We start from the raw sequence: 907,738 nt of genomic DNA, 5'->3' as shown, positions 1-907,738 counted from the left end.
TGGTGCCGCACAGCTCCTGACGGACTCGGAAGTGCAGTTCCCGCAAGGTCATTCCGGTGATCCGCACGGCGCTGGCGACTGCGCCCGGGCATTCCTGCCACGGCAGCACCCGCGGTGTGGCGTGGGAGTCGACGATAATGCCGGTCGTCGCGTCTACGGTGGCGGCGAGCGTGTATTCGTGAATGATCGTCTCTACGTCGTCACCACGCACGTAGGTGTCGCGGAACATTGCGTCGACCCCGATTCGCTCGGGCGTCTCCTCGAAGATGTCGATGCGGCGCCGCCGGCGCATGCCATAGCGCGGCAACTGCGAAACCTGATGCCAGGCTTGGGGATCGGTGCTGTGATCGAGGTCGGGGGCCTCGGGTCCGGTAACCACGGCAGGATCGCCCGCCTCGAACGATGTCATCAGCAGCCCTCCGGTGGCGAACCCTGCGCATTGATCAGCCACGGGCAGATAGCCAGACTGCCCGACGTTCCCGAGAAGGCCGGATGCCGACAGCGCATGACCGGAGATGAGTGTGGCGACGGGAACGTCGTCGAGCAGCGTGTAGCGCAGGTCCCGCGACTGCCTCAGTTCCGGGGCTGCCGTGTCGACAGCGGCGCGGAACCCACTCATCGCCGGTGCTCCGGAGAGATGCGACACCGCGGCGACCGCTGGTGTGACCTCCACGCGACGCACGACGCGGGCGACCAACTCGATGGTGGCCGATAATCCGGCCATACCGCATTCGGTTGCTGTGCCGTCGGCCGCCGTCCACAGATCGCGGGCCCGGCCATGCAAATACACCGGGTCCAGCGCGCCTTCGTCGCGGACCATGTCGATCGACGTGGTCCGGCGCGCGGACCCGGGGCGACGTGGTGGATTACCTGTCGTGGGCTGATGGGGGCCGTGCAGGGGATGCAGCCCGAAAGGCGGAGTGCCCAGGTCGGTCATCCCCTTGACCCTAGGCGTCCGCAGCCGGACAGAACGCGAACGTCACCAGCGAGGTGCCGTCGGCAGTCTCCAGATTGGTGGTAGTCGATACCAGGCGTTGCCCGATCCGCAGGTCGGCCGGCGCCGCACCGACGATCAGGGCCTCCACCAACACGCCCTCGGGCAACTCGACGAAACCCACCACGTACGGCTTGAACACGTCGGGAGACCGGTTGCCCTTGTACGGCAGCGGAGGTGGGAACTCCTGCGTGGTGTAGGTGTACAGGGTGCCCTCGGTGGATAACTCGATGGCTTCGATATCGTCCTGGATCTCCGGCGCACCATCGAACAGTTCGGGGCGTTCGGCCGGGAACTTCACCACACCCGATGAACGTCGTCGTGACGCGAACAGCACTGTCCGGTCGCCGTCGACACGGAACAGCCCCTCGGTAATCAGTGTCGTCATCTCAGTTCACCTCGATAACCATCGCCGCACCCATGCCGCCGCCTGCACACATGGACAACACACCGAGACCGCCACCGCGTCGGCGTAGCTCGTAGATCGCCGAGGTGACCATCCGGGCCCCAGTTGCCGCGATCGGGTGGCCCAGGCTGATCCCGGATCCGTACACGTTGACGATCTCCTCGTCGAGGCCGAGCTCGCGCGCACATGCCACCGCCTGGGCGGCGAATGCCTCGTTGATCTCGAACAGTGCCACGTCTTCCAGCTTCCGGCCGGCCAGCTCCAGCGCCTTGGGTATGGCGGTGATCGGCCCGCTGCCGGTGCGGTTCGGTGCGACTCCGACGGCTGACCAGGACAGCACGTGTGCCAGTACCTCGCGCGTGGTATCCGGAGCGGTCAACGCCACCGCCGCGGCGGCGTCGTTGACACCGGAGGAGTTGCCTGCGGTCACGGTAAAGCCGTCGATCTCGGGATGCAGCACCTTCAGTCCTGAGAGGGTTTCGAGTGAGCTGTCACGGCGGGGATGCTCGTCGGTGGCGAAGGTGATGGCGGAGCCGTCGACCTGTGGCACCTGGATCGGAACGATCTCGTCGACGAAGGAGCCGGAGTCGATGGCCTTCACGGCGCGCTGGTGACTGCGTAGAGCCCATTCGTCCTGTGCCGCGCGGGTGATGCCGTACTGCACCGCGCAGTTGTGCGCGACGGTGATCGACATGTCCAGGGCCGGGGCGTCCTCGGTGGGGGGATGCGAGAACGGGAACCACTGTTCGTAGTCCTCTGGTGACTTGCCCGAAGTGAAAGGCTTGCGCTTCTGCATGATTGGTCCGGTGGAGCAGGATTCCATGCCGCCGGCCAGGATGGCTCGGCTCATACCCGCGGCGATCTGACCCGCGCCGACGGCGATCGCCGACAGGCTCGATGCGCACTGACGGTTCACGGCGAGTCCGGGGACGTTGGTCAGGCCGAGGTCCACCGCGACGTAGCGGGCGCTGTCGCCGCCGCCCTGCAGGCTTTCGGCAAGCACCAGGTCGTCGAAATCCGCGGCGTATAGCCCGGACCGCTCCACGACAGCCGCGATCACCGGTTTGGCGAGGTCGATCGCGGCCATGTTGGCCAGCGTGCCTCTGCGTGCTGTTCCGATCGGTGTGCGGGCAGCGGCCACGATCGCTGCCCGGGACGTCGTCGAGCCCATGTGTCTCCCAAGATCCTCGAATATCCGGGCCGCTTGCCCGGAGAGCTTCATCAGTCTATACCGTTAAATGAATATCGATATAGCGGGTCGATGCCAGAGGGAGTTGGGCAATGAAGGTGATCGGGTCTGTCGATGAGGCGATCGCGACGATCGGTGAGGAACTCGGCGTGAGCCGGTGGGTGGAGATCGATCAGAACCGCATCGACGAATTCGCCGACGTGACGATGGATCACCAGTGGATCCATGTCGACGTCGAGAAGGCCAAGACCGAAAGCCCCTACGGCGCCACGATCGCACATGGATTTCTGACCATCTCGCTCATCCCCGGCGTCAGTAAGGACAACTACCGCGTCGAGAACGCCAAGCTGGGTATCAACTACGGGCTGAACAAAGTCCGCTTCCTGGCTCCCGTCAAAGCCGGCAGCCGGATCCGGGTGCGCTCCGTACTTGCCGACGCCACCCCGGTCGGCGACGACACCGTGAACCTGACCGTCCGGCACACCGTGGAGATCGACGGCGTCGACAAGCCTGCCGCGGTGGCCGAACTGATCGCCCGGTTCGTGTGGTGAGCAAAAGCGTTAGATGTATACATGCAGCAGCGGTGAGTGCTAACGGCGTAGGTGAGGAGGCGGTCTCATGAGTGGCGGTCCGTTCGAAGGAAAGGCCGTCCTGACCGGCGCGGGCAAGTCGCAGGTCGGGCGCCGGTTGGGGCGCACCGGGCTCGCCCTGACGCTCGAGGCGGTGCTGCGGGCCATCGACGACGCCGGTCTCAGTGTCGACGATGTGGACGGCATTGCCAGCTATCCGGGGCCCGGAGTGCCCGACGCAGGATTCTCCGGCGCCACCGTCCAGGAAGTGCGGAATGCACTCGGACTGCGGTCGCGCTGGTACATGTCGGCGATGGAGACCGCCGGCCAGATCGGGCCGGTGATCGAGGCCTGCATGGCAGTCAGCCTCGGGCTCGCCAACCACGTCGTCGTGTACCGGTCGGTGTGGGAGTCCACCGCGGCGCAGCAGGCCGGTGGCGGGCGCGCCTCGGTGCTGTTCGGTGGCGGCGAATTGCCTCCGCATCTGGAGTGGATGGCACCGTTCGGCGCACTGTCGGCGGCGAACTGGCTGGCGATGCCCGCACAGCGTTACATGCACGACTTCGGCTTGACCCGTGAGCATCTCGGCCACATCGCGATCAACGCCCGTACCAACGCCGGGCTCAACCCCGACGCGGTGTACCGCGAACCGATGACGATGGACGATTACCTCAGCGCCCGGATGATTTCCGAGCCGCTGTGCCTCTACGACTGCGACGTGCCCTGTGACGGTGCCACCGCGGTGATTGTGTCGCGCCGTGACGCCGCGGTGGGCCTGCCGAGGCATCCGCTTACGGTGGAGTCCGTCGGACCGGGCATGTTCGAACGCGCGACGTGGGATCAGCGCGCGGACATCACCACCATGGCCGCACACGACTCGGCCGCGACGCTGTGGGGGCACACCGACCTCACGCCTGCCGATGTTGACATGGCTCAGCTGTATGACGGCTTCTCGTTCCTAACCGTGATGTGGCTGGAGGCGTTGGGGTTCTGCGACCATGGCCAGGTCGGGCAGTTCTTAGGTGACAGCTCGGCGGATGGTTCCCCCATCTCTTTGGACGGTCCACTGCCGATCAACACCAGCGGTGGTCAGCTCTCCGGCGGGCGGTTGCACGGCATGGGCTTCCTGCATGAGGCGTGCGTGCAGATGTGGGGTGAAGGCGGGGAGCGGCAGGCCCCTAAGACGCCCGAGGTGGTGGCTGTCGGCGTGGGCGGCGGTCCGGTCGCCGGGTCGATGCTACTGAGCAGCAGGTAACCCACATCGATGGGGAGCGGAGAGGCCGGCGACGGCATGACGCTCGGCGACATCGTCGCCGGCAATGCCGTGCGCTTCCCGGACGTGGCCGCTTACCGGCACGGTGATCGCAGCATCAGCCACGGGCAGTTGCGCGACCGGGCGGTGCGGCTGATATCGGCGATGGCCGCCGCCGGCGTACGGCGTCAAGATCGCATCGCGGTGCTGAGCCGCAACAGCATCGAGTTCGGTGAACTGAACGCTGCCATCCACCTCAGCGGAATCATCATGGCTACCATCAACTTCCGGCTCTCGCCGGGGGAGATCGACGGCATGTTGTGTCGAGTGGTGCCGTCGATCATTTTTGTCGCCGACGAGTTCGTTACCATGATCGTCGGCCTCGTGGACGACCTACCGTCACCGCCGCTCGTGGTGGCCATCGGCTGCGAACTACAGCCGGGGGTCGTCGGCTACGAGGCCTTCCTCAACAGCGGGCGTGGTGACGAGCTCGAGTTTGTAGCTCAGCCCGAAGACATCGCCTATCTGCTGTTCACCAGCGGCACAACCGGTGCCTCGAAGTGCTGCATTCTCGGGCAACGGGAGATGCGCGCGGTCGCGCTCACCATGAACAATGAGATGCATTGCGGGAGTGCTGATCGCGGGCTGATAAACATGCCGATGTTCCACGTCGGGGCACTAGCGATCGTCGGTGGCCTGCACGCCCGCGGTGGAACTGTGGTGCTGCAGCAGCAGTTCGATGCCGCCGATGCGGTGCGGTTGGTTGCTACCGAGCAGATCACCGTGCTGCACCTGGCGCCCGTCATGCTCAAGGCGCTACTCGACGAGGTGGCCGAGGGCGCGGCGGTGGAATCCGTACGCACAGTGGTGTACTCGGCCGCGCCGATGACGGCGGCGGTACTGCGGCGGGCGATGTCGGTCATCCCCGGCGCGGGCTTCCTCAACCTTTACGGGCAGACCGAAGCCATCGTATCCGGGCTCCCGCGAGAACTACACGCCCTCGATGGCCCGGAAGTCGAGAAGCGTTTGTCCTCAGTGGGTTTTCCGTTCCCTGGCACGCGAATTCGTATTGTCGATGAGCACGGGCAAGAGGTGCCTGCTGGGCAGGCCGGCGAGATCGTCGTGCGGTCCGGTTCGATGTTCCGCGGCTACTGGCAGGACGGGGCGGCAACCGAGGTGACGCTACGCGACGGGTGGTGCCACACCGGCGACGTGGGCCGCCTGGACGAGCGCGGGCTGTTGTACCTGGTGGACCGTAAGAAGGACGTGATCATCAGCGGTGGGGAGAATGTCTACTCTCCGGAGGTCGAAGACGCGCTAAGTGCGATCGACGGGGTGGCGGCCTGCGCAGTGGTCGGTGTGCCCGACGACCGTTGGGGCGAGGCGGTCTGCGCGGTCATCGTGCCATGGGCCGGAGCGACGTTGACGCTCGAGGCGCTGCAGGATGGAGTGCGCCAACGGCTGGCCCGCTACAAAGTCCCGCGCCGAATGGTGCTGGTCGCCCAACTACCGGTGTTGGCCAGCGGCAAGGTGGACAAGAAGCAGCTCCGCGCCGCCCTGGCAGACTGAGCTACAGCCCGGGCTGCCCGTACACGGCGACCACCACCGAGCGGGCCAGGCTGTTTTCCGACCACACGCCGATGGCGGTATTGGCGCAGTCCTGCATGGTGGCCCGTGACGGAGGGTCATACCACCACTGGTTGAGTATCTCGATGCCGCTGATCGCGATCGCCGGGTTGATCGCGACGGTCTCGTTGACTGTGCCGACGAAGCCGGTTCCATTGGCCCGGTCCTGCGGGGTGGAGCCATCGGAGCCGATGTCGCCGTTGAGATCCGGGTTGTTCAGCACGTCAAGGGTATGCAGGCGTGCCGCCTCCACCAGTCGGCCGTCCGGCTTCGGCTGGGTTGGGCAGCCGTTTTGCTTCTGGGCTGTGTAGATGTTGACGAACACGCTCTGGTTCAGCCGCTTGTTGTCGGCCTGTGCGGTCGGTATCGCGACGGTGGCTGCGAGCCCGGACGCCAGCGCCAGTGCCAACGTGCAACGACGGCCGGTGCGGGAAAGGAACATGGTTGAGCAGACTACCGGTAAACATATAAATGAATTACGCTTTATCTGGTTATGAGGAAACTAATCTCATCGGTCGGGCTCCCCGCGTTGTTGGTTGCCCTGATGCTGGGCGCACCAGTGGCCCATGCGGACAACGTCGGGTATCTCGTCAACGTGACGGTGCGGCCCGGATACAACTTCGCCAACGCCGACCAGGCACTGGCTTACGGGTACGGGGTGTGCGACAAGATCGCCGCGGGCAGAAGCTATGCCCAGCTGGTCGGTGATATCAAGTCCGACTTCAACACCTCAGACGAATTCCAGGCTTCGTATCTCATTTCGCAGTCGGCGCAGGAGCTGTGCCCGGCCCAGATCTGGCAGTTACGCAATTCAGCGGCGGGCTACGTCGGCGCGCCGGGCTGAGCCCAGGCGGAGCGAAGCATGGAGCGTCGCAGCAGGTTCACGATGAGGTCGGCGGCGCGCTCGTCGGCATCGGATTCGTCGATCGCAGTCGGTTCGGTCATTCGCCCCAATACCGCGAGAAACACCGCGCAGGCCGCTTCGCGGTCGATAGCGTCCGGCAGTTCGATGTTCTCCAGCAGCGTGTGCACTGCCTGGTGGATCGCCCCGATACCGTGACCCACCGCAGCGTCGGATAGCTGCTCGGCCACTGTGCCGTCGAACCACGCCCGGATGACGCCGCGGTAGCCGCGGTGAAATCGGACGTAGCCGAGCATCCATCTCCTCAATGCATCGGTGTCGGCGACCCGCCGCAGGGTGGCGGCGTGCTCCTCGACCTCGGCCACCGCCTGGCGGGTGAGTTCGGCGAGGATTTTGTCTTTGGTGCTGAAATACCGGTATAGCGTGGCGCGGCTGAGGTCGGCGGCGGCCGCGATGTCCTCCATGCTGACCGCGTAGTAGCCATGCTCGGCGAACAATGACGAGCTCACCGAGAGCGCCTCCTGGCCGATCGGTGACAGGTCGGCGGCCACCGCGGCCGGCGCCGATACGGTTCCTTCGGCGGTGTCAGTAGGTAAGCCGGTTGTCCCGGTGAAAGCGTGTGGCGCGACCATGGCTTTGGCCGGTGTGTCGGGAAACAACATCAGCTGCAATGCGACCGCCAGTGACCATGACACCTCGTCTCGGGCCGGCAACCGAAACATCGCGCGGTGTCGGTAGAGGTGAACCATGTGCGGGATGCGCATGAGTGCCGCCGCCGCGTCGTCGGCGTCCAGCCCCTGTAGGTGCGCGGCGTGCAGCTTGGCGGTCACCCTGCGCCGAAAGTCCTCGGCAACCGGACCGGCATCGATGATCGACATCTCGGCACCGATGCCGGGGTATTCCGCGAACACTGCCGCGTGGGTGTCATAGATGTCGGCCCATTCGATCAGCCAGTCGTGCAGCGCGCCAAAGCCGTCCACCGTCGGGCCCAGATCGCCCAGTCGGTTGCCGTGGTCAAGTACAGCCTTTCCGGCTGCGTCGCTCAGCTCTCGGAAGATCTCCTCCTTGCCGGCGAAGTACTGGTAGACGGTCGCTCGGGACGCGTGTGCTTCCTTGGCGATGGTGTCCAGGGAGGTGCTGTGGAAGCCGCTGGACAAGAAGACGTCGGCCGCGGAGGCCACGATGCGCTGACGTGTGTGCAAGCCGCGCCGTCCCACGCCGACGTTGTCCGACGGGGCATACCCGGGCCGGCGTGTCTTGTCAGGGGTGGGCGCCATAGGAGAAGTATCCGGGTTGGCCCACCCGTACCGACGGTGCCCTACTGCGGCTGTCATGGCGCAGGCAGTGGTCCCGACAGGTTGCGTTTGGCCTTGCCGGGGTAGCCGAAGAACTTCTCGAAGTTGGCGTCGTTGATCGGCTGGGCGCTGTTCCGTTTCGCGGCAGCGCGCAGCGCTGCCAACCGAGCGCCTGCCTTCTCCACGTCTGCCGGGGGGCCGGTCCGCCGGAGTCCCTCGAGTTTGGCTGCGGCCGTCGAGATTTCGATGCGCAATCGCTCGCCTACCTCCCCAAAGGTCAGCAGGTCATGGTCGTCCTCGTCGGTCTTCTCGCGGGAGCCGGCGTCGCCGGCGTGATCCAAGGTACTCATGTCGTGGCTCTCAATCGGTGGACGAAAGTGTCCTACGTCATATAGTTTGTGAGATGAAACGTCAGAAAACAAGACTGAATGTCAGAAAAGAAGGAGCGTGTTGTGCCGCTTCAAGATGAGCACCAGATCGTGTCCGTCGACGACCATCTCGTCGAGCACCCACGGGTATGGCAGGACCGTCTGCCGCAGCGGTTCCTCGAGGCAGGGCCGCGGATTCTCGAGATGGACGGCAAGCACCTGTGGAGCTATGACGGGCAGATTTTCCCGACCATCGGCCTCAATGCGGTGGCGGGCAAGCCGCCCGAGGAGTGGGGCATGGATCCGGTGCGCTACGAGGACATGATCCCCGGTTGCTACGACCCGGTCGCCCGGATCGCCGACATGGACGTGGACGGCGTGCAGGCCGCCCTGTGCTTCCCGTCCTTCCCGGGCTTCGGTGGCGGTACGTTCTATCGCGCCCAGGACAAGGAACTCGCGCTGTTGTGCGTCAAAGCGTGGAACGATTTCTACATAGACGAGTGGTGTGCCACTGCACCGGATCGGTATGTCCCGTTGGCGATCCTGCCGGTGTGGGATGTCGATGCGACGGTCGCCGAAGCTGAGCGAGTGGCGGCGAAGGGGGCACGGACGGTGTCGTTCCCGGACAGCCCGGTGCCGCTGGGTTTGCCATCGTTTCATTCCGATCACTGGGATCCGTTGTGGCAGGTCTGCTCCGATGCGCAGATGCCGGTATCCCTGCACTTCGGCTCGGGATCCTATGTGCCTGGGTTCTCGTTCTCGTCGATGAAGCCCGTGCCCGGCCAGATGGCCATCCCGGATGCCCCGTTCGCCGTGGCGATCACCCTGTTCTCCACCAACCTGATGTGGACGACTGTCGACCTGCTGTTCTCCGGCAAGTTGCAGAAGTTCCCCAACCTGCAGATCTCGCTGGCCGAGGGCGGTATCGGCTGGGTGCCCTACATCCTGGAGCGCTCGGACTACGTGTGGGAACGCCACCGCTATTACCAGAATATCGATTTCGACATGCGACCCTCCGATCTGTTCAAGAAGCACTTCTGGGGTTGTTTCATCGACGATGAGCACGGGTTGAAGAACCGTCACGAGATCGGGATCGACCGGATCACCCTCGAAATCGACTTCCCGCACAGCGATTCCAACTGGCCCAATTCGCGCAAGCGGGCCGCCGAGGTGCTCGCCGATGTGCCGGACGACGAATGCTCACTGATCGTCGAGCAGAACGCCCGCCGGATGCTCAACTTCCCCCGGGCGACCACCGGCGAACACGAATTGGCCGGCGTCTGAACGGGTTCAGAGCTTCGCCGCCGACACCATGTCGGCGATGGCAGTGAACTTCACGCGGGGCCGGGACACCTCGGCCCCGCGTCGTCGTTTACAGGGTGCCGCGGGAGACCAGTTGCGCAGCGATGACGTTGCGCTGGATCTCGTTCGTGCCTTCGCCGACGATCATCAGCGGGGCGTCGCGGAAGTAGCGCTCGACGTCGTATTCGGTCGAATATCCGTAACCGCCGTGGATGCGGACCGCGTCCAGGGCGATCTGCATGGCGACCTCGGAGGCGAACAGTTTGGCCATCCCGGCTTCCATATCGCAGCGTTCACCGCTGTCGTAGCGTTCCGCGGCATGGCGGGTGAGCTGTCTGGCTGCAGTGAGTTTGGTCGCCATATCGGCCAGATAGTTGCCCACCGCCTGGTGTTTCCAGATCGGCTGACCAAAACTCTCGCGTTCCTGCGCGTATTTGAGGGCGTCCTCGAGTGCCGCGGTGGCCACGCCGAGAGCTCGAGACGCCACCTGAATACGGCCTGTCTCAAGACCTTTCATCATCTGCGCGAATCCCTTGCCGGGCTCGCCGCCGAGTATCGCGGACTGCGGCACCCGGCAATCGTCAAACGAGAGCTCACAACTCTCCACCCCCTTGTACCCGAGCTTCGGCAGATCCCGGGATACGGTCAGGCCGGGCCCGTGCTCGACCAGCACCACCGAGATGCCGCGATGCCGCGGCGAAGCCTGAGGATTCGTCTTACACAGCAGGGCAATCAGATTGGATCGGCGCGCATTGCTGATCCAGGTCTTCGTGCCATTGATGACCAGCCCGTCGCCCTCGGTGCGCGCCGTGGTCGTCATCGCCTGCAGATCCGACCCGCCACTGGGTTCGGTGAGTGCCATCGTCGCTCGGATCGCACCGGTTGCCATGTCCGGTAGATACTTTCGGCGCTGTTCCTCGGTACCGAACAACGAGATCAACTTGGCGACCACAGTGTGGCCCCCCATCGCGCCGGCCAAACTCATCCAGCCCCTGGCGAGTTCCTGTGTCACCTGCACGTAGCACGGCATCGACACGGGTGATCCGCCGTACTCCTCGGGCACGGCCAGGCCGAAGATGCCGATGCGCTTCATCTGTTCGATCCACGCGTGCGGGTATTCGTTCGCGTGTTCGACCTCGCGCACCGCTGGTTTCACATCACGGTCGATGAACGTCCGCACCGTCTCGACCAGCATGGTCTCTTCGTCGTTGAGTTCGGACGTCATTCGTGGACCTTCCTACAGGGGGCGACGCCCCCATTGTTGTCGTATATATATGTCAGAAGCAAGTCGGGTTTTGGGTAGCTGTCTCGCTCGTAGGTCGACATATATGCAGGGGTTGAAACGCATTATTGGAGATATGTGTAACATGACAGTACCGTCAGATATGGGGAGGTGGATCGACGTAGCGCTCCGGCGGGCGACCTTCTTGGGCGAGCTCGCGCAGCGTGGCCGGCAATCTGATCCGGCCAAAACTAAATAGTTAATCCTTTAGTCTTATGGTGTTGAGTTTCGGCGCCGCCGCAACACTGGCGGTCGAGCGGAGGAGGTCGCGTGAAGGTTCGTCTTGAGCAGTCGAAATGCGTGGGGCACGCGCAGTGCTATGCCGTTGATCCGGACCTGTTTCCGATCGATGACTCGGGCTACTCGATTCTCAAGCCGACTGAAGTCGTTCCTGAAAACGAGCAGCGCGTCCGCGACGGCGTTGCCGCATGCCCCGAACTGGCCCTGGTGCTCGAAGAAGGGTGACGAGAGCTTGCCACCGGTGGCGCCCCGTCAACTTTGCCTACATGCGCCAAGTCGGCACCGCCGCAGAATGCTGACTCCATAGAAGGTGCCCGCGTAGGTCTTCGCGGTCCATGCGCTACCCCACGGTGCAGCACCCAAGGTTGACCGGTGCCAGCTGCTCGCCATGCTGTCCGGCCTGGGTGCCGGACACGTAGATCGTTCCCAATACACCGATAAGGAGAATTCATGACTGACGCCGCCATTGTGGAGCGCAGAGGTAACGTCGCACTCATCACGATCAACCGGCCGGAGGCCCGTAACGCCGTCAACGGCGCGGTGAGCAATGCGGTCGGCGACGCACTTGAGGCGGCGCAGAAGGATCCCGACGTATGGGCGGTGGTGCTGACCGGTGCCGGCGACAAGTCGTTCTGCGCTGGCGCGGATCTGAAGGCAATCACGCGTGGCGAGAACCTCTTTCACGACACAAACCCGGAATGGGGCTTCGCCGGCTACGTACACCACTTCATCGACAAGCCCACCATCGCCGCAGTCAACGGCACTGCCTTGGGCGGCGGTTCGGAGCTTGCGCTTGCCAGCGATCTGGTGGTCGCTGCCGAGACCGCCAGTTTCGGCCTACCTGAGGTCAAGCGCGGTCTGATTGCCGGCGCGGGTGGCGTGTTCCGCATCGTCGAACAGTTGCCTCGCAAGGTTGCGCTGGAACTCGTGTTCACCGGTGAGCCGATCGCCGCGGATGAGGCACTGCGGTGGGGCTTGATAAACCAGGTGGTGCCCGATGGCACCGTGGTGGAAGCGGCGCTGGCGCTCGCCGAACGGATCACCGTGAACGCACCGCTGTCGGTACAGGCCAGCAAGCGGCTCGCCTATGGCGCCGATGACGGTGTCATCGGCGTCGAGGAGCCCAAATGGGACCGTACCGACCGCGAGTTCACCGCGTTGCTGAAATCCGAAGATGCACAGGAAGGCCCGCTGGCTTTCGCACAGAAGCGTCCGCCTGTATGGAAGGCGCGCTGAGATGGGTCGAGTAGACGGCAAAGTCATTCTGGTCGCTGGTGGGGTACCCGTTGGTCTCGATGTCGTGGCCGACGACTCGGTCCGGGCGGCGCCTGCGCCCTGCTTCCGGCGCTGATCGGGCGTGCCTGTGAAGATCGCATGGCGAGCACCGCCGAATGTGTCAGCGCTGCAACGGCATTCGCGGTGGAACGATCTCGCACCCGACCGCCGATGCCGACTACGAGGCGGCTGGAACAGGTCGTGCAGTCGGTTTCCGCCGGGAAAGAGGGGCCCCGGATCAGGCGTCGGTCGGAGCCTTGCGCGGAGCCAGGCAGGCGGGAAGGAAAGCGCGGATGAGCCCTTCGTCGCCGCCGTCTTCGGGCCGCCCCGGTTCGGCAGTCAGACTGAACGCGATGCGGGTCACCCAACGTGCCATGGTGTCGCCGGTGAGATCATCTCGAACCTCACCGGCCACCTGGGCCGCTTCGAGGCGTTTACCCAATGCCTGCGCGAGGTTCTGGCCCCACGCCTCGGAAGCCTCGGCGGCACGAAAGGTCCGGCCCAAGTCGTCGTCGCCGATCAGCATTGCCATGGTGGGAGAGTTCCGTGCTGCCCGCAGCCCTGCCGCGGTGGCGTTGACGAGCTGTTCCAGGAAGGGTTCCTCGGTGTCCCAACAGGGTTCCGAGGCGTCGAGCACGGCGCTGATCGCCCGCACGAACGATGCGGCCAGCAGTGCGTCTTTTGTGGGGAAGTAGTCGTACACGGTGCGGCGATGCACGCCGGCCCTGTTCGCGATGTCACTCATCCGGGTACGGCTCGGGCCGCGCTCGAGATAGCACGCTTCGGCGGCGGCAAGCAGTCGTTCGCGGGCCTGCTCTTCGCCGACAGGTGCGTCGGCACCCCATGGTGCAGCCCGCCCTGAATTCGTCCGCCCTGACACGCCAGTCATTCTCGCAACCCTCGATTTCGCCCCACACCTTGACTGCAGACCACATTAGTCCCTACCGTGTGGTAGGAACCATATTCGTTAAAGTATGTGGTCCAGGGTACTCGATCAGAAGAAGCGCACATGACTAGTTGTCACCAGCGGAACTGTTCAGTTCCGCGGCCGACAAACTGAGGCCCGGCCCGAGGATGGATGTGGGTAGATGCAGAAACCGATGACCGGGGTGCGCGTCCTGGAAGTCGCGCAGTTCACGTTCGTGCCGTCGGCGGGCGCCGTCCTGGCGGACTGGGGAGCCGACGTCATCAAGATCGAGAATCCTGTGACCGGCGATGGTCAACGGGGCCTGGTCACGGTCGGCGGTCGCTCGGCCACTGCGCCAGGGGTCGCATTTGTGCCCATGATTGAGGCGCCGAACCGCGGCAAGCGCAGTGTCGGCCTGTCCCTTGCGCTCAACCAGTCGCGCCCGGTATTCGAGGAACTCGTCCGACGCAGCGATGTGTTTCTGACCAACTACCTGCCCCAGGCGCGGGCCAAGCTTCGGATCGATCTCGATGAGATCAGGCGGATCAACCCTTCGATCGTCTACGTGGCGGGAAGCGGCTTCGGAAGCGAAGGGCCCGACCGGGACGCTGGTGCATACGACGTCACGGCTTTCTGGGCCCGCTCGGGTAGCGCCGACGGGGTGACGAACAGTGACTCCGACGCTCCGACGGGCATGCCGGCAGGTGGTTACGGCGACAACATGGGCGGTATCACCATCGCGGGTGCAGTGGCGGCGGCGCTGTATGGCCGGCAGGCCACGGGCCAGACCTCTGTCATCGACGTCTCTCTGCTGGCAGTTGGGGCGTGGGCCAACCAGTTCAACCTGAATCTGGCGATGCTGTACGACTGCCCGCTACCAAAAATCGACCACCGCGGCCAGGCTCCCGGCAACCCACTGACCGGGACCTACCGGTGCTCGGATGGCCGGTTCATCCAGTTGTCGATGCTGCAGCCGACCCGCTACTGGTCGCCGGTATGCCGGCTGTTCGGTCTGAAGGAGGCTGCCGACGATGAGCGGTTCGCCTCGCTGGAATCGCTCGCGGCCTACTCCGACGACGCCGCCGCGCTGATCGCGCGGGCGATCGGTTCACGGACGTTCGACGAGTGTAAACACCTGCTTAACCTGTCCGGCGGTCAGTGGGCGCCGGTGCAGGATGCCTGGGAGGCGGCAAATGACGAATCGCTGATCGCCAACGGGCGCATCGCCGATGTCATTGACGCACAGGGCAATAAGCAGCGGCTGGTGGCCAATCCGGTGAAGTTCGACGAAGCGGCCGCACATCTCACCCGGGCGCCGATGTTCGCCGAACACACCGACGAGGTGTTGCGGGAATTGGGCATTGGTGATCACGACCTGATCGAGCTGAAGATCGAAGGGGCGATCACCTGAGCCCTGTCGAGCTCAGGGCGACACCAGTGAGGACGGTGGCGTGAATCCGGGGTTCACCAACGCTGTTGCCACGCCGCTGCCGATGGGCCCCGCCTTGTCGAACAGCGTGGCGACGCCGGTGCCGACCCCGGCATGGCCGTAGTGCGTCACCGCCGCCAAACCAATGTAGGGACCTTCTGGCAACCGGCTGAGCGTGAGGGTGTAGTCGGCGTTGATGAACTGCAGTCCGTCGGCACCCCAATGGGTGATCGAGCTGGTTACGTCCCCGGCCATCGCGGCGCGCGTGAAAGGGGACAGCGGCTCGGCGTCGACGAGCGACTTGGTCTCCCGCACCCAGGCGAACTTCTGTCCGCCGTGACTCCACTCGTCGCCCCCGACACCCGGACTGCCCGCAACCGGATCGCGGCCGTAGGAGTGGAACAGCATGAGGTGGTCGTCGTTCGGCATGTCGAGTTCCGCAGGGATCTCGGGCATCGTCATGGGCGTTGTCCACACCGTGTCTGTGGTGTGCTCGCTGTGGCGGAGGAACAAGGCGCTGGCCCGTGCCACCAAGACGTCGTTCTGAGTCATCACCGCGTCGACGAGCCGAAGTCGGCGTCCGTCACGCACTACCGATGAATGCACCTGCAGGGGTGACAGCGCGACGGGTCTGAGCAGGTCGACCGTCAGCCGGGCGGGCTGGAGATCAGTATCGGCGTCGTTGATTTCCTGCTCGACCGCGCGCCCGAGCAACCCGCCTACGTAGTGACCACTGAGTGATGGACCCCATGGCCCGCGCGCCAAAGGGGTTGGTACATAACTATCGCCGTCGGTGACGAAGAAACAACTCGGCACTCACCCTTCTCCTCTCAGCCGGCACCGATCGATGAGTATGCGTGCCATCCGTTCCGGGTGACTGATCATCACATCGTGGCAGGCATCGACGGGGATCACGTCCTGCACCCCACCGAGTGCTGCGATGCTGGCCCGCTGGGAATTCAGCGACAGCGCCCGATCATGGGTGGTCAGAATCCACGTGCGCGGCACCTCGTCGGGGAGTCCGCTGCGGTCGACGGGTTCGGCAGGAATCCGGGCCGACTCCGCGTAGAGCCGCGACATCGTGAACTTGCGTTGTGCGCGTGTCATGCCATTGCAGAAGGCGTATTGCGCCGCCAACCGTGGCACCTTCACCGGGTTGCCCGTTCTGGCGGCACGTCGGGCGAAGAACGCCAAGGGGCCGCTGAGGGTATCCACGATCGCCTGGCCTTGCCGCGGCACGAACGCGGTGGCCAGGACCATCTCCCGCACCTGTGACGCACCCAGCTTCGCCACCACGCCGGGCACGGTGACGCCGGCCATCGAGTGACCGACGATCACGATGTCACCCAGATCCGCTTCCTCGATGTCGGCGACGACCGAATCCACCCACTCACCAATGGTGGCGGTGGCGAGATCTCCGGGCTTATTGCCATGGCCTGGCAGGTCTACCGCGAGGACGCGCAATCCTGGTTCCTGGCAGCGCAACTCGGTAATCGTCAGCTCCCAGCAGTCGGCAGCGTGCTCTCCGCCGTGGACGAGGACGAGGGCGGGCAGAGTCACGGGTCGCAGTCCTCTCAGCGGTCGATCAGCTGCGACGCCAGCACGTCGATATCGGTGCGGAAGTCGCTGAAACTCCGGCTGGCCGGCTCGATGGTGATCCATGTGACGCCCGCCTCTGCGTAAGCGTCCAGCTTGGGCTGCACCGCAGACGAGAATGCCGCGCAGTCGCCGCTGGCGAGCAGGTCGCCCTCGAACGGCACGAACGACACATCGGCCGGGCCACGGTCGAGCTCGGCCCGTCTCTTGTTCACCGAACCTATCCATTCACTTAACGTCCCAATGTCTTCCAGCGGGCGGGCCCGGGTAATGGCGGCCATCTCGCCCGAGGCAGCCATCGGCATCCACCCGTCGGCGGTCTCGACGACGCGACGCTGTGCGGCGGTGCTGTTGCCGCCGATCCACACCGGGGGACCGCCAGGAGTCAGTGGGGGCGGCAGGGCGATGTGGCCGTTCGCGCCGAACGCCGGGCCGTCATGATCGATGCCCGCCCAAGTGGCTCGCCACGCGGCGATCGCCTCGTCCAGCAGTGCGCCGCGGTGACCGAAATCGGCCCCCAGTGCTTCGAATTCGGACTTCAGGTAGCCGGCTCCGGTGCCCAGGGTGAAACGGCCGCCGGACAGCAGGTCCAGACTCGCGGCGCCCTTGGCTGTGAGATACGGGCTGCGGTAACCCGACACCAGGATGTAGGTCATCACCCGGATGCGGGTGGTTGCGGCAGCGGCGAAACTCAGCGATACGAACGGGTCGAACGCGTGGTGGCCACCGTGGGCCAACCACTGCTTGTCGGGGTAGGGGTGCTCCGACATCGCGAAACCGTCGAAGCCGGCCTCTTCGACCAGCCGCGCGATATCGCCGATGGCGGCGCCCTCGGACCACCGATTCCAATGCTTGACCGCCCGCATCGGGAACATCAGGTTGTAGCGCACGTGACCCCTATCACCGACAATTAGCGAACTATATAACTATCTCAACAGTGATCGGGCAATGACCTCGCGCTGGACCTCGGTGGCGCCCTCGCCGAGTCGCTTGACCCGCAGGTCACGGAACCAGCGCTCCAGTGGCAACTCCGCGGAAATGCCCAGGGCGCCATGAAGCTGGATACACCGATCAACGACCTTGTAGGCCACCTCAGTGCCGTACATCTTGGCCACCGACGCGTCCACCCGGACATTGCGGCCCAGGTCGGCATTCCAGGCGGCTTGGTACATCAACAGCCGGGCGGCGCGCAGTTCGACCTCGCTGTCCACCAGCATCCACTGCACACCCTGCTTGTCGGCCAGCCTGCCGCCGAACACGTCACGGTCCTTGGCCCACTGGCAGGCCAGGTCCAGCGCGCTCTGCGCGATCCCGATCGGTCCGGCAGCGTAAAGGATGCGGCCGTGGATGAGGAAATCACTCGCCAGCGAAAAACCTTGGCCCTCTGCGCCGATCAGTTGATCCGCCGCCAACAGCACGTTGTCGAAGTGCAGTTCGTAGGGGGCGAAGGAAGCCATCACCGGGATGCGGCTGAACGTGACTCCGGTGGTGTCCTTCTCCAGGATGAATGCCGAGATGCCTTGGCGGCCTTCGCCGGTGCGGGCGTACACGACCCCCCAGTCGGCGCCGGGCGCGTGCGAGATCCACATCTTGGAGCCGTCGAGCACATACGTATCGCCATCTCGGACCGCTTTGAGCTTGATCGCCCGAGCCGGATCGGATCCGCCGGAGGCTTCGGTAATCGCGGTGTACGCCTTCGACATAGTGCCGTCGATGATCGGCCGGGCGTACTTCTCGAACTGCTCGGCCGAGGCCTTGAACATGATATTGGGTGGGTTACCCCCGAATGCGCCGAGCGCTGGGAAGAACGCTCCCATCCGGCATTTCGCGGCTTCCTCGGCGACCACCACCTGGCCGAGCACGCTCAGGCCGGCGCCACCATATTGCTCAGGTGTCTGCAGAGCCCACAGTCCGAGTTCGCGGGCCTTCGACTGCAACTCGACCAGTTGCTCACGGGGCAGTCCGACTGTGTCGTGGTCGAGTTTCTCCTCGAGCGGATGCACGTGCGCATCCATGAACCGCCGCACGGTATCGCGCAGCATTACGAGCTCTTCCGGCAGCTCCCAAGAGCCGCTCTCGTTGCCGCTCACGCCGTTTGCGCGGCGGCTGCGCGCAGGTCGCGCGCGCTCTGCAACTGCGGCTCGTGATTGGCTTCGTACTGCTCGATCCACTCGGGTGGCAGCTTGCCCCACGCCTCGCCGATGCGCAGCCGCTGGGCGGAGCTGAAAACCTCCGCGGCCACCACGTCACCGACGAAGATGGTGTTCTCGTCGTTGTCCAGTGAGCCGGTGATGCGGCATTCGACGTAGCTGTGCGCCTCGAGCAGGATCGGCGCACCGGTGACACCGGTCTTGGTGCGCAGTTTGGCGATCTTGTCGCCGTCGCGACCCGAGCTGCCGCCGAGGGTCATCAGGATCTCCATCGAGGCGTCGATCTCGTCGGGTCCGGCGGACAGCATGTGCATCACGAAAATGCCGGAGTTGACCAGCATGTCGTGCGTCCGGTTGTACTTGGTCAGGCTGACGGTGGCGCGGGGCAGCTCGGTCACGATGCTGGCCGAGCCGGCCGACAGCGACATCAGCCCGTTCGCGAAGCCGTTGTCAATGGTGGTGATGGCCACCGGGAAGGGGCGTAGACCCGCCAGTACCTTGTCGGCGGCCGCGAGGTCGAGTGTCATATGTCTCTCCTTTGTTGAGTCGTTACCCGAGGGTGAACGGGTCGCGGGTCGCCCCGGACAGCTCCACCCACACCGCCTTGGTCTCGGTGAAGTCCTTGACGGCGTCGATACCGTTCTCACGGCCGATACCACTGTGGCCGATACCGCCGAACGGAACATGCGGTGCCACAACGCGATAAGCGTTGACCCACACCGTCCCGGCCCGAAGTTTCGCGGCCACCCGGTGGGCCCGGTGGACGTCCTTGGTCCACACCGATGCGGCCAGTCCGAACTCGGTGGCGTTGGCTGCCGCGATGGCCTCCTCCTCGTCGGCGAAGGTCATCACCGCCAGCACCGGCCCGAAGATCTCCTCGGCGACCGCCCGCATCGACGGGTCGACTCCGGTCAGCACCGTCGGCTTGACGAAGAAGCCACCCAGGTCGCCCGCCGGCTCACCACCGTAGGCGACCGTGGCACCCTGCTCACGGGCAGAAGCGAAGTGCGACAACACCTTCTCGTACTGCGGCTGATTGGACACCGGACCCATCTCGGTCGCGGGATCCTTCGGATCGCCGAGTTTGATGGTCGCTGCCCGGGCGACGATACGCTGCACGAGCGCGTCGGCAACGCTTTCGTGGACCAGCAACCGCGACCCGGCCAGGCAGGTCTGTCCGGTGGCCGCAAAAACCCCGGCGATCACCCCGTTGGCCGCGGCGTCGAGGTCGGCGTCGGGGAACACCACTTGTGCGGACTTGCCGCCGAGCTCGAGGGTGAACCGGGTCATGTTCTCGATTGCGGCCTTACCGACCCGGATCCCGGTGTCGGTCGATCCGGTGAACGCGATCTTGTCCACGCCGGGGTGCGAGGCCAGCGCGGCGCCGGTCTGCGGGCCCCAACCGGTGACCACATTGATCACACCCGGCGGAAAACCGGCCTCGGCGAACAGCTTTGCGAACGCCAGCGTGGAGGTGGGAGTGTGGTCGCTGGGTTTCACCACGAAGGTGCAGCCCGCGGCCAGACCGGCTGCCAGCTTCCAGGTCAACAGCAGCAGCGGCGAATTCCACGGGGTGATCGCCCCGACCACGCCGATCGGCTCGTGCCGGGTGTAGACGAGATAGTTGGACTTATCGGTCGGCACGACCTCGCCCTGCAGCTTGTCGGCCAGGCCCGCGTAATAGAAGTAGTAGTCCGGCAGTGCCCGCATCTGGCCGACCATCTCGCGGGTCAGCTTGCCGCCGTCGCGGACCTCCAACTCAGCCAACTGCTCCGCGTCGCGGGCGATGAGGTCGCCGAGACGCCACAGCAGCTTGCCGCGGGCGGTCGGGGTGAGTGCACCCCAAGGCCCGTCCAGCGCGGCTCGGGCCGCGGCCACCGCACGGTCGATATCGGTGCCGTTCCCGTCCGGGACCCTGGCCCACGGCTGTCCGGTGAACGGGTCCACGCTGTCGTAGGTGGCGCCCGATCCGGCAGGCGTGGAGTCGCCGCCGATCACCAGGTCGAACTCGACCAATTGCCGAGTATCGGTTTCAGTCATGCACGCTCCTCAGCGAGTTCGCGGCTTCTTCTTGTTGTTGAGCGAGTCCGGCTTGGCGCCGGCATTGCCCAGATCGGTGTAGAACTTGCCGTGCCGCGCTGCGATCGTCGGCGGCAGATCGCGCGCCTCCCACATGGCGCGCACCGTCCCTTGGATACCGGCGGGGCGTCGGGCGGCGATCTCGCCGGCTAGTTCGGCGGCGCGGGCGCGCAGTTGGTCGTCGGGGACGATCTCGGTGACGATGCCGATGCGCAGTGCGGTCTCGGCGGTCATCCGCTCCTCGCTACCCAGCAGGGCCCAGCGCATCACCTCGCCGTAAGGCAGGCCCAGGGCCAGCATGCCCATGGGTTCCAGCGCCGAGACGATGCCCGCGTTGGGATGGGGGTCGAAGAAGGTAGCAGTCTCGCTGCAGATGGCGAAGTCGCATTCGTTGACGAAGTACATCGCGCCGCCGGCCACGATGCCGTGTAGGGCCGCAATCACCGGCTTCCATACCCGGTGTGCCTTCGGTCCCAGAAGTTCGCCCGGGTCTTCCTGGTTGAAGACGGTCTTGTGTTTCCACCAGGTGCCCTCGGCGATGTCGATGCCGGTGCAGAATGCGCGGTCTCCGTTGGCTTGCAGAACCGCTACGTGGATGTCGTCATCGTCGCGGACGCGGGCCCAGGCGATGGCGAGCTCGGCGGCCATCTGCTCGGTGAAGCTGTTCAACTTCGCGGGCCGGTTGAGCGCCACGGTGGCGACGTGGTCGCTCACGTGGAACTCGATGGTGCTCAAGTCGGTCGCGCTGGTCATGGCTGCTCCCTTGTCGATCCGGTGGATACCGGGGTCATCGCACTTTCATCGACAGCACGGTTTACCTGGTTGGCTATCTCCCGCTTGAGGATCTTCCCGGCTGGCCCCAGCGGGAATTCGCTCCAGAACAGGAACCGGCGCGGCTGTTTGTAGCCGGCCAACTCGGCCCGGCACAGCGCCATCAGTTCTGCGCTGAGCGCATCGCGGTCGGTGACATGCGATTTGGGAATCACCACCGCGACCGGGGTCTCGCCCCACTCCCGGTCGGGCGCCCCGACCACCGCGACCAGGTCCACTCCCGCGTGGTGTGCGATGACCCGCTCGATCTCGGCGGGATAGACGTTGAACCCACCGGAGATGATCATGTCGGTCTTGCGGCCGGTGATGTGCAGGTAGCCGTCCCCATCGAGGTAGCCGAGGTCGCCACTGCGCAGCCCGTCGGGCCCGAACACCTCTGCGGTCTGCTCGGGCCGGTTCCAGTACCCGACAGCGTTGGCGGGACTGGCAATCACGATCTCGCCGACCTCGCCCGTGGCCGTGTCGCTGCCGTCCGAGTCGACAATCCGGATCACACACATCGGTGTTTCCCGACCGCACGAGGTGGCGATCGATGTCCGGCCCGCGATGATGTCGCGATGGTCCTGCGGGGTGAGAATGGTGGCCTGCCCGCCACATTCGGTCAGCCCGTAGCGCTGCTGGAGATCACAGCCGAGCAGATCCATCGCCTTGCGGGCCAGGCCCGGCGGCACCGGCGCCGAACCATAGGAGATCCGTCGCAGGCTGGACATGTCCCGTGGCGGACCGTCCTCCAAGATGGCCAGCGTCCGGTGCAGCATCGTCGGGATGAACGTGGTGAAGGTGATCTTGCTGCGTTCGATCTCGTCGATGACCGCCTGCGGGTCGAAACGCTGATGGATCACCATGGTCTGGCCGAGATACAGCCAGGACACGGTGCGCACCATGCCACCCGCGGTGAAGAACGGGGTGGTCGCCAGCATGACGTCGGAGCGGTTCGCCTCAGTGACAAGGTTGGTGTCCGCTGCCTGGTAGAGCAGTGCGCGATGAGTGTGCATCACACCTTTGGCTCGACCGGTGGTACCGCTGGTGTAGAGGATGACCGCGACATCATCTGGTGAGACGTCGACCTGGGGAGTGCGAGGATCTGCTGAGGCCAAGGCTGATTCGTACTCAGGGCCGATGGCCAGCACCAGGCGCAGACCGGCCAGCTCAGCGAGGAACTTCTCCGAGTGCTCGGCGTGGATGAGCACCGCCTGGGCGCCCGAATCATCGCGAACGTGAGCGACCTCGTCGGGGGCGAGCCGGATGTTGACCGGAACGGCGACCAGGCCCGCCTTGGCCAGGCCGAACGAGATCTCCGGCCATTCGATGCAGTTGCGGGCGATCACCATCACCCGGTCACCGGCCGTGAGTCCCTGAGCGGCCAAGTGGTTCGCCAGGCGGCGGGCTCGTTCGTCGACCTGAGACCAGGTGTGTACCCGATCGGCATCGACGAGCGCGGTCTTGTCTGGGTAGCGGCGGGCGTTGTTGGCCGCGATATCTCCGATGAGCATCAGATCAGGAATGCCTTCATATTAGAAATGCCAAGGTCTCGACCGGGCCACCCGCGTCGATCAGGTGCACGATCTTGCGGATCAGCCACGGACCGTCGGGGGAGCGGCGGACTGTGTGAATCACCCTGCCGGCCCAGAAGCGTTGTCGTATACGGTATTCGAAGACTGCAAAATTGGATTCGACGGTCACGATGTCGCCACCGGCGTCGGTTTCGACGTCGATGACCTCGGAGTTGGACACCACACGCCGCATCACCGATGGGGGCGTCTGGGAATGCCGGTTGCCGGTATTGAGTTGCGCCACCCGGCTCTTGATCCGCCGCCGGTTGTCATTGATGTAGGCGAGTGTGGTCCGTGGGTTGTCCTCGGGGTGGATGGGAACGCGGTACTCGACCCGATCGTCGTCATCGGCCCACAGCGCTTCCCACTCTGAGTAGCGACCCTCGTCGGCCAGCCGCGCCTCCAGGTTGAGGAACGCGACGATTTCGGCGTCGGGAACCGGCCGCAGGGCGGGGCGGATCCGGGGTGCGGTGTCAGCGGTCATGGTCATGCCTTCCCGCCGACGACGTCCGCCCACCGCGAGTAGAACCCGCGCTGCGGCGTCTCGGCACTCTTGTCCCGGTTGATGATTCCGCTTTCGTCGGTGATGTCATCGGACACACCGCGGGCCAGCACCAGCCATTCCGGCAATTCCGCGGCGAGGCCGGCCTGGTTGCGCATCCCGATCTCGCCGTCATCGGCGATGAGGAAGCCCGCCGGGCCCATCGCACCCTCAGATCGGCGCAAGGTGCGTTCGTTGAGGGCATCTTGGTCCGGAATCAGTACCGCGGTGGTGTAGGCGATGGTCCGGTCGGGAGCCTGTGGCTCGACGAACATGACGTTCATCTCGGCCAGGAACAGGTTCGGCCAGATCAACGTGTGTGGCGGGCCGACCACCAGCGCGTCGTGTGCCTGTTCGGGACCGTAGGCACTTTCCAGAGCCTCGACATACTCGGAAAGCTTGGCGCGTGGGATCCGTCCATACCAGACGAATTCCTCGTCGAGCTTGCGGTATTCGTCGGTGTAGTCGATCTCCGAGTGGCCGTTGCCGAGATCGCGAACCAGCACGTCGACCTTGGTCGGGACGTGCGACACCTTGGCCGGCTTGATCGCGTCATACACGGAGGCGTGGGTGAACAGCGCGTGGTAGCCGTCGACGTTGTTCTCCACCACCATCTTCCAGTTGGCGTGGTGCAGATGCTTCATCCAGTTGGCCCGCAGGTCGATCTTGCGGGTGGGGGGACAGGTTCAGGAGCCGGTCGATGGCGCCGGTGGCCTTGCCGAGATGCTCCCGCAGCGAGACACCGTCGGGGGCCAGTGACGCGAAGACGAAGCCACCGTAGCTGTCGACCCGCGGTGCCTGAGCCAGGCCGAGTCCGGCCCGCAGCTCTGAATAGGTATCCCCATAGCCCTCGCGCATCGGGACGCCCTGCAGCGCACCGGTGTTGCTGAACGTCCAGCCGTGATACGGGCACCGGAACGAGTTGGCGTTGCCGGTCTCGGCGTTGCACAGCTTGTTGGCGCGGTGGGTGCAGCGGTTGAGCAGCACCCTGATTTCGCCGTCCTTACCGCGCACCACTACCACCGGGTCGTGACCGATGAACCGGGTGAGGTAATCGCCGGGCTCACTGACCTCGCTGTCGTGAGCGACGTAGACCCAGCCGGTCTTGAAGATGGTGTCCATCTCACGGCGAAAGATGTCGGCGGAGGTGTATACCGACCCGTGCACGCGGTCCGTCTGGACGACGCTGTTGACGTCGAAATCGTCGACAGTGGGCGGGGGTTCGAGAGTCGTCACTTGTCCTCCAGGGTGTCGATGGCTGGTATCGCGACATTGCCGAGGTGGCGGAAGTCGATAGTTACCGCGGTTCCGATGGCCGGCGCGGTGTCTGCAGGATGCACCGTGGTGAGCACCAGCCGGTGCCCACTGTTCATCTCGACGTCGACGATTGGGTAGGGGTGCTGTGCGCGCACCAGGCCGGGCTCGCGTCGGTGCATGAGGGTCGCGGAGTGCACGGAGCCGAGCAGTTCGACTGCGCGCCAATTCTGTTCGGAGGCACCGCAGTTGTCGCAGATTTCCTGGCCGAGCTCAACTGGCTGCGCGCAAGCCGCACAGAACGGCAGAGCGAGCTCACCACGGTTGGCGGCCTCGTACAACGGCGCCAACGAATCGCCGCCAACGGCAGGCGCAAGTGTGCCGTCCAGCAGCCAGTCCACGCGGGCTTGCTCGTTCGTGGCGGTCATCCCGTCCGCTCCAGCACCAGTGCGGCGTGGTGGTCCAGTCGGCCTCCGATGCCGCCGACCAGCGCCACTGTCGCGTCCGGGACCTGGCGTTCCCCGCCGGCGCCGCGCAGCTGGACGACCGCCTCGGTCAGCGGCGTCATACCCTGCAGGTAGAAACCCGACAGCTGACCCCCGCCGGTGTTGGTCGGCAGTGCCCCGCCCGGACCGGTCTGGGCGTCATGTACGAAATCGCCGGCCGGAACGGTGCCGGTGAGCCGGTATTCATCGAGCAGCAGCAGCGTGACGATCGAGAACGGGTCATAGAGCTCGGCGACATCCAGATCTGAACGGGACATCCCGGCTTGTTCCAGCGCATCGTCGACCGCCCGGCAGCCGCCGCCGAACCACGACTCTGCTCCCGCGCGACGCCGGCGAACCGGATGTTCACGGCCGGTGCCGCGCACTCGAAGTCGGGTGGCGCCGACGTCGGGCCGACCGGTCAGTACTACCGCGACTGCGCCGTTGACCGGCCGTGCGCAGTCGAGCCGGCGCAACGGTTCGGCGATCATGGGGCTGGCGTCATAACCGGCATCGTCGAGCGGTTCGCGATTCACGGCATCGGGATTGCCCATCGCCCAACCCCGTGCCGTGACAGCCACCGACCGCAACGCCACAGGGTCGGTGCCCGTGGTGTGGAGCCAGCGCTGGGCCAGTAATGCGTACGTCGGTACCGAGCCGAGTAGCCCGGAGGCGCGTTCCAGACCGCGGACTCCGGTATTGCCGCCACTGTGCGCGTACGTGGAACCCGCGCCCTTCCCGGCGGCCAGCGGTGCATCGGCGAAGACGCAGAGCACAGTGGATGCCTCACCGGAGCGGATCGCGTGACGGGCGCGCTGAATCATCGCAATGGTGGTGGCGCCCTTGATTTCAACGTGTTCGAGCAGTCGGAGAGCCCCGAAACCACCGGCTGCGGCAAACCCGACCCCCAGGCGGTCCGGTCGCACACCCTGGGAGGAGCCGACCAGGAGGCCGTCGACATCGGCGCGGCCGATTCCGGCGTCCGCCAGCGCGGCGGTGCTCGCCTCGGCAGCCAGGCGTAGGGGAGTTGCGCCCGGCCGCAGCGACATCGCCGTCATGCCCAGGCCGACCAGGTCAACCTCGGGTGCGCTCACGGCTGTTCACTCGGTTGGCGTGCGCCTTGTCCACGTTCAGACCGGTAGTTGCCCACCCGCAGCCAATCCTCGCGGTCTTCCGGGGTGGCCTGGGTGAAGCTCGCTAGCTCCAGTGGGCACAGGAAGACGTATTCGCCGCTCTCCAGGTCTTCGACGAGCAGGCGAGGTCCGTTGCCGTTGACATCGAGCGACACCCGCACAGCCGCGAACTCATTCACCAACTCGGCGAGTTCGCGGCGTCCGGAGGGAGTACTCACCTGCCCAGTTTTACCGCATACAAGTGTCAGAAGCAATGCATCATGAGCGATCGGATGCAGAATCGGACCGCCTTCGATGCGACGGGCATCCGTGGGCATCTACTAGGAAACTTGCCGGTTACGGCGCCATTGACGTACCCGCATCGGGTCGGGACAATAAGTTGACATTATTGTCAGATCGATGAACGGGAAGGGTGAGATGACCCAAGCGCAGGCACCACGGACCGAGGTGGGCGGAGGCTCTGGACTCGACACGGGGGATTACCGCAGCATCTGGATGTATCTGAAGGAGCTCGAGTTCCATCAAGGATTCATCGATGTTTCCGTCAACGGCGCGAACGTACAGACGCGCTACGCCGAGGCCGGCGATCCGGCCAAGCCGCACGCCATCCTGCTGCACGGCACCGGCGGACATTGGGAGACGTTCGCTCCCAACCTCGCTGCGTTGAGCGAACACTTCCATTGCGTGGCCATCGACATGGTGGGTAACGGCTTTTCCGACAAACCCGACTACGACTACGAGATCGCGGTCTACGTCGAGCACGTGCTCGGGGTGATGGACCACTTCGGGATGAAGTCGACCAGTTTCGTGGCCATGTCGCTGGGCGCTTTCGTCGCCTCAGCCGTGTCGGTGGGGCATCCCGACCGGGTGGACAAGGTGATCTTGATGTCGCCGGCCGGCCGGGAAGCCTCGGCCTCGAACATGGCGCGTATCCGCGCCGAGCGCACCAAGGCGGTCAACGAGCCGACGTGGGAGTCGTTGCACGCCGTGTTCGCCCACCTGATCGCCGACGAGGCCAATCGACTGCCCGACCTGATCGGTTTGCGCCAGTCGATCTACCGGCGCGCCGACACGCGCAACACCATCGACCGGCTGCTGATCCTGCAGGACGAGAAGGTGCGTCACCGCAATCTCATCCCGGACGACAAATGGCGTGGTATCACCGCGCCGGTGATGATCGTGGCTTCGGGTAAGGACCACGGCGTGTACCAGGACACCGCACGCACCATCGCGGACCTGATCCCGAATTCCGAGGTGTTCGAGATGCCCTCGGTGCGGCACTGGCCGCATTTCGAGGACCCCGGGTCGTTCAATACGGCGGCGGTGGAGTTCCTGACGAGATGAACCGCCCTGACCCCGCCGCGCTCGAAGATATCGCTCGTCGGCTGTACGAGGCTGAGAAGACTCGTACGCCGATCCGACAGCTGTCGCTGGACTATCCCGACATGACCATCGAGGACGCGTACGCGGTGCAACGGGCATTGGTCGCGCTCAAGGTGGCTGACGGGCGAAAGGTCAAGGGCCGCAAGATCGGTCTGACCTCCAAGGTGATGCAGCGCGCGGTATCGATCGACGAACCCGATTACGGCGCGCTGTTCGACGACATGTTCGTCGAGGACGGCGGGCGTGTGCCGCTCGGCCGATTCATCCGACCCCGGGTCGAAGTCGAGCTGGCGTTCGTGCTGGGCGAGACGCTGCAGGGGCCTGATGTCACGTTGTTCGACGTACTACGCGCCACCGAGTTCGTGACTCCGGCGCTGGAGATCCTTGATGCCAGGGTGCAGATGTCGGACCCGGATACCGGCCACCTGCGCACCATCGTCGACACAATCGCCGACAATGCCGCCGACGCGGGCCTGGTGCTGGGAGGGCGGGTGTTCCGGCCGATGGATGTCGACTTGCGCTGGGTATCGGCGCTGCTGCTGCGCAACGGCACCATCGAGGAGTCCGGGGTCGCCGCTGCGGTGCTCAACCATCCAGGAAATGGCGTCGCCTGGCTGGCGAACAGGCTTGCTCCGCACAATGTTTCGCTGCACCAAGGTGACGTGATCCTGTCCGGGTCGTTCACCAAGCCGGTGTTCGCAGAACCGGGGGACACCTTCGTCGCCGACTACGGACCGCTGGGCACCGTGTCGGTAGCGTTCGACCGGAGCCGCTCCGGCGGCGACATCGAGCGGGGTGAGGCGTCGTGAACCGTTGGGTGGAACGGATCGGGGCCGGGCGACCACGGTTCGGCATGTGGCTGGCCTCGGGCAGCGGCTACGTCGCCGAGATCTGCGCAGGGTCGGGAATCGACTGGGTACTCCTGGATCAGGAGCATGCGCCCAACGACGTGCGCACCACGCTGGAGCAATTGCAGGCGTTGGCAGGCTATCCCGACGTCGACGTCCTGGTGCGCCCGCCGTCCGCCGACCCGGTCGTGATCAAGCGGCTACTCGATATTGGTGCGCAGAACATCATCGTCCCGATGATCGACGATCCCGGCGAGGCCCGCGCCACCGTGGCCGCCACCCGATACCCGCCGGCCGGTATCCGTGGTGTCGGCAGCGCGTTGGCGCGCGCATCCCGGTGGAACCGGATCTCGGACTATCTGGCCACCGCGGATGCATCGGTGTCGCTGACCGTACAGGTGGAGACCGTGGCGGCGCTGGATCGGCTGGGGGACATCGCCGACGTCGACGGGGTCGACGCGGTGTTCATCGGGCCCGCCGACCTGGCCGCCTCCATGGGCCGACTAGGTGAACCGGAACATCCGGAGGTAGTCGGCACCATCGAGAGCGCACTGGCGACGATCGTCGCGCACGGCAAGAGTGCTGGGGTGAACGCGTTCAACGAGACGATCGCGCGACGCTACGTGGCCGCCGGGGCGAGTTTCGTTCTGGTCGGCGCCGATGTGGCGCTGCTGGCCCGGGGTGCCGAACAGCTGGTCGATAGATACCGGAAAGCACCGTGAACTGTTTGATTCTGACCTATTCGTCACTCAGCATTGCGAATAAATCGTATGCAACACATGGATTGATGTGCGCTGCCTCATTGAGTGAAGACATTGTTTCTGACAATTACGTCACTTACACTCGGTGACCATGGACCTGGACTTCACTCCTGACCAGATCGAGTTCCGCGATCAGGTCCGCACCTGGCTGGACGAGAACAAGCCGACCGAACCACGCCCCCGCGACGATGCGGGCATCCGCGAGTACGACCTGGCCTGGCAGCGCACCCAATGGGAAGGCGGTTGGGCCGGCATTGCCTGGCCGACTGAGTACGGCGGCAAGGGTCTGACCCTGTTGCAGCAGCTGATCTGGTACGAGGAGTACGCAGCCAGGGGATTTCCCGGTATCGACGCGTGCTTCGTCGGTCTGTCGCATGCCGGGCCGACACTGATCACCCGTGCCACCGACGAACAGAAGTTGTTTCATCTTCCGAGAATCCTTCGCGGCGAGGTGCTCTGGTGTCAGGGCTTCTCCGAACCCGACGCCGGATCGGACCTTGCGGCGTTGCGCACCAAGGCTGTCATCGACGGTGACGAGTTGGTGGTCTCCGGGCAGAAACTCTGGACCAGTTTCGCCACTGTCTCCGACTACCAGGAACTGCTCGTCCGCACAGACAACACCGGGAGCAAGCACAGTGGCATCACCTGGGTGATCTGCGACATGAGCACGCCAGGTATCGACATCCGCCCGATCGAGACGATCGAGGGCGGTGCGGAATTCTGCGAGGTGTTCTACGACGACGTCCGCATCCCGCTGTCCAACGTGGTCGGCGAGGTAGGTGCGGGCTGGTCCGTCGCGATGGCCACGCTGTCATTCGAGCGGGGTACCGCCTTCACTGCCAACCAGGTTCGGCTGGCCAAGATCATCGAAGACCTCATCGACTATGCGCGCGATCACGTCGGCCCCGATGGGCGCAGGCCCGCGATCGCCGATGATGAGATCGCGCGGCGCCTGGCGCATGCGCGGGCGTCGGTGGCTTCATTACGGGCACTGACCTACACCAACATCTGCGAGGCGTTGAAGACCGAAACTCCGGGACCCCGCGGTTCCATCGTCAAGCTGATGTACGCCGAGTTGGCCAAGGAGATAGGCAAATTGGCGATGGATGTCATTGGCCCAGCGTCCAGCCGTCATTCCTCGCGATGGGACATCGACGGGTGGGCGGGGTACTACTACTACAGCTTCTCCCAGGCGATCGGCGGCGGGACCTCGGAGATTCAGCGGAACATTGTCGGTGAGCGAGTGCTGGGGCTGCCCCGATGAACGATCAGTCAGGAGAGGGTCGTGGACCTGTTACCAGGAGCTGAACAGCTCGAAATCGTCGAGGCAGCAGGAGTTTTCCTTGCTGAGCGGATGCCGGTCGAACGGATACGCACCGAGCGGCATGCGGAAATGACGGTGCCCGAACATCTCTGGCGTGAGGGTGCGGAGCTGGGCTTGCTCACGCTCGGGCTGGACGAAGAGTTCGGCGGGTCCGGGCGGCCGTTCGATGACGAAGTGTTGTTGTTCGTCGAATTCGGCAAACGGCTCGCCCCCGGCCCATTCCTGGCCTGCACGTTGGGCGCCCGGGTCGCTGCGCGCTGCGGTGACACCGCCCTTGCGGAGCGCATCGGGTCCGGGCAGGCGCTGGTTGCGCTTGCCGTGCTCCGCGGCGACGGCGAGGCCCGGCCGATCAAGGGCACTTTCGACGTGTTCGAACCCGCCGGTGCCTCCCACGCCCTGGTGGTCGCCCGCAGTGGAGCCGCGCTCGTCGGGATCGATGCGCTCGGTGAACTATCGCCGGTAGATGCGTCCGACCCCGGCACCCGCATCGCCACCGCCACCGTGGAATCCGCCGAGCCCCAGTATTGGCTTCCCGCTGAGGACGAATGGATCTGGGGGCGCGCCATGGTGCTCTCGGCGGCATTCCTGGCCGGTCTGGCCGCGGCCGCGTGCGCATCGGCGACCGAACACGCCAAGACCCGCGAGCAGTTCGGCAAGCCGATCGGCGTGCACCAGGCCATCAAACACGCGTGTGTAGACATGGAGATCGCCGCCGAAGCGGCACAGGCACAGACGTTCTTCGCCGCGATAGCGCTGGCCGACGGCCGGTCCGACGCACTGCTTCAGGTACTCTCCGCGCTGACCGTTGCCGGATCAGCGGCGGTCGACAATGCCGCCGCCGGCATCCAGGTGTTCGGCGGCATGGGGTACACCTTCGAGAACAACACGCACCTGTACCTCAAACGTGCGCACGTATTCCGGCACCTCTTCGCCGAACCTACCGAGGTGCTGGCCGAGCTGTTGGCGCAGGACCGAGCCCAGTGAGTCGCGGTGTCGCGATCGCCGGCGTGGCCCTTTCCGATGTCGGCCGCGTTGACGACAAGAGTCCTTACGAGTTGATCGCGCAGGCCAGCCGCCGGGCACTGGCTGATGCCGGGCTGACGCCGGCCGATGTCGATGGGTTGGCCTCCACCGGTCAGGGCACCCTGCCCCCGGTCGACGTCGGTGAGTATCTCGGTCTGCGCCCCCGATGGATTGATTCGACAGCTGTCGGGGGTGCGTCGTGGGAGGTGATGGCCGCGCACGCGGCCGACGCGATCGCCGCCGGGCACGCCGACGTGGTGCTACTCACTTACGGTTCCACCGCGCGTGCGGATCTTCGAAAAGGCTTGCGGGGAGCCAATATCAACTGGGGTTCGCGCGGGCCACTGCAGTGGGAGGCTCCGTACGGGCACACACTGGTCTCCAAGTACGCGATGGCAGCGCGCCGGCACATGTACACCTACGGCACCACCATCGAGCAGCTGGCCGAGGTTGCGGTGTCCGCCCGGTTCAACGCGGCGGACAATCCCGAGGCGTACTACCGGGATCCGATCACCATCGATGACGTGTTGGCCGGGCCGATGATCGCCGACCCTTTCACGAAACTGCACTGCTGTATCCGCAGTGACGGCGGAGCAGCTGCCGTGCTGGTCAGCGCCGACCGCGCGAAAGATTTGAAGGGCAAACCGGTCTGGGTGCTCGGAACGGGGGAGACCACCTCCCACATGCTCACCTCGCAGTGGGACGACCTGACTGTCGGTCCGGCGTCGGTGAGCGGGCCACTGGCCTTCGCCCGCGCCGGTGTGACGCCGGCGGATGTGGATGTGGCCGAGCTCTACGACGCGTTCACCTACATGCTGCTGCTCACGCTGGAAGATCTCGGCTTCTGCCCGAAGGGGGAGGGTGGCGCGTTCGTCGAGTCTGGCGCACTGCGCCTGGGCGGCGCACTGCCGACCAACACCGACGGCGGCGGGCTGTCGGCGTGCCACCCCGGGCAGCGCGGTCTGTTCCTGTTAGTCGAGGCGGCACGCCAATTACGCGGGGAATGCGGGCCGCGGCAGGTGCCTGACGCCAAGATCGCCTGTGTCAGTGGTACCGGCGGTTGGTTCTGTTCCAGTGGCACAGTGATTCTCGGCGCCGAGGAGCCCTAGATGGCTGAATACCGCGCCGACACTACGGTTTATGACGGAGATTCACCGAATTTCGTCATAAACCGTAGCTTCGCGAGTGCGCGGGAGCTGTTGGACGCCGCGGCGCTGGCTCACGGGGGCCGGGAGGCCTACGTGGAGCCCGGTGCGCGGGTCACGTTCGCCGAGTGGATCGGCCGCGCACGTAGCGTCGCCGCGCAGTTCGCCGAGCTCGGGGTCGGCAAGGGCGACGTGGTCACATTGTGGCTACCGTCGGGCATTGACTACGCGACGTGCTACGCCGCAGCGGCGATGATCGGAGCCATTACCACTGGCCTCAACCCGCGGTTGGGTCGGCGTGAAATCACATCTATTGTGCAACAGTCCGATCCGGCGCTGATTGTCGTCGATGACGCTCTCGGGGAGCTGCCCATTGCCGGGCGCCGCGTGCTGCGACGCGAGGCCCTGTCAACCGACTCCAGTGAAGTGGCGCCACCGGTCGAACTCACCCGACGCGATCCCGTGGCACTGATCTTCACCAGCGGCACCACCGGAACCCCCAAAGGTGCGGTGTACGACGCCGACCGATTGGCGGCCGGAGCCGCAGCAGCCGGCGTGATGAGCGCTCCCTACGATCGGCGGCTCACCTCGACGCCGTTCGCACATGCCGGCTACATGTTCAAGCTGTGGGATCAGCTGTTGTGGGGTATCACGCTGGTGATCCCGCCGGCACCGTGGTCGGCTCAGGGCATGTTCGATGTGCTGCGCGACGAGCGGATAACCGTCGCCGGCGCGGTGCCGACCCAGTGGACCAAACTGCTCGACGTCGAAGGTGTGAATCCACAGGAATTGCCGCACCTGCGGATCGGTGTGGTGGCGACCGCGCCGGCATCCCCCGATCTGGTGCGCCGGGTCGCCCAGCAGATCGGGGTGCCGCTGGTGGTGCGATACGCGATGACCGAATGTCCGACCATCAGCGGCACCGCACCCGAAGACACGCCCGAGGTACAGTTCCGCAGCGTCGGACGGCCCGCGGCGGGGACCGAGGTACGTATCGGACCCGACGGTGTCGTCGAGGTCAGTGGTCCGTGCGTGATGCGCGGCTACTGGCGAAACCCGGAACTCACCGCAGAGGTACTGCGGGACGGCTGGCTACGTACCGGCGACATCGGGGTTCTCGGCGACGATGGCAACCTCATCCTGGTGGGACGCCGGGGCGACATGTACATCCGGGGCGGCTACAACGTGCACCCTGGTGAAGTGGAGCGGACCCTCGGTGACCACCCCGGGGTCAAACAGGCCGCAGTCATCGGCCGTCCCGCACCGGTGATCGGGGAGATCGGCGTCGCCTTCGTGGTGGCGCGTGACCCTACCGATCCACCGACGCTGGCCGAGCTGCGCACTCATGTGGCAGCCGAACTGGCCGACTACAAGGCACCCGACGAACTGCTGATTGTCGACGAACTGCCCTTGACTGCAATGCTCAAGCCGGACCGGGCGGCGCTGCGGGAGCTTATTGCTGTGCACGACAACGAGGAAGGCGGCCGGCAAGAGCTAGAGGAGTTCTTGCATAGGAGAATGCAGTGACGAGCACAATCGGTTTCATCGGAGCCGGCCGACTCGGCGAACCGATGGTCATGCGGTTGCTCGGCGCCGGTCACCGCGTGCTGGTTTATAGCCGTCGAGACGAGGTCCGCCACCGCGTCACGGCGGGTGGTGCCACATTGGCCGGCTCCGTGGCCGAATTGGCATCACGGAGCGACATCTTGATCTCGTGCCTGTTCTCCGACGCGCAACTGTGCGAAATAGGCTTGGGCCCCGACGGTTTCATTGCCAACGCCAAGCCCGGTTCGGTGTTCGTCTCGCACACCACCGGCACCGTATCCACTCTCGAAGCATTGCGGGACAGCTCACCCTCGGCGCCAGTGATCCTGGACGCGCCAGTCAGCGGCACAGCGGAGAACATCTCCGCGGGTACGCTGACTGTGCTGGTCGGCGGACCGGCCGACGCCGTCGAACGGGTGACGCCGGTGCTGGCCGCGTACGCCGATCCGGTTGTGCCGACCGGCGAGTTGGGCAGTGCGCTGGCCATCAAGCTGATCAACAATCTGCTGTTCGCCGCCAATGCCCAGCTTGTTGCTGCGGCAACGCAACTGGGTGGCAAGCTGAACGTCGATCCGGACGCGTTGCTGTCTGCACTTCAGGTGTGCAGTGGCCGAAGCAGTGCCGCCGACCACACCCACCGTATCGGCGGAATCGACCGGTTCACGGAATTGGCCGGGCCGTTTCTACGCAAGGACGTCGCGGCGTGCCGGGAGGCAGCGGCGGGGGCGGGCGTTGATCTCGGTCTCTTGGGAAATGTCGTGCACGACGGCCCGCTGATGCTGGAGGACGGCGCCGACTGAACGTGCGGGGCTCACTTCTTGGGTGAGGCATCCCAGAAGTCGCGGTTGGTTAGCACCTTGCCGTTGCGCACGGTTCCGACCGACGCGCCGTGCAGACCGGCCGGTTGCATCACCCACTCGACGGCGAACTTGTCGCCGCTGACCAACGCGGTAAGAACGTCGTAGCTGGCGCCGGGCACAAGTTTGAGTGCACCGTCGACGAACGCGCGGGCTTCGCTTGCGCCCCTGGCGATATGGCCGGTCGGCACGTCTTCGAGGACGACATCGTCGTCGAACCAGGCGCTGATCGCCTCGGCGTCACCGGAATCCCAGTCCGCGTAGTAGCCCTTGACCCAGGATGCGTCGTGGTCGGTCATGTGGTTTCTCCTTGTGCGGTGATCAGAATGCGGCGCATTGCCTCTTCGAGCGGTTGGCCACCGTCGCGGCCCAGGCTGGTCGCGCCGGCAGCGGCCAGCGCGGGGTGGATGCTGTCGCGTTCGGCGCGACTTCGGGTTGCGAGCCAGCCGACAAACATCAAGTACGTTGCGGTAAAGGTCTGCACGGCCACGTCTTCGGTAAGTCCCGCGCGGCGCAGGATGTCCAGGGCGGTGTCGGTGAGCCGGGTGGCCGCAGCTGATGGGCCCGTCGACGTCAGCGCGTGCAGACCGGCGCCCGGATAGGCCAAGAACGCGCGGTCCATTGCCAGGACGAGTTCGAGATACTGGTCGATCCAGGAAGCGTCCGGGTCCATCCGCACATCGATGTGCGCGGCCACCGCCTCGACAACGCGATCGGCGAGATCATCACCGCCGCGTAGGTGGTAGTGGATGGCCGGGGCCGTCACCCCACATTCCTCGGCGACTGACCGAACTGTCAACTCCTGCAGGGAGGATCGGGCGACAACGCGCATTGCGGCCTCGACAACATCGACCTTCGAGATGGGGGACGGCTGTGTGCCACCTCGGCGTCCCATGGCTCACCATCCCTTTCCGCTGGCATCGGCGGATCCCATTATGCCATAGTAAATGGGATCTTAGCGAGAGGAACCTCATGGACGCCGAAGTCGTCATCGTTGGTGGCGGGATTGCCGGATGTACGCTCGCGATCCGGTTGGCCGACGCGGGCATCGCCGTGACGGTACTGGAGCGCGAGCAGGTCTACCGCGATATCGTGCGTGGAGAGGCCATGGTGCCCTGGGGTTTTCGTGAGGCGGTCGAACTGGGCGTCGCCGAGGCCATTCTCCAGACCGACGGTGTCTCGGTAATGACGAAGATGGTCCCGTACGACGAGGGCTTCAGCGTCGAGCAGGCACAACGGCGTTCCCGCGACTTGTCCACGGCGGTCCCGGGCGCGCCGGGCGTGGTGGGCGTGGGTCACCCGGAGTTGCGTGAGTCGCTGGCCACCGCCGCAGCGAAGGCCGGCGCAGTCGTGGTGCGCGGTGTCCGCAAGACCTCGGTGACGCCCGGTACGGCCCCGTCGGTCAGCTATGAGGCCGATGACGGAGAGCAAACAGTGCAGTGCCGCTTGGTGATCGGTGCCGACGGCAAGATGTCGGCCACCCGGTCGGCGCTCGGCATGGCGCTGTTCACGACGCAGGCCCGGGTCCGGTTATCGGGCATGCTCGTTGACGACGGGGGAGTCTGGGACCGCGCGGAGACGGCCATCTCGGTGGACGGCAGGAATCAGTACATTGTCCTCCCGCGCGCCGATCACCGATTGCGGCTCTACGTCGGTCGAAGCGTCGACGACCCCGCGCCGCTCAAGGGGATCACCGCGGTCGGCGAGTTCATGAACGCATTCCGGACCCCGATCTTCCCGAACTCCGATCTACTGGCGGCGTCCACCCCGATCGGTCCATGCGCGACATTTCCGATGAACGACGCCTGGGTCGATGAGCCCGTGGCGCCTGGCGCGGCACTGATCGGCGATGCGGCCGGCTGGAGCAATCCGGTGACGGCCCAGGGCCTCAGTATCAGCATGCGTGATGCGCGAATGCTGTCGGAATCACTTCTGGAAAGCGCTGATTGGACGCCCCAGGGACTTGCTGGGTATGTCCAGGAGCGACGCAAGCGAATGGCCCGGCTGCACTTCGCCAGCGCGCTGACGGACCTGCTCACCGGTTTCGGCATGCCGGACCGAGCGGCGCGCCGATCGCGGATGTTCGGACTACTACACCGCCGTCCCGAGCTGGGCGCGGCTCTGGACGCGGTGCACGCGGGGCCGTGGGCCGCCCCAGATGAGGCGTACACGCCCGACATCCTGACCACGCTGGCGCTGGCCTGAACGTCGCGTCACAGCTGCCGCAGGTACCGCTCGACCAGGTCGACCGCGGACTGCGGGTAGCTGCGTGCGGTCGCCGCATCCAGGCCGTCGCGCACTAACAGCAGTGCGAGGCGATTGTTGATCAGCGACAGCACGAACGCGGCCACGAGCTGGTAGTAGACGATGTCCCCGGTCAAGGTTCCGCCGAATTCCCGGTAACGGCATACGAATTCGTCATCGGTCGGGACCCCTGGGGGCCGGGTGAACCCGAGTGATTCGCAGAGGAACGTCTCGAACATGAGCCACCAGCCGAGATCGATATCGGCGGGGCCGGTACTGGCTGTCTCCCAGTCGAACAGGGCGGCCACCGAGAGATCGTCGGCGAAGGACATATTTCCGACCCGGGCATCGCCCCACACGACTGTCTCCGCACTAGTGCTGGGGGCTTGATCGAGGATGACCTGCAGAGCGCGGCCGAGCGGGTCAGCGCCGACCTTGAGGTCGTCTCGGCACCACTCATACCAGTTCTGAAGGGTGGTCAGGTAGCGCTGCAGGGCAGTGGCGCCATCGGGACCATCGGCACGCAAGAATGCCAGGTCTGCAGGATCGTCGATCTGATGGACGGCGACCAGTTCGCGTAGCCCGTTGTCACACAGCCGTTCCCGCTCGGTCGCGGACAACTCCGCGGTCCACCCGCGTTTATGCCAACTCGGAACATCCGACGGGGTGCGGCCGGACACCCGCCGCATCACGTAGAACGGCGCGTCCAGCAGTGAAACGTCGGTCTCGACCCCCACGATCTGTGGCACGGCAATCCCGTGTCGACCAAGCCGGCGCATCACCTCGGCCTGCCGGGGCGCATCGGGCGTAGTGAACAACTGATGGTCTTTGGCCTGCAGACGGAGCACCAGGTCCTTGGAATGATGTTGGTGCTGCGGATCGGTCCACGATGCGGTGAAGAACGCGGTCTTCCCTGAGTAGCCGGCGTCCGGCGCGCTCAATTCCGAGATCTCCATCGATGTGGCTGCCCCCGATGTCAGCCGCTGTGGCAGCCATCCGCGCATGACGCGGTCGATTCCTGCACCGACATCGCCGCGCGTTGACGTGTATGCCACTGTCTACCCCTTCATTCCCAAAAAGTGAACACTAGTGTCAGAATAGGTCGATGGACACCGAAATATCCAGTGGCGTACCGCTTGGCGCCTATACGCTGCCCGGCCGGGTTGCTGATCCGCGGGCCGCGATCGTCCAGGCGGAAGCGGCCGAGCGGCTGGGATTGCGCACACTGTGGCTCAGCGAGAGGTGGGGCACCAAGGACTTGGGTGTGCTCGCCGGAGCGCTCAGTCAGGCGACCTCCACCCTCCGGATCGCGTCGGGAATCACCCATTTCCAATCCCGCCACCCTGCGCTGTTGGCATCGCTGGCGATGACGGCCCAGGGCCTCTCGGATGGCCGTTTCGTCCTCGGTGTCGGACGTTCGGTGGACGCGATGTGGGACGCTGTCGGGCTGCCCCGGTCGGCGAATGCGTCGATCGTCGACTACGCAGATATCTTCCGACGGCTGTGCCGTGGGGAGAAGGTGCGTTACGACGGACCGGCCGGGAAGTATCCGTCCTTGCGGCTCAACGATATTCCCGATCAGCCGGTGCCTCCGCTGGTTTTCGCCGCGATCGGGTCGAAGGGGTTGGCGTTGGCAGGCAGGCATTTCGACGGCGTGCTCCTACATCCTTTCCTCACGCCGGCAGCGGTGGCCCGTTCCGTGGCGGTGGTACGAGAAGCCGAGAAGTCAGCAGGCCGGCCGGTAGGCAGCGTGCGCGTGTACGCCACCGTGGTGGTTGCCTGCGATCTCCCCGCTGCCGACGAGTTGGCGGTAGTCGGGGCGAGGGCGGTCACCTACTACCAGATACCCGGGTTCGGCGAGCGCTTGGCAGCCGTGAACGGATGGGACGTGGAGCCTCTGCAGAGCTTGCGGTCTCACCCGTTACTGGCTGACATCAAAGGTTCGGCGGATTCTGTGCTTACCCGCGAACAACTCGTAGAGGTGGCTTCTGTGTTGCCTACCGCGTGGACCGGTGAGGCGGCTGCGGTCGGGTCGGCATTGCGTTGTCACCAGGTGTTCGCGAGCTATCGCGAAGCGGGCGCCGATGAGCTCGTTCTGCACGGCAGCACACCTGACCTGATCGGGCCGTTGTTTCCGACTATCAAGGTAGGCCTCGAACAGGAATGAAATCGGACTGATCGGCGAGTGGGTTCGCACAGGTCTGGGCGCCGAGGCTATAGCGATCGAACGACCGACGCATGGTGCGATACCGGAACGACGTTCCGGGATCTAGCTGATCGCGTTCACGGTCGCGCCGATCGACGCCAGTTCCAGGTTCAGTTCCGTCGGGTGTCAAGGCGTCGGAGGGACGAGCATCGTCTGCCAATTCTTGTCCCTCGGGGCGTTCTGACCCAGGTCGGCCTGGTTGTACAGCTTTCCGTCCGGACCTACGTAATCGCCCGTCGCGGGGTCGTATTGAGCTACCGCTATTGGCGGCGCGGAACCCGTGGCCCCCGGTGCAGTCGCTGACGCCGGTGGCAACTGGGGAACGCCCTGCCCTGTCAACGTGGCGTTGGGGTCGCCCTTCCAGTTGAAGCCGTCGTTGAGCGGAACGTAGTTCTCGTTGCTTTCGCACATCTTTACCGTCGGCGCGCGTTTACCGGGCACCGTTTCGCACGGAATATTGCGTGCGCCGCGGACGCCCAGCGGCGAATCCTGCGGCACCCGGCAGTAGAGGTCACCCGCCGGGCGTTCGGGATAGTCCTCGAAGTTGGCGGTCCGCCGCTGCTGGGCCGGGAGGAATCCTGTCGTACAGGGTGGGGGCAGGTTGAGATTGAGGTTGAAGGCCAACAGGCCGCCCGCGTACGGGCTGGGGTTGTTCATGCTCGGAACGCTGATGGCCTGCATCATCGCCGTGGCCTGAGGCAGCAGGACGAGCAGCTGCTCCAGATCCGCGCGATAGGTGATCAGCACCGGCGCGATGTTGGCCATGTTGGCCGCCAGGATCGGTAGCGTGGGCTGGACCCGGTCGACGAGCGCGCGTACCTCGTCGGTGGCTGGCGCGCCTTTCTTTAGGACGCCTGCCACCGCGGCGTCGTTGTCCCGCAGTTGCCGCGTGATGGTGGCCATGTGAGATGCCCACGCCTGCACCGAGTTCGAAGTCTCGGTCTGGGTGTCGAGGATGGGCCCGACCTGGTCGACGAGGTTGGTGAGGTCTCCGAGGTTTTGCCGGGCGTCGGTGGCCAGCGCGGTAGATCCCTTGACGAACCGAGCGATATCGGGTCCGAGCCCGCCGACTGCGTTGTATGCCTCGTCGATGGTCGTGCGCAGATCGTCTTGAGGGATCGCCAGCAGTCCGCGGTTGGTGGCGTCGAGCAGGCTGTTGATGTCTGGTGGAACGCTGGAATTGGCCCGGGTGATGACGTCGCCGTCGCGCAGTGGTGGCGAGTCGGCGTTGCGCGGCAACAGCGCAACGAATTGCTCTCCCACCGCGGTCTGGCTGTGCACCTCGGCCTGCAGATCTGAGGGGATCTTGACGTCAGACCTCAACGACAGCACCGCTTCGACGCCGCCGCCCTTGATCAGTCGGACGTCTTTGACCTGACCGACTTCGGTGCCCCGGTAGGTGACGTTGCCGCGGGCGTAGAGCCCGCCGGCTTCAGGAAGTTGAACGGTGATCTGGTAGTGCCCGATACCGAAGAGCAGGTTGGGCAACCCCATGTAGCCGAAGATCATCACGGCGAACGCGACCGCGGACACTGCGAGAAACACGATCAGCTGAATCCAGATGCGTCTGGTCATGTGCATGCTACGGCCCCTGATCTCCGTGGTAGGGCGCAACCAGCGGGTTGACCGCGGTGTAGGGACTTGGCATTTGGCCGATGGTGCGGCCCCACTGCATCTCCAGCTCGGTCAGGTCGCCTTCCCAGCGGGTGCCGGTGAAGAAGCTGGCGTCCAGCCGGCTCAAGGTCAGGTCGAGGATGATGGTCTGATTGGCGTACTCGCCACGTAGCCACTTGTTGAGCGTCTCTTTCGGATAGGGGAAGGTAGCGAAGAAACTGAGGGATCTGGTCAGTGCCGGGCCGGAGTCGGCCAGAGACTGCAGAACTGGCCCGAGGTCGCCGAGCTCCTTGACCAGATTCTCCTTGGTCTGGTTGACCGTGTCAGTTGTCAAAGCACTGAACCTGCCGAGTTCCGTCAACGCATCGGCGAGATGCTGACGCTGATCACTGAGCACCTGCAGGGCGGCAGGCAAGGTCTGTAACGCCTTGTCCAACACTGGTTTCTGATCAGCAAGCTGGCTCACCAGTCCATTGAAACTGTCCGTGGCCTCGATGATGTCGGTGGTCTGGGCGCTGAGGGATCCGATGAATTGATCCAGCTGGGTGAGCAGGCTACGTAGGTCGCCTTCACGGCCGGCGAAGGCGGTGCTCAGCGACTGGGTGATGTCCTGGAGTTGCCCGATGCCACCGCCGTTGAGGAGCATCGAGATGCCGGCCAGGGTCTGCTCGGTCGAGGGATAGATAGACCCCGATGACAATGGGATCACCGAACCCCCGCTCAGGCTGCCCTGCGGTGCGATTCCGGCGGGCGGAGCGAGCTCGACGTGTAGTGAGCCCAACAGGCTCGTCTGGCCGACGGTTGCCGTGGCATTGGCAGGGAGTTTGACGTCGCCATTGAGGCTCATCGTCACCAGCGCGTGCCAACCCTGCCGTTCGATCTTGGTGACGTTGCCGACTGTGACGTCACCGACGCGCACCCGGGAATTCCGTTGCAGGTTCTCGACATCGGGGAGTTGCGCCTGGATGGTGAACGGGTTGTTGCGGTGGCCTTCGGTGCCCGGGAGGTCCAGGGTGTTCACGCCGCGCCACTCAGAGCAACCGGATGCACTGACTAGGACGAGCGCGGCCAACAGGGCCGAGCCGGCCTGATGGAGGCAGCGGCCGATCACGAGCCACCTCCAGGGGGGACCATCATGCCGGTCAGCCCGTTGTCGGGGTTGGTGGCGACGGGTGCAGGCGCGGGTGGTGTCGACGGTGGTTGCGGCGGAACGTAATCCGGCCTCATCCAATCCTCACTGTAGGTGATCTCGTTGGGCCGCGCCTGAGCGCCGACAAGAACGTTCTGCCCCAAGGGTGGGAAGTTGAACTGCCGGTTCTTGATAATGGGAGCCAGGTATTGTGCGCACAGTTTGGCGGATTGTTCGGCGCCGAGTCGTGAGGCCGCCTGAATTGCACCGCAAAGGAATTCGATCGGATTGGAAAATTGATTGATGGCCAGCGCGCCGGTCAGCGCCCCCTGTGCGGGCTGGTAGATGTTGACGAAGTTCTGGAACGCGGTTGGTGCGATGTGCAGCGTCTGTTTGATGTCGTCGAGGCTCTGATTGAGCGCGGTGCTTACCGAGGCCAGCTTGTCCGACGTGGTGCCCACGGTTTCCTTGTTGGCGGCGACGAAGGCTGTCAGCTCACCGACGACGGAGTCGATATCGCGGACGGCGTTGGCGATCTCGTTCGGATCGTTGGCCAGAAGTCCGGTGACGGCGGCGAGGTTCTGATTAAGTTGGCGCAGCAGGTCCTGGCTGCTCTGAAGCGCCGTGACCACGGTTGAGATGTTCTTGACTGTGCTGAAGAGGTTCTTGCTGCGATCCCCGAGCGCCGAAAATGCCTGGGACATTTGAATGATCGTTTGTCGGATGTTCGCGCCCTGGCCGCGCAGGTTGTCCGCAGAGGTGTTGATCAGCCCGCCCAGCGTGCTGACACCGCCCGGTTGAGTGGGTTGCAGGGTGTCGGTGAGTCGCTCCAACTGCACGCGGAAGTCGTCCCATTCGACGGGAACAGCGGTGCGCTCCTCAGGGACGACAGCGTGATCTGCCATGGTGGGCCCGGCGGTATACGCCGGGGTCAGTTGGATGGCCCGGGAGGTGACCAGCGATGGAGACAGGATGACCGCCTTGGCATCGGCGGGCACCTGGTACTGGGCGTCGTACCAGAACGCGATCTTGACTCGGGTGGCCTCTGGAGTGATCGTGTCGATCTTTCCGACCGGCACCCCGAGAACTCGTACGTCGTCGCCGGGGAAGATGCCATTGCTGTTGGCGAAGTAGCCAACGACGTTGACGCGGTTGATGCGCTCTTGGGTCTGGGTCACGACCACGATCCCGGCCGCGACCAGGACGGCGAGAAGGGTGGCGAGGCCGACCCGCGCTCTGCGTGCGGTCATCACTGTCCTCCGTCGGTGGGTGCGCTCGGGGCCGGCAATTCACCGGGGGCATGGACCGTCACGGGGTTGGGTACCGGTGAGGGAACGGAGGCCAACTCTGGGGCGGCCGCGGCCGGCGGGCCAGGAGGGGGTCCTCCCGGCGGTGGAGCGGGCAGCGGTTCCCGGTACGGGTAGCAGCCCGTCGGTCCGGGCAGCGGCATGCCGGGCGGACCGCACCCCGGATCGCCCGGCTTGCCGGTGATCGCGTCGGGCAGTGTCAGATTCGGCTCGCCGCCCTGACCCGTGCGGGGGTAGGGGACCGGCAGTGCCGGTGTGCCGGGTTGGCCGACGGGCGGATCTGTCAATTGCGACGGCAGCAGCACGTTGGGATCCAGGCCGAGGTCGGAAAATGCGGCGTCGATAAAGGGTTGCAGGTACTGGCCCGGTAACAGATTGCCGATGTAAGCCTTGAAGAACGGGGCCGCAGACACCGACTCGCCGAGAGACATGGCGTAGGCGTTGAGCAGCTTGATGGACTTCTGCACCTGCTCTTTACGGTTGTCAACAATCGCGAGTACCCCGTTGAGCTTGTCGATCGCGGGCTTGAATGTCGCGTTGTTCTCGTCGATGAATGCCTTCGCCTGCCGCGAGAGAGCCGAGATGGATCCGGCGATCTGGTCGAGTGCCGCGCTTTGGCTCTGCAGCTGGACGAGCAGTGCATCGCTGTTGGCGATGAGGTTGACCACCTGGTCACTGCGCTCCGACAGCACCGCTGTGGCTTTGTCGGCGTTGGCCAGCAGGTTACGTAGTTGCTCATCGCGCGTGCTCAGGGTGCGCGAGAATCGCTCCACGCCGGCAACCGCGACCTTCAGATCTGGGGGAGTGTCCTTGAATGTGTCGGTCAGGACCGCCAGCGAGTCCGACAGCTGATCGGTGTCCAGGCCGCTGATCGTGGCGGTGAGGTCGCCGAGTGCATCGGGCAACTGATACGCAGATCGTGTGCGGTCGAGCGGGATCGGACCGTCTTGAGTGCCACCACCCCGTGGGGTGATCTCGATGATTTTCGACCCCAGCAGGCTCTTGGTCTGGATGGCTGCTTCGGTGTGGTCGCCGAGACTGATGTCGTCGGCCACGTTGAACGTGACCAGCACACGTGCGTGGTCGAGCTTGACACTTTCGACGGCACCGACCTTGAAGCCGGAAACCTGCACTGGCGCACCGGGAGTGAGGCCACCGGCTTCGGCGAAGTACGCCGAGTAGCTTGTTGCCCGATTGACGAAGGGCAGCTTGTCGTAGTTCAACGCCAGCAGCATCAAGCCGGCGGTGACACCGACGCCGACGGCGCCGATCACGACGGGGTTGCGTTCGCGGAAGGACTTCATTTCGGCGTGCACCTCCCGGAGTCTTGGCCGACCAGCTTGATGTAGACCGGTTGGCCCCCTTTGCCGTTGACTTTCAAGGCGACTTCGCACAGATAGAAGCTGAAGAAGTCGCCGTAGAGCCCTTGGCGGCCCAACTGCTGGTACGCCTCGGGCAAGGTGTTGAGGAGGTTGTCCATGTAGTCGTGGTCGGCCACTACCAGGCCCGAGGACCGGTCGGTCTCGGCGACAACCTTCTTCAAGGGGGTTCGTGCGTGGGCCAGCAGATCGGCGATCGAGTTCGAGGCTGCGTTGGTGTATGCCACGGAATTGCTGATGTCGTTTTTGTGGTCGGCCAAGGTGTCGACGAGGTCGGACAGCGAGGTCACCGCGGTGTCGACGTGCTCGCTCTGATCGCCGAGCGAGCCGACGACGGTGTTGAGGTTCACGATCACCTGTCCGATCAGCTGGTCCCGGTCCGCGAGGGTGTTCGTCAGTGCCGCAGTTTGATTCAAGAATGAGCCGATCGTGGCGCCCTGGCCCTGCAACGCTTTGATCAGCTGGCCCGACAAGGCATTGACCTGGTCTGGGTTCAAGGCGCGGAACAGTGGTCGGAAGCCACCGATGAGTGCGTCGAGGTTCAGCGCGGGCGAGGTGTTGGCCAGCGGGATAGTGCCGCCGGGCTTGAGCTCAGCGGTGCTTCCCGCCCCCTCTTCGAGGGCCAGGTAGCGGCCGCCGATCAGGTCGTCGTAGCGGATCACCGCCCGGCTGCCCTGGGTCAATACAACGGTGTCATCGGCGGTGAAGTGGACCAGTACCTTGTTGTCGGGCTGGATCCCGATATCGGTCACCTTGCCGACCTCGACGCCGGCGACGCGGACGAACTGGCCCGTCTCCAGTCCGCTGATGTTGCTGAACTCGGCGCCGTAGGTCTTTCCGTCCTCGAACCGCAGCTGGGCGAAAATCGCGAAGAGCGAGAAGACGCCTAGCGCTGCTGCCACTGCGAAGACGGCAAGCCGCCAGATGGCGCCTCGCAGGTTAGATCTCACGACTGTTGCCTCTCATAACTTCGCGGTACGGCTGTTTGGCGGATTCAGGGCGCTGGCGGGGGTAGCGGTGTCGGCACCAGTTCCGCGGGCGCGGGCGGTGTGAACGGCTCCGCTCCGGCGGGGACGTCGTTGGGGTCCGGTGGCGGTGACGCCGAGGGCACTCCCTGGGGAAGCCCGGGCCACAGCGGGGTGCCGTCCGGGGCGTACATCGGTGCGCCATAGGGCGGGGCGCCGGGATACGGGATGGGGCCGGGCGCGGGGCCTCCGAAGAGGTTGCGGATGCTCGGCGGTTCCGGGTTGCCCCGGGTGACGGGGAAGAAGTTGTTGTAAGCCGGGAAACCGATACCGGGGTTGGTCCGAATATCGTTGCCGGTACCCCAACCGGTGTTGGTGACCAATTGGCGTACGGGGTACATGTTTTCGACGTAGGGCAGGGACCCGCATCCTGGCTTTCCGCCTGGACCGCCCTTGGCCGCGACGATCGGCAGGTTCTCCGGATACTTGTATGGGTCATCGCCGAGCAGGAGACCGACGTCGGTGATTGTCGAAAAGCCGTTTCCGCCTGCGCCCTTGTAGCCGCCGTTATCCAGAAAGTGCTTCCCGCCGACGATGGTGCACGTGATCATCGGGTTGTACTTGAGCAACAGGCTGGTGGTCGACTCGAGGGCGTTGACCGAGGTCACAAGGTTGTCCTTGCTCGACCCGAGTAGGTTTTCGCCACTTCGCGAGAGTCCAGTCACGTTGAGCAGCAGCGCATCCAACGCCTTCGCGTGTTGGGTGATTGTGGTGCTGGTTGTACTCGCTGCATCCAGCACAGTCAGGATCTCCTGGGCGGCGACGCTGTAGGTGTCGCTGAAACCCTTGAGCGACTGCCAATCTCGCCGCAGGGTGTCTGCTCGGGGATTCAGAGCCGACAGCACCTCATTGGCATCGGTGGTGGCCTGGCCGATGGTCGGGCCCTGGCCGCGAACGCCCTCGGCCAGGGCCGACAGAACACCATTGAGCTTGGCTGGATCGATCTGCTTCAGCACGCCCATCAGATTCTGGAAGACAGTGTTGACCTCGGTCGAGACGTTCGACGCCTCGATCACCGCACCTGGCTGCAGGTGGTGTGGGCTCGGCGCAGACGGGTAGGTCAGGTCCACAAACTTTGCGCCGAAGGCTGTGGTCGCCCGAATCTGGGCGCCGATGTTGGCGGGGAGGTACTGGAGCTGGTCTGGGAACATCTCGAGCTTGAGCCGGACGGGGTCGCCACCTTGGACCTCACCAACCCGGCCTACCTCCACGCCCTGCATCTTGACCTTGCCGCCCGGCTCCATCACCAGACCGGATCGGTCGGAGGTCAAGGTGACGGGCACGTAGGCGGTGAAGGTCCCGGAGAACAGTGCACTGGTCACGAACACCACGGCCGCCAGGAAAGCGACGAGGAAGAGCGTCCACCACCCGGGGCTCAGCCGGCTGTCATTGCGTAGAAAGTCCATCGCGCTATCCCGAAAGGTGGAAGTTGCCGGACTGGCCGTAGACGGCCAGCGAGACGAACAGGGTTACGAAGACAGTGGCGACCAGCGACGTACGTACTCCCCGGCCGACAGCCTCACCGACTCCGGCGGGGCCTCCCGTGGCGGTGAAGCCGTAATAGGTGTGCACCAGCATCACCACGATGGCGATCAGGATCGCTTGCATGAACGACCAGATGAGATCGGTGGGGTTGAGGAACGTCTTGAAGTAGTGGTCGTAGACGCCGGTGGACTGCCCGTAGACGAACGTGGTACCGAACCTGGTGGCGACGAAAGCCATGATGACGGCGATGCAGTAGAGCGGAATGACCACCAGCACACCGGCCAACACGCGCGTCGACGCCAGGTACGCGACCGAGCGGACACCCATCACTTCGAGCGCGTCGATCTCCTCACTGATTCGCATTGCGCCAAGTTGGGCGGTGGCGCCGGCGCCGATGGTCGCGGCGAGGCCGATGCCGGCCACGAGCGGCGACACCAGTCGGACGTTCAGAAACGCCGAGGTGAATCCGGCCAGTGCCTCGACGCCGATCTGGGCGAGCTGGTTGTACGACTGAACCGCAATGAGCGATCCGGCGGACAGCGTCAGGAAGGCCACGATGACTACCGTCCCGCCGATGAGCGCGAGCGCGCCCACACCCAGACTCATCTGGGCGATCTGCCGGATGACTTCGACCTTGTAGTGGACAACTGCGTCGCCGATGCCGCGCACGGTCCAGCCGTAGAACTGGGTCTGCTCGCCCACCCGTTTCCAGCTGTTGGAGCAGGACGCCAAGAACCGTTGGATCCGGGGGTGCAGGCCGCTGGCTCTGCCAACCTGCGCCGTCACGCTGTGACCCTGACGGCGACCGCTGTGGCGATGACGTTGATGACGAAGAGAGCCATGAAGGTGAACACCACTGTCTCGTTGACCGCGTTCCCCACGCCCTGCGGGCCGCCGCCGACCGAGATGCCCTTGTAGCAGGCGATGAGGCCGGCGACGAGACCGAAAATCGCGGCTTTGGCAAGGTTCACCACTACGTCGACGCCTCCGACCAGGAGGGTGAGACCGGATGCGAAGGCGCCGGGCGTGACGTTCTGAAAGAAGACCGCGAAGAAGAAGCTGCCGACGATGCCAACCATGGTCACCAGCGAGGTCAGCATGACGGCGACGACGGTGGCGGCCAACACGCGGGGTACGACGAGTGCCTGCACCGGGTCGATACCGAGGACGCTCATCGCATCCAACTCTTCGCGGATGGTTCGCGCTCCCAGGTCCGCGCACATCGCCGTCGCGCCCGCGCCCGAAATGACAAGCACGGTGACCAGCGGACCGATCTGAGTGACCGCGCCCAGGGCGGCTCCAGTGCCAGAGAAGTCGGCGGCACCCAGCTCAACGAGCAGGATGTTGATGATGAACACGGTCAGGACGGTGAAGGGGATCGACAGCAGCAGGGTCGGCGCGATCGACACGCGTGCGACGAACCAGGTCTGGAGTAGGAATTCGCGCCACGCGAAGGGTCGCTTGAACATCAACACGAACGTGTCCAGGGTGGTCGCGAAGAAGTCGCCGAGCGCGCGAAGGGGTCGATAAGCATTTCCCATGGTCACCAAGACTCACGCACCACCTGCGCGTCGCGATGTTTCATGGCCTGCGGTTCCCTTCATGGAGCTTTATCGACAGATGACCGGATCGGAGATGTGGTCCAGCACACACGTCGTTGCGGGGGAACCGTACACCATTGTTTTCGGTTGTAGCAACAGATTCGGCTCTATGCCGACGCGGGACATGGGGTTCGAGTAGTTCCGTCGGATAGATTTGCTCATTCTGCAGAGTTGGCGGCGGTGACCCCGTCTCACATGGCGGCGAGTGTTGGCGCCGCTGCCTGTAGTGCTGCTCGCGCGACGTCCTTGCCTTGATGGGATAGCTGACATTGTTGCAGCTAGAGGCACCTATCGGCATACCTGACGCCATCTGCGCCGAGTTGAGCACGCGCCTTCGCTACCGCCTGACTCGCGGACGCTGGCGAGGGGTTTGGGTTACCGCCGGGGAGTTGCTGAAGTTTCGGGTACGCACGGTCAGTACTAGCCATCGAGGATTTGCTAGCAACAAGTTAATGGAAACTCATTCACCTCGTTGTGACGTTTATTATGCTGCGAATTCGCGGCTCTTTGTGCGCATTAAAGCGCCCCTATTTATGGACAGAAGCGCGGCTGATGGGATTTGGTCGAAAGAGCCGTATATCGATGAATTCACGGTTGTGTCGACGCGCCGGCGCCCGACATCTAGATGCGGTCGAGGCTGCAGACGGCGACCGATTTGATCAGTAGTCCTTCCCCCTCGGGTGCATCGGTGCTGCACACGGCGCCGCGCTCCCCGGGGGGTCTCCGCTGCGGCGTCTGGCTGGTCGACTGTAGGGCTCATCGCGACGGCGGGGGCCGGACCCACGGCTGACGGTCGATGCTTACCTGCATGGATCGTTAGGTGGGCAAAAGATCGCGCGATGAACGCACCATATATATATCTATTTATCTAATTGATAAGCGATGGTCGACGCGCAGAACGCGCCGTACCTGGGGCGGTGCTGTGGGCAGGACTACCGTTTGTCGACCGTTGCTCGCCGCGGTCTGCGCGGCCTTGGGCCGCGTCCGCGCCGCCGACCTGACGTTCGCGGAACACCCGACGGAAGTTCTGCAGATGCCGTTGGTCGGCCGCTGTGGGCGCGGACGATCGGCCCCGGGCCGCCGCAGGTTCGTGAACGCGATCGTTAGGTGCCGCCTGGATGGCATCACGCGTATGGTGGAGTATCGGCCGGGCACGAAGATCGCTCTTGGACATACGAAATGGTGACGTAGCCCTTGAGCCCGACCAGAGACCGCGCCCGGGCCAGACTGGGCTCATCGACGCTGCAGTGGTCGCCGCGGACTTTCACGAATCGTGCTGACGGCCGGCGGCTTAGGGATGACTTTGGGGTTGCCGTGCCCGGGTATGGCCGTATCGATGATCTTCCCGTCACTGAAAACGTCACCGTTCCAATGGAAATGCGATTCCAGATCGCGCAGCCACTTCGGTATCGAGCGCCAGTTGACCATGGGAGATTCTCGCCGCCTACCCGACGGCGTTCGGCCGATCGGCTTCCGCGCAATGGCCGATCACGAAGGCCGTTGTGCCGTGTCGTTCCGCAGGGAGGGTACTCAGATCGTCGAGCCGACGGGCCCGAGGTCAGTGCACCGAGCTTTCTCGAAGACCGCCCAGCAGCCCTGGCCGCGGCCGGTGTAGGTGCCTCCCGGCGCTGACATGTTGATGAATGCCCTCGCCGTCGACCAGGCGGGACTCGACGAGCACGTGTCGTTGCCCGTGGGGCCGGTAATGCAGACTGTGGCGCTTGTGGCCTGGGCTAGGCCCGAGCACTTCGTCGCCACCAGAGTCGCCGATACCGCAGTCCTGCTTCCGCCGGGCAGTTGTTCCGCGTGCGGTGCCGACAGCTGGAACGTGCAGCTGTCGTCGTCGGCGGCTGCCGAGGGCGCGCCGCTCGTGATGGCGCCTATGGATCCCACGGCTATGGCGATAGTCAGGGCGAACAGGTTGGACCTGGAAAGGCGATAGCGGGTGAGCGTGTGCTGATAGGTCATTGTTGTTGTGCCCGGCCAATTTCGCCCCGCTCGATGGGGCAGTAGCCCGGCGTCCTCCTCTATGCTCTGCACCGCAGCAATGCAATCATCGTCGTCCGTCGCCGCGCACGCCATGAGCTCGGCGGGTGAGTCGGACATCCGTCGGACGGCGACTTCAGCCGCCGAGGCGCAACCCGGTGTTGCGGGTGCCGAATACGTCTGTGGCCATGATCGCACCCAACTTGTTTGCATCCCAGCGCTTCTGGCCGTTGGACACCGAGGCCACCGGATGCCAGCCCTTGAGCAGCTGGATATTCTCGCCCATCGCGCGGATCACCTGACCGCTGATGTGGCCGGCCTCGGGGCTGGCCAGCCACGCCACCACCGGTGAGCCCAGCGACGGGTCCTTCGGGTCGAACTCATCTTCGGCGCGTTCATCGGGTTCGATCGGTGCCTGCGCACCGGGCATGGAGGCGGACATCCGGGTCCGACCGCCCGGGCTGATCGCGTTTACGGTCGCGCCGATCGACGCCAGTTCCAGGCTCAAGGTCTGGGTGAGTCCCACGATGGCAGCCTTGGCGGCACTGTAGTTCGTCTGACCGAAGTGGCCGTGCAGGCCCGCGCCGGACGTGGTGTTGATGATGCGGCCATATACCGTGCTGCCGTTGGCCTTCGATTCGTCCCGCCACTTGCGTGCCACCGCGCGGCTGGTCAGCCAGCTGCCCCGCACGTGCACCCGCATCACCAGGTCGAAATCATCGAGGGTCATGTTCCAGATCGCCTTGTCGCGCACGATGCCGGCATTGTTGACCACGATGTCCAACCGGCCGAGTTGCGAGTACGCCCGCTCCACCGCGAGGTCGACCTGCTCCTCGTCGCCGACATCGCTGAAGTCGGAAACCGCCTTACCGCCGCGGCTTTCGATGATCTGCACCACCTCGTCGGCCACCTTCCCAGTGCCCTCACCCGATAGGCTGGTGCCCAGGTCGTTGATGATCACGGTGGCGCCGTGTTTGGCCAACTCCAGGGCATGGCCGCGACCGATGCCGTGGCCGGCCCCGGTCACCAGGGCCACCTTGCCGTCCAGTAGTCCGGTCATGCGTGCTCCTCGCTAGGGGTGAAGATGGTCAGATACGGGCTGTCCGGGTCGCTGTTGTCGACCGGCCGGAACACCGCGGTGACCGGCATTCCGACCCGAAGGTGTTGTGGGGCAGCTCCCTCGATGGTCGTCATCAGACGCGGGCCCTCGTCCAGTTCGACGATGGCGGCCACGTAAGGCAACTGTTTCTTGAACGGCGCCAGGTCGTTCACGAACACCGTCGAATACGTGTAGAGCGTGCCGGTGCCGGTGGCCTGCACCGGACGGACGTCCTCACTCCAACAGTGTGGGCAGAACGGCCGCGGGTAGTGGTGCAGCGTGCCGCACGCCCGGCATTCAGCGACCAATAAGCGGCCGTCGCGTGCGGCCTCCCAATAGGGTGCGCTTGCTGGGTCGATGACGGGAATGTCGGCGCGCGTCATCGTCACCACCCGGTGAACTCGGTCGGGCGCTTCTCGACGAAGGCTTGCACGCCCTCTTTCGAGTCGTGCGAATACGACTGGATCTCCTGGGCCATCGCTTCGGCGACGAATGCCCCGGACCTGTCAGTGTCGGGGGAGTCGTTGAGCAGACGTTTGGTGAACGCGATCGCGGTGGTGGGTGCGGCCGCCAGTCGGCCGGCGAAGTCTCCAACCGTCTCATCGAGCGCATCGGCCGGCACCACCCGGTTCACCAGGCCGATGCCTAAAGCCTCGGCAGCTGTGAGCTTCTCACCGAAGAAGGCCAACTCCTTGGCCTTCTGCATACCGATCCGCCGAGGCAGCAGGTAGCAACCGCCGCCGTCGACCACCAGTCCGCGTTTGGCGAAAGACTCCGCGAAATAGGCGTTTTCGGTGGCGATGACCAGATCGGAGGCGTACACCAGGTGAGCCCCGATGCCAGTGGCCGCGCCCTGCACGGCGGCGATCACCGGCTTGTTGCAGTCCAGCACACTGGCCACCAACTTCTGCGCGCCGTTCATGATGCGTCGCATCGGGTCCATCACCCGCTTCTCCACCGTCGCGCGTCGCTCAGCGAGCGAGCCGACGTCGGCACCGGCGCAGAAGTGCTTGCCGTTGGCGCGGAGCACCACGACGCGAACTTTGTCGTCGGCGTCGGCGGCGGCCAGCAACGCGATGAGCGCATCTCGGTCATCGGGTCGGACCGCGTTGGCGGCCTCAGGGCGGTTCAGTGTGATGGTCAGGACGCCGTCGGTGGTGTCAGACAGCACTGCTGCGGGTGTGTTCATGGGGTGTATGTCGCCTTGAGGTGTTTGATGCCGTTGACGAAATTCGATCTCAGCATGACCGGTTCGCCGACGGAGGTGATGTCGGGGTAGCGGTCGTAGAGCATCTTGAACGCGACGTTGAGTTCGAGCCGGGCGAGGTGTGCGCCCAGGCAGAAGTGCGGACCCGGCCCGCCGAAGGCTATGTGGTTGTTCGGTTTTCGTGCAATATCGAAAAGCTCCGGCTCGGCGAAGACAGCTGGATCGCGGTTGGCGGCGGGGTACCAGAGGACGATCTTGTCACCGGCGTTGAAGGTGTGGGTAATCTCGCCGTTCTCGTCGGTCAGTGTCACACCGTCGTGGGTTACGGTGCGGCGCATGTGGATTACCGGGCTCGCGTACCGGAGGATCTCCTCGACGGCGGTCGATGCGAGGTCGTCGTATTCGGCCAGGAGCCGGTCCCGCTGTTCGGGGTGGGCGGACAGAATCAGCAGCCCGTGGGTGAGTGCGTTGCGGGTGGTCTCGTTGCCGGCGCCGATGAGCAGGATGAAGAACTTGGCCAGTTCCTGCGGGGTCAGGTTCTCCTCGTCGGAGGTGACCAGCTTGCTGATGACGTCGTTGCGGGGGTTCGCGATGCGGTCCTCGGCAATGCTTTTCAGCAAGTCGATGAGCCGCTCACTGGTTTCCGTGACGGCAGTCTCGATGCCCTTGATGCTCTGGTCGGGTACGTACTCGGGGTCGGAAGCGCCCAGCACCACGTTGGTGGCCTGCAGGATGAACTGCTCGTGCTCGCGGGGCACGCCCAACATGTTGTCGATGATTCGGAGCGGTAGCAGCGTGGCGAAAGAGGACACGAAATCACACTCGCCCGAGCGTGGCATCTCCTCGAGGATCTCGGTTGTCGTCTCCTGCACCAGGCCACGCATCTCGGAAAGGATGCGCGGCGTGAATCCGCGGGAGACGATTTTGCGCAGCCGCACGTGCTCGGGGTCGTCCATATCGATGATCGATCCACGGTATTCACGCATCTCGGCCGTCTGGTCGAAGATCTGGGTGCCCTGCCCCGAACAGAAGTCTTCCGGCCGTCGACTGACCTGGGCCACGTCGCGGTGCGAACCGACTGCCCAGAATCCGCGGATGCGCGGCGATTCAGGTCGACTGGTACGGACGAACACCGGGCCGTCCGCGTCGCGAAGGCGCCGGTAGAGATCGCTGCGGTCGGCGGGATGCTCCTGCCACCACCGCAGGTCGATCAGCGGGGCGAACTGCTGCTCATCGATGTCGATCGGACTCACAACACAGAATTCTGGCACTAGTGTCACTTTTTGGCAATGCTGGGGTACGGCGTGTGTGAGCCGTTGCAACGAATATCGGCGCACCGATCTTGCCGTGCGATCTAACATATGTGTTCATATTGGGCTAGGTATGAGGAGAACTATGGTGAACGAGACGCCGAAGCGGGTCGGCATCATCGGCGTTGGTTGGGGTGCACATGTACAGGTACCCGGCTTCCGGGCAGCGAAGGGCTTCGAGCCCGTCGCACTCTGTGCTCGCACACCCGACCGGCTGGAACGGGTGGCCGCCAAGCTGGGCATCGAGGAAACCTCCACCGACTGGCAGTCGTTCGTCACCCGTGACGATCTCGACGTCATCTCGGTGGCGACACCGACCGTGCTGCACCGAGACATGACTCTGGCCGCGCTGGCGGCCGGCAAGCCCGTGCTGTGCGAGAAGCCGCTTGCCGGCGACCTCGAAGCCGCCCGCGAGATGGTTCGGGCCGCCGCCGAGTCGAACGTGCCCACCGCCTGCTGCTTCGAGAACCGGTGGAATCCGGACTGGCTGGCAGTCGCCGACAGGGTGCGGTCCGGATTCCTGGGCACGCAATATCTGGCGCGAGTCAGTCGCAGTGCGTCGTACTGGCATCCGAGCCATCCCGTGCAGGCCGGCTGGATGTACGACCGGGACCAAGGTGGGGGATATCTGGCCGGGATGCTGGTGCACGACCTGGATTTCCTGTGCAGCGTGCTCGGCCGGCCGGTGTCGGTGTGCGCCGAGGTGCGCACCAGCGAACCGGTACGTGAATTGCCTGACGGCACAACACTGCACGTGACCGCCGATGACACCGCGGCACTGTTGATGCGGATGGAATCCGGCCCGACCGCGGTGCTGAGCGTGTCGGTGATGGGCGCGCACGCCGACCACTACCGCCTGGAGCTGTTCGGCTCCGACGGCACGATCATCGGTGACGGCGACCTGCGCTCCGCGGCATACTCGGCCGGCGAGGCCACCGACGCCGGGCTGAGCCCACTGATCGTCGATGACCGTGAACCGGCTCACCCGGAGAAGTTGCCGTCCGGTCTGGCCGGGCATGCGAGCCGCGCGATGGCGTTGATGCTTGAGGACTGGCTGCCGGCCTTCGACGGCGAGGCCAGCTCGGCCGCGACTTTCGAGGACGGATTGCTCTCGCTCGCGGTGATCGACGCCGCGCACCGCTCCGCCGAAGGGGGCGGATGGGAGACTGTGCAGGTTTAGCGGGGACCAACCTGCAATCTGAACACGGCTCGTCTGGCTGTTAAGCCTCGGCGGGGGGATAGATAAGCACGCCACGGATATTGGCGCCCGCGTGCATGTCGGCGTAGCCGTCGTTGACCTTCTCCAGCGGATAGGTGCGGGTGACCATGGAGTCGAGGTCCACCTGCCCGGCGCTGCTGAGCTCGAGGATCTTCGGGATGTCAGCGCGTGGGTTACCCGAGCCGTAGAGAGTGCCCACGATCTGCTTCTCGGTCAGGGTGAGATCCATCAGGTTAGCCCGGATCTCCCGCTCCAGCATGGGGTGGATGTTGGTGACGACCAGCTTGCCGCGTTTGGCCGTCATGGCCAGGGCCTGGCCGACGAGCTGTCCGTCGCCGACCCCCATCGCGCAGATGAACTTATCCACGCCACGATCCCAGGTTGCCTTGGCCACAACACCTTTGGCTTCGTCCCAGTTCGCTGCGGTGTGGGTAGCGCCCATCTTCACCGCCTCGGCCCGCTTGTACTCCGAGGGGTCGATGACGGTGATCGTGCGCGCACCGGCGAGTCGGGCACCCTGCACCGCCGCCGCGCCGATTCCGCCAACCCCGGCGACGGCAACCGTATCGCCCGGCCGTACGTCGGCGGCGTACACCGACGATCCCCATCCGGTGATGAACCCGCAGCCGAGTAGGCAGGCCCGGTCCAGACGATAGTGCTCCGGGATCTTCACGCAACTCGCCTCATGCACCACCGTGTGATGCGCGAAAGACCCGACCCCGCAAGCCAGCGCGAGATCCATGTCACGGAGGTGGTGGCGGGCGGTTCCATCGTGAATCTGCATGCCGGAGTATATCTTTGCGCCTAGGTCGCACAGGCTCTGATGGCCAGTCGAGCAGGACGGGCAGCGACCGCACGACGGTATGAAGCTGAACACCACGTGGTCGCCGGGTGCCAGCCACGACACATGATCGCCGACTGCCTTGACCACGCCGGCGCCCTCGTGCCCGCCGATGCAGGGAAGCGCGATCGGCATGTCGCCGGTGACGAGATGATCGTCCGAATGGCACATACCCGAGGCGTGCAACTCGACCAGGACTTCAGTCGCCTTCGGCGGATCCAGCTCGATCGTCTCGATCGTCCACGGTGAATTGCGTTCGAACAGGACTGCTGCCTGCGTCTGCATGTGAAATTCCTTCCGAATCAACGGATGATGGCTTGGTATTCAACGAATCCGGTGATGCCCTCCGGACCGCCCTCACGGCCGATACCGGACTGCTTGAAGCCACCGAACGGGCTGCCGAAGTCGAGTACGGCGGTGGAGTTGACGGCGATCGACCCGGCCTGCAGTTGGGCCGCCACTGTGGCTGCGTGCTCCTCATCGGCCGACCACACCGCACCCACCAACCCGTAGCGCGAGTCGTTGGCGATGGACACCGCTTCGGAAATATCGTCATAGGCGATGACGACGACGACCGGGCCGAAAACTTCCTCGCGGGCGATCTCCATGTCGTTGGTGGCCTCGACGAGAGCGGGGGTGACGAACCACCCCGGCCGGTCCGGACGCTCACCGCCAGTGAGCACCGTGGCTCCCTCGTCGCGCGCCCGCCGCAGGAGACCTTCGACCTTGTCACGTGCCGCCTTGTTGATGAGCGGACCGATATCAGTGGACCGGTCGGCCGGATCGCCGACCGTCAGCGCGGTTACCGCAGCGATCAGGACAGTCAAGTACTCGTGGTACCGACTGCGCGGCAGCAGGATTCGGGTCAGCGCGGCGCACAGCTGGCCGTTGTTTCCCATCACACCGCCGACCAGTCCGGCGACCGTCTTCTCGAGTGGCGCGTCCGGCAGCACGATGGCCGCGGACTTACCGCCGAGCTCTGTGCTGCAGCGGCGGATCCGGGATCCACACGACGCGGCGATCCGGGCGCCGACCGCGGTCGATCCGGTGAAGCTGATCTTGTCGACATCTGGGTGCTCGGTGAGCAGCTCGCCGGTCGCGGCCCCGCCGTTGACGACATTGACCACGCCATCGGGGATGCCGGCCTCCTCGATCGCCTCCATGAGCACACCGAAGGTCAGAGGCGCATCGGGTGAAGGCTTGAGCACCACTGTGCAGCCCGCCGCTAGTGCAGGACCCAGTTTCAGCGCTGCGATGAACAAGGGCGTGTTCCACGGCACGATCGCACCGACCACGCCCACTGGCACCTGCCGCACGTCGACGACGCCACCGGTCATCGAGGGCCGGCTGGTGGTGAACGGATGGTCGGGCGTGATGGCGGCGTAAGCCCGTAACACCCCGGTCGCGGTGATGACCTGGCCGAACGTGCTCCACGAGCGCGGCGAGCCGATCTCGGCGGTGGCCAGGTCGGCCAGCTCGCCCTTGCGGGCGGTCAGGACATCGGCGAGCCTTCCCAGCGCGGCGCCGCGCTCGGCGGGGGAGGTCTGCGCCCAGGCCGGCAGCGCGCTGCGGGCCGCCGCGACGGCGGCAGAGACCTCGTCGTCGCCCGCAATACCTACGGTGCCCAGCACCTCTCCGGTGGTCGGCGAGGCCACCTCCACTGTGGTGGCGGCAGTACTCGTCACCCATTTGCCTGCGACGTAGCTCGCCGCCAACTCGATCATGGACGCCAATTCTGGCATCGATGTCATCTTTAGACAAGCTGCTCAAAGGCGATTAAATGTTATTCAGGTTTCACATCCGTCATTCTTCTGACACTATTGGTCACTATGACTGCAGCGCCTGCCAGTGACACCGATCTAGGCGTGGGACAACCCTGGGAGGTGGTCGTGGAGCGCGGGAAGATCGCCGAGTTCGCCGACGCCATGCTCAGCGAGGATCCCGCCTACCGTGGTCCGGACGCGATCGTTCCGCCGACCTTCCTGACCAGCGCCGCCCGCTGGGCGCCGCCGGGCGTCCGGGTCAACGTGGGCTTCGACCGCAAGCGACTCCTGCACGGTGAGCAGGAGTACACGTTCCACAGCGAGTTACCCGCTGCCGGTGATGTCCTGACAGCACAGGAGCGGATCGTCGAGCGGTTCTCCAAGCCGGGCAAGCGTGGCGGCACCATGCGCTTCGCCACGGTCGTGACCGAATACCACGACACCGCAGGGGTTTTGGTGGCCGAGGCAAAGGCCACATTCATCGAGACGGCGGCCAGGCAATGAAACCCGGCGATCAGGCATCGCCCCGGGAGTTCGGTCCACTCACCCGGCAGATGTTCGTCCGCTACTCCGGCGCGTCCGGTGACCTCAACCCCATGCACTACGACGATGAACTGGCACGGTCCGCGGGCTATCCGTCGGTATTCGCGCAAGGCATGTTCTCCGCGGCGCTGCTGGCCGGGTTCGCCACCGACTGGCTGGGAGCACCCGGTGTGCGTCGGTTCGGCGTCCGCTTCCGCGAGCAGGTCTGGCCCGGCGACATTCTGACCTGCACAGGAACGGTCGTGGCGGTGTCCGAGGAGGACGAGACCGATCGGGTGAGTGTCGAACTCACCGCCATCAGGCAGACCGGCGGTGTGGCGATCACCAGCACTGCGGAATTCGCTGTACCCCGAAGCGGACCGCGAAACGCGGCACACGGTGCCGCGGGTCCTGCGGATCAGCAATAGGCTGGTGACACCATGTCCGAAGCCTCGATAGTCCGCCGCGCCAGTTACGGCCCGTCCAGCCCCGCTGTGGGGGCCCGGGGGGCCAGCACCCGCAGCCGGATAACCGAGGTCTCGCTGGAACTGTTCGGTCGGCTCGGCTACTTCGACACCTCGGTCGACGCGATCGCCAAGGCCGCCGGGATATCGCGGGCCGCGCTGTATCAGTACTTCCAGGGCAAGGACGAGATCTTCCTGGAGCTGCTGAACGAATGCGGCAGCGCACTGTTCCGGGTCGCACGCCGCATCGGTCCCATGGGACCGGACGAAACCGGCTTCGACAATCTGAACTGGTGGCTCGGCGAGTGGAGTTGGGTCTTCGAGAAGTACTCCACGATGTTCGTGCAGTGGACGGCGATCGCATCGTCGGACACGAAGGTGCGACCCGCGATCACGGGGTTCGTGCGCAGCTACAACCATCGGCTCGCCGAACGCCTGGCCGCGTCAGGTCTGCAAGGTCTGGACCCCGAGGTCGCGGCCATGACGATGACCGCGCTGGTGCACCGCATCAACCTGTTCGTGCACACCGACCGCGCCTACGGTCGCAGCGCCAAGGACGCCATCGACACCCTGTCGGTATTCCTGCAGTTGGTGCTGTTCCCCGATACGCCACCGGCGGTGCTGAAGTCGTTGGGACTGCATGCCAGCGCGGACCCGGCAGCGGATGTGGACGCCGTGCAGGTGCCCGACGCTCCAGATCTCACGGGGCTGTCCGTTACCGAGCGGACCGCGAACCTGAGCAAGCGCGCCGTCGCCACTGTGACGACGCTGGCCGATGCCGGTGCCGCGCAGTTCCGGGCCAGGGGATACCGAAGCACCAGTGTCGACGACATCGTCGCCGCCGCTGAAGTGGCCCGTGGCACCTTCTACAAGTACTTCAGTGACAAGCAGGATCTGCTCGCCGCGGTAGGTGCCGAGGTCTACGGGGCCGGAAAGGCATTCGCAGAACGGATCGCGCAGGTGGATCCGGTGGCCGACGAATCGACGCTGCGGCATTGGCTGGCCACTTACGTAGAGTTTTACGATCGGTATTCCGGCTGCATCGACGCTTGGGCCGAGGGCACCACCGACGACCCCACGATTGTCGGGATCGGCGAGAACGGTCAGGTGCTGATGGACATCGGCGCGGCTCGGATGTTGACCCGCCGACCCGGTGCGTACCCGTACGACCCGGTGATCTCGGCACTGATCCTGCGGTCACTTGTCACCCGCGTGCCTGAAGCTGCCCTCGACCTACCCGAGCAGCTGAGCCGGGACGAGGTCATCGAATTGTTGATGACCTGCATCAAGCGTGGTTTCTTCGCTCGGTCGAAGTGACGCCTGCCGCGATGAATTCGTCGATCCCAGCGGACGGGTATCCCAACTCGCCCAGGATCTTTCGGCTGTGCGCGCCCAGCGCCGGCACGTCACCCAGCAGCGGGTCGACGCCCGCCAGGCCTGCCGGCGGGGGCAGCGCCTCGGCGGGCCCGCCCGGAGTCTGAATCCTGCGCCACCGGTCGCGGCCGGTGAGCACGGGGTGATCCGACAGGTGCTCGACATCGTTCATGCGGGCGTGTGCCACCGCTGCTTTGTCGAGACGTGCCTCGAGTTCGTCGGTAGCCAACCGGGCCGCCGTTTCGCTGATGATGGCCTCCAACTCGTCGCGGTGCGTGACGCGATCGGGGTTGGTGGCGAAGCGCAGATCGGCGACGAGATCGGCTCTTTCCAGGACGATTTCGCAGAACCGCTGCCATTCCGGCGGGTTCTGCACCGCCAGCAGAACCGTATCGCCGTCGCCGGCGGTGAACGGGCCGTACGGGGCGATGGTCGGATGCCGTGCGCCCGTCCGGGCGGGTGCGGTCCCGCCGTACCGGCCGTAGTAGAGCGGTTGGGACATCCATTCCACCAGCGCATCGAACAATGACACCGAAACCGGCCGTGCCACACCGGTGGTCGCGCGGGTGTACAGCGCAGTGAGAATGCCGGAGAAGGTGAACATTCCGGCCGCGATATCGGCGATGGACACCCCGGTGCGTGCCACCTCGGCCGGCGAACCGGTCACCGACAGCAGCCCGGCTTCGGCCTGCACCAGCAGGTCATAGGCCTTCCGGTCCTTCCACGGGCCGTCCTGGCCGTAGCCGCTGATGGTCGCGGTGATGATCCGCGGATGCGAGCGGGCCACCGACTCGGCATCGAGACCCATTCGGGCTGACGCTCCCGGCCCGAGGTTCTGAACCAGCACGTCGGCATCCTCGAGTAGCCGGTGCACGATGCGCAGGCCCTCGGGCTGCTTGAGGTCGAGCGTCAAAGACTCCTTGCCGCGGTTGAGCCACACGAAGTAACTCGACTCGCCGTGTACCGAACGGTCATAGCCGCGGGCGAAGTCGCCACCCTGGGGGCGTTCGACTTTCACGACTCGGGCGCCGAGATCGGCGAGCTGGCGGGTCGCGTACGGTGCCGCGACCGCCTGTTCCAGGCTCACGACGGTGATCCCCGCCAGCGGTGCGTCCGTCATTTCGCCAACGGATCCCGCGGCAGCCCCAGCAGGCGCTCGGCGATGGTGTTGCGGATGATCTCCGAGGTGCCGCCCGCGATGGTCAGACACCGGGCGTACAGATAGGCGCGGGTCAGCTCCGGCGTTCCGCCGGCGACCGCGGAGGTTCCGGCCAGCTCGATCGCGAGTTCACTGACGTGTTGCGAGGATTCGGCCTGCAGCAGCTTGCTCACATTGGCCTCGGCCGCGGTGTCGCCGCCCGCCATGGCGCGGCTGGCATTGCGCAGATTCAGTAGGCGCAGGGCGTGAAGCTCGGCGATCACCTCGCCGACTCGGTGCTCCCGGCGCGCCGCTACTGCGTGGGAAGTGTTGTCCAGCAGCTTGATCAGGTCATCGGCACCCACGCCGATGGCACCGGAGCCGCCACCGATGGATACCCGCTCATTGCCCAGCGTCGCCCGCGCCACGAGCCAGCCGCGGTTCACGTCCCCGACCACATCGTTGTCGGGGACGAACACGTCGTCGAAGAACACCTCGTTGAACAACGCCTCACCAGTGAGCTCACGCAGTGGCAGCACCCGGACGCCGGGGGAGGACATGTCGATCGCCATCATCGTGACACCTGAGTGTTTCGGGGCATCCGGATCGGTGCGTACCGTCGCGAGGCCCCATTGGCATTCGTGAGCCAAGCTGGTCCACACCTTCTGCCCGGTGACCCGCCAGCCACCGTCGACCCGGGTGGCCGTGGTGCGCACAGCTGCGGCATCGGACCCCGCGCCGGGTTCGGAAAACAGTTGGCACCAATTGGTCTGACCGCGCAGCACCGGCTCCACCCAGCGCGCCCTCTGGTCATCGGTGCCGGCCTGCGCGATGGTGAGCATCACCCACCCGGTGATACCCAGATCAGGCAGGTCGACACCGCTGACTCCCGCGAACTCCTCCTCGATGACGAGTTGTTCGACCACACCGGCTTGGCGTCCCCACGGTTTGGGCCAGTGCGGCACCAGATAGCCGGAATCGACCAGGTAATCCCGCTGCTCGTCGGATGGCAGCCCACGCAGCCGCTCGACCGCCTCAGCTGCCTCCCGCCGGAACAGGTCGGCCTCGGCGGGCAGGTTGAACGACGCGCCGTGCGCGACTCCGGTGCGCTGCGCTTCGGAGATATCGGCCAGAGCGTCGCCGGTATCACCGATCAGCGCGGTCAGGCTCCGGGCCCGGCGCAGGTACAAGTGGGCATCGTGCTCCCAGGTGTAGCCGATTCCGCCGTGCAGCTGAATGTTCTTCTGCGTGATGAACGTCTGCATACGTGTGGCGTGGGCCGCGGCGACCGCGGCGGCGAATGACGCATCGTCCAGATCGTTCGAGCGCGCCGCGTCCCACACCGCCGCGGTGCTCTGTTGGGCGGCTATGAACATGTTGGCCAGGTGATGCTTGACCGCTTGGAAGGTGCCGATCGTGCGTCCGAACTGCTCGCGGACCTTGACGTACTCGGCGGCCATTCGTAGCGTCGCCCAGCCGACACCGACCGCTTCGGCGGCAGCAAGAATACGGAATGCCGAGCGCGCCTTTGTGTCCGCGCCCGAAAGGATTCGTTCTGCGGGTAGCTCGACATCGTGCAGGGTTACATCGCCGATGCTGCGGGTGGTGTCCAACCCGGCCAGCGCGGTGACGGTCACCCCGGCGGCTTCCGCGTCCACCACGATCAGGTCCGCACCGGCGGCCAGGACCAACACGCTGGCGTCGGGCGCCCCGGCGACGGCGCGGGCGGTGCCGCTGGCGATCGAGTCGCGGCCGAGCACGATGTCTGTGGAGAGGCCCACGGCACCAACCAGTTTGCCGCTCGCCAGCGAAGGGAGAAGGGCCGCACGCAGCACATCGGTACCGCAGCGGTCGATCACCAATGCGGCGGTCACAGTGGGCAGGAAGGGTCCGGGGCACAGTTCCTGACCCAGGGCTTCCAGCACGATCGCCAGCTCAGCGATGCCGAAGCCCGAACCGCCGTGCTCCTCGCTGATGGCCAACCCATGCCAACCGAGTGCCGCGGCCGCTTCCCACAGGTCGGTCGGGTATGGCGAACCGCCGTCGAGGGTCGCGCGGGCGGCAGCGCGACTCTTGTGCCTGGACAGCTGACCCACGGCGGCCTCGGCCAGCTCGTGGTGCTCCTCGACGATGGCGAGCGCGGAGATGCTCACGATGTTACTCCCGGACATAGTGACGGACATGTCAGATGCAATCTAACATGACGGGTTAACAACCCGAGTAGGCAAGGTCAGTGATATGAACGGTGCGTCAGATATCGGTTGGGGCGGCGAACCGAGGGGTGGCCCTCTGGTCGGTGTCAAAGTCGTCGAACTGGCGGGCATGGGTCCTGGTCCGCACGCCGCCATGGTGCTCGCTGATCTCGGTGCCGAGGTGCTACGAGTACATCGACCGGGGCACGCGGGCAGTGGCGCTTCGCTGCGGGGTCGGCGTCTGATCGCCGCCGATCTGAAGAACGCCGATGATCTCGACCGGGTATGCCGGCTGATCGACCGCGCCGACGTCCTGATCGAAGGATTCCGCCCCGGCGTCACCGAGCGGCTCGGCCTCGGCCCCGACGAATGCTGTCGTCGCAATACGGGTCTGGTCTACACCCGGGTTACGGGTTGGGGACAGACCGGCCCCCGTTCCCAGCAGGCCGGGCACGACATCAACTACATCGGACTGACCGGGCTGCTGCATGCCATGGGTACTCCGGACCGTCCCCCGGTCCCGCCGCTGAACCTGGTCGGCGACTACGGCGGTGGCTCGATGTTCGCTGTCCTTGGTGTGCTTGCCGCCCTGGTCGAGCGGCAAGGTTCGGGGCGCGGCCAGGTGATCGACGCCGCCATCGTCAACGGTGCTCCGGCGCTTGGTCACGTGTTGTGGTCGATGCTGGGCGACGGCCGTTGGTCGGATCAGCGCGGTACCAACATCTTCGACGGCTCAGCGCCGTTCTACTGCACCTACGAATGTGGGGACGGTGGTTATGTCGCAGTGGGTGCATTGGAACCGGAGTTCTTCGCCGAGATGCTGCGACTGCTGGAGATCGATCCGGGAACCCTTGGTGCACAACGGGACAAGGTCGGCTGGCCGGAGATGCGGCGGGTGCTTACTGAGACATTCCGGCAGCGGCCCCGCGATGACTGGACGCGGGTGTTCGACGGCAGCGACGCCTGTGTTACCCCGGTGCTGACGGTCGCCGAGGCGGCCGAGGATGCCCAGCTGCAGGCTCGTGACGTGTTTGTCGAGGTGGATGGCGTCCGTCAGCCGGCGCCCGCGCCGTTGTTCTCTCGAACGCCTGCGTCGCAGCCGGTGCCCGCACGAGACGGGTCCCTCACGCCGACGTCGCGACCGCCATTCCGGTGATCCACTCCGGTACGGGTTCGTAAACCAGTGGGGTGACCGGCCGGCCGCCGCCCGCGGCGCCGGCCGCCAGCCAGGTGCGCACTTCGTTGGCGCCGGCGCCCGCACGAGAGTGCGCGTTGTCAACGAGCCGGATCAGTGCCTCCAGATCCCAGGTCGACATCGCGTCAAGCACTTCGGCGTCCCAGTCGGGGCGAATCTTGTTGCGCGCGGCCGCCATGCCGTCAGCGATGATCCGCGCCCGCTCCTCGTCACTGAGGTCGTAGGTGTCGACCTCCAGGCTCGGGGGCGAATGCGATAAGCCGCCGGTCCCGATCAGCAGAATGCGCTGGTCGATGCCGTCGAGGAAGCGGCCGACCTCGGTTGCGAAGCCTGCGACGCGGCGTGCGGTAGGTAGGGGTGCGGTGGCGCAGTTCACCGCCACTGGGACAACGGGTTTGGCGGTCAGCTCGCCGAGTAGGTCCCGAATGGGTTGCGCAAAGCCGTGATCCAGCGCGATATCACGGCAGGCGGCGATATCGAATCCGGCCGACAGCAGGTGTTCGCACAGTAGACGGGTGAGAGGGGACGGCACATCGAGGTCACCGGCCGGGTGGCCGCCCTCGGCCAGGATCGACGCGGACAACGCGACACCGAACGCAGGCACCACGTGGCGAAACGCACGGCGGTGGTCGCCACCGAACAACACCACCAGGTCCGGGTCGAATTGCCGCACCCGTTCGGCCGCAGAATCCAGTGCCGAGCGGAACCGGCGACCGAAGGCGTGCTCGACGTCGCGTTCTTTGCCCGGGCTGTGGCTTGCGCAGACCACGAGTCGGTCAGGCCGCATATCTGTCACCTCCATAGAAGTGACACTAATGTTAGATCAAGTCCACCGCGCAGTCGGTACCTCTATGCCGGACGGCTCTAGATCCGCCCCGCGCTACTTCAGCACGGTCGGTAACGCGGCGAACTCTTGACGTATCAGGTCATCGAGGGCGCACACCGGTGCCGACAACCACTGATGGAGCGCACGCTCGACGAGCAGCATTCCGATGGATGCCAGCAGGTGGCAATCACTGTCCGGGGAGGGCAGCCCGCGCCGTTCGGAGATCACCTTGGCCACGGTCTCGGCATTGGCCTCGTGGTTCCTGCGCTCGCGGCCCAGCAGCACGAGTGAGGACGCGACAGCTTCGTGGTAGAGCGTGATCCGCTTGCGAATGCGTTTGAGTCTGGGCGCAAGCAACGCGAACGAGTTCGCCAACGCCTCGAAATCGGATATCTCTGTGGGTTGGTCGAGGTAGACACCGCTCACCGCGTCGATGAAGTCATACTCGCCGAAGAACAGCACCGATTCCTTGGTCGCGAAGTATCGGAAGAAGGTACGCGGGGACACGCCTGCGCTTTCGGCGATCTGATCGGTGGTCGTCTCGTCGTAACCGTTGGCGCTGAACAGATCCAGCGCCGCTTCCAACAGTTTGTTACGCATCCGGACGGCGTGCTCGCCTCGCGGTGAACGGTCACCCCGTGCCATCCGCCAACCTCCTCGACCGTGTCCGACGTCCTGACATTACAACGACGCCGGCTGCCCGTAGCCCTACCCGACCTTGGGGATGATTTCCTCGGCCACCCACTGCATGTGGTCCAGGTAGGCGCCGAAGCCGGCTAAAGGTGGCGGGTTGACCCAGGTGTCGGTGACGCCGCGCTCGGCGAGCATGTTGCAGTTGTCGATGACCTGTTGAGCGCTCTGGCCGAACTGCGCGTTGGGGTCATCGACAACGGCGTGTTCCTCGCCGATGGACAGCACTGCAAGGCTGTAGAACACCGAGAAGGGTCGGCCGTCGAAACCCGGCTGTGAGTACAGGTAGTCCAACTTGCCGGGCAGCTCGTCGGGCTTGGTCAGCCACGGTGCCCAGCCATCGCTGAAGCGGGCTGCCCGGCGCAGTACCGCGTCGGCATCCCCGCCCATCCACAGAGTCGGATGGGGTTTGGAGACCGGCTTAGGCCCGAAGGCGATGTCGTTGAACGTGACGAATTCGCCGTCGAAGTTCGGTGAATCGTTTTGCCACAGCTCAAACATCGCTTCGAGGTACTCGTCTGTCATCCGGCCCCGCTTGTTGAACGGGACGCCGATGGCGTCGTACTCCTCCTTGAGCCAACCGACGCCGATCGTGGTCTGTGCTCGACCCCCGCTGAACCAGTCGAGCGTGGCGATCTGCTTCGCGGCGACGATCGGGTTGTGCAACGGGAGGATTGTGACCATCGACCCGATGGTGATGGTTGACGTGGCGCCGGCGACGTACGCCTGAGCGGTAGTGGCGTCGAAGTAGTGGTTCCCGGAGAGTTCGACATGAGATGTCGGTGTCAAGAAGTGCTCGGGCAGGAAGACCATTGAGTACCCGAGCTCCTCGGCCCGTTGCGCCACGCGGGCGATGTCACTCCCTGTGAGATCGTGCTCCCATGGCTGGGTGATCGCGGCGACGTGCATGCAGTTGGGTAGGTACACGGTGAATCGCATTCTGTGCCTTCCGAATCGATGGCCCGGTGGCAATGCGGTGAGTTCAGATTCAACGGTATCCAGGCCGCGCCCACGCCATTATGACAGTTTACTGTCAATCGTCAAGATGCGGAGGAGCCCACATGTCCGGCACTGCGACAGCGGACGCACGATTCGACCGCACCGTTCTGCGTGACCGGTGGTGCCGCGAGGGGTGGTACTCGGGACGCACGCTCATCGATGCTCTGGAGTCGGGTGCGGCCGAACATGGCGACACCCCGGTGGTTTTCGTGGCCGACGGCGTCGAAACCGCGAGCACCGTGGCGGAGATCTTTCGGCGGTCGCAAGATGTCGCTGCAGGTTTGCAGCGGCTGGGTATCGGCACCGGTGACGTGGTGGCGGTGCAGCTGACCAATCGGCTGGAGTGCGCAATCGCGTACGGGGCAGTGCTGATGCGCGGCGCCACCTTGATCCCGATCGTCCACATGTACGGTCCCAGCGAGGTTGGGTTCATTCTGGCCGAATCGAGGGCCAAGGTGCTGATCATGCCGGCTCGGTTCCGGTCCCTGTCCTACCTCAACCGCTTCGGTGAGTTCTCGAAGATCCTCACCTTGGAACATTTGGTGATCGTCGAAGCGGAACCGGGCGACGGCTATCTCAGTTGGCCGGAACTATCCGGCCCGGAATATCGCCGCCCGTCACAGTCGGCGTCACCCGATGGCGTAGCCGTGTTGATCTACACCTCCGGGACCACATCAGCCCCGAAAGGGGTCCAGCACAGCCATAATTCGATCAACGCGGAGCAGAGAACGCTGCCGGACCTGGTGAGTGGCGGCGACGACGTGGTCCAGCTGGTCACCTTCCCGCCGGGCCACATCGCGGGAGTGGGAACGCTACTGCGGCCGTTGATCTCGGGATCTCGCTCGGTCTTCATGGATGGGTGGGATCCCGCGACGGCCGTCGACATAATCCAACGGCACCGGGTAACGGCCAGCAGCCCCGCATCCGCGCTACGGCGACGCCGTAGCGGCAGTGGTGGTCCTCAAGCGCGGCGCCGCACTGGATCTCGACGGCCTGCGCGAGCACTTCGCCGCCTCCGGGTTGGCCAGACAGAAGACCCCGGAACGCCTGGCGATCGTCGAAACATTGCCGCGCACCTCATTGGGCAAGGTCCGCAAGGCCGAACTTCGCAAGGAACACTTTGAAACTTCGTGACAGTCGCGCGGAATAGGGTCCGTACGTTCGTTGACTGTGACAGTTGACTGTCATAATGTGACGGGCACCGCTGGCCGATGAGAAGGGTGTGTGGCGTGTCCCCGAATCTGTTCGTTGTGTTGACCAACCCGATCGAGGGCACCGATGATGCCTTCAACAAGTGGTACGACACCCGGCACCTTCCTGAGGTTCTCGACGTGCCCGGTGTGGTGGCAGCTCAGCGGTACGACATCGCCGAAGTGAAGGTGCCCGACGATCAAGATCTACCCGCGCAGTTGACGCCACCGAGTCATCGCTACATGGTGATCTACGAACTCGGCGACGAGCCCGATGTGGTGATGGGGGAGTTTCTCAAACGCGTCATGGCGGGGACGCTGACCCTCGGGGAGTGGCTGGATCTGACCACCGTGTCCTTGACTGGTTGGGCTCCGCGCGGCGAACGTGTTCTCGCGGACCGATAGTGGGCGCGTGTGCCGTCGTCGGTATCGGACGCACCACCTACGGCCGAAAGTCCGGCCGAACGACCCGAGGGATGGCGGTGGCCGCTTGCCGCGACGCCATCGCCGATGCGGGCCTGACACCGGCCGACATCGACGGTATCTGCACATTCATGGTCAACGACTCCGAACAACCGATCTACGTCGGGTGGGCGCTGGGCATTGACGAACTGGCCTGGGCCAATGCCATGTACGGCGGCGGGAATCTGGTGGCCGACCAGATCGCCACCGCTGCCGCGGTGATCGAGGCCGGAATGTGTAAGGCAGTGCTGGTGTACCGGTCACTCAATGGCCGGTCCGGCTACCGCTTCGGCCATGTGGAAGGCCCGATGCAGGTGGCGCATCACGACCAGTTCGACACGGCTTCCGGCTTCATGGTGCCGCCGCAGTGGTTCGCCATGTGGGCCCGCCGGCATCAGCACGAATACGGCTCGACGTCAGAGGATCTCGGCCAGATCGCGATCACCCAGCGTGCACATGCCGGCCCCAACGAACATGCGCTGCGCCGGGATCCGTTGACGATGGACGATTATCTCGCCGCACGCTGGATCAACGAACCGTTCCGGGTGTTGGACTGCACCTCGGAGGTCGACGGCGCCGTGGCGATCCTGATCACCGGCGAGGACATCGCCCGTAACGCCAAGCAGCCGCCGATGTGGCTGGTTGGGTCCTCCAACTCTCAAGGGGGTGCCGGCTGGACGGAATGGGATGACCCCACCGAGATGTATTCGCGGACAGCCGGACCGAAGATCTGGGATAAGACCGGCCTGACGCCGGCCGATATGGATCTGGCCTGTATGTACGACTGCTTCACCTACACCGTGATGGCCACCATGGAGGGGTTCGGCTTCTGCGAGAAGGGTGAGGTCGGCAAGTTCTTCTCCACGGGCCGGGCCACCTACGGTGGTGACGTGGTGGTGAACCCGCACGGGGGCCTGTTGTCCGAGGGGTACATACACGGCCTCAACCACCATTACGAGGCGGCGTTGCAGCTGCGCCACGCCGCCGGTCTGCGTCAGGTCGACAACGCACAACTCGCTCTCGTCACCGCCGGCGGCGGGCCGTTCGGCGGCGCCAATGTCTACAGCAGGGAGAAGCCATGACGAATCCGTCGCTCCTGCCACCGATTCCAGTGCCCGACGCGGATACGGCGCCGTATTGGGACGGGCTGAAGAACGGCAAGTTGATGCTGTGCCGGTGCGACGACACCGGGAAGTGGATCCACCCGCCGCTGGAGCGCAGCCGTTACACCGGCGGCCCGGTGCATTTCGACGAAGTCAGCGGCGACGGGACTGTGTTCAGTTACGTTGTGGTGCGCCAACCGCTGGTCCCGGGCAGGACACCGCCCTACATCGTCGGATTGATCGAACTCGCCGAACAACGCGGCCTGCGGATCAACGCTGTCATCGACGCCGATCCTGCTCACGTGCGAATCGGCCAAGAGGTCAAGCTGCGCATCGGTGACCTCGGCGAAAGTGGCTACCGCATACCAGAATTCGTCATAAAATAGACCTGCCGGCGTGGGAGTTCAGGCCGTGCCGACCGGACGGAACAGCGGTAGCCAGACCCGGCTGTCCTCGGCTCCCGAGAGCGCAGTCCAGTCTTCGAAGAACACCTCGACGGTCATGCCGATTCGAATGTCGTTCTCAGACACCCCAACCACATTGGTGATGAGCCGGACGTCTGGCTCATCATCGAGTTCGACCATTGCCACGATGTAGGGCGGTTCGAACCCGGGGATCCAGGGCTGGCGGTTGACGGTATAGGTAGTCACCTTCCCGCGCCCGCAGACCGGCTCTGGTGCGACATCGGTGCTCCGGCAACGCCAGCAGGCTGGGCCAGGCGGGTGGAAGAAATGCCCGCAACCATGACAGCGGTTGATCAGCAGCTGACCGTGCTCGCCCCCCGTCCAGAAGGCCCGCGACTCTGCGGTCGGGCTGGGCGCCAGCCGCAGCTGCGGTCGCTGATATTCGGTGTCAGGCGTCATTTCGTTCCTCTCGAGGCGGTGAGCGACCGGCCGATGACCAGCCGCTGAATCTGATTGGTGCCTTCCGCGGTCACTTTCCGTAGCCCTGCCACTCGCATCCCGTCAGTTCGGCGGACAACTCCCACAACCGTTTTGCGCTGTTCGCGTCCCGGGCCTTGTCTTTCAGTTTGGTGGGTTTCGGTGTGCCCCACTGGTGAAACGGGCCACGCGGGGCGATGTAGGTGCCATTGGGCAGTGTCGTGGTGATCGCCTGAATGGTGGAACGTGCGCCGTCAGTCGGACTCTGGGCGATATGGGGTGAAATCACGCGCCCGGCCCACTGCAGCGCACCCGAACCGTCACGGGTGATCGACGTGTTCGTCATCCCCGGATCCGAGGCGTACGCGGTTACTCCGCGAGCCGTCAACTCACGTACGAACAGCAAGTTGGCCAGCTTGGATTCCCCGTACGCCGCCCACGGGTTGTATTTGCGGTGCTCCCAGTTCAGGTCGTGAAGGTGGATATGGGCCGTTTGGTAGTTCGTGCTGGCCACCGCCACCACGCGATCGCGGATCCGGTCGCCGAGCAGGCAGGTCAATGCGAAGTGGCCGAGGTGGTTGGTGCCCATGTGGGCTTCGAAGCCGTCCGCGGTACGGGTGAGTGGCAGGCCCAGGACGCCGGCGTTGTTCACCAGTACGTCGACGTAGTCGACCGTGTCGGCGAACTTGCGCACACTCGTGAGATCGGCCAGGTCGAGTTCGCGTACTTCGACGTCGCCGGACATCGTCTCGGCGGCCTCGTAGCCTTTGCTCAGGGTCCGGCAGGCGATCACCACCTGGTGGCCTGCCGTGACCATCGCGCCGGCGGTCGCCCTGCCGACGCCACTGTTTCCGCCCGTAACGATGATCCGCACGTTGCCACGTCCTCCTTCGCGCCGATGTTTCACAAACAGTAAACTATTTATCGTTTTAGTGACACGAGGATCGAGGTTTGGATGCTGGTAACGCTGGCGGATGTGTTGGACCTGTTCGAACTCGCAGCGTTGGGGGGCGACATCTTCGAGGGCACCCAACCCGATCCGCCCAACCATCACATTGTCGGTGGTCAGATCGCTGCGCAAGCGCTGATGGCGGCAAGCCGGACTGCGCAGGGGCGCCGGCCACACAGCTTGCACGTCTACTTCCTGCGCCGTGGTGACGCCCGTCGGCCGGTCCGGTTCGAGGTCGCCCGGCTGCATGATGGCGGCACCTTCTCGACCCGCCGGATCGCCGCCACCCAGGCCGGCGAGGTGCTGATGGAAGGCCTCGCCTCGTTCACTGCCGGCGTCGTCTCCGCCGACTATCAGCGCACAATGCCGCCGGCGCCACCTCCGGAATCGTTGATGCCCATCGAAGAACAACTCGCGCCCTACGCCGAAGAGTTCGGCGGGTTCTGGATCGAGGAACGACCGTTCGACGTCCGCTATGTCGATCCGCCGCCCCGCATCGCCATGGACTCAGGCGAACCGGCGGGGCCGGTCAGTCGGATCTGGCTGCGTGCCAGGGGCGCGATTCCGCCGGACCCGGTCGTGAACAGCTGCGTACTCACCCTGCAGAGCGCCCTCACGCCGGTGGAGACCACGCTGGGGCCGATGCGGAAATCGCAATATGACATCTCGGCGCTACTCGACCACACAGTGTGGTTCCACCGGCCCGCCGATTTCTCGGACTGGCTCATCTACGAACAGACCTCACCCACCGGGGTCGCCGGACGCGCTCTGGCGACGGGTGCGATCTATAACCGGGCCGGCGATCTGGTGTGCACGGCGGCCCAGGAGATCTACTTCCCACCGCCCAGGGAAAGTTAGTCAGTATAATAATTTGCAGCTCGTCCGTGGACTGCGGACGAAGACGGCGAAGGGGCAACTATGGCTAGAACAGAAGGCGACAGCTGGGACATCAACGAGAGCGTGGGTGCCACCGCCTTGGGTGTCGCCGCGGGTCGGGCAGCGGAGACCAACAGTGAGAACCCGTTGATCCGCGATCCGTATGCGCAGATGTTTCTGGAGGCCGCCGGCGATGGTCTCTGGAACATGTACCTTCGATCAGAAGAATTGCCCGCCGAACTGGCGGAACTGGACCCGCATTTCAAAGAGCGGATGCAGGCGATGATGGGCTACACCGCGTCGCGCACGTTGTTCTTCGACGAATTCTTCACCGACGCGGCGGCGGGCGGCATCCGGCAGTCGGTGATCCTCGCTGCAGGTCTGGACGCCCGGGCTTGGCGGTTGGACTGGCCCGCCGGCAGCGTGGTGTACGAGATCGATCAACCCAAGGTGCTCGACTTCAAGTTCGCCACTCTCGAAGCGCGGGGCGTATCACCGCTGGCGACCTATGTAGGTGTTCCGATCGACCTGCGCAACGACTGGCCGGCCGCGCTGCGCGCAGCGGGTTTCGATCCCACAGCGCCGACGGCCTGGTCGGCCGAGGGGCTGCTGCCGTACCTGACGGCCGAGGCGCAGGATGTGCTGTTCGAGCGGATCACAGAGTTGAGCGCGCCGGGCAGTCGGGTAGCGGTGGAGGCATTCAGCAACGAGTTCTTCAGCGCCGAGAGTTTCGCGCGTCGCGAGGAGCAGATGCAGCGGTATCGCGAAGCCGCTGCAAAACTCGGCCGGGAGGACGTCGCGGCATCGGGCAACCTCCTGTATGAGGAGGAGCGTACTGAGGTCGTCGACTGGCTCGAAGCCCACGGCTGGCAAGCCACTGGTGTGAGCGCAGTCGACCTGCTGGCTCGCAATGGCCGTTCGATGCCGGAGGGTCTGGACGACGGTATTCCAGAAAGCGTCTTCGTCGACGGTCGATTGAGCTAAGGCTCCTCGACGACGGTTTCGGCAATGAAGCGGTCGACGTCTGTTTGCGGTGGATACGCTGGGCCGTCGCGCTGTTCCGCGCTGACCAGCACGTCGAGGAGACCGTCGGCCAAGTCGTCGAGCTGATCGATCGATCCCGCCATGGCAAGGCTGTGCTGGATCGACACCAAGCCGTGCAGGCCGGTCCAGAGGGTGTGCGTCGCCTGGTACAGCGGCAGGGTGAGCGGATAGCCCGCGTCGGCACATGCGGCCAATGCGCGTCGCAGCCGGCCCGACACCTGCCGTGCCGGGTGCAGGCCCATCCGTTCAGGGTCCACTGCTGGTTGTCGTATTTCGTACATCAGCCGGTAGTGGCCCGGATTGTCCATCGCGAATCGGCAGTAGGCATGGACCTGGGCGCGGAGCCGCTCGCGCGGCCCCTCCCCATCGGCGGTGCGTTCAGCCACGTCCATCTGGTCAGCCAGCTGAGCGTATTTCTCGGACAGGGCCGCCCAGACCAGCTCGGCCTTGTCGGAGAAGTGCAGGTAGATACTGGGCGCGGCGACTCCGACTTCCTGAGCGACGGCGCGCATGGTGAGCTTCTCGTCGCTACCCCATCTGTCGAGCAGCCGGTTCACGGCGTCGAGCACCTCGCCGCGAAGATCTCCCTGCCCGCGCCGGCGTCGTCGCCGCGCAGGCGCGTTTGCTACCTGCTCCACCACACCTCCGCAATCGACACCGCCGGTCCAGCCTAAGCGGTGCCGATCGCGGAGTGTGGGATCACCAGGTGGCGAGAAGTTTGCGCACGCCGTAGTTCGTCCCATAAGTATCCATCTCGACCTGATCTAGCGGCGTCGCCAGGCGCAACCCCGGGAACCGCGTGAACAACTGCGGCAGAATGGTTTTCAACTCGGCACGGGCGACATTTTGCCCCAGGCACTGGTGTACGCCATAGCCAAAGGCCAGGTGCCGGGTGATCTTCCGGTCGAAGTCGGGTCCATCCGGATTGTCGAACACTCGCGGGTCCCGGTTGGCCGCAGGCATGGCCACCACCACGAGGTCTCCCTTGGCGATCTGCTGACCACCGATTTCCAGATCCTCCTTCGCGGTCCGGCCGAGGCCGAACTGGACGATGGTGAGGTAGCGGAGCAGTTCCTCCACCGCGGGGCCCACTTTGTCGGGATGTTCCACCAGGTTCTGCCGTGCCTCCGGGTGCGTGAGCAACGTGAGTGTGGACAAGCCGATCATCGCCATGGTCGTGTCGTGACCGGCGAACAGCAGGAGGACTCCGATGGACACCAGATCGTTGTCGGTGAGGATCGAGCCTTCCTCCTGGCTGCTGCGAATGAGATCGGCCAGCAGTCCTTCTGAGCTGGGATCGGCTCGCTTCTCGGCGACCAATTTGGTGATGTAATCACGCAGCCAGAGGCCGCCTTCAGCACGTTCGGCGCGAGTCCGACTGGTGTCCATCATGGCCTCGGTGGCGTGGTGGAATTTGTCCCGGTCGGCGTACGGGACACCCAGTAGCTCGCAGATGACGAGGCACGGGATGGGCAGGGCCAGATGTTCGATGAGATCGACCGGTTCGCCGTTCGCCCCGAGCGCTTCAATGGTGTCGAGATGCTCGGTCACGATCTGGTCGATGTAGGGCTGCAACCGTGTTTGGACGGCTTTCGGGGTGAACCGCCCTGAGAGCAGCCGACGGTAGGCGCTGTGGTCGGGCTCGTCCATGAACACGAACGTCGGGTCGACGGCCTCGGAGGTGTCGTTCGAATAGGGATCGACACCTTCCTCGGGCGGCACGTCGTGGCGGGGCCGTGCGGAACTCATCCGCGGATCGGAGAAGACTTGGCTGCCTTCCTCGAATCGCGTTACCAGCCAACCAATTCGGCCGCTGGGGAACCGGATTCGGGTGATGGGTTGCTCTTCGCGCAAGTGGTAGTAGGCCATTGGCGGGTCGAGCAGTCGTTGCCGTTCGACGGGCATGGCGGGAACGTCGAGTTCGATGGTCATTTGTGGTTCTCCGTTTTATCGTGATTGCCTTCGGCGTGGGCCCGCAGCGCGGCCTCGACACCGTTGTTCAGCTGGGTTCCGTTGCCCCAGCCGACGTAGTACTGCAGCTGCAGAACGGCTTCGCGCAGTTCGCCCGCGGACAGTTCGTCGTTGGCCAGCGCACCGCGCACCTGAATCTCGATCAGATCGGCCCGGCCCAGCGCCGCGGTGGCGCCGAGGACGAGCAATCGACGGTCCCGAATGGACAGGCCCGGCCGGCTCCATACTTCGCCGAACAGGTGATCAACGGTCATCTCCAACATCGGCGTCCAGTCGTCGGGAAGCGAATCCGCGAAACCGGGCCCGTAGACGGCGTCCATGGTTTTCAAACCGAGGTGGGTGGTCTCACTCATGACTGCTCCTTTACGGGGATTTCCAGGGTTTCAGCGCCGTTACTGCGGGTGGCGTCGACCAGCGGTACGACGACACCGCAATCGGCGGCCAGTTCTTGTGCAGCAGCGAGGTCCTTGTCCATCAAACGGCGCACTTGCGGGACAAGCGCGCGGGTATCCGGCTGTGCAGCAATCTGATTGCGCAGCCAGGAGAACAGCGTGGCGCCCTCGGGGTCGGCTGCCTGAACCACCTCGATCAGCCTTTCCGGTGCAACACCGGCGGCGTCGACGAGTCCTGCGGCCTCGTGGACTGCGCGCCAGGTGCCGTAGGTGATGACGTTCCGGGCGATCTTGGTGGCCATGCCGGCACCGAGGGGCCCGCAGTGCACCACCTCCTTGGCGAAGTCGACCAGCACGGGCATCGCCGCGCGGACGGCGTCGTCGTTGCCGCCGAGGATGGCGACCAGTCCGTTGTTGGCAGCCTGATCCCCCGGAGTGACTCCGCAGTCCAGCAATTCGACACCCTTGGCCGAGCACTCCCGGGCGAGCTCATGCACCACCGGGACTGCAACGGTGCTCAGCAACACCACGACGAGGCCCGGGTGAGCGCCGGCGAGCACACCGTCATCGGCACACAGCACGGTCCTGGCTTGGGCGGCATCGACCACGGCAACCAGCACGACATCGCTGTCGCGGGCCACGTCGACGGGCGAGGCCGCCACGGGTGGTACTCCCAGCAGGTCGTCGGCAGCATCGGGGCGGATGTCGTAGACGACCGGGATGCGTCCGCTGCGGGCCAGGCTGACAGCGACACCGCCACCGATCATGCCGAGGCCGATGACGCCGGCTCGCGGTGCGATGCGCACGGGGTCTGTTGTAGCGCTGTGGGTTTGAACACTCATACTGATGCTCCTTGTTCGATGGTGGACCAGGGTGCGCGGGCGGCGACGAGGGCGCGCGCCGCCCGTAGTGGGCGGATCATCCCGGCGCCGACGGCCCCACGGACATGTCCGGCCTTGCCGTAGACCGCGACAAATTTGCGGTCGGCCAGATCGCCGTCGACGACGGTAAATGCATCTGCCCCGCGGGTCTGTCCGTAGATCTGCAGTTTCAGGTCGTATTGGTCCGACCAGATGTAGGGGACCGGTGTGAACGGCGTAGGGCTGTCGGCGGCAAGGATGTTGCGCGCCACCGCGATACCCTGATCGGCAGCGTTGGTGCGATGCTCCAGCCTGAGGCGCTCGTCGAGCTCGACGTGGTGCCATGAGGCGACATCGCCGGCCGCCCACACTCCGGGTTGGGCGCGGCAGAATTCGTCACAGATAACCCCGTCGCCAATCGGGATACCGCTGCCGGCAAGCCATTCGGTATTGGGGATGGATCCGATCGCAACCAGTACCGCGTCGGCGGGCAACGTCGAACCGTCGGCCAGTTCCACTCCCGCGACCCGGTTGTCGTGGTGCGTGACGGCCGCTACTTTGACACCGGTCTTGAGGCGCACGCCGTGGTCGGTATGCGCGCGCAGCAAAAGCCCGCCGAGTTCGGTGCCAAGCACGTCCGACAAGGGCGACTCGATATCGGAAACCAGCGTCACGTCGGCCCCGGCGGTGCGTGCCACTGAAGCCACCTCGGCGCCCAGGAATCCTGCGCCGACGATCACCAAGCGCGGACGCCCGTCGAGAGCTGAGCGCAGCCGCTGAGCATCGTCGAGGGTACGCAGCACATGCACCCCCTGGAGACCCTCGGTGCCGGCCAGTGGGCGAGGGCGGACCCCCGTGGCGATCACCAGGTCGTCGTAGGCGATCTGGGTACCGTCAGCATCGGTGACGATGCGAGCGGCGCTGTCGACGCGTTCAGCGCCTGTCCCGAGCCGCAGGTCGATGTCGAGTTGGGAGAGCGTGCTCCGATCCCGGAGTTGCGTCTTGCTGTCCGGCCAGAGCCCCGACAGCACTTCCTTGGACAGCGGCGGACGGTCGTACGGCAGGTGGTGCTCCTCGCCGATCATCGTCAGCCGCCCGGCAAAGCCGCCTCTCCGCAAATTCTCAGCAACCGATAACCCGGCCGCCGAGGCGCCCACGATCAGCACGGAAGGCGCTGGTGTCATTCGTGCACCTCGATCAGTGCGGCAGGGCACACCGCCGCCGCCTCCCGCGCCGGACCGTACTGGTCCTCGGGGGGATCGGCGTTCAGCAGGATGACCACACCGTCGTCTTCGCGCTGGTCAAAGATGTCTGGTGCGGCGAGTACGCACTGGCCCGCACCGCAGCACTTCGTTTCGTCGATTGTGATGTGCATCCGACTCTCACCTCTCCGCCTTAACCTAACTAAGTTCAGTACAAGGTGAGGCTATACCCGGGGAGGCGCTATGGGCACGTCGATGTGCGGTGATTGAGCACACAGTCGATATATGTACTAACTAATCCTGGATCGGCGGTGCACACGAAGCTGCCCACAATCCCACAAGGCACTTCTGGGGCGGTGGGCAGCGGTTCACATTCGCCTGGGTTGGGGCTGCTACGAGGCGGTGTATCCGGGCGGGTTGGGGGTGTCGACCCACAGGTCCACGCCGAGGTCCGAGCCGGGCACGCAGTCGTAGGCCGACAGGTCGGTGACGCCGTTGGCCACCAGCACGTCCTCGCACAGCAGGCTCTGGCCGGTGTACTCGCGCGCCGGCTTGTTGAAGACCGCATAGGCGGCGTCGGCGTAGACGTCGGGTTTGCGGGCGCGGCCCATCGCCTCGTCGCCGCCGAGCAGGTTCTGTACCGCGGCGGTGGCCACCAGCGTGCGTGGCCACAGCGTGTTCGACGCGATTCCCGCCTCACGCATCTCTTCGGCAATGCCCAACGCGCACAGCGTCATCCCGAACTTGGCCATCATGTACGCGGTCGGCTTGAGCCACTCGGACTCCAGCCGGATCGGTGGGGACAGGGTGAGGATGTGCGGGTTCTCCCGGCCCTTCATGTGCGGGATGCAGGCCTGCGACACCGCGTAGGTTCCGCGGATCTGGATGCCGTTCATCAGGTCGAAGCGCTTGAGCGGTACTTCCTCGATCGAGCCGAGGTTGATCGCCGAGGCGTTGTTGACGCAGAGGTCGATGCCGCCGAACTGCTCGACGGCCTTGGCGACCGCAGCGGCCACCGAGTCCCCGTCACGCACGTCTCCGACGATGGGCAGGGCCTGCCCGCCGGCCTCCTCGATCTCCTTGGCGGCGGTGTAGACGGTGCCCTCGAGTTTGGGATGTGGTTCGGCGGTCTTGGCGACCAGCGCGATGTTGGCGCCGTCGGCGGCGGCTTTCTTGGCGATCGCCAGGCCGATGCCGCGGCTGGCGCCGGAGATGAACATGGTCTTCCCGGACAGCGACATGTGGTCCTCCTGGCGGTTGGTTGTGTGCCGAGTTTGGCTCGGGGTTCAGGTGAGCGGGCGGGTGGTCCCGGCCGATGCGCGCCGGTTCCGAAGCCGGGCCCAGCTCGCAGAAGGTAAAACAGTTAAACAGTTATTGATTTGTTGGATTGCGACGATACAATGTCTCGAAATGCGGCCCGGCGAAGGGGTGGAATATGGATCCGAATCCGGACTACGACGCGAGCGACGAGGTTGAGTTCTTCTTCAACTGGTTGCCGTGGGCATTGCGTGGCACGTATCCGCCACCGGCCTATCCTCCGAACTAGTCCACGCGAGATCGCGGTTCAACCGTGAATGTGTCGGTCACCAGCCCCGCTCGACCAACGTCTGCTGTACCGAATCGCCCGTGCGCTCACGGAAGCGGAAACGACATGCATATCGGCTGGTTGGAGGCCGACCGGGGGGGTGTCGATCAACGAGCGGGGCGGCGATTCAGCGAACGCGCCCCCATGATCAACAGGAACACGATCACGGCGCCGACGATCGCCACGCCGACCCGCACCGGCAGTGAATCTGCCGGTGGCAGAACCGAAGCCGCCTGGGCTGCCGTCGGTTGGTCGGTCTTGGGGGTGATCAGTGACGGATCGGGGTCGACGAGCGTTCCGACCTTGGTTCCCGGTGGAGTGGCGAACCCGTAGTCGAGCAGGTGCGCGGCCTGTTCCCACGGCGCGATCGGCACCCGGGTGCCCTTCATCAGGATGGCCACCAGGCGCCGGCCGTCACGATTGGCCGCGCCGACGAAAGTCTGACCCGCGTCATCGGTATATCCGGTCTTGCCACCCATCGCGCCCGGGTAGCTATAGAGCAGCTTGTTGTCGTTCTCCACCGGGTAGGACGGATTGCCGTCGCGGCCGGGGAAATCGTAGTTCTGGGTCGCCACGATGTCGGCGAATGCCGGGTTCTGCCAGGCGTAGCGGTAGAACAGCCCGATGTCGTAGGCGGAGGTGCTCATACCGGGTCCGTCGAGGCCCGAAGGGGTGGCCGCCCGGGTATCGCGGCCACCGAGCTTGCCGGCCAGGATGTTCAGCTTCTGCAGCGCGGGGTCCATACCGCCCAACTGGGCCGCCAGGGCGTGCGCGGCGTCGTTGCCGGAGTGCATCAGCAGTCCGTGCAGCAGGTCGTTGATCGTGTACTGACCGCCGGGGCCTACGCCGACCCGGGTGCCTTCGGAGTTGGCGTCGTCCTGGGTGCCGGCGACCAGCTTGTTGAGGTTGAGTTCGTTGAGTGCAGCGGTGGCCACGAGCACCTTGATGATGCTGGCCGGACGGTGGCGTCCGTGCGGGTCCTTCGCGGCGATGATGTCGCCGCTGTCCAGATCGGCGACCACCCAGGACTCGGCAGAGACGTCATTGGGCAGCGGCGGGGTATCGGGGGCGGTGATCACGCCGCAGCCCGATAGCGCCTCGCCGCCAATTGTCTTGGTAGGCACCGGTAGCGGGCCGGGTGCGACCTCGCCCGGCTTGGGCACCTCGGAGGCGTCCACGGCCGGAGGAGTGGTCACCTTGTACGGGCACTCGGGGGCCGGGTCCGCATTGGCCATACCGGCCGTCATCAGGGGTGCCGTCAACATCGCCAGTGCCGCGAACGCGGACACAGCGCGCTGGGTAGTCCTCCGCAAGGTCGCCATCGTGTCCGAAGGTTAGGCGATTCGGCTCCGATTTCCCGTTTGCCACGCTGTGACGTGTGTGGTTTGTGTGACGACTGTGACTCTGACTCGGCGGGGCCCAGTTGTCGGCACAAGTGGTGGTCTCGGGCATCAGGCGGGGGAGGAACCAAGCCCTGAGAACCGGTGCTCTTGTGCCGCCCGCCGACGCTCTAGCGAAGAGTTTCGAGTTCGGCGTACGCCAGCGTCGGGAAGGCGATTGTCGACATCCACAGCTTGCCCGCGGATTCGACCACCCCGGTGACGGTGCCGAAATCTGGCCGTGTGGTGCGCAGCCCGGCGAGCGCCGCACCGGAGTCGGCGTCGAACGCCAGTACCCAGACTTGTGGCCGGATCTTGGGCTGGAGTCGGTCAGGTAACCGCCACAGCAGTTTTCGGATCACCGGTGCCCGCGGCGCGAGCCATTCGGCGGCCCCGTTCGGTGGGGACACCATCGCCACCCAGATCCGGCCGTCTGCACCGGTGGAGATGTTGTCCGGATACCCCGGCAGATGCACCGCCAGCGGCGTCGCGGTGCCGGCCTGCGGCCCGCTCAGCCAGTACTTGGACAGCCGCCGACCCTGGGTCTCCGCGAACACCAACGCTGATTCGTCGGAGGTGGTAGTCAAGCCATTGGCGAAGTACAGGCCATCCAGCAACGTGGTGACGGAGCCGTCGGTGTCCAGCCGGAACAGGCCGCCACGCCCGCGGGCTTCCATGATCGCTCCAGGGAAATGCTCGATATGGAAATGGCTGGTCGACTCGGTGAAATAGATTGTGCCGTCTGCAGTCTCGGTGACGTTCGAGCAAAACTTCAGTGGGCGGCCATCCACTGACTCCACGAGTTTCGACAACACTCCGGAATCAGGATCCAACGCCAGTAGCCCGCGGTGGCTGTCACAGATCAGCACTCGCCCGTCGTGGGCAACGTGCATGCCCAGTGGACGGCCGCCGGTGTCGGCCACCACTGCGGCCGCCCCGTCGGGCGAAACCCGCACAATGCGGCCGTCCTCCAAACCGGTCCACAGTTGTCCCGATGCGTCGACGACGACGTCCTCAGGCCCTTCACCGGGCACCGGCACGATGGTCAGCTCGGCCGGCCCGAACTCGGGCAGCGGATCAATGGGAGGTGGAGTCCAACGGATCGGATCGATGGGAGGTTTGCGTGGCACGCTGCCAGTCTGCCGCCGAAACGGTATTCCAGCAGAGGGTTACTCGAACTTGTTCTGCTGGAATGCCGTTTCGGCGGAATGGAGTCCGACCTACAGCAGCTTTCCGGCCTCGGTCAGCACGCCGTGCAGGATCTCGTAGATCGCGTCGAACTCGGCCTGCCCGCTGATCAGCGGCGGGGCCAGCTGGATCACCGGGTCGCCACGGTCGTCGGCGCGGCAGTACAGCCCGGCCTCCCACAGCGCCGGGGTCAGGAACCCGCGCAGCAACCGCTCGCTCTCCTCGTCGTTGAACGTCTCCTTGCTGGCCTTGTCCTTGACCAGCTCGATGCCGTAGAAGAATCCCTCACCGCGGACATCGCCGACGATCGGCAGGTCGTAGAGCTTCTCTAGGGTGGCCCGGAACGCGGGCGCGGTTTCCTTGACGTGGGCATTGATGCCCTCACGCTCGAAGATGTCGAGGTTGGCCATCGCCACCGCAGCCGAAACAGGATGTCCGCCAAAGGTATAACCGTGGCCGAACACGGTCTGGCCGTCGTCGAACGGCTCGAAGAGACGGTCGCTGGCCACCATCGCACCCAGCGGCGAGTAGCCCGACGTCAGGCCCTTGGCGCTGGTGATGATGTCGGGCACGTAGCCGAAGTCGTCGCAGGCGAACATCGAACCGATCCGACCGTAGGCGCAGATCACCTCGTCGGAGACCAGGAGCACGTCGTACTCGTCGCAGATCTCGCGAACCCGCTCGAAGTATCCCGGCGGCGGCGGGAAGCAACCGCCCGCGTTCTGTACCGGTTCGAGGAACACCGCGGCCACGGTGTCGGGCCCTTCGAATTCGATGGCCTCGGCGATGCGGTCCGCGCAGTAGCGGCCGAAAACCTTTTCGTCGTGGGCATATTCGGCCGGTGCGCGATAGAAGTTGGTATTCGGCGCGCGAAAGCCGCCGGGGGTCAGCGGCTCGAACGGTGCCTTGAATGCCGGGATGCCGGTGATCGCCAGCGCTCCCTGAGGGGTGCCGTGATAGGCGACCGCACGCGAAACCACCTTGTGCTTACCGGGTTTGCCGGTGAGCTTGAAATACTGCTTGGCCAGCTTCCATGCGCTCTCGACGGCCTCGCCGCCGCCGGTGGTGAAGAACACCCGGTTCAGATCGCCCGGTGCGTAGTTGGCGATACGCTCGGCCAATTCGATGGCCGGCGGTGTGGCGTACGACCACAGCGGGAAGAAGGCCAGTTTCTCGGCCTGCTTGGCCGCGGCCTCGGCAAGTTCCTTGCGGCCGTGGCCGACCTGGACGACGAACAGGCCGGAGAGTCCGTCGATGTAGCTCTTGCCCTTGTCGTCGAAGATTCGGACGCCCTCGCCGCGGGTGATGATGGGTGGTGTGATGCCCTCGCCGTGCCGGGCGAAGTGGCCCCACAGGTGGCGGTTGGCCTTGGCTGCCAGATCTGTGGTGGCGGGTGCATGTTCTGCGATACTCATCGAGTTCCCCAATTGTATTGCTGCTTAACAAGTTTAAGGTAAACAAGGGTTTCGGTGGATATCACTCCCGGCAATGCGCGGATCTTGGTGTTGAGCAGCTCGAGCAGGCTGTCGTCGTCCTCGCAGACCACCTCGCAGATGGCGTCGAAGGAACCCGCCGTCAGCACGACGTAGTCGACCGATTCGATGGCCGAGAGTTTCTCGGCCATCTTGAGGGTGTCGCCGGTGCAGCGGATGCCGATCATCGCCTGGCGGGCGAACCCGAGTTGCAACGGATCGGTCACCGCGACGATCTGCATGACGCCGGCGTCGACCATGCGCTGTACGCGCTGGCGTACCGCGGCCTCGGACAGGCCCACGGCCTTTCCGATCCCGGCGTATGAGCGGCGGCCGTCGGCCTGCAACTTCTCGATGATCGCCTTCGACAGGTCGTCGAGCGGGAAGGCGGCACGGGAATGGTTGTTCACCCGCAGTTGCACAGGCTGAAGGTCGTCACCCGCAGGGTTGCTCATGCCTCCGATTGTGCACGGAATCCGTCGTTTGCAACAAGTGAACCGATGAAATCCCTTGTTTGAACCGGGCCTAACGCGGGATTGCGTAGAGGTCGAGGTTGCCGTCGGTTAGCGTGGGCCGCATGGGTGTGACGAGCAGCTGGATCAACGGTGCCGCGGTCGCGACCGCGGGGCCGATTCACCAGATCATCGACCCGGCCACCGGGCAGGCCGTTGCCGACTACGACCTGGCCACCCCCGCCGACGTGGACAACGCCGTGGCCGCCGCCCGGGCGGCATTTCCCGGCTGGTCCAGGTCCACGCCGGCCGAGCGGTCCGCGGTGCTGGCCAAGCTGGCCAAGCTCGCCGACGAACATGCTGGTCAGCTCGTTGCCGAGGAGGTCAGCCAGACCGGCAAACCGGTCCGCCTGGCCACCGAGTTCGACGTCCCCGGCAGCGTCGACAACATCGACTTCTTCGCCGGTGCGGCCCGTCACCTCGAAGGCAAGGCCACCGCGGAGTATTCGGGCGACCACACGTCGAGCATCCGGCGTGAGGCCGTCGGCGTCGTCGCGACCATCACCCCGTGGAACTACCCGTTGCAGATGGCGGTGTGGAAGGTCATCCCGGCGTTGGCGGCCGGATGTTCGGTGGTCATCAAACCCGCCGAGATCACCCCGCTGACCACGCTCACGCTGGCCCGGCTGGCCACCGAGGCCGGTCTGCCCGGCGGCGTGTTCAACGTGGTCTCCGGGGGCGGTGCCGATGTCGGCACCGCGCTGGCCGGCCATCGTGACGTCGACATCGTCACTTTCACCGGCTCGACGGCCGTCGGCCGCAAGGTGATGTCGGCTGCCGCCGTGCACGGCCACCGCACCCAGCTCGAGTTGGGTGGTAAGGCGCCGTTCGTGGTGTTCGACGACGCCGACCTGGACGCCGCGATCCAGGGCGCTGTGGCCGGTGCGCTGATCAACACCGGGCAGGACTGCACCGCTGCGACCAGGGCGATCGTGGCCCGCGACCTGTACGACGACTTCGTTGCCGGCGTCGCCGAGGTGATGGGCAAGATCGTCGTCGGCGACCCGCACGACCCCGACACCGACCTGGGCCCGCTGATCTCCTTCGCGCTCCGCGACAAGGTGGCCGGCATGGTGGCCCGGGCATCCGAACAGGGCGGCCGCGTCGTCACCGGCGGCGTGATGCCGGAGCTGCCCGGTGCGTTCTACCGGCCCACCCTGATCGCCGATGTCGCCGAAACCTCAGAGGTGTACCGCGACGAGATCTTCGGGCCGGTGTTGACCGTCCGGTCGTTCACCGATGACGACGATGCGATCCGGCAGGCCAACGACACCGACTACGGCCTGGCCGCCTCGGCCTGGACCCGTGACGTGTATCGCGCGCAGCGGGCCTCCCGCGAGATCAACGCCGGTTGCGTGTGGATCAACGACCACATCCCGATCATCAGCGAGATGCCGCACGGCGGCGTCGGTGCGTCGGGCTTCGGCAAGGACATGAGCGACTACTCGTTCGAGGAGTACCTCACCATCAAGCACGTGATGAGCGACATCACCAGGGTCGCCGAAAAAGATTGGCACCGAACAATTTTCAGCAAGCGCTGACATCCGTATCGCCGCGAAACGGCGACGCCGCTAGGCTGGGGTGGTGACCACTGCGGCGCGCACCGATGAATTCGAGGCGCTGCGGCCGCACCTGCTGGCGGTCGCCTACCGGTTGACGGGTACCTACGCCGATGCCGAAGACATCGTGCAGGACGCCTGGCTGCGCTGGCATGACAACCAATCCACGATCGCCGACCTGCGGGCCTGGCTGACCACCGTCGTGAGCCGGCTCGGGCTGGACCGGCTGCGTTCGGCAGCCCACCGGCGCGAGAAGTACGTGGGGGAGTGGTTGCCCGAGCCCGTGGTCACCGGATTCGACGCCAATGACCCGCTCAGCGCGGTGGTTGCCGGTGAGGACGCCCGGTTCGCGGCCATGGTGGTGATGGAGCGGCTCAATCCCGACCAGCGGGTGGCGTTCGTCCTGCACGACGGTTTTGCGGTGCCGTTCAGCGATATCGCCGATGTGCTCGGGGTCAGCGCCGCCGCGGCCAGACAATTGGCGTCGCGGGCGCGGCGGCGGGTCGCCGATGCCCCGCCTCCGGTGCCCGATGACACCCACAACGAGGTGGCCGGTGCGCTGATGGCGGCGCTGGCGACCGGTGACATCGATGCCGTTGTGCGCCTGCTACATCCCGACGTCACCTTCACCGGCGATTCCAACCGCAGGGCTCCGACCGCGGCACGCGTCATCCACGGCCCGGACAAGGTGGCCAGGTTCCTGTTCGGGCTGGCCCGGCGTTACGGTCCGAACTGGCTGGCGGACAGCCGGCTGGCCCTCGTCAACGGCCAGCTCGGCAGCTACAACCCGGGGTCACCAGCCCTCGACGACTACCCGGAGATGATGCCGCGGGTCACCGCGATGGCCATCCGCGACGGCCTGGTTTGCGCGGTGTGGGATATCGCCAATCCCGACAAGTTCACCGGATCCCCCCTTCGTGAAGCGAGCGAGCGTGGAGGTGCGACGTGATGCCGAATGAGCCGGGAACCCTGGCCCAGACATTCAGCCGAATGATGTTCCGGGGCATGGACAAAATGCGTCACCGCGACGCCTTCGACATCGGAGATGCGACCGGAAGCACGTTCGCCGGATTCGAGAACTACCGGCAGATCGTGTTGGTGACCTTCAAGAAATCGGGTGAGGCGATGCCCAGCCCGATCAACCACGGTGTGGCCGACGGCAAGCTCTACGTGCGTACGGATGCATCGACCGGGAAGGTCAAACGCATCCGCAACAACCCGAATGTCCTGGTGGTGGCGAGCAGTCTGCGCGGCAGGCCCAGCGGACCCGTGGTGGCCGGCGTGGCGCGCATCCTGCCACCGGCGGAACACGCGCACGCCGACGCGGTGATTGCCGCCAACTGGAGTGCACCCATGAAGCTCTTCGAGCGCAGCCTTGACGTGAGCAGTCAGACTCTGGGCGTGCCAATGGCTTTCATCGAAATTACGCCCGCGTCATAGAACGTAGGGGATCAGCGCCTTGCGGTCGGTGGGGTACTCGGGAAACTTTTCCCGATACCAACCGTGGGTGCCCAGTGCCCGGGGAACCAGATTGCCTGCGGTGATCAACAGGATGGCGACGCCGGGCAGCGCCCAGGTCAGCAGTGCGAACCCGGACCAGGCGATGATCTCGCCCAGGTAGGCCGGGCTGGTGACGAACCGGAAGCCGCCGCCGAAGGGGATCCGGTACTCCGCCCCGCCGGGATTCTTCTTGTCCCGCAGGTTTCGCACGATCGACTCGGAGTTGACCAGCAGCGCGAACCCGCACAGGTAGATCACCAGCCCCAGCAGGAACCGCGGATCGGTCAGCCAGGCGGTGGTGTACTGCCCGAAGAAGTCGTGGCTGAACAGGGTTCCGTTGAGATAGCCGTGCATGGATGTGACGAGCATGCCCATCACGATCACCGAGATGTTGAAGGTGCCACGCTTGCCGGGTGCCTGGCGGATCGCCAATGGGAAGAACCACCCCCGGTTGGCGTAGTGCAGCATCCAGATTCCGGCCAGTACCAGGGATGTCGGCTCGAATCGGTTGGGCCCGGCCAGGTAGCTGATCAAGAAGACCACCGTCGCGGGGATCTCCATCAGCCACCAGCCGAGCTTCGGGTTGAGATTGAGGCCGAGTTTCGTCGTCGAGAAGCGTCCGTAGGAACTCTGCGCGAAGAACCCGCCGATGATCACGAATGCGGCGAACGCAAAGGCCGCGGCCAGCACGGTGTCGTAGAGCGTGTCGCCGGTGTACCACTGCATGTGAGGTGTTGTATCACGCCCACGGAACGCGGCACGCATCCCCGGAGTTGAAGCCCTGCTCGGTGATGCCCAGAGCCGAGTACATCCGAGACCGCATGTTCTCCACGCCGATCTGGTAGGTCAGCTCGATCACGCCGTCGTCGCCGAAGCGGCGTTGCAGGTCGGCCACCTGTTCGTCGGTGACGGTGTGCGGATCCGTCGTCATGGCGTTCGCGTAGGCGATCGCGGCACGCTCGTCCTCGGTGAACAACGGTGAGGTGGCGTAGTCGTCGATCGACTTGAGCCGCTCCACGTCGAGGTTCTCCAGCCGCATCAGCATGGAGCCGAAGTCCACGCACCACGAGCAGCCGACGGTGCGGGCGGTCCAGAACACCGCGAGCTCGCGCACGGTGGCGGGCAGCTTCTTGGAGCCACTCTGGAGCAGCATTTCGTGGACGCCGTTGGCGACCAGTAGGCGCGGATGGTGCGCGGCCACCGCGAAGGGTTCGGGCACCTCACCGAACTGGCGCTTGGCATACCAGTACATGGCGCGGGTCAGCAGGCCGGCTTGCTTGGGCGTTACCGCGGCGATTCGTGTCTCGGTCATACCCGTTAGACGAGGCGGCTCTGCAATGTGTGACAGCGCCGAACCTGAGCTTCTGTTTGAGAATTCAGGAGAATCTCGCACACAAGCTCAGATTGGGCGGCCACGGAACCACCGGGTGGGCCCGGGCGTCCAATTGGCATGGTCTTCCTGGGTTCCGAGGCGCTGGCGGCCGGCAAGCTCAACCGCTATCAACTCCGCACCCGGTACGACGCGGTGTACCGGGACGTTTACGTGCCGCGGGGGACGAGGGTCACACCCGTGGACAGGGCGGTCGCGGCCTGGCTGTGGTCCGGGCGGCGCGCAACCGTGGCCGGGTTGTCAGCTGCTGCGCTACACGGTTCGGAGTGGATCGACGTCAAGCACCCTGCCGAACTGAACCAACCCAGCCAGCACCGAACCCCTGGGATCCTGTTGCACTGCGACACCCTTTGGGATGACGAGACCTGCCTCGTTCGCGGCATCCCGGTGACGGCGCCGTATCGGACCGCGTTTGATCTGGGCCGGCGCAAGGGATTGACCGCGGCCGTCATTCGGATAGATGCACTGCTGCAGGCGACGCCGCTGAAGATCCCCGATGTGCAGCCGCTTTTACAGCGTCACAAGGGAGTTCGGGGGATCCAGCAATTACGCCAGGTACTCGACCTCGCCGACTACGGTGGTGAATCGCCGCAGGAAACTCGCCTGCGCCTGTTGTATACCGACGCGGGCATGCGGCCGACTCAGACGCAGATCGTGGTGTTCGATCATCGCCGGGTGGTGGGCCGGATCGACATGGGTTGGCCGGAGTGGAAAGTCGGTGTCCAGTATGACGGCATCCAGCACTGGACCGACCCGAAGCAGCGCACAAAGGACATCGACCAGGATGCGGAGTACCGCGCACTCGGCTGGCAGATAGTCCGCGTCGGGGCCGACTTACTCCGGTATCGTCAGCGGACCATCATCGATCGCACCCGCCAAGCGCTGCGGGCAGCGGGCGCCCCCTACTGACGAACCTGAGCTTGTGTTCGAGAATTCAGGAGAATCTCGCACACAAGCTCAGGTTCGGCACAACAAAGGACTTAGCGCGCAAACATCAACGCGCGCTTGACCTCCTGGATCGCCTGGGTCACCTGGATACCACGCGGGCAGGCCTCGGTGCAGTTGAACGTGGTGCGGCAGCGCCACACGCCGTCGACCTCGTTGAGGATGTCCAACCGCTCGGCGGCCGCCTCGTCACGCGAATCGAAGATAAACCGGTGGGCGTTGACGATCGCGGCCGGGCCGAAGTAGGACCCTTCGCTCCAGTACACCGGGCAGCTGGTGGTGCAGCAGGCGCACAGGATGCACTTGGTGGTGTCGTCGTAGCGGGCCCGGTCGGTCGCGCTCTGGATGCGCTCCCTGGTGGGCGGGTTGCCACTGGTGATCAGGTACGGCTTCACGGCGCGGTACGCGTCGAAGAAGGGCTCCATGTCCACCACGAGGTCCTTCTCCACGGGCAGGCCGCGGATCGGTTCGATGGTGATGGTGAGCTGCTTGCCCGCCTTCTTCGGCAGCAGGTCACGCATGAGCACCTTGCAGGCCAACCGGTTCACACCGTTGATCCGCATGGCATCCGAGCCGCACACACCGTGTGCGCAGGACCGCCGGAAGGTCAGGGTGCCGTCCAGGTAACCCTTCACGTACAGCAGCAGGTTGAGCAGCCGGTCCGAGGGCAGGCAGGGCACCCGGAAGCTCTGCCAGCCTGCGGCGTCAGGGTTTTCCGGATCGAACCGGGCGATCTTGAGCGTGACCATGACCGCGCCGTCGGGCACGGGAGGCAGCGGTGGATCGCCGGCTTCGGGCTTGGCTACAACGTCAGCGACGGGGCTCATTGTCAGTACTTCCGTTCCATCGGCTCGTACCGGGTCTGGACGACGGGCTTGTAATCCAGCCGGATGTCGGAAAGCAGCTCGTCGCCTTCCTTGTAGGCCATGGTGTGACGCAGGTAGTTGGTGTCGTCGCGGTTCGGGTAGTCCTCACGGGCGTGCCCGCCGCGGGACTCCTTGCGGTTGAGCGCACCCACCACGGTCACCTCGGCCAACTCCAGCAGGAAGCCGAGCTCGATGGCCTCGAGCAGGTCGCTGTTGTAGCGCTTGCCCTTGTCGTGCACCGTGATTCGGCTGTACCGCTCCTTCAGGGCATGGATGTCGGTCAGCGCCTGCTTGAGGGTTTCCTCGGTGCGGAACACCGCGGCGTTGTTGTCCATCGACTGCTGCAGCGCAGTGCGGATATCGGCGACGCGCTCGTTGCCGTGCTCAGAGAGGATGTCACCGACCCAGCCGACCACCATGTCGGCCGGGGATTCCGGCAGGTCGACGTGATTGTGGTTGGCGGCGTACTCCGCGGCGGCGATACCGGCACGGCGGCCGAACACGTTGATGTCCAGCAGCGAGTTGGTGCCCAGCCGGTTGGCGCCGTGCACCGACACACACGCACACTCACCCGCGGCGTACAGGCCGGGAATGACGTTGGTGTTGTCGCGCAGCACCTGGCCGTTGACCGTGGTCGGGATGCCACCCATGACGTAGTGGCAGGTCGGGTAGACCGGCACGAGTTCGGTGACCGGGTCGACACCCAAATACGTGCGGGCGAACTCGGTGATGTCGGGAAGCTTGGCCTCCAGCACGTCCTCGCCGAGGTGACGCACGTCGATGTAGACGTAGTCCTTGTTCGGTCCGGCACCGCGACCTTCGAGCACCTCGAGCACCATCGACCGGGCGACGATGTCACGCGGTGCCAGGTCGACGATCGTCGGCGCGTAGCGCTCCATGAACCGTTCGCCCTCGCCGTTGAGCAGGCGACCGCCCTCACCGCGCACGGCCTCGGAGATCAGGATGCCCAGGCCGGCCAGGCCGGTCGGGTGGAACTGGTGGAACTCCATGTCCTCCAAGGGAAGTCCCTTGCGGAAGATGATGCCCAGACCGTCGCCGGTGAGGGTGTGGGCGTTGGAGGTGGTCTTGTACATCCGGCCCGAACCGCCGGTGGCGAACACGACCGCCTTGGCGTGGAAGATGTGGATGTCGCCGGTCGCCAGCTCGTAGGCGATCACGCCGGTGGCCACCGGGCCCGTCGGGGTGTCCGTCAGCGCGATGTCCAGCGCGTAGAACTCGTTGAAGAACTCGACGTCGTGCTTGACGCAGTTTTGGTACAGCGTCTGCAGGATCATGTGACCGGTGCGGTCGGCGGCGTAGCAGGCCCGGCGCACCGGGGCCTTGCCGTGGTCGCGGGTGTGCCCGCCGAAGCGGCGCTGGTCGATGCGGCCCTCGGGGGTGCGGTTGAACGGCATCCCCATCTTCTCGAGGTCCAGCACCGCGTCGATGGCCTCCTTGGCCATGATCTCGACGGCGTCCTGGTCAGCGAGGTAATCGCCACCCTTGACGGTGTCGAAGGTGTGCCACTCCCAGTTGTCCTCTTCGACGTTGGCCAGCGCGGCGCACATGCCGCCCTGGGCTGCGCCGGTGTGCGACCGCGTCGGGTACAGCTTGGTCAGCACGGCGGTACGCACGCGCGGACCGGCCTCGACGGCCGCGCGCATGCCGGCGCCACCGGCACCGACGATGACGACGTCGTAGCGATGTTCCTGAATCATTGGTTAGCCCCCAATATTCGGGTCGAAGGTGACCAGGACGTAGGTGCCCAGAACCAATGTGAACCCTGTCGCCAGCAGTAGCAGCGAATTCAGGTAGAACTTCGTGACGTTCTTCCGGGCGTAGTCGCCGATGATGGTGCGCAGGCCGTTGGCGCCGTGGATCATCGCGAGCCACAGCAGGGCCATGTCCCAGATCTGCCAGAACGGGGAGGCCCAGCGCTGTGCGACGTAGTTGAAGTCGATGCGGTACACACCGTCCTGCCACATCAGCATGATGAAGAGGTGGCCGAGCGCGAGGAATACCAGCGCCAGACCCGAGAACCGCATGAACAGCCAGGCGTACTTCTCGAAGTACGGAATGCCGCGGGGACGACGGGGCGCACGGGGGTGGTCCAGCGCAGCCGGCCGGTCGTGTTCACGTTCCAGTACCGGTGCCGGACGGCCCAGCCGCGACTCGCCCGCTTCTGGCGCGCTCACAGGAACCGCTCCACCATGTGCATACCGATGACTCCTAGTGCTGCGATGAGGACCACGGCAAAGATGCCGACGGCGACCGCGAGCATCTGCCGCTGGTAGCGGGGACCCTGCTGCCAGAAGTCGATGAGGATGACGCGGATGCCGTTCAGTGCGTGGAACAGCACCGCGGCGACCAGGCCGATCTCCATCAATCCGACGATGGGTGTCTTGTACGTCTCGATGACCTCGTTGTAGGCCTGCGGGCTCACCCGGACCAACGCGGTATCAAGGACGTGGACGAACAGGAAGAAGAAGATCGTGGCACCGGTAATGCGGTGCAGTACCCAGGACCACATACCCGGATCACCGCGATAAAGGGTGCGCCGTCGCGATTTCCTGGGTTGCGGAGCCGGTACCTCCGTTTGCGTACTCATCGGGCCCTCCAACGCCATCGGTGGGACGTCTGGGACTGCGGAGTGAATTAGCCCCAAACCTCGGGGCGACTCTAAACCCATTTGCAGTGGCGAACGAACTACGGTTGAGCAGATCGGCCCGCCAACCAAACCAAAGTTAGGCTTACCTATCTTAAAGTGCGGGTCGGGAATTGGGGCTTCGGAATGCATTCAGAACCTGTGTCGGGCATGGTCGAATGACGATCGAAATCGACTGGAATCTCCTGCGTAGCAGAGCAATCGAGGCGTCAGCGCACGCGTATGCGCCCTATTCGGGCTTTCCGGTCGGTGCTGCCGCTCTGGTCGACGATGGACGGATCGTGACCGGATGCAATGTGGAGAATGTCTCATATGGCCTAGGTCTCTGTGCCGAGTGCGCTGTGGCCTGCGCCCTGCATTCCGGAGGCGGCGGAAGGCTTGTCGCACTGTCGTGTGTGGGCCCGGACGCGGGTCTTCTGATGCCTTGTGGGCGCTGTCGGCAGGTGTTGCTCGAACACGGCGGGCCCGAGCTGCTCATCGACCATCGGCACGGCCCGCGGCCGCTGCACGAGCTGCTGCCCGACGCCTTCGGGCCCGATGATCTGACGCGCAGGTAAGGCCAAGTGGTCCAACAACTCCGGGTTACCGGCGAGTAGCTTGACCGGCATGTCCCATCTCGACGCTCCGTCCGTCATCCGGACCAAACGTGACGGCGGGGTGCTGTCCGACGCCGCCATCGACTGGGTGATCGACGGCTACACCCACGGACGGGTCGCCGACGAGCAGATGTCGGCCCTGTTGATGGCGATCTTTCTCAAGGGCATGACGCCGGCCGAGATCACCCGGTGGACGGCGGCGATGGTCGTTTCCGGAGAGCGGTTCGATTTCACCGATCTTCGTCGTGACGGCAAGCCGCTTGCCCTGGTGGACAAGCACTCCACCGGCGGGGTGGGGGACAAGATCACCATTCCGCTGCTGCCGGTCGTGATGGCCTGTGGTGCCGCCGTCCCGCAGGCGGCCGGGCGCGGGCTCGGGCACACCGGAGGAACGCTCGACAAACTTGAGGCGATCCCGGGATTCACCGCAGAGTTGTCGAAAGCCCGGATCCGGCAACAACTTCGGGATATCGGCGCGGCGGTGTTCGCCGCGGGCGATCTGGCGCCGGCCGACCGCAAGATCTACGCACTGCGCGATGTCACCGCCACCACCGAGTCGCTGCCGCTGATCGCGAGTTCGGTGATGAGCAAGAAGTTGGCCGAGGGGGCGCGATCGCTGGTCTTGGACGTCAAGGTCGGCCGCGGTGCGTTCCTCAAGACCGAGGCCGAGTCGCGGGAGCTGGCGGCCACCATGATCGACCTCGGCAACGCCAACGGGGTACCGACCCGCGCCCTTCTCACCGATATGGACAGCCCGCTGGGCCGGACCGTCGGCAACTCCGTGGAGGTCGCCGAATCGCTGGAGGTGCTGGCCGGTGGCGGGCCGTCCGACGTGGTCGAACTGACGTTGGCGCTGGCCACCGAGATGCTCGACGCGGTCGGCGTCGATGGCACCGACCCGGATGAGACGCTGCGGGACGGCAGTGCGATGGATTGCTTCCGTGCGCTGGTGGCGGCCCAGGGCGGGGACCTGACCCGCCCTTTGCCCATCGGGGCCGCCACAGAAACCGTCACGGCCCCGTACGGCGGCATCATGGGCGACCTCGACGCGATGGGAGTGGCGCTGGCGGCCTGGCGGCTGGGAGCCGGCCGCGCCCAGCCGGGCGAACCGGTGCAGTTCGGGGCGGGCGTGCGGATCCACCGCAAGCCCGGGGAGCCGGTCGCCGCAGGCGAGGCGCTGTTCACCCTGTACACCGAGACCCCTGAGCGGCTGCCCGGCGCACTCGCCGAGCTCGGGGGCGCCTGGACCGTCGGCGACACCGTACCCACTCAGCGGCCGCTGGTCATCGACCGCTTGTGACGCTCGGGCCTTCTGCGCGAACGGCGGCTGAACACCTACGGATCTGCGGGCCGATCCGGCCGAACGTGGGGATGATGGGGGCATGAGTACGCCGCTGAGTCTGGACAAGATCCAGCACGCTCCCAAGGCCCTGCTGCACGACCACCTCGACGGTGGTCTGCGACCGGCCACCGTTCTTGATCTGGCCGGTCAGCTCGGCTATGACGACCTGCCTGCCACCGAGGTCGACGAGTTGGCCACCTTCTTCCGTACCGCCGCGCACAGCGGCTCGTTGGTGCGCTACCTGGAGCCCTTCGCCCACACCGTCGGGGTGATGCAGACCCCGGAGGCACTGCACCGCGTCGCCTACGAATGTGTGGAGGATCTGGCCGCCGACAACGTCGTCTACGCCGAAATCCGGTTCGCCCCCGAACTGCACATCGACCGCGGCCTGTCGCTCGACGACGTGGTCGACGCCGTGTTGGCCGGCTTCGCCGATGGGGAGAAGGCCGCCGCAGCCGAGGGCCGCGCCGTCACCGTGCGCTGTCTGGTCACCGCTATGCGCCACGCTGCCCGGTCGCGGGAGATCGCCGAGCTGGCAATCCGGTTCCGGGACAAGGGTGTTGTCGGTTTCGACATCGCCGGAGCGGAGGCCGGATACCCGCCCACGCGACACCTCGACGCGTTCGAATACATGCGAGGCAACAACGCGCGCTTCACCATTCACGCCGGTGAGGCGTTCGGGCTGCCCTCCATCCACGAGGCCATCGCATTCTGCGGGGCCGACCGGCTGGGTCACGGGGTGCGCATCGTCGACGACATCACCGAGTTCGACGACGGGTCCCAACATCTGGGCCGGCTCGCATCCATCCTGCGGGACAAGCGAATTCCGCTGGAGATGTGCCCTAGTAGCAACGTGCAGACGGGGGCTGCCCCGAGCATCGCCGAGCATCCGTTCGACCGGTTGGCGCGGCTGCGGTTCCGGGTGACCGTCAATACCGACAACCGGTTGATGAGCGACACCACCATGAGTCAGGAGATGCTGCGCCTGGTCGAGGCCTTCGGCTACGGTTGGAGTGATCTGGAGCGCTTCACCATCAATGCGATGAAGTCGGCGTTCATCCCGTTCGATGAACGCCTCGCGATCATCGACGAGGTGATCAAACCGCGATATGCGGTTCTGGTCGGCTGACGCTGCTGCAGAAATCGAGCCGGCTCGACCACGACCTCGCCACAGGAGTGATGGATGAAGTTTCTGACGTACGGGCTGACGGCGTTACTGCTTGCCGCGGTTGTCAGCTGTGGCGAGTCCGCCCAGCCGCCGAGCGCGGAGCAGGGTGGGGCGCCGACACCGGAAACGGTGCGCCAGATCGCCAAGGAGGCTTACATATACGGCTTCCCGATGGTCGACTCGTACCGCATCCAGCACGCCTACTACATCGACAAGGCCAACCCTCAGTACGCGGGCGACTGGAACCAGACGCACAGCATCGCCCGGGTCTTCACTCCCGAGGACACCACGGTCCAGACGCCCAATTCCGATACGCCCTACACGATGTTGGGCGGCGATCTCCGCGCTGAACCGTTGGTGCTCACCGTGCCGCCGATCGAGGCGGGCCGCTACTACTCCTTGCAGTTCATCGACAGCTACACCTACAACATCGCCTACGTGGGCAGTCGCACCACCGGTAACGGCGGCGGCAAGTATCTGTTGGCCGGCCCGGGGTGGAAAGGGGACAAGCCCGCCGATATCACCGACGTGATCCGCTCCGACACCGATTTCGCATCGGTCATCTACCGCACCCAACTGTTCGATCCCGACGACATCGACAACGTCAAGAAGATCCAGGCCGGTTACACCGTCGAACCGCTGTCCGCGTTCACCAAGCAGGCCGCGGCGACCGCTCCTGCGGTGGATTTCATCGCGCCGCTGACCCCCGACGAGCAGAAGACCTCGCCCAAGTTCTTCGGGATCCTCAACTTCCTGCTGAAGTACGCACCGGAAGTGCCCTCGGAGAAAGACCTCCGGGCTCGTTTCGCCACCATCGGCATCGGTCCCGACGGGGATTTCAACCCCGACACGATGAGCCAGGAAACCCTGCAGGCCGTGCAGGAGGGGATGGCCGACGCCTGGACCGAGTTCAACACCCTGAAGAAAGACAAGATGGACACCGGCGAGGTGACCTCGGCTGATCTGTTCGGCACCCGAGAAGCGTTGAAGGACAACTACCTCTACCGGATGGCCGCAGCGGTGTTCGGCATCTACGGCAACTCCAGCGCGGAGGCCATCTACCCGGTGCTGGCCGTCGACTCGGCCGGGGCACCGTTGACCGGGAACAACGACTACACCGTGCGGTTCGCGCCGGGGCAGTTGCCGCCGGTCAACTCGTTCTGGTCGGCGACCATGTACAAGATGCCGCAGAGCCTACTGGTGGCCAACCCGATCAACCGGTATCTGATCAATTCGCCGATGCTGCCGAACCTGGTCAAAGACCCCGACGGTGGCATCACGATCTACGTGCAGAACCAGTCGCCGGGCCCGGAGAAGGAGGCGAACTGGCTGCCCGCACCGGACGGTCCGCTGCAGGTGGTCCTGCGCTTGTACTGGCCCAAGGAAGAGGCACTCAACGGCACCTGGCAGGTGCCGAAGGTCGTCAAGAGCTGACCGGGGATCCAGCTACTCGGCCCGCAGGCGCGACTCCACGAAACGCTCCAACGCTTCCCACTGCTTGACGGCCTCGGCGTACGGCGCCTTGGGCTCGCGGGCATTCTCGTTGCCCAGGACGTAACTCACGAACTTGCCGAGGGCCGTGGTCTCGGCCAGCGTCTCGTCGACCGTCTTGTCCTCGGAGTAGTCGCTGACGTCGCGCAGCAACTCCACGGCCAACTCCAGCTGGTCGTGGTCGACCGCGTCGGGTCCGTCGGCGATGTCGTCGGAGATGCCGGACAGGACGTAGACGTTGTCATCGGAGACGTCCACGCGCAGGGAGCCGTCGGTGGCGGCGGTCCGGATGTCGTCGTAGGTGGTCAGGTCCGACAGGTCGTGGTCGTGTTCGTCGGCCAGGTAGCGGGCCAGGGCACGCTCGGAGCTGAACACGCTGATGCGACCGTTGCGGCCGAGGAAGACCGGATCGTCGTCGAGGTAGCACCGCAGGGTGTAGACCGTGCCCGAGCCCGTCATGATGCGGACCGGGTCGATACCGACCTTCTGCCAGAAGTCCTCGTCGTCGCCCAGGACAGCCGTGTCCCCGGCGCTGCGCGCGGGTCCGGCCGCCGCGGTGTCGTCCTCGTCGTCGCTGTCGGTGCTGCCGTCTTCGGTGTCGACGGTGAGGTCGTCCTCGTCCTCTTCGGGGGCCGGCTCCGCGAGCTCGGACTCGGCCTTCTTGACCGCGCCGCCATCGATGTCTTCGGGGATGGTGACGATCTCGTCGATGGCGTCGAGCACGCCGTCCCAACCTCGCCCGATCACGGCTTCGACCTCGGCCCAGCGCTTGCGCCCGGACCGGCCGGTGAAGTTGTCCATCCCGCCACCGAGCGTGCCGAGCACGGGGTTGCCGTTGAAGAACTTGCTGATGGCCGTCAGTTCGCACACGGAGCCGATCGAGGACACCACGACCAGGGTGCGGTGCACCGTCGCGACGGATTCTTCGGTCGGCTTGTCGGCGACCAGCTCCGGCACCCCGACGATGTCGTATTCACGGTCGTCGGCCGACTGCAGCTTGTGGGCATTGGCCGCGGTCAGCTTCTCCCACGCCGGGTGGTCGGCCAGATCGTTGTCGGTGTTGGTGCGGACAAATGCCGCGAGGTCAGCGACCGATTCGAAGGCGAACAGGGCGTCGCCCTCGCCGAGGAAAGCCTCCCACTCGTCACCGGCATCCCGCCACCGCGGAGCCCAGAGTGTGTAGAGGTCGCCCTTGGTCAGCCCGAGCCGAATCGGGACGATGTCAGCAGCCATGCGGCACAGCCTAGTGGGGCGCTTCCGACGCCAGTCAGGTTGTCTCCGGTTCGGGGGCCGATCACACCGTGGGCCGCCAGAAACCCTGAAAGCCCTGACCGGCATTCGTCGTTCGGATGGGCGACAGTTTCACCGGGTCACCTGCCTCGATCATCGTGTTCTCGCCGACGATCATGGCGACATGGCCGTCCCATACCGCCAGGTCACCCGGGCGCAGCGTCCCCGCCGAGACCGCTTTGCCGATGTCCTGCTCCTGCGCCAGCCGCGGAATATCCAGTCCGGCTTCGTGATAGGCCCATTGGGTCAACCCGCTGCAGTCCAGGCCCACGCCCGGTGTGGTGCCGCCCCACCGGTAGGGCACCCCCAACTGGGTCAACGCGTGCCGTACCGCGCTGGCCGCCACACCATTGGGCGCCGTTGCCGTGCTGCCGTCGGGCAACCGCACCGCCACCCCCTCGCCGAACATACCGGGGTCGCTCAACCCGACTGCGGCCTCGGAGCGATCCGAGCCCGATGCGGTCGGGAGGTCCGCGCCGCCACTCCAACCGCTCAGCGGTGCGCCACCGGACAACCCCGACGAGGCCGGCGGGAGGCCGCCCGAGCCCGCCGAGAACCCCGCCACGCTCGGCTGCATCCCGGCCGCCGGCGGTAAACCGGCGGCCGGGGCGGTGGCAGCAGCGGTGACCGCACCGGCCTGACGGTCCAGGTCGGCGCGTAGTTCCTCGACGACGGCCGAGGCCTCGGCAATCGCGCGTTGCGCCTGGGCGTTCAACTCCCGGGCCACCCCCGGCTCGTCCAGATGGGGAGCCAGTGCCGCAGCGCGTTCCTCGAAGCGGTCGATGATCGCCTGTAGCCGAGACCTCGCCTCGGCCACGGCCGAGCCCGCCTGCCCGGCCGCGGCGCTCAGCGCCTGTGCCCGGTCGGCCAGGCCGGCCACTTCCGCGGCGGTGGCTGCGGTGAAGTCCGCCGCCGCAGTCGCGGCGGTACCGGACCAGTCGGCCGCGGCCCGGTCCCACGATCGTCCGAGACCCGTAGCGATATCCGACAGCGCGGTATGCGCCTCGTCCAGCACCGTCGCGACCGGGTCGCGCGCAGGCCAACCGCTGCCCACCAGATCCCGCAGCTCATACAGCGGCGCGGCGAGGGTGATGGCGGAGGCGGGCACGGCTACACCCGCGGCAGCAGCCGAGCGGCCCGTTGACCGGCCACGTCGTAGCCGGCGGCGGTGACACCCGCGCTGACGGCACCGGCGCCGATTCGGGCTCCGAGAGCGGCGACCGCACCGCAGTGCGTGCCGACGGACTCGGTGAACGCGGTCACGAACCGTTCGCCGATCGGACCCAGGGCGACTCCCGGTGAGGGCATCGACCGCAGGGTTGCGGCCACAGCGCTCAGATCGGCGGCATGTGCGTCGAAGGCGCGGCCGAGGGTGTCGATGGCAGCGCTGTCGGCGCGCAGGGTGTCGGCGGTCATGGGATTAGGACGTCGGCGGTTCCCGATCGGTTCCCTCGACTGCCGTCCCGTTCAGATGGCGGTACCGCCGCCGTCGGCGTGCAACGTCGAACCGGTGATGAATGCCGCCCGCGGTGAACACAGGAACAGCACCGCGTGGGCGATCTCCTCAGGCGTGGCCGTGCGGCCGAGTGGCAGGGCACGGCCGAGTTCCTCGTTGGTGTCGCCCCATTGGGCTTCGACGCCTTCGGTCCGGGTGGGCCCCGGCGCCACACTGTTGACTCGTACCCCGCCGGAACCGAATTCGGCAGCCCAGGTGCGGGTCAGCGATTCGACGGCGGCCTTGGACGCGCTGTAGGTCGAGGCGCCGGGCACCCCTTTCGACGCCACCATCGAGGTGACGTTGACGATGCTGCCGCGCCCGCGTTCGAGCATGCCGCCGACCAGTTGGGCCACCAGGAAATACGTGCCTCGCACATTGGTGTCGAAAGTCTGCTCGAAGGAGGCGACGTCCTGGTCGACGGTGAGCGCACCGGGAAACGCGGCCGCATTGTTGACCAGGATGTCGAGCTGATCGCAGTGTTGCGCGAGAGATCGCACCGAATCCAGGTCGGCGAGGTCGGCGCTGACGAACCGGACGTCGCGACCGAGTGCGGTTGCGGCGTCCCGTCCGCGTTGTTCATCTCTTCCGGTGACGGTCACTGCCGCGCCCGCCCGGGCCAGCAGGTCGGCGCAGGCCAGGCCAATACCCGCGGTGCCCCCGGTGACCAGCGCGCGGTATCCGTCGAGTTCTGTCGATTCGGATTTCATTGTGTCCTCTCGTTGTTCGTCAGGCGATGTTGGTCAACGCGGCCCGCAGGCGTTCGCGGCTCCGCGCGATGCGTGACATGACGGTTCCCAGGGGGATTTCCATGCGCGCGGCGGTTTCGGCATACGTGAAGCCCTCGATGTCGGCGTAGTACAACACCGTTCGGAAGCCCTCGGGCAGCATCAGCACCGCATCGCGGATCCGGTCGTCGCAGAACAGGTCGAGCGCACACTCCTCGGCGGAGCGCTCCGCGGTCACGGAATGGCCTGCGCTGCCGAACATGTCGCAGTCGGTGAACTCTGGGACCGCAAACGTGTCGGGACGGCGCTGTTTCATCCGATGCGTGCTGATCCACCGGTTGTGCAAGATGCGGAACAGCCAGGCCCGCAGGTTGGTGCCCGGTTCGAACCGATGGAAACCGGTGTAGGCGTTCATCAGGGTGTCCTGCACGAGATCCTCGGCATCGGCCTGGCTGTGCGTCAGCCGGCGCGCGGTACGCAGCAGAACCGGGTGGAACGGCATCGCCTCGTGCACGAACCGCACCGCCAGCACAGCATCGGTCGGCGGGGCGGCTGCGGCTGTCGGCATGATCAGAACTCCGGGGTCGGGGACAAGGACGAACGTCACCTCAGCCTGATCCGCGACACCGCGTAGCGGACCCTTGAGAATCCGTGGTCCGTGGCGTGGACACCGGATAGACCTGCGTGGGGGCGGCGCCGACCATTAAGGTCAGCGCATGGATGTCCGCGTCGTCGACCACCCCCTGGCCGCCGCTCGGCTGACCACCCTGCGAGACGAGCGGACCGACAACGCAGGGTTCCGTGCCGCGCTGCGCGATCTGACGATGATGCTGGTGTACGAGGCGACCCGTGACGCGGCCTGCGAACAGATCACGGTGCGCACACCGGTGACCGATACCACCGGGTCGCGGTTGGCCAACCCGCCGCTATTGGTGCCGGTGTTGCGGGCCGGGCTCGGGATGGTGGACCAGGCGCATGCCCTGATCCCGGAGGCGCAGGTCGGCTTCGTCGGGATGGCGCGCGACGAGACGACGCACCAGCCGACGCCCTACCTGGCGTCGTTGCCCGACGATCTGAGTGCACGGTCGGTTTTCGTGCTCGACCCGATGCTGGCGACCGGCGGGTCGATGGCCCACACCATCACCCTGTTGCAGGACCGCAATGCCGACGACATCACCGCGGTGTGTGTGGTGTGCGCGCCACAGGGGATCGCCGCGATCGAGAAGGTCGCCCCCGATATGCGGTTGATCACCGCGACCATCGACGAGGGCCTCAACGAGATCGCCTACATCGTCCCGGGTCTCGGTGATGCCGGGGACCGTCAGTTCGGCCCGCGCTGAGGCACTACCAGCGGGAAGCGGCGTCGGCGAGGTTCTGGCTCACCTTCTGGGCGTGGGCCCGCGCCGTATCCAGATCGTCGGTCGGCGCACAACGAACCTCGGTGTAGGACTTGAGTTTCGGTTCGGTTCCCGACGGGCGCACCACCACCCGAACGGAGGTCCCGGCGTCGTCGCCGGTGAAGATCAGCGCATCGGTTCGTTGCTGTCCCCGCCGATCCAGCAGATCCTCGGCGTTCACCGCGATGCCGCCCAGTTCTGTCGGTAGGGCCTCGCGTAGCCGGGTCATGGCGGCACCGGCGTCGTCGACGAGGCGGGTGACCGCCCCCGTCACGTGCACGCCGTGCACCGTGGCCAGGGCATCGAGGGCATCTAGCAGGGTGCGGCCCTGATCGCGCAGCGCCGCAGTCAGGTCGGCGGCCAGGATCGCGGCGGTGATGCCGTCCTTGTCGCGGACCGAGGCCGGGTCGGCGCAATGCCCGATCGCCTCCTCGTAGGCGTAGACCAGGGTGTTGCCGGGGGACTCGGCGCGGGCCAGCCACTTGAATCCGGTGAGGGTTTCGGCGTGCTGGGCGCCGTGCGCCGCCGCGATGGCGGCCAGCATCCGCGAGGACACCACGGTACTGGCTACCAGGGCGGCCTCGCTGACCGGGCCGGGTTCGAGCTGAGACAGGATGTAATCGCCCAGCAGCCAGCCGGTTTCGTCACCGGTGAGCATCTGCCAGCCATCCGGTCCGGGCACCCCGACGGCGCACCGGTCGGCATCGGGGTCCAGGGCGATCGCGATCTCGGCGTCGACGTCGTCGGCCAGGGCCAGCAGCAGGTCGACCGCACCCGGCTCCTCGGGATTGGGGAAGCTGACCGTGGGGAAGTTCGGGTCGGGGTTGAACTGTTCCTCGACCACGTGCACGTCGTCGAATCCGGCCAGGGCCAGGGCATCAAGGGCGTACTCGCCGCCGACCCCGTGCAGCGGGGTCAGCGCCACCCGCACCGAGCCGGTGCTGCGACGTACCCGGGCGGCCCGCTCCAGGTAACCGTATATCTGCTGGCGCCCACCGGTCTCCACTGCGGCCCTGGGGATTTCGTCGGCATGCGGCGCCCGGGCCGCCGCGGCCTCGATCTCCCGGTCGGCGGGGGAGATGATCTGCATGCCACCGTCGAGAAACACCTTGTAGCCGTTGTCCGTCGGCGGATTGTGCGATGCGGTGATCTGGATACCGGCCACGGCAGGTAGGTGCCGAACCGTATAGGCGACCACCGGCGTCGGGACCGCGGCCATCATGAGAACAACCTGGAAGCCTTCGGCAGCAAGGACTTCGGCGGCCGCCAGGGCGAACTCGTCGGAGCGGTGCCGCGCATCGCGGCCCACCACCACGTGCGACCCGCCCAGGCCTCTGTCCTTGAGCACCTGGGCCAGCGCCCAGGTGGTGCGGACGACGACGGCCAGGTTCATCGCGTCGGGCCCGCCCCGCAGCGGGCCGCGTAGACCGGCCGTGCCGAAGGTCAGCGGATGGCTGAAGCGGCGGTCGAGCTCTTCGGGACTGCACGCGGCCAGTTCGGCTGCGGTGTGTGGGTCGGGGTCATGTGCGATCCAATCGGCGGCATCGGTCCCGATGGAGGTCATGACCCAAGTGTGCCCGGTTCTCGGGCATGGCGGGTCAGAGCCGCGCGATCACCGATGCCAACAGGGAACCCATCCGGGTCGCGGACCGACGCCCGGCCTCGAGCACCTCGGCGTGGCTGAGCGGCTCACCCGTCATTCCCGCGGCCAGGTTGGTCACCATCGAGATGCCCAGCACCTGCAGACCCGCGGCCCGGGCGGCGATCGTCTCGTGCACCGTCGACATGCCGACCAGGTCGGCGCCCAGGGTGCGCAGCATCCTGATCTCGGCCGGGGTCTCGTAGTGCGGTCCGGGCAGCCCGGCGTAGACGCCCTCGGCCAGGGACGGCTCGATCTCGCGGGCCAGCGCCCGCAGGGTGGGGGAGTAGGCGTCGACCAGATCGACAAACTGCGCGCCGACCAGCGGAGACCGTGCCGTGAGATTGAGGTGATCACTGATCAGCACCGGCTGACCCACCTGATACTCGGCGCGCAGTCCGCCTGCGGCATTGGTGAGCACCACGGTGGACACACCGGCGGCCGCCGCGGTCCGGACCGGATGCACCACATGTTGCAGGTCGTGGCCCTCATAGGCATGGATGCGCCCGGCCAGCACCAACACCTGGTGATCCCCGATGCGCACCGAGTGCACCTGGCCGCCGTGCCCGGCGGCACTGGGCGGGGTGAAGCCGGGGAGATCGGCCATCGGTACCGTGGCCCGCGCCTCGCCCAGCTCGGCCACCGCGGGTGCCCAGCCCGAGCCGAGCACGACCGCGACATCGTGGCGTTCGACGCCCGTCCGCTCGGCAATGGCGGCGGCTGCCTGGCTGGATGCCTGGGGATCGGTCACGATAGGCGAGCTTAACCGCCGGTAGCGGGCAGTGAGATACTGCGAGGATGCCGTCTGCCACCGCCTCGCTGAGCGTCGAGGAAGCCGTCAACCGGCGTCGTGGCGACCTCATCGCGCTCTCCCGCTCGATCCACGCCGAGCCGGAGTTGGCCTTCGCCGAGCATGCCAGCTGCGCCAAGACGCAGGCGCTGGTGGCCGAGTACGGATTCGAGATCACCCCGGCTGCCGGCGGGCTGGACACCGCATTCCGGGCCTCCTACGGCAACGGCCCGCTCGTCATCGGGATCTGCGCGGAGTACGACGCGCTGCCCGACATCGGGCACGCCTGCGGGCACAACATCATCGCGGCCTCGGCCGTCGGCACCGCGCTGGCTCTTGCCGACGTCGCCGACGAACTGGGCCTGACCGTTGTGCTCATCGGTACCCCGGCCGAGGAACTCGGTGGCGGAAAGATCTTGCTGCTCGACGCCGGTGTGTTCGACGACATCGCCGCGACGGTCATGCTGCATCCCGGACCGGTGGACATCGCCGCCGCCCGCTCGCTGGCGCTTTCCGAGGTGACCGTGAACTACACCGGCCGGGAATCGCACGCCGCCGTGGCGCCCTATCTGGGCGTCAATGCCGGCGACGCGGTCACCGTCGCGCAGGTCGCCATCGGCCTGCTGCGCCAGCAGCTCATGCCGGGGCAGATGGTCCACGGCATCGTCACCCACGGCGGGCAGGCCGCCAACGTCATCCCCGGCCGGGCCGAGATGCGCTACACCATGCGGGCCACCGACATGGCGGCGCTGCGCGAGCTTGAGGGCCGGATGGCCGGCTGTTTTTCGGCCGGAGCGCTGGCGACGGGGTGTGAGCACCAGACCACCGAGATTGCCCCGCCGTACGCCGAGATGGTGCCCGATCCCTGGCTCTCGCAGACCATCCGCGCCGAGATGCTGCGCCTGGGCCGTAACCCGCTGCCGGAGAACGTGGAGGCAAGTGTGCCACTGGGCAGTACCGACATGGGCAACATCAGCCAGGTGATGCCCGGCATTCATCCGGTGATCGGCATCGACTCGGGTGGCGCGACGATCCACCAACCGGCCTTCACCGCCGCAGCGGCGGGTCCGGGCGCGGATGCTGCCGTGCTGGAAGGTGCAATCATGTTGGCCCGCAGTGTGGTTCAGCTGGCAGAGACGCCTGCGCAGCGGGACCGGGTGCTGGAGGCACTGCAGCGGAGGCGGGCATCATGAGTGTGCTGCAGCACGCGGCTGCCCGCTGGTTGTCGCTCAACTACGACGAGATGGTGTCGTGGCGGCGTCATCTGCATGCCCATCCGGAACTGGGCCGTCAGGAGTTCGCCACCACCGAGTTCGTGGCCCGCCACCTGGCCGAGGCCGGGCTGAACCCCAAAGTGTTGCCCGGTGGCACCGGATTGACGTGTGACTTCGGGCCGGAGGATCGTCCACGGATCGCGCTGCGTGCGGACATGGACGCCTTGCCGATGGCCGACCGGACCGGCGCGCCCTATGCGTCGACGGTGCCCAACGTCGCGCATGCGTGCGGGCACGATGCGCACACCGCGGTGCTGCTGGGCGCAGCGATGGCTCTGACCTCGGTGCCGGAGTTGCCGGTCGGGGTCCGGTTGCTGTTCCAGGCGGCCGAGGAACTGATGCCGGGCGGCGCGATCGACGCGATCAATGCGGGCGTGCTGACCGGGGTGAGCCGGATTTTCGCGCTGCACTGCGATCCCCGGCTGGCCGTGGGCCAGGTGGCCACCAAGCCCGGACCGATCACCTCCGCGGCTGATTCCATCGAGATCACCCTGCACTCGCCGGGCGGGCACACCTCCCGGCCACACCTGACCGGTGACCTGGTCTACGGGCTCGGGACCCTGATCACGGGGTTGCCCGGCGTGCTGTCCCGTCGCATCGATCCCCGCCACGACACCGTGATGGTGTGGGGTGCGGTCAATGCCGGCGTGGCCGCCAACGCGATCCCGCAGATCGGCACCTTGGCCGGGACGATCCGCACCGCAAGTCGCGATACCTGGCTGACGCTGGAATCGATTGTGGAAGAGGCGGTTACCGCGCTGCTCGCGCCGCTCAACGTCTCGCACAGCCTCAACTACCGGCGCGGCGTGCCGCCGGTGGTCAACGAAGAGGTATCCACGCGCATTCTCACCCACGCCATCGAGGCCATCGGTCCGGACGTGCTCGCCGACACGCATCAGTCCGGCGGCGGCGAGGACTTCTCCTGGTATCTCGAAGACGTGCCCGGCGCCATGGGCCGGCTCGGCGTGTGGAGCGGGCAAGGGCCGCAACTTGATCTGCATCAGCCCACGTTCGACATCGACGAGCGTGCGTTGGGCGTCGGCGTGCGCACCATGGTCAACATCGTCGAGGCCGCTGGGTAGCTTCCCTTTGCTCGCGGTGAAAAGGGTCAGGGGCCGATATTGCGGGCGGGACGGGTGCGCAGATGGTGCACGTAGGTCTCCGGTGCCCCCGCGATCTCCGCGGCATCGGCCATCACCCCGAGATAACGGGCCGAGGGCAGGCCGCCCTCCCAGGCGTCGACCACATACAGCCAGGCCAGCACCGGGTCGGTGTTGGTGTCCGACGACAACCGCTCCACCCGGCAGCGGATCTTCTTGTGGAACCCGAGTTCGGAACCCTCCCAGTGGTCCAGGCTCTGTTCATCGCCTGATGTCATGTCGTAGAGCACGACGAAAACCTTTGACAGCGGGTCCTCGACGACGGTGGCCAGCGCGCCTTCCCAGCCGATGTCCTCACCGCCGAACGTCAACCGCCAGCCATGCAACCACCCGGTTCCGGCCATCGGGGAGTGCGGAGCCCGCTCGAGCATCTGCTCGGGATGCATGTTCGACCCGTAGGCGGCGTAAAGCGGCACGGTAAGACAGCTTAATCGGCGAAGTTCGTTAGGTTGGTGCGGTGGCTACCCGCATCGTGATCATCGGCGGTGGACCCGCCGGATATGAGGCGGCGCTCGTCGCGGCCGCTCGCGGCCCGGAGGTCGCGCAGGTCACCGTCGTGGACAGTGACGGCATCGGCGGTGCGTGCGTGCTGTGGGATTGTGTGCCGTCCAAGACGTTCATCGCCTCCACCGGCGTGCGCACCGAGCTGCGCCGTGCTCCCAACCTGGGATATTCGCTGGATTTCGAGCAGTCCAAGATCTCGTTGCCGCAGATCAACGAGCGGGTGAAGGTCCTGGCGACGGCGCAGTCCGACGACATCGCCGAGCGGCTGCGCGACGAGGGCATCGAGTTGATCGCGGGCCGCGGCGAGCTGACCGACGACATCCCCGGCATGGCCCAGCACCGCGTCAAGGTCACCGGCCCGGGTGGCGAAGTCAGCCAGCTCACCGCTGATGTGGTGTTGATCGCCACCGGAGCCAGCCCGCGGGTGCTTCCCGGCGCCGCACCCGATGGCGACCGCATCCTCAACTGGCGCCAGCTGTATGACCTCGAAGCGCTGCCCGAGCATCTCGTGGTGGTGGGTTCGGGCGTCACCGGCGCCGAGTTCGTCAACGCCTACACCGAACTCGGCGTGACCGTGACGGTCGTGGCCAGTCGCGATCAGATCCTGCCCCACGAGGATTCCGACGCCGCCGCCGTGCTGGAGGAGGTGTTCTCCGAACGCGGTGTCACGCTGGTCAAGAACGCCCGCGCGGAGTCGGTCACCCGCACCGGCTCCGGCTCTGAGGCCGGGATCCGCGTCACCATGGCCGACGGTCGCATCGTCGAGGGCAGCCATGCGCTGATGACGGTCGGCTCGGTCCCCAATACCGGTGGACTGGGCCTGGAGCGCGTCGGCATCGAACTCGGGCCGGGCAACTACCTGACCGTCGACCGGGTGTCGCGGACGTCGGTGTCCGGTATCTACGCGGCGGGCGACTGCACCGGTCTGCTGCCGCTGGCCTCGGTGGCGGCCATGCAGGGACGCATCGCGATGTATCACGCCCTGGGCGAGGCGGTGGCGCCGATCCGGCTGCGGACCGTCGCGGCGTCGGTGTTCACCCGTCCCGAGATTGCCGCGGTCGGGGTGCCGCAGGCAGCGATCGACGACGGATCCGTCCCGGCCCGCACGCTGACCCTGCCGCTCAACACCAATGCCCGCGCCAAGATGTCCAGCCTGCGCCGCGGTTTCGTCAAGATCTTCTGCCGCCCGGCGACGGGCGTGGTCATCGGCGGGGTGGTGGTGGCGCCGATCGCGTCCGAGCTGATCCTCCCGATCGCGTTGGCCGTGCAGAACGGTATCCCGGTCGCCGAGCTGGCCCAGACGTTCTCGGTGTACCCGTCGTTGTCGGGTTCGATCACCGAGGCTGCGCGCCAGCTGATGAAACACGACGACCTGGACTAGGGCGTGTCTGCTTAATGTGAACAGTGTTGTGACTGATGCTGTTTAGGTGATACGTACAGGTGTGATTTCTGATGAGTTGTGGTCGGCGATCGAGCCGGAGCTGCCCTCCGCCCGACGGCGGGGCCGCCCGTGGAATGATCATCGCCTGACGCTGGAAGGCATTATCTGGCGTTTCCGCACCGGATCACCGTGGCGCGATCTACCCGAGCAGTTCGGTGCCTGGCAGTCGGTAGCCGAACGACATCTGCGCTGGTCCACCGATGGGACCTACACACGGATCTTCGCAGCGATCGCTAACGATATTGATGACACCGACGCTGATCTGGCCGAACTGCTGCTGTCGGTGGATTCGACCAGCGTACGTGTGCATCAGCATGCTGCTGGTGCACGCCCGGGGCGGCACACAGGGGGATCTATCGAATTACAAGAAGTACCCCGACGAGCCTGACGACCACGCCATTGGACGTTCCCGGGGCGGGTTGACCACCAAGATCCATGCGCTGGCCGACCAACGATGCAGTCCGGTCGCCATGGTGCTGTCGGCTGGCCAGGCCGGCGACAATCCGATGCTATGGCCACTGCTGGACCTGCTTGCCGACACCGATATCAACACGTTCCGCCTGCTGGCCGACAAGGCCTATTCGCACGACTCGACCCGGGCGCGGCTACGCCAGCTGAAGATCGCGCACACCATCCCCGAACGCAGTGATCAGATCGAACGCCGCAAAGCCAAGGGCAGCAAAGGCGGACGGCCACCAGCATTCGCCGGGCGAATCTACAAGCATCGCAACACCATCGAGCGGTGCTTCAACCGCATCAAACACTGGCGAGCCATCGCCACCCGCTACGACAAGTACGCCCTTTCATACCTCGGCGGAGTCACCCTGGCCGCGATCATCACCTTCCACCGAGTCCGCAATTAACAGACACGACCTAGGTCGATCGCGATCGGCACTCCGCCGGGCCCCCCGGTCGTCGGCCCTCGGCGCAGGCTACCGCGCGGTGCTCAGCGCACGCCGGCGTACGCCGCAGTGGGCGGCCTCAACGCGAGGTGCAGCAGCGGGGTGTATAGCCGGATTATTTCATCATGTGTCATCGAGTAGACCGGTTCGAGATGCAGGAGGTAGCGCGTCACGATTAGGCCCGCGATCTGTCCACAGAATGCGGCGGCACGTCTGCGAGCGTCCGCTCCGCCTATCTGGGCTGCAAGCTTGTCGATCATTTCCCGTTCCACCATCTCCTTCACCAGACTTGCCAGCGCCGCGTCGTGGGCGGCCCCGGCTACCAACGCGCGAAGCGGTGCGCCGCTTTCGGACTCTTCCCACAGCGCAAGCAATCCTCGAAGGGCACGCTGCGGAAATGTGGCGGGGTCGGCCTCGGCAGCAGCGCGGTCGAGGACATCGGCGGGGTTAGCCGACAAGGCGAGGGCTTCACTGATCAGGCCCCTCTTGGCGCCGAAGTAGTAGCTGATCAGGGCAATGTCAACACCCGCCTCGGCGGCGACCGATCGCAGGGTGACGGCCTGATACCCGCCCTCCAGAAAACGACGGCGGGCCACCTCGAGGATCTGGGTCCGAGTGTCCTGCTTGCCGGGTCTGCGTCCGCGACGTTCCGAATAATTCATCATAGTTGATATTCTACCCACGCGCGGTCAGTGTGTTGGGGTCCGCTCACGAAAGGGTTTGCCGCCGTGCCCAGCACCATGCCACCGCCCCGTCGAAGATCCTGGCCAGACACTGCGGCAGGCTGCCGCCATGGCGATCAGCCGCGTGCGTTGATGACCGTGGTCGCGGAGATGGCCTCGGCAAGTTATGCGTGCCCCACATCGCGCGCCAGGGCGTATCGTGAGCTGCGCCGGCAGTCCTTGATTGTGGACGAGTACCCTCTTGTGTTCGCTTTGCTGCGATTGCTGCCTGGGCGGCGCAGTCGAAGACCCTTTCGGCAGTCGCTTGGCGCTGACTTTCGGCCTGACCACGTTCGGGCCCGGTTCCTGTCCCGTGGCACAGCAAAACCAGGGATGCGCCGGCGATCTCGGTACCCTACCGTCATCCCGCCGATCCCGGCTCCACACCACGGAAGATGGCCTCGCACGAGCGGCGACGCTGCTGGTCATCGAAAGGTCAAGGGGTGAAACGGATTTCAGTTGGCAGCCTGGTCACACGCGGGTGGATGCTGCTGGTCGCCGTGGTCGTCGTCGCCGCCGCGGGCTTCAGCATCTACCGGCTGCAAGGGCTCTTCGGCTCCCACGGCCGGGTCTCGACCGACAGCGGCATCTCAAACGAGATCATCCCTTTCAACCCCAAGGAAGTCGTCCTCGAGGTGTTCGGCGCGCCCGGCACCGTGGCAACGATCAACTACCTGGACGTCAATGCCCAGCCGCAGGAAGTCGTCGACGCGCCGCTGCCCTGGGCGCACACCATCACGACGACTCAGCCCGCCGTCTTCGCCAATGTGGTCGCGCAGGGTGACAGCAGTTCCCTGGGTTGCCGCATCACGGTCAACGGTGTGGTCACCGACGAAAGGACCGTCAACCGAGTGAACGCCTACACCTTCTGCCTGGACAAGTCCTCATGAGCAACAAGCACGGTTCGTCGATGTCGCTGTCGGGGATGCTTCGCCGACTGTCGGTGCCGATCCTCTTGTTCTGGGTGGGCCTCGCCGCGATAACGAACGTCGCCGTACCACGGTTGGAGGTAGTCGCAGAAGAACACAACGTGGCGCTGAGCCCGACAGATGCGCCGTCGCTGCAGGCGATGAAACGCATCGGCGAGGTGTTCGAGGAGTTCGATTCCGACAGCGCCGCCATGATCGTCCTGGAGGGCGATCGGCCCCTCGGCGAGGACGCTCACCACTTCTACGACGCTCTGATCGAAAAGCTCTCGCGGGACACCAAACACGTAGAGCACATCCAGGACTTCTGGGGAGATCCGCTCACCGCGGCGGGCGTGCAGAGCACCGACGGCAAAGCCGCCTACGTGCAGGTCTATCTCGCCGGTAATCAAGGCGAGGCGTTGGCGAACGAGTCGGTGGCAGCCGTGCGCGACATCGTGGCAGAAACACCGCCCCCGGATGGGGTCGAGGCCTATGTCACGGGACCGGCGCCGCTGCTGGCCGATCAGTTCGGCGTAGGCAGCAAGGGCACGGTGAAGGTCACGCTGATCACCCTTCTCGTGATCGCGGTGATGTTGTTCTTCGTCTACCGCTCCGTCGTGACGATGTTCCTGGTGCTGCTCGTCGTCCTCGTTCAGTTGGCGGCCGCCCGGGGAGTCATAGCGCTGCTGGCCGACTCCGGAATCATCGGACTGTCGGTGTATGCGACGAATCTGCTGACATTACTGGTGATCGCCGCCGGTACGGATTACGCGATCTTTTTCGTCGGCCGTTATCACGAAGCCCGCGCGGCCGGCGAGGATCGGCCAGCGGCCTTCCACACCATGTTTCACGGCACCGCCCACGTTGTCCTGGGCTCCGGCTTGACCATTGCCGGAGCGGTGTACTGCCTGAGTTTCACCCGGCTACCGTATTTTCAGAGCCTGGGGGTTCCCGTCGCGATCGCCATCCTCGTGGCGCTTGCGGCCGCGCTCACCCTGACCCCCGCCGTGCTTACCGTGGCAAGTCATTTCGGGCTTTTCGAACCCAAACGCAAAATGCGGACACGCGGATGGCGGCGGATCGGCACGGCCATCGTCCGCTGGCCCGGGCCCATCCTCACGGTGGCGGGCGCGATAGCCCTCATCGGTCTGCTCGCCCTGCCAGGTTATGAGACGAGTTACGACGTTCGTCACTACATACCTGCCAGCGCCCCGGCCAATGTCGGATACGCAGCCGCGGAACGCCACTTTTCGCCGGCCCGGCTGAATCCCGAGCTGCTGATGATCGAGGCCGATCACGACATGCGCAATCCGGCCGACATGCTGATCTTGGACAGGGTGGCCAGGAACGTCTTTCACCTGCCCGGTATCGCCGGTGTGCAGTCCATCACCCGCCCGTTGGGAACGCCGATCGACCACAGCTCGATACCTTTCCAGATCAGCATGCAAAACACCGGCCAGGTCATGAACCTGACGTACCAACAAGACCGCGCCGCCGACATGCTGACCCAGGCCGACGAGCTTGCGAAATCGATCGAGACCTTGCAGCGTCAACACGCGCTGCAGCAAGAGCTGGCCGCCGCGACCCATGAGCAAGCCGAAAGCTTTCAGGAAACGACCGCCACGTTGAACGAACTGCGGGACAACATGGCCAACGTCGACGACTTCCTGAGGCCGATCCGCAACTACTTCTACTGGGAGCCGCACTGCTACAACATCCCGGCCTGCGCTGCGGGCAGATCTGCCTTCGACTCACTCGACAGCATCAACCGGCTCACCGAGCAGCTCGACAAGGTCAAACAGACTTTGGACAAACTCGACGCGATTCAGCCGGAACTGGTGGCGTTGATCCCCGACCAGATCGCCAGCCAGCAAAAGAACTACGAACTGACGCTGTCGAATCATTCGACGATAGCCGGTATCTACGACCAGACGGCGGCCATGACCGAAAACTCGACGGCCATGGGTCAGGCTTTCGACGCCGCCAAGATCGACGATTTCTTCTATCTCCCGCCAGAGGCTTTCAACAACCCCGATTTCCAGCGAGGGCTCAAGATGTTCCTCTCGCCCGACGGCAAGGCCGCTCGCATGATCATCACCCACGACGGTGATCCCGCCACCCCCGAAGGCATCTCGCATATCGAGCCGATCCGGCAGGCAGCGCAAGAGGCGCTGAAGGGCACCCCGCTGCAGGGGGCCGACATCTACCTGGCCGGCACCGCTGCGACGTACCAGGACATCCAAGATGGCGCCACGTACGACCTGATGATCGCCGGAATAGCCGCAATCAGCCTGATCCTGCTCGTGATGATGTTCGTCACGCGCAGCCTGGTCGCCGCATTGGTCATCGTGGGCACAGTCGCGCTGTCTTTGGGTGCCTCCTTCGGGCTGTCGGTGCTCGTCTGGCAACATATTTTCGGCATCCAACTGTATTGGATCGTGCTCGCGCTGGCCGTCGTCGTGCTGCTGGGAGTAGGTTCCGACTACAACCTGCTGCTAATTTCCCGGCTCAAGGAGGAAATTGGCGCAGGATTGAACACCGGCATTATCCGTGCAATGGGGGGCTCCGGCTCAGTGGTGACCGCGGCAGGCCTGGTATTCGCCGCAACCATGTCGTCCTTCGTGTTCAGCGACTTGCGAGTTCTGGGCCAGATCGGGACCACCATCGGCCTCGGCTTGCTGTTCGACACGCTGATCGTGCGGGCGTTCATGACTCCGTCCATCGCAGCGCTTCTCGGGCGCTGGTTCTGGTGGCCGCAGCGAGTGCGTCCGCGGCCTGTGCCGTCGCCGTGGCCAAGAACCCCGGAGGTGGCGCGAACGGGTCCGGCGGGAGACACGCCATGAAGTGGACGGTTCTTGGAACTGCCGCAGTCGCAACGGCAGTCGCGTTCGCCCCGGCCGCGCAGGCCGACGTCGACACCAACTTCGCCGACGAGCTGCACACCTACGGCATCTACGGCCAAAACGATTACAACGCCTGGATCGGGAAGATCGTCTGTAAGCGGTTACGCAACGGCGTGGACACCGATGCGAAGAGGTCGGCCCAGTTCGTCTACACCAATCTGCAAACAGGCAGCACCACCGAGCAAGCGTGGCAATTCCTTGGCGCCGCACTGCGCACATACTGTCCCGACCAGCGGCCGATCCTAGAACAAGCGGCGCGATAGCAAGCGCGACAACATGTTACGAAAGACGATCCTCGGGATCGCCTTGCTAGGCTGCGCCGCGCTGGCCTTTCCGGGAATCGCCTTGGCCGACGCCACCGATGACTATCCAATCCCGAATCGGATGTTGACGACGGCGTGCACAGCCGAGCAAGTCATGGCCGCTGCTCGCGATGCCGATCCGGTGTACTACGAGCGGTACATGATCGACTACAACAACAAGTCACCCGAGATTCAGCGGGCTACTCGAGACAAGATGCACTGGTTCTTCTCGATGGACTACGCCGGGCGCAGAGCTTACTCGGAGGAAGTGGTCACCAACTTCGCCGATCCCCTGACGGCGGCATGGCCCAATCACGCGAAGCTGCTCTTCAACAACAAGGGTGTCGCCGCCCATACCACCGATGTGTGCGCCAACTACCCGCCCGAGGATCAGTCCGTCTGGACATGGTAGATACCGACCTGTTGCCACCTGCTCACCGCTAGGCTCGACAAGCGCCCAATATTCGACTCTAGCCTAACTCTAGCCTCGATTTTGCATCGAAGTTGATGCTGGCACCGTTCGGCTGCTGAATTGTGTTGCTGGGTAGTGGTTTTCGCTTGGTGGCATGGCGATGCTGTCCCGTGTCGCCGGGTGGGGCGGGCTTTCCTGGGGCCGGTGGTCTTTCATCGTCGGTGGGTCAGGTTGGCGTGTTCCCCGTGATTGAGACCGGGAGGTTTTAGGCTAGGCCCACCGTGCAACGCCAACGCCGGGCCACCCTGCGGAATTGGTAACACGTGCATTGGTAGTCAGCTCCCTATCCCTTTGCGTGACGCCTCGTAGGCGTGAAAATGGGGTCGGGTCGCCTGCCGACGCGATAGTGCCCCTTGGGGTGGTGGACTTCGGATCGGCGTGGGTTCACGCGTGGTGATCAACGAGTCGTGGTGAATGCTAGGCGATTTGGCGTTGTTCGGGAACCGGTTCGGTCTCTGTTTGGGCGGCGGCGTGTTTGGCGGCGATGACTTTGCGCAGTTCAGCCATGGAGACCTCGGATAGGTAGCGGCGGGTGACTTGCCATTCGTCGTGGGCTTCGATGACCACGGCGGTGGCCAACCGCAGGAATGCTGCGGGGTTGGGGAAGATTTCCACGACATCGGCGCGGCGTTTGATCTCCTTGTTGAGGCGTTCGATGGGGTTGTTCGACCAGATCTTTTGCCAGTGTCCGCGTGGGAACGCCGTGAACGCCAGCACGTCAGTTTTCGCTTCGTCCATCATTGTGGCCACTTTCGGGAAGCTCGACGACAGCGTGTCGGCGACCTGGTCCCATTGGGCGGCGACGTCGGCGGGGTCGGTGTGGGCGAAGATGGTCTTGACCGCCGCGGTCACCGCCGGGGCGTGTTTGGCGGCCACCGCGCCGTGCAGGTTGCGCATGAAATGGACCCGGCACCGCTGCCAGGAGGATCCGGCGAACTGCTGGGCGACGGCGGCCTTGAGCCCGGCGTGGGCATCGGAGATCACCAGGTGCACCCCGGCCAACCCGCGGGCCTTGAGGGAAGCCAGGAACTCCCGCCAGAACTCGAAGGACTCGCTGTCACCAACGGCGGTGCCCAGCACCTCGCGGGTGCCGTCGATGGACACCCCGGTGGCCACCACCAAAGCGTGGGATACCACATGAGCCCCGATACGGACCTTGCAGAACGTCGCGTCGCAGAAGACGTACGGGAACTGGGTGTGGGTCAGGTTGCGGGTGCGAAAGGCCTCGATCTCCTTGTCTAGGCCGGCGCAGATGCGTGAGACCTCCGACTTCGAGACCCCGAACCGACACCGAGCGCTGCGACGAGGTCATCGACGTTGCGGGTCGACACCCCGTGCACGTAGGCCTCCATGATCACCGCGTGCAAGGCCTTGTCGATACGGCGTCGCCGCTCGAGCAGCGACGGGAAGAACGATCCGGCCCGCAGTTTGGGGATCTGGACTTCGATATCCCCGGCGGTGGTCGACACCGTCTTGGGACGGTGCCCGTTGCGATGCGTACTGCGATCGCCGCTGCGTTCGTAGCGGCGGCGCCGATCGCCTCGGTGGCCTCGGCCTCGATCAACGCCTGCAGCCCGGCGCGGATCAGCTCGGCGAACACCGCCCCGGCATCAGCGGACTTGAGCGCATCGAGCTGGGCGAGCAAGGCAGAATGGTCCTGGGTCATCGCGTGGTGCGTCCTTTGCTTGAGTCACTTTGGTCGGTAACTCAATGACCACTACGCGATGCCCCACCCCAAAGCCCTCAACGACACACCGAACAGAGTCCGGCCGGGTCAGCCTCAGGCCCGAAACCCCACCACCCCAGGGGACTTACCCGCCGACGCCGACACTTCCTCGGGCCGTGGAGCCCGTTAGTCAGCTTGGCGCCGGGACCCGACCTAGGTCGTGTCTGTTAATTGCGGACTCGGTGGAAGGTGATGATCGCGGCCAGGGTGACTCCGCCGAGGTATGAAAGGGCGTACTTGTCGTAGCGGGTGGCGATGGCTCGCCAGTGTTTGATGCGGTTGAAGCACCGCTCGATGGTGTTGCGATGCTTGTAGATTCGCCCGGCGAATGCTGGTGGCCGTCCGCCTTTGCTGCCCTTGGCTTTGCGGCGTTCGATCTGATCACTGCGTTCGGGGATGGTGTGCGCGATCTTCAGCTGGCGTAGCCGCGCCCGGGTCGAGTCGTGCGAATAGGCCTTGTCGGCCAGCAGGCGGAACGTGTTGATATCGGTGTCGGCAAGCAGGTCCAGCAGTGGCCATAGCATCGGATTGTCGCCGGCCTGGCCAGCCGACAGCACCATGGCGACCGGACTGCATCGTTGGTCGGCCAGCGCATGGATCTTGGTGGTCAACCCGCCCCGGGAACGTCCAATGGCGTGGTCGTCAGGCTCGTCGGGGTACTTCTTGTAATTCGATAGATCCCCCTGTGTGCCGCCCCGGGCGTGCACCAGCAGCATGCTGATGCACACGTACGCTGGTCGAATCCACCGACAGCAGCAGTTCGGCCAGATCAGCGTCGGTGTCATCAATATCGTTAGCGATCGCTGCGAAGATCCGTGTAGGTCCCATCGGTGGACCAGCGCAGATGTCGTTCGGCTACCGACTGCCAGGCACCGAACTGCTCGGGTAGATCGCGCCACGGTGATCCGGTGCGGAAACGCCAGATAATGCCTTCCAGCGTCAGGCGATGATCATTCCACGGGCGGCCCCGCCGTCGGGCGGAGGGCAGCTCCGGCTCGATCGCCGACCACAACTCATCAGAAATCACACCTGTACGTATCACCTAAACAGCATCAGTCACAACACTGTTCACATTAAGCAGACACGCCCTAGTCGACGGCGCGCTAAGCGGCGCGCATGTGCCCGGCGCTTCCAAGGTTCGTATCTCGGCTCGGCCGCAGGAGGGCACCGGTCAGCTCGCGGCCAGACAATGCCGCGCCCCTTCGGCGTGTTGTCGACCCTTCGAACGCGCTGTGCGCGCGCACGGCGTGCAGTACCCGTTGATCGCGTGCCCGATCGTCTGGGGCGACCCGGCAGCAAGTCTGCGGGTAACTGGCAGAACTGCAGCTTTATTGGCAGGGGCGACAGTTGCTGGCGTGGTTCGCGTTGGCTGTCGGGTGGTTACCACAGTGCAGGAGCCGTCGAAGACGCCGAAATCGGCGATCGGCTACCGGGGAGCCGCAGTGCGATAACAAGATGGCGTCAAGTATCCGAGACGCGGGAGAGGTTCGCATCCGCTGTTAGTGTCAGCGCATTGTGACGTCGACCGCTAACGTAACTCGCGCGACGCACAGTGCCGCCATCGCGGCGCTGGCGCTGGCGCTGGGGTTGTTGGTAATGGTGATCGGCGTCGGGTGGGCATCGGGGAGCGCTGAGCCGTCGGGGTCTCATGGCCCGCACGCGACGGTCGCCGGCCCCTACGGCGAGTTTGCTGTCGCAGCTGACCATCCGCACTTCGAAAACGGGTCGCTGCCGGTGGTGCCTGACATCGTCGCCGAGGCCGTGCTGCCCCGAGCAGCAACCGCACTGGTGGCCCTGGGTCTGGCTGTCGCGATCGGCCTGGTGGCCTTGCTGTGGCGCCCCCGACTATGGCGGGGAGTGCGAGGGCCACCTCGCGGCAGGGGCGCCGTGTGGAGCGGTCGGCAGAGGTTGACCCGCATGTGCATCGCGCGCCGCTGACGGTGTCGCGCCAGATCGCCTTGCCTATCCGGCAGGGCCGTCGGTGACCGCTGCCAGTACCCGCAGCCGCGTCCCAACACATGCCGCGGCATCCTTTCGGAAGCGACGAAACCATGAACCACATTCTGTCCGCTCAGCCCCCACATCTGCACGCCTCCCGCCACCATTTCCTGGGCCGTTGCGACCGGCCTGCCACGATGGTCGGCCGGACTCCGGTGCTGCGCTTTGGCGCCCCGTTCACCACCGATGGCCGTGGCTTTTGGGCCAAGCTCGAAGGCTTCAATCCCGGCGGCATGAAGGACCGCCCGGCGTTGTACATGGTCGAGCGGGGCCGGGCTCGCGAAGAACTGCGACCCGGGGCGCGCATCATCGAATCGACCAGCGGCACCCTGGGATTGGGCTTAGCGCTGGCCGGCACGGTGTACGGCCATCCGGTCACGCTGGTCACCGACCCCGGATTGGAGCCCATCATCGCTCGGATGCTGACGGCTTTCGGTGCCCAGGTCGATGTGGTGAGCTCGCCCCATCCCGAGGGTGGGTGGCAGCAAGCACGGCGCGACCGGGTCGCCGAGTTGCTGGGCGCCGATCCGCACGCTTGGTACCCCGATCAGTACACCAACCCCGACAACGTCGAGGCGTACCGGCCGTTGGCGCTGGAATTGCAGGCTCAACTCGGCCACATCGACGTGCTGGTGTGCTCGGTGGGCACCGGTGGGCATTCGGCCGGGGTGGCACGGGTGCTGCGCGAGTTCAATCCCGAGCTGCGGTTGATCGGGGTGGACACGGTCGGATCGACGATCTTCGGACAGCCGTCCGGCACCCGGCTGATGCGCGGGCTGGGCTCGAGTATCTACCCGCGCAATGTGGATTACGCGGCGTTCAGCGAGGTGCACTGGGTGGCGCCGGCCGAGGCGGTGTGGGCCTGCCGCACGCTGGCGGCCACCCATTACGCCAGCGGTGGGTGGAGTGTCGGAGCGGTCGCCTTGGTAGCCGGCTGGGCGGCACGCACGCTGGGACCCGACGCCACCATCGCTGCGATCTTCCCCGATGGGCCGCAACGCTACTTCGACACCGTCTACAACGACGACTACTGCCGCGCCCACGGCCTGCTCGGAGTCGTCCCGCCTCCTGAGCCGGCCGTCATCGACGATCCGCGCATCAGAATTGTGTCGTCGTGGACCCGTTGCACCCACGTCGTCGACCCGGTGGCGGTGATGGGGTGATCGGCATTCTCACGCAGTTCCGCAGCTTTGGCTGGCCGAGCCGACTGTTGATGATCAACCAGTTCGGGATCAATCTCGGGTTCTACATGCTCATGCCCTATCTGGCCGGCTACCTCGCCGGCCCACTAGGGTTCGCCGCGTGGGCGGTGGGACTGGTGCTCGGCGTGCGCAACTTCTCCCAACAGGGAATGTTCATTATCGGGGGCACCCTGGCCGATCGGCTCGGCTACAAGCCGCTGATCGTGGCCGGCTGCCTGTTGCGCACAGCCGGTTTCGGGTTGCTGGTCATCGCCGAGTCGCTGCCGGGGCTGCTTATCGCCTCGGCGGCCACCGGATTCGCCGGTGCGCTGTTCAACCCCGCGGTTCGGGCCTACTTGGCCGTTGACGCCGGGCCGCGCCGCGTGCAGGCGTTCGCGGTGTTCAACATCTTCTACCAGGCCGGCATCCTGGCCGGCCCGCTGGTGGGGCTGGCGCTGATGATGCTCGATTTTCGCGTCACTGCCGCAGCGGCCGCGGTCGTATTCGCACTGTTGACCATCGCCCAACTGTTCGCACTGCCCCAGCACAGCACCGACGTGCCGGCAGGGACAACTTCGGTGTTGGTCGACTGGCGCACCGTGGCAGCCAACCGGTCATTTATATTGTTCGCCGCGGCGATGATCGGCTCCTACGTGCTGTCATTCCAGGTCTACCTTGCTTTGCCGCTGCAGGCCGGGATACTCGCCCCGAGCGACCAATCGCTCATCGTGGCAGGGATTTTCGTCGTATCAGGTGTGGTGGCTGTCTTTGGGCAAATGCGCATCACCCGCTGGTTCGCCGCACGCTGGCGGCCGGGGCGATCCTTGGTGGTCGGGTTGGCGGTCTTGAGCGCGGCGTTCATCCCACTGATGGTGATACCCGACAGCGAGCGCCTGGGCCACGGCGCGGCGGTGGCCGCGCTGCTGGTGGCAGCGGGGCTGCTGGCGGTCGGTTCCGCGGCGGTGTTTCCGTTCGAGATGGACACCGTCGTGTCGCTGGCGGACGGTCGCTTGGTCGGCACCCACTACGGCTTCTACAACACCATCGTCGGGATCGGAATCCTCGCCGGCAACCTTGCGACGGGATCGCTGATGCACGCTGCCCACCTCGCCGGCGTCGACGAACTCGTGTGGGTAGGGCTCGCACTGATCGGACTACTGTCCGCGACTGCTCTCTACCGACTCGACCGCACGGGCCGCCTGCAACCTCTACCGGCCACCGGACCCATCGCGACAGCAGACTGACCGCCTCCGACCGCCCGGTACAGCACTCCCATTGCGTCCTGACGACAGCACTTTGCTCTCAGCAGACTTGACACCGTTGTGCTTGCTTCCATCGTGCGCCGCACGGGCCGCGGCAGTCGTCGGTCCATCCGGTCCGGGCTCCGATCGCGCAGATCCCACGGCTTGAGCCTCCGCCGCTGAGCTGAAAAACGACGCCGACCAGCGAGGCCGGACGATTTGCGCCAGGTCACCGATGCCCTGGCTGGTGCGGCGACTCGGCGCTGCCGTCCTCGTCGGTCACGGCGGCAGGTGCAGGGAGGTCCAGCGCAACCGTGGGCGTGCTGGATCCCGGCGTTCGCGGTGAGTAGCTGATGCCGTTGGGTCCCTCGCCGACCGGGATGGTTACCGACACCGTCTGGCCGGCCAGGTCGACGACCGAGACGCTGTTGTCGTAGCTGTTGGTGACCCAGGCCAGCGTCCCCGCGGGGTCGATCACCACACCGTGCGGCCCAGCACCGGTCGCGACGGTGGTACGCACGGTCATCGTGGCCGTGTCGATCAGTGATACCGCATGCCCGGGGGCATCCGGGGTGCCCTGGTCAGCCGAGACCACCGTCGCGTTGTCGGGCGTGAGGTAGACCTGCACCGGGGCCGCCGACACCGCGACGCTGCCGGCCACCGTGCGCGCGTCGAGATCCACCTTCACCACCGCCGCCGGCTCGGTGATGCCGGTATAGGCGTAACGTCCGTCGGCGCTGACCGCTACCTGCGCCGGCCCGTCGCCCACCGGCACGGAGAACTGCATCTGATCGGTCTGGGCGTCGATCACATCCAGCGCCCCGGTCATGTGATTGGCGACGACGATCACCGAGCCGTCACTGGCCGCGCGTAGACCGTGCGGCATCCCACCCACCTCGATCAGGCCCAGCGGCTGCAGGCTTTGACTCTGGAATATCGACACCGTGCCGTCGTCGGCGTTGGCCACATAGACCTTGCCGTTGGGCGCCTCGATCACATGCGCCGGGTGGTGCCCGGTCTGGCCGGTCGCCCTGACCTGGTAGGTATCGGCGTCGATAGCCACCACGGTGTCGGTTCCGACGCTGGTTGCATACACCGTGGCGGCGTCCTGCCCGACCTGGACGTTGTGCGGTCCTTGGATGCCGGTCAGGGTGGTCACCACCGTGTTGGCCGCCGCATCGAGGACCGTCAGACTGTTGCCGATCTCGTCGGCAACCCACACCGACCCCGCTACCGGGGTCGGCTCCGGTGGGACGGGACTGGTTGGTGACTGCCCGGCCTGCCCGGTGTCACCACCAGAACAGCCCGCCAAAACCGCGGCCAGCAGCACTGTGGACAGAACGGCGATGAGTGTGGTGCGCGCCGACCCAGCCCGCCACCAGCCACCGCCCGGTGGCCGGATCCCAGACGACGTCGTAGTGGTGACCGATGACATGACCCGACCATACCCCCGGCAGGTATGTGCCCAAGCGGGGATTTGCGATGGCATACTGAACCCTTAGCTGACCGGACTGCTTCACTCAGTTGCGCGCGCTGATCCGCAGGAGGACCGCAATGCCACGGATGCACCTCGACCTCGACAACCTGGAATCGGCGTTGGCTCTCAAACCCATTGCCCTAGTGCACTTCTGGTCAGTGGGAAGCCCCGGCGGCGATGGTTTTGAACTGATCTACGACCGCTCGGCACGACGACATCCCGCGGTGCTGCACGCCGACGTCAATACCGATCAGCAACAGCACCTCGCTCAAATCGCCGGAGTAGCCGACGTTCCGACGACGCTGGTATTTCGTGACGGCGTATTGATCTATCGGGAACCGGGCGCGCTGTCGGCTCGCGTGCTCGAGGAACTTATCCAGCAAATCAAGCTGGTGGATATGGATAAATTGCGTGCCGCGACCGCCGTCCGGGATCCCAGCTCGACGCCACGTCCCTGGACTTGACCCTTCGATGTATAGAGTGCCAACGGCAGTTCGACCGACAGCCGACTGGTTCGGCAGTACCTGCTGACGGTACGTGCCGCTGACAGCGCCGGCCATGTAACCCGGGGTGGTCGAGTCGCACCGTCGCCGTCTTCGCTACGCGCGGCCGCCGCCGGTGCCGTCATTGAACATTTCAGTAAGTCCAACCAACTGCTTATTTGGTTATGCTGCTGCGAGTGTAGGTCGCCGAACTTGTCGAATCTGCGTTCCCGCGCCTGGGGTTTCTCAGAAACGCGTCGACCGGGTGATTCTCGCTACGAAGGAAAGCGGGCATCCATGTGTCCGCGCTGGCCGAATGGTCCCTGGATAAGATCCGTTAGCGGCAGCCGTTGGTTTCGCGAGTCTTTGAAGAGTTCCGAAGTCCGCACCGAATTCGTCTCCGCGACAGGGGCTTTCAACCTTTCCTTGAGGGCTGTCGGGGATGGTGTGCTACGCCGGTTTCGGTTGGCTTTCACGCCCGAGGACGCGCCAAACTGCGCGATGTGGCGCCACTACGCCCGGGGAGTGCCGGTGATGGGCAGGTCGATGGTGAACCGTGCGCCGTGGCCGGGGCCGTCGCTGTCGGCGCTGATCCGGCCTCCGTGGGCTTCGACCAGCGCGCGGGTGATCGTCAGACCGATGCCGCTGCCGCTGTGGCGACGGCTGCGGGCGAGGTCGGCTTGGTAGAAGCGGTCGAAGATGTGGCCGAGGTGTTCGGCGGCGATACCTTCTCCGGTGTCGGCGACCACGATCTCGGCGTGGGTGGGGTGGGTCTGCTGGCAGGTGATGGTGACGGTCCCGCCGGTGGGGGAGTGGCGCAGCGCGTTGTCGAGCAGGTTGCCCAGTACTTGCCCGAACCGGTCCGGGTCGACGGTGACCGGCACGGATCGGTGGATGCGGGCCTCGATGGTGACGCCCTTCTCGTCGTAGCGTGTCCGAACGGAGTCGACGGCGGCGGTGATCAGGGTTGTGGTGGTGGTGGGTACCGGGAGGATGCGGGTGAGATGTTCTTCGGCGCGGGAGACGGCGGTGATGTCCTCGGCGAGGCGGTCGAGCCGGTGGGTGGCGGCACGCAGGATCTGTACGGTGTCCTCGTCCAGGCTGCGGACGCCGTCTTCGAGGGCTTCGAGGTAGGAATCGAGGGTGGCGATCGGCGTGCGCATTTCGTGACCGAGGTCGGCGAGCATCCGGCGCCGGGTACTTTCGGTGGCTTCGAGGCGGCGGGCAACTTCGTTGACGGTGACGGTGAGTTCGTCGAATTCGCGGCCGAGTCCGGGGCTGTGTATGCGGGTGTCGTAGCGGCCTGCGGCGATCCGTGCAGTTGAGGTGGTCACGGCGGTCAGAGAGCGTTGCACCCGCCGGGTGATGTACCAGCTCACCGCCAGTGCCAACAGCACCGCGATCGCGACGGCCAGCCCCCACGCGAGGACGATCGACCAGGTGAAGGCTTCTTCAACGTGACTGGCCTGGCTGGAGTTGTGGTCGATGCCGGCCTGCCCGAGGTGATCTTGGAAGATTCCGGGCGCGAGTGCGGAGGCCACGAGCCAAGCACTGACGGCGCAGCCGATCACCACCACGGTCAGGGCGAGAAACAATCGGGTACCAAAGCTCGACCCGGCGAAGGTGCGCCGCACTGATCCTCGCGTAGCGGAGATCGGGGAGTTCATGTGCCGGTGCCCATCCGGTAGCCGACGCCGCGGACGGTGCGCACATAGCGACCGCGGGTGGCGTCGTCGCCGAGTTTGCGGCGCAGGTGACCGATGTGCACGGCGACAAGGTGTTCGTCGCTGATCCAGTTCGGCCCCCACACCGCGTCGATCAGCTGAGCGCGGGTGAGCACCACGCCGGGATCACGTGCCAGCGCCGCGAGAATGTCGAATTCGGTGCGGGTCAGGGCGACCGGCGTCCCGCCGACGGCGACCTCGCGGCCGTCGACATCGAGGCTCAGGTCACCGAAGGTTCGGGTGGGGAGGGCACCCGCAGGCCAGCCCGGTGCGGTGGTGCGAGGGCGAGGGCGGCGCAGCATCGCCTGGACGCGGGCCATCAGTTCGCGGGGACTGAACGGTTTGCTCATGTAGTCGTCGGCGCCGACGGACAGCCCGATGAGGGTGTCGATCTCCTCGGTGCGGGCGGTGAGCATCACCACGTACGCATCTGAGAACGTCCGCAGTTGCCGGCACACCTCCACCCCGTCCAGGCCCGGCAGTCCGAGGTCGAGGACGACCACGTCGGGATCGACCTGTCGGGCGAGAGCAACGGCGTCGACCCCGTCTGCGGTGATCGTGACCTCGAAGCCGTCGCGTTCGAGATATGAGCCGACCAGGTCTGCCAGCGGGGTTTCGTCTTCGATGATCATCGCCCGCAAGCCGGTGGGTGGGCGCTGCGCCGTCGCCGGGTCGCCGATCGGTGCGGGTATGCGAGCGGAGGAGGTCATGGCGTCCATCATCGCCAGCACCGTCCCGTCCCGGCGTCGGGACGGGCTTCTTGAGCAAATCTTCATACGACCTCCATCGAATCCTTGGGGTGGGCGCTCGAAGCTGAAGACACGAATCGAGGATGGAGGCGACGATGATGGCCTGGGTCGGTGACATCGGCTGGGCGGGATGGGCCGTCATGGTCGGGTGCATGCTCGTGTTCTGGATGGTGGTGATCTACCTGATAGCCACGATGTTCCGCACCGACCGCGCAGACGGTCCTGCTCGCCTCGGGCGACAGGGTGATCCGCTGCGGGGGCTCGAAGAGCGGTTCGCCCGAGGCGACATCGGCGCCGAGGAGTTCGTCGGCCGCCGACAGGTCTTGACGCAGATCGGCAACCCCGCTGCGAAAGCCGATCGGCGAGGGCAGGTTCGTGGTTAGGTTGCCCCGGCGCTCTTTTCTGATCGGTTCGTTGCTTGCCGGTGCTGGGGCGCTGGCGGCCTGCTCCGGGCCGGGAGCGGCCGCCGGTGCGCCGGTACGCGCAACATCACCCGTGGTGCGTCGGCTTGAGCAACAGCGCCGCACCCCCGGCCAGCAGGTGGTTTCGGCGCGGTTGACGTCGCGTCCGGTCGAGGTGGACTTCGGCGGCCGGATAGTGACTACCTGGGGATACGACGACTCTCTGCCTGGTCCGCTGCTGCGCGCCCGCGCCGGGGATCTGCTGCGAGTGGAGGTAGACAACCAACTGCCGGTGGAGACGAGTGTGCACTGGCACGGGCTTGCGTTGAGCAACGACATGGACGGGGTGCCTGGGCTGACACAGGACCCGATCGCCGCCGATGGTCGGTTCGTCTACGAGTTCACCGCCCCGGACGCGGGCACGTACTTCTACCACTCCCATTCGGGCGTGCAGCTCGATCGTGGTCTGTACGGCGCTCTGATCATCGACGATCCACACGAGCCGGGGGATTACGACCACGAATGGGTCGTGGTGCTCGACGACTGGCTCGACGGCACCGGCCGCACCCCCGACGAGGTGGCCCGCGAACTCGGAATCGGCGCCGGGAGCGGTGACGGTGCCGAAGACCTGGGCGGGATGGGCCACGGCAGCATGGGTGAGATGGGCCACGGCACCATGGGCGAGGAAACAATGCTCTCCCGACTGCTCGGTGGCGCAGGGGACGTGAGCTATCCCCATTTCCTGGTCGGCGGGCGCGTGCCCGACGATCTGATGGTCTTCACCGCGACACCCGGTCAGCGGGCAAGGGTCCGATTCGTAAATGCCGGCGCGGACACCGCTTTCAGGGTCGCATTGGGTGGGCATCGGATGACCGTCACCCACACCGACGGCTTCCCGGTCGTGCCGCAGGACACCGACGCGCTGCTGATCGGTATGGGCGAACGTTTTGATGTGCTCGTGACCCTCGGCGACGGCGTGTTCCCGTTGTTCGCCCAGGCCGAAGGCAAGACCGGGCACGGACAGGCCCTGGTGCGCACCGCCACCGGCGATCTTCCACCTCAACCCCGGCCGCGTGAGCTGGACGGGCGGGTGCTGCTCGGCACCGATCTCGCGCCCCGCGACCATGTGCGGTTGGCCGAGCAGGATCACGATCTTTATCACAGCGTCGACATGGGTGGAACCATGTCGCCCTACCGGTGGACCCTCAACGGCCGCACCCATCCGGACGTCCCGCCACTGAACGTCAACGCGGGACAACGGGTGCGCATGCGGATGCGGAACATGTCCGACATGTTCCACCCGATGCACCTGCACGGACACACCTTCGCGCTGACCGACACCGGACTGCGCAAGGACACCGTCACCATCAGGCCGATGCGCACCGTGGAGATCGAATTCGACACCGACAACCCCGGGCAATGGGCGCTGCACTGCCATAACGCCTACCACCAGGAAGCCGGAATGATGACCACCGTGTCCTACCTGGCCTGATCCCGGCAGTCGCCCAGCGGCGACCGGACTCGGTCGTCCCGATACCCGTAATTGTTCGAGAAAGGAACACACCCGATGAACAAGAAATGTCTCGCCGTCGGCGCCACCGCCCTGGCCGTGGTGTTCGCCGCCGCTGCCTGCAGTAACTCCGACACCGAAACCACCGCGGCGAGTTCCCCCGCGTCGCCCTCGGTGAGCACCTCTGTCGAGGAGGCGGCGGCGCACAATGACGCTGATGTGATGTTCGCCCAGATGATGCTCCCACATCATGCCCAGGCGATCGAGATGAGCGACATGATTCTGGCCAAAGAGGACATCCCCGTCGAGGTGACCACGCTGGCCGGGCAGATCAAGGCCGCCCAGGGTCCGGAGATCGAGCAGCTCGAGTCCTGGCTCGAACAGTGGGGTGCACCCACGTCGATGCCCGAGGGGCATCACGACATGCCCGGCATGGACGAGGAATCGGGCATGGGCGGAATGAAAGGGATGATGAGCGCAGAGGACATGCAGGCCCTCTCGCAGGCCCAGGGCACCGACGCTGCCCGCCTGTTCCTCGAGCAGATGATCGCCCACCACGAAGGCGCCGTCGAGATGGCGCAGACCGAGGTCGACGATGGGCAGTTCCCCGACGCGGTGGCGTTGGCCCGCAGCATCATTGATACCCAGCAGCAGGAGATCGAGACGATGCGTCAGCTGCTGAGCAGCCTGTAACGCCCCAGCTCACCACCGTCGGTCCGCCACAGTCAGGAGCTTTCGATGTCACACCCGGAACACGGACCCCCCCACTGGGAGCTGGCCGAACACGATCACGGTATCCCCACACAGAGCCCGCCCACCGACGCCCACGATGCACATGCCGGGCACGGGGAGCACCTCGCCCACCTCGGCGGGTCCGCAGAGCACGGCGGCCACGACCGGCACGCAGGACACGGCACGCACGGGGAGATGTTCCGCCGCCGCTTCTGGGTGTCGTTGATCCTGTCGATACCGGTCGTGGGTTTCAGCCACATGGTCGCCGAACTGCTCGGCTACCACATACCCGACTTCCCCGGCGCCATGTGGATTCCGCCGGTGCTGGGCACGGTGATCTTCGTCTACGGTGGCATGCCGTTCCTTACCGGCGGCTGGGCCGAACTCCGCTCACGCCGGCCAGGGATGATGCTGCTCATCGCGATGGCCATCAGCGTCGCGTTCCTCGCCTCGTGGGTCACCACCCTCGGCCTCGGCGGGTTCAATCTGGACTTCTGGTGGGAACTGGCGCTGCTGATCGTGATCATGCTGCTCGGGCACTGGCTCGAAATGCGCGCCCTCGGCTCGGCATCCGGCGCACTCGACGCGCTGGCGGCGATGCTTCCCGACACCGCCGAGAAGATCACCGACGACGGCACTCAGGAAATCTCGTTGTCGGAGTTGGCCCTCGACGACGTGGTGCTCGTGCGGGCCGGGGCTCGGGTCCCCGCGGACGGCACCGTTGTCAACGGGCGCGCCGAAGTCGACGAATCGATGATCACCGGCGAATCCAAGACCGTCACCCGCGAGGACGGTGACACCGTGGTCGCCGGCACCGTCGCCACCGACAGCGCCCTGCGCGTGCGGGTCACCGCCATCGGTGAGGACACCGCCCTGGCAGGCATCCAACGCATGGTCGCCGCCGCCCAGGCCTCCTCTTCGCGGGCGCAGGCGCTGGCGGACAAGGCTGCGGCGTTCTTGTTCTACTTCGCCGCCATCGCCGGTCTGGTCACATTCGTGGTGTGGGCGCTGCTCGGCAACATCGACGAAGCGGTGGTGCGGACGGTCACCGTGCTGGTCATCGCCTGCCCCCACGCCCTGGGATTGGCGATCCCGCTGGTGATCGCGCTGTCCACCGAACGCGCCGCCAAAGCCGGAGTACTGGTCAAGGACCGTCTCGCGCTCGAACGCATGCGTACCGTCGGGGTGGTGCTGTTCGACAAGACCGGCACCCTCACCCAGGGCCGACACCAGGTCACCGGCATCACGACCGCCCACGGGATCAACGAGTCGTATCTGCTGGCTCGCGCCGCCGCGGTCGAAGCCGACAGCGAACATCCCGTCGCTCAGGCGATCGTGGCCGCTGCCGAGGACCGCGTCCCGGCGACCGATCAGATCACCGCCACCAACTTCCGATCACTACCCGGACGAGGAGTACGCGCAGTCGTCGACGGCAGCGAGGTGACCGTCGGCGGCCCCGCCATGCTTACCGCGCTGTCGTTGTCGGTCCCAGCCGAGGTCACCGCGATCACCGAGCAGTGGGTGCGGCGAGGCGCCTCGGTCCTACACATCGCCGAAGGCGATCAGGTGCTCGGCGCGGTCGCGCTTGAAGACGCAGTCCGCGAAGAATCCCGCCAAGCGATCGACGCCCTGCACGCCCGCGGAGTCAAAGTCGCGATGATCACCGGCGACGCTCGGCAGGTCGCCGACGCGGTGGCCACCGATCTCGGCATCGACGAGGTATTCGCAGAGGTGCTGCCCGAACACAAGGACGCCAAGGTCACCGAGCTACAGCAACGAGGCCACAAGGTCGCCATGGTCGGCGATGGCGTCAACGACGGCCCAGCCCTGGCCCGAGCCGACGTCGGAGTGGCAATCGGGGCCGGCACCGATGTGGCGATCGAATCCGCCGGGGTGGTGCTGGCGGCGAACGATCCACGGGCGCTGCTGTCGATCATCGAACTCTCCCACGCCAGTTACCGGAAGATGTGGCAGAACCTGGTGTGGGCGACCGGCTACAACATCCTCGCCGTCCCACTGGCCGCGGGTGTGCTCGCCTTCGCTGGCATCGCGATCTCCCCGGCCGTCGCCGCAATCCTGATGTCCATCTCCACCATCGTGGTCGCCCTCAATGCCCAACTACTGCGCCGCCTCGACCTCGACCCGAACCGCCTGGCCCGTACCTGACCGATCCGAAACGAGTTCCGTATTTTGATGGCGAAAGTTCTCCTGCGCCGGTTGACGCCCGTCCTCGTCGCGGCTACTGCGGCGGCTGTGCTTGTCGGGTGCTCAACCAGCGAACCACCCACCACAACCGCCGAGTCGGTCTCGGCCACCGAGTCAACCGCGCCCAGTGTGACGTTGACCCCGGCACTCGATCACCTGCACGGCCTGCACCTCGGCGCCGACGGCACGGTACTGGCCGGCAGCCACACCGGCCTAGGGCGTGTCTGCTTAATGTGAACAGTGTTGTGACTGATGCTGTTTAGGTGATACGTACAGGTGTGATTTCTGATGAGTTGTGGTCGGCGATCGAGCCGGAGCTGCCCTCCGCCCGACGGCGGGGCCGCCCGTGGAATGATCATCGCCTGACGCTGGAAGGCATTATCTGGCGTTTCCGCACCGGATCACCGTGGCGCGATCTACCCGAGCAGTTCGGTGCCTGGCAGTCGGTAGCCGAACGACATCTGCGCTGGTCCACCGATGGGACCTACACACGGATCTTCGCAGCGATCGCTAACGATATTGATGACACCGACGCTGATCTGGCCGAACTGCTGCTGTCGGTGGATTCGACCAGCGTACGTGTGCATCAGCATGCTGCTGGTGCACGCCCGGGGCGGCACACAGGGGGATCTATCGAATTACAAGAAGTACCCCGACGAGCCTGACGACCACGCCATTGGACGTTCCCGGGCGGGTTGACCACCAAGATCCATGCGCTGGCCGACCAACGATGCAGTCCGGTCGCCATGGTGCTGTCGGCTGGCCAGGCCGGCGACAATCCGATGCTATGGCCACTGCTGGACCTGCTTGCCGACACCGATATCAACACGTTCCGCCTGCTGGCCGACAAGGCCTATTCGCACGACTCGACCCGGGCGCGGCTACGCCAGCTGAAGATCGCGCACACCATCCCCGAACGCAGTGATCAGATCGAACGCCGCAAAGCCAAGGGCAGCAAAGGCGGACGGCCACCAGCATTCGCCGGGCGAATCTACAAGCATCGCAACACCATCGAGCGGTGCTTCAACCGCATCAAACACTGGCGAGCCATCGCCACCCGCTACGACAAGTACGCCCTTTCATACCTCGGCGGAGTCACCCTGGCCGCGATCATCACCTTCCACCGAGTCCGCAATTAACAGACACGACCTAGGCGGAATCGGGCGGATCCCACGCCTCCCACGTAGCCTGGGGATCGTGACTGACCCGATCTCAGCACCGGGCGACGGGCAAACCTTCCTCGGACCGCAGCACAGGGCGCAAGCCTGGCAACGACTCGGCCATGAACAGTTCGACGTGGTGGTGATCGGCGGCGGTGTCGTTGGCGCCGGCGCGGCACTCGACGCGGCCACCCGAGGATTGAAAGTCGCGCTGGTCGAGGCGCGGGATTTCGCATCCGGTACCTCCAGCCGCAGCTCGAAGATGTTCCACGGTGGCCTGCGCTACCTCGAGCAGTTGGAGTTCGGGCTGGTGCGTGAGGCCCTGTACGAGCGTGAACTGAGTCTGACCACGCTCGCGCCGCATCTGGTCAAGCCGCTGCCGTTCCTGTTCCCGTTGACCAACCGTTGGTGGGAGCGGCCCTATATCGCAGCCGGGATCTTCCTCTACGACCAGCTCGGCGGAGCGAAATCCGTTCCGGCGCAGAAGCATCTGACGAAATCCGGGGCGCTTCGGCTGGCGCCGGGGCTCAAGCGCAGCTCGCTGATCGGCGGAATCCGCTACTACGACACCGTTGTCGACGACGCCCGGCACACCATGACCGTGGCTCGCACCGCGGCCCACTACGGCGCGGTGGTGCGTTCGTCGAGCCAGGTGGTTGCGCTGTTGCGCGAGGGCGATCGCGTCGTGGGGGTGACCCTGCGGGATTCCGAGGACGGGGCCACCACCGACGTCCGCGGCCACGTCGTGGTCAACGCCACCGGCGTGTGGACCGACGAGATCCAGGCACTGTCCAAGGAGCGCGGCAGGTTTCGGGTGCGTGCGTCCAAGGGTGTGCACATCGTGGTGCCGCGCGACCGGATCGTCAGCGAGGTGGCGATCATCCTGCGCACCGAGAAGTCGGTGCTGTTCGTGATTCCGTGGGGTACGCACTGGATCATCGGGACCACAGATACGGACTGGAATCTCGACCTTGCGCACCCCGCCGCGACCAAGGCCGACATCGATTACATCCTCGGACACGTCAACACCGTGCTGGTGACCCCGTTGACCCACGACGACATCGACGGCGTCTATGCCGGGTTGCGTCCGCTGCTGGCCGGCGAGAGCGAGGAGACGTCCAAGCTCTCACGAGAGCACGCCGTGGCAGTGCCTTCTCCGGGACTCGTGGCGATCGCCGGTGGGAAATACACCACCTACCGGGTGATGGCGGCCGACGCGATCGACGCTGCCGCAGAGTACATCCCGGCCCGGGTGGCGCCCTCGGTCACCGAGAAGGTTCCGCTGATGGGGGCCGACGGGTACTTCGCCCTGATCAACCAGACCGAATACGTCGGCAAGCAATACGGGTTGCATCCATACCGCGTCCGGCACCTGCTGGACCGTTACGGCTCGCTGATCGGTGAGGTGCTCAAGTTGGCCAGCGAACCAGCCGGAGCCAGGCCCGACCTCCTCGAACCGATCACCGATGCCCCGGTGTATCTCAAGGTGGAGGCCTACTACGCCGCCGCGGCGGAGGGGGCGCTGCACCTGGAGGACATCCTGGCCCGGCGGATGCGGATCGCCATCGAGTATCCGCACCGCGGCGTCGATTGCGCCCGCGAGGTCGCCGAAGTGGTTGCGCCCGTGCTGGGTTGGACTGCCGAGGATGTCGACCGTGAGGTCGCCACGTATATCGCCCGGGTGGAGGCCGAGGTGTTGTCCCAGACCCAACCCGACGATGAATCCGCCGATGCGCTGCGCCAGGCCGCCCCCGAAGCCCGCGCCGAGATCCTCGAGCCCGTGCCGCTCAATTGAGAAAGCGTTCATCGCCGCCGCTACCGGTGCGTGATGGCCTCGGCCCGGCGCGGCTGCGGCTGTTGGGTGGCAACGTGCACGACGAACTGCAGGCGCGGTTCGGCCTCGGCGCGAAAGTACTTGCCGGAGAGGTGGTTCTACCCGACGGCAGGGTCGTCGATGCGACGACGACGTTGCCCGTCGGCGCGCACGTCTACTTCTACCGCGACCTGGTCGACGAGGTGGAGGTTCCCTTCGACATCCCGGTCCTGTACCGCGACGACGACATCGTGGTGGTCGACAAGCCCCACTTCCTGGCCACCATGCCACGTGGCGGGCACGTGGCGCAGACCGCGCTGGTGCGGCTGCGCCGTGAACTGGACCTACCGGAACTGAGCCCCGCGCATCGGCTGGACCGGTTGACCGCGGGCGTGCTTCTGTTCACCGTGCGTCGTGAGGTCCGAGGCCGCTATCAGCGACTGTTCGCCGAAGGCGGGACGCGCAAGACGTATCTGGCCTGTACCGAGGGGACGGCGACGGTGCCGTTGCCTGCCACGCTGTGCAGCCGGATCATCAAGCAACGCGGGCAGTTACAGGCGTTCACCGAACCCGGTGAGCCCAACGCCGAGACGTATGTCGAGGAGCTGGGAGACGGGATGTACCGCCTGACACCGCGTACCGGGCGGACTCATCAACTGCGGGTACACATGGCCTCGATCGGACTGCCGATCATCGGTGATTCCCTGTACCCCAACGTGATCGACGTAGCTCCCGATGATTTCGACGATCCGCTGCAATTGTTGGCCCATCGCCTGGAGTTCACCGACCCGATCACCGGCGAGGACCGCGAATTCGTGAGCGCCCGGCTATTGGGCTGAAGGCCGACGTGAGTGGACCGCGGTGATGTCTACTGACGGGGTGAACCGTGAGACTTTCGACCACCTCTTCGACATGACCGACCGGACCGTGATCGTCACCGGTGGCACCCGCGGCATCGGATTGGCTCTGGCCGAGGGCTTTACGCTGGCCGGCGCCAGGGTGGTGGTTGCCAGCCGCAAGCCCGAGGCCTGCGACCGGGCTGCCGAGCACCTGCGTGGGCTGGGGGGACAGGCGATCGGAGTGCCCACACACAGCGGGAACGTCGACGACCTCGGCGCACTGGTGGAGCGCACGGTCGCCGAGTTCGGCGGGATCGACGTGGTGGTCAACAACGCCGCCAACGCGCTGGCCCAGCCGTTGGGACAGATGACGCCGGAGGCCTGGGCCAAGTCCTATGAGGTGAACCTGCGTGGGCCGGTGTTCCTGGTGCAGCACGCACTCCCACAGCTGGAGGCGAGCCCGAAGGCAGCCGTGCTGAACATGGTGTCGGTCGGAGCGTTCAACTTCGCACCTGCGCTGTCCATCTATGCCTCGGGCAAGGCCGCGCTGATGTCGGTGACCCGGTCGATGGCGGCCGAGTTCGCGCCGCTGGGTATCCGGGTGAACGCCCTGGCCCCGGGCCCCGTCGACACCGACATGATGCGCAACAACCCGCAGGAGGCCATCGATCTCATGAAGGGCAGGACCTTGATGAATCGGCTGGCCGCCCCGGACGAGATGGTCGGTGCCGCGCTCTTGATGTGTTCGGACGCCGGCAGCTACATGACCGGGCAGGTGATCATCGTCGACGGTGGCGGCACACCTCGCTGACCTCGGCCAGGCTGCTCGGTGCCGACCGACAGGATCTGGCTGCGGTTCTTCACCAGTGGGGTCAGCGGCTGTTCCAGCCGGCGACGCCGACCACGATCATGCGGAGCTGCTTGCGTGCGGCCTGTTTGATGTCGTCGAGTGCGTTCACGTCGTTGGCGTCGTCGATGGATTCCGCGGTGACCATCATCGAGTTGACGAACAGTCCGGCCAGGATGTTGAGGTCTTCGCTGCTCCACGTCGTCAAACCCGGCAGTCGGGCCAGGTCGATGGCCAGCTCGGAGGTGATCAGCCGGATTTCCGTGCGGATCGCATACCGAACGACGGTGACGCCGCTGTTGCGTTCGCGGCTGATGAAGCGCCAATGCTCGGGACGTTCGGCGACGCTGTTGAACAGGATGTCGACCGAGGACTCGATGATGCGCTTCGGGTCGAGTTGGCCCGCGCGGCCACCGCGGAGCATCTCGCGCAGGGCGCGGAAGGACTCATCGATCAGCACCAGGCCGAGTGCGTCCATCGATTCGAAGTGCCGGTAGAAGGCGGCGGGCACGATGCCGGCCTCGCGGGTGACCTCACGCAGGCTGAGTGCGCTGAAGCTGTCCGCTTCGAGCAGCTGCAGTGCAGCCGTGATGATCGCGCGGCGGGTGGCTTCCTTGCGCTCCTCGCGAGACGGTTTGTCCTTGGAACGGGAGCTTGACGAGCGGCTTGACCGCCGGTCTCGTGAACTGGGGCTACGACTGTTCACCGAAAAAAGCTAGCACAGCGGGATCGAACAACTGATCGGAACGCCTGTATATGACATAAAGGTACATACGTTCACTGTGTGATCCCAGCAACAACCAGCAGTTTAACCCTTGACGTGAACGTATACACAGCTTCATTGTGTACATATGTTCACCGAAACTTTGAGCCGCCGAATTCGGCGCTCCGCCCTGGTTGGGATCCTCACCGGCCCGCACGGCGTGGACCGGTACACCGAGGTTTACGACCGCACCTGGACCGTCGACGACGCCCGCGCCAAGGTGGTCGCCGTCCGCAAGCAGACACCGCGCAGCGTCACCCTGACGCTGCAGCCCAACGACGCCTGGCGGGGTTTCAGGGCCGGCCAGCACATCAACCTCACCGTCGAGATCGACGGTCGCCGCCGTACCCGGTGCTACTCGCCGGCCAACGCTGAAGGCAGTCCCGTCATCGAGTTGACTATCGGCCTGCACGACGGCGGGCTGGTCTCGCAGCATCTGTACCGCAACGCAGCGCCGGGCATGGTCCTGGGCCTCGACTCGGTCGGCGGCGACTTCGTCCTCCCTGCGCAGCGGCCCCGCCGCATCCTGTTGATCTCCGGTGGCAGCGGCATCACGCCGGTGCTCTCCATGCTGCGCACCTTGCGGGAGGAGAACTTCGACGGTGAACTCGCCTTCGTCCACTACGCCCGTAACCCTGAAGAGGCCGCGTACGCGACAGAGCTGGCCGCGACACCGGGTGTGACGGTGCTGCACAGCTACACCCGATCGAACCGGGGCGACCTCACCGGACACTTCGGTCCGCACCACCTGGCCGCGGCAATGCCGGACCCTGACGCGGTGTTCGTCTGCGGCCCGCCGGCTCTGGTCTCCGCGGTCAAGGATCTGCTGCCCGACGCTCGGTCGGAAAGCTTTGTGCCACCGGTGATCGCCGTGCCGACCGAGGTGTCCGGCGGAACCGTCGCCTTCACCGAAAGTGTCGTTGCAGTAGTCGACGATGGCCGCTCGATTCTGGAGCAAGCCGAGGCCGCCGGGCTGAACCCGAGGAACGGCTGCCGGATGGGCATCTGCCACACCTGCACCCGCAAGAAGATCAGCGGTCCGGTGAAGAACCTGATCACCGGCGCTGTCTCGACGGACCCTGACGAGAACATCGAAATCTGCGTAACGGCGCCCTGCGGCGACGTCCAGATCGACCTCTAGACACCTATTCCCAGCCTTTTTCGAACAAAGGACACACCATGACTCAACGATCCGTCACCCTGACCCCCGAGCAGTTCGAGACCCTCGGCGCCGAACTCGACTCCATCCGTGAACGCACCCTCGCCGACCTCGGTGAGCGCGACGCCACCTATATCCGCGACATCATCAAGTTGCAGCGCAAGCTTGAGGTCGGCGGCCGTGCATTGCTGTTCCTGCCGCCGGCGTGGCCGGTCGGGACCGTGATGCTGGGACTGTCGAAGATCCTCGACAACATGGAGATCGGCCACAACGTCATGCACGGCCAGTACGACTGGATGGGCGATCCGGCGTTGCGCGGCCAGAACTTCGAATGGGATTCGGCCTGCCCGTCGAATCAGTGGCGGCACTCCCACAACTACATGCACCACACCTACACCAACATCGTCGACATGGACCGCGACATCGGCTACGGCGTCCTGCGCATGAGCGAGGACCAGAAGTGGAGCCCGTACTACCTGGGTAACCCGCTGTACGCGTTCCTGCTGATGGTGTTCTTCCAGTACGGCGTCGCGTTGCACGAGTTGGAGACCGAGCGCATCCGCACCGGTGAGATCAAGCTCCGCGACAAGAAGGACACGCTGCGCGAGATGTGGGTCAAGGTGCGCAAGCAGACCGTGAAGGACTATGTGGCCTTCCCGCTGCTGGCCGGACCGTTCGCGCCATTTGTGTTCGCGGGCAACATGACTGCCAACCTGATGCGCAACGTGTGGTCGTACACCATCATTTTCTGCGGGCACTTCCCCGAGGGCACCCACGAGTTCACGATCGAGGAGACCGAGAACGAGACCCGTGGGCAGTGGTACTTCCGCCAATTGCTCGGTTCGGCAAACCTGAGTGGCGGCAAGTGGTTCCACATCTTCAGCGGCAACCTGTCCTTCCAGATCGAACACCACCTGTTCCCGGACATTCCGGCGCATCGCTACGCGGAGATCTCCGGCGAGGTGAAGGAGATCTGCCAGCGCTACGGTCTGCCCTACAACTCGGGCCCGATCCACCAGCAGTTCGCGTCCGTGGTGCGCAAGATCGTGCGCCTGGCGTTCCCGTGGGGCGGAAAGCCCAAGGAGTCCGAAGCCGCTGCGAAGCAACCCGCGGTCGAAGAAACCGCACCCACTCAGCAGTCGATCTGCGAGCCAGAACTCGTCAACTGCTGATTTTCGGGGCGTTGACTCGGTCGGTCGTCTGACTTTCTCCTAGGCTGTCGCTCAGTTGAGGGAGGTCGTCCCATGACAGCGCCAGGCAGCGCAACGGACGTCACGGTGGTAGTGGTCGGCGCAGGCATCTCCGGACTGACGGCAGCCCGCGAACTGCACCGCCCGGGGGGTTGACGGCATGGTGCTGGAGGCCGCCGACCGCATCGGCGGGCGGACGATGAGCGAGACCACCGCACTGGGATCGACCGTCGACCTGGGCGGTCAGTGGATCGGCCACGACCACCACCGGCTCACGACTCTGGCCGACGAACTCGGCCTGACCCGGTGCTCCAACCGGTCAGCTGGCATGAGAAGTCATGGCAGACCGACGAATACGTCGGTGGCGGTTATATGGCGCTGCCCATCGGGGGTTTCCTGGAGGGCCTTCTTCCGTTGCCCTCTGCGCCCGTCGGCAATATTCACTGGGCGGGAACCGAAACCGCCCGTGACCATCCGGGTTACATCGAGGGTGCCATCGAGTCGGGCCTACGGGTGGCGCAGGAGGTGGTTCAGGAACTGTCCGCTGCCGGCCGGCGTCGGAACTAGCAGGTAATCAAAGTTAACTGGACGTACTCTGACGTCATGCCTTCAGTTCTTGTCACCGGAGCAGGTCGCGGAATCGGCAAGGCCATAGTCGAGCACCTGGCCGCTACTGGGTGGGACGTCATCGCGGGAGTCAGGTCGCAGTCCGACGCGGCCGCATTGACGGCGGTCAACCCGCAACGCATCTCCTCGGTGATTCTCGACGTCACCAACGCGGACGATCTCGCGGCTTTGCCTGCTGCGCTCCCGCAGCGACTCGACGCAGTGGTGAACAACGCGGGCATCGTGGTAGCCGGTCCGGTCGAGACGCTCAGCCCCGAGGACTGGCGCAGGCAACTGGACGTCAACGTGATCGGCCAATTTGCGGTGACCAATGCAGTACTGCCGAAGTTGCGGGCTTCCCGTGGCCGCGCGATCTTCATCTCCAGCGTCAACGGGCAACTGTCCTCACCGCTACTCGGGGCATACGCGGCGTCCAAATTCGCCTTGGAAGCAGGTGCCGATGCACTCCGGATGGAGGTACGCCCGTGGGGTGTGCGGGTGGCTGTGGTGGAGCCGGCGCAGACCGACACCGACATGTGGCGCACCGCCGACGACATGGTGGTGGAGCTGGAAACCGCGATGTCGGCAGAGCATCGCGCCTTGTACGACAAGCACATTGCCGGGATGAAAAAGTTCGTTCCGATGTCGAAGAAGATGGCGGTGCCGACTTCCAACGTGGTCGCGGTGGTCGAGAAGGCGCTCACCGCGCGTCGGCCCCGAGCTCGGTACCTGGTCGGACTCGCAAGCAAGTTTCAGTTGTCGCTCATGACGAATATCCCGGTAGCGCTGCGTGATCGCATCATCGCAAAGATTGCCGGCGTGCCGCGTACCCCGTAGCGGGGCGGGCTCGCCAAGTGGGACGGGATCAGGTCTGGCACACCGGACACCAGTAGGTCACCCGGTCACCGCCGGCATCGGTCTCGATCAGAGTCCCGCAGCGGCGGCAGGGTTCACCGGCGCGGCCGTACACCCACAGTTGCCGTCCGTGCCGGGTATCACCGGTGGTGGTGCGGTTCCAGCGGGACCGGTTGAGCCACAGCATATCCCGGGCGCGTTGTGCGACACGTAGGGGGTCGGTCAGTGAGCTCACCGGGGAGGTAGGTAGCCGCCCGAACACGAAACACAGTTCATTGCAGTACACATTGCCGACACCGGCCATCACCCGCTGATCGAGCAGCGTCGGCGCCAGGGGCCGGTCCGGATCGGCGGCCAGATTGGCCGCCGCGGTGCGGGGCTCCCAGTCCGGGCCGAGCAGGTCCGGGCCCAGATGCTCGACCGCCGCCATGTCGGTGTCGCGGTCCAGCACTTCGAGCACGCCGAGGTCGATCCCGGTGGCCCGACTATCGGCGGTCTCCAGCACGATCCGGATCCGGTGGGCCGCGACTCTGGACCAGCCGATGCGCCAACTGCCCTCCATCTTGAGATGGGCGTGGATGCTGGCCCGGCCCACGCGGAGGAACAAGTGCTTGCCTCGGCTGAGAACTTCATCGACCACCTGCCCGGTCAGGTCGACCGTGGCGTAGCGGGGCACCCTGATATCGCAGCGGGTCAACGTCTTACCCGCCAGCGCATCGCGCAACGCGGTGGCGGTGTGGAAGACGGTGTCACCTTCGGGCATGGCGTCCGAACCTACCGAAGCCGCAAACCGCGCGGCGTGCGCGAAAACCCGGCACCGGTCAGCGCGTCCTGCACGGCGGCGCGGCCTTCGTCGACACCGGGATCGAGCACCGCGACCCCGTTGATCCGCTCGACCAAGAGCGACGGAATCCGCCCGCCGCTCACGAGTTCGGCCAGTGCGGCCGCGGCGGCCCGCTGCGTCTCGGTATCGGAGGTGAAGCTGAGCAGGGTCTTGCCGCCGCGTTCCAGGAACCACACCAGTTGGCCGTCGACCAGCGCCACCAGGGCACCCGCCTTGCGGCCCGGCCGGTGTGTGTCCGCGTCGCCCGCGCGCTCGGGCCAGGCCAGAGCGGCGCCGTAAGGATTGGCCGGGTCGGTCGCGGCGAGCATCACCGCGTGGTAGTCGGGCCGCTGCGGATCAACCCCGTCGAGGTAGGACCGCAGCCGGTCGACGGTCGAGGCCGCCGCGAACTGCGCCCCGCCCAGCGACTCGACGAAATAGCCCCGCTGGCAGCGGCCGGCGTCCTCGAACGCGCTCAACACCTTGTACAACGTCGCGAACCCGCCCGGCACGCCCTCGGCCGACGCCGCCCCCTTGGTCAGCACCCCGTGTCGGTTGAGCAACAGCTCCGCCTGGAAATGCGCGCGGACGGTCGAATCCGGTTCAGCGCCGGGCAATGCCGACCACCGGCCGGACACCATCGGATCCGCTGCGCGGCTGTGCGGGCGCGCGACGCTGTAGCGGCTGAGCCGGGGTGGACGTTGACGCTGCCGGTGTGCCGGTGTCCCCGACCGTCGGGGACCAGACAGCATCGCCCGCAACGGGGCGAACGTGTCACCAGTAACCCAGCCGGCCCAGATCAGTTCCCACAGAGCAGTTTTCAGCTCGGCTTCGGAGGCCTGATCGGTGAGCTGGCGGAAGAAGTACGCTCCGCCGTGACCGAGCGTCTCCATGATGGCCCGGTGCGGGTCGGTGAACTCGATCTCGACAGGAGCGGGCAGGGTCAATGGCGCCGTCTCGGCCAGGTGGAATGCCACCCAGCCGTCGCTGCTGCCGATCTGGCCGCCGCCCGACCACATCACTTCGCCGGACGCCAGCAGCTCATCGAGCATGGCCGGCTGGTAATCACGCACCCGCTGGCCGAAGACCAGCGACTCCACGGCCGACGCGGGCAGGAGGACGCCGGCCAGTTGCTCGATGACCGACGACAGCCCGTCGATACCCGAGCTGTGGCTGGACCCGACATGCTGCCAGGACGGCAGGAAGCGACCGTAGGCGGCAGTGCTGACCGGCTCGACCTGGGCGCGCAGCGCGGCCAGGGAGCGACGGCGCAGGATGCGCAGCACCTCGGCATCGCACCATTCGTCGGAAGTCGCCCGACCCAATGTCGCAGCCGGGGCGGCTCCGGTGAACTCGCCGCGCACCAGCCGGCCATCGACAGCCATGCGGCCCAACACATCTGCGGTCACCCGCAGGCCGAGCCCGAACCGCGTCGCGACCTCGGAGGTGGTGAACGGGCCGTGCGTGCGGGCGTAGCGACCGATCAGGTCTCCGAGTGGGTCGTCGACGGATTCGGTGAAGGCCATGGGCACCCCGACCGGGACCGGCGCGCCGACCCCGTCGCGTAGCAGGCCGATGTCTTCCACCGCGGCCCACCAGCTCTGGCCGGCGTAGGTGACCGGCAGCGCGCGCTTGGCGGCGTGCAGCCCGTCGAGCCAGCCCCCGATCGCCTCGGTGGTGGCGCGCTCGGCGATCTCGGCCTCGGTGAGCGGACCCAGCATCCGCAACAGGTCGGCCACGGCCTCGGCATCGCGCACGGCCCGTTCCTCGGTCAGGTGTTGCAGCTGTGCCGAGGTTGAGGCCACCACCGCGGGATCCAGCAGTTCGCGGAGTTCCACCCGGCCGAGCAGTTCGGACAGCAGCACGGTGTCCAGTGCCAGCGCGGCGGCGCGACGCTCGGCCAACGGGCTGTCACCCTCGTACATGAATGCACCCACGTAGCCGAACAGCAACGAGGCCGCGAATGGCGAGGGGGTGGCGGTCTCTACCTCGACCACCCGCAGGCGCCGCTGAGCCACCCGCCGCATCAGCTCGGTCAGCGCGGGTACGTCGTAGACGTCCTGCAGGCATTCGCGGACGGTTTCCAGCACGATCGGGAAGTCCGGGTACTTGCGGGCGATGTCGAGCAGTTGCGCGGCGCGTTGCCGTTGATGCCACAACGGCGATCGCTTGCCAGGGTGTCGGCGAGGCAGCAACAGGGCGCGCGCGGCGCATTCACGGAACCTGGACGCGAACAACGCCGACCCGCCCACCTCTGCGGTGACGACCGGTTCGATCTCGTCGGCGTCGAACACGAACAGGTCTGCGCCGGGCGGGGTTTCACCACTATCGGGGAGGCGCACGATGATGCCGTCGTCGGACGCGGTGGGCTTCTCGTCGATGCCGTACCGTTCCCGCAGCCGACGGCCCACCGCCAGGGCCAGCGGCCCGTGAACCCGCAGGCCGTACGGAGAATGCAGGATCACCCGCCAGTCGCCCAGTTCATCCCGGAAACGCTCCACCACGAACGTGCTGTCGCTGGGAACGACGCCGGTGGCCTCCCGCTGGTCATGCAGTAGCCGGTAGAGGTTGTCGGTTGCGAACCCGTCGAAACCCATTGTCTGGCAACGTTCTTCGAACTCGTCGCGGCCGAGTGTGGCGAGCTCTCCGGTGAACGCACCGACCGCAGCGCCCAGTTCGGCGGGGCGTCCCACGCTGTCGCCGCGCCAGAACGGCAACCGGGCCGGCTGGCCCGGCGCGGGGATCACCAGCACCCGGTCGTGGGTGATCTCGGTGATCCGCCAGCTGGTCGCACCCAGGGAGATGACGTCGCCCGGGCGGGATTCGTAGACCATCTCCTCGTCGAGTTCACCTACCCGGGAGGGTTTTTCGGAGTCGGTAGCCAGGTAGACGGTGAACAGCCCGCGGTCGGGGATCGCGCCGCCGGAGGTCACCGCCAGGCGTTGGGCTCCGGGGCGGGCGGTCAGGGTTCCGTGGTCGCGGTCGTACACGATGCGTGGCCGCAGCTCGGCGAACTCGGTGGACGGGTACTTCCCGGACAACAGATCCAGGGTGGCCTCGAACGCGCTGCGCGGCAGCGTGGCAAAGGGTGCACTCCGCCGTACCGCATCGAACCAGGCGTCGGCGTCCACTGGTTCCAGGGCGGCCGCAGCCACGGTGTGCTGGGCCAGCACGTCGAGCGGATTGGCCGGGACGTGCATGGTCTCGATGTCACCGGAGCGCATGCGCTGCACCGTCACCGCACAGCCGATCAGGTCGGTGCGGTGCTTGGGGAACAGCACGCCCTGGGAGATCTCGCCGACCTGGTGCCCGGCCCGCCCGATGCGCTGCAGGCCGCTGGCCACCGACGGCGGCGACTCGACCTGGATCACCAGATCGACCGCGCCCATGTCGATGCCCAACTCCAGGCTCGAGGTGGCCACCACGGCGCGCAATCGGCCACTCTTGAGGTCGTCTTCGACCAGGGCCCGCTGCTCCTTGCTGACCGAACCGTGGTGGGCCCGGGCCAGCAGCGGCGGTGCGCCGCTGGCCTGACCGCTGGCCATGAGTTGGGCCGGGGCGCCGCCACCGACCTGCGGGTTGTGGTCGAGTGAGAGCTCGATTCCGGCACGTTCGGCGTGAATCTCGTTGAGCCGGGAGGTCAGTCGCTCGGCCAACCGGCGGGAGTTGGCGAACACGATCGAGGAGCGGTGGGCCTCGATCAGGTCCACGATGCGTTCCTCGACGGCGGGCCAGATGCTGTTGTTGTCGAGATTGGCCATGTCCGGGATCGGGACCTGCACCGAGAGGTCGAACGTTTTACCCGACGGCGGCGCGACGATGGTGGTGGGGGCCTGGCCGGACAGGAACCGCGCTACCTCCTCGGGTGGACGTACCGTCGCCGACAGCCCGATCCGCTGGGCCGGCTTGTCGAGCAGCTGGTCGAGCCGTTCCAACGAGAGTGCCAGGTGCGCACCGCGTTTGGTGGCGGCGACGGCGTGAACCTCGTCGACGATCACGGTCCGCACCGAGGCCAGGGTTTCGCGGGCCGCCGACGTCAGCATCAGAAACAGGGATTCCGGCGTGGTGATCAGGATGTCGGGTGGCTTGCTCAGCATCGCGCGGCGCTCACCGGGCGGGGTGTCACCGGAGCGGACGCCGACGCTGATCGACGGGGCCGGCACCCCGTGCCGCTCGGCGACCCTGGTGACGCCGGTCAGCGGGGTGCGCAGGTTGCGTTCGACGTCGACGGCCAGGGCCTTGAGTGGCGACACATACAGCACCGTCGTCCCGGTGCGGGGACCAGGCGGCAACTGCGCCAGCTCGTCGATGGCCCACAGGAAGGCCGCCAGCGTCTTACCTGATCCGGTGGGTGCGATGACCAGGGTGTTGAGCCCCTCGGCGATGGCCGACCAGGCCTGGGCCTGCGCGGCCGTCGGTGCCGGGAACGCAGCGGTGAACCACTCCCGGGTCAGCGCACTGAACCGGGCCAGCGGACCGGCCGGCGTGGTGGTCATCTAGCCATCTTGCCGCGACACACCGACAACCGGGTTTCAGCGGTGTTCGGGACCGGCCGCACCGGCCAGTTCGTCGGGCAGTCCGGGCACTCGGCCGATGGCGTCGAGCAGCGCGTGTGCGCAACTGTCGGCGACGAAACCCGCGTCGATCGAGGGGTCCTTGAGCCGTTGCCGGCACATCTCGAAGGTCAGGGCCAGCCAGCCGTAGACGGTAGCCCGCAGATCGCGCTCGACCGTCGCATCCAGGGGCTCGGATACGGCGTCGCCGATCCGACCCATGATCCGGTCGGCCTGGCGGTCGTTGTCGACGTCGTCTTCGCCGCGCAGTACCGGGTCGGTGCGGCCCAGTCCCATGTAGGCCGCCCAGGCGCCGTGCGGATGTTCCTCGTCGTAGCGCAGGTAGGCGAGAACGCCGTCGCGCAGCTGTCCGAAAAGGCTTTGACCCGGCTCGCCGGTGGTGCTGGTGGCCTCGAACAGGCGCTCGCCCTCGGCGCGCACCACGGCACCGAAGAAGGCCCGCTTGTCGGGGAAGTAGTGATACATCAGGGCGCGCGACACCCCGGCACGCTCGGCGATCTCGTCGATGCGGACCTCGTCGTAGGGGCGCTGGCCGAACACCTCGGCTCCCAGCGCCAGCAGTTCGTTGCGTCTGTCGGCGGGGGACAGTCGGCGTCTGGACTCGGCTCCCACGTGTGGAGCGTAGCGCGAAAGGAGCCTTACTTGACACATGTATAACAACGAGGAATCTTTGGTGTCATGACCTTCGTGGGCACGCGGACCTCACCTGAAGGCGCCAAGTATCCGAAACTGCCGCACCCGCCGCGGCGAGTGCCCCTGCTCGGTGACATCTTCGGTCTACAGCCCGACTCCTCGATGCAGAACGCGCTGGGCATGGCCGAGCTCGGCCCGATCTGTGAATTCCGCTTCCTGGGCGCGCGCTACGTGGTGGTCACCGGCGCCGACGCGGTCAATGATCTGAACGACGAAACCCGCTTCGGTAAGCACGTGGGCCCCGATATCGAGGCCCTGCGGATCGTGGCCGGCGACGGGCTGTTCACCGCCTACAACGACGAACCGAACTGGCACACGGCCCATCAGCTGCTGATGCCCGCGTTCAGCCAGGCCGCGATGCGCCGCTACCACGCGGTGATGTTCGACGTCGCCGATGAGCTGACCGGCGATTGGGACCGGAAAGCCGATCGGGGGGACACCGTCGACGTCTCGGCCGACACCACCCGGGTAACCCTGGAGACCATCGGCCGGTGCACGGCCGGGTATTCGTTCCGGTGTTTCCAGAGCGACACGGTGCACCCGTTCATCGCCCACATGGTGTCGGCGTTGAGGAGCGCCGACCGCCTCGGCGTGTTGCGCGAAACCTTCCTGCCCGCCTTCTTTTTCCGGACCTACGAGGGCAGGCTCCGCCGCGACGCGCGCTACCTGCGCGGGCTGGCCGACGACATCGTCTCGGCGCGGCGGGCACAGGGATCGAGCGCCCATGACGATCTGCTGCAGATCATGCTGGAGTCCGATCTCGATGCCGCCAACATCCGCTGTCAGCTGATCAATTTTCTGATCGCCGGACATGAAACCACTTCCGGTGCACTGTCATTTGCGCTGTACTTCCTGTCGCAACACCCAGAGGTGTTCGCCCGGGCCCGCGACGAGGTCGAACAGGTGTGGGGCGACGATCAGCGGCCCGAATTCGAGAAGATCGCCAAACTGCGGTATGTCCGGCGGATTCTCGACGAGTCGCTGCGGTTGCAGCCGACCGTGCCGGCCTACTACCGGGCTGCCCGCCAGGACACCGTGCTGGCCGGAATTCACCCGATGCGCAAGGGCGACTGGGCGCTGGCCCTGACCTCGACCCTGCACCGTGACCCCCGATGGGGTCACGACCCGGAGGCATTCGAGCCGGACCGGTTCACGCCCGAGCAGATGCGGACGCGCCCCGGTGGCCTGTACAAGCCGTTCGGTACCGGCGAAAGATCCTGCATCGGAAGACAGTTCGCACTCCACGAAGCCGTGCTGATGTTGGCGGTGCTGATCCGCCGCTACGATCTGATCGCCGATCCGGACTACCGGTTGCAGGTACAGGAGCGCCTGACCGTGATGCCGTCCGGCTTCCGGCTGGGATTGCGGCGACGGTAGCCGTCCGTACCGCCTATGAAATGCCCCGATTCGGGGTACCGTTTTCGAGGACAGACCCGCAACGTCGGCAGGTCCGCGCATGGAATGGTTCAACGCAGACGAATATTGGTTGGCCCGACAGGTGTTGCAGCGGGGGACCGCCGCGATCTACCTGATCGCGTTCATCGTGGCGGCCCGGCAGTTCCGCGGGCTCCTCGGTGAGCGCGGTCTGCTGCCGATACCCCGGTTCCTGTCCGTCAACTCATTCCGCAGCGCTCCCAGTGTGTTTCAGCTCCACTATTCGGACCGCTTCTTCGCCGCGGTGTGCGTAGCCGGGGCGGTGCTCTCCGGGGCACTGCTCGCCGGCTTCGGAGACGTGGTGCCGCTGTGGGCCGCAATGCTGATCTGGCTGCTCGTGTGGGCGCTGTACCTTTCGATCGTCAACGTGGGCCAGGCGTGGTATTCGTTCGGGTGGGAATCTCTGCTGCTGGAAGCCGGATTCCTGGTCACCTTCCTGGGCAACGACGACATCGGCCCCCCGCTGCTGGTGCTGTGGCTGGCCCGCTGGTTGCTGTTCCGAGTCGAGTTCGGCGCGGGGCTGATCAAACTGCGCGGTGACCGGTGCTGGCGCAACCTGACCTGCCTGTACTACCACCACGAGACTCAACCGATGCCCGGCCCGCTGAGCTGGTTCTTCCACCATCTGCCCAAGCCGCTGCACCGAATCGAGGTGGCGGGCAACCACTTTGCCCAACTCGTGGTGCCGTTTGCGCTGTTCGCCCCGCAGCCGGTGGCCAGCGGGGCCGCGATCGTCGTGATGATCACCCAGCTGTGGCTGGTGGCATCGGGCAACTTCGCCTGGCTCAACTGGATCACCATCGTCCTGGCGTTCAGCGCATTCTCGGACTCCGGCGCCGCGGTGCTGATTCCGCTACCTGAACACCAATTCGGTCAGACCCCAGTGTGGTTCGCCGTCGTGGTGGTCGGGTTCACGGTAGCGGTGGCGTGCCTGAGCTACTGGCCGGTGCGCAACCTCATCTCCAGGCGGCAGCGGATGAACGCCTCGTACAACCGGTATCACCTGGTGAATTCCTACGGTGCATTCGGCACCGTCGGTCGCACCCGTGACGAGGTGGTGTTGGAGGGGACCTCGGGCACCAGCTTGGGTGAGCACACCGTGTGGAAGGAATACGAGTTCAAGGGCAAACCCGGCGATGTCCGTCGGTGGCCGAGGCAGTGCGCGCCGTATCACTTGCGGCTGGACTGGCTGATGTGGTTCGCGGCCATATCGCCGGCGTATGCCCAGGGCTGGCTGCGCATGCTGCTGACCCGGCTACTGGAGAACGACCGAGACACACTGAAGCTACTGCGCCACAATCCATTCCCGGATGCGCCGCCACGATATGTGCGGGCGAAGTTGTACCGGTACGAGTTCAGCACCTGGACCGAACTGCGCCGCGATCACGTCTGGTGGCACCGAATCTCACTGGGCGTGTACGTCCCGCCGCAGTCGCTGCCTTCCGGGCGCTCATCGGCCGGCACGCAGTGACCGCTGGTAGCGGCGCATCCCCGCGATCCACCGGCCGTAATCGGACCCTTTGTGGCGGTACATGTCGAGCACCTGGGGGTGCGGTAGCACGAGAAAACTGTCCGACTGCACCGCCGCGACCGTGGCCGCCGCGACATCCTGGGGACTGATCACCTCACCGGACTGCACGATCGACGCGGCGCCGGCCGCGGAATCCGGATCCGCCGATGTACGCACCGCATCGAGTAACGGGGTGTCCACCCCCAACGGACACACACAGCTGACGCCGACACCGTCATCGCCGTAGGTGATCGCCAGCCATTCGGCGAACCCGACCGCCGCGTGCTTGGTGACGGCATATCCGGCCGCCCCGATCTGGGACAGCAGACCGGCCGCCGAGGCGACCGACACGAAATACCCGCCGCCACGCGACAACCACTGCGGGACAAGCACTTGCGCCGTCCGGACGTGGGAGCGCAGATTGACGTCCAGGATCGAATCCCAGTCCTCGTCGGTGCCGAGACCCGGTGCGCCGATGATTCCGGCGTTGGCGACGTAGATGTCGACCGGGCCGAACTCGGTGGTGGTCAGCGCCTCGATGTCGGCGGTAGAACAGGCGTCGGCCTGGACACCGAGGGCCTTCCCCCCAGTCGCGCGGATCTTTTCGGCGGTGTGTTCGGCCGACTCGGCATCGAGGTCGGTGGCGATCACCCGGGCGCCCGCTACCGCGAACGCTGCGGCCAAGGCACGGCCGATTCCCGATCCCGCACCGGTGATGACCGCCACCGAGTTCTCAATCTGCACGACTCATCCTTACAGCCGGTTACCCGAAATGCACGCCCTGAGCCAGCGGCAGCTCCGAGGAGTAGTTGACCGTGTTGGTCGCGCGCCGCATGTACGCCTTCCAGGCATCCGAGCCCGACTCGCGGCCACCGCCGGTGTGCTTCTCGCCGCCGAACGCGCCGCCGATCTCGGCGCCCGAGGTTCCGATGTTGACGTTGGCGATACCGCAGTCGGATCCGTCGGCGGCCATGAACCGCTCGGCCTCCCGCACGTCGGTGGTGAAGATCGCCGACGAAAGGCCCTGTGGTACCGCGTTGTTCAGTGCAATCGCATCGTCGATCTCGTCGTAGGTCAGCACATAGAGGATCGGGGCGAAGGTCTCGGTGTGCACGACGGCGGTCTGCGCGGGCATCCGCACCACCGCGGGGGCGATGTAGAACGCACCCTCGTCACCCAGATCGTGACGCTGCCCGCCGAACACCTCGCCGCCGTCGACGCGGGCCTGCTCGAGCGCCCCGACCATGTCCCGGTAGGCGCGGGTGTGAATGAGCGGGCCGACGAGGGTTCCGTCCACGCTGGGGTCACCGATGGGCAGGCTTCCATAGGCCGCGACGATCCGGGAGACCAGGTCGTCGGCGACAGAGGAGTGCACGATCAGGCGGCGCAGCGTGGTGCACCGCTGCCCCGCGGTCCCCGCGGCCGAGAACACGATGGCTCGCACCGCGAGATCCAGATCGGCCGACGGTGTCACGATTGCGGCGTTGTTGCCACCCAACTCGAGCAGCACCTTGCCGAACCGGGCGGCAACGCGCGGGCCCACCTGCTGGCCCATCCGCACCGAACCGGTCGCGCTGAGCAGCGCCACCCGCTCATCGTCGACGAGTCGCTCACCCAGCTCGCGCCCTCCCAGGACGAGCCGGCTCACTTCCGTCGGCGCACCGACGTCAGATGCGGCGCGCTCGATCAGCGCCTGACACGCGATCGCGGTCAGTGGTGTCAGCTCAGACGGTTTCCACACCACGGTGTCGCCGCACACCAGTGCGATCGCGGTGTTCCACGCCCACACCGCAACCGGAAAGTTGAATGCGGTGATCACGCCGACGACGCCCAACGGGTGCCATGTCTCCATCAGTCGGTGCCCGGGGCGTTCGGAAGCGATGGTGCGGCCATACAACTGGCGTGACAGGCCGACGGCGAACTGACAGATGTCGATCATCTCCTGCACCTCGCCCAGTGCCTCGGAGGTGATCTTGCCTGCCTCCACCGTCACCAACGTCGCCAGCTCAACCTTGTGCTCGACGAGCAACTCGCCAAGGCGTGCCACCAAAGCGCCGCGCACCGGTGCCGGGGTCGTGCGCCAGGTTGAGAAGGCTTGTGCGGCATCGCCGATCGCGGTATCGACCTGCTCAACACTGTGCTCGGTCAGGGTGAACAACACGTCCCCGCTGATCGGGGTGCTCGAGTGCAGGCCGCCGCCTGGGGCGGTCGGGTCAGCCAGGTCGGCCCGTGCCCCGATGGCTTCGAGGGCCAGCCGCACCCGCCGGCGCAGCTCCTCTGCAGTGGGAAGGTCGGTCCGTTCGGTGGTGGTCATCGGGTGCCTTTCTGGTTTGGCAGCGGTGCCGGATCGGCCGGGGGAGTTACAGTGCGGGCCATGGGTGAAGCCGACGAATACGTGCTGGACGACACCGACCGGAAGCTGGTCCGGGCGCTGGTCGCCGACGGCAGGGCCACGCTGGCGCAACTGGCATCGGCGGCCGGGTTGTCGGTCTCTGCGGTGCAGGCACGCGTGCGCCGGTTGGAGTCGCGGGGAGTGGTGACCGGGTACGCGGCGCGGCTCAATCCTGAGGCGCTGGGCAACATGCTCTCGGCGTTCGTCGCCATCACCCCTCTCGATCCGTCTCAACCCGATGATGCACCCACCCGGTTGCAGGGCATCCCCGAAATCGAATCGTGCCACTCGGTGGCCGGTGAGGAGAGCTACGTCCTGCTGGTCCGGGTCGCCTCGGCCCGGGCCCTGGAGGACCTGCTCCAGCGGATCAGGACCGCAGCCAACGTCCGCACCCGAAGCACGATCATCTTGCAAACATTTTACAGTGATCGGAACTATGTTCCGTAACTGTTACGGTCAGATGCGATAACTGCCGTAAAAAATCCGCTAGGATGGCGTCATGACTGCAGTGCTGACGACCACGCCGCACGTGACGCCTGACCGGGTGCGAGCGGTCCTGGCGCGCAGCATCCTGACCGACGGTTTCGACTTCGTTCTCGACCTGGACCACTCGCGGGGTTCCTATCTGGTGGATGCGCGCACCGGCGCGCGCTTCCTGGACATGTTCACCTTCTTCGCCTCATCCGCGCTCGGGATGAACCATCCGGCGCTGGCCGACGATGGTGAGTTCCGTGCGGAGCTGACCCGGGCCGCGGTGAACAAGCCGAGCAATTCCGACATCTACAGCGTGCCGATGGCCCGCTTCGTCGACACCTTCCGCCGCGTGCTCGGCGACCCGGACCTGCCGCACCTGTTCTTCGTCGACGGCGGAGCTCTGGCGGTCGAGAACGCGCTCAAGGTGGCCTTCGACTGGAAGAGCCGCCACAACGAGTCTCACGGGATCGACCCCGACCTCGGCACCAAGGTGCTGCATCTTCGCGGAGCCTTTCACGGCCGCAGCGGATACACGATGTCGCTGACCAACACCGATCCGGTCAAGGTGGCCCGCTTCCCGAAGTTCGACTGGCCACGTATCGATGCCCCATACCTTCGTCCGGGCGTGGATATCGCTGCACTCGAAGCTGATTCGCTACGTCAGGCGAGAACCGCGTTCGAGGCCGCCCCGCACGACATCGCCTGCTTCATCGCCGAGCCGATTCAGGGTGAGGGTGGCGACCGGCACATGCGGCCGCAGTTCTTCGCCGCGATGCGGGAACTGTGCGACGAATTCGACGCCTTGCTGATCTTCGACGAGGTGCAGACCGGCTGCGGTATCACCGGAACTGCCTGGGCCTACCAGCAGGTGGGGGTCACGCCGGATGTGGTGGCCTTCGGCAAGAAGACTCAGGTATGTGGCGTGATGGCCGGTCGGCGGGTGGACGAGGTCGCCGACAACGTCTTCATGTTGAGCTCGCGGATCAACTCGACCTGGGGTGGCAACCTGGTGGACATGGTGCGCTCGCGGCGCATCCTCGAGGTCATCGAGTCCGAGGATCTGTTCCGCAATGCCGCGGTGACCGGCGACTATCTCCGCGGCCAGTTGCACAAACTGGCAACGGATTTCCCTGACACCGTGCTCGACCCCCGTGGCCGGGGTCTGATGTGTGCGTTCAGCCTGCCCACCGCCGCCGCGCGCGATGAGCTGATTCGGCGGCTGTGGGGCAACCACGTCATCATGCTGTCGAGCGGGCCCGACTCGGTACGGTTCCGGCCGGCGCTGACTGTGACGCGCGAGGAGATCGACGCGTGCCTCGATACTGTGCGGGCGGCGTTGCGATCGCCTCTGACGGACTAAGTCGCGACGTCTGGCGCCGCAGCGCGACGCAGGATCGACTTGAGCCTCGGCAGGTCGGTTCCGCCCACCAGGTCGCAACCGTGAAGCTCGGCGAGTTTACGTGCGGCCGGCGTGAATTCGTTGTTGGTCACCACCATGGTCCTGGTGCAATCCTGCATCGGCGCACCCGCGACAACCTCCTGCACGGCGCCCGCTCCCACCGGCCGGGACAGTCGTTTGCACTGCACCGCAATCCGGTTCGGCCGGTGTCCGACGATCAGATCGACGCCCCAGTCACCGGTGAGCGGAGTCATCGCCACCGGCAACCCACACTTTCGTGCGACGTGGGCCACGTGGTCCTCGAACTCCAGCCCGGTCATCTCGGTCGCCGCCTGCTCACGGGCGCTGGGAGTGACGGCCCCACGGAATGCGCCCAGCAGGAGGCGTGGCGTGGCGACCAGGACCAGCGGCACCAGGACACCGATGGCCAGATTCCACGCCACGCCGGCGCCTGCCAGATGACTCGCGATCGCAGCCGCCGCACCGGCCGCGACGAAGAGCTTGATCCGAAGCCGTCTCACGGCGCCGAATGTAGACCTCAGCTGTGACAATCGGTCGAGCCGCTGCCGTCGTGGCGCGATAGTCTCAGTCCGTGACGAGTGATCCCGCTGCGGAGAACCCCGAGTCGCCGATCGAGCATGCGTTCGCCGGCGGCGAGGCGCAACGCGTCGGCTGGTTCCGGTTCTTTTTCGCCGACGAGCGCTGGGAGTGGTCGCCGCAGGTGGAGCGGATGCACGGATATGAGCCCGGCACCGCACACCCGACGACCGAGCTGGTGCTCTCTCAAAGCACCCCGAGGATTACGGTCAGGTCGCAGCGACCCTGCTGGAAATCCGACGCACCTCGAGCGCGTTCAGCACCCGGCATCGCATCATCGATACGGCCGGCGATGTCCACCACGTCGTCGTGGTCGGCGATGAGTTGGTCGACGACACCGGCGCCGTCATCGGAACGCATGGCTTCTACGTCGACGTCTCGCCGTCGGTCACGCAGGCACGCGAGGATGCCCTCAGTGAGGTGGTGGCCGAGATCGCCGAGGCCCGCGGCGCCATCGAGCAGGCCAAGGGCATGCTGATGCTGATCTACCGGATCAATGCGGATGCGGCGTTCGAGCTGCTGAAGTGGCGGTCGCAGGAAACCAACACGAAACTACGTCGTCTGGCCGAGCAGCTCGCCAAGGATTTCCTGGATCTCGACTACGCCGAGACGCTGCCCAGCCGTGTGGTCCTGGATCGGCTGTTACTCACCGCCCACCAGCGGGTCGGGCCGGAGGTTTAGCCCGGCCCCGTCCAGGGAAGTCTCCCGGCGCTGCTCGAAGCCAACTCAGGAGATGACTCGTGACGACCGACCTTGACCGCATTGGCCCTGGTCTGCAGTCTCAAGCGTCGACCAGCGGAGTCCAGCAGCGAGCTGATCGCGGATCCGGTCCTGGACAGCCTTGGTGTGCTCGGGGTCCGCACGGACTCGCTGCGGTGCGCCGACTACGTCATCGAACCCGGCGTCGAGGCTGACATGGGCGGTGACGACCAGTGGCCGGAGGTCCGAACGAAGGTCCTCGACCATGCACGGCACCGATTACCAGGATCTCGACGAGGTGCCTGACTCGGTCGCCGCTGCCACCGGCGCGGCGGCGCATAACGCCGCGCACCTGGCGGGACTGCTCAAGATGGGCCAGTACCCGCGTTACGAGTGAGATGGGAGAAACGATGAAGGGTCCCGACGATCCTGTCGACCACACCCGGACTACCCGGCCGCATGCCGGCGAGTCGATGAAGGACAACCGCAACATGCCCGCGTTGGTTCTGGTGGGCCTCGGTGTGGTCATGTTCGTCGCGTGTCTGGTGGGCTTCGCGACCGGCAACACCGGCATCGGGGTACTGCTCGCGATCCTGGCTGCTGTGGGCCTGCTGGCCGGCGGGCTGTGGCTCGCCGTCGCGCACCTCCGCGTGCGGCGTATCGAAGAACGTTGGTACGCAGAGCACCCCGAGGTGATCAGGCAAGCACCGAACAGCTGAACTGAGAACATGAGAGATGGGCCCAGCCGACGTTGGCTGGGCCCATCTCGTCAATCAGGCCGCGCTAGGGACGCTGATGCGCCTGCTCACGCTTCTCGGCAGCCTTGGCGCCCGCCCGAGCCGACTCAGCTTCAGCCTCCTTCTTGGCGACCTCGCGCTGAGCGTCGGCCTTGTCCTGCTGGGCTTTGCCCTCGCGCACAAGGTCTTCGCGGCCGGTCACGGTGCCGACTGCTTCCTTCGCCTTGCCCTTGACATCCTCGACGACGCCCTTGATGCCTTCTTCGGGTCCTGAGTTCTTCTCGGTCATGCTGTACCTTTCCGCTTCTGGAGTGGATTGGTGATTACTACGCGGCTTCTCCACGCACCCCCTGGATTTCCCAGATGCGGCGGCCTCAAACGTGACGTGACGAACGGAGTTTTACCCGCCAGGGAAGTTTGCGAAATGCTCGGGTGGGTACCGAACAGGGGTGCTGTCCAGAAGAAGCGAATTGGCTGCTGAAATGGCCGTAGAGACCATTGCCGTTGGCGCTGAGGGTGTTTACCGGCCCCAGCACGACTCCTGGTTGCTGGTCGAAGCGCTGGAGCGAAGTGGGGCAGTGGCGGGCCGCACTGTGGTGGACCTGTGTGCCGGGAGCGGAGTGGTTGCCATCGCTGCGGCCAATCTCGGGGCCAGCGCAGTGGCGGCGCTGGACATTTCGCCCAGCGCGATCCGCTGTACCCGGGCCAACGCGCTCGCCGCACAGGTCGACGTCGATGCCAGGCTCGGTTCCTGGACTCAGGCGCTGGAAGATGACCCCTTCGATATCGTGGTGTGCAATCCGCCCTACGTGCCGGTAGCGCCGGATACCTCCACGGGAGTGGTCGTGTCGACCGATCCGACGGCTTCCTGGAACGGTGGTTCGGATGGCCGGCTGGTACTCGACCCCCTGTGCCGCTCGGCCGCGGCCATCCTGGCCGACGGCGGGTCCCTGTTTCTGGTCCAGTCAGAATTCTCCGACGTCGAGCAGTCAGTGACGCTGTTGCGTGAAAGCGGACTCGATGCGGATGTTTTTGCCGTGCAGCGGATTCCATTCGGTCCGGTGCTCCACTCGCAGACTTGGTGGCTTCGCGAAACCGGGCGGCTGGCGGATGCCAGGACCGAAGAGGAACTGGTGGTCATCAGGGCGGACAAGCCATGACAGAACGTCGGGAAGTGCGGGTGGTTCAGGGCGGACCGATCCTCATCGAGGGGCCGGTACGGATCGAACTACCTGACGGGAGCATCGTGGAGTCAGATCGGTTCATGGTAGCCATCTGTACATGCCGACGGTCCAAGTCCTATCCGTTGTGCGACACCAGCCATCGCAAAGTTTCGCGATCAGGCAAGCGGCCGGGGTAGCGAGCTGCGGCCCGCCTGCCAACTCTCCATCAAGTGAGCGGCCAGCCGGTCTTCCAGCGCGTCGAAGGCTCGAATCCCGAACACCACGTCCGTGTCCAGCTCAGGTTCGCGGCTGACGAGATTGCCCACCACGTCGTGACGGACAACCTGTTCGTGCACTGCGTCGGCCTCAACGTGTTCACGGTAGAACCGCACACACGCCTCGGGAGCGCCCAAGCGCTCCAAGGCGGCGACCATCCGCTGCGATCCTGGCGAGGAGGTGATCTCGGTGGCCGCGAAATGACCCGCAGCGGCGCCCCGCAGTCGTCGGTGCAAGCCGAACATCGACATCAGATTGACCAGCGCCAGGCTTTCAGCCGGTACAGCATCCAGGTAGCCGAGGTAGCGGTCGTCCAGGTCGGCTTCTCTCAAGAGGTCGGCGAACAGGTTCTGGTGGAGGCGGCTCGCTGAGCCCGCCCCGTATTCGTCGTACTCGATGGCGACGAAGGAGGCTTTCGCCTGGCCGCCCAGCCGGGGGATCAACCAGGCGTGCGGGTCGCCCTCTTTCAGGTGGTACAGCGACCGGTGTACGAAGTACTCGCGCATCTGCTCCCACGTGCCCTCATCGCGAAGGTGATACGACGGGCCGGTTCCGTCGGCGGGCTCGACCGACAGGCGCGCCATCTCCCGCTCGGCGGTGTCGTCAGCATCGATCTGGCCGACCTCGCGGCGGACCGCCGCAAGAAAGATCCGTTCGAACTGCGACCGCAAGTGCAGCAGCCCGGCGTTCCATTCCCAGTCCTGATCGACGCCGGCGAAGCCCCGGTAGTGCAGTTCGTAGCAGATGTAGAGGGCCAGCTGCACATCCAGGCCGAGTGGTTCGGCATCGCGCAGCGGCACCCAGACCGGCTCGAGATGATTCTGCGGTGCACGGTCGCCGAGCCGCTCGATCAGGGCGGCGGAGATGGGCCCCTTCGCGGACGGGAGCCCCGGTTGCAGAAGGGCGGGGAGCGTCGTCATGGCGGATGAGGAATGCCCGCCAGGGGGTTCTGGTAAACCCGTGTGTCGGTTTGTCGGGGTACCTGCGGGGGTATTTAACAGTCTGTCGAAGTCGAGGTGAGGAACATGGCCAGGTCAGCGCAATCCCCGTCAGTCCAGGGCGGGCGAGAAGTCATCTTCGAGCGGATCGCAGACGTTCTCGAATCGCAGCACCGGCAGGCCCTCACCGAGTACGCCTTCACCGAACTGCTGTGGCACAGCCCTGATTATCTGGTCACCGATGTCGCAGAGCCGGAGATTCTCGGCTGTAGCCGACGCGCAGCGTGACGTGGGATGACGCTACGACGCAACCTCATTGCTTCCGACGCTTCGGTTTAGTGCTTGGGCGACTTTGGGTACGCGATGAACATGTCATCGTCAGGCCGCTTACCGAGGCCCCGGCTGACTGTGCTGCACGGTCGGCCAACACTCCACTCGGGATATGGCCACACGCAGGGATCGCGAGCTGTCGAACTCCGGGTCCCCGCACGTGCGCACGCGCTGGCGTTGGTGAGGTCGATGACGGGCTCCCTGGCCGACTACGAACAGTTGGATGGCGATACGGCTACCGACTTGGCACTGGCGGTGGATGAAGCGTGCACGGTGCTGATTGGCATGGCCGAGCCCGGCTCCGACCTGGTACTCATCGAAGAACCCCGCCTACGCGAGGTCGATGTTCGGGTGTCGGCGGTCTGTGACCGGCTGCACGTGGCCCCCGGCAGCGTCTTCTTAAGCGGTTTCAGCCGCCGGGTACTTGAGGCGCTGACTGAAAAGGTCGTCACCTTCGTCGAAGAGACTGATTACGCGACCAATGGCAGTAGCCAATCCATATTCGGTATAACGCTGACGATGCGGCGGCGTTGGGCCCTGTCCGGCGGTTAGCGAGACACGTTGACCAACTGGAACGGTAGTGGGTGATTCCGCAGCATCGACAGGGCGGCAGGCAGGCCGCTGGAGGTTGGCAGGGCACCGGCCGGATCGCAGATTCCCAGCACCCGGGACACGGCGGAGCTGGGAATCATTACCCAGTCGATGTTTTCGCCGGCGCAGCGCACATTGAGGGTGTGCAGGCAGGCGAAGCAACCGGTACCGAAGAACTCGACCGCGCTCAGGTCGAGGACGAGTTGTCGGCTCGGCCTGCTGTGCAGGATGCCGCATTCGGTCAGCTCTGCACCGTTGGACGCATCCAACTCGCCGTGGACACTGACCACTGCGGTGGCCGGCGACAGCCACTGGGTGCAGAAATGGGCACGGCCGTGATGGTTCGCAGAAGAAATCGCCGGTTTCCCGGCGCTGATGGTGGACATCGTGACTCCTCAGTAGAAATACCGTGGTCACGTCACACTTCAGGCTCTGTGGACTCAAAACCCCTGGATACAGGGAATATCACGGCCCTGCACCCGATGACGTTCCGGGGCGGCTGTGAACTCAACCTGAATGGGACTCTACGCCCCATGACGGGTTCGGACAATGAATCGGGGTTCGCGAGCCCTGTGTCAGACCCGGGCGAGCAGCGTCGTCGCACCCTCGCCCGTGAGTTCCTCGGCGGCCTGTCTCCGGCCGGTCATGGCCAGCAACAATGCCTCGCCGGTCCCGATAACTTCCGGTCCGCTACCGTGCCCCCACTCGATATCGTTGGCGCGCAGCCGAAGTCCTTTTATTCGCCGACCCGCTCCCAGCCGTGGGTTGCCGGGCACCCGGGGCAGGATCTGTCGCAGTCGCTGCGCGGGCACAGTGCGGGGGCGGCCCAGTGCGCGGCGGATGTCCTGATGATGGATCGTGCCGTCGACCAGGCCGATCATGCCGCCGAATCCTGCGGTCAGGCCATGCGGTCGTAGATGCTGGTTGAGGAACTCGAGCAGTTCATCGGTCGACATCGTCGAGTATTCCCTCACCCCGACCTCGTTGGCGTGCACGATCCGGCCTTTGGCAAATCGCTTGAGCAGCCCGGCCAGATTGAGATCCTCGTAGCTGATGACGTGCGCTACAACGTCTTTCACGGTCCATCCGGTGCACAGAGACTCGGCCTGCCATTCCTGAGGGGTCAGCGTGGCGAGGAATTCGGCAAGGTCGGTCCGCTCGTCACGGGCCAGATTCAGCAACGAGGGTTCGCCGCCGTTCATCCCGATGCCTCCTTTGGGCCAAGTCGAGGTAGCGCTGCACCAACTCGACCCTAGCGCGATCGCCGCCCCAGGTTTGACCCTCGCGTCAGCGGGGTACATCGCATGTCATGAGACTTGGTGGATTGTTCGGAACACTCGTGCTCATCTGGCTGCTCATCGGCGTGGTGGCGGCCTGGCAGCGCGACTATTTCCATGGTGGATCAACTAACTGCGCGACCGCGGGCGCCATAGCGCTCACGGTCGTTGCCGGTCCGCTCAACTATGCGGGCGTCAACCCGAAGGTGGACGAATGCCGTCTGCCGCAACCCAGCGCGATGACCCCCATCGCCGCGGTGAATTGAGGTCGCCATGGTGGTACTCGGTGCAATTCTGCTCATTCTCGGCTTGATCTTGAACGTGTACCTGCTCTGGGTGGTGGGCGTGATCCTGCTGGTCATCGGCGGCGTGTTCTGGTTGCTCGGAGCCATCGGGCGTCCGGTCGCCGGTCGGCGGAGCTGGTACTGACCAAGGGAGGCAACATGCCGAATCCGTCCATCAAAGACGAGAAGCTCTACGAGGAACTGCGCGACGAGGGCAATTCGAAGGAGAAATCCGCGCGGATCTCCAATGCCGCTGCTGCCCGGGGGCGTTCGAGCGTCGGCCGCGCGGGCGGCAAGTCCGGCTCCTATGACGACTGGCCAGTCGATGATCTGCGTAGCCGGGCGAAAGAGCTTGGTATCAAAGGGTATTCCGACAAAAACAAGCGCGAGCTGATCGCGATGCTCCGGAATCACTGATTGTCGGTCTGGCGGCCCCTCGGCGGGTACGCAGATCATCCTGGTGTTTTCCTGGCCAGACCTGCCCAGGAGATCTACCGTGGAGGCAGCCCATGTAGGCAGGTGGGGCGAGAAGTGGCGGAAGGAGCAGCCATGCATGGCCCAAAAGATCCGGTTGACCACGCCAGGACAACCCGGCCGCATGCCGGCGAGTCGATGAAGGACAACGTCATCATGCCCGCGCTGGTGCTGATCCTCGTGGGATTGGTGCTGTTCGTAGGCACTCTGGCGGCGTTCGCCACCGGCCACGCCGATGTCGGCTTGATGGTGGGCACGTTGTCTGCCGCCGGGTTCGTCATCGGCTCGATGTGGTTGGTACTCGAGCATCTGAGGGTGCGTCGCATCGAAGATCGCTGGTACACGGACCATCCCGGGGTGATGAGGCAGCGGCCCAGCAGCTGAGCCCTGAGGCGATTGACCCGGCCGCGGTGCGGCCGGGTCCCTGTCTTGTGAAGCGGGTGTGCTCAGAAGGTGAGTGCCAGTACCGCGAAATCGTCGGAATCGGGTCCGACGCCTGCGGCAGGTTGCCGTCCCAGGTTTCAGGTCGCGTCACGATGGGCATTCCTGGCCGGAGGTTCCACGCGGGGCGTACTGAACGGCAGCGCCGCATGTGGGCCAGCATCCCGACTGGGATACTGTCGATCCAAGATGTCGGGAGGTGAGATGGCCGAAGAACAGGGCCAACCCAACCCGCCGAACCGTGGGGAACGGTCGGTGGAGATTCGGGTCGCAGCCAGGTTGGAAAACCTGGCTGTCGTGCGCACGATGGTCGCTGCGGTAGCAGCATTCGAAGACCTCGACTTCGACGTCGTCGCCGACCTACGACTGGCAGTGGACGAGGCCTGCACGTCGTTGATCCGGGCCTCGACTCCGGATTCGACCCTGCATCTGATCGTCGATCCAGGTGAGCAGACGGTGGAAATCACCGCCTCAACCACCTGCGCAGGTGCTTCGGTGGTCGAGCCGGGCAGCTTCAGCTGGCACGTGTTGAGCTCCCTGACCGACGAGGTCAAGACCTACACCGACGGTGACGGGCCCGACACCGGTCAGGTATCCGGCATCACCCTGACAACGAGGCGAGCGAGCCTACTGCGGTGACGTCGGAATATGCGGATGTTCGCGACATGTTTCGCGAACTCAGCGGACTGTCCGAGGAATCCTCGGCCTACGAACGCCAACGCGAGCGCATTGTGCAGCGGTGCCTGCCGATTGCTGATCACATCGCGCGGCGGTTCGACGGTCGCGGTGAACCACGTGAAGACCTGGTCCAGGTGGCGAGGGTCGGTTTGGTCAACGCGGTCAACCGGTTCGATGTCGAGGCCGGGTCTGACTTCATATCGTTCGCGGTACCGACGATCATGGGCGAGGTCCGGCGACACTTCCGGGACAACAGCTGGTCGGTCAAGGTGCCGCGGCGGCTCAAAGAACTGCACCTGCGGCTCGGCTCGGCGACTGCGGAACTGTCGCAGAGGCTGGGCCGTGCGCCGACGGCCTCAGAGCTGGCCGTGGAGCTCGACATGGACCGCGAAGAAGTGATCGAAGGGCTGGTCGCCGGCAGTTCCTACAACACGCTGTCGATCGACAGTGGCGGCGGGGGTGAAGAGGACGCGCCGACGATAGTTGACACACTCGGCGACGTCGACACCGGCCTGGATCAGATCGACAATCGAGAAACGTTGCGGCCGTTGCTTGCTCAATTACCTGAGCGCGAGCGCACGGTGCTGTTGCTGCGATTCTTCGAATCCATGACGCAGTCGCAGATCGCCGAGCGGGTCGGTGTCTCGCAGATGCATGTGTCGAGACTCCTGGCGAAATCGCTAGCGCGACTTCGTGACCAGCTGCAGTAGCGGATTTTTGCCGCTGAGTGTGGACAGTGCCGCGGCCACGCTGTAGTGCGTGTGCAACGCCGAATCCGGGTCGCAGATGCGGAGCAGTCGATTCACCGCCTTGCTGGGAACGAGTACCCAGGCGACATCGGCCGCCGAGCAATGTAATTCGATCGCCATGAGGGCGGAAAACCCTGCGGTGCCGAAGAATTCGACATCGGTGAGGTCGACCACGACATGCTCGACATTGGTGGCGTGCCGCAATGCGTAGTCGGTGAAATCGCCTGCATTGAGGGCGTCGATATCACCGTGGGCGCTGATCACCGCCGTTGCCGGCGGCAGTCGGCGGGTCGCAAACGTCGCAGGCGAATCGTCGGTCCGGTCGGTCAGTGCATTCGTCGATAAGACGGTCATGAGATAGCTCCATCAGTCGCAATACGTGTATTCGTACTGTTGGTGCGGCGTCAATCGACAAGTGTGCAAGTTCCCGCGCGTATGTCGACGACGCTCGCTGCGGCTGTGAACTCAACCTGTCAGTGACCCTACCGTCATCAAGGTCATCGAACAATTTTTCTGAGTGGATTCTTAGAGTCCCAGGTCAGACTGTTGGCATGGCCAAAGCCGACGAAGTTGCCGGTGTGGTGCTGGCCGCCGGTGCGGGCAGCCGCTTCGGGATGCCGAAAGTTCTTGCTGAAGAGGGTGTTTGGCTCCGGCGAGCGGTGACCGCACTTGCCGACGGTGGCTGCGACGAGGTGATCGTGGTGCTGGGTGCCGCCGTGGTGGACGTGCCCGCCCCAGCTCGCGCCGTGGTGGCCGCACGCTGGGCTGACGGTATGAGCGCATCGGTCCGCGAAGGGCTGGCGGCCGTCGGCGACGCGGAATGGGTCATCCTGCATACCGTCGACACGCCGGACATCGGGGCCGACGTCATCGACCGGGTTCTGCGCTCGGCGCGTGATTCCGGTTCCGGTCTGGCCCGCGCCCGCTACCACGGCCGCCCCGGTCATCCCGTCGTCGTGGCCCGCAGGCACCTCGGGGCGCTGGACGGCGCGCTGCACGGCGACGAGGGCGCCCGGGCGTTTCTCGGTGGCCGCGACGACGTCGACAGCGTGGAGTGCGGTGATCTGGCCACCGGCCTCGACATCGACGTGCGCTGACTTCAGGGAGTCGTCACGTGTGCACGTTCAGCCCGAGCATTTCCGTGGCGTACCGCCGCACGGTGTCCTCCGAGATGGCGGCGGCGTCCTCGAAGCCGGGACGGCCCCGACTGCTCAGGAATCCGGTGACGGGGTCGAGGATGACCTCGGCGAGCAGCTCGCCGGTGGTCGGCTCGCAGACGGCCCAGGTGTACCGGGTGTCGTCGGCCCAGCCGTCCTCGGCGTCGTGAACGTAGTCCAGGTCGTCCTCGCCCAGATCGGCGAGTGCATGCCGGTCGTCGACCCGGTCATCAGCGCGCAGTCCGCGCAGGTACCACTGGCCGTTGTTGATCTCTACGGGTTCCATCAGGCCTCCACAGTGCCGAATCCACAGTGTCGAATCCACAGTGCAGAATCCACAATGTCGAATCCACAGTGCCGAATGGCCACCTATGGCACAGGATCCAGGAGAATCCGTGCCACAAGTGGCCACTCGGCGTGAAAAGAACTACTTGATCTCGGCGATCACGGTGCCCTGGGTGATGGCGGCACCGGCCTCGACAGACAGACCGGTGATGACGCCGTCCTTGTGAGCGGTGACCGGGTTCTCCATCTTCATGGCCTCCAGGACCACGACCAGATCGCCGGCGGCCACTTCCTGGCCTTCCTCGACGGCCACCTTGACCACGGTGCCCTGCATCGGTGCCGTCACCGAGTCACCCGATGCCGCCGTGGCGCCGCCAGCGCCGCGCTTGCGGGCCTTGGGCTTCTTCCGGAGGGCACCGGCGGCAGCGCCGCCGCCGCCACCGCCGAGGGCCAGATCACCGGGCAGCGAGACCTCGAGGCGGCGTCCGCCGACCTCGACGACCACAGTCTGGCGAGGAATGGTGTCTTCTTCCTCGATCGGGTCGCCACCGGTGAACGGTTCGACGGTGTTGTCCCATTCGGTCTCGATCCAGCGGGTGTGGACCGTGAAGCCGTTCTCGTCGCCGATGAAGGCGGGGTCGGAGACCACGGCACGGTGGAACGGGATGACCGTGGCCAGTCCCTCGACATTGAACTCAGCGAGGGCTCGGCGACTTCTGGCCAGCGCCTCCTCGCGGGTGGCCCCGGTGACGATCAGCTTGGCCAGCATCGAGTCGAACTGACCTCCGATAACCGAACCGCTCTCCACACCGGAGTCCATCCGGACGCCCGGGCCGGTCGGGGCCTCGAACTTGGTGACCGGGCCGGGGGCGGGCAGGAAGCCACGTCCGGCGTCCTCACCGTTGATGCGGAACTCGAAGGAGTGCCCACGCGGCGTCGGATCCTCGGTGATGTCCAGGGCCTCGCCGTTGGCGATCTTGAACTGCTGCAGAACCAGGTCGATACCCGAGGTCTCCTCGGTGACCGGATGCTCCACCTGCAGGCGGGTGTTGACCTCCAGGAAGGAGATCAGGCCGTCCTGGCCGACCAGGTACTCGACGGTGCCGGCACCGTAGTAGCCGGCCTCCTTGCAGATGCGCTTGGCGGACTCGTGGATCTCCTTGCGCTGCGCGTCGGTCAGGAACGGGGCCGGGGCCTCCTCGACCAGCTTCTGGAAGCGGCGCTGCAGCGAGCAGTCGCGGGTACCGGCGACGACGACATTGCCGTGCGTGTCGGCGATCACCTGGGCCTCGACGTGGCGCGGCTTGTCCAGGTAGCGCTCGACGAAGCACTCGCCGCGACCGAACGCCGAGACGGCCTCACGGGTCGCCGAGTCGAACAGCTCGGGGATCTCCTCGATGGTGCGGGCCACCTTCATGCCGCGACCGCCACCGCCGAAGGCAGCCTTGATCGCGACCGGCACGCCGTACTCCTTGGCGAACGCGACGACCTCGTCAGCGTCCTTGACCGGATCCGGGGTGCCCGGGACCAGCGGGGCCTTGGCCTTGGCGGCGATGTGACGCGCGGTGACCTTGTCACCGAGGTCGCGGATGGACTGCGGGCTCGGCCCGATCCAGATCAGCCCGGCATCCAGCACGGCCTGGGCGAAGTCGGCGTTCTCCGACAGGAAGCCGTAACCCGGGTGGATGGCGTTGGCGCCGGACTTCGCGGCGGCGTCCAGGATCTTCTCGAAGACCAGGTAGGACTCGGCTGAGGTCTGGCCGCCCAGGGCGAAAGCTTCATCGGCGAGCCGCACGTGCGGCGCGTCAGCGTCAGGCTCGGCGTAGACGGCCACGCTGGCCAGTCCGGCGTCCTTGGCGGCGCGGATCACCCGGACCGCGATCTCCCCGCGATTGGCGACCAGCACCTTGGAGATCTTTGAGCTGGCGTGGTTGGCCACGGTGCCTCCTCGGCAGTGTTCTCTAAGAAACGTCTTTAAGAATCTATCGCGGGCAGTTTATGCGCCGCACCTTGAGGCTTCCCAATCCGGTATCGGTTACCCGCGAGTAGGTTTTGACCGAAATCTGCCGATGGGCGCATCGGTCCTGTTGACGAACGAAATTGCCGTCTCGACGGACAGTCCGACGCTATTACCGTCGGCGCGTGGGTGCGGCGATATTGGTCATTGTTGTGGGCGTGTTGGTGGGGCGGGGTCGCTGCGGTGCGCGTGGCGATAAGCGACCCGTGAGCGCGCGCTCAGGCCGCGCGCAGCCGCCGCTTGATCCGGGCCAGCATCGCTGACATACCGCGCAGCCGGAGCGGGCTGATCAACGCGGCCAGGCCCAGCGCGGTGTAGAAGTCGTCGGGCACCGCCAGGATGTCCTCGGCCGCTTGGCCGTCGAGTCCGGTGGCCAGGATCGCGGCGAACCCGCGTGTCGTCGGGGCTTCCGGGGGAGCGCTGAAGTACAGCCGCACCTTGCCGCGATCGGACGCGTCGACGTCCAGGAAAAGCGGGGACTGGCATTCGGGCACCGGCTCCATCGCCGCTTCCTCAAGATGAGCCGGCAACGGCGGCAACTCGTTGGCGAACTCCAACAACAGTTGCAGCTTGTCCTGGCCGGCCACCTCCTGGAAATCGGAGACCACCTCGGCCAGGGCGGCCGGCATCGTCACGGAGCTTCGCCCGGATCTGGGCCGACAGCCACCGGAACGCGCACGGCATTGCCCCATTCGGTCCATGAGCCGTCGTAGTTGCGCACGCCGGGCAGCCCCAGCAGGTGGGTCAGCACGAACCAGGTGTGGCTGGAACGCTCGCCGATCCGGCAGTACACGACGGTCTTGTCGTCAGGGGTGAGGAAGCCGTAGAGGTCCTCCAGCTCGGCGCGGCTGCGGAACTGGCCGCTGTCGCGGGCCGCCTTGGCCCAAGGGATCGACTTCGCCGTCGGGATGTGCCCGCCACGCAGCGCGCCCTCTTCCGGGTAGTCGGGCATATGGGTGCGTTCGCCGGTGTACTCCTGGGGCGAGCGGACGTCGATCAAGGGCTGCTTGCCGAGGGTGTCCAGCACGTCGTTGCGGTAAGCCCGGATCGGGGCGTCGTTGCGCTCCACGACCGGGTAGCCGGTGGACTGCCGGGTCGGCACCTCGAGGGTGGTGTCGCGGCCGTGAGAGACCCACAGGTCGCGGCCACCGTCGAGCAGACGCACATCGGGATGCCCGAACAGGGTGAACACCCACAGCGCGTAGGCGGCCCACCAGTTGCTCTTGTCGCCGTAGATCACGACGGTGTCGTCGCGGCTGATGCCCTTGCGGTCCATCAGTTCGGCGAACTGATCACCGTTGATGTAGTCACGCACGTTGGGGTCGTTGAGGTCGAGATGCCAGTCGATCTTGACGGCACCGGGGATGTGCCCGGTGTCGTAAAGCAGGACATCCTCGTCGGACTCGACGATGGCCAAACCGGGTCGACCCAGGTTGCTGGCCAGCCAATCGGCAGTGACCAGACGCTCCGGGTGGGCGAACTCGGCAAGAGTGGGACTGGGATCAGCAGGCAGCGGCACATCATGAGCGTACCGTCGGGCCGAATATCTGCGCCGGGGCAGTCGCCGTTACACCTAGGCGGTGAACGCCACCTCGTAGGCCACGGCGAAGCGGCGGGCGCCATTGTTGGCGCGGAAGAGTGAGCCGCCGTTCTGAGACCAGGTCACCACGCGCAGCAACCGCTTGCCCGGAGACAGGCGCTTGGCGATGATGTCGGCGAATACGGCGCGCAGCCGCTCCAGATCGCATGTTTCGAAGTCGCGCGCCACGCGGACATCCCACATTGTTTCTTCGACTGGCATCGGCCCAGTGTCAACCCGTGGTTGAGACTATTCGGGACGTCGGCACGGCGTGCCGCCATTGCGAAGGTTGCAATTTGGTCACTGTGGCCGGCGGGCCCACAGTTCCGCGATGGAAACCCCTGCGGATGCCAACATTCGGCGCAACAGCGGCAGGCTCAACCCGATCACGTTGGACGGGTCTCCGTCGATACCGTCGACGAACCAGCCGCCGAGCCCGTCGATGGTGAATCCGCCTGCGACACAGAGTGGTTCGCCGCTGCCAAGATACGCGTCCAGATCGGCTTCGGTGGGTGAGCCGAAATGCACTGCGGTGACACCGGTATCGGCGAGGCGATGGGTGACGGCTCCGTCCCGGACGATGAGCACGGCGTGGCCCGAGTACAGCTGAGCGGTGCGGCCGGACATGGCATGCCACTGCTTCCGCGCGGAATCGACGTCTCCGGGCTTACCGCATAACCGCCCGTCGAGAAACAACATCGAGTCACAACCGATGACGACGCAGTCCGCGGCGATGGCGGCGGGAACATGGGTGAGCACTTCGTCGGCTTTGGCCGCAGCCAGCGCGCTCACCACGCGCTCGGGCGGGGCATCGGCCAATGAGGCGATGACGGCGTCCTCGTCGACCCCTGACACCACGACCAACGGATCGAGGCCGGCCTGGCGTAGAACGCCAAGCCGGCCTGTCGATGCCGAACCCAGGACGACCCGGGTCATCTAGCGGCTCATCAGCGCCGGATGTGGGTGCGCTCGAACAGAGTCACCCGCTGCCAACTGAAGATCGAGTAGCGCAGCTTGTCCACCGGGTGACCCCACAGGTTGCGATCCCCCGCCACGGGGTCGGCGCTGCCGCCTCCTGCGGTGCCGAGGATGGCCATCAGTGCGGCCATCTCGTGGTCGGTGGGTTGACCACGCAGCACCTTGATGTGTGCCTCGTGGTCGGCCTTGACGTCTTCGGTGACGGTCTCGTCAGCCGCAGTTGCCCCGCTCACTGCAGTCGCCCCGCTCACCACAGCTGAATCGTTCGCCCCGCTCACCACAGCTGAATCGTTCGCCCCGCTCACAGTGGGATGTTCCCGTGCTTCTTGGGCGGCATCTGGATGATCTTGCGCTCCAACAGTCGCAACGCGTTGGCCACGTAGCCGCGGGTGTGCGACGGCGGGATGACCGCGTCGACGTAGCCGCGCTCGGCCGCGATGTACGGGTTGACGAGGGTGTCCTCGTAGGTCTGCTGCAGCTCCAGGCGCAGCGCGTCGACGTCTTCGCCGTCGGCGGCAGCCTTCTTCAGCTCGGAGCGATACACGAATCCCACCGCGCCCGAGGCGCCCATCACGGCGATCTGGGCCGTCGGCCAGGCCACTACCACGTCGGCGCCCATGTCCTTGGAGCCCATCACGCAGTACGCACCGCCGTAGGACTTGCGGGTGATGACGGTGACCTTGGCGACGGTGGCCTCACCGTAGGCGTAGAGCAGCTTGGCGCCGCGGCGGATGATGCCGTTGTACTCCTGGTCGGTGCCGGGCAGGAAGCCGGGCACGTCGACCAGCAGGACGATCGGGATGTTGAAGCAGTCGCAGGTCCGGATGAACCGGGCGGCCTTCTCCGAGGCGTTGATGTCGAGGCAACCGGCGAACTGGGTGGGCTGGTTGGCCACGATGCCGACCGGGCGGCCGTCGACCCGGCCGAAGCCGACCACGATGTTGCCGGCGTAGCCCGCCTGGACCTCGAGGAACTCGTCGTCGTCGAGGAGGCGGGTGATGACCTCGTGCATGTCGTACGGCTGATTCGGGGAATCCGGGATCAGCGTGTCGAGTTCGACGTCCTCGTCGGTCAGGGTCTCTTCGATCGAGCCCAGTGCCGGGGCCACCGGGTAGCGCGGCGGGTCGGCGTAGTTGTTGGGTGGCAGGTAGCTGAGCAGGTCGCGGACGTACTCCAGGGCGTCCTGCTCCCCGGAGGCGACGTAATGCACGGTGCCGGACTTGGCCATGTGGGTATGGGCGCCGCCCAACTCCTCCATGGTGACGTCCTCGCCGGTGACGGTCTTGATGACGTCGGGGCCGGTGATGAACATCTGGCTGGTCTGGTCGACCATGATGACGAAGTCGGTCAGCGCGGGGGAGTAGACGTGCCCGCCGGCCGCGGCGCCCATGATCAGCGAGATCTGCGGGATGACACCCGAGGCCTTGATGTTGTTGTGGAAGATCCGGCTGTACAGACCAAGCGAGACCACACCCTCCTGGATGCGGGCGCCTGCGCCGTCGTTGATACCGATCAGCGGGCGGCCGGTCTTGATGGCCAGTTCCTGGACCTTGACGATCTTCTCGCCGTAGACCTCGCCGAGGCTGCCACCGAACACCGTGGCGTCCTGGCTGAACACACAGACGTCGCGGCCGTCGATGGTGCCGTAGCCGGTGATCACACCGTCACCCAGCGGCCGGTTGTTCTCCAGGCCGAAGTTGGTGCTGCGATGTTTGGCCAGCGCGTCGAGTTCGACGAACGACCCCTCGTCGAGCAGGGCGAGGATGCGCTCCCGGGCGGTCAGCTTGCCCTTGGCGTGCACCTTCTCGACGGCGGCCTCGCCGACGGGATGCAGCGTCTCCTCCGCCCGCCTCTTGAGATCAGCCAGCTTGCCTGCAGTGGTGTGGATGTCCACCTGGTGCTCGGCGGACGGCTCGGTAACGCTCGTCATGGGTCACGATGTTATCGGTAACCCTAAGACTGGTCTAAGAGAGGTGGGCGTATGGCGCGTCACACTGCGCCGCGCGTTCTGTGCTGCGGGTCCCATCGCCGCGCATACGGCTCTCGGCCATGAGCGCGGGTCCGGTTCTGCTGTCCGAACTGGGCACCGATCCCGCATCGGTGCTGCGGCTCATCGCGCAATTCGATGCTCTGGAGGAGCAGGAGGTCAACGCCGACGCCGCCGTGCGATTCGCCGCGCTGATCGCTGCGTGCCCGGTGGGTGTCCGTTGGCCCGGGGGAACCGTCATCCGGTACGACGCTTCCGGACGCCTCGATCCGGTCGAGGACGGGGCCGCGCCGACATCTGATCGCCACGAGACGGTCGCCTGGGTGGAACGCGACGGATCCGGGCATCCGTTGGACGAGGTGCTGCTCGACCGGCTGCGGCGGGTTCTGGGTCGGGTGGTGGCGCGGACCGGGGTGAGCGGGACTCCGCATCTGGGTGATCCCGCACTGCTCGAGGTCGTGCTGTCGGCCAAGGAACATCGTGAAGACCGGGCCCGGGCCATCCGGCTGTTGGGGCTCGACGAGACCAAGCCGACGTGTGTGCTGGCGGCATCGGGGCATTCGCCGCGGGAGGCGGTGCGCCTTATCACCGGTGAACTGCCCGCGCCGGCGGTTCGGTCCGCGGTGATCGCTAATGCGACAGCCATCGTGTGCCAGGGATCGTTCGACATGCGTGAGTTTCGGACCGCCTGGAGCGTGTCATCGTCGAGCATTTCCCGACCGTGGTGAACGTCGGCACCGCGTCGGGTCCATGGGTCGGAATCGGCTCTGTGGGAAACGCATTCAGCGCGTCGACCTCGTGGCACGAAGCCGTCCGCGCGCTGCGTTTCGCGTCATCGACCGGCTTCGGTAGGCGGGTGGTGGCCTATGAGCGACTGAGCTCACTGGACCTGCTGGCGGACCTCCCGATCGATCGGGTGCGCCGTAATCGAGATGTGGCCCGCATCAACGAGATTGCATCATCGCCCGCCGGGGATCTCGACGTGCAGACTGCCGAGGCGTTTTTCGTCTACGGCTCGCTCCGGCGGACCGCCGCCGAACTGCACGTGCACCACAGCACGGTCGCGGCACGGTTGGCCCGCGTACAGGCCGCGATGGGGTGGAATTTCGAAGATCCGGTGGAGCGCTTTCTGTGCGCGCTGGTGCTCATCGTGCGACGGATCGCGATGTCGTCGGCCGAGCTTGCGGACGCTGACCTGCTGTAAGGGGCAGGCCCACTCCAGCCCCGACATTTGTCGGGATAATTGCCAGAACAGACCGACGCATGGCGGGTGAAGGCCATCGCCGGATTGGCCAAGATTGCGGTGCAGCCCGCAACAGCCGACAAGGAGGCCGATATGGCCGTCATCGACCCGACCAGGACCTGGGTCCCCGTGGAAGAGCGTCTTGCCGCCACTACCGCCACCGCCCACGCCACCGCCGCCGAAGCTCATGCCTGACCCGGTGCGCGACTCGGTCGCCGAGATGCTGCTGGACCGCGTCGGCGATCAGCACGTCGGCCTGCGCACCCGCGAACGGGACTGGACCTGGGACGAGGTGGTCGCCGAGTCCGCCGCGCGCGGCGCGCTGGCACAGGCGATGCGAGTTGACGGTCCGCTTCATATCGGCGTGCTCCTGGACAACGTGCCGGACTTCGTGTTCTGGCTGGGCGGGGCCGCGCTCGTCGGGGCGACGATCGTGGGGATCAACCCGACGCGCGGCGCGGCCGAGATGGCGGCCGAAATCCAGCTTGCCGATTGTCAATTGATCGTCACCGACACCGCCGGCGCCGAGCGTCTCGGTGGCCTGGACCTCGGCCTGGGGCCAGACCGCATCCTCGTCATCGACGACCCCGCCTACCAAGACGCGATTCGTGCGCGGAAACTCTTGGAAGGCAAGGGAAATCGTGCACACATCACGGTTGGGCCCGAGACCCTGATGCTGCTGTTGTTCACCTCGGGAACCACGGGTGCCTCCAAGGCGGTCATCTGTAGCCAGGGCAGGTTGGCGCGCATCGCGTACGCGGCCGCCGAGAAGTTCGGCCACGTGCGCGAGGACGTGGAGTACTGCTGCATGCCGCTGTTCCACGGCAACGCCATCATGGCGTTGTGGGCGCCGGCGTTGTCGGTGGGTGCCACGGTGTGTCTGACACGAACGTTCTCGGCGTCCGGATTCCTGCCGGACGTGCGGTATTTCGGTGCCACCTTCTTCACCTACGTCGGCAAGGCGCTCGGCTACCTGATGGCCACTCCTGAACAACCCGACGATGCCGAGAACCCATTGGTCCGTGGTTTCGGCACCGAGGCCTCACCCGACGACCAGAACGAATTCCGGCGCCGCTTCGACGCCGAACTGTTCGAGGGCTACGGCTCCAGCGAGGGTGGCGCCGCGGTTGCCCTTGCCCCGGATGCCCCGCCGACGGCTCTGGGCAGGCCTGCGCACGCCGGCGTGGCGATCGTCGACCCTGAATTCCTTGAGGACTGTGCGCCGGCGGTTTTCGATGAGCACGGCCGCGTTCTCAACCCCGATGACGCGGTGGGGGAGATCGTCGACAAGTTCGGCACCCGCACGTTCGAGGGGTACTACCGCAACGACGAGGCCAACGCCGAACGCATCCGCAACGGCTGGTACTGGACGGGCGATCTCGGTTATCTCGACGAGCAGGGCTTCATCTACTTCGCCGGCCGTCGTGGCGACTGGATCCGGGTGGACGGCGAGAACACCTCGGCGCTGAACATCGAGCGGGTATTGCGGCGTCATCCCGATGTGGTGGCGGCCGGTGTCTACGCGGTCCCCGATCCACGCTCGGGTGATCAGGTGATGGCCGCGATCGAGGTATCCGATCCCGCCGGATTCGATTCTGCGGCGTTCATGTCCTACCTGGCCGAGCAGGATGACCTGGGTACCAAGGCAATTCCGCGGCTTCTGCGGGTGTCGAAGAACCTGCCGGTCACCGGGTCCAACAAGGTACTCAAACGTGAACTGCAACGAGAACGCTGGCGCACCGATGAGGTGGTGTACCGGTGGGCGGGACGCGGCGCGCCGGTGTACCGGGCCATGGGTGACGATGACAAGCAGTCGCTGGACGACGAGTTTGCGCAGTACGGGAGGCAGCGTTATCTATGAACTGGGATGACGAGTGTGATGTCCTGATCGCCGGTTCCGGTGGCGGCGGCGTGACCGGTGCCTACACCGCCGCCCGAGAAGGTCTGTCGGTGATCCTGGTGGAGGCCGGCGACAAATTCGGTGGCACCACAGCGTATTCCGGTGGCGGCGGGGTGTGGTTCCCGTGCAACCCGGTGCTCACGCGGGCCGGTACCGACGACACCATCGAGGACGCGCTGGAGTATTACCACGCCGTCGTCGGCGACCGTACCCCGCGGGAACTGCAGGACACCTACGTCCGGGGCGGCGCCGGGCTGATCGAGTACCTCGAAGCCGACGACAATCTGAAGTTCGCGCCGATGCCGTGGCCCGACTACTTCGGCAAGGCGCCCAAGGCCCGCGCCGACGGTCAACGTCACATCGCGGCCCGGCCGCTCAAGGTGGAGAAGGCCCCGCAGCTACGCGAGCTGGTGCGCGGCCCGCTTGACGCCGACCGACTCGGCGCCGAACAACCGGATGACTACTTTATCGGCGGCCGGGCACTGATCGCGCGATTCCTGAAAGCCATTGAGCAGTACCCGAATACCTCGCTGCGGCTCAACACAGCGCTGGTGGAGCTGGTTGTCGAGGACGAGGCGGTAACCGGCGCGATCGTCGAAACCGACGGTGGACGACGGGCCATCCGGGCCCGGCGCGGCGTGCTGCTCGCCGCGGGTGGTTTCGAAGGCAACGACGAGATGCGTCGTCAATACGGAGTTCCGGGCGTGGCCCGCGACACCATGGGACCGCCGGCGAACCTGGGCCGCGCGCATCGGGCCGCGATCGCCGTCGGTGCCGACGTCGACCTGATGGACCAGGCCTGGTGGTCCCCGGGCCTGACGCATCCCGACGGGCGCTCGGCGTTCGCGCTGTGGTTCACCGGCGGCATCTTCGTCGACCAGAACGGACAACGGTTCGTCAACGAGTCCGCCGCCTACGACCGCATCGGCCGCGCGATCCTGCCGCGGCTGGCCGACGGTTCGATGACATTGCCGTACTGGATGATCTACGACGATCGCGAAGGCCCCGTACCTCCCGTCAAGGCCACCAACGTCTCGATGGTCGACCCGCAGCAATACATCGACGCCGGGTTGTGGCACACCGCCGACACCCTGGACGAGCTGGCCGCCAAGATCGGCGTCCCCGCCGAGAACCTGACCGCCACCGTCGAGCGCTTCAACTCGTTCGTCGCCTCCGGCGCGGACCAGGATTTCGGGCGCGGCGACGAAGCGTACGACCGGGCCTTCTCCGGCGGGGCCTCACCGCTCGTCGCAATCGAGAAGGGCCCGTTCCACGCCGCCGCGTTCGGCATCTCCGACCTGGGGACCAAGGGTGGGTTGCGCACCGACATCGCGGCCCGGGTACTCGACACCAACGGTCGGGTGATCACCGGTCTGTACGCCGCGGGCAACACCATGGCCGCCCCGAGCGGCACCGCGTATCCCGGCGGCGGGAATCCGATCGGGACCAGCATGCTGTTCAGCCATCTGGCGGTCAAAGACATGTTAGGGAAGAGCTATGAATGATATCCGGGAGATCGATACCGGCACCGAGATGACGAGGTTCGCCCGCGGTTGGCACTGCGTCGGGTTGGCCGAGACGTTCCGCGACGGGAAGCCGCACGGTATCGAGGCCTTCGGCACCAAGCTGGTCGCCTACGCCGACTCCGCCGGCGAACTGCACGTGCTCGATTCGTATTGCCGACACATGGGCGGCGACCTGTCGATGGGTTCGGTCAAGGACGACAATCTTGCCTGTCCGTTCCATGACTGGCGTTGGGGTGGCGACGGAAAATGCAAGCTCGTCCCGTACGCCAAGCGCACCCCTCGACTGGCGCGCACCCGCAAATGGCACACCCGTGAGGTCAACGGTCAGCTGCTGGTGTGGCACGACCCGGAAGGCTCGACTCCGACCGACGAGCTGATCCCGCCCACGATCGAGGGCTACGAGGACGGCATCTGGTCGCCGTGGCAATGGAATTCGATCCTGATCGAAGGGTCGCACTGTCGTGAGATCGTCGACAACAACGTCGACATGGCGCACTTCTTCTACATCCACCACGCCTACCCGACGTACTTCAAGAACGTCATCGAAGGCCACACCGCGAGCCAGTTCATGGAGTCCAAGCCGCGTCCGGACTACGCCACCAGAGAGCTCTGGGACGGCACCTACCTGCGTTCGGAGGCAACGTATTTCGGCCCGGCCTACATGATCAACTGGTTACACAACGACCTCGCCCCGGATTTCACCGTGGAGATCGCCCTGATCAACTGCCACTACCCGGTGACCCACGATTCGTTCGTGCTGCAGTGGGGCGTCGCGGTCCAGCGGAATGCCGGGCTGCCCGCGGAGAAGGCCGAGAAACTCGCCGAGACGATGAGCCGGACCTTCGGCGACGGCTTCATGGAGGACGTCGAGATCTGGAAACACAAGGCCCGCATCGACAATCCCTTGCTGACCGAGGAGGACGGCCCGGTCTATCACCATCGCCGGTGGTACGAACAGTTCTACGTCGATCTCGCCGACGTCACGCCCGATATGACCGACCGCTTCGAGCAGGAGGTCGACACCACGCACGCCAACGAACTCTGGCGCCGGGAGGTCGCCGACAACCTGGCGGCGCTCAACAGGAGGTGACGGTCGGACGCTGCACCCCCGTAAGCTGGCGACAATGAACACCAGGCCAGCGCTGGACGTGACGACCTTGCGCGACGGGCTCGACGGCCTGTCGTGGCGGTGCGTCGACATTGTCGAGGAGACGGGATCCACCAACGCCGATCTGCTGGCGCGGGCGGCGGCGGGGGAGGACATCGGCGGCGCGGTGTTGTTCGCCGAACATCAGAGCGCAGGCCGCGGCAGGCATGGCAGGCACTGGTCGGCACCGCCGCGCTCACAGGTGATCGTGTCTTTCGGTGTCGACGGGGCGGCAGTGTCCCCGAACCGTTGGGGCTGGCTGCCTCTGGCTACGGGCCTGGCGATCGTCGATGCGGTCGCGGAGGTCACCGGGACGCGGGTCGGCCTGAAATGGCCCAACGACGTCCTGGTCGGCCCACGTGGCGGGAAACTGGCCGGCATCCTGGCCGAAGTGGCCTCGCCCGCCCCGGTCATCGTCGTCGGCCTCGGGGTGAATGTGACGATGAATGCCGACGAGGCACCCGATCCGCGTGCCACCTCGCTCACCCAGCTCGGTGCGGCGACCGTGGACCGCGCCCCGCTGGCGCGGGCCCTGCTGCGGCACCTCGATGCCCGTATCACCAGCTGGCGCAACGATGATCCGTCGCTCGCCGCCGACTACCGGACCCGCAGCGTCACCATCGGCCACCGGGTACGCGCGCTCCTGCCGGGCGACAACACATTGGTGGGCACTGCCACCGATGTCGACGAACTCGGACGCCTGATCATCGACACCGCAACCGAACAGGTCACGTTGTCGGCGGGCGACATCACGCATCTGCGCCCCGAGGAGTCGTAGAGTGCTGCCGTGGGTTACCCGGAGAATGTGCTGGCCAAAGACGAGCAGGTGGTGCTGCATCGGCACCCCCACTGGAAGCGCCTGATCGGTCCGGTCCTCGTCCTGGTTCTGGTCACCGCAGTGGCGGCGTTCGTCGCTGCCGTGGTCAACACCATGGACTGGCAGGCCACTGCCAAGAACGTCCTGTTCATCGTGATCGGTGTGATCTGGCTGATCGTCGTCGGTTGGCTGACGGTCTGGCCGTTCCTGAGTTGGTGGACCACGCATTTCGTCATCACCGACCGGCGGGTGATGTTCCGGCACGGCCTACTGACCCGCTCGGGAATCGATATCCCGCTCGCGCGGATCAACAGCGTCGAGTTTCGCCATGGTCTGACCGACCGGTTGATGCGCACCGGCACCCTGATCATCGAATCGGCGTCGCAGGATCCCCTGGAATTCCACGACATTCCGCGCGTGGAACAGGTGCATTCACTGCTGTATCACGAAGTCTTCGACACCCTGGGCTCTGAAGAGTCGCCGAGCTGACGCGACTTCGCACGGCAGTTCCGCCTGCCTAGCGGTGTCACCGCGGCAGGGGGTGTGAAATCCGGCGAAAATGGCTATCTATCAGCCATGACCGCACGGGTGAACCAATTGGCGACCGCCTTCGATCAGGCAATCGTCGTCATTCCGGCCCACAATGAAGCGGCGCTTCTGCCCCGGTGCCTGCGTGCCGTGACCACGGCCGCGGCCTGCTGCCCGATGCCGGTGCAGATTGTCGTCGTCCTTGATTCCTGTGACGACGGCAGCGCCAAGCTGGCGGGCGAGTTCGGTCACGACCTCCACTTCGTCAGCGTAGAGGCGGGCAACGTCGGCGCGAGCCGGGCCGCCGGCTTCGCCTATGCACGCTCGCTGTGCAACCACGTCGACGAATCCCGCGCCTGGTACGCCACCACCGACGCCGACAGTGAGGTGGACCCCGACTGGCTGCTTCGGCAGACCGCGTCGGCGGCTGCCATGGTGCTGGGCGTGGTGCGGGTGACCGACTGGCGGCATCACCCCGTCGCACTGGTCCGGCGTTACCTGCGTTCCTACGAGTCGAGTGCGCGGGGCCCCAATGGGCACGACCACATCCATGGCGCCAATATGGGTTTTCGTGCCGACGCGTACTGGGCGCTCGGGGGCTTCCGCCCTCTGGCCACCGGCGAGGACGTCGAGTTGGTCGAAAGGTTCGAGGCCGCGGGCTACCGGATAGAACGGGACTCGACGCTGTCGGTGACCACGTCAGCGCGCCGAAACGGCCGGGCGCCCGGCGGCTTCGCAGGTCACCTCCGTGATGTGTCGCGTTCGGTATTTCGTTCGGCCGAAAGGGGTTCCGCGTGACGGCCGGTTTGGTTCGGGGCTGGCTTGAGTCAGGCCGGTTGGACCTGTCGCTGCCGGGTTCCGGTGCGACGCTGCGGCGTTGGCAACAGCTTGCGGAGCTGACGGAGATCGACGTCGTCGCCGGGCGACTCGCGGAAGCTCACGTTGATGCCGTCGCGATCCTCGATGAGCTGGGTGCCAAACCTCCTGCGTCAGGCGAGCTGTGGGCGGTGTGGGCCGCCGAAGATCCGAACGCCGTCCTCAATGCGAACACCACCGGAAGCGGTGAAACAGACACGGTGAAGCTGTCGGGCACCAAAGCGTGGTGCTCGGGGGCGGGCCTCTGCACACACGCGTTGGTGACGGCTCGCCGCGACGACGGCCAATACGCGCTGTATGCGGTCGAGATGAGCAGCAATGGGGTGCGCCCGTTGCCCAGCACCTGGAGGAATCCCGGCATGGCGGCCAGCGATACCCGTTCGGTCCAATTCAGCGGCGCGCCCGCGGTGCCTGTCGGTGGTCCCGGTGACTATCTGGATCGCCCCGGGTTCTGGCACGGTGCGATCGGCGTCGCGGCATGTTGGGTCGGTGCTGCCCGCGCAGTCGCCGCACCCCTGTACGACCGCGCGGCCCGCGGAGCAACCGATGGGCACGTGCTGGCCCACCTCGGTGCCGTCGACGCCGCGATCGCGGCGGCCGAAGCGATGCTGGCCGCGGCGGCCGAGGCGACCGACACTGACCCCTTCGACCGATCCGGGTCCGCCCAGTTACTGGCCCGGCGAACCCGCGCCGTCGCCGAAAACGCTGTGGATGCGGCGATTACCCGCACGGGCCGCGCACTCGGGCCCGCGCCGCTGTGCCAGGACGCGCAACACGCACGTCGCGTCGCGGATCTGACGATCTACGTGCGGCAGAGTCACGCCGAGCGCGACCTCGCCGCGCTCGGCAAGCTGGCGGGGGAGCGCCGATGACAGCCGCAGAGCCCGCTGAACCGTGCGGCAACGCAGCGCGCTTCGGGTCACGTCCCCTGAGCTGCGGTGGCACCCCGGCTCACGCCTGGACGACCTGGGACCGCTCGTTCGGTGAGCTGGATCTCACGACATGTCCCGCCCTGGTGGTGGTCGCACCGCATCCCGACGACGAGACCCTCGGCCTCGGGGCGACCATGGCGCTGCTGGCAGAGCGGGGTATCGATGTCCGACTGGTGTCTGTCAGTGACGGCGGGGCCGCCCATGAGAGTCTCACGCCCTTCGACCGAATCCGGCTGGAGCGCATCAGAAGCGCCGAGTTAATAAAGGCTGCAAGGATTCTCGGTGTGGGGGAGCCGATCAGCCTCGCATTGCCCGACGGCGAACTCGCCGGCCACCAAGACTCGCTGGCCGATCTGCTGACCGGGATACTCGAGGCGTGCCCGCAGGGCACCTGGTGTGCAACGACGTGGCGCGGCGACGGGCATCCCGATCACGAGGCGGTTGGGCGGGCTGCTGCGGCGGCCGCGCACCGCACCGCGGCGGTTCTGCTGGAGTACCCGGTCTGGATGTGGCATTGGGCGACCCCCGGAGACTCCGCGGTGCCCTGGGATCGCGCGCTCATGGTGCCGTTGACGGCCTCCGCCGTGGGGCGTAAACAAGCTGCCGCGCAATGCTTCCGCAGCCAGTTCCTTCCGTCGGCGCCGGGTGCGCACCCGGTACTGCCGCCGTTCGTGTTGCCTCGGCTGCTCGCGGTCGGGGAGATGGTGTTCCGGTGACAGAGCGCGTGCCCGACTCGTACTTCGACCGTATGTACGCGACCTCGTCGGACCCGTGGCGACTGGCCACCCGCTGGTACGAGCAACGCAAGTACGCGATCACGCTGGCGATGCTGCCGCAGCGGCACTATCGGCATGCCTTCGAGCCGGGTTGCTCGATCGGAACTCTCACGGCGATGCTCGCCGAGCGCTGCGATCACGTCACCGCGATGGATGTGGCGGGAGCCGCTCTGGACATCGCCGACACGCGACTGCGTGCCGATGTCGACCGGGACGGGCCACGCGATCGTGTCACCCTGGTGCGTGGCTCGCTCGATGATCGTTGGCCGCCAGGACCTTTCGACCTGTTGGTGCTCTCGGAAGTGGCGTACTACCTGGAGGAGGAGTTGCTCGCCGGGCTGCTCCGGCGCGAGTGTCCGCGGTTGGCCCGCGGTGCAACCGTGATAGCGGCACACTGGCGTCACGAGGTGGCCGACTATCCGCTCACCGGTGATCAGGCCAACAGGATCATCGCGGCGACGCCGGGGCTCATGTCGATCGGCGGCTACCGTGACCGCGATGTCGTCATGGAGGTCTTCGACACCCAAAGCGCAGCATCCGTTGCCGAGCGCGACGGTGTGCCGGGTGTCGGTTGACCACAGGTCAGGTGGATTGAATCGCTGCACTGGTATAGGCGGGCTGTTCCGATGGCAAACAGCAACAGTCCACCGAACTTCCCGAACACTTTGGCGGCCAATGTGGTTCGAAGATGCAGGGTGGACAGCGCGGCCGGCGCCCGAAGCCGATCAGCAGCCAGCGGTGGATCGGAGTCAAGGTCAACTCCCAGTCCGAGCCGCCGCCGGAACCCGCAGGGGCGGGTCCGGCCCGCTATCAGTCCGGCAATACTCAACGCCAGCAACAGGATTCCCTCGGCGAGGAGTCGCCACCGTGCCTCCCGGAAGTGAGACCGATCAAGGTTGACCGCGACGCGCCGCGAGGAGCCAGGTGGAGGCATCATGTCGTGCACCACTTTTCGGCGTCGTAGCGAAGGCTCATGCCGTGTCCGGGCCGGGCGTTGTCGGGATGCAGTGCCCCGCCGCGCGCGGTGGGCAGCCCGTCCACCAACAGTGGTTCGAGGCGGGCGTGGTCGATGAACCATTCGACGTGGCGCAGGTTCGGCACGGCGGCGGCCACGAATGCGTGCAGGGAGGGCGCGCAGTGTGTGGAAACTTGAAGGTTCTGCGACTGGGCCAGCGCGGCACCGCGGAGCCAGCCGGTGAAGCCCCCGCAGCGGGTGGCGTCAAGCTGCAGGCAGTCGACCACCGGGATGAGGGCCCGGATGTCGTAGACGTCGGCGGCGTATTCGCCCGCGGCGATGTCGCAGCGCAACGCGGAGCGCAGGGCGGCCAGACCGTCGGTGTCGTCGCTGCTGACGGGTTCCTCGAACCAGGTGACACCGAGGTCGTCGAGGGCTGCGCCGACACGGCGGGCGGCTCCCACGCGGTAGCCGCCATTGGCGTCGACCATCAGCTCGGTGGGGGTGCCGGCAAGTTTTCGCAGCCATTCGACGCGCGCGAGATCACGGCCGATGTGGGTACCCCACGATTCGCCGATCTTGATCTTCATCGCGGTACACCCGGCGTCCTGCCAGCATTCGATCTGCTCGGCCAGCTGGTCGTCAGAAAGGGTGGTGAACCCGCCGGAACCGTAGATCGGTACCTCACTGTGACAGCGGCCCAACAGCACCGACAGTGGAACGTCGAGCAGCCGGGCTTTCAGGTCCCACCAGGCGATGTCGACCGCGCTGATCGCCTGCATGACCAGACCGCGGGTGCCCAGGTTGCGGCCGGCGCGGTGCATCGCCGACCAGCCCGCGGCGATGTCGAGGGCGTCGCGGGCGCACACCACGTCACCCAGCTCGTCGCGAATGACCGCCGCTGTGGCCGGGCTGCTGTAGGTCCAGCCCAGCCCGGTCTGCCCGCCGGCGGTCAGTGCCACAGTGACCGCGGTGGTGGCCTTCCACTGCAGGGTGCCGTCGGCCTCCGGCTCGGGGGTCGGGAATGTGTACGCGGCGGTGGTGAGGCCAGTGATCTTCGGGCTGTCGGGAATGGTCATGGCACGCTCTGCTGCTCGGTGAGGCCACAGCGCCCGAGCTTGATGAGCCGGCTGGCGGCCCGGGCCGCCAGCGCCATGATGGTCAGGGCCGGGTTGGCCGAGCCTTGGGTCGGCAGCGTGCTGCCGTCGACGATATAAAGATTGGGGATTCCGAAGACTCGGTGATCGCGGTCCACCACGCCGTCCTCGGCGCGTGCGGCCATTCGGGCTCCGCCGACCAGGTGGGCGTAGCGGTCGATGGTCATCACCTCGGTGGCCCCCGCGCCCCGCAGGATTTCCTCCATCGTGGTGGTGGCGGCCTTGGTCAACTGCTTGTCGTTGTCGCACTGACTGTAGGAGAAGTGCGCGACGGGCAGCCCGTGCCGATCCTTCTCATCGGCCAGGGTGACCCGGTTGTCGGCTTGAGGCAGGTATTCGCACAGCGCGCCCAAGGTCGCCCAATGGACGTAGTCGCGCATGTACTCCCGCAGTGTGGCGCCCCAATGTCCCTGGGCGATAACATGTTCGGCCCAGGTGATCGGCAGTGGGCTGACCGTCTGAATGGACCAGCCGCGTTTGTATCCCTTGGTGGGATCGGTCTCGTAGAACTGCTCGCTGGACACCTCGGGCGGTGGTGCTTTGTACATCCGGACCTCGTCGTCGAAGCGACCCGCGGTTTGCGGGGCGCCCTGGACCATCAGGTAGCGCCCGACCTGGTCGTGGTCATTGCCCAGTCCGGCCGGGTAGCGGTCGGTGGCGGACATCAGGAGCAACCGCGGCGTCTCGATCGAGTATCCGGCGACGGCCACGGCACGGGCCCGTTGGTGGTGCTCGCGACCGGCATGGCGGTAGTCGACGCCGGTCACGGCGCCGGCACGGTCGTCGACGACGACGCGGGTGACCATGGCGTCGGGGCGGATCTCGGCACCGTGGGCCAGCGCGTCGGGGATGTGGGTGATCAGCGGGCTGGCTTTGGCGTTGACCTTGCACCCCTGAAGGCAGAACCCGCGGTAGATGCAGTGCGGCCGATTGCCGAAGCGCCCGTTGGGAATTGCCACCGGACCTACCCGCACCTCGATGCCCGCGGTTTTCGCGCCGCGCAGGAAGATCTCGCCGTTGCCGCCTACCGGGTGCGCATGATGCGGGTAGCTGTGTGCGTCACCCCAGGGCCAGTCCTCTCCGGCCACCGGCAGTTCCTGTTCGATCAATTCGTAGAACGGCTTGAGGTCGTGGTAATCCAACGGCCAGTCTGCGCCGACGCCGTCGTTGGTGAAGGTCGAGAAGTCCGACGGGTGAAAGCGGGGGGTGTACCCTGCATAGTGAACCATCGATCCGCCCACTCCACGTCCGGAGTTGTTGGAGCCCAACGGAACCGGGTTACGTCCGCCGATCTGGCGCGGCTCGGTCCAGTACAGGGTGTGCGCGCCACGTTCATCGGAAACCCAGTCGGTGTCGGGGTCCCAGAACGGGCCCGCATCCAGGCAGACCACCCGCCAGCCCGCTCGGGCCAGTCGTTGGGTGAGCACGCTGCCGCCAGCACCGGCGCCGACCACCACGAGGTCGACCTCGTCATCCTCGCCGTATCGGCGCATGCCCGCCCGCAGTTGGTGGTTGGTGCGCGATCCGTCGTTGGGGATCAACCACGCCGAGTCGTTGCGGGCGCGGATCTTGCGGTAGTTACTTCGCATGGCGGGCCCGCTCCACCCGGTCGGCGAATGGGACCGGATCGACGTCGCTGTCCTCGGTGCCGTGGTCGGCGACCTCCCAGTGCTCGCGCGAGTCGACGCCACGATTGAGGTAGCCGCGCGGGTAGGCGGGACCGGGAAACCCGATCTCGTTCCACGCCCAGGGGTGGGAGTAGAACGCGGTGCACGCGTAGCGGGTCCACAGACTCCACACGTGGTCGGCGGACAGGCCATGCCAGGTCTGGTCCTGGACGCTGAGATCTTGGACGGTCTGGATCGCCGCAGCTTGCTCATCGCTGCGCAATCGCGAGAACCCCTCCTCGCCAAGGAAACGCAGCGTGTCACGCCACGCTTGAGGGTCCTGGGGCAGATCGTCGTAGTGCCAGCCATCGGTCTCGCCAGCCGCCAGTCTGGCGTCGATCAGGGCCAGCACGGGCACTCGTGGCTCGCTGTCCTGGGCGAGCAGAAGATCCAGTAGAGGCGCCGCGATCCCAGCCTCCTCAGGGGTGAAGAACGCCAATGAGCCGGGCTGGGCGAGCCGGCCGAGGACGACCCCGGCGGTGACGTCATCCCAGGCGTCGACGTGATCCAGTACGTCGAAGCCCGGGTAGCGGCCTCGGTGCTGGGGGGTGACGGCATGGCGTCCGCGGCCACGGAATGGCATCTACCCATCGCCTCGTGATTGATGGCCTTCGCGGCGCAGCACCGCGGCCAACAGGCCCATGCCGCCGACGAGGGAGGCCAGCAGCGGGGCGAACACCGGCGGACCGGACTCCAGGTTGTAGCGGGTGATCCCACCGGGGCGCTGCGCGACGCCCCGCAGGTGCAGGTAGCTGCCTTGCAGACCGTTGACGACGATGGCCGCCGAGGCGAGCGGCAGCACGGTGTGTGCAGCGCGGCGGGAGAACACCGACGCTATCCCGGCCGGGGCTGCTGTCGGGACGATCACGATGGGCCACCACATCATCTTGTTGCCGAAGCTGGCCCCGTCATGCGACATGTAGATCTCGGCCGCGGTGATGACCGCTCCTGCCGCGGTCAGGGCGGACAGGCTGCGTTCAAACCGGCCGGTGCGGACATCGCGGACGGCCTCGGCGACCATCGTCTTACGATGCCTGCGCATGTCAATCCTCCTCCTTGGTGCCGGGAAGGTATTGCTGCGCTTTCTGTTTCACGCCTTGTTTGATGAAGCCCCAGGAGTTCTCGTCGCCCTTCAAGACCGCCGTGGCCGTGGCTTTGGCCTCGGCGAAGGTGGCGTGCGGCGGGATGGGTGGAACGTCCGGGTCGCATCTGATGTCGAGCACCGTCGGTCGATCGGCGGCCAACGCCTGATCCCAAGCCGGGCCGATCGCATCAGGGGTGTCGATGTTGACGCCCGCCAGGCCGAGGGTACGGGCGAAGGCGGCGAAGTCGACGTCGGGCAGGGTCTGGGACTCGGCGAACTTGGGTGCGCCCCCCATCGCGCGGAGTTCCCAGGTGACCTGGTTGAGGTCGTTGTTGTGCAGGATCGCCACAATCAGTCGCGGGTCCGCCCATTGCCGCCAGTAGTGCGCGACGGTGATGAGTTCGGCCATGCCGTTCATCTGCATGGCCCCGTCGCCCACCATCGCGATGGCGGGCCGGTCCGGATGCGCCCATTTGGCGCCGATCACATACGGCACGCCGGGGCCCATCGTGGCCAGCGTCCCCGACAGTGAGCCGCGGATGTCGCCATGGAACTTCAATTGCCGGGCATACCAGTTCGCGGAGCTTCCCGAGTCCGCGGCAACGATCGCATTCGACGGCAGGCGTTTAGACAGTTCGTGAAAGATGCGCATCGGGTTGACCGGGTCGGCGTCGGTCATGGCCCGCCGCTGCACCGTTTCCCACCAGTCGGCGACGTCTTCTTCGATGCCTTCGCGCCAGGAACGGTCGCTCTTGCGTTCCAGCAGCGGGATCAACGCCTGCAGCGTCGATTTGGCGTCACCGACCAGATTCAGTTCATACGGGTAACGCATCCCGATCCATGCACCGGAGCGGTCGATCTGCACAGCGCGGGCCTGATCCAGCCTGGGCAGGAACTGTGTGTAGGGGAAGTTGGAGCCCACGGTCAGCAGCGTGTCGCAGCCCATCATCATCTTGTACGACGGAATCGTGCCGAGCAGCCCGATGGAGCCGGTCACCCACGGCAGTTCATCGGACAGCACGTCCTTGCCCAGCAGTGCCTTCGCCACACCGGCGCCGAGCAGGTCGGCGATCTGGGTGAGTTCGGGGACGCACCCGCGGGCTCCCTGTCCGACCAGCAGCGCGACTTTCTCTCCGGCGTTGAGGAGGTCGGCGGCCTGGCGTACCGCGACAGGGTCGGCCGTCACCGTCGAGGATGACATGCCGACGCTGGAGGGCACCTGTTTGAACGCATGCTCGGGCGCCTCGTATTTCAGGTCGAAGACGTCGGAGGGGATGATGATGCAGGTCGGGGCGGACGCGCTGAGTGCGATGCGGATCGCGCGGTCGATCAGGTTGGGCAATTGCTTTGGCACGGTGCACATCTGGACGTAGTCACTGCAGACATCCTTGAACAGGGTGAGCAGATCAACCTCCTGCTGGTAGGACCCGCCCATGGCGCTGCGCTCGGTCTGGCCAACGATCGCCACCACCGGGACGTGGTCGAGCTTCGCGTCGTACAGGCCGTTGAGCAGATGAACCGCCCCCGGCCCGCTGGTTGCCGCACAGACCGCGACGTGTCCGGAGAACTTCGCGTAGCCGACCGCCTCGAACGCGGCCATTTCTTCATGGCGGGCCTGGACGAACTGCGGATCGTTGTCGGCTCGTCCCCACGCGGCGAGCAATCCGTTGATGCCGTCACCGGGAAAGGCGAAGACCTGCTTGATATTCCATTCACGTAGTCGCGCCAGCAGCACGTCTGCGACGGTCTTGGTCATCGTCATCCTCTCGTTCGCCATCAGCCCGGGAAAACCACGACCGAACTCGGACTTCATGTCCTCCGAACCGGAAGCCGGTAGACGTGATACCCCACGGCGGAACACCGAAAACCTCTCCACTCCGGTGTACGCGCAATTGTTGCGGCTCGCAATTGTTGCGAGTGGCAATGGTTGAGTGGAGACTCGGTGGATGACGAATATGCGCCCAGCGGCGCGTCGCACCGGTGTACAGGACGAAGAAGCGGACGCTGTGCTCGCCGCGTGCCGGATCCTGGTGACGCTCAGTGCGCAATCCATCGCCGCCGTGGAAGGCGTCGCGGATGTCTCGCAGGTGCGCGCCCTGGTGGTCATTTCCAGTCGCGGGTCGGTCTCACTGGGCGAATTGGCCGCCGCCGCGAACCTGCACCCGAGCAGAGCCAGCCGGCTGTGTGACCGGATGGTGGCCGAAGGGCTGATCCATCGCGCCGACGACCCCGCCAACCGTCGCCAGTTGATCTTGACCCTCACCCCAGGCGGGGAACGGGTCGTGCGCACCGTCATGCAGCATCGCCGGGCTGCGATTACCCCCATCCTTGCGCAGCTGACCAAGCCGCGGCGCGTCGAACTCGTCTCGGTGCTACAGGAATTCGCCGCCGCCGGCGGCGAACCGTCCGACCCCGACATGTGGGCAATGGGGTGGACAACATAACGAGGAGTTGATTTCAATGCCGCCAATCATCGTGGTCACAGGTTCCAGCGGCGGTATCGGCCGGGCCAGCGCCATCGCGTTCGGTGCCCGCGGGAACACCGTGGTGCTCGTCGCGCGGGGTGAAAAAGGCCTCGCCGGTGCCGCAGCGCAAGTCGAGCGGGCCGGCGGCAGCGCGCACGTAATGCCCGCCGACGTGGCAGACCCGGACCAGGTCTTCGCGGTGGCGGACCGGGTGGAGGCCGAGCTGGGCCCCATTGATGTGTGGGTCAACGTCGCGTTCACCTCGGTGTTCTCCCCGTTCGACCAGATCACCCCCGCGGAGTACCGGCGCGTGACCGAGGTCAGCTACCTCGGCTACGTGTACGCCACCATGGCGGCCCTGAAACACATGAAGCCCCGCGACCGGGGCACGATCGTGCAGGTCGGCTCTGCTTTGGCCTACCGTGGCATCCCGCTGCAGAGTGCGTACTGCGGCGCCAAACACGCGATCCAGGGTTTCCACGAAGCGCTGCGCTGCGAACTGTTGCACCACCAGAGCAACGTGCACGTCACCATGGTGCAGATGCCCGCGGTCAATACCCCGCAGTTCTCCTGGGTGTTGTCCCGGCTGCCCCGCCACGCCCAACCGGTCCCACCCATCTACCAACCCGAATTCGCTGCCCGCGGTGTGCTGTTCGCCGCCGACCACCCCCACCGACGCGAGTACTGGGTCGGGGCCAGCACCATGGTGACCCTGGCCGCGAACGCGATTGCCCCAGGTCTGCTGGACCGTTACCTCGCCAAGACCGGTTTCGACTCGCAGCAGACGAAGCAGCGCCGCGACCTTGACGCGCCGGTGAATCTGTGGGAGCCGGCCGACGGCCGCGACGGTTGGGACTTCGGCACCCACGGCGTCTTCGATGACACGTCACACGAACGCGATCCGCAGCTGTGGGCCTCCCACCATCACGGCCCAATAGGTGCCGCGGTCGCCGGTACGGGCGCACTTGCCGCGGCGTGGCTATGGCGGCGCCGGTGATGGCACCGGAGGTACTGCGGCAATACGCGCTGCTGGCCGACGGAGAACGCGGAGCCGTGGTCGGGCCACGAGGGGAGATCGTCTGGATGTGCGTACCCCGCTGGGACAGTGACGCCGTCTTCACCTCTCTGATCGGTGGCGCCGGCCAGTATTCGGTCACACCGACCGGGCGTTACGTGTGGGGCGGGTACTACGAGGACCGGTCGATGATCTGGCGTAGCCGCTGGGTCACCGAGGACGGCATCGTGGAATGCCGTGAGGCACTTGCCTTTCCTGGCGAGGCACGGCGCGTCGTCCTGCTGCGGCGGCTCCATGCCCTAGAACGGGCCACCACGCTCACGGTGTCCTTCGAGCCGCGGGCCGGATACGGCGAACACGAGCTGAGCGACTTGCACCGCCATCACGGTGTGTGGACCGGCCGCAGCGGCGGATTGAATGTGCGGTGGAGCGGCGGTGGTGCTGCCCGCCCGCGACGCAACACCCAGGTGCTGCACACCGTCCTGCATCTTGAGGCAGGCGAGCAACACGACCTGGTACTGGAACTGAGCGAGGACACCTTGCCGGAGCGTCCCGTCGATCCCGGTGCCGCCTGGCGCGCCACCGAAACCGCATGGCACGACGCCGTTCCCGCGCTGGAGAACGTACTGGCTCCACGCGACACGCGCCGCAGCTACGCGGTGCTGCGTGGGTTGACCTCTGCCGGCGGGGGAATGGTCGCCGCCGCCACCACCAGCTTGCCGGAGCGCGCCGAAGCTGGGCGCAACTACGACTACCGCTATGTGTGGATCCGTGATCAGTGCTACGCCGGCCAGGCCGTCGCCGCCGCCGGACCCCACCCGCTGCTTGATGACGCTGTCGGATTCGTCGGCGATCGGCTCCTCGAGCACGGGGACCAACTCGCGCCCGCGTACACGACAACCGGTGCGCCCGTGCCCGATCAGCGCCACCTCGATCTGGCCGGCTACCCGGGCGGAGCGGACATCGTCGGCAACTGGGTCAACCGGCAGTTCCAACTCGACGCCTACGGCGAGGCTCTGCTGCTGTTTGCCGCCGCCGCCCGCCACGACCGCCTGACCACCGAAAACTGGCGCGCGGCCGACACCGCCGCCGCGGCCATCAGCCACCGCTGGAGCCAGCCCGACGCCGGCATCTGGGAGATCGACAACCGGGCGTGGACCCATAGCCGCCTCACTGCCGCCGCCGGACTGCGGGGCATCGCCGCGGTCCATCCGAGCCCGGTTCAGTCCGCCGAGTTCCTCACCCTCGCAGACCATATCGTCGCCGACACGGCAACCCACGCCCTTCACTCCGGCGGGCACTGGCAACGTTCCCCCGACGACCCCGCCCTGGATGCCGCACTGCTGCTACCCGCGCTCCGCGGTGCCATCCCGGCCGACGATCCACGCGTCGCGGCGACCCTGCACGCCTACCTGCACGACCTCACTCGCGACGGCTACGCCTACCGCTTCCGCCATGACAACCGGCCGCTGAGCGACGCCGAAGGATCGTTTCTACTCTGCGGATTTCTGGTCGCGCTCAGCCTCGACCAACAGGGGGAGGCTATCGACGCCAGAGCGTGGTACGAACGCACCCGAGCCGCCTGCGGGCCACCACAACTGTTCAGCGAGGAATACGACGCCCACCAGCATCAGATGCGCGGCAACATCCCCCAAGCCTTCGTCCACGCACTCATGATCGAGTCCTCCGCCCGACTCGCCCGGTAAGCGGTTCGACGTTTGGTGTGCGCGCCGACGGGGCAATCTCGATAAGAGCGCAGACCAGACGGTAGGCGGCCGGTCGAGTTCTATCGCGGAGCCGCCGCGCGGAGGCACACACTTTCGATGCGGCCGCGTCTCGCGAGGAGCTCAACAATGATTGGGAACGCGCCGACGCGATCGATCCGGACTACGAGTCAACGGAAGCTGAGTCGCCCGAGCGGCCTCGCGCACCGGAGACCCACCGTGGATCTGCAGCAGCGCCGCCCGCCGACCGCTTGTCGAACCCGAACGAACGTGGGTAGTAGCGATTCGTCCACCGAGTACGCGAGAACGGTTAGACATCGCCGTGATGGGTATCCGATGGTTGGGCGTGTGGCGAATGTCGTTCCCACGCTGTGTTATTCCCGTGCCGCGAACCCGCGGCACGGCCCGCACCCGAAATAGGGAGAAGCACATGAGCGCCGTCGACAAGGCTAAGAACAAGGCCGAAGAATTGGCTGGAAAGGCCAAGGAGAAGGTCGGGCAGGCAACAGGGGACCGGGACACCGAGGTCGAGGGCCGCAAGGATCAGGCCAAAGGCAACATCAAGCAGGCCGGCGAGAAGGTCAAGGACGTCTTCAAGGACTGACCCCGGTCCTGAGAAGAAGGAGTCCGCCGTGATCGGTCTCATTGTCGCGTTGCTTGTGATCTGGGTGATCCTCATCCTGCTCGGGGTGTTCATCAAAGGGCTCTTCTGGCTGATCGTTGTGGGCGCAGTGCTGTTCGTCGCAACAGCGATCGTGGGATGGGTCAAACGAAACGCCTGAGCCGGATACCGGCCTAGGCGTCATCACGCCTAGCCCAGCAGGGGACACGGGACTGAGCGCGCAGCCGTAATCCTGCTCCTTGCGCGGGAGACGCTTCTCCCGCAGCTCGACCGGCGATGAACGGCCGCTTCTTTTCGCGCGGGTTACCCCTGACCGAGGCCGCGAGCGATCGTCAACTGCTGGTCGATGTGATCGAGGCGGGCGAGTAGCACCGCAAGGTCGCCGCGGGTCGCGGGCTGCGCGCGGGGTGCGAGAGTGAGGACCAGCTGGCCGCTGGGCTCCAACAGGCCCAGCTCCACATCGTCGGTCGTGTCCCCGTCCTGGATCCGGACGGCATGCTCCAACTCGCCGCGGCGCAAACCGAGCCGCCGCATCGCCCGCCCGTCGACCCGACCGTCACTGATCACTGTCGTCGCCGTGCCCTCGAACACCCGGGCTGCGACTGGACTGGCGGCGATCAGCCGGTTGAGCGCAGTGTTGACCGCCACCAACGTCACCGCGCCCACCGCCCCGCCCAGCAGACTGTTGTCTGCGCCGATGATCGCGTTCTGCACAACATTGCTCAACAGGAAGATCACCACAAAATCCAAGGTGTTGAGACTGGCCAAGCCGCGTTTGCCGGTCAGCCGAAACAACACGATGATCACCGCGTAGACCAGCACCGTCCGCAGAATCTTCTCCAGGATCGGGATCTCCATCACGAACATGTCGTTGATCACGGTGTCCTCCTCGATAGGCCCACTTCTGAGGGTGCACCAGGAGCATGACAGCGAACAACGGCGCTGTTCCGACTCACATGTAACTGACAACGTCAAGACCAGGAGTTTGACACGGGCTTGCCGACCGGCTGATGCGCACCGGCACCTTGATCATCGAATCGGCGTCGCGCTCACTGCGGTATCAGGAACTCTTCGACACCGGGTCCGAATCATCGCCCAGCTGACGCGCCTTCGCGCGGCGGCCCACCCGGCGCAGCGGTGTCACGGTCGCAGGCTGGTGGAGTTCGGCATGGTTCTCCAGCGATTCGGCGATACCGCCGTCCGTGAGCACGGACTCCAGCGTCAGATCGGGCTTGCCGACGAACTCGTCGGGGAACACCCAGCGCCGGAACGCCCAGAACCGGAACGCCATCTGTAGCAGATTGCCCAGAATGTACGCCGAGATGAAGTCGGCGATGTTCTCCGTCGTCAGCGACACCTCGGGCACCCGCAGGCCAAGCACATAGCTGGAGAAGTACAGCGGCAACATCGACAGCAGCACACCCACGCCGCTGACCCCGAAGAACAGCAGGGCCTCGTGGTGGCGCTCGCGGCCGCCGCGGTTCTGGAAGCTCCATTCCCGGTTGAGGATGTAGGAGGCGATGACCGCGACGATGCCGGCGATGATCTTGGCGGTGACCGGCTTGGGCTCCAGAACAGTGAGCTTGAGGGTGTAGAAGATCACCGAATCGATGACAAACGTCGTCGCGCCGACGATCGCGAACTTGATCAGTTCGTGATGCCGCTCGGCATAGGGACGGACGAATTGCGGCAATCGAGCGATCGTCGCATCGGCAAAGGACACAACTGAACATTGTACGTAAATGCACCGTGAGATGCCGCATCGCTGCAGACCCCGGACCTTAACCGCAGGTCAATGCGTCGGTCACGACGAGGACATGAATCCGCGCATGACACCATAGAGCGCGTGCCGACTACTCCCGAGAAGCCGACTTCCCCCTCGCGCGGGGTACCTCCTGTCGTGGTGATGATCGGCGGAGGCCAGCTCGCGAGGATGACGCACCAGGCGGCCATCGCGCTGGGGCAGACCCTGCGGGTGCTGTCCGCCGGGCCGGATGAATCCGCCGCGCAGGTCAGCCCCGACGTCGTCATCGGCTCGCACACCGACCTGGATGCGCTGCGCAAGGCTGCGGACGGAGCGTCGGTGCTGACGTTCGACCACGAGCACGTGCCGACCGAACACCTCGAGACACTCGTGTCCGAGGGCGTCACGGTCAACCCACCACCACAGGCGCTGGCGCATGCCCAGGACAAGCTGCTGATGCGGCGCAAGCTGCAGAGCCTGGGCGTCGCGGTGCCGCGCTTCGCCGAGATCACCTCGGTCTCCGACATCGAGGCGTTCGTGCAGCAGATCGACGGTCCGGTGGTGATCAAGACCGTGCGCGGCGGCTACGACGGCAAGGGCGTGGTGATGGCCGACGACCTGGCCACCGCGCGCGAGACCGTGGCCGGTTACCTGGCCGACGGAGTGCCCGTGCTGGCCGAGGAACGTGTGGCGATGCGCCGGGAGTTGGCCGCGTTGGTGGCACGCTCGCCGTTCGGGCAGGGCGCGGCCTGGCCCGTCGTCGAAACCGTGCAACGCGACGGCATCTGCGTCGAGGTGTACGCCCCGGCCCCCGGGTTGTCCGACGAACTCGGTTCGGCCGCACAGGAACTCGGCCTGCGAGTGGCCAACGAGCTGGGCGTCGTCGGGGTGCTGGCGGTCGAGTTGTTCGAGACGGTCGACGGCGGACTGCTGGTCAACGAGCTGGCCATGCGGCCGCACAACTCCGGGCACTGGACCATGAATGGCGCGGTAACCAGCCAGTTCGAGCAGCATCTGCGGGCCGTGCTCGATTACCCGCTGGGCGACACCTCGGCCATCGCCCCGGCAGCGGTGATGGCCAACGTGCTCGGGGCGCCGCAGACACCGACGATGTCGATGGACGAACGGTTGCACCACCTGTTCGCACGGATCCCCGACGCGAAGGTGCACCTGTACGGCAAGGGCGAACGGCCCGGACGCAAGGTCGGGCACGTCAATATCATCGGTGCGGACATGGATGAACTTCGCGAGCGTGCGGTGCGGGCGGCGCACTGGTTGTCACACGGTGAGTGGACGGATGGATGGGATGAGCATGCCGGGAACTAGTGCCAGGGTCGGGCTCATCATGGGCAGCGACAGCGACTGGTCGGTGATGTCTGACGCGGCCACCGCGCTTGCCGAGTTCGAGGTGCCGTTCGAGGTCGGTGTGGTCTCGGCGCACCGCACCCCACAACGCATGCTCGACTACGCCAAGACCGCTGCCGACCGAGGTATCGAGGTGATCATCGCGGGGGCCGGCGGCGCCGCCCACCTGCCCGGCATGGTGGCCTCTGCCACCCCGCTTCCCGTCATCGGAGTGCCGGTACCACTGGCCCGACTCGACGGGATGGACTCGCTGCTGTCCATCGTGCAGATGCCCGCGGGGGTACCGGTGGCCACGGTTTCCATCGGCGGAGCACGCAATGCCGGCCTGCTGGCCGTGCGGATCCTCGGTTCAGCCGATGCCGCGTTGCGGAACCGGATGGTGAAGTTCCAGGCAGACCTGGAAACCATGGTGTTGGAGAAGGACGCGGCGTTGCGCGATCGCCTGTTGGGCGACGGGTGAATCAGTCGCCGATCAGCGCGCGAATGCGCGGTGTCAGCGATTCGACCGGTTCGTCGGTCGACAGCACCACCACTGCGGTACGGCCGGCGCCGCCCCGGTAGATCGGCCAGGTTGCGGCCAGCGCCTCGGCCAGGTCCGAGCGCGGGTTGGTCGCCTCGCCGCGCAGCCAGCGGCGCAGCACATGGTTGTGTGCAACGACCACGGCGTTGGCGAACAGTTCGGCGCGCAGATCCGCCGTCCAATCCTCGGTCTGCGCGGTCCGCAGGTGCCTGCTGAACATCCGGATATAGCGCGAGGCCACGGCCGTCTCGAAGTCGCGCAGGGCCGGTACCGAGCGGGTGAGCCCGTACCGCGTGCGGGCGCGCTCACCCTCGGCGAGGTAGTTCTCGAATACCGAGGTGGTGGCCAGCGCGATGACCTCGGCGGGCAGCGCTTCGGCCGGCGTCGCCGCCAACCTCTCGTCGGCCCGGCGCAGCAACGTCTCGTGATCGGGGAATATCAACGCCTCTTTCGATCCGAACTGACGAAACGCGGTGGTGCGTCCCACCCCCGCCCGGGTCGCGATGTCATCGACGCTGGTGGCCTCGTAGCCGCGTTCTTCGAACAGGTCGAATGCCGCGCTCACCAGACGCTCCCGAGTGCTTGGCTGGCCGGGCATGGGTACACCTCCGTCGGGTACTGAGTGCCGGTGATATGGTACTGAGTACCAAAAGTAGCAGGGCGATGTACTCGATGTGCAGTCCGGGCGACGATTGAACCAAGAAAGCCAAGCGCTGACAGCGAAGGAGACGATGATGGCTGAATGGGGCGGAAATCCGTCGTTTGATCTTTTTCAATTGCCTGAGGAGCACCAGGAGCTGCGGGCCGCGATCCGCGCCCTGGCCGAGAAGGAGATCGCCCCGCACGCTGCGGATGTCGACGAGAATGCGCGTTTCCCGCAGGAAGCCCTCGATGCGCTGAACGCGTCGGGTTTCAATGCGGTGCATGTGCCCGAGGCCTATGGCGGGCAGGGCGCGGATTCGGTGGCGGCCTGCATCGTCATCGAAGAGGTCGCGCGCGTCGACTGTTCGGCCTCGCTGATCCCGGCGGTCAACAAACTGGGCACGATGGGCCTGATCCTGCGCGGCAGCGACGAGCTCAAGCAGCAGGTGCTGCCCTCGATCGCCTCCGGTGAGGCGATGGCCTCCTACGCTTTGAGCGAGCGCGAGGCCGGCAGCGATGCCGCCGGTATGCGGACCCGTGCCAAGGCCGACGGTGACGGCTGGATCCTCAACGGCGCCAAGTGCTGGATCACCAACGGCGGCAAGTCGGCCTGGTACACCGTGATGGCGGTGACCGATCCGGACAAGGGTGCCAACGGAATTTCGGCGTTCATGGTCCACAAGGACGACGAAGGCTTCGTCGTCGGGCCCAAGGAGCGCAAGCTCGGGATCAAGGGCAGCCCGACCACCGAGCTGTACTTCGAGAACTGCCGCATTCCGGGCGACCGGATCATCGGCGATCCCGGCACCGGATTCAAGACCGCACTCGCGACGCTCGACCACACCCGCCCGACGATCGGTGCGCAAGCCGTCGGTATCGCTCAGGGTGCGTTGGACGCCGCGATCGCATACACCAAGGACCGCAAGCAGTTCGGCCGTCCGGTCAGCGACAACCAGGGCGTGCAGTTCATGCTCGCCGACATGGCGATGAAGGTCGAGGCCGCCCGTTTGATGGTGTATCACGCTGCGGCACGTGCCGAGCGTGGCGAGGGCCACCTCGGATTCATCTCGGCGGCGAGCAAGTGCCTGGCCTCGGATGTGGCCATGGAGGTCACCACCGACGCGGTGCAGCTGTTCGGTGGCGCCGGCTACACCGTCGACTTCCCGGTCGAGCGGATGATGCGTGACGCCAAGATCACCCAGATCTACGAGGGCACCAACCAGATTCAGCGCGTGGTGATGAGCCGCGCCCTGCTCAAGTAATCCAACACCGCCCAGTGGCCAGTTAACGCACACTTTCACCGAAAGGCCGTGCAATAACTGGCCATTGGGCGTTCTGGCTCGGAAAGAAGCCTAGCCGCGGGTGACCTTCTCGGTGGTGCGGCGCCGCTCCATCGCGGCCGGATCGGGGTTGGTCACCTGCACCAGCGACGCACCGGCGGCGAACACCGCGACCAGATTTGCGATCAGCTCATCCGGGGTGGCCCACGACGCGGTGGACAACACGCGGTCGTCAGCGGTGAAACCCTGGGTGGCAGCGGCATTTTGGGCCGCCTCCAGCACCTCGGCAACGGAACGCCCGGTCAGTGCCGGACCAGGGACGCGCTCGGGCACGATCTGATCGCCGTGCACCCGCACCGCGGTGGCGTAGTCGGTGACCCCGATGGGCAGATCCGCGGCCGACTTGCCGAACGGGTCCAGCGACAGCACCGCGACCTCGCCTCCGGACACCGCCTCGTCGGCCTCATCGAGGCGATCCCGGATGCACAGGGCCACGTCGGCGTCCCCGCCCAGCACGACTTCGGCGCCGATCCACCAGATTCCGAACAGCACCGCCGCGGTTTGCCAGTGCGCGGGCAACAGCACCGCCACGCGCGTGCCCGGGCCGGCTCCCATTTCGTCGCGCAACAGGTTGGCGGTCTTGGCGGCCCAGTTGGCCATGGTCACCGTCGACAGTTCGATCCGCTCACCGGTGGCGTCGTCGTAGTAGGTGATCCGTGGCCCCGCCGGGTCCGCGGCCAACAACGGATCCAGGACGGCAGCGCTGACTGTGCTCATAACCTCTGGTTTTACCCGAGGGCGATCAGTTCACACACTTGGGATCGTCCGAACCCGCGTTGAGGATCGGCGACGGCGGTGGCGGCGGGCTCTGCTCACCGGTGTCGCTATAGGGGTCGCCGGCAGAAGCCGGATCCACGATTCCCGCCGACGGGTCCATGCCGTCAGAGCCGGGCCCGGTGTAATCGGCGGCCAGAACGACCCGCACCGCGCCGGGCGGCAGCGACGAATCCTCGTTCACCGGCAGCCCACCGAGATCCTTGGACACCGCCTGGGCGCCGAGGTCGTCGGCCGTGGAAGCCAGCACCTGGCTGGACGTCGGTGGCGCACCTTCGTGATTCCCGGTGGCGCCGGGCACGAACCCCTTGTTGGCGAGCACCTGTGACACCGCGGCGGCCAGGCCGTTGATGTCGGTGCCGTTGACCACCTCGACCGTGGTGTTGTCCGGGGAATAGCTGAGTTGTTCGGTCTTGCCCGCGTCCTGGTCCTGCAGCAGGCCCTGCACCCACTCGTGAACCTGGTCGGGATCCACCCGGACCACGCTCTGCATGCCGTCGTCGCTCCAGCCGTCCTCACGCAGGATCGGGATGGTGGCGAATGCCACGCTGCCTGCTGCCAGCTTCTGCAGCTGTTGGACGAAATCCATGATGTCCCAGCCGTCGGAGATGACCATCGAACGTTGGACGGCGTCCTTCAATCGACCCAGGGTGCCCGGGCTGGACAGCGTCTTGCTGGAGATCACCTCATGGGCCAGCGACGCCATGACCGACTGCTGCCGGGTCACCCGGTCCAGGTCGCCGCGCGGTAGGTCATGGCGTTGGCGTACGAAGCTGAGGGCCTGCGGGCCGTCGAGCTTCTGCCAGCCCGCGGGAAAATCGGCACCCGAAAGTGGTTCGTAGACGGCATCTTTGAGGCAGACGTTGACGCCGCCCAGGGCGTCGGTGATCAACGCGAAGCCGAGCAACCCGATCTCGGCGTAGTGATCGACGGTGACACCGGTCAACCCGGCGACGGTCTGGATCAGTTCCTCGCGGGCGGCCTCGGTGGCTTTCGGTTCGGCGGTGGCCGGATCTTCGCCCTCCACCTCGACGAGTTGCTTCATCCGGTCGAGCTTCACGTCCCCGAACACACCGTTGATCTTCATCTTTCCCCAGCCCGGCGCATTGACGTACGAATCGCGCGGAATGGAGATGGCGGTGGCCGACTTCCCGTTGTTGGGAATGCGGATCAGGATGATCGTGTCGGTGTTGGTCGAGACGTCGTCGCCGGCACGCAGTGTCTCCAGCTCCTCGGCGGACAGCGGGTTGCCGTGGGCGTCGGTGCGACTGTCCATCCCTACCAGCAGGATGTCGATGGCACCGTCGTCGCCGCCCCCACCGAGCGCTGCGGAACTGATGTGGTTGATGCCGGATTCGAACGAGCGGATCTGGGTCCAGGCCACCCCGGTTCCCAGCACCACAGCCGATGCTGCGGCGACAGCGACGGAGCGCAGTAGGGGGAACGGCACTTGCCCAGGCTACTTGCGGCTTGGGCGTGAGCCGGGTAACGCCGACCGGCGTGCCAGACTCGGCGCATGGCGCAACGGATTGTGATCACCGGGGCCGGCGGGATGGTTGGCCGGGAATTAGCTGATCAGGGGCGCCGTGAAGGCCGTGACGTGCTGGCCCTGACCTCTGCGGACTGTGATATCGCCGACGCCGACACGATCGGCCGATTCGTCGAGTCCGGTGATGTGGTGATCAATTGCGCGGCATATACGCAGGTGGATGCCGCCGAGACGGACCAGGCCAGGGCGCACGCCGTCAACGCCGTCGGTCCGGGCAACATCGCCGCGGTGTGCGCGCAGGTCGGAGCCCGTCTGGTACACATCTCGACCGATTACGTATTCGGAGCGTCGCGCGACCGTTGTACGCCGTATGAGATCGACGACGTGACCGGCCCGGTCAATGTCTACGGTCACACCAAGCTGGCCGGGGAACACGCCGTGCTGGCCGCCAAGCCGGACGCGCACGTCGTCCGCACCGCCTGGGTGTACCGCGGTGGCGACGGGAAAGACTTCGTGGCGACCATGCGCAGGCTGGCCGCCGGCGACGGCCCGGTGGAGGTGGTCGCCGACCAGATCGGGTCGCCGACCTACACCGGTGACCTGGTGACGGCCCTGCTGCAGATCGCCGACGGCGGTGTGCGACCCGGTGTGCTGCATGCCGCCAACGCCGGACCGGCCAGCCGGTTCGAGCTGGCGCGGCAGACCTTCGCCGCCGTCGGTGCAGATCCCGAGCGGGTCCGCCCGGTCGGCAGTGACCGCTATCCGCGGCCCGCGCCCCGGCCGGCCTACACCGTGCTGTCGGGGCTCCGATCCGCCGAAGCCGGGCTGGCCTCGCTGCGTGATTGGCGGAAAGCGCTGCTGACGGCGGTGGAAAAAGAACTGCCCTCCGGCCCGCTACCCTCTACGCCGTGACTGAGGACGCGGCCCGCCCGCTCGTGGTGGTGACGGTGACGTACTCGCCGGGCCCACACCTTGACCGTTTCCTGGCCTCGCTCGCGTTGGCCACCGATCGGCCGGTGACGGTGATCATGGCCGACAACGGTTCGACGGACGGCGCGCCTGAACAGGCCGAACAGCGCTACCCGAACGTGCGGCTGCTGCACACCGGCGGCAATCTGGGTTACGGCAGTGCGGTCAACCGCGGCGCGGCCCGGATATCGGATGCGGAGTGCTCGGAATATTTCATCATCGCCAACCCCGACGTGCAGTGGGGGCCCCATTCGATCGACCGGTTGCTCGATGCCGCCCAGCGGTGGCCACGGGCCGGGGCGTTCGGCCCGCTGATCCACGATCCGGACGGATCGGTCTACCCGTCCGCGCGCCACCAGCCAAGCCTGATCCGCGGTGGCATGCATGCCGTGGTGGGCCCGTTCTGGAAATCGAATCCGTGGACGGCGGCGTACCGGCAGGACCGGCAACAGCCGAGTGAACGCGAGGTGGGCTGGCTGTCCGGTTCCTGCCTGCTCATGCGTCGGGCCGCCTTCGACGCGGTCGAGGGGTTCGACGAGCGCTACTTCATGTATATGGAAGACGTCGACCTCGGTGACCGGATCGCCCGGGCCGGCTGGCAGAACGTCTACGTGCCGTCGGCGGAGGTGCTGCACCACAAGGGCCACTCCACCGGCCGTGACCCGGCACGCAACTTGGCCGCCCATCACCGCAGTACCTACACTTTCCTGGCTGATCGATACCCGGCGGCCTGGCAGGCGCCGTTACGGTGGACAATTCGGGGCGCGCTGGCAGCACGTGCGGGCCTGGTGGTCGGCAGTTCTCGACGTAAGCAGGCGAAAGGGCACTGACGTGATAGATCCCGCGGAGGTGGACGCTGTCGTCCTCGTCGGTGGACGAGGCACCCGGCTGCGGCCCTTGACCCTCTCGGCACCCAAGCCGATGCTGCCGACGGCCGGCGTCCCGTTCCTGACCCACCTGCTGGCGCGGATCGCCGAGGCCGGCATCAAGCACGTCGTGATGGGCACCTCGTACAAGGCCGAGGTGTTCGAGGAGGCGTTCGGCAACGGCTCCGAGTTGGGGCTCGAGATCGAATACGTCACCGAGACCGAGGCCCTCGGCACCGGTGGTGCTATTGCCAACGTGGCGGACAAACTGCGCTACGACACGGCCATGGTGTTCAACGGTGACGTGCTGTCGGCAGCCGATCTCGGTGCGTTGCTCGAGTCACATGACACCCAGCAGGCCGATCTCACGCTGCATCTGGTGCGCGTCAGCGACCCCCGTGCGTTCGGCTGTGTACCCACCGATGCCGACGGCCGCGTGACGGCATTCCTGGAGAAGACCCAGGACCCGCCGACCGACCAGATCAACGCCGGCTGTTATGTGTTCAATAAGCGTGTCATCGACCAGATTCCGAAGGGTCGGCCGGTGTCGGTCGAACGCGAGGTGTTCCCCGGCCTGCTGGCCGACGGGGTGAAGGTGTGCGGATATGTCGACGCCTCCTACTGGCGGGACATGGGCACACCCGAGGATTTCGTGCGCGGCTCCGCCGATCTGGTCCGTGGCATCGCACCGTCGCCGGCGCTCAACGGTCAGCGTGGTGAGTCCCTGGTCCACGAAGGTGCGGCGGTCGCTCCCGGGGCATTGCTGATCGGCGGCACGGTGGTGGGCCGCGGCGCCGAGATCGGCGCCGGCGCACGTCTGGACGGTGCGGTGATCTTCGACGGGGTGCGCGTGGAAGCCGGTGCGGTGATTGAACGTTCGATCATCGGCTTCGGAGCGCGCATCGGCCCGCGGGCACTGATCCGCGACGGCGTGATCGGCGATGGCGCCGATATCGGCGCGCGTTGCGAACTGTTGCGCGGTGCCAGGGTGTGGCCCGGGGTGTCCATCCCCGACGGCGGTATCCGGTACTCGACCGACGTCTGAGGTCGGCGCTGACCGGGCCTGGGCTAGTCGCTGACCATCTCTCGGCTGCGGTCCCAGAGTTGCTGTGCCAGAACAGAATCATTGGCCTGCTTGTTCGGCCGACCGGGCTTGCGTCGGGCGTAGTACTGTCCTGAGGTCCAGTCGGTGCCCGGGGTCGACGTGGCCAGCCACACCAACTGATCCGCCCCCTTGTCCGGGCTGACCAGGATGAGCTTCTTCAGCGGTGTGCGGTAGAGGAGTTCCAGGGCGGGTTGTTGGCCTCGGCGCCGAAGTTCGAGGCGACCGAGCCCGGGTGGAACGCCGCCGTGGAGATCCCGTCCGAGTGGTGGCGGCGGTGCAGTTCCTTGGTGAACAGGATGTTGGCCAGCTTCGCGTCGCCGTAGGCCTTCTGCGCCTTGAATCCGCGTTCGTGGTTCAGGTCGGTGATGTCGATGTGGCCGAACAGTCGGTTGCCGACGCTGGAGGTGTTGATCACCGATGCCCTGGCCGCGATCAGGCGATCCAGCAGCAGGGTGGTCAGCAGGAACGGGGCCAGATGGTTGACCTGGAAGGTCTTCTCAAAGCCGTCGACAGTCACCTGCCGGGTTCCGCTCATGATGCCGCCGGCGTTGTTGGCCAGCACGTCGATGCGCGGATACCGATCCAGCAATTGGGCGGCCAGGTCGCGGACCTGGCCGAGCTCGGCGAAGTCGGCAACGAGGTAGTCGGCGCCCAGCGCACCGGCCACCGCCGCGGTCTTGCCGGGTGAGCGGCCCACCACCACGACGTTGTCGCCGCGCCGGCTCAACTGGCGGGCGGCTGCGGCGCCGACGCCGTCACTGGCGCCGGTGATGACGATGGTCCTGCGCTCCGGGTTCACCGGACCAGATTAGACGGTCCCGGTGACAGACTCGGCGAGTTGCTGAAGGCCGAAGTCGGTGCCCTCGGGCAGGGCATCGAGGGGCCACCAGCGCAGATCCAAAGACTCATCACTGCAGACGATCTCGGCGCCCTCGGGTGCCCGGACCACGAACTGCATGTCCAGATGGCGGGTTGGTACACCCAGTGAGCAGGTCACCGGATGCACGTGCAGTGCGGCCAGGTGCGGGTCGACGGTGAGCCCGGTGATCCCGGACTCCTCGGTGGCTTCACGCAACGCCGCAGCGCGTATGTCGGAATCTGTTTCCTCACAATGCCCGCCGAGTTGCAGCCAGCGGCCGAAGCGCGGGTGCAGGGTGAGTAACGTCCGGGTGCCGGTGTGGTCGATGACCAGCGCCGAGCCGGTGATGTGCCCGGGCACGCACGACCGCAGGCAGGCATCGGGACGGGCGGCCAGAAACGACAGCACCGCGTGGCGCAGCGTGTCCTGACCGGGATCGGCTGTCTGCCAGCGCGTCAGCACCTCGACGGCGGATGCATGCAGGCTCTGAGCGCTCACTTCACGACCAGCAGGCCGTCGGTGGGCACCGGGTCGCGGGGCGGCAGCCGATCAGCGGGGTGACCGATCGCGATGGCGCCCAAGGGCTCCCAATCCGCCGGGAGATCTAGCTCGGAACGGACCAGATCGCCGGCGAAGATCGTGGAGCCGATCCAGCAGCTGCCCACCTCGCGCACGGCCAGCGCCACCAGCAGGGCCTGCACGGCCGCACCCACGGCGACGGTGAACATGGTGTGCTCGGCCCGGGTGCGGATATCGTCCGGATAGCTGTGGGCTCCGTCGGGAACCATGAAGGGAATGACCAGTTCCGGAGCGTCGTACAGGATCTGACCGCGGTTCACCCGCCGCTCGACGGACTCGGGATCTCGGCCGTCCCCGGTGAGATCGGCACGCCACCGGTCCTTCATCCGGTCCAGCAGCCGCATGCGGGTGGCGCCGTCCTGCACCCAGACGAAGCGCACCGGGCGGGTGTGATGCGGCGCGGGCGCGGTGAGCGCCTCGCCGACCGCGGCTTCGATGAGTGCGTGATCGACCGGCTCAGCGGAGAAGGTACGCACCGAGCGACGCAGTAGCTGAGCTTGGCTGCGTCCCATCTGGATAGCCTCGGCCGTACCGAGCCAGAACAGATCGTCCTCGCCGGAGCGGAGCAGTGTGCGGCCGTTCGACCCGTCATCGGTCAGCTCCAGGCCGCGGACCACCGCGACCGGGATCGCGGTGAGTTTGCCTTTCACCAGATCGGCCGCCGCGGCGATCTCGTCGGCCACTGCGACTTCGGTGACCAGTAGCTCGTTGCCGTGCCGATCGTGCGCGCCCGCGTATCCGTGCAACACCGTGAGCCCGGATGCACCGATCGCAAAATCGGCTTGGCCGTTTCGCCAGGCCCGGCCCATGGTGTCGGTGATCACGACACCGATGGAGATGCCGAGTCGCTCACCCAGGTCTTCCCGCAACGTCTGCGCGCTGCTATCGGGATCGGTTGGCAGCAGCGCCAACTCGTTCGATTCGACATTGGACCCGTCGACTCCGGCCGCGGCCTGGACCAGTCCGATGGCGTTCTCGGTGATCAGGGTCCGACCCTTACGTGCCAGTACCCGAACCGCCTCGCCGTCGATCAGTTTGCGCCGCAGGGCGTCCCGCTCGTCGGGATCGGAAGGAGCGGTGACGATGCGGCCTTCGCACTTGGAGACGATCTTGCTGGTGATGACCAGCACGTCCCCGTCACGCAACCATGGGGCCGCCTCGGCGAGGGCCGCGGCCAGATCATCTCCGGGCCGGAACTCGGGGAGCCCTGGTACGGGCAGGATCTCGACCCGGCCGGCCGATCCGTGCTCGGTGCGCACCCCGGTGGTCACAGTCGAACGCCTGCGAGATCAAGACCGGCCCGCACCATCTCGGCGGTCGTCGACGGGTCCGTCATCAGCAGTGGGACCGCACGCACCTGAACCCCCTCGATCTCGGCCTCATCGCCTTCGTGTACCAGCCAGCCGTCCAGGATCCCGGTGCCCGACCGGGCCCCGAAGTGCTGGCCGACGGCCTGTGAGGTGGAGTCCACCCCGATGATGGACAGGCACTCATCTGCCATGCCGCGCAACGGTTTTCCGTTGATGATGGGGGAGTAGCCGACGACCGGCGCCTTGGTCGAGCGCAGTGCGCCGCGGACTCCGGGGATCTGCAGGATCGGTCCGATGCTCACGACCGGATTTGACGGCGCCAGCAACACCACATCCGCCTCGGCGATCGCTTCGGCGACGCCCGGTGCGGCGGTTGCCTGTTCCGCGCCGACGAACGCAAAGCTGTGCGAGGGCACCTGCGCGCGGTAACGCACCCACCACTCCTGGAAGTGGATCGCGCGGCGGTCACCGTCGGCCGGGTCGGTGATCACCACGTGTGTCTCACTGCGGTCGTCGGTGACCGGCAGCAACCGCGCCCCCGGTGACCAACGCTTGCACAAAGCCTCGGTGACCTGCGACAGCGGGTAGCCGGCACGCAGCATCTGGGTACGGACCAGATGGGTGGCCAGGTCCCGGTCGCCCAGGCCGAACCAGTCGGGCTGTACGCCGTATGCGGCGAGTTCCTCCTTGGCGTGCCAGGTCTCATCGCGGTGGCCCCAACCACGTACGGGATCGATACCGCCGCCCAGCGTGTACATGCAGGTGTCGAGGTCCGGGCAGATCCGGACGCCGTGCATCCAGGCATCGTCGCCGACGTTCACGATCGCGGTGAGTTCGTGCTTGCTGTCGGCCTCCGCGAACTGGCCGAGGCCAAACAGGTGCTGCACTCCCAGCAAAAACCGGGCGCCTCCGACGCCGCCGACCAGAACGGTGATCCTCACAACGTCCGACCCTAGGCGTTGAGCGCGTCCGGATGGAAACGGCGTAGTCACGAGCAGGACACGCCGATGTCGCGACGCGCCGATTTGACATAACGAGATGGTATGAATTCGCGCTCTGGCGCTTGACCCCGGCAGCTAACACGTGTGTAATCACAGATGTGTCATTTCCCGGTTGGTGACCGATTCCGGTGTCGCGGACCGAGATTCGATCAACTGTTCGAATGGAGTGACCGCGCATCGCAAGGGTGGGACTCCACTTAGGATCTATGAGACCGAGTGAGGAGGCGGGGGAAAATGTCTTATGAGAGCGGCGATTTCGATCATGTGGTCCGATTTGACGATCGGCTACTCGGCTCGGTAGACAACGCACCGCACATCAACACGGGAACGACACCGATTGGGGTCGGACGCCCCCAACTGAGTCTGGTACCGGTGGGTTCGGTTCCCGAACACATTGATGTTGATCCGGAAGACGAAGACGACCAATGGCAGGAACGTGCGCTCTGCGCGCAGACCGACCCGGAGGCGTTCTTCCCGGAGAAGGGCGGGTCTACCCGCGAGGCCAAGCGCATCTGCCTGGGCTGCGAAGTCAAGGATGCCTGCTTGGAGTATGCGCTTGCGCACGACGAGCGTTTCGGTATCTGGGGAGGATTGTCCGAACGGGAGCGTCGCCGACTCAAACGCGGCATCATCTGACGCAACGTGTCAGTCGTCGTCGATCGTTGGGTCGATGACGGACGGTTCGACTCCCAGATAGGTGGCCACCTGGGCCACCAGGATTTCATGCAGCAGGTCAGCCAGCTCATCTGATCCTTTGACCCGGCGCTCGATGGGCTTGCGGAACAAGACAATTCGAGCCCGGGTCGCATTTCCTCTGACGTCTACCCCGGCAGGTATCAGCCGCGCCAACGCGATCGGGCCATCGGCGATCACCTCGGGTGGCCATTGCACACTGTCGGGATCTTTCGGGGACATCCGCGGTATCTCGTCGACGGCGACATCGAGATCTTTGATCCGCGACGCCCACCGCCGTTCGATCGGCTCATACGCTTCCAGCACCGCCATGTCGAACCGCTCGGCGCGGCTACGCCAGCCGGGAACCGAGCGCGGAAGTAGCGGTCCGCGCATATCGCGGCCGCGACGCGATCGCCATAGGTTGCGCTGGGCCACGGCGATGATCGTAACGGTTCGGGATCTGGACTCGACGGCTGCGCGTGTCCGGCGCCGGACAGCGATCGTCCGAAGTAATCTCTGTTGCGTGAATGTTCCCCGTCGCTGCTGCCGGCCCGGGTGCCCGCACTATGCCGTGGCGACGTTGACCTTCGTCTACTCCGACTCCACGGCGGTAGTCGGACCTCTGGCCACGGTGTCTGAACCCCACTCCTGGGACCTTTGTGTCGGCCACGCCGGCCGCATCACTGCGCCACGAGGCTGGGAGTTGGTGCGTCATGCCGGTCCGTTGCCCACCCATCCCGACGAGGACGATCTGGTGGCGCTGGCCGATGCGGTCCGGGAAGGCCAGCCCGGTGCGGTTCCCCGCGGCGGGGTGGTGGCCGGATTCTCCGATCCCTCCGCTGGTGTGGGTGCCAGCGCGGTGATGGCACCGCAGGCACGTCCCGCCGAGACCAACGGCCGCCGACGCGGGCACCTGCGGGTGTTGCCGGATCCCACCGATTAAGACCTGATGAGACGTCGACCGGCCCACGAGTAGTGAACGTGTCGACGTCGCCCGACGGTTAGGCTGGCGCCAACGATCCCGTTTCACAAGGAGCTATATGTCTAGGCCAGCGGCGGCCGTTCACGATGTCATCAAGGCCTATGACGTCCGAGGGCTGGTCGGCAGTCAGATCGATGAGGCCTTCGTGGCCGATGTCGGTGGTGCCTTCGCTCGGTTGGTCCGCGCCGAAGGCGCCGCACAGGTCGTGATCGGCTATGACATGCGGGAGAGTTCGCCTTCGCTTTCCGCCGCATTCGCCGACGGCGTCACTGCCCAGGGGCTGGACGTCGTCCGAATCGGGCTGGCCTCCACCGATCAGCTGTATTTCGCCTCGGGACTGTTGGACTGCCCCGGAGCGATGTTCACCGCCAGTCACAACCCGGCCGCCTACAACGGGATCAAACTGTGCCGCGCCGGGGCCAAGCCGGTGGGCAAGGACACCGGGCTGACCGTCATTGCCGACGAGGTGATCGCCGGGGTGCCCGCCTACGACGGCGCGGCCGGCACGAGCTCCGATCGTGACGTACTGGCCGACTACGGCGACTTCCTTCGGTCCCTGGTCGATCTGAGCGCGCTGCGCCCGCTGCGGATCGCCGTCGATGCGGGCAACGGCATGGCCGGCCACACCACGCCCGCGGTGCTCAGGCAGATCCCGGGTGTCACCATCCTCCCGCTTTTCTTCGAACTCGACGGCAGCTTCCCCAACCACGAGGCCAATCCGCTGGATCCGGCCAACCTCGTCGACCTGCAGGCCCACGTGTTGGCCGGCGGTGCCGATATCGGCCTGGCGTTCGACGGCGACGCCGACCGCTGCTTCGTGGTCGACGAACTCGGGCGTCCGGTGTCGCCGTCGGCGGTGACCGCACTGGTGGCCGCGCGTGAGCTCAACCGGGAGATCGGTGCCACGGTGATCCACAACCTGATCACCTCGCGTGCGGTTCCCGAGCTGGTGATCGAGCGCGGCGGCACTCCGGTGCGGTCCCGCGTCGGGCATTCCTATATCAAGGGCCTGATGGCCGAGACCGGCGCCATCTTCGGTGGGGAACACTCGGCGCACTACTACTTCCGTGACTTCTGGGGCGCCGATTCGGGCATGCTTGCCGCGCTGCACGTGTTGGCCGCACTGGGCGAGCAGGACCGCCCGCTCTCGGAGTTCATGGCGGACTATCAGCGATATGAGGCCTCCGGCGAGATCAACTTCACCGTGAGCGATGCACCGGCGTGCGTGGCAGCCGTACTGAGGTCGTTCGGCAGCTCGATCCAATCCATCGACCACCTCGACGGCGTCACCGTCGATCTCGGCGAGGGCAGTTGGTTCAACCTGCGCACGTCGAACACCGAACCGCTACTGCGGCTGAATGTGGAAGCCCGCACCGTCGAGGACGTCGCCGCGCTCGTCGACACAGTTTCGGCGCAGATCCGTGGGGTGAGCGAGCCGGTGCCGTGAACGCCGTGGACGCCACGGTGGACCTGGACGACGGCGACGGACTTCTCGCCGCTGATCGCAACGGTCTGCTGCGGGCGGCAGCCATGGCGGGTGCCCAGGTTCGGTCCACCGCCGCGGCCCTGGCGGAAGGGGTGCTCGACTCGCTGCGCGCCGACAACCCACCACGCACGGTGATCTGGGTTGCCGGCCGCGGCACCGCCGAGGATGCGGGCGCCATGTTGGCCGGTGCACTCGGCGCGTCGATCGCAGCCCCCATCGTGGTGGCCGCCGAGACCCCGCCGTGGCTGGGTGCACTCGACGTGGTGGTCGTGGCGGGCGATGATCCCGGCGATCCGGCCCTGGTGAACGCGGCCGCCACCGGTGTGCGCCGCGGGGCGCGGGTACTGATCGTGGCACCCCATGAGGGGCCGTTGCGCGACATCGCGGCAGGCCGCGCTGTGGTGCTGGCGCCCCGGCTGTGGGTGCCCGACGACTTCGGACTGACCCGGTATCTGGCCGCCGGTCTGGCCGCCCTGCACATCGTGGATCCGGGTATGCGGGTGGACCTGGCGGCTTTGGCCGACGAACTCGACGCCGAGGCGCTGCGCAACAGCCCCGGACGAGATCTGTTCACCAATCCGGCCAAGACCCTGGCCGAACGGATGTCGGCCGACGCCGTCGTGCTGGCCGGCGATAATCCGGCGACGCTGGCGCTGGCCCGGCACGGGGCCACGGTGATGTTGCGCGTGGCCGGAGAAGTGGTGGCCGCCGCCGGATTGGGTGACGTCCTCGCCGCGATCGCCAGCGGCGGGGCCGCGCGGCCCGCGACCCGGTCGCTGTTCCACGACGAGGAGATCGACGGACCGCTGCCGCGCCGCATGCGTACGTTCGCCTTGATCACCGATACCGAACGTCAACTGGTGGGGGCACGGGTCAGCGGCTTTGACGACATCACGGTGATCGGTGCCGAGGACGTGCCGGACCAGGCCGGCACGCCACTGCCGGTCGGACGCCCGGAACAACAACTGGCGGTTCTGGCTGTCCGCATGGAGATGACGGCCGTATATTTGAAACTGGTTCGAGGATAAGAAGTGCATCTGCTAAGGGGAGCGGTGCGGACCTATGCCTGGGGTTCGCGTACCGCAATCGCCGATTTCACCGGAAGGCCCAGTCCGACAATCCATCCGGAGGCTGAGCTATGGCTCGGTGCGCACCCGGGTGACCCGGCCTGGCTGCAGACCGAAGATGGTGAAGAGTCGCTGCTGGAGGCGGTCAAGGACGACCCCGAGGGACAATTGGGGAGCGTGGCGATCGGCAGATTCGGCGATGCGCTGCCTTTCCTCGTCAAGGTTCTGGCCGCCGAGGAACCGTTGTCGTTGCAGGCCCATCCCAGTGCCGCGCAGGCGAGGGAGGGATTCGACCGTGAGGACCGACTCGACATCCCGGTGAACTCACCGATCCGCAATTACCGTGACCGCAGCCACAAGCCCGAATTGCTGGTTGCGCTGGGACAGTTCGATGCGTTGGCGGGATTTCGCCCGGTGGACCGCACGGTCGAGTTGATGCGGGCGCTGGCGGTCTCGGATCTCGACCCGTTCATCAACCTGCTGTCGGATCAATCCGATGCCGACGGGTTGCGGGCCCTGTTCACCACCTGGATCACCGCGCCCCAGCCCGATCTCGACGTGCTGGTGCCGGCTGTACTCGACGGCGCGGTCCACTACATCCGTTCCGGGGCAAAGAAATTCGCCGCCGAGGTCAAGACGGTGCTGGAACTCGGCGAGCGATACCCCGGGGATGCCGGCGTGTTGGCTTCCCTGTTGCTCAACCGCATCAGCCTGCGGCCGGGGGAGGGCATCTACCTTCCCGCCGGAAATCTGCACGCATATCTGCACGGCGTCGGCGTCGAGGTGATGGCCAACTCGGACAATGTGCTGCGCGGTGGGCTGACTCCCAAGCACGTGGACGTGCCGGAACTGCTGCGGGTGCTGGACTTCACCCCGACTCCCGAAGACCGGTTGCGGTCGGACACCGTCACGGACGGCCTGGAAACCATCTATCAGACGCCCGCGCAGGAATTCGCGGTGTCGGTGCTGACGGTCGACGGCGAACGCATCGGCGACGAGATCGACGTGCACTCCCGCCACGGCGGTCCGCAGCTGCTGCTGTGCAATGAAGGCGCCGCGGTGGTCTATGCCGATGACGACAAGCTGACCCTGGAGCGCGGAATGGCGGCCTGGGTGGCGGCCGAGGACGGTCCGATCCGGCTGACCGCCGCGGAGCCGACGAAACTGTTCCGTGTCACCATCGGGATCTAGTTGGCGCCCAGGGCGCGGCCGAACCACGAGATCCCCGGTGTCAACACCCGGTACCACCAGCCGGAATTAATTTACGGTGCCTCTTATTCCGCCCCACGCGCGCCGCTTTCCCACTACGGTGTCCGTGAAATGAGAAAAATTCTTAGACCCGCGCCAGGTCTGCCGCGCACGTTGCCGGCGCCCGCCGCCGCGGTGGCCCGGGAGGTCGAGAGTTGCCAGGCGAAACGCTGCGCCGGATTTTCGCACCCCGTCACCAGCGGGTGGAGCGCCGACCGTCGCTCGATGGCACGCCGGCCGAGTTTGCTTGGTGCCGTAGGGCTAACGAACGTGCAACAACTCGTGGCACAATGCCGTGGCTGAGGGCGTGATTCGGCTCTCAGATTGCTACCCTCTGCAAGGAACCTCACAGCATCAACGGATAGGCAGATGACAACGGTCAGCGACGCGGACGGAACACCGGAGGACCTCTATTTCGACAGGGTGGAGGCCCTCTCTCGTGCGACGGTCCGTCGACGCTTCGATCCCCACGTTGACATCGACTGGGACGCACCCGAGAACGCGTTGGAAGACGACGATCCGCGGTGGCAGCTGGATCCGGAGAGCGCTCCGCTAGCGGCGACCGACTGGTACGCCCAACAGCCGTTGCAGCGCCGTATCGACATGGGCCGCTGGGTGACCGCGAACACGCTCAAGGTCACGCTTCAGTTCGAGATGATGCTGATCCGCGGTGTGGTGCACTACGCCGGCAAGTTGCCGAATCGTTCGCCGGTGTTCCAGTACCTTCTCCACGAACTGATCGACGAGTGCAATCACATCCAGATGTTCCAGGAGTTCGTCAACCGCACGGGCGAGGATGTGCCCGGAATGCGACGAGGCTCCCGGGTGATCGGGCCGATCTTGGGCTTCATCGGCGGCTACGCCAACATCATCCATTTCATCGGGGTGCTGTGCGGCGAACAGCCACTGCACTTTCAACAGACGCTGCAGCATCGGGGCGCGGCGCACGTGCCCCCGCTGCTGAACAAGATCACTTACATTCATCTGGCCGAAGAAGCGCGTCACATCTCGTTTGCCGACGACATTCTGGCTCAGCGGATCAAGACCGTCACCCGATTGAAGCGCGCTTGGTATGCGATTCTCTTCCCCTTCTTTCTCCGGTGGTTGATCGGGGAGATGATGGGGCCGCCGCGCACTTTTGCCCGGCAGTTCGGGGTGCCACGGCAGGTCTTCAAGGCCGCGTTCTGGCGGAGCGCCCAGTCGCGCCAGATGATGGCGGAATCGGCGGCCGACGTCCGACGGGTAGCCGAGGATCTGGGACTGCGGACGGCATGGTCGCGGTGGATCTGGCGAATGTTGGGCATCGAGGGGCGACTACCTCGATACCGCGGTGAGCCGGATCGGGGCTCTGCGATGGCACGCGTGGCCGGGCTTCGCACCGCGCTGACGCTACGTCTCACGGGGGTGGCGGTCATGGCGAGCGTCGCCCTGTTGGTGGCGCCGGACGGCCTGAAGATCATCGCGTGCGCCGCTGCCGGAGCGGGTGTGTGGGCGGGATACCACGCGCTCCGGGAACGCCGTGGTGGTATCAAGGGGAACCAACCCTTTGAATGGCCGCGGTTCTTCGTGTGGGTTGCGGTGTGCGTGGCCATGATTCCCGCGGGCGGGCTGATCGGCCTCGCCTTGGTGGTGTTCATGATCCTGGCGCTCGCCGAGTTCATGCCCACCGTGTGACGGGACGTCACACCCTCGCGCCACCCGCATCACACCGCTGATACCGCACCACTGACAAAACCCCGATGACCGCGTCGGCGACGAGCGCAGCGCGGGTCGGGGTGTCAGATGGACGCAGGCAGCGTCAGGCGGGCTTTTGGAACGTGTACACCCGGTACTGAATGAGGCCGGCCTTGGATAGCCACTTCATCCACCGGGTGCCGACGATCATCGTCTTCTGGGCATCCGCTGACCCCTGCTTACGGAAGAACTTGAGCAGGAAGGGATACGTCGGCAGGGTGTTCTTCCGGATGTTGCGCTTCGCCGCGAGCTTGAGCCCCGCCCGCTTGCCCATGGACTTGTAACCGCGCAGGGGGACGTTTCCGAGCGTGCCGTAGGACTTGGCGATCCGGGGGCGGATCGCCATCCAGATCGGGGTCTTGCCGAAGAACATCAGGGTCGGCACGAAGTCGGATACCGCCAGGTAGCCGCCCGGCTTGAGCACCCGCGCCGCCTCCGCGAGGAACTTCTCCCGGGACGGGAAGTGGAAGATGCATTCGACGGCCAGGATGCGATCGAAGGAGTTGTCCTCGAAGGGCAGCTGACAGGCGTCGGCCTCGACCCAGGCGATCTTGTTGCCGTTGGCGGGCTTGGTCTGCGCTTCGGCCGCCGCGAGCTGGCGTGGGTCGATGTTCAGACCGGTGAGGTCCATGTCCGAGTAGGTGCCGTTGATCTGCTGAACCGTGCCGCCGAAACCGCAGCCGGCGTCGAGCAACTTCTGTCCGTCGGCGACGTTTCCGGCCGCGAACAGCACATGATCCATCTGCTCCATCGCAGCGATGTAGTCATCCCGGGTGCCCGTGGCGGCCTTGGGATTCTCCCAGTAGCCCCAATGAACCTGGTTTTCCCACAACTGTCCGGTTTCACCACCGTCCTGCCGTTCATCGATCAGCAGGTCAAAGTAGGGGAGCTCAGCCATGCGCGGACCGTATCACGATCGGCACCGACTGTGATGCACGCCCCACGGCGGCGCGACGGGATCGTTCTGACCGAAACTTTATGCGTCCTACTCAATCGGCGGCCACCGTGATGGGAGCATGGCGTGATGTCTGCCCTTCGGCGAATCAAATCTGTCGAGCAGTCGATTGCCGACACCGATGAGCCGTCGACGCGGCTGCGCAAGGATCTCAACTGGTGGGACCTGACCGTCTTCGGGGTTTCGGTCGTGATCGGCGCCGGCATTTTCACCATCACCGCCTCCACGGCGGGCAACCTGACCGGACCGGCGATCTCCATCGCCTTTCTGATCGCGGCGGTGGCGTGCGGACTGGCGGCCCTGTGCTACGCCGAGTTCGCGTCCACGGTTCCGGTGGCGGGCAGCGCCTATACCTTCTCTTATGCCACGTTCGGGGAGTTCGTCGCCTGGATCATCGGCTGGGATCTGATCCTGGAGTTCGGCGTCGCCGCCGCGGTGGTGGCCAAGGGATGGTCGAGCTACCTCGGGACCGTGTTCGGGTTCGGCGGTGCGATCGCCGACGTCGGCGGTGTCGCGGTCGACTGGGGCGCGCTGCTGATCATCGCGGCGGTGACGATTCTGCTGGTGTTCGGCACCAAGTTGTCGGCACGCTTCAGCTTGGCGATCACGATCATCAAGGTGTCGGTCGTGCTGTTGGTGGTGATCGTCGGTGCGTTCTACATCAAGGCGGCGAACTACACCCCGTTCATCCCGCCGAACGAGGCCGGGGAGGGCGCCAGTGGTGCCGACCAGTCCCTGTTCTCGTTGCTCACGGGCGGGGCGGGTAGCCACTACGGCTGGTACGGCGTACTGGCCGGCGCTTCGATCGTGTTCTTCGCGTTCATCGGCTTCGACGTCGTCGCGACGACCGCGGAGGAGACCCGCGATCCGCAGCGTGACATGCCCCGCGGCATCCTCACCTCGCTCGGCATCGTCACCGTGCTCTACGTTGCGGTGTCGGTGGTGCTGTCGGGCATGGTGTCCTACACGGTGTTGCGCGACGCCCCGGAGGGGTACGCCAACCTGGCCACCGCATTCGCCGCCAACGGTGTGCACTGGGCGGCGAAGATCATCTCCATCGGCGCGCTCGCGGGCCTGACCACGGTCGTGATCGTGCTCATGCTCGGGCAGACCAGGGTGGTGTTCGCGATGTCGCGCGACGGCCTGTTGCCGCGTCGGCTGGCCACCACGGGGAGCCGCGGTACACCGGTACGGATCTCGATGATCGTCGGTCTGTTGGTGGCGATCGCCGCCTCGGTGTTCCCGATGGGCCGCCTGGAAGAGATGGTCAACATCGGCACCCTGTTCGCCTTCGTGCTGGTGTCGGCCGGGGTGATCGTGCTGCGGCGAACCCGGCCCGACCTGCCGCGTGGATTCCGTGTCCCGTGGGTGCCGGTGTTGCCGATCGCCGCGATCCTGGCGTGCCTGTGGCTGATGCTGAACCTCACGGGGCTGACCTGGATCCGGTTCCTGCTCTGGATGGCGATCGGGGTGGTGGTGTACGCCGCCTACGGTCGGCGGCATTCCGTGCTCGGCCGCCGGTCGGCGGCCGAGATGCAGCCGCTCTCGTAGCGGAAACCCGGTTTTGACCGATGGTGGTCCGGCATATCCTCGGTAGGTTTACAAATAACTATCAAATGTCTAGACAAGCGACATGTGGGTGCATATAGTCAAGTCATTGCAGTGATAGCTCTCACACAAGGAGGCTCATCGTGGTGGCGGAACTCTCGAATGGACCGGACGTCGCGGACGTCGGGCAATGGCGGGACAAGAAGCGGCATCTGTGGCTCATGGGACTGATCGCCCCGACGGCGATCTTCGTGATGCTGCCGCTGGTCTGGGGACTCAACCAGCTCGGCTGGCACACAGCCGCCCAGCTGCCGTTGTGGATCGGGCCGATCCTGCTCTACGTGCTGCTGCCGCTGTTGGACCTGCGGTTCGGGCCGGACGGCCAGAACCCACCCGATGAGGTGATGGAGCAACTGGAGAACGACAAGTACTACCGCTACTGCACCTACGTCTACATCCCGTTCCAGTACGCGAGCGTCGTCATGGGCGCCTATCTGTTCACCGCCTCCGACCTCGGCTGGCTCGGGTTCGACGGCGGGCTGGGTTGGCCGGCCAAGATCGGCATCGCGCTGTCGGTGGGCGTCCTCGGCGGAGTGGGAATCAACACCGCCCACGAGATGGGGCACAAGCGTGACTCGTTGGAGCGCTGGCTGTCCAAGATCACCCTGGCCCAGACCTGGTACGGCCACTTCTACATCGAGCACAACCGCGGCCATCACGTCCGCGTTGCCACCCCGGAGGATCCTGCGTCGGCCCGCTTCGGCGAAACGTTCTGGGAGTTCCTGCCGCGCAGCGTGTTCGGCAGCCTGCGCTCGTCGTGGGAGCTGGAGGCCCAGCGGTTGCGTCGGCAGGACCGCTCGCCCTGGCACTGGTCCAACGACGTACTCAACGCGTGGGCCATCTCGGTGGTGTTCTGGGGTGTGCTGATCGCGGTCTTCGGCGTCGGCGTCGTTCCCTTCATGGTGATCCAGGCCGTCTACGGCTTCAGCCTGCTGGAATCGGTGAACTACCTCGAGCACTACGGGCTGCTGCGGCAGAAGACCGCCAGCGGACGCTACGAGCGCTGCGCGCCGGTGCACAGCTGGAACTCCGACCACATCGTGACCAACCTGTTCCTGTATCACCTGCAGCGGCACAGCGATCACCACGCCAACCCCACCCGCCGATACCAGATCCTGCGCAGCATCGACGGCGCGCCCAACCTGCCCAGCGGGTACGCATCGCTGATCGGGCTCACCTACCTGCCGCCGTTGTGGCGCAGGGTGATGGACCACCGGGTGCTGGAGCACTACGACGGCGACATCACCAAGGTGAACATCCAGCCTCGGCTGCGGGCGAAGGTCTTGGCCCGGTATGGGGCTTCCGACAACGGTGCTGCGGCATGAGCGCCTTCCGGTGCCCCGGGTGCGGCTACATCTACGACGAGACCAAAGGCGCTCCGCGCGAAGGATTTCCGGCTGGCACGGCATGGGATGACGTACCTGACGACTGGTGCTGCCCCGACTGTGCCGTACGGGAGAAGGTCGATTTCGAGGCAATAGGAGTAGTGACGTGAGCGAGCCATACAAGCTGTTCGTCTGCGTGCAGTGCGGATTCGAGTACGACGAGGCCAAGGGCTGGCCCGAGGACGGCATCGCCCCGGGCACCCGATGGGACGACATCCCGGAGGACTGGAGCTGCCCCGATTGCGGCGCGGCGAAGACCGATTTCGAGATGGTCGAGGTCGCACGGTATTGACCGCTTCGACCGACGCGCTCGAAACCCGCGCGGAAAGCGATATTGTCGCCCGTGTGAGTCGGCCGCGAGAAAAGCAGCGCATCCCGTATGCGGAGGCCTCCAGAGTGTTGCTGCGCGATTCGATTCTCGACGGCATGCGGGAGCTGCTGTTGACCCGCGACTGGTCGGCCATCACGCTCTCGCACGTGGCCCAGGTCGCGGGGATCAGCCGCCAGACGATCTACAACGAGTTCGGCTCGCGTCAGGGCCTGGCCGAGGGATATGCCATGCGGCTGGCCGATCGGCTCGTCGACGCGGTCGACGAGGCGATCAACAACAACGTCGGCGAGGTGCATGCGGCGTTCCTGGAGGGCTTCCGGGCGTTCTTCCTCGAGTCGGCCGCCGATCCGCTGGTGATCTCGCTGCTCACCGGTGCCTCCAAGCCTGACCTGCTGCAGATCATCACCACGGGCAGTGGGCCCATCATCAGCCGATGCTCGACGCGGCTGACCGGAACCTTTCAGAACAGTTGGATGAAGGCCAGCGACGAGGATGCCGGCGTGCTCGCCCGGGCGATCGTGCGATTGGCGATGAGCTACGTCTCGATGCCGCCCGAGGCGGACCACGATGTGGCCGGTGACCTGGCCCGACTGATGACGCCGTTCGCCGAGCGCTACGGTGTCATAGATACCACGTAGCTGTCAGAGCGCCGCCGTTGTCAAAACCCGCAGCGCCTGTCCCGCGAGCCCGCAGGCTAGAGGTATCGGCATGTGGCGTCGCTCGTTGGCGGCGCACCCGTGCGCTTGCAAGCATTCACGACTGAAAGAGGGCTCTACATGACTGAGTTGAAGGCCGACATCCGTAACGGCATCGACTTCAAGGTCGCCGACCTGTCGCTGGCCGAGTTCGGCCGCAAGGAGATCCGCCTGGCCGAGCACGAGATGCCCGGCCTGATGACGCTGCGTCGCGAGTACCACGACGTGCAGCCGCTCAAGGGCGCGCGCATCTCCGGTTCGCTGCACATGACCGTGCAGACTGCCGTGCTGATCGAGACGCTGGTTGCGCTCGGCGCAGAGGTCCGTTGGGCTTCGTGCAACATCTTCTCCACCCAGGACCATGCCGCCGCGGCCGTCGTCGTCGGCCCGAACGGCACCCCCGAGGAGCCCAAGGGCACCCCGGTCTTCGCCTGGAAGGGCGAGACGCTGGAGGAGTACTGGTGGGCCGCCGAGCAGATGCTCACCTGGGAGGGTGAGCCCGCGAACATGATCCTCGACGACGGTGGCGACGCCACCATGCTCGTGCTGCGCGGCGCGGAGTACGAGAAGGCCGGCGTGGTTCCGCCTGCCGAGGAAGACGACTCGGCCGAGTGGAAGGTCTTCCTGGCGCTGGTGCGTAAGCGCTTCGAGACAGAGAAGGACAAGTGGAGCAAGATCGCGGCATCGGTCAAGGGTGTCACCGAAGAGACCACCACCGGCGTGCTGCGGCTGTACCAGTTCGCCGCCGCGGGTGAGCTGGTGTTCCCGGCGATCAACGTCAACGACTCGGTCACCAAGAGCAAGTTCGACAACAAGTACGGCACCCGGCACTCGCTGGTCGACGGCATCAACCGTGGCACCGACGCGCTGATCGGCGGCAAGAAGGTGCTGATCTGCGGCTACGGCGACGTGGGCAAGGGCTGCGCGGAGTCGCTGGCCGGCCAGGGTGCGCGCGTGCAGGTCACCGAGATCGACCCGATCAACGCGCTGCAGGCGCTGATGGACGGTTACGACGTGGTCACCGTCGAGGAGGCGATCTCCCAAGCCGACATCGTGGTGACAGCCACCGGCAACTTCGACATCATCCTGCTCGAGCACATGAAGGCGATGAAGGACCACGCGATCCTGGGCAACATCGGTCACTTCGACAACGAGATCGACATGGCGGCCCTGGAGCGCTCGGGCGCGGTGCGGCTGAACATCAAGCCGCAGGTCGACCAGTGGACCTTCGGCGACTCGGGCAAGTCGATCATCGTGCTGAGCGAAGGCCGACTGCTCAACCTCGGAAACGCCACGGGTCACCCGTCATTCGTGATGAGCAACAGCTTCTCGAACCAGGTGATCGCCCAGATCGAGCTGTGGACCAAGAACGACGAGTACGACAACGAGGTCTACCGCCTGGCCAAGCACCTCGACGAGAAGGTGGCCCGCATCCACGTCGAGGCACTCGGCGGCACGCTGACCAAGCTCACCAAGGACCAGGCCGAGTACATCGGTGTGGACGTCGAGGGTCCGTACAAGCCGGAGCACTACCGCTACTGAGTTAGCGTCCTTCTGTCCGAGCAGTCCCCCGCAAGCGGGAGGTGCCCCCAGCGAAATCCCCCATTTCCCTGTGGATTTGGGGGATTTTGCGTCTGCTGGGCAGTGATCGTGAGTGCTGGCCCGGGCCGGCCCGCTAGGTTCGTTCGCTGTTCGGGCGGGCTGCGGCTCTCAGTGATGTGCTGATCCGGCGGCAGGTGTCGCCGAGAGCGATCATCTGCCGGCGTGACAGGTGATCGAGATAGTGCGTGCGAAGCGCGCGGGCATAGGTCGCGACTGCGGGAGCGGCACGTGCCCGGCCCTCGCTGGTGATACCGGCGAGCACACCCCGCCAGTCGTCCGGACTGGAGCCGCGGCCGGCCCGTTGTGGGCGGGTTTGTCGCCTCATCCAGCGGCCCATTTTGCGGAGTTGCGCCCTGATTTTCGTTTGCCGTGGTCTCGGTTTGCGTCCGCACTGGATGCCTTGGCGCAGTTGCCAAACCATGCGGCTTTTCGTTGGGCCGCAAGGGAATCGGACACCTGAGGGGCCGATTCCTACTGCCGTCGACGCTTGTCCGCCACTCCAGCGTGACACTCGAAGCCGGCGGTCACTCCAGCGTGACATTGGCCGGTGGTGACCGACCGCAGCGTTAGGCTCGCGGCGTGCTCATAGCGATCGAGGGTGTTGACGGCGCAGGCAAACGTACATTGACCAACGGTCTGCGGGCGGCGTTCGAGGCCGATCACAAGTCTGTCGGCAGCCTGGCATTTCCGCGCTATCACCGGTCGGTGCCCGCCGATCTGGCCGCCGAGGCGCTGCACGGCGCGCACGGTGACCTGGCCGACTCCGTCTATGCGATGGCTACCTTGTTCGCGCTCGACCGGGCCGGCGCCCGGGAGGAGATCGAACATCTGCGGGGTGCCTACGACATCGTCATCCTGGACCGTTATGTCGCCTCCAATGCCGCCTACAGTGCGGCGAGGCTGCACCAGGGCGCGGACGGTGACGCGGTGGCCTGGGTGCGCGAGCTCGAGTTCGACCGCCTCAAACTCCCCAGTCCGGATTGGCAGGTACTGCTCGATGTACCGACCGAGCTGGCCGCTGCGCGGGCCGAGCATCGCGCCAACACCGAGGCCGACCGCGCCAAGGACGCCTACGAGCGCGACGGCGGGCTGCAACAGCGCACCGGTGCGGTGTATGCCGCGCTGGCGGCCACCGACTGGTGCGGTCGATGGTCGGTCGCGGGCCCGGATGTGGACCCGGCAGCCCTGGCGGGTCGGCTAAGCAGCAGATAAAGCCGAGAAACCCGCGTGTGGTAGCCCGGTTTTATCGCGATCGGGTGACACCATGGACACCATGAGGCAAAGGATCCTTGTCGTCGACGACGACCCGTCACTGGCCGAGATGCTCACCATCGTCTTGCGTGGTGAGGGATTCGACACCGCGGTCATCGGCGACGGCACCCAAGCACTGACCGCGGTCCGCGAATTGCGGCCCGACCTGGTGCTGTTGGACCTGATGTTGCCCGGCATGAACGGGATCGACGTGTGCCGGGTGCTCCGTGCCGACTCCGGTGTCCCGATCGTCATGCTGACGGCCAAGACCGACACCGTCGACGTGGTGCTGGGTCTGGAATCCGGCGCCGACGACTATGTGATGAAGCCGTTCAAGCCCAAGGAGCTGGTGGCCCGGGTGCGCGCCCGGCTGCGGCGCAACGAGGACGAGCCGGCCGAGCTGCTGTCGATCAACGATGTCGAGATCGACGTGCCGGCCCACAAGGTGACCCGTCAGGGCGAGCAGATTTCGCTGACGCCGCTGGAGTTCGACCTGCTCGTGGCGCTGGCACGCAAACCACGCCAGGTGTTTACTCGTGATGTGCTGCTCGAACAGGTGTGGGGATATCGGCACCCCGCTGACACCCGTTTGGTGAACGTGCATGTCCAGCGGTTGCGGGCCAAGGTTGAGAAAGACCCGGAGAACCCGCAGGTGGTGTTGACAGTTCGAGGAGTGGGATACAAGGCCGGACCCCCGTGATCTTCAGCTCCAGACGGCGCATTCGTGGTCGCTGGGGAGGATCCGGCCCGCTTCTACGCGGATTGGGGACGTTAGGCCGGGCGGTCAGCCTGGTGTGGCGTCGGTCGCTGCAACTGCGGGTCGTGACACTGACTCTGGGGCTCTCGCTCGCCGTCATCCTGGTGCTCGGCTTCGTGCTGACCAGCCAGATCACCGACCGGATCCTTGAGGTCAAGGTCAAGGCCGCCACCGAGGAGGTGGAACGGGCCCGCGTCACGGTCGGCGGCATCGTCGGAGGCGAAGAGAGCCGTTCGCTCGACAGCAGTCTGCAGTTGGCCCGGAACACCCTGATCGATCGCAAGGCCGACGCCCGTGCGGATATGGCCGGTGCGTTCGACGCGGTCATCATGGTTCCCGGCGACGGGCCACGCGAAGCTGCTGCGGCCGGGCCGGTGCAACAGGTGCCCAAGGCCTTACGCGATTTCGTCAAGGCCGGGCAGGTGAGTTACCAATACACCACGGTCGTGACTCAAGGATTCTCCGGGCCGGCCTTGATCGTCGGCAGCCCGGCGTCCTCGTCGGTGCCCAATCTTGAGCTATACCTGATCTTTCCGCTGAACAACGAGGAAAGCACCATTTCGCTGGTGCGTGGCACCATGGCGACCGGCGGCGTGGTGCTGTTGGGTCTGCTGGCGGCCATCGCACTGGTGGTGGCCCGCCAGATCGTGCAGCCGGTCCGGTCGGCGTCACGGATCGCCGAGCGGTTCGCCGAGGGCCACCTGACCGAGCGGATGCCGGTGCGCGGCGAGGACGACATGGCCCGGTTGGCGGTGTCGTTCAACGACATGGCCGAGAGCTTGTCGCGCCAGATCCAGCAGCTCGAGGAGTTCGGAAACCTGCAGCGCCGCTTCACCTCTGACGTCAGCCATGAACTACGTACCCCGCTGACCACGGTGCGCATGGCCGCCGACCTGATCCACGATCACATCCACGACTCCGGGGAGAATCTCGACCCCGCGCTGCGCCGGTCCACCGAGCTGATGGTCAACGAACTGGACCGGTTCGAGACCCTGCTGGCCGATCTGCTGGAGATCTCCCGCCACGACGCCGGCGTCGCCGAGTTGTCGGTGGAGTCGGTGGATCTGCGGACCACGGTGCAGAGCGCGCTGAACAATGTCGGGCATCTGGCGGCCGACGCGGAGGTCGAGCTCGACGTCAACATGCCAGGTGACGAGGTGATCGCCGAGGTGGATCCGCGCCGCGTGGAACGCATCCTGCGCAACCTCATCGCCAACGCCATCGATCACGCCGAACGCAAAACGGTGCGCATCCGGATGGCCGCCGACGAGGACACCGTCGCCGTCACCGTGCGCGATTACGGTGTCGGCCTGCGCCCAGGTGAGGAAAAGCTGGTGTTCAGCCGGTTCTGGCGATCCGATCCGTCGCGGGTCCGCCGCTCCGGCGGCACCGGCCTGGGCTTGGCCATCAGCATCGAGGACGCGCGCCTGCACCAGGGCCGGTTGGAGGCCTGGGGTGAACCCGGCAAGGGTGCCTGCTTCCGCCTGACGCTGCCGTTGGTGCGCGGCCACAAGGTGACCACCAGCCCGCTGCCGTTGAAACCTGTTTCGCCACAGCAAAAATCACGACAGCGCCCCAATCGAGACCGTGAGCAAGCGGAGGAGAACGCGTGAAGCGCCTGCTGACGGTGGTGATCGTCGGGCTGGTGGTCGTGGTGTCCGGATGCGCGGGAATCCCGAGTTCGTCGTCTCCGCAGGCGATCGGCACAGTCGACAGACCGGCGCCGCCGAACCTCCCCAAACCGGCACCCGGCATGGACCCAGACGTTCTCCTGCGCGAATTCCTCAAGGCCACAGCCGATCCCGCGAACCGGCACCTGGCGGCCCGGCAGTTCCTCACCGAGTCGGCGTCCAGCTCATGGGACGACGCCGGCAGCGCACTGCTGCTGGATCGGGTGGTGTTCGTCGAAACCCGCAGCGCGGAACGGGTTTCGGTGAGTATGCGGGCAGACATCCTGGGATCGCTGTCCGATATGGGGGTCTTCGAGACCGGGGAGGGGGCACTGCCCGACCCCGGCCCCATCGAGCTCGTCCAGACTCCGGGCGGTTGGCGTATCGACCGGCTGCCCAACGGGGTTTTCCTTGACTGGCAACAGTTTCAGTCCACCTACAAGCGCAACACGCTCTATTTCGTCGACCCGACCGGAGCCACGGTCGTGCCGGACCCCCGTTATGTCGCGGTGTCCGATCCCGACCAGGTGGCCACCGAACTGATCTCCAAACTGATTGCCGGGCCACGTCCGGAAATAGCCGGGGCGGTGCGCAATCTGCTCGACCCACCGTTGCGGCTGCGGGGTCCGGTCACCCGGGCCGACGGCGGCAAGACGGGGGTGGGGCGCGGCTACGGTGGCGCCCGAATCGACCTCGACAATCTCTCGATGACCGATCCGCACAGTCGGCAACTGCTTGCCGCCCAGATCATCTGGACCCTGTCGCGGGCCGGGATCAGTGGGCCCTACGTGATCAACGTCGACGGTGCCCCGCTGGACGACAGGTTCGCCGACGGCTGGGAGACCTCCGACGTGGCAGCCACCGACCCGGGGGCCGTGCCCGGCGCGGCCGCCGGTCTGCACGCGCTGGTCGGCGGTTCCCTGGTGGCGTTGGACGGGCAACAAACCAGCCGGGTGCCAGGAGCTTTCGGCTCGGCACCGTTTCAGATGTCGGCCTCGGTATCGCGCAACGGTCAGGACGCCGCCTCGGTCGTGGTGCTGCCCGACGCGCCGGAGGCCACGGCGGCCGCACTGTGGATGGGGCAGCTGGGCGGGGCCACCGCCAAGGCCATCGAGGGCCGCACGCTGAGCCGGCCGAGTTGGTCGCTGGATGAGGCCGTGTGGGTGGTGGTCGACAACGCCAACGTGGTGCGCGCCATCCGCGACGCCTCCGGGGTGCCGGCCCGAATCCCCGTCGACGCGGCAGCGGTGACCAGCCGATACCCGGGCCCGATCACCGAACTGCAGCTGTCCCGGGACGGCACCCGCGCGGCGATGGTGATCGGTGGACAGGTGGTTCTGGCCGGGATCGAGCGGACCCCTGAGGGGCAGTTCCTGCTGACCTATCCGCGGCGCCTCGGCTTCGGACTGGGCAACACGGTGGTGTCGCTGTCCTGGCGTACCGGCGACGACATCGTGGTCAGCCGGACCGATCCGGCGCACCCGGTGTCCTTCGTCAATCTCGACGGGGTGAACTCCGACGGGCCCAGCCGCAACCTGGCGATGCCGGTGGGCACGGTGGCGGCGAACCCGTCGACGGTCTACGTTGCCGACCAACGCGGGGTGATGCAGCTGTCCGCGTCGGTCAGTGAGGACAATCCCGGTTGGGTCGAGGTCCGGCCACTGATGGTTCCCGGTTCGTTGCCGGTGCTGCCGGGCTGACTCTCGGCGCGCGGTGGAGCCGGCGATGCGTCGATTTCCACCGCAGGGTTGCGCCTCCCCGGGATCGCGACCCTCAGGTAGAAACCGGCGAGGTGGACCTCGAGGGTGTCGCCCCCGTCGCGCAGACTGCCGGCATGCTCGACCTCATCCTGCCGCTGGAGTGTGGTGGCTGTGGGGCGCCGTCGACCCGGTGGTGTGCGGCGTGTGCCGGGCACCTCGCCGTCGGTGACGACGAGCCGCATCTGGTTACCCCGCGCACCGATCCGGGAGTGCCGGTGTTCGCATTGGGCCGCCACGCGGGTATTCGTCGGCGCGTCATCGTGGCCGCCAAAGAAAAGGGGCGCATGGACCTCGTGGCCCCGCTGGCCGGTGCCCTGAACGTCGGCCTGCAGCACCTGCTGACCTGGGGCGTCGTCGGTACTCCGGTGACCCTGGTGCCGGCACCCACCCGCCGGCTCGCGGCACGTCGGCGCGGCGGCGATCCGGTCCACCGGATCGCGATGGCGGCGGCTGACGGGCTGCCCGGTGTTTCCGTCGTGCCCGCGCTGCGCCTGCGGCCGTGGGTGCGTGATTCGGTGGGCTTGTCCGGTGCCGCCCGTCAGCGCAACATCGCCGGCCGGGTGCGTCTGATCCGGCCGGTCGCGGGTGAGGTGGTGCTGGTCGACGACATTGTCACGACCGGAGCCACCGCGGCGGAGTCGGTCGGGATGCTCACGAACGCCGGAGTCGACGTGTCTGCCGTGCTGGCGATTTCGCACGCTTGACGTGCGCGTCATTGCGCTGGGATCAAACCCACATGAAGAACTGAGAACACGTATCTGGAATTGGTGGCACGAGTGGGTGAACACGGACTACCGTCGGCAGCAACCACCCGTGAACGACTCACGGCGGCGCTCAGAGAAACGCAGCGCCACTTCACCGCATACGGTAGGAGGTGAGTACCCCACACCTTGCGCCGATGGGTGGAGCAAACTATTCGGCCCACCGGCACCATCACGATTCGTTGAGAAGTAGGGCACGCGCGATGCGTGTGACAGCTGAGAGAAACGAGTTGCCGAGTATGTCAACCCATTCCCCGGACACCAGCGCCACCATGGTGGTCGACCCCGACGAGCAGGTCGGTGACACCACCCCGGAGCCGAACGCAGAGGTTGTGGTCAAGGGTCGAAACGTCGAAGTTCCAGACCACTTCCGCACGTACGTTTCGGAGAAGTTGTCGCGCCTGGAGCGATTCGACCGCACCATCTACCTGTTCGACGTCGAGCTCGACCACGAACGCAACCGCCGTCAACGCAAGAACTGCCAGCACGTCGAGATCACGGCCCGCGGCCGTGGCCCGGTGGTGCGCGGCGAGGCCTGCGCCGACAGCTTCTATGCCGCACTGGAGTCCGCAGCCGGCAAACTTGAGAGCAGACTCCGAAAGGGTAAAGACCGCCGCAAGATCCACTACGGCGACAAGACCCCGGTCTCGCTGTCCGAAGCAACCGCGCACGATGCGCTGTTCGAGAAGCAGCCGACGGCGACGGCGGATGCCGGATTGTCGGATGGTCTCGACGACCATGAGCCGGGCCGGATCGTCCGGACCAAGGAGCACCCCGCGAAGCCGATGACAGTCGACGATGCGCTCTACGAGATGGAGCTGGTCGGCCACGACTTCTTCCTGTTCCACGACAAGGAGAGTGACCGCCCGTCGGTGGTGTACCGCCGCCATGCCTACGACTACGGGCTGATCCGCCTGGCCTGAACACCGGGGGAGTCCCCCGCAAGCGGGAGGGGCCCCCAGCAGAATCGCACCTCGGAACATCCGGGGTGCGATTTTGCGTCTGGCCCCTGGCAGAACCAGCGGGTTCGGCGCGACCACTATCATGGGTCCTGACTCATAACCACGAACCCACAGGGGAAATAGCGTGCTGTCGAAGTTGCTCCGTCTCGGTGAAGGCCGCATGGTCAAGCGCCTCAAGAAGGTCGCCGACTACGTCGACACCTTGTCCGACGACATGGAGAAGCTCTCCGACGCCGAACTACGAGGCAAGACCGACGAGTTCAGGAAGCGGATCGCCGACGGCGAGAGCCTGGACGACCTGCTCCCCGAGGCGTTCGCCGTGGCCCGTGAAGCGGCGTGGCGGGTGCTGTCCCAGAAGCACTTCCAGGTCCAGATCATGGGTGGCGCGGCGCTGCATTTCGGCAACGTCGCCGAGATGAAGACCGGTGAGGGCAAGACCCTGACCGCGGTGCTGCCCGCCTATCTCAACGCGCTGAGCGGCAAGGGCGTGCACGTCGTCACGGTCAACGACTACCTGGCCAAACGCGACAGCGAGTGGATGGGTCGCGTGCACCGGTTCCTGGGCCTGGACGTGGGGGTCATCCTCTCGGGCCTGACCCCCGAGGAGCGCAGGGCGGCCTATGCCGCCGACATCACCTACGGCACCAACAACGAGTTCGGCTTCGACTATCTGCGCGACAACATGGCGCACTCCACCGAGGACATGGTCCAGCGCGGCCACAACTTCGCCGTCGTGGATGAGGTCGACTCCATCCTGATCGACGAGGCCCGTACCCCGCTGATCATCTCCGGACCCGCCGACGGCGCCTCCACCTGGTACCCCGAGTTCGCCCGACTGGCACCGCTGATGGAGAAGGACACCCACTACGAGGTGGACATCCGCAAGCGCACCATCGGTGTACACGAGCTGGGCGTGGAGTTTGTCGAGGACCAGCTGGGCATCGAGAACCTCTACGAGGCGGCCAACTCGCCACTGGTCAGCTATCTGAACAACGCGATCAAGGCCAAGGAGCTGTTCCAGCGGGACAAGGACTACATCGTCCGCGACGGCGAGGTGGTCATCGTCGACGAGTTCACCGGCCGCGTGCTGCTGGGCCGCCGCTACAACGAGGGCATGCACCAGGCGATCGAGGCCAAGGAACACGTCGAGATCAAGGCCGAGAACCAGACGCTGGCCACGATCACCCTGCAGAACTACTTCCGGCTCTACGACAAGCTGTCCGGCATGACCGGTACGGCCGAGACCGAGGCCGCCGAGCTGCACGAGATCTACAAGCTGGGTGTGGTGCCGATCCCGACCAACCGGCCGATGGTCCGTCAGGATCAGGGCGACCTGATCTACAAGACCGAGGAAGCCAAGTACATCGCGGTCGTCGACGACGTGTCCGAGCGCTATGAAAAGGGCCAGCCGGTGCTGATCGGCACCACCAGCGTCGAGCGCTCCGAGTACCTGTCGCGGCAGTTCACCAAGCGCAAGATTCCACACAATGTGCTCAACGCGAAGTACCACGAGTCCGAGGCGAACATCATCGCCGAGGCCGGCCGGCTCGGCGCCATCACCGTCGCCACCAACATGGCCGGTCGCGGTACCGACATCGTGCTCGGCGGCAACGCCGACTTCCTGGCCGACAAGCGGCTGCGCGAAAAGGGCCTGGACCCGGTGGAGACACCCGAGGAGTACGAGGCCGCCTGGGACGAAACCCTCACGGCTATCAAGGACGAGGCCAGCAAGGAGGCCGAGAAGGTCACCGAGGCCGGTGGGCTTTACGTGCTGGGCACCGAGCGTCACGAGTCCCGGCGTATCGACAATCAGCTACGTGGTCGTTCGGGCCGCCAGGGCGACCCGGGCGAGTCCCGCTTCTACCTGTCGCTGGGTGACGAGTTGATGCGACGGTTCAACGGCGCGACGCTGGAGTCGCTGCTGACCAGGCTGAACCTCCCCGACGATGTGCCGATCGAGGCCAAGATGGTGACCCGCGCGATCAAGAGCGCGCAGACCCAGGTCGAGCAGCAGAACTTCGAGGTCCGCAAGAACGTCCTCAAGTACGACGAGGTGATGAACCAGCAGCGCAAGGTCATCTACAAGGAGCGGCGGATGCTTCTGGAGGGCGAGAACCTCCAGGAACAGGCGCACGACATGCTCGTCGATGTGATCACCGCCTACGTCGACGGTGCCACCGCCGAGGGCTACGCCGAGGACTGGGATCTGGCCAAGCTGTGGGAGGCGCTCAAGACGCTGTACCCGGTTGGGATCGACCACCACGACCTGCTCGATTCCAACGCGGTGGGGGAGCCCGGCGAGCTGACGCGCGAGGAACTGCTCGAAGCGCTGATCGCCGATGCCGACCGCGCCTACGCCGAGCGCGAGAAGCAGCTCGAGGAACTGGCGGGCGAGGGCGCCATGCGTCAGTTGGAGCGCAACGTCCTGCTCAACGTGATCGACCGTAAATGGCGTGAGCACCTCTACGAGATGGATTACCTCAAGGAGGGCATCGGCCTGCGGGCGATGGCGCAGCGCGATCCGCTGGTCGAGTACCAGCGCGAGGGCTACGACATGTTCGTCGGCATGCTCGACGCGCTCAAGGAGGAGTCGGTCGGGTTCCTGTTCAACGTGCAGGTCGAGGCCGCGCCGGCACCTGCCGTCGCGCCAGTGGCCGCACCCAGTGGGCTGGCCGAGTTCGCCGCGGCTGCCGCAGCAAAGGCCAACGAGGCCGCAGCCGCCGATCCGGAGTCGGGTGCGGTGGCCACGAAGGAGCGTCCGGCGCCTGCATTGCGTGCCAAGGGGATCGAGAATGACGCACCGCCACTGACCTACACCGGGCCGTCCGAGGACGGCACGGCGGAGGTACAGCGCTCCGGCGGTGGCGGGCGGCATTCTGCACAGTCCGGTGGTACCCGGCGTGAGCGTCGCGAGGCGGCCCGCAAGCAGGCCAAGACGGGTCGGCCGTCGAAGTCGCACCGCAAGGACTAGCCGAGCTGTAGCGCAGTGAGTTGCCAACGGCCACTGCGTGATTCGATACGTCCGGCAATGGCGAGTACCCGCGGCCCGCGGGTATAGGTAGCGAACAGCTCGGCGGCCTCGGGTGAGGCCGCCGGGCGTAGCCCCACCCGGCGCAGGTTGGCGGTGGTGGGGTGGCGGGACGCGGTGGAAGCGATGACAGCGTCGAGCAGGAGTTGGCTCATCAACGATTTCAGCTGGGACGGCGGCCTGCGACGGTCGACGACCTCAAGGACCCGGCGCAGGGCCATGTCGGCGAACTGCGCGGCGCCCGGCGGTAATTGTCGATCGGTTTCGGGGCTGACCAACCGCAATCGGCGCGGGCTGTGCCCGCGTAGCACGGTCGGTGCCGGGCACGGCGTCGGCGCTGCCGACACGTCAACCGATGTGCCTCCCAACAGCAGTGCGGGCGGCTCGCAGTCGATCACCGGGGCGGTCAGCGGCAGGCGCTTCGGGGTGGGCACAGACAACCTCCAGCGGTCGGCATCGCGGACGACATCTGCTGGAGAGGTGCAGACCTACCCATGATCGCATGGGTTCGGCGTGCCGAAAGCACCTCATGTGCGCGGCAGCCGCCGAGACGAAATTGACGCGCGGTCTACCCGTGATGCGGACGGGCGGAATCGCCAGCTACCGTGACGGGGTTCGAGCGGAGCGAGATGGGGAGGTAGGCGCCGCATGGTGAGCAGACTGTCGGCCTCCGACGCAGCGTTCTTCCATCTGGAGAACACCGCAACGCCGATGTACGTCGGGTCCCTGTCGATCCTGCGCAAGCCGCGTGCCGGCTTGAGCTACGAGACCCTGCTGGAGACCGTCGAGCGCCGCCTGCCGCAGATTCCGCGGTACCGGCAGAAGGTGCGCGAGGTAACGCTGGGCCTGGCCAGGCCGGTGTGGGTGGACGACCGGGAATTCGATATCACCTATCACATCCGGCGCTCGGCGCTGCCGTCTCCCGGCAGCGACGCCCAGCTCCACGACCTGATCGCCCGGCTCGGCTCACGGCCGCTGGACCGAACCCGTCCGCTGTGGGAGATGTACCTGGTCGAAGGGCTGACCCAGAACCGCCTCGCGATCTACACCAAGACCCACCAGGCCCTGGTCAACGGAATGACCGCGCTGGAGATCGGGCACGTGATCGTCGATCGCGCGCAGAAGCCGCCGGAGTTCGGTGAGGACATCTGGATTCCGGCCCGCGAACCCAGTGACAGCCAGTTGGTTCTCGGCGCGATCGGGGAGTGGATCACCCGGCCGACCAGTCAGCTCGCTGCCGTGCGCGACACCGTGACCGAAGTGGCCACCAGCGCCAGCGAACTGGCGGCGGTGGGACGACGGGTAGCCGACGTGGCCCGCACGGTGGCGCGGGGCACCGCGCCGAGCAGTCCGTTGAACACCACGGTGTCGCGCAACCGCCGCTTCTCGGTGGACCAGCACCGGCTGGAGGATTACCGGCTGGTGCGGGCCCGCTACAACTGCGACATCAACGACGTCGTCCTGGCGGTGGTGGCCGGCGCCCTGCGCAACTGGCTGCTGTCGCGCGGGGAGCCCGTGACCCCCATGACCACGGTGCGGGCCATGGCGCCGATGTCGGTGTACCCGGATGCCGAACTGGACTCCACGGGGCCGGGCCAGGCGATCAGCGAGGTATCGCCGTTCCTGGTCGATCTTCCCGTCGGCGAGGGAAACGCTGTGGTCCGGCTGTCGCAGATCGCCCATGCGACCGAATCGCATTCCACCGCAGCCAGTCTGGTCGACGCGCGCACCATCGTGACCCTGTCCGGATTCGCTCCGCCGACCTTGCACGCCATGGGCATTCGGGTGGCGACGGGTTTCTCGGCGCGGCTGTTCAACCTGCTGATCACCAACGTGCCCGGGGCCCAGAAGCAGATGTATGTCGCGGGCACCAAGCTCCTGGAGACCTACGCGGTGCCGCCGTTGCTGCAGAACCAGGTGCTGGCCATCGGAGTCACGTCGTACGACGGCATGCTGTATTTCGGGATCAATGCCGACCGTGACGCGATGAGTGACGTCGATGTGTTGCCCAGCCTTTTCCGGGAATCTCTCGAAGAATTGCTCGAGGCCGCCAAGTAACCCTGGCAAAACGCCTGAGGTGTTTGACCTGGACTGGAATTCGCGGTCTGATGAATTGATCATGCCGGCTGAGATACGAAAAAGTAGATCTGACAAGCACACGCACGAAGCCAAGCAAGCAACGCAGAAGGCGCTGAAATCGCCGACCGGCGACGTGGTGCCGCACCCGATCCTCGATGTTCCGGTCGAACAGCAGGCCTACACCCGCCGTCAAGGTGTCGACTGGGTGGTTTTCGGTGTCACCGCACTGATCGCGTCGGGGTTTCTGATCTGGGGATTCTTCAGCACCGATTCCCTGGCCTCGGCTTCCTCGGGTGCCCTGGCCTGGGTGATGAACAGCGCCGGGTGGCTGTTCGTCCTCACCGCATCGGGTTTCGTGGTGTTCGTGATCTGGTTGGCGATGAGCCGCTACGGAAACATCCCGCTCGGCCGCGACGGGGAAGAACCCGAATTCCACACGGTGTCGTGGGTCGCGATGATGTTCAGCGCCGGTATGGGGATCGGCCTGATGTTCTTCGGAGTGTCAGAACCGCTGTCGCACTTCGTCACTCCGCCCCCGATGACCGGCCCGGCCGGCAACGCCGGCGCGACGCAGACCGCGATGGCGACCACGCTGTTCCATTGGACCCTGCACCCGTGGGGGATCTATGCGGTCGTCGGGTTGGCCATCGCCTACGGCGTCTACCGCAAGGGCCGGTTGCAGTTGGTCAGCGCGGCGTTCGAACCCCTGCTCGGGGAGCGGGCCAACGGCCCGTGGGGCAAAGTCATCGACATGCTGGCGATCTTCGCCACGCTGTTCGGGTCGGCTGCCTCGCTGGGGCTGGGCGCGCTGCAGATCCGCAGCGGATTGCACATCGTGGCCGGGATCAGTGAAGCCGGCAACGCCGTGCTGGTCGTCATCATCACGATCCTCACCGTCGCCTTCGTGCTGTCGGCGGTGTCCGGCGTGGCCCGCGGCATACAGTGGCTTTCCAACATCAACATGGTGCTGGCGGTATCGCTGGCGTTGTTCATCTTCGTCGTCGGCCCCACGGTGTTCATCCTCAACCTGATCCCCACCTCGGTCGGAAGTTATCTCCAGCAGCTGCCGATGATGTCGGCGCGTACCGGGGCCGAGGGCCACGCGGTGAACACCTGGCTGCAGACCTGGACGATCTTCTACTGGGCGTGGTGGATCTCCTGGACCCCGTTCGTCGGCATGTTCATCGCCCGGATCTCCCGCGGCCGCACCATCCGCCAGTTCATCACCGGGGTGCTGTTGGTGCCCAGCGTGGTGTCCCTGGTGTGGTTCTGTGTGTTCGGCGGCGCGGCGATCCGCGAGCAGCAGAACGGCGCCGACCTGGCCGGGAAGGGCAGCATCGAGCAGGAGTTGTTCAGCCTGCTCGACCAGTACCCGATCGCCACGGTCGCCAGCATTGTGGTGATGGTCCTGGTGGCCATCTTCTTCGTGTCAGGCGCCGATGCCGCCTCGATCGTGATGGGTTCGTTGTCCGAGCGGGGCACCATCAAACCGACCCGCGCCACGGTGATCTTCTGGGGTGTGGCCACCGGTGCGGTGGCGGCGGTGATGCTGCTGGTCGGTGGGGCCGACGCGTTGACCGGACTGCAGACCATCACGATCATCGCGGCGTTGCCGTTCGTTGTGGTGATGGTCGGTCTGGCGGTGGCACTCGTGCGCGACCTGAGGCGCGATCCGTTGGTGGTGCGCCGCCAGTACGCGCGGGACGCCGTCAACGATGCGGTGGTCTCCGGTGTCACCCAGCACGGCGATGATTTCGTCATCTCCGTGGAGAAGGACCCGCACGCCGACGACCGCAGAGACGACGCGGGCGATTAACCTCGCGGTGTGCGCGTCTACATCCCGACGACCCTGGTCGCCCTGCAGCAGCTCGTCGCCGATCGCCACCTGCTCGTCGTGAACGGAACCGCCTTCGCGGTCACCCCGACGCTGCGGGAGGCCTATGCCGAGGGGGACGACGACGAACTCGCCGAGGTGGCCTTGCGGGAAGCCGCGTTGGCCTCATTGCGCCTGCTCGGGGGTACGGATTTGCAGCCGGGCTCCGGTCTCCCGCCGCGCCGCGCGGTGGTGGTGGCCGATGCGGGGACGCAGGTGGAGGTCACAATTCGCCCCGACCTCGACGACGCCGTGGTGCGGTTGTCCGGACCGTTGCCGATCGACGCCGTGGTCGCGGTGTACGTCGACAACGCCGATGCGGAGTCGGCGGTGCTGGCCGCCGTCGACGTCATCGACGAGGCGGACATGGGGGACGAGGACGCCGAACTCACGGTGGGAGACGCCCAGGATCACGACCTGGCGTGGTACGCCCCGCAGGAATTGCCGTTCCTGCTGGAACTGCTCTGACCGACAGACGGGGGATTTTTCGATGCGCGGATTCGGGCTGTTGGGGGCGCCCCGCCGGTGCCTGCTGGAGCCGCAGTGACGACCACTGACTTCCGCAACGTCAAAATCTTTGACGGCCACAGTGATCGGCTGTCGGCACCGTCGAACGTGCGGGTCAAGGGCAACCGGATCGAACTGATCTCCACCGACGCGCTGCCGGCTGACCCGGCTGCCACCGTGATCGACGGCGGCGGTCGCACGTTGATGCCGGGTCTGATCGACAACCATTGGCACACGATGCTGGTTCGACCGCCGGTGACACAGCTGACGACCTTGGATCCGGGGTACCTCAACCTGCTGGCCGGCGCCGAGGCCAACGACACGTTGATGCGCGGGTTCACCACGGTCCGCGATCTGGGCGGTCCGAGTTTCGGTCTCAAGAAGGCGATCGACGAAGGCGTCATCAACGGTCCGCGAATTTTCCCGTCGGGCGCGATCATCACCGTGACCAGTGGCCATGGTGACTTCCGCTCACCTGCCGACCTGCCCCGCAACCCGGGTGGCCCGCCGTCGCGTCAGGAGGAACTCGGCGCCGCGATGGTCGCCGACAGTCCCGACGAGGTGCGGATGCGTGCCCGCGAGCAGTTGTTCGGTGGCGCGTCACAGATCAAGCTGACCGCCGGGGGTGGGGTGTCCTCCCCGCACAGCCCGCTCGACGTCACCACCTTCACCGAACCCGAACTGCGGGCGGCCACCGAAGCGGCAGGCAACTGGGGCACCTATGTGGCGGTGCATGCCTACACCCCACAGACCATCCAGCAGGCGATCCGCGCCGGTGTCACCTGCATCGAGCACGCTCATCTGATGGATGAGGCGACGGCAAAAGAGATGGCGGACAAGAACATCTGGCTGAGCACGCAGCCCATCCCGGCCGAGATGATCGGTGCGTTCCCACCGGGCTCCGACGAGGCCGCGAAGGCCAAGGAGATCGTCGACGGCGTCAACAACGTCTACCAGTTGGCCCGCAAGTACAAGCTTAAGACGGCGTTCGGCACCGACATCCTGTTCTCGCCGCAACTGGCGGTCAGACAGGGGGCACTGTTGGCGGGACTGGGCAAGTGGTTCTCGCCCGCCGAGACGTTGACGATGGCCACCGCCACCAATGCCGAATTGTTGGCGCTGTCGGGCAAGCGCAGCCCGTATGCCGGAAAGTTGGGCGTGGTCGAGGAGGGCGCACTGGCGGATCTGTTGCTGGTCGACGGTGATCCGTTGGCCCGCCTGGACCTGGTCGCCGATCCGGAACGCAATTTCACGGTGATCATGAAGGACGGGAAAACCTACAAGAACACGTTGGCGTCCTGACCTTCGGGAGCAGGCTGCCGACTAGCTACGGGGCAGTAACCTACGGTACCGTAGGTTCATGGCCAAGAACTCCATCAAGGTCTCGGCCAATGTGGCCGATACTGTCCGTCCTACCGTCGCCGGCGCCGACCGGCGTCCCGGCTGGCATGCGCTTCGCCGCATCGTCGGCCAGGTGACCACGCCGCTGCTGCCCGATGACTACCTCAAGCTCGCCAACCCGTTGTGGTCGGCGCGGGAGTTGCGCGGTCGGGTGGTCGAGGTGCGGCGGGAGACGGCCGACTCCGCGACATTGGTGATCAAACCGGGCTGGGGATTCTCGTTCGACTATCAGCCCGGCCAGTACATCGGGATCGGCGTGCTCATGGACGGGCGCTGGCGCTGGCGGTCGTACTCACTCACCTCGACGCCGGACAAGATCGCTTCGGCGGGAGCGCGCACCATTGCGATCACGGTCAAGGCGATGCCCGAGGGCTTCCTGTCGGCGCATCTGGTCGACGGGTTGCAGCCGGGAACCGTGGTGCGGTTGGCCGCACCGCAGGGCAACTTCGTCCTGCCCGATCCGGCGCCGGCGTCGGTGCTGTTCGTAACGGCAGGCTCCGGCATCACCCCGGTGATGTCGATGCTGCGCACTCTGGTGCGCCGTGGTCAGATCACCGACATCGTGCATGTGCATTCGGCGCCAACGGAATCCGACGTCTTGTTCGCTGCCGAGTTGGCCACGCTGCACGAGGAGCATCCTGGTTACCGGCTGTTGTTGCGCGGCACCCGGACCGAGGGCAGGCTGGATCTGGCGCAGATCGGCGACGTGGTCCCGGATTGGCGGGAGCGCCAGGTGTGGGCCTGCGGGCCGGAGGGCATGCTCAACGACGCCGAACGCGTCTGGGCGGCCGCGGGCCTCCCCGACAGCCTGCATCTGGAACGTTTTGCGGTGTCGCGGGCCGCCCCGCACGGGGCCGGTGGCACGGTGACGTTCGAGCGCAGCGGCAAGGAGATCGCGGTCGACGGCGCGACGCCGTTGATGGATGCGGGGGAGCAGGTCGGAATTCAGATGCCGTTCGGTTGCCGAATGGGTATCTGTCAGTCGTGTGTGGTGGGCCTGGTCGAAGGGCATGTGCGCGATCTGCGCACCGGCGTCGAGCATGACCCGGGCACCCGGATTCAGACGTGTGTTTCGGCGGCTTCCGGCGACTGCGTCTTGGACGTCTAAACTTTACTGGCTGGTAACCTACGGGATCGTAGGTTACGCTACCGTAGGTAATTGAGAGGAGGTGACGATGGCAGTAACCGACGTTCCAGCATTCGCGCATCTCACCGATGCTGACATCGAGCATCTGGGCATCGAGCTAGACGCGATCCGTCAGGACATCGAAGATTCCCGCGGTGAGCGCGACGCGCGCTACATCCGTCGTACCATCGCCGCCCAGCGTGCCCTCGATCTGACGGGCCGCGCCATCCTGGCGGCGAGTTCGCGGCGGTCGGCGTGGTGGGCGGGCACCGTGACCCTGGGCGTGGCCAAGATCATCGAGAACATGGAGATCGGCCACAACGTCATGCACGGCCAGTGGGACTGGATGAACGACCCCGAGATTCACTCCTCGACGTGGGAGTGGGATATGAGCGGGGCGTCCAAGCACTGGCGGTTCACCCACAACTTCATGCATCACAAGTACACCAACATCCTCGGCATGGACGACGATGTCGGCTATGGCGTCATCCGCGTGACCCGGGATGCCAGGTGGAAGCCGTTCAACCTCTACGGCAACCTGCTGTTCAACACACTGCTGGCGATCGGCTTCGAGTGGGGCGTCGGGTTACAGCACCTGGAACTCGGCAAGATCTCCAAGGGGCGCGACGACCGTAAGGCCACGCTCATCCGCGTGCGCGAGTTCGGCGTCAAGGCAGGCGGACAGCTCTTCAAGGACTACGTGGCCTGGCCCGCTCTGACCTCGTTGTCGCCGGGTGCGACCTACAAGTCGACGCTGAAGGCCAACGCGGTAGCCAACGTGATCCGCAACGTGTGGGCCAACGCAGTGATCTTCTGCGGCCATTTCCCCGATGGCGCAGAGAAGTTCACCAAGACCGACATGGTCGGTGAGAGTCGCGGCCAGTGGTACTTGCGCCAGATGCTGGGCAGCGCCAACTTCAACTCGGGTCCGGCGCTGGCCTTCATGAGCGGCAACCTGAGTTACCAGATCGAACATCACCTGTTCCCGGATCTGCCGAGCAATCGGTACGCCGAGATCTCGGTCCGGGTGCGGGAGCTGTGCGACAAGTACGACCTGCCCTACACCACGGGACCGTTCCTGGTGCAGTACGGCAAGACCTGGCGCACGATCGCCAAACTGTCGCTGCCGGACCGGTTCCTGAAGGACACGGCCGACAACGCCCCGGAAACCCGCAGCGAGCGGATGTTCACCGAGCTCGACGGGTACGGCGTCACTGATCCGGACACCGGACGTCGCCGTGGCCTGAAGTCGGCCATCGCGACGGTGCGGGGCTGGCGCCAGCGCTGAGCTTGTCGAATGTGAAGAAGGTGTCGAGAAATCGTTGATTTCTCGACACCTTCTTCACATTGGGCGTATTGGTAGGGCACTCCCAGGGTTCTGGCAGCCGTCGCTCATACTCTGTCGCTCGTGAAGAAGTTGATCGCGGCCGCCATGGTGGTGGGCGCCTCGGCCGTCCCGATAGGTGTGTTGGCCACCGGGATCGCCGCCGCCGACGACTATGCGGGGAAGAAATACTCCGACGTGCAGTCGGAGCTGGCCGCCGCCGGCATGAAGGGTGTCGTCGCGGCCCGCTCGGGTGATTCGTTGTCCGACGACGACTGCGTGGTGACCCACTCGGAGAAGGCGCACTGGCACAAGGGTGACAACTTCGCGCCGGTCACCGACACCGAACTGCTCGACCTCAACTGCAATGCGGCGGTGGCCTCGGCCAAGACTCCGGGCAACTCCGCGGCCAGCCCGGAGGGACGCGCCGCCATTGCGGAGGCCAAGCAGCAGGCCGAGAAGGAGCAGCAGCAAGCCGCGGCCGGCCAGGCCAAGTCCTGACCCGTCACATTTTGGGTTCCCACACCTTTGGCCAGTCCTTGCCGCGGAACGCCGCGTCGGTGCCGCCGTCGATGAAGATGACCGACCCGACGAAATAACTCGCCTCGGGGCTCAGCAGGAACGCCACCAGCGCCGCCACTTCTTCGGGCCGCCCGCCGCGCCCGGCAGGGATGGTCTTGAGGAACTGCTCCATCCCCTCGCCGGTCAGCGGGTCCGTGCGACCCTCCTGGGTCATCGGTGTCTCGATGAGCCCCGGTGCAATCGCGTTGAGCCGGATGCCCTCGGTGATGTACTCCGCGGACCTGGTGCGGGCGTAATACGCCAGGGCGGCCTTGGTCGCCGGGTAAGCCTGCAGCGCCGCGTAGTCGCCATACGTGGAGGCGACGGTGTTGGCGCCTACCTCATCGCCGGCCAGACACGCATCTGCTAGCTCAACCGGCCAATTGGGTTGGCTGGTAGTCGAATTCGAGCTGATCAGCACCACCGATGCGTTCTCCCGGCCGGCCAGCAGCGGGGCCAGGCCTTCCAGCAGCTCGATCGCACCGAAATAGTTGACGGCGATCAACAGGCTCGCCGGACGGCCGGTGGCGGCCGCCAGTCCGGCGAACGGTACGAAACCCTCGATACCGTAGCCGGCCAGCTCGTTGACCTTGGCGATCGCCTCCTTGCGCCCGTCCGGGGTGCTCAGGTCCACGTTCACGTCGGCACCGCTCAGGTCGATGCCGATCACCCGATGTCCGTCCGATTCCAGCCGTTTCTTGGTTGCCGCCCCAAGCCCGGAGGCGGTGCCGGTGAGAACGTAAGTAGCCATAGTCAGCGACCCTAGTCGCCGAGATGTCGACGCAGGTCAGGCTTCCCGGAGAGCGGTCAAGAGGTGTCGGGTCGCCGCGACGCGGCTCGTCGCCGGTCCGGTCAGGGTGTCCAGCGCACATTCGGGATCGGCGGGCGCGCCCATATGGCCGCAGCCGCGCGGACAGTCCTCGATGGTGCCGGCCAGATCCGAGAACGCCCTGATCACGTCGTCGGGTTGAATGTGCGCCAAGCCGAAGGACCTGATCCCGGGGGTATCGATCACCCAGCCCTGGCCATCGAGTGGGATCGCCACCGACTGGGTGGAGGTGTGCTTGCCCTTGCCCACTCCGGACACCTCGCCGGTAGCCCGATCTGCCTCCGGGGCAAGGCGATTCACCAGAGTGGACTTTCCCACGCCGGAATGCCCGAGGAACACGGTGACCTGATCGGTCAGCAGCGGTGCGACCGCATCGAGCGGATCCTCGCGGCCCGCGGTGACAATGGACAGGTCCAGATCTGCGAACTGTGCCGCGAACGGCCCGGGGGCGGCCAGGTCGGATTTCGTCAGGCACAGCACCGGTCTCAGCCCGCCGGCGTACGCGGCGATCAACGCGCGTTCGACGAATCCGGTACGCGGCGGCGGATCGGCCAGCGCCACCACGATCAACAGCTGATCGGCGTTGGCGACGACCACCCGTTCGGTCGGATCGGTGTCATCGGCGGTGCGGCGCAACACTGTTCGACGCTCACCGCGGCGCACGATCCGGGCCAGGGTGTCCGGCCGACCGGACAGATCACCGACGATGTCGACGTCGTCGCCGACCACGATCGGGGTACGGCCCAGTTCCCGGGCCCGCATCGCGACCACGCGGTGATGCGGGTCGCGATCGAGGGCGCAGCCCCATCGGCCGCGATCGACGGTCACCACCATCGCGGACCGGGCATCGGCATGGTCGGGGCGGTTCTTGGTGCGCGGACGCGAGCCTTTACCCGGCCTGATCCGGACGTCGGACTCGTCGTATTCCCGCGCTCCCAAGGTGGTTTACTTCCCGCCCGTCAGCATCTGTTCCCACATCAGCGGGAAATCGGGCAGGGTCTTGGCCGTGGTCTCGATGTTGTGCACCGCCACACCGGGCACCCGCAGGCCGATGATCGCCCCGGCCGTGGCCATCCGGTGATCGGCGTAGGACCGCCAGGTCCCACCGTGCAGCGGGCGGGCCGTGATGAGCAGACCGTCCTCGGTCTCGTGGCAGTCGCCGCCGAGTCCGTTGATCTCGGTGGTCAGCGCGGCCAGCCGGTCGGTCTCATGCCCGCGCAGGTGTGCGATGCCGCGCAGCCGTGACGTCGAGCCGTCAGCGGCCAGTGCGGCCAGCGCGGCCACGGTGGGGGCCAGCTCGCCGACATCGTGCAGGTCGGCGTCAAACCCGTCGTAGTCTTCGGTGCCACTGACTTCCAGGTATGAATCACGTTGGTGAACAGTCGCATTCACCTTCGCCAGCAGATCGAGGATGGTGTCGGCGGGCTGGATGCTGGCCGACGGCCAGCCGGCGATCCGCACTGTTCCTCCGGTGACGATCGCAGCGGCGAGAAACGGTGTGGAATTCGACAGGTCGGGCTCGATGTGCCAGGCCCGCGCGGCGACCGGCCCGGGGGACACCCGCCAGCGGTTGGGGACCGAATCATCGACCTGCACGCCGGCGTCGCGCAGCATCGCCACCGTCATTGCCACGTGCGGAGCTGAGGGCACCGAGGTCCCGGTGTGCACGATGGTGAGCCCGTCGGTGAATGTCGCACCGGACAACAACAACCCCGAGACAAACTGCGAGGACCCCGACGCGTCGATCTCGACGGTGCCGCCGGCCACGGCGCCGCGGCCGCGCACCGCGAACGGCAGCGCGTCCCCGTCGACGTCGACTCCCAGGCCGCGTAGCCCATTGAGCAGCGGCGAGATCGGTCGGGCCCGGGCCTGCTCGTCGCCGTCGAAGGTGACCGAGGTGGTGCCCAACGCGGCGACCGGAGGCACGAACCGCAGGACGGTGCCGGCCAGTCCGCAGTCGACCCGCGCATCCGGGGCCGGTGCGATGCGACCGGTGACCGTCAACTCGGTGTCGTCATGTTCGGCGGGTATGACGCTGACGCCGAGGGTGCGAATGGCGTCGATCATCAGATCGGTATCGCGGCTGCGCAACGCGCCGTGAACCGTCGAGGGGCCCTGTGTGGTGGCCAGAGCGGCCAGCACGAGCGCGCGGTTGGTCAGCGACTTCGAACCGGGCACCGTCACTGTGGCGTCGACCGGGACCGTGGCCGACGGAGCCGGCCAATGTGTCATCTGCTCCTCACGTGCGCTCACGCACTACATCCTGCCTTGTCCACGGACTCTGCAACCATGGGCACTATGTGTGGACGTTTCGCGGTGACCACCGATCCTGCGTTGCTGGCGCAGAAAATCCAGGCCCTCGATGAGACTGCGGCGAGCACGGAGAGCACGGCAAGCTCCGGCCCCAACTACAACGTGGCTCCCACGACGACCATCTCCGGCGTCGTCAAACGGCACGCCGAGCCCGAGGACGAGTCGACCCGGCGGGTCCGGTCCATGCGCTGGGGGCTGATCCCGCCATGGGTGAAGACCGCCGAGGGTGGCGGTCCAGATACCAAGGGGCCCCTGCTGATCAACGCCCGCGCCGACAAGGTCACCACCTCACCGGCGTTCCGGAACTCCGCCAAGAACAAGCGCTGTCTGATCCCGATGGACGGCTGGTACGAGTGGAAGCCGAATCCCGGTAAGAAAGCCAAGACCCCGTACTACCTGTACGGCGCCGACGGTGAGCTGCTGTTCATGGCGGGGCTGTGGACGACGTGGCGTCCGCAAGGCGCACCGAAAGACGCGCCGCCCCTGCTCAGCTGCACGATCATCACGACCGACGCCGCCGGTCCCATCGCCGAGATCCACGACCGGATGCCGCTGACCATCAGCGCGCCGGACTGGGACCGCTGGATGGATCCCGACGCCCCCATCGACGAGGGACTGCTGCGTGGTCACGGAGACCTGGACCGGATCGCCGTTCGTGAGGTGTCGCGACTGGTCAACAGTGTCCGCAACAACGGCCCCGAGCTCATCGAGCCGGCCGAATCCGAAGAGATGGGGTTGTTTTGAGCGGGATCGATGTCGGCGTGGTGGATGCGATCGGCGCTGATCTGCGGTCGGCCGGCTTCACCACCGACGGGGTGGCCGAACTGCTGGGCCCCGACGCCAACGCCGCGCTCGGCCGGGGCGTGTGGTGGCCGGTTCTGCGAGTCACCCACGCCGCACCGGCCGATCGGCAGCGCCTGGGCGTGCTGGTGCGCCTGCTGCTGCTCGGGACCGAGGAGTCGCGGGAGGACGTCGAGGCGGCGTTCCCGTCGATCAGCCTGGAGACGCTGACAGCGAGCGGTGTCCTGGAACTCAACGGCTCCACGGTGCGGGCGGCCCTCGACATCCGCCCGCACAGTGACGGAACCCGGGACTTCTGGGTGGTGTCCGATCAGGACGCTGCGGTGCGGCGGGGCCCGTTGCGTCACGATCATGTGCTCGGGATCGGCGGGGCATCGGTGTCACTGGCCCGTGCCGTCACGCGTAACCCCGTCGGCCGCGCCCTCGATCTCGGCACCGGATGCGGTATTCAGGCGCTGCATCTGGACGCACACTGCGACGAGATCGTCGCCACCGACACCAACGAGCGGGCGTTGGCGCTCGCGGCGATGACCGCGCGGCTCAACGGTATGTCGTGGGACCTGCGCCACGGCAGCCTGTTCGAACCGGTGGCGGGCGAGCGTTTCGATCTGATTGTCTCCAATCCGCCGTTCGTGGTCGGTTCGGGTACCCGCGACTACATCTACCGCGACTCTGGCATTGCCGGAGATGCGTTGTGCCAGAGCCTGATCGAGCAGGTGGGCGATCATCTGCTGCCGGGCGGTACCGCGCACATCATGGCGAACTGGATCGTGCGTGACGGTCCAGATTGGCGCGACCGGGTCCGCGGCTGGCTGGCCGGCACCGGTCTGCATGCCTGGGTGGTGCAGCGTGAACTGGCCGACCCGGTCAGCTATGTGTCGCTGTGGCTGGCCGATGCCGGGGAGGACCTCGAACGGCAGGCGCAGCGTGGTGGGCAGTGGCTCGACTGGTTCACCGAGCAGGGCATCGCCGGTATCGGCATGGGCATGATCTCGCTGCGGGTCCCGCGTGATGGCGAACCGCCCGAGCAGATTCTCGAGGAGATCACCGGTGCCGACGAGGCGGTCACCGGCGCCGAGGTGGACGCCTTCTTCGCCCGGCGGGCCTACCTGCGTGACACGTCCGACGACACGCTGCTGGCGGCCCGGCTCTCCACGGCGCCGGTCTTTCTGGAGGCACAGTCGCTGCCCGGACCGCAGGGCTGGCAGGAGGTCGGGGCCGCGGTGCGCCGCCCGGGTGGCCCGGCCGCGGTCATCGGGGTCGACGAGGTGCTGCGGGCGCTGCTGGCGGGTTGCCGCGGCGAGGTGCCGTTGGGGACCTTGCTCCAGCTGTTGGCCACTCATCACGGAGTGAATGCCGACGCGCTGGCGCAGGCCGCCCTGCCCGAGGTACGTGAGGCGATCGGGCGCGGAATCCTCTATCAGGCAGAATGACCGCTCTTCGGAGGACCGACCTGTTTCACCACCGCAGCCGGGCGGTCACCACCGCGTAAGGCGCCCCGAAGGAGACTCGGCCCTCGCCGTCGGCCTGCGCACTCAATGCGGCGGCAAACGCATCGAGCAGACGGTCGCGCGTCGTCTCGTCCAGTCGGCCCAGCAGGTCGACATGCATCGGTGACTCGTCGGAGATGAAGCGCACTGCGGACTCGACGGACTCGAATTGCCAAGTGTGTGAGCCGGTCTTGAAACTGACCTGGTCGAACCCCGCGGTCAGCCGCGACTGCACGATTTCCAGGTCGCCCCACTGATCGGGCGAATACACGGCGGCCGACGGCCGGCCCAGAATTTCGATGATCGGGTTGTAGAACGGGTTACCGGTCTCATCGCGGATCCAGGTCGAGAACGCGAAGATCCCGCCCGGGTTCAACAGCCGGGTGACCTCGGCGACCAGGCTGGTGGGCTCGACGAAGATGATGCCCATGTTCGACACCACAGTGCCGAACCCGCCGTCGGGCAGCCCGGTGTGCGCGGCATCGGCGACCACCCACCGCACTGCTTCCGCTCCTGGACGCTCGGCGGCGATGGCGATCAGCTCGGCGGTGAGGTCCACACCGGTGACCTCGGCGCCGGCCTCGGCGGCGGCTAGCGCGGCGCTTCCGGTGCCGCACGCCAGGTCGACCAGAGTGGTGCCACGGACCGGCCGCAGCCGGTCGGCGGTGGCGACGACCTCATCGGCGATGACGGCGATCTGTTCGGCGACGGCCTGGTAGCGGCCGGCGGCCCAGTTGGTAGGCCGCGGTTCGGTGGCTTGTGGGTCAGGCATGCAAGCGAGCCTAGATGGGGTAGGCGGGGATGACGTACCTCTGCGACAACGGGGCGATGATGATGGTCAAGGAGACGGTCACCGACAACACCATCCGGCGTCACCTGGCGACGAGGACCTGCTGGCCTTCGGCCAGCTCGGCACCTTCTCCGAATACGCTGTCCTCTCCGAGCACTCGGTGATCAAGCTCGATCAGATCAACGAGGCCATCACCGACATGCGTGAAGGCCGAAACATCCGCGGCGTCATCGGGATTCGATTAGTACGGAGGGGGTTTGTCGAGTTCGGCGTTGAGCCGGCGTTCGGTGTTGATGCGTTGGGTGCGGGTTTGTTCGCGGGTTCGTTGGCGGACCGGCATTTTCATGTGCCGGTTGGCGGGGCCGGTGGGCGTCGGAGCTCGGTGCGGGGCCGGGGTGTGGGTAATGGTGTGGGTGATCCTGTCCGGGAACAGGATTCGGCTGAACGGTGTGGTGTGGTACGTGTGGCCGGTGGGTGCGGTCCAGGTGTGGCTGCCGTCGGGGTGTTGAACATCGGTCCAGCCACCCTCACCGGTGTTGAAGGTTTTGATGAGGTGGTGGGTGCGGCATTTCGGCCCCAGGTTGCCGGGGTGGGTGGCTCCGGTCGGCCACAGGTCGCAATGGTCGAGATCGCAATGGTCGGCGGCTACTCCGCACCCGGGGAACATGCACACGAGGTCACGCATCCGGACGAATGCGGCGAGTTTTGTTGAGGGCCGGTACCGAGATTCGGTGGTGAGGTCTTCGGGGTTGGTGAGGTGCTTGATGGTCGCTCCGGTGGCGATCAGTTCGGCCAGCAGGGGCGCGGGCACGATCCCGCCACCGAGAATGACTGCGGGGCTGCCGGATACGGCGGGTGTGCCGTCCGCCCCGCGGCCAGCGAGGGCCGGTTTGCCATGGATGCGTGGGTCGCGGGGTGGTTGAGCAGAGCCGGCGGGTTCGTCGATGGGCGTCTCGACTGCCGCATCAGAACCCGCGTGGTCATCGCCCTCGTCGTTGTGGGTGTCATCGGCCCTGGTGGGCAGCATCTGTGCCAGCAGGTGGATGACGACGGCGCGGGAGCGGGGGTCGACGCCGGTGGCGTCGCAGTCGGGGTTGTTGCACTGGCAGGTGAGGTGGTCGGCTCCGGCGCCGATGGCGCCCAGTGCGTCGGAGCGGCGTTGCCCGAGGGTGCGTGGGTCGTTGTCGCAGACTCCGCGGACCATGGTGTTGAGCAGGTTTCTGAGCAGGGCCGCGTCGGTGGCCAGGAGCCGTCCCCAGATGGAGACGGTGCCGTTGGGATCGTCAGGGTCACCGAAATGAATATCACGATCTCGCGCGGCGGTGCGGGTTCTGCGCACGGCGGCGGGGTCGAATTTTTCCACCCAGACATCGATGGCTTGTTCGGTCTTGGTGGCGGTCAGGGCACCGTAGGTGGTGGCGGCGCCGGCCAGGGCGGTGTCGATCAATGCCAAGGCGTCGTCGTCGGTGACGAGTTGGGTGCGCCAGGTGATCGTGGAGATCACTTTCGCCGAGATTTCTCCATGGGCGAAGTCGGCGGCGACTTTGGGGAGTCGTTCGCGTAGTGCTTGGCCGATACGCATCTGGGCGGAGGCGGCTCCGCGGCTCAGGTTGCAGGCGGCGCCGACCGCCGCGGTGGCAGTTTCCCAGCCGTCGATCGCACAGTGGGCGGAAATCTCGTCTTCATCGTCGCAGTGTCGGGCCACGATCTCGGCGATGGCTGCCAGGCGTGTGGCGGCGTGGATGGCTTCGGCGCGGGTGTGGTGTTCGAGGGTGTCGATCAGTGCGGCGTCGGTGAGTTCACCGAGCGCCGCCTGATCCAGCAATTCGAACACATGTTCGATGTTAGTCGCATTGGTTCAGCCCGGCAATAATTTTCGATGGCTGCTGAATTTGTCGCTCGTCATGCGGGCAAATGGTTACGGCTGGACGTATCCGGGCGGGTTGGGGGTGTCCACCCACAGGTCCACGCCGAGATCGCCGCCGGGTGTGCAGTCGTACACCGACAGATCGGTGACACCGTTGGCCAGTAGCACGTCCTCGCACAGCAGGCTCTGGCCGGTGTACTCGCGCGCCGGTTGGTTGAAGATCGCGTAGGCGGCATCGGCGTAGACGTCGGGCTTGCGGGCCCGGCTCATGGCCTCGTCACCGCCGAGCAGGTTCTGGACCGCGGCGGTGGCCACCAACGTGCGCGGCCACAGCGTGTTGGACGCGATGCCCGCCTCGCGCATCTCTTCGGCAATGCCCAACGCGCACAGTGTCATTCCGAACTTGGCCATCATGTACGCGGTCGGCTTGAGCCACTGCGATTCGAGGCGGATCGGCGGGGACAACGTCAAGATGTGCGGGTTCTCCCGGCCCTTCATGTGCGGGATACAGGCCTGCGACACCGCGTAGGTGCCACGGATCTGGATGCCGTTCATCAGGTCGAAGCGCTTGAGCGGTACTTCCTCGATGGAGCCGAGGTTGATCGCCGAGGCGTTGTTGACGCAGAGGTCGATGCCGCCGAACTGCTCGACGGCTTTGGCAACCGCGGCTGCCACCGAATCGCCGTCACGCACATCGCCGACGATCGGCAGGGCCTGCCCGCCGGCCTCCTCGATCTCCTTGGCCGCGGTGTAGACGGTGCCCTCAAGTTTGGGATGCGGTTCGGCGGTCTTGGCGACCAGGGCGATGTTGGCGCCGTCGGCGGCGGCCTTCTTCGCGATCGCCAGGCCGATACCGCGGCTGGCGCCGGAGATGAACATGGTCTTCCCAGACAGAGTCATAGAGACACGATATGCCGACCGGGTTGGATTGAATTGCCCGGTTCAGGGCTATGCGAGGGGGACGATGGATTTACAGACGAATTGGAGGAGCCATGAGCGTCGTTCCTGCCGGAACCGTGCTGACCTGTGCTCACGAGGGTTGTGGGTGCCGGATCCGCGTCGAGTCCGAATGCCATTGCAAGGGTCCCGAAACCAGCTACAAGTGCACATGCGGTGCCGACATGGTGCCGGTCACCGAATAGGTCAGCCCGCAGCGTTGGGCTGTAGCGGCGGACAGGTGCCGGCCGGGTCGGCGACGAGCTCGAAGTGCCACAGCTCGTTGGCGTAGATCTGGCACAGCCCGAAGCGGGCGCCGTTGGCGATCAGCCAGTGATCGGCCTGCGGACCCCCGATATCGACCGCCTCACCGGTCACATGCCGGGACGCGGTCGGCGTCTGGACGTACTGACGGGCAGCCGCGAGGCTGCCGTACGTCTGCACCGCCTGATCGAGCAGTGACTGCTGGAAATCGGTGGACCGCCACCCCGAGTTGATGGTCATGGTGACGCCGTCGGCGGCCGCGGCGTTGGCAGCGTTCTGAACGGCGGCCAGCAGACGCGGGTCCAACCGGCCGATCGCCGGGTTCTGGACGTCGAACGGGGTCAGGACCTGTCCGTCGGACAGCGAGCCGTCACCTTGGGTCATCGGGACGGTGTCGTCGACGAGCCGGATCTGCGGTGCCGGGGCGGACGTGCCGAACAGGGTCACCAGAGCGGCGACGCCCGAGGCCACAGTTGCACCCACCATCATCGGCATCACCGCGACCACATTACTGCGCCCGCGCACAGGTCAATACCAACGCCGATTCAGCCAGCGATCTCGGCGGTCACCGCGCCGGTCGCCCGGATCAGGTCGGCTGGGGCGAGTGCGACGTCCCACCCTCGTTTCCCTGCGCTGCACAGCACCTTCTCGAAGGTCAACGCCGAGTCGTCCACCACGGTGGGCAGCGCCTTGCGCTGTCCGAGTGGGGAGATGCCGCCCACCACATATCCGCTGGAGCGCTGCGCCGCGGCCGGGTCGGCCATCTCGGCTCTGGCCACCCCGAGTGCCGCGGCGGCCGCCTTGAGCGACAGCTTGGTCGGCACCGGCAGCACCGCAACCGCGAGCCCCTTGGGCAGTGCGATGACCAGTGTCTTGAACACCTGCTCGGCGGCGAAGCCCGCTGCGGCCAGTTGTGCGACCGCCTCGGCACCGAACGAATCGTTGCGGGGGTCGTGGTGGTACCGGACGACCTGATGGTCGATACCCGCGGCGACCAGCGCGGCGATCGCCGGGGTTGCTGCGCGGGCCATCGGCACAGGGTAGCGGGCACGCCGGGAACATAGCGGCCGCCGAATGCTGTTATTGCTGTCGACACCTGCTCAGCGCTACTTGTCGGTAGCACGCTCTAGGATCTGTAAGGAGGATTCTGGTGCCAACCGTATGCCTGGAACGGCCGCCGGATACCTACCGGTATTCGGGACCCCTTGGTGGCGCCGCGACAGAAGGGAAGGTGTTTCCCACGATGACTGACGTCGAGCAGGCCGAGCCTGACGCGCCGCAGCCGCCTGAAACCGATGCTGAGCTGACCGCCCGGTTCGAACGTGATGCCATCCCGCTGCTGGACCAGCTCTACGGTGGCGCATTGCGCATGACCCGCAACCCCGCCGATGCCGAGGACCTGCTCCAGGAAACCATGGTCAAGGCGTATGCCGGCTTCCGGTCGTTCCGCGAGGGCACGAATCTCAAGGCGTGGCTCTACCGCATTCTGACCAACACCTACATCAACAGCTACCGCAAGAAGCAGCGTCAACCTGCTGAGTACCCGACCGACGAGATCACCGACTGGCAGCTGGCGGCCAGTGCCGAGCATTCGTCGACCGGTCTGCGGTCGGCGGAGGTCGAGGCGCTGGAGTTGTTGCCCGACACCGAGATCAAGGCGGCACTGCAGGCGCTACCCGAGGAATTCCGGATGGCGGTGTACTACGCCGACGTCGAGGGTTTCCCGTACAAGGAGATCGCCGAGATCATGGATACGCCCATCGGGACGGTGATGTCCCGCTTGCACCGCGGCCGCAAGCAGCTACGTGAGCTGCTGGCGGATGTGGCCAGGGATCGCGGTTTCATCCGAGGTCAGCAGCTTGGTGAGCCGGAGGAGGTCTCGTCATGAGTGATAAGCACGGTGAGGACGAGCGCTGGACCCCGCCGGTCGGTCCCGTCGACCCTGAACACCCGGAGTGCGCGGCGGTAATCGCCGAAGTATGGACCCTGCTCGACGGTGAGTGCACCGACGAAAGTCGCGACAAGCTCAAGCACCACCTCGAAGAATGCCCGGCCTGCCTGCGTCATTACGGGGTCGAGGAGCGTGTCAAGCACCTCATCGCCGCCAAGTGCAGCGGGGAAAGGGCTCCCGAGGGGCTGCGGGAACGGCTGCGCATCCAGATCAGCCGGACCACGATCATCCGGGGCTGACGGGGCGGACAGCCCCGGGTGGCCCGACGACAAACCGCCCGATCTCCGAAGGGAGTCGGGCGGTCAAAGTCTGCCGAAGCGGCTAGCGCACTGACTTCGAACCGGCGTTGGGGCGCTTGCCGTGGTTCGCCTTCGAGTGCTTGCGGTCACGCTTCTTGCGGCCACGCTTGGCCATGATGATCCTCCAGATGGTGTAAGAGCTTGCTCCCTAGTGTCTCATGCCCCGGGGGCGGCGCTGTCCACCCGGGGTTGTGGTTCGATATAGGCCGCAGGAGTAGTCGGATTAGCGCCGAAGTGAAGTGGGGTGAAGATGGCCGAGGACGTTCGCGCCGAAATCGTGGCCAGTGTGCTCGAGGTCGTCGTTCACGAGGGCGATCAGATCGGTGCGGGGGACACCCTGGTGCTGCTCGAGTCCATGAAGATGGAGATTCCGGTCCTCGCCGAGGTCGCGGGCACCATCACCAAGGTCAATGTCGCCGAGGGCGACGTGATCCAGGCCGGCGATCTCATCGCGGTGATCGACTGACCCGGTCCGGTTGCCTGCTCCCGGGGGGCGTTGGCTGATGTCCACCCTCGGTGACCTGCTCGCCGAGCACACCGTGTTGCCCGGCAGCGCGGTGGACCACCTCCATGCGGTGGTCGGGGAGTGGCAGTTGTTGGCGGATCTGTCGTTCGCCGACTATCTGATGTGGGTGCGTCGCGACGACGGCGTTCTGGTGTGTGTGGCGCAGGTGCGGCCCAATACCGCGCCCACCGTCCTGCTGGCCGACTCGGTCGGCACCCTGGCCGCGGCAGCAGATCTCGGGGTCGTCGCCACCGCCTTCGAGTCGGGTGCGATCGGCCGGGGAAGCGGTGGTACGCAACGACATTCGCCGGACCTTCCCGGACTGAACGTGGAAGCGGTGCCGGTGCGCCACCGCGATCACGTGGTGGCGGTGCTGACTCACCAGACCGCGCTGGCTGCCCGTCGGATGGCCAGCCCGCTGGAGGGCGCCTACCTGGACTGTGCGAGCGATCTGCTCCACATGCTGTCCGAGGGCACCTTCCCGAACGTCGGTGATCTGGCCATGTCCCGCTCCAGCCCGCGGGTGGGTGACGGCTTCATCCGTCTGGACCGGGGTGGCGATGTCGTCTTCGCCAGTCCGAACGCGATCTCGGCCTATCACCGCATGGGCCTGGCCTCCGAGCTCGACGGGCACAATCTGGTCGCCATCACCCGACCGTTGATCTCCGACGTGTTCGAGGCCCAGGAATTGGCCAACCACGTGCGTGACTCGCTGGCCGGTGGTTCCAGCATGCGCATGGAGGTCGACGCGGGCGGCGCGGCCGTGTTGATGCGGACGCTGCCGCTGGTGGTGCACGGCGCCCCGGTCGGGGCGGCCGTGCTGATCCGCGACGTCACCGAGGTCAAACGGCGTGACCGCGCACTGTTGAGCAAGGACGCGACCATCCGGGAGATCCATCACCGGGTGAAGAACAATCTGCAGACCGTGGCTGCCCTGCTGCGGCTGCAGGCGCGACGGACCAGCAACCTGGAGGCCCGCGAGGCATTGATCGAGTCGGTGCGACGGGTGTCGTCGATCGCGCTGGTGCACGATGCGTTGTCGATGTCGGTGGACGAGGAGGTCAACCTCGACGAGGTGATCGACCGGATCCTGCCGATCATGAACGATGTCGCCTCGGTGGATACCCCGATCCGGATCAACCGAACGGGGGCGCTGGGCGTGCTCGACGCCGACCGGGCGACCGCGTTGATCATGGTGATCACCGAATTGGTGCAGAACGCCATCGAGCACGCCTTCGACACCGACACCCCGCAGGGTTGCGTGACGATCAGGTCCGAGCGCTCGGCCCGCTGGCTCGACGTCGTGGTGCACGATGACGGACGTGGGCTACCCGACGGGTTCAGCCTGGAGAAGTCCGACCGGCTGGGTCTGCAGATCGTGCGAACCCTGGTCACCGCGGAGTTGGACGGGTCCCTTGGCATGCATGATGTCGCGTCGGGCGGAACCGATGTGGTGCTGAGAGTGCCGATCGGTAGGCGAGGTCGCGGCGTTCAGTGAGCCGGCCGGGCACACAGCTGGTTCACAGTGGGACGTCAGTACCACCGAAGTAATTACGCAGTTGTGTCAATACGAAGATGTGATGACAATTACGCAATTTGCTGTGGATAATTGTCGCAAAAGCAAGCTATGGCCCCGACATTCGTCGGGGCCATAGCTTGCGTCGGGATCTGGACCGAAGGTCAGACTCCGGTGCGGGCCTTGGTGCGGGCATTGCGACGTTTGAGCGCACGACGCTCGTCCTCGCTCATCCCGCCCCAGACGCCGGCGTCCTGGCCGGACTCCAAGGCCCAGGTGAGGCACTCAGTGGTTACGGGGCAGCGGTTGCACACCAGCTTCGCATCGGCGATCTGAGCAAGCGCCGGGCCACTGTTTCCCACGGGGAAGAACAGTTCCGGATCTTCGTCGCGACAGACGGCCTTGTGGCGCCAATCCATAAGATCAAACTCCTTGTTCGACATGTGATCTGTGCGCGGCAAAGCACACCAGATTTTCTTCGGCTGTTAACGCGTGCATGCGAATGTTTCTGCACTGTTGCAACGATGCTTTCACAGGCTGAACAGATGTCAATAGCATTGAGTTAACACGTGGGGAAAGTCACTGGGTAGGGCGGTGACTGGATGCCTCACTACGGTGTACTACACTCTGGATTCAGCTGCGCCCTAATTCCACCTTAAGCGGTGTGTTTGCGCAGGTCAATCACTTTTCTTGGTCGGGGCGACGACGCTCAGCGCGGCGGGGACCGACGTGAACGTCATCGATTCGCGCATGCCGATGTAATCTCCGTCAATCTGGCAGGCGGCAGGCGTGTTGCTCGTCACGGTGACCGTTGAGATGTTGTCGTCACGGATCAGATGCTTGCCCGCCAAGCGCGGGTTGCGGGACACCATCTGGCGGACCACCCGCAGATTCGCCCAGATATTCATGCTCGTGACGGCGAACACACCCAAACCTGTGTCGAACGTGGTTTCGGGGTTCGTCCACACCGGGCGGTTGTTCGCATACGTCCACGGACTGGAGTTCGACACGAACGCAAAGTGCACCCCGTCGACGGGGTCAGCGCCCGGCAGTTGCAGCGTGAGGGTCGGTTCCCTGCGCACGCTGGTCAGAAACTCGCGCACCGCCACCCGGATGTAACGGGATGCGGTGACCTTGCGTCCCTTCGCGCGTTGGGCCTCGACCGCCGCCACCACGTCACCGTCCACACCCATCCCGGCGGTGAACACACCCCAGCGCTCACCGCAGTCCATCAAACCGATTTGGCGCCACGTGCGCCCCAACCGATAGCCGCCGAGCAGGTCGACGAGCTGGTTGGTGGCCTCGATGGGATCGGGACTGATGCCCAGCGCCCGGGCGAAGACGTTGGCCGAACCTCCCGGCACGACAGCCACCGCGGGGGCTAGCGCGGGGTCGGGACGGGTCCCACAGTCCCCGAGCACACCGTTGACGACTTCGTTGACCGTGCCGTCGCCGCCGTGCACGATCAGCACATCCACACCGTCGCGGGCGGCGTCGCGGGCGATTTCGATGGCGTGACCCCGGTGATTGGTGTGTTCGACGGTCAGCGTCACCCGGCTTTCCAGCGCGTGGGCGAGCAGGTCACGCCCGGCCGGGGTGGTCGAGGTCGCGTTCGGATTGACGATCAGCACGGCACGCACGGGACATGAGCCTAACCGGGCAAGGTGTCGGGCTGTTATTCGTGAATCTGTCCGTCGAGGTAGCGCCACCGGCCGCCAACCCGTTCGAACCGGCTGCGTTCGTGAAGGATGTGGCGGCGGCTGTCCTGCACGTACTGGGCGCGGAACTCCACCAATCCTTCGGCGTCGTCCTCGCCTCCCGCCTCGGTGTCGACGATCTGCAACCGGCGCCAGGTGATGGCCGCGTCGAGGGTCAGTTCCGAGGGGCGGGTGTCGGGATGCCAGGAGGTCAGCAGATAGCCGGCGTCGCCGAGGGCGAATGCGCTGAACCGCGACCGCATCAGCGCGAGGGCCGTGGGGGCCTGCTGCCCGCCGGTGTGCAGCGGCCCGCAGCAGTCGCCATAGGCGCGGCCGGACCCGCAGGGGCAGGGACGGTCACTCGACACGCAGACAGTGTCGCAGGCCTGTCCGCTACGCCGAGATCGACACGAGGGCGGTGGATATTGCCCAATCACCACCCTGGCGTCGATCTCGACATCGTGAAACCGCGTCAGCAACGCGTCGGTGTGCCTCGCCGCCGGCGGCGAGGGCGTCGGTACCGTACTGAAGGTGACCGCACGTCGATTACTGCTCGTCAACGGACCGAATCTCAACATGCTGGGCACCCGGCAGCCCGAGATCTACGGGTCCACCACGCTGGCTCAGATCGAGCAGCGGGTGGCCGAGCTGGCCGCCGGGCTCGGTTTCGAGGTCCGCGCCGTGCAGAGCAACCACGAGGGTGAGCTGGTCGACGCCATCCAGGCGGCCCGACAGGACTGCGCCGGCATCATCATCAATCCCGCGGCCTACAGCCACACCTCGGTCGCGATCCGGGATGCGCTCAGCGCGGCCGAACTGCCCGTGGTCGAGGTGCACCTGAGCAATATCCACACCCGGGAGGCGTTCCGGCACCACTCCTACGTCTCGGCCGTCGCGCAGGTGGTGATCGCCGGCGCGGGTCCGGCCGGATATGAGTACGCGGTGCGCTACCTGGCGGAGCAGCGATCGTGATCCAGCCTCCCTCAATCCGGTACGCCGGATTTCTGACCGCCGCCGAAGGAATCGCCGCACTGATCATGGCGGTCGTGCTCCTGGTGCGGGCGGTGGGCGGTGCGGATCAGCACATCGTCAGCGGGTACGGCACGGCAATCTGGTTCGTGTTGATCGGTGGTGGAGTGCTCGCCGGCGGCTGGGCACTGATCACCGCACGGCGTTGGGGCCGCGGGATCGCGGTGCTCACCAACCTGCTGTTGCTGCCGGTGGCCTGGTACGTGATCACCTCGCACCATGTGGTGTACGGCGCGCTGGTCGGGCTGCTCGCCCTGGTGACCCTCGGGCTGCTGTTCAGCCCGTCCTCGGTGGACTGGATCACCGGACGCAGTTAGTCCGCTCCGGCTGTCGCAATTTCGAATCGGCGCTAGCCGACTGCTCAGCCGCGGCTTTCGTCGGCCAGTGCCGACAGCTCTGAGCCCGATACCCGATAGGTGGTCCACTCGGTCTGCGGCTCGCCGCCCACGGCGTCATACAGCGCGATGGCGTTGACGTTCCAGTTCAGCACCGCCCAGGTCATCCGGGTGTAACCGTGTTCGACACATTCGGCGGCCAAGGTGGACAACAGCTTTCGGGCCAGCCTGCGGCGCCGGAAGGCCGGCCGCACGTAGAGATCCTCCAGGTAGAGCCCGGCGACGCCGTCCCAGGTGGAGAAGTTCAGGAACCACACCGCGGTCGCGGCCACCTGCCCGTCGACCTCCAGCATGTGTGCATAGGCGACCGGTCGCTCACCGAAAAGTGCTGTGTGCATTTGCTTTTCGGTGACGGTGCACTCGTCGGAGGCGCGTTCGAACTCGGCCAGCTCACGGATCATCGCGGTGATCTCGACCTCGTCGCCGGGCCGTGCCCGGCGGATCAACTCGCTCATGTCACCCCTAGTCCGGTCAGGATGGTTCTGAATTTCGTGGTGGTCTCGTCAACTTCGTCGTCGGGATCGGATTCGGCGACAATACCGCCGCCGGCACTGGCCAGGGCCGTGTATCGATCAGCCGACAACACTGCACACCGGATCGATACCACCCAGCGCCCGTCGCCGCTGCTGTCGCACCAGCCGACGGCGCCCGCGTAGAACCCACGATCACCCTCCAGTTCGCTGATCAGTGCGGCGGCGCGGTCGGTCGGAACCCCGCCGACCGCCGGGGTGGGGTGCAGTGCGAGCGCTAGATCAATTGCCGTGGTGCGCGTTTCGCGTAGGCGGCCGAGAACGGGGGTGCTCAGGTGCCACAGTGCGTCGGTGCCGTGCAACTGCGGTTCGTCGGCGATCTGCAGGTCCACACACAGTGGGTCCAGGGCCTGACGCATCATGTCGACCACCAGTTGATGTTCGTGCCGGTTCTTCGCCGAGGCGGCCAGTGCGGTCGCGTTGGCCGCGTCCACGGCAGGATCGGCCGAGCGCGGTGCCGACCCGGCGAAGGGCTGGCAGATCACCCTCTCGCCCTCGCGCGCCACCAGTAACTCGGGGCTGGCGCCCACCAGCGCGGTGTCGGTGTGGGCCGGGCCCGCGGGGGACAGATCTGCCAGGTAGACGGTGGCGGCCGGGTCGGCGTCGGCCAGTCGGCGTAGCACGGTCCGGGCATCCCATGGCGAATCGGCGGACAGACGCAGCGAGCGGGCCAGCACCACCTTGTCGATCGGGATCTGCGGATCCTGTAGCCGCCGGATCGCCTCGGCCACCCGCTCCCGGTGCACCGATCCCGGTGGCAGGGTTTCGCGCTCGACCACGGCCGGGGGTGGATTCACCGGCCATTCGGGCAGCGCCTCGGTGAACCGGACCGTATCGGGCGCATACAGGGCGGCCGGTGCGGTCCGGTCGAATGGCAACGCGCCCAGCACGATTGGCGTGCCCGACCGCAGTGCGGCCTGGGCGTCGGCGAGGTCGGAGAATCCGGCGCGCATCCCTTCGGCCAGGACTGCCCCGTTCGGCCCGGCCAACACAAATGACGGTTTCACTGCGACAGACACGGGTTGGGGTGACCGGTCAGCCCGAGCGCGGTGATCTGGCGCACGCCGTGCTCGAATCCGCAGACCGCCAGAGCAGCGGGCACCATCGACAGCCGGATTCCTTCGGACACCGGCAGTTCCGTCCATCGGGTCAGAATCGCGCGGGAGAAATGTCCGTGCCCGACGAACACGACGTCTCGGGCGGGCAGATGTCCCAGCGCCAATGCCACCGCGCGGTCGGCACGGGCGCCGACCTGCTCGGGGCTTTCGCCGCCTGGGCAGCCATGTGTCCATACCAGCCAATCGGGCACATGCTGGCGGATCTGTGGGGTGGTCAGTCCCTCGTAGTCGCCGTAATCCCACTCGGACAGCACGGGGTTGACCTCGTCGACGTGCAGGCCGGCCAGTTCGGCGGTGTCCAGCGCGCGGCGCCGGGGGCTGGAGACCACCAGTGGGTCGGTCAACTGCAGTTCGGCAACTGCCGGACGGGCCAGGACGGCCTGTTCCCGCCCGGTTTCGGTCAGGTCCTGCTCGGTGCGACCGGTGTGCCTGCCGGTGGCCGACCACTCGGTCTCGCCGTGGCGGAGCAGGATCAGGCGGTGCAGACGGTCGCTCACACCGGCGATTCTGCCGCACGTTCCGGCAATGCCGCCGGGAGCGTGCTTGGATGATGGTGTGACGCGAGTATTAGCGGTCGCCAATCAAAAGGGTGGGGTAGCCAAGACGACGACGGTGGCGTCGCTGGGTGCGGCGATGTCCGAGCAGGGCCGGCGGGTACTGCTCGTCGACCTGGATCCGCAAGGCTGTCTGACGTTTTCATTGGGCCACGACCCGGACAAACTGCCGGTGACGGTGCACGAGGTATTGCTCGGCGACGTCGAGCCGGGCGCGGCGCTGGTCGAGACGGCCGAGGGGATGACGCTGCTGCCCGCCAACATCGATCTCGCCGGATCCGAGGCCATGCTGCTGATGCGGGCCGGGCGGGAATATGCGCTCAAGCGGGCGCTGGCCAAGGTCTCCGACGATTTCGACGTGGTGATCATCGATTGCCCGCCGTCGCTGGGAGTGTTGACGCTCAACGGTCTGACGGCTGCCGACGAGGTGATCGTGCCGCTGCAGTGCGAGACCCTGGCGCACCGCGGTGTGGGCCAGTTCCTGCGCACGATCTCCGACGTGCAGCAGATCACCAATCCCGAGTTGACGCTGCTGGGCGCGTTGCCGACGCTTTACGATTCACGCACCACCCACAGCCGTGACGTGCTGCTCGATGTCGCGGACCGGTACGAGTTGCCCGTGTTGGCCCCGCCGATTCCCCGTACCGTGCGGTTCGCCGAGGCCAGCGCATCGGGATCCTCGGTGCTGGCCGGCCGCAAGAGCAAAGGTGGGATGGCCTACCGCGAGCTGGCCGAGGCCCTGCTCAAACACTGGAAGTCCGGCAAGAAGCTGCCGACTTTCACACCCGAGGTGGTGTAGGCAGCGATGGCTTCGGTGTTACGGTCCGCAACGGCCACCGACCAGGGGCCGGTGCGCGCGAGCAACCAGGATTCCCTGCTCGCCGAGGGCATTCTGTACGCGGTGGCCGACGGTTTCGGCCCCGACGGTGACCACGCCAGCCGGATCGCGGTGGAGGTGCTGTCCGCCGATTTCGCCGCCTCGCCGGACCGTGACGGGCTGATCGGGGCGGTGCAGGAGGCCAACGACCGCGTCTTCGCACATGTCAGCGCAGCGGGCACCAGTTCGGGTGCCACGCTGACCGTGGTGGCGGTCTTCGGCGACGAGCAGGGTGGACCGCTGGTCATCAACATCGGGGATTCGCCGCTGAACCGGATTCGCGACGGCGCGATGAGTCAGTTGACCCACGACCACAGCGTCTCCGGAGAGCTGGTGCGTGCCGGTGAGATCACCCGCGAGGAGGCGCGCTTCCACCCGCATCGCCACCTGCTGACCCGGGCGCTCGGTATCGGCCCCGTCATCCGGCCCGAGTTGTTCGATCTGGAGTGCCGTCCCGGAGACCGGCTGCTGATCAGCAGTGACGGATTGTTCGCCGGGGCAGACGATGCCGATATCGTGACCGCTGCCGCAGATGCCGAACCTGAGGTTGCGGCGCGGCGGCTGGTCCAGGTTGCCAACGACGCGGGCGGCAGTGACAACACGACGGTGATCGTCATCGATTTCGGCTGAACCGAGGTCAGGCTGGGCCTTACTCGGCGCCGAGGGCCACCAGTTGCGTCCCGCGTTGTTCGAGCACGGTGTTCCCGGCCACCGCCGGCACCACCGGTGACACGCTCGGCGTGCGCGGCAGGGCGATGTGGCGCCGGCCGTCACCGGTCTCCTGGTCGAAGACGTCGTACCCGTCGCTGACCGGAACCAGTAGCTGACCGGCCATCACCGTGCCGGGTCCGACGGGTAGGTGTGGCCCGGAAGGCGCGACGGTGAACTTGTACTGAAGGCCAGAACCTCCGGTGGTGCTGAAAACCAGCACCGAGTCGCCGGTCCACCAGGTGATCAGGTCCCCGGCGCGGGTGGTGCTGGATTGCGGTGCCGCCGGCTTGGCCAGCGGCAGGCTGGCGAGCGTTTTTCCGGCCTCGTCGATGACGTTGACCATCGGCCTCGGCGTCGGTAGGTACACCGCGGTCGTGGTGCCCGACACGGCGATCACCTTGGCCCCGGATTCGTCCGTGATGTCCTGCAGTTCGACGTAGCGCACGTCGGGAGTGTCTTCTTCGTCGGCCGGGCGCAGCAGCGTCAGCCGGACGAACTTGCTCTTCGGGCACGATTCCAGCACCGACACCGCCGAGGAACTCGCCGCGGCCGACAGCTGGCGGCATACCGGCGAGGCCGGCACGTCAGGCTTGATACGGGCGTCCAGTGCACCGTAGGACAGCATCCGGACCATGTCCGAGCGCCATAGCTCGAGCCGACTGTCCCCAGCGGAGAGCACCGTGGAGCCGTCGGACGACAGCGCAACCTCGGGATCGGCATAGGCGGTGCGGGCGGGTCCACGCGTGCCGGTCTTGCCGTCGATGGTGCTGACCTGTCCGCAGCCGCGAACATCGGGATACACCGCGACGGCGTCTTGGTACACCGACGTCACACCACACAGTTCGAGGTCGCGGGCATAGCTCCACAGGACGGCGCCGCTGACGGGGTCGCGGCCGTCGACAGTGGAGCCGTCGGCAGTCACCACCGAGCCGCCGGCGAGCACGGGTTGGGTGGTCTTCGGGCTGGAGGCCACCCACAGTTGCTGAAGCCCGGCCGGCACCTCGCGTGCCGGCGTCAGGTACGGGATCGGCGCGGCAGCGGGTCTGCTGAGGGTGGCCCGTGCGTCACTGGTCCACCAGATCAGGGCGGCAGCCAGCGCGACGATCGCAACGATTGCCACCGCGGCGGCCATGTCGCCGCGGGTGCGGCGTTCGGGTTTGACCACTGACCAGTCTCGTCTGGCGTGAGCCGGTCAGCCGGCGGTCGCGGCGGTCTCGGTCTTCCGGGGACGGCGCCGCCGGCGGCGACGACCCGCGGTCGATGTGTCGCCGGTGGTGTCCTCCGGATCGCTCACCGCTGTGGCCTCGGTGCTGTCCTGCGTCGGAGCCGACGTCGACTGGGGTTGCCCGTCGCCGGCCTCGCCGCCGCGGGTACGCCGACGGCTGCGGGTCCTGGTCCTGGCCGGCCGACCCTCGGAGTCCGCCGAGGAGATGCGCTTCTCGTCGGCGCTGCGCTTGGGTTTGGCCTTGAGCAGTTCGCCGATCCGGCCGGTGATGTCGGTCGGGATACCCAGTTCCTCGTAGATGTGCGGTGAACTGGAATAGGTTTCGGCGGGATCGGGGCAACCCAGGCTGAGCGCCTTGTCGATCGTCTCCCAGCGGGGCAGTTCGTCCCAGTCGACCAGGGTGATGGCGACACCGGTCTTGCCGGCGCGGCCGGTGCGGCCGATGCGGTGCACGTAGGCCTGTTCGTCCTCGGGGCACTGGTAGTTGATGACGTGCGTGACGTCGTCGATGTCGATGCCGCGGGCCGCGACGTCCGTCGCGACCAGCACGTCGACTGCGCCGGTGCGGAACGACTTGAGGGCCTTCTCGCGGGCGCCCTGGCCCAGGTCGCCGTGTACGGCGTCGACCTTGAACCCGCGCTCGGCGAGTTCGTCGGACACCTTCTGCGCGGTGCGCTTGGTGCGGGTGAAGATCATCGTGGCGCCGCGGCCGTCCGCCTGCAGGATCCGGCTCACCAGCTCTGACTTGTCCAGGGCGTGGGCCCGGTAGGCGAACTGTTCGGTGGTGTCGTGGGTGGCCGCCGAGTGTGGGGCTTCGGCCCGGATGTGGGTCGGCTGGTTCATGAAGGTGCGGGCCAGCGTGATGATCGGGTCGGGCATGGTGGCCGAGAAAAGCATCGACTGCCGGTCGTCGGGGGTCAGCCGCAGGATGCGTTCGATGTCGGGCAGGAAGCCCAGATCCAGCATCTCGTCGGCTTCGTCGAGCACCAGCACGGACAGCCCGCCGAGCTGCAGGTGCCCCTGCTGGGCCAGGTCGAGCAGTCGGCCGGGGGTACCGACGACGACGTCGACGCCCTTGCGCAGCGCCTCGATCTGAGGCTCGTAGGGACGGCCGCCGTAGATCGAGGTCACCGAGAACTTGCGGTCGGTGCCGGAGTCGCCGGTCGCCATCACGTATTGAGCCGCTCCGGCAAGGTCGTCATAGACCTGCATGCACAGTTCACGGGTGGGCACGACGATCAGGGCGCGGGGGGTGCCGTTGAGGGGGCGGCTCTGGTCGGTGGAGACGCGGTGCAGCAGCGGGACCCCGAAGGCGTAGGTCTTGCCCATGCCGGTGCGGGCCTGACCGATCAGGTCGTCGCCGGCCAGGGCCAGCGGGAGGGTCAGTTCCTGGATGGCGAAGGGGTGTTCGATGCCCTTCTCGGCCAGCGCGCGGACGATTTCTTCGCGGACGCCGAGCTCGGCAAACGTCTTATTCAAATGAGTCATGGTGGGAGGAATTGGCCTTTCACTGTCAAACCTCATGGGCATCCAGCGCACACGGAGTTTGACGGTGAAGCGGTCGGGTTCGCCCGGATACGGTTCGTATCCGTCGGCGCTGCCGATCCGCTGGGCCCAGCTCCACAGGGCGGGCCAACTGCGTGCACGCACATTTCCTGGTAGCGGTTCGGCAACTCGAATAGTCGGCTCCAAGCCGTTACCGCTTGTCATTGTAGCTGGTCGCGGGACCTGGACCGATTTGCCGGCAGATCACGGTGCCCCGGTGACGTCTAGAGTTGGCTTCATGAATTCGCCTCAGCCTGCCGCGCAACGGATCGCAGAACCGGTTGATTCGGGCGTGACGGCGGATCATCCCGGGGTCAACGAACTGTTCGCAGTGCTGGCCTACGGCGAGGTTGCCGCGTTCTACCGGCTTACCGAAGAGGCGCGGATGGCGCCGAACCTGCGCGGCCGGATCAACATGGCGTCCATGGCCGCCGCGGAGATAGGCCACTATGAGTTACTGCGGGATGCGTTGGAACACAGGGGAGTTGACGTCGTTTCGGCGATGACGAAGTACGTGTCGGTGTTGGAGAACTATCACCGGATGACCACCCCGAGCACCTGGCTGGAGGCGTTGGTCAAGACCTATATCGGTGATGCGCTGGCCGCGGATTTCTATCTGGAGATCGCCGACGCGTTGCCCGAGCAGGTGGCCGCGGTGGTACGCGCGGTGCTGTCGGAAACGGGGCATTCGCAGTTCGTGGTCGCCGAGGTGCGCGCGGCCGTGACCGCCAGCGACCGTCAGCGGCACCGGCTGGCGTTGTGGGCGCGTCGGCTGCTCGGTGAGGCCGTCACCCAGGCGCAGTTCGTGCTCGCCGATCACGACGAGCTTGTCGATCTGGTGATGTCCAGTGGTGAGGGTCTGACCCAGTTGGCCGAGTTCTTCGGCCGGCTGCAGAACACCCACCAGTCCCGGATGCAGGAACTGGGCCTGGCCTGACTCCACGGCGGGTGGGCCCGGCCAGACCTCAGTTCGTCACTGCTCGTTCGGTCTACTGCGTGCAGGTGGTGATCATGGAGTTGTTGGTCTGCGCGAGGATCACGGCGCCCGATGCGTCGGTGATCGAGCAGTTGAGCTGACCGGCGACGCTGGTCGCTGTCACCGACTTCAGCTGGACACCAGGGTTGAGCACCACGGTCTTGGCCCAGGGCAGGGCGACGTTGATGTCGGTCTGCAGGGCGCCCTGCGCATCGGTGTAGACGACGGTCACCAGGTCGATGAGCTGCCGGTTGCCGGTCACCCGGTAGGTGATGGTGTTCGGGCTCACCGTGGCGGCGGGCGGGGCCACCTCGGTCGGCGGGGCGCCGGGTGCGGGCGCCGCGGTGGCACTGGGCGACGGCGTCACCGTGGTCACGGTTTCGGGGGAGAGCGGCGCAGTCGGTGCTGCCCGCGGGGGGACGGGCTTGGAGGTGGCGTCCTGTGCCGGCGCGGTGGTCTGGGTCGGCTGGGCCGATGGCGAGGTCAGGGTGGCCGACACCGAACCGCTGTCCCCGCCACCGAGGATGACCACGGTGCAGATCACCGCGACCAACAGGATCGCGCCGGCCACGGCGGCCACCCAGATCCAGCGCCGGTCGATGGGGTCCTCGTAGAAGGTGACCTCGTCGCCGTAGTCCGCGTCGTAGTTGTCGTAATCGACCGAGTAGTCCTCCCCGGGGGCCGACGGGTAGCCGTCGGGGGTATACGGGCGATCCCCGAAGCGCTCGGTCGGGGTGGTGTCATACGGCGAATAGTGCCTGGTCATGCGGCTGTCCCAGTCGTCTCGTCCAATATCGAAACTGATGCTAGCGAGGCAGAAGTGGCAGATGAGGTTTAGCTCGGTGCGTGTCGGTCACGGTCCGGACTCGGTTCGGTATCTGTGTTTCGCGCACGGCGTACCGCGGTGCCGCCCCGCAGGCCGCAGGCATGGCGCGTCGTCCACTAGCCTGCTCAGGGAAGTCGACAAACGTTGTGAGAAAGAAAGAAGGTCCAGCGTGGAGGTCAAAATCGGTGTCACCCACAGTCCGCGGGAGCTGACCTTCAACAGCGCGCAGACGCCCACCGAGGTGGAGCAGCAGGTCAACGAGGCGCTCAGCAAGGACTCGGGTGTGCTGGCGCTGACCGATGAGAAGGGACGGCGATTCCTGGTGCAGAACAGCCGGATCGCCTATGTCGAGATCGGCGCCGCCGACGTGCGCCGGGTCGGTTTCGGGGTGGGAGCGGAAAGCGCCTGAGATCAGGACCGGGTGAGTGGCACGTGTGACAGTCCGCCCCAGGCGAACTGCACCGTGCCGTCCACGGCGGTATTCCGGTCGATCGGCCGGTCATTGGTCAGCCAGTACCGCGCCGAGTCAACGCTGATGGCCACCAATCCGACCGCGATCATCCTGGCGCGGTGCGCCTCCAGCCCGGAATCGCGGCTGATCAGATCGAACACCGCATCGGTGCAGGCCTCGGTCGCCACCTTCACCTGAGCCGCCACCTGCGGCTCGCTGACGTAGTCATTCTCGAAGATCAGCCGGTACCCCTGGCCGTCATGCTCGATGAAATCGAAGAACGCCTCGACCGCGGCCCGCAACCGCTGCCGGTTGTCGGTCGTGGTGCGCAGGGCCTGACGGACACCGGAAACCAGGTTGTCGACGTGGCGTTGCAGTACCGCCAGATAAAGCTCGAGCTTCGACGAGAAGTGTTGGTACAGAACGGGTTTGCTCACGCCTGCGCGCTCGGCGATCTCATCCATGCCTGCGGCGTGGTATCCGCGTTCGACGAATACTTCGCTGGCGGCCGCCAACAGCTGCCCGCGCCGCTCATCACGAGGCAGGCGGTTGCCGCGTCGACCACTGGTCGCCGGCTTGTCGCCTCTCCGCTCGGCGGTGTTGGCGAGATCGCTCATCAGGTCCTCAATCTGTATTGCTCTGGCGCACTTGGACATGTTCATCCAAGCCGCTGATCGCACCGACACTACTACCGTGACGTGCCACCGCCGCCGCGCGGTCGATGCGAAACGGGCATGGATTTCGAAATGACACCGGCGAGGTCACGGCATAGCTGCGCAGGGAACCGATCCACAGGACTCTGTGCCATTCTGGACCGGTGACCTACGACCCGGGACGTCGCGGGGGTGGCCGTGTCCCGGCGCTGCGCAATGAGTGGCGGGAGCCGCTCCGTGCGCAGCGAGATCCGATTGCCTCCGATTCAGGACGAGCCAGATCCAATCGGGACGACCATCAGCATTGGCGTAAACAGACGTGGATCGGCCGCTTCATCTCCACCTACGGGTGGCGCGCGTATGCACTGCCGGTGCTCGTCGTGGTCACCATCGTGGCGGGCTATCAGGCCATTGCCGGCATGGTGGTCGTCGATGCCGTCGCCGGCACCGAGGCGTCGGAGGCCGATGGCCCGGTGCAGGGTCTTCCTACCCCCATCGATGTGGCCAGCACCGCCATCATCGGTGCACCGCCCAAAGGCCTGACCCAGTTCGACGCGGACCTGCCCACCGGCATCCTGCCCTCGGGCGGGCAGTTCACCGAGGCCGGAGACCGGTCCTGGCGGATCGTGCCCGGCACCACGCCCAAGATCGGCGTGGGCACCACGAAATCCTTCACCTACACCGTCGAGGTCGAGGACGGTGTGGACACCACCTCGTTCGGTGGCGACGACGGCTTCGCCCGGATGGTCAGCGAGACCCTGGCCAATCCCAAGAGCTGGACCCACAACGGGCTGTTCGCCTTCACCCGGCTGGACGAGAGCAGTGGCATCGCCCCCGATTTCCGGGTGTCGCTGACCTCGCCGATGACGGTGCGCGACGGCTGCGGCTACGACATCCAGTTGGAGGCGTCCTGCTACAACCCGTCCTATGACGGGAACCAGCACCGGGTTTTTGTCAATGAGGCCCGCTGGGTCCGCGGCGCGGTGCCCTTCCAGGGCGACATCGGCTCCTACCGTCAGTACCTGGTCAACCATGAGGTTGGTCACGCCATCGGGTATCAGCGGCACGAGGCCTGTGAGGCCAACGGGCAGTTGGCGCCGATCATGATGCAGCAGACGTTCTCCACCTCGAACGACGATGCCGCCAAGTTCGACCCCGGAACAGTCGCTGCCGACGGCCTGACCTGCAAATTCAACCCCTGGCCGTACCCGATCGCCTGACCGCCACCGGGGTGGCGAGTCGGCCGGGCGTACGTCGCGGTGACCGGGGCACGGGAAGTATCGGCACCGGATTACCGTTGTGGGTACGAGCAGCTGGACGATGAACTGCCCTGAGAACTGAGGAGACAGCCGGTGTCCGCGAATTTGGACGTGTCGTTACCGCCGTTGGTCGAGCCGGCCGCCGAGCTGACGCGTGAAGAGGTGACGCGCTACAGCCGGCACCTGATCATTCCGGACGTCGGTGTGATCGGGCAGAAACGACTCAAGAACGCGAAGGTGCTGGTGATCGGGGCCGGTGGGCTCGGGTCGCCGACGTTGTTGTACCTGGCCGCGGCCGGGGTAGGCACCCTCGGCATCATCGACTTCGATGTGGTCGACGAGTCGAACCTGCAGCGGCAGATCATCCACGGTCAGTCCGACATCGGCCGGCCCAAGGCGCAGAGCGCCAGGGATTCGGTTCTGGAGATCAACCCGCTGGTGACGGTGAATCTGCACGAGTTCCGACTCGAACCCGACAATGCGGTGGAGCTGTTCGGTCAATACGACCTGATTCTGGACGGCACCGACAACTTCGCCACCCGCTACCTGGTCAACGATGCCGCGGTGCTGGCCGGCAAGCCCTACGTGTGGGGTTCGATCTACCGGTTCGAGGGCCAGGTGTCGGTGTTCTGGGAGGCCGCCCCCGACGGACTGGGCCTGAACTACCGTGACCTCTACCCCGAGCCGCCGCCACCGGGCATGGTGCCCTCCTGCGCCGAGGGCGGGGTGCTGGGCATCCTGTGCGCCTCGATCGCGTCGGTGATGGGTACCGAGGCCATCAAGCTGATCACCGGTATCGGTGAAACGCTGCTGGGCCGGCTGATGGTGTACGACGCGCTGGAGATGTCCTACCGGACCATCCGGATCCGCAAGGATCCCGCCACCCCGAAGATCACCGAGTTGATCGACTACGAGGCGTTCTGCGGTGTGGTGTCGGACGAAGCTACCGCCGCCGCTGCGGACTCCACCATCACCCCGCTGGAGCTCAAGGAGCTCATCGATTCCGGGAAACCGTTGGCGCTGATCGATGTCCGCGAGCCCGTCGAGTGGGATATCAATCACATCCAGGGCGCCGAGCTCATCCCGAAGCCGACGTTCGAATCGGGTGACGCCTTGGCCAAGCTCCCGGTGGACCGGACACCGGTGCTGTACTGCAAGACCGGCATACGGTCCGCCGAGGTGCTCGCCATCGTCAAGAAGGCCGGTTTTTCCGACGCGGTGCATCTGCAGGGTGGAATTGTGGCCTGGGCCAAGCAACTCGAGCCCGACATGGTGATGTACTGACCGCTGGTTTGCCGGTCAACACCTTAGGCTGAGGCTGTGAGTGTGGAACGGCCGCCGGAACATGTGCTGGCGGCGTTCGGCCTGTCCGGGGTGGACTCGGAACCGCTCGGCTCCGGCTGGGAGGGTGGCTGGCGCTGCGGCGAAGTGGTGATGTCGATGGTGCCCGAGCACGCCCGTGCGGCGTGGTCGGCCAAGGTTCGGGAATCGCTGTTCATCGACGGGGTGCGACTGGCCCGACCGGTCCGTTCGACAGACGGCCGCTACGTGGTCGCCGGGTGGCGTGCCGACACCTTCGTCGCCGGCACGCCCGAGCCGCGTCACGACGAAGTGGTGTCGGCCGCAGTGCGATTGCACGAGGCCACCGCGACATTGGAACGCCCACGCTTCCTCACCCAACCGCCCGTCGCGCCGTGGGCCGACATCGACGTGTTCATCGCCGCCGACCGGGCGGCCTGGGAGGACCGGCCGCTGCATTCGTTGCCGCCCGGCGCCAGGGTCTCGCCCGGATCGTCGGACGGCCAGCGCTCGGTCGAGCTGATCAATCAGTTGGCCGGCTTGCGCAGGCCGACCAGGAGTGCCAGCCAGCTGGTCCACGGTGACCTTTACGGCACAGTGCTTTTCGCCGGAACGGCCGCGCCGGGAATCACCGACATCACACCGTACTGGCGTCCCGCCCCGTGGGCTGCAGGGGTGGTGGTGATCGACGCATTGTCCTGGGGCGATGCCGATGACGGGCTGGTCGAGCGGTGGCAGTCACTACCCGAATGGCCACAGATGTTGTTGCGGGCGTTGATGTTCCGACTGGCCGTGCATGCGTTGCACCCGCGGTCCACCGCCGCGGCCTTCCCGGGTCTGGCCCGCACCGCCTCCCTGGTCCGGCTGACCCTCTAGCTCACGGGAACTGGTGACGGTACTCGGCCAGACGCACCCGCCCGTCGACGGTCAGTACCCCTTCGGCGCGCAGCCGTTCCAACTGCCGGGTGGCCAGGTGCGGGGCCGGGCGCCCCGATGCGGGGATCACCCGGTGCCACGGCAGGTCCGAGGAGTCGGTCCGCATGATCCAACCGACGATCCGTGGGCTGGAAAGCTCTGCGGCAGCGGCGATATCGCCGTATGTGCAGACTCGTCCCGGCGGGATCGCAGCCACCAGAGTCCGCACCAGCTCCACCTGCTCCTCGGTGACGGCCGGCATCGTCAGCCCAGCTGTTCGAGGATCAGCTTCGCGGTCTCGGCGGGTTTGGCCTGGGCCACCATGTGGTCGCAGTCCCAATCCAGCAGGGTGAAATCCCGGCCGAGTTGCGCATCGAGCGCGTCGATGAGTCCGTCCCCTGCATACGGTGGGCGGGTGCGGGTCGCGCGGACCAGAACCGTGGGAGTGCCCTTGCGCGGCAGGGAAACCGGGCGGGCCAACTCGCTCCAGTACGACATCATGGCCGGGATGCTGATCCGCCACCCGTAACGTCCGCCGGGTAGTTCGACGAGGTGTTCGTGGAGGTCACGGTCCAACTCATCGGGTGCCACCTCGCCCCACGAGCCGCTGGCCTTCTCCGCGCGTGCCTCGGCGCGGTCGGGATAGTCGGGAGAGGCCAACATGGCATCGGCGATCTCCCGCATCCATTCGCCGCTCAGTTCCACCGCGGGGTCCAACAGCACCAGCCCGCTGACCAGATCAGGGTGCGCGGCAGCCAGATTGAGTGCCACCGCGCCGCCGAACGAGTGCCCGGCCACCAGGGTCGGACCATCCAGCAGCGCGGCCAGGGCCTCGACATTGGCGTCGAGCGTCCACGGGGCAGCCCACGACGAGCGGCCGTGCCCGAGCAGATCCGGCGCGAGCACCGCGACCTCGGGCAGGTGCTGCTCGGCCAGCGTCTTCCAACGTTCGCCGTGCCCGGTCAATCCGTGGACGAGCAACACCCGGGCGGGTTCATCGGGGCCGTAGCGGTGGACGTGCAATTTCGCGGCGGACATCCGTTCATGCTGCCAGGAGCGCGCTCCGCTACTTGTCGGGGCCTTCGCTCCAATCCGCTCCGCTACTTGTCGGTGCCCTCTGGTGTCATCTTTTCCATGACCACACACCACGTCGAACCGGCACCGGCGGGCACCGAGCTGCTCGTACCGGGGCGCGGCGGGGTGGTGCGGGTGCTGGGCGGGCCGGGTACCGGCAAGAGCTCACTGTTGATCGGCACCGCCGTCGACCACATCGCGGCGGGCACCGACCCCGAGTCGGTGCTGTTGCTGACCGGTTCGGCCCGGTTGCGGGGCGAGGCCAGGGCCGCCATCACCGCGCGGCTGCTCGGGGCGGGCACCCACGGCGTGGTGCGGGAACCGATGGTGCGCACGGTGCACTCGTATGCATTCGCGCTCCTGCGGCTGGCAGCCCAGCGCAACGGTGATCCACCACCGAGGCTGATCACCACCGCCGAACAAGACGGCATCATCCGGGAGCTGCTGGCCGGCGATATCGAGGACGGTGCGGATTCCCCCGTCGGCTGGCCCGAACCGCTGTGGCCGGCGCTGAGCACTGCGGGTTTCGCCACCGAGCTGCGTGACCTGATGGCCCGCTGCACCGAGCGCGGTGTGGATCCGCGCGCCCTGCAGCGGCTGGGCCGGTCGGCCGGACGCCCGGAATGGCTGGCGGCAGGCCGGTTCGCGCAGGCCTACGAGCAGATCATGCTGCTGCGGTCGGCGGTGGGCATGGCCGCACCGCAGGCCACGGTCCCCGCGCTGGGGGCGGCCGAACTCGTCGGTGCGGCGCTGGAGGCACTCGGGACCGACGCGGATCTGCTGGCCGCCGAGCGGGCGCGGATCAGTCTGCTGCTCGTCGACGACGCCCAGCACCTCGACCCGCAGGCCGCTCTGTTGGTCCGGGTGCTGGCCGCCGGAGCGGGGTTGACCGTCATCGCCGGCGATCCCGACCAGAGGGTGTTCTCCTACCGCGGCGCCGATCCGGTGTTGTTGCGCGATCACGGCGACGACGTACCGGCGATCACGCTCACCCGGTCGCACCGCTGTACCCCTGCGATTGCTTCGGCGATCTCGGGTATCGCCGGCCGACTGCCCGGAGTCAACGCCGGCCGTGCGCTGGAGGGCAACCCGGAGCGCGGACAGGGTGAGGTGACCCTGCGGTTGGCGGCCACGCCGCACGCCGAGAACGCCTACATCGCCGACGCTTTGCGCCGTGCTCATCTGGTCGACGGGGTGCCCTGGTCCGAGATGGCGGTGGTGGTGCGTTCGATTCCGCGCGTGGGTGCGGCACTGGCGCGGGCCCTGAGCGGGGCCGGGGTGCCGGTGCAGGCCACCGGCACCGATCTGGGGCTGGCACAGCAGGCTGCGGTCGCCGCCATGCTGACGGTGTTGGAGGTGACGGCATCCGGGACCCTCGACGGTGACAGCGCCGTGAGTCTGCTCACCGGTCCGATCGGACGTGTCGACCCGGTGACCCTGCGGCAGTTGCGGCGGGCCCTGCGGCGTGCCGATGGTTCCACGCCGCCAAGGGATTTCACCGCTCTGCTCGTCGCCGCCATCGACTCGGAGCCGGCCGGCCTGTCGGCCGAACACGTCAAGCCGCTGCGCCGGCTGCGGTCGGTGCTGGCCGCAGCCCGCCGCGGCGAGCGGGACGGCGCCGATCCGCGTTACACCCTGTGGCAGGCTTGGAATGCCTGCCGGTTGCAGCCGCGCTGGCTGGCCGCCAGCGAGCGGGGCGGCACCATCGGAGCCCAGGCCGACCGCGACCTGGACGCGATGACCGCACTGTTCGATGTGGCCGATCAGTACGTGAGCCGCACGGCGGGGGCGTCGCTGCGCGGGCTGGTGGACCATGTGGCGACCTTGGGGTCGTCGATGTCGGCTTCGGACTCGAATGCCAGGCGTGACGCGGTCTCGGTGCTCAGCGCGCACGCCGCACTCGGCCGGGAGTGGGACTTCGTGGTGATCGCCGGCGTGCAGGAGGGGCTGTGGCCCAACACCATTCCGCGGGGTGGCATCCTGGGTACGCAGAATCTGGTGGATGTTCTCGACGGGGTGGCCGCTCCGGATGACCGCGCGGTGTCGACCCGGGCGCCCCTGCTCGCCGAGGAACGCCGGCTGTTGATGGCGGCGATGGGCCGGGCTCGTACCCGGCTGCTGGTGACCGCCGTCGACAGCGACGGTGGGGACGAATCGCTGCTGCCGTCGCCGTTCTGTGCCGAGCTGGCCGAGGTGGCGACCGAGTCGGTGCCGCTGCCGCCGTTGGCGGCACCCCGGGTGCTGCTTCCCTCGGCGGTGGTCGGTCGACTGCGGGCCGTCGTGTGCGCGCCGGAGGGAGCCGTCGATGACGAGTCCCGGTCTTGTGCGGCAACTCAATTGGCCCGGCTGGCCGCGGCGGGGGTACCAGGGGCCGATCCTTCGCAATGGCACACGATGACGGCGTTGTCCACCGAGGAGCCGCTGTGGTCGGCGGCCGAGCAGGTGGTAACCCTGTCGCCGTCGACGCTGCAGATGCTGACCGACTGCCCGCTACGTTGGCTGCTGGAGCGCCACGGCGGCAGCGACGGACGCGACGTGCGTTCGACGGTCGGGTCGTTGCTGCACGCATTGGTCGCCGATTCCGGCAAGACCGAGAGCCAGCTGATCAACGACCTGGAAAAGGTCTGGGAAGGCCTGCCTTTCGAGGCGAAGTGGTATTCGGACAACGAGTTGTCACGCCACCGCGAGATGCTGGAAACCTTCACCCGGTGGCGTGCGGACACCCGGGGCCGGCTGACCGAGGTCGCCACCGAGATCGATGTCGAGGGCGTGCTCGTCGAGCCGGGGCCCGACGGGCCGGGTGTTCGGGTCCGGGGCCGGCTGGATCGTCTCGAGCGTGACGATGCGGATCGGCTCGTCGTGGTCGACCTCAAGACCGGTAAGAGTCCGGTCACCAAGGACGACGCGCAGAAGCACGCCCAGCTGGCGACCTATCAGCTTGCGGTGGCCGCCGGGCTGTTGCCGCACGGCGACGAGCCGGGTGGGGGACGGTTGGTATACCTGGGCAAGGCGGGGGCAGCGGGCGCCACCGAACGCGAACAGGATCCGATGACACCAGATGCACGTGCCGACTGGCTGGGCACGGTCAGCAGTGCGGCGGCAGCCACCGCAGGGCCACAGTTCGTGGCCCGCGTCAACGACGGCTGCGCCAACTGCCCGGTGCGTTCGTCGTGCCCGGCGCAGGCCGCGGGGGACCGGTCATGACCGAAGCCGCGCAGGTCGGCGTGCGGTACAGCCCGGCCGAGTTGTCCGACGCATTGGGGTTGTTCCCGCCGACCGAGGAGCAGGCCGCGGTGATCGCCGCGCCGCCGGGGCCCTTGGTGGTCATTGCGGGCGCCGGTGCCGGTAAGACCGAGACCATGGCGTCCCGGGTCGTCTGGCTGGTCGCCAACGGTTATGCGACGCCCGCACAGGTGCTGGGCCTCACCTTCACGCGCAAGGCGGCGGGCCAGTTGCTGCGCCGGGTGCGGACCCGGCTGGCCCGGCTCGCCGGTGCCGGTCTCGCGCCCCTGACCGCCGGCGCCGACGAGGTCGCGACGGTCAGTACCTATCACGCGTTCGCCGGCACCCTGCTGCGCGAGCACGGGCTCCTGCTCCCGGTCGAGCCGGATACCCGGCTGCTCAGCGAGACCGAGCTGTGGCAGTTGGCCTTCGATGTGGTGTGCGCGCATCCGGGGGAGCTGGCCATCGACAAGACCCCCGCCGCGGTCACCGGCATGGTGCTGCGTCTGGCCGGTGCGTTGGCCGAGCATCTGGTGGACACCGATCAATTGCGCGATACGCATGTGGAGTTGGAGCGGTTGGTGCACACCCTGCCCGCCGGCCCGTACCAGCGTGACCGCGGACCCAGCCAGTGGCTGCTCAAGATGCTGGCCACCCAGACCGAACGCACCGAACTGGTGCCGCTGATCGACGCGCTGCACCAGCGGATGCGGGCCGGCAAGGTGATGGATTTCGGGATGCAGATGTCCGCGGCAGCGCGGCTGGCCGCGAATTTCCCTCAGGTCGGTGAGCAACTGCGGCAACGTTTCCGGGTGGTGCTGCTCGACGAGTACCAGGACACCGGACATGCGCAGCGGGTGGCGTTGTCCTCGCTGTTCGGTGGTGGCGTCGACGAGGGCCTGGCGTTGACCGCGGTGGGTGACCCGATCCAGTCGATCTATGGCTGGCGGGGTGCATCGGCGACCAACCTGCCCCGGTTTACCACGGACTTTCCGCTGGCCGATGGGAGTCCCGCCCCGACGCTGGAACTGCGGACCAGTTGGCGCAACCCGCCGAGTGCCCTGCACCTGGCCAACGCGGTGTCGGCCGAGGCGCGCAGCCGGTCGGTGACGGTGCATGAGCTGCGGCCCCGGCCCGACGCCGAGCCGGGGACCATCCGGTGTGCGTTGTTGAATGACGTCGAGACCGAACGTGATTGGGTGGCAGACCATCTGGCCCGGATCTACCACGGTGCGGTGGCGCAGGGGGCGGACACGCCGACCGCAGCGGTACTGGTGCGGCGCAACGCCGACGCCGCACCGATGGCCGAGGCGCTCAGCGCGCGGGGGGTTCCGGTCGAGGTGGTTGGGGTGGCCGGACTGCTGGCGGTACCCGAGGTGGCCGATCTGGTGGCGATGCTGCGGTTGGTGGCCGATCCCGCCGCGGGGTCTGCGGTGATGCGGGTACTGACCGGGCCGCGCTGGCGGTTCGGTGCCCGGGATATCGCCGCGCTGTGGCGCCGGGCCAGAGAACTCGACGACCGGCCGGTGGGGGAGCCCAGCGCCGCCGAGATCGTGGCACAGGCCGCCCCGGATGCCGATTCGGCCTGCCTGGCCGACGCGCTGTGCGATCCCGGTGCCGCCGAACACTATTCGCCGGCCGGCTATGCGCGGATCGAGGCCCTGGGGCGTGAGCTGACCATGTTGCGTGCGCACCTGAGCCACCCGCTGCCCGAGTTGGTGGCCGAGGTGCGGCGGGTCGCGGGACTGGATGCCGAGGCTCGCGCAGCTCGCCCGGTGGTGGCGGGCTGGACCGGGACCGAGAACCTCGACACCTTCGGTGATCTGGTGGCCGATTTCGCCGGGCGGTCGGGTGGGTCGGTGCTCGCGCTGCTGGCCTACCTGGATGTGGCGACCGAGGTGGAAAACGGACTGGCGCCCGCCGAATTGACGGTGGCGCACGACCGGGTGCAGATCCTGACCGTGCACGCCGCCAAAGGGCTGGAATGGCAGGTGGTGGCGGTGCCCCACCTGAGCGGCCGGGTGTTCCCGTCGACGGCCTCGGCACGAACCTGGCTCACCGACTCGTCGGATCTGCCTCCGCTGTTGCGCGGCGATCGTGCGACCGAGTCGGAACTGGGTGTTCCGGTGCTGGACACCTCCGACATCAACGATCGGAAGATCTTGTCGGACAAGATATCTGATCACAAACGTAGCCTCGAACAGCGCCGCATCGACGAGGAGCGCCGGTTGCTCTACGTCGCGATCACCCGCTCTGAGGACACCTTGCTGATCTCCGGGCATCACTGGGGCGCGACCGAGAGCAAGCCGCGTGGCCCCTCGGACTTCCTGTGTGAGATCAAGGCCATTGTGGAAGATGCTGCCGGACAGGGCGATCCGTGCGGTGAGGTCGAACAGTGGGCTCCCGAGCCATCGGCCGGCGAGGTCAACCCGTTGCGGGACAAGGCTGTCGAAGCGATCTGGCCGGCGGCCCCGGCCAGAGAGACCGACGTCGACCGGGGTGCGGCGCTGGTGGCGCAGGCGTTGGCCGGTGGCCAACCAAGCGAGGTTGCCGACGCGGATGCGGAAGCCTGGGCCGCTGACGTCGACGCGCTGCTGGCCGAACGGGATCGTGCACCGCAGGTCACCCCGCTTGAGCTGCCCGGCCAGGTCTCGGTCAGCACCTTGGTGGAGTTGAGCCGTGACCGGCGGGCCGCGCTGCAGCGCCTGCACCGCCGATTGCCGCAGCGACCGGATCCGCATGCTCTACTGGGCACCGCGTTTCACGAATGGGTGCAACGGTTCTTCCATTCCGAGCGACTGTTCGACCTCGACGATCTTCCCGGTGCGATGGACAGTGACAGCGGCCGTGCCGGCGCGGCCGAATTGTCCGAACTGCAGGACGCCTTCGTCATGTCGTCGTGGGCCGCACGCACCCCGATCGAGGTGGAGGTGCCCTTCGACATGGCGATCGGCACGACCCGAACGACCGTCGTGCGTGGCCGGATCGATGCGGTGTTCGTAGACGAAGACGGCACGACCACCGTGGTGGACTGGAAAACGGGCGAGCCACCGGCCACGCCGGAAGCCATGGCTCAGGCCGCGGTTCAGCTGGCGGTGTACCGCCTGGCCTGGGCGGCGCTGCGCGGGTGCGCGCCGGAATCGGTGCGGGCCGCGTTCCACTATGTGCGCTCAGGGCAGACCGTCAGTCCCGAATCGCTGCCGGGGGAGGAAGAATTGGTCGGTCTGCTGGCCGAGCCCGGGGCCGCTCCGGCGGATTCGGGGCAGGAGGTCTAGCTGTCGCCGGAGCCCGTCAGGTTGGCTATCTCGGATCCCCACACCGACCGCGCCCCCAGATCACCGATGCGGTAGATCTGAGCGATCGAGGCGAGTGCCACCAGCACGGTGACAGCGCATGGACGAGCAGGACGTGGGCGGGCAGGCCGTTGATCACTGTCACGGGAACTCCTTGGCCGGTCGGGCGAGGCGACGGGGTCAGCTGATGGCGGTTCCTACCAACAGGCCGATCAGATAGGTGATCACCAGGGCCAGTCCGCCACCGATCACGTTGCGCAGTATCGGGCGTCCCTTCGGTGCGCCACCCAGCCCGGCCGATACCGCCCCGGTCAGCATCAGCGCCAGCAGCACCGCCACTACGGTCACCGGGATGCGCCACGTTGTCGGTGGGATGAGGATCGCGATCAACGGCAGCAGCGCGCCGATGGTGAATGCCAGCGCCGAGGATGCCGCCGCCTGCCACGGGTTGGTCAGATCCGTGGGATCGATTCCCAACTCGACCTCGGCGTGTGCGGCAAAGGCGTCGTGCTCGGTGAGCTCTTCGGCCACGGTGCGTGCGGTCGTGGTGGACAGGCCCTTGGCCCGGTAGAGCTCGGTCAGCTCGTCCAATTCGGCGGCCGGATCCTCACGCAGCTCTCGGCGTTCTTTGTGCAGCAGTGCGCGTTCGGTGTCGCGCTGCGTGCTCACCGAGACGTACTCACCCAACGCCATCGAGACTGCGCCTGCGGCCAGGCCGGCGACGCCGGCGGTCAGGATCGGAGCCTGCTCCACCGTCGCGGCGGCCACGCCGACGACGATGCCTGCCGTGGAGACGATTCCGTCGTTGGCGCCCAAGACTCCGGCACGAAGCCAGTTCAGCTTCGACGACAGTGACCCCACATGCGGCTCGGAAGGATGGCTGGGATTCGGCACGATCCCGACCATATCGACCAAATTTGCACGTCACCAGCAACGATAGCCTTGCCAAACCTTGGTTCGGAGGAGATCTGAACCCGCATCGGATGGCGAAACCCGTTGGTTTCCAGGTGTTCTGGCCCAGAGGCTAGGAGTTCCGGTACACCCGCAACGCGGTGGTGATCATCGGGATCTGCAGCGGCAGCCGGGCGATCGCGAGGATCCGCATCGGCCAGGGCTTGTCCCACCACAGCCGGACCATGTTCACGTTGCCGGGGAACACCGCGATGAACAGGGCCACGGCGGCCAGCGCACCCAGGCGCCGGGTGCGGGGCACGGCGAGCAGGGCGCCGGTGGCCAGCTCACCGACGCCGGATGCGTAGGTGTAGGCGCGGGCGCTGCCGGGGAGTTCGGCCGGGATGATCGAGTCGAACGGTTTGGGCACGACGAAGTGCAACGTGCCCATGCCCAGGAGCAGGGCCGCCATCCGTTGCGCGGTGTGTGCGGAGTCGATCCGCTGAGGCTCGGGTGCGGTCATGGTTACATTGTGGCGTGCGTCTGATCAGATTGATCCCGCGTGGCTAAAGGCAGGCTGCGGCGCCGACTCGCCGCGATCGACTCGAACCTGACCACGCGTCCGGTTGCCGCACTCGTCGACGTGCTGCAGATCCCCGAGCCGTGGATCAGTCCGGCACGCAAAATCTTCATGCGGGTGCTGTACGCGCTGGGGGCGTTGTTCGCCGCGGTGCTCATCGTCTACGCGGATCGCTACGGCTACCGGGACAACGACAGCCTTCCGGACGCGAACAATCCGCTGTCGTTCCTGGACTGCCTGTACTACGCGACGGTGTCGCTGTCGACCACCGGCTACGGCGACATCACGCCGTATTCGGATTCGGCGCGGCTGGTCAACGTCATCGTCATCACGCCGCTGCGGGTGGCCTTCCTGATCGTGCTCATCGGTACCACCGTGGAAACCCTGACTACCCAATCCCGGCAGGCGCTGAAGATTCAGCGATGGAGGAACAAAGTGCGTAACCACACCGTCGTCGTCGGATACGGCACCAAGGGTCGCACGGCGGTCGCCGCGATGGTCGGCGACGAGGTGGCGCCGGCCGACATCGTCGTCGTCGACGAGAACGCCGCCGCGCTGGAACGCGCCAAGGGAGCCGGGTTGGTGACCGTGCACGGTGACGCCACCAATTCCGCTGTCCTGAGGCTGGCGGGTGCCCAGCACGCCAAGTCGATCATCGTGGCGGCCGACAACGATGCCAGCGCGGTGCTGGTTACGTTGACCGCGCGCGAGCTGGCACCGAAGGCCAAGATCATCGCGGCGGTGCGGGAGTCCGACAACCTGCATCTGCTCAAGCAGTCCGGTGCGGATTCGACCGTGGTGTCCTCGGAGACCGCGGGCCGGTTGCTGGGTATCGCCACCCAGACGCCGAGCGTGGTCGAGATGATCGAAGATCTGCTGACTCCCGATGCCGGATTCGCCATCGCCGAACGGGAAGTCGATCCCAAAGAGGAGGGTGGGTCGCCGCAGCATCTGCACGACATCGTCCTGGGCGTGGTGCGGGAGGGTCGGCTGTTGCGGGTCGATGCACCGGAGGTCGACGCCCTTGAGGCCGGCGACCGGTTGCTCTACATCCGGAGCGCGGACGCCGAGCGATGACATCCCGACTCACCTTCGGTCTGCGCAATGTTCCGCTGCTCTCGCGGGTCGGCGCCGATCGTGCCGATGCGTTGCGTACCGACATCGATGCCGCGACCGAGGGTTGGAACGACGCGCTGCTGCTACGTGTCGACCGCCGCAACCAGGTGCTGATCTCCGGTGGCCGGGTGGTGCTCGGGAAGGCCGTGAGTCTGGGCACCGACACGCCGCCGGAGCATGCGGTATTCCTGGGGCGGCTGGCCGATGGGCGGCATGTCTGGGGTGTCCGCAGCGCCTTGGAGGGGCCCGAGGATCCGGATGCGCCGGCCGAGGTGCTCGATCTGCGCCGGGCAGGTGAGGTGTTCGACGACGTCAGCGCCCAGTTGGTGGCGACGGCTACGGCGCTGCTGAACTGGCATGACCGCGCGCGGTTCAGTGCGGCGGACGGCGCGGTGACGAAATCGGCGAAAGGTGGCTGGTCGCGGGTCGACCCGGTCACCGGTCATGAGGAGTTCCCGCGCATCGATCCGGCGGTGATCTGCCTGGTCCACGACGGTCATGACCGTGCGGTGCTGGCCCGGCAGACCGCGTGGCCCGAGCGGCTGTTCTCGATCCTGGCCGGATTCGTCGAGGCCGGCGAATCCTTCGAGACATGTGTGGTGCGTGAGATCTCCGAGGAGGTCGGGCTCACGGTGACCGACGTGCAGTACCTCGGGAGCCAGCCGTGGCCGTTCCCACGGTCGCTGATGGTGGGGTTTCATGCCATCGGCGATCCGGAACAGCCGTTCTCGTTCAACGACGGCGAGATCGCCGAGGCCGACTGGTTCACCCGGGCCGAGATCCGCGAGGCGCTCGATCAGGGTGACTGGAGCGCGGCCCAAGGCGATTCGCGGTCACGGTTGCTGCTGCCCGGATCGATCTCGATCGCCCGCGAGATCATCGAGTCCTGGGCGGCCCTGGACTGACGGTCAGCTGACCTTGGCCTTGACCTGCTTGATCGTCGGATTGGTCAGCGTCGACCCGTCGGCGAACTTCACGGTCGGCACCACGTGGTTACCGCCGTTGACCGAACCGACGAATTCTGCGGCGGCCGGATCCTGCTCGATGTCGACCTCGGTCCATGCGATGCCCTCGGACTTCAGCGCCATCTTGAGCCGCGAGCAGTAGCCGCACCACGTCGTGGTGTACATGGTCACAGTCGGTGTAGCAGTCATAGTGCCTCTAACGTAGCTGAACATGACCCGATTGGTACCGCCGGTGGCCGGCGACCCACATGCGCTCGACGAGTTGCGGTTGCAGGTGCGACAGTTCGTCGCCGAGCAGCAGCAGGCGGGCAAGATCAGCCGGTGCGCCGACAGTTGGCTGACCGGCTGGGACGAGGACTTCAGCCGCGCGTTGGCGGCCCGGGGTTGGGTGGGCATGACGGTGCCCGTCTCCTACGGCGGGCACGGGCGTAGCCATCAGGAGCGTTTCGTGGTCACCGAGGAACTGCTGGCGGCCGGAGCCCCGGTGGGGGCACACTGGATCGCCGACCGGCAGATCGTCCCCTCTCTGCTCAAGTACGGGACCGAAGGACAGCGACGAAAGTTCTTGCCCGCCATCGCCAAAGGTGAGTGCTACTTCGGTATCGGGATGAGCGAGCCGGATTCCGGGTCGGATCTGGCCAGCGTGCACACCAGAGCTGTGCGGGCGGACGGCGGCTGGACGATCACCGGAACCAAAGTGTGGACATCGGGCGCGCATCTGGCCCACGCGTTCATCTGCCTGGCCCGCACCGCTGCGGTCGATCCCGCACACCGCCACGACGGTCTCAGCCAGTTCATCGTGGATCTGCGCGTGCCCGGTGTCGACATCCGGCCCATCATCTCGATGAACGGCAGTCACCACTTCAACGAGGTGATCCTCGACGAGGTGTACGTGCCCGACGACATGGTGTTCGGCACCATCGGCAACGGCTGGCAACAGGTGACCTCGGAGCTCAGCTTCGAACGCAGCGGACCCGAACGCTTCCTGTCGACGTTCCCGCTGCTGGCGGACATGGCCTCACACATGCGTGCCGGGGCACTGCCGCGCCACCCCGATCTGGGCCGGTACCTGGCCCGCATCACCGGGCTGCACCAGATGTCGATGGCCGTCGCCGGTGCGCTCGAGCGTCACGAACCGGCCGACACGGCGGCGGCCGTGGTCAAGGTGCTCGGCACGTCCACCGAGGGCGACATCGCAGATTTCGCCGATGTTCTCGGCGAGATCGACGACGCGGGTTACTGCGCGATGCTGGCCGATGCCGTGGCGCAGCGTCCCGGATTCACCCTGCGTGGCGGTACCAACGAGGTGCTGCGTGGGGTCATTGCGCGGGGATTGGGGATGCGCTAGTGAATGTCGTTGACGCCGAACTGGTCGAGATGATGTCGGCGGTGTTCGCAGCGCACCGCGAGCAGCACGAGCCCGGTGAGGCGATCGCCGAGGTATGGGACCAGTTGCGCGAACTCGGCCTGGTCCGGCTGACCGGGTCCGAGGAGTCCGGTGGCAGCGGCGCCGGCTGGGCCGAGGCGGTCGAGCTGCTGCGCGCGGCTGCCTGGCACGGGGTGAGGATCCCGCTGGCCGAGCACGACCTGCTGGCCTGCTGGTTGTTGGAGGCGGTGGGCCTGGAGGTCGGCGATTCCCGGCGCACCGCTTGCCTGCTGGACGAGCACGGTGTAGCCGGCGGGGTGCCGTGGGTGACGGACGCCGAGCGGGTGGTGGTGCTCTGGCGCGACGGTGCCGGGTACCGGGTGGCCGATGTGGATACCGCGTTGCTGTCGGTGACTCCGGGCCGCAACAGGGCAGGGGAGCCGCGTGACGACGTCAGCGTGGATGTCACCATATTGACCGGAATTCCGTTACCCGACAACGTGATCGAGCAGTTCACCCGCCGTGCCGCGCTGGTGCGGGCAGTGCAGGTATGCGCCGCGCTGGACCGGATCCTGGCGATGTCCGTGGAGCATGCAGGCGAACGCACCCAGTTCGGCAGGCCGCTGGCCAAGTTCCAGGCGGTTCAGAACCTCGTGGCCGACATCGCCGCCGAGTCGGCGCTGGCCCGGGCGGCCACCGACGGTGCGCTGGCAGAGGCGATTGGATCGGACTGGTCCTCACCGCACCTGGATTTCCTTGTCGCAGTGGCACGCTCCTGCGTCGGCCATGCTGCGTCGGTCGTGGTGCGCAACGCTCATCAGGTGCACGGTGCGATCGGCACCACCCGCGAGCACCGCCTGCACGAGTTCGCCATGCCTGCGCTGTCCTGGCGGTCGGAGTACGGGTCGGTCGCGCACTGGGACGAGGTTCTCAGCGACTACGCGCTCCAGATGGGCGCAAAGGGGTTGTGGGGGTTGGTCACAGCTGCCGGCGACTGAGGGGTCCTCCGGTCGGCAATTCGGAATGTCGACGATATGACACCAGCTGTCCTATGGGACCATGTGCCAGGGTGGGCTTCGTCGGTTGTGGGTAGGAGGTGCGATGAGCGCTCTGTTGCGTGCTGTGCGTCAACAGCGGGGCATGACCCTCGAGGAGCTTGCCGAAGCCACCGGGTTGACCAAGAGTTACCTGTCCAAGGTCGAACGGCAGCGTTCTACTCCCTCCATTGCAGTCGCGATGAAGTTGGCGCGTGCGCTCGAGGTCGATGTGGCGCAGTTGTTTTCCGAGGATCCATCGGTGACGACACTGGCCGTGGACCGCGCCGGTGAGCGGGGAAGCAACCGGCATCAAGCCGTCGCCGCCGGGATGCTCGGGAAGTCGATGTCACCGTTCATCGTGCGGCCGACGCTCAGGTTCGCCGAGCACCCGCACCCGGAACACGCCGGGCAGGAGTTGGTGTTCGTTCATGTCGGTGTCGTGGAACTGCGGTATCAGGATGCGCTCGTCACCCTGGAGCCCGGTGACTGTGCGTATTTCGACGCCTCCCTGCCGCACCAGTTACGGCAGCGGGGAAGTACGCCCGCCGAGGTTCTGGTGATCACCCGCACCGAGTACAGCCGTAGCCGTTGACGGCTCGCACCGGCGGTTAGGTGGACACCTCCGGACGTGCGCCCGCGACGTGGCGTCGATACCACGGGCGGCCGTGCCAGCGCTGGTAGTGCCAGACCGTGGTGGGCAGGATGCCCCGCGAGTGCAGCCAGTAGCCGGTCGGGGCGGGCAATGTCGCGTTCTGGCGGCCGACGGTGATCTCGCCGAGGACCACACCCGCCCCCTCGTCGGCCCGCCGTTCGGCGACGATCTCGCCGGATGCCGTGGTGATCATGGTCGCGCCTTCGAAATGGCCGCGGTATCTCATCGGCAGCCACGGCATCGGACAGTCGAGATTGCCCGCGTGGCCCGCGTGTACGCACGGTGCGCCGACGTACCCGGCGAACGAGGCCGCCGCTTCGCGAGCGGTGCCTCGGTTGTTGTGTTCAAGGCGGTCGAACAGGGCATGTGGTCGCCACCGCGGAATCGACCACCAGCCTGATCCGGTCATCGCCAGGTCAATGCGCCCCTGGAGGCGTCGGACCGTGCGTGTGCGCATCAGTTCCCAGCACACTGCGGCGCCGACGTGATACTCGCCGGTGTCCAGGACTCCGTCGTCATCGCCGCCCACGTAGAAGGCGTTCTCCCACATGGTGGGGAAATCCTTGTCGTGCCGCCCGATCACGCCGGTCGGGTTGGCGAGCAGGTAGGCGTTGCGCACGTGTCCGTCGGCATCGCGGCACAGGAAGGAGCCGCCGACAAGCGCTGAGTACCGACGGGCAAGCGTCGTGAGAAGGTCCGTCGCGGCACCGTCCGGCGGCAGCGCTGCCTGGGCCAACGAGTCGACGAATCCGATTCCGGTGGAGAAGAACTCGGGAAAGGCGATGATTCTTGCCCCCGCCCGCCCGGCTTCGTCGCCGAGTCGTTCGCAGGCTGCGAGATTGGCCGGAACGTCGGCGAGTACCGCGTCGAGTTGGATCGCTGCTGCCAGAACCATGACACCAACTGTATAACGTTGACCAGAGGACACAAAGTGTCCTACAGTCGTAATTGTGTCGCAGGTCCCTCCGCGTAGAAAGGCATGCCGAGATGACGACCACGCTTGGTGATTCGAAACAAGTCCTGATGCAGCGGGCGCTCGATCGGCTGTCGACCCATATCGAGGATTCCACCCTGACGACGCGGCAGAAACTGGCCTTGACCTGCCGAGCCCTGTTCGACGCCGGCCACGATTCCGGGCTGGCGGGCCAGATCACCGCCCGTGCGGAGAAGCCGGGTACGTACTACACCCAACGGCTGGGATTGGGCTTCGACGAGATCACCGAAGACAATCTGCTGGTTGTCGACGAGGATCTCGAAGTTCTCGAAGGCGACGGGATGGCGAACCCCGCCAATCGATTCCACAGCTGGATCTACCGGGCCCGGTCCGATGTGCAGTGCATCGTGCACACCCACCCATTCCACGTCGCCGCGCTCTCGATGCTCGAAGTTCCGCTGCACGTGTCGCAGATGGATATCGCGCCGCTGTACGACGATTGCGCGTTCCTGGCCGACTGGCCCGGAGTTCCGGTCGGAAACGAAGAGGGCGAGATCATCAGTGCCGCGCTGGGAGACAAGAAGGCCATCCTGCTGGCCCACCATGGACATGTGATCGCCGGGGCCAGCGTCGAGGAAGCGTGCTCGCTGGCGATGCTGATCGAACGCGGCGCCAAACTGCAGCTGGCCGCCATGGCGGCGGGAACGATCGCCGACCTGCCTCCGCGGCTGGCACGTGAGGCCCACGACTGGACGTTGCGGCCCAAGCGGAGCCAGGCCAACTTCGCCTACTACGCCCGGCGCGCGCTCCGCAATCATCCTGATGCACTGACCAGCTAACCCAATATCCCAAGAAGGACGCCGCGATGACCGCACGCACTGAGATCCATGGAATTCTCGCTTATCCGGTGACGCCGTTCACCGATGACGATCGGATCGACACGGACAAGCTCGCCGCATTGGTCGACCGTCTGGTGGCCGGCGGAGCACACGGAATCGTCCCGCTCGGCAGCACAGGTGAATCGGCGTATCTCACCGAAGCCGAGTTCGATGCCGTCATCGACACGACGATCGGGGTGGTGGACCGTCGGGTGCCGGTCATCATCGGTGCCTCGGATCTGACCACTGCCAACACCATTCGCCGGGCGCAGTACGCCGAGCGGTCAGGCGCGGACGCGGTGATGGTGCTGCCGATCTCCTACTGGAAGCTCTCCGAGCGGGAGATTGCCCAGCACTACGCTGCGATCGGCGCTGCGATCGGCATTCCGATCATGGTCTACAACAACCCGGCCACCAGTGGTATCGACATGCAGCCCGAACTGTTGGTGCAGATGTTCAAGGACATCGACAACGTCACCATGGTCAAGGAATCCACCGGCGACCTGTCCCGGATGCACCGGATCGCCGAGTTGAGCGACGGGCAGCTGCCCTTCTACAACGGCAATAACCCGTTGGCGCTCAAGGCTTTCAATGCGGGAGCGAAAGGCTGGTGCACCGCGGCGCCGAACCTGCGTCCGCAACCGTGCCTGGACCTCTACGACGCGATCCGCGCGGGGGATGCGGCTCGGGCCGAGACGTTGTACGAAGGCCTTCGTCCGCTGTTGGAGTTCATCGTGGCCGGCGGTCTGCCCACCACGATCAAGGGTGGACTGGAGTTGCTGGGCCGGGGAGTCGGGGTGCCGCGGCTGCCGCTGCTGCCCCTCGACGACAGCGGCCGTGAGGAGTTGCGTCGGCTCCTGCTGTGAGCGGGTGTCGGAGCGGGCTGGTCCAATAGTTCGGGACAGGTGATCACACCGGACGGGAGACACCATGCGAATCGCAGTTGCCGGAGCGACGGGAAACATCGGGGCGCGCGTGGCCGCTGCTCTGCAGAGCGCGGGGCATGAGGTGGTGGCGATCAGCCGCTCGAACGGGGTGGACCTGTCCAGCGGGGACGGTCTCGACGCCGCGTTGGCCGGTGTCCAGGCGGTCGTCGACGCGATCAGTGCCCCGCCTGCCGACCGGGACGGCACGGAGGAATACCTGGGCACCGCGACCCGCAATCTGCTGGCCGCCGAGGAACGCGCCGGTGTCGGGCACCATGTGCTGCTCTCGATCGTCGGAATCCACGATGTCGAGGGCAACGCCCACTACGCCGGAAAACGCGAGCAGGAGCGTCTGGTCGAGGCTGGGGCGGTGCCGTGGACGATCGTGCCGGCCACCCAGTTCCATGATTTCGCCGAAATGGTGGTGAGTTGGACGGAGCAGGACGGCCGCGCCCAGATCGCGCCACTTCTGGTCCAGCCCATCGATCCCGACGACGTGGCCGCGGTCCTGGCCGAGGTCGCAGTGGGTGACCCCCAGAACCGCTACGTCGACGTGGCCGGTCCGGAACCGCAGGATCTGGTCGACATGGCCCGACGGACCTTGGCCGTGCGCGGCCGCGAGGTGACCCTGGTGCCGACCTGGTCGTCGATCTTCGGGGTGACGATGGCGGGCAATGCGCTGCTGCCCGGCAAGAATGCCCGCATCGCGTCCACCACCTTCGACCAGTGGCTGAGCCGGCAGTCATAGGCCGGAGGCACGCCGGGCCCGGGAATGTCAGCGGTCCCTGACATCATGGTCCCCATGCCGTTGGAGGCTCCCTCGCCCGCTTTGGGCGACCTGGATGATGAGCAGCGGGAGGCAGTGCTGGCCGCCCGCGGCCCGGTGTGCGTGCTGGCCGGTGCAGGCACCGGCAAGACTCGCACGATCACCCGCCGGATCGCGCACCTGGTAGCCGGCGGCCACGTTGCGCCCAGCCAGGTGCTCGCGGTCACGTTCACCGCGCGCGCCGCGGGGGAGATGAGGACCCGGTTGCGGGTGCTGGGCCAGGAGTCGGGGGTGAACACCGCCGCGGTGCAGGCGGTGACGTTTCACGCCGCGGCGCGCCGGCAGCTGCAGTACTTCTGGCCGCGCCTGGTCGGCGACACCGGGTGGGAGCTGCTCGACAGCAAGTTCGCCGTGGTCGCTCAGGCCGCGAACCGGGCCGGCATGCAGACCAGCACCGACGACGTTCGCGATCTGGCCGGCGAAATCGAGTGGGCCAAGGCATCTTTGATCACTCCGGAGGCCTACAGCACGGCGGTCGCGAAGGTCGGACGTGACATCCCGTTCGATGCGGCCAAGGTCGCGGCGGTCTATTCGGGCTACGAGGCGCTCAAGGCCCGCCGTGACGGCTCGGCGCTGTTGGATTTCGACGACCTGCTGCTGCACACCGCGGCGGCCATCGAGAACGACGCCGCGGTCGCCCAGGAATTCCGTGACCGCTACCGCTGCTTCGTCGTCGACGAGTACCAGGACGTCACGCCGTTGCAGCAGCGGGTGCTCGACGCCTGGCTCGGCGAGCGCGACGACCTCACCGTGGTCGGTGACGCCAACCAGACCATCTATTCGTTCACCGGGGCCACTCCGCGTTTCCTGCTGGACTTCTCGCGGCGATTCCCTGACGCCGCGGTGGTGCGGCTGGAGCGTGACTACCGCTCCACACCGCAGGTGGTGTCACTGGCCAACCGGGTCATCGCCGCCGCCCGTGGCCGGATGGCCGGCAGCAAGCTGCATCTGGTGGGGCAACGCGATCCCGGTCCCGAGCCGACGTTCTCCGAATATGCCGACGAGGTGGCCGAGGCCAACGCCGTCGCGCGGTCCATCAAGAAGCTCATCGAAAATGGCACGGAGCCGGCCGAAATCGCGGTGCTGTACCGGATCAACGCGCAGTCCGAGGTGTACGAGGAGGCGCTCACCGAGGCCGGGATCGCCTTCCAGGTCCGCGGTGGTGAGGGCTTCTTCAGCCGCCAGGAGATCCGTCAGGCATTGGTGGCGATGCAACGCTTCGCCGATCGTGACGTACCCGAGGACAACGTGGCGGCCCTCGTACGTGAGCTGCTTGAGCCGCTGGGGCTCACGGCCGACGCCCCGGCGGGCACCAAGGCACGGGAACGCTGGGAAGCGTTGACGGCGCTGGCCGAACTGGTCGACGAAGAGGTCTCGGTGCGTCCGGAACTGGACCTGCGGGCCCTGGTCGCCGAACTGCGACAACGGGCCGACTCCCGGCACCCGCCGGTGGTGCAGGGCGTGACACTGGCCTCGCTGCACGCGGCCAAGGGCCTGGAGTGGGATGCGGTGTTCCTGGTCGGCCTGGCCGACAACACCCTGCCGATCTCCCATGCGCTCGCGCACGGGCCGGACAGCGAGCCCGTGGAGGAGGAGCGTCGCCTGCTCTACGTCGGGGTGACCCGGGCCCGGGTGCACCTCGGGCTGAGCTGGGCGCTGGCCCGCGCTCCCGGCGGGCGGCAGGGTCGTCGGCCGTCGCGGTTCCTCAACGGCATTGCCCCGCAACTACAGAATGCGTCAGGGTCGGGCCCGGACCGCTCGCGTCGTCAACGTGGGCCGGCATCGCGCTGCCGGGTGTGCAATGCCGCGCTGACGACCCCACCGGCGATCATGTTGCGCCGCTGTGAAACCTGTCCCTCGAACATGGATGAGGAGCTGCTCGCCGAGCTCAAGGAGTGGCGGCTGCGCGTCTCCAAGGAGATGAAAGTGCCGGCGTACGTGGTGTTCACCGACAACACCCTGATTGCCATCGCCGAGTCGCTGCCCACCGACGACGCCGCACTGGTGGCGCTGCCCGGCATCGGTGCCCGCAAGCTCGAGCAGTACGGCCCGGATGTCCTGGAGTTGGTCGTCGGACGGGTGAAAGACCGCCAAGATTCGTAAAAATTGCGCCAAAACCGCAGGTAGAAAATAGGTTGTGCGATTTGGCTGTTAGGCTTTAGCCTCGTAACACAGCTCTGGTAACGAGACGGAAGGAGGGTGCCCGCAATGGATAGCAACATCGAATTCAGTGGTGTAGCGGCCGCAGGCATGCCCTCGTCCGTACTCGCCGTCGCCGCTGCCCCCTCCGCCGCCGCATGGCCGGCCGCCGCTGCTATTGCCCCGCAGCATAAGCGCCGTCCCGCCGCCGCGACAGGCGCGTCCGTGGATCGGAGCCCCTTCTAAGAAGAGCTCCCATCACCGCCTAATTGGCCACGGACCCGCAGACAACCGGATCCGTGGCCAAATTTTTTGGGAGTTGTTCTCCACCCCAGAAACCTGGTCGCAGATCCATCGAAAGACAGATCACCGACAACTACGACCAGGAAGCAGGGGGATAAGCACATGTCCATTGCGATGACCGCTCCGGAGGTGAGCGTCGCGCCGGTGACATGCGAGCAGCGGCTACCGGAGGTGCCGTGCCACATCGGGGATCCCGATCTGTGGTTCGCCGAGAGCCCAGTCGATCTGGAGCAGGCCAAGGCGCTGTGTGCGGATTGCCCGATCCGCAACGCGTGCCTGACGGCTGCGCTGGAACGGCAGGAGCCGTGGGGTGTCTGGGGCGGTGAGATCCTGGACCGCGGAACCGTCGTGGCCCGCAAGCGGCCGCGTGGGCGTCCGCGGAAGAACGCCGCGGGGAACCCGGCCGCCGCCTAAGCACCCGCCATTGTCACGCTGGAGTGACGCCCGAAGCCGGGCATCACTCCAGCGTGACATTCGACGCGATTAGGCTGCCTCGTCGGCGAAACCCGGAACCAGTTCGGTGGCAATCGCTTTCATCGGTACATGCGCATCGAGCTGGCAGGACATTGCAATGGTCGAGGCGATCACGCGCAACGGGATGGCCAGGTTCGGCGGCAGATCGAGCTGGCGGGCGGTCCTGATCTGGGCCACCCAGTTGTCCATCTGGCCGGCCGCCATCCGCTGAATCCACCGACGGTTGTAGTGAAAGACGTCGACCTCGATCGGTTCGACGTACTGGCGCAGCATGTCGTCGACTTCCTCGATCGAAACCTGCTCGCCCTTCTGGATGAAACCCGCTTCCTCCATGGTGGGCAGCAACGCGTCGTAGTTCTTGTCCCGGGCCAGCCGGATGCATTCACCCAGGGCGGTCGGAAAACCGTCGGGAAGCGGCGCAACGGCGCCGAAGTCGATGACACCCATCCGGCCGTCGGGCAGCAGCATGAAGTTCCCCGGATGGGCATCGCCGTGCATCATCTGCAGGCGCTTGGGAGCGTCGAAGGTGAGTTCGGACAGCCGGGTGCCCATCAGGTCCCGCTGTTCGGGGGTGCCGTCGCGAATGATCACCGACATGGGGATGCCATCCATCCATTCGGCGATCACGACCTTCGGCGCGCTGGCGACGATGGCGGGGACGCAGAAGTGCGGATCGTCCCGGTATGCCTTGGCGAACGCACGCTGATTTTCGGCTTCGAGGCGGTAGTCGAGCTCCATGTCGGTGCGTTCGATCAACTCGTCGACGATGCCCTGGATGTCGACGCCGGGGGCCAGCTGCTTGAACACGCCGACCAGACGCTGGATCGTCTTGAGGTCCGCGCGCAGTGCCTCATCGGCACCGGGGTACTGGATCTTGACGGCGACCTCGCGGCCGTCGGACCAGACCGCCTTGTGCACCTGACCGATGCTGGCCGAGGCCACCGGGGTGTCGTCGAACGAGGTGAACCGCTCGCGCCATTTGGTGCCGAGCTGCGCATCGAGCACCCGGTGCACCTTGGCGGCGGGGAGTGGTGGTGCTTCTCGCTGCAGCTTGGTCAGCGCCTCCCGATACGGCTTGCCGTACTGCTCGGGGATGGCCGCCTCCAGCACCGACAGCGCCTGGCCCACCTTCATCGCGCCGCCCTTGAGCTCACCGAGTACGGCGAACAGTTGTTGGGCGGCCTTGTCCATCAATTCGGCAGTGACTTCGTCCTTGGACTTGCCGGTCAGGCGCTTGCCGAAGCCGAGTGCGGCGCGGCCGGCCATGCCTCCGGCGAGCCCGGCGAGCTTGGCATTACGTGCGACGCTTCCCCGTTTGATCTCGGTCACCAGACCATCATCCATGACTCGGCTGAACAGCCCGCAGCCAACTGGCAACATTCGTTTTCAACATGGGCAGTCGGGGTGGCGGGACCAGCGCCTCGCGACGATCGAGTATCCGTCGGCGTCGAGTTCGAGGGTGGTGTTCAACGTCGGCGGCGCGGTGGGTGCAGGCTGGTCGTTGTCGACGTGTCCCACGGCGCGGATCACCAGGTCGACCTGCCGTAGCGCCAACGCCGCAGTGGCCAGGATGGTCGCGCGGTCGGCGCTGCCGACGGCACCCCTGAGTTGGGTTGCCACGGCAGGCCACGCCGCGTCGCGATCGGTGCGGTGTAGATCAGCGCACTGCAGGCAACTGGTCCGACCGGGGATGACCAGCGGCCCCACCAGGCCGGCGCCGTCGCGCACCCGCACCGGCAGGTGGGCGATTCCGCCGTGATGCAGTTCTTGGCGCAGTCGCGGGTCGGTGACCTGGTAGTCGGCCAGCACCACCAGGTCGGTGGCGGCCGCTACCGACCTGGTGTGGGGGTGGGTGCTGTGCCTGACCCGGGCACCTGAGCAGCGCAGGCCGTTGGCCAGCAGTTCCGACAGCGGTCCGCGACCGTGCACGCGGATGGATGCCGACCGGGTCGGCCGCGAGGGGGCGGCAGTGACGGTGAGCATTCCGGCCTCGGTCAACGCGGCGATCAGCTCGTCGATGGTGTCGTCGTCGAATGATTCTGCGGCCGCGATCAATTCGTCGCGGGTGGTGCCGCCCTGCAGTGCCCGCAACAGATCGGTCAGTTGTACCTGGCTCATCTCGGTCGGTGGGCGAACCAGTACCGCGCGCCGCGGATCCCAGCCCAACTGAACGGCCCCGTCGGGACGCAGCAGGATCGGTCGGCCCGCGGCGAGCACATAGCGCGTCATGCGAAAACTCTGCCACGGTGGCGAGGGCCGCCGTTTCAGTTATCCACAGGCCGCCGTGGGGCGGTCAGGACTCGCTGCCGCCGTCACTGTCGGCGTCGCCCTTGCCGCCCTGGCGCTGCTCTTTCTCCAGGTCGGCGATGGCCTGTTCGAAGGCGCTGTCGATGCCGCTGGTGTCCCCGCCGATCATCCGGTCGATGAAGCCCGCCGGATCGTCGAGGTCGGCTGCGCTCGGCAGGAGGTCGGGGTGCTCCCACACGCTGTCGCGGGTATCGGTGCCGACCGCCTCGGTCAACCGTTCCCACAGCACCGCGGCTTCGCGCATCTTGCGGGGGCGCAGTTCGAGGCCGACGAGCGTGGCGAAGGTCTGTTCGGCGGGTCCTCCGGTGGCGCGCCGACGACGTAGCGTCTCGGCCAGCGCCGAGGTGCCCGGAATGCGATCGCCCAGCGCCGCGGTGACGACGGTCTGCACCCAGCCCTCGATGAGCGCGAGCAGGGTCTCCAGCCGTTCCAGGGCGGCTTCCTGCTCGGGGGTTGCTTTGGGCTCGAAGATGCCCTGGTTGAGCAACTGCTCCATTTCCGACGGGTCGCCGAGGGAGGCCGGGTTGAATCCGCGGGCGAGGTCCTCGATGCCCGACATGTCGACCTTCATGCCGTTGGCGAAGGCCTCGACGGTGCCGAGCAGTTGGCTCGACAGCCACGGCACATGGCTGAACAGCCGGTGGTGGGCGGCCTCACGGGCGGCCAGGAAGGTCAGGATCTCGCTGCGCGGCCGCTCCAGGCCTTCGGCCAGCGATTCGATGGCCTCCGGCATGAGTGCTGCCACCCCCTTGGGGCCCAGCGGCAAGCCGACGTCGGTGGAGGTGAGTACTTCGCGGGACAGTTTGCCCAGCGCCTGGCCCAGTTGGGAGCCGAACGCCATGCCGCCCATCTGCGACATCATCGCCAGCAGCGGACCGGCCATGCTCTTGGCCTCTTCGGGCAGCGCCGATGCCCACACCGCGGAGATCTGCTCGGCCACCGGGTCACACAGCCGCTTCCAGGTGTCCAGCGTGTTGTCCAGCCAGTCGCTCGGGGTCCACGCCACCGACCTGGTGGTGCCCGCGGGCAGCGGAGTGACCCCGTCGAGCCAGGTCTCGGCGAGCCGTACCGCGTCGACGACCGCGCCGCTGGTCTTCTCCGGCACCGGCGCGACGAACCCGATCGAGTTGGACGCCAACTGCCGGGCCAGGTCGTAGTTGACCGGGCCGGATTGCTTGCCGCCCATGGCACTGCCTGCGCCGCTGAACATCTCGCCGAGCTTGGTGAAGATCTGCCCGAGGTCGCCCATGTCGAAGTTGGCTCCGCCCATGCCCAAACCGAACGGATCCGAGCCCGGACCTGGCCCGGAGTTGTCGGACCCGGACCCCGAATCGGGGTCCTTCTTGTCTTTGTCTCGGTCGGGGTCGTTCCCGGCGGAGAAGCCGAAGGGCAGGTCAGGCATATCTACAACGGTACTCATGCCGGGGTGTTCGGGTGCGCCCGTGGGTCACGCTGTGGGTGAACACGATGCTGCAGGCCTTACTGTGGGCGGCGTGAACAGGCGGATTTTGACGCTGCTGGTTGCGCTGGTGCCGATCGTGGCATTCGGCGTCCTGCTGTCGGTGGTGACGGTGCCCTTCGTGTCGTTGGGGCCCGGTCCGACGTTCAACACGCTCGGCGAGGTCGAGGGCAAACAGGTGGTCGACATCAAGAGCGCCGACGGAGCCGGCGGTTCTGTGGTCCACCCCACCTCGGGGCATCTGAACATGACCACGGTGTCCCAGCGGGACGGCCTGACCCTCGGCCAGGCGATCGCGTTGTGGATGTCGGGCCGTGAGCAACTGGTTCCGCGCGACCTGGTGTACCCGCCGAACAAGTCGAAGAACGAGATCGATGAGGCCAACAACTCGGATTTCAAAAAGTCCGAGGACAGCGCCGAGTACGCGGCGCTGTCGTTTCTGAAGTACCCGGTGGCGGTGACCGTGCAGAGCGTCACCGATCCCGGTCCTTCGGCGGGCAAGCTGCGTGACGGTGACGCGATCGACGGGGTGAACGGGATACCGGTGGCCAACCTCGACGAATTTCAGGCCATTCTGAAGAAGACCAAGCCGGGTGAGCAGCTGGTGATCGACTTCCGTCGCAAGAACGCTCCGCCCGGCGTCGCCACCATCACGCTCGGTGACAACCCGGATCGGGACTACGGATTCCTCGGCGTGGGTGTGCTCGATGCGCCGTGGGCGCCGTTCGGCATCGACTTCAATCTGGCCAACATCGGCGGCCCGTCGGCGGGATTGATGTTCAGCCTCGCTGTCGTCGACAAGCTGACCACCGGTGATCTCAACGACGGCAAGTTCGTCGCGGGCACCGGAACCATCACCGGCGAGGGCAAGGTCGGCTCTATCGGCGGCATCACCCACAAGATGCTGGCCGCCAAGGAAGCGGGTGCCACGGTGTTCCTGGTGCCGGCCGACAACTGCACCGAGGCGCGCTCGGCGCCTCAGGACGGCATGGATTTGGTGAAGGTGGACACGCTGACTCACGCCGTCGAGGCGCTGCACACGATTTCTGCCGGTGGCGAACCGCCTCGTTGCTGATCCGCAGGCAGCCTGTGGATGGCTAGAGTTGTAGAAAATCGGGCGGCCCGTCGGGCATGTCATGAGTCCACCGAGGTTGAAACGGGAGTTGACGAGTGGGGATGCGGCCGGCGGCGAGGATGCCGAAGCTGACGCGACGTAGTCGAGTGCTGATCGGCCTGGCACTGGTGGCAGTGCTTGCGCTGCTGATCGGGCCTCGGGTGGTCGACGGCTATGTCGACTGGTTGTGGTTCGGCGAGTTGGGGTACCGGTCGGTGTTCACCACCGTGCTGGCCACGCGGCTCATCGTGTTCCTTGTGGTCGGGCTGCTCATCGGGGCGGTGGTGTTCGCCGGGCTGGCGCTGGCCTATCGGACCCGTCCGGTGTTCGTCCCGACGGCTGGGCCGAATGATCCGGTGGCGCGTTACCGCACCACTGTGATGGCCCGGTTGCGGTTGTTCGGGATCGGGGTTCCGGTCTTCATCGGGCTGCTGGCCGGCGTGATCGCGCAGAGCTACTGGGTGCGGGTGCAGCTGTTTCTGCACGGCGGCGATTTCGGGGTCACCGATCCCCAGTTCGGCCGGGATCTGGGCTTCTACGCGTTCGATCTGCCGTTCTACCGGTTGGTGCTGACCTACCTGTTCGTGGCGACGTTCCTCGCATTCATCGCGAACCTGCTGGGGCACTACGTGTTCGGCGGGATCCGGCTCACCGGGCGCAGCGGGGCGCTGAGTCGCGCCGCGCGCATCCAGCTGATCAGCCTGGTCGGCACGCTGATCGTGCTCAAGGCGTTCGCCTACTGGCTGGACCGCTACGAACTGCTGAGCAACACCCGGGCCGCCAAGCCGTTCACCGGCGCCGGCTACACCGACATCAACGCGGTGCTGCCGGCCAAGCTGATCCTGTTGGCCATCGCGGTGATCTGTGCGGTGGCGGTGTTCTCGGCGATCGTGCTGCGCGACTTGCGGATTCCGGCCATCGGCGTGGTGTTGCTGCTGCTGAGCTCACTGGTGGTCGGGGCCGGTTGGCCGCTGATCGTCGAGCAGTTCAGCGTCAAGCCGAACGCCGCGCAGAAGGAAGCCGAGTACATCAGCCGGAGCATCACCGCGACCCGGCAGGCCTACGGGCTCACCGACACTTCGGTGACCTACCGCAGCTACGAGGGCAGTGGCGCGACCACCGCGGCCCAGGTGGCGGCGGACCGGGCCACCACGTCGAACATCCGGTTGCTCGATCCGACGATCGTCAGCCCGGCGTTCACCCAGTTCCAGCAGGGCAAGAACTTCTACTACTTCCCGGATCAACTGGCCATCGACCGCTACGCCGGACCCGACGGCAATCTGCGCGACTTCGTGGTAGCCGCGCGTGAGCTCAACCCGGACCGGTTGATCGACAACCAGCGGGACTGGATCAACCGGCACACCGTCTACACCCACGGCAACGGGTTCATCGCGTCGCCGGCCAACACGGTGCGCGGAATCGCCAACGATCCCAACCAGAACGGTGGTTACCCGGAGTTCCTGTCCAGTGTGGTGGGGGCGAACGGCGGGGTGGTCTCACCCGGACCGGCACCGCTGGATCAGCCGCGCGTCTACTTCGGACCGGTGATCGCCGATACCGCAGCCGATTACGCCATCGTCGGCAAGATCGGGGACACCGATCGTGAGTACGACTACGAGACCAACACCGAGACCAAGAACTACACCTACTCCGGCAGCGGCGGGGTGAAGGTGGGTAGCCTGCTCACCCGCTCGCTGTTCGCCGCCAAGTTTGCCGAGCGGAACTTCTTGCTGTCCAACGTGATCGGCGAGGACAGCAAGATCCTGTTCAACCGCGATCCGGCCAAGCGGGTCGAGGCGGTGGCGCCGTGGCTGACCACCGACACCAGCGTCTACCCGGCGATCGTCAACAAGCGCATGGTGTGGATCGTCGACGGCTACACCACGCTGGAGAAGTATCCGTATTCGGAACTGACCACGCTGTCGAGTGCCACCGCGGACTCCAACGAGGTTGCGGTGAACCGGTTGGCGCCGGACAAGCAGGTGTCCTACATCCGTAACTCGGTCAAGGCCACCGTGGACGCCTACGACGGCACGGTCTCCCTCTATGCGCAGGACGAGCAGGATCCGGTCCTCAAGGCCTGGATGAGTGTGTTCCCGGGCACGGTCAAGCCGAAGTCGGATATCTCGCCGGAACTGCAGAGCCATCTGCGCTACCCCGAGGATCTGTTCAAGGTGCAGCGCGCGCTGTTGGCGAAGTACCACGTCGACGACCCGGTGAAGTTCTTCACCAACGCCGACTTCTGGGATGTCCCACTGGATCCCAACCCCACCGCGAGCAGCTTCCAGCCGCCGTACTACATCGTGGCCCGCGACCTGGCCAACAACAGCAACGCGTCGTCGTTCCAGTTGACCAGCGCGATGAACTGGATCCGGCGTGACTTCCTGGCCGCCTACATCAGTGCCAGTTCCGATCCGGCGAGCTACGGCAAGATCACCGTCCTGACCATCCCGGGTCAGGTGAACGGTCCCAAGCTGGCGTTCAACGCGATCAGTACCGACACCGCCGTCTCGCAGGATCTCGGTGTGATCGGGCGCGACAACCAGAACCGGATCCGGTGGGGCAACCTGTTGACCCTGCCGGTCGCCGACGGTGGCCTGCTGTATGTGGCACCGGTGTACGCCTCGCCGGGTAGCAGCGACGCCGCCTCGTCGTACCCGCGCCTGATTCGCGTCGCGATGCTCTACGGCGACAAGGTGGGCTATGCCCCGACCGTCAGTGATGCGCTGACCGAGATCTTCGGTCCGGGGGCGGGTGCCACCGCCACCAATGTGGCTCCCACTGACGGCAAGCCGCAGGCGGTGCCGTCGGCGGAGGCGCTACCGGCAGCCCAGCCGCCGGCCAATGCCGACGGCCAGGCACCGCAGGCGGTTCCTCCGCCTGCCGCCGCGGTCCCGCCCGGTGAGCCGGTGCAGTTGTCGCCGGGCAAGTCCGCGGCGCTGAAGGATGTCGAGTCGGCGTTGTCGGAGGCCCAGGAGGCCCAGCGCAGCGGTGACTTCGGCAAGTACGGGCAGGCGCTGCAGCGGTTGAACGATGCGATGAAGAAGTACGACACCGCCAAGTAGTCGTCCCCCGCGAAAAGACGCGTAGGTACCCCAAATCACGGGATTTCGGGTACCTACGCGTCTTTTCGTGCTGCTTGACCTGGCCGCCAAGTCAACGCCAAGTGGTTCCGGTGATGCTGTGCGTCGATAATTTGCACGGACTTTTTGCCGAGAGGACCCCGATGACCCTGACCGATATTGCCCGCGACGGCCTGGACGACGCGTTGAAGGGCCTTCGGGCCCACGTGGCCGCCCCGGTGGCGTTGCCGGGGGAAGTCGGCTATGAACGGGCCACCCCGTGGAATGTGGCGGCCACTGTGGAGCCTGCCGCGGTAGTGCTGGCGACAACCGCCTACGACATCGCCAACACCGTTGGCTTCGCGGCGGCCAGGGGATACCGGGTCGCCGTCCAGGCCACCGGCCACGGCGCGATGGCGGTGGCGTCCGACACGATCCTGGTGGTGACCTCTGAGATGACCGGTGTCACTATCGATCCGGTGGCGCGCACCGCACGGGTGGCGGCCGGCGCCACCTGGCAGCAGGTGCTCGACGCGGCGGCTCCGCACGGTCTGGCGGGGGCGTGCGGATCGGCTCCTGGCGTCGGTGTCGTGGGATACCTCACCGGCGGGGGGATCGGGCCGTTGGTACGTACCGTCGGGCTGTCGTCGGACCATGTGCGGTCCTTCGAGTTGGTCACCGGTGCGGGGGAGTTGCTGCGTGCCACACCGGAGGAGAACGCCGAGCTGTTCTGGGGTCTGCGCGGTGGAAAGTCGACGCTGGGCATTGTCACCTCGGTCGAGATCGACCTGCTGCCGATTCCCGAGTTCTACGGTGGCGCGGTCTACTTCGATGGTGCGGACGCCGGTGTGGTGCTGCGCGAGTGGGCCACCTGGTGTGCTGACCTGCCCGAGTCCATCTCGACGTCCATTGCTCTGCAACAGCTCCCGCCGCTGCCCGGAATTCCGGAGCCGCTGGCCGGTCGCTTCACCGTCGCGGTCCGGTACGCAGCCGTCGGCGATTTCGACGAGGCCGAGCGGCGACTGGCGCCGATGCGCGCGGTCGCCACGCCGGTACTCGACACCGTCGCGGTGATGCCGTACGCCGCCATCGGAGCGGTGCATGCCGATCCGGTCGATCCGATGCCGTGCTACGAACACCACACGCTGCTGCGGGAACTGACCGCGGAGACGGTCGACGTGCTCCTGGGGGCGGCCGGGCCGGATTCCGGTTCGGTGCAGACGATCGTGGAAGTGCGGATGCTGGGCGGGGCATTCGCTCGTGAGGGACGCCACCGCAGCGCGTTCTGCCATCGTGACGCCGCCTTCACGGTGGCCACCATCGGGGTCCTGGCGCCCCCGACGGCTGCCGCTGTGGTGGCACAGGCCGGCGCACTGATTGTCGCGCTGTCGCAGTGGTCCAGCGGCGGCCAGATCGCAAATTTCGCGCCGTCCGAGGATGCTGGGCGGGCCGGGCGGGTCTACGACGCCGAGACCAGGCACTGGTTGGCCGCGCTGGCCGAGCGGCACGACCCGGCCGGGGTGTTCAGGTGCGGCCAGGTGGTGCGTTTCGTGGACTGAATCTGCGGCTGGTTTGACCCAAAAACAAGCCCTGAGCACACGATTTGGAGCTCTGCGTAAGACCCCGGTAACCTTGTATTTGCAACGCGGGGTGGAGCAGCTCGGTAGCTCGCTGGGCTCATAACCCAGAGGTCGCAGGTTCGAATCCTGTCCCCGCTACTAGTGAGAATGGTCCTCGGACGTCAGTCCGGGGGCCATTCTCTATTTGGGTCGATGGCTCATCGGGGCCGGGGCCGCTCATCGTCGAAGCAGCTGATCCAAGTACCCAGCCAGTTCACAGGACTTGCATTGCGCAAGACAATTGATCCACAATGATCTGGACTAACTCCAGAATCGAGGGCCCATGCACAGCGCCGAGGATCGACTGCGCACAGCCGGGCTCCGGGTGACCCGACCGCGTCTCGCGGTACTTGCCGAGCTCGTGGAACGGCCGCACGCGGATGTCGAGACGATCGCTGCCGGCGCCCGAGATCGCTTGGGTGCCGTGTCGACGCAGGCGATCTATGACGTGGTGCACGCGCTCACCGGGGCAGGTTTGTTGCGCCGCGTGGAACCAGCCGGATTGCGCGCGCTCTTCGAACTCGAGACCGGTGACAATCACCATCACCTGGTCTGCCGTGGCTGTCGTGTGGTCATCGACATCCCCTGTGCCACCGGGCAAGCCCCCTGCCTGCAGGCCGGTGACGACCACGACTTCTGCGTCGATGAGGCCGAGGTGACCTTCTGGGGTCGCTGCCCGGCCTGCCGAGATTTCTCCCAGTGAACCAACAACCGAATGGAGTACCGACAATGACCGCCACTCTCACCACCCCCGAACTCAGCCAGATCCAGGGCCCGCAGAAGCTGGGGCCTCTGACGCCCTTCGTCGGTGAATGGGAAGGTGACGTCGGTGTCGATCTGAGCTACCACAACGACGACGACATCACCGGCCACACCAGCTACTTCGAAAAGGCAGTGTTCAAGCCGATCCCGATCCAGGAGAACGGTCAGCAGAAGCTGTGGGGCCTCAACTACTCGATGACCGCATGGCGGCACGGCGAAGAGGCGATGGACCCGTTCCACGACGAGATCGGTTTCCTGCTGTGGGACAAGGCCAACGGCCAGGTGATCCGCAACGTCGTGTTCGGTCGTGGCATCGCGATCCTGGCCGGCAGCGATGCCCAGCCCGGTGACCGCACGCTGCACTTCAACGCCAAGCCCGGTGATCCCAGCTACGGCATCCTGCAGAACCGCTACCTGATGCAGCGTGCCGAGATCAAGGACTTCACCAGCAGCTTCACGTTCAACGACGACGGCACCCTCAGCTACACCTCGGATCTCCTGCTGCGGCTGGCGGCTACCGGTGCCGAGATGCACCACACCGACGAGAACACGCTGCGCCGCGTCAAGCAGTTCCACCCGGGCACCGAGCACGCCTGATCGCTACCGGTGAGAATGGCCCTCAGGCGAAACCCTGAGGGCCATACTCCATTGGGGCGGAACCACTCTCAGAGCCTGGTCAGCCGCAATCTCCAGGCGTCCGGTCCACGCTCGTGGTACTCGATGTCGATCTGACCGGCCGTCCGATCGACCATCTGGCGCAGCAGCGGGATCGGGTCGTGCGGAGCCACCAGGACCAGCGCACCGCCGACCGGGACGGCATCGAACGCTCCGAATACCGTTGCGTGCCTGATGGAGTGCGGCACGTCGCGGACGTCGAGCACCGGATCGTCGGTGTCGTGCTCCCCGCAGGCGCAGGTGTGCCCGGTGTCCCCGCAGTCCTGTTCGCCCAGCAGTTCATGCATGCCGTGGGTGACGTCGGCCAGCGAGATGTCCGGATCGGCCGCCACGATCGGAAGGATCCGGTCGTTCTCGTCGATCAGGTGTGCCCCGAAGACGACCCGCAGGGCCTCGGCGGCGGCGCCCGCTCGGACGGCCGACGGTGCGGTCCGGATCTGGTCGACCAGCCCCGCGATCACCCGATGGGCGGCGATCATCGACTCGACCAGGGGGCCGGCCCGCTCGGTCCGGGCCGCGGCCGGGTACAGGGACTCCTCCTCGGCGAGGGCATGCGGAATCAGTTCGGTGCCGAGGAATTCCACCAGGGCCGCGCGCGCCGCGTCGACGTCGCCGCCCCGCTCGACGGCGGTCAGCATCGATTCGGTCAAGGTGCCCAGGCTGCCCGCGAGTTGAGCGTGGTGGCTCTTGATGGTCTCGACCGCCTGGGCGTCGGCGGCTGTGGACGCGACGACCAGTTCATCGATGGACATGACGACCTCCGTTTCCGGCCTGGCGGATTCTGTGTTCACCGCCACTGGCCTCTGTACCGCCAATTTACTACAGTTAATTCCGTGAATAAAGAGGGCGTGCCTTTGGGTCCGCGGCCGGCCCCGACGACTGCCGGGTACCCGCCGCTATCCCGGCAGCGGCTGGCCGTGCTCGACTACGTGCGCACGCATGCGCCGGTGCGGATCGCCGCGCTGGCCGCCGGACTGGATCTGCACCCCAACACCGTGCGCGAGCACCTGGACGCGCTGCTGGAGTACCGACTCGTCGAACGCCTCACCGAGGCGCCGACCGGCCGCGGCCGCCCCGCCGCGCTCTATCGGCCCACGGCCGCGGACCCGGCCGTCGTCTCCAGTGACTACGCCGGCCTGGCCACCGCGCTGGCCGGGCATCTCGCCCGCACCAGCGCCACACCGGAACGCGATGCCCGCACCGCCGGAGTCGAGTGGGGCCGAGAACTGGTGGCCGACGCCGCCCTTGGTGACGATCCGCGGGGGACCGTGCTGGACGTGCTTTCCCGGCTCGGGTTCGCCCCGGAAGGCGAGGGTGCCGCGGCCGAGGGCATCGCCCTGCGCGCCTGTCCGTTGCTCGATGCGGCGCGTCGCTACCCGACCATCGTCTGTCAGGTGCACCTCGGGATCATCGAGGGGATCCTGGATCGGATCGGGGCGGTGATCGACGGCGACCTCGAACTGGTGCCCTTCGCCGAACCCGGAGCCTGCCGCCTGTTCCTGCCCAATCCCGTTGTGCGGCAAGGGGACAGGTCATGAGCGCACGGGGACTGCTCCTGCTGCCCGGCGGCTTCGCCCTGCTGGCCGGGTTGAACGCGGCGTTGCCGCTGCTCGGCCTGCCGGCCCCGGTGCGCGCCGACGGCGTGGCCGAGGTGCACGGGATACTGCTGACCCTCGGGTTCGTCGGCACCGTGGTGGCGCTGGAACGGGCCGTGGCCGCCGGTCGGACCCTCGGCTATCTGGCCCCCGCGGCGCTGGGGGCGGGCGCGGTGCTGCTGGTGTTGCCGGTCGGCCAGCAGATCGCCAACACTGCCTTGCTGATCGGGACCGCCGCGCTGGTGGTGCTGTACGTGCCGCTGTGGCGTCGCAATACCGACATCGCCGTGCTCATCCAGGCAGGCGGCGCGGTCCTGGCGGTGGGGGCCGCGCTGCTGTGGTCGGCCCATCTGGCGGTGCCGGTCCTGCTGCCGTGGCTGTCCGGGTTCCTGATCCTGACCATCGCCGGGGAACGCCTCGAGCTGACCCGCATCGTGAACTCAGATTTCCGCACCGAGGCGATGCTGGCCGGCATCGCCGGCGCCTACCTGACCGCCGCGCTGGCCGCGCTGCTGTGGCCGGGCCTGGGCTACCGGCTGCTCGGCCTCACCCTGCTCGCCATGATCGGTTGGCTGGCGTGGCATGACGTGGCCCGCCGCACGGTGCGCGGCACCGGGCTCCCGCGCTACATGGCGGTGTGCCTGCTCACCGGCTACGCCTGGCTCCTGGTCCCGGCCGGAGCGTGGGTGCTGATCGGGCAGGTTCCCGACGGCCGCGGCTACGACGCCGTCGTGCACGCGGTGATGCTGGGCTTCGTGATGTCGATGATCATGGCGCACGCCCCGGTCATCCTGCCGGCGGTGCTGCGCCGGCCACTGCCCTACACCCCGATGATGTACGGACCTGTTGTGCTGCTGCATGTTTCGCTGCTGCTGCGAATCGCGGTCGGCGACGCCGGGGACAGTCAGGCTGCCGTGCAGTGGGGCGGTGTGCTCAATATCGTTGCGGTGCTGGCGTTCGTCGTCGTCGCAGTGGTCTCGGTGAGCCGCCGCACGATCCGTGAGGCCGAGAAGGTGGCGGCATGAAACGCTCGAACTGGCACCTTCGCGCGGGGTCGGTGATCTTCGCCTGGCTGGTCGCGCTGGTGGTGGTGGCGCTCGCGCACCGGTCCATCCCACTGTCCGGGTGGCTGTTGGTGCACCTGCTGGGGTTGGGTGCGGCCGGCAACGCCATCCTGATCTGGAGCCGACATTTCGCCGATGCGCTGCTGCGCCGCACGCCGGACCCGCCGTATCCCGGTCAGGTGCTGCGATTGACGGCGTTCAACATCGGTGCGGTCACGGTGATCGTCGGCATGGTCGGGTTCTGGTGGCCGGTGGTGTTGGCCGGCGGCCTCCTGGTGGCCGCGGTGGCCCTGGTGCATGCCACGGATCTGGTGCGGTTTCTGCGGGCCGCATTGCCCGCCCGGTTCGCGATCACCGTGCACTACTACGTGGCGGCCGCGGTGTTGCTCGCCGTGGGTGTCGGACTCGGTGTGGCGATGGCGAATTCGGCGTTACCGGGAGGTTTGGCCGCGCGCTTCCGCACCGCGCATGCGGTGCTGAACGTATTCGGCTGGATCGGCCTGATGGTGCTCGGCACCCTGGTCACGTTGTGGCCGACGATGTTGCGCACCAGGATGGCCGACGGGGTCGAGCGGGCGGCCCGTCGGGGTCTGCCGGGTCTGCTGGCCGCTCTCGGGGTGGCCGTGAGTGGCGCCCTGGCGGCGTCACCGCAGATTCTGGGTATCGGCGCGGTGCTCTATCTGGCCGCGGCGGGTTGGGTGCTCTGGCCACACCTCGACGAGATACGCCGAAAGCGCCCAGCCGATTTCGCCACCCTGTCGGTGCTGTGCGGGGTGGTGTGGCTGATCGGTGCGCTCGGGTACGCCGGCGTCGGGCTGCTGGCCGCCCGCAGTTGGGAAGCCGCCACCGCCGTCACCGCTGCGCTGGCTCCGGTGCTGTTGGCCGGCTTCCTGGTGCAGGTGCTGTTCGGGTCGTTGGCCTACCTCGTTCCGGTGGTGATCGGTGGTCGTGCCTCGGCCCTGGCCGCCATCGCGACGTTGGAACGTGGTGCCCCGTGGCGGATCAGCATGGCCAACGCCGCGTTGTTGGTGTGCGTGCTACCGGTCCCGAGCCTGGTCCGGGTCGCCTCGTCGGTGCTGGTGCTGGTGGCCTACGCCACCTTCCTGCCCCTGTTGGTGCGGGCGGTGTGGCTGGCCCAACGCAACACCGGTGTGCAGTCCACACCGGGCCGCCCCGAGCCGGTCCCGCTTCCGCGTCGCCTGGGCGTGGCCGCAGCCGGGTTCGCCGTTGTCGTCCTGACCGCCGCGGCAGGTGTCGCCGCCGACCCGTCGAGCCTCGGAATCGCCACGGCGCCTCAGGCGTCGGTCGCCGCAACCGGGCAGACCACCGAGGTGCAAGTGCATGTCGAGGGGATGCGCTTCGTGCCGAACACCATCGAGGTGCCCGCCGGTAACCGACTGCAGATCACCCTGGTCAACACCGGCACCGACCGCCACGACCTGGTTCTGGCCAATGGTGCCCGCACCGAACGGATCGCACCCGGGACCAGCGCCGTGCTCGACGCCGGGGTGATCGGCTCCGATCTGGACGGCTGGTGCTCGGTGGCCGGACACCGGCAGATGGGAATGACCCTGACGGTCAAGGCAATCGGAACGGCACCGGGCATGTCGGCAAACCACCACGCCGGCCCGGCCGCAGCGTCCGTCGATACCGCCGAGGTCGCGCGAAGCCTGGGGAACATTCCCGGTCCGCACTTCGTGGCCCGGGATCCACGCCTGAACGACGCCGGACCGACCCTGCATCGGGTGACGTTGCCGGTCACCGAGGTCGAGCGGGAAGTGTCGCCGGGGATCACCCAGCGGCTGTGGACCTTCGGCGGCAGCGCCCCCGGGCCCACCCTGCGCGGCAAGATCGGCGACGTCTTCGAGATCACCCTGATCAACGACGGCACGATCGGGCACTCCATCGATTTCCACGCGGGGTCGTTGGCGCCGGATCAGCCCATGCGCACCATCAATCCCCGTGAGCGCCTGGTCTATCGGTTCACCGCCACCCGGGCCGGAATCTGGCTGTATCACTGCGCGACCATGCCGATGTCGGTCCACATCGCCAACGGGATGTTCGGCGCCGTCGTCATCGACCCGCCGGACCTGCCGGCCGTCGACCACGAATATCTGATGGTGCAGTCCGAGTTCTACCTCGGTCCGCAGGGCGGCGAGGTCGACGCCGACAAGGTCAGCGCAGACAAGCCCGACCTGGTGGCGTTCAACGGTTATGCCCTGCAGTACGACCGTGCACCGCTGAAAGCCCGGGTCGGCGAACGGGTCCGGATCTGGGTGCTCGCTGCCGGGCCCAACCGCGGCACGGCGTTCCACGTGGTCGGCGGCCAGTTCGACACGGTCTGGGCCGAGGGGGACTACCGGCTGCGGCCCGGTGCCGGCGGATCCCAGGTCCTCGGGCTGTTCCCGGCCCAAGGCGGTTTCGTCGAGTTGACCTTCCCGGAGCCGGGTAACTACCCGTTCGTCTCGCACGCGATGATCGACGCCGAACGCGGCGCGCACGGGGTGGTGAGTGTGCGGCCGTGACGGGGTGGGTTGCCCTACTGCGTCAACCGCTCCCGCATCCCGGGTGCGAGCAAGCCGGTGAGGGTGTTCCACTCCACGGTCACCGGGTAGTAGTCGCCGAGCACATGGGCGACGGGGAGGTAGATCACCAGGCCGTCGTCGTCGGGCAGCCAGTTGGCGAGCTGATCGGCGACCGGTTCGGGTGCGGACTGGCCGGCCAGCTTCTCGTCGTCGGCGATCTCGGTCTTGATGCCGTCGACGAGGGTGGTCAGCCCGGCGGTCTGGTCGGTGAACAGGTCGGTGATCATGATCGGTTCGGCGGTGTGGGCATCGATCACCGTCGTCGCCACCGCGTTGAACGGATGCGCCGCATGGTCGACGAAGATGTTGAGCAGCAGCACACCGGCTACCGCGCCGTTGCCGATGTGGGAGACCTCGCTGCGGTCGTCCTCGTCGAGGACGCCGGGTGCGACGGTGGTCGGGCGATTGTCTTCGGTGGGCTTGAGATAGTCGTCGAGGGCTGCGCGGATCCCGCTGTTGAACTTGTCCCGCACCGCGGCGTCTCCGCCGCGCAACTGTGGCAACTCGGCACGGTAGGTGACCGTGCCCCGGGTGCCGTTGACGGGTTCGATGACGCCGGTGAACGGCGTGGCCTCGGCGTTCGCCGAGGTGCTCGTGGTTGTCGGCTCCGGGCTGCTGTGGCTGTCCGATCCGCCTGAGCTGCACGCGGTGCCCACACCGAGCATCGAGACGACGGCCACGGCCGACGCCAGGCTGCGAAACATCGTTGCCTCGATCATTTTCCGACCCTAACCGGGTGAGGTGGCGCTCGGGGTCAAATGACGAACGGTGCGATGAGGGTGGTGGCACCCAACACCACCACCCCGATCAAGAACGCGACGACGGTAAAGCCCATGACTTGGCGGACATTGAGTTTCGCGATGGCCAGCAGGGGGAGTAACCAGAACGGCTGGATCATGTTCGCAACACCCTCGCCGACGGCGACCGCCATGGAGATCAACCCCAGATACGCCGGTGAGTCCTGGCCGAGCGCCAGTGCCGAGTCGACGGCGATCGGGCCCTGCACCGCCCAGTGACCGCCACCCGACGGCACGAACAGGCTGATGATCAACGATCCGATGAAGGTGAGGAACGGCAGTGTGTACTGCGTCGCACCGTTCACGAGCATCTCGGCGAGCAGGGTCTGCAGTGGCTTGACCCCTTCGGCCGCTTGATAACCCAGCAAGCCGACCAGACCGCCGTACAGCGGATACTGCAGGAGCAGCGGTCCGGAGACCTTCGCGGCACCGGTGAAGGCCCGGATGAACCGGATCGGGGTGCGGTGCAGCAGTGCACTGGTGATCGTGAACAGCATGATCATCGAGGCGATGTTCAGGGCGAATCCGCTGAGGACGAAATAGGCCATGCCTGCGGCGAATACAAGGACGTTGAGAATCCACAGGTCTTCGAGCCATTCGGCGAACGTTCGCTTGCCGGGCGAGGCTTTGTCCTCCGGTTGCTCCTCGTCCTCGAACACCGCCGGATCGGGTGCCAGGCTCTCCGCCGGCTCCATCCGCCAGATCGCCAGGGCGAGTAGAGCCAACACCACGATGACCGACAGCCAGCTGTAGGGCTGGAAGATGGTCAGCTGCAGCGGCACGGTGATGCCGGTCAGTTTGTGGATCACGTTGATCGGGCTGCTGTCGTCGGTGTTGGCCAGCGCGATCGACGACGAAAGTCCCTGTGTCCAGATGATGAAGCCCATGAATGCTGCCGCGATGAGGTAGCCGAAGTGCGCGTCGGTGAAGCGCTTGGCGACCTGCCGGGCGACCAACGCACCGGCTACCAGCCCGAGTCCCCAGTTCAGCAGGGAGAGAACAGCACTCACGCCGAAGCACAGGAGCGCCCCCTGGACCTGGTTGTTCGGCTTGCCGGCGATGTAGACGATGGCCCGCTTCAGGACCGGCGCCTCGGCGAGGGTGTAGCCCGTCACGAGGATCAGGACCATCTGGAAGGCGAACGTGAAGATGTTCTGCGATCCCCAGACGCCGCCGTACCAGGCCTGGAGCATGCCGCTGGGTGAGGCGTCGTGCACCAGAAGCCCGACCAGCGCCGCGACGAGAAGGGTGAGGATGACCGCGAACAGATACGGATCGGGCATCAGCCGCTCGACGTAGCGGACACACAGTGCGGTCAGCGACTGCATGAAGCCGCGACGTCTGGGTTTGTGGTCTTCGCCCGGTGGCATCCCCGCCGTGGCCGCCGCGTCTCCGCTCGTCATTGCCCTACCCCCACCCTTTTCGGTGCCTGATCGGCACGCACTTTAGCGGCAGAACCGTTCCCCGGAGTTCATTCAGCGCATGGTGGCGTGCAGGGCGTCGGTCATCGCGTCGATGGCGGCCTCGCGATCCAACGGCCACCCCTCGACGAGCCACACATGCATGAAGGAATCGACCATCGCGTACATCATTGCGATGGCCAGCCGGAGCCGTCCCTCGGCGGCACCGGGCATGACGTTGCCGGCGACCCAGTCGTTCACGTCGGCTTCCATCGTCGCGCGGTGTGCGGCGGCGAACTCAGGGTCGGCGGCGCGCGCCTGATGCAAGGCTGTGTAGAGCTCCGGGGCGGACGTGTAGAAATCGACCACCTTCTCGAAGAAGGCACGGATCGAGGGGCGCCCCGACTCGCCGCCGCGTGGGGCGTGTTCTTCGGTCCACACCGTCATCCGGGTGTCGCGGAGCTCCCGCAGCACCGCGGCCTTGCTGTCGAAATGCAGGTAGAACGTCGCCCGCCCGACCCCGGCGCGCCGCACGATGTCGTCGATGGTCACCGCGACATAGCCACGTTCGGCGAAGGCCTCCAAGGCCGCGGTCATCAGGTGTTCGCGGGTCATCAGCCGGTGCCGGTCCCGCATGGTCAGTTTCGGTGCCGCACCGGCGGCTGCGGCATCAGCGGTTTCGGTCACCCGATCTTCACCCCTTCCAGTTGGCCGGTGGAGCGCCACTTGTGCAGCATGTCGAAGAAGTCGACGGGCTTGCCGCCGAAGTTGTTGGCCAGCATGCTGTGTGGGTTGTCCCGATCACCCTCTGAGCTCAGGTAGCTCGGGGTGCAGTCGGCGTAGAACGCCTTGGGCTTCACGGTGGACTCGTTCATCTCCGCCAGCCATTCGTTCTCGGCCTCCTGGGTGGCTTCGATGGTCGCCGCGCCGCGTTCGGCCCAGGTCTTGACCAGGTAGGTGAAATGGCGGGCCCGTTCCTCGGCGGTGTGGGTGTAGTTGGGCGAAACCCCGGACTGGGTGTAGCCGAGGAAGAAGCAGTTGGGGAAGCCGTGGCTCTGCAGACCGTGCAGGGTGCGCATCCCCTTGGCCCACTTGTCGCTGAGGCGCTGGTTGTCCCGCCCGACGATCTCGAACCCGAGACGACGGGTGAACTCGGTGCCGACCTCGAAGCCGGTTGCGAACACCAACGCGTCGAGCTCGTACTCGACCCCGTCGACGACGACGGCGGTGTCGGTGAACCGCTCCACTCCGCGGCCGTCGGTGTCGACGAGTTCGACGGTGTCCCGGTTGAAGGTCTCCAGGTAGTCGTCGTGGTAGCCGGCGCGCTTGCAGTTCAGCTTGAACCACGGCTTGAGCGCGTCGGCGGTCCCGGAGTCACGCACGGTCCGGCTGATCCGGGCCCGCAGGCGCTCCATCGCGTCGAAGTCGGCGCGATACAGGAAGGCGCCGATTTCCTCGGCCGTCATCTCCCGGCCCAGGCGCGCGGTCTCGCGGATCACCGCTGGTTCGGTCAGGGCGAGCGCGTTGCGGGTCCATCCGTCGTCGGTGAGATCGAGGTCCATCTCGACCCCGCAGGTGACGCGGGTGAAGTTCTCCATCCGTTCGCGCTGCCAACCCGGCATCAGACTGGCCGCCCAGGTGGGGTCGGTCGGCCGGTTGTTCCGTTCGGCGACGGTGCTCGGAGTCCGTTGGAACACATACAGTTTCTGCGCCCACCGGCCGAGGTGCGGGATGCACTGCAGCCCGGTCGCCCCGGTGCCGATGACGCCGACCCGCTTGTCCTGCAGTCCGGTCAGCCCGCCGGTCTCGTCACCGCCGGTGTAGCCGTAGTCCCAGCGGCTGGTGTGGAAGGTGTGCCCGCCGAACTCGTTGATGCCCGCAATTCCGGGCAGTTTCGGCCGGGTGAGCGATCCGGGTGAGACGGCGACCAGGTTCGCGGTCAGCAGGTCACCGCGATTCGTCGTCACCTGCCAGTGCGCGGCGGCGCCGTTCCAGTGCATGCCGGTAACAGTGGTCTGCAACAAGGCATTTCGGTACAGCCCATAGTGGCGGGCGACGGCCTGCAGGTGCTCGCGGATCTCCGGCCCGTGCGCGTAGCGCTCCGTCGGCATGTAGCCCAACTCTTCGAGCAGCGGCAGGTAGATGTAGGACTCGATGTCGCACTGGGCGCCTGGATAGCGGTTCCAGTACCAGGTGCCGCCGAAGTCGCCGGCGGTGTCGACGATCCGGACGTCGTCGATGCCGGCCTCCTGCAGTCGCGCCGCGGCGATCAGGCTGCCCAGCCCGGCCCCGATGATCAGGACCTGCACGTGGTCGCGTACCGGATCGCGGTGCAGGGGTTGCGCCCACGGGTCATCGGCGTAGTGCGAGAAGTCCGCGGTGACCTCGACGAACTGGTCGACGGCGTCGGCCCGCAGGCGCTTGTCGCGCTCGTGCGCGTACTTGGCGCGCACCCAGTCCTCGTCGTACTCCGCCGGCTGCGGTCCCGGGGCGGCCGTCTGTGGCATCTCGTCGTGCTCCTCGCGTCGTCAGAATCTCACTAGACAGAGCGTCTTGTCAGTGGACTGTCGAGCATCTTGCCAGACGGTACGTCTCTTGGGCAGGGTGTGCGCGCGGAAATTGAGTTTCACGGCCACAGGTGTCCCACCTACCCTGGGTAGCCGCACACATGAGGAGTGCGGCGACAAGGGGAGTGTGCATGAGCATCGGGGCGGAGGACACCGCGACGCCGCTGCGCACCCAGTCGAGCGCTCACGTCATCATCGCGCTGCTGGTCAGCTCGGCGTTCGTGATGATCCTCAACGAGACGATCATGAGCGTCGCGCTACCGGCGCTGATCGTCGATCTGGATGTTTCCGCGAACACTGCGCAATGGCTGACCAGCGGGTTCCTGTTGACCATGGCGGTCGTCATCCCGATGTCCGGGTCGCTGCTGCAGCGGTTCCCGGTCCGCGGCATCTACCTGACATCGATGACCTTGTTCTGCACCGGCACGTTGGTGGCCGCGCTCGCGCCGGGGTTCGCGGTACTCATGGCCGGACGGATCGTGCAGGCGTGTGGCACTGCGGTCATGATGCCGCTGCTGATGACGACGGTCATGACGTTGATCCCCGCCGACCGGCGCGGGCAGATGATGGGGACCATCTCGATCGTCATCGCGGTCGCGCCGGCGATCGGACCGACGTTGTCGGGTTTCATCCTCGGCTCGCTCGACTGGCGCTGGATGTTCTGGATCGTGCTGCCGATCGCCCTGGTGGCCCTCGGCGCCGGTCTCCTCTGGCTTGGGGTCGACGAGGAACGGCAGAAGCCGACGCCCATCGACCCCATCTCGGTACCGCTGTCGGCGATGGCGTTCGCGGGCTTGGTGTTCGGACTGTCGCTGATGGGTGAATCCGCCCACGGTCAAACGGCCGTCCCCGCGTGGGTGCCGATGTCGATCGGCGCGGTGGCGATGTTGATCTTCGGCGCCCGGCAGATACAGCTGCAACGACGTGACCGCGCGTTCCTGGACCTTCGGCCGTTCACCTATCGGCGGTTCTCGGTGTCGCTGGGCCTGGTGGTCCTCGGCTTCATGGCGCTGTTCGGTGCCATCATCATGGTGCCGCTGTATGTGCAGGATGTGCTGGGGAAGAGTGCGTTGGTCGCCGGTCTGACGAGCCTGCCGGGTGGGCTGCTGATGGGCATCGCAGGTCCACTGGTCGGTCGGGCCTACGACCGTCACGGCGCCCGACGGTTGGTCGTACCAGGGTCGGTGGCGTTGTGCGTGGCCCTGTGGGGATTCACCATGCTGTCGGGGGCGTCGCCGGTCTGGGAACTGGTTGTCCTCCAAACGGTCATGATGGTGGCGTTGTCGATGATGTTCACCCCGTTGATGACCGACGCCCTGAGTGTTCTGCCCGACCGGCTCTACTCACATGGCAGCGCCATCCTCACGACTCTGCAACAGGTCGGAGGCGCGGCCGGCACGGCACTTTTCGTGACGGTCATGACCAAGGCCTCGCAATCGGGCGGTGCGCCCGATCTTCCCGGGGTGCATGCGGCCTTCACGGCCGCGGCGGTGATCAGTGTGCTTGCGGTGGTTACGGCGTTGTTCACCGCCGCACACCCGAACCCGGCGGGCGGCACGCCGACGCACTGACGCACGGACGCACGGACGCCGAGGCGAGGTCGGGCACAATCGAATCCGTGCGCAAAGTCGTGGTCATCACGGGCGCGGGCAGCGGCATCGGCCGTGCGACGGCCCGGGTTCTGCTGGAGGCCGGGCACCGGGTGGTGCTGGCCGGCCGTCGCGCCGGACCATTGGCCGAGATCGGCGGCGAGAACCCGAATGCCCGCGTCGTACCCACCGACGTCACGGATTCCGCCTCGGTGCAGGCACTGTTCGCCAACGCGGTGTCGACGTTCGGCCGGGTGGATGTGTTGTTCAACAATGCCGGGGTGTTCGGACCGTCGGCATCCGTCGCCGACATCGACGACGAGCAGTGGCACGCCACGTGGCGCACGAATGTCGACGGCGCGGTGTTCTGCGCCAGGGAAGCAGCCCGAGTCATGGCGGCCCAGCTGCCCAGGGGCGGGCGAATCATCAACAACGGATCGATCTCGGCGCACCGGCCCCGGCCCAGAAGCCTGGCATACACCGTCACCAAACACGCGATGAGTGGGCTGACCGCGTCAATGTTGTTGGACCTGCGCGACATCGATATCTGTGTCACGCAGATCGACATCGGCAATGCCGCCACCGACATGACCGCCGGATTCAGTCACCAGACTCTGCAGGCCGACGGAAGTCTGGCAGCGGAGCCGACTTTCGACGTCGAGCATGTGGCTCGCGCGATCACGCACCTGGTCGATCTACCCCTGGAGGTGTCGGTCCCGTCGCTGACGGTGATGGCGCGGTCGATGCCGTACTTCGGCCGCGGCTGACCGGTGACTGCCGAAAAGGAGTAAGACTTCTCCTGTGGCACTCACCGTGCGGGATCTGACCGAGCTGGAGCACCTCGGCCTCGTTCTGGTGGCCGGAGCGCGCGGTGCGGACCGTGAGATCTCCTGGGCACATGCGATCGAGTTGACCGACCCGACCCCGTATCTGGCCGGTGGTGAACTGGTCATGACCACCGGCATCAACATCGGGGCCGACGCCGATGCACAGGCCGCCTACGTGGCACGGCTGGCCGCGGCCGGGACCGCGGCGCTGGCCATCGACACCGGCACCACGATTGCCGACATCCCGCAGGCGGTGCGCGCCGCCGGCGATCAGTTGGGGATCCCGGTGCTTGAGGTTCCCGCGTCGACGCCGTTCATCGCGATCGCCCGCATGGTGATCGACGCACTCAAGGCCGACGAACTGCGATCGGTGCAGCGTGTCGTGGACGATCAGGAGGTGCTGGCCCGGGCGACGCTGCGGGGCGGCATCCCCGGGGTGGTCGATGCGCTGGCCGACTGTCTGTCCGCGACCGTCGTGGTGGTCGACACCGACGACACCGTGTTGGCCGCCGCGGGTGGTGCCCAGGAGCGGCTGATCTCCGTACTGGGCGAGCAGGTTCCTCCGACGCGCAGGCAGGGCGCCTATGTCACCACGGACGGGGATGCCTATGTCACCATTCAGACCCTGCGGGCCGCCCAACCCGTTCGCGGTCGGCTTGCGGTCCGCACGGCCGACCCGATGTCCAACGCCGACCGGTTCCTGGTCGCGCACGCCGTGTCGCTGATCTCGATCGCGATCGAGAAGCCGGCCCGGGTGGTCGATGCCGAGCAACTGCTGAGGACAGCGGTGACCCGCGAGATAATTTCGGGCGCCGGTGCGGTGGACAGTGCGGTGTTGCGCTACTTCGGTTTCGAACCCGACGGGGACATCGTGGTGGCGTCGTTCACCGGTGCGGGGCCGGTGTTGGCCGCCGAGCATGTACTGGGCCGGGTGCTGGCATCGTTTCTGATGGCTCCGATGGGTGACGAGATCGTGCTCGTGGTCCCGGCAGGCGGGAGCCGACGTCGTATCCGCAGTGTCGTCGCGGAGCTCGAACAGCAGACGGGAATCGTGGTCGGTGGTGGGATGAGCCGGCCCGCCGGGCTGGCCGATCTGCACACGGCCTTGGAACAGGCCCGCATCGCGGCGCATTCCGGGGGCGGGCGGTTCGGCGAATTCGGTGAACTCAGCCCGATGGGGGTGCTGCTCGAGGGGCGAAGTACCGCCGAACTCCGGGTATTGGCAGCACCATTGGACTCGCTGGGCGGGGGTGACGAGCTGATCCCCACCCTGGCGGCCTTTCTCGGCCGCAACGGCCAGATGGAGGCGGCGGCTGCCGAGCTGGCGGTTCATCGCCACACCATGCGCAACCGGATGCGCCGCATCTGTCATCTGTTGGGCGATGACCTTGAATCGGCCGACACCCGGGCGCAGCTGTGGCTGGCGCTCAGGGCCTGGCAGCTACTGGCGTCCCGCTCGGGGTGAGGTCGCCCTCGTCCAGCGAATCGGCATCGAGCCGAGGCGGGCCGCTGCGGTAGGTGACCGGTGTCGCCGACAACGTGATCGGGTTGGCCACTTGGGGTGTGGACGTTCCGGGCACCGCAACGGTCGCTTCCAACCCGAGTTCGCGGGCGAACGCGAAGGCCTCCGACAGGTCGTTGATCGGCCCGGCCGGCACACTCGCGGCGGTCAGTGCCGCGTACCAGTGGTCGGCACCGTGGTTCTTCAACGCGGTTTCGATGATGGCGCACAACTCATCCCGATGTGCGACCCGTTCCGGATTGGTGCGGAACCGGGGGTTGTCGGCCAGCTCAGGTTCGCCGATGGCCGAGGCGAAGGCACGGAACTGTTTGTCGTTGCCGACCGCGACCGCGATGGGCCGGTCGGCGGTGTCGAACGTCTGATACGGCGCGATACTCGGATGGCGGTTACCCATCATCTGCGGTACTGCACCGGCGCCCAGATACCCGGAAGCCTGGTTGACCATGGAGGACAACAACACCGAGAACAGGTTGGTGTCGACGCGCTGGCCCACCCCGGTGCGATCGCGATGCGCCAGTGCCGCCAGGATTCCGCTCAGCGCGTGCAGTCCGGCCAGCACGTCGACCAGGGCCACGCCGGCCTTGGTGGGATCGCCGGGTTCGGTGCCGGTGACGCTCATCAACCCACCGACCGCCTGCACCAACAGGTCATAGCCCGGCAATCCGGCGCCGCCGTCGTGGCCGAACCCGGTGATCGAGCAGTAGATGACATCGGGACGGATTGCCCGCAGGTCCTCGTAGCCCAGTCCCAGTTTCTCCATGGTGCCCGGCCGGAAGTTCTCGACCACGATGTCGGCACCGGCCACGAGGGACCGGGCGTGATCCCGGTCGTCCGGGTCGGTCAGGTCCAGCACCAGTGACCGCTTGTTCCGGTTGACGGAGTTGAAATATGTTGCCACTCCGGATGAATCGTAGGGCGGTCCCCAGGCCCGGGTGTCGTCGCCGGTACCTGGGCGTTCGATCTTGATGACCTCCGCGCCGAAATCACCGAGCATCATGGTCGCGTACGGCCCGGCCAGCACGCGGCTGAAATCGACGACGACGACACCGTCCAGTGCGCCGGTACCCGGAATCCGCTCGCAAGCTTCGCTCATGCGCCCGGTCGCCCGCCGCGTAGGTACACCGTGGTGGAGTGGGTGAAGAAGTCCCGTGCCGCGCCACCCTGCTCTTTGGGGCCGAGCCCGCTCTTCTTGGCGCCACCGAACGGTACGTGCGGATCGGCGCCGGCAGACTCGGAGTTCACGTGCAGCACTCCGACGTCGATCTGCTCGACTGCCTGCAGCGCCCGGGTCAGGTCCTGTGTGAAAACCGCCGCCGAGAGGCCGAACTCACTGTCGTTGGCGAGTGCGAACGCGGCGTCGGCATCGGCGGCCCGTTTGACCGCGAGCACCGGTCCGAACAATTCGTCGGTCCACACGTCGGCCGGTGCACCCTCGAGTTCGATGATGGTGGGAGCGATGAAGTAGCCCTCGGCCAGCGGGCCGTCGGCGTAGGGGCGCCCACCAGTCAACACCGTGGCGCCTTGCCTGGCCGCGGCCTGAACCCCCGCCGAAATGGACTGGTGTGCAGTGCCGTTGATGACCGGGCCCATCTGGGTCGCATCGTCGGTCGGGTCTCCGACGGTCAGTGCCGCCGCGTGCTCGGCCAGCGTGGCCAGGAACTTCTCGGCGATCCCTTCGGTGACGATCAGACGGGACGTGGCGGTGCATTTCTGCCCGGTCGAGCGGAATGCGCCGAGCATCACCTGTTCGAGGGCCAGATCGATATCGGCATCATCGAGGACGACGGCGGCGTTCTTGCCGCCCATTTCGGCCTGTGCGGGAACTCCACGCGCCGCCGCGGCCGCGGCGATGCACCGCCCGACCCCGGTGGAACCGGTGAACGTGATGCCGTCGATACCGCGGTGGTCGACGATGGCGTTACCGATGTCGGGTCCGCCGATCAACAGATTGAGCACACCGGCGGGCAGGCCGGCCTCGGTCAGCGCCTGCGCGAGTCGAATCGCCAGCAGCGGAACGGTACTCGCGGGCTTCCACACCACGGTGTTGCCGTAGATCAACGCGGGTGCGATCTTCCAGGCCGGGATGGCGATGGGGAAGTTGAACGGCGTGATCACTGCGACCACACCCAACGGCTTGCGGGTGATGAGGATCTGTTCGCCGACCCGGGGGGAGGAGAAGATCTCGCCCGACTGCCGATCTCCTTCATTTCCGTAATAGCGCAGGATCTGCGCAGCCCGCCGAACCTCGCCGATGCCTTCGGCTTTCGTCTTGCCCTCTTCGCGGGCCAGCTCCAGCCCCCACGTCTGCGCATTGCGGTCGACGATGTCCGCAGCGCCCAGCAGGACTGCTCCGCGCTGGTGCATCGGGGTGGTGGCCCAAGGTGCCGCCGCTGCCGTGGCGGCACGCACCGCGGTGTCGACATCGGAGACACGTGCGTCATTTCCCCGAGCCACAACCAGACTCGGCTGCGCCGGGTTCACGCTGAGCAGCTCATCGCCGGTGCCGGGCACCCACTGCCCACCGATCAGGTGCTCGATGACGGCGGTCATCAGCGGAAGGCCGCCTGCCCGGTCAGCGCCTTGCCGATGGAGAGCAGGTGCATCTCGGAGGTGCCCTCGTAGGTGAGGACGGATTCCAGGTTGTTGGCGTGGCGCAGCGGTGCGTATTCGAGCGTGATTCCGCTGCCGCCCAACAGGGTCCGGCATTCACGGGCGATGGACAGTGCTTCGCGGACGTTGTTGAGCTTGCCCAGGCTGATCTGCTCGGGCCGGACCCCCTCGGCATCCTTGATGCGGCCGAGGTGGATCGCCAGCAGCATCCCCTTGCCGAGCTCGAGGGCCATGTTGGCCAGCTTCTCCTGGGTGAGCTGGTAGCTGGTCAGCGGCTTGTCGAACACCTCGCGCGAGCCGGCGTAGTCGATCGCGGTCTCCAGGCTGTCGCGGGCCGCGCCGAGCGCCCCGAACACGATGCCGAACCGGGCCTCATTGAGGCAGGACAGGGGGGCGGACAGTCCGTCGGCCAGCGGCAGTTGCGCCGAGGCGGGCAGCCGCACGTTGTCCAGCACGAGTTCGGAGGTCACCGAGGCCCGCAGCGAGAGCTTGCGGTGAATCTCGTTGGCGGTGAATCCCGGTGTGTCGGTGGGCACCAGGAAGCCCCGGATACCGTCATCGGTCTGTGCCCACACGGTGGCCACGTCGGCGAGGTTGCCGTTGGTGATCCACATCTTGGTGCCGTTGAGCACCCAGTCGCTGCCGTCGCGGCGGGCGCGGGTACGCATGCCTGCGGGGTTGGAACCGAAGTCGGGCTCGGTCAGGCCGAAGCAGCCGATCGCGTCGCCGGCGGCCAGTCGGGGCAGCCATTCGTTCTTCTGTTCTTCCGAGCCGTAGCGGTAGATCGAGAACATCGACAGCGAGCCCTGGACGGAGACGAAGCTGCGGAACCCGCTGTCACCGGCCTCGAGCTCCATGCAGGCCAGGCCGTAGCTGACGGCATTGGTGCCCGCGCAGCCGTAACCCTGCAGGTGCATGCCGAGCACCCCGAGGTTGCCGAACTCCTTGGCCAGCTCCCTGGGCAGAGTCGCCGATTCGAACCATTCCCCGACGTTGGGCTTCAGCCGGGTATCGACAAACTTGCGCACCGTTGCTGCGATCTCGCGTTCGTCGTGATCGAGCAGTCGGTCGGTGGCGAACAGTTCCAAGGGCCGGTACACGGACTTCTTGGCGGCCGGGGTGGCGGTGGCGGTGGCGGTGGCGGTCATGACTCAAGGCTAGATTTTGCCGAGCAAATATGCCCATGGCCGTTCCGTACAATTGATAAGCGTCATCTATCCGTTTCGGCCCTCAGGTTTGTCCGGCCGCCACCGCGACCATATGTCCCGGTGGCCTATGCTCGGTGCGGCGAACGGCGTGCCCCCGGGTGTTCTCGTCGTCAGTGACCGGCGAAGACAGCCCAGGGAAAGTTCAGCGTGCACGTGATTGTTGACGATCCGGTTCGCGTTCCTGCTGCCACGCGGCGGGGCCGTGACGACCTGATCGGATTGAGCGGTGTGGCCATCGTGATGGTGGTCGTCTGCCATTTCTGGCTCGGACGGGCATCCGGCGGCGTCGATGTCCTACTGGTCCTGGCCGGCTACTTCGTCGGCGGTCGCGTCCTGGGGAGTATCGATACCGCCAGCCCGTCCGCATTGGCCGCGGAGGTGGGCCGGGTGGTGCGGTGGGTGGTGCCGCCGCTCGTTCTCGTACTGGTCGTGTCGGCGGTGCTGACCGTGCTCATCCAGCCGCAGACCCGGTGGGAGTCCTTCGCCGAGCAGACCCTGGCCGGCCTGGGCTTCTATCAGAATTGGCAGTTGCTCGGTTCGGCGGACGACTATGTGCAGGCCGGTGCGGCGGTGACCCCGCTGCACCACCTGTGGGCGGTCTCGGTGCTGGGCCAGTTCGCGCTCGCGTTCGTCGTACTGGCCGCTGCGGTCGTCGCGGTGACGGTGCGTCGAGGTGGTGGCGCGCGACGCACCATTCTGGTTGCCGTGTCCGGTGCCGCGATGGCGGTATCGCTGTACTACGCGGTCACCACGCAGTCACACAGCCCGATGCTCGGCTACTACAGCACCGCCGCTCGGGCCTGGGAGCTGTTGGCCGGGGTGCTGGCCGCGGCCTTCGTGGCAGGCCGGGTGGGCCGCATCCGGCCCAGCGGCCGGTGGCGGGCCGGTGCGCCGGCAATCGGGCTGGCGGCAATCCTGGTGTGCGGTGTGCTCACCGACCGGACTGTGCAGTCCCCGGGCATCTGGACGTTGATTCCGGTGGCGGCGACGCTGCTGATCATCGTCAGCGGCATCGCGGAGACGTCGTCGAGGACGGACGAATTCTTGCGCAGCAGCCCGCTGGTCGCCGCCGGGATGCTGGCCTATCCGCTGTACCTGTGGCACTGGCCCGTGTTGATCTTCTGGTTGGCGACCACCAACGACGACGCCGTCGGCCCGGTCGATGGCATCGCGGTCATGCTGGTCGCCGTCGTGCTGGCGGTCCTCACCGCGAGGTGGGCCCACCTGCGATGGCATCGCGGGGTCGGTATCAGGATGGTGTCGGGTGCGGTCGTGGTGTTGGTCGCGGTCATGCTCGTGGCGTCATCGCTCATGTGGCAGGGACATGTCGCACTCGCCCGGACCAGCGGTGCGGAACTGGGCATGCTCTCGATGCGTGACTATCCGGGCGCGCAGGCACTCATCGAGAACCGCACGGTGGCGAAGCTGCCGATGCGCCCGAGTGCGCTGGAGGCCGAGGACGACATCCCTCCGTCGTCGGTCGACCATTGCGTCACGGGGTTCACCGGCGGCGAGGTCGTCACGTGCGTGTACGGAGACCCCAAGGGCGCCCACACGATTGCGTTGGCCGGCGGGTCACATTCCGAGCACTGGCTGACCGCGCTGCACCAGATCGGTCGTCAGCACGGCGTCAGGGTGACCACCTACCTGAAGTTCGGCTGTCCGCTGACCACCAAACGCGTGCCGATCATCGCGGGGTCCTTCGAGACGTACCCGTCCTGCCGAACGTGGTCGGACAACGCCTTGGCGCAGATCATTGCGGACAGACCGGACTACGTGTTCTTCACCTCGACACGTCCGATCCTCAACGGCCCGGGCGACTATGTGCCCGACTATTACCTGGGGATCTGGGATGAATTGTCCGCCAACGGGATCCCGATGCTCGGCGTGCGTGATACACCGTGGATGATCCGTGGCGGCTGGTTCTTCTCGCCGGTGGACTGTCTGTCGTCCGGCGGTGACGCCGAGTCCTGCGGGGTGCCGCGCAACGAAGCCCTGGCCCAGCGCAATCCGACCCTCGCCCACCTGGCCGACTATCCGCTGATGAAGGCCCTCGACCTCAGTGACGCGGTATGCCGCCCGACCATCTGCCGCGCCGTCGAGGGCAACGTGCTGGTCTACCACGATGCCCACCATCTGTCGGCGGCCTATGTGCGCACGCTCACCACCGAGTTGGCCCGGCAGTTGTCGGACGCCCTCGGTTGGTGGTAGCCGTCATTCGACGATGAAGACCGGAATCTGTCGGTCGGTCTTGGTCTGGTACTCGGCGTAGGGCGGGTAGGCCGCGACGGCCAGCTTCCACCAGTGCTCGCGTTCGTCACCGGAGATTTCGCGGGCGGTCAGCGACGCGGTCGTGTCACCGTCCTGCACTGTCACGGCCGGGTTGGCCTTGACGTTGAAGTACCACGACGGGTGCTCGGGGGCGCCGCCCTTGGAGGCCACCATCGCGTAGCGGCCGTTCTCTTCCACGCGCATCAGCGGTACGTACCGCTTCTTGCCGGACTTGGCGCCCGTCGTCGTGAACAGCACGATGGGGCGGTCGAGTATCTCGACTCCGTCGGTGGTGCCTTGTTCCAGGATGCGCTGGGTCTGCTCGCGTACCCAGTCGGTCGGGCTCAGTTCGGCATGCTCGGTCACGCATCCCGCAACATCGACGTCGGTGCGGTTATTCCTGGATACGGGTCGATCAGCGAAGCGTGAGCACTACCTTGCCCTTGGCGCTGCGGTTCTCCAGCGATGCGATGGCGTGGGCGGCCCGCTCGAGTGGGTACACCTCGGGCTGGGGTGCGGGCACAGCGCCAGAAGCCAGCAGCGGTTGCAGTTCGGCCCACTGCTCCTGCAGATAGCCGGGATGCGAAAACGTCCAGGCGCCCCAACCCGCGCCGATGACGTCGACATTGTTGAGCAGCAGACGATTGACCTTGACCGTGGGGATCTCGCCTCCGGTGAACCCGACGACCAGCAGTCGCCCACCGACGGCCAGCGAGCGCAATGAGTCGGTGAAGCGGTCACCGCCGACCGGATCGACGACGACATCCACACCGCGACCGCCGGTGAGCTCCTTCACCGCGTCGCGGAATCCGTCGGCCAGCACCACATCGGATGCGCCTGCGGCCCGGGCGATCTCGGCCTTCTCCTCGGTGGACACCACCGCGATGGTGCGTGCGGCCCCCAGTGCCGGTGCCAGTCGCAGCGCCGAGGTGCCGATGCCGCCCGCCGCGCCGTGCACGAGGATGGTCTCGCCGGCTGCCAACCGGCCGCGGGTGCGCAAGGCGAACTGGACGGTCAGGTCGTTGAACAGGATCCCGGCGCCGGCCTCGAACGACACCGCGTCCGGCAGCGCAAACACCCGCTCGGCGGGCAGGGCGACGACTTCGGCCATCCCGCCCGAGAGCATGGTCAGGCCCAGCACCCGGTCACCGGCGCGGACGTGCGCTCCGGCGGGGGCGCTGCGCACCACACCGGCGACCTCGGCGCCCGGGGTGAACGGAAGCTCCGGTTTGTACTGATAGAGCCCGCGGGTGAGCAGGGCGTCCGGGAACGCGACCCCCGCGGCGTGGACGTCGATCACGACCGCGTCGGTACCGGAGGGTTCTTCGACCTCGGCCACCCGCACCGAGTCGGGACCGTCGAGTCGGGTGATCTGAGCTGCACGCATCGGTGTCTCCTTTGGTGGTTCGCCAGCCAATTGTGACAGGTGTCAAGTCGGTGGCTTAGCATCACCGGATGCTCAACGCCCGCGCCGCGGCGGTGCTCGATGCCGGAGCCGACCCACAGCTCGTCGACGTGCCGGTTACCGGAGCGGCAGGGATCGTGAATCCCCGGTTTCACCTGGCAACGACGTCGACGATGGGAGCATCATGACCCTTCCCCCGCTGCCGCCGGGACGTACCGTCCAGGTTCGCGCCGTCGACGGCGTGCGGTTGCACGCCGAGGTGTTCGGCCCCGAGGACGGCTACCCGATCGTGCTGGCCCACGGCATCACCTGTGCGATCGGGGTCTGGGCCCATCAGATCGCCGATCTGGCTACCGACCACCGGGTCATTGCCTATGACCATCGCGGGCACGGCCGCAGCGAGGCTCCACGCGGGCGCCACCGCTACAGCCTCAACCACCTCGCCGCCGACCTGGACGCAGTGCTCGATGCCACGCTGAAGCCCGGTGAACGGGCCGTCATCGCCGGGCATTCGATGGGCGGCATCGCGATCACCTCGTGGTCGCAGCGCTATCCGGCCCAGGTGGCGGCCCGGGCCGACGCGGTCGCACTGATCAACACCACCACCGGGGATCTGGTGCGCGACGTGAAATTGCTGAGAGTGCCTGCGCCGTTGGCATCGACGCGCGTCCTGGCCGCGGGTACGGCGATCCGGACCTTCGGCGGTACCCGCATCCCGCGGCTCATCGACCGGCCCAACAAGCGTTTCGTCGCGCACCTGGCGGTGGGCCGTGACGCCGACCCGTGGGTGGCGGAGTTCATCTATCAACTGTTCGCCGAGACTCCGTCGGCCGGACGCGGCGGCTGGGCCCGCACTCTGGTCAACGGGCTGGGTGCGCAACACATCTCGCTGCAGAACCTGTCGGTGCCCACGCTGGTGGTCGGCAGCACCAAGGACCGCTTGCTGCCGATCAACGCCGCCCGCCGCATCGCCGCCGAGGCTCCGAACCTGAGTGCTTTCGTCGAGATGCCCGGTGGACACTGCGCCATTCTGGAATGCCCGTCACAGGTGAACGCCCAGTTGCGGGCGCTGGCCGCATCGGTGACGTCACCTGAGGCAGACATTCGGTAACGCGCTCAGCCGGTGAGGCGGTCGGCCACCTCGGTGGCCGCACGCTGACCGGACCGGACCGCCCCGTCGAGGAAACCGGTCCACCTGTCCGCGGTTTCGGTGCCGGCCCAGTGGATCGCGTCCACCGGTTCCCGTAGCCACTTACCGTACTGCGTCCACGATCCCGGCGGCACCGCCGCGGTCGGTCCGCCCGGCGCGAATTGTTCTGCGCTCCAACAGTGATCGAGGTAATCGATCGGTTTCAGGGCGGCATCGCCGAACAGGGCGGCGAACCCGGCCAGGGCCTGCTCGCGGCGCTCCGCCGGTGGCAGCCGGTCGAAGGTTCGGGCGTCGGTAAAACCCAGCAGGATGCCGGGACCACCGTCACCCGGGCTGACGTCGAACGTGATGAACACCGGCCCCTCGTCGGACAATGCCTCGCCCGAGCATCCGTTGGTGCGCCAGAACGGCTTCTCGTAGGCGGCGTAGGCCTTGCTGAGGTTGCCCTGCGGCCAGTTGGCGGCTAGTTCGGTGTAGGGCTCGGGCAGTGCCGGGCTGAACTCGATCCCGGTCCGGTGCTGCGGCGGGATCGCCACGATCACCGCGCGTGCCCGAACCACGCCGGACGGACAACTCACCGCCACGGTGCCGTCGTCGTGTCGCTCGATGCGGTTCACCGGGGCGCTGAGCACCACCCGATCGCCGAGTTCCTCGGCCATCTTCCACGCGATCTGCTGGGTGCCTTCGGGAAAGCGCTCCTGCTGGGCGCCGCCCCGGACGTCGAGCATGCGGTCGAGCCCGCCCGCGGCCTTGACGTAGCGGGCGGCGTGCAGCATCGACACCTCGTCGGGCTCGGCGCCCCACGTGACTCGGGACATGATCGCCATCAGGTTGCGGGTCGAGGCGTTGGCGCCCACCGAGCGCAGCCACTGTTCCAGGGTCAGCTCATCGAGCTTCTGGGCGTTCGCACTGTTCCACGGCTCTTTCACCCGGATCAGGCGGCTCAGGCGTTCGAAGCGCCACTGGATACGGGACACGTCGAACAGTTCCATCATCGACAGCCGCGGGATCGTGCTGCGATAGGACCGGACCCGCCCGTGCCAGAGGATCAGGTTCTTGCCGCGGTCATAGGTGGGCACGGAGCGGCATCCGAGCTCGTCGGCCAGCGCCAGCACCGCGTCCTGGGTGGGGCCGACGAACGTGCCGCCCAGGTCGACCGGCACCCCGGCGACCGTGGTGGTCGACGAGCGACCCCCCACCCGGTCCCGACCCTCGAGCACCACCACCTCGTGTCCGAGCCGGAGCAGGGCGCGGGCGGCGGTCAGGCCGGCGAAGCCGGCGCCCACCACGACAACGTCGGTGCTGGTTGGGATACTCACGTGTCTAGGCTCTCACGCGTGAAGGTCATGACAGCACTGTTCGGTCCGCGAGACGCGATCGGTCGGGCCGCGGCCCTACGTGAGGCCGGTGCCAGTGGGGTGTTCACCTTTGAAGGCCCCCACGATGTGTTCACCCCCTTGACGCTGGCCAGCACCGTCGGGGATCTGGACCTGATGACCAATGTGGCAATTGCGTTTCCCCGTAACCCGATTCACCTGGCGCACCAGGCCGTCGACCACCAGATCCTTTCCGGCGGGCGTTTCACCCTGGGCCTCGGCACCCAGATCCGTACGCAGATCGAGAAGCGATTCGGTGCGGACTTCGACCGGCCGGTGGCCCGGATGTCCGAGTTCGTCGCGGCGCTGCGGACGATCTTCGCGGCCTGGGACACCGGCGAGCGGCTGGATTTTCGAGGCGAGTACTACCGGCACACCCTGATGACGCCCACGTTCACCCCTCAGGACAACCCGTACGGTCCGCCGCCGATCTATGTCGGTGCGCTGGGCCCCCGGCTCACCCGGGCCACCGCACAATTCGCCGACGGCCTGCTGGTCATGCCGTTCGGTTCCAAGCGGTTCCTGCACGAGGCGACCCTGCCCGCGGTGCGTGACGGGCTCGCGGCCGCCGGGCGTGACGAAGCGGACCTGGCGATCGTCCCGGAGATCATCGTGTCGGTCGGGGACGATCACGATGCGGCGCGACGACTGCTGGCTTTCTACGGTTCCACCCCGGCCTATCGGCCGGTACTCGACGCGCACGGCTGGGGCGATCTGCAGCCAGAGCTCAACGCGCTGTCCAAACAGGGCCGTTGGCAGGAGATGGGTTCGCTGATCGACGACGAGGTGCTGCATACCATCGCGGCGTGCGGTAGCCCCGCCGACATCGCCGCCCACATCCGTGAGCGCGTGGCCGGGGTTTCCGATCGGATCTGCCTGTATCAGCCGGGTCCGATCGCAGTGGATTCGCTTGCCCAGATCGTTGACGCACTGCGCGACTGAACGCCTAGGGTGGTGGTACTCGTCGGGACCAAAGGAGGTTCGCCATGGGCGGTGCTCGCCGTGCTGCGGATCCGGACTATTCGGATGTGCTCATCGTCGGGGCCGGGATCTCGGGTTTGGGCGCGGCCTACCGGGTGCATGAGAAGAACCCCGGACTGACGTACACGGTGCTGGAACGCCGGGAGCGGATCGGCGGCACCTGGGACCTGTTCCGGTATCCCGGGATCCGCTCGGACAGCGACATCTTCACGCTGAGCTTCCCGTATCAACCCTGGACCAAGCCCGAAAACGTCGCCGACGGCGCCGATATTCGCGACTACCTGACCGAGACCGCCCGGGAGCACGGTATCGACCGCCACATCCGGTTCAACACCCATGTGTTGTCGGCGGATTGGGATTCGAGCACCGACACCTGGACCGTCGAGACGGAGCAGGACGGCCAGGCCAGGATCTACCGATGCCGGTACCTGTTCTTCGGCACCGGCTACTACAACTATGACGAGCCGTACACCCCGGAGTTTCCGGGTGTCGAGACCTTCGGCGGCGAGGTGGTGCACCCGCAGTTCTGGCCCGAGTCGCTGGATTACTCGGGTAAGCGGGTCGTGGTGATCGGCAGTGGGGCGACCGCGGTCAGTCTGGTACCCGCGCTGGCGCAGCAGGCTTCGCACGTGACGATGCTGCAACGCTCACCGACCTACATGGTGGCAGCGGACCGCATCGTTCCGTCGGTGCAGACCATCCGTAAAATATTGCCGCGCAAGTTATCTCACCAGGTTGTGCGGTTCCGCAACGCGATGATCCACGTGCTGAGCTATTTCTTCTTCCGCTCGGCCCCCGATCTCGGTCGCAGCTTCCTGCGCAAGAAGCTCACGGCGGCGCTGCCCGAGGGGTATCCGGTCGACGTGCATTTCAAGCCGCGGTACAAACCATGGGATCAGCGGTTGTGCCTGGTGCTCGACGGGGATCTGTTCGGGCACATCAGCGATGGTCGGGTCGACGTCGTCACCGATCACGTCGATCACATCGACGCCACGGGCATCGTGTTGAAATCCGGTGGGCGGGTGGATGCCGACGTGATCGTCACCGCGACCGGCCTGCAACTGCAGGCGCTCGGCGGCACCCGCCTCGCGGTCGATGGTCAGGAGGTCAAGCCGACCGAACGGTTCGTCTACAAGGAGTTTCTGCTCGAGGACGTGCCGAACCTGGCCTGGTGCATCGGCTATACCAACGCGTCGTGGACGCTGCGGTCCGACATGACCGCGCGGGCGTTTGCGAACCTGTTGGCGTACATGGGTGCTCACGGTTACACCCATGCCTACCCGCACAAGGGCGCGGCACCGATGCCGGAGAAGCGGACCTGGGATCTCGAGGCCGGCTACATCCAGCGTTCCGAGCACGCGCTGCCGCGTTCGGGCACCAAGCGGCCGTGGCACGTGCGGCACAACTATCTGCTGGATGCCATCGACCACCGCTTCGACCGCATCGACGAGTCGATGGTCTTCGGCCGCGCGCCCGCTGCCGAGTCGGCTGCTTCCTGATCATGCGAGCGTGCGTGTCTGCCGCCCGGCGCGCCGTATTTCATCGGCGGTTTGCGCACGCTCGTCACGGTGTGCGGATGCGCAGTCCCGTCGAGAGCAGCTGTGTGGCCGATAGCCCGAACGTGGTCTTGAAGCTGTCGGCCAGGTGTGACGGGCTGGCGAACCCGGAATCGGCGGCGGCGGTGGTCAGGCTCTGGCCGGCCGCCACGGCGCTTCCTGCCGCGACAAGCCTGCTCCACATCCGGTAGCGGCGAAGACTGGTCCCGGCCTCGCGGCGGAACAGATGCAGGAACCGCGACTCGGACAACCCCGCAGCCGTCGCGAACTCATATGCCGATACCGCCTCCGCCGGATTGTCACGAATCTGCTTGGCCACCAATTCGATCCGTGGATCGATCCGATGTGGCGTGTCCGGGGCAGCCAGGTCCAGCCAGCGCTGGGCGGCGTCGTCGTCCGCCGGTGCCGCCGTCAGCGCGGTCTCGGCGTCATGACCGACACCGATGCTGTGTCGGAATTCGGTGAATTGCTCACGGCACGATACGGTCCGCGGCGAACCGGGATCCAGATAGCACGACACCAACCCGCCCTTCATCGCAAGGTGATGGGTGAGTCGTGGTGGGATCAACACACTGCGCGCCACGATCTCATTGCCCTGAATCGTCACTGTCAGAGGTCCGTCGACGCCGAAGGCCAGGCACCACACCGATCCGGAGTGCGGTTGCAAACCCATTCCGGGTCCGGAGTACAGCGCCTGCCCGGGCCACAACCACACCGTGGGACAGCAGGTTTGTGGAAGCGCCGGCATGGGTTCAGTCTGCATCATGAGCGGACCACTTGATCGGGAGGTTATCGTGACTTTTGCTGTGATCGCCGTCGTCGGCGTGTTCTTCGCCTGCATGGGTGTGTATGCGCTGGCAGCGCCGAAGGCGATTCTGCGGCCGTTCGACTACGATCTCAGAACCGCCGCGGCCCGCGCGGAAGTGCGTGGCGTGTATGGCGGTTTCGGTATCGCCATTGCTGCGGTGCTGGCCTACGCGGCTGTGGCGCCGGGGGAGGTGCGCACCGGCATACTGCTCACCGTCGGCGCCGCACTGGCGGGGATGGCAGTCGGCCGCGCTCTTTCCGCCGTGTTCGACGAGCGGACGGCCTTCTACCCCAATTGGTTCTACTGCCTGGTCGAGGCGGCCGGCGCGGCCGCGCTGTTTTGGGCCGCCTAGCGCACCGAATGTCACACCAGAGTGGATGTCGCCGTTGACAGCCACTCTGGTGTGACGCCGGGCGGGTCAGGGAGCGACGGTGAGCCAGTCGGCGAAACCGGACGGGTCATGGCGGCCGAGCGCACCGTGTTCGAACAGCCCCCAGCCTTCGACGGGGTTGCTCGTGCCCTCGGTGCAGACGGCCCGCCCGACGTGGTCGATCACGCCGAACGCCGTCCGGCCGACGACCGCCGGATCGGTCATGTCGTAGGTGCGCCGCTCGGTGAACTTCTCGCCCTTCCACACGCCGTGGATCCAGTCGACGTCGCCGCCGTACCCGCCGCCGACGTGGATCGGCACGGGCAGTTTGGATTCCACATCGAACCGGACGGGGGTGCCGTCGGGAGCGGTGGCCTCGATGGTGGCCCCGGTCGGGATCCGGCTACCGGACCGGTAGTGGATCTTCACCCGCGGCCAGCCGAGCTGTTCGACGCGGCCGTCCTTGAAGACGCGGCTGCAGTCGTTGAGCGAGCGGAACCCGCTGGGATCCTCCTGGATGATGAAGACGATCGAGAAATCGTCGAACGCCATCGGCACGTACAGCCACCACATACCTTCGAAGGGCGGGTCTGCCGGACGCCCGGCGGGCTCGGCCTCACCGATCGGGCGGATGCCCCAGGACCGGTCGCGGGAGCCGATCCAGGTTTCCGGGTCGACGTCGATACGTTGGCCGTCGATCTCCAGAAATCCACTCCAGGAACCCATTTGGGCGAACCGCTGGGCGTTGAGCGTGACCCGGTTCCCCTGACGCATCAGGTGCGGCTGCTCCTGGACCGTGTCGAACAGGCCGTCCCAGGCCAGGTCGGCGGCCACGCCCTCGGTCTCCTCGAGCACGATGCGGATCCTGCGCAGCGGTTCGGTGACCTCGACCCGGTAAGCGCCGACGTGCTGGTTGAGCCGGTCCTGATCGATCGCGTCGGACAGGTGCACCGCCGTCTGCTCGTCTCCGCGCCTCACCAGGAAGTAGGCGTCCTTCACCCCGAGGTTGGGGTAGTAGCCGAGGCCGGTGATGACGAAGATGTCGCCGGTGCGGTCATGGGCGTTGAAGTACGAACGGTCGTAGAAGTTCCGGTCCGAAGATCCCGGCCAGGCGATCGGCTGGGGAACTTGATGTAGCGGGTATTCGTCCATCGGGCCGAGCATCAGGACTCCTCGATCAGACGCCGCAGCAGCGGTGCGTGGTAGAACATCGTTTCGATGTCGTCGGGCTTCTCGGCCTCGCCGAAGTGCACCCTTCGGGCGCCGGTGCGCATGAACACGCAGCACCAGATGACACCTGAGTAGATGTAGAACCACCGCAGGTCGCTCAACTCGGCCCCGGTCAACTCGCGGTAGGTGGCGCGGACATCCTCCTCGCGCATCACATCGGGCAGTCCCGGCAGCCCGGCCATACCGGACAGCTCCTGAAACACCATGTGCGCAAAGATGATCCATGAAACGTCGAGCTCGCGGGGGCCGAGGGTGGCCATCTCCCAGTCGAGGACGGCGGCCGGGCGGAAATCGTCGTACAGCACGTTGCCGATACGCGAATCACCCCACGTCAAAACGGTTTCCGAGGCTGCCACATCCTCGGGGAAGTTGTCCTCCAGCCATTGCAGTGCCCGCTCCACCAGCGGGGACCGGCCGATATCGGGTACCGCGTAGTCGTACCAACCCTTGAGCCAGCCCAGTTGCCGGCGCAGTGGGGTGTCGCCCGACTGGCCGATCTCGGACAGGTACGCGAACCGCTCGGCTGCGTCGGGGATCGCGTGAAGCTTTGCGAGTACCTCCACCGTGCTGTCCTGCAGTTCGCGCTGGCGTTCGACCGGAGCATCGGCGAACCAGTTGCCCCCGAAGGTGTAGGGCATCACATCGGGCGGCACCTGGCCGTCGATCCGGTCCATCAGGAAGAACGGCGTGCCCAGCACCTCGCCGGTGGTGTCCATCCAGCGCACGTTGGGGACCGGCACGTCGGTGAGTTCGCCGACCTGACGCATCACCTCGAACTGGTGGTCAAGCCGGTACGACGAGAACACCGGAACGTCCTCGGGCGTGGGGGCGACGCGGGCCACCCACCGTTGCTCGACCGCCTCGCCATCTTCTTCCCAGCGACCGGTCAGCATGATCGTTTCGGACGACATGCCGTTGGAGTCGACTCCGCTTTCAACGGTGATCTCGGGAGCGACACCTCCCGGCATCACGGTGGACAGCCATTTCGACAGCACCGATGGCAGGGTGGTGACGTCGCGGCTGGAGCGTTGCAGGTGGTCGATCTTCTCGACAGGAGCGTCCACGGCCTCGTTTGCCATTCAACTTTTCCTTACGAACCCAATTACGATACTGTTAGTAGCGTTATGAAAGCAGAGCCATCAGCGGTTGGCAAGACCTCCGGAGCGGGACGTCCTCGCGACCCGCGCATCGACGCTGCCATATTGCGCGCAACGGCGGACCTGCTTGTCGAAATCGGTTACGCGAACCTGACGATGGCCGCAGTGGCCGAGCGTGCGCAAACCACGAAAACTGCCCTCTACCGCCGGTGGTCGAGCAAAGCCGAGTTGGTACACGAGGCGGTCTTTCCCGCCTCCGCCACGGCGCTGACCACCCCGGCCGGTGACATCGCCGCCGATATCCAGGCCATGATGGGTGCCGCACGCGACGTATTCACCAGCCCGGTGGTGCGCGCGGCACTGCCCGGACTCGTTGCCGATGTCGCCGCCGACACCGACCTCAACGCGAGGGTGATGCAGCGGTTCGCCGGGATGTTCGTCGCGGTGCGCGCCCGGATCGTCGACGGCATCGCGCGCGGTGAGGTGCAGGCCGATGTCGACCCGGACCGTCTGGTGGAGCTCATCGGCGGATCGACCCTGCTGCGGATGCTGCTGTGGCCCGAGCGTGAACTCGACGACAATTGGGTGACGCAGACGGCGGCGATCTTGGTGCATGGGTCGGTGACTACCGACGACCCTCCCGGGTCGGCCTGACGGTGGGGTCGATCTGGCCGCGATTCCGTTGGGCTACCGTCTGATACCGGTCACCCAGACCGTCGAAATCACGCGCCTGCGTGCCGGCGATGTCCTGCTCCGCCGATAGCGCGGGTGAGATCAGTGGGGCCGTGCCGCGGACATAGATCTCCTTGAGCCCGGTCATGATCGGGCCGGGCACCTCGGCGATCTGGCCCGCGAGCTCCAGTGCGCGGTCCAGGAGTCGCCCGTGGGGCACCACTTCGGTGACCAGGCCCAGGCGTTCGGCGCGGAGGGCATCGACGACCTCACCGGTCATCGACAGCCGGCGCGCCATCGCAGCACCGACCACGTGGGGCAGCCGCGCTGTCATCCCGCCCCCGGGCAGGATCCCGACCCGGGCGTGCGTGTCGGCGAACACCGCGCGGTCGGAGGCGATCAGGAAGTCGCAGCCCAGGGCCAACTCCAGTCCGCCGGTGAACGTGGCTCCATTGATCGCCCCGAGGATCGGGGTACGCAGCTCGCCGGTCTTGGTGATGCAGTTGTGCGACCGGAACTCCTCGAAATACTCCATACCGAGCGTCTGGGCTTCTTTGAGGTCGACGCCGGCGCAGAACGCCGGGTCGGTTCCGGTGAGCACGATGGCCCGCACGTCCTGATCGGTATCGGCGTCCTCGAGGGCGCCGAAGAGCTCCTCGATCAGCTCACGTCCCAGGGCATTCCGCGACTGCGGACGATGCAGGGTGAGCACGCGCACGGCGCCGTGGTCAGCGGTCAGGACGGTTGTCATGGGGTCGAATGTAGCCCGAGGTTCGCGGGGAACTCAGCGCAGGAAGGTGTCGGCGTTGTCGGCCAGATCCAGCACCGGCTGCGGCAGCGCGCCGAGCACGAACGTGATGACCGCAGTGAAGGCGACGACGGCGGTGGTGAGTCCGCTCGGAACGACCACCTCCGGTGCGTCCTCGGGCGGGTCGGTGAAGAACATCAGCACGATCACCCGCACGTAGAAGTAGGCCGCCACGGCGCTGGCGACGACGCCGACGATGACCAGCGGGATCGCACCGCCTTCGGCAGCCGCCTTGAACACCGCGAACTTACCGACGAATCCGCTGGTCAGCGGAATCCCGGCGAATGCCAGCAGGAACAGTGAAAACACCACGCCGACAATCGGATAGCGCCGACCCAGCCCGGCCCATTGGGCCATCGCGGTGGCCTCCTCGCCGGCGGCATTGCGCACCAGACCGACGACCGCGAACGCGCCGAGCGTGCTGAATCCGTAGGCGAACAGATAGAACAGAGTCGAGGACACCCCGGCTTGGTTGGCAGCGATGACTCCGGTGAGAATGAACCCCGAGTGTGCCACCGCAGAGTAGGCCAGCATGCGTTTGACGTCGGTCTGGGTGACGGCGGTGAGGGTGCCGACCACCATGGTCAGGATCGCTATCGCCCACAGGACCGGCCGCCAATCGTCGCGCAACTCTGGTACCGCGACATAGAAGATCCGCAGCATCGCACCGAACGCGGCGATCTTGGTGGCCGCGGCCATGAACGCGGTGATCGCGGTGGGGGCGCCTTGATACACGTCGGGGATCCACGAATGAAACGGAACCGCACCGACTTTGAACAGCACTCCGACCAGCAGCAGGGCGATTCCGATCAATGCCAACGGGGTATGCGGCGCTCCGGCGGTGACGGCATCGGCGATGCCGCGCAGGTCCAGCGTGCCGGCATAGCCGTACATCATGGCGGCGCCGTACACGAAGAAGGCCGACGAGAATGCCCCCAGCAGAAAGTACTTCAGCGACGCTTCCTGCGACAGTAACCGCCGGCGACGGGCCAGCCCGCACAGCAGGTACAGGGGCAGTGACAAGACTTCCAGCGCGACGAACATGGTCAGCAGGTCATCGGCGGCCCCGAACAGCAGCATGCCGCCGATGGCGAACATGGTCAGCGGAAAGACCTCGGTCTGCATGATTCCGGCCTTGGTGGCCAGCTGCTCGGCCACGCTGCCCGGCGCCACCGAGGCCTGTGGCGCGAACCCGTCCAAACCCCTTTCACCGGTGGCGGATTCCGACCGGGGCTGTCGTTCGGCGATCAGCAGAATGCCCAGTATGCCGACCACGGCGATGGTGCCCTGCAGGAACAGCGCCGGTGCATCGAGCACCACCGCGCCCAGTACGGCCGGGCGGCCGGGGCTGCCGTGCAGGTCCCGGGCCAGCAGGACGACCGCCACCACTGCGGCGACCAGCCCGCCCAGCGCGAGGGCAACCTGCACCCGGTAACGGGCCGTCCGGGGCAGGAATGCCTCGACCAGGACACCGGCGACCCCCACCCCGAACACGATCAGCATGGGGGACAGCAGGCTGTACTCGATGCTCGGTGTCACCATGATCAGCGGCCCCCCTCGGCGACGGTCGGTGGTGCACTGGGCGCGGGATCGGTCTGCCCGATGGTGGTCAGAGTGTGTTGCACGGCCGGATTGATCACGTCCAGGGCGGGTTTGGGATAGATGCCCAGCACCAGCAGCAGCGCGATCAAGGGGGCCACCACGACGATCTCGCGAGGCACCAGGTCGCTGACCCGGCGCTCGCCGTCGGCGATCCCGTCGCGGACCGGACCGGTCATCATCCGCTGGTACATCCACAGGATGTACACCGCCGACAACACCAGTGCGGTGGCGGCGAACACCGCGACCACCGGATAGCGGGTGAAAGTACCCAGGAGAACCAGGAATTCACTGATGAACGGCGCCAGGCCGGGTAGCGACAAGGTTGCCAACCCAGCGACCAGGAACGTTCCGGCGAGTACCGGGGCCACCTTCTGCACACCGCCGTAGGCGTCGATCAACCGGGAACCGTGCCGCGACACCAGGAATCCGGCGATCAGGAACAACGCGGCGGTGGAGATCCCGTGATTGATCATGTACAGCGTCGATCCGGACTGACCCTGGCTCGTCATGGCAAAGATGCCCAGGATGATGAAACCGAAGTGCGATATCGAGGTGTAGGCGATCAACCGCATCACATCGGTCTGGCCGATGGCCAGGACGGCGCCGTAGACGATGCCGATCACCGCGAGCGTGATTACCAGAGGACGGAAATACGTTGAGGCGTCCGGGAACAGCGGCAGGCAATAGCGCAGCATGCCGAAGGTGCCGACCTTGTCCATGATCGCCATCATCAGCACCGCGCTGGCCGGGGTGGCCTGCACCGCGGCATCGGGCAGCCACCGGTGAAACGGCCACAGGGGCGCCTTGACGGCGAAAGCGAACATGAAGCCCAGAAAGAGGAAGTTCGCCACCGCGGGGTTGATCACGAGCTCACCCGACGACACTGCGGCGACGATGGCCCGGAAATCAAAAGTGCCCGAACTGAATGCGTCGCTACCCGCGGTGACCACATACAGGCCGATCACCGCGGCCAGCATGATGAGTCCGCCGAACAGGTTGTACAGCAGGAACTTCACTGCCGCTTTCGAGGACTCACCACGGTCCCTTCCATACCCACCGATCAAGAAGTACATCGGGATCAGCATGGCTTCGAAGAACACGTAGAACAGCAGGATGTCCAGCGCCACCAGGGACATGAACACCATGCCCTCCAAAGCCAGTGTCAACGCCAGATAGGCCTGAACGCCCCGGCCGCGGAGACCGGTCTGGTGGGTGGCGTCGTTCCAGCCCGCAAGGATGAGCAGCGGCAGCAACACGGCGGTCAGAACCACGAGGGCCAGTGCGATGCCGTCGACCCCGAGGATGTAGCCAGTTCCGAATGACGGGATCCAGGGGTGCGATTCGACGAACTGGTATTGCTCACCGGCCGGATCGAAGCCGACCGCGATCACCGCCGTCAGGCCCAGGGCCGCCAGCGAGATCGTCAGCGCCAGCCACTTCGCCAGGGTTCGTTGCCCGGCCGGGAGCAGCATCACCACCGCGGCCCCGACCGTCGGGATCGCCCACAGCACTGTCAGCCACGGAAACGTGCTCACCACAGTCGCACCGCCAGGATCGTCGCCACCACCAGAGCTGCCCCTGCCAACATCGATAGCGCATAGGACCGGGCAAAGCCGGTCTGCAGCTGACGCATTCCGGCCGAGGTTCGGCTGACCAGCGCCGCCAGCCCGCCGGCGGTACCGTCGACAACCTTGTCGTCGACGGTCACCAGGGCCGCGGTCAGGGTCTGGCCGCCTCGCATGAACACTGCCTCGTTGAATGCGTCGCCGTAGAGATCGCGTCGCGCTGCCACCGTCAATGCCGACCCATCGGGCACCTCGGCCGGCACCGGCCGTTGCGCGTACATTCGGTAGGCCACCGCGACGCCGACCGCCACCACCGCCAGCACCATCGCGGTGACCACCCACGCCGGGATCGCGTGGTGTGCCTCGTGGCTGCCGACGACGGGCTCGAGCCAGTGCGACAGCGTGCCGCCGATGGCCAGCGCGCCACCGGAGACCACCGAGCCGATCGCCAGCAGGATCATCGGCCAGGTCATCACGGCGGGTGCCTCGTGCGGATCTGCGTCTGGGGCCCAGCGCTTTTCACCGAAGAAGGTCATTAGCATCACCCGGGTCATGTAGAACGCGGTGATCCCGGCGCCCAGGATGGCCGCGCCGCCGAGAACCGCACCCCGCACACCCCCGGCGCCCAGGGCAGCCTCGATGATGCTGTCTTTCGAGAAGAAGCCGGCCAGCGGCGGCACCCCGATGATGGCCAGGTAGCCGAGGCCGAAGGTGGCGAAGGTGATCGGCAGTGCCTTGCGCAGCCCGCCGTAGCGGCGCATGTCGACCTCGTCGTTCATGCCATGCATCACCGATCCGGCGCCGAGGAACAACCCGGCCTTGAAGAATCCGTGGGTGAGCAGGTGCATGATCGCGAATGCGTACCCGGCCGGCCCGAGTCCGGCGGCCAGCACCATGTAGCCGATCTGGCTCATGGTGGATGCGGCCAGCGCCTTCTTGATGTCGTCCTTCGCGCAACCGATGATCGCCCCGAACAGCAGGGTGACCGCGCCGACGATGACCACGCCGGTCTGGGCGCCGGGGGCCAGGTCGAAGATGGGGCCGGACCGCACGATCAGATAGACGCCGGCGGTGACCATGGTGGCGGCGTGGATCAGCGCGGATACCGGGGTCGGGCCCTCCATCGCGTCCCCCAGCCAGGACTGCAGCGGCACCTGGGCCGATTTGCCGCACGCGGCCAACAACAGCAGCAGACCCATCGCGGTCAGGGTGTTCTCCCCCAATGCCGGTGCGGCGCTGAAGACCCCGGCGAACGAGATCGACCCGATGGTGGCGAACATGATCATCAGCGCGATGACCATGCTCATGTCACCGACCCGGTTGACGACGAAAGCCTTCTTGGCCGCGGCGGCGGCCGAGGGCTTGTGCGACCAGAACCCGATCAACAGATACGAGGCCAGGCCGACGCCTTCCCACCCGGCGTACAGGCCGAGGTAGTTGTCGGCGAGCACGAGTAACAGCATGGCCGCCAGGAACAGGTTCAGATACGCGAAGAATCGTCGCCGCCCTGCATCGTGGGCCATGTAGCCGATGGAATAGATGTGGATCAGCGAGCCCACTCCGGTGATCAACAGCACGAAGCACACCGACAGCTGATCCAGCTGCAACCCGAAATCCACCTGCAGGCCGGCCACCGGAACCCAGGAGAACAGAGATTCCTGGACCGCGCGGTGTTCGTCGGGGCGACCCAGCATCTGGGTGAACAGCACCGCCCCGAGAGCGAACGATGCGAGCGCGGCAGCACAACCCAGCAGATGTCCCCAGCGGTCGGTTCGGCGGCCGCCCAACAACAGCACCGCGGCCCCGGCGGCGGGGAGGGCGATCACGAGCCATACAGGAATCGTCATGGTGCCCTTAGTGCCTCAGCAGGCTGGCATCGTCGACCGAGGCCGAGCGGCGGGTGCGGAAGATGGTCATGATGATGGCGAGGCCGACTACCACCTCGCAGGCGGCGACCACCATGGTGAAGAACGCCACCACCTGGCCGTCGAGTTGGCCGTGCATGCGGGAGAACGCGACAAACGCCAGATTGGCCGCGTTGAGCATGAGCTCGACGCACATGAACATCACGATGGCGTTGCGCCGCAACAGTACTCCCGACGCACCGATGGTGAACAACAGCGCCGACAGGTACAGATAGTTGTCGGGATTCATCGCATCACCCTCCGGAGTCCGACGAGTCATTGATCGTGCGCCGCGGCAGAATCGCACTGACCGATACTGCCGCGTCGGAGCCGTCGGGCAGCCGCGCCGGAACATCGACCGCGTTATGCCGGGCGTAGACACCGGGATTCGGCAACGGGGTCGGATGACCACCGCGCTGAAACCGTTCGATGGCCAGTTCGCGCTGGGTCTTACGGCGCGCGAAGCGTTCCCGGTGCGCCAACACCATCGCGCCCAGCGCCGCGGTGATCAGCAGTGTGCTGGTCAGCTCGAATGCCCACAGGTACCGGGTGAAGATCAGCGCGGCGAGTCCTTCCACGTTGGCTTCGGGAGCGAGGCTCGCCGAGCGACCCATCGATGTAGCGTTGGCCCCTTCTCCGGTGAACCCGCTGACGGATACGTTGCCGATCCCGGCGATCAGCAGGACCCCGAAGCCGGTGCCGGCGACCAACGCCGCGAGGCGTTGCCCGCGCAGCGTTTCGGTGAGCGATTCGTTCAGGTCGACCCCGATCAGCATCAACACGAACAGGAACAGCATCATCACCGCTCCGGTGTAGACCACCACCTGCACCACGCCGAGGAACAATGCGTCCTGGGCGATGTAGAGCACCGCCAGGGCGATCATGGTGCAGGCCAGGAACACCGCTGAATACACCGCTTTCGGTGCCGCCACCACTCCGATGGCGCCGAGCACTGCGACCGTTCCCAGAATCCAGAACAGCACCGCCTCCGACGTCGAGGTGCGGGCCGCACCCGCGTCGACCAGTTGTGCGCCCTGCCCGGCCGCCAACACCAGCAGGTCCGGTCTCACGGTGTGTCCTGGGACAGTGGGTTGATCCGGCCGAGGTAGTAGTCGTCGTCGGTACTGCCTGGCGCCATCTCATGTGGCGGTGCCTGCATGCCGGGTTGCAACGGGGCCAGCAGCTTGTCCTTGCCCCAGATCAGATCTGCCCGATTGTCGTCGGCCATCTCGTATTCGTTGGTCATGGTCAGCGCACGGGTGGGGCATGCCTCGATGCACAACCCACAGCCGATGCAGCGCAGGTAATTGATCTGGTACACCTGGCCGTAGCGCTCACCGGGCGCGAAGCGTTCGGCATCGGTGTTGTCGGCGCCTTCGACGAAGATGGCGTCGGCCGGGCAGGCCCAGGCGCACAGCTCGCAGCCGATGCACTTCTCCAGACCGTCGGGGTAGCGGTTGAGTTGGTGGCGGCCGTGATAGCGCGGTGCGACGGGTCCCGGCTTCTCCGGATACTCCTCGGTCACCGGCTTTTTGAACATCGAGCCGAAGGTGACGCCAAACCCGGCCAGGGCCTCCAGGATCTTGGGCTTCTTAGACATCGACAGCCTCCTTTCCGGCATTCGGCAGCGGCGGCACCGGATAGACGCCGGTGCTCTGCTCGGGTATCGGTGGAAGAGTTCTGCCCCGCAGCGTTTTCCACAGCGCAGCCGCCAGCACGGCGACCACCACGATCGCCGTCGTCACCAAACCCGTGGACCAGTTGTGGTACCCGTTCTCGCGCAGGCTGTGGGTGACCGCGACGACCATGATCCACACCAGCGACACCGGGATGAGAACCTTCCAGCCCAATGCCATGAACTGGTCGTAGCGCAGTCGGGGGAGGGTGGCCCGAAGCCAGAAGTAGAAGAACATGAAGGTCCACACCTTGGCGGTGAACCACAACAGCGGCCACCAACCGCTGTTGGCGCCCTCGATCAGGTTGAACGGGAACGGTGCGTGCCAGCCACCGAGGAACATCGTGGTGGCCAACGCCGACACGGTGGTCATGTTGACGTACTCGGCGAGCATGAACATCGCGAACTTGAGTGACGAGTACTCGGTGTGGAATCCGCCGACGAGTTCTCCCTCCGCCTCGGGGAGATCGAAAGGCGCCCGGTTGGTTTCGCCCACCATGGAGGTCACGTACACGGCGAACGACGGCAGCAGCAGGAACACAAACCAGATGCGATCCTGAGCCGCGACGATGCCCGAGGTGGACATCGTGCCCGCGTAGAGGAACACCGCGACGAACGACAATCCCATCGCGACCTCATAGGAGATCACCTGGGCGCTGGACCGCAGGCCGCCCAGCAGTGGGTAGACCGATCCTGACGACCAACCGGCCAGCACGAGGCCGTATACCCCGATCGAGGTGACGGCCAGGATATAGAGCACCGCCACGGGCAGGTCGGTCAACTGCAGTGCGGTGCGGTGACCGAACACCGACACCTCGCCGCCCATCGGGATCACCGCGAACGCCATGAACGCCGGGATCACCGAGATGATCGGGGCCAGCAGGTAGAGGGGTTTGTCGACGCCGGTCGGGGTGAGGCCCTCTTTGAGTGCGAGTTTCACGCCGTCGGCCAACGACTGCAGCAGCCCCCAGGGTCCGACCCGGTTGGGGCCGGGCCGCATCTGCATGCGGCCCAGCACCTTACGTTCGATCAGGATCGCCGCCAGCACGGTCAGCAGCAGGAAGACGAACACCCCGAGGGCCTTCGCCAGGATCAGCCACCACGGATCGTGGCCGAACAGGGTGGGATCCGGGTAGGTCATGAGTCGGCCCGTCCGATCGATACCACCGCACCCGAGGTCACCCCGAGTTGGCGATGGATCGCCGAGCCCGGGGAATTGGTCGGTACCCACACCACCCGGTCCGGCATGTCGGTCACCGACAGCGGCAACGTGACAGCGCCGCGGTCGGTGCGGACGGTCACCGGATCACCGGCTGTCACATCGAGTTCGGCGGCCGTGGCCGCCGACAGACGGAGTACGGGGCTGACCGCAGTGCCCGCCAGGTAGGGCTCACCGTCCTGAAGACGTCCGGCATCCAACAGGAGACGCCAGCTCGACAGCACCGCCTGCCCGGGACCCACACTCGGGGGTTTCGCGGGCGTCTCCGACGGTGCGGTGGCACGGGGACCCGTCCAGGGGCCGAGCCGGGCCAGCTCACCGTCGGCGCCTTCGGGTCCGGTCAGGCCGAGATCGACGCCGATCTCGTCGGCCAGGTAGTGCAGCACCCGAAGGTCGGGAATCGCGTTGGTCTGCAATGCCGGTCCGAACGGACGAATCCGTCCTTCCCAGTTGAGATATGCGCCGGCCTTCTCCACCACAGGTGCGACCGGGAACACCACATCGGCCAGGTCGGTGACCTCGCTCTCGCGCAGTTCGAGACTCACCACGAACGGGGTGGCCCGCAGCGCCGCCACCGCCACGGCCGGGTCGGGTAGATCGGTGATCTCGACGCCGCCGATGACGAGTGCCGAGATCGTTCCGCCGGCGGCTGCCGCCAGGATGGTGCTGGTATCGCGGCCGGTCGTGGAAGGCAGCTCGGTGCTGTTCCACACCGCCGCGGTCTGTGCGCGGGCGTCGCTGTCGCTCACGGGACGTCCGCCGGGCAACAGGTTCGGCAGCGCACCGGCCTCCACCGCGCCGCGCTCACCGGCGCGACGTGGAATCCAGGCCAACCGGGCCCCGGTCGCCGCGGCCAGGCGCAGCGCCGCCGACAATGCCCCCGGTGAGCAGGCCAACCGTTCACCCACCAGGATCGCCGCGCCGGGTCGCCGCAGCCGCTCGTCGGTCTGTAGCGCATCCAGTGCTGCGGCCTCGTCCCCGGGGACGGTCGGGATCAGGGTGCCTGCCATTTTGGTCAGCCCACGGCTGGCCAACGATGCGATCGCGAGCACCTGCAGGCCGCGCTTGCGGGCGGCCTTGCGCAACCGCAGGAAGACGATCGGGGATTCCTCCTCGGGCTCCAAACCGACCAGCAGCACCGTCGGGGCCTGCTCCAGTTCGGCGTAACGCAACGTCATGGGTTGACCGGCGATGCGGGCGGCGAGGAAATCGGCCTCTTCAGCCGAGTGCGGCCGGGCCCGGAAGTCGATGTCGTTGGTGCCCAGAGCCATCCGAGCAAACTTCGAGTACGCATAGGCGTCCTGTACGGTGCATCGGCCGCCCACCAGAACACCGGAGTTGGCACCCGCCGCCAGCAGGCCCGCCCCGGCGACCGTCAGCGCCTCCGACCAGGACGCCGGACGTAGCGCGCCGTCCTCGCGGACCAACGGCGTGGTGATCCGGTCACCGACCCTCGCGTAGGTGAAGGCCCACCGGCCCTTGTCGCAGTTCCACTCCTCGTTGACCTCGGGGTCGTCACCGGCCAAGCGCCGCAGCACTTTCCCGCGCCGGTGATCGGTGCGTTGGGCACAGCCGGAGGCGCAGTGCTCGCAGACACTGGGGCTGGACACCAGATCGAAGGGTCGGGCCCGGAACCGGTAGGCCGTCCCGGTGAGCGCCCCCACCGGACAGATCTGCACGGTGTTACCGGAGAAGTAGGATTGGAAAGGTTCACTCCCGGCGATCCCGACCTGTTGCAGCGCACCGCGTTCCAGCATCTCGATGAACGGGTCGCCGGCGATCTGGGTGGAGAACCGGGTGCAGCGCGCACACAGCACGCACCGTTCACGGTCCAGCAACACCTGTGTGGAGATGCTGACCGGTTTCGGAAACGGCCGCTTGACGTCGTCGAAGCGGGTTTCCGGTCGCCCGTTGGACATCGCCTGGTTCTGGAGTGGACATTCGCCGCCCTTGTCGCAGACCGGGCAGTCCAGCGGATGGTTGATCAGCAGCAGTTCCATCACACCGTGCTGGGCCTTGTCGGCGGCCTCGGAGGTGTGCTGGGTGTGCACGACCATGTCGGGGCTGACGGTGGTGGTACACGAGGCCATCGGTTTGCGCTGGCCCTCGATTTCGACGAGGCACTGCCGACACGCCCCCACCGGGTCGAGCAACGGGTGATCACAGAACCGCGGGATCTGGACGCCGATCAACTCGGCGGCACGAATCACCAAGGTGCCCTTGGGGACACTGATCTGCTCGCCGTCGATGGTGAGTGACACCATCTCCACCGGCGGGGTGTCCTTGGTCGGCTCGGCCAGCGTCATGCACGTCCCCCTCTCCTCGCGGTGAGATACATCTACGCACCCGCCTGTTCGGCCGCCAGCAATGTCGAGGCGTGTGGATCGAACGGACAGCCCCCGTCCAAGTGCGCCACGTACTCGTCGCGGAAATGGCTGATCGACGACATCACCGGCGTGGCAGCACCATCACCCAACGCGCAGAAGGACTTTCCGAAGACGGTATCGGCGATATCGAGCAGTTTGTCGATGTCGTCCTGGGTGCCCGCACCGGTTTCCAGCCGGGCGTAGATCTGCTCCAGCCAGTAGGTGCCTTCGCGGCACGGTGTGCATTTTCCGCACGACTCGTGGGCGTAGAACTGTGACCAGCGCCGCACCGCCCGCACGACACAGGTGGTCTCGTCAAAGATCTGCAGCGCCTTGGTGCCGAGCATGGATCCGACCGAGGCCATACCTTCGTAATCCAGTGGTACATCGATGTGTTCGGCTGTCAGCAGCGGTGTCGACGAACCGCCCGGGGTCCAGAACTTCAACGTGTGCCCGTCGCGGACACCGCCGGCATAGTCGAGCAGTTCGCGCAGGGTGATCCCGAGCGGCGCCTCGTACTGGCCGGGCCGATTGACGTGCCCCGAGAGCGAATACAGGGTGAAGCCGGGGGATTTCTCCGAACCCATCGACCGGAACCATTCCACCCCGTTGACCATGATCGGCGGGACGCTGGCGATCGACTCGACATTGTTGACCACCGTCGGGCAGGCGTACAGACCTGCGACGGCGGGAAACGGTGGGCGCAGGCGTGGTTGGCCTCGACGGCCCTCCAGGGAATCCAGCAGCGCGGTCTCCTCACCGCAGATGTAGGCACCCGCACCGGCGTGAACGGTCAGTTCCAGATCGAAGCCCGAACCGAGGATGTCGGTGCCCAGGTATCCGTTCGCGTACGCCTCGGCCACCGCCGCTTGGAGGCGACGCAGCACCGGCACCACCTCGCCACGGACATAGATGAACGCATGACTGGCCCGGATCGCATATGCCGCGATGATGATGCCCTCGACCAGGAAGTGCGGGGTGGTCAGCATCAGCGGAATATCTTTGCAGGTACCGGGTTCCGACTCGTCGGCGTTGACGACGAGATAGTGCGGTTTGGCGCCGGCGCCGTCCTCACCCTGCGCAGTCGGGTCGCTCCGCTCCTGCGGAATGAACGACCACTTGGTCCCGGTCGGGAACCCGGCGCCGCCGCGCCCGCGCAGCCCGGAATCCTTCACCAACGCGATCACGTCGTCCGGTGCCATCGCCAGGGCGCGCTGCAGCCCCAGGTACCCGTCGTGACGGCGGTAGGTGTCCAACGTCCACGGTTGCGGTTCGTCCCAGAATCGGCTCAGTACCGGAGACAGCGCCGTCATGTGACCGGACCTGGCGCTTCGGGGGCGGACATGCCACGTTTGCGGGCTTCGCGCAGTCCGGCCAGGGTGGCCGCCCCAGGGGCGCCGCCGGGTGCGTGCGGATCGGTCAGGCCGGCCAGTGTGCGCGCTGTTTCCCGGAACGTGCACAGCGGTGCCCCGCGGGTGGGTTCCGGGGGTGTTCCACCGCGTAGCCCATCCACCAGATCCCGTGCCGAGGAAGGGGTCTGGTTGTCGTAGAACTCCCAGTTCACCATCACCACCGGGGCGTAATCGCATGCCGCGTTGCACTCGATGTGCTCGAGGGTGACGGTGGCCTTTCCTTCGGCGGAGTCGGTGGTTTCACCGGCGCGGAGGTTCAGATGTTCCTGGAGCGCATCCAGGATCGCGTCGCCACCCATGATCGCGCACAACGTGTTGGTGCATACGCCGACGAGGTAGTCACCGGCGGGCGTGCGTCGGTACATCGAGTAGAACGTGGCCACCGCGGTGACCTCGGCGTCGGTAAGCCCCAACAGTGTTGCGCAGAAACCGATCCCGGCGGGGGTGAGACAACCGTTCTCGGCCTGTACCAGGTGTAGCAGTGGTAGTAGGGCCGAGCGCGCATCGGGATAGCGGGAAAGGATCTGCTCGGCGTCGGCGGTGAGCCGGGCCGTCACATCCTCCGGATACGCCGCGGGCCCGTTGATCGGCGGGCCCACCTCATCGGGGCGCTGCCCCAGCTCCAGGAACACCTCACTCATCTGTCAACCCCTCCCATGACCGGGTCGATCGAGGCCACCGCGGCGATGGCGTCGGCCACCATGCCGCCCTCGCACATCGCCGCCACCGCTTGCAGATTCGTGAACGAGGGATCGCGGTAGTGCACCCGGTAGGGCCGGGTTCCGCCGTCGGACACCATGTGCACCCCGAGCTCGCCACGCGGGGACTCCACTGCGACGTATACCTGTCCGGCCGGTACCCGGATGCCCTCGGTGACAAGCTTGAAGTGATGGATCAGGCCCTCCATGGAGTGGCCCATGATCTTGGCGATGTGCTCGGGGGAGTTGCCCAGGCCGTCCGGACCGACCTTGAGATCTGCCGGCCAGGCCAGCTTCTTGTCGGTGATCATCACCGGGCCTGGACCCAATTTCCCCAGTTTGTCCAGGCACTGCTCGACGATCTTCAACGACTCCCGCATCTCCTTGACCCGGATGAGGTACCGGCCGTAGGAGTCACAGCGGTCGTCGGTAATGACGTCGAATTCGTAGTCCTCGTATCCGCAGTACGGTTCCGCGCGCCGCAGATCGTGGGGGAGCCCGGTGGAGCGCAACACCGGCCCGGTGATCCCCAGTGCCATGCACCCGGTCAGGTCGAGATACCCGACCCCTATGGTGCGGGCCTTCCAGATGTAGTTCTCGTTGAGTAGATCCTCCAAGTCCTGCAAGCTTTTCGGCAACAGATCGAGTAATGCCTGCACCTGGCTGACCGCATCGTCGGGCAGATCGGCGGCCAACCCGCCCGGCCGGATGTAGGCATGGTTCATCCGCAAGCCGGTGATCGACTCGAAGACCCGCAGGATCTCCTCGCGGTCGCGGAACCCATAAAACATGGCCGACATCGCGCCGAGTTCCATACCGCCGGTGGCCAGCGCCACCAGGTGCGAGGAGATTCGGTTGAGCTCCATCAGCATCACCCGGATCACGCTGGCGCGCGCGGGAACATCGTCGGTGACGCCGAGCAGTTTCTCCACGCCCAGGCAGTACGCGGTCTCGTTGAAGAACGGGGACAGGTAGTCCATCCGGGTGACGAAGGTGACGCCTTGCGTCCAGTTCCGGTATTCGAGGTTCTTCTCGATGCCGGTGTGCAGATAGCCGATGCCGCAACGGGCTTCGGTGATGATCTCGCCCTCGATCTCCAGAATCAGCCGCAGCACCCCGTGGGTCGACGGATGCTGCGGGCCCATGTTGACCACGATGCGTTCGCCGGCGTGCTCGCGGGCGGCAGCGACCACGTCGTCCCAGTCTTGTCCGCCGACGACCACAACGGGAGCTTCGGTACTCATCAGTTGTAGGACCTCCGCTGATCGGGCGGTGGGATCCGCGCGCCGTGGTATTCGACCGGAATGCCCCCCAGTGGGTAGTCCTTGCGCTGAGGGTGACCGACCCAGTCGTCCGGCATCTCGATCCGGGTGAGTGCCGGATGGCCGTCGAACACGATGCCGAAGAAGTCGTAGGTTTCGCGTTCATGCCAGTCGGTGGTCGGATAAACCGCGAACAGCGACGGTATGTGCGGATCGGCGTCGGGGGCGGCGACTTCCAGCCGAATCCGCCGGTTGTGGGTGATCGACATCAGTGGGTACACCGCGTGCAGTTCGCGGCCGGTGTCGTCGGGGTAGTGCACCCCGCTGACGCCGAGGCACAGTTCGAACCGCAGTTGGGGATCGTCGCGCAGCACACTGGCCACCGCAGGCAACTGGACTCGGCTGACCTCCAGCGTCAACTCGTCGCGGTAGACCACGACCCGCTCGATCGAGACCGCATAGCGCTCGTCACCGAGGATTTCGGCGAGTCGGTCGACGACGTCATCGAAATATCGGCCGTAGGGTCGAGGTGAGCTTCCGGGTAATTCCACCGACCGCACCAGACGGCCGTACCCCGATGTGTCGCCGGTTCCCGAGACGCCGAACATGCCGCGCCGCGTTGCGATCAGCTCGGGAGAATCGCCGGTGGCCGGGTCGGTACCCGCACCACTACCGTCGAGTGCGCTCACCGCAGCAGCCCCTTGAGTTCGATGGTGGGGGTGGCTGCCAGTGCTGCCTGTTCGGCCTCCCGGATGGCCTCCTCGCGGTTCACCCCGAGCGGCATCTGCTGAATCTTGTCGTGCAGCTTGAGGATTGCGTGTAGTAGCATCTCCGGCCGGGGTGGGCAACCGGGCAGGTAGATGTCCACGGGCACCACATGATCGACGCCCTGGACCACCGCATAGTTGTTGAACATGCCGCCGGAGGATGCGCAAACCCCCATGGCCAGCACCCATTTCGGTTCGGCCATCTGGTCGTAGATCTGTCGCAGCACCGGTGCCATCTTCTGGCTGACTCGGCCGGCGACGATCATCAGGTCGGCCTGTCGTGGCGTCGCGGAGAACCGCTCCATACCGAACCGGGCGATGTCGAAACGCGGCCCGGCGGTCGACATCATCTCGATGGCGCAGCAGGCCAGGCCGAAGGTGGCCGGCCACAACGACCCTTTACGGACGTAACCGGCGACCGCCTCCACCGTCGACAGCAGGATTCCACCCGGCAGGCGCTCCTCTAGTCCCAATTCAGACCCCCTCGCCGCCAGACATAGGCGTACGCCACGAACACCGTGAGCATGAACAGCAACATCTCCACCAGTGCGAACAGGCCGAGGTTGTCGAACGCCACGGCCCAGGGGTAGAGGAAGACGATTTCGATGTCGAACACGATGAACAACATCGCGGTCAGGTAGTACCGGATCGGCATGCGCTGGCCCGTCACGCCGGCGGCCCCGGGCTGCATCGGTTCGATACCGCATTCGTAGGCCTCAAGTTTGGACCGGTTGTAGCGGCGCGGCCCGATGAGGAGCGCGATGCCCACGGAACCCACCGCGAATGCAGCCGCGATCGCTCCCAGAACCAGGATGGGCGTGTAGAGATTCATGCCGCGTATCGCTCCCTCGGTGGGCTGTCGATGTGAGCTAACCCACAGCCTAGCGAGGTTTGCGGCCTACGCCACACATTTTGGTTAGTATCGTTTCATATCGGGGCAGAGTGTCGCTGCGGCCACAGCTGTGCCGCGAAAGTCAACGGCAACAGGGTAATTCGCGGAAAAATTATCGTACCGGCGAGCGCAGCAACGACACCACGGCATCGCCCAGACGGATCGGGTCGATCGGGTGTGGCACGGCGGCCTCCGCCTGTGACCAGCTAGCCAGCCAGGCATCGTCGGGTCGCCCGGTGAGCACCAGGACAGGTGGGCAATCCGCCACCTCGTCCTTGAGCTGTTTGGCCACTCCCAGGCCCCCGGCCGGGGTGGCTTCGCCGTCGAGGATGGCCAGGTCGATGCCCCCGGCGTCCATCTTCGAGATCACCATCGGTGCGGTCGCGACCTCGACGTACCGCAGTTCGGGAATCTCCGGGCGCAGGCGTTTGCCCAGTGCCAGACGTACCTGCTCGCGGGTGCGCGGGTTGTCGCTGTACACCAGGATGCGCAGCGGCGCGGGGCCGGCCATGCTGGCGATGTTACTGCGCATGACCCCGTTGGCCGGACAACTCAGCGAATTCTGTTGCAGCGCATCAGCCCCGGGTGAACACCAGTTCACCGGTCAGGACGGTTGTCGGACCGACCATTCCGAGCAGGTCTCCCGACACGCCGAAGTCGCCTCGCTGGACCTCGCACCGGCCCGACAGCTGCAGGGCGCCGTCGTCGAGAACCTGGAGGGTCACCGGCAGGTCGACGGTCTTGGACACGCCCCGGATCGTCAGGACCGTCGTCAACCGCGCGCTGCCGTCGTCGGCCGCCCCCAGGCCCGTCACCTGCACGGTGATATCGGGATGTGTCTCGATATCGAAGAAATCGGCGGATCGCAGGTGGTTGTCCCGCTTACCGATCCCGGTATGCACCGATGCCGCCGCGATCACCACCCGGCCGCTCACCTCATCGGCGGCGGTGCCCTCACCGGTGAACTCGGTGAACCGGCCGGTGACGGTGGAGAGGCCCCACAGCGTCTTGTTCTGGAACGACACCCGGGACCGGCCCGGGACCAGGGTCCAGTTTCCCGCGTGTGTGGTCAGGATGTCGCTGAGTGTGGCCATGACACCTCCAAATGCGTCGGCTCGAGGTCAGATGAACAGGGGTGCGATGTCCTTCGGATCGAAGTATTCGTCGATCCGGTGGATCAGACCGTCCGTACCCACCTTGATCACGATGCACACCCGCAACGCGATCAATGCCCCGTCACGGGCGGTGGCGTGCAGGACATGCTGCTGGACAAATCCGCCGTCGAAGAACTGCCGGTCCAGCACTTCGTAGCGGCGCGCACCGGTGGCCTCGATGAACCAGTCGATCACCTTCAGGGCACGGGCGCGGTCGTTGTCACGGGAGTCGCCGCTGTGCCATACCGCGACGTCATCGGCCCACAGCCGAGCCACCCCGTCCTTGTCGGCGCGTTCGATCGCATCGAACAGTCGGTGTGCGACATCCTCGATGACCTGGGTGTGGGTGGGGGACATCATCGGCCTCCTTGGCTTGGATTCAGATTCGAACGACGGACTCCACACCTGCACGCCGAGATCTACACCAGGGCGGTGCGGCCTCGGCTGCCACGACCGTGGTGTAGATCTCGGCGCGACAGGGGTTCACGGTTTGTCGTAGCCCGGGTGTGCGGCGGCCAGTCGCTGACGCACCAGGACGCGCAGGCAGGTGGTGACGTCCTCGGCTCGGTCGTCGAGTTCACCGGCCCGGATCGCCGCCGCCAGCGCGGCCTCGTCGGCGAACCCGATGCCGGTCAAGGCCGCCGACGAGGCGGTGGCCGTAGCAGGGGTGTCGGACGCCAGCAGTTCGCGTTCGACCATGCGCAGGGCGTTGGCCGCCACGCGGGCGTGAAAGCTCACGGGTCCGGCGGTGTGTTCACGTACCTCGGTGTCGAGGAACTCCGCCACCGCGGCCACGAGTTCAGCCGCGGTCGGTCGTCCGTACAGGTTGCTCACCAGCTGCTCCCGTCCAGCAGACACAGCAGGTCCCATTCGGTTTCGCACACCCGACGGCCGATGGTTGCCAACTCCACCGATCGGGTCTGCCCGCTCAGATGCCGCTCGGCCTGGTAGCGGCAGATGACGCCCCAGCGCAGGGTGGCGAGGACGAGCCACCAGCGGATCGCCGACCGGTCCAGCGCCTGCCCGCCGGCGTCCTCGTAGTCGTCCAGAAAGCTCTCGATGCTGCCCAGTCCGCCCGCCCCGAGGGCGGCGGGCGCACCGAACCGCCAGGCCCGGATGCAGAACCAGGCCAGATCCTCGTACACCTCGCCGAGGTGCACCAACTCCCAGTCCAGTACCGCGGCCAGGCCCGAGTCGTCGACGATGACATTGCCCATCCGGAAGTCGCCGTGCACGAGCCGCAGCGGTGACGCGGGCGGCCGGTTGGCATCCAGCCAGCGAAACGCCCACTCGAAAGTGGCGGTGGTATCGCCCATCTCGTCGAGTTGCTCACGCCATTGGGCTACCTGGTCCTGCTCGACCAGGCCGGGCACAGCGGGCGGTGAGGCCCGGTGGATGGCCGCCAGTGCCTGTGCGCACTGGGTGAGCAGCCGGGCCCGGCCGGCGTCGTCGAGCATGCGCTGAATACGCCGGACGATGGTCTCACCACCGATGAAGTCGCAGATCAGGAACGGATCACCCAGCGCGGCAACGGAATTGTCGGCGACCAGCACGTGGGGGACCGGTGCTCCGGCCAGCGCCGCCGCCCGTTGGGCACCGGCCTCCAGTTCCATTCCGGCGTGGACCTCATCGGGAGCGCCGGTACGCAGGATCAGGGGGCGCCGAGCCGAGTCCGTGACAGCGTCGAACGACCAGGTGGTGCGGCTGGCTCCGCCGGTCAGCTCGCGAAGATTCTCGACAGCGACGCCGGCGCCCAGCACCGGGGTGAGGACGTCGACCAGCCCGGTGGAGAGCGAGCCGATGTCGGTCACCGCTTGGCCTTGCCGAACCCGAACAGTCGCTGCGCCACCCGGCGCATCTGGATCTCCTCGGCACCTTCGGTGATCCGGTAGCGCCGATGGTGGCGGTAGATGTGCTCGAACGGTTCGTGACGGCTGTAGCCGATGCCGCCGTGCACCTGCATGGCCCGGTCGGCGGCCTCGCACACCAAGCGGTTGGCGCGGTAGTTGGCCATCGAGACCTTGTCGGAGACCTCCATGTGGTGGTTCTGGTCCAGCTGCGTCGCGGCGTACCGGACCAGCAGCCGGACCATCTGCGCCTCGGTCTGCAATTCCACCAAGGGCCACTGGACGGCCTGGTTCACCGCTAGCGGCTTGCCGAACACCATGCGCCGGTTGGCGTAGTCCACGGCGCGGTCGATGCAGAACTGGGCGGCGCCCAGACTGCTGGCCGCCTGACGAATCCGGTTCTCATGCAGGAAGGTCTGCCCGACCTCCAGGCCGCGGTCAACCTCGCCGAGCACCGCATCGGCGGGCACCCGCACGTTGTCCAGCTCCACCTCACCGTGATCGGTGGGCATGTTGAACGTCCACCAGTAGAACGGGACGGTGAATCCCGGCGCGTCGGTGGGAACCAGGAATGCCGAGATGCCACGGGCTTGTCCGGGCTCGCCGGAGGTCCGGGCGAAGATCAGATCGTGTGTGGCCCGGTGTACTCCGGTGTTCCACCGCTTGCGGCCGTTGATGATCCAGCCATCCCCGTCAGGTATCGCCGTGGTCTCCAGCCAGGTGGCATCCGAACCGTGGTCGGGTTCGGTCAGGCCGAACGCCATCGAGCGCTTGCCGGTGAGCATCGCCTCCACCCATTCGGCCTTCTGCGCCTCGGTGCCGAACCGGTCCATCATGATCACCTGCGGAAAGTTGCCCACGATCGAGGACTCGTCCTGCAGGTCGTTGTGCAGTCCGAGGCCTTTGTGTGCCAGGTGTTCCCGGATCACCGCCATGTCCAGGTTGCTGCCGTCACGCCCGCCGAATCGGGCCGGTAACCCATACCGGAGCCAGCCGGCAGCATCGGCACGCCGACGCATCTCGCCCAGCAGATCCTCCCAGGCCCGGGCGGGTATCCCGCCGTTGTCCCAGTCGGTGCGGGCGTACTCGCGGCGCTGGTCGAAGTACTGCATGTGTTCGCGCTCAAGCGGCTTGATCTCAGCCTCGATGAACTCGTCCATCTCGGAAAGCACGGTTGAAAGATGTTCGGGCAAAGCGAAATCCACTGCGATCTCTCTTTCTCGGATCAGAAGCCGTACAGGGTCTTCTTCCAGATGGTGGACAGGGTGGTGATGGCTTCGGCGTCGTTGATCTCGATGCCGAGCCCCGATTGGCCGACGAATACCGTGGTGAAGTTCTCGAACAGCAGGGCGATGGCCGCCGCCACGTGTTCTGGTTGTAGTCCCTGGGCGTGGCCCTGCTCCTGCGCGTGGTGCACCGACGCGATGACGATGTCGATGCCGAACCGGCGGAACTTGTTCTGCACATCGGCGAACCGCTGCTGGGTGGCGGCCAGTTGGGCGACCGCGATCATGATGCCGATGTTCTGTTTGAAGATGTTCCAGTAACCGGTGGCCACGGTGGTGAAGAACTCGGTGTCCTCCGGGGAGTCCGGCAGGTGCAGGTTCAGACCGGACGGCTCGACGACGTCGTGCAGGAACGATTCGGCCAAGGCCGCCAGCAGGTCCTCTTTGTCGGTGAAATACCGGTAGAACACCGCCGGGCTCTTGCCCGCGGCAGAGGTGATGTCGGACAGGGTGGTCCCGTGGAAACCCCGCTCGGCGAACAGTTTCCGCGCGGCAAGCTCGATCGCCGCGCGCGTCTGGCGGCCTTTCGTGCCCAGCTCGGCAGCGGTCATCGACGTCTCAGCCCAAGATCCGGTCGCCGGCGCGCAGCAGGGCGCTGGGAAGCTCGTGGCCCACGGACTCCTGCGCGACACGTGCTGCCTCGATGGCTGCGGACAGGTCGACGTCGACGGCGATCTCGCTGTCGCGCAACATGTAGACCAGGTCCTCGGTGGCGATGTTGCCGCTCGCACCCGGGGCGAACGGGCAGCCGCCCAATCCGCCGACCGACGCGTCCAGGCGGGTGACCCCGGATTGCACGGCCGCGTAAGCGCTGGCCAGACCGGCGCCGCGGGTGTTGTGAAAGTGTGCGCCCAGCGGCAGGTCACCGATCAGCGGCCGGACCTGCGCGATCAAGGAGCTCACCCGGCGCGGGGTGGTGGTGCCGATGGTGTCGGCGATGGCGATCCGGTTGACACCGGAACCAACCGCAGCCGAGGCGATGTCGAGCACCCGCTGCGGATCGGTCGGGCCGTCGAACGGGCAGTCCCAGGCGGTGGCGATGATCACCTCGACCGAGGTACCGCTGTCCGCCGCGATGGCCACGATGTCGGCGATCTGTGCGGTGGCCTCCGCCGAGGTACGTCCGACATTGGCGTGGGAGTGGGCATCCGATGCGGATACCACGTATTCGATGGAACGTAGGCCCGCGGCGATGGCGCGTTTGGCGCCGCCTGCGCTGGCGACCAGCGCGGAGAACTCCACGTCACCGAATCTGTGCAGTTCTTCGGCGAGTTCGGCCGCGTCGGCCAGGGCAGGCACTTTCGAGGGGGAGACGAACGCCGTCGCCTCCACTTCCCGCACTCCGGTGGCGACGATGGCCTCGAGGATCGCCACCTTGGCGGACAATGGGATCGGCGTCTCGATCTGCAGGCCGTCCCGCAGGCACACCTCGCGGATGTCGACCTTTGTGGGCAGGTTCATCTCACAGCACCCCCTCGGCGCGCAGGGTTTCCAGGTCGTGTGCACTGCGTCCGAGCAGGCCGCCGTACACCTCGTCGTTGTGCTGGCCCGGCCGGGCCGACCCGGCGTTGCGGATCGTGCCGGGTGACTCGGAGAGCACCGGGACGACGCCGGGGCCCTTGACGTTGCGCTGCACCCGTTCGTCGAAGTGGTCGGCGAGCATGCCGCGGGCCTGCAGTTGCGGATCCTGCATGACCTCGGCCACGGTGTTGATCGGCCCGCTGATCACCCCGGCCTGCGACAGGGTGTCGATGATGTCCTCCGGCTGCCGCTTACCGGCCCAGTCGCCGATGATCTTGTCCAGCTCGTCCTGATTACGGCCGCGGGCAACGTGATTGGAGAACCGATCGTCGGTCGCCAGCTCCGGACTGTCCATCGCCGCGCACAACCGGCGGAACACGGTGTCCTGGTTGGCCGCGATCACCACCCAGCTGCCGTTGGCGCTCTGATAGATGTTCGACGGCGCGATGCCTTCCAGCCGGGTGCCCGACGGCCCGCGCACCACCCCGCCGACGTCGTAGTCGGGGATGGTGGATTCCTGTATGGCCAGGCAACTTTCGGTCAGTGCGGTGTCGACGATCTGACCTTCGCCGGTGACGGTCCGCCGGTACAGTGCGGCCAGGGCGCCCTGGGTGGCGAACATGCCGGCCAGGCTGTCGCCCAGGGACAGGGCCAGCCGCGGTGGGGGACCGCCCGGGAACCCGTTCATATGCCGCAGTCCGCTCGACGCTTCGGCCACCGAGGCGTAGCCGGCCTTGCCTGCATCCGGACCGGTCTGCCCGTACCCGGACACCCGCACCAGGATGATGCCCTTATTGTGTTCGCGCAGAACGTCGTAGCCCAGATTCCACTTCTCCAGGGTGCCGGGCCGGAAGTTCTCCACGATGATGTCGGACCGTTCGACCAGCTCGAGAAACAACTCGCGGCCCTTGGCGGTCCGAAGGTCCAGGGTGACGGCCTTCTTGTTGCGGGCGTGCACGGTCCAGAAGAAGTGGTGCCCGTCGAGCTCGGCCTGCCCCCAGGTGCGTAACGGATCCGGGGTGGCCGGAAGTTCGATCTTGATCACCTCGGCGCCCATGTCGCCCAGCAGCCGGCCGGCGAACGGACCCGAGATCAGGGTGCCGAGCTCGATCACCCGAACCCCGTCCAAGGCTCCGGTGGTCATGCTGAAAATCCGTGCCGGTGCAGCCAATCCGTGCAGACTGCGACGGCCTGGCGCAGGGTGCCGCGCTGATCTGGGCCCGAGTAGTAATGGTTGGCGCCGGGGATCTCGTGCATCTCCTTGTCGGAATGGCCGATCGCTTCATAGAGCCGGCGGGTGTGGCTGGGCGTGCAGGCGTCGTCTGCCAGGTTCCCGATCACCAGGGCGGGGACCGCGATATCCGGCCCGGCCTTGACGGCGTCACCGTTGGCATCGTCATAGCTCCACTGCGACAGCCAGCTGCGCAGCGTGCAGAATCGCGCGAGGCCGACCGGGCTCATGTTGACCACCTGGGGATCACCCAGATAACAGGTACCGGGTTTGCGATCGTTGGGATCGACGGTGGGGTCCAGCCATCGCGGGTCAGCCATGGTGCCGTGCACGACGAACGCGAACTCGTCATCCGGCCGCCCGGCGGCCTTGAGCTCGGCCAGCTTTTCTTTGACCCACTTGGTGATCCGCCGGTTCCGGGCGATCTGGGCCGCGTGGTAGCGCTCCAGGAATTCCGCCGTGTACGGCGGCTGGTTGGGGTTGTCCGGGTTGTAGAGGTCGAGTTCGGGATCCCGCTTTGACGGATCGTTCTCGTCGAGGATCGACGCGTCCATCCATTCGGTCATGGTGCCGTGCCGGCTGATGTGCGCGGCCAGCAGCATGATTCCGTCGGCCGGGGTCAGGCCCAGCTTGGTCAGGTCCGGCCCGTCGCCGGACGGGCTCGCCGTCACCGTCGGGTGCTGTGCCTGCTGCTGGTAGAACACCGACAGCGAGCCGCCGCCGCTCCACCCGGCCAGCACCACCTTGTCGTAGCCCAGCCGGTTCTTGGCGTCCTTGATGCACTCGCCGAGATCCTCGACCACCTTCTCCATCAGCAGGGCCGAGTCGGTGCCGCGAAACCGACTGTTGCAGTAGATGACATGGTGTCCGGCGCGGGCCAGCGCATTGATCATCGGTAGGTACGCGCCGCCGCCGATCGGGTGCATGAACACCAATACGGTGTCGGACGGCTTCTTTGGGCGTAGCAGGTAGCTCTCGAGTACCACGAGCTCGGCGACGCCGCCGTACACGTCGCGCACCGACGAGTTGTTCTGGTAGGCAACCAGATACGGGACGCGGTCATACTCGTGCTTCACGGGTGCTTCGGCTGTTGTCATTAGTGCTGCCCCAGATCGTTGGCGAGGATTTCGGCGGACGGGATGAGACGACGACGGGTGTCGATGGCGATCACCGACCAGTCGACCCGGTCGTAATCGTCGAATTTGCGGCGCGCGCGTTCCCGCGCCTTCTCGGGCGCCCCGTGGTGAACGCCCTGCGGTGCATGGGAAACCAGGCCGGGCGGCATCGGGATGCCGTAGAGGGTTCCGCCGTGGAAGAACGCGATCTCGTCGTAGTCGACATTGCGGTGGTACCAGGGAGTGCGCTCGGTGCCGGGCACACTCTCGGCGGGCTTGGGCAGGAAGTTCATCACGTACACGCCGGTGGCCTGCATGAAGAGGTGCACGGTCGGTGGCAGGTGCACGCTCTCGGAGGTGATGACGGTGTAGTCCTCGATGTTGAAGGTGAACGGGAAGTTGTCGCCCCGCCAGCCTTCCACGTCGAGGGGATTGTGTTGGTAGAAAAGAGATGTCGGGCCACCATCGTGTATCAGGCGCACCTCGTACTCTTCCCGCCCATCGTCGTCGATCGGCGCGGGCTCGGGGATGGTGACCTGCGCCGGGTCGAACGGGAAGTGCCGGCCCAGGGTGCCGGCCGGCGGGACCCGGAAATCGTCGGTGGCCTGGATCATCAGCCACGTGCTCTGACTGTCGGGCACCTGGCGGAACGTGCAGGCCTTCGGGATGTAGACCCAGTCGCCCTCGCGGTAGCGCAGCGGGCCGAACTCGGTTTCGAGCAGGCCCGATCCCTTGTGCACGAACAGCAGCAGGTCGCCGTCGACGTAGCGGACGAAGAACGGCATCTCCTCGGTACGCCGGCTCAGCAGCACCTGGCAGTCGGCGTTGGAGAACATCAGCAGCGGCCCGCCGTGCGCATCGGTGGCGTCGCTGGGCTTGAGCTCGCTGGACAACACGTCGGTGGGGCGCAGCGGGCCGACGGTGCGGTAGGCGGTGGGGTCATTGCGCCGGTACATGTTGGCGGTGCGGCCGACGAACCCGCCGCGACCGAGTTCGTCGTCCTTGAGGCCGTCGAGATCGGCATGCACCCGTTTGGGGGTCTTGCCTTTACGCAGATGGACGAAGGATTCCATGCTCGACTCCTGAACGGTTCGGAATGAAAACTGAAAGTGACTTTACTTTTTGTTACCGCTGGCGACAAGGGGGTTGAGGGTCGGGATCCTGCCGGGCCGGTCAAGCTCCGGAGGCGCCCGCTGCCGCGCGTGCCCGGGCGACTGCCTCTGTGCGCATCCGTTCCCGCTCGGCCGGTGTCCATCGTGTGGTGGGTTCCACCACCAGGGTGTCGACGCGGTACCCGAGCATCCCGAACACGTACTCCAGATACGGCTTCTGGAAATCCTGCAGTTCAGGGTGGCGGCCGTCGTACGCGCTGCTGCGGGTCAGGATGAGCTGCAACGGTTTTCCCTCACCGAGAGTGCCCACGTGTTCACCACGTTCGTTGAGGGTGAAGCTGGCCACCGGCTGCACGATGATGTCGATCCAGGCCTTGAGGGCATGTGGCACGTGCCAATTCCACATGGGGGAGGACACCACTAGCCGGTCGAAGCCACGTACCCGCTCGATCTCGGCGAGCACCTGCTGCCACACCGCCTGCTGGTCCTCGGTGATCGGCTCGCCGAACAGCTGCGCGAATTTCGCGATCGCCGCATCCCGGCCGAACCGTAGTACATCGTCGTCCCACACTGACAGGCGTTCCACGCCGCCTACCGTGTCGGCAGCATCCAGATAGGCCTGCGCCAGTTGCGAGGACAACGCGTCGTCCCCCTTTGGGCTGGCCTCGATCCACAGAGTCTTCATCAATCTCTTCCGTCAGATCAGCTCGCTCAGATCATGGAGGTACGGGGGATCTTCATCCCCAGCGTCAGCGCACCGGCCAACTCGCGGCTGGTGTCGTAGTCGAACACCACGTGGCCGGACAACACGTCGACATCGCGCTTGAACCGCTGCAACGGGCTGGACAGAAAATGGATGCTCGCGCCGCCCGCGCCCATCAGATCGGCGATCACCGCCTTGGATTCGGCGACGATGTGCGCCGCCGCCAGCCGGGCCTGTGCGCGCACCGGCTTGTCCACCGGGTCACCGGACCCAACGATGGCCTCGATCTCACCGACGGTGTCGGCGAGCAGGGCGCGCAACGCGCGCACCCGTACCTGGGCCCCGGCCAGATGCGCCTGAGCGATCGGCTTGTCCTTCTGCATGACGCCTTCGTAGGGCAGCACCCGCTCGCCGAGGCGCTGCGCGTAGATCTCGGTGACCCGCTCGGCGCTGCCGAGGGCGGGCATCGCCGCCAGCAGGGCCAGCGCGGGCACCATCGGCCAGCGGTAGGTGCTGCTGTCGTGCAACCCGGCGCCCGGCGCGGTACCGGAATAGATGTCGAGCACTTTCACCAGCCGGTGCTCCGGGACGAAGACGTCGGTGGCGATGGCGTCGTTGGAACCGGTGGCTCGCATGCCGTCGGTGTGCCACACGTCGGCCACGGTCACATCGCTGATGGGCAGCAGCGCCAGCGCCGGGTACAACGCATCGTCGGGTCCGCACAGTGCGGCCACGATGATCCAGTTCCCGTGCATGACGCCGGTGGCCCACGACCACCTGCCGCTCAGGCGCACACCGCCATCGGCGGGCAGGCCGCGCCCGGTCGGTGCCAGTGGGGCCGGTGCCAGGAACGGGCGGCTCGCGAATGCCTCCTCCTGGGCCTGCTCGCCGAACAGCGACAGCATCCAGTTGTGCAGGGCCAGGAAGCCGATGGTCCAGGCGCTCGACGTGCACCCGTGGGCCATCCGGCGTACCGGATCCAGGATCGCCGGGAAATCGGCCTGCTGACCGCCGTAGCGGGCGGGAACCAGCAGTTCGGTGAAGCGGGAGTCGACGAGGTCGGTCACTGTCGCGTCGGGAAGCCGTCGTAGCTCCTCGGCTTCGCCGGCCCGCTCGGCCAGGCGGGCGACGAATTCGGCGGTGATGACACAGTCCGTGGTGGGGGGCGAGGTCATGGCCGAAAGTTACCATACTTTTTAGTATGGCGTTGGTCGGGGCGGTCCCGAAGGCTCTGGCCGGGCATTTCGAAAACTGGATGGCGACGATCGGATAACCGTCCGGACACCAGTTGTGAACAGATGCGCATCGGTGTTCATCGACCGCCGTCCGCGCGGTCGCGAGTGTTGGGCCATTTTCCCAGGTAGATCGCCCACCAACGCGTAATAGATAAAGTCGAAATCACTTTTTGAAATCCGCAGATGTGCAGTTCGGCGGCGCGCCGCGGGTTTTCCACCTTCGTGGGCGCGTGATTTACTCATGGCGCAACAACTGAATTCTTCGGTCCGCTCATCAGAGGCACCGGCTCAGGCGAGCGGGCGTGACAGTGCAGCGACTCGGTCGCTGCGGTGTCTCTTGGCGATACTCATCGCTGATCGCGCAAATGGCGTTAGTTGACCGGAAACGGATGGATTCGCAGTATGACCTTCATTGACAAGATTCGTGGCCATTGGGCCCGCCGCATGACGGTGGCGGCCGTGGCAGCGCTGATGCTGCCTGGCTTGATCGGCGTGACCGGCGGGTCGGCGACCGCGGGAGCATTCTCCCGTCCGGGTCTGCCGGTGGAATACCTGATGGTCCCGTCGCCGTCGATGGGCCGCGACATCAAGATTCAGTTCCAGAGTGGTGGGCCCGGTTCGCACGCGGTGTACCTGCTCGACGGCCTGCGCGCTCAGGACGACTTCAACGGTTGGGACATCAACACCAACGCGTTCGAGATGTTCCTCAACAGCGGCCTGTCGGTGGTCATGCCTGTCGGTGGCCAGTCCAGCTTCTACGCCGACTGGTACAACCAGGCCTGCGGTAAGGCCGGTTGCACCACGTACAAGTGGGAGACCTTCCTGACCAGCGAGCTGCCGCAGTGGCTGGCTGCCAACCGCGACGTCGCGGCGAACGGCAACGCAGCGATCGGCCTGTCGATGGCCGGCTCCGCAGCGCTCATCCTCGCGACCTACCACCCTGACCGGTTCATCTACGCCGGTTCGATGTCGGGCTTCCTGAACCCCTCCGAGGGCTGGTGGCCGTTCCTGATCAACATCTCCATGGGTGACGCCGGTGGCTACAAGGCCAACGACATGTGGGGCCCGACCGAGGACCCGAACAGCGGCTGGAAGCGCAACGACCCGATGGTGCAGATCCCCACGCTGGTTGCCAACAACACCCGGCTCTGGATCTACTGCGGTAACGGCCAGCCCAACGAGCTGGGCGGCGGCGACCTGCCTGCCACCTTCCTCGAAGGCCTGACCATCAAGACCAACCGCACCTTCCAGGACAACTACATCGCCGCGGGCGGCACCAACGGTGTGTTCAACTTCCCGGCATCCGGTACCCACAACTGGGCCTACTGGGGCGCGGAGTTGCAGGCCATGGTTCCGGACCTGCAGCGGGTGCTCGGCTGAGCCGAACAACACGCGATAACGAGATCGCCCAGAACACTTGGTGTTCTGGGCGATTTCGCTATCTGTGGGTGCGCGCCCGATCCGGGGCGTCTGCTCGCCGGGAGAACCGGCTGAATATGCGACTACTTCAATTCAGCCGAGGACAGACCCAGCAGGCGGCGGGCAACCACCAGTTGCTGAATCTGCTGGGTGCCTTCGAAGATGTCGAGGATCTTTGAATCGCGGGCCCACTTCTCCAGCAGGGTCTGCTCGGAATAGCCGGTGGTGCCGGCCATTTCGACGGCCTTGAGGGTGATGTCGCTGGCCACCCGGGCGGCCTTGGCCTTACCCATCGAGGCTTCCTTGGAGTTGGGGATCCTGTTGTCGGCCTGCCAGGCCGAGCGGACGGTCAACAGGTAGCCGGACTCCCAGTCGGCCTCCATGCGCAGGAACTCCGCGGCCGCGGCGCTCTGGGCGTGGGCGGGCTTGTCGTAGGAGATCTCGATGCCGGCGTCGGTGAGGATCGCGCGCAGGTCCTCCAGAGCGGCGCGGGCGATACCGACGGCCATGGCCGCCACGATCGGCCGGGTGTTGTCGAAGGTCTCCATGACCCCGGCAAAACCCTTGTCCACGTGGATCTCCGGGTCGCCCAGGAGGTTGTCCTTGGGGATGCGGGCGTTCTCGAAGCGGATCACCGCGGTGTCGGATGCCTTGATACCCAACTTGTGTTCGAGACGCTCGACGGTGACCCCGGGATGCTCGCGCGGCACGATGAACGACTTGATGGCCGCCCGGCCCAACGACTTGTCCAGAGTCGCCCACACCACGATGTGGGTGGCCCGCGAACCCGCGGTGACGAAGATCTTCTCACCGTTGATCACATACTCGTCGCCGTCGAGCACCGCGGTCGTGCTCACCGCCGCCGAATCGGACCCGAATGACGGCTCAGTGATGGCCATTGCGGCCCACACGTCCTTGCCCAGACGGTCGAGTTGTTCAGGGGTGGCCACCGAGGAGATGGCGGCGTTGCCCAGGCCCTGGCGCGGCACCGACAGCAGCAGGGCGACATCGCCCCAGCTGACCTCCAGTGCGTTGAGCAGCGCGGACATGTTGGCACCGTTGACGGTGGTCTTGTCGCCCTTGGCGTTGGCGTCGTCGCGGAACGCATCGGCACCCGCGAACGAGATCGTCTTGGCTGCCGACATGCCTTCGAAGAGCGTGGCCAGCGTGTCCAGCTCGACGGGGTAGGCGTGCTCGGCGAGGTCGTACTTGCGCGAGATCGGGCGAAGCATCTCGGCGGCGCCCTGGTGGCCCTTGTCGATGACCGCCTGGAGCTTGCGGGGCATTTCCAGATTGATTGCCATGATTAGTCTTTCAGCTCAGGAAAAGGAATGACGCCGGGTCAGATGACTACGACACCCTCGGCGACGCCGATGGCCCGCAGGTCGCGGTACCAGCGCTCGACCGGGTGTTCCTTGGTGTAACCGTGACCGCCCAGCAGCTGCACACCGTCCAGACCGATCTGCATGCCCTTGTCGGTGCCGAGCTTGCGGGCCAGTGCCGCCTCGCGGGCGAACGGCAGCCCCTGCTCGGCGCGGGCGGCGCCGCGCCAGGTGATGAGCCGCAGGCCGTCGAGTTCGATGGCGATGTTGGCGGTCATGAACGCCACCGACTGGCGGTGGGCGATCGGCTCGCCGAAGGCCGTGCGTTCCTTGATGTAGGGGATGACGTAGTCGAGCACCGCATGTGAGGTGCCGACGGCCAGCGCGGCCCAGCCCAGCCGGGACAGGGCGATCGCCTCGCTGTAGTCCTGATCTGTCGCGCCGTCCTCGCCGAGACGGTTGCCCAGCGGCACCGCCACGTTGTCGAGCTCGATCTGACCGAGGGCGGCCGCACGGATGCCCATGCTCGGATCAGCCTTGACGGTGAGCCCCGGTGACGAGGACTCGACGATGAACATCGCCGGCTTACCGTTCAATTGCGCTGCCACGATGAACAATTCGGCATCGGCGGCGGCCGGCACCAGCGACTTGACGCCGGACAACCGGTAGCCGCCCGGGGTGCGGACCGCGGTGGTCCTGAGTGCGGTGGGGTCGAACAAGGCATGCGGTTCGGCGATCGCCACGCAGGCCTGTGGCACGTTGTCGCCGGCGAAGTCCTTGAGGTAGGTGGCCTGCTGGTCGGCGCTGCCCCAGTGGGTCAGCGCCGAGGCGACGCCGCCGGGGGCCAGGATCGGCAGGGCCAGACCCATGTCGCCGTAGGCCAGCGCCTCCGCGACGAGCGCATTGGTGACGGTGCTGCGGTGCTCGGCGATGCCGTCGAAGTCTTCGGGCACGTTGACCGCGGTGATACCCAGTTCGGCGGCCTTGGCGATCAGGTCCGCCGGGTAGGCCGCAGCCTCGTCGGCGTCATGCGCGGCCGGTCGCAGGATCTCCGCGGAGAACTCCCGGACCGTCTCGACGATCATCTGCTGGTCTTCGTCGGGGGTCAGGTCGAAGTAGTCGGCCCCGCTGGCCTTCAGTCGGGTCGGCGCCTTGCCCAGGCCCTGGACCTTCTGGAATTGCCGGGTGGCCGAGCCGAGGGTCGAAAACGCTTGTTTGACACCGTATTTCAGACCGCGGTTGAGCGGATCGCGCAGGCCGTAGCGGTCCAGGAATTCCTGGCCGACGAGGGGCGTGATCAGCGCCAGCCCGATGTCGGTCGCTGTGCGCTTGTGCTTGTGCAGTCCAACCGCACTGTGCCGGCCGGAGCTGGAGGGACGGGAGGGGGTGCCGTTCTTGGACGGCAGGGTGTTGGTCATGTCGGCTGCCTCTGCTGGTCGTGGCGACGCATCTGACCGTATCTTACTCCGGAGTAAGGTATGGCATCTGTTACCAACTTCACACCTCGTGACGAGGCCCGTTCACCCGGCGGACAGCCTGGTCAGCACCGCCTCGTGCAGCAGTCCATTGGTGGCCAATGCGCTACGTCCGTGCGGGCCCTGAGCCCCGTCGATGCTGGTGAACGTGCCGCCGGCCTCGCGGATGAGGATGTCCAGCGGGGCGATGTCCCAGAGCTTCACCTCGGGCTCACAGGCGATGTCGACCGCGCCCTCGGCGACCATGCAGTACGACCAGAAGTCGCCGTAGCCGCGCACCCGCCACACCGCATCGGTCAACGCGACGAAGCTGTCCCGGCGGTCGTCCCAGCCGGTGGTCAGGTCGGAGTAGGACAGGCTTGCCGATGCCAGGTCGCCGACGCCTGACACCGACAGTTTGCGGGTCGTCCCGGCGAACGAACCGAACGCGCCCTGACCCAGGCCCGCCCACCATCTCCGGGCCAGTGCCGGTGCACTCACCACGCCGACGGTCGGGACACCGTCTTCGAGCAGCGCGATCAAGGTGCACCACACCGGAACGCCACGGACGAAGTTCTTGGTTCCGTCGATCGGATCGATCACCCATTGACGTCCGGTCAATGTCGTTGTCCCACCGAACTCTTCGCCGAACACCGTGTCGTCGGGCCGGGCTGCTGCCAGTGCGGCACGCAGTGCTTCCTCGGCTCCGCGGTCGGCGTCGGTGACCGGGGTCAGGTCGGGTTTGGTCTCGATGTGCAGATCGAGCGCGCCGAAGCGATCCATGGTGAGTGCATCGGCCTGATCGGCCAAGTCGAGGGCCAATGCCATGTCTTCTGCGGTGCTACCCATGCGTGCAGTCCTACCATGGCCTGGTGTGGGAATTCGGCATACTTCTCTTGCTCGTGGGTGCGCTGGTGCTGTTGCTGGCGCCACGGATCATGCGGCACCGGGGAATTCGCGGTGAGCTGGCGCACGGCACGTTGCTGGTGACCGGGGTGAGTCCGCGCCCGGACGTCACGGGGGAGCAGTACGTCACGATCACCGGCGTCATCACCGGGCCGACCGTCAGCGAGCACGTCGTGTACCAGAGGATGGCCGTCGACGTGAACGACTGGCCGGCCATGGGCGCGTTGTTCCCCGTCGTCTACTCGCCGGGCAATCCGGACAAATGGGCCTTCGCGCCCGCGGAGCCGCCACCGGCCTGATCAGGCGTGGCCGACCCGCAGCAGTTCGGCCACACTCGCCAGCTTGACGCGAGGCCGCCCGACCGACTCGCCGGCGGCCCGCTCGTGCGCATCGATCAGCTGCCAGTGTGCGTTGGTGACGAGGGCGGGCTGGTGTTCCAGCAGCCACTCGGCCAGTTCGTTGGCGTATTCGGGGCCTCGCTCTTCAATTCCGCCGGCCCGAAGATCGCCGAGCAGGGTATCGACGGTGTCCTGCGAGTCTTTCTTATTGCTGCCGATCACGCCGGAGGGTCCCCGCTTGATCCAACCCACCACGTATTCGTTGCGGCTGCCGTCGATGCGCCCGTCGGTGTGCGGGATCGTGCCGGAGCGTTCGTCGAACGGAAGCCCCGGCGTGGGTACGCCGCGGTAGCCGACCGCCCGCACCACCAGCTGGACCGGCAGCTCCTCGCGTTCCCCGGTGTCCTTGGCCGCCATGCGCCCGTCCTCATCGCGGACAAGCTGGTTGCGGCCCAGCACAATCGACTCGACCCGATCCTCACCGCGCAATTCGATGGGGGAGGTGCAGAAGCGGAACACGATGCGCCGCTTGGTTTCTTGGGGCGGCTGGTCGATGTACTTGCGCAGCGCCTTGATGTTCTGTTTGACGGTCTTACCCGCGGCTTCGAGATCGTCGTCGGTGATGTCCGCGAAATCGGCCGGGTCGAGGATGACGTCGACGTCTCCCAGCCCCTCCATGTCGCCCAGTTCGCGCAGTTCCAGTGTCGTGAACGTCGCCTGCAACGGCCCGCGGCGTCCGATCACGACCACCTCTTCCACCCCGCGGGTGTCCAGCGAGGCCAGCGCGTGTTCGGCGATGTCGGTGTTGGCCAGGGCTTGTGGGTCGCTGACCAGGATGCGAGCCACATCGAGGGCGACGTTGCCGTTACCGACCACCACCGCCCGCCCGCCCGCCAGATTGGGTGCCATACCGGTGAAATGCGGATGGGCGTTGTACCAGCCGACGAAATCCACCGCGGCCACACTGCCGGGCAACTCCTCCCCGGGAATGTGCAGGGCCCGGTCGGACTGTGCACCGATGGCATAGACCACCGAGTCGTAGCGTTGTGCCAACTCGGCCGGCGTGACGTGCTCGCCGACCTTGATGTTGCCGAAGAACCGGAACCGGGGATCGGCCGCGATCTTGTCGAACTGCGCGCTGATCGACTTGATCTTCGGATGGTCGGGTGCCACCCCCGAGCGCACCAGCCCCCACGGGGTCGGCAGCATCTCGAGCATGTCGACGCGGACGTCGCGATCAGAGTCGGGGAGATCGGCGAACTTCAGCAACGATGCGGCAGCAAAGAACCCCGAAGGGCCGGAGCCGACGATCGCTACGTGATATGGGCGCATACCCTGCCTTCTTAACGAGCGGAAAAACCGTCACAGACCCGGCCGATGACGTGCTGGGCCGAGTACCACCCGACTTTAAACACAGATCGTCGGCGCTGCCGCGAGTCGGAGAGAACTGCCGCCGAAATCGCGCCGGGTACCCTGAACATTCGTGGATCCAGACCGCCAAGCCGCCATAGCCGCACTCGACACCACCTTGACGACCGTGGAGCGGGTGCTCGACATCGATGGCCTGCGCCAGCGGATCGACATGCTCGAGCAGCAGGCGTCCGATCCGAAGCTCTGGGACGACCAGTCGCGGGCCCAGAAGGTCACCAGCGACCTCTCGCATGCGCAGAGTGAACTGCGCAGGGTGCAGGAACTGCGTCAGCGAGTCGAGGATGTGCCGGTGCTGTTCGAGCTGGCAGCCGAAGAGGGTGGCGAAGACGAGCTCGCCGAGGCCGATGCCGAGCTCGCCAAGCTTCGCGAAGAGATCGAGACCCTCGAGGTCCGCACCCTGCTGTCGGGGGAGTACGACGAGCGGGAGGCCGTCGTCACGATCCGCTCCGGCGCGGGTGGCGTCGACGCCGCGGACTGGGCCGAGATGCTGATGCGGATGTACATCCGATGGGCCGAGAAGCATGACTACCCGGTCGAGGTGTTCGATACGTCCTACGCCGAGGAAGCCGGGATCAAGAGCGCGACCTTCGCCGTGCACGCCCCGTTCGCCTACGGCACCCTGTCGGTCGAGCAGGGCACCCACCGGCTGGTGCGCATCAGCCCGTTCGACAATCAGAGCCGGCGCCAGACCTCGTTCGCCGACGTCGAGGTACTCCCGGTCGTGGAGACCACGGACCACATCGAGATCCCCGAAGGCGACCTCCGCGTCGACGTGTACCGGTCCAGCGGCCCGGGTGGACAGTCGGTGAACACCACCGACTCCGCGGTCCGGCTCACCCACGTCCCCTCCGGCATCGTGGTGACCTGTCAGAACGAGAAGTCGCAGCTGCAGAACAAGGTCGCGGCGATGCGGGTTCTGCAGGCACGGCTGCTGGAACGCAAGCGTTTGGAAGAACGCGCCGAGATGGACGCGCTCAAGGGCGACGGCGGCAGCTCATGGGGCAACCAGATGCGCTCCTATGTGCTGCACCCCTATCAGATGGTGAAGGATCTCCGCACTGAGTACGAGGTCGGAAATCCGAGCACGGTCCTCGACGGGGACATCGACGGATTCCTGGAGGCCGGGATCAGATGGCGCAACAGAAAAGATGACGACGACTAATACGCTGTTGACCATGTCCCTCGCCGCCCGTTGGCACGATTTCTGGGCCGGCGAGATCGGTGTGTGGATTCTGACCACCGGGCTGCGGATCGCCCTGCTGATCATCGGCGGCCTGCTGGCGGCGCGATTCATCAACTGGGCCGCGCAACGGGTGGTGCGCCGGATCGACGCCGAGTACCAGGAAAGTGATCAGCTGGTGCGCTCGGAGAGCGCCAAGCACCGGCAGGCGGTCGCCTCGGTGATCTCGTGGGTGTCGGTGGCGGTCCTGTTCATCATCGTGCTCGTCGAGGTCACCGACGCCCTCGAGGTGCCGGTCGCCTCCCTGGTCGCCCCGGCCGCAGTGCTCGGCGCCGCGCTGGGTTTCGGTGCGCAGCGCATCGTGCAGGACCTGCTTGCCGGCTTCTTCATCATCACCGAGAAGCAGTACGGCTTCGGCGACCTCGTGAGGTTGACCATCGCGGCGGCCAACGAAGCCGAGGGCACGGTCGAGGACGTCACGCTGCGGGTCACCAAGCTGCGCTCATCCGAGGGCGAGATGTACACCGTGCCCAACGGGCAGATCGTGAAGGCGCTGAACCTGTCCAAGGACTGGGCGCGCGCGGTCGTCGACATCCCGGTACCGGTGGGCGTGGACCTCAACGTGGTCAACGACGTGCTCAACGACGTGCTCAACGACGTCGCCGAGAAGGCGGCCGAGGACGGCGAGCTGTCCAAGCTGTTGCTCGACAAACCCCAGCTGATGGGTGTCGAGAGCATCGGACTCGACACCGTCAACCTGCGGATGGTCGCGCGCACCCTGCCGGGCAAACAGTTCGATGTGGGCAGACGGTTGCGGGTCCGCGTGGTGCGTGCGCTGCGCCGGGCCGGGGTGGTGACAGCGTCTGACGCATCGATCGCCGCTGCGGGCGACGTGATCCACCCAGACGTCGTCGCGCAGGCGCAGGCCGTCACGGCGCAGGAGCCGAAGAAGTGAGGGTCGACTTCACCCGGCTGACGGAGGGTGCGACCAAGTTCTGGCACAGCCGGGTGGGCCGGGTTCGCACGTCGACGGTGGCATTGATCCTGGTGTTCATCGCGCTGTCGTGGGTGCAACAGGAGTACCGGCCCACGCAGGCCGAGCCGCAGTCGCCCGACACCCAGGTGGTGCCGCCCGGGTTCGTGCCCGATCCCGACTACACCTGGGTGCCGCGGACCAAGGTGCAGGCGCCCCGTACCACCACACCGACCGAGACGCCGGAGACCACCATCCCGACGACCACGACGCCGACCGAGACGCCGGAGACCACCGAGACCGCCATACCCGGTGTGCCGACGACTCCCAGCACGACACCGTCGCCGGGCGCTCCGCGTACGACGGTGGTCGATCCGGACGGTCCTGGACTGCTTCCGCCCATCACGTTGCCGGTGCTCCCGGGGGCGGCTCCGAGTCCTCCGGCCGAGCAGCAGCAACCAGCCCTGGAGCCGGTGGCGCCGACATTGCCGCGCTAGCCTGACCAGCCGGATACTTTCGCCCCGCTAGACTGGCGTGCCGTGATGATCACCCTCGACCACGTGACTAAGCATTACAAGTCTTCGGCGCGCCCAGCGCTCGACGACGTCTCGTTGAAAATCGACAAGGGTGAGTTCGTCTTCCTTATCGGCCCGTCGGGTTCGGGCAAGTCGACGTTCATGCGATTGCTGCTGGCCGCCGAGACGCCGACCTCCGGTGACATCCAGGTGTCGAAGTTTCACGTCAACAAGCTCCCCGGCCGCCACGTCCCGAGCCTGCGTCAGGTCATCGGGTGCGTTTTCCAGGACTTCCGGCTGTTGCAGCAGAAGACCGTGTTCGAAAACGTGGCGTTCGCACTCGAGGTGATCGGCAAGCGCGGCGAGGTGATCAACCGGGTGGTCCCGGACGTGTTGGAGATGGTCGGTCTGTCCGGAAAGGCCAACCGGCTGCCGAGCGAACTGTCCGGTGGCGAGCAGCAGCGCGTCGCCATCGCGCGGGCCTTCGTCAACCGTCCGCTGGTCCTGATCGCCGACGAGCCCACCGGAAACTTGGATCCCGAGACCAGCAAGGACATCATGGATCTGCTGGAACGGATCAACCGCACCGGCACCACGGTGCTGATGGCCACCCACGACCATCACATCGTCGACTCCATGCGCCAGCGGGTCGTCGAACTCGAACTCGGCCGGCTGATTCGTGATGAGCAGCGCGGCGTCTACGGAATGGATCGCTAAGTGCGCTTCGGATTTCTCGTCAATGAAGTTCTGACCGGGCTTCGTCGCAACGTCACGATGACGGTGGCGATGATCCTGACCACTGCCATCTCCATCGGGTTGTTCGGTGGAGGTCTGCTGGTGATCCGGTTGGCCGACCAGTCCCGCGACATCTACCTGGACCGGGTCGAAAGCCAGGTGTTCCTGACCGACGACATCTCGGCCAACGACCCCACCTGCGACGGCGACGCGTGCAAGGCGCTGTACCGACTGATCGACGACCGCGACGACGTGCGCTCGCTGAGCTTCCTCAACCGCGAGCAGGCTTATGAAGACGCGATCAAGAAGTTCCCCCAGTACAAGGATGTCGCGGGCAAGGACGCGTTCCCGGCGTCGTTCATCGTCAAGCTCAACGACCCCGAACAGCACGAGGCGTTCGACAAGGCGATGCAGGGCCAGCCCGGGGTGCTCAACGTGCTCAACCAGAAAGACCTGATCGACCGGTTGTTCGCCGTGCTCGACGGCCTCAGCAGTGTCGCGTTCGCGGTGGCACTGGTGCAGGCGATCGGTGCGGTCCTGCTGATCGCCAACATGGTCCAGGTGGCTGCCTACACGCGGCGCACCGAGATCGGCATCATGCGCCTGGTCGGTGCGACCCGCTGGTATACGCAGCTGCCGTTCCTCGTGGAGGCGATGATCGCGGCCCTGATCGGCGTGGTGATCGCGATCGTCGGGCTGATCGTGGTGCGCGCGGTGTTCCTGGAGAAGGCGCTCGACCAGTTTTATCAGTCGAATCTGATTGCCCGAGTCGACTACGCTGACGTGCTCTACTTCAGTGCACCGTGGATGTTGTTCCTCGGCCTGGCGATGTCAGGCATCACCGCCTACGTGACGCTGCGGCTCTACATACGAAGGTAGTTGTGGCTTAGTGGCGACGAAGAAATCCAGCCCCGCCGGTAACAAGCAGATTGTGGCCAGCAATCGCAAGGCGCGGCACAATTACATGATCCTCGATACCTATGAGGCGGGTATCGCGTTGATGGGTACCGAGGTCAAGAGCTTGCGTGAGGGGCAGGCCTCGCTGGCAGACGCGTTCGCCACCGTCGACGACGGCGAGATCTGGCTGCGCAACGTGCATATCGCGGAGTATCACCACGGCACCTGGACCAACCACGCGCCGCGGCGCAACCGTAAGTTGCTGCTGCACCGGAGTCAGATCGACAACCTGATCGGCAAGATCCGGGACGGCAACCTGACCCTGGTGCCGCTGTCGATGTACTTCTCCGACGGCAAGGTCAAGGTCGAGCTGGCGTTGGCCCGCGGTAAGCAGGCCCACGACAAACGTCACGACATCGCCAAGCGTGACGCCGACCGGGAGATCACCCGCGAGTTGGGCCGCCGCGCCAAGGGCATGTCCTGAGCACGGCGAGCGTGCGCGTCTGCTGCCCGACACGCTGTATTTCACCGGCAGTCCGCGCACCCTTGGCGGTTGCGAGCGACACGAAACCTCCGCCGGAATAATCACTTGGCGTTCGCCGTTGGGCCTGGCGTACTATGAACAGTCCTGCCGGAAGTCGGCAGGGATGCGAGGGGCTGATCGGTTTCGACTTCGCGCATCGAATCAAGGGAAGCGTGCCGGTGCAGGCAAGAGACCACCGTAAGCGTCGTTGCAACCAATTAAGCGCCGATTCCAATCAGCGCGACTACGCACTCGCTGCCTAAGCGACTGCGTGTCTGTCAGACCGGGAGCGCCCTCGGCCCGGACCCTGGCATCAGCTAGAGGGACCCACCCACGGGTTCGGTCGCGGAATCCGTGGGGACATCAAACAGCGACTGGGATCGTCATCTCAGCTTGTTCGCGTGACTGAGAGATCCGAGTAGAGGCACAGCGAACTGCGCACGGAGAAGCCTCGAGGACATGCCGTAGGACCCGGGTTCAATTCCCGGCAGCTCCACCGATAGAACACAGATAACTTCATATTCGAGACCTCCTTGCCGACGAGCAAAAGTGTCATACCCCTGCGGTACGACTGGATGCACAGGCGGTAAGGAGGTCTCTGCATGCGGATAGTCATGGTCCGGAGAAGCGCTCGCGAGGGCGAAGTTCTGCAAGCTCCCGATGGCGTGACAACGCTCCCATGGTCGTCGGTTGTGCAGGCGCTCGACCGGCAGGACATCCCGGACGGCCTTCCGTTCATCGTCGATGACGACGGCTCACTGACCGGCTGCGACCGACTCAACACCTACCTGCTGACCGCATGGCGTCAACGCGCCTACGACCTCGACAGCCTGCGGAGCTTTCACGCCTACCATCTCGCTCGGTTGCTGCGGTTCGTACGCCAGCGCCGCGGCGGGGAATTGGTGGACCTCACCGCCACCACGACTGAGGATCTGACCGCTTACCGGGATGCCCGCCAGCAGGAAGTCCTGGACAGCACGCTGGCTACCGAATTTGGCTGCTTCTCCTCGTTCTTCTACTACGCCGCCCAGATCGGCTGGATGGAGAAAGACCCGATCCCGCGCTGGGGCCGCAACAACCGCAACACTCTCATTTCCCACAAACATCGCGAGCGTAGAGCGCGATTCCTCAAGGCGGCCCAGACCAAGCACTTCCTCGAGGTCGGCCTGCGCGGTGACGGCTCCGACCCCGCGGGTGCGCCCGCCTACCCCGAACGCGACTACGTGTACGGGCTGCTACTGGCAACCACCGGCCTCCGACGCGAGGAGTGCGCGCTTCTCCTCGACGCCGAGGTTCCGGCCCCCGAAACGATGGGATCCGAGTCCATCCAGGTCTTCGACCGGCTCGGCAAGAAGCAGGTGGTCCGATCCATCTACATCACCGCACAGGTAGCCCACGCCACCGACCTCTACCGCCGGACGGAACGGCACCGCGTCGTAAAGGCGGCCCAACGCAGCCTCCGCGCCAAGATTCGTGACGGCTCTCTGCTGGTGGTCGACGACCTAATCGAGCGGCGGGGAAAGCTCTACGTCGCCATCGGATCCCAGCGCATTCCACTGGTCCGGTTCACCAACAAGGACCGGGCCAAAGCCGTCCGGCTCCTCGATGACGGCACCATCGACCCACTCGCGTTGTTCGTATCCCGCAGCGGACTCCCACCCGGACTCGAACGCTGGAACCAACTCTTCGCCGACGCTCGCGAACGAGTCCGCCACTCCGGCCACCGAGACCAGCCGCCCCGCCACGTTCACGTCACACCTCACACGATGCGACATTCTTACGCGGTCCGGATGCTGGCCGCGCTCATGAAGGAAGGACGACAGCGCGCCGGAGACGCCTACCTGCTGCTGGCAAACCCCGTACTGACCGTCAAGGAACTCCTCGGCCACGCCAGCGTCCAGACCACCATGCACTACCTCCACGCCGCAGGCACATGGACCGAAGACGTTCCGGCCGCCCTCGCGGGAACCGCAGCCGACGTCGTAGGACATACCGATGACGACCCCGGCCCCGACCCCGAGACCATCGAGGACGACTGGGATGAGCCCGACGTTGGCCCCGATGCCGGAGACGTTCAGTGAGGGGCTCCTACTCGACCCCCGACGTGCCCGCGAATTCTGCGACACCGTCGGCGTCGAACGATGGCCGGTTCACCTTCGAGTGGGCCGTGTACAGCGACACACTGACCTACACCATTGACCCCTCGACGTTTGAGACACCGGTTATCGCAGCCGAACTCGCAGGGACTTGGCTCGAGGTGCTTACTGAGTTCGGGCGCATGGAGTACTCACTCACGTCAGGGCTTCTGAGCTTCTTGCGGTCGATGGGTACGCTACCGCTGACCGACGATCAGAAGACCGCATTCGCGTTGCGGGACTTGCGCCGGGCACATTTGGACCTGTGGGAACTCAATATGCTGGCTAGTCACCGAGAAGCGAAATCAGACACCGCCTATCGCAAAGTCGTCCACGTCTTCGCCCTCCTTCGACGGCACGAGGATGACCACCCCGGCACGCTTCATGAACAGATCGCCGATCGGTTGGCGCGACAACCGCGCTTATGGCACCACCGCAACGACGGACTGCCGCCGCTGAGCGAGCAGGAGACCCGCGCATGGCGCCGATGGGCTTACCAGAAGGCGAAAAATGCTCTGTCCCAGCCGGACCGAGGCATTACCGACATCGACGTCCAGACCGCCACACACGTACTGCTCAGCCTCGCAACCGGCGAACCGCCTGAGGTGCTCCGCGCCCTGACCGTTCACGACATCGAAGCCACTACCACGGCCGAAGCAGAGGACTCGGTGTCCACGCTGTCGCCGATAGACAGACTCCGCTATCTCGCCGAGAACGACCTCATCGACCTGCTCCGCGTCCGATACACCAAGAACCGCGCACACGAAACGTACGACGAGGTGTACGCCCGCCGTGACACCGCTCCATTCACCGCGTTTCGCTGGGCCGTGATGCTCAACGCAGCCGCCCGCGCCGAATCTGATAACCCCTCATTGATCCTGATGGAGGATGTTCATGGGAGAGTGAAGCAACCACCTTGGCAGCGCCTGGCTTACCGGCTATCTGAGATTGCCGCGCGGAACAGCCTTCCGCTATCGGGTCCGAACCAATGGGCACGGCTGCGCAAGGTTGCCACCACCCGCGAAGTGCTCGCCGACCCCAAGTCCTACCTGGCTAACGGGCGCCGCCACTCCGCGAAGACCTTCTTCGGCCACTACACCAACAGCACTGTTCTCCGCGCCGAAGCCGGCCGCATCCTCATCGACAGCGTCAACGACATATTCGACAGCGCTATCAACGGTCCGACCATCGTTAGCCCGGACGCTGAGCAAGCCATCCGAGCCGGTGCAGACGCGCCCGGCCTCGACCAGGACACCGCCAGCGCTCTAGTTGCCGGCCAACTCGACGGACCACACACCGGATGCCGCAATCCTCTCGACAGCCCCTACGAGAAGAAAGGAACGGTCTGCACCAAGTCCATCACCGGCACCTGCTTCGCGTGCCCCAACGCGCTCATCACGCTGCACCACCTGCCGGCTGCCCTCGCGATCCAGGACATGACACATCCCGATCGCGCCGCCGACCCGGAAACCTGGCAGACGCACTGGAAACCGATCTACGACACCATCACTGAGGTGGTCCTGCCGACCTTCACTCCCGAGCAGGTCAAGCACGCCCGCCAGCAAGCGAACCTGACACCGATCGACGCAGGCATTCTCAACGACATGCGTGGCGTCCCGGAAGCACCGGCATCGTGACGGCCAGAAGATCCCCGCGAGAATCCCCAGCATTGTGGAGGAACCCCTTCACCGCGGAGGTGCGCGTCTGGCCCCATCTTGCCGGCGGCCCGCAATACGGCGACGACCCATGGGATCTCGCCCTTGTGGCCAACCGGGTCAACATGGCAGAGCGCTACATTCACTTCGCCAGCGCTCCGGATGTGCACCGCATGACCGTCAAGAACATCCTCATGACGGTCGCAGCCCCCGACCGCGAAGTCGTCGTAGAGGCGGGCGTCATCCGCCGCGGCGACGGAACACCACCAGCAGGGCTATACGACTGCTTTCGCAAGCTCGTCGTCATCGCCAAGTGGTCCGAGGACAACGGAACCGCCCGCTTCGCCGACTGGACTCAAGCCGACGCCGATCGTTTCCTCGATGACCTCCGCACTGGCCAGCACCGCGCGGGCGGCGTCGGACTCACCGCGACGAGTATCCGTGGGTACGTCACCACCTTGCGGTTGCTGCGAGAGTGCCAGGCAGTTCTGCCCGATGCGCTTTCCTTCTTCCCCTGGGCGGGCCGCAGCGCTTCCAGCGTCAGCGGTGAAGTCACGCACACCGAGAACACCACGCCGCCCCTCCCGTGGGAGACCTGGGCGCCGCTCATCACCGCATCATGGGTAATCGTCGACCGATTCAGCGATGACATCATCGCCGCGACCGATACTCGAGCTGCGCTTCCGAAGGAGCCACGAGGACCAGCTGGAGCCAACGCGTACAACGCCTTGCTCGACTGGACGGAGCAGCGCGGTCTGTTACCCCTGCATACCGGGTTCGGCCGCACCAAACATCAACGAGGAGAGCCGAATACGACACTGCTAGAAAAACTCCTCGGCATCAACGCCAACGTCCTCAACCGGGCGAGCCACCAGTACATGCCGGACGCCACGGCACTAATCGCAACCGCTGCGGCCGACCCGCAGCGGGCGACTTTCGGAGGACTGCACGTGCCGACTGCCGTCGTCTCCCACCCGGACGGGACAAGCAGCCCGTGGGTGGAGGAGTTGGGCCTCGGTGAAACCGAGTATCTCGAAAGCGTGCTCCGCGCTGCTTGCTACATCCTGATCGCCAGTCTTACCGGCATGCGCGACAGCGAGATCCAGGAACTGACATGCGACAGTCACACCACCAAGGACGGACTCGCCGCGCTCCGCAGCATCCAGCACAAGGGCAACGACCATCCTGACGGTGAGCGCCGAACGTGGTGGGCACCCAGACCTGTCATCCGGACCGTCGAGGTGCTGGGCGAACTCACAAGACACGACACGCATCTGTTCGCCCGCCGCAGTGGCAACGCTGGCTCCTACGCCCCGAATCGCGACATCGCCAGGCTCATCGCGTTCGTCAACGATGACCCCGCCCAACGACCAGGACGCGGTCGGGGACTCGGGCTGGAACACATCGCGATCCCGAACGGCCAGGCCGTCAACGCAACCTCCCTCCGACGTGCGTTCAGTGTCTTCGCCACCACCCGCCCCGGAGCGGAACTCGGATTGGGAATCCAACTGGGACACAGCGCATGGCGGATGACCACCGGCTACATGAGTGACGGACAACAACGGGCCGTACGCCTGATGGACGACGAACGCAAACGCGTCCTGCACAGCGACGCCGCCGCCCTGCTGCAGGCGGATAGTCCCGTGGCAGGGCCGGCAGCTCACCACGTGACCGGATTCCGCGCACAGATCATCACCAACTCTGACCGCGCCGATCGCCTCACCGCAACGCTAGCCGAGCGACTTCACCTGGGGCTCACCAATGACTGCATGTGGAACCCGGCAACCAGTAGCTGCGGCGGCGACCGCCCAAAACTCGGCGACCACGTGTGCGTCGGCGTCGACTGCACCAACGCCCTACTGCGCTCTGCACATGTCGGCGTGATCGCCAGTGCCATCGACCGCATCGACACCTACCTCGATCAACAGCGCGGCCATCCGGCTCTCATCGAACAGATGCGCCGAGACCGCGCAAACCTCGCCCGCATCCGCCGCGAACTCACCACGGCCGACGACCCAGACGACCTCTACGACGACGACCTGGACCAGGAGAACGAACATGCCTAGCCCCACCCGCAAGCGCGTCAGCGATGCCGTCATGCAAGCGATCGCCGACGCCATCACCGCCATTGAGAACAGCTCCGACATGCCACGCACCAAAAGACAAATCGAAGCGATCACCGGCCGGAGTCACGACGCCGTCGCTCGCGCCTTCGTTCAGGACCGAATCGAGAACAGCTCGTACCGTCTCAACAGCCGCTTCGAGCAACTCACCGCGAACCTGACTAGGGGTGACAGCCTGAATGCCGCTGCGATCCGTAACGACCGGCAGACCATCGCCGAACTACGCCAGAAGAACCGTGACCTACACGACCAACTCGACCGCTTCGCCACCGCACTGTTCGCGCGGCAGCTTGATGCCGAGAACGAGCGGGCGGAGATCGAACTCGTCACGCGAATCCGGCGAGGCCAGCGGGGGGAGTAACGAGTTTCGCCCACGCGGATCTGTGCGGATCGGTTCGATGAGCGAATCGAGCACAATGATCGCCCGGCCCAAGTCCGCAGAAGCTACACCGGACGCATCGTCGGCGTGATCCGATCGCCGCTCGGGCGACGCCCCGCCGGGATCGACAGACCGTCACCAAAACGCACCGTCAAAACGCGGCGTTGGTCTACCCCATACAGAAGGCAAGTCGTCCCCCACCGGGATGGTACCGGTTCCGGTACGCGGTGGGGGTCACCCCGAACCAGCGTTTGCAGGCGCGGGTGAACACGCTGTGCTCGGCGTAGCCGAGCTGGCGCGACACGTGGGACACGGGTAGGTCGGTGCCGACGAGCAGGCGGTGGGCCAGTTCACGGCGGGTCTGGTCGACCAGTTCGGGGAAGGTGGTCCCTTCCGCGACGAGGCGTCGCTGCAGGGTCTTGGGGTGGATGCCGAACTGATGGGCCACCAACCCCGCCGTGAGTTCGCCGGTGGGTAGCAGTTGGCGCACCATGCTGCGCACCGTGTCGGCGATGTCGCGTGTGCGCTGACCGTGGGCTTCTGTCAGGTAGTGCATGGCGAGTCGGTGTGCCAGCGGATCGTGGGTGAGCGGGCGCTGTAAATCCTTGGCGCGCAGGGTGAATCCCGCGATCGGATCGTTGAAGTGGGCTGTGCATCCGAAGTAGCCGCGGTAGTCGGAATCGGTTCCCAGCGGCGGGTGCGGCACGTGCACGGCGACGGGTCGGTACGCGGCGCCCAGGAACAGGCGCAGCACCTGCAGGGTGAGGCCCAATGCTAGTTCGATCGCCTGGGATTGCGGGGGCGACGGCTGCAGCAGGAAGTCGTATTCGAACCGCCGCAGCGCCGGATCGGCATGGTCGGTGATGCGTGCGATGATACCGGGGCTGTGGGAGCTCATGTAGGTGTCCAGGATGGTGAACGCCTCGGCGACGGTGGCCGTGGTGCGGGCCGCGAGCGCGACCGGGCCGAGGATGTCGATGCTCTGGTGCTGAGCGAGCTGGAGTCCTAAGTCGGGCACATCCAGGACCGTGGCCGCGTCTTCGACCGCGGCGATGGCGCTGCGCAGCGGAATGAAGCGGTCATCGTTTCCCGCGTCGGCGGGATCGATCCCGGCCGACGCCAGCAGCGCGTCCGGATCTCCCCCGTGAGTGCTGACAAGCGGAGCGAACCCGGTGAGCGACGATCCACGGACCAGATGCATGTCCATGATAGTCAAGAAGAGGTCCAGCAAAGTCAAGACAAGCGGGTGCCGGGTCGTGCAAAGTGGTTGCCCGGGTCGGGGAACCGTGACGTGTTGTGGCCGACCCGATAAGGGTGGGCCACAACGGAGATGAACCAGGGGAACCCCGTGAACCGACGTATCACAACGCTGCTGGCCGCCGCGGCACTCGCCGCCGCTCCGCTGACCATCGCACCGATCATCAACGCGGCCACGGCGTCGGCGGATGTCTGCGCAAGCGCCGGGGGCCGGCACTTCTCCGCAGGCGGCTGCACCAACATCGCCGGCGACGTCGCCGTGGGTGCGGCGATCGCGGCCCAGCATGTCCCGTACGTGCCCGGCGAGATCCCCTGCTACACCGTCGAAGGCGTTCCGTACTTCACCCCGCCCGGCCAACCCTGCTGACCAGCGGCGACTGCACACACCGCGGCGCCACACCAGCTAACCTGCACCCGAGCGGCCCCGCGAGCGGACCCGCGGTGCCAACTGACAATCAGAGGAGAACGAATGAGGTTCGGCAAGGCCATGGCGATTGGTATCGCCGCGGCGGTGGTCGCAGCGATCGCGGGCTGTGGCGGCAAATCCGAAGCGCCCACGGGCAGCTCGGCGGTGACGCCGCAGGAGATGCGCACGATCGCCAAAGAGGCATACGTGTACGGCTTCCCGATGGTGGACATGTACCGCATCGAGAACGCCTACGCGGTCAGCAAGGACAGCGGCCAGTACCTGGGCGACTGGAACCAGATCCACAGCATCGCCCGCGTTTTCACCCCGGCCGACACCACGGTGCAGACACCCAACTCCGATACGCCGTACTCGTTCCTGGCAACCGACCTGCGGACCGAGCCGCTGGTGCTGACGGTGCCGCCGATCGAGCAGGGCCGGTACTTCTCGCTGCAGTTCATCGACAGCTACACCTACGTCTACGACCTAATCGGCAGCCGCACGACCGGCAATGGTGGTGGCACCTACCTGCTGGCCGGCCCCGGCTGGCAGGGCGAGAAACCCGCCGGCGTCGACAAGGTGATCCGCACCGACACTGACTTCGGGCTGGTCCTGTACCGCACGCAGCTGTTCAACCCGGCCGACCTCGACAACGTCAAGAAGATCCAGGCCCAGTACAAGGTCGAGCCGCTCTCGACGTTCCAGAAGGCGCCGGCCCCAGCCCCTGCGCCCGCGGTCGACTTCATCACGCCGCTGACACCGGACGAGGAGAAGACGTCGCTGGACTTCTTCAAGGTCCTGGGCTTCACGCTGAAATACGCACCGGTGAAGCCGGAGGAGAAGGAGCTGCGGGATCGGTTCGCCAAGATCGGGATCGGACCCGACGGGGATTTCGATCTCGCCACGCTCAGCGACGAGCAGCGCAATGCCATCGAGGGCGGCATGGCTGATGCGTGGGCCGAGCTGCACACCTTCCAGACCGAGCAGATGCAGACCGGCAAGGTGACCTCCGGTCAGTTGTTCGGGTCCGCCGAGCAGTTGGGCGGCAACTACCTGTACCGGTTCGCCGGAGCGGTGATGGGCATCCTGGGACTGCCGGGCGCCGAAGCCATGTATATCCCGCTGACCAACGACTCGGCCGGCGCCAAACTCAACGGCGCGAACACCTACACGCTGACCTTCCCCGCTGGGCAGCTCCCGCCGGTGAAGGCGTTCTGGTCGGTCACCATGTACAAACTGCCGGAGATCCTGCTGGTCGAGAACCCGATCAACAGGTACCTGATCAACTCGCCGATGCTGCCGGACCTGGTGCGCAACCCCGACGGCGGGATCACCCTCTACCTGCAGCACACCTCGCCGGGACCGGAGAAGGAATCCAACTGGCTGCCCACCCCGGCCGGCGACTTCGAGATGATCCTGCGGACCTACTGGCCCGAGCAGGCGATCAGCGACGGCAGCTGGACGCCACCGAAGGTATCGAAGAGCTAACCGACCGAAACCCACAGTGGCCCGGCCGGATTCGGGCGAGCCGGGAGTGGGAGGCGGCCAGATCGTGAAGGATAGAGACGCGCCGGAGAACACCGACGCGTGGAACACGGCCCGCCGGGGCCGCGGAGAGGACACCAGCAAATGACAACGGGCCCACAGGTTTCCAGAACCCATCTGCCGATTCCGAGCGCGCCGCGAACGGGACTGGTCACCTACGACGCGAAGGATCCGGACACCCCGCATCCGCTGATCCGCGACATCCGGCCCCCGGAGGGCGCCCCGAACATCCTGGTGGTCCTGCTCGACGATGTCGGGTTCGGTGCGGCCAGCGCGTTCGGCGGGCCGTGCGCCACCCCGACCGCCGAACGGCTCGCGGCCGGCGGTCTGAAGTACAACCGGTTCCACACCACCGCCTTGTGTTCACCCACGCGGCAGGCCCTGCTGACCGGGCGTAACCATCACTCGGCGGGGATGGGTGGGATCACCGAGATCGCCACCGGCCAGCCCGGCTACAACTCGGTGCTGCCCAACACCATGTCGCCGATCGCGCGGACCCTCAAGCTCAACGGGTACAACACCGCGCAGTTCGGCAAATGCCATGAAGTGCCGGTGTGGCAGACCAGCCAGGTGGGGCCGTTCGACGCCTGGCCCAGCGCCGGTGGGGGTTTCGAGCACTTCTACGGCTTCATCGGCGGCGAAGCCAACCAGTGGTACCCCTCGCTGTACGAGGGGACCACCCCGATCGAGGTGGACCGCACCCCCGAGCAGGGCTACCACCTCACCGAGGACCTGGCGGACAAGGCGATCGCCTGGATCGGTCAGCAGAAGGCCCTCGCACCGGACAAGCCGTTCTTCACCTACTTCGCGCCAGGCGCCACCCACGCCCCGCACCACGCACCCAAGGACTGGATCGACAAGTACCGCGGCAAGTTCGACGCCGGCTGGGATGCATTGCGGGAGCAGACCTTCGCCCGGCAGAAGGAACTCGGGGTGATCCCGCAGGACGCCGAGCTGACGCCGCGGCCCGAGCAGATCCCGGCCTGGGACGACATGCCCGAGGAGCTCAAGCCCGTGCTGCGCCGGCAGATGGAGGTCTACGCAGGGTTCCTCGAGCACACCGACCACCACGTCGGCCGGGTCATCGACGCGCTGGACAAGCTCGGAATACTCGACGACACCTTGGTCTACTACATCGTCGGGGACAACGGCGCCTCCGCCGAGGGCACCTTCAACGGCACGTTCAACGAGATGCTGAACTTCAACGGGATGGCCGCGCTGGAGACACCCGAGTTCCTGATGGAACGCCTCGACGAGTTCGGCGGCCCGGACTCCTACAACCACTACGCGGTGGGCTGGGCGCACGCCATGTGCACCCCATACCAGTGGACCAAGCAGGTCGCCTCGCACTGGGGTGGCACCCGCAACGGCACGGTGGTGCACTGGCCCAACGGTTTCCAGTCCCGCGGCGAGCATCGTGATCAGTTCCATCACGTGATCGACGTGGCGCCCACTTTGCTGGAGGCCGCCGGGATCCCGGAGCCGCTGTTCGTCAACGGGGTGCAGCAGGCGCCGATCGAGGGCACCAGCATGCTGTACTCGTTCAACGACGGCGGGTCCGCCGACCGGCACGAGACCCAGTACTTCGAAATGTTCGGCAACCGCGGCATCTACCACAAGGGCTGGACCGCGGTGACCAAGCACAAGACACCGTGGGTGCTCATGGGCGAGGACACCGTCGCATTCGATGACGACGTGTGGGAACTCTATGACACCACGGTCGACTGGACCCAGGCGAAGGATCTGTCGAAGGAGCAGCCGCAGCGTCTGCACCAATTGCAGCGACTGTGGCTGATCGAGGCGACGCGATTCAACGTCCTGCCGCTGGACGACAACCTCACGGTCAGGATGAATCCCGACCTGGCCGGACGCCCGACGCTGATCAAGGGGAACACGCAGGTGCTGTTCGCGGGGATGGGGCGGCTCTCGGAGAACTGCGTGCTCAACCTCAAGAACAAGTCGCACTCGGTGACCGCCGAGATCGACGTGCCCGAGGGCGGCGCCGAAGGCGTGATCGTCGCGCAGGGCGCCAACATCGGCGGCTGGTCGCTGTACGCCCACGGAGGCAAGCTCAAGTACTGCTACAACCTCGGTGGCCTGCAGCATTTCTTCGCCGAATCCGCCGAACCGCTGCCTTCCGGTGCGCATCAGGTGCGCATGGAATTCGCCTACGACGGGCCGGGTCTGGCTAAGGGCGGCACGGTGACCCTGTTCGTCGACGGCGCCGCGGTGGGTACCGGGCAGGTGGCGGCAACGCTGACCAACGTGTACTCCGCCGACGACGGGCTCGACGTCGGTGCGGACACCGGTTCGGCGGTCTCACCCGACTACCGGCCAGGTGACAACCGCTTCACCGGCCGGGTGCGCGGCGTGCAACTGGCGATCGCCGAGGAATCTGACGCCGCCGGCCATCAGGTGGACCCCGCCGAGGCCGTGCGGATCGCCCTGGCCCGCCAGTAGCAGATCGGATTAAGGACCCCGTGTGCTGTAGCGGAACTTCGGTCGCGGCGTCGCCGGCGGGCGACGTGGCAAAGCGGACTTTGGCGACCGCTCTGCTGTAATGGTGGAAGACACTCTTCCTCGACCGCGCCGGATGCGACGGCATACAGACGACACGGAAGACACTCTAAATATGACAGTTAGCTCCACGACTGAAGGCCCAGGTCTGAGTAGATCTCAGATCTGGGCCTTCACCGTTGCCACCTTCAACCCGGCGATTCCTTGTTCGTCACGACGACCCCAGGTTTGAGGTTCCGACTCGGCTCATCGCGTTGGCGCAACGAACCGGAGATCGGTCACCGTCGCGTCGTCGGGCCGGACGAGCCGCAGCGCATACAGCCCGGGTTCGAGCCCGCTTGTATTGATTTCGATGCGGCCGGCCGTGTGCTCACCTTTTGCCGCAACGTTCCCATTTAGGGTCAGCAGTTCGACTGTCACAGGCACTTCTTCGAGCGAAATGCCCCCGAGGGCAATGGACTCGCCAACGGCGACACCCATTTCCGCAGGGTGAGTCGTGAGCTCGACTGCATACCGCACCTCCGGATTCACGAACTTGATCGCGTCCGGATCCAGCCACCACTCCGGCATCACCTCGTACTCCGGGTGATCGGCGGGCCGGAATCGCGGGTCAGCCATCATGGCCAACGTCAGGCTGTACCGCGTCTGCTGATCACCGGACACCTTGAAGAAGCTCGTGGCCTGTTCGGGGGGCCGGACGTCGTGATACGTGTCAGGACCCCACTGGCGAAGGACGTTGCGGTGTTCGTCGAACAGCGTGACGGTCACTGGCTTGTCGGAGTTCATGAAGATGAAAGGGATCGCTTTACCGTCGTGCGCCGGTGCCCAGAACCGGAAGTAATCCGTGTCGACCTTCCACGTGTTCCCGTACGGGAACGTGGCCGCCAACGACTTGTACCGGTGCAGCGTCAGGTGGAACGTGCCGGGCCCGTGCCCCTGCCCGATGTCCAGCGGCGGCTTGTGGAAGCGGAGTTCGGTCGCTGAGTCGAACGAGTCGTTGGGCTCGAACTTGTCGGGCTGCAGCGGCGTCAGCCACGGTCCGGCGCCGAGTGAATATGCGGTCACGCCCCCGTAGCTCTTCACCTTCACGATGTAGTCGCCCTGGGGTACGTTCCCCGCCGCGAAGAAGACGCCGTCCGCCGGGTAATCCGTTGTCAAGCCTTCGATCTCATGGCCCGACGCATCGAGAACCTCGACATACAGATTGGCGATCTTGTGATACCAGACCACTTGGATCCGCAGCTCCGAGTAGTCGGTGGTGCTGAACGACCAGTAGTCGGCGTCGCCGTTCTGTTTGCTGATGGCGAGCCCGTCCGGACGCGGGATCCGCACGCCACCCATGATGTCGGTCTGCAACGGTCGAGCGGTGGCAAGGCTGTCACCGGCGTCTCCCGGGTCGGGGAGCACGCCTTGAAGCACCTCGTTCACAGCGGCGAACGCATCCAGGCCCCTGGTGACCTTCCCGGTTCCGAGCCAGCCGGGGTCTCCGACCCAGCCGGTCCGCTGCAGCAACGGCTCGACGTCCGCGTTCGAGATCGACGGGTCGACTGCTCTCAACATTGCCGCAGTACCGGCGACCAGCGGGGCAGCGGCCGACGTCCCCGAAATGCGTCTGCCGATTGGGTCGTCGCCGTCCGGCATCACTGGGAGCAGGGTTCCGGGAGCCCAAAGTGTCACTGAGGGGCCATAATTGGAGTCTGCCCTGGCTGTGACGTTGTCCGCGGCGAGGGCGCCGACGGTGATGACACCCGGAGTGCGCGTCGCGGGACGGACCCACTTGTCAGGCAGGCGATACGCCGAGTTGCCCGCCGCAACGACGATGACGACGTCGCGGTCGACGGCATATTGGAACGCGTTGACCCAATCGGAGTCCGGGAAGGAGTCCCATATGGTCTGCGGCCCCACTCCGAAGCTCATGTTCACAACATCGATACCCCACAGTCCGCAGATCTTGACGCCGCGCATCACCGAGAAGATGTCGCCGCCGTACTTCATCAACACGGGGAACGCGACTGTGCCGCCGGCTCCTGCGGCGCCCTGCTGGTTGTTGACGGTTGCCGCTGCGAGGCTGACCACGCCGTTGCCGTGCCAAGAGTGATTGGAGCTGCTTTCGCTGATGTCGCGGTCGTCCTGGTCGATGTTGTACGTGAACACGCCGCGGTCGAAATCGGAGCCGGTCTGCCCGGGATGCCGGAGAGGCTGACCGGCGGCGTCGAACCAGAAGCCACTGTCCATGACGGCCAGCGTCGTCAACGCCGAACCCCCGTTGCCGGCGCGATAGGAGTCGACGAGTTGCCACGCCTCCACGATGCGCGCGCGTCCGCTGAACGCCGGCCACAATTGCGGATCGCTCTGCCCCCACTCGGTGACTTTCGCTTCTGTCGTGGACAACATGTTCAGCCCGGCGGGTTCCACCAAGTGGTTGAGCCCGACTGACTCTCTCGGTATGTCGATACTCGCGACAAGCGCTGCCACTGACGCCGCCATCTCTGACGAGAAGTGCGGCAGCGGTGAGCCGGTGGATCGACTCGCGGTCCGGTCGAAGATCGCCGCGGCGTCGTGAACCTGTGGTGGTTCCGAGAACACAACTCGAACGCTGTCCGGCGGGGGTTCATGCTGCGGTAGGTCGCGCCTGGGTGGCCCCAGTTCGGACGGACGGGGCGGAAACGACCGCGGCTGGATCACCGTTCCGCCGAATTTCCCTGTCAACTCGTCGATTGCGTCGGCATGTTCGGCACCGATCAGCAGCTCGTTCTCCCGAAACAAGGCGGGCGCATCGCCACTCCCGGTGAAGTCCATGGCACCGATCCGCGATTCCGTTCGCAGGGAACGTAGATGGGCTTCCTTTGCCGCACGTGATACCGGCTGTACGAGTTCGCGAATACTGTCGTAAGCCACGATGTCCTCCTTGCTCAGTTGCTAGCTGGGAGATTTCATGGTCCGGGGCGATGGCAAGGCCCGGGTAGCGTAGTCGACTACCTAACTTGCGCCGACGTAAGTAAACAGATCGGAGAAGGTGCGAGTCGTTCCGAGAAGATGCAGTTCAGAGCCTTGTTATCCCTTGCCGTCGGCATCTCGTCGCGAGATCGCCGGGCAGGCTATCCAGGCCTTGAGCTTGATCGTCGCGGGATACAGGTTAGGTTGAGGCATGTTCTCTAGCCGCAAACACAGCCCTCGGACGGGCAGTGCGCGGTCAGGTGGTCGCTGGGTCGGGCTTGGCGCTGCTGCACTTCTCACCTCTGGCATCCCACTCGTCGGACTCTCCGCGCCGCCGATAGCGGCTGCCGCCGACTGCGCAGATGCGGAGGTCGTCTTCGCGCGCGGCACCGATGAGCCGGCCGGTATGGGCCGGGTCGGCGATGCCTTCGTCGACGCGCTGCGCAAGCAGACCCCCGGCATGGACATCACCAGCTACGGGGTGAACTACAAGGCCAGCAAGCTGCAGTTGCACGGTGGTGACGGTGCCAAAGACGCGATTTCCCACATCAAGTCGACGCTGTCGTCGTGCCCGGACACCAAAATCGTGCTGGGCGGCTACTCACAGGGCGCCAGCGTGATCAACATCGTGGCCGGCAACCCGCTGGGCAACATCAAGTGGGGCGACTCGCTCCCGCCTCAATACGCGGGCAACGTCGTGGCGATCACCACCTTCGGCGACGTGGGCACCCGCACCAAGCAATCGATAGCAACCCAGAGCGCGCTGTACGGGTCCAAGGCGATCGATCTGTGTAACCCCATGGATCCGATCTGTCACGAGGGCCAGGGCAACGAATGGAGTGGACACACTGAGGGCTACGTCCCCGTGTACACCACCCAGGCGGCGGCTTTCGCTGCATCCAAGCTGTTGGCCGGTTCGGGTCAGACGGTGCCCGGGTATGGGCCGGCGTTGCCGGATTACGGTCAGCTGCCTGAGTTCGGCCCGCTGCCGGGGTCGGGCTCAGTGCCGACGTACGGCCCGTTGCCGGGTTCCGGCCCGGACCCGTCGGTGCGCGGTCCGCAACCGGGGTACAGCCCGGAGACGCCCGGGTACGGGCCGCCGCCGGGGCCCGGTTCGTCGACACCTGGGCCTGCCTCGCCGTCCACCGGTATCGGATGGGTCTGAACGGTTTCAGACCGCTGTCTGCGACGGTAGGGAGATCGCGATCTCGGTGCCGCCGGCATCGTTGACGTCCAACGCCCCACCGAGGGCCAACACCTTGGCGCGAATCGATGCGAAGCCGATGTGACCGGTTTCGACGCTGACCGCGAGGCGCTCGCGTCGGATGCCTACGCCGTCGTCTGCGACGGACAACGTGGCGCGCCCGTTGGATCGCTGCAGGGTGAACCTCAGGTTGTCGGCGTCGGCATGCTTGATCGTATTGGTCGAGAACTCCCGCGCCGCACTGTAGAGCAGGTGATCGGCGTCGGTCCGCACATCATCGGGCCAGTTCTGGAAGTCCACGTGGACGGTGAGGTCGGTGCGGGCTGCGATGCCGTCTGCCAGTGCGGTGATGGCGGCCCTGAGCCCGGCCCGCGCCAGGACTTCGGGGTGCAGTTCCCGGACCACATCGCGAAGCAACCGGGAGCATTCGCCGAGCGCCAGATCGACGCGGTCCATCGATTCGGCGGATCCTTCTCGCACATCTTCCATCTCCCGGCGCGACGCCAGCACATACTGCAGCGCACCGTCGTGCAGCCGTTCGGACAGGGTTTGTCTCTCGCGCTTTTCGAGGGTGACGATCTCTTCGAGCAGGTGGCTCCGTTCCTGGGCCAACCGGGCGATCGTGAACTCTTTCGACTGCTGGATCCATGACAGCGTGACCGAGCCCGCGGCCAAACCGAACAGCACGCCTGTCGTCGTGAGAATCGAACCCCACGGCTCGTCGCCGTTGGCAGCCTGGTTCACCCACAGCACAACGACGTACGCGGCGACGGTGGGGACGGCGATCACCGCACTCACGAACGGATCAAGCTGAGCCGCGGCGATCAGTGGGATCAGAAACAGTCCGTAATGCAGTACATCGGAGGTCCAGGTGTTCGGTGAACTGAGTCCTGATTCCACCGAAAGTATCGACACCACAGCGACATCGGCGAACAACATGAGCAGCGCAATCGAACGCCGGGCCTCGATCCCGGCGTGATTGGCCGGCCGCATCGCCCAGAAAGCCCAGCCGACGATCGCCGCGATGTAGCCGGTCCAGAGCAGTCCGTAGGGCCAGCGGTACGTTTCGGGCGGTTGCAGGAACAACGCGAAGAAGATGAACGTCACCAACAGAATCCGCAGGGCGAATTGCAGCAGCAGCCCGCGAAAAGCTGCGCCCTGAGAGTGCTGTCCCAAAGCCGTTGCCGCCGCGCGCCTGACCATTCTCGACTCCCGCCAACCGCAGGGTTCGGCAGGAGTATAGGGCGATCCGATCGGGTCCTGAGGCAGGTTGATGAAGTTTCCGCACCTGCCTGCGATCATGGATGACGGTTCCTACGTGTGACGAAACGGAGGAGTTGATCGAATTGTTCTCTGCGCAGCGAGAGTTTTCGGCGTATGACCCGTCGCACCTGATCGTGCTGGCGGTGTTCGCAACGGGCGCCGTGCTTCTGGTGATGATCGGCCGCAGGCAGACCCCACCGCAGGCCCGGGTCCTGAGCCGAGTCCTGGCGGTGCTACTCATCGCCGCGTTCGGAGTCGCGTTGGCCTACAAGCTGGCCGACCCCACCATCGACACCTCGGTACCGCTGCAGTTGTGTGACCTCGCGGAACTCGCGGCGGCCTATGCCCTGTGGTCGCAACGGCATTGGGCCTTCGTTCTCACCTATTACTGGGGTCTGGTCCTGAGCTCGCAGGCATTGATCACACCGGATATCGGGACGCCGAAGGAGGGCGCCCCCGCCTTTCCGCACCATCTCTTCGTCACCTTCTTCACGCTCCACGTGCTCGTCGTGTGGGCGGCCATCTATCTCACGTGGGGGAGAGGCATGCGACCGCGGTGGCGCGATTACCGCTTCGCCGTCATCGTCACCTTGGCCTGGGCCGCCGTCACTCTCGCCTTCAACGCGATCACCGGCGCCAACTACGGCTACCTCAACCGGAAGCCGCCCACCGCGTCACTCCTGGACGTACTGGGTTCGTGGCCGGTGTATCTGCTGGCCGAGGTCGCGATCGTCCTCATCGTCTGGGCTCTGATGACCTATCCGTGGGAGCGGATGCGCCGAAGCTGTGAAAGTGCTGTCAGCGGACCCGCACAGTGATTGTTGACACCGACACTTTGACAGGCTAGGTATATTACGCGCGACTGCGAATGTGTATCGCTTGCGACCTGTCCCACCGGGCGACAGTGGCCTGATCGAAGGGGCGGGTTGTGCAGACCAAGGGCACACGATGAGCAGCCACGGCAAGGGACCGAACGGGTCGGGCATCGCCCGGGTCATCCGCGTACTGGCCGTGCCCATTCTGCTCGGCTGGGTGGTCCTGACGGTCCTGACGAATACGCTCGTCCCGCCGCTGGAGAAGGTCGGCGAGGAGAACACGGTCGGGCTGAGCGCCAAGGATGCGCCGGCGATGATCGCCATGCACAAGATCGGCAGCAACTTCCAGGAGTTCGATTCCGACAGCAACGCCATGGTGGTGCTGGAAGGTGAGCAGCCCCTGGGCGACGATGCGCACCATTACTACGACGGCATCGTCGACAAGCTCGAAGCCGACACCGCTCATGTGCAGCACGTGGCCGATTTCTGGGGCGACCCGCTGACGGCCTCGGGTGCGCAGAGCAACGACGGCAAATCGGCCTACGTCCAGGTCTATCTCCGCGGCAACCAGGGCGAAACGCTGGCCAACGAATCGGTGGCAGCGGTCCGTGACGTCGTCAACCAGTCGACGCCGCCGGCCGGGATCAAGGTGTACGTGACCGGCGGGGCGCCGCTGGTATCCGATCAGCACCATGCCGGTGACAAGAGCGTCGCGCGGGTCACCGCCGTCACGCTGCTGGTGATCGCGGTGATGTTGCTGATCGTCTTCCGCTCGGTCGCCACCATGCTCCTGGTTCTGCTCATGGTGTTCATGGAGCTCGGCGCGGCTCGCGGCATCGTGGCGTTCCTGGCCCACAGCGGGGTCATCGGGCTGTCGACATTCGCGGTCAACCTCCTGACGTTGATGGTCATCGCCGCGGGAACCGACTATGCGATTTTCGCGATCGGCCGCTATCAAGAGGCCCGCGGTGCCCGTGAAGACCGGGAAACCGCGTACTACACGATGTTTCGCGGTACGTCTCACGTGATCCTCGGGTCCGGCATGACGATCGCCGGCGCAATGTTGTGCCTGAGCCTCACCCGCCTGCCGTACTTCCAGACCATGGGAGTGCCGTGTGCGGTGGGCACGTTCGTCGCGGTCGTCGCCGCGCTGACGATGGGCCCGGCGGTCATCGTGATCGGTAGCCGGTTCGGGCGTTTCGAGCCCAAGCGCAATATCCGGTCGCGAGGCTGGCGTCGGATCGGCATCGCGGTGGTCCGGTGGCCCGGTCCGATCCTGGTCGCAACCTTGGGCCTGGCACTCATCGGCCTGCTCACCCTGCCGGGGTACAAGACCAATTACGACGCCCGTAAGTACCTGCCCTCCGATCTGTCGGCCAATGTCGGATATGCGGCCGCCGAAAGGCATTTCACTGCCGCGCGGATGAATCCGGAACTGCTGATGATCGAGACCGACCGCGACCTGCGAAACCCCGCAGACTTCCTCGTCATCGACAAGATCGCCAAGGGAATCGTCCGGGTTCCCGGAGTGTCCCGGGTGCAGGCCATCACCCGACCCAACGGGCGCCCGATCGAGCACACGTCCATCCCGTTCCTGCTCAGCCGGCAGGGCACGCTGAACACGATGAACCGGAAGTACAACCAGGACCGGATGGCTGACATGCTGGTTCAGGCCGACGAGATGCAGACGACCATCGACACGATGGAACGGATGTCGCAGCTGACCCAGCAGATGGCCGACATCACGCATTCGATGGTCGCCAAGACCAAGGCGATGACCATCGATATCGTCGAATTGCGGGACCATCTGGGCGATTTCGACGACTTCCTGCGTCCGTTGCGCAACTATCTCTACTGGGAACCGCACTGTTCCAGCGTCCCGCTGTGCTGGTCGGTCCGGTCGATGTTCGACACCCTCGACGGGATCGACCCCCTGACCGATGACGTGCAGGACCTGCTACCTGACCTCGAGCACCTCGACACCCTGATGCCGCAGCTGGCCGCGTTGATGCCAGAGCAGATCGAGTCCATGAAGACCATGAAGACGATGATGCTGACGCAGCGGGCCACGCAGGCCGGTCAGCAGGATCAGATGGCCGCCATGCAGGAGAATTCGACGGCGATGGGCCAGGCCTTCGACGAGGCTCGCAACGACGATACGTTCTACCTTCCGCCGGAAGCCTTCGACAACAAGGACTTCAAGCGCGGGATGAAGAACTTCATCTCACCCGACGGAAAGTCGGTGCGGTTCATCATCAGTCACGAGGGAGATCCGGCGACGCCGGAGGGCGTCAACCATGTGGAGCCGATCAAGCTGGCGGCCAAGGAGGCGCTCAAAGGCACGCCGCTGGAAGGCTCGAAGATCTATCTGGCGGGTACCGCGGCCACCTACAAGGACATGAAGGACGGATCGTTCTACGATCTGATGATCGCCGGAATCGCCGCGGTGTCATTGATTTTCATCATCATGCTGCTGATCACGCGCAGCGTGGTGGCAGCCGCGGTGATCGTCGGCACGGTGTTGCTGTCCCTGGGCGCGTCATTCGGCCTGTCGGTGCTGGTTTGGCAGCATCTCCTCGGTCTGGAATTGCACTGGATGGTATTGGCGATGTCGGTCATCCTGCTGCTGGCGGTCGGATCCGACTACAACCTTCTGCTGGTGTCCCGTTTCAAGGAAGAGCTGCCCGGTGGCCTGAAAACCGGCATCATCCGGGCGATGGCGGGTACTGGTTCGGTGGTGACCTCGGCGGGTCTGGTGTTCGCCTTCACGATGGCGTCGTTCGCGTTCAGTGATCTCAAGGTCATGGCTCAGGTCGGTACGACGATCGCGCTCGGCCTGCTGTTCGACACCCTGATCGTGCGGTCGTTCATGACCCCGGCCATCGCGGCCCTGCTGGGCCGGTGGTTCTGGTGGCCGCAGGTGATCCAGTCCGCCGCGTCGAAACGACGGCTGGCCCAGTTGCAGCATCAGCGCGCAGGCACCGCGACGACCGCGCAGTAAACGAAACTGCCCACGTGTGAGCCGAAAGCTCGCACGTGGGCAGTGTCGTCTGACTACTTCTTATTGCCCCCAGGCCGCGGCGGTGGCGGCGGCTTGGCCTTGGTGGTCGGCTCGAACTTGCCGCCCTTTTTCGGATCGAATGATCCTGCTCCTGCCATGGTGTTCCCTCTCGCTCGTTTCGATCGTTGCACCACTGCCCACCGTAGCGACGAACCGCGGCACGCGCCGATAAGACGGCCCGTCGGTTGCGACACGATCACGGGACGGTACCTATCAGTGCATCACTGGTCACATCGGCACCATTGATCACTAACGTCGCATCAGCAACTGTGACGTCGTGTCGGCGTCCCAGCATTGGGAAGGTGTGACATGTCGCGACGTCCTCGGGGTGCTTCGACGATGGCAGCGGCGGCCGCAATCGGACTTGTCGTGGCCGTCGGCGTGGCGCCGTCGGCATCGGCTGAACCCTGCGAAGGCGCTGCTGCGGCCGCGCAACCTCTGCCGAACCAGGCCTTCCAGATTCCCAAGCCGTCAAAGCTCGCCCCGCTCAATCGCCCGATCGGACACAAGCCGGTGGGTGCCAACGACCAGGCCCCGCTACCCAAACTCGGCCAGTTGCCCTTGGCTCTCCTCAAAGCGCTGATGCCGAACTCCGGGCAGGTCAGGCAGAAGGCGGCAGTCGTCCCAGCGCCCAATCCCGGTGGTGTCCAACCGGTCCCGAATGTCGCTCAGCAGGCTCCGGTCCCGGCCGCGCCTGCACCCGCTCCCGCTCCCGCGGCGCAACCGGCCCCGGGTGCGCCCCCCGGCACGTCGATCGTCGGGTGGGTGACCGGTCCCGACAGTCCCAACCAGACGATCAAGCGCTTCGCCATCACCGGGACCGACCTCGGAATCATGTGGGACAACGGGGATCCGGTGAACCGCCAGGTGCTGATGGCCTTCGGTGACACCAACGGCTACTGCGGCATTCCGGGTAAGCAGTGGCGGTACAACGCGTTGTTCCGCAGCCAGGACGGCGCGCTGTCGAACACCGTCGCCGTGCCCGACGGCGTGGTCGCCAACAAGTACTCGGGATCGCCGGTGTGGCGGCAGGGCATTTCGAAGCAGATCATCAACAGCATCGGTCGGGCACCGGAGGAGACGGGCATCATCCCGACCGCGGGTGTCGCGGTGGGGCGCAATCAGTATGTGAACTTCATGTCGATCCGGAACTGGGACAGCCCGGGAGCGTGGTCGACCAACTTCTCGGCGATTGCGATGTCACCGGACAACGGGGAGAACTGGGGCGTCTACCCCGGGACGATCCGTACTCCCGCCGGCGGTAACCAGAACTTCCAGATGGGTGCGTTCCTCAAGCCCGGACCCGGCGATCCCTACATGTACACCTTCGGGACCCCGAACGGACGAGGCGGATCGGCGTACATCGCACGGGTGGCTCCTGCGCTGATTCCGGATCTCACCAAATACGAATACTGGAACGCCGACAGCAATGCCTGGGTGCCGGGTAATCCGGCGGCGGCGACACCGGTGATCCCGGGTCCCGTGAGCGAAATGTCGGCCCAGTACAACACGTATCTCAAGCAGTACCTGGTGTTGTACGGCAACGGGGCCAACGACGTCGTGATGCGGACCGCGCCGGCACCACAGGGTCCGTGGGGGCCCGAGCAGTTGATCGCACCCTCGTCGCAGATTCCTGGCGGCATCTACGCGCCGTATCTGCATCCGTGGTCGACGGGCAAGGAGCTGTACTACAACCTGTCGCTGTGGTCGGCCTACAACGTCATGCTGATGAAGACCGTGCTGCCCTGATGCCAGCCCCGGTCGCCTACGAGACCTTGGAGGTCTGTTTGGCGGCTTGCTCGGCGGCGTGATCGTCGATCGCCTTGCCGATCGCATGTGCTGCCCGGTCCACGAACTCGGTCCCACTGCCCACGACCCAGTCGTGGGATTCGGCCGGCCCGGTGAGCTGACCGGTGAAGTGCGGCATCACGTACTCCGCGAACAATTCGTAGCTGTGCAGCTTTGCCGCGGGCGGGGCCCAGTCGTGGTCGAAGAGCAGAAACGCCCCGAACCCGCCATCGCTTGCCTCGATCAATTCCTCGATCTTGGCCACGGCGTCATCCGGGGTGCCGATCACTGCGAAGCCGGATTCCCGGTTGTTGGCGATGATCTCTGCCGGTGTGTCGCCCTGCACCGGGCCTCCGGGCAGGATGTGGGTGAAGTATCGGGAGAACGGCGCGATGCCGAACTCGACGTCGCGCTCTGCCTGCTCGCGGGTGTCGGCCAGGTGCATCGGACCGACCAGCCGCCACTTCGAGCGGTCGGCGACGTGGCCATGCTCGTGCGCCACCTCCTCCCACGTCTTCCAATGGTGGGCAAGCAGATCCATGCCCTGCCTGGCGGTGGCCGCGATCGACAACATGCCGATGCCGTGCTTGCCGGCACCGCGCGGACCGGTGGGCGAGAACGACGCTGCGACAGCGACGTCGAAGCACGGGTCGCTGTATGGCTTCAGTTGCAGACGCGCATCCTGCAGGGTGAATCCGTCGGTAGCCATGGTGACGGTCTCGCCGCGGAGCAGTCGCATGATCGCGTCGAGGCTCTGCTCCATGCGTGGACGCTGCTCGTCGGCCGGGATCCCGAGCATGTGCGCGTCGGAGGTGAGCTGGCCGGGGCCGCAGCCCAGCATCACCCGGCCGCGGGTCAGGTGGTCGAGCAGGACCATACGGTCGGCCAGCATCAACGGGTTGTGGTAGGGCAAGGAGCTGACGCCGGTGCCGAGCTTGATGTGCTTGGTCCGTTCCGCGGCGACGGCGATGAAGACCTCGGGCGACGAGATGATTTCAAACCCGGCGGAATGGTGTTCGCCGATCCACGCCTCCTCGAAGCCCAGACGGTCCATGGCCGCGATCAGGGCGAGGTCTCGCTCGATGGCGAGGGTCGGGTTCTGCCCGACCGGGTGGAACGGGGCCATGAAGTTTCCGAAACGCATGTGGTCATCCCTCTCGTATCAGTTTGTCGCTCAGGTTGTTCGCTGCTATGCGGTGTTCCCCAGCGCAGCCAGCAGCGCGCCCAGGCCGTACTCGAACACCGCGTCGTAGTCGGTTGGAGATTGAAGTGCCTCAACGAGCGCCTGATCGGGCCAGTCGTTGGTCCACAGCGATGGATCTTCCTCGTCGTGTTTGGCTCCGCGGACGGCCGAGAACTGCATCACCGCGGACGAAATTACGTGCACCTGCACCGCTCGCAGGACCAGCGCACCATGCTCCCCGATCACACCCAACTGGGCCAGTTGCGCGGCCAAGTTCTGCTGTATCGGCAGGAACAACTGCGGCGTCCGATCGCGCTCGTGCGCGATGGCCAGCAGGTGCTGACGCTCGATGAGTGCCTGCCGCTGGGATCGGGCGAGCGATGCAATGCGCTCGACGGGGGTGTCACCCTGCATCGGCAGCTGCGCCATCTGGCTGAGTAACCGGTCAACCAGGCTGTCGAGGAGTTTGTCTCGACCGCCCACATGCCAATAGATCGAGGTGGCCGCCACCCCGAGCTGCTCGGCGAGGCCACGCATGGAGAACGCATCGACGCCGTGACGCTCGATCAGATGAGCCGCGTTCTCGAGAATGATCTCGGCGTTGACGGCGTCTCGCTCGCCCTTGGGTTTCCCTGCGGCGGGCCCCTTCTGGGCTGTCAACGTTCATCGCCCCCCGCGATGCAATCGGACTCGGGTAGCTCCAGATAGCGGTCGAGGTTGCGGTGCAGGTTGATGACCCGACGTTCCTCGTTGGACAGGGTCAGATGAGTGAACCCAGGCTGGTGCATCCCGCGCTGAAGTCCGGCGAGGACCGAGATGTCCTGGGTCAGCACCACACCGGGGTGTGCCTCCTCGGCTGTCAGCCGGACATCGGCCGGCTTCGTTCGCGGCGACCCGGGAGGCATCCGAGTCCACAGGGTCATGACGAGTTCGCCGTGATCGGGATCCGCGCCGGGCCGGGAAGTCATGACCGTGAGATGGTCGGCGTTGGTCAGCAGTGTCATGTTCGGAAACACGTTGTACTGGTGCAGCCGCATCATCTGGTCCGTACTCGCCCAGCTCAGATCGACACCGCGTTGGGCGGCGAAAGCTCGTGTGTACTCGCTGATCACAGCGGACACCGGTCGACCGTTGCAGTCGTCTTCCGGGAAAGGGGTGCCCTCGGCGACACCCATCAAAGCCCCCTGGGTGCAGACGTAGGCGTCCCATACCTCGGCGTCAGTCAGGGTGTCCTTGAGCTGCGGGCTCGCCACGCCGTACAACTGCTCGGACTTGCCGGCATGTCCCCAAATCGTCTGCGGGGCATAGACATCGTCCATGCATCGGTGCAACTCGGGGTGCAATGTCTGAATGTGATAGGTCTCGCTGAATCCGTCAGCGATCGTTTTCCAATTGGCGTCGACGTCGATGGTCATCGTGGCGTAGCAACGGAAGTCACCGAGGCCGCACCAGGCGATATCGCCGGGGACCGCCTCCAGGTAGTCGGCCAGCGGCATCGCCCCGGGGTCGAGGTTGATGAAGACCAGTCGCTCCCAGGTGTCGACCTGCACCGGTGCCAGCGGAAACTCGGACATGTGCACCGCGCCGAACCCTTTGCGGTTCGGGATGCATTTGAGTGCACCGGCCAGATCCCACGTCCAGCCGTGGTAGCCGCATTTCAACTCCCGCAGCGACGAGCCGGCACCGGTGCACAATGCATTGCCGCGGTGGCGGCAGACATTCTGGAAGGCGCGCAATTCGCCGTCGTCCCCGCGGATGACCAGAACCGAGTAAGGGCCGCAACGGTATTCGAAGTAGTCGCCGGCATCGGCGACATGATCGACCGTGCATGCGACCTGCCACACCCGTGGCCACATGCGCTCCACTTCGAGGCGGGCGAACTCGGGAGAGTAATAGCGCTCGGCCGGCACCATGGTGGGGCGCGCCGGTGGATCGCCGATCGCGTCCACCCGTCGGGGGTTGTCGGTGTGCGTGGAGCCCAGGGTCATGGAAGACCTCCCGCTGAGAAGGACAAACTCGCTACGGTCGCACTGTAACGGTGTTACATTGCGACCGTAGCGGCCTCCACGCCTCAAGGGAGCAAATTCGTGTTCGATCTCAAAATCACCGGCGGCACCGTCGTAGACGGCACCGGTTCCGACCGGTTCACCGCTGATGTCGCGATCAAGGACGGAAAGATCGTCGAGGTGCACCGGCGCGGTGCACACGACCCGGCCCTGGCCGGCGATGCGGCCGAAACCATCGACGCCACAGGCAAGATCGTCGCCCCCGGCTTCGTCGACATCCACACGCACTACGACGGGCAGGTCTCCTGGGACGATGTGCTCGAGCCGTCCAGTAATCACGGGGTCACCACCGTGGTGGCGGGCAACTGCGGTGTCGGATTCGCGCCGGTCCAGCCCGGCCAGGAGGAATGGCTGATCTCCCTGATGGAGGGCGTCGAGGACATCCCCGGCACCGCCCTGACCGAGGGAATCACCTGGGGCTGGGAGACCTTCGGTGAGTATCTGGACGTGATCGGCAAGCGTGAACTCGCCGTCGATATGGGCACCCAGATCGCCCACGGCGCGATCCGGGCGTACGCGATGGGGGAGCGCGGTGCCCGCAACGAACCGGCCACGCCCGATGACATCAAGGCCATGGCTGCCCTGGTGCAGGAGGCAATCGAGGCTGGGGCGCTGGGCTTTTCGTCGTCGCGGACCATCGCGCACACCGCCATGGACGGCGAGCCGGTGCCGGGTACCTTCGCCGCTGAAGACGAGCTGTTTGCCCTGGGCCGGGCCGCCGCCGCCGGTAAGGCCGCGGTGTTCGAGCTCGCCCCGCAGGGCGCGGCAGGCGAGGACATCGTCGCCCCCAAGAAGGAACTCGAATGGATGCGTCGCCTCGGCGAGGAGATCGACTGCGCGATGAGCTTCGCGCTGATCCAGGTCGACGCCGACCCGAACCTGTGGCGCGAGCAGCTCGATCTGTCGGCGGCCGCACATCAGGCCGGTAGCCGGTTGTTCCCGCAGGTGGCGGCGCGGCCGTTCGGCATGCTGCTGGGCTTCCCAGGGCATCACGCCTTCACCCACCGTCCGACCTACCGGCGTCTACAGGCCGAATGCACGCGTGCGGAACTGGCGGAGCGGCTCGCGGACCCCCAGGTGCGCGCGGCGATCCTGGCCGAGGAGGACCTGCCGATCGACCCGACCAAGTTGTTCGACGGCATGTTCATGCTCGCGCAGAATGTGGCGGACCGGCTCTATCACATCGGAGAACCGCCGGACTACGAGCCGACCGCCGAGCGCACCGTCGCGGCGATCGCCAAGCAGCGCGGCCTGGACCCACTGGCCGCGATGTACGACCTGATGCTCGAGGCCAATGCCGGGGCGATGCTGATGTACCCGATGTTCAACTACTCCGACGGGAATCACGACGCCATCCGCGAGATGCTCACGCACCCGGCCGGTGTGTTGGGGCTGTCGGACGGCGGCGCGCACTGCAGCATGATCTGCGATGCCTCGTACCCGACGTTCCTGCTGACGCACTGGGCCCGCGACCGGCACCGCGGCGAGAAGCTGCCGCTGGAGTACGTGATCCGAAAGCAGTCACACGACACTGCGCAGCTCTACGGCATGTCGGACCGCGGCGTGATCGGGGTGGGCAAGAAGGCCGACATCAACGTCATCGACCTGGACGCGCTGACCTTGCATGCGCCGAGCATGGCCTATGACCTGCCCGCCGGCGGAAAGCGGTTGGTGCAGGGCGCAAGTGGCTACGATGCGACGATCGTCAGTGGCGCAGTGACCCGTCGCCACGGTGTCGACACCGGGGCCCGACCGGGACGGTTGGTGCGCGGGACCCGCTGATCCCCGTGGTGTCCGGCGATGTCACCCTGAACCCTCGGCCGGCTGAGCCAGGATCGCCCCGCCCAGCCAGCGTCTGACGAAGCGTCGCAACTCTTCTCGGCTGCGGCCCGGCTCGTTGGGGGCGACGAAGAACGACAGCATCGTGCGCAGGGTGAATTCCACCAGCTCGCGCAGTGCGGTTTCGTCGTATCCGTACTTCTCCCAGTCGACGTCGAAGCGGGTGATCATCCGCATACCGAAGGCCTGACCTTCGCCGGAGGCGACATTGACCGAACTGGTGGCAGCCTGCGGACCGGACAGCATGATGCGGATGTGCGGTATGCGGGCGACCTCCTCCAGGGTGAACATGACGCCTTCGGTCATCGCCTCGGCGGGATCGGTGATCCCCCGCACGCTTTCGGCCAACCGGTCGAGAAAGCCTTCCACCGAGGCGATCGCCGCCGCGTGCATCAGGGCCTCGGCGGTGGGGAAGTAGCGGTACACGGTCTGGCGGATGACTCCGAGCGACGCCGCGACGTCGGCGATGCTGATCCCGGTGCCCGTCTCGGCAATCAGCGCCACGGCGGCGGCCACGATGCGTTCGGAGGCTTCCTCGTCGCTGGCGGGCGGCCGCCCGTCCCACCCGCGCCTACGCGCCACGGTCCGGAGTTCTGGCCAGCAACATCCCTGCAGAATATCTTCCTCTGCCGTTGACGGGCCGCAGCCGTGTGTAGTAATCATACAACGAAGGCATCATTTGTATGATTGCTCCGGAAGAGCTGAGGTGGCACCGATGACGGATCTGATCGTGCGGAAAATGAGGTTCGCGTTCGCGGACCATCGCGTCCCGTTCCTGTGGAACGAGGACAATCCGGCGTTCTCGTCGATGGCCAACGCGGTGTCGTTCCTGGCGATCGCCTTCGAGAAAATGATCGGCCAGATGATCACCGAGGCCATGCCGTTCATCGCCGATCCGGCGGTGGCAGCGGAGGCCCAGGCCTTCGTGCGGCAGGAAGGCCAACACTCGATGGCCCACCGCCAGCACGCCAAGGGACTGCTGAAGACCTATCCGGCGCTGAAGGAAACCCTCGACGAGGTGATCAAGGCGTTCGACGATCTGACCGCCCAGACGCCGCTGAAGTACCGGTTGGCCTACACCGCCGATCTGGAGGCGACCTTCACCCCGGTCTTCAAGCTGATGCTCGACCATGACGACACGCTGTTCGCCCCGGGGGACGACCGGGTGGCGTCGCTGTTCCTGTGGCACTTCGTCGAAGAGGTTGAGCACCGCAGCTCGGCGCTGATCATCTACGACGCGGTGGCCGATGACCCGTGGTACCGGATGCGGGTTGCCCCGTCGGTCTTCAAGCACGTGTGGGCCGTGCTCAAGATCGCCACGGAAGGTTTCAACAAGCACGTCCCGCTGGCGGAACGCCAGATCGACGCGGTGTCGATGTTCGGTATGCAGGCCCGGAAAAAGGCTCTGCTGCAAAAGCTTCCGTTCACCAAGACCGCGTATGACGGACCGGTGGCGAATGCGTTCGACCACCTGCCGGTCCGCGAGATGCTGACCGCCCTCGTCGGTGTTGTGCGCAGCCAGATTCCGGGCCACAATCCCGCCCACGAGAATCTGCCGGTGTTGGCCGACGAGTGGTTCTCGCGCTACGAGGCCGGTTACGACGTCACCCAGTGGTACACCGCAGGTGACGCCATCGAACAGAAAGCGACCACCGCCGATGTCTGATCTGTGTACCCCGACCTTCGCGGGTTTGGCTCAACGTCTTGGCTTTTCATGTGATACCGCCGGGGGAGTGGTCGAGTTCCGCAATCCGTTCGGGCTGGAGAACTGGACGCTTCCGGTGCTGGAGATCACCGTGATCGTCGGCGCGGTGCTCGCCCTGGTCTACGCGATCGTCCGGCTGCGTCGTCACAACGATCCGACCAACCTGGTGCTGTGGTTCGGCGCCATTGCCTATCTGCTGATCATCGAACCGCCGCTGTACTTCCCCGGCGCGTTCGGGATCAGCGAACACGTGGACACCATGTTCGCGCACAACGTGTTCACCGTGGACTTCCTGTGGGGCCGGCTGCCGCTCTACATCGTGGCGATCTACCCGATGATGGCGACGGTGGCCTACGAGATCGTCCGGATCCTCGGGGTTTTCCGCCGCCGCGGTGTGCTGGTCGGCGCGATCTGTGTCGGGTTCGTCCACCACGCGTTCTACGAGATCTTCGACCACCTGGGCCCGCAGCTGCGGTGGTGGGAGTGGACGTTGGACCATCCGATGAACCAGCCGTTCTTCGATTCGGTGCCGTTGCCCAGCGTGGTGGTGTTCGCGGCCCTGTGGCCGATGTCGCTGGCATTCTGCGTTCAGCTGTTCGTCGGCCGGCACGTCGAGGACGGCAAGACCTTCACCGGCCTCCAGATCCTGGGCCGCACCATCGTCGTCGGCGTCCTGGCGTCCATCGGGACCGCGGTGCTGCCCCTGCCCGCCACCGTGGGCACGTCGATCTCGGGGAGCACCGATGTCGGCGGGTTCATCTACGCCGCCGAACTCGTCCTGATCGCACTGGTGGCGATTCCGGTGTTGTTCGGTCAATGGGCCAGCCTGCGTAAGGACCCCGACCTCGCGGGCGTGCGCTATGCGAACCCGCTCATCCTGCGCTACGCCGCGGTCTACCTGGCGGTCATGACCGTCCTGTGGCTGACGGCCCTGCCGGCCTACTTCGGTGCGGTCGATGGTCTCACCGCGGATGGCGATCCCACCGGCAGCCTGGTCTACATGGTGATCTGCCTGGTGATCGCCGGTCTGTCGATCGGGGCAGCCGCCACCGTGAATCCCGCTGACCTGCAGCAACAGCCCGAAGTCGCGGCGCCGGGTGTGGCAGCCGGCGGGGAATGAGGAGCGGACCCACAGGCGCGCCACCCGGCTGACCGCCGGGGTGATGAGGCAGAATTGCGGTGATGCCGACACCGCCGCAACGCCCCGGCGAACCCGACCGTCGAGGCCGGGGTCCCGTGCCGCCGCCCGACCCGGCCACTCGGCGGCTGCCCCGCCCCGGCCGGCCCGAGGTGCCGACCGAGCAATTCCGGGCGCGCCCTCGACTGCCGGAGGCCGCGACCGAACAGATCCGGGCGCGGTATCAGCCACCCGAGGCCGCGACCGAGAAGATCACGAAGCCCCGTGCACCGGCTCCCGCACCCGACCAGCTTCAGCCCAAGCCTCAGCCCGAGGCGGCGAAACCGTCGTCGCAATGGCGCAGTCCGCAGGCGATCGTCCTGATTGCGGTCATCGCCGTCGCGCTGGTGGTCATCGGCTTGACCGGCGGTGAACTGTTCGCCCGCCACAAGGCCGGCTCCCTGCTGGTCTCGGTCGCCGAATGTGTGGTGGAGGACAACGCCTCGGTCTCGTTCGGGGTCAGTCCGCCGTTCTTGTGGCAGCACATCACCGGGCACTACACCAACATCTCGGTGCAGACCGCGGGCAAGCAGGTGCAGGCCGCCAAGGGAATGACCGCGGACGTGGCGCTGTCCGACATCCGGTTGCAGGGCACCGCGGACTCCAAGGGCACCATCGGGTCGCTGACCGCCACGCTGACCTGGACGTCGGCCGGAATCAAGGACACGGTGGCCGAGAATCTGCCCGGCGTCGGCGCTTTGGTGACCGATGTGAGCACCGACCCGGCCGCGGGCACCATCACGATGCAGGCCGTCGGGGACACCAAGGTGACCGCAAAACCGGTGGTGAACAACGGAAACCTGGACCTGCAGATCATCGATGTGAGCGGCCCGTTCGAGAAGGACACCGTGCAGACGGCCCTCGACGCCCTGATGACGAAGCTCAACGATGCCTACCCGCTCGGGATCCACGCCGACAGCGTCTCGGTGACCGACACCGGAGTAGTGGGCAGGTTCTCCAGCCAGAATGCGTCCATCCCCAACGACGGTTCCGAGGACGCCTGCTTCGCCAAGCTCTGATGATGGCCCGGCTGGCTATCGCCGGTCCTACCGCCGCTGATCAGTCGGCGCATCCGGGAATTGACGTTTCCGAAGGCGCCGGGCGGGTACTCCTGGCCGCAGGAGGTCTGAAAAATGCCTACTTGGGGTTGGATTGTCATCGCGGTAGTTGCCGTGGCCATCGTGGCGCTCGGGGTGGTGGTTGCCGCCCCGATGATGCGTCAGAAGCGAAGTGAACGGCTCCAGGATCGGTTCGGTCCGGAGTACGAGCATGCCGTCGAAACAGCCGGTGGTCAGCGCGCCGCGGAGCGGGAACTGCGTGCGCGCGAACGCAAGCACAACAAGCTGGACATCGCTGAGTTGACGCCGGAATCGCGGACGCGATACGTCGAGGCGTGGGGCGTCACTCAGGCGTCGTTCGTCGACGACCCGTCGAAATCAGTCGCGGACGCGGATCGTCTGGTGACCGAGGTGATGCGCGAACGGGGTTATCCAATAGACGATTTCGAGCAGCGCGCCGCTGATGTCTCGGTGGATCACCCCAAGGTGGTCGAACATTACCGGGCTGCCCACGTCCTTCATCTCGCGCAAGAACAGGGTGACATCGGCACCGAGGCGCAGCGCGAGGCGATCGTGCACTATCGCGCGCTCTTCGAGCAGTTGGTCGGAGCCGGGGACGCAACCCGGGCCGCGCCCGAAGCCGGGCCGGGTTCGCCGAGGGATGCGCGAGCGTGACCGCCGTCTGCATGCCTACAAGCTGTCGATGATCGCGTTCTTCAGCGCCTCGGAATTGGTACCGAATACCGCCTGCACGCTGTTGCCGACCTCGATGACCCCTGCGGCGCCGAGTGCCTTCAACCGGTCGTGATCGACCTTGGACCTGTCGCCCACTTCCATCCGCAACCGGGTGATGCAGGCGTCGACGTTGACGAGGTTCTCCCGGCCGCCGAATGCCGCGATGACCTGCTCGGCCTGGGTGTCAGTGCGGGCCGGTGCGGTGCGGGTTCCGCCGGCGACCACGGCCGTCACCGACTCGGCCCCCTCGCCGAGGTTCGCCCTTTCCTCGGCGGCGAATTCGGTCTCGGGTTCGCGGCCCGGCGTGCGCATGTTCCACTTCGTGATCGCGACGTAGAACAACACGAAGTAGACGAGGAAGAACACCGCTCCCATCCCGACGAGTAGCAAGATGTTCTTCGCTGCCGGCGCACCGCCGTAGAGCAGCAGGTCGATCAGCCCGGCCGAGAACGAGAAGCCCAGGTGGATGTCGAGCAGATAGGCGATCGCCAGGGACAGGCCGGTCAGTACCGCGTGGATGACGTACAGCGGGAATGCGACGAACATGAACGCGAACTCGAGCGGTTCGGTCACGCCGGTGAGGAACGCGGTCAGGGCCGCCGCCGACAGGATGCCGACCGCCACCTTGCGCTGCTTCTTGTTCGCGGCGACGATCATCGCAAGCGCGGCCGCCGGCAGACCGAACATCAGGACGGGATAGAAGCCGGAGGTGAGCAGGCCCGCGGTCGGGTCGCCCGCCGCGAACCGGGTGAGTTCGCCGGTGACGACGGTGCCATCCGGGGTCTGATAATCGCCGTAGATGAACCACACGTATGAGTTCGGAATGTGGTGCAGGCCCAGGGGAATCAGCATGCGGTTGGCGAAGCCGTAGACAAAGGCGCCCAACGCCCCGCTCCCGCCGATGAACCGGCCCAGCGCCGTCAGGCCGGCATCGAAGATCGGATAGAAGTAGCTCATCAGGAAGGCAAGGAACAGGCTGGCGAGCGACACCACGATCGGGACGAACCGCCTGCCGCCGAAAAACCCCAGATAGGAAGGTAATTGGATGGTGTGGTAGCGGTCGAACAACCATGCGGTGAGCAGGCCGACGACGATACCGGCGAATACGCTGTAATTGATCTGGGCTTGATCGCCGGCCTTGTCCATCTCGCCGGCCAACACGATGGGCGACATGGTCTTGAAAACGGCTTCCACCACCAGATAGCCGACCACCGCCGCCAGTGCGGTCGACCCGTCGGCCTTGCGGGCGAAGCCGATCGCCACGCCGACGGCGAACAGCAGGGGCAGGTTGGTGAACAGGGCATCGCCCGCGGCGCTCATCGCCTTGAAGAACGGTCCGATCACCGGGGAGTCGATCCGGCCCAGCAGGTCCGGTTGGCCCAGTCGCAGCAGGATGCCCGCGGCGGGCAACACGGCGATCGGCAGCATCAGGCTCTTGCCGAGTCGTTGCAGCTGAGCGAAAGCCGGGATGTTCAACCCAGATTTGCCCTGTGCACCTTCAGGTTTCGTCGTAGCGCTCATCGCATCATCGCCCTCCTGGCTGCCCGCCGCGATCCGCCGCGAAGTTGAGCGGAAGCTTAGACGAGAGCGGGGGTGGAAGAGGCGAACTGGTGACCGTCGTTCCGTCACGCTCGTATTGTTTGGGGCACGAGCACCACGCGGCACGAAGGAGCCACCACAGTGAGCAGGACGCCAGTACTCGCCCCGGTCGCCGGGCGCGCCGTTGCACTCCAGGACGTGCCGGACCCCGTGTTCTCGGCGGGCATGGTGGGATACGGTGCCGCGGTGGATCCGCGTCGCGGCGTCGTCGACGCGATCGCCCCGGTCAGCGGCAGGTTGGTGAAACTGATGCCGCATGCCTACGTCGTCATGACGGCCGACAACGTCGGCGTGCTGGTCCACCTCGGCTTGGACACCGTCGGCTTGAACGGCGAGGGTTTCACCACACATGTGAGTCAAGGGGATGAGGTCACCGCAGGTCAGGTGGTGATCACCTACGAGGTGCCCGTCGTCGAGGCGAAGGGGCTCAATCCGATTGTCCCCGTTGTGGTCATGGACGAACGTGAACCCGGCAATGTGACCGTGGCCGAGGCGGTCTCGACCGGAGCCGATATCGGTGCGGGTGCAGAGCTTTTCACGGCGGGCAGGTAGAGCGCGTCGATGGAAGTCGTCGTCCTCTCCGATGCCGCCGAGATCGGCAGCCTCGCCGCAGATGCGATCGGTGCGCTGTTGCGCCGCGCGCCGGAAGCGGTCCTCGGCCTGGCCACCGGCTCGTCGCCGCTGGTGATCTACGACGAGCTCGCCGCACGGTGTGCTGCCGGGCAGATCTCGTTCCGGCAGGCCCGGGCATTCATCCTCGACGAGTACGTCGGCCTGCGTGCCGACCATCCGGAGCGCTACCGCAATGTGATCGACAGCGTGTTCGTCTCACAGGTCGACTTCACCCCGGACGCGGTGGTGGGCCCCGATGGCCTGGCGGCGGACCTGCTGGCAGCGTGCGCGGCATACGAGGATGCCCTTCGCGACGCCGGAGGGGTTGATCTGCAGATCGTCGGGATCGGCACCGACGGGCACATCGCGTTCAACGAACCGGGCTCGTCGCTGGCGTCGCGGACCCGCATCAAGACGCTGACGCATCAGACCCGCCTCGACAACGCCCGGTTCTTCGGGGGCGATCTCGACGCGGTGCCGCGACACTGCCTCACCCAGGGGTTGGCCACCATCATGGCGGCTCGGCACGTGATCCTGGTGGCCCTCGGTGTCAACAAGGCCGAGGCGGTGTACCACCTGGTCGAAGGGTCTGTCAGTGCCAGGTGGCCGGCGACCGTCCTGCAGCATCACCCGCACGTCACCGTTCTGCTCGACGACGCGGCCGCGCAGCGGCTTGAGCTCATCGACTTCTATCGTGAGACCTACCGCTCGAAACCGGATTGGCAGGAAATCTGAGTGTTGTTGACCGCCGACACGTTGATCACAGGCGCAGAACTGTTGCGGCCGGGCTGGATTGACGTTTCGGGCGAACGGGTTACGGCGGTGGGTGAGGGTGCGCCGCCCCGGCCCGCGGATCGCGATCTCGGCCCCGTGACAGTGTTGCCGGGATTCGTCGACACCCACACGCACGGCGGCGGTGGCGGTAGTTTCTCGGAGGCGTCGGTGGCCGATACGGCGGCTGCGGTGGCGCTGCACCGCAGGCACGGCACCACCACCATGATCGCCTCCCTCGTCACCAGCGGCCCGGACGAATTGTTGCGCCAAGTCTCGGAGTTGGCCGAGCAGGTGCGTGCCGGTCTGATCGACGGGATCCACCTCGAAGGCCCGTGGCTGGCGACGGCGCGGTGCGGGGCCCATCAACCCGCTCTCATGCGGGATCCGGATCTCGACGAGATCGACCGGTTGCTGGCTACCGCGGCCGGGACCATCGCGATGGTGACCATCGCCCCGGAACGACCCGGAGCGTTGCCCGCGATCCGGCGGTTCGTCGATGCCGGCGTGGTGGTGGCGGTCGGTCACACCGACGCGACCTACGAACAGACCCGGGCAGCGATTACCGCCGGTGCCACCGTGGGTACGCATCTGTTCAACGCGATGCGCCCGATCGACCGGCGCGAACCGGGCCCGGTGGTCGCCTTGATCGAGAACCCCGCAGTCACCGTCGAACTCATCACCGACGGGGTGCACCTCGACGCCGCCATCTATCGACACGTCACGCGAAGCGTCGGGCCGGATCGGGTTTCACTGATCACCGATGCGATGGCGGCGACCGGGATGCCGGACGGCCGCTACCAGTTGGGGCCGGTACCGGTCGATGTGACCGGCGGGGTGGCCCTGGTCGGAGGCACGGACACGGTCGCCGGAAGTACCGCGACGATGGACCGGGTGGTCCGATTCGCCGCGGCCCATTGCGGTTTGACCCGGGACGAGGCGTTGATGCTCGTCGTTCGGCAATCCTCGCTCAACCCGGCCCGTGCGCTGGGCCTGTCCGCCGGCGTCCTGAACCCGGGTGCCGCAGCCGATTTCGTGCTGCTGGACTCGGATCTGACGGTGCTCGGGGTGATGCGCCGGGGTGCGTGGGAGTTGGACCCCGCACCGAGAAGTGTTTCCTGAGGCAGAATTTCACCTGCAGCCGTGGTGAATGCCCATTCCGGATATCGACCCGGCGTACCGTCGGGGCCGGGTAGCACCCGGCTCAAGGGACGCATCTGGGGGTCGCCGTTCTCAGATGTCGTCGTCGCTCGCAGTGCGGGCCCCCACGAAGGCGAGGAGTTGAGGATCGGAGGAGCTGAACCGGTCCACTTCCTCGCCGCCGTCGCAGCGCAGCAAGGAGATAGTGAGGCTGTCCGGGGTGCGGGTGAGGACCCGCCAATGGGCTCCGGAATCCTGCCAGCGCTGCAATTCTGCGACCCGATCGACGCTCATGCCGACTACCATCGCACGGCATGGCGGCGACCAACCCGATGAGGGGAACCGGATCCTGGTCGATCTCAGTCATCTGACCGTGTTGGCCAAGCTCCTCGCCTGAGCCTGATGGCCGGTCGGCCACCAGGAAGGTAGGTAAACCTACCCTCATTCGCTACGGTAGGATCGGCGCTCAAATGACCGATATCGATGCCGAGGTGGCCGACCTGTCGGGGGTCCCCGTCCTCAAACGCGAGCTGACGGACATCCCCGACGAGGTGCGCGCGGTCGCCGCCGCCCCCATCCCGGTGCTGGCCGAGCCATACGGCATCCGGTTGGCTGACGCCGCCGACGCCGAGTTGATCTCGGAGTGGATGAACCTTCCGCACCTGGCGGAGGCCTGGGAGTACGACTGGGCGCCTGACCGCTGGCGGCGTTACCTGCAGGCTCAACTCGACGGCCAGTACTCGCGGCCGCTGATCGCGAGCTTCCGCGGCAAGGCCTCCGGGTACGTCGAGTTGTACCGGGCGGCCAAGGATTCCATCGCGCCCCGTTACGCCGCCGATCCTCACGACATCGGCATCCACGCCGCGATTGCCGATCTGGCGCTCGTCAACCGTGGCATCGCCCCACTCCTGTTGCCCCGCATCGTGGCCAACGTGTTCGAACTCGACCCGAACTGCCGGCGGATCATGTTCGACCCGGACCACCGGAACACCGCTGCGCGGCGGGTATGTGAGTTCGCCGGATGCGAATTCCTGGGCGAGCACCAGATGTCGAACCGGCGGATGGCCCTCTACGCACTGCCGCGAACCCCCGAGGACACCTTCGGTGCCGCCGGGTAGTCGGGCTTCATCACCGGGTCAGTAATCGAACCGCGCCAGGCCGGTGCCGCCGCGGCGTCGGCCGGCATCGACGACGGTCGCCGAGGGCACCATCTCGGCACTGATCACGCCGTGCTCGCGGGTGAGTTCGTCGATGATCTCGAAGGCCCGCGCGATCCGTTCCGGGGTGTCCACCACGATCGTCGTCACCGGTACGTGCCGTCCGAGCTGAAACATCCGGTCACCGTGCGGTTTTTCCGCGCCACTGAATCCCCACACCGCGCGCAGCACGGTGGCACCGCCGGAGGCGCCGGTCTGCATCAGCCTCCGGACGATGGCCCGGTGAACGGGCACCCCGTCATGGTGCGTGGTCTCGGAGGTGTGCACCATCAACTTCTGCCACAGCGGGTGGCCCTCGGCGTCGGTCTCCGGCAGCTCGGCCGGGCGGGCCAGCAGGTGCCCGGCGCGCTTGCACAGTTGCGCCCGCTCGACCGTGAGCAATGGGTCGTCCAGCAGCCCGGAAAGCTCGCTGATCACGGCGTTGACCTGGGCCCCGGTCCCGAGCCCGATGATCATCAGTGGCACCTCGGAGTTGCGGTTGAAGAACGCGGCGCGCCGACGCCGGCCGTGTGCGGTGCCGTCCACCCCGAGAAACACTGTGGCGCCGGCGAAGCCGCGCTGGTGCAGCAGATCGCACACCGCCCGGTAGGCCGGAACCCCCGCGATGCGGCGATGACGGCCGACGTAGACGGTCAGCTTGCACATCTCGGTGACTGTCGGTGCCACTGATTGGCGCCGGATCAGCTGTGCGCGTTCGAGGGTGATCATGCCGCGGGGGATGACCGCGACGGTCCGCTCGGCGAGCGCCGAGATCTTGTCGGCCGCATCGACGGCGGCGATGGCGATCGGGGGATCCTCCGAGGCGGTCAGTGTCTCGTCGGTGCGCAGACTGTGATGTGGGCCGAAGCCGGCGATCCCGCGCAGCAGCACGCTGATCGCGACATCGAGGTCCCCGTACAGGTCCAGGAGCGCGTCGGCGACGAAGCGGTGTTCGTGGCGTTGCCTCTCGCCGAAGTACGCGGTGAGCTTGAGGTAGTCGGTGGTACTCACAGTCGGCACCCCAGCGACATGCCCAGCCACGCCGCGATCAGGCCGAGCGCCACGCTGGCGACGACATTGCCGACCGCGGGCCCGATCCGGCGTTCTTCGCCCAGGCGGTGGGTTTCCAGCATCCAGGTGGAGAACGTGGTGTACGAGCCGACGAATGCGGTGCCGGCCAGCAGCGCGGTGTGCCGGTCCAGGGCCAGGGCCCCGAGGAAACCGAGTAGAAACGCGCCGGTGAGGTTGACCGCCAATGTGCCGAACGGGAAGCCGCGGGTGTGCCGCGCGGACACTGTGCGGTCGACGAGGAACCGGCAGACCGCGCCGGCGCCGCCGAGCAGCATCACCCCCGTCCACACCAGAGCGGTCATCGGCGCGCTCATCCGCGCACCATGGCCCGGCGCACGAGTGCGGTCGCGACGGCCACCGCGAGCAGGCCGGCAGTGATGCTGGCCGCGGTGTAGCCGGCCGCCAGCGCCCAGTGCCCGTGCTCGAGCATCGTGATCGTCTCGACCTGCATCGTGGAGAACGTGGTCAGCCCGCCACATAACCCGGTACCCAACAAGGGCCGCCGGTAGCTGGACACCGGCAGCCGTTCCAGCAGTCGTGTGGTGAAGTACCCCAACAGGAACGCGCCGACGATGTTCACGACGAACGTCGGCCACGGCCAATGCCCGGGTTCGGGCGCGACGAGCACCGTCAGGACGGCCCGGGCCAGCGTGCCCAGTGCGCCACCGACGAACACCGCGGCGAGTTCACGGGGGTCGTGACGGGACATGATGCAAAGTATGTCGGTCGGCGGCCCGACAGCTAAGGTCGGCTCACCATGACGGCGCCCGGGAATTCTTCACTGTCCACGGTGCGGGTGGCTGCGCTGGGGCCGATCCGGGCGTGGGTGGCCGGCGAACCGGTGGAACTCGGCGGTCGCAGGCAGCGATCGGTGTTGGCTCGGTTGGTGTCCGCGCACGGCGAAGTGGTGTCGGTCGACAGGCTCATCGACGACCTGTGGGAGGGCGAGCCACCGCCGAAGGTGCTGTCCTCGCTGCAGGCCTACATCTCACATCTGCGTCGCGTGCTCGAGCCGGGGCGCGAACCGCGCACCGCCGCAGGCGTCATCGTCAGCGCTGCCCCGGGATACTGTCTGCGACTGCCGGCCGAGGCCGTCGACGTGTGGTGCTTCGAGTCGAAAGTTGTTGCGGCAGAGCAGGAAGCCGATCCCACCGAGCGGGCCAGACTGCTCGAGGATGCGCTCGGGGGGTGGTCGGGTGACCCCTATGCGGAGGTGGCCGACGCGCTGTGGGCGGCCCCGGAAGTGGCCCGGCTGGCCGAATTGCGTTTGGCCACCACCGAATCGTTTGCGCAGACGCAGTCGGTGCTGGGTCGCGACGCAACGGTCGTGCGGGTTCTGGAGCGACACGCCCGCGACCATCCGGGCCGGGAGGTCGCCGCCGGGTTACTCGCGACCGCGCTGTACCGGACCGGCCGTCAAACCGCAGCACTGGACGTTCTCCGACGCACTCGCGATCACCTGGTCGATGATCTCGGGCTCGAACCGGCGCGGGCGCTTCGAGACCTGGAACGCGACATCCTGCAGCAGGCCGATCATCTCGAGCCGATTCCCGTCGCAGCGCGGTCGATGGCGATCCCGCGGGTCGGGCCGACGCCGGCACGGTCGTGCGGTAGGACCGCCGAACTGGCAGCGATCGTTCAGACCGCGGAAATGGTTGAGCGCGAAGGTGGTCGCGTGCTGTGGGTGAGTGGTGAGGTGGGCCTGGGCAAGACCACCCTGGTCGATACCGCCGCCGGGCGGTTACGCGCGGCCGGCTGGGCGGTGGCCTCGGGACGTTGCCCCGAGGTGGACGGTGCCCCGCCGGGGTGGGCGTGGACGGAGGTCATCCGTGAATTCGTGGCCTCGTGCGAACCCGATCAGCTCACGGCGTTGGGCCCGCTGTTGCACGAGGGCGCGACGGCGGGTGCCGACAGCGGCGGAACGTTCTGGTTGGCCCAGGCGCTGGCCGGCCTCCTCGGGCAGGCGTCTGCCCGCCGACCGCTGGTGGTCGTGCTGGACGATCTGCACCGTACCGATGGTCTGACCCTGGAGCTGCTGCGGTTCGTGACCGATCAGCTCGGTGGCCATCGCGTGCTGATCATCGGCACGTACCGGCCGTCCGAATCGGGCGCGGAGCTCGAGGCCGCCCGCGCAGCATTGGCCAATCACGCCGCCGCCCACCTGGAACTGGCCGGTCTCGATGAGACGGCCACTGCGGAACTGGCTGCCGAGTACGGTCTTTCGGCGCTGGCCGGCGATACCCTGCGAAACCTGCGTGAGCGGACCGGTGGCAACCCGCTGTTCATTCGGGAACTGGCCCGGCTGATGGTTGCCGAGGGTGTAGAGGCCGGCAAGGGCAGTGTTCCGGCCGGGGTACGTGATGTCTTGCGGCGCAGACTGGCCCGGCTGCCCGCACCTACCGCCACGGCACTGCGCCAGGCCGCGGTACTCGGTCGGGACGTGGATCTCGACCTCCTGGGCGACCTTGCGTGGGGCAACTCCGAAGAGCTGCTCGACGCGCTCGAACCGGCTGTGCTGGCCGGGCTTCTCGACGAGCCGGCGCCCGGCCGGGCCAGGTTCGCCCACGCGTTGATCCGCGACACCATCTACGACGACATGTCGATCCTGCGCCGGACCCGGTTGCACGCTGCTGCTCTGGGGCTGCTCCGCCGGCCGGGGAGTTCGGCGGATTCCTCCTCGGTCGCCTATCACGCCGTGGCCGCAGCCACACCGGACACAGCAAGCGAGGCAGCTGATTTCGCGATGGCCGCCGCTCGCGACGCCGATACCGTCGGTGCTCCGGCGGAATCGGTGCGACAGTGGCGCGCGACCGTTCGGATGCTGGAGCTCGTTGATGTCCGGCCGGTGGCCCCGCAACCGAACCTGCCGGAGCGGACGGTTCTCGCGCGGTCTGGACTTTTCGCGGCGTTGGCCCGGGCCGGCGATGTGGTTGCGGCACGCGACGAACAGAAGCGGACGTTGGCACTGGCCGCAGGCCACGACGCGTCAATGGTCGGCGTGCTCACCCGGTGGGATGCCCCGCTGGTGTGGCGGCTGCGGGTCACCGACGCCGCCGACCAGGACATCGTGGTGCCACTGCGTGGTGTGCTGGACCGGGATCATCCGGTGCCCGTGCGGGCGCGACTGTTGTCGACGTTGTTCGCCGAGTTGGAGGGGGCGGATACGCCGGCTGCGTTGGCGGCCAGCGCGGAAGCGCTCGCGTTGGCGCGTATCGCGCACGCCGAGGATCCCGACGCCCACGGCCGGCTGATGTGCGCGGCACTCAATGCCCGTGCCTTCGCCGCGCTGGGCCCCGATCTGGCCGCCGAACGGGAAACCATGGCCGGTGAACTGCTCGTGGTGGCGCAGGAGTGCGGTGCCGTCGACTACGAGGCCGTCGCGCAATGGCTGCTGTTCCTTTCCGCGGCAGGACGCTCGGATCTGTCCGCCGCCCTAGGACACGTCGATCTCGCTGTGGCACGGGCCGGGACCGGGCAGCTGGGCTACCTTCTGGGCGTGCTCGACGTGTTCGAGGCGCAGTTGACGGTGCTGGCGGGCCGGCCCGACGAAGGTGAGCGCCGCTATGCGGCGGCGGCCGCCCAGTTGTCCGAACACGGCGCCCCCAACGGCGCGTTGATGGCGCTCGTCGGACGGCTGACGGGGGCGCTGTTCCGCAACGATCTCGCTCCGTTGGCCGACGAGTTGCTCGCCGTTCACAACCTGGTGTCGAAGGCGGTCTGCGACGCCGTGGTGCTGGCGTTGCTGGCCGCCGGAAGAACCGGTGAAGCACAACAGGTCTGGGCCCAGCGCCCGCCGGTGGAGCGGTCCTACTACTGGCTGGCCGTGACGACGCTGCGGGCGCACGCGGCGGCGGCGATCGGCGACGCGGCGGCCGCCACGGCGACGGCCGAGGAGCTGCTGCCCTACTCGGGGCGGATGGCCGGGCTCGACAACGGCACCCTGCTCACCGGACCGGTGGACGAGGCGCTGGCCGCTGTCGCCGAACTGACCGGTGAGGCCGAACTGGCCCGCCGCTACCGCGCCGATGCCGCTTCGCTCCGTCAGCGACTCGGGGCGGACGCCGCCCGGGTGCTCAGCCGAACACCCGACGGTCGAATCGCCGGTGGCGCACCGACAACAGGGTGATAAGCCCCAGCAGTATCGGGCTGGTGGTTTCGGACAATACGACGCGCTCGTGCTCGGTCATCACCGCCACGGTGCGTGGCCCGTCGAACGACATCCGTCCGCCCCGTTGGGCGGCCTTCTCGACGGCGGCCCAATCGTCGACCGACACGTACTGCCGGATCACCGGGAAGATCTCGCGCTCCTCATCGGCGATGTGCTCGTGCAGCAGTGTGTGCAGCTCGGTGAGGGCGGCGGCCAACGGTGCCGCCGAGTCGCGATCGCCGACGTTGAGCCGGAACCCCGCCGCCAGCGCGCGCAACCGGTCCAACCGCGGATCGAGCGCGGCGTGGTCCTCGGTCAGCTCGGTCAGATCGATGGATCCGCCTGCGGTCGCTTCGATCACCGGCCACAGGACCTGGTCCTCGGTCATGTGGTGATGGTGGATCGAGTCGCACAACAGGTTCACGTACCGGGTGACCGCGCGAGCGCGCCGGGGCGTGCACGCCAGCTTCCCGTCCGCGAAAGCCGAGGTCAATGCCGCGATGCGGCCGACATCGGTGACCATGGCGCGGTGCGCGAGGCTGATGCCGAGCAGGTCGGGTTCGGGATCGCCGGGGCGCCGCGCGGTAAGGGTGACGAGTCGGGTGGGTTGCCTGGGTGTATTCACGGCAGCCACGTTGCCGGGCCCCACTTGTAACCGACTTGTGTAAGGCTTGCCCTGACCGTCGAACGCCAATTGTCGGAGGGAAAGCGGGAACCATGGCTGCCAATCCGCGTGCCGGGCAACCGGCTCAACCCGAGGATCTGATCGACGTCGCCGAGGTGGTGACCGCGTACTACACCCGGCGGCCCGATCCCGAGGACATTGCGCAGCAGGTGGTGTTCGGCACGTCTGGGCATCGCGGTTCCAGTTTGGACACCGCGTTCAACGAAGGTCATATCCTGGCCGCCACCCAGGCCATCGTCGAATACCGGGACGCGCAGGGCACCACCGGTCCGCTGTTCCTCGGTCGCGACACCCATGCGCTGTCGGAACCGGCGTGGGCGTCGGCGCTGGAGGTGTTGGCCGCCAACGATGTCGTAGCCGTTGTGGACGCATCGGACCGCTACACGCCCACGCCGGCGATCAGCCACGCCATCCTGACCTTCAACCGCGGCCGCGATTCTGATCTTGCCGACGGCATCGTGGTGACCCCGTCTCACAACCCGCCGCGCGACGGCGGCTTCAAATACAACCCGCCCAACGGCGGACCCGCCGACACCGCCGCCACCGGGTGGATTGCCAAGCGCGCCAACGAGATCCTGCGTGACGGATACCGGGACGTGAAACGCATGCCGCTGGCGCGCGCGTTGCAGATGGCCCAGCGCCACGACTATCTCGATGCCTACGTCGCGGATCTGGCCAATGTGGTGGACCTGCCCGCGATCCGGGCTGCGGGCATTCGCATCGGAGCCGACCCACTCGGTGGTGCCAGCGTGGACTACTGGGGCGCGATCGCCGAGCGGTACAACCTGGACCTGACCGTGGTGAACCCGCTGGTGGACGCGACGTGGCGGTTCATGACGCTGGACACCGACGGCAAGATCCGGATGGACTGCAGCTCACCGAATGCCATGGCTGGGCTGCTTCGGGCGATGAGCGCCAACCCCGGTACCTACCAGATCGCCACCGGCAACGACGCCGACTCGGACCGGCACGGCATCGTCACCCCGGACGGCGGGCTGCTGAACCCCAACCACTATCTGGCCGTGGCGATCGACTACCTCTACACCCACCGGCCGCAGTGGCCGGGCTCGACGGCTGTGGGCAAGACGGTGGTCAGCTCGTCGATCATCGACCGGGTGGTGGCCGGGCTGGGTCGCAAGCTGGTCGAGGTGCCGGTCGGGTTCAAATGGTTCGTCGACGGACTGATCGGCGGCGGCATCGGTTTCGGCGGCGAGGAGAGTGCCGGGGCCTCGTTCCTGCGTACCGACGGGTCGACCTGGACCACCGACAAAGACGGCATCATCCTGGCGCTGCTGGCCTCGGAGATCCTGGCGGTCACCGGCTCGACGCCGTCGCAGCGTTACGCCGAGCTGGCCGCACGCTACGGCTCGCCCACCTATGCGCGCATCGACGCGCCCGCCGACCGCGACCAGAAGGCCCGGCTGGCCAAGCTGTCACCCGAGCAGGTCAGCGCCACCGAACTGGCCGGTGAGCCGATCACCGCCAAGCTGACCGCCGCTCCCGGCAACGGGGCGGCGTTGGGCGGGCTGAAGGTCACGACGGCGAACGCCTGGTTCGCTGCCCGGCCGTCAGGAACCGAGGACGTCTACAAGATCTACGCCGAGTCGTTCCTCGGGGCCGACCATCTGGCGGAGGTGCAGGAGGCCGCGAAGCGCGTGGTTAATACAGTCATCGGGTGAGTTCTGTCGCGGAAGGTGACTGCCAGACCAAGGCGAAGCTGCCTGGCGAGGTCTGGGTCCTGATCGTCGCCAACGCGGTCATTGCGCTGGGCTACGGCGTGGTGGCGCCGGTGCTGCCGGCTTATGCCCGCCACTTCGGCGTCAGCATCAGCGCCGCAACGTTCGTCATCACCGCGTTTGCGCTGATGAGGCTGTGTTTCGCTCCGGCGAGCGGCATGATGATCCAGCGGCTGGGGGAGCGACGGATCTATGTGTGGGGCCTGCTGATCGTCGCCGTCACCACCGGCGCGTGCGCATTCGCCCAGAGCTACTGGCAGCTGCTGTTGTTCCGGTCGCTCGGCGGTGTCGGGTCGACGATGTTCTTCGTCTCGGCGCTCGGGCTGATGATCCGGATCAGCCCCGAAGACGCCCGCGGCCGGGTGGCCGGCATGTTCTCCTCGGCGTTCCTGGTCGGCTCGGTCGGCGGCCCGGTGCTCGGCAGCCTCACCGCCGGCCTGGGCCTGAATGCGCCGTTCCTCATCTACGGTGCCGCACTGTTGGTGGCGGCCGCGGTGGTGTTCATCAGCCTGCGGCATTCGTCGCTGGCCGCGCCCGCGCCGGACGACGGCCCCAAGGTGACCGTGCGCGCGGCGCTGCGCAATCCCGCCTACCGGGCGGCGCTGCTGTCGAACTTCGCCACCGGTTGGTCGGCCTTCGGGCTCCGAATTGCCTTGGTGCCGTTGTTCGTTGTGGACGTGCTGCACCGCGGTCCCGGGATGGCTGGGCTGGCGCTGGCCACCTTCGCCATCGGCAATGTGTCGGCGGTGATCCCCAGCGGCTACCTGTCCGACCGGGTGGGCCGACGAATCCTGCTGATCGTCGGACTCACCGCGGCCGGCATCTCGACCGTGATGGTCGGGTTCACCGACGGGTTGACGCTGTTTCTGGTGGCCGCCTATATCGCGGGTTTCTCGACGGGCATCTTCACCGCGCCACAGCAGGCCGCGGTCGCCGACATCATCGGAAACAAGGCCCGCGGCGGCACCGCGGTGGCGGCTTTCCAGATGATGGCCGACGTCGGATCGGTCGGCGGTTCGCTGCTGGTCGGCCTGATCGCGCAGTACCTGTCGTTCTCCTGGGCCTTCGTGATCAGCGGGGTGATTCTGTTGATCGCTGCAGTGGGCTGGATTTTCGCTCCCGAGACCCGCGGACAGCCGTCTGCCGTGCACACTCCGGCCCGTGCGCTCGGTCCGGAGGCCGGTGGCGAGGTCCCCTGACCAGCGATTTTGAACCAGGGGTAGCCGTGGTGTAACTTCGTGGGGCACGACAAACGGGGCTATGGCGCAGTTGGTAGCGCACCACACTGGCAGTGTGGGGGTCAGGGGTTCGAATCCCCTTAGCTCCACGTTTGAAAAACCCGCTCTGACTTCGGTCGGGGCGGGTTTTTGTGTTAGCTGTCGAGCTCAAAGAGGGGCCTGTGCTGTCTCGATGACCCGATTGGAGTTCGTTCTACGTAGCCACCCGGAAGCTGACACCACGATCCGGAAATCCCTCGGACAGACTCTGCAGTGCCGCCACGGTGTCGCCGCCCTTCCACATCCGGTAGACGACCCACGTCGCGGTGTCGTCGTGGAGAGGATCCTCGACGAACCAGCGCGACGGGTTGCTGACTCCGTATTGCGTCGTCAGTGCTGCGGTCAGCGCCGATTGGTCGTCGATTCGTCCGGGGATCGCGCGCAACCCATACTCGGGTAGCTGTGCGGCGATCTCTGCGAGGGGAACTCCTTTGCGATCGAGCTCTTTGATCATCGTTCGCACCGCCTGCCGTTTTCGCATTGGTTGCAGTTCCTTGCCGTCGACGATCACTTGATACTGAGTCCAATCGCGGTTATCGGGACGTTCGGCTACGCGCCTCTGCGCGGCCTCCTTGTTGCGGACGCGGATCTGATAATCCGCCGCTTCGGGAAGCGGGATCAGTTGTTGTATGTCAATGTAGGTTTCGCCGCCGATGGTGTAGGGCACGAGCTTCATGCACCGAATATCCATGTTCTCAAACTCGTTGAGCCACAGGACGGTTGTTGTGATCTCGCGGCTGAATCCTTGTGCCGCGAGAATTATCCGGACGTCGTCGGCGATCTCGACATCGTCGGCGTCCTCTTGGCCGAGGAATTCGAGAAGATCCTGGAGTCCGTCTACCGCTTCGGGATCGCCGTTTTGATCCTGCGAACGCGAATAGGCTTCCACCACCTGATCGAATGTCATGGGGGCGACCATGGCCGCATACCGCAGCGCCTGGAGTTCCATGTGGCTGCCGTCATCACCGCGTTTTAGTTCGATGACCACGAGCCGTCGATTCCGATCCAGCGCGAGCAGGTCGATACGTCGTCGAGAGTCCTCCCAGCTTCCGAACTCCTCGGCGATGATCTTCAGATCTTCACCAAATGCGCCGGGTTGCTGGCGCAGCAATCGCTGCAGATCTGCGCGTTCGCGGATCGCCAGGTCTTCGAAGGACGACGGCGTCTGCTCCACCAACTTGCCGTCACTGATCGCGTACAGCGTCATCGGATCCCCGTTCCTGCGCCCATTTTGCCATCGCCTGCTTCTGCAATCTTCAGACTTGACCTAATCGCAGTCAACGCATTTCGCTGCTTCTGTAGGTTGGCCAACTCGAAGCGTCACGTGATTTCCGCCATCACGCCTGCATATGTTGGCGACGGCCATTCGCCCCGAATGGCAATCGGTTTGGACTGGGCTGGGCAGGGCGTCCGCGCAGTGCCTGTCGAGCTGTCGAAAGGCCTCACTCCAAGTCGGACAAAACCTTTCGCGCCGCCTCGAGCTCGGCTTCGAGGGCGGCAACCTTGGCGGCCTGCTGAGCACGGGCCTCCTCGATCACCGCATCGATCGGGGTGGCGAGGTCATCGTGGAGCTCCTTTGCCGCGCGGGAGACGGCGGCAGCCGCGACCGATAGGTCGCGAGCAAGGTAGGTGGTGCCCTGCTTGAGCTCGGCGCGCCACTCGCCGTCGGCGGTACCGGTGACGGCGAGGGTCAGCTCGATGGTCTTGGCTTTCTTGCCCGGGCCCTTCTTGGCAGGTGCTTTCCTGGGCTTCTCCTCGACGGGAGCTTCAACGGTGGGTGCGGCGCTGTCGGAGTCGGCGGCCAAGGCTTCTGGTGCCTGGGCTTCTGCAGTTATCGTCACTGAATTCCCTCTCGAACATCGGCTCGTGCTAGGCGGGCTGGCGGTCGCAGATATTAGAACACGCGTTCGACCGTTGTCGTCAAGTCGACTCGCCCGGCGCGCTCACATTGTCCGCTGGATTGCCGAAATCGGCTTGCGCGCCTGCGTTCTCGAATTCACGGACGTCAGTCCTCGAGCCCGTACTCGTCGAACCAGTACGCGAGTTTGCCCCGTCGGCTCACCGCGCGCATCCGCGCCTCGGCGGCGGTGCGCATCTTGCTGGTGGTGACGATGAGCAGTTCATCGCCGATGGCGATGCGGGTGTCCGGCAGCGGAACAAAGGTGCGGCCGTTGCGGATGATCAGCGTGATCACCGCCGGATCGGGCAGCCGCAGTTCGAGGATCGTCACGTTGTGCAACCGGGAGTGGGGCTGCACCGTCATGGTCAGCAGCTCGGCGTCGAGTACGTCCAGTGGTGCGGCTTCCACTTGAATTTCGCGGGTGACGTCGCGGGTGATCAGCCCGAGCGCGTTCGCCACGAATCGGATGCTGGGCGCCTGGATCAGGGTGAAGATCACCACGAGGACGAACACGATGTTGAGCAGGCGGTAGCTGTCGGGCACCCCGGCGACGATCGGGAACGTGGCCAGCACGATCGGCACGGCACCGCGCAGGCCCGCCCAGGACAGGAAGAGCTGTTCGCGCAACGGGATACGGAATCCGGCCAGCGACAGGACCACCGACGCCGGGCGGGCGATCAACAGCAATACCAGCCCGATGGCGATCGCCGGGACGAGGTCATCGGCCAGATCGTGGGGATTGACGAGCAGGCCGAGCAGGACGAACAACCCGATCTGGGCCAGCCAGCCCACCCCTTCGGCGAACGACCGGGTGGCGGACTTGTGCGGCAGGCCAGAGTTTGCGAGGACCACCGCGGACAGGTACGCGGCGATGAAGCCGCTGGCGTGCGCGCTGCCTGCGGCGGCGAATGCGATCAGGCCCAGTCCGAACGTGGCGATCGGGTAGAGCCCCGAGGCCGGCAGCGCGATGCGACGCAGGGCAAATGCACCGGCGAACCCGATGGCCAGGCCCAGCAGGGAACCGGTAACCAATTCGTATACGAGGCCGGTGATGGCGCCCTCGGGGTGGAACACGAACGGCACCACGCTGAACGTCAGCACCAGGATGACGGCCGGTGCGTCGTTGAAACCGGATTCGGCCTCCAGTAGTCCGGCCAGTCGGCGGGGCAGCGGCAGGATCCGCAGTACCGAGAACACTGCGGCCGCGTCGGTGGAGGAGACGATGGCACCGAGCAGCAGGGCGAGTTGCCAGTCCATACCCAGCAGCAGATGTGCGCCGACGGCGGTGATGGCCGTGCTGATCAAGACTCCGACGGTGGCCAGCACGCCCGCGGGTGCCAAAACTCCGCGGATATCGGAAAAACGGGTGGTCAGGCCGCCCTCGACGAGCACGATCGCCAAGGCCGTGGTGCACACGTTGCGGGCCAGTTCGACGTTGTTGAAATCCAGCCCGATCCCGTCGACTCCCAGAACCATGCCGACTGCCAGGAAGAACAGCAGGCTGGGAAAGCCGATTCGGGTCGCCACCCGCGTGCCGATGATGCTCGCCAGCAGCACGATGCCGCCGGTGAGCAAAGTGAGGTAGAGCTGGTTCAGACTCATCGGGAATTAGTTAATCAGGACAATGGACCCTGGGTGGACCATGCCGATAGGCGAAAATGGTGGAGTGGGCGGACGGAAGATGCGAGTCGTGATCGCCGGAGCGGGCAACGTGGGCCGCTCCGTGGCGCGTGAGTTGCTCGACAATAGCCACAAGGTCTTGTTGATCGAGCAGTTGCACCGGCGGTACGAGCCGCACACGGTGCCCGACGCCGATTGGTTGCTGGCCGACGCCTGCGAGCTCTCCGCGATGGAGGGCGCCGGGATCGAAACCGCCGACGTGCTGATCGCCGCCACCGGTGACGACAAGTCGAATCTGGTGGTCGGATTGCTGGCCAAGTCCGAGTTCGGCGTGCCGCGGGTGGTCGCCCGGATCAACGACATCCGCAACCAGTGGCTGTTCGGCCAGGACTGGGGCATCGACGTCGCGGTCTCGACACCGGGCTCGTTGGTGTCCGGCGTCGAGGGCGCAATCGACGTCGGACATATGGTGCGGTTGATGACACTGCGCGGCGGCCGGGTAGAGCTGACCAAACTCACGCTGCCGGAAGACAACCCGGTAGTCGGTCAGCGGGTGGACCGCCTGGACTTGCCGGTGGACACCGCGCTGGTCACCGTCGTCCGCGGAAACAAGGTCAGGATGCCCACCCCCGACGATGTGCTCGAAGCCGGCGACGAGCTGTTGTTCACCGCCAACCGCACCTCGGAGAATTCACTGCTCGCCGCGATCCACGGCGGGGAGTTCCTGCGGGAAGTGGTTTCCGAGGAGCCGTGACGGGCGGCGATCTCGCCGTTGACGAAGGGTCGCGTTATGCGACTTTCGGTGGTGGCTGTGGTTGGAAGGGTTGGTACCACCACCATTCCGCGCGTTCCCCGGTCGGTCCGGGGCACGGCGGGACATCAGGTGGGGGTGTTGTGGGTGGGCGGGCCAGCGACCCGTCGTGTAACCGCTGTCCGGCGCTGTCGGTGACCACCAGCCGGTCGGCGGGCCCGGTGATGGTGATGCCGCCCCGATGGTGCAGGCGGTGGTGATACGGGCAGACGAGTACGAGGTTGTGAAGTTCGGTGGGTCCGCCGTCTTCCCAGTGTCGGATGTGGTGGGCGTGCAAACCACGGGTAGCCCCGCAGCCAGGAACCCGACAGCCCTGGTCGCGGTGCTCCAGGGCCCGGCGCAGTCGGCGGCTGATCTGACGAGTGGTGCGTCCGGAGCCGATCACCTGGCCAGACCGCTCAAACCAGACTTCACAGGTGGCGTCACACAGCAGGTCGCGTCGTTCATCGTCGGTCAGCAGCGGACCCAGATGCAGTGTGGCGACGGGCTTGTCGCCATCCTTGTCGAGATCGAGATGCACCACTGCGGTGGTGTGCTGCCCGTGTGGACGGCGTGCCGCCTCGATATCCCAGCCGGTCTCGACCAGGCTCATGAACGCATCCACACTGGTGGGGAATGGCGGTGCCTCGACCTCACCGTCGGGTTCGCTGTCATCGGTGTCGTGATCGCGTTTCCAGTCCGCGACCAATCCGTCATGATGGGACTGGCGGGCGGCGTCGAACTTCGCCGCCTCCAACCGGGTCAACCGGATCCGATAGGTCGTGTACTCACCCTCGTCGGTTTTGGTGATCGACCGCCCCGGATCGGGACCCGGCTCTAATTCCGATTCGGGCTCGCGGCGGGGCTCCAGCTTGACCGCGGTACGCAACTGATCGACCGTCGCTACCGCCGCCAACTCCGCGTAATGCGTATCGGATCCGTCGGCGGCTTTCTCGGCGATCACCCCCACCTGATCCAGCGACAACCGACCCTCACACAGCCCCTGCACGCAGCGGGGAAACTCGTCGAGTCGCCGCGCCACCGCCACCACGACCTCGGCATTGCGTGGGGTGACGCCGGTTTTCCAGGCCATCAACGCCTTCATCGAGCGGGCACCGGTCATGCCCCACAACTCATCACGGTCGATCTCGGCCGCGATCTCCACGATGCGGCCGTCGATCGCATTGCGTTGACCGGTCAGCTCCTCCAACTCCCCGAACAACCCCTCCAGCCGCTGTGCAGGGCTCACCTCACCATCGAAAGCGGCTGCGGTCGAAGACATAACGTCATTGTCTCAAGGGGGTACGACAAGTTTTGTGCTCAGCGACGGAGCGCGCTCTAGGCTGATGCGCATGGACGCCGAAGACGCCGAAGCACCGGAACGCCGGCTGGTGATCAGGGTCAACTCGAACGCCAAGATGTCGCGCGGCAAGGCCGCCGCGCACGCCGTGCATGCCGCACTCAAGCTCTACGGCATCGAATACGAGCACCCGGTCATCGTGATCGGGGGCAAGCCTGATGAGATTCTGGCGCAGACGGTGCATGTGCGTGACGCCGGTCGCACCGAGTTGGAACCCGGCACATTGACCGCGGGGGCGAGCTGGGAGTACAAGGACCAGGCGGAGTCCGAGGGGCCGGAGTAGCGGCTAACTGTCGTGACCCGTTGCCGCAGTGTAGTCGCCGGCCGCGGGGCGAGCGAAGGTCCGACCGAGGTAGTCGCGGAGTTCGTGGACATTGCAATCGAGCAGTGCGACGTAACCGTCGGGACGCACGAGCGTGAGCCCCCCGTATCCCGCCTGAGCGGTGTCGTGCCTGACATCGATCAGCTCCGCATGAGGCCCGATTGCGGCATGGAGTCCGGGCGGCTCCGGACCGGAATGCAGCAGCGTGAACCTGGATGAGTCGAGCACGTTGATGCGCGGGAATCGGTCGCCGACTGCCAGGTGCGTGTCATTGGCACCTCCGGTGCGATCGCGGTACGACACGTCGAGCTGGGTCAGTGCGCGCTGCAAGACGCGCTGGACGGCCGGCCGGGCGGTGACATGTGGCGCCAGATGGCGACGGGCGGCGGCGGCAATTGGGTTGCGCAACAGGGTCATCCGGGTTGCCCTCCGAGTTCCCTTCACCAGTCGGTGTGCCACCGGGGAGCGTTCGGCCGCATAACTGTCGAGTATCTCCGGCGCAGCTTGACCGTGCACCACAGCCGCTAGTTTCCAGCCAAGGTTGAACGCGTCCTGGATGCCGGTGTTCATTCCCTGCCCGCCCACCACAGAGTGCACATGCGCTGCGTCGCCGGCGAGGAAGACCCGCCCGACAGAATGCCGGGCCACCTTGCGTTGGTTGATGCGAAATCGGCCGGCATAGGTGATCTCGGAGATGCGGGCCCCGGCCGGCGCGCACCGTTCCACGGCGGTCTGCAGCTCCTCGAAAGTTACTCCCCCCACGGGGGATTGGCTGGGTCCGTACGCGATGGTGAGGCGGTGCAGGCCGGCGGGCATCGGAAAGAACGCGACGAACCGGCCCGGTTGAGGAACGAGTAGAACACGTCACAGCGCAATGACCAGTCCATCTGGACGTCGGCGACGGCGAAGTTCTCCTCAAATGCAGCGCCGACGAACGGCACGCCGAGCTGACGCCGCACGCTGCTGTGTGCGCCGTCGCAGCCGATGACCCACGACGCGTGGGCTTCTTTCGTCGTTCCGTCACGCCGCAGACCGACCCGGACGTCGTCGGGGGCGTGGGCGAGTGTGGTCAGTTCGACGCCGTGTTCGACGGTGACGCCGTGGTCGGCCAGCCGGGCGGTCAGGAGTTCCTCGACCTGGGGTTGCGGCACCATCAGCAGGTAGGGGTGCGGGGTGTCCAAGGTGTGGATGTCTAGATGCAGGAATCGTTTTCCCTCACTGAAGACGTTGAATTCAGTGACCGGAACGCCTTTGGCCACGGCGGCGTCGGCAAGATCCAGCTTCTCGAACAGCTCGAGGGTCCTGGGTTGGACGCCGAGTGCGCGGGTTTCGGTCGTCGGCGCCGCGGCGGCGTCGACGATGCGGACGCCGACGCCCCGCCTTGCCAGCTCGAGCGCCATGGTGAGTCCGGTCGGTCCGGCACCGACGACAAGGACCTGTGTGGTCATGACGTGCCGTGCCGCGCTGCGGAATCAATGGTGGAGTACTGCGGAACCCACGCGGTTGAGCGCGGAATCCACCGCGGAACGTTGTGCCGGAACTCGTCGTACTGGGCGCCGAACCGCCTGCGGAGGTGGGGTTCCTCGAAGGCTGGAATCGCGATCACGGTCAGCGTGCAGAACAGCGCGAACCAACCGAGGAGCCAGGGTGAGGCCGTGGCCACTGCGGTACCGAGTTGGATGCAGAACACCGCGGTCATCATCGGGTTGCGGACGTGGCGGTACGGACCTTGAACGACCAGGTTGACCGGAGATCCGATGGCCAGGGCTCCTTTTCCGATGCGGTCGAACAGGATCACCGTCCAGACCAGGAACCACAGCCCGAACGCGATCAACGCTGCGCCCGCGAGGGTGAGCAGTAGACCCGAAGTCGTGGTCAGGTCAGGGGGTTTCACGCCGGTCAGCCAGATGATGAGGCCCGGAATGAAGATCGTCATCGTGGCGGGGGCGATGAGCACCGAGATGGTGTGTCGCCACCAGAGTCGCCGTTGGGTCATGTCGCACTCCTTTCTTCAACGACTGTTGAAGAAAACGTTACGCCTCGGCTTCCACATAGGTCAACGGTTGTTGAACTAAACTTCGCGCCATGTCGGAGACCCGGCGGAGCGGCCGGTGGCGCACCGGCCAACAGAACAAGCAGCGGATTATCGACGCCGCGCGCGAACGCTTCATGCGTGACGGTTATGAGCGCGCGACGGTGCGGGGGATCGCCACCGATGCCGGTGTGGATGTCGCGATGGTCTACTACTTCTTCGGCAACAAGGAGGGCCTGTTCACCGCGTCGGTACTCGACACCCCCCAACACCCGTTGCATCAGCTGGCGAATCTGCTCGACGAGGGAACCGGCGACATCGGCGCACGCCTGATCCGTGATGTCATTGGCCGGTGGGACGAGGGCTGGTCCTTCGACCCCTTGCTGACGGTGTGGCGATCGGCGGGAATTCAACCGTTGGCACGCAAGCTCTTACACGATTCTCTGGCGGGGCCGGTGGCTCAGCGGGTTGCTGGGGAATTCGGCGTCGACAATGCCGAGCTACGCGTCGAGTTGGTGACCGTCCACCTGGTCGGTCTGGCCTTCGCCCGCTATCAACTCAAGATCGAGCCGCTGGCCTCGGCCGGCATAGACGATCTGGTCGCCTGGATGGGGCCGGCCGTCCAGCGCTACCTGACCGATCCGAATCCGTAGCTGCAGCCGTCCGCGCAGCACCGCGACGAACGGCCGCGGGTCGGCGCGGCCATCGCGCCGGAACGGCATGGAGTCGCGGGACGCGCTGATCCACTCCTCACGGGTCAGGTCGTCGAGAGACAAGCGGCGTCCGGCCCGGTGGGCGAGAAGATGCAGCAGCAGGGTTCCGGTGCGTCCGTTGCCTTCCCGGAAGGGGTGGATCTGGTTGTAGTCGGCATAGATTCGGGCCAGCCGATAGGACAGCGTGCCGTCATCGATCTCGGTGCCCTCGTCGACGAGCCTGCTGATCTCGACCTGCAGTGCTTCCAGGGCGCGTGGAATCCGTGCGCACGAGCCGAACATGCTGTCGCCCTTGCGCAGTTCGACGATGCGTGGCTCGCCCGCCCAGGCGTACACGTCCCCGAACACATGCCGGTGCAGCGACCGGATGTCCAGATCGGTGTCGTGGGCATGCAGGTGGACCTGCAGGATCCGGCCCGCGGTCGCCACGTATTCCAGCTGTGCGAGCAGCGCGGCATCCTGTATACCGAAGTTGTTGCGCAGCAACGTTGTTCCCGGGGTGAAGTACGGCCTACGCCGGGCGAACACCCGCCGGCGCGGCGGTGGGGCAGTGGTGGGGAGCTGCGGCCCGAGGTACTCGCCGAAACTTACCGCGCCGGCGAGCAGAGCGGTCAGGGAGGCGATCTGTTCGGCCGTGGGTTGCCAGCCTTCCAGCCGCTCGGCGGCGATGGTCTGGGTCAGGGCGTGGCACCCGACCTCGGGCTTGGTGGTTACCACGTGGAGAACGTCGAGGTCGACGCCAGGTAGTCGAGTTTTCGCCGGACTCCGGTGAGTTCACGGTCGATGCTGCGCAGCGCGGTGCGGTCCTGCGGTGACAGATCCGACATCTCGACACGCTCGTCGACGTGGTCCTCGGTACCGTCGGGGTTCCAGCGTGCGGCCCGCAGCCGCCACCGGATGCTGGATCCGATCGCGTGACATTTCGCCAGCACCCTGGCGTCATCGGGATCGAGATAGCGGGTGCCGGCGGCGGACGCGATCCGCTCGGTGGTGGGCAGCGCGTCGGATCCGCAACTGAGCGCGGCCCAGCGCGCGATCCGGACCACCGGGTCGACGGCGGCAAGTTTGACGTCGACGCGGCTGTCACCCGACGTCAGTACCCGCAGCCGGGACGGGATGTGGCCGCGGGTGAAGGTGGCATCCTGCAGCATCGCGGCCAGCGACGACGGTTGAGCCCGCGCCGCGATGCCGGCTTGATCGCGCAGATCGGGCGATGCCCCGAGGGGGACGGCGTCGGCCAGCAGACCGATCATCACCACGCCCCGGTCGGCGGAAGCATCGGCGGCCCACCGGCCGATGCCGATCGCCCACTCCTGGGCGGTCCGGTTGAAGCGCACCCGGGATGCGACCGCGCCGTTGTCGTCGGCACGGAAACCGCAACAGCCCAGCAGCTCATGCACATGAACCGCCTGAGCGAGGGCGGCGTCTGCTGGGACGTCGGGGCTGCGGACCACCAGGGTCTCCAGATCGGATCCGGGGAGTGCGTCGCCGCGGCCGACGCTGCCCGAGGCGTACCAACCGCCGCGGGGGTCCACCAATCGCGCCGCGGTCGTCAGTGCGGCACGGGCGACGGCCGACCACGCCGCGGCGAGCGAGGCGGCCCCGGCCCGGGCGTCGGCCACCTTCCGCACCGCATCGTGGGCGGCGGCGGTGGCCGCCACCAGCTCGCTCTCGCCGGCCGCTGACGCAATACGCCGACGGGCATCGTCCAACGCAGCCACAGCCATGTCGGTGATTGTGACAGGACACCGGGCCGGTGAGGTTTCGGCAACGCAATGCTTACCGCTCGCTACATGAACGAAACACGCGGGTGACAGCTCGGACACGCCAAGAGGCTTATCTATCGAGTGACAGTTAAGAAGCTGGCAGCACCGCCCCCGAGCCTGAGAGAAATGCCTATGACCAGCAGCGCTACCGCGGGACGCGATGTGTCCGACCGTTTTGGCGACCACGACGACCTGGCCGAGTTCGGTTACGACCAGCAGTTGCACCGTCGGCTCGGCAAGTTCGAATCTTTTGCCGCGGGCTTCTCGTTCGTGTCCATCTTGACCACGATCTTCCAGTTGTTCGGCCTGGGATTCGGCTTCGGTGGTCCCGCCTTCTTCTGGACGTGGCCCGCGGTGTTCCTCGGCCAGTTCCTGGTGGCGCTGTGCTTCGCCGAACTGGCCGCGCGCTACCCGATCTCGGGGGCCATCTACCAATGGTCCCGCCGGATGGGCGGCGAGGTGATCGGCTGGTTCGGCGGCTGGTTCATGATCCTGGCCCAGATCGTCACCGCCTCGGCCGCGGCGATCGCGCTACAGGTGGTGCTCCCCACGATCTGGTCCGGCTTCCAGGTCATCGGCGAGGACCCGGCCCTGACCTCACCGAGCGGGGCGGCCAACGCGGTCCTGCTCGGCACGGTGCTGCTGGTGCTCACCACCACGATCAACTGCCTTGGCGTCAAATGGATGTCGCGGGTCAACAGCGCGGGGGTGATCTGCGAGATCGTCGGTGTCATCGCCGTCATCGGAGTGTTCTTCACCCACGCACAGCGTGGACCGCAAGTGGTGTTCGACACCGGTCACGCCGGAGGGCAACCCGGCTATGTCTGGGCCTGGATCATGTCGGGGCTGATGGCCGCCTACGTCATGGTCGGCTTCGGGTCGGCGGGCGAGTTGGCCGAGGAGACCCGCAATCCCCGCCGGGTCGCGCCCCGCACCATCCGGATGGCGTTGTCGGTCTCGGCGCTCGGTGGCGGGCTGATGATTCTGGGTGCGCTGATGGCCGCCCCGAGCCTGACCGATGGCAGGCTGGCCACCGAGGGACTGCCGTACGTACTCGACACCGTGTTGTCCTCACCGTGGGGAACGGTGTTGCTGGTCGACGTGTGCATCGCGATCACCATCTGCACCTTGGCAATTCAGACCGCAGCTTCCCGACTGATGTTCTCGATGGCCCGCGACGGACGGCTGCCGGCATCGGCGATCCTGTCGAAGGTCAACAGCCGCACCGGAACCCCGATCTGGCCGTCGGTGCTCATCGGTCTGCTGTGCATCGGCGTGCTGCTGGTCAATGTCGGCAATTCGGCGATCTTCGCGACCCTGGCCAGCGTCTGCATCATCCTGATCTACCTGGCCTACCTGATGGTGACCGCGCCACTGCTGTACCGACGCATCAAAGGCTGGCCTGCTCAACGCAACCAGGTCGACGCCGAAGGGCTACCGCTGTTCTCGCTCGGCAAGTTCGGCATCGCGGTCAACGTCCTGGCGGTGCTCTACGGCACGGTGATGATCGTCAACCTCGGTTGGCCCCGAGCCGAGATCTTCAACCCCGGAGGGGACATGCCGATCCTGCAGTGGGCCGGTCCGCTGAGCATCGCGGCCGCGATAGTCCTCGGCGCACTCTGCTTCCCCCGCGGCAAGACCCACCCCAAACCCGTCACGATCGGAGCCTGCTGATGACCACTGCAACCACCGCCGGCGCCCGCGATCATGCCCGGGCCCAGGCCGGGACACTCACCGATTCGATGCCGGTCGTACCGGCCTCGGCGTGGCCCACACCGCCGCGGAACGTGTCTCCTGAGCAATTGACCTGGGCCGAAACGATTCCCGGCGGCCGCTACACCAGCAAGGTGCTGGCCCGCGGCACCCGGATGCGTCTGCGCGATGTGGACGGCACCGCGTGCGCCCATGTGCTGCTGTGGCGGGCCGACGCCCCCTGGGAGCGGCTCAACGTCGCCGACACGGTGAAAGTGCCCTGGCAGGCCTATCTTTCGACGGGCCACCCGCTACTCAGTGACCAGGGCAGGGTGCTGGCCACCCTGGTGTCAGACACCTCCGGCCACCACGACGCCCTGTGCGGAACCAGCACCCTGACCGGCAACGCAACCAAATACGGTGCGGGCGAGGTGGAGTCGGCCAGCCCCGCCGGGCGCGAACTGCTCGCGCTGGCCGCGCTCAAGAACGGGCTGACCCGCCGCGACGTGGCACCGAGCGTGTCGTTCTTCCACGGTGTGCGGGTCGACCTCGACGGCACGTTGGTGTCCACCGGGTCGGCCGGTGCCGGCACCGACGTCGAACTGGTCACCCACCTGCCACTGATCGTGGCGATCGCCAATACCGCCCATCCATTGGATCCGGCACCGCAGTTCACCGTCGGCTCGCTCGAGGTGCTGGCCTGGTCGGCGCCCGGTGACCTCGCCGAGATCGGTGCAGGAGTCAGTGACCGCGACCCCGAATACCAACGCGCCTACCTGAATTCCGAAGATGTCTGGAGTGCCCGATGACCGTCACCGCCACCCACACCCTGGTCGATGAAATCGTCGCGCCCCGCGCCCCCTGGTCGAAGATCGTGCGCGCCGGAGACGTGCTCACCATCGTCGACCTGCACGGCAACCAGGCTGTGGACACCCTGTTCTACGGGGCCGAGGACCACACCGTGCGCTACAGCGCCCCGGTCACGATCACGGCTCAGGGCAACATCTTCCTGAGTACCGGATCGGTGCTGCGCGACAGCGACGGTGCACCGATGCTGACCATCGTCGACGACGAGGTCGGCAACCATGACACCCTCGGCGGGGCCTGCTCGCAGGAATCGAACACCCTGCGCTACGGACACCACACCAAACACCAGCACGCCTGCGTGGAGAACTTCATCGGCGAGGGTGCCCGCTGGGGACTGACCAAGGCCGACATCGTCAGCAACATCAACTTCTTCATGAACGTCCCGGTGGATCCGGACGGCGCGTTGGGCATCGTCGACGGCCTGTCGGCTCCGGGCAAGACCGTGTCGTTGCGCGCCGAGATCGACACCCTGGTGCTGGTGTCGAACTGTCCGCAGATCAACAACCCCTGCAATGGGTTTGACCCCACCGCCGTGCGAATGATCGTGACCCGCCCATGACCACACTTGAGGTGATCCGGCCCGGCATGGCCACCACGGTGCAGGATTGGCCGGGGCGGACCGGCTACTGGCAGATCGGGGTGCCGCCGTCGGGACCGATGGACGACGTGTCCTTCCGGTTGGCCAACGTCGCGGTGGGCAATCCGGAGGGCGCTCCAGGTCTGGAGGCCACGATGGGTGGACCGGCGGTGCAGTTCGACACCGACACCTGGGTGTGTGTCACCGGTGCGCCCGCGCCGGTGACCGTCGACGGGACGCGGGTCGCGCAGTGGGTGCCCGTCCTGGTCAAGGCCGGTCAGGTCCTGGACGTGGGAATGGTCGACGGCCCGGGCCTGCGCGTCTACATCGCGATGGCCGGCGGACTGCAAGCCGACGAATACCTGGGCAGTGCATCGACATTCACCCTCGGCCGGTTCGGTGGGCACGAGGGCCGGGTGCTGGCGGTGGGGGACAAGCTCGAAACTGCTGATGCGGCGGTGGGAACCCGGCGGCGCATCCTGTTCGAGGAACAGCCGGCCATCGGTAACCACTGGTACATCGCGGTGACCGTCGGCCCGCACAGCGCACCGGAGTTCTTCACGCGCAACGATATCCACACGCTCCTCAACCACGACTACCAGGTGCACTTCAACTCCGACCGCACCGGCGTCCGGCTGATCGGGCCGAAGCCGGAATGGGCCCGCCCCGACGGCGGGGAAGCCGGACTGCATCCGTCGAACATCCACGACAACGCCTATTCGGTGGGCTCACTCGACTTCACCGGGGACACCCCGATCCTGCTCGGCCCGGACGGTCCGAGCCTCGGCGGTTTCGTCTGCCCGGTCACCGTCACTGCCGCCGACCGTTGGAAGCTGGGCCAACTCGCCCCGGGTGCCACCATCCGGTTCGTCCCCGTGCAGGCATCGGCGGCGCCACAACCCGCTACTCTCGGCCCGGGCCGCCGCGCTTCGATCCCCGCGGTGTTCTCCGCCGGCGGTGACGAGGACGACGGAATCATCGCCGGCACCACCTCATCCGATGGCACGACGGCAGTCACTTACCGCCGGATCGGGGACGACAATGTCCTGGTCGAGTACGGCGAGATGCGACTGGACCTGGCGCTGCGGGCCCGAGCCCACGCGCTGCACCACGCGCTGGAACAACACCGGCCCGACGGGCTGATCGACCTCACACCCGGGATCCGTTCGCTGCAGGTCAAGGTGGACCCGGCCCGGCTCCCGCAGGCCAAGCTGGTGCCGCTGCTGGCCGAGCTCGAAGCCTCGCTACCTGCCGCGCAGGATCTCGTGGTGCCCAGTCGCACCGTGCGGTTGCCGCTGAGCTGGGATGACCCGTCGACGCGGGAAGCGATCGACCGCTATATGCACGGGGTGCGCGCCGATGCGCCGTGGTGTCCGTGGAACATCGAGTTCATCCGGCGGATGAACGGCCTGGCCTCGGTCGACGACGTGCACCGAATCGTTTACGACGCCGAGTATCTGGTGGTCGGGCTCGGTGACGTCTACCTGGGAGCACCGGTGGCCACGCCGCTGGATCCGCGTCACCGTCTGGTGACGACCAAGTACAACCCGGCGCGGACCTGGACCCCGGAGAACGCGGTCGGTATCGGTGGGGCATACCTGTGCATCTACGGGATGGAGGGACCGGGCGGATACCAGTTCGTCGGCCGCACCACCCAGATCTGGAACCACCGTCACCCGCTGGTGGCCCAAGGCTTCGATCCCGAACACCCCTGGCTGTTACGGTTTTTCGACCGCATCCAGTGGTATCCGGTGTCCGCCGAGGAGCTGTCGGACCTGCGCGCCGATATGGCCGCCGGACGCGGTCAGGTCGAGATCACCGACGGAACATTCTCGCTTGCCGAGCACGAGCAGTTCCTGGCCGCCAATGCCGAGGACATCGCGGTGACCCGCGCGACGATGGAAGCGGCGCGCGGTGAGGAGCGCGAGCGTTGGGCGGCGGCAGGAGAATTCGTACGAAAGGAGTCCGTGTGAGCAAGATTGCCGAGATCTACCGGAACATCGAAGCCAGCGGACGCGACGAGGTGTTCATCCACCTACGTCCGCAGGCTGAGGTGGAGGACGAACACCGTGTGGCGCTTGCCGGTGACGGCCGACTGGCCGGGCTGGTGCTGGCGGTCAAGGACAACGTGGACGTGGCCGGCATCCCGACCACTGCGGCGTGCCCAGATTTCAGTTATCTTCCCGATGCCGACGCACCGGCGGTGACCGCTCTCAAGGCCGCCGGTGCTGTCGTCATCGGGAAGACCAACCTTGACCAGTTCGCCACCGGATTGGTCGGGATCCGCAGTCCCTATGGCGCCGTGCGGGATTCCCGCCGGCCGGACTACATCTCCGGCGGGTCGAGTTCGGGGTCGGCGGTGGCCGTCGCGCTCGGCTTCGCCGATATCGCGATCGGCACCGACACGGCAGGGTCGGGTCGCGTCCCGGCCGGACTGCAGGGCATCGTCGGAATCAAGGCCACGGTCGGCCTGGTCTCCACCGAGGGGGTCGTCCCGGCCTGCGCGAGCTATGACTGTGTGACGATCTTCGCCGCCGACCTGGCCACCGCGCAGTCGGCGATGGCCGTGATGAGTGCCGGTGCGCCGCAACGGCCGTGGCCGACCGATGTTCCCTTCGCTGCGGCGGTGACTCCCAGAATCGCGATCCCGGACACCTTGCCCGGGCTCGATGACGGATGGCGGGCCGCGTTCGACGCCGCCGTACGCCAGGCGAACGACGCGGGATTCGACACGGTCCCGATTCCGATGGATGACTTCTTCGCCGCGGCCGGCCTGCTTTACAGCGGCGCACTTGTCGCCGAAAGGTGGGATGCGGTAGGGGAGTTCGTCAGCGCGGCCGGTTCTGACGTGCGGCTGGACCCGACCGTGGCGGCGATCATCACCGCGGCGGGCTCGCATCCGGCCGCCGATCTCTTGCGGGACCGGCGGCGGGTCGAGGAGCTCCGCGTGAAAGCCGTGGCCCAGCTCGCCGGCTGTCACGCACTCATGGTCCCGACGGCTCCCGAGCATCCGCGCATCGACGAGGTCGCGGCGGACCCGGTCGCGGTGAACTCCCGGATGGGTCGGTACACGAACTTCTGCAACCTCTTCGACATGTGCGCCGTCGCGGTTCCCGCCGGCACGGTGTCCGATGGCGCGCAGTTCGGAATCACCTTGCTGGCACCGGGATTTCACGACGGCGTCATCGCCGATCTGGCAGCCCGGTTCGTCGACGGTGCCTCGGCCGAGACCTGGCCCGAGTCGGGCGGTGCGCCGCTGACCGAGCTTGCGGTGTTCGGTGCGCATCTGCGCGGGCAGCCACTGGAGCACCAGCTCACCGGGCGGGGCGCGCGCTGGGCCGGTCCCATCACCACGGCCCCCCACTACCGCCTGTTTGCGCTCGACACGGTTCCGCCCAAACCGGGCCTGATCCGCGTCTACGAGGACGGGGCACCCATCGTCGGTGAGCGGTGGCTGTTGTCCCCGGCCGCGCTGGGCGAGTTCTTGGCTGAGTTACCCGCGCCGATGTTGCTCGGGAAGGTGGAGCTCGACGACGGCCGCTGGATCACCGGTTTCGGTTGTGACCACATCGCTCCCACACAAGGTCGGGACATCACCGAATACCGGGGTTGGTTGGCTGCGATGGCGTGAGGCGGAAGAGACGACCTCGTCTGGGGATGAACTCCGCGCTGGGGATAACTCGTCGTTCCGCGGGGTTGGTTGTCGGTGTGCAGCGAGACGGTTGTCGCAATCATTCCTGCGAACAAGGGACGCGACATGGGTAACCGAGCCAACTTTGTGATTGTCGAAAACGGTGAATGGCAGCTGTATTACTCCCATTGGGCGGGTTGCCGAATGCTCGATGCGCTTGCCTTCGGCCCGGAATTCGCGTTGCGTTACGTCAAGGCGCTGGAGGCGTTGCCACGCACCGACTGGACGTGTCCGTTGTGGTCTGACGGCGGCGCGGTCATCGATGTAGACCGCAAGCGGCTCCTGTTCTTCGGTGATGAACTCATGTGTGACATGCCGATCCGGCGTGCGATGTTCGTGGTACTGATTGCGATGTGGCCCGACTACGAAGTCGGATGGGCCTATGGCGGGACTCACGAACTCGCGAGCTATGTGGGCGCCGACTGCAAGTGGGACGACGACCTTCGCGGCCCCGACCTGAAACTGGCGCGCAAACACGGCACCGGTCCATGTCAAGTGGTGTCGATGATCGACACCGCCGGCCACCTGCGGTTGTGGCCGCTGTGGTGGGGAGTGAGTTCCGCCCGACATGGGTCAGGCCTCATGGAATTGCTTCCGGGCAAGGGTTTTGCGCGTTTGCGTCTCGGTCAGATTCCGGTTGGTGGGGTTCACATTGATGCCGGCAGGCGACGTATTGGTGTCTGGTACACCGACGAACCACAGAACGTGTTCCACCGGCTGCCGCACCTGTGGGCAGGGTGGCAGACCGAATGCTGGGACGACCGCTACGAGGAGCATGCCGCACGATGCGGTGGCGCACTGCGACTGCCTACATTGGATCTCGCGGAAGGCGTCGTCAGCGGTCGAGACTGGATACATAAGCGCGTATTCGAAAGTTTCGAGGATTCGCCGGCAGGTGCCATTCTGCGGATTGCCAGTCTCGTTTCACCGCTCGCTCCTGGCCTGCAGGTCAGTGCCGAGGCCGTCACGGGTGCACCCGCACGTCCAACACCGGCTCAGTGGCGCAGGTTCGAAGACGCATGCTCGCGCGTCAGCCTATATATTGAGAGTTCCTGATGTATATATCGGAGGTGTCCATGACCAAGCGGCTGATCGACATCGATGACGCGCTACTGGCCGCTGCTCAGCGAGAGCTCGAAACGACTGGAATCGCGGACACCGTCCGGTCGGCATTGCGTCTCGCATCAACACGATCGGCCCGCGTGCGGCAGGCGGATTGGCTCGCCGCCGGCGGACTGTCCGCCCTGGCGCAGCGACGTGACCGGGACGAGGTATGGCGCTGACGGCACGGTTCCTCATCGACACCAGTGCCGCCGCACGGATGGCACACCCGGAGGTGTCGGAACGGCTCCGACCGTTGGTCGAAGCGGGGCTGGTGGCCACCTGTGCGGTGCTTGAAGCCGAAGCGCTTTTCAGCGCCCGGTCGGCGGATGAGTACGCGCAGTTGCGCGCGGACCGGCGCGCTGCGTACGAGTATCTGCCGACCGACGATGAGCATTGGCAGTCGGCCTTTGATGCGCAATTCCGTTTGGCGCAAGCCGGCCGGCATCGCTCGGTGGGTATTTCCGACCTGTTGACGTCCGTGATCGCAAGTCGTCACCGGTTGACGGTGGTGCATTACGACGCGGACTTTGAGATTGCGGCATCGGTACTGGATTTCGACCAAATATGGGTGGCTGCCCCGGGAAGGTATTGAGTGACAGGCCGATCGGCGGGTCAGCCGCCGGGCACGATCAACGAGACCATCGTCTCGAGCTGACGGGCCATCTGCCGGTAACTCATCGCGCCGGATTGTGCCTGCAGCAGTGCGCCCCAGAACACCGATTCCAGGGTGGCGAGTACCTCCGGCCAGGCTCCGCCGCCCAGGGCCGTCGAGATGCGGCGGGTGACCTCTGCGGCGATCCGCCCGCGCACGTCGTAGACGATCTCGTCATCGGTGCTCATCAAGGCGTGAGTGCAGGCACGTGCCAAGCGAGGTTCATCGGCCATCAACAGCGTGAGTGCCGTGAGCTGCTCAACGACTCGGCTGGTCGCACCGGCAGCGGGATCGACGTCGAGCGGCAGCTGAATGACCCGGTCCAGGTAGAGCTCGGCGAATACCACCTCGATGCATGGGAAGTGTGCGTAGAGCGCGGCGGGTGCCAGCTTCGCGCGCGCGGCCAGGGCCGGCACCGAGACATCGTTGTGCGCGTCGAGAAGTTGTGTTGCCGCACCGAAGACACGACGCTGCGTGCGGATGCGTCGACCCTGTGCGTCGTGGAGATGGGTGACCGTAGGCACTGCTGGCCTGGACATGTGTCCAAGGTATCGATCGGCGGAGCGATTGGCAATCAATCAGTGAAACTGCACGTAATTGACTCATATTCAGCGGTGTCATCTGTGCAGTTCGATCATCGGTGAAAATGCGAGCGAGACATTCGGGTCGATAAACCGGACATGTGTCCAGTAGGATCTGCCCAGATCTGAAAGGGGAGGTCGATGGCTTATGTGATCACGCAGAACTGCTGCAAGGACGCCAGCTGTGTTCCGGTGTGCCCGGTGGACTGCATCCGTCCTGCCGAGGGCGGGCTGGATTCCGCGTCGGCCGAGATGCTGTACATCGATCCGGAATCGTGCATCGACTGCGGCGCGTGCTACGAGGAATGCCCGGTCGGCGCGATCTACTACGACGAGGACCTGCCCGGGGAACTGCAGCGGTTCAAGGACCTCAATGCCGCCTATTTCGAGCGCCATCCGCTCGAACCGGTGACCGTACCGGCGCCGACTTCCCGCGCAGTGGTTGAAGCCGGATCACTGCGGGTGGCGATCGTCGGATCGGGTCCGGCCGCCTGCTACGCCGCCGCCGAGCTGATCGACGTCGACGGTGTGGAGATCAACCTGTTCGAGCGGCTGCCCACGCCGTTCGGTCTGATCCGGGCGGGCGTGGCACCGGACCACCAACACACCAAGTCGGTGGTCGACATCTTCGAGCGGGTGTTCACCAGCCCGCGGTTCGCCGGCCATTTCAACGTCGAGGTCGGCCGCACCATCAACCACGACGAGCTGCTGGCCCATCACCACGCGGTGATCTACGCGGTGGGTGCGGCCACCAGCCGGCGATTGGGTATCGATGGCGAGGATCTCCTCGGTCACCACGCCGCGGCCGAGTTCGTCGGCTGGTACAACGGGCATCCCGACCACGCCGCGCACCAGTTCGACCTGTCGGGCGAGCGCGCGGTCATCGTCGGCAACGGCAACGTCGCGCTCGATGTCGCCCGGGTGCTGTTGATGGACAGGGCCGCGCTCGAGGCCACCGATATTGCCCAGCACGCCCTGGATGCCTTGGCCGACAGCGCAATCCGGGAAGTGGTGATCCTGGCACGCCGCGGCATCGGGCACGCCGCGTTCTCGGCGGGGGAGTTCCTGGCTCTGGGGCATCTCGACGGGGTCGACGTGATCGTGGACCCGCAGGACCTACCGGCCGATGACGAATATGACGACGTCGAGACCTCGTTCAAGTTGGCTGTCGCGCGCGAATACGCCCAACGCAGCCCGACTCCCGGGAACAGGCGGGTGGTGTTCCGATTCGGCACCACCCCGGTCGCCATCCACGGAACCGATCGTGCCGGAGGGCTGGAGGTCGGCAGCGACGTCCGCGGTACCGAGGTGATCGAGACGTCGCTGATCCTGCGGTCGATCGGCTACCGCGGCCTGCCCGTCTCCGGGCTGCCCTACGACGACGACTCCGGGACCGTGCCCAACGACTCGGGCCGTGTCGTGCCCGGCACCTATGTGACGGGTTGGATCAAGCGCGGACCGAGCGGGGTGATCGGTACGAACCGGCTGTGCGCCGAGCAGACCGTGGCCCAGTTGTGGGCGGATGTCGATGCCGGCCTGTTGGCCCGTGAGGTCGAGGGCCGCGAGTCGCTCGATGCGCTGTTAGCGGCGCGGGGTGCCGAGCCGCTCGGCTGGCCGGGATGGCGTGCGATCGACGCCGCGGAACGGGACCGTGGCGTGCAGGCCGCACGGCCGCGGGTGAAGTTCGTGTCGGTCGAGGAGATGCTCAGCGCGGGCCTGCGCGGCTGATTTCGGCTTCGGTCTGCGGATCGGGGTCGCGGGGTGTGCGGGTCGCCCGCGTCATCAACACCAAATAGGCCGGCCGCTCAAGCCCGCGTCAACTCTGCGTAGCGGGCGACGTGGTAATCGGTTGAGCCGAACTCGTACTGCACCGCGGTGAGCCGCTTGAAGTAGTGACCGATCGCCAGTTCCTCCGTCATGCCCATGCCGCCGTGCAACTGCACGGAGTTCTGCCCGACGAAGCGCGCGGCCCGTCCGATGGTGGCCTTGGCCGCCGACACCGCCTTGGCCCGTTGCGCGGGCTCGGCATCGAGGTTCAGTACGGCGAGATAGACCGCCGCCGAAGCCTGTTCGACTTCCATGTGCATGTCGACCATCCGGTGCTGCAGCGCCTGGAAGCTGCCGATGGGAAGACCGAACTGCTGGCGTTGTTTGCAGTACTCCACCGTGTCGGCCAGCACCTTGCGCATTCCGCCGACGGCCTCGGCGCACACGGCCGCCGCGCCCTCGTCACGGGCCAGCTCCAGCGACGGCCAGGCCTGACCCTCGGTGCCCAGCAACGCCCCGGCAGGCAACCGAACGTCGGCGAACGTCAGGTCCGACGCCCTGCGGTCGTCCACCGTCCGGTACGAGTGTGCGGTGAATCCCGTTGGCGGCGAGGCGATATCGACCAGGAACAGGGAGATTCCCTCGGTGTCGGCGCGTTCCCCCGAGGTACGTGCGGTCACCAGTAGGTGGGTGGCAAGGGGCGCGCTGACGGCCATGATCTTCGCACCGTCGAGCACCCACTCGTCACCGTCACGGCGCGCGGTGGTGGACACGTCACGCCAGTTGTCCCCAGACGTCGGCTCGGTGGCCGCCAGTGCGACGATCGCCGAACCCGCCACGATGTTCTCCAGCAGGGCCGCGGCGCCGGACCGGTGCAGCAGTCCGCCGGCGACGACCACGGTGTCGATGAACGGCTCGATCACCAGGGCATGACCCAAAGCTTGTGCGATGACCATGGTTTCGACCGGGCCGCCACCGATGCCACCGGCCTCCTCGGGCAGGGTGGCGCCCAGGATTCCCAGTTCGTCGGCGAAGCTGCGCCAGATCTCGGGCTGCCAGCCGGGGCCGGTCTTGGCCGCGGCCCGGCTGGATGCCAGGTCGTAGCGACTGGCCAAAAACTTGGTCAGCCCGTCGCGCAGCAGTTCCTGTTCGTTGGTCAGGTTGAAGTCCATCTAGAGCCCCAGTTCCGCCTTGGCGAGGATGTTTCGCTGAATTTCGTTGCTACCGGCATAGATCGAGCCGGCCCGGTCGTTGAAGTAGCGCAGTGGAGCGACCGCCTGCCAGGGCGCTCCGCTGTGATAGCCGTCGGCGGGTGGTTCGTAGTCGGCCACCGGGCCGCCCGGGAAGGTGGCGTGCGGCTGGTAGGCGCGGGCGAGCGGGCCCGCGGCCTCCATCGACAGTTCGGTCAATGTCTGGCTCAGTTCGGTGCTCAGGATCTTCAGCATCGACGATGCCGTGCCGGGATGACCGCCCTCGGCGACCGCGGCGAGCACCTGGTACTCCAGGATTTCCAGCACATCGGTGCGGAGTCGGGCGTCGGCAAGCCGACGGCTGAATGCCGGGTCGTCGATGAGCCGGCCACCGGACGGTCCGGGTTGCTCGGCGGCAACCGCGGCGATCTCGTCGCCCAGCACCTGAAGGGCCGGCGCGTTGGCGCCACCGCCGCGCTCGAATTCCAACAGGTACTTGGCCACCGTCCAGCCGTCGTCGATCGTGCCGATCACGTTGGCCTTCGGTACCCGGACCTCGTCGAAGAAGACCTGATTCTGGACCTCTTCGCCGGAAGTCATGACCAGCGGGCGGATTTCGATGCCGGGGGAGTTCATGTCGATCAGCACGAAAGTGATGCCCTGCTGCTTCTTGGCGCCCCGGGTGGTGCGTACCAGCGCGAACATCCAGTTGGCTTCCTGGGCGTGGGTGGTCCAGATCTTGCTGCCGGTGCAAATGAGGTCCCCGGCCGCTTCATCCACGACCGCGGCCATCGACAGCGCCGCCAGGTCCGAGCCGGCCTCGGGCTCGGAGTAGCCCTGGCAGAAGAACACGTCACCGGTCAGGATGCCGGGAAGGAAGTAGTCCTTCTGCGCCTGCGTGCCGAATTTGATGATGGCGTGGGCCACCATGCGGATGCCCATCGGCGAGAGTGACGGGGCACCGGCCAGGGTCGATTCGCGGCTGAAGATGTAATGCTGGGTCAAGCTCCAGTTGCAGCCGCCGTGTTCCACCGGCCACGCCGGGGCTGCCCATCCCCGCTCATGCAGGATCTTCTGCCAGGCCATGCTGGCGTCGTGATCGGCATACACGCTGGTCATCAACTGGCCCGCGCGCCGGAGTTCGGGAGTCAGATTCGTGGCGAGAAAGTCGCGAACCTCGTCGCGGAATTCCTGGTCGCTCGTCGACCACTTCAGGTCCATGCCTGCCCCTGTCTGCTGATGTCGCTCCACAGAGTAAACCTAGTTAGTCAAGTGGCGCAGGCCACCCCGCAACCTGCGGCCGACCCGATGCGAGTGCGATGCGGTCCGAGGTTGCTGGGTGGAGGTGGTGCCCGACCGAGGTCACAGGCGATAATCGAGGGCGTGGATCGTCGCCAAAGCGGTCAGGACCCCCAATCTCCGATGGCACTGCTGCAGAACCTTCCTGCCCTGGTGGTGCTGGAGAGGTTCCCGGTGCCGGTGTTGGCGATTGCCGAGGCCGGCACCATCCTGTTCGCCAACAGTGCCTTCGGCGAGATGGTGGGTCGCAGCACCGAGGACCTGATGAACATGCCGTTTGCCGGCGTGTTCCACGAGTTGCCGGCCGGTGCTTCGGCGGTCTCGGTGATGCGCGCTCATGCCGGTCTGCTCGTCGCGCTCATGCACCACGACGGGTCGGTCGTGCGGGCCCGGATGAGCAAATCGGCGCTACTGCGCGGTGATGATCCGGTTGCGTTGGCCACGTTCCAGGACCTCACCGAACAGCTGTGGGCCGACGAACTATAGGCGCTGGTCAACCGGCGGCTTGGGAGCGCCGCAGCGATTCCCGCGCCAGGAATTCCCGGAAGTAGCCCATCGAATCCGGGGCGACGATCGCGGGCAACAGCAGATCCCAGGTGTGCGCTACCCGGTCGCGAAAGTCGGTGCCGTTCGCTGTGGCGCGCGAGATGGCCTCGGCGCCCAGCATGGATCCCAGGATGACTCCGGCGGTGCCCACGAAGTCCAGGTTGTCCCGGAGATCGCCGTCCTCGGCAGCCTGGCTCAATTGCTCGGTGATCTCGTTGATCCAACTCATATAGACGTCGGTGGCGACGGCATTGATACCGCAGAACGTTCGCAGCAGCTGGACACCGATGCGGGCGATTTTGTCGGTACGCGTGAAATCGGCGACCTCGAACAGTGCGTGGATGGTGTTCTCCAGCGCCGGGGAAGGCGATTCGGTGACGGCCCGGAAGGTGGCCAGCGTTGCGCCGCAACCCTCGTCGATGATCGCCTCGGCCAGCGATTCCTTGGAATCGAAGTGGTAGTAGAACGCGCCCTTGGTCAGCTTGGCCCGCGCGATGATGTCTCCCAGCGCAGTCCCCGGATACCCCCGTTCGTTGAACAGGCCGACGGCCGCGGTGATGATCTTGTGCCGGGTCATCTCGGATCGGGCTTGACGTGCCATGGTGGCGACCTCAGTCCTGCTGCGTTGGGTGCTCGGTCGGGCCTGCGACGTATAGCGGGGTCACGTTTCTTCGGCCCATCGCGGTGCGACGCTGGATGTACTGGGTGAGGTAACCGAGCCGCTCCGGTTCGACGAACCCGGGTAATACCAGCCGCCAGGTGTGTTCCAGATCGGAAAGGAAGCGATGCGGATCGTCGAGGTCGCTGGTTTGACGCACACCCAGGTGGATCGAGACCAGCAACCGGGCGACCGCTTCGGGGTCGGTGTCGGCGGTGAAATCGCCTTCGCCTATCGCCCGCTTGGCGATCCCGGCGAAGCCCTGCACCCATGAGTCGAGGGTCCGGGCGCGCACGCCGTCGGCGTGGCCGATGGACTCTATGAGGTTCAGGCAGGCCCGGGCGATCGGATCGCCGATGTCCTCGGCGGCCGCCAGGCACGACAGGTCGATCAGCGTTTCCGCACCGGATAGATTGCGGGCCAGGACGTCCTCCACGGCTCGTTTGGCCAGTGTGACCCGGCGCTCGACGATCGAGAGCGCCAATGCGTGCTTGGACCGGAAGTGGAAGTACAGCGCACCCTTGGTGACGTTGGCATCGGCCAGGATGTCGTCGAGGCTGACCAGACTGTAGGGAGTGCGGGCGAACTGTCGCGCAGCCGCTTGCAGGATCTGAAGGCGCGTCAGCTCTGCTCGGCGGTCGAGCTGCTCAGTCACCACGGGGCCTTCCTGCCTCTGGTCGGCAGGCCGACGTGTCCTGTTTCATCGTCGCGACCTGCAGACTCAAAGTCTTCGCCATATGTGCATAACATTCTAAAGGTATGTATCGTGCTTAGGGTGATAACTCTTGGTTCGTCGCGGGTTGTCCGCTCGGCGGTGGCATCTGCCACGGCCGCGGGAGCCGCGGCGAACACCGTCATGTGGCGGTCGGCAGTAGCCAAGGGCTATCGTGGAAGCGTTGCCATGGCCTGCACCGGCAATCCCCCTCGAATCCCGGTGCGGGCCATGGCGACCCCAAATTCTGGTGCCTACCAAGGTGATTCGACCCTGATGGGGCACCCCGTAGTTCAGCCGGAGTGCCGCTAGCCGATGTGGGATGACGAAGTCGACGTCGTTTGCTGTGGCTCAGGCTTAGGGGCGTTGGCCGCGGCCGTCGCGGCGGCGGATGCCGGGCTGGACGTGCATATCGTGCGTCCGGGAGCATTGCCCTCGGTACCGTCGGGACCGGAGACACCGTGGTTGGGTGCGGGCATCGAGGATGTCGAGACCCGCGAGTACCTCGACGCATTGGCTGCGGATCTGACACCGCTCGACGACTCCGAGTCCGACACCGCTCCGACGGTGCGGACGGTCAGCGAATGGACCCCGGTCACCGGACGCGGCCGGATCGCGCCGTTCTACGGCGCCCGGCTACAGGACTGGGCGCAACAATGCCTGACTTCTTCCTACGGCGTGCTCTACACGCGGTTGACGGACCGGGGTACCACCTCGATGGCGTCCGGCGCCGGCGACGAGATCCAGGTCAAGATGCTGGGCGCAGTCGAGGTCGAACCGGCCGCAGGTCCCGCGGCGGTGCTCGGAGACTGGTTGTCGGCACAGGTGCAAGACCGGCAGATCCCCACCCTGGACAACGCCACCCTGCAGCGCCTTGTGTTCGAGGAGGGCGAGGTACTGGGCGCGGTGATCGACACCGCCGACGGTCCATTGACCCTGCGGGCCCGCCACGGCGTGGCCCTGTCGACCGAACCCCGTGGTGCGGGCTCGGTGACCGATCAGCTCCTCGAGCCCGGTAAACCGCTGCAGGTGGGCCTGGTCGGCTACAGCGCGAGCAGATTCGGCCGGGTGGAACTGCTGGAACTCAGTCGGGACGGAGCGGCGTCGGGCGACTGCAGCTCCGGGGGAGTGCGCGACGCGAAGCGTGAGTCGTATCGCTCACGTCCGCGGCGCGGCTGAGAAGTGCACTGCCACCCGACCTTTGGTCAGTAGCGCAGCCATCTCGTGGCCGAGGATCGGCTTGGACAACAGGAAGCCCTGTGCGCGGTAGCAGCCGTGCCGCAACAACGTCAGCGCGGCCCGCTCGGTCTCCACGCCTTCGGCCACCAGTTGGAGCCCGAAGGCTCCGGCCAGGGCTATCACCGCACGCACGATCGGTAGATCGCCCGGGTCTGAACCGAGTCCGGCGACAAAGCTGCGGTCGATCTTGAGCGTGTCCACCGGCAGGGACTTCAACAGCGACAGCGCGCTGTATCCGGTGCCGAAGTCGTCGATGGCCACCTGCACGCCCACCTTGTGCAGTCCGGTCAAGGTCGAACGGGTGGTTTCGATGTCCTGCACCACGATGCTCTCGGTGATCTCCAGACAGACCGATCCGCGGGGCAGACGGAACTCCTTCATGACGCCGGCCACCGACTCGACGAATCCGTCGGTCACCAGCTGCACCGGCGACACGTTGATCCGCAGCACGATGTTGCGGCCGACACCGTTGGACCGCCACCGGGCGAACTCGGCGCACGCGTTCCGCAGCACCCAGCGCCCCAATTCGCCTGCTAGGTTTATGGATTCGGCCACGCCGATGAACGAGTCGGGGGACAGCAGGCCGCGGGTCGGGTGCTGCCAGCGGACCAGGGCCTCGGCGGCCAGCACCTCGCCGGTACGCATGTCGATCTCGGGCAGGTAGTGCAACACGAGCGCCCCGCTCTCGATGACGCTCTGCAGGTGCAACTCGATGTCGTTGCGGAAGTCGATTTCCATCGCCATCGCATCGGAGAACACCGCGACCTGATTGCCGCCGGAGTTCTTGGCGGTCAGCACTGCGTGGTCAGCCCGGTTGAGCAGATCGGAGGTGGAGTCGCGGCCTGGCATTCCCTCGGCCAAGCCGATGCTGACGGTGCGGGTGAGCATCTCGCCGTCGATGGTGACCCGTTCGCGCAGCACCGACTGGAGCCGGTAGGCCAGTGCGGTGGCCGCCTCGGCGGTCATCGACGCCGCGGGGACGACGACGAACTCGTCACCGCCTAGCCGCGCGATGAGCTTGGGTTGGTCGTCCCCGTGCTGCAACCGTTCGGCCAGGATGCTGATGAAGGCATCCCCGGCGGTATGTCCCAGGTAATCGTTGATCGCCTTGAGCCGGTCCAGGTCGAAGAACATCACCACGACCGGGCCGGGTTGGCCCGGTGCCAGCCGCGCCTCCAGGTGGGCCATCAGCGCTCGTCGGTTGTGCAGACCGGTGAGGTGGTCGTGATCGGCGAGGTAACGCAACCGGTCCTCGGCCTCGATGCGCGCCTGCACCTGGGCGAACAAGGAGGCGATCGCCTTGAGGGCGTTGAGTTCGGCGGGCAACCATTCGCGGTCGCCGAACTTGACGAACCCCAGGACACCGGTGGTGATGTCGGCGGACAACAACGGCACACAGGCCATCGAGGTGCTCGCGATGTGGCGTCCGGCCTCGATCGTGCGCTGGTAGTCGTCGGTGGCCGGTTCGGGACGGAACACCGCCGGTTCCTTGAGGTGCTCGGCCATCGCGAACACCGGATCGGCATCGGCGAAGTGGATGACCGCAAGCGGGTCGGCCTGGGCGTCGGGTGGGCGCGGCGGCCACTCGGCCACCAGCCGCGTCGCGTGCGCCGCATGATCGTTGTGACGCAGGAAGCTCACGTCCACGTCGAAGAACGAGATCAGTTCGGCAAGCACCTGTTGGCTCACCGGGACCGAGGTCGCGGCATCAACCGCCATCAGTTGCGTGGCCACCGATGTGACCAGTAGTTCGAGGCTGCCTGGCACCAGATACCTCCGCCTATACCTCAGCACGTGACTCAGCCGTACTGCGGTGCCGAACCCGATCGGGCTCGACGTCTGCTGCGCACGGTCGGACGCGGCGCGTAGGACAACCTGAGCACCAGCGCCAGTGATTCGTCGCGCTCGGTGCCGGTCAACCTGCGAAAAGCGTACTGCAGGTCGCCCAGTGCGTCGGCGTGGTCGGGCGAGAGCAGTTGGCGGTCGTCATCGTCATGGGCGTAGAGGAACACCGGCGACACCGGTTGAACCGCCAGCCCGTGGCGTTGGGCGCGGACCCAGACGGCCTCGACCGCCGATCCGGCCAGCGCGTAGTCGGTCAGCCGGCGGCCCCGAACCGAGACGACGGCCAGCGCCGAGCTCGAGGTGACCCGTTCATGGGTGTCGTCGCCGAGAGCCGCGCCGGCGTTCCACTCCGACAGCTTCGCCATCACGTCGGGCCGACGCAGAATATCGAGCATCACCATGTCGGCCGGATCCAACCCGAGTGTGGTCACGTCGAGACCGGTATCGGCGTCCGGATCGCCGGGCCAGCGCAGCTCCGACATCATCTCGCGGTGCAGGGTCGGGGTGAGGTAGCGGATTCGGTCTGCTTCGGCGAGTAGGCGTGCGGCGGTTTCGATCTCGGCCCGCCCGTCGAGGATCCTCAGTTCGGCACCCTCGTTTCGGGCGGCATCCCGCAGGTCGTCGATCACGGCGGCGCCGATGGGTGCCGAGGTGCCCCGGAGTCGATTGGTCTCCCGGGCCAGCATCGGTTCGTAGAGTTCGGCCAACTGCGGTGCGCTACCGGGCACGAAATCCACGGTTCCGCACAGCGGCGTGCCTTCGTCGCCGCGGGACCACTGCACGTGCCCGGTCAGGTTGTGAGCGGCCGCGGCGATCCGGACATTGAATGCGGCCGCTCCCAGCGCCACCGCGCTGCCGCGGTAGCCGACGTCCATGGTGGTCGTGCACGTCGTCGCCAGGCGCAGATTGATCCGGTCGTCGCTGGCCTCGATGAGCCACGGTTGGACATTGCCGCCCGACGGGGCGCGTATCGCTGCGTTGGTGAGGATGTCTGCCAGCCGGGTCGGTTCGGTGTGGACTTCGATGGGGACGTCGACGGGTGGAAGTGCGGATCCGTTGCGCAGTGGATCGTCGATGCGGTCGAGCGCTTCGGCGACGTCGATGCGCACGCGCCCGGACGGCATCGGCTCACCGAGACCGATGCGCCGCACGGCATTGGCGACGACGGTGGCCCCGAGTACGACCTCGGCGGCGAGCTGGGGCCAGGTGCTCAGTGTCTTGCCGACCTCCACCAGCGATGCCGCCATCCGGGGAGAGAGTTGGGCCGCGTCGAGGATCCGCAGGACATGGGGCACCTTGTCCTTGCTGCTGAGTCCGGTCAGGTCGCGGGCGGCGATGTCGCCGAGCAGACCGTGCAGGATCGGCCGCGCGGGTTCCAGGTCGAACCGCTCGACGTCGAGCAGCCCACGGTCGCCGGTGGTCATCAGCACCGGCAGCCGCCGGGCTCGGGCGACCTCGCGGACAAGGACTTTCGCGTCCAGCGAGTCGCATTCTTCGACAACGACGTCGAGGCCACGCAGGAACTGATCGATGGACTCGGCCACTGCGCCGTTGCGATCGATACGGACCTTCATATACGGGTCGATCTCGGCGATCCGGCGGGCGGCCACCACGGCCTTGTTCACACCCAGGTCGAACACGGTGCCCGGGACCCGGTTGAGGTTCGCCAACTCCAGCTCGTCGAAGTCGGTGAGTCGAATCTCGCCGCACAGTCCCTCGGTGGCGAGGTTGTAGGCGATGGCATGGCCGACGCTGAGGCCGATGACGCCGATCTTCCGGGTGGAAAGGCGGCGCTGCTCGTCGGCACTGATCAGATTGCGGTTGCGATCCAGCCGTAGCCGGGTGAACGCGGCCGGCCCCAGAATATGGACCAGGCACCGGCGCCACGGGTAGTACGCCCACCGGGTCGGCTCGTCGAGCATCTCGGTGTCGACCGCAGGCACCAGCGTGCGCAGCGCAGCCTGCTGTTGGCGGCATTCGTCGATGACGGTGATACGCGGATCCCGGCGCAGCTGGTCGAGGGTGCCACCCGAATGGTCATCGTGGTCGACGAATATCGCTCGGTATTGGTCGGGGTCGTTGTGATCGCTCACGTCGGGGATCATCGTCCTGCCAGGGTGGAGGTGAGGGCGTCGAAATCGGCGCTTGGGGGGTTGGTGCCAATTCGCCGGGCCTCGGCGAAGTAGCGCGACAGCTGGCCCGGATCGGCGTGGCTGGCGAAAGTTCTTCGGTCCCACCACATCATCTTTGTCTGGTACCGCTGGTCCGGATAGGGTGTCGCCGGGATCTTGGCGGCAAGCACACCGCCCGAAGACAACCAGCGTTTCAGTACATAGGCCGCCGCGGTGGCCATGACGAACTGAATGTCCAACAGCGTCATGGCATGCAGCGGCGTACGTGCCAGCGTATCGGTGAGTGCGCGACTCTGTTCGGGGTCGTCGCATACCCAGGCCGTCTTCATCTCCACCACTCCGAATGGCACGCGGTCTTCGATCATTTTTCGCACCGAGTCGAGTGCGGGCTGCCCGCTCCATTCGACGATCGCGTGGCTTTCTTCGACGCTTCGGTGTGGCCCCTTGGCACGCAGGCCGCCGACAACCCGGCCGGCGTCGTTGATTCCGACACAGAACAGCGCCGTATCTGCGCCTGTCTGTAGCGCTTTCGGGTCCAATGCCTTTTCCACGCCGTGCTTGCGGTAGTTCGTCTCGGCTCCGCGGACGTATTCGTTCCACAGTTCGCGCTCGGCGGACGGCCGGGTCACGATGATCGTGCACTCACTGTCGGGGTCCCACCAATTCGGGGATTTTTCCAACGTCACGTTCTGGCGGGCGACGGCATTGAGTTGGGGAGCGGTCATCTGGAATCCATTTCGTCGGTCAGCCGTGCCTTCCGACTGGACGGCTGATTTCGGTGAGGGGCACGGCGTAGCGAATACGTGACGAGTATTGCGCTGCCCCATAGTGAATTCCAGCAAGCCGGGAAATCTTGTCTGGACACGGGATGCACTTTGCATGGCGGTCACTGATTTTCGCACCGATCCGTGCAATTATGGCAAATTCGAAAATCGCTATTTACGCCGAATAAGCGTGTGGTTCGAGCGCATGGCAAAAATTATGATTTGATGTTGATGTCGAATGGGTGGCGGTCCGGCGGCGCCGCGGAATTTTGCTGCGAAGGTTCTCGGTCGGCCCGGTTGGGATTGCGCATCGGCGGTGAATGCCGATCGCCTCGGCGGGGCGTTGGGTCTTTCGGATCGCCTGCGCAATGGCGGGCCGTGTGCCGGTGGATGGAGGCGGGATGAGATTCTGGTGTCGATGACCGAGGAGTACCCGAAAACAACTGCCTTGCCGGCCCGGGATGTCGGCAGGCTCTTGTTGCGTTGCGGAGACCGCCCGGGTCTGGTTGCGGCCATCAGCGGCTTCCTCACCGGCGCCGGTGCCAACATCGTGTCGTTGGATCAGCACTCCACCGAGCAGACCGGCGGCACCTTTATTCAGCGCACGATCTTCCACCTGCCGGGCCTGGCTGCGGTGCGCGACGAACTCGAGCGCGATTTCCGGCAGCAGGTGGCCGATCCGTTCGAGATGGACTTCCGTCTCACGGAGGCCTCCAAACCCAAGCGCGTGGCGCTGATGGCCTCCCGCGAGGACCACTGTCTACTCGATCTGTTGTGGCGCAACCGGCGCGGTGAGCTCGACATGTCCGTCGTCATGGTCATCTCGAACCATCCCGATCTCGCCGATCAGGTGCGCGCGTTCGGTGTGCCGTTCCTCTACGTTCCCGCGACGCCGGACAACCGGGCCGAAGCCGAGCAACGATTACTGGAGTTGTTGCGCGGCAACGTCGATCTGGTGGTGCTGGCCCGGTACATGCAGATTCTGACCCCGGAGTTCCTCGACGGCGTGGGCTGTCCGCTGATCAACATCCACCATTCGTTCCTGCCGGCGTTCATCGGTGCGGCGCCGTATCGCAGGGCCAAGGAACGCGGGGTCAAGTTGGTCGGTGCGACAGCGCATTACGTGACCGGCGATCTCGACGAGGGCCCGATCATCGAGCAGGACGTGGTCCGGGTGGACCACCGGCACTCGGTCGGTGATCTACGGCGTCTGGGTGCCGATGTCGAACGGCTGGTGTTGTCTCGGGCGGTCCTGTGGCACTGTGAGGACCGCGTAATCCGGTTCGGGAATCAGACCGTAGTCTTCTGACCACGGTTCGGGAGGAGTTGAGCGTGAAGGTCTTCAATGGTCTTGATGAGTTCGTGGCGGCGGCGGGTAGCGAGTTGGGCCCGACCGAGTGGATGGAGATCACCCAGGATCGGGTGAACCTGTTCGCCGATGCCACCGATGACCATCAGTGGATTCACGTCGATCCCGAGCGGGCGGCCGATGGGCCGTTCGGTGGGACCATCGCGCACGGTCTGCTGACCCTGTCGCTGTTGCCACATTTCACCCACCAGCTGTATCGCGTCGACAACGTCAAGTTGGCGGTCAACTACGGCTACAACAAGGTTCGGTTCATCACGCCGGTGCGGGTCGGGGCCAATGTGCGGGCGCGGGCGGCGATCGCCGACGTCGCGCAACTCGACGGCGCGGTCCAGGCCACCATGACGGTGACGGTCGAGATCGAGGGTTCGGACAAGCCCGCTGCGGTCGCCGAGTCGATCGTCCGTTTCATCGGCTGATCTGCGGCCGGGTTCCCGGTACCTTTCCGACGAGCAGTCTCCCGTCCGGGGGACTGCTCGCGGCGTTTCTGACACTTGTCAGAATTCGTTGACGTCCGTCAAAGTCCGCTGTTAGTGTTCTGCATCACAATGTAGAAGGAGCACTGTTTTGCAGCGTTCACTGCCGCGGACCGCGATCATCGGCGCGGGCATCAGCGGGCTCACCGCCGGAAAGATGCTCAAGGACTACCGGGTTCCCTACACCACGTTCGAGGGATCGGACCGCATCGGTGGAAACTGGGCCTTCGGCAATCCGAACGGGCACAGCAGCGCGTACCGCTCACTGCACATCGACACCAGCAAGCATCGATTGTCGTTCAAGGACTTTCCGATCCCCGAGCAATTCCCGTCGTTCCCGCACCACTCCGACATCAAGGCCTATCTCGATGCCTACGCGAATGCCTTCGGGCTGTTGGAGAACATCGAGTTCAACAACGGGGTGGTGCACGCGGCCCGCGTCGACGGGGGTGGTTGGGAGATCGAGGATCAGGCCGGCGCCCGCCGCGAGTTCGATCTGCTCGTCGTTGCCAACGGCCATCACTGGGATCCCCGGCTGCCGGACTTTCCCGGGACGTTCACCGGTGAACATATCCACTCGCACCACTACATCGACCCCACCGAACCGCTGGAGCTGACCGGCAAGCGGATTCTGGTGGTGGGTATCGGGAACAGCGCCGCCGACATCACCGTCGAGTTGTCATCCAAGTCCCTGCAGAACCAGGTGACGCTGTCCACCCGATCGAGCGCCTGGATCGTGCCGAAATACATTGCGGGACAGCCAGGTGACAAATACTTCCGCACCAATCCCTATCTGCCGTTGTCGTGGCAGCGCAAGTTCGCGCAGATGCTTGCGCCCGTGCTCGGCACCGATCCGACGATGTACGGACTGCCGGCTCCGAATCACAAGCTCTTCGAAGCGCACCCGACACAATCGGTAGAACTGCCGTTGCGGCTCGGGTCCGGTGATGTCGTTCCCAAGCCGAATGTGTCCCGGTTGGACGGTGACACGGTGCATTTCGAGGACGGCACAAGCGACGTCTTCGACGTGATCGTGTACGCGACGGGCTACAACATCACCTTCCCGTTCTTCGACCGGGATGTCGTCGATGCCCCCGGCAACCACATCCGACTCTATAAGCGGATGTTCAAACCCGGAATGAACGATCTGGTGTTCATGGGTTTCGCCCAGGCGATTCCGACACTGTTCCCGTTCGTGGAGAGCCAGTCGCGGTTGCTGGCGGCCTATGCGGTGGGGCGGTACGGTCTGCCGCCGGTGGCAGAGATGGAGCGGGTGATCGATGCCGATCAACAGCTACACGCCGGACACTGCACCGACCGGCCTCGGCACACCCAACAGGTGGACTACTTCATCTACGAGCATGACCTCCGCGTGCGCGAGCTACCTGCGGGGGCCGAGCGTGCCGCCGACGGTGCCGGCCTGATCGTGGGAGTGCCGGCGTGACCTACACCGAGCTCACGTTCCATTCGGCCGGTGACCGTTGCAGCGCATGGTATTTCCCCGCCGCGGGCGACGACTTCACCGGCCCGGCGGGCCGGCCCGTGGTGGTGATGGCTCACGGCTTCGGCGGCACCAAGGACTCCGGTCTACAACCCTTCGCGGAGCGGTTCAGTGCGGCCGGCCTCGACGCGGTGGCCTTCGACTATCGGGGCTTCGGGGCCTCGGACGGAACACCGCGGCAGAGTGTTTCGGTCGAGCGTCAGATGGCGGATTACGGTGCGGCCATCGCGGCGGCCCAACAACTGCCGGGCGTGGACCCTCGGCGGGTGGTGCTGTGGGGATCGTCGTTCTCCGGTAGCCATGTCCTGCGGGTGGCCGCGCAGTGCGCCGATGTGGCCGCCGTGATCGGCATGACTCCGTTGACGAGTGGGCTGGCCGCCAGTCGGGCGGCCGTGGCACACCGCGACATCGCATCGGCGTTGCGCTGGACCCTGGCGGGCGTGAAGAGTCGCGTAGCTGTAGCGGCGGGCCGGGCGCCGACACTGATGCCGTTGGCGGCCGAACCAGGGGAGGCCGGTGCACTGGCCCTCGACGGGGCATATGACAGCTACCGCGCGATCGCCGGGCCGACGTGGCGCAACGAGGTCGATTCGGCCATCGGCATGGAGCTGGTGCAGATTCGGACCGGGGCCGCTGCCAAGACACTGAAATGTCCTGTGCTGATTCAGGTTGCCGACTTCGACCGGTTCGTGCCGGCCAACTCGGTGATGAAGACGGCCGTGCAGGCCAGGGCCCAGGTCCATCACTACCCGTGCGACCACTTCGATGTGTGGCCGGGCCACGACTGGTTCGATACGGCCGTCGAGGATCAGGTGAGGTTCCTCGCCCGGACGTTGGGCTGATGTCTGCTCGCGGGAGACGTCAGGGGCGATACAGCGCCGCGACGTCTCCCGGACGCACCTTGAGCGCGGGATTGCGGGGGAGTGCATCGACGACCGCCACGGCCACCGGCACGTGATGGCTCGGCAGTTCCTCGCGCACCAGGTCCTTCAGTTCGGCCTCGGTGGGTGTGACGGCATCCCGGCGTAGCTCGACCGCGGCGAACGGAACCGCGCCGAGCCGGGAATCCGGAACCCCCACGACACAGGCGTCGAGCACGCTGGGATGCGAGATCAACACCCGCCGTACCGCTTCCGGGAGGACCTTGAAGCCGCCCCGGTTGATCGCACCGTCACCGCGCCCGTGCAGAGTGACGAAGCCGTCGTCGTCGACGGAAGCCAGATCGGTGGTGCGCACCCAATCCGGTCCGATGACTGCGACGGCGGCTTCGAGCATTCCGATGGTGCCGGTGGGCACTTCGGTGTCGGTGTCGGGGTCGACGATGCGGACCCGCACGCCGGGCAGTGGTCGTCCGACGCTGTCAGGTTTGTCCGCGCCGTACCGGTGGTACAGCTCAGGGGTCCAGCTGCACACCGATCCGGCGAATTCAGTTGCCCCATAGGCCCACAACAACGGAATCCCGTAACGCCCCTCGAACTCTGCCCGCAATTCCGGCTCCAACGGACCGGAGCCCCCGGACAACCCCTCCAGCGAGGCCAGATCCTCGGGTGGAACGTCGGCCTGCAGCAGCATTCGCAGGATTGCGGGTTGCACCCCGGCCCGGGTGATCCGGTAGGTCTTGATCGCACGAACCCACTCGGTGACGCTGAACTTCTCCAGCAGCACCATGCGCTTGCCGGCGCACGGCGCGGCCAGTAGTTGGCAGACACCGATGCTGCCGAACGGCCAGTACACCAACGCGGGCGGCGTGTCGGGGTCGACAGCCTCGGTGCCCGCACCGATCGTCGTGCTCAGGACGGTGTGCTCAAGTACGTTGGTGGCGACCGGGATTCGCTTGGGCGGTCCGGTGGTGCCACTGGTGAGAATGTGCAGGCCGGACTGTTCCAGCGCCGGGTCGTGCCTGCTGCCCGGTTGCCGCGTCACTGTCACGCCGACCCGGAGCGGATCGCCGGACAGGGAGAGACCGGCCGACCCGGCCGCACGCACGGCGGCGTTGAGTTCCGGCGTCCAGTCGTCGACATCGGCCAGAACTGCCGGCAACGCAAGGCTGCCGACGTCCCGGGCGATCGCGGCGGCGGACTGGTACGAGTAGATCATCACCACGGGGCGTCGCGTCGCGATGAACCCGAGGATTGTCGCGGCGTGGGCCACCCGGTTCCGCACGACGATGCCGACCGGTTCGCCGGGCAGTACGCCGGCCTCGTCCGACGCGGCCGAGATCTGCTCGATGAACTGCGTGATCTCGTTGCCCGAATACCACTTTCGGGCGAACTCGATGAACGGCCGGTCGCCGTACGCCTGAAGCCCGGCCGCCAGGACGTCAGCGAAGTCCGTGCTCAGAGGGCCGGGCATGCCTAGAACTGGGTCGAGCCCAGGTCCACGGCTACCTTGCTGGCGGTGACGAACCGAGATTCGTCACTGGCCAGCCAGCATGCGGCGTCGGCGATGTCCTCGGGTTCGGCGATCCAATCAGGCAGGAACGGGGTCACCATCTGCATCAGGCCGGGGTTGGTCTCGTTGGCCCGGTTGAGCGCGGTCATCATGTCGCCGGTGCCCATCGGGGTGTTGACCGCGCCGGGATGCAGGCTGTTGACCCGGATCCGGTGCTTGCCCAACTCGGCGGCGAAGGCGCGGGCCATGCCGGTGACACCGTGCTTGCTGGCCGTGTAGTGCACCATGAACGGCTGCATCTTGATGCCGGCGGCCGAACTGATCAGGATGATCGAGCCACCGCGGCCGCCGTCGATGATGTGTTGGGTGCCGGCCATCACGGTGTTCCAGGTCCCGGTGAGATTGATGTCGATGACATCGCGGAACGATTCGGGGGTCGTCTCGTTCCAGGCTTCGGGCACGGTGATGCCGGCGTTGGCGATGATGACGTCGAGCCGGCCGAACTCGGCGACCCCCTTGTCCACCACCGCTCGCAGGGCGTCGAGATCACGCGTGTCGGCGGCGACCGCCAGGATCCGCTTGCCGGTGGCCTCGACCAGGCGCACGGTCTCGGCCAGATCCTCGGGTGTCGCCGAGTCATAGGGCACGCTCGGCGGCAGTGGCGCGGCGATGTCGACCGCGATGATGTCGGCGCCCTCCTTGGCCATCCGGACCGCATGCGCGCGTCCCTGGCCGCGGGCAGCCCCGGTGATGAAGGCAACTTTTCCGGCGAGCCGCTCGGTCATGGATTCTCCTTGGGGGATAGGTATTTCAGAGTTGACGCTGGGCGGACTTGACCAACCCACCGCCGATGATGAGCCGCTGGATCTCACTGGTGCCCTCGTACAGACGTAGCAGCCGGACTTCCCGGTAGATCCGCTCGACCGGAACCTCACGCATGTAACCGCTACCGCCGTGGATCTGCACCGCGAGATCGGCGACATTGCCTGCCATTTCGGTGCAGAACAGCTTGGCCGCCGAGGGTGCGATGCGGCGGTCCTCGCCGGACACCCACTTGGCCGCGGCGTCGCGTACCAGCGCGCGTCCGGCCATCACCCCGGTCTGCTGGTCGGCGATCATCGCCTGCACCAGTTGGAAGCTGCCGATCGGTTGGCCGCCCTGGGTGGCCGCGGCGGCGTAGGTCACCGACTCGTCGAGGGCGCGCTGGGCTGCTCCCACCGCCAACGCGGCGATGTGGACCCGGCCGCGGGCCAGTGAGGTCATCGCGGCCCGGTAGCCGACATCCTCACTGCCGCCGACGAGGGCGCTGTCGGGCACCCGCACGTCGGTGAAGTTGACGTCGGCGGTCCAGGCGCCTTCCTGGCCCATCTTGGCGTCCTTGGCGCCTACTTCGACACCGGCTGCCTCGGCCGGCACGAGAAAGACAGCGATTCCCGGGCCGGCGTCGTCGGCGGGCCGGGTGCGGGCGAACACGACGAACAGATTCGCGGTGGGGGCATTGGTGATGAACCGCTTCTGGCCGTTGATCACCCAGCCCGCGTCATCTCCCGACCCGTCGCGAACGGCCTTGGTGCGTAGGCCCGCCGGGTTGGATCCGGCGCCGGGTTCGGTCAGGGCGAACGAGGCGACGACGTCGCCGGAGGCGATGCCTTCCAGCCACCGGGTCTTCTGCTCATCGGTGCCGAACCCCACCAGCACCTGCCCGGCGATGCCGTTGTTGGTGCCGAACATCGACCGCAGTGCCAGGGAGGTATAGCCGAATTCCATTGCCAGCTCGACATCTTGAGCCAGGTTGAGCCCGAGGCCGCCCCACTCCTGCGGAATCGCGTAGCCGAACAACCCCATGTTCTTGGCCTGGTCGCGGAGATCGTCGGGCACCCGGTCGGTGGCCAGGATCTCGTTCTCGCGGGGCACCACGGCGGTGCGGATGAAGCTGCGGGTCTGCGCCAGGATCTCCCGAAAATCGTCGTCGCTGACTTCGGCGGGGGCCGCAGTGATGGTCACAGGGAAGCTCCATTTCGTCGCGCCGAGATTCGCGGGGCTGATGAATCTCCAATATCGTATATGAAATATGATCTGGCTCAGACGGAGCCCCCACGACCGAAAGTTAGGTGATCAGGTGTCGTTGCTGACCGGTCAGACTGCAGTGGTGACAGGCGGTGCCCAGGGTCTGGGCCTGGCCATCGCGAAGCGTTTCATCGATGAAGGCGCCCGGGTGGTACTCGGCGACGTCAACCTGGAGGCCACCGAGGCGGCTGCCCTGGAGTTGGGTGGGCCCGAGGTCGCGACCGCGGTGCGGTGCGACGTGACGTCGTCGGCCGAGGTCGAGGCACTCGTGCAGGCCGCCGTCGAGCGGTTCGGCGGGCTGGACATCATGGTCAACAACGCCGGCATCACTCGCGATGCGACGCTGCGCAAGATGACCGAGGAGCAGTTCGATCAGGTCATCGCGGTGCACCTGAAGGGCACCTGGAACGGCACCAAGTCGGCGGCGGCGATCATGCGGGAGAACAAGCGCGGCGCGATCGTGAACATGTCCTCGATCTCGGGCAAGGTCGGCCTGATCGGCCAGACCAATTACTCGGCCGCCAAGGCCGGCATCGTCGGCATGACCAAAGCCTCGGCCAAGGAGCTCGCCCACCTCGGGGTACGGGTCAACGCCATCCAGCCGGGCCTGATCCGCTCGGCCATGACGGAGGCCATGCCGCAACGGATTTGGGATGAGAAGCTGGCTGAGATCCCGATGGGTCGCGCCGGTGAGCCCGACGAGGTGGCCAAGGTGGCACTCTTCCTGGCCAGCGACCTGTCGTCGTACATGACCGGCACCGTGCTCGAGGTGACCGGTGGTCGGCACGTATGAGTACCCGCGAGGCGGTCATCTGCGAACCGGTCCGCACCCCGATCGGCCGCTACGGCGGCATGTTCGCGTCCCTGTCGGCGGTCGAACTCGGGGTCGCCGCACTGAGAGGTCTGTTGGAGCGCACCGGTGTGGCACCCGAGCAGGTGCAGGATGTGATTCTCGGCCACTGCTATCCCAACAGTGAGGCTCCGGCCATCGGTCGAGTGGTGGCCCTTGATGCCGGTTTGCCGGTGACGGTTCCCGGCATGCAGGTCGACCGGCGATGCGGTTCCGGCCTGCAGGCCGTGATCCAGGCCTGCCTGCAGGTGCGCAGCGGGGACAACGACCTGGTGGTGGCCGGCGGCGCCGAGAGCATGAGCAACGTCGCGTTCTACTCGACCGACATGCGGTGGGGCGGGTCGCGCAGCGGGGTGCAGATTCACGACGGCCTCGCGCGGGGACGAACCACGGCCGGCGGGCAGTTCTACCCGGTGCCGGGCGGGATGCTGGAGACCGCGGAGAACCTGCGTCGCGAATACGACATCACCCGCGCCGAGCAGGACGAACTCGCGGTCCGCTCGCATCGCAGTGCCGTGGCGGCCCAGCAGTCCGGGGTCCTGGCCGAGGAGATCATCCCGGTGACGGTCCGCGATCGTAAGGGCGAGACGGTGATCGACACCGACGAGCACCCCCGTGCCGACACCACCGTCGAGGCGCTGGCCAAGCTCAAACCCGTTCTCGTCAAGCAGGATCCGGAGTCCACCGTCACCGCAGGCAATTCCAGTGGCCAGAACGACGCCGCGTCCATGTGCATCGTCACCACCCCGGAGAAGGCCGCCGAGCTGGGCCTGCGGCCCCTGGTCCGGATGGTCTCGTGGGGCTCGGCAGGCGTCGCCCCGAACGTCATGGGCATCGGCCCGGTGCCCGCCACCGAGGTGGCCCTGTCCAAGGCCGATCTGCAACTGAGCGATATCGACCTGATCGAGCTCAACGAGGCGTTCGCCGCGCAGGCGCTGGCTGTGATGAAGGAGTGGAAGTTCGGCGAGGCCGACTTCGAACGCACCAATGTCCGGGGGTCGGGTATCTCGCTGGGACATCCGGTCGGGGCGACCGGCGGGCGGATGCTCGCCACCCTGGCCCGGGAACTGGATCGGCGTCAGGCCCGCTTCGGGCTGGAGACCATGTGCATCGGCGGTGGCCAGGGGCTCGCCGCAATCTTCGAGAGGCTGTCATGACCAGGCTTGCCCAGACTCTGGGGCTCACCGAGTTCCAGACCGAGATCGTCTCGACCGTACGGCAATTCGTCGACAAAGAGGTCATCCCGACGGCCCAGGAGCTGGAACACTCCGACACCTACCCGCAGGCCATCGTCGACCAGATGAAGGACATGGGCCTGTTCGGGCTCATGATCCCCGAGGAATACGGCGGGCTCGGCGAGTCGCTGCTCACCTATGCGCTGTGCGTCGAGGAGCTGGCCCGGGGCTGGATGAGTGTGTCCGGGGTGATCAACACCCACTTCATCGTCGCCTACATGATCCGGCAGCACGGCACCGACGCCCAGAAGCAGAACTTCCTGCCGCGCATGGCGACTGGTGAGACACGGGGAGCCTTCTCGATGTCCGAGCCCGAGCTGGGCTCTGATGTGGCCGCGATCCGGACCCGGGCCAAGAACAACGGCGACGGCACGTACACGATCGACGGCCAGAAGATGTGGCTCACCAACGGCGGCAGTTCCACGCTGGTGGCCGCGCTGGTGCGTACCGACGAGGGGGCCGACAAGCCGCACCGCAACCTGACCGCCTTCCTGGTCGAGAAGCCCACCGGTTTCGGCGAGGTCGTTCCGGGGCTGACGATTCCGGGCAAGCTCGACAAGCTGGGCTACAAGGGCATCGACACCACCGAGCTTATTTTCGACGGCTACCGGGCCGGCGCCGACGACGTGCTGGGCGGCGTCACCGGTCAGGGTTTCTTCCAGATGATGGACGGGGTCGAGGTCGGTCGCGTCAACGTCTCGGCGCGGGCCTGCGGCGTAGGGATCCGCGCGTTCGAGCTGGCCGTGCGTTACGCGCAGCAGCGCGAGACGTTCGGCAAGCCGATCGCCGAGCATCAGGCGGTGGCGTTCCAATTGGCCGAGATGGCAACCAAAGTCGAGGCCGCGCATCTGATGATGGTCAACGCCGCCCGGCTCAAGGACTCCGGGGAACGCAACGACGTGGCCGCCGGCATGGCCAAATACCTGGCCAGCGAGTTCTGTTCGGAGGTCACCCAGCAGAGTTTCCGTATCCACGGCGGGTACGGCTACTCCAAGGAGTACGAGATCGAGCGGCTGATGCGTGACGCACCGTTCCTGTTGATCGGTGAGGGCACCAGCGAGATCCAGAAGAACATCATCAGCAAGCGGCTGCTGTCCGACTACCGGGTCTGAACCGTGTCCGCACCCGATTTCACCGCGCGGCCGCAGCTGGCCGAGGATGTCGCCCGGCTGATCCGACGGCGGATCTTCGACGGCACGTATCCGGCGGGGAAGTACATCAGGCTCGAACAGCTGGCGGCCGAATTGGGGATCAGCGTGACCCCCGTGCGGGAGGCGTTGTTCGGCCTGCGCACCGAGGGGCTGCTGACCCAGCAGCCCCGGCGCGGGTTTCTGGTGCTGCCGGTCACCCGCCGGGACATCGACGACGTGGCCGGAGTGCAGGCGCACATCGGCGGACAACTCGCGGCCCGGGCGGCAGGCCAGATCACCGACGAGCAGCTCTTAGAGCTCGATCAGATCCAGCGGCAACTGGAGGGTGCGTACGCGCAGGGTGACCACGATGGAGCGGTCCGGTTCAACCACGCGTTCCATCGGCTCGTCAACCGGGCCGCAGAGTCACCGAAACTGGCGCAGTTGATGTCCCAGATCACCAGGTACGCACTGGAATCGGTGTACCCGATGGCCGAAGGTTGGCCCGAGCAGGCCACCCATGATCACCGCCGCATCCTGGCGGCTCTGGAAGAACATGACGGGGAGGTGGCGCGTGCGGCAATGGCCGAGCACCTGTGCGCGGCCTCCAAGCCGCTCACCGATCACCTCGAGCGCCTCGGCGTGATCCAGTAGAGCTCAGTAGAAGGGTGGGGTAATGCCAGGTACGCCAGGAGTTCTCGACGGGATCCGGGTACTGGACTACGGCCGGTTCATCGCCGCGCCGTGGTGCAGCGCGATCCTGGCCGACATGGGTGCCGATGTGCTGCGGGTGGAGAAACGTGAAGGCGGGGAGGACCGTTGGGTGCAGGCCGTCACCGAGGGCGGTGAGGGCGGCACGTTCCTGCAGTGCAACCGCAACAAGCGGTCACTGACGCTGGACTCCACCACCGCAGCGGGCGCCGAGATCACCCGACGTCTGGTGGCGCAGGCCGATATCGTGGTCGCCAACATGCCTGCGGCCGGGATGCGCGCCAACGGACTGGATTACGAGACACTCAGGGCGGTCAAACCCGACATCATCCTGGCCAGTGCCACCGCCTACGGCGAGGGCGGTCCGTACAGCGAGAAGATCGGCTTCGACGGGGCGGGCCAGGTGATGTCGGGAGCGGTCTACCGGCAGGGCCTGCCGGATCAGCCGATCCGAACGGTGGTGCCCTATGCGGATTTCGGGACGGCACTCACCTTGTCGATCGGTGTGATGATGGCGCTGTATCACCGGGACAAGACAGGGGAGGGCCAGCATGTCGAGGGGGCGCTGCTGCCGACCGCGCTGATGCTCTCGAACGCGTTCCTGATCGAGCGGGAATTGCTGCAGGTGGACAAACCCCGGATGGGCAACAAGGGGGCGTCGGTGGCGCCGTGCGATCTCTACCGCACTGCCGATGACCAATGGGTGTTGCTGCAGGTGGCCGGACAGCCCATGTTCAAGCGGTGGTGCCGCCTGGTGGGTAGGGAAGAACTGTTCGACGATCCCCGGTTCGCCAACGACGACATCCGCTGGGCCAACGGCGACATCCTCAACGACATCATGGCCGACTGGTGTGCCGACAAGCCCAAGGAGCAGGTACTCGAACTCCTGGAGAAGGCGAAAATGCCTGCCGCGCCGCTGTATTCCACCCAGGACGTCCTCGATGACCCGCACGTGCAGGCCATGGGCTACCTCCGGCGGGTGCCGTTTCCCGGGGCGCCGCGGGATGTGCCGATCATCGAAACGCCGTTCCGGATGTCGGCGACGCCCGGCACGATCCGGCGACGGGCTCCGCTGCTGGGGGAGCACACCGATGAGGTACTGGGTGAGATCGGTTACGACGCAACGCAGATCACGGAGCTCCGGGCGAACGCGATCGTCTAACCCAGTAGCGCCCGCGCCTCGGGGCTCCCGTTCAGTGCCCGGGTGGTGCGGATCACGATCTGCCAGCGGCCGTCGATGCGGTTCAGGGTGAATTGGTTGGCACCGGCGCGTGCCACGATCCACTTTCCGTCGCGGTGCACCACCAGTAGGGATGCACACACCGCCTGTGCGGTGTCGCCGTCGACCGTGACTCGGGCGGGCCCGAGGAAATGGCAGGCGCCCCGGCCGATGAGGGTCTGATGCGCATCCGAGTTCACCATGGCCTCGACATCGGCGCGGCTGCGCATCTGCCAGCCTTCGACGTCGTAGCTGCCGTCCTCGCTCCACAGTGCCGCGACGGCACCGGCGACGCCGGCGTCGACGAGCGGACCGTAGGAGGCGATCAGCTGTGTCACCTCGACCTGGTCGCTGAGTAGCTGCAGACGCTGTTCGAGTTCACGAAGCCGGGATTCGATGGGATCTCCTTGATGTGACGTCACAGTGGTGTCGCTATCGATTGCAGGGCGGCCAGTTGGTCGCAGTAGTGGCCGGCATCCGTCGCCTGCAGGCGGCAGGTGACGATGGTGGCGCCGACGTCGCGGAGCCGTTCGATTTCGCGACGTGCCGCGGCGGCCGCTCCGATCGGGTCCAACACCGGACCGGGCGACAGCACGACCTCGAAATCGTCGGGCAGTGCGTACTTGGCGAGCAACTCCGAGATCGCCTCGGGACGAAGGCCGAACGGCACCCACCCCGTTCCGAAGTGGACGGCCCGTCGCAACGAGCGTGGTGTCCGGCCACCCACCCAGATGGGCGGATCGGTGGCGAGCGCGTGCGGTTCGATGATCAAACCGTCGACCTCGCGTTGCCCCCACGCCGCCCGGAGCTGCTCGATGGCACGGTCGGCCGCGGCGCCGCGATCGGCCCACTCGGCGCCCAGTAGATCGAACTCCTCCTTCAGTGAACCGACCCCGACGCCGAGAACCACCCGTCCCTGACTGAGGCGGTCGAGCGTTCCGTAGCTCTTGGCCAGGTGAAGCGGATGGTGGTAGCCGAGGACCAGTACCGACGTGGCCAACCGGATGTGCCGGGTCCGTGCGGCCAGGAACGAGAGGGTGGCCAGTGGATCCCAGTACGTCGCACCGCGCACCGTGGCGGCCGGCGCGGGCACACCGATGTGCTCCGAACACGTGAGGTGGTCGTAGCCCAGTCCGTCGGCAGCCTCGGCGATCAGCGCGAGTTCGTCGGGTCCGGCAGTCGCTTCCCACGGTGAGGCGACACCGGGCTGCTGGATCACGACGGGGGTGGCCAGGCCGAGTTTCACCGTGCGTCGTCCGGACCTTCGGCGCCGATCAGCCGACGCATCATCTTGTCGGATCGCAGGATCGTTGCGGCGCGGTCCGGATTATTGTGGGCAAGAGCAACTTTCGCGTGCTGCGATACGACGTGCACGGGGCCGTTGCCGAGCGCGGCGAGACCTTCTGCGGCGACGTCGTCAGGTTCGGATACCACCATTCCGGGGATGTCGAAGTTCAGTCCGACGCGTTCCATCGCCGGGGTTCGGGTCACTCCGAGGACGAGTTCGAGCACGTCGACGTTGTCGTCCCGCAATTCCAGCCACAGGCTTTCGGCGAAGATCCTGCCGAATGCCTTGACGCCGCCGTACACCGTGTGCCGGTTCGATCCGAGATACCCGGCCATCGACCCGACCAGCAGGATGCCGCCACGGCGGCGGCTGCGCATCGCGGCCCCGAAATGATGAACCAACGCCAGCGGAGTGGTGATGTTCAGATCGATGACCCGTTGGAACGCGGCAAGGTCGCCGTCGAGGAACTCCGCGCTGTGCGTATTGGCGCCGGCGTTGTGGACCAGCAGGCCCACCTCGACATCGGCGACCGCCTCGGCGACGGCATCGACCGAGGACGGCTCCGAGAGGTCGAGACTCAGGGTGCGAACCTCGACCCCGAGTGCGCGACAGCGGTCGGCCGTCTCCTCCAGTGGCCCTGACCTGCGGGCGAGTAGGAGCAGATGGATTCCGGCCGCGGCGAGTCGGAGCGCGAAAGATCTGCCGACACCTTCCGAGCCGCCGGTGATGACGGCCCACGGACCGTATTTGCGGGCGTCGAATGCAGTCATGCCGAGCTGGGCTTCTTGTTCGGTCACCAGTCTGTTGTAGCATCGCCCTGTCCAAATTTCTAGAATCAATTCTAGTTATGTGAGGAGTTCGACACGATGCCGCGCATCGGAACGCCACGGGAACCCGGGCACGCGTCGACGCCCCGTCAACTGGCACGCAATGCCGCCATCTTGCGCGCGGCGGTCCGGCTGGGGGCGTTGAACGGGCTCGAGCGGGTCCAGATGGCAGACGTCGCCGCTGAGGCAGGCGTTGCGCTCGGCACGCTCTATCGCTACTACCCGTCCAAACATCATCTGTTCGCCGCGGCGCTCGTCGAGTCGGTCCGAGCGATGCCCGAACCGGCAGGTATCCCGGACGATCCCGTCGCGGCAGTGCGTGACTTCCTCGGCGAGGCCGCCAACTGGCTGCTGGCGCAGCCGCCGTTGGCCCGGGCGATGTTGGTTTCGATCAACGCGATTCGGTCGTCGGCAGACGCACCGGCAGACCTGTCGACGCGGGAGCGGATCCTGGCGGTCGCAGGAGTCGTCGAACCCGCCGATGAAGATCATCGGCTGGCCCGGATGGTCGAGCAATGTATGTACGGGATTCTGACCTGGGCCACGGCGGGGCAACTCGATGCACAGAGCGCGGTAGCGGACGTGCGGTATGCCTGTGAACTGCTACTGGCGCCCTGGAATACCGGGAACCGCTAGAGCGCACCGTCCCTCAGCATGGCGCGCAGGGCGGTGTTGTCGACCTTCCCGGTGGCTCCGCGCGGAACCGCGTCCTCGTCGTCGAGCAGCAGCCAGAGCGTGGGCACCTTGAACGAGCTGATGGCGGCCTGTGTCGCGGTCCGCAGCGTCTCCACCGAGAGTCGGTCGCCGACGAGCACGGCGCCCACCCGATTGGCCTGACCGTCAGGAACGTTCACGACGTGAGCTGCCCGGACTCCGGGCAGGCACCGAAGCGCCCGCTGCACCTCACTCGGGTATACGGTCGCGCCGCGGACTTTGAACATGTCGTCGGAGCGGCCGCGATGGAACAGGAATCCGTCAGTGTCGAGGTACCCGAGATCGCCCGTGGGGTAGTAGCCGTCCCGGGTGAAGACGTCTTCGCGACTGCGTCGGCAGATCCCGCGCATGACATGGCGCCCGCGGATCTGGATCTCGCCGACCGCGCCGGAGGGCAGCGGCTGACCGGTTGCGGAGTCGACGATGCGAACGTCCATTCCCGGGAACGGTTTACCGCAGCTTCCCCACGCGGAACGGGGCATGTCGACATCCGCCGGATAGCCACAGTAGGGCCCGAACGATTCGGTCATCCCGAACAGCGATGCCCGCGCGCCGGGCTCAGAACGTAGGTTGGCGGGGAGCAGGGCCTCCAGGCTCCCCGCTCGTAGCGCAGACAGGTCGACGTCCGCGGGATGGCGGGCGAGCGCCTCGGCCTGCTCGGGCCACCCGCGGAACAACGTAACCTGCTCACGCTGAAGGAGTTTCAGGGTGGCCTCGGGGTGGGGAACAGGCTCGGTCACCAGCGTGGCCCCGGCCACCAGTGCCGACAGGACGCCTGCGCCGAAACCGCCTACCCAGAAGAACGGCATCGGCAGATACAGCCGGGTCTCGGTGTCGATGCACCGGGCATGGAGCCCGGACCGCACCGCAGCCAAGGCGTTCAGGTGGGAGTGGACGACGCCTTTCGGTGCGCCACTGCTGCCCGAGGTGAACATGATGACCAATGGGTCGCTGGGCCGCACGGGCGGCAGTGACGCGCTGCCGGTGAAGGCCAGGATGTCATCGGGTGTCCAGGTCTCGCGCAGCGACGGCACCGGATCGTGCGGGTAACGGCGGCCGCGAAACTGTTCGACGGCGATCAGGTACTGCACGGAGGCGGTCCGCAGCTGTGCGGTGAGTTCCCGGCTGGTCAGCAGTGTGCTCAGCGGGACGAGGATCGCCCCTATTCTGGTGATTGCCAGGGCAATCCGTACCCAGTCGGCGGAGTTGGGCATGATCAGGCCGACCCGAGACCCCTTGGCGATACCGGCGCGAATGAGTCCGGCGGCCAGTTCGCGGGTGCCGGCGTCGAGTTCGGCGTAACTGATGCGGGTATCGGGATCGATCACCATGGGTTTGGTGGACGCCGCATGGTGATGAAGCAGCGCATCGATGGTGTCAGGTCCTGGCTCAGGCACCGAACAGCCTCGCCAATGCCGGCATGTCGACCTTGCCGCTGGACAGCATCGGCACCTGGGCGGGTGGGCATACCGCGAATGCCCGCGGAATCTTGTATGCGGACAACTCTGCTCGCAGCGCCTGACGTAGGGCGTCGAAGTCGACCCGCCGATCGGCGACGATGACGGCGGCGACGACCTGGCCGCGCACCTCATCGGGCAGACCGAGCACATGCGCAGTGAATCCCAGTGTTGCGAGGGCTTTTTCCACCTCGCCAGGTGTCACATTGGCGCCCGAGGTTTTGATCATCGAGCCTGCGCGTCCCAGAAAGTAGAAGTACCCCTCCGGGTCCACGCGCACCAGGTCTCCGGTGTGGAACCAGCCGTCGGCGTCGAAGCAGTCTTCCCTGGTGCGTCCGTAGTAGCTCTGCATCAGATGAGGTCCGCGGATACACAGTTCGCCGGTGTTGAGCAGCTTGGTCTCGAACCCGGCCGCCGGGCGACCGTAGGAGCCGCGCCGGTGTTCGGGCTGATCGGTTTCGTCCCCGTCGATCAACACCACGCTGCCGGCTTCGGTCATGCCGAGCATGTTGTGGCGAAGCTCGGGATCGGTCGGACGAACCTCGGGCGCCATGATCGGGTAGAGGTTGCCGCGGCGGGCCGTGAAGCGCCGGTCGGGGTAGGACGGGTGGCGGGTGAGATGCGCGATCCCGGCGGCGAAACCATTGGTGACGGTGGGCCTCTCGGCTTCGATGAGGTCGAGGGTGATGGCCGGGTCGGTGGCATTCGAGCAGATCAGCGTGGCACCGGCGGACACCGTGGCCAGCAGACCGAATGCGAAACCACCGATCCAGAAGAACGGCGAATTGCAGAAGAGCCGGTCGGTCGCGGTCAAGCCTCGGATCGCGTTGAGGTGGCGTTGATGGCCGATCAGCGATGCGTGAGTGTGTACCGCTCCCTTGGGCGGACCGGTTGAGCCCGAGGTGTAGATGATGGCCAGGGGATCGGAGCCGTCGACATCGTCTTCGATGTCGGCCGGCGCCGGGACGTCAGCGCAAGGGAGATCGAACAACACGTGTCTCAGACACGGGGTGTCGACATCGGAAAGGCGTTGCGCGTATTCGTGATTCCGGTAGGAGCGTGCCGAGAGCAGGATCGCGGTATCGCTGTCACGTAGCTGGGTCTCCAGCTCGGCCGCGGTGAGAAAGGTCGAGTAGGGCACCACGACCGCGCCGATTCGTGCCGCGGCCAGCGCGGCCACCACGAAGTCGACGCCGTTGGGATAGAGCACCCCGATATGGGTGCCCTTGCCTGCGCCTAGCCGGATCAGGCCGCACGCGACGGAGGCCGAGCGAATGTCGGCCTCGGCGTAGCTGATCCGCTCGTCGTCGCAGATCAGCAGGGGATGGTCGGCCCGGTCGCGTAGGCCCGCGAGCAGAGCGGCCAGCGTGTCAGCCGGTGGCGAAGTGCTCACGGACGGCACCTAGATCAGCCTTGCCCGACGGCGTGCGCGGGATGGTGTCGACGATCTCGATCCTGGTGGGGATCTCGTATCGGGCCAGCCGGCCCTGCAGATAGTCGGTGAGCTCGGCCGCGGGGGCAGGCGTGCGCAACTCGACCATCGCCACCGGTGTCTCGCCCAATCGCTCGTCCGGTACGCCGATCACCGCCGCGCCGCGCACTGCGGGATGGCTCTCCAGCGCTGTGCGGACGTCGTCGGGCATCACCTTGAATCCGCCGCGGATGATGGCCTGATCGGCGCGCCCGAGAATCCATACGAATCCGTCGGTATCGATGCGGGCCAGATCGGTGGTACGCAACCAGTCCGCGTCGGCGTCGAACTGTGCAGGTTTGACCTCCAGCAAGCCTTGCTGATCCGGTGGGAGCGGTGTGCCGTCCTCGTCGACGACGCGCAGTCGCGCGCCGGGATTGGCCCGGCCCACACTGCCGCGCTTGGCTTTCCAGTACTTCTGGTGGTCGGCCAGCGTCCAGCCGGCCACACCGCCGCCGAATTCCGTGGCGGCATAGGAGGTCAGCACCGGGATGCCGAACTTCTCGGTGAAGGCGTCGGCGTCGTCGGCCGACAGCGGCGCGGTGCCGGAGGTGACCGCGCGGATACCGGCGAGGTCGTCGCGGGTGAGCTGGGAGTGCAGCACCATGCGCAGTGCCGCAGGCACCAGCGACACGGCCCGCGGCTGATGCTCTCGCACGGCGTCGGCCCAGCGGTGAAGCTCGAACTTGGGCAGCAGCAAGAACGTCCGGGCCTCGGCGATACACAACAACACCCGGAAGACTCCGCCGACGTGAACCAGCGGGGAGTTGACGATAGCCACCCCGCGTCGCAGTTCGGTTGGTGCCGGGGCATTCTCCGGGTCGGCGCCCATGACGCTGCGAGCCAGCATGTCGTAGGTGAGATCGACCCGTTTCGGTGGGCCGGTGGTGCCGCTGGTCAACATCCACACCGCCACGCCCGGCCGACCTGCATCGTGAGCCGGACCAGGGGCCGGGACCACCTCGGGTGCGGTGTCGAGATCGCGGATCGTCACCGTCGTGGTCGTCGGGGAGGGCGTCGCCAACGTGGCGATGTCCTCGGTCAGGCCGATCAGCACAGGTAGGTGCAGCGCTTCGACGTCGGCACGGGTGCGCTCGTCTCCGCGGGACGGGTTGATCACCACGACGGTGCCGCCGGCACCCAGCACACCGAGTAAGGCTGCTACGTGGGCGGGCTGGTTGCGCAGCATGATTCCGACCCGCGCGCCGGCCGACAACGCGCCGATGCGCCGCGCGAGCGTCGCGACCTGGCCCCAGGTGGACCACTGGCCGTCGTACTGGATGGCACGTGCGGCCGGGTCCAGATCGAGGACCTCGTCGATGCGCCGTGAAAGTGGATGCACCATCAGCGGACCCGCGGCGCAGTCTTGGGCAGCGGGCGTTCGGCCAGCTCGGTCTTGGCGATCGGATTGCCCAGCCTGGTGTAGATCAGACCCTGGTCCATGGCGGCGCGGTAAGGCTTGTCCAGGGACTCCCAGATGGCCTTCACCGTGCCCTGCGTCGCCGTCGGCGGCTTCGCGGCGATGGTGGCGGCGATCTCGTGCGCGCGGGCCCACAGCTGATCTCTGGCCACCACCTCGGTGACCAGTCCGATGCGCAGCGCGGTCTCGGCGCCCACGCGTTCGTCGTTGCCCATCAACGCCATTCGCAAGGTGTCACCGAGCCCGACCCGGCGCATCAGCCCGATCGGCTCGAGCGCCGACACCAGTCCGGCGCTGACGTGGGAATCGAAGAAGGTGGCCTCCTGCGAGCAGATCACCACGTCGGCCTCGTTGACGAAATACAGCGCCCCGGCCGTGCACATGCCTTGCACCGCGCAGACCACCGGTTTCCACATCTTCTGCCATTTGGGGCTGAGCAGTTCACCGGGATCCTCGTGGTTCCACACGATCTCGGGTTGTCCGTAGCTTGATTTCACGTCGAGTCCGGCGCTGAACGCCCGGTCACCGGCTGCCCGCAACACCACCGCGTTGATGCCTTCGTCATCTTTGATCGTGTGCCAGGCGTCGCGCATTTCGTGACACATGGCCCGGTTGAACGAATTCAGTGAATCGGGGCGATTCAGCGTCACCGTAGCGACACGGGTCTCGTGGTCCAGGTCGAGCAGGATGGTTTCCACTGTCAGCGTGCCTGCCAGTTGGGCTTGCGCTTCTCGACGAACGCCCGCGGTCCTTCCAGGGCATCCTCGGTGCGGACCACGCGCTCGCGGAACGTCTCGGCCAGGATCTCGCCCTCGTGCAGCGGCAGATCCAGCGTCTTGTGAATGGCCAACCGGGTTCCGCGTACCGCCAGCGGGGCATTGAGACAGACGGTGTCGGCGATCTCGTGGGCACGCTCGAGCAGGTGAGCGTGTTCGACGATCTCGGTGATCAACCCGAGTTCGTATGCGCGCTCGACCGTCATCCGCTCGTGCTTGCCCATCAGCGCCATCCGCAGCGCCACCGACCGGGGGAGGGCGCGGGCCAGGCGCACCATTTCGCGGGCGGCAACCAGACCGATGCTCACATGAGGGTCGAAGAACGTCGCCTTGTCCGAGGCGATCACGATATCGCCGGTGGTGACCCAGTCCAGCCCGGCGCCGCAACAGATTCCGTTGATCGCCACCACGACCGGCTTGGCCATGGTGCGAAACGGCGGGGTGCCCTCCTGCGGTGCTTCCCACTGCTCGTAGGTGGACAGGTAGGGCCGCTCGTTGATGACCTTGCCGTCGCCGGGGATCTCCTTGACGTCGGCGCCGGTGCAGAAGGCCCGTCCGGCGGCGGTGACGATCATCAGCCAGACGTTGTCGTCGTTCTCGGCTTCGTCGTAGGCGGCCCGCAGTTCGGTGATCATGTGCGGCGACAGTGCATTGAGCGCGTCGGGTCGATTCAGCGTGATGGTGGCCTTGTGGCCGTCCACCTCGTATTTGATGGTCTCGTAATCAGTCATCGATTCCTCTTATCGTCCGGTGAAGTCCGGATCGCGGTGTTCCCGGAACGCGGCCAGGCCTTCTTTGAAATCGCCTGCGCGGCAAGAGAGTTCCAGGTTGGACAATTCTTGGTTCATGGACTGGGTCAGGGTCGCGTGCTGGCCGTAGGCGATGGCCTGTTTGGCCAGTCCGATGGCGACGGTCGGCCCGGCGGCCAGCTGCGCCAATAGGGAGTCCACTGCCGTATCCAACTGGTTGGCGGGGACTGCGCTGTGGATCAGTCCCCAGTCGGCCGCCTGCGATCCACTGACCTTCTCGCCGAGCAGCAGCATCCGCTTGGCGCGGGCCACCCCGGCCAGTCGCGGCAGCAGCCAGGTCGCCCCGGAGTCGGGGGTGAATCCACGGTTCATGAACGGTTCCCAGAGGGTGGCCCCGGTGTCGGCGATCGTGAAGTCGGCGGCCAGTGCCAGGTTGCAGCCCAACCCAACCGCCCAGCCGCGCACCGTGCACACCACCGGAAGCTGGATGGTGGCCACCAACTCGATGACGCGGTGCGCGGTGTGCGGGATTCTCCGGACCAGGTCACCGGTCCGAGGGCGCTGCCCGGTGCTGTTGGTGGCGACCCAGTCGGCTCCGGCGCAGAAGTCCTCACCGGCGCCGGTGAGGGCAATCGCCCGCAGGGAATCGTCGTAGGCAGCCGCCGACAAGATGCTGACCAGCTCGTCGATCATCTGATGGTTCAACGAGTTACGCCGCGATGGGCGGTCGAGGGTGATGCGCAGGGTGGAGTCCGCGCGGGACGTGGTCACCGAACCGTCACTCACCTGGATTCCAGCCTTTCCCAATCTATACAGTTGCCCATACAGTAGGCGATGCGGTTACTATCTTGTACAAGTTAGCAAGGAAAGGGCGCTGATGGAAGGACACGCGAGGCGCATCCGGCAGCCACGGGTTGCCGAGATCGTCGCGTCCAAGCTGCGCGACGACATCCTGTCCGGACGTCTGCGTGAAGGCGACATCCTGCCCACCCAGGAGAGCCTGTTCGGTGAGTTCGGGGTCAGTCCGCCCGCGTTGCGTGAGGCCATCCATCTGCTGGAGACCGACGGGTTGATCTCGGTACGCCGCGGAAATGTCGGCGGTGCCGTGGTGCAGATGCCCTCGGCCGACCGCACCGCCCACATGATCGGCATGGTGTTGCAGACCCGCGCTGCCACGCCGGCCGATGTGAGCGAGGCCCTGCTGCGCCTGGAACCGATCTGCGCGGGCATGTGCGCGGACCGCACTGACCGCGCCACCGAGGTGGTGCCCTACCTCCAGGCCGAGATCGACCTTCAGGCAGCACAGTTCGAGGACACCTCGCAGTATGTGCCGAATGCGCGAAGGTTCCACGAGGCGCTGGTGTCCCGATGCGGCAACGAGCCGATGATCCTGCTGATCGGCTCGCTGGAGCTGATCTGGTCGGCGCACGAATCGTCGGTGTGGACCGGGGAAGACGGTGTCGGGATGTCGGCCAAGACCATGCGGGCGGCGCTGCGCGATCACCAGCGACTGCTGGAGGCGATCGCCGACGGCAACTCAGCCAGGGCAACCAAGCTCTCGGCCGACCATCTCACCGCCGCGCGGAGCACGACGCTGGCCGCCGGTAACGACAAAACGATTGAAGCGAGGCTGATTTCGCATGACAGATGACCGGGTGCTCTTCGAGGTCGATGCTGACCACCGCATCGCCACCATCACGCTGAACAATCCCAAGCAGCGCAACTCCTATGACGCGGCGATGCGCGACGAGGTCGCCCGCTGTCTCGACGTCGTCGCCGACGACGACGACCTGACCGTGGTGCTGCTGCGCGGGGCCGAGGGGGTGTTCAGCACCGGCGCAGACATGAACAACGCGTACGGCTGGTACGGCGATGAACGCTCGCGCGAAGAGCAAAGTGCTGGAGCGAAAGAGGCTTCTCGGAAGTCCCGTCCCAGCCAGCGTCGTCGACTTACCGTGGACCGCAAGTCATTTGGCTTCTACCACAACTTCATGGGCTTCCCGAAGGTCACCGTCGGCGAGATCAGCGGCTACGCACTCGGGGGTGGATTCGAGATGGCGTTGATGACCGACATCTCGGTGATCGCCCGCGATGCCAAGATCGGGATGCCGGCCGCGAGGTTCCTCGGCCCGGCGTTGGGCAGCCTGCACATGTTCTTCCACCGGCTCGGTCCGGTACTGGCCCGCCGGATGCTGCTCACCGGGGACATCATCGAGGCGGGCTCCGTCGAGCACCTCGGGATCTTCACCGACACCTGTGCGGCCGACCAGGTAACGGCGCGGGCGCAGTACTGGGCGGCCAAGGCGGCGAAGATGCCCGCCGACGGGGTGGTGATCGCCAAGGAGGCCTTCCGGCTCGTCGAGCAGAGCCAGGCCTATCAGGGGGAAGAGGTGGCCAGCTATCTCTTCCATGCTTACGGCACCAACCTGCAGTTCTCCCCGGGGGAGTTCAACTTCGTCAAGACCCGGGCCCAACATGGCACCAAGGAGGCGTTCCGGCTGCGTGACGAGCATTTCCACGTCCCGGAACCGCAGTAGAAACCCGTCCTGATACCGTTACAGAAAAACGATATAGCGTAAAGGTGAAACCATGCCCCAACCCGTCATCGTGGGCGCTGCCCGCACAGCGATCGGCCGCTCCTTCAAAGGGACGCTGGTCAACACACCACCGGAAACCCTGATCACCACCGTCCTGCCGGAGGTCGTGCGCCGGGCCGGCATCAACCCGGAGGCGATCGACGATCTGATCTTCGCCGAATCCAACTACGGCGGCGGTGATATCGCGCGCTACGCGGCCGACGCGCTGGGCTGGGAGTCGGTACCCGGGCAGGCCGTCAACCGGCACTGTGCCGGGTCGCTGACCGCGATCGGCAACGCGTCCGCGCAGATCGGCTCGGGCATGGAACGAGTCCTGGTGGCCGGCGGTGTGCAGTCGCTGTCCTCGTCGCCGCTGATGAAGTGGCGGGTGCCCGGGTTCGGGCCGGAGATCGAGTTCATCGAGCCGTGGATGACCCCGACGCATGTCGAGACGCCGGAAGCACCGATGCGCGACATGTCGATCACGGTCGGTTGGAACACCGCGCAGTCCGCCGGGATCTCCCGTGAGGACATGGATGCCTGGGCGGCGCGGTCGCACCAGCGCGCCATCGCCGCGATCGACGCCGGCAAGTTCCTCGACGAGATCGTGCCGTTGAAGGTGTCCCAGCCGGACGGCTCGGTCATCGAGTTCAGTGTCGACGAGCATCCGCGCCGCGGCACCACGGCCGAGAAGCTCGCCGAACTCAAGGTCCTGCACCCGGAGATCGAAGGATTCTCCATCACCGCGGGCAACAGCAGCGGTACCAACGACGCTGCCGCTGCTGTCGCGCTCGTCGGCGACGACTATGCGGCCGCGGAGAATCTCAACGTGCTGGCCAAGGTCAGGGCCTGGGGTGCGGTCGGCGTTCCCGCCAAGGACACCGGCCTCGGCGGCGTCGAGGTGATCGGCAAGGTTCTCGGCCGGGCCGGGCTCAAGCCCTCCGATGTGGCGCTGTGGGAGATCAACGAGGCGTTCGCCTCGGTGCCGATCGCCGCGGTGCGCAAGTACGGCATCGACGAGGAGTTGGTGAACTTCTCCGGCAGCGGTTGCAGCCTCGGACATCCGATCGCCGCTTCCGGTGCCCGCATGGTCACCACGCTGGTCTACGAGCTGCAGCGCCGTGGTGGCGGCATCGGCGTCGCGGCGATGTGCGCCGGCGGCGGTCAGGGCGGCGCGGTCGTCATCGAGGTTTAGATCGCTTGACCTGAGCCCGGCGGGGGCGATCCGGTGTGGTCTCCCCGTCTGGCTCAGGTCCGGCAGCGGTCTCCGGGCCGGCCTCGGCCTTGCCCGCTGCCTGATACTCGTGCAACTCGGCACGAACAGCTTCGTCGAAGGCGCGGTCCAGGCTGGCATGCGCAAGTCGTCTGGCGGCCCTCCGCATGGTGTCCACCAGGTCGGCCGCCCAAGCGAGCTCGGCATCATTGGTGGGCAGCCAGCCCGGACCCCGCTGGCGGACAACTTCGGTATGACCGCCGCGGGTCAGCTCACGGGCGGCGGCGTCGAGCTTCTTGTCGACCGCGGTGCTGGTTTTCAGAAGTATCTCCAGCGGCATTCCGCGGGATACGAGTGAGCCGAAGTCATCGATGAGCCGTACATCGGGGACCGAGTAGATATTCGCATCGGCCGTCGGCGCGATCATTCCGTGGTTGGTCAGCCGGCGCAGCATCGATGTGTCCAGGTCGCCGAGCCGTCCTTCCAGCTCCTCGAGGGACATGGTGCGCGGCTGCGGGTGCGACCACGGTGCGGTGACCAGTTCCTCGAGGTCGGACAGGTCCAGCACATCGACGAGGTTCTGTCCGGGCTGCAACCCCGTCAGGAATTTCATGATGTGCTTGAGCGTGAAGCCCTCACTGAGCAACCGGGTGATGGCGCGCAGCTGACGCAGGTGCCGATCGGTGTAGATGGCCACCCGGCCCCGACGCTGGGGCCGGGGCAGGAGCCCGTTGTCCTGGTATACGCGTACGTTCCGGGTTGTTGTCCCCGCCTCCCGAGCGAGGTCGTCAATCCGATACTCGGTCACCCCGGAATCCTATCCGGTGGCCGCGGGGCTGCCGCTGACCTGCGCCAGGGGGCTCATGTCGCGGCCCGCCGCGGGCTCGTTGTCGCGACGCGCAGTGATCTTGTAGTCGTGCAGGTTCACCGTCTTCAGCTGATTGACGTATTGGGTGGCGAACCCCGGATACATGGTCGCGTTGAAACCGTCCTCGGTCAGATACCAGCTCTGGCAACCGGAGTTCCATGTGGTGGAGACCAGGCGCCGTTGGATGTCCTCGTTGTACCGGTTCTGGGCCTCCGGGCGGACGTCCAGAGACTTCCAGTCGTGCCGCAGGAGCGTCGAGATCGCCTCGACGATGTAATTGATCTGAGCCTCCATGTACACCAGTGCCGAACTGTGTCCGGGACCGGAGTTCGGGCCGAAGGTGAAGTACAGGTTCGGGTAACCCGATACCGCGACGCTGCGGTACGCGTAGGCACCGCGACTCCATTCGGCGGCCAGTTCACGGCTTTCGATGCCGGTGATCGGGAACGGGGTGCCGGTCTTACAGACATCGAACCCGGTGGCGAACACGATGCAGTCGAATTGGTGCTCGATGCCCTCGACGGTGCGAATCCCGTTGGGGGACAGCCGAGCGATGGGCCAGGTGACCAGCTTGCAGTTGTCGGCCTGTAAGGCGGGGTAGTACTCGCTGGTCATCAGGAGCCGCTTGCATCCGGCGGAGAAATCCGGCGTCAGCTGGCGCCGCAACCACGGATCCTTCACCTGCAGACGGAGATTGGCGCTGCTGACCGCCTCGACGAGCCGGGTGAACGGGGTGTCCCAGACGACGCCGAGGGCAACCGACTCGTGTCCCCAGTACCAGGCGCTTCTCATCAGGCTCTGGGTCACCGGGAGGTTGCGGTAGAGGCGCTTCAGCCAGCCACTGGTGGGAGTGTTGATCCGCGGCAGTACCCACCCGGGGGTCCGCTGAAAGACCTTGACCGACTTCGCCGTCTTCACCAGTTCGGGCACGATCTGCACGCCGCTGGCACCGGTCCCGACGACCGCGACCCGTTTGTCGGCGAAGTCGTAGTCGTGGTCCCATCGGGCGCTGTGGATCTTGTGGCCCTCGTAGGTGTCGATCCCGGGGATGTTCGGGAAGCTGGCGTTGGCCAGCGGACCGGCAGCGACGATCACACTCCGGGCCTGTACCGGTTCGCGGCCTTCGAGGTCGACGGTCCACTCGCCGGCCTCCGCGTCGTAGGAGATGCCGAGGACGGTGTGGCCGAACCGGATCGTCGGGCCGATACCGGACGACTCGACCATGCCGTCGATGTACTCGAGGATCTCGGCACTGCCGGAGTACGTGTGTGACCAGTCCGGGTTGGCAGCGAAACTATACGAATACAGCCGGGACGGAATGTCGCACGCCGCACCGGGATAGGTATTGTCGCGCCAGGTCCCTCCGACTCGGGAATCGCGCTCGAATATCACGAAATCCTCGACGCCCTCGGCCTTGAGCCGGATGGCCGCGCCGATGCCGGCGAATCCGGCACCGATGATGGCAACAGAGATGGAAGAAGAAGTCATGTCAGGGATTCCTTCAGGCGACGGGTTCGTAGGTCAGTTCCTGCGACCAGGTCGGGGTGTTCTCGACCAACGACATCGGAATCACTCCGGTGATCTTGACCAGTGAATCGGCCAGCCAGTGGTACTTGGAGGTCCGGTCGATCACCTTGCGGCTCTGCCACGAGATGATGCGGTACATCGGCAATCGGCGGGCGAATTCGCTGCGCTCGCCGACGCTTTGGAACCTGCGCATCGCCTGGTACAGCCGGTCCTCGTTGACACCCATCTCGACGATGTTGTCGCGCATCTTGTTCAGCAGCGGGAAGTAGCTGAGCACTCCGACCAGGAATGTGGGCTTGATCCAGCCGCCCACCAGCTCGATCAGCAGCTTGCGCATATCGGCATGCCCGAGGATGTCCATCACCTCGAAGTCGACGGCCAGGTGCCGGGACTCGTCGGAGTTGATCCGCTTGAACACCTCCTGTGCCACCGGATCTTTGACCTCGTCGGTGATGAACTTGATCAATGCCCCGTCCAGCGCGACCTCGAGCATGGGGATGACGGTGCCGAGGAATGTCAGACCCATTCCGTCGGAATGCTTGTCGAGCCAGTTGATGACCAACTGGACGTTGACGTTCGGCGGTGGGATCTCGTCGTCCTCGAGCATGCCCCACCTGCGCATCAAGGCGAGTTCGGCATTGGCGTGCTTCTGTTCCTCGGCGTGGAAATGCTCATAGATGCTCTTGAGCGTCGGATTCGGTGCCTTCTTCGCCAGCGCGGCAAAGCCGCGGGCGCCGACGTTCTCGATCCACATCAGGTCGGTCATGAACGGCTTGAGCTTGGCGTGCAGTTCGGGTTCGATCAGCTCGGCTCCCGGTGCGTCCCAGTCGATGTCGATCAGAGCCCATTGCCTGTCTTTGATCATCTGCAGCATGTTGTCGAGATCCATCGCCATGGTGCGTCCTTTCGGTAGAGCGGGTGTCGGAAAGAGTTCAGTCTTTGGGGAGAACTCGGCCGAGCAGTCCGGCGCCCCGGACGTAGAGACCGGGGAAGTGCCGCTTCAGGTGCCAGATGACAGTGGCGTCGATCTGGGGCACCACGTACAGGCGGCCGCTGTCGTGCGCGTCCAAGGTGCGGGCTGCGACGTTCTCGGGAGACAGCCCGGTCCACCGGGCCAGTTGCTGGCTGAGGTTCATCGAGCCGGGGGTGATGCGGCCGTCCTGAAAGACGTTGGTCTTCACGAAGGTCGGGCACAGCACTGTCACCGCGACACCCGTGCCCGCGAGCTCGGCGGCCAGTGTCTCCGACAGCGACATGACGCCCGCTTTGGAGACGTTGTACGGCGCCATCGACGGTGCCGCAGCAAATCCCGCTGCCGAGGCCACGTTGATGATCCCGCCTCGGCCGGCCTCGCGCAGGATCGGCGTGAAGACCTCACACCCGTACACCACACCCCACAGGTTGATTCCGAGCGCCCAGTCCCAGTCCTCGAATCCGATGGCGCCGACGGGCTTGCCGCCGACGCCGACGCCGGCGTTGTTGATCACCAGGGTCGGTGGACCGCCGAAAACACTGGCGGCCTGCTTGGCCAACTGCTCGACTGCGGTGCGATCGGATACGTCGCAGACCACGGCGTGGCCCTTCCCGGTGCGGAGTTCCTCGATCAGCGCCACCGTCTCGTCGGCCCGGTCGGAATCGATATCGGCACAGATGACCTCGCCACCCCTCCGGGCGAGCTCAAGGGCGAACGACCGCCCGATGCCGCTACCTGCGCCGGTCACGACCGCCTTCGCGTCGGTGCAACGCCGATCGCCACGAAAAGCGTTGAGCAGCATGTCGATTCCGAACATCAGCACACCTCCATCTGGGTATCGGGTCGGCCGTCCGCGAGCACGGCGGAGAAGAACCCCGCCGCCCGCCGCAGCGCCGTCGCTGCTTCGGGCGCCAGCCGGGGCAGTGCCTGGAAAACGTGCACCATGGCGGGCCAGACCTCGAGGGTGCTCACCCCTCCGTTCCGGGTGACCTCGGTATCGAGGTAGCGCGCGTCCGCGCTGAGCATTTCGAACTCGCCGACCTGGATCAGCATGGGTGGCAGGCGATCCGCCTTCTCGAAGTCGAGGCGCAGCCGCGGCTGGTCCGGGTTCTGTGCCGCCGTGTACAGCCCGACCAACTGCCGCGCCGCCGTCGCCGACATCGCCGGATCACGGCGCACCTGTTCCTGCTGGAGCGCGAGTGCCATGGTGAGGTCGATCAGAGGGGAGAACAGCACGACTCCGGCGGGCTGGAAACCGGGTTCGTCGGCGTGCTGGAGCAGCAGGTCGCAGGTCAGGTGGCCACCCGCGGAGTCCGCGCCGATCACGACGTCCGATGCCGAATATCCCTGCGCGAGTAACCACCGATAGCCCGCTTCGACGTCGTCGGCGGCGGCCGGGAATCGGTGTTCGGGAGCCAGGCGGTAGTCGACCGAGAAGAACGGGATGCCGGTGGCCTGGGAAAGCCGTGCCACCAGCTTACGGTGCGTGTGTGCCGAACAGATCACGTAGGCGCTGCCGTGGATGTAATAGCCGGCGCGCGTGCCGAACTTCACGCCCGGGCCGATCACCCATTCGCCGCGCAGTCCGGGCCGGCGGACCGGGATGACCCTGGTGCCGTCGGGCATCGATCCTAACGTCCCCATGATGGTGGCGATCAGTCCGCGGGAGAACCACACTCCCGGACGGTTCATCGGGATCACGCCGGTGAGGCAACCCAACGTCCACCGGGTGGTGGCGGCCGCGACGACGGCGCGCAGGGAACGGCCACTGGGCACAGCCGGCAGGTCGGGTGAGGCAACTGCGGTCACGAGGGGTACGTCACCACAGACTGTTACATTTGTCAATGTAACAATCGGCGATGACGTCACGGGCCAGGTGAGCTGGGTGCCGGCTCACCGGGAAGCGGTGGGTGCGCGAAATCGCCCGGCCGCGAACGGAATTCCGGATTGGTGGCGCACGGAGATGGCCGGAGTGCCAGGGGCGACTTCGGCTCAGGTGAAGGTTGCGCTTATTTGCGCTTGGACTTGGTCGCCGTCGGTTGTGCGATCCGTGCGGCCGCGTGGTCGAGGATGCACTCAAGGCCGTACTCGAAGTTCTTCTCGTCGGCCGCGCCGATGCGGTGTCCCTCGGTGGTGACCTGTGCGAGCAGAGGCGTGACTTCCGGGTCGATGACCATGGTCTCTTCGTAGTCGCCCGGTGCGTTGTCGTTGGCCCGGTTCTTTTCGTAGAGGCGGTGCAGCACCACCGAGCCGCGCACGTGTACGGAGACGGCCGAATAGGTGTCGAAGGCGTCCTCGACTGGCAATCCGGCCTCCACCAGGCCGGAGATCGCGGTCTCCATCTCTTGCACGCCGAGGCGTGCGGCACGCGGGCTCAGGGCGGAGCGAATGAGAATGAGATCACACAGAATCGGGTTGCCCATGAAAGCTTTTCGCATGGTCCTGGCGTGGTTGGCCAACGACTCGCGCCAGTCCTTCGCTTCGACGTAAGGAGTGGCGACCACGAACTCGCGGAGTGCGCGGTCGGTCATCGCGTTGAGCAGGTCATCCTTCTTGCGGAAGTACCAGTAGATGCTGGTGACGCCGACGCCGAGATGTTTGCCCAAGAGCGGCATGCTGAGGTTGTCGATCGACACCTGCTCGGCGAGTTCGAATGCACCCTTGATGATGTCTTCGGGATTGATGGACCCGCGTTCGCGCCGTTGACGTTTCTCAGCGGTCGGTTGCTTTGCCACTGCGGGCACCTCCATCGAAATCGATCCTGCTCAAGCCGTCCTGTGGCGCGGGTCAATCGCAGGTGAATTTACCGCCGGCCACCACCTGAACTGCGCCAATGTGCGCGTGTCGCGGGGTCTTGTCGCTGTCGAGCTTACCGGTAGCCTCTCTGTTGCTGCCGTCCACAGTGGGCGCCGAGGCGTCGCTCGGAGGTATTGGACGGGGTTCCGGCTTTTTACTGTAACCCCTATAGTAGGCTTTTCCGGGTAATTGGGCCGCAAGCGAAGGGGCAGTTGGTGTCGGAAGTAGTTCTGCGGGAGCGTCGGGGTCGCACGCTCATCATCACGATCAATCGTCCGGAAGCACGCAACGCGTTCAATCTCGCGGTGGTCCAGGGCCTCGCCGATGCCATGGACGAACTCGACGACACCCCAGAACTGTCGGTGGCCGTCCTGACCGGCGCGGGCGGAAACTTCTGCGCCGGCATGGACCTCAAGGCGTTCGCATCGGGGGAACTGCCTTACGTGCCCGGTCGCGGCGCCGGCTTCACCGAGCGTCCACCGCGCAAGCCGCTGATCGCCGCTGTGGAGGGGTTCGCCCTCGCCGGTGGTACCGAGTTGGTCCTGGCGACCGACCTGGTGGTTGCCTCCAAGGTCGCCAAATTCGGTATCCCCGAGGTCAAGCGGGGTCTGGTCGCCGGTGGCGGTGGCCTGCTGCGGCTGCACCAGCGCATCCCGTACCAGAAGGCGATGGAGCTTGCGCTCACCGGTGATAGCTTCACCGCCGAGGAAGCCGCCGCGTGGGGTTTCGTCAACAAACTGACCGAGCCGGGTGAGGCCCTTGACGGTGCGCTCGAACTCGCCGATCGGATCACCGCCAACGGCCCGCTGGCCGTGGCCGTGACCAAGGAGATCATCGCGTCGTCGTCGGAGTGGTCGGCCGACGAGATGTGGAAGAAGCAGGGCGAACTGCTCGGACCGGTGTTCTCCTCCAATGACGCCAAGGAGGGGGCGATCGCCTTCGCCGAGAAGCGGGCGCCCAATTGGACGGGTTCCTGAGACCGGCGGGCAGGAGCGAAGCGACCGGGGAGTAACTGGCCATGGATCTCGGTTTCGCAGGTGCGGCCACCGTTGTCGTGGGCGGTGGCCGTGGGATGGGTTTCGCAACCGCCCAGTGTCTGGCCGAGGACGGCGCGCGCATAGCGATCGTCGGTCGGTCCCAGGACGTACTCGATACTGCCGCAACGGAGCTGGGTCGGCTGGGATCGCCGGAGGCGGTCGGGATCGTCGCCGACACCTCGGACGGAGCCCAGGTCGAGCGGGCTTTCGTCGAGGTGGGTGAGCGTTGGGGCGAGCTCAACGCGCTGATCAACACGGTCGGCCCCGGGGCCGCGGGCAACTTCGAGGAGTTGACCGACGACCAGTGGCAAGAAGCGTTCGACACGGGCCTGATGGGCATGGTGCGCTGTGTGCGTACCGCACTGCCGTTGCTGCGCAAGGCCGAATGGGCGCGCATCGTCAACTTCTCGGCCCACTCCACCCAGCGGCAGAGCACCCGGTTGCCGGCTTACACGGCAGCCAAGGCGGCCGTGAACAGCGTGTCGAAGAACCTGTCGTTGTTGTTGGCCAAGGACGAGATCATGGTCAATGTGGTTTCCCCGGGCAGCATCTCGTCGGAGGCGCTGCGCGGCTGGGCCGAGACGGTGGGTGTCGACGGTAATGACCCGTACGCGTTGATGGCGGCCATCGACGAGCATTTCGGGCATCCCGCCCACGTACCGCGGGCCGGGCTTCCCAGCGAAATCGGACCTGTTGCAGCGTTTCTCGCATCCAAGCGCAACTCTTACATGACCGGGGCCAACGTCAATGTGGACGGCGGATCGGACTTCATCTAAAGGGGCGACATGGCAAAGGCAGCCGAAGCGCGGGACTGGGCGCGAGGTGCACTGCGCGGGATCGGTGACTCGCTCTATACCCCGTTCTGCGGAACCGACGGTGACGACATCGACTGGGATGCCTACCGATACCTCGTGCGTTACTGCGTCGGCGACCTCGGCCACCAGATGCTCTGGTGTACCAGCGGTTTGGCCGAGTTCTGGGCGCTGACGCTGGCCGAACGCAAGCAGTTGCTCGAGGTGGCGATCGAGGAGGGGCGCCGCGCCAACCCCGATGTCGTGGTCCAGGCCTGCACCGCGGCGACCTCGGCCAAGTACTGCCTGGAACTCACGCTGCATGCGCAGCAGGCCGGCGCCGACATCGTCTACATCCAGACGCCGATGATGGAGGCGCACGCGGGCGAGGGCGTTCTCCGCTTCTTCTCCTACATCGCCGACCGCACGGATATCGCCCTGGGGATGTTCAACTCACCGTCCTCGGGGTACGTGCTGACACCCGACGAAAGCGCCCGGATTGCCGAGGCGATCCCGGCCGTGTGCGCCACCAAGGAGGGTGCGTTCCGGCCCGCGGCGAGCCGTCGGTTGCATGACCTGGCGCCGTATCTGGCGGTCTGGGAATGCGACACCACCGTGTACCGGGCCGGTTGGCTACGCGACGGCATTGTCTGCCCGGCCCAGTTGGGTACGGCCGGATACCTCTACGAGACCCCGCAACGCCGCATCTTCACCGAGTACTGGGACCTGGTGTACGCCGACCGGCTCATCGAGGCGATGGACTTCGGCCGGGAGTCCGGGTTGGACCAGTTCGGCGTGGACATGGGGTCCTGGTTCACCTGTTACCCGGGCCGCGCCGACTATTTCACCCACTGGGCCGACGCGTTCAAGTACGCGGCCTCGGTGCTGGGGCTGCCGGTCGGGGACTACCCGCATTCCCGTCCGCCCCAGGCAATGCTGCCGGATGCTGCCAAGACCCAGATCGAGGCCGCTTATCGCAAGCTCGGTTTGATCGATGACTGAACCGTCTTTGCGCAGGTCGTAGCACTGACACCGAGCTTGCGGAATGCACTACCGATAGGTATACAGTATGTATGTCTGAACGGCTGGTGTGGCATCGGGAGGTATCTGCGCGTGACGGTCGCTGACAGTGTGGGAACCGAGGCGGTCCTCTACGAGGTCACCGATGGCGGGGTTGCGGTGATCACCCTCAACCGTCCCGATCGACTGAACTCCTGGGGTGCGGACATCTCCGCCGGCGTCTACGCGAGTTTCGATCGCGCCGAAGCCGATCCGGCGGTCCGGGCGATCGTCCTGACCGGTAACGGACGCGGATTTTGTGCCGGCGCCTACATGGGCGCGGTACGGGAACTCGGCGCGAGCATCAACGAGGACACCGACGTCAGCAAGATCGTCGGCGAACGTCACCCGCACTTTCTCACCGAACTGCGCAAACCGGTCATCGCCGCCATCAACGGGGCGTGCGTCGGCATCGGTCTCACCCACGCGCTGATGTGCGATGTCCGATTCGCCGCTGCGGGTGCGAAGTTCGCCACCGCGTTCCCGCGTCGCGGGTTGATCGGCGAGTACGGCATCACCTGGATCCTGCCGCGACTGGTCGGCTGGGGTGCCTCGGCGGACCTCCTGTTGTCCGGCCGGACCTTCCTCGCCGAGGAGGCCGCTGCGCTCGGGTTGGTGAAAGAGGTTGTCGCACCTGAGGATCTGCTGACCCGTGCACTGGAGTACGCCGAGGATCTGGCCCGCAACTGCTCGCCGGCGTCGATGGCGGTGATCAAGCGTCAGCTCTACGGCGATGCCAACGACAACGTCATGGACGTCAGTGACCGCGCCGAGAAACTCATGCACGAGTCCATGGTCCGCCCCGACCTCGTCGAGGGCATCACCGCATTCTTCGAAAAACGGCCCCCGAATTTCCCGGCTCTGAAAGAAGGTTGATGACATGACCGAAGCTCCCGAACGGCTTCCGTACCTCGCCGTAGACGTCGACAACCACTACTACGAACCGGTGGACGCGTTCACCCGGCACCTGCCCAAGGAATTCAAGAGCCGCGGTGTCCAGATGGTGCACGACGGTAAACGGACCCTGGCGATGATGGGCGGGACGGTCAATCACTTCATCCCCAACCCCACCTTCGATCCGATCATCGAACCGGGCTGCCTGGATCTGCTGTTCCGTGGTGAGATCCCGGAAGGGGTGGATCCTGCCTCCCTGATGAAGGTCGACCGCCTGGCCGAGCACCCCGAGTACCAGAACCGCGATGCGCGGCTCAAGGTGCTCGACCGCCAACGTCTCGAAACCGTGTTCATGCTCCCGACTTTCGCGTGCGGCGTGGAGGAGGGGCTCAAGCACGATATCGAGGCCACCATGGCCTCCGTACATGCTTTCAACCTGTGGCTCGACGAGGACTGGGGCTTCGACCGGCCCGACGGACGGTTCGTGTCCGCGCCGATCATCTCGCTGGCGGATCCGGTGAAGGCGGTCGAGGAAGTCGAGTTCGTGATCGGCCGCGGGGCCAAGCTGGTGTGCGTGCGGCCCGCTCCGGTACCGGGTGCGGTCCGGCCGCGGTCCCTCGGTGACCCGTCACACGATCCGGTGTGGGCCCGCCTGGCCGAGGCCGGTGTCGCCGTGGTCTTCCATCTGTCCGACTCCGGATACATGGCGGTTCCAGCGCTGTGGGGCGGCAGCGGAGTGTTCAAGGGATTCGGCAAGCGCGATCCGCTCGACATGGTGATCATGGACGACCGTGCCATCCACGACACCATGGCCTCGATGATCGTGCACCAGGTGTTCACCCGGCACCCCAAGCTCAAGGTCGTGAGCATCGAGAACGGCTCCTACTTCGTGTACCGGCTGATCAAGCGACTGAAGAAGGCCGCCAACAACGCGCCGTACCACTTCACGGAGGACCCGGTAGAGCAGCTGCGCAACAACGTCTGGATCGCGCCGTACTACGAGGACGACGTCAAACTGCTCGCCGACACCATCGGCGTCGACAAGATTCTGTTCGGCTCGGACTGGCCGCACGGCGAGGGTCTGGCCGACCCGACCACCTTCACCGCGGACATCCCACAGTTCCCGGAGTTCAGCCTCGAGGACACCCGGAAGGTCATGCGCGACAACGCACTAGAACTCCTCGGTGACCCCGCGCGCACGGCGCCCGGTGTCTCCGGTCTGGTATCGGCGTAGCCACCGAGATGGGCGAATGGACCATCGGCGCCGTCGTCGACGCGATCGCCGAGGCGGTACCCGACCGGGAGATGACAGTGTGCGGCACCCGCCGCACCACCTTCGCGCAGGGTGCTGACCTGACCCGCCGGCTGGCGAACTTCCTGTCCTCGCGGGGGCTGGGTGCCCACCGGGAGCGTCGGGATCTGAACCGTTGGGAATGCGGTCAGGACGTCGTCGCGCTCGTCATGCACAACGACCTGTACCCCGAGATGGTCATCGGCTGTCTCAAGGCGCGCACGGTCCCGGTGAATGTGAACTACAACTACGCACCGGGTGAGGTGGCCGACCTGCTGGCCTACCTGAAGCCCCGTGCGGTGATCTACCACCGTTCCCTGGGGGCGAAGTTCGCTTCCGTATTGGGGGATGAAGCGCTGCAGACCGAGGTGTTGATCTCGATCGACGACGGCGACGGTGCCGAGCTACCGGGTTCGGTGACACTGGAAGAGGCGCTGGCGCAAGGGGATACCGATCGAGGCGCCATCCCTTCCCCCGATGATCTACTGATGGTCTGCACAGGCGGCACGACCGGCCGTCCCAAAGGGGTGATGTGGCGCCAGGGCGACATCTACGTGTCGTCGATGAACGGCGCTGACCACGATCAGGTGAGCGAGATTCACGACAAGGTCGCCCACGCCGGGCCGCCGTGGTTCGCGGTGTCACCGTTGATGCACGCCGCCGGAATGTGGACCGCCTTCTCCGGGCTGCTGTCCGGTCAGACCGTGGTGCTGCACGACACCAAACCTCGATTCGATCCGCGTACCGTGCTCGAAACCGCGCAACGGGAGAGGATCGGGCTGATGACGATGGTGGGCGATGCCTACGCCGCGCCGATCGTGGAGGAGTTGGGCCGACGGTCCTACGACCTGTCCGCGATGTTCGCCATCGGTACCGGAGGTGCTGCGACCAACCCGAAACATCAACGCGCACTGCTGGAACACATCCCGCAGATCACCGTCATCAACGGATTCGGCTCCTCGGAAACCGGCAACATGGGGTTCGGTCACACGCAGCGGGCAACTCCGACTGCCGAGACCTTCCAGCTGCGGGCCGGCGGTCTGGTCCTGGCCGACGACTACTCCCGCTTTCTGGATCCCGGCGACCCCGAGGTCGGTTGGGCTGCACGTAATGGCCGGATCCCACTCGGCTACTTCAACGACGAGGCCGCGACGGTGAAGACCTTCCCCGAGGTGGCCGGCGAACGAGTGGTGGTCTCGGGTGACCGCGCCTCGCTGGAGGCCGACGGCACCTTGCGCCTGTTCGGCCGGGATTCGTTGGTGGTGAACACCGGTGGCGAGAAGGTGTTCGTCGAGGAGATCGAAGAAGTGCTGCGCGCACATCCTCACGTGGTGGATGCGCTGGCGGTGGGCCGCCCGAGTGAGCGGTGGGGCGAAGAGGTCGTGGCGCTGGTGGCGGTGCGGGACACGGTCGACGCGGCCGCGCTTCGAGAGCACTGCGCCACCCGGTTGGCCCGGTTCAAACTCCCCAAGGATGTGCTGTTCGTCGAGGAGATCCGCCGGCTCGGCAACGGCAAGGCTGACTATCGCTGGGCCAAGGGCCTGGCCTCCCAACAGGCGGAGATGAAGGCATGACTTACAAGGTGATTGACTGTCTGGCCAACGTGCACTTCGGCGAGACCCAGAACCAGCCCACCTTCATGAAGAAGGTGCGTGACGATTACTTCAAGGGCCCGACGTCGATGTATGACCCCATCGACCTGTCGGAGATGCTCGACGAGATGGACACCCACGGGGTGCAGAAGGCCATCCTGATGGATTCGCTGGCCAAACCGTCGGTCACCGCGCGGAAGTTCGTCGAGGCGCATCCCGACCGCTTCGCGCTGGCGATGGGCGGGGTGAACCTGCTGCGGCCCATCCCGTCGTTGCGTGAACTCGCTGCCATAGCCGCCGACCTGCCGGTGGCCTATACCGTTGTCGGACCCAGTTTCTGGGGAGACGGGCAGTACCCACCTAGTGACGCGGTGTACTACCCGCTCTACACCAAGTGCGCGGAACTCGAGTTGCCGTTGTGCGTCAACACCGGCCTGCCCGGTCCGCCGATCCCGGGCGAGGTGCAGAATCCGATCCACCTCGACCGCGTGTGCGTCCGGTTCCCGGAGTTGAAGCTGTGCATGATCCACGGGGCAGATCCGTGGTGGGACATCGCGATCCGCATGCTGATCAAGTATCAGAACCTACGGTTGATGACGTCGGCGTGGTCGCCGAAGCGGCTGCCGGAGTCGCTGCTGCACTTCATGCGTACCCGGGGGAAAGGCAAGGTCATCTTCGCCTCGGATTTCCCCGTGCTGCGTATGCAACGCGTGGTGCCCGAGGCACTGGCGCTGGATCTGCCGGAAGACGTGCTGGACAACTACCTCTACAACAATGCCGCGGAGTTCTTCTTCGGCCAGAATCAGGAGAGCTGATGGACCGCTACGAACTGCGCAGGCTGGACTACAGCCTCACCGAGGACCACGTCGACCTGCAGACCGCGTACCGGCAGTTCTTCAAGACGCACTCCGACATCGAGACCGTACGTGCGGCCGAACCGGCAGGCTTCGACAAGAGTCTGTGGGAACGGTTGTGCGCCATGGGCGCCACCACCATGGCGCTGCCGGAATCCGTCGGCGGCGACGGCGCGACACTGGTGGATCTGACCCTGGTGGCCGAGGAACTGGGTCGGTCGCTGGCGCCGGTGCCGTGGATCGACCACGTCGTGGCGGGGCGGTTGCTGGCCAGGCTGGGGGCGTGCGAATCCGAAGAGATCGTGCAGGGCACCCAGATCATCGCGCTCGATCCCGCGCAGGTCGCACCGACCGGGCCGCGCCTCATCCCGACTGCGTCGATCGCCGACCACATCGTCGTCCGCGACGGCGACGACGTCGTGCAGTTGAGCTTCTCGACGCGCCCGGCCCGGGTCGACAACATCGGCAAGCTGCCGATGGCGTGGGTAGACCCAGCCGCCGCGGACACCCGCGTGGTGTTGGCCAGCGGTGCCGGCGCCCTGGCGGAATACCAACGGGCCTTGGACGAATGGCGTCTGCTGACCGCAGCAGCGCTGGTGGGTCTGGTCGAGGAGACCATGACGATCGCCGCCGAGTTCGCCAAGTCGCGCTACACCCTGGGTGTGCCGATCGGGACGCTGCAAGGTATCTCCCACCCGCTGGCCAACATCGCCATCACCGTCCAGAGCGGGCGGGGCCTGGTGCGGCGGGCGGCATGGTTCCTCGACAACGAGCCCGACGAGCGGCCGGAACTGGCCCCCTCGGCGTTCGTATTCATGGCCGAGGAGGCCGCCAAGGCTGCCACCACGGCGGTACACGTCCAAGGTGGACTGGGGGTGTCCGCCGAGGCGGCGGCCACCGCGTACCTGGTGCGGGCCCGCGGCTGGGCCCTCGCCGGCGGTGACCCGGGTGCCACCGCGGTCCGCATTGCTCAGATCGTCGCGGCTCGCGAGAGCCGGGAAGTCACAAAGGTTTAGGGGAACAGACGTGGATTTCTCAACAGTCGAACTGTCCGCGGAGGACGAGGCGTTCCGCACCGAAGTGCGCGAATTCCTGTCGAGTGTCGTGACCGAAGAGGTCATCCGCCACGACCGTGAAACCGGTGACAACTTTCACGAGGGCGCGCACCTGGCCCTGGGCGCTGCCGGTTATCTGGAGAAGGAATGGAAGACCGAGGCCGACGGCGGCTTTTCCCGGGTGCGCAGGCGGATCTGGGAGCTGGAGAAGCGCCGGGCCGAGGTGCCGTGGGTGACCTGGGGGACCACGTCGATGGTGGCGCGGTCGGTCGCGAAGTTCGCCTCCCCGGAGATCCGAGACGACGTGCTGCGCGGGGTGTTCGACGGCACCGTGCGGTTGTGCCTGGGCTACACCGAGCCCGAGGGCGGCTCCGATGTGGCCACCTGCAAGACCCGCGCCGTCCGTGACGGCGGCCAGTGGGTGATCAACGGTTCCAAGATGTTCACCACCGGTGCACACAACTGCCAGTACGTCTTCCTGATCACCAACACCGATCCGGAAGCGCCGAAGCACAAGAGCCTGACCATGTTCCTGGTGCCTCTGGACTCCGAGGGCATCGAGATCCAGGGCATCCGGACCGTCGACGGTGACCGCACCAACATCGTCTACTACTCCGATGTGCGGGTCGACGACAAGTACCGGCTCGGCGATGTGAACGGCGGCTGGACGGTGGTCCGTGAACCGCTCGATGCCGAGCACGGGGCGGTCGCCGCCGCCGACGACGGTCTGGCCGACGTCGCGATCATGATGCATCAGGCCGGATTCATGGCCGAGGCCGCCGACAACGTGGCCGCGCTGGTGGGCACTCCAGATGTCAGTGGTCGCGCGGCCATCGACGACGGATCGGTGGCATATCGCCTGGGGCGCAGCGTGGCACGCATGGAGGCCTCACTGTCCTCGCCGAGTATTTTCGGTCGGGTGGCGCTGGCGCAGACCATGCGTGACATCGCCCCGGATCTGATGGACATCGCGGGATCGGTTGCCGCACTGCCGATCGGAGCCGACGGGGGAGCAGACGACCGCAGTGAGTACGTCTACCGCTTCGCGCCCTTGGTCGGTATCTACGGTGGCACGCTCGAGGTGTTCCGCAACATGATCGCCCAACATGTGCTCGGGCTGGGCAAGCCGAACTACTCACCGCCCAAGGCGAAGGTTTCGTAGTCGGGTCACCCCGCTCTTTACAAAATATGTAACGAGTGTCACTCTGGTGCTGTGCGGTGGAAGTTCGCGGAACAGTAGATCGACGACTGTCGAACTGTTCGGCTTCCGTCGAGTTACCCTGACCCGGAGGTAGATTCGTGACTCCCGCGACCCTGGTGTTCGACCCGTTCTCCGCCGAGTACTTCTAGGACCCGTATCCGATCTATCAACGGATGCGTGATGAGGCGCCCGTCTACTACAGCGAGGAATACGACTTCTACGCGCTCACCCGTCATGCCGATGTGGCGGCGGCGCTCAAGGACAATGATCCGCCCGAACACCGCCGGATGCGCAGCCTGGTCAACAAGGTTTTCACGCCTCGCGCCATCGCCGCGCAAGAGGCGCTGGTGCACGAACTCGTCGACCGATACCTGGCGATGCTCGATCCCGAGGGATTCGACGTGGTCGCCGACTTCTCGGCGCTCTTCCCCGTCGAGGTGATCACCGGCATGCTCGGCGTGCCCGAGGACTTCCGGCAGACGTTCCGGATCAATCAGGACATCGGGTTGCGACGTGAACCTGGTCAGGTCGGGATGACCGACGAAGGCCGACAGGCGATGTTGGAGAACGGCATGGCGATCTTCAACCTGATCCAGGAGCGCAGGGTCGAACCACGTGACGACATGATCAGCTCGCTCATCGCCGTGGAGGTGGAACGCGAGGACGGCACGTCAACCAAGCTCGACGACGTCGAAATCGCCGGGTTTGCGATCCTTTTGGGCGGGGCTGGCGCCGAAACGGTCACCAAGCTGATTGGTAACGCCGCGGTCATGTTCTCCCGGTACCCCGATCAGTGGGCCAAGCTGCGCGCCGATCGCAGCCTGATACCTTCCGCGATCGAAGAGCTCCTCCGATATGACGCCCCAGCGCAGTACGCAGTGCGGTCCACGACCAGAGCCATCGAACTACACGGCGTGCAGATTCCGGCGGATAGCACCGTGATGTTGGTCGAGGCGTCGGCGAACCGCGACGATCGGGCATTCAACGACGCCGGCCGGTTCGATATCGAGCGAGACCGCACCGAAGCCCAGAACCTCGGATTCGGCTACGGCATCCACAGTTGTCTCGGTGCGGCACTGGCCCGGATGGAATGCCGCATCGCGCTTGATCGACTGCTCGATTTCATGCCCGAGTTCGATGTCGACTATGACGGGTTGCGTCGAGTCGCCATGACCAGCGTCGCCGGTTACGAGAACGTTCCGGTCCGGGTCCGCGTCCCTGCCGGGGACGGGTAGCCACCCGCCCCGTCGAGCGCGAAGAACAGCTAGGCGCTGGTCAGGGCCGGCGGTTTGGCGGCTTCCGGATCCGGGTTGGCGATCGGCAGGCCCATGAACCGGCGTGCATTGTCACCCATGAAGTCATAGGTGCGACGGATGTCCATGCCCTCGGCGTACTTCCAGAAGCCCTTGGGCTCGGCCAGCCCTTCGGGATGCGGATAGTCCGAGCCGAACAGCACCTTGTCCCACCCGACGGTTTCCACCACGTCGGATACGCAGCCCTCCCAGAATGGACTGACCCAGATGTTGCGGCGGAACACGTCGTGTGGATGCTCGGGGAAGTTCTGCGGCATCTTCTTGTACAGGTCGGCGAAATCGTGGAACAGCGGGAAGATCCAGCTGCTGCCGTTCTCCACACTCGCGATGCGCAGCTTCGGGAACCGGGTCAGGGTGCCGTGGCAGATCAGCGCGGTCAGCATGTCGGCGATCTCGCGGTGGCCCAACACCATCCAGCGGAATGCACTCTGCGCCATGAAGTTCTGGGTGTAGGGCGGCTCCCACTTGTTGACGTAGTCATCGAGCGGGGGATAGCTGGCGTGCAGGACGATCGGCAGACCGGCGGCCTCGACGTCCCGCCAGAACGGGTCGAATTCCGGCAGGGCAGGCGAACGCCAGCCGTGCAGGCCGTTGACCGGGCCCGGTTTGATCAGGGCGACCTTGGCGCCGCGCTCCAGGATCCAGGCCAGTTCGCGTTGTGCCGCGTCGACTTCGGACAGATTGATGATCGGTGTGGAGAACACCCGGTCGGCGTAGGCGAAGCTCCAGTGTTCGAGGATCCACTGGTTGAGGGCGTGAACGATCGCCAGCGTCAGCTGCGGGTCATCGGCACTGGAGTGCTCGACCAGGCTGCCCAGGGTGGGGTAGTTCAGCGCCTCGACGACACCCTGGCGGTCGAGTTCGGCGACCCGGTCCTCCGGGTTGCGGGTGGCCGCGGGCGCGTCGATGGCCTTGCCCTGCATCTCGCGCAGCGTCAGACCGTCGGTGTTCTCCCCGGCGAAGAACTTCTCGTGTGCCCCGGGTGCCGCGACGCGTTCGAAGGTCGGGTTGGGGATGAAGTCGGTGACCCGGTTGTTGATCACCACCCGGGTCTGCCGGCCGATCTGCGCGTACTGCACGGCCCGTGAGTACTTCTCCGGCAGGAACTTCGTCAGTGCCTCGCCGGTCTCGTACATGTGCTGGTCGGCATCGAAAATCGGTGCGTTCCGGAACTGTTCGGTCATGTCTGTGGTTCCTTTTGTCCGGCGATGAAGATCAGCGGGTCAGGACGGTGGCGCCGGCAGTGCCGGGTGCGCCGTAGAGCTGGGCGAACCCGACGCGGGGGTTGCCGGGCACCTGGCGGTCGCCGGCTTCGCCGCGCAGCTGCCGCACGAGTTCGTGGATCTGCCGCAGGCCCGAGGCGCCGATCGGCTCGCCGTTGGCGATCAGTCCGCCGTCGGTGTTGACCGGTAGTGATCCACCGATCTCGGTTGCGCCGTCGACCAGCAGCTTCTCCTGGTCGCCGTCGGCGCAGAAGCCGCATTCGGCCATGTGGATGATCTCGGCACCGGCGTCGGTGTCCTGAAGTTGTACGACGTCGACGTCTTCGGGTGCCACCCCGGCCTTTTCGAACGCGGCGCGAGCGGCGTACACCGTGGGTGCCACGTCCTCCTCGACTGCTGCGCACGTGGTGTTGACCTCGTAGGCGCCGTAACGGCGGGTCCGCACCTCGACGGCCTTGAGGTACACCGGCTTGTCGGTGTAGCGGTGGGCGATGTCGGCACGGCACATCACGACCGCGGCCGCACCCTCGTCGGGCGCGCAGAACATGTACTGGGTCAACGGGTAGTTGAGCATCGTCGAGTTGAGGATGTCGTCCTCGCTGATCGGCTTGCGCCGGAACGCGTTCGGGTTGAGCGCACCGTTGCGGAAGTTCTTGTTGGCCACCCTGGCCAGCGTGCGCTGCGAGATATTGTGCTCGTGCAGGTAGCGGTTGGCCTTCATGCCGAAGAACTGGGTGGTCAGGTACTGGCCGTTCTCCGCGTACCAACTGGGCATGCCGACCAGGGCGGGATCCTCGGTGAACGCGCCGCGCGGGTGCTTGTCCAGGCCGACGGCGATGCCGATGTCGTAGTCGCCGAGTCGGATTCCGTCCGCGCACGCCTTGGTGGCACTCGCCGCGGTGGCACATGCGTTGAACACGTTGGTGAACGGGATGCCGGTCAGCCCGACCATCCCGACGATGGCGTCCGGGTTGGCCACCGTCCAACTGCCGCCGGTCGCGGCGCCGATGTCTTTCCAGTCGACTCCGGCGTCGGCGACGGCGGCGAAGATCGCGTCGACGCCCATCTGCATCGCGGACTTGCCCTCGAATCGGCCGAACGGATGGATACCGACGCCGATGATGGCTACATCGTTGGTCATGCGCGGCCTCTCTAGATGGGCTGGAAGGCGAAGGTGACGATTTCGTTGCCTTCGTCGTCGGTGGTGAACGGGATCATGGTGAGTTCGACGTTCATGCCGAATTGCAGTTTGGCGGGGTCGTTTTCGGTGAGGCGGCCTTCGACGCGCAGGACGGGTCCGGTGTCGTCGGCGAGTTCGACCAGGCCGACGCCGAAGGGGACGAAGTCCTTGCCGGTGGGGCCCTTGTAGGGGGCTCCGGGTGGGAAGCCCTGGGTGGTCCAGGCGATGACGGTGCCGCGTCGGGGCAGGTTCACCTGTTCGGTGTTGCCGCCGGAGCATTTGGGGCAGCGGGCCTGGGCGGGGAAGGTGGTGGCCGTGCAGTCGGTGCAGCGGCTGCCGATCAGCTGGGGTTCGGCGTCGGGCCAGGTCGAGATCTCGGGCGCCAGGGCCTTCTGCATGGGTCCGCTTCCTCCGTGATCAGCCGAAAATGTCTAGCAACTGTAACTCTTACAGTAACGTAGTCCAAGTGACCGAGCACAAGGGTGACTCCGCGGCTGACACCAAGTCCACGTTCTGCCGGATCTGTGAGCCGCTGTGCGGGATGATCGCCACGATCGAGGACGGCCGCCTGACCGCCCTGCGGCCTGACAAGGACCATCCGCTGTCGGCCGGATTCGCCTGTCAGAAGGGCATCGCGTTCACCGAGGTGGTCAACGATCCCGATCGGGTCATCCGACCGATGAAGCGGATTCCGGACGGCTTTGAACCGGTGAGCTGGGACGAAGCGCTCGACGACATCGCGGCCCGGCTCACCGAGATCCACCGCCGCCACGGATCGGGTGCTCTGGCCTGGTACATGGGTAACCCCGCGGCTTTCAGCTACTCGCACCTGTTCGCCGCGATGGCGTTCGCCAAGGGTATCGGCGGCGACAGCCATTTCTTCAGCTCCTCGACCCAGGACACCAGCAGCCGGCTGTTGGCCAACCAGTTCCTCTACGGCGCACCGTTCCCGGTGCCCATCCCGGACCTGGTGCGTACCGATCTGCTGGTCATGCTCGGCGCGAATCCGGTGGTGTCGCACGGCAGTTTCCTCACCGCACCGCGGATCAAGGACCGCATGCACGACATCGTGAAGCGCGGTGGACGGGTCGTGGTGGTCGATCCGCGGCGAAGTGAAACCGCCGCCCAGTTCGAGTGGCTCGGGATCATCCCGGATTCCGATGCGTATCTGCTGATGTCGATCCTGCAGGTGCTGTTCACCGAGGGGCTGGTCAGTGCGCGGGCCCGGACACAGGCCGAGGGCCTGGACTGGCTGCAAGAGCAGTGCGCACCGTTCACGCCGGAGCGGACCCGACAACACACCGGCATCGACCCGGACACCGTGCGCGCGTTGGCCCGCGATCTCGCCGCCACCGAACGGGCCGCGGTCTACGGCCGGTTGGGCACCTGCGTCGGGCGCAACGGCACGCTGACCACCTACCTGCTCGATGCGGTCAATCTCGTCGCCGGGAACCTGGATACCCCGGGCGGCAGTGTGTTCAGCACGCTGGGTATCCCCGGTCAGAGGTGGGGATCGATGGCGATGGGCGCCTCGCTGCGCCGGAGCTATCGCACCAAGCGCACCCGGGTCGGCGGCCTGCCGTTGGTCATCGGGGCCGAGCCCGCGGCGTTCATGGCCAAGGAGATCACGACACCCGGTCGGCGGCAGGTCAGGGCGATGTTCATCGGCGCGGGGAATCCGGTGCTGTCGGTCCCCAACGGCCTCGAGATGGAAAATGCGCTGGAATCGTTGGATCTTTCGGTCGGCCTGGACCTCTACGTCAACGAGACCACCGCACACTGCGACTACGTGTTGCCCGTGACGACGATGTACGAACGTGACGACTTCGCGGTCACGTTCCAGATGTTCCAGGCCACCCCCTTCCGTCAGGTCACCGATGCGGTGGTGGCCCCGCGCGGCCAGGCCCGCACCGAATGGGACATCGTCGTCGACCTGATCAGCCGAATGAAGGTTCGCACACCGGTTTTCGTCGCGCTGCGGATGGCGGCCAGGCGGGCGACGCGACGCGGGAAGCGGCTCAGCCCGCGGCCGGTGATCGACGGAATGATCCGGATGGCCGACGGCGGTGACCGTTTCGGGTTGCGCCGCGGCGGGCTGACGTTCCGCCGCTTGGCCGAAGAGCATCCGCACGGTGTGGTGGTGGCACCGAACATCCGTACCGGCGTGCTCGGCGAGGTCGTGGTGTACCCGAAGGGGCGGATCCGGCTCGAACACGAGGACATCGCCTCCGAGATCACCGCGCTGTCGCGACGAGCCGAGCCCGACGGTTACCCGCTGCGCATGATCGGCATGCGTGAACCGCGCTCCGAGAACTCCTGGTTGCACAATTCACCGTTGCTCATGCGCGGCAAGAGGATTCACCGCGCACTCATGCATACCGAGGATGCTGCTGCCCGTCACCTCGCCGACGGCGACGCGGTGCGGGTGCGCTCGCCCTACGGTCAGATCGACATCGCACTGTCGCTCACCGATGACATCGTGCGCGGCACCGTCGCGATACCGCACGGTTGGGGCCACCGGGGGAACGGCGGCTGGCGGATCGCCAATCAGGCGGGTGGGGCCAACGTCAACCAGTTGATGTCGAGCGATCCGGCCGATATCGAGGCGCTGGCCGGCATGTCCTGGCTGACGGGGGTGCCGGTGCAGGTGGAAGCCTGCTGACTTCTATACTGTAAGTGTTACAGTTGAGCGCGTGAGCGAAGTCGTGGACCAGTCTGTCACCAGTGTGGACATCGGGCGGCGCGCCGCCGGCCGGGCCGAGAAGCGGATGCTGATCGACGGGGAGCTGGTGGCCGCGGCGTCCGGCGCGGAATTCGAGAATCTGAGTCCGGCCACGGGCCTGGTGCTGGGAACCACGGTGGCCGCCGGTGCCCAGGACATGGATCGAGCGATCGGAGCGGCCCGCCGCGCGTTCGACGAATCCGACTGGAGCACCAATCGCGGATTGCGGCAGCGTGTTCTGGCCCAGTTGCAAGAGGCTATCGAATCCGAAAAAGACGATCTGCGTGAGGAATTGATCGCCGAGGTGGGCTGCCCGGCGATGACGACGGAGAATGCCCAGCTGGACTGGCCGCTGGCCGACGCGCTGCGGTATCCGTCCCGGCTGATCGACGAATTCGAATGGGAGCGCACGCTCGACGGCGGCGGGCTGTTCGGTGAGCGCAACGCCCGCACCGTGGTCAAGGAAGCGGTCGGAGTGGTCGCCGCGATCACCCCGTCGAATTTCCCGATCGAGGTGATCCTCAACAAGCTCGGACCGGCGCTGGCCGCAGGCAACACCGTGGTGCTCAAACCCGATCCCAACACGCCGTGGAACGCCACCCGGCTGGGCCGGTTGATCGCCGAGCGCACCGACCTGCCGCCGGGCGTCGTCAACGTCGTCCCGACACCGTCCAACGAGGTGGCCGGACAGTTGGGCACCGACCCCCGCGTCGACATGGTGTCGTTTACCGGATCCACAGCCGTCGGCAGACATCTGATGCGGGTCGGTGCGGACACCATGAAACGCACCTTCCTCGAACTCGGCGGCAAGTCGGCGATGATCGTGCTCGACGACGCCAAGCCCGGCCACATCATCCCCGGTGCGATCGGGGCGTGCGTGCACGCCGGGCAGGCGTGTGCGGCCAATACCCGGATGCTGGTGCACCGCAGCCTGTTCGACGAGGCAGTCGCCCACGTGACGATGGCGTTCGGCGCGGTGCCGGTGGGTGATCCGGCATTGCCGACCACGCTGGTCGGCCCGCTGATCACCGCGGCGGCCAAGCAACGTGTGCTCGATGCCATCGAGAGTGCCCGCCGCGACGGCGCCGACGTCGTGGTCGGCGGCGGTGTGCCCGACGGGTTGCCCGCGCATCTCGCAGATGGACACTTTGTCGCACCCACCGTGATCGTGGGGGCCGATCCGGGCTCGTCGATCGCCCAGGACGAGGTGTTCGGTCCGGTGCTGGTGATGCTCCCGTTCGACGATGATGACGAAGCGGTACGGATCGCCAATGACAGTGCGTTCGGCTTGGCCGGTGCGGTGATGTCGGCGTCGTCCGAGCGGGCGATGGGGATCGCCCGGCGGATCAGGACCGGCGCAATCGGTGTCAACGGCGGCATGTACTACGGCGCTGATGCCCCGTTCGGTGGATACAAGAACAGCGGTGTCGGAAGACAGTGCGGCATCGAGGGGTTCGCACAGTACACCGAGACCAAGACCATCGGCTGGCGCCTGCCCCGGCAGTGAGATTGCTGCTCGGCAGAGGTGATTTACCCCTGTGCGGTGGCGAACGATGCAGCGCGATCGAGGATGCTGTCGAGAATGTGGTCGAAGTTGATGTCGTCGGCCATCCCGATCCGGTAGCCCCGCCCGGGAATCGAGGCGATCAACGGCATCGCCTCGGCGTCGAGCACCTGCTCCCAATACTCCCGCGGGAACTGGACTTCGGCGGTGCGGCTCTGCAGCCGCTGCAGCACAGACGAACTGCGCACCAGCACCGAGATGGCCGTGTAGGTGTCGAATGCCTGTTTGGCGGTGAGGCCGGCTGCCACCAGGGCGGCCACGGGTTGTTCGATCTTCTCGAGTGCGGTGCGCGCCGCCGGAATCCCTCGGGTGCCGCGGATCAGGATGAGATCGCACACGATCGGATTGTCCGTGAACACCTTCCGCATGCGGTGGGCATGGGCGCGGAGGGATGCACGCCAGTTGCCGGTCTCGATGGACAGCACGCTGAAGTCGTATTCGCGCAGGACCTGTTCGGTCATCGCGTCGAGCAGGTCGTCCTTGCGCCGGAAGTACCAGTAGATACTGGTGACCCCGACGTCGAGATGGCGGGCAAGCTGCGGCATGCTGAGGTTGTCGATCGACTCCTGCCCGGCTACTTCGAAAGCACCACAAAGGATTTCGTCGATGCTGATGGATCCGCGTTCGCGGCGCCGGCGTCCGTTGGTGCGTGCGGGCGTGGCCATGACAGCGTCCCGCTAGCGGATCGGTTCGAAAGTGACGGGGACGGCGGTGGGGGAGCGGAACGGCTGACCGAAGATGTGCGGATCGTCGTCGGTGACCAGCGTCAGGTTTCGCACCCGGCTCAGCAGGCTCTCCATCGCCACCCGGGTCTCCATCCGGGCCAGGTGCAACCCCATGCAGGTATGTTCACCGGCGGCAAACGTGATGTGCGGCAACCGCTTCCGGAAGATGTCAAACTCCTCGGGCCGGTCCCAGCGATTCTCGTCGCGGTTGGCCGATCCCATGCAGACGTCGATCACCGCACCGGCGGGCAGTGCCACGCCGTCCAGTTCGACGTCCTGGGTGGTCGAGCGTTGCACCGTGGTGAGCGGGGTTTCGTAACGCAACCCCTCCTCGATGGCCTGGCCGATCAGCTCGTGGTCGGCCTGCACCGCGGCGAACTGGTCGGGGTGGGTGAGCAGCAGATAGATCAGGTTTCCCGAGGACCGGTAGGTGGTCTCCAGTCCGGCCGGCAGGAGCAGCCGCAGGAACGAGTAGATGGCCTCATCGGTCAGCTTCTCGCCGTCGATCTCCGCGGCGACCAGATCACCGATGATGTCCTCGGTGGGATTGGACCGGCGCAGGTCGATCTGGCCGAGGAAGTAGTCCTTGAGCGCTGCGGAGGCTTCGAATGCACGCTTGTACTTCACCGTGTAGCTGATCAGTTCGACGGCACGCTGCCGGAACCACGGCAGGTCTTCCTCGGGTAGGCCGAGCAGCGTGGAGATCACCCGGGTGGGGAACTCGAAGGTGAAGTCGCGCACCAGGTCGGCGCTGCCGGCCTCGATGAACTCGTCGACGAGTGCCTCGCAGATCGGGCGAACGACCTCGGGCTCCCAGCGCTGCAGTGAACGTGACTTGAAGGCCGCCGAGACCAGGTTGCGGTGGTCGCGGTGGGTCTTGCCCTCCATGGCCAATATCGTCGGGCCGATGAACAGTCCGATGGTGTTGTCGTAGATCTTCGAGTTGAATGACTTGCCGTCCCGGAACACGGTGTTGACCGCATCGAAGGACACGGCGGCGAATTGATGTTCCGGCAGAAGCGATTCCGGTGTCTTCGACCAGTCCATCACCGAGCCGCGGAACACACCGTGCTCGGCGCGGTGCCGCGCGAAGATCGGGTAGGGGTCGCGGAGTAGGGCGGCGGTGTCGACGACGGAGCCGTCGGCAGTTTCGTCGGAAGCGACATCCTGGACTTGACTATCCACAGCTCACCCCACCACTCGCAACGGACCGATCATATTGATGCATATTACTGTAAATATTACAGTAACGGAATCTGCGCGGGTCTGAACGGTCAGAGTGGGATCGGTGCCCCGTTGCTCATCGCTGCGATGAAGCCGCCGTCGACCTGGATGTCCTGACCGTTGATCCAACGGGCCTCGGGGGAAGCCAGGAAGGCGATCACCGGAACCACATCGTCGACGGTGGCGTGCCGGCCGACCGTGGCGCGTACCAGGTCCAGCACGTCTTTGCCCATGGTCTGTTCGAAATCGGTCAGGATGGGCGTCTCGACCGGGCCAGGGCTCACGGTGTTGACCCGCACCCCGTACTTGGCCCAGGCCGGGCCCGCCACCCGTTTGACGAACAGGATCGCGGCCTGCTTGGACGTGGTGTAGACCGGGAAATTCGGGTCCTGTCCGGTCTGCCACTGGGCCACCGCGTCACCGTCGGTCAGTTCGAGGAGGCCGTCGAGGATGTCGATGCGCTGCTGCCAGCCCAGCGCCGCGGTCGAGGCCACCGTGACGATCGACCCGCCGTGGCGCAGCAGGGGCAGCATGCCCTCGGCCATCAATCGCATGCCGAGATAGTTGACCTTGAGAACGTCGGCGGCCGGCGCGGTCCCCGGAACGCCTGCGACATGTGCGAGCAGGTCCCAGCCGTCACCGATCTCACTCAACAGTCGGGCGATATCAGCGGGGTCCCGGAGGTCGCAGGTGGCGTGCTCGGATGCCGGGGTGTCGCCTGGGCGCAGGTCGACCGCGAGTACGTGGTCGCCCCGCTCGAAGAAGTGCGCCGCGGTGGCCGCCCCGATCCCGGATCCGGCTCCGACGACGACGATCCTGCGTGCGGCTTCCGACATGCCCCAACCTCTCACTGAATGAACGACAGTAAGGATGACTGTAAACAATTCGGGCCGGTCGGACAATCAGCTTCAGACCTCCTCGATAGTGCTACCGTGAGCCTTACCGGAGGGGGCCTCCGGAAGTATCTGGTGCGTGCCTGACGAGGGGGCGGAATCGATGAGCGCGATCGAGGAACGGGCAGCGGTCCAACCCCAGCGCGAGGGGCCGGCCGAGCTGCTGGCCGCCCAGCGACGGTCATTCATCGCCGACGGTCCGCCGGATATCGCGTTGCGCCGCAACCGCATCGACCGGCTGCTCGCGATGGTCCTCGACAACTCCGAGGACTTCGTCGCTGCCACCGCGGCCGACTACGGTTCACGGTCGCGGTCGGCGGCCTTCTTCGCCGAGATCCTCGGCATGCTCTCGGTCATCGAGCACACCAGAGCGCATGTGCCGCAATGGATGCGTGCGACGAAGTTGATGCGGGTGGCCCGATTCGCCGGGCTGCGCGCCGAAGTAGTGCCGAGCCCGCTCGGCGTGATCGGCGTGATCGGTCCGTGGAACTTCCCGATCCAGTTGACAGTGCTGCCCGCGGCAGCTGCCTTCGCTGCCGGCAACCGGGTGATGATCAAGATGTCGGAGGTCACCCCGCGCACCGCCGAACTGATGGCGGCGTCGGCGCCGAAGTACTTCGATCCGACCGAGTTGCAGGTCGTGACCGGTGGGCCGGATGTCGCCGCCGAGTTCGCCGGCCTACCGTTCGACCACCTGTTCTTCACCGGCTCACCCTCGATCGGGGCCCTGGTGGCGCGTGCGGCCTCGGACAACCTGGTTCCGGTGACGTTGGAGCTGGGTGGCAAGAACCCGGTGGTGGTGGCGCCCGGTGCCGACATCGAACGGGCGGCGAGCCGAATCGCCCAGGCGCGCATGGTCAATGGCGGTCAGGTGTGTGTATGTCCGGACTACGTCTTCGTGCCCGATGCCGAGGTCGACCGGTTCGTCGCGGTGGCGCGCAAGACCCTGACCAACCTGTTTCCCACCATCCTCGGCAATCCCGATTACTGCTCCTCGGTGAACCAGGCCAATTTCGACCGGGTGGTCGGCCTGATCGCCGACGCCCGCGCGCACGGGGCCCGGATCGACTCGGTCGTGCCTGCGGGGGAGATCCTGCCCGATCCGGGCTCGCGCAAGATCGCTCCGACCATCGTGCGCGACGTCGACGACCGGATGAAGATCGCGAGCGAAGAGGTGTTCGGACCGGTGCTCGCGGTCCGCGGCTACTCAAGACTCACCGAGGCGATCGAGCACATCAACGCCAACCCGTCGCCGTTGGTGGCGTACTGGTTCGGGCCCGACGATGCCGATTTCCGGCACTTCGTCGGCCATACCCGCAGTGGTGGCGTGGCCCGCAATGACTTTGCCGCGCACATGATCCCGTCCGAGGCCCCGTTCGGTGGCGTTGGGCGCAGCGGGACCGGCGCTTACCACGGGAAGGCCGGTTTCGATGCGTTCAGCCACTACCGCACCGTGGTCGGCACCGACTTGCCGTTCAGCGTCACCGGCCAGGCCGCCCGGCCGTTCAGTGCGGCGATGCGGGTCAGCGCGGACCTCAGTCTGCGACGGGCCCGCAGCCGAACAGCCGCCAGACTCAAGAAGTTTCGCTGAGCGCCTGCTCGCGGGCCCACCGGTAATCGGCCTTGCCGGCCGGGCTGCGCTCGATGACCGGGCGGAACACCACCGCCTTGGGCAGCTTGTAGCGGGCGATCGAGGATTCGGCGTGCCGGATGAGCTCGTCGGCCGCAATAGTGTTGTCGGCGAGCGCGTCCTCGCTCAACGCAACGACAGCCACCACTTCCTGCCCCCAGCGTTCACTGGGCCGGCCGGTGACCACCACGTCCCGCACCGCGGGATGTGAGGCGATCGCGGATTCGACCTCCTCGGCGAAGATCTTCTCGCCGCCGGAGTTGATGGTCACAGAATCACGGCCGAGGAGTTCGATGGCTCCGCCGTCCAGGTGGCGGGCCCGGTCACCCGGCGTCGCATAGCGCACGCCGTCGATCACCGGGAACGTCGCCGCGGTCTTGGCGGCATCGCCCTTGTAGCCCAGCGGCACGAACCCCCGCTGTGCCAGCCAGCCCAGCCCCTCGTGGCCGGCGGGCAGGACGGCGGTGAAATCCTCGGTGACCACGCAGGTATCGGGGCCGGCGTTGAACGTTCCCGTCGACACCGCACCCGGTGCCGACATGTGGCTCATCTGGGCGCCGGTCTCCGACGATCCGACCCCGTCGACGACGATCAGGTTGGCCTTGGCATCGATGAGTTGCTGTTTGACGTAGGGGGTCAGCTGCGCGCCTCCGTTGGCGACGACCGACAGCGAGGACACGTCCGCAGCTCCTGTCTTGATCGCATCCAGCAGCGGGCGTGCCATGGCGTCACCCACCACCGTGGCCACCAGTACCTGTTCGCGTTCGATGGTGCGGACCACGTCGTCGGCATCGAAACGGTCCACCACGGCGGGAAATACCAGGGTTTGACCGGTGCTGATCGCCGTCATCGCGGCCCACTGTGCCGCGCCGTGGATCAGCGGCGGCAGGATCATCAGCCTGGTGCCCGGATTGTCGACCGCACGCCCGACGATCTCCTCGACGGACTGCGCCTTCTCGCCGGTCACCATGTTGCGCCCACCGAACGCGGTCATGAAGATGTCGTGCTGGCGCCACAACACGCCCTTCGGCATGCCGGTCGTGCCGCCGGTGTAGAGCACGTAGAGGTCATCGGGAGAGGGTTCGACCGGCGGCGGGGCGACATCGGTTCCGACGATGCTCTCGTAATCCACGGCACCGTCGAGCAGTTCATTGCCGGACTCGTCGGCGATCTGGATCAGGACCCGCAGATCGGGAAGGTCGTCGCGAATCTCGGCCACCCGTGGTGCGAAGGCGGCGTGATACACGAGTGCTGATGCGCCGGAATCGGTGAGCAGATACTGCAATTCGTTCTTGACGTAGCGGTAGTTGACGTTGAACGGGGCGACGCGGGCACGGAAGGCGCCGAGCAGGGATTCGACGAACTCGGGGCCGTTGTAGGCGTAGATGCCCAGCAGGTCCTGACCCACCTCGTGGCCGGCGAGTTCACCGCGTTCGGTCTGGGCGCCCAGTCCGCGCGAATGCAGATACGCCGCCAGCCGATTCGACCGGTCCACGATCTGGCGGTAGGTATAACGCCGGTCGCCTTGGACGATCAGTGGGCGGTCGCCGAGGGCGGCGGCGACGGCGTCGGCGACGGCCGGAACGGTGAACTGCACGGGTTTCTCCTCTTGGGCGGTCAGCGCTGCCAGGCGTGCAGCAGATGATCGGTGGTGGTGATGGTGGCCAGCAGGGACAGCGTGTTGTCGATGACCGCATCGGCGTAGGCCGTCGGAATGCCGGCCACCGCGTCGCGGGGCAGCACCACCCGGTACCCGGCGTTGACCGCGTCCATCACCAGGTTCGTGATCGCCAGATTCACCGAGACACCGACGGCGACGATGGTGGTCACCCCGAGGTTGCGCAGGATCGGATCCAGATCGGTGCCGCCCATCGGGCCCAGTCCGTGCCAGCGCGACAGCACGAGATCGCTTGGTTCCGGGCCGAACTCGGGCAGTAGCGTGGCTCCGGGGCTGCCGGGCAGGATGCCGACGTCGTTGCGGCCGATGGCGAAGATCTTGGCGTTGTGGTTGGAACCCAGCCCGTCCGGGCGCCGCTGGACCAGGCAGTGCACCACCCGGGCTGAGGCGTCCCGGGCGACCGGCAGCAGCCTGGCGATGTTGGGCAGCGCAACGCGTCGGGCCTCGTCGGCCAGTGCGGCCAGTCCGGCGTCGGGACCGACCACCGCGCCTTGGCATTCCTGGGTGACGATGGCGGTGTGCTCGGGGGCGACCAGTTCGGTCAGATCGATCTTCATACGTTGGCGGCGGCACTGTCGACGGGAGGTACCTCGTAGAACCTGGTAGCCCATTTACGCAGGGCCATATAGTGTTTAGCGTCGACCTTGGCCAGCGGTGGATGCTCGATGTACTTCTGGTACTCCCAGATGTCGCAGTCTTCCCACACCGTCTTGAGGAATTGCTTCTCTACCTTGTCCCGTACCTGCTGGGGTGGAATATCAGAGGTTTCGCCGGGCAGTTTGGGCCACCAGATCGAATAGAACATGTCCGATACCTCGTCGTCGACCGGTGTGCAGGCGAAGATCAGGCGGTGGTTGGAGGAACCCTCGAACGCACTCATCGCGAACCCGAGTCCCGAGTAGTGGCTGTGAATGCGCAGTGCCATCTTGTCCGGGTCGTCACTGCGGACATCGGGCCAACCGGTGACGAATCGCCATTCCTCGTCGACTCCTTCCCAGTCCAGGCAGATCGGCGTCACGGTGGCGCCGTGCACGTATCGGAAATGTGAACTGTCGGGGGCATTTTCGGCCACGATCTGCGGATGTACGTGGATCTTGTCCGCGCGGCTGGAGAATTCCGGGTAGGGCCGGTAGTAGGCATCCGGATCGGTTTCGAACTGCGGGAACTTGCCGAAGATGTCGGGCAGTTCCCATTGCGGTTCGGAGCCGGTGGGGTGATGCCACATGAAGATGCAGCCGTACTGCTCCTTGACCGGGTAGGAGCGCAGCCGTAGGCCACGGTTGGGCTTGTCGGGCTGATAGGGGATGTAGGTGTTGCTGCCGGCACCGTTCCAGCGCCAGCCGTGGAACGGGCACTCGATGCAGTCGTCGACCACCTTGCCGCCGTGGCCGATGTGGGCGCCCAGGTGCTTGCAGTGCGCTTCCAGCACATGCAGGTCGCCGGACTCGTCGCGGTAGGCGGCGAGATCTTCGCCGAAGTACTTGAGCGCCTTGACATCGCCGACTTCGTACTCGGCCGACCAGCCGATCATGAACCAGCCGGTGACCTTCCAGGTGAACGGCACCTTCATGCCCGCTGCCCTCCCGTTTCTCTGCTCTCGCAATACGTACGGAAGACATTACAGTAGCTATTTCTGTATAGGAAGAGTGCAGGGTTCCGCCAACTGAGGCACCTACCGTATAGTGCTCCGCAGCCGACCGGGAGGTGATCCGTTGTCCGACGACATCGAAGCGATCAAACAGCTCAAGGCGCGGTACTGCCGGTTTCTGGACACCAAGGACATCGATGCCTGGCGGGCGCTGTTCGTCGACGAGGTCGTGGTGACGCTCGACATGGCCGTCTCGACCGGTGGCGCCGACCCGCAGACGGCTCCGCCGCTGAATGGCTTCGACGAGTTCTTCCCGGTGGTCTGGGGCGGTGTCGAGCATGCTGCGACGGTGCACCACTGCCACACCCCGGAGATCATGCTGACCTCCGACACCACCGCGACAGGTATCTGGGCCATGGAGGACATGTTGTTCTTCCCCGACGGCGGTGAGTTGCACGGGGCGGGCCATTACCACGAAACATACGAAAAGCGTGACGGCACATGGCGGATCACCAGCCTGCACCTGACCCGGACCCTGTTGAAGTTCACGACCGCCTAGCCAGGTGAGCTGCCGCGCGCGTAACGCTGTGGCGAAATATCGCGTCGATCACCGCCGCAGCGCTACCAGCGTGATTCTGAGATACCTTGCCCTGCGACAAGATCCATCACTTCGCCGAACGTCCTGATGTAGTCGAGCGCGGCCTGTGGACTGCTGCCGTCGACATGCACGACCGCCCAGGTGGCGCCGTGGCCCGCCAGTTCGGCGAGGGTGTCGCGGGCACGCCGCAGCGACGCGTCGTCATCGAGGTCGACGGGCGGGCACACCACCTGGATATCGACGGTCGACGGGTCCCGGCCGGCGTCGGCGAGTCGATCGCGCAGGCGCTGCACGGCGGCGCCGAACTGTTCGGTGTTCTCGATGGCGGCGGTGCGCATCGTCGATGCCATGTCTGCCGCGGCGATGATCGGCATCCACCCGTTGCCGTGGCCGACCACGCGCCGGATCGCGGCCGCGCCGTTCCCGCCGATCCAGATCGGCGGATGGGGCCGCTGGACCGGGTGTTGCAGATGGACCCGGCCGAAGGCCTCGAAATCGATACCGGTAAAAGGTGTTTCGGGGTCGGTCCAAATGGAACGTAGTGCCGTCAAGGCCTCGTCGAGGAGTTCGGCGCGGCGGTCGATGTGCACGCCCACCGCCGAGAATTCGGATCGCAGGTAGCCCGCTCCGACGCCCGCGATGAGCCTGCCACCGGAAACCAGATCCAGACTGCCCAGCGCCTTGGCCGACAGGTACGGATTGCGGAAGGGGAGCACGTACAGATTGGTCATCAACCGGATGTGCGTGGTGGCTGCCGCCATGAAGCTCAGCGCGGCGATCGGGTCGAGGGTGTTGTGGCCGCCGTTGTTCCGCCACTTGACCGACGGGGCCGGGTGCTCGCTCAACGCGATCGCCGAGAAGCCCGCGGCCTCGGCCTGGGTGGCGACCGCGCGGATGGTCTCGGGCTGCAGAAAATCGTCAGGCGCGGTGGGCAGTTCACTGGGATATTCCAGGGTGTACTTCATCGATCTCCCGGTTTCGGCCCGATACTGTAAGCATTACCGTAGCATCCATCGTTGGTCGTCAGACGGGATGGAGCAGGGATGGATCGCCGACGAAAAGTACTCGTGATGGGCGCAAGCGGAAACGTGGGAGCCTGTGTCACCCGCCAACTCGTCGAGCGGGGAGACGACGTGCGGGTACTGCTGCGCCGCAGCAGCTCGACCAAGGGCATTGACGGACTCGACGTCGAACGCTGTTACGGGGACATTTTCGACACCGATGCGGTGGCGGCGGCGATGGCCGACCGGGACGTGGTGTTCTACTGCGTTGTCGACACCCGCGCCCACCTGGCTGACCCGACGCCACTGTTCTCCACCAATGTCGAGGGCCTGCGCAACGTACTCGACGTGGCCGTGAAGTTCGACCTGCAGCGCTTTGTCTTCCTGTCCACCATCGGAACCATCGCGGTCGGCGACGACGGCGCCTCCGTCGATGAGGACACCCCGTTCAACTGGGCCGGCAAAGGCGGGCCGTACATCGAATCCCGGCGCCAGGCCGAAGACCTGGTGCTGTCCTACGCCAGGGAACGTGGCCTGCCCGCCGTGGCGATGTGCGTGTCCAACCCGTACGGGCCGCCGGATTGGAATCCGCGGCAGGGGGCACTCATCGCGATGGCGGCATTCGGCAAGACACCGGTCTACATCCGCGGCGTCGGCGCCGAGGTGGTCGGAATCGACGATGCGGCAGAGGCACTCGTGCTGGCAGCCGAACACGGACGGATCGGTGAGCGCTACATCGTGTCCGAAAGCTATATGACACAACGTGAGATGTTCACCGCCGCTGCCGAGGCCGTCGGCGCTCGGCCACCGCGGTTCGGGGTGCCGATGGCATTGGTATATGCCTTCGGCTGGCTGGTCGGTATGTCGAACCGGCTGTTCGGCACCGAGCAGCCGATGAACCTCACTTCCGCCAGATTGCTGTGGCTCACGTCGCCGGCCGACCACGGCAAGGCGACCCGCGACCTGGGGTGGAAACCAGCGCCGACCGCCGAATCGATCGGCCGGGCAGCACAGTTCTACGTCGAGCGTAAAAGCCGCGACGAGAAGGTCATCGACCTGTGAGTGCCGCAGACTGGGACGCGATCGTCGTCGGAGCCGGGTTTTCCGGCTTGTACGCACTGCATCGGCTGCGGGAGCAGGGCCTGCGGGTGCGGGTTCTGGAAAAGGCCGATGCCGTCGGCGGCACGTGGCTGGTCAACCGCTATCCGGGTGCACGCTGTGACATCGAGAGCATCGAATACTCCTACAGCTTCAGCGATGAGATTCAGCAGGAGTGGGTCTGGACGGAGACGATGCCGGCTCAGCCCGAGATCGAGGCGTATCTGAACTTCGTCGCCGACCGGCTCGATCTGCGTCGCGACATCGAGTTCGGTACCGAGGTCGTGGCGATGACCTTCGACGAGGACACTGCGCTGTGGGCGATCGACACCGCCGACGGGCAGACGCTGCATACACCTTTCGTGGTCGCGGCCACCGGAATCCTCTCGGTGCCACTGGAACCCGACATACCCGGAATGAACTGCTTCACCGGCACGTCGCTGTTCACCAGCCGGTGGCCGCATGAGGGTGTCGACCTCACCGGCAAGCGGGTCGGGGTGATCGGCACCGGTTCCACCGGAGTGCAACTGATCCCCGTCGTCGCTCGGGAGGCCGAACAACTGACGGTGTTCCAACGGTCTCCGGCGTTCACCCTGCCCTGGCAGATTCGTGCCTTCGAACCGGGTGAACTGGACGCACTCAAGGCCGACTACCCGCAGATCCGCGCCGCGCAGCGGGAACATCCGGTCGGGGCGGCCCGGCTCAGTGCGTTCTCGGTACTGCTGGACATGTTGGTGCGGCCGCCGGTGAAATCGGCTACGCCCGAGGACAAGCAGCGCGCGGTCGAGGAGCACGGCGTCATGGGCGCACTCAACTGGGGCGACATCTTCTTCGACATCGACGCCAACCGGATGGCCACCGAGCTGTACGGACAGGCACTGGCCCGCATCGTCAGCGATCCGCAGACGGCGGCCTCGTTGACGCCCAGTCACCCGTTCGCGTGCAAGCGGCCGATCATCGACCAGGGCTATTACGAGACGTTCAACCGCGACAACGTCACCCTCGTCGATCTACGCAAGGGTGCGATCCGTGCGGTGACGGAGACCGGGATTTCCACGGAACAAGGCGATTTCGATCTCGACGTGATCGTGTACGCCACCGGCTTCGATGCCATGACCGGCGCGTTGAGTCGGATCGACGTGCGCGGCCGGGGTGGCTTGGTACTGGGGGAGTACTGGGCCAAGGAGGGCGCACTGTCCTACCTGGGGCTGGCGGTGGCCGGCTTCCCGAACCTGTTCACCATCCAGGGGCCGGGGAGTCCCTCGGCGGCATCCAATTTCGTGGCCGCACTGGAGCAGCACGTGGAATGGATCGCGGACTGCATCGCCTATCTGAGGGCTGGGGGGCACCGCTGTATCGAGGCGACGTCGCAGGCGCAGGACGAATGGGTCGAGCACACCACCGCGCTGGTAGCGCCGACCGTGCTGGTCCACCCGAGCTGCAACTCCTGGTACAACGGCGGCAACGTGCCCGGCAAGAAGCGGATGTACCTGGGGTACACCGCGGGTATCCCCGAATACCGTCGCCGCTGTGACGAGATCGCCGCTGACGGATACACCGGATTCACCGTTGCGTAGGGGGGCCCAGATCGTCTGGGAGCTCGGAGGCGTGCTGCCCCGCTCAGTCGGGGCGCTGACCGGGTCCGGAGACTGGAACGCATTGTCGATCGATGGTCTGCGCCAGTTGGGCGAGGTGGCCCTCGATGAACTGGTCGTCACCGGGATGACGCTGACCGGGCCGCCCCCGCAGTTGCCGCGACCGCTGAGCGACTATGAGCGGGCCGCCGGCGAACTAGGCGCACTCGGTATCGACGGTGCGCATCACAGCCCGGATCCCCTGCAGGTCAAGCACATCCGGCCGCGCCGGTTCGGAGCGCTCACCTTCGAGGAACTGGTATTCGACCACGAGCCCACACTGCCTGCCTCGGTCCTGGCCGACGGTCACGGCGGGGTGGCTACCGGCCGCGTGCGGCTGTATCGCTGCGGCGATCATGGGCGTCCCTGGCTGATCTGGGTACATGGTGCCGGCCAGGGCGATCCGATGGATCTACTGGTGGCCCGGGTGCGGCAGTTGCGGGACCTCGGGTTCAACGTGGCGTTGCCGGTGCAGCCCGGACACGGGCCACGGCGCAGTTCCTGGCCGGAGTATCCCGCGCGCGATCCGCTGGCCAACGTGGCCGGGATGATGCGGGCGGTGTCGGAGGTGCGAGCCCTGATCGGCTGGCTGGAACCACAGGCATCATCGATCGCGGTCGCCGGTCTGTCACTGGGCAGCGCGGTGGCGGCGCTGGTGTCGCATCTGGACGCTCGGGCCGACGCGGTGGCGCTCTACACCCCAATTCTCGGACTCAACACGATGATCGGTATGCACCTGGGCCGCTGGGGATCAGCGGGACAGCAATCCGCGCGAGATCTACAGTCGGCCACCGTGGCGGCGATGACCTCGGTGATCGACCCGCTGCATAGCCGGCCGCATGCCGACCGGCGTCTCATCGTCGGTGCGTGGCATGACCGGATGGCGATGCGCAGTTCGGCCTTGGCCATGCACGAGCAATGGGGCGGCGAACTCTACTGGCACGACGGCAGCCATGTCGGGCAGCTGTTCTCCGGTGCGGTGCAGCAGGTGACCGGGCGGTTCCTAACGACCGTAGCTTGACGTGATCCGGGCTCGCACACAGTTGATCTCGTGGTCGAGATCGTGGTCCTCGGGTAGGACCACCCACTGGAAGGCGATACCGAAGATGGATCCGGTGATGTCCCGCAGTGCCATGTCGACATCGATATCGGGTCGCAGGGAACCGTCGGCGATGCCCGTGCGGAGCCCGGCCTCGACCTTGACGGCAGCACCGGCCAACTGCGCGCGCACGCTGTCGCGCAGTGGCGAGGTGGTCTTCACCGCCTCGAATGCCGACACGAACATGGCCCTGGTCACCGCGGGATCCTCGGCGTGAATCTCCTGCACGCGTTCGAAATGTGCGAGTACCTGCTGCATTCCGGTGGCGGCCGGTTCGGGGTCGGGGTTCAGTCGCGCCACGTACCTGTCCTGGAAGGCGTCGAGGACGGCATCCTTGCTGCCGTAGCGGGCGTGCACCATGGCCCGGCTGTACCCGGCTCGCCGGCCGATCTCAGCGGCAGTCGTTGCTTCCCAGCCCTTTTCGACGATCAACTCAGCGGCAGCCTGCAGCAGCCGGAGCGAGGACTGCTCGACGCGCTCCGGCTGGGTGAGGCCCTGAGCTGGGGAAGGCACCCTTGCATATTAGATTGCCGACAACTAACTTAGTTGTTCTGCGTCAAATTTCTGTGCGGAGGTCGAAGATGACATCGGTCGCAGCGCCCTTTTCCGGGCCGGTACCCACGGGCATCGATGACGTCACCGCGGCGTGGTTGACGGAGGCGCTGGGTGTGCCGGTGAGTGCGGTACGGGCCGAGCGGATCGCGTTGGATACCGGTTTCTCCGCGGCGCTGTATCGGATCCAGCTGACTGGATCCGATGATGCTCCAGAGACTTTGATCGTCAAACTCCCCGCCGATTCACTGGCTCGGGGCGGGATGGAGATGCTCGGGGGTTATGACCGCGAGCTGTACTTCTACCGGCATATCGCGCCGGATGCGCCTATTGCCACGCCGCGCTGCCATGTCGCGCGGAACTCCGGGTCCGACTTCGTGCTCGTGCTCGAAGACCTGCGGGACTGGGAGAACGCCGATCATCTGGCCGGACTGTCGCTTCCGCGTGCCCGGCTCTGTATCGAACAGTTGGCCGGCCTGCACACCTGGTCGGCAGGCGTGGACGATGCTGTACTGCGGGAATTCCCGAGCATCGACAGCTCGTTGACCCGGGACCTGTTCCTGCCCGCTTTCGCTCCTGGGTGGCAGCTCTACCGAGACCACACCCGCCAGCCGCTACCCTCGGCGGTCGCCGCGTTCGCCGAGCGGTTCGCCGATCTCGCACCCGCCGCCCTTGCCGCGCTTTCAGAGCGGAATATGTTGCTGCACGGAGATATCCGGGCCGACAACATGTTCTTCCGCAATGAGGCGCTGAAGGTGGTGGACTTCCAGTTGACGGTTCGCGGTGCGGGTGCGGCCGATATCGCGTATCTGGTCAGTCAAGGTCTGCCCACCGAGGTGCGCCGCGGCCACGACGAGGGCCTGCTGCGCGAATATGTCGGCCAGGTCGACGGGTACCCGTTCGAGGAGGCCTGGCGGCATTACCGTCTCGCGACCGCGCTGCTGCTGTACATGCCGGTGGTCGCCTTGCTCACCTGGGACGTCGCACCGGAGCGGTCCCGGCAGCTATGTCTGACGCTCATCGACCGCGCGGTCGCGGCGATCGAAGACATCAATGCCCTGGAGGAGCTTTCATGAGAACCGCGCGTGAAGTGGTGGAGCTCTACAACCTGGTGGTCTGGAACGAGAAGGACTTCTCGCTCGCCGAAGAGTTACTGGGGGACACCGTCACCCGTCACGACGTAGGGGAGGTGACGGTGCTGACTCACGACGAAGCCGTCGCCCGGGTGGTCGACCACTGGGCGATGTTCGAGACCGTCCGCTTCGACCTCAAGCTCGTTGTTGCCGGCGACGACGGGGAACTCGTCACGATCGTGTACGAGTCGCCGATGACGTTCACCGACGGCAACTCGATGACGGTCAGCAGCATGGAGATCTTTCGCGTCATCGACGGACGCATCACCGAAGTATGGAATTGTGGCTACAAACAAGGAGTTTGGGTATGAGCGAAGTAGTTCTCGATGAGCTTGGCTACTACCTACTGGCGGGTGCCGGCGGTGAAGGTCCGGCCACGCTGATGGACGAGGCCCGCCGCGGCGAGGAACTCGGTTTCGGTACCGCATTCATCTCCGAGCGGTGGAACGTCAAGGAAGCATCCTCGCTCGTCGGGGCGGCCTGCGCGGTGACCGAGCGCATGCAGATCGCCACGGCGGCCACCAATCACAACACCCGCCACCCGCTGATCACCGGATCGTGGGCCACCACGATGCACCGACTGTCCCGGGGCCGATTCACGCTGGGCATCGGCCGCGGCGTCGCCGCCATGTACAACGCGTTCGGGGTACCCGCGGTGACCACCGCGCAGATGGAGGATTTCGCGCAGGTCATGCGCAAGCTGTGGCACGGCGAGGTGGTCTTCAACCACGACGGACCGCTCGGCAAGTATCAGGTGCTGTTCCTGGACCCCGACTTCAACGAGGACATCCGCCTGGCGATCGTGGCCTTCGGCCCGCAGACCCTGGCCCTGGGTGGGCGGGAGTTCGACGACGTCATCCTGCACACCTATTTCACCCCGGAGACACTGCAGCGTGCGGTCAAGACCGTCAAAGACGCCGCCGAGCAGGCCGGCCGCGACCCTGACAGCGTGCGGGTGTGGTCCTGCTTCGCCACCGTCGGCGATCACCTGCCCGAGGAACTGCGACTGAAGAAGACCGTGGCCCGCCTGGCCACCTATCTACAGGGCTATGGCGATCTGCTGGTGAAGACCAACAATTGGGATCCGGCTGTGCTGCAACGATTCCGGGAGGACTCTGTCGTCACCTCGATTCCGGGCGGCATCGATCACAAGGCCAGCGCCGAACAGATCGAACACATCGCCACCCTCATCCCCGACGAATGGCTGGAACCGTCGGCCACCGGATCGGCGAGCCAGTGTGTGGACCGCATCCGCCAGGAGTTCGACTACGGAGCCGATGCGGTGATCATGCACGGCGCCACCCCCGACGAACTCGAGCCGATCGTCACCGAGTACCGGGCCACCCGGTCGCCGGCTGGAACCGGGAAGTAGCCGGTCAGGGCATGATCAGGGTGCGGGACACCGGTTCGGCGACCGCCTGGCGGCTGAAGATGCCGTGCTGCAAGGTGACCAGAAGCGCATTGCGGGTTTCCTCGGGCGAGATGAGCTCGTCGAAACCGAGATGGCCCGCCGACCGGAAGGACGCCTCGAGTTCCATGCGCTTGAGCACCTCGGTGTAGTCCTCACCGGCATGGGTGGCGGCGCTGAGTGCGGCCGCACCCATCGCGCCCATCGTCGCCCCGGGATAGGCGAACGTCGCGACCTGATCGTCAAAACCCAGCAGCGACATCACCATCGAGCCGAAGCCGAAGGCCTTGCGCAGCGTCACGTGCAGTTTGAGGGTGGTGGCCGCGGTCTGAGCGGCGAACATGCGTGCCCCGCTGCGTAATACACCGCTACGCTCGGACCGGCTGCCCGGCAGCATGCCGGGATTGTCGGCGAGGAACACGATCGGTAAGTGGAACGAGTCGGCCACGGAGATGAAATGCGCTGCCTTGTCGGCGGCGTCGGCGTCGATCGAACCGGCCGTCACCTGTGGTTGATTGGCCACCACCGCGACCGGATAGCCGCCAAGGTGAGCCAGGGCGCAGATGATCGCCCGCCCGAATTTCGGTTGCACCTCGAACCAGTCGGGCCGGTCGAAGATCTCGTCGATCACCGCGCGCATGTCGTAGATCTGGCGGTTGTCGCGGGACACGATGTCGAGAATCTCCGGGGTGAGCCTCGGGTCCGCGGTGTCGTCGGCAAGCCGGGTCGGCGGATACGACCAGGCGCTGGACGGAAAGTAGGACAGGTAACGGCGGATATCGTCGATGACGGTCTCGTCGTCCTCGGCGTAGTTGTGAATCACTCCGCTGGCCAGGGCCACGGTCGGACCGCCGAGATCCTCCTTCGAAATATCCTCGCCGGTGGACTCTTTCACCACCGGTGGCCCGGCGGTGAAGATCGCCCCCTGATGGCTCATGATGCTGAAGTCGCACACCGGAGCCACCAGGGCGCCGTGGCCGGCGGACGGGCCGAGGATCGCCGATATCGTGGGCACCTTTCCCGAACATCGCGCTTGGGCGATCAGGTCGGTCGGTGTCCGTCCGTAGTGCTCACCGCTGGGGCGAAAACCCGCACCTTCCAACAACATCACCAGCGGGATCTTGTTGCGTAGGGCCAACTCGGCGAGCCGATACCGTTTGGCGTTGCCGCCCGGGCCGATGCTGCCGGCCAGTGTGGTGAAATCCTCGGCGCCCACCATCACCGGTGTGCCGTCGATGCGGCCCGCTCCCGCGATGAGGCCGTCAGCGGCGATGTCGCCCCCGACGAGCGTCCCGAATTCCTGAAACGTGCCGGGATCCAGCAGTCGTGCGACCCGCGCCCGGGCATCGAGCTTGCCCTTGCCGTGATGCTTGGCCACTCGTTCGGGACCACCCATCCCGAACGTGTGCTCACGCCGGCGAGCGAGATCCTCGAGCGTTTCCTTCCACTCCGGGTCGTTCGTCATGCGGGCGTCCTTGTCATGCCACTGTCCTCACGTGTCGAGCGTCCGTCATCGGGTGTTCAAGCCTACCGCCGTTGACCATACTGAATTGCTTACTGTAGCTTCGATCAGGTGGGTGGGTTGCGCGTGATCGACGAAGCTGGCAAAGGGTTGAGCCGCTGATGGGCGACCCGGCTCCTCGTGCCGTCAAGATCGACCGCGGCATTCCCAGCAGACTTGCCGAAGTGCCGGCCATCGCACGGGAGCTCGAGGCGCACGGCTACGACGGATGCTGGACCGGCGAGATCAACCACGACCCGTTCCTACCCTTGGCGATCGCGGCCGAGCACACCGAGCGGATGCAGATCGGCACCAGCATCGCCGTGGCCTTCGCCCGCAATCCGATGACGATGGCCCAGCTGGGCTGGGATCTGCAGACCTACTCGGGCGGACGTTTCATCCTCGGGCTGGGCACCCAGATCCAGCCGCACATCGAGAAGCGCTTCAGCATGCCGTGGAGTCATCCGGCCCGCCGGATGCGCGAGTACATCGAAGCGCTGCAGTCGATTTGGAGCTGTTGGCGCGACGGCACCAAGCTGCGGTTCGAGGGTGAGTTCTACACCCACAAGATCATGACGCCGATGTTCACCCCGGAGCCGTCGACGCTTCCGTTCCCGAAGGTGTTCCTGGCGGCGGTGGGCGAATTGATGACCGAGGTAGCCGGTGAGGTAGCCGATGGACTGCTTGCCCACGCGTTCACCACGCGGCGCTATCTGGACGAGGTGACCACGCAGGCACTGCAGCGCGGGATGGACCGAAGCGGGCGTGATCGCGCCGACTTCGAGTTGTCCTGCCCGGTATTCATCGTGACCGGCGCCGACGAGCAGGAGATGGCCGCGGCATCGGTCGCGACCCGCAAACAGCTCGCGTTCTACGGCTCGACACCGGCCTACCGCAAAGTCCTGGAGCTACACGGCTGGGGTGATCTGCACACCGAACTGCACCGGCTGTCGCTGGACGCCCAGTGGGACGCGATGGGCGAGCTCATCGACGACGACGTGCTCGACGCCTTCGCCGTGGTGGCCCCGGTCCCCGAATTGGCCGCCGCGCTGCGGCGCCGCTGCGACGGCGTCATCGACCGCGTACTGCCCGGCTTTCCCGCCGCGGTTTCCCCGGAAACCGTCAACGCGGTGCTACAGGAATTTCGTGAGTGCCCGCCAGTGAGGAGCAACGTATGACCGTCCGCACCATCGACGACGTCGCCAAGATGTTCGCCACCCCATCTGCGTACGCAGACGAGACGTCATTCCATGCGGCCCTGACCCACCTACGGGCGAACGCCCCGGTCTCGTGGGTCGAGGTGCCCGGCTACAAGCCGTTCTGGGCGATTACCAAGTACGCCGACATCATGGCGATCGAACGGGCCAACGACGTGTTCACCAACTCGCCCCGCCCCGTGCTGATGACGAGTGAGAACGACGACAACCAGGCTGCGGTGGGGGTGCGAACCCTGATCCACATGGATGACCCGGAACACCGCGTGATGAGGGCCATCGGAGCGGACTGGTTCCGCCCGAAGGCCATGCGGGCGTTGAAGGTTCGCGTCGACCAACTGGCGAAGATCCATGTGGACAAATTGCTGGAGGCCGGTGGCGAATGCGACTTCGTGCAGGAGGTCGCGGTCAACTACCCGCTGTACGTGATCATGTCCCTGCTCGGGGTTCCCGAGGCGGACTTCCCGTTGATGCTGAAGCTCACGCAGGAACTGTTCGGCAGCGACGACGACGAATACCAGCGCGACGCCGGAGACTCGATGTCCGCGCTGATCGAGATGTTCCAGTACTTCACCGCGCTGACCGCCGCACGGCGGGAGAACCCCACCGACGACCTGGCCTCGGCAATCGCCAACGCCCGCATCGACGGTGAGCCCCTCAACGACATCGAGACGGTGTCCTACTACGCGATTGTGGCGGCCGCGGGTCATGACACGACGAGTGCCACGATCTCCGGCGGCATGCTCGCACTGATGCAGAACCCCGATCAGCTCGAACGCTTGCGGGCCGACCCCGGACTCATGGGCACGGCCACCGACGAGATGATCCGCTGGGTGACACCGGTGAAGGCGTTCATGCGTACCGCTGCGGTCGACACCACCGTGCGTGGCACTCCCATCGCGGCGGGGGAGTCTGTCCTGCTGGCCTACCCGTCCGGCAACCGGGACGAGGAGGAATTCGAAGATCCGTTCCGGTTCGACGTGGGCCGCGATCCCAACAAACATGTGGCGTTCGGTTACGGCGTGCACTTCTGTCTGGGCGCCGCGCTGGCCCGGATGGAGATCAACAGCTTCTTCAGTGAGCTTGTGCCGCGGCTGGATTCGATCGAGCTGGCCGGCTCACCCGCGCACACCGCGACGACGTTCGTCGGCGGACTCAAGCACCTGCCGGTGCGCTACACCGTGCGCTGAACGCGAGTGTGACGCAGGGGTCGTTCCGTCGCGCTGGCAACGACCCCTGCGTCACACTGGGCGTTGGTGCCTACTCGCCTGAGTTGGCCTTCGCCGCGGCATGCAGTGCATCACCGCGGGTGCCCTGCTCGTGATGGCTCAGTGCCTGGATCGAAACATCATGGCCCTCAGCGGCTTTGCGTAGCGCTCCGACCGTCGCCTGCTCGCGCGCGATGTGGGTGAACGGGTCGAACGAGTACCAGCGCATGGCGTTCTCGTACGTCATCTTGTTGATCTCGTCATCAGGAACGTTGTTCTCGGTCAGCACGTCCCACAGTTCCTCGGGGGCGCCGGGCCACATCGAGTCGCTGTGCGGGTAGTCGGCTTCCCAGCAGATGTTGTCGATGCCGATCTTGTTGCGCAGGGTCACCCCGACCGGGTCTGAGATGAAGCAGGTCAGGAAGTGTTCGCGGAACACCTCGCTGGGGACCTTGCCGCCGAAGTCCTGCTTGGTCCAGGTGGAATGCATCTCGTAGGTGCGGTCCGCGCGTTCCAGGAAGTAGGGAATCCAGCCGGTGCCGCCCTCGGAAAGCCCGATCTTCAGATCCGGATAGTCCTTGATCGGCTTGGACCACAACAGGTCCGCGGCCGCCTGCACGATGTTCATCGGCTGCAGGGTGATCATCACGTCCAGCGGCGCGTCGGGGGCGGTGATGGCCAGCTTGCCCGACGACCCGATGTGCACGTTGAGCACGGTGTTGGTGTCGCACAAGGCCTTCCACAGCGGGGTCCAGTAGTCGTCGTGGAAGCTCGGGTAGCCCATCGCGGCCGGATTCTCGGTGAAGGTCAGGGCGTGCACGCCCTTCTTCGACACCCGGCGCACCTCGGCGGCGCACGCCTCGGCGTCCCAGATCACCGGAATCGCCATCGGGATGAAGCGGGCCGGGTAGGCGCCGCACCACTCATCGATGTGCCAGTCGTTGTAAGCCTGCACCAGTGCCAGCGAGAATTCGGGATCCTCGGTCGCGAACAGGCGACCGGCGAAACCGGGGAAAGACGGGAAGCAGATCGAGCCGAGAATGCCGCCGGCGTTCATGTCCTTGACGCGCTCATCGACGTTGTAACAGCCCTTGCGGATCTCGTCGAGGCCCTGGGGTTCCAGGCCGTACTCCTCCTTGGGTCGGCCGGCGACGGCGTTGAGCGCGACATTGGGGATCACGATGTCGCGGAACTGCCACGTGTCGCTGCCGTCCGGATTGTGCACCAGCCGCGGTGCCTCGTCGGCATATTTCTTGGGCAGGTGGTTCTTGAACATGTCAGGTGGTTCGACGATGTGATCGTCCACGCTGATCAGGATCATGTCGTCTTTATTCACGAACGCGCTCCATTCACGACTGCCTTACGGTATGGCTCACAGTATATCCCCGGCAGCGGCCGGTTGACCCGGGGTTGGATCGATGTATCTGCACCGGTTCGCCCTCGAAAGCCCTCTACCCTGGTGTTCGTAGGCGACGGGCCGGTGCGTGGAGGTGGCGGCCGGGCAACCGCGACATCGGGTGAAGGGGATCGTGGATGGACATCTTCGACGAGTGGCTCCGCGGTGCAACCGATATCCACTGGCGATCGACTACGCCGGCCAACGAGGGCCGCACGGTTCGCATCGCTGCGCACCGCCACGGCACGGTGGGTGCACCCGCGCTGGTCTTCGTGCACGGATTCCCGACATCGAGCATCGATTTCTTCGCCTTGACAAAGGAACTCAGCGACTTCGACATTTTCCTACTGGACTTCCCCGGTTACGGATTGTCGGAGAAGCCATCCGCACCGTATGTGTATTCACTGTTCGACGATGCCCGGTTGCTTGAGCACGCGATCACTGAAATCTGGCAGCTCAGCAGCTACACCATGCTCACCCACGATCGCGGGGACAGTGTCGGCCTCATCGCCCTTGGCATGATGTCCGATACCGGCGGTGCGGCACCGGACAATCTGATCATCACCAATGGCAACGTGTACCTGCCGCTGGCGAATCTGACGGACTTCCAAAAGGCGATCCTGGACCCACAGAGCGGGCGTGCCACCGCGGAGGCGGTCACCCCGGAGATGTTGGCAGCGGGGCTTGGAATGGGAACGTTCATGCCTCCTCGCGCCGCCGACGACCCGGAAATCCTCGCGCTGGCCAAGACTTTCGCCTACAACGATCAGATTCGCGTCCTCCCGGACACCATTCAGTATCTGAACGAGCGCGCGAAAGGGGAGAGCGAGTGGCTCGAGGCGCTCGCGGCCAGCTCGGTGAACACCACTCTGGTGTGGGGACTTCACGACAACATCGCCCCGGTCCGCGTGGCCAACCATGTTTGGACCGAACACCTGCGTGACAAGCCCGGTCGTAACCATTACTGGTTACTGCCGACGGCGGACCACTACCCACAGAACGACAATCCGCAGCAGCTGGCGCAGATCATCCGGCTCACCGCGAATGGCACCGACCTTGACATCGATTCGCTCGACGGAAAGCCCGACAGCGCCGTGCTGGTGTACTGACCGCGATGTGATGCCGCGGTGAGCGCTCGGCTCAGCAGCAACGCGCGCCGGGATTGGCCTCGGTGTTGGCGTGCCGCATCTTCCAGTAGTCCCGTTCGGACAGCACCGGCTCACCCGGATGGGTGCGCTCTCGGTGCGCGACGTAGCGCCGATAATGGTTGTCGCCCATCAATGTTGACCAGTACCACCCGATGTGGCGTGCGGCCTGGAGTGTGCTCCGGGTAAGGCGTCCCACTGTTTCTGCACCTCCTTCTCGGCCGGAGTGGCGATCAGTCCTGACGGTGCGAAGGTCCGCGACGGCACCTCCTCGTCCAGCGCCAGCGCTGGGCCCGCGCCACGCAGCGCCCGCAGTGCCACCACGACACCGGCGAGGAACACGATCAGCACCAACACCGCGAACACCACCGACAAGGTGCCCTGGATGAAGGTGTTGCGGATGACAGCGTCGATCTGATCGGGGTTCTTGGCCGCCCCGAATGCCGACTTACCGGCGTCCTTGGCCGCGACGTACTGCGAATGCTGGGTCCAGTAGCCGACTTTCGGATCCCCGGAGAAGATCTTCTGGAACGACGCGGTCATCGTCACGGCCAGATCCCACAACAGCGGAACGCCGGGAATCCATGCCCATTTCACCAACCCACGCTTGATCACCACCACGGTGACCACCGTCAGCGCGATCGCGGCCAGCAGCTGGTTGGCGATTCCGAACAGCGGGAACAGGGTGTTGATGCCGCCAAGCGGATCCGTCACACCCATCAGCAGGATCGAGCCCCACGCGGCGACGACGATGATCGAGCAGGCCCACGCGCCCGCCCGCCAGCTGGGGTTGCGCAGCTTCTTCAGCGGCCAACCGAGATTTCCCAGGCTGTCGGACAGCATGAACCGGGCCACCCGGGTGCCGGCGTCGACCGTGGTGAGGATGAACAAAGCCTCGAACATGATCGCGAAGTGGTACCAGAACGCCTTGAGGCTCGCGCCGCCGAACACTTGATGCAGCACCTCGGACATGCCGAAGGCCAGGGTGGGTGCGCCGCCGGTGCGCGACACGATCGAATGCTCACCGACGCCCTCGGCGGCCGCGGTGATCTCCTGGGCGGTGATCGGCTGCCCGGACAAACCCAGGCCGTTGACGTAATCGGCTGCGGTCTGGGCGGTGGTGCCGGTGGCCGCGGTCGGCGCGTTGATCGCGAAGTACAGGTGCTGGTTGAGGATCGCCGCGGTGACCAGGGCCATGATCGCGACGAACGACTCGGTGAGCATGCCGCCGTAGCCGATCAGCCGCATCTGGCTTTCCTTCTCCAGCAGCTTGGGCGTGGTGCCCGAGGAGATCAGCGCGTGAAAGCCCGACAGCGCACCACAGGCGATGGTGATGAACAGGAACGGGAACAGTGAGCCGGCGAACACCGGGCCGGTGCCGCTGGCCGCGAACTGGGAGATCGCGGGCGCCTGCATCACCGGCTGGGCGATCAGGATGCCGACGGCCAGCAGGGCGATGGTGCCGACCTTCATGAACGTCGACAGGTAGTCGCGCGGGGCCAACAGGAACCACACCGGCAGCACCGAGGCGGCCAGGCCGTAGATGATGATGCACCACGACAAGGTGACCTTCGACAGCGTGAACCAGTCGGCGCCCCATGAGGTTTCGGCCACCCAACCGCCGGAGATCACCGCGAGCAGCAGCAGCGCCACGCCGATGAGGGAGACCTCCGACACCCGGCCCGGGCGGAAGAAACGCAGGTACAGGCCCATGAAGATGGCGATCGGGATCGTCATCGCGATCGAGAAGACGCCCCACGGGCTTTCGGCCAATGCGTTCACCACGACCAGGGCCAGGACCGCCAGCAGGATCACCATGATCACCAGCACACCGACGATCGCCGCGACCCCACCGACCACACCGAGCTCGTCGCGTGCCATCTGACCCAGCGAACGCCCACGGCGGCGCACCGAGATCGACAGCACCAGGTAGTCCTGGACACAGCCGGCCACGACGGCGCCGATGATGATCCAGATCGTGCCGGGCAGATAGCCCATCTGCATGGCCAGTACCGGGCCGACCAACGGGCCGGCACCGGCGATCGCGGCGAAGTGATGTCCGAACAACACCCGCCGGTCGGTCGGCATGTAGTCCGTGCCGTTCTCGAAAAGCTCTGCCGGAGTGGCATTGTCGTCTCGGGGTCGTACGATCTTCATCTCGATCAGCCGGGCGTAGAACCGGAATCCGATGACGTAGGTGCAGATCGCGGCGATCACGAACCAGACCGCGTTGACGGTCTCACCGCGGAAGAAGGCGATCATCGCCCAGGCGACCGCGCCCAGCACCGCGACGGTAGCGAAGATCGCCTTGTGCTTGGCGGTGATGGGAGAGCGGTCGATGATCGCCACCGGCGGGAGGTCTCGGTCGGTGCGGATATAGGTGACGTCGCCGTCGTGCTCCTCGATGCGATCCGCCGGTGGGGCCTCCGGTGTTGCCACGGTCTCTCCTCGCTCGCCCAGTGTCGTACGCGTCGTGTGTGATCTTTTCACCGCGCCAAACCGCGCGGCATCGAATCCCGGTTTCCGCACCCTAGCCAGGCCGGCGGGGTCGCGTCAGGTCAGGAATGCCCGCACGGTGTCGATGGTGTCCGCCTCAGCCGGGAGCTTGTCGTCTCGATAGCGCAGAACCCGCGCGAAGCGCAGCGCGACACCACCCGGGTAACGGCTGGACCGTTGGACCCCGTCGAAGGCGATCTCGACGACCTGCTCGGGTCGCACGGTGACCACCCAGCCGTCGTCCTCGACCTGCAGATCGTGGAAGCGCTCGGTCTGCCATACCAGCATCGCGTCGGTCATACCCTTGAAGGTCTTGCCCAACATCACGAATCCGCCGGTGTCCGGATCCCGTGCGCCCAGATGGATGTTGGACAGCTTGCCGGTGCGCCGGCCCGACCCCCGCTCGACCGCCAGCACCACCAGATCCAGGGTGTGTACGGGCTTGACCTTGAGCCAGCCGGATCCGCGGCGGCCGGCCTCATACGGTGCCGTCGAGGACTTCGCCATCACGCCCTCGTGACCGGCCTCGAGGGTGCGATCCAGGAACTGCTGCGCGACCGCGGCGTCGGCGGTGACGATGCGCTCGACGCGCCGGTCCGGCGGGACCACCGCGTCGAGCGCGGCCAGTCGCTCTTCGGTGGGCAGATCGAGCAGATCCCGCCCATCGACGTGCAGTAGATCGAAGATGAACACCGACAACGGTTCGAGATCGTCGGCGGTCTTGCGGCCGAACCGGGCTGCGGTGACCTGAAACGGCTGAGGTCGTCCATCGGGCCGCAGGGCGATGGCCTCGGCGTCGGCGATCAGATCGGTTGCCGGCAATGCCAGCGTCGCCTCGACCACCTCGGGCAGTCGGTGGGTGACGTCGTCGAGGCTGCGGGTGAACACCGACACCTCCGATCTCTTGCGGTGGATCTGCACGCGGGCGCCGTCCAGTTTGGTCTCCAGAATCGCTGCGCCGCCGAGCCGTTCGAGCGCGTCGGAGACGCCGGTCGCGGTCTGCGCGAGCATCGGCCCGACCGGGCGTCCGACCTGCAGCTGGAATCCGGCGAGCGCGTCGGGGCCGCCGGTCAGCGCGGCGGCAGCCACCGCGGGCAGATCGCCGGCGAGCATCGCCGCGCGCCGGACGTCGGCTGCCGGGATACCCGATGCGCGGGATACCGCGTCGGCCATCACCCCGGCCAGCGCGCCCTGACGCAGTTCGCCGCCCAGGAGCCGCCGCAGGAAAGTCTGCTCGGTACCCGTGGCTGCCCCGAAAAGGTCGCGCACCGAATCGGCGCGCAGCGACTGCGAACCCTTACCTGCGATTCCCTTGATCCGGGTGAATGCGGCATCGACCCCGGTGACAGTCAATGTGGGGACCTCCGCCGGTGCCGGCAGCGAACGCAACGCGGCCCAGCCGACACCGATCTGGCGCTGGGGAAGGTCCCCGGACAACCACGCCACGGTGACCACTACCGTGCCGGCGTCGCCCCCGGCAGCGGCGGCGGACAGCACGGTCGCGATGCGGGTGATCTTGGCCAGCCGCCCCGAGGATCCCGCGATGTCGGCGGATGCGGCAGCGATGTCGGCGAGCAACACGGCCTCAGCGTGCCACTGGGCTCAGACATCCTCCGGTGTTTGTGCACGCTCATCAGCGGCGGGCGTGCGCTGATTGTGGACGAAATGCGGCGTGTCGGGAGACAGCCGCGCGCGCTCGCGGTGCAGGGGGACCGGAAGGGGGAACCCGAAAGGCTTACGGGAAGGGTTGATGGGATAGGTTGCTTTACGATTCCGGTCATTTTTGGAAAGGGAGCTAGATGGAGATCGAAGGCAAGAAGGCTATCGTCGTCGGCGGCGCGTCGGGGTTCGGCCGCGCTACTGCTGAGGCACTGGCCAAGCGCGGCGCCAGCGTGGTCGTGCTGGATCGACCGCAGTCCAAGGGCCAGGAAGTGGCCGACGCGATCGGCGGCTCGTTCTTCGCCGTCGACGTCACCGACTTCGACGGCACCGAAAAGGTGCTGGAAGAGGCCGTCAAGGCGCTGGGTGGCCTGCACATCATCGTGACCACCGCGGGTGGCGGCATCGGTGAGCGCACCATCAAGAAGGACGGCCCGCACAGCCTGGACTCGTTCCGCTCCACCATCGACCTCAACCTGATCGGCACGTTCAACATCAGCAGGCTCGCGGCCTGGCACATGAGCAAGAACGAGCCCGTCGACGAAGAGGCCGAAGAGCGCGGCGTCATCATCAACACCGCCTCCATCGCGGCGTTCGAGGGCCAGATCGGCCAGGTCGCCTACACCGCGTCCAAGGCTGCCATCGCCGGAATGTGCCTGACCATGGCGCGCGACCTGGGCAGCCTGGGCATCCGGGTCCTGGCCATCGCCCCGAGCCTGTTCGCCACCGGCCTGACCGAGGGCATTCCGGACGAGTTCGCCTCGGTGCTGACCAAGGATGCCGCGTTCCCCAAGCGTCTGGGCAAGCCCGAGGAGTACGCCAAGCTCGCCGTGGCGATCGCGGAGAACCCGATGCTCAACGGCCAGTGCCTGCGTCTGGACGCCGGCCAGCGCTTCGCTCCCAAGTAGTCTGAGTTCCGGCGTGATCGGGGGCGCGCCTCGCGTCAACGGTCACGCCGGCCGGGGAACCGCGGCCGCCGTGCTCTGACCCAGCCATTTCGGGATGGCACGGCGGACATCGGCAGATCCTGACAGCGCGACGCTGCCGTCGAGCACCGCCCGGGCCCAGCCGATATCGCCGCGCCAGATCTCGACCAGCGTGCGCAGGTCGGTCTGCACGGTCCCCGCCGGTTCGTAGCCGGGATCGAAATCGCACACATCGGCCTGCCCGTCGCTCACGGTGAGCCACCACCTCGAGGCCTTCGGCGCGACACCGTCGAGGACGAACGCGACCGTGGTGCGTGAACGCGGCCAGTTGGTGATCGGAATGGTGCGGCGCATATCCCACATCAGTAGGTGTGGATCGAGATCCTGCTCGCCCAGCTCACCGATCCACCGCACCCCCCACGAACCGAGCGCGTCGACCACGCCGGCGAGTTCCTGACCGCACTCGGTGAGGGAATAGCTTGTCCGCCCGTCGATCTCGGAACGCTCGATCACCCCGGCGCGGGCCAACGACCTGAGCCGCTTGGACAGCAGGGCCGGCGACATCTTCGGCACACCGCGGCGTAGGTCGTTGAAGTGCGCGCTGCCGCGCAGCAGTTCCCGGACCACCAGCAAGGTCCAGCGTTCGTCGAGCAATTCCATGGCCTTGGCCACGGGACAGAACTGGCCATATGTCGACATCGGCGGTCTTCCTCCCCGGAAAGTGCGCGGCCTTCTAAGTACACCGCTGTCGGGGCCCGGAAGCCAGTACAGATCCAGAACCGGGTCCGCTACAGATCTGGTACTGGAATCGCCGACCGCGGGGAATGACGATGAAGCCAATCCGCGAGAGGAGTCCGTCATGAACGTCACGACCACCGACATCGAGCTTGAGGCCAAACACCGGGCACTGTGGGCGCTGGGTGACTACGCGGCGATCGCCGCGACCATCGTGCGTCCCTTGGGGCCCGTCCTGGTCGAGGCCAGCGGTATCGGGCCCGGTGACCGCGTACTCGACGTCGCGGCCGGCACCGGCAACGTGGCCATTCCGGCCGCCGCGACGGGCGCGCGGGTGACCGCCAGCGACTTGTGCCCGGAACTGGTCCAAGAGGGACGTCGGCTCAGTGCTGACGCCGGAGTCACGATCGACTGGGCCGAGGCCAACGCCGAAGCGTTACCCTATGCCGACAACTCGTTCGACGCCGCGCTGTCCTGCATCGGGGTGATGTTCGCCCCGCACCACCAGCAGGCCGCTGATGAACTTGTGCGAGTGACCCGCCCGGGCGGGCGGATCGGTCTGATCTCCTGGACACCAGAAGGATTCATCGGCCAGTTGTTCGCCACCATGAAGCCGTACGTGCCCGCACCGCCACCCGGGGTGTCCCCGCCGCCGAGGTGGGGAGACGAGGACTACCTGCGGGGTCTCCTTGGCGACCGGATCGGCGAGTTGACCTGTGAGCGGCGGGAACTGGACGTCACCGCCTACCCCGATGGCGCAGCATTCCGTGACCATTTCAAGGCCGACTACGGTCCGACGATCTCGGCCTACCGGGCCATCGCCGCCGACGCCGATCGGGTTGCGGCCCTGGACGCGGAGATCGCCGCGCTCGGCGACAAGTTCCTCACCGGTTCCACGATGCCGTGGGAATACCTGCTGACGGTGGCGAACACGCACTGAGCGGACTGGGCAGCTGGCACCATGACTGCATGCCCGACGACGTTCAGGAATTGCCGACACTCAGTGTCACCGATCAGAACGCCATTCAGCGGTGGTTGCAGGATGCGCGGATCGGAACGACCCTGACCGACGTGGCACCGCTGACCGGCGGGACCCAGAACATCGTCGTGGGTATGAGCGTCGACGGTCGCCGAATGGTACTGCGGCGTCCGCCTTTACACCCACGACCGACCAGTGACAAGACCATGTTGCGGGAGATCGCGGTGCTGCGCACCTTGGCGGGTTCGGCCGTGCCGCATCCGGGGTTCATCGCTGCCTGCACCGATCTCGACGTGATCGGCGTGGTGTTCTACCTGATGGAAGAGGTCGACGGGTTCAACCCCGGTACCGAGGTTAGCGAGGCCTACCGCGACGACGCCGACCTGCGCTACCGGGTCGGGTTGTCCTACGCCGCCAGTCTGGCGGAGCTGGGCAATGTCGCCTGGGAGAACAGTGAACTCGCCGCCATCCGCCGGCCGGGTTCCTTTCTGGCCCGGCAAGTTCCACAGTTCCTCGGTCTGCTCGACAGCTACCGCCACGAGCAGTATTCGCCCGAGGCGTTGACGGGGGTGGGGGAGTTGGCGCAGTGGCTGGAGGACAACCGACCGGCCGACACCGAACCTGGCATCATGCACGGCGACGCACACCTCAACAACGTCCTGCTGCGCCGCGACACCCCCGAACTGGCGGCGTTCATCGACTGGGAGATGTGCACGATCGGAGATCCACTGCTCGATCTCGGGTGGATGCTGGTGTGCTGGCCCGACGATCCCAATCCGATCAACGCGGGGTCGGCGCTTGCGGCGCTCGGCGGACTCGCCCACCGCAGTGAACTCATCGAGGCGTACCGCGCCGCCGGAGGCCGCCAGACAGATCGGCTGGATTGGTATGTGGCGCTGGCCTGTTTCAAACTCGGCATCGTCATCGAGGGCACCTGGTCGCGTTACCTGGCCGGGCGGGCCAGCCGCGACGCCGGCGAGCAACTGCACGCCTCGGCGGAGAATCTCCTTGGGCTGGGAACGCGGGTCACCAAGGGCGACAACCCGTTCGGCTGAGTTGCTTCGCGCTGGGGATCAGTACGTGTCGAGCCCCAGCTTGACGGCAAGGGCCACGCCGGCCGCACCGATCAGGAACCGCAGTGGCGCAGCCGGTGCGTGCCGCACGATCACCGGGCCCAGGCGGGAGCCGATCAGACACCCCGCACCCAACGGGATGACGGCCGGCCAATACACCGGGGCCACCACGATGAACGCCAGCGCCGCCACCGCGTTGGCGACGCCGAGGATCACGTTCTTGGCGGCGTTGGCATGCGCGAGTGTCGCGCCGCCGGTCCGCAACAGCAGTGCCAGCAGCAGCACCCCGGCGGCGGCACCGAAATAGCCGCCATAGACGGTGATCAGAAAGATGGCCGCGGCCTCCATGGTGACCTTGATCCGATGTTCTCGATGGTTGGCCACCCGGGTCTCCCGTCCGCGGCCGCGCGGCAGCAGAATCGCCACCGACGCGAACGCCAGGAGAGCCGGGACCACCCGCTCGAAACCCTCGGCCGGGGTGCACAGCAGTAGGGCCGCGCCGACCGCCCCACCGGCCACCGCGATCGGGATGATCCGTTTGATCCACTCGCGCTGCCCGGCCAGCTCGGGCCGAGACCCCAGCACCGATCCGACGCCGTTGAACACCAGAGCCACGGTGTTGGTCACGTTCGCGGTGACCGGGGGCAATCCGATCAGCAGCAGTGCGGGGTAGGTGGCCACCGAGGCGAGGCCGGCGATGCTGCCGGTCAGTCCGCCGGCAATCCCGGCCAGGACGAGCAGGGCGACCTCGCCGACGCTCATGCCGTTCCCACTCTGCCGAGATTACGGAGTCAAAAATGTTTGCGTGACCGACCCGGCTGGGTCTAGCATCGCCAACGTGCCAAGGCGACTCGTAGTAGCAACCCGCAGCGGGGTCTGATCAGACCGACCCCCCGCTGTGGGTCGTTCGCTACTTCGTCGGTCACTTCCTCTAGTCAGAGAAGACCGGCACATGCAACTCAGCACATCGGCACCGCAATCGGCCACACCGCCGTCGTTCGCCGCCCATTTCTCCAACCCGCTGCCGCGTGGCCTGCGCGAAGCCGGCGAGTCGGCATCCTGGGACCAATTCCTGGACGAGTACGCAGCCGGCCCGGGTGCATTGAAACTGGGCCAGTGGACCTGCACCGATACCGGGCGTTCAGCCGGCCGGCTGGGTCCGCAGGCTCGCCACTACCAGGCCACATTGGCCCTGGGTGACACCATCAGCACCTCGACCGCGGCCGCGAGCGGACCCATCGCTGCACTGACCGAGATGCTCTACGCGCGTGGCATCACCGTCGAGACCAGGTCCTTTCACCAGTTGCCCACCGGTGGCCGGACCGCGACGTTCATCGAGGGCTGCGACGGACTGCACAGCCAGTGGGCCATGGGTCTGGCCGACGACCCGGTGCAGTCGGCACTGTCCGCGGTGATTGCCTGCGCCAATCGGCTGATGGCGGCCTGACAGCGCCCAACCGGCCATCGAATGCGTCAGTGCAGCGGTCGCAGCACGATCGGCATGCCGTCGATCGGCACCGGCATGCCGCCGTAGTCATAGCGCGGCCGATAGCCGGGATGAACAAGCTCGAGCCGGTAGCGGCTGAGCAGCCGGTGCATCACGGTCTTGATCTCCAGCTGACCGAACACCATGCCGATGCACTTGTGCGCGCCGCCGCCGAACGGGGCGAACGCGTAGCGGTGCTTCTTGTGCTCGTTGCGGGGCTCGGCGAACCGCATCGGGTCGAAGGTCTGCGGATCGGTCCACAGCTCCGGCAGCATGTGGTTGATCGACGGCCAGGTCACCACGTCGGTGCCGGCCGGGATGTAGAAGCCCAGCAGATCGGTGTCGCGTACCGCCCGGCGGAAGTTGAACGGCAGCGGCGTCTGCATCCGCAGCGACTCGTTGATCACCAGGTCATAGGTTTCCAGCTTCTCCAGTGCGTCGATGTCCAGCGGGCCGGCGCCGATGCGCTCCGACTCCTCACGCAGCCGGTCCTGCCACTGCGGGTTGGCCGCCAGGTGATAGGCCATCGTCGTCATCGTCGACGTCGAGGTGTCGTGCGCGGCCATCATCAGGAAGATCATGTGGGCGACGATCTGCTCGTCGGTGAAGCTCTGGCCGTCCTCGTCGGTGGCGTGACACAGCACGCTGAACATGTCGGTGCTCTCGGCGCGTCGCTTCTCGGCGATCCGGGTGGAGAAGTAGTCGTTCAGCGTTTTGCGTTTCTGGATGCCGCGCCACCAGGACAGCGGCGGCACCGGTTTGCGGACGATCGCGTTGCCGGCCCGGGTGGTGGTGCTGAAGGCCTCGTTGACCGTCGTCACCAGCTTGCGGTCGGTTCCTGCGGGCACACCCATGAACACCTCGGAGGCGATGTCGAGGGTGAGCTCTTTCATCGCCGGGTGGAACAGGAACCTGGCGTCGTTGGGTACCCAGTCGTTGGCGATCACGGCCTTGGCGACGGAGTCGATGTGCGGTACGTAGCCGGTGAGCCGGCTGCGGGTGAAGGCGTCCTGCATGATCCGGCGGTGGAACATGTGCTCCTCGCCGTCGAGCAGCATCAGACCACCCTCGAAGAAGGGTCCGATCACCGGATCCCAGGCCCGCTGCGAGTACTCCTTGTTGCGGTTGGAGAACACCGCCTGGGTGGCATCGGGTCCGAGTGCCATCACCGAGGACAACGCCGGGGTCTGAGCGTAATAGACCGGGCCGTGCTTGCGGTACTGCTCCAGGACGAACTCGGGGCCACCGCGGAAGATCTCGATCATGTGGCCGATGATCGGCAGTCCGGAATCGCCAAGGACCGGCTTGAGGCCGCTGCCGGCCGGCGGGTCGGCCAGCACGAACTGGTCCCACTGCTTGGCCTTGAGTCGCTTCTCCAAGAGCCCCATGCCAGGCAGCGTGTTGGGCGTCGGGGTGAACCGACGCCTGGCCTGATCGAGCAGGTAGTGCGGGGTGCTGATGGTTGCCATGGGCCGCTCCTGACCAACAAAGTCCGACGAAGTGTGGTCGATGTCACCACGTGAGGCCATCCTGACTGTCAGACTTGACGCATGTCAAGTTTTGAAGTGGCGCGTCATGGGTGCAAAGGTTTAAACCCATGACAGCCGAATCGATCCCCGGCGCCGGCAGCAGCCCTGCCGGCCGGTCGCAGGCCCGGCTCAGTCGGGGGGACCGGCAGCGGGAAGCGATCGTGACGGCCGTCCGGGAACTGCTCGAAGAGCAGTCGTTCGCCGACATGTCGGTGAGCACGATCAGTGAGCGCGCCGGGGTGGCCCGGTCGGGCTTCTACTTCTACTTCGATTCGAAGTACGCGGTGCTGGCGGTGATCGTGTCCGAGGCGATGGAACAACTCGCCGCGTTGACGCACAACTACGCGCCCCGCGACGCCGGCGAAACACCGGCCGCCTTCGCCAAGCGGATGGTCGGCAGTGCGGCCACCGTGTTCGCCACCAACGATCCGATCATGTCGGCCTGCACCGTCGCGCAGAACACCGACGCCCAGATCCGGGAGTTGATGAACGACTACGAGGACGCCGTGATCGAGCAGATCGTGGGCCTCGTCGAACAGGACGACGGGGCGCGTCCGATCTCGGACGACCTTCCCGCGCTGGTACGCACCCTGGTGGCGACCACCGCGCTGACGCTCTCGCACGACTCGGCCTTCGTGGGACGGGCCACCGACCCGGCACGTGCGCTCGAGGTGGTCGAGCGACTGTGGCTCAACGCGCTGTGGGGTGGCCAGGAGGCCTAGCGTCACAGGTAAGGTTCACCGCTATGGGGAGTGATACCGCGGGTAACGGCCGGGCGGACTTTCGGGGTAAGAAATGTCTGATCACGGGTGCGGCAAGCGGGATCGGCCGGGCCACCGCCCTCGCCCTGGCGGCGCAGGGAGCCGAGCTGTACCTGACCGACCGTGACGAAGCGAGGCTGACCCAGACCGTCGCCGATGCCGAGGCACTCGGCGCCGAGGTGCCTGCGCACCGGGCGCTGGACATCTCCGACTACGACCAGGTGGCCGCGTTCGGCGCCGACATCCATGCCGCACATTCGTCGATGGATGTGGTGATGAACATCGCCGGGGTGTCAGCCTGGGGGACCGTTGACCAACTGACCCACCAGCACTGGCGCTCGATGATCGACGTCAACCTGATGGGTCCGATCCACGTGATCGAGACCTTTCTACCGCCGATGGTGCAGGCCCGGCGGGGCGGGCACCTGGTGAACGTATCGTCGGCCGCGGGCATTGTCGCGCTGCCCTGGCACAGTGCCTACAGCGCCAGCAAGTACGGCCTGCGTGGGCTGAGTGAAGTGCTGCGTTTCGACCTGGCGCGGCACCGCATCGGGGTATCGGTCGTCGTGCCCGGCGCGGTGAAAACCGGCCTGGTGCAGACTGTTGAGATCGCCGGCGTCGACCGCGAAGATCCCAATGTGCAGAAATGGGTGGACCGATTCGCCGGTCACGCCATCTCAGCGGAGAAAGCCGCCGACAAGATCCTGGCCGGGATGAGGCGCAACCGGTTCCTGATCTACACGTCGGTCGACATTCGCGCACTGTACGCCTTCAAGCGGGCCGCATGGTGGCCCTACAGCGTGGCCATGCGTCAGGTGAACGTGTTGTTCAGCCGGGCATTGCGGCCGAAATCCGCGCAGCGCTAACGCTTTCCCCAGTGCCATGACGGGGTGTTGAGCATGCCGAAGCCCGCTACCTTCGTCTCGCCCCATTGTTTGTAGAGCTCGACCTCGATCGCGGCGTCCCGCTGCTCGTCGGCAGCCGGGGTGGTCTCCAGGAAATCCAACAGCGCACCCGAATGCGTCACGACCAGCACCTGAGACCGCTTGGCGGCCGCGCGGACCAGAGTGGCCAGCGGTCGGATCAGATCGGGGTGCAACGAGGTCTCCGGCTCGTTGAGCACCATGAGCGACGGCGGACGCGGACTGGCCAGTGCCGTCGCCCAGAGCAGGAAACGCAGTGTGCCGTCGGATAATTCGGTGGCACGCAACGGCCGAAGCATGCCGCGCTGACGGAGTTGCAGATCGAACAGGCCATCGTTGACCGCCACCGAGATCGTGGCTCCGTCGAAGGCGTCGGCCACCGCGCGGGCGAGATCGTCGAAGGTCGTTTCGATGATCGTCTGTACCGCCGCAGCCAGATCGGAGCCGTCATCGGAGAGCACCGGGGTGCGGGTTCCGACATGGGGTTGGCGGGCCGGCGCACCGGCGTCGACCCGGAATCCGTCGTAGAACCGCCAGTCGCGCAGCCGATCCGACACCGCGGAGAGTTCCGGTAGCGCGTCGGGGTGGGCGTACTCGGCGAGCACGCTGCGGTACGAGGGCAGCGAACGGGTCAGCTCATCGAAACCCCGGCCGGATTGTGCAGCGACCTCGGCGTATTCGCGGGTACGGCGCACCAGCGTCGATGCCGGACGCAACACCGGTCCGGCGAACACCACCTCCCGTTTGATCTCGGGGTCATGGGTGAATGCCGACGGCTCACCTCCGGAACCGGCCATCTGTGGCAGGCCCAGGTCCACCAGGTAGCCGAAATCATCTGCGGCGAAGCCGAGTTCGAGGGAAACCGGGCGGGTGCGGGTGGTGCCCTGGGTGTGCTCGGACGGCTGCTCGGGACCGGCCCACAGGACGGACTGCAGACCGCCCTCACGGGCCAGCGAGCCGATCACCTGGCCGCGCCCGCAGTCCGCCAGCAGCCGCAGGGCCCGGTAGATCGACGACTTGCCGGAGCCGTTGGCCCCGGTGACCACCGTGAGTTCGGCCAGCGGCAGGATCACCTCCCGCAGCGAGCGGTAACCCCGGATCGCGATCGTCTGCAGCATGGTGTCGAGGTTATTGGTCGGCGGTGACAATTGGGGCAGCGGGAATCTCGTCCATCGATAGTTCGAGCCGAACACCCAGCAGCCGGATGGGTCGGTCCAGCTCGAACTGATCGAACACCGCCAGCGCGGTCTCGGTGATGACACCCGCGTCGGTGCTCGGCGAGCTCAGCTTGCGGATCTTGGTGCGGGTGTAGAACGTGGCGGTGCGCACCGTGACCGCCACCCGAGTGACGACGCGCCCCTGTGCGACCACCTCGTCGAGGGTCCGTCCGGTCAGTTCGCGGATGGCATCGTCCATCTCGCTGCGGTCGGTGAGATCCCGGGCGAAGGTGACGACATGACTGCGTGACCGCGGAATCCAGGGCTCAGAACTGACTTCGCTGTCGCCGCCGCCCTTGGCCAGCAACAGGATCCACAGCCCGGTCGTCGGCCCGAAGGCCGAGGTGAGCGCCGTGGCATCGGTCGCGGCAAGATCGGCAACAGTGGTGATACCCAGCGTGGCAAGCTTTTTGGTGGTCTTGGGTCCGACGCCCCACAGTGCGTCGGTCGGACGGTCACCCATCACCTGCATCCAGTTGGACTCGGTGAGCAGGTAGACGCCCGGGGCCTGATCTGCTCCTCGCGTGCGCGGTGGTTTGGCCAGCCCGGTCGCGACCTTGGCGCGCTGCTTGTTGTCGCTGATACCCACCGAGCAGGAGAGCCCGGTCTCGGCGGCGACCACCGTGCGGATGCGCTCGGCCAGCTCGACCGGGTCTTCGACGTCAGCGCCCAGGTAGGCCTCGTCCCATCCCCAGACCTCCAGCGGATGGCCGAGATCGCGCAACAGTCCCATCACCTGTTCGGACGCCTCGTCGTAAGCGTCCGGGTCCGACGGCAGGAACGTGGCGTCGGGGCATTTGCGTGCCGCGGTGCGCAATGGCATCCCGGCGTGCACCCCGAACTCGCGCGCCTCGTACGACGCGCAGGTGACCACCTTGCGCGGTTCGGTGGGATCACCGTTGCCGCCGACGATGACCGGCAGGCCCTGCAGTTCGGGGTGGCGCCGCAACTCGACCGAGGCCAAAAACTGGTCCAGGTCGACATGCAGCACCCAGGCGGTCATGACGCTAGCGGCCGCACAACTTGCGGGCGGTGTCCTGCCACGCGCCGGTCAGGTCGTCGAGACTGCGGCCGAGGGACAGTTGGTGGGCCAGGTAGTCAGGGTCCAGCAGCGCGATCAGCGCATCGGCCTGCGCGTCGAGATCTCCTGTGGTGCCCGCTGTTTCGAGCAACATCCGAACGTGGGTGCGGTGCAGGGTGAACGGGCCGGTGTACCGCAGCGCGGGATCGCGGACGGCATCGGACAGTAGAGCCTGGTGGCAGTGTACGAACCGGAGACGATCCGCGCCGTAGGCCAGTAGGCGGTCCAACGGCGGTGCCCCGGGACCCAGCGGTGGCGGGCCGAACATGAAGGCATCCTGTTCGGCGGTCTCGTCCTCGTCGAGCAGTACCATCATCAGCCCCGCACGGCTGCCGAACCTGCGGAACACCGTGCCCTTTCCGACGCCGGCCGCAACCGCGATGTCGTCGGTGCTGACCGCGTCGGGGCCGCGTTCGGCGATGAGCCGACGTGCAGCGTCGAGGATCAGGGCGCGGTTCCGGGCGGCATCCACACGCCCCGGGCCGCGTTCTTGTGGCGCCGGATCGGTGCCCACGAGCTGGGTCGGGCGGTCGGAGGCTGCCACCACTGCACTTTAACTCAGACGGAATTAATCGGACCTCAGTCCGGTTGACTGTTGCGAGAATCGCGTGGAATCGAGCAAGGGGAGTGAATATGGCCGATATCAAGGTGCTGGTGTTGGTAGGGAGCTTGCGGGCGGCGTCGATCAATCGACAGATCGCCGAGCTGGCGGTGGAGCAGGCGCCCGACGGGGTGGAACTGCGCCTGTTCGACCGGTTGGGGGAACTGCCGTTCTATAACGAGGACATCGACACCGCCGACGTGGCCGAGCCCGTGGCCGCTCTGCGGGCGGTGGCCGCCGACGCCGATGCCGCACTCGTCGTCACCCCCGAATACAACGGCAGCATCCCCGGCGTGTTGAAGAACGCCATCGACTGGCTGTCGCGGCCGTTCGGCGACGGCGCGCTCAAGGACAAGCCGCTCGCGGTGGTGGGCGCTGCCCTCGGGCAGTACGGCGGGGTGTGGGCGCACGACGAGACGCGCAAGTCCTTCGGTATCGCCGGGCCGCGCGTGGTCGAGGATCTCAAGCTCTCGGTGCCGTCCAAGTCGCTCGGTGGCACGCACCCGAGGGAGAACGTCGAGGTGGCCGAGGCGCTGCGCGACATCGTGGGCAAGCTCTCGGCCGAGGTCGGCTGAGAAGTCGTCTAGGCGTTTTGCCGTCAGGGCCGCTTTGCGGCAAAATTCCTGCCGCCGGCTGGGTCGTTCCGACCTGGCCGGCGGCTTTGCTATTGGGGGGTCTTGCGCTGTGCGGCGGCCAGACTTGTCGGTGGCTGGTGGTACATCTAGGGGTGCGGCGCGACACGGTCTGTCAAGTCGAGCGCGACACGCCGTGAGCGCGGTTGCTGGCAAGCTTACGACCTGGGAATTCCAGAAATGTTATTCAGAACATGTTGTATGACTTCGAACTGTCGGCCACTAGGTGTAGTGTCTGTCAGACCGACAGGCCACCACAGTTCGGGAGCCGGTCGGAGCGTAGCGAACCCGGCCGAGTCGGTTTCACGGCCAGCCGGAGAGCGGCTTCGACCGGCAGGAATTTTGGCGGCCCGAAGGTCGCTGAACTTAAGCGAAACGTAAGACCCCGATTAGTTGCCAGTCACCTGTCTAGTTTTTTCACTTTCCGCAAGAGGAGCCGTACCGAAGATGACCGTCACCGTGTACACCAAGCCCGCATGCGTGCAGTGCAACGCCACCTACAAGGCGTTGGAAAAGCAGGGCATCGAGTTCGAGAAGGTGGACATCACCCTCGACAGCGAGGCCCGTGACTACGTCATGGCGCTCGGTTACCTGCAGGCCCCGGTCGTGGTGGCGGGCAATGAGCACTGGTCGGGTTTCCGCCCCGACCGGATCAAGGCACTCAGCACGGTCGCGGCAACGGCGTAAGGCAACGGCGTAAACGAAAAGCATCACCACCACGGGGGAGAGGAGTCGGACACGATGAGCCATCTGGTCTACTTCTCCAGTGTCTCGGAGAACACCCACCGCTTCGTCCAGAAGTTGGAATGGTCCGAAGACCGCGTCACCCGGATCCCGCTGCACGGCCGTATCGAGGTGGACGAACCCTACGTTCTGATCCTTCCCACCTACGGCGGCGGCCGTGCCACCCCCGACATCAACAACGGTGGCTACGTCCCCAAGCAGGTCATCGCTTTTCTGAACAATGAGCACAACCGGTCGTTGATCCGCGGCGTCATCGCCGCGGGCAACAACAACTTCGGTACGGAATTCGCCTATGCGGGCAACGTGATCTCCCGCAAGTGCGCTGTGCCATACCTCTATCGATTCGAACTCATGGGAACCCCGGACGACGTCGACGCCGTCCGCGCGGGGTTGAAAGACTTTTGGAAGGACCAGACGTGCCACCAACCGTCACAGCTGCAGAGCCTGTAACCACCGCCGCCCACGCACTTCCGGGCGAAACGGATTACCACGCGCTCAACGCGATGCTGAATCTGTACGACGCCGACGGCAAGATTCAGTTCGACAAGGATGTGCTCGCCGCGCGTGAGTACTTCCTGCAGCACGTCAACCAGAACACCGTGTTCTTCCACAGCCAGGACGAGAAGCTCGATTACCTGATCGAGAAGGAGTACTACGAGCGCGAGGTGCTCGACCAGTACAGCCGCAACTTCGTCAAGCAGCTCCTGGATCGGGCCTTCGCCAAGAAGTTCCGGTTCCCGACCTTCCTGGGCGCGTTCAAGTACTACACCTCCTACACGCTCAAGACTTTCGACGGGAAGCGCTACCTGGAGCGTTTCGAGGACCGTGTCGTGATGGTGGCGCTGACCCTGGCCGCCGGCGACACCGTGCTGGCCGAGAAGCTCGTCGACGAGATCATCGACGGCCGCTTCCAGCCGGCCACGCCGACGTTCCTCAACTCGGGCAAGAAGCAGCGCGGCGAGCCGGTGTCCTGCTTCCTGCTGCGCATCGAGGACAACATGGAGTCCATCGGGCGCTCGATCAACTCGGCCCTGCAGCTGTCCAAGCGCGGTGGCGGAGTTGCCCTGCTGCTGACCAATATTCGTGAGCACGGCGCGCCGATCAAGAACATCGAGAACCAGAGCTCGGGCGTCATCCCGATCATGAAGCTGCTGGAGGACTCGTTCTCCTACGCCAACCAGCTCGGCGCACGCCAGGGTGCCGGCGCGGTCTACCTGCACGCGCACCACCCCGACATCTACCGGTTCCTCGACACCAAGCGCGAGAACGCGGACGAGAAGATCCGGATCAAGACGCTCTCGCTGGGCGTGGTGATCCCGGACATCACCTTCGAGCTGGCCAAGAAGAACGAGGACATGTACCTCTTCTCGCCCTACGACGTCGAGAAGGTCTACGGCGTCCCGTTCGCCGATATCTCGGTGACCGAGAAGTACCACGAGATGGTCAACGACGGTCGGATCCGCAAGACCAAGATCAAGGCGCGCGAGTTCTTCCAGACGCTGGCCGAGCTGCAGTTCGAGTCGGGCTACCCGTACATCATGTACGAGGACACCGTGAACCGGGCCAACCCGATTGCAGGCAAGATCACCCACTCCAACCTGTGCTCGGAGATCTTGCAGGTCTCCACGCCCTCGCTGTTCAACGAGGACCTGTCCTACGCCAAAGTGGGCAAGGACATCTCGTGCAACCTCGGGTCGCTGAACATCGCCAAGGCGATGGACTCGCCGGATTTCGCGCAGACCATCGAGACGTCGATCCGGGCGCTCACCGCCGTGAGCGATCAGACCCACATCTGGTCGGTGCCGTCCATCGAGCAGGGCAACAACAGCTCCCACGCGATCGGCCTGGGGCAGATGAACCTGCACGGGTATCTGGCCCGCGAGCGGATTCACTACGGGTCCGAAGAGGGCATCGACTTCACCAACATCTACTTCTACACCGTGCTGTTCCACGCCCTGCGGGCCTCGAATCTCATTGCGATCGAACGCGGTACGAGCTTCGGCGGATTCGAGGACTCGAAGTACGCATCGGGTGAATTCTTCGACAAGTACACCGAGCAGGTGTGGGAACCGGCCACCGACAAGGTCCGGCAGATCTTCGCCGATGCGGACATCCACATCCCGACGCAGGACGACTGGAAGCAGTTGAAGGAGTCGGTGCGCAAGCACGGCATCTACAACCAGAACCTGCAGGCCGTCCCGCCGACCGGGTCGATCTCCTATATCAACCACTCGACGTCGTCGATCCACCCGGTGGCGAGCAAGATCGAGATCCGCAAGGAAGGCAAGATCGGTCGGGTCTATTACCCGGCGCCGTATCTGACCAACGACAACCTGGACTACTACCAGGACGCGTATGAGATCGGCTACGAGAAGATCATCGACACCTACGCCGCGGCCACCCAGCATGTGGACCAGGGGCTGAGCCTGACGCTGTTCTTCAAGGACACCGCCGATACCCGCGAGGTCAACAAGGCGCAGATTTACGCCTGGCGCAAGGGAATCAAGACGCTGTACTACATCCGGTTGCGTCAGATGGCTTTGGAAGGCACTGAGGTGGAGGGTTGCGTCAGCTGCATGTTGTAGGCATGTTCTGAGCCCGCCGAGTGGCCAGTTATGGCACGTCGTTCTCGAAAAGACGTGTGATAACTGGCCGCTCGGCGTTCAGCTCTCCCGCGCCTGCTCCGCGCGCAGCGACTTCAGGCGTCGTTCCTCGCGCAGCACCTTCTGGTAGCTCTCGCGTTCGGCGACCAGCCACTCCGGCTTCTCCGCAAGCAACCCATCGATCTGTTCGGTGGTGAGTGCATCCCCGACGGCGCCGCGAGCCAGACCGGCGATCGAGATGCCCAGCTTGGCGGCCACGAGGTTCTTCGGGTGCGGCCCGTCCTTGCGGAGATCCTTGAGCCATTGCGGCGGGTCCGCCTGCAGTGCGGCCAGTTCGGCGCGGGTGATCGCGTTCTCCTGGAACTCGGCAGGCGTGGCCGGCAAATACACGTCCAGCTTCTTCGCCGCCGTGGCGGGTTTCATGGACTGCGCGTTCGGCCTGCTCATGGCACCAGCGTATCGGTAGCCTGAGGCGGTGACCCCAAGCTCCCTCACCCTCGGGTACGTCCCGGGTGGGACGCCCGCGAAATGGGCTCGGATCTGGGCGGAGCGCCACCCCGGGGTGCCACTGCGGTTGCACGCCGTCGCCGCGGCGGATGCGGCCGACGCCGTGCGGGACGGCACCGTCGACGTCGCGTTGCTCCGGTTGCCGGCCGACACGTCCGGGCTGGCGGTCATCCCGCTCTACGAGGAGACGACGGTGGCCGTGGTGCCGACCGAGCACCTTCTCACCGCCGTCGACGAGATCACCGCTGCGGATCTCGACGGCGAGCCGACGCTGGTCCCACTCGACGATGTCGTCGCCTGGGCGGACGCTCCCGGCGCCCTCGTCGATCACCGGCCCGAGACGACCCAGGACGCAATAGAACTCGTCGCTGCCGGCCTCGGCGCGCTCGTCGTTCCCCAATCCTTGGCGCGGTTGCATCACCGCAAGGACCTCACGTACCGCCCGATCACCGACGCGCCCACCTGCCCCGTGGCACTCGCGTTCCCGGAAGGGCCGCAGTCGGAACTGGTCGAGGAGTTCGTCGGCATCGTGCGGGGCCGCAAAGCCGGTTCGTCGCGGGGACAGGCCGAACCGGCGCCGAAACGCACCGCGCGGGAGAAGACTCTCGCGAAGCAGGCGGCCCGCGCGGCTGCGGGCAAGGTCGCCCGCAAGCCTGGCAAGGCCACGCGCGGCCGACGCTGACGCCCGGGGAATTGTGAGTCGGCGCGCAAGGTTCGTGCACATATGACAACTACCGGTGATGTTGCATTGTTCGGTCCCAACGCACCTGGATATGTATGGAAAGCGGCGGCCGACGTCGTACCGATCGAAGTTTTTCCCGGAATCACCGTCCAGCCGCTCTGGAAGGGTGCAAACGGTGCCAAGGCGGCGATCACAACCATCGCGCCGGGCGCGGTCTGGGTCGGTGAGGACTTCCACGACCCGGGTCCCGAAGAGGTCTATGTGGTCTCAGGTGTCTTCAACGACGGTGTCAACGACTACACCGCAGGCACATTCCTGCATGCCCCCGCCGGGTCGTGGCACGTACCGCAATCCACGGAGGGTTGCGTGCTGTTTCTGTTCTATCCCGAGGGCTGACCCTCCGCGCAAATGCTGAATGGCCGGTTACGACACACGAAAGTCGAGAAAGCGTGCAACAACTGGCCATTCGGCACAGTCGCGGTCTACGTGTGCTGCGGGCTCTGCGCCTTCTTGTACAACGACTTGAGCAGCAGGTCGCGGAAGGTGTGGTTGTCCAACGCCTTCAGACCCGCGCCGGCGACCGCGGGAATCCCGGCCAGCCTGTTGAAGAACCGGCCGCGTCGGTATTCCCGGCCCCAGGTCGCATACATCCGCTGCTCATAGTTGGTGAAGTCGTCGGGTCCACCGTTGGTGAGCGCGGCAATCGCACATTCGCCTGCGGTCAAACCGGATTCGAGCGCCTTGGAGATGCCGGCCCCCGACACCGGCTTGCCGGCGCCCAGCGAGTCCCCGACGAACAGCACCCCCGGACGCCACGGCGGCCATGCCGTGAAGCCCATCGGCAATCGCCACGCCCGCACGCTCTTGTTCTTCTTGAGCTCCTCGATCGGCGGCAGCTCCCATTCGGCGGGCAGGGTCCGCAGGAAATCGCCGAGGAACTGGGTGGCGTTGATCGACTGCCAGTTCTTGTAGCTGTTCACGTAGCCCAGGCCGATGTTGAACCGGCCGCCGCCCATCGGGAAGACCCAGCCGTAGCCGGGCAGCTGATCGCCCTGGAACAACAGCTTCAGGTAGATCTCGAAAGCGTCGGAATCGGGACGGTTGGCGTGCATCTCGGACCGGATCGCGATGGCCGAGTAGCCGTTGTACTCGGAGTTGATCTTCAGGGCCCGCTTGATGGGGGAGTAGGCACCGTCGGCCGCGATCACCGCGTCGCCGTAGACCTTTTCACCGCCCTTGAGCACGACGCCGATCACGCGGCCCCTGGTGTCGAATTCGGGTCCGGAAACCTCGGCGCCCTGACGTACCTCGGCCCCTGCTGACTCGGCATGCTTGAGCAGCAACGTGTCGAGTTCGGTGCGGCTCACGGTATGGCCATGGTCGGGCATGCCGGGGCGACGCGGGAAGAACAGCTCCCACGCGCTGGGGCTGAACACGGTCACCCTGTTGACCCGATGGAACTTGGAAACCTCGTCGGACAGGCCCATCTTCTGGAGGTAACTCACCGCGCGAGCGGTGAGACCGTCACCACATGGCTTGTCGCGCGGGAACTCCGCTTTATCGAGGACCAGCACCTTGGCGCCGGTCTGCGCGGCCTGCCACGCCGCGGCCGACCCCGAAGGGCCGCCACCGGCTATGACCAGGTCGTATCGCTGCGTCATGAGCCTCGCCTCATCCGTTGGACGTCACTGCGATCGTACCGAAGCGGCATGTCACCAGGCTGGTGGGCGAACGCCCGGGTCAAACGGCACAACCGCGTGTTGCGTGACGGTCTGAGCAGGTCAGCGCCATCAGGGCGAGTACAGTGATCGCGTGCGGCGAACGTCGAGATCACATTCCAGCGATGGCCCGGGCGTCAAGGTTGATGCCCGTAGCGAGCGTTGGCGTGAGCACCGCAAGAAGGTGCGCTCGGAAATCGTCGACGCCTCGTTCCGGGCGATCGACCGTCTGGGACCCGAGGTGAGCCTGCGCGAGATCGCCGAAGAGGCCGGTACCGCCAAGCCCAAGATCTACCGTCATTTCGCCGACAAGTCGGATCTGTTCCAGGCCATCGGCGAGCGGCTGCGCGACATGCTGTGGTCGGCGATCTTCCCGGCGATCAATCTCGGTGCCGACCCGGCCCGGGAGGTCATCCGGCGCAGCGTCGAGCAGTACGTCCGGCTCGTGGACGAACACCCGAACGTGTTGCGGTTCCTGATCCAGGGCCGGTTCGCCGAGCAGAGCGAATCGACGATGCGCGCCCTCAACGAGGGTCGCGGCATCACTTTGGCGATGGCCGACATGTTCTCCAACGAACTACGCGAGATGGAACTGGACGGGGCCGCGATCGAATTGGCGGCATTCGCCACCTTCGGTGCCTGCGCGTCGGCCACGGACTGGTGGCTGGGCACCGATGAGGACAGCCCGCGCCGGATGCCGGCCGAGGAGTTCGTCAACCATCTGACCACCATCATGGTCGGTTCCATCAACGGCACCTGTGAACTGCTCGGGGTCTGGATCGACCCGGACCTGCCGCTGCACGAAGGTGTCCAGCGTCGCCAGCACGCCAGCTGACCGCCTCGTTGACAGCCGCCCCCCACGTCCGGAGACTGGGAAATATCCGGTACCGCCGTTCCCAGAAAAGGACTTGAGCTATGACGGCTGCCCAACCCTCACCGCAGGGTCAGCAACCCATCCACACCCGCGCCCTGATCATCGGCAGCGGGTTCTCGGGGATGGGAATGGCGATCGAGCTGCAACGCCGCGGCGTTGATTTCCTCATCCTGGAGAAGGCCGACGAGTTCGGTGGAACGTGGCGCGACAACACCTATCCGGGTTGCGCGTGCGACATCCCGTCGCACATGTACTCGTTCTCCTTCGAGCCGAAATCGGACTGGAGCCACATGTGGTCCTTCCAGCCCGAGATCCAGGATTACCTGCTCGGCGTGGCGACCAAGTACGGGCTGCGCCGCTACACCCGGTTCAACACCCACGTGGACCGCGCGCATTGGGACGAACAGGAACTGCGCTGGCACGTGTTCAGCGACACCGGTCAGGAGTTCATCGCCCAGTTCCTGATCTCGGGCGCCGGCGGCCTGCACATCCCTTCGATCCCTGACATCGAGGGACGCGACGAATTTGCCGGTGTGGCATTCCATTCCGCTCAGTGGGACCACAGCGTCGATATCACCGGCAAGCGGGTCGCGGTGATCGGCACCGGGGCCAGCGCCATCCAGATCGTGCCTGCCATCGTCGACGACGTCGCCGAGCTTCACCTCTACCAGCGGACCCCGGCCTGGGTGATGCCGCGGGTGAACACCAAGTTCCCGCAATCGATTCGGCGCATGTTCAGCTATGTGCCCGGCACTCGCGCAGCGATGCGGGCCGCCATTTACTGGATTCACGAGGGTGTCGGTTTCGCCATGACCCAGCAGCCGTGGCTGCTCAAGATCGGCGATGCGTTGGGCCGCTACAACATCAATCGCAGCATCAAGGATCCCGAGCTGCGCCGCAAACTCACCCCGAACTATCGCGCCGGGTGCAAGCGAATCCTCAACTCCGACACCTACTATCGCGGTATCGCCAACCCCAAGACCCAGGTGATCACCGAGTCCATCGCCCGGATGACGCCGACCGGCATCGTCACTGCCGACGGGGTCGAGCATCCGGCCGACGTGGTCGTATGGGCCACCGGTTTCCACGTCACCGACTCCTACACCTACGTCGACATCAAGGGCGCCGGCGGCGAGGACCTGGTGGCCCGGTGGAACCGGGAGGGGATGTCTGCGCACCGCGGGGTGGCGGTCGCGGGCATGCCGAACCTGTTCTTCCTGCTCGGGCCGAACACTGCGCTGGGGCACAACTCGGTGGTGTTCATGATCGAGTCGCAGATCCGTTATGTCGGTCAGGCGATCGCCGCCGTCGACAAGGCCGGGGCCGCTGCACTGTCGCCCAGCCCGCGAGCCCAGGCGGAGTTCAATGCCGAGCTGCAGCACAATCTGGCCGACACCGTATTCAGCACCGGAGGTTGCCGGAGCTGGTACATGGACGCTCACGGCGTCAACCGCACCCTGTGGAGCGGCATGACCTGGCAGTACTGGCTGGCAATGCGCAAGCTGGACGCGGAAGAGTTCGATTTCATCCGTGCCGACCGCGACACGAAGGCACAAGATGCTGGGGTCCCCGCGGGTGCTTAACCCCAGGGGTAGTGTCGTGGTGACTGTCCGGCAAACAAGACAACCTGGGGAAATGGGGTTCTGGTGAGCGAAGGCATGAAGCTGATCGACCGTGTCTCAGCGATCAACTGGAACCGTCTCCAGGATGAGAAGGATGCCGAGGTCTGGGATCGGCTCACCGGTAATTTCTGGTTGCCGGAGAAGGTGCCGGTGTCCAACGACATCCCGTCGTGGGGCACGCTCACCGCGCACGAGAAGCAGCTCACCATGCGGGTGTTCACCGGGCTGACGCTGCTGGACACCATCCAGGGCACGGTCGGTGCGGTCAGCCTGATCCCGGATGCGCTCACCCCGCACGAGGAAGCCGTCTACACCAACATCGCCTTCATGGAGTCGGTGCACGCGCGCAGCTACAGCAATATCTTCTCCACGCTGTGCTCGACGGCCGAGATCGACGACGCGTTCCGCTGGTCGGAGGAAAACCCCAACCTGCAGCGCAAGGCCGAGATCGTCATGCAGTACTACAAGGGTGACGAACCGCTCAAGCGCAAGGTGGCCTCCACACTGCTGGAGAGCTTCCTGTTCTACTCGGGCTTCTACCTGCCGATGTACTGGAGCAGCCGGGCCAAGCTGACCAACACCGCCGATATGATCCGGCTGATCATTCGCGACGAGGCCGTGCACGGCTACTACATCGGCTACAAGTACCAGCGCGGGCTGGCTCTGGTCGACGAGGCCAAGCGCGCCGAGCTCAAGGATTACACCTACGAGCTGCTCTTCGAGCTCTACGACAACGAGGTCGAATACACCCAGGATCTCTACGACGAGGTCGGGCTGACCGAGGACGTCAAGAAGTTCCTGCGCTACAACGCCAACAAGGCGCTGATGAACCTCGGCTACGAGGCGCTGTTCCCCAAAGACGAGACCGACGTGAACCCGGCGATCCTGTCCGCGCTCTCACCGAATGCCGACGAGAACCATGACTTCTTCTCGGGATCCGGTTCCTCGTACGTGATCGGCAAGGCTGTTGTCACCGAAGACGAGGACTGGGACTTCTAGTCTTCGCCGGCCAGACGGTCATCGCCACCGGGCCCACACGTAGGGGACCAGTGACCGCAGGAAATCCAGATCGGGACCTGGCTGTGCGACGGCGAACGCCTGCTCGAAATGTTCCTCGGCGACCAGCAGGATGCCCTCGGCGTACTCAATGGTGAAATTGATGCTGCCGTAGTCGTCCATCATCCTGCGTACCGTCTGCACCATCTCGGGCGTCCGTTCGGGCCGTGTCAGTCGCAGGTAGCGGTGAACGAGTGCCTTGTCCGCGTCGTCCGCGACGCTCAAGAGGTGCATCAGCGGAAGGGTCCGCTTGCCTTCGTAGATGTCGCCGAGGATCTCTTTTCCGTAGGTGTGTTCATCCCCGACGAGATTCAGCAGATCGTCTCGAATCTGAAATGCCGCACCGAAATGAAATCCGAAACGCACCAGCGGGCCGAGGTCGAGGGTGCCCCCAGAACCGATGATTGCACCCACTCGCAGAGGGTGAATCGTTGTGTACCAACATGTTTTATGCATGATCAGATGCAGGTAGTCCTCCGGGCCCAGACCTTCGACATTGTCGAGCTGCCATCCGACTTCGGTCGCCTGACCCTCGAGGGTGCGCATCGCCATCGTGTCGAACTCGCTCCACACCAGGTCCGCGAGATCCCGGTCGAGGCGCCGGGTGGCCCTGCGCAGCACCTGTCCGGCGACGATGGCCAGGCCGTCGCCCGCGTTCAGCGCCGCCGCCAGCCCATAGGCCGCCGAGAGCGTCGGTCTGCCGCGGCGCATCTCGCTTCCGTCGGCCACGTCGTCGTGTACGAGAAAAGCATTGTGCAGCAGCTCAATTGCGACTGCAATTCCGAGGAGTTCCTCCGACCTGGCCCCGAACGCCCGCCCCGCCGACAGGCACAGGGCGGGACGAAGCGCCTTTCCCGGACGAGACGGATACTCGCGCATCGGCCCGTACAACCATTGCACCGGTTCACCATCGGGCATCGCGTCGAGCATTGTGCGACGTACCGCGCGCCCCACGTCGCGCAGCCGGTTTTCGACATTGGTGACGAGGGCTGCACGGTCGGCGAGTTCGGTCATCGGTCGAGGGGCTGCCAGGAGAGCACCAGTGGAAGCCACAGGTTCGGGCGGCCCTCGATGAGGAGGGTGCCGCGATAGATTCCGGGCCTGAAGCCGTCGCAAAGCTGCACGGTCGCGAGGATGCCGCGACTGCTCCGCGCGGGCATTGACACCGGGTCGGGGTCGAACTGGATGGCGTCCGCGGTGATCACATCGCCGTTGTGGGACAACAGATCGCTGCACCGCAGACTGATATCACCGTGACCGGTCGGTCCGCCGTTGTGCAGCCAGACCTCCGCGCATGCCGGACCCGTGCCCCGGGCTTCGATATGGACAGCGGCAGTCGAACCCGAGCCGTTCAGATCCCAGGCGCCGGCGCCATGGGGCACCGGGCCCGCGGCCGTCATCGTGGCGGCCAGTCGCCGCATCAACGACTCCCACGTCGCCACCACCCGGTCGGTATCTGCCACGGTCAAATGAGCATCGTCGGGGCGATTCGCCGACTTTGCTCGATCACCGTCGTGCTCACGACCATTCGAGCTGTCGCCGGCCATCGTCACAAACCGGTCGACGAGTTCGGTGGCGGCGCGCAAGCCCTGTGACTGCACCGCACCGAGCGCACGGATGTTGGCGGCGGGATCGAACACCGCTGCCCACGGGAGGTCATTGACCGTGCTGTCGTCCCCCAGCATTCGCTCAGTCACCTGCGGCACCCGTCAATTTGCTCAAGTAATTGAACTGCACGAAGGTATGCTAAGGCCGCGCATTGCGGAAGGCGGCTGATCATGCCGAATATACGTGGGTATTCACTGGCCTTGTTCGGTCAGATCGACCAGGAAGCCATAGACGCGGATAAAGATCCTGGCCCGATGAATGATGCCGTGCTGACGACGATTGAGAATTTCCTGCCGAACAGTACGGGGCTTGGCCAGCGCGGCTGGTTTCTCGAGTTGGAGAGCTTTCTCGGTAGCTCCCGAGTCCGGGGACCCCGCAGCGGCGAGCCCTTTCGTTTCCCGAGCTACGAAGAGGCGATCGTGGCGCTGGGTGGAATTCGACCGATGGAGGCCCGATCCGCGTTCTCTTTCGAACCCCTCGATGATGACCGGCATCCCGCGTTGGCGCGGGCCGCGTATGCAGTTCTTGTCATCGAAAAGATTCGCCGAGTCAAGAATTCTTTCTCAACGCAACCAATCCCGCGGGACAACGAGCTGCTACAAATCCTGCCCGGAATCCTCGACCCCTGGCCGGTGGAAAAAGAAGGGCGAATCCTCACGGCGGAAGACAAAGCCGAAGCATTCACGATGCGGTTTGACGAGATCGTCGATCGAGAATCATTCATGCGTGTCGGAAGCGAGGTGATCAGTCCAGAGTTTGCCGAACGTTCGAAACCATGCTTCGGCACGCTGGAAGATTCCGGCGGGGAGTACTGCAGCACGCTCTACACCGATTCCAAAGACCCCAGTTTGACGGTGGATGACATCAAGAAGGTCATCCACCCGCTCAACTGGGACCTCTGTTGCCCCACTTTTTTCAACGGGATGACCGAGCAGACCCCAGGACGACTTACAGCTGACGGATGGTTACGCATCATCGAGTCGATCTCCGCCGAACCCGATGAGTACAAGCTGCGGACCGCTCTCGTCTTCTCGTTCGATGAACGAGAAGACGACGAGGGAAACGGCAAGGGCATCATCATCAACTACAAGTTGGACACCAACCGCACTGGCGAGGAGTTGTCCGCAGGCATCGTCGAGATCGACAACGGCTACCTGTGGGTGACCCCGACCCACGAAGGACCGGGCGGGAAAGGGGTGCGGATCCGAACCAGTAAGGAAGAACGGGTCAACGGACTCAGCCCGACGGCGACCGCGGCGCTCGGCTGCCTTCTCGGCTGGGCCGACAACGGTAAGGAAATGCTTGCCGGGGCTGCGAGCAAAGCGATGGACGGCACGTTGCCGCTGCCTCCCGGCAGAACACTGAAAGGCTGGCCGAACAAGGCCGCCATGGCCGGTGCAGTGGACAAGGGCCCGCCCATGATTCCGCCGAAGGTCCCGGCGACTCTGCCGATCAACTTTGCCGACACCGTCGATGACACCAGGAATCTCGCCAAGAGTCTGGTCGCGAAAGTGACCGGCAACATCGGAAGTGCCGTCAGCTTGTGGATGGACGGGCTGATCAGGAGCGACGTGGAAGACATCACCCGGGACATCGGCAGCGATCTCCGGGCGTGGGCGCTCGATGTGTATGACACCGCTGAGCGAAACGTCAAGCCTCCGAAGGAGAAACTCGGCAATGGATGACCCCAAAGTGATTGCCGCCAAGTACGCCAAAGAGGTCAACGACACCATTGACGATGCGGCCAAGGTTGCGAACGACGCCTACGCGAAGATCAACGCCCAACCCTCTACCTTCGGAACCGAAGACGCGATCAAGTCCTTCTTCGATATGACGCGCATCGCGATCAAGGGTGCTGCAGACATCGCGCGGATCCCACTTCAGTCGCCGCCGGATGCCCGGGTGCTGCTACTGGCCGATCACATCAGCACAGTGATCCGGCGCGGCCTTCTGGAAACGACCCAGATCGCCGCTGAGGCAGCGAATCTGATCGACAAGGATCCGACGAACGTCGACCGGGACGAACTGGTCAAGTCTGCGGTAAAAGTGGTGCGGATCGGCATGCTTCGCAGCGCTGAGATCGCGCAGACGATCGCTGCGGGCCCAGGCGCCTACGGCGACCCGGTGCTGTACTCAGACGACATCGCGATCGCACCCAAGGCATACGACCGAACGCTGGCGGTCGCCGCCATGGCACGCAAAGACGTACCCAGCGAGGACATCCGGAAATACGTCAGTTTCGACCTGTCCAACGGCGTTCTGCCCGCAAACACGGATTCATTCAGAATGATCGCGAACTCGGCGGGCCTGTGCAGCGGTGTCTACATCGGACAGGTCACCGCCCACACGCTCGACACCAATACGCTCGACGCCACGGTAGAGGTCTCGTTCGCGCTGTGAGCCATCCTGACGGGCCGACCGGTGTCGATGAACTGCTTGATCGAGCGTTGCGTGCCGCCGCGGAGGGAGACCGGGCGACGGCCAGTCTGCTCGCGGGTCAGGTACTGGCCGTCGACCGCAACAACACCGACGCCGAGGACCTCCTGGCAGCGCCGGCCGAATACGGTGAGATCCGCCGGTTGACAATCCTTTACGCAGATCTGGTCGACTCCACCGCCTTGTCCACGAGGATCGATCCGGAGACCTATCGAACCGTCGTCGGGCGTTACCGAGACGACGTACTGCGAATCGTCGAGCGATACGAGGGTCACGTCGGTTCGACCAAGGGTGACGGACTACTGGCCTCCTTCGGCCACCCCCACGCCCACGAGGACGACGTCCACCGGGCGGTGCAGGCAGCCCTCGACATCACGCGAGTCATCGCCGAGCTGAGCACCCGCGTCCGGCGTCGCTTCGGCGTCGAGATCAACGTCAGAGTCGGGATACATCGAGGAATCGTGTACCTCGATACCGCACAGGACGATGTCTACGGATTCGCGGCGAACCTCGCCGCCCGGATGTGCAGTCTCGCCGACCCCGGTTCCGTGGCGATATCGGAGTCCGTGGAACCGCTCGTCCGCGGGTCATTCGAACTGCACGCGCGGCTGCCGAGGCACGTCAAAGGCGTCGAAGATCCTGTCCGCCATTACCGGGTGATCGTCGAACGCGATATGACCCGCGCGGACCCGGGCCCGTTGGTCGGACGAGAACGCGAGTACGCGCATCTCAAACGATGCTGGACCGAAGCTGCCGCCGGGACACTGCGGACTCCGGGTGTGGCGATTCACGGCGAGGCCGGCATCGGCAAGAGCCGGTTGGCATGGTCAGCCGTCGACCTGGCCACGCAGTCGCACGGAATCATCCTGCAGTTGCTCGGATCGCCGTTCCACACCGATGTCGGGTTGCGGCCGATCCGCCGCCTGCTCGAGCGTCGTTGCGGCATCGACCGGACGTCGGACCCGGCAGAACGCCTGCAGCTTCTGCAGGCCGAGATCGAGCAGCGTTCACTCGACCCGACCACCGTGCTACCGCTGTTGGCGCCTCTGCTCGGGATCGACCCGCAGGTCGGATATCAATCTGTTTCTGCCGAAGGCCGCAAGCTCTACGGCCAGATCTGTGCCGCCGTTGGCGATTACCTGCTGGCGTGCGTGCACGAGACCCCCGCGCTCGTGCTTGTCGAGGACATGCACTGGTTCGATGAGGACACCGTTGAGGTTGTCCGGTCTCTCCTCGACGCCGAGCTCGACGGACATGTGCTGGTGGTCATGACCAGCCGGGAGCAGATGGTGCCGGCAAGCCCGCACACCGACGTAGTCGACCTGAAGCCGCTGAGCGACAGCGAAACCGACGAACTTATCGTCGCCCTTCACCCCGATGCGACGCGCGATCAACGGAACGTCGTGCGGGGGCGGTGCGACGGAGTGCCGCTGTACATCGAAGAGGTGGTGGCCAAGCTCAGAGCCCAACCGTCGGACCTGTCCGCTACCGACGGCGGAGTGCCGGACACCCTCTACGAGGCGCTGTATGCGCGACTCCGGTCGAGCAGCAATGCGATCAGGGTGGTTGAGGCTGCGGCGATTATTGGTAGTCGCGTGGAGCGCACCCTGCTGTCCGCGGTGGTGGATCTCGACGAGCAGGAAGTGGAGCACGTCGTCGGAGAACTGGTGCAGAGCCGCGTACTTGAGCCGCTCGACAACCAAAGCTGGCGATTTCACCACGAACTGTTACGTGAGGTGGCGGCGGAACTGTCGCCACCGAGCCTACGGCGCGAGCTTCACAGTCGCACCGCCGACACGTTGGCATCCGCAGCAGAGGTCGGCAATCCGGACTGGCCACTGATCGCGCGCCACTATGAGCAGGCCGAGCGTTATGCCGAGGCGGCGGCAAGCTATGCGCAGGCGTCTGCCAATGCCCGTCAGCGCGGTGCACTCGGGGAGGCCTTGACCTACCTGAGCCATGCCGTGACGCACGTCGAGAATTCGCCGGCCGGACCAGACCGCGATCGCCTCGAGGTCCATCTGCGCTTGGGGCGCGCCTTCCTTGCCCAGGCAGCTGAGGGGGTGTTCAGCCCCAATGCCGCAGCCGACTTCGAGCGCTGTCTTCACCTGTGCAGCAGCGACCTTCAGGACGACGAACTGCTGTCGACGGTGATGTCGCTCTATCCGTACTACACCATGCGGGCAGATCTCCAACGTGCACTGCGACTGGTCGAATCCATCAGGGGCAGCCTCACCGGACCGCGAGAGATGTTCCTGCCGGTCAACGATTTCGCCTTCGGGATGCTGGCCTGGTTTCGCGGTGAGTTCGGCTATGCGCGGGTCAAGATGGACACTGCAGCACTGACGCTGACCGAGGAAGGCGCACGGGCCCTCGACGCAATGCTGTTCATGCCCAACGATCCGACCGCTGGTTTGTACACCCACCTCGCGTTGAGCCGCTGCCTGGACGGCGACCTGGCGGGTGTCGATGCCCAGCTGCGGAATGCCGGACGTCGCTGTGCCGAAATGCCTTTCCCCAAGGGTGCATTCAGCTTGGCGTATACCCGCCAGGCCGAGGTATTGATACGTATCGAGGCCGGCGACCTCGATCGGGCTGCCCACGCGGCAGTCGAACTCGGCGCAATCGGCGAGCAACACGGCTTCGACTCGTGGGAGCTTGCCGGAGCAGCGCAACACGCGACCGTGAATGCACTGATCGCACTGTCCGACCCCTCCGCGGATGCTGCCGCGCTCGCCCCCCACATCGCGTTGCTGACCGGTTTCGTCGACACCTGGCGTGCGGTGGGGGTGATTGCCCTCATCACGTTCTACGATGCACTGCTGGCCCGATTGCTGATCGCGGCAGGACAATTCGAGGAGGCGCAGGCCAGACTGCAGACTGGTCTGGAGCTGGCCCGCCAGACGGGAATGCACTTTTACGACGCCGAGCTGACGAGGCTCCGTGCGCTCACCACTGAGGACCCGGAGTCTCGTCACGCCGCATTGGTAGAGGCCATGGAGCTGGGCCGCGGCCAGGATGCGCGCGTCTTCGAACTACGGGCTGCCACTGACTATTTCAGCTTGCTCGGTGAGCCGGCAAGGGAGACGCTCGCCGCAGCGCTGCACCGGTTCCCCGCCGACTGCGCCTGGCCCGATGTGGTCCACGCCAGGACAATGCTCGGGTGAGGCGCCCCGGCGGGAAGGTCGCCATCCTTGGCGGCGGCATGGCCGGTCTGAGCGCGGCCTGGCGGCTGAGCGAGCCGGGCTGGCACGATCGGTTCGATTCCATCACCGTCTATCAGCGGGGCTGGCGGTTGGGTGGCAAGGGGGCGTCGAGCCGCGGCGAGAACGACCGGATCGAGGAACACGGACTGCATGTCTGGCTCGGATCGTACGAGAACGCGTTCACCGTGCTGCGTGAGTGCTACGCCGAACTGGACAGAGCCACAACGGATCCCTTGTGCCCGATCCGGACCTGGAACGAGGCTATTGTTCCCGCGGACAATCCCGGCTTGGCCGAGCAGTGGGGTACCGATTGGCTGACCTGGCTGGGCACGCACCCTCGCAACGAGTTCCTGCCGGGCGAACCCGGGGGCACCGGTCAAGAGATCACGGTGGTGGAATTCGTGCAGCGGGCCGTGCAGTTGGTCATCGCGTTCACCGACTCGCTGCGCGGTGCGACTCCGGCAGATCTGGAGCTGACTGCCTCGGCGGAACAGCCGGCATCATCGGCGCCTCCTGCGGTCAGCGCCGTGCAGCGGGGGATCCTTGCCGCCCTGCTGGCGATCGCAGAGCCGCAGGTACGCAGGGGCCCACCGGGCAAGCTCCTTGAACGCGCGGTGGATGCGGTCCGCATGGTGATCGACTATGAGGATCGCCCCGACCACCGGCGTAGCTGGCTGCTGATCTCGCTTGTCGTCGCAGCGGTCCGCGGTGTGATCGCCGACAATCTCATCACGCATCCGAACGGGTTCAGGGCCATCAACGATGAGGAGTTCGGTGACTGGGTGCTGCGCCACGGCGGCCACCCCGATGTACTCGATTCAGCCTTCGTACGTGGACTTTACGACCTGGTGTTCGGCTACGAGCGCGGTGATCCGCAGCGGCCCGCGGTGGCTGCCGGCGTGATGGTCTTCCTGATCGGATTCGTCCTGTTCGAATACAAGGGGGCGATCTTCTGGAAGATGACGGCCGGAATGGGCGAAGTCGTCATGGCCCCGCTCTACCAGGCACTGCGGAAACGGGGTGTGCAGTTCGAGTTCTTCCACCGGGTGGATTCACTGCATGTCGATGACCGGGGCGTGACGGTGGATGCGATCACACTGGGTCGTCAGGTGCTCCTTGCGGACGGGGTCGACCACTACGATCCCTTGGTCGATGTCGGTGGGCTCGCCGTATTTCCCAGCGCACCGCGCGGTGACCAGATCCAGGAGCGACCAGGACTGGAAGACCTCGAGTCGCATTACGCCGTCCGTGACGACATCGAGACCACGGTTCTGCAGCGGGGCAAAGACTTCGATCACGTCGTACTGGCGGTGTCACTGGGCATGATTCCCGTTGTCGCGGCAGAACTCATCGAGGACCGTCCGGATTGGCAAGAGATGGTCGCGAAGGTGAAGACCGTGGCAACACAGGCCTTCCAGTTGTGGCTTCGCCCGGACGAACACACGCTGGGTTGGTCGAATCCTGGTGCGACGATCACCGCATATGCTCGACCATTCGAGACGTGGGCGTCGATGCCGCAGACGCTGTGGACCGAGAACTGGCCCGGCTCCGATCATCCTGGCTCCGTTGCCTACTTCTGCGGCAGCCTCGACGCGCCATGGCCCGTGGACATGGACCACTCCGGCTACGTCCGCCGATATCGCAACCGCGTACTCCGGGACGCCGCTGATTACGTGGACCGATATCTCGGGCTCTACTTCCCGAACGCCGTATCCGAGCAGGGCTTCAATTGGGAACTGTTGTGCGGCAACAACGGCCAGCGAGGCGCCGCGGCGATGGCCACCCAGCACGTCAGCGTGAACATCGACCCGTCCGACCGCTACGTGCAATCGGTGCCCGGTAGTGACAAGTACCGGTTGCGGCCCGACGAGAGCGGCTACGACAACCTGATCCTGGCCGGCGATTGGACGGACTGCGGCCTCAACGCCGGTTGTATCGAGGCTGCGGTGATGTCTGGTCTCGAGGCAGCCAATGCGTTGCTCGGTCACGGGCGCTATCACCGCATACGCGGGTTCTACCTGTCATGACTCTGGTGCAGGATCCCTGGCCTCTCAGTTGAAGTACGGGTTGTGCCCTTCACCGGTATTGAGCAGCAGCGGGTTGTTTACATCGAGGACATAACTGCCACCCGGGCTGAGGACGAACCCGGCCCCGTCAAAGGAGTTGCTGCACAACGTCACTGTGCCGTCGGTTCCACAGGTCACGTTGCGGAAACTGATACGCGATCCGGGCAGCAACCGGTTGGGCAGCCCGTCGAAGTCGAACAGCGACCGGTTGTCGCTGACGAACGTCGGCAGCCCCTGCTGAGCGCCGGTGACCATGTTGGCCCCCTCCGGTGCTGCGGGCAGTGGGCCGCTGCAGCCGTATCTACCCGACCCGCGGCTGATGGCGCAGGCAATATCGCCTGGCACCGCGAATGCGTAGAACTCCCCATTGCGCATGGCGAAGTCCGAGGGCTTCACCGCCGTCAGCGCGTTGAGATCGAGTGCCGGTGGGGGAGGTGGTGGCGTAGGGTCGCCCGCGGCCGTACCTGGGACGCCGGCGCTCGCGCCGACCACGGCGCCCACCAGGGCCACCAGGATTTTCATGCGCATCATGCCAGCTTAGGCGCTGGCCTCTGGCTCGTGGTATCTGTCCGTGCGCGCGCACTCAGTAACCATTCAGTTAGCTGACAGCTGACACTGATATCAAAAGAAGCGATGCACCAGCTCATTTCGCAGATCTCGCTGATCCACGGCTGGTTTCCGGTAGTCGTCCAGCTGATCGCGGCACTGCTGCTGGGGGCCGCCGTGGGCTGGCGTTCGTCGCGTTGGCGCAGCCGATTGTTGCCGGTGCTGGTGGTTTCGGCGGCCGCCTTGGCGGGTGTGGCCTACTGGTACATCGACTCGATCGGGGTGGCCGGAAACGCCGGACCGCCGGAGTTGTGGATCTGGATCGCGCTGACCGCCTTGGCGGGTGGGGTCGCCATGGTGGGGTGGGTGAGTGCGCGATGGTGGCGCCGCACCGCGTCGGTCGCCGCGATCGGGGTCTGCGCGTTGGCCTGTGGACTGACGCTCAACATGTGGGTCGGGTATTTCCCGACCATGGATGCCATGTGGAAGCAGCTCACCTCGAGTCCACTGCCGGGGCAGACGGATCGGTTGACCGTCACGAAGATGCAGCTGGCGCACTTCCGGCCGCCGAGCGGCGTGCTGGTGCCGGTGACCATCGACTCGCAGGCGTCCGGGTTCAGCCACCGCGGTGAACTCGTCTACCTTCCGCCGGCGTGGTTCGCGAGCACCCCGCCGCCGGAGTTGCCTGCGGTCATGATGATCGGATCGCAACTGAATACCCCGGCCGACTGGCTGCGCGCCGGCAACGTGCTGGGCATCCTGGACGGGTTCGCCGCGGCGCACGGCGGCAACGCCCCGGTTTTCGTGTTCGTCGACGCCACCGGCTCATTCACCAACGACACCGAGTGCGTCAACGGAATCCGAGGCAACGCCGCAGACCATCTGACCAAAGATGTGGTCCCATACTTGATCTCGAACTTCGGCGTGCGTTCTGATCGTGAGGGTTGGGGGATTGCGGGCTGGTCGATGGGCGGCACCTGCGCAGTGGACCTCACGGTGATGCATCCCGACATGTTCCGGTCGTTCATCGACATCGCCGGTGACCTTCGCCCGAACGCGGGGGACAAGGCGCAGACGATCAGCCGTCTGTTCGGTGGGGATGCCGACGCCTGGGCGGCATACGATCCGGTCACCATCATGCGACGGCACGGACCGTACTCCGACGTGACGGCGTGGTTCGAGGTGCCGCACCGCGGTGGTGTCACACATGACCCGGCGGCCAACCCAGAGGCTCAAGATGTCGCTGCGACCACGCTGTGCGACGCGGCCCGCGCCGAAGCGATCACGTGCTCGGTGCAGACGGCTCCTGGCCGCCATGACTGGGCCTTCGCCGCCAACGCTTTCGGCATCGCCCTGCCGTGGCTGGCCGGCCAACTCAACACCCCCGGCGTGGATAAGACCGCGCTGCCGGTTTCGACGCTGGAGCCGCCGACGAATGTCCAGGCCGCCCCGAGTTAGGGAATTCCGGGTGCTTTCACGTCTGCTCGGCGGGAAACTCGTGGTGTGTCAACCAAGTCGTTGCTGATCTCGGTCCTGAACTGGCTGCGGGCCGGCTATCCGGAAGGGGTGCCGGGTACCGATCGGGTGCCGCTGCTCGCCCTGTTGCGGTCCACCCCGCTCACCGAGGCGCAGGTGGCCGAGATCGTACGCAACATCGCCGAGGCTTCAGCGCCTGCCGACGTCGACGATCCGATCGAGCGCGACGACATCGCGGAATTCATCGCCGAAGTCACCGAGCACGACGCCGGCCCGGAGAACGTTCAGCGGGTGGCGGCCAAACTGGCCGCCGGGGGTTGGCCGTTGGCCGGCGTCGACCTGGAAGCCGACGCCGGCCCCGACTCAGAAGGCCAATAACGCGTCAACACCGAAAATTGCAGCCACTATTGAGCAGCAATCCTCGGCGTTGACGGGGTGTGTCAGCCGCGCAGTGACGCCGTGTCGATCACGAAGCGGTACCGCACGTCACTGGCCAGCACGCGCTCGTAGGCCTCGTTGATGTAATCCGGCTGGATGACCTCGATCTCGGGAGTCACGTCGTGCTCGGCGCAGAAATCGAGCATCTCCTGGGTCTCGGGGATGCCGCCGATCATCGAACCGGACAGGCTGCGACGCATGGCGCCGAGCGGGAAGAACGGCACCACCAGTGGCTTCTCCGGTGCGCCGAGTTCCACCAGCGTGCCGTCCATCTTCAGCAGGCCCAGGTAGGCGCCGAGATCGAGATTGGCCGACACGGTGTTGAGGATCAGGTCGAAGCGGCCCCGCAACGTGCTGAACGTCTCCGGGTCGCTGGTCGCGTAGTACTCGTCGGCGCCCAGCCGCAGGCCGTCTTCCATCTTCTTCAGCGACTGCGACAGCACGGTGACGTGCGCGCCCATCGCGTGGGCCAGCTTGACGCCCATGTGGCCGAGGCCGCCGAGACCGATGACGGCCACGTTCTTGCCCGGTCCGGCGTTCCAGTGGCGCAGCGGCGAGAACAGGGTGACACCGGCGCACAGCAGGGGAGCGGCCTTGTCCAGCGGGATGCTGTCGGGGATGCGCAGGACATAGTTCTCGTCGACGACGATCGCGCCGCTGTAGCCGCCGTAGGTCGGGGTGCCGTCCCGCTCGGTCGAGTTGTAGGTGGCGATCATGCCGCCGCCGGTGCAGTACTGCTGCAGCCCGGCCTTGCAGTTGTCGCATTCGCGGCAGGAGTCGACGAAACAGCCGACCCCGACGTGGTCGCCGACCTTGTGCTTGGTGACCTCGGAACCGACCGCGGTGACGACGCCGGCGATCTCATGGCCGGCCACGACGGGGTAGTTCGGGGTACCCCACTCGGCCTTCACGGTGTGGATGTCGGAATGGCAGATGCCGGCGAAGTGAATGTCGAAGGCCACGTCGTGCGGCCCTACCTCGCGGCGGGTGATGGTCGTCTTCGCCAGCGGCTCGGTCGCCGAGTTGGCGGCATAGGCATAAACAGTGCTCATCAAAGCCCTCTTTGCTCGTCGTCTTGTGTATCCCGGAAAGATTAGTCCGGTTAACCGATCACTGCCTGTGACGGCAGTCCGCAACGTGCAACGATGCAGGCGGCAGCGGTAATCCCGCTACCGCCTGTGACATGTATCCCGGATCGAGCCGGGCCGGGGTCAGAGCCCGGGTGCGCGGACCGACCCGTTGAAGGAGGTGCGCTCACAGCGGATGAGCCCGGCCACGGTGTAGGGATCGCGGGCAATCACATCCTCGACCTCTTCCTCGCTGAGGTCTCCGGTGACGAGCACCGCGCCGGTCGCCGTCTCCAGACGTCCGGCCAACAGGATGCGGCCCGCGGCCACTTCCTCCTTGAGCCAGGCCACGTGGGCGGGACGGGTCTGGTCGACGACATCGATGGGCTGGGTGTAAGTCGTGGTGAGGACGTGGAACACGTTCGTGAGGTTAGTTGATCGGGGCGTTCACCCAGCGCAGGTCGTCGAGAATGCCACGGGCGGCCACGATGTTCTGCCCGGTCTGCCAGACCTCGTTGTTCACCACGAACACCCGGTTGTCCTTGGCTGCCGACAGCGCCCGCCAGGCCGGGCTCTGCAGGATCTTGGGTGCGTTGTCCCGGGCGGCTGCAGACGCGAACGAGACGTAGACGATGTCGGCGTCGGCGCTGCGGTAATCAGCATCGGTGGTGCCGAGCTCCTCGTAGGGTTTGTCGGTAAACCGTTGCGTGGCAGGGCGATCCAATCCCACCGCGGCGAGCACGTTGCCGGGGAAGGTGTCGGCTCCGTACACCCGGACGCTGTCCTCGGTCAGCTGTACCACCGAAGCCTGGAAGTGCGGGGCGTCGTTCTGCGCACCGGTGTCGGCCGCGGCGTCGTCGAACTTCGCGATCAGGTCGGCGGCGGCGTCGGCGCGACCGGTCGCCGCACCCACCGCGCGCAACGTGTCACGCCAGGCGGCGCCGGGCGTGCCGGTGAACACCGTCGGGGCGATCGCCGACAGCGCGCCGAAGGACGCCGGGGTGAGCGCTGCCGAACCCAGAATCAATTCCGGGTCGGCGGCCTTGACGGCCTCCAGGTCCGGCGCACCCCGACTGCCTGCCGGAGCGACACCGTGCACGACGGCGCCCAGATAGGAGGGTTGCTCGGACGATCCGTCGGCCAGTGCGGCCGCGACGATCCGGGACTGCAGACCCAGCGCACATAACGCGTCCAGTTGGTCACCGGACAGTGCGACGATGCGCTCGGGGTCGCCGCGTACCTCGGTGGACTCCGGAATGTCGGCACCGTCGGCGCGTGCGTTGCCGACCTCCCGCGCCGACTGATCGACGGCCGCCGGCTCTGCCGCGCAGGATTCGTCGGGCTTGCGCTGATTGCCCAACACGCCCGAATCGGCGATCTTGGTGACGCTGGTCGAGATCGACGTTTGCGACTGCGGCGTCTGCTCCGCCGAGCCGCATCCACTGGCGAGTGTCGCGGCCGCGGCGATCACCGCGGCTGCGGCTCGGGGTCGGTTCATCAGCACCGGCCGACCGTAACATTCACGGCTTTGCCGCTGGTCAGGGCCTCGCTGTCGCAAATTGCGCCGCCGCGGCGCGACTCAGTACGACAGTTTGTAGGACCCAGGGGCGCGCGAGGCTTCGGGAGCGTTAGGATTCAGGTCGATATGCGGGATTTCCCGACGAATCTTTGGAGGATCTCTTGGTAGCCGAAGCGCCCCCAATCGGAGAACTCGAGGCACGTCGTCCTTTTCCGGAACGGATGGGCCCCAAGGGCAACCTGATCTACAAGCTCATCACGACGACCGATCACAAGCTGATCGGCATCATGTACTGCGTCGTCTGCTTCGCCTTCTTCTTCATCGGCGGTCTGATGGCACTGTTCATGCGTACGGAACTGGCGATGCCCGGGTTGCAATTCCTGAGCAATGAGCAGTTCAACCAGCTGTTCACCATGCACGGCACGGTGATGCTGCTGTTCTACGCCACCCCGATCGTGTTCGGGTTCGCCAACCTGGTGCTGCCGCTGCAGATCGGTGCGCCCGACGTGGCGTTCCCGCGGCTGAACGCCCTGTCGTTCTGGCTGTTCCTGTTCGGTGCGCTGATCGCCATGGGTGGCTTCATCACCCCCGGTGGTGCCGCGGACTTCGGTTGGACGGCCTACTCGCCGCTGACCGACGCCATCCACTCACCCGGTGCCGGTGGTGACCTGTGGATCCTGGGTCTGGCCGTCGGTGGTCTGGGCACCATCCTCGGTGGCGTCAACATGATCACGACCGTGGTCTGCATGCGTGCACCCGGCATGACGATGTTCCGGATGCCGGTGTTCACCTGGAACATCCTGGTGACCTCGATCCTGGTGCTGATCGCGTTCCCGATCCTGACCGCCGCACTGTTGGGCCTGGCCGCCGACCGCCACCTGGGCGCTCACATCTACGACCCGGCCAACGGCGGTGTCCTGTTGTGGCAGCACCTGTTCTGGTTCTTCGGGCACCCCGAGGTGTACATCATCGCGCTGCCGTTCTTCGGCATCGTGTCCGAGATCTTCCCGGTGTTCAGCCGCAAGCCGATCTTCGGTTACACCACCCTGATCTACGCCACCATCAGCATCGCGGCCCTGTCGATCGCGGTGTGGGCGCACCACATGTACGCGACGGGTGCGGTACTGCTTCCCTTCTTCTCCTTCATGACGTTCCTGATCGCGGTCCCGACCGGCATCAAGTTCTTCAACTGGATCGGCACGATGTGGAAGGGCCAGCTGACATTCGAGACGCCGATGCTGTTCTCGGTCGGCTTCCTGATCACCTTCCTGCTGGGTGGCCTGTCCGGCGTGCTGCTGGCCAGCCCGCCGATCGACTTCCACGTCACCGACAGCTACTTCGTCATCGCGCACTTCCACTACGTGCTCTTCGGCACCATCGTGTTCGCCACCTACGCGGGCATCTACTTCTGGTTCCCGAAGATGACCGGACGTCTGCTCGACGAACGCCTGGGCAAGCTGCACTTCTGGCTGACCTTCATCGGCTTCCACACCACCTTCCTGGTGCAGCACTGGGTCGGTGACGAGGGCATGCCGCGTCGCTACGCCGACTACCTGCCGTCCGACGGCTTCACCACACTCAACGTGGTCTCGACGATCGGTGCCTTCATCCTCGGCATCTCGACGCTGCCGTTCGTGTGGAACGTGTTCAAGAGCTGGCGCTACGGCGAACCGGTGACGGTCGATGATCCCTGGGGTTACGGCAACTCGCTGGAGTGGGCGACCTCTTGCCCGCCCCCGCGGCACAACTTCACCGAGCTGCCCCGGATCCGTTCGGAACGCCCGGCGTTCGAGCTGCACTACCCGCACATGGTCGAGCGGATGCGTGCCGAGGCCCACGTGGGCCGCACGCATCACCCAGAGCTCGAGTCTGCGGACAGCTCCAGCTGACGGGTGGCAGCATCCGGGGACGAGCACGTCGACGGTGATTCGATGACCGGTGCTCCACGCGAGCACTCGTCGGTACTGATCACCGTCACCGGAGTCGATCGGCCCGGCGTCACCTCGGCATTGTTCGAGGTGCTCGCCCGCCATCGGGTGGCACTGCGCAACGTCGAACAGGTCGTGGTCCGCGGCCGGCTCACCCTGGGTGTGCTGGTCGCGGCACCGGTCGAATCGGTGGCCGACGCGCTGCGCAGTGACGTCGAGGCAGCGATTCACCGCCTCGGCCTGGACGTGACGATCGAGCGCAGCGACGACATGCCGGTCATGCGCGAGCCGTCGACCCACACGATCGTGGTGCTGGGCCGTCCGATCACCGCCGAGGCCTTCAGCGTGGTGGCCCGCGCGGTGGCGGGTCTGGGTGTCAACATCGACACGATCCGCGGGGTGTCCGACTACCCGGTGACCGGCCTGGAGTTGCGGGTGTCGGTGCCGACGGGCCCCGACGGCACGGTCTACAGCCGACTCCAATCCGCGTTGGCGCAGGTGGCGGTCGACGAAAGTGTCGACATCGCGCTCGAGGATTACAGCCTTTCCCGTCGGGCCAAGCGACTCATCGTCTTCGACGTCGATTCCACCCTGATCCAGGGTGAGGTCATCGAGATGCTGGCCGCCCGGGCCGGCATGGAAGCCCAGGTGGCCGCCGTCACCGAAGCCGCGATGCGCGGCGAACTCGATTTCGCCGAATCCCTGCACCGTCGGGTGGCGACCCTGGCCGGCCTGCCCGCCTCGGTACTCGACGATGTCGCCGAGCAGGTCGAGCTGACACCGGGCGCCCGGACCACCATCCGGACGTTGCGGCGACTCGGTTTCCACTGCGGCGTGGTGTCAGGCGGTTTTCGTCAGGTCATCGAACCGCTCGCCCACGAACTCATGCTGGACTACGTGGCCGCCAACGAACTGGAGGTCATCGACGGCAAGCTGACCGGGCGGGTCATCGGCCAGGTCATCGACCGCCCAGGAAAAGCCAAGGCGCTGCGCGATTTCGCCCAGCAGGTCGGCGTACCCATGGAACAGACCGTGGCCGTCGGAGACGGGGCCAACGACATCGACATGCTGGCGGCCGCCGGCCTCGGCGTCGCCTTCAATGCCAAACCCGCGTTGCGTGAGGTCGCCGACGCGTCGTTGAGCTACCCCTATCTGGACACCGTGCTGTTCATCCTCGGCGTCACCCGCGGCGAGATCGAGGCCGCTGATGCCCAAGACGGCGTGTTGCGCCGCGTCGAGATCCCCGAGGACTGACTCCGCGCCGGGGCACCCCTGACGTAGGGTGGGGGGCATGGCGAGCCTGAAGAACACGGTCGTGGTCGGTGTGTTCGCCGTTGCTGCCGTCCTGGGGCAGTTGTCGGTCGCGGCACCTGCCGAGGCCAAGCGGTGCCCGTCGGGCACCAAGGCGACCAAGTTCGACGGTGTATGCGTGGCCGGTTCGTCCGGCGGCGGGATGGGCGCGGTGGCGCCGCCGGTGATGGCGCCCGGCACCGGTGACGCGAATATCCAGAGCCGGCCCGGCCAGTTGCCGACGGTGAACGGAATTCCGTGCACCATCGAGCATTACGCCACCTGTTACGCGATGTCACAGCAGCCGTAGCGCCCGCGGCTCAGACCACCAGCGTCTGAGGTGCCGCACTGAGCGTGCCGGTGATGCTGTGCCAGGCACGGGACAACAGTCGCACCGCCTCTTCGAGCTCCGGTTCCGGCAGCGCATAAGGCAGCCGGATGAACCGCTCCAGCGTGCCGTCCACCCCGAACCGCGGCCCGGCGGGCACGTCCAGACCCAGCCGCATCGCGGCGGCCGACAATGCCGTACTCATCGGTGCGGGCAACTTCACCCACAACGACATTCCGCCGCGGCCGTGCCCGGGCTGCCAGTCCGGAAGCTCTCGGGCCAGCAGTGCCACCAGGAACTCCCGGCGGACCCGCAGGATTTCACGCCTCTCCGGCAGTACGTCCGTCCGCATCGCGAGGAGTTTCGCCGCGGCGAGTTGTTCGAGGATCGGGGTGCCGAGGTCCACCGAAGGACGGATCGCCGCGATGGTGGCCAGTGTGCCGCGCTCGGCGCGGATCCAGCCGACCCGCAGCCCACCCCAGAACGATTTCGACATCGAGCCGATGGTCAGCACCAGATCATTGCGGGGGACCGAGGCGGCCAACGGTTCGGGCGGCGCCTCGTCGATCCACATGTCGGCTATCGATTCATCGACGATCGTACGGGTTCGGGTGTCGGAAATGATCTGCCCCAACCGCTTTCGCTCTGCGGTGGGCATGGTGAATCCGGTCGGGTTGTGGCTGTCGGGAACCAGGTAGGCCAGGCTCGGCGCGAGCTGTCGCAGCGCGGCATGTACCGCGTCGAGTTCCCAGCCGTCCTCGGTGAGTGCGACCGGAACCGGCCGTGCCCCGGCAGTCGAGATCGCCGCCAGCGCACCGTGATACGTGGGTTGCTCGACGAGAACCCGGTCGCCGGGCTGGGTGTGGCTGGCCAGGATCAATCCGATGGCGTGCTGGGCGCCGCTGGTCACCATGATCTGGCTCGGATCGGTGGGGAGACCTCTGCTGCAATACCTTTCGGCGATGGCCGCACGCAGGGGGCCGACACCCATCAGTTCGTGACCCGGCTCGCGCAGATAGGGCGCGATATCTCGTGCGGCCTCGGCGAAGGCTTCCAGTACAGCCGTTCCGGGCGCGGACAGTGCCGCGGCGGCCAGGCTGACCGTCGGTGCGGTGGTGCCGGACGGGACGTGGCCGGCGGCGGGCAGGGCGGCGATGCTGCGCGCTCCGCGGCGGGCGTGCAGGTAGCCGTCGTCGCGCAGTTGGGTGAACGCCGCCGTGACCGTGGTGCGTGACACCCGTAGCGAGTCGGCCAGCGCGCGTTCGCTGGGAATGCGTGAACCGACCGGGACGCGACCGTCCACGATCAGCAGTCGGATGGCGTCGGCCAGCCCGAGGTAGGCGGGGCCACTTTGGTTCGAAGTGCGCCAGTTGCCGAGTTCGCGGGCCAGAAGGTCCACATCGAGGGTGCGAGCGGCCATATCCGTCGACATAATAAGGCCAGTATGGGCCAACTGGATATTGAAGTGCAATCCAGATCGACCTACAAAGGGACCTATGCGAACAACATGGCTATCTCGACTGGCAGGCAAGTACCGCCACGCCTTTGCCCCGGGAAACCGTGCCGGGGAGCGTGATGTGGATGCCCGCCGGGTGCGCCGCGAGCTCGACGCGATCCGCGTCCGATTCCCCGACCACGCATGAGGGCCCCCTTCCAACGCGGCGCGCTGCTCCTCATCGGCTTGTGCGGCTACGGCGTGTCGATGGCGATGATGGTGCGTGCCGGGCTCGGACTCGATCCGTGGGACGTCTTCCATCAGGGCCTCACCCGGCATACCCCGCTGTCACTCGGGATGGCGTCGGCCGTCGTCGGCGTCGTCGTCCTGCTGGCCTGGATTCCGCTGCGCAACCGGCCCGGAATCGGGACCGTCGCCAACGTCATCGTCATCGCCGTCACGGTGGATGCCACGCTGGCGGTCCTTCCGGCGCCGTCGGCGTTACCGGTGCGCATCGCAATGTTGATCGGTGCCGTGGTGCTCAACGCCATCAGCACCGTGCTCTACATCGGCGCCGGCCTGGGCCCCGGACCCCGGGACGGCCTGATGACCGGCTTGGTGGCCCGCACCGGAGTGTCGGTGCGGCTGGTGCGTACCGGAATTGAGGCGACCGTGCTGGCCGTCGGTGCGTTGTTGGGCGGCACCGTCGGGATCGGCACCCTCGTCTACGCCTTCGGGATCGGGCCGCTCGTGCAGCTGTTCCTGCGGCTGACGCCACGCTCATTGTTGTTCCACGATTTCAGCGACGGACGTGCCCGGGCGGAACGGGAACCGGTCACTACGATGAGCGAGTGGCCGCAGGGGAACTCACCGACTCGACAACCAGCGATGACTCAGACGGAACCGACCCCGACCTGTTGATCGACTTCGCGAGGGTGAGCCTGCAGCGAGGCGGCAACACCCTCGTCGGGCCCATCACGTGGACCGTCGAGCTCGACGAGCGCTGGGTGGTGATCGGTCCCAACGGTGCAGGCAAGACCTCGCTGCTGCGGATCGCGGCCGCCACCGAACATCCTTCGTCGGGCACCGCGTACGTGCTCGGTGAACGCCTGGGCCGCACCGACATGTCCGAGTTGCGGGCCCGGGTCGGACTGAGCAGCTCGGCGCTGTCACAGCGGATCCCCGACGACGAGGTGGTGCGCGACCTGGTGGTATCGGCCGGCTACGCCGTGCTGGGCCGTTGGCGTGAGGATTACGAGGACGTCGACTACGTCCAGGCCATCGACATGCTGGAAAGCGTCGGCGCCGAACATCTCGCCGAACGGGTATACGGGACCCTGTCCGAAGGTGAACGCAAACGGGTCCTGATCGCCCGCTCGCTGATGACCGACCCCGAACTGCTGCTGCTCGACGAACCCGCGGCCGGGCTCGACCTGGGCGGCCGGGAAGACCTGGTGGCGCGGTTGACCGATCTGGCTGCCGACCCCGACTCGCCGGCCATGGTGCTGGTCACCCATCATGTCGAGGAGATTCCGGTGGGTTTCAGCCACGCGCTGATCCTGTCGGAGGGCCAGGCGGTTGCCTCGGGTCTGCTGACCGAGGTGTTGACTGCGGAGAACCTGTCCAAGGCGTTCGGTCAGTCGATCGCCCTGGATGTGATCGACGGGCGCTACTTCGCCCGGCGAACCAGGAGCCGTGCGGCTCATAGGAGGCGTGAATGAGTACCCCTAGCGACGATCCACTGGTGCCGCGTCCGGCGGCCACGGTGATGCTGGTCCGGGACGCCGCCGAAGCGATCGAAGTCTTCATGATGCGCAGGCACGCGGCGATGGAGTTCGTGGCCGGCGTGATGGTGTTCCCCGGCGGCGGAGTCGACGAGCGTGACCGCAACGCCGACATCGCCTGGTTCGGTCCGGAACCGGACTGGTGGGCACAGCGGCTCGGTGTGGACACCGGGCTGGCCGAGGCGCTGGTGTGCGCCGCGGCCCGCGAGACGTTCGAGGAATCCGGGGTCCTGTTCGCCGGACCTGCCAGCGATCCCGACGGGATCGTGTCCGACGCGTCCGTCTACGGCGAAGCGCGTGCCGCTCTGGCCAACCACTCGCTCTCGTTCGCCGACTTCCTGCGCGACGAGAAGCTGGTGCTGCGCGCTGACCTGCTGCGGCCGTGGGACAACTGGATCACCCCCAAGGAAGAACGCACCCGCCGTTACGACACCTTCTTCTTAGTGGGCGCCCTGCCCGAGGGACAGCGGGCCGACGGCGACAACACCGAAACCGACCGCGCCTTCTGGAGTACCCCGCAGGCCGGCCTCGACGACTTCGAACAGGGCAATTCGTTCCTGCTGCCGCCGACCTGGACCCAGCTCAACTCCCTCAGCGGTCGTTCCGTCGCCGATGTACTGGCCACCGAACGCAAGATCGTGGCCACCGAACCCAACCTCTCCCTGGGCGAAGGCAGCTGGCAGATCGAGTTCTTCGACAGCGGCCGCTACAACGCGGCCCGGAACCACCGGGCGCCACTGGGCCGGGGCGGCGCTGCGGGGGATACCAGCCAGTGAGCGAGTTCATCAGCGTGATCACCGGGGCGACGCCGGAACAGGACGGCGTCGGCACCCTGATGCTGTCGCGGCCCCCGACCAACGCCCTGACCCGGCAGATGTACCGCGAGATCGTGGCGGCCGCCCACGAGCTCGGTGAACGCACCGACATCTCCGTGGTGATCCTGTTCGGCGGTCATGAGATCTTCTGCGCCGGCGACGACGTACCCGAGCTGCGCACGCTGAACGCCGCCGAGGCCGCTGCCGCGGACACGGCATTGCGCCGATGCGTCGAAGCCGTGGCTGCCATCCCCAAACCCACCGTCGCCGCGATCACCGGCTACGCACTGGGCAGCGGGATGACCCTGGCGATGGCCGCCGATTGGCGGGTCAGCGGCGACAACGTCAAGTTCGGAGCCACCGAGATCCTGGCCGGCCTGGCGCCCCGAGCCGGCGGTGCAGCCCGGCTGGCCCAGACCATCGGCGCCAGCAAGGCCAAGGAACTGGTGTTCAGCGGACGCTTCGTCGGCGCCGAGGAAGCCCTGGAGCTCGGTCTGATCGACCAGATGGTGGCACCCGACCACGTCTACGACGAGGCACTGGCCTGGGCACGGCGATTCGTCGACCACCCGGTGGACGTGTTGGCCGCGGCGAAGGCCGCCGTCGACAAAGTGGTGGACCGGCCCTGACGCCGACCCGACCCGGGCCGTTAGGCTGCCCTGCATGACTGACATCAAGGATTCCGGCACCGACGCCGATTTTGCCGGTATGCCGACTCCTAATCCGCACGCCACGGCCGAACAGGTCGAAGCCGCGATGCACGACAGCAAGCTTGCGCAGGTGCTCTACCACGACTGGGAAGCCGAAACCTACGACGAGAAGTGGTCGATCTCCTACGACCAGCGGTGCATCGACTATGCCCGCGGTCGGTTCGACGCCATCGTCCCCGAGGCCGAGCAGCGTGAGCTGCCGTACGACCGGGCCCTTGAGTTGGGGTGCGGTACCGGGTTCTTCCTGCTCAACCTCGTCCAGTCCGGGGTGGCGCGGCGCGGTTCGGTCACCGACCTGTCCCCGGGCATGGTGAAGGTCGCGACCCGCAACGGTCAGTCACTGGGCCTGGACATCGACGGCAAGGTCGCCGACGCCGAGGGCATCCCGTACGAGGACAACACCTTCGACCTGGTGGTCGGGCACGCCGTGCTGCACCACATCCCCGACGTCGAACTCTCGCTGCGCGAGGTGGTCCGGGTGCTCAAGCCCGGCGGCCGTTTCGTCTTCGCCGGAGAGCCCACCACGGTGGGCAACAAGTACGCCCGTGAGCTGTCCACCCTGACCTGGCACGCCACCACCAAGCTGACCAAGCTGCCGTGGCTGAGCAACTGGCGTCGGCCCCAGGCCGAACTCGACGAGTCCTCCCGCGCCGCGGCCCTGGAGGCCGTCGTCGACCTGCACACCTTCGACCCGGCCGATCTGGAGCGGATGGCCGCCAACGCCGGTGCGGTAGAAGTACGCACCGCCAGCGAGGAATTCACCGCGGCGATGCTCGGCTGGCCGGTGCGTACCTTCGAAGCCGCAGTGCCGCCGGGGCGCCTGGGTTGGGGCTGGGCCAAGTTCGCGTTCAACAGCTGGACCACGTTGAGCTGGGTCGACTCCAACGTGTGGCGCCGCGTCGTCCCCAAGGGCTGGTTCTACAACGTGATGGTCACCGGAGTTAAGCCGTCGTAGCGTTCGATCCCGCCGACGTCGCGTACCTGCGGTCGGAGGCGGGGGAGCAGGCCCTGGGTGAGGTGGCCGGGCGCCGCCTCACCGGAGCCAGCCTGGTCGGCGATATCGCTGCTGTCCGAACACAATTCGGTGACCGTGCCGCAGTTCTGGTGGAGACCGTGCAGCTGAGGCGCCGGGCCGCAGCCAAGTTCGACGACCCCGACCGCTGGCTGTTCACCGACGAGGCGCTGCAACAGGCCACGGCCGCACCGGTGGCCGCCCATCGTGCCCGCCGACTGGCCGGGGCGCGGGTGCACGACGCCACCTGTTCGATCGGCAGTGAGCTTGTGGCACTGCGTGATTGCACCGCTCAGCTGGTCGGCAGCGACCTCGACCCGGTCCGGTTGGCGATGGCGGCCAACAACGCCGACGGGGTGGACCTGTGCCGGGCCGACGCCCTGGTGCCGGTAACCCGGGACACGGTGGTGATGATCGACCCGGCCCGCCGGTCCGGGGGACGGCGCCGCTTCGACCCGCGGGCCTACACCCCGGCGCTCGACGCGGTCCTGGACGTCTACGGTGGCCGCGATCTGGTGGTGAAGTGCGCACCGGGAATCGATTTCGGCGAGCTCACCAAGATGGGGTTCACCGGGGAGATCGAGGTGACCTCGGTGGGCGGCAGCGTACGGGAGGCATGCCTGTGGTCACCCGGTCTGACCGAACCCGGTGTGCGACGGCGGGCCAGCATGCTGGAAACCGCCGAACAGATCACTGACGCCGAACCCGACGACTGCCCCGTCGCCGAGGCGGGTCGCTGGATCGTCGATCCCGACGGTGCGGTGGTGCGCGCCGGACTGGTGCGCCACTACGCGGCCCGGCACGGCTTGTGGCAAATCGACCCGGACATCGCCTACCTGTCCGGTGATGAGTTACCCGCCGGGGTACGAGGTTTCGAGGTCCTCGAGCAGCTGCAGTTTCAGGAACGCCGGCTTCGGGCCGCGCTGGCCGCGCGGTCGGTAGGGGTACTGGAGATCCTGATTCGCGGCGTGGACGTCGACCCCGATGCGCTGCGGACGCGGATGCGGCTGCGCGGCACCGAACGCCTGGCGGTGGTGATCGCCCGGCTCGGTTCCGGGGCGGCGAGCCGGGCAAGGGCATTCATTTGTCGCCCGTCCCGATAACCGCCAAGTAACCTGGTCCCAAACACGCCGGTGGATCCGTCGGTGTGAGTTGATCGCCTGCGAGGACGACTGACGATGCGAATTCCCCTTGTGACAGTGCTGCTGGCAGCCGGTGCGCTGGTCGGCTGGCTCGGCATGCCCGTGGTGGCTGCGCAGTCGGCCTGCGCCGACCTCGGCGGCAGCGTCGACGACGATCAGATCTGTCAGGTACACACCGCCAACGCCACCTACACGCTGGATTACACGTTCCCGGTCGGGTATCCCGATCAGCAGGCGGTGGCCGCATACCTGATCCAGACCCGCGACGGCTTCGTCAACGTCTCGGATATGCCCGGATCACGCGACCAGCCCTACGTCCTGGACGCCAAGGGCTCGGCCTACAGTTCCGGGACGCCGCAACGCACCCAGAGCCTGGTGTTCGAGGTGTATCAGAACGTCGGCGGCGCCCACCCGCAGACCTGGTACAAGACGTTCAACTACAACGAGGCCACCCGGGCACCGATCACCTTCGACACCCTGTTCAAGCCCGGATCCAAGCCGCTGGACGTGATCTTCCCGATCGTGCAGCGCGAACTGCAGAAGCAGTCCGGCGTCGAACAGGCCATCGCGCCGACCATCGGCCTGGACCCCGCGCACTATCAGAACTTTGCGATCACCGACGACTCGGTGACCTTCTTCTTCGGCCAGGGTGAACTGTTGCCCGAGGCCGCCGGAGCCAGCCAGGCCAACGTCCCGCGGTCCGCCGTGGCGGCCCTGCTGGCCTGAGCTCAGATCACGCAGGCGCGAACCCGTACACCTGACCGTCGCTGGTGGCGGTGACGATCCGGTGGTCGTGCCCGATCGAAACCCCGACCGGCCAGCCGGTGGCCTCGGGTACGGGATAACTGTTGAGCGTGTGCCCGTCGCCGGTGTCGAAGACCAACAGCGTCTGGCCGTGCCCGCCCTCACGGGCCACCGTGTAACCCACCCCGTCCGCGCGGCTCGACGTGGTCAGCGGTACGACATCGTCACGGGTCCAGGCGACCTCGCCGTGATCGCCGGCGTCGCGCACCGCGGTCAGCTTGGCGTCGGGCCCACCGCCGGCCACGATCAACCCGTCCGGTGACACCGACGGCGGGGTCTGGGCCAGATAGTTCAGCGGCACCGACCATTTCGGTGAACCGTCGGCGGAGTTCAGCGCCCACAGCTTCTGATCGCGGCCGTTGACGTACACCGTCGACCCGTCGGCCGACAGCACCGGGCTGGCCAGCGGCCCACGGCCCACCGCGGTGCTCGTCCATTCCTGCGTCAGCAATGTCGCCTGGCCGGGGTGGTAGCGCAATCCGATCAGCACGGGCGCCTCGGCACCGGGCTGCCACACGCTCAGCACCACCAGGCCCGCTTCATGCGAGAACGCGGGTGCGGCCGCCACCGGGCAGCGGGAGCGGGCAGGCAGACAGTCGGCGAGACCACGCTGTGAATCGGTCGGGTCCACGCCGGAGACCAGATCCAGCGGTGTGCCCTCGGTCGTGCCGCGATGCCCGTTGAACACCAGCACCTGACCCAGATGGGTGACTACCAGCAGCTGACCGTCATCGAGCAGCCGGGGCGTGGTCGGCATGCCGATCACCGGCTGGCGCCAACGGATCCACTGCGTCGGCGGGAAGGACAGGATGGTGCCGGGCTGGCCGACGTAGACGTTGTCGAACCCGTCGAACAGCGGGCTGGACCAGCCGCCACCCAGCACGAGTCGCGTACACCAGCGTTGCCGGGCGTTGTTGTCGGCCTCCCACACCATCAACGAACAGCCCCCGGCGGTCTGCGCGTTGGCCGCCAGGCGGTTGTTCCCGCTCAGCGCCACCTGGGCCTCCAGTGCACCCTTGACCGACCGGCTCCACTCCAGCCGCAGCGCCTCGGGACCACGGGACCGGGTGTAGCTGCTGTTGGCGGCATCGCCGTATTGCGCTGACCAGCCGGGTGCGGCGTGCGGGTCGACCCAGGAATCGGTGTTTTCGCAACCGGCAAGAAGGCCCGTGAAAAGCACCGTGACCACAAGTGCAAGGTATCGCCGGAACACGGTGTCCTTTCGTCGCCGAAAACGCAGCGCGCTCGTATTTGTGACTCACGTGAGGGTAGCCGCTACTCGTGAAGGGGGCGGTTGGTGGCCTCGCGTAGGCTTTCCGGCCATGACGACGATGTGGGGCGCCCCAATTCACAAACGCTGGCGGGGCTCCCGGCTACGTGATCCGCGCCAGGCCGACTTCCTGACGAGGGCGTCGCTGAAGTGGGTCATCGACAACCGGGCCTACACCCCCTGGTACCTCGTGCGGTATTTCCGGTTGCTGAAGTTCAAGCTGGCCAACCCGCACATCATCACCCGCGGCATGGTCTTCCTCGGCAAGGGTGTGGAGATCCAGTGCACGCCGGAACTGGCCCAGATGGAGATCGGCCGCTGGGTGCACATCGGTGACAAGAACACGATCCGCTGTCACGAGGGCTCGTTGCGCATCGGCGACAAGGTGGTGCTGGGCCGCGACAACGTGATCAACACCTATCTCGACATCGAGCTCGGCGACTCCGCGCTGATGGCCGACTGGTGCTACGTGTGCGACTTCGACCACAAGATGGACAACATCGACATGCCCATCAAGGACCAGGGCATCATCAAGGGCCCGGTGCGCATCGGCCCGGACACCTGGGTCGCCGCGAAGGTCACGATCCTGCGCAACACCTCGATCGGCCGTGGTTGCGTGTTGGGTGCCCACGCTGTGGTCAAGGGCGAGATCCCCGATTTCTCGATCGCCGTCGGGGCGCCGGCCAAGGTGGTCAAGAACCGCAAGCTGGATTGGGAGACATCGGCCGCCGAGCGAGCCGAGCTGGCCGAGGCCCTGGCCGACATCGAGCGCAAGAAAGCCGCCAACAGCAACTGAACGGGCTGATCAGGCCCCTTTGCACACCCCGGAGTCGCGGATCACGTTGCCGTAGACATTGGCCGTGGCGATATTGGCGTTGATGACCCCGGCCGGCTGCTGTGTGGCGATTTTGTCGCTGATCTGGGTCAGCTGATACCAGAGGTGATAGATCGAGTCGCCGTTGTACAGCGGTGAATACTGGCTCTGGTCGGGGTAGTTGGTGATGTAGAGGGCGTGCGCGCGGGGATCGAGGAACGCCGCCGACTGGTCGACGTTGGCTCTCACGGTGTCACCGGCAGCCTGCACGCCCGGCGCGGTCCAGTAGTCGTGCTGATCGCCCAGGAATTTCTGGAAGCCCACGATCTGGGTCATCAAGGTGCCGTACTGGGCGTTGAACCACTGGCAGGACTCCCGCTGGGCGTCGAGCTGCGCTCCGGTGACGCGTACCTGCCACAGGTTGTACGGGAACACCGTGTAGTTCGGCGCCCAGTCCGACGGGTGGGGCACAAACACGGGCAGTGTGGGCGCCGAGCCGTTGGGATCGGCGGTCGCCGGGGCGGCGAGGCCGAGCGAGATTATCGCGCCGACGAGCACGGCGCACGCCTTACCTAAGTTCTTACCGGTCCGGGTCACGGCTCGATTGTGCTTGGTGGAATCCGCGGCCGACAGCGGTTCGGTGATTCTCGAACGCGTGCGTCAACGCTCGGGCAGTGCGTGCTCGACGATCGGCCGGCGCGGATGTGGTTCGCGTTCGGCGCGTTTGGCGGCCAGATAGACCTGGCTGGTCTCGGCGGCCACGGTGTGCCAGTCGAAGTCGGCGCTGAGCCGCTCGCGCGCGGCGATCGCCCGGCGCTGGGCCGCCTCGGGGTCATCGAGCACAGCCCGGACCGCCGCGGCCAGCCCCACCACATCCCGTGGTGCGAAGGACATTCCGGTCTGGCCGTTGATCACCGCTTCACCCAGGCCGCCGACATTGGAGGTCACCAGCGGGGTACCGGTGGCCGCGGCCTCCAACGCGACGATGCCGAACGGCTCGTAGTGGCTGGGCAGCACGGCGGCGTCGGCCGCCTGCAGTGCCTGCAGCAATTCCTCGTGACCGAGCCGCCCGACGAATCGGGTGGCCTTGAGCACCTTGTGCTTTCGGGCCTGCTCGACGAGCCACTGCTGCTGGGTACCGTCGCCCGCGATGGTCAGTGTGGTGCCCGGATGTGCGCGGCGGATACGGGGCAGGGCCGCAATCGCGTCGTGCACGCCCTTCTCGTATTCCAGGCGACCGAGGTAGAGCAACTCGGGCGGCCCCTGACGGGGGCGTCGGGGCGCAAACGGCCAGAGGTCGGCGTCGATCCCGTTGCGGATCACCCGGATCTCGGACAGTTCGGGTCCGAACAGCTCGGTGATCTCCTCGTTCATCGACGCCGAACAGGTGATCAGTGAATCGGATTCGCGCACCAGCCAGGACTCCACGGCGTGTACCTGACGGCTGATCGGGCCGGAGACCCACCCGGAATGCCGTCCGGCCTCGGTGGCATGGATGGTGGAAACCAGTGGCACATCGAAATATTCGGCCAGAGCGATGGCGGGGTGGGCGACCAGCCAGTCGTGGGCGTGCACGAGGTCGGGAACCCAGCGGTCACCCGAATAGTCTTTGACGGCAAGGCCGGTACGCACCATCGCGTGCCCCATGGCCAGCGTCCAGGCCATCATGTCCGTGCCGAACTCGAATTCGTGCGGGTCCTGCGCGGCGGCCACCACCCGGACGCCCTCACTGACCTCGTCGGTCGAGGGGTGGGTGCTCGGGTCGGTGTCGGTGGGCCTGCGGCTGAGCACCACGACCTCGTGACCGGCTTCGGCCAGTGCGGTGGCCAGGTGGTGCACGTGTCGGCCCAACCCGCCCACGACGACAGGCGGGTATTCCCATGACACCATCAGGATCTTCATGCCTACGTGCTTTCGTGCCGGTGCGAGCGTGCGCACAATGCTGAGGATTGGCGGGGTGTCGAGCGGCAGACACGCACGCTCGCGCTGATGGTCATTTTGGCAGACGCCGGGCGTCGAGGGCGCCGAACAGGCCGTCGGCCTTGTTCCAGCTGTCGGCGAGGCGCTCGGCATGGTCGCGATGGCCCGATGCCAGTGCATCGGAGATCTCGCGGGTCGCATGGGCGTGCAGGTGTGCACGGTAGCGCGCGTATTCGGCGGCCGAATCCTTGCTCACCATGAACGGCCAGTCACTGGACACCGTCAACAGGGTCTCCCGCAGAATCTGATCGGCCACCCGGTCGCGTGGGGTTGGCGCACCGACCGCGGTGTGCTGGGCGAGCGCCTTGTCCACGGTGCTCAGCGCCCCGTCGACAACCTCGCTGTTGAGCTGCACGAGGTCGCTCACCGCCGGTCCGTTCCATACCTGCCAGTTTTTGCCCGAACCCCATGAGCTGGGCGGCAATTCGACGGGTGTACCGACGAAACCCTGGGCCTTGGCGTCCGCGAGGGTTCCCACCCGCACGCCGGCCTCGGGCAGCGCCCGCAGTACCCGGCCCAGCCACTCCGGACCCTCGTACCACCAGTGCCCGAACAGTTCGGTGTCGAACGCGGCCACCACGTGTGTCGGCCGGCCGAGCCGTTCGCTCTCGCTGATCAGGCGGCGGCGGACCACCGCGACGAAATCGGCGACATGTTCGTCGATTGCGCGGTCGGCGCGCTGCGGATCGTAGGGCGCCTTCTCCTCGGACGGGACGTTGCGACCGGTGACCCGGGACGGTTTGAGGCCGGTGGTGTGGTCGTAGGTGTGGAAATCGCGATACGCGGCATGACCGGGATAACCGGACTTCGGCGACCACACCCGGTAGCTGACCTGAAGGTCGCGGCCGAAGGCCACCACGTCGGTCTCGCCGACGGGCCGGCCCAGCGCGGTGTCACCGTGGAGAGACGGGCCGTCCACCATGAAATGGCCGACACCGGCCGCGGCGTAGCCGGTTTCCATGCCGGGTGCGTACGCACACTCGGGCGCCCAGATGCCGACGGGGGTGTGCCCGAACCGCTGCCGGGCGTCGGCCAGGCCTTCGCGCAGCGCGAACTCGCGCAGCCGCGGATTGAGCAACGGCTGGAACGGGTGCGCGAGTGGGCCGCCGAGCAGTTCGATGGTCTCGGCGTCGATCAGCCCGCGCAGCAACCCACTGGCACCATGACGCCAGTGGGCGGCGAACTCCTCGATGGCCGCACCGGCTTCGGCATACTCGCGAATCCCGAACTGTCGCAATCCTTCTGGGCTACGCAGGGTCGTCGCTTCCTGGGCGCGCAGCTGCCAGTTGGCCAGCCAGTGGTGCATCCCCGTCAGGCAGTAGGGGTCATCGAGCTGGGCGGTGACCACCGGCGTCATGCCGAGGGTGAGCAGGTGGCGGCGACCCTCGGCGGCCAGGCCGCGCAGCACTCGCATCAACGGTAGGTAGGCGGCCGCCCAGGACTGGTAGAGCCATTCCTCGCCGACCGGCCAGCGGCCGTGATGGGCCAGCCAGGGCAGGTGGGTGTGCAGGACGAGCGTGAACAACCCGGGTACCGGGGGCTCAGGTACCGGATCGGGCTCGGGATTCGAGGTCACGGCCGCACCGCGATCGCCACCAGGTCGAGGCTGTCGTCAATGTTGCGCTCGTCGGCGCAGGTGAGGTCGAAATCGTCGATACGCACCGCGGCGACATCGGTGAGCAGCTGCTCGGGCCACGGTGCGTCGGCCACGGCGCGCTGCACCTGCGCCTCGATGATCGAGCCGCCGTGGCGAGCGTCGAGTTCGGCGAGCCCGGCGCCATGGAAAACCCCGAGCATCGACTCGACCGTGAATCCGGCGTCGTGCAGCAGTTCGGTCAGCTCGGCGGCATTGAGCTCACGGGTGTGGAACGGGTTGAGCGGAGTGTCCCGACCGGGGGAGAAGGTGATCCGGTTGGGAGTGGAGACCAGGAACACGCCTCCCGGTCGCAGCACCCGGAAGCACTCGGAGACGAATTGGCCCTGATCCCACAGGTGCTCGATGACCTGGAAGTTGACCACGACGTCGACCGACCGGTCGGCCAGGGGCAGTTCGGCGAGGTTGCCGTGCCGGATGTCCACCCGGGGGTAGCGGGCACGCACGTGCGCCACCGTCGCCTCGTCGTAGTCCAGTGCAATCACCTTGCGCGCGACGTCCGCGATCAGATCGGCGCCGTAGCCCTCACCGCAGCCGGCCTCCAGGACCTCACGATCGACGCAGCGGTCGGCCAATCGCTGGTACACCACCTCGTGACGGCGGAACCAGTAGTTCTCCTCGGCCAGGCCGGGTATGGTCCGCTCGCCGGTCAGGGGTAGGGCTCGAGATTCGATGCCGTCCGGGTCGCCCACAATAGTGCTCATTGGAAGGCAGGCTAACCCAGGTGAAGCGGTGGTGGCCTATCCGCGAACCGTTCCCTGACGTCAGGAGTGTGGTAGGGGACGCCGGAATACAAACTCCGACCAGCTATGGTGATCCTGCGAACCATCAAAAGTTACCGACCGGTAACATGATGCTAGTTGCCTAGAACGTGATATGAGCCCGGGTCACCGGTCTCATCGAGGAGGACGAACCAGAGTCATGACGAACATCGTGGTCCTGATCAAACAGGTCCCAGACACTTGGTCGGAGCGGAAGCTGTCCGACGGCGATTTCACCCTCGACCGCGAGGCTGCCGACGCCGTGCTCGACGAGATCAACGAGCGCGCCGTGGAAGAGGCGCTGTTGATCAAGGAGCGCGAGGGCGGAGACAGCACTGTCACCGTGCTGACCGCCGGCCCGGAGCGCGCCACCGAGGCGATCCGCAAGGCGCTGTCCATGGGCGCCGACAAGGCTGTACACCTCAAGGACGACGGCATGCACGGCTCCGACGTGATCCAGACCGGGTGGGCCCTGGCCCGCGCGCTGGGCACCATCGAGGGCACCGAGCTGGTCATCGCCGGTAACGAAGCCACCGACGGCGTCGGCGGTGCCGTCCCGGCCGTGATCGCCGAGTACCTGGGCCTGCCGCAGCTCACCCACGTGCGCAAGCTGACCGTCGAGGGCGGGAAGGTCACCGCCGAGCGTGAGACCGACGAGGGCGTGTTCAGCCTCGAGGCCTCGCTGCCGGCCGTCGTCAGCGTCAACGAGAAGATCAACGAGCCCCGCTTCCCCTCCTTCAAGGGCATCATGGCCGCGAAGAAGAAGGAAGTCACCGTGCTCACCCTCGCCGAGATCGGCGTGGAAGCCGATGAGGTCGGCGTCGCCAATGCCGGTTCCAAGGTGCTGGCTTCGACCCCGAAGCCGCCGAAGACCGCCGGTGAGAAGGTGACCGACGAAGGTGACGGCGGCACGAAGATCGCCGAGTACCTGGTCGCTCAGAAATTGATCTAGAAGCTGATTCGATCGAACGAAAGACAAGACGAAACTCATGGCTGAAGTACTTGTGCTCGCTGAGCACTCCGAAGGCGCACTGAAAAAGGTCAGCGCCGAACTCATCACCGCCGCCCGTGTTCTGGGTGAGCCTGCCGCCGTCGTGGTGGGCAAGCCCGGCACCGCTGCTCCGCTGGTCGACGGTCTGAAGGCCGCCGGTGCGGCCAAGATCTACGTCGCCGAATCCGACGACGCAGAGAACTACCTGGTCACCCCGGTCGTCGACGTGCTGGCCGGGCTGGCCGAGTCGGCCGCGCCCGCCGGCGTGATCGTCGCCGCCACCGCGGACGGCAAGGAAGTCGCCGCTCGCCTGGCCGCGCGTATCGGCTCGGGCCTGCTGGTCGACGTCGTCGAGGTCCGCGAAGGTGCGGTGGGTATCCACAGCATCTTCGGTGGTGCCTTCACGGTCGAGGCGCAGGTCACCAGTGACACCCCGGTGATCACCGTGCGTCCGGGCGCCATCGAGGCCGCCCCGGCCGACGGTGCCGGCGAGGTCGTCAACGTCGAGGTCCCGGCACAGGCCGAGAACGCGACCAAGATCACCAAGCGCGAGCCCGTCGTCGCCGGTGACCGCCCCGAGCTCACCGAGGCCAGCGTTGTGGTTGCCGGTGGCCGTGGCGTCGGCAGCGCCGAGAGCTTCTCGGTCGTCGAAGAGCTGGCTGACTCGCTGGGCGGTGCCGTCGGTGCCTCCCGTGCCGCAGTCGACTCGGGTTACTACCCGGGCCAGTTCCAGGTCGGCCAGACGGGTAAGACCGTCTCGCCGCAGCTGTACATCGCACTGGGCATCTCCGGCGCGATCCAGCACCGCGCCGGCATGCAGACGTCGAAGACGATCATCGCGGTGAACAAGGACGAGGAAGCTCCGATCTTCGAGATCGCCGACCTCGGCATCGTCGGTGACCTGTTCAAGGTCAGCCCGCAGCTGACCGAGGCGGTCAAGGCCCGCAAGGGATAACTCCCTCGTAGCGTCAACACAGAACCCCGGTGCACCTGGTGCGCCGGGGTTCTGTGCTGTGTGGGGCAGACGGGTTCACACGACCCCCGCCGAGTGTCACGCTGGAGGGGACGCTCGACCCCGAGAGCCACTCCCGCGTGCCAAGGCGGCGGTCCGACTACGGACTTTCCAGGGTTTGAATCTCGGCACGCGGTGCCAGTGTTGGTCCTGTCAGCAGGTCAGAGGAAGGGATTCGCGCAATGAAGGTCACAGTCATAGGTGCCAGCGGCCAGATCGGCTCGCGGGTGGTGAGGTTGCTCACCGACGCCGGTCACGACGTGATCGCCGCCTCTCTGTCGTCGGGCGCCAACGTTCTCACCGGTGAGGGACTGGTGGAGGCACTCACCGGCGCCGACACGCTTGTCGACGTGGTCAACTCGCCGTCGTTCGAGGACGGGCCGGTACTGGACTTCTTCACCGCGTCCTCGCGCAATCTGGCGGCGGCCGCGACGGAGACCGGTGTCGGGCACTACGTCGCCCTGTCGATCGTCGGCGCCGACGGACTGCCGGACAGCGGTTACATGCGGGCCAAGGTGGCCCAGGAGAAGAACATCACCGATTCCGGGCTGCCGTACACGATCGTGCGGGCCACCCAGTTCCAGGAATTCGCCGAGGCCATCACCGGGTCACTGGTGGTGGGCGATGAGGTCCGGGTCCCCGACGCGCGGATCCAACTGATCTCCGTCGACGACGTCGCCGCCGAGGTGGCCAAGGTGGCGCAGGCCGCCCCGCGGGGCGGCATCATCAACATCGGTGGGCCCGACAAGTGCTCGTTCGCCGACATGGCACGCGCGGTGCTGGCCAAGCAGGGCGACGGCAAGCCGGTCGTGATCGATCCGCAGGCAACGTATTTCGGTACCGCCGTCGACGACAACAGCCTGGTGACCGGTGATGACGGGATTCTCGGTGAAACCCGTTGGGCCGACTGGATCGCGGTTCGCTGACATGCCTGTCTCAGCTGAGCGCGAGCAGGCGCTCCACGATGCGATGACCGTGATCGATTGTGTGACACCGCCGTTCATTCCGCCGAATGCCGAGGTGATGACGACGATCATCGAGTGGCCCGCCGGCTCACCCGGAGCGCCGCCACACCGGCATCCCGCCGGACCTGCCTTCGGCTACGTGCTCGAGGGCGAGATGCTCTTCGAGTTGGAGGGCGAGGCGTCGAGGGTGGTCAAGGCCGGCGAGGCCTTCTGGGAACCGGGTGGCGACGTCATCCACTACTCGGACGCCAACAATCGCGACGACATCCCGCTGCGGTTCCTGGTCAACATGCTGTGTGTGCCGGGTGAACCCATGCTCGTCCTCGTCGACGACGAGGAACTGGAAGCCCGCAAGGACCGACGGGTGCGCTGATGGCCGAGTTCGGCGATGTCGTACGGTCGCGTCGATCGTCACGAATGTTCCTGCCGGACAAGCCTGTTCCCCATGAGCTGCTGGACGAGGCGCTGACGCTGGCGATGCGGGCGCCGTCGAACTCCAACACCCAGCCCTGGCATCTCTTCCTGGCCACCGGTGAGCGGCGCGTCCGATTGGTCGACGCGCTGCTCGCCGCTGTCGACGCCGCACCGCCGGCGATAGGCACTGCGGGCCTGCCGCCGCAGTTCGCCCACCGGTGCCGGGAGAGCGGCGCTTTGGTGTACGGCGCGATGGGCATTGAGCGTGACTTCCTGCAGGACTGAGCCGAACCGTGGGGAAACCTTGCCAGGAACTGAAACGTGTTCCAGTATGCACTGATGGCACACGATGCGGGCCGGGACAGCGGGGGCACCACGTTCGACCCGGATGCCTTGCGGCAGCGCTACTCCGAGGAACGTGAGCGGCGGCTGCGCGCCGACGGTGTCGGCCAGTACGTGGAAATCGCCGGGAGATTCGCGGGGTTCGGCACCGATCCCTGGGCCGATGCGGATTTCACCCGTGCACCCCTGACCGACGAGGTCGACGTCGCGATCATCGGGGCGGGGTTCGGCGGGCTGCTCACCGGGGCCCGGCTGCGGGACCTGGGTGTGGAGAACGTGCGGCTGATCGACAAGGCCGCCGACGTGGGCGGCACCTGGTACTGGAACCGGTATCCGGGGATCGCGTGTGACGTCGAGTCCTACGTGTACATGCCACTGCTGGAAGAGCTGGGCTACCTGCCGACCGAGAAGTACGCCAAGGGTGCCGAGATCTTCGCGCACTGTCAGTCCATCGCGCGGCACTACGACCTCTACCGCAATGCCTGCCTGCAGACCGAGGTGCGGGAAATCCGTTGGGAAGCTGCCGATTCACGGTGGGTGATCGCCACCGACCGCGGCGATGCGATACGGGCCCGGTTCGTCTCGATGGCCAACGGCTACCTGCAGAAGCCGAAACTTCCGGGTATCGACGGCATCGCCGAATTCGCCGGACACGCGTTTCACACCAGCCGCTGGGATTACCCCTACACCGGGGCGAACCTCGAGCACCTCGCCGACAAACGGGTGGGCATCGTCGGCACCGGAGCCACCGCGATCCAGTGCGTACCGAGGCTCGCCCGGGCGGTCGGGGAGTTGTTCGTTTTTCAGCGCACCCCGTCCACCGTCGACGTGCGCGCGAACGCGCCCACCGACCCGCAATGGGCGGCCGGGCTGGAACCGGGTTGGCAGCAACGGCGGATCGAGAACTTTCAGATCCTCACCGCCGGCGGTGAGGCCGACGAGGATCTCGTCGACGACGCCTGGACCAGCCTGGCCAAACAGATGCCGATCGCCAAGAAGGGAGCAGACCCGCGCGCATCGGCGGCCGAGTTGGCCGACTTCGCGAAGATGGAGCAGATCCGGGCCCGCGTCGATGCCCTGGTGGCCGACCCCGCCACGGCCGAGGCACTCAAACCCTGGTACGGCTACTACTGCAAGCGGCCGTGCTTCCACGACGAATACCTGCAGGCGTTCAACCGGGACAACGTCACGCTCGTGGACACGCGGGGCCGTGGTGTAGAGCGCATCAACGGAAACGGCGTGGTGGTCGCCGGCACCGAATACGCCTTGGATTGCCTGATTTTCGCGACCGGATTCGAAGTCGGCACCGATTACACCCGGCGGACCGGGTTCGAGGTGATCGGCCGGGACGGATTGACGTTGAGTGACAAGTGGTCCGACGGCGTACGCACGTTGCATGGCCTGCACGTCAACGGTTTTCCGAATTGCTTCATCGCCAGCATCGCGCAGTCGGGGTTCACGGTGAACTTCCCGTACCTGATCGAGACGCAGTCGCGGCACACCGCCTGGGTGATCGCCTGGGCGCTCGCGAACGGTGCCACCGAACTGGAGGCCACCGCTGCGGCGGAAGCGCAGTGGGTCGACACCGTGGTGGCGCGATCCGGCGTCATCTCCGGTCGCCGCGAAGCCTGTACCCCCGGCTACTACAACCGAGAGGGGCAGGCAAGCGCCCGGCTGAACCAGGACAGCTTCTTCTTCGGTGGCCCGACCGAGTATGCCGACATCCTGGCCGCCTGGCGGGATGCGGGATCCATCGCGGCGATGGTGATCAGATGAGAACGTCCCTGCTCATCGACGGAGACCTGGTCGACGGCGGCGCCGGTGGCTTCGACACGATCAACCCGGCCACTGAGGAGGTGCTGGGCCAGGTCGCCGATGGCGACGTCGACGATATGGACCGGGCCATCGCCGCGGCTCGCACCGCCTTCGATGACACCGACTGGTCGCGTGATACCGCGTTGCGGGTGCATTGTCTGCGTCAATTGCGTGACGCCCTGGTCGACGAGATCGAGCACCTACGGTCGATAACGGTCGCCGAGGTCGGCGCCCCGGTAGCGCTGACCTACGGCGGGCAGTTGCAGATGCCGGTGGACGGCTTGGGTTACATCGCCGATCTCGCTGAAAGCTACGAATGGACAACTGATCTGGGGATGGCCGCACCGTTCGGTAAACCGACCCGGCGGACCGTGGTGCGGGAACCCTGCGGCGTGGTCGGCGCCGTGACACCGTGGAATTTTCCGCACCAGATCAACTTCGCCAAGCTCGGCCCGGCGCTGGCCGCGGGCAACACCGTGGTGCTCAAGCCGGCTCCTGACACGCCGTGGTGTGCCGCCGAAATAGGCCGGATCATCAAGGACCGCACGGATTTCCCGGCCGGTGTCGTCAACATCGTCACGTCCAGCGATCACCGGATCGGTGCGCAACTGACCGAGGATCCGCGGGTGGATCTGGTGTCGTTCACCGGGTCGACCGCGACCGGTCGGGTGGTCATGGCCGCCGCGTCACAGACCGTCAAGAAGGTATTCCTGGAACTCGGCGGCAAATCGGCCTACATCGTGCTCGACGACGCCGATCTGCCCGCCGCCTGTGCGGCCGCGGCCGCCGGAGTGGCGATGCACGCTGGGCAGGGGTGCGCCTTCACCACCCGGCTACTGGTGCCGCGCGCGCATTACGACGAGGCCGTAGCCACGGCGTCGGCAGCGATGTCCGGCATCGGTTGTGGCGATCCAGCAGATCCGGGCACGCTGTGTGGGCCGCTGATCTCATCTCGTCAGCGCGACCGCGTCGAGGGTTATCTGACGCTCGCGATCGCCGAGGGCGGTTGGTTCGGTTGCGGCGGAGGCCGTCCCGCGGGCCGTGACCGAGGTTTCTACATCGAGCCGACAGTGATCGGCGGGCTCACCAATGAGGCCCGGGTGGCTCGCGAGGAGATCTTCGGCCCGGTGCTGGTGGTGCTGGCCCACGACGGTGACGCCGATGCCGTTCGCCTCGCCAACGACTCGCCGTACGGCTTGTCCGGCGCGGTGGTCGGGGCCGACCAGAACCGGGTCGACTGGGTCGCGGCGCGTTTGCGCACCGGCACCGTCAATGTGAACGGCGGGGTCTGGTACGCCGCCGATGCCCCGTTCGGTGGCTACAAGCAGTCCGGTATCGGCCGGGAGATGGGGCTGGCCGGTTTCGAGGAGTACCTGGAGACCAAATTGCTCGCCAAGGGAGTGCAGTGACACGGGAACTGAATCACTCCAGCGAGAAGTCGATGACACCGCGGATCACCCGACCGCCCAACAGGTCGTCGAACGCCACGTTGATGTCGTCGAGTCGGTACCGTCGGGTGATCATCTCGTCGAGCTTGAGCTTGCCTTCCTGGTAAAGCCTGGCCAGCGCGGGGATTTCGGTGGTCGGATTGCAGGATCCGAACAGCGTGCCGCACAGGTTCTTGTTCATCAGGATGAAGTCCTGCAGGTCCAGTCGGACGGACCCGGTTTCCGGCGCAGCCATCCCGGTCAACACGCAGGTGCCGCCCTTACGCGTCAGCGAGAGGGCATCCGCGACATCGGCATCCCCGATCGCGGAGGGGGACAGCACCACGGCGTCGGCCATCACGCCGCGGGTCAACTCCCGAACCACCGCGGCAGCCGTGGAAACCGTCGCAGCGGTATGGGTTGCGCCGAACTGAAGCGCCGAATCACGTTTGAATACCACAGGATCCACCGCGACCACATTCGTCGCGCCGCTGAGTGCCGCCCCCTGCAGGGCGGCGGTCCCGATGCCACCGACGCCGATGACCACCACGGTGTCACCGTCGCTCACCCCGGCCCGGTGCGCCGTCGACCCGTAGCCGGTGGGTACCGCGCAGGACAGCAGCGCACTGGGCACCAGCGGGAGTCCCGGATCGATCTTGACCAGCGAATCTGCGGCCACCACCGTGTGCTGCGCGAACGCCCCGATCTTCGAGGTGTGCCGCAGGTCCTCACCGCAGCGGCTGTGATGGCGAAACGTGCCGTCGGTGGGCATGCCGGGCATCAGCGTGCCTGCGCCCGTGTCGCACAGATACTCCATGCCGCTGGTGCACCAACGACAGTGCCCGCACACCGCCAGGAAAGAGGTCACCACCGGCCCGTGGCGGATCGAGCTCGAACTCCTCGACAGACCATGCGCCACCGGGTTCCCGGACGATCGCGGCCCGACTCCTCATCGCTGCACCATGCGGCGAACTTAGCCGACCCCGATGTTTCGCAACCGGACATCAACCCGTCACACGGTTGATGCCGCCCCGCCGAACGGCTGCGTCACCGTGCTGAACATGAGCACTTCATCTGTACTCATCGCCGCTGATCACACCGACAGCGCGGCGCCCGATGCGCCCCGCTACACCCTGTTGCTCCATCCGTTCCGCGCCTCGCGGGCGCGGGCCGCCGACCACGAACTCATCGAAGCCGCCCAGCGGCTCCGGCACGACGTGTTCACCTCCGAACCCGGATTCACCCTGACCGAGGCGACCGACGGACGTGACGCCGACCGGTTCGACGAGCACTGCGACCACCTGCTGGTACGTGAGGACCGCACCGGTGAGCTGGTGGGTTGCTACCGGATGTTGCCGCCGTCGGGCGCCATCGCCGCGGGCGGTCTGTACACCGCCACCGAGTTCGACGTGCGCGGTCTGGATGTGCTGCGACCCTCGCTGGTCGAGATGGGCCGTGCGGTGGTGCGGACCGATCACCGCAACGGCGCCGTCGTACTCCTCATGTGGGCGGGAATCCTGGCCTACCTCGAGCGCTCCGGCTACGACTACGTGACGGGCTGCGTATCGGTGCCGGTCGCGGGTAACGCGGACGGCCCACCGGGAACCCAGATCCGCGGGGTCCGTGACTTCGTGCGTCGCCGCCACGCGGCGCCCACCGAACACACGGTGTACCCGTACCGGCCGGTGGTGCTGGATGGCCGAAGGCTCGACGACATCGACCCGCCGTCGCGGACCACGGTGCCGCCGCTGATGCGCGGCTACCTGCGCCTGGGTGCGCAGGTGTGCGGGGAACCCGCCCACGACCTCGACTTCGGGGTGGGGGATTTCCCGGCCCTGCTGGACAAGCGCCGCGCGGACGTCCGCTACCTCAAGCGCCTGCGTTCGGTCTCGGCGGCCGCCGACATGGTCGACGGGATGGCCGGGGACGCCTCGTGACCACCGCGACGCGTGAGCATTCCTGGCTGCCCAGGGCATCGTGCGACGGCAGTTGTGTTCATGCCGGCAGTGCCGACGCCGGTCACCGTCTCGTGGTCTGGATCCGCACCACGGTGCGGGTGGTGATCGCCGTGCTGTTGGCGCCCGGAGTGCCGCTGCTGGCGGTGCCGATGCCGGGCCGGTCACACGTGCAGCGGTTCTACTGCCGGTTGATGTTGCGCTGCTTCGGGGTTCGAATCGCCTTGTCGGGCGGACCGATCCGCAATCTGAAGGGTGTACTCGTGGTCAGCGGTCACGTGTCGTGGCTGGACATCTTCACGATCGGGGCGGTGTTACCGGGCTCCTTCGTGGCCCGTGCCGATCTGGTGGAATGGCCCGCGCTGGGCCGACTGGCCCGGGTGATGAAGGTGATCCCGATCGACCGAGGCAGCCTGCGCCGGTTGCCCGCCGTGGTGCATACCGTGGCCGAACGGCTGCGCGCCGGGCACACCGTGGTGGCATTCCCGGAGGGCACCACCTGGTGCGGACTGGCCTACGGTCCATTTCGGCCTGCGATGTTCCAGGCCGCGATCGACGCGGGCCGGCCGGTGCAGCCGCTGCGGCTGGTCTATCGCCACCGCGACGGTCGTCCGTCGACGACTCCGGCCTTTGTGGGGGAGGACACCCTGTTGCGGTCGGTGCGCCGGGTCATCACCGCACGTCGCACCGTGTGCCACGTCCACGTGGGGTCGTTGCAGCTGCCCGGAGTCGACCGACGGGCACTGGCCGGACGCTGTGAGGCGGTGGTGCGGGGCCATCAGCAGCTTCCTGACGCTTCCGCGCACATTCTGGTGGCCTGAGGCGGCTGGAGAGCGGGGCGCCTGCCAGCGGCTATCCTGGAGACGTTATGAGCTCCTCCGCGGGCCGGCCGGTCTATCTCGATCACGCCGCCACCACCCCGATGCACCCAGCCGCCATCGAAGCGATGACGGCTGCGCTGGCCGGTGTGGGCAATGCCTCCTCGCTGCACGGTTCGGGCCGCCTGGCCCGGCGCCGGATGGAGGAGGCCCGCGAGACCCTGGCCCGCCTGCTGGGCTGCCGACCCTCGGAGGTGATCTTCACCGCCGGTGGCACCGAGAGCGACAACCTCGCCGTCAAGGGCATCTACTGGGCCCGCCGCGATGCCGAGCCGAAGCGGCGCCGGATCATCACCACTGCCGTCGAGCATCACGCGGTTCTCGACGCCGTGCAGTGGTTGGTCGACCACGAGGACGCCGAGGTGACCTGGCTGCCGGTCGACGCGGAAGGTGTCGTCGCCCCCGAGTCCCTGCGTTCGGCTCTGCAGGGTGAGTGCGGATCCGCCGACGTGGCGCTGGTCACCATCATGTGGGCCAACAACGAGGTCGGCTCGATCATGCCGATCGCCGAGCTGGCTTCCGTTGCGGCCGAGTTCGACATCCCGATGCACAGCGACGCCATTCAGGCCGTCGGTCAGGTCCCCGTCGATTTCGCCGCGACCGGGCTGTCGGCGATGAGCGTCGCCGCGCACAAGTTCGGCGGTCCGATGGGTGTCGGCGCGCTGGTGCTGCGTCGCGACACCGCCTGCGTGCCCCTGCTGCACGGCGGTGGTCAGGAGCGCGATGTGCGTTCGGGAACCCCGGACGTGGCCGGCGTCGTGGCGATGTCCGCGGCGGCCGACGTGGCCATCGGGGGGCTCGCCGAGCACAGCAGCCGCGTGCAGGCGTTGCGGGACAGGCTGATCGACGGTGTGATGTCGACCATCGAGGACACCTCCCTCAACGGGCCCCGGGGAGCCGGCCGGCTTCCCGCCAACACACACTTCACCTTCCGTGGCTGCGAAGGCGATTCGCTGCTGATGCTGCTCGATGCCAAGGGCGTCGAATGCTCGACCGGTTCGGCGTGTACCGCCGGAGTGGCGCAGCCGTCACATGTCCTGATCGCGATGGGTGCCGACCCGGCCACTGCGCGGGGGTCACTGCGATTCTCGTTGGGACACACCAGCACCGACGCTGACGTCGATGCCGTGCTGGAAGTGCTGCCCGCCGCGGTCGAGCGGGCCCGGCAGGCGGCACTGGCCAGCGCAGGGAGGACATTCTCATGAAGGTCCTGGTCGCGATGAGCGGCGGCGTGGATTCCTCGGTGGCCGCCGCCCGGATGGTCGACGCCGGTCACGACGTCGTCGGGGTGCACATGGCGCTCTCGTCGGCCCCCGGCACGTTGCGCACCGGATCTCGGGGATGCTGCTCCAAGGAGGACGCCGGCGACGCCCGCCGGGTGGCCGACATCCTCGATATCCCGTTCTATGTCTGGGATTTCGCCGACCGGTTCAAGGACGACGTGATCGACGACTTCGTCGAGTCCTATGCCCGCGGCGAGACCCCCAACCCCTGTGTGCGGTGCAACGAGCGGATCAAGTTCTCGGCTCTGGCGGCGCGGGCCCTGGCGCTCGGCTTCGATGCGGTGGCCACCGGTCACTACGCGCGGCTGACCGACGGCCGGTTGCGCCGCGCCGTCGACGCCGACAAGGACCAGTCCTACGTGCTGGGTGTGCTGACGGCCGAGCAGCTCGCCCATGCGATCTTCCCGATCGGTGACACGCCCAAGCCGCAGATCCGGGCCGAAGCCGCCGAGCGTGGACTGGCCGTCGCGAAGAAGCCGGACAGCCACGACATCTGCTTCATCCCGTCGGGGGACACCCAGGCGTTCCTGGGCGCCCGCATCGGCATTCGGCCGGGTGCGGTGCTCGACAACGACGGCACCGTGCTCGCCGAACACGAAGGCGTGCACGGATTCACGATCGGGCAGCGCAAGGGTCTGGGTATTCCGGGACCGGGGGCCGACGGCCGGCCGCGGTACGTGACCGCGATCGACGCCGAGACGGGCACGGTACGGGTCGGGCCGGCCGAGGACCTCGAGGTGCGGGAGTTGTTCGGCGACAAGCCGGTGTTCACCGGTGGGACCCCGTTGGACGGGCCGGTGGAATGCCAGATTCAGGTGCGTGCACACGGCGGCATCGTCGACGCGGTGGTCGAGCTGCGCGAGCGCAGGCTGGTGGCATCCCTGCGGGCACCACTGCGCGGGGTGGCGCCCGGCCAGACCATGGTGCTGTACCGACCCGACGCCGAGGGCGACGAGGTCATCGCCAGCGCGACCATCGCGCGCGCGTGAGCGTTTTCGCATGAGTGTTTTCGCGACGGCCACCGGAATCGGATCGTGGCCGGGTACCGAGCCGCGGGCGGCCGCCGAAGTCGTCGTCGGTGAACTGCACACCCTGTCGCACCTCGTGGAGCTGCCGGCCCGCGGGATCGGCGCCGACCTCATCGGCCGGGCCGGGGCGCTGCTGGTCGACATCGGGATCGACACGGTGCCGCGCGGATACCGCATGGCCCCGGGCCGCAGCGCTGCGCTGCGGCGGGCGGTGAGCCTGCTCGGCGAGGACATCGACGCGCTGGAGGAAGCCTGGGAGCGCGCCGGGCTGCGAGGTAGCGGTCGCGTGGTCAAGGTGCAGGCGCCCGGCCCGATCACACTGGCCGCCCAGCTGGAACTGCCCAACGGGCATCGTGCCATCACCGATCGCGGTGCGCTGCGCGACCTCTCGGCCTCGCTTGCCGAGGGCTTGGCCATCCATCGGGCCGAGGTGGCCCGCCGGCTGGAGACCCCGGTGGTGGTGCAGCTCGACGAACCGTCGCTGCCGGCCGCGTTGGCGGGGCGGCTGTCCGGAATCACCAGTTTCACTCCGGTGCATCCGGTGGACGAGCCGTTGGCGATGAATCTGCTCGACGCATGCGTGGCGACGGTCGGCTCCGAGGTGGCGCTGCACAGCTGTGCGTCCGACCTGCCGTGGAAAGCGTTGTTGCGCAGTGCTGTTCGTACCGTTTCGGTCGATATTTCGACATTGACGCCCGCGGATCTGGACGGAATCGGGGAGTTCGTCGACTCGGGGCGCACCGTATTGCTCGGCGTGGTGCCCGCGACGGCGCCAGAGGGCAGCCCCTCGGTGGAGGAGGTCGCCAAGGCGGCAGTGGCGCTGACGGACCGTCTCGGGTTCGCCCGCGCTGTCCTGCGCGACCGCATCGGCATCACGCCGGCATGTGGGTTGGCCGGCGCCACGGCGCAGTGGGCGCGCACCGCGGTGGAACTCACGCAGAAGGCCGCCGACGCCTTCGTGGAAGACCCCGACGCCATCTAGTGCGGCTGGTTGCCGCGCAGCTCGCGGCGCAGGATCTTGCCGGCCGAGGACTTGGGGATCGCATCGATGAATTCGACCTGGCGTACCTTCTTGTAGGGCGCTACCAGGCCGGCCACGAACGCCATCACTTCGTCGGCGCTCAACTCGGCCGAAGGCTGTTTGACCACAAAGGCTTTCGGTATCTCCTCGCCGGATTCGCTGTCCTGTACCCCGATCACCGCGGCATCGGCGATGGCGGGATGACCCAGCAGTACGGCCTCCAGTTCGGCCGGTGGCACCTGGTAGCCCTTGTACTTGATGAGTTCCTTCAGTCGGTCGACGACGTAGACACAGCCGGTGGAATCGACCTGGGCCAGATCCCCGGTGTGCAGGAAACCGTCGGCGTCGATGGTCTCCCGGGTGGCCGCCTCATTGTTGAGGTAGCCGGCCATCACGTTCGGCCCCTTGAACCACAGTTCGCCGGTCTCGCTCAAACCCTCTGCCGGGATCCCGATTTCATGGCCGGTGTCGGGGTCGACGAGCTTGCTCACGCCGTTGGGGACGGTCCAGCCGCACGAGGCCAGCGGTGCGAGCGTGCCGACCGATGCCAGTCCGCCGTCGTGCGGGGTGATGTGGCTGACCGGACTCAACTCGCTCATGCCGTAGCCCTGAGACACCGTGCAGCTCAATCGATCCGCCACAGCCCGACCGAGGTCGGCGTCGAGCGAGGCCGCACCGGACAACACGGCGCGCAACGAGGAGAGGTCATAGGAGTCCACGAGTGGGTGCTTGGCCAGGGCGACGGCGACCGGCGGGGCGATGTAGACGAACGTGCAGCGGTGCGTTGCGATGTTGTCCAGGAACTCACCGAGATCGAACGACGGCATGATGACCAGTTGGGCGCGCGCGTGCAGAGCCGCGTTGAGCAGCACCGTCATGCCGTAGATGTGAAAGAACGGCAGCACGGCCAACAGCCGGTCATCGGAGGTCATGCCCTGCAGCGGTCGGATCTGAGCCACGTTGGCGGTCAGGTTGGCGTGGGTGAGCATGACGCCCTTGGGGTTGGCCGTGGTGCCCGAGCTGTACGGGAGCACGGCCAGGTGCGTGGCCGGATCGAAGCTCACCTCGGGCGCCGGGCCCTGCGCGCCGAGGCCGTCGCCGTCCAGCACCACCACCTGGTCGGGGGCCAGGCCCGCGGCGGCCGCGCCCTCGGTGGCCTGCGGCAGCAGCGCGCTCACCGTGACCAACAGGCGGGCCTTCGAATCCTTGAGCTGCTTGGCGATGTCCCGCGCAGTGAACAGTGCGTTGACGGTGGTGGCGGTGGCGCCCGCACGCAGGATCCCGTGGAATGCGATCGCGAAACCCGAACTGTTGGGGGACAGCAGCGCCACCACGTCACCGACGCCGATCCCGCGGGCCGCCAGCCCGCCGGCGAATGCGTCGATCCGGCTCACCAGATCGCCGTAGCTGGTCTCGGTACCGGACTTGGCGTCCACCAGGGCGATCCGGCCGGCGTCGGCCGCCGACATGTCGGCGAACAGGTAGTCGTAGACGCTGACGGTCGGCAGGTCGACGTCGGGGAAGGGGCTGGCGAAACTCATGGTTGCGTCCGATCAGTTCTCGTTGAGTTGTTTGATGAGCCGGCGCGCTGCGACCAGGCGGAACGAGGCGTCGACGAGTTCGCGGACTTCGGCCCAATCCACCTTCGCCGCAGTGAAATCCAGGCCGAGCCAGCCGAAGGGGCCCATGTAGGCCGGGAAGAAGAAGCGACTGTCCTGTTCGAGTGCCCGGCGGTCGCTCTCGTCGACCTTGATCAGCAGGGAATGCGGATACGGCACCATCTCGCCGCGGCTCTCGGGTTTGACGTTGCCGCCGTACATGGCGAACATCTTCGGCGCGCAGAACACCGGCCGGCCCCACGAGATCTTCTCGAAGGCCTCGGGAAATCCCAGCGCAACGGTACGGAGTTCGGCCAAGCCCAAGTCATCGTCGCTGAACATGATCGGGTGCGGCATGTCCCTAGATTAGTGGGGAGGGCCGGACCCGCCCTCGACTTACGGCGGCCGATCTGACTGTCGGTCCGTTCGACTAGCCTGCGGGGGTGACCTCGAACGACACTGCAGACGCTGACCTGCGACGACGTTGGCAGGAACTCGCAGAAGAGGTGCGGGGGCATCAGTTCCGGTACTACGTCAAAGACGCGCCGATCATCTCCGATGCCGATTTCGACGTACTGCTGCGGCAGTTGCAGGCGCTCGAGGAGGAGCATCCCGAGCTGCGGACCCCGGATTCTCCGACGCAACTCGTCGGCGGCGCCGGGTTCGCCACCGAATTCGCCCCGGCCGAGCACCTGGAACGAATGTTGTCCCTGGACAACGTGTTCGATTCCGAAGAGCTGTCGGCCTGGGCGGCCCGGATCAGCGGGGAGACGGGTGATTCCGCGCATTTTCTGTGCGAGCTGAAAATCGACGGCGTCGCACTGGCGCTCGTCTACCGCAACGGCCGGCTGGTGCGGGCCGCCACCCGAGGTGACGGGCGCAGCGGCGAGGACGTGACGCTCAACGCCCGCACCATCACCAACATCCCCGAACAGCTGACGGCCTCCGACGAGTTTCCGGTACCCGCCGTGCTGGAGGTGCGCGGTGAGGTGTTCTTCCGGGTCGCCGACTTCGAGGAGCTCAACGCCGGTTTGGTGGCCGAGGGCAAGCCGCCCTTCGCCAACCCACGCAACAGCGCGGCGGGCTCGCTGCGCCAGAAGAATCCAGCGGTCACCGCGCGCCGTCGGTTACGGATGATCTGCCACGGGCTCGGCCATTCCGAGGGGTTCAATCCACCGTCACTGCATGACGCGTATCGCGCGCTGGGCCAGTGGGGGCTGCCGGTGTCCGAGCACACGGCGAAGGTGTCCGGTGTGGCCGCGGTCGCCGAGCGGATCGCCTACTGGGGGGAGCACCGTCATGACGTCGACCACGAGATCGACGGCCTGGTCGTCAAGGTCGACGAGGTGGCGCTGCAGCGCCGGCTCGGCGCGACCTCACGCGCACCCCGCTGGGCCGTGGCCTACAAATACCCACCGGAGGAGGCCACCACGAAGCTGCTCGACATCCGGGTGAGCGTGGGACGCACCGGTCGGGTCACGCCGTTCGCGTACATGGAGCCGGTCAAGGTGGCGGGCTCGACGGTCGGCCTGGCCACCCTGCACAACGCGACCGAAGTGCAGCGCAAGGGGGTGCTGATCGGCGACACCGTGGTGATTCGCAAGGCCGGTGACGTCATTCCCGAGGTGCTCGGTCCGGTGGTCGACCTGCGCGACGGGTCCGAGCATGCGTTCGTCATGCCGACCAACTGCCCCGAGTGCGGCACCCCGTTGGCCCCGGCCAAGGAGGGCGACGCCGACATCCGCTGCCCGAATACCCGCAGTTGCCCGGCGCAGTTGCGGGAGAGGGTGTTTCACGTCGCGGGCCGCGGTGCATTCGACATCGAAGGCCTCGGCTACGAGGCGGCCGCCGCACTGCTGCAGGCCGGGGTGATCGCCGACGAGGGCGATCTGTTCACCCTGACCGCCGAGCAGTTGCTGCGCACCGAGCTGTTCACCACCAAGGCCGGGGAACTGTCGGCCAACGGCAAACGGCTGCTGGCAAATCTGGACAAGGCCAAGGCCCAGCCCCTGTGGCGGGTGCTGGTGGCGTTGTCGATCCGCCACGTGGGCCCGACCGCGGCCCGGGCACTGGCCACCGAGTTCGCCAGCCTGGACGCCATCGTCGCAGCCTCCGAGGAGCGGCTCGCGGCCGTGGAGGGCGTGGGCCCGACGATCGCCGCCGCGGTCATCGACTGGTTCACCGTCGATTGGCACCGCGCCATCGTGGACAAGTGGCGCGCTGCCGGGGTCCGGATGGCCGACGAGCGCGACGCCAGCATCGAGCGCACGCTGGAAGGCCTGTCGATCGTGGTGACCGGGTCGCTGCCCGGGTTCTCCCGCGACCAGGCCAAAGAGGCCATCATCAGCCGCGGCGGCAAGGCCGCGAGCTCGGTGTCGAAGAAGACCGCCTACGTGGTGGCCGGGGACGCGCCGGGATCCAAGTACGACAAAGCCGTGGAGCTCGGGGTGCCGATTCTCGACGAAGACGGGTTCCGGACGTTGCTCGCCGAAGGCCCGCAATCGGTGCCCGACGAGGCGACAACCGATGAGAGTTAGGCCGGTACCTCAGCGCAGGATGGTGGCGACGATGCCGGCCAGGTAACCCAGCCGGGCCACCTCCGAGGGCCGGAACCCCGGGCCGCCGGGACGGCCCAGCAGGACCGCGGTATCGGGGTCACCCAAGGGTGCGGCGGCCAGTGTGGTGTCCATGTCGCGCCACACCTGCGGCACCCAATCCTGGGTGCCGTCGAGCTCGGCGGCCTGCTGCAACGGCAACCACGGCGCCGACACCGCCTTGGTCTCGGGCGCGCCATGGCTCGCGGCGATGCGTTCCACACCCGACGCGGTGGACCGGACCACGGTGCACCAGCCGACCCGCAGAACCCGTGGGGCTTCTTCGGCGAGCACCTGCAGCCGGGCGGCCTTCGAATGCGCTGCGGCGACATGGTCGATCAGTTCGAGTTCACGATGTGCCTCCAGCAGCCCGATGTGCGGACGGATGCTGTCGACGTAGACGCCCGACAGGTTTTCGGCGGCCGTGATCAAAGTGTCCGGCATGGAGCCCAGTGGCAGGTCGACGACCAGATCGTCGATCGCGTAGCCGGCCCCGCGCTCGACGACGTCGAGCGACAGGATGTCGGCGCCGACCGAGCCCAGGGCCACGGCAAGTGAGCCGAGGCTGCCTGGTCGGTCCTCAAGCTGGACCCGCAGCAGATACGAAGGCACGTACATCACCTTTGCACAGGGCGTGCAGTCGAGCATGTCGGTGACCGGCCCGGAGTACCGCCGGGGCTGGACCGATCCCCGAGTCGCTGCGCTCCTGCCCGCCGAAACCCGGTTTGGTGGCTTGACTAGGCTGCTTTGTCGTGTCGAAGATCTCCCGAGACGAGGTTGCCCATCTGGCGCGTCTGGCGCGTCTGGCCCTGAGCGATGACGAGCTGGACAGCTTCGCCGGCCAGCTGGATGCCATCCTCGGCCACGTCAGCCAGATCCAGTCCGTCGACGTCACCGGTGTGGAGGCGACGGACAACCCGCTGAAGGACGTCAACGTCAGCCGGCCCGACGTGGTCGCGACGTGCCTGACGCAGGAGGAAGCGCTGGCTGCCGCGCCGCGCGCCGAAGACGGGCGCTTCGCCGTGCCGCGGATTCTCGGAGAGGGTGAATGACGAGCATGAGTGAGTTGATCCGTCGCGATGCGGCGACCCTGGGTGCCCAGATTGCGGCCAAGGAGGTGTCCTCGACCGAGGTGACCCAGGCCCATCTGGACCAGATCGCCGGGACCGACGAACGCTTCAACGCCTTCCTGCACGTGGCGGCGGATTCCGCGCTGGAGACCGCGGCGCGGATCGACGCCGCCGTGGCTGCCGGTGAGACGCTGCCCTCGCCGCTGGCCGGGGTGCCATTGGCGCTCAAGGACGTCTTCACCGCCACCGACATGCCGACCACCGCGGGATCCAAGATCCTCGAGGGTTGGCGTTCGCCGTACGACGCGACCGTCACGGCCAAGCTGCGTGCCGCTGGCATCCCGATCCTCGGCAAGACGAACATGGACGAATTCGCCATGGGATCGTCTACCGAGAATTCGGCCTACGGCCCGACGCGCAATCCGTGGAACACCGAGCGGGTGCCCGGCGGATCGGGCGGCGGTAGCGCTGCGGCCCTTGCCGCCTACCAGGCCCCGCTGGCCATCGGCACCGACACCGGCGGGTCGATCCGTCAGCCCGCCGCGCTCACGGCGACCGTCGGCGTCAAGCCCACCTACGGCACCGTCTCGCGCTACGGCCTGATCGCCTGTGCGTCCTCGCTGGACCAGGGCGGCCCGTGTGCCCGCACGGTGCTGGACACCGCGCTGCTGCATCAGGTGATCGCCGGCCACGACCCGCGCGACTCCACCTCCGTCGATGCCCCGGTGCCCGATGTGGTCGGTGCTGCCCGGGCCGGTGCGGCAGGCGATCTCAAGGGCGTGCGCGTGGGCGTCGTCAAGCAGCTGCGCGGTGAGGGATACCAGCCGGGCGTGCTGGAGTCGTTCAATGCCGCAGTCGCCCAGCTGACCGCGCTCGGCGCCGAGGTCTCCGAGGTGGACTGCCCGCATTTCGACCATGCGATGGATGCCTACTACCTGATCCTGCCCTCTGAGGTGTCGAGCAACCTGGCGCGATTCGACGCGATGCGCTTCGGGCTGCGGGTCGGCGACGACGGCACGCACAGCGCCGAGGAGGTCATGGCGCTGACCCGGGCCGCCGGATTCGGCCCGGAGGTCAAGCGCCGGATCATGATCGGCACCTACGCGTTGTCGGCGGGCTACTACGACGCCTACTACAACCAGGCGCAGAAGGTCAGGACGCTGATCGCCCGCGACCTGGAGCAGGCCTACCAGAACGTGGATGTGCTGGTGTCCCCGACGACTCCTACTACGGCCTTCGGCCTAGGGGAGAAGGTCGACGATCCGCTGGCCATGTACCTGTTCGATCTGTGCACGCTGCCGCTGAACCTCGCCGGACACTGTGGCATGTCGGTGCCGTCGGGTCTCTCGCCCGACGACGGCCTGCCCGTCGGCCTGCAGATCATGGCGCCGGCCCTGGCCGACGACCGGCTGTATCGCGTCGGCGCTGCCTACGAGGCTGCCCGCGGTCCGCTGCCCAGCGCGTTGTAGCCGGCACACCCTGATGCCCGGCGCGGTTGTGCCGGGCGGGGCAAGATGGTGCGCATGCGGATCGGAGTTCTCACCGGCGGCGGTGACTGTCCTGGCCTGAACGCGGTGATCCGGGCGGTGGTGCGTACCTGCGACCAGCGCTACAACTCGTCGGTGGTCGGATTTCTCGACGGCTGGCGCGGGCTGTTGGAGGATCGCCGTATCCAACTGGCCAACGATGATCGCAATGACCGGCTGCTGGCCAAGGGCGGCACCGTCCTGGGCACCGCCCGGGTCAACCCCGACAAACTGCGGGCCGGCCTGGATCAGATCAAGCAGACCCTCGAAGACAACGGGATCGACGTGTTGATCCCGATCGGCGGTGAAGGGACGTTGACCGCCGCGCACTGGTTGTCCGAGGAGAACGTGCCGGTGGTCGGGGTGCCCAAGACCATCGACAACGACATCGACTGCACGGACGTGACTTTCGGTCACGACACGGCTCTTCAGGTGGCGACCGAGGCCATCGACCGGTTGCACAGCACCGCCGAATCGCACCAGCGGGTCATGCTGGTCGAGGTGATGGGCCGGCATGCGGGCTGGATTGCGCTGAACGCCGGACTGGCCTCGGGTGCCCATATGACGCTGATTCCCGAGCAACCCTTCGACGTCGAGGAAGTGTGCCGACTGGTCAAGAAGCGGTTCCAGCACGGATCGTCACACTTCATCTGCGTGGTGGCCGAGGGGGCTAAGCCCGCCGAGGGCACGATGCAACTGCGTCAGGGCGGCATGGACGAGTTCGGGCACGAGAAGTTCACCGGTGTGGCACAGCAGTTGGCGCTCGAGGTGGAGAAGCGGATCAAAAAGGATGTGCGCGTCACGGTCCTCGGCCACGTCCAGCGCGGCGGTACCCCGACGGCGTACGACCGGGTGCTGGCCACCCGGTTCGGGGTCAACGCGGCCGATGCCGCGCACGCCGGGGAGTACGGGATGATGGTGTCGTTGCAGGGCCAGGACATCGGCCGGGTATCGCTGGCCGATGCGACCCGCCGGCTCAAACTGGTACCGCAGTCCCGTTACGACGACGCCGCCGAGTTCTTCGGCTAGTCCGTTTCCCTGCTCGCCGGGAGGGCGCGGTCGGGGCCCCATTAGGATCGACGGCATGTCTGTCGCTACCGCTGAACTCGTTGACTATGACGACGTCATCGCCGCCTATGAGCCCGTGATGGGCATGGAGGTACACGTCGAGCTGTCCACGGCCACCAAGATGTTCTGCGGCTGCGCCAACCGGTTCGGAGCCGAGCCCAACACGCTCGTCTGCCCGGTGTGTCTGGGGCTGCCCGGTTCGCTGCCGGTGCTCAACGCGGCGGCGGTCGAGTCGGCGATCCGCATCGGCCTGGCACTCAACTGCGACATCGCGCCGTGGGGCCGGTTCGCCCGGAAGAACTACTTCTACCCCGACCAGCCGAAGAACTACCAGATCTCGCAGTACGACGAACCGATCGCGGTCGACGGCTACCTCGACGTTCCGCTCGACGATGGCACCACCTTCCGCGTGGAGATCGAGCGTGCGCACATGGAGGAGGACACCGGCAAGCTGACCCACCTGGGCAGCGATACCGGTCGCATCGCGGGCGCCACGACCTCGCTCGCCGATTTCAACCGTGCGGGCGTTCCGCTCGTCGAGATCGTCACCAGGCCGATCGAGGGGACCGGGGCACGCGCACCGGAGATCGCCCGCGCGTATGTGACCGCACTGCGAGACCTGCTGCGCAGCTTGGGCGTATCGGATGTGCGGATGGACCAGGGATCGATGCGGTGTGACTCGAACCTGTCCCTCAAGCCGGTCGGGGCCACCGAGTTCGGCACCCGCACCGAGACCAAGAACGTGAACTCACTCAAGAGCGTCGAGGTGGCGGTCCGGTACGAAATGCGCCGTCAGGCAGCAGTTCTCAATTCCGGCGGCACGGTCACCCAGGAGACGCGCCATTTCCACGAGGACGGCTACACCTCACCCGGTCGCAGCAAGGAGACCGCGGAGGACTACCGGTACTTTCCCGAGCCCGACCTTGAGCCGGTTGCTCCCAGTGCCGAATTGGTCGAACGGCTGCGCGAGACCATCCCTGAGCTGCCATGGCTGGCACGCAAGCGGATTCAGCAGGATTGGGGCATCTCCGACGAGGTGATGCGTGATCTGGTCAACGCCGGCGCGGTGGAGTTGGTGGCCGCCACCGTCTCCCACGGCGCCTCCAGCGAGGCTGCCCGCGCCTGGTGGGGCAACTTCCTGGTGCAGAAGGCGAACGAGTCCGAGGTCGAACTCGAGGCATTGGCGATCACCCCGGCCCAGGTGGCCGCCGTGGTCACGCTCGTCGACGAGGGCAAGCTGTCCAACAAGCTGGCCCGCCAGGTCATCGAAGGAGTGCTGGCCGGCGAGGGCGAACCCGAGCAGGTGATGGCCGACCGTGGTCTGGCGCTCGAGCGCGACGACTCGGTGATCCAGGCTGCCATTGATAAAGCGCTCGAGGCTCAGCCCGATGTCGTGGACAAGATCCGCGGCGGCAAGATCCAGGCCGCCGGGGCGATCGTCGGCGCGGTGATGAAGGCCACCAAGGGCTCGGCCGACGCGGCACGGGTTCGCGAATTGGTGCTGGCCGCCTGCGGTCAGAGCGGGTAAGCGCCCCCGTCAGCTCGCCAGGCCCGGCGAACATCGTCATTGCCGCGGTGGCATATTGCTCGAGCCGGTCGCGCGGGTAGCTGGCCGGGTCGTGCACGGCCAGGCGGCCGAGCATCTCGGCGAACGACAGCAAGGTGTGGCCGAGAAGCTCGGGATCCAGGGCGGAAAGCCGAGGATCCACCGCTATGCCCGCTTTCGCCATGTGCTCGATCTGCGTGAGGATCTCGTTGCGGGCGCTGCGGACCGCGGCGTGAAAGTCGCGCGGAGCGCTGTCGGGCACCGTGAGAATGAGCCGCCAGCGCGCCGGGTTCTCCAGCACGCAGCGCAGGAAACCGGTGACGGTTGCGGTGTAGGCGTCTGCGGGTCCGGCTACCGAGAAATTTTTGGGCAGTGTGGTCAGGACCTGGCGTAGTCCCTCCTGACGCTCGCGGATGAGCAACGCGGTCACCAGCTCGGTGCGGGTCCGGAACGCCGTGTAGAGGACGGGTTTACCGACGCCGCCGGCCTCGGCGACGGCCTCCATCGTCAGCTCGTGCAGGGGGCAGTCGTGGAGAACGGTCAACGCTGCGTCCAGCAGTTGTTCGCGGCGTTCGTGACGCGGTAGTCGCGGTGCGTATCTCCGGCGCTGGCGGTCAGGCACCGGATGATGCTACGTCATCGCGGCGGCAACCTCAGGGCTTGCGGCAGCCAATGCATTCAAGTCCGAAGGGTCCGAGTCAACGGATCAATATTGAAATACGTTGTGCCTCAGGTGTTGTCGGCATTGGTGCGGGGGAATCCGCCGCCCTGCGGGAAGAGTGGGAAGACGACGTCGTCGAAGATTTCTGCATCTCCGGTAGTCCGGTTCACCGTCGCCCCCCACACGTTCCCGTCGGGGGAGAGCTGCAATGCCCACGCATGCCCGCGCACGTTCTCGCGGACCACTTCCGGGTCTCCGGTGACCGCGCCCGTATCGGGTGCCAGTCGCACGGCGACGGTCTTCTTGGAATTGACCAAGTTGACCAACACCGTGCCCTCCAGTGCGGCGCAACCCGCGACGCCGGGCCGGTCCGGCCAGGTCCACACCGTGGAGACCTTCGAGTCCTTGGTGATCCGCTGCAACCGGTCGGCGCTCGGAGTGCGGTCGGTGACATAGAGCGAACCGTCCGACGAATCTATGCACATGCTCCCGCCGGCACCCAGGCCGCTCAGTGCCGTGGTGACCGGGGCCTGGTTGATTGTGGTCGGCTGCTCGATGCGCAACACCTTTCCGGCCAGCGAGCCGGGGTCGGCGGCCAATGCCGGATCACCCGCATCGCCGGTCTGCACCAACAGCGTGGTCTTGCTGGTGAACGCCAGCGACCCGGTGTTACCGGTAGCGCCCTTGGGAATGCCGGTCAGGATCGGCTTCGGGACGTCGCCGTCGGCGATGCGGATCACCCGGTTGTCGGTCGGTGTGCTGACGTAGGCATACATCAGCCGGTCCTGGCCGTAGGTCGGCGACAACACGATGTCCATCAGGCCGCCGTCACCCGACGAATCCACCGGGATCATGACCTTGACCTTGGGTTCGGCCTTCACCGACACCTGCTTGACCGCGCCGGTGAGCCGTTCGGCGACCAGGGCGGACTGGCTGTCAGGCAGCATGATCAAGCCGCTGGTGCTGTCCAGGCAGCCCTGCATCACACCCGTCGCCTTGCATTCCTTGGGGAACGGTTTGGCCGGCAGCGGTGGCGGTGGTGGTGGCGTCGTGGTCGGCCCCGGTGCCATCTTGGGCTCAGTGGTGAAAGGCTCGGACTGGGCCGCGTCGAACCGGGCACAGCCCGACCCGACAAGCATCGCGGCGCACAGAACGGCGGCCACCCCTGTCATCCGCCGGCGCGATTTCATGCCCGCCAGGTTACGGATTGCCCGGCAGTGCGCGCCACGTCGGGACCGCGCGTCGATTCGTAGCAGGCCGGTGCCAGGGGGAAGCGCCGGGGTAAATACCCGGATCGGGACCTACTTGCACTTACCCTGGCAGCTGTGACCAGCCACCCACAGGACCCTCAAGCCTGGCAACGACCGGGTTACTCGGACGATTCCGTCAGGCCGACCGGGGCCAGCCTGGTCGATCCTGAAGACGACCTGCCGTCGGAAACGTACGGCGGCGACTTCGAGACCACCGCGATCCCCCGCTACGACGCGAAATCGGGCGACCAGTCGGCGTTCAGCCTGGTCTCCGACCCAGAGCCACTGCCGTACGTGCAGACCGGCGCACCCCCGCCGATGGGCCCCTTCTCGGCCGAACCGGCAGAGATCGAACGTGACGAGTTCAGCGATGACCGCGTCCGGGCGGCAGGCCGACGCGGTACCCAGGATCTGGGGTTGCTGATCCTGCGCGTGGCGCTCGGTGGACTGATGATCATCCACGGCCTGCAGAAGGCCTTCGGTTGGTGGGGCGGCCCGGGACTCGACGGATTCAACTCGTCGCTGACCGATATGGGCTTCAAGAACGCCGACATCCTGACCTACGCGGCCACCGGGGGGCAGATCGCCGCCGGTGTGCTGCTGGTCCTGGGGTTGTTCACCCCCGTTGCGGCGGCCGGTGCGCTGGCCTACCTGATCAACGGGGTGCTGGCCACGGCGATGGCGGCGCATGAGCAGGCTCGCCTGGCTGAAGTCATCACCGACGGCACCGAATACCGGTTGATCGTCGTCGCGGCCGCGGCCGCGATCATCCTCACCGGGCCGGGTCGCTACGGATTCGACGCCGGCCGCGGTTGGGCCCGGCGTCCCTTTGTCGGATCCTTCGTGGCCCTGCTGCTCGGCGTGGCCGGGGGCATCGCCATCTGGGTGCTGCTCAACGGCGGTAACCCCCTGGGTTGAGCCGGTGCAACGTCGTTTGAACCGTCAGGCGTACGGATTGGGTACGCGGCCGCCGCTCACCTCGGTGAGCAACGGCAGTGTTGCGAACGTCACGGCGGGCAGGCGCAGGTCGGTCCCGTCGGTCAGATCCGCAATCGCCCACGAGGACCGGTCGAATCGCAGTCCCTTGATATCGGCCCACGACACCGTGCGGCTGCCGGTCAGTGACCGCGCGGTGACGCTGTCGGCATCGGCGGTGGTGCGGTACCGGATGACGACCGTTGACAGCGCAATCGGGATCACCAGCAGTACCGAGAACCAGATCGGATTGCTCAGGACGAGTGTCAGCAGTCCGAGCGTCAGGAATCCGACTGCCAGGTGCGACATGGGTGATATCCGGATGACGACAGGGGCCGTTGCCGATCGAGCGCTCACGTGCTCATCCTTGCACCACCCCCGGGGGCATCCCGCCGGCCTCACCGGGCGTCGCGCCCCAGCTGAACCAATTTGACCTTTAACCTGTACGGCAGCTACCGTCAGGTGTTATGCAGACCCCCGGATCGCTCGTAGTAATTGGTTGGCGCGTTGATGCCGCGCTGGCCCCCTGCCGGGCATAGCACACCGCATCGACGCGCCACCCTCGTACAGCTACCGGCTGACGGGGGTTTTTTATTTGCCCACAAGCGCGCCGGAATGAATGAAAAATTGAAGTTCCTGAAGAGGAATGTGACGCAAACCGTGAAGAGGACATCGTGAGCGCACCGACAACGCGACCGCCAGGCCGGTCGGGAACCGCGCCTGCCAACGGCGCAGCCAACCCGAAATCAGATTCCGGACAGCCCAATCGGGTTGCACCGCAGCAGCTCACCGGCGCCCAGGCGGTCGTCCGGTCGCTGGAAGAGCTCGGCGTCGACGTCGTCTTCGGTATCCCCGGTGGCGCCGTGCTGCCGGTGTACGATCCACTGTTCGACTCGCAGAAGGTGCGTCACGTGCTGGTCCGCCATGAACAGGGCGCCGGCCACGCCGCCAGCGGCTATGCGCATGCCACCGGCAAGGTCGGCGTGATGATGGCGACCTCGGGCCCCGGCGCGACCAACCTGATCACCCCGCTGGCCGACGCCCAGATGGATTCCATCCCCGTGGTGGCCATCACCGGGCAGGTGGGTCGCGCACTGATCGGCACGGACGCCTTCCAGGAAGCCGACATCACCGGCATGACCATGCCGATCACCAAGCACAACTTCCTGGTGCGCAACGGTGACGACATCGCCCAGGTGATGGCCGAGGCCTTCTACATCGCCCGCTCGGGTCGTCCGGGCGCAGTGCTCGTCGACATCCCCAAGGACGTCCTGCAGGGCCAGTGCACCTTCTCGTGGCCGCCGCAGATGGATCTGCCCGGCTACAAGCCGAACACCAAACCGCACAGCCGTCAGGTGCGTGAGGCCGCCAAGCTGATCGCCGCGGCGCGTAAGCCGGTGCTCTACGTCGGCGGCGGTGTCATCCGCGGTGAGGCCAGCGCCGAACTGCTCGAATTGGCCGAGCTGACCGGTATCCCGGTCGTCACCACGCTGATGGCCCGTGGCGCGTTCCCCGACAGCCACCCGCAGAACCTGGGCATGCCGGGCATGCACGGCACCGTGGCCGCGGTGGGTGCGCTGCAGAAGAGCGATCTGCTGATCGCCCTCGGTACCCGGTTCGACGACCGGGTCACCGGGCAGCTGTCTTCGTTCGCGCCTGAGGCGAAGGTGATCCACGCCGACATCGATCCGGCGGAGATCGGGAAGAACCGGCATGCCGACGTGCCGATCGTCGGTGACGTCAAAGCGGTCATCACCGACCTCGTCGAGGTGCTGCGCCGCGACGGGACGACCAGTGCCGCTCTGAAAATGGACAGCTGGTGGGAGTACCTGTCCGGCCTCAAGTCGACCTACCCGCTGAGCTACGGTCCGCAGAGTGACGGCAGCCTGAGCCCCGAATACGTCATCGAGAAGCTGGGCCAGATCGCCGGACCCGAGGCGATCTACGTCGCCGGCGTGGGCCAGCACCAGATGTGGGCCGCGCAGTTCGTCAAGTACGAGAATCCGAAGACGTGGCTGAACTCCGGTGGTCTCGGCACCATGGGCTTCTCCGTTCCGGCGGCCATGGGCGCCAAGTTCGCTCGCCCCGAGGCCGAGGTGTGGGCCATCGACGGTGACGGCTGCTTCCAGATGACCAACCAGGAGCTGGCCACCTGTGCCATCGAGGGCGCACCGATCAAGGTGGCGTTGATCAACAACGGCAACCTGGGCATGGTGCGGCAGTGGCAGACGCTGTTCTACGAACAGCGCTACAGCCAGACCGACCTGGCCACGCATTCCCGCCGGATTCCGGACTTCGTCAAGCTGGCCGAGGCGCTGGGCTGCGTCGGGCTGCGCTGTGAGCGGCCTGAGGACGTCGAGGACGTCATCAACCAGGCCCGGGCGATCAACGACCGTCCGGTGGTCATCGACTTCGTCGTCGGCGCCGACGCACAGGTGTGGCCGATGGTCGCCGCCGGTACCAGCAACGACGAGATCATGGCGGCCCGCGACATCCGGCCGCTGTTCGACGAGAACGACGACGAGGGGCACGCCTGATGAGCAACACCACCCCCACCCACACCCTGTCGGTGCTGGTCGAGGACAAACCCGGTGTACTCGCCCGGGTGGCCACGCTGTTCTCCCGTCGCGGCTACAACATCCAGTCCCTGGCCGTGGGTGCCACCGAGCAGAAGCATCTGTCGCGGATGACGATCGTGGTCAGCGTCGAGGAATCGCCGTTGGAGCAGATCACCAAGCAGCTCAACAAGCTGGTCAATGTGATCAAGATCGTGGAGCAGGAGGACGACAACTCCGTCTCCCGCGAGCTCGCTCTGATCAAGGTGCGTGCCGATGCGACCAACCGCGGCCAGGTCATCGAAGCGGTGAACCTGTTCCGCGCCAAGGTCGTTGACGTTTCGACCGAGTCCTTGACGGTGGAGGCGACGGGCACCGCGGAGAAGCTGGAGGCCCTGCTGCGGGTCCTGGAGCCCTACGGTATCCGTGAGATCGCACAGTCCGGCATGGTGTCGGTCTCGCGCGGACCGCGTGGTATCAGCGCAGTGAAGTAAGCACGTCAAGTAGCGTTAGTCGGTTGTAGAGCTAGAAAGAGAAGGAAAAATTTCGCATGGCAGTTGAGATGTTTTACGACGCCGACGCGGACCTGTCGATCATCCAGGGTCGCAAGGTCGCCGTCATCGGTTACGGCAGCCAGGGACACGCGCACTCGCTGTCGCTGCGCGACTCGGGCGTGCAGGTCAAGGTCGGCCTGAAAGAGGGCTCGAAGTCCCGCGTCAAGGTCGAGGAGCAGGGCCTTGAGGTCGACACCCCGGCCGAGGTGGCCAAGTGGGCCGACGTGATCATGGTGCTGGCGCCCGACACCGCGCAGGCCGAGATCTTCAAGAACGACATCGAGCCCAACCTGGAGGAGGGCAACGCGCTGTTCTTCGGCCACGGCCTCAACATCCACTTCGGCTTGATCAAGGCCCCGGCCAACGTCACCGTCGGCATGGTCGCCCCCAAGGGCCCCGGCCACCTGGTGCGTCGCCAGTTCGTCGACGGTAAGGGTGTGCCCTGCCTGATCGCCGTCGACCAGGATCCCAAGGGCGAGGGCCAGGCCCTGGCGCTGTCCTACGCCGCCGCCATCGGCGGTGCCCGTGCCGGTGTCATCAAGACCACCTTCAAGGAAGAGACCGAGACCGATCTGTTCGGTGAGCAGGCCGTGCTCTGCGGTGGCACCGAAGAGCTGGTCAAGGCCGGCTTCGAGGTCATGGTCGAGGCGGGCTACGCCCCGGAGATGGCCTACTTCGAGGTGCTGCACGAGCTCAAGCTCATCGTCGACCTGATGTACGAGGGCGGCATCGCCCGGATGAACTACTCGGTGAGCGACACCGCGGAGTTCGGTGGCTACCTGTCGGGTCCGCGGGTCATCGACGCCGACACCAAGCAGCGCATGCGCGACATCCTGACCGACATCCAGGACGGCACCTTCGTCAAGCGCCTGGTTGCCAACGTCGAGGGCGGCAACAAGGAGCTCGAGGGGCTGCGCAAGGCCAACGCCGAGCACCCGATCGAGGTCACCGGCAAGCAGCTGCGCGACCTGATGAGCTGGGTCGACCGGCCGATCACCGAAACGGCCTGATTTTCACGTCGACTGGCCAGTTATTGCACGCGAGCTTCGAAAATGCGTGCAGTAACTGGCCTTTCGCCGTTTATGCGCCAGCCGCGTGGCCACGCTGACCACCCGCCGGGCCAGGTGATCCAGGGCGTCGTAGGTGGTGTTGTCGAACTCGCTGATGTTGTCGTGGTTGGCCAGCAGGCTGGCACCGTACGGGTTGCCGTCGACGAATTTCACCGGGTCGGTGTAGCCAGGCGGCACGATGATGCCGCCCCAGTGCATCAGCGTCACGTAGAGCGTCAGCAGCGTGGTCTCCTGCCCACCGTGCGCGGTGTTGGTCGAGGTGAACCCGGCATAGACCTTGTCGGCGAGCTTGCCCTGCGACCACAGGCCACCGAGCGAATCGAGAAATCCACGCAATTGCGATGCGACAGAACCGAACCGGGTGGGGGACCCGAAGATCACCGCGTCGGCCCACACGATGTCGTCACCGGTGGCGTTCGGTTGATCTTTGGTGGCTTCGTAATTTGCGGTCCAGGCTGGATTGTGGGCGAAGGACTCCGGATCGGCGGTCTCGGCGACCGGTCGCAGTCGCACCTCGGCGCCCGCGGCCTCGGCGGTGGCGGTGACGCGCTGGGCCATGTGTGTGCCGTGGCCGGTCGCGGAGTAGTAGATGACGGCTACCTTCGGCTGGGTCATGGCGCCAGCTTAGGCAGATCGGCGATGCCGAACTCGCGTTTCAGCACGGTGCGGGCCGCGTAGAACCCGGCCATCCCGTGCACTCCACCGCCCGGCGGAGTCGCCGACGAGCACAGGTAGGCCTTGGGGATCGGGGTGGTCCACGGGTTGAAGCGGGGTGTGGGTCCGAGCAGCGCGCTGGTCATGTTGTTGCCGCCCACCCCGATGTCGCCGCCGACCAGATTGGCGTTGTGCTCGTCCATCCGCGACGCGGGCACGCTGCGGACCCCGACCACCAGATCGCGGAAGCCCGGGGCGAACCGTTCGATGATGTCGGTCACGGTCGCGGCCATGTCGAGCGTCGAATTGTTGGGCACGTGCACATAGGTCCACATCGGGCGACGACCGGCGTCGTCGATGCGGGACGGGTCGGCGATGTGGGGGAGTGCGGCCAGCACCATGGGCCACTCGGCGTGACGGCCCGCGGCGATCTCGGACTCGGCCAGTGCCATCTGTGCTCGGCTACCGCCCAGATGCAGGGTCGGCGCCTGGGCCAGACGCGGGTCACGCCAAGGGATCTCGCCGCTCAGCACGAGATCGACCTTTGCCACCCCCGGCCCGTAGGTGTAGCGGCTCAACGCCCGGGCGTAGCGAGTAGGTAGGGCCTTACCGTAGATGGACAGCAGCGCGGTCGGTGCGGTGTCGTAGATGACCACGCCCGACGGTGGTTCGGTGACTTCGTGTCCGAGGACCAGTTCGCCGCCGTGCGCGGTGAGATCGGCGATCAGGGCATCGGGGATGGCCTGGGATCCGCCGATCGGGATCGGCCATCCCACCGCGTGTCCCAGGGTCGCCAGCATCAGACCTGCACCGCCGGAAACCAAGGATGGCATCGTCGAAATCGTGTGTGCGGCAACGCCACTGAACAGTGCACGGGCATCCTCACCCGCCAGCGACCGCCACAGTGGCGTGCCCTGTGCCAGGAGTCGGGGTGCGACGCGCGCAGCAGTACCCAAGGACGGCGGTAGTGACCGCTTGTCGCCGAGGATGAGACCGACCACGTCATCGCAATCGGCGGCCAGCGCGCCGAGCAACCGCCGCCAGGAATCTCCGGAGTCCAATTCGGCGCAGGTGCGCTCGATATCGCGGTAACCGATGGCCGCCGGACGGTGCTGCAACGGGCTGGCATAGGAGATCTCGGGAATCGCCAGTCGCACGCCGCGGGCTTGCAGGTCGTAGGCGGAGAAGAACGGCGACGCCAACGCCAGCGGGTGCACCGCAGAACAGATGTCGTGGCTGACCCCGGGGAATTCTGGGTCTTCCACGGTGCGCGCGCCACCGCCCGCGGTGGGCTGGGCTTCGATGACGCGTACCGACAATCCGGCCCGGGCACAGATGACCGCGGCGGACAGGCCGTTGGGGCCGCTGCCGACGATGGTGACGTCCACGCCCATCAGTACACCGCACGCGGTTCGGCTGTGGTAGGGCGCACACATTAGGCTGTTCGCGTGAGTCTCCCCGTTGTTTTGATTGCCGACAAGCTCGCGGAATCGACCGTCGCCGCCCTCGGTGACCAGGTAGAGGTCAGGTGGGTCGACGGTCCGGACCGCGAGAAGCTGCTCGCTGCCGTGCCCGAGGCCGACGCACTTCTGGTGCGCTCCGCCACCACGGTGGACGCCGAGGTCATCGCCGCGGCCCCCAAACTCAAGATCGTCGCCCGCGCGGGCGTCGGCCTGGACAACGTCGACGTCGACGCCGCGACCGCCCGCGGCGTACTCGTGGTCAACGCGCCGACCTCCAACATCCACAGCGCCGCCGAGCATGCGCTGGCCCTGCTGCTGTCTGCGGCCCGGCAGATCCCCGCCGCCGACGCGACCTTGCGTGATCACACCTGGAAGCGCTCGTCGTTCTCCGGTGTCGAGATCTTCGACAAGACGGTCGGCGTCGTCGGCCTGGGCCGTATCGGGCAGTTGGTCGCCCAGCGCCTGGCCGCCTTCGGTGCCCACATCGTGGCGTACGACCCCTATGTCTCGCAGGCCCGTGCAGCCCAGCTCGGCATCGAGTTGCTGCCGCTCGACGAGCTGCTCGGCCGCGCCGACTTCATCTCGGTGCACCTGCCCAAGACCAAGGAGACTGCCGGCCTGCTCGGCAAGGAGAACCTGGCCAAGACCAAGCCGGGTGTCGTCATCGTCAACGCCGCCCGCGGCGGCCTGATCGATGAGCAGGCCCTGGCCGATGCGATCAACAGCGGACATGTGCGTGCCGCCGGCCTGGATGTCTTCTCCACCGAACCGTGCACCGACAGCCCGCTGTTCGAGCTGCCCCAGGTTGTCGTGACCCCGCACCTGGGTGCCTCGACCGCCGAGGCGCAGGACCGGGCCGGCACCGATGTGGCCGCGAGCGTGAAGCTGGCGCTGGCCGGCGAGTTCGTGCCGGACGCCGTCAACGTGGGCGGCGGGGCCGTCGGCGAAGAGGTGGCGCCCTGGCTGGATCTGGTGCGCAAGCTGGGCCTGCTGGTCGGCGCCCTGTCCGATGCGGCTCCGGTATCGCTGTCGGTGCAGGTGCGCGGTGAGCTGGCATCCGAGGACGTCGAGATCCTGAAGCTGTCGGCGCTGCGTGGGTTGTTCTCCGCGGTGGTCGACGAGCAGGTGACGTTCGTCAACGCCCCGACGCTGGCCGCCGCCCGCGGGGTGACCGCCGAGATCAGCACAGCCACCGAGAGCCCCAACCACCGCAGCGTGGTCGACGTCCGTGCCGTGCACGCCGACGGCAGCGTGCTGAACGTGGCAGGCACGTTGAGCGGGCCGCAACTGGCCGAGAAGATCGTCCAGATCAACGGGCGCAGCTTCGATCTGCGGGCCGAGGGATTCAACCTCATCGTCCACTACAGCGATCAACCCGGGGCGCTCGGCAAGATCGGCACCCTACTGGGCGGGGCGAACGTCAACATCCTGGCCGCGCAGCTGAGCCAGGACGTCGAGGGCGACAACGCCACCGTGATGCTGCGCCTGGATACCGATGTGCCCGAGGATGTGCGCGCCGCGATCACCGCAGCGGTTGCCGCCACGACGCTGGAAGTTGTCGACCTGTCATGAAACTCGCTGTAATCGCCGGTGACGGCATCGGTCCCGAGGTCATCGCCCAGGCGTGCAAGGTGCTCGACGCGGTCCTGCCCGGTGTGGACCGGACCGAGTACGACCTGGGGGCGCGGCGCTACCACGCGACCGGGGAGACCTTGCCCGAGGGGTTCGTCGACGAGCTCAAGGGCTACGACGCAATCCTGTTGGGCGCCATTGGTGATCCCTCCGTGCCCAGTGGCGTGCTCGAACGCGGCTTGCTGCTCAACATGCGGTTTGCGTTGGACCATCACGTGAACCTGCGGCCGTCGAAGTTGTTCCCCGGGGTTTCCAGCCCGCTGGCCGGCAACCCGGAAATCGATTTCGTGGTGGTGCGCGAGGGCACCGAAGGTCCCTACACCGGAACCGGTGGCGCGATCCGGGTGGGCACCCCGCACGAGGTTGCCACCGAGGTGTCCACCAACACCCGGTTCGGTGTGGAGCGGGTGGTGCGCTTTGCGTTCGAGAAAGCCCGCACCCGGCGCAAGCACCTCACTCTGGTGCACAAGAACAATGTGCTGGCGTTTGCCGGCTCGCTGTGGAAGCGCACCGTCGATGAGATCGGTGCGGAATACCCAGACGTCGAGACCGCTTACCAGCACATCGATGCCGCAACCATCCACATGGTCACCGATCCCGGCCGGTTCGACGTGATCGTCACCGACAACCTGTTCGGCGACATCATCACCGACCTGGCGGCCGCGGTCTCCGGCGGTATCGGCCTGGCCGCCTCGGGCAATATCGATGCGACGGGCACGAACCCGTCGATGTTCGAACCGGTGCACGGCAGCGCACCCGACATCGCCGGGCAGGGCAAGGCCGATCCGACCGCCGCGGTGATGAGCGTGGCGCTGCTGCTGACCCACCTCGGTGAGACCGATGCGGCGGCGCGGGTCGACAAGGCCGTCAGTGCGCACCTGGCCACCCGTGGCGACGCCGTGTTGTCCACCGCCGAGGTCGGCGAGCGGATTCTGTCGCTGCTGTAAACGCCGAACCGGCGGCTCTGCCTCACTCCTCGTCTCTGGTGTCGTGTCCGTCCCGGCGGGCCAACCGGACGAGTTGCCCGGCGGGACCGTCGAGTTGGCGCGGAGGTCGCCACACCGCGCGCAGCGCGCGGGTGAGGTCGAGTCCGGCCACGTCGACCAGGCGCAAATCTCCTGTTCTGACCTGGTCCTCGACGGTCAGTGAACTCAGGACGGCGGGCCCGACTCCGTTGAGGACGCTGGTGCGGATTGCCGCGCCACTTCCCAGTTCGAGCAGGGGCGGGGCGAGCTCGTAACCGTCCAGCGCGATCTCGAGTGTGGTGCGGGTACCCGACCCGGGTTCGCGTACCAGCAGAGGGGTCGCGGCGAGTTCGGCAATCGTGACGGGGCGTCGCCGGCGCGCCCAGGGGTGGTCCGCGTTGACCACGAGCACGAGGCGGTCCCGCGCGACGGTGAGTGAATGGACTCCGCGCGGCACGTGCGGAGATTCGATGAACCCGACGTGACAGGTTCCGGCAGCGATCCGGGCGAGCACTTCGGTCGAATTGTGCACCTGCAGATGGATGTTCACGGTCGGGTGCTCTACCCGAAATTGCCCGAGCCATCGCGGCATCAGGTGCTCGGCCACCGTCATGCTGGCCGCGACAGTCAGTTCGGCAGATCGCTCGACCCGCAAACCCTCTGCGACATCGAGCAGCCGATGGGCGGTCCGCACGATTTCTCGCGCCCAGTGCGCCACCACCGTGCCCTCGGCGGTCAGCGTGGATCCGGTGGTGCTGCGCTGCAGCAGCGGTACACCGAACCTGCGCTCCAATCGTTTGATGGCGCGGCTCGAATTAGGTTGGGCCATACCGACTTTACGACTGGCTTCGCTGAGGCTGCCGTAATCATCCACGCAGACCAGCAACTCGAGTACATCCAGATCCGGGAGCCGGGACATGTGTCGATGATATGCCATGGCGGAAACGACAGATCAGATTGATATGACCGCTATGTAAAATGGGGTGCTACCGGCAGGTTCACATGTATTGGACGCTGGACGGGTGAAGAGCGCACAACAAGATCACCCGACCCCGAACGTGCTGCCGGCCCCGCCGGCCGCGACAATGGCGGGACTTGCCCCTGGCCTCACGGTATGCGCGATCGGTACCGCGGTCGCGCTCGCAGTGAACAAGCTCGTACCGGCGGTCAGTCCGCTGCTCGTCGGCATCGTTCTGGGCGTCGTGCTGGCGAACATCGTGAACGTGCCGCAGCTGGCACCCGGGCTGCAGTTCTCTTCCAAGCGACTGTTGCGGGTCGGGGTGGCGCTGCTCGGCCTGCAGTTGATGATCGGTGACGTTCTCACGCTCGGCTGGGGAGTGATCGTCATGGTCGTCGCCATCGTGGCGCTGGGTATCGGGGGCACGATGGTGATGGGCAGATTCCTCGGTCTCAGTTGGACTCAGCGGCTGCTGATCGCGTGCGGGTTCTCCATCTGCGGGGCGGCCGCGGCCGCCGCCGTCGACGGTGTCATCGACGCCGAAGAGGAGGAGGTGATCACCGCGGTGGCGCTGGTTGTCATCTTCGGGACCCTGATGATCCCGGCGATCCCGTTGCTGTCCAACCTGATCGGACTCAGCGACCATCAAGCCGGACTCTGGGCGGGTGGTTCGATCCACGAGGTCGCCCAGGTCGTCGCCACCGGAAGCGCTCTCGGCAGTGCGGGACTCGGCGCCGCCGTGGTGGTCAAGCTCGCCCGGGTGCTGATGCTGGCTCCGGTGATGGCCGTGGTCAGTGTGCGGCAACGACGGCTGGTGCGCAACGAGGCCGACAGCGTCCGGCCACCGCTGGTGCCGCTGTTCGTGATCGCCTTTCTGGCCTGCGTGACACTGCGATCGACGGGACTGGTGCCGGCCGGGCTCCTGGCCGATGCGAAGGTGGTCCAGACCGCACTCCTCACGGCCGCGATGTTCGCCCTGGGGGTGGGCGTCCGCTTCACGACCCTGCGCAAGGTCGGCGTTCGCCCCTTCGCGTTGGCGACGGTCTCGACGGTGTGGGTCACCGTCATCGCCCTGGCCGGTGTGGTGCTGATCGGGAGCTGAGGAGGTTGGTGCGGTCAGCGGCGAGGTACATGCCGCTCGTCGTGCCTATCGCGTCTCACCCACCGGATCGGCCGGTACGAGCGGCACCGCCAACAACGGCAACAACGCGCACACCGCGAAGGCCGCCGGATAGCCCGCCACCCCGATCAGCGCGCCGAACAACGGCGCCGAGGTGGCCGTCGCCAGGTGCTGACTGGTGTTCTGGGTGCCCAGCGCGCGTCCACTCCAGAATGGTCCGGCGATCTCGGCGATCGCCGTGAATGCCAAACCGTTGTCGGAGACCGTGATCACCGAGGCGATCACGATCAGCGCAACGCTGATCGGCGAACCCAGCCAATCGGTGAGTGCCAGCAGCCCCATCGTCGCAGCTGCGGCCAACGCGATGGCCCGGATGGGCCGGAGGCGCTGCCCAACCACATCGGACCACCGGCCCGCGGCGATCCGCCCAGCGGCGCCCAGTAACTGGGCCACGGTAACCAGTGTGCCTGCCGACGCGGCAGACCAACCCCGATCGCTCATCAGCCACACCAGGGTGAACGTCCAGACCAGACCCTGGGGAACCACCAGCAGTACCGACACGGCATGGATGCGCCACAACACGTTCGAGCCCCGGTAAGGATTGGCCAGGTGTTCGGCCGGTGCCTCATGGCGAGCCGGTCGTGGCGGATCCAGCACCCCCACAGCGCAAATCACCGCCGACAGGGTGCACACGATAGCCGGGAAGAGCAATGCGGTTGCCACCCCATGGGATTCGGCCACACGTGGAATGACCAACGCTCCCAAGCCCACACCCAAGGGCGTCGCCGTCTGCCGGATTCCCATCGCCAGCCCACGTTGCTCGGGCGGGAACCAGCCGACCACGACCCGCCCGCTGGCGGAATTGCTGCTGGCCGCAGCCATTCCGCCCAGCAGCAGGAACACCCCGACCAACACCAGGGACTGCGCGGAGGCCGCGCCGAACGCCGCTGCGGCAGTCAATACCGAGCCCACCGTCAACACGATCCGCTCGCCGACCCGGTCGACGACGTAGCCCCACGCGATCAGGGTGAGTACCAGCCCGAAGCTCGGCATCGATGACAGCAGACCTGCTTTGGCCAGATCCAGACCGCGTTCGGCGTGCAGCGTCGGAATGAGAAACGCCGCGCCGTTGATGAATACGTTGGCGCAGGTGGTGGCGGTCAGTGCGATCGCCAACATCGACCAGCGGCGGAACGTGCTGATCGACGAAACGGGCATGGCTGCATCGTTCCACGGTGTCCCAAGATATCGAACTTTGATTCCAAAATATGAGACACACCGAGCGTGCCATACCCTGAGGCCGTGAAGCTGTGGCCGGCGGTAGCCGTCGTGATGATGTGTGGATTCGTGGTCCTACCGACCGCGTCGGCGGCAGAGCCGGACTGGTCGGGTCTGGATGTCCGTCACTACGACGCGCCGATTCCCAGCCCCGGCAGCCTGATCGAGACCGCTCCGCTGAATCCCAGGCTGTCGGTTCCGGGTGCAGAGCAGGCCTACCGCATTCTCTATTCAACTGTCGATCAGCATGATTCACCGGCAGTCAGCGCCGCGGTGGTGTTCATTCCGCATGGTCAGGCTCCTCCTGGCGGCTGGCCGACGATCGCATGGGCGCACGGAACCGTAGGGCTCGGCGACGATTGCGCTCCCTCGGCGCATCCACGCAGCGGCAGGGATGTCGAATACCTGACGCACTGGCTCGACCAGGGTTACGCCGTTGTCGGGTCGGACTATGCCGGGTTGGGCACCCCCGGCCTGATGAGCTACCTCAACAGCGTGGCCACCGCGCACAGCGTCGTCGATTCGGTGATCGCCATGCATCAGATGGATCTGCCGTTGTCACCGAAATGGGCCATCGTGGGCCAGTCGCAGGGCGGTGGGGCCGCGGTCAACAGCGCACGCTGGGCCACCGAATTCAGCCGCGGCACCGGCCTGGACTACCGCGGCGTGGTGGCGACCGGGACACCGTTCAACGTCGAGGGCATCGTCAAACAGGCCGGCCCGGACATGGCGCTGCCGCCGAATACGGGACCTGCGGCCAACAGCTACACCGGTTACATCCTGGCCGGGTTGCGGGAGGCGCGGCCCGATCTCGACATCGACAGCGTGCTCACCCCGGCTGGGCTGGACGCGGTCGCCAAGGCGGAGACGCTGTGCAAGCCGCGACTCGACCAGCAGCTCGCCGGGATGACGCCGACCGGGTACTTCCGGGCGCCGCTGGCCACCCTGCCCGGGCTGACCGAAGCGCTCGACGTCTACCTGGGAACGCCGACCAGCGGCTACGACCGGCCGATCTTCCTCGGCGTCGGACTGCTGGACCGGGACGTCCCGCCGAACATGTCGCAGCAGCTCGCCGACCAGCTACGTGCCAACGGGCAGGACGTCACGCTGAAGGTCTATCCCGACGAAGATCACTCCGGCACCGTGCTGGCCTCGGTCCCGGACTCCACACCGTTTCTTGCCTCGCTGTTCGACGGGTACTGACGAAAACCGACTCGGGGCGTTCACGCTGAGGCTGCGCACTACCCTGGTCAAAATGCGCTTAGGTCGAATCGCCAGTCCCGACGGCGTCGCTTTCGTGAGTGTCGAAGGCGACGGTGCCGATGCCGTCTGCAAAGAGATCGCCGAGCACCCGTTCGGCAACCCCAACTTCACCGGACGGAGTTGGCCGCTGGCCGACGTCCGCCTGCTGGCACCCATCCTGGCCAGCAAGGTCATCTGTATGGGCAAGAACTATGAGGCCCACGCCGCGGAGATGGGCGGGGCAGCTCCTGAGGATCCGGTGATCTTCCTCAAACCCAACACCGCGATCGTCGGGCCCAACGTGCCCATTCAGTTGCCGGCCGACGCCCATCCCGTTCACCACGAGGGCGAGCTGGCGATCGTCATCGGGCGGCCCTGCAAGGACGTGCCTGCCGCCCGGGCCGCCGAGAACATCCTGGGCTACACCATCGCCAACGACGTCTCGGCACGCGACCAGCAGGCCAAGGACGGGCAGTGGATGCGGGCCAAGGGGCATGACACCTTCTGTCCGGTGGGCCCGTGGATCGTCAACGACCTCGACCCGTCGGATCTGGAGATCCGCACCGAGGTGAACGGCGAAGTGCGGCAACGCAGTCGTACCTCGCTGATGATCCATGACATCGGTGCCATCGTCGAGTGGGTCTCGGCCGTGATGACGCTGTTGCCCGGTGACCTGATCCTGACCGGAACCCCGGAGGGGGTCGGTCCGATCGAAGACGGGGACACGGTCAGCGTCACCGTCGAGGGCATCGGCACCCTTACCAATCCGGTTGTACGCAAGCAGAAGTAGAGGTAAGTGATGACATCTCCCTCTGGTCACGTCAGGGTGAGGTTCTGCCCGTCGCCGACCGGCACCCCGCACGTCGGTTTGGTGCGCACCGCCCTGTTCAACTGGGCCTACGCCCGGCACACCGGCGGGACGTTCGTCTTCCGCATCGAGGACACCGATGCCGCGCGCGACAGCGACGAAAGCTACGCGGCGATCCTCGACGCGCTGCGCTGGTTGGGTCTGGACTGGGACGAGGGGCCCGAGGTCGGCGGCCCGTACGAGCCGTACCGGCAGTCGAAGCGCAGCGAGATCTACCGTGACGTGATCGCCCGTCTGCTCGAGGCAGGCGAGGTCTACGAGGCGTTCTCGACACCCGAAGAAGTCGAGGCGCGGCATGTGGCGGCCGGGCGCAATCCGAAACTCGGATACGACAATTACGACCGTGACCTCACCGACGAGCAGCGCGCGGCGTTCGCCGGCGAGGGCCGCAAGCCGGTGCTGCGGCTGCGCATGCCCGACGAGGACCTCGGCTGGACCGATCTGGTGCGTGGCCCGGTGAGCTTCCCAGCGGGTTCGGTGCCGGATTTTGCGATCACCCGCGCCAACGGAGATCCGTTGTACACCTTGGTCAATCCGGTCGATGACGCGATGATGAAGATCACCCACGTGCTGCGCGGCGAGGACATCATGCCCTCGACACCGCGCCAGATCGCGCTGTACCAGGCATTGATGCGGATCGGCGTCGCCGAGCAGGTGCCGCAATTCGCCCATCTGCCAAGCGTTCTCGGCGAAGGCAACAAGAAGCTGTCCAAGCGCGATCCGCAGTCGAATCTGTTCCTGCACCGCGATCGCGGCTTCCTGCCGGAGGGTCTGCTGAACTATCTGGCGCTGCTGGGCTGGGGGATCGCCGACGATCACGACGTGTTCAGCCTCGACGAGATGGTGGCCGCGTTCGACGTGGCCGACGTCAACTCGAACCCGGCGCGGTTCGACCAGAAGAAGGCCGACGCGATCAACGCCGAGCACATCCGGCTGCTGACTCCCGAGGATTTCACCGCCCGGCTGTACACCTACCTCGACGGCCATGGTCACGACACCGGTTTGGACGCCGCCGCATTCGCCGAAGCCGCCGCGCTGATCCAAACCCGCATCGTCGTACTCGGCGATGCGTGGGGGCTACTGAAGTTCTTGGACGACGGCTCCTACGAGATCGACGAGAAGGCTGCTGCCAAAGAATTGCGCGAGGAGTCCGCGCCGGTCCTGGACGCCGCGCTGGGCGCCTTGGAGGGCGTCTCCGAGTGGAATACCGCCAACATCGAGTCTGCGCTCAAGGCGGCGCTGCTGGACGGTCTGGAGCTCAAGCCCCGTAAGGCGTTCGGACCGATCCGCGTTGCGGTCACGGGTGCGACGATCAGCCCGCCGCTGTTCGAGTCGATGGAACTGCTGGGCGCCGACCGCAGCCTGGCGCGGTTGCGGGCGGCCCGGGGGAGGGTGTGAAAAACCGTCTGAAATCTTTGGTAGTCTGCTCGTCGGTCCGAAAAGCAAAACGGGGAGGCCCCCGCCGAGCCGATCGGATCGAAATCGCCTGTGACCAGCGGTGATGGGCGATTAATGGGGTATGGTGTAATTGGCAACACAGCGGTTTCTGGTACCGCCATTCTAGGTTCGAGTCCTGGTACCCCAGCCAACTAGCGGATTAGGTCAGTGAGATCGCCTGAGCTATGCTGACCATCCGGAAGTTCTAGCCCCCGTCGTCTAGCGGCCTAGGACGCCGCCCTCTCACGGCGGTAGCGTGGGTTCGAATCCCATCGGGGGTACAGAGTAAAAGCGCCCAGTTCTCACGAACTGGGCGCTTTGCGTTGCGTGGGTGGTGTGTGTCCTGTCACCCTCGCGTGACGACGCGGGCGGGCGCCGGGGCAATGGAATCGCCGCGGCACACCGAGGTGTCACGAAAGTACTGAGATTCGCCTCACAGTCGGCGGGTCAGGGCGTCGGCGGCGGCGAGCAGATCTGCCGCCCAGCGGGCTCCTGGCCGGCGACCCATTCTGTCGATCGGTCCGGACACCGATACTGCGGCGATCACGGCGCCGCGGCCGTCGCGCACGGGTGCCGAGACGCTGGCCACACCCGGCTCGCGTTCGGCGGCACTCTGCGCCCAGCCGCGCTTGCGGACCTCGGCCAGGGTGCGGTCGGTGAACTTGGCGACCGGCAGCACGGTCTGCTGGGTGGCCGGGTCGGCGTAGGCGAGCAGAACTTTGGCTCCTGAGCCGGCTGTCATCGGAAGGTGGGTGCCCACCGGCACGGTGTCACGGAGCCCGGCCGGGGGTTCGAGCGCCACCACACAGACCCGTGATTGGCCTTCGCGCCGGTACAACTGGACGCTCTCGCCAGTGATCTCGCGCAGGCGGGGCAGCACCGCGGCCCCGGCGGCCAGCAGTGGATCGTTGACGTGGGAGGCCAATTCGGTCAGTGCCGGGCCGAGGCGCCAGCGGCCGTCGGCGTCGCGGGCCAGCAGCCGGTGGGTTTCGAGCCCCGCGGCCAGTCGGTGCGCGGTCGCGCGGGGGAGGCCGGTCCGCTCGCAGAGTTCGGCCAGCCCGCAAGGGGACTCGGCGACGGTGTGCAGTACACCCACCGCTTTGTCGAGAACGCCGATGCCGCTATCATTTCTCACAGAGAGATACTAGCGTCTCGCATTATGAGATGACAAATGAGATGGCGACAGTAACTCCCAGCCCTGGCGGACTCTTGATGCAGGCCCGCATTGCCGTTAATCGAATCGAGAAGTAGCGATGGACCAATCGACACAGACATCCGTGAAGCCGCGCACCCTGGCCGAAAAGGTTTGGGACGACCATGTCGTGGCGCGCGGCAAGGGAGAGGGCGCTGCCAAAGAGCCCGACCTGATCTACATCGACCTGCATCTCGTGCACGAAGTCACCAGCCCGCAGGCGTTCGACGGTCTGCGCTTGGCCGGCCGTCCGGTTCGACGGCCCGATCTGACGATCGCCACCGAGGACCACAATGTGCCCACTGTCGACATCGACAAGCCGATCGCGGATCCGGTTTCGCGCACCCAGGTCGAGACATTGCGGCGCAACTGTGCGGAATTCGGCATCCGGCTGCACTCGATGGGAGATGCTGAACAGGGCATTGTGCACATCATCGGACCGCAACTCGGACTGACTCAGCCGGGTATGACGGTCGTGTGCGGAGACAGTCACACCTCGACCCACGGAGCGTTCGGCGCCATCGCCATGGGCATCGGCACCTCCGAGGTCGAACACGTGATGGCCACGCAGACACTGCCGCTCAAGCCGTTCAAGACCATGGCGGTCAACGTCGACGGCATCCTGCCGCCCGGCGTGAGCGCCAAGGACATCATCTTGGCCGTTATTGCCAAGATCGGCACCGGGGGTGGGCAGGGCCACGTCATCGAATACCGGGGCAGTGCCATCGAGGCGTTGTCGATGGAAGGCCGGATGACGATCTGCAACATGAGCATCGAGGCCGGGGCGCGCGCCGGAATGGTGGCTCCTGACGAGACCACCTTCGAGTTCCTCAAGGGCCGTCCGAATGCTCCCAAGGGGTCCGACTGGGACGACGCCGTCGCCGCGTGGAGCCAGTTGCGCACCGACGAGGGCGCCGAATTCGACACCGAGGTCTACCTGGACGCCGCTGCGTTGAGCCCGTTCGTGACGTGGGGCACCAACCCGGGGCAGGGAGTTCCGCTGTCCGCGTCGGTCCCGGACCCGGAGTTGATGGGCGACGACGCAGAGCGCCAGTCGGCGGAGAAGGCTTTGGCCTACATGGATCTTCGGCCCGGGATGGCCATGCGTGACATCGCCGTGGACACCGTCTTCGTCGGGTCCTGCACCAACGGTCGCATCGAGGACCTCCGGGTGGTCGCCGACGTACTACGCGATCGCAAGGTGGCCGACGGAGTCCGGATGCTGGTTGTGCCGGGCTCGATGCGGGTTCGCGCCCAGGCCGAATCGGAAGGCCTCGACCGGGTATTCACCGCTGCAGGTGCCGAATGGCGGCAGGCGGGCTGCTCGATGTGTCTGGGCATGAACCCCGATCAACTGTCCCCGGGGCAGCGCTGCGCCTCCACATCCAACCGGAACTTCGAAGGCCGACAGGGCAAGGGGGGCCGCACCCACCTGGTCTCACCGGCCGTTGCCGCAGCCACCGCCGTACGCGGAAAGCTGGCGTCCCCTGCCGATCTGCCCGCCGCGACCCGCTAAGAAACCAGAAGGAGAAGGCTGATGGAGGCTTTCAGTACTCACACCGGAATCGGCGTCCCGCTGCGGCGGGCCAATGTCGACACCGACCAGATCATCCCCGCGGTCTATTTGAAGCGGGTAACCCGAACAGGTTTCGAGGATGGATTGTTCGCCGCCTGGCGCGCCGATCCGTCGTTCATTCTGAATCTGTCGCCATTCGACAAAGGCTCCGTGTTGGTCGCCGGCCCCGATTTCGGTACCGGTTCGTCGCGCGAACATGCCGTCTGGGCACTCATGGACTATGGCTTCCGGGTGGTTATCTCGTCCCGTTTCGCCGACATTTTCCGCGGCAACGCCGGCAAGGCCGGGCTATTGGCCGCCGAAGTCGCCCAAGATGATGTCGAGCTCTTATGGAAGCTCATCGAGCAGAATCCCGGGCTGGAAATCACTGTGAATCTTCAAGATCGAAATATCGTCGCCGGAACGGTTGTGTTGCCGTTCAGAATTGACGACTACACGGCCTGGCGGCTACTCGAGGGACTCGACGATATAGGCCTTACGCTGCGGAAACAGTTTTCGATCGAGGATTACGAGAAGCGCAGGCCGGCCTGGAAGCCGCGCACTCTGCCGGCCTGATCGAGGCATCCCAAGGGCGCCTCGGCACCCGAATTCACCGCCTGCCAAACCGGTTCTGGACCCGGCCCGGCGGAGCCCAAGTGGGGCAAGAAGATTGCCGGATTGTTGCCCAGCTACGCCTGAAATTGCGCGTGGCTCTTGGAAATCAGTGGTCACAGGGTTTACCGTGTCCTCTAGTCGGTCCAAAGAGGACCACTGGTTTCGGAGGTTTTTGAATGAACAAAGCGGAGCTCATCGACGTACTCACAACCAAACTGGGCACCGATCGTCGGCAGGCTACCGCCGCGGTCGAGAACGTTGTGGACACCATCGTCCGCGCGGTGCACAAGGGCGACAGCGTTACGATCACCGGCTTCGGTGTCTTCGAGCAGCGCCGTCGCGCTGCCCGTGTGGCACGCAACCCGCGCACCGGCGAGACGGTGAAGGTCAAGCCCACCTCGGTACCGGCTTTCCGTCCGGGCGCTCAGTTCAAGGCGGTTGTCGCTGGGGCGCAGCGTCTCCCGGCAGATGGTCCGGCCGTCAAGCGCGGTGTCACGGCGGGCCCGGCCAAGCGTGGTGCCGCCAAGAAGACCGTTGCGAAGAAGGCTCCGGCCAAGAAGGCGGCGGTCAAGAAGGCTCCGGCCAAGAAGGCCGCGACCAAGGCTCCGGCCAAGAAGGCGGCGGTCAAGAAGGCTCCGGCCAAGAAGGCGGCGGTCAAGAAGGCTCCGGCCAAGAAGGCCGCAACCAAGGCTCCGGCCAAGAAGGCGGCGGTCAAGAAGGCTCCGGCCAAGAAGGCCGCGACCAAGGCTCCGGCCAAGAAGGCCGCGACCAAGGCTCCGGCCAAGAAGGTGGCTGCCAAGAAGGCTCCGGCCAAGAAGGGCCGCAAGTAATTACGGAAGAGGCACGTCGTGGGCGATAGTCAGCTCACGACGTGCCTTTCTCGTGTGGGTTAGCCGCTGCAGGCAGGCAGGGGACTGCTGAGATGGTCCGCGGCGACCAGCCGGCCGTCGACCATCGACAGCACCCAGGTGCTGCCCTTGCGATTTCCGGTGGTCTGCGGGCGTACCTGTGACCGTGCGCACCACCATGAGATGAGATCGGGAATCACTTTGCCCTGCGTGCAGATCACCGGGGTCCCAGCCCGGGCCGCGAGTTCCAGCACGCGGCTGCGGCCGGCCTTGTGGTCGGAGCTGTACGCCTCTTCGGTCAGCATCGGCTCGTTGTGAATGTCCACTCCGAGTTCCTGAGCCAGGGGCTCCAGGGTCTGATGGCAGCGCAGCCGATCGGCCGCGTAAAGCGTTGTGGCACCGAATGCCAGTAACTGACCGACCAGCGCCTCGGCCTGTGCCCGGCCGTTCTTGTCCAGGGGACGCTTGCGGTCGTCGCCCTTGAAGCGCGATCGTCGACCCGCCGTACCGTGCCGCACGATCAGCACCGTATTGGTGTCGTGCGGATGTTTGACGAAGCGGCGCAACACTTTTCGATCGTGCGGATAGCCCAGCTGATCCATCGCCGCGTCCACCGGCAGCCAGATGAGCTTGTCCACCTCGTCGTTGGGGGTGAAGTCTCCTCCGGTGGCACGGGCCGCCCAGTACCGGACCCGCTTCGTGCGTGGGGGAATCTCGTACGTGATCGAGCCGAGTCGACGGCCGAGTTGTGCGGTGTATCCGGTCTCTTCGTGAACCTCGCGTACCGCGGTCACCGGATCGGTTTCGTTCACCTCGACCTTGCCCTTGGGCAGGGACCAATCGTCATACCGTGGACGGTGGATCACCGCCACCTCGGTCACGACTCCGCCCGCGGCGTCCTGGCCGCCGCGCCACAACACGGCGCCCGCCGCGCGCACGAGCCTGGTGCCCGCTCGAGCGGCTGTTGTGCTGTCGTTGGACACCTAAACTCCTGCAGGTCATTCGGCGGGCCCGGCCCCGGCGGGGATCAGGGGTGCCGGTGACGTTCCATCAGCGACACCTGGTGATCGCGGACGGTCTGTCCCTCCTGGGGCAGCGCCGTCCAGTGACCATCGTGTCGTAACTCCCAGCATCGGGTGGCCGGATCCATCGCGGACTCGAACACGTCGTTGAGTTGGGCGGTCAGCCTCGGATCCTTGACCCGAGCCATCACCTCGACGCGGCGGTCCAGATTACGATGCATCATGTCCGCACTGCCGATCCAGAACTCGTTGATGGCGCGGAAGTGAATAATTCGCGAGTGCTCCAGGAAGCGTCCGAGGATCGAGCGCACCGTGATGTTGTCGGAGTACCCGGGGACGCCGGGACGTAGGGCGCAGATGCCGCGCACCACGATCTCGACCGGGATCCCCGCCTGCGACGCGCGGTACAGCGCATCAATCACCTGCTCGTCGACGAGTGCGTTGGCCTTCAACCGGATTCCGGTCTTGGCTCCCTCATGATGGGCGGCGATCTCGCGGTCGATCCGCTCGATGATGCCCTTGCGTACGCCGCGCGGGGCCACCAGCAGATTGCGGTAGGCGTCTTTGCGTGAGTAGCCGGTCAGTGAATTGAACAGATCGGTGAGATCGGCGCCGATGTCGGGATCGGCGGTGAGCAGGCCGACGTCCTCATACAGTCGCGCGGTCTTCGGGTTGTAGTTGCCGGTGCCGATGTGGCAGTAGCGCCGGATCGTCGACCCCTCACGCCGCACCACAAGGCAGGTCTTGCAATGGGTCTTGAGTCCGATCAAGCCGTAGACCACGTGTACGCCGGCCTGCTCAAGTGCTCGGGCCCACTTGATGTTGGCCTGTTCGTCGAAACGGGCCTTGATCTCGACGAGCGCCACGACCTGTTTACCGGCCTCGGCCGCGTCGATCAGGGCGTTGACGATGGGCGAGTCACCGGAGGTGCGGTAGAGGGTCTGCTTGATCGCCAGCACGTTGGGGTCGGCGGCGGCCTGCTCGATGAAACGTTGCACCGTGGTGGAGAACGCGTCATAGGGGTGGTGTACCAGCACATCCCCGTCGCGCAGTGTGGAGAAAATGCTCTTGGGCGTCTCACGCTCGCCGAAAGCCGGTGGGGTCGCGGGTACGAATGGCCGGTCCTTGAGGTCGGGCCGATCCACGCCATAGATCTGCCACAGCGCGGAGAGATCCAGCAGGCCGGGAACCTCGATGACGTCGCCGGGGAACACATCCAGTTCCCGCAGCAGCAGTTCGAGCATGCTCTCGGTCATGTCGTCGGACACTTCCAACCGGACCGGCGAGCCGAACCGCCGGCGGGCCAGTTCGCGTTCGAGCGCCTGCAGCAGGTCTTCGTCGCGATCCTCTTCGACCTCGAAGTCGGCGTTGCGGGTGATCCGGAACGCGTGGTGCTCAACGATTTCGAGACCGGGGAACAACACGGGCAGGAACGCCGCGATCAGTTCCTCCATGGGCAGGAACCGCACCACCGTCGATCCGTCGGCAGGCGCGCTGAGCTCGACGAAGCGGTCGACGTTGTCAGGCACCTTGATCCTGGCGAAGTGTTGGCCGCCGTCCTCGGGATGCCTGACGGTGATCGCCAGGTTCAGGCTCAGCCCGCTGACGAACGGGAACGGGTGCGCCGGGTCCACCGCCAGCGGGGTGAGGACCGGAAACACCTGCTCGTGGAAGTAGGTGGAGAGCTTCGCGCGTTCCGATTCGTCGAGCTGGGCCCAGTTGACGATGACGATGCCCTCGTCGGCCAGGGCTGGGCGGACCGAGTTGAAGAACACGCTGGCGTGACGGCTGGAAATCTGCTGGGTGCGTTCGTTGATGCGACGCAACTGCTCGCGCGGGGACAGGCCGTCGGCCGAGCGCACCGAAAGTCCCATCTCGTCGCGACGTTTGAGGCCGGCCACCCGGACCATGTAGAACTCGTCGAGATTGGACGCGAAGATCGCCAGGAACTTTGCCCGCTCGAGCAAGGGCAGCGAGGTGTCGGCGGCCAGGGCCAGGACCCGGGCGTTGAAGTCCAGCCAGCTCAGCTCGCGGTTGAGGTATCGGTCCTCGGGCAGCGCGTTGTCGACTGCCGGCGAGGTGGCCGCCGGTGGCGCTCCGGGTGTCGATGACTCGTCGGATTGCCCCGATACGACTGTCACGATGTCTCGTCGGGAGTGGTCCGACCGGGTGCCTGGCTCGGCTTCGGTCGCTTCGCTCATCCGTCCGATCATTCCCTATCGCGCGGGTCCTCGGCTACTTACTGGCACGCCTGCCGAGGGTGCGTGCCGTCGCGGTGCCGACGCCGAGGCGCCGGGCCGCCTGCAAGTCGTCGGGAGTGTCGATATCGCAGCGCAGACCGGGCCAGGCTCCGGTGAGTTCGATCGCACCGGAGCGGCGATGGCGCGCAGCCGAATCGGATCCGAAATGCGGAGCCAGGGCAGTGCCGAACGCGAACAGCGCCGACGTTCCGGTGCCGTGCCGGTCGCCGACGAAACTGCGTTGATAGCCGCGGGCCAGGGACAGGGCCTCGGCCAACTCCTGGGGTTGCAGGGCTGGTAGATCTCCTTGGAGGACAACGATATTTGCCGCCTCGGCGCGCAGCGCCGTCTCGGCCGCGGTGATCGCGTTGTTGAGTGGGTCACGATGGCCGGCTGGTGTCGGGTCCATCAGGACCCCGGCGCCGAGCTGCCTGGCGGCCTCGGCCGCGGTCTCGTCGGGCGTGACGACGGTCACCGGGGCCACGGACGACGCCGCGTTGATGGTGTCGACGAGCATGGCGAGCACCACGGCTTCGCGGGTAGCCGCGGAGAAGATCGGCGCCAGCCGGGTTTTCGCGGCTGCCAGCCGTTTGACCGCGATCACGAGGGTGACGTCAGCGGCCTGGGTGGCTGCGGCGTTGCTGCTTCGGGAGCCGCTCATCCGTTCATCCTGCCAGCCCGGCCGGAGGCGGCGCGTCCCGCCGCCGCCGGATAGGGTGAACAGGTGGTAGAGGCTGCGGTGATGGGTGCCGGTGCGTGGGGGACTGCGCTGGCCAAGGTGTTGGCGGACGCGGGGAATCCGGTGACGATGTGGGCCCGGCGCCCCGAGGTCGCCGACGAGATCAACACCGAGCATCGCAACAGTCGCTACCTCGGCGATGTCGTACTGCCGTCGTCGATCCGGGCAACCTCCGATCCGGCCGAGGCGCTGGACGGTGCCTGCACGGTGTTGTTGGGTGTTCCGGCGCAGCAACTGCGGGCGAACCTGGAGGGCTGGAAGCACCTGATCGGTGACGACGCGACCCTCGTCAGTCTCGCCAAGGGCGTCGAACTCGAGTCACTCATGCGGATGAGCCAGGTGATCGTGCAGGTGACCGGTGCCGATCCCGCCCGGGTCGCCGTGGTCACCGGGCCGAACCTGGCCAGCGAGATCGCCGACGAACAGCCCGCCGCAACCGTCGTCGCCTGCAGTGACTCCGGACGCGCGGTCGCGCTGCAACGCGCCCTGGCCACGGGTTACTTCCGGCCGTACACCAACGCCGATGTGGTCGGCGCCGAAGTCGGCGGTGCCTGCAAGAACGTCATCGCGCTGGCCTGCGGTATGGCGGTGGGCGTGGGGCTGGGGGAGAACACCGTCGCCGCCATCATCACCCGCGGACTGGCCGAGATCATGCGGTTGGGTATCGCGTTGGGCGCCACCCCCGCCACGCTGGCCGGTTTGGCCGGTGTCGGAGACCTCGTGGCCACCTGCACCTCGGGGCATTCCCGCAACCGCACCTTCGGTGTGCGTCTGGGTCAGGGCGGCAGCATGGAATCGGCGTTGATCGCCGCAGGCGGACATGTCGCCGAGGGCGTGTCCTCGTGTGAATCGGTGCTGGCGCTGGCATCCAGTTACGGTGTCGAGATGCCGCTGACCGACGCCGTTCATCGGGTGTGCCACAAGGGATTGTCGGTTCACGAAGCGGTCCTACTGCTACTGGGTCGCAGCACCAAGCCGGAGTGAGTAGATGGACGGTCTGTACGGAGATTCCACTCGGAGCGTCAAAGCTGTTGGTCTGGAATCGATTCCAGGACAGCCGGTGGCGCCCATCCCGGTGCCGGCATCGGCGTTCCATCTCTCGCCCGACGAATCCGAGTCGCTCGACAGCTATGGCCGCAGCTCCAACCCGTCGTGGCGGCAGCTCGAAGCGGCCCTCGCCGAACTGGAAGGGGCCGCCGCTGCGCTCACGTTCGGATCGGGCATGGCCGCGATCACCTCGGCTCTGCGGGTCCTGGCCAGGCCGGGATCCACGCTTGTCGTCCCCGCTGACGGCTATTATCAGGTTCGTCGTTACGCAGTAGAATACCTTGCGCCGCAGGGTATTACGGTGATCGAAGCGACTGTTGCCGATATCTGTGAGGCGTCCGCTCACGCTGACGTGGTCCTCGCCGAGACCCCGGCCAACCCGGGGCTCGACGTCGTCGATCTGCACCGGCTGGCGATGACCTGCCGCAGTCGCGGCGCCACGCTCGTCGTCGACAACACCGCGGCCACACCGCTGGGCCAACAACCGCTTTCGCTCGGTGCCGACCTGGTGGTGGCCAGCGCCACGAAATCGCTGTCGGGGCACAGTGATCTGGTGGCCGGCTACGTGGCAGGCAGTCAGCCCGAGCTGATGGCCGCGGTGGAGCGCGACCGGCTGCTGGCCGGGCCCATCCTGGGTGCGTTCGAGGCCTGGTTGGTGCTGCGCAGTCTCGGTAGTGCAGGACTGCGCTTCGAGCGGCAGTGTCAGAACGCCGCGGCCCTGGCGATGATGCTGCGCAGCCATCCGGCGGTGCGCTCGGTGCGCTATCCCGGGCTGCCCGACGATCCGGCACACGAACTGGCGGCCACCCAGATGAAGCGTTTCGGCGGGCTGGTGTCGATCGAGCTGGCCGATGCCGCCGCGGTGCACGCCCTGGTCGAGCGCAGCGCACTGCTCATCGCCTCGACCAGCTTCGGCGGGATCCACACCTCGGTCGACCGCAGGGCTCGCTGGGGTGACCCGGTGCCCGCCGGGTTCGCCCGCATCTCGGCAGGGATCGAGGACACCGAAGACCTGCTCGCCGACGTCGAGCACGCACTGCAGCGGTGAAAACCCAGGTCGGGATACACGGGAAGGCGGGAGTGGACCGGGACGGTAGCCTCTCTAGGTTGTGACAGCCCGCAATCAGACCGGATCCCGCACCCGCGTCGCCGTCGTCTACGGCGGGCGTAGCTCTGAGCACGCGATTTCCTGCGTATCGGCAGGCAGCATCCTGCGCAATCTCGACCCGGAGCGATTCGAGGTCGTCGCCGTCGGCATCACGCCCGACGGGTCGTGGATGTTGACCGACGGAAGTCCCGAGACCCTCGCCATCACCGACGGCCGGCTGCCCGAGGTGACCGAGACGTCCGGTACCGAGCTCGCGCTGCCTGCCGCCCCGAACCGCAGCGGGCAGCTGTTGGCGCTGAGCGATGGTCCCGGTGAGCTCTTGGCCGCCGTCGACGTGGTCTTCCCGGTGCTGCACGGACCCTACGGCGAGGACGGCACCATCCAGGGCCTGCTGGAGTTGTCCGGGATCCCGTACGTGGGCTCCGGTGTGCTGGCCAGCGCGGCCGGCATGGACAAGGAGTTCACCAAGAAGCTGCTGGTCGCCGAGGGCCTGCCGATCGGCGACTTCGTGGTGCTGCGTCCCAGCCGCGGCGGTTCGGCGGACACGCTGAGTTTTGAACAGCGGGAGCGCCTCGGCCTACCGGTGTTCGTCAAGCCTGCCCGGGGTGGTTCGTCGATCGGCGTCAGCCGGGTTGCGGCGTGGGAGGAGCTGCCTGCCGCGATCGAACTCGCGCGACTGCATGACCCCAAGGTCATCGTCGAGGCCGCGATCCCGGGGCGCGAACTGGAATGCGGCGTGCTCGAATTCCCCGACGGCCAGATCGAGGCCAGCACCGTGGGCGAGATCCGGGTGGCCGGCGTTCGTGGACGCGAGGACGGCTTCTACGACTTCGCCACCAAATACCTTGTCGACGCAGCCGAACTGGACGTACCCGCCAAGGTCGACGATGACGTCTCAGCGGAGATCCGCCGGTTGGCCGTGCGTGCCTTCGCCGCGATCGACTGCCAGGGGTTGGCCCGCGTCGACTTCTTCCTGACCGACGACGGACCGGTGATCAACGAGATCAACACGATGCCGGGATTCACCACCATCTCGATGTACCCGCGGATGTGGGCGGCCAGCGGTGTGGACTATCCCACCTTGCTGACCGCGATGGTCGAGACTGCGCTGGCCCGCGGGACCGGGCTGCGCTGACTCAGCGCGCCGGACCCGGTACCGGCTCCTGGGCGGGCATGGCGCGGGCGATCTGACCGGAGATCTGCTGAATCGGCGTCGGCCCTGACCCGGCGGGCAGGGTCAGGGCGACATACACCGGGCGGTCGACCGCGTACCAGGTGCTGCGGGCCTGATCGTCGGCTTCCGTTCCAGGGGCGATCGGGCCTGTGTCTCCCACCCGGAACCACTGGATGTCGTCGACCACCTGCAGCGGAGTGCCGACAACGAAATCGGTCGGGCGCTCCAGCCCGCAACGCAGGACTACCGGCTCGGTGTCGGGTTCGGCCCGCCAGGCCGCGGTGCCCGGTGGGGTCGGGTCGACGGTGGAGGCCCGCCGGAAATCGCCGAGCTGCTGGGGCAGTGCGTTGAGCAGGTTGTGGCACTGCTGGCTGTCGGCCTGTGGCGCCGGTATCGCCGGGATGGCGACGGGTTGCTGCTCGGGTGAGCGTTGCCGGGACGCCGCGATACCGAGGACCGTGATCAGCACCGAAACTGCAACGACGACAGCCGCGATCAGCAGCGCGCGGGGCGGTCCGTCGGAGTTGTGCGAGTCGGTCACGCCACCAACTCTATGGCCGGCCGGCGTTGGCGATCGGGCAGGTCAGGGTCCGGGTGATTCCGGGTGCCTGCTGCACCGCGGGCACCACATCGGACTGCAGCGCAGCCAACGTGTCGGCACTGAGACGCAAGACCACGTCATAGGGCCCGGTCACGTATTCGGCAGAAACCACGCCGGGCAGTCCGGCGAGCTGTTTGGCGACGACTTCGGCGCGACCCACCTCGGTCTGGATCAGCACGTAAGCCTCCACCACCGGCTGCCTCCTCCGTCTCGCTGCATAAACTGCTGGCCGCAGGCACCAAACGTACCGCAGGTCGGGTCCGAGTTCTCCGATGCGGCAGCCGACCGGCAGGAGGCGATATGACCGGCGAGACGATCGGCGACGATCCCGGTGACGACGACGGCCCCACCCTGGCGACCGCGGGAGAATTCGTCGTCATCGACCGGTTGGTGTCCGGACGCGTGCAGGCCGACGCCGTGACGCTGGGCCCGGGTGACGACGCGGCCGTGGTGACGGCGCCAGACGGGCGCACGGTGGTCTCCACCGACATGTTGGTGCAGGACCGCCATTTTCGGCTCGACTGGTCGACACCGCATGACATCGGGCGCAAAGCCATCGCCCAGAATGCCGCCGATGTCGAGGCGATGGGCGGCCGGGCCGTCGCGTTCGTGGTGGCGTTCGGTGCACCGCCCGGCACGTCCGTCGCGGCCGCGACGGAACTGTCCGACGGACTGTGGCACGAGGCGCGTCGGCTGGGCGCCAGCATCGCCGGTGGAGATCTGGTCAGCGCTCCGGTGTGGGTGATATCGGTCACCGTCCTCGGTGACCTCGGCGGCCGGGAACCGGTGCGCCGCAGCGGTGCCCGCGCCGGGGACACTGTCGCAGTGGCAGGGGAGCTGGGACGGTCGGCGGCCGGCTACGCACTGTGGGAGCGCGGCGTCGAAGGGCCCGCCGGGTTCGGGGAACTGCGGCAACGGCACCTCACCCCACAGCCGCCATACGGTCAGGGCGCCCGGGCCGCCAATGCCGGGGCCACCGCCATGACCGATGTCTCCGATGGCCTGCTCGCCGATCTGGGCCACATCGCGACGGCCTCCGGGGTGGGCATCGACCTGGACAGCAGCCGTCTCGACACCGATCGCCTGGCGGTCGCCGAGGCCGCCACGGCGGTGGGCGCCGACCCCCTCGCCTGGGTTCTGGGCGGTGGCGAGGACCATGCGCTGGCCGCAACCTTCCCCGGTGCGCCACCACCGGGGTGGCGGGCCATCGGACGGGTGCTCGCCGGCCCGACCGCGGTGCTCCTCGACGGCGCCGCGTGGGAGGGAAACGCGGGATGGCAGTCGTTTGACTGACGGCTCACACTAAGTTGGACTTCCGTGACTCCACGCCCCCTGAATGAACTCGTCGAGGACGGCTGGGCCCGTGCACTCGAGCCGGTGGAAACGCACGTCGCGCAGATGGGTGAGTTCCTCCGCGACGAGCTCACCGCCGGCAGACGGTATCTGCCCACTGGTCAGAATGTCTTGCGCGCCTTCACTTTCCCCTTTGAGCGGGTGCGCGTGTTGATCGTCGGTCAGGATCCCTACCCGACACCGGGGCATGCGGTCGGCCTCAGTTTCTCGGTGGGCGCCGAGGTACGTCCACTTCCGCGCAGCCTGTCCAACATCTTCAGCGAGTACACCCAGGATCTGGGCTATCCGCAGCCGGCCAACGGGGATCTCACCCCGTGGGCGGAACAGGGCGTGATGCTGCTCAACAGGGTGCTCACGGTGTCGCCGGGTACGCCGGCCTCGCACCGCGGCAAGGGCTGGGAAGCGGTGACGGAGTGTGCGATCCGGGCCCTCGTCGCGCGCGAGCAGCCGATGGTGGCCGTGCTGTGGGGTCGCGACGCGTCGACCCTCAAACCGTTGCTGGCCGAAGGCGACTGCGCGACGATCGAATCGCCGCACCCGTCGCCGTTGTCGGCGTCGCGGGGATTCTTCGGGTCGCGCCCGTTCAGCCGGGCCAATGAATTGCTGCAGCAGAAGGGCGCCGACCCGATCGAATGGCGGCTGCCCTGAGGAGATCAGGGCGCGGGGATCGCGGGGATCGCGGGGATCGCGGGCGGTGACGGGATCGGTGGAGGCGAGGGGATACCCGGTGAGGGAATCTGAACAGTCATGTCCCCGCCGCCGTCGCCGGGAGGCGCGGGCATCTCAGCCGGCGGCGTCGCGGGTCCGGGCGATACCGGGGTCTCGATGACAGTCGTCCCGGTGTGGGTCGCCGGACCCTCCGAGGTCACCGGAGCCTCCGTTGTCGAGGGAGTCTCCGAGGTGGTGTTTTCATCGGAACTCGTGCCGCCGCATGCGGACAGCACGAAACCGACCGCGATTGCGGCCGCGAATACGTAGATCGGCGGGTGTGGTGCACGACGTGAGGTCATGACGACAGGACATACCCCGCCGTCACCTCGGATAAACAGGAGCGTCACGCACCGATCAGGCGCGCGAGACTAGCCGCGCGAGACCTTGCCGGCCTTGATGCAGGAGGTGCAGGCGTTCACGCGCTGCTTGTTGCCGCCCGGACGCGCCACGGCACGCACCGACTGGATGTTCGGATCCCAGCGCCGGCTGGTCCGCCGGTGCGAGTGCGACACCGACTTGCCGAAGCCAGGCGCCTTTCCGCAGATATCGCACACGGCAGCCATATCAACAACTCCTCGAAATCAGTACTTGGGGGGCCTGGGCCCACTCGCCGCAAACGGCGGGGCTCGACCCGACAACCTGATCAGAATACCGGGAGGCCAGAGGATCGCCAAAACGGCTCGTGAACACGACCCAGGTTATGCACAGCCAGAGGTGCTCTGATCGGGTTCGTCGTCGTCACTGGATAGGCTGGCGGCCACGGCCATGACCGCGCCGCAATGGGGGATCGCCTCGGGTTTCGGTGGGGATCTGATTCGGGATTGGGAGGTCCGATGTCGGCTCGGCAGCTGGATGCTTCCGCTCTGCGGGCCTGGGCCCATACCGCTGTCGATGAGCTGATCGTCCATACCGACGAGATCAACCGGCTCAACGTGTTCCCGGTGGCTGATGCCGATACCGGGACAAACATGCTGTTCACGATGCGTTCGGCGTGGGCACACGTCGATGCAGAGCCGGTCGGCGCCGACCTCACGGCGGTGGCGGGCGCGTTGGCGGCCGGGGCGTTGCAGGGGGCTCGGGGCAACTCCGGGGTGATCCTGTCCCAGATTCTGCTCGGCCTGGCCGAGGTCATCACCACCGCTGCGGCCCGGCGTGACGGTGGCCTCTCCGCGGTGGACGGCACGCTGTTCGGCACGGCGCTGCGGCACGCCGCCGTCCTGGTCGTCACCTCCATGGGTGAGCACGTGCCGGGCACGATCGTGTCCGTGTTGCAGGCAGCCGCCGAGGCCGGCGAACGGTGCGCGACCGCCGGCGGCGACGTCGCCGATGTGGCTGCCACGGCCGGCGAGGCCGCATCGGCCGCCCTGGACCGCACACCCGAACAACTCGATGTACTGGCCAAGGCCGGGGTGGTCGATTCCGGCGGTCGCGGCCTGCTCGTCCTGCTCGACGCCATGACGGCCACATTGACCGGCCACGTGCCCCGCCGGCCGGTCTACGCTCCGGCCTCCCCGCAGGCCACGCTGGCGGCCGAGGCGGCGCCGCCACAGTTCGAGGTCATGTACCTGCTGAGCGGGTGCGGTGCGCCTGCCGTCGAGGGGCTGCGGGCAGCGTTGGAGCAGATCGGTGAGTCGGTGGCGATCGCCGCCTCGGGCAGCGATCAGTACTCGGTGCACGTCCACCTCGACGACGCCGGGGCCGCGGTCGAGGCTGGGCTGGCGGTGGGGTCGCTGACCCGGATCCAGATCACTGCGCTGACCGCCGCCGGGGGCGTCCGGCCCGCCGGTGGATGGGCCCGTGAGCGCGCCGTGCTGGCGGTGGTCGACGGGGACGGCGGTGTCGAACTGTTCGCCGGGGAGGGTGCGCAGGTATTGCGGCCCGATGCCGGTGCGTCGATCAACGCGCAGCAGTTGTTGCGTGCCCTGATCGATGTGGGTGCGGCCCAGGTCATGGTGCTGCCCAATGGATATGTCGCTGCCGAGGAACTGGTGGCGGGCTGCACGGCCGCGATCGGTTGGGGGATCGACGTGGTGCCGGTGCCTGCGGGTTCGATGGTGCAGGGGTTGGCAGCGCTGGCGGTCCACGACGAGGGACGACAGGCCGTCGACGACGGGTACACGATGGCGCGCGCCGCCGCGGGCGCGCGGCACGGTGCGGTGCGGATCGCGACCGAAGAGGCATTGACCTGGGCGGGCACCTGCAAGCCGGGCGACGGGCTCGGCATCGCCGGCGATGAGGTGCTGATCGTCGGGCCGGACCTCACCTCGGCGGCCGCCGGGTTGATCGATTTGCTGATGGTGGCCGGCGGAGAGCTGATCACCGTGCTGATCGGCGACGGTGTGGACGACGCCGTGGGGGAGGCGCTGAAGGCCCATGTGCGCCGCGAGCACCTCGGTGCCGAATTGGTGACCTATCACACCGGCCACCGTGGTGACGCCCTGCTGATCGGGGTGGAGTAGTGGCGACTCTCGGCGACCGGTTGGATCTGGTGCTCGGGGCAAAGGCGGCCAAGCCGCTCCAGGAGCATTTCGGCATCGTCACCGTCAACGATCTGCTTCGGCATTACCCCCGCAAGTACAGCGACGGGATGTCGGTGCGCGGAGAAGGGGAGGCACTCGATCTGGAGGAGGGCGAGCACGTCACGTTCATCGAGGTCGTCACCGAAACCAAGACCGGTGAGATGAAGGCGGTCTTCAACAAGACGACGGGCAGGCCGAAGAGTCGCAAGTGGCTGCGGGTCACCCTGGGCGAGCACCGGCCCTCCGTGACGGCGACGTTCTTCAATGCCGGGTGGATGGTCGACAAGCTGGAAAAAGGCACGCGGCTCATGCTCTCCGGTGAGGTCAAGTACTTCCGTGACAATCTGCAACTCGACCATCCGGCGTTCCTGGTCCTGAATCCGCCGCCCGGCAAGCAGATCGGGACCAAGTCACTCAAGACCATCGCGTCGGCATCGGGGGCCACCGGCGAGGAGATGCTGGCCGAGTTCGAGCGAGACTTCTTCCCGATCTACCCGGCCTCGGCGAAGGTGCAGAGCTGGGACATCTACGCGTGCGTGCGCCAGACCCTCGACGTGCTCGACCCGGTTCCGGATCCACTCCCGGAAGACTTTGTTCGCCAACACAATCTGATGTCGGAGGACGAGGCGCTCCGGGCTGTCCACCTGGCGGAGAACACCACTGCGCGGGAGCGGGCCGCCGAGCGGCTGACCTACGACGAAGCGATCGGGCTGCAATGGGGGCTGGTGGCCCGACGGTACAGCGAACTGAGTGAATCCGGCCCTGCTGCACCACGAACCGACGACGGATTGGCCGCCGCGATGCGGGGTCGGTTGCCGTTCGAGCTGACCGCCGGGCAGTCCGAGGTGCTGGAGGTGATCTCGGGCGAGTTGGCCTCGACGAGGCCGATGAACCGGATGCTGCAGGGTGAGGTCGGCTCGGGCAAGACCATCGTGTCGGTGCTGGCGATGCTGCAGATGGTCGATGCGGGCTACCAGTGTGCGCTGTTGGCGCCCACTGAGGTGCTTGCCGCACAACATGCGCGTTCGATTCGCGACGTGCTGGGGCCGTTGGCGATGGCGGGGCAACTCGGCGGGGCCGATACCTCGACCGGGGTCGCGCTGCTCACCGGGTCGATGACGGCGCCGCAGAAGCGTGCGGTGCGCGACGAGGTGGCGTCCGGGCGGGCCGGCATCGTTGTCGGCACCCATGCACTGCTGCAGGAGGCGGTCGAGTTCCACAACTTGGGCATGGTGGTCGTCGACGAACAGCACCGGTTCGGTGTGGAGCAACGGGATACATTGCGCGCCAAGGCTCGTGATGGATTGACCCCCCATCTGCTGGTGATGACGGCCACGCCGATTCCCCGCACCGTCGCGCTCACCGTCTACGGCGATCTGGAGACCTCGACGCTGCGCGAGCTGCCCAGGGGACGTCAGCCCATCACCACCAACACCATTTTCATCTCGCAGAAGCCGGCCTGGCTGGACCGGGCCTGGGCTCGAATCCGCGAGGAGGTGGCCGCGGGGCGCCAGGCCTATGTGGTCGCCTCGCGCATCGACGAGTCCGACAAGCCCGACGGCAAGAACGAAGGGCGCGGGGGCCCGCCGCCGGTCACGGTGGTCGACCTCTTCGACCGGTTGGGTGCGGGTCCGCTGTCCGGGTTGCGGCTCGGCCTGATGCACGGCCGGCTGTCCGGCGACGAGAAGGACGCGGTGATGGGCTTGTTCCGGGCCGGCGAGATCGATGTGCTGGTGTGTACCACCGTCATCGAGGTCGGTGTCGACGTGCCCAACTCCACCATGATGGTGGTGATGGACGCCGACCGGTTCGGCATCAGCCAGCTGCATCAGCTGCGTGGCCGGATCGGCCGTGGGCAGCATCCCAGCTTGTGCCTGTTGGCCACCCGGCTGCCCGAGACGTCCAAGGCCGGTGAACGGATCAAGGCCGTGGCGGGCACCCTGGACGGATTCGCCCTGGCGGATCTGGATCTCGATGAGCGTCGCGAGGGAGATGTGCTGGGCCTCAACCAGTCCGGGCGCACCGTCAACTTGCGCTTCCTGTCTCTGCGGGATCATCTCGAAGTGATCCAGGAAGCCCGGGCATTCTGCGAGCAGCGCTACGCGCAGAGTCCCCATGATCCCGGAATAGACCTGCTGGCAGCACAATTCGTGCACACGGACCGCGTCGAATATCTGGACAAGGCGTGACCCGCCGCCGGATGTGGTGGCTGGCCGCAGCGGTGGCACTCGCAGTGGTCGTGGCCGTCCAGGTGGCGTGGTCGACACAACGTCCCGGCCGGTTCGCCGCCCAGGCGCAACCGCCCACCGTCACGCCCGGGGTCGATCTGCTCGCCGGAGTGCCCGAGGTGCCGGTGCGGGTGCGGGGCAACGATTATCGCCGCGCGGCGTTCGGTGACTCGTGGGACGACGACAACAGCGCGCCCGGTGGACACAACGGCTGTGACACCCGCAACGACATCCTCGACCGTGACCTCGTGGACAAGACGTTCGTCGCGATCAAGCGGTGTCCGACCGCCGTGGCGACCGGTACCCTGCACGATCCGTATACCAATGCGGTGGTGTCGTTCGTCCGCGGTAACCGGACCGGTGCCTCGGTGCAGATCGACCACATCGTGCCGCTGGCGTTGGCGTGGGACCTCGGCGCGCGGGACTGGCCCGACGATCTGCGGCTGCGGTTCGCCAACGATCCGGCCAATCTGCTGGCGGTCGCCGGTAAGCCGAATCAGGACAAGGGCGATCAGGAGCCCGCGCACTGGATGCCGCCCAATCACGCCTTCTGGTGTCAGTATTCGGTGCAGTTCGTCGAGGTGTTGCGCGGCTACGCGCTGCCGGTCGACGCCGCGTCGGCCGGGGTCCTGCGCGAGGCGGCCGGAACCTGCCCGACGGGGTAGTGCTGCGGCGGGCTCAGCCGGTGAAGGTCGCCGGGTCGGGCCGGAACCGGGTGCCGTTATCGAGGCCGTTGAGGCTGTCGATCTGCTCGGCGGTCAGCTCGAAGCCGAACACGTCGAGATTGGAGGCGATCCGCTCCGGGTTGGTCGAGCGGGAGATCACGCTGTTGCCCAGCTGGATGCTCCAGCGGATCAGCACCTGCGCCGGGGTCCTGCCGTGGGCGTCGGCGATGGCCGTGACGGCCGGGTTGTCGAGCAGGCTGCCGACGCCGAGCGGGCTGTAGGCCTGGGTGACGACGTTGTACTGGGCGTTGGCGGCGCGCCAGGCACTCTGATTGAGCAAGGGGTGCAGCTCGATCTGGTTGACCGCAGGAGCGACGAAGGTCAGGTCCACGATCGTCGACAGGTTCTCTGGGCTGAAGTTGGACACCCCGGTGGAGCGGGCCAGCCCGGCCTGCTTGAGTGCCATCAGCCCGCCCCAGCTGTCGACGTACTTGCCGATGTCGTTGCCCGGCCAATGAATCAGGTACAGGTCGACGTAGTCCAGGCCGAGCCGGTCCAGGCTGGCCCGCCCGGCGTCCTGGGACGACGTGAAACCGTGATCGGTGATGGCCAGCTTGGTGGTGACCGAGATCTCCTCGCGCGGAATGCCCGAGGCCGCGATGGCACGGCCGACGCCGGCCTCGTTGTCATAGGCGGCCGCGGTGTCGATCAGGCGATGGCCGGCCTCAAGCGCCGCTGATACCACGCGCTCCGCCTCGGAATCCGAGAGTCCGCCGACGCCCAGGCCGACGACGGGGATCGTGCGGTCGTCGTTGAGCGTGACGGTGGGAATCGCAGCCCCGTCGGAGGAGGTCATGGCACCTATCCTGTGAAGTTGAAGGTTCGGGGGTCGGGTCCCAGGCGGGTGGCCGTCTCCAGCGAGGCGATAGCCGACATGTCCGATGCGTCCAGATCGAAATCGAACACGTCGAAGTTGCTGGCAATCCGCTCTGGATTCACCGACTTGGGGATGACGATATTACCCAGATGTATATGCCACCTAATCAGTACCTGTGCGGTGGTTTTACCGTGCCGTTCGGCGATGCCGGTGATCACCGGATCGGTGAGTAGGGAACCCTGGCCCAGCGGGCTCCAGGCCTCGGTGGCGATGCCCAATCTGGCGTGTACCTCGCGAAGCTCGTGTTGCGGGAAGAGCGGGTGCAATTCGATCTGATTGACCGCGGGCACGATGCCGGTGGCGTCGATCAGCACGGTCAGGTGTTCGGGCGCGAAGTTGCTGACCCCGATGGACCGGATCCGGCCCTGATCACGCAAATGCGCGAAGGCCTTGAACGTGTCGACGTAGGCGTTGTTGGCCGGCACCGGCCAGTGGATGAGATACAGGTCGAGGTAGTCGACACCGAGGCGATCCAGGCTCGCGTCGAATGCGGCCAGCGTCGAGTCGTATCCCTGGTCGCTGTTCCACAGCTTGGTCACCAGGAACACATCCTCGCGGGGTACCCCGGAGCCGGACAGGCCGCGGCCGGTCTCGGCCTCGTTGCGGTATGCCGCGGCTGTGTCGATGTGCCGATAACCTGCCTGTAGGGCCGCCGTCACCGCGCGTTCGGTCTCCTCGGCAGGGGTCTGCCAAACCCCCAACCCGACTTGCGGTACCGAATTACCGTCGTTCAGCGTGACACGCGGACTCACAGAGGGAGCAGCCATGACCGAAAGTCTGCCAGGCGGGCCGGCCGGAGGTGGACCTGATGGCCACAGCCGCGACACGGTCAAGCAGGCGGTGCTCGAGCGGGCAACCAAGTTCACGCTGTCCGCGATTCCGCGCCTTTCCGATCGGACCAAACGCCTGCTGCTGGGTGGGCGTTCGGTGGTCGTCGACGGCAACACCCTGGACACCACACTGCAGTTCACCCTGGCCGCCGAACGCGCCGCCGGAGTCGGGGGCCTGGTCGCCGATCACAGCCGGGAGTCCGGCGTCGCCGTGTCGCGGGCCGCGCTGCGGGCCACCGCGGCCATGATGACGGCCCGGATCCGAGCGGATGTGACCGAGATTTCGATTCCCGGTCCGGCCGGTCCACTCCGGGCGCGACGCTACGTCCCGGATGGCACCGGACCCCCGGTCACCTCGGCGCTGCTGTTGTACTTCCACGGCGGCGGCTTCGTGATCGGTGACCTCGACACCCACGACAACCTGTGCCGGCTGATCTGCCGGGACGGCGGAATTCAGGTGATCTCCGTCGACTACCGGCTTGCGCCCGAGCACAAGGCGCCTGCGGCGACCGATGATGCCTATGCCGCCTACCGTTGGGCGCTGGACCATGCGGCCGGCCTCGGCGCCACCCACATCGTGGTCGGGGGAGACAGTGCGGGCGCAAACCTGGCCGCCGTGGTGGCTCAGCAGGCCCGCGATTCCGAGCTGCCGCTGCCCGCGCTGCAATTGCTGCTCTACCCGGTCACCGACTGGTCGAGCGAGACGCGGTCGAAGACGCTGTTCTCCGACGGGTACTTCCTGCAGAAGCGCGACATGGACTGGTTTTCCGAGCTCTACCTCGATGGAGCCGAGGTGTCCGCTGACGATCCGGTGGTGTCACCGCTGCTGAGTGAAGATCTCTCCGGCTTGCCGCCCGCGCTGGTGGTCACGGCCGGGTTCGATCCGTTGCGGGACGAGGGCAACCGGTACGCGAGGGCCATGCAGGACGCCGGGGTGGTGGTGGACCTCCGGGAGGAGCGGTCGATGATCCACGCGTTCGCCAATTTTTTCCCGCTGGGAGGCGGTAGTGCCACCGCGACGAGCGCAATGATCTCGGCGCTGCGGGCACATCTCAGCCACGCCGAAAGCTGACCTGGTGCCGCCGGTACGCTTGTCGACGTGGCCAAACCGAAGAAGACCGCGAAATACGATCTCAAGGCGGCGGATCGCAAGCGCAACCTGTGGGTTCAGATCGGGCTGACAGCCGTTGTGGTGCTGTTCGCCGTCGGCCTGGTGTTCTACATCGTGTCGACCGGCCACAAGCGCCCGGCCTCGGGGGAGGCCCGCGCCGTGCACGTGGCGGCGCCCAATGTGATCACCAAAGAGGGCACCTCTGAGCCCAAGGTGACGCTGAGCCTCTACGAGGATTTCCTGTGCCCCGCGTGCGGCAATCTGGAACAGCTGTTGGGCCCGACCATCAACAAGCTCATCGACACCGGTGCGGTGGCAGTCGACTACCACATGGTGGCGATCCTGGACAAGATGGGCAACGGCTACTCGTCGCGGGCCGGCGGCGCCGCCTACTGTGTCGCCGACGAGTCCATCGATTCGTTCCGCCGATTCCACTCCGCACTGTTCAGCCCGGGCATCCAGCCGGCGGAGAACGGCGGTGTCTACCCGGACAACGCCCGGATCATCGAGCTGGCCCGCCAGGCCGGTGCCGCCGGTGGCGTGCCCGACTGCATCACCAAGGCGCGCTACGTGGAGATGGTGCAGGGGATGGCCGCGGCCGCCGGGATCAACTCGACACCGACCATCCGGTTCAACGGCGAAGAATACAGTCCGACCACGCCCGACGCGCTGATCGCGAAGGTCAAAGAGGTCGTCGGCGATCTGCCGGCCTTAAACGGCCCCGCCCCCGGCCCGGCCGCGCCCGCCCCGGCGCCCGGCGCACCGGCAGCCCCCGCACCGGCCCACCCGTGAGTGACGCCGCAGCCCCCGAGGTTGACGAACTCGGCGATTCTGGGGCCCAGAAGGCCCCGGGAGTAGCCGTCGGCAAGGCCGGCGCGGTCGCGATACTGATCGCCGGTGTCCTCGGGTTGGCGGCGGCGCTGGCGCTGACGGTCGAGAAGATCGAGCTACTGATCGACCCGAGTTACGTCCCGACCTGCAGCATCAACCCGGTCCTCTCCTGTGGCTCGGTGATGTCCACCTCTCAGGCAGCGGTCTTCGGGTTCCCCAACTCGCTGATCGGGGTGGTCGGGTTCACTGTCACGCTGGTCACAGGTGTGATGGCCGTCGCGGGCGTTCGGTTGCCCCGGTGGTACTGGGCCGGGCTGGCGGCGGGAAGTCTGCTTGGTGTGGTCATGGTGCATTGGCTGATCTTTCAGAGCCTCTACCGCATCGGCGCCCTGTGCCCGTACTGCATGGTCGTGTGGGCGGTCACCATTCCGCTGTTCGTGGTGGTGAGTGCGGTGGCCCTTCGGCCGCTGCACACCAACGGGGTCGCCCGGATCGTCTACCAGTGGCGGTGGTCGCTCGTGGCGCTCTGGTTCACCTCACTTGTGCTGTTGATCTTGGTGCGTTTCTGGGAATACTGGTCAACGCTGTTGTAACACTCCAGAAATAACTTGGCGGTTAGGTCTACCCGTGATTTCCAAGCTGTTAGTCGCCAATCGTGGCGAGATCGCTATCCGTGCGTTCCGTGCCGCCTATGAGATGGGCATCGCGACGGTGGCGGTGTACCCGTACGAGGATCGCAATTCGCTGCATCGCCTGAAGGCCGATGAGTCCTATCAGATCGGCGAAATCGGCCATCCGGTACGGGCGTACCTGTCGGTGGACGAGATCATCAGGGTTGCCCAACATTCCGGTGCGGACGCGGTGTATCCGGGCTACGGGTTCTTGTCGGAGAATCCGGAACTGGCGGCCGCCTGCGCGGAGGCGGGCATCACTTTCGTCGGGCCCTCGGCGCAGGTTCTGGAACTGACCGGCAACAAGGCGCGGGCGATCGCGGCTGCGAAGGCCGCCGGACTGCCGGTCCTGGCATCCTCGACGCCGTCGTCGTCGGTCGACGAATTGGTCGTTGCGGCAAGGGATATGACGTTCCCGTTGTTCGTGAAGGCGGTCTCCGGTGGCGGCGGGCGCGGAATGCGCCGCGTGACGGACCCCGAGTCGCTACCCGAGGCGGTGGAGGCGGCTTCGCGGGAGGCGGAGTCGGCGTTCGGCGATCCCGAGGTGTACCTGGAGCAGGCCGTCATCAACCCGCGCCACATCGAGGTACAGATCCTTGCCGACACGCAGGGCAATGTGATGCACCTGTTCGAGCGGGATTGCAGCGTGCAGCGACGGCATCAGAAGGTGATCGAGCTGGCGCCGGCGCCGAACCTGGATCCTGCTCTGCGTGAACAGATTTGCGCGGATGCCGTGGCGCTGGCCAGCCAGATCGGCTACAGCTGTGCGGGCACGATCGAGTTCCTGCTGGACGAGCGCGGGCATCACGTGTTCATCGAGTGCAATCCGCGGATCCAGGTGGAGCACACGGTGACCGAGGAGATCACCGATGTGGACCTGGTGGGCTCCCAGTTGCGGATCGCCGCCGGGGAGAGCCTGGAAGATCTGGGTTTGAGTCAGGAGTCGTTGGTCATCCGCGGTGCGGCGATGCAGTGCCGGATCACGACCGAGGATCCGGCCAACGGTTTCCGCCCGGACACCGGCCGGATCACCGCCTACCGGTCGCCCGGAGGTGCGGGTATCCGCCTGGACGGTGGATCCAACCTGGGTGCGGAGATCTCCGCTCATTTCGATTCGATGCTGGTCAAGCTGACGTGTCGGGGACGTGATTTTTCCACCGCCGTCTCGCGCGCCCGGCGCGCACTGGCAGAGTTCCGGATTCGCGGTGTGTCGACGAATATCCCGTTCCTGCAGGCGGTGATCGATGATCCCGACTTCCGCGCCGGGCGGGTCACCACCTCGTTCATCGACGACCGTCCGCAGCTTCTGACTGCCCACACGCCTGCCGACCGCGGTACCAAGATCTTGAACTACCTGGCTGATGTCACGGTGAACAAGCCCAACGGTGAGCGGCCGTCGGCGGTGTACCCCCAGGACAAGTTGCCTGCGTTGGATCTGTCGACGGTGCCGGCGGCCGGTTCCAAGCAGCGTCTGGTCGAGTTGGGCCCCGAGGGGTTCGCGCGGTGGATGCGGGACAGCGAAGCGCTCGGGGTCACCGATACGACGTTCCGTGATGCGCATCAGTCGTTGTTGGCCACCCGGCTACGTTCCACCGGCCTGCTCAAGGTGGCGCCCTATGTGGCACGGACGATGCCGCAGCTGTTGTCCATCGAGTGCTGGGGTGGGGCGACTTACGATGTGGCGCTGCGGTTTCTGAAGGAAGATCCGTGGGAGCGGTTGGCCGCTCTGCGCGAGGCGGTGCCCAATATCTGTCTGCAGATGTTGTTGCGGGGCCGGAACACGGTGGGATACACGCCGTATCCGGAATTGGTGACGTCAGCATTCGTCGACGAAGCGACCCGAACCGGCATCGACATCTTCCGGATCTTCGATGCGCTCAACAATGTCGAGTCGATGCGTCCGGCGATCGATGCGGTGCGTGAGACCGGTACGGCGATCGCCGAAGTGGCGATGTCCTACACCGGGGATCTCAGTGATCCCGGCGAAAACCTGTACACGCTGGACTACTACCTGAAGCTGGCCGAGCAGATCGTCGATGCCGGCGCGCACGTGCTGGCGATCAAGGACATGGCCGGGTTGCTGCGTCCGCATTCGGCGCACCTGCTGGTAAGTGCGCTGCGTAGTCGGTTTGATCTGCCGGTGCATGTGCACACCCATGACACTCCGGGCGGGCAGCTGGCGACATATCTGGCGGCCTGGCAGGCCGGGGCGTCGGCAGTGGACGGCGCGGCCGCGCCGCTGGCGGGCACCACCAGCCAGCCGGCGTTGTCCTCGATCGTGGCCGCGGCCGCGCATACGTCGTTCGACACCGGGTTGTCGCTGGGTGCGGTCTGCGACCTGGAGCCCTACTGGGAGGCGCTGCGCAAGGTCTACGCCCCATTCGAATCCGGATTGCCGGCACCCACGGGCCGTGTCTACACCCACGAGATTCCCGGTGGGCAGCTGAGCAATCTGCGGCAGCAGGCCATCGCGCTGGGGCTGGGGGATCGGTTCGAGGAGATCGAGATCGCGTACGCCGCGGCCGACCGGGTGCTGGGCCGGTTGGTGAAGGTGACCCCGTCGAGCAAGGTGGTCGGGGACCTGGCGTTGGCGTTGGTGGGCGCCGGGGTCAGTGCGCAGGAGTTCGCCGCCGATCCGGCCCGCTACGACATCCCCGACAGCGTGATCGGGTTCCTGCGGGGCGAACTCGGTGATCCGCCGGGCGGGTGGCCGGAGCCGTTGCGCACCAAGGCTCTTGAGGGTCGTGGTCCGGCCAAGCCGATGCAGGAGCTCTCGGTCGAGGACGAGGCGCTGTTGGCCGCGCCCGGCCCCAAGCGGCAGGCGAGGTTGAACCGGTTGTTGTTCCCGGCGCCGACCAAGGAGTTCGAGTCGCACCGGGAGATCTACGGCGATACCTCCGGCCTGAGTGCGAATCAGTACTTCTACGGGCTGCGCTACGGCGAGGAGCATCGTGTCGAGCTCGAGCGTGGTGTGCAGTTGTTGATCGGTTTGGAGGCGATCTCCGACGCCGACGAGCGGGGTATGCGTACGGTGATGTGCATCCTCAACGGGCAGCTACGGCCGATCACGGTGCGCGATCGCAGCATCGCCAGTGAGGTCCCGGCTGCGGAGAAGGCCGATCGCAACAATCCCGATCATGTCGCGGCGCCGTTCGCGGGTGTGGTGACCGTCGGTGTGGCAGCCGGCGACACCGTGGAAGCCGGTGCGACGATCGCCACCATCGAGGCGATGAAGATGGAAGCGGCCATCACGGCCCCGAGGGCCGGCACCGTCGAGCGGGTCGCCGTGGCCGCCACGGCGCAGGTCGAGGGTGGTGACCTGCTGGTGGTGGTGACCGGTTCGGCGGGCAGGAACGAAGCGACCGGGGGATCGATCTGACCCGCATCATCGCGGGGGCACTCGGTGGCCGCCGGCTTAGAGTGCCCCAGCACCAATCCGGTCTGGGTACCCGCCCCACCTCCGATCGGGTCAGGGAGGCGGTGTTCAACGCCTTGACGGCGCGGCTGGATTTCACCGGGTTGTCGGTGCTGGACCTGTACGCGGGTTCGGGAGCGCTTGGCCTGGAGGCGCTTTCGCGTGGTGCGACCTCGGCCACCTTCGTCGAGTCGGATGCCCGGGCAGCCGCCGTCATCGCCGAGAACATCACTGCGCTGGGCGTCCGCAACGCCGCGGTACGCCGGGGCACTGTGGACTCGGTGTTGGCCGGGGGTGCGACGCGTCCGGTCGATCTGGTGTTCGCCGACCCGCCGTACGACCTCGGTGACGCCGCGGTCGACGCGATGCTGACGGTGTTGGCCGCTGCCGGTTGGGTGGCCGCGGGCACCCTCGTCCTGGTGGAGCGGCGGTCGTCGAGCCAACCGGTGAGCTGGCCGGACGGCTGGGATGTGTTGAGCGCCCGGCGCTACGGTGACACCCGCGTCGAACTCGCCGAAGTGGGCTAGCGGCGCGGGTGTGGCGGCCGGGCCTGTACCGTCGTCACCCATGAGTGGCGCGGTATGTCCCGGCTCCTTCGACCCGGTCACCCTTGGCCATATCGACATCTTCGAGCGGGCGGCGGTGCAGTTCGATGAGGTCGTGGTGGCGATCCTGGTGAATCCCAACAAGAAGGGCATGTTCGATCTCGACGAGCGCATCGCGATGATCGTCGAATCGACCACACACCTGCCGAATCTGCGGGTCGAGGCCGGGCAGGGCCTGGTCGTCGACTTCGTCCAGACGCGCGGTCTGACCGCGATCGTCAAGGGCCTGCGCACCGGCACCGACTTCGAGTACGAGCTGCAGATGGCTCAGATGAACAAGCATGTGGCCGGTGTCGACACGTTCTTCGTCGCCACCACACCGCAGTACTCGTTCGTGTCCTCGTCGCTGGCCAAGGAGGTCGCATCCCTGGGCGGCGACGTCTCGGCGTTGCTTCCCGAGCCGGTCAACCGCAGGTTGCAGGAGAAGCTCAGCCGCTGACGCTCACCAATCTGAGCTCGTGTGCGAGATTTCGCCGACATTTGGCACATAAGTTCAGGTTGGGCGGCGAACGTGGGCAAACACGGACGAACAAGCCCATCGGCGACACACCGATTGCGCTCCCAAGTCACAGGCGTAACACCAGGCACACTGGTCACTGACAACGACGACCTGGAGGGTTTTGCCGTGTACCGAGTTTTTGAAGCGCTCGACGAGCTCGGCGCGATCGTTGAAGAAGCGCGTGGTGTGCCGATGACCGCTGGCTGCGTGGTGCCCCGCGGTGATGTCCTCGAGCTGATCGACGACATCAAGGATGCGATCCCCGGTGAGCTCGACGACGCGCAGGATGTGCTGGATGCGCGCGATTCGCTGTTGCGCGAAGCCAAGGAACACTGCGAGTCGGTGATGGGCAAATCGAACGCCGATGCCGACGGCATGCTCAATCACGCCAGGGGCGAGGCCGACCGGCTGCTGGCCGATGCGAAGGCGCAGGCCGACCGGATGGTCGCCGAGGCCCGTCAGCACAGCGAACGCATGGTCGGGGAGGCGCGCGAAGAGTCGGCGCGGCTCGCGGCCGCGGCCAAGCGGGAATACGAGGCGAGCACGGGCCGGGCCAAGGCCGAGGCCGATCGCCTGACCGAGAACGGCAACATTTCCTACGAGAAGGCCGTGCAGGAGGGCATCAAGGAGCAGCAGCGTCTGGTGTCTCAGACCGAGATCGTCTCGACGGCGACCGCCGAGGCCACCCGTCTCGTCGATGCAGCGCACGCCGAAGCCGACCGGTTGCGCGGCGAGTGCGACATCTACGTCGACAGCAAACTGGCCGAGTTCGAGGACTTCCTCAACGGCACGCTGCGCTCTGTCGGGCGCGGACGTCACCAGTTGCGCACGACCGCGGGAACGCACGACTACGCGACCCGCTGACGACGGTGGGTCACGGGGTCGGTGCACTGCGTCGTGGGGCGTTCTGACGCCGCCGTAGGATTGATGCATGTCGACGCATGCGAGATCAGCTGGGCGCAGACGGCCTGAAAGGCGTAGTGATTCCCGATCGCCGCTGGTGATCGACGTCGCTCGGCTGGGCCGACGGCCGGGTTCGTTTCTGGCCTACCAGGAGACGGTGCCGAGTCCGGTGCGGATCGGGGCCGAGTTGGTCGCCATCGAGAAAGGTGCGCCCCTCGCGCTCGATCTGCAGCTGCAGTCGGTTTCGGAGGGTGTGCTGGTCAGCGGAACCGTTTCGGCTCCCACTGTCGGTGAATGCTCACGCTGCCTGACCGCGGTCGCCGGTGACGTCGAGATCGACCTCACCGAGCTGTACGCGTACCCGGACAGCGCCACCGACGAGACCACCGAGGCCGACGAGTTGGGCCGGGTGGGCGCCTCCGGTCAGTCCGACACCGTCGATCTGGAACAGCCGATCATCGACGCCGTCGGGTTGGCGTTGCCGTTTTCCCCGTTGTGCCGTCCGGACTGCCCGGGCTTGTGCCCCGACTGCGGGGTCGCGCTGGACACCGCAGAGCCCGGGCATCACCACGACAAGATCGATCCCCGCTGGGCCAAGCTGGCTGCGTTGCTGCCCGATGACGAGGAGCCCGGAGGCGCCGAGTGACCGATTCGCACACGGCGCTGCTGGAGGCGCTCGGCATCGACCTTCCCTCCGGTCTGCTCACCATCGCGTTGACGCATCGCAGCTACTCCTACGAGAACGGTGGCCTGCCAACCAACGAGCGGCTGGAGTTTCTCGGCGACGCCGTGCTGGGGTTGACGATCACCGAGGAGCTCTACCACCGCCACCCCGAACGCTCCGAGGGTGATCTGGCGAAGCTTCGCGCCAGCATCGTCAACACCCAGGCGCTGGCCGATGTCGGCCGCGGGCTCACCGAGGGCGGCCTCGGCAGTCACCTGCTGCTGGGCAAGGGGGAAGAGAATTCCGGTGGCGCCGACAAGTCCAGCATTCTCGCCGATGGAGTCGAATCTCTGCTCGGGGCAATCTATCTGGAGCACGGCCTGACCACCAGCCGTGAGGTCATCCTGCGGTTGTTCAGTGAGCTTCTCGATACCGCGCCGACGCTCGGGGCCGGGCTGGACTGGAAGAGCAGCCTGCAGGAGCTGACCGCCTCACGTGGGCTCGGTGCCCCCAACTACGTCGTGACCTCCACCGGGCCGGATCACGACAAGGAATTCTCGGCGACCGTGGTGGTCGCCGATGTCGAATACGGCAGAGGCGTGGGGCGCAACAAGAAAGAGGCCGAGCTCAAGGCTGCGGCCGCGGCCTGGACCGCACTCGACGATGCGTGAGCACCGATGCCCGAATTGCCCGAGGTAGAGGTAGTCCGCCGTGGCTTGCAGGAACATGTTGCGGGCAAATCGATTTCGGCGGTACGTGTGCATCATCCGCGTTCCGTACGCCGTCACGAGGCCGGTCCTGCTGACCTGACCGCCCGCCTGTTGGGGGCCCGGATCACCGGAACCGGACGTCGCGGCAAGTACCTCTGGTTGACGCTGGCCGACGACGACGGCCAGGACGAGACCGAAGCCTTGGTGGTGCATCTGGGCATGAGCGGCCAGATGTTGCTCGGGCCGATCCGTGACGACCGGCATCTGCGGATCGCCGCCGTGCTCGATGACGGCACGGCCTTGAGTTTCGTCGACCAACGTACCTTCGGCGGCTGGCAGCTGGCCGAATTGGTGACGGTCGACGGTACCGCCGTGCCCCAACCGGTCGCGCACGTGGCACGCGATCCGCTCGACCCCCGCTTCGATCGCGACCGTGTGGTTGAGGTGTTGCGGCGCAAACACTCTGAGATCAAACGCCAGCTGCTCGACCAGACCGTGGTGTCGGGTATCGGCAACATCTACGCCGACGAGGCACTGTGGCGGACCAAGGTCAACGGAGCCAGGACCGCCGCGCAGCTGCCGCGCCGCCGATTGGGCGAGGTGCTCGACGCCGCCGCTGCGGTGATGACCGATGCGCTGAGCCAGGGCGGCACGTCGTTCGACTCGCTGTATGTGAACGTCAACGGCGAATCCGGTTACTTCGAACGGTCTTTGGATGCCTACGGCCGCGAAGGGGAGCCGTGCCGGCGGTGCGGCGCGGTGATGCGCCGCGACAAGTTCATGAACCGGTCATCGTTCTACTGCCCGAGATGTCAGCCCCGTCCCCGGGGCTGATGCGAGCCGTACCCGGAACGGATCAAGGAATGCTGGGCATCCCCGGCATGTCGGACATGCAGATCTTCCACGATCCGCTTTCCTTGCGCAGGTACAACTTGCCGGGACCCGCGCTGCTCGAGATTTCGACGACGGCCTTGTTGCCGTTCACCGTGATCTTGGAGATCTCCGCCGACCCGCTGGAAGAGGTGGTCTTCGGAATATCGATCGCATCCAGACCGCCGATCTTGTCGAACAGTTTCTGGTCGGCCTGGCAGAAATAGGGCAGGGCTTCGCTGAGGTCACTGGAACTCGACATCACCTCATCGAGGAAATCCCGCACCTCCTGCTCGGCATCGCTGACGCCGGAGGATTGCGATGAGCCCGCGGCACTGCGGTCCCCGCTCGAACCCGAATCGCCCTTCAACGCGAAGATCGCGACGCCGCCGACCAAGATCAGCGCACCCAGCACAGCGCCGCCGATCGCCCACCACTTGCGGTTGCCGCCGCCGGGCGGCTGGGGGGTGGGGTATCCGTACGGCTGCTGCGGCGCACCGTAGGGCTGCTGGCCTCCGTAGGGCACTCCGTATGGCTGGGGCGCACCGTAGGGCTGGGGTCCTCCGTACGGCGCACCGTACGGAGGCTGGGGCTGTTGCGGCGCTCCATACGGTGCGCCGTAAGGCTGTTGCGGCTGCTGAGGTGCTCCGTAGGGGGAGCCGTACGGCTGCTCGGGGTTTCCGGCAGTGTTCGGATATCCCTCAGGCCCGCCCTGCTGGTATGGCTGCCATGGCCCGGGCGCGCCCGATGGCGGGGTGGGCTGATTGCTCGGCGGATAGGTCACGGTGCTCCTCGGCGAAGTCGGTGTGCCGAGTCTATCGTCGCTGCCCGGGTCGCCGCCGCCTGCAACGGGGCGTTGGCCGATCAGCAGGCAATTGCCCCTGGAACACCTGCGTGTCGCGACGTGTAGAAATACCGCATGACCGAACTTTGGGTTGACCGCACCGGTGTCCGCAGCTATGTCGGACGCAGTTCGCGCGGTGCAGAGGTGCTCGTGGGCAGTGAGGACGTCGAGGGCGTGTTCACTCCGGGTGAGCTGATGAAGATCGCGCTCGCGGCGTGCAGCGGAATGTCCAGCGATCAGCCGCTGCGACGGCGTCTGGGGGACGACTATCCGGCGACGATCCGGGTATCGGGACCGGCGGACCGGGAGCAGGAGCGCTATCCGCTGCTGGAGGAGAAACTCGAAATCGACGTGTCGGGCCTTTCGGAGACCGAGGTAGCCCGGCTGTTGACCGTCGTCGAGCGCGCGATCGAGACGGTCTGCACCGTGGGCCGGACCCTCAAATCCGGCACCGAGGTGAAGTTCGAGGTCGCCACTCGATGACCGGACCGGACCTTCCCGCCGGTGACCCCGATGCAGAGGTGCGGCTGAGCGCCTGGGTGCACGGTCATGTGCAAGGCGTGGGGTTCCGGTGGTGGACCCGATCCCGTGCCCTGGAGCTCGGTCTGTGCGGGTTTGCTTCGAATCGGCCCGACGGCCGGGTGCATGTGGTGGCCCAGGGGCCACGCGCGAAATGTCAGCGATTGCTTGAGCTGCTCCAGAGCGGCCAGACCCCGGGCTCGGTCGATAACGTCGTCGCAGATTGGGCGGATGCCGACGCCACGATGGCGGGGTTTCACGAACGGTAGCCGGGTCGGCGGTAGGGTAAGTCGCCGTGCACCTCAAGAGTCTGACGCTGAAGGGCTTCAAGTCCTTCGCCTCGCCGACGACTCTGCGCTTCGAACCCGGGATCACGTGCGTCGTCGGTCCCAACGGATCGGGCAAGTCGAACGTGGTCGACGCCCTGACCTGGGTGATGGGAGAGCAGGGCGCCAAAACCCTGCGCGGCGGCAAAATGGAGGACGTCATCTTCGCCGGCACGTCCTCACGGGCGCCGCTGGGCCGGGCCGAGGTGACGCTGACCATCGACAACTCGGACAACGCGCTGCCGATCGAGTACTCAGAGGTGTCGATCACCCGCCGCGTGTTCCGTGACGGTGCCGGCGAATACGAGATCAACGGCAGCAGTTGCCGATTGATGGATGTCCAGGAGTTGCTGAGCGACTCCGGCATCGGCCGCGAGATGCACGTCATCGTCGGGCAGGGCAAGCTCGCCGAGATCCTGGAGTCGCGACCCGAGGACCGCCGCGCCTTCATCGAGGAGGCCGCCGGGGTTCTCAAGCACCGCAAACGCAAGGAAAAAGCGGTCCGCAAGCTCGACTCGATGGCCGCGAACCTGGCCCGCCTCACCGATCTGACCACGGAGCTGCGCCGTCAGCTCAAGCCGCTGGGCCGCCAGGCCGAGATGGCACGGCGGGCGGCGACGATTCAGGCCGATCTGCGCGACGCCCGGCTGCGCCTGGCCGCCGACGACCTGGTGAGACGGCAGGTCGAGTTCCACAACACCAACCAGGCCGAGACCACGTTGCGCCGCGAGCACGACGAGGCGACCGTTCGGCTGGAAGCCTCGACCGTCGAATTGCAGGCACACGAGGCCGCGGTCGCCGAACTGACCCGCCGCGCCGAAGCCGCCCAACAGACCTGGTTCCGGGCGTCGGCGCTGGCCGAACGAGTGAGCGCCACCGTGCGGATCGCCACCGACCGGGCCCAGCTGTTCGAGGCCGAGACCGAGGTTTCCACCGGGCAGGATCCCGAGGCGTTGGAAGCCGAGGCCGACGAGGTCGCCGAACTGGAGATGGAGCTGCTCGGCGAGCTCGAGGAGTCGCGGATCGTTCTGGAGAGCGCCCGCGCCGAACTGGCCGAGCGTGAGCAGTTCGCCGCCGAGGTCGAACGGGCGCACCTGGCTGCGGCCCGCGCCGAGGCCGATCGCCGTGAAGGGCTGGCCCGCTTGGCCGGGCAGGTCGACACGATGCGTACCCGCGTCGAGTCGATCGACGACGGGGTCATGCGGATGTCGGTCAACATCGAGGAAGCAGCCGCCAAAGCCCAACTGGCCCAGGCTGAATTCGAGACCGTGCAGAGCCGGGTCGGTGAACTGGATGCCGGTGAAGTGGGTCTGGACGAGCAGCACGACCGCTCGGTGGCGGCCCTGCGGCTGGCCGATGAACGGGTGTCCGAACTGCAGTCGGCCGAGCGCGCCGCCGAACGGCAGGTCGCTTCGCTGCAGGCTCGGATCGAGGCGCTCTCGGTCAGCCTGGACCGACGCGACGGTGCCGCCTGGTTGCAGAAGAATCACAGCGGCGCAGGGCTTTTCGGCACCATCGGGGAGTACCTGAAGGTCCAGCCGGGGCACGAGGTCGCGGTGGCGACAGTTCTGGGTGCGGCCGCCGATGCGTTGGCCGCCGAGGATTTCGGGGTGGCCGCTGCCGCCGTCGCCGCGCTCAAACAATCCGACGGCGGGCGGGCAGCTCTGCTGTTGGGAGACTGGAAGGTCAACGGCTCGGCGCCGTCGGGCGCGCTTCCCGACGGTGCGATCTGGGCCAACGACGTGGTCACGGTCCCGGATCGCCTGCGGGGGGCCATCACTGCGATGCTGGCCGGGGTGGCGGTGGTGACCGATCTGCCTGCCGGCGTGCAGCTGGTCTCGGCGCGCCCGGACCTGCGCGCGGTGACCGCCGACGGTGATCTGGTCGGTGCCGGCTGGATCAGCGGCGGTTCCGACCGCAAACCGTCGACACTGGAGATCAGTTCCGAGATCGACAAGGCCCGTCGCGAACTGGAGGCCGCCGAGCGGCAGACCGGTGAGCTGGCGGCAGCATTGTCGGGCGCATTGACCGAGCAGGCTGCCCGCCAGGAGTCGGCCGAAGAGGCGATGGCCGCGCTCAACGAATCCGACGCGGCGATTTCGGCGATCTACGAGCAATTGGGCCGGCTGGGGCAGGATGCCCGCGGTGCCTCGGACGAGTGGCAGCGGTTGATCCGCCAACGCGACGAACTCGAGGGCGGACGCGCCCAGACCGTCGAGGAACTCGCCGAACTCGAGTCGCGGCTGCGCAACGCTGAACAGCTTCCGATGTTCGAGGCCGAGCCGGTGGACCGCCAGACCTCGACAGCTGCCGTTGAGGCGGCGCGTTCGGTCGAGGTGGAGGCCCGGCTGTCGGTACGCACCGCCGAAGAACGCGCGAATGCGGTTCGCGGACGGGCAGATTCATTGCGCCGGGCCGCCGCAGCAGAGCGTGAGGCGCGGGAGCGTGCGCAACGGGCTCGCGAGGCCCGTGCGCACGCGGCCCAGGTGGCCGCCGCCGTGTCCGAGTCGGGACGCGTTGTGGCCCAACGGCTGAGCGCAGTCGTGGCGGTGGCGTCGCGGATGCGCGACGAGTTGGCCACCGAGCGCCAACTGCGCGCCACGTCGCTGTCTCAGGTGCGCGAGGTCGTCACCGAACTCAACGCTCGGATCGCCACTCTCACTGACTCGCTGCACCGCGACGAGATGGCCAAAGCGCAAGCATCACTTCGTATCGAGCAGCTCGAGGCGCAGGTGCTCGAACAGTTCGGCATGCCCGCGGCAGACCTGATCGCCGAGTACGGCCCGCAGATTGCTTTGCCGCCCAGCGACTTGGAGATAACGGAGTACGAGCAGGCGCGTGAGCGGGGTGAACAGGTCATGGCGCCGGCGCCGATGCCGTTCGACAGGCCGACGCAGGAGCGCCGGGCCAAGAAGGCCGAACGCGAACTGTCGGAGTTGGGGCGGGTGAATCCGCTTGCCCTGGAAGAGTTTGCGGCGCTGGAAGAACGCTACAACTTCCTGTCGACACAACTTGAGGACGTCAAGGCCGCGCGAAGCGATCTGCTCGACGTGATCGCCGATGTCGATACCCGGATTCTGCAGGTGTTCACCGAGGCTTACGTCGACGTGGAACGCGAGTTCGAGCAGGTGTTCTCCACCCTGTTCCCCGGTGGTGAGGGGCGCCTGCTGCTGACCAATCCTGCCGACATGCTCACCACGGGAATCGAAGTCGAGGCCAGGCCGCCGGGCAAGAAGATCAAGCGACTTTCGCTGCTGTCGGGCGGTGAAAAGTCATTGACCGCAGTAGCCATGCTGGTGGCGATCTTCCGGGCCCGACCGTCCCCGTTCTACGTGATGGATGAGGTCGAGGCCGCGCTCGACGATGTGAACCTGCGCCGGCTGATCAGCCTGTTCGAGCAGCTGCGGGAGAAGTCCCAGCTGATCGTGATCACCCACCAGAAGGCCACCATGGAGGTCGCCGACGCGCTCTACGGTGTGACCATGCGCGGTGACGGCATCACCACCGTGATCTCGCAGCGGATGCGGGGTCAGGAGCTGGCCGCCAGCCCGGGCTGAGTCGCCGTAGTCGAGAGGTGAAGGTGAGGCCCGCAGTTCCCCCGCGGATCCGGGCCTCACCTCCCACGCTGGACTGCTGCGCTCCTATGCCGCGTCGGACTGCGTGGCGCGGTGGCTACGGTGCGGCTTTCCTTGTTTGCCGCTGTCTTTCGTCCCCGCGGGTCCGGATTTGGGCTGGGTTGAACCGCTTTCGTCGGAGCGAGGAATTCTGCGGTTCGGGCGCGGGTCGGTACCTGACCCGTCACCTTTGACACCGACGGAATCCTTGGGGGAGAGTGCCTGCCGCACTGACTGCCGGATTCGCTCGGCCGTGATTCTCGTCTTCGACGGAGTCTTGGTCTCGACCTCAGTCTTGGCCTCGGCCTCAGTCTTGACTTCGACCTCAGGATCTTTCGGCTCCGGATCGGACTCGGCGGCATCGGCGCGAGCGACGGCGACGGTGTCGCTGTCCGTTGTGGGGTGAGTGCGGGTCACGTGCAGTCGGGTGCGTTCGGGCTGAGGGCCGTCCGGCGTCGAAATGTCGGGGGACACCTTCTCGATCGCCGGCTTATCCAGTGCAGCAACGTTTCCTGTGTGGACGTCGGCTGTGTCAGCGGTGTGGATGCCCAGGCCGGCGAGTGCATCCTGCACACCCTGCCGGGCTGCGGTGCGCAGGTCCGATGCGAGCTTGCCGAGATCGATGTGTGGCATCAGCCCGGCACGGGTTGGTACTCCCATGTTCTCCGGCGTGCGGTCATAGGCGAGCTCGATCAGCACCCGCAGAGTCGGCTCGATCAGGTCGAGCACCGGCGTCAGAATTCCGATGTTCCGCAACGGCTGCAGTAGTGGCAGGTGCTCGGTGTTCACCAGGTAGTAGGTGGTGTTGCCGGAGGTATAGGACGTGTAGGTACTCGGATCGTCGAGGTTGACCACCGATGACCCGTAGTTCGGATGTAGGTAGAAGTAGCCCATCAGGGCGTTCAGATCGGCCAGAAGGTTGAGTGGATATTTGGGAAAGTCGGCGATCAGGTCGTACTGGCGGGCGACGTCGATCGTCCTGTATTCATCATCCTGGGTGGCGCTGTCGAAGCTGACCCCGAGGATCGGGATGTAGAGACCCTCGAACCGGGCCAGGATTCCTCCGTTGGGCCGGTTGGGGTTGGCCACGAAGACGAATGACAGTTCGCCGGCTGAGGGCACCGTGGCGCCCTGGGCTCGGAGTTCGGCCAGGTTCCGCTTCGCCTGGGTGGCGATGGCGGCACTCTGCGAGTAGCCGACGACGATTTTTTGTCCCAGCGTGTTGAGTACGGCGTTACTGAGGCTGAGGACCCCGCGGGCGACCGAGGTGTCGAAACTGATGTCGCTCAGACTGGTCGCCGGCCAGAACTGTTCCGGTGTCGACACCCATTTCAAGTCGTCCTCGTCCAGGCGCCAATCGGACAGATACGTGTTGTTCACCTGGTCCACGTATGTGCCGGCGCCCCAGCTGTGCGGATCACCCAGCGCCTTCATCCCGGTTCCACCCATGATGAGCGCCGTGGCAGCCAGCTGAACCAGCGTGGACATGCTCGCCGTCACGACCAGCCCGACGGTGCCGACCAGAGCGGCCAGCGTCAGTGCTACCCCCCGAAGCACACGCATGTGCATTCCCGTCCTCACTTTCGACGAATTCCATGGGAAGGACCACATGCTCACCAGATGCCGAAGTCATTCCCGACCCATGTGGATCATGGACCATGTCGATATCCGTTGTCAGCGAATTGATAAAAATGCCATGCAAAATGTAAAATAGCAGCTAAAGCCATATTTTTAATAGAAAAATCACCCAATGTAGCTAATACGTAGATGAAATCTACGGCTGATGTCGGCAGGTCGGCGCGACAGTGCTGTGAGGTGGAACTGCTACTGCGGTACGTGAGTGTACCGCAGTGTTGCGGAGTCCGGTATGCCGATCTTTCCCGCCGAGTCGGTACCTGTGGACCTCGCCGGAAGCACGCGCGAAACGGGGCCGGTCATCCCCGGACGGCAGCCCTGCGACAATGACGGCGTGACAGAAGGTGCGTTGTTGGGTCTGTGGATCGCTATCGCGGTCGTCGCCGTTCTCGTCGTCGTCGCCATCACCGTGGGGTTGGTGCGGTACCGGCGGCGGCGGATCAGCCTGTCGGAGCGGGACGACGCAAAACCGATCGATCGCTCCGGCGGTTACACGGCTTCCTCGGGAATCACGTTCAGCACGTCGGACACGCCGACCCTGGAGCGCATCGACACCAGCGGGCTGCCTGCGGTCGGTGACGACGCCACCATTCCGCGAGACGCGCCCAAACGTGCCATCTCCGATGTGCAACTGCCGGAACCGCCGGCTGAGCCGGTCGCGCCGGAGAAACCTGTCGAACCCGACGAGCCGGAAGTGGCCGTCGAGCCGACCGAGGCGCCGGATGCCGTTGCCGCTGCCGTGGAGGACATCGCCCCGGCCGAAGGGCGCATGGACCGGTTGCGGGGCCGTCTCGCCAAGTCCCAGAACGCGTTGGGCCGCAGCATGCTCGGGCTGCTCGGCGGCGGTGACCTCGACGAGGACTCATGGGAGGCGGTCGAGGACACCCTGCTGATCGCCGACCTGGGCCCGGTGGTCACCGAGTCCGTCGTCGCGGCATTGCGTGAGCGGATGGCCAGCAAGAGCGTGCGGAGTGAGGCCGACGCCCGTGCGGTGCTGCGCGAGGTGCTGATGTCGGAGCTGCGGCCCGAGCTGGACCGTTCGATCAAGGCGCTGCCGCACGCTGACAAGCCGTCGGTGCTGTTGGTTGTCGGCGTGAACGGCACCGGTAAAACCACCACGGTGGGCAAGCTGGCGCGGGTTCTGGTGGCCGACGGTCGCCGCGTCGTACTCGGCGCCGCCGACACGTTCCGTGCCGCGGCCGCCGACCAGTTGCAGACCTGGGCCGCGCGGGTGGGCGCAGAGGTGGTGCGGGGGCCCGAAGGCGCCGATCCCGCGTCGGTGGCGTTCGATGCCGTCGACGAGGGCATCAAGGCCGGCGCCGATGTCGTCGTGATCGATACCGCTGGCCGCCTGCACACCAAGACCGGCCTGATGGATGAGCTCGGCAAGGTCAAACGAGTGGTGGAGAAGCGCGCCACCGTCGACGAGGTGCTGTTGGTGCTCGATGCCACCATCGGGCAGAACAGCCTGCCGCAGGCCAAGGTGTTCGCCGACGTCGTGGATATCACCGGGGTGGTGTTGACCAAGCTGGACGGCACCGCCAAGGGCGGCATCGTGTTCCGGGTTCAGCAGGAACTCGGCGTGCCGGTCAAGCTCGTCGGGCTCGGTGAGGGGCCCGATGACCTCGCACCGTTTGAGCCCGCCGCGTTCGTCGACGCCCTGCTGGGCTAGAAAAGTCCCGAAAACCCAGGAAAACGCACGGCGTAACACCGGCGAAACGCAGCCTGCCCATCCGTTCACACGAGCGAAACGCGGCGGCGTCGTCGGTGAAACATCCACTCAGCATTGTCTTGACCAAGGTCAACAGCCGTAAATCCTTGCGGCCGTGACGTGGTGAAGGAGGAAACTGCGAGTGGAGCAATTCCCGATATTGGGTGCGCCGGACACCGGTGACACGGCATGGATGCTGGCCGCCGCCGCGCTCGTGCTGTTGATGACACCGGGCCTGGCCTTCTTCTACGGCGGCATGGTGCGCGCCAAGGGCGTCCTCAACATGATCATGATGAGCATCAGTGCGATGGGTGTCATCACGGTCCTGTGGGCGCTGTACGGGTACTCGGTTGCGTTCGGTGACAACACCGCAGGTGTGATCGGCGACCCCGGGCAGTTCTTCGGCCTCAAGGGCCTGATCGGAGCGAACGGCTCGGCCGATGCGCCCATCGCGCTGGTCGGAACGATCCCGGCCACCGTGTTCGTGGGCTTCCAGTTGATGTTCGCGATCATCACGGTCGCCCTGATCTCCGGTGCCGTCGCCGACCGCATCAAGTTCGGCAGCTGGCTGCTGTTTGCCGCGCTGTGGGCGACCTTCATCTACTTCCCGGTCGCGCACTGGGTCTTCGACTTCGACGTCACGGGCTCCGACGGTGAGACCGTGATTCACCAAGGTGGATGGATCGCGAACCAGCTCAAGGCAATTGACTTCGCCGGTGGCACCGCGGTGCACATCAACGCGGGCGTCGCAGGCCTGGTCCTGGCCATCATCCTCGGCAAGCGGCTCGGTTGGCCCGGCACGCCGATGCGCCCGCACAACCTCCCGTTCGTGATGCTCGGCGCCGGGCTGCTGTGGTTCGGCTGGTACGGCTTCAACGCCGGTTCTGCGGTGTCGGCCAACGGAGTTGCCGGTTCGACCTTCGTCACAACCACGGTGGCAACCGCCGCGGCGATGCTGGCCTGGCTGCTCACCGAGCGCATCCGTGACGGACATGCCACCTCGTTGGGTGCGGCATCGGGCATCGTTGCCGGACTGGTAGCCATCACGCCGTCCTGCTCATCGGTGAATGTTGTGGGCGCGCTGGCGATCGGTGTTACCGCAGGTGTCCTGTGCGCGCTGGCGGTGGGCTTGAAGTTCAAGTTCGGTTTCGACGATTCGCTCGACGTGGTGGGCGTGCACCTGGTCGGCGGACTCGTCGGCACGTTGCTGGTCGGCCTGGTGGCGACCACGGAAGCACCTGCCGGTGTTGCGGGTCTTTTCTATGGTGGCGGGTTCGATCAGCTGTGGCGACAGGCGGTCGGAGCAGGTGCTGTTCTGCTCTATTCGGCGGTAGGTACCGCTATCTTGGCGTTGATTGTCAAATACACCGTGGGCCTGCGCCTGGACAAAGAAGAGGAGGCATCCGGTATCGACGAGTCCGAGCACGCTGAAAGCGCTTACGACTTCGTCGCGGTCGGAACCGGTTCTGTTCTTGGTCGTCACGGCGGGGAGGAATAAGGGAATATGAAGCTGATCACTGCGATCGTCAAGCCGTTCACGCTAGAGGATGTCAAGACCGGCCTGGAGCAGACGGGCATCCTGGGGATGACGGTCAGCGAGGTACAGGGCTACGGCCGGCAAAAGGGCCACACCGAGGTCTACCGCGGTGCCGAGTACTCGGTCGATTTCGTGCCGAAGGTCCGGGTGGAGGTCGTCGTCGACGACTCCGCTGTCGACAAGGTCGTGGACGTCATCGTGCAGGCCGCCCGCACCGGCAAGATCGGCGACGGGAAAGTCTGGGTCAGCCCGGTCGACACCGTCGTCCGCGTCCGCACCGGGGAACGGGGTACCGACGCCCTGTAGTCGCGGCCGGTCATACAGGTAGACGACCGAGTCTCCCGGTCAGGAAGCGCGGTGGCAGATATTCGGCCGGGGGAGGAGTTCAAATGACAGAGCAGCAGCCACAATCCGCGCACGAGCCGGCCGGCACCTCCGGACAGGAGGGTCCGGCCGGCTCGCCGCGGCCGGCCAACGATCTGGCGGCGGCCACCCAGCAGTTGCTCACCGGTGGATCCCGTCAACTGGATGCGGCCGCCCTGCGGGACGCATTACTCGACTTGCACGAATTCTGGCTCACCACAAAGGCTACCGAGATCGGGATCACGGCCACCAGTGGGTTCGCCATCGTGGCCACCGGTGGTCTGGGCCGCGGCGAGATGTTGCCGTACTCCGACCTCGACCTCATGTTGCTGCACGACAACATGCCGGTCGAGCTGGTCGCTGAGGTGGCCGAAAAGCTCTGGTATCCCTTGTGGGACGCCAATATTCGCATCGATCACAGTGTGCGCACCGTACCCGAAGCCCTCAAGGTCGCAGGCGAAGACATCGCGGTGGGCCTGGCGATGCTAGATGCCCGTCATATGGCCGGCGACGCCGACCTGTCGGTGCTGCTGATCGGCGGTGCGCGCCGGCAGTGGCGGATCGGAATTGCCTCGCGGTTCGACGAACTCGTCGAGTACGCGCAGGCGCGCTGGCAGCGCAGCGGCCAGATTGCCCACCGTGCCGAACCTGACCTGAAGTCGGGCCGCGGCGGTCTGCGGGACGTACAACTGCTCAACGCGCTCGCGATCGCGCAACTGGCCGACGTATATCCGAGTCGGTCCCTGGCGTCGCCGACCGGAACGCTCGGCGGTGCCCACCTGTCCCTGCTGAACGTGCGCACCGAACTGCACCGCGTTTCCGGTCGTGGTCGGGAACTGCTGTTGGCTCAGCATGCCGACGAAATCGGCGCGGCCCTGCGGATCGGCGATCGATTCGACCTGGCCCGGACCCTGTCGGATGCGGCCCGCACGGTCAGCTATTACGTCGACTCCGGTATTCGAACGGCCGCCAATGCCTTACCGCGGCGGGGGTTCGCTGCGCTGCGCCGCCCGGTGCGCCGCCCACTCGACGAAGGAGTGATCGAATACGCCGGTGAGGTGATCCTGGCCCGCGACGCGCGTCCGGAACGTGATCCGGGGCTGATCCTGCGGGTTGCCGCGGCGTCGGCCAGTACCGGGCTGCCGATGGCGGTGTCCACGCTGAGCCGGCTGGCCGAGACCGCGCCGGAGTTGCGTACGCCGTGGCCGCGCCAAGCTCTCAAGGACCTACTGGTGTTGCTCGCGTCGGGCCCCGCCACCGTCGCCACCATCGAGGCGCTGGACCGCACCGGCCTGTGGGGCCGGCTGTTCCCGGAGTGGGGTGCGGTACGGGACTTGCCGCCGCGAGACGTCGTGCACATCTGGACAGTGGATCGCCATCTGGTCGAAACCGTCTCGCGGGCAAGCGCTTTCACCACCCGGGTGTCGCGTCCCGATCTACTGCTGCTGGGTTCGCTGTGCCACGACATCGGCAAGGGCCGCGGCGGCGACCACAGCGTGATCGGTGCGGAGCTGGCCACCCAGATCGGCACCCGGCTGGGCCTGTGGCCGTCCGACATCGAGGTGCTCTCGAAGATCGCCCGGTATCACCTGCTGTTGCCCGACACCGCGACGCGACGAGACCTCCAGGACCCCAAGACCATTGACGCAGTGGTCGATGCTCTCGGCGGGGACATGGTGCTGCTGGAGTTGCTCCACGTCCTGGCCGAGGCCGATTCGCTGGCCACCGGACCCGGGGTGTGGGGCGACTGGAAGGCATCGCTGATCGGTGACCTGGTGCGACGGTGCCGGCTGGTGATGGCAGGGGAATCGCTGCCGCAGCCCGATCCGGTCGAGCCGCGGTTCATGGCCTTGGCCGGTGACGGCGGCGTCCATGTCGAGCTCACCGCGGGCGACGGTCCGCACCTCTACAACGTGACGATGATCGCCCCGGACCGGCGTGGCCTGCTGTCCAAGGCTGCCGGCGTGCTGGCGTTGAACTCGCTGCGGGTCCACTCGGCCTCGGTCAACAGCCACGAGGGTTCGGCGATCAACACGTTCGCGGTGTCTCCGCACTTCGGTGCGCCACCGCCGGCCGAATTGCTGCGCCAGCAGTTCATCCTGGCGCTCGACGGCGAACTGGATGTGATCGGCTCGCTGGAACGCCGCGACCACGAGGCCGCCCAGCATCCGACAACCCGGGCCGGCGAGATCCTGGCCTCGGTGCCGGCCAACCATGTGCCCGCCCCGCCCCGCATCCTGTGGTCGCCGGGTACGTCTCCCGAAGACCTGATCGTCCAGATCCGCACGATCGACCGGTCGGGTCTGTTGGCCCGGCTGACCGCGGTGTTCGAGCGCGACGGGGTGGATGTCGGCTGGGCGAAGGTCACCACGCTGGGATCCTCGGTGGTCGACGTCTTCTGCATCACCGCACCGGCCGACGACGAAGCGGGACGGGCCGCGGTACGCGGGGAACTGGAGCGCGACATGTTCGCGATCCTGCCCGCGCCGCCACCGGCGAAACCGTCGAAGCCGGCCGAACAGGCCGGCTGATCTGCCGGGCGGGTGGATGCCCTGAGGTCCGGCCCGCGGCGCGAGGACACGCCCCGATTCCTTGGCCGCTAGGCTTACCACGTGTTTGAGAGCCTGTCTGACCGGTTGACCGGAGCCCTGCAGGGCCTACGCGGCAAGGGGCGGTTGACCGACGCCGATATCGACGCGACCGCGCGCGAGATCCGGTTGGCCCTGTTGGAGGCCGACGTCTCGCTGCCGGTGGTGCGCGCCTTCGTCGCGCGCATCAAGGATCGCGCCAAGGGCGCCGAGGTGTCCGCCGCGCTGAATCCCGCGCAGCAGGTGGTCAAGATCGTCAACGAGGAGCTGATCGGCATCCTCGGCGGCGAGACCCGTCAGCTGGCCTTCGCCAAGAACCCACCGACGGTGATCATGCTGGCCGGTCTGCAAGGCGCCGGTAAGACCACGCTGGCCGGGAAGCTGGCGAAATGGCTTAAGGGACTGGGTCATAGCCCGTTGCTCGTGGCATGTGACCTGCAGCGGCCCGGTGCCGTCAACCAGCTGCAGATCGTCGGTGAGCGCGCCGGTGTGGCGACCTTCGCCCCGCACCCGGGCACCTCGCCCGATGGCCTCGAGATCGGTGGCGACGGCGATCCGGTGGCGGTCGCCTCTGCCGGTATGGCCGAGGCACGTGCCAAGCACTACGACGTCGTCATCGTCGACACCGCGGGCCGGCTGGGTATCGACGACGAGCTGATGGGTCAGGCCGCAGCCATCCGCGACGCCGTCAACCCTGACGAAGTGCTGTTCGTGCTCGACGCGATGATCGGTCAGGACGCCGTCGCCACCGCCGAGGCGTTCCGCGAAGGTGTCGGCTTCACCGGTGTGGTGCTGACCAAGCTCGACGGCGACGCTCGTGGTGGTGCGGCCCTGTCGGTCCGCGAGATCACCGGTGTGCCGATCCTGTTCGCCTCCGCCGGGGAGAAGCTCGAGGACTTCGACGTCTTCCACCCCGACCGGATGGCCAGCCGCATCCTGGGCATGGGTGACGTGCTCACCCTCATCGAGCAGGCCGAGCAGGTCTTCGATCAGCAGAAGGCCGAGGAGGCCGCCGCCAAGATCGGCTCCGGAGAGCTGACACTGGAGGATTTCCTCGAGCAGATGCTGGCGATCCGCAAGATGGGCCCGATCGGAAACCTGCTGGGCATGCTGCCCGGAGCCGGGCAGATGAAGGACGCGCTGGCTGCAGTCGACGACAAGCAGCTGGACCGGGTGCAGGCCATCATCCGCGGTATGACGCCGGCCGAGCGGGCCGATCCGAAGATCATCAACGCCTCGCGCCGGCTGCGCATCGCCAACGGCTCCGGTGTCGCGGTGTCGGAGGTCAACTCGCTCGTGGACCGCTTCTTCGACGCCCGCAAGATGATGTCGTCGATGGCCGGCCAGATGGGCATGCCGTTCGGGCGCAAGAGCTCTCCGCGCAAGGCCGCCAAGGGCAAGAACAAGCAGGCCGGCAAGAAGAAAGGCCGCGGCCCCACGCAGCCGAAGAACCCGTTCGGCGCCGGGATGCCCGCCGGATTCCCCGACCTGTCGAACATGCCCAAGGGCCTGGACGAATTGCCGCCGGGCCTGGCCGATTTCGACCTGTCGAAGCTGAAGTTCCCGGACCAGAAGTAGCGCTGTGCTCCACGCGCTCCACCTCCGGGGACGTGGCCTACCCGACGGCGAGCCCGTCGAGTGGTGGGTGGACCGGGGCGTGTTGTCAGCGGAGCCGATTGCCAACGCCGACACTGTTTTCGACGGTGGCTGGATCATCCCCGGCCTGGTCGACGCGCACTGTCATGTGGGTCTCGGACCTCACGGGGCCGTCGACATCGACGAGGCGGTCACCCAGGCGGAGACCGAACGGGACGCCGGTGCGCTGCTGCTGCGCGATGCCGGATCACCGGTGGACACCCGCAGCTTCGACGACCGTGAGGACCTGCCACGCATCATCCGCGCCGGACGGCATCTGGCCCGGCCCAAGCGCTATTCGCCAGGGTTGCCGATCGACGTCGAGGACGAGTCGCAGCTGCCCGCCGCCGTGGCCGAGCAGGCCCGGTGGGGCGACGGCTGGGTGAAGCTGGTCGGCGACTGGATCGACCGTGGCGTCGGGGACCTGGCTCCGCTGTGGTCCGACGAGATCCTCAAAGCCGCAATCGATGCGGCCCACGCCGAGGGCGCGCGGGTCACTGCGCACGTATTCGGCGAGGATGCGCTGCCGGGCCTCGTCAAGGCCGGAATCGACTGCATCGAGCACGGCACCGGGATCACCGACGACACCATCGAATTGATGCTCGAGCATGGCACCGCGCTGGTGCCGACCCTGATCAACATCGACAATTTCCCCGGCATCGCCGATGCGGCGGGCAAGTATCCGGCGTATGCCAGGCACATGCGCGATCTCTATGCGTCGTGTCGCAGCCGGGTCGGCGCGGCCCACGAGGCGGGCGTGCCGATCTTCGCGGGCACCGATGCCGGCGGCATGATCGTGCACGGTCGTATCGCCGACGAGATCGAGGCTCTCAAGGGCATCGGGATGAGTCCCACCGCCGCCCTGGGGGCGGCCAGTTGGGATGCGCGGGCGTGGCTGGGCCGCCCCGCGTTGGAGCACGGGGCATCGGCGGACCTGGTCTGCTACACCGAGGATCCGCGCCACGGCGGGGTCAGCCATCCCGACCTGGTGATCCTGCGCGGCCGCGTGTGGCGTTGAGCCTGCGCTGATGGCGCAGAAGTGCGAGTTGGGTGCGCCGTCATCGCATTCTCAACGGCTGACCGTCTCAGTACCCGTCGCACAGCCCTACCTTTTACCGCCGAAGGTCAGTGCGAGAAGCCGTAGTCGAACAAGTCGATCGCCTGACCGTACAGATCGCCGGTGCCGTACATCTGCACCACGATCAGGCGTCGGTTACCCCGTTGTGCGGCACCGACATACGTCTTGCGGGCCAGGTCCGTGTATCCGGTCTTGCCGGCGATATCACCGGGGTAGCGCTGCAGCAGCTCGTTCTGGTTGGTCAGGGTCTTGCCCGGGAACTGAGCCGACGGTTGCCCCATGATCTGGGCGATCAGCGGGTATTTCAGCGCCGCCCGCAGGATCACCGCAAGGTCGTGCGGGGTGGTGACGGTTTCCCAGCCGGGGCCGTCGAGGCCCGATGGTGAGCCGGCCCGGGTGTTGCGGGCGCCGACGCTGGCCGCCTTGCGCGTCATGGCCGCCACGGTGGCGGGCCGACCACCGAGCATGTCCGCGAGCATGTTCGCCGCATCGTTGCCCGACACCATCAGCAGTGCTTCGAGCAGCTGGCGGGTGGTGTACGGCTGCCCTGGCTTGAGCCCCACGCACGAGCATTCAACCTTGGTGTGCGACTCGTTGGCCCGGGCGAAATTGTCGGGCCGAAGGTGGTCGAGCACGACCATCGCCAGCAGCGGCTTGATGGTGCTGGCCGGGGCGTACGAGCCGTTGGGATCCTTGGACGCCAGCACCTGGCCGGTGTCCATGTCGGCGACCAGCCAGGCCTTGGCCGGCCCGTCGGGAATCTGGGCGCCCGCCGGCTGAACACCGGGCTGCGCGGAGACCGGCGGCGCCCAGAGGTTCGCGGCGGACAGCGACGTACCGAGGGCGAGCGCCAGCGCCACGAACAGTCTTCGCACGAGCGCCGACGCTACGGAGCTCCGGACTCGATCAGCGCGCGGTCAGGTTTCCTTCAGGTATCGGTTGAACCGCGCAGCCTAGAGCGACCCGATGCTGGAGGACCGATCCTGGGCGAAACCCCAGTCCAGAAGTGTGGCGGCCTGATCCCAGTAGGTCGGCCCGCCCTCCTTGACCAGTCCGTACATCATCGTGACCACCAGACGGCGGCCGTCGCGCTGCGCGGCGCCGACGAACGTCTTGCGGGCGATGTCGGTGAAACCGGTCTTGCCGCCGATGGCGCCGGGGTAGCGATGCAACAGTTCGTCCTGATTGACCAGGACCCGGTCGCCGGTCTTACTGGGGAAGGTGGTCGAGGGCATCGTGGTGATCTGCGCGAAGGTCGGATCGGCCATCGCGCCGCGGAAGATGGTCGCCAGGTCGTGCGGTGTCGACCAGAACGGCATGCCCGGCCCGTCCAATCCGGACGGCGTCGCGACGTTGGTGCTGTTCGCGCCGAGCGCCACCGCTTTGGCGTTCATCTTGCCCACGGCGGCCTCGGGCCCGCCGACCATCCGGGCCAGGGCGTTGGCGGCGTCATTGCCCGATGCCAGCAGCGCCGCCTCCAGTAGCTGGCGCGCGGTGTAGGTGTGACCGGGTGCGATGCCGGCGCAGTTGCACTCGACCCGGGTATCGGCTTCGTCGGCCACGATCGTGCTGTCCAGCGGCACCTCGTCGAGCACCACCTGGGCCAGCAGGGTCTTGATCGTGCTCGCCGGTGCGTAACGGGTGTGCTCGTTGCGCGCGGCCAGTACCTGCCCGGTGTCCAGATCGGCGACGACCCAGCCCTGCGCGGGCCCGTCCGGGATCGGTGTGGACCCGATCTGCTGCACGTCGATATCGGCTCCGGCCGAGGGCGCTGCGCCGATCAGAACTGAAACCTGGATCAGTGCAGCCACCACCAGAACCGCGGGCGCCACAACAAAAGCCAACCTTGCGAACCTCCCCATGGCGGGCCAGCCTAATCGTGTTGAATCGAGACATGTTGAGCCTGGCCGAGATTTCGGACCGTCTGGAGATCCAGCAATTGTTGATCGACTACTCCACGGCGATAGACCGTCGACTGTTCGATGACCTTGACGCCGTATTCACCCCCGATGCCTACATCGACTACCGGGCACTGGGTGGCATCGACGGGCAGTTCCCGGAGGTCAAGGCGTGGCTGGTCGACGTACTCCCGGGCTTCCCGGCGTACGCCCACATGCTCGGCAACTTCGATGTGCGCATCACCGGGGACACCGCGTCGTCGCGCACCATCTGTTTCAACCCGATGGTGCTGCCGGGGCTGGAGCAACAGGTGCTGTTCTGCGGGCTCTGGTACGAGGACGAGTTCGTCCGGACCGCCGAGGGCTGGCGGATGAGCCGCCGCGTCGAGACCAAGTGCTTCGACAAGGTTGTCTAGTGGGGTGAGGGGGCTCGACGCGCCGAGTGGCCATTTGTGACACGCAACGGTCGAGAAGCTGTGCGATAAGTGGCCGTTCGGGCCGGATTTGGGCTGGTCGGTATCGTTCTGGCACAATTGGGCGCTGTCTGCCGTGCGACTCGTTCAATGCGCTGCGCGGCGGTCACACACGTAAGGCAAAACCGGATCGGGCAATTCCGCCCGCATCGCCGAATTGCAGCGTGACATCGAGGAGAAGTGCTTAACCATGGCTGTCAAGATCAAGCTCACCCGGCTTGGCAAGATCCGCAACCCCCAGTACCGCATCTCTGTCGCCGACGCGCGCACCCGCCGCGAAGGCCGCGCCATCGAGGTCATCGGCCGCTACCACCCCAAGGAAGAGCCGAGCCTGATCGAGATCGATTCGGAGCGCGCGCAGTACTGGCTGGGTGTCGGCGCCCAGCCCACCGAGCCGGTGCTGGCCCTGCTGAAGATCACCGGTGACTGGCAGAAGTTCAAGGGCCTGCCGGGCACCGAGGGCACGCTGAAGGTCAAGGAGCCCAAGCCGTCGAAGCTGGAGCTGTTCAACGCGGCGCTGGCCGAAGCCGAGAGCGGCGCCGGTACTGCGGCAGTCACGCCCAAGAAGAAGAAGGCTCCCAAGAAGGACGAAGCTGCCGAGGCGGCCACCGAGGCTGAGGCGCCCGCGGCTGAGGCCGCTGCCGACGCCGCAAGCGAGAGCTGAGTATCGCAGTGAGTTCTGTCGTGGTCGACGCCGTCGAGCACCTGGTCCGCGGCATCGTTGACAATCCCGACGACGTACGCGTCGACATGGTCACCAGCCGCCGCGGGCGGACCGTCGAGGTGCACGTGCACCCCGACGACCTGGGCAAGGTCATCGGCCGCGGTGGTCGCACCGCCACCGCGCTGCGCACCTTGGTCGCAGGCATCGGTGGGCGCGGGATCCGCGTCGACGTGGTGGACACCGACCAGTAGCGTCGGATTCATGGACCTGGTTGTCGGGCGGGTTGCCAAAGCTCACGGCATTTCCGGTGAGGTTGTCGTCGAGATCCGGACCGACGACCCGGATGCCCGATTTACCCCTGGCGTGGCCCTTCGGGGCCGCGCCAGAGGGGGAGCCGAGCGCACGTTCTCGGTCGAATCCGTGCGTGATCACGCTGGTCGGCTGTTGATTCGCCTGGCCGGGGTCGCCGACCGCAATGCGGCCGACGAACTGCGTGGCACGGTGTTCATCGTCGACACCGCCGACCTGCCCGCGATCGATGATCCCGACGAGTTCTACGACCACGAGCTCGAAGGCCTGCGGGTTGTCACCGTCGACGGCACTGCGGTGGGTGCCGTCCGCGAGGTACTGCACACCGCTGCCGGCGAACTGTTGTCGATCAAGGCCGATGCCGATGGCCGCGAGATACTTGTCCCGTTCGTCGGCGCCATCGTCACGTCGGTGTCCCGGGAGACCGGAACCGTCGTCATCGATCCTCCGGATGGTCTGCTGAACCTGGACCTGGTCTAGAAGGTGCGCAACTGTGCACATTGATGTCATCACGATCTTCCCGGCTTATCTCGATCCGATCCGGCAGGCGTTGCCGGGCAAGGCGATTGACGCCGGAATACTCTCTGTTGCCGTGCATGACCTGCGGAACTGGACCCATGATGTGCACCGGTCGGTGGACGACTCGCCGTACGGCGGAGGTCCGGGGATGGTCATGAAAGCGCCGGTGTGGGGCGAGGCGCTCGACGAAATATGTTCTGAGGAAACACTTCTGGTTGTGCCGACGCCGGCGGGGCGCCCGTTCACCCAGGCGGTGGCCGAGCGCTGGAGCGCGGAGTCGCACCTGGTGTTCGCGTGTGGCCGGTACGAGGGGATTGACCAGCGGGTGGCCGACGATGCGGCCCGCCGGATGCGGGTCGAAGAGGTTTCCATCGGCGATTACGTCCTCAATGGCGGCGAGTCGGCCGCGTTGGTCATGATCGAGGCGGTGGTCCGGTTGCTGCCCGATGTATTGGGTAATCCCGCATCACACCAACAAGATTCGCATTCGGACGGACTGCTGGAGGGGCCCAGCTACACCCGGCCGAAGAGCTGGCGTGGGCTGGATGTGCCCGACGTGCTGCTGTCTGGGGACCACGCCAAGCTCGCGGCGTGGCGCCACGAGCAGTCGGTGCAGCGCACGCGTGAGCGCAGACCCGATCTGCTCGGCGAATCCTAGATCCGGCCGCCGGGGAACATCGTCTTGACCGCGTCGGTGATGGTGTCGCGTGCGGTAGCTGCGTCGGTGGGCTGTAGCGAGCCGATCACCATGATGAAGCGCCGGTCGGAGCCGATCACGCCGGTCGAAAGGTGCATCCAATCCGAGCCGATGCAGCACATCCAGCCCTGCTTGATCGCGACTGGCTCGCGGTAGAGGCCTTCGGGGATGCCGAACCGCTGAGGGTAGACGCCGTCCGGTTGCGTGCCGTCGATGGCATCCGGAGTGGACTGGGCCAGGTTGGCCAGGATGACGTTGGCCTGTTCGGCGGGCAGACCGCCGCTGCCGTTCATCATCATGTCGTAGTAGCGCACCAGATCGTCCGCGGTGCTGATGGTGTTCCACCACCGCCCGTCGCTGGGCGGCCGCGTCGAGTTCAAGCCGTAGCGGGCAGTCACCCGGTCGACGATGTCGCTGCCGCCGCTGCGGTTCCAGAAGACCTCGGCGGCGCTGTCGTCGGACGACCGCAGCATCACATCCAGGTTCTCGCGGTCCTCGGGGGACAGGACGGTCTGGCCCTTGGCCTCCTGCAGGAGCAGATCATCGGCGATGAACAACTTGACCACCGACGCGATGGCGATGGTCGTCCGGTTTCCGTTGGAGACCGACTTGCCGGTGTTGCGGTCGAGGACCAACACGGTGATCTCGGCACCGGCGTCGGCAGCATCCTCGGTCGCCCGTTGCGCACGGTCCTGGAGGCCGATGAAGCCGGCCGAGGGTTCTCCGGGCGAAGCCTCGGGCAGGGGGGCCAGGCTGCCCTGGGGGACGACGACGGTCAGTTGCGGTGCGCCGGGTGTGACCGGCGGAGTTCCGTACACCCGGGCTTCGCAGCCGACCGTTATCAGAGCCATCGCGACCACGGCGGTCACGCTGGCTGCGCTCGCCATCATCAGTTTTGACGGCCGCCCTCGCATGGTCCTCCTTGAACCGTCAACGAAACCCGATGGGCTCTGCAGGACCGGCGCATCGGTGGATGAAGCCTAGCCGTTCGCCTCGTGGCCCGTGTAGTTAGTAGTGCTCGCAGTATGCTGCAGGAGTCGGGGCAAACGGGTGGACCGACCCGCCGGATTTCACGGTATGGGGAGCCGTCTGGCACAATTGAGCAGTTGTCTGCGCAGGACTGGGCCGGCTTGTCCGCGTTCCGCTGCGAGATGCAACCCGATATACCCGAAAACAGCTTCGGTGGCGCGATCTGTACGCGCCTGCCCGGAGCAGCCAACAACAAGGAAGTGTCACCGATGAACACGCTGGACTTCGTCGATCAGGCGTCGCTGCGCGACGACATCCCGACCTTCAGCCCCGGCGACACCGTCAACGTGCACGTGAAGGTGATCGAGGGCTCCAAGGAGCGCATCCAGGTCTTCAAGGGCGTCGTCATTCGTCGCCAGGGCGGTGGCATCCGTGAGACCTTCACCGTGCGTAAGGAGAGCTACGGCGTCGGCGTCGAGCGCACCTTCCCGGTGCATTCGCCCAACATCGATCACCTCGATGTCGTGACCCGTGGCGACGTGCGTCGCGCCAAGCTGTACTACCTGCGCGAGCTTCGTGGCAAGAAGGCGAAGATCAAGGAAAAGCGCTGAGCGCGCTGCTCCTCTTGACGAAGCTCTCGTCGCGGGACCGGTCACGACGCCCGCTACTGTGGTGCCTGTGACCGGACCCACCGACTCTGCCGACACGCGTTCGGAGGGTAGCTTCGAATCCGATTCGGGCCTCGACTCTGATTTGGAGCAGTCTCGCGACGCGTCCGAGGACGATTCGCAGGACGCGTCGCCCAAGCGCAAGCATTCCACGGCCCGCGAAATCACCATCCTGGCGACCATCGCGTTGGTGCTCTATTACGTGACGCTGACGTTCATCGCGCGTCCGTATCTGATTCCGTCGGAATCGATGGAGCCCACGCTGCACGGTTGTCCCGGCTGCGTCGGTGACCGGATCATGGTCGACAAGGTGACCTTCCGGTTCTCCCAACCGGAACCCGGCGATGTCGTGGTGTTCAAGGGCCCGCCATCGTGGAACGTCGGCTATAAGTCGATCCGTTCGGACAACACCGCGATCCGCTGGGTGCAGAATGCCCTGTCTTTCGTGGGCTTCGTACCGCCGGATGAGAACGACCTCGTCAAGCGCGTCATCGCAGTGGGCGGTCAAACGGTGCAATGCCGTGCCGACACCGGCCTGACGGTCGACGGTAAACAGCTGAACGAGCCGTATCTGGACCCGGCCACCATGATGGCCGACCCTGGCGTCTATCCGTGTCTCGGCCCGGAGTTCGGTCCGGTCACCGTCCCGCAGGACCGGGTGTGGGTGATGGGCGACAACCGGACCCATTCGGCCGATTCACGGTTCCACTGCAGCAATCTGCCCGCCGACGCACAGAATGGCCTGTTGTGCACCGGTGATCCGGTGGCCGGCACCGTTCCGGTGGAGAATGTGATCGGAAAGGCGCGGTTCATCGCCTGGCCGCCGTCCCGATGGGGCGGTATCAACGGTGTGAACCCGCAGACCGACTCCTAGGAGCTGCCCTGTGCCTCCAGCGGTGAAGTGGCCGCCTCGCACGGTGATCCGGAGGTCATCCGGACTACGCACCCTGGAATCCGCGCTGTATCGCAACGGTCTGGGCCCGGTCGCCGGGGTGGACGAGGTGGGGCGCGGCGCGTGTGCGGGACCGCTGGTGGTGGCGGCCTGCGTGCTGGGTCCCAACCGGATGGAGAGCCTGGCCGCCCTCGACGATTCCAAGAAGCTGGTCGAGCGGGAGCGGGAGCGGTTGTTTCCCCTGATTCGCCGGTATGCACTGGCGTACCACGTGGTGTTCATTCCGTCCGAGGAGGTGGACCGCCTCGGTGTGCACGTGGCCAATATCGAGGGCATGCGGCGTGCGGTGGCGGGGTTGTCCCTGCGGCCCGGATACGTGCTGTCCGACGGGTTCCGGGTGCCGGGCCTGGCGGTGCCGTCCTTGCCGGTGATCGGGGGCGATGCCGCGGCAGCCTGCATCGCGGCGGCCAGCGTGCTGGCCAAAGTCAGCCGGGACCGGTTGATGGTCGAGATGGAGCAGCACCACCCCGGCTACGGGTTCGCCGAGCACAAGGGATACAGCACCGCAGCACACTCCGCGGCGTTGGCCGAGTTGGGTCCGTGTGCGGAGCACCGCTACTCGTATGTGAACGTGCGGCGGGCCGCAGAGAGCACCGGCGTGCGGCGGGCCGCAGAGAGCACCGGCGTGCGGCGGGCCGCAGAGATGGCAGACGTGCGGCGGGAGGTGACACCGATGCGGCATGCTGAAGTGGCGTACGCAAAGATGATCGACAGGGCATCAGCACAACGAGAAGGACAGCACACCAGATGAGCGCCGAGGATCTCGAGAAGTATGAAACCGAGATGGAGCTCTCGCTTTACCGCGAATACAAGGACATCGTCGGGCAGTTCAGCTACGTCGTCGAGACCGAGCGCCGGTTCTACCTGGCCAACAGCGTGGAGCTGATACCGCGTAATTCCGAGGGCGAGGTCTACTTCGAGTTGAGGCTCGCCGACGCCTGGGTGTGGGACATGTACCGTCCGGCCCGTTTCGTCAAGCAGGTGCGCGTCATCACGTTCAAGGACGTGAACATCGAAGAGGTCGAGAAGCCCGAGTTGCGGTTGCCGGAGTAGCAGCGGGTAGGGGCCGAGCGGCGGCGCCGACGAGCAGACGTTCCTCGCGCCAGTGCCCGCCGACCGCGTGAGCGTGGACATTCCGGTGAACCATTCACCGCGGTTCGCCCCGGTGCTCCAGCCGACCCTGGACACCGGCACGCAGGCGCTGGTGGTGGCCGGGCTCAGTTGGCTTTAGCCGCCAGGTGCTCGTCGAAGAACGTGAACACCCGGGACCAGGCATCGGCGGTGGCGGCTTCGTTGTAGCCGAATCCGGTGATCCGCAGCAAGGACTGGCCCGGAAGCTGATTGGCGAAACTGTGCCCGGCATCGGGGTAGACCTTGATGTCGGCGGGGATGTCGTTGTCGTCGACGATGCGCTGCAACCGACCCGCGGCACCGATGCCGATCGGATCGCGGCGGCCGAAGCTGGCGACCACCGGGCACGAGGCATCCAAGGTCTGGTCGAGCCGTCGCGGCAGCGGGGTGCCGTAGAACGGTGCAGCCGCTCCAAATCCTTTGGGGCCCAGTACAAGCGCAAACTGCCCGCCCATGCAGAAACCTGCAATGCCGACAGTCCCGGTGCACTGCGGGTGCGCACGCAGGTGATCACGTGCGGCCAGGACGTCGTCCAGTGCACGACCGCGCTGGGTCAGCAGTTCCCGCATCACCCGGGTGATGCAGCGGGCCCGACCGCCGCGCGCGTAGAGATTCGGCGTGAGCGCGAGATAGCCGGCGGCCGCGACCCTTTCGGAGATCACCTCGTTGTCGGGCGCGTAGCCGATCGCGTCGTGGATGATCACCACCCCGGGCCACGGTCCTTCGCCACCGGGGAGGCCGAGTAGCGCGTCGATCGGGCCGGCCGGAGTGTTCATGGTGATCGTCGTCACCGGACCCACGGTAGCGGTTGGTGGTCAGGTCCCGCAGAACGTGCGGTAGGGGCCGAAGTCGTCGGGCGCCGGTGCGGCATATCGCTCGAGCCCGGGGCGCTGGTCGTAGGGTGCCGCGAGGGCGCTCACGAGTTCCTGGAGGGGTTGCAGATCATCGGCGGTCGCCGCGGTCAACGCCTCCTCGACGAGATGATTGCGGGGGATGTAGAGGGGATTCACCCGGTCCATTGCGGCGATGTCGGGGCCAAATTCCTGCCACCGCGCCAGCCACTCGTCGAATCCGGCAGCGATCTGGTTTTCTCCGCGCGCGACACGGCCGAGGTCGCGAAAGAATGACGTGTAGTCAGTTCGGTTCTGCTGCAACAGCACAAGCAGGTCATCCATCAGCGCACGGGCCGCCTCGCCGTCGGCCGCCGTGGGCAGCCCGACCTTGGCGCGCATCCCCGCCGACCAGGCGGCGTCGAACTGGGGGCCGAACTCGTGCAGTGCCCGGGTGGCGAGTTCGACGGCGTGGTCACCCTCGTCGGCGAGCAGGGGCAGCAGGGTTTCGGCGAAGCGGGCCAGATTCCACGCGGCCACTGTGGGCTGATTGCCGTATGCGTAGCGACCACCATGATCGATCGAGCTGAATACCGTTGCGGGATCGAAGGTTTCCATGAAGGCGCACGGCCCGTAGTCGATGGTCTCACCGGAGATGGTCATGTTGTCGGTGTTCATCACGCCGTGGATGAACCCGACGAGCATCCATTGCGCGATCAGCGACGCCTGCGCCGCGACGACGCCCTCGTACAGCGCCAGGTACGGGTTCTCGGCATTCGCCGCATCAGGGTGGTGTCGCGCGATGGCGTGGTCGGCGAGCCGGCGCAGCAGCCCGATGTCGCCGACGGTCTGGGCCTGCGCGCTCGCATATTGGAAGCTTCCGACCCGCAGGTGGCTGCCGGCGATCCTGGCCAGCACCGCCCCGGGCAGTGATGTCTCGCGCCGGACCGCACGTCCGGTGGCCACGACGGCCAGTGAACGGGTGGTGGGAATGCCCATGGCGTGCATCGCCTCGCTCACGATGTACTCGCGCAGCATGGGTCCGACGGCGGCGAGGCCGTCGCCGCCCCGGGCGAATGGGGTGCGGCCCGATCCTTTGAGGTGCAGATCGCGGAGTCGGTCGCCGGGCCCGACGAGTTCGCCGAGCAGGAGCGCGCGCCCATCTCCGAGACGTGGGACGTAGCCGCCGAACTGGTGCCCGGCATAGGCCTGCGCGACCGGCGTGGCACCGTCGGGAACGACGGTGCCCGACAACAGGCCGAGGCCGTCGGGGCTGCGCAGCCAGGAGGCGTCGAGGCCGAGTTCGGCCGCCAGCGGTTCGTTGAGCACCAGCAACCGCAGAGCGGGGGCGGGCTCGGCCTGCCACGCGACAGCCATCTCGGGGAGGGCGCGGGCGAAGCGGTTGTCCAGTTCGACTGTGGTATCCGGTGCGACGCTCACGTCTCGAGCCTACGGAGGGTCAGAGGCTGCCCGGGTCGTCGGGCACGTCGACGGCGTATTGCCGAAGCACCTCGAGGGGCACCAGGTTCAGCGTGCGTTCATGGGTGGCGGCCAGTACCACGGGGGCGGCCTTGCCGTCATGGTGGGCCCGCAACCAGTTGACGGCGGTGACGCACCATCGGTCTCCGGGCATCAGGCCCGGGAATCGAAACTGCGGTGCCGGCGTCGACAGATCGTTGCCGATCGACCGCTGGTGTTCCAGGAACTCAGCGGTCACCACGGCGCAGATGGTGTGCCAGCCCTGGTCGGCCTCCCCGGTCGAACAGCATCCGTCCCGGTAGAAGCCCGTGAGTGGTTCGGTGCCGCACTCCTGAAGTGCGCCGCCCAGCACGTTGCGATCAGCCATCGCACAAGTATGGGGCTCAGCGTGGAGTCTCCGGAGCTGCGCGGTGTTGCGCGTCGAGCACCAACAGCGCCACGTGCAGCGAGGTCATCGATTCGCCGTCGTCGAGGTCGACGCCGAGCCGACGTTCGATCGAGGTCAGCCGGCTGTAGAGCGCCGGGCGGCTCATGTGCAGGCGTTTGGCCAGCGCGGACTTGTTGCCTGCGAGCTCCAGGTAGCCGCGCAGCACTTCCACGTCGTCGCTGCCCTGAGCGGCGTCGTGGATCAGCAGGGTCTTGAGTTCGGTTTCGGCGAACATCTGGACGCGTGGATCGTCGAGCAGCAGGGTGATCAGCCCGCGCAGGCGGACGTCGGAGGCCCGCACGAAGGGACGCGGAAGGTCCGGCATCGACGCCGCGACCTCGGCGACGTGTGCGGCTTCGCGAAGTCCGTGCACCGCATCGGCGAACCCGCCGGCGTTGCCGCCGACTGCGACGACGACCTTGTCGGCGTCACCGCCACGGGCGATCGCCTCACGCCAGCCCTCGGCCAGGCGGCTCAGTGTGGTGTCGGCGCTGATACCGCGCCGGTGGTTCAATGCCAGGACCAAGCCGATTTCTCCGTCCCGCCGGATCGAGCAGATCGCGCTGTGCCCTTGGGATTTCACGTCGTGGGTGACCGCATCGAGGATGCGGAGATTTCGTCGCTGCATGCCGACGGGGTCGAGTCGGTCAGTTGGCGCACCCACCCGGACGGTGACCGGCAGATAGGTGGCGGCGACCCGCAGACCGAGGGACAGGGCACGAGCATCGGCCTCGCGGTCGTCGGCGGTCCGGCCGCCCAGCACGTCGTCGATCAGCCCGCTCTGGGCCTGCTGCTCGAGGCCGGACCGGCCACGTTCGGCCATGCGGTGCAGGGCCAGCGCCTGCGCGGCGCGTTCCAGCACCATCGTGGTCTTGGCCGGGGCGGTCGGGGAGTGCGGGACGATGAGCCGGCCCCATTCCTCGGTCCGCGGACCCACGGCGGTGGTGGTCCACGGTTCGGTCATCGCGCGGGATCGGCGTTGCCAGTCGGCGAGCACGGCAGTGGCCGGTTCGTTGCGGGGCGAGATTGCCAGCACCTGGCGGGACAGGTCCTCAAGCACCACCGATTCGTCGACCATCTCGGCCGCTGCGCGCACGATGTCCGCCATCGACGGGCGCTTCATGCTCAACTCGGTGAAGGTTTTGTGGGTGCGGTGGGCGAATTCGAGTTCCTCGTACTGGTCGGCCACGATGAGCCGGTGCACCGCCTCGGTGACCTGGACGAATTTGGTTTCCCGATGCAGCACCACCAGTGCCAGTCCGAGGGTGTGGGCGATCTCGCCGACGTCGTCGGGAAGCGACGCGATGCGGGTGCCCAGTTCCACCACGACGCCGACGGCACCGGCTCGCCGCATCCGGTCCAGGTAGTCACGCGGTGCGTCGCGCAGGGCCGCGCCGGTGGTGAGCACCAGCTCGCCGCCCTGCAGCAGTCCGGCGAGGTCGGGCATATCGCTGACGTGGACCCAGCGCACCGGCCGATCCAGTTGTTGCGCGCTGAGTATCGCGGGCTCGCCGGCCTGCACCACCGGGAGCTCGATGACGTCACGCACCGTCGGGATCATTGACAAAGTGTAAAGAACTAGACGTATGGGTTTACAGACTGATGGCTCCGGCGGGGTTGGTGGTGGCTCAGAGTGGTAGCCGTACCCCCATGCCGCAGGAAGGTTCGGATCCCATGAGCAATGTCATTCAGCACTGGCGCGACGGAAAGATCTTCGCCGGGACGTCCTCCGCGACGGCCCCGGTGACCAATCCGGCGACGGGCGCGGTGACCGGTGAGGTGGCGCTGGCCAGTGTGGATGATGCGCGTGCGGTGATCGACGCCGCCGTGGCGGCGTTCCCGGCCTGGCGTGACACGTCGCTGACCAAGCGCACCTCGGTGCTGTTCCGATTCAGAGAGCTGCTCAACTCCCGCAAGGATGAGTTGGCCGCACTGATCACCGCCGAGCACGGCAAGGTGCTCTCCGATGCGCTCGGTGAGGTGAGCCGCGGCATCGAGGTCGTCGAGTTCGCTTGCGGCATCCCGAATCTGCTCAAGGGTGGATTCACCGAGAACGCCTCCACGAACGTCGATGTGCACTCCGTGCTGCAGCCACTGGGGCCCGTCGGCATCATCTCGCCGTTCAACTTCCCGGCCATGGTGCCGATGTGGTTCTTCCCGATCGCCATCGCCGCGGGCAACACCGTGGTGCTCAAGCCGTCGGAGAAGGATCCCAGCGCCTCGCTGTGGATGGCCCGGTTGTGGGCGGAGGCAGGTCTGCCCGACGGTGTGTTCAACGTGCTGCAGGGTGACAAGACCGCGGTCGACGAGCTGTTGACCAACCCGAAGATCAAGGCCATCTCCTTCGTCGGCTCCACCCCGATCGCGCAGTACGTCTACGCCACCGCGACTGCGGCGGGCAAGCGGGTGCAGGCGCTGGGCGGGGCCAAGAACCACGCCGTGATCCTTCCCGACGCCGACCTGGACCTGGCCGCCGATGCGATGGTCAACGCCGGTTTCGGTTCCGCCGGCGAGCGTTGCATGGCGATTTCGGCCGCGGTGGCCGTCGGCCCAATCGCCGACGATCTGGTCGCCAAGATCGCCGAGCGTGCCACCACCATCAAAACCGGTGATGGAAACCAGGATTCGGATATGGGGCCGCTGGTCACCAAGGCCCACCGCGACAAGGTGGCCTCCTACATCGACGCCGGCGAGGCCGACGGCGCCAAGGTCGTGCTCGACGGTCGCACCGTGCTGGACGGGGCCGGCCAACGGGACCCCGGTGGCTTCTGGCTGGGCCCGACCCTGCTCGACAACGTCACGCCGGAGATGAGTGTCTACACCGATGAGATCTTCGGGCCGGTGCTGTCGGTGCTGCGGGTCGAAACCTACGACGACGCCCTTGCGTTGATCAACGACAACCCCTACGGCAACGGCACCGCGATCTTCACCAACGACGGTGGCGCGGCGCGGCGTTTCCAGAACGAGGTCGAGGTCGGCATGGTCGGCATCAACGTGCCGATTCCCGTTCCGATGTCCTACTTCAGCTTTGGCGGCTGGAAGGCGTCGCTGTTCGGTGACAGCCATGCGCACGGCGCCGAAGGCGTGCACTTCTTCACCAGGACCAAGGCCATCACCACCCGCTGGCTGGACCCCAGCCATGGCGGCATCAACCTCGGCTTCCCCGAGAACAAGTGAGAGAATCGCACCCATGACTGTTGTTGAAGAGTCCGCCGCGCTGCCCAACGGATTGACCGTCGAGGCGGCGAAGGCCGAGGCCGCGCGGGCCTATGAACTCGACCGCGCACATGTGTTCCATTCCTGGTCGGCGCAGGAGGAAATCTCGCCGATGACGATCACCGCCGCGCAGGGCTCGTACGTGTGGGACGGCGACGGCAACCGCCTGCTCGACTTCTCCTCCCAGCTGGTCAACACCAATATCGGTCACCAGCACCCCAAGGTCGTGGCCGCCATTGCCGAGCAGGCAGCCAAGCTGTGCACGGTGGCCCCGCAGTACGCCAATGCGGCCCGCTCGGAGGCCGCCCGGTTGATCGCCGAACGCACGCCCGGTGACCTGAACAAGGTGTTCTTCACCAACGCCGGCGCCGATGCCGTCGAACATGCGGTGCGCATGGCCCGCCTGCACACCGGGCGCTACAAGGTGCTCTCGCGGTACCGCTCGTATCACGGCGGCACCGACACCGCGGTCAACCTCACCGGTGACCCGCGGCGCTGGTCCAACGACTACGGCAACAGCGGGGTGGTGCGCTTCTTCGGGCCGTTCCTGTATCGCTCGCAGTTCCACGCCACCACCGAGGCCGAGGAGACCGAACGTGCCCTGGCCCATCTTGACGAGGTGGTGCGCCTGGAGGGGCCGTCGACCATCGCCGCGATCATCCTGGAGTCGATTCCCGGCACCGCCGGCATCATGGTGCCGCCGCCCGGGTACATCGCCGGGGTGCGCGAGATCTGTGATCGCTACGGCATCGTCTTCATCGCCGACGAGGTGATGGCTGGCTTCGGCCGCAGCGGAAAGTGGTTCTCCATCAACCACTTCGACGTCGTCCCCGATCTGCTGACGTTTGCCAAGGGCGTCAACTCCGGTTACGTGCCGCTCGGCGGTGTGGCGATCAGCCCGGCCATCTACGAGACGTTCGCACATCGCACGTATCCGGGCGGGCTGACCTACTCCGGACATCCGCTGGCCACCGCGGCCGCGGTCGCCACCATCAACGCGATGGCCGACGAAGGCATGGTCGAGAACGCGGCCGAGATCGGGTCCGAGGTGCTCGCGCCCGGCCTGGCCGAGTTGGCGGCCAAGCACCGCAGTATCGGTGAGGTCCGCGGTGCGGGTGTGTTCTGGGCCGTCGAACTGGTCGCCGATCAGCAGACCCGCGAACCGTTGGCGCCCTACGGTGGCACCAGCCCGGCGATGGCCGCCGTGATCGGTGCCTGCAAGGCCAACGGCCTGCTGCCGTTCGCCAACTACAACCGCATCCACGTGGTGCCGCCGTGCAACGTCACCGCAGAAGAAGCGCGCGAGGGTCTGGCGATCCTGGACAAGGCGTTCGACGTCGCGGACCAGCACGCGCGCTGACCTTCACCGCCTTCGGTGAAATTCCGCGGTGTTATCGCCCGGTGTCGCGATCAATGATGAGGTCTTTGATCTCGGCCAGGTGCTCGTCGACCGAGCGCAGCCTGGCCCGGGTCTCCTGACGGAAATCCGTGAGTTCACGCTCGACCGAGGTGAGCCGCGTTCCGTGCTCACGCTGATTGGCGCCGAGGGCATTGACGGCGGCCAGAACTGCGCGGTAGTCGAAGCGGTCAGCCTCCAGGGCAGCCACCCGGGCTTCGAGGTCCTCCAGCGCTGCCATCGCCCCATCGTATTGGCACCAGAGCCTGACGGCCATGGGCTTGCGACGCCCTGTGGATAACTCCGTTGGCGCCTGATCCGCAGTGCAAATTGGGACACTGGACCGGTGCGTTCACCCGCCCAGCCGGATCCTGCCGTCGATTGCCGAGGCGATCGAGCGGATCTGAGATGACCCTCGAGCCCATCGACGCGTACTTCACCGCGACGGTATCTGCGCTCACTGCGCCGGGCGCGGGGGATGTCCCCGCGTTGAATGTGCTGAATCCCCTGGCGCTCTTCGATGCTCAGCTGGGAAGCAGGCATCTGGACCTGGCCGCCCGGTGGCTGCGTTCGCAGGGGCAGGGCTTCTACACCATCGGATCGTCGGGGCACGAGGGCAATGCCGCCGTCGCCGCGGCGCTGCGCCCCAGCGATCCGGCGCTGCTGCACTACCGGTCGGGCGGCTTCTACCTGGCCCGCGCCGCGCAGGTCGACGGCTCCGATCCGCTGCGTGATGTGCTGCTCGGGTTGGTGGCGGCCACCGCCGAGCCGATCTCCGGCGGGCGACACAAGGTGTTCGGCCGTCACGACCTGAACATCATTCCTCAGACCTCCACCATCGCCTCGCATCTGCCACGTTCGGTCGGGGTGGCCTTCTCGATCGCGCGCACCCGCAAGCTCGGGGTGGCCTGCCCATGGCCGGAGGATGCGGTCACGGTGTGCAGCTTCGGCGACGCCTCGGCCAATCACTCCACCGCCGTCGGTGCGGTCAACGCGTCCCTGCACGCCTCCTACCAAGGTCTGCCGATGCCGCTGCTGTTCGTGTGCGAGGACAACGGCATCGGCATCAGCACGCCGACGCCGCGCGGTTGGATCGCCCGCTCCTACGGCAATCGAGAGGGGCTGCGGTACTTCGCCGCCGATGGCTGCGACCTCGTCGACGCATTCGACACCGCACAGGCCGCGGCCGATTGGGTTCGTGGCGAACGCAAACCCGCATTTCTGCACCTGCGCACAGTGCGTCTGATGGGGCATGCCGGGTCCGACTACGAGCAGGCCTACCGACGGCCCTCCGACATCGTTGCCGATTATGAACGTGACCCGGTGCTCAATACCGCAAGAATGCTTGTGGCCCAAGGAATCCTGACGCCAGAACAGGTGCTGGAACACTATGAGGCCAAACGTGCGCAGGTGATGGACCTGGCCCGTGAGGTGGGTGTGAGTCCGCAGTTGGGCAGCGCCCCGGCTGTCATGCGGCCACTGCGCGACGGACTCGACGAAGCCAGGGCGGTCCGCGTCGCCGTCCGGGGTGAGTCGGACAGTGCGCCGCTGACCCTGGCGCTTGCCATCAACCGGGGGCTGCGGGAGGTCCTGCAGGCGCATCCGGAGGCGATCGTGTTCGGTGAGGACATCGCCCGCAAGGGCGGTGTCTACGGGGTGACCCGCGGCCTACAGGCCGGCGCCGGAGCCGCGCGGGTGTTCGACACCCTGCTCGACGAACAGACCATCCTCGGACTGGCGCTGGGCGCGGGTGTCTCGGGCCTGATGCCGATCCCGGAGATCCAGTACCTGGCCTACCTGCACAACGCCGCCGACCAGATCCGCGGGGAGGGAGCCACGCTGCCGTTCTTCTCCAACCGCCAGTACCGCAACCCGATGGTGGTGCGGGTCGCGGGCTACGGCTACCAGAAGGGTTTCGGCGGTCACTTCCACAACGACGACTCGATCGCGGCGATCCGTGACATTCCCGGCGTGGTCATCGCCTCCCCGTCCCGGCCCGACGATGCCGCAGCCATGCTGCACACCTGCGTCGTCGCAGCCAAAGGCGCTGGCGTCGTGTGTATTTACCTCGAGCCGATTGCGCTTTATCACACCAAGGACCTGTACGCCGACGGCGATGAGCAGTGGTTGGCGCGCTACCCGAGTCTGCCCGTGCAGATCGGTCGGGCCCGCACCTACGGCGGCGGGGACGACCTGACCATCCTGACCTTCGGCAACGGATTGTGGATGAGCCTGCGGGTGGCCCGTCGTCTGGAGCAGGTCGGGATCGGCACCCGGGTGGTGGATCTGCGCTGGCTGTCGCCGTTGCCGGTCGAGGACATGCTGCGCGAGGCGGATGCGACCGGGCGGGTGCTGATCGTCGACGAGACCCGCCGCACCGGGGGTGTGGGCGAGGGTGTGCTGGCTGAACTCACCGATCACGGCTACACCGGCCGGGTGCAGCGGGTGGCCAGTGCCGACAGCTTCATCCCGCTGGGTGACGCCGCGCGGCAGGTGCTGTTGTGTGAGGACACCGTCGAGGCCGGTGCGATGAAATTGGTGGGCGCACGATAGCTTGACTCCCATGGCCGAATCTGCAACGCCGGACCCGACCCGCCCGTTGGCTGGGGTGCGGATCATCGAGATCTCCAGTTTCGTCGCGGTGCCGCTGGCTGGGATGACCCTGGCGCAGTTGGGCGCCGAGGTGGTGCGGGTCGATCCGATCGGGGGTGCCGCCGACTATCACCGCTGGCCATTGACCGACGGCGGCGACAGCATCTACTGGGCCGGGCTGAACAAGGGCAAGCGTTCGGTGGCTGCCGACATGCGCTCGCCGGAAGGTCAGCAGCTGGTGCAGCGACTGATCGCCGAATCCGGGGTGTTGATCACGAATGTAGTGGGACGGCAATGGCATTCGTATGACGAGCTGGCGAGGGTGCGGCCCGACCTGATCCACGTCGAGGTGTCCGGCCGCGCGGACGGTGGTACCGGGGTGGACTACACCGTCAACGCCGGGTTGGGTTTTCCCATGGTGACGGGGCCTGCGCAGTTGGCCACCCCGGTCAACCACGTACTGCCGGCCTGGGATGTCAGCTGTGGACTGTATGTGGCACTGGCGGTCAGTGCTGCACTGCGCCAACGTGATTCCACCGGTGCGGGCGCGCAGATCAGCATCCCGCTGGAGAACGTCGCCCTCGCTACCGCGGGCAATCTCGGATTCCTGACCGAGGTGATGGTCAACGGAGCCGGTCGGGAACGCCTCGGCAACGCGCTGTACGGTACCTACGGGCAGAACTTCACCAGCAGCGACGGCGTAGGGTTCATGCTGGTGGCGCTCACCGGCCGGCATTTCCGTGACCTCACCGAGGTCACCGGTACCACCAAAGCCGTTGCCGCCCTTGCCGATGCGTTCGGTGCCGACTTCAGCGACGAAGGTCAGCGCTACACCCACCGCGATGCCCTGACCGGACTGTTCACGCTTTGGTTCTCCGAGCACACCGCCGACGAGATCAGCGCAGCGCTCTCGGGTACCTCGGTGCTGTGGGAGCGGTACCGCAGCTTCGCTGAGGTCGCCGTCAACGACCGGGTGGTGGGGAACCCGCTGTTCACTGCGTTGGAGCAACCCCGCATCGGCACCTATCTGGCGCCGGGCCTGCCGGTGTCGATCGGCGGGATGTATCCGCCCGCGGTACCTGCGCCCGCACTCGGCGACGACACCACCTCGGTGCTGGCCGAGCGCCTCGGGCTCAGTGCCGACGAGATCGCGGCCCTGACCGAATGCGGCACCGTCGCAACGGGGACCGACGCTCAATGAGCACCCTGCTGTCGCTGTCGGACGTGCGGGCGCACCCAGACGGTGACGTCTTCACCGGGCAGGCCAGCGGTCCGACCGGCAAGCGGGCGTACGGCGGTCTGCTGGCCGCGCAGAGCCTGGCGGCCGCCTGTCGCACCGTCGGTGATGACCGGTCGCCCACCAACATGCACCTTCAGTTTCTGCGCGGCGGGGACGCCGGCGAAGCGGTCGAGCACCACGTGCACCGTGTGTACGACGGGCGCACCGCCTCGGCGCGGCGGGTCGAATCTTTTGAGCACGGCCGCATGTTGACGACGGCCACGGTGTCGTTCGCGACGGCACTGCCCGGGCCCGAACACGGGTTGGGTGCGATGCCGCACGATCCCGAGGTGCTTCCGTGCACCGGCCCGCCCGGCCCGGCGCCGTCCCTACCGCTCGACGAGTTCGACATCCGCATCGCCGACGACGGGGAGGGCGAGGAGTTCGTACGCCGGATGTGGTGGCGCGTCACCACCGACCTGCCCGAGGATCCGTTGGTGCACACGCTCATCGCGGTCTACATCACCGACCTCTACGGAATCGATCCGGCGCTGGCGGTACACGGGCACAGCATGCGGTCGCGCAGTCACCGCAGTGGCACCACCGATTCGTCGATCTGGTTTCACCGCCCGATACACGCCGGGGAGTGGAATCTGCTGGAGTCGCGTTCACCGGCTGCCGCACGGGGACGCGGGCTGATCACGTCAAGTCTGCTGCGCGCCGACGGTGCGGTCGCCGCGACCCTGGCACAGGAGGGGCTGGTCGCCGACCGCGATCCGGCGTGATCCTCCCCGTCGAGCCAGCCGGGTCCGAGTTGCGTTGGCGAGGTAGGTGAGCGTCACGCCGAAGGCCAGCGCGGCCAGCACACCGAGCACCCGGTGGTCACCGAACAGCGGGTAGATCTGGTAGTGGGTCAGGTAGGTGTACAGCGACGCTTCGGCCAGCACCCCGCAACCGGCTGCCACCACCACGGGACAACGCACGGCAGGCAGCCAGATCAACAACGCAAACCCGGCCATTACCAGGGTCTCCCGGCCGGTGTTGCCGAAGTAGCCGTGCACGCCGACCATCAGAACGGCGGTGACGATGAACCGTTGCCAGGTGGCGGTAGCCTTGGCCGCCGCCCACCCAGCCGCGAAGAACCAGAACGCCAACACGGTGAACCAGGCTTCGCGACCCAGCCCGAAACCGGGTAGGTCGTAGCGCAATACCAGTCCGAATGCCAGGAAAGCCGCGGCGACCGCAAAGGGGCGGCGTCGCTCCCAACGATCCGTGGCCGGCAGCGCGCACACTGCGGTCAGCGCCACCAGGATCCAGAACAGCACTTCGACGAACCACAACCGTCCGGCGGTCATGCTGTCGTGCGGTCCGAGAAACTTGTTGGCCAGCAACAGGTTCGACGCGTGGTAGTCCTCGGTGAGGATCAGTGTGACCGCGACCCACATGATCGAGGGCACCGCGATCCAGGCGATCGTGTTGCGTAGGTGGTGTATCCGCGTCGACCGTGGCACCGGCGTCAGGCAGAACCGGCCGAAGTTGTACCCGGCCACCCCGAGCAGGATGTGCGCTCCGCCCCACAATGCGAACAGCTCTGCGTGCGAGCCGACGATGAGCACGATGGCCGCGGCGCGCAGCGCCACGCTGGTCTCCACCGTCGCCCACCGTCGCGGTCGGGGCGTGCGGCTCCGCCCGAGGCCGGACCCGAGTTCAGCCAGGGGTATCCGGTGCCAGTCCTGCGGTAGTCGGCCCAGGGTGCGTTCGAGGCGAACCGACATCGCCACATAGGACAGCGAGTTGCCGCCGAGGTCGACGAAGCTGGCCCCGTGGTCGATCGAATCGGCAGGGAGATGCAGAACCTGGGCGAACAGCTGCCGGAGGTCGGAGGTGACGGCGACGGTGACATGGGCGGCCAACTCGCGCACCGCGGGGTAGTCGGGCTTACCTGAGATGAGGCGGGGCAGTTCGGATACGACGACGGCGTTCACGGCACCCATCGGCACACCGGCCGCGGCGGCCGTCAGTCGTTGCACCTCGCCTGCGGTGGTCTTCCCGACGTCCAGGGCCGCGACCGCGAGAGCGTCGCCGTCGTCGGTGCACAAGGCCGTCACTCCGCGGTCGGCGAGGGAGGCTTGCAGGCGGTCCAGGTCTATGCGCAGGCCGAACAGCTTCACGAATCGGGCGCTGCGGCCGATGATCTCGTACAGACCGTCGGGTGTACGCCGCGCGATGTCTCCGGTGTGCAATTCCGCCACGGTGGCACCCAGTGACAGATCCTCGGGACGCTGTGCATACCCGAGCATCACGTTGGCTCCGCGGTAGACCAGCTCACCGGTACCGTCGGGCCACCCGTCGCCGGGCCGAATGGACAGGTGGCCACCGGGGATCGGCCGGCCGATGGATTCGGGGTGGGACAGGGCGGATTCCGGTGGCAGGTAGGCCATCCGGGCAGTTGCCTCGGTTGCTCCGTACATCACGAACAGTTGCCAGCCCCGGCGTTGCCCGAGCTCGGCGAAGTGGCGCACCCGATCGGGCGCCATCCGCCCACCCGCCTGGGTGACGTATCGCAGGTGGGGCAGGTCCATGGCGTCGAAGCCGATGCGGTCGAGCAGTTCGAAGGTATGGGGCACGCCGGCGAAGGTGGTGGCCCGGAATCGGGTGAACATCTCCCAGAATTCGTGGTCGAGCACCGAGCGGTCGGTGAGAAGCAGGCCCGCCCCGCTCAGCAGGTGGCTGTGGACCACCGACAGTCCGTAGCAGTACGACATCGGCAAGGTGGTTGCCGCCCGGTCGGTTTCAGTGATCCCGAGGTATTCGGCAATGGCGGTGGCGTTGCTGATCAGATTGGTGAAGGACAGGCGCACCAGCTTCGGCGACCCGGTGCTTCCCGAGGTGGACATCAGCAGCGCCAGGTCGTCGTGTAGCCGGTGCGTGCTGTGGGTGCGCCGGTGGCGGATGCGGGCAGCGTCGACGACGGTATCGGGGGAGTACGTCTGCAGGATCGCGCGGTGATCGCCGCCCGCGGGTACCGGCAGGGCGACGTGGCCTGCGGCGAGTGTGCCCAGGTAGTGCACCAGGGTGTGCAGGTTGTTGCCGGCCTCGAGCAGAACGAGTCGACGTCCGGGGCCCAACGCCGTCGCGGCGCGTGACACGAGATCGGCCAGGGCCCGATAGCTGACCTGTCGGGACTCGGTCACCACCGCGATCCTGTCACCGTGAGCCCGCAGCGCCTCGACGAGGTGGCTCAAGGCAATGCCGTCCCGATGCCACGCACGTCGATCCGGACCTTGGTGTCGCGTGCCGGCGGATTCAGGCTGTGCTGACGCACGACGATGGGTTCACCGGTTGCCGGCGGCTCGATGGTGAGCAGGACGTCGTGGCCGAGGAACTCGGTGGCGATCACGGTCCCCACTGTGGCGGCCGTGTCATCACCCGCACTGTCCGAGATCGCCGTAGCCACAAGCTGTTCGGGCCGCAGGATGAGTGTGCACGGACCGTCGGCAGCACCTGCCTGGACCGGTACGCGGCCCAGTGCACTGTCGGCCCATCCCGAGGTGACGGTGCCGGGCAGCGTGATGCAATCCCCGAGGAACTCGGCGGTGAACCGGTCGGTGGGTTGGCGGTACACCTGCTCGGGTGTTCCGACCTGGGTGAACCTGCCCTCACGCATCACCGCGACCTGATCCGAGATCGAGAGCGCCTCCTCCTGGTCGTGCGTCACGATCAGGGTGGTCACCCCGGTATCGGACAACGCCCGGGCCACGGACTTGCGGGTGGCCGCGCGCAGTCCGGTATCCAGGGCGCTGAACGGCTCGTCGAGCAGCATGACCACCGGCCGGCGGGCCAGAGCCCGGGCCAGTGCGACGCGCTGTTGCTGGCCGCCGGACAGCTGATGCGGCCGGCGCTGTGCGAACGAGGCGTCCAGGGACACTGTGCCCAGCAGCTCACCGACCCTGGCCCGGGCCGCGGCACCGCGCTCGCGCAGGCCGTAGGCGACGTTCTCGGCCACGGTCAGGTGCGGGAACAGCGCGCCGTCCTGCGCCACATAGCCGATATCGCGGCGGTGTGGGGCGACAGTGTTTGTGGGGCTTGCCATCTCGCGTCCGCCGATGGTCACGGTGCCGGAGTCGAGGGATTCAAAGCCGGCGATCACTCGCAACAGCGTGGTCTTGCCGCACCCGGAGGAGCCGACCACCGCGGTAATGGTTCCTGGTGTCAGCGTCAGGTCGATTCCGCGCAGCACCTCGGTGCCGTTGAAGGTCTTGTGGAGTCCGGATACCTGCAGGATGTCGTCGGTCACAGGGCAGCCACCTTCGTCGACTGACGCAACAGCATCAGAGTCACCGGTACGGACAGCGCGATCAGCATCAGCGCGTAGGGGGCGGCCGCGGCGTAGTCCAACTCGCTGCTCAGCGACCAGAACCGCATCGCCAGGGTGCGGGTGCCGGTGGGGGCGAGCAACAGCGTCGCAGTCAATTCCGTTGCCACCGCAACGAATACCAGTGAGGCGCCGGCAGCTGCGGCCGGGGCGGTCAGCCGCAGGGTGATGCGCACGAACGTGCGTGTCGGCGACGCGCCCAACGAGCGTGAGGCCTCTTCCACCGACGGCGGCACCTGCGCCAGGCCCGAGCGCAGGCTGACCAGCGCGCGCGGTAGGAACAGCAGCACATAGGCGCAGATCACCAGGGCCGCAGTCTGATACAGCGGGGGAGCGTAGCGGATCGCCACGGTGACCAGGGCCAGCGCGGTGACGATACCGGGCATCGAGCTGGTGATGAAGTTGGCGCCTTCGATCGAGCGGGCCAGCAGACCCCGGTACCGGACCGCCACCCAGGCGAACGGGAAGGCCAGCACCGTGGTCAGAACCGCCGCTGCGCCGGCCAGTGCGGCGGTCTGGGCCAACGCGGTACCGATCTCCGCGGGTTCCCAGATCTGTGTGCCGCCGATCCACAACCACCGTGTCAGCGTCCACAACGGCACGCCCAATGCCAGGGCCGCCAGTACCAGGAGCCCGGCGGTGGCCGGCAACATGGTGCGGCCCAGGCGCATTGGGGTGGTGGTTCGCTGAGCGCCCGAGCCGACCCGGGCAAAGCGGGCATTGCCGCGGGCCGCGGCCTCGGTGACCAACAGCAGCAGGCACAACAGCACGAGGACGGCGGCGAGGGTGGCTCCGGCGGCACCATCGAACGTGGCCTGGAACTGTTCGAAGATCGCGGTGGTGAAGGTCGAGAAGCGGATCATCGCGAACGCGCCGTATTCGGCCAGCAGGTGGACACCGATCAGCAGGGCGCCGCCCAGGATCGCCAGCCGCAGCTGCGGCAGCACCACCCGGAAGAACACCCCCGAGGACCCCGATCCCAGCGCCCGGGCCGATTCCTCCAATGCGGGATCGATGCGGCGCAGGGTGGCAGCCGCGGGCACGTAGACGAACGGGAAGTAGGACAGTGTTGCGATCAGCACGCCCGCCGGCAATCCGTGCAGCGACGGCACAACGCTGACCCAGGCGTAGCTGTTGACGAACGCGGGTACGGCCAGCGGCGCAACGAACACCGGGCGCCACCACGTCCGGCCCGGCAGGTCGGTGCGCTCAACCAGCCACGCCGCACCGACGCCGAGCACCACGCATACGGGCACCGTGATCAGGACCAGGCCCACGGTGTTGAGCAGCAATTCTGCGACGCGGGGGCGCACCACCAGCTCGATCACCCGGCTCGGGCCGGTCGTGACCACCGACCAGCCGACGTAGCCCAGCGGGATGAACGTGGCGGCCAGCAACAGGACCACCGCCGTGCTCAGTACCGGTCCCGGCCTGGAGCCTGCCGAACGTTGCGGGACCGGCTGAACCGGCGGTGCTTCTGTCGCGACCAATTACAGCAAGCCAGCCTTTGTCATCAGGTCGGTGACCTTGGCGGCATCGAGATTGGACGGGTTGACCGCGGGCGCCTGCAACGTGTCCAGCGGTGGCAGGGCCGGATTGGCGGCGACCCCGCTGGCGACGGGGTACTCGAACGAGGTGCCCTTTTCCAGTACTTCCTGGCCGGCCTTGCCGGTGATGAACCGGACGAACTGCTGGGCTTGATCCTGCTTCTTGCTCGATCTCAGGACACCGCCGCCGGACAGGCTGACGAACGCTCCGGGATCTTCGTTCTTGAAGTAGTGCAGTGCGGTGTTGCCGCTGATCTCCTTGGTCTTGGATTGATCGCGGAACCAGTAGTAGTGGTAGATGATTCCGCCGTCGACCTCGCCGGCGTTGACGGCGCGCAGGGTGGCGATATTGTCCTGGAGCACCACGGCATTGGCCTTCAACCCGGCCAGCCACTGCGCGGTGGCCGGCTCGCCGGTCAGTTCCAGCATGGCTGCGACGATGGCCTGGAAGTCCGCCTTGGCCGGCGGTGCACCCCACCGACCCTTCCACTGCGGCTGCTGCAGATCCATGATCGATCGGGGCAGCTGGTCGGTCGGCAGCTTGGCCTTGTTGTAGACGAAAACCGTCGACCGTGCCGCCACACCGGTCCATTTACCCGACGACGGCCGGTATTGCACCGGAACCTGATCGAGGGTCTGCTGCTCGACGTCGGCGAACAATCCGGCCCGCTCGACGGCGGCCATCGCGGGGGAGTTCTCGGTGAGGAAGACATCGGCCGGTGAGGCGTTGCCCTCGGCCACCAGTTGGTTGCCGAGCTCGGTGTCACCGCCCTGCCGATAGGTGACCTTGATGCCGGTCTCCTTGGTGAAGGCGTCGATCCATTCCTTGGTGAGGGACTCGTGCTGAGCGTTGTAGATCAGCAGCTCGTCAGACCCCGAACCGGAGCACCCGACCAGGCCGGCGGCTATGGCGACAGCAGACAGGGCAGCAGCAGCCCGGCGGCCCCAACGTGTGCGCATCAAGTGAATCCCTTCGGCGTTAGCTGAGCATCACCTAAGTACAGTACCGGGCGCGTTGGCGCCAAGCCTCAGACGGCGGGAATCGCGGAGGGGTGGAACATGCGGCGGTGTCCGGTCGGCGTGGCACTCCGGGATGACCCGGGCCGGCGGGACCGTATGCGCCCAGATCGGCGCGGCACCTCTGTCGACGGGGCCGTGAGGGTTGAGAGCCGAGCGGGCGCTGCTGGGGTCAGTGCAGAACCCGTGGCCCGCCGTTGCAATCTGGGACACCGCCGTAGGGGATACCACCTTGGACCGTTCCCTCGACCATCACGCTGCACGACTTTCCGTCCATCCAATAGCCCGGGCCGAAAGGACTCGGACTGTGGCCCCAACGTTGCGCGTAGAACGCGCCGTTCGAGAACGGTTCGCCGAGGCAGTATCTGCCGCCGCCGGAGAGTTTCTCGCGGTAGTCGCCGCCCGGGCACCACCCAGCGTTACCGTCTGGGATGTGCGGGTCAGGGTCGGCCCACGCGGGTGGTGAGAGGGTCAGTGCCGTCGTCAGGGTCGCGACGCCGATGAGCAGTTTCATGACGTTCATGTCGATACCTGCGTTCACTGGGCCGACTCACCACGGCAGGTTGCCGAGTTGTAGCCTTACCAGCAGAGAGTAGCCTGTCGGGGTTTGCTGTTTGGCGCCTTGGTGAAGATTGCGTCGTTCGGATGACAGGCGCGGCGGCGACGATAACCGCCTTGACGCTTGGTTTTTGAAATCTATTGCGCACTAACGATGTTGTCGGTGAATTGGGCTGACGCCTGACGGCGAGTGCAAGGGCCCAGGTACTCACTGGATCGGGGGCGGCGCCAACTGGCGGTGGAGGTCGGCGATATAACCGTCGTAGGCTTCGGCGACCGTGTCGAGGTCGACTTCCTCGGGCAGATCGTCGGCGCTTTGACGCGCGATCAGGTAGGCCGCGGTCGCCTCGACGACGCGCAGTTCGTCATCGCAGATCTGTGCAACGACCGTAGGGTCAGCGTGAACGCGCACGACCACGGTGTCGTCGCCCTGCTGAAACCGGACCAGATAGTCGTGATCGCCGAGTGCCTCGAGGGCCGGCGGGTGGCCGCTCATACGAATTCTCCTGTGTTGGTCTGCACATCGTTATTCGTCCCGGGAGATCGATCCTCCGGATGATGGGTTGCCAGATCGGCGGGCATCAGTAGCCCTGTGGCGGGCGGTCTTTGACGTCAACGCACGGTGGCCCGATCACGTATGTCATGGGCCCAATATTACTCCAATAATCACTTGTAAAAATGATTTGACGGCGGCCTCCGTGCTAGTATGAAGGATGATAATCCTCTAAATAGTCTGGGTTGAGGCCATGAAGCAGTCGACTGAACAAACTCAAACTGGCTGTGTCGCAACGGCGGTCGCTTCGGCTGTGATGCGGGTGTCCGACTTGGACCGATCAGTGAAGTTCTATCGCGATGTTTTCTGCTGCAGCGTCGCCCTTCGTGAACGGGACTCGGCGCTGCTGTTGACGCCGGACGGATTTCAGCTGTATCTGCACACGGCGGGCTCGTATGCCCGACCAGGCCTGGGCGTCATCGGTATCCAGTACCTGATGTGGACCACCGACAGCCAAGCCGAGCTGGACCGGGTGACGGCTCGCCTGCAGGCTCACGATCCGGCCACCTACACCTACACCGAGAACGGGGTGACATTCGTGGAGGGGTGCGACCCCGACCATGGCAGGGCCATCGTCGCCTATCCCAGCCCGGACCGGCTGCCACGAGAACTCATCGCCTCGCGGCTGCGCGGAGTGGTGCAGGCCGGGGCCCGCGCAGGCGCTGCACGCCGGCCGAACAAGACTGCAGCGCAGAGTCGTTGAGGCACGCCCTTCGCCCGTGATGTCGACTTTCGGTCGATCGGGGTCGTGGCTGTACCACTTGCGTAGCTCGGTGGACCGTGACGTTTCGTCGCGGGGTCATGATGTCTCGGTGGCGGTTTTGTCGCTGCGATCACGCGTGGAGCTGGGTGAGGCGTGCAACCTGGCTATGCACAAGTCCGGTTCGACAAATGGGTCGAGCCTGCCGAACAGTGCGCGTTGCGGTGGGTCGGGTTGTCCCGCGGGGGCCGCGGCGTGGTCGAGTAGGCCCTGCAGCAATCCCAGGTGGATGGCGCAACCCACCTCGGGGTGGGCTCGGGACAACTCCCGTACCGGGCAGGCGCGTAGCCGAATCACCCGTTCTCGTGCGACGATCTGCGCACTGTCGGCCGATAGCGAAGCGGTCGGTTCGGATTCGGCGGCGAGTTCGGGGCCGAACCCCATCCGGTCGAACACCGCGGTGGCGAGGTTGGCCTTTCGATCCAGCTGGTCACCGACCGACTCGGTTTCGGTATCCCCTGGGGTCGGGACAGTTTGAGCGCGCAAACCTGCGATCCGGTCTGCCCACGACCGGCCGATGTGCTGTGCACGCCGCGCGCGTTCCTCCACCGTGTCGCCGAGCTCCATCGCGAGCATCTCGGCGAGTATCCGATAGTCCAGCCGCTCCTCGACGGCGCGGTATCCGGTGCGGGGGCGGCCCACGCCGTCCCGGCTTATCCGGGTCCGTTCGATCGCTCCCTCGTCGCACAATGCGTCCAGGTGGAAGCGGACGGTGGTGACGTGCAACCCGATGCGTGTGGCGAGCTCGACGGCGTCGATCACGCCGCCGTCAGCACGCACCATCTGCAGCACTCGCTCACGTTGCCCGTTGCGAGGCAGGCGATCTCGTCGGCTACGCCCGGACTTGGAGTCTGCTTCCTCGCCCATCAGCGCCCTTACTCTTCTTATATTTAAAGGATATACTTCCTCTATATTAGCAGGATCGCGAGAAATGGGTCGGCGATGACCGTCGATAGTGCCCAGAATGTGGTCGGCGACGTATCGCAGACCGGCCTCATGGCTACACGCACCGATGCCACTTGGTTCCTGCTGCCGCATTCGTCACACCAGTCCTGGCAGGAGGCTCACATGTCCGCATCAACGATGGTCTTGGAGGCGGCGCCGGTGCGCCGATCGGCAGTCGGTGGCATTAGGCTGCGATTGAAGCCCGCTCAGCGGTCCCGCGGGCATGTGCAGGGCGCCTGGTGGCCCCGAACCGATCAACTGTTCACCGAACTGCCGCCGCTGCTGGCAGCCCTGCCGCCGCAGCTGAGCTCCGTCGAACGGGTCGTGTACGACGAGACCAGTTGGGCACCAGCGTCATTGCGGATGGAGTTCGAGGGCCACAGCATCATCCTCGAGGGCTCCGGCAATACCTCGACCAACACGCTGTCGGTGATCGGTGAGGACTTCGGCACGCTGGTTCTGCTGGTTGTTCCTCCTCATACCGATCCTGTCCTGGCATACACGGCTGTCATGACGGCGTCGTCCGCCGACGACATGTCCACCCCCGACGGACTGCTCGGGGTCGGGCAGGACGAAGCAGAGGAGCGACGTCTCGCATTGTTGGCGCAACAGCGGTGGGAGTCCGAAGGTGGGTCATTGCGGCGCCGGCCCGATGGACTCGGTGAACGCACCCCGACGGCCGCAACTGAGACACGGATAGACGATCCGCCGCAACATGTTTCAGTGATATCGAAGACGGGACGATAGCCATGTCGCAGCAGAACCGGCCGCGGTCGGTGGTTGTGGGTATCGACGGCTCCCAAGCCGCGATCGACGCGGCCACCTGGGCGGTTTCCGAGGCAGTCAACCGTGGTGTGCCACTCCGCCTCGTCTACGCGAGTCCCGCGAACCGGGCCACGGCGCACACCGCTGACGCCGCCGAGTCGGCGCTGTCGCGCGCCCAGACGATTATCGGGGCCATGGGAACACCGGTCGACATCGAAACCGCCGTGGTGCGAGGCCGTCCAGGTTGTGTGTTGATCGAGGAGTCCCGTGCCGCGTCGATGGTGTGTGTCGGATCAGCGGGTAAGGGACCTTGCGCAGGTATGCCGCTCGGTCCGACCGCTGCTGCTCTGGTGAAATATGCGCAATGCGAGGTGGCGGTCATCCGGGCCGGCGGCACGTCGCAGGGGCAGGGCGGTTGGATCGCGGTGGTGCAAAACGACGAGCCCGACAACGACGCGGTGGTGGGCCGCGCGATGGCCGAAGGCCGGCTGCGCAAGGCGCCGGTCCTGTTGATCGACAGGCGGCTCGACAGCTGGGTGAGGCGCTATCCAGATGTCCGCGTGCAGACCGTCGCAACGAGTCAAACCCGTCCGCGGAGCATCGAGAACGACAATGAATCAATCCAATTGGCCGTGGTTGGCAGCGCTGACGCTGAACGTATCGGCCGACTCGTCCGGCTGGACTATCACCCGGTCCTCGGTCGCGCCAACCGCTCGGTGCTGTTGGTGCGCAACTAATTGTGGACACCACGCTGGGGATAAGTCGGCCCGACTGAGCCGGGTCTTTACCTCGACGAAAACCACCGTGTTGGAGGCTTGCGGTGATCTGTGGTCGGGGTGGTGAAGCGGGTGCTGGTGGTGCTCATGCGGTCCTCCGTGGGTGGAATGGTGATTGGGGTTGTGCGCGAGTTGCTGTTGTGTGAATCGCGCATTTATCGGTGCCGGCGCACCGGTCCGGCCCGCAGTGGTGGCGCTGGGGCATCGTGTGCATCGGTGTTGGTGGTTCGGTAGGTGATAGGAAGCTCGACGCCGCCGATAGGCGAGCGGTTTACAGGTATCGGCCCGTTTGTGCGGTGGGGTTGTGACGCGGGGGCGTGGGTGGTTGCGCGGTCGAAGTCGGCGCGGCGGACGGGGTCGCGTAGCAGCGCGTAGGCGGCCAGCACTTGCCGGAGGTTGTCGTCGGCGGTTTGTGACGGCGGTGTGTGGCGGGTGTCGGGGTGATTGGCGCGTAGCCGGGCGCGGTAGGCGCGGGTGATTTCGGCCTGGGTCGCCGTCGGTGACACACCCAACACCAGGTAGGGATCGGGATTGTGGCGCACCATCGCTGCTGCCTCCGAGAACGCGGTATGCGGTGACTCCCGGGGGTTTCGAGTCAACCGGGAGCCACCGCGGTGAGAGGTCTGGGATGCTGGTGAACGCCCGAGCAGGCCAGCAGGCACGGGCCGGGAGGAGCCATCCTGCGGCCTGCTCGTGCGTGGCAACGACGCGGTGCACGGCCCACTTTCGAGCTGCCACCGACAGTGGCGGTGCGTGCGCGGGCGCGGCTCTGACGCTGGAGCCGGGCCGCGGTGACGCGACATAGCAATCTTGTGGGCGACACCGGAGTCGCTGCTAGCTGTTGATCATCGGCGGAAATATCACCTCCATTGTCCGACAGCGCCTTTCAGAACAACCCCCGGGCTCGCGGCGGAGGAGACCGCTGGGTAGCGACTACCGGCGTCGCGGGCCATGGCCGCGCCGGCCACCGGCAACGATCCTCTGGCCTTGGTGGACTTGGCCGCCGCCGCGCGGCGGTGGTGATGCCGACACGCGGCGGGCCGGGCCGGGGCGCAGGACGGTCGGCGGGCAGGTTCGCGCGTTCACGCTCCCACAGGGCCACGTCGTGCTGCAGGCGTATCCACGCGGCCTCCACGATCGCCGCCGCCTCATCGAGCAGGCGCGTTGCCCAGTCGGTGTTGGTCGCCACCATGTTGCTCACCCCCTTTCCCGAATGCTGCGCCCCTGCCCAGCTTGTGAGGTGGACCGTGTTAGGCGTTGATCGCTTGGTTCTCCTCGCTGGCGATCTTGATACGGCGCGGTTTGGCTTTCTCGGCCACGGGGATGGTCAATCGCAGCACCCCGCCGCCATAGCTGGCTTCGATCCGCTCTGCGTCCAGTGTCTCGCCCAAGAACAGCTGGCGGCTGAACACACCCCTCGGGCGCTCGGCCGAGACCATCTCCCGGTTGGGATCCAGGTCGGGTCGCTTGGCGTGCACGGTGAGCACGTTGCGCTCGACGTCGAGATCCAGGGAATCCTCGTCCACGCCTGGCAGATCGAACTCGACGATGAACTGATCCCCGTCGCGCCAGGCGTCCATCGGCATCACTGCCGGCCGGGCAGCAGTGCCCAGCACCTGCTGGGCGAGGCGATCGAAGTCGCGGAACGGATCGGTGCGCATCAACATCATCTTTCCTCCTACCCAATAGTGGCTGTGTGACAGATCCATGTGAACTGTCATAGATTTTGTATAGCACCGTGGCAGAGTTTTGTGCAAGGATGAACGTGAAAAAATTTTGGTAGTGGAGAATGGAGACAGTCAGTGCCTGAGGATCCCCTGGCGCGGTCGGCGCGCGGCGTGTACGGCATCTCGGTGGCCTCCGAGCTCAGTGGGATTGATCCGCAGACGCTGCGCCTGTATGAGCGGCGCGGACTGCTGTCTCCGGCGCGCACCGATGGCGGCACGCGGCGCTACAGCGACGCCGATCTGGATCTGCTGGCGCGCATCAGTGACCTGGTGGCCCAGGGCATCAACATCGCCGGGATCGCCCAGATCTTGCACCTACAACACCGCAACACCGAACTGGAGTCCGACAACAGCGACCTGAAGTCCGAAAACGCCCGACTGCGCTCCGAGGAGCCGACCAAAGCAAGGAGGCCCTGAAACCGATGACGAACTACCCCGATGACACGCCGCTGGCCGACGACATTCCCGCCGCCGACGCGGCTGAGCAACACCAGCCCGCCGCCGACAGTGCCGAGGACGCCGGCCTCGACCCGCGTTGTGTGACTGATCTTTTGCAGCGCGACGCCAATCCGGCCGATGTGATCGATCAAGCCATCATCGTGCCGATGCCCGACGACGACCCCGACGGCCCCGCGTTCTAAGCACCGGGAACGTCGTCGTCGCGGCCACACAACACGCTGCGGCGTGGCCGGGCCCCGTCCAACAGCGGCCCCCACGCCTCGCAAGCGGCGCCGACCGCGGCGTCCTGACCATCCGGGGACGCCTGGCCTGGGCCAGCGCCACCAGCGCATAAGCCAAACTCATCGTGCTCACGTGGTGCGCCTTGGCGGTTTGCACGATCCCGGCAAACGGATCGTTGAGCGTGCAGCCCCGCAGGGCAATAAGCACACCTTCGGCGGTGTCGAGGATCCGTGCTCCCGCCCGACGAGGATCCTGCAATCGGCCAGACACGTCCAACGCACACTCCCTCCTGCCGTCAACCCTTTTACACAAGTACGTGCCACATAACCTGTGGTTTAGATTGCATATTTTCGCGGTTGACTTCGCTCGGTCCTGTGGATGAACTCCGCGCTGGGGATAAGTCGGCCGGATTGAGCCGGGTCTGTCGGACCGTGTCCGCACGGTGTGGGTATGAGTTCTTTGACACGGGCCGAGATCGGCGCACTGGGTGAACAGTTGGCCGTCGAGCATCTGGCGGCGCAGGGGTTGCGGACGTTGACGCGCAATTGGCGGTGCCGCTACGGCGAGCTCGACGTGATCGCCGAGGAAGTCGCCTCCAACACGGTGGTTTTCGTCGAGGTGAAGACCCGCACCGGGGATGGCTTCGGCGGGCTTGCCGAGGCGGTGACGCCGCAGAAGGTGCGCCGGATCCGGCGGCTGGCGGCATTGTGGCTGGCTGAGCAGGATGTGCGATACGCCGCGCTGCGCATCGATGTGATCGGGGTGCGGATCGGACGCCGCCGCGAACCCGAACTGACGCATCTGGCGGGGGTGGGTTGAGATGGGTTTGGGGAGAGCCTATTCGGTAGCCGTACGCGGGGTGGACGGCGTGATCGTGGAGATCGAGGCCGACATCAGCTCGGGGCTGCCCAGCGTGAACCTGGTCGGGCTGCCTGACACCGCGCTGCAGGAAGCGCGGGATCGGGTGCGGGCAGCGATCACCAATTGCGGTAACTCGTGGCCGCAGTCCCGCCTGACCTTGGCGTTGTCCCCGGCCACGTTGCGCAAGGTCGGTTCGGTCTACGACGTTGCGTTGGCGGCGGCCGTGCTCTCGGCGCACACCAAGAAGGCCTGGGCACGTCTGGAGAAAACAGTGCTGCTCGGTGAGCTCGCCCTCGACGGGCGGGTCCGCCCGGTGCACGGGGTGTTGCCTGCGGTGCTGGCCGCCAAGCAGGAAGGCTGGCCCATGGTGGTGGTCCCGGTCGACAACCTGGCCGAGGCCAGTCTGATCGACGGAATCGAGGTGTGTGGGGTAGGAACCCTGCGTCAGTTGCAGGCATGGCTCAACGGCAAGGCAGATCTGAAGGCCCGGGTGACCGCGGCGGAGTGCGCGCCACAGCCGACGGCCGATCTCGCCGATGTCGTCGGGCAGGCTCAGGCCCGCTATGCCGTGGAGGTCGCCGCCGCGGGTGCCCATCATCTGATGTTCACCGGTCCGCCGGGTATCGGGAAAACAATGTTGGCGCAACGTCTTCCGGGACTGTTACCCCCGCTGTCGCAGAGTGAGTCGCTGGAGGTCACGGCCATTCATTCGGTGGCCGGGTTATTGGCCGGGGACACGCCGCTGATCACGCGACCGCCGTTCGTGGCCCCGCACCACACCTCGAGCGTGGCGGCACTGGTCGGCGGGGGGAGTGGGTTCGCCCGTCCCGGTGCCGTCAGTCGGGCGCATCGCGGCGTGCTGTTCCTCGACGAATTCGCCGAGATGGGGTCAAGTGCTCTCGAAGCGCTACGCACTCCGTTGGAGGACGGGGAGATCCGGTTGGCGCGCCGGGACGGAGTGGCATGTTATCCGGCACGGTTCCAGTTGGTGCTTGCGGCCAACCCGTGTCCGTGTGCACCGCCGAACTCGGCCGACTGCAGCTGTTCGGCTCAGGCTCGGCTCCGCTATCGGGGCAGGTTGTCGGGGCCGCTGGTGGACCGGGTCGATTTGCGGGTGGAGTTGCATCCGGTCAGCGCCGGTGCGTTCACTCCCCAGGTCGGTGAATCCAGCACCGTGGTGCGTGAACGCGTTGCGACGGCGCGCCTTGCCGCCCAGGAACGGTGGAAGCCGTTCGGGATCGGGACCAACGCCGAGGTCGGCGGCCCGCTGCTGCGGCGCAAGTTCCGGTTGCCCAAAGCCGCCATGGAGCCGTTGCGGTCTGCTCTCGACCGCGGGTTGATCAGCATGCGCGGTGCCGACCGTTGTTTGAGGGTCGCTTGGACTTTGGCCGATCTGGCCGGCCGGACCACGCCGGCTCGTGAGGACGTGGCTGCCGCGTTGAGCTTCCGTCAGGCCGGGGGTATGCCATGAGCGACGAGGTGCGGCGTGCATGGGCGTACCTGTCGCGGGTGGCCGAGCCGCCGTGCCCGGGTTTGACGGCCCTGGTTGCGCAGGTGGGCCCGGTCGAGGCCGCCGCCCGGGTCAGATCCGGTGACGTCGAGTCGGAGTTGTTCAGCAGGATCGAGGCTCGTCGGGAGTTGGATTGTGCGGCCAAGGATCTGGATGTCCTCGACAGAATGGGTGGGCGGTTGATCACCCCCGACGACGACGAGTGGCCATTGCTGCGATTTCGCGCCTTGGGCGTCGCCACGGACCACAAGCGTTCCAATGATCACCCGCCGTTGGTGTTGTGGGCGAGCGGGCCGGTACGGCTCGGCGAGGTGACCGAGCGTGCCGCGGCGATCGTCGGTACCCGCGCTGCGACCGCATACGGCGAGCACGTTGCCGCTGACTTGGCCGCCGGTCTGGTCGAACGGGACGTGACGGTGGTGTCCGGCGGCGCCTACGGCATCGACGGGGCAGCACATCGCGCCGCGCTGGCCGGTGAGGGCGTGACCGTCGCAATCGTTGCCGGCGGCATCGACAATCCCTACCCGGCCGGACACAGCGCCTTGTTCCACCGAATCCGGCAGGAATGCCTGTTGATCAGCGAGTACCCGCCGGGAGTCGCGCCGGGTCGGCTGCGGTTCCTCACCCGGAACCGGCTGGTTGCAGCCCTCTCCGGGGCGACGGTGGTGGTGGAGGCCGGGTTGCGCAGCGGTGCGGCCAATACCGCGGGGTGGGCCACGTTGTTGGGTCGGCCGGTGTGCGCGGTGCCGGGCCCGGTGACCTCGGCGGCGTCGGCGGGTTGCCATGCCCTGCTGCGAGGTGGTGCCCGCCTGGTCGGCCGTGCCGAGGAAATCGTCGAACTCGTCGGCCACATAGGTGAACTCGCGCCGGACGAGGCGCATCCGGTGGGGCCGCTCGACAGCCTGACGTCGGCTGAGAAACAGGTCTACGACGCGCTGCCCTCGCGGGGTGCCCACACCGTGGATGAGATCGCGATGCTCGCCGCGCTTCCACCGCACCAGATATTGGGGCCGTTGACGACGTTGGAGCTCGCGGGAATGGTCGTCAGCGAGGACGGGTGCTGGCGGTTGCGCCGGCGCCGGTAGACCCCATGCTCGGAGCCCGTCTCCGTATAGTCGATGAGGTCGGCTAACAAAGAGACCGGCTGCGAGCTTTGGAGGCGGTATGGCAGGGCGTCCCGTGCACACGTTTCAAGTGGTGCACCGTGAACAACTGACCCCCCACCTGGTCAGGCTGGTGCTGGGCGGCAACGGCGCCAACGGCTTCGAGACGTTCTCGCCCAACGAGTTCAGCGATGCGTACGTCAAAATCGTCGTGGTTCCTGCCGGTGTGGATGTGTCGGTGCTGCCGAAACCCTTGACTCTGGACAGCTTTCAGAACCTGCCCGCCGAACTGCGCCCCACGGTGCGCACCTACACCGTGCGCCACGTGGACACCGAGTGTGGCGAGATCACCATCGACTTCGTCGTGCACGGTGAGCAGGGCGTGGCTGCACCTTGGGCCGCGGCAGCGGTGCCGGGCCAGCCCGCCTACCTGATGGGGCCCAGCGGGGCCTACACCCCGGACCCGGCCGCCGACTGGCACCTGCTGGCCGGCGACGAGGCCGCACTGCCGGCGATCGGCGCCGCCCTCGAGGCCTTGCCCGCCGATGCGACCGGCAAGGTCTTCATCGAGGTGGCCGGCGACGAGGACGAGATCGAGCTCGCGGCTCCGGCCGGGGTCGAGGTCAACTGGATTCACCGCGGTGGGCGCGCCGATCTGGTCGGCGACGACAAGGCCGGCGACAACGCGCCGTTGATCGCCGCGGTCAAGGAGGCGGACTGGTTGCCGGGTCAGGTCCAGGTGTTCATCCACGGCGAGGCCCAGGCCGTCATGCACAACCTGCGTCCCTACATCCGCAAGGAGCGCGGCGTCCCGGCGAAATGGGCGGCGTCGATCTCGGGGTACTGGCGCCGCGGGCGCACCGAGGAGACCTTCCGGCAGTGGAAGGCCGAGCTGGCGAAAGCGGAGGCCGATACCGCGAGCTGATGGCCGGTTGGCTGTCGGAGATGGAAAGGTAGCCGTCATGGCCTATGGCGACTATCAACTCGAGATCTACCTGCAGGGGCTGTCCGGTGTGCTGCCGACCATGCCGATGGACTACGCGGGACTGGAGGCCAAGGCCCAGGCGGCCATGCCGGCCTCGATCTGGTCCTACGTGGCCGGCGGGGCCGGTGACGAGCGCACCCAGCGGGTCAACCGCACCGCGTTCGACCGGTGGGGCCTGATGCCGCGGATGCTCAACGCCCACCGGGAACGCGATCTGTCCGTCGACCTGTTCGGGCTCACGCTGCCCACGCCCTTGTTCATGGCCCCCATCGGGGTGCTGGGGATCTGCGGGCAGGACGGTCACGGCGACCTGGCCGGCGCCCGTGCCGCCGCGCGCACCGGGGTGCCGATGGTGCTGTCCACCCTCACCGAGGACCCGCTCGAAGACGTCGCCGCCGAATTTGGTGACACCCCAGGCTTTTTCCAGCTGTACACACCGACTGACAAGGATCTGGCCGCCAGCCTGGTGCAGCGCGCCGAGAAGGCCGGATTCAAGGGCATTGTCGTCACGCTCGACACCTGGGTGCCCGGCTGGCGGCCGCGGGATCTGGCCACCTCGAACTTCCCTCAGCTGCGCGGCAAGTGCCTGGCCAACTACACCAGTGATCCGGTGTTCCGCGCCGGTCTGCAACAACCGCCCGAGGAGAACCCGCAGGCCACCGTGCTGCGCTGGGTGAGCCTGTTCGGAAATCCGCTCACCTGGGACGACCTGCCGTGGCTGCGGTCACTGACCAAGCTGCCGCTGATCCTCAAGGGCATCTGTCACCCCGATGACGTTCGGCGAGCCCGCGACGGTGGCGTCGACGGGATCTACTGCTCCAATCATGGTGGGCGCCAAGCCAATGGCGGCCTGCCCGCGATCGACTGTCTGCCCGGGGTGGTCGAAGCTGCCGACGGGCTGCCGGTGTTGTTCGACTCGGGCATCCGCAATGGTGCCGACATCGTCAAGGCGCTCGCATTGGGCGCCACTGCGGTGGGCGTGGGCCGCCCCTATGCGTACGGGCTGGCGCTGGGCGGCGCCGACGGCATCGTGCACGTGCTGCGGTCGCTGCTCGCCGAGGCCGACCTGATCATGGGCGTCGACGGGTATCCGAAGCTCGCCGATCTCACGCCGGAGGCGTTGCGGCGGGTCGACTGATCTCCGTAGCGCTCCCGACGCCGCGGTCCGCGGGGTCGGTTCAGTGCGCTTTCTTTGTCGCGCTGGAGTGGCTGTCGAGCCCGAGCACCACTCCAGCGTGACAAGCTGCGGCAAAACTGTCGGTAAAAAGCCAGGTCATCACGTCTGGCCAATGATTATTCATGGGTGTAGTATTTTCCTTCATGAGTGTAGAAACCGTCCGCGAGCGGGCCGCCCACCTGGGCCCCGAGCGGCGGCGTCCGCAGGTGCTGGATGCGGCCCTGGCGATTGCGGTGAGCGACGGGATCGCCGCAGTCACGATCGGCGCGGTGGCTCAGCGACTCAAGGTGACCCGCCCGGTGGTGTACTCATGTTTTCCCGATCGGGTCGAACTGCTGAGGGCCTTGCTCGAGCGGGAGCTGGCGCTGCTGGTCCAGGGGGCGATCGATGCGCTGCCGTACGGTCGCGCGGACGCCGACGAGACCGTCTTCGTCGAGGGCTTCCAGGCGCTGCTTGAGACGGTCGCCGGCCGGCCCGATTCCTGGCGGCTCGTGATGAGTGCCGACCCGGATCCGGCCGTGGCCAAACACTTCCGCAACGGTCGTGCGCTGATGGTCGGCAAGGTCTCCCGGCGGCTGGCGCCCACCCTGCAACGTTGGGGCACCACCGACGCCGACAAGAAGCTGCCGGTGCTGGTCGAGCAGTTCGTGTCCACCTGTGAGGGTGCGGTGCGGACCTTGTTGCATGACGACGGAAAGAACTGGACCCCAACCACATTGGGTGAATTCATCGGATCGGCCACCTACCGGGCGTTTCGCACCGTCTGATCCAGAACAGAGGAGTTTCGCATGTCTGATCTCCAGCCGATGGCTGACTACGGGTTCTTCGGGCCGGATTCGGTGACCTGGAAGGTGTGGGGCCATGCGACCACGCCGATCATCGGACTGCAGCGCGCCGTCGTGGTCGAGGAACTCGACCCCGCGCTGATCGCCGCGGTCGACACCACCGGCGCCAATTACGACCGGCCCCGCACCCGTTACGACCGCACTGTGCGTTACTTCGCCATGGTTGCTTTCGCCGACACCGAATCGGTGCTCAAGACCGCCGATGTCCTGGTGAAAGTCCACTCGAAAGCCATTGGTACCGAGCCCCTGAGCGGCAACAAGTACGACGCCAACGACCCGCAGTCGCAGCTGTGGATCCTGCTCACCGGCTGGCACTCGGTGCTCAAGGCCTATGAGCTGTACGGCGGCGGCAAGCTGACGGCCGAGGAGGAGGCCCGCTACTGGCAGGACTGTGCCCGGGCCGCCGAGTTCCAGACCTGCGATCCGGCCGACGTCCCGAGGACCCGCGACGGCATCAACGAGTACTTCGAGCAGATGCGGCCGCACCTCGCTGTCAGCGAGGCCGCCCGCGCGATGATGGATCACCTGCTCAACGCCAAGGTGGTGCTGCCGCCCGCGCCGCGTGCTGCGAAGCCGGCCGTCGAGGTTCTCAACTGGTTCCTCCGCGCGGGCACCATCGCCACCATGCCGCGGTGGATGCGTCGGCTCAGTGGATTCGACCAGCCGCGCGCGGTCGATCTGGCCGTGCGGCCGGTGCTCAAGCTCGGGTTCGGCATAGTCGACCGGGTACCGCGGCTGAAGTTGTTGGTGGCCAAGATCATTTCGCCGTCCGTCGTGCCGATCGCAGGGCCCTACATCATGGGTATACCGCCGCGGTCGACCGAGGTGCTCAGCCCCGAAGAAGGGCGCAAGCGCTACGGCTACGTCAAGCCCGCCGATGCGCACAAGGAGTTGCGGGCCCGCCAGCACGAGCTGGTGTTCGGACGGGGACAACTGCCCAGCGACGAAGGGCTCATCGAATCTCAGTCCTACCTAGGGAGTTTGGCGTGACCGCACGATCTGATGTCCTGTTCGACCCGAACCGGACCGACTTCGACCAGTTCGACAGCAGAACCCGGGAGATCTTCCGGGCCACCATCGATTTCTTCGAGTCCCACGGCAAGCGGTGGCTCAAGCAGCAGGACCGGGATCGGGTCTGGTACAGCGACTTTCTCGACCTGGTCAAGCGGGAGGGCATCTTCGCGACGTTCCTGACCCCGGCGTCGGAGGCCGCCGGCGATCCCGACAAGCGCTGGGACACCGCGCGCAATGCCATGTACAGCCAGATCCTCGGGTTCTACGGCATGCAGTACTGGTACGTCTGGCAGGTCACCATCCTCGGCCTCGGTCCGATCTGGCAGTCGGAGAACACGGTGGCGCGCAAGAAGGCTGCCGCCCTGCTGGATTCGGGGGAGATCTTCGCCTTCGGGCTGTCCGAGCAGGACCACGGCGCCGACGTCTACTCGACCGACATGGTGCTCACACCCAATGCGGACGGGTCGTACGAGGCAAACGGCGGCAAGTACTACATCGGCAACGGCAACCTGGCCGGCATGGTCTCGGTGTTCGGCCGTCGCTCCGATAAACCCATCATCGACAGTTCCGACCTCGACCGGCGCCGCCCTGAGCAGGATTTCGACGGATACCTGTTCTTCGCCGCCGACAGCCGACATTCGAACTACCACCTGCGCCGCAACGTCGTCGACAGTCAGATGTACGTCGCGGCCTTCGATCTCGAGGATTACCCGGTCGGTGCCGACGACATCCTGCACGAGGGCAAAGCGGCGTTCAACGCCGCGATCAACACCGTCAACATCGGCAAGTTCAACCTCGGATTCGGTGCGATCGGGGCCTGTGAGCACGCCATGTACGAGGCCGTCACCCACGCCGAGAACCGCGTGCTGTTCGGCCAGCGGGTGACCGAATTCCCGCAGATCCGCCGTATGCTCGCCGACGGCTACGCCCGGCTGATCGGGATGAAGCTCTACAGCGAGCGGGCCATCGACTACATGCGGAGTGCGAGCCTGGACGACCGGCGGTACCTGCTGTTCAACGCGATCGAGAAGATGAACGTCACCCGCGAGGGCGAAAAGATCGTCACGCTGCTGTCCGACACCATCGCGGCCCGGGCCTTCGAATCCGACATGTACTTCACCATGGCGCTGCTCGGCGTCACCGGACTACCACGCCTCGAAGGCACGGTGCACGTCAACATGGCGCTGTCGCTGAAGTTCATGCAGAACTACATGTTCGGCGCTGCCGATGCCGGTCTGGCGGCGATGTCTGTGCTGCCGGTCGGTCGGGCGCCGGCACCGGTGTTGAGTGCACTCTCCGGAGGCCTGCGCGCCGTCGGTGGCGCACTTGCGGAATCGCCCTTGGCGCAGCGTATTCCACAACTCAAGCCGCTGCTGGTCGAGGTGCCGGAGGTTCCGACGCGCAGGGATACGGTCAATGACGACTTCCTGTTCCGGCAGGGACCCAGCAGTGGTTTGGCGAGAATCAGGTTCGGGGATTGGCAGGCGGTGCTGCGCCGATTCGCGACGACGCCGAATGTCGCTGTGTTCCTGGCCCAGGCACAGTCTTTGCAGACGCTGCTCGCGGTGGCGACACCGAACGCCGAACAGCAGCGCAACGTCGATTTCCTGCTCGCCGTCGGCGAGATGTTCACGCTCATCCCGTATGCCCAGCTGATCCTGGAGCAGGCGGAGATCGAAGCAATCGACACCGATCTGATCGACCATCTCTTCGAGGTGCTCGTCACCGACATGTCCACGCACGCGACCAAGCTGCATTGCCATCCGGATGCCACTGTGGTGCAACGGCAGCGCGCCCTCGACATCGTCAAGCAGCCGGTGGCAGACAGTGCCCGCCGTGATCGCGTGGTGGCAGGTGTGCGTGGACTGGCCGGGCGCTACGAGATGAACCCGTGATGGTCACGCGACGGTAGCGGCCCGGCGCGTCGGGTGCGGGGCGGGCGGACTTCTGCCACGGTGGCAGGGTGCCCGCAGTTCAGGATGTGCTCGCCGAGTTCGACGAGTACCTCGCGCTGCAGTGCGGCAGGTCCGAGCACACCCGCCGCGCCTACCGGGGTGACCTGTCGGCTCTGTTCGACTTCACCGGCGGCGGTCCGGAGACGGTGACCCTGCCGGCGCTTCGGTCGTGGTTGGCCGGGCAGGCCGCATCCGGAGCGGCGCGGACCACGCTGGCGCGGCGCACCTCCACGGTCAAGACCTTCTGCACCTGGGCGGCCCGGCGGGGACTTCTCGCTGATGACGCCGCGGCCCGGTTGCAGGTCCCCAAAGCACACCGCACGTTGCCGGCGGTGCTGCGTCGCGATCAGGCCCTCGACGCCATGGAAGCGATCAATTCCGCGGCGCGCGAGGGTGATCCGCTGGCATTGCGGGACCGCTTGATCGTGGAGATGCTGTATGCCACCGGGATCCGGGTCAGTGAGTTGTGCGGGCTTGACATCGACGACATCGACACCGGGCGTCGGGTGTTGCAGGTGCTGGGCAAGGGCAACAAGCAGCGCACGGTCCCGTTCGGCGAGCCCGCACACCACGCGCTCACCGCCTGGCTCACCGAAGGGCGCCCCGCCCTGGCCACTGCCGATTCCGGCCCCGCGCTACTGCTCGGGGCCCGCGGGAAACGGCTCGATCCGCGTCAGGCGCGCACCGTCGTGCACCAGACGGTCTCCGCCGTCGACGGTGCCCCCGACATCGGCCCGCACGGACTGCGGCACAGTGCGGCCACCCACCTGCTCGAAGGTGGTGCGGATCTGCGCATCGTCCAGGAGTTGCTGGGCCACACCTCGCTGGCCACCACACAGCTCTACACCCATGTCACCGTGGAGCGACTGCGTGCGGTGCACGACCAGGCCCACCCACGAGCCTGAAGAGGGAGATAGTGCCGGAGCCGACTGTCGAGCCGACCCGATCAACCGTCGAACTGCCGTCAGGCACGGTTTCCTATCTCACTTGGACCACCGACCGCGCGGCGCCCCCGGTCGTGTTGTTGCACGGCGGTGGCGTGGACAGCGCATCGTTGTCGTGGGGCGGGGTCGGGCCGCGGCTGGCCCGGGCCGGTTACCGCGTCGTGGCACCGGACCATCCCGGCTACGGCCACAGTGCGCCGGCCCGGTTGCCGGTGACGCAGGAACGGTTGGTCGCCTACGTGGGGGAGTTCGTCGATGCGCTCGGGCTGCAGCGCTATGCGATCGGTGGACTGTCGCTCGGTGGCGGCATGACCATCGGCCATGTACTGGACCGGCCGGACCGCGTGACCGGTGCGATGCTGCTGAGCAGCTACGGCGTCATGCCCCGGCTGTCGGACGGCCCGCTGACGGGTGTGCGGCAGCTCGTCACCTGGGCGATGCTGCGCACCGGCCTGCTCGGTGTGGTGACCCGCTGGGTGGCGACCAACCGCAGGGCGATGGAACGCAGCATGCAGGCACTGATCACCGACCCCACGCAGCTCAGCGACGCGTTGATGGACGAGATCATGAGTGCGGCGGGTCGGCCCGAGGGATTCGGTGCATTCGAGCAGTGGCAGCGTGACCAGGTCAGGTGGAATCGGCAGCGCACCGACTACACCGGGCGGCTGACGTCGTTTTGCCGCCCGGCGCTGATCGTTCACGGCGACCGTGACCCGGGTGTTCCGGTCGCGCGCGCCCGTGCGGCTGCTACACTGATCCCCGACGCTCAGCTCGAAATCATTGCGGGCGCAGGACATTGGGTGCAACGCGACCGGCCGGATGTCGTGCTCGAGGCGATGGTCGGGTTTCTGGACCGTCGCCGCTGCTGAGCGCTTGACTAGCACACCCACGTCGACCGTTGACGCTGCGCCCACGGCGGAAAAGTGCGAGTGCTCGACGCCATCACCGCAGAATCAATAACGCGGCAGAATCAACGCAGCGGCTTGAGCCGGATCGGGGTCTCGGGCAACAGCGCCAACGGGTCGACGTAGTCCGCCCGGGCAGCCGCACCCCACATCGCGCCCCAGTGCAGGCAGGCCGGCACCGGACAACCGGGGTGGCCGGCCAGCACGGTGCCGAGTAGCTGACCGGCCGCAACGGTCTGTCCGGGCCGTACCGCCGCCTGCACCGGTTCGTAGCTGGTGCGCAGCCCTCCCGGGTGGGCGAGTGAGACCACCGGACGCCCGGCCAGCACGCCGGCGAACACCACGGTGCCCGGGCCTGCGGCATGGATCGGCTGGTCCGGCACGGCAGCCAGGTCGACACCGCGGTGACCGCGGTGCCAATTGGGGGAGGGGGCATCGAAACCCCTGGTCACTGCCGGTCGCGGAGACACCGGCCAGTGCAACCGCGAGCCCTCGGCGTGGGTGGCCGCCGGCCAGATCCACGCCATACTCACCAGCAGTACCGTCGCGGCAAACCTCATCACCACAGTTCAGCGTCAACCCGGACGGTCCGGAAGACCCGAAACCCGGGGCTGTGGATGAATGTGTCCGCGTTTGCCGCGTGGTAAAGGCACGCCTGTGCAGCGTGTAAACTTCTAGCCGCAGCTCGCTAGCGGGCTGACTTCGCGTGTCTGCGCATATCGATCGCCTCGATGGGGTCGTACACGGATGCCGACGGTCCTGACCTGGGGATTTCCCGGTGCAGGTTCGGCAGCTGGCAGGCACCAGGGCCTGGCATCACCCGACGCCGGGCGACAACCGACACATAAAGGAATGAGCTCATGGCTGTTGTGACCATGAAGCAGCTGCTGGACAGTGGCGCTCACTTCGGGCATCAGACCCGACGCTGGAACCCCAAGATGAAGCGGTTCATCTTCACCGACCGCAATGGCATCTACATCATCGATCTGCAGCAGACGCTGACCTACATCGACAAGGCCTACGAGTTCGTCAAGGAGACGGTGGCCCACGGCGGCACCATCCTGTTCGTCGGCACCAAGAAGCAGGCGCAGGAGTCCATCGCCGAAGAGGCCACCCGCGTCGGCATGCCCTACGTGAACCAGCGCTGGCTGGGCGGCATGCTCACCAACTTCTCCACTGTGCACAAGCGCCTTCAGCGTATGAAGGAGCTCGAGGCCATGGAGCAGACCGGTGGCTTCGAGGGTCGCACCAAGAAGGAAATCCTCATGCTCACGCGTGAGAAGAACAAGCTTGAGCGCAGCCTCGGTGGTATCCGCGACATGGCCAAGGTGCCGTCGGCGGTCTGGGTCGTCGACACCAACAAGGAGCACCTGGCCGTCAACGAGGCCATCAAGCTGGGCATCCCGGTCATCGCGATCCTGGACACCAACTGCGACCCCGATCAGGTCAACTACCCGATCCCGGGTAACGACGACGCGATCCGTTCGGCCGCTCTGCTGACCAAGGTTGTGGCCTCCGCGGTCGCCGAGGGTCTGAAGGCCCGGGCCGGCGCAGGTGCCGGTGCCGGCGAGAAGCAGGCCACCGAGGGTGTCGAGCCGCTCGCCGAGTGGGAGCAGGAGCTGCTGGCCGGCGCCACCGCCGTCCCCGCCGAGGGCGAGGCCGCTGCCGCACCCGAAACATCCACTGACGCTTCGTAATTCCAGGAGAAGTCTTTACATGGCTAACTACACCGCTGCCGACGTCAAGCGACTGCGGGAGCTGACTGGCGCCGGAATGCTCGACTCGAAGAACGCTCTGGTCGACACCGGCGGCGACTTCGACAAGGCTATCGAGCTGCTTCGTATCAAGGGCGCCAAGGACGTCGGCAAGCGCGCTGAGCGCGCCACCGCCGAGGGTCTGGTCGCGGCCAAGGACGGCGCGCTGATCGAGCTGAACTCCGAGACCGACTTCGTCGCCAAGAACGGCGAGTTCCAGGAGCTTGCCGACCAGGTCGTCGCGGCGGCTGCTGCGGCGAAGGCCGGCGACGTGGATGCCCTCAAGGCGGCCAAGGCCGGCGGCACGACGGTCGAGCAGGCCATCGCGGACCTGAGCGCCAAGATCGGCGAGAAGCTCGAGCTGCGTCGGGCCGCCTACTTCGACGGCACGGTCGAGACCTACCTGCACAAGCGTGCGGCGGACCTCCCGCCGGCCGTTGGTGTTCTGGTCGAGTACCAGGCCGGCGATGCGGACAAGGGCAAGGAGGCCGCGCACGCGGTCGCCCTGCAGATCGCCGCGCTCAAGGCCAAGTACCTCACCCGTGAGGACGTGCCCGAGGACATCGTCGCCAACGAGCGCCGTATCGCCGAGGAGACCGCGAAGTCAGAAGGCAAGCCGGAGCAGGCGCTGGCCAAGATCGTCGAAGGTCGCGTCACGGGCTACTACAAGGACGTCGTGCTGCTGGACCAGGCGTCGGTGTCCGATAACAAGAAGACCGTGAAGGCCCTGCTGGACGAGGCCGGGGTCACCGTGACCCGCTTCGTGCGGTTCGAGGTCGGCCAGGCCTAGCAGTACGCAGACCCGGGCGGCACACCACACCCGATTGACGGCTCGGCCGTCCTCACCCGATGGACGGCTCGGCCGTCGCCGCCCGTTGCAAAACCCCGCGCTCATTCCGGCGATCCCGGAAAGCGCGGGGTTTTGTTCATTCGTGACCCGGTCGGTGCCGGGTAGTTGCTTGCGCCGGGGCGAGGGCCTTTGCCGGTGTGGGAGTGTGACAGGTACCAATGTGTAGGAGGTGAGCATGCGCGTCGGAGTGGTCTTTCCGCAGACGGAACTCGGCGGGGATCCCGGAGCCGTGCGTGCCTACGGCCAACGTGTCGAAGAGCTGGGCTTCACTCACATCCTGGCCTACGACCACGTTGTCGGCGCCGATCCGGCGGTTCACCGGGACTGGTCAGGCCCGTACGACCTGTACACCACATTTCACGAGCCGCTGGTGATGTTCGGCTACCTGGCCGCCGTCACGGAGCTGGAACTGGTGACCGGGGTGATCATCCTGCCGCAGCGCCAGGCCGTACTCGTGGCCAAGCAGGCGGCCGAGGTCGACCTGCTCACCGGCGGGCGGCTGCGCCTGGGTGTGGGACTGGGCTGGAACGCGGTTGAGTACGAGGCGCTGGGTGAGGATTTCGGGAACCGCGGCAAGCGGTCGGAGGAGCAGGTCGAGCTGATGCGTCGGCTGTGGACCGAATCGTCGGTGACCTTCGAGGGCCGATACCACCGGGTGACCGGTGCCGGCCTGGCACCGCTGCCGGTGCAGCGCCCGATCCCGGTGTGGTTCGGAGCGGCCTCCGCGCGGGCGCTGGAGCGCGCCGGCCGGCTGGGCGATGGCTGGTTCCCGATGGTCGGGCCCGGTCCGGAGCTCGAGGACGCACGTGCGCGGGTCGAGCGCGCGGCCGTGGCCGCCGAGCGCGATCCGTCCAGCATCGGGATGGAGGGTCGCGTGTCCTGGGCCGGTGATCCGGACCAGACTGCCGCCGATATCGCCGCCTGGGCCGACGCCGGCGCCACGCATGTCACCGTGAACACGATGGGTGCCGGACTGCGGACCGTCGACGAGCATCTGACCGCGCTGCAGAGCGTGGCTCGGATGCAGTGACGACGGCTTGCTAGCGTCGGGGTGTGACCAGCGGTCAGCGTTCAGCGCGAAATACCCCGGCCCGTGTGATCGCCTTCGGCGACGATGCCCTCGGTGAACACGACGCCGTCGGCCTGGTGGAGGAGCTGCGTGCCGGCCGGGTCTCGGCAGCCGACCTGATCGAGGCCGCGGTGGCGCGGGTCGAGGCGGTCAATCCCACCCTCAACGGATTGGCGTTCGAGGCATTCGACCGCGCCCATGCCCGCGGCGCCGCGCCCAGCTCCTTCGGCGGGTACTTCGACGGTGTTCCGACCTTCGTCAAGGACAACGCCGCGGTCGAGGGCATGCCCACCATGCGCGGCACCGACGCATGGGAACCCCGCCCCGAAACGGCTCATGGCGACTTCGCCCGCGCGTACCTTGCCACTGGTCTCGTGCCGCTGGGCAAGACCCGACTCTCGGAGTTCGGCTTCAGCGCATCGTGCGAGCATCCGCGGCTGGGGCCGGTGCGCAATCCGTGGAATCCCGCCTATACCGCGGGTGCCTCCTCATCGGGTTCAGGTGCCTTCGTCGCATCGGGCGTGGTGCCCATCGCCCACGCCAACGACGGAGGCGGCTCGATCCGGATCCCGGCCGCCTGCAACGGGTTGGTCGGTCTCAAACCCACCCGGGGCCGCCTGCCGCAGGACAAGGACATGCGGATGATGCCGCTGCGGATCGTGTCCGACGGGGTGCTCACCCGATCGGTGCGTGACACCGCGGCGCTGTTCCGGGAGATGGAGCGCGTCTACCGCAACCCCAAGCTGCCGCCCATCGGTGACGTCAGCCGCCCGGGCAAGCAGCGCCTGCGGATCGCGGTGTGCACTCAGTCCATCGTGCACGACGCCGGTCCGGAGATGACCGAGCTGACCCACCGGACCGCCGCGCTGCTCGAGGAGCTCGGCCACCAGATCACCGTGATCGGCAACCCGGTCCAGGCCCGGTTCAAGGACGACTTCCTGCTGTACTGGGCGTTTCTGGCGTATGCGTTGGTACGTGGCGGAAAGCGCTCTTTCGGCCCCAGTTTCGACCGGGACAAGCTCGACAACCTCACCCTCGGGCTGGAGCGGCTCGCCTCCCGAAACCTGCATCGGCTCCCGGCCGCGACCACCCGGCTGGCCCGGTCGCGGCGGATCACCGAGCGCCTGTCCAACAGCTATGACGCGGTGCTCATGCCGACTCTGGCCGAACCCACCCTGGAGATCGGCCGGCTCGACCCGACCGCGGACTACGAGCAGATCATCGACCGACTGCTCGGGTGGGTGGCCTTCACACCTCTGCAGAATGCCACCGGGGATCCGGCCATCTCACTGCCGCTGGCCCAGACGAAGGCCGGCCTTCCGGTGGGCATGATGCTGTCGGCGACCCGTGGCCGGGAAGCACTGCTGCTGGAGCTGGCCTACGAGCTGGAAGAGGCCAGGCCCTGGCCGCGCATTCAGGAGCCGGCCCCGGCAGCCGCTCCGCCGAAGCGGGCCCGAAAAGCGGCGAAATAGACGAGCGGACGCCGGCGCGCCTGTCCGCGACGGCGTACTCCTATGATGACCGGCAGGTGTCACTGTTGCGGGGGTGTGAATGACGTCGGGACCAGACGACCAGTGGGGCGACGACGGCCGGGGATCCATACGTTGGCAGGATCCGGCCACCGCCACACCTCGGCCGCCGACGGTTGCCGAGGCGCGCCAACGCGACAAGGCCCAGAAGGCACGTGAAGCGGCCGCTCAGTTCGCGGCCCTGCAGGAGCAGAAGGCCCGGGACCGCAAGGCCATGGGCGGCAAGATCCTGATGGGATCGGTGGCCGTGGTCGGAGTGGTCGGCGTGGTCGCCCTCGGCTACCAGATGCTGCACAAAGAGGAAGTCGCGGCGAGTTGCGTCAAGGACGGCAGCAATGAGGTGGTGCCCGACTCGTACTGCTCCAGCGGCCACAGCGGTTCGGGCGGCACCTTCATCTACCTCGGCTCGCCGTACCGCTACTACTACGGCGGCAACAGCGGCGGCGTCGGCACCGTTGCGCGCGGCGGGACGCTGGAGCTGCCGAAGGGCACCACCGCCAAGACAAAATCGGGCACATCCATCTCCCGCGGCGGATTCGGTTCGTCGTCGAGCTACGGCAAAAGTTCGGGAAGCTGAATGCGTCGTCAACGCAGTTCCCCGCGAGCAGGCTGGGAACAGATCATCGCCGACCAGGGAATGTGCTTCGGGACCCCGGCGCGTGACGCGACCGGTGCCGACCGCCCGTACTGGGACGAATCGGTGCACTACGTCTTCGACATGGACGAGGTGCTGTCGATCGAGGCGTCCGTCGAGGTGCTGCACTCGATGTGCCTGGAGGCCGTCGAGAATGTCGTCCTGACCGAGCGTTACCGCGACTTCGGGCTTCCCGAGTGGAGCTGGGAGCACATCGAGAAGTCTTGGCGGCGTAGCGATCCGCATCTGTATGGCCGGTTCGACCTCCGCTACGACGGCCGGCGGCCGCCGGTACTGCTGGAGTACAACGCCGACACCCCGACCACACTGCTCGAGGCGGCGATCCTGCAATGGCATTGGAAGACCGATGTGTACCCGGACGACGATCAGTGGAACTCGTTGCACGAGAAGCTGGTTGGCCGCTGGACCGAGATTCGGGACCGCCTTCCGGGGGTGGAGACGTACTTCACCTGGTCGGGAGCCGAGCTCAGCGGTGAGGATCACGTGACGGTGGCCTACCTGCAGGAGTGCGCGGCCGAGGCAGGTCTGCGCACCGTGGGGCTGGCGATCGAGGACATCGGGTTCGACCCGGACCTCGACAGGTTCGTCGACCTGGAGGAAGCTCCCATGTCGTCGGTCTTCAAGCTCTACCCGTGGGAGTGGATGCTCGACGACGACTTCGGTCGCCGTGCAGTCGAGCAGCTACCCGCCACGATGTGGGTGGAACCGCTGTGGAAGACGCTGCTGAGCAACAAGGCCATCCTGGCGGTGCTGTGGGAGATGTATCCCGGGCATCCGAACCTGTTGCCCACCTATGTCGATGACCCGCACGAGCTGACCGACTACGTGCGCAAACCCAAACTGGGCCGCGAGGGCGCCAACATCACCATCGTCGGCGCCGGGTTCGAGACCGAGACCGGCGGTGTGTACGGCGAAGAGGGCTACGTGTACCAGTTGCTCGATCCGCTACCGCAATTCGACGACATGCGTCCCGCATTGGGCGCATGGATCGTCGGCGACGAATCCGCCGGGCTCGGAATCCGCGAGACTTCCGGCCTCATCACCGACAACGGCGCTGCCTTTGTCCCGCACCGCATCCCGCTGTGATCTGGAAGGAACCCCTCTATGACAACCACCCTGGTTGCGCTCAGCTCTGATTACTGGTCGGTCCTCGGCCACGGGGTGTCGGCGATCCTGCTGTACACGATTGTCGGTGTGGCGCTGATGGTTCTGGGTTTCTACGTCATCGACTGGACCACGCCGGGACCGCTGCGAGCCCTGGTGCAGGCCGGGCGCCCCAACGCCGCCGCGGTGGCGGCCGCGGGCATCGTGTCGATGGCAGTCATCATCGTGCTGGCCATCTACAGCTCATTGGGCGACCTGGTACATGGTCTGCTCAGCACGTTGGTGTTCGGGTTGCTCGGAATTGCGGCCCAGGCCTTCTCGGTCCGGCTGATCGGCGCGATCAAGGGAATCGACATGGGTCGGGTGCTGGCGTCGGAGCGATTCACCCCCGAGGTGCTGGTGGTGATTGCCGCCTACGTGGCGTTCGGGCTGATCGTGGCGGCCGCGATCCTCTAAGCTTCTTCGCTTGCGCTAGAGAGTGCGGCAGACTTCGGCGGCGGCGCGCGCCAACGCCGTCGGGCCGTCACGCAACGCCTGATCCAGCGGCGTGCCCGGTTCGGTGATGGCGACCAACTTGTCGACACCGTTGGCCAGCAGCACGTCGGCGTCGGGGGCGATGCGGCCGCCGAAGATCGCCACCTTGGTGCCGGTGCGCGCAGCCAGTCGGGCGACGCCGAACGGCGTCTTGCCGAGCATGGTCTGGGCGTCGACACTGCCCTCCCCGGTGAACACCCAGTCTGCTCCGGTCAACGCCTGTTCCAGTCCTACGGTCTGGGCGATCAGCTCGACTCCCGGGTCACATTCGGCGGCAAGGAATTCCATCAGTCCGAAGCCCAGGCCGCCGGCAGCCCCGGCGCCAGGGCGATCGGGTCGGGCGCGGCCGAGCACCTTCTGGGTCACCTCGACCAGACGGGTCAACGCGGATTCGAGGGTCGCAACGTCCGACGGAGTGGCCCCTTTCTGCGGACCGAAAACTGCGCTGGCACCACTGGTTCCGAGCAGGGGCGCAGTGACGTCGGAGGCAATCCGGACGTGAACATCGGCCAGCCTGGGGTCCAGGCGGGAGATATCGATGTGCCCCAGGCGCGCCAGCGCCGCGCCGCCGGGCGGAAGGGCGGCACCGTCGGCATCGGTGAAGGCGACACCCAGGGCGGTGAGCATGCCGGCCCCGCCGTCATTGGTCGCCGAACCACCGATGCCGATCAGCAACTCGGTCGCGCCGTGGTCCAGGGCCGAGGTGATCAGTTGTCCGACGCCGAATGTGCTGGCACGCAGGACGTCCCGGTCCGGGGGCGCCACCAGCTCCAGGCCGGAGGCCGCCGCCATCTCGATCACGGCCAGGCGGCGCCCGGCAACGTAGCCGTACGCGGCCGGGACTGGACGGCCGAGCGGATCCTGCACCACCTCGGTGACGAGGTCACCGCCGAGGGCGTCGACGACGGCGTCGACGGTACCTTCGCCGCCGTCGGCCATCGGTACCCCGAGGCATCGGGCATCGGGTAGGGCCGACCGGATGCCGTCGCGCATCGCCGCCACCGCTTGCGACGCGGTCATCGACTCCTTGAAGGAGTCCGGGGCCAGAACGATCTTCATCCGGTGGCGACATTACCGACTGTGGCTGCGCTCGGCGCGACAGAAGTGGGGCGGTTCAGGTGACCGCGTGCGCCAGGAGTCGCTTCAGTTCGCGTCGCTGCTCGGTGTCGAGGCCGCCGAGCACCTCGTCCTCGGCGGCGAGCACCGCCGCTTCGGCACGTCCGAGCAATTCGGCGCCCTCGGCGGTCAACTCGGCGGGCAGCGCCCGTCCGGAGTCGACGGTAGCCGGCCTGCGCACCGCGCCGCGGTCCTGAAGCCCGCGCAGCACGTTGTTCATCGCCTGTGGTGACACGTGGGTGTGGCGGGCGAGTTCGGCGTTGGACTGGCCCGGGGCCATCGACAGGATGCGGAGGCAGACGAACTCGGGCAGTTTGAGACCCAGCGGTTGCAGCTGTGCGGCGACCAGTGGTTGCAGCACAGCGACCACGCGGTACATCAGGTATCCGAGTGGCTGTTCCTCCAGGACGCCGCCCATATCGGAGTTCATATCAAGCATATTGACACATATCAACCAGGTTGATATACCGGACGTATGACCACGCCAAGCGAAATGTCAAATGCAATGTTCGAATCCGCTTACCGCGGTGAGGCTAGGGAGTTCGCCGGAGTCCGCCCACCGTGGAGCATCGGCGAACCGCAGCCCGAGATCGCCAAACTGATCGCCGAAGGCAAGTTTCACGGTGAGGTGCTCGACGCCGGCTGCGGTGAGGCGGCCACCGCACTCGACCTGGCCGAGCGCGGATTCACCACCGTCGGCCTGGACCAGTCGGCCACCGCCATCGAACTGGCCCGGGCCGAGGCCGCCAAACGGGGGCTGACCAATGCCAGTTTCGAGGTGGCCGACATCAGCGCGTTCACCGGCTACGACGGTCGCTTCGGCACCATCGTCGACAGCACGCTGTTCCACTCCATGCCGGTCGAACTCCGGGAGGGCTACCAGGAGTCGATCGTGCGGGCCGCGGCTCCCGGGGCCTCGTACTTCGTGCTCGTGTTCGACAAGGCGACGATGGGCGAGAACGGACCGGCCAACCCGGTCAGCGAGGCGGAGTTGCGCGAGGTCGTCGGCAGGTACTGGGTGATCGACGACGTGCGACCGGCCCGCATCCACGCGCACGTCCCGGCCGAATTCGCCGGTTTCGCTGACTTCGCCGGGATGGACCTCCGCGACGAAGGTACCGACCGCAAGTCCCTGGCGGCCTGGTTGCTGCAGGCTCACCTGGGATAGTCACCGGCTGATCTGCGCCGCCGGCGACACAGTTCACCCAAGCTAGGTGTGCCGCCCGCCATAGGGCAGGATGGAGAGGCCGTCCAGGGGTAACCCGGGGTGGCTCTCTACATGCGAGGAGTGCCGAGGAGACCGATGGCGGATCCGAATGTCGCCGGCGAGGGCGCAGCACCCATTCGTCCCTTCTATACAAGGGTTCTGCTGAAGCTCGGTGGAGAGATGTTCGGCGGCGGCCAGGTCGGCCTCGACCCCGACGTCGTGCACCAGGTAGCCCGCCAGATCGCCGCGGTGGTGCGCAGCGGAGTCCAGGTCGCGGTCGTGATCGGCGGCGGCAACTTCTTCCGCGGCGCCCAGTTGCAGCAGCGTGGGATGGAACGCACCCGCAGTGACTACATGGGAATGCTCGGTACGGTGATGAACAGCCTTGCGCTGCAGGACTTCCTGCAGAAGGAAGGCATCGACACCCGCGTGCAGACCGCCATCACCATGGGTCAGGTCGCCGAGCCCTACATTCCCCTGCGCGCCGTGCGGCACCTGGAAAAGGGTCGTGTCGTCATCTTCGGTGCCGGCATGGGCCTTCCGTACTTCTCCACCGATACCACCGCTGCGCAGCGCGCCCTGGAAATCGGTGCCGACGTGGTACTGATGGCCAAGGCCGTCGACGGCGTCTACACGGCCGACCCGCGGGAGGACCCGAACGCCGCGCTGCTCACCGAAGTCAGCCATCGCGAGGTCATCGACCGCGGCCTGCGGGTCGCCGACGCCACCGCCTTCAGTTTGTGCATGGACAACCGGATGCCGATGCTGGTGTTCAACCTGCTCACCGAAGGCAATATCGCCCGTGCAGTGGCGGGTGAGAAGATCGGAACACTGGTTACCACCACCTGAACTGCCGCGCCCGCGAGGAGCAAGATCGATGGAGACCCCGAAGTGATCGACGAAACTCTCTTCGACGCCGAAGAGAAGATGGAAAAGGCCGTGATTGTGGCCCGTGACGACATGGCCACGATCCGGACCGGTCGCGCCAATCCGGGCATGTTCTCCCGGATCAACATCGAGTACTACGGGTCGATGACACCCATCACGCAGATGGCGAGCATCAATGTTCCCGAGGCGCGACTCGTCGTCATCAAGCCCTACGAGGCAGCGCAGCTTCGACCGATCGAGGACGCGATCCGCAACTCCGACCTCGGGGTGAACCCGACCAACGACGGCAACATCATCCGGATCTCGATCCCGCAGCTCACCGAGGAGCGTCGCCGCGAGCTGGTCAAGCAGGCGAAATCCAAGGGCGAGGACGCCAAGGTGTCGGTGCGCAACATCCGTCGAAAGGCGATGGAAGAGCTCAGCCGGATCAAGAAGGACGGCGAGGCCGGTGAGGACGAAGTCGGGCGCGCAGAAAAGGACCTCGACAAATCCACCCACACCTACACCGCCCAGATCGACGAGTTGGTCAAGCACAAGGAAGGCGAGTTGCTGGAGGTCTAGGCGACCTCCAGCACCCGAGTCCCGTGGCACAGACTGAGCCACCACAGAAAACCTCGCGCGCCGGCCGCGACCTGCCGGCCGCAATCGCCGTCGGCGTGGCCCTGGGTGCCCTTGCGATAGGCACCCTGCTCTTTGCGCCCCTCTGGTGGCTGCCGCTGCTGGCCGTCGCGATCGCCATCGCCACCCACGAGGTGATCCGGCGGATGCGCGAACACGGCTATGCGCTGCCCACCGTGCCGCTGCTGCTCGGCGGGCAGGCGATGATCTGGCTGACCTGGCCATTCGGGGCCGCGGGCCTCCTGGGCGCCTATGCCGGCACCATCGTCGTCTGCATGGTGTGGCGCCTGATCGGGCAAGGCCTGAACCAGCAACCCATCAACTACCTGCGCGATATCGCGGCCACGGTCCTGCTGGCTACCTGGGTGCCGTTGTTCGCGGCCTTCACCGCCCTCCTGATCTTCGCCGACCACGGCGGGGCCCGGGTGTTCACCATCATCGTGACGGTCGTCTTCGCCGACATCGGTGGTTATGTCGCGGGCGTCCTGTTCGGTAGGCACCTGATGGCGCCGGCGATCAGCCCCAAGAAGTCCTGGGAGGGCCTCTTCGGCTCGCTGGTATTCGGCGTCGCCGCTGCCGTCGTCTCGGTCGCGTTTCTACTGGACAAACCCGCGTGGGTGGGCCTGCCGCTGGGCGTGGTGCTGGTGATCACCGGTGTGCTCGGCGACCTCGTGGAATCGCAGATCAAGCGCGACCTCGGCATCAAGGACATGGGAACACTGCTACCCGGCCACGGCGGGATCATGGACCGGATCGACGCGATGCTGCCGTCGGCCGTCGTCGGCTGGATCGTCTTGACGCTCCTGGCGTAGGCCGCGTCGCCGCGTAACGATGCGCGGCCGGATATCGCCTACCGGGACGGTTGAGACGCCAGCTCCCAGACGTACCGGCTGGTGGGAACCGAGTCCAGGTTGGTGTGTGCCCCGAACCGGGTCACACTCTCGACCATCAATCCCAGGCGTCGCTGCAACTCGGCGTCGTCGCCGCCGCTGCCGTAGAAGGCGTGCGGATCGGTCATGGCCGCCATCGGGAACAGCTCCTCGACCAGGGCGTCGACCCTGCTGTCGCCGAGAACCGTTCGCACCACCCGGTTCTGCACGTAGCCGAAGGTCGCCTGCGTTTCGATCGCCACCGTGGTGTGTTGTCCCTGCCAGCGGTGCAGCCACTCATCCGGGGTGAGTTCGGCGGGGATTCGCAGGAATCCGATCTGGGCCAGAGCCGGGGTGCGTTCTCCGTCAGCGACCGGCGGTGGCACCAACCGCACGGTTTCCTCGACCTCCCAGCCCACACAGCGGTCGGCGGTACCGGCCAGCAACTCCGAGATTGCGGTCGGCTCGGTCTCGGTCCAGACGCTGACCACCGCGTTCACCGGGGTATCGAAGTGCGTGATGCGCAGACGTGTGGGGGCGACGTCGGCATCGTCGACATTGACCTGCAGACGGCTCGCGCCGGCGGTGTGCAGCGCGTCGCGTAACTCCGGTGCGTGCAGGGACTGATCCAGGCCGGCGCCCCACAGGGCGTACATGAACTTCACGGCTTCTCCTTTTCGAGTTCGACTGCGAGTATTGCGCCCGATCGTGCGGTGTCGGTGTCGGTGGGTGCCACCGAGGTCGATGCGCAGACATACAGCGTGCGGCCGTCCGGGCCGCCGAGCGCACAGGCCACCGGGTACCAACTGTCCGTGCCGAGGACATGGGTTTCCGTGCCGGTTCGGTCGACGCGAACAACGGCCTTGGAATTGGGCGAGGCGAACCACACCGCACCGGTCGGGTCCGCGCAGATCCCGTCGGGGACCCGGCGACCGAGGTCGGCGAACACCTGCTGATCCGACAGGGTGCCGTCGGGGTCCCGGTGAAAGCTGGTGAGCCGGCGGGCCAGTGACTCGGCGACGATGAGCCGCGTTCCGCCCTCGGTCAGGGCCATACCGTTGGGCACCAGGACGTCGCCGGAGACCACCTGAACCTCGCCGGTCGGGTCCACCCTGATGAGTTTCGTCGGGGTGGGGGAGCCCCCGTCGTAGTAGTCGAAGCCGATGTCGCCGATGTAGGCCCGGCCGGCGTCGTCGACGAGCATGTCGTTGCTCGGTCCGCGGTGGTACGGCGACAGGTCGGCCACCGTCGTGGTGGTCTGACCGTCGTAGCGCAGCAGCTTCCGGTTCAGCATGGACACCACCAGCAGATCGCCGTCCGGTGTCCATCCGAGGCCCGACGGCCGGCCGGCCACATCGAGTACCGGTTCGGCTGGCTGTCCGGGCACCAGCCGGAAAACGGTGCCGGCGTGCTGGTCGGAGAACCACAGGGCGTTGTCATGCCAGCGCGGGCACTCCGGGAACGTCAGGCCCTCGGCGATGACCTTCACCTGACCACCGATTCGCGGATGGCCTCGCCCAGGATCGCTATGCCCCTTCGCATTTCGTCGTCATCGACGTGGCTGTAGGCCAGCCGCAGGTAACCTGCTCCGTCGGCGGCGGCACTGTCGACCATGAACCGCTCGCCCGGACGGAATGCCACGCCGCCCTCGGCGGACCGGCGCCGAACTTCGCGCCAGTCGACGTGATCGGACAACTTGAGCCACAGGTAGAAGCCGCCTTCGGGTACCGAGAACGTCACCCAGGGACCGCAGTGTTCCCGAACGGCGGTCACCGCGACGTCGAGCTTTCGCCGGTACACGTCGTTGGCGCGGTCGATCTGCTTGTCGAAACCACCGGATGCCACGAACTGCGCCAGTGCGCGGCAGGTCCACAGGCTCGGGCCCAAATCCTGACGTACCGAACCCAATCCGCTGATCAGCTCCTCGGGTCCGGCCATCCAGCCGATTCTCAGCGCGGGCGCCACGGTCTTGCTGAATCCGTGCGACTGCATCACCCTGCCCTGGGTGTCCATGGACAGCAGCGTGGGGATCGGCTCGCCGTGGTAGCGCAGGTCGCCGTAGATGTTGTCCTCGAGGATCAGGAAGTCGTACTCGTCTGCCAGTTCCAGGATGCGCCTGCGTCGCGGCTCCGACGTTGACACGCAGGTCGGAAGCTGGAACGTGGCCACGATGTACAGCAGCTTCGGAACCACCCCGGCGGCTCTCATTTCCTTCAGTCGCAACTCCAGCGCGTCGGGGTCCAGCCCGTCCTGATCGATCTTTACGGGCCGGATGTCGGCGCCGCGCATCTTTGCGTACCTCAGGGCGTAGGGGAATGTCGCGGCCTCCACCAGCACGCCGTCGCCCGGATTCACCAGCGCGTTGATGGCCAGGGCGATGGCCTGCACCGAACCCGACGTGATGATCAGACTGTCCGGGCCGAGATCGGTGCGCGCGCTGCGCTCACCCACCCACTTCGCCAGCTCGCGGCGCAGGTGCAGACTGCCCAGGACGAGCTCGGCGTAGCCGGAGTTGCCGTAGACGATCTGGTCGCCGGGACCGTCCACATCCAGCGATACGTACTCCAGGGCGCGTGCGCCGTCGCGTTTGAGAACGTCGCTGAGGAGGTGGTCAAGCGTGGAGATCGGAAATGTCTCCGCGGACGGAATGCCCTGGTCGAAGTTGAAGGTGACCGGTACCGGGTCCTGGGGTGGCACGAAGGGTGCGACGCGCGCGATATCGGATAAAAGCCTCTGAACGTCGACCATGTCGCACGGCTCCTTCTTGTCTGGTTCCATCACGCACTTACAGTTGGCTTTGATGAGTGAGGCTGTCGAGATTCCAGGAAGGCGTCCTGCGGTTCAGCGGCGCAGTCAGGTGACGGCTTCCCGGGTGCTCGACGCCGTGCTGGAGATCCTGACCGAGTCGGGATCGCAGAACTTGACGATCGTCGCGGTCAGCGAGCGTTCCGGAGTGTCCAACGGTGCCATCTACCATCGATTCGCCGACCGTCGGCAGCTGCTGGTGGAAGCCCATGCCAGATTCTTGGCACGCCTCAGCGAATCGAGCGAATATCGTTTGGCGCCTTGGTATTCCAGCTCGGACAGGCAATTGTTCGTGGCGGGATTCGTCGCGATGTTCCTCGACGCCATCGCGGCCAATCGGGCCCTGCTCTTCGTGTTCGTCAGTCTGGGCCGCGACGACCCGGACATGAGGGCGGCCGGCGTGGCGTGGAGTCATTCCTTCGCACGGGACTTCGACCGCGTGCTCACCGAGCGATTCGGGTGCAGTGCCGCCGCTGCCGATACCGCGTTCCGGATCGTGTACTCCTACGCGTTCCTGCCTGCCGTGTTCGGAAATGACGAAATTACCTCGGTTGCCATGGACTCGACTGTCCGTGCCGAACATCTGACGACTGCCGTGGAGGCTGTCTTGGAACGGCACTGACCGATCCTCTCGTGCTTACGCAAGTAAAACCAGAGTGCTCACTCTGGTTTTAGAACACGTTACAACTCGGCGGTGTTCACGCGCAATGACGGTGCTGGATACTGGAGGTGTTATGTCTGCCGAAAGTAAGCCCCTACCGCTGGTCTTCGAGGCCCCGCGACGCACCATGCCGCCGCGACACCTTGCCGACCTCGACGAGGACGGCCGGGCCGAGGCGGTCGCCGAACTGGGGTTGCCGAAATTTCGGGCCAAACAGCTGGCCAACCAGTATTACGGCCGGCTGATCGCCGATCCGAAGCAGATGACCGATCTGCCCGCCGCCGTGCGCGACCAGGTGGCCGAGGCTCTGTTCCCGACCCTGATCGATCCGGTCAAGCAGATCCAGTGCGACGCGGGGGAGACCCGTAAGACGCTGTGGCGTGGAGGCGACGGCACCACGTTCGAATCGGTGCTGATGCGCTATCCGCAGCGCAACACCGTGTGTATCTCGTCGCAGGCCGGTTGCGGCATGGCCTGTCCGTTCTGCGCCACCGGACAGGGCGGACTGAAGCGCAACCTGTCCACCGCCGAGATTCTGGAGCAGGTCCGGGCGGCGTCGTCGGCCATGCGGTCCGAACACGACGGCCGGTTGTCCAACATCGTGTTCATGGGCATGGGTGAGCCGCTGGCCAACTACAACCGGGTGGTCGCTGCGGTCAAGCGCATCATCGCCCCGCCGCCGAACGGATTCGGGATCAGCGCCCGCTCCGTCACGGTGTCGACGGTGGGCCTCGCCCCGGCCATTCGCAAACTGGCCGACGAGCGGCTCGGGGTCACCCTGGCCGTTTCCCTGCACACCCCCGACGACGAACTGCGCGACACCCTGGTTCCGGTCAACAACCGGTGGAGCGTCGACGAAGTTCTCGACGCCGCGCGGTACTACGCCGACGTCACCGGCCGACGCGTCTCCATCGAATACGCGTTGATCCGCGATATCAACGACCAGCCTTGGCGTGCAGACCTTCTCGGAAAGAAGCTGCACGCCAAACTGGGGCAGCTGGTGCACGTCAACCTGATCCCGCTCAACCCCACGCCGGGTAGTAAATGGGACGCCAGTCCCAAACCGGCCGAGCGGGAGTTCGTCAAACGCGTTCAGGCCAAGGGAGTGTCGTGCACGGTGCGCGATACCCGGGGGCGTGAGATCGCTGCGGCCTGCGGCCAGCTGGCCGCCGAGGGCTAGGTGCGGCGTTGACTTTGAACTGAGGTCGCAAGAGGTCGAGTAGGCGTCTGCGTGGATTCAATGTCAACGTGGTCGTCAGGCTTAACCCGGCGGATTGGTGAACCAGAGGTTCTCCTCGCGCAGGCTGCGACTGCGCCAGCCATCGGGGGTGCGGACCAATTCGTGGTGGTAGTAGCCCCCGCACGCACTGATCTCCGACATCCCCGGCAACTGCATGGGGTTGTAGAACATCGCCCGCACGGTTGCGGTGTCCCCGTCGATCTGTGCGTCGATGTTGGTGATGTGATGCATGCTCCACGGGATCACGCCGAAGTTCGCGGCGAACCAGTCCACCACCTCGTCGCGGGTGCCGACCTTCGCGCCCGCGGACGAATAGTCGATGTGGGCATCCTCGGTGAACACCGACCGGTACAGCTCCCAGTCCTTGGAGTCGACTGCCCGGGCGTAGCGGGTCAACAACGCCTGGATCTCCACTTGGTCGTTCGCCCAGCTCACCAGATCACCTCCAGCACCAGTTTGCGGCTGCGCCAGCCGTCGTCCGTTCGCACCATGTCGTGTCGCCATCGGCCGCCGAAGAACCTGGTCTCGGTGATACCGGGTAGCTGAACTGCGCTGAACCACATGGCAATCACGTCGGCGGTGTCACCACTGATGTGGCTTTCGACATTGGTGACGTAATGCATGCCCATGCCGATCGCGGCCTGCTGCGGACGCAGGAACTCCACGGCCTGATCGATCGATCCGGTGACCATGCCGGCCGCGGAGTAGTCCACGTGGGCGTCATCGGTGAACACGCTGCGGTACAAGTCCCAGTCCTGGCTGTCGACGGCGTAGGCGTAGCGGGTCAGGAGATTGCTGATCCGCAATTCGTCCATCGTTCCCCTTTCGCGAGCGTGACGCAGGATCGCGGGGCAGCTATTCCGGCATGCCGATGGTCTTGGAGTCGAAGTACTCCTTGAAACCTTCCTCGCCGTTGCGCCGGCCCAGACCGCTCTGCTTGGAACCGCCGAACGGGCTGTTGATACCGAAATGGCTGCGGCTGTTGATGGTGACGTTGCCGGTCCGGATCCGACGCGCGATGGCGAAGGCCCGGTCCACATCGCCGGACGAAACCTCGCCGGAGAGGCCGTAAATGGAGTTGTTGGCGATGGCGACCGCCTCGTCGTCGGAGTCGTACGGCGTGACCGTGAGCACCGGCCCGAAGATCTCCTCCTGGGCGACCTTCGAATCGGGGTCGACGTCGGCGAGCAGCGTGGGGGACACGTAGTACCCCGTGGGCAGGTTCTCCGGTATCCCGCCGCCGGTGACCAGACGGGCGCCGGAATCGATGCCGGATTTGATGAGCCCGAGCACCTTCTCGCGCTGGGTGGCGCTGATCTGTGGACCCTGCATGATGCCTGGGGTCCACGGGTCGCCGACCGGGAAGTTCTCCATCGCTCCTTTGAGCAGCGCGATGCCCTCGTCGTAGCGGCTGCGGGGGAGCAGGATTCGGCTGGGCAGGATGCAGGACTGCCCACTCATGACACAGGCCATCATTGCCGCGATGGGCAGTGCCGAGTTGAAGTCGGCATCGTCGAGCACGATGTGGGCGGACTTGCCGCCCAGTTCGAGCATCGTCTTCTTGACCGTCGGCGCGCCGGCGGCCAAGATGGCGCGCCCGGTCGCGGTCGACCCGGTGAAGGTGATCATGTCGACCCGCGGGTCGGCCGACAGCGCGGCCCCGACCTCGTTGGCGTTGGACACGACGACGTTGAAGACACCGGCGGGGATGTCGGTGTGCTCGGCGACGATGCGGCCCAGTTCGGTGCCCGACCACGGCGTGAGCTGTGCGGGCTTGAGCACCACGGTGTTGCCGGCCATCAACGCCGGCACCGTCTCGGCGACGTTGAGGTAGAACGGCACGTTCCACGGCGTGATCGCGCCGACCACACCGACCGGTTCGTAGGCGATCTTGCGCCGCGCCGGTCCGAGCTGGGTTTGGTGCACGCCGTTGTCGACGACGTAGTCGAAGTTCTTGCCGTGCTCGGCCCAATGCTTGACCTCGCCGATCGGGTCCTCGATCTGTGAGCCCGTGACGGTCACCGGACAGCCGACCTCGGTGATCAGCACCCGGCGCAGCCGCTCCTTCTCGGATTCCAGCGCGTCGTGCAGCTGCATCAGGCAGTGGTAGCGGAACTCGACGTCGCGGCTCCAGTCGGTTTCGTCGAACGCCCTTCGCGCGGCGCCCACGGCACGTTCGATGTCGGCCACGGTGCCGTCGGTCGCCTGGCCGGCCACCTGCTCGCTGGCCGGGTGGATGACGTCGAATTTCGCACCGCTGCCGGTGTATTGGAGTTCGCCGTCGATCAGCATCCGCTCGTCACCGGCGAGCACGCCGGTGTCACTCTGCACCTGAGTCATAGGAGACAGCTTTACAAAAATTACGTGTCGTGTCACCCCTTTGGAAGAAGGATTGACCGATCGATGAAACTCTGCGATCGTAGAGTGTCGTTGACCCGGAGACGGGAGGTGTGGATGGTGGAACGGTAGAAGGCGGGTCAGTTCGTATCGGGCTGTTTGAGGCCGACGGCATGGCGCAGTTGTGCCAGGAACTGGTCGCCGTCATCGCTGCGCACGATGTAGTGCGAGACCGCGACCCGGATCGCGGTGGCGGCCTTGACCGGCGCGTTGGCACCTGACAGCAGCTTGAGCAGCCGTGCCCGCATCAGGGGGATGACGTTGGCCAACTGTGCGATCACGACTTCGGGTTCGATGTCGACGAGGCGGACCCCGGAATACGACTGCTGATATTGCACGATGAAACGCAGTGCGGCATCGAGCTTCTCGCTGCCCCGCAAGCCCACGGTGGCGCGGCTCATGCCGTGGTCGAACATTTCGCGCTCATAGGTGCCGAACGCGTCGAGCAACTCCTGTTTGTCGGCGAACCAGCGATACAGGGTGGGCCGGGAAACGCCGGCCTGCAGCGCGACCTCGGAAAGACTCAGTTTCGTCTGACCGCTGCGGGCCAGCACCTCGGCGGTCGCGACCAGGATTCGATGGCGCGTCGAGGTGTCTTCGACGTTTGCGTCCCGCTGTGCGGGTAGTGGTTCATTCACGTCCAGGCCTTGGTTGATCGTGGTTGACCAAATGGTAGGACCATCAGAGCAACTTCTTGAGTATCGCCACAGTCTCCAGATCCGCCAAAGCTGCCACACCCCGTCTGGCACCTTCCAGCGCGATGCCTTCATCCTGCATACCGCCGAGTCCGGCCGTGATAACAGGTGCGGCGTAGGCGTAGATCGCGCCGAGGCGGTAACGCTCCCACAACTCGTCGTGATCCAGCGTCGGGCCGCCGGCCGCGGCCAGTGCGCGTCGGTATTCGTCGAGCAGGTCACGTTCGGCCGCCTGGCGGTCGGCCGTGGTCATGCAGGTGACCAGGGTGTAGGCCAGCTCACGGCCGGGATGACCCCGGCGGACTGCCTGCCAGTCGAGCAGGCCCGCCTCGCCGTTGCGGAAGAAGAGGTTGCCCGGGTGGGCATCGCCGTGCATCACGGTGTGTGGTGGCCGGTCGAGCAGCTGTGCCGCCGCCCGGTAGTTCTCGTCGATGAACCGTCCGTCGGCTACCGGAATGTCGGTGTTCTCAGTCAGCCGTTTGGTTGACAGCTTGAGCAGTGAGCCGGTCATCAGCGAGGTGTGATCGCCCGAGGCCGAGTACAGCCAACCCAGTGGCCCGGTGCCGCTTCGTGCCGGCAACCGCCCCCAGAAGGCGGCGTGGACGCGGGCCAGCACCTCGACCGTCGCGGCGGCCCGGTCCCGGTCCAGCGGGTGAAGGGTGTCGGTGAACTCGCAGGGGCTGCGTGTCAGGTCTTCCAGTACCAGCACATACCGCCCGGTGAGTGGATCGAACGCTGCGCCGTAGGAGCGCGGAACCCCGGGCAGGCGGTCGGCCAGCTGTTGGTAGAACCGCACCTCGGTGTGTCCCAGCCGGCCCAACTCACCCATCATCCGGGTGGCCGCGGTTTCGGCCGGCATCTTGACGAACACCGATTCGGGGATATCCGGACCGCCCGACAGGGCAAGCCGAGCGCGCGACGACGTGCCCGCGTCGCCGCCGACCACCGACACCGATTCGATCGTGCGCCCGGTGAGTCGGGACAGGTACGCCGCGTCGAGGTCGCCGATGCGGCGCGGCAGAGAGCGCATGCGCCCGATGGCCGCGTCGGTTGCGATACGTTGCACGCCGTGGCTGATGTGCGCGGCCAGGCCGACTGCGGGGACGAGGCGGTGGGCCGGTGTGAGCATTGAGCAAGTTTACAAATTTGCGCAAGGTTGTAAAGCGGTTTCGGGAAGGATAGGCGATGGCGGGTCCGTTGGAAGGGTTTCGGGTCGTCGAGTTGGGCGTCTGGGTCGCCGCGCCGGCAGCCGGAGCGATCCTGGCCGACTGGGGTGCCGATGTCGTCAAGATCGAACCGCCGTCGGGTGACCCGGCGCGAACCTTCGGCCGCATGCTCGGCCTGGATCCGGATCTGGGCGTGGCGGCCAACCCGCCCTTCGAAATGGACAACCGGTCGAAACGCAGCATGGTGCTCGACCTCGGTACTGTCGAGGGGCGGGCGACCGCGAGCGAATTACTTGCCACCGCAGACGTTTTCCTGACGAATGTGCGCCCCGCCGCGTTGCGGCGGCTGGAACTGGACTTCGAGACCGTCGCGGCAGGCAATCCGCGCCTGGTGTACGGATTGATCACCGGATACGGATTGACCGGACCGGATGCCGATCGGGCGGCCTACGACGTCGCCGCATTCTGGGCCAGGGCCGGGCTGGCCGACCTGCTCACCCGCCCTGGCGACACCCCGCCGTTTCAGCGCGGCGGCATGGGGGACCACTCCGCGGGTATGACGCTGGCGGCCGCGGTGTGCGCCGCGTTGCTGGCCCGAAACCGCACGGGCACTGGTCAATTGGTCAGCACTTCGCTCTACCGACAGGGTGCTTACACCATCAGCTTCGACCTCAACACGGTGCTGATGAGTGGTGAGCAGATCGCCATCGGCCGGCGTGAGGCGATGGCCAACCCCTGCATGAACAACTACACGACCGGGGACGGGAAGCGGTTCTGGATCGTCGGATTACAGGGGGACCGGCATTGGCCCGCACTGTGCCGGGTGGTGGCCCGCGAGGACTGGCTGACCGACCCGCGTTTCGCCACCGCACGGGACCGGTACGTCAACGCCCGTGAGCTGATCGCCGAGTTGGACACGATCTTCGCCGGCCACCCGATGGACCACTGGACCCCGCTGTTCGATGGCGAGCCCGACTTCTTCTGGTCGCCGATCAACAGCCTCGATGAGGTCATCGCCGATGAGCAATTCCACGCTGCCGGAGGAATAATCGAAGTGCCCGATGGGATTTCGACTGTACCGATGGTGGCGAGCCCGGCTGACTTCTCGGCCACCCCATGGCAGCCGCGCACGGTAGCCCCGGCGTTGGGTGCGCACACCAACGAGATCCTGGCCGAGCTGCGCGGCGGTCAGCATCGCTGAGTGTTGATATCCACGATCAGTGCATCGAGCTGCTCATGGGTGACCTTTCCTGCCGAGAATGCGACCATCCGCCCGATCGGCACCGATTCCAGCATTCGCAATAGATTGGTTCCGAGTGCGGAATCGCCTGCGCCAAAGGGGGAAGCGTCGCTCAGAGCCGACAGAATCTTCTGTGAAGCCACCGGATCGGCCAGGAGCTCGCCCAGCGTCGATTCCCGGGTGAACGGCCGGGTCGGCTCGTCGCCGTCCAACGCCACCGTCGCGGTCAGCCGGATATCCCGGCTCGAAGCGCCGACCGACACCGCATACTCGCCGGCCTCCACCACCCATCGTCCGGCATCCACGCTCCAGTACGCGAGATCGGTTCGTTCGATCGGGATTTCGATGATCTGCCGGTGGCCTGGTTCGATGGTGACCGAAGCGAATCCGGCCAACCACTGCATGGGTCGGCCGACGTGGGAGTCGGGGAGTCCGGCATAGACCTGCACCACCTCCCGGCCCGGTCGGTCGCCGGTGTTGGTGACCGTCACACGCACGGCCACACCCGCACCGGTGCTGGTGAGATCAAGATCCGAGTAGTCGAACCGGGTGTACGACAGGCCATGGCCGAACGGGAACGTCACCGGGATTTCGCGGGAGTCATACCAGCGGTAGCCGACGAACATCCGTTCGCCGTAGACGGTGTGGCCGGATTCGGACGGAAAGTTCAGGTAGGCCGGGGAATCCTGGAGTCGCTGCGGCACCGTCTCGGCCAGCCGGCCCGAGGGATTTGCCACACCGAACAGCACATCGGCGAGTGCGCCGCCGCCGGCCTGCCCGAGTAGCGCCCCGTCGAGGATCGCCGGAGCCAGAGCCGCGACGGCGTCGAGGCACACCGCGCCGCCGTGGGCCAGCACCGCCACGGTGCGCGGCTGTACTTCGACCACGGCACGCAGCAGGTCCAGTTGTGCGGTGGGCAGGTCGATGTGCTCGCGGTCGTAGCCCTCGGACTCCTCGTCGGCGGTGAGGCCGAGGAATACGATCGCGGTTTCGGCAGATTCGGCGGCCGCAGCCGCGGCGGCCGTATCGGTTCCGGAGCAAAAGCGGACCGGCTGATCGCCGGCGAGCCTTCGGATCTCGTCGAGGGGAACGTCGACGCGGGTCGGGTTCACATGGGAACTGCCGCCACCCTGGTACCTGGGTTCTTCGGCGAACCCGCCGATGACCGCCAGCGGTGCCGGTGCCAATGGCAGCAGATCGCCCTCGTTCTTCAACAACACGATCGCTCGCCGGGCCGCCTCGCGGGCCAGCTCGTGATGCACATCGATATCGAATGATGCTGCCGAGGTATCGGTTTGGGTGACCCGGCCGACCAGCTGTGCCACCCGGCCGGCGGCCCGCGTGACAGCAGCCGCGTCCAGGTTGCCGGCCCGGACCGCGCGCACCACCTCGGCATCGGAGATCCCGCCGGTCGTCGGCATCTCCAGATCCAGGCCCGCCGCCACTGCGGCCGGTCGGTCGGCCACCGCGCCCCAGTCGCTGACCACCACGCCGTCGAAGCCCCATTCGTCGCGGAGCACCGTGGTCAGCAGCCAGGCGTTCTCGGCCGCGTACACCCCGTTGATCCGGTTGTAGGAGCACATCACCGTCCACGGGTGGGCCTGGCGCACCACGATCTCGAAACTACGCAGGTAGATCTCACGCAATGTACGCAGATCGATGTCGGAACTGGCGCGCATCCGATCGTGTTCGGCGTTGTTGGCCGCGAAATGTTTCAGTGACGCGCCGACGCCACGGCTCTGCACGCCGCGCACCCAGGCCGCGCCGAGCGCCCCCGACAGGAGCGGATCTTCTGAGAAGTACTCGAAGTTGCGCCCGCAGCGTGGGTCGCGCTTGATGTTGACTCCGGGACCGAGCAGCACCTGCACACCCAGCGCGCGGCTTTCCTCACCCAGCGCCTGACCGACCCGTTCCACCAACTCGGGATCCCAGGTCTGGCTGAGCCCGACCGCGGGCGGAAAGCAGGTCGCCGGTTCACTGCCGGAGATACCCAGATGATCTGTGGCACTGCCGGATTGACGACGAACACCATGTGGTCCGTCGGTCAGCATGATGGCCGGCACCGTGCCGATCGGCTTGGTGGTCCAGAAGCTCGCACCGCTGCCCAGCGCGGCCTGGTCGGTCAGGTCGAGTCCGGCGATGGGATCTGGAGAGTGGGTCACCGTCGCCAGCGTAACCCCGGGCGCGATTTCCTCCGGTCAACGTTGGGGTTTCACCCCGGCGGCATGGCGCAGCTGCGCGAGGAAATCGTCGGCATCGTCACTGCGCACCAGATAGTGGCAGACCGCCACCCGCACCGCGGTGGCCGCGGCGATGTCGGCGTCGGGCCCGGTCGTCAGGCGTTGCAGGCGGTCCCGCATCAGCGGGATCACCTGGGCGAGCCGCTTGATGACGTGTTCGGGCTCGATGTCGACCATGCGCAGACCCGGGTAGGACTGCTGATATTCGACGACCGTGCGAAGCGCGGCGCCCAGGTGTTCGTTCTCCGGCAGGTCGGCGGAGGCCCGGGCCACGGCCTGTTCGTAGGACTTGCGCTCCCACTCCGTGAATGCGTCGAGCAGTTCCTGTTTGGAGGCGAACCAGCGGTAGAGCGTGGGCCGGGACACTCCGGCATGCAGGGCAACCTCGGACAAGCTGAGCTTGGCCATCCCGTTGGCCCCGAGAACCTCTGCGGTGGCGGCCAGGATGCGTCCACGGGTACTGCTCTCGTCGTCGACCGACGATATTTCCGCCATGCCCACAGCTTTACAAACTATCGACGAACTGTCACGCTATTTCGTGGCTCGACACTGTCGTCGAGCGCCGTGCAGGAGGGAATACCGTGACAGTTGCCAGCTCACCGCAGGCACGCGAATACAGCCCATTCGACATCACGTCACACGATTTCTGGAGCCAGACGTTCGCTCAGCGTGACGAGACGTTCGCGCAACTGCGCGCCGCCGACGGCTTGAGTTGGCATCAGCCGCTGTCGTCGCTGTTCGATGTGGAAGAACCCGGCTTCTGGGCCATCACCCGCCGGGCGGACATCCAGTTCGTCAGTCAGCACCCCGAACTGTTCACCTCGACCAAGGGTGTCGCACTGGATCCGATGCCGGCTGACGTGCAGAAGTTCGCCACGTTCTTCCTGATGATGGATCCACCTGAGCACACCACGTACCGCCGCCTGATCAGCTCGGCGTTCACCCCGCGCAACGTGCGCAAGATCGAAGAGCAGATTCACCGCAACGCCGTCGCCGTCGTCGATGACCTGATCGGTGCCGGTGATGTCGACTTCGTCGAGGCGTGCTCGGCGCATCTGCCGATGCGGACGATCTCGGACATGCTCGGCGTGCCGACCGCCGATCAGCCGGCGCTGGCCAAGGCCGCCGAAAAGCTGTTCAGCATGAGCGATGACGAGTACTCGTCACTTGAAGAACGGGCCATGGCCACCATCAACGAGATCATGCTGATCTCGAACACCGGGGTGGAGCTGGCCAAGTTCCGGCGGGCCAATCCCGGTGACGACCTGATGACCAGCATCGTCAACGCCGAGGTTGACGGTCACCGGCTGACCGACGAGGAGATCGGGGCGTTCCTGATCCTGCTGGCCTCGGCCGGCAATGACACCACCAAGCAGACCACCACCCACGCGATGATGGCACTGGCCGCCAACCCTGACCAAAGAGATTGGCTGCTGGAAGATTTCGACAACCGAATCGGCATGGCCACTGAGGAATTCGTGCGGTGGGCCACTCCGGTGATGCAGTTCGCCCGGCACGCCACCGAGGACGTCGAGGTCGGCGGTCAACTGATCAGCGCGGGTGACAAGGTGGGCATGTTCTACTGCTCGGCCAACCGGGACGAGTCGGTGTTCACCGATCCGCAACGCTTCGACCTGAGCCGTTCGCCCAACCCGCAGATCGGATTCGGTGGTGGCGGTCCGCACTTCTGTCTGGGCAACCAGCTGGCCAAGACCGAGTTGCGACACCTGTTCCACGAGTTGCTGACCCGGCTCAAGACGATCGAATTCGGCGAGCCCGAGATGCTGTACAGCAGCTTCGTGCACGGCATCAAGCGCGTGCCTGCGCACGTCGCGTAGGTCGGGGCCTGAACTCGGCCCAGTGGCCACTTGTTGCACGCGAATCGCGAAAATCCGTGCGATAAGTGGCCGTTGGGCAGCTACACCGCTGCGACGAGTACCTGACTCGGCCCGCGGACGGTGTAGTTGGTGCCGTAGTCCAGGGGGCCGGCCAGTCGCCAGTCGCCCACGGCGTCGATCAGTTCCTCGAGGAAGATCTGGGCCTCCAGGCGAGCCAGGTTCATGCCCAGGCAGCTGTGCAGGCCGAAGGCGAATCCCAGATGCGACAACTTGCGCCGGGTGATGTCGAAGTCGTCGGGACGCTCCCAGCGTCTTGGATCGCGGTTGGCCGCGCCCAGTAGCAGGGTGATCCGTTCACCGTCGGCCATGGCAATGTCACCGACAGTGACAGATTCGCCGACCACGTCGCGGAAGATGGAGTGCGACACCGTTTCCAGGCGGTGTACTTCCTCCACCGCATCGAGCGCCAAGGTGCGATCGGCCTGGAGGAGTCGGCGCTGATCCGGATGGACGGCCAGAGTGGCAACGATCTGGGCGAGCAGCTTGGCGGTGGTCTCGTTGCCGGCGAACACCAATTGGGTGTTGCTCGCGACGATCTCCTGTTCGGTCATGTGCTCACAGGCATACTCGTGGCCGACCATCGTGCCGATCAGATCCCAACTGCCGTCCGCCGGGCAGCCCCGGCTGGGCAGCTGTTCACGAATGTAGGTATTCATCTGGGCTGTGGCGCTTTTGCCGGCCGCGATCAACTCGGCACCGTGTTCGCCGGGCATGCTGTAGCCCTCCGCGGAGGCGCCCATCGCGTCACTCCACGCGGTGAACTGGCCGACCATGTCCGGTTCCACACCGAGCATGTGCGCGATCACCTCGGTCGGGATACCCCGGGTCAGTTCCGAGACCACCTCGACGGTTTCCCCGTCGCGCAGCCGGGCGGCGACCGGCGCCAGCCTGGCCCGCACGATCTCGGTGATCACCGGGCGCAACCGCGCCAGCATCCTGGGCCGGAAATCGCCCGACCAGATCGACCTGATCTGGTCATGGTGCGGTCCGTCGTAGAACTCCATCGTCGGCCCGCCGAACACCGCGGCGTGCTCGACCTGCCCGCGCTCGGAGCCGAACTGTGAAGGCGCACTGAGGATCTGCTTGACCAGGTCGAATTCGCCGACCATCCACCGGTTGATTCGCTCGTTGAAGACCACTCCGCCCAAATCCCTGATCTCGCGGTAGCGCGCCCACGGAGCGGCGACGAACGCCGGATCGGTGGTATCGAAGGACAGCAGCGGAAAATGGGTGGCGACCATGGCTGTCATGTTGACAATTTTGTGCAATATTGTAAAGCGTGAGTTTCAAGGATCTGGGCCGCGAACTGTCCAACTGGGGCCGATGGGGGCCCGACGACCAGATCGGGACCCTCAACCTCGTCGAGCCGCGTCACGTGCAGGCCGCAGCAGGTGAAGTCCGTTCGGGCAAGGTGTTTCAGCTGAGCATCCCGGTGGGCAAGGACGGCCCGCAGAGCGGTATCGGCGGCCGGCTCAACCCGGTTCACCTGATGTCCATGCAGCCCGACGACTGGGAACCGCACGGGCTGCAGGTCGCCGACGACTGGATCATCATGCCGTTGCAGTCCGGTACCCAGTGGGACGCGCTGTCGCACGTCGCCTACGACGGCAAGCTGTACAACGGCTACTCCACAAACCAGGTCCGCACCCGCGCCGGAGCCCGTCAACTGGCCGTCGACGCCTTCACCGATCGGATCGTGGGGCGCGGGGTGCTGCTCGACATCGCCCGGTTGCACGGGGTGGACTGGCTCGAAGGCGGCACCGCGATCACCCCGGCCGACCTGGAGGCGGCCGAACAGGCCCAGGGCGTGACCGTCGGAGAGGCCGACTTCCTGCTGGTGCGCACCGGTTGGCGGGGCCGGCTGCTGGCCCACGGCCGCGACGACTGGATGTCCACCGAGCCGGGACTGGGTATCGACTGTGCGCGCTGGTTACGTGACCGCGGTGTCGCGGCGGTGGGCAGCGACAACTGGGCCATCGAGGTCATCCCCAGTGAGACGGGGGAGACGCTGCCGCTGCACTGCATCCTGATCCGCGACATGGGCATGCCGCTGGCCGAGATCCTCGACCTCGACGCACTGAGCGCCGACTGTGCCGGCGACGGAGTGTGGAGTTTCCTGTTCGTGGCGCCGCCGCTGCACATCAGCAATGCCGTGGGTTCACCCGTCACGCCCATCGCGATCAAATGAGCCCGGCCTTCCAGTACCGGCTGCGCACTCCGGCCCCGCTGGTCAGCGTCGAGGACTACCGCACGGCGGCGCGGCGGGCCCTGCCCGCCATGGTGTGGGCGTATCTGGACGGGGGCGCCGAGGATGAGCGGACCTTGCGGGCTAACCGCAGTGCCTTCGCGAATTGGTACCTGCGCCAACGTGTTCTATCTGGCCACGCCGGCGCGGACATCGGTGTGACGATCGGCGGGCAACAGCTCGAGCTGCCCTTGGTGCTGGCGCCCACCGGGCTCACCGGCCTGGCGCACTGGTCCGGTGAACTCGCTGCCGCGCAGGCGGCCGAACGGGCCGGCACCCGACTGACACTGTCGACCGCGTCGTCGTACTCCATCGAGGAAGTCGCCGAAGGCACCTCGGCGGATCACTGGTTTCAGCTGTATCCCTGGGGCGATGGCCCGTTCTCGGATTCCATGCTGAGTCGGGCCCGTGACGCCGGGTATCGCACCCTGGTGGTGACCGTCGACGTTCCGGTGCAGGGCAACCGCACCGGCGAGCGGCGCACCGGCATGGGCCACCCGCCGATCCTCACCCCACGCCGCATCGCCGACGCCGCGATCCGGCCGCACTGGTGGTACGGACTGCTGCGGCACCAGCGGATGACGATGCGCAGCCTCACCCACACCGCAGGTGCGAAGGGCGCGGTGGAATCCGTGAGCATCCAGAACCGCCGAATCCGGCCCGACCTGAGTTGGCGTGATGTGGCGGCGCTCCGCGAGCGCTGGGACGGCCCGTTCGTCGTCAAAGGCGTGCTGGAACCCGAGGACGCGGTCCGCGCGGTCGACGAGGTGGGGGCAACCGGAGTGGTGGTGTCCAATCATGGTGGGCGCCAACTGAATGGTGCACGTGCCTCGGTCGATGCGCTGCCCGATGTCGCCGACGCGGTCGGCGAGCGTGCCACCGTCTTGCTTGACAGTGGTGTGCGGACCGGCACCGACATCGTCACGGCCCTGGCCCTTGGCGCCGACGCGGTGATGATCGGCAGGCCCTATATCTACGGGCTGGCCGTGGCCGGCGGCGCCGGGGTGGGCGCGGTACTCGACATCCTGGCCGCCGAGGTCCGTTCGACGCTGACGCTGATGGGTGTGGCGAGCATGGCCGACCTGGACCGCTCAGTTCTTCGCCGAGCAGCGTGATCCAATTCGCCCGGTTCGCCACACAGGATGTCGAGGTGGCGCGTCGCAGTCACCCCCGGTTGATAGCCTCGGTAGCCGCAGGTGGCGGCAAGGGTGAGCGGGGGCGGCGTGACGGCGGTGGACCGGTGGATCGAGGTTTCCAAGTCGGCCTATGCCCACGAAGCTGACGGTTTGGAGCTACTGCGGGCAATCATTCCGATGGCGGCGCCCTACCGGGTCTGGACCAACTTCGAGTTCATGGACAACCACGGCGGGTGGAACGAGGTCGACGCCCTGGTCCTGGGCCGCTGAGTGAGGGACCTTGCGCCACAAAGACAACGAATCGGGGCCGAGTCGATCCGGCTGCACTCGGATCTGACCGTCGATGCCATCTCAGCCGGTTTGGCGGCCGTGCGCGCGACTGGTGACCGGTCGCTGCCGACTGCGGACCGGCGTGCGCTCGACGGTTTGAAATTCTCGATCGCATTACCCGAGGAGCTGGCCCGCCGGACCCTGTCTGTACGGGTTGCCGATGCGGAGCACGCGACGCGGGTGCTTGCTGAACAGGTCAGCTTCCGCATGTCGGCTCAACGCTGAGGGCGTCAGCGACGTGCCACGCCTCGGTGTGTCACCTACGCTGGCGCGCACGCTGCGCTGGACGAACTGCATCAAGTCAATGGTCTCTGTGTGCCGCGAGCACATTGGCAACGGGAACGCTGGCAAGTCGGGAAGGTGCTGCTGCGACGGTGTGCGGCCGGGATGGTCTAGGCCGGCGAGCAGTTTCGCCGCGGTGCCATCACGGCTGTGGCACGAAGTAGAAGGGCTCCCAGTAGCTCATTTCCGCGATTGCGACGACACCGATCGTACGGTTACGTGGTTGTTTGTCAGGACAGCGCTCCTCGACGGTCATATCAAAGCGGTAGGTCGAGCTCTCAGTTGACAGTCCGGGCACTAGCTGACTGCCTTGCTCGCCCCGATCCTCGACCGACACCAATCGATACCCGCACCCGGGTGCGGGCATGACGGTCGCGATCGTCTGGCCCTGTTCGACCGACAGCACACCGTTGGCCCGCAGGAGCGGAACCTTGTTTACATCATGGGTGTTCAACCCCGTAGTCAGCCGCTCTGCCCACTCACGCTGTTTTGCGGGACCGTAATCACCCATCGCCAAGTCGTCGCTGCTCGACGGCGCTGTCCATGCCCACACCACAACTCCGACCACAGCTGCGATGAGTAGCGCCAAGATCACGGCGATGTTGCGGTGGGTGCTGAACCAATCGGCCATCCCGATCATTCTCCTGGGTATCTCAGATGAACGAACTCGACCTGCGCGGGAGCGCGGGTGTACTCCGCCGAATCCGGCATCCAGTCACCGTGCGTCTTCACGCCGCCGGAGTGTTGGTTGATCACGTCGGTGGGCACCCCCTTGATCATCGTTTGGCCTGTGTACACCGCCACGTGGTTGATGCCGCCGTCGGCGTCCTTGTAGTAGATCAAGTCGCCAGGAAGCAGTCCGGCCCGAGACGGCGCTAACGGCAATGCCGCGCAGTTAAGGTCCGCGCCCTGTTGTCAACCGTCGAGGATTTCGATGGTGATGGCGGTTGTGTAGTTGGTGCGGTCGATGGCGCCTTTAGCCCGGTGCTTGGAAATGGCGCGTTTGACCACTCGGGGACTCGAGCGTGATCGCCGCGCTGGTAGCGGCTGGTTGAGGGCGGCGGCTCCGATGCAGCCGATCAGGTCGATGGTGGCGTCGGCGATCGTTGCGGCGGCGTGAATGACTTGGTCGCGGGCGGTGTTCAGGGCGACGGTGAGGCTCAGCCGGTCGGGGCCGATGTCGGGACGGGCCAGTGCGGTATCGGCCAGGGCGGTGCGCAGGGCCTGGTAGGTGATCAGCAGTGCGTAGACCTCTTGGGTGATGCCGGCGGGGGTACCCGCGCGCAGCACTCGTCCGCCCAGAATGGTCGATTTCAATTCCAGGTAGCTGGTTTCAATCTCCCACCGTTGATGGTAGAGCTCGACCAGTTCGTCTGCGGGATATTGCTTTTCGTCTAGCAGGGTGGTGACCAGGCGGTAGTGACCGTAGCGGGTCGCCCCGCCGTCGAGCCGCACGCTGATGCGGGCGTCGATCACCCGCACGGTCACCGCGCCCATCCGTGCCAGCCACGTCCGGTCCGCCAGCGTCTTGATCGGGGGCAGCACACGGGCGTCTTTGCAGCGGATCAGCAACTCGGCATGGGTCGAGGCGATCTTTTCCACGAGAGCTGTGACGGCGAAGTTGCGGTCAGCCAACAGCAGCATGTCTGGTTTCAGGCACCGCAGCAGCGTTGGTGCATAGGTGGTTTCGCCTACTCCGTAGGCGCCGAACACGGCATCGACGACGGTGCGGGTGCCACACGCCACGACCGTCAGCATGCGCAGCATCGGATACCCGGACTCGGCGTCGGGGCGGCCGGTTTGGCGGCCGAACGCTGCGGCGTTGGCTGCACTGTTGGGCACGAACATCGAGGTGCCGTCGATCGCGCAGACCAACAGCCCATGCCAGCGCGTCGCGCCGACAGCCGGGCCGCGTACCAGGGTGAACAATTCGCGCAGCGGGGGCAACTCCGACACGTCGCAATGCTTGTGACAGTGCCGAAGAACCCGGTGCGGCCACGGTGACCGGATCCAGGCCGGCGACCAGCCGCGCCCAGACCTGCTGGTATCCGATCTCGGCGAACAACGCCCCGGCCAGCAGCAGGTAGACCACGACCCGCGAGGGCAGCACCCGAACACGGCGCTGTACGCGGCCGGTGTTCTCCAAGGCGGCATCTACAAGATCGGCGGACACGATCCGGGTCAACTCGCCCAGATGGCCCGGCGCGAACCGGCCCTGACGACCCGGTGGCCCAGGACAGATGACAGACTGAACAGACAGCGGAACTCCCTGGTGAGATGGTGTCTTTGGACGGACAATCCATCGATACCGGGAGTTCCGCTGTCCTACCGGCATCCCACACGGCGTGTCACAATTGCCACACCAGTCACACGCTTAACTGCGCGGCATTGGCGCTAACGGGTCGAGGCCGTCACGACTCGGAGTGGCAACCACTCCCACGATTTCGCCCCTGCCGGAATGCTGGGTAACGAAATTATGATTCTCTTTCGCCAGTGTCCACGTTTTCGATGAGGTGTTTCCTGGGAACGCCAATCCATCGTTCTGGTAGTACCAGTCGTCACTGTCTCCGCGACGCCAGTCATCGATGCCGTTGCCCACGTCACCGAATCCACCAGCCCGCATCACCTGTGATGCGAAGTTCGTGCAATCCAGATCTCCGCCCCCGAGTGATTCGTACTCGGGGTTGAAACCCTCTGCCCACTGCTCCGCATACTCCACTGCGGCGCGACGACTTTCCGACAACTGCGGTCCGGGAAGCAGTGCTGGGGTCTGCTTGAACTCGCTATTCACCAGCTGGACCGGGCTGTCTCGTCCGTCACCCTCACCTTCGAACCGAATTTCCGCCAGTTCGACAGCTTTCTCTTGGAGTCGCTGACCGACGAAATCATCGGCTTGCACCAACCGTTCGGCGAACCAGCGGATGTCGTCGGCGTGCTCGCGGGCTGCCATCGTCCGGGCGGCCATAGTGGTCACATCTATTCGGCGGGTGTCGCGCACAGCGAGATCTTGGCCAACCTTGAACCCGTTCGCTTCAGCTTCTGTGATCGCTTCCAGCGCTTCGCGTTTGGCCGCCTGAATCCCAGCGCTTCCATCCTGGGCGATCTGCGCACCTTCACGTTGCACCGCGCCCTGGTTGCCGACGACGACGGTATCGGCGGAAGCCCGATTGACCACGGCGTCTTTGGCATCCCCGAGCCAGTCGGTATTGACGATGTTGGCGCGGTGTTGAGCGAAGGCCGTCTCGGACTCTGCCGCCATCGCATGCCAGCGTTCCGCCGCATCGTCCAGGTCACGCGTGTCCCACATCTCGATCTCCGAACGCGTCGGCAATCCGCCCGACGAGTCCGCGGCAACGCTCACACAGTCACCGCGATGTTCTCGGCGCTCCCGCCGTCGGTATCGTCATAGCGTTGACCACCGCCCCGCATGCTGTCGGCATGCCCGGACATTCGAGTCGACTGGCGGCCACGCACCGAACTGATCGCCATGTCTAGGGCCGCGATACCAATACCGCTTGACCGCGAACCCAACGTCGTACCGGTACCCGTGCCCGTCAACACCGACGCAGCAGCATCACTGCTGGCAGCGGCAGCACGAAGATCGCTCGTGTTCACGTTCAGTTCGTTTGCCATGCCAATCCCCCAACCGGCCAGATCTTGCTGCGTGTAGGTTACCCGCAGCCTCGTCGGAAGGATCTGGACCCGACACAGGCCTTGGATAGGCGTCCCGCAATGACAGCCGAATTGCAACCGCGTGCGTCTGCCATCAGGGCTTCCTCGCATTGCCGATCGGGCGGAGCTGCTTATTCAACGACGATCGTGTTCCGGCGATGGTCAGGCCGTGCTCGGCTACCACGTTCAACCGTGGCTAGGCGCGCTGGGAGCGCTTCGAAGGGCGGGGCCGCACCAGCACCGACTGCTGGATCGCGCCCACCGCGCCGGTCTGGTCGAACAATGTCCCGACCGTGGCGCCGATCCCGTCGGGCCCGTAGTTGGTATCGGCGCGGATGCCGATCCACTCCCCATCGGGAACACGGTGGATGTGCACCACCAGATCGGTGTTCAGGAATGTCCACTTGCGGATGTCGATCTTGGAGCCGATGCCGTTGGCGTCATCGGCAACCGCGAACAACCGCTGCAGCGGTGTCATCGCCTCACCCTTGACCACGTCGACCGTCGGCTTGAGCCATGACTCACCGGGACCCGGGGCTTGCGGCACGGTCAGCCAGCGCCAATCCACGCTGTGCACGTAGTTGGTCTCCCAGTTCTTGGCCATGTCGCGGCTGCGGGCCTGCTCCAGCGGCGGAAGGGGCTCGACACCGGTGTGCGCGACCGCGGTGGTGTCCATCTGCAGCATCCGCCACCCGCTGGCCCGCGCCACCACTCGCGGCGTGCCGTCCGGCCCGGGGGCCAGCATCTCGGCGCTGACCAGTTCGATCTGCTTGCCCGGCCGTTCCAGCTGCGCCCGCACCCACAGGTCACCGTCGGAGGGCACCCCGCCCATCAGATCGATGGCCACCCGGCTCAACCGGGTGTCGGCGCGGTGCTCGCAGCGTTCCAGTGCCCGCACCAGCAACGCCGACACCGGGGCGCCATGCTGGATGGCCGCCGACCAGGTTCCGCGCGCCATATCGGTCGCAGCGAATTTCTCACCGGTCGGGTCGTTCTCGTCGATCAGCTCGTAGTAAGAGTCAGACATATCTACCGTTCGGGTGTTGGTGGTCGTCAGTGGTGATGATGAGAGTCGTGATCGCCCGGTGCGGGCGTTTCGACCGTCAGCGCGTCGACCCGCGACAGCTTGGTGCCGATGAGACGCTCCGGATAGGCGTCGGTGGTGGTGACCAGAAACAGGGTGCGTCCCTCGGTACCGCCCAGGGCGCACGCGATGGCGGTGCGTTGCCCGGCGTCGATCCGGTGCGTGATCGCAGAACCGTCGGGAGCGATCCGCTGGAACTCTTCGGCCAGGGTCAACGCCGCCCACACCCCGCCCTCGGCGTCGATCGCGAGACCGTCGGGAGGGCCGTCGAGACCATCGGCGAACACCCGTCGGTCGGTGAGGCTGCCGTCAGGGCGGATTGTGAACGCGCTGAGCCGTCGCGCCGTCGACTCCGCGACAATCAGGGTGCTGCCGTCGGGCGTGATCACCATGCCGTTCGGAAAGTCGAGGTGCTCGGCCACCACCGTCACTCGGTCATCGGGGTCGATGCGCACGATCACCCCGTTGGTCCGGGCCTGGGACCCGACATAGGCGCGGCCGTGCTCGTCGATCACCATGTCGCCGAGGGCTGCGGGGACCAGGTCGCTGAGATCGGCCAGGACTACGACGGTGTCGCCGTCGTAGCGCAGTACCTGGCGGCGCTCGGTCGATGCGATCAGCAGGGTGCCGTCGGGCCGAAAACCCAACCCGGACGGGGAGTGTCCGGGGACGGGCAGGGTGGTCATGGAGCCTGACAGCGTGACCGTGTGGACGGCCTCGCCCAGCATGTCGGAGAACCACAGCAGGCCTTCGAACCAGCGGGGCCCCTCACCGAAACAGAAACCATGTGCCAGTTCGGATGTCCCCGTCTGCTCGGTTCCGGCCGTCATGTTCGCGCACCTTTACAAAACACGCCTTAAGTGTCACGCTCGCTGGGTGTCACTGTCAACCACCGGAGCGTCGTGATGAAGAAGTTCTACGGCCACACGCTGCTGTATCTGCACGAGACCATCGACCTGGGGTCGGGTCGGACCGATCGGTTCACGGAAATGTTCGGCGAGGTCTATCAGCCGATGATGGAGGACCTCGGTGCCCGTCTGTTCTCGATCTGGGAAACCACGCCTTACAACGGGCACTGGCCGCAGGTGACGATCATCTGGGAGATCGACGCATTCGCCGACTATGCCCGGATCGGCAAGGCGCAGGCGGTCGGCGGCAGTCATGAGAAGCCCGCACTGCAGTGGGCTGCCTACCTGTCCGAGATCGGGGCCCGCGGTGAGGGTCGAATCATGTACGCCGGCAAGTACAACCGGACACTGGCGCAGCTCCGAGAGGCAAACTTCGGTGCGGGCCTGGTGATCCAGGAGATCATGGAGACCAAGCCCGGGCGTCAGGACGATTACATCCGGGAGCTGGAACGGCTGTATGTACCGTGGTCGGAGAGCACGGGCAAGCGCTGGCTGGGCTCGTTCATCACGACTTTCCGGTTCAACGAGGTGATCCACTACTGGGCGCTCGACGACGACTGGGACTGCTTCGAGAACCACTACCCGTCGTGGAAGGGGGACCCGCCCGTGGAGATCGTGACCTGGATGAGCGTGGCCCCCGCGCTTCGCGACGGCTGGGAGGACTCCATCCTGTCGGCCCTGCCGCCGTCGCCGCTGAAGTAGAGGCCGAGATGAACTCGATGAATCAGCGCGTGCTGCAGGATTTCACCTACGACCCGTTCGATCCGGACGTGATGGCCAACCCTCTGCCGTACTACCGGACCCTGCGCGACGAGTACCCGGTGTACTACATCGACAAGTGGGACACCTATGCGCTGTCCCGGTTCGACGACATCTGGAACATGCTCGGGATCAACGATGGAACTTTCGTTGCCTCCGAGGGGACGCTGCCCGCCGCCACCGTCCTCGCGCACCACAACGACAGCGCGGTGCAGGATCCGCCGTTGCACCCCATGCCCTTCCACGCCAACTTCGATTCGCCGATCTACGAGGACGTGCGGCGGTGTACGTCGGCGCAGTTCCGGCCGCGGTCGGCGGCCAAGCTGGCCGACAGGATCCGAACGCTGGCCAACGAGCGTCTCGATGAGCTGTTGCCGCGCGGCAAGTTCGACCTGACGCAGGATTATGGCGGTATCGTCGCCGCCTCGATGGTCTGCGAATTCGTCGGACTGCCAGTCGATCTCGCGTCAGAAGTACTGGAGACGGTCAACGCTGGCAACCTGGCTCAACCCGGGGAAGGCGTCGAGGTCGGTAACGCCCGCCCTGGCTACCTGTCCTACCTCACGCCGATCATCGAGCGCCGGCGGGCAGAAGGTCATGACGGCAGTGTCCCGATCGCCGATGCCCTGATCGATTTCCGGCTGCCCGACGGATCGGCCTTCGGGGACATGGAAGCCGCCGTGCAGATGCTCGGCGTCTTCATCGGCGGTACCGAAACCGTGCCCAAGATCACCGCGACCGGACTCTGGCAGCTGCTGCGGCACCCCGCCCAATTGGCCGCGGTACGTTCCGATCTCGACGGGAACGTCCCGGTCGCCCGTGAGGAGATCATCCGGCACAGTGCACCTGCGCAGTGGTTCGCCCGCACCGTCCGGAGGCCCTACACCGTCCACGGCACCACCATCAACCCCGGTCAACGCGTCATCACGTTGTTGGCCTCGGCGGCCCGCGACGAACGGGAATACGACAACCCAGACGACTTCGTATGGAACCGGCCCATCGAACGACTGTTGTCGTTCGGCCATGGTCAGCACTTCTGCCTCGGTGTCCATGTGGCCCGGTTGGAGATCACGATCCTGATCCAGGAATTCCTCAAACGGGTGCCCGACTACCACATCGACGAGGCTGCGGCATCCCGCCCGCCCTCGAGTTTCCAGTGGGGCTGGAACAACATCCCCGTGGAGGTGTGACGTGTGGTCATACCGGCTCGTCGCTCCGTATACATTTGAGCGGCAGGATATTTCAGAGCCGTCACCGGAGTCGCTGACCGACGGCCAGGTGCTGCTGGATTTTCTGGCCGCCGGGATCTGCGGCAGCGATCTCCCGGGATTTCGCGGCACCCAGGGCAAGTTGCCGGGGGATACCGGATGCTGCGCGGCGGAGATGACCGGATTCCCGATCCACGAGATCGCCGGCGAGGTGCTGGCCAGTCGCCATCCGGACCACCGACCGGGGGAGCGTGTGGTGGGTTGGGCTTCGGGCTTCGACGGTCTGATGGGCCGCGTGGTCGCCGGCGGCCACGGGTTGGTGTCCTACGACCCGACTCTGACCCCGGAGCTGGCGGTCGGTCTGCAACCGCTGGCCTGTGTCCTCTACGCGCTCGAGCAGCTGCCGGATCTGGAAGGCCGCCACGTGGCGATCATCGGCCAGGGCTCGATCGGATTGTTGTTCGCCTATGTGGCAAAGGCGTTCGGTGCCGCTCGGGTCACCGGTGTCGATCCGGTGGACCGTTCTTCGGTCAGCGCCCGGTTCGGGGTTGATCATCCCATCCGGGCCACGAGCGATCGTTGGGTCAGGCACCTGGAACCGACGGGCAAGCCCGATGTCGTCATCGAGGCCGTCGGACATCAGGTCGCCACGCTGAACCACGCATTGGAAGCGGCCGCGTTCGGGGGCACGGTGTTCTACTTCGGGGTGCCCGACGACGACAGCTATCCGATCAGCATGCGCACCATGCTCCGCAACAACCTCACCCTGAAATCCGGTGTCACCCTGGACCGTCAGCGGGTGTTGCGCCGGGCCGACGAATTCGCCCGGGAGCATCCGGACCTGTTACCCGGCTACGTGACCCACACCTTCGGTTCCGACGATGTGCAGGCGGCATTCGAACTCGCCTGCCGCCCGGTGCCCGAACGCGTCAAGATCGCGATCACCCGATGAGCACCAGCAGATTGCAGGATGCACTGGCGGCCAACGCCCGGGTCTGGGGCGGCTGGGTGGTCGGGCCGACGATCCTCGGCCCCGAGGAGTTCGCCGCGGCCGGCTACCACTACGTCGGATTCGACGTCCAGCACGGATATCTCGATGATGCCGACGTGGCCCTGCTGTTGCGTCGGCTCGAACATGTGCCGATCGCCACCGCGGTGCGGTTGCCGTCGCCCGACCCCGCACCGATCGGCCGGGTCCTCGATGCCGGCGCGGACGGGGTGATCATCGCGATGGTGGAAACGGCCGAGCAGGCCGCCGCTGCCGTCGCGGCCACCCGGTACGCGCCGGCCGGGGTGCGCAGCTTCGGACCGCTGCGGGCCGGCCTGGGACAGGACACCGCCGAGTTGGAGTCCCGGGTCAGTGTGTTCGTGATGATCGAGACGGCGCGGGGTCTGGCCGCCGCCGAGGAGATCTGCGCGGTGCCCGGCCTCACCGGGATCTACGTGGGCCCGGCGGACCTGGCCATCTCGATGGGATACCAACTCTCCGACGCCTGGACGCACCCCGAGATACAGGCGGCGATCATCGCGGCCCAGAGCGCCGCCCGCGCCGCCGGGCTGATCACCGGAATCCATGCCGGGGCAGGCAAGCTCGGAAAGGTCGCGGCCGACTGGGGTTTCCAGATGATCACCCTCGCCTCGGAATCTCAGGCGCTACGCCGCGGTGCCGTCGAGCACCTCAACGAGGCAATAGGAAATGCCGGCGGTTCGTCCACACCCGGGCAGGCTACGACCGGCACCGAACGAGGAGGCTACAACTGAACGCAGGAGCAGTGCCGAGCGGTAACCGGGTCGCGTTGGTGACCGGTGCTGCACGCGGCCAGGGCGCGGCCATCGTGCGAAGGTTGGTGGCCGATGGCTACCGGGTGACCGCGGCCGATCTGCTGATCGACGAACTGAACTCCGGTACAGCTGAATTCGGTGATCAGGTGCTGGGCGTTCAGCTGGACGTGACGTCGGCTGAGCAGTGGCAGGCCGCGGTGCAGGCTACCGTCGACCGGTTCGGTGGGCTCAACGCGCTGGTCAACAACGCCGGGGTGCTGCACCGGGCATCTATCCCCGAGGAGACGCCGGCAGGGTTCGAGAGTGCTTGGCGGGTCAACTGTCTGGGCCCGTTCCTCGGACTTCAGGCGGCCCTTGAGCCGCTACGGCAGGCCGAGGGCGCTGCCGTGGTGAACACCTGCAGCACCGGCGCTGTCCGCCCGTTCCCGCACCACGCGGCCTACGGGTCGTCCAAGTGGGCGCTGCGTGGGCTCACCCAGTTGGCGGCCGCCGAACTGGGCCGCGACGGGATCCGCGTCAATGCGGTGTTCCCGGGACCGGTCGAGACGCCGATGCTCGACGAGTCGACCCAGGCCCGACTGGTCGACCGGGCCACCCTGGGTCGCCTGGGAAAGCCGAACGAAATCGCCGATGCGGTGGCGTTTCTGCTGTCCGGGCAGGCGGCGTTCATCACCGGTTCCGAGCTCCTTGTCGACGGCGGCCAATGTCTGCAGATCGGATGACACAGGTGTCGAGTGCCAGATCACCGAAACTCTCAGTGGGAATCATCGGCGCCGGTCCGGGTGGGCTGGCACTCGGAATCTTCCTGAAAAAGGCGGGTTTCGACGTCTTCACGATCTTCGACCGCGAAGACGGGGTCGGTGGGACGTGGCGGATCAACACCTATCCGGGCCTGGCCTGCGACGTGAAGTCGCACCTGTACTCCTACTCGTTCGATCTCAACGCGGACTGGAGCAGGTTGTGGGCAGGACAACCGGAGATCCTGGAGTACTTCGAGCGCTGTGCCGAGCGCTACCGGCTGGGTCCGCATCTGCAGCTGAACACCGAGATCACCGCGGCGCGGTGGGACGCCGATGCCAACAAGTGGGTGCTGACCACCGGGGCCGGTGTGCAGCACCGATTCGACATCGTGGTGTCGGCGATCGGCCTGTTCACCCAGCCGCTGCTACCGGACCTGCCGGCCGAGGAGCCTTTCGCCGGCACGGTCATGCACACCGCGAACTGGGATCACACCGTCGCGGTCGACGGCGCCAGGGTGGCCGTACTCGGTACCGGATCTACTGCCTCCCAGGTGGTTCCGGAGATAGCGAAGGTCGCCGAGAAGGTGTATTCGGTGCAGCGCTCGCCGACCTGGGTGTTGCCGAAACCGGACCGCCGCTACACCGAGCGGGAACGCTGGCTGTTTGCTCATGTGCCGTTCGCGAAGAAGGTCTACCGGACCCGGCTGTGGCTGCGCAGCGAGTCCAACATCGCCGTCATCGAGGACGGCAGCGACAAGACCCAGGAGTTCAAGGCGGTTGCGCTCAACCTCCTCGAATCGACCGTGGCCGACGAGGAACTGCGGGCCCGGTTGACCCCGGACCACCCGCTGGGGTGCAAGAGGCTGGTGTTCTCCCCGGATTTCATCGCCACCCTGACGAAGCCCAACGTCGAGGTGGTGTCGAGCCCGGCCCGCGCGCTGCGGGCCCGGTCGCTGGTCACCGAGGACGGGCGAGAACTCGACGTCGATGTGGTGGTGTGCGCCACCGGTTATGCGGCCGCCGACTATCTCGGGCAGATCGAGGTCACCGGCGAAGACGGGGCGTCGCTGCACGATACGTGGAGTGACGGGGCTTTTGCCTACCTGGGAATGACCGTGCCGGGTTTCCCGAACTTCTTCATGCTCTACGGGCCCAATACCAACGTCGGCTCCAACAGCGTCATCTTCATCCTGGAGGCACAGGCCCGCTACGTGGTCCGGGCACTCAAACACCTTCGGCGCAAACGTAAGTCCTACGTGGCGGTGCGTCCCAGCGCCATGGCCGCGTTTCTGGCCGACATCGACCGGTGGATGCAGGGCACGGTGTGGTTGACCCGGTGCAGCAGTTACTTCCGGGCACCCAGCGGGCGGGTGGTCACCCAGTGGCCACGCAGCGCCCGCGCATTCTGGTCGATGACCCGCCGATTCCGGTCCGCGGACTACACTTTCCAACCGCCCACCAACTACCCGGCCCCGGTCTCCGCGGCCGCCGATCGGACGGACGGCTGAGCCATGCCCTGGCTGGAGCGCCTCGACCCCGCGTTGCACGGGTTTGCCGAGGCCCGGACCGATCTGACCACTGATCAGCTGGGCGTGGTGCGTACCTCTCTGGATCAGCGTCGCCGCGATGCTGCGCAGGTCCTGGACACCCCGGGGGTGGAGATCGTCGGGGCGCGCGTCGCGCTCGGACGACGCACCATCCCGGTGCGGATCTACCGCGGTGGACCCTCACCGTCGCCCGCGGTGGTGTACTGCCATTCGGGTGCCTTCGTCCTGGGCAACCTCGACACCGACCAGATCCAATGTGTGGAGTTGGCCCGCCGTGCCCGGTGCACCGTGATCGCGATGGACTACCGGCTCGCACCCGAGTATCCCTATCCGGCCGGCTTCGATGACGCGATGGTGGTGCTCAACTGGGCGGCCACGCTGGCCGGCGAACTCGACATCGACCCGGGCCGCATCGCGGTGGCCGGCAACAGCGCGGGCGGCTCTCTGGCCGCGCTGCTGGCGCAGCATGCCGCGGCCGGCTCCGCGCCCCCCATCGTGTTCCAGTCGCTGCACCAGCCGGTGCTCGACGACCGTCCCACCCGGTCCAAGCAGGAGTTCTCCGACACCCCGGGCTTCGACGGCCCGGCGAGCGCAGCGATGTGGCGACACTATGCGGGCGGTCGGGACGTTCCCGAGGCGGCCGTGCCCGCGCGGGCCGTGAATCTGACCGGTGTGGCGCCGGCACTGATCACGTGTTCGGAACTCGATCCGCTGCGCGACGAGGCGCTCGACTATGCGCGCCGCCTGCTGATCGAGGGCGTTGCCACCGAATTGCACCTGTTTCCCGGGACGTGCCACGGATTCGATTCGTTGCTTCCCGAGTGCGAGGTCAGCCAGCAACTTTTCGCATTGCAAGGTGCGGCACTGCGCCGTGCCCTGCACGGATGATGCGGTAGCTGGTCACCTCGGCGGTGGTTGTGGTCGACGTTGTGGGCAATAATGCAGGTCTGTTCTACCCGGGTCTCGCACGGACAAATCGGTGCGGCCGGTGCGACGATCGCCGCGGCACGCCCGAGTGGGCCACCCGGTACGTCGGGAGCGAATGAGCGATTGAGAGGTAACTATGTCGGCCGACGACGACCGGCTCATGTACTCGGGAGATGCCAGACACGCCAGAGATCCGCTGGCATACGGCGGACTTGACGCCCTCCTGGGCGGACCGGTCGCGGCATTGCCCAACGGGCGGTCCCGGCACGGCGACGCCAGGGTGTCGACCCCTCCGGTCGTGTTGACCTCGAATTTCGCTGCTCCCCGCGAAGCCGAGATCACCGCCAAACTTCCGCCGGTCCCCGGCCGCCCGATCAGCGGGTCGTCCTCGGCCGGGAGCTGGATCCTGGAGCAGCCGATCCCGGCGGCCGCACCGGGCGAGCCGCGCGCCATCGACAACCTCTCCCGCGTCGGCGTGCGCTCCTCGGTCAAGATGCAGCCGCGACGCGGCTGGCGACGGGTGGTTTTCGCCACCACCCGCCTCAACCCGGGGCTTTCCCGCGACGAACTGTACGAACTGGATCTCTACGCCAGAGTGCGCCGTACGGCGCGCGAGTCCCATCAGATCGGTGTCTTCGGCTTGAAGGGTGGCGTGGGCAAGACCGCCGTCACCGTGGCGCTCGGTTCGGTCCTGAGCGCGGTTCGGGGCGATCGGATCTTGGCCGTCGACGCCGACCCGGCCAGCGGCAACCTGGCCGACCGGGTCGGTCGGCAGTCCTCAGCGACGGTGAGCGACCTGCTGGCCGCCAAGGACCTGTCGCGTTACAACGATGTCCGGGCCTACACCAGCATGAACGAGTCGAAGCTCGAGGTGCTGTCCAGCGACGAATACAGCGGAGCTGGCCGGGCCTTCAACGACGAGGACTGGAACGCGGCCACCGCTGCGGTCTCCAAGCACTACAACCTGGTGCTGGCCGACTGCGCGGCCGACATGTTCGCGCCGGCGGGCCGCGGCGTACTGGCGACGGTTTCGAGCGCGGTCATCGTGGCCAGCGCCTCGATCGACGGTGCCCGTCAGGCAGCGGTGACCATGGACTGGCTGCGACACAACGGTTACCAGGATCTGCTGAACCGCTCCTGCGTGGTGGTCAACCACGTCGGGCCCCGCAAACCCAACGTGAACACCGGCGATCTGGTGCATCAGTTCCAGAAGCATGTGGCTCCGGGCCGAGTGTTCGTGTTGCCGTGGGATAAGCACATCGCCGCGGGCACCGAGATCCATTTCGACCTGCTGCGGCCCGCTTTCCGGCGCCGCACCCTGCAGCTGGCGGCGGCGCTGTCCGACGATTTCGAGGGCTCGGCCGCGGTGCCCTGATTCGCGGCTCAGCCGAGCGCCAGCTCCCGGGCCACCGCGGCGTGATACTTGTCGATGTTGGCCGGATTGACCACGCGGAACAGTGCATCCGGCAGCGGGGCATCTTTATAGGCCTCGATGGTCATCGTGCGGCTGAACAGCGTGATGTCGTTGCCCGGGCGGGTGAACTGATACTGAACGGTGATACGACCTTCCATGCCGCCGTTGCCGTCACGATCGTGGCCGAGCCGGCCCGCCGAGTTGAACACCCACATGCGCGGTCGCATGGCGATCGCCAGGTGCCAGGTGTAGATCTGGGTTCCGTCGGGTCCGGCCTCGGACCAGGTGTCGCCGACCTGCAGCGGTAGCCGCTCGGGTAATCCGCCGATGTGCGCGCTGCCCGGGTAGGTCTTCACCCAGTTCGCTGGATTGGTGACGAAATCGTAGACCTCCTCCGCTGATTGCGTGAAAGCCGTCTCGGAACTGGTGGTCACGATGCCCACTGCTGTTCGCCTTCCTCGATATTTCTGGTGGTCACACTTCGCAGCCGCAGGACGCCGACGTCCCCGACGAGGGGAGTTCGGCGAGCACGTCCACGCGGGTGTCGTCGAAGCTGAGGAATCCCTGGATGGGCAGGGATTCCGGTGGGGTGTCGGGGTAACTCCACGCCACGTCGGCGATGACGGTGTCGCCGACGACCGCCGACCAGTAGGTGGCGGTGCCCTTGTAGTTGCAGTACGACGTGGTCGGGCTGATCTGTAGGAGATCGGTACGGACCAGGGCGGGGTTGACGTACAGCCGCGGTTCCAAGGCGGTTTCGAAGACGATCACCGTGTCGTCGGTGTCGACCAGCACGGTCTCGGCGGCCGTCACCCGCAGGCCGCGGCGGGTCGTCCGGCAGTCGACCCGGTGGTAGGGATTCGGCGGGTAGTGCACGAGCTGGCGGCCCTCTTCGACCCACGTGTCGACGGCGTCCCAGGGCACCGCCACATATCCCGCTGCCTCGGCCACCGGCTCGTGCGGGAGGTCACCGACCTCATCGCTGCGGAATGCGTAGCTGAGTGGGTGACCGGCGCGGTGCACCATCAGGGCGTGCTCGGTGTCGAGTACCGCGACTTCGCCGCGGAAAGCTTGAATACGGCGCGGGTGCGGTTCGACGTAGACCGTGCCGTCAGTGAGCGGGGGAGTGAACCAACCGGCCGGTTGTGTACCCAACGGACCCCGCCCTGCGACGAGACTCATTGCAGCACCTCCATTTTGGACAACTTTCCGGACGCGGGCGCGTCTGCTCGACGCAGCGGTGGCCATTGGCGTGGTCGATCGCTGCCTCAAAACAGAAGCTTTACAGATTCTCTTGAGAATGTCACGCTGTTGGGTGAGGCGGGACACACCGCAGCGCCCCCGTCGAGAGTGCCGACCGATAGCCCTTTGGACCCGGATTGGATGCCCTATGTCCCGACAGTCAGGAATGTCCGCGCAATTGTCTGAGGTGCGCGGCGACGGCAATACGCTCGTGGTCCCGTTCGCCCGGCCACGGGCGCGTCCCGAGAAGGCCCTGCAGTACCAGCTGAACGTGGTGGCCGGCGATGTCGCCGAAGTGGTGTCGGGCATCGGCGGGTGGTTGTTCGACCGGGCGATGGCGGGCTGGCAGGTCAGCGTCGCCGCCGGTGAGGACGGAGATCAGCGTGCGCTGCGCATCCTCGGGCTGAAAGCCGTTGGCCTGGAAGGGCTGTGGCAGCCGGCGGACGCGGACTCGGTCGCGATGACGGTGATCTGCGCCTCCCGGCTCGAATCCGATGACCACGGGCTCTTCTGGCGCAGCGCCAGGGCCGACGTGGTCTTTGCCGGGGCGCACGGCGCCGATGGCCTCGGCGGGGCGATGGAACGCGTGCAGTACCGGCCGAGCGCGGCGGCGTTGGCCTTCAAGTCCCATGCGCTGGTAGTGACCGGCGCGGATCCGGGGTCGGCAGACGGGGTGGAAACGCTGTTCCGCGGTGAGCGTTCTGCGGGTCTGCTCGACGCCGACCTGGTTTCGGGGTGTTGATGCCGGAACCGGCCTCGGTCGCGGGCCTGCTCGAGGTGTTCGACGTGACGCCCGTCGGGACGGATCGGTTCGCCGGGCGCACTGGGCCGGCCGGAACCGACGGCAGGCAGGTGGCCAAGGGTGCACAAGCGTTGGGCCAGGCCATTGTGGCAGCGGCAAAGCGATTCCCGGACAAGACAATTCGATCGGCGCATGCGGTGTTCACCCGACCGGTCGAGATCGACTCCACCGTCGAGCTGTGTGTCAACGTGGTGCACGAGGGTCGTTCGACCGCGACCGCGGTGGTGGCCGTCGACCAGGATTCACGGCTGTGCGCGACGGTGACGGTCCTGGCCGATGTGCCGACGGGCGACGTGGTCCGTCACCACGCATTGCGACCCGACGTCGAAACGCCCGACGACGCCAACCCGGCCGGGCAGGCCATGGTCGGTCACGAGTTGCGCCTGTTCGATGTGGTGGACGTCAACAGTCCCGACGAGGTGGGGCCTCCCGAGCTCCATGCCTGGCTGCGCTATGACCCGATCCCCGAACGTGACGATCTCGCCAAGGCGCTGCTGGCGTATTTCACCGGGCAACTTGGCATCTCGACCACGATGCGACCACATCGCGGGGTCGGTACCGCCCAGGCGCACGAGACAATATCGACAGCCGTGATGTCGACGTCGGTCAGTTTCCACGAGCCGGCGGAGTGGGACGGCTGGCTGCTCTACAGCCATGAGAGCACCGCGGCCGGACAGGGGATGTCGTATGTCCGCGGTCAGATACACACCGAGGACGGCGAGATGGTGGCGTCATTCGCCCAGGAAGGGCTGATTCGGCCGATGCGACCGGTGGATACCTCGATCGATGTGCCGGCCCGGTTGTAGGGTCGGCAGGGGCGATGTGCGGCTAGCGAATCCAGCCGCGGCGACGCATCCAGATGTTGCGCCCCACGGCCAGGAAGATCAGCGCCGCGAATGTGATGAGGAACCAGTCCTCGACCTTCCCGACGTGGTTGCCGTGCATCATGACCAGCAGGAAGAGCGCGGACAGGATGCCGCCGAGGTGGATCACCTTGATGTTCAGATCCGACCAGCCCCACGCTGCGGACGGCACTTCCTCGACGTCGACGCCGTTGTTGCGCTCCACTTCGGTGCTGGCCACGGTTGCTCCTCCGGATCGAACTGGCTTCAGGCTTGGCTTGCGGACATTCTGACATACGACGCTGCGTCGTACGCCAGCCCTGGGGGGTCAACCCAGGCGCCGGTACCTCCGCAGCGCCTCCAGCCGCTCCTCGGCGTGGTCGGCGATCGGTTCCGGATACGACCCCGGTCGATCGGCACCGAGTTTGTGCACGTCGACGACATCGGCCAATTCCGGCACCCAGCGTCGGATGTAGGCGCCGTCGGGGTCGAACTTCGCGCCCTGCAGGCCCGGATTGAAGACACGGAAGTACGGCGCGGCGTCGGTGCCGCAGCCGGCCGCCCACTGCCACCCGTGTTGGTTGTTGGCCAGATCGCCGTCGATCAGCTGGTCGAGAAACCAGCGTGCCCCCCATTGCCACGGCAGGTGCAGGTCCTTGACGAGGAACGACGCCACGATCATGCGCACCCGGTTGTGCATGAACCCGGTCGCGGCCAGCTGACGCATTCCGGCATCGACGATCGGAAAGCCGGTCCGGCCGGACTTCCACGCCGCGAATGCCTGCCGGGCCGCCTCGTCATCGTCCAGTTCGATTGCGTCGAAATCGCGGTTCCAGTTTCGCCACGCACTGTCGGGCCAGTGATGCAGCACCGCGGCATAGAAGTCGCGGAAGGCCAGCTCCCGCAGGTAGGCCTCGTCGCCGGAGCCGAGGTCAACGGCCATGGTTCGTGGGTGGATGGCGCCGAACTTGAGGTGCGCCGACATCCGGCTGGTGGCGTCGAGGTCGGGGCGGTCGCGCCCGGTCGGGTAGTCGGCCAATCCCTTCGCCACGAAATCCCGCCACTGCGACACGGCCGCGCGCTCGCCCGCATCGACCATCAGTTCATCTGTGACAGAAGGAATTTCGGCTCGGTCGGCGATGTCGTCGGAGATATCTGCGGGGTCGATCCAGCGCGCCGAATCGGGCCCGGAATCGGCAGGAGGACGCCAACCGTGCCCGCGCCAGGCGCGGAAGAACGGCGTGAAGACCCGATACGGCGCACCATCCGATTTGGTTATCCGGCCGGGCGACACCAGGTAGCCCGATCCTGTTGCGCACAGGTCGATCTCGCCGAGAGCCGCCCGGACCGTGTCGTCGCGCCGCCGACCGAACGGCGAGTGGTCCTGCGAGACGTGTACCGAAGTGGCGCTGATGGCCCGGGCCAGCGCCGGAATCCGCTGTTCGGGTCGGCCGCGAGTCACCAGCAGATTTCCGTCGAGGCGCTCGGACAGGTCGCGCAACGCCCGGTACAGGTACTGGAGGCGACGCGCACCCGAGGAGGCCTCCAGTCGCGGATCGAGCACGTAGCAGGCCATCACTGCGCCGTCGAGTCGGGCGGCCTCCAACAAGGCGGGATGGTCGTGAAGGCGCAGGTCTCGCCGAAACCAGAGCAGCGTGGGCATGTGTCCATGCTGCCCGTGCACACACCGGACACACACGGAAGGTCTGCAGATGCAGTTTTGGAGCGGTACGGCATTCATGGATACCACCGACGCACTGACGGTTGCTCCGTTGCTCGACGATGCCGGATATCACGGCATGGTCTGCTCGGATCACATGATCTATCCGCGTGAGCTGTCCTCGCCGTACCCGGATTCGCCGACAGGTAAGCCGCCGTGGGCACCGGAGACGGCCTGGCCGGACTCCTGGGTTCTGATCGGGGCAATGGCGGCGCTCACCCGTCGGCTGCGCTTCTCCAACGCCGTCTACGTGGCGCCGGCGCGTCCGCTGCTCGAAGTGGCCAAGCAGGTGGCGACGGCCGCGGTGATCTCCGGTGGGCGAGTGTCGCTCGGGGTGGGCGTGGGCTGGATGCGCGAGGAGTTCGAGCTCATGGGTCAGGATTTCGACACACGCGGGAAACGGCTGGACGAGATGATCCCGGCACTGCGCGAGATCTGGCGCGGCGGCTGGGTGTCCTACGAAGGGCGCTACTACTCGGTTCCCGAGATGATGATCGAACCGCACCCGCCCGCACCGGTGCCGATCCTGTGCGGCGGTGAATCCGAGACGGCGCTGCGGCGTGCGGCCCGTACCTGCGAGGGCTGGATCGGCTACGCCTACACCCTGGAGCAGGCGACCCGCTACACCGCCCGACTGGCCGAACTTCGACGTGAATACGGCCGGGAGCACGAGCCGTTCGAGATCATCCTGGCGCTGCTGGACTCGCCCACACCGGACCTGTACAAGCGGGCCGAGGAACACGGCATCACCGCAGTGATGTGCGCGCCGTGGCTCGCAATGCCCAACGGTGCCACGGGCACGGATCGTTTCCGGGGTCCCATCGAACAGTTCGCCGAGACGGTCATCGCGAAGGTCTGTTAGTCGGGGCCGATTCCCGGTCGGGACGTGCCGTCAGCTGGCGCGCCGGGCCCGGACGAAGGTGGCCGGCGCCGCACCGACGCTGGATGAGGTCAGCGCCGACGAACACCGACAGGTCACCGATGCATTCATCGCGGCGTGCGCCAACGGCGATCTGCAGGCGTTGGCCTCGGTGCGACCCGAGCGTCTGGGGTGTCGGTGCGGTGCTCACCGACCCGGTCCTGCGTCAGGTCAACCACGGTCGGCAGGACGTCGCGACAAACCTGCTCCGTTATCTCGGGCCGGGGGCGACGGTGGTGCGCGCGGCCGAGCCGGTGCTGCTGGCCTATGACCGGCGCCGGCTGTTCGCCGGCGTGGTACTGACCATCCGCGACGGGCTGGTGCTCAAGATCGAGGCCACCGCCGATCCGTCGGCCAGCATGCATTAGGGAACGCCCGTCACAGCGCGGCACAATGGACCGGTGAGCGACAGAATGCGCGTGCTGATCCTCGGAAGCACCGGATCCATCGGCACGCAGGCGCTCGACGTCATCGCGGCCAATCCGGACCGTTTCGAGGTCGTCGGCCTGGCTGCCGGTGGGGGCAACCCCGACCTGCTCGCCGCCCAGCGCGCCGCAACCGGCGTCACCAACATCGCGGTGGCCGACGCGGCCGCCGCGGAGCAGGTCGGCGACGTGACCTATACCGGGCCCGACGCGGCAACCCGCCTGGTCGAGAACACCGAAGCCGACGTGGTGCTCAACGCGCTGGTCGGGGCGTTGGGGCTGACGCCGACGCTGGCCGCGCTGGCCACCGGTGCGCGTCTGGCCCTGGCCAACAAGGAGTCACTGGTCGCGGGCGGCCCCCTGGTGCTCAAGGCGGCCGCACCAGGACAGATCGTCCCGGTGGATTCCGAACATTCCGCGATGGCCCAGTGCCTGCGCGGCGGCACCGCCGACGAGGTCGCCAAGATCGTCCTCACCGCGTCCGGCGGGCCGTTCCTCGGATGGTCGGCCGCCGACCTGGAATCGGTCACCCCGGAGCAGGCCGGCAAGCATCCGACCTGGTCGATGGGCCCGATGAACACGCTGAACTCGGCCACTCTGATCAACAAGGGGCTGGAGTTGATCGAAACCCATCTCCTGTTCGGCATCGACTACGACCGCATCGAGGTCGTCGTGCATCCGCAGTCGATCGTGCACTCGATGGCCACCTTCACCGATGGCTCGACACTGGCTCAGGCCAGCCCACCCGACATGAAACTGCCGATTGCGCTGGCCCTGGGCTGGCCGGAGCGGGTGGCCGGGGCGGCCCTGGCCTGTGACTTCACCACCGCCTCGACCTGGGAATTCCTGCCGCTGGACAACGAGGTGTTCCCCGCGGTGAATCTGGCGCGGGCGGCCGGAACGCGCGGCGGCTGCCTGACCGCGGTCTACAACGCGGCCAACGAGGAATCGGCAGCAGCCTTCCTCCGGGAGCGGATCCCGTTCCCGGCGATCGTCGACACCGTCGGTGACGTGTTGCACGCTGCCGACCAGTGGGCTGCCGAACCCGCTACCGTGGAAGAAGTACTCGACGCGCAGCGGTGGGCCAAACAACGGGCGCGTCGCATCGTCGAGGAGAAATCCACGAGAAAAGGGCTCGTCACCAAATGATGTTCGCTATCGGCATCGCGCTGTTCGCGCTGGCCATCCTGGTATCGGTGGCCCTGCACGAATGCGGGCACATGTGGGTGGCGCGCGCCACCGGGATGAAGGTGCGTCGCTACTTCGTGGGCTTCGGCCCGACGCTGTGGTCGACGCGGCGCCCCAACCGGTTGGGGGAGACCGAGTACGGCATCAAGGCCATCCCGCTGGGCGGGTTCTGCGATATCGCCGGTATGACCTCGGTCGATGAGATCGCACCCGAAGACCGGCCGTATGCGATGTACAAGCAGAAGGTGTGGAAGCGCGTCGCGGTGTTGTTCGCCGGGCCCGCGATGAACTTCATCCTCGGGTTTGTGCTCCTCTACGCGGTCGCGATCATGTGGGGCCTGCCCAACATCAATCAGCCCATCACCGCAAAGGTCGGCGAAACCGGTTGTGTGGCAGCACAACTGAGCCTCGACAAAATGGGTGAGTGCACCGGGCCCGGTCCTGCGGCGCTGGCCGGTATCCAGGCCGGCGACGAGATCGTCAAAGTTGGCGACACTCCGGTCTCGGATTTCAAGCAGATGGCCACCGAGATCCGCAAACTCAACGGTCCGGTGTCGATCGAACTCAAGCGCGACGGTCAGACCATCACGACCGTGGTCGACGTGACCCAGACCAAGCGGTTCACCAGCACGGAGGCCACCGAGCCGACCACCGTCGGCGCGATCGGCGTCAGTGAGGCCCGGGGTGAGCCGCCGACGCCGTACAACGCGATCACCGCGGTGCCCGCGACGGTCTCGTTCACCGGCGACCTCGCCGTTGAGCTCGGCAAGTCGTTGGCCAAGATCCCGACCAAGATCGGTGCGCTCGTGGAGGCGATCGGCGGCGGTGAGCGGGACAAGGAAACCCCGATCAGCGTCGTCGGCGCCAGCATCATCGGCGGCGAAACGGTCGAGGCCGGGCTGTGGGTGGCGTTCTGGTTCTTCCTGGCGCAGTTGAACTTCGTGCTCGGCGCGATCAACCTGGTGCCGCTGCTGCCCTTCGACGGCGGTCACATCGCGGTCGCGACGTACGAGAAGATCCGCAACATGATCCGTGCCGCCCGCGGCAAAGTCGCCGCGGGCCCGGTCAACTACCTGAAACTCATGCCCGCCACCTATGTGGTGTTGCTGGTGGTGGTCAGCTACATGTTGTTGACCGTGACCGCCGATCTGGTCAACCCGCTCAGCATCTTCGACTAGGAGATCCATCTCATGACGTCCATCGGTTTGGGAATGCCCGCGCCCCCGGCGCCGACCCTGGCACCGCGACGCAAGACCCGCCAGCTCGACGTGGGTGGTGTCGGCGTCGGCAGCGAACACCCGATCGCGGTGCAGTCCATGTGCACCACCAAGACGCACGACGTCAATGCGACGCTGCAGCAGATCGCAGAGCTCACCGCGTCGGGCTGCGACATCGTGCGGGTGGCCTGCCCCCGGCAGGAGGATGCCGATGCGCTCGCCGAGATCGCCCGGCACAGCCAGATCCCGGTGATCGCCGACATCCACTTCCAGCCCAAGTACATCTTCGCCGCGATCGACGCCGGCTGCGCGGCCGTGCGGGTCAACCCCGGCAACATCAAGGAGTTCGACGGCCGGGTCAAAGAGGTGGCCAAGGCCGCCGGTGACGCGGGTATCCCGATCCGGATCGGCGTCAACGCCGGCTCACTGGATCCACGGTTGATGCAGAAGTACGGCAAGGCCACCCCCGAGGCGCTGGTCGAATCCGCGCTGTGGGAGGCGTCGCTGTTCGAGGAGCACGGCTACGGCGACATCAAGATCAGCGTCAAGCACAACGATCCGGTGATCATGGTCGAGGCATACCGCCAACTGGCCGCCCAGTGCGACTATCCGCTTCACCTCGGTGTCACCGAAGCCGGACCGGCGTTTCAGGGCACGATCAAGTCCGCGGTGGCGTTCGGCGCATTGCTGTCGCAGGGCATCGGCGACACCATCCGGGTCTCCCTGTCGGCGCCGCCGGCCGAAGAGGTCAAGGTCGGCAATCAGATCCTGGAGTCGCTGAACCTGCGCCCGCGTGGCCTGGAGATCGTGTCCTGCCCGTCATGCGGACGGGCTCAGGTCGACGTATACACGCTGGCCAACGCGGTCAGTGCGGGCCTCGACGGGCTCGACGTCCCGCTGCGGGTGGCCGTCATGGGCTGTGTGGTCAACGGTCCGGGTGAGGCGCGGGAGGCTGATCTCGGGGTTGCCTCGGGCAACGGTAAAGGCCAGATCTTCGTCAAGGGTGAGGTCATCAAGACCGTGCCCGAGGCGCAGATCGTCGAGACTCTGATCGAAGAGGCCATGCGCCTGGCCGCCGAGATGGGAACCGAAGCGGGTTCAGATGATGCCAGCGGTTCGCCAGTGGTGACCGTAAGCTGATAGGGACCCTGTGAGCGGGGTCACCCAGCCTTGGCTTGAGCAGAGGGATTCGCCAATGTCGGCACCGCCGCTGTTCCGACTCGTCGACGAGCGACGGGTTTCCGTGGTGCGTGACGCCACCCCCTGTCTGCAGGTGTTCGACGAGGACCCGGTGGGGTCGTGCATGGTTGCCGCGCGCGTCGCAGAGTTCGGTGTCGAACACGGTGCGATCGGCGGGGAACTCTGGACGCGACGCGGTGTCACCGAGTCGCTGTGCTACGCCGGGCCCAATCTGATCCCGCTGCGCGGTGACACCGAAGATCTCAAGGCATTCTCGGACAAGGCGATGAGCTCCGCGCGGCGCTGCTCGTCGGTGGTCGGCCGTGCCGAACTCGTGTTGCCGATGTGGCGGCGGCTGGAAACGGTGTGGGGTACCGCCCGTGACGTCCGCGAGCAGCAGCCTCTGATGGCGCTGAACTCGATGCCGGAGTGTCCGATCGACCCGGCCGTCCGCCCGGTGCGGATGGACGAGCTCGACACCTACCTGGTTGCGGCGATCGACATGTTCATCGGAGAGGTGGGGGTCGATCCACGCCTCGGTGACGGCGGCACCGGTTACCGGCGTCGGATTGCCGGCCTGATCGCCGCGGGACGGGCGTGGGCCCGGTTCGAGCACGGCGAGGTGGTGTTCAAGGCCGAGGTCGGGTCGCAGTCACCCACGGTCGGCCAGATCCAGGGGGTGTGGGTGCATCCGGAGTGGCGTGGCCGCGGGCTGGGCGTCTCGGGGACAGCGGCGATGGCAGCCGCCGTGGTGGCCTCGGGCCGGATCGCGAGCCTGTACGTCAACAGCTACAACACGGTGGCCCGGGCAACGTACGCGCGCATCGGATTCGAGCAAGTCGGCACGTTCGCCACCATTTTGCTGGACTGACAACCGGTCGGTCTCGCCACAGTCTCGGTTCGGTATCGGTGCGCCTCCAACGAAATCGGCGTCCACGTTTCTAACATCAGCCTCAATGGCAACTCAAACATCATCAGTCACACGGACCACAGGCTTGTTGATGGTCATCGCGGTCGCCGGGGCAACGGCGCTCAGCGCCTGCACCCCGCGGCCTGACGGCCCCGAGTCCGCCGCCGAACAGTTCTTCGCGGCACTGGCTACCGGTGACACCGCCGCCGCCGCGGCGCTGGCCGACCGGCCCGACGAGGCCAAGACCGCCCTCAGTGAAGCGTGGAGCGGTGTGCAGGCCACCCGACTGGACGCGCAGATCCTGGGTTCGAAGTACACCGGGGACACCGGCAGCGTCGCCTACCGCTACACCTGGCACCTGCCGAAGAACCGCACCTGGACCTACGACGGGCAGCTCAACCTGATCCGTGAGGAGGGCCGCTGGGAAGTGCGCTGGAGTGCGACCGGGCTGCACCCGAAACTGGGCGAGCACCAGACATTCGCGTTGCGGGCCGACGCACCGCGACGGGCATCGGTCAACGAGCGTGGCGGTACCGATGTGCTGGTGCCCGGCTACATCTATGCGTACGGACTGGATGCCAGGGCAGCCGGTTCCGCGTTGATGCCGACGGCCCGGGCGGTCGCCGACACACTGCGGGGCTTCGACCCCGCCCTGGGGGACCCCCAGCGACTCGCCGAGCAGGCCAGCTCATCGGCACAGCCGATGAGCCTGATCACGTTGCGCCAATCCGACAACGACCGGATCGCGCCCGCCATCGGCCGGCTGCCCGGCGTCGTCATCACCCCGCAGCCTGAAATGTTGCCCACCGACGAGACTTTCGCCCCCGCGATCGTCAACGAGGTCAAGAATTCAGTGGCCGGCCAACTCGACGGGCAGCCGGGCTGGCGGGTGGTCAGCGTCAACCAGAACGGCGTCGACGTCGAAGTGCTCAACGAGGTGGCAGGCGATCCGGCACCGTCGATCACCATCAGCCTGGACCGCGCCGTGCAGGACGCCGCACAGAACGCGGTCAACACCACGGGCAAGCAGGCGATGATCGTCGCGCTCAAACCGTCCACCGGCGAGATCCTGGCGGTCGCGCAGAACGCGGCTGCCGACGCCGCCGGACCGCTCGCGACCATGGGGCAGTTTCCCCCAGGATCGACCTTCAAGATGGTCACCGCCGGGGCGGCCATCGAGCGTGACATGGCAACGCCCAACACTCTTTTGGGTTGCCCGGGCACCCTGGACATCGGGCACCGGACCGTCACCAACTACGACGCATTCGACCTGGGCGCGGTGCCGATGTCGCGAGCGTTCGCCAATTCGTGCAACACCACGTTCGGTGAGCTCGCCAGCCGGATGCCCCCGCGTGGCCTCACCCAGGCTGCCGCACGCTATGGCATCGGCACCGATTACCAGGTGGACGGCATCACCACGCTGACCGGCTCGGTGCCGCCGACTGTGGACCTGGCCGAGCGCACCGAGGACGGTTTCGGGCAGGGCAAGGTGCTGGTCAGCCCGTTCGGCATGGCGCTGGCGGCCGCGACGGTCGCAGCGGGCCGGACGCCGGTGCCTCGACTCATCGAAGGACGCCAGACCATGGTCGACGGTGCGGGCGCACCGATCACCCCCAAGATGGTGGACGGACTGCGGCCGATGATGCGGCTGGTGGTGACAAACGGCACGGCCAAGGATCTCAACGGGCTCGGCGATGTACGGGGGAAGACCGGTGAGGCCGAGTTCATGGGCGGCTCGCATTCCTGGTTCGCCGGTTATCGCGGGGACATGGCATTTGCGGCGCTGATCGTGGGCGGCGGCAGTTCGGAGTACGCGGTGCGGATGTGCAAGACCATGTTCGACGGCCTACCCCCGGCCTACCTGGCCTGAACGGCGGTACCGTTGAACCTGCCATGACAGGGATCAATGAACAATCCGTGGACCTGCGCGTCTCCGATGCCGATCGCAACGGGACGATGCGTCGGCTGCACAACGCGGTTGCACTCGGCCTGATTGATATCGCTGAGTTCGAGGAGCGTTCGGCAATGGTGTCGCTGGCCCGGCTGCATTCGGACCTGGATGCGTTGGTGGGGGACCTGCCCGGGCCTGGTGCGATCGTCACCACCGCCACCGACCGCGTCGAGTTGCGTGGTGTGCTCGGTTCGCTGAAACGCCAGGGTGAATGGACGGTGCCGACCCGGCTTGCACTGGTGCGCCGGATGGGTTCGGTCGAGCTGGACCTGACCCGGGCTCGGTTCGCCGGTCCGATGGTGGTCATCGAGCTGGACATGAAATTCGGATCGCTGGAGATCAGGCTGCCCGAAGGGGCCAGCGCCTCGATCGACGATGTCGAGGTGATCGTGGGCAGCGCCGACGATCACCGCCGTGACGCACCCGCCGACGGCGCCCCGCACATCATCCTCACCGGCAAGGTGGTGTGCGGTTCGGTCGATATCCGTGGGCCGCGCCGCAACTGGAAGCTGACGCTGCGCCGGTCCTGAACTGCAGCGTTGCTCAACGCGGCTCGAGCACCGCGAACGTCAGCGTCGCCCGAGCCGCGAGCCGGTCCCGGTCGATGTCGGTGACATCGACCGACGTCACGATGAGCCTTCTTCCGGCCCGCACCACCTTCGCCTCCGCGCGGGCAGTGCCCATGATCGGGGCCAGGAAGTGGATATTGAGGTCGGCGGTCGTCACGTCGTAGCCCACACCGCTGGCATTGCCGGCCAGCATGCCCGCCGCGATATCGATCAGGGTGGCCACCAACCCGCCTTGCAGGGCGCCGCGGACGTTGGCGAGGTCGGGCCGGTTGTCCATTTCCAGCACCAGCCGGTCAGCGCTCGACTCCACCTCGCGGTAGTCCAGCAGTTGCAGCACATGAGCGGTTTCGGTCATCGCCGGCCCTCCATCATCCCCGTACGGTAACACCATTACCGGTTCCCGAGAGGGGCGCTCTCCTGTGGTGTCACCGCGACAGGCGTCGCCGCCGGGCCGACGATTAAGCTGTCCACATGCCAGTTCGTACCGCCTTGCGCCCCGGCGTCCAGTCACCGACCCTGCCGGTTCCCAAGTCGATCCCGCGACCGGAGTACGCGTGGAAGTCGACCGTGCAGGAGGGGAGCGAGCCCTGGGTGCAGACGCCCGAGGTGATCGAGAAGATGCGCGTGGCGGGACGGATCGCGGCGGCCGCCCTGGCCGAGGCCGGCAAGGCCGTGGCGCCCGGGGTCACCACCGATGAGCTGGACCGCATCGCTCACGACTACATGATCGATCACGGTGCCTATCCGTCGACCTTGGGCTACAAGTCATTTCCCAAATCCTGTTGCACCTCGCTGAATGAGGTGATTTGCCACGGTATCCCGGACTCGACCGTGATCGAGGACGGTGACATCGTCAACATCGACGTGACCGCCTACATCAACGGCGTACACGGTGATACCAACGCCACCTTTCTCGCCGGCGACGTCTCCGAGGAACACCGGTTGCTCGTCGAGCGCACCCACGAGGCGACCATGCGCGCCATCAAGGCGGTCAAGCCGGGGCGTGCCCTGTCGATCGTCGGCCGGGTGATCGAGGCCTACGCAAACCGCTTCGGCTACAACGTTGTTCGCGATTTCACCGGGCACGGCATCGGCACGACGTTCCACAACGGGCTGGTGGTACTGCACTACGATCAACCTGCTGTCGAGACCGTCCTGGAACCGGGCATGACCTTCACCATCGAACCGATGATCAACCTCGGGTCGCTGGACTACGAGATCTGGGGCGATGACTGGACCGTGGTGACCAAGGACGGCAAGTGGACCGCACAGTTCGAGCACACCCTGGTGGTCACCGAGGACGGCGCCGAGATCCTGACCCTGCCGTGAATCACGCACCGTGAGCGGCGCGCTGCTCGTCGCCGGCACGACCTCCGATGCCGGCAAGTCGATGGTCGTGGCGGGCCTGTGCCGGTTGTTGGCCCGCACGGGTGTGTCCGTGGCGCCGTTCAAGGCGCAGAACATGTCGAACAACTCGGCGGTCACCGTCGACGGCGGCGAGATCGGCCGCGCTCAGGCCATGCAGGCCAGGGCGTCAGGGCTGGCACCCAGCATCCGGTTCAACCCCATCCTGCTCAAGCCCGGCGGGGACCGGACCTCGCAGTTGGTGATCCGCGGCCAGGTGGCCGGAACGGTTGCCGCGGGCGACTACTTCACCCACCGGGACCGGCTCGCCGCGGTCGTCGCCGATGAATTGGCAACGCTTCGATCCGAATTCGACGTGGTGATCTGTGAAGGGGCCGGGTCACCGGCCGAGATCAACCTGCGTGCCACCGACCTGGCCAACATGGGGCTGGCCCGCGCAGCAGATCTGCCGGTCATCGTGGTGGGGGACATCGACCGCGGCGGGCTGCTGGCCCACCTGCACGGCACCGTGGCCGTCCTGGCCCCCGAGGACCAGGCGCTCATCGCGGGATTCGTCGTCAACAAGTTCCGCGGCGACCCGTCCCTGCTGGAGCCGGGCCTGCGTCAGCTACTCGAGCTGACCGGCCGCCCCAACTACGGCGTGATCCCGTTCGATGACGGAATCTGGCTCGACACCGAGGATTCGGTGTCGGTCCGACCCGGCGGCCTGGTGGGCACACCGCAGCCACCCCGTGGGGCGCAGACGCTCACGGTCGCCGCCCTCAGGCTGCCGCGTATCTCCAACTCGACCGACATCGAGGCCCTGGCCTGCGAACCAGGCGTTGTGGTGCGCTGGGTCGCCGATGCCGCCGACCTGGCCGGCGTCGACCTTGTGGTGATCCCCGGCAGCAAGGCCACCGTCAGCGACCTGGCGTGGCTGCGTCAACGCGGTCTGGCCGCGGCCATTCTCGATCACGCCGCCCAGGGACGGCCGGTGCTCGGGGTGTGCGGCGGGTTCCAGATGTTGTGCCGCCGCATCGACGACGCCGTCGAGGCCGGAGCGGCCGGAGGGGCATCCGTCGAGGGGCTCGGTCTGCTCGACGCCGACATCGAATTCGCCCCCGACAAAACTCTGCGGCACTGGGAAAACCCCTTGTGGGGCTATGAGATTCATCATGGGCAGGTGACCCGTACGGCGGCCGATGACTGGCTCGGCGTCGGGTTGCGCTGCGGGGCGGTCTACGGCACGCACTGGCACGGCCTGCTCGACAATGACCATGTGCGCCGTGCCTGGCTCACCGAGATCGCCGCCGACGCCGGTCGCGTCGGGTTCGTGGTCGCCGACGACATCGACGTGCAAGGCCGGCGGGACGCCCAGCTGGACCTCATGGCCGACCTGTTGGCCGCGCATCTCGACATCGCGGCCGTGATGGACTTGGTGCAGCATGGACCGCCGCCGCGGCCCGCCATGACCACCGCGCTCGTAGGACCACCCCGGTAACCTGGACAGATGAGTCGGCGCCATCGGCTGGTGGCAGGTTTGGTCGGGCTGGTCGCCCTGGTGACGGTGTCCGGCTGCTCGCCCGTGGTCGCCGGGTCGCCCACGTGGCCCGGCGCCATCCTGGAGCAGGTGTTGCTGACGGCCGCCGACTTCCCGCCCGGCGTCCAGTTCGACCGGGTGTCCGCCGACGGTTCCGGTCCGGGCGGATCGGGTGGGCCGGCTCCGATGCTGTCCACCCCGGCCGGATGCAGTGACGGGCTGACGCGGGTGATCGCCGAATCCGCCGAGCGCGGTCCCGGTAGTGCCGCGCAGTTCATTGCCGCCTACGACGGGGCACGCATGGTGCTGACCGTGATGACCGCGCCGTTGCCGCTGGACCGTCTGGCAGCCACCGCGCAGCGCTGTGCGCAGTTCTCGACCTACTTCGATCCGTCGGACCAGGGCATCCCGATGACCACCACCAAGCTGGCCACGCCGCGTACGTCGGCCTTGGCCTATCAACAGACCATGCGTCTGGGCGGTGTTGAGCACAGCATCTTCTTCGCCTTCGAAAACGTCGGCAACTGGGCGGTTTTCGGCATCGCATTCCCGACCCAGAATCCTTCGATCGTCGCCAAAGGTGCATTGCCGCAGACATTTCTGGACGTTTTCGGGATTCAGGCCCGGCGCCTGGATGCGCGCTGACGTAGGCGTCAGGACAATGGTGATTCCGGCCCGCGCATCGCTACTGGACGGGTAGTTTGTCCGAATGCTTACCACCGTCGCCACGATCGACGGATTCACCACACCCGTCGACGTCTCGGGACCCGAGAAGGGTTCCACCGTGGTGGTGCTGAGCGCGGGCCATCACGGTCCGGCCGCCTACGAACAGATCTGCCGACGGTTGCACACCGCGTCATTGCGCACGGTGATCATCGGTCCCGATCCGCGCCTGACCGCCAAGTCCGTGGTCGGCATTCTCGATTCGCTCGACATCAAATGGGCGCTGCTGGTCGGTGACCGGCTCGGCGGAGAACTCGCCTGGGAACTGGCCGCCACCCGGCTGGACAAGTTCATCGGCCTGGTCGTCGTGGATCGCGGCCACCCACGCGTCGCCGACTCCACCGGCGTGATTCGCGACGACGAATGCCCCCCGGTGGAGATGAACACCACCGTGCTGGTCAGCAACCCCGCCGCCCGGGCCGTGGCCAAGGCCAGCCAGCGCTACGTCTACGGTGACTTCCGCTTGGTGGAGATGCCGGGCCGGCGCAATGCCGGCGACTCGACCGCACAGCTGGCGGCCGAGATCGTGCTGCGCACCAGTAGTTGGTGACTGCGCTTCGTCCCGCTTCGCGCGAGCGCTCAGTCAGCCGCCGCGGTGTTGTCGGGTCGGCGGCCTGCCTTCGCGCGAGCGCTCAGTCAGCCGCCTCCGAAGGCTTCCAGGCTTGCGGCAACCCCGGCTGCTGCGGGAACAGGAAATCCACGAACGCCGCGGCGGTGGGCTGCGGCTCGTGATTCGCCAGCCCCGGGCGCTCGTTGGCTTCGATGAAGACGTAGTCACGGCCCGTCACATCGGGCACCAGCAGGTCGATTCCCGTCACCGGAATACCGAGCGCCTCGGCTGCGGTCACCGCGACCCGGCACAGTTCGGGGTTCACCTCCGCGGTGACGTCGTGAATTGTCCCGCCCTGATGCAGATTCGCCGTGCGCCGCACCCGCAGGCGCTCGCCCTCGGGCAGCACATCGTCCAATGACCAGCCGGCGTCGGCCACCGTGCCCATGGTGACGTCGTCCATCGGGATGCGCGATTCCCCGCCGGTGGCAGCCGCGCGGCGCCGCGACTGCGTGTCGATGAGCTCACGCACCGTGTGCTTTCCGGTGCCGACCACTTCGGCGGGCTTGCGAATCGCCGAAGCCACCACCTTGCCGTCGATCACCACCAACCGAAGATCGTCGCCGGCGGCGCGTTGCTCGATCAGCACCTCCGGGTACTGCTCGCGGGCCCGGTGCAGCGCGGCGTCGAGTTCTTCGCTGCCGTCCACCCCGACGGTGATGCCCTTGCCCTGCTCGCCACGGGTGGGCTTGACCACCACATCGCCGACCTCGGCCAGAAACTCGTGATCCTCGCTATCGAAGCTGGCCAGCCGGCCCCTGGGGACCGAAATACCGGCATCGGAGACGATCCGTCGGGTCTGGCGTTTGTCGTCGCAGCGGGCCATGGCCACCGCAGAAGTGAACTCCGAGAGCGACTCCCGGGTGATGACGCTGCGGCCACCGTGCGACAGACGCATCTCTCCGGCACCCGCATCGAGCACCTCGACCCGGATGCCCCGACGCATCGCCTCGTCGGCGATGATGCGGGCATACGGATTCAGATCGTCGACCGTCTCCGGCGGATGGGTGAACAACGGTTCGTTGATCGCGTTCTTGCGTTTGACCGCAAGCACCGGGACCCGCTGGAAACCCAGCTTCTCGTACAGTGCGATCGCGGCTGAATTGTCATGGGCCACCGAGAGGTCCAGGTAGGCCCGGGCCCGTTCGCGGAAGATCCCGGCCAGGGTCCGGGTCAGCGCGTCGCCGACACCGGGCAGGCCGGCCGCTGGATCCACCGCCAGGCTCCACAGGCTCGCCCCGCCCTCGGGGTCGGCGAACAACCGCTTGTGGTCGACGCCGGTGACCGTTCCCACCACCGCGCCGTCGTCGTCGCGCACCGCGACGAGGTAGACGACCGCCGGGGTCAGGGTGTGGTTGTGCCAGATGACGTCGACGGGTGCGGGGACCATTCCGCACCGGACGTACACGCGGTTCATCGCGTCGGCATCGGCCGGTGTCTGCAGCGTGCGCACGGTGAAGCCGACCGGCTCTACGCCATCCAGTTTGTCGGTGAACCGCAACCGGTAGGTGTGGCTCGGGTCGATGAACAGCTCCGCGGGGGAGCGGGCGATCAACACGTGCGATTCGCGGGCGTAGATACAGATGTCGCGGCGGCCCGGACCCTCCTGCTGCAGCACCTCTGCGAGCTGCTCGGGGTCGGCGAACGTCTGCCCGAAAATCAGTCGGCCCCATCCTAATTCGAGTACCACATCATTGGCCATGGCGTCGACGAGGTGCTGAGGTGAGACATCATGCAGGCTGAGCGTGATCGCCTCGGTGTGATCGGGCTCCCGCTCCGGGGCGGGGCGTCGTGGTCCGTGGCGGTCATGCCGAGGCTCCCGTCACGCCGTGGCGCTGCAGCCACAACTCGAGCAGTGCGATTTGCCATAACTCGTTGCCACGCAGAGGAGTCAGCCTGCCGTTCGGATCGGCCAACAGCCGGTCGACGGCCTCGGGACGAAACAGGCCGCGCTCCTTGGCCTCTGGCGCGTACAGCGCGTCGCGGACCAGATCCAGATACGGACCTTCGAGGTGAGTCAACGCCGGGACCGGGAAGTACCCTTTGGGCCGGTCGATCACCGCTGCCGGGACCACCCGGCGCGCAGCCTGTTTGAGCACACCCTTGCCCCCGTGAGCGATCTTGAGACCGGGCGGGCAGGTGGCGGCCAACTCGACGAGTTCGTGATCGAGGAATGGCACTCGGCCTTCCAGCCCCCACGCCATGGTCATGTTGTCGACCCGCTTGACCGGGTCATCGACCAACATCACCGTGGTGTCCAGGCGCAACGCCCGGTCCACCCCGGTCCCGGCGCCCGCCGCGGCGAAGTGATCGGTCACGAACGCGCCGCTGGGGTCCCCGTCAGCCAGGTAGCTCTCGCTGATCAGCGCGCTCACCCCGGTGCTGTCCCGGTCGAAGAACGCGCCCCGGTAGCTGGCCACCGAGCCGTCCAGGCCGGCCGCACCTGGCTCGGCCATCGGCGGATACCAGTGGTAACCGGCGAAGACTTCATCGGCACCCTGCCCGGACTGCACCACCTTGACGTGTTTGGACACTTCCTGGCTGAGCAGATAGAAGGCCACACAGTCATGGCTGACCATCGGTTCGCTCATCGCGCTGATCGCTCCGTCGAGGGCGGGCAGCATGCGGTCGGTGCCGATCCGGATCTGGTGGTGATCGGTTTCGAAGTGCTCGGCGATGATGTCGGAGTATTTGAACTCGTCTCCGGCCACCCCGCCCACCGACTCGAAACCGATGGAGAACGTGGACAGCCCGTGCTGGCCGGCCTCGGCGAGCAGGCCGACGATCAGAGAAGAATCGACCCCGCCGGACAGTAGACATCCGACGGGCACGTCGGCCACCAGGCGTCGCTCGACAGCGCGCCGCAGCGACTCCAGTACCGCGTCCTCCCAATCCTTTTCCGACCAGTCGGCCCGGTCGGAGTGCCGGGTGAAGTCCGGCGACCAGTAGACGGTGGTGTGCCGGCTGCCGTCGGGTTCGATCGCGACCACCGAAGCGGGCGGCACCTTCTTGATGCCCTGCAAGATCGTCAACGGGGGCGGTACCACCGAATGGAAGGTGAGGTAGTGGTGCAGTGCGATCGGGTCGATCCGGGTGTCGACCCCGCCGCCCGCCAGCAGTGCGGGCAGCGACGACGCGAACCGGATCCGGTGGCTGTCCTCGGTGATGTAGAGCGGCTTGATGCCCAGCCGATCGCGGCCCAGCAGCACCCGCCCGGTGTCGCGCTCCACGATCGCGAAGGCGAACATCCCCATCAGATGCTCGACGAACCGGTCGCCCCAGTGGTGATAGGCCTTGAGCAGCACCTCGGTGTCGCTGTGGGAGAAGAACCGGTAACCGTGCCCGGACAGTTCCCGGCGCAGCTCCTGGTAGTTGTAGATGCAGCCGTTCCAGCAAACGGTCAATCCGAGTTCGGGATCGACCATGGGCTGGGCGCCCGCTTCGGTCAGGTCAATGATTTTCAGGCGGCGGTGACCCAGCGCGACCCGGCCTTGCGACCACACACCGGCCGCATCCGGACCCCTGGGTGCCATCGCGTCTGCCATGGCCGACACCGCTGAAATATCCGGTGTCCGGCCATCGAGACGCACCTCCCCGGCGGCTCCACACATCAGTTCGACCCTACACAGGATCTGGCGGCGGCGTGTCACACGCGGTGTGTCGGGGGTGTGACCAGGAGCTGTCGGGGAGTGGCCCTATCCTCCTCACATGGGGCCTGGATTCGGCTTCGGCATAGCCCGTGACGAGCTGATTCGCGATTTCGGTGCGCAGTCGACCGTGCGCGGTGAACGCTATGCGGCCGAGGGCCGCGTCCGCGACGTCGAGTTCGATGCCGACGATCGGGTGCTGCGCGGACGGTGTGTGGGTTCGCATGGTCAGTTCTACGTCCTTGAGGTCGGCCTGTCGGCGGGCAGCCGGGCTGTCGTCGAGTGGGCGTTGTGCTCATGCCCCGTGGGGTCGTTCTGCAAACATGCGGTCGCCCTGGTGCTGACCGCCGCGCCGGCTGATGCGGCACATGAGCCGGTGGAGCGCTGGCGCTACCTGCTCGACAAGGTGCTCGACGAGGTCGCCGTCCCCGGCGGGGGCGGCAAACCGATCGCGCTGGAATTCTCCATCGGTGCACCGACCCGCTACCGCCCGGGGACGCTGCTGATGCTGCGCCCACTGACTCTCGGTAAACGGGGCACTTGGATCACCCGGGCATTGACCTGGCGTCGCCTCGCGGACCACCCCGATGCCGGCGAGTTCGATCGTGAGCAGTACCGGGCGGTGCGCGCGCTGGTGTCGGAGATGGTGCGGTACTCCGCGCCGCACAGCGGCGAAGGGATGATGCTCAACGGAATGCCCGCCACCCTGTGGCCGCGGCTCGACGAGGTGCTCGACGCCGGCGTGACCATCCTGGCCGACCCCGCAACGGGTATCCGTGCGGTCGAGTTGGCCAAGAACGTCCACCTCCGGTTGGACTTCGCCGCCGAGGGCGGTGGCGGTGCCGTGATGTCGGTGTCCCTGATCGTCGACGGGCAGGAACGCGACCCCGCCGGCGTCGGACTGATCGGGATGCCGGCGCCGCACGGGATGTTTCAGGTTGTCGACTCGGTGCTACGGCTGGGTGCCTTCGATCCGGTTCCCGGACGCACCATGGCCGAGCTTCTGGGCCATCACGAGCAGGTGCACATCCCGGTCGACATGGCGCGCGAACTTGCGGTCGACATCCTGCCCCGCCTGGCCAGCAGTGTGGACATGGAGGTCGCCGACGGTCTCTTCGTCCCACCGACCATCACCGGCCCGAAGCCCGCGCTGACCGTCAAGATCGTCGACGGCGGTGCACGGGCCTTCTGGAGCACCCGATATGAGGTCAACGATCAGCATCACGACTTCGACCCGCTGTCTTCGGCCGGGCTGATCGGGTATCGCGACCCGGCCGCGGAGGAGGAGCTCTGGCATCGGGTGCTGCCGGCGTTGCAGGTGGTCGCAGCGGCCGCGCAGGACTGGAAACGTCAAGCCACACAGCATGTCAACCGCCGCATTTCCACGACGCTCGACGCCGAGGCGGTCCACGAATTACGGGCCATCGTCAATGCCGTGAGCGCTGTGGACGCGGTCGCGGTCGCGTCCCAGCGCACTCTGCTGGGCGGGGTCACTCTCACCGCTGTGGAGGCCGCGGTGCTGTGTGACCAGACCCTGCCGCAACTGAGCTGTTACGCGGATCTGATCGTCGATGCCGATGGCCGGTATCGAGCTGCCGGTGCCGACCCGGTGCTGTCGTTCTCCGGAGACACCTCCGTTCCGGGTGACTGGTTCAACCTGAACGTCACGGTGAGCGTGGACGGCGAGACGGTGGCCCTGCCCGAGGTCATCCGCGAATTAGCTTCTGGCGCAACGCACATGATGCTGCCATCGGGTATCTACTTCCGGCTCGACACGCCGGAGCTGGTCCGGTTCAGAGCCCTGCTCGACGAGGCGCGTGCGCTCGGTGAGATCGACGGGGACCGGGTCAACGCCGCATCGCTCAACGTCACATTGTGGGACGAACTGCTGGAGCTCGGCGTTGTCGACGAGCAGCTCGCCCGGTGGCGGGCCAATCTGGGGCGCTTGGCCGCCGCGCGTCCGCCGGCGCCGATCGAACCGCCGGTGGGCCTCGACGCCGACCTACGCGACTACCAGCGGGACGGGCTGGACTGGCTCTCCTTCCTGTGGGACAACGGGATCGGCGGGGTCCTCGCCGACGACATGGGACTGGGCAAGACCGTGCAGACCCTGGCACTCATCGCGCGGGCCGTCAGCGGCGGGGCCGGGAAGTTTCTGGTGGTGGCGCCGACCAGCGTGGCGCGCAACTGGGTGGCCGAGTGCCGCAAGTTCGCCCCTGGTCTGAATGCGGTGGTGGTGACCTCGACCAATGCCCGGGCGGCCATCGGGTTGGCCGAACAGGTGGCCGCGGCCGACATCGTCGTCACCTCCTACACGCTGCTGCGCATGGACGTCGGCGCATACTCGCAAATCCCATGGGCCGGAATGGTTCTCGACGAGGCCCAGTTCGTCAAGAACCACCACAGCAAGACCCATCAGGCGGCCCGGCTGCTCGACGTGCCGTTCAAGTTGGCGATCACCGGCACACCCATGGAGAACAACCTGATGGAGTTGTGGTCGCTGCTGTCGATCACGGTGCCCGGTCTGTTCCCGTCACCCAAGGTGTTCGAGACGTATTTCCGTAAGCCGATCGAATCGGGTCAGGCCGACGACCTGCTCCCGGTGCTGCGCAGGCGGATCAAGCCGGTGCTGCTGCGCCGCACGAAGGGCCAGGTACTGACCGAGCTGCCCCCGAAGAGTGAGCAGGTGTTGACCATCGGGCTGAGCGCCAAGCATCGCAAGATCTACGACACGCGGCTGGCCCGGGAACGGCAGAAGGTGTTGGGACTGCTGGGGGACTGGGAGAAGAACCGGTTCCAGATCTTCCGGTCGCTGACCCTGCTGCGCCAGTTGAGCCTGCATCCGGGGTTGGTCGACGACTCCGCACGCTCGATCGGGTCGGCCAAGATCGACTTCCTGGTCGAGCAACTCGATCAGCTGGTGGCCGAGGGGCACAGTGCACTGGTGTTCAGCCAGTTCACCGGGTTTCTCGGCATCGTCCGCGCGCATCTGGATTCCGCGGGGACCGCCTACAGCTATCTCGACGGTTCGGTCGACTCCGATGGAAGAGCCAGGGCCATCGAGGAATTCGATGCCGGCAGCAAGCAGGTGTTCCTGATCAGCCTGAAGGCCGGTGGATTCGGGCTCAACCTCACCGCCGCCGACTACTGCTTTCTGTGTGACCCGTGGTGGAGCCCGGCCGCCGAGGCGCAGGCGGTCGACCGGGCCCACCGCATCGGGCAGGCCCGGCCGGTCACCGTCTACCGTCTGGTCGCGGAGAACACCATCGAGGAGAAAGTGGTTGCGTTGCAGGACCGCAAGCGGGCCCTGTTCGCCGCCGTGGTCGATGACGGCGATCTGTTCGGCTCGGCCGTCACCGCCTCCGATATCCGCGAACTGCTCGGCTGATCAACCGGAGACAGGTGTGGTGGAGGTGTCCACCTGTTTGATCGGACCGGTGAACCAGTGCTTCACCGACACGTGCCAGTAGAGGAACAGCAGCACCAGCACGCCGCCGACCAGCAGCGGCGTGTAGTTCACGAACTTCCACTCGAAGCTCGGATCCCACGGCATGCCGCCCAGCGAGGTCGGGAACATCGCGATGATCGAGGTCACGACGATTTCGATGATGGCCACCGGCGCCATCCACTTGTACTTGTCGCCCACGTTCCACCGGCCCTGTTCGAACGAGTCGCCGGCCTTCCTCCGGTAGTAGATCGGTACCGCGAAGCACAGGTACAGCCCGACCACGCCGATCGAGACCACCGCATAGAACGCCACCGGTGACGGCACGTCGACGCCGTTGACCGGAATCTTCACCGGCACGATGGCGGGCAGCGTGATGATCGCCGCGATCACCGCGGTGACGATGACGGCGTTGGCGGGCACGCGGCTGGCGCTGACCTTCGACCACAGCTGGTGGCCTGGGACCGCGCGGTCCCGGCTGAAGGCGAACAGCATGCGTGAGGCGCTGGTCTGGCAGGCGGTGGTGCAGAACAGCTGCCCCGCGGTGGCGATCAGCAGCACGACGCCGGCCCACTTCGATCCCAGGGCCTGGGTGAAGATCGTCGCCACCGCTCCACCGTTGGCGGACACCTCGTCGGAGTTCTGCACCGCAAACAGGAACGACAGCAACAGGATCCAGCCACCGATGGCCGAGTAGAAGATCGACTGCCAGATGCCCTTCGCGGCGGCGTTGGCTGCGCTCTTGGTCTCCTCGGACAGATGGGCCGAAGCGTCGTAGCCGGTGATCGTGTACTGCGTCAGGATTGCCGAGATCGGCAGGACGAACAGCAGGAAGCCCCACCCGGAGGTGGAGCCCGAGAAGATCCCGGAGTTGTTGATGGTCTTGGCGAAAACCTCGGAGGCGCTGGCGTGTTGATCGGGGAGCAGCCAGAGGATGGCGATCACCGCGGTGGCGCCCGCGACGTGCCACCAGACCGAGACGTTGTTGATGACGGCCAGCAGGTGTGACGAGAAGATGTTGATCACCGCCGAGACCGCCAGAATGATCAGGAACATGATGAACACCCGGGTCAGGCTGTAGCCGGCGAGCCAGGATTCGCTGAAGGTGCCCAGGGTGAGGTCCAGGAACGTCGCGCTGCCGTAGGACACCGACGCCAGGATCGCGACCAATCCGATCAGGTTGAGCCAGCCGGTATAGAAGCCGGCCTTGGGTCCGCCGAGTTTGGAGGCCCACCAATAGATTCCACCGGACGTGGGATATGCGGAGACGAGTTCGGCCAGGCAGAACCCGATGATCAGGATGAAACACGAGACGATCGGCCAGCCCCAGGCGATGGCGGCCGGGCCACCGTTGTTCCAACCTAGCCCGAACGAGGTGAAGCAACCCGCCAGGATCGAGATGATGGAGAACGAGATGGCGAAGTTGGAGAATCCCGACCAGGACCGCTGCAGTTCCTGGACGTAGCCGAGCTTGGCGAGATGTTCTTCGTCGTCGGTGAGGTGTTCGGTGAGTTCTTCGTGCCCCTCGGGCATGGCGGCTCCTCGTGTGCAGGGCGGTGGGCGGACTGCCACCCGGACCTTAGAACGTTATTGGTCTGCTGTCCTACCTTTTGAGGTGACAATCGTGGGAATTCGGTGCACGATCGTCACGTCATCGGCGAAGTAATGGTCGGCAGGCCGGAAGGTTGGCCGGCAAGTCCCACACGGGCAGGAGGGTGCGCAATGAGCCAGAACCCCGGCATGCTGGCACGGGCCGACCTGGAGCGCCTGGTGGCGTCGGGCGAGATCGACACCGTGATCGTCGCCTTCTGCGATATGCAGGGCCGGCTGACGGGCAAGCGGGTCTCGGGACGGCTGTTCGTCGAGGAGGTGGCCGCGCACGGTGCGGAGTGCTGTAACTACCTGCTCGCCGTCGACGTCGACATGAACACCGTCGACGGCTACTCGATGTCGAGCTGGGATACCGGATACGGCGACATGGTGATGACCGCGGACTTCAGTACCCTGCGGGTCGTCCCGTGGCTGCCCGGCACCGCGCTCGTGATGGCTGATCTGTCGCGGCTCGACGGTCGCGCTGTCGAGCAGGCGCCGCGCAGCATCCTCAACCGTCAGATCGACCGTCTGGCCGAGCGGAAACTGGTGCCTTACGTCGGCACCGAGCTCGAATTCATGGTCTTCGACAACACATTCCGCGAGGCGTGGGCGGCGGGCTATCGCGATCTGACACCGGCCAGCGACTACAACGTCGACTACTCGATGATGGCCTCCAGCCGGATGGAACCGCTCCTGCGGGACATCCGCCGCGGCATGGAGGGCGCCGGGCTGTACTGCGAGGGCGTCAAGGGGGAGTGCAACCTGGGTCAGCAGGAGATCGCCTTCCGCTACGACCACGCCCGCAACACCTGCGACAACCACACCATCTACAAGAACGGCGCCAAGGAGATCGCCGACCAGCACGGCAAGAGCCTGACCTTCATGGCGAAGTTCGATGAACGCGAAGGCAACAGCTGTCATATCCACATCTCGCTGCGCGGCGATGACGGATCACTCGTATTCGCCGACGAGTCGGGGCCGCACGGGATGTCGTCGATGTTCCGTAGTTTCATTGCCGGCCAACTGGCCACCCTGCGCGAGCTGACCCTGTTCCATGCGCCGAACATCAACTCCTACAAGAGATTTTCCGATGGCAGCTTTGCGCCCACCGCCATTGCCTGGGGCATGGACAACCGCACCTGCGCCTTGCGGGTGGTCGGCCACGGGTCCGGTATGCGGGTGGAATGCCGGGCGCCCGGAGGCGACGTCAACCAGTACCTGGCAGTGTCGGCACTGATCGCCGGCGGGCTGTACGGCATCGATCATGAGCTGGAACTGCCCGAAGCCTTGCCGGGCAATGCCTATGCCAGTGAGGCGCAACGGCTACCCACCACCCTGGCCGAGGCAGCCGAGCTGTTCGAGAAGTCTGAGGTCGCGCGCACCGCCTTCGGGGACGACGTCGTCGAGCACTACCTGAACAACGCCCGGGTCGAACTGGCGGCGTTCAATTCCGCGGTGACCGACTGGGAAAGGGTGCGCGGTTTTGAGCGGCTCTGAGCCGGGCGCCCGGCCGGTGATCGGTATGACGACCTATCTGCAGCAGGCGCAGACGGGAGTCTGGGACGTGCCGGCCAGTTTCCTGCCGCAGGTGTATTTCGAAGGTGTCACCCGTGCGGGTGGTATCGCGCTGCTGTTACCGCCGCAACCGGTGGATGATGAGATCGCCGACCGGGTGCTCGACCGCGTCGACGGGCTGGTGATCACCGGCGGTCCGGACGTGGATCCACGGCGCTACGGACAGCAGGCGCATCCGGCCACCAACGCGCCGGCGACCGGGCGCGATGCCTGGGAATTCGCTCTGCTGGAAGCCGCCCTGCGACGCGATATTCCGGTGCTCGGTGTGTGCCGCGGGGCGCAGGTCCTGAACACGGCGCTCGGCGGCACCCTGCACCAGCACCTGCCCGAGGTGATCGGGCACAGTCATCATCAGAAGGGCGACGCGGTGTTCGGCACATCGGCGGTACACACCGTGCCCGACACCCGGCTGGCAGCTCTGATCGGCGCGACATCCGATGCGCAGTGCTACCACCATCAGGCCATCGACCGGCTCGGTGCGGGCCTGGTGGTCAGCGCGCGCGACAGCGACGGCGTGATCGAGGCCGTCGAACGTGATCCGGCACTGTCCGGCGATGTGTTCGTGCTCGGCGTGCAATGGCACCCGGAAGAAAGCCTCGACGACCTACGGTTGTTCACCGCCGTGGTGGATGCCGCCAGAATCTATGCGACAGAGAGGGTTTCATGACTTCCAGCCAGGTCATCAACCCGGCCACCGAAGAGGTGCTGACCACGGTCCAACTCTGTGACGTGGCCGGTGTCGACGACGCGGTGGCACGTGCGGACGTGGCGCAACGGGCCTGGGCCCGGTTGGCACCGGCCGACAGGGCCGCTGCGCTGCGCGCCTTCGCCGCCGTCGTGGACGCCCACATCGATGAGTTGGCCGCCCTCGAGGTGGCCAACTCCGGGCATCCGATCGGCCAGGCCGAATGGGAGGCCGGGCACGTCCGCGACGTCCTGCAGTTCTACTCTGCTACTCCGGAGCGGTTGAGCGGCAAGCAGATCCCGGTGGCCGGCGGCCTGGACGTCACGTTCAACGAGCCGTTGGGCACGGTCGGGCTGATCACGCCGTGGAACTTCCCGATGACGATCGCCGCCTGGGGTTTTGCACCCGCACTGGCCGCGGGTAACGCGGTACTGCTCAAGCCCGCGGAATGGACCCCGCTCACCTCGATCCGGCTCGGTGAGCTCGCCGTCGAATCAGGTTTGCCGGCCGGGCTTTTCCAGGTGCTACCCGGCAAGGGTTCGGTGGTCGGGGAGAGGTTCGTCACCCATCCCGGCGTGCGCAAGGTGGTGTTCACCGGGTCCACCACCGTGGGGAAGCGGGTGATGGCCGGGGCCGCAGCTCAGGTCAAACGGGTGACCCTGGAGTTGGGTGGCAAGAGTGCGAACATCGTGTTCGACGACTGCGATCTGGAGAAGGCTGCGGCCACCGCACCGTACGGAGTGTTCGACAACGCCGGCCAGGACTGCTGTGCACGCAGCCGGATTCTGGTGCAGCGCAGTGTCTACGACCGGTTCATGGAATTGCTGGAGCCGGCGGTCAAGGGCGTGGCCGTCGGGGACCCCACGGCGCGCAACACCGAGATGGGACCGCTGGTGTCCCGTCCGCACTGGGAATCGGTGTCGTCCTACGTGCCCGACGACGCCCCGGTGGCCTTCCGGGGTTCCACCCCCGAAGGGCCCGGGTTCTGGTTCCCGCCGACCGTGTTGACGCCGCAGCGCACCGACCGCACGGTGACCGACGAGATCTTCGGGCCGGTGGTCACCGTGCTCGCGTTCGAGGACGAAGCCGACGCCATCGCACTCGCCAACGACACCCCTTATGGTTTGTCCGGCTCGGTATGGACCGACAATCTCTCGCGCGCGATGCGGGTGTCGAGGGCGGTGGAATCGGGCAATCTCAGCGTCAACTCGCATTCGTCGGTGCGCTACAACACGCCGTTCGGCGGGTTCAAACAGTCGGGTCTGGGGCGCGAGTTGGGGCCTGACGCACCACTGTCTTTCACCGAGACCAAGAACGTCTTTTTCGCAGTAGAGGAGTTGTAGATGGATCTGACCCAACGCCTGGCCGGCAAGGTTGCCGTCATCACCGGTGGCGCCGGCGGCATCGGCCTGGCCACCGGACGGCGGCTGCGCGCCGAGGGCGCCACGATCGTGGTGGGAGATATCGACGCTGCCACCGGCGAGGCCGCCGCCGAGGAACTCGACGGGCTGTTCATCGGTGTCGACGTATCCGACCAGGATGCCGTCGACCATCTCTTCGACACCGCGGCAGCGACATTCGGCTCGGTCGACATCGCGTTCAACAACGCCGGGATCTCGCCTCCCGAGGACGACCTGATCGAGACCACCGAGCTGCCGGCCTGGCAGCGGGTGCAGGACATCAATCTGAAATCGGTGTACCTGTCGTGCCGGGCCGCGTTGCGGCACATGGTGCCGGCGGGCAAGGGCTCGATCATCAACACCGCCTCGTTCGTCGCGGTGATGGGTTCGGCCACCTCCCAGATCTCCTACACCGCCTCCAAGGGTGGGGTGCTGGCGATGTCCCGCGAGCTCGGGGTGCAGTACGCCCGACAGGGCATCCGGGTCAACGCCCTGTGCCCAGGCCCGGTGAACACCCCGCTGCTGCAGGAGTTGTTCGCCAAGGATCCCGAGCGTGCCGCGCGGCGGCTGGTACACATCCCGGTCGGCCGTTTCGCCGAACCCGAGGAGTTGGCCGCCGCGGTGGCGTTCCTGGCGAGCGACGACGCGTCGTTCATCACGGGTTCCACGTTCCTGGTCGACGGCGGCATCAGCTCCGCGTACGTGACGCCGCTGTGACACCGAGGTAGCCAGCCATGACAGCCGAACCGGATCCGCAGCAGCCGGCAGCCGGTGCGCTGTTGCGTCCGGTTCGGCTGGGCAACGCCTTCGAGGACACCGTCGGCCGGTTGCTGGAGACGATCCGATTGGGAGTGTTGAGTCCGGGGGAGTCACTGCCGCCCGAACGTGAGCTGGCCACCCGCCTGGGAGTCAGCCGTGACACGGTCCGAGAGGCGATCAAATCGCTGGCCGACGCCGGTTATCTGGTGTCCAAGCGAGGGCGGTACGGCGGCACCTTCCTCACCGACGAAGTCCCCCGACACACCGCCGACGGCCCCAGTCCGACGGGCGAGGAGATCGACGATGTGCTGCGATTGCGCGAGATTCTGGAGGTCGGGGCGGCGCGGATGGCTGCCGGGCGCACGTTGAGCGCGGCCGAGCGGGACGGTTTGTGGTCGCGGCTGGCCGACGTCCGCGCTGCCGAACCCGCCGACTACCGTCGCCTTGATTCGCGGCTGCATCTGGCCATCGCGGCCGCGGCGGGATCCCCGTCGTTGGTGCCGCTGATCGCCGAGAACCGGATGCGGATCAACGCCCTGCTGGACCAGATCCCGCTGTTGGCGCGCAACATCGCTCATTCCGATGAACAGCACGAGGCGATCGTGATGGCGATCCTGGCCGGTGACGGTGAACGGGCCGCCGCAGCCATGCTGGCCCACGTCGGGGGCTCGTCGGCGTTGTTGCACGGGTTTCTGGACTAGATTCGAGCTGTGCACCAGCACGGTAAAGAGGTTCAGGTCGAGCGCGCATCGTCAGCCCTGACCGACGTCGACACCCCGGGATGGGCGCAGCGCTTCGACCTGCTGTCCGACCCGCACCGGTTGGAGATCCTCCTCGGCCTGCACCGGGTACCCGGTATCTGTGTGAGTGACCTGGCTACGGCTCTCGGCCGTTCGGAGAACTCCGTATCCCAGGCGTTACGGGTACTCCGCGAGCAGGGCTGGGTCACCTCCACCCGGGTCGGCCGTACGGTCAACTACCGACTTGAGGACGAGACCGTGCATGATCTGCTGCACTGGATCGGGGCGCGGCACGGCTGAAGCGACACTCTCATCTGTTCACCTAGACAGATATCGGTGCTCGTCCTACGCTCGACCAATGACCATCGGTGCACCGCCGGCAACCGCCCGATCCGCCCGACTGGCCACCAGTTTCGGCCGTGCCGACTGGACGTCGATTGCCGCGGTCGCCGCAGTGGTGCTGGTCCTCCACGTCATCGGCTGGGGTGTACTGATTTTCGGTGTTGCCCCCCAACACATCTCGTTGGGTTCGGCCGGGGTGTTCGGGGTGGGTCTCGGCGTCACGGCCTATCTGCTGGGCGTGCGGCACGCGTTCGACGCCGATCACATCGCCGTCATCGACAACACCACGCGAAAGCTGGTCGGCGAGGGCACCCGGTCGGTATCGGCGGGCTTCTGGTTCTCCCTGGGCCATTCCAGCGTCGTGTTCGGTCTCGCGCTGCTGCTGGCGCTGGGTGTACGGGCGCTCGTGGGTCCGGTACAGGACGAGAACTCGGCAACGCTTCAGGCCCTGGGGCTGATCGGCTCGCTGGTGGCAGGCACATTCCTGATCCTGATCGGGCTGACGAACTTGGTGGCCGCTGTGGGCATCGCCAAGGTATTCCGCGCGATGCGCACCGGCGATTTCGACGAGGCGGAGCTCGAGCGTCAGCTCAACAGCCGGGGATTCGTAGCCCGGCTGCTGAGCCGGGTCATGCGGCGGGTCAACAAGCCCTGGCACCTGTACCCGGTGGGGTTCCTGATGGGGCTGGGGTTCGACACCGCCAGCCAGGTGGCGTTGCTGGTGCTCGCGGCAGGGACGGCGGCCTTCACGCTCCCGTGGTACGCCATGCTGGTGCTACCGGTGTTGTTCGCGGCGGGCATGAGCCTCTTCGACAGTGCGGACGGCATCTTCATGGCGCGGGCCTACGGCTGGGCGTTCCTGCAACCGGTTCGCAAGGTCTACTACAACCTGACCGTCACGGTGCTGTCGGTGATCGTGGCACTGGGGATCGGGGCGATCGTGCTGACCGGCCTGCTGGTGGAGCGCCTCGATATCACCACCGGGCCACTGGCCTTCGTCGGATCGGCCGACCTGAAGTTCGTCGGCTATGCGATCGTCGGCCTTTTCGCGCTGAGTTGGGGCGTGGCCCTGGGGATCTGGCGGTTCGGCCGGATCGAGCAGCGCTGGTCGGCGCAGGCCTAGTCGAGCAGGCCCAACAAGGCATTTTCGATCACTTCGGGCAATGCCGGGTGAATCCAATACTGGCCACGGGCAACCTCTTTTGCGGTCTGACCGAAACTCATCGCCTGGATCAGCGGCTGGATGATCGAGGAGGCCTGATGGCCCATGATGTGCGCGCCCAGGATCTTCCCGGTCTCGCGATCACCGATCAACTTGGCGACGCCGGTGGTGTCCTCCATGGCCCAGCCGTATGCGGTGTCGCCATAGGCCTGGACCTTGGTGACGACGTCGTACCCGTCGTCCCGCGCCTGCGCCTCGGTCAGTCCGACCGCGGCGATCTGTGGTTCGGTGAACACCGCCGACGGTACGAACCGGTGATCGCTGGGCACCATCGCCTCGACGTCGTCCCAGTCGCACAGCAGGTTCTCCTGGACCACCCGCGACTCGTGGTTGGCCACGTGCTTGAGCTGATAGTCCGACGACACATCGCCGAGTGCGAAAATGCCACGCGCCGTTGTGCGTTGGTACTCGTCGACGATCACCAAGCCGTCCTCGTCCACCTCGACCCCGGCGAGTTCGGCGTCGAGTAGATCCCCGTTGGGAACTCGCCCGGTGGCCACCAGCAGCATGTCGGCGGTGAGGGTCTTGCGATCGTCGAGTTCCAGGACGATCTTCTCGCCGTCGTGGTGGGAGCCGATCACGTTCTCATGCGTGCGCAGGTCCCACTTCTGGGCGGCCAGCGCGCTGAAGCGGTGGCAGATCGTCTCATCGCAATGGGTGAGCATGCCGGCGCCGCGCACCACGATGGTGACCCGCACTCCCAGCGCCGAGAACACGTGCGCGAACTCGGCCGCGACGAATCCACCGCCCACGATCACCAGATGCTCGGGCAGTTCGGGGATCCGCATGATGTCGTCGCTGGTGTAGTACATGACGCCGCAGTCCAGGATGGCCGGCGGGATGTACGAACGTGAGCCCGCAGCGATCACCACCTGATCGCTGCTGAATTCTTCACCGGCCTCGGTGCGCAGCGTGTAGCGGCCGTCGGCAGTCGTGGGACCGAACCGGGTGTGGCCGGCGTACACGGTGATGTGTGGATCATTTCGACGGTAATCCTCGCCGCCGGCCGCGATCGGGTCGATTCGACCGAACACCCGGGAGACGATGTCGGACCAGCGCACCTTGTCGATGTGTGCGTCGACCCCGAATCGCGCACTGTCGGTGACGGTGTGAGCGACCTCGGCGGCGTAGACGAACATCTTGGTGGGGATGCAGCCGACGTTGAGACAGGTGCCCCCGAAAGTGCCCTGCTCACAGATCGCGACCTTCATCCCGGCATAGCGATCGTCGAGAATGCTGTTGCCCGAACCGGTACCGATGATGGTCAGGTCGTAGTGATCCATGCGCTGTCCCTATCCGGAAGATGTGGTGCTCGGCCGGGTTTGCAGACTGAGGTAGTAGTCCAGCCACTGGTTCAACTCGCGGTACGCCGCCTCCCGCACGTCGGCCATCGACAGGAAGACATCGTGCTTGGCGTCGGAGATCGGGGCGACCGTGGTGCGGCTACCCACACAACCGGACCATCGGGCGATCTGACTGACATCCAGCACCGCGTCACCGCGTTGCATGGCTGCCGGATCGGAGGATTCGGTGACACTGCGGTCGGACCGCAGGATCAGATTCGGCACGCCGACGTCGAGGCCGCGGTGCAGGCGGGCTTGCCCGCGGCGGATCGCATTGATCCAGCCGAGCGTGACGGGGAAGCCGCCCAACGGTTTCCACTCCAGGTTGTAGTCGAACTCACCGCCGTAGTCGCGATGCAGCGTGGTGCCGTAACCACCATCGGTGGGTTTGCGGATCACCGACAGCTTCCGCAGCCGCGCCAGGGCGACCAGAGCAGCCGACGTGGGCGCGGTGCGCAGGACCGCTGGTCCGTGCAGATCGAAGAACGGACTGTTGAGTATCAGCCCACCGACATGATGAGTGGACAGCCCGCCACTGCGTCGCAGTCGGTCGGCGAACAAGGTGAGGATCAAACCGCCGGCCGAGTGCCCGTACAGGCACACCTTGGCGTCGCCGGTGTCGGCGGCGATCACCTCCAGCGCCCGCTGCAGCTCGTGGTCGTACCGCGCCAGGTCGGTGGTGAAATGTGCGGTCTGGCCCTCATGGCGCGAGCGTCCGCACTTGGGCAGGTCCAGCGCGTAGAAGGCAAACCCGCGGTCGGCGAATCGCTCGGCCAGTTCGGTGTGGAAGAAGTAGTCGGTGTAACCGTGCAAGGCCAGCACGGCGTGGGCGGATCGCCCCGCCGCGTCCCCGGGTCCACGACGTACCAGCGTGGCGACCAGATCGCCTTCGCCGTCGGGATCGGGTCCTGCATCGATGGTCTGCTGCCAGAACCCCGGCAATACATCCGGCTCCCAGGCGGGCTCCCGTGACGTCACGGTTCCAGCCTAGCCGCGAGCCGGAAACCGGCACCGGAAACCGGCTCCGAAAACGCCATGGGGGTGTCTGTTGCCGGCCCGACGACCTGGGGAGTTGCTGCGCCCCGCACACGATCCGGGGGCGGGTGGCGGTCATCGTCGGGCTGACGAGGCCGGACGGGTGACGGATCGCACTACCATGCCTGGCCAACTGCGATTCGTCGCGCGATAACCTTGGCATGACAGAAAGCCCGTCGACGGCGTCGGGCGCTCAATACGAAGGACGATCGATCAGGGTGTCTGAGGCAAACGTGGGTACGACCGTGAAGACCGACGTCGTGCTGGTTGGGGCCGGCATCATGAGCGCAACCCTCGGCGCTCTGATCCGCTTGCTGGAGCCGGACTGGTCCATCACCATGATCGAGCGGCTCGACGGCGCTGCCGCCGAGAGTAGCGATCCTTGGAACAACGCGGGCACCGGGCACTCGGCGCTGTGTGAGCTGAACTACACGCCCGAGCTGTCCGATGGTTCGATCGATATCACCAAGGCGATCAACGTCAACGAGCAGTTCCAGGTATCGCGGCAATTCTGGGCCTACGCGGCCGAGAACGGCGTGCTGCCCGACGTGCGCGGCTTCCTCAATCCGATCCCACACGTCAGTTTCGTGCACGGCGCCGGCAACGTCGACTACCTCAAGCGCCGTCGCGAGGCCCTTGTCGGCAATCCGTTGTTCGCCTCGATGGAGTTCATCGACGACAAGGACGAATTCGCCCGCCGGTTGCCGTTCATGGCCGCCGGGCGTGATTTCTCCGATCCGGTCGGGCTGAACTGGTCGCAGCACGGCACCGACGTCGACTTCGGTGCGCTCTCGCGTCAGCTGATCGGCTTCACCGCGCAGCGCGGAATGGACACCCTGTTCGGCCACGAGGTGCGCAATCTGAACAAGGAGTCCGACGGCAGTTGGACCGTCAAGGTGACCAACCGGCGCACCGGCCTCAAGCGCAAGATCAATGCCAAGTTCGTGTTCGTGGGCGCCGGTGGTGGCGCGCTGCCGCTGCTGCAGAAGGCGGGTATCCCGGAGGCCAAGGGCTTCGGCGGTTTCCCGGTGGGCGGCGCGTTCCTGCGGACCAACAACCAGGCGCTGACCGCTGGACACCAGGCCAAGGTGTACGGGCTGCCGCCGCTGGGTGCCCCGCCGATGTCGGTACCCCACCTGGATACCCGCGTTATCAACAGCAAGTCGTGGCTGTTGTTCGGTCCGTTCGCCGGCTGGACGCCGAAGTTCCTCAAGCAGGGCAAGTTCACCGACCTGCCGTTGTCGGTCAAGCCCAACAACATCATGTCCATGGTGGGGGTCGGACTCACCGAGATGGGTCTGGTCAACTACCTGGTCGGCCAGCTGCTGCTGAGTGAGGCCGCACGGGTCGAAACACTGCGCGAATTCGCGCCCAGCGCAGTCGATTCCGATTGGGAACTCGACATCGCCGGACAGCGCGTGCAGGTGATCCGGCGCAAGGGGGCCGGCGGCGTGCTGGAGTTCGGCACCACCGTGCTCGCGGCTGCCGACGGCAGCATCGCCGGTCTGCTCGGCGCCTCGCCCGGCGCGTCGACCGCGGTGCCGGCCATGCTCGATGTGCTGGAGCGTTGCTTCGCCGATCGTTACCAGGGCTGGGTGCCCAAGCTCAAGGAGATGGTGCCCTCACTCGGCGCCAAGCTGTCCGATGAACCCGGCCTGTTCGAGGAAGTGTGGGCGTGGGGTAGCAAGGCGCTCCTACTGGACGCACCTGTGACTGCGTGACCGAGGCGGGCGGATGACGGTCGCACTACGCCGCAGCTGGGCCAAAGACCTCGACGTACCCACGCTTTATGAACTGCTCAAGCTCCGTGTCGAGGTGTTCGTGGTGGAGCAGGCGACCCCTTATCCGGAGCTCGACGGCCGGGATCTGCTTGCTGAGACCCGCCATTTCTGGTTGGAAAGCCCTGACGGTGAAGTCATTTCGACGTTGCGGTTGATGGAGGAGCACGCCGGCGGCGAGAAGGCCTTCCGGATCGGCCGGGTGTGCACCAAACGCAGCGCTCGGAGCAGCGGGCACACCACCCGGCTCATGCAGGCCGCCTTGGCCGAGGTCGGCGATTACCCGTGCCGCATCGACGCCCAGACCTACCTGGTCGACATGTACGGCAAGCACGGATTCGTCCGCGACGGCGACGAATTCCTTGATGATGGGATTCCGCACGTGCCGATGGCACGTCCCGGGCCCCGCGGCGAGAGCGAGTCCTCCTGATGACGGCGGAGACCCACACCTATCCCTTCAGCGCACTGGTGGGGCAGGACCGGTTGCGCCTGGCGCTGCTGCTGTGCGCGGTTCACCCCGAGATCGGCGGTGTGCTGATCCGCGGTGAGAAGGGGACCGCGAAATCCACTGCGGTCCGCGGACTGGCCACAGTGCTGTCCGCGGTCGACGACGAGGCCCGACTGGTGGAACTGCCGATCGGCGCGACCGAGGACCGGGTGGTCGGATCGCTGGACCTGCAGAAGGTGCTCCGTGACGGCGAACACGCTTTCTCGCCGGGTCTGCTGGCCCGCGCTCACGGCGGCGTCCTCTACGTCGACGAGGTCAACCTGCTGCACGACCACCTGGTCGACGTGCTGCTCGACGCAGCTGCCATGGGTCGGGTTCATATTGAGCGGGAAGGGATTTCGCACTCACACGAGTCCCGGTTCGTTCTGATCGGCACCATGAACCCCGAGGAGGGCGAGCTGCGGCCCCAGCTGCTGGACCGATTCGGGCTGACCGTGGACGTCGCCGCCTCACGCGACGTCGATGTCCGCGTCGAGGTGATCCGCGCCCGGATGGCGTTCGAGGCCGACGCGCGGGCTTTCGTCGATCGCTATGCGGCCGCCGACGCCGAACTGGCCGACCGGATCACCGCAGCCCGGGCCGCGATCGGCTCGGTGGTCCTGCCCGACATCGAATTACGGCGTATCGCGGCGCTGTGCGCGGCGTTCGACGTCGACGGAATGCGCGCCGATCTGGTGGTGGCGCGCACCGCCGTCGCCCATGCCGCCTGGCGCGGCGCCACCACGGTCGCCGAAGATGACATCCGGGTGGCCGCCGAACTGGCCTTGCCGCACCGTCGTCGTCGTGATCCGTTCGATGATCCGGGCCTGGACCCCGAACGCCTCGAAGAGGCGATGCAACAGGCGGGGGAGTCGGCCGCGCAGGCCCGACAGGACAGCGAGCCGCCAGGGCCGGACTTCGACCCCGACTTCGACCCGCCGGGTGGCGGCGCCGATGCCGGCTCGGAAGGTACCGCGCCGCAGGGTAATTCGAAGCAACCGTCGACCCGACCCAGCGCCCCGCCGTCGGCGGTGTTCCGGACCAAGGCACTCGTGGTTCCCGGGGTCGGCGAGGGTGCGCCAGGCCGCCGTTCGCGCGCGCGCAACCGGACCGGTACCCCGATCGCGGCCACCGCCGAACCCGGCGTCGGGCATGGGCTGCACATGTTCGCCACACTGCTCGCCACCGCAGGCCGTCAACCGGGTGCGGGTCTGCCGCGCCCCCGTCCCGAAGACATCCGGCGTGCGGTACGCGAAGGCCGCGAAGGCAATCTGGTGATCTTCGTCGTCGACGCCTCCGGATCGATGGCCGCCCGCGACCGCATGTCGGCGGTCACCGGCGCGGCACTGTCACTGCTGCGCGACGCCTATCAACGTCGGGACAAGGTCGCGGTGATCACGTTCCGCCAACAGGACGCGCGGGTGCTGCTCCCGCCCACCACCTCGGTACACATCGCGAGCCGCCGGCTGGCCCGGTTCGACACCGGGGGCAAGACCCCGCTGGCCCAGGGCCTGCTGGCCGCCCGCGATCTGGTGATCCGGGAGAAGGCCCGCGACCGCGCCCGGCGCAGCCTGGTGGTGGTGCTCACCGACGGCCGCGCCACCGGGGGCCCCGATCCGCTGGGCCGGACCAGACAGGCGGCGGCCGCGTTGGTGGCCGAGGGTGCCGCCGCCGTGGTGGTCGATTGTGAAACATCGTTTGTGCGACTGGGATTGGCCGGACAACTGGCCGAACAGCTGGGTTCACCAGCAGTCCGGCTCGAGCAGCTACGCGCAGCCGAACTGACCCGGCTCGTGCAGCACCAGACCGCCGCCTAGCCCGGCCCGAGACTCTGCGCAGGAAGGATCGCCCATGCCACAGGGACAGCCGCTGACCGTTCCCGACGACGGCCTCACGACCAAGGCGCGACGAAACGCACCGCTGCTCGCGGTGCACACCGGGCCGGGGAAGGGCAAGTCCACCGCGGCTTTCGGGATGGCGCTGCGGGCCTGGAACCAGGGCTTTTCGGTGGCGGTGTTCCAGTTCGTCAAGAGTGCGAAGTGGAAGGTCGGCGAGGAGGCCGTGTTCGGCCAGCTCGGTCGGCTGCACGACGAGCACGGGGCCGGCGGCCCGGTTGAGTGGCACAAGATGGGCTCGGGCTGGTCCTGGACCCGCAAGCACGGCGACGACATCGACCATGCGGCGGCCGCTGCCGACGGCTGGGCCGAGATCAAACGTCGGTTGGCCGACGAACGTCACGACTTCTACGTGCTCGACGAGTTCACCTATCCGCTCAAGTGGGGCTGGGTTGACGTCGACGAGGTGATCGAGGTGCTGACCGGCCGTCCGGGAACCCAGCACGTGGTCATCACCGGGCGTGATGCCCCGCAGGCCCTGATCGACGCCGCGGACCTGGTGACCGAGATGACCAAGATCAAGCATCCGATGGATGCCGGCCGCAAGGGCCAGAAGGGCATCGAGTGGTAGACACCACCGAGCGTGCGCAAACTGCTGCAGTTTTACGGCGTGCCGGGCAGCAGACACGCACGCTCGCGGTGCTGGGGGACGCGTGACCACCCCGGCGGTGGTGATCGCGGCACCGGCATCGGGCAGCGGGAAGACCACGGTGGCAACGGGATTGGTCGGTGCGCTACGTCAGGCCGGTCACACTCCCGCGCCGTTCAAGGTGGGCCCGGACTTCATCGACCCCGGCTACCACGCGTTGGCCGCCGGCCGCCCGGGCCGCAACCTCGACCCGGTGCTGGTCGGCGAGGATCTGATCGGGCCGCTGTACCGGCACGGCTGCGCCGGTGCCGACATTGCGGTGGTCGAGGGTGTCATGGGCCTGTTCGACGGCCGCATCGAAGGGCAGATGACCGGTATCCCGCGAGGTTCGGCGGCCCAGGTCGCCGGGCTGCTGGGGGCCCCGGTGGTGCTGGTGGTCGACGCGCGCGGCCAGAGCCACAGCATCGCCGCCCTGATCCACGGCTTCGTCACCTTCGACCCGGCGGTGCGGATCGCCGGGGTGATCCTCAACCGGGTGGGCTCCGACCGGCACGAGGCGGTGTTGCGCCAGGCGTGCGAGCACGCCGGGGTGGCGGTGCTCGGTGCGATTCCGCGGGCCGACGAATTATCGGTCCCGTCCAGACATCTCGGTCTCATCACCGCGGTCGAGCACGGCCGCCAGGCCCGTGACGCGGTGGCCGCGATGACCGCGCTGGTAGCCCGCCACGTGGATCTCGGGGCGCTGGTATCCGCAGCAACCGCGCACGTCACCGCCGAACCGTGGTGCCCGGTCGCCGAGTCGGTGAGCAACGTCACGGTGGCCCTGGCCGCCGGTAAGGCATTCAGCTTCAGCTACGCCGAGCACGCCGAGTTGCTGCGCGGCGCCGGGGCGCAGGTCGCCGAGTTCGACCCGCTGTCCGAGCCGCTGCCCGCCGGTGCGGACGCGCTGGTACTGCCCGGGGGATTTCCCGAACAGTTCTCCGCCGAACTGTCGGCCAACGATCCTGTCCGCCAGCAGATCAGGGAGCTGGCCGCCCGCGGCGCCCCGGTGCATGCCGAGTGTGCGGGCCTGACGTACCTGGTCGACGATCTCGACGGCGTGCCGATGTGCGGTGTGCTGGCTGGTTCGGCCCGGTTCACCGAACGCCTCACGCTGGGGTACCGCGACGCGGTCGCGGTCGTCGACTCCAGCATGCACGCCGCAGGCGATCGGGTCACCGGACACGAATTCCACCGAACCGCAGTGGAATTCGCCGAAGAGCTGCCTGCCGCCTGGGTATTTTCCGGCCCCGGGGGGGTGGCCCGGCGCGACGGCGCCGTGCGGGGCGGAGTGCACGCCGGGTATCTGCACACCCACCCCGCCGCGCACCCGCGGGCCATCACCCGCTTCGTCATGTCGGCGGTGCCGACACAACGGACCGGTGGTAGCAACCACTAAGCTCGGCGGGTGATCCGGACGCGAGGAGGAATGTGATTTCAGGGAATGCCTACCTCGTCGGCTTGCGTCTGTCGGGCAAGAAGGTCGTCGTTGTCGGCGGCGGAACCGTCGCGCAACGTCGGCTGCCGCTGCTGATCGCCCACGGCGCCGACGTACACGTCATCGCCCGGGCCGCCAGCCCCGCTGTGGAGGCGCTGTCCCACGACGAGCCTGGCATCACGCTGCAGCTGCGCGACTTCCGCACCGGGGATCTCGACGGTGCCTGGTACGTGCTCGCCGCCACCGACGACTCCGAGGTCAATGCAGCCATCGCCGCCGAAGCCGACGAGCGGCGCATCTTCTGCGTTCGCGCCGACGTGGCGCGCGAAGGGTCGGCGGTGACCCCGGCGACATTCGACTCCGACGGCCTGTCAGTAGGCGTCCTCGCCGGCGGTGAGCACCGCCGCTCGGCGGCCATCCGCACCGCGATCCACGAAGCGCTCCAGCGCGGCCTGCTCGCCGCCGACTCCGGCGCGGAGCCGGGGGAGGCGCCTAGAGGAGTGGCCCTCGTCGGCGGCGGTCCGGGAGACCCCGAGCTGATCACCGTGCGCGGACGACGCCTGCTGGCCCGCGCCGACGTGGTGGTCGCCGACCGGCTGGCCCCCCAGGAGTTGCTGGCCGAACTCGGGCCTCACGTCGAGGTGATCGACGCGGCCAAGATCCCGTACGGGCGGGCGATGGCTCAGGACGCAATCAACCAGATCCTGGTGGACCGCGCCCGGGCCGGAAAGTTCGTCGTCCGCCTCAAAGGCGGCGATCCGTTCGTCTTCGCCCGCGGCTACGAAGAGGTCCTGGCCTGCACCGAGGCCGGTGTCCCGGTCACCGTCGTCCCCGGTGTGACCAGTGCCATATCGGTGCCCGCACTGGCCGGGGTTCCGGTCACGCACCGCGGCATGACCCACGAGTTCGTGGTGGTCAGCGGCCATGTTGCGCCCGACCACCCCGAATCGTTAGTCAATTGGAATGCGCTGGCGGCGATGACCGGCACCATCGTGCTGTTGATGGCCGTCGAACGCATCGAGCTGTTCACCAAGGCGCTCCTGGAAGGCGGTCGACCTGCTGATACACCGGTTCTGGTGGTCCAGCACGGCACCACGGTCGCGCAGCGCACCCTGCAGGCCACGCTCGGTGACGCGCCCGAGCGGATCCGCGCGGACGGCATTCGACCTCCCGCGATCATCGTGATCGGCCCCGTGGCGGCCTTCGCGAGTTAAAGGATTTCTAAGATTCCGGTAAGGTGACCCGTTATGACGGCTCTCAACGACGCCGAGCGCCAGGGCCTCGCTGCCCGCCTCCCGTCCTGGTTCCCGTCCTGGGGCTTCCTTTCCGCAGTCATCGCGATCGGCGGTATGCAGCTGCTGGCCACCATGGACAGCACGGTCGCGATCGTGGCGTTGCCGCAGATCCAGGACGAACTCGGCCTGTCCGACGCCGGACGTAGCTGGGTCATCACGGCCTACGTCCTGACCTTCGGCGGCCTGATGCTCCTGGGCGGACGGCTCGGCGACACCATCGGTCGCAAGCGCACCTTCATCGTCGGTGTCGCGTTGTTCATCATCGCCTCGATCCTGTGCGGCATTGCCTGGAACGAAGCCACGCTGGTGATCGCCCGGCTGCTGCAGGGTGTCGGCGCGGCCATCGCCTCGCCGACGGGGCTTGCGCTCGTCGCGACCACCTTCCCCAAGGGGCCGGCACGCAACGCCGCCACCGCGGTGTTCGGCGCCATGACCGCCATCGGCTCGGTGATGGGTCTGGTGGTCGGCGGCGCACTCACCGAGGTGTCGTGGCGGTGGGCCTTCCTGGTCAATGTGCCGATCGGCCTTGTCATGCTCTACCTGGCCCGCACCTCACTGACCGAAACCAACCGCGAGCGGATGAAGCTCGACGCCGCCGGTGCCCTGCTCGCGACCCTGGCCTGCACGGCCGCGGTGTTCGCCTTCACCCAGGGCCCCGAGAGCGGCTGGCTGGCCCCGATCACGCTCGGCTCGGGCGCTGCGGCTGCCGTCTTCGGCATCGCATTCCTGATGGCCGAACGCAGCGCCGAGAACCCGGTGGTGCCGTTCGACCTGTTCCACGAGCGCAACCGGGTGGCCACGTTCGCGGCGATCTTCCTGGCGGGTGGCGTGCTGTTCACCCTGACCGTGCTGATCGGCCTGTATGTGCAGGACATCCTGGGCTACAGCGCGCTGCGCGCGGGTATCGGCTTCATTCCCTTCGTGATCGGTATGGGTATCGGTCTCGGGGCGTCATCGCAGATCGTGCGGTACCTCCAACCCCGCATCGTGGTCATCGTGGGCGGCGTCCTGGTGCTCGGCGCGATGCTCTATGGCTCGACGCTGCACGCCGGCATCCCGTACTTCCCGAACCTGGTGCTGCCCATCACGATCGGCGGCATCGGCATCGGCATGATCGTGGTGCCGCTGACGCTTTCGGCGATCGCCGGTGTCGGCTTCGACCGGATCGGCCCGGCCTCGGCGATCGCGCTGATGCTGCAGAGCCTGGGTGGCCCGCTGGTGCTGGCCATCATCCAGGCCGTCATCACCTCGCGCACTCTGTTCAACGGCGGTATCACCGGCCCGGTCAAGGACATGAACACCGACCAGCTGCACGCTTTGGACCAGGGCTACACCTACGGGCTGCTGTGGGTGGCTGCCGTGGCGGTCCTGGTGGGTATCGCGGCGTTGTTCATCGGCTACACCTCGCAGCAGGTGGCGCACGCCCAGGACGTCAAGGACGCCATCGACGCCGGAGAGATCGAGCTCGACTGAAGCCGGCGGGGCCTGCAGCTGTACCTGGCAGGGCCGCCACTGAGGACACGCCTTAAGGTTGTCGCCTGTGATCACCCGCATGTCCGAGCTGTTCCTGCGAACCCTTCGCGACGACCCCGCTGACGCCGAAGTGCCCAGCCACAAGCTGCTGATCCGGGCCGGCTACGTCCGCCCGGTCGGCCCCGGCATCTACAGCTGGCTTCCGCTGGGCCTGCGCGTGCTCCGCCGGATCGAGAACATCGTGCGGGACGAGATGAACGCGATCGGCGGCCAGGAGATCCTGCTGCCCGCGCTGCTGCCCCGCGGCCCGTACGAGACCACCAACCGGTGGACCGAATACGGCGACACCCTGTTCCGGTTGCAGGACCGGCGCGGCAACGACTATCTGCTCGGGCCGACGCACGAGGAGATCTTCACGCTGACGGTCAAGGGGGAGTACTCCTCCTACAAGGACTTCCCGGCGATCCTGTACCAAATCCAGACCAAGTACCGCGACGAGGCACGGCCGCGCGCCGGCATTCTGCGCGGCCGTGAGTTCGTGATGAAGGACTCGTATTCCTTCGACGTCGACGACGACGGCCTCAAGAACGCCTACCACGCCCACCGTGAGGCATACCAGAAGATCTTCGGACGCCTGGGTGTGCGCTACGTGATTGTGTCGGCGGTCTCGGGCGCCATGGGCGGCAGCGCCTCGGAGGAGTTCCTGGCCGAGAGCGAGGTCGGTGAGGACACCTTCGTGCGCTGCCTGGATTCCGGGTACGCCGCCAACGTCGAAGCGGTGATCACCCGGGCACCGGCACCGCTGCCCATTGCGGGGCAGCCCGCGGCGCAGGTGCACGACACCCCGGACACCCCGACCATCGCGACCCTGGTCGACTGGGCCAATTCGGCTGAGCTGGAACAGTTCTCGGGTCGAGAGGTCACCGCCGCCGACACCCTGAAGAACGTCCTGCTCAAAACCCGCGAGCCCGGCGGCGAGTGGGAGCTGCTGGCAGTCGGCGTGCCCGGTGACCGCGAGGTCGACGAGAAGCGCCTGGGCGCCGGGTTGGAGCCGGCCGAGTTCGCAATGCTCGATGACGCCGACTTCGCCAAGAACCCGTTCCTGGTCAAAGGCTATGTCGGGCCGAAGGCTCTGCTGGACAACGGAGTTCGCTACCTGGTGGATCCACGCGTGGTGGACGGCACCGCCTGGATCACCGGTGCCGACGCGCCCAACAAGCACGTGGTCGGCCTGGTCGCCGGCCGCGATTTCACCCCGGACGGCACCATCGAGGCCGCCGAGGTCCGTGACGGCGACGCGTCTCCGGACGGTGCCGGCGTGCTGACCTCGGCGCGCGGCATCGAGATCGGCCACATCTTCCAGTTGGGCCGCAAGTACGCGGACGCATTCACTGCCGACGTGCTCGGTGAGGACGGCAAGCCGGTGCGGCTCACGATGGGCTCCTACGGCATCGGGGTGTCGCGCATGGTCGCGGTGATCGCCGAGCAGCAGCACGACGAGCTGGGATTGCGCTGGCCGAGCGCCGTGGCACCCTTTGACGTACACGTGGTCGTGGCGAACAAGGACGACGCCGCGCGGACCGGAGCGACCGAACTCGTCGCCGCACTGGACCGGCTCGGCCACGAGGTGCTCTTCGACGACCGCAAGGCCTCGCCCGGGGTGAAGTTCAAGGACGCCGAGTTGCTGGGTATGCCGTGGATCGTGGTGGTCGGCCGTGGCTTCGGCGAAGGTGTGGTGGAACTGCGCAATCGGTTCACCGGCGAGAACCGGGAGATCGCCGTCGACGACGCGGCGGCCGAGATCTCAGCGGCCCTCACCGCCGGCTGAGCGTCGTCGGCATCTGCGCCAGGGCTGCTGCCGATCGCGGGCAACGACCCTGGCGTGGAAAGCGGCGAGCGCCTGAGTCCCTATTCGCCGCCGCCGGGGAACGGGACCGTCACCGGCCAGGCGTCGATGATGGCACGCCACTTGGCCGCGGTGACGGCGGTCTGGGTCAGCGCCGTCACCGCGAAGGTGCGGTCCTCGGCGCTGGTCGCCTGTTCGAGCACCGCACGCCAGGCCACCGAGGTGTCCTCCTCCATGCGAATCGCGAGGTTGGCGGCGTCGGTCGGATCGGTCACCGACGTGGGCAACTGATACCCGGCCGCAGGCAGCGGCGGGGTGACCGAACGTGCGCTGAGCATGGCCATGGCAGCCTCACGCCGGGCCCGGTGCTCGGCCATCGCCAGGGCCACCAGGGCGTTGTCCTCGGCAGTCGAATGGGCCGACACCAGGCCATAGCCGTAGATGGCGCCGTGTTCGACGGCCACCGCATCGAACAGTGCGGCATCGGCGGCCGTGGTGGGCCGGGCCGGTGAGGTGGTCGACCGTGGTCCCGGTGAGGTCGGTCCCGGTGAGGTCACTGAGCGCCTCCCAGCGCGACGGTGTACCCCGCGGTACACGAGGCGGCGATGGATCCGAGCAGGCCCGCGCGATAGCCCGACAGCCTGCGGGCCAGGCCGGCGGCCCGGTCGGCGGACTCTTTGAGCGCATCGACCACGTCGCCGACACTGGGCGCCGACGCGTCTGGCCCGGCGCCCGGGGCGGCCTTGGTCGTGCTCTTGGTCGCGGTGGTCGCCCCGGCGGGGGCGGTGCCCGTCATCCGGGTCAACTCGTCGGAGAGGGCTTTGGCGTGCGCGGTGCGATCGGTCGCCACCGTGTTCAGTGCCCGGGTGACCGGTGCCTGCGGAGGCTGGGCGGCCGCGGCGTCGGCGGCCAGCGCACTGTCGGCGCGTGCCCGATCCCACTGTGTGGTCAGGTCGTCCACTTCGGGTTGAGGCGTCGTCGTACTGCATGCGGCGGCGGCGGTGCCCAGCAGGGCAAGGGCCGCGGCCGAGAGCAGTACGCGCCGCCGGCTGATGTCTGCATGGGCGCTCGGCACGTGAACATCCTGCCATTGCTCGGGTGACCGCCTGACGCGACGCCGACTGGCCGCCCGGCGCCGGTGCGACGACATTCGCCACGCACCGGCCTTCGATTGGCGGTTGCTACCGATGGCCTGGCGTATCGTTGATAGGCGATTCCGGGGCTGATCCAGGTGGCTGGCCCTGGGATTTGTGTCGGAGACAATTCAAGATGAGGAGCTCGCCGTGGCACCGGATCCAAAGTTGCGGTCTGCGGACTTGCCATCGCAGACGCAGGTGATCGAACTGCTCGGCGGCGAATTTGCGCGCGCTGGATACGACATCGACGACGTCGTCATCGACGCATCGGCCCGTCCGCCGCGCATCACCGTGATCGCCGACGGCGACGAAGGTCTCGATCTCGATTCCCTGGCCGCGCTGTCGCGGAAGGCTTCTGAGTTGCTCGACCAGCTGGCGCCGGGCGACACGCCGTATGTGCTCGACGTCACGTCCCCCGGTGTGGACCGGCCGCTCACCCAGGCCAAACATTTCCGCCGCGCCCGTGGGCGCAAAGCCGAGCTCACGCTGACCGACGGTTCGGTGTTCACCGGCAGGCTCGGGGAAACCGACGGCACGGTACTCAAAGTCGTGGTTCCGGAGGGTCGCGATCTGGCCATCCGTGAGATCGCTCTTGTTGATATCGCCAAAGCTGTTGTCCAAGTGGAGTTTTCACCTCCAAACCGACGTGAGTTGGAACTGTCGGGAGAAACTGGGAAGGGGGCCGGCGAATGAACATCGACATGGCGGCGCTGCATGCCATCGAGGCCGACAAGGGCATCACGGTGGATGTGGTCGTCGAGACCATCAAATCGGCGTTGCTCACCGCGTATCGCCATACCGAGGGGCACGAGCCCGACGCGCATATCGACATCGACCGTAAGACCGGTGTGGTCAAGGTGATGGCCCGTCAGACCGATGCCGACGGCAATGTGCTGCACGAATGGGATGACACGCCCGAGGGATTCGGCAGGATCGCGGCGACGACGGCCCGTCAGGTGATCTTGCAGCGGTTGCGCGACGCGGAGAACGAGAAGACCTACGGGGAGTTCGCGGCGCACGAGGGCGACATCGTTGCCGGGGTCATCCAGCGCGATGCCCGGGCCAATGCACGCGGCCTGGTCGTCGTACGGATGGGCAGCGAGACCAAGGGATCCGAAGGCGTGATCCCCAGTGCCGAGCAGGTGCCGGGGGAGCGCTACGAGCACGGCGACCGGCTGCGTTGCTACGTCGTCGGTGTTTCCCGGGGCGCCCGTGAGCCGTTGATCACGCTGTCACGCACGCACCCGAACCTGGTCCGCAAGCTGTTCTCGTTGGAGGTACCCGAGATCGCCGACGGGTCGGTGGAGATCGTGGCGGTCGCCCGGGAGGCCGGGCACCGGTCCAAGATCGCGGTCGCCTCGCGGGTCTCCGGACTGAACGCGAAGGGCGCGTGTATCGGCCCCATGGGCCAGCGCGTGCGCAATGTGATGAGCGAACTGTCCGGCGAGAAGATCGACATCATCGATTACGACGAGGACCCCGCCCGGTTCGTCGCCAACGCACTTTCACCAGCCAAGGTCGTCTCGGTATCGGTGATCGACGAGGCTGCGCGCGCGGCGCGGGTGATCGTGCCGGACTTCCAGCTTTCCCTGGCGATCGGCAAGGAAGGGCAAAACGCCAGGTTGGCGGCCCGGTTGACCGGTTGGCGGATCGATATCCGCAGCGATGCGGCGCCGCAGCCCGACCAAGATGTCCGGCCCGGGGCGGTGCACGATTGACGGTAGTGACCGGCGGTTCGGACCATAGGCCTCGGGGCGGTAGACTCAGCCGTGATCCAGCGCGAGACTCCGACTCTGACGCAGCGAAGCACCTCCGACATTTCTGTCGGACCAGTGCGGACCTGCATCGGGTGTCGGAAGCGAGAGTTGGCCGCCGAGTTGCTCCGAGTGGTTGCGGTGACCGACGGGAACGGGACGAGTTCCGTAACCGTTGACCCCGCGGCAAGCCTGCCTGGGCGTGGTGCGTGGCTGCACCCCGACCAGCAGTGCGCACAGATGGCAGTGAAGCGACGAGCCTTCGTCCGAGCGTTGCGACTCACCGGTTCACCGGATACATCCGCGGTGATCGAGTACGTCGAGAAGATCGACCTCGACGGGCCCGACACCCCGGCAACAGAACAGGTAGCGAAGAACATGAGCACACCGTGAAGTCCCGATGACCATGCGTCATAGCTAAACCCGAGGCGCGGCGCCTACCACCGCTGTTGCCTCTAGACGAGGAGATGTAGTGGCAGCAGGTAAGGCCCGTGTGCACGAGTTGGCGAAGGAACTCGGTGTCACCAGCAAGGAACTCTTAGGCAAGCTCAAGGAGCAGGGCGAGTTCGTCAAGTCGGCGTCCTCCACAGTGGAGGCGCCGGTTGCGCGTCGGTTGCGCGAATCTTTCGGCAGCAAGGCCGGCGGTAAAAAGCCCGACGACCAGCCCCGCCCGCAGGGCAGCGCTGCAGCGCCCGCGGCGCCCAAGCCCGGTGCTCCGGCCAAGCCGGCACCGGCGAAACCCGCCGCCCCCGCGGCGCCGGCGGTCGAACCGCAGGCTCCGGCTGCCGAGGCAGCCCCGGTTGCTCCGGCTCGTCCCGCCGCCCCCAAGCCGGCGGCTCCACAGGCTCCGGCCGCGCCTAGTGAACCGGCTGCCGTTGCGCCCAGTGAACCGGCCGCGCCCGCTCCGGACGCAACTCCCGGTCCCCGGCCTGCCACCCCCGGCCCGCGTCCCGGTCCGGCTTCGGGCGCCCCGAAGCCTGCGCCGCGGGCCCCGCGTGTCGGCAACAACCCGTTCTCCTCGCAGCAGCCGGTAGAGCGGCCCATCCCGCGTCCGCAGCCCCGCCCCGGCGCTCCGCGCCCCGGCGGTGGCCCACGTCCGTCGCCCGGCAACATGCCGCCGCGTCCGGCGGCCGGTGCCGGTGCTCCGGGCCGTGGTGGCCCACGCCCCGGTCCGCGTCCCGGTGGTGGCCCCCGTCCCGGCGGTGCCGGTCAGGGTGCTCGTCCGGGTGGTGGCGGCGGCGGTAACTACCGCGGTGGTGGTGCCGGCGCAGGTGCAGGTGCCGGTGCCGGTGGTGCAGCGGCCGGTGGATTCCGCGGTCGTCCCGGTGGTGGTGGCGGCGGTGGCCGTCCCGGCCAGCGTGGCGGTGCCGCGGGCGCGTTCGGTCGTCCCGGCGGCGCCCCCAAGCGCGGCCGTAAGTCGAAGCGGGCGAAACGCGCCGAATACGAGAACATGCAGGCGCCCGTCGTCGGTGGTGTCCGGTTGCCCAAGGGCAACGGCGAGACCATCCGGCTGGCCCGCGGCGCGTCGCTGAGCGACTTCGCCGAGAAGATCGACGCCAACCCGGCCGCACTGGTCCAGGCGCTGTTCAACCTCGGCGAGATGGTCACCGCGACCCAGTCGGTCGGTGACGACACCCTGGAGCTGCTCGGCAGCGAGATGAACTTCAAGGTTCAGGTCGTCTCGCCCGAGGACGAGGACCGTGAACTGCTGCAGTCCTTCGACCTCACCTACGGCGAGGACGAGGGCGACGAGGACGACCTCGAGTTCCGCCCGCCGGTGGTCACGGTCATGGGTCACGTCGACCACGGCAAGACCCGACTGCTGGACACCATCCGCAACGCCACCGTCCGTGAGGGCGAGGCCGGCGGTATCACGCAGCACATCGGCGCTTACCAGGTCGAGGTCGATCTGGACGGCAACGTCCGCCCGATCACCTTCATTGACACCCCGGGTCACGAGGCGTTCACCGCCATGCGTGCCCGCGGTGCCAAGGCCACCGACATCGCGATCCTGGTGGTCGCGGCCGACGACGGCGTCATGCCGCAGACGGTGGAGGCGATCAACCACGCGCAGGCTGCTGACGTGCCGATCGTGGTGGCGGTCAACAAGATCGACAAGGAAGGCGCCGACCCGGCCAAGATCCGGGCGCAGCTGACCGAGTACAACCTGGTGGCCGAGGAGTACGGCGGCGAGACCATGTTCGTCGACATCTCCGCCAAGCAGGGCACCAACATCGAGGCGCTGCTGGAAGCGGTCGTACTGACCGCCGACGCATCCCTGGACCTGCGGGCCAACCCCGACATGGAGGCCCAGGGTGTGGCGATCGAGGCGCACCTGGACCGCGGTCGCGGCCCGGTGGCCACGGTGCTCATCCAGCGCGGCACCCTGCGTGTCGGCGACTCGGTGGTGGCCGGCGATGCCTACGGTCGCGTCCGCCGCATGGTCGACGAACACGGCGAGGACGTCGAAGAGGCCCTGCCCTCGCGTCCGGTCCAGGTCATCGGCTTCACGTCGGTGCCCGGTGCCGGTGACAACTTCCTGGTTGTCGACGAGGACCGCATCGCCCGCCAGATCGCCGACCGGCGCAGCGCGCGCAAGCGCAACGCGCTGGCGGCACGCAGCCGCAAGCGGATCAGCCTGGAAGACCTGGATTCGGCACTGAAGGAAACCAGCCAGCTGAACCTGATCCTCAAGGGCGACAACGCCGGTACGGTCGAAGCCCTCGAGGAAGCCTTGATGGGTATCGAGATCGACGACGAAGTGGAGCTGCGGGTCATCGACCGCGGTGTCGGTGGTGTCACCGAGACCAACGTCAACCTGGCATCGGCCTCGGACGCGATCATCATCGGGTTCAACGTTCGAGCCGAGGGCAAGGCGACCGAGCTGGCGAACCGCGAGGGTGTGGAGATCCGCTACTACTCGGTGATCTACCAGGCCATCGACGAGATCGAGAAGGCCCTCAAGGGCATGCTCAAACCGGTCTACGAGGAGAAGGAGCTCGGCCGCGCCGAGATCCGCGCCATCTTCCGGTCGTCGAAGGTCGGCAACATCGCCGGTTGCCTCGTGCAGTCGGGCATCATGCGGCGCAATGCCAAGGCCCGGTTGCTGCGGGACAACGTCGTCGTCGCGCAGAACCTCACGGTGTCCTCGCTCAAGCGTGAGAAGGACGATGCCACCGAGGTGCGCGAGGGTTACGAGTGCGGTCTGACGCTGACCTACTCCGATATCAAGGAAGGCGACGTCGTCGAGACGTACGAGCTCGTGGAAAAGGTACGTACCTAAACGATGGCCGACGAACGCTTGCGTGAGGAGCATCGTGGCTGATCCCGCACGGGCCAAGAAGCTCGCCAAACGGATCTCCACCATCGTCGCCTCGGCGATCGAGTACGAGATCAAGGACCCCCGCCTGGCGGGGGTAACCATCACCGACTCGAAGGTGTCGGGTGACCTGCACGACGCCACGCTGTACTACACGGTGCTGGGGTCTTCGCTCGACGAGGAACCGGACTATGCCGGTGCGGCGGCGGCGCTGGAGAAGGCCAAGGGCGTATTGCGGACCAAGGTGGGCGCCGGGACCGGGGTGCGATTCACCCCGACCCTGGCGTTCGTCCGGGACACCGTGCCTGATGCCGCTCACCGGATGGAGGAGCTGCTGGCCCGGGCACGGGCCGCAGACGAGGATCTGGCGAGGGTTCGGCAGGGCGCCAAGCATGCCGGTGACGAAGACCCGTACCGTGTGAGCGGGACGGAAGACATTGATGGGCTTGCCGACGGGGCAGACACAGAGGATGCCGGTGACCGCGATCGAACGGATGACTGATAGTGCTCATTCGGGGGCTCCCAACGGGTGCCCTTCCGGTCAGCGTGTCGACGCGCGTGCGGCAGCGGCCCTCCTTTCGGACGCGGCGAGCATCAGCGTGGTGTGCCATGTCTATCCCGACGCCGACACCATCGGTGCCGGGCTGGCGCTGGCGCAGGTGCTCGACGACGCGGGCAAGCAGGTCGAGGTAGCCTTCGCAGCTCCCGCTCAGCTGCCCGAATCCCTGCAGACGCTGCCGGGCGGGCACCTGATGGTCGCCCCGGATGCCATCCGGGATGACGCTGATCTGGTTGTCACCGTGGATATTCCGAGCGTCAATCGCCTCGGCGCACTGGCGGGACTCGCAGGGGCCGGCCGCGAGGTGCTGGTCATCGACCACCATGCGTCGAATCTGATGTTCGGCACCGCCAACTACGTCGACCCGACGGCGGATTCCACCACGATGCTGGTGGCCGAACTCCTCGACGCCTGGGACAAGCCCATCGACAAACGTGTCGCGCACTGCCTCTACGCCGGGCTGACCACCGATACCGGTTCGTTCCGCTGGGCGACCGCGCGGGCCCACCGCTTGGCGGCCCGACTGGTGGAACTCGGGGTGGACAACGCCTCGATCAGCCGTGCGCTGCTCGACACCCATCCATTCGCGTGGCTGCCGATGCTGTCGCGGGTACTGGCATCGGCGCGGCTGCTTCCCGACGCAGTGGGGGGCCGCGGGCTGGTCTATGCCGTTGTGCCGCACGATGAATGGTCCACTGCCCGACCCGAGGAAGTGGAGAGCATCGTCGACATCGTGCGTACCACTCAACAGGCCGAGGTCGCCGCGGTGTTCAAAGAGATCGAACCGCAACACTGGTCGGTATCGATGCGGGCGAAGTCGCTCAATCTGGCCACGGTGGCCAGCTCATTCGGCGGCGGCGGCCATCCGCATGCAGCCGGTTACTCGGCGGCCGGGCCCACCGCCGACGTCGTTCAGGCGCTCGCTCAGGCGCTTGCCTGACCGTCCGATGGTCGACCGGTCCCATGGTTGAGCCGGAAGGGGACATTCCGGTCACACCGGCCACCACCCGCCGCATCGCCGGCCTGGCGTTTCCGGCGTTGGGTGTGCTGGCCGCCGAGCCCCTCTACCTCCTGTTCGATATCGCGATCGTCGGGCGGTTGGGTGCACTCAGCCTGGCCGGACTGGCCATCGGTGGCCTGATCCTCGGCCTCGTCAACTCGCAGGGGACCTTCCTGTCCTACGGCACCACGGCACGCTCGGCCAGGATGTTCGGGGCGGGTGATCGGCGGTCCGCGGTCGGCGAAGGCGTGCAGGCCACCTGGTTGGCCCTCGGCTTGGGGGTGCTGATCATCGCGGTGGTGCAGGCCGCGGGGGTGCCGCTGCTGTCGGTGATCGCCGGGCGTTCCGACATCGCGGACGCCGCGCTGCCCTGGCTTCGCACAGCCATCCTGGCCGCCCCGGCGATCCTGGTGTCGCTGGCCGGCAACGGCTGGATGCGTGGCGTACAGGACACCGTCCGGCCGCTGCGCTACGTGGTGTTCGGGTTCGCCGTGTCGGCGGTGCTGTGTCCGCTGCTGGTCTACGGCTGGCTGGGCCTGCCGCGGTTGGAGCTGGCCGGGTCGGCAGTGGCCAACGTGACGGGCCAGTGGGTGGCGGCACTTCTGTTTCTGCGTGCCCTGGTGATCGAGAAGGTCCCGCTACGGGTTCAGCCCGCGGTGCTGCGCGCCCAGTTGACCATGGGCCGGGATCTGCTGTTGCGATCGATGGCGTTCCAGGCCTGCTTCCTGTCGGCCGGTGCCGTTGCGGCGCGGTTCGGCGCGGCGGCCGTGGCGGCCCATCAGGTTGTTCTACAGGTGTGGAGTTTCCTTGCGCTGGTGCTGGATTCACTGGCCATCGCCGCGCAGTCACTCGTGGGCGCGACGTTGGGTGCGGGCCAACTGGCGCATGCCAAGAGCGTGGCCTGGCGGGTGACGCTGTTCTCCACGATGGCCGGTGTGGTGCTGGCGCTGGTGTTCGCTGTTGGTTCCTCGGTGCTGCCGTCGGTGTTCACCGACGACGAATCGGTGCTGGCCGCGATCAGGGTCCCGTGGTGGTTCCTGGTGGCCCAATTGCCCGTGGCGGGAATCGTCTTCGCCCTCGACGGGGTGCTGTTGGGTGCGGGCGACGCCAAATTCATGCGCAACGCCACCCTGGCCAGCGCGTTGGTCGGCTTCCTGCCGCTGATCTGGTTGTCGCTCGCCTACGGCTGGGGTCTGTTCGGCATCTGGTCGGGGCTGAGCACGTTCATGGTGCTGCGGTTGATCTTCGTCGGCTGGCGGGCGTTCTCGGGTCGTTGGCTGGTGCCGGGGAGCGTCTAGGTCACCGGCGCGTACCGCTGACCACCCATGCGGCCTGCTTGCCGCCGCCGTGCTCGGCTACGGACACGTCGCCGAAGCCGGTGTCGCGGCACAACGCACCGAACGACTCGGCCTGCTGCCGGGTCCAACCGTGACTGGCCAATCCGGTGGCCCCGTCGGGTGATTGGCGTTCGATCGCGATCAGCCGCCCGCCCGGCGCCAGCACGCGGCGGGCCTCGGCAACCGCCTTGTCGACATCCTGCCAATGGTGCACCGTGGCCAACGCCCACACGACCGTCGCCGAACCGTCCGTCACCGGCAGGGATTCGGCGGTGCCCTCACTCCAGGTGATCGGGGCGCGCCTCGGCGTGATCAGGCGCGCGATGCGCAGCATGGTCGACGCGGGGTCGACGCCTGTCACTCGCGCACCGCGGCGGGCCGCCACTCGGGCAGCGGTGCCCGGTCCGCATCCCACATCCACGATGTGGTCTTGTGACGAGACCTGCGCAGTGTCGGCGGCCAACCTGGCTTTTTTCCGGCCCACCAGGAGGAAGGCCAGCCCGCACAGCACCCCGGTGACACCGGAGAAACCGGGGTGGTCGGCATGGTGATTGATCGCGGCGGATGGGTCTTTCATGGTTCAACCTTGCCCACCTGGGAACGTCCCCGTTCCATCACGGCGCTGCGATTGGCGGCGATGTCGTCACCGGTTGCCGTCGCCATCCACTCGCGCGCCGAGGCCGCTTCGATCCAGAGGCCCTGATCGGTCTGAGACGCGTCGATGCGGTGATACGAGGCGAGCAGGGCCCGGACTGCGGCTTGATTGTTCGCGACGATCGAGGCGGCCATCCGCCGGGCGGTGGGCAGTAGCTCGTCGTGGGCAACCACCTCGGTGACCAGCCCGGCGCGCAGCGCCTCGGCGGCCGAGAGGTAGTCGCCGGTGAGGCTCATCCGCCGGGCCAGACCTACGCCGACCTTCTGCGGCAGCCGTACGCTCAGACCCCAGGTCGGCAGCAGCCCGACGCGGGCGTGGGTGTCGGCGAACTTGGCCTGCTCGGAGGCGATCAGGATGTCGCAGTAGAGCGCCAATTCCAGGCCCCCGGTGACCGCGGCACCGTTGATGGCACCGATCACCGGCTTGGTCATGGAGGGCCATTTGGGGGAGATGTCGGGCAATTCGGTGGTGTCGCCGAGTTCTTTGAGATCCAGGCCGGCGCAGAACACCGGATCGGCCCCGGTGAGGATCACCACGTCGACATCGTCGTCGGCCTGCGCGGTGCGCAGCGCACCGTAGAAGTCCGTGCGCAGCTGCGTCGAGAGCGCATTGCGCGACCGGGGCCGGTTCAGGGTCAGCGTGCGAACCCGGTCGGTGGTGTCGACGAGCAGTACGGGATCGGTCATCCGCTCACGCTATCCGGCGCACCCGACGCGCCTATCGTGGGTGTCATGTGCCGCAACATCACCGAGCTGCGGGGGCTGGATCCCGCCGCCACCGACGAAGAGATCGAGGCCGCGGCGCGCCAGTACGTGCGCAAGGTCAGCGGAATCACCCGCCCGACCGGGGCCAACATCGAGGCGTTCGAGGCTGCCGTCGCCGAAGTCACAGCCACCACCACCCGGCTGCTCGACGGGCTGGCTCCGCGCCGCCAGCCGCCCAAGACCGTTCCGCCGCTGCGGCGTCCCGAGGTCCGGGCCCGCCTGGCTGCACAGTGACGCAGACGCCGGCGCTGAAGGAGTGGAGCGCGGCGGTCCACGCCCTGCTCGACGGCCGCCAGACCGTGCTGCTGCGCAAGGGCGGCATCCACGAGAAGCGGTTCGCGGTGGCCGCACCGGAGTTCATCCTGTTCCCGACGATCGCGCACAGCCATGCCGAACGGGTACGGCCCGAGCACCGCGACCTGCTCCAGGCTGCCGGGCAGGACAGCGCCGACGACGCTGTGATCATTCGAGCGGGGGCGAAAGTTGTCGCAGCGGTGGAGGTCAACCGCACCGAGTCGATCGATGAACTCGCCGATCTGCACATCTGGAGTGCCGATTCGATCAGGGCCGACCGGATCGACTTTCGCCCCAGGCACCGACTGACGGTGATGGTGGTCCAGGTGGCCCCGTTGCGCACGCCGATCCGGCTGGCCCGCACGCCCGAATTCGCCGGGTGCAAGAGCTGGCTCGATCTGCCCGTGCAGGCGGACTGGGGCCCGCCGGTGTACGACGACGCGATGCTGCACGACGTCGCCGAGCGGGTGCGAACCTCAGTCGGCTGACGGCGGCTTCGGGCCGGCGGGCAGCAGCACCCGGGACACCCCGCCCTGACCGTGATGCACGGTGTGGGTGGCCCGCACCAGCTGGGAACCGGAGAACGCCGGTTCGGCGGTGCCCAGGTTGCGGGCGAAGCGTGGGTGTGAGCCGCCGGCGATGAGCACCCGGATCCGTGATCCGGCTCTGAACCGGTGCGCGACGGCGTCGAGCTCGAGCCGAACCGGCCCGGTGTGGCCGTTCAATCGGCGGAACCCGTCGGATACGTTGCGGGACCGGCCTTTTGCATCCACCTCACCGATCCGGACGAAGATGTCGTGATGCGGGTTGTCGCAGCTGTGGGCCAGCTCTACGACGGGGTTGCCGGCCAGATACAGATCGGCCGGAAGCGGATCGCCGGTGAACGTCAGCACGTCGTTCCGTCGGGCCAGTCGAGTGTCGTCGCGGTATCCGCCGGCTGCGGCCAGCAGCCGGCCGCCGACGGTCGGAGTGGGCTCGGCGGGGTCATAGGTGAAGGTCGATGAGCGCTCGCGCGAAGAGCGAGTTTCGGATGAGCGCTCGCGCGAAGAGCGAGTTTCGGATGAGCGCTCGCGCGAAGAGCGAGTTTCGGATGAGCGCTCGCGCGAAGAGCGACTGTCGTGTGCCGGCAGCGCGGACTCCGGCGGCGGGGCCGCCGCCAGCCGGCCCGTCGGCTGCAGGAACAACTCGTGCTCGGGCATGACCGGCGGCCAGTCGGCCAGCTCCATCCAGCCGTGCCCGTTGACATGAATCCGTACGGCGGTGCGGTCTGCCGCGCCGTCGCCCGCCAGGTGAGCGCCCAGCCAGTCCAGCGATTCGCCGACCACGGTGGTGAGGCCCCTGGTCATCAGCTGGGTGTGCGTCCACGGACCGACCGTCAACGCCACCGGGACACCTCGCCGGCGCAACTGGGCGTACTGCTCCAGGGTCTGATCCACAAACAGGTCCTGCCATCCACTGAGCAACAGGATGGGCACCTCGGCCTGCTGCAGTGCCTCGTCGAACCGCAGCAGGTCCCAGAACGGATCGTCGCGTTCGGGATGTTCCAACCAGGATTCGAACCACGGCGCGCCGGTGCCCAGCAACTGACGGCCGGCCGCACCCATCGGCAGTCCGGCGGTCGCCCTGGCCAGTTCCGCGGGCCCTCGAAGCTTCCGGGTCAACGCGTGCACCAGGCCGGTTTCCTCCTGACGGGCCACCATCGCGCTCCACCCGAGGAAATCGTTGAGGGAGAACGCGCCGGTGCCCCAGGATGAGGCACTGAAATCGTGTGGACCGACGGTGATGACGGCGGCCTTCATCTCCGGCGGTGGATCGGCCAGCAGCGCCCACTGGGTGAAGCCGAGGTAGGACAGGCCCGCGGTGGCGAACGTGCCGGTGAACCACGGCTGGTCCCGCAGCCAGGTCACGGTGTCGGCACCGTCGGCCATTTCGTGGACCATCGGGGTGAACTGCCCGCCCGAGCCGAAGGTGCCGCGCACACTCTGCAACACCACGTGATAGCCGCGCGACGCATACACCTGCGCGAACAGCGGTGAGAAGGGGAAGCGACGGCCGTACGGTCCGCGTACCAGCAGGGTGCCCGCGGGATCCTGGGTGACGGGTGAGTAGTGGTCGGCGATCAGTTCGACGCCGTCGCGCATCGGTATCCGCAGCCCGTGCCGCACGGTGAAGTCGGTAGTGGGCGCGGGTAGACCCAGCACCCTGCTGATGGCCTTGCCGGTGTGGCGGCGCAATCTGCTCACGCTGCCCAGGCTACGGATCGGTCGGGCGTGGCTCAGAACTTGTAGTAGGGCGCCAGTTCGTGAGCGCGCTGCAGGTTGACCGCCAGGCAGTCCGGCCGGGCCGGGGAGTGGACCGGCGAGTAGAACAGCGACTGCTGGATGACGCCGTAGCTGGTCTTGAACGCGATCATGCACGTGACCCACCACCGGTCGTTCCAGTCGGTGGGCTTCATGATCCAGTACTGAGCGGCCCGGTGACCGTCGATGTCCAACTCGACCGCATCGGCGGGGATGGTCTTCTCGTAGGTGCGCCAGACGAACGGCTCGATGGCCATCTGATAGTCGCCGGCGTCGTAGTGGCAGCGCAGGCCGTCCTCGGGCTCCGGCGGGGTGAAACCCAGGCCGATCCGCTGAATCGCATCGAATGGGATGTCATTGCACGGATCGAACGGCGAGGGATCGGTGGTTTCGACGATCGGCCACTTGATCGTCGTGGACACGTTGGTCATCGGGAGATCGGTGACGTCGAGGTGGAGCGGACCTGTGCCGGCACCCTGGATCTGGCCCGACGGCCACACCACGATTACCGCTGCAACCAGCGCCGCAACCAGCCCTGTCGAAGCCGAAAGTAGGCGCAACTTGGCGGCCATCACACTCCCTCGTAGTTTGGTGGCAAAAATTTCCCCGGCTTGCGGGGAGTGTAGCGGTCCGGCGCAACGGACTCGACCATAAACGAGAACCTGTTCTAGTTGTCAACGGCACGCGGTCGCGCCGCCCGGTTAGGCTGGTCCGTTGTGGTGGTGCAACTGTGATGATTGATCACGAGTCCAGGGACCGGCAACCAGTCCTGTGGGCGATCAGCGATCTGCATACCGGGCATAACGGGAACAAGCCGGTGACCGAGTCGCTGTACCCGGCCTCGCCGGACGATTGGCTGATCGTGGCCGGTGATGTCGGGGAGCGCACCGATGAGATCCGATGGGCGCTGGACCTGCTGCGCAAGCGGTTCGCGAAGGTCATCTGGGTTCCGGGTAACCACGAACTGTGGACCACGAACAAGGACCCGATGCAGATCTTCGGCCGGTCCCGCTACGACTATCTGGTCGACATGTGCGACCAGATGGGCGTCATCACCCCCGAGCATCCGTTCCCGGTGTGGACCGAACAGGGCGGTCCGGCCACGATCGTGCCGATGTTCCTGCTCTACGACTACACGTTCCTGCCCGAGGGTGCTTCGAACAAGGCCGAGGGGTTGGCCATTGCCCGGGACCGCAACATCGTCGGCTCCGATGAGTTCCTGTTGTCCAGTGAGCCCTATGCGACGCGCGATGCCTGGTGTCGTGACCGGGTGGCGGCCACCCGCAAGCGACTCGAAGACCTGGACTGGATGACCCCGACGGTTCTGGTCAACCACTTTCCCTTGGTCCGCGAACCCTGCGATGCGATGTTCTATCCGGAGTTCTCGCTGTGGTGCGGTACGACGGCCACCAAGGACTGGCACACGCGCTACAACGCGATCTGCTCGGTGTACGGCCACCTGCATATACCGCGGACCACCTGGTATGACGAGGTTCGCTTCGAAGAGGTGTCGGTCGGCTATCCGCGGGAGTGGCGCCGCCGCAAGCCCTTCCGCTGGCTGCGCCAGATCCTGCCCGACCCCAATTACCCACCCGGGTATCTCAACGAGTTCGGCGGACATTTCCAGATCACCAACGAGATGCGCACCCACGCCCAGCAGATGCAGGAGCGGATCAAGGCGCGGCGCGCATGAGCGGCACGTTGCTGGGGCAGGTGCTGCCCGATATGCCGGACAAACTCGCCGCGGCCGAGTTGTACGACGACCCGCCGGAATTGACGGCGCTGCCCGAGGAGGCCGCACTGGTGGCCCGCGCGGTAGCCAAGCGGCGCAACGAGTTCACCACGGTGCGCCACTGCGCCCGCCGGGCGTTGGGTGAACTGGGGGTAGGTCCGGTGCCGATCCTCAAGGGGGACAAGGGCGAGCCGTGCTGGCCCGACGGGATCGTCGGCAGCCTGACGCATTGTCAGGGCTTTCGTGGTGCAGTGGTCGGCCGGGCGGGCGGGGTGCGATCGGTGGGTATCGACGCCGAACCGCACGACGTACTACCCGACGGGGTGCTGGGCGCGATCTCGCTGCCGTTGGAGCGGTCCGAGCTCGGCGGGCTACCGGACGGTCTGCACTGGGACCGGATCCTGTTCTGCGCCAAGGAGGCCACCTACAAGGCCTGGTATCCGTTGACGCACCGCTGGCTGGGTTTCGAGGATGCCCACATCACCTTCGCGGTGGCGGAGTCCGGTGTGGCCGGAACCTTCCGATCCCAGATCCTCGTCGACCCGGCCGCCGAACACGGGCCGCCATTGACCACACTGGACGGCCGGTGGTCGGTGCGCGACGGCGTCACGTTGACGGCGATCGTGCTGTGAGCCGACCGGTCCCGGACCCCGGCTTGGTGATCGTCGACAAGCCGGCCGGGATGACCAGCCATGACGTGGTGGGGCGGTGCCGGCGGTTGTTCGGTACCCGCAAGGTCGGCCACGCCGGCACCCTCGACCCGATGGCCACCGGGGTGCTGGTGGTCGGGATCGAACGCGCTACCAAGATCCTCGGCCTGCTCACCGCCACCGACAAGTCCTATTCGGCCACGATCCGGCTGGGGCAGACCACGACGACCGAAGATGCCGAAGGCGAAGTGCTGCAGTCGGTCTCAGCGGCACACGTGACGAATGAGCAGATCGAGTCCGCGGTCGCGGCGTTGCGCGGCGATATCGAGCAGGTGCCTTCGGCGGTCAGCGCCATCAAGGTCGGCGGCGAGCGGTCGTACAAGTTGGTACGCGAAGGCAAGACCGTCGAGCTGGCCGCCCGACCGGTTCGGATCCACCGGTTCGAGGTGCTCGCCGTCCGCGGTGTGGACGACTTCGTCGATGTGGACGTCGATGTGGACTGCTCGTCGGGCACCTATATCCGGGCGCTGGCCCGCGACGTGGGTGCTGCGCTCGGTGTCGGTGGGCACCTGACGTCCCTGCGGCGCACCAAGGTTGGGCGCTACGGACTCGACGAGGCACGCACGCTGGACGACCTCGCCGAGGCGGCGCGGCTGAGCTATTCACTCGACGAGGCGTGCCTGGTCGGCTTTCCGCGTCGCGATCTCACCGCAGACGAGACCGAGGACGCCCGGCACGGGAGGGCGCTGAAACCGGCCGGGATCAACGGGATCTACGCCGCCACCGCACCCGACGGCCGGGTCATCGCGCTGCTGGAAGACGGCAGCACGAAGACGAAATCTGTTGTCGTGCTGCGGCCCGCCACCCTGTAGCGGGTCGTTAGGGGCCTGCTGGGCGCGGGTTTAAGTGAACGTCTAACAGTTTGCATCCTTCTTGGTTGATTCTCCATGCAGGAAATCAGCCCGTTGACAGACTGTATCGCCGTCTGGCTAGATTAAGTGAATTACCACTAGTTTAGTGAAAATCGGCATTCAGGAGTCAGCTTTGGGAACGCGCGCAATGATCGCCGGTGTCGGGATGATCCCGTTCAGCACGCCACGACACACCGAGACCTACGACGTGATGGGGGAGAAGGCCACCAAGGCGGCACTGGCCGACGCCGGCCTGGGGTACGACGCGGTGCAGCAGGCCTATGTCGGATACGTCTACGGCGACTCGACGTCGGGTCAGGCCGCCCTGTACCGGGTGGGCGCCACCGGCATTCCGGTCGTCAACGTCAACAACAACTGTGCCACCGGATCCTCGGCACTGTTTCTGGCCCGCCAGGCCATCGAGCACGGAATCGCCGATGTGGTACTCGCCCTGGGCTTCGAGCAGATGCAGCGCGGCGCCCTGGCGATGGCCTACACCGACCGTCCGACACCATTCGACAGTTTCGGCGCCGTGGTGCACCGAATCCAGGGTGAGAGTGAAGCCCCTTTTGCCGCCCAATATTTCGGTGGTGCGGGCCGTGAGTACTGCGAGAAGTACGGCATGGACGAATCTGTGTTCGCGCGGATCGCGGTCAAGGCCCGTGCGCATGCCGCGCACAATCCGTACGCGGTGTTCCGCGATCCGCTCACCGTCGAGGAGGTGCTGGCGTCGCCGGCCATCTACGGGCCGTTGACCCGACTGCAATGCTGCCCGCCCACCTGCGGTGCGGCCGCAGCGATCCTGGTCAGCGAGAGCTACGCCCGTAGTCGCGGTATGGACTGCGGCGTGGCGGTGCGCGCGCAGGCGATGAGTAGCGATTCCGCGTCCACCTTCGAGGACAACTCGATGATGAAGATCGTCGGTTACGACATGACCCGGGCCGCGGCGCAGCAGGTGTACGACAGCGCCGGGGTCGGCCCGGCCGACATCGGGGTGGTGGAGTTGCACGACTGCTTCACCACCAACGAACTGTTGACCTATGAGGCGCTGGGGCTCACGCCCGAGGGCACCGCGGAGAAGTTCATCGCCGAGGGGGACAACACCTACGGCGGTCGGGTGGTGACCAATCCGTCGGGTGGTCTGCTGTCCAAGGGACATCCGCTCGGTGCCACCGGGTTGGCGCAGTGCGCCGAACTGGTCTGGCAACTGCGTGGAACGGCCGGACCTCGACAGGTGGACGGAGTCCGCCTGGCCCTGCAACACAACATCGGGCTGGGCGGCGCGGCCGTTGTCAGCCTGTACGAGAAGGTGAGCTGACCATGCCCGTGGATTCGGGTGCCATCGGCACCGAACTGCCACCCACCGAACTGACCATCGACGCCGGGCGATTGAGGTTCTTCGCCAAGACGATCGGCGAAACGGACCCCGTCTTCACCGACGTCGAGGCGGCGAGAGCGGCCGGGAATCCCGACCTCCCGGTGCCTCCGACGTTTCTGTTCTCGATAGAACTGGAGCGTCCGGACCCCTTCGACTGGGTGAGCAACCTCGGCATCGACCTGCGCCACGTCCTGCACGGCGAACAGCGGTTCGTCTATCACGCGACGGCATATGCCGGTGACACCGTGACCGCCAGGCCCACGATCGTCGACGTCTACAGCAAGAAGGGCGGCGCCCTGGAGTTCGTGGTCAAGAAGACGGCTGTCCTGCATGCCGACGGCAGGCTGCTCGCCGATCTCGAATCCGTTCTCGTCGTGCGGAATCCAGAGGGGAATCGATGACAACCGAAGCCATATCCGTAGCGGTCGGATCCGAGCTGCCGCCGCTCCGGCTCGGTGCCGTGAGCCGAACCACCCTGGCCCTGTTCGCCGGGGCGTCCGGAGATCACAACCCGATGCACATCGATATCGACGTGGCGAAGTCGGCCGGCCTGCCCGATGTCTTCGCCCACGGCATGCTCTCGATGGCCTATCTGGGCCGCCTGCTGACCGGTTGGGTTGCCCCCGAGTCCATCCGGTCCTACGGCGTGCGGTTCGCGGCGATCACCCCCGTGCGCGCCGAGCCGACGGCGCACGCCCGCATCACCGCTGTCGAGACGGTGGACGGGGAACGTCGTGTCACCCTGGCCCTCACGATGACCCTGGCCGACGGCACCGAAACACTCTCGGGCGACGCCGTCGTCGCGATCTAGGCAGCAACCGACAAGAGGAGAGAACACCATGGGAAATCTGGACGGGAAGGTGGCCATCGTCACCGGCGCCGGTCGCGGTATCGGACAGTGCATTGCGCTGAAGCTGGCCGCCGAGGGCGCCGCCGTCGTCGTCAATGACCTGGACGAGGGGCCTGCCGCCGACACCGCGAGCGCTGTCGAGAAGGTCGGCGGAAGGTCTGTTCCGGTGGCGGGCAGCGTGACCGAGGACGGCTTCGCGGAGCGGTTCGTCGGTGCGGCGGTCGAGCACTTCGGCGGGCTGGACATCATCGTCAACAACGCGGGATACACCTGGGATTCGGTCGTGCAGAAGATGACCGACGATCAGTGGGATGCGATCCTGGATGTCCATCTCAAGGCGCCGTTCCGGATCCTGCGCGCCGCACAGCCGGTGATCTCGCAGCTGGTGAAATCCGCACAATCCGATGGCGTGCCGGTGCCGTGCCGCAAGGTGGTCAACATCTCATCGGTGGCCGGCCTGGGCGGCAATCCGGGACAGGCCAACTATGCCGCCGCAAAGGCCGGTGTGACGGGCCTGACCAAGACGCTGGCCAAGGAGTGGGGGCGCTACAACGTCACCGTGAACACCGTTGCGTTCGGTCTGATTCGGACCCGTCTCACGAGCACCCCGGCCGGGGGTGACGGCAGCATCGATGTCGAGGGCCGGGAGATCAAGGTCGGGGTGAACCCCGACCTGCTGGCCACGATGGAGCGCTCGATCCCGTTGGGGCGAGCCGGTAGTCCCGGTGAAGCTGCAGGAGCGGTGTACCTGATGTGTGCACCCGAATCGGACTACGTCAGCGGACAGACCCTGATCTGTGCCGGCGGATTTAACATCTGACCATGGTGCACCAGGCAATTCAGGACGGGATCGTCACGCTCACATTGCAGCGGCCACATCGGCTCAACGCCCTCACCTGGGAAACGATGCGGCAGATGCGGGACGCGATCGCCGACCTCGGCGCCGACCCCGAGGTGCGGGCGCTGGTGATCACCGGTACCGGCCGCGCGTTCTGCGCCGGGCTCGACCTGATCGACCTTGCCGGCACCGAGGACATCCGCGCGGTCGTGGAGCGCGAGATGGCCGACAGCTTGAACCCCTTGTGTCAGGCAATTGCTGAGGCGCCGGTGCCGGTGGTGGCTGCCGTCAACGGCCCGTGTGCCGGGGGAGGCCTGGGTCTGGCCCTGTTGGCAGACATTACGATCGCCGCCGAATCGTCGTATTTTCTGGTGCCGCAGGTGAGTTCGCTCGGCGTCGTTCCCGACGCCGGAGCCACCTGGGTGCTGCCCCGCCTGATCGGGCGGGCGAGGGCACTCGGCATGTCGCTGACCGGAGATCGGATCGATGCTGTTCAGGCCGAGCGCTGGGGTCTGATCTGGCGCTGCGTACCCGATGGCGAACTGTTGACCCAAGCCCATGACATCGCCATCGCGCTGGGCCGCCGGCCGGATACCGTCGTGGCCACCCGGGCGCTGCTCGACGGTGCGATGTCGGCCGGCCTGCCCGACCAGCTTGCCGCCGAGACCCAGGCGCAGTCGATCGCACTTCGTACCACTGACGCACTGGCGAGCATCACGCGGTTCACCGCGAAATCTCAACGTGATCGTGATTCGGAGGCGTGAGCTGCGCTGGTGAATCCGGCTCGCCGGATACGATTCGGACGCGCGGCAGCGCAAAGTGGCGGGTCGCAACGACGAGGTAGGTGGATGGTGGTGAAGCCGGACGAGTCGCGTTCAGGCCGTCCCGCTCGTGGCACCCGGCCGGCCAACCGGCGCAGTCTCATCATCGCCGCGGCGGCGGATCTGTTCTACCGCCGAGGCTACGCACAGGTTTCGATGAAAGAGATCGCCGGCGCCGTGGCTATCGGCCCGTCTGCCCTGTATCGGCATTTCTCGAGCAAGCAGGACCTGCTTCAGGCAGTGGTGAGTGACGCACTCGGCGTGGTGGATGCGCTGCTGGACCGGCTGCTGGCCGACCCGACGATCGAGCCGACAGCCGAGATCGCCAGGACCATGTTGGAGCACCGCGCGATCGGCGCCCTCTGGCATGCCGAGGCCCGTCACCTCGCCGACGGTGTCAGAACGCAACTGCGACACCAGTTACGGGGGATCGGTGCCCGGCTCGCCGAGCTCGTGCAACGCCGGCGTGATGGTGTCGACGCTACGACGGCCGACCTGCTCGCCTGGTGCGCCCTGGCGGCTACCACGAGTGTGTCGTTTCACAGCGTGGAGTTGCCGACCGACCGGTTTGTGCGCCTGCTCGCCGAGATGACCCAGGCCGCGATGACGGCCCACGTGCCACGGTTGCGGCGTGGACCGGGGCCGACCGCCGCCGAGGGCGGATCGTGGTCGCCCAGCCGGCGTGAGGAGATCCTGACGTCGGCGATGAAGCTGTTCGCCCGCAACGGATTTGCCAGTGTCGGGATCGAAGACATCGGGGCCAGTGTCGGCATCGCCGGCCCCAGCGTCTACAACCACTTCGCCGCCAAGGAGGACATCCTGGCCGCGGCGATAACCCGGGGTCGGGAACTGTTGTACGCCGATCTGCATCGCCGGCTCGCTCGGGCGGCAGACCCGCGGGATGCCCTGGGACGCCTACTGATCGGATATGCCGAGTTCGTCTTCGAAAGCCCCGAGTCGATTCAGGTACTGATCTCGGAGACCGGGCACCTGCCCGCAACCGAACAAGACCGTACCCGCGCTGCACAGCACGAGTACATCGACGAGTGGGTGGGGCTGCTGCGCCAGCTGAAACCGCACTGGGAGCCGATTGAGTGCCGGGTCCGGGTGCAGGCGGCGCTGAGCGTCATCAACGATGTGGCGGCGACGCCGCACCTGCGCGCGGTCGTCGATGTCGAGCAGGCCACCATCTCGGTGAGTGCCGCTGTGCTGGGGTACGACTGACGGGCGCGGAATTGTGCGCTTACCCAAACTATTTCGAATTTCGGTGCTTTCTACGTGACGTCCGATTTCGGCGCCGATTCTGCCAGTATGCTTCAGGGACAAACTTTCCAAAATTCACTTGTGCCCGCTCGGCGGGTGGGGAAGGCTGCGAGATGTACTTGACCCAAGGACTGCATCGAGGATTGCAACAAACCCCCGACGACCCGATGACGATCTGTGCGGGGCGGGAACGGACGTTCGCGGCCGTGGCCGCCCGCGTTGCCCGACTGGCCGGAGGGCTGCGGGATCTGGGGGTGAAGTCCGGCGATCGGGTAGCCATGCTGGCGTTGAACTCCGACTGCTATCACGAGTACCTGCTCGCAGTGCCCTGGGCGGACGGCGTGCTCAATCCGGTCAACATCCGCTGGAGCGCTGCCGAAATCATCTATGCGCTCAACGATTCGGGCACCAAGGCGCTGATCGTCGATGACGCACACCTGGAACTGCTCGACCCGATCCGGTCCGGCTGTACGCAGCTGTCGACCGTGATCTACTGCGGTGCCGGCACAGCGCCCGAGGGAACGGTGGATTACGAGCAACTGCTCGCGGGTGCAGCCGCCGTCGAAGATGCCCGGCGGGGCGGCAATGAACTGGCCGGCGTGTTCTACACCGGTGGCACCACCGGAGATCCCAAGGGAGTGATGCTTTCCCATGCGGCGATGGTGACATCGTGGCTGGGCGCCCTGGCCTCCGGTCATCTGTTCGCATCGGGGCAGCGCAGCCGCTACCTGCACGCCGCGCCGATGTTCCACCTGGCCGACCTGGCCGCGTGGGGCGCGGCGACGCTGCTCGGCGGTACCCATGTGATGGTGCCGCGTTTCGACCCCATCGCGGTGCTCTCGACGATTCAGTCTCACCGTGTCACCGATGTCGCGCTGGTCCCGACGATGGTCCAGGCGATCGTGGACCACCCGGATCTGTCCACGTACGACCTGACGAGTGTGCGAACGGTTCTCTATGGCGCATCGCCGATCCCGCAGGCACTACTGGAACGTGCTGCGGCGGCACTCCCGGATGCCCGGTTCACCCAGGCCTACGGGATGACCGAGTTGTCACCGATCGCAACACTGCTCGGGCCCGAAGACCACATCAACCCGGCACTGCTGCGTTCGGCGGGTCGGGCCGCACCCAACTGCGAGGTCCGGATCGTCGATGACGGGGGAGCCGAAGTGCCTCGGGGTACGGTCGGTGAGATCGTGGTCCGTGGCGGCAATGTCATGCTCGGCTATTGGAACAAGCCCCACGAAACCGCGGCCGCCGTCCGCGATGGCTGGATGTACACCGGTGACGGCGGATTCATGGACGAGGCCGGCTATGTGTTCATCGTGGACCGGTTGAAGGACATGATCGTCACCGGTGGAGAGAACGTGTACTCGGTCGAGGTGGAGAACGCGGTGGCGCGCAATCCCGGGGTGGCCCAATGCGCGGTCATCGGTGTGCCCGACCAGGATTGGGGTGAGCGGGTTCATGCCGTCGTCGTGCTGCGGCCCGGCGCCCAGGCAACCGACGAGGAGATCCGCCGCCACGCCAAGCAGTACATCGCCGGTTACAAGGCGCCGCGCAGTGTCGAGTTCGTCGAGGCGCTGCCGGTGTCGGCCGCCGGCAAGGTCCTCAAACGTGAACTGCGCAAGCAGCACTGGCCCGACGGCTGCCAGGTGTAGGGCCGGGGGTCAGTCGGCCGGGGTCTCCGGGTGCGCGGCCTCGGTGCCGGGCCGCGGCGCCGAGGAGAAATCGGCCGGCAGGATCTCGTCGCCGAATGTGGTGGTGAGCAGCAATGCCACCTCCACGTCCAGGCGGCGCTCGTCGAGCGGATGGCCCAGCACGGCCTCGATTCGCTGCAGCCGGTAGAGCACCGTGTTGCGGTGCATGAACAGCCGTTCACTGGCGCGCCGCGTGTTTCCGCCCTCCTGCAGGAACACCCACAGGGTCTCGCGCAACTGCTCGGCCGCGGCGGTTCGGGCGGCGAGTTCACCGAGAACCCGGGACACGAAGCGGCGGGACTCCTCCATATCTCCGGCCATCAGCGCGACGGTCGCGACATCGGCATGCGGGGTGAGCCGTGCCGGCGCCGGCATGCGGGACGCCACCCGACGCGCCGCCAACGCCTGTTCGTGGCTGATCCGGAACGCATCGAGACCGTGGACGGTCTGGCCGACGGCGATGAGCACATCGGGGTGCGGCAGTGCCCGGGAGGATTCGGCCAGCCGACCGGTGTCCAGATCCCCGGCTACCCAGGCCCACATGGCACAGGTACCTGCCGGCAACATCAGCATGCGGGACACCCCGGCCGCCGAAAGTAGCGCGGTGAGGCAGGATTCCAGCGCGCCGAGTTGCTGCTCGACCTCGCCGTGCGACGGGGTCCACGCCACCAACGCGGTCTGTGCCGCCCGTAGGTCGTGATCGAGCTGGCGACCGGCGTGGTCGATCGGTATCCGGTCCCCGCGGAGCAGTCGCTCGACCAGCGCAGTGCGCCGTGCCGCCGCACCGCGCAGCCACCGGTCCCGCTCCCGTTCGTAATCGGAAACCAGTTGTGCGACAACGCGGTCGAGGTACACGTTGAGTTCGTCGAAGCTCCGGTGTAGGGCCTCGATGAACACCTGCTGGTCGGAGAGTCGCTCGGCGAGAACGTCCAGCCACAGTCGTGAGAACAGTGTTTGCCCCACCCGATAGGACTGGATGAGCAGTTCCAGTGGCAGCTGACGACGCGCTACCGTCGACGCGAATGCGATCACTTCCGGTCGGATCGGCACGTGCTCGGCGACGGCCTCTGCTCGGAACACGGCCAACATGGCCGAGACGTTGCCGTACGCGCTCGCTTCGGCTTCCCGGGCCAGGTCGTCGTCGTCGAAGAACTCGGGCACCGATCCGGCCAGTTGCTCACTGAGTTGCGCCGCAACGTCGTCGAGTTGCGCGGCCAGATCGTGGGCGCAGGCAACGATCGCCTCGTTTGCGGTGAGCTGACTGGCCACCGATCCGATGCTACCGGGCAGCGTAGCGCTCCTGGTTCGATCCGGCCGGATCGCGCTGTACACCATCGGCGCCCGATCCCGGCCGGCGGGCCCGGCGGCGCCCCGCGCGCATCTCGCGCTGCAGCGTCTTGGCGTAATGGTTGTGGTCCACCTGGACGGTATGCCGCGTGGTGTTGACGAATCGCTTGCGCAGCCACTGCTGATCAGCGGCGATACCGCGTCGCATCTCGTCAGGGCTGGGAAGCGTGCAGCGTCCGGTCAGTACCTCGCCGAGCCACTTGCCCTGCAGTTCGGCCAGCGGCTGGATGGCACCCAACGGCTGACAGAGGCCGATGAAGAACAGCCCCGGCCGATCCGGGTCGACCACGCGGTGATAGAGCGCAACCTGGTTGTTCGGCGCTGCAAAGTACGTTTCGTCGAAGAACGGGAACGTAATTCGGTACCCGGTCGCACACACGATCACGTCGACATCCTCGACGGTGCCGTCAGAGAATCTGACCCGATCGCCGAGGAGTTCGGCGATCTGCGGTTTGGGCTTGATCCGACCCAGCCGAAACTCGTCCATCACACTGGCCGACATCGTCGGATGCGCGTCGCCGAACGAGTGATCCGGAACCGGCACGCCGTAATCCTGAGCCCGACCGTTCGCCAGACGCATCAGTGCACCGAGCATGATGCGACCCGGCTTGTGCGAGGCCGCGTTCAACAGCCAGTTCGGCGGTGCCATCCCGAACACATACTTGGGCATGATGTGGGCTCCACGTCGCACCGACAGATAGGTCCGGTCCGCGATATGGGCTGCTTCGCAGGCGATATCGACTGCACTGTTCCCGATGCCGACGACGACGACCCGCTTGCCGGCCATGAACACCGGGTCGCGGTAATCACGGGAATGCATAATGCAGCCGTTGAATTCGCCGGGGAACATGGGTTCGGGCATCCGGGCGTCCCAGTGGTGGCCGTTGGCGACCAGCACGTAGTCGTAACGTTCGGCGCGGCCGTCGGCCAGGCGTACTTCGAAGCCACCGCCGGACAGCGGCGTCACCTGCGTGACCTCGGTCTGGAACTGGATGTGCTGATGCAGTCCCAGGTGTCGCGCGTAGTCATCGAAGTACCGCGCGAAGTCCCAATGACTCGGGTAGGCCGGAAGGTCGTCGCCCATCGGGAAATCGCGGTAGCCCATGTAGCCCTTCGGGGCGTTCGAACTCAGTGTCCGATAGGCGGCGGCGGTGCCACTGGGATTGTCGAAGACCCACAGGCCGCCGACTCGGTCGCTCTTCTCGTAGCAATCGAAGTCGACTCCCGCTCCTTTCAGGCCGGCGCAGGCGGCCAGTCCCGCCGAGCCGGCCCCGATCACGCAGGCCCTGGGGGTGCTCTTGCTGGCGGTCATCGTGGAGTCCTTTCTGAAAGTGAGGATAGGAATGAGATCTGTGCGGTGACAACAGCATCGAATGCTGAGCCGCTGTCGTAGACATCGAAATGCCCGGCCTCGGGGTAGTCGCGCACCGTCGCATCGGCACGCGCCCCCGCGGCACGGGCCAGGTCGACGGGAGCGTTGAGGTCGGACCCGGCGATCTGTACCAGCACGGGGCAGCCGATGCGGTCTGCGAGCAGACCGGGCCGATAGGTCGGCACCGCGAGCAGTATGCGTGCGGCAAATTCGTTGCGCCACAGTGGCGCACCGGCAGTGGCGGCAAGGTATCCGGGCAGCGCGTCGGGAGTGGTGAGCATTGCAGCGCTGCCCGGCGGACCAACCGCAGGCAGCAGCACCGGCGGGCGGCCCAGTTTGGCGCCGAGCGCATCGCGCACCGCCGTCGCACCCAACCGGCCCGCGACCCGCGGCGGGATGGCGCGCCGCATCCGCAGCAGTGTCGTCCAACCGTCAACGATCGGGGTGAGTGCGATCGCCGCGAGAAGGTCATCCCGCGCAGCAGCCACCGCGAATACGTGACCGCCCGAAAGCGATGTGCCCCAGATGACGACCCCCGACACCCGTGGCAGGCGCCGGGCAGCGTTGATCGCCGCGTGGTAATCGTGTTGTTGCGCGGCAAATTCGATGACTTGGCGGGGTCGACCGCCCGACGCCCCGAACCCGCGATAGTCGAAGCACACGGTGTCGATGCCGGCTTCGGCGAACCTTTCGCCGAAGCCCACCAGCCCGGCGTCACGGGTGCCGCAGAACCCGTGTGCCATCACCACGCACGGCCTGCGCTGCGCCCCGTCGGCGGCGTAATGCCAGGCCGTGATCGTGGATCCGGCTACCGGAATCTGGATCTCGACGCGTTTCACCGCCGGGCCTGTGGGCTGTTGGCTCCAGGTGCGGCGAGGAACCGGCGGTATGCATCGGCGAATTCGGGTGTCTGGATGCACTGCAGCTGGGCGTCCAGCTCGGCGTCGAGGGTGTCATTCCACATCGGCCGCGCCGCCTGGTCGATGATGCGTTTGGCCAGCCCGTTCGCGGTGGCCGAGCAGGCCAGCAACTCGTCGACCAACCCGCAGGTCGCCGCGGCAAGTTTGGCCGCCGGTGCGACGCGGTTGGCGATGCCGAGCCTGCCGGCCCGGGCTCCGTCGATCATCGCCGAGGTCAGGATCAGTTCCTTTGCGCGGCCGGCCCCGATCAGGGCCGCCAGCCGGCCGGTGCCTCCGACGTCGGGCACCACACCCATCCGGGTCTCCGGTAGGCCCAGTGTCGCATCGCCCGCCACCACACGCAGGTCGCAGGCGAGGGCCAGCTCGAAACCGGCGCCGATCGCCCAGCCGTGCACGCTGGCGACGGTCGGAACTGGCAACCGCTCGAGCCGCTCGTAGGCCGTGACGAACGCGCCGCGAATCTGCTGCAGTCCCTCCGGGCTGGCAAGCCGGGCCAGCGTCGACGCATCGATTCCGGCGCTGAATCCGGGACCCTCCCCGCGGACCACGACGGCGCCGATCCCGGTGGCGCCCTCCAGCTCGCCGACCGCATTGTCGAGTCCTTCGATGAGCTCCTCGTCGAGGGCATTGCGCCGCTGAGGGCGTGCGAGCACCAGGTGCGCGACAGGGCCCTCACGTTCTATCCGGACAGGCGTCATGAACTTTAGCTAAGCGTCAATTTCGGGCCCGGGCCATGTCGCCCTGCACAGACATCCCCGAGCGAGTTGTGCAGGCTGCGCGAACCTCGCCATTGACCTTCCATTGTGAGTATCGGTCCGCACAATGAGTGACATCGAGCTCCAGTTTCGTTCCGTACCAGTCTGATCCATGGCATGTCTGCTGGATCCGATGAGAGGTAGAACAGGTGTCAGCACGTTTTGAGGGCAAGGTGGCATTCATCACCGGTGCCGCCAGGGGCCAGGGCCGGGCGCATGCGGTGCGATTCGCTGAGGACGGTGCCGACATCATCGCCGTCGACCTGTGCGAGCAGCTCGACAGTGTCGCGTATCCGATGAGCACGCCCGAGGACATGGACGAAACAGTTGATCTGGTCGAGAAGACGGGCCGCCGAATCGTGGCCGCCAGGGCCGATGTCCGTGACCTGTCACAGTTGAGTGCCGCGGTGGACAGTGCGGTCGGTGAGTTGGGCCGGATCGACTACGTCTTGGCGAACGCCGGTATCGGACCGGTGTTCGGTGAGCCGTCCCAGCTACTGGCGGCCTACACGGACTCGATCGAGGTGATGCTCAACGGCGTCTACTTCACCGTCGAGGCGGCGTTACCGGCATTGCTGGAGCACGGTGACGGAGGTGCCATCGTGATCACCAGCTCGGCGGCAGGCCTCAAATCGGTCGGCCCGGGATTCGCCACGAAGAGTCACGGCGGAGCCGGTTACACCGCGGCCAAGCACGGTGTCGTCGGTCTGATGCGCTACTACGCAACGACACTCGCCGAGCGCAGCATCCGGGTCAATTCAGTGCATCCCACCGGTGTGGCCACCCCGATGATCATGAACGCCCAGGTCGACCAGTACCTCGCCGAGCACCCCGAATTCGGCGCGTTTCTGCAGAACCTGTTGCCCACTCCGGCCGTCGAAACCCGCGACGTCACCGAGGCGATGGTCTATCTGTGCTCGGACGCGGGCCGATACGTCACCGGTGTCGCGTTGCCGGTGGACGCCGGGCTGACGGTCAAGTAGGCATCGGAGCAATTGTGGCCACTTCGATCGGTGTGGTGACCGTTCCGGTCCGCGCGGTGGGCGGTTTCTTCGCGCTGGCGCTGGACACCATGGTGATGACCTTCCAGCGTCCCTTCGCGTGGCGGGAGTTCCTGACACAGACCTGGTTTGTGGCAAGGGTTTCCATGCTGCCGACCCTGATGCTGTCGATTCCGTTCACGGTGTTGACCGTGTTCACCTTCAACATCCTGTTCGTCGAGTTCGGTGCCGGCGATTTCTCGGGCACCGGAGCGGCATTCGGCGCCGTCACCCAGATCGGGCCGATGGTGACGGTGCTGGTGGTGGCCGGTGCCGGCGCCACCGCGATGTGCGCCGATCTCGGGGCGCGCACCATCCGCGAAGAACTCGATGCGCTGAGGGTGATGGGGATCAACACCACTCAGGCGCTGGTGGTCCCACGGGTGCTGGCGGCGACTCTGGTTGCGCTGCTGTTGTCGTCGCTGGTGATTCTGGTCGGTATCGGCGGCGGATTCGTCTTCTCGGTGTTCTTTCAACATGTCACCCCCGGCGCTTTCGTGGCCGGTCTGACCCTGGTGACCGGGTTGGGTGACGTGGTGGTGTCGCTGATCAAGGCGGCGTTGTTCGGCCTCACCGCAGGCCTGATCGCTTGCTACAAGGGGACATCGGTGGCGGGCGGCCCGGCCGGGGTGGGCAATGCGGTGAACGAGACCGTGGTGTTCTCCTTCCTGGCGCTGTTCGTGATCAACGTCGTGGCCACTGCGGTTGGCGTGAAGGTGACGTTATGAGCTCGGCAGTGGTGGCGGGCAATCGGTTCGGATGGGCCGGCCGCCGGATCCGCAAGTGTGTGGCCGGCTGGAACCGGGTCGGTGAGCAGGCCGAATTCTACGGCCGGACGGTGCGCTCGATCACGGACGCATTCGTGCACTACAAGTGGGAACTGGTTCGGCTGATCGCCCAGATGAGCCTGGGCACAGGTGCATTGGTGGTGATCGGCGGGACGGTCGCCATCGTCGGCTTCCTCACCCTGTCCACCGGCGCACTGGTTGCCGTTCAGGGGTACAACCAGTTCGCGCAGGTCGGGGTCGAGGCGCTGACCGGGTTCGCCTCGGCCTTCTTCAACGTGCGACTGATCGCTCCGTTGACCGCCGCCATCGCCATGGCCGCCACCATCGGTGCGGGCGCCACCGCGCAGCTCGGGGCGATGCGGATCAACGAGGAGATCGACGCGCTGGAGGTCATGGGCATCCGCTCGATTGCCTACCTGGCCTCGACGCGCGTGGTGGCGGGTGTGATCGTGGTGATCCCGTTGTACTGCGTGGCGGTCTTGATGTCCTTCTTCGCCGCCCGGTTCGGTACCACCTATGTCTATGGCCAATCCACCGGAGTCTATGACCACTACTTCCGGACCTTCCTGATACCAACCGATCTGATCTGGTCGTTCCTGCAGGCGATCGCCACGGCGATGGTGATCATGCTGGTGCACACCTATCACGGCTTCACCGCATCCGGTGGGCCGGCCGGGGTCGGTGAGGCCGTCGGTCGAGCAACGCGAACATCCTTGGTGAGTGCGGTTTTCGTGACACTTCTGGTGACACTGGCCATCTACGGTCAGTCCGGCGACTTCAACTTGGCGGGATAGCGTGGCTGGCAGAGGAAGCCGGCTGCATCCGGCATGGTGGACCGCGATCCTGGTCGCAGCGATCGTCGCGGCGACGGCGCTGTCGGGCGCCGCCTTCACCCGGTCATTCCGGTCCTACGTCCCGGTGACGCTGGTGTCGGACCGTGCCGGGCTGGTGATGGAGTCGGGCGGCAAGGTGAAGCTGCGCGGGGTACAGGTGGGCCGGGTCAGAGCCATCGAAGCGGGTCGGGAGGCAGTGCGTCTGGAGCTGGAGATCGACCCGGATCAGATCGGGCACATCCCGGCCAACGTGGAGGCCCAGATCGCGGCAACCACGACATTCGGCGCCAAGTACGTTGAGCTGCTCAGCCCGGCGATGCCGAGTGCCGATCGCCTGTCGGCCGGTGACACGGTGCGGTCCCGCAATGTCACCGTCGAGGTCAACACCGTGTTCCAGAACCTGGTCTCAGTGGTCAGACGGATCGATCCGGGCAAGTTGAACGCGGTGCTCTCGGCAATCGCCGACGGGGTACGAGGTCAGGGCGAGGTGATCGGGGCGGCCACCACCGATGCCAACGTGGTGCTGGCCGCACTCAATGAGCGCAGTGCCACCGTGCAACGGAATTGGCAGGCACTCAAGGGGTTCAGCGACACCTATGGCGCTGCCGGACGCGACATTCTCGACATGCTCGACGCCGTCAGCGTGACCAGCGTGACGACCACCGACCATGCCGCGGCGCTGGATATGTTGCTGCTCAACCTGATCGGATTGTCCCGCAGTGGTATCGGACTGCTGGAGCCGACGCGCGAGAACCTGGTGCGCGCGGTCAACGATCTGGCCCCGACGACGGCGTTGCTCGCCAAATACAACCCGTCACTCACCTGCGTCTTGGTCGGTGGCAAGACACTGCTGGACAGTGGGTACTACGACATCACCGGCGGTTCGGACGGTAAATCGCTGATCGTCGACGCCGCCGTGCTGCTCGGCGACGACCCGTACCGCTATCCCGACAATCTGCCCGTGGTGCGGGCGAAGGGCGGACCCGGTGGTAAACCGGGCTGTGGCTCGTTGCCGGATGTGGCGCAGAACTTCCCGGTGCGGGCCCTCGTCACCGACACCGGATGGGGCACCGGCGTGGATCACCGCCCCAACCCGGGCATCGGATTCCCCGGCTGGGCCAACTACTTCCCGGTGACCCGGCCGGCACCCGAACCACCGAGCATCCGGAACCACGGCGCACCGGCGCCCGGACCGGTGCCCTATCCCGGTGCACCGCCTTACGGCGCACCGCTCTACGGCACCGACGGAACCCCGCTGTATCCGGGTGTGCCGGCTGCACCACAGCCGGGCGCCCAACCGGAATACCAGCAGGCCGAAGGTGAGGACCCGTGAGAGAAAGCCTGTTCGGCACCGTCTGGCGGCTGTCGATCTTCGTCGTCGTCGCGTTGCTCGGGATGTTCGCGCTACTGACGATCTTCGCGCAGTTCCGATTCGAGCGCGCCCAGAGCTACCATGCCCTGTTCACCAACGTGACCGGGCTGAAGAGCGGGAACTTCGTCCGGATCGCCGGGGTCGAGGTCGGTAAGGTCCAGCGCATCGCGTTGGGTGACGACGGCACGGTGACGGTGTCGTTCAGTGCCGAGGATTCCGTGATGCTGACCCAGGGCAGCCGGGCCGTGATCCGATACGACGACCTGATCGGCGGTCGCTATCTCGCTCTCGAAGAGGGGCCGGGCAACACCGGTGAACTCCTGCCCGGCAGCACCATTCCCCTCGATCGCACCGCGCCTGCGTTGGACCTGGACGCGCTCATCGGAGGATTTCGGCCGCTGTTCCGGGCCCTGGACCCCGAGCAGATCAATGCGCTGAGCGGTCAACTCCTGCGCGCTTTCCAGGGCGAGGGTGTGACGGTGAGTTCGGTGCTGGCACAGACCGCCACACTGACCCACACTCTGGCTGACCGCGACCAACTCATCGGCGAGGTCATCACCAACCTCAATTCGGTGCTCGACTCGTTCGGGAGCCAGCGGGATCAGTTCGACCAGGCCGTCGGATCATTGTCGGAACTGATGCACGGACTGGCCGAACGCAAGGTTGAGATCGGCAACTGGGTGACCCAGGCCAACGCATCATCGGCCACGCTGGCCGATCTCCTGCACACTGCGCGGCCGCCGGTGACCAAGGTCGTCCACGAGACGGATCGGGCGGCGGCCATCGTCGTTGCCGACCACGACTACATGGACAACCTGCTGGCGACCCTGCCGGAAACGTACCGGGTACTGGGAAGGCAAGGCATGTATGGTGATTTCTTCAGCTTCTACCTGTGCGATCTGGTGCTGAAGCTGAACGGCAAGGGCGGGCAACCGGTCTATGTCAAGCTCGCGGGCCAGGCCTCGGGGCGGTGCACCCCACGATGAGATCATTCGAGGACCGCAATCCATTGGTGATCGGGGCCATCGGGCTGCTGGCGACCGCTACCGTCGCCGCAGCTGCGCTCAACTATGACCGACTGCCGTTCCTTACTGCGCCACAAACCTATTCGGCGTACTTCGCCGAGGCGGGCGGCTTGATCGAAGGCTCCGACGTACAGGTATCCGGCCTGGAGGTGGGCACGGTGACCGGTGTCGTGCTCGACGGTTCGCGGGTATTGGTGACCTTCAAGGTGGACCGGGATGTGCGGCTGGGGGACCGCAGCGAGGCAGCAGTGAAGACCAAGGCACTGCTCGGCAACAAGACCCTCGAAGTCGCGCCACGCGGCGAGGGCAGGCTGTCCGCCCCGATTCCGCTGGAGCGGACCACATCGGCCTACCAATTGCCGGATGCGATCGGCGATCTCGCCGCGACGATCAGCGGATTGGACACCGGCCAGTTGTCCGATTCGCTCGAGACGCTGGCGCAGACCTTCTCCCACACTCCGCCGCACGTAACGGTCGCCGTCCAAGGGGTGGCCCGGCTTTCTCGGACGCTCAACGAACGTGATGGCCAGTTGCGGTCGCTGCTGAGCAACGCGAACCGGGTGACGACGGTCCTGGCCGAACGACGGGATCAGATCGTCGGACTGGTCGCCGATACGAATGCGCTTCTCGCCGAGTTGGCAAGGCAGGGAACTGCTCTGGAGCAGGTATCGGTGCACGTTTCCGCGGTCAGCCGCCAGATCCAGGGGTTCATCGACGAGAACCGGAACTCGCTGCGGCCTGCTCTGGAGAAGCTCAATGGGGTGCTCGCGATCGTGGAGAACCGTAAAGATGAAGTGCAGCAGTCGATCAGGGGCCTGAACGACTACCTGATGGCGTTGGGGGAGACCCTGGCATCGGGCCCGTTCTTCAAGGCGTATCTGGCGAATTTGCTGCCCGGGCAGGTCATTCAGCCGTTCGTCGACGCCGCATTCTCGGATCTGGGATTGGACCCGAACGTGTTGGCGCCATCTGAGCGCACCGACCCCCAGGTCGGTCAGCCCGGGACTCCGGCACTGCCGGTGCCCTACCCCCGCACCGGTCAGGGTGGGGAACCGAATCTGACTCTGCCCGATGCGATCACGGGCAAGCCCGGTGACCAGCGATACCCCTACCGGGAGCCGCTGCCCGCGCCGCCGCCCGGCGGGCCACCGCCCGGGCCGCCGGCCGAGAGCGCACCGGCGCCGGCGGAGGTCGGCCCATGACCAGGACCCGGATCCCCGTCGTGCGGGCGGGGCTGGCGGTGGCGTTGGTGGCGGCCCTCGTCGGCGGCTTCATGGCGGTGCGGTCCACCGAGGCCGCAGGACGAACGCACATCGTCGGCTACTTCGATAACAGCAACGGGCTGTTCGTCGGAGACCAGGTGCGCATCCTCGGTGTCGCGGTCGGCCGCATCGACCGGATCGAGCCAGAGCCGCACCGGGCCAAGATCCACTTCTGGGTCGACCGCCGCTACCCGGTGCCCGCAGACGCCAACGCGGTGATCCTGTCACCGTCGCTGGTGACCGCCCGAGCCATCCAGCTGACCCCGGCCTACACCGAAGGTGACCGGCTGCAAGACCATTCGGTGATTCCGCGGGAACGCACCGCAGTCCCGGTCGAGTGGGACGACTTCCGCGACCAGCTCGAGCGGATCACCGCGATGCTGGCGCCCACCGAGGCCGGCGGGACCAGCACTCTGGGCTCGTTCATCAACACCGCCGCGGACAACCTGCGTGGTCGAGGCACCGATATCCGCGGTGCCGTCATCGAGATGTCGCAGGCAATCGCCGCGCTCGGCGACCACAGTGACGACATTTTCAGCACGGTGCGCAACCTGTCGCTGCTCACCTCGGCACTGCAGGGCAGCACCGACGTCATGGCACTGCTCAACCAGAACCTGGCTGCGGTCACCGGGCGGCTGGCCGAGAATGACGGCGCGGTCGGTGCCGCCATCGCCGACCTCGGCGCGGTGATCGGCGAGGTGACCACCTTCGTCGCCGACAACCGGGAGACGGTCGGTGTGACATCGGACAAGCTGGCCGCGGTGTCCACGACACTCGCCGAAAGTCTCGACGACATCAAGCAGACGTTGCACATCGCTCCGACGGCGGCGCAGAACTTCGTCAACATCTACCAACCTGCACAGGGAACCCTGACCGGCGCGCTGGCGGTGGGCAACTTCGCCGATCCGATCACGTTCATCTGCGGCGCGGTGCAGGCCGCGTCGCGGTTGGGCGGCGAACAGTCCGCCAAACTATGCGTCCAGTATCTGGCCCCGATCGTCAAGAACCGTCAGTACAACTTTCCGCCCCTGGGCCTGAACCCGTTCGTCGGAGCCTCCGCGCGGCCGAATGAGATCACCTACAGCGAGGACTGGATGCGCCCGGATCATATTCCGCCACCCGTTGATCCGACACCGGCCGGGTTGCCGGACCTGATGCTGCCCGGAGGCGGATCGTGACCCGGGTCCGGTGGCGCCCGCTCGCTGTGACGGTGTTGGTGGCGATGCTGGGCACCACCACCACGGCCGGCTGTGGCTGGCGCGGCCTGAACACACTGCCGATGCCCGGCACCGAAGGGCATGGCCCCGGCGCGTACACGATTCAGGCCCAACTGCCCGACGTGAACAACATCCAGCAGAACTCCCGGGTGCGGGTCGGAGACGTCACGGTCGGCAACGTCACCCGGATCCAGCGACAGGGCTGGCATGCGCTGCTGACCATGAAACTCAACGGTGACGTGGAGCTGCCGGCCAATTCCACGGTGACGGTGGGACAGACCAGCCTGTTGGGGTCGCTGCACATCGAGTTGGCGCCACCGGCCGATGAGCCGTCACGGGGCAGGCTCGGCGAGGGATCGCTGATCCCGCTCGCCTCGGGTGGCGCCTACCCGTCCACCGAACAGACACTGGCCGCGGTGTCGCTGCTCCTCAACGGCGGAGGCCTCGGTCAGATGCAGGACATCACCCGCGAACTTGCCACGGCGTTCGCCGGACGTGAGGACGACCTGCGCAACCTGCTGTCCGAAATCGACTCCTTCGTAAGCCATCTCAACGATCAGACCGAGGACATCGTGGACGCGGCGGACAGCCTCAACCGGCTGGTCGGACAGTTCGCCGACGAGAAGCCGATCGTGGACACCGCCTTGGCGAAGGTTCCCGATGCCCTGGCGGAGTTGAATGGGGTGCGCGAGAATCTCGCCGAGGCGCTCGATCAGCTGGGTCGGTTCGGGAGCCTGGCGACCGACTCGGTCGACCAGACCAAGCAGGCGCTGGTGGCCGAGCTCAAAGACCTCGGGCCGGTACTGGAATCGCTGGCCAATGCCGGGCCGGCACTCACCCGATCGCTGAGTTTCTTCACCACCTATCCGTTTCCCAAGGAGACGCTGACCAAGTGGTTCCGTGGTGACTACGCCAACCTGACCGCGGTGATCGATCTGACCCTGAGCCGGATCGATTCGTCACTGTTCACCGGCACCCGGTTCGAAGGCAAACTCACCGAGTTGGAACTTCAGTGGGGACGGACCATCGGTCAATTGCCGAGTCCGTACACGGCGGGCAATCCGTTGATTGCCCCGTACCGGTTCGACCAGGGGCGGTGACATGCGGCCGAATCGTCGGATCGTGACCCAGTTGGCATTCTTCGTGGTGATCACCGTGGCCGCAGGAGCAGTCATGGTGTTCAACTACATGCGCCTGCCCGAATTGCTTTTCGGGGCAGGCCATTACCGGGTGACCGTCGAACTGCCTGCAGCGGCTGGTCTCTACAAGAACGGCAATGTGACGTACCGGGGCACCGAGGTTGGGCGGGTACTCGGCGTTCGGCTGAGCGGAGACGTCGTGCTCGCCGAACTCTCCTTGCAGTCCGGAATTTCGATCCCTGCCGATCTCGACGCCCGAGTGCACAGCCAGTCCGCCATCGGCGAGCAGTATGTGGCGCTGGTACCGCGGGTGGATGAGGGGCCTTCGCTGAAGGACGGCGACGTGATCGGGCTGGACCGGACCTCGGTGCCGCCGGACATCAATGGGCTGCTGAATGCGACCAACGCAGGATTGGCGGCCGTTCCCGGCGACAATCTGCAAACCGCGGTCGATGAGGCGTATCAGGCGTTCGGTGGTCTGGGGCCGGAATTGTCCCGGCTGGTGCGCGGATCCACCACGCTGGCCACGGATGCGCGCCGCGACCTGGGCCCGCTCACCGGTTTGATCGAGGTGGCGGGTCCGGTGCTGGACAGTCAGACCGAAACCGCCGGGTCGGTCGGGGCCTGGGCCGCTCACCTCGCCGACCTCACCGCGCAGGTGCGATCCCAGGATGCCGCGCTGACTCGGATTCTCGAACAGGGGCCGGCCGCCGCGGACGAACTGCGCAGGGGAATCGACCGGGTTTCCTCCACCGTGCCGGTGCTGCTGGCCAATCTGGTCAGCACAGGGCAGGTGGCGCTGACCTACCGGTCCGGCATCGAGCAACTCCTGGTGCTGCTGCCGCAGAACACCGCTGTCGTCCAGGCCGCCGGACTGGCCGACCGCAACATCAAGAGCCCGTACAAGGGCGGGTATCTGAGCTTCAACCTGAATGTCAATCTCCCGCCGATCTGTTCGACGGGCTACCTGCCGGCACAGCAGCGCCGGGCGCCGAGCAAGACCGACAACCCAGCCCGGCCGACCGGCGATATCTACTGCCGGATCCCGCAGGACGCTCCGTTCAATGTCCGTGGCGCACGCAACCTTCCGTGCCAGACCCGGCCCGGCAAGCGGGCCCCGACCGTTCGGATGTGCGAGAGCGACGAGAACTACGTCCCGCTCAACGATGGTTTCGCCTGGAAGGGCGATCCCAATGCGACGTTGACGGGTCAGGACGTGCCGCAGGTGCCGCCGCCCCCCGCACCAATGCCGATCGCGGTCGCCGAGTACGACCCGGCGACCGGTGAATACATCGGTCCGGATGGGCAGGTCTACACCCAGCGTGACCTTTCGGCTGCGGCCGACGGCGAGCGGAGCTGGCAGTCGATGCTGCTGCCTGCGGCGGGATGACCGATCAGGAGGCCTCGAACCGGCCGCGTAGTAAAGGAATTGACATATGGCTGTAGCTGTTGACGACACCGAGGTGTCCCTGGACGAGGTGGAATCCGTTGTCCTACCAGATGAGTCGCCCGAAGATGAACTGGCCGCGGAGGCCGAGTCGCCGATCCGATCGCGTTCGGCACTTCTTCGGGCCCTGGCTCTGGGATCGACGATGACGGTGGTCGTCGGTGGCCTCGTCGGTTGGCTCGGGTACCAGGTCAACCGGTCGCAGACCGTCGCGCAGACCCAGGCGCGATTCCTCCAGGCGGGCAGGCAGGCCGCGGTGAATCTCACCACCATCGACTTCGTTTCGGTGGATGCCGATATCCAACGGGTGCTGGACTCGGCAATCGGTGACTTTCACGACGACTTTCAGCAGCGGTCGAATGCGTTCGCCGATGTGGTCAGGCAGGTGCAATCCAAGAGTGAGGGAACCATCGCCGAGGCCGGCATCGAGTCCGTCGCGGACGGTTCCGCTCGGGTTCTGGTCGCCGCGTCCGTGCGAACGTCGAATGCGGGCGTACCGGAAGGGCAAGCGCGGCACTGGCGGATGCGGATCACCCTCGAGCAGGTCGGCGACGAGATCAAGGTGTCGAATGTGGAGTTCGTACCGTGAAGGCGTGGATGAAGAGTCGGGGTCGGGTTTCTCGGTCGGCGCCGATGGTGATCTACCTGCTGGTGCCGATCATGGCTCTGGTGCTCACAGTGGTCGCCGGATACGTGAAGTGGCAGCATGATTCGCTGCGTGCAGGTCAGATCGCGTCAACCGAGTCGGTGCGCGCAGCGAGCGACGCGACCGTCGCGATGCTGTCGTACGCGCCCGATACCGTGGAACAGGATCTGCGACGCGCACAGGAGAATCTCGTCGGTGATTTCCGCGAGGCCTACACCTCGCTGACCGAGGATGTCGTCATCCCGGGTGCCAAGGAGAAACAGATCTCGGCCGTGGCCACCGTGGCTGCCGCGTCGTCGGTGTCGAGCACCGCTGACCATGCCGTCGTCCTGGTCTTCGTCAATCAAACCACCGTCGTCGGATCCGATGCGCCCAGCGACACCGCCTCGACCGTGACGGTGACTCTCGACAAGCGGGACGACCGGTGGTTGGTTTCCGGCTTTGAACCGCGCTGACCGGCGAGCGAAGGAGAGCATCCGATGACACCCCCGAAACCGGCAGTCCGGACCATGCCGACACAGCCCAGCATCCTGCTGTCGGTGGTGCTGTTACTCGGCGTAGCAATCAGTTTCGCCGCCCTACCGCAGGCGAACGCCGACAACCGACGGCTCAACCGGGGTGTGGTGAGCAATGTCTACACGGTTCAGCGTCAAGCCGGCTGCACCGGCCCGCTCGGGGTCAACCCGCAGCTGCAACTGGCCGCGGAATGGCACACCCGTGACATCCTGACCAACCGGGCCTTGGCGGCCGACGTGGGCTCCGATGGTTCCACGCCCCAAGTCCGGGCCAGCGCCGCCGGATACCGCGGTTCCGTCGCCGAGACCGTCGCCATCAACCCGTCGTTTGCCATCAGTGGTCTCGAGCTGATCAGGAAGTGGTACGACGACCCAGACTCCCTCGCGATCATGCGGGACTGCGCGTACACCCACATCGGGGTCTGGTCCGAGCACAGCCCGGACCGCACCGTCGTGGTGGCCGTCTACGGCGCGCCTGCCTGACAGTAGGGCCGCACGACACCCGCCGGCCGCCATCACCGGATGAGGTCAGCTCGCGACGACCCAGATCGCCTCGGCGGCCGGATTGCCCAGCTCGACCTGGATGCTCGCGTCATCTACGCCGGTGGCCGCGTCACCGGTCTTACCCGGACTTTGTACGGCCACCGAGATCACACCGGCGAAATCACGTCGTGCGAGCACCCGGACCCGGGAGTCGAGGTTGATGCCGACGCTGTCGAAATAGCGCAACATCTCCGGATCGGCATCCGAGATGCGGGCCACCGTTCCGGCGTCGCCGTCCTGACAATCCGACAGCTGGCGGGCCGGTGGGGTGGGTACCTGGCCGTCGGCGGCCGGAATCGGATCGCCGTGCGGATCGCGGGTGGGGTGACCCAGCTTGGCGTCGATCCGGTCGAGCATCCGGTCGGACACCGCATGTTCGAGGATCTCGGCCTCGTCGTGCACCTCGTCCCAGCTGTAGCCCAGCTCCTGCACCAGGAAGGTCTCCATCAGCCGGTGTCGGCGAACCATCGCCAGCGCCGCGCGTCTCCCCGCATCCGTCAGCGTCACCGCGCCGTACTTCTCGTGGTCGACCAGGCCCTGGTCGGCGAGTTTTCGGATGGATTCCGACGCCGTGGATGCGGACACGCCGATCCGCTCCGCCAGCAGTTTTGTGCTGACTTTCTCGCGAGACCACTCCTGGGCTGTCCAGATGACTTTGAGATAGTCCTGAGCAACCGTGGAGAGGTCTTGATGGTTACCGTCTGGACTCACAGTAGGAAAGTTTAGGCAATGATCACCTCATCGGGGGATCTAGAGCAGACCGCGTCGCGCTCGGGTCGTAGGCTGATCGCGTGCAGCGCTGGCGTGGGCAGGACGAGATCCCCACGGACTGGGGCAGGTGTGTAGTCACCATCGGGGTGTTCGACGGGGTTCACCGTGGACACGCGGAGTTGATCAGCCATGCGGTGAAGTCGGGCCGATCACGCGGAGTGCCGGTGGTTCTCATGACCTTCGACCCCCATCCGATGGAAGTGGTGTTTCCGGGGAGTCACCCGGCACAGTTGACGACGTTGACCCGGCGGGCCGAGCTGGTCGAGGAACTCGGTGTCGACGTCTTTCTGGTCATGCCGTTCACCTCTGACTTCATGAAGCTCACCCCCGAGCGTTACATCCACGAGTTGCTGGTGGAAGGCCTCCACGTGGTCGAGGTCGTGGTGGGGGAGAACTTCACCTTCGGCAAGAAGGCCGCCGGGAATGTCGCGATGCTGCGGCAGGCGGGGGAGCGGTTCGGCTTCGCGGTCGAGAGCATGTCGCTGGTCACCGAGTCGCTCGATGCCGAGCACCGCGACGAGCGGGTCACGTTCTCATCGACCTACATCCGGTCGTGTGTCGACGCCGGCGACGTCGTGGCGGCGGCAGAAGCACTGGGCCGACCGCACCGCGTCGAGGGCGTGGTGGTGCGCGGCGAAGGGCGGGGCCGGGTGCTGGGCTTCCCGACCGCCAACGTGGCCCCGCCGATGTACTCGGCGATTCCGGCCGACGGCGTCTATGCCGCCTGGTTCACCGTGCTGGGCCACGGCCCGATGGTGGGCACCGTGACGCCGGGCGAGCGGTATCAGGCCGCGGTGTCGGTGGGCACCAACCCGACCTTCTCCGGGCGTACCCGCACGGTCGAGGCATTCGTGCTCGACACCGAGGCCGACCTGTACGGGCAGCATGTGGCGGTCGATTTCGTCTCCCGGATCCGCGGGCAGGCAAAGTTTGATTCGGTCAAGGATCTGGTGGTCGCGATGGAGGCGGACACCGACCGGGCCCGCGCGATTCTGGCTGCGCAATAGCAACTGATAGACTTTGCCCCGATCCGGTGCATGCTGCAGTCCGCGGTGGCTGTGCCGAGAATATGTTCGCGGGACTGAAATTGATGGAGTTACCTTCGTGGCGCTTACTGCCGAGCAGAAAAAAGAAATCCTGACCAGCTACGGTCTGCACGAGACCGACACCGGTTCGCCGGAGGCCCAGGTCGCCCTGCTGACCAAGCGGATCACGGACCTGACCGAGCACCTCAAGCAGCACAAGCACGACCACCACTCGCGGCGCGGTCTGCTGCTGCTGGTCGGGCGTCGTCGCCGGTTGCTGAAGTACGTCGCCCAGGTTGACGTGGCGCGCTACCGTTCGCTGATCGAGCGCCTGGGACTGCGTCGCTGACGCGGCGTCGGTGCCAAAACTTTCCGCGGCTGCCCCTCTGGGGGCAGCCGCGATACTTTTCCTCGGTGGATTGACCGGATGCGCGTCCGCGGCGGCCGCAGACATGAAGGCAGGGGACTGCCTGAAGATGAGCGGCACGTACGAGCACCCGGACGCCAGTCGGGTGGAGTGCGGCAGCAACGCGTCGAACTACAAGGTGATCTCGGTGCTTACCGGCGCTGACCAGTGCCCGGTTGACGTCGACACCTACTACTCGGTGCGCAGCGCGTTCAGCGAGGAGACCCAGACACTCTGTCTGGACATCGACTGGATCACCGGCGGCTGCATGAGCATCGATCCGGTGAACGACAAAGACCCGTATCGGGTGGACTGCGCGGATTCGTCTGCGCCGCACCGGCAACGGGCCACCGAGGTTCTGCACGGCGTGTCGAACGTCGATCAGTGCGCCAGCGGGGTGGGTTACGCCTACTCGGAACGCCAGTTCACCGTATGTGTGGAGGACGTGTCCTAGCTGGCACGGATGGCTGTTGGGCCGTTGCTGCCGTGTAGCATGAGGGCGTTCAGCGGCAGAAGTCTGCGCTGAACACAGGTGCGGCACCCGCGAACTGCGGGTGTTGTTCCTGCGAGTCATATCGGGCCCGTCTGGTCGGGCGGTCTTCGGTAGTGGCTGTCGGAACCCCGACACAGGGTCTATCCCTGGGGGCGCTTCCGGCCGCTTCGATCGACGGCCGTAGCCGTAACCAGGGTCCGTGGCGTATCGCCACCGTGACGCCGCGAAAACAGTTGAATGAATCGAAAGAGGCCAACGGACTCTATGTCTGTAGTTGAACTTGAAGACGGTGTGTTCGAATCCACCGCAATTATCGACAATGGGAGCTTCGGCACCCGCACCATTCGTTTCGAGGCCGGCCGGCTGGCCCAGCAGGCCGCCGGCTCTGTCGTCGCCTACCTCGACGACGAGACCATGCTGCTGAGCGCCACCACCGCCAGCAAGACGCCGAAGGACCACTTCGACTTCTTCCCGCTGACCATCGACGTCGAGGAGCGGATGTACGCCGCGGGCCGGATCCCCGGCTCGTTCTTCCGGCGTGAGGGCCGTCCGTCGACCGATGCGATCCTGACCTGCCGCCTGATCGACCGGCCGCTGCGCCCGTCGTTCGTCAGCGGACTGCGTAACGAGATCCAGGTCGTGGTGACCGTGCTGAGCCTGGATCCCAAGGATCTGTACGACGTGCTGGCCATCAACGCCGCCTCTGCGTCGACGCAGATTTCCGGCCTGCCGTTCTCCGGCCCGGTCGGCGGCGTGCGCGTCGCCCTGATCAACGATGCGACTGTCGGCACCGCCGACGGTGGCCAGTGGGTCGCCTTCCCGACCGTCGAGCAGCTGGAGAAGGCCGTCTTCGACATGGTCGTCGCCGGCCGCAAGGTGGGCGACGACGTCGCCATCATGATGGTCGAGGCCGAGGCCACCGAGAACGTCATCGAGCTGATCGCCGGCGGTGCCGGTGCGCCGACCGAGACGGTCGTGGCCGAGGGTCTTGAGGCGGCCAAGCCGTTCATCGCGGCCCTGTGCGACGCCCAGGCCGAGCTGGCCGAGAAGTCCGCCAAAGAAATCGCCGAGTACCCGCTGTTCCCCGACTACGCCGACGACGTCTACGACGCCGTGGCCGTGGTGGCGACCGAGGCGCTCGCAGAGGCACTGACCATCGCGGGCAAGCACGAGCGCGACGACCGCACCAACGAGATCAAGGTCGAGGTGCTCGAGCGTCTCGGCGAGACCTACGCCGGACGCGAGAAGGAGATCGGCGCGGCCTACCGCTCGCTGACCAAGAAACTTGTGCGCCAGCGCATCCTGACCGACCACTTCCGCATCGACGGCCGCGGTGTGACCGATATCCGCGCGCTCTCGGCCGAGGTGGCCATCATCCCGCGGGCCCACGGCAGCGCGTTGTTCGAGCGCGGCGAGACCCAGATCATGGGTGTCACCACGCTCGACATGGTCAAGATGGCCCAGCAGATCGACTCGCTCGGGCCCGAGACCTCCAAGCGCTACATGCATCACTACAACTTCCCGCCGTTCTCGACCGGTGAGACCGGCCGTGTCGGCTCGCCCAAGCGTCGCGAGATCGGCCACGGTGCGCTCGCCGAGCGTGCGCTGGTGCCGGTGCTGCCGAGCGTCGAGGAGTTCCCGTACGCCATCCGTCAGGTGTCGGAAGCGTTGGGCTCCAACGGTTCCACCTCGATGGGCTCGGTGTGTGCCTCGACCCTGTCGCTGCTGAACGCCGGTGTGCCGCTCAAGGCGCCGGTGGCCGGCATCGCCATGGGCCTGGTCTCTGACCAGGTCGACGGGGAGACCCGCTACGTGACGCTGACCGACATCCTCGGCGCCGAGGATGCTTTCGGCGACATGGACTTCAAGTGCGCAGGCACCAAGGACTTCGTCACCGCCCTGCAGCTCGACACCAAGCTGGACGGTATCCCGTCCAAGGTGCTGGCCGGTGCGCTGAGCCAGGCCAAGGACGCGCGGCTGACGATCCTGGACGTGATGGCCGAGGCCATCGACGCGCCGGACGAGATGAGCCCGTACGCACCGCGGATCACCACCATCAAGGTTCCGGTCGACAAGATCGGTGAGGTCATCGGGCCCAAGGGCAAGATGATCAACTCGATCACCGAGGAGACCGGCGCGTCGATCTCGATCGAGGATGACGGCACCGTGTTCGTCGGCGCCTCCAACGGCGAAGCCGCGCAGGCCGCGATCGACAAGATCAACGCCATCGCCAACCCGCAGCTGCCCAAGATCGCTGAGCGGTTCCTCGGAACCGTGGTCAAGACCACCGATTTCGGTGCGTTCGTGTCGCTGCTGCCGGGTCGTGACGGCCTGGTCCACATCTCGAAGTTGGGCCGTGGCAAGCGGATCAACAAGGTCGAGGACGTGGTGAAGGTCGGCGACAAGCTGCGCGTCGAGATCGCCGATATCGACAACCGCGGCAAGATCTCGCTGGTGCTCGTCGCCGAGGATCAGGCGGAGCAGGCTGACGTGGCCACCGACGGTGCCCCGGCCACGGCCGACGCCGCTGCTGCCGCCGAGTCCTGATCACCTCAGCTCGACACAAGGCGTTTGCACTGAATACCACTGAGGTCCGCCGGACAGATCTGCCCGGCGGACTCCGGGTGGTCACTGAGTACATCCCGTCGGTGCGTTCGGCATCCGTCGGGGTCTGGGTGGGTGTCGGTTCCCGCGACGAAGGACGAAGCGTCGCGGGTGCCGCCCACTTCCTGGAACACCTGCTGTTCAAGGCCACCCCGACGCGTAGCGCGGTCGAGATCGCGCAGGCTGTCGATGCCGTCGGTGGTGAGCTGAACGCGTTCACCACGCGTGAGCACACCTGCTACTACGCACACGTGCTCGACACCGACCTCGAACTCGCCGTCGACCTGGTGGCCGACGTCGTGTTGCGGGGTCGTTGTGCCACCGAGGATGTCGAGGTGGAACGCGACGTCGTCCTCGAAGAGATCGCCATGCGCGACGACGATCCCGAGGACAGTCTCGGCGACGTGTTCCTGACGGCGATGTTCGGCGATCATCCGGTCGGACGGCCGGTGATCGGCAGCGTCGAGTCGATCGAGACGATGACGCGCGCGCAGCTGCACTCATTCCACGTCCGCCGCTACACGCCCGAACGGATGATCGTGGCGGTGGCAGGCAATATCGACCACGACGTCGTGTTGTCGTTGGTGCGGCAGCATTTCGGTCCGCGGCTCGAAGCCGGGCGCACCGCGGTGGCTCCGCGCAAGGGCGCGGGACGGGTCGGCGGCAAGCCGTCGTTGCTCGTGGTCGACCGCGATGGCGAGCAGACCCACGTTTCGCTGGGTGTTCGTACGCCCGGCCGGCACTGGGGACACCGGTGGGCGCTTTCGGTGCTCAACACCGCACTCGGTGGCGGCCTGAGTTCCCGTCTGTTCCAACAGATCCGGGAATCCCGCGGCCTGGCCTACTCGGTGTACTCGACGGTCGATACCTTCGCCGACAGTGGTGCGCTCTCGGTGTATGCGGGATGTCAGCCGGAACGGTTCGACGAAGTGATCCGGGTGACCACCGATGTCCTGGAAGGCGTTGCCCGAGACGGGATCACCGCCGACGAATGCAGGATCGCCAAGGGCTCGTTGCGGGGTGGGCTGGTGCTGGGTCTGGAGGACTCTGGGTCGCGTATGCACCGGATCGGGCGCAGCGAGCTCAATTACGGTGAACACCGGACCATCGATCACACGCTGGCCCAGATCGAGGCCGTCACCCTCGAAGAGGTCAATGCGGTGGCGCATCAGTTGCTGTCGCGCGACTACGGTGCGGCCGTACTCGGTCCGCACCGATCGAAAAAGACTCTGCCGAAACAGCTTCAATCTATCGTCGGCTGAGCCGCTAAGCTGGGTCCGATGACGGGACTCTCGCGGCGCAATGTTCTGATCGGTTCGCTCGTGGCGGCGGCGGCCGTCGGTACCGGTGTGGGTAGCGCCGCACCGGCCTTCGCGACTCCGGTCGACGATCGGCTTGCAGAACTGGAACGTCGCGACAACGCCCTGATCGGTTTGTACGCGACCAATCTCGATTCCGGACGCACGCTCACGCACCGGCCCGACGAGATGTTCGCGATGTGCTCGACGTTCAAGGGCTATGCCGCGGCGCGGGTGCTGCAGTTGGCCGGGCGCGGGCAGTTGTCGCTGGACAACCGGGTGTTCGTCGACCCGGAGGCGATCGTGCCGAACTCGCCGGTCACCGAGACCCATGCCGGTGCCGAGATGACCCTGGCGGAACTGTGTCGGGCGGCGCTGCAGCGCAGTGACAACACTGCGGGCAACTTGCTGCTGAAAACCATTGGCGGGCCGGCGGGTATCACCGAATTCGCCCGCAGCGTCGGCGATGAGCGCACCCGGCTGGACCGTTGGGAGGTCGAGCTGAACTCTGCGATACCGGGTGACCCGCGAGACACCACCACCCCGGCCGCGCTGGCGATCGGATACCGGGCGATCCTGGCTGGTGACGCGTTGAGTCCGCCGCAGCGGCGCCAGTTGGAGGACTGGATGCGGGCCAACAAGACATCGAGCATGCGCGCCGGACTCCCGGACGGCTGGACCACCGCCGACAAGACCGGCAGCGGGGATTACGGCAGCACCAACGACGTCGGGATCGCCTACGGGCCCCACGGGCAGCGACTGCTGCTGGCGGTGATGACCCGGTCGCAGGCCGACGACCCGAACGCCGAGGGTCTGCGTCCGCTCATCGGTGAGCTGACGGCGCTGGTGCTGCCCTCGTTACTCTGAGTGCTCGGCGGATCCGGGCGGCTGTCAGGTCACGCGCAGCGAGTTGTCGCGCTGCAGGACGAAGAGGTACGGCGCGGGCGAGTTACGCAGATCCATCGCCCCGATCACTGCGTCGTCGGACAGGCGTCGGAACACGTCGTTGATCGGGAGTTGGTCATAGATCATGGTCGCGGTGTCGACGCCGCGGTAGCGGGTGGTGCGCAACCGGGCCTTGGCGCTACGGGTCTGCAACAGCGGACGCATTCTGGCGATCACCGGCGCCATCGAGAGGTTGCGTGTCAGCGGCAGCTTTGCCGACACCGCCTGACCTCCGAATGCCAGGGCCGGGTTGAGCGCCCACAGCGCTGTGCCGTCACTGGTGGGGAACAGCAGTGGGTGCACAGTCTCGGCATCGAGGAATTGCTTGCCCCACCAGCCGCTGGCGGCCAGCAGGCCATCCATCGGATGTCCGGTGGGTAATTCAGCGCCGTGCCAGGTGCCGAGCATGAACTCCGGTTCCACGGCGTCGGCAGCGTCGAAGATGTTGAGCGCCTCAGACGTGGTGGTCGGAACGGTGGGGAACAGTTGCTTCAACATGGCACCCACCGTACTTGACACCTGTCAAGTTTTGGCGAGTGTGTGATGTGGACGGCTACGACAGCAAGGCTGCCGGATCGGTGAACGGCATGCCGAGGTCGGCGGCGACCTGCTCGGACAGCAGTGCACCCTCGTGCGTCGACAGTCCCTTGGCCAGTGCCTGGTCGGCCGCGCAGGCGGCTTTCCAGCCTTTGTCGGCCAGCGTGAGGACATACGGCATGGTGGCGTTGGTGAGCGCGAACGTCGACGTGCGCGGCACGGCGCCAGGCATATTGGCCACGCAGTAGAAGACGGTGTCGTGCACGGCGAACGTCGGATCGTCGTGGGTGGTGGGCCGTGAATCCTCGAAGCAGCCACCCTGGTCGATGGCGATGTCCACCAGGACCGCACCGGGTTTCATGTGCGCCACGGTCGCGTTGGTGACCAACTTGGGGGCCTTGGCGCCCGGGATCAGGACCGCGCCGATCACCAGGTCGGCCTTCTTGACGGCGTCCTCGAGCTCCATCGAGGACGCGTAACGGGTTTCGATGCCGGCGTTGGTCTCGTTGTCGATCTTGCGCAGCGTGTGGATGTTCAGGTCGAACACGGTGACGTGAGCGCCCATGCCCTTGGCGATGCGGGCGGCGTGGTAACCGGCGACGCCGCCGCCGATGACGACGACCTCGGCCGGGGCGACACCGGGCACACCACCCATCAGGACGCCTCGCCCGCCGTGGCTCCGCATCAGGTGGTAGGCGCCCACCTGTGCGGACAGTCGGCCCGCCACCTCGCTCATGGGGGCGAGAAGGGGGAGGGCCACCGACCCGTCTGGCCCGGTGGTCTGCACCGTCTCATAGGCGATCGAGGTGGTGCCCGAGGCCAGCAGCGCGTCGGTGCATTCCTTGGATGCGGCCAGGTGCAGATAGGTAAACAGCGTCTGGCCCTTGCGCATGCGCGAGTATTCGGCGGCGATGGGCTCCTTGACCTTGAGGAGCAGTTCGGCGTCTGCCCAGACCTGGTCGGCCGTGGCGACGATCTCGGCGCCGGCGGCTTTGAAGTCATTGTCGGAGATGGTCGAACCTTCGCCCGCACCCGCCTGGATGATGACGTCATGACCGCGCCGGGTCAGCTCGGCCACGCCCGCCGGGGTGATCGCCACGCGATACTCGTTGTTCTTGATCTCGGCCGGGATACCGACGAGCATGATCGCTCCTTCAACATTGGGTGCTGAAAATAATTGTGAAGAACCTTCGGATGGCGGGCAATATCTCCGATGAAGATTCGCTAGAATGCGCGAATGTTAGAAGGATCATCACGCCTTCCGGAGCGTGTGACCGGTTCACCGAAGGATGTTCGGCCGGAGCTCGACGACGTGGACCGCCGTATCCTGCTGGCCTTGCATACCGATGCGCGCATGTCCAACAGTGCGCTGGCCGACGCGGTCGGTATCGCCGCGTCGACCTGCCACGGTCGGGTGCGCAGGCTGCAGGAGAGCGGGGTGATCCGGGGCTTCTACACCGACATCGATCCGGCGGCCGTGGGGCTCAGCCTGCAGGCGATGATCTCGGTGAGCCTGCAATCGAACGCGCGCGGCAAGATCCGTAACTTCATCGCCCACATCCGCACCCGGCCACAAGTGATGGACGTCTACTTCCTGGCCGGGGGAGACGACTTCATCCTGCATGTGGCCGCACGCGACACCGAGGACCTGCGGGCCTTCGTGGTGGAGAACCTCAACGCCGACGCCGATGTCGCCGGCACCCAGACCTCACTGATCTTCGAGCACCTGCGCGGAGCTTCTCCGCTCTGAGGTCACTGGGCGGCGCTGATGTCACTGCGCGCGCAGCACCAGTCCGTTGCCGTCGGCGCCGGAGAGCTTGAGTTCGTCGGCGTCGATGGCAGTCTGCACCGTGCCCTTGAGTACGCGCAGCACCGCCTGTTCGACCTCGGCAACCTCCGGTGGGCAGGCCATCCTGGTGGTGGCCAGTGGACCGAACTCGATGTCTGAACCGGAAACGGTTGCGTGGCCGGTGATCCGGTTGCAGCCGGTCGAACCGCTGACCGCACCGTCGTCGGCGATGGTCAGGGTGGGCTTGGACTGTTCGAGCGCGACCGACGTGGTGGCCGCCTGCGCGGACACCAGGGTGGTGACCTGCCAGGTGGTGCCGGTGAGCGGACGATCGGGTTTGACCACCTTCTTGTCGCGCAACGTGACGGCCGCGGCGTCCGTCCGCAGTGTCAGGTCGTCGCCTTCCAGGGACCAGGCCGGCTTGGCATCGAAGAATGTCGATACCCAGGCGTCGGCATCGCCGGCCGGCGGCGGGCAGGCCATCATCGTCATCGCGAGCTGGGTGGTGATCCGGCCGTCGGACAGGTCCGCGGTGCCCGAGCCTCGGTTGCAGCCGGCGAAGGTGCTGATCTGATTGTTGTCGAACCCGACCGTCAGTGGCCCGCCGCCGGGGATCTGGTCACCATCGACCTGTACCGATACGAATGTGCGACCGTTGAGGTCGGCATCGTCGGCGGCCGCGTTGTCGGAACACCCCACGAACGCGAGAACGGCAACGGCGAACGGCACGAGTGGGATCACACGCATGGCTCCACCGTAGGTGCTGGCTGCATCCACCGGAAAGGCAATCTCAATCAGGTTGGGTCCAGAGGTATTTCGCTGACAAGTCGTACCTCTGTCCTCTTGGTTCCCGGGCACGGGACCGAATCGGCGGAAGCTGTGTCGGAGCGACGGGTGGAATTCGTGTGCGGGGGTGGCACCGGGGGCTGATAAATTTGTCAGCAAACCGGGAGGGGCAAGCCCAGGTATCGGGTATGCGAGTTGGGGGTCTGTTGGGGGCGAACGAGTTGCGGGTCGATCCGACCGCTGTGTCGGCGGCGGCCGATCGTATCGATGCGGCTGCTGATGGCCTGCGGGCCGCACATGCTGCAGTTCATGAGCGTATCGCTGCCGCCCAGGCCGGCTGGGTTGGCACCAGCGCCGCTGCGCTGTCCGGCGCGACCGCGAAGTGGCAGGAACAGTCCGCGGCCAGCTACACCGAAATGATCGAACACGCCACGGACTACCGGACCGCGGCGGCCAGCTATACCAGCACCGACGAGGGCGAGGCCGCCGACGTCGAAGCCAAGGCTGCGGTGATGGGCCTGTAGGCACCATGACTCTGTCGATGGCCGATGTGGATCACTGGGACCCCGGTCAGATCGACGAAGTCAGTGATGCGCTTGTCGACCGGGCTCGCCACAGCGGAACGGCAGCCGACGAGCTGCGCGGGGCGCAAGCGATCGCCGAATGGGACGGGGAGGCCGGCGAAGCCGCCAAACAAGCGTTGGAGAAATCGGCCGTCGAGCACGACTCTTCGGCTCAAAACGATGTCCTGGCCGCCATGGCAGCAAAGAAATCGTCCGGGGATGTACGTGCCGTCAAGAGTCAGCAGAAAAGCATCCTAGAGGATGCCGCGGCCACCCCGGCAGTGGCGATCAACCTAGAGACCAACACCATTACCCCGCCCGACACCACCGGTTGGGAAGGCGAAGACGTCCAGCAACTGGCCGACAAAATGCGCGACCTGGAGGACCGCATCGTGGCCCTGCTGGCCGCCGCGCAAGAATCCGACGAGAACTTGAGCCGGGTGATGACTGCGGCAGGTGGTGGCGATCCGCAAAGCCCGGCTGAGCAGGGCGCCCGGGGCGCCGACCCCGCTGGCATGCTTTCTGAGCTGCAACACGCCACCGACCAGGCGATCGTCGATCAGATGGCCAAAATTCACGGGATACAGAAACAACTCGACGATGCCCTGAAGAACATGTACGTGGGCAGGCCTGGTAGCTCTGAGTTCGATACCGCCAACAACACCGCCCGCAAGTTAAGAGGTGAGCTGGCCACCGCGCTCAATGATCTCGGCAACATCCCGGACTATTCGCTGGTCGATCCGAAGTCGATCACCGTGTTCCCGGACGGCCATTTCCAGATCAACACCACAGAGAACGGCGTCCCCTACCAGGTGTACGGCCAACTCAAGAACGGCACCGGGGAATTCTTCGACCAAGCCAAGAGAACCGCCTACACCTTCAAAGGTGGCACGCTGGACAGCACCAACACACTTGCCTCAGGCAAAGTCACCCCCGACGACGAGCTACTGTTCAACGCGGTCACCACCGCAGTCGGCGCGCCCGAAGCCGTCTTGGCCGCCAAAGGACTCGGCCAAGCTGGAATCCATGGATTCAAAGCGCTTCTCGGACGCGAGGCATTTGAAAGCTTTGCGGGAGTCACCGGTGAGAATGTCATCCCCAAGGCACTCGTCGCGGCCGAGGCTCGCGCGGACGACGCCGCAGCAAACCTCGCCGGTCACCACCCGCCACCCACGCTTGACCGTCCCTCACCACCGCCGGTCGATAATCTAACGCCCGCGGCCGCTGTCCGCGAACAACCTCTACCAGGACCTGCGGGCGAGCACCCGACACCAGCGGGAAGCGTGGGCGAACATCCCGCGCCAGTCGCCGGCGGAGTAGACCATCATCCGTCTCCTATAGGAGCTTCCCCGGACGCGCCAGCGCCACTATCGCGGGATTCGCCACTCTTTGACGACTACCATCCCGCGGATCCGGGACCAGGCTTTACCAACGCTGACGGCGGACTGATCTACCCCGACGACAGCCTGCCCAGCAAGCCCTACGCAATACCTGGAACGGTCATCGACAACGCTGAGATACCGCAGGGAACTGTGGTGGACCGATTTGGTTACCCAGGAGGTTCGTGGATGTCACCGGACGGTGTTCCCTTCGCTGAACGCGCACTGCCACCAGGTAGTGCCGAAAAACCCTACTATCAATACGTCGTCGACGACCCCACGGCACTCCCGCCGGGATGGCACATTGAGCAATCGCAGGCAGCACCCTGGTTTCACCAACCCGGGGGCGGCACGCAATACCGTATTGTCGCGCCAGAAGGCGACGAAGCTTCGGTTGAGACCCTGGTTGATTGGGGTTTTCTGAAGGAGATGAGATAACTGATGGCGGACTTTTCTCGGCTTTCAAAAAGTTGGACTGAATGGACGAGTCTGGCTGGCATGACACATGTCTCAACTTGCACAGAATGCGACGATTCACAGGCCTACTTCAAATCCGACGATCAGTCTTTCTACATACAACGGGACGGTGTCTGGTGGGTGGTCGATACGGTCGATGATCGTGGACAGCGGCGCAATAATGTCGCCAAATTTTCGACATTCGACCTTTTGGAGAAATATCTCATCTGGCGATGGTCGTCCGTCACACGGAGCGCTATCGGCGCAAGGTCGTTGGGCAGAAATTTTCACTCTCTCGGCGTTAAGCCAGGAGTCGAGTTAACTGCGACGGACCGCGAGTATGTCGTTGAAATGCAGCTGACAGGCGGAACGGCGGTCCTACCCGCCTCGCAAGTGGGAGTATTCAGTCATGTGCTCGACATGCCTTTCGAAGAGGTGGATCACCTAATTCGCGAGGGTGTCGGTTAGCGTTCTCCCCCTCTGTCGGGGCCGAAATAACACGGACTGTGTCGCTGGTCTTGTCTCCGTTGCCGACAACGACGACCTGCTGGAATACGAGGTCCACGTCGACCTTGTAGGACATCGAGCTCAGTCCGAACGACTTGCACTGTCCGAGTCTTGGGGCGCAAGTGTCACCACCAAGTCTTCACGAACTGTCACCGATGTCTCGCGGGACAGCACCTCGCCGGCCACCCCGGGCAGTAGGCTCCCAACCATGCGAGTTGGTGTTCTCGGGGCTAAGGGCAAAGTCGGCGCGACCATGGTGCACGCGGTCGAATCCGCGGAGGATCTGACATTTTCGACCGGGGTCGACATGGGTGATCCGCTGACCCTGCTCACCGACACCAAAACGGACGTGGTCATCGACTTCACCCATCCCGATGTGGTGATGGACAACCTGAAGTTCCTCATCGACAACGGCATTCACGCGGTCGTCGGAACCACCGGCTTCACCTGGGAGCGCATCGAACAGGTCGAGGCGTGGCTCAAGGAGAAGCCCGAGTCCGCGGTGCTCATCGCGCCGAACTTCGCCATCGGCGCCGTGCTGTCGATGCACTTCGCCCAGCAGGCGGCGCGCTATTTCGAATCGGTCGAGATCATCGAGCTGCACCACCCGCACAAGGCCGACGCTCCGTCCGGTACCGCCGCACGTACCGCGAAGCTCATCGCCGAGGCGCGCAAAGGCATGCCGCCCAACCCGGACGCCACCAGCACCGGCCTGGAGGGAGCCCGCGGCGCAGATGTGGACGGTGTGCCGGTGCACTCGGTGCGGGTGGCCGGGCTGGTCGCGCACCAGGAGGTGCTGTTCGGCACGCAGGGGGAGACGCTGACGATCCGGCACGACAGCCTGGACCGGTCCTCGTTCGTGCCGGGCGTACTGCTGGCCGTACGGAAGATCGCCGAGCGGCCGGGTCTGACCATCGGCATTGAACCGCTGCTCGACCTGTCGTGAACGACGGCGCGCGGTCGCTGCGCATTCAACTGGTGATCGGCTTCATGTGCCTGGCGCTGATCGTCTACTTTCTGATGCTCGGGCGTAGCGCGTGGATCTTCATCACCTCGAGTGAGCCGGCCGCGATCGGGCTGGGCGTGGCACTGCTCGCGTTCCCGCTGATCGGCATCTGGGTGCTCGTCACCACGTTGCGAGCCGGTCTGGCGCATCAACGGCTGGCCCGCCTGGCCCGCGAACAGGGCATGGAGCTCGACGTCAGCGCGTTGCCGACGCGGCCGTCGGGTCGTATCGAACGGGACGCCGCCGACGCACTGTTCGGGACGGTCAAGGCCGAACTGGAAACCGACCCGGACAACTGGATCCGCTGGTACCGCCTGGCCCGTGCCTACGACTTCGCCGGCGACCGCTCCCGCGCACGCGAGACCATGCGCACCGCCGTGCGGATGCAGGAACAACAGCAGTCATGACCAAGACGCTGCTGGTGGTGCATCACACGCCGTCACCGGCGACGCGAGAGCTCCTGGAAGCAGTGCTGGCCGGGGCGCACGACCCGGACATCTCCGGGGTCGAGGTGCAGGCCAAGCCGGCGTTGGCTGCGACCGTCAGCGACATGTTGGTCGCCGACGGCTACTTGTTCGGCACCACAGCCAATTTCGGTTACATGAGCGGTGCACTGAAGCACTTCTTCGATACTGTCTACTACCCGAGCCTGGACCACGTAGCGGGGCGTCCCTACGGATTGTGGGTGCACGGCAACAACGACACGGTCGGCGCGGCAACGGCCGTCGACCGGATCGTGACCGGGCTGGCATTGACCAAAGCCGCTGACGTGCTTGAGATTAGGGGAGCGATCGACGCCCATGTCCGGGACCGGGCCTACGAGCTCGGCGGCACCCTGGCCGCGACCCTGATGGAGTGATGGAGGAGAAGATGCCGGGTATAGCCGAACTTGCACTCGGGGCCGCGCCCATCGCCGGCGGCGCCATGCTGGGTGTCATCGCGGGCAACCTCAAACCGCCGGATATTCGCGGCATGATCACCAAGGATCTCGATCTGTTGGACCGGCTACCCGCCGAGGATGTCGAACGGAAAGCGCGGCTCAAGGCCAGTATCGACGAACGAATCGACGGCTTGATCGACGCGAGTGACCGTAGTCGCGAGATCCGTGAAGCCGCGATGTCCTACCGCGGCAATTGGCGGGACATCGTCGTTTTCCTGTGTGCAGTGCTGTTCACCATCGTGTGGTGGAACGTCAGTCACAGCCGGACCAACTGGATGGTGATGTTCATCGCGATGATCATCGTGTCCGTCGCCGCGGGTATTTACGCGGGCCGCGGTGTGGCCCGCGCGATCAACACCTTCCTGCACCGCAACGACGCCAAACCGCAGGCGTAACGCGGCCTCAGTAGTGGTACGTGTCGGACGGGGCTGGCACGTGGTCCGGGTCGTCGCTGTACTCGGGTTCGTGGATGCCGTACGCCCTGGCCAGATCGAGGATCTTATTGGCCCGGGCGATACGGGGTAGGTCCGACCCGTTGCGGATCTCTCCGCCGTCACGCTGGTATTCAGCGAAAAACTCTCTGGCCCAGCTGATCTCGTCCTGGGAGGGGGCTAGGCCCTCGTTGACCGTCGGGCACTGGTCGGGCGTCAGGCAGATCTTGCCGGTCATACCGAACTCGGCCGAGACCGCCGTGGCCTCCGAAAGGCGCAGGGCACTCGAGCCCACGGTCGGTCCGTCGATGGCGCCGGGCAGTCCGGCGGCCTTGGCAGCGATGGTGAAGCGTGAGCGTGCGTACGCCAGCGTTGCCGGGTTGTCGCCGAACCCGGTGTCGCGCCGAAAGTCGCCGATGCCGAACGCGAGACGGAAGGCACCCTTGGCCGCGGCGATCTCGGTGATCCGCTCGAGGCCGCGGGCGGTTTCCACCAAGGCGACGATCGGCACATTCGGCAGTCGCCGGGCCGTCTCGGTGACGTGGTCCACCGACTCGACCATGGCCAGCATGACCCCGCCCACCGACGTGCCGGCCAGCACCTCCAGGTCATCGGCCCACCATGGGGTGCCGAAGCCGTTGATCCGGACCCAGTCGCTGTTGCCGTCGGCCAGCCAGCGGGTCACCTTCTCGCGTGCGGCCACCTTGTCCTTGGGGGCCACCGCGTCCTCGATGTCGAGGACGACGATGTCGGCGCGGGAGCGGGCGGCCGGGGCGAAGCGCTCATACTGCGCGCCGTTGACCAGCAGCCAGCTCCGGGCCAGGACCGGGTCGATGCGGAACCCCGGCTCGGTGGGGTAGGACTCGTCGGAAAAAGGCTGGTCGTACATACGTCAATCGTCGCCTACCCTCGCCGGGGCGAATCAGCCCGGGTCGGCGCACCGGGGTCAGCGCAGCTTTGCCCCGAAGAACCTCTCCATCGCGTCCCAATGCCGTTTCGCGGCCGCCTCGTCATACGGCGCGTTGTCCGGGACGGCGAAACCGTGTGCGGCCGCGTAGGTTTCGATGGTGTGCTCGACACCGGCGGCGGTGAGGGCATCATCGAGGGTCTTGGCCTGCTCAGCGGTGAACGACGCGTCGCCCTGCGCTCCGCCGACGTACACCGCAGCCTGCATCTGGTCGGCGAGCAGGTGCGGGCTGCCCGGATCGTCGGCGGCCAGCCCGCCGCCGTGGAATGACATCGCGGCCGCCACCCGGTCGGGTACCCGACCGGCGACCACCAGTGATGTCCGCCCGCCCATGCAATAACCGGTGGTACCGAACCTGTCCCCGCTGACCTCGGGCCGGGACTGCAGGTAGTCGAAGAACGCTCCCGCGTCGGCCGCCATGAACTCGGGGGTCACCTTCTTGATCATCGAGAACAGGCGCTGACGTTCGGCCTGGTCACCGAATACTGTGGCCATGTTGAACGGTGCCCAACCCGCGTCGCGGTAGTACATGTCGGGTACCAGCACGGCATAGCCGTAGTCGGCCAGTTGGGCGGCCATCTGGTCGAATGCGGCACGCGGCCCGCCCGCGTCGGGATACATGACGATTCCCGGCCACGGACCTGCGCCGTCCGGGGTGACAAACGTGACCGGGCAGGTCCCGGCGGGCGTGGTGATGGCGTCCTTTGTGGTCGGCATGGCTACCGTTCTACTCCCCGTGAGGGCACGTAAGCTGAGGGTGTGCCGATCCCGACGCCCTACGAGGACCTACTGCGGTTGGTGAGTGAGCAGGGGGTGCCGAAATCCGATCGCACCGGAACCGGCACCCGCAGCGTGTTCGGACATCAGCTGCGGTATGACCTGGCGGCCGGTTTCCCGCTGATCACCACCAAGAAGGTGCACACCAAATCGGTGATCTACGAGTTGCTGTGGTTTCTGCGCGGCGACTCGAACGTGCGGTGGTTGCAAGACCGTGGCGTGACGATCTGGGATGAATGGGCCAGTGAGACAGGTGACCTCGGCCCGGTCTACGGGGTGCAGTGGCGGTCGTGGCCGACGCCCTCGGGTGAGCACATCGACCAGATCTCGAATGCGCTGGATCTGCTGAAGCGTGACCCCGATTCGCGACGCAACATCGTCTCGGCGTGGAATGTCGGCGAGATCCCCCAGATGGTGCTGCCGCCGTGCCATGCCTTCTTCCAGTTCTATGTCGCCGACCAGAAGCTGTCCTGCCAGCTGTATCAGCGCAGTGCGGACCTGTTCCTGGGGGTGCCGTTCAACATCGCCAGCTACGCCCTGCTGACCCACATGATGGCCGCGCAGGCGGGGCTCGGCGTCGGTGAGTTCGTCTGGACCGGCGGGGATTGCCATATCTACGACAACCATGTCGAGCAGGTGGCCCTGCAGCTCAGCAGGGAGCCCAGGGCTTACCCAGAACTTGTTCTGGCTCAACGTGATTCGATTTTCGACTACGAGTATGAGGACATCGCGATTCTGAACTACGACCCACATCCGGCGATCAAGGCGCCCGTCGCTGTATGACCGGTGATCTTCGACGGCTGGCGCTGATCTGGGCGCAGTCGAGCACGGGCGTCATCGGCCGCGACAACGGGATTCCGTGGCGGCTGCCGGAGGATCAGGCCAGATTCAAGCAGCTCACCCTCGGACAGACCGTGGTGATGGGCCGGCGGACCTGGGAGTCCCTGCCGGCCAAGGTCCGTCCGTTGCCGGGTCGGCGCAACGTCGTCATCACCCGCAACCCCGGGTACGTCGCAGAAGGCGCCGAGGTACTGACCGGACTCGACGACGTCTTTCGGGGTTGGGTGATCGGCGGAGCGCAGATCTATGCCCAGGCCCTCCCGTTCGCCGACCGCTGTGAGGTCACCGAGATCGACATCGATCTGCCGCCCGCCGAGGGCGACGCGATGGCGCCGGTGCTCGACGATTCCTGGACCCGGGTCTCAGGGGACTGGCTGACCAGCGGCTCAGGGCTGCGCTACCGGTTCTGCAGCTACGTGCGGGCGCTGTAGCCCGCCGGCCTTCGCACTTGTCGGTCGCGTAGGGAACGATGGCGGCGTGGCTACCCTCACCACCGCGCAGGCCCGCCGCATCGCCGTCGCCGCACAGGGGTTTCATGACCCCAAACCCCGCGGCCCGGTCACCCGTGCGCATCTGCGTAAGTTGATCGCCCGGATTCAGGTGCTGCAACTCGACTCGGTTTCGGTGGCGGTGCGGGCGCATTACGCGCCGGTGTTCAGTCGGCTGGGACCGTACGACCGTGACACGCTGGACCGGGCCGCGTGGTCGCACAGCGCGCGTTCTCCGCGACTTCTGGTGGAGTACTGGGCACATGAGGCTGCGTTGATGGCGGTCGAGGATTGGCCGCTGCTGCGGTGGCGGATGCGGGAGTACACCCACGGCCGGTGGGGCACCGAGATCGTCCGGAAGAACCCCAGGCTGGCTGAGAACATCGTGGCTGCGGTCGCCGAGCTCGGGCCGTCCACCGCCGGCCAGATCGAAGCGCACCTGGAATCCGAGCCGCGCGGCCGCAAGGGACCGTGGTGGGACCGCAGCGAGACCAAGTGGGTGGCCGAGGCGCTGTGGTCCTCGGGAGTTCTGACGACGGCGACGCGCGTCGGCTTCGCCCGGCACTACGACCTCACCGAACGGGTGCTGCCACCGGAGGTGGTGGCCCGAACGGTCGACGACGAGGAGGCGGTTCGGGAGCTGGCCCTGCGCGCGGCCACCGCGCTGGGCATCGGCACCGAAGCCGACATCCGCGACTACTTCCGGATGGGGGCCAAACGGGTCAAGCCCGCGATCGCCAAGCTGGTGGCCGACGGGGAGCTTGAGCCTGTCGAGGTCGAGGGCACCCCGGCCTACCTGCGTGCGGGTCAGACGGTGCCGCGCCGTGACCGCGGGACGGCCCTGCTGTGCCCGTTCGACCCGTTGATCTTCTTCCGCCCCCGGGTGGAGCGTTGGTTCGACTTTCACTACCGCATCGAGATCTACACGCCCGCACCCAAACGCCAATTCGGTTACTACGTATGGCCGTTCCTGCTCGACGGGGAATTGGTGGCGCGGGTGGACCTGAAACGCACCGACGGGGCGCTACAGGTGCTGGGTGCGTACACCGAGGACGGTCAGGACCGGTTTCGGGTGGCCGATGCGTTGGCGGGGGAGTTGCGGTCGATGGCCGCGTGGCTCGGGGTGGACGACGTCACGGTCGGGCAGCGAGGCGATCTCGCCGGCGCGCTGCGCCGCGCACTGGAATGAGCGGCGGCGCAGCGGTAACGCGGGGTCAGTCGTGTGCGCCGGTAGTCACCACCAAACGTCCGGTGGTCTCGCGGGCAGCCATCCGCGCCAGTGCCTGTGGCAGTTGGTCCCAGGCCACGTTGTCGCCCACCACGGTCTGGAGCCGGCCGGTACGCATCAGCTCGAGAATCCGCACGTGGGCATCGAGGCCCTCGGAGCGGGCGGGCCAGTTGAACCCGAGGGTGCGGCGGACGGCCAGCGGATCGGTCACATAGACCAGACACACCCCGCACACGTCGAAGTTGCCGTAGGCGATCGGACGCGGCGAGATGTAGTCGCCATCCTCCAGTGCGATGTCCTCGGCGAACCCGGCCATCAGGTGGCGGCCGTTGAATCCCATGCAACGGAACGTATCCGTCGTCACGCTGCCGCCCACCGCGTCGAACGCGACGTCCACACCGTGGCCGTAGGTGAGGTCCATGACTTCATCGACCCAGCCGCTGTTGCGGTAGTTGACAACATGGTCGGCACCCAGCTTCCGGCAGAACTCGAGCTTCTCGTCGCTGCCGGCGGTGGCGATCACCCTGGCGCCCAGTGCCTTTCCGAGAACCAGAGCGCCCGACCCGGTGCCGCCGGCCGCCGCGTGCACCAGCAACGTCTCGCCGGGCTTCAACCGGCCGCGTTCGCGTAGTGCGAACCAGCCCAGATGGAACGGGTAGTGCAGGGCGGCGCCGTCGACGTCGCTGACCCAGTCCGGCAGATCGAGCACTGTCGCGGCGTCGACGATGGCGTAGGACGCATACCCACCGAACGCCATCACCGGGATCCCGACGACGCGGCGGCCGACCAGGTGTTCGGCGCCCAGGCCCGCGCTCTCGACCACGCCGACCGCTTCCATTCCCGGTACGAACGGCGGCTGCAGCGGCAGCGTGGTGTAACGCCCCTTGATGATGTCGATGTCGTTGAAGTTCAGGCAGAACGCGCGGACCGCGACGCGGACTTCGTTGGGGCCGGGTGCCCGCACCTCCACGATTTGGCGTTCCAGTACCTCGGTGGGCTCGCCGAGCGCGGTGGCCACCCAGGCTTCCGCCGAGATAGGCTGTGGTGCTGGGTGATTCACTTGTCCTCCGTGGTGGTGAGAAAGCGTTCCCGGTAGGCGCGGAACCGCTCGGCCAGGGCGGCCGGATCGAGGTCCAGGTCGGCCGCGTCGTAGATGACGCCCCCGTAACGTCCGCGGGGGTGTTCGGTGAGAAAGTCGCTCATCGCGGCGCGGACGTCGTCGCCGAAAGGCTGGTCGGCGAGTCGGTAGATGTCGGCCAGGGTGGCCCGCTCGTCGGCCATGAAGTCGTCGAACCGGACGTCGATGGATTGCCCGGCGGGCAGCGCATCGCGATCCCGGATACAGCCGGCGAGCAGATCGTCGATGCGGTTCAGCCAGTGGCCGGTCAGCTTCGCCACATCGGGACGGGTCACCGCCATCCGCGTCGCGTAGCAGATCATCGTCATCATCGACAGGGTCACCTCGACCGGATCACGATGGGTGACAATGAAAGTCGCATCGGGGAAGGTGGCGGCCAGGGTGGGGAACTGCTCCAGGTGCTGGGGTGATTTGAGTACCCAGCGGGACCCGCCGCGCAACCATTGCATCGCCTGCAGACTGCGCTTGAGGTACGCGTAGGACGCCGACTGGTCGTGTGCCTTGTAGTGGGTGACGAAACTCGGCACGTAATAGGTGGTTTCGAACAGCATGCCGGAGATGTCGTTGGCCAGGAGCTGGATCTCCTCGTGGGCATGTTCAACGGTCATGTCATGCATCCGCCGAAACTCCGGCAGTGAGGTATTCACCAGTTCCAGGCCGGCGCCGCATCGGTCCCGGCGCGGTTGTGGGCTGTCCTCACCCGGGCCCGGCAGCGGTTCGAGGCTCTCCCAGTAGGGCAGATGGCGCAGTGCGGGGTCCGCGGCGAGCAGGTTGTGTAGGTGCGTGGTCCCGGTTCGGGGCAGGCCACAGATGATGATCGGCCGCTCGATCTCGATGCCCTCGATCTCGGGATGGTCGGCGATGAGCGCCTCCAACCGCAACCGGTTGACGAGGTTGCCCACCAGTTGCTCGAACACGATGCCCAGTCCGGTGTCGGACAGACCCGCCTCGTCACGCAGTGCGGCGCAGAGCACGTCGAGACGTTCCCGGAATGCCGGGTCGCCGAAATCGTCCAGACCGGTCCGCTCGGCGGCGGCCGTCAGCAGCGCTTCCGGGTTCAGCTCGAGATTCGCTGCGTAGGCGGCCAGTCCGTCGCGGATCGGTTGGGCTGCCGGGGGATACACCGGGTTGGCCAGGTCGTCGAACCGGATCGGCGCGGGACGTTGGGTGCTGGTGGTCACAGGGCGCCCACCTCGGCGACATCGACGACGCGGCACTGGGGGTGCGCGGGGGTTTCGTCGGGCAGGAACCAGCGCAGCCAGATCAGGCCCTTGGACCGGCCGGCCGTCGAGACCCAGTTCGGGTGTCCCGGGTCCTTGTCGCTGACGACGATTCGCCACGAGCCGTCCGGTTCGTAGGTGACGTGGGCGCCGTTGATGGTGACCCGCTCGTGGGTGTAGTCGTAGGTGTGCAGGAACGGGTTCCACAGGCACAGGTTCCAGAACACGCACTCCGGTGAGGTGCCCTCGATGACCAGGGCCTGATCCGGCGCGAGTTCGTAGGCGCCCATCGCATAGGCCGCATCGGCGGCCGACCATCCGTAGGCGTTCTGCGGGACGGGGAACGGAGGGTGCAACTGGTTGGCGGGCTCCACCTTGGTGGGTAGGAACGAAACCTGCTCGTGCAACCAGTTCTTGGCGTACTCGAATCGGCGGGCCAGTTCGGCTGCACTGTCCGAGCGCCGGGCCGGCGGATCGAGCGCCTCGATCCGCCATGTCGGTCGACGGTCGGTGGTGGGATCGTTGAGATAGTCACGGGTCAAAGCGAATTCAGCATCGGTGTCCAGTTTGAGCCAGGCGCCCGGGTGGGAATCGGGGCTCATGATGAACTCGAAGTTCCCGTCCTCGTCAAAGTCCAGGCCACGGTTGTTGATGGTGCCGACGATGCGATCGCTGTAGCGACCTTCACCCGGCCCGCCGTACACCGTCATCGACAGGTACACCGCATCGCCGCGGTTGCCGGTGACGCGGTAGGTGCGGGCTGGATTCAGTGGTGCCAGTTGGTAGAAGGCATCGGAGTTGTCGCCGCCCCATTTGAGGTACGGGCTGATGACGTCGACCAGGATCGGCTTGTCCCGGTCACCCCACACGTAGGCGTCGACCGCGACCCGCAGCACGCTGAAGGCCAGGCGGTACCCGTCGAGCAGGTCGGGTTCGCTCAGTGCGGGTTCGGCGGTGAGCAGTTTCTGCTCGATACCTCGCAGCTCGTCGAGCAGCGCGTTGAACGCTGCGGACAGCTCGGCCCTGTCGGTCATGGATGGTCCTTCCGTGGCGGTTGGGTACGTCCGGCCCCTTCGATCAGCAAGGAGCACAATCGATCTGCGGTGTCGTCGATATCGACATCGGGTTCCATGTGGGCGGTGTAGAACGCGGTGCCGATCAACGTCTGGTAGACCATCTCGACGTCGACATCGGGACGGACTCGGCCCTGCTCCACGCCCGAGGCGACCAGGGAGCGGAAGGCGCCCTTGGTCTGCTCGTCGAGCAGTTGCTGGGTCTTGATGTGGAGTGCCCGGTCGCGGCGGCGTTCGGTCAGGATGCCGAGTGCGGCGGCCTCGACCACTGGATCGCGCCAGAAGGTGAGCACCGCGGACGTGAAACTCCGCAGGTCGGCCTCGAAATCTCCGGAGAGTGAAAGGAGTTCGCCACCGGGGGCTTGGTCGAAGGCGGCATCGAAGACCAGGTGGGTTTTCGAGGGCCAGCGCCGGTAGATGGTCGGCCGACTGACGCCGGCCTCACGGGCGATGGCCTCGATGGACAGCTGGTCGTAGCCGTTGCGTGCCAGCAGGTCACGGGTGGCGCGCATGATGTCGCGCTGAGTTTGTGGATCACGCGGCCGTCCCGGGCCTGTGAGCGAGGACACACCATTAAGTTACGATGCGTCACGTAATTAGGTCAAGGGTCGATTTTGCGCGACAGCTCGTGGTTTTCGACACCCGGGTCGTGGTGGTCGTCGAACAGCAGCCCGGGGGTCGAAAACGGCGCGGTGAAGGTGGGTCAGATCATCTGCAGGGCGGCCAGGCAGACGTCGGTCGAGGCGAAGGCATGGTCGGGCTTGACGCGTTTGTGGGGGACGCCGCCGCGTCGTCTTTCGGAGAAGACGATGCGACCGTCGGGGCTGAACCCGATTTCCAATTCCGTGACCACGCCGGTGGCGCTGAGCAGTGGGTGTTCCCACACCATGGTCCGGTACTCCGCATTGGGGCCACTGTCGAAGATCAGGTCCCAGTCTTTCTCGTTGGCGCGTTCGCGGACCAAGTCCAGCATCTCGTAGTGCATATCGTTCCTCTGTCGCTCTGCGGTGCGTATCTGACTGTGGGTAGGTCAAGTTTGGTTGAAGCGGCATCCGGCGTCTGTCCGCTGATCGGTCTACCGCCGGACGACCTGTCTATCCACCGATCGGGGGACGGTGAGGTGGACGAAATGGTCGCTGCCCCTCGATCAGCGACCATTTCGTCGGCCTGGGTGGCTCAGATCATCTGCAGCGCTTCGAGATAGACCTCAGTTGAAGCGAATGCATCGGCGGACTTGATGCACTTGTGGGTGATGCCGCCCCGGCGTCGCTCGGAGGAGACGATCCGGCCGTCCGGGCTGAACACGATCTCCAGTTCCATTGCCGGACCGGCCGCGCCCAGCAGCGGGTGGTCCCACACCATGGTGCGGTATTCCGCGCTGGGGCCGCTGTCGAAGATCAGGTCCCAGTCTTTCTCGTTGGCGCGTTCGCGGACCAGGTCCAACATCTCGTAACGCATGATCGTTCCTCTCGTGACTACTGCCGTCGTTCGCTCTGGTTCAGATATGGTGCGCTGCAGGGCCATTGGCGGTGGTCTTGATGCTCGCAGCACGGTCAGCGCCCAGGGAGGATCTGCGTGACGGTGGCTTGCAGGTCAGCACCTTCCGGGCCGGAAATGCCGGTCTCCCGGTCGAAGGTCGCCGTTCCGTCGGCGTCGATGGTGAAATTGCCGACCTGATCCTGATCGCCACCGGTCACCTTGAAGACCACGGTCGTCTTCTCCGGCAGCGGTTTTGGGCTCACGTATTGCGGGTTGATGGTGTAGCGGTAATTGCAGCCGGCCGAGCCGTAACATTTCTGCTCGGTGACGACCACGCCGATGACGAAATCGGATGGAGTGGGTGGCAATGCGGCCGGGGACGGTGTCGACGACGACCCGGCATCCCACCGCGGTGTGTCGGTGGGATTCGTAGAGACGCGGTCCGGCGATACACAACCAGCCAGGGTGATCATGCTTGCGGCGGCAATGATGGCGCCGGCGAATCTGCGTAGCATCGAAGAGCCTTCCTTGTCAGGTGGTAGGCGCCGGTGGCGGGGCAGGGTCCAAGCTGTGAACCCGCCGCCCGGTGTCCGGGGAACAGGACAGTAAAGACGAAGGGTCCGACAAGTCCGGATCAGGACGCGGCGGCCACCTCGGTGACCTCGTCACCGGGTACCTCGGACAGCGCACTGAGTGCATCGGTGGGCAGCCTGATCCGCCCCGGCGTGTCTGGAGAGTTCTTCCGTTGGGAAGGATGGGCACGTGGGATCGAAGTCATCGAGGCGGTATCCAGACGAGCTGAAGGTGCGGGCGGTGCAGATGGTGGCCGATCTGCGCAGCGAGACAGTTTCGGAGTGGGAGGCGATGGGCCGGGTTGCTGACCTGCTGGGCGTCGGTACTGCCGAAACGGTGCGCAAATGGGTTCGCCAGGCTGAGATCGACGCCGGCTCTCGGGCGGGGCAGACCAGCGAGGAATCCGAGGTCCTGCGCAAGCTGCGCCGGGAGAATGCCGAACTCAAGCGGGCCAACGCGATCTTGAAGGCGGCCTCGGTTTTCTTCGCCGCCGAGCTCGACCGGCCCTCTCAGTAGTCGTGGAGTTCATCAGCGCCCACCAGCACATGCGGGTGGGCGTTGATGGTCTCAAGTGGGGTGTCGAGTCGATGTGCGCTGTGCTTTCCGAGTACGGCGTCACGATCGCCCCGTCGACGTATTACGCCCACCGCGCCCGTCAGGGCCCTCGAAAGCCGACTGGGCCGATGCGCAGGTGATCGATGCGATCTGGCAGCTTCGCCAATCGCAGAGTCTGTACCGAGTCCTGGGCGCTCGTAAAACATGGATTGTATTGCGCACCAATGGTATCGACGTATCGCGCTGTGTCGTGGAACGGGTCATGCGGGAGATGGGTTGGCGGGGTGCGTGCAAGCGCCGGCGGGTGCGCACCACCGTCGCCGATCCGGCAGCGACGCGAGCCCCGGATCGGGTCCGGCGTAATTTCGTCGCCGGTGCGCCTGACCGATTGTGGGTGGCCGATTTCACCTACTGCCGGACTCGTGCCGCCTACACGGCGTTCGTCACCGATGTCTATGCCCGCAAGATCGTGGGTTGGAAGGTGGCTACCGAGATGACCCAGAAGCTGGTGACCGATGCGATCGACCACGCTATCGACACCAGAAAGCGTTCGGGTGCAGCATCTTTGGATTCACTTATCCACCACAGCGACGCGGGCTCGCAATACACCGCGGTCGCGTTCACCGAACGTCTGGCCGCTGAGGGGATCCTGCCTTCAGTCGGATCCGTCGGGGATAGTTTCGATAATGCTCTGGCCGAATCGGTGAACAGCAGCTACAAGACCGAACTCATCGACCGCCAGCCGCTCTATCCCGGTGCCACCGAACTGGCGCTGGGGACCGCCGAATGGGTGGCCTTCTACAACCGTCAGCGACCCAACGGCTACTGCCAGGACCTGACCCCCGATCGGGCCGAAGCGCTCTACTACCATCGCCAACGGCACCCTCATGCCGAGGAGGCACTCAGATAAGAGAACCTCCCGACATGCCGGGGCGGATCAGCCTGCTGAACGTGGACTTGGCCTTAAAGAATTCCCAGCGTGCTCGCCACGAGGAAGGCGGGTAGATAAATGAGGAGTGAGAGCGGTCCGGCCAACGTTCCGATGAATATCCCGCGACCGACCTGCCCGGCCCTTTCGGTCCGCCGCGCGACTATGGCGCTCACCGCCAATGTGAGCAGGAAGAACGGGGCGAGGAAAAAGATCACCACGACGATCCACGGAAGACAGATCCACGTTAAGAAGTCCACCAAAAGAATGGTTGTTAGTGCAGCCGAGAAGCCGGCTGGACCGTATCGCCCCTCAACGGCGTCGGCTGTTCCATCGCCACTCACCATCGGATGATCCAGAAGCCGTAGACAATTCCGCCCAGGGCGACGACGGCCGATGAGCCCGCGATACCGATGGCGAGTCCGTGCGCACGCGACGACCGAGAGGTTAGAAGTGGAATAGCGGCCAGCGTGGCTGCCAGTGTTGTGACTGATGCGATGACCAGGAAGAGTGGGAAGCCATGCAGCTCAAAGGGTTGTCTGCCCAATAGCCGCCACAGGGCAAACATCACGCCCAAGATCAGTTGGGTAGTGAACGGTGCCGCCCATGTGGCTGTGGACCAGACCCGGGTGTCAAGATCGCTCAGGCGTGCGAGCATTGGCAAAGGTCTACTTCCTCTCCGGTCATACTTGCGTTCCTCCACGCTGCATCGCAGGCGGACGTGTGGCGTCTACGAACTCTTCGCCCGCTCGTACTCGGCGGCGCTGGAGAACGCGAGCGCCACGGCGCCGGCGACGGCTGCGATAAACGCGACGGCCACCAGCCAGCCGTAGCCCGGCCGCGAGGCGTCGCCCAGCAGAACCACGCCCACGATGCCGGGCACCACGGTTTCGCCGACCACCAGCGCCGCGGCGACACCGTTGACCGACCCGACCTGCAGGGCAACGGTGAACAGGTAGAAGCCACCGAGACCGGCGACCAGAACGGCCCACGTCGCCGGATCGGCAAGGAGCACCTTGGGATTCAGCGGGTCGAGGCCGTCGACGACGCGAATTGCCACCGCCATCTCCCCATAGAGCACGCCGGCGATCAGACCCGCAGGTACGGCAGCCTTCCTCCCGAGGAGGCGGACCAGCGCCACACCCAGGCCCAGAATGATCGCCGACCCTGTCAGCACACCCCAATGCATGAGCGCGCCGGGATCGTGGTCGCCCAGCCGACCGGCAGTGGCTCCCAGGATGCACAGCGCCGCAAGAACTATGGCGATCGCGGTCCAATCACGCCGATGTAGCCGGACATGGAGCACGAAGATGCTCAACACGGCGGTCACCACCAGATTGGCGCTCATGATCGTCTGCGACAGGAACAGCGGGATCAACCGGGCGGAGACCAGGCTGCCCACGAAGCCGAGAAGGTCGAGCGCCATTCCCGCGATGAAGATCGGGGCGAGCATCGCGGTGACCGTCGACCGCATGGTGGGGCCGCGCTCGGGCGTGATGCCGTCAACGGAATGGCCCGCGGCATAGGACTGCAGCACCGACGCGGTCCCATAGCCGAGACACGCCAGCAGCGCGGCGGCCACGCCGATCAGCACTGCGAACCGGTGTGGGGTAGCGGTGCGAACGGGACAGCGCCGGACATCAGGTGATTGTAGGAGCGTGGCCCGGCGGGCTTGGGTGAACGGCCGCCGTTTTCCACCGCAGGGTCGTGAGTCTGGCCGAACCACAGCCCAGGGGTAGAAGTCGGCGCGCTGTGGAGGGGTTATGTGGAGGGGTTAGGAGCGTGGCGCGCTGTGGAGGGGGAGAAGTCGGCGCGCTGCTTCGGCCCGTCGACGGCTCGACAGTAGGGTGGGCGGGTGGCCGAGATCGCGCCGCTGCGCGTGCAGCTGATCGCCAAGACGGAATTCCAGGCACCGCCTGACGTGCCGTGGAGCACCGATGCCGCGGGCGGGCCTGCGCTCACCGAGTTCGCCGGCCGGGCCTGCTACCAGAGTTGGTCGAAGCCCAATCCGAGGACGGCGACCAACGCGAGCTACATCCGTCACATCATCGACGTCGGGCATTTCTCGGTGCTCGAACACGCCTCGGTGTCCTTCTACATCAGCGGTATCTCGCGGTCGGCCACCCACGAGCTGATCCGGCACCGGCACTTCTCCTACTCGCAGCTCTCGCAGCGCTATGTGCCGGAGAACGACGCCGAGGTGGTCGTGCCACCCGGATTCGAGGACGACCCGGAGTTGGTGGAGCTGTTCACCACCGCGGCCGACGCCAGCCGGGCCACCTACACCGAACTGCTGGCACGCCTGGAGGCCAAGTTCGCCGACCAGCCCAACGCTCTTTTGCGCCGCAAGCAGGCCAGACAGGCCGCCCGGGCGGTGCTACCCAATGCCACCGAGACCCGCATCGTGGTGACCGGCAACTATCGCGCCTGGCGCCATTTCATCGCGATGCGGGCCAGTGAACACGCCGATGTGGAGATCCGCAGGCTGGCGATCGCCTGTCTGCGTGAGCTCGTGGAGGCGGCTCCGGCGGTGTTCTCCGATTTCGAGATTTCGACGCTGGCGGATGGTAGTGAGGTAGCTACCTCCCCGCTGGCGACGGAGGTTTGAGACCACCGGGTAATCTTTGGCGCGTGAGTACGAGCGGAATCGATGTAACGGCGCAGTTGGGCACGGTGTTGACCGCAATGGTGACGCCGTTCAAGCCCGACGGCTCGCTCGATCTCGATGCTGCCGCCCGTCTGGCCAATCGCCTGATCGACACCGGCTGTGATGGCCTGGTGCTCTCGGGTACCACCGGTGAGTCGCCGACCACCACCGATGACGAGAAGCTGGCGCTCCTGCGCACCGTGCTGGAGGCCGTGGGGGACCGGGCCCGCATCGTTGCCGGCGCCGGCAGCTACGACACCGCGCACAGCGTGCACCTGGCCAAGGCCTGCGCGGCCGAGGGTGCGCACGGCCTGCTCGTGGTGACCCCGTACTACTCGCGGCCCCCGCAGGCCGGCCTGCTTGCGCACTTCACGGCCGTGGCCGACGCCACCGACCTGCCGAACCTGCTCTATGACATCCCGCCGCGGTCCTCGATCCCGATCGCCTGGGAGACCATCCGCGCATTGGCCGGGCACCCCAACATCGTGGGCATCAAGGATGCCAAGGGCGATCTGCACGGTGGCGGCCAGATCCTCGCCGAGACCGGGCTGGCGTATTACTCCGGCGACGACACGTTGAACCTGCCCTGGTTGGCCATGGGCGCGGTCGGCTTCGTCAGCGTCTGGGGCCACCTGGCCGCGGGTCAGTTGCGGGATATGTTGACCGCGTTCACTTCCGGCGATGTCGCCACGGCCCGCAAGATCAACGTCTCATTGGCTCCGCTGGCCCGCGCCCAGGCGCACCTCGGCGGCGTCACCATGTCCAAGGAGGGTCTGCGGTTGCAGGGATTCGATGCCGGCTTGCCACGGCTGCCGCAGATCCCCGCCACTCCCGCCGAGATCGAGGCGCTGGCCGCCGATATGCGTGCAGCAGCGGTGTTGCGATAGTGAGCACCGAACTCGCACCCCCCAAGCCCCTTGCCACCGGCGGTCTGCGAGTCACCGCGCTGGGCGGAATCAGCGAAATCGGCCGCAACATGACGGTCTTCGAGCACCTGGGCCGATTGCTCATCGTGGACTGCGGGGTGCTCTTTCCCGGGCACGACGAACCCGGCGTCGACCTGATCCTGCCGGACCTGCGGCACGTCGAGGACCGTCTCGACGACGTCGAGGCGCTCGTCGTCACCCATGCCCACGAGGACCACATCGGGGCGATCCCGTTCCTGCTCAAGCTGCGTCCGGATATTCCGGTGGTCGGCTCGAAGTTCACCATCGCGCTGATCCGCGAGAAATGCCGAGAACACCGGATCAAGCCGGTATTCGTCGAGGTCGCCGAACGGCAGAGCAGCCAGCACGGAGTCTTCGAATGCGAGTACTTCGCGGTCAACCACTCGATCCCGGGTTGTCTGGCCGTCGCGATCCACACCGGCGCAGGCACTGTCCTGCACACCGGTGACATCAAGCTCGACCAGCAGCCGCTCGACGGCCGTCCCACCGACCTACCGGGTATGTCGCGGCTCGGCGATGCCGGCGTCGACCTGTTCCTGTGTGACTCGACCAATTCCGAACACCCGGGTGTCAGCCCGTCGGAGAGCGAGGTCGGCCCGACGCTGCATCGGCTGATCCGCGGTGCCGAGGGCCGGGTCATCGTCGCCTGCTTCGCCTCGAATGTCGATCGCGTGCAACAGATCACCGATGCGGCCGTGGCGCTGGGCCGGAAGGTTTCGTACGTCGGACGGTCGATGGTGCGCAACATGGGCATCGCCCGCGAGCTGGGCTACCTGAAGGTCGACGATTCCGACATCCTCGACATCGGTGCGGCCGAGATGATGCCGGCCGAGAAGGTCGTGCTGATCACCACCGGAACGCAGGGCGAGCCGATGGCCGCGCTGTCGCGGATGTCGCGCGGCGAGCATCGCAGCATCACGCTGACCGCGGGCGATCTGATCATCCTGTCCTCGTCGCTGATCCCGGGCAATGAGGAAGCGGTCTACGGCGTCATCGACGCACTGGCCAAGATCGGTGCCCGCGTCGTCACCAACGCCCAAGCGCGCGTTCATGTTTCCGGCCACGCCTATTCGGGTGAGCTGCTGTTCCTCTACAACGGGGTGCGGCCCCGCAACGTGATGCCGGTGCACGGCACCTGGCGGCACATGCGTGCCAATGCGGCGCTGGCCGCCAGCACCGGGGTGCCGCAAGAAAACATCGTGCTGGCCGAGAACGGCGTAAGTGTGGACCTGGTGGCCGGTAAGGCCTCCATCTCCGGTGCAGTACCTGTCGGCAAGATGTTCGTCGACGGTCTGATCACCGGGGATGTCGGCGACGCCACGCTCGGTGAACGCCTCATCCTGTCCTCGGGTTTCGTGGCGGTGACGGTCGTCATCCACCGCGAGACCGGAAAGCTCGCCGCGCCGGCGCATCTGCATTCCCGGGGGTTCTCCGAGGATCCGAAGGCGCTGGAGTCGGTCGCCCGCAATGTCGAGCGGGAGTTGGAAAGCCTTGCCGCCGATAACATCACCGACCCGAACCGGATCGCCCAGGCCGTCCGGCGCACCGTGGGCAAGTGGGTGGGCGAGACCTATCGACGCCAGCCGATGATCGTCCCGACCGTCATCGAGATCTAACCGAGTAGCAGGGCTCCGCCGACCAGCAGCGCGATCACCTTGATGAGCTCGAACCCGACGTAGTAGTAGTGCGCCTGCGAACGTGAATCCGCCTCTTCGCCCGGGGCCACGGCGAGTACAGCGTTAGAACGCTGAATCAGCTTGGGCCGCACCGCGATCAATTGCACCGCAAGGGCCACGAGGGCGATCGCGAAGGCCGCGATCACGGCGGGTGACGGACGGTCGATGGCGAATATCACGATGAGGACGACGGCGAATACGGTCTCCACCGCGTTGAGCGCGCGGAAAACCCTGCGCCCGATGCTGAGTCCGATCTGCAACGTCACGCCCGGGGCTTGGAACTTCAGCGGCGCCTCGATGAACGAGATCGCCAGCACCATCCCCAGCCAGCAGAAGGCAACCGCGACCGCGACAGCCAGACCGGCATTCATCACATACCTCCCATCGAGCCGACTTCTCGGCCAATTTTGCAGCCAACAGGCTCCTGCCGGCTTGCCGAAACCACCCGCGTCCACCCGAGGTGGATCGGCGTGGTGATCATGGTTAGAGTTTATACAAGAACATGTTGTAGAAACTAGGGCCAGGCATGCGACCGGCGTTGAAAGGGATCTGTCCGATGGCTGAAGACCTTGCGGGGCGTGACGACACCGAACTCGACGTGCTGGTTGCCTGCTAGCGCTTTTCGGCGTAAACGGTCCATTCCACCTGTGAGGCGGTCAGCTTCCGGCCGGACGGTGCAATGTAGTGCGAGGTGAGGTACTCGGGCCCAGCCTGTTCGATCAACTTCCAGCCGTAGGGCTCGATGAACGACGCCACCTGGTCTGGGTCCAGCCCGAACTGCCACAGCCGGCTACGAACGCGGAACCGCCGATACAACGATTCGGCCCCGTAGCGGTTGGTGCCGTCGATGAAATCACTGCGGACGTAGGTGAATGCCAACCGGCTTCCCGGTGCCGCCGAATGCAGGAACTCGAACGTCGACCTGACACCGTCGGCGGTCAGATACTGCGTCACGCCTTCCCAGACGAAGAAGGTGCGGTGTTCACCGCGGTGGCCGTGCCTGGCGAGTTCGGCGGCCAGATCGTCATGTTCGAAATCCACCGGCACCAGGTGCACCGAGCTGGGCACGGGTCCCAGCGTGCGGTGCACCACTGAGCGTTTGCGCTCGATATTGACCGGCAGGTCCACCTCGAACACCGGGATCGCACTGTGCCGGGCCAGTCGGTAGGCCTTGGTATCCAGACCGGCGCCGAGAATCACCACGGCGTCGATATCCGACAACGCCTGCGTGAGCTTGTCGCCGAGGTAGCGCTTGCGACAGGCCAGATTCGCCCATAACCCCGGGCCCGAGCGTTCGGTGGCCCGGACCAGAAGCCGGCGGACGACCGACCAACGCGTGGCGCGGGTGAAGGCCCGCACCCCAGGCGGCAGGAACGACAGCGCCATGTCGTCGTCGACCAACCGTCGCTGCACCGGCTCGTACTGCTCGACGGCGGCCAGCACCATCGGGCCGACGGCGGTTGCGGCGACGGGGTTGCTCATCGTTTGTTGACGATGCCAGCATCGACCGGAAGTGTCACACCCGTGACGTAACGCGCCTGATCCGACACCAGCCAGGCCACCGCATTGGCGATGTCCTCGGCCTGTACCACCTGCACGGGAAGTGCGTTGGCGAAATCGGTTGGCGCGTTGAGTTCCTCGGCGATGTGTTTCAGCCACCCGCGGGTGAACTCGTTGTTGATCATCGGTGTGTCCACCCCGGTGGGGTGGATGGTGTTGACCCGAATGCTGTGGGGAGCAAGGAAGTTGGCGTAGGCCCGCATCAGCCCGACCACACCGTGCTTGGCCGCGGTGTAGCCCAGTGAGCCGCGGTCGCCGCCGCCCACGCCGATCAGTCCTGCCGCCGAGCTGATCAACACGATCGACCCGCCGTCACCCTGGGCGACCATGATCGGAATCGCCGCCTCGACGGTGTGGTGTACGCCGGTCAGGTTCACGTCGACGACGTCGCGCCAGCCGTCGGGGCCCGATTGCATCGGGGCGATCCCGGCGTTGGCGACGACGATGTCGAGCCGGCCGAACCGGTCCACCCCGGTCTGAAGCGCCGCCTGCAGAGCCCGCTCATCACGGACATCGGCCTGTGCGGCCACGATCCGGCCACCCGCTTCCTCTACGAGCTTGACCGTGGCGGCCAGATCATCGGGCGTGGCCAGGGGATAGGGCACCGATTCGATCTGTTCGCACAGATCGATCGCGATGATGTCGGCCCCGTCGGCGGCCAGTCGCAGGGCCTCGGCCCGCCCCTGGCCGCGCGCGGCGCCGGTGATGAAGGCGACCTTCCCGGCCAGGGGAGCGTTCGTGGGCATCAGTGCATTCTCTTCTTCGCGCAAGCGCTCATCAGTGCGTTCTCTTCTTCGCGCAAGCGCTCATCAGTGCGTTCTCTTCTTCGCGCAAGCGCTCATCAGTGCGTTCTCTTCTTCGCGCAAGCGCTCATCAGCCGGCCCGCAGCTGTCCTTTGCCGGGATCACCCGCGACGACGGGTTGCAACATTTTGATATCGGGGGCGCCGTCGAGCAGCTCGCCGATCGAGCCGAACAGGGCGCCGATCGCCGGAGCGGTGCTGTGGGCCTTGAGGGCATCGGCGTCGGCCCACTGCTCGACGAAGACGAAGGTGCCGTCGGCCTCATGCAGCGAATACAGCTGGCAACCGGGCTCCTCGTGGACGGCTGCGACCGCGTTGGTGCAGGCCTCGCGCACAGCGTCGACGGATTCGGGCTTGGCCTTCATGGTGGCGACGACGACAACAGGCATAGGTGCAGAACTCCTCGATGAGTGCCGAAACTGGACGAGTGTCCACCCTAAGCGATGAGCCCGTGGAATCGGTTCGTATGGCTAAGTGTCATTCGATACCCTCTTGTGACCCGTGTTGCAGATGGTGAATATGGGGCATATGCGACTAGGCTTGCGGGCATGGCTAACAAGACCGCCGGCCGATCCGGAGCGCGTTCGAGCAGGTCGAACGCCAGCCCGCGGGGCGGTTCGCGGCGTCAGGCACCGGCCCGTAAGGGTCGCCCGGCTGCGCCACGGCGCAAGCCCGCTCGCCGGCCACAGCACTCGCCGGTCTCGGCCGCCGGACAGAAGCTCGGTCAGGGCGCTCGCGCGGGGTGGTTGATGCTCGCCAAGGGCGCCGGTTCGACCGCCCGCTCGGTGGGCCGCGCCCGCGATATCGAACCCGGTCATCGTCGTGACGGCCTGGCCCTCGCTCTGCTCGGCATCGCGGTCGTCGTCGCCGCCAGCTCGTGGTTCCACGCGGCCGGCCCGGTCGGGCAGTGGATCGACACCGCCCTGCGCACCCTGATCGGTGGGCCGGTGGTGCTCACGCCCGTCATCCTCGGCGTCATCGCCGTCGTGCTGATGCGCACCGAGCCGGACCCGGAGGCGCGGCCCCGGCTGATCCTGGGATCGGCCATGATCGCGCTGCCGATGCTCGGCCTGTGGCACCTGTGGTCGGGATCGCCGCAGGATCCGATCGCACGACAGCACGCCGCCGGATTCATCGGCTTCGCCATCGGCGGACCCCTGTCCGACGGCCTGACCGAGTGGATCGCCGCACCGTTGCTGTTCATGGGCGTGTTGTTCGGTTTGTTGCTCATCACGGGCACGACCATCCGCGAGGTGCCCTCGACCCTGCAGCACATGTTCAGCACGCGGGCGTTCCACGACGATGACTACGACGACGAGTACGACGACGGCGAGTACGACGACGGCGAGTACGACGGGTCCGATCTCGACGACGACTACGACGATCTGTCCGACGGCTACTACGACGACGACACGTCGCGCGGCGACACGCAGGCCCAGACCTGGCCGACAGCCGCCATCGAGGCGCCGAAGGCGCCGACCGGCACTCCGATGGACAACTACCCGCTGTCCGAGGACGCACCGACCGTCCCCGAGCCGGCGGTCAAACCTCGCCGCAAGAAGGCCGAGAGCAAACCGAAAACCGACGACACCCTGGTCATGGACCGGGTGATCGAAGGCCCCTACACGCTGCCGTCGCTCGACCTGCTGATCGCCGGCGATCCGCCGAAGCTGCGCACCGCCGCCAACGACCAGATGGAAGACTCCATCACCTCGGTGCTGGAGCAGTTCAAGGTCGACGCGGCCGTGACCGGCTGCACCCGCGGCCCGACCGTCACCCGCTACGAGGTCGAGCTCGGGCCCGGCGTCAAGGTCGAGAAGATCACCGCGCTGCACCGCAATATCGCCTACGCGGTCGCCACCGAAAGCGTCCGCATGCTGGCCCCGATCCCCGGCAAGTCCGCCGTCGGCATCGAGGTGCCCAACTCCGACCGCGAGATGGTGCGGCTGTCCGACGTGCTCACCGCCCCGTCGACGCGCCGCGACCACCACCCGCTGGTGATCGGCCTGGGCAAGGACATCGAGGGCGACTTCGTCTCGGCGAACCTGGCCAAGATGCCGCACCTGCTGGTGGCCGGTTCGACCGGCTCCGGTAAGTCCAGCTTCGTCAACTCGATGCTGGTCTCACTGTTGGCGCGGGCCACCCCGGAAGAGGTCAGGATGATCCTGATCGACCCGAAGATGGTGGAACTCACCCCGTACGAAGGTATTCCGCACCTCATCACGCCGATCATCACCGAACCCAAGAAGGCCGCGGCGGCACTGGCCTGGCTGGTCGAGGAGATGGAACAGCGCTACCAGGACATGAAGGCGTCCCGGGTCCGCCACATCAATGACTTCAACGACAAGGTGCGTTCCGGCGAGATCAGCACGCCGCTGGGCAGCGAGCGGGTCTACAAGCCCTACCCGTACATCCTGGCGGTCGTCGACGAGCTCGCCGACCTGATGATGACCGCGCCGCGCGACGTCGAGGACGCCATCGTGCGCATCACGCAGAAAGCCCGCGCCGCAGGCATCCACCTGGTGCTGGCCACCCAGCGGCCGTCGGTGGACGTCGTCACCGGTCTGATCAAGACCAACGTGCCGTCCCGGCTCGCATTCGCGACCTCGTCGCTCACCGACAGCCGCGTCATCCTGGACCAGCCCGGTGCCGAGAAGCTGATCGGTATGGGCGACGGCCTGTTCCTGCCGATGGGCGCCAACAAGCCGCTGCGTATGCAGGGTGCGTTCATCACCGACGAAGAGATCCACGCCGTCGTCGAGGCCACCAAGACCCAGGCCGAGCCGGAGTTCGTCGAGGGTGTCACCGCGGTCAAGGCGGGTGAGCGCAAGGACGTCGACCCCGACATCGGCGACGACATGGACGTCCTCCTGCAGGCCGTCGAACTGGTGGTGTCCTCGCAGTTCGGGTCCACCTCGATGCTGCAGCGCAAGCTGCGGGTCGGGTTCGCCAAGGCGGGCCGGCTGATGGATCTCATGGAGACCCGCGGCATCGTCGGTCCGTCCGAGGGGTCGAAGGCGCGTGAGGTCCTCGTCAAACCCGACGAGTTGGCCGGCACGCTGATGCTGATCCGCGGTGGGTCCGACGCCAACGGCGACGACGCCGAGGACGAGGAGTTCTAGCGTCGAAACGGTATTCCGGCAGGGTTTTTGCGAGTGAGCGCCTGCTGGAATACCGTTTCGGCGGATAGAGGACGCCTAGAGCGCCAACAACATCCGGGTGTTGCCCAAGGTGTTGGGCTTGACGTAGGACAGGTCGAGGAACTCCGCCACACCGGTGTCGTACGAGCGGCACATTTCCTCGTACACCTCGGCGGTCACCGGAGTCCCCTCGATCTCCTCGAAACCGTGCCTACCGAAGAAGTCGACCTCGAAGGTCAGCACGAAGATCCGTCGTAGGTGCAAGTCGCGGGCAACGTCGAGCAACTGCTCCACGAGCACATGCCCGACGCCGGTACCGCGAACCTTCGGGTGCACGGCCACGGTGCGTACCTCGCCGAGGTCGGCCCACAGCACATGGAGAGCGCCACATCCGACGAGCTCCCCGCCGAGTTCGACCACCCAGAATTCCTGCACCGCCTCGTACAGCGTCACCAGGTTTTTTTCCAGCAGGATCTTGCCCGCATAGACGTCGATCAGGCTCTTGATCGCCGGAACATCGGACGTGCGGGCGCGGCGGACTACAGGGTGCTGGCGCGACTCGACACTGCCTGGGTTCACAGCCGCAAGAGTATCGGTTCCGGCAACCGATATTCTGTTGCGGTGCCGGGCCAACCTTCTACCGATCCGGTGGTCCCGCGTGCGCGCGTGGCTAACCTCGCCAACATGCTCACCGGTGTGCGGATGGTGCTCGTTCCGGTGTTCCTGGCATTTCTGTTCGTCGGCGACGGGCATGAAACCAGCTGGCGAATAGCAGCTTTCGCGGTGTTCGCAGTCGCGGTGATCACCGACCATCTCGACGGGGCGTTGGCCCGCAGCTACGGGATGATCACCGAGTTCGGCACACTGGCCGATCCGATCGCCGACAAAGCCCTGATCGGGGCGGCACTGATCGGCCTGTCGATGCTCGGGGACCTGCCGTGGTGGATCACCGTGGTGGTGCTGATCCGGGAGATAGGGATCACGGTCCTGCGGTTCGCGGTGCTACGTCACGGCGTGATCCCGGCCAGTCGCGGCGGCAAGCTCAAGACATTGGTGCAGGCCGTGGCCATCGGGTTGTTCATCCTGCCGTTGTATGCGTGGTCCGATGTGTGGCTCGACATCGCCTGGCTGATCATGTGGGCCGCGGTGGTGCTGACCGTGCTCACCGGCGTCGACTACGTCATGTCCGCCATCAGGGACTCGCGTGGACGATCCGCTGCTCACTGAGGACGCCAGGGCCCTGGTCGCCGACCTGACGGTGCGCTCGCAGAGCGTGGCCACCGCCGAGTCGCTGACCGGCGGACTGCTCGCGGCGACGCTGGCCGGGGTGACCGGAGCCAGTGCGGTGCTGCAGGGCGGCCTGATCACCTATAACGAGGACACCAAGATCTGGCTGGCCGGAGTGGCTCCCCAGGTGCTCGACGCGGTCGGTCCGGTCGCGGTGCCGACGGCGCGGGCGCTGGCGGTCGGTGCCCGACAGCGCTGCTCAGCGACCTGGGGTATCGGCCTCACCGGCGTGGCGGGTCCGGAACCGCACGGCGGACACCCGGTGGGCACGGTGTTCATCGGCCTGGCCGGCCCGGTCGACACCGAGGTCATGGAACTGTCCCTACCCGGCTCCCGCTGGGACATCCGCCGCGGTGCGGTCGACGAGGCGATCGCCCGGCTGCGGTTCCTGGTCGAGAACCAGTAACCGAGATCCCGGGCCCTTCGGGAACCAAGCTGCGACCGGCGGCGTTGGTCAGTTAGCGAACCTGCGACAGGCGAAGCGAAGGAGACGCGATGACGACATTGCTGCGCGAGGTGATTGGCGACGTGCTTCGTCATGCCCGCACCGAGCAGGGGCGCACCCTGCGCGAAGTATCCGACGCGGCGCGGGTGAGTCTCGGCTACCTCTCCGAAGTGGAGCGCGGTCGAAAAGAGGCCTCCAGCGAACTGCTGAGCGCCATCTGCGACGCCCTGGAAGTCCCGCTCTCGCGGGTACTCACCGATGCGGGCGAGAACATGGCCGAGCGTGAACACGCCAGTGCCGCCGTCAAGGTGCCGGCCCATGCAAATGTCGCCCACATCGATGCCGCGACCAAGGTGGTCATCCCGCAGGCCGCGGTCATGGCCGTCGCGTGATCGTGGCCTGAGGCAACGCCGCGACGCCGGACCGAGCGCTCCTCGTCGGTGGGTGTGCGAATTTTCGCAGAAACGCCCATGCGAACAGCCCGCGGGACTGTGGCTGCCTGCCCAGAACCGATAAGTTGGCATCAGAGGAATTGCGGCACCCTGAAGCACGAGGTCCGATCAAGGACCCGACCGACAAGCCCGACAGATAAGGCGGAACGAACCCATGGCCAATCCGTTCGTCAAGGCGTGGAAGTACCTGATGGCGCTGTTCAGCTCCAAGGTCGACGAGTACGCCGATCCGAAGGTGCAGATCCAGCAGGCCATCGAGGACGCGCAGCGCCAGCACCAGGCACTCACCCAGCAGGCCGCCCAGGTGATCGGCAACCAGCGCCAGCTGGAGATGCGGCTCAGCCGCCAGCTCGCCGACATCGAGAAGCTGCAGGCCAACGTCCGGCAGGCACTGACACTGGCCGACCAGGCCACCGCCGCCGGCGACGCGGCCAAGGCGACCGAGTACACCAATGCCGCCGAGGCGTTCGCCGCCCAGCTCGTCACCGGCGAGCAGAGCGTCGAGGACCTCAAGGCGCTGCACGACCAGGCGCTACAGGCGGCCGGGCAGGCCAAGAAGGCTGTCGAGCAGAACGCGATGATGCTGCAGCAGAAGATCGGGGAACGCACCAAGCTGCTGTCCCAGCTCGAGCAGGCCAAGATGCAGGAGCAGGTCAGCGCCTCGCTGCGCTCGATGAGTGAGGTCGCCGCACCGGGTAACACCCCGAGCCTCGATGAAGTGCGCCAGAAGATCGAACGTCGTTATGCCAACGCCATGGGTGAGGCCGAGCTGGCGCAGAACTCCGTGCAGGGCCGCATGATGGAGGTGCAGCAGGCCAGCGTCCAGATGGCCGGCCACTCCCGGCTCGAGCAGATCCGCGCCTCGATGCGTGGCGATGCGCTGCCCAGCGGAGGTGCCTCCCAGACCACGCCGGCCACCCCGGCGACCAACCAAACCCCGGCCGCCCCGGAAAAACCGCTCGGCCAGTAGAGATTCGAGTGCCCCAGATCATGGTTACCAAGACCCGTCGCACCGACGCCTGGAAGTCGTTGGTGCAACGGGGGATCGATACCGCGGCAGACCTGTCGGGGGCTCTGACCGAGAAGCTCAGCGCCGCCGCTGATCCGCGCGCAAAGCTGCTGCGCAAGCGGCGGTGGGCGTTGCGGCTCGCGGTGTTCTTCACTCTGTCCAGTGGGTTCTGGGTGCTCGCGACGGCGCTGCTGGCGTCGTGGAGCACACCGGTCTGGGGCCTGATCATCACCGGCGCGATCGCGGCGGGTGCGGCGTTCCCGGCGACGTTGTTGTGGTTGCGTTACCGATGGCTGCGCGCCGAACCGCTCCCGGTGGAGCGGCCGGTCTCGGCACGTCGGTTGCCGCCGTGGGGCTCGGCTGCCCGTCAGCCGATGGCGGCGCTGATGGCCTCGGAGCGGGGCATGTTCTCGCTGCTCGGTGTTCTGGAGCGCGGGCGGATGCTGCCGGCCGGCGAACTGCGGGAACTCACCGTGGCGGCCAACCGGACCGCACGGACGATGGCGGCCACCGCGACCGAGGTGGTCTCGATGGAGCGCGCGATCGCCAATGCGCCGCAGTCGCGCCAGCATCTGCTGCCGACCATCAACGCCTTCACCGCCCAGCTCGGTCAGGGCGTGCGGCAGTACAACGAAATGGTCACTGCTGCAGCCCAACTGGTGTCGACGGTGAACAGCGGCCAGGCCGCGGCATCACCGCTGTCACAGCAGCGTTACCGTAATGAGTTGACCGGCGCCACCGATCGTCTGGTCGGGTGGGCGCAGGCGTTCGACGAACTTGGTCAGCTGCGCCGCGCCTGAACCGCCGTTACAGGGACGTTCGCAGCGACGGGATGACCACACCGGCCAAGCCGCGCAGGGTCGCCTTGAGGAAGTCGAGCATGTCGAAGTAGTCCCGCCACAGGGTGATTCGGCCCTCATAGACTTCGAAAACCCCGCACACCCAGAACTGCACGCGCAGCGGCCCGAACGTGAGGGCGTCGGTGCGCTCGGTGATCACGGAGGCGCCGTCGGCGGCGATCCGGTGAATCTTCACCTCGAAGCCCATCCACTTCGGCATCGAGCGGAAGACCTTGATGGCACGGTTGCGACCGTAGATGGTCGGAAAACCGACGTTCTGGTAGACGAGGTTCTGCGCCAGCGCGTTCTCGGCGGTATCGAAATCCTGCTCCTGCAGCGCGGTGAGGAACGTCTCGACCGTTTTGACAGACGTCGCCGGGGTCTGCGCTGCGGTGGTGGATTGGTCTGCCATGCCCGCAGCCTAGTGGGGAATGGCTGTGGCAGGGTAGGCCGGTGCGCGTAGCTGTGGTCGCCGGACCCGATCCCGGACATGCCTTCCCGGCCCTGGCGTTGTGCCTGAAGTTCCTGGCCGCGGGGGATACCCCGACCCTGCTGACCGGGGTGGAATGGCTCGATACCGCGCGGGACGCCGGCATCGACGCGGTCGAACTCGCCGGCCTCGATCCGACCGAGGACGACGACGATGCCGACGCCGGGGCCAAGATTCACCAGCGTGCCGGGCGGATGGCGCAGCTCAACGTGCCCGTCCTGGAGGAACTGCGGCCGGATCTGGTGGTCTCCGACGTGATCACCGCCTGCGGCGGTCTGGCCGCCGAGCTGCTCGGGGTGCCGTGGGTCGAGCTCAGCCCGCATCCGCTGTACCTGCCCTCGAAGGGGTTGCCGCCGGTGGGCAGCGGGCTGGCTCCGGGCGTCGGCCTCCGGGGGCGACTGCGCGACGCGGTCATGCGTGCGCTGACCGCCAGGTCGGTGCGGGCCGGTATGGCCGAGCGGGCCGCGGTCCGGACCCAGATCGGGCTGCCCACGCAGGACCCCGGCCCGTTACGCCGGTTGATCGCCACCCTGCCGGCGTTGGAGGTGCCGCGCCCGGATTGGCCGGCCGAGGCCGTGGTGGTGGGTCCCCTGCATTTCGAGCCCACCGACAGGGTGCTGACCGTGCCACCGGGTTCGGGGCCGGTCGTGATGGTGGCTCCGTCCACCGCGACCACCGGGGCGCAGGGCATGGCGGAACTGGCGCTGGAGTCGCTGCGTCCGGGTGCGACGCTGCCGGACGGCGCCCGGGTGGTGGTGTCGCGACTCGGCGGGGCCGATGTCGAGGTGCCGCCGTGGGCGGCGGTGGGGCTCGGTCGTCAGGACGAGTTGCTCTGCCATGCCGATCTGGTGATCTGCGGCAGCGGTCACGGCATCGTGTCCAAGACCCTGCTCGCGGGTGTGCCGATGGTGCTGGTTCCCGGCGGCGGCGATCAATGGGAGATCGCCAATCGCGTTGTGCGCCAGGGCAGTGGTCGGCTGGTGCGGCCGCTATCCGGGGATTCGCTGACTGCCGCGGTCGGCGCCGTGCTCGGGTCCTCCACCCACCGCGCGGCCGCGCAGCGCGCCGGCGCCTCGCTGTCCGAGGTGGCAGATCCGGTACGGGTGTGCCATGACGCACTGGGTAGGTTGGGCCCGTGCGGTTGACCGAATTCAATGAGCTCGTGGACGGCCAGTTCGGCGCGGCGCGGGGTCGTTCGCTGCTCGTCGACCACGTGCTCACTGCTCTCCAGGGCCGTACGGCCGCGCAGGCCATCGAGGACGGAGTGGAGCCGCGCAGTGTGTGGCGGGCGTTGTGCGCCGACTTCGATGTCCCACGCGATCAGTGGTGAACCGCCCCTGGGGAGTTGACGGGTCTTTTCCTCGTCGCGTTTTCGGCGTATACCGGAGTTATGGCTCTCGGTGACCATCCGATGCGGACACCTCTCTACGGTGTGCTGCTCGTTATCGCGGCAGTTCTGCTGTGCTGGTTGGTCGCGTCGACTCTGAGCGGATGGCAGGCGGCCATCGGATACTTCCTGGCCATCGGGGTCGGCGCATTCGGGTTCGTGATGACGCTGCGGGATCTGGACAACTTCCCGAACTGGCGCCGCTGATCTCACATCGCTAATGCCGCAGCAACAACTGCGCGGTTTCGCGATGCAATCTGCCGAAGTTGTAGTAGGCCGCGCAGGCGCCCTCGGGGGACACCATGCAGGTACCGATCGGGGTTTCCGGTGTGCAGGCCGTCCCGAAAACCTTGCACTCCCATGGCTTGATGACGCCCTTGAGCACCTCACCGCATTGGCAGGCCTTCGGATCGGCAACCCGCACCCCGGGCATCTCGAAGATCAGCTCGGCGTCATAGCCGGCGTAGTCGGGATGGATCTTGAGCGCGCTCTGCGAGATGAAACCGAGCCCGCGCCATTCGAAGTGTGGGCGTAGTTCGAAGGTCTCGGCCATCAGTTTCAGTGCCGCGGTGTTGCCCTCCGGCCGCACCACGCGGGTGTACTGGTTTTCCACCTCGCAGCGGCCGTCGCGGATCTGGCGCAGCAGCATGTGCACCGACGCCAGAATGTCGAGCGGTTCGAAGCCCGCCACCACGATCGGTTTGTGGTAGACGGCGGGGACGAAGCGGTACGGGCGCAGGCCCACGACGGTCGAGACGTGACCGGGCCCGAGGAATCCCGAGAGTCGCAGGTCAGGTGACTCCAGGATGGCTTTGATCGGCGGCACGATGGTGACGTGGTTGCAGAACACGCTGAAGTTGTCGACGCCGAGTGCGCGGGCGCGCACCAGCGTGACGGCAGTGGACGGCGCCGTCGTCTCGAACCCGACCGCGAAGAACACCACATGGCGGTCGGGATTGTCGCGGGCGATCTTGAGTGCGTCGAGGGGTGAGTAGACGAACCGGACGTCGGCACCCCGGGCCTTGGCCTCGATGAGGTTGCCGTTCGATCCGGGTACCCGCATCATGTCGCCGAACGTGGTGAAGATGAGGCCGGGCTGTTCGGCCAGCCACATCGCGTCGTCCACCCGGCCCATGGGTATCACGCACACCGGACATCCGGGCCCGTGGACCAGTTCGATCGACTCCGGGAGCAGATGCTCGATCCCGTGTCGGTAGATGGTGTGGGTGTGGCCGCCGCAGACCTCCATGAACTTGAACTCGTCACCGGCGGCAAGCTCGGTGATTGCTTTCACCAGGGCGCGGGCGGCCGCCGGGTCGCGGAATTCGTCGACGAACTTCATGCGGACACCTCTTTGAGTCAGGCGATTTCGGAGGAATTGAAGGCGTCGATCTCCGTCGTGTAGTCGGCACCCATTTTCTGGACCTGATCGAGCGTCAGCGTCGCCTCGCGTTCGTCGATCTTGGCCATCGCGAACCCGACGTGCACCAGTACCCAGTCACCGACCTGCAGGTTGTCGTCGGCGAGCAGACGCACGCTGATGACCCGGCGTACCCCGTTGACATCGACCTTGGCGAGGTGGGCCTCGGCGTCGACGATGTCGACGACCTGGCCGGGAATGCCCAGACACATGAGACTGCTCCTTTCACCTAACAGATCCGGGGGAGCGGATCGCCCACGAGCATGTCGACGATCCGGCTGCCGCCGAAGGCGGTCCGCAGCGCGACGATTCCGGGCGGCTCCGCGACGATTTCGCCGACCACCGTGGCCCGGGCGCCCTGCGGGTGCGCGTGCAGCGCGGTGACCGCGGCGTCGGCCTCGTCGGCCGGGACGATCGCGAGGAATTTGCCTTCGTTTGCGACGTACAGCGGGTCGATGCCCAGTAGGTCGCAGGCACCCGCAACCTGTGGCTCGACGGGAATGCTTGCCTCGTCGAGAATCACCGCGAACGGTGAGTCCTTGGCCAGTTCGTTGCACACCGTGCCGACACCTCCGCGGGTGGCGTCACGCATCCAGCGGGTGGATGGTGCGGCGGCCAGCAGGATCTCGACCAGTTCGTGCAGAGGCGCGGTGTCGGAGACGATGTCGGCATCGATGGCCAGGTCACCGCGGGCCAGCATGACCGCCATGCCGTGGTCGCCGATCGTGCCCGAGAGCAGGACCCGGTCCCCGGTGCGGACGTTATCCCGCGACAACCGCCTGCCCGCCGGCACGATGCCGACGCCGGCGGTACAGATGTACATGCCATCGGCTGCGCCCTTGCCGACGACTTTCGTGTCGCCCGTGACGATCTGGACTCCGGCCCGCGCGGCGGCCTCGCTCATGTCGGCGACGATCTCGCGCAGCTCGGCGATGGCGAAGCCCTCCTCGATGACGAAGCCCGCCGAGAGCCATTGCGGGTGGGCGCCCGAGACCGCCAGGTCGTTGATGGTTCCGTGGACTGCGACGTGCCCGATGGAACCGCCTGGGAAGCGATGGGGCGCAACCACATACGAATCGGTGGAGAACGCCAGCGTGTCACCGGACGGGGTACGCAGCAGGGCGGCGTCCCCGAGCTGTTCGAGCTCGGGGTTGCGGAAGGCCTCGACGAAGACCGCATCGACCAGTGCCGCTGAGGATTTCCCGCCGGCGCCGTGCGCGAGAGTCACGACGTCGTCGATCAGGCGTGGGCGCCGCTGCCGGAACTTCTCGATCCGCTCCAGTACGCGGTCCTCGCGTTGAGCCGCGGTCGAGGTACTCATGATGCGTACGCCCGTGCCATGTGGTCCTGCACCACTGTCCACAGCCGGTAACCGAGCATCGCGTGGCTCTCCTGGATGCGATGAATGCTCTGGCTGTGCACGGTGAAACAGAAGTCCAGATCCCCGGATTCACCGGACTCGATCGCCATGCGGCCGCCGTCGTGCCCGGAGAATCCGATGGTGAGTACGCCGCGCGACTTGGCCTCGGAGATGGCCGTCATGAGGTCTTCGGAGTTACCCGACGTGGACAGCGCGATGGCGATGTCGCGATCGCGGGCGTGGGCGATGATCTGGCGTTTGAAGATCAGGTCGAATCCCACGTCGTTGCCCAGGGCGGTGACCACGGCCTCGTCGGCGGCCAGCGACCAGGCCGCCACCGGCCTTCCCCTCGCGGGCCGACTGAACAGGGAGGCCAGGGTGGCCGCGTCGGTGGAGCTGCCGCCGTTTCCCAGGGTGTACAGGCGGCCGCCGCGCAGGAACCGATCGGCCATGGCGGCGCCGGCCGCGCTCAGGGCCGTGGCGTACTCCTGCAGCGATTCCTGTTGCAGCCGTGCGCTTTCGGTGGCCTTGCCGCGTGCTGAGGCCGCCAGGTCGTCGAGCAGCGCACGGATATCCGTCTCTTCGGATTCGATGAACGGGTAGAGGAAGCCGGTGCTCTCGATCTCGGTCATGACGTCACCTACCTTCCGGTGGCATCGCGATCGCCGTACCCGCGTGAATCAGGATCAGGTCGTTGACGGTGACGTGTTCGAGCATGGCGCTGTCCACCCATTCCTCTCCGGCAGCACTGCGGACCAGTGCCCGCCCATCGGCTTCGGTGGGTGCGATCAGGACTTCGGCCAGGCGCCCTTCGTCACCGCACGTGACGCAACCCGGCGCGGTGTCTTCGGGTGTGGGCGTCAGCAGGCCGGGATGTTCGAAGCACACGTGGGTGAGCTCCCACAGCAAGTGATAGATCAGGACGAACCGGCCGGTGGCCGGGACCATCGGGTCGTCGGAGTCGACCCACAGGACGTGGTGGGCGGCACCGGCCGGGGGACGCGGGCCGCAGCCGATCCACAGCGTCGTGACGCCCCATGCGGCGGCGCGCCGCATGGCATCGATCGCCGCCGGTTGGTCGGCCGAGGCCACCGCCAGGAGCAGGTCTCCGGGCTGGCTGGCGACCCTGGCCTGGGCTACCGGATCGGGTTCGACCAGCGCGACCGAGGGCAGTGCGCGTTTGCCGACGATGACCGGGTGGACGAACTCGACGGCCACGTGATGGGCGTGGGGTTCCCATTGGGGCGCAATGACCCAGAGGGTGGCGCCGTCGTGGAACTTTCGGGCCACATCCAGTGCTGCCGTGGACAGATCGGCGGCCAGATCCTTGTCCACGAACGGCGCGCCCGGAGGCCCGGTAGCCGTCGGTGTGGTGACGGCCGGTGTCGTGGTACTCATGGTCGACCTCCTGTATTGACCAGGTCGAGGGTGGCGCGGGTGGCGTCGGCCAGCGCTGTGGCCTGGCCTGGCATCAGCGTGTCGCACACCCAATCCCAGTGCGCGGACACGGTGTCACCCGGTGCGGGCATCTTCGTCAGGGACTTCCCGTCCCGGCTCCACCGGACCCGTTCGGTGACGGGCGCACCGAGGCTCAGGCGGCCGTCGGTGAGCAGCACCGGGACGGATTCGACGACGACGTGCTCATCCTCGACGGCCGTGACTGTGCCCCAACGGATCCGGCAGTTCTGCAGCACATGCATCGCGGTGCCGGGGTCGCGTCCCAGGAACCGGATCCACGGGTACACGACGAACACGTGGAAGCTGTGGTGGGCCAGCGCCGCGCCGGCACCGGTCCGGCCGGCGGTCACGGTGTCCAGCCCTCCGGTCACCTGGCCCCGGAACGCCGCGCGCAACTGGGCCAGCAGGTTGCCCGGATCCACCCGGTCCAGCAGCGGTCCGCCGACCCAATAGCCCTGAACCACCTCGGCGTCCAGCGGGTCGGCGCCGATCGCCTCGGCGATGGCGTGCAGATAGGGCCAGGCTCCGTCGAATTCCCGGGCGTGTGACGCAAACTCGGCCGTGTTGTCCCCGGGCTGCGCTGCCGGACCCGGGGGGCCGCAGTACCCGAGTTCGTTGGGTGGGAAGGCGTACCGGGCGAACAGCTGGTATCCGGTGGGCAGTTGCTGTGTCGGCAGTGCGGTCATGGCTTCACCCCGCATTCCCGACCAGTAGTTGGCCCAGGGCGAGACCGCCGTCGTTCGGCGGCACCCGGCGGTGGGTGATCACGTCCAGGCCGTGTTCCCGCAGTTCGGCCACGGTCAGGCGCAGGAGCAGGAGGTTCTGAAAAACCCCGCCGGACAACGCCACGGGCTGCCCTGCGCAGCCGTTCGCATCCACCAGTGCGATCGCGAGGTCGGCAATCAGCCCGGCGACGGCACGGTGGAACCGGGCACCGATCACCGCTGGTGTCACACCGCCGCGCAGGTCGGTGATGATCGCCGCGAGCACGGGCGCCGGGTCGATGGTGACAGGTGATGCACCCGAGTCCACCTCGAACGCATACCGGCGAGCGTCCGCCGCTGCGCCACGTGAGATCCCTTCTAACTCGATGGCGGCCTGAGCCTCGTAGGCAACTGTCTGTCGCACCCCGATCAACGCCGACACCGCGTCGAACAACCGGCCCATGCTCGAGGTCGGAATGCAGCCGGTACCGGTGGCCAGTTGCGCTGCCAGAGTCCGGAGTTCGGCGTCCGGGCACGCGCGGACCGGCGGCAGATCGGGATCCCACGGCAGCCCGGCGGCCCACAGATGGGACAGCGCCATCCGGTAGGGGCGCAGCACGCTGACATCACCGCCGGCCATCGGGACCTGCGTGAGATGGGCCACCCGCCAATAGCTCTTGTAGTCGGCGACCAGCGCCTCGCCACCCCATACGGTGCCGTCGGGACCGTATCCGGTTCCGTCGAAGGCGAATCCGAGTACCTGCTGCGTCCCGTCCAGGCCGTGTTCGGCCATCACCGAGGCGATATGGGCGTGGTGATGCTGGACCGTCCTCACCGGGTGGGTCCCGGCGTTGCGATGCGCCCAGTCACTCGACCGGTATCCCGGATGCGCGTCGCAGACCAGGGTTTCGGGTTCGACGCCGGTCAGTGCCTCCAGGTGGTGGACTGCGCGCTCGAATGCCGACAACGTGGCCAGACTGTCCATGTCGCCGATGTAGGCGCTCAACCAGGCATAGCGATGGTCGGCCACCGCGACGGTGTTCTTCAGATCGGCGCCGACCGCCAGGGTCGGCGGCACCGCGACCGGCAGGGCCACCGGCAACGGGGCGTACCCCCGGGATCTGCGGATGGCCAGCTCGTGGCCGTCGGCGACCCGGACCACCGAATCGTCGCAGGGCACCAGGATCTCGCGGTCGTGCATCAGCCAGCCGTCGGCGATGTGGGACAGCCGGCGACGCGCGTCGTCATCGCAGAAGCAGATCGGTTCACCACTGAGATTGGCCGACGTCATCACCAGCACCGCCGGGCCGGGCGCATCACCGGGGAGCCCGAACAGCAGCGTGTGCAGTGGCGTGTAGGCGAGTAGGACTCCCAGGTCGGGATTGCGGGGCGCCACCGCCTCGGCGACCCGGGCGCCCGGCAACCGGGGCAGCAGCACGATGGGCCGCTGCGGTCCGCACAGCACCCGGGCCGCGGTGTCGTCGACCTCGGCGATCTGGCGGGCGGTGGGCAGATCGGCAACCATCACCGCGAACGGCTTGTCGCCCCGGCGTTTACGCCGCCGAAGTTCGGTGACCGCGGTCGGGTTCGCGGCGTCGCAGGCGAGGTGGTAGCCGCCGATGCCCTTGACCGCGAGGATCGCTCCGTCGGCCAGCAGGCGCCTGGCGCGCTGCAGCGCGGGCGCCCCGGTGAGCGCACCGGATTCGTCGTCCCACTGCAGCGTCGGGCCGCAGTTCGGGCAGCACACGGGCTGCGCATGGAAGCGCCGGTCGGCCGGGTCGGCGTACTCGCGCGCACATTCGGCGCACATCGCGAAGCGCGCCATCGTGGTGGCGTCGCGGTCATAGGGCAGTGCGGCAATGATGGTGAACCTGGGCCCGCAGTTGGTGCAGTTGATGAACGCGTGCCGGTACCGGCGGTTGGACGGATCCCGTTGCTCGGCAGCACATTCACCGCACATCGCTACGTCGGGGGAGGCCAGGGTGCGGCCACCGCCGGCCCTGGAGGTATCGGCGATGATGAACCCGGTGCCGCCGCAGACGGGCATCGGCCGGGTCTCTATCGACTCGATTACCGCCAGAACGGGCGGGTCGGCACGCAGCCGGTGCAGGAACGTCTCGAGATCGCCGGGGGCACCTTCGACCTCGATGACGGCACCGGAGCTGTCGTTGCACACGGAGCCGGTCAGCCCGAGCGCGGCCGCGGTGGTGTAGACGAACGGCCGGAACCCCACGCCCTGGACGACTCCGTGCACGCCGATACGCAGCCGGCGCCGAGCGGTCACGGTGGCACCTCGCTGTCAGCGCCCCGGCCCAGGAGCTGCAGGCCCCGCATCGCGGCGTCGGCCCCGGCACGATCGGTTTTCTCCACGGCGAAACCCATGTGGATGATCACCCAGTCACCCGGTGCCACGGTCGCCTCGGGCAGCATGCCGACATTGACCTTGCGGTGCTCGCCCGCGACGTCGACGAGTGCGAGCTGGTCGCCGTAGCCCGGGAGCATCTGCACCACCTGGCCGGGGATTCCGAGGCACATGACTCAGCCCTCCCTGACCGGGGCCGACAACCGCGCCACGGCGGCTTCGACCGCCGCTACGGCGCCGGGAATCGCGGCAGCAACGGGCTCCGAGAGCCCGATACCGTCAGCCACGGTGGCCACCTCACAACCAATGACGACGGTGTAGGGCGGGCTGCCCCCGAGCGCCCGCATACTGGCGAATACCGCAGCGGGATCCATCGTGTGCGCGTCCAGACCCGGAGCACCCGAATGGCTTTCCCCGTCGACCTCGAACACGTGCAATGCCCCGGCACAGCCCCGGCTCGGCAACGCGTCTACCAGGATGAGGGAATCCCAGCCGTCGAGCAGATCGTAGGCCAGGTGTACGCCCCGAATCCCGTAGTCGCACAATCGAACATCGGCATCCGCCATGGTCGTCGGCAGACGCCGCATCACCTCGGGACCGAATCCGTCGTCACCGAGAAAGATATTGCCGATGCCGGCCACCAGAACTGAAGACGTGATCCCATCCCCTCCGCTACATGCGCCGCATTTTCAGGTATCGCCGGGCGTCCGGGATCGACCGGACCCCGACCAGTACCCCGGCCACCACGACCGTCGCGACGACGATGACGGTGATCCAACCCACAACTTCCATCTCGAACTCCTCTCAGCGCGGTAGCGGCTCGACTTCGTCGGCGCCGAAGTACAGGTAGCGGCCGTACCACTGGTGCAGATCGGCGGCCGGGTCGTCGTCGAGTACGACTCCGACATGGTGTCGGCCCTCGACGTCCTCGTGGACCGAGGCCACCTGCGCGATGCGGTCGGCGAAGAAGATGTCCTGTGCGTCGGCCCGGCGGGACGGGTGCAACCGCACGCGGCTGCCGCGGCCCACCCGTACCCCGTCGATCACCACCGCATCGACAGTGGGATCGACGGCATTGTCGGCCAACGGATCCCACCAGTCGAGACCGTCGGGGATCTCCGGAATCAGACGGGGGTCCTCGGCATGCGGATCACGCAGGACACCGTGCAGGCCGAGCATCGCCTCCGGCGACATCGACTCGCACCGGTCGATGATCGCGGCGGCCCGAGGATCGGTGGCCCGGGCGCTGATCTTCTCCTCGTCGGTCATCGTCATGACCCGCAGCGTGAGGATTTCGTCGATCTCGCATGAGTCGAAGAGTTCGCCCCGGCTCTGTTCGGCGATCTCGGGATGGTCGTAGAGGATGATCGGCGAAACGAGCATCACGTGGTGCGTGCCGCGCGGCCCGGCGAGCACCGGGAAGCACCGATGCTGCGCGCAGCGCTCTGCCGCTGCGGCAGCGGATTCATCGGGCTCCAGCAGCGAGATGAAAGCGCCGTCGGTGATCTCGGTGATCAGGTGGGTGCCGATCAACGACACCGCGATCGCCTCGTTCTTGTCCCGCGCGGGTGCGGCACGATTGCGTACCGTCATGGTGAGCCGCAGTAGTCCGTCGACGGGGTCGGCCCCGATGGTGAACTCGCCGTGCAGACCGCGGCGACTCCGGACGAGCCGGCCGCCCTCGACATTCTCGATGTCGGTGCCCGGACCGACCGAGATCGGCATGGCCCGGGGGACCCGCAGGCCGGCGATGTCGAAGGGGCCCAGCGGCATCTGACATTCCACGGCCTCGTCCCAACTCAGCCACGACCGCCCGGCGGCGGTGAGTTCGTCGACGGGCTCGAAGGTGCCGGCGTCACGACGACGTTCGGCCGTGCGGCGTTGCAGTTGCAGGAACCGGAGCGTGACCGAGATCTGACCGTGCCCGCGCACCAGCAGTTGGGCCGACAGCGAACTGTCCTCGCCGATGCCGGACCGTTGCGCGCCTTCCGGGCCGAGAACACCGAACTGCCAACGACATTGGTTCTTGGCCGTGTCGGCCCGGTACGGGTAGAGCAGATAGCCCTCGTAGAGCACGGCGTCGGCGACCGCGCGGACCTGATCGAGGGGGGTGCTCATCGGATCTCCTGCCCGGCCAGCAGGGTGTCGATCGCCTCGTCGAACGACAGCATGCCTCTGCGGGTCTTGTAGGAAACCAACTCATCGAGGGTGTCCTGGCCGAGGCGCAACCACCCGGTGTTGGGGAAGTGCTGTGCCATCAGCTTCTGCCACACCGCCACCGGCATGTCGAACTGATCCTCCCGGTCCCAGGGAATCTGGGAGACCGCGAATCCGCGGGTGCCCGGTGTGAAGACGGTGCCGCTGAACAGGAACCGCAGTGGCACCGAACCGTCGCGTAGGGCGTGCAGATACTTCGCCGCCGCGACGTCGAAGTCGTAGGTGGCGGCCAGTAGGAGTTCGATGTCGGTGGTGCCGGTGAATCCGGGCACCATCGCGGTGCTGTGCTGCCACAGGAAGGTGTGCTGTGTCGTGCCCCAGCGGTTGCGTGGGCCGAACAGGTCGAGCAACCCGGCGGCTTCCTCGTCGGTGTAGTCCCGCCGTCCCGGTTCGATGCGGATCTGGCAGCGCAGCGCGATCGCGTGTACCGGGGTATCGCCGGGGGCGGTGATGCCGATCCGGGCGGACAGGATCGGGCTCACCGCATACGGTTCGGGTGCCATGTCGAGGATGGCGAACGTGACGTCGGAGGTGGCGTCGGCCGGGGGTGCGGTCATCGCGTCACCGGCTTGCTGCGGTCGGCGAGACGGTCGAAGAACCCGTCGACATAGTTGCGTACGTCCTGGCCACCGTCGAATCCCCGCCACAACATCCGCAGCCGTCCGACGAACTCGTAGCACGTGTCGATCGGCACCACATGGCAGGTGGGTGGCCCGGTCTCGTCGTCGCCGATCCGGACCAACAGGGCTTCGGTGTCCTCGGCGATGAGGTCGACTCTCGGGTCGGAACGCCGGATCGTGGCCCAGCCGTCCAGTGGCAGTTCGGATTCGGTTGCCCCGGCGGGGCCGGGATAGAACGCCACCACGCGTGACAGTGCCGAGTTGCGGAAGAAGAAGGCCAGACCGACCGGGATCTGCAGTGCCTCCCACGCCCGCCGGTCCAGGGCGAAGCCGGGGAAGCTCAGGTAGCGGTCGCCGACGGCGCGGTAGCGCAGTTGGGCGTGGCTGTCGGTGAACAGCAGGTAGCACCCTCGGCAGACGCACATCAGTTGTCGCCCCACCACATTGACCACATGTTGATGCGGCTCGGCGATCGGCTCGGCGCACATTTCACAGCTCTGGCCGTCCCGGCGCGGTCCCGGTGCCGCGGCGCGGACGCGGGCCAGCACGTCCAGCGGCCCGGTCACGATACGACCTCGTCGGCCAGGGCGATCGAGCTCACGCCGTCACGAACCAGCAGCGGTACCGGTTCCAGGTGCACACCGGACCCGTCGTCCGCGCCGATCCCGGCATGCACCACGTCGAAACCGGAATCGCAGTGCGGGCAGTGCACTACCGAGCCGGTCAGCGTGGCGCCGGCCAGCCCCCGGGTGCACTGCGGGCAGCGATCCCGGTAGGCGAACAACTGGGCACCGATCCGACAGGCCAGCACCGCGGTGCCGTCGACCTCGAACCCGCCGAGCTCGCCGGCGGCCAACTCGTCGAGAGCCGGGACCGGCCGCCAGGTGGCGTGCCGGTGCCCATCGGGGTGCACCCGGGCCAGCAGGGACTCGGCGGAGAACAGCTTCGGCTCGGGGGCGTCGGTGACGACGTCGATCGACGAGATCTCCGGCGCGGCCGCCCGGACCGCGTCCTCGACAGCCAGCTCGAGCGTGGCCGCCGAGGACGGGCAGCTCTTGCAACTCCCGGTGAACCGCAACCGCACCACCGGGCCGTCGACCTCGATCAGATCGACATCACCACCATGGGATCCGAGGTAGGGCCGGACACCGTCGAGTGCGTCGGAGATCCTGCGGTGCACCGGATACGGATGCAGCCCGTGCACCAGAAGCAGACTGGCCACCAGGTTGTCGGCGGCCACGGCCTCGGCGACAGTCGTCTCGTCCGGCGCGTGGTCGGTGGCAATCCGCAGCAGCCGTCCCAGCGCCGCGCCGTAGAGGTCGGTGAGTTCGCGTACGAGCTGCTCTGCGTTCGCCCGCGCACGAGCACCCCCGGCACTGCCGGCGTCCAGCAGGCGCCCGATCCGATCACCCGCCGTGCGCCACCGTGTGTCGTCGTCAGAGTCGTCCGGGAACGGCGTCGGGGCGAGCGGCATGTGTCATTCCCCGGTGGCGGTTTGGGTGGGGGAGTGCAGCAGGTCCAGTGATTTCCCTTCGCCCAGGTACATGTGGACGCCACAGGGCAGGCACGGATCGAAACTGCGCACCGTACGCATCACATCGATGCCCTTGAAGTGCTCCCGGTCGTTCTCCTCGAAGATCGGCTGGCCCTGTACCGCGTCCTCGTACGGGCCCGGGGTGCCGTAGCTGTCGCGTGGATTGGCATTCCACGGTGTCGGTGGATACGGGTGATAGTTCGCGATCTTGCCGTCGCGGATCACCATGTGATGGCTCAACACCCCGCGCACCGCCTCGGTGAAGCCGCACCCGATCGCCTCGTCGGGAACCTCGAAACGCTCCCATGTCTTGGTGCGGCCGGCACGGATCTCGGTGAGCGCCTTCTCGCAGAAGTGCAGGGCGCAGGCGGCGGCATACGCCTGGAAGTACGTGCGGGCTCGATTGCGTTCGATGGTGTTGCTGCCCTTGGCCGGGATCTTCCACTCCAACTCGACCGGGCCCTTGAGCGCAGTCTTGGGAAGGTTGATCTGCACACTGCTGCCCGTGGCCTTGACATAGCCGATGTCGACCATGCCCGCCAGCGCGGTCGACCACAGTCGCGCGAGTGGGCCGCCGCCGGTGTCGAGGGCGAGATGATCCTTGCCGTCATACCACCGTGGCGACATCACCCAGCTGTAGTTCTCGTCGAAATCGCGCTTCTGCGGCTTGGGGTTGGTGTGCTGGTTCCACGGATGGCGCCGGTCGATCGGATTACCGAGCGGATCGGTCTTGACGAACATCTCCTGGTCGGTCCAGTCGTCGTAGTAGCTGTGGCCCAACAGGATTCGTATCCCGAGGTTGATGTCGACCAGCGAGTGCGTCAGCAGTTTTCCGTCGACCACCACACCGGGGGTGACGAACATGGCGTCGCCCCAACGTTCCATGTCCTTGTAGGCGAAGTTGCAGACCTCGGGATCCTGGAAGGAACCCCAGCATCCCAGCAGGGTGCGCCGCAGGCCGACCTGGTCGTAGCCGGGCAGGGCTTCGTAGAAGAAGTCGAAGAGATCGTCGTGCATCGGCACGACCTTCTTCATGAACTCGACGTAGCGCATCAGTCGGGTCATGTAGTCGGTCATCAGCTGAATGGTCGCGGTGGTCCCGATGCCGCCCGGGTAGAGCGTCGACGGGTGCACATGGCGGCCTTCCATCAGGCAGAACATCTCCCGGGTCCACCGACTGACCTGCAGTGCCTCCCGGTAGAACTCACCGGTGAACGGGTTGAGCGCGCGCATGATGTCGGCGATCGTGCGGTGGCCGTGCGCGTCGGCGTGCGGCGCGGCGGTGTTCTCCGCCTTGGCCAGCACGCTCGGGTTGGTCTCGGACACCATCTTCTCGCAGTAGTCCACGCCGACCAGGTTCTCCTGGAAGATGTTGTGGTCGAACATGTATTCCGCGGCCTCACCGAGGTTGACCAGCCATTCGCCCAGATGCGGGGGTTTGACCCCGTAGGCCATGTTCTGGCAGTAGCACGAGCAGGTCGCGTGGTTGTCCCCGCAGATCCCGCAGATGCGGCTGGTGATGAAGTGTGCGTCGCGAGGGTCCTTGCCCTTCATGAAGATCGAGTAGCCGCGGAAGATCGACGAGGTGCTGTGACACTCGACCACCTCGCGGTTCGCGAAGTCGATCTTGGTGTAGATGCCGAGGCTGCCGACGATGCGGGTGATGGGATCCCACGACATCTCCACCAGCTGACCTGGTTCGCGTGTCGCCTGTGAGGGCCCGGGAATTGTGGTCGTCATCGATCTTCTCTTTCCTGGAATGCGCTGCGATACCGAAGTTCTCGACGTCCGGGGTAGCGGCAGCGGTGGGAAGGCAGGTGGCGGGACGCACCCGGCACTACCAGGTGCGCTTCGCCCCGGTGTCCAGGGTCGTGCCGCGGTGGCGCCACCGGGGTTCTTTGTCGAGGGTGCGTGCGGTGACGCGACGCAGGTTGCGGATCACCGATCCGTACATCGCCGAGGCTGTGGTGGACACCTTGCCGCCCGGCGGTTCGTCCATGAACGGCATGAACTTGTCCGGGAACCCGGGCATGGTGCACCCGATGCAGATGCCGCCGACGTTCGGGCAGCCGCCGATACCGTTGATCCAGCCCCGCTTGGGCACGTTGCATTTCACCACCGGACCCCAACAGCCCAGTTTCACAATGCATTTCGGTGATCCGTACTCGGTAGCGAAGTCGCCCTGCTCGTAGTAGCCGGCTCGGTCGCACCCCTCGTGCACGGTGTTGCCGAACAGCCACCGGGGCCGCAACGACTCGTCGAGGGGGATCATCGGTGCCTGGTCGGTGGCCAAGTAGAGCAGGTAGGTCAGCGTCTCGGAGAGGTTGTCGGGCTGAATGGGGCAACCGGGCACGCAGACGATCGGGATGCCCGCCTTGCTCTTCCAGTCCCAACCGAGATAGTCGGGCACCCCCATGGCTCCGGTCGGATTGCCTGCCATGGCGTGAATCCCGCCGTAGCAGGCGCAGGTACCCGCCGCCACCACGGCGGTGGCCTTGGGCGTCAGCCGATCCAGCCATTCACTGGTGGTCATCGGTTGATTGGTGGCGGGGTTGTTGCCGAACCCGCACCAGTAGCCTTCGTTCTTGAGCTGCTCGTTCGGGATGGATCCCTCGACGACCAGGACGAACGGCTCCAGTTCATCTCGTTCGGCCTTGAAGAACCACGACAGGAAATCGTCGGCGCCCCCGCTCGGTCCGCACTCGAAGTCGATCAGGGGCCAATGGACGGCGATCTTGGGCAGACCGGGAAGCGCCCCGAGGGCGATTTCCTCGATGCTCGGTTGGGTGGCGGCAGTCAACGCCACCGAATCGCCATCACAACTCAGACCGGCATTGATCCACAGCACGTGGATCAGTGCCTCTTCTGCTTTGACTGCTGCCTCGGTTGGCATAGGTCACAGCTTTCCGGGGCCAGGGCTGACGGCCCCAATGGCTCGAGCTTAGCCGCGCGCGGCCTGCTTGAGACCTCAAACTCCGGGATAGTTTCCTGGGTGGTTGTCTTGTCAACGGGCTAGTGCGCCTGCGTGGTGTTTACCTGTGCGTCAATCCAGGCATACCAGGCGTCGAGCCCGTCGCCGCGAGTGGCCGACGTCGGTAGGATCGTGACGCCGGGATTGACGGATCGTGCATGGCGGCAACAGGTTTCAAGATCGAAGTCGACGTAGGGGAGTAGGTCGATCTTGTTGAGGATCACCAGGCCCGCCGCGGCGAACATGTGCGGGTACTTCAACGGTTTGTCGGTGCCTTCGGTCACCGATACGACAACGACCTTGCTGTATTCGCCGAGATCGAACAGTGCCGGGCAGACCAGGTTGCCGACGTTCTCGATGAACAGCACCGACCCCGGGTCGGGATCGAGGCTTTCCAGCGCCCGGTGGATCATCGCGGCGTCCAGGTGACATCCCGCGCCGGTGTTGACCTGAACCGCACGGGCTCCCGCGGCCCGGATCCGGTCGGCATCGAGCAGCGTCTCCTGGTCGCCTTCGATCACCGTCACCGTGCGGTTCGCGCCGAGCTCGCGGATGGTCCGTTCGAGCAGTGTCGTCTTGCCCGCACCCGGGGAACTGGTGATGTTGAGCGCCAGGATGCCGCGTTCGGCCAGCCACTGCCGGTTCTGCTCGGCGATGAGGTCGTTCTTGGCCAGCACCTTCTGTTCCAGCGAGACGGTCTCGGTGTGTTGATGGTCGCCGTGGGGGTGCTCGTGGTCGTGGGGATGGTCGTGGGGATGGTCATGACCGGCGAGGGTGATGACGGCCCCGTCCTGACCGCAGCCGCAGGTTGCGCACATGTCAGCTCACTTCCATCGAGAGGATCCGCAGTTCCCGGCCGTCGGTCACCTCGACGTCGGCGCTTCCGCACGGGCACAACAGGATCAGATCGGGCAGGCCGAACTGCGCTCCGCAGCTGCGACAGTGGGCCGCTCCCGGGTGGATGTCGAGGTCGAGGCGGGCACCATCGGCCACCGTGCCCTGGGTGACCAGGTCGAAGCAGAAGAGCATGGAGTCCGGGACGACCGCGCACAACGCGCCCACCTCGAGCTTCACGCTGTGCACACGGCGGCCGGCGGCGTGCTCGCACACCGCGTCGACAACACTCTGGGTGATCGCCATCTCGTGCATCGCTGCCCCGTCTCCGGGCCGGATGCTCCCACGATAGGCCCGTTTCGCCGTGCGCACGGCGTGTCCGCTTGAGTCGAACAGGTGTTCGCTTTACTGTGGGCGGTGTTCGAGCGGAGATCCGGAGTTGTCGGTGCCCTGGCCTAACGTCACGGCCAACCGATCGGATCACCGGTCAACACGACTACTTGGAGAGGCACCATCATGGCGCAACAGGCCCCTGATCGCGAAAAAGCGCTCGAGCTGGCGATGGCCCAGATCGACAAGAACTTCGGTAAAGGCTCGGTGATGCGCCTCGGCGAGGAGGTGCGCCAGCCGATCTCGGTGATCCCCACCGGTTCGATCTCTCTGGACGTGGCTCTCGGCATCGGTGGCCTGCCACGTGGCCGCGTGGTCGAGATCTACGGCCCGGAATCCTCGGGTAAGACCACGGTGGCGCTGCACGCGGTGGCCAACGCCCAGGCTGCCGGCGGCATCGCGGCGTTCATCGACGCCGAGCATGCCCTGGATCCCGAGTACGCCAAGAAGCTCGGTGTGGACACCGATTCACTGCTGGTGAGCCAGCCCGACACCGGTGAGCAGGCACTGGAGATCGCCGACATGCTGGTGCGCTCGGGCGCGCTGGACATCCTCGTGATCGACTCGGTGGCGGCCCTGGTGCCCCGTGCCGAGATCGAGGGCGAGATGGGCGACAGCCACGTCGGTCTGCAGGCCCGCCTGATGAGCCAGGCACTGCGCAAGATGACCGGTGCGCTGAACAACTCGGGCACCACCGCGATCTTCATCAACCAGCTCCGCGAGAAGATCGGCGTGATGTTCGGCTCGCCCGAAACCACCACGGGCGGTAAGGCTTTGAAGTTCTACGCCTCGGTACGCCTCGACGTCCGCCGCATCGAGACGCTCAAGGACGGCACCGACGCGGTCGGTAACCGGACCCGCGTCAAGGTCGTCAAGAACAAGGTTTCGCCGCCGTTCAAGCAGGCCGAGTTCGACATCCTGTACGGCCACGGCATCAGCCGCGAGGGCTCGCTCATCGACATGGGCGTCGAGCACGGCTTCATCCGCAAGTCCGGGTCCTGGTTCACCTATGAGGGCGAGCAGCTGGGCCAGGGCAAGGAGAATGCCCGCAAGTTCCTGCTGGAGAACGGCGATGTCGCCAACGAGATCGAGAAGAAGATCAAGGAAAAGCTCGGCATCGGTGCTGTCGTGACCGCCGAAGTGAAGGCTGATGACGTCCTTCCCGCCCCGGTTGACTTCTGAGCCGTCGGGTACGCCCGAGGGGGAGCAGACGCAGGATCCTCGCAAACGCGAGGAACAGGCCAAGAACGTCTGCCTGCGCCTGCTCACCGTGCGGGCCCGCACCCGCGCAGAGTTGATCGAACAGCTCACCAAACGGGGTTACGAAGAAGAGCTCAGCGCCAAGGTCCTCGACAGGCTTGCCGAGGTGGGCCTGATCGATGACGAGGACTTCGCCGAACAGTGGGTGCGGTCCCGGCATGCCAACTCGGGAAAAGGCAAGCGCGCCTTGGCCGTCGAGCTTCGCAAGAAGGGCGTCGACAAGGAGGTCATCGACGCCGCACTGGCCGATCTGGACCCAGCTGCCGAACGGCAGCGGGCTGAACAGTTGGTCCGCGACAAGCTGCGTCGTGAGCGCCTCGACGCCGAGGACGGCGACGTGAAGGTGACCCGCCGGCTGGTCGGCATGCTGGCTCGTCGCGGCTACCACCAGTCGATGGCCCTCGACGTGGTCAGGGACGAGCTGGCCGGCGAGCGGGAGCGCCGGCGGGTATAGCGGCCGCATTGTGTCGCTATACCCGCTCTTTCCGAGCTCAGTCCCGCTGGGTGTGCAACACCTGCGCGCCCGGTGCGCCTTCCTGCTCGACGGCCTCGGCCTCCATCGGTGCAGGACCGCGATCAGATCGGCGCAGTCGCCGTTCCAGCCAGGTGGCCAACCACGACAATGTGAAGTTCGCGGTGATCATCAAGATGGCGATGACGATCAGTGCGGGCAGGTAGTTGCCGTATGCCGATCCGATGACCGTGCCCTGCCGCACCATCTCCACGAAGGTGATCTGGTAACCGATCGCGGTGTCCTTGAGCACCACCACCAGTTGTGACACCAGCACCGGCAGCATTGCGGTGATCGCCTGCGGCAGCAGGATCAACCGCATCGTCTGTGCCCACGACATGCCGAGCGAAGCTGCTGCCTCCCGCTGCCCGCGCGGCAGCGTGTTGACGCCCGCCCGCACGATTTCGGCGATCACGGCACCGTTGTAGAGCGTAAGACCCGTGATCACGCCGGCCAGCGCCAGATGCTTGGACGGGAACGTGTCGTACACGGCGTAGAGGAAGTACGCGAAGATCATCATGATCAGCACCGGCACGGCCCGGAAGAACTCCACGGTCACGCCGCAGACCCACCGGATCGGCGCAATCGGTGCCAGTCGGCCCACCCCGAGCAGCACGCCGAGGATCCCGGCCAGCACGATGGAGATCGCCGCGGCGGTCAGCGTGCCCTGCACACCGGGCAGAACGTACGTCTGCCAGAGGTCGGCGGTCAGGAAAGGTTTCCATTTCTCGCTGGTGAGCTGACCTTTCTCCGCCATCCGCGAGATCACGAAGCCCGCGAGCACTGCCGCGACGACCACGGTCAGCGCCGTGAGGATGCCGTTGCGGATCCGAGCCCGTGGGCCCGGGGCATCGAAGAGAACGGACGCGTTGCCCATCAGCGTGCCACCGCCAGTCTCTTACCCAACCATCCGAACGCCAGCCCCAGTGGCAGCGTCAGGATCACGAACCCGGTGGCGAAGATCACGCCGACTGTCATCAACGCAGCGGTGTTCTCGATCATCTCCTTCATCAACAGTGCGGCCTCGGCCACCCCGATCGCCGAGGCGATGGTGGTGTTCTTCACCAGCGCGATCAGCACCGACCCCAGCGGAATGATCACCGCTCGAAAGGCCTGGGGCAGCAGGATGATCCGTAGATTCTGCCCGAAACTCAGACCCAGTGACCGGGCGGCCTCGGCCTGGCCCAGTGGAACCGTGTTGACGCCTGAGCGCACCGTCTCACACACGAAAGAGGCGGTGTAGACCGTGAATCCGAGCACCGCCAGACGGAAGTTGCTGTCCGCGATCGATGTCGACGAATGCGGGTCGACCAGGGTGATGCCCAATGTCTGGCCGACACCGAATGAGCAGAACAGGATGATCAGCGTCAACGGCGTGTTGCGCACGATGTTCACGTACGCGGCGCCGAGCCAGTTCATCACCGGCGTCGGGGCCAGTCGCATCGCGGCGAGCACCGTGCCGAGGACCAGCGCACCGATCGCGGAATACACCGTCAGCTGGATCGTGGTCCAGAACGCCGCGAGTATCTGATCGCGGTGTGCGTCGAAAATCTCCACGGTCGGCGCGCTACCCCCGGCTCAGCCGCGGTCGACGGCGGGTGGCGCCGGGGTCTGGATGCCGGCCGGTCCGAGATTGCGCTCGAACGCTTCCTTCCAGGCGCCGCTGGACTCCATCTTCTCGATCGCGTCGTTGATCTTCGTGCGGAGTTCGCTGTCGCCCTTCTTCAGGCCGATGCCGTAACGCTCCTCGGAGAACGTGTCACCGACGATCTTGAAGGTGCCCGGGCTCTGCGCGGCGAAGCCGGCCAGGATCACCTCGTCGGTGGTCACCGCGTCGATGATGCCGTTCTTGAGCGCGTCGACGCACGCCGAATAGGTGTCGAACTGCTGCAGCTGCACCTTCGGGTACGTGGTTTTGATGTTCTGCGCCGGGGTGGAGCCCGACACCGAGCACAGCTTCTTGTTGTTCTCCAGCGAGGCTGCCCCGGTGATGTCGGTGTTGTCGGCGCGGACCAGCAGGCTCTGCCCGGTCAGCAGGTACGGGCCGGCGAAGTCGACCTTCTCCTTGCGCGCGTCGGTGATCGAGTAGGTCCCGACGATGTATTCGACCTGACCGTTCTGGATCAGCGTCTCGCGCTGCGGCGAGGGGGCTTCCTTCCACTCGATCTTGTCCTCGGGGTAGCCGAGTTCGTTGGCCACGTACTTGGCGACGTCGACGTCGAACCCGGACATGGTGCCGTCGGGCTTCTTCTGGCCGAGTCCGGGCTGGTCGTATTTGGTGCCGATGACGATCTTGCTGGAGTCGCTACCGCCACCGCAGGCGGTCGCGGCGAAGGGGAGTGCGATCGCGAGCGCGACGGTACCGATCAATTTGAACGGTGCGGAGGGCATGTTCGGGGTCCTTTCGGCGGAGCGTCAGTGATGAAGGATCTTGCCGAGAAAATCTTTGGCGCGATCGGATTTCGGGTTGTCGAAGAACTCGGTCGGTGCTGCGTCCTCGACGATGGCGCCGTCGGCCATGAACACCACGCGATCCGAGGCCCGGCGGGCGAAGCCCATCTCGTGGGTGACCACCACCATCGTCATGCCCTCGCCGGCGAGTGAGGTCATCACGGCCAGGACCTCGTTGATCATCTCGGGATCCAGGGCGCTGGTGGGCTCGTCGAACAGCATGACCTTCGGGTTCATCGCCAGCGAGCGTGCGATCGCCACGCGTTGCTGCTGACCACCCGACAGTTGCGCGGGGTACTTGTCGGCCTGGTTGGCCACCCCGACGCGGTCCAGCAGCACCATCGCACTCTCCCGGGCCCGTGCCTTGGACCGGCGGCGCACCTTCACTGGGGCGAGCGTGACGTTCTCCAGAATTGTCTTGTGCGCGAACAGGTTGAAGGACTGGAACACCATGCCGACATCCGAACGCAGCTGGGCCAACTTCCGGCCCTCGGCAGGCAGCACGTGACCGTCGATCGCGATGCGGCCCGAATCGATGGTCTCCAGCCGGTTGATGGTGCGGCACAACGTGGATTTGCCCGATCCCGACGGGCCGAGCACCACCACCACCTGGCCACGGCCCACATCGAGGTTGATGTCGTTGAGTACGTGCAGCGAGCCGAAGTGTTTGTTGACCCCCGACAGCGAGATCATCGGCACGTCTGGTGTCGCGGCGTCGTCGACCTGCGGCTGCTCGCCGGGGCTACCCATGGCAGGTGACCTTACCCAGCGAAGGTCCGGCCTGCCCGGATCTCGCGAATGCGCCGCGTTGCCGTTTCCGGCGGCTCCGTACCATTGAGGCCGT

General features: G+C 66.4%; 878 protein-coding genes, 4 tRNA genes, 1 other RNA gene and 25 pseudogenes (1 of these 908 cut by a window edge). 508 read left to right on the top strand and 400 right to left on the bottom strand.

From position 1 onward, the window contains the following. The 3 genes in view from G6N44_RS10710 to G6N44_RS10700 are tightly spaced (at most 10 nt apart) and all read right to left on the bottom strand, a layout consistent with a single transcriptional unit that may run on beyond the window. Positions 1-937, bottom strand: the 5' portion of a protein-coding gene (locus G6N44_RS10710; protein ID WP_163663799.1) for a DUF2889 domain-containing protein. Its footprint begins 80 nt before the window's first position; only the first 937 of its 1,017 coding nucleotides appear in the window; its start codon is at positions 935-937; its stop codon lies off the left edge, out of view. A gap of 10 nt (positions 938-947) precedes the next feature. After that, positions 948-1,382: a Zn-ribbon domain-containing OB-fold protein gene (locus G6N44_RS10705; RefSeq protein WP_163663797.1), complete on the bottom strand. Its 435-nt coding sequence runs from the start codon at positions 1,380-1,382 to the stop codon at positions 948-950. A gap of 1 nt (position 1,383) precedes the next feature. Beyond that, positions 1,384-2,571: a thiolase family protein gene (locus G6N44_RS10700; protein WP_163669805.1), complete on the bottom strand. Its 1,188-nt coding sequence runs from the start codon at positions 2,569-2,571 to the stop codon at positions 1,384-1,386. A gap of 110 nt (positions 2,572-2,681) precedes the next feature. Here G6N44_RS10700 and G6N44_RS10695 point away from each other — a divergent pair, with 110 nt between their 5' ends. From G6N44_RS10695 to G6N44_RS10685, 3 genes are all read left to right on the top strand, one after another. Beyond that, positions 2,682-3,140 (top strand): MaoC family dehydratase, encoded by a 459-nt coding sequence (locus G6N44_RS10695; protein ID WP_163663795.1) that lies wholly within the window; start codon positions 2,682-2,684, stop codon positions 3,138-3,140. Positions 3,141-3,207: 67 nt separating this feature from the next. Then, positions 3,208-4,413: a thiolase family protein gene (locus G6N44_RS10690; protein ID WP_163663793.1), complete on the top strand. Its 1,206-nt coding sequence runs from the start codon at positions 3,208-3,210 to the stop codon at positions 4,411-4,413. Between the two features lie 9 nt (positions 4,414-4,422). Next, positions 4,423-5,979, top strand: a complete 1,557-nt coding sequence (locus G6N44_RS10685) for a class I adenylate-forming enzyme family protein (protein WP_235682995.1) — start codon at positions 4,423-4,425, stop codon at positions 5,977-5,979. A gap of 1 nt (position 5,980) precedes the next feature. On the opposite strand, the gene G6N44_RS10680 is transcribed toward G6N44_RS10685, so the two are convergent. Further along, entirely contained in the window at positions 5,981-6,478 is a 498-nt protein-coding gene (locus G6N44_RS10680; protein WP_163663791.1) for a CAP domain-containing protein, read from the bottom strand. 51 nt (positions 6,479-6,529) lie between these two features. On the opposite strand from G6N44_RS10680, the gene G6N44_RS10675 reads away from it, so the two are divergent. After that, complete coding sequence (locus G6N44_RS10675) at positions 6,530-6,880, top strand: DUF732 domain-containing protein (protein WP_163663789.1); 351 nt, start codon at positions 6,530-6,532, stop codon at positions 6,878-6,880. Here the strand turns inward: G6N44_RS10675 and G6N44_RS10670 are convergent. Beyond that, entirely contained in the window at positions 6,859-8,175 is a 1,317-nt protein-coding gene (locus tag G6N44_RS10670; RefSeq protein ID WP_163663787.1) for a TetR/AcrR family transcriptional regulator, read from the bottom strand. The two genes, G6N44_RS10675 and G6N44_RS10670, sit on opposite strands and share 22 nt — an antisense overlap. 53 nt (positions 8,176-8,228) lie before the next feature. Beyond that, the gene (locus G6N44_RS10665; protein WP_163663785.1) at positions 8,229-8,543 is read right to left on the bottom strand and encodes an acyl-CoA synthetase; all 315 of its coding nucleotides are present in this window, start codon (positions 8,541-8,543) and stop codon (positions 8,229-8,231) included. Positions 8,544-8,645: 102 nt separating this feature from the next. On the opposite strand from G6N44_RS10665, the gene G6N44_RS10660 reads away from it, so the two are divergent. Then, a complete protein-coding gene (locus tag G6N44_RS10660; RefSeq protein WP_163663783.1) occupies positions 8,646-9,845 on the top strand; it encodes an amidohydrolase family protein in 1,200 nt (399 codons plus the stop codon). An 88-nt stretch (positions 9,846-9,933) separates the two neighbouring features. On the opposite strand, the gene G6N44_RS10655 is transcribed toward G6N44_RS10660, so the two are convergent. Next, a complete protein-coding gene (locus G6N44_RS10655) occupies positions 9,934-11,088 on the bottom strand; it encodes an acyl-CoA dehydrogenase family protein (protein ID WP_163663780.1) in 1,155 nt (384 codons plus the stop codon). Positions 11,089-11,415: 327 nt separating this feature from the next. Between G6N44_RS10655 and G6N44_RS10650 the strand changes: the two genes are divergently transcribed. Then, entirely contained in the window at positions 11,416-11,610 is a 195-nt protein-coding gene (locus G6N44_RS10650; RefSeq protein ID WP_163663779.1) for a ferredoxin FdxE, read from the top strand. A 225-nt stretch (positions 11,611-11,835) separates the two neighbouring features. Continuing rightward, on the top strand, positions 11,836-12,621 hold the full coding sequence (locus G6N44_RS10645; RefSeq protein ID WP_163663778.1) for a crotonase/enoyl-CoA hydratase family protein: 786 nt from the start codon (positions 11,836-11,838) through the stop codon (positions 12,619-12,621). Between the two features lie 277 nt (positions 12,622-12,898). Here the strand turns inward: G6N44_RS10645 and G6N44_RS10640 are convergent, their stop codons facing one another. Next, positions 12,899-13,549, bottom strand: a complete 651-nt coding sequence (locus G6N44_RS10640) for a TetR/AcrR family transcriptional regulator (protein WP_163663777.1) — start codon at positions 13,547-13,549, stop codon at positions 12,899-12,901. Positions 13,550-13,748: 199 nt separating this feature from the next. Here G6N44_RS10640 and G6N44_RS10635 point away from each other — a divergent pair, with 199 nt between their 5' ends. Then, positions 13,749-14,978, top strand: coding sequence for a CaiB/BaiF CoA transferase family protein (locus tag G6N44_RS10635; protein WP_163663776.1), 1,230 nt, complete (start codon positions 13,749-13,751; stop codon positions 14,976-14,978). A gap of 12 nt (positions 14,979-14,990) precedes the next feature. On the opposite strand, the gene G6N44_RS10630 is transcribed toward G6N44_RS10635, so the two are convergent. From G6N44_RS10630 to G6N44_RS10570, 13 genes and pseudogenes are all read right to left on the bottom strand, one after another. Then, a complete protein-coding gene (locus tag G6N44_RS10630; protein WP_163663775.1) occupies positions 14,991-15,812 on the bottom strand; it encodes a thioesterase family protein in 822 nt (273 codons plus the stop codon). Further along, a complete protein-coding gene (locus G6N44_RS10625) occupies positions 15,813-16,556 on the bottom strand; it encodes an alpha/beta fold hydrolase (protein WP_163663774.1) in 744 nt (247 codons plus the stop codon). It lies immediately after the preceding gene. A gap of 14 nt (positions 16,557-16,570) precedes the next feature. Continuing rightward, entirely contained in the window at positions 16,571-17,467 is an 897-nt protein-coding gene (locus tag G6N44_RS10620) for a TIGR03619 family F420-dependent LLM class oxidoreductase (protein WP_179964568.1), read from the bottom strand. A gap of 51 nt (positions 17,468-17,518) precedes the next feature. Further along, entirely contained in the window at positions 17,519-18,634 is a 1,116-nt protein-coding gene (locus tag G6N44_RS10615; protein WP_163663772.1) for an acyl-CoA dehydrogenase family protein, read from the bottom strand. Between the two features lie 44 nt (positions 18,635-18,678). Then, on the bottom strand, positions 18,679-19,269 hold the full coding sequence (locus G6N44_RS10610; RefSeq protein WP_163663771.1) for a flavin reductase family protein: 591 nt from the start codon (positions 19,267-19,269) through the stop codon (positions 18,679-18,681). A gap of 22 nt (positions 19,270-19,291) precedes the next feature. Continuing rightward, entirely contained in the window at positions 19,292-20,782 is a 1,491-nt protein-coding gene (locus tag G6N44_RS10605; RefSeq protein WP_163663770.1) for an aldehyde dehydrogenase, read from the bottom strand. 9 nt (positions 20,783-20,791) lie between these two features. Continuing rightward, positions 20,792-21,574, bottom strand: a complete 783-nt coding sequence (locus tag G6N44_RS10600) for an enoyl-CoA hydratase/isomerase family protein (protein ID WP_163663769.1) — start codon at positions 21,572-21,574, stop codon at positions 20,792-20,794. After that, positions 21,571-23,145, bottom strand: a complete 1,575-nt coding sequence (locus G6N44_RS10595; protein ID WP_179964508.1) for a class I adenylate-forming enzyme family protein — start codon at positions 23,143-23,145, stop codon at positions 21,571-21,573. The genes G6N44_RS10600 and G6N44_RS10595 overlap by 4 nt, the downstream gene beginning before the upstream one ends. 16 nt (positions 23,146-23,161) lie before the next feature. Beyond that, the gene (locus G6N44_RS10590; RefSeq protein WP_163663768.1) at positions 23,162-23,689 is read right to left on the bottom strand and encodes an aromatic-ring-hydroxylating dioxygenase subunit beta; all 528 of its coding nucleotides are present in this window, start codon (positions 23,687-23,689) and stop codon (positions 23,162-23,164) included. Positions 23,690-23,691: 2 nt separating this feature from the next. Then, positions 23,692-24,982: pseudogene (locus tag G6N44_RS10585) on the bottom strand (aromatic ring-hydroxylating oxygenase subunit alpha). Next, positions 24,979-25,428: a Zn-ribbon domain-containing OB-fold protein gene (locus G6N44_RS10580; RefSeq protein WP_163663767.1), complete on the bottom strand. Its 450-nt coding sequence runs from the start codon at positions 25,426-25,428 to the stop codon at positions 24,979-24,981. Before G6N44_RS10580 ends, G6N44_RS10585 begins: the two are co-directional and overlap by 4 nt. Beyond that, a complete protein-coding gene (locus tag G6N44_RS10575; RefSeq protein ID WP_163669800.1) occupies positions 25,425-26,543 on the bottom strand; it encodes a thiolase family protein in 1,119 nt (372 codons plus the stop codon). Before G6N44_RS10575 ends, G6N44_RS10580 begins: the two co-directional genes overlap by 4 nt. 32 nt (positions 26,544-26,575) lie before the next feature. Next, a complete protein-coding gene (locus tag G6N44_RS10570) occupies positions 26,576-26,836 on the bottom strand; it encodes a hypothetical protein (RefSeq protein WP_163663766.1) in 261 nt (86 codons plus the stop codon). A gap of 199 nt (positions 26,837-27,035) precedes the next feature. On the opposite strand from G6N44_RS10570, the gene G6N44_RS10565 reads away from it, so the two are divergent. From G6N44_RS10565 to G6N44_RS10530, 8 genes are all read left to right on the top strand, one after another. Further along, complete coding sequence (locus tag G6N44_RS10565) at positions 27,036-27,962, top strand: alpha/beta fold hydrolase (protein ID WP_163669798.1); 927 nt, start codon at positions 27,036-27,038, stop codon at positions 27,960-27,962. Continuing rightward, positions 27,959-28,810, top strand: a complete 852-nt coding sequence (gene hpaH, locus G6N44_RS10560; RefSeq protein WP_163663765.1) for a 2-oxo-hept-4-ene-1,7-dioate hydratase — start codon at positions 27,959-27,961, stop codon at positions 28,808-28,810. Before G6N44_RS10565 ends, hpaH begins: the two co-directional genes overlap by 4 nt. Positions 28,811-28,854: 44 nt before the next feature. Next, positions 28,855-29,571, top strand: coding sequence for an aldolase/citrate lyase family protein (locus G6N44_RS10555; protein WP_179964567.1), 717 nt, complete (start codon positions 28,855-28,857; stop codon positions 29,569-29,571). A gap of 130 nt (positions 29,572-29,701) precedes the next feature. After that, a complete protein-coding gene (locus G6N44_RS10550; RefSeq protein WP_163663761.1) occupies positions 29,702-30,874 on the top strand; it encodes an acyl-CoA dehydrogenase family protein in 1,173 nt (390 codons plus the stop codon). A 21-nt stretch (positions 30,875-30,895) separates the two neighbouring features. Further along, positions 30,896-31,918, top strand: a complete 1,023-nt coding sequence (locus tag G6N44_RS10545) for an acyl-CoA dehydrogenase family protein (RefSeq protein ID WP_163663759.1) — start codon at positions 30,896-30,898, stop codon at positions 31,916-31,918. Then, positions 31,915-33,066, top strand: coding sequence for an acetyl-CoA acetyltransferase (locus tag G6N44_RS10540; RefSeq protein ID WP_163663757.1), 1,152 nt, complete (start codon positions 31,915-31,917; stop codon positions 33,064-33,066). The genes G6N44_RS10545 and G6N44_RS10540 overlap by 4 nt, the downstream gene beginning before the upstream one ends. Continuing rightward, the gene (locus G6N44_RS10535) at positions 33,067-34,629 is read left to right on the top strand and encodes a class I adenylate-forming enzyme family protein (RefSeq protein ID WP_163663755.1); all 1,563 of its coding nucleotides are present in this window, start codon (positions 33,067-33,069) and stop codon (positions 34,627-34,629) included. Further along, positions 34,626-35,447, top strand: coding sequence for an NAD(P)-dependent oxidoreductase (locus tag G6N44_RS10530; protein ID WP_163663753.1), 822 nt, complete (start codon positions 34,626-34,628; stop codon positions 35,445-35,447). Before G6N44_RS10535 ends, G6N44_RS10530 begins: the two co-directional genes overlap by 4 nt. Positions 35,448-35,458: 11 nt before the next feature. Here the strand turns inward: G6N44_RS10530 and G6N44_RS10525 are convergent, their stop codons facing one another. Both G6N44_RS10525 and G6N44_RS10520 read right to left on the bottom strand, forming a co-directional pair. Continuing rightward, complete coding sequence (locus G6N44_RS10525; RefSeq protein ID WP_163663751.1) at positions 35,459-35,803, bottom strand: nuclear transport factor 2 family protein; 345 nt, start codon at positions 35,801-35,803, stop codon at positions 35,459-35,461. Further along, a complete protein-coding gene (locus G6N44_RS10520; protein WP_163663749.1) occupies positions 35,800-36,399 on the bottom strand; it encodes a TetR/AcrR family transcriptional regulator in 600 nt (199 codons plus the stop codon). The genes G6N44_RS10525 and G6N44_RS10520 overlap by 4 nt, the downstream gene beginning before the upstream one ends. Before the next feature lie 77 nt (positions 36,400-36,476). On the opposite strand from G6N44_RS10520, the gene G6N44_RS10515 reads away from it, so the two are divergent. Continuing rightward, positions 36,477-37,709, top strand: coding sequence for an FAD-dependent oxidoreductase (locus tag G6N44_RS10515; protein ID WP_163663747.1), 1,233 nt, complete (start codon positions 36,477-36,479; stop codon positions 37,707-37,709). A gap of 8 nt (positions 37,710-37,717) precedes the next feature. Here the strand turns inward: G6N44_RS10515 and G6N44_RS10510 are convergent, their stop codons facing one another. Beyond that, on the bottom strand, positions 37,718-38,803 hold the full coding sequence (locus G6N44_RS10510) for a phosphotransferase family protein (protein WP_163663745.1): 1,086 nt from the start codon (positions 38,801-38,803) through the stop codon (positions 37,718-37,720). Between the two features lie 50 nt (positions 38,804-38,853). On the opposite strand from G6N44_RS10510, the gene G6N44_RS10505 reads away from it, so the two are divergent. Further along, a complete protein-coding gene (locus G6N44_RS10505; RefSeq protein WP_163663743.1) occupies positions 38,854-39,915 on the top strand; it encodes a TIGR03857 family LLM class F420-dependent oxidoreductase in 1,062 nt (353 codons plus the stop codon). Positions 39,916-40,080: 165 nt separating this feature from the next. Here the strand turns inward: G6N44_RS10505 and G6N44_RS10500 are convergent, their stop codons facing one another. The 14 genes and pseudogenes from G6N44_RS10500 to G6N44_RS10440 form a co-directional block, all read right to left on the bottom strand. Then, on the bottom strand, positions 40,081-41,535 hold the full coding sequence (locus G6N44_RS10500; protein WP_163663740.1) for an MCE family protein: 1,455 nt from the start codon (positions 41,533-41,535) through the stop codon (positions 40,081-40,083). A 1-nt stretch (position 41,536) separates the two neighbouring features. Then, positions 41,537-42,679 carry a virulence factor Mce family protein gene (locus tag G6N44_RS10495; RefSeq protein ID WP_163663738.1) on the bottom strand — a complete coding sequence of 381 codons (1,143 nt, stop codon included), beginning with the start codon at positions 42,677-42,679 and terminating at the stop codon, positions 41,537-41,539. Continuing rightward, positions 42,676-43,947: an MCE family protein gene (locus G6N44_RS10490; RefSeq protein WP_163663736.1), complete on the bottom strand. Its 1,272-nt coding sequence runs from the start codon at positions 43,945-43,947 to the stop codon at positions 42,676-42,678. Before G6N44_RS10490 ends, G6N44_RS10495 begins: the two co-directional genes overlap by 4 nt. After that, positions 43,947-45,308, bottom strand: coding sequence for an MCE family protein (locus G6N44_RS10485; protein ID WP_163669796.1), 1,362 nt, complete (start codon positions 45,306-45,308; stop codon positions 43,947-43,949). Before G6N44_RS10485 ends, G6N44_RS10490 begins: the two co-directional genes overlap by 1 nt. After that, on the bottom strand, positions 45,305-46,333 hold the full coding sequence (locus G6N44_RS10480) for an MCE family protein (RefSeq protein ID WP_163663734.1): 1,029 nt from the start codon (positions 46,331-46,333) through the stop codon (positions 45,305-45,307). Before G6N44_RS10480 ends, G6N44_RS10485 begins: the two co-directional genes overlap by 4 nt. Positions 46,334-46,377: 44 nt before the next feature. Continuing rightward, positions 46,378-47,814 carry an MCE family protein gene (locus G6N44_RS10475; RefSeq protein WP_163663732.1) on the bottom strand — a complete coding sequence of 479 codons (1,437 nt, stop codon included), beginning with the start codon at positions 47,812-47,814 and terminating at the stop codon, positions 46,378-46,380. A gap of 4 nt (positions 47,815-47,818) precedes the next feature. After that, positions 47,819-48,637: an ABC transporter permease gene (locus G6N44_RS10470; protein WP_372508180.1), complete on the bottom strand. Its 819-nt coding sequence runs from the start codon at positions 48,635-48,637 to the stop codon at positions 47,819-47,821. 38 nt (positions 48,638-48,675) lie between these two features. Continuing rightward, positions 48,676-49,434 carry an MlaE family ABC transporter permease gene (locus G6N44_RS10465; protein WP_163663730.1) on the bottom strand — a complete coding sequence of 253 codons (759 nt, stop codon included), beginning with the start codon at positions 49,432-49,434 and terminating at the stop codon, positions 48,676-48,678. A 1,143-nt stretch (positions 49,435-50,577) separates the two neighbouring features. Further along, positions 50,578-50,886: pseudogene (locus tag G6N44_RS29455) on the bottom strand (IS1634 family transposase); the annotation flags it as partial. Positions 50,887-51,024: 138 nt separating this feature from the next. Then, on the bottom strand, positions 51,025-51,462 hold the full coding sequence (locus G6N44_RS10460; RefSeq protein ID WP_163663728.1) for a hypothetical protein: 438 nt from the start codon (positions 51,460-51,462) through the stop codon (positions 51,025-51,027). A gap of 154 nt (positions 51,463-51,616) precedes the next feature. Then, complete coding sequence (locus G6N44_RS10455; RefSeq protein WP_163663726.1) at positions 51,617-52,540, bottom strand: SDR family NAD(P)-dependent oxidoreductase; 924 nt, start codon at positions 52,538-52,540, stop codon at positions 51,617-51,619. After that, positions 52,537-52,962: a Zn-ribbon domain-containing OB-fold protein gene (locus G6N44_RS10450; protein ID WP_163663724.1), complete on the bottom strand. Its 426-nt coding sequence runs from the start codon at positions 52,960-52,962 to the stop codon at positions 52,537-52,539. The genes G6N44_RS10455 and G6N44_RS10450 overlap by 4 nt, the downstream gene beginning before the upstream one ends. Before the next feature lie 2 nt (positions 52,963-52,964). Next, the gene (locus G6N44_RS10445; RefSeq protein ID WP_163663722.1) at positions 52,965-53,768 is read right to left on the bottom strand and encodes an enoyl-CoA hydratase/isomerase family protein; all 804 of its coding nucleotides are present in this window, start codon (positions 53,766-53,768) and stop codon (positions 52,965-52,967) included. Continuing rightward, positions 53,765-55,039, bottom strand: coding sequence for a cytochrome P450 (locus G6N44_RS10440; protein ID WP_179964507.1), 1,275 nt, complete (start codon positions 55,037-55,039; stop codon positions 53,765-53,767). The genes G6N44_RS10445 and G6N44_RS10440 overlap by 4 nt, the downstream gene beginning before the upstream one ends. Positions 55,040-55,184: 145 nt before the next feature. Between G6N44_RS10440 and G6N44_RS10435 the strand changes: the two genes are divergently transcribed. Next, complete coding sequence (locus tag G6N44_RS10435; protein ID WP_235682994.1) at positions 55,185-56,276, top strand: Gfo/Idh/MocA family protein; 1,092 nt, start codon at positions 55,185-55,187, stop codon at positions 56,274-56,276. Positions 56,277-56,316: 40 nt separating this feature from the next. On the opposite strand, the gene G6N44_RS10430 is transcribed toward G6N44_RS10435, so the two are convergent. Together G6N44_RS10430 and G6N44_RS10425 are read right to left on the bottom strand one after the other, a co-directional pair. Next, positions 56,317-57,441 carry a Zn-dependent alcohol dehydrogenase gene (locus tag G6N44_RS10430; RefSeq protein WP_163663716.1) on the bottom strand — a complete coding sequence of 375 codons (1,125 nt, stop codon included), beginning with the start codon at positions 57,439-57,441 and terminating at the stop codon, positions 56,317-56,319. Between the two features lie 17 nt (positions 57,442-57,458). Then, positions 57,459-58,898, bottom strand: coding sequence for an aldehyde dehydrogenase (locus G6N44_RS10425; protein WP_407666138.1), 1,440 nt, complete (start codon positions 58,896-58,898; stop codon positions 57,459-57,461). Between the two features lie 87 nt (positions 58,899-58,985). On the opposite strand from G6N44_RS10425, the gene G6N44_RS10420 reads away from it, so the two are divergent. The 3 genes from G6N44_RS10420 to G6N44_RS10410 are packed head-to-tail and all read left to right on the top strand — an operon-like array spanning position 58,986 to position 61,222. Further along, positions 58,986-59,423: an FAS1-like dehydratase domain-containing protein gene (locus G6N44_RS10420; protein WP_179964506.1), complete on the top strand. Its 438-nt coding sequence runs from the start codon at positions 58,986-58,988 to the stop codon at positions 59,421-59,423. Beyond that, positions 59,420-59,869, top strand: a complete 450-nt coding sequence (locus G6N44_RS10415; RefSeq protein ID WP_163663712.1) for a MaoC/PaaZ C-terminal domain-containing protein — start codon at positions 59,420-59,422, stop codon at positions 59,867-59,869. The genes G6N44_RS10420 and G6N44_RS10415 overlap by 4 nt, the downstream gene beginning before the upstream one ends. A gap of 12 nt (positions 59,870-59,881) precedes the next feature. Further along, a complete protein-coding gene (locus tag G6N44_RS10410) occupies positions 59,882-61,222 on the top strand; it encodes a TetR/AcrR family transcriptional regulator (protein WP_163663710.1) in 1,341 nt (446 codons plus the stop codon). Here G6N44_RS10410 and G6N44_RS10405 read toward each other — a convergent pair. Next, entirely contained in the window at positions 61,191-62,399 is a 1,209-nt protein-coding gene (locus tag G6N44_RS10405) for a CaiB/BaiF CoA transferase family protein (protein ID WP_163663708.1), read from the bottom strand. The genes G6N44_RS10410 and G6N44_RS10405 overlap by 32 nt on opposite strands. Next, complete coding sequence (locus tag G6N44_RS10400) at positions 62,396-64,570, bottom strand: acyl-CoA dehydrogenase family protein (RefSeq protein ID WP_163663706.1); 2,175 nt, start codon at positions 64,568-64,570, stop codon at positions 62,396-62,398. The genes G6N44_RS10405 and G6N44_RS10400 overlap by 4 nt, the downstream gene beginning before the upstream one ends. Before the next feature lie 85 nt (positions 64,571-64,655). Between G6N44_RS10400 and G6N44_RS10395 the strand changes: the two genes are divergently transcribed. Further along, positions 64,656-65,765 (top strand): CaiB/BaiF CoA transferase family protein, encoded by a 1,110-nt coding sequence (locus G6N44_RS10395; RefSeq protein ID WP_163663703.1) that lies wholly within the window; start codon positions 64,656-64,658, stop codon positions 65,763-65,765. Here the strand turns inward: G6N44_RS10395 and G6N44_RS10390 are convergent. The 3 genes from G6N44_RS10390 to G6N44_RS10380 form a co-directional block, all read right to left on the bottom strand. After that, positions 65,734-66,591, bottom strand: a complete 858-nt coding sequence (locus G6N44_RS10390) for a 3-carboxyethylcatechol 2,3-dioxygenase (RefSeq protein WP_163669790.1) — start codon at positions 66,589-66,591, stop codon at positions 65,734-65,736. The two genes, G6N44_RS10395 and G6N44_RS10390, sit on opposite strands and share 32 nt — an antisense overlap. Positions 66,592-66,684: 93 nt before the next feature. Continuing rightward, positions 66,685-67,275: a TetR family transcriptional regulator gene (locus G6N44_RS10385; RefSeq protein ID WP_163663701.1), complete on the bottom strand. Its 591-nt coding sequence runs from the start codon at positions 67,273-67,275 to the stop codon at positions 66,685-66,687. A 63-nt stretch (positions 67,276-67,338) separates the two neighbouring features. Continuing rightward, entirely contained in the window at positions 67,339-68,259 is a 921-nt protein-coding gene (locus tag G6N44_RS10380; RefSeq protein ID WP_163663698.1) for a TIGR03619 family F420-dependent LLM class oxidoreductase, read from the bottom strand. An 80-nt stretch (positions 68,260-68,339) separates the two neighbouring features. Between G6N44_RS10380 and G6N44_RS10375 the strand changes: the two are divergent. The 5 genes and pseudogenes from G6N44_RS10375 to G6N44_RS10360 form a co-directional block, all read left to right on the top strand. Continuing rightward, positions 68,340-69,176: pseudogene (locus G6N44_RS10375) on the top strand (AMP-binding protein); the annotation flags it as partial. A 94-nt stretch (positions 69,177-69,270) separates the two neighbouring features. Next, entirely contained in the window at positions 69,271-69,453 is a 183-nt protein-coding gene (locus G6N44_RS29450) for a hypothetical protein (RefSeq protein WP_308213806.1), read from the top strand. A 95-nt stretch (positions 69,454-69,548) separates the two neighbouring features. Further along, complete coding sequence (locus G6N44_RS10370; protein ID WP_163663696.1) at positions 69,549-69,914, top strand: DUF4286 family protein; 366 nt, start codon at positions 69,549-69,551, stop codon at positions 69,912-69,914. Positions 69,915-69,985: 71 nt separating this feature from the next. Next, on the top strand, positions 69,986-71,053 hold the full coding sequence (locus G6N44_RS10365) for a thiolase C-terminal domain-containing protein (protein ID WP_163663694.1): 1,068 nt from the start codon (positions 69,986-69,988) through the stop codon (positions 71,051-71,053). Continuing rightward, a complete protein-coding gene (locus G6N44_RS10360; RefSeq protein WP_163663692.1) occupies positions 71,050-71,460 on the top strand; it encodes a Zn-ribbon domain-containing OB-fold protein in 411 nt (136 codons plus the stop codon). The genes G6N44_RS10365 and G6N44_RS10360 overlap by 4 nt, the downstream gene beginning before the upstream one ends. Before the next feature lie 18 nt (positions 71,461-71,478). Here G6N44_RS10360 and G6N44_RS10355 read toward each other — a convergent pair whose 3' ends face one another. Further along, a complete protein-coding gene (locus G6N44_RS10355; protein WP_163663690.1) occupies positions 71,479-71,937 on the bottom strand; it encodes a Zn-ribbon domain-containing OB-fold protein in 459 nt (152 codons plus the stop codon). A 70-nt stretch (positions 71,938-72,007) separates the two neighbouring features. Beyond that, entirely contained in the window at positions 72,008-72,829 is an 822-nt protein-coding gene (locus G6N44_RS10350; protein WP_163663688.1) for an SDR family NAD(P)-dependent oxidoreductase, read from the bottom strand. Between the two features lie 81 nt (positions 72,830-72,910). Between G6N44_RS10350 and G6N44_RS10345 the strand changes: the two genes are divergently transcribed. Together G6N44_RS10345 and G6N44_RS10340 are read left to right on the top strand one after the other, a co-directional pair. Further along, entirely contained in the window at positions 72,911-73,762 is an 852-nt protein-coding gene (locus G6N44_RS10345) for an acyl-CoA thioesterase (RefSeq protein ID WP_163663686.1), read from the top strand. Between the two features lie 60 nt (positions 73,763-73,822). Further along, positions 73,823-74,764, top strand: a complete 942-nt coding sequence (locus G6N44_RS10340) for an SAM-dependent methyltransferase (protein WP_163663684.1) — start codon at positions 73,823-73,825, stop codon at positions 74,762-74,764. On the opposite strand, the gene G6N44_RS10335 is transcribed toward G6N44_RS10340, so the two are convergent. From G6N44_RS10335 to G6N44_RS10310, 7 genes are all read right to left on the bottom strand, one after another. Continuing rightward, the gene (locus G6N44_RS10335) at positions 74,761-75,462 is read right to left on the bottom strand and encodes a TetR/AcrR family transcriptional regulator (protein ID WP_235682992.1); all 702 of its coding nucleotides are present in this window, start codon (positions 75,460-75,462) and stop codon (positions 74,761-74,763) included. The genes G6N44_RS10340 and G6N44_RS10335 overlap by 4 nt on opposite strands. 61 nt (positions 75,463-75,523) lie before the next feature. Next, positions 75,524-76,756, bottom strand: a complete 1,233-nt coding sequence (locus G6N44_RS10330; protein ID WP_163663680.1) for a cytochrome P450 — start codon at positions 76,754-76,756, stop codon at positions 75,524-75,526. Then, a complete protein-coding gene (locus tag G6N44_RS29225) occupies positions 76,753-77,148 on the bottom strand; it encodes a carboxymuconolactone decarboxylase family protein (protein WP_197907505.1) in 396 nt (131 codons plus the stop codon). Before G6N44_RS29225 ends, G6N44_RS10330 begins: the two co-directional genes overlap by 4 nt. Next, the gene (locus tag G6N44_RS29220; protein WP_197907503.1) at positions 77,145-78,029 is read right to left on the bottom strand and encodes an NAD(P)-dependent oxidoreductase; all 885 of its coding nucleotides are present in this window, start codon (positions 78,027-78,029) and stop codon (positions 77,145-77,147) included. Before G6N44_RS29220 ends, G6N44_RS29225 begins: the two co-directional genes overlap by 4 nt. Next, complete coding sequence (locus G6N44_RS10320) at positions 78,026-79,231, bottom strand: NAD(P)/FAD-dependent oxidoreductase (protein ID WP_163663678.1); 1,206 nt, start codon at positions 79,229-79,231, stop codon at positions 78,026-78,028. The genes G6N44_RS29220 and G6N44_RS10320 overlap by 4 nt, the downstream gene beginning before the upstream one ends. Beyond that, positions 79,228-79,422 (bottom strand): ferredoxin, encoded by a 195-nt coding sequence (locus G6N44_RS10315; protein WP_061263290.1) that lies wholly within the window; start codon positions 79,420-79,422, stop codon positions 79,228-79,230. The genes G6N44_RS10320 and G6N44_RS10315 overlap by 4 nt, the downstream gene beginning before the upstream one ends. 219 nt (positions 79,423-79,641) lie before the next feature. Beyond that, positions 79,642-80,490, bottom strand: a complete 849-nt coding sequence (locus tag G6N44_RS10310; protein WP_163663676.1) for an SDR family oxidoreductase — start codon at positions 80,488-80,490, stop codon at positions 79,642-79,644. 194 nt (positions 80,491-80,684) lie between these two features. Here G6N44_RS10310 and G6N44_RS29770 point away from each other — a divergent pair. Next, a pseudogene (locus G6N44_RS29770) lies at positions 80,685-80,795 on the top strand (CAP domain-containing protein); the annotation flags it as partial. Positions 80,796-80,941: 146 nt separating this feature from the next. On the opposite strand, the gene G6N44_RS10300 reads toward G6N44_RS29770, so the two are convergent. The 4 genes from G6N44_RS10300 to G6N44_RS10285 all read right to left on the bottom strand — a co-directional run bounded on the left by G6N44_RS10300 (position 80,942) and on the right by G6N44_RS10285 (position 85,328). Beyond that, the gene (locus tag G6N44_RS10300; RefSeq protein WP_163663672.1) at positions 80,942-82,156 is read right to left on the bottom strand and encodes a D-alanyl-D-alanine carboxypeptidase family protein; all 1,215 of its coding nucleotides are present in this window, start codon (positions 82,154-82,156) and stop codon (positions 80,942-80,944) included. Positions 82,157-82,344: 188 nt separating this feature from the next. Then, positions 82,345-83,343 carry an SMP-30/gluconolactonase/LRE family protein gene (locus G6N44_RS10295; protein ID WP_163663670.1) on the bottom strand — a complete coding sequence of 333 codons (999 nt, stop codon included), beginning with the start codon at positions 83,341-83,343 and terminating at the stop codon, positions 82,345-82,347. Positions 83,344-83,433: 90 nt separating this feature from the next. Further along, positions 83,434-84,816: an aspartate aminotransferase family protein gene (locus G6N44_RS10290; protein ID WP_163663668.1), complete on the bottom strand. Its 1,383-nt coding sequence runs from the start codon at positions 84,814-84,816 to the stop codon at positions 83,434-83,436. Continuing rightward, positions 84,813-85,328, bottom strand: coding sequence for an Lrp/AsnC family transcriptional regulator (locus G6N44_RS10285; RefSeq protein ID WP_163663666.1), 516 nt, complete (start codon positions 85,326-85,328; stop codon positions 84,813-84,815). The genes G6N44_RS10290 and G6N44_RS10285 overlap by 4 nt, the downstream gene beginning before the upstream one ends. A gap of 122 nt (positions 85,329-85,450) precedes the next feature. Between G6N44_RS10285 and G6N44_RS10280 the strand changes: the two genes are divergently transcribed. Genes G6N44_RS10280 through G6N44_RS10270 form a run of 3 tightly spaced genes read left to right on the top strand, consistent with a single transcriptional unit; the run spans position 85,451 to position 88,384 of the window. After that, positions 85,451-86,926: a gamma-aminobutyraldehyde dehydrogenase gene (locus G6N44_RS10280; protein WP_163663664.1), complete on the top strand. Its 1,476-nt coding sequence runs from the start codon at positions 85,451-85,453 to the stop codon at positions 86,924-86,926. A gap of 43 nt (positions 86,927-86,969) precedes the next feature. After that, positions 86,970-87,893 (top strand): sigma-70 family RNA polymerase sigma factor, encoded by a 924-nt coding sequence (locus tag G6N44_RS10275; protein ID WP_163663662.1) that lies wholly within the window; start codon positions 86,970-86,972, stop codon positions 87,891-87,893. Continuing rightward, the gene (locus G6N44_RS10270; protein WP_163663660.1) at positions 87,893-88,384 is read left to right on the top strand and encodes a PPOX class F420-dependent oxidoreductase; all 492 of its coding nucleotides are present in this window, start codon (positions 87,893-87,895) and stop codon (positions 88,382-88,384) included. The genes G6N44_RS10275 and G6N44_RS10270 overlap by 1 nt, the downstream gene beginning before the upstream one ends. Here the strand turns inward: G6N44_RS10270 and G6N44_RS10265 are convergent. Beyond that, complete coding sequence (locus tag G6N44_RS10265) at positions 88,379-89,170, bottom strand: phosphatidylethanolamine N-methyltransferase family domain-containing protein (protein ID WP_163663658.1); 792 nt, start codon at positions 89,168-89,170, stop codon at positions 88,379-88,381. The genes G6N44_RS10270 and G6N44_RS10265 overlap by 6 nt on opposite strands. Before the next feature lie 13 nt (positions 89,171-89,183). Then, positions 89,184-89,789, bottom strand: a pseudogene (locus tag G6N44_RS10260) (carboxymuconolactone decarboxylase family protein); the annotation flags it as partial. Between the two features lie 105 nt (positions 89,790-89,894). Here G6N44_RS10260 and G6N44_RS10255 point away from each other — a divergent pair. Further along, positions 89,895-90,743 carry a putative endonuclease domain-containing protein gene (locus G6N44_RS10255; RefSeq protein WP_163663654.1) on the top strand — a complete coding sequence of 283 codons (849 nt, stop codon included), beginning with the start codon at positions 89,895-89,897 and terminating at the stop codon, positions 90,741-90,743. 71 nt (positions 90,744-90,814) lie between these two features. On the opposite strand, the gene G6N44_RS10250 is transcribed toward G6N44_RS10255, so the two are convergent. From G6N44_RS10250 to sdhC, 4 genes are read right to left on the bottom strand one after another with little or no spacing between them, the layout of a single operon-like run. Beyond that, a complete protein-coding gene (locus G6N44_RS10250) occupies positions 90,815-91,606 on the bottom strand; it encodes a succinate dehydrogenase iron-sulfur subunit (RefSeq protein ID WP_163663651.1) in 792 nt (263 codons plus the stop codon). A gap of 2 nt (positions 91,607-91,608) precedes the next feature. Further along, a complete protein-coding gene (gene sdhA / locus G6N44_RS10245; protein ID WP_163663649.1) occupies positions 91,609-93,363 on the bottom strand; it encodes a succinate dehydrogenase flavoprotein subunit in 1,755 nt (584 codons plus the stop codon). Positions 93,364-93,366: 3 nt separating this feature from the next. After that, a complete protein-coding gene (locus tag G6N44_RS10240; protein ID WP_163663647.1) occupies positions 93,367-93,840 on the bottom strand; it encodes a succinate dehydrogenase hydrophobic membrane anchor subunit in 474 nt (157 codons plus the stop codon). Continuing rightward, complete coding sequence (sdhC, locus tag G6N44_RS10235; RefSeq protein WP_163663645.1) at positions 93,837-94,253, bottom strand: succinate dehydrogenase, cytochrome b556 subunit; 417 nt, start codon at positions 94,251-94,253, stop codon at positions 93,837-93,839. Before sdhC ends, G6N44_RS10240 begins: the two co-directional genes overlap by 4 nt. A 215-nt stretch (positions 94,254-94,468) precedes the next feature. On the opposite strand from sdhC, the gene G6N44_RS10230 reads away from it, so the two are divergent. From G6N44_RS10230 to G6N44_RS10215, 4 genes are all read left to right on the top strand, one after another. After that, entirely contained in the window at positions 94,469-94,867 is a 399-nt protein-coding gene (locus G6N44_RS10230) for a cytidine deaminase (RefSeq protein ID WP_163663643.1), read from the top strand. 49 nt (positions 94,868-94,916) lie between these two features. After that, entirely contained in the window at positions 94,917-96,206 is a 1,290-nt protein-coding gene (locus tag G6N44_RS10225; RefSeq protein ID WP_163663641.1) for a thymidine phosphorylase, read from the top strand. 82 nt (positions 96,207-96,288) lie between these two features. After that, entirely contained in the window at positions 96,289-97,377 is a 1,089-nt protein-coding gene (locus tag G6N44_RS10220; protein WP_163663639.1) for an adenosine deaminase, read from the top strand. A gap of 54 nt (positions 97,378-97,431) precedes the next feature. After that, positions 97,432-98,850, top strand: a complete 1,419-nt coding sequence (locus G6N44_RS10215) for a DUF1254 domain-containing protein (RefSeq protein ID WP_163663637.1) — start codon at positions 97,432-97,434, stop codon at positions 98,848-98,850. 12 nt (positions 98,851-98,862) lie between these two features. Here G6N44_RS10215 and satS read toward each other — a convergent pair whose 3' ends face one another. The 5 genes from satS to G6N44_RS10190 all read right to left on the bottom strand — a co-directional run bounded on the left by satS (position 98,863) and on the right by G6N44_RS10190 (position 102,988). Next, on the bottom strand, positions 98,863-100,140 hold the full coding sequence (gene satS, locus G6N44_RS10210; RefSeq protein WP_163663634.1) for a protein export chaperone SatS: 1,278 nt from the start codon (positions 100,138-100,140) through the stop codon (positions 98,863-98,865). Between the two features lie 61 nt (positions 100,141-100,201). After that, complete coding sequence (locus tag G6N44_RS10205) at positions 100,202-101,305, bottom strand: C40 family peptidase (RefSeq protein WP_163663632.1); 1,104 nt, start codon at positions 101,303-101,305, stop codon at positions 100,202-100,204. A gap of 2 nt (positions 101,306-101,307) precedes the next feature. Beyond that, positions 101,308-101,613 (bottom strand): hypothetical protein, encoded by a 306-nt coding sequence (locus G6N44_RS10200; RefSeq protein ID WP_235682991.1) that lies wholly within the window; start codon positions 101,611-101,613, stop codon positions 101,308-101,310. Between the two features lie 51 nt (positions 101,614-101,664). Then, positions 101,665-102,402: an SDR family NAD(P)-dependent oxidoreductase gene (locus G6N44_RS10195; protein ID WP_163663630.1), complete on the bottom strand. Its 738-nt coding sequence runs from the start codon at positions 102,400-102,402 to the stop codon at positions 101,665-101,667. Between the two features lie 19 nt (positions 102,403-102,421). Then, positions 102,422-102,988, bottom strand: coding sequence for a sigma-70 family RNA polymerase sigma factor (locus G6N44_RS10190; RefSeq protein ID WP_163669788.1), 567 nt, complete (start codon positions 102,986-102,988; stop codon positions 102,422-102,424). A gap of 148 nt (positions 102,989-103,136) precedes the next feature. On the opposite strand from G6N44_RS10190, the gene upp reads away from it, so the two are divergent. Continuing rightward, complete coding sequence (gene upp / locus G6N44_RS10185) at positions 103,137-103,760, top strand: uracil phosphoribosyltransferase (protein WP_163663628.1); 624 nt, start codon at positions 103,137-103,139, stop codon at positions 103,758-103,760. 4 nt (positions 103,761-103,764) lie between these two features. Here upp and G6N44_RS10180 read toward each other — a convergent pair whose 3' ends face one another. Together G6N44_RS10180 and G6N44_RS10175 are read right to left on the bottom strand one after the other, a co-directional pair. Further along, positions 103,765-105,381: a phospho-sugar mutase gene (locus tag G6N44_RS10180; protein WP_163663626.1), complete on the bottom strand. Its 1,617-nt coding sequence runs from the start codon at positions 105,379-105,381 to the stop codon at positions 103,765-103,767. A gap of 34 nt (positions 105,382-105,415) precedes the next feature. Continuing rightward, positions 105,416-106,207, bottom strand: a complete 792-nt coding sequence (locus G6N44_RS10175; protein WP_163663624.1) for a purine-nucleoside phosphorylase — start codon at positions 106,205-106,207, stop codon at positions 105,416-105,418. 47 nt (positions 106,208-106,254) lie between these two features. Here G6N44_RS10175 and G6N44_RS10170 point away from each other — a divergent pair, with 47 nt between their 5' ends. Continuing rightward, complete coding sequence (locus G6N44_RS10170; RefSeq protein ID WP_163663622.1) at positions 106,255-107,439, top strand: M20 family metallopeptidase; 1,185 nt, start codon at positions 106,255-106,257, stop codon at positions 107,437-107,439. Next, the gene (locus G6N44_RS10165; protein ID WP_163663620.1) at positions 107,436-108,602 is read left to right on the top strand and encodes a M20 family metallopeptidase; all 1,167 of its coding nucleotides are present in this window, start codon (positions 107,436-107,438) and stop codon (positions 108,600-108,602) included. Before G6N44_RS10170 ends, G6N44_RS10165 begins: the two co-directional genes overlap by 4 nt. 26 nt (positions 108,603-108,628) lie before the next feature. Here the strand turns inward: G6N44_RS10165 and G6N44_RS10160 are convergent, their stop codons facing one another. Then, positions 108,629-109,096 (bottom strand): gamma-glutamylcyclotransferase family protein, encoded by a 468-nt coding sequence (locus tag G6N44_RS10160; RefSeq protein WP_163663618.1) that lies wholly within the window; start codon positions 109,094-109,096, stop codon positions 108,629-108,631. Between the two features lie 41 nt (positions 109,097-109,137). Here G6N44_RS10160 and G6N44_RS10155 point away from each other — a divergent pair, with 41 nt between their 5' ends. Together G6N44_RS10155 and G6N44_RS10150 are read left to right on the top strand one after the other, a co-directional pair. After that, entirely contained in the window at positions 109,138-110,565 is a 1,428-nt protein-coding gene (locus G6N44_RS10155; protein WP_163663616.1) for an NAD(P)H-quinone dehydrogenase, read from the top strand. A gap of 46 nt (positions 110,566-110,611) precedes the next feature. Then, positions 110,612-111,488 (top strand): annotated as a pseudogene (locus G6N44_RS10150) (IS5 family transposase). 83 nt (positions 111,489-111,571) lie between these two features. Here G6N44_RS10150 and G6N44_RS10145 read toward each other — a convergent pair. Beyond that, entirely contained in the window at positions 111,572-112,192 is a 621-nt protein-coding gene (locus tag G6N44_RS10145) for a TetR/AcrR family transcriptional regulator (RefSeq protein WP_235682990.1), read from the bottom strand. Positions 112,193-112,734: 542 nt separating this feature from the next. On the opposite strand from G6N44_RS10145, the gene G6N44_RS10140 reads away from it, so the two are divergent. Genes G6N44_RS10140 through G6N44_RS10125 form a run of 4 tightly spaced genes read left to right on the top strand, consistent with a single transcriptional unit; the run spans position 112,735 to position 116,774 of the window. Beyond that, the gene (locus G6N44_RS10140) at positions 112,735-113,139 is read left to right on the top strand and encodes an MmpS family transport accessory protein (protein ID WP_163663613.1); all 405 of its coding nucleotides are present in this window, start codon (positions 112,735-112,737) and stop codon (positions 113,137-113,139) included. Continuing rightward, complete coding sequence (locus G6N44_RS10135; RefSeq protein WP_163663611.1) at positions 113,136-116,000, top strand: MMPL/RND family transporter; 2,865 nt, start codon at positions 113,136-113,138, stop codon at positions 115,998-116,000. The genes G6N44_RS10140 and G6N44_RS10135 overlap by 4 nt, the downstream gene beginning before the upstream one ends. Next, positions 115,997-116,323 carry a DUF732 domain-containing protein gene (locus G6N44_RS10130; RefSeq protein ID WP_163663609.1) on the top strand — a complete coding sequence of 109 codons (327 nt, stop codon included), beginning with the start codon at positions 115,997-115,999 and terminating at the stop codon, positions 116,321-116,323. The genes G6N44_RS10135 and G6N44_RS10130 overlap by 4 nt, the downstream gene beginning before the upstream one ends. A 13-nt stretch (positions 116,324-116,336) precedes the next feature. Then, the gene (locus G6N44_RS10125; protein WP_163663607.1) at positions 116,337-116,774 is read left to right on the top strand and encodes a DUF5078 domain-containing protein; all 438 of its coding nucleotides are present in this window, start codon (positions 116,337-116,339) and stop codon (positions 116,772-116,774) included. 477 nt (positions 116,775-117,251) lie between these two features. On the opposite strand, the pseudogene G6N44_RS10120 reads toward G6N44_RS10125, so the two are convergent. Then, positions 117,252-118,500 (bottom strand): annotated as a pseudogene (locus G6N44_RS10120) (IS256 family transposase). 227 nt (positions 118,501-118,727) lie between these two features. Further along, positions 118,728-119,602: pseudogene (locus G6N44_RS10115) on the bottom strand (IS5 family transposase). A 473-nt stretch (positions 119,603-120,075) separates the two neighbouring features. Here G6N44_RS10115 and lpqS point away from each other — a divergent pair. The 3 genes from lpqS to G6N44_RS10100 all read left to right on the top strand — a co-directional run bounded on the left by lpqS (position 120,076) and on the right by G6N44_RS10100 (position 122,983). Continuing rightward, positions 120,076-120,498 carry a putative copper homeostasis (lipo)protein LpqS gene (gene lpqS, locus G6N44_RS10110; protein WP_126335094.1) on the top strand — a complete coding sequence of 141 codons (423 nt, stop codon included), beginning with the start codon at positions 120,076-120,078 and terminating at the stop codon, positions 120,496-120,498. A gap of 113 nt (positions 120,499-120,611) precedes the next feature. Next, a complete protein-coding gene (locus tag G6N44_RS10105; protein ID WP_126335093.1) occupies positions 120,612-121,721 on the top strand; it encodes a PLP-dependent cysteine synthase family protein in 1,110 nt (369 codons plus the stop codon). 50 nt (positions 121,722-121,771) lie between these two features. Beyond that, positions 121,772-122,983 (top strand): MFS transporter, encoded by a 1,212-nt coding sequence (locus tag G6N44_RS10100; protein WP_276005827.1) that lies wholly within the window; start codon positions 121,772-121,774, stop codon positions 122,981-122,983. Positions 122,984-123,209: 226 nt separating this feature from the next. Here G6N44_RS10100 and G6N44_RS10095 read toward each other — a convergent pair whose 3' ends face one another. Beyond that, positions 123,210-124,415, bottom strand: a complete 1,206-nt coding sequence (locus G6N44_RS10095) for a YVTN family beta-propeller repeat protein (protein ID WP_126335091.1) — start codon at positions 124,413-124,415, stop codon at positions 123,210-123,212. A 128-nt stretch (positions 124,416-124,543) separates the two neighbouring features. On the opposite strand from G6N44_RS10095, the gene G6N44_RS10090 reads away from it, so the two are divergent. Further along, a complete protein-coding gene (locus G6N44_RS10090; RefSeq protein ID WP_126335090.1) occupies positions 124,544-124,921 on the top strand; it encodes a thioredoxin family protein in 378 nt (125 codons plus the stop codon). A gap of 530 nt (positions 124,922-125,451) precedes the next feature. On the opposite strand, the gene G6N44_RS10085 is transcribed toward G6N44_RS10090, so the two are convergent. Together G6N44_RS10085 and G6N44_RS10080 are read right to left on the bottom strand one after the other, a co-directional pair. Further along, entirely contained in the window at positions 125,452-126,606 is a 1,155-nt protein-coding gene (locus G6N44_RS10085; protein ID WP_126335089.1) for a sensor histidine kinase, read from the bottom strand. Next, entirely contained in the window at positions 126,603-127,295 is a 693-nt protein-coding gene (locus G6N44_RS10080; RefSeq protein WP_126336958.1) for a response regulator, read from the bottom strand. The genes G6N44_RS10085 and G6N44_RS10080 overlap by 4 nt, the downstream gene beginning before the upstream one ends. A gap of 200 nt (positions 127,296-127,495) precedes the next feature. On the opposite strand from G6N44_RS10080, the gene G6N44_RS10075 reads away from it, so the two are divergent. The 9 genes and pseudogenes from G6N44_RS10075 (at position 127,496) to G6N44_RS10035 (ending at position 136,883) form a co-directional block, all read left to right on the top strand. Next, positions 127,496-127,795 (top strand): SHOCT domain-containing protein, encoded by a 300-nt coding sequence (locus tag G6N44_RS10075; protein WP_126335088.1) that lies wholly within the window; start codon positions 127,496-127,498, stop codon positions 127,793-127,795. Beyond that, a complete protein-coding gene (locus G6N44_RS10070; RefSeq protein WP_126335087.1) occupies positions 127,788-129,305 on the top strand; it encodes a multicopper oxidase family protein in 1,518 nt (505 codons plus the stop codon). Before G6N44_RS10075 ends, G6N44_RS10070 begins: the two co-directional genes overlap by 8 nt. A 75-nt stretch (positions 129,306-129,380) precedes the next feature. Next, complete coding sequence (locus G6N44_RS10065) at positions 129,381-130,016, top strand: DUF305 domain-containing protein (RefSeq protein WP_126335086.1); 636 nt, start codon at positions 129,381-129,383, stop codon at positions 130,014-130,016. Between the two features lie 45 nt (positions 130,017-130,061). After that, positions 130,062-132,221: a heavy metal translocating P-type ATPase gene (locus tag G6N44_RS10060; protein WP_372508227.1), complete on the top strand. Its 2,160-nt coding sequence runs from the start codon at positions 130,062-130,064 to the stop codon at positions 132,219-132,221. A gap of 27 nt (positions 132,222-132,248) precedes the next feature. Next, a complete protein-coding gene (locus G6N44_RS29175) occupies positions 132,249-132,497 on the top strand; it encodes a hypothetical protein (RefSeq protein ID WP_179964504.1) in 249 nt (82 codons plus the stop codon). Positions 132,498-132,523: 26 nt separating this feature from the next. Further along, positions 132,524-133,399 (top strand): annotated as a pseudogene (locus G6N44_RS10050) (IS5 family transposase). A gap of 58 nt (positions 133,400-133,457) precedes the next feature. After that, positions 133,458-135,215, top strand: a complete 1,758-nt coding sequence (locus G6N44_RS10045) for a glycerol-3-phosphate dehydrogenase/oxidase (protein ID WP_163663605.1) — start codon at positions 133,458-133,460, stop codon at positions 135,213-135,215. Next, positions 135,212-136,072 (top strand): pseudouridine synthase, encoded by an 861-nt coding sequence (locus G6N44_RS10040; protein WP_163663604.1) that lies wholly within the window; start codon positions 135,212-135,214, stop codon positions 136,070-136,072. The genes G6N44_RS10045 and G6N44_RS10040 overlap by 4 nt, the downstream gene beginning before the upstream one ends. Before the next feature lie 40 nt (positions 136,073-136,112). Beyond that, positions 136,113-136,883: an SDR family NAD(P)-dependent oxidoreductase gene (locus tag G6N44_RS10035; RefSeq protein ID WP_163663602.1), complete on the top strand. Its 771-nt coding sequence runs from the start codon at positions 136,113-136,115 to the stop codon at positions 136,881-136,883. Positions 136,884-136,944: 61 nt separating this feature from the next. On the opposite strand, the gene G6N44_RS10030 is transcribed toward G6N44_RS10035, so the two are convergent. Then, the gene (locus G6N44_RS10030; protein WP_163663601.1) at positions 136,945-137,625 is read right to left on the bottom strand and encodes a TetR family transcriptional regulator; all 681 of its coding nucleotides are present in this window, start codon (positions 137,623-137,625) and stop codon (positions 136,945-136,947) included. A 145-nt stretch (positions 137,626-137,770) separates the two neighbouring features. Here G6N44_RS10030 and G6N44_RS10025 point away from each other — a divergent pair, with 145 nt between their 5' ends. The 6 genes and pseudogenes from G6N44_RS10025 to G6N44_RS10010 all read left to right on the top strand — a co-directional run bounded on the left by G6N44_RS10025 (position 137,771) and on the right by G6N44_RS10010 (position 141,474). Beyond that, positions 137,771-138,823, top strand: a complete 1,053-nt coding sequence (locus G6N44_RS10025) for a ferredoxin reductase (RefSeq protein WP_163663599.1) — start codon at positions 137,771-137,773, stop codon at positions 138,821-138,823. A 38-nt stretch (positions 138,824-138,861) separates the two neighbouring features. Further along, positions 138,862-140,013: a fatty acid desaturase family protein gene (locus G6N44_RS10020; RefSeq protein ID WP_163663597.1), complete on the top strand. Its 1,152-nt coding sequence runs from the start codon at positions 138,862-138,864 to the stop codon at positions 140,011-140,013. A gap of 72 nt (positions 140,014-140,085) precedes the next feature. Beyond that, the gene (locus G6N44_RS29855; protein ID WP_344035833.1) at positions 140,086-140,187 is read left to right on the top strand and encodes an NAD(P)-binding protein; all 102 of its coding nucleotides are present in this window, start codon (positions 140,086-140,088) and stop codon (positions 140,185-140,187) included. A gap of 4 nt (positions 140,188-140,191) precedes the next feature. Then, a pseudogene (locus G6N44_RS29765) lies at positions 140,192-140,275 on the top strand (FAD-dependent oxidoreductase); the annotation flags it as partial. 62 nt (positions 140,276-140,337) lie between these two features. Continuing rightward, entirely contained in the window at positions 140,338-140,598 is a 261-nt protein-coding gene (locus tag G6N44_RS29440; protein ID WP_235682989.1) for an FAD-dependent oxidoreductase, read from the top strand. A gap of 36 nt (positions 140,599-140,634) precedes the next feature. Continuing rightward, a complete protein-coding gene (locus G6N44_RS10010) occupies positions 140,635-141,474 on the top strand; it encodes an SDR family NAD(P)-dependent oxidoreductase (protein WP_163663594.1) in 840 nt (279 codons plus the stop codon). Positions 141,475-141,502: 28 nt separating this feature from the next. Here the strand turns inward: G6N44_RS10010 and nei2 are convergent, their stop codons facing one another. The 3 genes from nei2 to G6N44_RS09995 are packed head-to-tail and all read right to left on the bottom strand — an operon-like array spanning position 141,503 to position 147,540. After that, the gene (nei2, locus tag G6N44_RS10005) at positions 141,503-142,255 is read right to left on the bottom strand and encodes an endonuclease VIII Nei2 (RefSeq protein WP_163663592.1); all 753 of its coding nucleotides are present in this window, start codon (positions 142,253-142,255) and stop codon (positions 141,503-141,505) included. A gap of 11 nt (positions 142,256-142,266) precedes the next feature. Next, a complete protein-coding gene (locus G6N44_RS10000; protein ID WP_163663590.1) occupies positions 142,267-146,811 on the bottom strand; it encodes an ATP-dependent helicase in 4,545 nt (1,514 codons plus the stop codon). A gap of 36 nt (positions 146,812-146,847) precedes the next feature. Continuing rightward, complete coding sequence (locus G6N44_RS09995; RefSeq protein ID WP_163663588.1) at positions 146,848-147,540, bottom strand: TetR/AcrR family transcriptional regulator; 693 nt, start codon at positions 147,538-147,540, stop codon at positions 146,848-146,850. A gap of 27 nt (positions 147,541-147,567) precedes the next feature. Here G6N44_RS09995 and G6N44_RS09990 point away from each other — a divergent pair, with 27 nt between their 5' ends. After that, positions 147,568-148,959, top strand: coding sequence for a cytochrome P450 (locus G6N44_RS09990; RefSeq protein WP_163663586.1), 1,392 nt, complete (start codon positions 147,568-147,570; stop codon positions 148,957-148,959). Positions 148,960-149,038: 79 nt separating this feature from the next. Beyond that, positions 149,039-150,487 carry a lipase maturation factor family protein gene (locus G6N44_RS09985; protein WP_163663584.1) on the top strand — a complete coding sequence of 483 codons (1,449 nt, stop codon included), beginning with the start codon at positions 149,039-149,041 and terminating at the stop codon, positions 150,485-150,487. Here the strand turns inward: G6N44_RS09985 and G6N44_RS09980 are convergent. Both G6N44_RS09980 and amaB read right to left on the bottom strand, forming a co-directional pair. Further along, positions 150,467-151,270 (bottom strand): SDR family NAD(P)-dependent oxidoreductase, encoded by an 804-nt coding sequence (locus G6N44_RS09980; protein WP_163663582.1) that lies wholly within the window; start codon positions 151,268-151,270, stop codon positions 150,467-150,469. The two genes, G6N44_RS09985 and G6N44_RS09980, sit on opposite strands and share 21 nt — an antisense overlap. A gap of 19 nt (positions 151,271-151,289) precedes the next feature. Continuing rightward, the gene (gene amaB / locus G6N44_RS09975; RefSeq protein ID WP_163663580.1) at positions 151,290-152,840 is read right to left on the bottom strand and encodes an L-piperidine-6-carboxylate dehydrogenase; all 1,551 of its coding nucleotides are present in this window, start codon (positions 152,838-152,840) and stop codon (positions 151,290-151,292) included. Between the two features lie 60 nt (positions 152,841-152,900). On the opposite strand from amaB, the gene G6N44_RS09970 reads away from it, so the two are divergent. Both G6N44_RS09970 and lat read left to right on the top strand, forming a co-directional pair. Then, positions 152,901-153,365, top strand: a complete 465-nt coding sequence (locus G6N44_RS09970; protein ID WP_163663578.1) for an Lrp/AsnC family transcriptional regulator — start codon at positions 152,901-152,903, stop codon at positions 153,363-153,365. 52 nt (positions 153,366-153,417) lie between these two features. Beyond that, positions 153,418-154,752, top strand: a complete 1,335-nt coding sequence (gene lat / locus G6N44_RS09965) for an L-lysine 6-transaminase (protein WP_163663576.1) — start codon at positions 153,418-153,420, stop codon at positions 154,750-154,752. Here lat and G6N44_RS09960 read toward each other — a convergent pair. After that, a complete protein-coding gene (locus G6N44_RS09960; RefSeq protein WP_163663574.1) occupies positions 154,749-155,312 on the bottom strand; it encodes a restriction endonuclease in 564 nt (187 codons plus the stop codon). The two genes, lat and G6N44_RS09960, sit on opposite strands and share 4 nt — an antisense overlap. A 71-nt stretch (positions 155,313-155,383) precedes the next feature. Between G6N44_RS09960 and G6N44_RS09955 the strand changes: the two are divergent. From G6N44_RS09955 to usfY (G6N44_RS09945), 3 genes and pseudogenes are all read left to right on the top strand, one after another. After that, positions 155,384-156,069: pseudogene (locus tag G6N44_RS09955) on the top strand (PAS and ANTAR domain-containing protein). A 72-nt stretch (positions 156,070-156,141) separates the two neighbouring features. Further along, positions 156,142-156,484, top strand: a pseudogene (locus tag G6N44_RS09950) (hypothetical protein). A 13-nt stretch (positions 156,485-156,497) separates the two neighbouring features. Continuing rightward, the gene (usfY, locus tag G6N44_RS09945; protein WP_163663572.1) at positions 156,498-156,806 is read left to right on the top strand and encodes a protein UsfY; all 309 of its coding nucleotides are present in this window, start codon (positions 156,498-156,500) and stop codon (positions 156,804-156,806) included. 64 nt (positions 156,807-156,870) lie between these two features. On the opposite strand, the gene mbp1 is transcribed toward usfY (G6N44_RS09945), so the two are convergent. Next, positions 156,871-157,113 carry a microaggregate-binding protein 1 gene (mbp1, locus tag G6N44_RS09940; RefSeq protein ID WP_163663570.1) on the bottom strand — a complete coding sequence of 81 codons (243 nt, stop codon included), beginning with the start codon at positions 157,111-157,113 and terminating at the stop codon, positions 156,871-156,873. Positions 157,114-157,306: 193 nt separating this feature from the next. Here mbp1 and G6N44_RS09935 point away from each other — a divergent pair, with 193 nt between their 5' ends. Together G6N44_RS09935 and G6N44_RS09930 are read left to right on the top strand one after the other, a co-directional pair. After that, a complete protein-coding gene (locus G6N44_RS09935; protein WP_163663568.1) occupies positions 157,307-157,984 on the top strand; it encodes a HemK2/MTQ2 family protein methyltransferase in 678 nt (225 codons plus the stop codon). Beyond that, on the top strand, positions 157,981-158,184 hold the full coding sequence (locus G6N44_RS09930; protein ID WP_163663566.1) for a CDGSH iron-sulfur domain-containing protein: 204 nt from the start codon (positions 157,981-157,983) through the stop codon (positions 158,182-158,184). The genes G6N44_RS09935 and G6N44_RS09930 overlap by 4 nt, the downstream gene beginning before the upstream one ends. On the opposite strand, the gene G6N44_RS09925 is transcribed toward G6N44_RS09930, so the two are convergent. Further along, complete coding sequence (locus G6N44_RS09925; protein WP_163663564.1) at positions 158,164-159,183, bottom strand: iron-containing redox enzyme family protein; 1,020 nt, start codon at positions 159,181-159,183, stop codon at positions 158,164-158,166. The genes G6N44_RS09930 and G6N44_RS09925 overlap by 21 nt on opposite strands. A 105-nt stretch (positions 159,184-159,288) precedes the next feature. On the opposite strand from G6N44_RS09925, the gene G6N44_RS09920 reads away from it, so the two are divergent. Both G6N44_RS09920 and G6N44_RS09915 read left to right on the top strand, forming a co-directional pair. Then, positions 159,289-159,489 carry a hypothetical protein gene (locus tag G6N44_RS09920; protein WP_163663562.1) on the top strand — a complete coding sequence of 67 codons (201 nt, stop codon included), beginning with the start codon at positions 159,289-159,291 and terminating at the stop codon, positions 159,487-159,489. Positions 159,490-159,720: 231 nt separating this feature from the next. Then, positions 159,721-160,083, top strand: a complete 363-nt coding sequence (locus tag G6N44_RS09915) for an anti-sigma factor (protein WP_163663560.1) — start codon at positions 159,721-159,723, stop codon at positions 160,081-160,083. Here G6N44_RS09915 and G6N44_RS09910 read toward each other — a convergent pair. Continuing rightward, positions 160,080-160,508 carry an STAS domain-containing protein gene (locus G6N44_RS09910; RefSeq protein ID WP_163663558.1) on the bottom strand — a complete coding sequence of 143 codons (429 nt, stop codon included), beginning with the start codon at positions 160,506-160,508 and terminating at the stop codon, positions 160,080-160,082. The genes G6N44_RS09915 and G6N44_RS09910 overlap by 4 nt on opposite strands. Positions 160,509-160,697: 189 nt before the next feature. Continuing rightward, entirely contained in the window at positions 160,698-161,324 is a 627-nt protein-coding gene (locus G6N44_RS09905) for a maleylpyruvate isomerase family mycothiol-dependent enzyme (RefSeq protein WP_163663556.1), read from the bottom strand. Between the two features lie 107 nt (positions 161,325-161,431). Between G6N44_RS09905 and G6N44_RS09900 the strand changes: the two genes are divergently transcribed. The 6 genes from G6N44_RS09900 to G6N44_RS09880 all read left to right on the top strand — a co-directional run bounded on the left by G6N44_RS09900 (position 161,432) and on the right by G6N44_RS09880 (position 163,986). Then, positions 161,432-161,665 carry a hypothetical protein gene (locus G6N44_RS09900; RefSeq protein ID WP_163663554.1) on the top strand — a complete coding sequence of 78 codons (234 nt, stop codon included), beginning with the start codon at positions 161,432-161,434 and terminating at the stop codon, positions 161,663-161,665. Between the two features lie 7 nt (positions 161,666-161,672). Then, positions 161,673-161,828 (top strand): DUF6131 family protein, encoded by a 156-nt coding sequence (locus G6N44_RS29050; protein WP_170309389.1) that lies wholly within the window; start codon positions 161,673-161,675, stop codon positions 161,826-161,828. 14 nt (positions 161,829-161,842) lie between these two features. Beyond that, on the top strand, positions 161,843-162,100 hold the full coding sequence (locus G6N44_RS09895; protein WP_163663552.1) for a DUF7218 family protein: 258 nt from the start codon (positions 161,843-161,845) through the stop codon (positions 162,098-162,100). 132 nt (positions 162,101-162,232) lie between these two features. Next, positions 162,233-162,541 carry a protein UsfY gene (gene usfY, locus G6N44_RS09890; RefSeq protein ID WP_163663550.1) on the top strand — a complete coding sequence of 103 codons (309 nt, stop codon included), beginning with the start codon at positions 162,233-162,235 and terminating at the stop codon, positions 162,539-162,541. Positions 162,542-162,802: 261 nt separating this feature from the next. Continuing rightward, the gene (locus tag G6N44_RS09885; protein WP_163663548.1) at positions 162,803-163,237 is read left to right on the top strand and encodes an ATP-binding protein; all 435 of its coding nucleotides are present in this window, start codon (positions 162,803-162,805) and stop codon (positions 163,235-163,237) included. Between the two features lie 26 nt (positions 163,238-163,263). Continuing rightward, positions 163,264-163,986 (top strand): RNA polymerase sigma factor SigF, encoded by a 723-nt coding sequence (locus tag G6N44_RS09880; RefSeq protein ID WP_235683064.1) that lies wholly within the window; start codon positions 163,264-163,266, stop codon positions 163,984-163,986. Here the strand turns inward: G6N44_RS09880 and G6N44_RS09875 are convergent. Continuing rightward, positions 163,957-164,379 (bottom strand): STAS domain-containing protein, encoded by a 423-nt coding sequence (locus G6N44_RS09875; protein ID WP_163663546.1) that lies wholly within the window; start codon positions 164,377-164,379, stop codon positions 163,957-163,959. The genes G6N44_RS09880 and G6N44_RS09875 overlap by 30 nt on opposite strands. 197 nt (positions 164,380-164,576) lie before the next feature. Between G6N44_RS09875 and G6N44_RS09870 the strand changes: the two genes are divergently transcribed. After that, positions 164,577-165,122, top strand: coding sequence for a nucleotidyltransferase family protein (locus G6N44_RS09870; protein ID WP_163663545.1), 546 nt, complete (start codon positions 164,577-164,579; stop codon positions 165,120-165,122). A gap of 13 nt (positions 165,123-165,135) precedes the next feature. Here the strand turns inward: G6N44_RS09870 and G6N44_RS09865 are convergent, their stop codons facing one another. The 8 genes from G6N44_RS09865 to G6N44_RS09830 form a co-directional block, all read right to left on the bottom strand. Then, complete coding sequence (locus G6N44_RS09865) at positions 165,136-165,468, bottom strand: hypothetical protein (protein ID WP_163663544.1); 333 nt, start codon at positions 165,466-165,468, stop codon at positions 165,136-165,138. Between the two features lie 141 nt (positions 165,469-165,609). Continuing rightward, positions 165,610-167,406 carry an acetyl-CoA carboxylase biotin carboxylase subunit gene (locus tag G6N44_RS09860; RefSeq protein WP_163663543.1) on the bottom strand — a complete coding sequence of 599 codons (1,797 nt, stop codon included), beginning with the start codon at positions 167,404-167,406 and terminating at the stop codon, positions 165,610-165,612. Between the two features lie 296 nt (positions 167,407-167,702). Then, positions 167,703-168,113 carry a SufE family protein gene (locus G6N44_RS09855; RefSeq protein WP_163663541.1) on the bottom strand — a complete coding sequence of 137 codons (411 nt, stop codon included), beginning with the start codon at positions 168,111-168,113 and terminating at the stop codon, positions 167,703-167,705. Between the two features lie 2 nt (positions 168,114-168,115). Continuing rightward, entirely contained in the window at positions 168,116-169,003 is an 888-nt protein-coding gene (locus G6N44_RS09850; protein ID WP_163663539.1) for a sulfurtransferase, read from the bottom strand. A gap of 54 nt (positions 169,004-169,057) precedes the next feature. Continuing rightward, complete coding sequence (locus G6N44_RS09845; protein WP_235682988.1) at positions 169,058-169,285, bottom strand: DUF2194 domain-containing protein; 228 nt, start codon at positions 169,283-169,285, stop codon at positions 169,058-169,060. Positions 169,286-169,363: 78 nt separating this feature from the next. Then, positions 169,364-169,999, bottom strand: a complete 636-nt coding sequence (locus G6N44_RS09840) for a Maf family protein (protein WP_163663537.1) — start codon at positions 169,997-169,999, stop codon at positions 169,364-169,366. Positions 170,000-170,010: 11 nt separating this feature from the next. Next, positions 170,011-170,319, bottom strand: coding sequence for an acyl-CoA carboxylase subunit epsilon (locus tag G6N44_RS09835; protein ID WP_163669784.1), 309 nt, complete (start codon positions 170,317-170,319; stop codon positions 170,011-170,013). 23 nt (positions 170,320-170,342) lie between these two features. Further along, entirely contained in the window at positions 170,343-171,971 is a 1,629-nt protein-coding gene (locus G6N44_RS09830) for an acyl-CoA carboxylase subunit beta (protein WP_163663535.1), read from the bottom strand. Positions 171,972-172,090: 119 nt separating this feature from the next. Between G6N44_RS09830 and G6N44_RS29850 the strand changes: the two genes are divergently transcribed. From G6N44_RS29850 to G6N44_RS09775, 12 genes are all read left to right on the top strand, one after another. Next, on the top strand, positions 172,091-172,756 hold the full coding sequence (locus G6N44_RS29850) for a hypothetical protein (RefSeq protein ID WP_407666135.1): 666 nt from the start codon (positions 172,091-172,093) through the stop codon (positions 172,754-172,756). 41 nt (positions 172,757-172,797) lie between these two features. After that, a complete protein-coding gene (locus tag G6N44_RS29845) occupies positions 172,798-173,232 on the top strand; it encodes a helix-turn-helix domain-containing protein (RefSeq protein WP_407666134.1) in 435 nt (144 codons plus the stop codon). A 66-nt stretch (positions 173,233-173,298) separates the two neighbouring features. Next, positions 173,299-173,466 (top strand): hypothetical protein, encoded by a 168-nt coding sequence (locus G6N44_RS09820; protein WP_163663534.1) that lies wholly within the window; start codon positions 173,299-173,301, stop codon positions 173,464-173,466. Then, positions 173,459-175,132 carry a steroid-22-oyl-CoA synthetase gene (locus G6N44_RS09815; RefSeq protein WP_163663533.1) on the top strand — a complete coding sequence of 558 codons (1,674 nt, stop codon included), beginning with the start codon at positions 173,459-173,461 and terminating at the stop codon, positions 175,130-175,132. The genes G6N44_RS09820 and G6N44_RS09815 overlap by 8 nt, the downstream gene beginning before the upstream one ends. Then, positions 175,129-176,676: an FAD-binding protein gene (locus tag G6N44_RS09810; protein WP_163663531.1), complete on the top strand. Its 1,548-nt coding sequence runs from the start codon at positions 175,129-175,131 to the stop codon at positions 176,674-176,676. The genes G6N44_RS09815 and G6N44_RS09810 overlap by 4 nt, the downstream gene beginning before the upstream one ends. Then, positions 176,669-177,787, top strand: coding sequence for a 3-ketosteroid-9-alpha-monooxygenase, oxygenase component (locus G6N44_RS09805; RefSeq protein ID WP_163663528.1), 1,119 nt, complete (start codon positions 176,669-176,671; stop codon positions 177,785-177,787). Before G6N44_RS09810 ends, G6N44_RS09805 begins: the two co-directional genes overlap by 8 nt. A gap of 34 nt (positions 177,788-177,821) precedes the next feature. Continuing rightward, positions 177,822-178,622, top strand: coding sequence for a biotin--[acetyl-CoA-carboxylase] ligase (locus G6N44_RS09800; RefSeq protein ID WP_163663526.1), 801 nt, complete (start codon positions 177,822-177,824; stop codon positions 178,620-178,622). 9 nt (positions 178,623-178,631) lie between these two features. Next, positions 178,632-179,150: a PH domain-containing protein gene (locus G6N44_RS09795; RefSeq protein ID WP_163663524.1), complete on the top strand. Its 519-nt coding sequence runs from the start codon at positions 178,632-178,634 to the stop codon at positions 179,148-179,150. Between the two features lie 87 nt (positions 179,151-179,237). Further along, positions 179,238-179,987, top strand: a complete 750-nt coding sequence (locus tag G6N44_RS09790) for a glycosyltransferase family 2 protein (protein ID WP_163663522.1) — start codon at positions 179,238-179,240, stop codon at positions 179,985-179,987. Beyond that, positions 179,984-180,937, top strand: coding sequence for an acyl-CoA dehydrogenase family protein (locus G6N44_RS09785; protein WP_163663520.1), 954 nt, complete (start codon positions 179,984-179,986; stop codon positions 180,935-180,937). The genes G6N44_RS09790 and G6N44_RS09785 overlap by 4 nt, the downstream gene beginning before the upstream one ends. Further along, positions 180,934-181,713 (top strand): PIG-L deacetylase family protein, encoded by a 780-nt coding sequence (locus G6N44_RS09780; protein ID WP_163663517.1) that lies wholly within the window; start codon positions 180,934-180,936, stop codon positions 181,711-181,713. The genes G6N44_RS09785 and G6N44_RS09780 overlap by 4 nt, the downstream gene beginning before the upstream one ends. Continuing rightward, a complete protein-coding gene (locus tag G6N44_RS09775; RefSeq protein ID WP_235682986.1) occupies positions 181,710-182,348 on the top strand; it encodes an SAM-dependent methyltransferase in 639 nt (212 codons plus the stop codon). Before G6N44_RS09780 ends, G6N44_RS09775 begins: the two co-directional genes overlap by 4 nt. 358 nt (positions 182,349-182,706) lie before the next feature. Here G6N44_RS09775 and G6N44_RS09770 read toward each other — a convergent pair whose 3' ends face one another. From G6N44_RS09770 to G6N44_RS09750, 5 genes are all read right to left on the bottom strand, one after another. Next, the gene (locus G6N44_RS09770; RefSeq protein ID WP_163663513.1) at positions 182,707-183,807 is read right to left on the bottom strand and encodes an enolase C-terminal domain-like protein; all 1,101 of its coding nucleotides are present in this window, start codon (positions 183,805-183,807) and stop codon (positions 182,707-182,709) included. Continuing rightward, positions 183,804-185,378 carry a GMC family oxidoreductase gene (locus G6N44_RS09765; protein WP_235683063.1) on the bottom strand — a complete coding sequence of 525 codons (1,575 nt, stop codon included), beginning with the start codon at positions 185,376-185,378 and terminating at the stop codon, positions 183,804-183,806. Before G6N44_RS09765 ends, G6N44_RS09770 begins: the two co-directional genes overlap by 4 nt. Positions 185,379-185,463: 85 nt before the next feature. After that, entirely contained in the window at positions 185,464-186,135 is a 672-nt protein-coding gene (locus G6N44_RS09760) for a gluconate 2-dehydrogenase subunit 3 family protein (RefSeq protein WP_163663509.1), read from the bottom strand. Next, entirely contained in the window at positions 186,136-186,594 is a 459-nt protein-coding gene (locus tag G6N44_RS09755; protein WP_235682985.1) for a hypothetical protein, read from the bottom strand. Between the two features lies 1 nt (position 186,595). Continuing rightward, complete coding sequence (locus tag G6N44_RS09750) at positions 186,596-188,392, bottom strand: thiamine pyrophosphate-requiring protein (RefSeq protein ID WP_163663506.1); 1,797 nt, start codon at positions 188,390-188,392, stop codon at positions 186,596-186,598. Between the two features lie 190 nt (positions 188,393-188,582). On the opposite strand from G6N44_RS09750, the gene G6N44_RS09745 reads away from it, so the two are divergent. The 5 genes from G6N44_RS09745 (at position 188,583) to G6N44_RS09725 (ending at position 192,622) form a co-directional block, all read left to right on the top strand. After that, complete coding sequence (locus G6N44_RS09745) at positions 188,583-189,080, top strand: MarR family winged helix-turn-helix transcriptional regulator (protein ID WP_163663504.1); 498 nt, start codon at positions 188,583-188,585, stop codon at positions 189,078-189,080. 16 nt (positions 189,081-189,096) lie between these two features. After that, a complete protein-coding gene (locus tag G6N44_RS09740) occupies positions 189,097-190,098 on the top strand; it encodes an SDR family oxidoreductase (RefSeq protein WP_163663503.1) in 1,002 nt (333 codons plus the stop codon). After that, positions 190,083-191,822 carry a glycoside hydrolase family 15 protein gene (locus tag G6N44_RS09735; protein ID WP_163663501.1) on the top strand — a complete coding sequence of 580 codons (1,740 nt, stop codon included), beginning with the start codon at positions 190,083-190,085 and terminating at the stop codon, positions 191,820-191,822. Before G6N44_RS09740 ends, G6N44_RS09735 begins: the two co-directional genes overlap by 16 nt. A 448-nt stretch (positions 191,823-192,270) precedes the next feature. Beyond that, positions 192,271-192,444 carry a CsbD family protein gene (locus tag G6N44_RS09730; RefSeq protein WP_163663499.1) on the top strand — a complete coding sequence of 58 codons (174 nt, stop codon included), beginning with the start codon at positions 192,271-192,273 and terminating at the stop codon, positions 192,442-192,444. A 28-nt stretch (positions 192,445-192,472) separates the two neighbouring features. Then, entirely contained in the window at positions 192,473-192,622 is a 150-nt protein-coding gene (locus G6N44_RS09725; protein WP_163660019.1) for a hypothetical protein, read from the top strand. Between the two features lie 143 nt (positions 192,623-192,765). Here G6N44_RS09725 and G6N44_RS09720 read toward each other — a convergent pair whose 3' ends face one another. Continuing rightward, positions 192,766-193,341, bottom strand: coding sequence for a DUF421 domain-containing protein (locus tag G6N44_RS09720; RefSeq protein WP_163663497.1), 576 nt, complete (start codon positions 193,339-193,341; stop codon positions 192,766-192,768). 110 nt (positions 193,342-193,451) lie between these two features. On the opposite strand from G6N44_RS09720, the pseudogene G6N44_RS29840 reads away from it, so the two are divergent. Continuing rightward, positions 193,452-193,565: pseudogene (locus G6N44_RS29840) on the top strand (PH domain-containing protein); the annotation flags it as partial. Here G6N44_RS29840 and G6N44_RS09710 read toward each other — a convergent pair. Beyond that, complete coding sequence (locus G6N44_RS09710; RefSeq protein WP_163663495.1) at positions 193,523-194,185, bottom strand: GtrA family protein; 663 nt, start codon at positions 194,183-194,185, stop codon at positions 193,523-193,525. The pseudogene G6N44_RS29840 and the gene G6N44_RS09710 sit on opposite strands and share 43 nt — an antisense overlap. Before the next feature lie 183 nt (positions 194,186-194,368). Between G6N44_RS09710 and G6N44_RS09705 the strand changes: the two genes are divergently transcribed. Further along, positions 194,369-195,532, top strand: a complete 1,164-nt coding sequence (locus G6N44_RS09705; RefSeq protein WP_235683062.1) for a 5-(carboxyamino)imidazole ribonucleotide synthase — start codon at positions 194,369-194,371, stop codon at positions 195,530-195,532. After that, positions 195,519-196,031 (top strand): 5-(carboxyamino)imidazole ribonucleotide mutase, encoded by a 513-nt coding sequence (purE, locus tag G6N44_RS09700; RefSeq protein WP_163663493.1) that lies wholly within the window; start codon positions 195,519-195,521, stop codon positions 196,029-196,031. Before G6N44_RS09705 ends, purE begins: the two co-directional genes overlap by 14 nt. Before the next feature lies 1 nt (position 196,032). Here the strand turns inward: purE and G6N44_RS09695 are convergent, their stop codons facing one another. After that, positions 196,033-196,689, bottom strand: a complete 657-nt coding sequence (locus tag G6N44_RS09695) for a TetR/AcrR family transcriptional regulator (RefSeq protein WP_163663491.1) — start codon at positions 196,687-196,689, stop codon at positions 196,033-196,035. Between the two features lie 136 nt (positions 196,690-196,825). Between G6N44_RS09695 and G6N44_RS09690 the strand changes: the two genes are divergently transcribed. Then, positions 196,826-197,995: an acyl-CoA dehydrogenase gene (locus tag G6N44_RS09690; RefSeq protein WP_163663489.1), complete on the top strand. Its 1,170-nt coding sequence runs from the start codon at positions 196,826-196,828 to the stop codon at positions 197,993-197,995. 90 nt (positions 197,996-198,085) lie between these two features. Here G6N44_RS09690 and G6N44_RS09685 read toward each other — a convergent pair whose 3' ends face one another. Beyond that, on the bottom strand, positions 198,086-198,790 hold the full coding sequence (locus G6N44_RS09685) for a TIGR03089 family protein (protein WP_163663487.1): 705 nt from the start codon (positions 198,788-198,790) through the stop codon (positions 198,086-198,088). A 25-nt stretch (positions 198,791-198,815) separates the two neighbouring features. Beyond that, on the bottom strand, positions 198,816-200,297 hold the full coding sequence (locus G6N44_RS09680; protein WP_163663485.1) for an LCP family protein: 1,482 nt from the start codon (positions 200,295-200,297) through the stop codon (positions 198,816-198,818). 66 nt (positions 200,298-200,363) lie between these two features. On the opposite strand from G6N44_RS09680, the gene rfbD reads away from it, so the two are divergent. The 3 genes from rfbD to manB are packed head-to-tail and all read left to right on the top strand — an operon-like array spanning position 200,364 to position 203,216. Further along, entirely contained in the window at positions 200,364-201,248 is an 885-nt protein-coding gene (rfbD, locus tag G6N44_RS09675) for a dTDP-4-dehydrorhamnose reductase (protein ID WP_163663483.1), read from the top strand. Continuing rightward, entirely contained in the window at positions 201,245-202,135 is an 891-nt protein-coding gene (locus G6N44_RS09670; protein WP_163663481.1) for a glycosyltransferase family 2 protein, read from the top strand. Before rfbD ends, G6N44_RS09670 begins: the two co-directional genes overlap by 4 nt. A gap of 1 nt (position 202,136) precedes the next feature. After that, on the top strand, positions 202,137-203,216 hold the full coding sequence (manB, locus tag G6N44_RS09665) for a mannose-1-phosphate guanylyltransferase ManB (protein WP_163663479.1): 1,080 nt from the start codon (positions 202,137-202,139) through the stop codon (positions 203,214-203,216). A 23-nt stretch (positions 203,217-203,239) separates the two neighbouring features. On the opposite strand, the pseudogene G6N44_RS09660 reads toward manB, so the two are convergent. The 4 genes and pseudogenes from G6N44_RS09660 to cofD all read right to left on the bottom strand — a co-directional run bounded on the left by G6N44_RS09660 (position 203,240) and on the right by cofD (position 206,965). Next, positions 203,240-204,075 (bottom strand): annotated as a pseudogene (locus G6N44_RS09660) (SDR family NAD(P)-dependent oxidoreductase). A gap of 9 nt (positions 204,076-204,084) precedes the next feature. After that, entirely contained in the window at positions 204,085-204,633 is a 549-nt protein-coding gene (locus G6N44_RS09655; protein WP_163663477.1) for an NUDIX hydrolase, read from the bottom strand. Then, positions 204,630-205,985: a coenzyme F420-0:L-glutamate ligase gene (locus G6N44_RS09650; protein ID WP_163663475.1), complete on the bottom strand. Its 1,356-nt coding sequence runs from the start codon at positions 205,983-205,985 to the stop codon at positions 204,630-204,632. Before G6N44_RS09650 ends, G6N44_RS09655 begins: the two co-directional genes overlap by 4 nt. Continuing rightward, positions 205,982-206,965, bottom strand: a complete 984-nt coding sequence (gene cofD, locus G6N44_RS09645) for a 2-phospho-L-lactate transferase (RefSeq protein ID WP_163663473.1) — start codon at positions 206,963-206,965, stop codon at positions 205,982-205,984. Before cofD ends, G6N44_RS09650 begins: the two co-directional genes overlap by 4 nt. A 294-nt stretch (positions 206,966-207,259) precedes the next feature. On the opposite strand from cofD, the gene G6N44_RS09640 reads away from it, so the two are divergent. Then, positions 207,260-207,661, top strand: a complete 402-nt coding sequence (locus G6N44_RS09640) for a WhiB family transcriptional regulator (RefSeq protein WP_163663471.1) — start codon at positions 207,260-207,262, stop codon at positions 207,659-207,661. A 9-nt stretch (positions 207,662-207,670) separates the two neighbouring features. On the opposite strand, the gene G6N44_RS09635 is transcribed toward G6N44_RS09640, so the two are convergent. Then, a complete protein-coding gene (locus G6N44_RS09635; RefSeq protein WP_163669780.1) occupies positions 207,671-208,093 on the bottom strand; it encodes a metallopeptidase family protein in 423 nt (140 codons plus the stop codon). Between the two features lie 130 nt (positions 208,094-208,223). Here G6N44_RS09635 and G6N44_RS09630 point away from each other — a divergent pair, with 130 nt between their 5' ends. The 5 genes from G6N44_RS09630 (at position 208,224) to G6N44_RS09610 (ending at position 214,157) form a co-directional block, all read left to right on the top strand. Then, on the top strand, positions 208,224-208,643 hold the full coding sequence (locus tag G6N44_RS09630) for a DUF3499 domain-containing protein (protein ID WP_163663469.1): 420 nt from the start codon (positions 208,224-208,226) through the stop codon (positions 208,641-208,643). A 97-nt stretch (positions 208,644-208,740) separates the two neighbouring features. After that, a complete protein-coding gene (locus G6N44_RS09625; RefSeq protein WP_163663467.1) occupies positions 208,741-210,129 on the top strand; it encodes a phosphomannomutase/phosphoglucomutase in 1,389 nt (462 codons plus the stop codon). Continuing rightward, positions 210,126-211,196, top strand: a complete 1,071-nt coding sequence (locus tag G6N44_RS09620; protein WP_163663465.1) for a TobH protein — start codon at positions 210,126-210,128, stop codon at positions 211,194-211,196. The genes G6N44_RS09625 and G6N44_RS09620 overlap by 4 nt, the downstream gene beginning before the upstream one ends. A gap of 3 nt (positions 211,197-211,199) precedes the next feature. Then, positions 211,200-212,426 (top strand): mannose-6-phosphate isomerase, class I, encoded by a 1,227-nt coding sequence (manA, locus tag G6N44_RS09615; protein WP_163663463.1) that lies wholly within the window; start codon positions 211,200-211,202, stop codon positions 212,424-212,426. 426 nt (positions 212,427-212,852) lie between these two features. After that, positions 212,853-214,157, top strand: a complete 1,305-nt coding sequence (locus G6N44_RS09610; protein WP_163663461.1) for an AurF N-oxygenase family protein — start codon at positions 212,853-212,855, stop codon at positions 214,155-214,157. A gap of 124 nt (positions 214,158-214,281) precedes the next feature. Here G6N44_RS09610 and G6N44_RS09605 read toward each other — a convergent pair whose 3' ends face one another. Beyond that, the gene (locus tag G6N44_RS09605) at positions 214,282-215,115 is read right to left on the bottom strand and encodes a class I SAM-dependent methyltransferase (protein WP_163663459.1); all 834 of its coding nucleotides are present in this window, start codon (positions 215,113-215,115) and stop codon (positions 214,282-214,284) included. Positions 215,116-215,241: 126 nt separating this feature from the next. On the opposite strand from G6N44_RS09605, the gene G6N44_RS09600 reads away from it, so the two are divergent. From G6N44_RS09600 to ahcY, 6 genes are all read left to right on the top strand, one after another. Beyond that, positions 215,242-216,723, top strand: a complete 1,482-nt coding sequence (locus tag G6N44_RS09600; protein WP_163663457.1) for an amino acid permease — start codon at positions 215,242-215,244, stop codon at positions 216,721-216,723. Positions 216,724-216,941: 218 nt separating this feature from the next. Beyond that, a complete protein-coding gene (locus G6N44_RS09595) occupies positions 216,942-218,105 on the top strand; it encodes an alkane 1-monooxygenase (RefSeq protein ID WP_276039514.1) in 1,164 nt (387 codons plus the stop codon). Next, the gene (locus G6N44_RS09590; RefSeq protein ID WP_163663453.1) at positions 218,102-218,275 is read left to right on the top strand and encodes a rubredoxin; all 174 of its coding nucleotides are present in this window, start codon (positions 218,102-218,104) and stop codon (positions 218,273-218,275) included. The genes G6N44_RS09595 and G6N44_RS09590 overlap by 4 nt, the downstream gene beginning before the upstream one ends. Then, positions 218,272-218,457 (top strand): rubredoxin, encoded by a 186-nt coding sequence (locus G6N44_RS09585; protein WP_163663451.1) that lies wholly within the window; start codon positions 218,272-218,274, stop codon positions 218,455-218,457. Before G6N44_RS09590 ends, G6N44_RS09585 begins: the two co-directional genes overlap by 4 nt. 53 nt (positions 218,458-218,510) lie before the next feature. Then, positions 218,511-219,134: a TetR family transcriptional regulator AlkX gene (alkX, locus tag G6N44_RS09580; protein ID WP_163663449.1), complete on the top strand. Its 624-nt coding sequence runs from the start codon at positions 218,511-218,513 to the stop codon at positions 219,132-219,134. 138 nt (positions 219,135-219,272) lie between these two features. After that, a complete protein-coding gene (gene ahcY / locus G6N44_RS09575) occupies positions 219,273-220,733 on the top strand; it encodes an adenosylhomocysteinase (RefSeq protein WP_163663447.1) in 1,461 nt (486 codons plus the stop codon). A 133-nt stretch (positions 220,734-220,866) separates the two neighbouring features. Here the strand turns inward: ahcY and G6N44_RS09570 are convergent, their stop codons facing one another. Next, positions 220,867-221,118 carry a hypothetical protein gene (locus G6N44_RS09570; RefSeq protein WP_163663445.1) on the bottom strand — a complete coding sequence of 84 codons (252 nt, stop codon included), beginning with the start codon at positions 221,116-221,118 and terminating at the stop codon, positions 220,867-220,869. Between the two features lie 254 nt (positions 221,119-221,372). Between G6N44_RS09570 and G6N44_RS09565 the strand changes: the two genes are divergently transcribed. The 7 genes from G6N44_RS09565 (at position 221,373) to secA (ending at position 230,925) form a co-directional block, all read left to right on the top strand. Then, positions 221,373-222,005, top strand: coding sequence for a dTMP kinase (locus tag G6N44_RS09565; protein ID WP_163663443.1), 633 nt, complete (start codon positions 221,373-221,375; stop codon positions 222,003-222,005). Between the two features lie 52 nt (positions 222,006-222,057). Next, positions 222,058-222,744, top strand: coding sequence for a two-component system response regulator MtrA (gene mtrA, locus G6N44_RS09560; protein ID WP_163663441.1), 687 nt, complete (start codon positions 222,058-222,060; stop codon positions 222,742-222,744). Further along, positions 222,741-224,414 carry an MtrAB system histidine kinase MtrB gene (gene mtrB / locus G6N44_RS09555; RefSeq protein ID WP_163663439.1) on the top strand — a complete coding sequence of 558 codons (1,674 nt, stop codon included), beginning with the start codon at positions 222,741-222,743 and terminating at the stop codon, positions 224,412-224,414. Before mtrA ends, mtrB begins: the two co-directional genes overlap by 4 nt. Beyond that, positions 224,411-226,171, top strand: coding sequence for an MtrAB system accessory lipoprotein LpqB (gene lpqB, locus G6N44_RS09550; protein ID WP_163663437.1), 1,761 nt, complete (start codon positions 224,411-224,413; stop codon positions 226,169-226,171). Before mtrB ends, lpqB begins: the two co-directional genes overlap by 4 nt. A 134-nt stretch (positions 226,172-226,305) precedes the next feature. Next, positions 226,306-226,935 (top strand): ComF family protein, encoded by a 630-nt coding sequence (locus G6N44_RS09545; RefSeq protein WP_163669779.1) that lies wholly within the window; start codon positions 226,306-226,308, stop codon positions 226,933-226,935. Between the two features lie 296 nt (positions 226,936-227,231). Then, the gene (hpf, locus tag G6N44_RS09540) at positions 227,232-227,915 is read left to right on the top strand and encodes a ribosome hibernation-promoting factor, HPF/YfiA family (protein WP_163663436.1); all 684 of its coding nucleotides are present in this window, start codon (positions 227,232-227,234) and stop codon (positions 227,913-227,915) included. A 163-nt stretch (positions 227,916-228,078) separates the two neighbouring features. Continuing rightward, the gene (gene secA / locus G6N44_RS09535; protein ID WP_163663434.1) at positions 228,079-230,925 is read left to right on the top strand and encodes a preprotein translocase subunit SecA; all 2,847 of its coding nucleotides are present in this window, start codon (positions 228,079-228,081) and stop codon (positions 230,923-230,925) included. Here secA and G6N44_RS09530 read toward each other — a convergent pair. Continuing rightward, complete coding sequence (locus G6N44_RS09530; protein ID WP_235682984.1) at positions 230,922-231,416, bottom strand: Rv3235 family protein; 495 nt, start codon at positions 231,414-231,416, stop codon at positions 230,922-230,924. The two genes, secA and G6N44_RS09530, sit on opposite strands and share 4 nt — an antisense overlap. A gap of 214 nt (positions 231,417-231,630) precedes the next feature. Here G6N44_RS09530 and G6N44_RS09525 point away from each other — a divergent pair, with 214 nt between their 5' ends. The 7 genes from G6N44_RS09525 (at position 231,631) to G6N44_RS09495 (ending at position 239,793) form a co-directional block, all read left to right on the top strand. Beyond that, a complete protein-coding gene (locus G6N44_RS09525; protein WP_163663429.1) occupies positions 231,631-233,040 on the top strand; it encodes a WS/DGAT/MGAT family O-acyltransferase in 1,410 nt (469 codons plus the stop codon). 61 nt (positions 233,041-233,101) lie between these two features. Then, a complete protein-coding gene (locus G6N44_RS09520; protein ID WP_163663427.1) occupies positions 233,102-234,877 on the top strand; it encodes a BCCT family transporter in 1,776 nt (591 codons plus the stop codon). Positions 234,878-234,886: 9 nt separating this feature from the next. Next, on the top strand, positions 234,887-235,402 hold the full coding sequence (locus tag G6N44_RS09515) for a DUF6912 family protein (protein WP_163663425.1): 516 nt from the start codon (positions 234,887-234,889) through the stop codon (positions 235,400-235,402). 75 nt (positions 235,403-235,477) lie between these two features. Next, a complete protein-coding gene (locus tag G6N44_RS09510) occupies positions 235,478-236,743 on the top strand; it encodes a metal-dependent hydrolase family protein (protein ID WP_197907499.1) in 1,266 nt (421 codons plus the stop codon). A gap of 58 nt (positions 236,744-236,801) precedes the next feature. Continuing rightward, positions 236,802-237,950 carry a ferredoxin reductase gene (locus G6N44_RS09505; protein WP_163663423.1) on the top strand — a complete coding sequence of 383 codons (1,149 nt, stop codon included), beginning with the start codon at positions 236,802-236,804 and terminating at the stop codon, positions 237,948-237,950. A 67-nt stretch (positions 237,951-238,017) separates the two neighbouring features. Then, on the top strand, positions 238,018-239,256 hold the full coding sequence (locus G6N44_RS09500; protein WP_163663421.1) for a fatty acid desaturase family protein: 1,239 nt from the start codon (positions 238,018-238,020) through the stop codon (positions 239,254-239,256). Positions 239,257-239,376: 120 nt separating this feature from the next. Further along, positions 239,377-239,793, top strand: coding sequence for a hypothetical protein (locus tag G6N44_RS09495; RefSeq protein ID WP_163663419.1), 417 nt, complete (start codon positions 239,377-239,379; stop codon positions 239,791-239,793). Between the two features lie 4 nt (positions 239,794-239,797). Here G6N44_RS09495 and G6N44_RS09490 read toward each other — a convergent pair whose 3' ends face one another. Genes G6N44_RS09490 through aroA form a run of 3 tightly spaced genes read right to left on the bottom strand, consistent with a single transcriptional unit; the run spans position 239,798 to position 242,914 of the window. Then, positions 239,798-240,604: an SDR family oxidoreductase gene (locus G6N44_RS09490; RefSeq protein ID WP_163663417.1), complete on the bottom strand. Its 807-nt coding sequence runs from the start codon at positions 240,602-240,604 to the stop codon at positions 239,798-239,800. Between the two features lie 36 nt (positions 240,605-240,640). Then, positions 240,641-241,621, bottom strand: coding sequence for a ribosome small subunit-dependent GTPase A (gene rsgA / locus G6N44_RS09485; RefSeq protein WP_163663415.1), 981 nt, complete (start codon positions 241,619-241,621; stop codon positions 240,641-240,643). A 6-nt stretch (positions 241,622-241,627) separates the two neighbouring features. Beyond that, positions 241,628-242,914, bottom strand: a complete 1,287-nt coding sequence (gene aroA / locus G6N44_RS09480) for a 3-phosphoshikimate 1-carboxyvinyltransferase (RefSeq protein ID WP_163669777.1) — start codon at positions 242,912-242,914, stop codon at positions 241,628-241,630. A gap of 66 nt (positions 242,915-242,980) precedes the next feature. Between aroA and G6N44_RS09475 the strand changes: the two genes are divergently transcribed. Beyond that, a complete protein-coding gene (locus tag G6N44_RS09475) occupies positions 242,981-243,739 on the top strand; it encodes an SOS response-associated peptidase (RefSeq protein WP_197907497.1) in 759 nt (252 codons plus the stop codon). Further along, positions 243,736-245,229 (top strand): DUF7782 domain-containing protein, encoded by a 1,494-nt coding sequence (locus G6N44_RS09470; protein WP_163663411.1) that lies wholly within the window; start codon positions 243,736-243,738, stop codon positions 245,227-245,229. The genes G6N44_RS09475 and G6N44_RS09470 overlap by 4 nt, the downstream gene beginning before the upstream one ends. 25 nt (positions 245,230-245,254) lie before the next feature. Here the strand turns inward: G6N44_RS09470 and G6N44_RS09465 are convergent, their stop codons facing one another. Then, positions 245,255-246,058 carry a class I SAM-dependent methyltransferase gene (locus tag G6N44_RS09465; RefSeq protein ID WP_163663409.1) on the bottom strand — a complete coding sequence of 268 codons (804 nt, stop codon included), beginning with the start codon at positions 246,056-246,058 and terminating at the stop codon, positions 245,255-245,257. 26 nt (positions 246,059-246,084) lie between these two features. Here G6N44_RS09465 and G6N44_RS29970 point away from each other — a divergent pair. Next, positions 246,085-246,254 (top strand): annotated as a pseudogene (locus G6N44_RS29970) (alcohol dehydrogenase); the annotation flags it as partial. A 63-nt stretch (positions 246,255-246,317) separates the two neighbouring features. On the opposite strand, the gene G6N44_RS09460 reads toward G6N44_RS29970, so the two are convergent. Beyond that, on the bottom strand, positions 246,318-247,910 hold the full coding sequence (locus G6N44_RS09460) for an HNH endonuclease signature motif containing protein (RefSeq protein WP_235682983.1): 1,593 nt from the start codon (positions 247,908-247,910) through the stop codon (positions 246,318-246,320). A gap of 84 nt (positions 247,911-247,994) precedes the next feature. Further along, positions 247,995-248,843: an SDR family oxidoreductase gene (locus tag G6N44_RS09455; protein ID WP_163663407.1), complete on the bottom strand. Its 849-nt coding sequence runs from the start codon at positions 248,841-248,843 to the stop codon at positions 247,995-247,997. A gap of 92 nt (positions 248,844-248,935) precedes the next feature. Between G6N44_RS09455 and mymT the strand changes: the two genes are divergently transcribed. Beyond that, positions 248,936-249,085 (top strand): copper-binding metallothionein MymT, encoded by a 150-nt coding sequence (gene mymT / locus G6N44_RS09450; protein WP_163663405.1) that lies wholly within the window; start codon positions 248,936-248,938, stop codon positions 249,083-249,085. A gap of 1 nt (position 249,086) precedes the next feature. Here mymT and G6N44_RS09445 read toward each other — a convergent pair whose 3' ends face one another. Together G6N44_RS09445 and ybaK are read right to left on the bottom strand one after the other, a co-directional pair. Continuing rightward, entirely contained in the window at positions 249,087-249,629 is a 543-nt protein-coding gene (locus tag G6N44_RS09445; protein ID WP_372508191.1) for a M15 family metallopeptidase, read from the bottom strand. Positions 249,630-249,688: 59 nt separating this feature from the next. Then, positions 249,689-250,174, bottom strand: a complete 486-nt coding sequence (gene ybaK / locus G6N44_RS09440) for a Cys-tRNA(Pro) deacylase (protein ID WP_163663402.1) — start codon at positions 250,172-250,174, stop codon at positions 249,689-249,691. A gap of 212 nt (positions 250,175-250,386) precedes the next feature. Between ybaK and G6N44_RS09435 the strand changes: the two genes are divergently transcribed. Further along, positions 250,387-251,031: a sigma-70 family RNA polymerase sigma factor gene (locus G6N44_RS09435; RefSeq protein WP_179964503.1), complete on the top strand. Its 645-nt coding sequence runs from the start codon at positions 250,387-250,389 to the stop codon at positions 251,029-251,031. Next, the gene (rsrA, locus tag G6N44_RS09430) at positions 251,028-251,333 is read left to right on the top strand and encodes a mycothiol system anti-sigma-R factor (RefSeq protein ID WP_163663398.1); all 306 of its coding nucleotides are present in this window, start codon (positions 251,028-251,030) and stop codon (positions 251,331-251,333) included. Before G6N44_RS09435 ends, rsrA begins: the two co-directional genes overlap by 4 nt. 82 nt (positions 251,334-251,415) lie before the next feature. Here rsrA and G6N44_RS29835 read toward each other — a convergent pair whose 3' ends face one another. Beyond that, positions 251,416-251,508, bottom strand: coding sequence for a 50S ribosomal protein bL37 (locus tag G6N44_RS29835; RefSeq protein ID WP_003882799.1), 93 nt, complete (start codon positions 251,506-251,508; stop codon positions 251,416-251,418). 135 nt (positions 251,509-251,643) lie between these two features. On the opposite strand from G6N44_RS29835, the gene G6N44_RS09425 reads away from it, so the two are divergent. Together G6N44_RS09425 and G6N44_RS09420 are read left to right on the top strand one after the other, a co-directional pair. Beyond that, entirely contained in the window at positions 251,644-251,859 is a 216-nt protein-coding gene (locus G6N44_RS09425; protein ID WP_055119839.1) for a biotin/lipoyl-binding carrier protein, read from the top strand. A gap of 37 nt (positions 251,860-251,896) precedes the next feature. Further along, complete coding sequence (locus G6N44_RS09420) at positions 251,897-253,396, top strand: two-component system sensor histidine kinase PdtaS (protein WP_163663396.1); 1,500 nt, start codon at positions 251,897-251,899, stop codon at positions 253,394-253,396. Positions 253,397-253,578: 182 nt separating this feature from the next. Here the strand turns inward: G6N44_RS09420 and whiB1 are convergent, their stop codons facing one another. The 3 genes from whiB1 to G6N44_RS09405 all read right to left on the bottom strand — a co-directional run bounded on the left by whiB1 (position 253,579) and on the right by G6N44_RS09405 (position 255,479). After that, complete coding sequence (whiB1, locus tag G6N44_RS09415) at positions 253,579-253,833, bottom strand: transcriptional regulator WhiB1 (protein WP_059165613.1); 255 nt, start codon at positions 253,831-253,833, stop codon at positions 253,579-253,581. A 258-nt stretch (positions 253,834-254,091) separates the two neighbouring features. After that, positions 254,092-255,054, bottom strand: coding sequence for a diacylglycerol/lipid kinase family protein (locus G6N44_RS09410; RefSeq protein ID WP_163663394.1), 963 nt, complete (start codon positions 255,052-255,054; stop codon positions 254,092-254,094). Positions 255,055-255,089: 35 nt separating this feature from the next. After that, complete coding sequence (locus G6N44_RS09405) at positions 255,090-255,479, bottom strand: YchJ family protein (RefSeq protein WP_163663392.1); 390 nt, start codon at positions 255,477-255,479, stop codon at positions 255,090-255,092. A gap of 163 nt (positions 255,480-255,642) precedes the next feature. Between G6N44_RS09405 and aroQ the strand changes: the two genes are divergently transcribed. Beyond that, positions 255,643-256,083 (top strand): type II 3-dehydroquinate dehydratase, encoded by a 441-nt coding sequence (aroQ, locus tag G6N44_RS09400; RefSeq protein ID WP_163663390.1) that lies wholly within the window; start codon positions 255,643-255,645, stop codon positions 256,081-256,083. After that, entirely contained in the window at positions 256,077-256,457 is a 381-nt protein-coding gene (locus G6N44_RS09395; RefSeq protein WP_163669772.1) for a hypothetical protein, read from the top strand. The genes aroQ and G6N44_RS09395 overlap by 7 nt, the downstream gene beginning before the upstream one ends. 44 nt (positions 256,458-256,501) lie before the next feature. Here G6N44_RS09395 and G6N44_RS09390 read toward each other — a convergent pair whose 3' ends face one another. Genes G6N44_RS09390 through G6N44_RS09380 form a run of 3 tightly spaced genes read right to left on the bottom strand, consistent with a single transcriptional unit; the run spans position 256,502 to position 258,680 of the window. Beyond that, positions 256,502-256,990, bottom strand: a complete 489-nt coding sequence (locus G6N44_RS09390; protein WP_163663388.1) for a GNAT family N-acetyltransferase — start codon at positions 256,988-256,990, stop codon at positions 256,502-256,504. Beyond that, a complete protein-coding gene (locus tag G6N44_RS09385; RefSeq protein WP_163669770.1) occupies positions 256,987-258,018 on the bottom strand; it encodes an isochorismate synthase in 1,032 nt (343 codons plus the stop codon). The genes G6N44_RS09390 and G6N44_RS09385 overlap by 4 nt, the downstream gene beginning before the upstream one ends. Positions 258,019-258,068: 50 nt before the next feature. Next, on the bottom strand, positions 258,069-258,680 hold the full coding sequence (locus tag G6N44_RS09380; RefSeq protein WP_163663386.1) for an acid phosphatase: 612 nt from the start codon (positions 258,678-258,680) through the stop codon (positions 258,069-258,071). A 28-nt stretch (positions 258,681-258,708) separates the two neighbouring features. Between G6N44_RS09380 and G6N44_RS09375 the strand changes: the two genes are divergently transcribed. Together G6N44_RS09375 and G6N44_RS09370 are read left to right on the top strand one after the other, a co-directional pair. Continuing rightward, positions 258,709-259,536 carry a ParA family protein gene (locus G6N44_RS09375; protein WP_163663384.1) on the top strand — a complete coding sequence of 276 codons (828 nt, stop codon included), beginning with the start codon at positions 258,709-258,711 and terminating at the stop codon, positions 259,534-259,536. A 6-nt stretch (positions 259,537-259,542) separates the two neighbouring features. Further along, positions 259,543-260,244, top strand: a complete 702-nt coding sequence (locus G6N44_RS09370) for a PP2C family protein-serine/threonine phosphatase (RefSeq protein WP_163663382.1) — start codon at positions 259,543-259,545, stop codon at positions 260,242-260,244. A gap of 19 nt (positions 260,245-260,263) precedes the next feature. Here the strand turns inward: G6N44_RS09370 and G6N44_RS09365 are convergent, their stop codons facing one another. Then, the gene (locus G6N44_RS09365; RefSeq protein ID WP_163663380.1) at positions 260,264-261,490 is read right to left on the bottom strand and encodes an Rv3212 family protein; all 1,227 of its coding nucleotides are present in this window, start codon (positions 261,488-261,490) and stop codon (positions 260,264-260,266) included. Positions 261,491-261,517: 27 nt separating this feature from the next. Then, entirely contained in the window at positions 261,518-263,038 is a 1,521-nt protein-coding gene (locus G6N44_RS09360; protein ID WP_163663378.1) for a DEAD/DEAH box helicase, read from the bottom strand. 295 nt (positions 263,039-263,333) lie between these two features. Here G6N44_RS09360 and G6N44_RS09355 point away from each other — a divergent pair, with 295 nt between their 5' ends. Further along, positions 263,334-264,032 carry a ferritin-like fold-containing protein gene (locus G6N44_RS09355; RefSeq protein ID WP_163663376.1) on the top strand — a complete coding sequence of 233 codons (699 nt, stop codon included), beginning with the start codon at positions 263,334-263,336 and terminating at the stop codon, positions 264,030-264,032. Positions 264,033-264,084: 52 nt separating this feature from the next. Here G6N44_RS09355 and G6N44_RS09350 read toward each other — a convergent pair whose 3' ends face one another. After that, the gene (locus tag G6N44_RS09350; RefSeq protein ID WP_163663374.1) at positions 264,085-264,837 is read right to left on the bottom strand and encodes a hypothetical protein; all 753 of its coding nucleotides are present in this window, start codon (positions 264,835-264,837) and stop codon (positions 264,085-264,087) included. A 229-nt stretch (positions 264,838-265,066) separates the two neighbouring features. On the opposite strand from G6N44_RS09350, the gene G6N44_RS09345 reads away from it, so the two are divergent. Then, positions 265,067-265,306: a DUF3107 domain-containing protein gene (locus G6N44_RS09345; RefSeq protein WP_163663372.1), complete on the top strand. Its 240-nt coding sequence runs from the start codon at positions 265,067-265,069 to the stop codon at positions 265,304-265,306. A gap of 2 nt (positions 265,307-265,308) precedes the next feature. On the opposite strand, the gene G6N44_RS09340 is transcribed toward G6N44_RS09345, so the two are convergent. Next, complete coding sequence (locus tag G6N44_RS09340) at positions 265,309-265,965, bottom strand: HTH-type transcriptional activator FasR (RefSeq protein WP_163663370.1); 657 nt, start codon at positions 265,963-265,965, stop codon at positions 265,309-265,311. 200 nt (positions 265,966-266,165) lie between these two features. On the opposite strand from G6N44_RS09340, the gene G6N44_RS09335 reads away from it, so the two are divergent. The 3 genes from G6N44_RS09335 to G6N44_RS09325 all read left to right on the top strand — a co-directional run bounded on the left by G6N44_RS09335 (position 266,166) and on the right by G6N44_RS09325 (position 269,435). After that, on the top strand, positions 266,166-267,221 hold the full coding sequence (locus G6N44_RS09335) for a DUF3152 domain-containing protein (protein WP_163663368.1): 1,056 nt from the start codon (positions 266,166-266,168) through the stop codon (positions 267,219-267,221). A 144-nt stretch (positions 267,222-267,365) separates the two neighbouring features. Continuing rightward, entirely contained in the window at positions 267,366-268,544 is a 1,179-nt protein-coding gene (moeZ, locus tag G6N44_RS09330) for an adenylyltransferase/sulfurtransferase MoeZ (protein WP_163669768.1), read from the top strand. 36 nt (positions 268,545-268,580) lie between these two features. Then, a complete protein-coding gene (locus tag G6N44_RS09325) occupies positions 268,581-269,435 on the top strand; it encodes a TIGR02569 family protein (protein ID WP_163663366.1) in 855 nt (284 codons plus the stop codon). Between the two features lies 1 nt (position 269,436). Here the strand turns inward: G6N44_RS09325 and G6N44_RS09320 are convergent, their stop codons facing one another. Both G6N44_RS09320 and G6N44_RS09315 read right to left on the bottom strand, forming a co-directional pair. After that, positions 269,437-269,736, bottom strand: a complete 300-nt coding sequence (locus G6N44_RS09320) for an MGMT family protein (RefSeq protein ID WP_163663364.1) — start codon at positions 269,734-269,736, stop codon at positions 269,437-269,439. 2 nt (positions 269,737-269,738) lie between these two features. Further along, positions 269,739-270,512: an alpha/beta fold hydrolase gene (locus tag G6N44_RS09315; RefSeq protein ID WP_163663362.1), complete on the bottom strand. Its 774-nt coding sequence runs from the start codon at positions 270,510-270,512 to the stop codon at positions 269,739-269,741. 96 nt (positions 270,513-270,608) lie between these two features. Here G6N44_RS09315 and G6N44_RS09310 point away from each other — a divergent pair, with 96 nt between their 5' ends. Continuing rightward, positions 270,609-273,752, top strand: a complete 3,144-nt coding sequence (locus G6N44_RS09310) for an ATP-dependent helicase (RefSeq protein WP_163663360.1) — start codon at positions 270,609-270,611, stop codon at positions 273,750-273,752. Further along, positions 273,749-277,045, top strand: a complete 3,297-nt coding sequence (locus tag G6N44_RS09305; RefSeq protein WP_163663358.1) for an ATP-dependent helicase — start codon at positions 273,749-273,751, stop codon at positions 277,043-277,045. Before G6N44_RS09310 ends, G6N44_RS09305 begins: the two co-directional genes overlap by 4 nt. A gap of 198 nt (positions 277,046-277,243) precedes the next feature. Here G6N44_RS09305 and G6N44_RS09300 read toward each other — a convergent pair whose 3' ends face one another. Further along, a complete protein-coding gene (locus G6N44_RS09300) occupies positions 277,244-277,969 on the bottom strand; it encodes a VIT1/CCC1 transporter family protein (protein WP_276039485.1) in 726 nt (241 codons plus the stop codon). Between the two features lie 118 nt (positions 277,970-278,087). Continuing rightward, entirely contained in the window at positions 278,088-278,477 is a 390-nt protein-coding gene (locus G6N44_RS09295; RefSeq protein ID WP_163663354.1) for a DoxX family protein, read from the bottom strand. Between the two features lie 39 nt (positions 278,478-278,516). Between G6N44_RS09295 and G6N44_RS09290 the strand changes: the two genes are divergently transcribed. Beyond that, entirely contained in the window at positions 278,517-279,611 is a 1,095-nt protein-coding gene (locus G6N44_RS09290; protein ID WP_163663352.1) for a potassium channel family protein, read from the top strand. Then, entirely contained in the window at positions 279,608-280,555 is a 948-nt protein-coding gene (gene nudC / locus G6N44_RS09285) for an NAD(+) diphosphatase (RefSeq protein ID WP_163663350.1), read from the top strand. Before G6N44_RS09290 ends, nudC begins: the two co-directional genes overlap by 4 nt. Positions 280,556-280,558: 3 nt before the next feature. Here the strand turns inward: nudC and mrx1 are convergent, their stop codons facing one another. After that, positions 280,559-280,804 (bottom strand): mycoredoxin Mrx1, encoded by a 246-nt coding sequence (gene mrx1 / locus G6N44_RS09280; protein ID WP_163663348.1) that lies wholly within the window; start codon positions 280,802-280,804, stop codon positions 280,559-280,561. 16 nt (positions 280,805-280,820) lie between these two features. On the opposite strand from mrx1, the gene G6N44_RS09275 reads away from it, so the two are divergent. The 3 genes from G6N44_RS09275 to G6N44_RS09265 all read left to right on the top strand — a co-directional run bounded on the left by G6N44_RS09275 (position 280,821) and on the right by G6N44_RS09265 (position 283,610). Then, positions 280,821-281,963 (top strand): acyl-CoA dehydrogenase family protein, encoded by a 1,143-nt coding sequence (locus tag G6N44_RS09275; protein ID WP_163669764.1) that lies wholly within the window; start codon positions 280,821-280,823, stop codon positions 281,961-281,963. Between the two features lie 29 nt (positions 281,964-281,992). Beyond that, positions 281,993-282,979, top strand: coding sequence for an acyl-CoA dehydrogenase family protein (locus G6N44_RS09270; RefSeq protein ID WP_163669766.1), 987 nt, complete (start codon positions 281,993-281,995; stop codon positions 282,977-282,979). 103 nt (positions 282,980-283,082) lie between these two features. Beyond that, positions 283,083-283,610, top strand: coding sequence for a helix-turn-helix domain-containing protein (locus G6N44_RS09265; protein WP_163663346.1), 528 nt, complete (start codon positions 283,083-283,085; stop codon positions 283,608-283,610). A 16-nt stretch (positions 283,611-283,626) separates the two neighbouring features. Here G6N44_RS09265 and G6N44_RS09260 read toward each other — a convergent pair whose 3' ends face one another. Beyond that, positions 283,627-284,565 (bottom strand): carbon-nitrogen hydrolase family protein, encoded by a 939-nt coding sequence (locus tag G6N44_RS09260; RefSeq protein ID WP_163663344.1) that lies wholly within the window; start codon positions 284,563-284,565, stop codon positions 283,627-283,629. Positions 284,566-284,657: 92 nt separating this feature from the next. Here G6N44_RS09260 and G6N44_RS09255 point away from each other — a divergent pair, with 92 nt between their 5' ends. From G6N44_RS09255 to G6N44_RS09235, 5 genes are all read left to right on the top strand, one after another. Then, positions 284,658-285,443: an aldolase gene (locus G6N44_RS09255; RefSeq protein ID WP_163663342.1), complete on the top strand. Its 786-nt coding sequence runs from the start codon at positions 284,658-284,660 to the stop codon at positions 285,441-285,443. A gap of 26 nt (positions 285,444-285,469) precedes the next feature. After that, positions 285,470-286,348, top strand: a complete 879-nt coding sequence (locus G6N44_RS09250) for a dihydrodipicolinate synthase family protein (RefSeq protein WP_163663340.1) — start codon at positions 285,470-285,472, stop codon at positions 286,346-286,348. Between the two features lie 64 nt (positions 286,349-286,412). Beyond that, positions 286,413-287,156 carry an SDR family oxidoreductase gene (locus G6N44_RS09245; protein ID WP_163663338.1) on the top strand — a complete coding sequence of 248 codons (744 nt, stop codon included), beginning with the start codon at positions 286,413-286,415 and terminating at the stop codon, positions 287,154-287,156. Between the two features lie 54 nt (positions 287,157-287,210). Then, positions 287,211-289,337 carry an ATP-dependent DNA helicase UvrD2 gene (locus G6N44_RS09240; protein ID WP_170309387.1) on the top strand — a complete coding sequence of 709 codons (2,127 nt, stop codon included), beginning with the start codon at positions 287,211-287,213 and terminating at the stop codon, positions 289,335-289,337. A gap of 441 nt (positions 289,338-289,778) precedes the next feature. Next, the gene (locus tag G6N44_RS09235) at positions 289,779-290,090 is read left to right on the top strand and encodes a WhiB family transcriptional regulator (protein WP_163663336.1); all 312 of its coding nucleotides are present in this window, start codon (positions 289,779-289,781) and stop codon (positions 290,088-290,090) included. A gap of 69 nt (positions 290,091-290,159) precedes the next feature. On the opposite strand, the gene G6N44_RS09230 is transcribed toward G6N44_RS09235, so the two are convergent. The 3 genes from G6N44_RS09230 to G6N44_RS09220 form a co-directional block, all read right to left on the bottom strand. Next, the gene (locus tag G6N44_RS09230) at positions 290,160-291,494 is read right to left on the bottom strand and encodes a macrolide-binding ATPase MABP-1 (protein ID WP_163663334.1); all 1,335 of its coding nucleotides are present in this window, start codon (positions 291,492-291,494) and stop codon (positions 290,160-290,162) included. Positions 291,495-291,536: 42 nt separating this feature from the next. Beyond that, complete coding sequence (locus G6N44_RS09225) at positions 291,537-292,379, bottom strand: bacteriocin biosynthesis cyclodehydratase domain-containing protein (protein WP_163663332.1); 843 nt, start codon at positions 292,377-292,379, stop codon at positions 291,537-291,539. 64 nt (positions 292,380-292,443) lie between these two features. After that, positions 292,444-293,859, bottom strand: coding sequence for a zinc-dependent metalloprotease (locus tag G6N44_RS09220; RefSeq protein ID WP_163663330.1), 1,416 nt, complete (start codon positions 293,857-293,859; stop codon positions 292,444-292,446). 91 nt (positions 293,860-293,950) lie between these two features. Between G6N44_RS09220 and G6N44_RS09215 the strand changes: the two genes are divergently transcribed. The 6 genes from G6N44_RS09215 (at position 293,951) to G6N44_RS09190 (ending at position 301,070) form a co-directional block, all read left to right on the top strand. Further along, positions 293,951-294,991, top strand: a complete 1,041-nt coding sequence (locus G6N44_RS09215) for a YlbL family protein (RefSeq protein WP_163663328.1) — start codon at positions 293,951-293,953, stop codon at positions 294,989-294,991. Between the two features lie 95 nt (positions 294,992-295,086). Further along, entirely contained in the window at positions 295,087-298,095 is a 3,009-nt protein-coding gene (locus G6N44_RS09210; RefSeq protein ID WP_163663326.1) for a UPF0182 family protein, read from the top strand. A 161-nt stretch (positions 298,096-298,256) separates the two neighbouring features. After that, the gene (locus G6N44_RS09205) at positions 298,257-299,651 is read left to right on the top strand and encodes an FAD-binding oxidoreductase (RefSeq protein ID WP_163663324.1); all 1,395 of its coding nucleotides are present in this window, start codon (positions 298,257-298,259) and stop codon (positions 299,649-299,651) included. An 85-nt stretch (positions 299,652-299,736) separates the two neighbouring features. Continuing rightward, positions 299,737-299,810, top strand: a tRNA-Met gene (locus G6N44_RS09200). Between the two features lie 184 nt (positions 299,811-299,994). Further along, positions 299,995-300,414 (top strand): Fur family transcriptional regulator, encoded by a 420-nt coding sequence (locus G6N44_RS09195; RefSeq protein WP_163663322.1) that lies wholly within the window; start codon positions 299,995-299,997, stop codon positions 300,412-300,414. A 26-nt stretch (positions 300,415-300,440) separates the two neighbouring features. Beyond that, on the top strand, positions 300,441-301,070 hold the full coding sequence (locus G6N44_RS09190) for a heme-binding beta-barrel domain-containing protein (protein ID WP_163663320.1): 630 nt from the start codon (positions 300,441-300,443) through the stop codon (positions 301,068-301,070). A 68-nt stretch (positions 301,071-301,138) separates the two neighbouring features. On the opposite strand, the gene G6N44_RS09185 is transcribed toward G6N44_RS09190, so the two are convergent. After that, positions 301,139-301,900, bottom strand: coding sequence for a DUF2249 domain-containing protein (locus G6N44_RS09185; RefSeq protein WP_163663318.1), 762 nt, complete (start codon positions 301,898-301,900; stop codon positions 301,139-301,141). 81 nt (positions 301,901-301,981) lie between these two features. On the opposite strand from G6N44_RS09185, the gene G6N44_RS09180 reads away from it, so the two are divergent. Genes G6N44_RS09180 through G6N44_RS09170 form a run of 3 tightly spaced genes read left to right on the top strand, consistent with a single transcriptional unit; the run spans position 301,982 to position 306,332 of the window. Next, positions 301,982-302,686, top strand: coding sequence for a helix-turn-helix transcriptional regulator (locus G6N44_RS09180; protein ID WP_163663316.1), 705 nt, complete (start codon positions 301,982-301,984; stop codon positions 302,684-302,686). Next, on the top strand, positions 302,683-303,768 hold the full coding sequence (locus G6N44_RS09175; RefSeq protein ID WP_163663314.1) for a DUF8744 domain-containing protein: 1,086 nt from the start codon (positions 302,683-302,685) through the stop codon (positions 303,766-303,768). The genes G6N44_RS09180 and G6N44_RS09175 overlap by 4 nt, the downstream gene beginning before the upstream one ends. Continuing rightward, complete coding sequence (locus tag G6N44_RS09170; protein ID WP_163663312.1) at positions 303,765-306,332, top strand: multicopper oxidase domain-containing protein; 2,568 nt, start codon at positions 303,765-303,767, stop codon at positions 306,330-306,332. The genes G6N44_RS09175 and G6N44_RS09170 overlap by 4 nt, the downstream gene beginning before the upstream one ends. Before the next feature lie 14 nt (positions 306,333-306,346). Here G6N44_RS09170 and G6N44_RS09165 read toward each other — a convergent pair whose 3' ends face one another. The 4 genes from G6N44_RS09165 to G6N44_RS09150 form a co-directional block, all read right to left on the bottom strand. Next, entirely contained in the window at positions 306,347-307,111 is a 765-nt protein-coding gene (locus tag G6N44_RS09165; protein WP_163663310.1) for a hypothetical protein, read from the bottom strand. A gap of 35 nt (positions 307,112-307,146) precedes the next feature. Continuing rightward, positions 307,147-308,517 carry a TIGR00366 family protein gene (locus G6N44_RS09160; RefSeq protein ID WP_372508190.1) on the bottom strand — a complete coding sequence of 457 codons (1,371 nt, stop codon included), beginning with the start codon at positions 308,515-308,517 and terminating at the stop codon, positions 307,147-307,149. Between the two features lie 147 nt (positions 308,518-308,664). Continuing rightward, positions 308,665-309,276: a TetR/AcrR family transcriptional regulator gene (locus G6N44_RS09155; RefSeq protein WP_163663308.1), complete on the bottom strand. Its 612-nt coding sequence runs from the start codon at positions 309,274-309,276 to the stop codon at positions 308,665-308,667. Beyond that, positions 309,273-311,096 (bottom strand): flavin-containing monooxygenase, encoded by a 1,824-nt coding sequence (locus tag G6N44_RS09150; protein ID WP_163663306.1) that lies wholly within the window; start codon positions 311,094-311,096, stop codon positions 309,273-309,275. Before G6N44_RS09150 ends, G6N44_RS09155 begins: the two co-directional genes overlap by 4 nt. Before the next feature lie 191 nt (positions 311,097-311,287). Between G6N44_RS09150 and G6N44_RS09145 the strand changes: the two genes are divergently transcribed. From G6N44_RS09145 to G6N44_RS09135, 3 genes are read left to right on the top strand one after another with little or no spacing between them, the layout of a single operon-like run. Beyond that, complete coding sequence (locus tag G6N44_RS09145; RefSeq protein WP_163663304.1) at positions 311,288-312,727, top strand: DHA2 family efflux MFS transporter permease subunit; 1,440 nt, start codon at positions 311,288-311,290, stop codon at positions 312,725-312,727. Between the two features lie 38 nt (positions 312,728-312,765). After that, entirely contained in the window at positions 312,766-313,512 is a 747-nt protein-coding gene (locus G6N44_RS09140) for an SDR family oxidoreductase (protein WP_163669758.1), read from the top strand. A 34-nt stretch (positions 313,513-313,546) separates the two neighbouring features. After that, positions 313,547-315,037 carry a PucR family transcriptional regulator gene (locus G6N44_RS09135; RefSeq protein WP_163663302.1) on the top strand — a complete coding sequence of 497 codons (1,491 nt, stop codon included), beginning with the start codon at positions 313,547-313,549 and terminating at the stop codon, positions 315,035-315,037. Here the strand turns inward: G6N44_RS09135 and G6N44_RS09130 are convergent. The 3 genes from G6N44_RS09130 to G6N44_RS09120 are packed head-to-tail and all read right to left on the bottom strand — an operon-like array spanning position 315,000 to position 318,852. Further along, positions 315,000-316,187 (bottom strand): CaiB/BaiF CoA transferase family protein, encoded by a 1,188-nt coding sequence (locus G6N44_RS09130; protein WP_163663300.1) that lies wholly within the window; start codon positions 316,185-316,187, stop codon positions 315,000-315,002. The genes G6N44_RS09135 and G6N44_RS09130 overlap by 38 nt on opposite strands. Continuing rightward, positions 316,184-317,647 carry an aldehyde dehydrogenase family protein gene (locus tag G6N44_RS09125; RefSeq protein WP_179964561.1) on the bottom strand — a complete coding sequence of 488 codons (1,464 nt, stop codon included), beginning with the start codon at positions 317,645-317,647 and terminating at the stop codon, positions 316,184-316,186. The genes G6N44_RS09130 and G6N44_RS09125 overlap by 4 nt, the downstream gene beginning before the upstream one ends. Then, positions 317,644-318,852, bottom strand: a complete 1,209-nt coding sequence (locus G6N44_RS09120; protein ID WP_163663296.1) for an acyl-CoA dehydrogenase family protein — start codon at positions 318,850-318,852, stop codon at positions 317,644-317,646. The genes G6N44_RS09125 and G6N44_RS09120 overlap by 4 nt, the downstream gene beginning before the upstream one ends. Before the next feature lie 207 nt (positions 318,853-319,059). Between G6N44_RS09120 and G6N44_RS09115 the strand changes: the two genes are divergently transcribed. Further along, the gene (locus G6N44_RS09115; protein ID WP_163663293.1) at positions 319,060-321,123 is read left to right on the top strand and encodes an acyltransferase family protein; all 2,064 of its coding nucleotides are present in this window, start codon (positions 319,060-319,062) and stop codon (positions 321,121-321,123) included. A 3-nt stretch (positions 321,124-321,126) separates the two neighbouring features. On the opposite strand, the gene G6N44_RS09110 is transcribed toward G6N44_RS09115, so the two are convergent. Further along, positions 321,127-321,549 (bottom strand): nitroreductase family deazaflavin-dependent oxidoreductase, encoded by a 423-nt coding sequence (locus G6N44_RS09110; RefSeq protein ID WP_163663290.1) that lies wholly within the window; start codon positions 321,547-321,549, stop codon positions 321,127-321,129. Positions 321,550-321,598: 49 nt separating this feature from the next. Then, positions 321,599-322,570, bottom strand: a complete 972-nt coding sequence (locus tag G6N44_RS09105; RefSeq protein WP_163663287.1) for an NADPH:quinone oxidoreductase family protein — start codon at positions 322,568-322,570, stop codon at positions 321,599-321,601. A gap of 68 nt (positions 322,571-322,638) precedes the next feature. Here G6N44_RS09105 and G6N44_RS09100 point away from each other — a divergent pair, with 68 nt between their 5' ends. Next, the gene (locus tag G6N44_RS09100; protein WP_163663284.1) at positions 322,639-322,776 is read left to right on the top strand and encodes a hypothetical protein; all 138 of its coding nucleotides are present in this window, start codon (positions 322,639-322,641) and stop codon (positions 322,774-322,776) included. Continuing rightward, positions 322,773-323,699 (top strand): alpha/beta fold hydrolase, encoded by a 927-nt coding sequence (locus G6N44_RS09095; protein ID WP_163663281.1) that lies wholly within the window; start codon positions 322,773-322,775, stop codon positions 323,697-323,699. The genes G6N44_RS09100 and G6N44_RS09095 overlap by 4 nt, the downstream gene beginning before the upstream one ends. Before the next feature lie 5 nt (positions 323,700-323,704). Here G6N44_RS09095 and G6N44_RS09090 read toward each other — a convergent pair whose 3' ends face one another. Then, positions 323,705-325,057, bottom strand: a complete 1,353-nt coding sequence (locus G6N44_RS09090) for a flavin monoamine oxidase family protein (RefSeq protein WP_163663278.1) — start codon at positions 325,055-325,057, stop codon at positions 323,705-323,707. 27 nt (positions 325,058-325,084) lie between these two features. On the opposite strand from G6N44_RS09090, the gene G6N44_RS09085 reads away from it, so the two are divergent. After that, positions 325,085-326,056 carry a TIGR03617 family F420-dependent LLM class oxidoreductase gene (locus G6N44_RS09085; protein WP_163669756.1) on the top strand — a complete coding sequence of 324 codons (972 nt, stop codon included), beginning with the start codon at positions 325,085-325,087 and terminating at the stop codon, positions 326,054-326,056. 44 nt (positions 326,057-326,100) lie between these two features. After that, positions 326,101-327,594 carry a flavin-containing monooxygenase gene (locus tag G6N44_RS09080; RefSeq protein WP_163663274.1) on the top strand — a complete coding sequence of 498 codons (1,494 nt, stop codon included), beginning with the start codon at positions 326,101-326,103 and terminating at the stop codon, positions 327,592-327,594. A gap of 64 nt (positions 327,595-327,658) precedes the next feature. On the opposite strand, the gene G6N44_RS09075 is transcribed toward G6N44_RS09080, so the two are convergent. Next, complete coding sequence (locus tag G6N44_RS09075) at positions 327,659-328,399, bottom strand: helix-turn-helix domain-containing protein (RefSeq protein WP_235682982.1); 741 nt, start codon at positions 328,397-328,399, stop codon at positions 327,659-327,661. Positions 328,400-328,415: 16 nt separating this feature from the next. On the opposite strand from G6N44_RS09075, the gene G6N44_RS09070 reads away from it, so the two are divergent. Next, positions 328,416-328,811 carry a DUF4345 domain-containing protein gene (locus tag G6N44_RS09070; RefSeq protein ID WP_179964501.1) on the top strand — a complete coding sequence of 132 codons (396 nt, stop codon included), beginning with the start codon at positions 328,416-328,418 and terminating at the stop codon, positions 328,809-328,811. Between the two features lie 66 nt (positions 328,812-328,877). Here the strand turns inward: G6N44_RS09070 and G6N44_RS09065 are convergent, their stop codons facing one another. Then, complete coding sequence (locus G6N44_RS09065) at positions 328,878-329,993, bottom strand: Rv3169 family protein (protein WP_163663271.1); 1,116 nt, start codon at positions 329,991-329,993, stop codon at positions 328,878-328,880. Then, positions 329,993-331,138, bottom strand: coding sequence for a phosphotransferase family protein (locus G6N44_RS09060; protein WP_163663267.1), 1,146 nt, complete (start codon positions 331,136-331,138; stop codon positions 329,993-329,995). The genes G6N44_RS09065 and G6N44_RS09060 overlap by 1 nt, the downstream gene beginning before the upstream one ends. Positions 331,139-331,183: 45 nt before the next feature. Here G6N44_RS09060 and G6N44_RS09055 point away from each other — a divergent pair, with 45 nt between their 5' ends. Continuing rightward, positions 331,184-331,810 (top strand): TetR/AcrR family transcriptional regulator, encoded by a 627-nt coding sequence (locus tag G6N44_RS09055; RefSeq protein ID WP_163663265.1) that lies wholly within the window; start codon positions 331,184-331,186, stop codon positions 331,808-331,810. Here the strand turns inward: G6N44_RS09055 and G6N44_RS09050 are convergent. The 28 genes from G6N44_RS09050 to G6N44_RS08915 all read right to left on the bottom strand — a co-directional run bounded on the left by G6N44_RS09050 (position 331,782) and on the right by G6N44_RS08915 (position 359,142). Then, complete coding sequence (locus G6N44_RS09050; protein ID WP_163663263.1) at positions 331,782-332,579, bottom strand: enoyl-CoA hydratase; 798 nt, start codon at positions 332,577-332,579, stop codon at positions 331,782-331,784. The genes G6N44_RS09055 and G6N44_RS09050 overlap by 29 nt on opposite strands. 33 nt (positions 332,580-332,612) lie before the next feature. After that, entirely contained in the window at positions 332,613-334,178 is a 1,566-nt protein-coding gene (nuoN, locus tag G6N44_RS09045) for an NADH-quinone oxidoreductase subunit NuoN (protein ID WP_163663260.1), read from the bottom strand. A 2-nt stretch (positions 334,179-334,180) separates the two neighbouring features. Then, entirely contained in the window at positions 334,181-335,776 is a 1,596-nt protein-coding gene (locus G6N44_RS09040; RefSeq protein WP_163663257.1) for an NADH-quinone oxidoreductase subunit M, read from the bottom strand. Beyond that, positions 335,770-337,650: an NADH-quinone oxidoreductase subunit L gene (gene nuoL, locus G6N44_RS09035; RefSeq protein ID WP_163663254.1), complete on the bottom strand. Its 1,881-nt coding sequence runs from the start codon at positions 337,648-337,650 to the stop codon at positions 335,770-335,772. Before nuoL ends, G6N44_RS09040 begins: the two co-directional genes overlap by 7 nt. 7 nt (positions 337,651-337,657) lie before the next feature. After that, entirely contained in the window at positions 337,658-337,957 is a 300-nt protein-coding gene (nuoK, locus tag G6N44_RS09030) for an NADH-quinone oxidoreductase subunit NuoK (RefSeq protein WP_044516943.1), read from the bottom strand. A 4-nt stretch (positions 337,958-337,961) separates the two neighbouring features. Next, on the bottom strand, positions 337,962-338,777 hold the full coding sequence (locus G6N44_RS09025) for an NADH-quinone oxidoreductase subunit J (protein ID WP_372508189.1): 816 nt from the start codon (positions 338,775-338,777) through the stop codon (positions 337,962-337,964). Beyond that, complete coding sequence (gene nuoI / locus G6N44_RS09020) at positions 338,774-339,328, bottom strand: NADH-quinone oxidoreductase subunit NuoI (RefSeq protein WP_372508188.1); 555 nt, start codon at positions 339,326-339,328, stop codon at positions 338,774-338,776. Before nuoI ends, G6N44_RS09025 begins: the two co-directional genes overlap by 4 nt. Then, positions 339,300-340,523 (bottom strand): NADH-quinone oxidoreductase subunit NuoH, encoded by a 1,224-nt coding sequence (gene nuoH, locus G6N44_RS09015; protein WP_163663248.1) that lies wholly within the window; start codon positions 340,521-340,523, stop codon positions 339,300-339,302. Before nuoH ends, nuoI begins: the two co-directional genes overlap by 29 nt. Next, on the bottom strand, positions 340,520-342,907 hold the full coding sequence (locus G6N44_RS09010) for an NADH-quinone oxidoreductase subunit G (RefSeq protein WP_163663246.1): 2,388 nt from the start codon (positions 342,905-342,907) through the stop codon (positions 340,520-340,522). The genes nuoH and G6N44_RS09010 overlap by 4 nt, the downstream gene beginning before the upstream one ends. A 32-nt stretch (positions 342,908-342,939) precedes the next feature. Further along, the gene (gene nuoF / locus G6N44_RS09005; RefSeq protein ID WP_163663243.1) at positions 342,940-344,280 is read right to left on the bottom strand and encodes an NADH-quinone oxidoreductase subunit NuoF; all 1,341 of its coding nucleotides are present in this window, start codon (positions 344,278-344,280) and stop codon (positions 342,940-342,942) included. Further along, positions 344,277-345,020: an NADH-quinone oxidoreductase subunit NuoE gene (nuoE, locus tag G6N44_RS09000; protein WP_163663240.1), complete on the bottom strand. Its 744-nt coding sequence runs from the start codon at positions 345,018-345,020 to the stop codon at positions 344,277-344,279. Before nuoE ends, nuoF begins: the two co-directional genes overlap by 4 nt. Then, positions 345,017-346,321 carry an NADH dehydrogenase (quinone) subunit D gene (gene nuoD, locus G6N44_RS08995; RefSeq protein WP_163663237.1) on the bottom strand — a complete coding sequence of 435 codons (1,305 nt, stop codon included), beginning with the start codon at positions 346,319-346,321 and terminating at the stop codon, positions 345,017-345,019. Before nuoD ends, nuoE begins: the two co-directional genes overlap by 4 nt. After that, entirely contained in the window at positions 346,321-346,947 is a 627-nt protein-coding gene (locus G6N44_RS08990) for an NADH-quinone oxidoreductase subunit C (RefSeq protein ID WP_235683061.1), read from the bottom strand. The genes nuoD and G6N44_RS08990 overlap by 1 nt, the downstream gene beginning before the upstream one ends. Before the next feature lie 77 nt (positions 346,948-347,024). Beyond that, on the bottom strand, positions 347,025-347,579 hold the full coding sequence (locus G6N44_RS08985) for a NuoB/complex I 20 kDa subunit family protein (RefSeq protein ID WP_163663231.1): 555 nt from the start codon (positions 347,577-347,579) through the stop codon (positions 347,025-347,027). Continuing rightward, on the bottom strand, positions 347,570-347,938 hold the full coding sequence (locus G6N44_RS08980) for an NADH-quinone oxidoreductase subunit A (protein ID WP_163663228.1): 369 nt from the start codon (positions 347,936-347,938) through the stop codon (positions 347,570-347,572). Before G6N44_RS08980 ends, G6N44_RS08985 begins: the two co-directional genes overlap by 10 nt. Positions 347,939-348,110: 172 nt before the next feature. Beyond that, complete coding sequence (locus tag G6N44_RS08975) at positions 348,111-348,509, bottom strand: Rv3143 family two-component system response regulator (protein ID WP_163663225.1); 399 nt, start codon at positions 348,507-348,509, stop codon at positions 348,111-348,113. A 64-nt stretch (positions 348,510-348,573) separates the two neighbouring features. Beyond that, on the bottom strand, positions 348,574-349,092 hold the full coding sequence (locus tag G6N44_RS08970) for a YceI family protein (protein WP_163663222.1): 519 nt from the start codon (positions 349,090-349,092) through the stop codon (positions 348,574-348,576). Positions 349,093-349,119: 27 nt separating this feature from the next. Then, positions 349,120-349,509 carry a nuclear transport factor 2 family protein gene (locus G6N44_RS08965; RefSeq protein WP_163669751.1) on the bottom strand — a complete coding sequence of 130 codons (390 nt, stop codon included), beginning with the start codon at positions 349,507-349,509 and terminating at the stop codon, positions 349,120-349,122. A 126-nt stretch (positions 349,510-349,635) separates the two neighbouring features. After that, a complete protein-coding gene (locus tag G6N44_RS08960; protein WP_163663219.1) occupies positions 349,636-350,022 on the bottom strand; it encodes a DUF6285 domain-containing protein in 387 nt (128 codons plus the stop codon). After that, positions 349,983-350,963 (bottom strand): phosphotransferase family protein, encoded by a 981-nt coding sequence (locus G6N44_RS08955; RefSeq protein WP_163663216.1) that lies wholly within the window; start codon positions 350,961-350,963, stop codon positions 349,983-349,985. Before G6N44_RS08955 ends, G6N44_RS08960 begins: the two co-directional genes overlap by 40 nt. Beyond that, positions 350,960-352,204: an acyl-CoA dehydrogenase family protein gene (locus G6N44_RS08950; protein ID WP_163663213.1), complete on the bottom strand. Its 1,245-nt coding sequence runs from the start codon at positions 352,202-352,204 to the stop codon at positions 350,960-350,962. The genes G6N44_RS08955 and G6N44_RS08950 overlap by 4 nt, the downstream gene beginning before the upstream one ends. A gap of 20 nt (positions 352,205-352,224) precedes the next feature. Next, positions 352,225-352,836, bottom strand: a complete 612-nt coding sequence (locus G6N44_RS08945; RefSeq protein WP_163663210.1) for a TetR/AcrR family transcriptional regulator — start codon at positions 352,834-352,836, stop codon at positions 352,225-352,227. Positions 352,837-352,843: 7 nt separating this feature from the next. Beyond that, positions 352,844-353,746 (bottom strand): hydroxymethylglutaryl-CoA lyase, encoded by a 903-nt coding sequence (locus tag G6N44_RS08940; protein WP_163663207.1) that lies wholly within the window; start codon positions 353,744-353,746, stop codon positions 352,844-352,846. A gap of 1 nt (position 353,747) precedes the next feature. Further along, positions 353,748-354,950: a CaiB/BaiF CoA transferase family protein gene (locus G6N44_RS08935; protein ID WP_163663205.1), complete on the bottom strand. Its 1,203-nt coding sequence runs from the start codon at positions 354,948-354,950 to the stop codon at positions 353,748-353,750. Continuing rightward, the gene (locus G6N44_RS08930; protein WP_163663202.1) at positions 354,947-356,134 is read right to left on the bottom strand and encodes an alpha/beta hydrolase family protein; all 1,188 of its coding nucleotides are present in this window, start codon (positions 356,132-356,134) and stop codon (positions 354,947-354,949) included. The genes G6N44_RS08935 and G6N44_RS08930 overlap by 4 nt, the downstream gene beginning before the upstream one ends. Next, entirely contained in the window at positions 356,134-357,225 is a 1,092-nt protein-coding gene (locus tag G6N44_RS08925) for a homogentisate 1,2-dioxygenase (protein ID WP_163663199.1), read from the bottom strand. The genes G6N44_RS08930 and G6N44_RS08925 overlap by 1 nt, the downstream gene beginning before the upstream one ends. Before the next feature lie 100 nt (positions 357,226-357,325). Continuing rightward, positions 357,326-357,949, bottom strand: coding sequence for an NAD(P)H-dependent oxidoreductase (locus G6N44_RS08920; protein WP_163663196.1), 624 nt, complete (start codon positions 357,947-357,949; stop codon positions 357,326-357,328). Positions 357,950-357,975: 26 nt separating this feature from the next. Then, complete coding sequence (locus tag G6N44_RS08915) at positions 357,976-359,142, bottom strand: acyl-CoA dehydrogenase family protein (RefSeq protein WP_163663192.1); 1,167 nt, start codon at positions 359,140-359,142, stop codon at positions 357,976-357,978. Positions 359,143-359,604: 462 nt separating this feature from the next. Here G6N44_RS08915 and G6N44_RS08910 point away from each other — a divergent pair, with 462 nt between their 5' ends. Beyond that, positions 359,605-360,582, top strand: coding sequence for an esterase family protein (locus G6N44_RS08910; protein ID WP_163663189.1), 978 nt, complete (start codon positions 359,605-359,607; stop codon positions 360,580-360,582). Positions 360,583-360,704: 122 nt separating this feature from the next. Here the strand turns inward: G6N44_RS08910 and G6N44_RS08905 are convergent, their stop codons facing one another. The 3 genes from G6N44_RS08905 to hisN all read right to left on the bottom strand — a co-directional run bounded on the left by G6N44_RS08905 (position 360,705) and on the right by hisN (position 364,246). After that, entirely contained in the window at positions 360,705-361,925 is a 1,221-nt protein-coding gene (locus G6N44_RS08905) for an acyl-CoA dehydrogenase family protein (RefSeq protein ID WP_163663186.1), read from the bottom strand. A gap of 38 nt (positions 361,926-361,963) precedes the next feature. After that, positions 361,964-363,361 carry an acyl-CoA dehydrogenase family protein gene (locus tag G6N44_RS08900; RefSeq protein WP_163663183.1) on the bottom strand — a complete coding sequence of 466 codons (1,398 nt, stop codon included), beginning with the start codon at positions 363,359-363,361 and terminating at the stop codon, positions 361,964-361,966. Between the two features lie 102 nt (positions 363,362-363,463). Then, entirely contained in the window at positions 363,464-364,246 is a 783-nt protein-coding gene (gene hisN, locus G6N44_RS08895; protein ID WP_163663181.1) for a histidinol-phosphatase, read from the bottom strand. Positions 364,247-364,269: 23 nt separating this feature from the next. On the opposite strand from hisN, the gene G6N44_RS08890 reads away from it, so the two are divergent. Beyond that, the gene (locus G6N44_RS08890) at positions 364,270-364,602 is read left to right on the top strand and encodes a hypothetical protein (protein WP_163663178.1); all 333 of its coding nucleotides are present in this window, start codon (positions 364,270-364,272) and stop codon (positions 364,600-364,602) included. On the opposite strand, the gene G6N44_RS08885 is transcribed toward G6N44_RS08890, so the two are convergent. After that, positions 364,603-365,973: an FAD-dependent oxidoreductase gene (locus G6N44_RS08885; RefSeq protein ID WP_163663176.1), complete on the bottom strand. Its 1,371-nt coding sequence runs from the start codon at positions 365,971-365,973 to the stop codon at positions 364,603-364,605. It lies immediately after the preceding gene. Between the two features lie 151 nt (positions 365,974-366,124). On the opposite strand from G6N44_RS08885, the gene prfB reads away from it, so the two are divergent. The 11 genes from prfB (at position 366,125) to G6N44_RS08825 (ending at position 377,169) form a co-directional block, all read left to right on the top strand. Further along, positions 366,125-367,234, top strand: a complete 1,110-nt coding sequence (prfB, locus tag G6N44_RS08880; RefSeq protein WP_163663174.1) for a peptide chain release factor 2 — start codon at positions 366,125-366,127, stop codon at positions 367,232-367,234. A 13-nt stretch (positions 367,235-367,247) separates the two neighbouring features. After that, positions 367,248-368,207, top strand: coding sequence for a mechanosensitive ion channel family protein (locus tag G6N44_RS08875; RefSeq protein WP_372508187.1), 960 nt, complete (start codon positions 367,248-367,250; stop codon positions 368,205-368,207). After that, positions 368,204-368,722, top strand: coding sequence for an Rv3103c family proline-rich protein (locus G6N44_RS08870; protein ID WP_163663169.1), 519 nt, complete (start codon positions 368,204-368,206; stop codon positions 368,720-368,722). Before G6N44_RS08875 ends, G6N44_RS08870 begins: the two co-directional genes overlap by 4 nt. A 45-nt stretch (positions 368,723-368,767) precedes the next feature. Beyond that, positions 368,768-369,457 (top strand): cell division ATP-binding protein FtsE, encoded by a 690-nt coding sequence (ftsE, locus tag G6N44_RS08865; RefSeq protein WP_163669750.1) that lies wholly within the window; start codon positions 368,768-368,770, stop codon positions 369,455-369,457. After that, the gene (ftsX, locus tag G6N44_RS08860; RefSeq protein WP_163663167.1) at positions 369,458-370,354 is read left to right on the top strand and encodes a permease-like cell division protein FtsX; all 897 of its coding nucleotides are present in this window, start codon (positions 369,458-369,460) and stop codon (positions 370,352-370,354) included. A 10-nt stretch (positions 370,355-370,364) separates the two neighbouring features. Beyond that, positions 370,365-370,856: an SsrA-binding protein SmpB gene (gene smpB / locus G6N44_RS08855; protein ID WP_163663164.1), complete on the top strand. Its 492-nt coding sequence runs from the start codon at positions 370,365-370,367 to the stop codon at positions 370,854-370,856. A gap of 169 nt (positions 370,857-371,025) precedes the next feature. Beyond that, positions 371,026-371,394: a transfer-messenger RNA gene (ssrA, locus tag G6N44_RS08850) on the top strand. Positions 371,395-371,560: 166 nt separating this feature from the next. Then, positions 371,561-372,976: a tyrosine-type recombinase/integrase gene (locus G6N44_RS08845; protein WP_234805731.1), complete on the top strand. Its 1,416-nt coding sequence runs from the start codon at positions 371,561-371,563 to the stop codon at positions 372,974-372,976. An 86-nt stretch (positions 372,977-373,062) separates the two neighbouring features. After that, positions 373,063-374,667 (top strand): hypothetical protein, encoded by a 1,605-nt coding sequence (locus tag G6N44_RS29430; protein ID WP_234786295.1) that lies wholly within the window; start codon positions 373,063-373,065, stop codon positions 374,665-374,667. Positions 374,668-374,699: 32 nt separating this feature from the next. After that, a complete protein-coding gene (locus G6N44_RS08830) occupies positions 374,700-376,751 on the top strand; it encodes a hypothetical protein (RefSeq protein ID WP_234799819.1) in 2,052 nt (683 codons plus the stop codon). Further along, a complete protein-coding gene (locus tag G6N44_RS08825) occupies positions 376,744-377,169 on the top strand; it encodes a hypothetical protein (protein ID WP_052615835.1) in 426 nt (141 codons plus the stop codon). Before G6N44_RS08830 ends, G6N44_RS08825 begins: the two co-directional genes overlap by 8 nt. Before the next feature lie 187 nt (positions 377,170-377,356). Here the strand turns inward: G6N44_RS08825 and G6N44_RS08820 are convergent, their stop codons facing one another. After that, entirely contained in the window at positions 377,357-378,388 is a 1,032-nt protein-coding gene (locus G6N44_RS08820) for an AraC family transcriptional regulator (RefSeq protein ID WP_052615985.1), read from the bottom strand. Positions 378,389-378,535: 147 nt separating this feature from the next. On the opposite strand from G6N44_RS08820, the gene G6N44_RS08815 reads away from it, so the two are divergent. The 3 genes from G6N44_RS08815 (at position 378,536) to G6N44_RS08805 (ending at position 382,855) form a co-directional block, all read left to right on the top strand. Beyond that, complete coding sequence (locus G6N44_RS08815; RefSeq protein ID WP_052615986.1) at positions 378,536-378,811, top strand: hypothetical protein; 276 nt, start codon at positions 378,536-378,538, stop codon at positions 378,809-378,811. A 102-nt stretch (positions 378,812-378,913) separates the two neighbouring features. After that, positions 378,914-380,338: a DUF1254 domain-containing protein gene (locus tag G6N44_RS08810; protein ID WP_078313701.1), complete on the top strand. Its 1,425-nt coding sequence runs from the start codon at positions 378,914-378,916 to the stop codon at positions 380,336-380,338. A 141-nt stretch (positions 380,339-380,479) separates the two neighbouring features. Continuing rightward, a complete protein-coding gene (locus tag G6N44_RS08805) occupies positions 380,480-382,855 on the top strand; it encodes an arylsulfatase (RefSeq protein ID WP_052615836.1) in 2,376 nt (791 codons plus the stop codon). A gap of 303 nt (positions 382,856-383,158) precedes the next feature. Here the strand turns inward: G6N44_RS08805 and G6N44_RS08800 are convergent, their stop codons facing one another. Then, positions 383,159-385,810 carry a S8/S53 family peptidase gene (locus tag G6N44_RS08800; protein ID WP_163663161.1) on the bottom strand — a complete coding sequence of 884 codons (2,652 nt, stop codon included), beginning with the start codon at positions 385,808-385,810 and terminating at the stop codon, positions 383,159-383,161. A 250-nt stretch (positions 385,811-386,060) separates the two neighbouring features. Between G6N44_RS08800 and G6N44_RS08795 the strand changes: the two genes are divergently transcribed. After that, positions 386,061-387,014, top strand: a complete 954-nt coding sequence (locus G6N44_RS08795) for a cutinase family protein (protein ID WP_163663159.1) — start codon at positions 386,061-386,063, stop codon at positions 387,012-387,014. Between the two features lie 6 nt (positions 387,015-387,020). Here G6N44_RS08795 and G6N44_RS08790 read toward each other — a convergent pair whose 3' ends face one another. Further along, the gene (locus G6N44_RS08790; protein ID WP_163663157.1) at positions 387,021-388,256 is read right to left on the bottom strand and encodes a sensor histidine kinase; all 1,236 of its coding nucleotides are present in this window, start codon (positions 388,254-388,256) and stop codon (positions 387,021-387,023) included. A gap of 101 nt (positions 388,257-388,357) precedes the next feature. Here G6N44_RS08790 and G6N44_RS08785 point away from each other — a divergent pair, with 101 nt between their 5' ends. The 3 genes from G6N44_RS08785 (at position 388,358) to G6N44_RS08775 (ending at position 393,941) form a co-directional block, all read left to right on the top strand. After that, positions 388,358-389,134, top strand: coding sequence for a YwaF family protein (locus G6N44_RS08785; protein ID WP_372508186.1), 777 nt, complete (start codon positions 388,358-388,360; stop codon positions 389,132-389,134). Positions 389,135-389,264: 130 nt separating this feature from the next. After that, positions 389,265-392,132, top strand: coding sequence for an MMPL/RND family transporter (locus G6N44_RS08780; protein ID WP_163663155.1), 2,868 nt, complete (start codon positions 389,265-389,267; stop codon positions 392,130-392,132). A 369-nt stretch (positions 392,133-392,501) separates the two neighbouring features. Beyond that, positions 392,502-393,941 carry a glycoside hydrolase family 183 protein gene (locus G6N44_RS08775; protein WP_235682981.1) on the top strand — a complete coding sequence of 480 codons (1,440 nt, stop codon included), beginning with the start codon at positions 392,502-392,504 and terminating at the stop codon, positions 393,939-393,941. Between the two features lie 16 nt (positions 393,942-393,957). Here the strand turns inward: G6N44_RS08775 and G6N44_RS08770 are convergent, their stop codons facing one another. The 3 genes from G6N44_RS08770 to G6N44_RS08760 are packed head-to-tail and all read right to left on the bottom strand — an operon-like array spanning position 393,958 to position 397,151. Further along, positions 393,958-395,124: an LLM class flavin-dependent oxidoreductase gene (locus G6N44_RS08770; RefSeq protein ID WP_163663152.1), complete on the bottom strand. Its 1,167-nt coding sequence runs from the start codon at positions 395,122-395,124 to the stop codon at positions 393,958-393,960. Between the two features lie 45 nt (positions 395,125-395,169). Then, on the bottom strand, positions 395,170-395,823 hold the full coding sequence (locus G6N44_RS08765; protein ID WP_163663149.1) for a TetR/AcrR family transcriptional regulator: 654 nt from the start codon (positions 395,821-395,823) through the stop codon (positions 395,170-395,172). Then, positions 395,820-397,151 (bottom strand): aromatic ring-hydroxylating oxygenase subunit alpha, encoded by a 1,332-nt coding sequence (locus G6N44_RS08760; RefSeq protein ID WP_163663147.1) that lies wholly within the window; start codon positions 397,149-397,151, stop codon positions 395,820-395,822. The genes G6N44_RS08765 and G6N44_RS08760 overlap by 4 nt, the downstream gene beginning before the upstream one ends. 99 nt (positions 397,152-397,250) lie before the next feature. On the opposite strand from G6N44_RS08760, the gene G6N44_RS08755 reads away from it, so the two are divergent. Beyond that, a complete protein-coding gene (locus G6N44_RS08755; RefSeq protein WP_163663145.1) occupies positions 397,251-399,011 on the top strand; it encodes an N-acyl-D-amino-acid deacylase family protein in 1,761 nt (586 codons plus the stop codon). A 21-nt stretch (positions 399,012-399,032) separates the two neighbouring features. On the opposite strand, the gene G6N44_RS08750 is transcribed toward G6N44_RS08755, so the two are convergent. Further along, a complete protein-coding gene (locus tag G6N44_RS08750) occupies positions 399,033-399,650 on the bottom strand; it encodes a TetR family transcriptional regulator (RefSeq protein ID WP_163663142.1) in 618 nt (205 codons plus the stop codon). 133 nt (positions 399,651-399,783) lie between these two features. Between G6N44_RS08750 and G6N44_RS08745 the strand changes: the two genes are divergently transcribed. The 4 genes from G6N44_RS08745 to G6N44_RS08730 all read left to right on the top strand — a co-directional run bounded on the left by G6N44_RS08745 (position 399,784) and on the right by G6N44_RS08730 (position 403,683). After that, on the top strand, positions 399,784-400,734 hold the full coding sequence (locus G6N44_RS08745) for a metal-dependent hydrolase (RefSeq protein WP_163663139.1): 951 nt from the start codon (positions 399,784-399,786) through the stop codon (positions 400,732-400,734). Continuing rightward, positions 400,727-401,893, top strand: coding sequence for a hypothetical protein (locus tag G6N44_RS08740; protein WP_163663136.1), 1,167 nt, complete (start codon positions 400,727-400,729; stop codon positions 401,891-401,893). The genes G6N44_RS08745 and G6N44_RS08740 overlap by 8 nt, the downstream gene beginning before the upstream one ends. Positions 401,894-401,955: 62 nt before the next feature. Next, a complete protein-coding gene (locus G6N44_RS08735) occupies positions 401,956-402,969 on the top strand; it encodes an LmeA family phospholipid-binding protein (RefSeq protein ID WP_163663133.1) in 1,014 nt (337 codons plus the stop codon). 114 nt (positions 402,970-403,083) lie between these two features. Beyond that, positions 403,084-403,683 carry a hypothetical protein gene (locus G6N44_RS08730; RefSeq protein WP_163663130.1) on the top strand — a complete coding sequence of 200 codons (600 nt, stop codon included), beginning with the start codon at positions 403,084-403,086 and terminating at the stop codon, positions 403,681-403,683. 15 nt (positions 403,684-403,698) lie between these two features. Here G6N44_RS08730 and G6N44_RS08725 read toward each other — a convergent pair whose 3' ends face one another. Then, a complete protein-coding gene (locus G6N44_RS08725) occupies positions 403,699-405,264 on the bottom strand; it encodes a PTS transporter subunit EIIC (protein ID WP_163663127.1) in 1,566 nt (521 codons plus the stop codon). Between the two features lie 159 nt (positions 405,265-405,423). Here G6N44_RS08725 and G6N44_RS08720 point away from each other — a divergent pair, with 159 nt between their 5' ends. The 3 genes from G6N44_RS08720 to nagA are packed head-to-tail and all read left to right on the top strand — an operon-like array spanning position 405,424 to position 407,847. Then, the gene (locus G6N44_RS08720; RefSeq protein ID WP_163663124.1) at positions 405,424-405,894 is read left to right on the top strand and encodes a PTS sugar transporter subunit IIA; all 471 of its coding nucleotides are present in this window, start codon (positions 405,424-405,426) and stop codon (positions 405,892-405,894) included. Positions 405,895-405,903: 9 nt separating this feature from the next. Beyond that, the gene (gene nagB / locus G6N44_RS08715; protein WP_163663121.1) at positions 405,904-406,689 is read left to right on the top strand and encodes a glucosamine-6-phosphate deaminase; all 786 of its coding nucleotides are present in this window, start codon (positions 405,904-405,906) and stop codon (positions 406,687-406,689) included. Further along, positions 406,690-407,847 (top strand): N-acetylglucosamine-6-phosphate deacetylase, encoded by a 1,158-nt coding sequence (gene nagA, locus G6N44_RS08710; RefSeq protein WP_163663118.1) that lies wholly within the window; start codon positions 406,690-406,692, stop codon positions 407,845-407,847. Positions 407,848-407,958: 111 nt separating this feature from the next. Here the strand turns inward: nagA and G6N44_RS08705 are convergent, their stop codons facing one another. After that, on the bottom strand, positions 407,959-408,159 hold the full coding sequence (locus tag G6N44_RS08705) for a hypothetical protein (protein WP_163663114.1): 201 nt from the start codon (positions 408,157-408,159) through the stop codon (positions 407,959-407,961). Between the two features lie 176 nt (positions 408,160-408,335). Between G6N44_RS08705 and G6N44_RS08700 the strand changes: the two genes are divergently transcribed. Then, positions 408,336-408,983, top strand: a complete 648-nt coding sequence (locus G6N44_RS08700; RefSeq protein ID WP_163663112.1) for a GNAT family N-acetyltransferase — start codon at positions 408,336-408,338, stop codon at positions 408,981-408,983. An 18-nt stretch (positions 408,984-409,001) separates the two neighbouring features. On the opposite strand, the gene G6N44_RS08695 is transcribed toward G6N44_RS08700, so the two are convergent. The 3 genes from G6N44_RS08695 to crcB (G6N44_RS08685) are packed head-to-tail and all read right to left on the bottom strand — an operon-like array spanning position 409,002 to position 410,841. Next, entirely contained in the window at positions 409,002-410,072 is a 1,071-nt protein-coding gene (locus tag G6N44_RS08695; protein WP_163663109.1) for a putative PII-like signaling protein, read from the bottom strand. Next, positions 410,069-410,434, bottom strand: coding sequence for a fluoride efflux transporter CrcB (gene crcB, locus G6N44_RS08690; RefSeq protein WP_163669747.1), 366 nt, complete (start codon positions 410,432-410,434; stop codon positions 410,069-410,071). The genes G6N44_RS08695 and crcB (G6N44_RS08690) overlap by 4 nt, the downstream gene beginning before the upstream one ends. A gap of 8 nt (positions 410,435-410,442) precedes the next feature. After that, on the bottom strand, positions 410,443-410,841 hold the full coding sequence (crcB, locus tag G6N44_RS08685) for a fluoride efflux transporter CrcB (RefSeq protein WP_163663106.1): 399 nt from the start codon (positions 410,839-410,841) through the stop codon (positions 410,443-410,445). A 48-nt stretch (positions 410,842-410,889) separates the two neighbouring features. Here crcB (G6N44_RS08685) and G6N44_RS08680 point away from each other — a divergent pair, with 48 nt between their 5' ends. Further along, the gene (locus G6N44_RS08680; RefSeq protein WP_163663103.1) at positions 410,890-414,258 is read left to right on the top strand and encodes an ATP-binding protein; all 3,369 of its coding nucleotides are present in this window, start codon (positions 410,890-410,892) and stop codon (positions 414,256-414,258) included. Here G6N44_RS08680 and G6N44_RS08675 read toward each other — a convergent pair. After that, positions 414,206-414,904 carry a hemerythrin domain-containing protein gene (locus G6N44_RS08675; protein ID WP_235682980.1) on the bottom strand — a complete coding sequence of 233 codons (699 nt, stop codon included), beginning with the start codon at positions 414,902-414,904 and terminating at the stop codon, positions 414,206-414,208. The genes G6N44_RS08680 and G6N44_RS08675 overlap by 53 nt on opposite strands. Before the next feature lie 92 nt (positions 414,905-414,996). Here G6N44_RS08675 and pgm point away from each other — a divergent pair, with 92 nt between their 5' ends. From pgm to G6N44_RS08660, 3 genes are all read left to right on the top strand, one after another. Next, entirely contained in the window at positions 414,997-416,643 is a 1,647-nt protein-coding gene (gene pgm, locus G6N44_RS08670; RefSeq protein ID WP_163663100.1) for a phosphoglucomutase (alpha-D-glucose-1,6-bisphosphate-dependent), read from the top strand. Next, positions 416,640-417,899 carry an MFS transporter gene (locus G6N44_RS08665; RefSeq protein WP_163663097.1) on the top strand — a complete coding sequence of 420 codons (1,260 nt, stop codon included), beginning with the start codon at positions 416,640-416,642 and terminating at the stop codon, positions 417,897-417,899. The genes pgm and G6N44_RS08665 overlap by 4 nt, the downstream gene beginning before the upstream one ends. 55 nt (positions 417,900-417,954) lie before the next feature. After that, a tRNA-Ala gene (locus G6N44_RS08660) sits at positions 417,955-418,027 on the top strand. 104 nt (positions 418,028-418,131) lie between these two features. Here the strand turns inward: G6N44_RS08660 and G6N44_RS08655 are convergent. The 3 genes from G6N44_RS08655 to G6N44_RS08645 form a co-directional block, all read right to left on the bottom strand. After that, on the bottom strand, positions 418,132-419,184 hold the full coding sequence (locus G6N44_RS08655) for a PDDEXK family nuclease (RefSeq protein WP_163663094.1): 1,053 nt from the start codon (positions 419,182-419,184) through the stop codon (positions 418,132-418,134). A 235-nt stretch (positions 419,185-419,419) separates the two neighbouring features. After that, positions 419,420-419,782, bottom strand: coding sequence for a DUF6319 family protein (locus tag G6N44_RS08650; RefSeq protein WP_163669742.1), 363 nt, complete (start codon positions 419,780-419,782; stop codon positions 419,420-419,422). Between the two features lie 200 nt (positions 419,783-419,982). Continuing rightward, a complete protein-coding gene (locus G6N44_RS08645; protein ID WP_163663091.1) occupies positions 419,983-421,479 on the bottom strand; it encodes a potassium/proton antiporter in 1,497 nt (498 codons plus the stop codon). A gap of 79 nt (positions 421,480-421,558) precedes the next feature. On the opposite strand from G6N44_RS08645, the gene G6N44_RS08640 reads away from it, so the two are divergent. Then, entirely contained in the window at positions 421,559-422,251 is a 693-nt protein-coding gene (locus tag G6N44_RS08640; protein WP_163663088.1) for a potassium channel family protein, read from the top strand. A gap of 34 nt (positions 422,252-422,285) precedes the next feature. Here G6N44_RS08640 and G6N44_RS08635 read toward each other — a convergent pair whose 3' ends face one another. Then, positions 422,286-423,569, bottom strand: coding sequence for an HNH endonuclease signature motif containing protein (locus G6N44_RS08635; RefSeq protein ID WP_163663085.1), 1,284 nt, complete (start codon positions 423,567-423,569; stop codon positions 422,286-422,288). 70 nt (positions 423,570-423,639) lie between these two features. Between G6N44_RS08635 and G6N44_RS08630 the strand changes: the two genes are divergently transcribed. After that, positions 423,640-423,930: a hypothetical protein gene (locus tag G6N44_RS08630; RefSeq protein ID WP_179964499.1), complete on the top strand. Its 291-nt coding sequence runs from the start codon at positions 423,640-423,642 to the stop codon at positions 423,928-423,930. A 3-nt stretch (positions 423,931-423,933) separates the two neighbouring features. Here the strand turns inward: G6N44_RS08630 and G6N44_RS29760 are convergent, their stop codons facing one another. Genes G6N44_RS29760 through G6N44_RS08615 form a run of 3 tightly spaced genes read right to left on the bottom strand, consistent with a single transcriptional unit; the run spans position 423,934 to position 425,965 of the window. Next, positions 423,934-424,731: an FAD-dependent monooxygenase gene (locus tag G6N44_RS29760; RefSeq protein WP_308213820.1), complete on the bottom strand. Its 798-nt coding sequence runs from the start codon at positions 424,729-424,731 to the stop codon at positions 423,934-423,936. Next, positions 424,719-425,417 carry an FAD-dependent oxidoreductase gene (locus tag G6N44_RS08620; RefSeq protein WP_163663077.1) on the bottom strand — a complete coding sequence of 233 codons (699 nt, stop codon included), beginning with the start codon at positions 425,415-425,417 and terminating at the stop codon, positions 424,719-424,721. The genes G6N44_RS29760 and G6N44_RS08620 overlap by 13 nt, the downstream gene beginning before the upstream one ends. Beyond that, entirely contained in the window at positions 425,414-425,965 is a 552-nt protein-coding gene (locus tag G6N44_RS08615) for a methyltransferase family protein (protein WP_163663074.1), read from the bottom strand. The genes G6N44_RS08620 and G6N44_RS08615 overlap by 4 nt, the downstream gene beginning before the upstream one ends. Positions 425,966-426,054: 89 nt before the next feature. Here G6N44_RS08615 and G6N44_RS08610 point away from each other — a divergent pair, with 89 nt between their 5' ends. Then, positions 426,055-426,654, top strand: a complete 600-nt coding sequence (locus G6N44_RS08610; protein ID WP_163663071.1) for a TetR/AcrR family transcriptional regulator — start codon at positions 426,055-426,057, stop codon at positions 426,652-426,654. 204 nt (positions 426,655-426,858) lie between these two features. On the opposite strand, the pseudogene G6N44_RS29420 reads toward G6N44_RS08610, so the two are convergent. Both G6N44_RS29420 and G6N44_RS08600 read right to left on the bottom strand, forming a co-directional pair. Beyond that, a pseudogene (locus G6N44_RS29420) lies at positions 426,859-427,050 on the bottom strand (Fic/DOC family protein); the annotation flags it as partial. A 374-nt stretch (positions 427,051-427,424) separates the two neighbouring features. Beyond that, the gene (locus G6N44_RS08600; RefSeq protein ID WP_163663069.1) at positions 427,425-428,441 is read right to left on the bottom strand and encodes a putative nucleotidyltransferase substrate binding domain-containing protein; all 1,017 of its coding nucleotides are present in this window, start codon (positions 428,439-428,441) and stop codon (positions 427,425-427,427) included. Between the two features lie 171 nt (positions 428,442-428,612). Here G6N44_RS08600 and G6N44_RS08595 point away from each other — a divergent pair, with 171 nt between their 5' ends. The 8 genes from G6N44_RS08595 (at position 428,613) to G6N44_RS08560 (ending at position 437,003) form a co-directional block, all read left to right on the top strand. Further along, positions 428,613-430,154 (top strand): amino acid permease, encoded by a 1,542-nt coding sequence (locus tag G6N44_RS08595; RefSeq protein WP_163663066.1) that lies wholly within the window; start codon positions 428,613-428,615, stop codon positions 430,152-430,154. After that, positions 430,154-430,981 carry an urea amidolyase associated protein UAAP1 gene (locus tag G6N44_RS08590; protein ID WP_163663063.1) on the top strand — a complete coding sequence of 276 codons (828 nt, stop codon included), beginning with the start codon at positions 430,154-430,156 and terminating at the stop codon, positions 430,979-430,981. The genes G6N44_RS08595 and G6N44_RS08590 overlap by 1 nt, the downstream gene beginning before the upstream one ends. Beyond that, complete coding sequence (locus G6N44_RS08585) at positions 430,978-431,598, top strand: urea amidolyase associated protein UAAP2 (protein ID WP_163663060.1); 621 nt, start codon at positions 430,978-430,980, stop codon at positions 431,596-431,598. The genes G6N44_RS08590 and G6N44_RS08585 overlap by 4 nt, the downstream gene beginning before the upstream one ends. Further along, on the top strand, positions 431,595-433,589 hold the full coding sequence (locus tag G6N44_RS08580; protein ID WP_163663057.1) for a 5-oxoprolinase/urea amidolyase family protein: 1,995 nt from the start codon (positions 431,595-431,597) through the stop codon (positions 433,587-433,589). The genes G6N44_RS08585 and G6N44_RS08580 overlap by 4 nt, the downstream gene beginning before the upstream one ends. Continuing rightward, positions 433,586-435,247, top strand: a complete 1,662-nt coding sequence (gene atzF / locus G6N44_RS08575; RefSeq protein ID WP_163663053.1) for an allophanate hydrolase — start codon at positions 433,586-433,588, stop codon at positions 435,245-435,247. Before G6N44_RS08580 ends, atzF begins: the two co-directional genes overlap by 4 nt. 126 nt (positions 435,248-435,373) lie before the next feature. Then, on the top strand, positions 435,374-436,363 hold the full coding sequence (locus G6N44_RS29415) for a hypothetical protein (RefSeq protein WP_170309386.1): 990 nt from the start codon (positions 435,374-435,376) through the stop codon (positions 436,361-436,363). Between the two features lie 20 nt (positions 436,364-436,383). After that, on the top strand, positions 436,384-436,590 hold the full coding sequence (locus G6N44_RS08565; protein WP_163663050.1) for a DUF2191 domain-containing protein: 207 nt from the start codon (positions 436,384-436,386) through the stop codon (positions 436,588-436,590). After that, complete coding sequence (locus tag G6N44_RS08560) at positions 436,581-437,003, top strand: PIN domain-containing protein (protein ID WP_163663047.1); 423 nt, start codon at positions 436,581-436,583, stop codon at positions 437,001-437,003. The genes G6N44_RS08565 and G6N44_RS08560 overlap by 10 nt, the downstream gene beginning before the upstream one ends. Positions 437,004-437,023: 20 nt before the next feature. Here G6N44_RS08560 and G6N44_RS08555 read toward each other — a convergent pair whose 3' ends face one another. Then, positions 437,024-437,602, bottom strand: a complete 579-nt coding sequence (locus G6N44_RS08555; protein WP_235682979.1) for a TetR family transcriptional regulator — start codon at positions 437,600-437,602, stop codon at positions 437,024-437,026. 183 nt (positions 437,603-437,785) lie between these two features. Here G6N44_RS08555 and G6N44_RS08550 point away from each other — a divergent pair, with 183 nt between their 5' ends. After that, entirely contained in the window at positions 437,786-439,372 is a 1,587-nt protein-coding gene (locus G6N44_RS08550; protein WP_163663045.1) for an FAD-dependent oxidoreductase, read from the top strand. 77 nt (positions 439,373-439,449) lie between these two features. On the opposite strand, the gene G6N44_RS08545 is transcribed toward G6N44_RS08550, so the two are convergent. Both G6N44_RS08545 and G6N44_RS08540 read right to left on the bottom strand, forming a co-directional pair. Then, complete coding sequence (locus G6N44_RS08545; protein ID WP_163663042.1) at positions 439,450-440,583, bottom strand: acyl-CoA dehydrogenase family protein; 1,134 nt, start codon at positions 440,581-440,583, stop codon at positions 439,450-439,452. Further along, entirely contained in the window at positions 440,584-441,822 is a 1,239-nt protein-coding gene (locus G6N44_RS08540) for an acyl-CoA dehydrogenase family protein (protein WP_163663039.1), read from the bottom strand. Between the two features lie 162 nt (positions 441,823-441,984). Between G6N44_RS08540 and G6N44_RS08535 the strand changes: the two genes are divergently transcribed. Next, a complete protein-coding gene (locus G6N44_RS08535) occupies positions 441,985-442,386 on the top strand; it encodes a PAS domain-containing protein (protein ID WP_163663037.1) in 402 nt (133 codons plus the stop codon). A gap of 7 nt (positions 442,387-442,393) precedes the next feature. Here the strand turns inward: G6N44_RS08535 and G6N44_RS08530 are convergent, their stop codons facing one another. Then, positions 442,394-443,047: a TetR family transcriptional regulator gene (locus G6N44_RS08530; protein ID WP_163663034.1), complete on the bottom strand. Its 654-nt coding sequence runs from the start codon at positions 443,045-443,047 to the stop codon at positions 442,394-442,396. A gap of 10 nt (positions 443,048-443,057) precedes the next feature. Next, entirely contained in the window at positions 443,058-443,762 is a 705-nt protein-coding gene (locus tag G6N44_RS08525) for a TetR family transcriptional regulator (RefSeq protein ID WP_372508223.1), read from the bottom strand. A 420-nt stretch (positions 443,763-444,182) separates the two neighbouring features. Between G6N44_RS08525 and G6N44_RS08520 the strand changes: the two genes are divergently transcribed. Next, positions 444,183-444,995 (top strand): hypothetical protein, encoded by an 813-nt coding sequence (locus tag G6N44_RS08520; RefSeq protein ID WP_235682978.1) that lies wholly within the window; start codon positions 444,183-444,185, stop codon positions 444,993-444,995. On the opposite strand, the gene G6N44_RS08515 is transcribed toward G6N44_RS08520, so the two are convergent. The 3 genes from G6N44_RS08515 to G6N44_RS08505 form a co-directional block, all read right to left on the bottom strand. Next, a complete protein-coding gene (locus tag G6N44_RS08515; protein WP_276039909.1) occupies positions 444,975-446,774 on the bottom strand; it encodes a putative bifunctional diguanylate cyclase/phosphodiesterase in 1,800 nt (599 codons plus the stop codon). The genes G6N44_RS08520 and G6N44_RS08515 overlap by 21 nt on opposite strands. Before the next feature lie 80 nt (positions 446,775-446,854). Next, positions 446,855-449,005 carry an Rv1355c family protein gene (locus G6N44_RS08510; RefSeq protein ID WP_163663021.1) on the bottom strand — a complete coding sequence of 717 codons (2,151 nt, stop codon included), beginning with the start codon at positions 449,003-449,005 and terminating at the stop codon, positions 446,855-446,857. Continuing rightward, positions 449,002-449,757, bottom strand: a complete 756-nt coding sequence (locus G6N44_RS08505) for a hypothetical protein (protein ID WP_163663018.1) — start codon at positions 449,755-449,757, stop codon at positions 449,002-449,004. The genes G6N44_RS08510 and G6N44_RS08505 overlap by 4 nt, the downstream gene beginning before the upstream one ends. Before the next feature lie 457 nt (positions 449,758-450,214). Between G6N44_RS08505 and purU the strand changes: the two genes are divergently transcribed. The 4 genes from purU (at position 450,215) to G6N44_RS08485 (ending at position 453,981) form a co-directional block, all read left to right on the top strand. Continuing rightward, positions 450,215-451,105 carry a formyltetrahydrofolate deformylase gene (gene purU / locus G6N44_RS08500; RefSeq protein ID WP_163663015.1) on the top strand — a complete coding sequence of 297 codons (891 nt, stop codon included), beginning with the start codon at positions 450,215-450,217 and terminating at the stop codon, positions 451,103-451,105. 23 nt (positions 451,106-451,128) lie between these two features. Beyond that, positions 451,129-451,581, top strand: coding sequence for a MaoC family dehydratase (locus G6N44_RS08495; RefSeq protein WP_163663013.1), 453 nt, complete (start codon positions 451,129-451,131; stop codon positions 451,579-451,581). 214 nt (positions 451,582-451,795) lie between these two features. Next, complete coding sequence (locus G6N44_RS08490; protein ID WP_407666175.1) at positions 451,796-453,082, top strand: flavin-containing monooxygenase; 1,287 nt, start codon at positions 451,796-451,798, stop codon at positions 453,080-453,082. Further along, positions 453,079-453,981 (top strand): alpha/beta hydrolase, encoded by a 903-nt coding sequence (locus tag G6N44_RS08485; RefSeq protein ID WP_163663007.1) that lies wholly within the window; start codon positions 453,079-453,081, stop codon positions 453,979-453,981. The genes G6N44_RS08490 and G6N44_RS08485 overlap by 4 nt, the downstream gene beginning before the upstream one ends. A gap of 19 nt (positions 453,982-454,000) precedes the next feature. On the opposite strand, the gene G6N44_RS08480 is transcribed toward G6N44_RS08485, so the two are convergent. Genes G6N44_RS08480 through G6N44_RS08470 form a run of 3 tightly spaced genes read right to left on the bottom strand, consistent with a single transcriptional unit; the run spans position 454,001 to position 457,534 of the window. Next, on the bottom strand, positions 454,001-455,491 hold the full coding sequence (locus G6N44_RS08480) for a class I adenylate-forming enzyme family protein (RefSeq protein ID WP_163663004.1): 1,491 nt from the start codon (positions 455,489-455,491) through the stop codon (positions 454,001-454,003). 2 nt (positions 455,492-455,493) lie between these two features. Then, positions 455,494-456,315 carry a mycofactocin-coupled SDR family oxidoreductase gene (locus tag G6N44_RS08475; RefSeq protein WP_163663001.1) on the bottom strand — a complete coding sequence of 274 codons (822 nt, stop codon included), beginning with the start codon at positions 456,313-456,315 and terminating at the stop codon, positions 455,494-455,496. Between the two features lie 25 nt (positions 456,316-456,340). Next, the gene (locus G6N44_RS08470) at positions 456,341-457,534 is read right to left on the bottom strand and encodes an acyl-CoA dehydrogenase family protein (RefSeq protein WP_163662998.1); all 1,194 of its coding nucleotides are present in this window, start codon (positions 457,532-457,534) and stop codon (positions 456,341-456,343) included. Positions 457,535-457,601: 67 nt separating this feature from the next. Here G6N44_RS08470 and fabG point away from each other — a divergent pair, with 67 nt between their 5' ends. From fabG to G6N44_RS08445, 5 genes are read left to right on the top strand one after another with little or no spacing between them, the layout of a single operon-like run. Next, positions 457,602-458,390: a 3-oxoacyl-ACP reductase FabG gene (gene fabG / locus G6N44_RS08465; protein ID WP_163662995.1), complete on the top strand. Its 789-nt coding sequence runs from the start codon at positions 457,602-457,604 to the stop codon at positions 458,388-458,390. Next, a complete protein-coding gene (locus tag G6N44_RS08460) occupies positions 458,387-459,604 on the top strand; it encodes an acetyl-CoA C-acetyltransferase (RefSeq protein ID WP_163662992.1) in 1,218 nt (405 codons plus the stop codon). The genes fabG and G6N44_RS08460 overlap by 4 nt, the downstream gene beginning before the upstream one ends. Beyond that, a complete protein-coding gene (locus tag G6N44_RS08455; protein ID WP_163662989.1) occupies positions 459,601-460,794 on the top strand; it encodes an acyl-CoA dehydrogenase family protein in 1,194 nt (397 codons plus the stop codon). The genes G6N44_RS08460 and G6N44_RS08455 overlap by 4 nt, the downstream gene beginning before the upstream one ends. 3 nt (positions 460,795-460,797) lie before the next feature. Beyond that, on the top strand, positions 460,798-461,466 hold the full coding sequence (locus G6N44_RS08450; RefSeq protein WP_163662986.1) for a GntR family transcriptional regulator: 669 nt from the start codon (positions 460,798-460,800) through the stop codon (positions 461,464-461,466). 22 nt (positions 461,467-461,488) lie between these two features. After that, on the top strand, positions 461,489-462,685 hold the full coding sequence (locus tag G6N44_RS08445) for a CaiB/BaiF CoA transferase family protein (RefSeq protein ID WP_163662983.1): 1,197 nt from the start codon (positions 461,489-461,491) through the stop codon (positions 462,683-462,685). Here G6N44_RS08445 and G6N44_RS08440 read toward each other — a convergent pair. The 3 genes from G6N44_RS08440 to G6N44_RS08430 are packed head-to-tail and all read right to left on the bottom strand — an operon-like array spanning position 462,682 to position 464,800. After that, on the bottom strand, positions 462,682-463,164 hold the full coding sequence (locus tag G6N44_RS08440) for a nuclear transport factor 2 family protein (protein WP_235682977.1): 483 nt from the start codon (positions 463,162-463,164) through the stop codon (positions 462,682-462,684). The two genes, G6N44_RS08445 and G6N44_RS08440, sit on opposite strands and share 4 nt — an antisense overlap. Then, positions 463,161-463,988, bottom strand: a complete 828-nt coding sequence (locus G6N44_RS08435; RefSeq protein ID WP_163662980.1) for a TIGR03619 family F420-dependent LLM class oxidoreductase — start codon at positions 463,986-463,988, stop codon at positions 463,161-463,163. The genes G6N44_RS08440 and G6N44_RS08435 overlap by 4 nt, the downstream gene beginning before the upstream one ends. Next, positions 463,985-464,800 (bottom strand): SDR family NAD(P)-dependent oxidoreductase, encoded by an 816-nt coding sequence (locus tag G6N44_RS08430; RefSeq protein ID WP_163669733.1) that lies wholly within the window; start codon positions 464,798-464,800, stop codon positions 463,985-463,987. The genes G6N44_RS08435 and G6N44_RS08430 overlap by 4 nt, the downstream gene beginning before the upstream one ends. A gap of 96 nt (positions 464,801-464,896) precedes the next feature. Here G6N44_RS08430 and G6N44_RS08425 point away from each other — a divergent pair, with 96 nt between their 5' ends. Next, complete coding sequence (locus G6N44_RS08425; RefSeq protein WP_163662976.1) at positions 464,897-465,493, top strand: TetR/AcrR family transcriptional regulator; 597 nt, start codon at positions 464,897-464,899, stop codon at positions 465,491-465,493. On the opposite strand, the gene G6N44_RS08420 is transcribed toward G6N44_RS08425, so the two are convergent. From G6N44_RS08420 to G6N44_RS08395, 6 genes are read right to left on the bottom strand one after another with little or no spacing between them, the layout of a single operon-like run. Beyond that, positions 465,490-466,902, bottom strand: a complete 1,413-nt coding sequence (locus G6N44_RS08420) for a class I adenylate-forming enzyme family protein (protein ID WP_163669731.1) — start codon at positions 466,900-466,902, stop codon at positions 465,490-465,492. The genes G6N44_RS08425 and G6N44_RS08420 overlap by 4 nt on opposite strands. A gap of 58 nt (positions 466,903-466,960) precedes the next feature. Further along, positions 466,961-468,421, bottom strand: a complete 1,461-nt coding sequence (locus tag G6N44_RS08415) for a class I adenylate-forming enzyme family protein (RefSeq protein ID WP_163662973.1) — start codon at positions 468,419-468,421, stop codon at positions 466,961-466,963. Then, on the bottom strand, positions 468,399-469,844 hold the full coding sequence (locus G6N44_RS08410; protein ID WP_163662970.1) for a class I adenylate-forming enzyme family protein: 1,446 nt from the start codon (positions 469,842-469,844) through the stop codon (positions 468,399-468,401). The genes G6N44_RS08415 and G6N44_RS08410 overlap by 23 nt, the downstream gene beginning before the upstream one ends. Then, a complete protein-coding gene (locus tag G6N44_RS08405; RefSeq protein WP_163669730.1) occupies positions 469,844-470,623 on the bottom strand; it encodes an enoyl-CoA hydratase/isomerase family protein in 780 nt (259 codons plus the stop codon). The genes G6N44_RS08410 and G6N44_RS08405 overlap by 1 nt, the downstream gene beginning before the upstream one ends. Beyond that, a complete protein-coding gene (locus G6N44_RS08400) occupies positions 470,620-471,426 on the bottom strand; it encodes an enoyl-CoA hydratase/isomerase family protein (RefSeq protein ID WP_163662967.1) in 807 nt (268 codons plus the stop codon). Before G6N44_RS08400 ends, G6N44_RS08405 begins: the two co-directional genes overlap by 4 nt. A 9-nt stretch (positions 471,427-471,435) precedes the next feature. Further along, positions 471,436-472,230 (bottom strand): enoyl-CoA hydratase/isomerase family protein, encoded by a 795-nt coding sequence (locus G6N44_RS08395; protein ID WP_179964498.1) that lies wholly within the window; start codon positions 472,228-472,230, stop codon positions 471,436-471,438. A 91-nt stretch (positions 472,231-472,321) separates the two neighbouring features. Here G6N44_RS08395 and G6N44_RS08390 point away from each other — a divergent pair, with 91 nt between their 5' ends. From G6N44_RS08390 to G6N44_RS08380, 3 genes are read left to right on the top strand one after another with little or no spacing between them, the layout of a single operon-like run. Further along, positions 472,322-473,095, top strand: a complete 774-nt coding sequence (locus G6N44_RS08390) for a FadR/GntR family transcriptional regulator (protein ID WP_163662961.1) — start codon at positions 472,322-472,324, stop codon at positions 473,093-473,095. Further along, the gene (locus G6N44_RS08385) at positions 473,085-473,981 is read left to right on the top strand and encodes an enoyl-CoA hydratase/isomerase family protein (protein WP_163662959.1); all 897 of its coding nucleotides are present in this window, start codon (positions 473,085-473,087) and stop codon (positions 473,979-473,981) included. Before G6N44_RS08390 ends, G6N44_RS08385 begins: the two co-directional genes overlap by 11 nt. A gap of 52 nt (positions 473,982-474,033) precedes the next feature. After that, on the top strand, positions 474,034-475,215 hold the full coding sequence (locus G6N44_RS08380) for a thiolase family protein (RefSeq protein ID WP_163662956.1): 1,182 nt from the start codon (positions 474,034-474,036) through the stop codon (positions 475,213-475,215). On the opposite strand, the gene G6N44_RS08375 is transcribed toward G6N44_RS08380, so the two are convergent. The 6 genes from G6N44_RS08375 to G6N44_RS08350 all read right to left on the bottom strand — a co-directional run bounded on the left by G6N44_RS08375 (position 475,202) and on the right by G6N44_RS08350 (position 481,351). Then, positions 475,202-476,041, bottom strand: a complete 840-nt coding sequence (locus G6N44_RS08375; protein ID WP_163662954.1) for a MerR family transcriptional regulator — start codon at positions 476,039-476,041, stop codon at positions 475,202-475,204. The genes G6N44_RS08380 and G6N44_RS08375 overlap by 14 nt on opposite strands. Before the next feature lie 9 nt (positions 476,042-476,050). Next, positions 476,051-477,589, bottom strand: coding sequence for a flavin-containing monooxygenase (locus G6N44_RS08370; protein WP_163662950.1), 1,539 nt, complete (start codon positions 477,587-477,589; stop codon positions 476,051-476,053). Between the two features lie 13 nt (positions 477,590-477,602). After that, a complete protein-coding gene (locus G6N44_RS08365; protein ID WP_163662947.1) occupies positions 477,603-478,523 on the bottom strand; it encodes a ferritin-like domain-containing protein in 921 nt (306 codons plus the stop codon). 37 nt (positions 478,524-478,560) lie between these two features. Further along, positions 478,561-479,418: an SDR family NAD(P)-dependent oxidoreductase gene (locus G6N44_RS08360; RefSeq protein WP_163662943.1), complete on the bottom strand. Its 858-nt coding sequence runs from the start codon at positions 479,416-479,418 to the stop codon at positions 478,561-478,563. Further along, positions 479,418-480,410 carry an alpha/beta hydrolase gene (locus G6N44_RS08355; protein WP_235682976.1) on the bottom strand — a complete coding sequence of 331 codons (993 nt, stop codon included), beginning with the start codon at positions 480,408-480,410 and terminating at the stop codon, positions 479,418-479,420. The genes G6N44_RS08360 and G6N44_RS08355 overlap by 1 nt, the downstream gene beginning before the upstream one ends. A 200-nt stretch (positions 480,411-480,610) precedes the next feature. Further along, positions 480,611-481,351 carry a TetR/AcrR family transcriptional regulator gene (locus G6N44_RS08350; protein ID WP_179964497.1) on the bottom strand — a complete coding sequence of 247 codons (741 nt, stop codon included), beginning with the start codon at positions 481,349-481,351 and terminating at the stop codon, positions 480,611-480,613. A 261-nt stretch (positions 481,352-481,612) separates the two neighbouring features. Here G6N44_RS08350 and G6N44_RS08345 point away from each other — a divergent pair, with 261 nt between their 5' ends. The 10 genes and pseudogenes from G6N44_RS08345 to G6N44_RS08300 all read left to right on the top strand — a co-directional run bounded on the left by G6N44_RS08345 (position 481,613) and on the right by G6N44_RS08300 (position 492,406). Continuing rightward, positions 481,613-482,374, top strand: a complete 762-nt coding sequence (locus G6N44_RS08345) for a crotonase/enoyl-CoA hydratase family protein (RefSeq protein WP_003881296.1) — start codon at positions 481,613-481,615, stop codon at positions 482,372-482,374. Between the two features lie 41 nt (positions 482,375-482,415). Continuing rightward, positions 482,416-483,210 (top strand): SDR family NAD(P)-dependent oxidoreductase, encoded by a 795-nt coding sequence (locus tag G6N44_RS08340; RefSeq protein ID WP_163662940.1) that lies wholly within the window; start codon positions 482,416-482,418, stop codon positions 483,208-483,210. A 9-nt stretch (positions 483,211-483,219) separates the two neighbouring features. Next, the gene (locus G6N44_RS08335; RefSeq protein WP_163662937.1) at positions 483,220-484,227 is read left to right on the top strand and encodes a dihydrodipicolinate synthase family protein; all 1,008 of its coding nucleotides are present in this window, start codon (positions 483,220-483,222) and stop codon (positions 484,225-484,227) included. 111 nt (positions 484,228-484,338) lie between these two features. Next, positions 484,339-485,160 carry an enoyl-CoA hydratase gene (locus G6N44_RS08330; protein ID WP_163662934.1) on the top strand — a complete coding sequence of 274 codons (822 nt, stop codon included), beginning with the start codon at positions 484,339-484,341 and terminating at the stop codon, positions 485,158-485,160. Between the two features lie 4 nt (positions 485,161-485,164). Then, entirely contained in the window at positions 485,165-486,412 is a 1,248-nt protein-coding gene (locus tag G6N44_RS08325) for an amidohydrolase family protein (protein WP_163662931.1), read from the top strand. A gap of 8 nt (positions 486,413-486,420) precedes the next feature. Further along, on the top strand, positions 486,421-488,043 hold the full coding sequence (locus G6N44_RS08320; RefSeq protein ID WP_163662927.1) for an acyl-CoA synthetase: 1,623 nt from the start codon (positions 486,421-486,423) through the stop codon (positions 488,041-488,043). Further along, positions 488,040-488,876 carry an amidohydrolase family protein gene (locus tag G6N44_RS08315; RefSeq protein ID WP_163662923.1) on the top strand — a complete coding sequence of 279 codons (837 nt, stop codon included), beginning with the start codon at positions 488,040-488,042 and terminating at the stop codon, positions 488,874-488,876. The genes G6N44_RS08320 and G6N44_RS08315 overlap by 4 nt, the downstream gene beginning before the upstream one ends. Continuing rightward, positions 488,876-489,931, top strand: a complete 1,056-nt coding sequence (locus tag G6N44_RS08310) for an acyl-CoA dehydrogenase family protein (protein ID WP_163662920.1) — start codon at positions 488,876-488,878, stop codon at positions 489,929-489,931. Before G6N44_RS08315 ends, G6N44_RS08310 begins: the two co-directional genes overlap by 1 nt. A 10-nt stretch (positions 489,932-489,941) precedes the next feature. Next, on the top strand, positions 489,942-491,132 hold the full coding sequence (locus G6N44_RS08305) for an acyl-CoA dehydrogenase family protein (protein WP_163662917.1): 1,191 nt from the start codon (positions 489,942-489,944) through the stop codon (positions 491,130-491,132). Between the two features lie 137 nt (positions 491,133-491,269). Further along, positions 491,270-492,406 (top strand): annotated as a pseudogene (locus G6N44_RS08300) (cytochrome P450). Positions 492,407-492,435: 29 nt separating this feature from the next. Here the strand turns inward: G6N44_RS08300 and G6N44_RS08295 are convergent. The 3 genes from G6N44_RS08295 to G6N44_RS08285 are packed head-to-tail and all read right to left on the bottom strand — an operon-like array spanning position 492,436 to position 495,285. Continuing rightward, positions 492,436-493,668 carry an amidohydrolase family protein gene (locus tag G6N44_RS08295; protein ID WP_163662914.1) on the bottom strand — a complete coding sequence of 411 codons (1,233 nt, stop codon included), beginning with the start codon at positions 493,666-493,668 and terminating at the stop codon, positions 492,436-492,438. Between the two features lie 31 nt (positions 493,669-493,699). Further along, positions 493,700-494,848 carry a thiolase family protein gene (locus tag G6N44_RS08290; RefSeq protein WP_163662911.1) on the bottom strand — a complete coding sequence of 383 codons (1,149 nt, stop codon included), beginning with the start codon at positions 494,846-494,848 and terminating at the stop codon, positions 493,700-493,702. An 11-nt stretch (positions 494,849-494,859) separates the two neighbouring features. After that, on the bottom strand, positions 494,860-495,285 hold the full coding sequence (locus tag G6N44_RS08285; RefSeq protein ID WP_163662908.1) for a Zn-ribbon domain-containing OB-fold protein: 426 nt from the start codon (positions 495,283-495,285) through the stop codon (positions 494,860-494,862). Between the two features lie 143 nt (positions 495,286-495,428). On the opposite strand from G6N44_RS08285, the gene G6N44_RS08280 reads away from it, so the two are divergent. Together G6N44_RS08280 and G6N44_RS08275 are read left to right on the top strand one after the other, a co-directional pair. Beyond that, positions 495,429-497,549 carry a molybdopterin-containing oxidoreductase family protein gene (locus G6N44_RS08280; protein WP_235683060.1) on the top strand — a complete coding sequence of 707 codons (2,121 nt, stop codon included), beginning with the start codon at positions 495,429-495,431 and terminating at the stop codon, positions 497,547-497,549. A gap of 106 nt (positions 497,550-497,655) precedes the next feature. Continuing rightward, on the top strand, positions 497,656-499,116 hold the full coding sequence (locus tag G6N44_RS08275; RefSeq protein ID WP_276039134.1) for an aldehyde dehydrogenase family protein: 1,461 nt from the start codon (positions 497,656-497,658) through the stop codon (positions 499,114-499,116). A 23-nt stretch (positions 499,117-499,139) separates the two neighbouring features. Here G6N44_RS08275 and G6N44_RS08270 read toward each other — a convergent pair whose 3' ends face one another. From G6N44_RS08270 to G6N44_RS08260, 3 genes are all read right to left on the bottom strand, one after another. Further along, on the bottom strand, positions 499,140-499,838 hold the full coding sequence (locus G6N44_RS08270; protein ID WP_163662896.1) for a TetR/AcrR family transcriptional regulator: 699 nt from the start codon (positions 499,836-499,838) through the stop codon (positions 499,140-499,142). Between the two features lie 12 nt (positions 499,839-499,850). After that, on the bottom strand, positions 499,851-501,083 hold the full coding sequence (locus tag G6N44_RS08265; protein WP_163662893.1) for a cytochrome P450: 1,233 nt from the start codon (positions 501,081-501,083) through the stop codon (positions 499,851-499,853). A gap of 89 nt (positions 501,084-501,172) precedes the next feature. Then, entirely contained in the window at positions 501,173-501,958 is a 786-nt protein-coding gene (locus tag G6N44_RS08260; protein WP_163662890.1) for an SDR family oxidoreductase, read from the bottom strand. Between the two features lie 160 nt (positions 501,959-502,118). On the opposite strand from G6N44_RS08260, the gene G6N44_RS08255 reads away from it, so the two are divergent. Beyond that, the gene (locus G6N44_RS08255; RefSeq protein ID WP_163669726.1) at positions 502,119-503,606 is read left to right on the top strand and encodes an aldehyde dehydrogenase family protein; all 1,488 of its coding nucleotides are present in this window, start codon (positions 502,119-502,121) and stop codon (positions 503,604-503,606) included. Here G6N44_RS08255 and G6N44_RS08250 read toward each other — a convergent pair. From G6N44_RS08250 to G6N44_RS08240, 3 genes are read right to left on the bottom strand one after another with little or no spacing between them, the layout of a single operon-like run. Then, complete coding sequence (locus G6N44_RS08250; RefSeq protein ID WP_163662887.1) at positions 503,590-505,242, bottom strand: medium-chain acyl-CoA ligase Mig; 1,653 nt, start codon at positions 505,240-505,242, stop codon at positions 503,590-503,592. The genes G6N44_RS08255 and G6N44_RS08250 overlap by 17 nt on opposite strands. 20 nt (positions 505,243-505,262) lie before the next feature. Continuing rightward, positions 505,263-505,880, bottom strand: a complete 618-nt coding sequence (locus G6N44_RS08245) for a cysteine hydrolase family protein (RefSeq protein ID WP_163662884.1) — start codon at positions 505,878-505,880, stop codon at positions 505,263-505,265. Further along, complete coding sequence (locus G6N44_RS08240) at positions 505,877-506,893, bottom strand: Rieske 2Fe-2S domain-containing protein (protein ID WP_163662881.1); 1,017 nt, start codon at positions 506,891-506,893, stop codon at positions 505,877-505,879. Before G6N44_RS08240 ends, G6N44_RS08245 begins: the two co-directional genes overlap by 4 nt. Positions 506,894-507,035: 142 nt before the next feature. Here G6N44_RS08240 and G6N44_RS08235 point away from each other — a divergent pair, with 142 nt between their 5' ends. Next, on the top strand, positions 507,036-507,470 hold the full coding sequence (locus tag G6N44_RS08235) for a nuclear transport factor 2 family protein (RefSeq protein WP_163662878.1): 435 nt from the start codon (positions 507,036-507,038) through the stop codon (positions 507,468-507,470). Positions 507,471-507,532: 62 nt separating this feature from the next. Here G6N44_RS08235 and G6N44_RS08230 read toward each other — a convergent pair whose 3' ends face one another. Next, positions 507,533-508,474, bottom strand: coding sequence for an LLM class F420-dependent oxidoreductase (locus tag G6N44_RS08230; RefSeq protein WP_163662874.1), 942 nt, complete (start codon positions 508,472-508,474; stop codon positions 507,533-507,535). 78 nt (positions 508,475-508,552) lie between these two features. Here G6N44_RS08230 and G6N44_RS08225 point away from each other — a divergent pair, with 78 nt between their 5' ends. Genes G6N44_RS08225 through G6N44_RS08215 form a run of 3 tightly spaced genes read left to right on the top strand, consistent with a single transcriptional unit; the run spans position 508,553 to position 512,263 of the window. Then, entirely contained in the window at positions 508,553-509,572 is a 1,020-nt protein-coding gene (locus G6N44_RS08225; protein ID WP_163662872.1) for an NAD-dependent epimerase/dehydratase family protein, read from the top strand. Further along, the gene (locus tag G6N44_RS08220) at positions 509,569-511,185 is read left to right on the top strand and encodes a flavin-containing monooxygenase (RefSeq protein WP_163662869.1); all 1,617 of its coding nucleotides are present in this window, start codon (positions 509,569-509,571) and stop codon (positions 511,183-511,185) included. The genes G6N44_RS08225 and G6N44_RS08220 overlap by 4 nt, the downstream gene beginning before the upstream one ends. 31 nt (positions 511,186-511,216) lie before the next feature. Further along, positions 511,217-512,263, top strand: a complete 1,047-nt coding sequence (locus G6N44_RS08215; RefSeq protein ID WP_179964555.1) for an alpha/beta fold hydrolase — start codon at positions 511,217-511,219, stop codon at positions 512,261-512,263. Here G6N44_RS08215 and G6N44_RS08210 read toward each other — a convergent pair. Continuing rightward, positions 512,246-512,854 carry a TetR/AcrR family transcriptional regulator gene (locus G6N44_RS08210; protein ID WP_163662867.1) on the bottom strand — a complete coding sequence of 203 codons (609 nt, stop codon included), beginning with the start codon at positions 512,852-512,854 and terminating at the stop codon, positions 512,246-512,248. The two genes, G6N44_RS08215 and G6N44_RS08210, sit on opposite strands and share 18 nt — an antisense overlap. Before the next feature lie 68 nt (positions 512,855-512,922). Here G6N44_RS08210 and G6N44_RS08205 point away from each other — a divergent pair, with 68 nt between their 5' ends. From G6N44_RS08205 to G6N44_RS08195, 3 genes are read left to right on the top strand one after another with little or no spacing between them, the layout of a single operon-like run. Further along, complete coding sequence (locus tag G6N44_RS08205) at positions 512,923-513,969, top strand: phosphotransferase (RefSeq protein WP_163662862.1); 1,047 nt, start codon at positions 512,923-512,925, stop codon at positions 513,967-513,969. Further along, positions 513,966-514,337: a nuclear transport factor 2 family protein gene (locus G6N44_RS08200; RefSeq protein WP_163662859.1), complete on the top strand. Its 372-nt coding sequence runs from the start codon at positions 513,966-513,968 to the stop codon at positions 514,335-514,337. The genes G6N44_RS08205 and G6N44_RS08200 overlap by 4 nt, the downstream gene beginning before the upstream one ends. Further along, positions 514,334-515,398 (top strand): TIGR03857 family LLM class F420-dependent oxidoreductase, encoded by a 1,065-nt coding sequence (locus G6N44_RS08195; protein ID WP_163662856.1) that lies wholly within the window; start codon positions 514,334-514,336, stop codon positions 515,396-515,398. The genes G6N44_RS08200 and G6N44_RS08195 overlap by 4 nt, the downstream gene beginning before the upstream one ends. A gap of 4 nt (positions 515,399-515,402) precedes the next feature. On the opposite strand, the gene G6N44_RS08190 is transcribed toward G6N44_RS08195, so the two are convergent. Further along, positions 515,403-516,899: an acyl-CoA carboxylase subunit beta gene (locus G6N44_RS08190; protein ID WP_163662853.1), complete on the bottom strand. Its 1,497-nt coding sequence runs from the start codon at positions 516,897-516,899 to the stop codon at positions 515,403-515,405. A gap of 158 nt (positions 516,900-517,057) precedes the next feature. On the opposite strand from G6N44_RS08190, the gene G6N44_RS08185 reads away from it, so the two are divergent. Next, positions 517,058-518,113, top strand: coding sequence for an LLM class F420-dependent oxidoreductase (locus tag G6N44_RS08185; RefSeq protein ID WP_163662850.1), 1,056 nt, complete (start codon positions 517,058-517,060; stop codon positions 518,111-518,113). Continuing rightward, positions 518,110-519,339 (top strand): cytochrome P450, encoded by a 1,230-nt coding sequence (locus G6N44_RS08180; protein WP_163662847.1) that lies wholly within the window; start codon positions 518,110-518,112, stop codon positions 519,337-519,339. Before G6N44_RS08185 ends, G6N44_RS08180 begins: the two co-directional genes overlap by 4 nt. A 70-nt stretch (positions 519,340-519,409) precedes the next feature. Here the strand turns inward: G6N44_RS08180 and G6N44_RS08175 are convergent, their stop codons facing one another. Then, the gene (locus tag G6N44_RS08175) at positions 519,410-520,693 is read right to left on the bottom strand and encodes an amidohydrolase family protein (RefSeq protein ID WP_163662844.1); all 1,284 of its coding nucleotides are present in this window, start codon (positions 520,691-520,693) and stop codon (positions 519,410-519,412) included. A 197-nt stretch (positions 520,694-520,890) separates the two neighbouring features. Between G6N44_RS08175 and G6N44_RS08170 the strand changes: the two genes are divergently transcribed. Then, positions 520,891-521,862 (top strand): alpha/beta fold hydrolase, encoded by a 972-nt coding sequence (locus G6N44_RS08170; protein WP_163662841.1) that lies wholly within the window; start codon positions 520,891-520,893, stop codon positions 521,860-521,862. 31 nt (positions 521,863-521,893) lie between these two features. Here the strand turns inward: G6N44_RS08170 and G6N44_RS08165 are convergent, their stop codons facing one another. The 3 genes from G6N44_RS08165 to G6N44_RS08155 form a co-directional block, all read right to left on the bottom strand. Further along, positions 521,894-522,031, bottom strand: coding sequence for a YbdD/YjiX family protein (locus tag G6N44_RS08165; protein WP_276039088.1), 138 nt, complete (start codon positions 522,029-522,031; stop codon positions 521,894-521,896). Then, entirely contained in the window at positions 522,031-524,337 is a 2,307-nt protein-coding gene (locus G6N44_RS08160) for a carbon starvation CstA family protein (protein ID WP_163662835.1), read from the bottom strand. The genes G6N44_RS08165 and G6N44_RS08160 overlap by 1 nt, the downstream gene beginning before the upstream one ends. A 114-nt stretch (positions 524,338-524,451) precedes the next feature. Continuing rightward, complete coding sequence (locus G6N44_RS08155) at positions 524,452-525,975, bottom strand: ATP-dependent DNA ligase (protein WP_163662832.1); 1,524 nt, start codon at positions 525,973-525,975, stop codon at positions 524,452-524,454. Positions 525,976-526,193: 218 nt separating this feature from the next. Between G6N44_RS08155 and G6N44_RS08150 the strand changes: the two genes are divergently transcribed. Further along, positions 526,194-526,961: an SDR family NAD(P)-dependent oxidoreductase gene (locus G6N44_RS08150; RefSeq protein ID WP_163662829.1), complete on the top strand. Its 768-nt coding sequence runs from the start codon at positions 526,194-526,196 to the stop codon at positions 526,959-526,961. A gap of 42 nt (positions 526,962-527,003) precedes the next feature. Here the strand turns inward: G6N44_RS08150 and G6N44_RS08145 are convergent, their stop codons facing one another. Next, positions 527,004-527,678, bottom strand: coding sequence for a winged helix-turn-helix transcriptional regulator (locus tag G6N44_RS08145; RefSeq protein WP_163662825.1), 675 nt, complete (start codon positions 527,676-527,678; stop codon positions 527,004-527,006). A 160-nt stretch (positions 527,679-527,838) separates the two neighbouring features. Between G6N44_RS08145 and G6N44_RS08140 the strand changes: the two genes are divergently transcribed. Together G6N44_RS08140 and G6N44_RS08135 are read left to right on the top strand one after the other, a co-directional pair. After that, a complete protein-coding gene (locus tag G6N44_RS08140; RefSeq protein ID WP_163662822.1) occupies positions 527,839-528,654 on the top strand; it encodes a class I SAM-dependent methyltransferase in 816 nt (271 codons plus the stop codon). Between the two features lie 29 nt (positions 528,655-528,683). Next, positions 528,684-529,748: a phosphotransferase family protein gene (locus G6N44_RS08135; RefSeq protein WP_163662819.1), complete on the top strand. Its 1,065-nt coding sequence runs from the start codon at positions 528,684-528,686 to the stop codon at positions 529,746-529,748. Positions 529,749-529,766: 18 nt separating this feature from the next. Here G6N44_RS08135 and G6N44_RS08130 read toward each other — a convergent pair whose 3' ends face one another. Continuing rightward, positions 529,767-530,528 (bottom strand): sulfite exporter TauE/SafE family protein, encoded by a 762-nt coding sequence (locus tag G6N44_RS08130; RefSeq protein WP_163662816.1) that lies wholly within the window; start codon positions 530,526-530,528, stop codon positions 529,767-529,769. 190 nt (positions 530,529-530,718) lie between these two features. Between G6N44_RS08130 and G6N44_RS08125 the strand changes: the two genes are divergently transcribed. After that, on the top strand, positions 530,719-531,213 hold the full coding sequence (locus tag G6N44_RS08125; RefSeq protein WP_163662813.1) for a 2-isopropylmalate synthase: 495 nt from the start codon (positions 530,719-530,721) through the stop codon (positions 531,211-531,213). A gap of 26 nt (positions 531,214-531,239) precedes the next feature. On the opposite strand, the gene G6N44_RS08120 is transcribed toward G6N44_RS08125, so the two are convergent. After that, positions 531,240-532,721 (bottom strand): cytochrome P450, encoded by a 1,482-nt coding sequence (locus G6N44_RS08120; RefSeq protein WP_163662810.1) that lies wholly within the window; start codon positions 532,719-532,721, stop codon positions 531,240-531,242. A gap of 128 nt (positions 532,722-532,849) precedes the next feature. Here G6N44_RS08120 and G6N44_RS08115 point away from each other — a divergent pair, with 128 nt between their 5' ends. Together G6N44_RS08115 and G6N44_RS08110 are read left to right on the top strand one after the other, a co-directional pair. After that, a complete protein-coding gene (locus G6N44_RS08115; protein WP_163662807.1) occupies positions 532,850-533,503 on the top strand; it encodes a TetR/AcrR family transcriptional regulator in 654 nt (217 codons plus the stop codon). A gap of 23 nt (positions 533,504-533,526) precedes the next feature. Further along, a complete protein-coding gene (locus G6N44_RS08110; RefSeq protein WP_163662804.1) occupies positions 533,527-534,408 on the top strand; it encodes an SDR family oxidoreductase in 882 nt (293 codons plus the stop codon). On the opposite strand, the gene G6N44_RS08105 is transcribed toward G6N44_RS08110, so the two are convergent. The 3 genes from G6N44_RS08105 to G6N44_RS08095 are packed head-to-tail and all read right to left on the bottom strand — an operon-like array spanning position 534,405 to position 537,307. Further along, positions 534,405-535,583, bottom strand: coding sequence for an AAA family ATPase (locus G6N44_RS08105; RefSeq protein WP_163662801.1), 1,179 nt, complete (start codon positions 535,581-535,583; stop codon positions 534,405-534,407). The genes G6N44_RS08110 and G6N44_RS08105 overlap by 4 nt on opposite strands. 10 nt (positions 535,584-535,593) lie before the next feature. Next, complete coding sequence (locus tag G6N44_RS08100; protein ID WP_163662798.1) at positions 535,594-536,685, bottom strand: DNA polymerase IV; 1,092 nt, start codon at positions 536,683-536,685, stop codon at positions 535,594-535,596. Between the two features lie 4 nt (positions 536,686-536,689). Then, entirely contained in the window at positions 536,690-537,307 is a 618-nt protein-coding gene (locus G6N44_RS08095; protein WP_163662795.1) for a TetR/AcrR family transcriptional regulator, read from the bottom strand. Between the two features lie 89 nt (positions 537,308-537,396). On the opposite strand from G6N44_RS08095, the gene G6N44_RS08090 reads away from it, so the two are divergent. The 4 genes from G6N44_RS08090 to nrdE all read left to right on the top strand — a co-directional run bounded on the left by G6N44_RS08090 (position 537,397) and on the right by nrdE (position 541,325). Continuing rightward, positions 537,397-537,939 (top strand): NAD(P)H-dependent oxidoreductase, encoded by a 543-nt coding sequence (locus G6N44_RS08090; protein WP_163662792.1) that lies wholly within the window; start codon positions 537,397-537,399, stop codon positions 537,937-537,939. Positions 537,940-538,443: 504 nt separating this feature from the next. Beyond that, a complete protein-coding gene (locus tag G6N44_RS08085; protein ID WP_163662789.1) occupies positions 538,444-538,683 on the top strand; it encodes a redoxin NrdH in 240 nt (79 codons plus the stop codon). A gap of 54 nt (positions 538,684-538,737) precedes the next feature. Then, entirely contained in the window at positions 538,738-539,190 is a 453-nt protein-coding gene (gene nrdI / locus G6N44_RS08080; RefSeq protein ID WP_163662786.1) for a class Ib ribonucleoside-diphosphate reductase assembly flavoprotein NrdI, read from the top strand. A 53-nt stretch (positions 539,191-539,243) separates the two neighbouring features. Continuing rightward, positions 539,244-541,325, top strand: a complete 2,082-nt coding sequence (nrdE, locus tag G6N44_RS08075) for a class 1b ribonucleoside-diphosphate reductase subunit alpha (protein ID WP_235683059.1) — start codon at positions 539,244-539,246, stop codon at positions 541,323-541,325. A 78-nt stretch (positions 541,326-541,403) separates the two neighbouring features. Here the strand turns inward: nrdE and G6N44_RS08070 are convergent, their stop codons facing one another. Then, a complete protein-coding gene (locus G6N44_RS08070) occupies positions 541,404-541,790 on the bottom strand; it encodes a DUF5997 family protein (protein ID WP_163662780.1) in 387 nt (128 codons plus the stop codon). A 28-nt stretch (positions 541,791-541,818) separates the two neighbouring features. Between G6N44_RS08070 and G6N44_RS08065 the strand changes: the two genes are divergently transcribed. Then, a complete protein-coding gene (locus G6N44_RS08065) occupies positions 541,819-542,532 on the top strand; it encodes a LysR family substrate-binding domain-containing protein (protein WP_163662778.1) in 714 nt (237 codons plus the stop codon). A gap of 42 nt (positions 542,533-542,574) precedes the next feature. Continuing rightward, positions 542,575-542,928, top strand: a complete 354-nt coding sequence (locus G6N44_RS08060; RefSeq protein ID WP_163662775.1) for a cupin domain-containing protein — start codon at positions 542,575-542,577, stop codon at positions 542,926-542,928. A gap of 86 nt (positions 542,929-543,014) precedes the next feature. Here G6N44_RS08060 and G6N44_RS08055 read toward each other — a convergent pair whose 3' ends face one another. Next, complete coding sequence (locus G6N44_RS08055; protein ID WP_163662772.1) at positions 543,015-544,193, bottom strand: NAD(P)/FAD-dependent oxidoreductase; 1,179 nt, start codon at positions 544,191-544,193, stop codon at positions 543,015-543,017. A 151-nt stretch (positions 544,194-544,344) separates the two neighbouring features. On the opposite strand from G6N44_RS08055, the gene G6N44_RS08050 reads away from it, so the two are divergent. The 3 genes from G6N44_RS08050 to nrdF all read left to right on the top strand — a co-directional run bounded on the left by G6N44_RS08050 (position 544,345) and on the right by nrdF (position 547,745). Continuing rightward, complete coding sequence (locus G6N44_RS08050) at positions 544,345-545,085, top strand: TetR/AcrR family transcriptional regulator (RefSeq protein ID WP_163662769.1); 741 nt, start codon at positions 544,345-544,347, stop codon at positions 545,083-545,085. 80 nt (positions 545,086-545,165) lie between these two features. Next, positions 545,166-546,707, top strand: coding sequence for a flavin-containing monooxygenase (locus tag G6N44_RS08045; protein ID WP_163662766.1), 1,542 nt, complete (start codon positions 545,166-545,168; stop codon positions 546,705-546,707). 75 nt (positions 546,708-546,782) lie between these two features. Next, positions 546,783-547,745 carry a class 1b ribonucleoside-diphosphate reductase subunit beta gene (nrdF, locus tag G6N44_RS08040; RefSeq protein ID WP_163669722.1) on the top strand — a complete coding sequence of 321 codons (963 nt, stop codon included), beginning with the start codon at positions 546,783-546,785 and terminating at the stop codon, positions 547,743-547,745. A gap of 18 nt (positions 547,746-547,763) precedes the next feature. Here the strand turns inward: nrdF and G6N44_RS08035 are convergent, their stop codons facing one another. Together G6N44_RS08035 and G6N44_RS08030 are read right to left on the bottom strand one after the other, a co-directional pair. Beyond that, the gene (locus tag G6N44_RS08035) at positions 547,764-548,816 is read right to left on the bottom strand and encodes a polyprenyl synthetase family protein (protein WP_163662763.1); all 1,053 of its coding nucleotides are present in this window, start codon (positions 548,814-548,816) and stop codon (positions 547,764-547,766) included. Beyond that, the gene (locus tag G6N44_RS08030; RefSeq protein ID WP_163662761.1) at positions 548,813-549,499 is read right to left on the bottom strand and encodes a hypothetical protein; all 687 of its coding nucleotides are present in this window, start codon (positions 549,497-549,499) and stop codon (positions 548,813-548,815) included. The genes G6N44_RS08035 and G6N44_RS08030 overlap by 4 nt, the downstream gene beginning before the upstream one ends. Before the next feature lie 111 nt (positions 549,500-549,610). Between G6N44_RS08030 and G6N44_RS08025 the strand changes: the two genes are divergently transcribed. The 4 genes from G6N44_RS08025 to G6N44_RS08010 are packed head-to-tail and all read left to right on the top strand — an operon-like array spanning position 549,611 to position 557,079. Continuing rightward, positions 549,611-551,095, top strand: a complete 1,485-nt coding sequence (locus tag G6N44_RS08025; RefSeq protein WP_163662759.1) for a hypothetical protein — start codon at positions 549,611-549,613, stop codon at positions 551,093-551,095. Beyond that, complete coding sequence (locus tag G6N44_RS08020; protein ID WP_163662757.1) at positions 551,088-551,810, top strand: hypothetical protein; 723 nt, start codon at positions 551,088-551,090, stop codon at positions 551,808-551,810. The genes G6N44_RS08025 and G6N44_RS08020 overlap by 8 nt, the downstream gene beginning before the upstream one ends. After that, positions 551,807-555,013 carry an ATP-binding protein gene (locus tag G6N44_RS08015; protein ID WP_163662755.1) on the top strand — a complete coding sequence of 1,069 codons (3,207 nt, stop codon included), beginning with the start codon at positions 551,807-551,809 and terminating at the stop codon, positions 555,011-555,013. The genes G6N44_RS08020 and G6N44_RS08015 overlap by 4 nt, the downstream gene beginning before the upstream one ends. Further along, entirely contained in the window at positions 555,010-557,079 is a 2,070-nt protein-coding gene (locus G6N44_RS08010) for an FAD-dependent oxidoreductase (protein WP_264032834.1), read from the top strand. Before G6N44_RS08015 ends, G6N44_RS08010 begins: the two co-directional genes overlap by 4 nt. Positions 557,080-557,103: 24 nt before the next feature. Here the strand turns inward: G6N44_RS08010 and G6N44_RS08005 are convergent, their stop codons facing one another. Then, positions 557,104-557,646 carry a hypothetical protein gene (locus tag G6N44_RS08005; RefSeq protein WP_235682975.1) on the bottom strand — a complete coding sequence of 181 codons (543 nt, stop codon included), beginning with the start codon at positions 557,644-557,646 and terminating at the stop codon, positions 557,104-557,106. Between the two features lie 105 nt (positions 557,647-557,751). Here G6N44_RS08005 and G6N44_RS08000 point away from each other — a divergent pair, with 105 nt between their 5' ends. Beyond that, on the top strand, positions 557,752-559,122 hold the full coding sequence (locus G6N44_RS08000) for an alpha/beta hydrolase (protein ID WP_163662753.1): 1,371 nt from the start codon (positions 557,752-557,754) through the stop codon (positions 559,120-559,122). A 45-nt stretch (positions 559,123-559,167) separates the two neighbouring features. Beyond that, positions 559,168-559,518 carry a DUF3349 domain-containing protein gene (locus G6N44_RS07995; RefSeq protein WP_163662751.1) on the top strand — a complete coding sequence of 117 codons (351 nt, stop codon included), beginning with the start codon at positions 559,168-559,170 and terminating at the stop codon, positions 559,516-559,518. A 62-nt stretch (positions 559,519-559,580) separates the two neighbouring features. Here G6N44_RS07995 and G6N44_RS07990 read toward each other — a convergent pair whose 3' ends face one another. The 3 genes from G6N44_RS07990 to G6N44_RS07980 form a co-directional block, all read right to left on the bottom strand. Next, the gene (locus G6N44_RS07990; RefSeq protein ID WP_163662748.1) at positions 559,581-560,630 is read right to left on the bottom strand and encodes an NAD(P)-dependent alcohol dehydrogenase; all 1,050 of its coding nucleotides are present in this window, start codon (positions 560,628-560,630) and stop codon (positions 559,581-559,583) included. 159 nt (positions 560,631-560,789) lie between these two features. Continuing rightward, positions 560,790-561,065 carry a YciI family protein gene (locus G6N44_RS07985; RefSeq protein WP_163662745.1) on the bottom strand — a complete coding sequence of 92 codons (276 nt, stop codon included), beginning with the start codon at positions 561,063-561,065 and terminating at the stop codon, positions 560,790-560,792. A gap of 10 nt (positions 561,066-561,075) precedes the next feature. Further along, a complete protein-coding gene (locus G6N44_RS07980) occupies positions 561,076-562,149 on the bottom strand; it encodes an iron-siderophore ABC transporter substrate-binding protein (RefSeq protein WP_372508112.1) in 1,074 nt (357 codons plus the stop codon). Between the two features lie 176 nt (positions 562,150-562,325). On the opposite strand from G6N44_RS07980, the gene ctaD reads away from it, so the two are divergent. From ctaD to G6N44_RS07965, 3 genes are read left to right on the top strand one after another with little or no spacing between them, the layout of a single operon-like run. After that, a complete protein-coding gene (gene ctaD, locus G6N44_RS07975; protein WP_163662742.1) occupies positions 562,326-564,053 on the top strand; it encodes an aa3-type cytochrome oxidase subunit I in 1,728 nt (575 codons plus the stop codon). 42 nt (positions 564,054-564,095) lie between these two features. Further along, positions 564,096-565,346 carry a phosphoserine phosphatase SerB gene (serB, locus tag G6N44_RS07970; RefSeq protein ID WP_163662740.1) on the top strand — a complete coding sequence of 417 codons (1,251 nt, stop codon included), beginning with the start codon at positions 564,096-564,098 and terminating at the stop codon, positions 565,344-565,346. 37 nt (positions 565,347-565,383) lie between these two features. Beyond that, positions 565,384-565,692: a hypothetical protein gene (locus G6N44_RS07965; protein WP_163662738.1), complete on the top strand. Its 309-nt coding sequence runs from the start codon at positions 565,384-565,386 to the stop codon at positions 565,690-565,692. 10 nt (positions 565,693-565,702) lie between these two features. On the opposite strand, the gene yczR is transcribed toward G6N44_RS07965, so the two are convergent. Beyond that, entirely contained in the window at positions 565,703-567,142 is a 1,440-nt protein-coding gene (yczR, locus tag G6N44_RS07960) for a MocR-like transcription factor YczR (protein WP_163662736.1), read from the bottom strand. A gap of 64 nt (positions 567,143-567,206) precedes the next feature. Here yczR and G6N44_RS29040 point away from each other — a divergent pair, with 64 nt between their 5' ends. From G6N44_RS29040 to G6N44_RS07925, 8 genes are all read left to right on the top strand, one after another. Next, positions 567,207-567,353 (top strand): hypothetical protein, encoded by a 147-nt coding sequence (locus G6N44_RS29040; protein WP_170309385.1) that lies wholly within the window; start codon positions 567,207-567,209, stop codon positions 567,351-567,353. Further along, positions 567,350-568,066, top strand: coding sequence for a membrane protein YczE (yczE, locus tag G6N44_RS07955; RefSeq protein ID WP_163662734.1), 717 nt, complete (start codon positions 567,350-567,352; stop codon positions 568,064-568,066). The genes G6N44_RS29040 and yczE overlap by 4 nt, the downstream gene beginning before the upstream one ends. Further along, positions 567,997-568,866: an ABC transporter ATP-binding protein gene (locus tag G6N44_RS07950; RefSeq protein WP_163662732.1), complete on the top strand. Its 870-nt coding sequence runs from the start codon at positions 567,997-567,999 to the stop codon at positions 568,864-568,866. The genes yczE and G6N44_RS07950 overlap by 70 nt, the downstream gene beginning before the upstream one ends. Further along, positions 568,863-569,705, top strand: coding sequence for an NUDIX hydrolase (locus G6N44_RS07945; protein ID WP_163662730.1), 843 nt, complete (start codon positions 568,863-568,865; stop codon positions 569,703-569,705). Before G6N44_RS07950 ends, G6N44_RS07945 begins: the two co-directional genes overlap by 4 nt. Then, complete coding sequence (locus G6N44_RS07940) at positions 569,702-570,373, top strand: enoyl-CoA hydratase (RefSeq protein WP_163662727.1); 672 nt, start codon at positions 569,702-569,704, stop codon at positions 570,371-570,373. The genes G6N44_RS07945 and G6N44_RS07940 overlap by 4 nt, the downstream gene beginning before the upstream one ends. A 34-nt stretch (positions 570,374-570,407) precedes the next feature. Next, complete coding sequence (locus G6N44_RS07935; protein WP_163662724.1) at positions 570,408-571,409, top strand: class I SAM-dependent methyltransferase; 1,002 nt, start codon at positions 570,408-570,410, stop codon at positions 571,407-571,409. Positions 571,410-571,435: 26 nt separating this feature from the next. Next, on the top strand, positions 571,436-572,569 hold the full coding sequence (locus G6N44_RS07930; RefSeq protein WP_163669714.1) for a THUMP-like domain-containing protein: 1,134 nt from the start codon (positions 571,436-571,438) through the stop codon (positions 572,567-572,569). Positions 572,570-572,644: 75 nt separating this feature from the next. Continuing rightward, on the top strand, positions 572,645-573,334 hold the full coding sequence (locus G6N44_RS07925) for an esterase (protein WP_163662722.1): 690 nt from the start codon (positions 572,645-572,647) through the stop codon (positions 573,332-573,334). A gap of 7 nt (positions 573,335-573,341) precedes the next feature. Here the strand turns inward: G6N44_RS07925 and G6N44_RS07920 are convergent, their stop codons facing one another. Further along, entirely contained in the window at positions 573,342-574,625 is a 1,284-nt protein-coding gene (locus tag G6N44_RS07920) for a BamB-related PQQ repeat family beta-propellar protein (RefSeq protein ID WP_163662720.1), read from the bottom strand. Between the two features lie 109 nt (positions 574,626-574,734). On the opposite strand from G6N44_RS07920, the gene G6N44_RS07915 reads away from it, so the two are divergent. Beyond that, the gene (locus tag G6N44_RS07915; RefSeq protein WP_163662718.1) at positions 574,735-575,478 is read left to right on the top strand and encodes an acyltransferase; all 744 of its coding nucleotides are present in this window, start codon (positions 574,735-574,737) and stop codon (positions 575,476-575,478) included. Positions 575,479-575,487: 9 nt separating this feature from the next. On the opposite strand, the gene G6N44_RS07910 is transcribed toward G6N44_RS07915, so the two are convergent. The 4 genes from G6N44_RS07910 to G6N44_RS07895 form a co-directional block, all read right to left on the bottom strand. Continuing rightward, a complete protein-coding gene (locus tag G6N44_RS07910) occupies positions 575,488-576,093 on the bottom strand; it encodes a hypothetical protein (RefSeq protein ID WP_163662716.1) in 606 nt (201 codons plus the stop codon). A 63-nt stretch (positions 576,094-576,156) separates the two neighbouring features. Continuing rightward, positions 576,157-577,398 carry a glycosyltransferase family 4 protein gene (locus tag G6N44_RS07905; protein ID WP_163662714.1) on the bottom strand — a complete coding sequence of 414 codons (1,242 nt, stop codon included), beginning with the start codon at positions 577,396-577,398 and terminating at the stop codon, positions 576,157-576,159. A gap of 91 nt (positions 577,399-577,489) precedes the next feature. Further along, positions 577,490-579,052, bottom strand: coding sequence for a 1,4-alpha-glucan branching protein domain-containing protein (locus G6N44_RS07900; protein ID WP_163662712.1), 1,563 nt, complete (start codon positions 579,050-579,052; stop codon positions 577,490-577,492). Next, positions 579,049-579,834: a class I SAM-dependent methyltransferase gene (locus G6N44_RS07895; RefSeq protein ID WP_163662710.1), complete on the bottom strand. Its 786-nt coding sequence runs from the start codon at positions 579,832-579,834 to the stop codon at positions 579,049-579,051. Before G6N44_RS07895 ends, G6N44_RS07900 begins: the two co-directional genes overlap by 4 nt. A gap of 217 nt (positions 579,835-580,051) precedes the next feature. Between G6N44_RS07895 and G6N44_RS07890 the strand changes: the two genes are divergently transcribed. The 7 genes from G6N44_RS07890 (at position 580,052) to G6N44_RS07860 (ending at position 586,839) form a co-directional block, all read left to right on the top strand. After that, positions 580,052-580,843 carry an electron transfer flavoprotein subunit beta/FixA family protein gene (locus G6N44_RS07890; protein ID WP_163662708.1) on the top strand — a complete coding sequence of 264 codons (792 nt, stop codon included), beginning with the start codon at positions 580,052-580,054 and terminating at the stop codon, positions 580,841-580,843. Between the two features lie 37 nt (positions 580,844-580,880). Beyond that, a complete protein-coding gene (locus tag G6N44_RS07885) occupies positions 580,881-581,837 on the top strand; it encodes an electron transfer flavoprotein subunit alpha/FixB family protein (protein ID WP_163662705.1) in 957 nt (318 codons plus the stop codon). Between the two features lie 239 nt (positions 581,838-582,076). After that, the gene (locus G6N44_RS07880) at positions 582,077-582,820 is read left to right on the top strand and encodes an SDR family oxidoreductase (RefSeq protein ID WP_163662702.1); all 744 of its coding nucleotides are present in this window, start codon (positions 582,077-582,079) and stop codon (positions 582,818-582,820) included. 1 nt (position 582,821) lies between these two features. Further along, a complete protein-coding gene (locus G6N44_RS07875) occupies positions 582,822-583,232 on the top strand; it encodes a cupin domain-containing protein (RefSeq protein ID WP_163662699.1) in 411 nt (136 codons plus the stop codon). Beyond that, the gene (locus G6N44_RS07870) at positions 583,232-583,558 is read left to right on the top strand and encodes a nitroreductase family protein (RefSeq protein ID WP_308213772.1); all 327 of its coding nucleotides are present in this window, start codon (positions 583,232-583,234) and stop codon (positions 583,556-583,558) included. The genes G6N44_RS07875 and G6N44_RS07870 overlap by 1 nt, the downstream gene beginning before the upstream one ends. Before the next feature lie 54 nt (positions 583,559-583,612). Then, positions 583,613-585,391, top strand: a complete 1,779-nt coding sequence (locus tag G6N44_RS07865; protein WP_163662695.1) for a flavin-containing monooxygenase — start codon at positions 583,613-583,615, stop codon at positions 585,389-585,391. Next, the gene (locus tag G6N44_RS07860; RefSeq protein ID WP_163662692.1) at positions 585,388-586,839 is read left to right on the top strand and encodes an aldehyde dehydrogenase; all 1,452 of its coding nucleotides are present in this window, start codon (positions 585,388-585,390) and stop codon (positions 586,837-586,839) included. The genes G6N44_RS07865 and G6N44_RS07860 overlap by 4 nt, the downstream gene beginning before the upstream one ends. Before the next feature lie 13 nt (positions 586,840-586,852). On the opposite strand, the pseudogene G6N44_RS07855 reads toward G6N44_RS07860, so the two are convergent. Further along, a pseudogene (locus G6N44_RS07855) lies at positions 586,853-587,810 on the bottom strand (zinc-binding dehydrogenase). Positions 587,811-587,918: 108 nt separating this feature from the next. On the opposite strand from G6N44_RS07855, the gene G6N44_RS07850 reads away from it, so the two are divergent. From G6N44_RS07850 to G6N44_RS07830, 5 genes are read left to right on the top strand one after another with little or no spacing between them, the layout of a single operon-like run. Next, positions 587,919-588,794 carry a GNAT family N-acetyltransferase gene (locus G6N44_RS07850; RefSeq protein WP_163662689.1) on the top strand — a complete coding sequence of 292 codons (876 nt, stop codon included), beginning with the start codon at positions 587,919-587,921 and terminating at the stop codon, positions 588,792-588,794. Further along, positions 588,791-589,633, top strand: a complete 843-nt coding sequence (locus tag G6N44_RS07845; protein WP_163662687.1) for a lysophospholipid acyltransferase family protein — start codon at positions 588,791-588,793, stop codon at positions 589,631-589,633. Before G6N44_RS07850 ends, G6N44_RS07845 begins: the two co-directional genes overlap by 4 nt. A gap of 47 nt (positions 589,634-589,680) precedes the next feature. After that, entirely contained in the window at positions 589,681-590,895 is a 1,215-nt protein-coding gene (locus tag G6N44_RS07840; protein ID WP_163662684.1) for a cysteine desulfurase family protein, read from the top strand. Further along, positions 590,892-591,962: a tRNA 2-thiouridine(34) synthase MnmA gene (gene mnmA / locus G6N44_RS07835; protein ID WP_163662681.1), complete on the top strand. Its 1,071-nt coding sequence runs from the start codon at positions 590,892-590,894 to the stop codon at positions 591,960-591,962. Before G6N44_RS07840 ends, mnmA begins: the two co-directional genes overlap by 4 nt. Positions 591,963-591,972: 10 nt before the next feature. Next, positions 591,973-592,983 (top strand): uroporphyrinogen decarboxylase/cobalamine-independent methonine synthase family protein, encoded by a 1,011-nt coding sequence (locus tag G6N44_RS07830; RefSeq protein ID WP_163662678.1) that lies wholly within the window; start codon positions 591,973-591,975, stop codon positions 592,981-592,983. On the opposite strand, the gene G6N44_RS07825 is transcribed toward G6N44_RS07830, so the two are convergent. Next, complete coding sequence (locus G6N44_RS07825) at positions 592,980-594,563, bottom strand: 4-coumarate--CoA ligase family protein (RefSeq protein ID WP_163662674.1); 1,584 nt, start codon at positions 594,561-594,563, stop codon at positions 592,980-592,982. The genes G6N44_RS07830 and G6N44_RS07825 overlap by 4 nt on opposite strands. 12 nt (positions 594,564-594,575) lie before the next feature. Then, on the bottom strand, positions 594,576-594,977 hold the full coding sequence (locus G6N44_RS07820) for an MmcQ/YjbR family DNA-binding protein (RefSeq protein WP_163662670.1): 402 nt from the start codon (positions 594,975-594,977) through the stop codon (positions 594,576-594,578). An 86-nt stretch (positions 594,978-595,063) separates the two neighbouring features. On the opposite strand from G6N44_RS07820, the gene ligA reads away from it, so the two are divergent. Further along, a complete protein-coding gene (gene ligA, locus G6N44_RS07815; protein WP_163662666.1) occupies positions 595,064-597,157 on the top strand; it encodes an NAD-dependent DNA ligase LigA in 2,094 nt (697 codons plus the stop codon). Between the two features lie 9 nt (positions 597,158-597,166). On the opposite strand, the gene G6N44_RS07810 is transcribed toward ligA, so the two are convergent. After that, positions 597,167-597,835 carry an ACT domain-containing protein gene (locus G6N44_RS07810; protein ID WP_197907496.1) on the bottom strand — a complete coding sequence of 223 codons (669 nt, stop codon included), beginning with the start codon at positions 597,833-597,835 and terminating at the stop codon, positions 597,167-597,169. A 131-nt stretch (positions 597,836-597,966) separates the two neighbouring features. Between G6N44_RS07810 and gatC the strand changes: the two genes are divergently transcribed. From gatC to gatB, 4 genes are read left to right on the top strand one after another with little or no spacing between them, the layout of a single operon-like run. Continuing rightward, positions 597,967-598,266 carry an Asp-tRNA(Asn)/Glu-tRNA(Gln) amidotransferase subunit GatC gene (gatC, locus tag G6N44_RS07805; RefSeq protein WP_163662659.1) on the top strand — a complete coding sequence of 100 codons (300 nt, stop codon included), beginning with the start codon at positions 597,967-597,969 and terminating at the stop codon, positions 598,264-598,266. A gap of 5 nt (positions 598,267-598,271) precedes the next feature. After that, positions 598,272-599,753 (top strand): Asp-tRNA(Asn)/Glu-tRNA(Gln) amidotransferase subunit GatA, encoded by a 1,482-nt coding sequence (gene gatA, locus G6N44_RS07800; RefSeq protein ID WP_163662656.1) that lies wholly within the window; start codon positions 598,272-598,274, stop codon positions 599,751-599,753. Positions 599,754-599,807: 54 nt separating this feature from the next. After that, positions 599,808-600,839: an ATP-dependent 6-phosphofructokinase gene (locus G6N44_RS07795; RefSeq protein ID WP_163662653.1), complete on the top strand. Its 1,032-nt coding sequence runs from the start codon at positions 599,808-599,810 to the stop codon at positions 600,837-600,839. 55 nt (positions 600,840-600,894) lie between these two features. Beyond that, a complete protein-coding gene (gene gatB / locus G6N44_RS07790) occupies positions 600,895-602,406 on the top strand; it encodes an Asp-tRNA(Asn)/Glu-tRNA(Gln) amidotransferase subunit GatB (protein ID WP_163662651.1) in 1,512 nt (503 codons plus the stop codon). A 22-nt stretch (positions 602,407-602,428) separates the two neighbouring features. Here gatB and G6N44_RS07785 read toward each other — a convergent pair. Continuing rightward, a pseudogene (locus tag G6N44_RS07785) lies at positions 602,429-603,046 on the bottom strand (TetR/AcrR family transcriptional regulator); the annotation flags it as partial. Between the two features lie 107 nt (positions 603,047-603,153). Continuing rightward, entirely contained in the window at positions 603,154-604,275 is a 1,122-nt protein-coding gene (locus tag G6N44_RS07780) for a PQQ-dependent sugar dehydrogenase (RefSeq protein ID WP_179964494.1), read from the bottom strand. Between the two features lie 135 nt (positions 604,276-604,410). Between G6N44_RS07780 and G6N44_RS07775 the strand changes: the two genes are divergently transcribed. Further along, a complete protein-coding gene (locus G6N44_RS07775; RefSeq protein ID WP_163662648.1) occupies positions 604,411-605,253 on the top strand; it encodes a DoxX family protein in 843 nt (280 codons plus the stop codon). 24 nt (positions 605,254-605,277) lie between these two features. On the opposite strand, the gene G6N44_RS07770 is transcribed toward G6N44_RS07775, so the two are convergent. Beyond that, positions 605,278-605,619, bottom strand: a complete 342-nt coding sequence (locus G6N44_RS07770) for a PH domain-containing protein (RefSeq protein ID WP_179964493.1) — start codon at positions 605,617-605,619, stop codon at positions 605,278-605,280. A gap of 365 nt (positions 605,620-605,984) precedes the next feature. Between G6N44_RS07770 and G6N44_RS07765 the strand changes: the two genes are divergently transcribed. The 3 genes from G6N44_RS07765 to ilvC are packed head-to-tail and all read left to right on the top strand — an operon-like array spanning position 605,985 to position 609,429. Further along, positions 605,985-607,847 (top strand): acetolactate synthase large subunit, encoded by a 1,863-nt coding sequence (locus G6N44_RS07765; RefSeq protein ID WP_163662642.1) that lies wholly within the window; start codon positions 605,985-605,987, stop codon positions 607,845-607,847. Then, on the top strand, positions 607,847-608,359 hold the full coding sequence (ilvN, locus tag G6N44_RS07760) for an acetolactate synthase small subunit (RefSeq protein WP_163662639.1): 513 nt from the start codon (positions 607,847-607,849) through the stop codon (positions 608,357-608,359). Before G6N44_RS07765 ends, ilvN begins: the two co-directional genes overlap by 1 nt. Before the next feature lie 56 nt (positions 608,360-608,415). Further along, positions 608,416-609,429: a ketol-acid reductoisomerase gene (ilvC, locus tag G6N44_RS07755; protein WP_163662636.1), complete on the top strand. Its 1,014-nt coding sequence runs from the start codon at positions 608,416-608,418 to the stop codon at positions 609,427-609,429. A gap of 75 nt (positions 609,430-609,504) precedes the next feature. Here the strand turns inward: ilvC and wrbA are convergent. Both wrbA and G6N44_RS07745 read right to left on the bottom strand, forming a co-directional pair. Further along, a pseudogene (gene wrbA / locus G6N44_RS07750) lies at positions 609,505-610,104 on the bottom strand (NAD(P)H:quinone oxidoreductase); the annotation flags it as partial. Beyond that, positions 610,101-611,531, bottom strand: a complete 1,431-nt coding sequence (locus G6N44_RS07745) for a phytoene desaturase family protein (RefSeq protein ID WP_179964554.1) — start codon at positions 611,529-611,531, stop codon at positions 610,101-610,103. The pseudogene wrbA and the gene G6N44_RS07745, both read right to left, overlap by 4 nt. A 60-nt stretch (positions 611,532-611,591) precedes the next feature. Between G6N44_RS07745 and serA the strand changes: the two genes are divergently transcribed. Both serA and G6N44_RS07735 read left to right on the top strand, forming a co-directional pair. Beyond that, entirely contained in the window at positions 611,592-613,178 is a 1,587-nt protein-coding gene (serA, locus tag G6N44_RS07740; protein WP_163662630.1) for a phosphoglycerate dehydrogenase, read from the top strand. Next, entirely contained in the window at positions 613,175-614,185 is a 1,011-nt protein-coding gene (locus G6N44_RS07735; RefSeq protein WP_163662627.1) for a 3-isopropylmalate dehydrogenase, read from the top strand. The genes serA and G6N44_RS07735 overlap by 4 nt, the downstream gene beginning before the upstream one ends. Positions 614,186-614,207: 22 nt before the next feature. Here the strand turns inward: G6N44_RS07735 and G6N44_RS07730 are convergent, their stop codons facing one another. After that, complete coding sequence (locus G6N44_RS07730; RefSeq protein ID WP_163662624.1) at positions 614,208-615,122, bottom strand: LysR family transcriptional regulator; 915 nt, start codon at positions 615,120-615,122, stop codon at positions 614,208-614,210. 166 nt (positions 615,123-615,288) lie between these two features. Between G6N44_RS07730 and G6N44_RS07725 the strand changes: the two genes are divergently transcribed. Continuing rightward, positions 615,289-616,263 (top strand): YeiH family protein, encoded by a 975-nt coding sequence (locus G6N44_RS07725; RefSeq protein ID WP_163669710.1) that lies wholly within the window; start codon positions 615,289-615,291, stop codon positions 616,261-616,263. Between the two features lie 45 nt (positions 616,264-616,308). Here the strand turns inward: G6N44_RS07725 and G6N44_RS07720 are convergent, their stop codons facing one another. Further along, positions 616,309-617,499: an MFS transporter gene (locus G6N44_RS07720; RefSeq protein WP_163662622.1), complete on the bottom strand. Its 1,191-nt coding sequence runs from the start codon at positions 617,497-617,499 to the stop codon at positions 616,309-616,311. 114 nt (positions 617,500-617,613) lie between these two features. Here G6N44_RS07720 and G6N44_RS07715 point away from each other — a divergent pair, with 114 nt between their 5' ends. The 5 genes from G6N44_RS07715 (at position 617,614) to G6N44_RS07695 (ending at position 621,387) form a co-directional block, all read left to right on the top strand. Further along, complete coding sequence (locus G6N44_RS07715; RefSeq protein WP_163669708.1) at positions 617,614-618,762, top strand: alpha/beta hydrolase family protein; 1,149 nt, start codon at positions 617,614-617,616, stop codon at positions 618,760-618,762. A gap of 52 nt (positions 618,763-618,814) precedes the next feature. After that, positions 618,815-619,591: a fumarylacetoacetate hydrolase family protein gene (locus G6N44_RS07710; RefSeq protein WP_163662619.1), complete on the top strand. Its 777-nt coding sequence runs from the start codon at positions 618,815-618,817 to the stop codon at positions 619,589-619,591. Positions 619,592-619,600: 9 nt separating this feature from the next. Next, complete coding sequence (gene gltX, locus G6N44_RS07705; RefSeq protein ID WP_163662617.1) at positions 619,601-621,067, top strand: glutamate--tRNA ligase; 1,467 nt, start codon at positions 619,601-619,603, stop codon at positions 621,065-621,067. Positions 621,068-621,182: 115 nt separating this feature from the next. Continuing rightward, a tRNA-Gln gene (locus tag G6N44_RS07700) sits at positions 621,183-621,257 on the top strand. Positions 621,258-621,314: 57 nt separating this feature from the next. Further along, positions 621,315-621,387, top strand: a tRNA-Glu gene (locus tag G6N44_RS07695). Between the two features lie 152 nt (positions 621,388-621,539). On the opposite strand, the gene G6N44_RS07690 is transcribed toward G6N44_RS07695, so the two are convergent. Beyond that, positions 621,540-622,241, bottom strand: a complete 702-nt coding sequence (locus tag G6N44_RS07690; RefSeq protein ID WP_163662614.1) for an IclR family transcriptional regulator — start codon at positions 622,239-622,241, stop codon at positions 621,540-621,542. 118 nt (positions 622,242-622,359) lie between these two features. Here G6N44_RS07690 and leuC point away from each other — a divergent pair, with 118 nt between their 5' ends. The 3 genes from leuC to G6N44_RS07675 all read left to right on the top strand — a co-directional run bounded on the left by leuC (position 622,360) and on the right by G6N44_RS07675 (position 625,298). Continuing rightward, a complete protein-coding gene (gene leuC / locus G6N44_RS07685) occupies positions 622,360-623,814 on the top strand; it encodes a 3-isopropylmalate dehydratase large subunit (RefSeq protein WP_163662611.1) in 1,455 nt (484 codons plus the stop codon). Positions 623,815-623,835: 21 nt separating this feature from the next. After that, positions 623,836-624,429: a 3-isopropylmalate dehydratase small subunit gene (gene leuD, locus G6N44_RS07680; RefSeq protein WP_163662608.1), complete on the top strand. Its 594-nt coding sequence runs from the start codon at positions 623,836-623,838 to the stop codon at positions 624,427-624,429. A 215-nt stretch (positions 624,430-624,644) separates the two neighbouring features. Beyond that, the gene (locus G6N44_RS07675) at positions 624,645-625,298 is read left to right on the top strand and encodes an HU family DNA-binding protein (RefSeq protein ID WP_163662605.1); all 654 of its coding nucleotides are present in this window, start codon (positions 624,645-624,647) and stop codon (positions 625,296-625,298) included. A gap of 59 nt (positions 625,299-625,357) precedes the next feature. On the opposite strand, the gene mutT1 is transcribed toward G6N44_RS07675, so the two are convergent. From mutT1 to cofC, 3 genes are read right to left on the bottom strand one after another with little or no spacing between them, the layout of a single operon-like run. Further along, complete coding sequence (gene mutT1, locus G6N44_RS07670; protein WP_163662603.1) at positions 625,358-626,299, bottom strand: 8-oxo-(d)GTP phosphatase MutT1; 942 nt, start codon at positions 626,297-626,299, stop codon at positions 625,358-625,360. A 44-nt stretch (positions 626,300-626,343) separates the two neighbouring features. After that, positions 626,344-628,551, bottom strand: coding sequence for an RNA degradosome polyphosphate kinase (locus G6N44_RS07665; RefSeq protein WP_163662600.1), 2,208 nt, complete (start codon positions 628,549-628,551; stop codon positions 626,344-626,346). A gap of 22 nt (positions 628,552-628,573) precedes the next feature. After that, positions 628,574-629,239, bottom strand: a complete 666-nt coding sequence (gene cofC / locus G6N44_RS07660; RefSeq protein ID WP_163662598.1) for a 2-phospho-L-lactate guanylyltransferase — start codon at positions 629,237-629,239, stop codon at positions 628,574-628,576. A gap of 63 nt (positions 629,240-629,302) precedes the next feature. Between cofC and G6N44_RS07655 the strand changes: the two genes are divergently transcribed. From G6N44_RS07655 to G6N44_RS07645, 3 genes are all read left to right on the top strand, one after another. Continuing rightward, the gene (locus G6N44_RS07655; protein WP_163662596.1) at positions 629,303-630,301 is read left to right on the top strand and encodes an NAD(P)H-dependent glycerol-3-phosphate dehydrogenase; all 999 of its coding nucleotides are present in this window, start codon (positions 629,303-629,305) and stop codon (positions 630,299-630,301) included. A 4-nt stretch (positions 630,302-630,305) separates the two neighbouring features. Beyond that, on the top strand, positions 630,306-631,412 hold the full coding sequence (locus G6N44_RS07650) for a cystathionine gamma-lyase (protein ID WP_163662594.1): 1,107 nt from the start codon (positions 630,306-630,308) through the stop codon (positions 631,410-631,412). A 61-nt stretch (positions 631,413-631,473) separates the two neighbouring features. Further along, entirely contained in the window at positions 631,474-632,607 is a 1,134-nt protein-coding gene (locus G6N44_RS07645; RefSeq protein WP_163662592.1) for a D-alanine--D-alanine ligase family protein, read from the top strand. Position 632,608: 1 nt separating this feature from the next. On the opposite strand, the gene G6N44_RS07640 is transcribed toward G6N44_RS07645, so the two are convergent. Continuing rightward, positions 632,609-633,187, bottom strand: coding sequence for a DUF3515 domain-containing protein (locus tag G6N44_RS07640; protein WP_163662590.1), 579 nt, complete (start codon positions 633,185-633,187; stop codon positions 632,609-632,611). A 10-nt stretch (positions 633,188-633,197) separates the two neighbouring features. Beyond that, on the bottom strand, positions 633,198-633,440 hold the full coding sequence (locus tag G6N44_RS07635; protein ID WP_163662588.1) for an Lrp/AsnC ligand binding domain-containing protein: 243 nt from the start codon (positions 633,438-633,440) through the stop codon (positions 633,198-633,200). A 107-nt stretch (positions 633,441-633,547) separates the two neighbouring features. On the opposite strand from G6N44_RS07635, the gene G6N44_RS07630 reads away from it, so the two are divergent. Both G6N44_RS07630 and G6N44_RS07625 read left to right on the top strand, forming a co-directional pair. Further along, a complete protein-coding gene (locus G6N44_RS07630) occupies positions 633,548-634,540 on the top strand; it encodes a thiamine-phosphate kinase (RefSeq protein WP_163662586.1) in 993 nt (330 codons plus the stop codon). A gap of 24 nt (positions 634,541-634,564) precedes the next feature. Next, positions 634,565-635,248, top strand: a complete 684-nt coding sequence (locus G6N44_RS07625) for a uracil-DNA glycosylase (RefSeq protein WP_163662584.1) — start codon at positions 634,565-634,567, stop codon at positions 635,246-635,248. Between the two features lie 5 nt (positions 635,249-635,253). On the opposite strand, the gene G6N44_RS07620 is transcribed toward G6N44_RS07625, so the two are convergent. Together G6N44_RS07620 and rpmB are read right to left on the bottom strand one after the other, a co-directional pair. Beyond that, positions 635,254-635,610: a hypothetical protein gene (locus tag G6N44_RS07620; protein WP_163662582.1), complete on the bottom strand. Its 357-nt coding sequence runs from the start codon at positions 635,608-635,610 to the stop codon at positions 635,254-635,256. A 69-nt stretch (positions 635,611-635,679) separates the two neighbouring features. Further along, complete coding sequence (gene rpmB / locus G6N44_RS07615) at positions 635,680-635,874, bottom strand: 50S ribosomal protein L28 (protein WP_003881125.1); 195 nt, start codon at positions 635,872-635,874, stop codon at positions 635,680-635,682. 270 nt (positions 635,875-636,144) lie between these two features. Between rpmB and G6N44_RS07610 the strand changes: the two genes are divergently transcribed. Genes G6N44_RS07610 through G6N44_RS07600 form a run of 3 tightly spaced genes read left to right on the top strand, consistent with a single transcriptional unit; the run spans position 636,145 to position 640,723 of the window. Continuing rightward, positions 636,145-637,770: a fatty acid kinase ATP-binding subunit FakA gene (locus G6N44_RS07610; RefSeq protein WP_163662579.1), complete on the top strand. Its 1,626-nt coding sequence runs from the start codon at positions 636,145-636,147 to the stop codon at positions 637,768-637,770. Further along, positions 637,770-640,019: an ATP-dependent DNA helicase RecG gene (recG, locus tag G6N44_RS07605; RefSeq protein WP_163662577.1), complete on the top strand. Its 2,250-nt coding sequence runs from the start codon at positions 637,770-637,772 to the stop codon at positions 640,017-640,019. Before G6N44_RS07610 ends, recG begins: the two co-directional genes overlap by 1 nt. 11 nt (positions 640,020-640,030) lie before the next feature. Beyond that, positions 640,031-640,723 carry an HNH endonuclease family protein gene (locus G6N44_RS07600; protein ID WP_276039112.1) on the top strand — a complete coding sequence of 231 codons (693 nt, stop codon included), beginning with the start codon at positions 640,031-640,033 and terminating at the stop codon, positions 640,721-640,723. A gap of 13 nt (positions 640,724-640,736) precedes the next feature. On the opposite strand, the gene G6N44_RS07595 is transcribed toward G6N44_RS07600, so the two are convergent. Continuing rightward, a complete protein-coding gene (locus G6N44_RS07595) occupies positions 640,737-641,579 on the bottom strand; it encodes an aldo/keto reductase (RefSeq protein ID WP_163662573.1) in 843 nt (280 codons plus the stop codon). A 5-nt stretch (positions 641,580-641,584) separates the two neighbouring features. Then, positions 641,585-642,412, bottom strand: a complete 828-nt coding sequence (locus G6N44_RS07590) for an aldo/keto reductase (protein WP_163669706.1) — start codon at positions 642,410-642,412, stop codon at positions 641,585-641,587. Between the two features lie 13 nt (positions 642,413-642,425). Between G6N44_RS07590 and G6N44_RS07585 the strand changes: the two genes are divergently transcribed. The 10 genes from G6N44_RS07585 to mutM all read left to right on the top strand — a co-directional run bounded on the left by G6N44_RS07585 (position 642,426) and on the right by mutM (position 652,733). Continuing rightward, entirely contained in the window at positions 642,426-643,562 is a 1,137-nt protein-coding gene (locus G6N44_RS07585) for an alpha/beta hydrolase (protein WP_163662571.1), read from the top strand. 27 nt (positions 643,563-643,589) lie between these two features. Then, a complete protein-coding gene (locus G6N44_RS07580; protein WP_163662569.1) occupies positions 643,590-644,393 on the top strand; it encodes a DsbA family protein in 804 nt (267 codons plus the stop codon). A 92-nt stretch (positions 644,394-644,485) separates the two neighbouring features. Further along, a complete protein-coding gene (locus tag G6N44_RS07575; RefSeq protein ID WP_235683055.1) occupies positions 644,486-645,025 on the top strand; it encodes a vitamin K epoxide reductase family protein in 540 nt (179 codons plus the stop codon). A gap of 34 nt (positions 645,026-645,059) precedes the next feature. Beyond that, positions 645,060-648,482 carry a pyruvate carboxylase gene (locus G6N44_RS07570; RefSeq protein WP_163662565.1) on the top strand — a complete coding sequence of 1,141 codons (3,423 nt, stop codon included), beginning with the start codon at positions 645,060-645,062 and terminating at the stop codon, positions 648,480-648,482. Further along, entirely contained in the window at positions 648,479-649,045 is a 567-nt protein-coding gene (rsmD, locus tag G6N44_RS07565; protein WP_163669704.1) for a 16S rRNA (guanine(966)-N(2))-methyltransferase RsmD, read from the top strand. The genes G6N44_RS07570 and rsmD overlap by 4 nt, the downstream gene beginning before the upstream one ends. A 40-nt stretch (positions 649,046-649,085) precedes the next feature. After that, positions 649,086-649,562 carry a pantetheine-phosphate adenylyltransferase gene (gene coaD / locus G6N44_RS07560; RefSeq protein WP_163662563.1) on the top strand — a complete coding sequence of 159 codons (477 nt, stop codon included), beginning with the start codon at positions 649,086-649,088 and terminating at the stop codon, positions 649,560-649,562. A 186-nt stretch (positions 649,563-649,748) separates the two neighbouring features. Further along, complete coding sequence (sepIVA, locus tag G6N44_RS07555; RefSeq protein WP_163669703.1) at positions 649,749-650,486, top strand: cell division protein SepIVA; 738 nt, start codon at positions 649,749-649,751, stop codon at positions 650,484-650,486. A 67-nt stretch (positions 650,487-650,553) separates the two neighbouring features. Beyond that, complete coding sequence (locus tag G6N44_RS07550; protein ID WP_163662561.1) at positions 650,554-651,171, top strand: YceD family protein; 618 nt, start codon at positions 650,554-650,556, stop codon at positions 651,169-651,171. Next, positions 651,168-651,860, top strand: a complete 693-nt coding sequence (gene rnc / locus G6N44_RS07545; protein WP_163662559.1) for a ribonuclease III — start codon at positions 651,168-651,170, stop codon at positions 651,858-651,860. The genes G6N44_RS07550 and rnc overlap by 4 nt, the downstream gene beginning before the upstream one ends. 6 nt (positions 651,861-651,866) lie before the next feature. After that, positions 651,867-652,733, top strand: a complete 867-nt coding sequence (gene mutM, locus G6N44_RS07540) for a bifunctional DNA-formamidopyrimidine glycosylase/DNA-(apurinic or apyrimidinic site) lyase (protein ID WP_163662557.1) — start codon at positions 651,867-651,869, stop codon at positions 652,731-652,733. 22 nt (positions 652,734-652,755) lie between these two features. On the opposite strand, the gene G6N44_RS07535 is transcribed toward mutM, so the two are convergent. Then, on the bottom strand, positions 652,756-653,553 hold the full coding sequence (locus G6N44_RS07535; RefSeq protein ID WP_163662555.1) for a hypothetical protein: 798 nt from the start codon (positions 653,551-653,553) through the stop codon (positions 652,756-652,758). A 135-nt stretch (positions 653,554-653,688) separates the two neighbouring features. Between G6N44_RS07535 and G6N44_RS07530 the strand changes: the two genes are divergently transcribed. Genes G6N44_RS07530 through smc form a run of 3 tightly spaced genes read left to right on the top strand, consistent with a single transcriptional unit; the run spans position 653,689 to position 658,015 of the window. Continuing rightward, the gene (locus tag G6N44_RS07530) at positions 653,689-654,096 is read left to right on the top strand and encodes an OsmC family protein (protein WP_163662554.1); all 408 of its coding nucleotides are present in this window, start codon (positions 653,689-653,691) and stop codon (positions 654,094-654,096) included. Then, entirely contained in the window at positions 654,093-654,401 is a 309-nt protein-coding gene (locus G6N44_RS07525) for an acylphosphatase (protein WP_163662553.1), read from the top strand. Before G6N44_RS07530 ends, G6N44_RS07525 begins: the two co-directional genes overlap by 4 nt. Before the next feature lie 26 nt (positions 654,402-654,427). Further along, on the top strand, positions 654,428-658,015 hold the full coding sequence (gene smc / locus G6N44_RS07520) for a chromosome segregation protein SMC (RefSeq protein WP_163662550.1): 3,588 nt from the start codon (positions 654,428-654,430) through the stop codon (positions 658,013-658,015). A gap of 84 nt (positions 658,016-658,099) precedes the next feature. Here the strand turns inward: smc and G6N44_RS07515 are convergent, their stop codons facing one another. Next, positions 658,100-659,635 (bottom strand): PE-PPE domain-containing protein, encoded by a 1,536-nt coding sequence (locus G6N44_RS07515; protein ID WP_163662547.1) that lies wholly within the window; start codon positions 659,633-659,635, stop codon positions 658,100-658,102. Positions 659,636-660,041: 406 nt separating this feature from the next. On the opposite strand from G6N44_RS07515, the gene ftsY reads away from it, so the two are divergent. The 6 genes from ftsY to G6N44_RS07485 all read left to right on the top strand — a co-directional run bounded on the left by ftsY (position 660,042) and on the right by G6N44_RS07485 (position 668,559). Continuing rightward, entirely contained in the window at positions 660,042-661,379 is a 1,338-nt protein-coding gene (gene ftsY, locus G6N44_RS07510) for a signal recognition particle-docking protein FtsY (protein ID WP_163669702.1), read from the top strand. Positions 661,380-661,560: 181 nt separating this feature from the next. Next, positions 661,561-662,916: an ammonium transporter gene (locus G6N44_RS07505; protein ID WP_372508111.1), complete on the top strand. Its 1,356-nt coding sequence runs from the start codon at positions 661,561-661,563 to the stop codon at positions 662,914-662,916. A gap of 6 nt (positions 662,917-662,922) precedes the next feature. Beyond that, positions 662,923-663,261 carry a P-II family nitrogen regulator gene (locus G6N44_RS07500; protein WP_163662545.1) on the top strand — a complete coding sequence of 113 codons (339 nt, stop codon included), beginning with the start codon at positions 662,923-662,925 and terminating at the stop codon, positions 663,259-663,261. 83 nt (positions 663,262-663,344) lie between these two features. Beyond that, complete coding sequence (locus G6N44_RS07495) at positions 663,345-665,849, top strand: [protein-PII] uridylyltransferase (protein ID WP_163662543.1); 2,505 nt, start codon at positions 663,345-663,347, stop codon at positions 665,847-665,849. An 81-nt stretch (positions 665,850-665,930) separates the two neighbouring features. Further along, the gene (ffh, locus tag G6N44_RS07490; protein ID WP_163662541.1) at positions 665,931-667,484 is read left to right on the top strand and encodes a signal recognition particle protein; all 1,554 of its coding nucleotides are present in this window, start codon (positions 665,931-665,933) and stop codon (positions 667,482-667,484) included. 4 nt (positions 667,485-667,488) lie between these two features. Further along, entirely contained in the window at positions 667,489-668,559 is a 1,071-nt protein-coding gene (locus G6N44_RS07485) for a metal-dependent hydrolase family protein (protein WP_163662539.1), read from the top strand. A 107-nt stretch (positions 668,560-668,666) separates the two neighbouring features. Here the strand turns inward: G6N44_RS07485 and G6N44_RS07480 are convergent, their stop codons facing one another. Together G6N44_RS07480 and G6N44_RS07475 are read right to left on the bottom strand one after the other, a co-directional pair. Then, positions 668,667-669,494 carry a D-alanyl-D-alanine carboxypeptidase gene (locus G6N44_RS07480; RefSeq protein WP_163662537.1) on the bottom strand — a complete coding sequence of 276 codons (828 nt, stop codon included), beginning with the start codon at positions 669,492-669,494 and terminating at the stop codon, positions 668,667-668,669. Between the two features lie 78 nt (positions 669,495-669,572). Then, complete coding sequence (locus G6N44_RS07475; protein ID WP_163662535.1) at positions 669,573-670,481, bottom strand: D-alanyl-D-alanine carboxypeptidase family protein; 909 nt, start codon at positions 670,479-670,481, stop codon at positions 669,573-669,575. Between the two features lie 32 nt (positions 670,482-670,513). Here G6N44_RS07475 and G6N44_RS07470 point away from each other — a divergent pair, with 32 nt between their 5' ends. The 5 genes from G6N44_RS07470 to trmD all read left to right on the top strand — a co-directional run bounded on the left by G6N44_RS07470 (position 670,514) and on the right by trmD (position 673,140). Beyond that, positions 670,514-670,933: a nuclear transport factor 2 family protein gene (locus G6N44_RS07470; protein ID WP_163662533.1), complete on the top strand. Its 420-nt coding sequence runs from the start codon at positions 670,514-670,516 to the stop codon at positions 670,931-670,933. A gap of 247 nt (positions 670,934-671,180) precedes the next feature. After that, positions 671,181-671,654 carry a 30S ribosomal protein S16 gene (rpsP, locus tag G6N44_RS07465; RefSeq protein WP_163662531.1) on the top strand — a complete coding sequence of 158 codons (474 nt, stop codon included), beginning with the start codon at positions 671,181-671,183 and terminating at the stop codon, positions 671,652-671,654. An 8-nt stretch (positions 671,655-671,662) separates the two neighbouring features. Then, positions 671,663-671,905, top strand: coding sequence for an RNA-binding protein (locus G6N44_RS07460; RefSeq protein WP_003881089.1), 243 nt, complete (start codon positions 671,663-671,665; stop codon positions 671,903-671,905). A 10-nt stretch (positions 671,906-671,915) separates the two neighbouring features. Continuing rightward, positions 671,916-672,443: a ribosome maturation factor RimM gene (rimM, locus tag G6N44_RS07455; protein WP_163662529.1), complete on the top strand. Its 528-nt coding sequence runs from the start codon at positions 671,916-671,918 to the stop codon at positions 672,441-672,443. 13 nt (positions 672,444-672,456) lie between these two features. Beyond that, positions 672,457-673,140 (top strand): tRNA (guanosine(37)-N1)-methyltransferase TrmD, encoded by a 684-nt coding sequence (gene trmD, locus G6N44_RS07450; protein WP_163662527.1) that lies wholly within the window; start codon positions 672,457-672,459, stop codon positions 673,138-673,140. On the opposite strand, the gene G6N44_RS07445 is transcribed toward trmD, so the two are convergent. After that, a complete protein-coding gene (locus G6N44_RS07445; RefSeq protein ID WP_163662525.1) occupies positions 673,137-674,093 on the bottom strand; it encodes a serine hydrolase in 957 nt (318 codons plus the stop codon). The genes trmD and G6N44_RS07445 overlap by 4 nt on opposite strands. Positions 674,094-674,417: 324 nt before the next feature. On the opposite strand from G6N44_RS07445, the gene rplS reads away from it, so the two are divergent. The 5 genes and pseudogenes from rplS to G6N44_RS07420 form a co-directional block, all read left to right on the top strand. Then, positions 674,418-674,759 carry a 50S ribosomal protein L19 gene (gene rplS / locus G6N44_RS07440; RefSeq protein WP_029111328.1) on the top strand — a complete coding sequence of 114 codons (342 nt, stop codon included), beginning with the start codon at positions 674,418-674,420 and terminating at the stop codon, positions 674,757-674,759. Positions 674,760-674,826: 67 nt separating this feature from the next. Then, positions 674,827-675,690, top strand: a complete 864-nt coding sequence (gene lepB, locus G6N44_RS07435) for a signal peptidase I (protein WP_179964491.1) — start codon at positions 674,827-674,829, stop codon at positions 675,688-675,690. Positions 675,691-675,700: 10 nt separating this feature from the next. After that, entirely contained in the window at positions 675,701-676,519 is an 819-nt protein-coding gene (locus tag G6N44_RS07430; protein WP_235682974.1) for a ribonuclease HII, read from the top strand. Beyond that, a complete protein-coding gene (locus G6N44_RS07425) occupies positions 676,516-676,821 on the top strand; it encodes a DUF2469 domain-containing protein (RefSeq protein ID WP_003881082.1) in 306 nt (101 codons plus the stop codon). Before G6N44_RS07430 ends, G6N44_RS07425 begins: the two co-directional genes overlap by 4 nt. 19 nt (positions 676,822-676,840) lie before the next feature. Then, positions 676,841-676,999: pseudogene (locus G6N44_RS07420) on the top strand (amidohydrolase); the annotation flags it as partial. Here G6N44_RS07420 and G6N44_RS07415 read toward each other — a convergent pair. Genes G6N44_RS07415 through G6N44_RS07400 form a run of 4 tightly spaced genes read right to left on the bottom strand, consistent with a single transcriptional unit; the run spans position 676,986 to position 681,196 of the window. Further along, positions 676,986-677,690: a dienelactone hydrolase family protein gene (locus tag G6N44_RS07415; RefSeq protein WP_163662521.1), complete on the bottom strand. Its 705-nt coding sequence runs from the start codon at positions 677,688-677,690 to the stop codon at positions 676,986-676,988. The pseudogene G6N44_RS07420 and the gene G6N44_RS07415 overlap by 14 nt on opposite strands. A 24-nt stretch (positions 677,691-677,714) precedes the next feature. Continuing rightward, on the bottom strand, positions 677,715-679,169 hold the full coding sequence (locus G6N44_RS07410; protein ID WP_163662519.1) for a protein adenylyltransferase SelO: 1,455 nt from the start codon (positions 679,167-679,169) through the stop codon (positions 677,715-677,717). A 19-nt stretch (positions 679,170-679,188) separates the two neighbouring features. After that, the gene (locus G6N44_RS07405; RefSeq protein WP_163662517.1) at positions 679,189-679,575 is read right to left on the bottom strand and encodes a DUF2237 family protein; all 387 of its coding nucleotides are present in this window, start codon (positions 679,573-679,575) and stop codon (positions 679,189-679,191) included. Positions 679,576-679,591: 16 nt separating this feature from the next. After that, positions 679,592-681,196 carry a PucR family transcriptional regulator gene (locus G6N44_RS07400; protein ID WP_163662515.1) on the bottom strand — a complete coding sequence of 535 codons (1,605 nt, stop codon included), beginning with the start codon at positions 681,194-681,196 and terminating at the stop codon, positions 679,592-679,594. A 113-nt stretch (positions 681,197-681,309) separates the two neighbouring features. Between G6N44_RS07400 and G6N44_RS07395 the strand changes: the two genes are divergently transcribed. Together G6N44_RS07395 and G6N44_RS07390 are read left to right on the top strand one after the other, a co-directional pair. Continuing rightward, the gene (locus G6N44_RS07395; RefSeq protein ID WP_163662512.1) at positions 681,310-682,812 is read left to right on the top strand and encodes a CoA-acylating methylmalonate-semialdehyde dehydrogenase; all 1,503 of its coding nucleotides are present in this window, start codon (positions 681,310-681,312) and stop codon (positions 682,810-682,812) included. 13 nt (positions 682,813-682,825) lie between these two features. Next, positions 682,826-684,211, top strand: a complete 1,386-nt coding sequence (locus G6N44_RS07390) for an aspartate aminotransferase family protein (protein ID WP_163662510.1) — start codon at positions 682,826-682,828, stop codon at positions 684,209-684,211. 31 nt (positions 684,212-684,242) lie between these two features. Here the strand turns inward: G6N44_RS07390 and G6N44_RS07385 are convergent, their stop codons facing one another. Next, positions 684,243-684,488: a hypothetical protein gene (locus G6N44_RS07385; RefSeq protein WP_163662508.1), complete on the bottom strand. Its 246-nt coding sequence runs from the start codon at positions 684,486-684,488 to the stop codon at positions 684,243-684,245. Between the two features lie 167 nt (positions 684,489-684,655). Between G6N44_RS07385 and G6N44_RS07380 the strand changes: the two genes are divergently transcribed. The 3 genes from G6N44_RS07380 to G6N44_RS07370 are packed head-to-tail and all read left to right on the top strand — an operon-like array spanning position 684,656 to position 688,843. Then, positions 684,656-686,800, top strand: coding sequence for a thiamine pyrophosphate-dependent enzyme (locus tag G6N44_RS07380; protein ID WP_163662506.1), 2,145 nt, complete (start codon positions 684,656-684,658; stop codon positions 686,798-686,800). A gap of 10 nt (positions 686,801-686,810) precedes the next feature. Then, positions 686,811-688,040 carry a CoA transferase gene (locus G6N44_RS07375; RefSeq protein WP_163662504.1) on the top strand — a complete coding sequence of 410 codons (1,230 nt, stop codon included), beginning with the start codon at positions 686,811-686,813 and terminating at the stop codon, positions 688,038-688,040. Further along, the gene (locus tag G6N44_RS07370) at positions 688,037-688,843 is read left to right on the top strand and encodes an acyl-CoA thioesterase (RefSeq protein ID WP_163662502.1); all 807 of its coding nucleotides are present in this window, start codon (positions 688,037-688,039) and stop codon (positions 688,841-688,843) included. The genes G6N44_RS07375 and G6N44_RS07370 overlap by 4 nt, the downstream gene beginning before the upstream one ends. Here G6N44_RS07370 and G6N44_RS07365 read toward each other — a convergent pair. The 6 genes from G6N44_RS07365 to G6N44_RS07340 all read right to left on the bottom strand — a co-directional run bounded on the left by G6N44_RS07365 (position 688,763) and on the right by G6N44_RS07340 (position 696,051). Next, positions 688,763-691,303 carry an AMP-binding protein gene (locus tag G6N44_RS07365; protein ID WP_163662500.1) on the bottom strand — a complete coding sequence of 847 codons (2,541 nt, stop codon included), beginning with the start codon at positions 691,301-691,303 and terminating at the stop codon, positions 688,763-688,765. The two genes, G6N44_RS07370 and G6N44_RS07365, sit on opposite strands and share 81 nt — an antisense overlap. Continuing rightward, positions 691,300-692,355, bottom strand: coding sequence for an ABC transporter ATP-binding protein (locus G6N44_RS07360; RefSeq protein WP_163662498.1), 1,056 nt, complete (start codon positions 692,353-692,355; stop codon positions 691,300-691,302). The genes G6N44_RS07365 and G6N44_RS07360 overlap by 4 nt, the downstream gene beginning before the upstream one ends. Next, complete coding sequence (locus G6N44_RS07355) at positions 692,352-693,923, bottom strand: ABC transporter permease (RefSeq protein WP_163662496.1); 1,572 nt, start codon at positions 693,921-693,923, stop codon at positions 692,352-692,354. Before G6N44_RS07355 ends, G6N44_RS07360 begins: the two co-directional genes overlap by 4 nt. Further along, entirely contained in the window at positions 693,924-694,940 is a 1,017-nt protein-coding gene (locus tag G6N44_RS07350; protein ID WP_163662493.1) for an iron ABC transporter substrate-binding protein, read from the bottom strand. A 229-nt stretch (positions 694,941-695,169) separates the two neighbouring features. After that, complete coding sequence (locus G6N44_RS07345) at positions 695,170-695,520, bottom strand: hypothetical protein (protein WP_163662491.1); 351 nt, start codon at positions 695,518-695,520, stop codon at positions 695,170-695,172. 243 nt (positions 695,521-695,763) lie between these two features. Beyond that, positions 695,764-696,051 carry a hypothetical protein gene (locus G6N44_RS07340; RefSeq protein ID WP_163662489.1) on the bottom strand — a complete coding sequence of 96 codons (288 nt, stop codon included), beginning with the start codon at positions 696,049-696,051 and terminating at the stop codon, positions 695,764-695,766. Positions 696,052-696,391: 340 nt separating this feature from the next. Here G6N44_RS07340 and G6N44_RS07335 point away from each other — a divergent pair, with 340 nt between their 5' ends. Beyond that, positions 696,392-696,811, top strand: a complete 420-nt coding sequence (locus tag G6N44_RS07335) for a VOC family protein (protein WP_308213770.1) — start codon at positions 696,392-696,394, stop codon at positions 696,809-696,811. 96 nt (positions 696,812-696,907) lie between these two features. On the opposite strand, the gene G6N44_RS07330 is transcribed toward G6N44_RS07335, so the two are convergent. Beyond that, positions 696,908-697,735: a helix-turn-helix transcriptional regulator gene (locus G6N44_RS07330; RefSeq protein ID WP_163662485.1), complete on the bottom strand. Its 828-nt coding sequence runs from the start codon at positions 697,733-697,735 to the stop codon at positions 696,908-696,910. Positions 697,736-697,810: 75 nt separating this feature from the next. Here G6N44_RS07330 and G6N44_RS07325 point away from each other — a divergent pair, with 75 nt between their 5' ends. Further along, a complete protein-coding gene (locus tag G6N44_RS07325; protein WP_235682972.1) occupies positions 697,811-698,560 on the top strand; it encodes a DUF5994 family protein in 750 nt (249 codons plus the stop codon). A 2-nt stretch (positions 698,561-698,562) separates the two neighbouring features. Beyond that, entirely contained in the window at positions 698,563-699,315 is a 753-nt protein-coding gene (locus tag G6N44_RS07320; protein ID WP_163662483.1) for a universal stress protein, read from the top strand. 194 nt (positions 699,316-699,509) lie between these two features. On the opposite strand, the gene G6N44_RS07315 is transcribed toward G6N44_RS07320, so the two are convergent. Next, positions 699,510-699,953, bottom strand: coding sequence for a J domain-containing protein (locus tag G6N44_RS07315; RefSeq protein WP_235682971.1), 444 nt, complete (start codon positions 699,951-699,953; stop codon positions 699,510-699,512). Between the two features lie 651 nt (positions 699,954-700,604). After that, the gene (locus G6N44_RS07310) at positions 700,605-701,021 is read right to left on the bottom strand and encodes an Hsp20/alpha crystallin family protein (RefSeq protein WP_163669699.1); all 417 of its coding nucleotides are present in this window, start codon (positions 701,019-701,021) and stop codon (positions 700,605-700,607) included. 135 nt (positions 701,022-701,156) lie between these two features. On the opposite strand from G6N44_RS07310, the gene G6N44_RS07305 reads away from it, so the two are divergent. From G6N44_RS07305 to G6N44_RS07250, 12 genes are all read left to right on the top strand, one after another. Beyond that, the gene (locus G6N44_RS07305; RefSeq protein WP_163662481.1) at positions 701,157-701,498 is read left to right on the top strand and encodes a MerR family transcriptional regulator; all 342 of its coding nucleotides are present in this window, start codon (positions 701,157-701,159) and stop codon (positions 701,496-701,498) included. Between the two features lie 5 nt (positions 701,499-701,503). After that, the gene (locus G6N44_RS07300) at positions 701,504-701,722 is read left to right on the top strand and encodes an Rv3202a family protein (protein WP_163662479.1); all 219 of its coding nucleotides are present in this window, start codon (positions 701,504-701,506) and stop codon (positions 701,720-701,722) included. Between the two features lie 490 nt (positions 701,723-702,212). Then, positions 702,213-702,581 carry a YraN family protein gene (locus tag G6N44_RS07295; RefSeq protein WP_163662477.1) on the top strand — a complete coding sequence of 123 codons (369 nt, stop codon included), beginning with the start codon at positions 702,213-702,215 and terminating at the stop codon, positions 702,579-702,581. Between the two features lies 1 nt (position 702,582). Next, positions 702,583-704,094, top strand: coding sequence for a YifB family Mg chelatase-like AAA ATPase (locus tag G6N44_RS07290; RefSeq protein WP_163662475.1), 1,512 nt, complete (start codon positions 702,583-702,585; stop codon positions 704,092-704,094). After that, positions 704,091-705,218 carry a DNA-processing protein DprA gene (dprA, locus tag G6N44_RS07285; RefSeq protein WP_163662473.1) on the top strand — a complete coding sequence of 376 codons (1,128 nt, stop codon included), beginning with the start codon at positions 704,091-704,093 and terminating at the stop codon, positions 705,216-705,218. The genes G6N44_RS07290 and dprA overlap by 4 nt, the downstream gene beginning before the upstream one ends. 79 nt (positions 705,219-705,297) lie before the next feature. Beyond that, complete coding sequence (locus tag G6N44_RS07280; protein ID WP_163662471.1) at positions 705,298-706,161, top strand: siderophore-interacting protein; 864 nt, start codon at positions 705,298-705,300, stop codon at positions 706,159-706,161. 37 nt (positions 706,162-706,198) lie between these two features. Then, positions 706,199-707,359 carry an alpha-hydroxy-acid oxidizing protein gene (locus G6N44_RS07275; RefSeq protein WP_163662469.1) on the top strand — a complete coding sequence of 387 codons (1,161 nt, stop codon included), beginning with the start codon at positions 706,199-706,201 and terminating at the stop codon, positions 707,357-707,359. Positions 707,360-707,541: 182 nt separating this feature from the next. Next, on the top strand, positions 707,542-708,165 hold the full coding sequence (locus G6N44_RS07270) for a TetR/AcrR family transcriptional regulator (RefSeq protein ID WP_163662467.1): 624 nt from the start codon (positions 707,542-707,544) through the stop codon (positions 708,163-708,165). Positions 708,166-708,186: 21 nt separating this feature from the next. Continuing rightward, positions 708,187-709,233, top strand: a complete 1,047-nt coding sequence (locus G6N44_RS07265) for an oxygenase MpaB family protein (protein WP_163662465.1) — start codon at positions 708,187-708,189, stop codon at positions 709,231-709,233. Continuing rightward, a complete protein-coding gene (locus G6N44_RS07260; RefSeq protein ID WP_163662463.1) occupies positions 709,230-711,152 on the top strand; it encodes an acyl-CoA dehydrogenase family protein in 1,923 nt (640 codons plus the stop codon). The genes G6N44_RS07265 and G6N44_RS07260 overlap by 4 nt, the downstream gene beginning before the upstream one ends. 68 nt (positions 711,153-711,220) lie before the next feature. Further along, a complete protein-coding gene (locus G6N44_RS07255) occupies positions 711,221-712,117 on the top strand; it encodes a tyrosine recombinase XerC (RefSeq protein WP_163662462.1) in 897 nt (298 codons plus the stop codon). A gap of 11 nt (positions 712,118-712,128) precedes the next feature. Further along, complete coding sequence (locus tag G6N44_RS07250) at positions 712,129-713,025, top strand: alpha/beta fold hydrolase (protein WP_163662460.1); 897 nt, start codon at positions 712,129-712,131, stop codon at positions 713,023-713,025. A 101-nt stretch (positions 713,026-713,126) separates the two neighbouring features. Here G6N44_RS07250 and G6N44_RS07245 read toward each other — a convergent pair whose 3' ends face one another. Then, positions 713,127-713,621, bottom strand: a complete 495-nt coding sequence (locus G6N44_RS07245) for a M23 family metallopeptidase (RefSeq protein WP_163662458.1) — start codon at positions 713,619-713,621, stop codon at positions 713,127-713,129. A 300-nt stretch (positions 713,622-713,921) separates the two neighbouring features. Between G6N44_RS07245 and rpsB the strand changes: the two genes are divergently transcribed. The 7 genes from rpsB (at position 713,922) to G6N44_RS07210 (ending at position 720,478) form a co-directional block, all read left to right on the top strand. Further along, a complete protein-coding gene (rpsB, locus tag G6N44_RS07240) occupies positions 713,922-714,758 on the top strand; it encodes a 30S ribosomal protein S2 (RefSeq protein ID WP_163662456.1) in 837 nt (278 codons plus the stop codon). 19 nt (positions 714,759-714,777) lie between these two features. After that, positions 714,778-715,605 (top strand): translation elongation factor Ts, encoded by an 828-nt coding sequence (gene tsf / locus G6N44_RS07235; protein ID WP_163662454.1) that lies wholly within the window; start codon positions 714,778-714,780, stop codon positions 715,603-715,605. A gap of 235 nt (positions 715,606-715,840) precedes the next feature. Next, positions 715,841-716,695 (top strand): LLM class F420-dependent oxidoreductase, encoded by an 855-nt coding sequence (locus G6N44_RS07230; RefSeq protein ID WP_163662452.1) that lies wholly within the window; start codon positions 715,841-715,843, stop codon positions 716,693-716,695. A gap of 23 nt (positions 716,696-716,718) precedes the next feature. Beyond that, complete coding sequence (locus G6N44_RS07225; RefSeq protein WP_179964490.1) at positions 716,719-718,206, top strand: amidase; 1,488 nt, start codon at positions 716,719-716,721, stop codon at positions 718,204-718,206. Positions 718,207-718,285: 79 nt separating this feature from the next. Continuing rightward, positions 718,286-718,840: a hypothetical protein gene (locus G6N44_RS07220; RefSeq protein ID WP_163662450.1), complete on the top strand. Its 555-nt coding sequence runs from the start codon at positions 718,286-718,288 to the stop codon at positions 718,838-718,840. Further along, complete coding sequence (locus G6N44_RS07215) at positions 718,841-720,004, top strand: glutathionylspermidine synthase family protein (protein ID WP_163662448.1); 1,164 nt, start codon at positions 718,841-718,843, stop codon at positions 720,002-720,004. It abuts the gene before it with no gap. Between the two features lie 18 nt (positions 720,005-720,022). Further along, positions 720,023-720,478, top strand: coding sequence for a DUF350 domain-containing protein (locus G6N44_RS07210; protein WP_163662446.1), 456 nt, complete (start codon positions 720,023-720,025; stop codon positions 720,476-720,478). A 15-nt stretch (positions 720,479-720,493) separates the two neighbouring features. On the opposite strand, the gene G6N44_RS07205 is transcribed toward G6N44_RS07210, so the two are convergent. Further along, a complete protein-coding gene (locus tag G6N44_RS07205) occupies positions 720,494-721,615 on the bottom strand; it encodes a glycerate kinase (RefSeq protein WP_163662443.1) in 1,122 nt (373 codons plus the stop codon). A 55-nt stretch (positions 721,616-721,670) separates the two neighbouring features. Beyond that, the gene (locus G6N44_RS07200) at positions 721,671-722,102 is read right to left on the bottom strand and encodes a MarR family winged helix-turn-helix transcriptional regulator (protein ID WP_163662441.1); all 432 of its coding nucleotides are present in this window, start codon (positions 722,100-722,102) and stop codon (positions 721,671-721,673) included. 45 nt (positions 722,103-722,147) lie between these two features. Here G6N44_RS07200 and G6N44_RS07195 point away from each other — a divergent pair, with 45 nt between their 5' ends. The 4 genes from G6N44_RS07195 to G6N44_RS07180 all read left to right on the top strand — a co-directional run bounded on the left by G6N44_RS07195 (position 722,148) and on the right by G6N44_RS07180 (position 725,197). Beyond that, positions 722,148-722,840 carry a class I SAM-dependent methyltransferase gene (locus G6N44_RS07195; protein ID WP_163662440.1) on the top strand — a complete coding sequence of 231 codons (693 nt, stop codon included), beginning with the start codon at positions 722,148-722,150 and terminating at the stop codon, positions 722,838-722,840. Between the two features lie 135 nt (positions 722,841-722,975). Continuing rightward, positions 722,976-723,728 (top strand): UMP kinase, encoded by a 753-nt coding sequence (gene pyrH / locus G6N44_RS07190; RefSeq protein WP_163662437.1) that lies wholly within the window; start codon positions 722,976-722,978, stop codon positions 723,726-723,728. Between the two features lie 42 nt (positions 723,729-723,770). Beyond that, positions 723,771-724,328 (top strand): ribosome recycling factor, encoded by a 558-nt coding sequence (gene frr, locus G6N44_RS07185; RefSeq protein WP_163662435.1) that lies wholly within the window; start codon positions 723,771-723,773, stop codon positions 724,326-724,328. 23 nt (positions 724,329-724,351) lie between these two features. Next, positions 724,352-725,197 (top strand): phosphatidate cytidylyltransferase, encoded by an 846-nt coding sequence (locus G6N44_RS07180; RefSeq protein ID WP_163662433.1) that lies wholly within the window; start codon positions 724,352-724,354, stop codon positions 725,195-725,197. A gap of 38 nt (positions 725,198-725,235) precedes the next feature. Here the strand turns inward: G6N44_RS07180 and G6N44_RS07175 are convergent, their stop codons facing one another. Genes G6N44_RS07175 through G6N44_RS07165 form a run of 3 tightly spaced genes read right to left on the bottom strand, consistent with a single transcriptional unit; the run spans position 725,236 to position 728,002 of the window. Beyond that, positions 725,236-725,910 (bottom strand): EthD domain-containing protein, encoded by a 675-nt coding sequence (locus G6N44_RS07175; RefSeq protein WP_163669697.1) that lies wholly within the window; start codon positions 725,908-725,910, stop codon positions 725,236-725,238. A gap of 5 nt (positions 725,911-725,915) precedes the next feature. Beyond that, positions 725,916-726,743 carry an SMP-30/gluconolactonase/LRE family protein gene (locus tag G6N44_RS07170; RefSeq protein ID WP_163662431.1) on the bottom strand — a complete coding sequence of 276 codons (828 nt, stop codon included), beginning with the start codon at positions 726,741-726,743 and terminating at the stop codon, positions 725,916-725,918. Then, on the bottom strand, positions 726,740-728,002 hold the full coding sequence (locus G6N44_RS07165) for an aminotransferase-like domain-containing protein (RefSeq protein ID WP_163662429.1): 1,263 nt from the start codon (positions 728,000-728,002) through the stop codon (positions 726,740-726,742). Before G6N44_RS07165 ends, G6N44_RS07170 begins: the two co-directional genes overlap by 4 nt. 52 nt (positions 728,003-728,054) lie before the next feature. Between G6N44_RS07165 and G6N44_RS07160 the strand changes: the two genes are divergently transcribed. Next, on the top strand, positions 728,055-728,681 hold the full coding sequence (locus G6N44_RS07160; protein ID WP_163662427.1) for a TetR/AcrR family transcriptional regulator: 627 nt from the start codon (positions 728,055-728,057) through the stop codon (positions 728,679-728,681). 112 nt (positions 728,682-728,793) lie between these two features. Next, the gene (gene rlmN / locus G6N44_RS07155; RefSeq protein ID WP_163662425.1) at positions 728,794-729,900 is read left to right on the top strand and encodes a dual-specificity RNA methyltransferase RlmN; all 1,107 of its coding nucleotides are present in this window, start codon (positions 728,794-728,796) and stop codon (positions 729,898-729,900) included. A gap of 81 nt (positions 729,901-729,981) precedes the next feature. On the opposite strand, the gene G6N44_RS07150 is transcribed toward rlmN, so the two are convergent. The 5 genes from G6N44_RS07150 to G6N44_RS07130 form a co-directional block, all read right to left on the bottom strand. Further along, on the bottom strand, positions 729,982-730,395 hold the full coding sequence (locus G6N44_RS07150; protein ID WP_235682970.1) for a nuclear transport factor 2 family protein: 414 nt from the start codon (positions 730,393-730,395) through the stop codon (positions 729,982-729,984). Then, a complete protein-coding gene (locus G6N44_RS07145) occupies positions 730,392-730,775 on the bottom strand; it encodes a nuclear transport factor 2 family protein (RefSeq protein ID WP_163662421.1) in 384 nt (127 codons plus the stop codon). Before G6N44_RS07145 ends, G6N44_RS07150 begins: the two co-directional genes overlap by 4 nt. 40 nt (positions 730,776-730,815) lie before the next feature. Next, positions 730,816-732,300 carry an aldehyde dehydrogenase family protein gene (locus G6N44_RS07140; protein ID WP_163662418.1) on the bottom strand — a complete coding sequence of 495 codons (1,485 nt, stop codon included), beginning with the start codon at positions 732,298-732,300 and terminating at the stop codon, positions 730,816-730,818. 137 nt (positions 732,301-732,437) lie between these two features. Further along, the gene (locus G6N44_RS07135) at positions 732,438-732,995 is read right to left on the bottom strand and encodes a TetR/AcrR family transcriptional regulator (protein WP_163662416.1); all 558 of its coding nucleotides are present in this window, start codon (positions 732,993-732,995) and stop codon (positions 732,438-732,440) included. Between the two features lie 43 nt (positions 732,996-733,038). Further along, positions 733,039-734,181: a phosphotransferase gene (locus tag G6N44_RS07130; protein WP_163662414.1), complete on the bottom strand. Its 1,143-nt coding sequence runs from the start codon at positions 734,179-734,181 to the stop codon at positions 733,039-733,041. A gap of 56 nt (positions 734,182-734,237) precedes the next feature. Here G6N44_RS07130 and G6N44_RS07125 point away from each other — a divergent pair, with 56 nt between their 5' ends. Then, the gene (locus G6N44_RS07125) at positions 734,238-735,419 is read left to right on the top strand and encodes a CoA transferase (RefSeq protein ID WP_163662413.1); all 1,182 of its coding nucleotides are present in this window, start codon (positions 734,238-734,240) and stop codon (positions 735,417-735,419) included. Here G6N44_RS07125 and G6N44_RS07120 read toward each other — a convergent pair. Both G6N44_RS07120 and G6N44_RS07115 read right to left on the bottom strand, forming a co-directional pair. Beyond that, on the bottom strand, positions 735,407-737,620 hold the full coding sequence (locus G6N44_RS07120; RefSeq protein ID WP_235682969.1) for a glycoside hydrolase family 3 C-terminal domain-containing protein: 2,214 nt from the start codon (positions 737,618-737,620) through the stop codon (positions 735,407-735,409). The two genes, G6N44_RS07125 and G6N44_RS07120, sit on opposite strands and share 13 nt — an antisense overlap. 36 nt (positions 737,621-737,656) lie before the next feature. After that, complete coding sequence (locus G6N44_RS07115; protein ID WP_163662411.1) at positions 737,657-738,193, bottom strand: TetR/AcrR family transcriptional regulator; 537 nt, start codon at positions 738,191-738,193, stop codon at positions 737,657-737,659. 86 nt (positions 738,194-738,279) lie between these two features. On the opposite strand from G6N44_RS07115, the gene G6N44_RS07110 reads away from it, so the two are divergent. Next, positions 738,280-739,536, top strand: a complete 1,257-nt coding sequence (locus G6N44_RS07110) for a cytochrome P450 (protein ID WP_163662409.1) — start codon at positions 738,280-738,282, stop codon at positions 739,534-739,536. Between the two features lie 80 nt (positions 739,537-739,616). On the opposite strand, the gene G6N44_RS07105 is transcribed toward G6N44_RS07110, so the two are convergent. Further along, a complete protein-coding gene (locus tag G6N44_RS07105) occupies positions 739,617-740,846 on the bottom strand; it encodes a cytochrome P450 (protein ID WP_163662407.1) in 1,230 nt (409 codons plus the stop codon). Positions 740,847-740,875: 29 nt separating this feature from the next. Between G6N44_RS07105 and G6N44_RS07100 the strand changes: the two genes are divergently transcribed. The 5 genes and pseudogenes from G6N44_RS07100 to G6N44_RS29410 form a co-directional block, all read left to right on the top strand. After that, a complete protein-coding gene (locus G6N44_RS07100) occupies positions 740,876-741,784 on the top strand; it encodes a cyclase family protein (RefSeq protein ID WP_163662405.1) in 909 nt (302 codons plus the stop codon). Then, complete coding sequence (locus tag G6N44_RS07095; protein WP_163662403.1) at positions 741,781-742,956, top strand: alpha-hydroxy acid oxidase; 1,176 nt, start codon at positions 741,781-741,783, stop codon at positions 742,954-742,956. The genes G6N44_RS07100 and G6N44_RS07095 overlap by 4 nt, the downstream gene beginning before the upstream one ends. A 93-nt stretch (positions 742,957-743,049) precedes the next feature. Then, positions 743,050-743,247: a hypothetical protein gene (locus G6N44_RS07090; RefSeq protein WP_163662401.1), complete on the top strand. Its 198-nt coding sequence runs from the start codon at positions 743,050-743,052 to the stop codon at positions 743,245-743,247. Next, complete coding sequence (locus tag G6N44_RS07085) at positions 743,248-743,532, top strand: hypothetical protein (protein ID WP_163662399.1); 285 nt, start codon at positions 743,248-743,250, stop codon at positions 743,530-743,532. Positions 743,533-743,545: 13 nt separating this feature from the next. Continuing rightward, a pseudogene (locus G6N44_RS29410) lies at positions 743,546-743,700 on the top strand (IS256 family transposase); the annotation flags it as partial. Between the two features lie 31 nt (positions 743,701-743,731). Here the strand turns inward: G6N44_RS29410 and G6N44_RS07080 are convergent. The 8 genes and pseudogenes from G6N44_RS07080 to G6N44_RS07050 form a co-directional block, all read right to left on the bottom strand. After that, positions 743,732-744,220, bottom strand: a complete 489-nt coding sequence (locus G6N44_RS07080; RefSeq protein WP_163662397.1) for a hypothetical protein — start codon at positions 744,218-744,220, stop codon at positions 743,732-743,734. 5 nt (positions 744,221-744,225) lie between these two features. Beyond that, positions 744,226-744,432 (bottom strand): hypothetical protein, encoded by a 207-nt coding sequence (locus G6N44_RS07075; protein WP_163662395.1) that lies wholly within the window; start codon positions 744,430-744,432, stop codon positions 744,226-744,228. A 72-nt stretch (positions 744,433-744,504) separates the two neighbouring features. Next, a complete protein-coding gene (locus G6N44_RS07070) occupies positions 744,505-745,545 on the bottom strand; it encodes an IS4 family transposase (RefSeq protein WP_235682968.1) in 1,041 nt (346 codons plus the stop codon). Between the two features lie 34 nt (positions 745,546-745,579). After that, positions 745,580-745,924, bottom strand: a pseudogene (locus tag G6N44_RS29830) (transposase domain-containing protein); the annotation flags it as partial. A 39-nt stretch (positions 745,925-745,963) separates the two neighbouring features. Beyond that, the gene (locus G6N44_RS07065; RefSeq protein WP_163662393.1) at positions 745,964-746,896 is read right to left on the bottom strand and encodes an amidase domain-containing protein; all 933 of its coding nucleotides are present in this window, start codon (positions 746,894-746,896) and stop codon (positions 745,964-745,966) included. Positions 746,897-746,946: 50 nt separating this feature from the next. Beyond that, complete coding sequence (locus G6N44_RS07060) at positions 746,947-747,222, bottom strand: hypothetical protein (RefSeq protein WP_163662392.1); 276 nt, start codon at positions 747,220-747,222, stop codon at positions 746,947-746,949. 235 nt (positions 747,223-747,457) lie between these two features. Further along, positions 747,458-748,288 carry a thioesterase family protein gene (locus G6N44_RS07055; RefSeq protein WP_163662391.1) on the bottom strand — a complete coding sequence of 277 codons (831 nt, stop codon included), beginning with the start codon at positions 748,286-748,288 and terminating at the stop codon, positions 747,458-747,460. A 26-nt stretch (positions 748,289-748,314) separates the two neighbouring features. Next, positions 748,315-749,175 (bottom strand): SMP-30/gluconolactonase/LRE family protein, encoded by an 861-nt coding sequence (locus G6N44_RS07050; protein WP_163662390.1) that lies wholly within the window; start codon positions 749,173-749,175, stop codon positions 748,315-748,317. 75 nt (positions 749,176-749,250) lie between these two features. Here G6N44_RS07050 and G6N44_RS07045 point away from each other — a divergent pair, with 75 nt between their 5' ends. The 8 genes from G6N44_RS07045 to G6N44_RS07010 all read left to right on the top strand — a co-directional run bounded on the left by G6N44_RS07045 (position 749,251) and on the right by G6N44_RS07010 (position 757,591). Then, complete coding sequence (locus tag G6N44_RS07045) at positions 749,251-749,955, top strand: NIPSNAP family protein (RefSeq protein WP_163662389.1); 705 nt, start codon at positions 749,251-749,253, stop codon at positions 749,953-749,955. A 17-nt stretch (positions 749,956-749,972) separates the two neighbouring features. Then, positions 749,973-751,202: a cytochrome P450 gene (locus tag G6N44_RS07040; RefSeq protein ID WP_163662388.1), complete on the top strand. Its 1,230-nt coding sequence runs from the start codon at positions 749,973-749,975 to the stop codon at positions 751,200-751,202. A gap of 1 nt (position 751,203) precedes the next feature. Then, entirely contained in the window at positions 751,204-752,172 is a 969-nt protein-coding gene (locus G6N44_RS07035; protein WP_163662387.1) for a zinc-binding dehydrogenase, read from the top strand. Then, a complete protein-coding gene (locus G6N44_RS07030) occupies positions 752,169-752,981 on the top strand; it encodes an HpcH/HpaI aldolase family protein (RefSeq protein ID WP_163662386.1) in 813 nt (270 codons plus the stop codon). Before G6N44_RS07035 ends, G6N44_RS07030 begins: the two co-directional genes overlap by 4 nt. An 11-nt stretch (positions 752,982-752,992) precedes the next feature. Further along, complete coding sequence (locus tag G6N44_RS07025) at positions 752,993-753,724, top strand: SDR family NAD(P)-dependent oxidoreductase (protein ID WP_163662384.1); 732 nt, start codon at positions 752,993-752,995, stop codon at positions 753,722-753,724. After that, positions 753,706-755,250, top strand: coding sequence for a flavin-containing monooxygenase (locus G6N44_RS07020; protein WP_163662382.1), 1,545 nt, complete (start codon positions 753,706-753,708; stop codon positions 755,248-755,250). The genes G6N44_RS07025 and G6N44_RS07020 overlap by 19 nt, the downstream gene beginning before the upstream one ends. 3 nt (positions 755,251-755,253) lie before the next feature. Continuing rightward, positions 755,254-756,177 carry an alpha/beta hydrolase gene (locus tag G6N44_RS07015; protein WP_163662379.1) on the top strand — a complete coding sequence of 308 codons (924 nt, stop codon included), beginning with the start codon at positions 755,254-755,256 and terminating at the stop codon, positions 756,175-756,177. A 175-nt stretch (positions 756,178-756,352) separates the two neighbouring features. Then, positions 756,353-757,591, top strand: a complete 1,239-nt coding sequence (locus G6N44_RS07010) for a MinD/ParA family ATP-binding protein (RefSeq protein ID WP_163662377.1) — start codon at positions 756,353-756,355, stop codon at positions 757,589-757,591. An 8-nt stretch (positions 757,592-757,599) separates the two neighbouring features. Here the strand turns inward: G6N44_RS07010 and G6N44_RS07005 are convergent, their stop codons facing one another. Together G6N44_RS07005 and G6N44_RS07000 are read right to left on the bottom strand one after the other, a co-directional pair. After that, positions 757,600-758,073 carry an SRPBCC family protein gene (locus G6N44_RS07005; RefSeq protein WP_163662375.1) on the bottom strand — a complete coding sequence of 158 codons (474 nt, stop codon included), beginning with the start codon at positions 758,071-758,073 and terminating at the stop codon, positions 757,600-757,602. 31 nt (positions 758,074-758,104) lie between these two features. Continuing rightward, positions 758,105-758,812, bottom strand: a complete 708-nt coding sequence (locus G6N44_RS07000; RefSeq protein ID WP_163662373.1) for a DUF427 domain-containing protein — start codon at positions 758,810-758,812, stop codon at positions 758,105-758,107. Positions 758,813-759,020: 208 nt separating this feature from the next. On the opposite strand from G6N44_RS07000, the gene G6N44_RS06995 reads away from it, so the two are divergent. Both G6N44_RS06995 and G6N44_RS06990 read left to right on the top strand, forming a co-directional pair. Next, entirely contained in the window at positions 759,021-759,614 is a 594-nt protein-coding gene (locus G6N44_RS06995) for a hypothetical protein (protein ID WP_163662371.1), read from the top strand. Next, a complete protein-coding gene (locus G6N44_RS06990) occupies positions 759,614-760,480 on the top strand; it encodes an acyl-CoA thioesterase (RefSeq protein WP_163662369.1) in 867 nt (288 codons plus the stop codon). Before G6N44_RS06995 ends, G6N44_RS06990 begins: the two co-directional genes overlap by 1 nt. A 22-nt stretch (positions 760,481-760,502) precedes the next feature. Here G6N44_RS06990 and G6N44_RS06985 read toward each other — a convergent pair whose 3' ends face one another. After that, a complete protein-coding gene (locus tag G6N44_RS06985) occupies positions 760,503-760,757 on the bottom strand; it encodes a DUF2631 domain-containing protein (protein ID WP_163662367.1) in 255 nt (84 codons plus the stop codon). 87 nt (positions 760,758-760,844) lie between these two features. Then, entirely contained in the window at positions 760,845-762,179 is a 1,335-nt protein-coding gene (locus tag G6N44_RS06980) for a cryptochrome/photolyase family protein (protein WP_163662365.1), read from the bottom strand. A gap of 49 nt (positions 762,180-762,228) precedes the next feature. Between G6N44_RS06980 and G6N44_RS06975 the strand changes: the two genes are divergently transcribed. The 8 genes and pseudogenes from G6N44_RS06975 to G6N44_RS06940 all read left to right on the top strand — a co-directional run bounded on the left by G6N44_RS06975 (position 762,229) and on the right by G6N44_RS06940 (position 770,555). Then, positions 762,229-763,098: a TIGR03619 family F420-dependent LLM class oxidoreductase gene (locus G6N44_RS06975; protein ID WP_163662363.1), complete on the top strand. Its 870-nt coding sequence runs from the start codon at positions 762,229-762,231 to the stop codon at positions 763,096-763,098. 13 nt (positions 763,099-763,111) lie between these two features. Next, positions 763,112-763,523, top strand: a pseudogene (locus tag G6N44_RS06970) (RNA polymerase sigma factor SigI); the annotation flags it as partial. A gap of 45 nt (positions 763,524-763,568) precedes the next feature. Then, positions 763,569-764,729, top strand: coding sequence for a 1-deoxy-D-xylulose-5-phosphate reductoisomerase (dxr, locus tag G6N44_RS06965; RefSeq protein ID WP_179964552.1), 1,161 nt, complete (start codon positions 763,569-763,571; stop codon positions 764,727-764,729). Then, a complete protein-coding gene (locus G6N44_RS06960) occupies positions 764,726-765,946 on the top strand; it encodes a M50 family metallopeptidase (protein WP_163662357.1) in 1,221 nt (406 codons plus the stop codon). The genes dxr and G6N44_RS06960 overlap by 4 nt, the downstream gene beginning before the upstream one ends. 12 nt (positions 765,947-765,958) lie before the next feature. Further along, positions 765,959-767,125, top strand: coding sequence for a flavodoxin-dependent (E)-4-hydroxy-3-methylbut-2-enyl-diphosphate synthase (ispG, locus tag G6N44_RS06955; protein ID WP_163662355.1), 1,167 nt, complete (start codon positions 765,959-765,961; stop codon positions 767,123-767,125). Between the two features lie 55 nt (positions 767,126-767,180). After that, positions 767,181-768,035: a GNAT family N-acetyltransferase gene (locus G6N44_RS06950; RefSeq protein WP_163662353.1), complete on the top strand. Its 855-nt coding sequence runs from the start codon at positions 767,181-767,183 to the stop codon at positions 768,033-768,035. 85 nt (positions 768,036-768,120) lie between these two features. Further along, positions 768,121-769,944: a penicillin-binding transpeptidase domain-containing protein gene (locus tag G6N44_RS06945; protein ID WP_163662351.1), complete on the top strand. Its 1,824-nt coding sequence runs from the start codon at positions 768,121-768,123 to the stop codon at positions 769,942-769,944. Between the two features lie 23 nt (positions 769,945-769,967). After that, entirely contained in the window at positions 769,968-770,555 is a 588-nt protein-coding gene (locus G6N44_RS06940; protein WP_163662348.1) for a DUF1707 SHOCT-like domain-containing protein, read from the top strand. A gap of 13 nt (positions 770,556-770,568) precedes the next feature. Here G6N44_RS06940 and G6N44_RS06935 read toward each other — a convergent pair whose 3' ends face one another. After that, positions 770,569-770,949, bottom strand: coding sequence for a PaaI family thioesterase (locus tag G6N44_RS06935; protein WP_163662346.1), 381 nt, complete (start codon positions 770,947-770,949; stop codon positions 770,569-770,571). 116 nt (positions 770,950-771,065) lie between these two features. Here G6N44_RS06935 and map point away from each other — a divergent pair, with 116 nt between their 5' ends. The 4 genes from map (at position 771,066) to G6N44_RS06915 (ending at position 774,751) form a co-directional block, all read left to right on the top strand. Continuing rightward, positions 771,066-771,923: a type I methionyl aminopeptidase gene (map, locus tag G6N44_RS06930; protein WP_163662344.1), complete on the top strand. Its 858-nt coding sequence runs from the start codon at positions 771,066-771,068 to the stop codon at positions 771,921-771,923. A 61-nt stretch (positions 771,924-771,984) separates the two neighbouring features. Continuing rightward, a complete protein-coding gene (locus G6N44_RS06925; RefSeq protein WP_235683054.1) occupies positions 771,985-773,439 on the top strand; it encodes a cobyric acid synthase in 1,455 nt (484 codons plus the stop codon). Positions 773,440-773,448: 9 nt separating this feature from the next. Further along, positions 773,449-774,123: a hypothetical protein gene (locus G6N44_RS06920; protein ID WP_163662340.1), complete on the top strand. Its 675-nt coding sequence runs from the start codon at positions 773,449-773,451 to the stop codon at positions 774,121-774,123. 64 nt (positions 774,124-774,187) lie between these two features. Next, positions 774,188-774,751 (top strand): alpha/beta fold hydrolase, encoded by a 564-nt coding sequence (locus G6N44_RS06915; RefSeq protein WP_163662338.1) that lies wholly within the window; start codon positions 774,188-774,190, stop codon positions 774,749-774,751. An 82-nt stretch (positions 774,752-774,833) separates the two neighbouring features. Here G6N44_RS06915 and ngg read toward each other — a convergent pair whose 3' ends face one another. Together ngg and G6N44_RS06905 are read right to left on the bottom strand one after the other, a co-directional pair. Beyond that, on the bottom strand, positions 774,834-776,513 hold the full coding sequence (ngg, locus tag G6N44_RS06910) for an N-acetylglutaminylglutamine synthetase (protein WP_235682967.1): 1,680 nt from the start codon (positions 776,511-776,513) through the stop codon (positions 774,834-774,836). A 103-nt stretch (positions 776,514-776,616) separates the two neighbouring features. After that, positions 776,617-778,422 (bottom strand): N-acetylglutaminylglutamine amidotransferase, encoded by a 1,806-nt coding sequence (locus G6N44_RS06905; protein WP_163662335.1) that lies wholly within the window; start codon positions 778,420-778,422, stop codon positions 776,617-776,619. A gap of 97 nt (positions 778,423-778,519) precedes the next feature. Between G6N44_RS06905 and G6N44_RS06900 the strand changes: the two genes are divergently transcribed. Further along, positions 778,520-781,846, top strand: coding sequence for a DEAD/DEAH box helicase (locus G6N44_RS06900; protein ID WP_163662333.1), 3,327 nt, complete (start codon positions 778,520-778,522; stop codon positions 781,844-781,846). On the opposite strand, the gene G6N44_RS06895 is transcribed toward G6N44_RS06900, so the two are convergent. Continuing rightward, complete coding sequence (locus tag G6N44_RS06895) at positions 781,847-783,436, bottom strand: amino acid permease (protein ID WP_163662331.1); 1,590 nt, start codon at positions 783,434-783,436, stop codon at positions 781,847-781,849. It lies immediately after the preceding gene. A gap of 189 nt (positions 783,437-783,625) precedes the next feature. On the opposite strand from G6N44_RS06895, the gene G6N44_RS06890 reads away from it, so the two are divergent. From G6N44_RS06890 to nicT, 7 genes are read left to right on the top strand one after another with little or no spacing between them, the layout of a single operon-like run. Further along, positions 783,626-784,993 (top strand): glutamine synthetase family protein, encoded by a 1,368-nt coding sequence (locus G6N44_RS06890; protein WP_163662329.1) that lies wholly within the window; start codon positions 783,626-783,628, stop codon positions 784,991-784,993. A 25-nt stretch (positions 784,994-785,018) separates the two neighbouring features. Next, a complete protein-coding gene (locus tag G6N44_RS06885) occupies positions 785,019-785,738 on the top strand; it encodes a gamma-glutamyl-gamma-aminobutyrate hydrolase family protein (RefSeq protein WP_163669691.1) in 720 nt (239 codons plus the stop codon). Beyond that, positions 785,735-787,099, top strand: coding sequence for an aldehyde dehydrogenase family protein (locus G6N44_RS06880; protein WP_163662327.1), 1,365 nt, complete (start codon positions 785,735-785,737; stop codon positions 787,097-787,099). The genes G6N44_RS06885 and G6N44_RS06880 overlap by 4 nt, the downstream gene beginning before the upstream one ends. Further along, the gene (locus G6N44_RS06875; RefSeq protein ID WP_163662325.1) at positions 787,100-787,873 is read left to right on the top strand and encodes a 3-oxoacyl-ACP reductase; all 774 of its coding nucleotides are present in this window, start codon (positions 787,100-787,102) and stop codon (positions 787,871-787,873) included. Positions 787,874-787,890: 17 nt separating this feature from the next. Next, positions 787,891-788,616 carry a FadR/GntR family transcriptional regulator gene (locus tag G6N44_RS06870; RefSeq protein ID WP_163662323.1) on the top strand — a complete coding sequence of 242 codons (726 nt, stop codon included), beginning with the start codon at positions 787,891-787,893 and terminating at the stop codon, positions 788,614-788,616. Beyond that, entirely contained in the window at positions 788,617-788,955 is a 339-nt protein-coding gene (locus G6N44_RS06865) for an ArsR/SmtB family transcription factor (protein ID WP_372508102.1), read from the top strand. A gap of 58 nt (positions 788,956-789,013) precedes the next feature. Next, complete coding sequence (gene nicT, locus G6N44_RS06860; protein WP_163662319.1) at positions 789,014-790,120, top strand: Nickel transporter NicT; 1,107 nt, start codon at positions 789,014-789,016, stop codon at positions 790,118-790,120. On the opposite strand, the gene mtr is transcribed toward nicT, so the two are convergent. Both mtr and G6N44_RS06850 read right to left on the bottom strand, forming a co-directional pair. Then, complete coding sequence (gene mtr / locus G6N44_RS06855) at positions 790,117-791,502, bottom strand: mycothione reductase (protein ID WP_163662317.1); 1,386 nt, start codon at positions 791,500-791,502, stop codon at positions 790,117-790,119. The two genes, nicT and mtr, sit on opposite strands and share 4 nt — an antisense overlap. A 9-nt stretch (positions 791,503-791,511) precedes the next feature. Then, positions 791,512-792,540, bottom strand: a complete 1,029-nt coding sequence (locus G6N44_RS06850; protein ID WP_163662315.1) for an alpha/beta hydrolase — start codon at positions 792,538-792,540, stop codon at positions 791,512-791,514. Between the two features lie 338 nt (positions 792,541-792,878). On the opposite strand from G6N44_RS06850, the gene mqo reads away from it, so the two are divergent. From mqo to G6N44_RS06810, 8 genes are all read left to right on the top strand, one after another. Continuing rightward, positions 792,879-794,318: a malate dehydrogenase (quinone) gene (gene mqo / locus G6N44_RS06845; protein WP_372508103.1), complete on the top strand. Its 1,440-nt coding sequence runs from the start codon at positions 792,879-792,881 to the stop codon at positions 794,316-794,318. Positions 794,319-794,331: 13 nt separating this feature from the next. Beyond that, on the top strand, positions 794,332-794,805 hold the full coding sequence (locus G6N44_RS06840) for a GNAT family N-acetyltransferase (RefSeq protein ID WP_163662311.1): 474 nt from the start codon (positions 794,332-794,334) through the stop codon (positions 794,803-794,805). Beyond that, positions 794,805-796,679, top strand: a complete 1,875-nt coding sequence (locus G6N44_RS06835; protein ID WP_163662308.1) for a magnesium chelatase subunit D family protein — start codon at positions 794,805-794,807, stop codon at positions 796,677-796,679. The genes G6N44_RS06840 and G6N44_RS06835 overlap by 1 nt, the downstream gene beginning before the upstream one ends. A gap of 34 nt (positions 796,680-796,713) precedes the next feature. Beyond that, complete coding sequence (gene cobO / locus G6N44_RS06830; RefSeq protein ID WP_163662306.1) at positions 796,714-797,328, top strand: cob(I)yrinic acid a,c-diamide adenosyltransferase; 615 nt, start codon at positions 796,714-796,716, stop codon at positions 797,326-797,328. A gap of 82 nt (positions 797,329-797,410) precedes the next feature. Beyond that, entirely contained in the window at positions 797,411-798,784 is a 1,374-nt protein-coding gene (locus tag G6N44_RS06825) for a cobyrinic acid a,c-diamide synthase CobB (RefSeq protein ID WP_163662304.1), read from the top strand. 35 nt (positions 798,785-798,819) lie between these two features. After that, entirely contained in the window at positions 798,820-800,037 is a 1,218-nt protein-coding gene (cobA, locus tag G6N44_RS06820) for a uroporphyrinogen-III C-methyltransferase (protein WP_163669689.1), read from the top strand. Between the two features lie 33 nt (positions 800,038-800,070). Then, positions 800,071-801,591: an MFS transporter gene (locus G6N44_RS06815; protein ID WP_163662302.1), complete on the top strand. Its 1,521-nt coding sequence runs from the start codon at positions 800,071-800,073 to the stop codon at positions 801,589-801,591. Between the two features lie 67 nt (positions 801,592-801,658). Continuing rightward, positions 801,659-803,419 (top strand): proline--tRNA ligase, encoded by a 1,761-nt coding sequence (locus G6N44_RS06810; RefSeq protein ID WP_163662300.1) that lies wholly within the window; start codon positions 801,659-801,661, stop codon positions 803,417-803,419. An 80-nt stretch (positions 803,420-803,499) separates the two neighbouring features. Here the strand turns inward: G6N44_RS06810 and G6N44_RS06805 are convergent, their stop codons facing one another. Both G6N44_RS06805 and G6N44_RS06800 read right to left on the bottom strand, forming a co-directional pair. Continuing rightward, positions 803,500-803,994: a ferritin-like domain-containing protein gene (locus G6N44_RS06805; RefSeq protein WP_163662298.1), complete on the bottom strand. Its 495-nt coding sequence runs from the start codon at positions 803,992-803,994 to the stop codon at positions 803,500-803,502. Next, on the bottom strand, positions 803,991-804,512 hold the full coding sequence (locus G6N44_RS06800; RefSeq protein ID WP_163662296.1) for a hypothetical protein: 522 nt from the start codon (positions 804,510-804,512) through the stop codon (positions 803,991-803,993). The genes G6N44_RS06805 and G6N44_RS06800 overlap by 4 nt, the downstream gene beginning before the upstream one ends. Positions 804,513-804,720: 208 nt before the next feature. On the opposite strand from G6N44_RS06800, the gene rimP reads away from it, so the two are divergent. From rimP to G6N44_RS06765, 7 genes are all read left to right on the top strand, one after another. After that, positions 804,721-805,266: a ribosome maturation factor RimP gene (gene rimP / locus G6N44_RS06795; protein ID WP_163662294.1), complete on the top strand. Its 546-nt coding sequence runs from the start codon at positions 804,721-804,723 to the stop codon at positions 805,264-805,266. Continuing rightward, positions 805,263-806,291, top strand: coding sequence for a transcription termination factor NusA (nusA, locus tag G6N44_RS06790; RefSeq protein ID WP_163662292.1), 1,029 nt, complete (start codon positions 805,263-805,265; stop codon positions 806,289-806,291). The genes rimP and nusA overlap by 4 nt, the downstream gene beginning before the upstream one ends. 51 nt (positions 806,292-806,342) lie before the next feature. Beyond that, complete coding sequence (locus G6N44_RS06785; RefSeq protein ID WP_163662290.1) at positions 806,343-806,720, top strand: YlxR family protein; 378 nt, start codon at positions 806,343-806,345, stop codon at positions 806,718-806,720. A 79-nt stretch (positions 806,721-806,799) separates the two neighbouring features. Next, positions 806,800-809,610, top strand: coding sequence for a translation initiation factor IF-2 (infB, locus tag G6N44_RS06780; RefSeq protein ID WP_163662287.1), 2,811 nt, complete (start codon positions 806,800-806,802; stop codon positions 809,608-809,610). A 34-nt stretch (positions 809,611-809,644) separates the two neighbouring features. Beyond that, entirely contained in the window at positions 809,645-810,148 is a 504-nt protein-coding gene (gene rbfA / locus G6N44_RS06775; protein ID WP_163662285.1) for a 30S ribosome-binding factor RbfA, read from the top strand. Then, positions 810,141-811,145, top strand: a complete 1,005-nt coding sequence (locus tag G6N44_RS06770) for a DHH family phosphoesterase (protein WP_163662283.1) — start codon at positions 810,141-810,143, stop codon at positions 811,143-811,145. The genes rbfA and G6N44_RS06770 overlap by 8 nt, the downstream gene beginning before the upstream one ends. A 23-nt stretch (positions 811,146-811,168) precedes the next feature. Beyond that, positions 811,169-812,503: an MATE family efflux transporter gene (locus G6N44_RS06765; RefSeq protein ID WP_163662281.1), complete on the top strand. Its 1,335-nt coding sequence runs from the start codon at positions 811,169-811,171 to the stop codon at positions 812,501-812,503. 1 nt (position 812,504) lies between these two features. Here the strand turns inward: G6N44_RS06765 and G6N44_RS06760 are convergent, their stop codons facing one another. Together G6N44_RS06760 and G6N44_RS06755 are read right to left on the bottom strand one after the other, a co-directional pair. Next, complete coding sequence (locus G6N44_RS06760; RefSeq protein ID WP_163662279.1) at positions 812,505-813,119, bottom strand: class I SAM-dependent methyltransferase; 615 nt, start codon at positions 813,117-813,119, stop codon at positions 812,505-812,507. Next, positions 813,116-813,883, bottom strand: coding sequence for an enoyl-CoA hydratase (locus tag G6N44_RS06755; protein ID WP_163662277.1), 768 nt, complete (start codon positions 813,881-813,883; stop codon positions 813,116-813,118). Before G6N44_RS06755 ends, G6N44_RS06760 begins: the two co-directional genes overlap by 4 nt. A 45-nt stretch (positions 813,884-813,928) precedes the next feature. On the opposite strand from G6N44_RS06755, the gene G6N44_RS06750 reads away from it, so the two are divergent. Together G6N44_RS06750 and G6N44_RS06745 are read left to right on the top strand one after the other, a co-directional pair. Further along, positions 813,929-814,195 (top strand): DUF2277 domain-containing protein, encoded by a 267-nt coding sequence (locus G6N44_RS06750; protein ID WP_163662275.1) that lies wholly within the window; start codon positions 813,929-813,931, stop codon positions 814,193-814,195. Next, entirely contained in the window at positions 814,192-814,743 is a 552-nt protein-coding gene (locus G6N44_RS06745; RefSeq protein WP_163662273.1) for a DUF1802 family protein, read from the top strand. The genes G6N44_RS06750 and G6N44_RS06745 overlap by 4 nt, the downstream gene beginning before the upstream one ends. On the opposite strand, the gene G6N44_RS06740 is transcribed toward G6N44_RS06745, so the two are convergent. Both G6N44_RS06740 and G6N44_RS06735 read right to left on the bottom strand, forming a co-directional pair. After that, positions 814,732-816,498 carry a CocE/NonD family hydrolase gene (locus G6N44_RS06740; RefSeq protein ID WP_235682966.1) on the bottom strand — a complete coding sequence of 589 codons (1,767 nt, stop codon included), beginning with the start codon at positions 816,496-816,498 and terminating at the stop codon, positions 814,732-814,734. The genes G6N44_RS06745 and G6N44_RS06740 overlap by 12 nt on opposite strands. 32 nt (positions 816,499-816,530) lie before the next feature. Further along, positions 816,531-817,127 (bottom strand): DUF3558 domain-containing protein, encoded by a 597-nt coding sequence (locus tag G6N44_RS06735; protein ID WP_163662271.1) that lies wholly within the window; start codon positions 817,125-817,127, stop codon positions 816,531-816,533. Between the two features lie 161 nt (positions 817,128-817,288). On the opposite strand from G6N44_RS06735, the gene G6N44_RS06730 reads away from it, so the two are divergent. The 10 genes from G6N44_RS06730 to G6N44_RS06685 all read left to right on the top strand — a co-directional run bounded on the left by G6N44_RS06730 (position 817,289) and on the right by G6N44_RS06685 (position 826,659). Then, a complete protein-coding gene (locus G6N44_RS06730) occupies positions 817,289-818,248 on the top strand; it encodes an ACP phosphodiesterase PptH (RefSeq protein ID WP_163662269.1) in 960 nt (319 codons plus the stop codon). Next, complete coding sequence (gene pptT / locus G6N44_RS06725; RefSeq protein ID WP_163662267.1) at positions 818,245-818,919, top strand: 4'-phosphopantetheinyl transferase PptT; 675 nt, start codon at positions 818,245-818,247, stop codon at positions 818,917-818,919. The genes G6N44_RS06730 and pptT overlap by 4 nt, the downstream gene beginning before the upstream one ends. A 50-nt stretch (positions 818,920-818,969) precedes the next feature. Continuing rightward, positions 818,970-819,809: a tRNA pseudouridine(55) synthase TruB gene (gene truB, locus G6N44_RS06720; protein WP_235683053.1), complete on the top strand. Its 840-nt coding sequence runs from the start codon at positions 818,970-818,972 to the stop codon at positions 819,807-819,809. 172 nt (positions 819,810-819,981) lie between these two features. Next, the gene (locus G6N44_RS06715) at positions 819,982-821,166 is read left to right on the top strand and encodes a lipid-transfer protein (protein ID WP_179964489.1); all 1,185 of its coding nucleotides are present in this window, start codon (positions 819,982-819,984) and stop codon (positions 821,164-821,166) included. A gap of 2 nt (positions 821,167-821,168) precedes the next feature. Further along, the gene (locus G6N44_RS06710; protein ID WP_163662265.1) at positions 821,169-821,627 is read left to right on the top strand and encodes a MaoC family dehydratase N-terminal domain-containing protein; all 459 of its coding nucleotides are present in this window, start codon (positions 821,169-821,171) and stop codon (positions 821,625-821,627) included. After that, positions 821,624-822,037 (top strand): MaoC/PaaZ C-terminal domain-containing protein, encoded by a 414-nt coding sequence (locus tag G6N44_RS06705; protein ID WP_163662263.1) that lies wholly within the window; start codon positions 821,624-821,626, stop codon positions 822,035-822,037. Before G6N44_RS06710 ends, G6N44_RS06705 begins: the two co-directional genes overlap by 4 nt. 28 nt (positions 822,038-822,065) lie before the next feature. Beyond that, positions 822,066-822,896 (top strand): SDR family NAD(P)-dependent oxidoreductase, encoded by an 831-nt coding sequence (locus tag G6N44_RS06700; RefSeq protein WP_163662261.1) that lies wholly within the window; start codon positions 822,066-822,068, stop codon positions 822,894-822,896. A gap of 2 nt (positions 822,897-822,898) precedes the next feature. Beyond that, positions 822,899-823,678 carry an enoyl-CoA hydratase/isomerase family protein gene (locus tag G6N44_RS06695; RefSeq protein WP_163662259.1) on the top strand — a complete coding sequence of 260 codons (780 nt, stop codon included), beginning with the start codon at positions 822,899-822,901 and terminating at the stop codon, positions 823,676-823,678. Positions 823,679-823,762: 84 nt separating this feature from the next. Then, entirely contained in the window at positions 823,763-824,959 is a 1,197-nt protein-coding gene (locus G6N44_RS06690; protein WP_163662257.1) for a TetR/AcrR family transcriptional regulator, read from the top strand. Between the two features lie 152 nt (positions 824,960-825,111). Continuing rightward, positions 825,112-826,659: an acyl-CoA synthetase gene (locus G6N44_RS06685; protein ID WP_163662255.1), complete on the top strand. Its 1,548-nt coding sequence runs from the start codon at positions 825,112-825,114 to the stop codon at positions 826,657-826,659. Between the two features lie 9 nt (positions 826,660-826,668). Here G6N44_RS06685 and G6N44_RS06680 read toward each other — a convergent pair whose 3' ends face one another. From G6N44_RS06680 to G6N44_RS06665, 4 genes are read right to left on the bottom strand one after another with little or no spacing between them, the layout of a single operon-like run. Next, a complete protein-coding gene (locus tag G6N44_RS06680; protein ID WP_163662253.1) occupies positions 826,669-827,967 on the bottom strand; it encodes a PucR family transcriptional regulator in 1,299 nt (432 codons plus the stop codon). 10 nt (positions 827,968-827,977) lie between these two features. Then, on the bottom strand, positions 827,978-829,357 hold the full coding sequence (locus G6N44_RS06675) for a flavin-containing monooxygenase (protein WP_163662251.1): 1,380 nt from the start codon (positions 829,355-829,357) through the stop codon (positions 827,978-827,980). Further along, positions 829,354-830,256 (bottom strand): alpha/beta hydrolase, encoded by a 903-nt coding sequence (locus G6N44_RS06670; RefSeq protein WP_163662249.1) that lies wholly within the window; start codon positions 830,254-830,256, stop codon positions 829,354-829,356. The genes G6N44_RS06675 and G6N44_RS06670 overlap by 4 nt, the downstream gene beginning before the upstream one ends. Next, positions 830,253-831,035, bottom strand: a complete 783-nt coding sequence (locus tag G6N44_RS06665; RefSeq protein WP_163662247.1) for an enoyl-CoA hydratase/isomerase family protein — start codon at positions 831,033-831,035, stop codon at positions 830,253-830,255. Before G6N44_RS06665 ends, G6N44_RS06670 begins: the two co-directional genes overlap by 4 nt. A 206-nt stretch (positions 831,036-831,241) precedes the next feature. On the opposite strand from G6N44_RS06665, the gene G6N44_RS06660 reads away from it, so the two are divergent. From G6N44_RS06660 to G6N44_RS06605, 12 genes are all read left to right on the top strand, one after another. Further along, entirely contained in the window at positions 831,242-832,075 is an 834-nt protein-coding gene (locus tag G6N44_RS06660) for a mycofactocin-coupled SDR family oxidoreductase (protein WP_163662245.1), read from the top strand. Between the two features lie 89 nt (positions 832,076-832,164). Continuing rightward, positions 832,165-832,860: an MlaE family ABC transporter permease gene (locus G6N44_RS06655; RefSeq protein WP_163669681.1), complete on the top strand. Its 696-nt coding sequence runs from the start codon at positions 832,165-832,167 to the stop codon at positions 832,858-832,860. After that, the gene (locus tag G6N44_RS06650; RefSeq protein ID WP_163662243.1) at positions 832,857-833,714 is read left to right on the top strand and encodes an ABC transporter permease; all 858 of its coding nucleotides are present in this window, start codon (positions 832,857-832,859) and stop codon (positions 833,712-833,714) included. The genes G6N44_RS06655 and G6N44_RS06650 overlap by 4 nt, the downstream gene beginning before the upstream one ends. 1 nt (position 833,715) lies before the next feature. Beyond that, positions 833,716-835,086 carry an MCE family protein gene (locus G6N44_RS06645; RefSeq protein ID WP_163662241.1) on the top strand — a complete coding sequence of 457 codons (1,371 nt, stop codon included), beginning with the start codon at positions 833,716-833,718 and terminating at the stop codon, positions 835,084-835,086. Beyond that, positions 835,083-836,111: an MCE family protein gene (locus G6N44_RS06640; RefSeq protein ID WP_163662239.1), complete on the top strand. Its 1,029-nt coding sequence runs from the start codon at positions 835,083-835,085 to the stop codon at positions 836,109-836,111. Before G6N44_RS06645 ends, G6N44_RS06640 begins: the two co-directional genes overlap by 4 nt. Continuing rightward, positions 836,108-837,352, top strand: a complete 1,245-nt coding sequence (locus G6N44_RS06635) for an MCE family protein (RefSeq protein ID WP_163662236.1) — start codon at positions 836,108-836,110, stop codon at positions 837,350-837,352. The genes G6N44_RS06640 and G6N44_RS06635 overlap by 4 nt, the downstream gene beginning before the upstream one ends. Next, positions 837,349-838,590, top strand: coding sequence for an MCE family protein (locus G6N44_RS06630; protein WP_163662234.1), 1,242 nt, complete (start codon positions 837,349-837,351; stop codon positions 838,588-838,590). The genes G6N44_RS06635 and G6N44_RS06630 overlap by 4 nt, the downstream gene beginning before the upstream one ends. Before the next feature lie 44 nt (positions 838,591-838,634). Then, positions 838,635-839,729 (top strand): MCE family protein, encoded by a 1,095-nt coding sequence (locus tag G6N44_RS06625; RefSeq protein ID WP_163669679.1) that lies wholly within the window; start codon positions 838,635-838,637, stop codon positions 839,727-839,729. Position 839,730: 1 nt separating this feature from the next. After that, positions 839,731-841,158 carry an MCE family protein gene (locus G6N44_RS06620; protein ID WP_163662231.1) on the top strand — a complete coding sequence of 476 codons (1,428 nt, stop codon included), beginning with the start codon at positions 839,731-839,733 and terminating at the stop codon, positions 841,156-841,158. Positions 841,159-841,204: 46 nt separating this feature from the next. Next, the gene (locus G6N44_RS06615; protein ID WP_163662229.1) at positions 841,205-841,804 is read left to right on the top strand and encodes an Rv1363c family protein; all 600 of its coding nucleotides are present in this window, start codon (positions 841,205-841,207) and stop codon (positions 841,802-841,804) included. An 8-nt stretch (positions 841,805-841,812) separates the two neighbouring features. Continuing rightward, positions 841,813-842,316 (top strand): Rv1363c family protein, encoded by a 504-nt coding sequence (locus tag G6N44_RS06610; protein ID WP_163662227.1) that lies wholly within the window; start codon positions 841,813-841,815, stop codon positions 842,314-842,316. A gap of 54 nt (positions 842,317-842,370) precedes the next feature. After that, the gene (locus G6N44_RS06605) at positions 842,371-842,859 is read left to right on the top strand and encodes a CAP domain-containing protein (RefSeq protein WP_163669677.1); all 489 of its coding nucleotides are present in this window, start codon (positions 842,371-842,373) and stop codon (positions 842,857-842,859) included. 45 nt (positions 842,860-842,904) lie between these two features. Here the strand turns inward: G6N44_RS06605 and mntR are convergent, their stop codons facing one another. Next, positions 842,905-843,630, bottom strand: coding sequence for a manganese-binding transcriptional regulator MntR (gene mntR / locus G6N44_RS06600; protein WP_163662225.1), 726 nt, complete (start codon positions 843,628-843,630; stop codon positions 842,905-842,907). Positions 843,631-843,710: 80 nt separating this feature from the next. Between mntR and G6N44_RS06595 the strand changes: the two genes are divergently transcribed. From G6N44_RS06595 to bla, 6 genes are all read left to right on the top strand, one after another. Then, positions 843,711-844,697: a bifunctional riboflavin kinase/FAD synthetase gene (locus tag G6N44_RS06595; RefSeq protein WP_163662223.1), complete on the top strand. Its 987-nt coding sequence runs from the start codon at positions 843,711-843,713 to the stop codon at positions 844,695-844,697. Positions 844,698-844,794: 97 nt separating this feature from the next. Then, a complete protein-coding gene (gene rpsO / locus G6N44_RS06590) occupies positions 844,795-845,064 on the top strand; it encodes a 30S ribosomal protein S15 (protein WP_163662220.1) in 270 nt (89 codons plus the stop codon). Between the two features lie 10 nt (positions 845,065-845,074). Then, a complete protein-coding gene (gene lppU, locus G6N44_RS06585) occupies positions 845,075-845,575 on the top strand; it encodes an LppU family putative lipoprotein (protein WP_425561212.1) in 501 nt (166 codons plus the stop codon). A 303-nt stretch (positions 845,576-845,878) separates the two neighbouring features. After that, positions 845,879-848,161 (top strand): polyribonucleotide nucleotidyltransferase, encoded by a 2,283-nt coding sequence (locus G6N44_RS06580; RefSeq protein WP_163662216.1) that lies wholly within the window; start codon positions 845,879-845,881, stop codon positions 848,159-848,161. Positions 848,162-848,190: 29 nt separating this feature from the next. Then, positions 848,191-849,480 carry a M16 family metallopeptidase gene (locus G6N44_RS06575; protein WP_163669676.1) on the top strand — a complete coding sequence of 430 codons (1,290 nt, stop codon included), beginning with the start codon at positions 848,191-848,193 and terminating at the stop codon, positions 849,478-849,480. 18 nt (positions 849,481-849,498) lie between these two features. Continuing rightward, positions 849,499-850,383, top strand: coding sequence for a class A beta-lactamase (gene bla, locus G6N44_RS06570; protein ID WP_163662214.1), 885 nt, complete (start codon positions 849,499-849,501; stop codon positions 850,381-850,383). Positions 850,384-850,407: 24 nt separating this feature from the next. Here the strand turns inward: bla and G6N44_RS06565 are convergent, their stop codons facing one another. Both G6N44_RS06565 and ald read right to left on the bottom strand, forming a co-directional pair. Then, positions 850,408-850,959, bottom strand: a complete 552-nt coding sequence (locus tag G6N44_RS06565) for a DUF4334 domain-containing protein (RefSeq protein WP_163662212.1) — start codon at positions 850,957-850,959, stop codon at positions 850,408-850,410. A gap of 55 nt (positions 850,960-851,014) precedes the next feature. Further along, positions 851,015-852,142, bottom strand: coding sequence for an alanine dehydrogenase (ald, locus tag G6N44_RS06560; protein ID WP_163662210.1), 1,128 nt, complete (start codon positions 852,140-852,142; stop codon positions 851,015-851,017). Between the two features lie 93 nt (positions 852,143-852,235). On the opposite strand from ald, the gene G6N44_RS06555 reads away from it, so the two are divergent. After that, complete coding sequence (locus tag G6N44_RS06555; protein WP_163662208.1) at positions 852,236-852,748, top strand: HTH-type transcriptional regulator AldR; 513 nt, start codon at positions 852,236-852,238, stop codon at positions 852,746-852,748. Between the two features lie 21 nt (positions 852,749-852,769). Here the strand turns inward: G6N44_RS06555 and G6N44_RS06550 are convergent, their stop codons facing one another. Beyond that, positions 852,770-853,534, bottom strand: a complete 765-nt coding sequence (locus tag G6N44_RS06550; RefSeq protein WP_179964488.1) for an META domain-containing protein — start codon at positions 853,532-853,534, stop codon at positions 852,770-852,772. A gap of 227 nt (positions 853,535-853,761) precedes the next feature. Between G6N44_RS06550 and G6N44_RS06545 the strand changes: the two genes are divergently transcribed. The 6 genes from G6N44_RS06545 to G6N44_RS06520 all read left to right on the top strand — a co-directional run bounded on the left by G6N44_RS06545 (position 853,762) and on the right by G6N44_RS06520 (position 858,819). Further along, positions 853,762-854,097, top strand: a complete 336-nt coding sequence (locus tag G6N44_RS06545) for a WXG100 family type VII secretion target (RefSeq protein ID WP_163662206.1) — start codon at positions 853,762-853,764, stop codon at positions 854,095-854,097. Positions 854,098-854,114: 17 nt separating this feature from the next. Continuing rightward, positions 854,115-855,953, top strand: coding sequence for a TNT domain-containing protein (locus tag G6N44_RS06540; RefSeq protein WP_235682962.1), 1,839 nt, complete (start codon positions 854,115-854,117; stop codon positions 855,951-855,953). Between the two features lie 733 nt (positions 855,954-856,686). Further along, positions 856,687-857,424 (top strand): 4-hydroxy-tetrahydrodipicolinate reductase, encoded by a 738-nt coding sequence (gene dapB / locus G6N44_RS06535; protein ID WP_163662196.1) that lies wholly within the window; start codon positions 856,687-856,689, stop codon positions 857,422-857,424. Further along, positions 857,421-857,891: a hypothetical protein gene (locus G6N44_RS06530; protein ID WP_163662194.1), complete on the top strand. Its 471-nt coding sequence runs from the start codon at positions 857,421-857,423 to the stop codon at positions 857,889-857,891. The genes dapB and G6N44_RS06530 overlap by 4 nt, the downstream gene beginning before the upstream one ends. Beyond that, entirely contained in the window at positions 857,888-858,343 is a 456-nt protein-coding gene (locus G6N44_RS06525; protein ID WP_163662192.1) for a flavodoxin family protein, read from the top strand. The genes G6N44_RS06530 and G6N44_RS06525 overlap by 4 nt, the downstream gene beginning before the upstream one ends. Before the next feature lie 11 nt (positions 858,344-858,354). Then, complete coding sequence (locus G6N44_RS06520) at positions 858,355-858,819, top strand: hypothetical protein (protein WP_170309440.1); 465 nt, start codon at positions 858,355-858,357, stop codon at positions 858,817-858,819. Positions 858,820-858,826: 7 nt separating this feature from the next. Here G6N44_RS06520 and G6N44_RS06515 read toward each other — a convergent pair whose 3' ends face one another. Both G6N44_RS06515 and G6N44_RS06510 read right to left on the bottom strand, forming a co-directional pair. Then, complete coding sequence (locus tag G6N44_RS06515; protein ID WP_163662190.1) at positions 858,827-859,744, bottom strand: HpcH/HpaI aldolase/citrate lyase family protein; 918 nt, start codon at positions 859,742-859,744, stop codon at positions 858,827-858,829. 57 nt (positions 859,745-859,801) lie between these two features. Further along, complete coding sequence (locus tag G6N44_RS06510; RefSeq protein WP_163662187.1) at positions 859,802-860,539, bottom strand: dienelactone hydrolase family protein; 738 nt, start codon at positions 860,537-860,539, stop codon at positions 859,802-859,804. A gap of 42 nt (positions 860,540-860,581) precedes the next feature. On the opposite strand from G6N44_RS06510, the gene G6N44_RS06505 reads away from it, so the two are divergent. From G6N44_RS06505 to G6N44_RS06495, 3 genes are read left to right on the top strand one after another with little or no spacing between them, the layout of a single operon-like run. After that, positions 860,582-861,382, top strand: coding sequence for a thymidylate synthase (locus tag G6N44_RS06505; protein ID WP_163662185.1), 801 nt, complete (start codon positions 860,582-860,584; stop codon positions 861,380-861,382). After that, on the top strand, positions 861,379-861,870 hold the full coding sequence (locus G6N44_RS06500; RefSeq protein ID WP_163662183.1) for a dihydrofolate reductase: 492 nt from the start codon (positions 861,379-861,381) through the stop codon (positions 861,868-861,870). Before G6N44_RS06505 ends, G6N44_RS06500 begins: the two co-directional genes overlap by 4 nt. A gap of 46 nt (positions 861,871-861,916) precedes the next feature. Next, complete coding sequence (locus G6N44_RS06495) at positions 861,917-863,116, top strand: winged helix-turn-helix domain-containing protein (protein ID WP_163662181.1); 1,200 nt, start codon at positions 861,917-861,919, stop codon at positions 863,114-863,116. Between the two features lie 25 nt (positions 863,117-863,141). Here G6N44_RS06495 and G6N44_RS06490 read toward each other — a convergent pair whose 3' ends face one another. The 8 genes from G6N44_RS06490 to G6N44_RS06455 form a co-directional block, all read right to left on the bottom strand. Further along, the gene (locus G6N44_RS06490; RefSeq protein WP_163662179.1) at positions 863,142-864,215 is read right to left on the bottom strand and encodes a zinc-binding dehydrogenase; all 1,074 of its coding nucleotides are present in this window, start codon (positions 864,213-864,215) and stop codon (positions 863,142-863,144) included. Continuing rightward, positions 864,212-865,474, bottom strand: coding sequence for a sulfotransferase family protein (locus tag G6N44_RS06485; protein WP_163662177.1), 1,263 nt, complete (start codon positions 865,472-865,474; stop codon positions 864,212-864,214). Before G6N44_RS06485 ends, G6N44_RS06490 begins: the two co-directional genes overlap by 4 nt. Then, complete coding sequence (locus G6N44_RS06480; protein WP_163662175.1) at positions 865,471-866,547, bottom strand: DUF1214 domain-containing protein; 1,077 nt, start codon at positions 866,545-866,547, stop codon at positions 865,471-865,473. Before G6N44_RS06480 ends, G6N44_RS06485 begins: the two co-directional genes overlap by 4 nt. Continuing rightward, positions 866,544-867,155: a TetR/AcrR family transcriptional regulator gene (locus G6N44_RS06475; RefSeq protein ID WP_163662173.1), complete on the bottom strand. Its 612-nt coding sequence runs from the start codon at positions 867,153-867,155 to the stop codon at positions 866,544-866,546. Before G6N44_RS06475 ends, G6N44_RS06480 begins: the two co-directional genes overlap by 4 nt. A 134-nt stretch (positions 867,156-867,289) precedes the next feature. After that, positions 867,290-867,571, bottom strand: coding sequence for a hypothetical protein (locus tag G6N44_RS06470; protein ID WP_163662171.1), 282 nt, complete (start codon positions 867,569-867,571; stop codon positions 867,290-867,292). Positions 867,572-867,762: 191 nt separating this feature from the next. Beyond that, positions 867,763-868,044 (bottom strand): hypothetical protein, encoded by a 282-nt coding sequence (locus G6N44_RS06465; protein WP_163662169.1) that lies wholly within the window; start codon positions 868,042-868,044, stop codon positions 867,763-867,765. A 95-nt stretch (positions 868,045-868,139) separates the two neighbouring features. Continuing rightward, positions 868,140-868,400 (bottom strand): hypothetical protein, encoded by a 261-nt coding sequence (locus G6N44_RS29405; RefSeq protein ID WP_235682961.1) that lies wholly within the window; start codon positions 868,398-868,400, stop codon positions 868,140-868,142. A 299-nt stretch (positions 868,401-868,699) separates the two neighbouring features. After that, positions 868,700-868,843: a hypothetical protein gene (locus tag G6N44_RS06455; RefSeq protein WP_163662165.1), complete on the bottom strand. Its 144-nt coding sequence runs from the start codon at positions 868,841-868,843 to the stop codon at positions 868,700-868,702. Between the two features lie 41 nt (positions 868,844-868,884). Here G6N44_RS06455 and G6N44_RS06450 point away from each other — a divergent pair. Continuing rightward, positions 868,885-870,103 (top strand): annotated as a pseudogene (locus G6N44_RS06450) (IS3 family transposase). Positions 870,104-870,156: 53 nt separating this feature from the next. Here the strand turns inward: G6N44_RS06450 and G6N44_RS06445 are convergent. Both G6N44_RS06445 and G6N44_RS06435 read right to left on the bottom strand, forming a co-directional pair. Continuing rightward, positions 870,157-870,381 carry a hypothetical protein gene (locus G6N44_RS06445; RefSeq protein ID WP_163662163.1) on the bottom strand — a complete coding sequence of 75 codons (225 nt, stop codon included), beginning with the start codon at positions 870,379-870,381 and terminating at the stop codon, positions 870,157-870,159. A 470-nt stretch (positions 870,382-870,851) separates the two neighbouring features. Further along, complete coding sequence (locus tag G6N44_RS06435; RefSeq protein WP_163662160.1) at positions 870,852-871,715, bottom strand: DMT family transporter; 864 nt, start codon at positions 871,713-871,715, stop codon at positions 870,852-870,854. A 261-nt stretch (positions 871,716-871,976) separates the two neighbouring features. Here G6N44_RS06435 and thyX point away from each other — a divergent pair, with 261 nt between their 5' ends. From thyX to G6N44_RS06420, 3 genes are all read left to right on the top strand, one after another. After that, positions 871,977-872,729 carry an FAD-dependent thymidylate synthase gene (gene thyX / locus G6N44_RS06430; RefSeq protein ID WP_163662150.1) on the top strand — a complete coding sequence of 251 codons (753 nt, stop codon included), beginning with the start codon at positions 871,977-871,979 and terminating at the stop codon, positions 872,727-872,729. A 77-nt stretch (positions 872,730-872,806) separates the two neighbouring features. Next, positions 872,807-873,655, top strand: coding sequence for a 4-hydroxy-tetrahydrodipicolinate synthase (dapA, locus tag G6N44_RS06425; protein WP_235683052.1), 849 nt, complete (start codon positions 872,807-872,809; stop codon positions 873,653-873,655). Further along, positions 873,655-875,331 (top strand): ribonuclease J, encoded by a 1,677-nt coding sequence (locus G6N44_RS06420; RefSeq protein ID WP_163662146.1) that lies wholly within the window; start codon positions 873,655-873,657, stop codon positions 875,329-875,331. The genes dapA and G6N44_RS06420 overlap by 1 nt, the downstream gene beginning before the upstream one ends. Here G6N44_RS06420 and G6N44_RS06415 read toward each other — a convergent pair. The 4 genes from G6N44_RS06415 to G6N44_RS06400 all read right to left on the bottom strand — a co-directional run bounded on the left by G6N44_RS06415 (position 875,328) and on the right by G6N44_RS06400 (position 878,142). Continuing rightward, positions 875,328-875,762, bottom strand: a complete 435-nt coding sequence (locus G6N44_RS06415) for a hypothetical protein (protein WP_163662144.1) — start codon at positions 875,760-875,762, stop codon at positions 875,328-875,330. The genes G6N44_RS06420 and G6N44_RS06415 overlap by 4 nt on opposite strands. A gap of 241 nt (positions 875,763-876,003) precedes the next feature. Next, entirely contained in the window at positions 876,004-876,873 is an 870-nt protein-coding gene (locus tag G6N44_RS06410; protein WP_163662142.1) for an SAM-dependent methyltransferase, read from the bottom strand. Beyond that, positions 876,870-877,697, bottom strand: a complete 828-nt coding sequence (locus tag G6N44_RS06405; protein WP_163662140.1) for a mycofactocin-coupled SDR family oxidoreductase — start codon at positions 877,695-877,697, stop codon at positions 876,870-876,872. Before G6N44_RS06405 ends, G6N44_RS06410 begins: the two co-directional genes overlap by 4 nt. 127 nt (positions 877,698-877,824) lie before the next feature. Further along, the gene (locus G6N44_RS06400; protein ID WP_163662138.1) at positions 877,825-878,142 is read right to left on the bottom strand and encodes a putative quinol monooxygenase; all 318 of its coding nucleotides are present in this window, start codon (positions 878,140-878,142) and stop codon (positions 877,825-877,827) included. A 159-nt stretch (positions 878,143-878,301) separates the two neighbouring features. Here G6N44_RS06400 and G6N44_RS06395 point away from each other — a divergent pair, with 159 nt between their 5' ends. After that, on the top strand, positions 878,302-880,875 hold the full coding sequence (locus G6N44_RS06395) for an FtsK/SpoIIIE family DNA translocase (protein ID WP_179964487.1): 2,574 nt from the start codon (positions 878,302-878,304) through the stop codon (positions 880,873-880,875). A 75-nt stretch (positions 880,876-880,950) separates the two neighbouring features. Here the strand turns inward: G6N44_RS06395 and G6N44_RS06390 are convergent, their stop codons facing one another. Then, positions 880,951-881,505, bottom strand: coding sequence for an amino-acid N-acetyltransferase (locus tag G6N44_RS06390; RefSeq protein ID WP_235683051.1), 555 nt, complete (start codon positions 881,503-881,505; stop codon positions 880,951-880,953). A gap of 9 nt (positions 881,506-881,514) precedes the next feature. Between G6N44_RS06390 and pgsA the strand changes: the two genes are divergently transcribed. From pgsA to pspM, 5 genes are all read left to right on the top strand, one after another. Beyond that, the gene (pgsA, locus tag G6N44_RS06385; protein WP_163662132.1) at positions 881,515-882,120 is read left to right on the top strand and encodes a CDP-diacylglycerol--glycerol-3-phosphate 3-phosphatidyltransferase; all 606 of its coding nucleotides are present in this window, start codon (positions 881,515-881,517) and stop codon (positions 882,118-882,120) included. After that, positions 882,098-882,586, top strand: coding sequence for a CinA family protein (locus tag G6N44_RS06380; protein ID WP_163662130.1), 489 nt, complete (start codon positions 882,098-882,100; stop codon positions 882,584-882,586). The genes pgsA and G6N44_RS06380 overlap by 23 nt, the downstream gene beginning before the upstream one ends. Before the next feature lie 89 nt (positions 882,587-882,675). Then, a complete protein-coding gene (clgR, locus tag G6N44_RS06375) occupies positions 882,676-883,017 on the top strand; it encodes a transcriptional regulator ClgR (protein WP_163662128.1) in 342 nt (113 codons plus the stop codon). A 214-nt stretch (positions 883,018-883,231) separates the two neighbouring features. Beyond that, a complete protein-coding gene (pspA, locus tag G6N44_RS06370; protein ID WP_163662127.1) occupies positions 883,232-884,047 on the top strand; it encodes a phage shock protein PspA in 816 nt (271 codons plus the stop codon). Positions 884,048-884,067: 20 nt separating this feature from the next. Then, a complete protein-coding gene (gene pspM / locus G6N44_RS06365; protein WP_163669672.1) occupies positions 884,068-884,886 on the top strand; it encodes a phage shock envelope stress response protein PspM in 819 nt (272 codons plus the stop codon). Positions 884,887-884,893: 7 nt separating this feature from the next. On the opposite strand, the gene G6N44_RS06360 is transcribed toward pspM, so the two are convergent. Then, on the bottom strand, positions 884,894-885,337 hold the full coding sequence (locus tag G6N44_RS06360) for a limonene-1,2-epoxide hydrolase family protein (protein ID WP_163662125.1): 444 nt from the start codon (positions 885,335-885,337) through the stop codon (positions 884,894-884,896). 41 nt (positions 885,338-885,378) lie between these two features. Here G6N44_RS06360 and G6N44_RS06355 point away from each other — a divergent pair, with 41 nt between their 5' ends. The 3 genes from G6N44_RS06355 to G6N44_RS06345 are packed head-to-tail and all read left to right on the top strand — an operon-like array spanning position 885,379 to position 887,009. Next, the gene (locus G6N44_RS06355) at positions 885,379-886,560 is read left to right on the top strand and encodes a glycosyltransferase (RefSeq protein ID WP_163662123.1); all 1,182 of its coding nucleotides are present in this window, start codon (positions 885,379-885,381) and stop codon (positions 886,558-886,560) included. Beyond that, positions 886,551-886,745, top strand: coding sequence for a DUF3046 domain-containing protein (locus G6N44_RS06350; protein WP_163662121.1), 195 nt, complete (start codon positions 886,551-886,553; stop codon positions 886,743-886,745). The genes G6N44_RS06355 and G6N44_RS06350 overlap by 10 nt, the downstream gene beginning before the upstream one ends. 60 nt (positions 886,746-886,805) lie before the next feature. Further along, positions 886,806-887,009 (top strand): hypothetical protein, encoded by a 204-nt coding sequence (locus tag G6N44_RS06345; protein WP_163662119.1) that lies wholly within the window; start codon positions 886,806-886,808, stop codon positions 887,007-887,009. Positions 887,010-887,019: 10 nt separating this feature from the next. On the opposite strand, the gene hypD is transcribed toward G6N44_RS06345, so the two are convergent. The 18 genes from hypD to G6N44_RS06260 form a co-directional block, all read right to left on the bottom strand. Then, positions 887,020-888,144, bottom strand: a complete 1,125-nt coding sequence (hypD, locus tag G6N44_RS06340) for a hydrogenase formation protein HypD (RefSeq protein WP_163662117.1) — start codon at positions 888,142-888,144, stop codon at positions 887,020-887,022. A gap of 17 nt (positions 888,145-888,161) precedes the next feature. Continuing rightward, positions 888,162-888,434, bottom strand: coding sequence for a HypC/HybG/HupF family hydrogenase formation chaperone (locus tag G6N44_RS06335; RefSeq protein WP_135453812.1), 273 nt, complete (start codon positions 888,432-888,434; stop codon positions 888,162-888,164). Between the two features lie 17 nt (positions 888,435-888,451). Then, the gene (gene hypE / locus G6N44_RS06330; RefSeq protein WP_163662115.1) at positions 888,452-889,543 is read right to left on the bottom strand and encodes a hydrogenase expression/formation protein HypE; all 1,092 of its coding nucleotides are present in this window, start codon (positions 889,541-889,543) and stop codon (positions 888,452-888,454) included. Then, the gene (locus G6N44_RS06325; protein ID WP_163662113.1) at positions 889,540-890,214 is read right to left on the bottom strand and encodes a D-sedoheptulose-7-phosphate isomerase; all 675 of its coding nucleotides are present in this window, start codon (positions 890,212-890,214) and stop codon (positions 889,540-889,542) included. The genes hypE and G6N44_RS06325 overlap by 4 nt, the downstream gene beginning before the upstream one ends. Positions 890,215-890,218: 4 nt before the next feature. Then, the gene (locus tag G6N44_RS06320) at positions 890,219-890,980 is read right to left on the bottom strand and encodes a phosphoheptose isomerase family protein (RefSeq protein ID WP_235682960.1); all 762 of its coding nucleotides are present in this window, start codon (positions 890,978-890,980) and stop codon (positions 890,219-890,221) included. Continuing rightward, positions 890,977-891,726, bottom strand: coding sequence for a DUF6390 family protein (locus G6N44_RS06315; protein ID WP_163662111.1), 750 nt, complete (start codon positions 891,724-891,726; stop codon positions 890,977-890,979). The genes G6N44_RS06320 and G6N44_RS06315 overlap by 4 nt, the downstream gene beginning before the upstream one ends. A 4-nt stretch (positions 891,727-891,730) precedes the next feature. Beyond that, entirely contained in the window at positions 891,731-894,028 is a 2,298-nt protein-coding gene (hypF, locus tag G6N44_RS06310; RefSeq protein WP_163662109.1) for a carbamoyltransferase HypF, read from the bottom strand. Next, complete coding sequence (locus G6N44_RS06305) at positions 894,025-894,279, bottom strand: HypC/HybG/HupF family hydrogenase formation chaperone (RefSeq protein ID WP_163662107.1); 255 nt, start codon at positions 894,277-894,279, stop codon at positions 894,025-894,027. The genes hypF and G6N44_RS06305 overlap by 4 nt, the downstream gene beginning before the upstream one ends. 3 nt (positions 894,280-894,282) lie before the next feature. Further along, the gene (locus G6N44_RS06300) at positions 894,283-894,765 is read right to left on the bottom strand and encodes a hydrogenase maturation protease (RefSeq protein WP_163669669.1); all 483 of its coding nucleotides are present in this window, start codon (positions 894,763-894,765) and stop codon (positions 894,283-894,285) included. 13 nt (positions 894,766-894,778) lie between these two features. Continuing rightward, positions 894,779-894,898: a DUF6893 family small protein gene (locus G6N44_RS29825; protein WP_372508198.1), complete on the bottom strand. Its 120-nt coding sequence runs from the start codon at positions 894,896-894,898 to the stop codon at positions 894,779-894,781. Positions 894,899-894,910: 12 nt separating this feature from the next. After that, positions 894,911-896,224: a hypothetical protein gene (locus tag G6N44_RS06295; RefSeq protein ID WP_163662105.1), complete on the bottom strand. Its 1,314-nt coding sequence runs from the start codon at positions 896,222-896,224 to the stop codon at positions 894,911-894,913. Then, on the bottom strand, positions 896,221-896,880 hold the full coding sequence (locus tag G6N44_RS06290) for a DUF6084 family protein (RefSeq protein ID WP_163662103.1): 660 nt from the start codon (positions 896,878-896,880) through the stop codon (positions 896,221-896,223). The genes G6N44_RS06295 and G6N44_RS06290 overlap by 4 nt, the downstream gene beginning before the upstream one ends. Then, a complete protein-coding gene (locus G6N44_RS06285) occupies positions 896,877-897,509 on the bottom strand; it encodes a DUF5947 family protein (RefSeq protein ID WP_163662101.1) in 633 nt (210 codons plus the stop codon). The genes G6N44_RS06290 and G6N44_RS06285 overlap by 4 nt, the downstream gene beginning before the upstream one ends. Beyond that, positions 897,506-898,417: a NifU family protein gene (locus G6N44_RS06280; protein WP_163662099.1), complete on the bottom strand. Its 912-nt coding sequence runs from the start codon at positions 898,415-898,417 to the stop codon at positions 897,506-897,508. The genes G6N44_RS06285 and G6N44_RS06280 overlap by 4 nt, the downstream gene beginning before the upstream one ends. A gap of 3 nt (positions 898,418-898,420) precedes the next feature. Beyond that, on the bottom strand, positions 898,421-900,217 hold the full coding sequence (locus G6N44_RS06275) for a nickel-dependent hydrogenase large subunit (RefSeq protein ID WP_163662097.1): 1,797 nt from the start codon (positions 900,215-900,217) through the stop codon (positions 898,421-898,423). A gap of 97 nt (positions 900,218-900,314) precedes the next feature. Next, positions 900,315-901,370, bottom strand: a complete 1,056-nt coding sequence (locus G6N44_RS06270; RefSeq protein WP_163662094.1) for an NADH-quinone oxidoreductase subunit B family protein — start codon at positions 901,368-901,370, stop codon at positions 900,315-900,317. 119 nt (positions 901,371-901,489) lie between these two features. Continuing rightward, positions 901,490-902,266, bottom strand: coding sequence for a hydrogenase nickel incorporation protein HypB (gene hypB, locus G6N44_RS06265; protein ID WP_163662092.1), 777 nt, complete (start codon positions 902,264-902,266; stop codon positions 901,490-901,492). A 1-nt stretch (position 902,267) separates the two neighbouring features. Then, positions 902,268-902,597, bottom strand: a complete 330-nt coding sequence (locus G6N44_RS06260; RefSeq protein ID WP_163669667.1) for a hydrogenase maturation nickel metallochaperone HypA/HybF — start codon at positions 902,595-902,597, stop codon at positions 902,268-902,270. 201 nt (positions 902,598-902,798) lie between these two features. On the opposite strand from G6N44_RS06260, the gene recA reads away from it, so the two are divergent. Both recA and recX read left to right on the top strand, forming a co-directional pair. Next, a complete protein-coding gene (gene recA / locus G6N44_RS06255; protein WP_064875336.1) occupies positions 902,799-903,854 on the top strand; it encodes a recombinase RecA in 1,056 nt (351 codons plus the stop codon). After that, positions 903,823-904,386 (top strand): recombination regulator RecX, encoded by a 564-nt coding sequence (gene recX, locus G6N44_RS06250; protein WP_163662090.1) that lies wholly within the window; start codon positions 903,823-903,825, stop codon positions 904,384-904,386. The genes recA and recX overlap by 32 nt, the downstream gene beginning before the upstream one ends. Before the next feature lie 37 nt (positions 904,387-904,423). Here recX and G6N44_RS06245 read toward each other — a convergent pair whose 3' ends face one another. Genes G6N44_RS06245 through G6N44_RS06230 form a run of 4 tightly spaced genes read right to left on the bottom strand, consistent with a single transcriptional unit; the run spans position 904,424 to position 907,587 of the window. Then, positions 904,424-905,320, bottom strand: a complete 897-nt coding sequence (locus G6N44_RS06245) for an amino acid ABC transporter permease (protein WP_163662088.1) — start codon at positions 905,318-905,320, stop codon at positions 904,424-904,426. Then, positions 905,320-906,000, bottom strand: coding sequence for an amino acid ABC transporter permease (locus tag G6N44_RS06240; protein ID WP_163662086.1), 681 nt, complete (start codon positions 905,998-906,000; stop codon positions 905,320-905,322). The genes G6N44_RS06245 and G6N44_RS06240 overlap by 1 nt, the downstream gene beginning before the upstream one ends. A gap of 21 nt (positions 906,001-906,021) precedes the next feature. Then, complete coding sequence (locus G6N44_RS06235) at positions 906,022-906,834, bottom strand: glutamate ABC transporter substrate-binding protein (RefSeq protein WP_163662084.1); 813 nt, start codon at positions 906,832-906,834, stop codon at positions 906,022-906,024. 24 nt (positions 906,835-906,858) lie between these two features. Continuing rightward, complete coding sequence (locus tag G6N44_RS06230) at positions 906,859-907,587, bottom strand: amino acid ABC transporter ATP-binding protein (RefSeq protein ID WP_163669664.1); 729 nt, start codon at positions 907,585-907,587, stop codon at positions 906,859-906,861. Positions 907,588-907,738: the final 151 nt, after the last annotated feature.

The sequence above is a fragment of the Mycolicibacterium alvei genome, from assembly GCF_010727325.1.
Classification (GTDB): domain Bacteria; phylum Actinomycetota; class Actinomycetes; order Mycobacteriales; family Mycobacteriaceae; genus Mycobacterium; species Mycobacterium alvei.
The sequence above is the reverse complement of the archived record's forward strand: the minus strand, read 5'-3'. Positions and strand labels throughout refer to the sequence as shown.

Excerpts from the sequence above, each read along its gene's own strand:
- G6N44_RS10705 (WP_163663797.1), bottom strand. The coding sequence starts at position 1,382 with ATGACGACACTGATTACCGAGGGGCTGTTCCGTGTCGACGGCGACCGG.
- G6N44_RS10700 (WP_163669805.1), bottom strand. The coding sequence starts at position 2,571 with ATGGGCTCGACGACGTCCCGGGCAGCGATCGTGGCCGCTGCCCGCACA.
- G6N44_RS10695 (WP_163663795.1), top strand. The coding sequence starts at position 2,682 with ATGAAGGTGATCGGGTCTGTCGATGAGGCGATCGCGACGATCGGTGAG.
- G6N44_RS10690 (WP_163663793.1), top strand. The coding sequence starts at position 3,208 with ATGAGTGGCGGTCCGTTCGAAGGAAAGGCCGTCCTGACCGGCGCGGGC.
- G6N44_RS10685 (WP_235682995.1), top strand. The coding sequence starts at position 4,423 with ATGGGGAGCGGAGAGGCCGGCGACGGCATGACGCTCGGCGACATCGTC.
- G6N44_RS10680 (WP_163663791.1), bottom strand. The coding sequence starts at position 6,478 with ATGTTCCTTTCCCGCACCGGCCGTCGTTGCACGTTGGCACTGGCGCTG.
- G6N44_RS10675 (WP_163663789.1), top strand. The coding sequence starts at position 6,530 with ATGAGGAAACTAATCTCATCGGTCGGGCTCCCCGCGTTGTTGGTTGCC.
- G6N44_RS10670 (WP_163663787.1), bottom strand. The coding sequence starts at position 8,175 with ATGGCGCCCACCCCTGACAAGACACGCCGGCCCGGGTATGCCCCGTCG.
- G6N44_RS10665 (WP_163663785.1), bottom strand. The coding sequence starts at position 8,543 with ATGAGTACCTTGGATCACGCCGGCGACGCCGGCTCCCGCGAGAAGACC.
- G6N44_RS10655 (WP_163663780.1), bottom strand. The coding sequence starts at position 11,088 with ATGACGTCCGAACTCAACGACGAAGAGACCATGCTGGTCGAGACGGTG.
- G6N44_RS10645 (WP_163663778.1), top strand. The coding sequence starts at position 11,836 with ATGACTGACGCCGCCATTGTGGAGCGCAGAGGTAACGTCGCACTCATC.
- G6N44_RS10640 (WP_163663777.1), bottom strand. The coding sequence starts at position 13,549 with ATGACTGGCGTGTCAGGGCGGACGAATTCAGGGCGGGCTGCACCATGG.
- G6N44_RS10635 (WP_163663776.1), top strand. The coding sequence starts at position 13,749 with ATGCAGAAACCGATGACCGGGGTGCGCGTCCTGGAAGTCGCGCAGTTC.
- G6N44_RS10620 (WP_179964568.1), bottom strand. The coding sequence starts at position 17,467 with ATGTTCCCGATGCGGGCGGTCAAGCATTGGAATCGGTGGTCCGAGGGC.
- G6N44_RS10615 (WP_163663772.1), bottom strand. The coding sequence starts at position 18,634 with ATGCTGCGCGATACCGTGCGGCGGTTCATGGATGCGCACGTGCATCCG.
- G6N44_RS10610 (WP_163663771.1), bottom strand. The coding sequence starts at position 19,269 with ATGACACTCGACCTCGCGGCCGCCGACAAGGTACTGGCGGGTCTACGC.
- G6N44_RS10605 (WP_163663770.1), bottom strand. The coding sequence starts at position 20,782 with ATGACTGAAACCGATACTCGGCAATTGGTCGAGTTCGACCTGGTGATC.
- G6N44_RS10600 (WP_163663769.1), bottom strand. The coding sequence starts at position 21,574 with ATGACCAGCGCGACCGACTTGAGCACCATCGAGTTCCACGTGAGCGAC.
- G6N44_RS10595 (WP_179964508.1), bottom strand. The coding sequence starts at position 23,145 with ATGCTCATCGGAGATATCGCGGCCAACAACGCCCGCCGCTACCCAGAC.
- G6N44_RS10590 (WP_163663768.1), bottom strand. The coding sequence starts at position 23,689 with ATGACCGCTGACACCGCACCCCGGATCCGCCCCGCCCTGCGGCCGGTT.
- G6N44_RS10580 (WP_163663767.1), bottom strand. The coding sequence starts at position 25,428 with ATGACCGCCACGAACGAGCAAGCCCGCGTGGACTGGCTGCTGGACGGC.
- G6N44_RS10575 (WP_163669800.1), bottom strand. The coding sequence starts at position 26,543 with ATGACGGCGATGTCGCTGCGGCCGGGCGCAACTCCCCTACGCCTGGCT.
- G6N44_RS10565 (WP_163669798.1), top strand. The coding sequence starts at position 27,036 with ATGACCCAAGCGCAGGCACCACGGACCGAGGTGGGCGGAGGCTCTGGA.
- hpaH (WP_163663765.1), top strand. The coding sequence starts at position 27,959 with ATGAACCGCCCTGACCCCGCCGCGCTCGAAGATATCGCTCGTCGGCTG.
- G6N44_RS10555 (WP_179964567.1), top strand. The coding sequence starts at position 28,855 with ATGTGGCTGGCCTCGGGCAGCGGCTACGTCGCCGAGATCTGCGCAGGG.
- G6N44_RS10550 (WP_163663761.1), top strand. The coding sequence starts at position 29,702 with ATGGACCTGGACTTCACTCCTGACCAGATCGAGTTCCGCGATCAGGTC.
- G6N44_RS10535 (WP_163663755.1), top strand. The coding sequence starts at position 33,067 with ATGGCTGAATACCGCGCCGACACTACGGTTTATGACGGAGATTCACCG.
- G6N44_RS10525 (WP_163663751.1), bottom strand. The coding sequence starts at position 35,803 with ATGACCGACCACGACGCATCCTGGGTCAAGGGCTACTACGCGGACTGG.
- G6N44_RS10520 (WP_163663749.1), bottom strand. The coding sequence starts at position 36,399 with ATGGGACGCCGAGGTGGCACACAGCCGTCCCCCATCTCGAAGGTCGAT.
- G6N44_RS10515 (WP_163663747.1), top strand. The coding sequence starts at position 36,477 with ATGGACGCCGAAGTCGTCATCGTTGGTGGCGGGATTGCCGGATGTACG.
- G6N44_RS10505 (WP_163663743.1), top strand. The coding sequence starts at position 38,854 with ATGGACACCGAAATATCCAGTGGCGTACCGCTTGGCGCCTATACGCTG.
- G6N44_RS10500 (WP_163663740.1), bottom strand. The coding sequence starts at position 41,535 with ATGCACATGACCAGACGCATCTGGATTCAGCTGATCGTGTTTCTCGCA.
- G6N44_RS10490 (WP_163663736.1), bottom strand. The coding sequence starts at position 43,947 with ATGACCGCACGCAGAGCGCGGGTCGGCCTCGCCACCCTTCTCGCCGTC.
- G6N44_RS10485 (WP_163669796.1), bottom strand. The coding sequence starts at position 45,308 with ATGAAGTCCTTCCGCGAACGCAACCCCGTCGTGATCGGCGCCGTCGGC.
- G6N44_RS10475 (WP_163663732.1), bottom strand. The coding sequence starts at position 47,814 with ATGGACTTTCTACGCAATGACAGCCGGCTGAGCCCCGGGTGGTGGACG.
- G6N44_RS10465 (WP_163663730.1), bottom strand. The coding sequence starts at position 49,434 with ATGGGAAATGCTTATCGACCCCTTCGCGCGCTCGGCGACTTCTTCGCG.
- G6N44_RS10460 (WP_163663728.1), bottom strand. The coding sequence starts at position 51,462 with ATGACCTATCAGCACACGCTCACCCGCTATCGCCTTTCCAGGTCCAAC.
- G6N44_RS10455 (WP_163663726.1), bottom strand. The coding sequence starts at position 52,540 with ATGACCGGACTACTGGACGGCAAGGTGGCCCTGGTGACCGGGGCCGGC.
- G6N44_RS10450 (WP_163663724.1), bottom strand. The coding sequence starts at position 52,962 with ATGACGCGCGCCGACATTCCCGTCATCGACCCAGCAAGCGCACCCTAT.
- G6N44_RS10445 (WP_163663722.1), bottom strand. The coding sequence starts at position 53,768 with ATGAACACACCCGCAGCAGTGCTGTCTGACACCACCGACGGCGTCCTG.
- G6N44_RS10430 (WP_163663716.1), bottom strand. The coding sequence starts at position 57,441 with ATGCAGACGCAGGCAGCAGTCCTGTTCGAACGCAATTCACCGTGGACG.
- G6N44_RS10425 (WP_407666138.1), bottom strand. The coding sequence starts at position 58,898 with ATGCCAGAATTGGCGTCCATGATCGAGTTGGCGGCGAGCTACGTCGCA.
- G6N44_RS10420 (WP_179964506.1), top strand. The coding sequence starts at position 58,986 with ATGACTGCAGCGCCTGCCAGTGACACCGATCTAGGCGTGGGACAACCC.
- G6N44_RS10415 (WP_163663712.1), top strand. The coding sequence starts at position 59,420 with ATGAAACCCGGCGATCAGGCATCGCCCCGGGAGTTCGGTCCACTCACC.
- G6N44_RS10410 (WP_163663710.1), top strand. The coding sequence starts at position 59,882 with ATGTCCGAAGCCTCGATAGTCCGCCGCGCCAGTTACGGCCCGTCCAGC.
- G6N44_RS10405 (WP_163663708.1), bottom strand. The coding sequence starts at position 62,399 with ATGACGGACGCACCGCTGGCGGGGATCACCGTCGTGAGCCTGGAACAG.
- G6N44_RS10395 (WP_163663703.1), top strand. The coding sequence starts at position 64,656 with ATGAACGGTGCGTCAGATATCGGTTGGGGCGGCGAACCGAGGGGTGGC.
- G6N44_RS10390 (WP_163669790.1), bottom strand. The coding sequence starts at position 66,591 with ATGCGGCCTGACCGACTCGTGGTCTGCGCAAGCCACAGCCCGGGCAAA.
- G6N44_RS10385 (WP_163663701.1), bottom strand. The coding sequence starts at position 67,275 with ATGGCACGGGGTGACCGTTCACCGCGAGGCGAGCACGCCGTCCGGATG.
- G6N44_RS10380 (WP_163663698.1), bottom strand. The coding sequence starts at position 68,259 with ATGCGATTCACCGTGTACCTACCCAACTGCATGCACGTCGCCGCGATC.
- G6N44_RS10365 (WP_163663694.1), top strand. The coding sequence starts at position 69,986 with ATGGCGGTGGCCGCTTGCCGCGACGCCATCGCCGATGCGGGCCTGACA.
- G6N44_RS10360 (WP_163663692.1), top strand. The coding sequence starts at position 71,050 with ATGACGAATCCGTCGCTCCTGCCACCGATTCCAGTGCCCGACGCGGAT.
- G6N44_RS10355 (WP_163663690.1), bottom strand. The coding sequence starts at position 71,937 with ATGACGCCTGACACCGAATATCAGCGACCGCAGCTGCGGCTGGCGCCC.
- G6N44_RS10345 (WP_163663686.1), top strand. The coding sequence starts at position 72,911 with ATGCTGGTAACGCTGGCGGATGTGTTGGACCTGTTCGAACTCGCAGCG.
- G6N44_RS10340 (WP_163663684.1), top strand. The coding sequence starts at position 73,823 with ATGGCTAGAACAGAAGGCGACAGCTGGGACATCAACGAGAGCGTGGGT.
- G6N44_RS10330 (WP_163663680.1), bottom strand. The coding sequence starts at position 76,756 with ATGACCATCGAACTCGACGTTCCCGCCATGCCCGTCGAACGGCAACGA.
- G6N44_RS29225 (WP_197907505.1), bottom strand. The coding sequence starts at position 77,148 with ATGAGTGAGACCACCCACCTCGGTTTGAAAACCATGGACGCCGTCTAC.
- G6N44_RS29220 (WP_197907503.1), bottom strand. The coding sequence starts at position 78,029 with ATGAGTGTTCAAACCCACAGCGCTACAACAGACCCCGTGCGCATCGCA.
- G6N44_RS10320 (WP_163663678.1), bottom strand. The coding sequence starts at position 79,231 with ATGACACCAGCGCCTTCCGTGCTGATCGTGGGCGCCTCGGCGGCCGGG.
- G6N44_RS10315 (WP_061263290.1), bottom strand. The coding sequence starts at position 79,422 with ATGCACATCACAATCGACGAAACGAAGTGCTGCGGTGCGGGCCAGTGC.
- G6N44_RS10310 (WP_163663676.1), bottom strand. The coding sequence starts at position 80,490 with ATGTCGCTGTCCGGGAAGACCATGTTCATCTCCGGCGCCAGCCGCGGC.
- G6N44_RS10300 (WP_163663672.1), bottom strand. The coding sequence starts at position 82,156 with ATGGCGACCTTGCGGAGGACTACCCAGCGCGCTGTGTCCGCGTTCGCG.
- G6N44_RS10290 (WP_163663668.1), bottom strand. The coding sequence starts at position 84,816 with ATGAGTATCGCAGAACATGCACCCGCCACCACAGATCTGGCAGCCAAG.
- G6N44_RS10285 (WP_163663666.1), bottom strand. The coding sequence starts at position 85,328 with ATGAGCAACCCTGCGGGTGACGACCTTCAGCCTGTGCAACTGCGGGTG.
- G6N44_RS10280 (WP_163663664.1), top strand. The coding sequence starts at position 85,451 with ATGGGTGTGACGAGCAGCTGGATCAACGGTGCCGCGGTCGCGACCGCG.
- G6N44_RS10270 (WP_163663660.1), top strand. The coding sequence starts at position 87,893 with ATGCCGAATGAGCCGGGAACCCTGGCCCAGACATTCAGCCGAATGATG.
- G6N44_RS10265 (WP_163663658.1), bottom strand. The coding sequence starts at position 89,170 with ATGCAGTGGTACACCGGCGACACGCTCTACGACACCGTGCTGGCCGCG.
- G6N44_RS10255 (WP_163663654.1), top strand. The coding sequence starts at position 89,895 with ATGGTCTTCCTGGGTTCCGAGGCGCTGGCGGCCGGCAAGCTCAACCGC.
- G6N44_RS10250 (WP_163663651.1), bottom strand. The coding sequence starts at position 91,606 with ATGAGCCCCGTCGCTGACGTTGTAGCCAAGCCCGAAGCCGGCGATCCA.
- sdhA (WP_163663649.1), bottom strand. The coding sequence starts at position 93,363 with ATGATTCAGGAACATCGCTACGACGTCGTCATCGTCGGTGCCGGTGGC.
- sdhC (WP_163663645.1), bottom strand. The coding sequence starts at position 94,253 with ATGAGTACGCAAACGGAGGTACCGGCTCCGCAACCCAGGAAATCGCGA.
- G6N44_RS10230 (WP_163663643.1), top strand. The coding sequence starts at position 94,469 with ATGACGATCGAAATCGACTGGAATCTCCTGCGTAGCAGAGCAATCGAG.
- G6N44_RS10225 (WP_163663641.1), top strand. The coding sequence starts at position 94,917 with ATGTCCCATCTCGACGCTCCGTCCGTCATCCGGACCAAACGTGACGGC.
- G6N44_RS10220 (WP_163663639.1), top strand. The coding sequence starts at position 96,289 with ATGAGTACGCCGCTGAGTCTGGACAAGATCCAGCACGCTCCCAAGGCC.
- G6N44_RS10215 (WP_163663637.1), top strand. The coding sequence starts at position 97,432 with ATGAAGTTTCTGACGTACGGGCTGACGGCGTTACTGCTTGCCGCGGTT.
- satS (WP_163663634.1), bottom strand. The coding sequence starts at position 100,140 with ATGGCTGCTGACATCGTCCCGATTCGGCTCGGGCTGACCAAGGGCGAC.
- G6N44_RS10200 (WP_235682991.1), bottom strand. The coding sequence starts at position 101,613 with ATGACCGCCGACACCCTGCGCGCCGACAGCGCTGCCATCGACACCCTC.
- G6N44_RS10195 (WP_163663630.1), bottom strand. The coding sequence starts at position 102,402 with ATGAAATCCGAATCGACAGAACTCGACGGATACCGCGCGCTGGTCACC.
- G6N44_RS10190 (WP_163669788.1), bottom strand. The coding sequence starts at position 102,988 with ATGCCGACAGCCGCAGCCGCCCCGCCGACCGATGCTGTGCTGGCGGTG.
- upp (WP_163663628.1), top strand. The coding sequence starts at position 103,137 with ATGGATGTCCGCGTCGTCGACCACCCCCTGGCCGCCGCTCGGCTGACC.
- G6N44_RS10180 (WP_163663626.1), bottom strand. The coding sequence starts at position 105,381 with ATGACCTCCATCGGGACCGATGCCGCCGATTGGATCGCACATGACCCC.
- G6N44_RS10170 (WP_163663622.1), top strand. The coding sequence starts at position 106,255 with ATGCCGTCTGCCACCGCCTCGCTGAGCGTCGAGGAAGCCGTCAACCGG.
- G6N44_RS10165 (WP_163663620.1), top strand. The coding sequence starts at position 107,436 with ATGAGTGTGCTGCAGCACGCGGCTGCCCGCTGGTTGTCGCTCAACTAC.
- G6N44_RS10145 (WP_235682990.1), bottom strand. The coding sequence starts at position 112,192 with ATGATGAATTATTCGGAACGTCGCGGACGCAGACCCGGCAAGCAGGAC.
- G6N44_RS10140 (WP_163663613.1), top strand. The coding sequence starts at position 112,735 with ATGCTGCTGGTCGCCGTGGTCGTCGTCGCCGCCGCGGGCTTCAGCATC.
- G6N44_RS10135 (WP_163663611.1), top strand. The coding sequence starts at position 113,136 with ATGAGCAACAAGCACGGTTCGTCGATGTCGCTGTCGGGGATGCTTCGC.
- G6N44_RS10130 (WP_163663609.1), top strand. The coding sequence starts at position 115,997 with ATGAAGTGGACGGTTCTTGGAACTGCCGCAGTCGCAACGGCAGTCGCG.
- G6N44_RS10125 (WP_163663607.1), top strand. The coding sequence starts at position 116,337 with ATGTTACGAAAGACGATCCTCGGGATCGCCTTGCTAGGCTGCGCCGCG.
- G6N44_RS10105 (WP_126335093.1), top strand. The coding sequence starts at position 120,612 with ATGAACCACATTCTGTCCGCTCAGCCCCCACATCTGCACGCCTCCCGC.
- G6N44_RS10100 (WP_276005827.1), top strand. The coding sequence starts at position 121,772 with ATGATCAACCAGTTCGGGATCAATCTCGGGTTCTACATGCTCATGCCC.
- G6N44_RS10095 (WP_126335091.1), bottom strand. The coding sequence starts at position 124,415 with ATGTCATCGGTCACCACTACGACGTCGTCTGGGATCCGGCCACCGGGC.
- G6N44_RS10090 (WP_126335090.1), top strand. The coding sequence starts at position 124,544 with ATGCACCTCGACCTCGACAACCTGGAATCGGCGTTGGCTCTCAAACCC.
- G6N44_RS10085 (WP_126335089.1), bottom strand. The coding sequence starts at position 126,606 with ATGAACTCCCCGATCTCCGCTACGCGAGGATCAGTGCGGCGCACCTTC.
- G6N44_RS10080 (WP_126336958.1), bottom strand. The coding sequence starts at position 127,295 with ATGATCATCGAAGACGAAACCCCGCTGGCAGACCTGGTCGGCTCATAT.
- G6N44_RS10075 (WP_126335088.1), top strand. The coding sequence starts at position 127,496 with ATGGAGGCGACGATGATGGCCTGGGTCGGTGACATCGGCTGGGCGGGA.
- G6N44_RS10065 (WP_126335086.1), top strand. The coding sequence starts at position 129,381 with ATGAACAAGAAATGTCTCGCCGTCGGCGCCACCGCCCTGGCCGTGGTG.
- G6N44_RS10060 (WP_372508227.1), top strand. The coding sequence starts at position 130,062 with ATGTCACACCCGGAACACGGACCCCCCCACTGGGAGCTGGCCGAACAC.
- G6N44_RS29175 (WP_179964504.1), top strand. The coding sequence starts at position 132,249 with ATGGCGAAAGTTCTCCTGCGCCGGTTGACGCCCGTCCTCGTCGCGGCT.
- G6N44_RS10025 (WP_163663599.1), top strand. The coding sequence starts at position 137,771 with ATGTTCACCGAAACTTTGAGCCGCCGAATTCGGCGCTCCGCCCTGGTT.
- G6N44_RS10020 (WP_163663597.1), top strand. The coding sequence starts at position 138,862 with ATGACTCAACGATCCGTCACCCTGACCCCCGAGCAGTTCGAGACCCTC.
- G6N44_RS29855 (WP_344035833.1), top strand. The coding sequence starts at position 140,086 with ATGACAGCGCCAGGCAGCGCAACGGACGTCACGGTGGTAGTGGTCGGC.
- G6N44_RS10010 (WP_163663594.1), top strand. The coding sequence starts at position 140,635 with ATGCCTTCAGTTCTTGTCACCGGAGCAGGTCGCGGAATCGGCAAGGCC.
- nei2 (WP_163663592.1), bottom strand. The coding sequence starts at position 142,255 with ATGCCCGAAGGTGACACCGTCTTCCACACCGCCACCGCGTTGCGCGAT.
- G6N44_RS10000 (WP_163663590.1), bottom strand. The coding sequence starts at position 146,811 with ATGACCACCACGCCGGCCGGTCCGCTGGCCCGGTTCAGTGCGCTGACC.
- G6N44_RS09995 (WP_163663588.1), bottom strand. The coding sequence starts at position 147,540 with ATGTGTCAAGTAAGGCTCCTTTCGCGCTACGCTCCACACGTGGGAGCC.
- G6N44_RS09990 (WP_163663586.1), top strand. The coding sequence starts at position 147,568 with ATGACCTTCGTGGGCACGCGGACCTCACCTGAAGGCGCCAAGTATCCG.
- G6N44_RS09985 (WP_163663584.1), top strand. The coding sequence starts at position 149,039 with ATGGAATGGTTCAACGCAGACGAATATTGGTTGGCCCGACAGGTGTTG.
- amaB (WP_163663580.1), bottom strand. The coding sequence starts at position 152,840 with ATGACCACCACCGAACGGACCGACCTTCCCACTGCAGAGGAGCTGCGC.
- G6N44_RS09970 (WP_163663578.1), top strand. The coding sequence starts at position 152,901 with ATGGGTGAAGCCGACGAATACGTGCTGGACGACACCGACCGGAAGCTG.
- lat (WP_163663576.1), top strand. The coding sequence starts at position 153,418 with ATGACTGCAGTGCTGACGACCACGCCGCACGTGACGCCTGACCGGGTG.
- usfY (WP_163663572.1), top strand. The coding sequence starts at position 156,498 with ATGAAGGGTCCCGACGATCCTGTCGACCACACCCGGACTACCCGGCCG.
- mbp1 (WP_163663570.1), bottom strand. The coding sequence starts at position 157,113 with ATGACCGAGAAGAACTCAGGACCCGAAGAAGGCATCAAGGGCGTCGTC.
- G6N44_RS09935 (WP_163663568.1), top strand. The coding sequence starts at position 157,307 with ATGGCCGTAGAGACCATTGCCGTTGGCGCTGAGGGTGTTTACCGGCCC.
- G6N44_RS09930 (WP_163663566.1), top strand. The coding sequence starts at position 157,981 with ATGACAGAACGTCGGGAAGTGCGGGTGGTTCAGGGCGGACCGATCCTC.
- G6N44_RS09925 (WP_163663564.1), bottom strand. The coding sequence starts at position 159,183 with ATGACGACGCTCCCCGCCCTTCTGCAACCGGGGCTCCCGTCCGCGAAG.
- G6N44_RS09920 (WP_163663562.1), top strand. The coding sequence starts at position 159,289 with ATGGCCAGGTCAGCGCAATCCCCGTCAGTCCAGGGCGGGCGAGAAGTC.
- G6N44_RS09915 (WP_163663560.1), top strand. The coding sequence starts at position 159,721 with ATGACGGGCTCCCTGGCCGACTACGAACAGTTGGATGGCGATACGGCT.
- G6N44_RS09910 (WP_163663558.1), bottom strand. The coding sequence starts at position 160,508 with ATGTCCACCATCAGCGCCGGGAAACCGGCGATTTCTTCTGCGAACCAT.
- G6N44_RS09905 (WP_163663556.1), bottom strand. The coding sequence starts at position 161,324 with ATGAACGGCGGCGAACCCTCGTTGCTGAATCTGGCCCGTGACGAGCGG.
- G6N44_RS09900 (WP_163663554.1), top strand. The coding sequence starts at position 161,432 with ATGAGACTTGGTGGATTGTTCGGAACACTCGTGCTCATCTGGCTGCTC.
- G6N44_RS29050 (WP_170309389.1), top strand. The coding sequence starts at position 161,673 with ATGGTGGTACTCGGTGCAATTCTGCTCATTCTCGGCTTGATCTTGAAC.
- G6N44_RS09895 (WP_163663552.1), top strand. The coding sequence starts at position 161,843 with ATGCCGAATCCGTCCATCAAAGACGAGAAGCTCTACGAGGAACTGCGC.
- usfY (WP_163663550.1), top strand. The coding sequence starts at position 162,233 with ATGCATGGCCCAAAAGATCCGGTTGACCACGCCAGGACAACCCGGCCG.
- G6N44_RS09885 (WP_163663548.1), top strand. The coding sequence starts at position 162,803 with ATGGCCGAAGAACAGGGCCAACCCAACCCGCCGAACCGTGGGGAACGG.
- G6N44_RS09880 (WP_235683064.1), top strand. The coding sequence starts at position 163,264 with ATGTTTCGCGAACTCAGCGGACTGTCCGAGGAATCCTCGGCCTACGAA.
- G6N44_RS09875 (WP_163663546.1), bottom strand. The coding sequence starts at position 164,379 with ATGACCGTCTTATCGACGAATGCACTGACCGACCGGACCGACGATTCG.
- G6N44_RS09870 (WP_163663545.1), top strand. The coding sequence starts at position 164,577 with ATGGCCAAAGCCGACGAAGTTGCCGGTGTGGTGCTGGCCGCCGGTGCG.
- G6N44_RS09865 (WP_163663544.1), bottom strand. The coding sequence starts at position 165,468 with ATGGAACCCGTAGAGATCAACAACGGCCAGTGGTACCTGCGCGGACTG.
- G6N44_RS09855 (WP_163663541.1), bottom strand. The coding sequence starts at position 168,113 with ATGCCGGCCGCCCTGGCCGAGGTGGTCTCCGATTTCCAGGAGGTGGCC.
- G6N44_RS09845 (WP_235682988.1), bottom strand. The coding sequence starts at position 169,285 with ATGCCAGTCGAAGAAACAATGTGGGATGTCCGCGTGGCGCGCGACTTC.
- G6N44_RS09840 (WP_163663537.1), bottom strand. The coding sequence starts at position 169,999 with ATGACCCGGGTCGTCCTGGGTTCGGCATCGACAGGCCGGCTTGGCGTT.
- G6N44_RS09830 (WP_163663535.1), bottom strand. The coding sequence starts at position 171,971 with ATGACGAGCGTTACCGAGCCGTCCGCCGAGCACCAGGTGGACATCCAC.
- G6N44_RS29850 (WP_407666135.1), top strand. The coding sequence starts at position 172,091 with ATGAGCGCGGGTCCGGTTCTGCTGTCCGAACTGGGCACCGATCCCGCA.
- G6N44_RS09815 (WP_163663533.1), top strand. The coding sequence starts at position 173,459 with ATGCCTGACCCGGTGCGCGACTCGGTCGCCGAGATGCTGCTGGACCGC.
- G6N44_RS09810 (WP_163663531.1), top strand. The coding sequence starts at position 175,129 with ATGAACTGGGATGACGAGTGTGATGTCCTGATCGCCGGTTCCGGTGGC.
- G6N44_RS09805 (WP_163663528.1), top strand. The coding sequence starts at position 176,669 with ATGAATGATATCCGGGAGATCGATACCGGCACCGAGATGACGAGGTTC.
- G6N44_RS09800 (WP_163663526.1), top strand. The coding sequence starts at position 177,822 with ATGAACACCAGGCCAGCGCTGGACGTGACGACCTTGCGCGACGGGCTC.
- G6N44_RS09790 (WP_163663522.1), top strand. The coding sequence starts at position 179,238 with ATGACCGCACGGGTGAACCAATTGGCGACCGCCTTCGATCAGGCAATC.
- G6N44_RS09780 (WP_163663517.1), top strand. The coding sequence starts at position 180,934 with ATGACAGCCGCAGAGCCCGCTGAACCGTGCGGCAACGCAGCGCGCTTC.
- G6N44_RS09770 (WP_163663513.1), bottom strand. The coding sequence starts at position 183,807 with ATGACCATTCCCGACAGCCCGAAGATCACTGGCCTCACCACCGCCGCG.
- G6N44_RS09765 (WP_235683063.1), bottom strand. The coding sequence starts at position 185,378 with ATGCGCCGATACGGCGAGGATGACGAGGTCGACCTCGTGGTGGTCGGC.
- G6N44_RS09760 (WP_163663509.1), bottom strand. The coding sequence starts at position 186,135 with ATGCCATTCCGTGGCCGCGGACGCCATGCCGTCACCCCCCAGCACCGA.
- G6N44_RS09755 (WP_235682985.1), bottom strand. The coding sequence starts at position 186,594 with ATGCGCAGGCATCGTAAGACGATGGTCGCCGAGGCCGTCCGCGATGTC.
- G6N44_RS09750 (WP_163663506.1), bottom strand. The coding sequence starts at position 188,392 with ATGACCAAGACCGTCGCAGACGTGCTGCTGGCGCGACTACGTGAATGG.
- G6N44_RS09745 (WP_163663504.1), top strand. The coding sequence starts at position 188,583 with ATGACGAATATGCGCCCAGCGGCGCGTCGCACCGGTGTACAGGACGAA.
- G6N44_RS09740 (WP_163663503.1), top strand. The coding sequence starts at position 189,097 with ATGCCGCCAATCATCGTGGTCACAGGTTCCAGCGGCGGTATCGGCCGG.
- G6N44_RS09735 (WP_163663501.1), top strand. The coding sequence starts at position 190,083 with ATGGCGGCGCCGGTGATGGCACCGGAGGTACTGCGGCAATACGCGCTG.
- G6N44_RS09730 (WP_163663499.1), top strand. The coding sequence starts at position 192,271 with ATGAGCGCCGTCGACAAGGCTAAGAACAAGGCCGAAGAATTGGCTGGA.
- G6N44_RS09705 (WP_235683062.1), top strand. The coding sequence starts at position 194,369 with ATGATCGGCGGAGGCCAGCTCGCGAGGATGACGCACCAGGCGGCCATC.
- purE (WP_163663493.1), top strand. The coding sequence starts at position 195,519 with ATGCCGGGAACTAGTGCCAGGGTCGGGCTCATCATGGGCAGCGACAGC.
- G6N44_RS09695 (WP_163663491.1), bottom strand. The coding sequence starts at position 196,689 with ATGCCCGGCCAGCCAAGCACTCGGGAGCGTCTGGTGAGCGCGGCATTC.
- G6N44_RS09690 (WP_163663489.1), top strand. The coding sequence starts at position 196,826 with ATGGCTGAATGGGGCGGAAATCCGTCGTTTGATCTTTTTCAATTGCCT.
- G6N44_RS09685 (WP_163663487.1), bottom strand. The coding sequence starts at position 198,790 with ATGAGCACAGTCAGCGCTGCCGTCCTGGATCCGTTGTTGGCCGCGGAC.
- rfbD (WP_163663483.1), top strand. The coding sequence starts at position 200,364 with ATGGCGCAACGGATTGTGATCACCGGGGCCGGCGGGATGGTTGGCCGG.
- G6N44_RS09640 (WP_163663471.1), top strand. The coding sequence starts at position 207,260 with ATGTCTTATGAGAGCGGCGATTTCGATCATGTGGTCCGATTTGACGAT.
- G6N44_RS09635 (WP_163669780.1), bottom strand. The coding sequence starts at position 208,093 with ATGCGCGGACCGCTACTTCCGCGCTCGGTTCCCGGCTGGCGTAGCCGC.
- G6N44_RS09625 (WP_163663467.1), top strand. The coding sequence starts at position 208,741 with ATGTCTAGGCCAGCGGCGGCCGTTCACGATGTCATCAAGGCCTATGAC.
- G6N44_RS09610 (WP_163663461.1), top strand. The coding sequence starts at position 212,853 with ATGACAACGGTCAGCGACGCGGACGGAACACCGGAGGACCTCTATTTC.
- G6N44_RS09605 (WP_163663459.1), bottom strand. The coding sequence starts at position 215,115 with ATGGCTGAGCTCCCCTACTTTGACCTGCTGATCGATGAACGGCAGGAC.
- G6N44_RS09600 (WP_163663457.1), top strand. The coding sequence starts at position 215,242 with ATGTCTGCCCTTCGGCGAATCAAATCTGTCGAGCAGTCGATTGCCGAC.
- G6N44_RS09595 (WP_276039514.1), top strand. The coding sequence starts at position 216,942 with ATGGGACTGATCGCCCCGACGGCGATCTTCGTGATGCTGCCGCTGGTC.
- G6N44_RS09590 (WP_163663453.1), top strand. The coding sequence starts at position 218,102 with ATGAGCGCCTTCCGGTGCCCCGGGTGCGGCTACATCTACGACGAGACC.
- ahcY (WP_163663447.1), top strand. The coding sequence starts at position 219,273 with ATGACTGAGTTGAAGGCCGACATCCGTAACGGCATCGACTTCAAGGTC.
- G6N44_RS09570 (WP_163663445.1), bottom strand. The coding sequence starts at position 221,118 with ATGAGGCGACAAACCCGCCCACAACGGGCCGGCCGCGGCTCCAGTCCG.
- mtrA (WP_163663441.1), top strand. The coding sequence starts at position 222,058 with ATGGACACCATGAGGCAAAGGATCCTTGTCGTCGACGACGACCCGTCA.
- G6N44_RS09545 (WP_163669779.1), top strand. The coding sequence starts at position 226,306 with ATGCTCGACCTCATCCTGCCGCTGGAGTGTGGTGGCTGTGGGGCGCCG.
- hpf (WP_163663436.1), top strand. The coding sequence starts at position 227,232 with ATGTCAACCCATTCCCCGGACACCAGCGCCACCATGGTGGTCGACCCC.
- G6N44_RS09525 (WP_163663429.1), top strand. The coding sequence starts at position 231,631 with ATGGTGAGCAGACTGTCGGCCTCCGACGCAGCGTTCTTCCATCTGGAG.
- G6N44_RS09520 (WP_163663427.1), top strand. The coding sequence starts at position 233,102 with ATGCCGGCTGAGATACGAAAAAGTAGATCTGACAAGCACACGCACGAA.
- G6N44_RS09505 (WP_163663423.1), top strand. The coding sequence starts at position 236,802 with ATGGCCAAGAACTCCATCAAGGTCTCGGCCAATGTGGCCGATACTGTC.
- G6N44_RS09500 (WP_163663421.1), top strand. The coding sequence starts at position 238,018 with ATGGCAGTAACCGACGTTCCAGCATTCGCGCATCTCACCGATGCTGAC.
- G6N44_RS09490 (WP_163663417.1), bottom strand. The coding sequence starts at position 240,604 with ATGGCTACTTACGTTCTCACCGGCACCGCCTCCGGGCTTGGGGCGGCA.
- aroA (WP_163669777.1), bottom strand. The coding sequence starts at position 242,914 with ATGACACATTGGCCGGCTCCGTCGGCCACGGTCCCGGTCGACGCCACA.
- G6N44_RS09475 (WP_197907497.1), top strand. The coding sequence starts at position 242,981 with ATGTGTGGACGTTTCGCGGTGACCACCGATCCTGCGTTGCTGGCGCAG.
- G6N44_RS09465 (WP_163663409.1), bottom strand. The coding sequence starts at position 246,058 with ATGCCTGACCCACAAGCCACCGAACCGCGGCCTACCAACTGGGCCGCC.
- G6N44_RS09455 (WP_163663407.1), bottom strand. The coding sequence starts at position 248,843 with ATGACTCTGTCTGGGAAGACCATGTTCATCTCCGGCGCCAGCCGCGGT.
- mymT (WP_163663405.1), top strand. The coding sequence starts at position 248,936 with ATGAGCGTCGTTCCTGCCGGAACCGTGCTGACCTGTGCTCACGAGGGT.
- G6N44_RS09445 (WP_372508191.1), bottom strand. The coding sequence starts at position 249,629 with ATGGTGGGTGCAACTGTGGCCTCGGGCGTCGCCGCTCTGGTGACCCTG.
- ybaK (WP_163663402.1), bottom strand. The coding sequence starts at position 250,174 with ATGGCCCGCGCAGCAACCCCGGCGATCGCCGCGCTGGTCGCCGCGGGT.
- G6N44_RS09435 (WP_179964503.1), top strand. The coding sequence starts at position 250,387 with ATGACTGACGTCGAGCAGGCCGAGCCTGACGCGCCGCAGCCGCCTGAA.
- rsrA (WP_163663398.1), top strand. The coding sequence starts at position 251,028 with ATGAGTGATAAGCACGGTGAGGACGAGCGCTGGACCCCGCCGGTCGGT.
- G6N44_RS29835 (WP_003882799.1), bottom strand. The coding sequence starts at position 251,508 with ATGGCCAAGCGTGGCCGCAAGAAGCGTGACCGCAAGCACTCGAAGGCG.
- G6N44_RS09425 (WP_055119839.1), top strand. The coding sequence starts at position 251,644 with ATGGCCGAGGACGTTCGCGCCGAAATCGTGGCCAGTGTGCTCGAGGTC.
- G6N44_RS09420 (WP_163663396.1), top strand. The coding sequence starts at position 251,897 with ATGTCCACCCTCGGTGACCTGCTCGCCGAGCACACCGTGTTGCCCGGC.
- whiB1 (WP_059165613.1), bottom strand. The coding sequence starts at position 253,833 with ATGGATTGGCGCCACAAGGCCGTCTGTCGCGACGAAGATCCGGAACTG.
- G6N44_RS09390 (WP_163663388.1), bottom strand. The coding sequence starts at position 256,990 with ATGAGCGAGTTGATCCGCCGGGCACGGCCCGGCGACGAGGTCGAGATC.
- G6N44_RS09385 (WP_163669770.1), bottom strand. The coding sequence starts at position 258,018 with ATGCGCGCCGGATTCTCCGACCTCGCCGACGCCCAGGCCGCACTGCGG.
- G6N44_RS09375 (WP_163663384.1), top strand. The coding sequence starts at position 258,709 with ATGCCGCCGGGAGCGTGCTTGGATGATGGTGTGACGCGAGTATTAGCG.
- G6N44_RS09370 (WP_163663382.1), top strand. The coding sequence starts at position 259,543 with ATGGCTTCGGTGTTACGGTCCGCAACGGCCACCGACCAGGGGCCGGTG.
- G6N44_RS09360 (WP_163663378.1), bottom strand. The coding sequence starts at position 263,038 with ATGACTCATTTGAATAAGACGTTTGCCGAGCTCGGCGTCCGCGAAGAA.
- G6N44_RS09355 (WP_163663376.1), top strand. The coding sequence starts at position 263,334 with ATGAATTCGCCTCAGCCTGCCGCGCAACGGATCGCAGAACCGGTTGAT.
- G6N44_RS09350 (WP_163663374.1), bottom strand. The coding sequence starts at position 264,837 with ATGACCAGGCACTATTCGCCGTATGACACCACCCCGACCGAGCGCTTC.
- G6N44_RS09340 (WP_163663370.1), bottom strand. The coding sequence starts at position 265,965 with ATGAGCGATCTCGCCAACACCGCCGAGCGGAGAGGCGACAAGCCGGCG.
- G6N44_RS09320 (WP_163663364.1), bottom strand. The coding sequence starts at position 269,736 with ATGCCGGCCGTCACCGAGGAGCAGGTGGAGCTGGTGCGGACTCTGGTG.
- G6N44_RS09315 (WP_163663362.1), bottom strand. The coding sequence starts at position 270,512 with ATGTCCGCCGCGAAATTGCACGTCCACCGCTACGGCCCCGATGAACCC.
- G6N44_RS09310 (WP_163663360.1), top strand. The coding sequence starts at position 270,609 with ATGACCACACACCACGTCGAACCGGCACCGGCGGGCACCGAGCTGCTC.
- G6N44_RS09305 (WP_163663358.1), top strand. The coding sequence starts at position 273,749 with ATGACCGAAGCCGCGCAGGTCGGCGTGCGGTACAGCCCGGCCGAGTTG.
- G6N44_RS09300 (WP_276039485.1), bottom strand. The coding sequence starts at position 277,969 with ATGGTCGGGATCGTGCCGAATCCCAGCCATCCTTCCGAGCCGCATGTG.
- G6N44_RS09295 (WP_163663354.1), bottom strand. The coding sequence starts at position 278,477 with ATGACCGCACCCGAGCCTCAGCGGATCGACTCCGCACACACCGCGCAA.
- nudC (WP_163663350.1), top strand. The coding sequence starts at position 279,608 with ATGACATCCCGACTCACCTTCGGTCTGCGCAATGTTCCGCTGCTCTCG.
- mrx1 (WP_163663348.1), bottom strand. The coding sequence starts at position 280,804 with ATGACTGCTACACCGACTGTGACCATGTACACCACGACGTGGTGCGGC.
- G6N44_RS09270 (WP_163669766.1), top strand. The coding sequence starts at position 281,993 with ATGATGTCGGCGGTGTTCGCAGCGCACCGCGAGCAGCACGAGCCCGGT.
- G6N44_RS09265 (WP_163663346.1), top strand. The coding sequence starts at position 283,083 with ATGAGCGCTCTGTTGCGTGCTGTGCGTCAACAGCGGGGCATGACCCTC.
- G6N44_RS09260 (WP_163663344.1), bottom strand. The coding sequence starts at position 284,565 with ATGGTTCTGGCAGCAGCGATCCAACTCGACGCGGTACTCGCCGACGTT.
- G6N44_RS09255 (WP_163663342.1), top strand. The coding sequence starts at position 284,658 with ATGACGACCACGCTTGGTGATTCGAAACAAGTCCTGATGCAGCGGGCG.
- G6N44_RS09250 (WP_163663340.1), top strand. The coding sequence starts at position 285,470 with ATGACCGCACGCACTGAGATCCATGGAATTCTCGCTTATCCGGTGACG.
- G6N44_RS09245 (WP_163663338.1), top strand. The coding sequence starts at position 286,413 with ATGCGAATCGCAGTTGCCGGAGCGACGGGAAACATCGGGGCGCGCGTG.
- G6N44_RS09240 (WP_170309387.1), top strand. The coding sequence starts at position 287,211 with ATGCCGTTGGAGGCTCCCTCGCCCGCTTTGGGCGACCTGGATGATGAG.
- G6N44_RS09235 (WP_163663336.1), top strand. The coding sequence starts at position 289,779 with ATGTCCATTGCGATGACCGCTCCGGAGGTGAGCGTCGCGCCGGTGACA.
- G6N44_RS09230 (WP_163663334.1), bottom strand. The coding sequence starts at position 291,494 with ATGGATGATGGTCTGGTGACCGAGATCAAACGGGGAAGCGTCGCACGT.
- G6N44_RS09225 (WP_163663332.1), bottom strand. The coding sequence starts at position 292,379 with ATGACGCGCTATGTGCTCGCCGCGGGCCGACCGATCCTGCTGCGTCCC.
- G6N44_RS09220 (WP_163663330.1), bottom strand. The coding sequence starts at position 293,859 with ATGCCTGACCTGCCCTTCGGCTTCTCCGCCGGGAACGACCCCGACCGA.
- G6N44_RS09205 (WP_163663324.1), top strand. The coding sequence starts at position 298,257 with ATGACCCTGACCGATATTGCCCGCGACGGCCTGGACGACGCGTTGAAG.
- G6N44_RS09195 (WP_163663322.1), top strand. The coding sequence starts at position 299,995 with ATGCACAGCGCCGAGGATCGACTGCGCACAGCCGGGCTCCGGGTGACC.
- G6N44_RS09190 (WP_163663320.1), top strand. The coding sequence starts at position 300,441 with ATGACCGCCACTCTCACCACCCCCGAACTCAGCCAGATCCAGGGCCCG.
- G6N44_RS09185 (WP_163663318.1), bottom strand. The coding sequence starts at position 301,900 with ATGTCCATCGATGAACTGGTCGTCGCGTCCACAGCCGCCGACGCCCAG.
- G6N44_RS09175 (WP_163663314.1), top strand. The coding sequence starts at position 302,683 with ATGAGCGCACGGGGACTGCTCCTGCTGCCCGGCGGCTTCGCCCTGCTG.
- G6N44_RS09170 (WP_163663312.1), top strand. The coding sequence starts at position 303,765 with ATGAAACGCTCGAACTGGCACCTTCGCGCGGGGTCGGTGATCTTCGCC.
- G6N44_RS09165 (WP_163663310.1), bottom strand. The coding sequence starts at position 307,111 with ATGATCGAGGCAACGATGTTTCGCAGCCTGGCGTCGGCCGTGGCCGTC.
- G6N44_RS09160 (WP_372508190.1), bottom strand. The coding sequence starts at position 308,517 with ATGCAGTCGCTGACCGCACTGTGTGTCCGCTACGTCGAGCGGCTGATG.
- G6N44_RS09150 (WP_163663306.1), bottom strand. The coding sequence starts at position 311,096 with ATGCCACAGACGGCCGCCCCGGGACCGCAGCCGGCGGAGTACGACGAG.
- G6N44_RS09145 (WP_163663304.1), top strand. The coding sequence starts at position 311,288 with ATGAGCATCGGGGCGGAGGACACCGCGACGCCGCTGCGCACCCAGTCG.
- G6N44_RS09130 (WP_163663300.1), bottom strand. The coding sequence starts at position 316,187 with ATGAGCGAAGCTTGCGAGCGGATTCCGGGTACCGGCGCACTGGACGGT.
- G6N44_RS09120 (WP_163663296.1), bottom strand. The coding sequence starts at position 318,852 with ATGACCGCCACCGCCACCGCCACCGCCACCCCGGCCGCCAAGAAGTCC.
- G6N44_RS09105 (WP_163663287.1), bottom strand. The coding sequence starts at position 322,570 with ATGCGTGCAGCTCAGATCACCCGACTCGACGGTCCCGACTCGGTGCGG.
- G6N44_RS09100 (WP_163663284.1), top strand. The coding sequence starts at position 322,639 with ATGCTCAACGCCCGCGCCGCGGCGGTGCTCGATGCCGGAGCCGACCCA.
- G6N44_RS09095 (WP_163663281.1), top strand. The coding sequence starts at position 322,773 with ATGACCCTTCCCCCGCTGCCGCCGGGACGTACCGTCCAGGTTCGCGCC.
- G6N44_RS09085 (WP_163669756.1), top strand. The coding sequence starts at position 325,085 with ATGACAGCACTGTTCGGTCCGCGAGACGCGATCGGTCGGGCCGCGGCC.
- G6N44_RS09080 (WP_163663274.1), top strand. The coding sequence starts at position 326,101 with ATGGGCGGTGCTCGCCGTGCTGCGGATCCGGACTATTCGGATGTGCTC.
- G6N44_RS09075 (WP_235682982.1), bottom strand. The coding sequence starts at position 328,399 with ATGCCGGCGCTTCCACAAACCTGCTGTCCCACGGTGTGGTTGTGGCCC.
- G6N44_RS09070 (WP_179964501.1), top strand. The coding sequence starts at position 328,416 with ATGAGCGGACCACTTGATCGGGAGGTTATCGTGACTTTTGCTGTGATC.
- G6N44_RS09065 (WP_163663271.1), bottom strand. The coding sequence starts at position 329,993 with ATGCTCGGCCCGATGGACGAATACCCGCTACATCAAGTTCCCCAGCCG.
- G6N44_RS09060 (WP_163663267.1), bottom strand. The coding sequence starts at position 331,138 with ATGGCAAACGAGGCCGTGGACGCTCCTGTCGAGAAGATCGACCACCTG.
- G6N44_RS09055 (WP_163663265.1), top strand. The coding sequence starts at position 331,184 with ATGAAAGCAGAGCCATCAGCGGTTGGCAAGACCTCCGGAGCGGGACGT.
- G6N44_RS09050 (WP_163663263.1), bottom strand. The coding sequence starts at position 332,579 with ATGACAACCGTCCTGACCGCTGACCACGGCGCCGTGCGCGTGCTCACC.
- nuoN (WP_163663260.1), bottom strand. The coding sequence starts at position 334,178 with ATGGTGACACCGAGCATCGAGTACAGCCTGCTGTCCCCCATGCTGATC.
- nuoL (WP_163663254.1), bottom strand. The coding sequence starts at position 337,650 with ATGACGATTCCTGTATGGCTCGTGATCGCCCTCCCCGCCGCCGGGGCC.
- nuoK (WP_044516943.1), bottom strand. The coding sequence starts at position 337,957 with ATGAATCCCGACAACTATCTGTACCTGTCGGCGCTGTTGTTCACCATC.
- nuoI (WP_372508188.1), bottom strand. The coding sequence starts at position 339,328 with ATGCCGGAAAGGAGGCTGTCGATGTCTAAGAAGCCCAAGATCCTGGAG.
- nuoH (WP_163663248.1), bottom strand. The coding sequence starts at position 340,523 with ATGACCTACCCGGATCCCACCCTGTTCGGCCACGATCCGTGGTGGCTG.
- G6N44_RS09010 (WP_163663246.1), bottom strand. The coding sequence starts at position 342,907 with ATGACGCTGGCCGAGCCGACCAAGGACACCCCGCCGGTGGAGATGGTG.
- nuoF (WP_163663243.1), bottom strand. The coding sequence starts at position 344,280 with ATGACGGCGCTGTCTCCGGTACTGAGCCGATTCTGGGACGAACCGCAA.
- nuoE (WP_163663240.1), bottom strand. The coding sequence starts at position 345,020 with ATGAGTGAGGTGTTCCTGGAGCTGGGGCAGCGCCCCGATGAGGTGGGC.
- nuoD (WP_163663237.1), bottom strand. The coding sequence starts at position 346,321 with ATGAGTACCGAAGCTCCCGTTGTGGTCGTCGGCGGACAAGACTGGGAC.
- G6N44_RS08990 (WP_235683061.1), bottom strand. The coding sequence starts at position 346,947 with ATGTTCGGCGTCTCGGGAACCGGCGACACATCGGGGTACGGCCGTCTG.
- G6N44_RS08980 (WP_163663228.1), bottom strand. The coding sequence starts at position 347,938 with ATGAATCTCTACACGCCCATCCTGGTTCTGGGAGCGATCGCGGCTGCA.
- G6N44_RS08975 (WP_163663225.1), bottom strand. The coding sequence starts at position 348,509 with ATGGCCGGCCCCGCGCCGCTGCGCATCCTGGTGTACAGCGACAACCCG.
- G6N44_RS08970 (WP_163663222.1), bottom strand. The coding sequence starts at position 349,092 with ATGGCCACACTCAGCGACATCCTGACCACACACGCGGGAAACTGGACC.
- G6N44_RS08965 (WP_163669751.1), bottom strand. The coding sequence starts at position 349,509 with ATGTCCCCCACCCACACCCAGGTCATCGAGGATGTCGCACACCGACTG.
- G6N44_RS08960 (WP_163663219.1), bottom strand. The coding sequence starts at position 350,022 with ATGGGACCTGCTGTGTCTGCTGGACGGGAGCAGCTGGTGAGCAACCTG.
- G6N44_RS08945 (WP_163663210.1), bottom strand. The coding sequence starts at position 352,836 with ATGACCGCTGCCGAGCTGGGCACGAAAGGCCGCCAGACGCGCGCGGCG.
- G6N44_RS08940 (WP_163663207.1), bottom strand. The coding sequence starts at position 353,746 with ATGAACCTGCCCACAAAGGTCGACATCCGCGAGGTGTGCCTGCGGGAC.
- G6N44_RS08935 (WP_163663205.1), bottom strand. The coding sequence starts at position 354,950 with ATGACCACCGGAGCCTTGGACGGGGTTCGGGTGATCGAGCTCGGCACC.
- G6N44_RS08930 (WP_163663202.1), bottom strand. The coding sequence starts at position 356,134 with ATGACAACAGCCGAAGCACCCGTGAAGCACGAGTATGACCGCGTCCCG.
- G6N44_RS08925 (WP_163663199.1), bottom strand. The coding sequence starts at position 357,225 with ATGGAATCCTTCGTCCATCTGCGTAAAGGCAAGACCCCCAAACGGGTG.
- G6N44_RS08920 (WP_163663196.1), bottom strand. The coding sequence starts at position 357,949 with ATGAAGACTCTGTGGATCGAGGCCAGCCCAAAGGGGGACGACGCGTTG.
- G6N44_RS08915 (WP_163663192.1), bottom strand. The coding sequence starts at position 359,142 with ATGACCTCGCCCCCCACCACGGACTGTGTCATCACCGCCGAATTCGTC.
- G6N44_RS08910 (WP_163663189.1), top strand. The coding sequence starts at position 359,605 with ATGACCTTCATTGACAAGATTCGTGGCCATTGGGCCCGCCGCATGACG.
- G6N44_RS08905 (WP_163663186.1), bottom strand. The coding sequence starts at position 361,925 with ATGGCAATCAATCTGGAAATGCCCCGCAAGCTCCAGGCGGTCATCGAC.
- G6N44_RS08900 (WP_163663183.1), bottom strand. The coding sequence starts at position 363,361 with ATGACCAACACCCTGCCGTCCAAGAACGGCACCCCCTCCCGTCCCTCC.
- hisN (WP_163663181.1), bottom strand. The coding sequence starts at position 364,246 with ATGGGTAGCACCGCAGAAGACATGGCATTGGCCCTCGACTTGGCCGAT.
- G6N44_RS08885 (WP_163663176.1), bottom strand. The coding sequence starts at position 365,973 with ATGCGCCCATATCACGTAGCGATCGTCGGCTCCGGCCCTTCGGGGTTC.
- G6N44_RS08875 (WP_372508187.1), top strand. The coding sequence starts at position 367,248 with ATGTCCCTCGCCGCCCGTTGGCACGATTTCTGGGCCGGCGAGATCGGT.
- ftsE (WP_163669750.1), top strand. The coding sequence starts at position 368,768 with ATGATCACCCTCGACCACGTGACTAAGCATTACAAGTCTTCGGCGCGC.
- G6N44_RS08825 (WP_052615835.1), top strand. The coding sequence starts at position 376,744 with ATGCCTAGCCCCACCCGCAAGCGCGTCAGCGATGCCGTCATGCAAGCG.
- G6N44_RS08820 (WP_052615985.1), bottom strand. The coding sequence starts at position 378,388 with ATGCATCTGGTCCGTGGATCGTCGCTCACCGGGTTCGCTCCGCTTGTC.
- G6N44_RS08810 (WP_078313701.1), top strand. The coding sequence starts at position 378,914 with ATGAGGTTCGGCAAGGCCATGGCGATTGGTATCGCCGCGGCGGTGGTC.
- G6N44_RS08805 (WP_052615836.1), top strand. The coding sequence starts at position 380,480 with ATGACAACGGGCCCACAGGTTTCCAGAACCCATCTGCCGATTCCGAGC.
- G6N44_RS08795 (WP_163663159.1), top strand. The coding sequence starts at position 386,061 with ATGTTCTCTAGCCGCAAACACAGCCCTCGGACGGGCAGTGCGCGGTCA.
- G6N44_RS08790 (WP_163663157.1), bottom strand. The coding sequence starts at position 388,256 with ATGGTCAGGCGCGCGGCGGCAACGGCTTTGGGACAGCACTCTCAGGGC.
- G6N44_RS08785 (WP_372508186.1), top strand. The coding sequence starts at position 388,358 with ATGACGGTTCCTACGTGTGACGAAACGGAGGAGTTGATCGAATTGTTC.
- G6N44_RS08780 (WP_163663155.1), top strand. The coding sequence starts at position 389,265 with ATGAGCAGCCACGGCAAGGGACCGAACGGGTCGGGCATCGCCCGGGTC.
- G6N44_RS08775 (WP_235682981.1), top strand. The coding sequence starts at position 392,502 with ATGTCGCGACGTCCTCGGGGTGCTTCGACGATGGCAGCGGCGGCCGCA.
- G6N44_RS08770 (WP_163663152.1), bottom strand. The coding sequence starts at position 395,124 with ATGCGTTTCGGAAACTTCATGGCCCCGTTCCACCCGGTCGGGCAGAAC.
- G6N44_RS08760 (WP_163663147.1), bottom strand. The coding sequence starts at position 397,151 with ATGACCCTGGGCTCCACGCACACCGACAACCCCCGACGGGTGGACGCG.
- G6N44_RS08745 (WP_163663139.1), top strand. The coding sequence starts at position 399,784 with ATGACGGATCTGATCGTGCGGAAAATGAGGTTCGCGTTCGCGGACCAT.
- G6N44_RS08740 (WP_163663136.1), top strand. The coding sequence starts at position 400,727 with ATGTCTGATCTGTGTACCCCGACCTTCGCGGGTTTGGCTCAACGTCTT.
- G6N44_RS08735 (WP_163663133.1), top strand. The coding sequence starts at position 401,956 with ATGCCGACACCGCCGCAACGCCCCGGCGAACCCGACCGTCGAGGCCGG.
- G6N44_RS08730 (WP_163663130.1), top strand. The coding sequence starts at position 403,084 with ATGCCTACTTGGGGTTGGATTGTCATCGCGGTAGTTGCCGTGGCCATC.
- G6N44_RS08725 (WP_163663127.1), bottom strand. The coding sequence starts at position 405,264 with ATGAGCGCTACGACGAAACCTGAAGGTGCACAGGGCAAATCTGGGTTG.
- nagB (WP_163663121.1), top strand. The coding sequence starts at position 405,904 with ATGGAAGTCGTCGTCCTCTCCGATGCCGCCGAGATCGGCAGCCTCGCC.
- G6N44_RS08705 (WP_163663114.1), bottom strand. The coding sequence starts at position 408,159 with ATGAGCGTCGATCGGGTCGCAGAATTGCAGCGCTGGCAGGATTCCGGA.
- G6N44_RS08700 (WP_163663112.1), top strand. The coding sequence starts at position 408,336 with ATGACCGATATCGATGCCGAGGTGGCCGACCTGTCGGGGGTCCCCGTC.
- crcB (WP_163669747.1), bottom strand. The coding sequence starts at position 410,434 with ATGACCGCTCTGGTGTGGACGGGGGTGATGCTGCTCGGCGGCGCCGGC.
- crcB (WP_163663106.1), bottom strand. The coding sequence starts at position 410,841 with ATGTCCCGTCACGACCCCCGTGAACTCGCCGCGGTGTTCGTCGGTGGC.
- G6N44_RS08680 (WP_163663103.1), top strand. The coding sequence starts at position 410,890 with ATGACGGCGCCCGGGAATTCTTCACTGTCCACGGTGCGGGTGGCTGCG.
- pgm (WP_163663100.1), top strand. The coding sequence starts at position 414,997 with ATGGCTGCCAATCCGCGTGCCGGGCAACCGGCTCAACCCGAGGATCTG.
- G6N44_RS08655 (WP_163663094.1), bottom strand. The coding sequence starts at position 419,184 with ATGACGCTGTACGCGATCAGTGACGGCAAGTTGGTGGAGCAGACGCCG.
- G6N44_RS08645 (WP_163663091.1), bottom strand. The coding sequence starts at position 421,479 with ATGAGTCTGAACCAGCTCTACCTCACTTTGCTCACCGGCGGCATCGTG.
- G6N44_RS08640 (WP_163663088.1), top strand. The coding sequence starts at position 421,559 with ATGCGAGTCGTGATCGCCGGAGCGGGCAACGTGGGCCGCTCCGTGGCG.
- G6N44_RS08635 (WP_163663085.1), bottom strand. The coding sequence starts at position 423,569 with ATGTCTTCGACCGCAGCCGCTTTCGATGGTGAGGTGAGCCCTGCACAG.
- G6N44_RS08630 (WP_179964499.1), top strand. The coding sequence starts at position 423,640 with ATGGACGCCGAAGACGCCGAAGCACCGGAACGCCGGCTGGTGATCAGG.
- G6N44_RS08620 (WP_163663077.1), bottom strand. The coding sequence starts at position 425,417 with ATGACCACACAGGTCCTTGTCGTCGGTGCCGGACCGACCGGACTCACC.
- G6N44_RS08615 (WP_163663074.1), bottom strand. The coding sequence starts at position 425,965 with ATGACCCAACGGCGACTCTGGTGGCGACACACCATCTCGGTGCTCATC.
- G6N44_RS08610 (WP_163663071.1), top strand. The coding sequence starts at position 426,055 with ATGTCGGAGACCCGGCGGAGCGGCCGGTGGCGCACCGGCCAACAGAAC.
- G6N44_RS08600 (WP_163663069.1), bottom strand. The coding sequence starts at position 428,441 with ATGGCTGTGGCTGCGTTGGACGATGCCCGTCGGCGTATTGCGTCAGCG.
- G6N44_RS08595 (WP_163663066.1), top strand. The coding sequence starts at position 428,613 with ATGACCAGCAGCGCTACCGCGGGACGCGATGTGTCCGACCGTTTTGGC.
- G6N44_RS08590 (WP_163663063.1), top strand. The coding sequence starts at position 430,154 with ATGACCACTGCAACCACCGCCGGCGCCCGCGATCATGCCCGGGCCCAG.
- G6N44_RS08585 (WP_163663060.1), top strand. The coding sequence starts at position 430,978 with ATGACCGTCACCGCCACCCACACCCTGGTCGATGAAATCGTCGCGCCC.
- G6N44_RS08580 (WP_163663057.1), top strand. The coding sequence starts at position 431,595 with ATGACCACACTTGAGGTGATCCGGCCCGGCATGGCCACCACGGTGCAG.
- G6N44_RS29415 (WP_170309386.1), top strand. The coding sequence starts at position 435,374 with ATGGGTAACCGAGCCAACTTTGTGATTGTCGAAAACGGTGAATGGCAG.
- G6N44_RS08565 (WP_163663050.1), top strand. The coding sequence starts at position 436,384 with ATGACCAAGCGGCTGATCGACATCGATGACGCGCTACTGGCCGCTGCT.
- G6N44_RS08560 (WP_163663047.1), top strand. The coding sequence starts at position 436,581 with ATGGCGCTGACGGCACGGTTCCTCATCGACACCAGTGCCGCCGCACGG.
- G6N44_RS08555 (WP_235682979.1), bottom strand. The coding sequence starts at position 437,602 with ATGTCCAGGCCAGCAGTGCCTACGGTCACCCATCTCCACGACGCACAG.
- G6N44_RS08550 (WP_163663045.1), top strand. The coding sequence starts at position 437,786 with ATGGCTTATGTGATCACGCAGAACTGCTGCAAGGACGCCAGCTGTGTT.
- G6N44_RS08545 (WP_163663042.1), bottom strand. The coding sequence starts at position 440,583 with ATGGACTTCAACCTGACCAACGAACAGGAACTGCTGCGCGACGGGCTG.
- G6N44_RS08540 (WP_163663039.1), bottom strand. The coding sequence starts at position 441,822 with ATGGACCTGAAGTGGTCGACGAGCGACCAGGAATTCCGCGACGAGGTT.
- G6N44_RS08530 (WP_163663034.1), bottom strand. The coding sequence starts at position 443,047 with ATGGCACGTCAAGCCCGATCCGAGATGACCCGGCACAAGATCATCACC.
- G6N44_RS08515 (WP_276039909.1), bottom strand. The coding sequence starts at position 446,774 with ATGGCGGTTGATGCCGCGACCTCGGTCCCGGTGAGCCAACAGGTGCTT.
- G6N44_RS08510 (WP_163663021.1), bottom strand. The coding sequence starts at position 449,005 with ATGATCCCCGACGTGAGCGATCACAACGACCCCGACCAATACCGAGCG.
- G6N44_RS08505 (WP_163663018.1), bottom strand. The coding sequence starts at position 449,757 with ATGACCGCTCCCCAACTCAATGCCGTCGCCCGCCAGAACGTGACGTTG.
- purU (WP_163663015.1), top strand. The coding sequence starts at position 450,215 with ATGACCGAGGAGTACCCGAAAACAACTGCCTTGCCGGCCCGGGATGTC.
- G6N44_RS08490 (WP_407666175.1), top strand. The coding sequence starts at position 451,796 with ATGCTCAAGGACTACCGGGTTCCCTACACCACGTTCGAGGGATCGGAC.
- G6N44_RS08480 (WP_163663004.1), bottom strand. The coding sequence starts at position 455,491 with ATGCCCGGCCCTCTGAGCACGGACTTCGCTGACGTCCTGGCGGCCGGG.
- G6N44_RS08475 (WP_163663001.1), bottom strand. The coding sequence starts at position 456,315 with ATGACCGAGCGGCTCGCCGGAAAAGTTGCCTTCATCACCGGGGCTGCC.
- fabG (WP_163662995.1), top strand. The coding sequence starts at position 457,602 with ATGATCTGGCTCAGACGGAGCCCCCACGACCGAAAGTTAGGTGATCAG.
- G6N44_RS08460 (WP_163662992.1), top strand. The coding sequence starts at position 458,387 with ATGAGTACCCGCGAGGCGGTCATCTGCGAACCGGTCCGCACCCCGATC.
- G6N44_RS08455 (WP_163662989.1), top strand. The coding sequence starts at position 459,601 with ATGACCAGGCTTGCCCAGACTCTGGGGCTCACCGAGTTCCAGACCGAG.
- G6N44_RS08445 (WP_163662983.1), top strand. The coding sequence starts at position 461,489 with ATGCCAGGTACGCCAGGAGTTCTCGACGGGATCCGGGTACTGGACTAC.
- G6N44_RS08430 (WP_163669733.1), bottom strand. The coding sequence starts at position 464,800 with ATGACTGCATTCGACGCCCGCAAATACGGTCCGTGGGCCGTCATCACC.
- G6N44_RS08425 (WP_163662976.1), top strand. The coding sequence starts at position 464,897 with ATGCCGCGCATCGGAACGCCACGGGAACCCGGGCACGCGTCGACGCCC.
- G6N44_RS08420 (WP_163669731.1), bottom strand. The coding sequence starts at position 466,902 with ATGGTGATCGATCCCGATACCCGCATCAGTTACGCCGAACTCGACGCC.
- G6N44_RS08410 (WP_163662970.1), bottom strand. The coding sequence starts at position 469,844 with ATGGTGCATCCACTTTCACGGCGCATCGACGAGGTCCTCGATCTGGAC.
- G6N44_RS08400 (WP_163662967.1), bottom strand. The coding sequence starts at position 471,426 with ATGACTGATTACGAGACCATCAAATACGAGGTGGACGGCCACAAGGCC.
- G6N44_RS08390 (WP_163662961.1), top strand. The coding sequence starts at position 472,322 with ATGGAAGGACACGCGAGGCGCATCCGGCAGCCACGGGTTGCCGAGATC.
- G6N44_RS08385 (WP_163662959.1), top strand. The coding sequence starts at position 473,085 with ATGACAGATGACCGGGTGCTCTTCGAGGTCGATGCTGACCACCGCATC.
- G6N44_RS08380 (WP_163662956.1), top strand. The coding sequence starts at position 474,034 with ATGCCCCAACCCGTCATCGTGGGCGCTGCCCGCACAGCGATCGGCCGC.
- G6N44_RS08370 (WP_163662950.1), bottom strand. The coding sequence starts at position 477,589 with ATGACTTCTTCTTCCATCTCTGTTGCCATCATCGGTGCCGGATTCGCC.
- G6N44_RS08365 (WP_163662947.1), bottom strand. The coding sequence starts at position 478,523 with ATGGCGATGGATCTCGACAACATGCTGCAGATGATCAAAGACAGGCAA.
- G6N44_RS08360 (WP_163662943.1), bottom strand. The coding sequence starts at position 479,418 with ATGTTCGGAATCGACATGCTGCTCAACGCTTTTCGTGGCGATCGGCGT.
- G6N44_RS08350 (WP_179964497.1), bottom strand. The coding sequence starts at position 481,351 with ATGGAGGTGCCCGCAGTGGCAAAGCAACCGACCGCTGAGAAACGTCAA.
- G6N44_RS08340 (WP_163662940.1), top strand. The coding sequence starts at position 482,416 with ATGGATCTCGGTTTCGCAGGTGCGGCCACCGTTGTCGTGGGCGGTGGC.
- G6N44_RS08335 (WP_163662937.1), top strand. The coding sequence starts at position 483,220 with ATGGCAAAGGCAGCCGAAGCGCGGGACTGGGCGCGAGGTGCACTGCGC.
- G6N44_RS08325 (WP_163662931.1), top strand. The coding sequence starts at position 485,165 with ATGACCGAAGCTCCCGAACGGCTTCCGTACCTCGCCGTAGACGTCGAC.
- G6N44_RS08320 (WP_163662927.1), top strand. The coding sequence starts at position 486,421 with ATGGGCGAATGGACCATCGGCGCCGTCGTCGACGCGATCGCCGAGGCG.
- G6N44_RS08315 (WP_163662923.1), top strand. The coding sequence starts at position 488,040 with ATGACTTACAAGGTGATTGACTGTCTGGCCAACGTGCACTTCGGCGAG.
- G6N44_RS08310 (WP_163662920.1), top strand. The coding sequence starts at position 488,876 with ATGGACCGCTACGAACTGCGCAGGCTGGACTACAGCCTCACCGAGGAC.
- G6N44_RS08295 (WP_163662914.1), bottom strand. The coding sequence starts at position 493,668 with ATGACCGAACAGTTCCGGAACGCACCGATTTTCGATGCCGACCAGCAC.
- G6N44_RS08290 (WP_163662911.1), bottom strand. The coding sequence starts at position 494,848 with ATGACCAACGATGTAGCCATCATCGGCGTCGGTATCCATCCGTTCGGC.
- G6N44_RS08285 (WP_163662908.1), bottom strand. The coding sequence starts at position 495,285 with ATGCAGAAGGCCCTGGCGCCCGAGATCTCGACCTGGCCCGACGCCGAA.
- G6N44_RS08280 (WP_235683060.1), top strand. The coding sequence starts at position 495,429 with ATGATCGCCACGATCGAGGACGGCCGCCTGACCGCCCTGCGGCCTGAC.
- G6N44_RS08275 (WP_276039134.1), top strand. The coding sequence starts at position 497,656 with ATGCTGATCGACGGGGAGCTGGTGGCCGCGGCGTCCGGCGCGGAATTC.
- G6N44_RS08270 (WP_163662896.1), bottom strand. The coding sequence starts at position 499,838 with ATGGCCACGCCCGCACGCACCAACGGACGCCGGCGCCGCGAACGCGGA.
- G6N44_RS08260 (WP_163662890.1), bottom strand. The coding sequence starts at position 501,958 with ATGTCGGAAGCCGCACGCAGGATCGTCGTCGTCGGAGCCGGATCCGGG.
- G6N44_RS08255 (WP_163669726.1), top strand. The coding sequence starts at position 502,119 with ATGAGCGCGATCGAGGAACGGGCAGCGGTCCAACCCCAGCGCGAGGGG.
- G6N44_RS08245 (WP_163662884.1), bottom strand. The coding sequence starts at position 505,880 with ATGAAGATCGATCTGACCGAACTGGTCGCCCCCGAGCACACCGCCATC.
- G6N44_RS08240 (WP_163662881.1), bottom strand. The coding sequence starts at position 506,893 with ATGAAGGTGCCGTTCACCTGGAAGGTCACCGGCTGGTTCATGATCGGC.
- G6N44_RS08230 (WP_163662874.1), bottom strand. The coding sequence starts at position 508,474 with ATGAAGTACACCCTGGAATATCCCAGTGAACTGCCCACCGCGCCTGAC.
- G6N44_RS08225 (WP_163662872.1), top strand. The coding sequence starts at position 508,553 with ATGGATCGCCGACGAAAAGTACTCGTGATGGGCGCAAGCGGAAACGTG.
- G6N44_RS08205 (WP_163662862.1), top strand. The coding sequence starts at position 512,923 with ATGACATCGGTCGCAGCGCCCTTTTCCGGGCCGGTACCCACGGGCATC.
- G6N44_RS08200 (WP_163662859.1), top strand. The coding sequence starts at position 513,966 with ATGAGAACCGCGCGTGAAGTGGTGGAGCTCTACAACCTGGTGGTCTGG.
- G6N44_RS08195 (WP_163662856.1), top strand. The coding sequence starts at position 514,334 with ATGAGCGAAGTAGTTCTCGATGAGCTTGGCTACTACCTACTGGCGGGT.
- G6N44_RS08190 (WP_163662853.1), bottom strand. The coding sequence starts at position 516,899 with ATGACGAACGACCCGGAGTGGAAGGAAACGCTCGAGGATCTCGCTCGC.
- G6N44_RS08185 (WP_163662850.1), top strand. The coding sequence starts at position 517,058 with ATGGGCGACCCGGCTCCTCGTGCCGTCAAGATCGACCGCGGCATTCCC.
- G6N44_RS08180 (WP_163662847.1), top strand. The coding sequence starts at position 518,110 with ATGACCGTCCGCACCATCGACGACGTCGCCAAGATGTTCGCCACCCCA.
- G6N44_RS08170 (WP_163662841.1), top strand. The coding sequence starts at position 520,891 with ATGGACATCTTCGACGAGTGGCTCCGCGGTGCAACCGATATCCACTGG.
- G6N44_RS08165 (WP_276039088.1), bottom strand. The coding sequence starts at position 522,031 with ATGGGCGACAACCATTATCGGCGCTACGTCGCGCACCGAGAGCGCACC.
- G6N44_RS08150 (WP_163662829.1), top strand. The coding sequence starts at position 526,194 with ATGGAGATCGAAGGCAAGAAGGCTATCGTCGTCGGCGGCGCGTCGGGG.
- G6N44_RS08145 (WP_163662825.1), bottom strand. The coding sequence starts at position 527,678 with ATGTCGACATATGGCCAGTTCTGTCCCGTGGCCAAGGCCATGGAATTG.
- G6N44_RS08140 (WP_163662822.1), top strand. The coding sequence starts at position 527,839 with ATGAACGTCACGACCACCGACATCGAGCTTGAGGCCAAACACCGGGCA.
- G6N44_RS08135 (WP_163662819.1), top strand. The coding sequence starts at position 528,684 with ATGCCCGACGACGTTCAGGAATTGCCGACACTCAGTGTCACCGATCAG.
- G6N44_RS08130 (WP_163662816.1), bottom strand. The coding sequence starts at position 530,528 with ATGAGCGTCGGCGAGGTCGCCCTGCTCGTCCTGGCCGGGATTGCCGGC.
- G6N44_RS08125 (WP_163662813.1), top strand. The coding sequence starts at position 530,719 with ATGCAACTCAGCACATCGGCACCGCAATCGGCCACACCGCCGTCGTTC.
- G6N44_RS08120 (WP_163662810.1), bottom strand. The coding sequence starts at position 532,721 with ATGGCAACCATCAGCACCCCGCACTACCTGCTCGATCAGGCCAGGCGT.
- G6N44_RS08115 (WP_163662807.1), top strand. The coding sequence starts at position 532,850 with ATGACAGCCGAATCGATCCCCGGCGCCGGCAGCAGCCCTGCCGGCCGG.
- G6N44_RS08110 (WP_163662804.1), top strand. The coding sequence starts at position 533,527 with ATGGGGAGTGATACCGCGGGTAACGGCCGGGCGGACTTTCGGGGTAAG.
- G6N44_RS08105 (WP_163662801.1), bottom strand. The coding sequence starts at position 535,583 with ATGCTGCAGACGATCGCGATCCGGGGTTACCGCTCGCTGCGGGAGGTG.
- G6N44_RS08100 (WP_163662798.1), bottom strand. The coding sequence starts at position 536,685 with ATGACCGCCTGGGTGCTGCATGTCGACCTGGACCAGTTTTTGGCCTCG.
- G6N44_RS08090 (WP_163662792.1), top strand. The coding sequence starts at position 537,397 with ATGGCCGATATCAAGGTGCTGGTGTTGGTAGGGAGCTTGCGGGCGGCG.
- G6N44_RS08085 (WP_163662789.1), top strand. The coding sequence starts at position 538,444 with ATGACCGTCACCGTGTACACCAAGCCCGCATGCGTGCAGTGCAACGCC.
- nrdI (WP_163662786.1), top strand. The coding sequence starts at position 538,738 with ATGAGCCATCTGGTCTACTTCTCCAGTGTCTCGGAGAACACCCACCGC.
- nrdE (WP_235683059.1), top strand. The coding sequence starts at position 539,244 with ATGCTGAATCTGTACGACGCCGACGGCAAGATTCAGTTCGACAAGGAT.
- G6N44_RS08070 (WP_163662780.1), bottom strand. The coding sequence starts at position 541,790 with ATGAGCAGGCCGAACGCGCAGTCCATGAAACCCGCCACGGCGGCGAAG.
- G6N44_RS08060 (WP_163662775.1), top strand. The coding sequence starts at position 542,575 with ATGACAACTACCGGTGATGTTGCATTGTTCGGTCCCAACGCACCTGGA.
- G6N44_RS08055 (WP_163662772.1), bottom strand. The coding sequence starts at position 544,193 with ATGACGCAGCGATACGACCTGGTCATAGCCGGTGGCGGCCCTTCGGGG.
- G6N44_RS08045 (WP_163662766.1), top strand. The coding sequence starts at position 545,166 with ATGACGGCTGCCCAACCCTCACCGCAGGGTCAGCAACCCATCCACACC.
- nrdF (WP_163669722.1), top strand. The coding sequence starts at position 546,783 with ATGAAGCTGATCGACCGTGTCTCAGCGATCAACTGGAACCGTCTCCAG.
- G6N44_RS08035 (WP_163662763.1), bottom strand. The coding sequence starts at position 548,816 with ATGACCGAACTCGCCGACCGTGCAGCCCTCGTCACCAATGTCGAAAAC.
- G6N44_RS08020 (WP_163662757.1), top strand. The coding sequence starts at position 551,088 with ATGGATGACCCCAAAGTGATTGCCGCCAAGTACGCCAAAGAGGTCAAC.
- G6N44_RS08005 (WP_235682975.1), bottom strand. The coding sequence starts at position 557,646 with ATGCGCATGAAAATCCTGGTGGCCCTGGTGGGCGCCGTGGTCGGCGCG.
- G6N44_RS08000 (WP_163662753.1), top strand. The coding sequence starts at position 557,752 with ATGCACCAGCTCATTTCGCAGATCTCGCTGATCCACGGCTGGTTTCCG.
- G6N44_RS07990 (WP_163662748.1), bottom strand. The coding sequence starts at position 560,630 with ATGAGCACTGTTTATGCCTATGCCGCCAACTCGGCGACCGAGCCGCTG.
- serB (WP_163662740.1), top strand. The coding sequence starts at position 564,096 with ATGACCGGTGCTCCACGCGAGCACTCGTCGGTACTGATCACCGTCACC.
- G6N44_RS07965 (WP_163662738.1), top strand. The coding sequence starts at position 565,384 with ATGGCGAGCCTGAAGAACACGGTCGTGGTCGGTGTGTTCGCCGTTGCT.
- yczR (WP_163662736.1), bottom strand. The coding sequence starts at position 567,142 with ATGTCGACGGATATGGCCGCTCGCACCCTCGATGTGGACCTTCTGGCC.
- G6N44_RS29040 (WP_170309385.1), top strand. The coding sequence starts at position 567,207 with ATGCGAACAACATGGCTATCTCGACTGGCAGGCAAGTACCGCCACGCC.
- yczE (WP_163662734.1), top strand. The coding sequence starts at position 567,350 with ATGAGGGCCCCCTTCCAACGCGGCGCGCTGCTCCTCATCGGCTTGTGC.
- G6N44_RS07945 (WP_163662730.1), top strand. The coding sequence starts at position 568,863 with ATGAGTACCCCTAGCGACGATCCACTGGTGCCGCGTCCGGCGGCCACG.
- G6N44_RS07935 (WP_163662724.1), top strand. The coding sequence starts at position 570,408 with ATGACTGACATCAAGGATTCCGGCACCGACGCCGATTTTGCCGGTATG.
- G6N44_RS07925 (WP_163662722.1), top strand. The coding sequence starts at position 572,645 with ATGCGAATTCCCCTTGTGACAGTGCTGCTGGCAGCCGGTGCGCTGGTC.
- G6N44_RS07915 (WP_163662718.1), top strand. The coding sequence starts at position 574,735 with ATGACGACGATGTGGGGCGCCCCAATTCACAAACGCTGGCGGGGCTCC.
- G6N44_RS07905 (WP_163662714.1), bottom strand. The coding sequence starts at position 577,398 with ATGAAGATCCTGATGGTGTCATGGGAATACCCGCCTGTCGTCGTGGGC.
- G6N44_RS07895 (WP_163662710.1), bottom strand. The coding sequence starts at position 579,834 with ATGAGCACTATTGTGGGCGACCCGGACGGCATCGAATCTCGAGCCCTA.
- G6N44_RS07890 (WP_163662708.1), top strand. The coding sequence starts at position 580,052 with ATGACGAACATCGTGGTCCTGATCAAACAGGTCCCAGACACTTGGTCG.
- G6N44_RS07885 (WP_163662705.1), top strand. The coding sequence starts at position 580,881 with ATGGCTGAAGTACTTGTGCTCGCTGAGCACTCCGAAGGCGCACTGAAA.
- G6N44_RS07880 (WP_163662702.1), top strand. The coding sequence starts at position 582,077 with ATGAAGGTCACAGTCATAGGTGCCAGCGGCCAGATCGGCTCGCGGGTG.
- G6N44_RS07875 (WP_163662699.1), top strand. The coding sequence starts at position 582,822 with ATGCCTGTCTCAGCTGAGCGCGAGCAGGCGCTCCACGATGCGATGACC.
- G6N44_RS07870 (WP_308213772.1), top strand. The coding sequence starts at position 583,232 with ATGGCCGAGTTCGGCGATGTCGTACGGTCGCGTCGATCGTCACGAATG.
- G6N44_RS07865 (WP_163662695.1), top strand. The coding sequence starts at position 583,613 with ATGGCACACGATGCGGGCCGGGACAGCGGGGGCACCACGTTCGACCCG.
- G6N44_RS07860 (WP_163662692.1), top strand. The coding sequence starts at position 585,388 with ATGAGAACGTCCCTGCTCATCGACGGAGACCTGGTCGACGGCGGCGCC.
- G6N44_RS07850 (WP_163662689.1), top strand. The coding sequence starts at position 587,919 with ATGAGCACTTCATCTGTACTCATCGCCGCTGATCACACCGACAGCGCG.
- G6N44_RS07840 (WP_163662684.1), top strand. The coding sequence starts at position 589,681 with ATGAGCTCCTCCGCGGGCCGGCCGGTCTATCTCGATCACGCCGCCACC.
- mnmA (WP_163662681.1), top strand. The coding sequence starts at position 590,892 with ATGAAGGTCCTGGTCGCGATGAGCGGCGGCGTGGATTCCTCGGTGGCC.
- G6N44_RS07830 (WP_163662678.1), top strand. The coding sequence starts at position 591,973 with ATGAGTGTTTTCGCGACGGCCACCGGAATCGGATCGTGGCCGGGTACC.
- G6N44_RS07825 (WP_163662674.1), bottom strand. The coding sequence starts at position 594,563 with ATGAGTTTCGCCAGCCCCTTCCCCGACGTCGACCTGCCGACCGTCAGC.
- G6N44_RS07820 (WP_163662670.1), bottom strand. The coding sequence starts at position 594,977 with ATGCCGCACCCGATCATGTTCAGCGACGATGACTTGGGCTTGGCCGAA.
- gatA (WP_163662656.1), top strand. The coding sequence starts at position 598,272 with ATGAGTGAGTTGATCCGTCGCGATGCGGCGACCCTGGGTGCCCAGATT.
- G6N44_RS07795 (WP_163662653.1), top strand. The coding sequence starts at position 599,808 with ATGCGGATCGGAGTTCTCACCGGCGGCGGTGACTGTCCTGGCCTGAAC.
- gatB (WP_163662651.1), top strand. The coding sequence starts at position 600,895 with ATGTCTGTCGCTACCGCTGAACTCGTTGACTATGACGACGTCATCGCC.
- G6N44_RS07780 (WP_179964494.1), bottom strand. The coding sequence starts at position 604,275 with ATGAAATCGCGCCGGCGGATGACAGGGGTGGCCGCCGTTCTGTGCGCC.
- G6N44_RS07770 (WP_179964493.1), bottom strand. The coding sequence starts at position 605,619 with ATGTCGCACCTGGCAGTCGGATTCCTGACGCTCGGACTGCTGACACTC.
- ilvN (WP_163662639.1), top strand. The coding sequence starts at position 607,847 with ATGAGCAACACCACCCCCACCCACACCCTGTCGGTGCTGGTCGAGGAC.
- ilvC (WP_163662636.1), top strand. The coding sequence starts at position 608,416 with ATGGCAGTTGAGATGTTTTACGACGCCGACGCGGACCTGTCGATCATC.
- G6N44_RS07735 (WP_163662627.1), top strand. The coding sequence starts at position 613,175 with ATGAAACTCGCTGTAATCGCCGGTGACGGCATCGGTCCCGAGGTCATC.
- G6N44_RS07730 (WP_163662624.1), bottom strand. The coding sequence starts at position 615,122 with ATGTCCCGGCTCCCGGATCTGGATGTACTCGAGTTGCTGGTCTGCGTG.
- G6N44_RS07725 (WP_163669710.1), top strand. The coding sequence starts at position 615,289 with ATGGCGGGACTTGCCCCTGGCCTCACGGTATGCGCGATCGGTACCGCG.
- G6N44_RS07720 (WP_163662622.1), bottom strand. The coding sequence starts at position 617,499 with ATGCCCGTTTCGTCGATCAGCACGTTCCGCCGCTGGTCGATGTTGGCG.
- G6N44_RS07715 (WP_163669708.1), top strand. The coding sequence starts at position 617,614 with ATGATGTGTGGATTCGTGGTCCTACCGACCGCGTCGGCGGCAGAGCCG.
- G6N44_RS07710 (WP_163662619.1), top strand. The coding sequence starts at position 618,815 with ATGCGCTTAGGTCGAATCGCCAGTCCCGACGGCGTCGCTTTCGTGAGT.
- gltX (WP_163662617.1), top strand. The coding sequence starts at position 619,601 with ATGACATCTCCCTCTGGTCACGTCAGGGTGAGGTTCTGCCCGTCGCCG.
- leuC (WP_163662611.1), top strand. The coding sequence starts at position 622,360 with ATGGACCAATCGACACAGACATCCGTGAAGCCGCGCACCCTGGCCGAA.
- leuD (WP_163662608.1), top strand. The coding sequence starts at position 623,836 with ATGGAGGCTTTCAGTACTCACACCGGAATCGGCGTCCCGCTGCGGCGG.
- G6N44_RS07675 (WP_163662605.1), top strand. The coding sequence starts at position 624,645 with ATGAACAAAGCGGAGCTCATCGACGTACTCACAACCAAACTGGGCACC.
- G6N44_RS07665 (WP_163662600.1), bottom strand. The coding sequence starts at position 628,551 with ATGATCGGACGGATGAGCGAAGCGACCGAAGCCGAGCCAGGCACCCGG.
- cofC (WP_163662598.1), bottom strand. The coding sequence starts at position 629,239 with ATGAGCGGCTCCCGAAGCAGCAACGCCGCAGCCACCCAGGCCGCTGAC.
- G6N44_RS07650 (WP_163662594.1), top strand. The coding sequence starts at position 630,306 with ATGGACGGTCTGTACGGAGATTCCACTCGGAGCGTCAAAGCTGTTGGT.
- G6N44_RS07630 (WP_163662586.1), top strand. The coding sequence starts at position 633,548 with ATGACCGGCGAGACGATCGGCGACGATCCCGGTGACGACGACGGCCCC.
- G6N44_RS07620 (WP_163662582.1), bottom strand. The coding sequence starts at position 635,610 with ATGACCTCACGTCGTGCACCACACCCGCCGATCTACGTATTCGCGGCC.
- rpmB (WP_003881125.1), bottom strand. The coding sequence starts at position 635,874 with ATGGCTGCCGTGTGCGATATCTGCGGAAAGGCGCCTGGCTTCGGCAAG.
- G6N44_RS07610 (WP_163662579.1), top strand. The coding sequence starts at position 636,145 with ATGTCGGCTCGGCAGCTGGATGCTTCCGCTCTGCGGGCCTGGGCCCAT.
- G6N44_RS07600 (WP_276039112.1), top strand. The coding sequence starts at position 640,031 with ATGTGGTGGCTGGCCGCAGCGGTGGCACTCGCAGTGGTCGTGGCCGTC.
- G6N44_RS07595 (WP_163662573.1), bottom strand. The coding sequence starts at position 641,579 with ATGACCTCCTCCGACGGGGCTGCGATTCCCACCGTCACGCTCAACGAC.
- G6N44_RS07585 (WP_163662571.1), top strand. The coding sequence starts at position 642,426 with ATGACCGAAAGTCTGCCAGGCGGGCCGGCCGGAGGTGGACCTGATGGC.
- coaD (WP_163662563.1), top strand. The coding sequence starts at position 649,086 with ATGAGTGGCGCGGTATGTCCCGGCTCCTTCGACCCGGTCACCCTTGGC.
- G6N44_RS07550 (WP_163662561.1), top strand. The coding sequence starts at position 650,554 with ATGTCGACGCATGCGAGATCAGCTGGGCGCAGACGGCCTGAAAGGCGT.
- mutM (WP_163662557.1), top strand. The coding sequence starts at position 651,867 with ATGCCCGAATTGCCCGAGGTAGAGGTAGTCCGCCGTGGCTTGCAGGAA.
- G6N44_RS07530 (WP_163662554.1), top strand. The coding sequence starts at position 653,689 with ATGACCGAACTTTGGGTTGACCGCACCGGTGTCCGCAGCTATGTCGGA.
- G6N44_RS07525 (WP_163662553.1), top strand. The coding sequence starts at position 654,093 with ATGACCGGACCGGACCTTCCCGCCGGTGACCCCGATGCAGAGGTGCGG.
- G6N44_RS07515 (WP_163662547.1), bottom strand. The coding sequence starts at position 659,635 with ATGCGTGTGCTTCGGGGGGTAGCACTGACGCTGGCCGCTCTGGTCGGC.
- G6N44_RS07500 (WP_163662545.1), top strand. The coding sequence starts at position 662,923 with ATGAAGCTGATCACTGCGATCGTCAAGCCGTTCACGCTAGAGGATGTC.
- G6N44_RS07495 (WP_163662543.1), top strand. The coding sequence starts at position 663,345 with ATGACAGAGCAGCAGCCACAATCCGCGCACGAGCCGGCCGGCACCTCC.
- G6N44_RS07475 (WP_163662535.1), bottom strand. The coding sequence starts at position 670,481 with ATGGGGAGGTTCGCAAGGTTGGCTTTTGTTGTGGCGCCCGCGGTTCTG.
- G6N44_RS07470 (WP_163662533.1), top strand. The coding sequence starts at position 670,514 with ATGTTGAGCCTGGCCGAGATTTCGGACCGTCTGGAGATCCAGCAATTG.
- rpsP (WP_163662531.1), top strand. The coding sequence starts at position 671,181 with ATGGCTGTCAAGATCAAGCTCACCCGGCTTGGCAAGATCCGCAACCCC.
- rimM (WP_163662529.1), top strand. The coding sequence starts at position 671,916 with ATGGACCTGGTTGTCGGGCGGGTTGCCAAAGCTCACGGCATTTCCGGT.
- G6N44_RS07445 (WP_163662525.1), bottom strand. The coding sequence starts at position 674,093 with ATGCGAGGGCGGCCGTCAAAACTGATGATGGCGAGCGCAGCCAGCGTG.
- rplS (WP_029111328.1), top strand. The coding sequence starts at position 674,418 with ATGAACACGCTGGACTTCGTCGATCAGGCGTCGCTGCGCGACGACATC.
- G6N44_RS07425 (WP_003881082.1), top strand. The coding sequence starts at position 676,516 with ATGAGCGCCGAGGATCTCGAGAAGTATGAAACCGAGATGGAGCTCTCG.
- G6N44_RS07405 (WP_163662517.1), bottom strand. The coding sequence starts at position 679,575 with ATGGCTGATCGCAACGTGCTGGGCGGCGCACTTCAGGAGTGCGGCACC.
- G6N44_RS07400 (WP_163662515.1), bottom strand. The coding sequence starts at position 681,196 with ATGATCCCGACGGTGCGTGACGTCATCGAGCTCCCGGTGGTGCAGGCC.
- G6N44_RS07395 (WP_163662512.1), top strand. The coding sequence starts at position 681,310 with ATGAGCAATGTCATTCAGCACTGGCGCGACGGAAAGATCTTCGCCGGG.
- G6N44_RS07390 (WP_163662510.1), top strand. The coding sequence starts at position 682,826 with ATGACTGTTGTTGAAGAGTCCGCCGCGCTGCCCAACGGATTGACCGTC.
- G6N44_RS07385 (WP_163662508.1), bottom strand. The coding sequence starts at position 684,488 with ATGGCAGCGCTGGAGGACCTCGAAGCCCGGGTGGCTGCCCTGGAGGCT.
- G6N44_RS07380 (WP_163662506.1), top strand. The coding sequence starts at position 684,656 with ATGACCCTCGAGCCCATCGACGCGTACTTCACCGCGACGGTATCTGCG.
- G6N44_RS07375 (WP_163662504.1), top strand. The coding sequence starts at position 686,811 with ATGGCCGAATCTGCAACGCCGGACCCGACCCGCCCGTTGGCTGGGGTG.
- G6N44_RS07370 (WP_163662502.1), top strand. The coding sequence starts at position 688,037 with ATGAGCACCCTGCTGTCGCTGTCGGACGTGCGGGCGCACCCAGACGGT.
- G6N44_RS07350 (WP_163662493.1), bottom strand. The coding sequence starts at position 694,940 with ATGCGCACACGTTGGGGCCGCCGGGCTGCTGCTGCCCTGTCTGCTGTC.
- G6N44_RS07345 (WP_163662491.1), bottom strand. The coding sequence starts at position 695,520 with ATGAACGTCATGAAACTGCTCATCGGCGTCGCGACCCTGACGACGGCA.
- G6N44_RS07340 (WP_163662489.1), bottom strand. The coding sequence starts at position 696,051 with ATGAGCGGCCACCCGCCGGCCCTCGAGGCACTCGGCGATCACGACTAT.
- G6N44_RS07330 (WP_163662485.1), bottom strand. The coding sequence starts at position 697,735 with ATGGGCGAGGAAGCAGACTCCAAGTCCGGGCGTAGCCGACGAGATCGC.
- G6N44_RS07325 (WP_235682972.1), top strand. The coding sequence starts at position 697,811 with ATGACCGTCGATAGTGCCCAGAATGTGGTCGGCGACGTATCGCAGACC.
- G6N44_RS07320 (WP_163662483.1), top strand. The coding sequence starts at position 698,563 with ATGTCGCAGCAGAACCGGCCGCGGTCGGTGGTTGTGGGTATCGACGGC.
- G6N44_RS07310 (WP_163669699.1), bottom strand. The coding sequence starts at position 701,021 with ATGTTGATGCGCACCGATCCGTTCCGCGACTTCGATCGCCTCGCCCAG.
- G6N44_RS07300 (WP_163662479.1), top strand. The coding sequence starts at position 701,504 with ATGACGAACTACCCCGATGACACGCCGCTGGCCGACGACATTCCCGCC.
- G6N44_RS07295 (WP_163662477.1), top strand. The coding sequence starts at position 702,213 with ATGAGTTCTTTGACACGGGCCGAGATCGGCGCACTGGGTGAACAGTTG.
- G6N44_RS07290 (WP_163662475.1), top strand. The coding sequence starts at position 702,583 with ATGGGTTTGGGGAGAGCCTATTCGGTAGCCGTACGCGGGGTGGACGGC.
- dprA (WP_163662473.1), top strand. The coding sequence starts at position 704,091 with ATGAGCGACGAGGTGCGGCGTGCATGGGCGTACCTGTCGCGGGTGGCC.
- G6N44_RS07280 (WP_163662471.1), top strand. The coding sequence starts at position 705,298 with ATGGCAGGGCGTCCCGTGCACACGTTTCAAGTGGTGCACCGTGAACAA.
- G6N44_RS07275 (WP_163662469.1), top strand. The coding sequence starts at position 706,199 with ATGGCCTATGGCGACTATCAACTCGAGATCTACCTGCAGGGGCTGTCC.
- G6N44_RS07270 (WP_163662467.1), top strand. The coding sequence starts at position 707,542 with ATGAGTGTAGAAACCGTCCGCGAGCGGGCCGCCCACCTGGGCCCCGAG.
- G6N44_RS07265 (WP_163662465.1), top strand. The coding sequence starts at position 708,187 with ATGTCTGATCTCCAGCCGATGGCTGACTACGGGTTCTTCGGGCCGGAT.
- G6N44_RS07245 (WP_163662458.1), bottom strand. The coding sequence starts at position 713,621 with ATGAGGTTTGCCGCGACGGTACTGCTGGTGAGTATGGCGTGGATCTGG.
- rpsB (WP_163662456.1), top strand. The coding sequence starts at position 713,922 with ATGGCTGTTGTGACCATGAAGCAGCTGCTGGACAGTGGCGCTCACTTC.
- tsf (WP_163662454.1), top strand. The coding sequence starts at position 714,778 with ATGGCTAACTACACCGCTGCCGACGTCAAGCGACTGCGGGAGCTGACT.
- G6N44_RS07230 (WP_163662452.1), top strand. The coding sequence starts at position 715,841 with ATGCGCGTCGGAGTGGTCTTTCCGCAGACGGAACTCGGCGGGGATCCC.
- G6N44_RS07220 (WP_163662450.1), top strand. The coding sequence starts at position 718,286 with ATGACGTCGGGACCAGACGACCAGTGGGGCGACGACGGCCGGGGATCC.
- G6N44_RS07215 (WP_163662448.1), top strand. The coding sequence starts at position 718,841 with ATGCGTCGTCAACGCAGTTCCCCGCGAGCAGGCTGGGAACAGATCATC.
- G6N44_RS07210 (WP_163662446.1), top strand. The coding sequence starts at position 720,023 with ATGACAACCACCCTGGTTGCGCTCAGCTCTGATTACTGGTCGGTCCTC.
- G6N44_RS07205 (WP_163662443.1), bottom strand. The coding sequence starts at position 721,615 with ATGAAGATCGTTCTGGCCCCGGACTCCTTCAAGGAGTCGATGACCGCG.
- G6N44_RS07200 (WP_163662441.1), bottom strand. The coding sequence starts at position 722,102 with ATGAACTCCGATATGGGCGGCGTCCTGGAGGAACAGCCACTCGGATAC.
- G6N44_RS07195 (WP_163662440.1), top strand. The coding sequence starts at position 722,148 with ATGACCACGCCAAGCGAAATGTCAAATGCAATGTTCGAATCCGCTTAC.
- pyrH (WP_163662437.1), top strand. The coding sequence starts at position 722,976 with ATGGCGGATCCGAATGTCGCCGGCGAGGGCGCAGCACCCATTCGTCCC.
- G6N44_RS07175 (WP_163669697.1), bottom strand. The coding sequence starts at position 725,910 with ATGTACGCCCTGTGGGGCGCCGGCCTGGATCAGTCCCTGCACGCACCG.
- G6N44_RS07165 (WP_163662429.1), bottom strand. The coding sequence starts at position 728,002 with ATGGTCGACGTTCAGAGGCTTTTATCCGATATCGCGCGCGTCGCACCC.
- G6N44_RS07160 (WP_163662427.1), top strand. The coding sequence starts at position 728,055 with ATGAGTGAGGCTGTCGAGATTCCAGGAAGGCGTCCTGCGGTTCAGCGG.
- rlmN (WP_163662425.1), top strand. The coding sequence starts at position 728,794 with ATGTCTGCCGAAAGTAAGCCCCTACCGCTGGTCTTCGAGGCCCCGCGA.
- G6N44_RS07145 (WP_163662421.1), bottom strand. The coding sequence starts at position 730,775 with ATGGACGAATTGCGGATCAGCAATCTCCTGACCCGCTACGCCTACGCC.
- G6N44_RS07140 (WP_163662418.1), bottom strand. The coding sequence starts at position 732,300 with ATGACTCAGGTGCAGAGTGACACCGGCGTGCTCGCCGGTGACGAGCGG.
- G6N44_RS07130 (WP_163662414.1), bottom strand. The coding sequence starts at position 734,181 with ATGCTCACACCGGCCCACCGCCTCGTCCCCGCAGTCGGCCTGGCCGCG.
- G6N44_RS07125 (WP_163662413.1), top strand. The coding sequence starts at position 734,238 with ATGGCGGGTCCGTTGGAAGGGTTTCGGGTCGTCGAGTTGGGCGTCTGG.
- G6N44_RS07115 (WP_163662411.1), bottom strand. The coding sequence starts at position 738,193 with ATGGCGGAAATATCGTCGGTCGACGACGAGAGCAGTACCCGTGGACGC.
- G6N44_RS07105 (WP_163662407.1), bottom strand. The coding sequence starts at position 740,846 with ATGACAGCCATGGTCGCCACCCATTTTCCGCTGCTGTCCTTCGATACC.
- G6N44_RS07095 (WP_163662403.1), top strand. The coding sequence starts at position 741,781 with ATGAGCCCGGCCTTCCAGTACCGGCTGCGCACTCCGGCCCCGCTGGTC.
- G6N44_RS07080 (WP_163662397.1), bottom strand. The coding sequence starts at position 744,220 with ATGGCCGATTGGTTCAGCACCCACCGCAACATCGCCGTGATCTTGGCG.
- G6N44_RS07065 (WP_163662393.1), bottom strand. The coding sequence starts at position 746,896 with ATGTGGGACACGCGTGACCTGGACGATGCGGCGGAACGCTGGCATGCG.
- G6N44_RS07060 (WP_163662392.1), bottom strand. The coding sequence starts at position 747,222 with ATGGCAAACGAACTGAACGTGAACACGAGCGATCTTCGTGCTGCCGCT.
- G6N44_RS07055 (WP_163662391.1), bottom strand. The coding sequence starts at position 748,288 with ATGTCTGACTCTTACTACGAGCTGATCGACGAGAACGACCCGACCGGT.
- G6N44_RS07050 (WP_163662390.1), bottom strand. The coding sequence starts at position 749,175 with ATGACGGCCGGAACCGAGCAGACGGGGACATCCGAACTGGCACATGGT.
- G6N44_RS07045 (WP_163662389.1), top strand. The coding sequence starts at position 749,251 with ATGAAGAAGTTCTACGGCCACACGCTGCTGTATCTGCACGAGACCATC.
- G6N44_RS07040 (WP_163662388.1), top strand. The coding sequence starts at position 749,973 with ATGAATCAGCGCGTGCTGCAGGATTTCACCTACGACCCGTTCGATCCG.
- G6N44_RS07030 (WP_163662386.1), top strand. The coding sequence starts at position 752,169 with ATGAGCACCAGCAGATTGCAGGATGCACTGGCGGCCAACGCCCGGGTC.
- G6N44_RS07020 (WP_163662382.1), top strand. The coding sequence starts at position 753,706 with ATGTCTGCAGATCGGATGACACAGGTGTCGAGTGCCAGATCACCGAAA.
- G6N44_RS07015 (WP_163662379.1), top strand. The coding sequence starts at position 755,254 with ATGCCCTGGCTGGAGCGCCTCGACCCCGCGTTGCACGGGTTTGCCGAG.
- G6N44_RS07010 (WP_163662377.1), top strand. The coding sequence starts at position 756,353 with ATGTCGGCCGACGACGACCGGCTCATGTACTCGGGAGATGCCAGACAC.
- G6N44_RS07000 (WP_163662373.1), bottom strand. The coding sequence starts at position 758,812 with ATGAGTCTCGTCGCAGGGCGGGGTCCGTTGGGTACACAACCGGCCGGT.
- G6N44_RS06995 (WP_163662371.1), top strand. The coding sequence starts at position 759,021 with ATGTCCCGACAGTCAGGAATGTCCGCGCAATTGTCTGAGGTGCGCGGC.
- G6N44_RS06990 (WP_163662369.1), top strand. The coding sequence starts at position 759,614 with ATGCCGGAACCGGCCTCGGTCGCGGGCCTGCTCGAGGTGTTCGACGTG.
- G6N44_RS06980 (WP_163662365.1), bottom strand. The coding sequence starts at position 762,179 with ATGCCCACGCTGCTCTGGTTTCGGCGAGACCTGCGCCTTCACGACCAT.
- G6N44_RS06975 (WP_163662363.1), top strand. The coding sequence starts at position 762,229 with ATGCAGTTTTGGAGCGGTACGGCATTCATGGATACCACCGACGCACTG.
- dxr (WP_179964552.1), top strand. The coding sequence starts at position 763,569 with ATGCGCGTGCTGATCCTCGGAAGCACCGGATCCATCGGCACGCAGGCG.
- G6N44_RS06960 (WP_163662357.1), top strand. The coding sequence starts at position 764,726 with ATGATGTTCGCTATCGGCATCGCGCTGTTCGCGCTGGCCATCCTGGTA.
- ispG (WP_163662355.1), top strand. The coding sequence starts at position 765,959 with ATGACGTCCATCGGTTTGGGAATGCCCGCGCCCCCGGCGCCGACCCTG.
- G6N44_RS06950 (WP_163662353.1), top strand. The coding sequence starts at position 767,181 with ATGTCGGCACCGCCGCTGTTCCGACTCGTCGACGAGCGACGGGTTTCC.
- G6N44_RS06945 (WP_163662351.1), top strand. The coding sequence starts at position 768,121 with ATGGCAACTCAAACATCATCAGTCACACGGACCACAGGCTTGTTGATG.
- G6N44_RS06940 (WP_163662348.1), top strand. The coding sequence starts at position 769,968 with ATGACAGGGATCAATGAACAATCCGTGGACCTGCGCGTCTCCGATGCC.
- G6N44_RS06935 (WP_163662346.1), bottom strand. The coding sequence starts at position 770,949 with ATGACCGAAACCGCTCATGTGCTGCAACTGCTGGACTACCGCGAGGTG.
- map (WP_163662344.1), top strand. The coding sequence starts at position 771,066 with ATGCCAGTTCGTACCGCCTTGCGCCCCGGCGTCCAGTCACCGACCCTG.
- G6N44_RS06925 (WP_235683054.1), top strand. The coding sequence starts at position 771,985 with ATGGTCGTGGCGGGCCTGTGCCGGTTGTTGGCCCGCACGGGTGTGTCC.
- G6N44_RS06920 (WP_163662340.1), top strand. The coding sequence starts at position 773,449 with ATGAGTCGGCGCCATCGGCTGGTGGCAGGTTTGGTCGGGCTGGTCGCC.
- G6N44_RS06915 (WP_163662338.1), top strand. The coding sequence starts at position 774,188 with ATGCTTACCACCGTCGCCACGATCGACGGATTCACCACACCCGTCGAC.
- ngg (WP_235682967.1), bottom strand. The coding sequence starts at position 776,513 with ATGGCCAATGATGTGGTACTCGAATTAGGATGGGGCCGACTGATTTTC.
- G6N44_RS06905 (WP_163662335.1), bottom strand. The coding sequence starts at position 778,422 with ATGTGTGGAGCCGCCGGGGAGGTGCGTCTCGATGGCCGGACACCGGAT.
- G6N44_RS06900 (WP_163662333.1), top strand. The coding sequence starts at position 778,520 with ATGGGGCCTGGATTCGGCTTCGGCATAGCCCGTGACGAGCTGATTCGC.
- G6N44_RS06895 (WP_163662331.1), bottom strand. The coding sequence starts at position 783,436 with ATGCCCGAGGGGCACGAAGAACTCACCGAACACCTCACCGACGACGAA.
- G6N44_RS06890 (WP_163662329.1), top strand. The coding sequence starts at position 783,626 with ATGAGCCAGAACCCCGGCATGCTGGCACGGGCCGACCTGGAGCGCCTG.
- G6N44_RS06885 (WP_163669691.1), top strand. The coding sequence starts at position 785,019 with ATGACGACCTATCTGCAGCAGGCGCAGACGGGAGTCTGGGACGTGCCG.
- G6N44_RS06880 (WP_163662327.1), top strand. The coding sequence starts at position 785,735 with ATGACTTCCAGCCAGGTCATCAACCCGGCCACCGAAGAGGTGCTGACC.
- G6N44_RS06875 (WP_163662325.1), top strand. The coding sequence starts at position 787,100 with ATGGATCTGACCCAACGCCTGGCCGGCAAGGTTGCCGTCATCACCGGT.
- G6N44_RS06870 (WP_163662323.1), top strand. The coding sequence starts at position 787,891 with ATGACAGCCGAACCGGATCCGCAGCAGCCGGCAGCCGGTGCGCTGTTG.
- nicT (WP_163662319.1), top strand. The coding sequence starts at position 789,014 with ATGACCATCGGTGCACCGCCGGCAACCGCCCGATCCGCCCGACTGGCC.
- mtr (WP_163662317.1), bottom strand. The coding sequence starts at position 791,502 with ATGGATCACTACGACCTGACCATCATCGGTACCGGTTCGGGCAACAGC.
- mqo (WP_372508103.1), top strand. The coding sequence starts at position 792,879 with ATGAGCGCAACCCTCGGCGCTCTGATCCGCTTGCTGGAGCCGGACTGG.
- G6N44_RS06840 (WP_163662311.1), top strand. The coding sequence starts at position 794,332 with ATGACGGTCGCACTACGCCGCAGCTGGGCCAAAGACCTCGACGTACCC.
- G6N44_RS06835 (WP_163662308.1), top strand. The coding sequence starts at position 794,805 with ATGACGGCGGAGACCCACACCTATCCCTTCAGCGCACTGGTGGGGCAG.
- cobO (WP_163662306.1), top strand. The coding sequence starts at position 796,714 with ATGCCACAGGGACAGCCGCTGACCGTTCCCGACGACGGCCTCACGACC.
- G6N44_RS06815 (WP_163662302.1), top strand. The coding sequence starts at position 800,071 with ATGACGGCTCTCAACGACGCCGAGCGCCAGGGCCTCGCTGCCCGCCTC.
- nusA (WP_163662292.1), top strand. The coding sequence starts at position 805,263 with ATGAACATCGACATGGCGGCGCTGCATGCCATCGAGGCCGACAAGGGC.
- G6N44_RS06770 (WP_163662283.1), top strand. The coding sequence starts at position 810,141 with ATGACTGATAGTGCTCATTCGGGGGCTCCCAACGGGTGCCCTTCCGGT.
- G6N44_RS06765 (WP_163662281.1), top strand. The coding sequence starts at position 811,169 with ATGGTTGAGCCGGAAGGGGACATTCCGGTCACACCGGCCACCACCCGC.
- G6N44_RS06760 (WP_163662279.1), bottom strand. The coding sequence starts at position 813,119 with ATGAAAGACCCATCCGCCGCGATCAATCACCATGCCGACCACCCCGGT.
- G6N44_RS06755 (WP_163662277.1), bottom strand. The coding sequence starts at position 813,883 with ATGACCGATCCCGTACTGCTCGTCGACACCACCGACCGGGTTCGCACG.
- G6N44_RS06750 (WP_163662275.1), top strand. The coding sequence starts at position 813,929 with ATGTGCCGCAACATCACCGAGCTGCGGGGGCTGGATCCCGCCGCCACC.
- G6N44_RS06735 (WP_163662271.1), bottom strand. The coding sequence starts at position 817,127 with ATGGCCGCCAAGTTGCGCCTACTTTCGGCTTCGACAGGGCTGGTTGCG.
- G6N44_RS06730 (WP_163662269.1), top strand. The coding sequence starts at position 817,289 with ATGATTGATCACGAGTCCAGGGACCGGCAACCAGTCCTGTGGGCGATC.
- pptT (WP_163662267.1), top strand. The coding sequence starts at position 818,245 with ATGAGCGGCACGTTGCTGGGGCAGGTGCTGCCCGATATGCCGGACAAA.
- truB (WP_235683053.1), top strand. The coding sequence starts at position 818,970 with ATGACCAGCCATGACGTGGTGGGGCGGTGCCGGCGGTTGTTCGGTACC.
- G6N44_RS06710 (WP_163662265.1), top strand. The coding sequence starts at position 821,169 with ATGCCCGTGGATTCGGGTGCCATCGGCACCGAACTGCCACCCACCGAA.
- G6N44_RS06705 (WP_163662263.1), top strand. The coding sequence starts at position 821,624 with ATGACAACCGAAGCCATATCCGTAGCGGTCGGATCCGAGCTGCCGCCG.
- G6N44_RS06700 (WP_163662261.1), top strand. The coding sequence starts at position 822,066 with ATGGGAAATCTGGACGGGAAGGTGGCCATCGTCACCGGCGCCGGTCGC.
- G6N44_RS06695 (WP_163662259.1), top strand. The coding sequence starts at position 822,899 with ATGGTGCACCAGGCAATTCAGGACGGGATCGTCACGCTCACATTGCAG.
- G6N44_RS06690 (WP_163662257.1), top strand. The coding sequence starts at position 823,763 with ATGGTGGTGAAGCCGGACGAGTCGCGTTCAGGCCGTCCCGCTCGTGGC.
- G6N44_RS06685 (WP_163662255.1), top strand. The coding sequence starts at position 825,112 with ATGTACTTGACCCAAGGACTGCATCGAGGATTGCAACAAACCCCCGAC.
- G6N44_RS06675 (WP_163662251.1), bottom strand. The coding sequence starts at position 829,357 with ATGACCGCCAGCAAGAGCACCCCCAGGGCCTGCGTGATCGGGGCCGGC.
- G6N44_RS06665 (WP_163662247.1), bottom strand. The coding sequence starts at position 831,035 with ATGACGCCTGTCCGGATAGAACGTGAGGGCCCTGTCGCGCACCTGGTG.
- G6N44_RS06655 (WP_163669681.1), top strand. The coding sequence starts at position 832,165 with ATGGTGATGACCTTCCAGCGTCCCTTCGCGTGGCGGGAGTTCCTGACA.
- G6N44_RS06650 (WP_163662243.1), top strand. The coding sequence starts at position 832,857 with ATGAGCTCGGCAGTGGTGGCGGGCAATCGGTTCGGATGGGCCGGCCGC.
- G6N44_RS06635 (WP_163662236.1), top strand. The coding sequence starts at position 836,108 with ATGAGATCATTCGAGGACCGCAATCCATTGGTGATCGGGGCCATCGGG.
- G6N44_RS06630 (WP_163662234.1), top strand. The coding sequence starts at position 837,349 with ATGACCAGGACCCGGATCCCCGTCGTGCGGGCGGGGCTGGCGGTGGCG.
- G6N44_RS06625 (WP_163669679.1), top strand. The coding sequence starts at position 838,635 with ATGCTGGGCACCACCACCACGGCCGGCTGTGGCTGGCGCGGCCTGAAC.
- G6N44_RS06620 (WP_163662231.1), top strand. The coding sequence starts at position 839,731 with ATGCGGCCGAATCGTCGGATCGTGACCCAGTTGGCATTCTTCGTGGTG.
- G6N44_RS06615 (WP_163662229.1), top strand. The coding sequence starts at position 841,205 with ATGGCTGTAGCTGTTGACGACACCGAGGTGTCCCTGGACGAGGTGGAA.
- G6N44_RS06610 (WP_163662227.1), top strand. The coding sequence starts at position 841,813 with ATGAAGAGTCGGGGTCGGGTTTCTCGGTCGGCGCCGATGGTGATCTAC.
- G6N44_RS06605 (WP_163669677.1), top strand. The coding sequence starts at position 842,371 with ATGCCGACACAGCCCAGCATCCTGCTGTCGGTGGTGCTGTTACTCGGC.
- G6N44_RS06580 (WP_163662216.1), top strand. The coding sequence starts at position 845,879 with ATGTCTGTAGTTGAACTTGAAGACGGTGTGTTCGAATCCACCGCAATT.
- bla (WP_163662214.1), top strand. The coding sequence starts at position 849,499 with ATGACGGGACTCTCGCGGCGCAATGTTCTGATCGGTTCGCTCGTGGCG.
- G6N44_RS06565 (WP_163662212.1), bottom strand. The coding sequence starts at position 850,959 with ATGTTGAAGCAACTGTTCCCCACCGTTCCGACCACCACGTCTGAGGCG.
- ald (WP_163662210.1), bottom strand. The coding sequence starts at position 852,142 with ATGCTCGTCGGTATCCCGGCCGAGATCAAGAACAACGAGTATCGCGTG.
- G6N44_RS06555 (WP_163662208.1), top strand. The coding sequence starts at position 852,236 with ATGTTAGAAGGATCATCACGCCTTCCGGAGCGTGTGACCGGTTCACCG.
- G6N44_RS06550 (WP_179964488.1), bottom strand. The coding sequence starts at position 853,534 with ATGCGTGTGATCCCACTCGTGCCGTTCGCCGTTGCCGTTCTCGCGTTC.
- G6N44_RS06545 (WP_163662206.1), top strand. The coding sequence starts at position 853,762 with ATGCGAGTTGGGGGTCTGTTGGGGGCGAACGAGTTGCGGGTCGATCCG.
- G6N44_RS06540 (WP_235682962.1), top strand. The coding sequence starts at position 854,115 with ATGGCCGATGTGGATCACTGGGACCCCGGTCAGATCGACGAAGTCAGT.
- dapB (WP_163662196.1), top strand. The coding sequence starts at position 856,687 with ATGCGAGTTGGTGTTCTCGGGGCTAAGGGCAAAGTCGGCGCGACCATG.
- G6N44_RS06525 (WP_163662192.1), top strand. The coding sequence starts at position 857,888 with ATGACCAAGACGCTGCTGGTGGTGCATCACACGCCGTCACCGGCGACG.
- G6N44_RS06520 (WP_170309440.1), top strand. The coding sequence starts at position 858,355 with ATGCCGGGTATAGCCGAACTTGCACTCGGGGCCGCGCCCATCGCCGGC.
- G6N44_RS06515 (WP_163662190.1), bottom strand. The coding sequence starts at position 859,744 with ATGTACGACCAGCCTTTTTCCGACGAGTCCTACCCCACCGAGCCGGGG.
- G6N44_RS06510 (WP_163662187.1), bottom strand. The coding sequence starts at position 860,539 with ATGCCGACCACAAAGGACGCCATCACCACGCCCGCCGGGACCTGCCCG.
- G6N44_RS06500 (WP_163662183.1), top strand. The coding sequence starts at position 861,379 with ATGACCGGTGATCTTCGACGGCTGGCGCTGATCTGGGCGCAGTCGAGC.
- G6N44_RS06480 (WP_163662175.1), bottom strand. The coding sequence starts at position 866,547 with ATGACCGACAGGGCCGAGCTGTCCGCAGCGTTCAACGCGCTGCTCGAC.
- G6N44_RS06470 (WP_163662171.1), bottom strand. The coding sequence starts at position 867,571 with ATGCACTACGAGATGCTGGACTTGGTCCGCGAACGCGCCAACGAGAAA.
- G6N44_RS06465 (WP_163662169.1), bottom strand. The coding sequence starts at position 868,044 with ATGCGTTACGAGATGTTGGACCTGGTCCGCGAACGCGCCAACGAGAAA.
- G6N44_RS06455 (WP_163662165.1), bottom strand. The coding sequence starts at position 868,843 with ATGACTTCGATCCCACGTGCCCATCCTTCCCAACGGAAGAACTCTCCA.
- dapA (WP_235683052.1), top strand. The coding sequence starts at position 872,807 with ATGGTGACGCCGTTCAAGCCCGACGGCTCGCTCGATCTCGATGCTGCC.
- G6N44_RS06415 (WP_163662144.1), bottom strand. The coding sequence starts at position 875,762 with ATGAATGCCGGTCTGGCTGTCGCGGTCGCGGTTGCCTTCTGCTGGCTG.
- G6N44_RS06410 (WP_163662142.1), bottom strand. The coding sequence starts at position 876,873 with ATGAGCAACCCCGTCGCCGCAACCGCCGTCGGCCCGATGGTGCTGGCC.
- G6N44_RS06405 (WP_163662140.1), bottom strand. The coding sequence starts at position 877,697 with ATGCCCACGAACGCTCCCCTGGCCGGGAAGGTCGCCTTCATCACCGGC.
- G6N44_RS06400 (WP_163662138.1), bottom strand. The coding sequence starts at position 878,142 with ATGCCTGTTGTCGTCGTCGCCACCATGAAGGCCAAGCCCGAATCCGTC.
- G6N44_RS06395 (WP_179964487.1), top strand. The coding sequence starts at position 878,302 with ATGGCTAACAAGACCGCCGGCCGATCCGGAGCGCGTTCGAGCAGGTCG.
- clgR (WP_163662128.1), top strand. The coding sequence starts at position 882,676 with ATGACGACATTGCTGCGCGAGGTGATTGGCGACGTGCTTCGTCATGCC.
- pspA (WP_163662127.1), top strand. The coding sequence starts at position 883,232 with ATGGCCAATCCGTTCGTCAAGGCGTGGAAGTACCTGATGGCGCTGTTC.
- pspM (WP_163669672.1), top strand. The coding sequence starts at position 884,068 with ATGGTTACCAAGACCCGTCGCACCGACGCCTGGAAGTCGTTGGTGCAA.
- G6N44_RS06360 (WP_163662125.1), bottom strand. The coding sequence starts at position 885,337 with ATGGCAGACCAATCCACCACCGCAGCGCAGACCCCGGCGACGTCTGTC.
- G6N44_RS06345 (WP_163662119.1), top strand. The coding sequence starts at position 886,806 with ATGGCTCTCGGTGACCATCCGATGCGGACACCTCTCTACGGTGTGCTG.
- hypD (WP_163662117.1), bottom strand. The coding sequence starts at position 888,144 with ATGAAGTTCGTCGACGAATTCCGCGACCCGGCGGCCGCCCGCGCCCTG.
- G6N44_RS06335 (WP_135453812.1), bottom strand. The coding sequence starts at position 888,434 with ATGTGTCTGGGCATTCCCGGCCAGGTCGTCGACATCGTCGACGCCGAG.
- hypE (WP_163662115.1), bottom strand. The coding sequence starts at position 889,543 with ATGAGTACCTCGACCGCGGCTCAACGCGAGGACCGCGTACTGGAGCGG.
- G6N44_RS06325 (WP_163662113.1), bottom strand. The coding sequence starts at position 890,214 with ATGACCGAGATCGAGAGCACCGGCTTCCTCTACCCGTTCATCGAATCC.
- G6N44_RS06320 (WP_235682960.1), bottom strand. The coding sequence starts at position 890,980 with ATGAGTACCACGACACCGGCCGTCACCACACCGACGGCTACCGGGCCT.
- G6N44_RS06315 (WP_163662111.1), bottom strand. The coding sequence starts at position 891,726 with ATGACCGCACTGCCGACACAGCAACTGCCCACCGGATACCAGCTGTTC.
- G6N44_RS06305 (WP_163662107.1), bottom strand. The coding sequence starts at position 894,279 with ATGTGCCTCGGAATCCCCGGCCAGGTGGTGCAGATGCTCCCGGGCTAC.
- G6N44_RS29825 (WP_372508198.1), bottom strand. The coding sequence starts at position 894,898 with ATGGAAGTTGTGGGTTGGATCACCGTCATCGTCGTCGCGACGGTCGTG.
- G6N44_RS06295 (WP_163662105.1), bottom strand. The coding sequence starts at position 896,224 with ATGAGCACCCCCCTCGATCAGGTCCGCGCGGTCGCCGACGCCGTGCTC.
- G6N44_RS06290 (WP_163662103.1), bottom strand. The coding sequence starts at position 896,880 with ATGACCGCACCCCCGGCCGACGCCACCTCCGACGTCACGTTCGCCATC.
- G6N44_RS06280 (WP_163662099.1), bottom strand. The coding sequence starts at position 898,417 with ATGCCGCTCGCCCCGACGCCGTTCCCGGACGACTCTGACGACGACACA.
- G6N44_RS06275 (WP_163662097.1), bottom strand. The coding sequence starts at position 900,217 with ATGACGACCACAATTCCCGGGCCCTCACAGGCGACACGCGAACCAGGT.
- G6N44_RS06270 (WP_163662094.1), bottom strand. The coding sequence starts at position 901,370 with ATGCCAACCGAGGCAGCAGTCAAAGCAGAAGAGGCACTGATCCACGTG.
- hypB (WP_163662092.1), bottom strand. The coding sequence starts at position 902,266 with ATGTGCGCAACCTGCGGCTGCGGTCAGGACGGGGCCGTCATCACCCTC.
- G6N44_RS06260 (WP_163669667.1), bottom strand. The coding sequence starts at position 902,597 with ATGCACGAGATGGCGATCACCCAGAGTGTTGTCGACGCGGTGTGCGAG.
- recA (WP_064875336.1), top strand. The coding sequence starts at position 902,799 with ATGGCGCAACAGGCCCCTGATCGCGAAAAAGCGCTCGAGCTGGCGATG.
- recX (WP_163662090.1), top strand. The coding sequence starts at position 903,823 with ATGACGTCCTTCCCGCCCCGGTTGACTTCTGAGCCGTCGGGTACGCCC.
- G6N44_RS06245 (WP_163662088.1), bottom strand. The coding sequence starts at position 905,320 with ATGGGCAACGCGTCCGTTCTCTTCGATGCCCCGGGCCCACGGGCTCGG.
- G6N44_RS06235 (WP_163662084.1), bottom strand. The coding sequence starts at position 906,834 with ATGCCCTCCGCACCGTTCAAATTGATCGGTACCGTCGCGCTCGCGATC.
- G6N44_RS06230 (WP_163669664.1), bottom strand. The coding sequence starts at position 907,587 with ATGATCTCGCTGTCGGGGGTCAACAAACACTTCGGCTCGCTGCACGTA.